Source organism: Bacillus sp. S10(2024) (assembly GCF_050473865.1).
In the GTDB taxonomy this organism is placed as follows: domain Bacteria; phylum Bacillota; class Bacilli; order Bacillales; family Bacillaceae_G; genus Bacillus_A.
On the sequence record NZ_JBFLUR010000002.1, the window covers coordinates 1,901,106 to 2,817,500 of the forward strand.

The window sequence follows — 916,395 nt, forward strand, 5'->3', positions numbered from 1 at the left end:
TACTCATAAGCTGTTTATAATTTTCAATAAGATTATCTCGAACAACAGCTGCTGTTTTCATTTGTGATTCTGCCTTTTTTTGTTGAATAAGCACTTCATGTGTATCCCCTACACCTTTTGTAAGTAAATCGTATACTGCCGTTTGGGCATTATTTTGTGTTTGATTCATTTCTTCCAATAAATTAATAAACTTTTTCCCCTCCACTGGTGTAGAAGAATTTTTCGGTGCTGCCAGCGATTGAATCCCGCTAAATGGCTGCGTATTAACAAGTGGCTGAATTTTCATATTCCCGCTTCCTTTCTGTCTCTTAACCTTTTCCGATTTCTAAATCTTTATCAAGCATTTTTTTATTCGCATTAAGTACACTTGTATTTGCTTCATACATTTTTTGTGCAACCATTACGTTTGTCATTTCGGCTGTCAAATCAATATTGGGATAGCGTACATACCCCTCTGCATTTGCCTGTGGATGCGAAGGATCATAAACAAGGTTCTCATTTGGATCCGTCTCAATAGAAGATATTTTCACCCCTGTATCCGGTTCTTTTTGCAGCATACTTGCAAAACTATTATTTTGTTCTAACACAACACTGCGACGATGATACGGGCCTCCATTAGGTCCATTCGTCGTATTTGCGTTCACGATGTTATCAGAAGTAACTTCCATCCATTTCTTTGCTGCTGTCAATCCAGATCCACTAGCATTAATTGCCTGAAACATGTATTTCCCCTCTTTCTTTAACGTCCTCTAGCTGCTTGATTAATTGCATATTCCGTATTAATCGCATTAATAGATATGCCATATAGCTGATTCGTTTTCACAAGATCAATCATTTCTTTCGTCATATCAACACTATTTCCATCTTCTTTATCAGATAAAGTATTTGTTCTAATTTTTGCATATGTATTCGATTCATTTGCTAGCGGTAAGTGCATTGGATTCGTTTGATACATTTGGCTATTTGTTTGCAAATCTAGTTCATTTTTTTTATACAATTCATTACTACCTGTAAGCTGCTCAGAAAAATCAACTTCTTGCGCTTTAAATCCAGGCGTATTCGCATTTGAAATATTATTTGAAACGGCATTTCGCTTTGTCACTAAATAATTCATATAATGACCCACACTACTAATAAAATCTGGCATACTTCCACCCTCTTCCATCGATTCATTTTTATATTTAGATTTAATATACATCTATTTATTTAAATACCGCTTTATTAAGTATCTTTTAATATTTTATGTCATTTTCACAATATTGTCTTTAAAAAAATAAAAAAAAATAAAAAAAATGAACATTTCTTTCACGCTATATTCTTTTAATACGAATTTTTTTATAAAATTAAGTACCTTTTGAAAGAAAACAAAAGAAAAAGCGATGATCCTTCCGAATACGATCGCTTCTCCTTTATATATGAAAATCTTAATACTTGCCGTAGTATGAATTTGCTTTCATTCTTCCATCGTTTACCAAAATCATTTCTTCCAAAGTACACTGTTTATAGTGAATTTGTTCTGCCGCCTTGGTAATAAGTGGAGTTACTTCATTTGCTACTTGAAGACGCATCGCCTTATCTAATGTAATAAACCATGTATTAAACTCTTTCATTCTCACGTTTAATTCCTCTTCTGACACAATGACTTCATATGTATCGTTAAAAGAACTTACAAATTTATTATATGCTTCACTGTTCATTTTCTAGCGCCCCGCGGTATCCTTCAATTAAATCTTGTAGTACTTGAACAACCGCGTCTGTATTTTTTGCTTCACGTGCTATCTGCATTGTTTGAATTTGCTTACTAATCCAGTCATATAATGAATATAAGTTGTCATATAAATCTTTACTAATGTCCGGATTTAACTGCAACTTTAATTCATCAAAAATACGTTCTAATTTATCTAATACTTCATCTGCTTCTTGAAAATGAAAATCATTTAGTAATCCTTCTGCTTTACGAAACTCAACAATACATCTTTCATAAATAAAGATTGTATTTTTAATTGGATTACTCGTCATAATGTCATTTTGCATATATCTTTGCCACGCTTGCATACTATTAACTCCTTCTATTTCCTTTAATCCTCATTCTTTTGTTTCGTCATTGCTTGGATAGATTTTAATTGATAATTCAGCATAGATAGTTGCTGTTCTAATTTTGAATATTTATCAACAATCGATTCTTGTTTTTGCTTATTTTGTAAATCAATATCTTGAATTTTTCGGTCTAATTTAGTGATTTGCTCATCAAGCACTTTTACATGATCTCCAATTATACCTTGATCACCAAATATTTTGTCGAGCTTAGCTTCCATTTGTTTCCCGATTCCATCTGCTCCAAAGAAAAATTGTTTTGCTGCTTCTGAATCTTCTTTTAAAGCTTGTGTTAATTTTGTCTCATCAACTTTCATCGTACCATCTTTATTCATTTCAATACCAAACGAGAATAAGTACTTTCCATCTTTCGCAAACGTCACCGCGTCATTCATCGCTTGTCGAATCGTTTGCATAATAGTTTGTCCTTGAAGTGAACCTCCTTTTCCACCATACAAATCCATTGTAGAAACAGTTTTATTATAATCTGATACCATTTTTTTTATTATATCTGCAGAGTCTTTTATATTAGAATCTTCCACCGTAAATTTAATAGGCTGATTTAATGGAGTTACTTTTTCTAAATGAATTGTTACACCTGGAAGCTTGTCTACTGTATTAGATTCACTCGTTTCTTCTATACCATTAATAGTATATATCGAATTTTTCGCAGGGTTTATTTCGTTCATTGCCGTCGTACCATCTACTTTTGTTATCAAAAACCCACTGTTTTTCAGAAAATTATTTGCCCCATCTTCTAGTGTAATCGCCCCACTTGTACCTTCTTTTGTTGAAGATACAAAAATTTTATCTCCAAGTGTATAAGCTGATACACCATAACCCCCATTATTTATTTTATTAATCATATCTTTATATGTCATATCAACTGTAAGTTGCATTTCTTTTCCGTTAATTTTAATCGTTTCATCTACGCCAATTTTCGCATTAAGATCAGCAATTGTCCCACTTGCAATTTGATGACGTTCTGCTAATTGTTTTACTTCGATATTAAACGTTCCTGTAATAGCGGATTCGTTTGCTTGGATACTCACATATCCATCTTGTGATAAATTCACATTTTTTTGGTTTCCCTTAAAAGCTGCTAAGTCTTTAAAAGTTTGAACAAATGGTTTAAATTGTGTTTTTAAACTACTATACACATCTCTTTCATCTGCTAATGGTTTTTTTTGGTTATTATAAGGCGTTTTCCTCATTTCTAATGTTTGCAATTCAAGTTGTACTAATTGTGACGTATCAATTAAGTTATCACCTAAATTCCAAATTTGTTGACCTCCACCAATACCTGTAATTGTTCCTGCCATTCTCTCTCACTCCTCATTTTTTACATATAATCTAAAATACTTATTTTACTCATTGTACTTACAGCTTTTAATGTTGCTTCATACGTTGCGTTAATATATGATAAGTCAGAAATAGCGGCTGCTAAGTCAACATCTTCAATTTCTTTTTTATTTTCTTGTAGTGCCATATTTTGTTCATTTAAAATGTCGTTAAATGCATCTAATGTATTCATTGTCGAACCAACTTCTGTCGTACGATTTAACACGTTACCTAAGTTATCTTTATTTTGCTGCATTAATGGTTCTAACGCCTTTTGATCACCACTTAGCATTGCATCTTTCATTTTCACTAACGTTTGAATTGTTGGTGTGAATAAGTCTTTTCCATTTCGAAATACTTTCACCTCGTATCCATCATTCAATGTCCATGTAACATCATTTGCTCCACCTTGGTAAGTACCATCGTCAGCAAATGGCGGCTGCTGTGCACCTTCACCACCAAATATGTAACGGCCTTCTTCTTTTGTGTTTGCTAAATACACAACTTGTTTCAATATTTGATCTACTTCTGCTCCAATTGCTTTCAACTCGTTCGGTCCATTTGTTCCATTTAACGCCTGAACGGTAAGTTCATTTATTCGTGATAAAGATTTATAAACACCTTTTAAAGTACTTTCCGTTTGCGTTAAGACATTTTTAGAGTCTGTTAAATCTTTTTTCATTTGCTCAATGTTTGCTAAAGAATGGTTAATTGCAAATGATTTACTTGCAGCAAGCGGGTCTTCACTCATGTGAATGTTTTTCTTACCAGATGTCACCTGATTACGATGATACACTTGCTGCGTACTTAACCGCATTAATTGGTCCTTTGCCCAGTTCGCATTTTGAAATGTTGCTACTCTCATAAAATCTCCCTTTCTATTTTCTTAAACAAACAGTAACTATTCTATTCGTTTAAGGTATATTACTTCTATTCACCATGATATTTAAATATTCTTCTTTCTTCCTATAAGTCGCCGATACATAGAGCAAAACATGACCGCTACTTGCTTTCTCCTTTTGTTTTAAACTTTGCATGTGGCAGGAAAACACCCTGAGCGCTTCTATGCGCAGTCAGATGCTCTCGTCCACCTAAAAAAAGAAGGTTTTCTGTCAGTTTTTTAACTCATATGTAAGCGATGTTTAATCATGGTGGATAGAGTTTTATCTATCTTATAATTGAAAACAAACTATCAAATACTTCGTTCATCGTGTTAATTGCCTTTGAATTCGCAACGAAATATTTTTGATAAGTCATCAAATTGACCATCTCTTCATCCATATTAACGCCTTCTAAACTTGTTTTTTCTTGCTCAATTCCATTTAATAAATCTTCATGAATCGTTTTATAGTCTCCCGATGCATTCGTATCTGTTGCAACTTGAACAACCATTTTATCTAGCGACTGCTTGTGCGTAAGTCCGTCAGCATACTGCATATCTCCTACTCCTGCAAGTTGATTTGCAGTATCAACAGAAATTTTCATTTTGGAAATATCTTTTTCAAAGTCTGGATTCAAGTGCATATCTTTCGCATTCGTTCCAACAAAGAAATCTTTATTCATTACAGTATTTACTTTGTCTTTTAAAGAACCCATTAGTTTATTTAAGTGATCTTGATATCCTGCGATTGTATTCTTTGCATCAATAGCTGCTTGAATTGTACCACCTTGAAACTGCATTTCTTTTCCGGAAATTAAAACAGATATATTGTTATTCATTGTATTTACTTGCAATGGATTCGTATCTTGTCCACTCACAATTAACATCCCATCAATTCTAACACTCGCGATATTCGGATTAGTAGATTCGTATGACACTTCAACATTCGCATATTGCGACATCTCTGAAATAATTCGGTCTCGTTCATCAAGCAATTGATTTGGGGCATGCTCTCCCGCTTGACCAATTTTTTTATTTGCCTCTGCTAAACTGCTCTGTAATCGATTAAATTCCTTTACATGTTGCAATGCATCTGTTCCTACTTGTGATTCTGCTTGTTCGAAATTTTTGGCAAGACGATTTAGTTGATTGGTAAATTTATTTGTTTCGGCAATTAACGTGTTGTAATAATTAGGTTGATCAGGATTTTTCGCGACTTCTCGAAATCCATTAAAAAAATTATCCATTAAACTTGATAATGAATTTTCATTTGTAGAACCTACCATTGTTTCGACCTGTGATAAAGTTGAATTCATATATGAGTAATAAGATACTTGTGATGATTGTTGATTATATTGCTGTGTCTTCACTTCATCTGTTACACGATCTACACTTACAGTCCTTACACCATAACCAATCCGTTGTTCAGGTGTATAACCTTGACTGCCCCCAATAGCGCTATAATTCACAACTTGTCGAACATAACCTGGTGAATGTATGTTAGAAAGGTTTTGCTTAGTTGTTTGTATTCCTACTTGTGCCGCTAACATTCCCGACAACGAAGTATTATAATCAGTTAATCTCATTTTTTCACTTCTCCCTTATCTACAATAACTCATTCATAAAAATTTGCGAATTTTGATTCTTCTCGATGTTAAATTCGGAAACGGAATCCACAATACCTTCTGTAATTTTTAATAATACGTTTAAGTAATATTGATTTTTTAAAAGCATCGTTTTTATATTCTCTTCTATGAATGCCACTGTTTTTTGTAATTCTTCTATTTTACTAATTTCCTCTTCTGAAAAATAGGAAAATAAAGAACGGACTCTTATTGAGCTTGCGCCTTTTTCTTTACAATAATTCTCTACTGTTTCTTGAAAATAAAGTGATAACTGTTTTGCTTGCTCAATATACTGAAGCTGTTTCACATGTAAGGATTGTACGTTTTCTATTTTTTTCTGCTGTAAGCACTCAAAAATTTGGTCTCCAAGCATACCAATATTTTCATATACATCCTTAATTTTCACAAGCTGTTCATATAAGTTTGTGTACATAGTATCACCTCCTTCTTACAACACTAAATTAACAATTAAACCATGAATTTCTCCAATTTGGTTTAATATTTCTAAATGTCCAGTCTTTGTGTTTACTAAATTCATAATGTCTTCTAAGTCATTTAATTCATTTTCGACCTGTTTTACAACCGTCATTTTTTGCGAATAACCATAACGTGGATGACGTGCTAATACATCTTTATACTGCATTAAATTATCGACATAGAAATTCAAAAATGACTTTACTGTACTTTTATATTCCATAATGTTATCCAACGTTAGTTCCTGTTCAATTTTTTCTTTTATTTCACCAATATTATCGACAAATACCCCCATTTCCTCAAGTAATTTTTCTTTTTTCGGATCAGCATGTAAGTTATTCAGAAAAGAAGGACCGAACTGCCCCTTTGCTTCCTTTTGAATTGGTACAGGAGTTGGCATATGCGATAAAGCCAGATTGTTTGGTACAAAACGTAACATATTTATCACCTATTTAAATTTTTATCATTATTTACATCGTAAAATCTATCTATTCATAATTATACTCTGTTAAACGATAATTTGCAGTTATTTTTTTCGGAAGATATGTTACAATTTACGATGAGGTGGCAGATTTTTATGAATATATTTCTTTGTGGTTCCAATCAATTAACAAATTTAGATCAAGCAGAAATAAAAAACTTCTTATCTGAATATGCTTATAAACATCAGATCTATGTACTATGCTATAAATCTATTGAAAATGAAGTACTTCGATTTTTTGTTGAAAACGAGCGTCTTGCTCCTAATTTATCGCTATACACATTACAACCATTACATTTGTTATCAGATGAATTCCAAGACATTGTGGCGTATTTGAAAGTACAAGGAGCGCGATTTTCTTCTTTTAATCATCCAAGTGAATCAATTTATCGTTCGGAGTATAAGTTTTTCGTAAAGCAAATCATTGAAGAAACAGATTTAGTACTTTGTTTCTATAATGGCGATAAACATACGTCAGTCATTCCAGTGGATGTTGCAAAAGAAGCCGGAACAAATGCTGTTATTTTTGATTTACCCGGTCTCGAAAATGAGCAATCCAGAAAAAATTTCGAACAAAAAATGCGCATGATGTAATTCTAGTGCTCAAAAATGAAATACTGGAGCTAACCATCTTTAACGTTTATAAATTCTTTTTAAATAAACCTTCTATCAGAAGAATTGATAGAAGGTTTTACTAAACACACTCTATTTACCTTTGAATATCAAAAAAGGAGGGTGCACAATAGAAAAGATTGTGCTTATACCATGACTCTACTAGAACAGGACTATACCTATTTTATTACACAATTTAAGCAATATTTCAATATCGATATTTCATTATATAAACAAGATAGGATGAAAAGAAGAATCGATTCTTTCATTTTGCGAAGAGGTCACGAAAACTACTCTCAATTCATTCGTGAACTACAAAGTAATCCCCACCTATTCGCTATGTTTATTGATCATTTAACAATTAACGTTTCTGAATTTTACCGAAATCGTGAAAGATGGGATGCTCTTGCGACAAAAGTATTGCCAAAACTCATTCAGCAAAATAACGGGAAATTAAAAATGTGGAGTGCCGCCTGTGCAGCCGGTGAAGAACCCTATACGTTATCTATTATTCTTTCACAAATTTTATCAAAATATCGCTTTGAAATTCTGGCTACCGATCTCGATCCAAACATTTTAGAAAAAGCAAAATGCGGCACATATTATGATCGTTCTTTAAAAGAAGTATCTAGCGATATAAAACAAGCATACTTTACAAAAAAAGACGAAGTATATCACATTCAACCAGATATTAAACAACCAATTTCATTTAAGCAGCATGACTTATTGTTACAATCATTCGAGACAAATTTCGACTTAATTATTTGCCGGAACGTTATGATTTATTTTACAGAGGAAGCACGCGCACAAATTTATGAGAAATTCAGTCGTTCTTTAAAGAAAGGCGGCGTATTATTTGTTGGTAGTACAGAACAAATTTTAACTCCTGAACGCTATCACTTACAGCGTTTTGATACCTTTTTCTATGAAAAAATATAAAGTGAAACTGCCCACAATTAGCATAAGAAAAACCAATGGAAAAGGTCGCCATTCATGATGAAAGCGACCTTTTCTATTGGTTCCAATTTTACCTCTGTACTACATATATACAAATCACACAAATGAGTAGAAAAAAGATCGCAATCGGCCATTTATGTTCCTTCACTAATTGTTTCATCTGTTGCGATAACTGCGTCATACTCATTTCAGCTAATGCCCGCAACGTACCAACATCACGTTCCTGCGTAACTGCATGTGATACACTATCATTCGAGACTTTTGCCATATAAGTTGTTATCGTTTGAATAACCATCTCTATTTTAGAAAAATCTTGCCCTAGCATATGAGTAAGCGCAACCACATCTAGTAAAGGTATCATCATTTGTTTTCCGTGCTGCAGAAAAGAGACTGGCAGTTCAATAAAATCGTAGGTTCCATCTAATAAAGGAATTTGCCGAACATGTATATTTTTCACAAGCTCCTGCACGTTTTTTAATATTTCTTGATACATTTGCTCATTTTGTCCATTTTTCTCCTCTAATAAGTTTGGGAGTTGCTGCAACAATTGTAAGACTGACTTTAATTCATTTAAAATCGTATGCACGGCAACTTCTCCATCATGAACATTTGATAATATAATTCCAATCTGTTCTCCTTTTGTAACAATATGATGATCAATAGCAAAAGAAATTGCATTTTTTTGTTTTTCTATAGTTATTTCCTTTTTATCGAAATTGGAAGGCTGTTGTAATGGTTCAAGCGTTTTTTTTCCTATTGTAACTCGATTGATTTCCATACACACGCCTCCTTTTTATAGCATTCCAGCTTTTTTTTACATTTCATGAAAACGAACATCAGTAAAAACTAAAAAATCTTACTGATGTTCGTTTCATGTTATGAACCCCACTCTTTATTACCTTTTAATATAAAAAACAATAAAAATCCTCCAGATATAATAGCAAATAAATCCGACGGATGTACTCCATTCGTTGAATTCTTTTCTTCTTTTTTTCCCTCAGCATGTTCTTTCTTTTTCTCGGCTGCTTCTTTATTATGCGCCACTTTTGATTTCTCTTTCGCCTCTACCACTTGATCAAAATTAATATCCTGCGGCTTTTGCTTTGAAGGTTCTGTTATTGTAATAACTGCCTCTCGCGAAAAGGTTTCTTCTTGCGGCTTTTGCTCTTTCGGTTCTTCTTTTTGCGAATCGGTTTCTTCTTGTTTCATAGTTTCTTCTTGTTTCGCAGTTTCTTCTTGTTTCGCAGTTTCTTCTTGTTTCGCAGTTTCTTCTTGTTTCGCAGTTTCTGCTACCGCTGAAACTACATAATTACTTTCTGTTACGCTTTTATTTCCAGCTGCATCAACTAGTTCAATCATAATTTTGTACGTACCAGTCGGTATCGTCTCAGTAAATTCATACTTTCCTATCCAACTGTCTTCTTTTTTCTCATATTGAAGTGGAAAAGTAAAATTAGCATCTTCTCCCTCTATTCGAACTACAGTTTGTTTAACTGAGGATTCCACATCTTTTGCCTTAACACGAATGATCAGCGGTTCACCATTCTTCATTTCAATTGTGCCCTCTGCATGATCCAAAACGATAATGTCCTCCACCTTTGATCCTTCTTTATCAGGCAGAGGTTCTTTATTTTCAATCTGCATAAGATCTATTTTTTGTTCTATAGGTTCACCATCACTACTCATTAGGACATCAAGTTGCCAAGTTCCTTCTAAATCATACGGAGTAACTGTATAATCCGCATCCCACTTTTTCATCTCTGCATCATATGAAAAAGATAACTGTCGTTCTTGTTCGTATTGTTGTTCTGTTTTGGACAACCGAAGCCACCCTAATAATTTTGAGTTACTTAATTCTTTATTTTGATCACTTAATTCTTTCTGATTGATAGTGATATGCACAGTTTGTCCAACAACAACTTTTGTTGGATTTACAGTAACACGTCCTACCTCTGTGTTCACACTATATTCTTCTACTTTTTCATCCTTTTCTTGTTTCGCAGCAGAAGAACTCTCAGTTGTTTCTGCTCTGTTATGCATAGGAAAGAATATAAGTAGCTGTAAAACGATCCAGACGCTGAGAAAACACCTTATATTTTTCATTTCAAACTCCTACATGATGAATTACAGCTCTTTGATTACCTTCACTCCAAAGAAACCGTCCACATTTACAAGTTCTCCGTAAGCTATTAACACATCATTTACATAAATTTGGATTGGCTCCTCAATATTTTCATCTAGTAGCACCGTTTCATTTTCTTGTAGATTTAAAATCTCTTCAATCGTTTTCATCGTATTACCAAATATAAACTTCATATTCACTTCTACATTTTGTAATATATTCGATTCTATATGTGTGTTAGCTTGAACATTTGTATTAGTAGAAACTTCTTGCAGCTGTACAGACTGTACCTTAGGCTCTTCTTTTATTAAAGACACCTCTTCTTGCTTCACTTCGATTACTTCCTCTTCTACTGGCGGAAGTAATCGTTTTACCATTTCCTTTGCTTCAGGTATTGACAAAATTTGATACAATTTCGAATGTACTAAATTGCCAATTTCAAGTTGAAACGTAATTTGGACGATTTCATCCATTTTACTTGCTGTACCCCTATTCTCCATTTCTTCGTGAAGAGTAACAAATTTAACTGTTGGCGGTGAAATATCCATTTTCTCTGTGAACATTTCGGACATCGCTGTCGCTGCATGCCCCATCATTTGGTTCATAATTTCTTTCACACCGCTTAATTCCAATTCAGTTAATTCTTGCTCTGGATCAATTTCACCAGTTCCCATCATCATTAAATCTACCATCGTTAAAGCAACCTCTTTTGAAAATACAAATATATTTTCATGTTGTAATCCTTCAACGAAGTCTACATTTAAAATAACAAACGGAATTGGTACATCTTCATACTGGCGAATATTAATCATTTCCACATTTGGTGTACTAATATTTACAGGTTGATTCAGCAAGGTCGATAAAACAGTAGAAGCTGAACCTATTGATATATTAGCAATTTCCCCAAGCACATCTTTCTCTTCTTGTGTTAATACTTCTGCTGCCGGAGCCTCTTTTTCTTCTTCATTTCCCGATAATTGCATAAGCTTGTCTATCATTTTCTTTGCACTGTCTATTGAGACAATCTGTACAAGCTTCGAATTTACTAAATCATCAATTTTTAAATCAAATGATACTTTGATAATCGCACCGCTATTATTATCATCTATAGAATTCATTTTCTCCATTTCTTCTATAAGTGTAACAAGTTGAATTGTCGGTGGAGACATATCTACAACATCTTGGAAAAATTCGGACATCGAAGTTGCTGCAAACCCCATCATTTGATTCATCGCTTCTTTAACAGCACTTAATTCTAATTCAGACAGTTCTTTTCCATCTTCAACTTCGCCCGTCCCCATCATCATTAAATCAGCAATTGCTAACGCAACATCTTGCTTAATAACAAGTAAATTTTCCATTTCAAGCCCTTTTGTAAAATGGATATTTAATACGACATGCGGAACTTCAACCTCGCTTGTATCATACAAATCTACTACTTCAATGCTTGGAGTCGTAATACTAACTTGGCGATTTAATAACGTCGACAATATTGTAGAAGCTGAGCCAAATGATATGTTTGCAATTTCTCCGAGAATATCACATTCTTGTTGTGTTAATAATTGCGAATTATTTTTCTCGTGTACAAGTGTATCACCGTCTCCTTGTCTATGTTGTTCAGACATTGGTTATCCCCCTTATATCAATCTTTCTCTATATCATCATTTCATTTTTTTATTTCAATATTTTAATGTTTATATAAAAATTAAATACAAAATTATAAAAGAAAACAACTATACTTCATACATTTTAACAGATTTATTATAAAAATAACTATTAATTATCACGTAACATTTTCATTAACGGGAGGGGGCATCATCCCCGCTAATATTTAATCCAATCTATTTGAACTTTATTGTCTATAGTTCACCATCTATATTCTCTACTAATATTACTGTAAAGAACTCTCTGTCCTCTATCTGATAATCTAAAACTCCTCAACCATATATATTGAGGAGTTTGTTCGTGTTATAAACCTTCTGGATTTAAAATGAGGACTACTCGTCCATCACCGAGAATCGTTGCACCAGAAAAATATGTTACACTATCAGCGAAAAAGTCCCCGAGTGATTTTAATACAATTTCCCTTTGACCAATAATCGTATTTACAATTAACCCGTAACTACGATGCGAATTACGAACAATTAAAACTGGCACCATTTGTCCCTCTGTAGCCAATGCATCTTCCAACGTCTTCTCACCGAAAATAACACTTAAATGCTTTACTTCTATAATTTGATTACGATAATTTAAAACATCTTTTTCTTTCAATGTTTGAATATCTTCTTTTCTAATCCGGATTGCTTCAACAATGTTACCAAGTGGTAAAGCATAGCGCGTTTCATTTGTCTGAACAAGCATGGATTGAATAATAGAAAGCGTTAACGGAAGCTCGATGCGAAACTTACTTCCTTTCCCTTCTTCTGATTCAATAATTACATGTCCACCTAAACTATTAATTGTATGTTTCACAACATCTAATCCTACCCCGCGGCCAGATAGATCAGAAATAACTTCTGCTGTACTAAATCCAGGTGCAAGAATAAGTTCATATATTTCACGATCTGTTAACTTATTTGCTTCCGCTTCTGTAATAACACCATTTTGAATCGCTTTTTTCAGTACTCTTCCTTTATTAATACCATTACCATCATCAGTGATTTGAATGACAACATGATTGCCGCTATGAAACGCCTCTAATTTAATTGTGCCTGTTTCGCTTTTCCCGGCATTACGTCTTACATCAACAGTTTCGATGCCATGATCGATTGCATTACGGATGATATGTACAAGCGGATCTCCAATTTCATCAATAACAATTTTATCTACTTCTGTATCTTCCCCCGTAATCTGTAAATCAATTTTCTTCCCAAGCTCTTTTGCAACCATACGTACCATACGTGGAAAACGATTAAAGACTGTTTCAATTGGAACCATTCGCATATTTAATAAAACATTTTGAATATCTTTTGAAATATCCCCTAATCGGTTTAAATGCTCGATTAACTCTTTATTTTGAATCGCTTCCGCTAATTCATCGATTCTTCCTCGTTCAATAACACTTTCTTCGAACATATTCATTAACCGTTCAATTTTTTCAAGTTGTACACGAATTGAACGATTTTCAACCTTCGTACTCTTATTTTTGGCTTGTGGCTTAGAAGGTTCCTTTACTGATACTTGTTGTAAAACTTCCACCTTATGCTCAACTGCTTGATTGTTCTTTATTTTCTTTACTTCTACTTTTTCAACTTCAGATACATGAAGTACAGCTTGCTTAATTTCTTCTTCACTGCAATCTGTTTCTATATGGACATGAAATTCAAAATCAAATGAGTCTGCTTCAATGTCTTCTACCGCTGGAACTGTTTTTGTAACTTCTCCAATGTTATTTAATGCTTCAATACACATGATTGCGCGTACGGCCTTTAGCATTGCCTGTTCCTGAATAGAAATATGTACAACGTAAGGTGCCTCATTATCAAATTGTTGCTCTAGGTCGTTATCCGTTAATTCTGCTGATTGTTCAGCATGAAGCAGTGCTTCTAATTTTTGTTTTGTACTCGTAACATCTATATTCCCCATGCCACCTTGTTGCACATCTGCGACCATTTTCTCTAAATTGTCAATACATTCAAAAATCACATCGATAATATCTGCATTTACAGCGATATTACCATGACGAATTTCATCTAATACATTTTCCATTTTATGTGTTAAATCCGCCATCTCTGTAAATCCCATACTAGCAGACATCCCTTTAAATGTATGCGCAGATCGAAAAATCTCTCCAACAACTTCCGTGTCTCCTGGGCTTTGTTCTAATGTGAGTACATTTTCATTTAATGCTTGCAAATGTTCTTCTGACTCTTCGAAAAAAATACTTAATAAGTCTGTTTGCATATCAATCCCCTACCTGTCCGTCCTGAAAACCTATAATTCAAGTATGTTAATTTGATGTTTCATAAACTAATAGAAAGGATACAAAAAGGAGACACCCTTTTTTATTACATATACAATCCCTTATGTTCTAGTTGGTGCCTCCAGTTATTATTTATGTTAATTTGTTGCTACTTTTGTTAATGCTTCTATTACACGATCTGCTTGGAAAGGTTTTACAATAAAATCTTTTGCTCCATTTTTAATCGCGTCTAACACCATACCTTGCTGTCCCATTGCGGAACAAATGACAACTTTTGCACTCGCATCAATTTTTATAATTTCCTGTAATGCTTCCAATCCATCCATTTCTGGCATTGTAATATCGAGTGTTACAATGTCTGGTTGCAACTCTTTAAACTTTTGAATTGCTTCAATTCCATTTTCAGCTTCGCCAATCACTTCAAAATCCGCGCTGCTTTTTAATAAATTCTTAATCATTGTTCTCATAAACATTGCATCATCTACAACTAAAATCTTATGTGCCATCGTTCTAATTCTCTCCTTCTATGTATAAGAATATCTTAATATTTAACGTTAACATTTTTTATTATACAATAAGATAGCAGTAAAATTTAAATATTTTTTTAAGAATACATGCATTTTTTATTATTTTTTTTTAAAACCGAACAAAAAAATGCAATAAAATTACATTTACTTCCAAATAATTACAAAATATCTTTTTTATATTTTAATAAGATAATTTTCTCAAATTGTCTAAAGAATCATTTCTAATAACTAATTGCAGCTAAACACGATGATAGAATGTCATAGACCGCTTCTAGCAATTGAATCAATTTTTCTAGACGTACAAATACTTATTCTGCCTAACTATATTCCTTTTATCTATTTATCCCAATATAATTATAAATTTGACACATTCTACTTTCGTATTAAGATTAAAATATATGGAGGGGAATTTATATGGAATATAATATCTTAAAAGTGATTGCACTAGCAGAAAAGCTAAAATATGAAATGCGGCACAGCTGGCTTTCTAACGGTCGTCAAGAGAGTGTAGCAGAGCATACATGGCGTATGTCACTCATGGCTATCCTCGTTCATCCTTATTTAGATAAAAAGGTAGACATAGAAAAATTACTTAAAATGGTAATTATCCACGATCTAGTCGAAGCTGAAGCTGGTGATATCCCTGCATTCGATACGATGAATAGTGAAGAATTACGACGAAAAAAACAAGAAAAAGAACTAGAAGCAATCCTAAATATTAAACATACACTCTCAGGCCCGCTTGGGGAAGAATTATATGGACTATGGATGGAGTTTGAAGAAAAAGAAACTTATGAAGCAAAAGTTGCAAATGCTTTAGATAAGCTAGAAGTAAAAATTCAGCACAATGAAGCAGACATCGACACGTGGCTTCCTATTGAACATAAAATGACATTCCAAGTTTCCCAGCATACAGATTTTGATTCCTTCTTATCAAAGTTGCAAAAGATTATTGAAAAAGATGGAGAACAAAAATTAATTGCTGCTGGGATCGATGTTGAGGCTTGTAAGCAGTAACAGTTTATACTTTAAAGATACCACACATATATTTTATAGAAGAAACCGCATGAACATTTTTCATGCGATTTCTTCTATATTACTATTCTCTTCTTTCATTATGGGGTCCCGCCAAATTTTGTACGCTAAGATATTTTCGCGAAATTAAAACCCTGATTTCTCTATACTAGGCAAAAGAATCAGGTTTTCTATATAGCCTTATTGTTTAACAGTTCCACCATCTCCAAATAATGTCATATTAAACTAACGCCCCCGACAGCTTATGCCGTTTTTTTGCAAACCCAATCAATTTTCAAAAGCATTTCCAGAAGAACCATCTAAAGGTTGCGAAGTTCTTTGTCAGAGAGCACATGGGCTTTGTTTGTTTTCATATGACCTTCTGTTTTAAACAGTTAACTAACTCCAAATTTTTTCTATTTGGACGACATGCTCAACACCGTGAAAAAATAAGTTTATTTTCTGTTCCTGAAAGCAGCCTTTGTATATTTTCCATATGCCTGAAAATAACTATAAACGCCATTAGGCACGCAAATATATAAAAATATAAGGTATTCTCAAAAACAGGAATAAATGAAATAGCCGCAACAAGCATTGTAGCACATATTGTACCTAAAGAAACATAACGGGTTAAAGCTACTATTATTACAAAAAAGCCAAGACATAAAAGAGCCATAACCCAGTCAACCATAAACAGCACAGCCACTGCTGTAAGTGCTCCCTTGCCCCCTTTAAACCCAAAATATACCGGCCAGTTATGCCCTATAACCGCTCCTGCACCTGCCGCTAAAAGACTTACGCAATCTTTAGCCTCTCCCGAATAAAAGTAAACACTAAGGAACAATCCTATAAAACAGGAAATTATCCCTTTTAATATATCTCCCGCAAGAACAAACACCGCAGCAGACTTCCCAAGTATCCTCAGAGTATTCGTAAGCCCAGCGTTTTTGCTTCCATGGCTTCTTATGTCCTTGCCGTATATTTTCCCTACAATCACCGCTGTATTCAGGCTGCCTAAAAGGTAGCCCAAAGCTAAGGCCGCAAAAATCTTTAAAATATCAATCATCACTCTTCTCCCTTCAATTTATTCTAATTTTCTTTTATTTCTCTACCAATACAGAGTTTTAGCATTGTCTTCCTCCAGAAAGATTTCCAATGAACTTTTACCTTTTTTATTCATGTTAAAAGGGCATCTACCATATTTATTCTATTGCATTGAACAATATCCTTTTCCACAAAACTGACCTTTAGTTTAAGTACAATTCTTTACAATCTCACTTCTTTATTAACATAAATATCCAATTTATCCCTATGAAGAAAGAACCGAAAACGAACGTTTAAGGAACTTCACTGGATTCTAATAAAACTAACTGAAATACGGTCAAAAATCAGTACCAAAGCTCAGTACTAAAAACAAAGTCCCCTATCAAATGCAAAATATCGTTTATGAAACCTTCTTAACGTACGGTGAAACCAAGTTTTTTTCCTTAAAAATTCCTTAGCGTACGAAATTCTCGTTTTGTTGACGGTACCCTAAAACAAATTGATGAAACAACCCTTTATCCTCTGGAAAAGATAAATGGATTCCTTCTATTTCACTCAAACTTTTCCAACTAATTTCATGAATTAAACCGTCCGGATTACATATTTCTGCTTTTCCGCCAATCACTTCTACTTCATAGTACACAATATGAACGTTATACCCATTGCTGTCACCAATTTTTTCATGTACCTTTTGAATGATTTGTACATCATATCCCGTTTCTTCTTTTACTTCACGAATACAGCACTGTTCAAATGTTTCATTTTCAAATTTCCCACCAGATGGAATAGACCATTTTAATTCCTCTTCTTTTACATCTGGTCGTCCTTGTAGTACCATTAATAAATTTCCATCTTCGTTTTTACATAATGCTGCTGCACCTTGAAAAACCTCCATTATTTCTCCCTCCTCTTAAAACAAAACCATATTCCCTGTTCGTTTTGCATGCTTTTCTGCCTTCCGAACGAGCAAATAAGATATAACTACCAACAAGGCTAACATACTAAATAACAAGCATAAGTTTGGGAATAAATCTATAACACTCTCTCCCTCCATCAATAGCGCGCGAAATATTTGCAGTACATATGTTAATGGAAACAATGCTGCCATTATTTTTCCCCATAAAGGCAACACAACAACAGGAATACGGACACCAGCAAAAAACTGCATTGGTTCTTCTAAAATTGTAAAGAGAATGCTCGCATCCCTTGAAAATAAAAAGATAGTGTTCAATATCCCTCCCCATACAACTGCTGAAATACATAACACAATAAAAGCAAGTGCAATATTTTCAACTGGTGGTACCTTCACATCATCAAGAAATAAGACAATGAGTATAGAGAAAACGGTAAACATCCATACACCTTCTATTAAATTTGCTCCCGCCCGGCAATACATCATCCATACGCGTGATACAGGTGTTAAAAAAATGAGCTCTAGTGTCCCATTTTGACGTTCCCATGACATTTGCCATGCTGATTGAACAAGACTCCAAAAGAAAACATAGCCGATATAACCTGTAATGAGAAAAAAGCTAATTTGCTTTGGATCCATCCATTTTGCCAGTGGACTACTATTTGATGTATCAAATGGTTTCACCGAAAAATAAGCAGTCGCAAATAATAATACAGGCCAAATGAATAAAGAGAAATAGACCATTTTGCTATGAAAATGATTACGATGACTCTTCTTCCACTCTGCAAAAAATATATTCACGCGCTCACCCCATTTGCAATTTGCAAGATTGCATCTTCTAATCTCGCTTTATGTGTTTCTAATTGTAGTATGCTAATTTGATGTTTTGCTAATAACGATAAAACTACCGTAGTCATATCGAAAGATGCTGTGAGTTCATAGCGCAGTCCATCCCCCATATGTTCCTTTACAAACTTTATTTCTCTTTTTCCGAAAGAACGCTCCAATTGTTCCGTTAATTCATTTGATAATACAGAAATCACAATTTCTAAATGATGCTCACGTACGATAGATTGTATAATTTCTTGAGGCGTTCCTTCATAAAGAAGACTTCCTTTTTCAATAATATAAAGACGATCGCAAAGCGCTTCTACTTCTTCAAGATAGTGACTTGTTAATAAGATTCCTTTATTCTGTTCTTTCGCTAATTTATAAACCATTTCTCTTAGTTTTTTCGCTACTGGTGCATCTAATCCTAATGTCGGCTCATCAAGAAATAAATAATCTGGATCATTGATGAGGCCTCTTGCAATTTGTAAGCGCTGTTTCATTCCCTTTGAATAGCGTTCAACAGGTGTATTAGCAACTTCTTCTAGCTCCACTTGCTTCAAAAGAAAATGAATGCGCTCTTCTAATTCTGCTCCTTTTAAGCCATACAGACTTCCAAAATACTGTAAATTTTCTGCCCCTGTTAAGCGCCAATATAGCATACGCTCCCCACCAGCAATCATATTAATTTTTTTCTTCACAAGAATATCCTGCTTTGTACTATCTGTTCCATCAATTTCAATGACACCTGAAGTCGGTTCAAGAAGCGTAGCTAACATTTTAATGGTTGTTGTTTTTCCAGCACCATTCACACCTAACAAACCGACAATTTCTCCTTTCTCAATCGTTAAATCTAACCCGTTCACTGCCTCAATTATTTTTCTTTTTTTGCGAAAAAAACCTATTTTTTCTTTTAATTCATAGCGTTTCACAAGCTGTTTCGCCCGTATCATCCAAATCTCCCCTATGCAAAATATTTTTCAATAACATACTTTTCCATTCGTTTTATGGCCATCACACCAATTACAAAGTAAACAACCCCTAATCCCAATAACCACATAAGATCAGATTGTATAGCAGTTACATTCCCGCCCTCGATCATACATAATCGAAATGCTGATAGGCCATGTGATAATGGCATGAACAAACTTATAGTCTGTAAAAACGCCGGAAGATAGCCTACCGGAAAAAATACTCCGCTAACAAGACTCATAAAAATAAACAACGTGTTTTGCGTTAAATATGTATCTCGAAAATAAAGCATGAAAGCTCCAAGCACCAATGCTTGCGCAAAAATTGAAAAAAAGAAAATAAGTAATAACAGTGATACAGCAGCGATATTCATTTCACGAAATTGCAATCCAAACAACAAACCAAACATAAAAATCGCAATAAATTCAAGTCCAACTCGAAGCATTCCTTGCACAGCTGCTCCTAAAAAATATCCTTGCCGCGATGATGGAGTTAACAACAGTACATCTAGCGTTCCCTCACGTAATTCTGTAATTAACGTTCGACTCACAATCATTAATAAAGAAACGGCAAACGAATAAAAAACAGCACCTAATATAACGTAGGAAAGATAATCATCTGTTTTTCCTAGTTTCATAAAGCTATCATTTAATTTTCCTTGGAACATAAAATGGTATGTTAAATAAGAAAACAACACAATATAAATACCACTTAAAATATGCCCAAGAAAAAATGCCCATGGATATGCTCTCTGCATCGTATAAAAATCACGGCGAAATGTAGCCCAAAACGTTAGCCACACGGTTTTTCCTCCTCTGTTTTATGAAAGGCTGGAAAATCCATAAATTGATCTAAATCCACTCGAATTTGTTCCAACTTTTCACGATTTGTTTGATAAAATACGTAATAGCCTTTTCTTTCTTTTTGTACTAATTCAGTTGCTTCAAGTATTTTTAAATGATTCGAAACAGTTGATTTCGTAAGGTTATACCTCTCTGTTAATTGCTGCGTACAAAACGATTGAAATGATAAATCTCGCAACATTTTTAAACGTGTTTCATCTGATATCGCTTGTAAAATTCGCAATAAATCCTTTGGTACTTCATCTGGATAGGATGAAGCAATTTCGATTTCATAATACACTTTTATATGAGTAGAAATGAAGTTATCCATTAGCAAGTGCGGTGCGATAAAAGTTGATGGATAAAATGTGAGCGCAGATAAATCTTCAAAACGATACTGCCATGTACGTGCCTTAAAAAATGTGATTTGCTTCCCTTCAATTAAAAACCTCGGATGTAACTTCTTAGAAAGCAATAATGGATTTTGTTTTATCATTTCTTTCAAATCATGTACGGATTGCTGGAGCCAAGGTTCAATTCGAAAAAGCTCCCTTGCGAAATAACATTGATGGTATTCGTATAAAAAATTACAAATCATTTCTTTCTCTAAATCTGGAAAAAAACTTTGAAATGCTTTTTCATCTGTAGCTCGTAATCTTTCAATCCCTTCTTCTACATACACTTCAACTGGAAACTCTGAACACCAGTCGATAAATCGAAGCCAATCATCACTTTTCCTATTAATTTCATGCAGTAATTCCTTTTCATTTTCATTCATCATACTCAATAAATTTTCTGCCCACCGTAGTCGCTTCACATGATGTGCTGGATTAGATAAAACGTGCAGACTTAATAACATTTCGCGAAATGGTGAATAAACAACTTTGACATGTCGTTCAAACCAAGATGTAATGTGTACCATATGGTCTCCTTCCTTTGATTCGGTATTTATCGAATCAGTTTTATAATTTTGCAAAATTATTCAGTATATTAGCAGTATAGGAATCAATCGTCAATCGAAAATTGGAAATATTTTTATTTTACAAACAAAAAAAGCAAACCTGTCTAAACAGATTTGCTTTTTCTACATTATTTTTGATCAAATCCCTTTTTAACCAAAAACTCTTTCATATGCAATCGCTTCTCCTGTGACATAAACTTGCTCATTGATCCTGTCCATGTCACATCCTTTTGATTTGTTAATCTTTCCTTATAATATTCATTGGTCGTATGATCATATTCATCTAATAATTCGTTATATTTGTTCTCATCATATGTGTTTTCATGTAGGATAGCTCCCACTGGTAGTCGAGGTTTCACGCCATGCTTTTCATCTGGTACACCAACTGTCATTCCAAAAACTGGGTACACGTTATCTGGCAAATGTAGTAATTCACTTACTTGTTCTGGATTATTACGGATTCCTCCAATGTAACAAATACCATATCCGAGAGATTCCGCTGCAAGCGCTAAATTTTGAGCAAAGAGGGAAACATCTACCGTTGCCACAATGAAATTTTCTGTAGTATGAGATTTAATTTCTGTTCCATGCTTCTCACATGCAACTTCTAACCGCTTTAAATCTGCGCAGCAAACAAAGAATGCTCCGCAATTTTTCACGTGGCGATTTCCAGAAAGCTCTGCTAATTGCTCTTTCAATGCTTCATCTGTTACATATACAACTGAATAGGCTTGCACAAAATGTGATGATGCCGCATGTTGTGCCGCTCCAATCATTCTTTCGATTATATTCTTTGGAATTGGCTCTTTCTTATACTTCCGTACTGATACGTGTTGTTCCATTGTATGTATCATTTCATTCATCATTTCCTACCCCCTATAGTCCGAATACTCAATAATTACCATATTTTTTGTACACAGACAAACGATATGCTTAAAACAAAATGATACATGAAAAAGAACCAATCGCAATTGATTGGTCCTTTCCTAAACATTATGCTGCTTTCAATATCTTTACACCTTTAACAATATTCCAAACGAAATAATAAATTCCTACCACTGCAAAGATTGCATACGTTGCAATAATAGCGATTCCTACCACTGTTGATTCTCCCATACTTAGACCAAACACACCAGAAAGACTAAGACCTCCAAATAGAACTACATATGGAATTACATGTGTCCACAATGCTTTTTTCGCATGGTATTTTACGTCATCCTCTGCTATAAAGTAGACGATAATTGGAAGTAACAATGGTGCAAAGAAAATACTAAAGTAACATAATGCAGATAAAATATGATTGCCTTTCATACGATTCACCTCTAAAGTTTTGTTACTCTCATTATTGCACTTCAAAACTTTAGAAACTATCGCTTTACCTTTCATCTGAATTACACTTTTGTAAGATTTCACATTATATTTGGTTCATAAGCCAATACTTCGTAATTGCTACATACTCTCTAAAATTAGATTGAATGATGATAGGCTTTGGTGTTCTTGCAGACAATCCCTCTAGCTGCAATCCTTGTTTTTCGGCAATTTTTTTCGCGCGGTACATATGAAAATCATTCGTTACAATGATTCCTTTTTTCTTATTTGCTGGAATAAGAAGTTTTGAAAATTTTATGTTCTCATCTGTATTCGAAGAACGATCTTCCATTATAATTCGTTCTTCTTGTATTCCCTGTTCTACCAATCCGCGTTTCATGACCAAAGCTTCGGAAATGTCCTCTCCTTTTCCTTTACCACCAGATACAATAGCAGTTGTTTGTGGATGTGTTATTAAATATTCTGCTGCTTTATCAATACGATATTGCAAAGCATAAGAAGGCTCTGTCCCTTTCACACGAGCACCAAGTACAATCATATAATCTGCATCATTCGGCGTTTCCATGTGACCATGCTTATAAATAACATATTGTAAAATACTCATATAAACTGCTGCAATGATAATGAAAATAAAGCAATACTTTTTGAATCTCTTTCTTTTTAACATTCCTATGAATTCTCCTGTTTCGCCATTTTTTCCATCATAATATTCTTCCAATTACTTGTATAGTTTTATTTTCCAATTCGCAATAATTTATCCTTAAAAGGTAATATTTGTATTAATTCGTATAGAAAAAAAATCCCCTTAACATATTAAGGGGACTTCATCATTATATATGTTTTTCTTCCAACATCCGCATAGAAACTGGATGTGAGAAATGATTCATCATAAATACAGCACACGCTGTTAATAGTTCCGCAACAGGCATTACAAGCCATATTCCATTTACCCCAAATAATTTTGGCATCATCCATAGAAGAGGGATAATAAGTAACAACCCGCGACTTAAAATAATAAAAACAGATTTTTTTGTTTGTCTTACAGATTGAAAATATTCTCCATATACGATGTTATAACCTAAAAATACGTATTGCGTGAAGAATAAACTAATTCCAATTACCGTCATATTTAATAATTCTTCAGATTGAACGTTAAATAAACCGATAAGATTTTTCCCAAAAAACAAACCAATAAGTGTTGCGATAATACCAAGTACAACCGCTGTTTTTACCGCAAGTTGCAGCCCTTGTTTCAATCTTTCCGTTAAGTTTGCACCATAGTGGAAGCTCGCAATAGGTTGCAGTGCTGCCCCAACGCCAAAGAATAAAAGTAACGTCATAGCATGAATACTGTTTACTATAGCATATGATGCAACGCCTTGTTCACCAGCATATTGAATAAAAGTGACATTAAATCCAATCGTTACAATCGCTACTGTAGCCTCTGTCGTGAAACTCGGAAAACCAATAATCATAATTTGCTTTACAGTTCCCCATTCTAAATGGAGTTTCGTCCATTTTAAAATACTGTTTTTTCTAAAGAAATGACTTAGTAGCACAAGAAAACCAATTGCTGCAGATAAAATAGTTGCAGATGCTGATCCTGTTACTCCCCAGCCTAGAATAAAGATAAAAATATAATTAAATACAATGTTTAACAATGCTGTGACAATAAGACCTGCCATGGCTAAATTTGGATTTCCATCATTTCGTATAAATGTACTCATAATATTTTCTAATACATAAATAACTCCAAAGGTGAATAATACATGTAAATAATCTAATGAATACGGTAAAATCACATCATTTGCACCAAACAAGTATGCTATGTCTTCTATTTTCCATAAACAAACAATCATTAACATAGCAACAATCGCAACAGCTACCGTCATAGATTGTGTGAAAATAGAACGCGCTCGCTCTATTTTATTTTCTCCTAAAGCGATAGAATACAATGTAGCTCCGCCCATCCCGATCCATAACGAGATAGAGAAAAAGATAGAAAATGCGGGAACAGCAACGTTTACGCCTGCCAATCCATTCGCTCCCACACCACGGCTCACCATAACTGCATCAATCATAATATTCACCGACATCAGTACCATTCCAAGTACAGCCGGAATCAAATAAGAAATAAATAAACTTTTAACCGGTTTTTCTCTTAAATGCTCAGTTGTTTCCATTACAAAATTCTCCTTTACGACTCTCTGTTCACATTGTAAACCTTCAAGTAACTTTAAGGTCAAGAGAGAAGTAAAAAATATATTTTGTTATGAATGGTGCTTTTATTTTTTTCTCACCACAGGGATTTGAATTTCTGTCACTTGCTCCTCTTGGTTACTCGTTACAGACCAATCAATTAAAGCTAGTTCAATTGCATCACCGCATATTTTATATCCATCCTTCTCAATAGCTAGTAGGAGCCTCTTATAAGTCTTACCAGTTTCTTCGTATGGTCCATGATGATACGCACACGCATACGTCCCTTCTTCAATTACATTAAAAGCAGCAGCTTGAAATGGCATGTAATCAAGGAGAATAAATACACTATTGTATGCTTGAAATTCATGGTGTAACAATGCATCTTTTGCTACGGTAACACCTATATCGCCCGAAAATATGCTTTCTTCCACTTGTTTTATATTTTTTTGAAGTGAATGAATATAATATTCAAACATATCTTCTGTTACATTTGAAGTAATAGGAAGAGCTGTAATTTTCCGCTTTGGTAATTTTGTAAAAAAGACCGTATGACCATCTGTTTGAACAGCTTCTGTCATTAAATGAATTTTATGCTTTATTTTTGCTAACTTATATTCAATTTCCCTTTGCTTTTTCAGTAACATCTCTTCTTGTTTCTCTAATAAATCCAGCGCAAAGGCTGGTGTTCTTTCATCTATATATCGTTTAATTTCTTTTAGTGGTATATTTAACTGACGTAAAAACTTAATCGTATCCAACATTGAAAATTGATCAATTGTATAGTAGCGATAATTTGTTTGTGAATCAACAACTGCTGGATGAAAGATTCCCTTTTCATCATAGTACCGCAATGTCGACTCAGGAATATTATGCATTTTTGCCATTTCTCCAATTGTAAAACGTTGATTTAATAGCATATTTACTACTCCGTTCTTTTTATTTGTCCATTGTTTACTTTATTATACAAGTGTATGAATTATATTATAAATAACTAAATTTCCAACACTGTTTACATACAAATTGAAAAAATGACCTAAAACCCTCTTTCTTTTTAGGTGAGCAAGCGCATAGAAGCGGTCAGGACCCTCTCCTACCGCCTGCAAGGTTTAAAACAAATATAAACAAGATTCTTTCCGTATAGGATGTTGTTTTTATGCAATAAAAATAAGACCTCGGATCAACTCAAGGTCTTAAGTATTTATAAACACTTTCTTCATTATAACTTCTATGTCTAAACAATCCCCAAAATTCTATTTTTTGTACACATTCGCATTTACAATACTTTTGTACTTTCTAATTTTTTGTTTGATTTGCTGATTGTCAAAAAAGTAAATCTCTGTACCTGACCAAATAAAAACCCAGCACACAATGCTTAATATTCCTGCAAGATAAGCATGACTACTTGTAAGATTTAAGTATATTATCCCAACAATAATACCAATCACAAACAAAACAATGGCCTTCTTAACATTTCTACCATATGTATATTCTTCTTCGTTCAAGAGGTTAGAAAAAGAGTTACATGTGGCAGTCTTCAATGACTTTTCGTCAAATTCATTCTGACCTAAAAAAAATATTTTCACTTCTTTTCTTTTGCCACTGTGCAGCTTTGAAAAAAGAAAATCTACAAGGTCAGAACTTAGATGAACATCATCTGAGCTATAATATTTTGAAAACGGAGTATCAGTTTCATCTAAATAAATATTTATACTTAATTCATCTTTCATGTAAACCATCCTTTAACTCCAATGTACGAGTTGAAACTCAACCTTTTATTAATATGGTCAAAAGAGCAAAAATTCTTACGAAAATAGTGATTTACAAAAAAAATCCAAAGTAAAATTGATACATTTAATTAAAAAAACAAATAAAAATAGAAGCGCCTTCCTTTAGACGGAAAGCACTTCTGTTTCTTAATGTGCTGAAATGTCACTAATTCCATGCCCAGTATTCGACTTTACAAGTATTTCATCAAACTTCGCTGCATCTTCTTTCTTACTTGAGAAAATCGTTCCTAGATATGCTGCTAGAAATCCTAGTGGAATAGAAACGATTCCTGGTGTTGTATATGGAAATAATGGATCCCCAACAAAAATTGCTTTTCCAGCCACTGGATCCCATACATTCGGACTCATCGCAACGAGCACAATCGCAGAAGTTAAGCCAACAATCATACCACAAATTGCCCCCGTCGTATTAAAGCGTTTCCAATATATCGTAAATAAAATAACTGGTAAGTTCGCACTTGCCGCAACAGCAAATGCAAGCGATACAAGGAACGCTACATTTAACGTTTGTGCAAATAGCGCTAAAATAATAGAAAACACTGCAACTCCCACTGAAGCGTAGCGCGCCATTTTTACTTGTTCTTTTTCCGTTGCTTTTCCGCGGCGTAATATTTCATTATAGAAATCATGAGCAAACGCCGATGCCGCTGTTAAAACGAGTCCTGCTACTACAGCTAAGATTGTTGCAAATGCTACTGCCGAAACGAAAGCAAATAAAAGATTTCCACCTAACGCTTCTGCTAACATTGGCGCTGCCATATTACCAGCTGCATTCGCTTTCACAATAGCCTCATTCCCAACAAATGCTGCTGCACCAAATCCTAAGAAAATTGTCATAATATAAAAAGCTCCGATTAACCACGTGGCATATACAACAGATTGACGGGCTGTTTTCGCATCACGCACTGTAAAGAAACGAACGAGAATATGTGGCAATCCCGCTGTACCAAGAACAAGCCCTAAATTTAACGAAATTGTATCTAATCCAACTTTATACTTTACACCAGGATTTAAAAATGCTTCTTTCAATGGTGTCGCTGTCTTCATTTGTGCAAACATTTCTGTAATACTAAAGTTAAACTTCGCAAACACAATAACAGAAATAACAAAGGTACCAGCCATTAATAATACTGCTTTAACAATTTGCACCCAGCTCGTTGCTGTCATTCCTCCAAAAATAACATATACAGTCATCAATACCCCAACAATGAGTACAGCCGCCCGGTATTCGATTCCTAATAATAATTTAATAAGGGCTCCGGCTCCAACTAACTGTGCAATCATATAAAAAATTGAAATTGTCATCGTATTAAGCGCTGCTACTCCCCGTACTTTTTTTGCATCAAAACGTGCTGCAATCATATCTGCTAACGTAAACTTCCCAAGGTTTCGAAGCGGCTCTGCAACAAGATACAGTACAACTAAATAGGCAACAAGAAAACCAATGCTATAAAAAAATCCATCGAACCCTGTTAATGCTATTGCTCCGGCAATTCCAAGAAAAGAAGCAGCGGACATGTAATCACCCGCAATTGCCAAACCGTTTTGCCATCCTGTTAGCCCACCGCCTGCTGTATAAAAATCACTTGCATTTTTTGTTTTTTTCGATGCATAGTACGTAATGACAAGCGTTCCAAGAACAATGACTAGAAATAAAGTAAAAGCTGTTGTATTCAATGTTTATCCCCTCTCTTTATCCAAGTTTTCGAGAATTTGATTCGATAACCGATCAAATGATTCTGCTTTTTTACTGTAAATCATGCACAATGCCCACGTCATAACGAACTGAGCAAATGCAAATACCCATGCCCATGTAATATCACCAATTGCTGATGTATTGAGCACTTTTGAATACGATGTGAAAATAGGCAGAGCAATAAAAAAACTGAAAAAGAACATGCTCATCGGTACAATAAATTTTTTCTTTGCTTGTAACAAGTTTTGAAATTCGGTAGACTGTACTACATTTGTATAATTGATTTCACCATTCAATTTACGCGCAGATGTTTCTTGTTTCATTTCATACCTACCCCCTTCTATTCAATCCAATTCGTCAAAAGATTTCTTTTATAACCTGAAACATAATTTTGTAAATATTCTGAAACTTAAGTTTATTGTAGACAATCTATTTTTGTAAGCAAAGATTTTTCGATAGACAAATTCTGTCATTTTTCTCCAAATCCTCATAGACTTTTATTAAAATAAAAAGCAGTGCTTATCGCACCGCTTTTTCACCTTCTAAATTACGAGCTGTTTCACTCGTTTCAACATCTTTTCCTTCTTTAAATGTCTTAAACAAAAAATCGTAAAATAAATTCGATACTCCGAACCAATAATTCTCATTTTTATAATGATGCAGTAAATGCTGCTTCTTTAGCCATCTTCCGTATGGCGTCAATGGACGCATTGGCCGATGAGCAATATAATGTTTCCATTCATATACCAATAGCATAAGAATCATCCCAATTCCAAATGATAATGTTAGCGTGATGTTAGAAGTAATACCATATACAATACATAAATAAATCGTAAATCCAGGCAGGCTATACCAAACTGGTAAAAATAGCAATTTCAAATCATTCGGATATACATGATGATCATAATGAAGACGTTTTAACATTTTTAATAAAAATGGATTCTTTGGCGGTTTTAAATGAAATAAAAAACGATGTGTTACATACTCGTTAATTGTATAAAAGATAATACCTGCAATAATAGCAATAGCTGCAATCCATGTAAACAATTGCATGTTCAAAAATACGATAAAAGCAATTAAAACTCCAATCATAATGACAATATCGTGCTGAAAGAAATACTCTTTTATTACCCGTTTCATCCCCATTCCCCTCTCTCTTTAGAAAGCGGCCGTAACATATTGTTATGGCCGCTTTTTTTATTTCTATTCTATTCCCATTACAAGTTTGCTTGTTCCCCCATTTGGATAGAAAATATTGCTCGAACCGAATATATTCTGTTTTGGAATGATATGTTCCACTGCAAAAACTGTCACTTCTCCTCTTTGTACTTCTCCAATAATCAATCCTAATATTTCATGATTTACAGCAAATGTCGGTTGGTTTGTTTGAAGCAATGGTTCAGCTATTTGAAGAACAGCTTCATATAATGGATTTCTGTCTGTTATTTCTTTACGTATTTTTGCTGCTAATGTTATAATAATTTCCTTTTCATTTACTGTGGTTCGATACATAGAAATCTCCCCTTCAATCTTATATAAACAATTGTAAAGCTTTAAGCGCAAAATGAATAGAAAAAGTAATATTTACATCTCATAAAATAATTATACGTTCATATACTCCAAAATAAATTGTATGGGATTGAAACCTCCATTTTAAATTTGCCATGAAGTTTGCCTATCTCTTCCTATTCTTTATATTCGATATTTGAATGTAAAATTCCTTGTTTTACACTTTGAAATCTGCGATAAAAATATCCATGTCTAAAATATCCTTTTTATCCACAAATATACAAGAAATAAAAACGCTTACTTGACTAAAATCTCCCATTACATATATATTTAAATTATCATTCAGCAGAATATTCGAGAGTATAATAATTTCAATTTTATGAAGTTGTTATTATTTTAGGTAATATTCACTAAATGAGAAAGTAATTATATTTAGGGGGCATTGCAATATGCAAGGTAAAGTAAAATGGTTTAATAGCGAAAAAGGTTTCGGATTTATCGAAGTTGAAGGTGCTGACGATGTATTCGTACACTTCAGTGCAATTCAAGGTGAAGGTTACAAATCTTTAGAAGAAGGTCAAGAAGTTTCTTTCGAGATCGTTGAAGGAAATCGCGGACCTCAAGCTGCTAACGTAGTAAAACTTTAATTTGATACATGACAGGAGGTTATCTACCGATAACCTCCTTTGTTATTCTTCTGCATATTTCTTTTCCGCAGAGTAAAAACTATGTGAAATGAGAAAATAAGGAGGAGAAAACAATGGGTTCACCTATAAATGATTTTGAAGAAGTAAGATTCCGCGTAGAAACTGCGCAAAAGATGGTTGGTTCTGCGACGATTACAATGGACCCTGAATCATTGCAACACGCTACAAATGCCGTTGAATCAGCTCGTCAGCAGCTCGAAACAATGAAAGAAGTATCAACCGATTTAGATGCACCGTTTTTATTGGATCAAGAAGAAAAATTAGAAAAATGCGCGCATCAGTTACAAGAAGCAAAAAATTAAAAAACATCCAGAGAAGCTTCTCTGGGTGTTTTTCTGTGTAAGTCCCTCTCATTTTCTATACACATTCATGGGATAAAAATCTGCACAAGAGATAATTGTTCAAGACAATTGTTTTCCATACTCTTGTAGCTTTTCTCCTATCGTACATTGCCGAATGCAAAAGGAGTGAGCATAATATTTACTATGTTCCTTGCGAAAGTGCTTCTGCAAAAAGCAGTCATCGCAATATGTCTCTAATAATTCGTTTACCTCAGTAATCAGTTGCTTACGATTCACTCCTTCTACACTCCTATTCCGTTATTTCTTTATGACTATCAATGCTCGTTCTTTCCAGTGCTTGCGTTGCTAATTGATGAGCTTCTTTATTTTGTTTTCTAGAAATAGGTTCACATACTAATTTTATTTTCATCTGTTTTGCTTTTTGTTCAATTTGATCTAAGTAATGAATTAAATTATCCTCGTAGCATGGCCATTCACCCGCTAGTTGTTGGAGAACAACTTGAGAATCACCACGAAGTATAACTGATTCATATTTAACCCCTAGCTCTTCCAATATGTTCATTCCGTATAATAACGCTGCATATTCCGCTTCATTATTATCATCAATTCCTTCTATGTACGCATTGCGGCGAATTCGATACAATTTTCCCTGTTTCTTATAATAAACACTTATCCCTGCGCCCGCTTCTTTTGTCTCAATATTATATCCTCCGTCAAAATACAGCGTAAGATCTTGTGGCTCTTCCTCAACTTGTTTACTTAGTTTTTTAACTTCTTTTAATGTCCATTCTACCCCCATTTCATCCTGAAATAACAATTCCTTTGCTCTCCCTGTTTTTTCAAAATCTGCCGCGAACAGTATTACCTCTTCTAATCGAAGGAAATTTGTTTCCAAGCTAGTCTCTAGGCCATGTTTTGTTCGATATAACCAAGTAATTTTATATTTCATTATGCTCCCCCTTCCGTGCACGTTCCTACTAAATATTACGCTCTTATTTTATCCTATTTTGTCTATGCGGACAGTATTCTATTCGAAATTCATTTATCTCTATAAATACAAGTAAAAAAACTTTTTAGGCGGATGAGTGTGTATCTAGCCGTGACTTATCTGTTGCAAAATTAAAATGGATTTATATCCAGCAGCAAGATAACACAAGAAAAATAAATAAGAGTTGCCACATTACAGTGAACAACTCTTTGTTGAATCTTACACGAATTTCTCAAACTGAACTCGTTTGTTAATAAAATACATAATAGGTCCTCCGATTGCCATTACAACAAACTCACCAATCGCACATGTTAACCATGTAAACAAAAATGGTAAATCAAAAGCAAGATGGAGTTCAATTGCAATGATAAACATTGTAAAGGTAAAGACCACTGTATTAAAGATCATACGAGCCCATACCCCTTTTATAAAACGCATCGAAACAATTGTACAAAGCAAGGCGATAATAGATTGCCCTACTCCAAATACAAGATCATATGCGATCATGGGTGAGAAAAAGAGGTTTGCTAAAAATACGCCTAACACAATTCCGTAAATATATTTTTTATTGAACACAATAAGATGATTAAACATTTCTGAAATACGGAATTGAATATTCGTAAAACCAAAAGGTTGAATAAGCATAGTAACAGCAATATATAGTGCCGCTAAAATACCATTACCAACAAGTGTCTTAACTTTCATTATACGATCTCCTTAGTTTTTTTACGTGGGATGGTTACGAACCACGCGAGTATTTTAATAAACAAAATTACATTATAATTATTATTCAAATCCAAGTCAATATAGCAAAATCCTTACTTTGTTACAAAAAGATGGTCATGTGCTGTCCTTTTCTTTTTAGAGGACGTATAATAAAAACATGAAAGATTTAGGAGGTTTGTTCATGGTAGCAACGATTCAAAACGAAAAAATGATTGTGTCGATCTCTGAAAAAGGTGCAGAACTGCAAAGTGTTCGCTTACAAGAAGATCGCACTGAATATATATGGCAAGGAAACGCAAAGCATTGGGGGCGACGTGCTCCTATTTTATTCCCAATCGTCGGAAGATTAGTAGACAATACATATTTAGTTGATAGTAAACCATATTCATTAACACAACATGGCTTTGCCCGTGATTTAACATTTACAATCAAAGAGCAAAGTAAATCAAAAATTACATACGCAGTATCAAGTAATGAAGAAACTTTACAAAACTATCCGTTTGCATTTGAATTGCTTGTTTCTTATGAATTAAATAAAACATCTATATACGTAACATATGAAGTATTCAATCCCAACTCGGAAGAAATGTATTTTTCAATCGGAGGACATCCTGGTTTTAATTGTCCATTATTACCGAATGAATCTTTCACAGACTATTATTTATCTTTCGGTATTCCAGAGCGATTAGAAGCAAGTGTACTAGAAGGACCGTTTCTTTCCAAACAAAAACTCGTAGTAGCAGAAGAAGCAACAGAGCTTCCGCTTACATATGATTTATTTCAAAACGATGCGCTTATATTTGAAAATATGTGCAAAAAGGAAATTACCATCCGTTCTCACAATCATAATAAATTTGTCAAAGTTTCATTTGAAGGATTCCCATTTGTCGGTGTATGGACACCAGGAAACGATGCACCGTTCTTATGTATTGAACCTTGGTATGGCATCGCCGATGAATTAGAACCTGCAAAAGACTTTAAAGAGAAAAAAGGAATTCAAATGTTAAAAGCGAATGAAACATTTACATGTTGCTATAGTATTACAATCGGTTAATTGGAGGGTTTCAGTTTGATTGAAGTGTACATTGATGGTGCATCAAAAGGAAACCCTGGCCCTTCCGGCGCTGGGGTTTTTATTAAAGGGGTTCAGCCGCCTGTACAGCTCGCTGTTCCACTTGGAACTATGAGCAACCACGAAGCAGAGTATCACGCATTACTTACTGCATTAAAATATTGCACCGAACATAATTATAAAATTGTATCATTTCGAACAGATTCACAGCTTGTAGAACGAGCGATTGAAAAACAATATGTAAAAAATCCATTATATGCCCCTCTTTTAAATGAAGCACTAAAAATAATCCAACAATTTGATCTCTTTTTTATAAAGTGGATTCCAAGCAGCCAAAATAAAGCAGCCGATGAATTAGCACGAAAAGCTATACAAAAAAATGAACGGAGGTAGTGTATTGAAAAAAGAGTGGATTGCTCCCCTCGCTTTATTGTTTGTTGCTTTCATTTGGGGAGCTACATTTGTTGTCGTTCAAAATGCCATGTCATTTGTCGGGCCATTTACTTTTAATGGTGTACGTTTTTTATTAGCCGGACTGATTTTATTCATCATTCAGCTCATTTCTATGAAAAAAACACCCATTAAAAACGTAGGCTTTAGTAGTGGTGCTGGTATGATAATAGGATTCTTTTTATTTGTTGGGTATTTACTACAAACGTTTGGTTTATTATATACAACTTCTTCTAAAGCTGGATTTTTAACAGGGCTCAGCATTGTCATGGTACCCATTTTATCGCTTATCTTTTTAAAACAAAAAGTAAATCTATTTATCGTACTCGGCATTACAGCATCTACAATTGGATTATTTTTATTAACATCTGGAGAGGCTTTTCAATTCAATATGGGAGATTTTCTTATATTAGGTTGTGCTGTAGCATTCGCTGCTCACATCCTTGTAAATGGATTCTTTTCAAAAAAGATATCTCCGTTATTATTAAGTACAACACAAATATTAGCGGTTGGACTCTTCTCTTCTATTTGTGCATTTCTGTTTGAAGATTGGGAGAAATTACTTTCGATGTCACTATGGACAAATCGCTCATTTTTATTTGCACTATTGCTAACATCACTATTTGCCACTTCCCTTGCATTTTTCATTCAAACAACAGCACAAAAATATACATCTCCTACCCGGGTTGCAATTATTTTTGCAATGGAACCCGTTTTTGCAGCAATAACAGGTGTTCTTGTTGCAAATGAGCAATTATCGCTATCAGCTATCATTGGGTGTATTTGTATTTTCTTAGGCATGATCTTTGTAGAACTACCAAACAAACAAAAAAAAGAAGCGCGGGTTGCGTGAAGTTATGATTGTAACTTCCGCAAAAAAGCCATCGCGCTTTTTTTATCGGTAATTTCTTCTTCTTTCAATCGTTCTAGCAAAGCGATAAAATAACTACCATCAAACTGTAATTGATGCTTAATGGTCGCTTCAATTGCCGCATTCACAATTCCATCAGATGAACCTGTATAACCTTGCCCAAACATAATAAATCCTTGCGCTTCCTCTGATAATTTAAACCCTTTCGTATGTAAGAATGAAAGATAGTCTTGAACTGTTTGCATCATTTCCCCACCTAAATTCAAAAAGTTTACCTTTCCTATCATACATGTTTTCTGACACAATGAGAATGAATTTTCTTTGACAACTCCTTTAGAACCCTCTTTTTCCTCAAAAAATAAAGTGAAACTTCTTAGTTCCACTTTATTTTCCAGCTATTCTTTACTCAATTACTCGCTGCTCTATATGATATATGTCTTTTTTCAATTTTCTCTTCAATTTCTCTTATATTTTCTTTATCATTCAATAATAATTGTTTATTTTCTATTAATAACTGTTTAAAGGATTTTCTTATTTTTTTTCGCATATCAATCTTCCTCCTTAATTATTACAAGCGAGAGTTTTTCATTCCCGCTCCTCGTTTCTCTTTGAATCTTGGAGCGGGAATGCCCGTTCATACGAAATAAAAGATTTTATTTATATGAAAGATAAATAATTATCTGTATTGTGTAATCATAAAAGATTCATGTGAAATCCATTTGAAATTCAAATGAACACTACGTATATTTTCTCAATAGTTTTGTTTGTATTTCGTTCTACTAATCAAATAAAAACTTCTCAATAGCTTGTTTACTATCTTTCTAAAGAAGCTTCATAATTGTAGAAACCACCTCTTGATAAATCTTTTTAGTTTTTCAACATATAAACTGCTGTGCAGAACAAAGCATAACCTACACCCGTCTCCCTTTGTAAGCCATGCGTGGCCTAACCGCTTCTATGCCAGACTCTCTCGTCCCTCCCTATAAAGAAAGGGATTTATTTGTATTTATATAAATAATAACGCCCAATCAAATTCTTAATTTGATTGGGCGTTAACTATAATATAAGTTCTTTTCAAAAGTCACTTTCTATAACATATTTACAAACATTTCCGGTCTGCCCCAGTTCATTTTCTCACAAACGAAGTGTATTTTTTCCTTATCAATTGTGTGAAACGCTTCTTCTAATCGGCACGAAATTGGCACTTCGCAATGAATTTGTGCAAGTTGGAGTGATATGTGTAAATTGTCTAAGTCACTTTCAATCTTTGTACGCTGTGCTTTTGTTAGTGATGTAATGTTTTCTAAAACACCTGCAACTGTTCCATGCTCTTGGATAAGTTTGTACGCTGTCTTTTCACCAATACCTTTAACACCCGGATAGTTGTCACTTGAATCACCCATAAATGCCTTTGCATGAACAATTTGCCACGGCTCTACACCTTTTTCTTCCAGGATTTTTTCTGGTGTGTAAAATTCATAATTTCCAATCCCTTTTCGAAGAAGCATAACTGTCGTTTTTGTATCAACTAACTGTAGTAAATCTGTATCACCTGTTAAAATGAACACTTCCGCTTCATGTTGATACATTTTTGCTAAAGTTCCTATACAGTCATCAGCTTCATATCCTTTCATACCAATAACCGGAATAGACAAATGTGTAGTCATTTCTTGCACTAGATCAAATTGTGGAATTAATTCTTCTGGCGGTGCTCCGCGATTCGCCTTATAGTTTGAAAATGCTTCTGTTCGAAACGTTGTACTCCCCATATCCCAGCACGTTACAATATGAGTCGGGTCAATTGAACTAGCCGCTGTTAATAAATGCTTCATATAACCATGAATCCCGTTTGTCGGAACGCCATCTTGTCTTTTCATAAATTGTCCGTACACACTTGTTGCATAAAAGGCACGAAATAACAATGCCATACCATCTACTAATAATACTTTTTTCATAATTCCTCTCCTAATGACAAAAATAAAAACCTCACGTCTTAACGCAAGGTTGTATAATCAAATAATGATTGTAATTATTATTATACAATGATTTGCTTTATTTAGCATCCATAAAGATTACTTACAACATTGATGTAATAGTTCCACATACGTATTATTTCCAGTGGAAACCACAACAGCTTTAGCTGTTCCGTTAACGATATGAGTACCTTGATAGCATAAATTTTCAAGACAAAGTGGATTATAATCTTTTACACGCTTTAACGGCATGAATCGTTTTTTTTCAATGTGATAACAGCTTTCATACTTTTCTACAAGCATCTCTTTTCCCGTTAAAGGAGATTCATCAACTAGTACATCTTTTGCGTAAATAATGCGAGCGTCAGCTGGTACTGTTTCACCTGCAGAAAGACAAATCACATCTCCTGGGACCAATTCTTCTATTGGAATATTCATCATTTCAGAACCTTTGTCTATCCCATTCACTTTATCATTTGCTACTCTTAAAACAGTAACTGTTTTTGGTGTTATTGCATTCGTTTGACTCGCCTTCTTTTCGAACAGATTTACTTTTTCCATCAACTTTATCATCATATGAGTCAATATCACTTTTTTATTCACATATCGTTCATTTTTCCCATATTGTACAATACGTCTTTTTGCCTCTTTAACAGAAAGGCCGTTTCTTGTTGTTTTAAAATAAGCATAAACAGATTTTACATCTCGAATCGCAACTTCCATCAGCATTTCATTATTCTTCTGTAAGATCTCCTGTACTTTTATCGTTTTTTTATGAGTTATATTATTTATAATTCCCTCTCGTTTGTTTACATATAACATCGTCCGTCTCCTCCTTCGCACATGCAGGAAGAAACTCATTGTTTCTCAATTTATCTATTTACAGATATAGAGGGAGGAACAAGTCGTTTCCTACCTACATTACACATTCTATTTTCGAAATACCTGGGTAACGGAACCGAGTCCGAAGCTGACATTGCTCCTCACCTCCTCATATGATTATTTTTAGCTATGTATAATTGATACACCCTAATAAAAAAGACCTTTACCCGATAGCGAGTAAAGGTCTGAACATACATAAATAAGCAACGTTTAATACAACTACATATCATGTAGCCTATATTAAAAACAATTGCACCTCTCCCTCGCCGAGCTTTAGCACTGTATAGCATAGGTTCTTAACCAGCTACATTAAAAAAGACCTTAATTCGATCATTCTTGTTGACCCATTGGCGTCTCTCGACATTTTTGGGCAGTAGCATCTCTCTATACAGGAGCCTCACCTAACAGAGACATATTTTATTATATAGAAAATGTTACTCCTATTTAAAATAGATGTCAACACTTTGCATTCAAACTTTTTCTTATTACAACAAGTATTTTCCAGAAAATAATTTAGGACTGGAACACTCTTATTCTAATACGAATTGTTTGAGGTTTTTAATATGTTAAACACCCAGCAATCATAATTCCGATAGAAATTGATAAAAACATAAGGAAAAGTCCGACGGCTTGGTTATCCTCTTCGATGCTTTGATTAATGTTAAAACGCGGTGTGCACAATTCAGCTAAATAAAACACAACGATTTGTGCCAAAACTCCAATCGCTCCCCATAGAGCCATATCCATTAGTGAAACAGAATGAGCGGCAGCCGAATACAAGACGACAGCAAGACCAAGAAGTCTTCCTCCAAGTGAGTAGCTTGCTGCTCGATTCCCTTTAGCCATTAACGAAAATTCCTTCACTTTTGTTGTCACTTCCATAAGAAGCAGGCCAATACATAAAAGACCTAGCGAAACTGCTAAATAAAGTAAAAAGTTCACCATTTATAATCCTCCCTTTTTAATCCCTACAGGTAAATAATATGATTCATTCCCCGTAATTTTTTCACCGGCACGTATACCGATACTACTTGGTTTTCCAGCTATTAAAAACGATCCAAACACATACGACAGCTCCTCGTTCCCTTTTTCAGTCTCAAGAGAAACAACTGGAAGCTTTATATACTTTTGAAATACAGGAAGTTCTTTTTTATACGTTTGATATGAATTTTGAATTACAATATTCGTATTTTTGTCACGAATTGTAACCGTGTCACCTTCTCTACCAAACGAAGGTTTTTGCACAAAAGAGCTTTTCCCTAAAAATAGATCTGGTTCTAAGTATGTAGGAAGCATATATTCCTTAATCCATTGTCGTTCCTCATTTGTATAAAAAGCACCTATCTCAGCTAATCCCCAAATTAAGGATTGAATCGATTTCGGCTGAAGTAGAAAGGATGAGACCGGATTAATAATAAAAAGCTTTCCTTTATGTACAAGTTGCAATAACTCAAGCCCTACAAAATCTCCAGTTTTAGGATCCCGGTCCTTAACTAAATCTTCAATAGGATATGTTTGACGATACAAAACATCAATTGGCACACCGTCTCTATCGACCAAAGCATCTTGAGTAATTCTGAGTTCTGACATTGACATCATTTTGTTTTTCACCTGGCATAGCTGACTCAAATACCTAGTCGTATTCCAATCTTCTATATGTTCATGATGGGCTGTGAAGACAACGTTTGGCATCTCTATTCCTTTAGCAGCTTCCATTACAGCTTTTGTGATACCAGAAGAAAGAAGACGTTCCTGATTCTCGTTTGGGTCATGATAATTTAATTCTTTGCATACTTTTCCATTCATTTGAAAACATTCCACAATAAAAGTTGGGGTATCGCTATTAAACTCAAGCATTTTGATACCACCATCTGTCACGGCAAAATCAAACCGTGAAATAACAGATTCAGGAAACAGAGATTTCATTCTAATAAAAGGTAGACTCGAAGATGGAAAACCAAGTTCAAGAAGCTGTTCATCCGGTAAAGTCCGAAGAAGACTAGCAGTCTTAAAAAATACTTTTCCCATTCGTTCTGTTGCTAATTGCAATTGCCTAATCATTTGTTCTGTTACTTCAAAAACATGAAAAAGGCTATACTCACTCCCATATAAGTTAGACCAAAAGTGAGGGAACCTTGAATAAAATTGACTTCGTTCCTTTATGTAAAACGACATGATTTAACCTCCAGATCCGCCATTTGAACCGCTTCCAATTCCCCCTTTAAAATCAGACGAAGCTTGATAGGACTTAAATTCAGGTGAATTTTTGAAAGTTGATTTATCTTGATAATAGTTACTACTGTAATAATAATGCCCATGATAACTTGAATGCTTATCATCACACCGCCACACCCCAAGTTCATCATCCCAATCCCAATCAGAACAGCTCTTATCACTTGGTTTTGGAGGGAGATCTTTTGTACAACCAGATAAAGTACTGGCCATCAAAGAAGTAAGAACACCTGTTACTAACCATTTCGTTTTTGTCACCTTCCCACACTCCTTTATAGATTATTTTTTTATTATAATAGAATACATGATAAAATAGAAGAAAAAGGAAGGGGGATTACTATTGCGGTTAGAATATCGACTCAATGATGAAGCTAAACAATATCCTGCCTTATGGAACTATGCGGATATTTCTATCACTGAAACCGTCGCAAGGATGACTTGTGAGTATTTCGTTAAAGAAGGGGATACGTATGTCGTAACAGCGACGGCGATGGACTCTGACGGAACAGCAGTATTATATGTCGAAAAAGAAAAGTTCTTCGATGATTCCTCAGAAAAAACATATTCCCATATAGGTTTTGAGATTAGAGAACTACAAGGAATAAATTCAATTTTAATAGAAAGTAAAGATGTATGGAATCATGAAGAGATCTTAACATACCTCCATTCAGATATTTTGTACGTTCAAAAGGACGGACTATTGATGGAATTCACCTTAGACTCTAGGGAGATTGATGAAGATCGAAAGTGCTATATTTATTATGGAGAATTTACTGGCGAATACAGATAACACGAAAAGCGCTATACAACCTTTCTAAACAAAATAAAAACCTTACGTATAAAACGTAAGGTTTCTTATATCCCCACATATGCCGTTCTCTTCTAGATGTCCATAAACCCGCTCTCGCAGGTGGATGTTCTCAAAAATGCTTTCATCTTCCTTCTTAAAAAGATGGCTTGATGGCCACATTTTAATATTAAACTTCCGTATTACTATCATTGGTTTAAGACATACACAAGCTACGTACATTGTAGGCAGTTATTATTAATTATAATTATAAGTATAAATAGAACCCCGCACGTGCCGTCTCTCGTAAATGTCCAAAAACCCGCTACTCGCAGGTGGATGTTCTCACAGTTGCCTTTCATCTTCCTTCTCAAAGAAAGGCATGATGTTGGCATCTAAATATCGAACTTCCGTATTACTATCATCGGTTTTAGACATAAATAAGTTACGCACACCGCAGGATGTTTTATTTATTTGTCGTTATCTTATCACATTGTTCGCAACGTGTAAAATAATTTGTTTTTTTAGTATTTCTTGTTTGTGCTCCTATTGTAATACAATTTTTTTTGACTTGCAATAGGCTACTGTTCTTCTTTTACAATTGTATTTTCAGGATAAGAAATCCAATCACTCCAGCTGCCTACATATAATTTTATATTTGTAAAACCAGCCATTTTTAATGTTAATACATTTGGACATGCCGTTACACCAGATCCGCAATAGACAATCGTTTCTTTCTCTTTATCAAGATGCATAAAACGATCTTCTTGTTCCTTTTGTTTCTTAAAAGCACCAGACTCTGTTACACCATTTTTCCAAAAATAATTTTGCGCAGTTGGAATGTGGCCAGCTGCTTTATCAACTGACTCTTCTAATCCTGCATAACGCTTTGGTTCTCGCGAGTCAATCAGTGTAATATCTGCATGTTTGCTAATTTTAGCTTGCAGCTCTTCCATTGTAACGACAGTATCATGTTGCACTGATGGAACAAAAGTCTTTGGTGCAAAGACTGCTATCTCATTCGTTACTTCAAACTTTTGTTCCTTCCACGCTGGGAAACCGCCATTTAACACATATGCTTTATTATGACCAAGATATGTTAAGAGCCACCATAAACGAGAAGCCATCGCTCCTCCTTGGCTATCATACGCTACAACTGTCGTATGTTCATCAATCCCAGCTTGTGAAAGTTTTTGTGCAAACTCTTCTATACTCGGAAGCGGATGACGTCCTCCATGCTTTGTAACTGGACTAGATAAATCTTTATTTAAATCAAAATAGAGCGCAAACGGAATATGTGCTTCATTATATTGTTCTCTTCCCCATTTGGGATTTGCTAAGTCAAAACGACAATCGATAATTCTAACATGTTCATCTTGTAAATGTTCATGTAACCATTCGACTGTAACAATCATACTTAACGACCTTCTTTCTTCTTTAAACGACCTACGTATTCCATTACCATCTCTTCTGTTACAATTTTACGTTGCTGTGCGATGCCATTTTTTGCAAGTTCATTAATTTGTTTTGTTACCATATTAATTACATCAACAGAGAAAGATTTTCCGTTTGATGCAAGTGATACAGCCGCTTCAATCGCCGCTTCACGCTGTGCATCTAACTGTAGAAATGCTTTCACCACTTCATTTTGTTTACGAGAATGTGCTGTAATTGCTTCATGTACTTCCATGTCCTCTTCCTCCTAATGCAAGTCCATTGTAAGTCGAATCATATCACGACATACAATGCCATTTTCCATAATCTCTTCTTCATAATGCTTTGAAAAGTAATCAAAATCAATAGAAAAGATGCGAAATCCACATTTTTGATACAAAGTAAGCTGTGAAACACTAGAATTGCCTGTGCCAATTTCAAGCGTGTGCATATTTTGTTCTTTTGCAGTTCGAATCGCATGCTGTAACAACTGCTTTCCGTTGCCTTTTCCCTGCTCTTTTTCAGAAATAGCAATATTCATAATTTCCATTGTACTTGGGCGCGTTTCTAACAATACATACACTCCTATCACATCTTCAAGGCGCTTTGCGACATAAATGATGCCCCGATGGAGATACGATTCCAATTGTCGTTCGCTTGGATCAGCGAGTAATAGTAGCTGGAGCGGCGCTTCATTTGGTGAAACAAGTTCAATTACTAATTCTTCCATGAAAATTCTCTCTCCTCTTTGTTCTAAACCATACTTGTCTTCCATAAGTAATACAAAGGAGGTCATCATTATGGACAACAATGAAAAGAAGTGCAATATAATCTCCATTGATGAGAAGAAAAAGAAAAACGGTACGTACTCCTATCCAAAATTAATGATAGAAGGAAAACCATATGAATTCACTTCCTTCGTCTTATGCGGCGAAACGCCAGATGGAAGGCGTCTCGTCCTAACTCATATGGTTTCCTCAGATGAATTTGCCGGATTTGTAAAATCATTAGATACCGTTCTACAAAAACGTATTGAACGTATTTTTTTCTCTTAATACGTATCTTCTAGTTCACCTTCTAGCTTTATTAACTGTTTTCCTAATTCTTCTTTTCGCTGTTCGTATGCAGAAACATCAATTGTTTCCAATAACGCAAATAATAAACTTTCATAGTATTGTGTTATATCTTGCATCATAGCTGTTTTCACAAGTTGCCAATTATGAAGCCATTCTTGTTTATAATGACTAATAAATAAGCGTTGTTCTTCTGTAACGTAATCTGCTACAAACGGTTCTAACGTTTGCTTCATTTCTTCTTGCATTAATGCTTTATCATTTTTCTCAAAGAAATTTTTCTCGCTTTTGAAATGAGCTAACGCTCTTTTAAATTGCATTTCTTCTATATTTGGAAATGGGTTTTCATGAGTAAGAACGCGATAGTCATATGTTACATCTGTCTGAACTACGATTTGTTCATTTCTTGTAACACATTGCTCTCTTACTTCTTCTTGTACATGTCTCATCGTTTCATTTATCCATTTTTCAAGACGCAGTGAAGTTGCACGCATTTCTTGTAATAAGTCATGTTGCACGAAAGCAATTAATTCCATCATACACTCTTGTAATTTATCTTTCACATTCCCTTGCGTTCGTAAAGAAGCCGGATTAATAAATTCTGTAAACACATCATTGTAACGTAAAAATAACCGTTGCTTTACATAATACAGAAGTTCTTTCACTTCATTCTCCAAAGACTTTTCCTCTGTTATAACGCTATGAGAAGAGATTATGTGAAGCAGTTCTTCGCGTTCTGCTTCATATCTTTTTCGTTGTTGTTCTTTCACTTCATTGCCTTGCATTGCGCTTTCGATCATATTTTCAAGGAGCTTATAACCATTTTGAAGTGCGCCGTATAAAGAATGAACCGACACGAGCATTAAATCTCTCATAATAAACGAAGTGAAGGCTTGTTCAAATTGTACAAGGCCAGATTGTTGTAAAATGCCATACGCTTCTTTCGAAATATCTTTTCCTTGTTTTTCTTCTAATGCAAACAAGCTAGATATTGCGAATAAACGTGGATTACGAATTCCATACTGTAATAATTGATCGCTAATATATCCTTTTACTGTTTGTAGCTCCTCTTCGGACTGTGCTAAATCAGCCGCATTAATTAAGAAAAACATTTTATCAAGTGCAAACGTATCTTTCACACGACCAAGTTGAATTAAAAATTCTCGATCTGCTCGTGAAAACACGTGATTATAATATGTTACAAATAAAATTGCATCTGCATTCTTTATATACTGGAATGCTACGTCTGTATGGCGAGCGTTAATAGAATCTGCCCCCGGCGTATCTACAAGTGCAATGCCCTGCCTTGTTAACTCACAATCGAAATAAAGCTCCATATACTCTACAAAACATGATTTTTCTTCGTTAGCTACATAATTAGCAAATTCAGCTAACGTTACATGAGATTGCTCTCCTAATCGATGCTTTACATCATCATATCCACGCTGCACAGCACGTAAAAAACTAAACGTTGTTTTTTGTCTACCACTTGGTGCTGGATATTGCAAGATATCATCAATTTGCTGAAGCGCTTCTTCCAAGGAAGTAATATCACGATAAAATAATTTATAAACAGCCTTTAAATCCTCAAAAAGTGCCTTTTCTGATTTAAACTGTACAATTACCGTGCCATGTGGCAACTCATCTGTTACTGGCAAAATTTGATTAATTGTCGCTGTTGTAGGATTAGGTGATACTGGTAATACCTTTTCTCCTAATAATGCGTTCGCAAAGGAAGATTTCCCAGCACTAAACGCTCCAAATAACGCCACTGTAAACTTTTTCGCTTCCACACGTTTCCTTTTCTCTATAATTTCTTGTTGTACATGTTTAAGAGCTGGAATTTGCTGCAAAACATCTTCTGCATCCTTAACATGTTCTATAATCCGAGCAATGTTAAGCTTTGTTTCCATGTTTGGTTTAGACTCATTGACAGTAAGTTCATCCTCTACTTCAACTTGTGTTTGTAACTGGAATTTTTCGTTTGTTACTTTCTTTGTTTGCTGTAAAGCTTTTTCTATATCTATACTTTGTGGAACAGAAAAACGATTGTGCCATATATCTTGTAAATAGTTTTCATACTGATCATATTCTTGCATGCACTGTAATTTTATTTCCTTCGCCTTTTTTATCGCTTCATATTGCGCTATTTCTTCTTGCATATGTTGACTATCAGCTTGTACTTTGCTGTGCAGGAGCGGCAAACTTTTTTCAAATATATTTTGTGCTTCGCGGCGATAACGCTTCTTCAATTCATTTGCAACATCTTCTGTATAATGAAGCAAATAGTCTCCAGTAAATCCAGCTCCTTGTTTAATAGTCGCTTCCAGTAATGCAGGAGTAAAATCTGCATTTAAGTCATGTATTACGTTTCCAAATTCTTCTGTGAATAGCTCTTTTTTCTTAAAAAAGGAGACAACGTACTCTTTCAAATGAAAGTCAAGTTGCGTCTCTACTGCTTTCTGTAGTGCCTCATAAAACACTTCTAAACGACGCTGCTTTTCTTGCTCTGTTTTTCCTTTTGAAAACAGTAAACCAACTTTAAACTTTGTAAGCTTCGTTTCCAAATATTGATTTGCTAAATCGCGCATCTCAAACGGCATTAAATATGCATTGTCTAAAATATTTTGCAAGCCGTTAAAAAACTGTTCTTTCACTTGTGATACTGTATTTGTAATCTGTTTTTCTTTTTCCTCAAGCTGTTCTAAAATCGCGGTTACATCTTGAAGCGATAACATCGATGCTAACTCTTTTTGAAACGGCTCCAATTGTTTTTCATATTGTGAATGTAAGAATGAAAAATGCTCTTGTAACAAATAAGATACTTCTCTCTCCATTCCTCTTTTCACATATACGTCTTTTTCCTTTATTATCGAAGAAAGACGTTCCTCTAGCTGCCCTAATTCGTTATGTGAATGATTCTGCATACGTAAGGATGTATAAAAGATACCATCAACTTCTATATTCCAATTAAAAAATGATTGCACTACGCTTTTTTGATATACCTCAAAAGGCAGCTCATTTTCTTTATGTTTATCAATTTGATTCACAACAAGATAAACGGTTTTGTTACGCTGTTTTAACTCTTTAACAAACTGTAAATTTACTTCTGATTGCACATGATTATAATCCATCATATAGAAAATTACATCAGCAAGATGCAATGTAGATTCAGTTGCAAGTTGATGGGCATCATCAGTTGAATCAATACCTGGCGTGTCAACAAGAACAACGTCTTCTGGAAGCGGTGCATCAACGCGATGAATATGAATACCAATCACTTCATCACCATTTTTGCAAAGCTCTTTTAATTCTTCTGCTGTATACATACCGTCATACTCGTATTTCTGTCCTGATTTTAAAATAACGACAACGCGATTCTGTCCTTTTTCTATCTTTACAACATTCGCGCTCGTTGGAATCGGACTAGTTGGCAACAATTGATTTTTAAATAAATAGTTCATCATTGTAGATTTTCCAGCGGAGAAATGCCCGCAAAACGCAATCATCAGTTGGTCTTCTTTATACTTTCGTACAACTTCAAGCAACTTTTCGCTCTGTTCAATATCTCCTTTTTTCTGCCATTCTTCATAAAAACAAACGAGTTTTTCTAAACTGTTTGTTTGCATTGTTTTTGTCATCCCCTCGTGCCCCTTTATTCCATGATGTATCCATCTCTTATATTACTAAATTTTCAGCATCTTCACAGTAAAAAAATAAAAAAATCCTTTTCATTCTCCGTGGAAACGAAAAGGATTTCTATGTAGAATAGTTCATTATTTAGTTGCTCCTACTCGATGTAACACATGCTTTGTGACAACTGCATATAAAACAATTGTTCCTCCTAAAAATGCATATACCATATTTATCACACCTTACTTTTTGATAATGATTATCAATTTTAAAGATATTGTATCATTAAAGAGAATGATTATCAATATATATTTAAAAAAGAAAAGCTCCCTTTTAGAGAGCTTTCATACTGCCTGTTTTAAAGGAATTGTAGATTGTTGTGCATTTTTATTATAACTCACAGGTGAATTGTTAACAGTTGAAAATTTTGGAAATATATATCCTTTACAATTCATCCTGTATTATACTGAAAGAAATATCGGTAAGGAGATGAAATATGAACAGCATTTCACAAAATGAAAGAATTCATTCTATTGATATGATACGAGGGATTGCTATTTTGGGTATTTTCCTTGTAAATTGGCCTACGTTAGCTGGAATCGAGTCTCGAGATTTAACGACTGTTTACGAAGGGTTTGATCGTTACATCCGATTATTTTATGATCTATTTGTCCAAACAAAATTTTACACTATCTTTTCTTTTTTATTTGGTCTTGGCTTTTATATTTTTATGAAGCGCGCAGAAGAAAAAACAAATCATCCAAAATTATTATTTATACGAAGACTTCTTATTTTATTTTTATTCGGATTTTTACATTATGTACTACTTTGGGACGGCGACATATTACATAATTACGCAATAAGTGGATTGGTACTGCTATTATTTTATAAAAGACAGCCAAAAACTTTATTAATTTGGTCGCTTGTTTTGTTAAGTATTTGGGAACTTTTTGTGTTGATGTTAAATTTAGTAGCACTAAATATGACACCTGGAGCACTTGACGCTTTATCTGCACCTGTCGTTCCATTGTTAGACTGGAACTTACAAGTTCAAGATCGCTTTACTACTTTTTACTCAGAAGAAATTAGCGGTTCTCTAATCATGCTACCAGAAACAGTTGGTCTCTTTTTACTCGGTCTATACGCCGGAAAGAAAGAAATGTTTCGCCGCGTAAACGAGATTGATACAAAACTTAAGAAATGGCAAATCATTACCTTCCTTGCTACTTTACCAACATGGGGGATTATTATTACCTACTTTACTATGAACGAACTATACGTACCGTTTTCAATGATTTCCTTTATTACACTAAGTGGAAAGACACTATTCATTTTTTATATTTTTACACTTATGCGTCTCTTGCAGCATGCGAAATGGCAAAAGGTATTCCGTCCTTTTCAATATGTTGGCCGCATGGCATTAACGAACTATATCTCGCAAACGATTGTCACGTTATTCGTATTTGGATTACTATTTAAAATGAATATCACGTTCCCACTATGGGGCGGTATACTTTTTTGCATTAGCTTCTATATCATTCAAATCTTTATTAGCCGCTGGTGGCTCTCTCGTTATCAATATGGACCGCTTGAATATATTTGGCGTCTTGGTACATATGGAAAAAGCATGCCACTAAAAAAACAAAGCAGTGTCTCATCTTGAGACACTGCTTTCTCTTATGCTTCAGAAACATTAATTTGTATTGAACTCTGCTCCTCTTTTACTTTCGTTTGCCTTTGCGGAATCATATGAAACACAATATTTAAAAGCACTGCTGATGCACTTCCTAATACAATGCCGTTATCTGTTAAAATACGAACGCTCTCTGGTAGCTGTGAGAATAATGTTGGCACAACAGTTACGCCAAGTCCCATTCCAACTGAACACGCTACAATTAATAAATTTTCCTGCTTCGCAAAATTAACGCTGCTTAACATTTTAATCCCATATGCCATAACCATTCCGAACATAGCGAGCATCGCACCGCCTAGTACTGGCTTTGGAATAATTGTTGTAAGTGCTGCAATCTTCGGAATAAATCCAAGGACAATTAGCATACCACCGCATGTATAGATAACAACGCGATTGCGCACACCAGTTAATTGGACAAGGCCGACATTTTGTGAATATGTCGTATACGGAAAAGCGTTAAAAATACCACCTAACACCATTGCGATTCCTTCTGCGCGGTATCCCTTTGCTAATTCTTTTTCACCAATTTCTTTGTTACAAATATCAGAAAGGGCAAAATATACACCTGTGGCTTCAACAATTCCTACGCAAGCAACGAGAATCATTGTAATGACCGGCGTTACTTCGAATGTCGGTGTACCGAAGTAAAATGGCTGCACACCATGAAACCAATCTGCTTGTGCTACAGCCTGTAAGCTTACTTTTCCCATTAACGCAGCAATTGCTGTGCCAAATAATAATCCTAATAAGATCGAAATAGAACGAATGAAACCGTCAAAAAAACGGTACATGATGATAATAAATAACAATACTCCGAATGATAATGCTAAATTGGATACACTACCGAAGTCTTTACTTCCTACACCGCCAGCCATATCGTTAATCGCGACTGGAACTAATGTAACTCCAATAACTGTTACAACTGAACCTGTAACAACTGGTGGAAACAGTTTGACAAGTTTTCCAAACACACGAGCAAATATCACAACGAAAAGTCCTGCTGCAATAATAGAGCCGTACACTGCAGATACCCCGTACTGCTTTCCAATTGCAATCATTGGTCCAACTGCCGTGAAAGTGCAGCCTAACACAACTGGGAGTCCAATGCCGAAGAAACGATTCGTTAACGCTTGTAAAATCGTCGCAATGCCGCACATTAATAAATCAATTGATACTAAATACGTAAGCTCACGCTGATTTAATCCAAGTCCGCCGCCAACAATAAGCGGAACGATTACTGCCCCGGCATACATCGCCAGCATATGTTGAATACCAAGAGACGCAATTTTAAAAGGATGTTGTTTCATCATTCTACCTCCGCTACTGCGCGCTCCACAAAACGAACTGTTCCGTTATCAAGCGATGCGATTTCCGCAAGCGATTCTACACGAACACCGCTCTCACGCAATTTACTTCCTCCATCTTGAAATGCTTTTTCAATTACAATTCCGATACCTGCTACTGTTGCTCCAGCTTGTTCTACTAAATTCATTAAACCAAGTGCTGCCTGACCATTGGCTAAAAAGTCATCAATAATAAGAACACAATCGTCTTCGTGTATATATTGTTTCGATATAGAGATTTCGTTCGTTTCTTGCTTTGTATAGGAATATACTTTTGCAGTATACATATTATCTTGCAATGTTAACGATTTACGCTTTCTTGCAAAAACAACTGTTACACCAAATTGCAATGCAGCCATCACAGCTGGAGCAATTCCTGAAGACTCAATCGTCACTATTTTTGTAATCTTATCGTCTTTAAAACGCTTTGCAAACTCTTTTCCGATTTCTTGCATAAGCACTGGATCGATTTGATGATTTAAAAATGCATCTACTTTTAACACATCGTCTGATAATACTTTTCCTTCACTCATAATTTTTTCTTGTAATAATTTCATAGTTTGTTCCTCCTCTTATGCAATAAAAAACTCCAAAAGCGGCCTTCACCCAATACAAGTGAGGGACGTGCTTTTGGAGCTTGCAAAAAAAGAATGCAACTATAGCAATATATTCGTCCTCACTCATAGTCGAAGCATTTACGGTACCTCGGTAGAAACTTGCAGGCCATATCCCTGCGATTATATGAGTGTTGCTAACTTATTTATTTTATAGAAGGATTATAACGTACTTTTTTCACTTTGAAAAGTATCCTCTTAAAAAAACACGTACAAAAAATCATTTTCCAACCAATTTCGTTCGACTTTTATAGTCTTTTTCATTCTATAATTATAATCCACAAATTTCAAAATCAATGTCCTTAGTCATATCGCAAATTCAATATGAACTTCACATTTTTTTCACATTTCTTCATTACAAAATCAGTAATAAATCACGATTTATCAACTTTTCATCATGAACATAGTTTTAATTATATCAATGAACATTTTTTGAAAGCAGCGCTAACAATGTAGAAATTATCAGAATTTTTTGTATCATAAAAATGTAAGATTCACTTTCTCAGGGAGGGAGAAATATGGGAGAACGTAAATTACAACAATTGATGAAGAGAAAACAAAAAGAGAGCTCACTCAAAGGTACATTGATTTTTGTTTTTTTCCTCGGCTTCTTTTTAATCTTCACATGGTTTAGTGTATATCAAATTTTTTTAAATCGATTGTAGTGTTACTCAGAAACAAGGGGGATATGCGATATGCACTTGCATAAATACGAAAAAATTTGGCTCATTTTCGGTATCGGTTCATTATTTGTATTTTTAGCTGTAATTGGAGTCAGTGCGTTTTATATGGGAAACCAGCCGCCTAGCTGCTTAACGACAATCGATCCAGAAAAAGTAAATGCGAATGCTCCTTTTGATCATCCTGGTGTAAAGCAAGTCGGTAAAGATCATTATCAAGTAACAATTGTTTCACAAGCCTTTTCCTTTACACCGAATGTCATTAAAGTGCCAAAAGACGCCAAAGTTGACTTTGTTGTCGCAACGAAAGATGTTGTACACGGCTTTGAAATTGCAGGAACAAATGTGAATATGATGATTGAGCCTGGCTATGTAAGCACAGCTTCTCAAGTGTTTCAAAAAGCTGGTGAGTATTTAATTGTGTGTAATGAATATTGCGGAACAGGCCATCATATGATGAGCGCGAAAGTAGAGGTGACTGACAAATGATCGCACTGCAAGATAAAATAAGTAAACGAGATGCAAAATTAGCAATGGCTCATATTCATGTTGCATTTATCGCTCTATTTTTAGGTGGATTATGCGGACTATTACAAGTACTTGTCCGTTCTGGAAAGTTTAATCTTCCAGCTGGAATCGGTTATTATCAAGTGTTAACAACACACGGCGTATTACTAGGACTCGTATTAACAACATTTTTTATTATCGGCTTTTTATTTGCTTGTATGAGCAAAACAACAGGCACTCTTTCAAAAGGAGTGCGCAGGACCGGTTGGATTGGTTTTTGGCTTATGACAATTGGAACCGCCATTACTGCTATTTTCATACTATTAAATAAGGCTACCGTGCTCTATACATTTTATGCTCCGTTAAAGGCTCATCCTGCTTTTTACATCGGTCTTACCCTCGTTATTGTCGGCAGTTGGTTTAGCGGTTTTGCAATGTTTACTCACTATCACACATGGAAAAAACACAATAAAGGAAAAGTTGGTCCCTTACTGAGCTTCATGGCTGTTATTACAATGCTACTTTGGCTCGTTGCAACTCTTGGCGTTGCTGCCACAGCACTCGTACAATTCATTCCTTGGAGCTTAGGCATTGTTGATACAATTGATGTTCTTGTTAGTAGAACATTATTTTGGTACTTCGGCCATCCACTCGTCTATTTTTGGCTTCTTCCTGCTTACATGGCATGGTATGTCATTATCCCAAAAATTATTGGTGGAAAAATCTTTAGTGATTCTCTCGCTCGTTTATCATTTATTTTATTCTTATTATTTTCCGTTCCAGTTGGATTTCATCACCAGTTAACAGAACCTGGAATTGACCCAGGATGGAAATACTTACAAGTTGTTTTAACATTTATGGTTATTATCCCTTCATTAATGACTGCATTCTCTCTATTTGCATCATTTGAACAATATGGACGTTCAAGAGGAGCAACTAGCCTATTCGGCTGGCTTCGTATGCTTCCATGGTCTGACGCTAGATTTTTTGCACCGTTCGTTGGAATGCTTATGTTTATTCCAGCAGGAGCAGGTGGGCTAGTGAATGCAAGTCATCAATTAAACCAGGTGGTTCACAATACAATTTGGATAACAGGACATTTTCATTTAACGTTGGCTACATCTGTCGTACTAACATTCTTCGGTATTGGCTATTGGCTGATTCCCCATTTAACAGGACGTGTTATGACAAAAGAAATGAATCGCCTTGCGATGATTCAAACTTGTGTATGGACACTTGGAATGCTATTTATGTCCGCTGGGATGCACTTTGCTGGATTATTAGGAGCTCCGCGTCGCTCTTCTTTTTCCACATACGGCAATGCACCGCAAGCAGTTGAATGGATACCATATCAAATTGCCCAAGCAGTTGGCGGCACGATTTTATTTGTCGGTATTATTTTAGCTATCATTATTTTCTTAGACCTTGCTTTCTTCGCTCCAAAAGGCCATACTGAATTTCCGGTTGCAGAAGTATCTGATGCATCTGATCAACCACCAATTGTCTTCGAGAATTGGAAACTATGGCTCGGCATTACAGCACTGCTTATTTTATTCGCATACACAATTCCGTTTATAGATATGATTCAAAATGCCCCGCCTGGTTCGAAAGGGTTTAAATTGTGGTAAGTAAAAAGCAGAGGGGTACCCCTCTGCTTCATTTCAAGCGTAACAATTTCATCCATGTACCTGCAGACTTAAATCGAATTCATCTTATGTTAAAAAATTTGCTTCTACCTAGAAAAAATGTACCTGATTATGAATTAACTCCACTACAAATGATAAGTCATTCGTTTTTTTATTTCTCACCAATCATTCACTTCACACATTTAACCTGCAATATCAGCCGAATTGAGAATCCCATTAATATTTCCATCTACAATGATACAATGCCCTAAAAACATATCTCCATCAAAGAAGAACATCTCAAAATCACCTTCCGGATAAACACTTATGCTATCTAGTTTCATTAAATCCATAAACATTTCTTTTGTAATCTCATTGATCTCTTCCTCATCATAATCCTGTAGCCAATCATTTGCTAATTCCACTAGTTCTTCTGAAGCATACATTTTAATTTTCTTGTTCCATTCATCCTGCTCCTTAAAAAGTACATATGCTGTTTCTAGCGCTGACTTCATATTATTCTGGTCTTCATTCCAATCAAAACCCAAATTACACTCTTCACCAACCCAAGAAATTGTCTTTTCAAAAACTTTAACTCTTTTATTTAGTAAAAATCCGCCGAACATCTCATCATTATAGTAAACCGGCTTCATCGAATCTTGTAATATCATCTCCAACTCATCATCTCTATATAATGTTTCTAGAACCTTGACAAGCATCATCGAATTTTCTGCTCTACGCACCTGTAATCTCACAACTGCATTCTCTTTTAAAACTTCTCTTGATTGTTTCAATTCTTCATCATCAACTAACCATTCAAGTCGTAGCCCTTCTTTTATAACAGTTTCATTGTTATATAAATCTTTCCATGCGATCAAATTAATTGACGCAGTCCATAAAATGTCGCTACCTGCTTTTCCCGCACCAATTCCCGATGCCCCTGTGACAGCTGCCACCTCAATAACATTTTCTGTGAATTTTTTCTCAAATCTACTTTTTTCACTGGATTTACTCAATTTATCACACAATCCCTTCATCACACTCAAGCACAAATCGTATTGAAAGTACTTTACGAGTTTTCCTGTTTTACTTTAATTGTACATTTTGAAGCATATTCGATATATGTAAACTGGTTCCCTGTACGTTAAAGGATCCGTTATTTATTTTACTATCTTTTTATTTTTTAACTTGATGAACATGAGGTCGAATAAATCATTCTCAGAAACTCAAAGCAACTACCATTTGTCTCTTGAACAAATGTACCAACCGCTTCAAATCCCGCCTTTTTATATACTTTAATCGCTCTTTCATTAAATGTCGCAACTGATAGCGTTATATATTTAGGTTGATATTTTTTTACGCAAAACTCTAGACCTGCCTTTATAAATGCCAAACCCAAACCCAAGCCCTTTCCAGTCAAGTTTGGTTCCATTCCCAGCCCAATATCCACTGTATGTATATCTATTTTATTAAAACTAAAAAATCCAACTATTTCATTATTCTCACAAACAGTAAATGTGGTTTCTCCACGCTCTTTAGGATCTAAAAACTCAGCCAAATCCTCTTGATCAGCTTCCATATCATAAAAAGAATACTTGCCCCTATAGTGCCAAGTATACGCAATTTCTTCTGCTTGCTCTTGTGTCATCACTTCAAAAATATAATTCACCTCTATACCTCCTTAAGCAACGCACATACAGTAAAATACTAATTCATAAAAAAGAGCCACATATATGTAGCTCCTTTTCCTTTTTATAATTCATAAATCTCTTTATACTTCGCTTCTAAATAATCCGCTAAATAGTTCGCATTCAACCCTTCACCCGTTACATCTTGTAAAATTTCTAAAGGCTTCTTCATCTTTCCATATTGGTGAATGTTTTTAGTTAACCATTCACGAATTGGCGTCACGTTTCCTTCCTCTAGTAATGCATCAAAGTTCGGAATCTCTACTAACATCTTATGTTTAAATTGCGCTGCATACATATAGCCAAGTGCATAAGATGGGAAGTAACCAAATGATCCATCTGACCAATGCACATCTTGCAGTACACCCTGTGCATCCGTTTCTGGACGTATACCTAAATAACTTTCCATTTTATCATTCCATGCTGCTGGTAAGTCTTTCACCTGTAATGTGCCATCAAACAATTCTTTCTCCAATTCATAACGAACCATAACATGAAGGGGATATGTAAGTTCATCTGCCTCAATACGTATAAAGGAAGGCTTTGATTCATTAATCGCATCATAGAATTCATTTACAGATACGTTTTCAAATTGTCCATCACTAAATTGCTTCAATACATCATAATTCTTCTTCCAAAATGATTTATTACGTCCAATAAAGTTTTCAAAGAATAGTGATTGTGATTCGTGAATTCCCATTGATGTACCACTGCAAAGCGGTGTACCTTCTAATTCTTCTGAAATATTTTGTTCATATACAGCATGTCCACATTCATGAATCGTCCCGAAAACTGCCATGCGGAAGTCATTCTCATCATAACGAGTCGTAATGCGAACATCTCCTCTATTTAATGTAATTTCAAAAGGATGTATCGTTTCATCTAGACGACCGGCCTCGAAATTATAATTTAACTGTTTTAGTAACCCTAAAGTGAAATTCTTTTGTTGTTCTTTTGAAAAATATTCAAATAAAGCATTTGTTTTTAATTCTTTATCGGACTTGGAAATTTCTTTTACAAGCGGAACAATACGCTCACGTAGTTGTCCAAATACATGATCTAACACTTCTACCGTAATACCTGGCTCATACATATCTAAAAGCGTATTATATTTATAAGTTTCATAACCCCAATATGTAATAAATTTCTTCTTATATTCAACAATTTTTTCTAAGTATGGTCGAAACATTTCAAAATCAGATTTTTCACGAGCTTCTACCCAAATGCTTTCTGATTTTGCTTGTAATTTGACAAACTCTTCATACTCGGCCTGTGGAATTTTTTTATTCCGATCATACTCTTTACGGCACTCTTCTACAATTTTCTTCGTTGTTTCAGAAATTTTATTATCTGCAATTAGCTGTTCTAATTCTTTTAAATATCTTTCCATCTCATCAGAAGTCGATAATGAAAACACCTCTGATGAAAGCATTCCTATTACTTCCGAACGTTGATCGACACCTTTCTTTGGTGCCCCCGTTCGTAAATCCCAAAATATTAGACTTAATGCTTCCCCATAATTTTCTATCTTTTTCACATATGCTAAAAATTCTTTCTCTACTTCATATGTAGCAATCGTCATACTATAAAAACCTCCTTTTTCTACCTCACCCTTATTTCGACATAAACAAATAAATTCCTTTTCTAATAGAAAAAAAGCTTAGCAACCGCCAAGCTTTTTCTGATTAAAAAGAGAAAGATTTCATTCTATAGTACTGTACCTTCTACTGGAAGCACTTGTTTCACAGCTTTTACTACTTTTTCGTTTTCATCTTCTGATAGGAATAACGAAATATATCCTTCATCTTCACTCGTACGAATTAAACGACCGATTCCTTGACGAAGACGTAAAATCATATACGGTACATCAACATCCCAGAATGGATCATTTACGTGCTTACGCTTCGCTTCAAATACAGGATCATTTGGAGGGAATGGAAGCGACCAAATAATGACATGAGATAAGGATGATCCCGGAATATCTAAACCTTCCCATAAATGAACCGCACAAAGTACAGTCTCTTCTTCATTTTGGAAACGAGAAACAAGCTGACTAATTTCCTGGTCTCCTTCATATAAGAAGGGAACAGACATTTGCTCTTTATTCACATATTCTTTGAATGCCGCAAGCTCTTGCGTTGTACGGAATAATACAAGCGTACGTCCATTTGTTTTTTGAATGTTCTCAAGTGTATACTGACATTTTCGTTCCCATTCATTTTCCTTCGTATATGATGGTAAGTACACTTTCATTTGTTCTTCATAATCAAACGGTGAAGCAACAGAGAATGATAAATAATCTTTTACCCCTAAGCTATTTGCAGTAAAAGCAAATGAATTATTTTCTGATAATGTTGCAGATGAGAAGATGTACGGGATTTTTTTAGAGAATACTTTTTCTTGCAGCACTTCTTCTACAGCACGCGGCATAATTACAAGCGTAAAAGAACCATCGTTTTCTTCTCCCCACGTAATTACATTTTTCTCATGCATAAACAAACGTAATGAATGCTCTAATACATCTAAATGCTCATCAACAATATTTAAATCATATGTGTTTACTGTGTACATTTCACTTTCAAAAACTAGCGCATCGCCGACTTCAGAGATTTTTGCATATAGGCGTTTTGCTTCTTTCGTTACTTTTTCTGTTAATTGAATTTCTAAACGATCAGAACCAGCAATTTCCTTCTTACTTTCTTTAAGCGCCTCAAAAAACTGCTCTGTTTGCCAAATTGTTTCTTCCACTAAATAAGCAAACTCTTCACGAATATCATTTTGCAGTAGTCTTGTTAAAAGTTGTTCCATCATTGCTTGTTTTAAACGATACGTAAGTGCTTTTTGTGCTGCATACTCTACAAGATGACCTTCATCAAAGACAACGCAGCTACTTTCTGGTAACAACGGCATTTGTCCTTCACGTTTACGCGCATCATATGTCCAAATATGGTCCATATAGAAATCTTGCGAACAAATAATTAAATCTGCAGCTTTACGATAATGTTCACGAGATAATGTTTGTCCGCAGCGATGGCGAGACTCACATGTAAAACAATCTTGGAAATAATCCCACGATACTTTAGACCATTCTTCATCATTTAATAACGGAAACTCTTTGCGATCACCGTAATGAGTAAAGTTTTGCATCGTTCCATGATCAAATACGAATTGCGGCAATTCATAATATAAATCTTCAATTACTTCTGGAGCTCGTCCACTCATTACATCTTCAAGTTTACGTAAGCATAGATAATTTTCCATTGATTTAGCTAGACGCACATCAACTGATAGTCCTAATGCTTCTGATAATTTCGCAATGTCGCCTTCTTCTTTTACTAGCTGTTCAATTAATGTTTCGTCTGCACAAGCAATAACAGCTGGCTTTCCTGTATAGCGCGCATAACAAATTGCATACAAAAGGTATACAATCGTTTTTCCTGTTCCAACACCTGCTTCCGCAAACATTACTTGTTTCTCTTGAAATGCTCGTTCTAATTGAAACGCCATAAAAATTTGCTCATCGCGCTCTTCAAATCCCTTTTCTGGTAAAACGTCGTAAAAAACGTCTCCAATCCATTCATTTAACTTGTCGAAAAAATTATCTTGTTTCCCCACTTCAAATGGCAACTTTTGCTTCGTAAACATGCTATTCCTCCAACTACTCAATTTCTATATAAAAAGACAGAGCAACTCCTCATAAAAAGAGCAGTTGCTGTTTTCTTGTTGTTTGCATAACAATTGAGCGAAAAAAGTTTTCCTGAATGCAGGAAAACTTTTCTACTCTATCAATGATTTTAAATATCGCTTATCAATTAAAGTTTCATGTGATAAAGCTGCTAAATACTCTTCACGTGCTCTTGCTAACTCATAATTGGCTACGCCGTGAAGGTTTACTTCTTTTTCTAATTCATCATAAGTTCGATGAATAGCCTTTTGAATAATGGAAAATTGCAAACCATCCATTAGCGCCTCCTCCTTTAGATTATCGCATAATAGCAAGTATATGCGTTCTAAAGAAGTTTTATACTAATCACGCGGCGGGCGTTTACCGAAATACTGATAGTAATCAGTGCGAATAAATCCATTAAATAACTTTCGTTTCTTCGATGCATCTTTGCCATACCATTTCTCAAATTCAGGATGGCTTGTTAATACGTATAAAGACCAAGTATCTAACGGACGGAAGGCCTGTCCCATCTCCGCATACATTTTTTCAACTAGAGGCTTTTCACTTAAACGTTCTCCGTATGGTGGATTCGTCACAACGTAACCATATTCCTCTTTTGTTGTAAAATCTTTTACTTGCATTTGCTTAAATGTAATAAGATCACCAAGTCCTACTTCATCAGCATTATCTTGTGCAACCTGTACCATACGATGATCAATATCTGATCCGATAATTTGAAGCGGTTGATCGTAGTTTGCTAAGTCCTCTACTTCTTCACGAGCGATGCTCCAATTGTCTTCACCAACCCAGCCCCAACCATCAGAAGCAAAGTCACGGTTAAATCCTGGAGCAATATTTTGACCAATTAACGCCGCTTCAAGTGGAATTGTTCCAGAACCGCAAAATGGATCTACAAACGGACGATCTGGTTTCCAGTTTGTGAGCATAATTAACGAAGCTGCTAACGTTTCTTTTAACGGAGCATCCCCTTGTCCAACACGGTATCCACGCTTATGAAGTCCAACACCACTAGCATCAATTGTCAGCGTTGCTACATCTTTCAATAACGCTATTTCAATACGAAATAACGGGCCACTCTCTTCAAACCATGTTGTACGTCTATATGTACTTTTCAATTTTTCCACGACTGCTTTTTTTACGATACTTTGACAGTCTGGTACACTAAACAATGTAGATTTAATCGATTTACCGATAACAGGGAATTCACCGTTTTCAGGAATATAATCCCCCCAATTTAGTGCCTTTGTTTTTTCAAATAATTCATCAAATGTTGTAGCCTTAAATTCACCAACTTTAATTTTCACACGATCCGCTGTGCGGAGCCATAAATTACTACGACAAATAGCTTTTTCGTCCGCTTCAAACGTTACTTTCCCATTATCTACATGGCATTCATAACCAAGATTGCGAACTTCTCTTGCAACAAGCGCTTCAATTCCCATTGCAGCAGTTGCAATTAAAGTAACTTTTCCCATCTTCATTCTCCTCATAATGTATAATCTAACACTAATCAGCAATACATTTTCTCTTGCTGATTAGTTAACTCCATGACATCTTTATTTAATTCACTTTTATTAAGTTTAAAAAACTTTCTTTACCATTTTAACTCACATTCTAAAACTTCATACAAATAAAAAGCCCTCCTCTTACAAAGGAGAGCTGAACAAATTCATGATTGGTTCATAACGTTCTGTAAGCCATGTTCTGTACCTTTGTACTGCAAACGGCCCACGCCTCGTACTCCGGTGGCAATCATCTATCTACAGAGCAATTGCATCTGTCCTTTCCCATCGTTCATTTCCTTAGGAAAAGTTCCCCTACCAATATTTGGGTTTCTCGCTCGTGGGGTTTACCTCGTTCCACTCCCATCATTTCTTCCGGGACTTCGTCACTGTGGCACTTTAAAGGTAGTCAAACCATATCCAGATGGACTTAGGTTTTTTCCCTGCCGTTAATCCAGCTTTACGCCGAATTACCCTAGCTTATGACTTCGCTAGGCACGAACACTACGACCATCTCAGGTCGTGCGAGCATGGACTTTCCTCTACAACTAAGCGTTGCAGCGATTACCCAAACGTTATGACATGAATTAGTATAGTGGAAACATAAATATTTTGCAACGTTTTTTATCTGGAAAATACTACAAACTTATTTATTCTCCTCCATTACTCGTATAGTCTACTTCCAAATACAGCTTTCTCCAAATTCGAAAGACGTTTTAAAATGTCTGTATTCGTATTGTTATATACTGGTTGTGGAGTAGAAATTGGCGATGGTGTTGGTTGTACTTGTACACTCACCACTTTTTGTTTTTGTTCTTCCAATTCTTGTTTTAAACGTGCATTCTGCTGCTTTAATTGCTCAACTTCCTTATGAAATGCCTCATAGTCCTTAATAATTAAGTCTAAAAACTTATCAACTTCTTCTTGTTGATATCCTCGCATTCCCGTTTTAAACTCTTTTTCTAAAATATCTTTTGCTGTTAACTTAATTTTATCAGAAATCATTCATTCCACCTCAAGTCTTTACCAAAACTTTCATTACTTAAATTTTTTCAGAAACAGCCCATTTTGTCAATCATATATCTTTATTCCACTGCTCTTCTTCTATTATATCTTGTAAATCAGAAAAAAGTATGAAATAACATGGATAATTTTGAGTTTCTGCTTTTTTCTTTCCTATTTCCACCATATATTTAGGACTTCCTGGCTTTTCTTCATCATACATAGCAAGTAGGGCATCACTTTTTTCAATAAAAAATTGATTCTTTAAACGAAATTGCTCTGGGCTTTCATATTTTCGCTTTGTTATACTATCTACATGATCCGCTTGCGAAAAAATGAATTCATAATACTCCCTATTGTTTTCTTTCCAATTTTCTTCCTGCTCTAAAAAGGGGGTAAATATAGCTAATTTTAAGTCTGGATATTCCAATTGTAAATCAAATACTACTTCAGCTGTCCATAATTCCACGCCTAATTGACCACTAATCATTACCCATTCTAACCCTTCTTCTAACAAAGAAAGTAAACTTTTGCGCACCGCTTTTTTTATGTACTCTACACCAGGATGTTCATTTGAAAAAAGCCCCAGTTCAAATGGTTTATATCCTGTAACAGCTACAACTTTCAATATAAAACGCCCCTTTTCTTCTCAAAAAAAAGAACTAGCAATTTGCTAGTTCTAGCATAGCACTTACTTTTTAAACATGCCACCTACATTTGGTCCCATAGCTGCTGGTGATACAGCTTGCGGACTCACATTCGGTCCAAATGGCGATACTTGACCGCATGGGGCACATCCGCCAAATCCACCAACTCCAGGGCCGAATCCGCCAACTCCTCCAACTCCAGGGCCAGGTCCGCCAAACCCTCCAACTCCAGGGCCAGGTCCGCCAAATCCACCAACTCCAGGGCCGAATCCGCCAAACCCTCCAACTCCAGGGCCGAATCCGCCAACTCCTCCAACTCCAGGGCCAGGTCCGCCAAACCCTCCAACTCCAGGGCCGAATCCGCCAACTCCTCCAACTACAGTTGGAGGTGCAGGTTGTATAACATTCACGCTAGAGTTTGTTTGTGGGAAATAATGCTGCGCCTGTACTACTTGGTGGTGAACGTGTTTCATGTGCGTTGGATGAATATGAGGTACAACCGTTTTTGAAAATGTGTGTGTTTCACAACATTTTGTCGGATGCACAATTGGAGGTGTTGTTGTAACTGGGCTCAGTCCTCCAAAACAAGGATTACAATGATACATAGTCTTTCTCTCCTCTCACAGTTTGAAATAACCTTACATTTTACAATATGTGAAAAGAGTAAAAGCCGTTTGTTACAAATACCTATTTCTATATTGGAAATTAGTCTATAAAAATTGTTTAAAGTTTGTGAAAATAAAAACAGTCAATGTAATCATGATAAAAAACAAAAGTAAAATAACTTTCTTCACATTCGCCCTCTCCATATACTTTATTTTTAATGCTACTGTCATTGTAAAATGGATAGGAGGTCCGAACAACTATTTTTCATGCCATTTTATATGCAAAATTTGGGTATTCATAAATCTTCATACAAATATTTCAAGACATTCGCCTTTAACCTTTTACACTTATCTTCCTATATAAAAGACTCCAAAAACTCCCCGTAAGAACCCGATTGGTTCAACTAACCTTTCATGGGAAATCCGTCCATGAAAGGAAGTTTCACTTTATAAAAAAGCCCCCTACTTGTTTAACGATACCGGTAATTTGGTTCATTGCATTCATCATTTGACCTGCAGTACCCATCATTTTATTAATATCATAATTTCCGTCAGTTGTTTTAAACTGCGACATAAAACTAGAAAATTGACTTGGCTGTTGTTTTGTGTAGTTTTGTTTATTCATCATTGGATATGGTGTATGTGGATAAAAAGAAGATTGAATAGGTTGTTTCGGTGGATAAAACATGGGTTGATTTATATTGGGTTGATTCATATGCGGAAGTTGAAAAGGCTGAAAATAATTATTGTAATTCATATTGTAAGGCATAAAAGGGTACATATTATAGCGTAAGTATGGGTCTTGTTCATTCTGATATATGTTAGAACGTAAGTATGGGTCTTGCGCATTCTGATACATATTAGAGCGTTGAAACATACATTCTCCCTCCTCTCACGATTTTCTATATAGTTAGAATATGAAAGCAAAAAGAAAATGTGTAATTGTCCTATAAATTGCAAATTTTGATGGAAAATGATTTATCTACTGATGAGGAAATTTCATTATTCAGACACATGCCAGCAGTTATCTTCTACATTCTATTTTCTTTCACTAAAAACTTGAAATAAAGTACACACTGCCAAAAATGGCGAGATAACGTAATACAAGCCTTAATTTTTAAGAAGTTTAAATTTTCGAAAAATAAAAAAGTAAGCGTTTATATGCTACCATTAAATAGAAAAGATTCTTATGGGGAGGAATCAACATGGTGTTAGGGGACTTAAAACAAGAATTTGTTGTAAAAAAGGGGTATGAACCTGAAGATTTAAATGAGTTACTTGATTTCGCAAGACATTATTACCTACAAGGTAAAATTTGTTTATCAGAGTATAGAAGTGTAATACGTGAATTAGAAACAATAGGGGCTACAAAACCAACTTACGAAACAGAAAAAGATATTATAACAGAAGCATAAAAATAAGAGGGGATTTCCCCTCTTATTACTTACATTGTTCTAAAATATTTTGTAATGTATAATGAATTGCTTGATGCGTTTCAAAAAAACGTTTTCCATTCATTTTCCTTGCAAAGCACTGTAAAGAATTATTTTGTAAATTTGTACATACTTGTTCAATTTGCTGTACATGTATGTATTTAGGCTTTGTACGCTGCAACCATTCCAAAGCAAGTTGTTTCCACTCTTCTAAGTTTTGATCCACTACAGATACGAATGGCTTTATATCATGATAAAAGTCGAATTCACATTCTTCACTTTCTCTTTTTTTTATAATTGTTTCATCGTTATACTCAATTAGTTTCTTTGTTGATTCAATCAATGTTATATATTCCACTATTTCCACCTACTTATATACTAACGGCTACGATCTGAAACGTTTGTACCCAGTTACCTTTCTCTTCATGATTCAATAATTTCGTTTCCATATGCTTCATATGCATTTCCATTACCTCTACTTTATTAACGACATATTCTCTTTTATCCTTAAGTGCATGATCAACCTTAAGCGACACGTTCATTTCAAGCAAATCAAGAGTATTTAACATCTGATCCATCTTTTTCATTACATCTTCTTTCTGAACCATTTTCATCTTTAACATGCCTCCCTCTTTGCTTTTTCTTTGTCATGTTAATTCGACAGTTCTATTTTTGCTCCTGCATGCTTGACAAAACTAGTTGTAATTCGGCAAAGAAAGTGATTTTTTGTATGAAGTTTATGAAAGTGGCAACAATACGAAAGGGAGGTGTCGACATTGGCTAAAAACAAAAATGAAAACAAGAAAAAACAACCTCAAAACAAGCAAAACAAACCAGAAACAGGGAATCCAAAATTAGACGGTCCAAATTTCCCTGCGACATAAGATTCAACTAACCTTTCCCATGAAAGGCTAGTTGAACCAATCGGGCTCTTACAGTTGGTTTAACTCCCGCTTTCTACAAAGCGGGTTTTTTTTATTATATCACGAATATGAAATTCTTTATTTTATTAAGACTTTTTACACTCGCTCTTCTATCTCCAGTTAAAAAAGGCTATTTAATGAGGCAAAGAAATGTAATTGCTTCTGTTTTTCTAAAAACCATTCTGTCATTTCAACTTCTTCTTTCGGTTCTTCAAATAAAAACAGCTTTTCTACATCCACTCCTGTCTGAAACCAATCATTTTCTACCTTGCGGTGATGGGAAACAACAGAAAATACCTCCCGAAGCTGCGGTGTATTTTGTTCCTTAGATAAAATAAAATATTGTTCATAATCAAATCTTGAACCCGTGTGAACTGTTTGAGAAGAAAATGTATGAAATAACTCCTTATAAGTTGGATGAAATAACAACCATGCTAATCGTTTTCCTAATTCAATTCTCTTTGTTAACGTTTCAAATTGATGTACAGAAAAACCGTATAATTCCCCAGTTATTGTCGGAAATATTACTGCACTAAAATGAAATAACTCTTGAAATTTGAACATTAATGTTTGAAAAATATGCTTTTGATAAAAAGGATGCTCAATAACAGGTTCTTGAATGACACATTGTTCATTAATAATAAGAGCTGTCATAAGTCGTTCTTCTTTTTTTTGCTGCCAAAAACGAGACCATTCCCCTTCCATAAATACCGAAACGGAAAACATTTGTAATAAATGAAACAATGGCTTTTTCATTCGTTTACTATATTCATACAACAGTAACTGTGGATACGCATCTAAAAAAATAAGCCAATTCGCACGTTCATATGTAAGAAATAATTGTTTCCGCATCTCCTTAGATAAAACTTTCGGATAATATTTTCCTTCTAAATCTGTCATATTCCAACCTGCATTTCGAGACACCATACTAGCTAAAAATGACCAACGAATTTCTTTATTACGCTCGTAATATTCTTTGTAAGCATGCGTACGCGAAATGTTATCAGCATTCGCAAGAATCGTTTGTTGCTGAATACAATTTATAAGCTCTTTTTCTTCATTCGTATATAAATAACTTTTCCTTTTTTTTCTTATTTTTTCATATTCACTTTGTGCAAACACAATGTTCTCACCTCGTATCTATCTAAAAAAATAGCCTATTTTTTATTTTTTTTGATATAATCACCTTTGTAAGTAATTCTATGCAATCTGGAGTGGACAAATTATGACCATTCGTTACCCAAACGGAAGAAAGTATACTCAGACTCAGCCAACTCATAACCTGTCATCTATAAGTAAACATACTTATAGTAACAGAGGGATGTCCCTTGAAGAAGAGCTGAATGAAACAAATCAATACTATTTAACTCACAATATTGCTTGTGTGCATAAAAAGCCGACCCCTCTTCAAATCGTAAAGGTCGATTATCCAAAACGGAGCGCTGCCGTAATTAAAGAAGCGTACTTTAAACAACCTTCTACAACTGATTACAACGGTGTATACAAAGGCATGTACATTGATTTTGAAGCGAAAGAGACGAGAAATAAAACGAGTTTTCCTTTGCAAAACTTCCATCTTCATCAAATCAATCATATGAAGGAAGTATTAGCTCATAGCGGAATTGCATTCGTTATTATTAAATTTACTCTTTACGATGAATTTTATTTATTGGAAGCCAAACATATCATTACGTTTTGGAATCGACAAGAAGATGGCGGACGTAAATCCATTACAAAAGAAGAAATAAAAGAATATGGATACTTATTACAATGCGGTTATCATCCTCGCATTGATTATATTCGCACACTAGACACACTTTATTTTTCGTGATAGAGTCAACAATAAGGCTCATTTTTCGACTTTTTGGGGAGAAAATGAAAGGTAGGAGAAAGTATAATGTCAGAAAATTATCGTTCTCGTGAAGAACGAAAACAAGTTCAAAAACAGAAGCAAGAACAGCCTAAAAAAGAGAAACCAAAGAAAAAAAGTTCTTTTCTACGTAAATTTCTAATCGCTTGCTTATTAATCGGCATTGTGACACTAGTAGCTGGAGTTTCTGCTTTCTTTGTTATGGTAAAAGATGCTCCAAAACTAGATAAAGCAAAACTTGTCAATCCATTATCAACAAAGTTTTATGATAAAGACGGAAAGTTCTTATATGAATACGGCGCTGAGAAGCGAACGAATGTCACATATGATCAAATTCCAAAAGTAGTAGAAAATGCCTTCATAGCTACAGAAGATTCACGCTTTTACGAGCACAATGGGATTGATGTTAAGCGTACGACGAAAGCCATCTTCGAAAACGTAACAGGTGGTTTTGGTTCTCAAGGTGGTAGTACCATTACACAACAGGTTATTAAAAACTATTTCTTAACGATGCAAAAAACAACGAAACGTAAAGTACAAGAATGGTATTTAGCTTACAAACTAGAGCAGCAATATTCAAAACATGAAATTCTAGAAATGTACTTAAACAAAATCAACTTAGGTAACCGCTCATACGGAATTGCAACTGCTGCGCAAAATTATTACGGAAAAGATTTAAAAGATTTAAAATTAAACGAAGCAGCATTGCTTGCAGGATTACCACAAGGTCCTAATAAATATGATCCTACGAAGCCACAAAATGTGAAAGCTGCAACAGAACGACGTGACACGGTATTATATTTAATGAACAGACATGGCTATATTACAAAGCAAGAGATGGACGATGCAAAGAAAATTCCAGTAACAGAAGGTATTAAACCGTCTCAAGAAGCAACGCAAATGCCATATCAAGCATTTTTAGATGCTGCTGTAAAAGAAATCGAAGCAGCAGATAAAGATGTAAACATTGGTTCTGACGGTCTTAATATCTATCTAACATTAGATACAAAAGCTCAAGATTTTGCGGATAAAATGTTGAATACTGAAGAGATCATTAACTATCCTGATGAAAAATTCCAGGGTGCATTCACATTTATGGATACTGAAACAGGCGCAGTCCGTGCACTCGGCAGCGGGCGCGGTGAAAATAAAGCAACATTTAAAGGACATAATATAGCTGTTGATACGACAACGCGCCAAGTTGGTTCAACAATGAAGCCGATTTTTGACTACGGCCCTGCTGTTGAATACAAACAATGGTCTACGTATCACCAAGTTGATGACTCAACATACTATTATGAAACAGACCGAAAACGAGAAGTAAGAAATTTTGACAACGGTCATAAAGGTACAATGTCTATGCGTGAAGCATTAGCGCAATCACGAAACGTTCCAGCTGTAAAAATCGCGAATGAAGTCGGACGAGATAAAGCACAAGCTTTCGCTGAAGGACTTGGTTTTACATTTGGAAAAGATGGTGCTGTAGAATCATCAGCAATCGGTAGTAATGGAGCTTCTCCACTCACAGTTGCAGGAGCATATGCAGCTTACGGAAGTGGCGGTATATATCATAAACCACATTTCGTCACAAAAGTTGTCTATCCAGATGGGAAAGAAGTAAACTTTACTCCAAAAGGAAAACGAGTGATGAAGGATTATACAGCATACATGGTTACTGATATGATGCGTAGTGTTGTAAAATCTAGTACTGGTACTGGTAAAGCGGCAAATATTCCTTCATTAGACGTTGCTGGTAAAACAGGAACAACAAACTATTCTGCAGAGGACCTTAGGAAATACGATTTCCCTGATTCTGCAAGTCCTGATTGTTGGTTTGCAGGTTTTACACCACAATATACGATGGCTGTATGGATAGGGTATGACAAACCAAGTGAAGGCTATATTGACAAAAATACATCACCTATCGCACAGCGCATGTTTAAGGCGATGATGAGTGAATTTGGAAGTGATACATCTCGCTTTGAAATGCCAAGTAGTGTAGAACGCATCGGTGATGAACTGTATGTTAAAGGTGCGAAAAAAGATGATGTTCCAAAAGTCAATGTAGATGCACCAAAATTAAATGCATCTTATGATGCTGCATCGCAATCCATTGCTTTAAGCTGGTCTGCTTCAGACGATTCAGACGTATCTTATTCTGTAAGCTATAAAGGTAGTGACGGATCTAGCGGCAGTCCAAAAATAAGCGGTACAGGCGCAACAATTAGCGGTGTCAAACCTGGTGCTACTTATACTATCTCACTTGTTGCGAAAAAGACTGGTGGTACTAGTGCTCCAGCAACAATAACGTATGTAGTACCTGGCGGTGATGATTCGAAGAAAAAAGCTGAGGATGACGCAGCTAAGAAAAAGGCTGAAGATGACGCTAGGAAAAAAGCCGAAGATGACGCTAAGAAAGCTGAAGATGACGCTAAGAAAAAAGCTGAAGAAGATGCGAAAAAGAAAGCTGAAGAAGATAAACAGAATCAAAATCAAAATAACGGAAATACCACACCGGGCGGAGGAACCACTCCAAATCCTCCGAACCCGAACCCGAACCCGAACCCGAACCCGAATCCACCAGCTACACATTAATAAAAAAGAAGCCATTTTCTCTACCGAGAAGATGGCTTCTTTTGCATAATGAGTACTCTTACATATAATTTCTCCAATTCTTCATATAACTGTGTCAGCTGAATAAAAGAATGATAATGATCTGGCTGATTTATAATAAACAAAAAACGCTCCACAAAGTTAACTGGTTTTTGTTCTAGCCTTTCTATTTGTTCATTCATATTCTGTAAACTGACAACAGGTGTTCCATTCATCCAGTGTAAAATAGATAAAAGATGTCCTGCAAATCGCACCATCGGATCTTTCGCTTCTTTTTTGTTTCGATTTCGAAATAACATAGAAATCTCTTCTTTTTGTTCTTTCCATAAGCCTAATACGGTAGGAATGCTCATTTCTATCTCATTCCATGGCTTATATCCCTGCTCAATATCGTAGAAAAAACACGTCTCTTCTAAAAGCTCTCCAAATGATTTCTCTGCATTGTATGCAATGACAGTCTCATCTTCAAAGAAAGGACCCCGCCGAAAGTCATTCGGTATTTCAAGTACTTGCTTCATCACTTTTCCTTTCCCTTCATACGTTTCTTACCTTCACGGCATAACTCTAATAACTTGCATTCCTCACACTGCGGACGCTGTGCCTTGCAGTGATAGCGACCAAAGAAAATCATGCGGTGATGTGTTACTCCCCACTCTTCTATCGGTACTTTCTTCATTAATGTCTTTTCTACTTCTAATACAGAATCTTTCCATTTACAAAAGGCAAGTCGTTTACTAACACGCTCTACATGCGTATCAACTGCAATAGCTGGAATGCCAAATGCAACAGAAACAACAACGTTTGCTGTTTTTCGTCCTACACCTGGTAGCTTCGTTAATTCATCTCGATCTTGCGGCACCTCTCCATCATATTCATCAATAAGCATACGACATAACTTTTGAATATTTTTCGCCTTATTTCTATACAAACCAATAGAACGAATATCTTGCTGTAATTCTTCTAAAGACACCTTTAAATAATCTTCTGGTTTTTTATATTTCTGAAATAAACCTTTTGTTACTTTATTGACAAGAACATCTGTGCACTGTGCAGATAGCGCAACCGCAATAACAAGTTCAAATGCGTTGTCATGATTCAGTTCACAATGCGCTTCTGGGTACATCTCTCCCATTACATCAAGACAATGTCTAATTTGTGTTTTATTTAGCATTATTTCCTCCTACCATTACTGCTCTAGCCAATTATAAAATGGCACTTTTCCAGTATACTTCGTTTCTTGGCGTGATACGTGCTGATTCCGCTGTTGACTTTCTCTAAATTTCCTGCCTTGATTTTGTGCTTGATCGACCGTTTTAATTCCGTTTTTCTTCCATTCAAACAATATACGATCAATATAACGGAAGTTCAGTTTTCCGCTCATAACGGCTTCACGAAGAGCAGCTTGAATTAGAAGTGGGTCGTGATGATCTTGATCTTGCCACATCGCTAACGTCTCACACTCAAATGGAGATAAAGGTCTACCAAATTCATGTTCAAATACTGTATATAAATTTATTTGTAATTGCTTTTGCTCGCGCTCTTCCTCTTCAATGTTTTCACTCATTAAAAAATGTAATATTTTTTCCCAAAGAGGCTGTAGTGAGTAACTTTCACAAATCATTGCCGCAGGTTTCCGGCCTCCCTCTAACGCTAAAAACCCTTTTTGAATTAACTTCTGAATAATCTCCATACACTTTGTTTGTGTAATCGTCATCCGCTCTGCAATTTCTCCTGGAGTCGGGAAAGAGTTTCCTGATTCTAAAAATGTGTGCACATGCAGCAGTACCATAAACTCAATTTCATTTAAACCGAGTTTTTTGTAATGCATCATTAATAATTTTGGAATCGCAATACTACCTTGTTCAAACCACTCTAACATGATTTTCTTCTTCATACTCAAACACCTCGCTTTCTAGTATAACACACCTTTTCACATTTCTTTTTGGCACAATTCGTCAAAAAAAACCTCCCTTTCATATAGGGAGGTATCATTTGAACCGTCTAATTAAAAACAGTTTGTAGAAGTAAGGATGAAAGAACTGTGCTTAGCCTTTCATTTTATTCTTCATAAATCTATGAATACGTTCTAACGCTTTCTCTAACTGCTCAAGTGAAGTCGCATACGATAAACGAACGTTGTTTGGCGCTCCAAATCCCGTTCCTGGAACAAGGGCAACTTTTTCTTCTTCTAACAATGCTTTTGCCCATTCATCAACCGTTTCATAACCAGCTAATGCGACTGCTTCTTTTACATTTGGGAACAAATAGAACGCTCCTTGCGGTTTAATACAAGAGAACCCAGGAATTTGAATTAACTTATCATATACGATATTTAATCGCTCTTCAAATGCTCTGCGCATGATTTCTACAGGCTGTTGATCTCCAGCATAAGCAGCAATCGTTCCGTATTGCGCAATTGAAGTAGGGTTTGACGTACTGTGACTCGCTAAGTTTGTCATCGCTTTAATGAGCTCTTTATTGCCTGCTGCATAGCCAATACGCCATCCTGTCATCGAATGCGATTTTGATACACCGTTAATAATAAGCGTCTGTTCTTGTAATTCGTGAGAAAGCTCAGCAATTGATGTATACTCTGCATCGCCATAAATTAATTTCTCATAAATTTCATCAGAAACGATTAAAATGTCATGCTCTAAACATACTTGTCCAAGCTGATCAAGCTCTTCTTTACTATAAATCATCCCTGTTGGGTTGCTAGGTGAATTAATAATGACAGCTTTCGTTTTCTCTGTAATGACTTGACGTAATTGCTCTGATGTAATTTTGTAATGATTTTCTTCCAAACCATCTACATATACTGGCTCTCCGCCTGCAAGCTTCACTTGTTCTGGATAGCTTACCCAATACGGCGTTGGAATAATAACTTCATCACCTTCATCAAGTAACACTTGAAATAACGTATATAAAGCGTGTTTTGCACCGTTACAAACAATAATTTGAGATGGTTCATAAGATATGCCTTGGTCACGCTCGAATTTTTTGATAATTTCTTGTTTTAGCGCAGCTAATCCACCAGTTGGTGTATATTTCGTATAACCTTCTAACATTGCTTTATAAGCAGCCTCTATAATATGATCTGGCGTATTAAAGTCAGGCTCTCCTGCTCCTAAGCCAATCACATCATATCCTTCTGCTTTTAACGCTTGTGCCTTTGCTGTAATTTCTAACGTTGTAGATGGTGTTAGAGCAGCTACTCGCTTTGCTAATTTCATCCTGAGTTCCCCCTGCACTTATTTTTCAATACTATATCGTTTCAAAAACTTACCATCTTGAAAGGCAAGATAATAGTAAGTATAACGATTTTCATCATCAATATATGTAACTTCCCATAATGGAACATTGTTTTCAGCGCCTAATTTTGCTTTCACCAATTGTTTTGGCTTTCGTTCTTTCGCAACAATTTGCAATGCTTCTTTTTCAGAGATACCTTCGCTCGCCTTTTGCACTAGAATATCTCCTTTTTTCTCAGGCACCCAAACGATATATTGTTCTCCTTTTTCATTCACACCTTGTACAACTTCATATGGAGTTTGTCCATTATAATAATCGACTTTTGTTACGTTTGTGAGCTTTGCTTTTTCCTTTGCAATCTCAACTGTTTTCGATTCTTTCGGGACTTTTTTCTCCATAGTCGTATTATAAATGTGGCCCCCGTATAAAACAACTGCAACGATTACAATAAAAATTGTTAAGATCCACTTTTTCATTGTATCACTACGTTCTGTAAATCGTAAAAATTGCTGTCTCTTTTTCATTTTCGTCTAATGCTAATCCGAACATCAGATCTTTCTCTTTTAATGTTCGATTTAAACTATCAACAACCTTATATAAATCAGACGAGTACGTCAGACGCGTCGTTGATAATACTTCAATTTTCTTCTCCATGAAAACTCCTCCGTTACACAAAATTTCTAATTATAAAAGAACGCATTGCGGTTACAATAAGGGTACATTCTTTCCAACCCCTGCTTCATCACCCATCTATTATAGCAGGACATGTTCTCCAAAAAAAGGTTTGAAGTCGAAAACCGATGTATTTCTATCTTTAATGTAAGAAAAAATAAAAATTCCTCCTACCCACATGTTACGCCTGAAGCAAGTTTGCTTCAGGCGTAAACTATTATTTCATTTTTTTTATTAAATCATCTAATGGTCCTTCATATAATGGGACGGTTGGAATCGATTGGAGAAATCGTTTTCCATAAAAAGATGCAGTAAGACGACGATCTAGCACAAACACTGTACCTGTATCCGCCGTTGTACGAATAAGGCGTCCGAACCCTTGTTTAAAGCGAAGAATGGCTTGCGGCAGAGCAAGCTGTGTAAATGGATCTTCTCCCTTTTCTTTTAATCGTTCACCTTTCGCTTGCATCATCGGCTGATGCGGTGATGTGAATGGAAGACGCACGATAACAAGACAACTTAATGCTTCTCCTGGTATGTCAATCCCTTCCCAAAAACTGCTCGTCCCTAATAGAATCGCCTTTTCAAACTCTTGAAACTTTCGAATCATTCGGCTCCGACTACGATTATGAACACTTTGTGTTAATAAAAGGAATTCTTCTAACTCATCGTTCTTCTTTAATACCTCATATACTTCTTTTAACATTTCATATGATGTAAATAAAACAAGCATTCGACCATTTGTAGCTTTCGCAATTTTTATAATATGCTTCGAAACCGCTCTGATATACTCTTCTTCACTTACATGTTTAATATGCGGAACATCTGTTGAAATCATTAACTTTACTTTCTCTTCATAATGAAATGGTGATGGGATGGTTACTGTATTTGGTGTAAAATCTTCTAAACCAAGCTCCGCTTCTATATAATCAAACGTATCATTTACCGTTAAAGTCGCTGAGGTAAAAATAACACTTCGTTTACGTGCCAAAAATTGATCAGCAAATAGGTCACTGATATTAACCGGCTGTGCGTATAAAATAGTTGAATGAATTGTTCCTTTCGTTTCAGCTTCCATCCATGTCACATGACTCGTTTCTTCTAAAATAAGCATCCGTAACGATTGGGTCATTTTAGAAAGAAATTCAGTAAGATGCACAAATTCTCCCGTAACCATATGCCGTTCCCATTCACCTTGTTTTTGCAACATTTCACATTGTTTTTCTAATAATGTAAGCACCCGTCCTAACTGGTGGACAAAACGATCCGTTAATTCCACAATACTACGCCAAAGCTTGCCTCTTTCTTTATTTACATCATAACGATAAATAAGCGGTATATTTCCAAGCACGTGTTCCTGCTTTGTTTTTTGAAATATAAAAGTACGCAGCATTTGAAATAATTCATCTGCATCAAATTTTATTTCTTTCAACATATAGCTAATTGTTTGAAACGTAGAACGTACAGCAATTTGTGACTGCTTCATCATATCATACACTTTAGCTAATACATTAGATGTTTCAAGCGTACCAAATCTTGATAATACGAGTTGAAAATACATACAAGAAAACTGCTCTCCTAGCGCTCTACTTGCCGTTTCTTCAAGATGGTGAGCTTCATCAAAGATAATATGTTCACATGAAGCAAGCAATGGTTCTTCACTTACAAAATCCTGAAATAACAAAGTATGATTTGTGACTACAACATCTGCAAATAATGCTTTGTTTTTGGCACGTTGATAAAAGCAGCGGCTAAACCAGGCGCTCTGCATCCGACTCGGACTCTGTGCATCACTGCAAATTCGTTCCCACAATAGCTTCCCGCCAGCAGGAATGTTCAACTCATCTCGATCCCCTGATTCTGTATCAAGGAGCCAGACTAAAATTTTCGCTTTCGTCAATGCATTATCATAATTGTTTTCAATTTCTCCCAATGCATGCTCAAATTTATGTAAACACAAATAATGCTTTCTTCCTTTTAACATTGCTACTTCAAATGGAAACGGAAGTATTGTTTTCAGTAGTGGGATTTCTTTTGCTAAAATTTGTTGCTGCAGCTGCACAGTTTGTGTACTTATAACGACCGGCTGTTCTTTTTCTTTCGCATAAAAAATACTAGGGAGTAAATATGCTAATGTTTTCCCCGTACCTGTTCCCGCTTCAATTAACGAAAAACGGGAATCTCGAAGCGCTTCGTAAACCTCGTTTATCATAATTTTCTGTCCTTCTCTATTTTCAAAAGAAGGCATTATTTCCCCTAAAGACTGCATCGTTTCCGTTAAAAAAGAAGAAAAATCAGTAGGAGAATCCTCTCCAATTTGTAATGTATAATTGCGTTTACTTAAGGCAATATTTCGGTATATATCATATTGCTTCTCATCATCTGTTCCATGCATCATTTTATTTAAAATACATGCAGACATAACATCTCCAATGTTACTTTGAAACATATCACTTAGCTCATATAACGCTTGCAACGTAACGAGTGGCAATCTTTCCATTTTAGAAAGTAATTGCAAAAATATCTCTGCTGTTACCATTGCATCACTGTCAGCACGATGAGGCTGATCATGGTCAAAGCCATATCTTTTAGCTAAATCGCGTAATTTATAACTATCAGCTGTTGGCAATAAAATATGCGCCAGTTCAACTGTATCAATTTTCGAACATGTTACTTCTGAGAATCCAGCTTGCCGTAATTCTTCTTTCAAAAAATTCCAATCGAAATGAACGTTATGCGCAACGAAGTACGCACCTTGTAATAGTTCAATAATCATCGGCGCCACATCTCGGAATAACGGAGCTTGTTTCACAAGTGTTTCATCAATCCCCGTCAATTCTGTAATAAATGGTGGAATGTCCCGTTCAGGGTTTACAAAAGAAGAGAAAATCTCAAGAATTTCCCCATCCTCTACAACAACTGCTGCAATTTGAGTGATTTTATCTTTCCCATCTTTCCAGGCATTCCCTGTCGTTTCTAAATCGACTACGACATAACGCTTACTCATGTATGACACCTCAATTTCTTACCTTTGCGCAACAAAATTTCTATAGTGTTACTATACCACGTTTTCCCTCATCTTAATGGAAAGATACGAAAAATGAAATGATTTTCCTTTCCTATAAGAAAAGCTATCTCTTTTTTCAGAGATAGCTTTTCTTATCCATTATAAAATCGTGCCTGCTTTTTCCGCTCCAAGCATTTCCACAATTTGATTATTATCATCTAAAACAGCAATTTTCGGGATGTGTGTTAGTACCTTTTCTTCTGAAACAAGTCCGTAACAAATAATAATCACTTTATCCCCTGGTTGAACAAGACGAGCAGCTGCTCCATTTAAACAAATGACTCCGGTACCGCGTTCTCCTTTTATAACATATGTTTCTAAACGTGCACCATTATTATTGTTCACAATTTGTACTTTCTCATTTTCGACAATCCCTACTGCATCCATTAAATCTTCATCAATTGTAATGCTTCCTACATAATTTAAGTTTGCTTCTGTTACTGTACCGCGATGTAACTTCGCTCTCATCATTGTGCGAAACATAGTTGCTCCCCCTTATTAAACCGTAAATGTAATATTATCTATTAGTCGTGCATTTTCAAACTTTACAGCAATTGCAATAATGATTTGCCCGCTTATTTGCTCAACCTGTGTTAAGTTTGGATAAGCATATAGATCGGCATAGTCAACAAGACCATTTGTGTTCGTTTCAATATATTCTGTAATATAGTTCGTAATCTTTTCTGGACTACGTTCTCCTTTAATAATTTGCTCTTTTGCCATACATAAACTTTTATATAAATGCGGTGCTTCTTGACGTTCTCGTTCAGATAAATAAACGTTACGAGAACTACGTGCCAATCCGTCTTCTTCCCTTACAATGTCAACTGGTACAATTGTAACAGGAAAATTATAATCACTAACAAACCCATCTATAACTGCTACTTGTTGTGCATCTTTCATCCCAAAATACGCACGATTTGGCATTGTAATATTGAAAAGTTTCATGAGTACCGTTACAACACCTTCAAAATGACCAGGGCGCTGCTTTCCACATAAAACATTCGTGCGCTTTATCACTTCAATATTCGTTGTTCGCTCCGCTGGATACATTTCTTCGACACTTGGGTAAAATAAATAATCTACTTCCACTTCACGTGCTAAGCGCTCATCACGCTCAATATCGCGCGGATAACGCTCTAAATCTTCATTCGGCCCAAATTGCAATGGATTTACAAATATACTTAACATGACAATATCATTTTCTTTTTTCGCTTGTCTCAGTAACGTCAAATGCCCTTCATGCAAATACCCCATCGTTGGAACGAATCCAACCTTTTTTCCACTTGCACGAAGCTCACTTGCGATTTGTTGCATCTCTTGCACGGTTGTAATAATATTCATTACTGTTTTCCTCCGTATAACGCTAAGCATTCTTCTTCTTTCATCGTAAACGAATGTGCTTTCTCTGGAAATTGTTTCTGCTTCACTTCATGAACATATTGTCCAATCCCTCTTACGATTTCTTCTTGCACAGACGTATATTGCTTCACAAATTTTGGAACACGATTAACGCCATACGTAATCAGATCGTGATAAACAAGAACTTGACCATCTGTTTGATTCCCAGCGCCAATACCGATAGTCGGAATCAACGATTGCTTTGTTACAAGTTCCGCTAATTGCATCGGTACACACTCTAATACAAGTGCAATTGCTCCCGCCTCTTCACACTTTTTCGCATCTTCAAGCAATTGTTTTGCACTTTCTGCATCTTTCCCTTGCACTTTGTAGCCACCTAGCACACCGACAGATTGCGGAGTTAATCCAAGATGAGCTACAACTGGAATACCTGCATTCGTAAGGAAACGAATGATTGATACAACTTCATCTGCTCCTTCAACTTTTACAGCATGCGCACCGCTTTCTTGAATAATGCGACGTGCATTATGCATCGTTTCTTGTAGTGAAACGTGATAAGACATAAATGGCATATCCGTTACAACGAATGTATTTTTCGCACCGCGGCGTACTGCTTTTGTATGATGAATCATATCATCGACAGTTACAGGAATTGTTGAATCATAGCCGAGGACAACCATTCCAAGCGAGTCTCCAACTAAAATCATATCAACTTCTGCTTCTTCAGCAAACTTTGCGGATGGATAATCATACGCAGTTACCATCGCAATCGGCTCATTTTGTTCTTTCATTTTCAAAAAATCCGTCACAGTTTTCACGAATTTCTCCTCCTTTATCTGGAGAGAGGAGATGGCCGGATGAAAAAACATATAAAAAACCCTTCTGACCGTAAAAAGGCAGAAGGGTAGTATCATTCGGCAATATTCATCCCTCTGTCCCAGTCCTATTTTGGATCAAGGCAGAACCACATGTTTATTTTGATTTTCTCACATAGCGGTGCAGTTCCAATTGATACTGCCCATATTCGCCCTTATTATAACAAATAGCAAAACATAATTGCTATACTTTTCTAAAAAAGAAAATCATTTTCCATATACAATAGCCCTTCACTTTTTTTAACAATGAAGTGAAAAATAACTGCTAAACGTTTCACTTTACTTCAATATCAGCGGAATGAATATGATGTACAACCCCATCATGATCTTCAAGTATAAGAACACCATCAGCCGTAATTCCCTTTGCAATTCCCGTAATTGTATTTGTCATCATACGCGCTGTAATTTCTTTTCCAATACTCACAGCGTAGCTTTCCCAAAGAAGCTTAATCACTGAAAAACCTCGTTCTAAATACTCTTTATATAGCTTTTCCATCTGCAAAAAGATTTGCTGCATCAGTTCAGCCCGTACGATCGTTTTTCCAGATTCAATTGCTAAAGAAGTAGCTATGTGCTGGATATCTTCAGCAAAATGCTCTTGCTTTTGATTCACATTAATGCCAATTCCAATAATAACAGCATTAATTTTATCAGGATCTGCTTGCATTTCTGTTAAAATGCCAACTACTTTCTTACCATTAATTAAAATATCATTCGGCCATTTAATGCCAACGGAAAGATTTGTGCATTTTTCAATAGCCTGCGCTACGCTCACAGCGGCTAATAATGTTAATTGCGGCGCTTGATGGATCGGAACTGTCGGGCGCAAAATAATGCTCATCCAAATTCCTGTTCCTTTTGGTGAGTACCACTTTCTGCTTAATCGACCACGACCTGCTGTTTGCTCCTCTGCAACAATAACAGTTCCTTCAGCCACTCCTTCATAAGCAAGACGAGCTGCGATTTGCTGTGTAGATGTTACCGACTCTTCAAAGTATACTGTTCGGCCTAGAAACTCTGTTTGTAAACCAAGTTGAATTTCATTTGCCGTTACTTTGTCCGGTTTACTGGCAATCCGATATCCTAAGCGTCTTACAGCTTCTAGCTCATATCCTTCTTCTCTAAGGACCTCCATGTGCTTCCACACAGCTGTTCTTGAGCACCCAAGCTTCTCACTAATCGTTTGACCTGATAGAAATTCACCATTCGCCTCAGAAAAGATTTGCAATAACTGTTTTCTTATAGCAGATTGCATCTATACAGCCACTCCTTTATACACTCTTTCTCATTTTTCAATCGTCCGTATACGACTTCTTCTTCAATTTTTTGCAAAACATTCGCAACCCACGGTCCTGCCTGCTCGTTTGACCATGTTAATAAATCATTGCCACTAACTTGCAACTCTTGACGATTTGAAATTGGTAGATCATCATATAGCTTCTCTACATTCTCAACATTCGAATGTAAATATGTATTCATAATACCTTCATATACACGCTCGGCCATAACCGCAACATCTTTTCCAGCTTTATATAATAAAAGTGCATCCCACTCTTGTTTTTCTCGCGCTTTTACATATAATATAACGGATACAATTTCTTTAATCTTTTTATTTGAGAATTTCCATTGTCGTAAAAAAACAGATGGATGTTCTTCTTTAACACAATATAAAAAGAACGCCCACGCTTCAATATCATTTTTAAAGAAGCTCCAATCATGCTCGGCCGCTTTTGAAATGAAGTCACCGCACATTTGTAAATAAGGTAAATGCTCATATAATTTCGTTTCTACCAATAGCTGAAGCCCTTTTGCACAATGTGTCCCGACAAGTAACTTTTCAAATTCAACTGCAATTCTTTCAATTGCGATATGTTCCAACAAATGTCCATGTTCTATAATGGCTTGTTTTGTTCCTTCTTCTAATGTAAAACCAAGTGTACTAACAAAACGAATGCCGCGCATCATTCGCAGAGCATCCTCTTGAAAGCGGTCAATTGGATTTCCGACAGTTGCGATTTCCTTCTTGGCAATTGCTTCTTGTCCGCCAAATAAATCAACTATTTCTCCCGTTTCTTTCATCGCAATCGCATTCATTGTAAAATCACGGCGCTGCAAATCTTCATCTAATGAACGAACAAATTGCACACTGCTAGGACGCCTGAAATCTTCATAATCGCCTTCTGTTCGAAATGTCGTTACTTCATATGGAATATCTTCTTGTAAAACAATAACCGTCCCGTGTTCAATGCCAACAGGAACGTGACGCGGAAATAGACGCATCACATCATCCGGCAGAGCCGATGTCGCAATATCGATATCACCAATTGATCTACCAATAATATAATCGCGCACACTCCCACCTACAAAATAAGCTTCAAAGCCGTTCTCTGTTAACGTCTTAATAATTGAAGCTGCTCGTTTAAATCGTTGCATGTTTGTCATCCCTTAGTATGTCATAATAAATTGCTTCATATTGTGAAACAATCATTTCTGAGCCAAATTGTTCATACGCCACTTGGATAGAACGCTCGGCCATTTTAGCATGTAATGTATCATCTTGAAGAAGCTGCACTGCTTGCTGCGAGACGCATTCTATATCTCCTACTTCACATATGTATCCCGTTTCTCCATGTTGAATGACTTCGGGAATCCCGCCAGTACGTGTACCAATACAAGGGACACCACACGCCATTGCCTCAAGTAATACGAGTCCAAAGCTTTCTTTTTCAGACAATAGAAGCATGAGATCACTCATCGTCAAAAGCTCTGCTACATTATCTTGTTTTCCTAAAAATAAGACCTGATTCTCAATATCTAAATGCTTTACAAGCTGTACAATCGTACAAAACTCAGGACCATCACCAACGAGTAATAGTTTTGCTTTTACTTGTTTTACAATAAGGGCAAATGATTTCACGATATCCTGAACACGTTTTACTTTACGAAAGTTCGAAATATGAATTAATACTTTTTCGTCTTCTTGTATACCATATTCTTTTCTTAACTGTGACATATCGCGCTGAAAATACACACGCTCATCAATAAAATTATAAACTGTTTGAATTTCTTTTTTTGTTTTTATTAATTCGTACGTTTCTTCAATAAGTGAATGTGATACAGCCGTCACAACATCCGATTGCTCAATTCCAAAACGAATTAAATTATTTAAAGAAGGATCGGACCCGAGTACTGTGATATCTGTTCCGTGCAATGTCGTGACAATTTTAATATTCTCTCCAATCATTTGCTTTGCCAAATATGCACAAACCGCATGTGGAATTGCATAATGTACATGCAATATATCTAACTTTTCTCTCTGCGCTACTTCTGCCATTTTACTTGCTAACGCCAAGTCATACGGAGGGTATTGGAAAACAGAATATTGATTCACTGTTACTTCATGAAAATAAATATTCGGATATACTTTATTTAAACGAAATGGCAATCCTGATGTAATAAAGTGGATTTCATGTCCACGCTCTGCCAACAACTTCCCTAATTCCGTTCCAACCACTCCAGAACCGCCAACAGAAGGATAACATGTAATCCCTATTTTTAATTTCATTTTACTCCCCCTATTAAATCTTGATTTAATAGAATTGGCCTATTGCTCATAAACCCTTCTGCATACATCACGCCAACTTCTTTTCCAAACATTTTTTCCCGCGCTACAACTGTCTCTACATATCCTTCTGTCAATGGAGTCATAACACCGCTTGGTCCTTTAGTAAATTGACTTTCATACGCCTCTAACGCAGCAACCTTATCAGAAATAGAAGAACTAATATCAATACAAAAATCTGGTTTATGAAAACCATTAATCATGTAGAAATAGAGTGATTGTACACGATGCGGTGGAAATTCCGGCATATATTTACGAATCCCCGCTGAGAAAATGGCTTCTTCTACAAGTTTAGCGCAATTCGCATGATCCGGATGACGATCCTCATAAAATGGCACGAATACAAGTTGCGGTTTATATGTACGGATGATTTTCACGATCTCTTGAATATACTCTTCCTTCATATAGAGGCCTCGGTCTGGCATCGCTAGGTTCATACGCTTTTGGACACCAAGTATATCAGCTGCTTTCATTGCTTCCTGTTTTCGCAGCTCTACTGTTCCATTAGAAGAAAGATTCGCCTCTGTTAAATCACAAATCCCTACTTCATATCCTTGTTTTGTATATTTTGAAATCGTGCCTGCCATACCGATTTCAACGTCATCGGCATGGGCACCAAAAGCTAATATATGTAATCCGTTCATGTTATTCCCCTCGTTTTCGTAGCTTTCGATAATCTAAATCACCACGCTCTAATGCATGCATTAAAAGCTCCGCACTTGCCATATTCGTTGCAAGTGGAATGGAATATACATCACATAAACGAAGAAGTGCATTCACATCAGGTTCATGTGGCTGTGATGTCAACGGATCACGGAAGAAGATCACCATATCTAAGTCATTTTTTGCAATCATTGCACCAATTTCCTGATCTCCACCAAGTGGACCAGATTGGTATCTTGTCACAGACATACCTGTCGCCTCCATAATTCGAAGACCTGTCGTTCCTGTTGCAAACAACATATGCCTTTCTAAAATAGGCTGGTATGCGTACGCAAATGAGACCATATCATTTTTCTTTTTATCATGGGCAATTAAGGCAATCTTCATCTTCATTTTTCCCCTTTAGTCAATAATATTTTCTAAACCATATACAAGATGATCTAAGTTCATCACTGTTTCAATAGAAAGTTTTACTCCTGACATAAATGATGCACGGTTAAAAGAATCATGACGAATTGTTAACATTTGTCCATCTCCGCCAAATAGTACTTCTTGATGTGCAATTAATCCTGGTAAACGTACGCTATGAATATGAATACCATCAACATTTGCACCGCGTGCACCTACTAATTGTTCTGTTTCATCTGGATGCCCTTGTTGTTTTGACTCACGATTTTGACGAATTAAATCCACTGTTTTCACAGCTGTACCAGACGGAGCATCTAATTTTTGGTCATGATGTAATTCAATAATCTCAACATCTTGGAAATATTTCGCTGCCATTTGCGAAAACTTCATCATTAAAACAGCTCCAACTGCAAAGTTTGGTGCAATAATTGTACCAACTTGTTTTTCCTTTGCCGTTTCTGTTAATTGTTGTAATTCTTCTTCTGTAAAACCTGTTGTTCCGATAACAGAACGAACTCCTCGTTCTACTGCAAGAGTTACATGTTTTTTTCCGATTTCTGGTGTTGTTAAATCTAGTAAAACATCCGCTTCTACTTCATCTAAACAAGTATGTAAATCTGTATAAATTGGAGCATCTATGTTAGGTAATCCAGCAATGTCAGAAATTTTCTTTCCACCATGTTTATAATCAACAGCAGCAACTAAATTGAAATGCGGTGTTCTTTCCATAAGAAGTACCGCCTCTTGCCCCATGCGTCCTCTCGGCCCTGCAATAATTACTTTAATTTCTTTCATTATTCTGTCTCTCCCTCATCTTTACGTGTCCAGCGATCTTTATCACGCGTATTAAATTTCTCCATAACTATATTATGAGCTGTTTCTAAATCAATGTTTAAGCTATTTGCCATACAGATCATCACAAATAACACATCACCAAGTTCTTCTTCAATTGTACGCTCTTTTTCTGTACTTTTCTTTGGCTTTTCACCATAATAATGATTAATTTCCCTTGCAAGCTCTCCCATCTCTTCTGTCAAACGAGCTAGCATCGCAAGCGGACTAAAGTATCCTTCTTTAAATTGACCAATATATGCATCTACTTCCTTTTGCATATCTTTCATTGTTTTTTGTTCCATGTTATTCACCTCAAATCCTTCCATTATCATGTTAGCCAATTCATAGCGATTTGACAAATGTTATCGCTTATTTATCATGTTTTTGAGGATACCGATTCCCATCTAATCTTGAAGGGACCGTTTCCTCTTTCTCCGTGTGAAGTTTTCTTGCCAATTTTTCTATATATTACGTATACTATCCATAAGGACAAGCTAAGATTATCACTACATACTAGGGGGATTCGCATGAAACTAAATTTAAAAATTCGAAACATTCTTTTCATTCTAGTTGGTTCCGCTATTTTCTCATTTGGCATCGTTAATATTAATATTGAAAACCATCTAGCAGAAGGTGGTTTTACTGGGATTACATTACTACTTTACTTTCTATTTTCACTGGATCCTTCCTATACAAACTTACTTTTAAATATACCAATCTTTTTTATCGGTTGGAAAATGCTTGGTCGTACGACATTTTTTTATACATTAATCGGAACATTTAGCGTTTCATTATTTCTTTGGGTTTTCCAGCGTTATGATGCGTTTAATTTACATTTGAACTTACAAAACGATATGACACTTGCCGCATTGTTTGCTGGTTTATTTATCGGGGTAGGATTAGGGATTATTTTCAAGTATGGCGGCACAACTGGCGGTGTTGATATTATTGCACGATTAGCTCATAAATATATCGGCTGGAGTATGGGAAAAACGATGTTTATGTTTGATGCCGTTGTCATTATCTTATCAATCCTTACATATTTATCATACCGAGAAGGAATGTATACATTAGTTGCTGTCTTTATTGGGGCTAAAGTCATTGATTTTATGCAAGAAGGTGCCTATGCTGCAAAAGGAGCAACAATTATATCTGAGAAAAATGATGAGATTGCCGAAAAAATTTTATCAGATATGGACCGCGGAGCAACTTTCTTAAAAGGAATCGGTACATACACAAAAACGGAACGACACGTTTTATATTGCGTTGTTGCGAAAAATGAAATTGTAAAACTGAAAAGTATCATTACATCTGTTGATCCTCACGCTTTCGTTGCTGTAAGTGATGTGCATGATGTTGTTGGGGAAGGATTTACGCTTGATGAGAACAAAAATCCGTTACATAATTAACTATACAAGTTTTTAAAAAGAATATAAAAAACCTTTCTTTTCAGGGTGGACCAGAGCCTTTGGCCGTGCATAGGAGCGGTCAGGGCCTTTTTTAAGCCACCACTTCAAACGTGTTAGCGTTTAAGTGGTGGCTAAGTTGACCTAAATATGCTCCCTTAATTTCTCTAAATCCTCATGAATTAAATCCAATAAACTGCGATTATAAAAAATGGAAGCGGGATGAAACGTTGGAAAAATGGGATAGGCTTTCTCTGTCCAAGTATAGGTTGTGCTATTAGAATTTGCTAGCTGCCGAACAGGTTGAATAAACAATTGACCGTGCATCTCTGACACCTTTTTGTCTGAACCAACTAAACGTTTAAGGGCAATGTTTCCTAGCGTAACAATAATAGGTGCTTGAATATGTTCAATTTCGTAATCTAAAACGGGAGCGTGAGCAAGTATTTCCTGCTGATTTGGCGTACGGTTGTACTTACGCTTCACAATTTCTCCGTTCCGTTCTCGTTTCTCACCCCATTTATACGGACGACTACGTACTGCACTCGTAATGTATACTTCTTCCCTTGTTACACCAATTCGCTTAAGAAAATCTATAAGCTGTTTACCGGCTCTTCCGCTAAAAGGTATCCCGTTATGAATTTCTGTTTCGCCTGGCGCTTCTCCTACGAGCATCATTTTTGGATTTTGTGGCCCTTGTCCATACACAAAGCCTTCAACAGGATAGGGAGACATTCGCTCTCTCGCTTGCTCTACCAATCCCTCTGGATATTTCATGTTTATCACCTCCTGCATGGTTTATTTTGATTGAAACCCGATTCTTTTAATAATATGAAATGTCTATAAACATGGAACCTACTTCCTAAAACTCGAATTAAACACGCGATATTCTGTCTTTGAAAGTACCATGATAACTACCCGTTTCCTTACATTTCTCCGCTAATTGTTATCTTCCTCCAGCACCGTATTCTCGAATATACTGGAATTCATCTCTTATTAGTACTTTCATACTAACTAACTGGACTTGTTCATATGGTAATTCAATACTATGTTTTATACTAGGTGACGGGACAAAAGAAAAAAGACTATCAAAATCAATAGTCTTTAATCATCGTTACGTTGCATTCCTGTATAAATTAATACAAGACGAAGTAATTCAAATACCGCTACGGCCGCTGCTGCGACGTACGTAAGAGCTGCTGCATTTAATACTTTACGAGCTTGTCCATATTCATCCGTTGATACAATTCCAAGTGTTTCAATTTGCTGCATTGCACGTTTTGATGCATCAAATTCAACTGGCAATGTAATAAGTTGGAATAACACACCTGCTGCCATTAGGATAATCCCTAAGAACAATAAGTTTGCCATATGCGCAAACATACCGATCATAATGAAAACCCATGACATATTTGAACCAAAATTTGCAACAGGAACAAGTGAATGACGGAAACGCATAAAGTTATAATCTTTTGCATCTTGAATCGCATGTCCAACTTCGTGTGCAGCTACCGCTGTCCCTGCTACAGAATGACCATAATAGTTATCTGGTGATAAACGAACTGTTTTCGATCTTGGGTCATAATGGTCAGATAAATGTCCTGGCGTTTCTTCTACCGCTATATTGTACAAACCATTCTCATCTAAAATCTTACGAGCCACTTCTGCTCCTGTCATACCAGAAGTTGAATACACTTGTGAGTATTTACTATATGCGCTGCGTACTCTAGACTGTGCATACATCGGTATGATCATGATGATAGCAAAGTAAATTAAATAGAAACCCATCATGAACCTCCCATAAATTTTTGTTAATAGTAATAACCATTTTATTTTCTTCCCATCATATTGTCAACAAAGAAACCTTACAACATCGTTTCTATTTTTCACTTCGTTTGAAAAACAGACTTATCTATTTTTGGAATGCAACGTACTTTTTTGTTTATCTTTTTCTCCTTTATATTTTCTCCAGCCAACATACGTTAATGTAAAAATAATAATGCCACCAGTTACAGTCATAAACCATATGAGTGAAGAATCTACTTCATCCTTTTTCGCTGTACGAAAAATTTTTTTCAAATCATCTTTTATAATTTTCACTTGTGTTTGTCCGCTCTTATTTTGGATCATCATATAACGAAATTCATCTAAGTACGACAAATGAGAATTCACACGTTGCAACTCTTCTTCAGGCAAATCAATCATTAAACTTGGATAAACAATATCAAATTCATGCAAAAATACGTTTAATGCTTGTTGAAAACGGTCATGTTCTTCCTTTTGCAGTGCATTTTCAATTTTCCCAAATGCACTCATCACATTTTCTTCTCGTTCCATCCAAAGCGGCTGATATTTCGACACTTCTGCATCCAACACAAGACGAAGTGCGATCACATCATCTATTTTTATTTGTTTATTAATCCCTTGACCTTCTAATGATTGAAATGCTTTATCATAAGCAAGAGAAATCACACGAATATGCTCCGGTTCTATTTTCTTTTTTTTCTCAGCATTTAAAAATTGCTGAGAAAAATGCGTTAATAGTTGTGTCGCTTTGTCATATTCTTCTTGTTTTACAAATTGGAGTGAGTCATCTAACAACCCCGTTAACTCATTCCAGGTAGCTGCATATATCCGAATAGGAAACAATATAAACATAAACGCTATAATTCCAGCTAATACTTTTTTCATTCTTGTCCCCCCTATAGCTTCTAGTACAATATATGAACTAGTGGACAAGAATAGACCTTGAACCGCTCCCAATTAAAGTGAACGTTTACTTTTCCGTTGTGGCGTTACGAATTCCTGTATACACTCCTCTCTTTTTCATAAAAAAACGATATAAACTATAACAACAAGCACTCCCAAATAGAATTAGTAATAAAATTATACAGGCTGCATGCATAAAGAATTGTTCTGGCAACATACGAATAATAGGATCAGTCTCTGGGTCAAACAACCAATAATCGTTTTGAAAAAGAAGTTCATGAAAAAATACAAAACTCTTTTCAAAATTGATTGAGATTGGGAGTATGAGTACAATCGGGAAGACAATTGTATGAATCGCTGCATAGAACAAAAACTTTTCCCTTTGTTTTCGTATTAGATAAACTCCCCCAATAAAAGATATACAAATACCTATATACATAGCATATTGAATTGCAACAAGAATATTTTTCACATCAACAAAATGAATTCTTCCCTTCTCAGACATTTCTAAAGTTGGGAAATGTAATGGTTTATTATAAAAAGGAGAAAGGTAACTAATAAGCGCATCATAATTTTGAATAATTGCTTCTTTTGTCATATTTGCCATTTGCGGTATATTTAACATGTCAATCTCTACGTAATAAATCCCTTTCCCATATACAACACACATAACTGCAATTGAGAAAATACTAAAAGCAATACAAAAAGGAACAATACATACTAAGGTCCCATTCCAAATTTTCGAATATATGCTATGTGAATTCATTCCTCTGCCCCATTCCTTATTTATATTTATCCCGCTATTCGTGGACAGTAAGACCCCAAAAATGAAAAATCTAGGTGCGAGATAACTGCCCGTTATAGCCCGATCAGTCGGGCTTTCCATCAGTGGGGGATGAATCCCCTCCCTGATGGAAGTTTCGCCTTATAAAGAAAGCGTTAATCTTTTCTCTCTTAGACAAAAATAGTATGTAGTAGTCAAAACAACGATACTAAGCCAAAATGTAAAATAGCCAATTTGGCGATCATACATATACATAACACTGTATTTCGGCATTTGTCCCCATACATAATCGACAACATCATTATGTAATGTCCAAATAACCGCAATGATAAAATGCCAATATTTCATTCGATAAAATGGTGCGTATAAAAGCCCTTGTACAGCCATTGCCATATGAAAAACAATAAGTATATATCCTTCTATTCCAATATACCCCGTTACAATAAGAGTTAATACATTTACTACAACGGCCCAAATCCCATATTTGACTAATGTGACAACCGCTAACACTTCCATTAAACCCCAATTTTTCTTTTTTATAAACGCAATTAATACAAAAACAAAAAACAAACTTGCTGTTGGACTATCTGGAACAAACGGCCAAAAAATAGCCGGTGTTTCTACCAACTGATTTTTATACCAAATATACCCATAAATTGTTCCTAAAATATTAATAATGAGCAAAAGCCATAGAAAGGAACGTTGTCTTAATAACAAATATATATATACCAAATAGACATACCTCAACTTTCCAAAAATGAACATCTCTATAATCCATGAACCGTAACAAGAATGCATTGTGCTACCATTAACGGGAGAGTAGCCTCGCACTGATAGAGGTTTCACTTTATTATAGCAAATTCCCTGCGTAAAATAGAAAAACTGACTACAAAGTTGTAGTCAGCTCTCATTTATCCCGATTGGGCAAGCTTTCTATCATTAGTGGGATGCCCCCCCACTAATGGAAGTTTCACTTTATTTTTTATTGTATTTCTCAATAAATTCCGATAATTTCTTCATCTCTTCATCCGTTCCTTTAAAAACGCCTTTTGGCATTGCACCTTTTCCCTCTTTTGCAATTTTCGCAATTTCTTCTGGCTTTAACGTCAAGTTTTGCAATGCTGGTGCAGCTGCTCCCCCTTGCAAGTTTTCACCGTGACATGTTAAACATGTATTTTTTTGCATAATTTTATAACCGTCATCATTTTTATCAACTTGTACCGTTTTTACAATTGCACCTTGCTTTTTCGCCGCTGCCCAATCATGCGTGGCAACAGATTCCCATGTTAGAAAAACGATAGATGCCAACGCTAACAGCATAAATCCTGTTGCAACTGGACGTTTAAACGGACCTCGTTCTGGCCCCCGGTCAAGAAATGGAGCAAGTAATAATGCGCCAAATGCGATACCCGGCATAATAAATGCACCAATGACCGTATACGGACCAGATGCATAAGAATACTTAAGCAATTGATACAGAAATAAGAAATACCAGTCTGGAAGTGGTATATATCCTGTATCTGTAGGATCTGCAATTCTTTCTAATGGCGATGGATGCGCCACTGTCAAACAAAGATAGCCAATTAAAAAGACGGCACCAACCATCCACTCTTTTAATAAAAAGTTTGGCCAAAATGCTTCTGTTTTCCCAGGATACTCCGAGTAATCTTTTGGAATATTCGGTTTTCTGACAGCAGGTACCCGCGAATCTCCGACAAACTTCATCCCTTTGCCGCGATGCATAGTCTCCCTCCTTTAATTATATTCTTTAAGTTTAATAATCTTATAGTGGACCAGAAATACCTTGTTTGCGAATCATGATGAAGTGAACTGCCATTAATCCTAGAAGTGCAGCTGGCAAGAAGAATACGTGAATAGCAAAGAAGCGAGTTAATGTTTGGGCACCGACAATTTCGGAGTGGCCGGCAAGCAACGTTTTTACATAGGGTCCAATAAGTGGTGTTTGTTCTGCAATTTGAATCCCTACTTTTGTTGCGAATAATGCCTTCATATCCCATGGTAATAAATATCCTGTAAAACCTAATCCTAACATAACAAAGAAAATAAGAACGCCGACAATCCAGTTTAATTCACGAGGCTTTTTATAAGCACCTTGAAAGAAAACTCGAAGTGTATGTAAAAACATCATCACGATAACGAGACTTGCTCCCCAGTGATGCATACCGCGAACAATTTGTCCATATGCCACTTCATTTTGTAAGTAATAGACAGATTCCCACGCATTTTTAATATCTGGTACATAATACATTGTCAAAAACATTCCTGATAAAATTTGAATAACAGTTATAAAAAATGTAAGACCTCCAAAGCAGTAAACAAAGGCAGAAAAGTGATGCGCTGGGTTTACATGTTCCGGCACTTCATGGTCTGCAATATCGCGCCACAAGGGCGTAATATCAAGCCGTTCATCTACCCAATCATAAATTTTATTTAACATCTACTTTGCCCCCCCTTGTGGCTTCGCTTTACCTAAATAAAGCGTTCCATCTTTCACCTTTGACTCATACACATCAAGCGGCGCAAGCGGCGGTGTTCCCTTTATGTTCTTTCCATCTTTCGTATAACGCCCCCCGTGACACGGGCAATAAAATTGATTTGGATGTGCCTTGTCCGAATTCCAGTTTACTGTACATCCTAAATGCTTACAAATTGGGGAGAATGCCACAATGTCTCCGCTTTCATCTTTGTGTACCCACGCTGACTTTGGTTCTTCTGATTTATACCAACCGTCAACTTGCTTTACCTTAAAATCGAAGCGTTTCGGTTCAGCCGTAATATCTTTCACTTGCGCGACCGCAACCATTTCCCCCCCTGCTTCTTTCCTTAGAACTGGGTCAAGCGCAAAACGCGTCATTGGCATTAAAATCCCCGCTGCCATAAATCCTCCTACACCTGTAAGAGTGTAGTTTAAAAACTGTCTTCTTGACACCCTATGTTCTCTCTCACTCACGAAAATTTCCCCCCTCTATCAGAAATTGTCCCCCGTGAAAAATTGAAATAAAAGATAAAGACTAGGACACTCTCATGATATAATACCCTACTACATCGGTCAATATCATACTAATCTTAATTATCCAAAACTTCTATTAATTATTTATTTTCCCATTTTTCAGTTAATATTTCCATAATATTTTTTATTTGTGCATGAATTATTTCTCTTTTCGCTTGATCACTAAGCTGGTCTAACGGTAGTGCAGGTAAACAAAATAATTGTTCTGGTAACTCATATTCGATTTCTTTCCAAGAAAAATCACTTGTAATTAACGCGATATGCCGTAAACCCTTCGCTTTTAAATAGTTCGTCCAATCGCATAGACGTTGACGTTCACTTACATGTGCACCTTCTACATACGTAAATGATGGTAATAAGAATACTCTACCTTTATACTCCCTTTCTAGCTCTCTAGTTAAAGTAGAAATAAATTCTCCTTCTACAGCAGCTGTCTTCATCCCCTTTTCAAACGAAACTGAAAGAAGTGGTATAATTCCTGTATCAATATATTCTCTTGTTTTTTCATATTGTTCTACATCTGCTACAGCCCATTTCATCCGCAATAGCCCCCTTTCCCTTCACTACTCCTCTAACAATGTGATTCAACTGATTACAAAATAGTTCACTTTATTTCTATTAAACCATACAGATAAAGGTAAAAAAAGAAAAACCACCTTTAAAAGATGGCTTTTCTTTGGAGTAGTCTAAAAATTGTCAAAATTCCCTCTTATAAAGAAATTTATAATCGTTTTAACTCACCTGTTAACTTGCGGAATGCTTCTTCATCTTGAGTATCAAGTGCTTCGTCAATTAATTTTAAAAGTCGTTCTTTCCGAAATGAATATACACTTTCCTCTAAAAATCGCTCTGCCAATAAACGATCTTTTTCATTTACTTCGATATTCTTCGGTAAGTACGGATTCTCTTCTAACACCGCAACATAATTCGCATTTTGAAAAGATGATTTAAAGTTAAGCTGAATATAAATATCTTCATCTCTGTTTAAACGAATATCATGAAAGGATTTTTCCGCGTCAGTCGTCATCACATTTTGTTTATAAAAATGAAACGGTAAATCTTTCACACAATTTGCGGACATCACCAGACCACGTGGACAATATTTCGCATGCTCTACAAAATGCACCTTATCCATTAATTGATCATGACTCATTAAATAATTTAAAATCCAAACACATTCTCGCTGTTTCAGTTGATAATTATTTAAAAACCATTTTACGAAATCTTTCTTTTCGTTCACAGAAACAGGGGTATTCATCGCGCTTAATCCCTCCTCTGCCCTTCTTTTTTCTTTTTTACATTCAAGAAGCAGTAATCAGTTTCCTTCCAACTTAAGAAAAATCTTCTAAATTATATAATAATTCTTCAATATGAGTTTGTGTTGGATCTAGTTGTAGTAAACGTGTAAATACTTCTTTCGCCTCTTTTCGCAACCCTTCTTCTAACAGGAAGTAGCCGTACTCCTCTAAGAAGTCTGGATGATTCTTAAAAGAAGTATATGCGCTTTGGTAATGTTTTAATGCATCTGAATACAATTCTAATTGTTTTTTCGCATAAGCAATATCCCAAACTAATTGCATATCTGTCTCTCCATTATCAATGGCTTTTTCTACAACAGCAATAATTTCTTCATATCTTTCTTCTTCTTTTAAGATGTATGAATACTTTAATGTGGCCCCTAAATGTGAAGGATCAAGCTCTAATGCTTTTTTCAGCGCAGCTTCCGCTTCATTTCTGTTTCCTAGTTTCGCCGCTATATTAGCAAACTCCACATAAAACGGTATCGATAATTCGTCAATTTTTATTCCTTCTTGAAGCGTTTCATAACTTTCTTGAAGCATCCCTTCTTTTTCATAGCATTTTGCCAAATACATATATAAAGATGCATATTCTGGATCTAACTCTTTTAATTCTTCCCACATAGCGATTGCTCTTTGGTACTGTTCTCCTTGATAGAGCGTAAATGCAAATCCAAATAAAGAATGTATATCCTTCTGCTCTTCTAAACCTTCCTCATAATAAGAAATGGCCTCAGCCCATTGTCCAAGTGCACTTAAATTTTCAGCCAAGCGAAGCGCAACAACAACACCGCCCATTACTTTATGCTCTGGAAGTAATGATTCATAATATGGAATTGCTTTACTATCTTCACCTTTACTGCTATATAATTCCCCAAGTCCAAAAGCAACCACTGGTTCATCCGGCATCATTGCTTTCGCTTTTAATAATTTTTGTTCTGCTACTTCGTCAAAACCTTGCATTTGATATAAATCAGATGCAAGTAATAGAGATTGCACATATAATTCATCATTCTCTGGAATATCATGAAGTACTTCAATGGCTTCATCTTCTTTATCTAAATCAATATATAACTCTGCTAAAAATAGTGTGAACTCACTTTCTTCCGGATATAACAAATGTAAATCTTCTGCTATTTCTAACGCTTGATCTACAAATCCTAGCGTATAGTAATAACGAGCAATATCATACTTTTCTTCATCTGTACTTTGTTTTACTTGTTCTGCTAATAGTTGTAATCCTTTCTCCACTTCTCCGTTTTCAATATATGTAACAGCTTGCTCAAACTTTTGCATAACTTGCTCCTTTTTATAAATACTTAGTAAATTTCATAATAAACAACTGCTTCTATGTAATCAACCGTCACGATGAAGAAAAGAACCTTCTCAAAAAGGAAAAGATTCTTTTAGCTTTGCAGCATGTATAACTGTTGAAAGAAGTTTGGATACGACACAGCTACCGCTTCACTATTTTCTATGATAACTTCTCCATCTGCTATACAGGCTGCAATGCCTAACATCATACCAATGCGATGATCTCCATAACTATTTACCATATTTCCATGTAATTGCATTTTACCACGGACAATCATACCATCTTCTGTCGCTTCAATATTTGCTCCTAATTTTTTCAATTCATTCACAACTGTATCAATGCGATTCGTTTCTTTTACTTTTAATTCTTCTGCATCCTTAATTACCGTTATCCCTTCAGCTTGCGTTGCTAACAATGCTATAATTGGAATTTCATCAATGAGTCTTGGGATGAGCGTACCACCAATCTCTATCCCTCTTAGCTGTGAAGTTTCAACTGTAATATCACCACATGGTTCAAACTCTTCATTTCGAATATTATCTATGGATAAATTGGCCCCCATTTGGGATAGTACATCAAGAATCCCAGTTCTTGTTGGATTTAACCCTACATTTTTCAGTACAATTTTACTATTTGATACAATTGCACCTGCCGCTAAGAAAAAGGCAGCAGAAGAGATGTCTCCTGGCACCTCAATATTTACGCTAGAGAGCTTTTGTCCACCTTGTAATGATACATTTAATCCGTCAACAGTAACATCGCAATTAAACGCACGTAGCATACGCTCTGTATGATCACGAGATTGTAATGGTTCTGTCACAGTTGTCACACCTTCCCCTTGCAGTCCTGCAAGGAGAACAGCTGATTTCACCTGCGCACTTGCTACCGGAGAAGAATAATGTATACCTTCTATATTCCCTCCTCTAATCGACAGGGGCGTAAACTGCCCACCTTCTCTCCCATCAATTTTCGCACCCATTTGACGAAGAGGTTCTGTAACACGTTTCATCGGACGTTTTCCAATTGAATCATCTCCAATAACTGTACAATGAAATGGTACATTTGCGAGTATACCAAGCATTAACCGAATTGTCGTTCCTGAATTTCCAACATCTAATACTTCTTTTGGTTCTACTAATCCTTGTAATCCTTTTCCATATACAGTGACATCGGTACCATTTTGTTCAATCGTGATACCTAACTTTTGAAAACAAGCAATTGTACTTAAGCAATCTTCGCCTTGAAGAAAATTTGTAATCTTTGTTACCCCTTCTGCAATCGCCCCAAACATTACAGCACGATGCGAAATGGACTTATCTCCAGGAATAAAAATCGTCCCGTTTAATCCATTTTTAATCTTTGTTAATCGTTTCACCTCTATCACCTCGTTAATATTCAACTATGTATTCTCTCTTTATTCTACTTCTTTCTTTCTTCTTTTCGCAAATAAGATGAAAGAAACGACTCCTAGTCATGGAGCCGTTTCTTTTTTATGAATATGTCTCTTCTTTTCTCACGTTTTTTTCTATGAGTTCAATAAGCACTGCAATAATTTCAGCATTCTCTTCTTTCGTTCCAATCGTAATACGAATACCATTCGGTAAACCAAGCGGGCCACCAGAACGAACGATGTATCCTGTTTGCAATAATCTTTCAAAAACCTCATCACCTGGAAGTCCAAGTTCTAAAAAGATAAAATTCGTCTGTGATGGATAATAAAATACTTGATACTTCTCACAAAAATCATAATATTGCTGCATTCCCTCGTTATTCACTCTCACACACTCTTGTAAAAACGCTTGATCTTCAATAGCAGCTTGCGCAACTACCTGTGCAATCAATGACGTATTAAATGGTAATCTAGCAATTTCTAACGAACGCATTAATTTTTCATTTCCGACTGCATAACCAATGCGAAATGACGCTAATCCGTATGCTTTTGAAAATGTACGCAATACCATAAGGTTTTCATATTTCTCTAGAAATGGTAATGTTTGCGGATAATCTCGCGCTCCAGCATACTCATAGTATGCTTCATCCATAATAACAAGTGTTGTTTTCGGAACTGCCTCTAAGAATGAAAGTAATTGTTTTTCTGCTACATATGTTCCGGTCGGATTATTTGGGTTACAAATCCATACAATTCGTGTATGCTCATCAACTTGTGCAAGCATTGCCTCTAAATCATGTGTACCATCTTTTAAAGGCACTTCACGTATTTCCGCTTTTTCAATTACGGCATGATGACGATATTGTGAAAATGTCGGCTTTGCCATGACAACATTTGTTCCTTCTTGTAAAAGAGCACGGCTAATCATTTGAATTACTTCATCTAAGCCGCTACCAAATAAAATTTGTTCTCCTTTCACATGAAGATGTACTGCTAATTTTTCACGAAGAGCATACGCCCCGCCGTCCGGATAGAGCGCATATCGCCCAGCTAACGACGCCAGCGCTTCATCTACACGTTTTGAACATCCAAATGGATTTTCATTTGACGCTAGTTTCACAATTTTAGATAGTCCATATTGTCTCTTTACTTCTTCAATATTTCTTCCTGGCACATACGCTTTGAGCGACAATAATTGCTCTTTTACTTTCATTCGAATTCCCCCTGTCATTTTTGTAAATCGGTTCTTAGTTGTACCGCTTTCTCCAAATAGACATGTTGAATTTCATGTTGTTGTTTATTTGTCATAACCGTCATCATAACGCGAATACATTTCTCAAGAGCATCTGGTACTTCTATTTCTTTCATGCACATGACCGGTACATATGACCAGCCTTCAATACGTCTTAATGCCTCCGCTGGGAAACATGCATTTAAATCAGCTGTTGTTGAAATGAGTACAGATACAATATCAACAGGAGAAACTCTATTATCGCTTGCCATTTTTTTCACTAAACGCTCTGTTACAGTCAATATTTGTTCTTTTTCATTACAATTGACTGTAGTTGCGCCGCGAATCGCGCGGATCAAATAGACTCCCCCTCTCTTTGAAATGCTTCTAAAGCCGTTCGGACGGTCTCATCTGAAATAGATACGACATCTACTACCCCAATCTCCTGCATAACGACCATACGAATTGTTCCACCGTTCGCTTTTTTATCTTGTTTCATTACGTGAATAAGACGGTTCACATCAAGTGTATTCGGCATACTTGGATAGCCATATGCCGTAAACCAACGTTTGATTTCCTTATATTGAAGGTCTTTTTCATAGATTTGTTCACTTAAAAAAATAGCAAATAACATACCAATTGCAACGCCATCACCATGTGTTATGTTTCCATATCCCATCTCTTTTTCAAGTGCATGCCCAAGTGTATGTCCAAAATTTAAGTGAGCACGAATACCTTTTTCAGTTTCATCCTCTGCAACAATTTGTGCTTTTACTGGAATCGCACGTTGCAGTGTATAAATTAATTTATCATCTCTTAAATCAGTCAACTGTTTCACTTCTTTACGAAGCCAATGATATAATTCTACATCCCCAATAAGTGAATGTTTAATTGCCTCCGCAAAACCGGAGCGCCATTCTTTTTCTGAAAGCGAATTTAAAAACGGAGTATGATAAATTACCGCTTCTGGCTGATGAAATGCGCCAATCATATTTTTCCCAAGCGGATGATTAATTGCCACTTTCCCTCCAACTGCACTGTCATGTGCAAGTAAAGTTGTCGGTATTTGGACAAATCGAATCCCTCTCATAAACGTTGCTGCAACAAATCCTGCTAAATCCCCAATCATTCCGCCGCCAAGCGCTAGAATAAGAGCATGACGATCTAGACCTTTTTCAAGCGCAAACGTTTGAGCAGCATAATAATTTTCAAACGATTTTTCTTTCTCGCCACTTGGGACCACGAACGAAAATACGTCCTTCTTTACCTGCAAAGTATTTATCACTTCGTCTAAATGAAATGATGCTACCGTTTCGTCAGAAATCAGTAAAATATTTGAAACAGCTGGTTTCATATTTTCTATAAGTGTCGATAGTTGTGATAGTACATCATTGCCGACATACACATTGTATTGCTTAGAACTTGTTTGAATCTGTATTGTCTCCATTAAAACTCCCTCGCATATTCGTTATGTTTCTTAATATTTTCACGAATTAAATCGATGCGATCCGTTCCAAATTGTTCAATGACAGCTGCTGCAAGTTCCCAAGCTACAACAGCTTCTGCTACAACACTTGCTGCTGGCACTGCACAGCTATCAGAACGCTCAATACTTGCTTGAAACACTTCTTTCGTATCAATATCTATACTTTGCAGTGGTTTATATAGAGTTGGAATTGGTTTCATAACTCCGCGAACAATAACTGGCATCCCAGTCGTCATGCCACCTTCTAATCCACCCGCGTTATTTGTACGTCTTGTATATCCATTATCCTTGTCCCATAAAATCTCGTCATGAACAAGACTTCCAGGCTTATGAGCCGCTTCAAAGCCAATTCCAATCTCCACACCTTTGAATGCATTAATACTCATGATCGCCGATGCAAGTTTTGCATCCAATTTACGATCGTAATGTACATAACTTCCAACACCAATCGGCATCCCTTCGACAACAACTTCAACGATTCCTCCGATAGAATCTCCGTTTGTTTTCGCATTATCAATTGCCTGCATCATTTTCTTTCCTGATTCTTCATCTAAACAGCGAACAGGAGATGCCTCTGTAATTGTTTGTAGCTCTGCAATAGAGGTATACGATTGCTTTTCTGCTTTTACTCCTCCAATTTCAATAACATGTCCCGCTACTTTTATCCCCAATTCTTCTAAAATACGCTTGGCAACAGCTCCGGCAGCAACACGAACCGTCGTTTCCCTGGCAGAAGAACGCTCTAATACATTTCGCATATCACGATGGCCGTACTTAATTGCTCCGTTTAGATCTGCATGCCCTGGACGAGGTCGTGTAATTTGCCGTTTTACTTCTTTTGATTCTTCATCTGTTAACGGCTCTGCCCCCATAATTTTTGTCCAATGTGTAAAATCACGATTTTCGACAACAAGCGTAATTGGTGCACCTATTGTATATCCATGACGAACGCCGCTTAAAATTTGGACTTGATCTTTTTCAATTTGCATGCGGCGTCCACGACCGTAGCCTTTTTGTCTTCTTTCTAACTCCGTATTAATATTATCTGCTACTAAAGATAAACCTGCTGGAATCCCCTCTAATATTGTCGTTAGTTGCGGTCCATGAGATTCACCAGCTGTTATATATCGCATCGGTTACTCCCCTTTACTCCATTATTTATGTAACACTATATCATAACCTTTATTGTTTCGTAACTATATAAGTACAAATTGAAGACACGACATAAAAACCACTTTCTTTTTAGGTTAGCGAGAGCATCTGACCGTGCATAGAAGCGGTCAGTTCCTTTTTCTTCTGCATAGCAGTGACTTATATATTAAAACATCAAAATAGATTTACATAATTTAAAACAAAAAAGCGCAAGAAGGAATATAACCATCCTTTCTTGCGCTTTTCCATTCTATTCACTATTTTTAAAGCGATTACAAATTATTTTGAAATAATTAGTAAATCCACTCATTCATTGCTCTAGAATACTCAACTAGCTCTTCTTTTTTGAAGAAAATTCCAATTTCACGTTCTGCACTTTCTAGAGAATCTGAACCGTGAATAATATTTTTTCCAACTGTTAGTCCAAAGTCACCGCGAATTGTACCAAGTGCAGCTTCACTTGGTTTTGTTTTTCCCATCATATTACGAGCTGTTTCAACAACGCCTTCACCTTGCCATACCATCGCAAAAACAGGTCCAGATGTAATGAAATCTACTAATTCACCGAAGAATGGTCTTTCTTTATGTTCAGCGTAGTGCTCTCCAGCAATCTCTGGTGTGATTTGCATAAGCTTAGCACCGACTAATTGAAAACCCTTTCTTTCAAATCTAGCAACAATCTCCCCTACGATTGCACGCTGTACACCATCTGGTTTTACCATTAAGAACGTTTTTTCCATAATAAATCTCTCCACTTCTCATTATGTATATAATTGTATATCCCCAAACACATAGTATCACCCTTATCAGAATTGTGCAATAGTTTTGAAATGGAGAGATTATTATTTTCCTCGAAAAACATTTAAAATTTACGCTTTCCAATATACTTTGCAACATTTTGTAACGCCAGTTTGGCCTGTCCGCGAGGCAATGGCTTAATCACATCTAATGCCTTATGTAAATATCTTTCGCTAAATGCAAAAGCGCGATCAATTGCATCACTATTTTTGACTGCTTCAATAATTGCCTTCATTTCATCCGAAGACGTATTTTCATTGACTTGAACAATTCTCTCGCGAAGTGCTGGGTCCTCCATTGCATATAAAACAGGAAGTGTAATATTACCTTGTAATAAATCTCCACCGGCTGGCTTTCCAAGCTTTTCTTCCGTTGACACAAAATCTAAAATATCGTCAATAATTTGATATGACATACCTACAAAGTATCCATACCAAAATAAACGATTTACAGTATCACGACAGGAACCAGATGCAATTGCACCCAATTGACAGCTAGCTGCAATTAACAATGCCGTTTTCCGCTTAATACGACGTAGATACGTTCGTAAATTTTGCCCAAATTCATACTTATCTTTAATTTGCTCAATTTCACCTTTACACACTTCAAGAATTGTATTTGATAATGCTTTATGCACTTCTGGACTTTCTAAATTTGTAATGCATTCTAGGGACTTGGCAAATAAATAGTCACCTGTATACATCGCAATACGGTCACCCCAATTGGCATTTACAGTCGCACTTCCTCTTCTTAAAAGAGCGGCATCAATTACATCATCATGCACAAGAGAAGCCATATGGATAAGCTCTAATGCAACCGCAACATGTTTAATCACATCAAGCTTATAATCCCCAAATTTCCCTGCAAGCAGAACAAAAACAGGTCGGATTCGCTTTCCACCAGCATCAATTAGTTGCAACGCTGCTTCTTCCAGCAATTGTTGCTCAGAAGCAACAACTATTTTTAGTTCTTTCTCAATTTTATCAATATCCGATCGTAAAAAAGAATACATAAGTTGTAACTTCATATCGTTCACCTTAACCTAAAACTTCTTTTCTATTTTATCCCGCTCTAATGAATAACAAGACTCCTACCTTAAAATTATCATAAAATAAAAAAGAAGGTAGGAGATAACTTCTGCGATGTTCCTGATTGCTGAACGCTTTCCATCAAAAAAGAATACATTCCCTCGTTTACTTCGGTTTGTATCCTAAGTGCATTGCTGCTACTCCAAAAGTAAACGGCTTTACTTGTACTTTTTCTAATCCAGCTTCTTCAAACATATGAGCCAATTCTTTCATCCCTGGAAATGTACTTGCAGATTCTTGTAACCAAGAATATTCTTTGTAGCTTTTTGCAAATAACTTTCCAAACAACGGCATGATATATTTAAAATATAACAAGTAACCTTGGCGGATTCCAATCATTGTCGGCTGAGATGTTTCTAAACAAATAACCTTTCCACCAGGTTTTACAACACGTGTCATTTCCTTTAATACCTGCATATAATCTGGTACGTTCCGGAGTCCAAATCCAATTGTGACATAATCAAACGTGTTATCCTCAAATGGCAATTCCATCGCATTACCATGAAGTAATTCTACTTGACTTAATTGTAAAGCAGCCACTTTCTCTTTTCCAACAGAAAGCATATTTTTACTAAAATCTAATCCATATGCCTTCCCCGTTGGACCGACTGCATCAGCAAGCGCAATCGTCCAGTCAGCAGTTCCACAACATACATCAAGCGTTATGCCGCCCGGTTGAACATCCATAATTCGCATTGTTTCTTTGCGCCATGCTTTATGTCTTTGAAAGCTAATAACCGAATTCATTACATCGTATTTATTATATATCTTCTCAAATACGTCATGTACTCTTTCTTCTTTTGATTGTTGCATGCTTTACCCTTCTTCCAACTGTAAATTCAAAATGTTCAAGTGGCTTCTTTCAATGTGGAAAGAAATGTTTCAATCCCTGTGTTATTTTGCATCAAAGTATTGACCTGACTACGCATTTTTCTTATCAATTCGTTATATACGTTTTCTACTTTCATTTCACCATCATAAGATAAAACCTTTTGAAATGCAGCAAATACAGGTGACGATTCTTTCTTCATGTATATTTGATACTCAGTTTGCAAACGATCTATTGCTAACATATTAGTGATTGCAGACTTTACATGCTGCACTTGAAAATGGTCACAAGTTTTCTGTAAAAGGGCCGATTCAATCATCCCTATACTTTTTAACATTTCTTCAATCGTTTCATATGTTTGCTGATATAGCATAATTTTTTGTTCATTGATCTCTTTAATCCCATCTGCTAGGGCACGAATCAATGTAATATCATGATTCATGGAAAGTAAATAATAATATAAACCGCTGTAATAATCACCTGCTAAGACTGTTAATTGGCGCCGCTTATGAAATTCATCGGTCTCTTCTTTATTTGATACTTTCTCATGTGTGTCCAAAGCAATTTGTACCAGCATAATCGTTACTGCGTAATGTTCAATTTGTTCTTTATGTAAGTTTGCACTTTTTAAAATGGAATATAAGAACGCTATTTTTTTTTCATCAACAACTGGTTCTTCAATATATTTTATAAAATAAGGATGGCGTAGTTTCTTATATAGCTGTTCTTTTATATCCGCAAACCCTCCGTAGATTTCACCCACAAAAATCACCCTTGTTTTCTAATTCATAAAACCTATTATAACACATTCATTCATTTTTCTATAAATAAAACTTGACGCAACAAACCAAAGTAAAAAACCGACATTCTCTCAGCTTATCTTAAACATTAAATCGTTATAAAACAACCCTTCCCGTATCCCCTTACCACTTGGATGTACATTAGTAGTTATTCCTGCCTATCTTCTTTTTCTTGAAATGAGACACAATAATAACTAGATAAAGTGAAACTTCTATCAGTAGAGTACTTACTGCCCATGAATAACGAGATAAAAAAAGAAAAGCAGTTTCCTGCTTTCCTACTAATTCGTCTTAATAAAAGATAAAATTTCCGCACGTGCTGCTGCGTCTGCTTCTAACGTACCACGCACTGCAGTTGTTACAGTTTTTGCACCAGGTTTTTTCACACCGCGCATTGTCATACACATATGCTCCGCTTCTACAATAACCATCACACCATGCGGCTCTAATACTTCCATAATAGAATCTGCTACTGTTGATGTAATGCGTTCTTGTAGTTGCGGCCTACGTGCGACTGTATCTACTGTACGTGCCAATTTACTTAGTCCAGTTACTTTTCCACCACGTGGAATATATGCAACATGAGCAACGCCATAAAATGGAACGAGATGATGCTCACACATAGAAAAGAACGGAATGTCCTTTACCAATACAAGTTCTTCATGATCTTCACCAAACACTTTATGTAAATGTTCTTTCGGATCTTCATGCATACCAGAAAATACTTCTGCATACATCTTCGCAACACGTTTTGGTGTATCTAATACGCCCTCACGATTTGGATCATCCCCAATTGCTTCTAAAATAAGGCGTACTGCATGTTCAATTTGCTCTAAGTTTACATTTGCCATCCACTAGCCCTCCCGAATAAAACCTAAAAATACTACGAACACATTCTAGCATATATATGTTTTTAAATGCAAAAAGAAGAGTTTCCAAGTAAGGAAACTCTTCTTCCCCGTAATATGTAAGGATTATTTAACCGCATCTTTTAGCGCTTTACCAGGTTTGAATGCAGGTACTTTGCTTGCCGCGATTTCAATTTCCTCACCAGTTTGTGGGTTACGTCCTTTACGAGCCGCACGCTCACGAACTTCGAAGTTACCGAATCCGATTAGTTGTACTTTATCACCTTGCTTTAAAGCTTCTAAGATGGAATCAAAAACAGCGTCAACTGCTTTTGTTGCGTCCTTTTTAGAAAGGGAACTTGCTTCTGCAACAGCATTGATTAAATCTGTCTTGTTCATGCCATTCACCTCCTCCCAAAGATACGACTGTATAATGATCATAAAATGAGTCTTACCTTCATTTGTAGGCAATTTTTACAAATTCTATACTACAAAGATGTAGATAAATCATTATCTAGGCCTATATTATACGATTCTCCTTTATAATTCAATATTTTTAAAGAAAATGTTGCCACGAAAGTGCAAAAAACTAATGAAGCTTGACAATAGACTATAAAATATTAGATAATGACATTTTATTTTTCTATAAAAAATAAAAAAAGACCCCAAAATAAGGAGTCTTTCGATTATAAAATAATTGCTATTAAGCCACCTGATCCTTCATTTATAATTCGTTCTAACGTTTCTTTTAACTTATAGCGAGCATTTTCTGGCATTAATGATAATTTCGCCTGAATTCCTTCTCGAACGATAGAGCTAAGTGAACGCCCAAAAATATCAGAATTCCAAATAGACAGTGGATCATCTTCAAAATCTTGCATTAAATAGCGAACAAGCTCTTCACTTTGCTTTTCAGTTCCAATAATCGGTTCAAATGTTGATTCCACATCGACTTTAATCATATGAATTGACGGTGCAACAGCTTTCAATTTCACACCAAATCGTGATCCATGTCGAATAATTTCCGGTTCATCTAAGCTCATATCTGCTAGAGCTGGTGCTGCAACACCGTATCCTGTTTGTTTTACCATTTTCAGAGCATCCGCAACTTGATCATATTCGATTTTTGCATGAGCGAAGTCGAGCATTAGTTTTAATAAATGATCTCGGCCACGAATTTCAACACCTACCACTTCTTTTAAAATTTGATCGTATAATTCATCTGGTGCATATAAATCAATCTCTGCAACACCCTGCCCCATATCAATTCCTGCCAAACTTGCACGATCGATAAATTCATATTGACTAAATTGCCATACAACGCGATCAACATCACGAAGACGTTTAATATCTTTCACCGTTTCTTGAACAGCCTCTTGATAACTTTGACGAAGCCAGTGGTTGTCATGTAACACCATTACCCAACTCGGAAGATTTACATTTACCTCAAGAACAGGAAATTCATATAACGCCTCACGTAATACGTTATATACATCGCCTTCTCTTAGCCCTTCTACACTCATTGCCAACACCGGAATATCATATTCCTCTACTAAACTTTGACGAAGTTGCTCTGTATCAGGATGATACGGCTGTACTGTATTAATAATCATAATAAATGGTTTTCCTACTTCTTTTAATTCATTTACAACCCGTCCTTCTGCTTCAATATAATCACGGCGTGGAATTTCTCCAATTGTTCCATCAGTTGTGATGACTACCCCAATTGTAGAATGCTCTTGAATTACTTTGCGTGTTCCAATTTCCGCGGCTTCATGAAATGGGATTGGTTCTTCATACCACGGTGTATTTATCATGCGTGGCCCATTTTCATCTTCATATCCTTTCGCCCCCGGGACAGTATAGCCCACACAATCTACTAAGCGAATATTTACATCAAGCCCTTCATCAACATGGATAGAAACCGCTTGGTTTGGAACAAACTTTGGTTCTGTCGTCATAATCGTACGCCCCGCTGCGCTTTGCGGCAGTTCATCTTGTGCGCGCTGGCGATCTGAATCATTTTCAATGTTTGGAATGACAACTAGCTCCATAAACTTCTTAATAAAAGTAGATTTCCCTGTTCGGACAGCCCCTACAACTCCAAGATAAATATCACCGCCTGTGCGCTCAGCGATATCTTTAAAAATATCAACCTTTTCCAAGTGATTCCCTCCCTCAAAATTTTTGGGAATAAATCATGATTATTCTTGTAGTTTGGACAATACAGCATATGATTTTGTCCCAATTTCATATGACTATTTAAAAAAATCTTTTATTTGCGATGCAAATATTTCAAGAAGTAAAAAACCCTTCTTCTAGAACTTATTCGCTAAAAGAAAGGTTCATGACTTATCACTTAAAAAAAATTGGTTCTTTATCCTTCACTGTATATGGCAAAGAATACGCCGGTACAAACGGGGTATGTTTCACAAGCAACTGACGAATATCGTCTCCTTCTTTTACTTCATCACCATATTTTTGTAACATGTCATATAAATCAATACGATAATCAATATATACTTCACCTTTCTCATCAACAACAAAAGGTAAGTTTTTACCAGAGTAAGGGCTTTCCACTTGAGGAATCTCTTTATAGCCCATTTTATTATAATCAAGCTCATACACACCATCTGTAATTACTTTTTTAAATGGCGGGTATTGATGCTCATCACGATAGATTTGTAGTTTTAACTTTAAATCTTGAACTCGCTCTGCTGTTCGAACATCAATTAATTTCACAGTTGGATTTGTTTCTACATCAACTAATACATATTGATAAATACCGCCGCTTTCAAAAGCATTTCCAGGAGGTTCTTGTATTAGTCTAGGGGTAATCTTTTGAAAGTCAATCGGATATTTTTGATAGATTGGTGTATTCATATCACGTGTTTTAATAGGCAATATATGACCATTCTGTTCTCTATATGTATTAACTGCCGTTTGCACTGTTTGTAGTTGATCTTCATATGGTACGGCGTGCTGTTGTACCTTTTCTTTCGGATATAGGCACCCAGATAGTATACTAGTACAACATAATACAAAAATTAGTAGTTTTTTCTTCATTAGAAATCCGTCCTTTAGTTTCTATTGTTCAATCGGCCCGCTAAATACGACAAGAAAAATAATAAATCCTGATACAACCATACATGCATATGCAAACAAAGCTGTAAACCCTTTTAAAAATGTATTCTTTATTTTATGACGACTTAGCAAAATGAAAACAACAGAAATAAACATGAGAGCCATTGCCCCCAAAGCAAACCACATCTTTATAAGACCAGCAGACATATATCCCCCTCCTGATATATTTTTCTATTATTTTAACAAATTATAACTTTTAAACAAATAAAAATATTTAGTTTATTATGCAATACCACAAAACTTCATCTCAAAATGCTAAGCGGCATTCATTTTTATCTCGCTATTCGCGAGCAGTAATACCCCCACCTCAAAAAGCGCCTCTCCGCCTTGTGCGTGGGCGTCCTGCAATTCTGAGCGAGCCGCTTCCGCTTTTCTTAAGAAGTTAGGCGGGAGATAAACTGTCCGATTCGTGAGGGCTGATAATCAGTGGGGGATGCAGCCCCCACTGATTAAAATTTCACTTTATTGAAACGAATAAAAAACCGAAGCGAACGGGACTTCTTCGCTTCGGTTGACCAAATATTCCCACAAACAGCTCATATTCATTCCTTCATAGTATCGTATGCAATGTATATAACAATGGTTTCTCACACTTTATTTTTTAAACATTTTACTCAATGAACTAAAGTCAGTTGGCATGTTATTATTAATAATCGCATTTATGATTTGGTCTTCTTTTTCTTTTGATACATCTCTTCCCGCCATCGTTGCAACCTGATGAATTAACTGACGTAGCACATTCTCATCGCGTAAATTTGAATTTTGAACCGAAGAGGCTAATTTAAAAATATCTTCTTTATTTACTTTCGATTGTTTTTCAATATTGTTGAATAAATTGTTATCCACCTTATTCACCCTCTCATGTAATCTACACTTCATCGTATGCAGAAAATAAAGATTGGTGAAAAAACCCAAAAGAAAAAGCTGTACAAATGTCTTTTTACATTTGTACAGCTTTTTTTACAGCAAGTCTGGAATCGCTTCTACTTCGTGTTTACGCACACGTCCCATCAACATTCCAACAGCATCTTTTACATTTTTTTCATTAAATAACACATCATATAAAACAGTTGTAATTGGCATTTCTACATCCATCTTCTTAGCCATCTCATATGCTGCTTTCGTTGTCCGCACACCTTCAACAACCATTCCCATATTATCTAATACTTCTTGTAAAGAGCAACCTTTACCAAGCATGTTACCAGCACGCCAATTTCGGCTATGAACGCTCGTACATGTTACAATTAGGTCACCCATACCTGTTAGGCCAGCAAACGTCAATGGGTTCCCACCCATTTTACGTCCTAAGCGAGCAATTTCTGTTAATCCACGCGTCATAAGTGCTGCCTTTGCATTATCTCCTAAGCCAATTCCATCAGTAATCCCCGCCGCAAGGGCAATAATATTTTTTAACGCCCCGCCAAGTTCAACTCCAATAATATCTGGGTTTGTATATACACGGAAATAGCTATTCATAAATAGGTCTTGAACCTCTTCAGCTGCTTCCATACGCTTTGCAGCTGATGTAACTGTTGTAGCTTGACGCAATCCAACTTCTTCGGCATGACTCGGCCCCGATAAGACAACCACATCGCGAATGAGATGCGCTGGAATTTCTTCTTCAATCACTTCCGAAATACGCTTTGAAGTTCCTGGTTCAATCCCTTTACTTGCATGAATCCATGTAATTGGCTGCGAAACCAATTTTTTCATCTGTTGCAATACTTCTCGATATGCCTTTGTAGGTACAACGAGTAGTACTGTATCTACCCCTATTAATGCTTCTTCTAAGGAAGAGTAAGCAACGATACTGGCTGGCAGTGTAATCCCTGGAAGATAACGACTATTCTCATGTTTTTCATTCATTTCATCCATAAGTTCTGCTCGGTTTCCCCAAAGACGTACATCATGACCGTTGTCAGCTAATACCATCGCTAACGCCGTTCCCCAGCTACCTGCTCCTACTACTGTGATTTTTTTCATAAAATCACATCCTCTCCATTAGTCTCGTGCTCTTGCAATAATTTTAATCGGCGTTCCTACGAAACCAAACGCATCGCGCAGACGATTTTTCAAGAAGCGCTCATATGAGAAGTGCAGTAACTCTGTATCGTTTACGAACACAACAAATGTCGGTGGTTTCACCGCTACTTGTGTTGCATAGAAAATTTTCAAACGTTGTCCATTATGCGTTGGTGTTGGATTCATTGCAACAGCATCCATAATCACATCGTTTAATACATTGGTTTGTACACGAATACTATGACTTGCATTTACCTCATTAATAACAGGAAGCAGTGTGTGTGTACGTTTTCTCGTTTTTGCAGATAAGAATACGATTGGCGCGTAATCCAAAAATTGGAAATGAGCACGAATATTCTCTTCGAATTCCTTCATCGTTTTCTCATCTTTCTCAACCGCATCCCATTTATTTACAACAATAATAACAGCACGACCTGAATCATGGGCATATCCAGCAATTTTTTTATCTTGTTCAATGATTCCTTCTTCACCATCTAAAACAACTAAAACAACATCAGAGCGTTCAATTGCTCGAAGTGCACGAAGTACACTATACTTTTCTGTACTTTCATATACTTTTCCTTTTTTGCGCATTCCTGCTGTATCAATGATAACGTAATCTTGTCCATCTTTACTGTACGGCGTATCAACTGCATCACGTGTAGTACCAGCTACATTACTAACGATTACACGTTCTTGACCAAGCAATGCATTTACCATTGATGATTTTCCAACGTTCGGGCGACCAATTAAACAGAATTTAATTGTTTCATCATCGTATGGTTCTTCTTCAATTTGCGGAAAATGTTTTGCTACTTCATCCAATAAGTCTCCTAAACCTAAACCATGTGTTCCAGATATAGGAAACGGTTCTCCAAAGCCTAACGCATAAAAATCGTAAATTTCGCTACGCATCTCTGGATTATCTACTTTATTCACAGCTAATACAACTGGCTTTTTAGAACGATATAAAATCTTTGCAACTTCTTCATCCGCAGCTGTTACACCATCACGACCATTTGTCATAAAAATAATAACATCAGCCTCATCAATCGCAACTTCTGCTTGTTGACGAATTTGTGTCAAGAATGGCTCGTCCCCAATATCAATTCCACCTGTATCAATAATGTTAAACTCATGATTTAACCATTCTCCTGCACTATATATACGATCTCTTGTTACACCAGGGATATCTTCAACAATCGACACTCTTTCTCCAACAATTCTATTGAAAATAGTAGATTTCCCCACATTTGGGCGTCCTACTATTGCCACTACCGGTTTTGGCATATACTTTCATCCTTTCTATTTGCTTCTGTTATTATGTAAAAAACCCTTCTTTGTGCAAGAAGGGATTTGCATTCCAGAATATTTCTCTTCGTATCAAAACATCTCATATTATAACACATTTCAAGAATGTTTCACAATAATATATACATTCTCTTGCAAACGGTGGGCAATTCCATCTAAAATCGCTTCTAAATTGCTAGCAACAAACTCCATTTCTTCTACTGTCTCACACACAAATAACGGCGCCCCGCCAGCGAACTTTTCCGGAATTGTTGTAATAACAGCAAGAATACATTTTTCTAATATCACCCTTTTTCTCCCCTTCCATTCGGGGCCTCAGAAGACATATGAATAGCACTTTCTAGTGTTGGAACATTTCCAATGACCTGAATCGCTTTATTTACATCTTGATCTTGTGGCAAAACAAATATGCCTATTCTCCCATCATTTAAATCACGTTTTGCAAGCGGTACAAGTGCAGGTGTTCCAGAATCTCGATATACACCAAGCGCAACAGATATATCATGCAAAATCGCCTGTCTTTGACCAAGGTTTGCTAATGTTACCCGAGCATCGATAGATTTTGGTTTTAAAATAAATCCCATACCATACTTCATAATTTCTTTTTGCCTTGCTGGTAAACCGATATTCATAATATAAATATTATCAACATAAAGGCCTGCTCCTTCAAAATGCAATGGAGCATGCTCAACCTCAACAAGATCACGTAGCCGTTTACCAGACATCAACTTTTTCGCGAAAAAGAAACCTATGATTCCAGCTAAAATACCGGCATACCACGATTTAAATCCTAAATAAGCAAAAGTAGCTATGAAAGAAGTTAACATCGCTAAATAATTACGGCTCTCAAACACAATTGCAATTCCCTCAATATATGTATTGCCTCTAGGGACAAGTTCATACCCATCTAATTGCTGCAATGTATTACGCTCCATATTCCGTACATCACGGAACTGCGATGCAGCTAATGTCAGAAATGTAATAGCAGAGAAATCCTTTTTCAAAATAGCTGGAATGGCAACCGCCCCAAGAGCAGCCGCAATAATTCCCATTGCAATATGAATAATCTTGCCATGTAAACGAGTTGGATACTGCCTTGTATCCGTTTGAAGCATTAAAATTCGTGTGACAGTTCCAACGGTTACTCCAAGCAACATAGCTGATGTATACGAATTCATAAATTAACCTTGTCCCTCCTTCACTTGCTTTTGCTTAAATTGTTCTGTGTATGTCACTATTTTTCCAATTCCGTATAAAAGACTACAGAACATCGTGGACACAGCAATCATATTAAAAAATTGTAAACTCCCTAATTGATACGGAAAATTGAATGTCTTTAAAATAAAAGCTACAAATAACTCACCTTGCAACGCCCCTACATATAATCCCCATATACGTAATAGACGGTCCCTATGTAATAAAACAGATGTATAAACGAGAATACTACTTAACATCCATGTACGATCTACAACAATCCAAATCGGGTCATAGAGTTCGATTAAAGAAAAACTTGCATATAGCATCGCAATTATAAGTGCGCATAGTATAGTGTAGACCTTTTTCCATACCGAATATGCCGCAATTCCAATAAATGAGATTCCCGCTAATAAAAAAGCATTTACCGATATTGTAATAAAAGCAAATGAAATCACTGTTTGCGAACAAATAATAAATAATAAAATGACCGCACTAATCTTAAATCTAACTGTATCTTTTTTCAAAAAAAACGTCGTAATAACCCAGCCCATCCACGCTAACAAATAAAAGTAACCGCCTTCCAATTGAACACCTCCTATTATTTCCATTATGGGAATTGTTTATGAAAAATAATCATCTTCTATCGCTGCATATTTTAAAAAATAACAGCAACACTTTGTACTAAGGAGGTGGGTACACCATGGGTAAAGATCGTCAAGAAAAAAAATTGAAAGAATCGCGACGCGTAGAATCCGACCGCAGTCAATCATTACAATATCCTGGTGCAACAGGACTCGATACACCGGAGCAAGCACGAAAACAAAATCAACATTAAAACAAAGAAACAGCCAACATATCGTTGGCTGTTTCTTTGTTTATATATTTTTTCAACATATAAATTGCTGTTATGCAGAGCAAAAAGTGACATACACTCGCTTTATCCCGCTATTCGTGGGCAGTAATACTCCCACCTCAAAATTCAGCGAAAGCATTGTCTAGCTCTAGCGGCTAGAATCTCCGGTCGTTCCCCCCCTCGTTCTGAGCGAGCCGCTTCCACTTTTCTGAAAAGGTTAGGTGGGAGATAAACTGCTGGCATGCGCCCGATTGGTGAGGGCTGATAATCAGTGGGGGATGAAGAAAACCCCATTGATTATAGTCTCACTTTATCCCTTTGTTTTAAACCTTGCATGTGGCAGGCTTCTATGCATGGCCAGATGCTCTCGACCGCCTAAAAAGAAGGGGTTTGTGTTCGTTCTTTAACTTATATTCATATATACTCACTGTATAATCCCTTGTTCTGTGGTTTTCTTTATTGCTTCAACCCGATTGGATACATGAAGCTTTGAATAAATGTTAATAATGTGCGTCTTAACTGTCGAAATAGATATGCACAATTGTTCACCAATCTTCTTATTTGATGCCCCAGTCGCTAGAACTTTCAATACCTCTAATTCTCTATTACTTAAAATAATATTTTCTTTATCATACCCCCCTAACTGCAATAACCTGTATAAAAACTCCCTCTCCCCCTCATTTAAATCTTGCAAACGTTCTTCTTTTAATAACATCAATAATACTTGCGTCTGTTTATCTATCCTTCTATAAGGTAATAAAATATAATTTTCATAACTATAATGTATTGCTTCTCTCAATAAATTTAAAAGCTCTCGCTTATATTTTTGCAGATCATTTCCTAAAATAGTCACTTTTAATAATAGTGCTTCTACTAATAAAACCTTCATTTTATATTTCCTTGTAAATTCCGCAATTTCATCAAGTAATTGTAACGATTCTTGTATATGTCCTTTCTGCAATAAAATCTGAGCATATAACAATTTATCTTCAGTTCGTAGTTTCTTTTTTTCTTTTTTTTGTTGATATATGGGGACAAATTGATCTAATTGCTGCACATATTCTTCATCAACATGGATTGCATATTTTAGTAAGGAAGATATAAACAGCTCATTTTGATACGCATCAAATGTTTGTAACTTTCGAATTGTTTCGTTTGCTTGCTGTTTATCACCTTTCAGAAATTGAAGTTCCATTAAATTATATAAATAAGGTTTTTCTAATGCAGCTTCGTCACCTTGTACATGTTGTAATGATTTTTCAGCCTCATCCAATTGTAAACGTTTCAAATAAATACCCGTAATTCCAATATGACAAGTTACTGTGAGAGCTGATAAAAACGGATGTTGTTCAACCACCTGAAAAAGCTGATTATATAACCTCTCACACTCTTTTAAATCTCCTAAATCCTCTTTAATCTGGCATAAAGAACTTAAAATACCCATTTTAACATATGGATTTTTCATTCTCTTCTCAAGTATAGACGCTTTATCAAGCACATATAGTGCATCCTTGATTCGCTCCTGGAACCACAGAAAAAATGATAATTCTACATAAATAATCGCCTTAGTTACATCACTTATATCCATGTCTTCAATTTCACTTATAAACAAAACATCTAATTGTAAATTCTCTTCCTCAATTAAAGCTTTGCAAAATTCGAATACCTTCCAAGGATGATGACCACTTCCCCCTTCGTACACGGTATTTAATATTTCTTTGCACTGCTCAAACTCCATATTACAATAATGGTAAAAAATGAGTTGAAACGCCATCTCTTTATTTTGCACAATACACGGTAACGGAATATGTCGTAAATAAGTCCATCCTTGCGGGTTTTGTCCGTGTATTTCAATTTTTCTCAACGCAGCCTCATAACATTGCATCTCTAACAATTGTTTTATACATTCCTCAAAATCACCGCATCGTTCGTATACTTCTGCAGCTCGTAAACGTAACTTCTTTTGTTTCTCCATTTCTAGCTGCTCAAAAGAATGTTGTAAAAATTGTTGAAAAATAGCGTGATAGCGATATATTCCACGATCTTCATCAAGATTAATTATAAATAAATGTTTTTGAAATAGACGTGTAATGATTTCTTTTGTACCTTGTTTTTCCAATAACTTATTACAAATTTCCTCATTAAAATAACTTAAAATAGATGTTTTTATGAGAAAATCTTTTTCTTCTTCTTCCAGAGCATCTAAAATCTCTTTTGATAAATAGGTAATCATATATTTATTCAGCACTTTCATATGCTGCATACAATCATTGTTATGATAAGATCGTGCAAGTGCAATTAACTGAAGACCACCAATCCAACCTTCTGCCACCATGTTCATATCATGAATTACCTCATATTTTAGATCCATCTTCAATGTATGTTTAATAAACTGAAAACCTTCGTCTGCTGATAACTTTAGTTCTTCTTCTCCAATTTCTAATAATCTTCCTGAAATGAGAAAATCACCTACATAAAATTTAGGTTCTTCTCTCGTTAATAAGACAATGCGAACATTTTCTGAGGAATGCTTAAAAAAATATTCCATTGTCTTATTAACATCAACATCCGTTATATAGTGAAAATCATCAATAATAATCGTAATATCATCTTTTGTACTTAATAGGTTAATCAAAGCTACAATAATACGTTTCATATCATCTTTATGCATAATCATCTGAAATAAAGAAATAATGTCTTCTATTTCTTCAATATATACACGCATACTTTCTAACACATAGTACCAAAAAGAAAATACATTATTATTCTCTTTATCTAGAGTAATCCAGCAAATTACAAATTCTGGGTTTTCTTTGACAAAAGAAGAGCATATAGTCGTTTTTCCGCTACCAGCCGATCCTTTTACAACTACAAGCTTATAATCGTACAATGTTTCTAATTTTTTTAATAATTTTTCTCTACGTACATAATTTTTCCTTGGCGTTGGAGTCATTAATTTTGTAGAAATGATTTGAACTTCTCTCTTCATTTCATCACCTTATTATTTTCTTTATGCATTTTATTTCCATTTTATATGGTTAACATAGCAAATATCAATATCGACCTTCCTGTACTCTTTTTTTACAAATAATTATACTGAGCATAAAGAATAACAAGATAATAAAACTTATATACGTAATTGCGCCTCCATACTGTGCTAGATTATAGCCATTTTCAACACCATCGATAAACGAAAGATATTGTTTTTGCGGTAAGATTCGTACAAACCAATCTACTATCCCATTCTTGTCTTTTAAAACAAAGAAGGCTCCCGATAAAATAGTAGTAAAAACAATAATGGAAGAAGATAACATCATTGTATTATCCGTAGTTTCTATAATCGTACTCATAAATAAAGCAAAAGATGTCGCAATCATAACAAGGATAGCCAATAGATAACTATATTCTAAAAAGCTGAATCCTATATCCACCTGAAACATTACCTTTTCAACTATTAAAATGAGAAAGGTTGGAGCATATACGATAAGAAAGGTAAACAAATACTGCGCAAATAAATAGTTACTAATACGTATAGGAGAAGATACAATACGAGTAAAGGTCCGATTTTCCTTATCTTCTGTAAAAAAACTCATAAACATAATACTCTCTAGTAATACAAACATACATAGATACCCTAAAATATTTGTACCTACCTTTCTAACCTCATTTTGTGGAAACGAACTAATATTTTTTTGTTGAAATACCCTCTCGACTTTTTCCTTGAAATTATGTTCTTTAATTGTCTTTACCTCTATTTGTCCGTTTTCTTTCGGAATAACTGCTGCATCATATTTTTTCATTACAAATTCAGACATACTTGGAATTTGATTCGTATTTTTAATGTTAAATCCCTCTATTTTTATATCACCCTTTCCTTCTTGTGTTACATATGCAATGTTCCCCTTCATTTCAAACTGAGAAGTAAAAAATATAGCAAACGATATAGAAATAAACGCAAGAAGAATCGTTAACAGTATATAATTCTTTTTACTAATAGCTCGCCGGATATTATGACGAAAAACAATTAAAATCTCGTTCATATATAATCCTCCACCTTAAATAGAAATTTACAGCCAACTAACCCAAAACAAGTTAACAAAATTAACACACTGCCCGTTGTAAGGAAAAGGCTAAAATCTTGATCATATATGATCTTCATCACACATTCTACAACCCACTTTACCGGTGAAATATATGATATTGTCCGAACCGTATCTCCTAATCCATCAAGAGAAAAGAAAACCCCTCCTAAAATTGCTAAAGCATTATTTAACAAACTTAATATTTTATTCGTTACTTCCTCACTTTTAAACATACAGCAAAATAATACACCGATAACCGCTGATAAAAAATTAAATAACAACACGATTATAATGACATAAGCAACATTCTTTCCTCCAAACGTTACATGCAAGCCTATATGAGCCACATACATAACAAATAGATAGCAAACAGTTGTAAAAGTAAATGTAGCCAATATTTTCGACAAATACAGATAAGAAACACGAATTGGACTATACATAACTCGTAAATTACTATTTTTTAACCTTTTCTCCATAAAACTATTAGAAGCTGTCATTGATACATTCAAGATGCTATATATTAAAATCGTAACACCGTAATAATCATAGGAAGTAATCCCACTTTCTCCGTAACTCCCATTACTCAAATAACCAAAAGTTAATATAAATAAAATCGGAGAAAGTGTATTTGTTAGTAAAAGTACTGGATTCATAACAATATTAACTACATCGCGTTTATATATCACAAAGAAACCCATCATTTTCACCTTCAATCTCTTAATTTTCTACCTGTTAACTGTAAAAATACTGTTTCTAAACTCGCACTTTCACTCATAATATTTTTCACTTTCATTCCTTCATTTACAAGAAGCGTAATGATTTTATCCAAATTTTCCACACCTTTTAATACGACAACTTCTATTACTCCGTCTTTTACTGTTACTTCTTTCATCCCTTCAATTTTAAAAAAACGCTCTTCTACACCTGTTGTGATATGTTCACATTCTATGAAATAACGGTTTTCATCTGCAATATGCTTCTTAAGTTCTTCTTTCGTTCCCTCGGCAATAATTTCACCATGATCCATAATGATAATTCTCGTCGATATCTCTTCTACTTCTTCCATATAATGCGTTGTATAAATAATCGTAGATCCTTGTTCTCGTAATTGCTGAATCGACTGTAAAATATGATTTCTAGATTGCGGATCAATCCCCACTGTCGGTTCATCCATAATAATAACTTTAGGTTTATGTGCAATCGCACATGCTATATTAAGCCTTCTTTTCATTCCACCTGAAAAAGTTTTTGGTTTTTCATTTTTCTTATCAAGCAGTCCAACAAATTGCAGTGCTTCATCTACAGATTGCTGCAATTCCCGTCCTTTCAAACCGTAAAGAGCAGCAAAAAATGCTACATTTTTTTCCGCTGATACCTCTTCGTAAATTGCTAAATCCTGCGGTACAATACCGAGGTTGCGTTTTACATATCGTGCATGTTTTTTTACATCTTTTCCTTTAAATAAAATGTTTCCCCCGTCGCACTGTAAAATGGTCGACAATATATGAATCATCGTACTTTTCCCCGCACCATTTGGGCCAAGGAAACATAAAATCTCTCCTTCTCTCACTTCAAATGAAATACCATTTAATGCTTTAAAATGTGCGTAACATTTTTCTAATTCTCTTACTTCAATTAAATTTTCCATATCATCCGCTCCTTTCTTCCTCATTGTATAAATTTTATAAACAAAAAAAATCAACCGAATGGTTGATTCATTCGGTTGATTTTCATCTCGCTATTCGTTAGCAGTAAGACCCCGCTGATAGAAATTTCACGTTACAATAACCCCATCAAAAGGTTTCTTAAAATGCATTTCATTTAACGCCTACTATATGTCGTTGTATCAATCCCGCGCTCGTTAAGCCAATGATATGTATCACCTTTAATAACAATTGGTACTTGCCTAAGCTCAGCGATTGTTCGTACTCCAAGCGCCGTCATAATAAACTGTAAATCTGTATGTAGTAATTCAATTTCTTCTATTAATTTCTCGATCCCGTCTTGCATTAATATTCGTAAAAAGTGACCGGCAAATGCAGCCACTGACGCTCCTAATGCTAATGCTTTCGCGACATCAAGTGCTGTTTGAATACCACCTGATGCAATAATAGAGAGAGGGTTTTGTGTAGAGGATACTTCAATTAAAGAGGAAGCAGTCGAAATGCCCCACTCATTGAAATAAGAAAGTGTTCGCTGTCTTCTTTCATTTTCAACCGCCGCAAAGTTTGTACCGCCATATCCACCAATATCTATTATAGAAACCCCAACACTTGCTAAATCCTCCGCCGCCTCTTTACTCATACCGAAACCAACTTCTTTTACTATAACAGGAACAGAAGAATGTTTGACAATTTGTTCAATTCTTTTTAGTGCACCAGTAAAATCTCGATCGCCTTCTGGCATTGTCAATTCTTGAATGACATTCAAATGAATTTGTAGTGCATTTGCTTCAATCATATCAACAGCTCGCTTTGCTTGTTCTACTGTTGCTTCACTGCCTAAGTTTGCAATTACAATTCCATTCGGATTCACTTTTCTCACAATTTTATAAGATGCAGCTTCATTAGCGTCTTTTAACGCCGCCATTTGTGAACCGACAGCCATCGCAAGCTGATACTGCTGTGCAGCTCGGGCTAGTTGTTCATTAATATGTAGTGTGTGCTCTCCGCCACCACCAGTCATCGCATTGATAAAAATCGGCGAACTTAAAGCAAGTTCGCCGATTTCTGTTTGAAATGATATACTTTCATAACTTATATTCGGTAAGCTTTGATGAACAAAAGCAACGTCACTAAAGCCATGCGTATGAGACTGTCCAGTAGAAAGAGCATACTCAATATGTTCTAATTTACGCTTTGCTCTTACCACACACATCCCTCATTATTTCTTTAAATTTTTTAACTTCTCTCCAATAATATCACCTAATTGGAATGTTGCAGACTCAGAAGTTGGTTCATATTTACTATAATCTTCTGTTACATTATTTTCTTCAAGCGCTTCTTTTATACTTAAAGAAATACGTTTTTCTTCTGAATGAACTTCTAATACTTTTACTTGCACACCTTGTCCGATGTTTAATACCTCATTCGGATTTTTCACATGACGGTTTGCGATTTGTGACACGTGAACAAGTCCTTCTACGCCAGGAAAAATCTCAACGAACGCTCCGAAAGTAACAAGACGTTTTACTTTCCCATCTAATAAATCGCCTACTTTTACTTGATTTGAAACATTCGACCATGGACCTGGTTGCACCGCTTTCATAGATAAAGAAATACGCTGCGTATCAGCATCAACAGATAACACTTTTACTTTTACAGTTTGTCCCTCTGTTAATACATCAGATGGTTGTTCTACACGATCATGAGAAATTTGAGAAATATGAACTAAACCATCTACACCGCCAACATTTACAAATGCTCCGAAGTCAGTTAAACGTTGAACCGTTCCCTCTACAACATCACCTGCCTGTAAAGAAGAAACTGCTTCTTTTTTCTTCTTGTCTAACTCTTGCTCTACTACTGCCTTATGAGAAAGAATCACACGATTTTTCTCGCGGTCTAATTCTACAATTTTTACTGCCAATGTTTTTCCTTTATAATCAGTAAAATCTTCTACATAATGCATCTCTACAAGCGAAGCTGGAATAAAGCCACGAACACCAAGGTCAACAACTAGACCTCCGTTAACGATATCTTTAATTGTTACATCAAATACTTCACCTGATGTAAATTGTCCTTGCAATACTTCCCATGCTTTTTCTGCATCTACTGCACGTTTAGACAACACTAAATCATCATCTTCTAATTTAATTACTTTCAATTCAAGAGTTTGTTCTGCTTCTACAACATCGCTTGCTTTTTCAATATGAACATTCGCCAATTCACTAATTGGAATAACACCATCAGTTTTGTACCCAACATTTACAAATACTTGCTTTTCTTCAACTTTAGTTACTGTACCTGTAACAATATCCCCTACCTGTAATGCCTTTGCGTTTACAACTTCTTCATTCATTTTTTCTACCATGGAAATACCTCCCTACTAAAATGGTAAAGCATCTTTATGTATATACGAAATGGAAACAATGGCTTCCATTTGCATGTATGTAAAATATTTAGAAAATACTCTCTTTTACTAACTTCTAACAAATCGATGAATTTGTCAAGGAATTTGTCTCCTTATTACCACACAGAAACAAAAATAAAGGAAGAGGTTTCCCCCTTCCTTTATTTTGCGGACGTTGCCGATACAATATCCATAATCTTTTGAACGACTTCTTCAATTGATAAAGACGTTGTATCTAATTCAATTGCATCCTCAGCTTTCTTTAATGGAGACACTTCACGTTCAGAATCTAATTTATCACGGCGCGCAATTTCTTCTTTTAATTGTTCTAAGTTAGAAGAAAATCCTTTTTGTGTGTTTTCTAAATGTCTTCTTTCAGCTCGCTCTTCAACAGAAGCTAGCATAAAAATTTTCACTTCCGCATTCGGCAATACATGCGTCCCAATATCACGTCCGTCCATTACAACGCCGCCTTTTTCTGCTAAGGCTTGCTGACGACGTACCATTTCTTCACGCACAAGGCGATGTCTCGCCACAATTGATACGCGATTTGTTACTTCTGGTGTGCGAATCACTTCTGATACATCTTCTCCGTTTAAAAAGACAAGCTGTGCATTTTCTGCATGCTGAAATGAGATGTCTATATCCCTAATTATCCCCATTAATTTTGTTTCATTTTCAATATCAATACCTTGCTCTAATGCCGCATATGTTACAGTACGATACATTGCACCCGTATCAATATAAACATAAGACAATTTTTTAGCCACAATTTTAGCAACCGTACTTTTCCCTGCAGCAGCCGGGCCATCAATTGCAATTGAAATTTGTTTCTCCATTGTAACACCCCATTTTTCACTTATAAAAACAGAAGGAAAAGCAGGTATTCCCTGCTTCTCTCATCATTGTTTCATTTTACATTAACAGGAAGTAAAAATCCGATTGGTTCCATTAACGATCAGCTTTTTCCACTAATAACCGTTTCACTTTACCCCGTTTCAAGTCCTCAACTATTGTAGCACACTCTTTCTTAGAAGCAAATGAAAAAACTATTGATTTACTTCTAAAATATTTGTAATAACCCCTTTTGTAACTCCTTCATAATAGACAACTTTCGATACATATTTCGCTATGTTTTCCTCTGTTAAAAGCAATTGGACAATACACAGACAAAAACATTGGCCAATAAGTAACCAAATTAAAATTTTCTCTATTGTTTTCAAAACCTACATCTCCTTTTCCTTATCATTCCGCTCTAACAGACACCTGTTGACAGGCAGTAAGACCTTACAGAGGGAAGTTTCACTTTATTTTCATTGTGATTATTGCTTAGCAGTTTTATACTTTTTCATTGTCGAATCCAGTCAAATCATGTTATGTTCTTAATGTATTTGCATTGATTGGAGAGGGGTAAAGGCATTGAAAAAAATTCTTGTTTTACACACAGGTGGAACAATTGCGATGGAAGAAGATAAAGAAACTGGAGTTGTTCAACCGGGCGCACAAAATCCACTTTTAAAATTCATTCCAAATTTAGAAGAAGATATCGATTTAATTGTTGAAGATGTCTTTCATCTTCCATCTCCTCACATGACACCTAATGAAATGCTGCAATTACAAGTCATGATTGACGAGAAGGTTAAAAACGATAACGTGCAAGGTGTTGTCATTACACACGGAACAGACACACTAGAAGAAACAGCTTATTTTCTTGACTTAACTGTCCAAGCCGATGTTCCAATTGTCGTTACAGGAGCAATGCGCTCAAGTAATGAGTTAGGAGCAGATGGTTTATATAACTTTTTGTCAGCTGTAAAAGTTGCGAGTAGTGAAGAGGCAAAGGGAAAAGGCGTTCTTGTCGTATTAAACGATGAAATTCACTGTGCAACGAATGTGACAAAAACACATACAAGTAACGTAGCAACATTCCAAAGTCCACAATACGGACCAATTGGAATGGTAACAAAGCGTGGTGTTGTCTTCCATCACGCATTAGTGCATCATGAAAAATATGCTGTCACACAAATTACCAAAAATATTGTTATCTTAAAAGCGTATGCTGGTATGGATGAAACATTGTTGGCTGCAATTGAGCAATTGCCAGTTGACGGGATCATTATCGAAGCACTTGGCCAGGGAAACTTACCACCGCATACACTTCCTGCCTTGCAACGTTTGATAGATAAAGATATTCCAGTTGTTCTTGTTTCTCGTTGCTTTAATGGAATTGTCCAAGATGTATATTCGTACGAGGGCGGCGGCAAACAATTAAAAAATATGGGCATTATCTTCACATATGGTTTAAATGCTCAAAAGGCTCGTATTAAGCTACTTGTTGCACTAGAAGTAACAAAAGAACAAGCTGAGATTCAATCTATGTTTAAACATTAAAATTTGATTATAACGAAAAAACACCTCCGTCTAATTCTTAAGCCTACGAATTAGACGGAGGTGTTTTTCATTTATTACCGTTCTTACTAATTTTTCTGTTCTCGATCTGCAATAAGTTTCGCAATGGCATCCCCATGAAATCGACCATTTTCTATAAAAATTTCATTTGCGTTATTACCAGCAGCAATAACACCTGCAATAAAAATCCCTTCCACATTCGTTTCCATCGTTTCTTCGTTATACAATGGTCTTCCTGTTTCAGAGTCAATTTCTACACCCATTTTTGTTAAAAAACTGTGATCTGGATGATAACCTGTCATAGCAAAGACAAAATCATTTAAAACCGTATATTCTTCGATTCCCACTGTATATGTGACTGTATGTTCTGTAATTTCTTTTATATGTGCACTAAATTCCATTTTTATCGTTCCTTGCCGCACTAACGCTTCAAATTCTGGTAAAATCCACGGTTTAATACTTGGAGAGTATACTTGACCACGATATAAAACTGTCACACGTGCTCCGCATTTTACAAGCTCTAACGCCGCGTCTATACTTGAATTCTTTCCCCCTATCACGATAACGTCGCGATTAAAATAAGGATGTCCTTCTTTGAAATAATGCATTACTTTTTTTAACTCTTCTCCAGGAACATTCATGTAATTAGGATTGTCATAATATCCAGTTGCAATAATAACATATTTTGCATTGTACCTCTCTCGCTCGCCGTCACCCTTTAACGTTTGAACAAGGAAAGTATCTTCTTCCTTCCGCACTTCTTCTACTCGTTCAAACGCGTTCACACGTACATGTTTCCGTCTCACTACTTCTCGATAATATGCTAATGCTTGATTCCTAACAGGCTTACGATTTTCTGTAATAAATGCTACTCCACCAATTTCTAGTTTTTCACTAGAGGAAAAAAACGTTTGGTGTGTTGGATAATTATAGATTGCATTTACAATATTCCCTTTTTCAATCACAAGTGGATTAATTCCAACATTTTGCATCGCAATCGCTGCCGCTAATCCACACGGCCCGCCACCGATGATAATTGCTATTTCCTTTTGCATGTAAGGCTCAACTCCTAATTTTCTACTCTCTATTCAAATAAACAATTAAAAACAAGAAAAAACCTACTTTCAACAGTAGGCACCTATCTTCATTGTATTCATTTTTCATATATTTGTCATCTATACGATACGTACATGCGATAGACGTCTGCTAAAAACTGCTTAAAAGGTATACCTTGAATATTTAATACACGTTCCGGGTCAATTTTACGTGTAGGATCAAGTTTTTTATGTGAAACAATGTCTGTCCTTGGATTCAATCCAAAATTATGACACAAATAGGCATGATACCAAGTGAAACGTGTATACGCATCCCAAAAATTTATATTACCACCGTAGCAAAGTTCAACACCAATTGCTGCGCTATTAGCATTGTAACCATATATATCATTATCTATTGGAACGTTGTATCGAACATGATAGGCTACTTCATTGATTGGAATAATCTCAAGTATGGTTTTATCATCAATAAATGTATGAGCTGAAGCTTTTGGTTGCACTTCATTAAAATAATCTCGATTTCCAATCGCATTACTACCTGGATTCCCTGTATCATGACTGACAATAAAGCGAACTTTTGAAAGTGGCAGGCCTGACCTTGAGCTTCCATGTTTAATATAATTTCGCTGTATAGGAAATTTCGCCATTCGCATCATCTCCGCTCTTATAGAATAATCTCCCTAATCTTATATGTATTCAGATGATGTGTCCCTATCGCAAACATTATTATGAAAACAGAAAATCCATCATATTTGAAACAAATACCATAAATAATAGCATACTTACCACTACAGTATAGAAACCATAAAACCAAATTTCATCCTGCTTCGTTTCTAAACCAAAAAAACGATTCACTGTATGTAAGAAGGAAGATCCTTTCACATCCTTCTTACGTAAACTTTCAACTCGCTCCACTACATGTGTTGGCATCATAAAACGTTGTTCTGCAGTCGTTTTCATTAAAATCTCTCCTTTATAATTAGCAAATGCTTCCCATCAATGAATAACGAATAAATTTCTCACTGTGGAACTTTCACTTTATTCCCGTTTTTCTATCTAAGGAGAGTATAGCACGAACGTTCCGGTAGAACAAGCGTTCTTTTTTTTTTACAAGTTCATGTAACTCACAATCAATACAACGATTGCGCATACACCTGCAATGAGTGGACCGATAATAAATATTCCGAATAATAGAGAAGCAAGTGCTTCTCCTAGCAGCTGAAGAGGCGATATTTTTCCTCTAACTTCTTTTCTAAATTCATAATTTGTTGTTCTAATTCAACCACTCGTTTCATTAGATCTACTTGCACTATGCTCCCCCACTTTCCCTTATCACCTTTTCTAAATTGCTTCAACTAACCATCAGTAGAAAAACGAATGCAACTTTCACTTGATCTTGCAATCTAATTACGACAAAAAACCGCAACTTCCTTTGAGGAAATTGCGGTTTTCATAATCAATAATCGGTTTATCCCGCATTAACGGGCAGTAAAACCCCCACCTCAAGATTGAGAGAAAATCGAAGAAGATAGGGGGGATAACTGCCCGTTAAAGCCCGATTGGTTCAACTAACCATCAGTGGGGGATGAAGAAGCCCCCCGCTGATGGAAGTTTCACTTTATACCCAGCCTCTGAAACGACTTGCTTCTGCCATTTTACGAACCCCAACCATATAAGCTGCTAAACGCATATCCACTTTACGAATTTGCGCTGTTTCGTAAATAGAATCAAACGAGCTTACCATTACTTTTTCTAAACGAGCTTCTACTTCTTCTTCTGTCCAGTAGTAACCTTGGTTATTTTGTACCCACTCAAAGTAAGAAACTGTTACACCGCCAGCACTTGCTAATACGTCTGGAACAAGTAAAATGCCACGTTCTGTTAAAATTTTCGTTGCTTCTAACGTTGTAGGACCGTTTGCTGCTTCTACAACAATTTTCGCTTTAATATTTGCTGCATTTTCTTCTGTAATTTGGTTTTCAATAGCAGCTGGAACTAAAATATCACAATCTAGTTCTAATAACTCTTTATTTGAAATTGTATTATTGAACAATTTCGTTACTGTACCGAAGCTATCACGACGATCTAATAAATAATCAATGTCTAGACCGTTTGGATCATGAAGTGCACCGTAAGCATCTGAAATCGCGATTACCTTTGCTCCCGCATCGTGCATAAACTTCGCTAAGAAGCTACCTGCATTTCCGAATCCTTGTACAACAACACGTGCACCTTTAATATCAATATTACGTTTCTTCGCTGCTTCACGAATACAAATTGTTACACCTTTTGCAGTCGCTGTTTCACGTCCATGAGATCCACCTAATACAAGTGGCTTCCCTGTAATAAATCCAGGTGAATTAAATTCGTCAATGCGGCTATATTCATCCATCATCCATGCCATAATTTGTGAATTTGTAAATACATCTGGAGCTGGAATATCTTTTGTTGGCCCTACAATTTGACTAATTGCTCTTACATAGCCACGGCTTAATCTTTCTAACTCACGGAAAGACATTTCACGTGGATCACAAACGATACCACCTTTACCACCACCGTATGGTAGGTCAACAATACCACATTTCAAGCTCATCCAAATTGAAAGTGCTTTCACTTCATTTTCCGTTACATTCGGATGGAATCGAATACCACCCTTTGTCGGACCAACAGCATCATTATGCTGAGCGCGATATCCTGTAAATATTTTAACAGTTCCATCATCCATACGAACTGGAATCTTCACTGTCATCATACGAATCGGTTCTTTAAGTAATTCATATACTTCGTTTGGATAACCCAATTTTTCTAAGGCTTCTTTAATAACAATTTGCGTCGAATTCAACAGTTCAAAATGTTGTTCTCTTTGTTGTGTTTGTGTTTGAGCTCCCTTTTCGGCTACCATAGTAAGTAAACCCCCTGTAATTTCACTTGTTTAGTAAACCTTCATTGCCTAGTATACACTCTTAAAATAGGAATGCAAGAGAAAACGCTAACAAATATATGCAAACGTTTTTTATTTTTGCAAACGTTTTCAATATCATTATAGTATTTATGTTGTTTTTAGAAAAGCGAAATACGTAAAAAGTTAATATTTTTTTATATAATATAATGTTTAAATACTTTATATAAAGAAAACCTCAACTATATCACTTAGCTGAGGTTTTCTTTTGCGATAAAGTATTTGTGGATTTGTTTAATTGCGTCATTCGCCATAAGCTCTTTTCCATATTCCATCATTCGATAAATTGTAATTGTAGAAGAGCTACCAAACTCTGCTAAAATAGCAATCATATCTTCTTTCAATAACGTAGTTGTCTCTTCTTCTAACCATAAATAAAAACGGTCTTGCCAACCATAAAGCTTTCCGCCTGTAACTCCAAGACTATATAAACGCCCAGCTAATGCAATTATATCTTCTAACGAAGTAAATTCGTATAATATATGCTCACTCTCATCAAGAGTAACTTGCATTTCAATAAATTCATCTTGAAATTCTTCTTCCGTATCTAACTCTTGATTTTCTTTTGTAACAATAACAACCATACCTTGTGCCTGTAATGAGAACACTTCCACTGCAATTGGACCATCCGCTTCAAAGCCGAGCTCTTTATTTGCTTCTTGCATCATATCTCGAAATAGTTGTTGTACTTTAGGAGCATTTTTCCATAAATCTTCCTTCGTGAGCCCACGTTCTGACAAATCATCGAACGTTAGAAAGATTTTTATTTTATTATAATTTAAACGTTCCAGCCTCATCCCGTAACCTCCTTACGCAACCGTTGCATCTAATTTTTATTATATGAAACAGAAAATAGATGGTTCTCTTCGAACAACTATTCTGACATTTTTAACCATTCATCCCACTCTTCTGTCGTATCCCCAACAAACAAATTACAAATCTCTTCTTTTTCTTCATTACAAGCAAACCTAAAAGCAAAACCGCTAAGTCCGATAGAAAGATTTTTATATTGCTCATGCAATCTCTTTGCAAGTTGAACACTTCCCATTATATTTTCTTGCATTGTACAAGAAATAAACAGCAATTTAGGATTTACTCGTGTAATTACATCATGAATGCCGGCTTCTTCCATGCCTGTCCCAATATAAATTGTTGGATAACCTTTTCGGCGTAAATATGTTGTAAAAATAAATAATTCGAGAGCTTGTATTTCTCCTGGAACACATATAGAAAGCACCTTCGATGTTCCTGTATTCGCGGGTATACTATAATAAATCGCTCCTATACGTGATTGTAAAAGAGAAATTGCATATTGTTCCTCTGCACTAGTTATTTTTTCATTCAAGCGTTTCTCTCTTAACTTGACCAGTAATTTTATGAACACATCTGTAATCACTTTCTCTATAGAAAAAATGCTAAAAGCTTCGTTCAATAATTCGAGAGCTTGTATTTCATCAAATTTTAACAAAGAATACAAGATATCGTCTACTAAAAGTTCTACTTTATTATATTCTTTTTCTAATAAATTGTGATTTTGTAATTGATTATTTTCTAATAAACTTACTGCTTGTCCAATGGTAAAACCTTGATTCAGTTTATTAATAAGCCATTTAAAAATTTGAACATGTTCTTCCGTATATAAACGATGTCCAGCATCATTACGCTTCGGTGTAATGATTTGATATCGCCTTTCCCAAGCCCGCAATGTTCCTGGATGTATCCCGAGCATATTGGAAATGGCTTTAATATTATATTTACCGGTTGAATTTGGCATATATCTTCCCACCTTAAAAAACAGCGTCAATCTTTTCTTCGTAATGTAATCAAATGCGTTTGTGCAGGAGCTCGAAACCGTAATGGTACAAATGTTGTTCCATAACCATTACTTACAAACAAAGTTGTATGTGGATATTCATAAATGCCACCTTTCAAAAAACTTGTAGCATGAAATAACCGAATTTGTCCACCGTGCGTATGACCACTTAGTATACAGGAAATACGTTCCGTTCCATTTAATTTATATAAAATATCAGGATTGTGGCTCACAAGTATGCGGAAGCCCTTTTCTTCGCAATCTGCTAATGCTAAATCTAATCGATCACGCTTCAAACCCACATCATCAACACCTAGTAACCATATTTTTTCTCCAAGCTCCGATTCAAATAAAGTCCCTGTATTGTCTAAAATTTTCACGCCATTTTGAAGAAGTAACGCGTCTAATTCGTGAAAATCAATTTCATAGTCATTATTACCCCAAACAAAATATACTTGTCCAATTTCATTTAACCGTTTAATATTATCAGCTACACGTGATAAAGGTACTCCTCGTTCCGCTAGATCCCCACCTATAATAACAAGATCTACTTTTCCTTTTACTTTCTTTATTAAAGATTGAGATACCACTCTTCTGTGAATATCTGAAATAAAAAAAATTCGAACTTCTCCAAAACTAATTGGAAAATTCGCAAATGTTATGGTGTGCTCTACCAATGTATCACGTATCGCTTCTCTATACATCATAATAAAACAAACAATTACAATACATATAATGAAACAACCTAACACTACCCATGTCATACTCTTTCCCCATCTTTCTTCTTAACAGAATATAACTACATCAATTTATGAAGAGAGAACAATAACTTTCTGTAAAAATAAGATTGATACGACAGAGCAGTTATCCCCCACCTCTCTTCTTCAAATTCCTCATAATCATGAGCTGGGGGGCTTACTGTCTGCGAATAGCAGGATCAAATTTCCTTTTTACTTGTTCTGTTCTGATTCTGTCTTCTTCGGAATTTTCAACACCTGTCCTGGCTCTAATTCTCCTGCTACTTCATTGTATTTCTTTATAATTGCTATTCCATCTTCGTTCGGAAAATATTTCTTTGCAATCTCTTCCAAAGTTTCTCCTTCTTTTACTGTATGAAACTGAAATGTCTCTGATGAGGATGACTTTGATTCATGATTTGTTTTCTTTTTCGAATTGTAAAAAATAATTTCAAATGCACTATGTTCAGAATCAGCACTTGATTTCCCGTTTTTTTCTGCAATATAACGCTCCGTATACCACAAAATCCCAATCGGAAGAAGGATAAACAATACTGTTAAAATCCGAACAAAAAAATGCTTTATTTTAAATTTTGATTTTTTTTCTTTTTTGTCTTTATGAACTTCACTACGCGGCGGTAAACCTTCTATTTCTGTTTGCGTTGACTCTTCCATATTCTCTTCAAACTCTGTTGTCTGCCTCGTCGTCATCTTGGTCACCACCATCTTTCGTTTGATTTCTTAATTGTAACCCCATTATGAAATCGACTAAAAAATGCGCAAAAATTGTAATTAATAAATTCCCTGTATATTGAAACACATAACCAAATACAATACTAATCAGCAATACAAAACAAAATAAAAACGGCTTAGTAATATAGCGAACATGTAAAACGGCAAATACCACACTCGCAAACATTAAACCAAAATATGTTTGTATCACACCACGAAATAAGAATTCTTCTGCTGTTCCAATTAAAAGAGTAACAGCCAACACTTGAAAAACAGACATACCTTGAAACATACGATCATTGATTCCACCGTCATCAAACCACGATTCGGGAAAAAGATGCATTGCAACATAATCCAACAAAATAATAATACAAGCTACTCCTCCACCTATAAAAAAAACAGATGAAAAATTCCAGGACCACAAATCCCAAAATGTATCCATACTCGGAAAGAATGTATACGCTAATAGTATTCCCACACATATAACAATTGCTTGTGTAATATATAAATTCAGTCGGATTTCTTTTGGGCTTATGTCTTCAATACTTTTCTTACGTATATCCATCATTCCTTCCCTCTAAATCCGAAAAGCAATTGTAACTCTGTTTCCCAATTATAGTCGAAAATAGGTTGTCTCGCTTGCTTTTTTTTATAATCTTCCATATGAATCCCACAATGATTACAGCAATTTTCCGGCTGTATTTCCTTTGCATATCCAAATTGGGAAAGAATTGCTTCTCTTTTACAATCTGTTCGCCATATCCATTCTTTCATCGTTTCTAGTTGGCCATATTTATTATTAAGCCGCGTTCTCACTTCTGTAATCAATTTCTGCTCCGCCTCATCTGACAAGAATTCAGTCATCAATTGTCTTTGTTGTATGATTTTCATTTTTTCGAAATGATATCGAATAAATCTCCAGTATTGTTCATTTAACCCCGCTGCATTATAGCAAATATCTTCTATATCCTCTAAGGATAACGCTTTCGTTTGTGACGTTGTTTCTCGCAATAAAGAAAATAAAAAACGAATTTGTTGTTCATTTGGTAATTCTTCTTCAATAATGGAGAGCGGCAAATCATGATCAAGCGGGCTACATAACAAAATAGCAATGCTCGGTTCTCCATCACGGCCTGCTCGTCCAATTTCTTGTAAATAAGATTCTATATTGATTGGATAATGGAAATGAATAATATATCGTGTATTTTGCTTATTTACTCCCATACCAAATGCACTTGTACAGACAACAATTTGCAGTTGATCGTTCATAAATTGTTGCTGAATTAACATCCGTTCTTCGTGTTCCATTCCCCCGTGATAATATGCAACATCATCAATACCTTGGTCTCTTAAATACGCTGCAAGGCGTTCAGTCCAAGCCCGGCTTGAACAATAAATGACCCCAGGCCCTTGTAAATATTTCACATAAGATAATAATGATTCTTTTTTCTCTTGAATCGTTTCTACAAATTCGATTTTCATAGCGATATTAGGACGATCAATCGAATATAAGTGCTGCTTCACATCTTTCAAATGTAAGCTTTCGATAATATCTTGTAATACTTCTTTCGTAGCTGTCGCTGTTAAAGCTAGAACGGGTGGGTAACCCATTGATGCAATAACTTGATCTAGCTTTTTATAATCTGTTCGAAAATCATATCCCCATTGAGAAATACAATGTGCTTCGTCCACAACAAATAAAGAAATATGAATTTTTCGTAGTTCTTTTAGCAACATATCTGATTGCAACATTTCAGGAGATACAAATACAAATTTATAGGAACGCAACTGCCGCATCGCTTCTTTTTTTTCTATTATTGTCCGAAAGCTATTAAGAGCTATAACTTGATTTTTCACTATATATTTTAATTGTGTAACCTGATCTTCCATTAATGACAATAATGGCGAAACAATCAGTACCGTTCCATCTTGTACAAGACCTGGCAGCTGATAACAAAGCGATTTTCCGCCTCCAGTTGGCAACATCGCTACAACAGAGTCTCCCTTTAATAAATCTGCAACGACTTCCTTTTGCCCAGGGCGAAATGTTCGGTAGCCAAACCACTGATATAAAATATCTTCAAGTCTCATGTAATCCCCCTACTCGCGCTAATACAAGACGAATCTCAAAATAGGAAACATGCTCTCCGGCAGCTTGTTTTAATATTCGCAGCTTCCGTGTTTGTAACTTCTCAATCATGTTCTGTATTTGCTTCATTTTTTCTTTTTCTATAAATTGCTCCACCTGAAATTCTTTCTCACGTAATGCAATTTCTACAATGTGATCTTCAATTGTTGCAACTTTCAATTTCCTTATCCGCGCAATTTCTTCCATATTTCTTCCTTGTTTCCATAATTGATACGTTTTTTGTGTTGATATACTAAATAAATCTGCTTTTTCATTTGGATACGCAATGATTTCTGTTAACAATGGAAACTGTTGCTTATGATTGTGCACTTGTTGAATGATGAAATGAATTGTTCCCCAAAATAAAAAGTATATGCGAAGTGCCTCTTGCTTCATCATATCTCCAAGCTGATTTGTTGTATAACCAATACGTCGGTACCCTGTGAGACGGTACACAAAAATTGTTGCTTCTAAAGAAGTCACATTTTTTAATATTAAACTTATTTCTTTATATAACTGTTTCGCTAAATGTTCTCTTGAAACAGAGGAGCTCATAATAAATCGTTTTACCCATATCGTAATTTCTGTATCTTGTTGAATTGGAGTAAATTTCACATATTGTTGTTGCAAATTTGATACAGTTTGTATAATTAAGGATAATCTTTTCCAAAAACTCTCTCCAAGTTCACCGTATTGCAGGCCATGTAAATGTTTCGGGAAATAGAATGTTTTCTCCCATTCATTTAATTGTTTCTCTCCTACTTCAGATAAAATGTAAGTATTTTCATGTACACATGTAATAAGTTGTGCGTTTAATAATGTTTCAATCTGTTTATCATAATCATGACGTCTTAAAGATTTATATACACCAAATAAAAAAGAAAGATAAAACATATTCCCATCCTGAAATGTTTGTGAAGAACGCTTTCCTTTTAAAAGGTGATAAATGGAAGAAACTGTCCGTTCACCTTTTAATTGCTTTAAACAGTATAGTACAGTATATTGTAGCTGCAATGCCGCTTCCATCCTTTCACTCTACTTCTACTTCCATTGTAACAAAATGCAACTTATTTAGATATTTTAAAAACACCATGAATGACTAAAGAAATTAGTTGACAATTTTAATTGATAAGCATTATCATTATAATTTTGTATTGAAAAGTTATAAAAACCGTTTTACAATAGGATTAGAATTTTTATCAGTGTTTTTTTATACATATTCTCGAGGAGGTAATTCAAAGATGGCAAAATATACAATTGTTGATAAAGATACTTGCATTGCATGTGGAGCTTGCGGAGCTGCTGCACCAGATATTTATGATTACGATGATGAAGGTATTGCATTCGTAACATTAGACGATAACCAAGGTATCGTTGAAATTCCAGACGTATTAATCGATGATATGATGGATGCATTTGAAGGTTGCCCAACAGATTCTATTAAAGTGGCAGACGAAGCATTCGACGGCGACGCATTAAAATTTGAATAGTCTCCAGAAATAACCCTCAAAAAATGAGGGTTATTTTTTTAATTAAAAAATAATTCCCCTTCTAAACAAATGAAAACCTCTCAGCAATCAGACTTTTACAGAATAAAAAGGCATTAGCAGAAAAATATCCACTAATGCCAAATCTTCTATTTATCCCGCTATTCGCGGGCAGTCATACTCCCACCTCAAAATTCGGCGAAAGCATTGTCCAGTTCCAGTGGCTAGAATGTTCGGTGGGAGATAAACTGCTGGCATGCACCCAATTGGTGAGGGCTAATAATCAGTGGGGGATGAAGCCCCCCACACTGATTAAAGTTTCACTTTATGCATTTTCCATTTTTGCAAACACCCATACTTTTAATCTGGAAAATAAAGGAACAAAAACAATTGTTACGATAATTCCTTTAATTAAATTAAAAGGTAAAATTGCCACCACAATCATTTGACGCATTGCACCGCTAGACATAGCAGGTTGACCCAAGAACCAAGTGTATGCTGGTAAAATGATGAAATAATTTAGTACACTCATAATAAGTGTCATACAAATTGCACCTAACATCAATCCAGTTGTTAAGCTTTTAATTGTGCGATGTTTACGGAACAAAATAGATGCTGGAAGAATAAAGAGACATCCAGCGATAAAATTCGCCACTTCCCCTACTGGCACTCCCGTTAAATTTCCATGGATGACATAATAAAGAACGTTTTTAATCGCTTCTACAATTACACCTGAAAGCGGTCCAAAAATAATTGCTACAATTAATGCTGGAACATCACTAAAATCAATTTTCAAAAACGGTGGTAACCCTGGAAATGGAAAATCCAACATCATTAGCAAATACGCAATGCTACTTAGCATCGCAATGCTCATCATTTTCACTACACTTTTCTGTTGTTTCATATTTCTCTCTCCTTTTCCATCGATCATCTCATGGAAAGTGGAAAGGTTCTGCTATGCCCAAATATTCTACCATGAAAAAACCCTTTGCATCTGAAACGCAAAGGGAGAAATTTTAGGCACATCAAATAGACGTTCAAGTACTTATCTTTTTTGAACGTTTGAACCTCCATCTTCTCCCATCCAGACTGTACTGTCGGCTTTGGAATCGCACCAAATCCTGCCTTAACGGCTCGCGGGCTTAGAACAAATACATGTGTTCATCACCGCCGGTCGGGATTTTCACCCTGCCCCGAAGATAGACCGATATTCTATTTTCCTCATCATTATACAACAACTTTAAAACAATGTGAATGAAAATGCTTCTTTTTCATTCACATTGTGCAACACTTTCCGCCTCTAAATAGAACAAAACATGACGACTTGTACTCACTTTCTCATTTTGTTTTCATCCCTGCATGTGACAAAAAAGCTCTGACTATCTCTAATCATATCCAAATCCTCTAGCCTATCTGAAAATACGGGATTTTTTAATTATTATTTATATACTTCTTATTAAACTTTATATAGTCAAATCTTAATAATTGTATGACATTCTAACGACTAGTAAATAATATGACAAAAAAGAACGTTTTTTCGTGTTTGTCCCTTAATGTTGGTAATTCTCTAGCCATTCATATGTGAAAGTGATAATATATGATATTGTTAAGAAAACAGCATTTTCTTACAATGGAGGAAATGTCATGAGTAAAGAAAAAAAACAATCAATTCAAGAAGTTATGAAAAAAAATCTTCGTAAAGAATATTTCTATTTAAAAAAAGAATTACTGTTCTATTGTCCTGTTGACTCAGGAAAATTCTCAAGAGATACATATTATGCTGCCTTTGATAAACACGGAATTAGCATATACCAATATGATAAAAACTCAGACAGTAAACTAAAGCTTTGCGAACGACACCCATGGAAAAGCTGGAAAAAAGTCAAAATCGATCATTATTTAACAAAAAGCCAGTTCGTCTTTCAGGGAGAGCGAAATTGGATCCTTTCTTTGTTTCATCAAGGAAAAAAGGCAGAAAAAATCATTCAAACTAATACATCCTTAGAAATAGAGATTGTTTCTAGACCATTTTTAAAAAAACTGCCAGGTTACCGTTCTAACACAACATTAAATATGTATATTGGAACAATTTGCTACACTGCACTAATTGCGTTTATATTAAAAATTATTGTTCCATTTCCAGTCTTCCAAATCGCCTTGTATTCACTATCCCTCGGCTGTATGTTTCTCGGTCTACTTTGTTTAATTATCGGCCTTATTGAACCTACTATCGTCTTATTTAGAACAGAAGAGAAAACAAGAGCGAAAGTATTTTATTATTATAGCTATTTAGCTATTGCCGGATTTATTTGCCTCTTTATTTTTTGGTAACAAGCGAAAGAGCTAGCCTTCCTAGCTCTTTTTCAATTGATATGTAATTTTTGCGACGGGAAAATATTATCTTTTTGTAAGTGATTTTTCACTTTCAATTCTCCAACAGTTGTGCCAAACTTCTTAGCAATACTCACTAGTGTATCCCCTTTTTGTACAACATATACAGAGGCAGATGCTACCGTATTTTGTTTTTCCCCAAGCATTTGCAACGGATTAACCGCATATGTTTTCGCTATCGTCCAAGACCCTTTATGAATTTCTAAATGTAAGTGCGCACCATTGGATTGTCCTGTATTCCCTACCTGTCCTATTAATTGCCCTTGCAAAATCTCTTCTCCCTCTCTCACAAGTCGTTTATTCATATGTGCATATACAGCTTCATAATCTCTATGTTTAATAAATACAACATGACCATAACTGTCAGAAAAGTAAGATTTCGTTACAACGCCATCTTGCATAGCTACAATTGAAGTGCCTATTGGTGCAGCAATATCAATTCCAAAATGCTTTCCATTTCTCGTTCCAAAGTAATCACTAATACGTCCCTCTACTGGCCACGTCCATTGTTTTTCTTCAGCAGCACCTTCTGCTTGTCCTATAAAAAAAACACAAAAGAAAAACAATATAATCTTTAAAGCTCTCATTGTAAATCCTCCGTTTTCTATAATCAACCACACTTTTTCTATTGTGGTTGATTATAGAAAAAAGTATACAAAAAAAGAAAGAGTCTATTTCTCTTTCTTTTCTACCTCATCTCGAAACACAATCGCACTTCTTTCATATTCTACATCATTTACATGAGAACGAGCATTCACAACTCTCGCAACTGCAAATAAATAATCCGATAATCGATTTACGTATTGTAAAACATGTTCATTTATCTCATCTTGTTTCTTTAAAGAAACGATGCACCGTTCTGCCCTTCTTGTAACAGTACGAGCGACATGAATAATCGCTGCTCCTTCACTACCTCCTGGTAAAACAAAACGTTCCAGCGGTGGTGCTTCTTTTATATATACATCAATTCTTTCCTCTAGAAAGGTGATGATATCCTCCGTTACTTTATACGGAACTTTTTTCTTTACAATCGCTAAATCCCCACCGCAATCAAACAACTCATGTTGAATTTTTTCAAGTTCTTGATAAATGTCTAGAAATAATTCACCTTGCAATCGTGACATTGCATGCCCAATAAACGAATTCACCTCATCAAGTGTTCCGTATGCCTCCACACGCAAATCATCTTTATCTACGCGTCCTCCAATAAGACTTGTTCGGCCTTTATCTCCTGTTTTTGTATAAAGCTTCATACTTTTCCCCCTTCTCTTATGTATTTTTTACTATACAAATATTTCTGTTGCTAACCAAGATGTAGAGAAAATAGACAAGAGATACTTGCCTTGAAAAATTCAATTGGCGTTCATTAAAGAATACAGTCCGCGCTGCTCACGTTTTCACTTTATGAAAAAAGCTTATCAAAAAGATAAGCTTTTCATCATACTTCTGATGGTAAATATACAGAGAATGTTGTACCTTTATCTACTACACTCGACACTGTTATTTTACCCTCATGTCCTCGCACAATATTTTTTGCAATTGCAAGCCCTAAGCCTGTACCACCTGCTTTCCCGCGTGTACGAGCTTTATCTGCTTTATAAAAACGCTCAAATAAGAACGGAATATCCCCTTCTGGAATACCAACTCCAGAATCTGAAACTTCGAATACAATTCCGTTATTTTTTTCATCAATTATAAGCGATACTTTACCGCCAGTATTTGTATGCCTCAACGCATTATCAATTAAATTTGTTAACACTTGTTCCATTCGATCAGGATCAAAAGAATGCTGCATTATGGAAGTTCGAAAATCAACGAGTAATTGTACTTCTTTTTCCTTTGCTATTCCTTGAAACTTCCGTGCAATCTTTTCCACAAATGGAACGACATCTACCTCTGATATATGTAATTCTACATGACCGCTCTCCATTCGAGCTAAATCTAATAACTCATTCACAAGACGCCCTAATCGGACAGATTCATCATAAATGATTTGCACAAATTCATGCACTTCTTCTTTCGTCTGAACAATGTCATCTAAAATTGCTTCGCTATATCCTTGCAGCATAACCATCGGTGTACGTAATTCATGCGAGACATTTGCAATAAAATCTTTTCGCATTTTTTCAAGACGGCGCTCTTCTGTCATATCACGAAGTACCGCAACAGCCCCTCGAATCTTTGTCTGATTGTATAGCGGTGTCATCAATACAACATAATTTCCTTTTTCTAAATTAATTTCCACAACTTGCTCTTGTTCACTTTCTACAACTGAATGGAACAATTCAACAAGCTCAGATGGTAAACTTACACTTACCTCTGTCTCTTTTTCTTCATGCCATACTTGTAAGAAACGCTCTGCTGGCGGATTAATTACAACAACTTCTCCTTCTTGATTTAACGTAATAACACCGTCGGCCATACTGCTTAAAATGCTAGAAAGCTGTTCTTTTTCTTGCTGCAGAGCATTCATATTAAACTTCAATTGTTTCCCCATTTGATTTAAAGCTGTTGCCAATTCACCGATTTCATCTTGCGAAACCATTGGTACCTTCGCATCAAATTTCCCGCGCGCTACTTCAAAAGCTACTTCACGCATTTTACGAAGCGGCGCTGTAATCCGGGTTGATAAGAAAAACGCAAAAAATGTTGTTAAAATAATTGCAATTCCCGCAGATAAAAAGATAAAATCTGTCGATTTCTCTATTCCCTGTTTTGGTACTTGTAACGATTGGTATACAAAAACTGCACCATCTTTTGATGATTTTAGCGGAACACCAACGACCATAATATCATTTTCATGATTCTTCTTGTTTTTTTCATCTGGGACGCTTTTTGTTTTTTGTACCTTTTTACGCTCTGTAAATACAGCTTGCAACTCTTTGTCATGTTTTAAATCATCTAATGTTAATGTTACCAATCCTTGTTGAGTCGGAGAAGCAGATACTTTATCATCCTCTTTAATAATGATAATACGCGAAAGCGGGTCAGCGAATTTATATGCGATATGTTCTATCGTCTTTTCATCCGCCCCCTCTTCTATTAATTCAGAAACGCTCGTTGCAACATTTGTCAACCTCGTTTCTCCCATCGCCACATAATAATTGTCGAAAAACTGAGAAAGTAAAATAGCGACAAATCCCAGTACGAAAGAAACAAGGAGTAAAATGGTCATCCATAACTTCCCAACAACACTTTTCCAAAGCATCAATCGTTCACAACCTCAAACTTGTAACCAACACCCCATACTGTTACAATCATTTTTGCTGCATTTGCTGATTTTTTACTTAATTTCTCACGTAAACGCTTTACGTGCGTATCAACCGTACGTAAATCACCGAAAAATTCATACTGCCATACTTCTTTTAATAATTGTTCACGGTCAAACACTTTATCTGGTGCCTTCGCTAAAAATAGTAATAATTCATATTCTTTTGGTGTTAAATTCACTTCTTCTCCATCCGCTGTAACACGATGTGCATCATTATCAATTGTTAAGTGCGGGAATACAGTAACATCTTTTGTTGTTGTATCTTGCGTAAAGAATGTTGTTGTAACAGAACGACGGAGTACAGCTTTTACACGCAACACCACTTCACGTGGGCTAAACGGCTTTACGATATAATCATCTGTGCCCACTTCAAATCCTTGCACTCGATTTATTTCTTCTCCTTTTGCCGTTAACATAATAATTGGCGTTGCCTTTTTCTCACGAATCCCTTTACAAACTTCAATACCATCTTTTCCAGGCATCATAATGTCTAAAAGAATAAGATCATAATCATTTTGCAATGCTTTTTCTAAAGCCGTTTCTCCATTGTCAGCTTCATCAATGATGTACTGCTCTCTCTCTAAATACATTTTTAACAAACGACGGATACGATCTTCATCATCTACAATTAAAATCTTTAGTTCATTTTCCATGGCTATCCGCTGTACACATATACGTCACAACGGTTCACACCTACCTTTCTTCAATACAGTCAAACTTCCCTTATGAGAATTAGTTAAATTAATAGGACACATGCTAGCCGTAATTTCCTGTTAAAGTGAAATAACTTTTCACAAACAAACCTCGCCACGATTGGAAAGTTCACCTTTGCATTATGTTTCACACAAATAACAAAATATGTTCATATTTTTCCCAAAAATATGTATTTTCTCTGAACTATACAAGTTGTCCTCGACATCATTTTACAAAATCACTCCATACTTTGTCATGTTTTTCTCAAAAAAGAAAAGAAATTAACAAAATTAAAATAGGAAAGTGACAGTCACCTTCCTATTTTATACCGCAATAATGAACTACACAATAAAATTCGTTGCACTCCAATACTTGTTATGCATACGAATGCAAACCTGCAATCACTAAGTTTACTACTACAAAGTTAAACATAATAATTGCAAAGCCTATTACTGCAAGCCACGCTGATTTTTCACCATGCCACCCTTTCGATAAACGTAAATGTAAAAACGCTGCATAAAAGAGCCAAGTAATAAGTGCCCAAACCTCTTTTGGATCCCATCCCCAAAAACGCGTCCATGCAATTTGTGCCCATATCATCGCAAATATTAATGCACCTAATGTAAAGACTGGGAATCCGATTGCGACAGAGCGATATCCAATTTCATCAAGTAATTCACTATCAACTTTCTTTACTGCAGGTTGTATCGCTGCGGCTATTCGTTTTCGTAAAATTAATCTTAGGAGAATATAGAGCCCCGTTCCTACAAATACTGACCAAATCACAGTGTTTAATTTTTTCGCATTGATAATAGCTGGAGTTTCTATTACTGGCTCAGATTTATTAGCTGTAACTAACTTTCCTTCATGAGGTCCGACTAAAGCAGGTAAATTATATACCATTTCTGCTTTCTGCTCATCTTTATTCACCCATTGAAACTTCGCTTCATACTTTGCACTTGAAAAAGCAGTTGTCGCTACTATAAATCCAATTACACAAACAAGCGAAAAAATAACTGCTTCGAGCCAAAATGTTTGCTTGCTTTTTTTTGACTGATCTATATTTTTTAGTAAATATATAACACCAGTAATAAAACTAATCGATAAAATAGCTTGCCCAGCCGCTGCTGTTGTTACATGAATATGAAGCCAGTTACTTTTTAATGATGGAATAAGCGGTGTAATTTCTCTTGGAAACATACTTGCATAGGCTATTAGTAAAATAGCAACTGGAAGTGCAAATAAGCCAAGTATACTTGTCCGATACATAAAATAAATAATAATAAACGCACCGACCATCATCATCCCAAAAAATGTCCCAAACTCAAAAAAATTACTAACCGGTGCATGTCCTGATGCAATCCATCTCGTTATAAAATAAACTGTCTGAGCAGCAAAGCCTAAAATTGTGATGGTGATCCCGATGTTTGCCCACTTTCGTCCTTTTTCTTTAATCGCTCCCCCAAAGAACAGTGTTGCAATTAAATACAATACGAAAGCAGTAAATAAGAAATTACTACTTATTTCGACCATACTCTCTCCCCACCTTAACTAATTTTTTTCTCATTTACTTTATCATTTGGCTGCGGGATATTTGTCCCTTCTAGCACTTTTTCAATCTCTTTTCGTAAACCATACCAATTTTTATTTGTATGACCAGCAATCCACCATTCATTATCAACACGCTGCACCCAAATACGACGATGATTCCAATACATCCCCTGAATGACGCCTACCATAAAAATAAAGCCTCCTAAAGCGATCACCCAAAGTGTTAAATCTTTCCGGACAGTAAGCGCTGTAACGTTGCGCGTTTCGATACCTGCAAAAGACATTTTATATAAGTTGTTTCCTTCAGGCTCTATATTTTGTCGAATGCCAACAAAACTCACTTCTCCATTTGGCGTTTCAGGCGTAAGCATTTTAAAGACAAAAGCAGGGTTGTTAGGAAGCTTCGTTTTTGTATTTGGCTTTCCACTTTCATCAAAGTAAAAGTCAGGAAAATAACTTAACAAATGTAGAGAATACCCATTTCCTAAATCGTATGTTTCTTTTGGATTTGCTAAATCAACTGTAATCGGACCCCATTTTTGACCGCCTTCTTTCTTTTGTAAAAAGAAAGACATTTTACTTAATTCGCCTTCTTTAAAATCGATTTGGTATAAAGCATAGTCATCAAATTTAAGAGGGTCATTTACTCGAATGTTATAGTCTTTCACTTTCTCAAGCTTCGGCTCCTCACCAGCCACATTTTTCCCAACTACTTTATACAAAACAGCATTTGTTTGAAAATTTTTCGCAATCATCTTATTTCCAACTCGATCAATCGCATCATTAAACACTTCATTTTCTTTACTTTTATCATAAACTTCTTTAATAAATTTTTCATTTTTCAAATAATACTTTCCGTCTGTTCCAGGAATTTCTTTCGTTTCACCTTCACGAAGCCAAAGTGATGCATCTACATACATACCTGGGACAAAACGAAGCATTGTTCCAAATAAGAAAATGATAAGACCAATATGATTAACATATGGGCCCCAGCGTGAAAAACGACCTTTTTCTGCTAAAATATTATCCCCTTCCACTTGAATTTTGTATTTTCTCTTTTTCAAGTTCTCTTTCATACATTCAATCTCTTCTTTTGTCGCGAGTGCTGTTCCATATAATCGCTGTCTTTTTAAAAAACTCGGATGTCTTGTTACTCTTTGTTTTTTCAGCGCTTTATATAAAGGAACAACGCGATCTAAACTGCATATAACTAGAGAGATTCCAATAGATGCCACTAAAATCATATACCACCAGGAACTATATAAGTTATTAAACCCTAATTGATAATACAATTTCCCAAGGAAACCATACTGCTGTTCATAATATTCTCCTGGCGTGACAGTTGGTGGAATATACATTTCTTGCGGGAATATCGTTCCAATTCCAGACGCGATAAGTGTAATAACAATAAGCCATATTCCAACTTTTACAGAAGAAAAAAAGCTCCAAATTTTATCTACCACTGTTTTGGTATGCGTAATAGAACGCCGCGCACTTCCTTCATATCGCATATCTAGTAATTTTGCATCCTGCTCATCTTCAAAAGGCTTTCCGCAAGCTTCACAAAAAATTGTACCGATTGGGTTTACGTGACCACAATCACATTTTACCTGTCCCAAATTTTTCACCGCCTTTTTTATTTCTATGTATCTATGTTTTACAGATTAATTAACTAAATACTCAGAAATTTTAAGATAGATACTAAAAATCCTTGTACAGCACCTCCGCTAGAGATGAGTACGAATAGATTTTCCATACTCTTCTCATCTATGGAGTAATTTTCTTTAAGTATTCTTCCATTTGTTCTTTCGATTGTGTACCTGTAATTTTTTCGATAACCTTGCCATCCTTATCAATTAAAAACGTTGTCGGCAGCGGTCCTACACCATATGTATTTAAAATTTCTTGTCCTTTATCAATGGCTACAGGAAATTTCAGTCCGTACCCACTCACAAAATTTTTCACAGCGAGTTCCGTTTCGTCTGCATCTAATGCCAATATTTCAACACCTTTTTCCTTATATTTCGGATACAGTTCATTCATATAGGGCATTTCTTTCTCGCAAGGTTTACACCATGTTCCCCAGAAATTTAAAAATACTCCTTTTCCTTTCAATTCTTTTAACGTAATCTTTTTACCTTCTAAATCCGTAGCAACGAAGTTTGGTGCTTCTTTTCCTACTTGCACTTTCTCTTTGTCAACAAAAAAGTTTTGATATAGCGTAAACCCTAGCGCCCCTCCTAATATGAGCAAAATAATTACACGAAACAATAGTCTATTTTTCTTCACGATGTCTCTCCTTCCTTAACTGAATAAAGAAGTTTAGCACATACTAAACTTTTCTATGTATTCACTTCTATCAGCAAAGATCTCTTTACTGATAGAAGCTCTAATATCCTATACTCCGTACTATCTCGGTTTCGTTGAAGCAAGAGCACGAAGTTGTTTTACTTCATGAGGAGATAGTTCTCTCGCATCCCCTGGGCGTAAATTACCTAACTCTAAGAAGGCATAACGCTCCCGCTTTAATTTCATCACCTTACATCCAACTGCTTCAAACATTCTACGTACTTGGCGATTTCTTCCCTCATGAATCGTCAATTGTACAATTGCAATCTCTTTACGCTTGTCCCAAGAAAGGATTTTCACACGTGCAGGCGCCGTCTTTCCTTCTTCTAGCATAACACCTTTTTCTAACATACGAATTTTTTCACCAGTTAGCGGACCTTTTACTTTTGCAACATATGTTTTTTCAACCTTATACTTTGGATGCATTAAAATGTTCGCAAATTCTCCGTCATTTGTCATTAATATTAAACCAGATGTATCATAGTCTAATCGGCCAATCGGAAACAGACGCTGTGGAATATCCACAAAGAAATCTGTCACCACTTTTCTTCCTTTATCATCTGTTACGCTCGAAATAACACCCGTTGGTTTATATAATAAAAAGTAAGCAGGCGTTTCTTTTTCGAGAGGAATGTTGTTTACTTCAACTTTATCTTGCGCACTCACTTTCGTTCCTAGTTCGGTCACGACTTTTCCGTTAACCTTAACTTTACCTTGTTGAATGAGTTCTTCTGCCTTTCTTCTCGATGCAATTCCTGCTTGCGCTATTACCTTTTGTAGTCGTTCCATTTCGCTTCTTCACCTCAAATTCATCTTACCTTCATTAGAAGGACTTGGCAACTGTCTAGCCTTAATGACAATTACCCTTACTTACCGTAAACACCATCGCCACCTTTATAAGCTAATAAAGGAATAAAATACATTTTTCTTCTTTATTATGATTTACTCCCTTCCATTTGCTTACAACAAATGTTCACGATTTTGTCAAAAACAATCCATAAAAAAGCCACTATTAAGCACATTCTTAATAGTGGCTGTATCCGTATTATAGTCTAATTTGAATTAAAAATGAATCATTATTACTGAAACATAAGTGAAACAAATACAATTGAGCACACAATCCCAATTAAATCAGCAAATAAGCCTACCTTTAAAGCATCGCCCATTTTCCGAATCCCAACCGCTCCAAAATAAACTGTTAAAATATAAAAGGTTGTATCTGTACTTCCTTGCATCGTAGACGCAAGTCTCCCAATAAACGAATCTGGTCCATATGTGGCAATTAAATCCGTTGTAATACTTAGCCCTGCTGATCCAGAAATAGGGCGAATAAGGGCAAGAGGAACAATTTCTGCTGGCACATGGATAGCATCTAACATTGGTTTCATTACGTGTATCATTGCATCTAACGCGCCTGAAGCCCGAAAAATTGAAATAGAAACGAGCATACCGACCATAAATGGTAAAATAGATACAGCAATTTGAATTCCTTCTTTCCCGCCTTCTACAAATGATTCATACGTCGGTACTTTTTTTATCGTCCCATATAATAGAATAAATCCAATCACACATGGAATCACCCATAAAGAAATCGTATTAACGAGACTCATTTTTTCTTCCCCTTTCTACATCTTCTTCGGTAAAAATAACGATCAATCCAAATCGCTCCAATCATAGATAAAACCTGAGCGATAAACGTTACGCCTACAATTTCAGTTGGATTTGCAGAATGATACGTCATCCGAATCGAAATAACAGTAGTGGGAATAAGTGTAATAGCTGATGTATTTAAAGCAAGAAATGTTATCATAGAACGGCTCGCAAAGTCTCTTCCTCCATTTAACTCTTTTAAATGTTCCATTGCTTTAATCCCAAGCGGTGTGGCTGCATTTCCTAATCCAAAAAAGTTTGCCATCATATTAGATAAAATGAAACCCAGTGCTGGATGATTCTTCGGCACCTCTGGAAACAGTTTTTTTACAAGGGGCATAAACAGCGCAACAAGTTTCTTTAGTAGTCCAGCCTCCTCGGCAATCTTCATTAAACCAAGCCAAAAAACAAGAACACTAATCAGTCCGATACAAATAGTTACAGCATTTTTTGAACCTTCGAAAACCGCTTTATTCACTTCGTCCATCGTTCCATTAAACATTGCATATACAATACCAATTAACGCCATCGCAACCCATATAATATTAACCATCTATTTCCACACCTAACATATGAGAAAATACTTCCTGAAAATCTCTCCAAAACAAACCTGTAGTCACAATAAGTTTTCGTTTACTATAAAATAGGTTACGCTCTCCAATTTCTTCTTCACTTAAATAAGCGACGACACGCCCTACTTTCTCTCCATCTATCAGCTTGGCCGTTTTATCAAATTCAATTTTTAATGTAACCTTTTTAGCCTCTTCTTCCGTTAGCGGCACTAATAAATCATTTTTCGTGTATATATGATTTGTATACTTTTTGTCTTGCAGTTCAGATAGGGGACCCTTCGCTACTACTGTAGTTGCTGCATATTGTTTAAACCCCTCATTAAATAAATACATATGATCATCCCAATCACTTGAAGCTTGCAATGTTACAACAATTAAATCTAGTCCATCCTTTGATGCGGTTGTTACAAGTGTTCGCCCTGCCTTTTTCGTAAATCCAGTTTTCCCTCCTGTTGCATACTCGTACATAGAAGTTACAAGCTTATGTTTATTTTTCCATGGATAGTCCCATACTTTAGACTGATACGTTTTCGTTCCAAAAATCTTACGAAATGTCTCATTTTCCATGGCATACCTTGTTAACAGTGCCATATCATATGCTGAAGAAACATGTGTCCCATCTCCGTCTAAACCATGTGGATTAGAAAAATGCGTATCCTTCATTCCAATTTGGGCTGCTTTTTCATTCATTAAATATACGAATCCATCTATACTCCCGCCAACATATTCTGCAATTGCCTGAGCTGCATCATTTCCAGAGCGCAGCATTAAACCATATACTAAATCTTCTAGGGGTACTTTCTGTCCTGGTTTTAAGTAAATAGCTGATCCTTCCACACGAACTGCAGTATTACTAATGGGTACCTTTTCTTTCATTTTCCCTGATTCGACCGCTAAAAGTGCGGTCATAATTTTTGTAATACTTGCGATTTTTTCAGATTCATGCTCTAACTTTCCATATAATACACGCCCCGAATGTTGCTCCATCAACACAGCATTACGTGCACTAACATTATTCATTTGCGCATATGTATCACGTGGCAACATATTTGCACATATTAGAATAAGTGCAATCACGATCCATCTTCTTCGCATATATTCACGTCCTTTTTGGCACTTTTTGTACAAGTGTATGCTTGGACCTTTAAAATATGAATGGAAGTTGATAGGGTGGTAACTGCATAAGAATAAACAGACAATTAAAAAAGACGCATTGTAATGCGTCTAATATGGTATCCACTGTAAATTTTTTGCACTTTCAAATCTTTTCTCTACATCTCCCCAGTTGACAATATTCCACCAATTTTTAATATATTCTTCCTTTCGGTTTTGATACTGTAAATAATAGGCATGCTCCCATACATCCAGTACTAATAGAGGAATTGTATCCCACTGCGTAAACAATTGATGGAGTGTACTCTGTAAAATTTCTAATCGGCCGGAACGAGGTGCCCAAACGAGAATGGACCAGCCTGAACCTTCCACCTTCGCTGCCGCTTCTGTAAAATGTTTTTGAAAACGTAAAAAGCTCCCAAAGTCTTTTTCAATTTGCCTAGATAATTCTCCGTGCGGGCTACCACCACCATCTTTTTTCATATTGTTCCAAAAAATAGTGTGTAAATAATGTCCAGAACCATGGAAAGCAGCTTCTCTCTCCCAATGCTTTATTAAATCAAATTGATTTGTTTTTCTTGCTTCTGCCATCATCTTCTCTGCTTTATTCAATCCTTCTACATAACTACGATGATGCTTATCGTGGTGCAACATCATAATTTCCCGTGAGATATAAGGCTCTAGCGCATTATACGGATATGGAAGCGGTGGCAAGGTATGTCCGCCAATTGGTACAGAAGCTTCTGCATAATTTCTTTCATATAATACATATTGTTCTGAGTCAGACATTAACGCTTCTTGTAAGTAGTGTTGAATATGTTCGACATCATCACTAATTTCATAAACAAATTCTGCATCATAGTCATATTCATTTTCTTTTATCCGATCTAATAGCATTTGAATTTTATATGCAAGCATATGAACATCATACACCTCTGTTGCCCGGCTATCTAATACGTGGAGAACACTTTCGCACCAACTTTCAACTTCATGAAAGTAATCAGTGAACACTTCTTGCTGACTCATATGACACCTCCAACAATATATCCTTTTAAAATGTATTCAAAATTACGGGCGTATATGACGATTCAAAAAGCAAAAGAAGCTAGGAATTCCCTAACTTCTTACAGTAGTTAATATTTTTGTATCATTTTCGTTTGATAGTCGGTCTCATAATATTCTAGCTCTTCACGCAACATTTGAAATTTCCCTTCTAACTCTTTCATCATTTGTTCAATTGAAATAGGAGGTTGCTTTTGAAACGCAATTGAATTCTTTCCTGTATAAGCTGATCGACTATTTTCATACCAATGATCATTTTTAGGTGAAAAAAACTCTGCAATCACTTGATGGTAGATTTTATATAGCGTTCTTTCCGCTGCATTTTTTCGAAACGGCGTATTATTTAGTAATACACAGCAAGCATCTAAGCCTTCTTCACAAAATACAAGCAAGCGCCGAATGGAGGCTAACAATCCAGCAAAATATTGTTCATCGCCTTCTGGTGTTTCTTCTAATAATAAAGGTAATGTATGATAGTTTACATATTTTGTGATCACTTCAACTACTTCTCCCAAAAAAACAGTTGCTTGCTGCGTTTGGTTTTCAACCATTAAATTTGACATGCTAGTTTCTCCTCCCACTATTTGAACTAATTTTGAAAGTTGATTTTTCTGTTATGTATTTATCCCGCTATTCGTAGACAGTAAGACCCCCACTGCTGAAAGGTTCACTTTATTCTGGATCAGTTTCTTTACAACATGTCTTACCACCATTATTGTTTCTTCATCAATATATGCGCAAAAGCCTTTTAACGTATTAATATGTTTTGATTTTCGATTTTTAAAACAGATTTCCTTCAAAAGAAATAAATTCTCTCAAAAAACCTTCAAAATAAAGTGGAATTTCTTAATTTTTGGAAGTTAGAGTCTTACCGAACATGAATAGCGGACAAAACATGCAGTGCCTTTTCTATTCTAGTTTGTATACGAGTCGTGAAATGTAAAAAGTTTGATGATGCGTTTGTGTACATTTTTTATTTATAGCTACTGTCCCCCGTAAACATCATCTGCTCTCTATTGCATCAAATTTAGCAATTTATCAATAGAAAATATTTATAAATATAAAGATTACAACTAAGATTTCAATGAATTTTTCTTTTTATTTTTATTGAAGTTTGTCATAATAAAAATATTGCCTCAGTTTTCTTATACAAGGAGAGTTGTCTTTATGTCGTTTTCATGGAAACGTATATTACAAATTGGAAAATTTATTTTTCCTTTTGTTGTATTAACAATTGTGTTTTTTCAAGCACGAAAAGAATTTTCTGGTATTTCATTTCGAGAAGCAGTTGAAACGATTAAACATATTCCACCAGGCGGGTTTTTCTTAGCTGTTATACTCGGTGCATTTGCTGTTGCTACAATGTTCTTTTATGACTTTTTTATGCTGCGGCATCTGCAAGCAGATATACCAATTAAAAAGATTTTCCGCATTTCTTGGACTGCTAATACATTCAATGGATTTATTGGATTCGGTGGTCTTGTTGGGGCAGGTATACGTACAATGTTATATCGTCCTTATGTACAAGAAAATGGTAAACTTATTCGAAGTATCGCCTGGATGACAACGGCTTTTATTAATGGGCTAGCATTATTATCTTTTCTCGGCCTTATTGGCGTATTAGATACAAGATTTATTTTACATGAAAAACCTTGGCTATGGCCTGTTTTCATCTTTTTTTCTCTTTTTGTTCCATTATACATAGGTATTTCCAAAATAAAAAATCGCAAACAAAGCAAAGAAGAACAACAAGTAGAAAAAAATCCAACTGTCCTCTACTCACTTGTATCATTAGTAGAATGGGTATCAGCAGGCATAGTAATGTATGTCATCTTACTTCTATTCGGAATTGAGATAGATTTCCATAAGGTTCTCGGTGTATATGTTATTGCAGCTTTAGCTGGCGTTGTGAGTCTTGTACCAGGAGGTCTTGGTTCCTTTGATCTTGTGTTCATAACAGGCATTGGACAATACGGCGTAGATACAGGTGTATTACTCCCTGCTATGTTATTATATCGCCTTGTATATTATATTTTACCGTTTGGGCTAGGTTTAATTTTTGCAGCATTTGAAATGACAGGATCTGCTTTAAAGAAAATTGAAGATAAACCGTTCATTGCACCTGCCCTCGAAACAACCGGAGTCATTTGGACACTACAACGCGATTTTCTAGGAAAACTTGGTTCTTGGGCATCTGGAGCATTAACAATTTTTGCAGGACTTATGGTGATTTTTTCTACCATTTTCCCAACAAGTATTGAACGGGCTCATGCACTTCATATTTTAGTTCCTAAACACCTTATACAAATTTCCTTTAGTTTATCGCTAACATTTGGTATTTTACTCGTTATTTTATCACGTGGCATTTATCACGGAACGAAACGTTCCTATTATATGACGTTTGTATCTCTAATCGGTGCCGCGATTTTCAATACACTAAAAGGAATTGATTTGGAAGAAACCTTTATCTTACTTATTGTACTCACTGTACTATATATGATTCGCAAACGATTTGTTCGGGAGCAAATCGCGGTTTCATTCTCAGATGTAGTAAAGGTTTTTCTCTTTTTACTTATCACATTATATCTTTATAAAAAACTTGGGGTACAATTTGCACAAGCCAAAGAAGTATTTAAACCTGATTTTGTTGTTCGTAATATTAAACAAGTACAACGCAGTGCAATTGCAGCAGCTTTTTTTGTACCAAGTTTTCTACTAATTGGTTCTTTGATTGCCAATCGTTACAAAAATAAATTTCCCGGGCAACCAGCCAATATGACACGACTACAGCACTTTTTAGATGAATACGGTGGGAACGTGTTAAGTCACCTTGGTTTTTTAGGAGATAAGCAATTCTTTTTCAGTAGCGACGGAAAAGCAATGATTCAGTTTGCACCTACAGGTAAACGTCTTATTGTTCTCGGTGATCCAATCGGAAATCCTTCTTCTTTTCGTAGCGTTTTAGAAGAATTTCTAACAGAAGCGGATCGTTTCGGCTATATTTGTGTATTTTATCAAATTGAAAGTAAATGGATGAGTTTATATCATGATTTTGGTTATAACTTCTTCAAGCTTGGTGAAGAAGCAGTTGTCGATTTGAATGATTTCACAATTTCAGGAAAAAAACGAGCTGGATTGCGTGCAACTTTCAACCGTTTCGAGCGAGAAGGGTATACTTTTGCGATTCACCAACCACCATTTACAGATGAATTGTATGATGAATTAAAAAACGTATCAGATGCATGGCTTGGGGGGAAAAAAGAAAAAAGCTTCTCTCTTGGTTATTTTGATCGTGATTATATTAATCGTGCGCCCATTGCAACACTTTCTGATGCTGATGGTAAAATCATTGCCTTTACAACATTTATGCCTGTATACCAAGATGGTGAATTATCTGTTGACTTAATGCGTTATTATCCTGATGCATCAGGCGGAATTATGGATGCTATGTTCATTCATTTATTCCAATGGGCAAAAGAAAATGGCTATCACTGCTTTAATATTGGAATGGCTCCGCTTTCTAATGTTGGATTATCGGCACAATCATTTTGGTCAGAGCGTGTTGCAGCAGCCATTTTTAATAACGTTCGTTATACATATAGCTTTAGCGGCCTGCGACATTTCAAAGAAAAATATAAACCAACATGGAGCGGGAAATATTTAGTATTTCGTAAAAATCATTCCTTACCAATTACGATGCTCGCTGTAACAAAATTAATCGGAAAACGAAAAGACAGCTAAAACTTAGCTGTCTTTTCGTTTCTGAACTTGTAATGTAAACTGTTCTTCATATTTCTTTCCATTTATATAAAAAGTCCCCCATATTTTATAAATCCCTTCACTCGGAAACGTAACGCGAAATTGTAATTGTTCCTCATCATTATTTGGAACAGCGTATAGGAAATGCTGTTGTTTTCCATCCACTATACGCAATTCAGCACGTTCTCCTGTATTTGAACGAAACTTAATTTTTTCTCCTTTCCCTACTTGAAATTGAAATGTTAATGTTTCTTCTTCATTCGGATGTAATGTACGAAATAAAAGCGATGTCTTGTATGGACCAATGTTTTTTGTTAATACTGTATCAGCAGCAATTGGAGTTTGTTTTTTTTCTACAACTTTATTTCCTACTACTATATTTTCTTCAGCAAACTGTTTTGTTGTATCTCCTATTTCTTCATATAGGAAAATGGTATATTCCCCTTCTTTTTTAAACTGATATGTAGCTTTGTAAGAACCACTCCCAACAAAAGTTGGTCTCACTTGATACGATTGTGTTAACTGTTTATCCACAATAAACATGCGAATGTGGTCGTTTACACCGCGAATTTCAGTCCCTTTTTTATTTTGCAATTGAAATGTAATATTCGCAATTTCATTTACATCCATATCATGAAGCTTCCACTTCACCTGCTGTATCTGTCCTGTTGTTTCTTCACTATTTTTATATTTTTTCATATAAAAGCCTCCAAAAACAATCAGAAGCAAAGCGATAACTCCTATAATAGCATTTTTCATAAAATCACCTATCTATTTCCAGATAAATCGTTGCACAATTCTGATTTTTTGCGCACAATTAATCTATTCTTCCTGAAGCAGATAATACCTTCTCTCTCTGAATAGAAGTTTTACTATATTTGCAAAAAATATTTAAATACACGTTGAAAAAGCGACTTTCTTTTTAGATAAACAAGAGCATTCAACAATGCATAGAAATGGCCAGTGCTTTCCCTGCTGCATGAAACAATAGAAGAAGCGAATGCAATGAATTATAAAGTGAAACTTCCATCATAGTATTTTGCTCCTCCATTTCCTTTGCTTTCTCCTGAATCTTGAGGTATGTCCAAATAGCAGAATAGATAGAAATACACTATTGTAAACGCTCTACTTCGTGTATACTACAAAGTGAAGTAGTATTAAGTAATACCGATTATTACATAACAAGGAGGATTTTATATGAGCATACACATTGGAGCAAAAGAAGGCGAAATTGCAGAATCTATTTTATTACCCGGAGATCCTTTACGTGCAAAGTATATTGCAGAAAATTTTCTAGAAGATGTAACATGCTATAACAATGTGCGTGGCATGCTAGGATTTACAGGAACATATAAAGGAAAACGTGTCTCTGTTCAAGGTACAGGTATGGGAGTTCCTTCTATTTCTATTTACGTAAACGAGCTAATTCAAAGCTACGGGGTAAAAAATTTAATTCGTGTTGGAACGTGCGGTGCCATTCAAAAAGATGTAAAAGTACGTGATGTTATTATTGCGATGACTGCTTGTACAGACTCTAACCTAAATCGCTTAGTATTCCCTGGATTTGATTTTGCACCTTGTGCAAACTTTGATTTGTTGAAGAAAGCATATGATGCTGGTATAGAAAAAGGGTTACACATCCGCGTTGGTAACGTCCTAACAGCCGATGTATTTTACCGTGAGAGCATGGATATGGTGAAAAAACTTGGAGACTACGGTGTATTGGCTGTTGAAATGGAAACAACTGCATTATATACTTTAGCTGCAAAATACGGTGTAAATGCATTATCTGTCTTAACAGTAAGTGACCATATCTTTACTGGTGAAGAAACAACTGCTGAAGAACGTCAAACAACATTTAACGAAATGATTGAAATTGCATTAGACGCGGCAATCCAAGCATAAATCTAAAAAGAACTTGTCATACGTCTGGCAAGTTCTTTTTTATCCCTCTACTTATATGACTTTTTCCAATAAACTACCACTGCATGCGCCAGATTTTCTCCCCTATTATGTTTATTCGTTTGCTATAATAAAGTGATGATTATGGAATTTACAGCTTATGAGGTGAAAAAGTGAAAAAAAGAAGTATTGTGTTTAAGCTTTTCTTATTAACATCAGCATTATTTACTGTGACATTTTTACTTTTTTTCGTTGGACAATCGCTGTTTTTAGAGAAATTTTATATTAATAAAAAAGTTCATACAGTCCAGACTAATTTCGAAAAATTTGTAAATAAATATGAAAAAAGCAACGGTTCCTTTGAAGAGCTTTCAAAGTTAAAACAAGCGTTCTATGAAAAAACAAACGCTGAACTCGTCCTATTAGATCGTAATGGCATTATTAAAGATGATAAAAATTATCATATTGAAATTGTTGATAAATTCAATAAAACATTTTTCATTCCATTGAATAATACGTTTACAATTTCCGAATATTCTTCGTTTATCAATTTAGGATTAAAAATTTCTGATTCAATCCGTATACAAGGAATCCCTAAAAACGATATGATTATTCCTGTTGCCATTACTACTGCGGATAATAGAACATGGCAAAATGATAATATCATTTCAGATTTAAAGCTATTTGGAATCCAACTTACAGATGTCAAAAAAAATATATATTCAAAAGATTTTAGTAATAATGTAAACACATTTGATGGCACTATAACGAAGTTGCACACTCCATCCACGAACGATATTCGCCTTGCAAATAAGGATACATTAATGCAAGGTATCCAACATTGGGAGCTTTCTGTTGCATTAGGGAAAACAAATACGAATGAAATGACAACATACACATTAGGCGGGGAAAACGATATTAAAAGTCAAATTTTTGTTAAACCCGTTATTTCAAATGGAGAAATAAAAGAATTTGCATTTGCAATGACATCATTGCAGCCCGTTGATGAGGCTATGCTTGTATTGAAAGACTATTATGTATATGCGTTAATTATCGTCTTTATTGTCATTATTTTATTATCGTTTTATTACTCAAAAATCATTGCAAATCCGCTTATTAAAATGAATCGTGTTACAAAAAAAATGGCAAACTTTGATTTCTCTGAAAAACTCCCTATATCAACAGAGGATGAAATAGGAAGTCTATCAAGTAGCATTAACTCTCTTTCTGTAAATTTAAAGGACCGAATTGATAAATTACATGTAGCAAATACAAAGCTACAACAAGATATTGAAAAAGAACGACAACTGGAAAAAACTAGAAAAGAATTTATTTCTGGTGTATCACATGAATTAAAAACGCCATTAAGTGTAATCCGAAGTTTCGCTGAAGGTATTAAAGATGGCGTAAGTAAAGACACTTCGTACTATACTGACGTTATTTTAGAAGAAACTGATAATATGAACCGCCTTATTGTCGAAATGCTAGAACTTGCAAAACTTGAGTCTGGCACATATAAATTAGAATTGGAAAACTTTTCGATAGGAGAATTAATTCAACAAGTATATTCAAAGCTATCATTTAGTATCGAAGAAAAAAATTTACAAGTAGAACTTGCATTTGATTCCACTATTTATGTACAAGCAAATCGAAATCGTATTGAACAAGTTGTCGTCAATTTATTAAGCAATGCGATTCGTTATACACCAGTTGGAGAACAAGTAAAAGTAACTGTCAGTGAGTATGAAGAAACAGTGAAAGTTGAAATTGAAAATAACGGTGCACCGATTCCCGAGGAGAGTTTAGATAAAATATGGGACCGCTTCTATCGAATAGATGCATCACGTAGCCGTCACACAGGCGGAACTGGTCTTGGACTATCCATCGTAAAAAATATCTTAGAATTGCATCATGCTAATTATGGCGTTTATAATAAAGAAAACGGCGTTGTCTTTTACTTTCATTTGCCAAAAGTGGAAGTAATCAAATAATTTGTCCGAATTTCACGAAAAGTTCACATGAAATTCACACGCTTCCTTTACAGTAAGAACTAGTTAATCCTTTCCTTTACACATATAAAAGAGGAGAGTGCGTGAAATGAAACAAGTTGGACAACCAATTCAAAATGAAAAACAATTAGAAAAAATCAAAGATATACTAATACAATCATCAAAACGTGATGCTTTATTATTCGTATTAGCTGTAAATTCAGGATTAAAAGTAAGTGAAATATTACAGTTAAAAGTTGGCGATGTTATCGATGAAAATGAGCATGTTCGTCATTCTATTTTGTTCTATAATGACAAAATGAAGAAGCATAAATGGTTCGCTGTAAATGAAGAATTGCAACATACAATTGAACAATACATGAAAGAACGAAAAGTATGGAAGCGCAATGAACCATTATTAAAATCTCAAAAAGGAACAAAATCTATCACGAGACAACATGCTTGGTACATTTTAAACAAAGCGGCAAAAGAAGTTGGTTTAGAAGGGATTAGCTCGCATACACTTCGCAAAACATGGGGATATTGTGCTTATAAATCTGGCGTAGATATTGCCTTTTTACAACACTTTTTTGATCATAGTACCCCATCCAAAACTTTAAAATACATCGGTATTGCTTAACAATACTTACTGTAAAAATCGTAAAAGAGGATAACTATTTTGAAAATAGTTATCCTCTTTTTATAGCAGTCATTTAAAAACCCTTTTCTTGTTTCTCTCCTCTTCTAGTGATACTCTAATAATAGGGGGGAGAAATATGAACACATTAACAATTGAATTACCTAAGGAAACATTAGAAAAGCTAGATTTATTGCAGCAAGCTTACAAAAAGAAAACAGGTGCTGTCGTTACCGAAAGTACCCTTATTCAATCTCTTATTTCAAGAGAATTTATTCAAGAAGTTACACCATTTGATTTACAGCAATACGTACAACAAAAAGAACAGCAATAGGTTTCTAATGACAGAAAAACTCTCACCTATCTTTAAAGTGAGAGTTTTTCTATCATTTAAAGCAAGTCATCTCAAGTATGCACAGCCAATCACCAATCTTAATTTTTATAAACCTTAAATTTTTTAAGATAAAATCTAGAAAACCATTGACAATGATAATGATAACCATTATCATTTATTAAGAAGCCAACAATTGATGAATCAACCAAACGCTCAGTAACATTGTTACCCCTCTTTTTTCATAAAGAAAAACCCTGTACATTCCCCCTGTTTGTGCAGGGTTTTTCTTTTTGGTTTGCTTATTAATAGATGAAACTCTTTTGTTGATATTTCACTTCATTCAAATAAATTTAGTTGTTCAGGCTTAGGTTCCCCGTACGTAATACCAAGCATATCCATGAGTTGTTTCGCATTATCTGCTGCATCTCCGCCAGAATTATTATTAAATAGAAGGTAAACTTCCTTTGTTTTTATTTTCAATTTTTCTATCCGCTCTACCCATTCTTTTAATTCTTGTTTATTATAGCGATATAAACAGCGAACAGCCCGCCAGTTCTCTCCCTTATCCAGCCACCCGTGTACATTGCGACCGTGAAATCGAACTAAGGTCATTTGTTCATGCGTTGATTCTAATACAATTGGAATAGAACCCATTCCCGCTTGCGGTTCATCACAAATTGTATGAATCCAACCTTCTTGTTTCATAAATTCCAACGTTTGATTATGAAATTGTGGATAAAACCAAGTCTGATTCCGAAACTCTAATGAACATGGGATATCTTTCATTTTTTCTTTCGTATAACGTAATAAATCTACATTTTTCTTTTGACAATCAAACCAAGGCGGATACTGAAATAATACCATTTTTAGCTTATTGGCTTTTTGAAGAGGAGTAATTGACTCTTTAAATGTGTGGAACATATCATCAATATTCGCAAACGGAATTTCTCCTCGCATATGACCTGTCATTCCTTGATAAGCCTTTACAATAAATGAAAAATTTGCTGGTGTTTCTAAAGCCCATTTCTCATAATTTCTTGCAGGCTGTATAGCATAAAAAGAACTATCTACTTCCACAATTGGAAAATACTCGCTATATGTTTGCAGCTTATGCTTCATTTCATATGCATCTTTATATAAAGAATCGTGATCCCCCCATCCTGTTAACCCAATAGAAATCATCCCAACACCATCCCCTATCTACCTTTAAATCTAAAAACATATTATAATATCTTGGGAAAAAATAAAATGAACACGTTGTTTCATCTATGAACAATTCATTATACGTTTACATTCTTTACAAATTCCATTGTATCTTATAACTTCTTATTAAACCTAGGTGATTTTTCTATGCACAGCCAGATACTCTCGTCCCCCCTAAAAGAAAGCGGTTTTCATTCTCGTTTTTTACTTATATATACAAAAAAATGTCCATCTTTACTTTTCTTTACCTTCGCTTAACGTTTATTTAATGCTGATTTTGTATAATTCATTATGAAAGAACTTATACGAAACGAGGGTGAATGCTGATGAAAGTGTTATCATCTGTCCGTTTTTGGATTATTCTCATGTCATGTATAACATTATGTTTTGCACTCTTTTTAATTGGAGAATACAATAAACCAAAAGCAGAATCAAATGACGATACCGTTCCTTATCACATCCTATATATAAACGAAAACCACATACCACTAACGCAATCTAGACAAAAAGAAAAAATTGTTCTAAAAGGAATGGTGATTACTGATGCCACTTCCTATAAACAACTAGAAACAATTGCGAAACAAATCAAAGAAAAATATGCAGATGCAAACCTCGACTCTATTGAACTAACAGTCCATAACAAAAATAATGGCCAATACGATGATCTTGCTTATGAACCAATTGCCAAAGGAAATATTGTCATCTCTTATACAACATTAACTAAAAGCGAGCGCAGTATGCATACAAATATAAATATTCAACTCAACAAGCACTCTTAATCTCGCAGAGTGCTTGTTTTTTTATCTCGCTATTCGTGGGCAGTATTACTCCCACCTCAAAATTCAGTGAAAGCATTCTCCAGCCTTAGCGGCTAGAATGTTCGTTGGGAGATAAGCTGCCGTAAAAGCCCGATTGGTGAGGGTTGGTGGGCGATCCCTCCACTCATTAAAGTTTCACTTTATGTATACGCACATTTTTTATAAATTAGTCAAGTATCCTAGGTCTTGTCCTGTAAAGATGAATATCATATAACGACAAATGATTTAAAGAGAAATAAATTCCATTAAGGAGGAACTATGTATGATGTATCCATATAATTATTCGTATAATTCTCAAAACGCGATGAGAAATTTAAAAAATTTAATTGGCACAAACGTAAGTGTTAATTTAGGAGGTCCAGAAAAAGGAGAGGGCACATTATTAAAAATTCAAAGTGATTTTTGTGTAGTACAAACTAACGATGGTGTTGTTTACTATCCGTTACATCATATTAATGGCTTTGCCGAGCAATATGAAGATGACTCTGAAGAATCAGATGATAATGAACAAAACAATAATCAAAATAACCAAAATGAAGACCCTATCATTGTAAGCGGAACTCGTTTTGGAAGTGTTATTAACCGGCTAAAAGGAGAAACGGTTCAATTGAACCAAGGTCCAAAGAAAATAGAAGGGACTGTTGTTGGCCGTACTAGAGATCATATTCTACTAGAGGTTGATGGTCAGGTTACGTATGTACCAGCGTTCCATGTTCAAAGTATGCGTTGGAACTATAATAACGACAATAATAATGATGACAATAACAATAACAACAACGAGAATAACAACAATGATAATAACAACGATGATAATGAAACACGTAACCAAGATCGTAAGAAAGATGATTGCAAAAGAAAGAAATGTAAACGACGCGAAAGACGTTGTGACTAAAGTAATAACGGTCCCTATACTAACAATTTAAAATACATGTAAATCCCAGGTTATTTTATAACCTGGGATTTACTCTCTAAAAGGATGAAAACCATTCTTTTATTTTATCCATCCAGTTCCCTTTTTGTTCTTTTCGCTTCATTTCTTCTTCAATGGTTTGTAACTGTTTTGTATACTCTGCTTCTGGTATAAGAGATAAATCGAAGTTTTTTTGAATTGGCTTTCCAATCGCTTTATTCATGATATCCCGAAACATCGTCGTCGTTATTTGGCTCCCAGCCGGCACAATATGTTCATTATCTGTTTTATCGTAACCAACCCAAATAGATGCAACTAATTCTGGTGTATAGCCAACAAACCATGAATCTTTTGATCCATTATTTGATTCATCCGCTAATTGTGTTGTGCCTGTTTTCCCAGCAGTCTCTGCATATTTAAGCTTCGCTTTTTTTCCAGTTCCTTTCTCTACAACTCCTTTTAATAAATATGTCATCTTTTGTGCCGTTTTTTCATCTGTAACACGAATTTCTTTTTTATACCATTTCCCTACTGTATTTCCTTCACCATCTTGAATTTCCCGAATCGCATGCGCCTCCATTTGGACACCATCATTTGCAAATGTTGCGTACGCTTGTGCCATAACAAGAGGAGACGTACCTTCACTCATTCCTCCTAATGCTAACGAATACGATTTGTCATTTTCTTGCAGTGGAATACCAAACCGCTCTAAAGACTTCAGCCCTTTTTCTAAACCAATTTGTTCTAATAGCCAAACAGCTGGTACATTATATGAATTAGCCATTGCCTCATACATCGTCACTTTACCATGATATACATTTCCACTATTCCTTGGTTTATATTCATTAATTTCAATCGGTTCATCTTTTAAGACATCATATACCTCATATCCTTGCTCTAATGCCGGTGTATACACTGCTAGCGGTTTTAACGTGGAACCTGGCTGACGCTTTAATTGCACTGCATGATTAAACTGTAAAAATTGATACGGCCCCCTCCCGCCTACAAGTGCTGGAATGCCGCCCGTTTTGGGATTCATAAGCACAACACCTGTTTGCATAATCTGATCAGAGGTACTCTTTGGAAAGTATTGATCATTATTCACAACAGCTTCTGTAGCCTCTTGCATTTTGGGATTTAATTCCGTGTAAATTTGATAACCGCCTGATAAAATTTCATTTTGTGTCAATTTATATTTATTCATTGCCTCTCGAACAATGTAATCAACATATTGAGAGTACTTTCCTTTATAGTTATCTTCAACACCTCTGTGAAGTGAAAGCCCTTCATCTTTTACCTTTTGATATTGCTTCTCTGCTATATAACCTTGTTCCTTCATTAATGAGAGAACAACATTTCTTCTTTCAATCGACTTATTAAAGTCTTTAAAAGGTGAGTACGTAGAAGGTGCTTTAATTAATCCCGCTAAAGTAGCAGCTTCCGGAATCGTCAAGTCCTTTACTTCCTTGTCAAAATACGTTTTTGTCGCCTTTTTAATTCCCCAAGCTCCTTCACCAAAATAAATTTGATTCAAATACATCTCTATAATTTCATCTTTTGTATATGTGCGTTCAATTTTCTTTGCAATAAAATACTCTTTAAATTTTCGTGAAAACGTCCTATCTTGTGTTAAAAATACGTTTTTAGCTAGCTGTTGTGTAATTGTACTTCCTCCAGCAACAACTTCTCCTGCTGTTATATTTTTAACAATCGCATGAAAAATTCCGCTATAATACACACCGCGATGCTCATAAAATTTTTTATCTTCTACTGCGACAACAGCCTCCACCATAACATTTGGAATGTCTTTTCGCTTAATTCCATCCGTTTTTGACGAAGACAACGTTGCTGCTACTTCCTTATTTGCATCATAAATAACTGTTGGCTGAGGCACTGCTTGCTTTAATGCAGAAATATCTTGGATTGTGATCATTATATTTACAAAGATAAACAAGGATAAGAAAACAAAGCCTATCGTTAACAATGCGATTCGTAATTTTTTTCTTTTTTTGAGCCACTCGCGTAGCCTTTGTAAATGAGTGCTGTTCAACTTCATTCATTCACTTCCTCTATCTTACTTTCAAATGTATATTTGTACGTTATACCTTTACAAATTTTCCATGATACCGCTATAATTCGTCAAGTATAAGCTCTCTTTATGAGTCATACTTTTTATAAGAAAAGGACATTCTATAGATGAGAACATTACTAAATTTTCATTAATATTGCTAATTTTTCAATATGTCTAATGTTAAGTTTTTGTAAACTTTTCGATAAAATGTTTTAAAAAACGACAGCTTTTTGATAGAATGAACTAGCCAATATGCTTTACATAACTATTTCTTTGGTGGGGGTAACAATATGGTTTTCAAATCTAAAAAAGATAAATTTTCAGAAATGTTAACGAATATTTCCGAAAATTTAAAAGAAGGCGCTCAATTTTTTGTGGAGTACAAGCTTAAAAACGCAAGTGATTTAAAAGAATTCTCCATGCGCATGAAAGAATATGAGTCAAAGGGCGACACATTTATTCATGAAATTATTATGGAATTAAACAAAGCGTTTATTACTCCAATTGAACGCGAAGACATTTTGCAACTTGCAATGAGTATGGATGATGTATTGGACGGGTTAGACCATAGTGCTGGTCTATTTGAAATGTACTCTATTACAGAAGCTGATGAGTACATGATTAAGTTCGTTGATGCAATTAACCAATGTGCAATTGAAATTGCATCATCTATTGAATTGATGTCTAATAAAAAGCTTCTCGATATTCGTACAAACGCAATAAAGATCAAAGATTACGAATCAAAATGTGATGATATTCGTAGACATGCGATTAAACATCTGTTCTCTCGTGAAAAAGATCCAATTAAGATTATTCAATACAAAGAAATTTACGAAGAACTTGAAGAAGTTGCTGATAGCTGTCAAAGCGTAGCAAATGTTTTAGAAACAATTATTATGAAGAACGCATAAGGAGTTTGATCATGGATACACTCTTGATTTTAACCGTTTTAGTTGTCATTTGTGCTTTAGCTTTCGACTTTATTAACGGGTTCCATGATACAGCAAATGCCATCGCAACAGCTGTTTCAACCAAAGCTCTAAAGCCAAGGCAAGCCATTCTTATGGCATCTATTATGAACTTTTTAGGTGCAATGACATTTACGGGTGTAGCAAAAACTATTACAAAAGATATTGTTGATCCATTTACATTACCAAATGGTAGTGTCGTTATTTTAGCAGCACTGCTTGCTGCTATTGCATGGAATTTAATTACTTGGTATTACGGAATTCCAAGTAGTTCATCTCATGCAATTATCGGCGCTATTGCTGGGGCAGCTATTGCTGCCGCTGGTGTACATTCATTAAATTATAAAGGTTTCATTAAAATCATTGAAGCTTTAATTACTTCACCAATTATTGCTTTCGTCATTGGTTACATTGTGTATAGTATTTTTAAAGTGTTCTTTAAAAACTTTAACCTGACGAAAACAAACAAAAATTTCCGTTTGTTACAAGTAGTAACAGCTGCATTACAAGCTTACACACATGGTACAAACGATGCTCAAAAAGCGATGGGTATTATCACAATGGCACTTATTGCAAATAATTATCACCCTTCAACAGATATTCCTTTTTGGGTCCAACTCGCGTGTGCGACTGCAATGGGTCTTGGTACTTCTATTGGAGGATGGAAAATTATTAAAACTGTCGGTGGACAAATTATGAAAATCCGCCCGGTAAATGGTGTAGCTGCTGACTTATCATCATCACTTGTTATTTTCGGTGCAACTTTCATTCATTTACCAGTAAGTACAACACACGTTATTTCATCTTCTATTTTAGGTGTTGGTGCTTCACATCGCGTAAAAGGTGTAAAATGGGGAACAGCAAAACGCATGTTAATTACATGGGTTATCACACTTCCTATTTCAGCTTCATTAGCTGCTTTATGCTATTACGTATTAAATCTTCTTTTCTAAAAAAAGGTCGTCTTCTACATAGAGAAGACGACCTTTTTGTGAACACACATCATTTTTATTCAAAACGTTGTATAATGAATAATGTATTTGCTGCAAAAGAGGAGATGTTACAGTTGGAATATATTATGCTATTACCTATTGGATTATTAGCAGGTACGATTGGAAGTCTAGTTGGTCTTGGTGGTGGAATCATTATCGTTCCTTTACTGATTGGCTTACACAGCCTTTCCCCACAATTAGCCGTCGGCACTTCAATTGTTACTGTTGTATTTACAGGTTTGGCTTCTACACTTACTTATATGAAGCATAAACGAGTAGATTACAAAAGTGGTCTTATTTTATTTATTGGAAGTGGGCCTGGGGGAATCATCGGATCATGGACAAATAAATTTTTAAATCAAGAATCATTTTCTTTATATTTTGGTGTCTTTCTTATTCTCGTATCGATTTTACTAATGCTACGTGATAAAATGAAACCCATTTCCGTTTCAAGCAGTTCTGTTATTAAACGTTCTTTTACAACTTCAGAAGGAGAAGTCATTACCTATCAGTTTCCACCTTTTCTTGCTATCATTATTTCATTTGGTGTAGGTTTTATTTCTGGCTTATTCGGGATTGGCGGAGGTGCCTTATTAGTTCCAGCAATGATGCTTCTTTTTGCTTTTCCAGCACAAATCGCCGTTGCTACATCCATGTTTATTGTTCTTTTATCCTCAATTGTAAATTCAGCAACTCACATTCACCTTGGTAACGTTAGCTGGCTCTATGCCCTTGTTTTAATTCCCGGTGCATGGATTGGCGGAAAATTGGGAGCTTATATTAATACAAAATTAAGTGGTAATGCCATTATCAATTTATTACGTATTACCTTAATTATTCTCGGCACACGCCTTATTATTAGTTCCATTTTATAACGCATTCTTTTTTAGAATGCGTTTCTTTATATACATGTATAAAAAAACACTCCTAAAATAATACATAAAACTGAACAGATACATAATAAAATAAGGTTAGAAACATGTAAATTCCCCAAAACAATCACTCCTATGTTTGTTGCATCTTCTTTACTTGATCCCGCTCTAACGTACTGTAAGACCCCTACTGAAATAGGTAAAAATGAAACTTCCATAAGAGCTTAATTGGTTCAACTAATGAAAAATTCCTATTTACTTTATCATACCGAAAAAACACAACATATACATTTACAATGCCCTAACAATATAAAAATGAGTGTTACAAATCCAATGTAATTATTACATTATATATACAATCTTATTTTTTTATATTGATAAATATATTCCTTTTAATTTTTCTCCATAAAAGTCGCGGCTATGTAAAGGCCGTGATTCGCTTTCCCCTTTTGTTTTAAATCTTGCATACGATAGGAAAATATCTTGACAGTTTCTATGTGCGGCCTGTTGCTCTCGCTCCCTTAAAAAGAGAGGAGGTTTTATATCGTTTTTTACTTGTAAATATAAAACAATCCAATACATGCTTCTTTCACAAATGAAAAGCAGCATGTATTGGATTGTTAAAATTATAATTAGTGTACAAGTGACCATCCCATAAAATCTTCATGAACTTGTCTTGCCCGTTTATCATTTCGATCATATAATTCTGCATAACTATTAGTTTCTTCATCATAAGCCATCGTATAAATGATTTGTCCATCTATTTCAACTGATAGAACAACTCCGCCCTTCATTTCTTCTACATGTATCACTGCATCAGCTGAAATTCTCACATCAGCCATTTTTTCATCTAACATGGTATGCCCCCTAAAAAATATTCCTTTCTAGTACCGTTCTTACACATACACACTAAACAGTATACTACTGTAATACGGTATCTTACGTCAATATAATTAATGGACTTTATGTAAGTAAATATCTTTTCTACTAAATATAAAACAAGATGTCTATTAGCAGGACCTTTCTCTTTCTCTTTTTGTTTTTATTCCTTGCACATGGAAGAAAAAAGACCTGACCGCTTCTACGTATAACCAGTTACTCTCACCCAGCTTAAAAGAAAAGAGTTTTTATGTCTTTTTTCAAAATAGATTTATATATACAGTCGCCTCTATCTCTTTCAAGTATAGTCTTAAGTAAATAATTCCTCTATAATGAGATTAAATGCAAAATATAAAGAGGTGCTTACAGTGATTTTACATAAAGGAGAAGTATTATTTCGCCAAGGAGAGGAAGGCCCTCTATATTTTATAAAAAGCGGTCTATTAAAAGTCGTTCGTGTCCAAGAAGATGGCACACCTTTTCTATTCAACATTATTGTTCCAGGTGAAACAATTCCTCATCACTCATTAATCTCACCGAAAGAATATCATGGTACTGCAATCGCTTTAATTAAAACAGAAGTAACACCCATTACATGCAACACATGGTATGAACAATTACAAACAACCCCTGAATCTTATGCCAAGATCGCCCTCCAGCTGCAAACAAAATTACGCATGATGCAGCAACGTATCGACCAGCTTACAACCGTCTCACCAAAAGAACGCCTTTATCGTTTACAAGACTGGTTCGCAACCTATTTGGGAGATATCCCTATTTATGAAATTTTAACGCAAACGGAAATTGGGCAATTAATTGGCATTCGCCGTGAAACCGTAAATCGTCTCATTCGTGAACAAACAAAAAACGAGGTGAACTAACACCTCGTTTTCCTAATTACTGTAAGCTTGCTGCTGGTCCGAAAAATTCAAAGTGAATATGCTCTGATGAAACGCCCCATTCTGTCAAAGCTGCATGAATCTGCTTCATAAATGGTACTGGTCCGCAAAAATAGAAATCTGCTTCAGTAGAAGGAATAATAGTTTGTAGCCACGCTAAATCAATAAATCCTTCTTTATCATAATTTTTTATTTTCTTATCTTGCTCAGTCGGTGCAGAGTAACAAGTATATGCTTTTACCTGTTCATGTTCTTTTGCTATATTTGCAATATACTCTTTCATTGCGTGTACATCGCTGTTTAATGCACCGTGAATAAAGTATACATTTCGGTTTGGCGATTGCTGAATTAATGTATTTAACATACTCATCATCGGTGTAATTCCTACACCACCACTAATTAACACAACTGGTAATTGTGAATCCATATTAAGTACAAAATCTCCTGCTGGTGCACTTAATGGTAAAACATCTCCTTCTTTTACATGATCATGTAAATAATTAGATATTACTCCCTCTGATCCCTCCATACCTTTCTCACGTTTTACACTAATACGATAATAATCTTTTCCAGGGGCATCGGATAAACTGTACTGACGGTTATGTGTATAAGTTTCTCCTTCAATGTTTAGCTGTACGCTTACATACTGCCCTGGCATATATGAAGATAGTGATCCTTTATCTTCTGGCTTTAAATAAAAGGATGTAATCACATCACTCTCTTTCTCTTTTTTCACAACGATAAAGTTGCGGAAATCTTTCCAACCACCCGCTTTTGCTGCCGCTTCTTCATACATCTCTGCTTCTATACTAATAAACGCATCAGCAATTACACCATAAGCCTCTCCCCAAGCATCTAATACTTCTTGCGGTGCATGAGCTACCTCTTTAATTGCTTGCAATAAGCATGTTCCAACAATCGGATAGTGTTCAGCTTTAATACCTAAGCTGCGATGCTTGTGCCCTATTTGTTTTACAACTGGAATAATCACTGCTAAATTATCAATATAATTAGCAGCTGCATATACTGCATTTGCTAATGCTTGTTGCTGTCTTCCTTTTTTTTGATTTGTATGGTTAAAAATATTTAATAGTTCAGGATGCTTAGCAAACATAATTTGATAAAAACGTGTTGTAATCTCCACACCTTTTTCTTGTAATAACGGTACAGTTGATTTTACGATTTCAATTGTTTTTGCACTTAACATTCTATTCACTCCTCTATTTCTTTATCTACTTCCATTGTATAGCATACCCAAAATAGAGGTTGTGATTTTAATCACTATAAACATGATGGTTTTGTGAAAAACATCATAAAATAAAACTTTCCCCCGATATCATGACATTTCCAGCGACATGACTCATCTATCTTTTGTTAGATTTCCTGTATATTAAATCCATAATAAAAAGACATACTACGTATGTCTTTTTATGGCGCTTGTAATACCTGTTCAATTACCTTCACATCTTTTCCATTTCCAAACTCTGTATAGCCCCAAATGTTCGTTTCACCTGTATATTTATTTACAATAATATCGAGATCATGATATACACGATGTGCATAAACGATATATTCGATATTCCGAGTAGTTACTCCCTTTTTCAAAACTTCATAACTTCGCTTCACATCTCGTTTTATTTGATTGTTTTTTACTTTCTTCTCAAAGCTTTTTAAAGTATTCTCCTGTTCTTGAAACCATTTCATGAAACGCTCCCAATCTCCATCCGTATACTTTTCTGCTTTTCCGTAATTTAAAAAGTCATTGTAGCTTGCATGTGTGTTACTGATAAATTGTCGTACTTCTTTCGTCTCATCCACACCTTCTACTTTTGGTATCGTTGCTACTCCAACTGGCTTACTTGCATAGTGTATAAAAAATTTGCTTAAGCCGTAACTAGCGATTCCCATAACAAGAAGAATTCCAAGTATACTCCAGATTTTTTTCATACACCCTACCTCTTTTCTTTATATAAATATTACATTTGTTTCTAAAAAGAGTAATATTTGTAATATTCTATAAAAAAATGAGGATTCCTGTATAAATTGTTCTTACCATTTCGACAGTGTTTTTCTACAAATTACGAGTAGGAACTTGATCTTGTAAAACAGGATTTGCTTGATAGGAAGCATATCCAAGAACTGCAAATAATCTAACGCTATTTTAATTTAGACAACAGAAAAACATCCACTGCTGCAATAATTCCCCATAATCCTTTTGTATTTTGTTTCATATTCCTCTCCTTACCGATAATTTTTTTCTTCTTATTATGTCATATTTTTTTAGTTTATTGGAAAACTACCGTTTATTTCCTCCATTTTTAGCCAATACTATCAATGCAAGGAGGTGAAAACGGTGACATTGCAATCTGTTATGATCGGTGCCTTATCTTTTCTAGCTTCTATGTTAATTTTTTATACAGTTGGACATGTATTACTGTTAGATTGGCTACCCGACAATATTTTTATTAGCTCCATTATCCTTTCTGCACTTATTATCGCTTATTTTATTACGCGAAAATCCATGAGTGAGCCTTCAACAAAAACAAAATAAAAGAGTGATGATATCTTATCACTCTTTTTCTCATTTCCTATGAATAACCATTATCTTTCGAATTGCATCTTCTCTCCATATTCTTTCACTATTTCAATAATATTTTGAAAAGCACCAATCTCTTCTTTTTTATAATTCAATACTTTTAGGTTATATTGATCATAATACGCTTCTAACATTTTTAATTGAGATGATGATATACCGCTAACAGGAACAACAAAGCTCACTTCATATTGTTTATATCCTTCTTTCACTAACTCACCTTGTACTTGTTCACTGTTTTCTTTATTGATTATCTTTTGTACTTTCGAAGGAATTTCTAATTGAAAATAATATTTTTTTTCTTTTTCCAGCTTTTTATATAATGCATCTGAAATCGTATAAAATACTGTATAATACACTGTATTTTCCTTTGTTTTAATGTGAAAACGAGTAATTTGTAAATCCTTTTTAGTAATTTTAGTTATAGCTGATTGTTGTTCGGCATCATTTTGTATTAAAGGTGCTGATGGAAATAAAGAAAGCAGTTTTTCTGTGTCCACTTTTGATAGAAGATAAAAATTTTTTGTATCTGTTTCCTTTTGTAACCACCCTGTTCTCGCTTCTGTACGAAGCCAAGCTTTATATTTCTCTTCTTGTCCATTTTTCTTAATTGTAATTACATATTCGGGTTCACCTAATTCACCGATTACGTTTTGTTTCTCTGCTTTACTAATTATATTAGCCGCTATTTTGGCTTCTTCACCCTTCAATGTTGTTTCTGGTTTCCCTGCTAGAGATACAATTACTTGTACACCCTCTTCCATCATACGCCCCGCTTCTTTTGTTATTTTTTCACCTTGTTCTATTTTCTTATCTACTTGATTACATGCCACTAATAAAAAAAGAAAGAACATGAATAACCATTTTTTTCGCATAGCTCTCATCCTCATTCCTCAAAATAAGAAAAACTTATTGTACTCGAAAGAAAACAAAATCAACCTACAAAATTAAATTCGATATAATATACATGAAAAGGAGGTTATAACATGCCGATAAATTTTCATAGTTCAAACAACAAATATACGTATACGAATCGTCAAGCAACGGATTCATGGACACGTATGGTACAAAATATTGTAGATGTCAAAGAAAAAAGAGTGATTGATATTGGATGCGGCGGTGGTATTTATACGAAACAACTCGCTATGATGGGTGCAGCTGAAGTAATTGGTGTTGATTTTTCAAATCAGATGATTCAAGCTGCCAAAGAAAACTGTACTCATATTTCAAATGCTTCCTTTACACAAGGTGACGCTTATAACATTCCTTTCGCAGATGAAACATTTGATATTGTTCTATCACGAGCGGTCATTCATCATCTAGATCATATTCCGAAGTTTCTTCAAGAAGCATATCGTATTTTAAAACGAAACGGTATCCTTATTCTCCAAGACCGGACAATTGAAGACTGCACGATTCCAGGAAGTCCGGAACATATTCGCGGCTATTTCTTTTCTTGCTATCCAAAATTAATTCATATAGAAGCAAAACGAAGACCGGAAACAAATCAAATCCTACATTTGTTACATGATAACGGCTTTCATACAAATCCGACTCAAAATTTTTGGGAAGTTCGTAAAATTCACTCTTCAATTAAAGATTTACTTCAAGACTTATCACCGCGTACAGGCCGCTCTATTCTCCATGAATTATCAGACAATGAGCTTTCTGAGTTATTACAACATATTCACTCTAAGCTTTACGAGAAATCTCCTATTATAGAGCAAGATCGTTGGACAATTTGGACAGCTGAGAAAGAGTAACAAGCCTCACATCACGTGAGGCTTGTTACTCTTTCATAACCTTGTTCGGCAACACTCTTGATATCCACCATTTCTTGCCTGTGCACTGCCACACTTCGAACATACTAAAAATCTGGATTGATTTGCAAACAAACTACCTTTATCAAAAAGTAACACTCCTGCCTGCTTAAGCGAACGAGAATAATATAACCATATAAAACCACAAATTGCAGTAATACACAACAATACACCCATTACAAGCATTTTCGTCACCTCTGCTTCGTTTGTTCTTTCCAGCAAGTGGATAATTACATTATTCTCTATAATAAATAATAAATCCTCCTTTTCTTCATAAAATAAAGTGAAACTTCACTTAGAGCGAAATTAAAGTAAATGTATGAGAAACAAAAATTTTATAATTCTTATAAAAGATTTACGGTTTTTTAATAAAATTAAACGTTGTCCTGCTAATATAATAAAAATACTAATATATGAAAAGGAGTGACAACATGTTTACCTTTCTTACGTATATCCCTTTTCTCATTTCTATAACCCTTTCTTCACTTTTCCCTGCTCCAGAATCCCCTGAAATACCTGTACAAATCATTGGATTAAACGATTTACACGGACAAATCAACTCAACTACACCGCTGCATGGTAAGCCCGCCGGTCGCGCTGACTACATAGCCTCTTATATCAACGCCTATAAACAACAATTTCCACATACCTTGCTTGTCCATACTGGTGATATGATTGGCGGAAGCCCCCCCATTTCGGCTCTCTTTCAAGATGAGCCAACAATAGAATTTTTAAATATGCTACAATTTGACGTTGGAACAATTGGTAATCATGAGTTTGATGAAGGAGTAGAAGAGCTAAAACGACTAATTGATGGTGGCTTTCATCCAAAAACCGGTATGTTTCCAGGTAGTTCTTTCCCTTATGTTTGTGCAAATGTACTAAATGCTAACACAAATAAACCTCTATTCCCACCATATGTAATAAAATGGATTGATGGCATTCCTATTGCTTTTATCGGCGTCGTTACAAAGGAAACACCTTTTCTTACGATGCAAGGTGATATGTCGGCAGTCACTTTTATAGATGAAGCTACTGCTGTTCAAACGTATGTACGAGAATTACAGCAAAAAGGCATCCATGCTATTATCGTTCTTGCTCATCTAGATGGTAAGACAACAGACAGAATTACATACGGGCCACTTGCTGATCTAGCCAGTAAACTTGATGATGATGTAGATATACTATTTGGTGGACATAATCATTCTTATATGAATGGATTTGTCAATGGAAAACTACTTGTTGAAGCGTATTCTTATGGAAAGGCTTTTGCAAATGTGCAGCTCACACTTAATCGCAAAACGAAAGATATTACAAGAAAAACAGCGAAGATTATTCCCACTTATCATGATCAAATACAGCCTAATCTAATCGTTCAAACATGGCTCCAAAGCTATCAAACAAAAGTAGCCCCCTTAACCGAGCAAATACTTGGAAAAAGTATACACGAGGTCACACGAGATCAAAATAAAAACGGAGAAGCAGATCTTGGTGCCCTTATTGCTGTATCTCAGCGTCAAGCTATGCAAACTGACATTGCATTTGTCAATCCCGGCACTATACGCCATAATTTACCGGCCGGTTTCATCACATGGGAAAATACATTTCTCATTCAACCTTTTGAAAATAAACTCATTAAGATGGAGTTAACTGGTAAAGAAATTCAAAGTGTTCTGCACGAACAATGGGATGATGAAGTACGGATGTTACAAGTATCTGGAATTTGTTATACATGGGAAAAAAATGAGGTGAAATCAATCTCACTAGAAAATGGTGAGCCACTCCAAGATGATACAACATACTCTGTCGTAGTAAATTCTTTTCTAGCAAATGGAGGAGATAAGTTTACAATTTTTCAAAAAGGACGAAATCGTGTTGAGGGCCCAACAGATCAAGAAGCATTCGCAAATTTCATTCGTTCTACTCCCTCTTTAGAAAATATTCGAGTGAATCATATTCAAAAAATACAGTGAATACTTACAAAAAAAAGGCTTCTTTACGGCCTTTTTAATTTGTAAGCTGATGACGAAACGCATAAATAACAGCTTGTGTTCGATCACTTACATGTAATTTATTTAAAATATTACTTACATGCGTCTTCACTGTTTTTAAAGCAATAAATAGTTCATCAGCAATTTCCTGATTACTCTTTCCTTGTGCAATTAATAGTAAAATTTCAAACTCTCGCTCTGTTAACTCTTCATGCAGCGGCTGTTCCTTTTTTTGTCGCATACGTGACATCATTTTTCCGGTAACTTTCGGTTCGAGTACTATTTCTCCATCAAATGTCGCCCGAACTGCATCTGCTATATCACTCGCTCTAGACGTTTTTAACAAATAACTAGTTGCACCAGCTTCAATGACCGGATATAACTTTTCATCGTCTAAGAAACTTGTCACAACAACAATTTTTGCTTCCGGCCATTCTTGAATAATTGCTCTCGTTGCCTCAACACCGTCCATTTCATCCATTACAAGATCCATTAAAATAATGTCTGGTTTTAGTAATAGTGCTAATTCCGAACCTTTTCTTCCATTTTCTGCTTCTCCTACAACTTCAATGTCCGGCTGAGTCGATAAATACGCTGATACACCCATACGAACCATTTCATGATCATCAACAAGTAATACTTTAATCATCTTGTTCCTCCCCTCTTTCTAAAAGAATCGGCACTTTCACCTCAATTTGCGTTCCTTTATTTGGAAAGCTTAATACCTTTAAAGTTCCGCCAATTTCATGAACGCGCTCTTGCATAGAGCGAAGACCATATGACCCTGCTTTGTTCACTCCTACTTCAAAGCCTACACCATCATCAATAATTTTTAAAATTGCATATTCATCAATTTGGCGCAACCTCACTTCTGTTTTCTTTGCTTTTGCATGCCGCAATGTATTGGACAGTGCTTCTTGTACAATACGGAATAAGTGGTCTTCTACACCTTTTTTCAATTGAATTGGCTCAATCAACCATTCAATCTTCATATGTTGTTTTCGTGAAAGTTCTGTTAATAATTCTTCAATGCCTTCCGTTAACTTTTTACCTTCTAATTGGACGGGACGTAAATGAAGAAGCAGCGCTCTCATTTCTGATTGAGCATTTACAACCATATTTTCAACAAGTTTTAATTGCTTTTGAGTACCCTCTGGTATATGAGCAGTTTGCTCATTAATTGCTGACATCATCATCGACATCGCAAAGAGCTGTTGACTGACAGAATCATGAAGTTCCCTCGCTAAACGATGCCGTTCCTCTGAAATAGCCTGTTGTCGCATTTCTTCATTCCAATGCGCTCGTTCATTCGTTACTTTTTGAAATAATCCTGCTTGCTCTTCTAAACGTCTAGCAAGCGCAATTACCTTCCGTTCTACTTCATGAAATTCATCTTCTGCTGTAAACGAAGCATCTCTTGGAAAATTCCCTCTTTCTACTTCAAATAGAAAAGTCGTTAACCCTTGAATTCGCTGCTGCATATAATACCCAATCGCATATCCAACAATTCCACCTATGAGAAGACTCGTACAGATAATAAACAAGCTAACAGGAACAGAAGCAATAGATTCTTTCCATAATAAATCATACACATTTTGCTGGCTTTTCCATACATAAACGATAGTACAAATAAGTGCAATACTAATAGAAGATAATATTGAGTAACGGATATACATCCATGAAATGTTCTTCTGTTTTTTCATTATACTTTCCTCACTTCCGTATCGCCTACGATAAGCGAAGAAATAATTTTAATACGGCGAGGAGCTTCTTTATACTGTTCCGTTCTAAACTTCACATTACGATTAAAGCCTGTTTCTTCATGCGATGGAAGCAATATTCTCCCAACAATAACAGAATGATTCAAGGACAATTCAATATCGTATGGAACATACAAACGAATATTACCAATCACACCACGAATGACAATGACAGTTTCGCCTTCTGGAATCATGGCTGTTGTTAAATCAATTTCAATATCTCCGATTCCATATTGAATATTCACATCTTCTAACTCATAAATATGATCCATTATTCGTACGTTACCAACCATAATATTCTTTATATACGGCTCTGTTCGATAGATTGGTTTTTCTTCATTTATATATTCTTTTTCCTTAATTTCAACCTGTACCGCATTTGACTTTTGCTGGCCTTGTATCAGCTGGTAGCCAATGAAAGCTAAACAAGCAAATAAAACAAGCACGAAAGCTGCTGATGAAAATAGGAAAAATAAGAAAACAAGTCCCCCAACAAATAAACACACATTCCCTCTCACATATCGATTCTTTTTTCGATAATGCCTTCCAAACATAATCATAACAAAGGCAAAAATAAGAGCACCAGGCTCAAAATGTCCAAGAATCATATCGAGAAAAAGACCGAATCCAAATATGACGAGGAGCATCCCTAATAATTGTGTTTTCGAAAATTGTTTCTTCATTGCAGCTCCCCCTTCTTTATTATATATACATAGAAGAAAAAGGCATTGTATTCCAACACCTTTTCTTCTATCACTATATCATAAGCTCATTTTATAATATACTACAATTATTTTATTACCTATTTGTCTAAAGATACTTCTTTTTTTCCTTTCATTTCGCGTTCAAGCTTTGCAATTTTCATATCAAATGTGTCACGTTCATAACCTTCATTTATGCGAAGCTCTAAATCACGAATGTGATTTTCAATTTCTTCGAAGCGTAAAAATGGATTATTTTCATCCATCTTATGAAGAGCCGTATTCATACGGCGGTTTGCATGTGCCATATTTTCACGTGCCATTAATTCCATACGTTTTGCATTCATTTCTTTTAATTTATTTTTCATTTCAGATAGACGACGTTCTAGCTCATCTATTTGTTCTACAACCCCTTCATACATTTTTTCTAAGCGAGCAACTTGCCCTTCGTAGTATGCTACTTCTTCTAATGCACGTTCATGTAGTTGCATTTCTCCTGCTTCCCTTGCAATTACAGCTTGTTTGGATCTCTTGTTTACGAAATAACGCGCCCCTTCAAGCTCATGAGCAAAATTAGATTTTAATGTTTTGTGACGCTCAATTAATTTTTCAATTTTTGTTACCTCGCGCTCACTATTACGTAAATATTGATTTAACATCGCAATTGGATTTTTTCTTTCTTTCTCGTCTAATACATTATGAAAATCTGCAAGTACTGCATCTCGTACACGTCCGAATAATGATTGTTTCATTTTTAATCTTCCTCTCTTCTACTCTATTATTTTTTATTTCATATTAGTTATTTTTCATTAATTTGTTCCACTCATCTTCAAAATTGTTATACGGCTCCGAGCTATCTGAAGCAGCATCTACTACATGTTTCTCTTTTTTCCATTCACGGTATCCATAATATAGAACGACTAATGCCACAATACCGATTAATGCTGGGGAATGGGACAGGGCAATTGACAAGCCGATTAAACCGACAATACCCCAAGCTAGTTTTCCAAAAAATGATTGTGCTCGCACAAATGATTTATAGCTCCAATACACAATCCCTGCTCCAATCGCTAATCCTACAATACCAGCAAGACTTCCAAGAGCAATTAAAGCCAAAATACCGGCTGCCATAAACGCTAAAAATTGTTTCATCTTGTGCTTGCCTCCCTTCGTTTTGATACTCTTATCTTACCTATCTTTTCATTTTTCTATAACGAGCTTAAGAACCGTTTTTCTCTCAGACTTAAGTCCTATTTATTATCAGACCTATTTTTAAAGTAAGATGAAATCAGTCGTTATATCTAAACCAAAAGAGGATGCCTACTATAAGACATCCTCTTCTGATTATTATGCTATTTTTTGATATTCCTTTTTCTCAGGCGAAAGACGCGGAAAATTAATGACAATTGAGATAATACCGCAGACAGCAACTAACATTGGATAAAATGAGTATGGTAATAATTCAATTGGTGAAAGTGAAGCAAATCCTGCCGCCGTTAACATTTGTGCACCGTATGGGATTAATCCTTGCACACTACAAGAGAATAAATCTAACAAGCTCGCCGATTTTTTCGGATCAATATTATATTGATCTGCAACATTCTTTGCTAGTGGACCTGTAAAAATAATAGAAATTGTATTATTTGCTGTGCACATATTTGTCATACTTACAAGACCAGCAATTCCGAATTCTGCACCTTTTTTTGAACGAATATTACGTGTTAGCACATTCATTAAATAATGAATGCCGCCGTTATATTGAATAATTCCAACCATTCCACCGATTAAAATCGCTAATAATACCATTTCCATCATACCATTAATTCCTACTGTGACACTTTTAAAGAAACTTGCTAATGTGTAGCTTCCATCTACCATGCCAATAATACCAGCTAACACTGTTCCTCCTGATAATACAACTAGTACGTTACATCCAAGCAGCGCTGTAATTAACACCCCTGCATACGGTAAAATTTTCACCCAATTAAACGCATGTGCTGTCATATTTGTATGAGTGCCTAACGTAAGAACGACTAACAGTACACTCGTAACAATAGCAGCTGGTAATACAATTAAGAAATTTGTTTTAAATTTATCTTTCATTTCCGTTCCTTGTGTACGTACAGCTGCAATTGTCGTATCTGAAATAAAAGATAAATTGTCGCCAAACATTGCACCACCAACAACTGTTGCCATAGCAAGCGCCATAGAAATATCCGTGTGTCCACTAATCCCTACTGCAATTGGCCCTAATGCTGCAATCGTGCCCATTGATGTTCCCATTGCTAATGAAATAAATGCACCAATAATAAACAGTCCAGCAATTAAGAAACCTGGTGGCAAAATAGAAAGAGCTAAGTTTACCGTTGCTTCAACAGCGCCCATACCTTTTGCAGTTTCAGAAAATGCACCTGCTAACACAAAGATCAATACCATAATCATGATATCTGGATTTCCAGCCCCTTTAGCAAAGCGTTCAACCTTTGTAGTAAAGTTTTCTTTCCTGTTCATTACTAATGCAGCCGCAACTGCAATTAAAATAGCAACCAAAATTGGTAATTTATAAAAATCCCCTGTAATTACACCAGAACCAATAAATAATGCTAAAAATATGCCAAGTGGTAATAATGCCAATGCATTTCCTTTTGTTTGTTCCAAAGTTATACCCTCTCCTATTTCTAAACCTATCCTTCACAAGAGCGAAAAAGACCTCTTCTGAAGAGAAGAGGTCTTATATATCATATAAGAAACACTCTTCTCATCTATCAAGCATACCGCTTGCTGGATTTGGCACAGCACTCTATTATGAGTCCGCTGCCGAGGCATCTTAGGGCCAGTCCCTCCGCCTCTCTTGATAAGAAGGTTTCATATTATATTTTTGTGTAAATCAATCTTTTTCTACTTTAATCGTTGCAGGAGAAAATGTCAAATATTATTTCTATCAAAATAGTTGGTATTTTTTTGATATTATAGAAACAGAAAATAAAGTAACAAATATCAGCAACAATCTTTTATTTTTTGAATTTCTGTTTCTAAAATCGAAAACCATAAAAATTCTTTTTCTTCAATTTTTTTCATAATCCACTTTGCTGTATTCCAAGCTAAATTATACTCCTCTTTTGAAATGTCTCCGTCCATATATGCTTTTTCTAACTCATCTTCATCTAATAAATACATTTTCTCATTTGCTAACATGACAACATCTAAATATAAATCATCGAAATAAGGCAGTCCTCTTTCATCCATTTTATACTCTTTTGCAACATCAATATAATATTGAACAAGCTCTTTTTTCTCATTCAGCATCGCTGTAATGGCAAAATTTTTTCCATTTATGAAATATTGGATCCAAGTATAACCATTTTGCGCAATACAAATCTTCCGATTATTATACTGTTTATAACTAGGCTCTCTCACTTGCTTTATAAGTAATATACCTAACATACCGTCCTGTACATCTTTTACCGCATACGTTTTATCAATTAGCCGTTTCCATGATGAGCCATCTCCATATTTACGTTTCATCCTCATTACTCCTTATTCCATATAGAAATTCATTTAAATTTTTTTCATATAAGTCGCTGCTACGTAAAACAAAACATGATCTGCACTTGCATTCTCTCTTTACTTTAATTATTACACGTGGCAGAAACGGACTTGAACGCTCCTTAATTCGTATGTATATAGAAAAAAGACCTTCACGTGCACCGTGAAGGCCCTTCTATCATTTAAGCTACTTGCTTCTCTGAAATCTCTTTCAAATAAGCTTGTCCTTTTTCTGCGTCATACTGTCCTTCCCATTTAGACATAACAACTGCAGCTAATGAGTTACCTACTACGTTTACTGCAGTACGTGCCATATCTAAAATACGGTCAATACCAGCGATAAACGCTAAACCTTCAGATGGAATACCTACTGTATGAAGCGTTGCTAATAATACAACGAATGATACGCCCGGTACACCAGCAATCCCTTTTGAAGTAACCATTAAGACAAGAAGTAATGTAACCTGTTGTGTAATCGATAAATCAATACCATACATTTGCGCTAAGAAAATCGCTGCAATTGCTTGATATAACGTTGAACCATCTAAGTTAAATGAATAACCAGTTGGAATAACGAAAGATGTGATTGCTTTCGGGCATCCGAAACGCTCCATCTTTTCCATAATCTTTGGTAGAACCGTCTCTGAGCTTGCTGTAGAATATGCTAAAATAAGCTCGTCTTTTAAAATCTTAAAGAATTGGAAAATATTAATTCCAAATAACTTTGCCGTAAGACCTAATACAACAACAACAAAGAAAATCATTGATCCATAAACTACAATAACTAATTTACCTAATGGAACTAATGACGCTACACCAAACTTAGAAACCGTTACGCCAATTAACGCAAACACACCAAACGGCGCAAACTTCATTACTTGGTTTGTTACATAAAACATTGCATCGGCCACACCTTGGAAGAAATTCAGAACTGGTCTTCCTCTTTCTCCAATTGCCGCTACCCCTAAACCAAATAATACAGAGAAGAAAATAATTGCAAGCATATCACCTTTTGCTAACGAGTCCATAATATTCGTTGGAACGATATTTACGAACGTATCTGCAAATGAATGACTCTGTACTTGCTCTGTTGTAGCTGTATACTTAGAAATATCTGATTTCTGTAAGTTTGACATATCCACGCCTTTTCCTGGCTGGAATATGTTTGCTACTAATAAACCAACAACAATCGCAATCGTTGTAATAATCTCAAAATAAATAATTGTTTTTCCACCTAAACGTCCAAGCTTTTTCACATCTCCAACGCCGGCAACACCAACAACAATACTTGCTACTACAATTGGTACAACAATCATTTTAATTAAACGAATAAAAATATCACCAATCGGTTGTAGAAACTTTGCAACCTCTGGATTCCCATAAAAGATTGCTCCTACCAAAATACCGAGAGCAAGACCTATTAAAATTTGCCATGCAAGTCCAATTCTTTTCATACTTGCTGCAACCCCCTTCTTAGATGTTTTTCATTTTCATAATTCTATTTTTCTATAAAATATGAAAATAGAAGTATTAAATATTGTTCGACTATTCAATACTTTCTTCCCCTCCTAAAATGATAAGACAAAAATAGAAATCTGACAACTAAATAAGTTTACCAGTATGCAAATATTTTTGTTGACAAGAATAAAATAATGTTAGGAAACCTCACATGAGAACGATTCCTTATTGATTATTTCTTGCAGTGCATCCGTTTACCATGATAAAATAATTCATGTCATAGAAGCGAACAATTAAGAGATAAAATTCTTCTAATTTTCGCCATTTAATAACAATTCCTTAAATGTTTTTTTACATTATCATTACAACAATAGACATTTTTCTATTTTGTATGATTATATAGAACATAGGGAAAGGAGATAGGCAGATGAACAAAAAAATAACAGCGTTTAGTTTATTGACAGCCGGTACTATTCTCGTTTCTCCCGTGCTTTCACCAGTGTATGCGGAGACGAGTCAAGATAAATTATCTAATATTCAATCACAACTAGACGGTAAGCAACAAGAATTACATATGAAAGTAGAAGAAAAACAAAAAATAGAAAAAGAGATTCAAGATTTACAGAAAAAAATCGATGAATTAACTGCTTCTATTAATAAAAATGAGGCAGATTTAAAAGCAACAAAAACGGAAATTGAAAAAACACAAGCAAGTATCACAGAGAAAAAAAAGCATATTGAAGAATTACAAAAGCAAATCAATTCGCGCCAAGAATTAATTAAACAAAGATTACAATCTATGCAAGAAAAACCCCGTACAAATTTAATTACTGAGGTATTAATTAATACGAATAATATCGCAGAACTTTTAGAAAATGTGTATTCTGTTAGTTTAATTTTAAATAGTGATACAGAGATCGTAAAACAACAAACACATGACCAGGATACCGTTAAAAAAGAAAAAGAAGCGGTTGAGAAAAAAGAACAACAACTAAAAGAAGCAGAACAAACGTTACAGAAGCAACAGCAAGAGCTTCAAGCAAATCAACAACAGCAACAAACACTAATTGCTGACTTACATGCAAAAGTTTCAAAAATAGATTCTGAGATGGAAAGCTTAGAAGAATCAAAAGGTATTTTAGAAAATCAGCGGAAAGCTGTCCAAAATGCAATTGAAGAAGAAAAGCGAGCTGAAGACGCTAAAAAAGCAACTGAAGCGAAAAAGGATGAAGGACAACAGCAACAAACTGCTCCTTCATCTCAAACTGCCCCTGCGTCTCAAGGAGAAAGTACTGGCGGTTTCATTAAACCAGCAGCAGGTTCGAAAACTTCAGGATTTGGTGTACGCGACATTGACAATCATAAAGGAATTGATATTGCCGCATCAGGAACAGTACCAATTATAGCTGCTGCTGACGGTGTCGTAATTCGTTCTGATTTATCTTCTAGTTATGGAAATGTTGTGTATTTATCACATCGTATGAACGGAAAAACTTATACAACTGTTTACGCTCATATGAGTAGCCGTTCTGTTTCTGTTGGACAAACAGTGAAACAAGGACAACAACTTGGATTTATGGGTAATACTGGGCAGTCTTATGGACAGCATTTACATTTCGAACTTCATATCGGTGAATGGAATCAAGCAAAATCAAATGCTGTTGACCCATCACCTTATATTGGGCTGTAATGAAAAAAACTTGGCAATTGCCAAGTTTTTTTATTTATGTAAAATAAGCAGACCATTCTATATATACTTCTTATTATTTTTCGATATTGAACACCTTCTAGGCATTACACATACAATAACATAAAAGCTTTTTGAGGAGGTCCACACATGGTTCAAGAATCACAGGCAGTTGCAGTATTACAAGAAGCCAAAGAGACATTTATAGGCCGAATATTTTCATTAGTTGGATCTGGTATCTTTTTTATCGGTTCCTTCATCGCAGCCACTGTAGCTTTTAAAACATATACTCGTCTATTACAAACTTCTACATCATTATAAAGTGAAACTTCCATCAGTGACGCTTTTCTCACTGATGGAAAGCCTACCCAATCGGGCTTTTACAGGCAGTTTTCTTCCCCGTGCTTCCACATCCTTTACTGCCCGTTAATGCGGGATAAAAAACGGAGAATATTCTCCGTTTTTTATTAACTAAAGTACACCAAGAACGTTTAAAAAGACAAGAAGAACCGTAATCGGAATAACGTAACGAAGCAAGAAAAACCATACATTAAATAACATTCTCCCTCTTGTTTCTGTAACTTCTAATTCTTGCATCAACAACTCTTTCTTCATTTTATTTGGTACAAAAAGCGAAATTGCTAACACACCAAGTGGAAGTAGTATGTTGCTCACCATAAAGTCCACGAAATCAAAAAATGTCTTTCCGAATATCTTCACATCACTCATAATTCCAAATGATAATGCTGCCGGAATTCCAACTATGAAAATGAATAATCCAATTAAGAGCGATGCAGATGGACGCCTCTTTTCATCCTCTTTCGTTACAGAAGCAACAACAATTTCCAGCATAGAAATTGCCGAGGTGATTGTTGCAAAGAAAAACAGAATTAAGAATAAAGTAAAGAAAAAATGCCCGAAAGGAATTTCTCCAAATACAGCGGGAAGAACGATAAATAATAATCCAGGTCCTTCTGTCGGACTAACGCCTAACGCAAAAATCGCCGGGAAAATTGCTAGTCCTGCAAGTACAGTAACAAACACTGTTAAACTTGTAATTGACGTTGCTGATTTTGCTAAATGTTCTTCTTTTTTTAAATAAGAGCTATATGTGACCATAACCGAAGCTCCAACCGTAAGTGAAAAGAACGATTGCCCCATCGCATATAAAATTGTTTTCGCTGTTAGCTTTGAAAAATCAGGTTTTAAGAAAAATTCGACACCTTTCCACGCCCCGTCCAACGTAAGAGAACGAACAATAATAGCAAGGAACAGAACAAATAATAGCGGCATCATATATTTACTAGCTTTTTCAATTCCTTTTTCTACACCTTTACTTACGATAAAAATGGTACAAAGCATAAAAATAAATTGTGCTCCAATGGCACTGATTGGATTGGAAATTGTTTCTCCAAACAATTTTGCGTAATCAGCACCATTTCCCCATAATCCACCTGTTACACTATAAAATAAATAAAGTAAAATCCATCCTCCCACAACGCTATAAAATGATAAAACGCTAAAACATGTCACTACTCCCATACGACCAATCCATGGATATAGTTTACTATTTGGCACTAATATTTTATAAGCTGTTACTGCTTCTTTTTGCGTACTGCGACCGATCACAAATTCCGCCACTAAAAGTGGTATACCAATAAATATTGTCATGAATAAAAAGACAATAAAAAAGGCTCCTCCTCCACTATTTCCGGCAACATACGGGAATTTCCAAATCGCCCCAAGTCCTACCGCTGCTCCGGCGGCGGCGAGTACAAAACCAATTTTCGACGTCCATTGCTGTGTTTCTTTCATGTTCACTTCTCCTTATCTGCTTTTTCTTACTTTTGCTAACCATACACTTTCAGTTCATACTCGCCACCTCCTTTAGAAAATAAAAAAGTCCTCTACACGCTATTATGCATGTAGAGGACGATATATTTAATACCGTGGTACCACCTCAATTGGATAAGTTATCCCACTTTTCAGGTACAGGAATACTTCCGATACCTTATCCTTTTAACGGCGGAACCCGGGTTGCCTACTATTCGTTCAACATACCTCTCGCAAGCCCATTCTGTATATTTTATCGTACCGGGCTCACACCTTTTCCCAGCTCTCTGAACGTCTCAAATATACGTACTTTTCTTGCTCATCGATTTCATGTATTGAAGTTAATTGTGATTATAGAGGAGATTATTTCATTTGTAAAGAATAAAGTGAAACTTTAATCAGTGGGGGTTTTCTTCATCCCCACTGATTATTAGTTGAACCAATCGGGCTTTTACGGGCAGTTTATCTCTCACCTAACTTGTTTGCTTTCGCCGAATTTTGAGGTGGGAGTATTACTGCCCGTTAATGCGGGATAAATTGCCGCTGCGCAGAATACAACATGCCCCCCCTACTTGCTTTCTCTTTTTGTTTTAAACCTTGCATGTGGCCAAAAAAAAGCCCTGACCGTTTCTATGCATGGCCAGATGCTCTCGTCCCCCTAAAAAGAAAGAGGGTTTTTATGTCGATCTTTTAATTTGTATTTACCCAAAGAATATAAAAGTGCTTCTCTCTCCTCTATATTGTATACATAAGTAGACTTAAGCACTTCCTGTAATACAACATTTTGTTTCTTCTTATCTAGTTGTAGCTGCTTCACTTTCATACGTACTTCATATAAAAAATCTAGGTATTCCTTATAGCTATCATCATATTTCCCGGCAATTTTATCACGAATTTTTTTCGCAAGTTTTGGGCTTGCCCCTCCAGTAGATACAGCAATGTTCAATTTCCCTCGATGAATAGCTGCTGGAAAATGCACATTACCACTTTCCGGATTTGTAATTACATTTACTAATTGATTTGGCGCTGCATCAGCTGCAACTCTCTCATTTAATAATGGATCGTCCGTTGCCGCAACAACTAAAAAAGCCCCGATAAGATCGCTTGTTTCATATTCTTTTTGAAACCACCGAATTTTTTGTTCTTCTACTAATTGAATTAAACTTATATCCAATTTTCTACTAATGACAATAATATCAGCTTCTTCTTGTAATAAAGGAGCGATCTTAAATGATGCGACTCGTCCACCACCAATGAAAACAACACGTTTATTCTTTATTCGCACCGTTAATGGATACATATACACTCTCCCTTATCATTTCTTTTGTACGTTTAATGAGCATATTTTGAAACACCAGATTTTTACTTAAATAAGGACATAGCACAATATGAGAATGGTTGTATTTCCGAACCGTTTTTTCAATTCTCTTCATTAACAATCCTGTGAATAAAAGATACGGAAAAATAACAATCGGAGCATTTGTTATTTGAACAAGTTCACGCAGCTTCTCTTCAAATTGTGGCTGAGCTGCCGCTAAATAACATACTTCGACCGTTGCTACTTCACCTGCCTCTTCCAACAATAGCGCGATGTCCCTAACATCTCTTAACGTTTCCTCATCACTACTCCCTCTTGCTACAAGTAAAAGAGTAACTCGTTTTCCAATTTCCTTAATTCCGCTTCCATCTAAAACTGCAGTAACAAGTTCACGAGAAACTCCAAATGGATTTCCATATGAAATAGACACATAAGGAAATTGTTTTTGTAACTGTCCTAACACCTCAGGAATATCTTTTTTCACATGAACTGCCGCTAATAAAAAGACAGGAACAATCACAATTTGTGTTGCCCCTTGTTGTACACAAGCTGTAACTCCCTCTGCAATAGAAGGAGATGCTAATTCTAAAAAGCATAATTCCTGAATAGGAACTGGTATACGCTCCATACACGATGTAACAAAAGCAGTCGCTTCTTCACACGCTTCCTGTAAACGACTGCCATGACAAATATAAAGTACTGCTTTCATGTTAAAGCACTCCACTAAGTGGATACGAATGTTCAAGCGTTTGTTCAAACCAATGAATTTTCTCGCGAAAGCGTACAACTTCACCAACTACAATCATACTCGGATTTTGAATTCGCTCCTCTTCCGCTATAGATACGATACTTCCTAATGTGCCTGTAATTGTACGCTGAGATAATGTTGTTCCCCACTCAATCATCGCTACTGGTGTGTCTTTATTTTTTCCATATTTCAAAAGCTGTTCACATATATACGGAAGATTACTTACCCCCATATAAACAGCAAGTGTATCGACGCCCTTCGCTAAGTTTTCCCATTTCACTTCCTCTTTTGCACCTTCTTTACGGTGTCCGGTTACAACTGCAAAACTTGTGCTAGATTCGCGGTGTGTGACAGGAATTCCTGCATAAGCAGCTGCTGCAATCCCTGCTGTAATCCCTGGAATAATCTCAAACGGAACACCATGTTTCACCAATTCCTCTGCTTCTTCGCCGCCTCTTCCAAATACAAATGGATCCCCGCCTTTTAAACGCGTCACAATCTTTCCTTTCTTTGCATACTTCACTAAAAAAGCATGAATCGTTTCTTGCTTCATCGTATGGTAGTTCGGAAGTTTCCCGCAGTAAATTAAATCCGCTTCTGGCTTTGCATAAGAAAGCAATTCTTTATTCACAAGGCGATCATATAAAATGACATCTGCTTGTCGAATACATTTTACGCCTTTCACAGAAATTAACTCTGGATCACCAGGTCCTGCACCAACAATGTACACTTTCCCCATACTTCCCCCTCATTTCTTCTATAATGTAAAACTTCCATCAGCAGAACCTTTTCTATTAATGGAAGTTGACAATTTTTCTTCTTACTTCTCGTTAATGCGGGATAAAACAAAAGCTGCACCTCTTCGAATCTTCTTTTTCTCGTATAAAGAAATTTCTTTCACTTCCGGCAAAGGTAAAAAATATTTTTCAAGTTCCACTTCAACGAGACGGAATGCTTGCTCTTCACTTTGCGCAACAACGACTACAGGGACAACACCATTTGCTAAAACCGCTTCAAAATGATATAAATCCATATTGTTCCCCCTCCTACGATGCAATCACTTCTTCTAAAATCGTATCTAATACTACTTGTAGATTCGTTACTCCAACACGACTAACAAATTCATAAAACGTTTCACTAGGGAACTTATTTTCCTTAAAATATGTTAAAAATGCAGTAAGAACATCGGGCAAGTCTTCACCATCTATTTTTCCCTTTAGCTTTTCATTGTAAGCACCGCCGTGGAGCAGGGTTCCACCTACATAAATTTCAAACGCTTCAACTATCCCCTTTTCTTTCGTTTTCATTTTGACACCTTGCAAGCCGATATCAGCAATTTGTCTTTGGCCGCAAGAGTTTGGACAGCCGACCATATGAATGCGAACAGGTACATCTAATACAAGCTGTGCGTCTAAATAATCTGCAATATTACGTAATCTTTCTTTCGTCTCCACTAACGCTAAATTGCAATACTCAATCCCTGTACAAGAAACTGCATAACCGATAAATGACTTTGGCACTGCAGAAATTGCTTCAAATAATGGTTCTTGCAATAGTTCATCAATATTTTCTTGCAGCACATTCGGAATAATAAAGTTTTGTGAATTACACGTACGAATTTCACCATTCCCATACTGCTTTGCAATTCTAGCAATCTCATACATTTCTTCTGCATGCAGACGACCAACTGGCACATTAAAACCAATATAGTATCGATTATCTTGTTTTTGCTTATGAACACCGTAAAAGTAACCAGCATTCCAACCTTTTAAGGCGCTTTCTCCTCTCTCATATAAAGGTCCAGTATATTGTAATAGCTGCTCTTTAAATTTTTCTGCTCCCCAATCTGCAACAAGAAATTTTAAGCGGGCAAAGTGGCGCTTTTCACGATAACCAAAATCACGGAATATCGTTGCAATCGCAATTGCTACCTCTTTCACTTGCTCCGGTAAAACAAATACATCTAATTCTTCCGCCAAATATGGCCGCGCTGATAAACCGCCTCCTACTTTTACATGAAAACCAATGATTGTCTCTCCGTTAACTTCTTTCGTTGCAGGTGTAAATGCTATGCAGTTGATCTCAGCATTTGCTGAATTGTACACATTTGAACTAATGGACATTTTAAATTTACGAGGCAGATTTGAAAATTCTTCATTGTGTTGAAAATATTCATATACCTCTCGCACAATTTCTTGTGTATCAAACAATTCATTTTCGTCAATTCCAGCGAGTGGATTCCCTGTAATATTACGTGTAATATCACCGCATGCACCAGCTGTCGATAAACCTACTTTTTCTAATCGCTCGAAAATGTCTGGAATTTTCTCAATTTGTAGCCAATGAAACTGAATCGCTTGACGCGTTGTGATATCAAGTACATCACGTCCGTAATCTTCTGCAATAGAAGCAAGAGCCTCCACTTGTTCATTTGTTATAATTCCAGATGGAATATTCACACGCATCATAAAATATCCCGCCTCTTTTGGGCGCTGCAAATATAGTCCTGCCCACTTAAAAGAATCCCACTCCTCTTTCGGAATAGACGCAAATCCACGTTCAGCATAATATGGAATATCTTTAAAAATTTCTAAACCGTCTTTTTCTAATTTCTTTTTCTCTGTTATATTTAATTTTTTATTGTTTGCCCACACTTTTTCATAACTCATCTTGTTCCCTCCCTAGATAAAGTGAAACTTTACTCAGTGGTGGTGCTTCATCCCCCACCTATTTTCTTTAGAAAAGCGGAAGCGCTCGTTCAGAATCGCAGGACACTGGAGTTGGAAAACGATCTTCTATTGATCTTGAGGTGGGGTCTTACTGCCCACGAATGGCGGGATAAAGCTTCGTTTTTGCAAATAAGCAATAATTTGCTGTGCGCACTCTTCAATCGAATAACGATGTGTTTCCACAATAACCTCAGCTTGAATTGGCTCTTCATATGGAGAGTCAATTCCCGTAAACTGCTTAATCTCTCCGCTTCTTGCCTTTTTATACAACCCTTTTGGATCACGCTTTTCACACTCTGCAATCGGACACTTTACAAATACTTCAACAAACTCATCTTGTTCTAATATGTCACGCACTTGCCTGCGATCTTCTCGAAATGGTGAAATAAATGCTGTAAGTACAATGCTTCCATTATCAACAAATAGTTTCGCCACCTCACCGATACGCCGAATATTTTCTGTACGCTCATGCTCGGAAAATCCTAGATCTTTATTTAAACCGTGACGAATATTATCTCCGTCTAATACATAATTACCAGTATTCTTCTCAAATAATTTGCGAGCTACCGCATTGGCTACTGTGGACTTCCCAGAAGCTGATAAACCTGTAAACCATAGAACAAAACTATGATTCTTATTTTGTTTTCGGCGTTCTTCTTTTGAAACAGATGCTGCATGCCAAGTAATATTTGTTCCCATCTATTTTCTCCCCTTACTTTGTCACAACTTCTTTTTGCAACCCACGTATTAAGACTTCTACTACTTCTTTACGACTAAACGTACTTGGTGGTAATTCTCCATTTCGTAAAAGCTCTCTTACCTTTGTGCCTGATAAAATGACATGTGCTTCTTTTCCATGCGGACATGTTTTTGTTGATGCCATTCCCTCACATTTTGCACAATAAAAACTATGTTCAAAAAAGAGGGGCGTAATCCCTAACTCTTCTACTGTAAAATTGTTAAAAATCTCCTGTGCTTCATACGTACCGTAATAATTTCCAACACCCGCGTGGTCACGGCCAACAATAAAATGTGTACATCCAAAGTTTTTCCTGACAAGTGCATGAAAAATCGCTTCACGAGGCCCCGCATATCGCATCGCCGCTGGAAATACCGCTAAGAAGACACGATTTTTTGGATAGTAGTTTTCAAGAAGAACTTCGTAACTTTCCATTCGAACATCAGCTGGAATATCATCTGACTTTGTTTCACCAACGAGCGGATTTAAAAACAAACCGTCAACAATTTCAAGAGCCGCTTTTTGAATGTATTCATGTGCCCGATGAACTGGATTTCTCGTTTGAAAACCGACGATTGTTTTCCAGCCACGCCGCTGAAACTCCGCTCGTGTTTCACTTGGATCTAAATAATAAGCAGCAAATTTTTCTTTTTCAATTCGTTTCACAAGCGTAATTGGTCCTCCTACATACACATTAGGACGATCATATAATTTCTTAACGCCCGGATGTTCGTCTTCTACCGTTTTATAGACAAGAAATGCCTCTTTTTCTTTGTTAGACGTGTACATTTCTTCAACTTGAATCACACCATAAGTCACACTATCTTTTACAAGCCTAACCTCTTCCCCTTCTTGTAATTCTTTCGCTTTTTCTTCTGTTATAGGTAATGTAATTGGAATGCTCCATACCTCTCCATTTGTTAATCTCATTTCCTCGACTACGGATGTATAATCACTTTCCCCTAAAAAACCAGTAAGCGGGCTATATCCACCGATAGCAATAAGCTCTAAATCACTTAATGCCACTCCATCCAGCTCAATTTCCTTTACAATATGTGCTGTTTCATATGTTGTATCAATTCGATTCACTAATGTTTTTCTATCACTCATTCTCTTCTTCTCCTTTTTTATCAGCCTTTATTGATAATGCAGACCACATTCCGTTTTTGTCTTTCCGGCCCACCGTCCATCTCTTAAATCGCTGCCTTCTTGCACCTGCACAGTGCACGTTTCACATCCGATGCTCGGATACCCAATATCATGAAGTGGATTGTATGGCAAATTATACTTGTATACGTAACGCCAAACTTCCTTCCAAGTCCAATGAATAAGCGGACAAATTTTAACAGATTGAAATCGATGATCTTGATTAACGAACTGCGTATTTTTTCTCGTTTCAGACTGCTCTCTTCTCAAACCTGATATCCATGCTTTCCTACCTGTAAGTACTTCTTCTAACGGCTTAATCTTTCTTAATTGACAACAAAGGTTTGGATTATTTTCCCATAATTTATTGCCATGCTCTTTTGCTTGTTCTCCAAGCGTAAGTTCTGGTTGTTTTTCAATAATATTCAACTTAGGATATTGTTCTCGTACTTTTTTGATTAAGTCGTACGTTTCTTGAAAATGAATATTTGTATCTAAAAATACAACATTTGCAGATGGATTTACTTGGTTAATAACATGCAATAAAACCATTCCTTCTATCCCAAAGCTGCATGCATACACAATATCCTTCCTATAATGTTCATAGGCCCAGCGCACCGCTGCTAAAGCACCTTTCGTTTCATCATCCTCCGGAAATGAAACAAAATGATTTTTCCAAGTTTCATACGTTAACATCGTTCTCCCCCTTCATATAATTCATACAAAAAGACGGCTTTAATCTAATAAAAATAGATTAAAGCCGCCTCTAGTTTTTCTAGTCAGCATGCTTATTTCAAACGTACTTTTTCACTTTTTTCAAGTTGAATCACTTTACCATCTTGCACAACAATTGTAATTGAGCCATATTTCATATCAGCAAGCATCGCTTGAATCTTACTTACTACTTCCTCAAATTGTCCGCGCTCCCCCATGAACAGCCCCTCCTTTTTTCATAAAAAAAATCTTTCCCATTTCGAAAAGACTGTTCCGGTAACGTATCTACCTTATCTTCCAAAATGGATTCCATTTTGCTGGAAGTAGCACCTTACTTTTATAAAGTAGGTTGCCGGGCTTCTTTGGGCCAGTTCCCTCCGCCGCTCTTGATAAGAATTTAATTATATTTGCATTTTAACACAATTCTGATTTTTTTCAATCCTAGTTTTCCGATAAATTTTATTTTTTTTTAAAAGAAGGCATTGTTCAACTAACCATCGGTGGGGGATGAAAAAGCCTCCACCGATGGAAGTTTCACTTTATACAAATTCCTTTACACGTATGCGATCATTTCCGATAATATTATCATACGATTCCCTCTCAACAACAACATGAGAGTTTCCGTTTTCCACAAACACAACTGCCGGTCGACGAATGCGATTGTAATTATTTGCCATCGAATAACCATATGCTCCTGTACAAGAGATAGCCAAAAGATCACAAGAAACAACTTTCGGGAGCGCTACATCCCAAATGAGCATATCCCCGCTTTCACAACACTTACCTGCAATGGAAACAACCTCTTCAGCAGATTCATTCGCTCGATTTGCTAGCAATGCTTCATAACGAGCTCCGTAAAGTGCTGGTCGAAGGTTATCTGTCATGCCACCATCAACCGATACATACTTGCGAATGCCTGGAATATCTTTAATCGCACCCACTGTGTACAAAGTTGTTCCTGCATCCCCAACAATACTACGACCTGGCTCTACCCAAATTTCTGGAAGTGGATATCCACACGCTGTAAACTGCTCGCGTACCGCATCTGTTACTGCTTGCACATATTCACCAAGAGCAAGCGGTGTATCTCCTTCCGTATAACGAATTCCAAACCCACCGCCTACATTTAATACAGGAGCTACGTAATCCATTTCTTTTCTCACTAATTCTAAGAATTTGTGAAGCACTTCAATTGCACGAACAAATCCTGCCGTTTCAAAAATTTGCGATCCAATATGAGAGTGAATTCCTAACACATGATAATTCGATTTTTCTAATGCATTTTTCATTGCTTGTAATGCATGCCCTGTTGAAATACCAAAGCCAAACTTAGAATCATCTTGACCTGTTGTAATATATTCATGCGTATGCGCTTCTACTCCCGGAGTCACACGAAGCAGAACACTGGCAACTTTCCCGTATTCTTTCGCTAAATCATGCAATACTTCTAGTTCCAAAAAATTATCTACAACGAAACACCCGATGTTAGCTTCTAATGCCATTCTCATCTCTTCTTCTGTTTTATTGTTGCCATGAAAATGGATACGTTCAGCTGGAAATCCTGCTTGCAGCGCTGTATATAACTCTCCGCTAGACACAACATCAAGTGACATATTTTCTTCCGCAGCTAATCGGCACATTTCCATGCACAAGAACGCTTTGCTTGCATATGCTACTTGGTAAGAGAACCCACACTCTCTAAAAGCACGATGAAATGCACGACATTTCTCACGAATTGTTGCTTCATCATATACATAAAGAGGTGTACCATATGTCGCTGTAAGTTCAGTAGCATCGCATCCCCCAATTTCTAAGTGTCCTTGCTCGTTAATTCGGCTTGTGCCGTGTAAATACATGTGAATTCCTCCCTTTTTCTCAAAAACATCTATATATCCATTTTAATTTTTCGACATATAAGTCGTTGCTATGCAGAATACAACATAAACGCTACTTGCTTCTTCCTTTTGTTTTAAACATCGCATGTGGTAGGAAACGCGGCCAAATGCCCTTGACACCCCCTAAAAAGAAGGGAGGTTTTTTTGTCGTTCTTTTCACATATATATTCCATGCCTTAGTTGTTCATATTATCCCTAATTAGGTAAACAAAAAACGCGCGGAACAATGTTCACACGCGTTTCTTATTGGAAGAATATATGATGAAAAAATAAACTTATTGTTATTTTCTCAAATAAGAAACCGCATCAAACATCTCCAAATAGCTCTCCATAAGCCAAAAACTTATGACAGTACTACATTTATTCAATGCAGTCCCAATATATGAATAAAGTGAGTATTCATATATTTCGGCGGTAATCCCTTTCAGACTATAATCATGAATACCACTTTATTTCCTATAGCTTACTTTTGATTACCGCGGCCTCTACCCTTGAGTGTAGATGAGGTAAGTCTATTTAATTTTCAAGCATCTTTTTATTGCTATTAACAATAGCAAATGACTAATTTATTTGTCAAATACTTTTTTAAATTGGTTTACGACAATTTAATTTTGTAGTATCTGGCATGCGCTTTGCATCTATATTCTTCACAGTCCACTCACCATCATCATTTTCAAACATGATCGTTACTTTTTCAAACGGCGGGAGTTTCTTCCCTCCTACTCCTGGCTCATATTTAATGATTTCAATAGAAGCACGGAACAAATATGTACCACTGTACATTTTTTTCATACTAACGATTTTCGGACATTCATATGGCTTTTGTTTTCCGTAATGCTTTTGAATCGCTTCATTTATTCTCGGAAATAGCACTGAATATAGGGCATCTTCTAATAATAACGGTTCATGTTCAGCCAAAAAAGGAGCTGGATTTCCAAGAAAAATGAAACAACTCAATATAAAACAAAATATTTTCTTCATAGTACTCCTCCACATTTCCAAAGATGACATTATTTTATCCATCTTCCCTTTTTCTACCCAATTATGAGAAAAACATCCACAAATTCATTATGTTTTTATATAATAGTACACATAGTAAAAAACATAGAGATATGTAACCGGTTATATATTATAGAAGCGGTTACTTGTAGGTAGTAGGAGGAGCCCAATATGATGCAACGCTTGTTTCCAAAAATACGATTCGCTCTCATAGCGGTCGTCTTATTATGGATCAAAACATATATTGTATACAAATTAGCTTTTGATATGAAAATCAATAACGCTTTCGAACAAATAATATTGTTCTTTAACCCGTTAGCTTCATTATTATTATTTTTCGGTTTCGCTTTATTTGCAACAAAACATCGAAATCGTATCATTATTAGTATTAGTATGGTGTTATCTTTTATTTTATTTGGCAACGCCATGTTTTATGGATTTTACAATGATTTTGTAACATTCCCGGTATTATTTCAAACAAATAACATGGCTGATTTAGGAACGAGTATAAAAGAACTGTTTACATATAAAACACTCCTTTTATTTGCAGATACTATTGTTTTAGCCATATTATCTCGAAAACTCCCTAGTTTTTGTGACACAACTCCTCTATCGAGAAAAGAAAAACAAACATTTTTCAGCGGTGTAACAGCAGTATTAGCTCTGCAAATGATTATTTCAGTTATTTATAAACCACAACTCTTTTCACATTCATTTGATCGCCAAACAGTTGTGAAAAATCTTGGCTTATATACATATCATATTTATGATATTGCGCTCCAATCGAAATCGTCTGCCCAGCGCGCCTTCGCAAGTGGAGATACATTTTCTGAAATTGATAACTATGTAAAAACAAAAGATAGACAAGCGAATAAAGATTTATTCGGCGTAGCAAAAGGAAAGAATGTTATCTTAATTTCAATGGAATCTACACAAAGTTTTGTCATCAATCAAAAAATAAATGGAAAAGAAATTACACCATTTTTAAATGACTTTATTAAAGAAAGCTATTATTTCAATAACTTTTATCATCAAACCGGACAAGGAAAAACATCAGACGCGGAATTTATTATTGAAAACTCTTTATATCCACTTGATCGCGGCTCTGTTTTCTTTACACATGCTAATAATGAATATACAGCTACACCAGAACAACTCAAAAAACATGGATATTACTCTGCTGTATTTCATTCAAATGATAAAGCTTTTTGGAATCGCGATTTGATGTATCCTGCGCTCGGATATGACCGCTATTTCAATTTACAAGACTATACAAACGCAGAACAAATGTCTGTTGGTTGGGGATTAAAAGATAAAGCTTTTTTCGAACAATCTATCCCAAAGTTAAAATCTTTACCACAGCCGTTCTATACAAAATTTATTACATTAACAAACCATTTTCCATTTTTGCTGCAACCGGAAGATCAACTCATTAATGAATACAATTCAGAAAGCGGCGTTGTAAATCGTTATTTTCCAACTGTACGTTATACAGATGAAGCATTAAAACATTTTGTTGAACAATTAAAAAAAGAAGGATTATACGATAATTCTATTATCATTATTTACGGAGATCATTATGGTATTTCTGAAAATCATAATGCAGCTATGGCCCAATTTTTAGAAAAGGAAACACTTACTCCTTTTGATATGATGCAGCTACAACGAGTACCGCTCATCATTCACATTCCCGGTCAAAAGGGACAAGTCATTTCAAAAGTGTCTGGGCAAATTGATGTGAAGCCAACACTGTTACATTTACTCGGTATAAAAACTAACAATTCTATTGAATTTGGCGCAGATTTATTTGAAACAAATGATGATCCACTTATGGTTATGCGTGATGGAAGCTTCATCACAAATGATTATCTGTATACAAAAAATGTATGCTACAACAAAAAAACTGGTGAACCGACTGATATTTCTATTTGTCAACCGTATATCGAAAAAGCAAAAACAGAGTTGAATTACTCTGATAAACTCATCTACGGTGATTTATTACGATTTGACCCGCATAATCAATATAAAACTGGTACGATGATAACGAAATTCGAATAAGAAAATAACCCTCGACCGATAACGATTCGAGGGTTATTTTCTATATACAATAAATCCAAATACCCCCTTCGTTTTAGGAGGGACAAGAGCATCTAGCCACGTATAGAAAGAGGTGCTAAGTGCAAAATTCAATATGAACGCTACTTGCGTTCATATTGAATTTTGCACCGCAGCTGCTTATATGCCGAAAAAATAATATATACTACGATAGCTTGGAATTAAACAAATAAAAACAAGCTAAAATCTTTCTCAAAATGGAGAATTTTTTCGACGGGCATAGGAAATTTATGTTATGATAAAAAGTATAAACTTTCATAAACTAATCAAGAATCTATAATAGAAAGCAAGGGATCAGATTTTGTACAGAGCAGCCATTCCAAACTTATTTACGCTCGGAAATTTATATAGTGGATTTCTATCAATCGGCTACGCTTCATTAGGATACTACAAATCAGCGGCAATTTTAGTTTTAATCGGAATGATGCTAGACAGCCTTGATGGAAGGATTGCACGCCTACTTCGCGTCGATTCACAGCTTGGAAAAGAGCTTGATTCATTGGCAGACGTCGTTACATTTGGTGCTGCACCCGCTGTATTGATGTATTACACATCCTTCTCTAATTACGGTATTATCGGACTATACATAGCAGGACTTTTCCCTCTATTTGGAGCATACAGATTAGCTCGTTTCAATGTCACACCATCATCAACATCAATGAAATACTTTACTGGTGTACCAATTACAGCTGCAGGTGGCCTCGTTGCCTTCCTTACTTTATTTTCACATACGATTCCAAAAATCGTACTCATTACAGTATTCGTGACATTCGCTTTTCTTATGGTTAGTCGCATTCGTATTCCAAGTATGAAAGATGTACCGATTCCAAAATATAGTATTATCGTGACACTCTTTTTAATTGGAATCATTTATACAATGTATAAAACAAGCTTCGGTAATATTTCAGTGTTTTTATTCATTGCTATTCCTCTTTATATTTTGTATATGCTATCTCAATTTCTTAGACAACGCCCATCACATAAAAACCGAGCAAACAAAGAATAAAAAAGAAACCTTCCTAATCATAAGGAAGGTTTCTTTTTTATTTCGCCACAAGTTCTTTTTGATACACTGGCGTTAACGGTTCACTCCCTTCTAATACTGCTAAAATATTGCGCACTGCCATTTCTGCCATTGCATCACGCGTTTCAATCGTCGCGTTTCCAATATGCGGTGTTAACACAACATTTGTTAATTCTTTTAATCTCTCTGTAATTTTCGGTTCAAACTCAAAAACATCAAGCGCTGCTCCTTCGATTTCCTTTGTTTCTAATGCAATTACAAGCGCTTCTTCGTTCATAATTGGACCACGTGCCGCATTAATAATATAAGCTGTTTTTTTCATTAGTCTAAATTGTTCCTCAGCAATCATGTGATGCAACTTCGGATTATAAGCACAGTTAATAGTAACAAAATCCGCTGTTTGCAATAGTTCTTCCAGCGTTACATATGTTGCTCCTAATTCTTCCTCCGCCCTATATTTACGATTTGGTCCTGTATACACAATGTTCATCCCAAAAGCTTTCGCTCGCTTGGCTACCGCTTTTCCGATTTCTCCAAGCCCAATAATGCCAATCGTTTTACCGTATGCTTCACGCCCTAAGAAAAAGAGCGGTGCCCAGCCATTAAAACCAACTGTACGACATAGTGTATCTCCTTCAGGAATACGGCGCGCCGCTGCTAATAAAATGGCAAACGTTAGCTCTGCTGTTGCCTCTGTAGAAACTTTCGGTGTGTTCGTAACCGCTATATCCTTTTCCACCGCATATTTATAATCAAGATTGTCATATCCAGCTCCGTAGTTTGCAATAATTTTCAAATGCGGTGCTGCATCGATGACTTCTTTCGGCACTTTTGTTGAAAGTAAGCTTAATAATGCATCTTTATCTTTGACACGCGCTACTAGCTCTTCTGTGCTAATCAACTCTTCTTCATCATACATTTCCACTTCATGATCTCGTAGCAACTGTAGTCCGATTTCTGGAATTTGTCCTGCTATTAAAATTTTCGCCATGTTTAAGCATCCTTTCTTTTTCACTTCAAAATATGTTCATTCAATATTATTGTAAAAAAGCCTGTCGAAAAAAGACAAGGAATTTGATTAAACTATCATGATTCTTATCACTCTTTTTTACAAAATCGTGAAAAAGAGGCTGAATCTATTCAGCCCCTCACCACTAAAAGTTTTACTTTATTTATCTTTTCCTTGTGCTAGCTTCACATCAATTGTGCCTTCTGCTACTGTATCACTGATTTGTTCTTGTATAACTGATTGCTCTGATTGATTTTTTTGTTGAGTATTGCTCTGATTTGTTAACTTCCCAGTGTCTTTATATTGTTGTTTCTCCATAAGAAAACCCTCCTTTTTTGTTCAACGTTAGTGTAAACAAAAAAGGAAGTTTCCATTCCGCTATTCGCGGGAAGTAAAGAATAAAGCCTCTTCTGCTGATGGAGGTTTCACTTTATCATAAAACATTCTCTTTTACATATTCGAGCGGTTTCATATTTCGAATTCTTTTTTCAAATGTTGCTATATGTGTCACACCGTGATTACGAAGCGATTCTATATTTTCTTGTACGTAACTACCTAAATCATTCGGAAAATGTGCATCAGACGAAATTGTAATCGGAACACCATGATGTACTAAGCACTGTAAAAACAAAGGGCTTGGGCACATTTCTCTTACAGGATATCGATAATATAATCCAGCATTCACTTCCGTAGCCGTATTCGTTTCAATCAAAGCTTTAGCAATTGTTTCGTAATATGGCAATTGCTCATTTTCATCTATGCGGTAATTAAACACTTTTATATTATCTAAATGTGCAACAATATCAAATAAGCCAGAACGTATTGCTTTTTCTAACGTTTGAAAAAATGTCTGATATAACGTACTTAAATCATGCTGTCTAAAATAATTGTCTGTATCTGGATTATCAAATCCCCATCCATTAATAAAATGAACAGAACCAATGACATAATCCCAATTTCCTAACGTTAATAGTTTCGCTAGTTCCTCTTCTCCGCCAATAAAATAATCTGCTTCTATTCCAAGCCGTAATATCACGCCTCGTTTGCTCCATCTTTCTTTTGCATCTTCAATTGCTTTAGTAAAATTTATAATCGACTCTACTCTCACCTGATCTAGCCATTCTTTTTGCAGATGTCCAAGTTCTGAATCACTAATATCGACATAGCGCTCATAGTACTCCTTAGCCTCGTAGAAACGATATAAGTGGTCAACTATTCCAACTTCCCGTATTCCTTTACGCACAGCTTCCTCCAAATATAAATCAATCCAATCCTGTGAAAATGCGCCTTCCTTTACACGCTTTTGCAAACGTTCCCCTATCTTTAAGATCCATCCCATTGAATGTTTCTCTTCCTCAATCGGTGCAAAATACTCGAGCGCTTCATTTGTACGAGATAACCACCGCATTGAATACGGCCCTTCTTCTAAGTGAAGGTGGTAATCTACTCTCATCTTTCTCCCTCCTATAATGTGTCAATTTCTTTTCGTTCGCCCATTTTCGATAATTGTCCTTGACGTTTATTTAATTCTTCTGCTATCTCTTGTAATGATACATTTTTTTCTACGAGCAACACTAAGCAATGGTACGTAAAATCAACAACTTCTTTTATAAGCTCATCTTTCTCATTATTTTTCGCCGCAATTACGACTTCAGTACATTCTTCTCCTAATTTCTTTAATATTTTGTCTTCTCCTTTTGTAAATAAGTAGTTCGTATACGATTCAGAGATAGGTTTCTCTTTTCGTTGTTGAATTGTTTCGTATAACTGTTGCAACACATCACTCATTTCCTTATCCCCCTATAACACCTTATTATAAAAACATGACTTTTCTCCTGTATGGCAAGCTACACCTACCTGCTGGACAACTACCATAATAGAATCTTGATCGCAATCTAAATATAATGATTTCACATGTTGAACATGTCCTGATGTTTCCCCCTTATTCCACAAGCCTCTTCGTGAACGAGAATAAAACCAAGTTGTTTTTGTGTCTAATGTTTTTTCGTACGCTTCTTCATTCATATAAGCTAGCATCAAAACTTCTTTTGTACCCTCTTCTATCACAACAGCTGGCAATAATCCTTTTGAAAAATTCGGCTTCACAATCTCACCTCAATTTGCGCTTCTTGTAACTTTTGTTTCGTTTCTTGAATGGTTGCCTCGCCGTAATGAAAAATAGAAGCTGCTAACGCCGCGTTTGCTGATGTTTGCTGAAAAACTTCTGCAATATGTTCAATAGATCCACATCCACCCGAAGCAATTACCGGAATACCAACTGCTTTTGAAACTGTTTCTGTTAAAAGTAAATCATAGCCATCTTTTGTCCCATCTGCATCCATGCTTGTTAACAGTAATTCTCCAGCGCCTAGGCGTTCCACGCGTTTTGCCCATTCGACTACATCCATCCCTGTATCAATGCGGCCACCATTTACATACACATTCCATTTGTTTTCTTCGCTTTTCTTAGCATCAATTGCAACAACTATACATTGAGAGCCAAATTGCTCTGCACCTTCTTGTATTAACTCTGGTCTTTGCACTGCAGCTGAATTTAATGAAACTTTATCTGCACCTGCTCGAAGTAATCCATACATATCTTGAACAGAGGTGATTCCCCCTCCAACTGTAAGAGGAATAAATACCTCCGATGCTGTGCGTTCTACAACATCAATCATCGTTTTCCGATCTTCATACGTTGCCGTAATATCTAAAAACACAAGTTCATCCGCACCTGCTTCGTTGTATACAGCGGCAATGGCAACAGGATCCCCAACATCTTGTAATCCTACAAAATTTACTCCTTTTACAACGCGACCATTTTTTACATCTAAACACGGAATAATTCGCTTCGTTAACATGCCCCTGTCACCTGCAATGCTTCTTCTAACCTAACTTTTTTATCATACAATGCTTTCCCTATAATCACGCCATATAAGTCCATATCCTGTAACTTCTCAACATCAGCAAGCGAGCTTACACCACCAGAAGCAACGATTTGAAGTGAAACTTCACTTTGTAATTGTTGTAATTGTTCGAAATTTGGACCTGCAAGTGTTCCGTCCCTAGAAATGTCAGTAAAAATAAGTGTCTGTACACCTACTTCTTCCATTTCTTTTGCTAGTTGTACATATGACATTTCCGACATATCTAGCCATCCTCGCGTTGCTACATATCCATTTTTCGCATCAATTCCAACAATAATTTTGTCTCCATATAAACAAACTGCCTCTTCTAAAAATGTACGATTATACAGTGCTGCCGTTCCAAGAATTATTTTCATCACTCCAACTGATAAAAGTGCTTCAATCGTAGCAATCGAACGAATCCCTCCTCCAACTTGCACTGGAATTCGCACTGCTTTGCAAATATCTTCAATGACAGAAAAATTCTCTGATCGACCAGCAACTGCACCGTCTAAATCGACAAGGTGCAATGCACGTGCACCAAGTTGTTCAAATAACACGGCCTGTGCAACAGGGTTTTCATTCATGACTGTTTCTTGTTGAAATTTCCCTTGATATAAACGAACGCAACGACCATTTTTTAAATCGATTGCCGGAAAGATTTTCATTTTTCTATAACCTCCTTGAAATTCCGCAATATTCGAATTCCTATTTCTCCACTTTTTTCCGGGTGGAACTGAGCTCCAAATACATTTTCTCTTGCAACAAGCCCCGGTACGAAAACTCCGTACTCACTCCCACCCACTACAACTTCAATTGGACATTGTACATAATAAGAATGAACATAATAAACGAAGGAACCCTCTTCTATCTCATTCCATAAAGAATGCTCCGTTTTCTTTTGCAACTGATTCCATCCCATATGCGGAATTTTATGCGCTACATTTAATTTCCTTACTCTCCCTGGAAGTAAACCTAATCCTTTCGTTCTTTCAATCTCTTCACTTTCTTCAAATAAAAGCTGCATGCCTAAACAAATGCCAAGCAACGGTTTTCCTGTATGAGCAACCTTTTGAATAACAGAAATAAGTCCTTTTTCTTCTAAGCAATTCATCGCTCTTGGAAATGCACCAACTCCCGGCAAAATAACACCATCGCTATTTATAATTTTTTCCGTCTCATCTGTTACAACATACGTTGCACCAATATGCTTTAAAGCTTGCTCGACACTTCGAATATTACCCATTCCGTAATCTACAATTGCAATCAAATTACAACAGTCCTTTCGTAGAATTTACCCCAATAATTTTTTCATTTTTCTCGGTAGCCTCACAAAGTGCACGTCCAAATGCTTTAAAGAGCGCTTCAATTTTGTGATGCGTGTTGCTTCCATATAAAACACGTGCATGTAATGTTATATTCGCCGCATGGGCAACTGCACGAAAAAATTCTTCTGCTAGCTCTGTATCAAATTCACCAAGTTTGGGATTTGTAAATTCACCATCAAACACGAGATACGACCTTCCGCTTATATCAACCGTAACAAACCCTAATGCTTCATCCATTGGTACATAAGCTGTACCGTAACGATTAATTCCCGCTTTATCACCAAGTGCTTCTTTCAAACAATTCCCAAGAACAATCCCAACATCTTCTACTGTATGATGAGCATCAATATACACATCACCATCAGCTTCAATTTGCAATCCAAAACGACCATGCTTTGCAAATAAAGTTAGCATATGATCAAAAAAACCAACTCCTGTTTGAATGGAAACTTCTTGATTACCATCTAATTGCAGTGCCACAGAAATTTTTGTTTCCGTTGTACTTCTCATTTGCTTTGCAGTGCGCATCACTTTTCCCCTCCCTTAAAACGAATCTCAATTGCTCTCGCATGAGCTTGTAATCCTTCTTTTTCAGCTAGATTGACAATATGATGTTGTACCTTTCCGAGAGCCTCTTTTGTATAAAATAAAAAGCTCGATTTTTTAATAAAATCATCCACAGATAATGGAGAAAAGAACCTTGCTGTTCCACTCGTTGGTAACACGTGATTCGGACCTGCCATATAATCACCTAATGGCTCAGGCGCATATGGACCTAAAAATATAGATCCTGCATGTTGAATTGATGAAAGAGCTGTCATCGGTTCTTTGATGTGCAGTTCTAAATGTTCTGGAGCTATTTCATTTGAGAGCTGAAACGCTTGTTCTAATGACTCTACAACAAGAATTGCTCCGTTTCTGTTAATGGATTCACGAGCTATTTCGCTTCTTGGAAGATTCATCAATTGTTTTTCTATTTCTCGCTTCACTTCCTGCGCTAATTTCAAACAAGTTGTGATACAAATAGCAGTTGCTCGTCTGTCATGTTCGGCTTGTGATAATAAATCAGCCGCAATATATGCCGCATTTCCCGTTTCATCAGAAATAACAACAATTTCAGATGGACCAGCAATCATATCGATATGCACTGAACCAAATACTTCTCGCTTCGCTAATGCAACATATATATTTCCTGGTCCTACAATCTTATCAACACGCGGAATTGATTCTGTTCCGTATGCTAACGCAGCAATTGCTTGCGCTCCCCCCACTGTATACACTTCATCAACTCCAGCAACTTTTGCTGCAGCTAAAATATGTGGGTCTACTCCTTCACGATTCGGCGGTGTTACCATGACAATTTTATCAACGCCCGCAATTTTTGCTGGCAAAACATTCATGAGAACCGATGATGGATATGCTGCCGTTCCCCCTGGTACATATACACCAACAATTTGCAGTGGCCGAACAAGCTGCCCGCGAATAATCCCCCCTTTTTCTGTATCAATAAAAGCTTGTCTCTTTTGCTTTTCATGATAGGAAATGATATTCTTCTTTGCTTCTTCTAATGCTGCTAAAAATGCTGGTTCAACACTTTGATAAGCTAACACCAGTTCTTCTTCTGAAACTTGAAATTTAGTTAATTCTACTTTGTCAAAAGCCTTCGTATACGAAAATAGAGCTTCATCTTTTTTTTCCCTTACACTTCCAACAATTTTCCTCACATCTTGTTGAATCATCTCTTCTATTGTATTTGCCTGTTCCCTTAACTGCTTCACCTTACATAAAATATCAGAATAATTCTCGGATACAATTTTCATATTTACCATCCTTCATTCCTTTTCTATTAAGGTACTTTCCATTTTATTTATAATACTGAATATTTCGTCTTTTTTCATTTTTAAAGATGCTTTATTTACAATTAAACGTGCTGAAATATCACAAACTTCTTCAAATACGAGCAACCCGTTTTCTTTCAACGTTTGTCCTGTTTCTACAATATCAACGATTGCATCTGCTAATCCTAACAAAGGAGCAATCTCTACAGAGCCTTCTATTTTAATAATCTCTACATCTTCTCCCTTCTTACGAAAATGTGCAGAAGTAATGTTCGGATATTTTGTTGCAATTCTCTTTTTGTTATAACCGTTTGGACGATACGATGAAACAGAAGCAACACAAAATTTACAACGTCCTACTCCTAAATCAATCATTTCATATACATCATTTTCATGTTCAAGCAAGATATCTTTACCCACAACACCCATATCAGCTATACCATGTTCTACATACGTTACAACATCAACTGCTTTTACAAGGATAAATGAAACTTGTGAAGAGTTACTTTGAAATACAAGCTTCCTTCCTTTATCCTTTAGCTCTGAACAATCGATACCGATTCGTTCAAATAACGGAATCACATGTTTTTCCAATCTTCCCTTCGTTAACGCAATTTGAATGTTACGCATGAGGATTCTCCTTTTTTCTTCATGATCCATTTATCTTTCCAAGCATATTCAACTAACGTGTCTCCTGATACATCAATTACAGTTTTCACATCCTGTGTTCTTGCAAATTGAAATGTATCTTGTAAATTTTCTAACATTGAAAGTTCAACTTTTATACCATCTTTTCCAAGTAAAACACGTAATTTCTCTGCTTCGGAAATCATATTTAACGAATAATATATGAGAGCATCTATTTGTTTTTGGTATGAATTTTCTTTCCGTTCTTGTAAGGTACGTACAATTTGATTTACTTGTATGGCTAAGCCTACTGCAGGTAAAGATTCACCAAAATTCCCAATCAATTCATCATATCTTCCGCCGCTAACAACCTCTTCTCCAACATCGCATATATATCCACGAAAGATTACACCGGTATAATAATTCAGATGTTGGATCATCCCAAAATCAATAGATATATATTGACCATAACCAAGGCGGTCAATGTTTTCGTATATATTTTTTATCCTCGCAATTGCTCTTTTCATCTCTTTACTCACAGCAAGTTTTTCAGCTTCTTCAACTACTTCTAACCCTCCAAATAAACGAGGTAATTTTTGTAATAACCGCACAGTTTTATCTTGCATATCCAACTGCTTTTCTTGTAAAAAACGGGACAAGGTCGCAAAATTTTTACTCTCAATATATTCTCGCAATGCATATTCATCTTCTTCTCGTAAAGACAATTTTTTCACAATGGATTTATAGAGTTCCACTTGACCAATTTCAATTTTAAATGATTGAATACCAACTGATTGCAAAGCGGCAATTGCGCTTACAATACACTCAATTTCAGCACGAATATTATCGATACCGATAATCTCAATTCCTGTTTGTGTAATTTCATTATATTTGCCTGTTAAAGATTCATTTGCCCGAAAAACATTTCCACTATATGTTAATTTAAAAGGAACTTCCATTCTTTTTGTTCCGATTACACGTGCCAGCGGAATCGTCATATCAGGTCTCAGAACAAGGATGCGCCCCTCTGAGTCAAAAAACTTATACATCTTCTCCTCGTCAATAGGACGATTTTGAAACGCAAATACATCATAAAATTCAATCATAGGTGTCCGTATTTCTTCGTATCCTCTCTCAATAAATGTACGTCTTAACCTTTGTTCAGCCTCCTCCATTAATGTACATTCTTGAAACAAAAAATCTCTTGTTCCATTTGGATTGGCTCGCTTCCATTTTTTCATCGTCACACCTCTACTTTCTTGACACATATATACAAAAAATCTACAAAGATAACATACTTAACTTGATTCTCTTCCATGTCCCTTATTCATTTCTTGAACTACTCTCACTAACGATTTCATCTTCACCCATACATCCACAACATAGCGTTTAGAAAACGAAAAAAAGAGCTATGTAGATAAAAATACCTACATAGCTCTTTAGAGAATGTAGGTACAACAGGAATAACCCTTGTACCTACACGTTTTTTCACGCTAGGTTCAAGGGTTTACGTATGATGATGTTGTGTGCATAAAATGACTGATTGGAAAGTAAACATTGTCATTACTCCCTTTCTCCTCTTAGTTTGAAGTCAGTATACTACCAATTAAACTGAAAGTAAATAATTTTATTTTAACTTTCAGAAAAATGCGGCATTCATTTTTTATTTCTATCTATTAACGACACATTTTTATCTCATATTCTGTAATCGCATTCTCATATTGAAGTGTAACCCCAATATCATCTAAACCACTTAACAACTTTTCTTTCCACATGCGTTCAATAGAAAAAGACAAGCTGCGCTCAGGAGTTGTTATCGTTTCATTCTCTAAATCTATTTCTATTATCGCTTGCGGTGTTACAGATGCAAGATGCTCACGAGCTTCTTTTGTCATAACAATGGGAAGAATTCCATTTTTCATACAGTTCATATAAAAAATATCTGCAAAACTTCCTGCAATAATAGCCCGAAATCCGTAATCTGCAAGGGCCCACGGTGCATGTTCTCTAGAAGATCCACAACCGAAGTTTTCTCCTGTAATTAGAATTGTAGCGCCTTTTCGCTCAGGAGCATTCAACGGAAACGCATGATTTTCTTGACGATTATCTAAATAACGCCATTCATCAAATAAAAACTCTCCAAATCCTGTTCTTTCAATACGTTTTAAATATTGCTTCGGAATAATTTGATCTGTATCAATATTATCATGCATCAACACTGCAATTGTACCTTTATGAATACGAAATGGCTCCATCGTAGTTCTCCTTTCTCACATCAACAAAATGACCGTAAATTGCAGCCGCAGCGGCCATTGCCGGACTAACGAGATGCGTTCTTGCTCCTTTTCCTTGTCTTCCTTCAAAATTCCGGTTTGAAGTAGAAGCGCAATGCTCACCTTCTGGTACTTGATCTGGATTCATACCAAGACACATCGAACATCCAGGTTCCCTCCATTCAAATCCTGCCTCTTCAAAAATAAGGTGTAATCCTTGTTTCATTGCTTCATCTCTCACTTGTTTTGACCCAGGTACAACAAGAGCCCTTACTCCTTCTTTTACCTTCTTTCCTTTTACAACTGCAGCAGCAATTTCTAAATCAGACAAACGGGAATTTGTGCAAGAACCAATAAACACGTGTTGGATTGGAATATCCGTTACGCATTGACCTGATTGAAGACTCATATATGCATAGGCACGTTTATCATTTTTATCATTTGCTGGTGGAAGTACCTCATCGATGCGAAGCCCCATTCCTGGATTGGTCCCCCACGTTACATACGGCGCCAAATTCGTCACATCAACTGTAATGACTACATCATATATCGCATCTTCATCTGTGTATAATTCACGCCAGTTTTCCACTGCTTGTTCAAACTCTTTTGGTGCATATTGGCGCCCTCTTACATAAGCAAACGTCGTTTCATCTGGAGCAATCATGCCTGCTTTTGCTCCTCCTTCAATCGCCATATTACAAAGTGTCATTCGCTCTTCCATTGTCATTTCTTGTACAGTATCTCCATAGAACTCCATCACATGTCCTGCCCCGACGGAAACACCGTATGTAGCAAGTAAATGTAAAATAATATCTTTTGCATATACGCCCTTTGGCAATGTTCCTTTTAATTCTACTCCCATCGATTTCGCCTTCCGTTGCCATAAAGTTTGGGTCGCTAATACATGTTCAACCTCACTCGTACCAATCCCAAACGCCAGCGCACCAAACGCTCCATGTGTTGCTGTATGACTATCTCCGCACACAATTATTTTTCCAGGTTGTGTTAATCCAAGTTCCGGGCCAATTACATGCACAATTCCTTGCGCCTCGTCTCCTATATCGGCTAAGCGTACATGAAATTGCTCGCAATTATGACGAAGCGTATCCATCTGTTGTTTTGCGATATAATCTGTAACGTTCCATACATCCTTTGTTGGTACATTATGATCCATTGTAGCAAACGTTAAATCTGGCCGCCGTACAGTTCGATTAGCAAGCCGCAAGCCTTCAAAGGCTTGCGGCGATGTTACTTCATGAACGAGATGAAGATCAATATATAATAAATCCAACCCATTCTCATCTGTTGCTACAACATGCCGTTCCCATAGTTTATCGAATAATGTTTTCCCCATTATCGCCATCTCCCTACTAGCGCTTGCTCTTCCATCGCTTGTAATACATACGTTGTAAACGAAGTTGTCGTTTCATTCCCGCCTAAATCCGCTGTACATCTTCCAGCACGAAGAACTGTAGAAATGGCTTCTTCAATTGCTTCTCCTTCTTTTCTTAACCCAAATGATTGCCCAAGCATCATTGCAGTGGAGCGAAGCATAGCGATTGGATTTACTTTATTTTTCCCAGCAATATCTGGCGCTGATCCATGAATTGGCTCATAAAGAGACGGGCCATTCTCCGCATGACTTGCAGACGGTAACATTCCTAATGAACCTGCTAATACAGATGCTTCATCACTTAAAATATCGCCAAATAAATTTTCTGTAACGATCACATCAAATCGTCTTGGATTCCGAATGAGTTCCATTGCGGCGGCATCTACTAATAAATGTTCTAACTCTACCTCAGGATGGCGTGCTGCTACTTCTTCTGTTACTTGTCGCCATAGTTTACTAGATTCTAAAACATTCGCCTTATCAATAGAAGTTACTTTTTTTCGGCGTTTTTTCGCTAATTGAAATGCATAGGAAACAATTCGTTCTATTTCACGTCGATGATAGGTGAGTGTATCCGTTGCGACTTCTTCTGTTCGTTCTTTCGGAAACGAAAAATAGATGCCACCTGTTAATTCACGAACAACAACAAAATCAACTTGCTCAGCTGTTTTTAGCGGTGATAAGTGCGCTGTTGCTTCTTCTACAGAAACCGGGCGAACGTTCGCGAATACACCTAAGCCTTTTCGCAAAGTTAGAAGTCCTTGTTCAGGACGTTCTTTTGCTTGATCCCAATACGGGCCTCCAACTGCGCCTAGTAATACTGCATCACTTGCTAAGCACGCTGTTAATGTGCGGGACGGAAGCGGTTGACCAAATACATCAATTGCTGCTCCTCCAAACAATTCATCTTGTAGATAAAACTGATGACCGTATAACCTTTCTACCATCTCTAATACTTGCTTAGCACTAGCCATTATTTCTGTCCCAACTCCATCACCAGCTAAACAAACAATTCGTTTTTCCATCTTCAAGCACTCCTTTACGATTTTGTAAGTGATCGTAATGCTTTTAATTTCCCAGCTGCATACACGTAAGCACGAGCCGAAGCTTCTAGTACATCTTGAGCTACGCCAAAACCAGAAACTTGATGTCCATCTTCTTTCAATTCAACATGAACATGAGCTAACGCGTCCTGTCCTTGCGTAATCGACTGAATACGATAGTCAGCGAGCTCACATTGTAAATGAAGAATTCTTTGAATTGCATTATAGATGGCTTCAATACTACCAGCTCCAGTCGCAGCATCCTCCAGCTCATTCCCCTCAGTATCTTCTAAGCAGACGGTTGCACTTTGAATGCTGTTTGATACAAAATGAACTTGCAACTGTTTAATATCGTATTGTTGCTTAGCAAATGCAGTTTCCCCTAATACAAGCGCCCTTAAATCTTCTTCTGTAATTTCTTTTTTTCGATCCGCTAACCGTTTAAATGCACGAAATGCTAAATCCCTCTCTTCTTCTGTAAAATCATACCCTAATTCTTTCATCTTCTCTGTAAAAGCATGTCGTCCGGAGTGTTTCCCAAGTACAAATTGATTTCGTTCTTCTCCTACAAGAGAAGGTGAAATAATCTCATAAGTAGATGCTTCTTTTAAAACTCCATCTTGATGAATACCAGATTCATGTGCAAACGCATTGGCCCCAACAATTGCTTTGTTTTTTGGAACAACCATTCCCGTTAATCGACTTACAAGTGTACTCGCCCTTTTAATTTCTTTTAATTGTATGGAAGATGATGCCCCGTAATAATCATTTCGAATATGGAGTGCAACTGCAACTTCTTCGAGAGCAGCATTGCCAGCACGTTCTCCTATGCCATTAATCGTTCCTTCTACTTGAAGTGCACCGCCTTCAATTGCCGCTAATGAGTTAGCTACTGCCATACCAAGATCATCATGGCAATGGCAAGAGAAAATAGCTTTCTCATAAGATAGAACATGTTCTTGCAAATATCGGAAAAGAGAATAATATTCTTCTGGATTTGTATATCCTACTGTATCAGGAATATTAATGACATCCGCCCCGGCGCGAATCGCAACTTCTACAGCTTCCGCTAAAAAAGAAGAGGTTGTTCGCGTTGCATCTTCTGCAGAAAATTGCACCGCTGGAAACAATGATTTCCCAAGTTTTACTGAGTGGTAAATTGTATCTAACACTTCATCTTTTGACATACAGAGCTTATATTTCATATGAATGTCGCTCGTTGCGAGAAATACATGCAACCGGGGAGAGACGCCTCCTTTTAACGCTTCATATGCAGTACGAATATCACTTTCCTTTGCACGAGCCAGACTCATAACAGAAGCATTTTGAATCGTTTCGGCAATACGTTTCACCGACCAAAAATCACCTTCAGAAGCGGACGCAAAGCCCGCCTCCATTACATGAATTCCAAGTCTCTCTAACTGCCGTGCAATTTGTAATTTTTCTTGTTCATTTAAATTTACTCCAGGTGATTGCTCCCCATCACGAAGCGTCGTATCCATGAACAAAATTTGCTTCATTTTACTTAACCTCCATCTTCACTCTCGGCTTCACAAACGGCATCATCTCACGTAACTTACGGCCTACTACTTCAATTTGATGCGCATTCTCCTCTGCATTAATTGCATGGAAGTTTTGTCTTCCTGCTTTATGTTCTTCAATCCATCCTCTCGCAAACGTCCCATCTTGAATATCTTTTAATACTTCTTGCATCGCTTGTTTCGTCTGCTCTGTTACAACGCGCGGCCCCGATACGAAATCCCCCCACTGCGCTGTGTCCGAAACTGAATAGCGCATATTTTCTAATCCGCCTTCATACATAAGATCGACAATAAGCTTCAGCTCATGTAAACACTCAAAATAGGCAAGTTCAGGTTGATAACCAGCTTCTACTAATGTTTCAAAACCTGCCTTCACAAGAGCAGTTGCTCCTCCGCAAAGTACTGCTTGCTCTCCAAATAGATCTGTTTCGGTTTCTTCTTTAAAGGTCGTTTGAAGTACGCCAGCGCGAGTCGCCCCGATTCCATCGGCATACGATAATGCTTTTTCATAAGCTGTTCCTGTTGCATCTTGATAGACCGCAAATAGTGCTGGTACGGCTGCACCTTCTACAAATGTTCGGCGTACAAGATGCCCCGGTCCTTTTGGTGCTACAAGGAATACATCTACATCTTCAGGTGGTGTAATTTGATTAAAATGAACGTTAAACCCATGAGCAAACACAAGTGCATTTCCTTCTTGCAAATTCGGTGCAATTTCTGTTTCATATACTTCCGGCTGTTGTTCATCTGGAAGCAAAACCATTACAACTTCTGCTAGTTTTGTAGCTTCAGTAACCTTATATACAGAGAACCCATCTTCTTTTGCCTTTTCCCAAGACTTTCCTTGCCGAAGACCTACAACAACATCAAAACCGTTATCGCGTAAATTTTGTGCATGAGCATGACCTTGAGATCCATAGCCAACAATTGCTACTTTCTTTCCTTTTAATACATTTACAGTTACATCCTTTTCATAATAAACTTTTGCCATTTTCTTTCTCCTCCTATATTTTAAAAATTAGTTAATTAACATTACTTGTTGTTTATCTTGCTTTTTCATACTTCTTGTAAAAGCTGTTACTCCTGTTCTTGCAATTTCTTTTAAACCGTATGGACGCAACAATTCAATAAGCGCTTCTACTTTTTCTTGCGTTCCTGTTACTTGAACGACGATGGAATCCTTCCCAACATCGATAACAGCAGCGCGAAATGGCTCAATTAAGCTATACAATTCGGGTCTAGAAGCAATTGATGTAGACACTTTAATAAGTGCAAGCTCTCTTGCAAGCATTGCTTCTTCTGTAATATCAGATACTTTTAATACATCAATTTGTTTATGAAGCTGTTTAATAAGCTGTTCGACTTGCTGGACATTTTCAACATGAACAACAAATGTCATTCTTGAAATATGGGATGATTCTGTATGGCCTACTGAAATACTTTCAATATTAAATTGCCTTCTCGCCATCACGCCTGTAATTCGATTTAAAACTCCACTTTGATTTCGAACTGTCGCTGTCACAATCCGTTTCACTATTTCACCCCCTCCATTTGATGAACACCTTTTCCTGGAGCAACCATAGGCATAACTTTTTCAGATTGTAAAACTCGGCAATCAATTAGCACTGGTTCTTGTAAATTTATCGCCTCTTTTAATTGTTCTTTTGCTGTTAACGGCTGTTCAATACGGATCCCTTTTATTCCATAGGCATGAGCTAACATGACGAAGTCTGGTTGACAAGAAATTACCGAATACGAATAACGCTGATTATAAAACTCATCTTGCCATTGCCGTACCATCCCAAGTGCTTCATTGTTTAAAATAAGCACTTTCACAGGGAGGCTATGTTCCTTTAAAACACTTAATTCTTGTAATGTCATTTGAAAGCCGGCATCACCTACAATTGCTACAACGAGTTCATTTGGTTCGGCAATTTGTGCCCCAATCGCAGCTGGCAAACCAAATCCCATTGTTCCAAGCCCTCCTGACGTGATCCACTTATCAGGTTGTTGTAATTTATAATATTGTGCAGCCCACATTTGATGCTGTCCGACATCCGTTGTTATAATTGCATTTCCATTTGTAACTTCATACAGCATTTGGATTGCAGCTTGCGGTTTTAACTTTTGTGAATCGTCTTCATAACAAAACGGATAGCGATTCTTTCTTTTTTGCAGAAGCTGTAGCCATTCTTTATGATTTTGTTTCTCCCCTTTACACGCTAGTAACGCTTCTAAAGCATGCTTAGCACTTGCGACAATTGGAATTTCTGTCACAACGTTCTTTCCAATTTCTGCAGGATCAATATCAATATGCGCTACCGTTGCTTCCTTTGCAAAGTGTGTTAAATTTCCAGTCAGACGATCATCAAAACGGGCCCCTATATTTATTAACAAGTCACATTCATACAACGCCATATTCGCTGCGTATGAACCGTGCATACCACCCATTCCTAAAAATAATGTATCCTCCGCTGGAAATCCTCCAAGACCAAGCAATGTATGAACGACCGGAAGTTGATACATACGAGCAAATGCGGTTAATTCATTTGCCGCTTTGGCATGGAGTACACCTGCACCTGCTAAAATAAGTGGTTTCTTTGCCGTTTCAATTGCTTGTAACAGCTTTGTTATCTGCAATTGATTTGGGTGATAGTTTGGTTGGTATCCAGGTAAATCCATCAAGGCATCACTACATCGCTCTCCCGTTTCTACAACCATATTTTTTGGAAGATCAATGACGACCGGACCCGGTCTACCCGTTGCTGCAATATGAAATGCTTCTTTTATAATTCTTGGTAAATCCGAAACATTTCGCACTTGATAATTATGCTTTGTGACTGGCATCGTAAGTCCGATAACATCCGCTTCTTGAAAGGCGTCACTTCCTATAAGCATTGTTGCAACTTGACCTGTAAATACGACAAGTGGTAAAGAATCCATCATCGCATCCGCTAAGCCAGTAATGACATTTGTCGCTCCCGGTCCGCTTGTAGCAATTACAACACCAGGCTTTCCAGTAATTCTTGCATACCCTTCAGCTGCATGGATCGCCCCTTGCTCATGCCGCGTCAAAATATGAGGAATTTCACAATCGTAAAGCGCATCATATAGTGGTAAAACAGCTCCTCCTGGATAACCAAAAATGACTTCTACCTTTTCCTTTCTGAGCGCATGTAGCAATAGCTGTGCACCAGTTGCCATCTTCTCTTCCGTTTTTGAAGACATCGTTTCTACAAACCTCCTTTATGAAATACCTATATAAATAAAAAAGTCTTTCGCCCACACTTCAGCTATGTGCTGAAGGGACGAAAGACTTCGTGGTACCACCCTTCTTTGCAAGAAAAACTCTTGCCTCAGTGACTCTAATCGAATCAAGCTAATAACGGAGCTACCGTCCAAACCTAGACAAGTGCTTCAGTTTGGCACTCAAGGGCGATGTTCATCAACGTGAACCATCGGTTTCCACCAACCACCGACTCTCTGTGAGGCTTCACAATCAACTACTCCTCCCTCTCAACGCTTTATCCATCCGCGAACGGAAGTTTCACTTTATACTTTCATAACTCCTCCAGTGTTTGCCGAAGTCACAAGCTTTGCATATCGTGCTAAATAACCCGTTTTTACTTTCGGCTCTGGAGAAATAAATTGTTTTTTTCGCTCTTCTAATACATCGTTAGAAATTTCCCAATGAATACTTCCATCTTTTACATTAATAATGATTGAGTCACCATCTCTCACATATGCAATCGGCCCTCCTTCAGCTGCTTCTGGCGATACATGCCCAATTGCAATCCCTCTTGTTGCCCCTGAGAAGCGCCCATCGGTAACTAATGCAACCTTTGTTCCTAGTCCTCTTCCAACGATTGCTGATGTTGGAGCTAACATTTCCGGCATACCAGGTCCTCCTTTTGGACCTTCATGGCGGATGACTACAACATGCCCTTCTTTCACAATACCACTATGAATTGCAGCAACTGCTTCATCATGAGAATCAAAGCAAATTGCTTCCCCAACAAATGAAGTAACCGATTCATTAATCGCTCCAACTTTTAGGACCGAACCATCAGGTGCTAAATTACCAAAGAGAATAGATAGTCCACCTGTTTTACGATAAGGCCGCTCTTTCGGACGAATTACTTTTTCATCTAAAATTTTCCCATCTTCTACTGTTTCATAGATAGTTTTCCCTGAAATTGTAATGCGCTCAGGATGAATTGCCCCTGGAATCTGTGAAAGCTCCTTAATAATAGCTGCCACCCCGCCCGCTTCATGTACATCATGCATAGAATAATGAGATGCTGGGCTAATTTTCGCTAAGTATGGAACACACTTTGCAATATCATTAATACGCTGCAAGTCATAATCAATACCAGCCTCATTCGCTATAGCTAACATATGTAAAACGGTATTTGTCGATCCACCCATCGCCATATCTAATGCAAAGGCATCGTCAATTGCTTCTTTCGTAATAATGTCACGCGGCTTTATATCACGCTTAATTAAATCCATTAAATGAATCGCAGCTTGACGAATTAAGTTATGACGTGCTTCGCTTGTTGCAACGATTGTTCCATTTCCCGGAAGTGCAACGCCGAGCATTTCCATAATGGTATTCATAGAATTGGCTGTAAACATCCCTGAACAAGAACCACACGTTGGACATGCTGATTTTTCCATATCAATCAGCTGCTCTAAACTTAACTTCCCTGATTTATGAGCGCCAACCCCCTCAAATACAGATGCTAAAGAAAGAGGTGTACCATCTTTTGCTTTTCCAGCTTCCATCGGTCCCCCTGAGACAAAAACAGAAGGAACATTCGTCCGAACGGATGCCATTAACATTCCTGGTGTAATTTTGTCACAATTTGGCATAAACATAACTCCGTCAAACCAATGAGCTTGAATAACAGTTTCTGCTGCATCTGCAATGATCTCTCGACTTGGAAGTGAATAGCGCATTCCAATATGTCCCATTGCAATTCCATCATCAACGCCGATTGTATTAAATTCAAAAGGAACACCTCCTGCCGCACGTATGGCAGCTTTCGCTACATCAGCAAGTTCCCTTAAATGAATATGTCCTGGAACAATATCTATATATGAATTACAAATTGCAATAAATGGTTTATGAAAATCTTCTTCTTTAACGCCTGCCGCATGAAGCAAACTTCGATGCGGCGCCCGGTCAATACCTTGTTTAATCATATTGCTTCGCATCGGTTACTCTCCTATCAACTTACTTTATTTTCTTCATAAATTTTTTCACCATCTTCTACTACTAGCTTACGGAATTCTTCCAATAAACGATTTGTATGTGTTCCTGGTTTCCCAGCACCGATTTCTCTTCCGTCAACCTTTGTTACCGCAATAACTTCAGCTGCTGTACCTGTTAAAAATACTTCATCCGCTACATACACATCATGACGAGTAAATAATTCTTCCCTTACTTCATAGCCAAGCTTCTCACCAATTTCCATAATCGCATTCCGCGTAATTCCTTCCAGTGCTCCCGCAGAACTTGGCGGTGTAATTAATTTATTTCCTTTTACAATAAATACATTGTCACCTGAACCTTCTGCAACATACCCTTGCTCATTTAACATCAGCGCTTCCTGTACACCAGCAAGTTTAGCTTCAATTCTAACTAAAATATTATTGAGGTAATTCAATGATTTCACTTGTGGCGTTAATACATCTGGGCGATTCCGCCTTGTTGCAACTGTCACAACCGGGATACCCTTTTCATAATATTCAGCCGGAAACAATGCTAGTTGTTCCGCAATCACAACAACATTTGGCTTTAAACACGAATCAGGATCTAAACCAAGATTTCCAGCCCCGCGTGATACAACTAAACGAATATATCCATTGGATAACTGATTACGTCTTATCGTTTCCACAACAATATTGGTCACTTCTTCCAACGTATATGGAATTTCTAATAAAATGGATTTTGCTGATTCATACAAACGAATGAGGTGCTCTTTTAATCGAAAAACATTCCCACTATATACACGAATGCCTTCAAATACCCCATCACCATATAAATATCCATGATCATAAACAGATACTTTTGCTTCATCTTTTGGAACAAATTCTCCATTTAAGAAAATCCATTGCTCGTTCACTTGAAAGCGCCCCCTATATCCTTGAATTTTTTATTGTTTCCTAGTTTACGCCCCCTTTTCAAATAAATCAAAGAAATTTTTGAAAATTTTAAATTTTTAAAAATAAGAACAACCCATTTTATATTGTTATATCAACATTGTTACCGTTTACAAAATGTCAAAAAATATTTTTCTACATTTTGCAACAAAAAATTTTTCCGTCTAAGAGAAGGATTTATGTCTAAAGATGCGAATGTATTGTATTCAATAAACGGACGTCCTATCTGTTTTTAGGAAAAAGAGGATAAATAAAGCGAGGTGGAAAAATAAAAAATAAAATTTGAGGATAACACTCATATTTTTTCCTCGTTACTCATAATCCTATTTTCAAAAATCATTTTGACAAATTTAAGGGGGCTAAATCATATGGCATGTTTACAAATTAAAGGAACAAGACAAGAAGTAATGGAAATGCTTCAGTTATTTGACTTAATGAATACAAAAGGCCTGTGTAAATTAGAGGATTATGTAGAATTACTCCCATATACAGAGCAAAATAAAACGACACAACATCCGATGTATATTGCTTCTGTTGATGTACAATCAAATGATTATACGATGCAAGATGTACAAAATGATCGTTTTGTATGTGACATGTTAACTGGAGTTTATAACGACTAGTTTACTTCTTCTTCTGCCACATGTGTGAACTCTTCTGCTAATTAGTGAATATTCTTCCGAAAAAGGAACATATTACTAGATGGCAGGAGGTGAATAACATGGCGAAAATTGGAGTAGAAAATACTTTAACAAACGTACAACAAGCTCTGCAGCAAAAAGGACATGACGTAGTCTCATTACAATCGGAAAGTGATGTACAAGGATGTGACTGCTGCGTTATAAGCGGTCAAGATTCTAATGTAGCGGGGATTAGTAATGCTGTGATAAAGGGATCTGTTATTGACGCAAGAGGATTAACAACCGATGAAATTTGTCAACAAGTCGAAAGTAGAATTCAATAAAGTGAAACTTTAATGAATAAGGAATCCTATAGGAAGCTTCACTTTGCGATCCCATCACACTCTCGAAGATGGGGACTTCTTTCGGAAATACATTAAAAGAAGGCTACCATTTATAAAAAAGTAGCCTTCTTTTCTATATTTAACTAACGGGAAAGTAACATATACTGGATGAAAGCCCTACCTCTCTCTCATCATTACGGCTCCAACGACCGCTCCTGATACACTAGTATGTGTATACAGTTTACAAATACAATCTCTCCTATACGTGCTCACTAAAGTTGTTGGCATTATCGCCCGATCTTTAGCAAGTCAGTGATTTATATAAGTAAAGAATAACCAATATATACTAGCTGTAACCGAGACACGAAAATACATCATACCTCTTCCATACAACAATGTCAACATTTTTTCAAAAATAAAAACAGGCCAACAAATGAGCCTGTTTGCTAAAACTGCGCTTTTTCCTTTAGTACGTACACAATGAATCCGCTCACTAACATACATAAACCGACAACAAAATTCTTGATGTTAATCATTTATACCTCTCCCTTGTTCTTTCATAAATCATCATTCTCTATATGTTTTCATTTACCTTATATTCGTATCGTTTTTAAGCACACTTCATCTACTATATCATAATTTCCTTAAAATACAAGTATCCTATTAAGGCTTATTTACCAATCTTTGCACTGCATTAGGCACTGTTTCCAATGCTTTTTCTACAAGGTGTGTACCACTATGTAAGTGCAATACTTGAATCCCTTTTGCCCCAACTACTAAAAATGCAACAGGATTAATGGAAACCCCAGCACCACTTCCACCTCCAAATGGATGTAGGCTCTGTGCCTCTGTTTTTTGTCTATTTACATTAAAATCACTGCCACCTGCGCCAAAACCAAAGGCAACTTTTGAAACGGTTAAAATAATACTGCCATCTGCTGTTGATACTGGCTTTCCGACAATCGTATTAACATCCACCATTTCTTTTAAATTTGTCATTGCTGTTTTCATTAAGTTTTCAATTGGATGTTGCGTCATAGAAACCACCTCTTTTTCCTATCAATTCCTTTTTATCGTTTCCAAAAACGATAAAGACATACCATTTTTTACAACTTAATAATTTTGAAAGTAGATCTTCCTTGTAGAACATTCTTCCCTAAAAGTTACTTGAACTAAAAGCATAGCTTACTATTTGCGAACAATAGGATAAAATGAAACTTTAATCAGCCCTCACCAATCGGGCGCATGCCAGCAGTTTATCTCCCACCGAACATTCTAGCCACTGGAACTGGACAACAAATAAAAGAAATGTGGAAGTGGCTCGCACAGAATGTGAGGGGGATGGAGTTTCTGACGTAGAGGTGCTTTTTACCTCGTACGAAGAAGCGAAGCCACCGAACATTCTAGCCACTGGAACTGGACAATGCTTTCGCCGAACTTTGAGGCGGGAGTATTACCGTCCGCAAATAGCGGGATAAAAAAATAGAAGTAGCTCATACTAGACATGAAGCTCTTTATGAAAGGAGATATCACATTGACTGATAAACATGAAGAACATTATAGAGAAAACGAAGATCATTTCGAAGAAGAATATGCAGCTGAAATTGCACCGAACGGTGTGCCTTACAAAAACAGGGAAGAAGTAACGACAAAAGCCGGAGGAGCAACATCTGGATTTATCGCACTCGCTCTTGCCGTCTTATCTTTATTCACTTTCCCAACGCTCTTTGGACTTCTTGCTGTCCTACTAGGTATCTATGCTTATAACCGCGGAGCTACTGTTACAGGTGGAATTGCTGCAGTCGTTGGCGGCTTAGCAGCAATTGTCGCATTAATATTTCGGGCGGCTCTTATCGGTTTATTCTTTTCTCTTTTTTAAACACGATAAAGTGAAACATTAATCAGCCTTCACCACTCGGGCGCATGTCAGCAGTTTATCTCCCACCGAACACTCTACTAAATTTTAAGGTGGGAGTATTACTGCCCGCAAATAGCGAGATAACGCAAAGCTTCCATCATGTAGCATAATAAAAGATATCTTGCTTCTTGCAAGATATCTTATCCTGTAAATACATCCTCAGATGGATAGCGAATTTTTTGTTTTGCTGGCCGAGCAAGTGAAAATACAAGTGTTAGCGGTCCAATTAATCCGCAAAACATAACAAACATAATCACGCATTTTCCAAAAGCTGATAATTTAGCTGTAATCCCCATTGTTAATCCAACTGTTCCAAATGCTGAAATCGTTTCAAATAAGACTTCCATAAAACTAAAATTTTCAGTAAGCATTAGTATAAATACTGCCACAAAAATTAAAAATTGACTGGCAATTACAATCGCCAATGCTCTCGTCACTGTTGACATTTTTATCGTGCGACGAAATAAAACCAAGTCTTCTCTTTTCTTAAAAAATGAAAGCACAGATGTAATTAAAATAACAAAAGTGGTGAGCTTAATACCGCCTCCAGTCGAAACACTTCCCGCTCCAATAAACATAAGTACCATCGTAAAGAACAGTGTTGACTCTCCCATACTTCCGTAATCAATTGTATTAAATCCAGCTGTACGCGGTGTAATTGCTTGGAAGAACGATGCCCACAACTTCTCACTTAATGATAAAGAACCTAATGTTTTTGCGTTATTATATTCTAATAAAAATATAATAAGCATTGCAGCCACAATTAACACAACCGTACCAATAATCATGATTTTTGAATGCAATACTAGTTTTCGAAAACTGCGGCTATACCATATATCAATGAGCACGGTAAAACCTAAACCACCTGTTACAATTAACGTACAAATACCAATATTTACAATAGGATCGCCAACATATCTCGTTAAATTATCTGGCCATAATGCAAAGCCGGCATTATTATAAGCAGCCACGACATGGAACAAGCTGTAATATAGTCCTTTTCCGAGTCCAAATTCAGGAACAAAGCGAATAGATAAAAATACAACACCCACTAATTCAATACAAATAGAGAAGAAAAATACCCGTTTTACTAATTTTACAAGCCCGCCAATGTTTGTTTGGTTTAACGCTTCTCCAATAAGAAGACGATGGCGCAGCCCTATCTTTTTCCCTAACACCCAAACTATTAAAATAGCTATTGTCATTAAACCTAAACCACCAGTTTGTATTAGAAACATAATGATAACTTGTCCAAATATTGTAAATGTACTATTCACATCCACTACACCTAAGCCAGTTACAGTCGCAGCTGACGTCGCTGTAAAAAAAGCATCTACCCAGCTAATAGACGTTTTTGTTGAAATTGGTAATTTCAACAATATCCCTCCAACGATAATCAAAGCAAAAAAGCCAATTGCTAAAATTTGCGGTGGACTTAATCGTATAAAACGATCGTTTAAGTCTCGTTTTTCTATTATTTTCATAGCACTAACTCCCTTAATCCATCATCCAAAATATGTAACATAGTTGAGCATAATCTTTTTTCATATGAATTTCAACTTTTATTCCCCTATAAAAAATAGAAAATAGAAAATTCCTAATTCCTTCACTCCAAGTTCACATTGAATTCACATCAGTCTTTTATAGTATAACTATCGAAGCTGTTCCTCCCTAATAATGAGACATCCCCAATGTCTCAAACAGCTTTCTGTCCCTAACTTAAAATGACATAAATTGTCCCCCTTCCTAGGCCATCTTGCAATGCAAAGATGGCTTTTTTTATTTCACTACTTTTATTCCCTCCTGATATATAAATCGATTTTAAATTTCAATATATAAGTCGCTGCTATGACAACATAACCTCTACTTTCTTTCTCCTTTTGTTTTAAACCTTGCATGTGGTAGAAAAAGGCCCTGACCGTTTCTATGCACGGCCAGACGCTCTTTTCCTCCCCAACAAGAAAAGAGTTTTTATGTCGATTTTAAAATTTGAATTTATATAGAAAAGAAGAAGTGAATACACTTCACTCCTTCCTTGATTTGCTTCCTTTTTTCGAACGATATTCTTTTCCTTTGTTATCATCACCAGCAATAAACTCTGTACCAAATTCCTGTTGGTATTGACCTGCTTTAGGTGCTCCTTGATTCCCGCTCCCTTTACTACCATTACGATTCGTCATACAGCTTCCTTCCCTTCTTTATCATATATTGTTAGTATGCTTCGTTCCATTCAAAATACACATAAAAAACCTTCGCTTAATCGCGAAGGCTTTAACATAACAAAATGGTTTCCTAATGCAAATACAAAAATTTATTAATATTAAATTAATTTTTGTGATATAGCGATCATAACTGTCATTTCTTCTTCAGATAAAGTAGAAAATCGTTCTTTCAAATACAACTTGTTCTGTTTTTCCATCTCAACTACTAACTCTTTCCCTTTATCAATAATCTCCAAATACACAACGCGGCGATCTGATGTACTACGCGAACGCGTTACGAGTCCTTTTTTTATTAATTTTTCTGCAACAGCCGTAATATGACTATTCGATACATTCAATTCATTCGCAACACGAGAAACCATTTCCTTTTGGTTTCGATTTAAAATACGTAACACGAGAAATTCATTCCACGGAATATAATCCTCAAAAATTTTGTTCATATCATTACGGATTGTACGAAACATAGCAAAAAAATTTGTCGACAAATTCTCGATGAGCAACTCGCGATTGTTAACCATTATATACAGCACCCCTATGTACTTAATATAGTTAAATAAAAATATTATGAACTATATTAACGTACTTTTTTCATTTTGTCATCCATTTTATTTGGAAATTCATGTATCTTTTCTTTCTTGTATGGAAATAGATGATAAAAGTTGCTTTTATCAAATGCTGCACACTTGATCAGCGCGAAAACAGGGTGCCTTTAAGCACCCTGTTTTCATTTTATTCCACATAATGAAACAGTGTACCCTTAATGTAAAGTTTCGACATTGAAGGATGTCCCCACCGATTATAGTTTCACTACCTATACTTCATTTCCCTAAAAAATGTTACAATAAACAAAAAGTTATTTTTTCCCAAAATAAGTGAGGGGGTTTATATGAAGGAACAAGACGAGGCGTTTTCAGATTTAAATATAAAAGAAAAAACACTTATAATTAGTAGTATTTCGCTACTCATTTTTCTCGTATTGGCTTTTATATTTTTTGTTTCTGTTGGTGTATTTCATCTTACTGGGGTCGAATATACATCTCGAACAGCTCTTCTTCTCTTTTTTATATTAAGCCTTGCTTTAGACATATTTAGTAGTTTTGGAATTGGTTTGTGTAAAATATTTTTTAACGCCCCATTAAACCAAATGCCCAAATGGCTCTCATTTCTCCTTCTTGCTATTTTACAAATTTCCTTTGATTGGATTACAATTCATATTACAGATGAATGGATTGATGGGGTTACCATTTCTAATATAGGAGAATTGTTAATTGTCCTAACCTTTTTCACAATTGATAAACTATGGATTACCGATAAGAAAAATAAGTAATATTACAAGCTTTCCGCAAAAAAACTTGATACAATATGAGAAAATATAGAAAGGAGTGTCATATATGACATTACAGCAATGGTTTGAAAAAGGCATGTCCTTTGATACATATGTAAATAATATGACAGTAAACCAATACGAATTACTACACGTTTACAATAACTTCTTAATACCAAATGAACTTCTTCCAATTTTAGAAACACGCCAAAATGACAACTTAAAGGTTATCGTTTTAACCGCAGATTGGTGCGGTGATGCCCTTCTTTGCGTACCGATTATGAAACGCATTTGCGAAGTTGCTGGCATTGAAATGCGCTTACTTATTCGCGATGATCATTTAGAGTTGATGGATCAATATTTAACAAATGGTACAGCACGTGCAATTCCAATTTTTATTTTTATCGATCAAGATGGGAATGAAAAAGCAGTATGGGGACCTCGGGCACCAAAAGTACAAGAGTTGGTTACATCTATGCGTGCAACACTTCCTAATAAGGAAGATCCAGGATTCGAAGAAAAACAGCAAAATATGTATGCAGAATTCCGTAAAACATTAGCTTCTGACACAGCAATTTGGGAACACGTAATGGAACATATAATAGATAGAATAACAAAATAAAAAACTGCCAAATGGCAGTTTTTTCATTATAAAACAAAGAAATAAAACACCGCAGCAAGAATGAAACGGTAATATGCAAATGGTGTTAACTTCACACGAGATAATAATTTTAAGAATGAAACAATTGCTAACATTGCAACGACAAATGCAGTAATAAATCCGCTCGCAAATAATGGAAGATCTGCTACACTTAGTTCACTCCAACTCTTAATTAAATCAAGACCTGTTGCTGCAACCATCATTGGTACAGCAAGAATAAATGTATATTCAGCAGCCGCCGTATGAGATACACGAGCTAATAACCCACCACTAATCGTAGATCCAGAACGTGAAAATCCTGGCCATAGTGCTAAACATTGAAACATTCCAATTGTGAATGCTTGTTTATAGGTAATCTCGTCCAATGTTTTTGCTGTGCTTGGTTTTGAAAACTTCTCAGCAATAATCATTAAAATACCACCAGCAACTAAACTAATAACAACCGGGCCTGTCCCGAATAAAATCTCCTTGATTTTGCTATGAAATAAAAAACCAAGTAAACCAGCTGGAATCATTCCAATAATAATATGTAATAAGTTTAAAGATGGCCCTTGCTTTACTCGTCCAATTCCAACTAATGACCATAATCGTTTCCAAAATACAACAACAACCGCTAAAATGGACCCTAATTGCACAACAACTTCAAATGTTTTTGCCTTATCTCCTTCAAACCCAATTAAATGCCCTGTTAAAATCATATGTCCTGTTGATGATACAGGTAAAAACTCCGTCAATCCTTCAACAGCACCCATGATTAATCCAATTAACCAATCAGCCACACCCGTGCCTCCTTAATACCTTCTAATGCTTTATTCATACTTTATCATAATACCTCATCTTTACAAAACACGCATCGTTTTTTTCAAATTCATTCTAAATACATGGATACGTATTACTTTTCTAAATCCTTATTCAATAGTATGATTAAAGCGGTTTGTTTGTATATTAGAAAGGAGTAAATATGAAAGAATCTTCATCGATTTCACAAAAAATAAAACAATTTGTCTTATTATTTTTTCCTATATTTGTTACACAAATATCATTATTTTCCATGAGCTTTTTCGATACTACGATGTCAGGCCATGCAAGTGCTACGGATTTAGCTGGCGTTGCAATTGGAACAAGTATATGGATTCCTATTAGTACAGGATTAACAGGTATTTTAATGGCAACCACTCCGATTGTTGCTCAGCTTATTGGTTCCAAACAAAAAGAAAAAGTCGCTCATGTCGTGACACAAGCTGTATATTTAGCAATTTTTGTTAGCCTTATCGTTATACTAATTGGTTTTTTTGCAGTTTCACCTATTTTACATGCCATGCATTTAGAACACCAAGTAGCTCAAATTGCTAGTCAATTTTTAAGCATTATCGCATTTGGTATCATTCCACTGTTTGTTTATACAGTTCTCCGCGGTTTTATTGATGCCTTAGGAAAAACACGAACTACAATGATTATTACTTTACTATCTTTACCGATTAATATTGTGTTGAACTATGTACTCATTTTTGGTCATTTCGGTTTCCCTAAACTCGGAGGAGTCGGCGCTGCGATTGCCTCAACAACCACATACTGGTGTATTTTACTAATCACAATTATCATTATTCGTACAAAAGAACCGTTCTTCTCATATGGTATCTTTCGATGTCTATATCATCCCTCTCTATCTAGCTGGAAGGAATTATTAAAACTCGGGATACCTATTGGATTTGCAATCTTTTTTGAAACAAGCATTTTTGCTGCTGTTACGTTATTAATGAGTAATTATAATACAACAACCATCGCTGCTCACCAGTCTGCAATAAACTTCGCGTCTCTTTTATATATGACACCACTCAGCTTATCTATGGCAATGACAATTTCTGTTGGATTCGAAGTCGGTGCATCCAGGTATAAAGATGCTAAGCACTATAGCTTTATAGGGATTGGCTTGGCACTCGCTTTTGCGTTTGTTTATTCGCTCTTACTATTTGTATTTGATGAAAATATTGCTTCTATTTATACAAATGATCCTGTTGTACACGACTTAACGAAACAATTTCTAGTATTTGCGATTTTGTTCCAATTTTCTGATGCAGTTGCTACACCAGTACAAGGGGCACTTCGCGGTTATAAAGATGTAAATGTCGCTCTTATTATGACGCTCATCGCCTATTGGGTCATAGGCCTGCCGCTCGGTTATATCCTTGCAACCTATACACCTTTAGCCGCAAAAGGATATTGGATTGGACTTATTTTAGGACTGGCTTTTGGAGCAATCTTTTTACTTGCTCGTCTTTTGCAAGTACAGAAAAAATATATTGTAGTAAAAAGCCGCTAAATAGCGGCTTTTTTAATATCTGAAAGATACAAAAGGGACAGCCCTCTATTTTTTGTATCCATTTATTTTTTTAATATATCAATTATTATCTATAATATTTAAAAAAAGAATAGGATTCCTTATAAAAGAGAGCTATAATAGATTTTGATATTTCTATAAAGGAGATTAATTGAATATGAGGAAATTTATGATCGCACTACTACTATGCTTTTCTTCTATGCTTCCTATCAAAGCAGTCAACGCAGAGACAAATCAGCCAGATCATTTGATAACTGTCAATGTTGCGACTAATAAGATGGCATATTATGAAAAGGGTAAACTTATTAAAGAGTTTACAGTTGCTACTGGCAAAAGCAGTACAAAAACACCATTAGGAACATACAAGATTGTTAACAAAATTAAGAATCGTCCATATTACAAAAGACACATTCCTGGCGGTGATCCACGTAACCCATTAGGAGATCGTTGGCTCGGTCTTGATATAAATGGAACGAAAGGAACAACATATGCAATCCATGGAACCAATAACGTAAATGCGATTGGAAAATGGACTACACTTGGTTGTATTCGCATGTATAATGAAGATGTGCATTGGTTATTTGATCGCGTTCCTGTCAATACAACTGTAACTATCACAAACAAATAAGCAATAACATATAAAGCAATTACTGTTTCATATGAATATATAGTTACATAATGCTTTTTTTTGAAGAAAAATGTTCTTTTTTAAGAACATTTTTCTTCATTTGTAATCTATATTAAGAACCCGTTATAATGAGATATTTAGATGTGCATTCCCTGTTCCCCCCTTCTCTACAATCTCTTTTCCAATATTTTTGTTTATACTTTTCATTCAAGCCTTACCATACTGAGTGTATATTTCTTCCTTATAGCGCGTAACCTATCCATACAGTGAAAGGAGTTGCAACAATGGACGAAACAGAAGAGCAACAATCTTATCAAGAAGAGTTTGCACCGGAAATTTCACCTAGTTATCGCCAAGATGTACATCCCCCCTCTCATTTTTCGAATATGACGTTTTTAGTAGGGATTGTCGTATTTGCAGCTGTATTATTATTGCTAATTACCTTCGTATATTTTAGATAAAAGACAGGAGGATTAATATGGAGAACAACCGAGCAAGTACAAGCAAACGAGTTGTAAAAACGCAAAAGGGTTACGCTGGAGACTCTTTGGACAAACACCGAGCTATCGAAAATGCAAATCTTGTTTTGGCTAAAAAGGAGATTGGGCAACAAAACGAGAATTTATAAAGCAATATCTCTATAATAAAACCCCTTTCTTTTTTTGGGGGACGAGAGCATCTGGCCGTGCACAGAAGCGGTTAACGTCTTTTCCTGCCATATGCGGATTTAGAACAAAAAAAGAAAGCAAGTAGCGGTCATATTGTATTCTACATAGCAGAAACTGTTATGTAGAATAATTAAAATGGATTTATATAGAAAAACAAAAGAAGTCCCTAATTTAGGGATTTTCTTTTGTTTCATCAATAAACGAAAGAGGCGAAACAAATGGTAGACTATACACACTACATTCAAAAAACGCTCCCCCATTTCCCTATCCATTCCTATCATAAAGATGAAAGCGGTTGGGATAATGTTGCGATTATCGTAAATGATGAATGGTTATTTCGATTTCCTAGAAAAATTGAATATGCGAAAAAAATTCCTCGTGAAAAGCAATTGTACAAAGCATTATTTTCTAAACTGCAAGCAGAACAGATAGAAGTACCGAACTATCAGATTTTATATGAAAACGAAGTGGATTCTATTCCTGTTTGTAGTTACTATAAAATGATTCACGGTGAACCATTCAAATCATCTTACTTACATAATCTCTCAGTCAATGAAAAATCGCATATCACTACACAACTAGCATCATTTCTTGCTGCTTTGCATACAGTCCCTATAACACTTGCAAAAGAATGGGGATTTCAAGTTGAACAAAATGCTAAATATTGGAATTTATTATATGTAAAACTAAAAGATTATCTGTTTACCACATTTACAATAGAAGAAACTAATCGATTGAATACACTGTTTCAAACATTTTTAGAACAACTATATACAATTACTCCCTTACAAACCGTTATACATGCCGACTTAACACATAATCATATTTTATTTCATCCTCATACAAAGAAAATCGCTGGCATCATTGATATAGGAGACGCACAAATTGGCGATCCCGCATTTGATTTTGCTGGATTATACGCTGACTATGGGCATGATTTTACTTTAGAAGTTTACAACAACTATATTTCTTTAACGAAGAGCAAGGATAAAACCTTTTTCGAGCGGATTGTCTCCTTTTATCAATACAGCCCTATACTCCATGATCTCGTATACGGTTTCGAGACAAATAACGAAAAAATAATTGAAAGAAATAAACGACGATTATTACATATTTTAAACAAATAAAAAGGTGCTTCTTTGCACCTTTTTTCCTGCTTATGCTCCTCATCTCACGCTCACCATTAAGAAAGATGATGTACAAACTCCGTGCCAAAACATAGGCACGCTTCAACATCTTCATCTTCGGGCGTTAATTCCACTTTTAACCCTTCGAGTACGACTTTAGCTCCGCATTCTTGTAATTTTTCAATTAGAATGTCAACAGCTGCCCCGTATTTCGGATATGCAGAATCACACGAACCAAACACTGCTGCTATTTTCCCTGTTAAATCCACTTTATCCATTTCATCATAGAAATCTAAGAAATCATCCGGTAAATCGCCGTCTCCCCATGTGTATGCACCTAGTACAATTCCATCATACTCTTCTAGAATAAACGCTTTCGGTGACGACATAATATCGATTACTTCAATTTCTTTTCCTGTCTTACGAATCGCCCTGGCAATATGATCTGCCATCTCCTCTGTATTTCCACTCATACTTGCAAAAATCATTACTAACTTACTCATTAGACTCTCTCCCTTTACTATGTATCTCATTCTCTATATTTTTAGCACTCTTTTACAACTAGTGAACACTTTTGAGAATTATTATCAATTACAACACCACTAGATTAATCGATAATGATTATCAAAGTCAATGACTATTTTTAAAAAATTGATGAAAAGATACAAGCTTGTCCGGAAGACATACATATACTATAAATGAGCATAGTTCTTTCTTAACCCTCTCTAACGGAAAGAAATAGAAGCAACTGCGAATATTGCAGTTGCCTTTTTTTATTTTGGAATATACAGTGAAACTTACACTTATTCTTTCAATAGTTCCATTGCCGTTTGTAAAAATAATTGTGCACCGCGAATTAACGCTGTTTCATCTACATCAAATTTAGGATGATGATGTGGGTAGCATGTTTCTTTCTTTTTATCGCCTGTTCCTAGCTTTATAAAACAGCCTGGAGCCTTTTGTAAATATGCTGAAAAATCCTCTCCGCCCATAGAAGGTGACAGTGAGGTAATACTTTCTTTTCCAAACAATGCAATTGCGCTATTTTCTACTATTTTTGTCACATATGAATCATTTATGACTGGATTATATCCATACCGATACGTATATATGTACGCTGCATCGTGCGCTGCTGTAATTCCTTTTACAATTTGTTCAATAATCCCTTCAGATTCTTGTCTCAATCTGTTCTCAAAGCAACGCACCGTTCCTAAGATCATTGCTGTCTCAGGAATAACATTATCAGCTGTTCCAGCATGAAATTGCGTAACCGAGACCACTCGTTGTTCAAATGCATCAGTCCGCCTTGAAACAAGATGCTGTAAATTTGTAATAATTTGTGCACCGATTACAATGGGATCCACTGTTTGCTTTGGATGAGCAGCATGTCCTCCTTTTCCTTTAATTTCAATGGTAAATACATCAGGTGCTGCCATCATCGCCCCATAAGAAATTCCTATTTGCCCACTATTTATTCCTGACATAACATGTAAACCGATCACATAATCTACACCATCCATAACGCCTGCCTTGACCATCTCTTGTCCTCCACCAGGGTACTGTTCTTCAGCATGTTGAAACAAAAGACGAATTTCTCCTCCCCAGTCATCATCATATTTTGCTAAAGCTTCTGCTACACCTAATAAAATTGCTGTATGTGCATCATGTCCACAAGCATGCATAACTCCTGGTACAGTTGATGCATATGGCTTCATTGTTTGCTCTTGAATTGGAAGTGCATCTATATCTGCGCGGATTGCAATCGTCTTACCCGTACCTTTTCCTTTCCGCTTTGCCATTACACTGCATGCTGTTGGTCTTGTTAGATCAAAATAAGAAAATGAATCCAATGTGTCATATATAAACTGTGATGTATGTTTTTCCTGAAATGACAGTTCAGGGTGCTGATGCAAATAGCGTCGCCACATTCGAATATTATCTTCAGAAAGGTAACATAACCAATCTATGTGAGATGTTTTCATCCACTTCAACTCCCTATTCTATTTTTAACAATCTTATTCCATCATTAGTGACCGTATTCCCTTGTTTAATAAGAGTTTATGTACTATCTTAGTTAGAAGTAGCATATTCTTGTCTCTTTCCTTTGCAAAGGAATTACAATTCTATCTGGAATGTAATATAATTGTTAAGTTAGGGATTTTCTTTTTTAACATTTAGTGCTACTATCAAAAAAGAGCCTTTCCGTCTTATATTTACCTAAAATGTGGAATTTTTGTGTTTTTCAAAGTGATGTAGGATATGATACTTACATACGGATACTATTTCAAAGAGGGGGACAGACATGAAGATATTAAAAGAAATATGGTCTCAACCACTCACGCAATGGATTGCAAAAACTTGTTACTACCTTGCAATTTTACTTGCTTTACTATGGTTGTATGGATTCCAAGATACAAATACAAGTACATTTATTTACAATGAATTTTAGGGTGGGAGCGTTATGAAGTTATTAGAACAGATTGAAAAATGGGCGCTTGAAACGCCTGACCAAACTGCATTCGTTTGGCGAGATGCGAAAATTACGTACAAACAATTAAAAGAAGACTCTGATGCATTAGCACATTGGATTTCTTCTCAATCTGGTGATGACCGTTCACCAATTATCGTATACGGACATATGCAACCAGAAATGATTGTCTGTTTCCTAGGGTGTGTCAAAGCTGGTCATGCGTATATTCCAGTAGACGTCTCAATTCCAGCTGATCGTGTATTGCGCATTGCGGAAAGTTCTGGTGCAAAGCTGCTTTTATCTCCAACTGAGGTTACAGTAGCTGAATTACCAGTTGAGACTATTGATGGAAACAAATTAGAAGATATTCTTCTTACTCATAAAGGAAAGATTCCAAATCCTGACCATGCAGTAAATGACGAAGACAACTTCTACATCATTTACACATCAGGTAGTACGGGAAATCCAAAAGGTGTACAAATTACGTCTAACTGCCTTGTAAGCTTTACAAAATGGATAGTTGAAGACTTCAACTTACAAACAGGACAAGTCTTCTTGAACCAGGCGCCTTTCTCATTTGACTTATCTGTTATGGACATTTATCCATCATTAGTAACCGGTGGTACACTATGGGCAATTGATAAAGATATGATTGCACGTCCAAAAGATTTATTTGTTTCTTTAGAACAATCAGATATACAAGTTTGGACATCTACACCGTCCTTTGCAGAAATGTGTTTAATGGAACCATCTTTCTCAGAAGGTATGCTTCCAAATATGAAAACATTCTTATTCTGCGGTGAAGTATTATCTAATGATGTTTCAAGAAAACTGTTAGAGCGTTTCCCAAAAGCTACGATTATGAATACATATGGCCCAACAGAAGCAACTGTTGCAGTGACTGGTATCCATGTAACAAATGAAGTAGTGGAGAAATATCAATCTCTTCCAGTCGGTTACTGTAAATCAGATTGCCGCATCATCATTATGAAAGAAGATGGTACAATTGCGGCTGACGGTGAAAAGGGTGAAATCATCATTGTTGGTCCAAGTGTAAGTGTTGGATACTTAGGAAGCCCTGAATTAACAGAAAAAGCATTCACTGTTATTGACGGCGAACGCGCTTATAAAACAGGTGACGCTGGCTATTTAGAAAATGGACTTCTTTTCTATAACGGTCGTCTTGATTTCCAAATTAAACTTCACGGTTATCGAATGGAATTAGAAGAAATTGAACACCACCTTCGTTCTTGTTCATATGTGGAAGGAGCTGTTGTACTTCCAATTAAAAAAGGTGAAAAATATGACTACTTATTAGCAGTTGTTGTTCCAGGTGAACATTCTTTTGAAAAAGAATTCAAATTAACATCTGCTATTAAAAAAGAACTCAATGAACGATTACCGAATTACATGATTCCACGAAAATTCATGTATCAATCTTCTATTCCAATGACACCAAATGGAAAAGTAGATCGTAAAAAATTATTGAGTGAGGTTACAGCATGACCCCATATGCATCATTTTATTTTTTCGCTATTGTAGGCATTTTGCTTATTCCTACCATTATTGCTGGGTTAAAAGGGAAAATGCTGCGCAAATATAATGCGGTTGTAACACTTATTATGCTCGCTGTTATCTTTTCAGATAAACCAATACAAGCTGTTGCACTAGCAATATTTGCAATTTGGCAATATGTTTTGATTAAAGGCTACTTAACGTTAAGACAGCGTGATAACAAAACGAGTATTTTTTGCATCGCTGTTATTTTATCGATTTTGCCACTTATCTTAGTGAAAATCGTACCTGCTATTCCAGCTTTAAAATCAATCGTATTTTTTAATGATATACCAGCTATCAAATTAATTGTGTTTCTTGGTATATCCTACGTAACATTTAGAGCTGTACAAATGGTATTTGAAATTCGTGATGGTCTGATTAAAGAAATATCACTATTTAAGTTTTGGGAGTTTCTTTTATTTTTCCCAGCGATTTCAACTGGCCCGATCGATCGTTATCGTCGATTCCAAAAGGATTTAGAGAAACCACCAACAGCAGATGAGTATAAAGCAATGCTTTATACAGGAATCAATCGTATTTTCCAGGGCTTTCTTTACAAATTTATTATTGCGTACTTAATTAAAAACCATATTTGGGATGCAGCAATTTCTAAACAAACTACATTTATTTCATTTATGACTGATATGTACGCTTATAGTTTATATCTATTCTTTGACTTTGCAGGATATAGCGCATTCGTAATCGGTGTAAGTTATATAATGGGTATTAAAATGCCAGAAAACTTTAACAAACCTTTCTTAAGTCGTAATATTAAAGACTTTTGGAACCGTTGGCACATGACATTATCTTTCTGGTTCCGCGACTTTATTTATATGCGCTTTGTCTTTTTTGCAACAAAGAAAAAATTAATTAAAAACCGCTATACAATTTCTTATATCGGTGCATTTTTAAACTTTGGAATTATGGGCATTTGGCATGGACTAACGTGGTATTATATTACATATGGCTTGTATCATGCCATTTTGTTCATTGCGTTTGATATATTTGAACGTAAAAATAAAAAGCATAAGTTTTGGCCAAATAATAAATTTACACATGTCCTTGGAATTATCATTACATTCCATTTCGTTTGTCTCGGTCTTCTACTCTTCTCAGGTAACCTAGGCAGACACTTTTAGTTAAAAACTTCTTAGGAAGTTACACATAATACATTATGGATATAAAGGAGAATAAACAATGGCTGAATTTAAAGATCAAGTATTAGATATTTTAGAGGAAGTATGTGAAAATGACATCGTAAAAGAAAATACAGATGTACAATTATTTGAAGAAGGCATTCTTGATTCTTTCGGTACAGTATCATTATTAGTAGAATTCCAAGAACGTTTAGGCATTGAAGTGTCTATTTCTGATTTTGATCGCGACGAGTGGGCAACACCAAACATGATTATTAAGAAACTGGAAGATATGCGATGAAAAAAACAACGTTTGGCCCGATGCTTCTAGCATTTGCTCTTTTCTGCGTGGTGTTATTTATTCCATCACGCTTCTTTTTACCACTTATCGGGGAGCAAAAGGTCGACGATGCCACAACATCTTTAAAGAAAGAAATGTTTCAAGGCATTGCAATACAACAAAAGATGCTAGAAGATCCAAAATACCTTCCGATGTATGGTTCATCGGAATTTTCCCGCATGGATGTGTACCATCCATCGAACTACTTTAAAGTAAAAAATCAAGAATTCACACCGTTTCTTATCGGTCGTGGTGGAACACAAAGTCTTACTCACGTATTAAGTCTAGCTTCCTCAATGGATCAGTTAGAAAATCGTAAAATTGTCTTTGTCCTTTCACCACAATGGTTTGTAAAAGAAGGTTTAGATGAAGTGCATTTTGCGCCAAACTTTTCGTCTCAACAAGCGTACCATCTCATCTTTAACAATGACTTAAAGCCTGAGATGAAAAAGCAAATTGCTGAGCGATTATTAAGATTTGAGATTGTTCGAAAAGATACACTCTTAAAAACTTCTTTAGAAGGAATTGTATATGACGACACAAAACATAACGTGAAAGCGGCGGCAGCAAAACCATTTGCATACGTATATCGTAATATTTTAGACCGTAAAGACTTAGTTACATCAATATTTGATATTAAACCGCGAAAAACACATTTAGATCCTGAATTAAAATCCCTTGCTTGGGAAGAAATTCGTAAGCGAGCAGAAAAAACTGGTGAATTGGAATCTAAAACGAATCCATTCGGCATTGAAGATCCGTACTATAATAAGGGCATTAAGAAGAAATTAGAACATCTAAAAGGTTATCGAGCGAATGAATCATTCGATGAATCACCAGAGTATGACGATTTCCAATTAGTCTTAGACATTTTAAAACAATCGCATGCAAAACCATTGTTTATTTCTGTTCCTGTTAATGGTCCATGGTACGATTATGCTGGATTCCCAAAAGAACGCCGTGATGTATACTATAAAAAAATTAATGAACAAATTGCTAAAGCTGGATTCCCAGTTGCAGACTTTTCAAGCCACGAATATGATAAGTATTTCTTAAAAGATACGATGCATTTAGGTTGGAAAGGCTGGGTATATGTCGACGAGTCACTTCAACAGTTTTATAAAAGCAACTAAAAAAGAACGCTTGAATTTTTCAAGCGTTCTTTTTTACTTATAGATAGTGCTTTGTAATCTAGTTAATGTTTCCTTTGTCTCTTTAATCACTCGCATGATAATGTGCTCTGCCTCTTCCATTTTTGCTAAGGATGAAGCTTGCCCTGCCCAAAGTGACATGTACTCACGATTATTTTGTTTAACTGCTGCTTGGCGAATTTCTGTTGTTAATACATTTTGAATTGGATATGCAGGAAATTTCTCTTCTTTATTTTTTAATTGTTCGATAAAACTATTTTGAATTCCTCTTGCATATTTACCTGAAAATGCACGTGTCATTGTCGTACTTTGGTCTGTACTCTTTATTATTGCTTCTTTATGCGCCTTATGAGCCGCACTTTCATAACAAGTTAAAAATGCTGTGCCCATTTGTACTCCTTCGGCACCAAGTGCATAAGCTGCCACTACTCCCCGCCCATCCATAATTCCACCTGCCGCAACAATAGGGATTTGCGGAATAGCGTCAACAAGCTGCGGAATCAGTGCAGTTGTTCCAATCATGGAATCTTGTTCTTTTCCAAGAAATGTTCCGCGATGTCCTCCTGCTTCACTTCCTTGTCCTACAATAATATCTACACCTAAATGTGCCAATACTTTCCCTTCGGCCACATTTGTTGCCGTACCAACTATTTTTATCCCATGCCCCTTTAATCTCTCTATTTCTTCCCGTTTTGGTGTATCAAAAGTAAAACTAAAAACAGGCACGTTCTCTTCTATAAGAACTTCCAGCTGTTCTTTATAATTTTCTGGTAACTGCATTGTTTTCTTCACTATTTCTAATTGCAGTTGTTCCCGAATAGGTTGTAATAAATGCTGTGCTTCTTCTACTTCTTTTTCATTCATTTGTATATCATTTGTAATAAACAAGTTCACTGCGAACGGTTTATCTGTTAACTGACGAATTGAACGTACTGCAAGGCGAATTTGTTCAGAACTCATATATCCTGCACCTAACGTCCCTAATCCTCCGCTATTAGACACAGTAGCTACTAACTCTGGTGTTACAACTGTTCCTGCCATCCCGGCTTGAATAATAGGATATGTAATTTGTAGCTTCTCACATACTCGGCTATAAAACATTTATTTCTCCCCTTTCTCTTATACTTTCTTGGCCACCAAAAGCATTTCCTTCTTTCCTCAATTATTGAAGACACATTGCATGAATATAGTGTAAGAAAGGAGGGAATTTGATGCAATATCCAGAACCGTTACAATACGGAGATACCGTTATGATCATCGCTCCAGCAGGTCCCCCATCTATAGACCACATTCTTCAAGCAAAACAAAAGTTCGAAGAGATGGGCTTATTTGTTATCATTGGAAAGAGTGTACAAGAAAAACGAGGATATTTAGCTGGAGATGATACCGTTCGCCTTCATGACTTACACGAGGCCTTTACAAACCCATATGTGAAAGGGATTTTTTGTGCTAGAGGAGGATATGGGACTGGTCGCCTTCTACCTTCTATTAACTATGGACTCATTCGAGATAATCCAAAAATTTTCTGGGGTTATAGTGATATTACAGCTTTACACATCGCTTTTGAGCAATTGGCACAACTCGTTACGTTTCATGGTCCCATGATGGAGGAAGTGGGAAAGGGACTTGATACCCTCTCTTTCTCCTCTTTCAAACAACTTTTTCGTCCATACTCTATTATTCTAGAAGGAGCAGCGTTTCTTCACTCTTTCAATTGTTGCATCACCGCTCCTCTTGTCGGAGGAAACTTAAGCGTAATTACAAGTACTCTCGGTACACCGTACGAAATTGATACAAAAAACAAATTATTATTATTGGAAGACATCGGCGAAGAGCCTTATCGCGTTGATCGCATGTTAAATCAATTGCGCTTAGGAAAGAAATTTGAACAGTGTGCTGGTGTTATCTTTACAAATTGTCATAAGTGTACATCTTCAAAACCAGCTTTATCTATTTCTGAAATTTTATATGATTACATTATCTCTTATAATATTCCCCTTTTGTATAACCTACCAATTGGCCATATACAACCAAATATAGGAATCCCTCTAGGTGTTCCTGCTACAATAAATGGGCAACAAAAAACACTTTCTATCTCTTCTGGTATAAAGTGAAACTTCCATCACCAATCGGGCTTTTACGGGCAATTATCCCCACCTCTTCTTTACTTCTCCTTCAAACCTTGAGGTTGGGGGCTTACTGCCCGTTAATGCGGGATAATGTGAACTTTGCATCAAGAAGAGTTTCTTCATATTCTCTGACTCTTATACTACTTTTATAGGAAAAAGGAGAAGCTTGTCTGCTTCTCCTTTTTCCATTCATTAATTCTTGTTGTTGTTGTTATTGTTGTTCCACATGTTCCAACCAAAACAGCAGTTATTCTTGTTTTTGTTATTGTTGTTATTGTTGTTATTGTTATTGTTGTTATTGTTATTGTTGTTGTTCTTATTATTATTATTGTTATTGTTCCACATGTTCCAACCAAAACAGCAGTTATTCTTGTTGTTATTATTGTTATTATTGTTATTATTATCGTTAGCCATATATCCCCATCCTCTCTTGGTCAAGCTACTAATACTATATGTCCCCTTGAAAGAATGGTAACGGCAATTTATTGATAATAATTAAAAATTCTTCCGGAAGCAATGTCAGCAATTTCTGGAGGTGTAAATGTTTTGTCAAGATCTGTGCCAACATTTAAGACCGCTGTTGCTTCCACATCAATGCTTTCAAATAACTCTTTTCCACGAATCGAAATAACAGGTACATCTTCAGGCAATGCAGCTTGTAAAAATTCAAGCTGCGTAAAGAATGGTAAAATCCATCTTCCTTCCCCCTGAAAATAGCGTAAATGCACTATTCCTTGTGAATCTCCTTCTTTTATATCAACCGTTCCTGCAACATAAACGTGTGTTGTTAATAACGTTTCATAAAATTCTTTTTGTTTTTGTTTATCTTCATCAGCTAATGCTAATAATGTTTCTAATTTTTTTACTGGAATATGTGCCATTCGCCGCCACCCTGCTTTCAAAATTATTGTAATGTAATTATACAAAATATTCTTATTTTTTTCTATAAAATTATTTTTTCACTATAAAGCTAAGTAACTTCTCCTTTCTCAGTCTGCTAACAATAATCATTCTGGCTATAATTGAAACATTCAATAATAGCTTTTTTACATTGTTTTTTGAAAAGTGCATTACAACCGATATGAAACATGTCTTCCCTCAATGAAAATATTTTTTGTTAAGTTTATTCAAAAAACACGTAAAAACATCTTACAATGAGTATAAAAATGTTTTATTATGTATTAAAATACAAAGTTAAGAAAGGGGCACCACAGTGAAAATTTGGTTTTACGAAAAAACAAAAACCACAAATGATTTACTCGGTATTTGGGATAACGTTCCCACTATTCCGCGAATCGGTGAGAAAGTAGAGCTTTTAAAGAAAGTACGTACTGTAACGGACATTAAATATATAAAAAATGGGAATAACTTTCATGTTGAAATTTTTATTTACTAAAGAAAAAAGCTCTCCATACTTTTTAGGAGAGCCTTTCTCTTTCATCTGCTTTTTTTATCACAATTGTATCATTCACTAGTTCCACTTTTACATAATCACTTTCTTCTAAACCTAAGTGATTGACAGCTTCATCAGGTAATTCAACAGCCATGTAGCGCTCGGTGAAAACAACTTGACTATATGCAGCTTGCTCTACAATCAAATCAGCTTGTTTTTCTTCTTGAATGATTCGAAGTAGAGGCAGTCCAACTTCTCTTACAGTACGCCAATTACGACGAATAAAGGGAACAAGCCATAATAAGCTAATAATAATGATAACAAGACCCATCCATAAATTACTCAGTGCTTGTAAATCAGCAATTTTTACTGGTTCTTGTGCACTGCTATCAGTAAATTGAATGATACTAACAACAGTATTGTTTAAGGCGTGAACAATAATATTTGTCCATAGGCTTTTCGTCTTTATATATAAAAGACACATAACAACACCAAATAAAAAGGCACCAACTACATCAACATGCCCAAATCCAAAAATAAGCGAAGAAATGATAATGGCCCGTTTCACACCCCATTTATACGCCATTCGGTTTAAGAAAAAGCCTCTGAAGATCACTTCTTCCATAATTGGAGCAAATATACAAGCTGAGATGACACTTAAAATTTTTGTAAAAGTAGTGCTCATATCAATAACATTTCCATCACTTAATAAATCAACTAAAAAGTCCGGAATCATCTGAGCTAGTATGTAAAATTGAATAAAAGATACACCGAATGAAAAAATCATTCCCATAGCCGTAGCAATTAAAATAAGTCGCCATGGAATTGATGATGGTTTATCAAAAAAACTTGTAAATACTGCGTTATGTTTTTTCATCTTATAAAACAACCAAAGTAATGGAAAAGCAAAGAAAACTAGGGTGTCTGAGACAAATTGGAATACACCATTTTCAGCACCAATTATCTCTAGTGGAAGATATACAATAAACGCACCTAAAATCATCCACCCAAAAAAACTGCGTAGTCGAATCCGTGAAAATGCAAGGTTAATAGAAAACACCTCCAACATGATATATTTATATTATAGTATCAATATGCTGTAATTTCTTCCTTTTTTTATTAAATTAGTCTTGTATCATCCTACAACTCCCAAAATAAATCCCCGCCTAAGCGAGGATTTATTTTTATAACACATCACGTTTTTGAAACAATGCACCCGAAGCAACGAGTAAAACGGCAAAATGAGCTAGCACAAATAATAAAGAAGTTGTAAAGCTAAACTCTGTAAATATTGGTTTGGCCCCTTGACTTAGCAACACATTACTATCATACATATTTAAATTTAAGTGAAACATTACAATATATTTTGCTGTACCTTGAGCAAATTGGAATACTAGCATTTTTAACATTCCCTCTAGGAAGAAGAAAAATAGTGTAATAACTAATGGTAAAACTGATTTTCTAAAAATATTCGCTAGCAAGAATGCAACTGTTGGATAAAAGAATATCGGTAAAATATTATATGCAAAACGTTTTAACAAAATTGTAAAAGTTACCGCTCCAGTGTCCCCGCCAAATACAATGAGACCAATCAGCATTGCTGTAAGTAAAGAAGCAATACATACAAACAATATAGCTAAAAGAATTGTAATATATTTTGAAAATAAGATCGTAACTCGTTTTCTTGGTCGAATCAATAATTGTTTAATTGTCCCTTTTTGAAATTCCTCTGTAATTGTGCGGGATGCTAACGTAACTCCAAAGATTGTTGCAAACGTAACAATCATGCCGATATTTTGCTCTGCAAACATAATGAATCCTTCAATTTTGATTTCAGGTGGAGCCCATTTTTTGATAATAACTGCTGCTGCAATTTCTAATACTGCTAGCACTCCTAATAAAATATACATACTCTTTTTTGCATGCAACTTTAAAAATTCATTTTGAATTAACTTTATCATTATGCTTTCACTCCCCCTGTAACTGCTAAGAATTCATCTTCTAATGATTTATTTTGAACGGTTACACCGTACACAAGAACATCAGCATGCACTAAATTTTTCACAAGTTGCGGAATTTCCTCTTTCATGACAGATACAATAATTTTGTTTTCTTGTATGGTTCCTTTAATCAGTTCATTCGCTTTCTCTACTTGATTCACTTCAATGGCTACCATAATCTTGTCATCACTTTTTACCTGTCCACGTAAACTATACTCTTGCACAAATTGTCCCTTCTTAATAATAACGACACGATCACACATCAGCTCAATTTCACTTAATAAGTGACTTGATACAATGACTGCAATGTTTTCTTCTTTTGCCAAACGCTGTAAGTAATCTCGAATTTCACGAATTCCCGCTGGATCTAAACCATTTGTCGGCTCATCTAAAATTAAAATTTTCGGATTATGCAGTAATGCTTGCGCAATCCCTAAACGTTGTTTCATACCAAGAGAATATGTTTTTACCTTTTTATGAATCGCATGCTCTAGTTCAACAAGCTTTACAATTTCAGCAATTCGTTCTTTACCAATTGGTGTAACAGCCATATTGGCAAAATGCTTTAAATTTTGCATTCCCGTCATATATTCATATAGCTCCGGGTTCTCTACAATCGCTCCAATATACTCTAGCGCTTTTTCACGTTCAGTACGTATACTATGGCCACAAATTGTAATATCACCTTCTGATACTGAAATCAGCCCTGTCATCATCCGAATTGTCGTCGTCTTTCCACTTCCATTTGGCCCAAGAAAGCCGTACACTTCCCCTTCCTGTACTTCAAACGAAAGACCACGAATAATTTCAGCACTGCCTATTTTTTTATGAACATTTTCTAATTTCACTACTACATTTCCCAATGTCTATTCCTCCTTTAAACCTCTAACTTTTTGTCGATGATGTAGGATGCTATGAATATGAAGAGAACGGTTGATAACAAGGTAAAGCATATATACGAAATACTTGCCCCTTCATTCATATAAAATGATGTTTCAAAAAAACCATTTTTATCTATAAATTTAATATTTTTTGTAAAAAATACATATCTATCTACTTTTTCCAAGAGAGTAGTTATAAAAAATTGAATTCCAGCTAGAAGCAAAAAGAAAAATATAAATAATACCTTACTTAATAACGAATTCACATTAAAAAGTTTTATAACTGCAATTATGATATATATAGAAGCTAAACAACTCGTTAAATCTATAATCCATAAAAAGATAGAAAAGAAATGATGAAGCAACCCAAATTTATAAAAGTATTGCATTGCTCGTTGAATCTCTCCATTTGTGTTTTTCCCGTAAATATCTAAAGAAAAGAAATGAACAAATCCTAAACCAATTAAAGACAGTAGAGTAACCATTAGCGAAAAAAACAATAGGTTGGCAAATATATATTTTTTAGCAGGAACTGCTGTATAACGAATCATAGAATTTTTTAACATTCTCCGAAAAGACGAGACTGCTATTAAACCAATTGAAAATACCGTTATACTGAATAGTAAAATAAACAAAATCAATATTACATTTTGTTTCATTGAAGTCATATGCTTAGCAGAACCCATAAAATTAAATAATAGAATAAGTGAAATCGTAATAAATCCTACGTAAATAATCCATATTTTCTTTTTATTACAGTTATATAAATAGTAAAGAAGTTGATTCATTGTCCAAAAACCTCCTTGAACAACTCGTGTATTGCTTTTCCTCTTTGAAAACGAAGATTTTCTACATTTTCATGTAACACAATTTCTCCGTCCTTTAAAAAGATCACTTCATCAAACAAGTTTTCAATTTCGCTAATTAAATGAGTAGAAATTAAAATTGTACAGTCTTCCCGATAAAATTGAAGAATTAACTCTAACACATGCTCCCGTGAGACAAGGTCGATTCCGCCAAGCGGTTCATCTAATACATAAAGTTTTGCATGCCTTGAAAAGGTTAAAATCAGCTGTAGTTTTTCTACCATTCCTTTTGATAAAGCATTAATTTTTTCTTCTAATGGAATTTTCAATTTCGCGATTGTATCCACTGCTTTTTGAATATTAAAATCTTCATAAAAATCGCGATAAAAAAACAAAGCATTCTTTACAGTCATCCACTCTTCAAATATAGGACGGTCAGACATGAATGAGACGATTTTTTTCGTTTCTCGACTTACTTTCTTATCAGCAATGAAAATATCTCCTTGAGACGGATGTTGTAAACCTACAATCATTTTCAGCAGTGTCGTTTTCCCGCTACCATTATCCCCGACAAGACCAATAATTTTCCCTTCTGTTATTGTAATGTTTACATCTCTAATAACAGCTTTTAAATCGTAACGTTTCCATAAGTTTTCTATTTTTACTAATTCTCGCATCTGTTCTCCCCCTTTTTCTCTTCTAATGAAGAATGAAGAATGGACAACATTTCCTCTTCTGAAAACCCTAAGTTGTTCATTCCATTTATAAAGGCATGAAGCAACTCTTTCGCCATATCTTTTCGCAGCTCCATAATTTTCTCTCCTTCAGTTGCTACATATCTTCCCATTCCTCTACGCGTCTCAACGATACCCTCGCGTTCTAACTCTTGAAATGTACGTTGAATTGTATTCGGATTCACTTGTAACTCACTCGCTAATTCACGGACAGAAGGAATTTTACTACCAGGCGCTAAATGACCTGTTACAACTTCCTTTTTTATGTATTCCATCACCTGAATGTAAATTGGGATGTTGGGAGAAAATTCGATTTTCATTTCTTCCTCCTAATGTTTTAGTGTACTAGTCAAATAGTACACTATGATACAAAAAATGTAAATGAGAATTTTGAATATTTTTTTATAATGTTTTTTAATGATAACATCCTCGAATTTCATTGCTCCTCATAAGATATCATCAAGAAAATCAAACGAAATAACCATGTTATGTAAACATATTTCCCATAAAAAAAAGTGCCCTATACATATAGAGCACTCGCCTTATTAAAAGTTAAATACAAAATCATCATCTGATAATTTTTCAACATTTGTCGCTTTCACATAACCGTTCCCTTTTACAGAGAAGAAATCATGATTTTTTGTATCCGTACGTAAACCATTTAATACGATTGGATTAATTTCTTCTTCTTCAAAGTGCGGTTCTAATCCTAGATTCATTAATCCTTTATTCGCATTGTAACGAACGAAACGATTTACCTCTTCTACAAGACCAATCGATGTATAAATTTCATCTGTATACGCTGTTTCAATGTCATACAGTTCTAATAACAGATCCTTCGTTTCTTTTTGTACTTCTTGTTGCTCCTCGGAAGAAAGCTCTGCAAACACTTGCTGCGCTAAAATACCGACGAATACGCCGTGGATGGACTCGTCCCTAATTATTAAATTTATAATTTCTCCACTCGCCGTTAGTTTTCCTTGCCCTGCTAAATACAGAGGATAGAAGAATCCACTATAGAACAAGTAGCTTTCTAAAAACACACTTGCTACCATTGCCATGTATAGCTCTTTTTTCGTTACTTGAGGCTTTAATAAACGACGGTAGTAATTTGTAATGATACTTGATTTTTTCTCAAGTAACGGATGTGTATCTACCCATTCAAAAATCCCATCAATTTCTTCTTCAGTTGCGAGTGTTGTAAAAATATGACTGTAACTTTTCGCATGTACTTCTTCCATAGCTCCCATAAACGCAAGCACACTTTTTGCTTGTAAGTTCTCAAGATGCACAAGAATTAGTGGCATTCCCTCGCCGCCTTGCTTCGTATCTAGAAGTGTTAATCCCCCAAGTACACGTTTATAAGCAATTTGCTCTTCCTTAGATAACTGCACCCACGTATTTTTGTCAGAAGAAACCGCGATCTCCTCTTCTGTCCAAAACTGAGCGATGTTTTGCTTCCAAAACATTAAACTAAAATCGTCTTCTTTCTTGTTCCAGTTTACCGCGCGCATTGAATCGCCCCTTTATTATATTATCGCATCGTTCTAACGTGCGGTAAAACTTCCATTTCAAAATGAAAATCTAACCGCACGTTAGAATGTAAATTTGTTTACTTAGCATGAGCAGGGTTTTTCTAAACCCTGCTCATCCTGTTTTATATAATAACTATCAATTGTATGCTTTTCTGCTAAAAGAACACATTATACTGTGCAGGCTACACACTCTTCCACACTTAATTTACGTGTTCTTGTGTAGTACAAGCTCTTTAACCCTTTTTTATGAGCATAAATATAGTAACGTGCTAATTCACGAGTAGAAATATCACTATTTACATAAAGAATTGTACTGATCCCTTGGTCAACATGCTCTTGAATTTCTGCGATTAAATCAATAAGTTTAAACTGATTCATATCATAAGAAGATTTATAGTACCAGAACGTATCTTTCGATAAATACGGCATTGGATAATATGTTGTTGCATTTGCGTACGTTCTTGATTCAATTTGGCTTACGATTGGCATTACTGATGAAGTAGCATTCTGCACGTAACTGATCGATTGTGTAGGTGCAATTGCTAATCTATATGAATTATATAAGCCATGCTTCTGTACTTGTTCTTTTAAGTTTGTCCAATCTTCTTTTGTTGGAATATGAATCCCTTCAAATAACTGCTGCACTTTCTCAGTTGCCGGGCTATAATCCGTTGTTTCATATTTCTCAAAGTATGTGCCATTTGCATAATCTGACTTTTCAAAGTCTTTAAAGGTTTCACCTTTCTCTTTTGCAATTTCCATACTTTTTTCAATGGAGTAGTAATTTAGCATCATAAAGAATGTACGAGCAAATTCTTTCGCTTCTGCACTTTCATAAGCGATTTTATTTTTCGCTAAATAACCGTGTAGGTTCATTGCTCCAAGACCAACAGAATGAAGCTCCTCATTTGCTTTTTTCACAGTCGGTGCGTTCGGAATAATTGTCATATCAGAAACAGCTGTTAAAGCTTCCATTCCCGCATGAACCGCTTCACGTATTTCTTTATTCTCCATTACGTTTACGATATTTAATGATCCTAAGTTACAGTTAATATCACGGCGGATAATATCATCTGTACCATAATCATTGATTACAGATGTTTCTTGTAACTGGAAGATTTCTGTACAAAGATTCGACATCTTCACAGTTCCAATATCCTTTAACGGATGTTGTTTATTTGCATTTGATTTAAACATTAAGTATGGATAGCCAGACTCAAGCTGAATCATTGCAATTTTAATAAGCATATCACGTGCGCTAATATCCAGCGGTTTCTTTTTGATTTTTGGATTGCTCATCAGTTCGTCATACATTTCATCAATGTCAATATCGTCTAAATGTTTTCCGTACTCTTTATACACTGTATAAGGTGCGAAAACATGGAATGGTTCGTTTTTCTCAGCAAGCTCAAAGAACTTACTTGGAACGATAATTCCGATGGAAAGAGACTGAATACGGCTCTTCTCATCGGCATTTATTTTTTTGGTCAACATGTCTTCATATTTCTATGAAGGTTGGACTATATCATCAACCTGTAACTGGCTGCCTTGCACTTCGACTGGTGCCTATCTCCAGCCTACTCTACTTGCTTACGTCTACTGACGTGCGTTCGATAGTCTCTACACCTTCTTGCTAGATATACACTTCTAACAAGCTTGGCACGGTATTACCTGCTATCCACTTATAATGGACCGTAGGTTCTCTTAGTCAGCTTCTTCGTGAGCTTTTTCTCTACTCCTTATTCAACTGATACCGTTAGCCGCTAATACGACACCCTAATGGCTAGGTTCACAAGGTTTTCTCATACACATTACTGTATAGAGGGACTACCAATTAATCCAAAAACTCAATAATATCCCAATGGAAAATATTTAAATACACAGCTCCGGCACCTTTTCGTTGGCCCAACTGATTCGCATACGAAAACGAATCTTCAAGTAATTTCATAACTGGTACAACACCACTTGCTGCATTCTCGATACCTTTAATTTGTTCACCGCGTGCTCGTAATTTGCTCAAGTTGAGCGCTACGCCGCCGCCGATTTTTGATAACTGCATTGCTGTATTAATATTGAACCCAATCGAGTTTAAGCTGTCGTCCATCTCTAACAAGAAACAAGACACCATTTCTCCTCTTCTGCTTCTTCCTGCATTTAAAAAGGTTGGTGTCGCTGGTTGATAATTTTGTTTGACGATCATACTTGCGAATTGCTTTGCCTTCTGGGCATTTCCTCGTCCTAAGTATAACGATACAATTGCCACACGATCAGGATAACTTTCTAAGTATTGTTTTTGATCATTCGTTTTTAACGCGTAATCTTTATAAAACTTAGATGCTGCCATATAAGATTGAAATTCGAACTTTTCGCCGTACGTGATATCGTATACAGCTTCCACCTCGTCCATCTTATATTCGCTTAACACATCATAGTAGTAATCATGCTCTAACATATACTCGATGCGTTCTGCCACGCTATCAAAAGGAACGGTATTCTCTTTCGCCTCTTCCATAAAGTCTGCTAGTGCCTCTTTATCTTTATGAAGCTGATAGAACCCGTCCTGCATTTGCGTGATCTCATTATTCAATTCAATGTGTCGCAATCTCCAGCACCCTCTCTTTAAAAAATTCTACATCTTTATTTGTTCCAGATAACTCAAATTTTGATACAACCGGCACCTCATATCTCGTTGAAATCTTGTCTGCGCTTGCCCCAAACATATCTCCCCAATTGCGATTTCCGCTTGCAGATACTCCTTTTAAACGTTCATGATTACGTTCTAAAAATTTCAAAACACGTTCCGGCACATTTCCAAAACCTGTTGTATACGTAATAAGGACAAATTCTTCATCTAATACGAGATTTTCATTAATTTGAACGGCCGGCATATTTAATTTGTGGATGAAACGCTTTACGTTTCCTGTCATAGAATCATATGCAACTAACATCTCCGACCCTCCCTTTACATCTTTTCGCGTCATGTTCGTTCTCGATGAATTCTCTATATATTGTATTACTTTTTAAAAAAGGACACAAGATATATGTATAATTTCTTTTTTTTTTAAAATTTATTTTTTCGACAAAATAGACCGATCTTTTTACAATACAAAGAATATGAAACAACATTCTAAAAGACATGTCAATAAAGTGTATTTCAAAAAAGTTGTCAACGGATTTAGCCACATTTCCAAAAAAGTTCATCGTATCAAATTGTCAAAAAAAGAAATATACATGCGAAATCTATTTCTCATTTGTCAAAAAAAAACGAACAGTTTCCCTATTAGAAACTGTTCGAAACCGGTTACACATTTTTTCTATCATTTTATTTGTACGTATACTCCTATTCATGATGTTCTACGCGCACGATATCGCTCAAAAATATATGATAGAAAATTTCATCTTTACATTGCATCGTAAAAACAGGTGACTCTTCATCGAAATACGCAATCGTACCTTTCACTTTTTGAATAGAATTTTGAAGTTTTGCTACTACAAGCACACTTCGTTCTTGTTCATATGCTAGTTTTAATTGTCCTATGATTTCCTTCATTCGCTTTCGCTTCTCCGGAAACATAACCATCCCAACAAATTTTCTTCCCTTCTCATCTTTCCAAAAACAGTCCCAATGCGGAAGTATCCCTTGCTTAAACTCTCCCAAATAAACTCCTCTCCTTTCTTACGAGCGTGGTGTTTCCATATATGTATAAATGATTTTCCCACTGTGCTGTGCGTTACCTCGAAAATGCTTAAAGTCTTCTCGTTCTACTAAAACTTCTCGAAATGTATAAAACACTTCTTTTGTGACAATGTATTCTTGTATTTCTTTATTTTTAAGCTGATCTAAAATCATATTTACTTGTTGTTTATCCATACTAATCACCTCTCTGTCGTATTTTTATTTCACGACTACTTCTATACACTCCTAAAGCAGCAAATCATTTCTTATCATGCTAACTCTTATGATACAATAAAATGGACACTAGGAGGGATACCATGATTCGGAAAGCAAAACAAACAGATGCTCAAGCAATATCTCCTTTATTGTACAACGCACTGCATGAAATTGCTGAAAAATTAACAGGCGGCACAAATGAAACGGAAGTTCTAGAAGGGTTAGAATATTGGTTTACGAAAAAGGAAAACCGACTCAGTTATGAAAATTGTTTCGTTGAAGAACGAGATGGTAAAGCTGTTGGTATTATTGTAGCCTACCACGGAAGTGAAGCAACTCAACTAGATGACCCAATTGTGAAACGGTTACGAGACATTAAACAAGATTCTTCTATTATATTAGAAAAAGAAGCAGAAGAAGATGAATATTATATTGATACTCTATCTGTTTCCTCTACATATGGTGGACAAGGTATCGGTTCAAATTTAATTCTTGCAGCTGAAACATCCGCTCAAGAAGAAGGCCATGAGAAAATCTCATTGCTAGTAAACTTAGAAAACAAATCTGCGTTTTCTCTTTATAAAAAACTTGGCTATACACAAGATAACACACTTATGCTTGTGGGCGAACCATATGCTCATTTAGTTAAACATATATAATACAAAGGCACAATTATTATTTCATAATTGTGCCTTTGTATTATATATGGAGTATGACACCCTTATGTATAAGTTATAAATACATTTCCTTCTAGTACTTCATGAAAAGTATAAATTGTACATCCCCACGGGTTATTCCGCAATAGCAGTGGTCCACGCCATCCCCTCGCACACAACTCTTTCCCAATCATCTTATTAAAATAACTATGCCCAACAAGGGTAACTCGCTGATATACATTTGCATAGCCAACTAATACATCGGCCGCTTGCTTCGCTCTTCTTTGAACTTCTAAATAAGATTCAACATCCCTCGAATAACCAATCATCCAAAATGCTCGACCCAAAAACATCCAGACGTCCGGTTTACACTTTATCCAGTTCGGGACAGGTAAAATAGATGGAACAGCAGCTTCACGAAAAAGGGAATTCTGTATAAACATAACATTACTAGTCAACATCGCTGCTGATTGAACAGCTATTTTTTGATCACTCGATACGATAAATTTAGAGGATTCAACGACTTCCATCGTTTCAATTGGAATTTCCATTTCTCTCATAATATCTTCATGTTCGTATCTTTGCTGCCATTCTTGAAATCCCTGAACTGTAATCGCTTTCTTTTGAACACTAGAGCTTCCATGACGTATGAAAGAAATTTGCATCTTTCTCACTCTCCGTTCAACATTTTTCTATTATAGAAACATTCTTTTATGATTCAGCACTTCCATCCTCATGACTAGAAAAAGAAGAAATGCTATCAGCTCCCTCATAGTATATGTATGTTTCATGTTCACGAATCACTTTCAATTTCGTATATGCAAATAAAAACAACATAATAGCTATAAAGCTTCCTACAATCTCAAATACCATTTTATCGTCTCCGTTTCATAACACCCCTATATTCACCTTACAATAAATGTGAGAATCTTACTATAAATTCATTGTGAAAAATTAGCATTTTTTCAAAAAAAATGTACTGGAAACATTTACAAAAGAGAAAATATCGTTCACAATAAAGAGAAATACAAAAAGAACGAAACTTGTTCTCTTTTTCGTAAAAATGTAACAGGGAGAGTTGCTTATGAAAATTGCAGAAGCTGGGGATGTCATTGAATTTAAAAACGGTTTACAAGGGCGCGTTCAAAAAGTAAATAAAAACTCCGTTATCGTCGATATAACAATTATGGATAACTTTAGAGACCTAGATATGGAACCTCTTACTGTTGTCAACCATAAGAACTATACAGTTATTACACAACATACATAGAATACTAGAAAAGAGAGGGCAAGCCCCCTCTTTTCTTAACGATTATCTACTGTTTCTGGATATAAATCATGATTCATTAAACGATATTCAGCCATTTTTTCATATTTTGTTCCAGGGCGTCCATAGTTACAATATGGATCAATAGAAATACCACCGCGTGGCGTAAATTTGCCCCATACTTCAATGTAGCGTGGATCCATCAATTTAATTAAGTCATTCATAATGACATTCATACAATCTTCATGGAAATCTCCATGGTTGCGGAAACTAAATAAATATAACTTTAAAGATTTACTCTCTACCATTTTTTGTTCTGGAATATAGCTAATATAAATTGTCGCAAAATCTGGTTGTCCTGTTTTTGGACATAAACTTGTAAACTCTGGACAATTAAATTTCACAAAATAATCGCGATTTGGGTGATTATTATCAAACGTCTCTAAAATTTCAGGGCTATATTCAAATAAATATTTTGTATTTTGATTTCCTAGTAATGTTACATCTTTTAAATCTTCATCTTTTCTTCCAGTCATCTTAAAATCTCCCTTCACTTATACACCGCGTTTATTGCCCCACACTAAAGCGTGGAGCTGCGGTAATACTTTCGCATTATTCATTTCCTTACATTGCACTGCTTTATCAATCAGCCACTCATATTTCATAAGAAGACGCTGAATTAATGAAGCGTCATCAGTCGTCTTTATATCATCATTTCCAACTTGCAAGAAAAATGGAACGTGCGGATAACGTTCATGCACCTCTTTTGCATATACAAAATCTTGATCATCAAATACAACCACTTTTAAGCTAAACTCTTTTCCGTCCAACCGCTCAACAATTGAATCTAACATAACAAAATTCGTTGACATCTTTGAACTCGGCGGCTTCGGCGAAATTGTTACCTCATCTATATGAAGCAACCAATCTTGCCATTTACTTCCTTGCGTTTCAATTGCCGTACGAATGCCGTTCTTTTTTAATAAAGAGATCAATTCTCCTAAATGCTTCAGCAATGCAGGATTCCCACCTGAAATCGTTACATGCGAGAAATTTTCACCGCCAATTTGGACAAGTTCAGAAAAAATTTCTTTCGGCGACATTTGACGAATTTGCTCTTTTGCAGAACCGTCCCATGTAAATGCAGAATCACACCATGCACAGCTATAATCACAACCTGCTGTACGAACAAACATTGTTTTTTGTCCAACAACCATTCCCTCTCCTTGAATTGTCGGTCCAAAAATCTCTAAAACAGGAATGTTACTCACCCATCATCCACTCCCGTCTTACTTCTGCATAGCTTGTTGGTGTTTCAAATAAGCGCACAAACTCAACACGCGCCCCTTTATATTCATTTTGTCGATCACCTTTTGTGAGTGCCTCTTCCATCTTCTCAAAAATCCATACAACCATATTTTCAGCAGTTGTATTCATAGCTGGAAGTGTTTCATTTAAGTAACGGTGATCTAAATATATTTCAATTTCATTTTTCCAAATTTCTTTTATATCACCAAAATCAATCGCGATGCCAATTTCATTGACATAACCACTAATTCCAAAAATTACTTTATACGTATGGCCATGAAGGTTTTTACATTTCCCTTCATAACAGTGCAAATGATGTGCAGCATCAAACGTAAATTCTTTACTAACCATAACACGCTTATTATGATACTTCAGTTGCTTACGCTCAATGTCCTGATCTATTTTTTGCAAATTTTCAACAATGCGAAATCCAAAGAAGTCTTGTGTCATTATGCTTTCGCTCCTTCACGTTCTTGTACATATTTATCAAGTCCTGCTTTACGAAGCTGACACGCTGGACACTCACCGCAGCCATCACCAATAATTCCGTTATAGCACGTTAACGTTTTTTCACGGACAAATTCAAATGCTCCCAGTTCGTCTGCTAACTTCCACGTTTCCGCTTTATCAATCCACATAAGTGGTGTATGAATCACGAATGGATAATCCATCGATAAATTTAATGTAACGTTTAACGATTTCACAAACACATCACGGCAATCTGGATAGCCGCTAAAGTCTGTTTCACACACACCTGTTACAATATGGCGTGCCCCTACTTGTTTAGCTAACACACCCGCAAACGATAAAAACAATAAGTTACGTCCATCCACAAATGTCGATGGCAACTCACCATCTTCATGTGTAATTTCCATATCTGTACGCGTTAATGCATTGGGAGCGAGCTGATTTAACAAGCTCATATCAAGTACAGTATGCTTCACACCTAATTCTTTTGCGATTTCCGCCGCACAGTCAATTTCCAGCTTATGACGTTGATTATAATTAAACGTCACTGTTTCTACTTCTTCAAACTGTTCAAGCGCCCAAAATAAACACGTTGTACTATCTTGACCACCACTAAAAACAACAACTGCTTTTTCCTTTTTCATTTCACTCATTCTCCTCTTTTTTCGATTCCAAGAAGAAAGAGCGTTCTTGAACTGTCATACTAAAAAAAACAAAACAATATCAATAAGGACATTGTTCTCTGCTTAGTTTTTTATAGAGGGAGTTCGCGAACCTCTCCCATGCTATGCATGGATTGTCTTCTTTAACTTGCACCTTACATTGTAACATACCGAGTATACGAGTGGAAAACGTCTATTTTTTCTGTTTTTTCTAAAAATAATATTTCATTTTCTTCCATATTAATAGTATGATGATTTTATATACTAAACCTTTTATTTCTCGATACAAGGAGGTTTTAAAGCTGAAGCTTTTTATTATGTACCTCTTCATAAATATATTATTTATTTTAGTTACAATGTTGATTTATCATTTATTTTGGAGCGAAAAAGGAAATCACTCTCCAAAGCTCAATTCGTTTGTATTTATTCTTTCTTGCAGTATTACTACCATTGTCTGTATGTCGTTTTCTGCAAAAGCAGATTACGGTTTTCAATATGATTTCCGACATATCGTGCTCGTTGTCGGTACATTATCCGGAGGACCAGTCGCAGGTGGTGCCATTTTAATTGTTATGAACATTTATCGTTTTTTTATTGGGGGCAACGGATTCATACCTTCTCTTATTGCATCTTTTATTTTGTACACTTTTCTCATTACAACATATAACATGTACATAAAAGGGAAAATCAAAACAAAAATGTATTTAGCTTTTTTCTACAGTCTTATTTACGGCATTGGCTGGATTCCCTATTTTCTATCTATCGTTCCAAACTCGAAGGACTATACCCCTTATCTTGTTACATATGAGTTATGCACAATTGTAGGAACAATTTTAATTTTATACTTAATGGAAGTTTTACAGTCACAAGTCCGCCTTGCAAAAGAACTTGTGAACGCCGAAAAATTTCATCTCATCGGTGAAATGGCTGCTTCTATTTCACATGAAATTCGAAACCCACTTACATCAACAAGAGGATTTCTTCAATTGTTACAATCAAAAAGCTATTCAGAACAAGAAAAACTGTTATATTTAGACATCGCTATGCGCGGTATTGACCAAGCAAATCATGTATTAACAGACTACTTAACATTTGCAAAACCAAGTATTGAAAAAGTACAACTATTACAGTTAGAAGAAGAATTACTTCATGCAATTACGCTCATGACACCATTAGCAAACCTTTCTAACGTTCGTATCCATTATACAAAACAAAGTAAAACATTTTATATAATGGGAGAAAAACAAAAGCTCAATCAATGCCTTTTAAACATTATAAAAAACTGTATTGAAGCAATGCCAAACGGCGGTGACCTTACATTTACTGTAACACCTGCTAACAAACATATCCAATTACATATTCAAGATACCGGAATCGGCATGAGTACCGAACAAGTAAAACGTCTCGGTTCCCCTTTCTACTCTACAAAAGAAAAAGGAACAGGCCTTGGAATGATGGTTGTCTTTAGTATTATAAAAGCAATGAATGGCAAAATTGACATCACTAGTGAGAAAAATATTGGGACAACTTTTCTTCTTATATTTCCCTTAACAAAGAAAACGTGATGCAGGTGCATCACGTTTTCTTTGTTTCATCTACAAGTTCCGCAAAGGTCTTCACTTTCCCATGCGGCTCTTGATGTTCTTTTCGTGCTTTCCATTGCCTCTCTTGCTCTCGTTTTTTATTTCCCATTATTTCAACTCCTTTTCAGATGTCCTTATATATGTTCCAACATATGAAGTAGGAATATACATTTACTAAGCGGTGCAAAAACTACAAAAAATCCATAAGCTAGTAAATCAACTGATGGAAGTTTCACTTTATCCCGCATTAACTGGCAGTATGACCCTCACCAAAATTTAGAGAGCAACAAAGAAGATAGGTGAGGATAACTGCCCGTAAATGCCCGATTGGGCGGGCTTTCCATCAGGACACCACTGATGGAAGTTTCACTTTATCTTTGTAAAATAGAATGCTTTGCTTCTTTTAACTGTGTAAGATGACGCTGTTCATGTAAGTCTAAAAATTGCACCCATTGATATAAATTAAGCTCATCAAATACAGGATGTTTGAGCGATTTTTCGAATAGTTCTTTTTCATTTACAATGCTATGAAGAACATGTAACAGCTTTTCTCTTGAACTTTGCAGCAATTGCATCATTTGTGATTTTTTCATTAATGTTTCTGTTGGTTGCATTTGTTGAGGGGCTTCTCTCTTTCTTGTTCGATCGAGTGTAGCTTGAAGGTCTTTTGGCGGAACAACTTTTCTTTCAGTTTTATGAAGCGCATATACAATAGCAGATGTAACAGATTGTTCAACAAGATGCAGGTGATGTAACACTTGCATAATGCTCCATTTATCACGGCGTGGTTTCATATTAATTTCTGTATCAGTTAACATTTCAATTTCTGATAAAAGTTTCTGTCTCGTAGACGCCATTCCACGTAACAACGTTTCCATATTCATATTTGCATAAGATTGCATCATATTTCTCCCCCCTTATTTGGCTAAAAAGAGGCGCTTCTATTCAAGAAACACCCCTCCGTTTAATTATTCTAAATTTTCTTTTATTATCTCATTTTTCCCAATAATTGTCGATTGAAAATTCATAAAACTAAATGCATATTTTTTACAATTTTGTGTCATCCACTCCATTTAACCAACCATGAATCTCATCGATTACACCTTTCACACACCCATCAGCAAATGGAGATGTTAAATTGGCTGTTTCAACTAATTGTAAGAATGATTTACTACCGCCTTGACGGCAAAGATGAACATAATCTTCCCATGCCTCTTGACGATTCTCTCTAGAGCGTTTCCAAAATTGGAATGCACAAATTTGTGCTAACGTATAGTCAATGTAATAAAATGGTGAGTTATAAATATGTGCTTGACGTTGCCAAAAGCCACCGCGCTCTAAATAATCATTTTCTTCATAATCACGATGTGGTAAGTACTTTCTCTCAATATTACGCCACGCTTCTTTTCGCTCAGTTGGTGATGCTTCTGGATGTTCATATACAAAATGTTGGAATTCATCAACAGATACACCATATGGTAAAAACAGCAATGCCGAACTTAAATGTGAGAAATAATACTTCTCTACATCTTCTTCAAAGAATAATTTCATCCATGGCCATGTAAAAAACTCCATACTCATAGAATGGATTTCACACGCCTCATATGTCGGCCAGTTATACTCTGGAACTTCATAGTGGCGGCTTTCATATACTTGGAAAGCATGTCCTGCTTCATGCGTTAACACATCAATGTCACCAGACGTTCCGTTAAAGTTTGAGAAAATAAACGGTGCTTTATAATTTTCAATATATGTACAATAGCCTCCGCCAGCTTTTCCTTTTTTCGCAACAAGATCTAATAAATTATTTTCTAACATAAAATTAAAAAATGTATTTGTTTCTTCTGACAGTTCTTTATACATCGTTTTGCCATGATTCACAATCCAATCCGCATCACCTTTTGGCACTGCATTACCAGATGGATATTCAAAATTTTCATCATAATAAGCAAGCTTCTCTACTCCAATACGAGCCTGTTGCTTTTGTCTAAGCTCAGTTGCAACAGGAACAATATAATCAAGTACTTGTTTGCGGAAATTCGCAACCATCTCTGCATTGTAGTCTGTACGATACATTCTTGCATATCCAAGCTCAACAAAATTATTAAAACCAAGTTTCTTCGCAATTGTCGTTCTTACTTTAACAAGTTCATCATAAATGCGATCTAACTCTTCTTCATGCTCTGCTAAAAATCCATAATATGCTTCACTTGCGTGTTTACGCATATTACGATCTCTATTCTCCATAAATGGAACAAGTTGTGATAGTGTTCGTTCTTCACCTTCAAATAAAATTTTAGCTGCCGCTAATAACTGTGTGTACCCAGAAGACAACTTGTTTTCTAACTGCAAATCTGCAACTACTTCATCCGAGTATGTTTTCATTTCAGCCTCTGCGAGTGCAAATAACTGTATACCATAATATCCTTCTAATTGTTTTCGAAATGGCGATTGTGTTAATGCCTCGTAATATTTTGTCACATAGCCCTTCACAATTGGTGAATATTCATCAAAGAAATCTTGTTCTTCTTTATAAACTTCATCCGTTGTATCTACGCTATGACGAATATAACATATATTATACATCGTGCTAAAATCATTACGAATTTCATTAATCTGTGCAATTACTTCTATTTGTTCTTCCACTGTTTTAGCACTCTTAAACTGTTGTAAAGTCTCCGCAAATCTGTCTTTCACTTCATCCATATTTGGACGTTTGTATTCATAATTCTCAAATGACATAGAAATAGCCCCTTTCTTTTCTAAAAAACATCCTTTTACTATAATTCCATATATTTCGTAAATCTCCTTTATTCATCAGTAAAATTCACCCTCCTTATTCTTATAGGTACATTTACATCAGTACATACTAAATTCTCCCCTTATTCTCTCTACCTTTTAATGTATAGAAATCTATTTTGTTTTTTCGACACATAGATCGCTGCTATGCAGAATAAAGTGAAGCTTCTATCGGTGGAGGTTTTTATGTTGGTTTTTCAATTTGCATTTATATAGTTACCGCCTGCAGTCGCAGAAATAATAAAAAACTTTGAATACATTGTTCAAAGTTTTTTATTATTTCTCATATTTCCCTATCTTTTTTAACATCATTAAGAGTTGATCCTTTTCATCATTTGATAACATATGAAATGATTCATGTATGACTTTCTCATGGTTTGGAAAGATACTAGAAATTAATTGTATCCCTTGTTCTGTTAAATGAGCATAAATGACACGACGGTCATTATGGCTAGGTTTTCGCTCAACAAGTCCTTTTTTCTCTAATTTATCAACAACATATGTAATACTACCGCTTGCAATTAAAATTCTTTCTCCAATTTGTTGCAATGGTTGAGTTCCCTTATGGTATAACAGTTCTAATACGGCAAACTCGGTTGGGTTTAATCCATTACTTTGAATAGACTTATTGGCAGTATCCATAGCTGAGCGATGCACGCGGGATAAAGCAATAAATACTTTTAATGATTTAGAAACATCTTCCTCTTCATACTGAGATGTCATGACACTCCCCCCCTTTCCTAAACCTCTTTTCAAATAGAGATATTATATCCAATTTAAATATCATCGTCATATTTCAACATATTTCAACAAAAAACTACAAAAAACATTACACATTTCAGAATGTTTTTATATAATAAAAATAAAAACAGAAGGTGAAGCAATTTTGAATGTAAAACTGCGCAACACATATATATATATTTTGCTTGTTATATTTCCAACCCTTTGTATTAGCTCTATCTTGTTTTTGTACGAAAAATATACAATGGAAAAAGAAAATAAACAAGCTGCTCATACAGTCGAATTTTTATATAGAGACTACTTAGATCGTTATCTAGGGGAAGCCACATCTGCATTAGAAATGCTTGCGATGGTTATTAGTGCAAAAGCGCAAAATGATGCTGAAATACAACAAGTTCTCCATAGTACAGATGAAACCGATGAACGATTTGATGGTCTGTATTATGCAAATACAGATTTGAAAGTTACATTATCATCATCGGGATTAGAAAATCCGATCAATATCAATGATCGTTCTTATGCAAAAGAAGTTTTTAAAAATAAACAGACGACGGTTTCATCTGCGGTTACAGATCGTGCTTCTGGCCATAAAGTGATTGTGATTGCCACTCCTGTTTTCAATAAAAACAAAGATATTTCTGGACTGCTATTAGCAAGCCTACGATTTGACTATATTGCAACATCTTTAAATGCAATCAAACCAGAATATCACTTTGAAGTACTGGATAAGTATGGAATTACATTTTTACACGATAATAATCCGAAATTTGCCCCAACACACACACAACGAATGACTATTCCATTGACAAGATTACCGTGGAGCGTTGCTATTTATCCATTACCTATTGAAGAAACCATTTTATATCGTAACGTATTTACGGAAAGTTTAATAACATTATTTCTTATGACTACTTTATTTTTAGTTATAAAATACATTCTTCTAGAAAGACAAACAAAGTTAGAAAGAAAGCAAAATGAATTACAAAAATTAGAATTAGTTGGTTCCTTCGCTGCAAGTACAGCTCACGAGATCCGCAATCCTCTTACAGGTATTAAAGGACTCATTACTCTTTTAAAAGAAACACATTCAAATGAAAAGGACCAATTTTATTTTTCTGTTATTGAGAAGGAAATTGAAAGGATTAATGAGATTGTCGGTGAATTCCTTATTCTCGGGAAGCCAACAGCTATTATTGAAAAAACATACGATTTAAAAGACATTGTAAAAGAAGTTTCGTTAATTATTCAATCCGAGGCAAATTTACATAACGTTGAACTTTTCATACATATGCCTGAACATCCAATTCCGATTCGTTGTTCAAATGATCATATCAAACAGATTATTTTAAATATTACAAAAAATGCTTTTGAAGCAATGTCATTAGGTGATACATTGACGATTACAATTGATGCAAATGAAAATACAGCACAATTACAGATTAAAGACACCGGAAAAGGAATTCCAAAACACATTCAAAAACATATTTTCCATCCGTTTTTCACAAACAAAAATACAGGAACAGGACTAGGCCTTGTCGTATGCAAAAGAATCATTGAAATTTATAATGGTCAAATTACGATTGAAAGCACAGAAAATATAGGAACAACAGTATGCATTATACTCCCGCTTTATTCACAGTAATCATCCCTTTCCCTTATGGGATGATTACTTTATAAATGTTGTCCAAAACGCATTCGATTTCTCATTGTGTGTCATTTTGAAAAGTGATGTTTTTATCATAAAAAACCATTTTGATACCTTCTTCTCTTTATAACGCTGATATTTCACAATAAGCGTGTCCAATTCTTGACTTACTTGAATTGTCTCTAAGCTATTAAATCCACTGGTAAGTCCTAAATGAATCATTTCTTCGCGCTTCACATGAATATCATACAAAAGCTTGTCCATTGTAGATTTTCTTTTTACTACAAACATGCATATCCCCCTCGATATCCTTTCATAATCTGTATTTCATTCTTATTAACAATAAAATTCTCTGTTTCTCTCCTTATTCACTACAAACGTTCAGAAAATTAAACATTTTCTCCCTATAATTTACAAATCTTTATCCTCACCTTGAGAATTATTACAAATTATTCTATCTTTGTAAATACATTCGCAATAATAGACATTTTTTTTGTTTTATTTTAATGAAAACCCCTCTCAAACAGTGAACTCTCGCTTTTCACAATTTTAATTTCGACATTTTGTGCGTTTAAATTCATTCAAAACGTAAACGATAACAGTAAATTATCCTTTATACCGCACCAACAAGCTCAATTAGTTCAACTAATCACCAGGCAATGAAGGCCCACTTAGTATGGATGCTTTATATTGTAAGAAGGGAGAGTTTTACATGCGAAAATATATGATTATCTTTTTCCTTATCGCACTACTGCCAATCGTAACTTTTTCTGTACCAGCATACGCTCACACAAATAAAGTAGCGATTGTCATTGATGACTTCGGAAATAATATGAAAGGAACGGAAAAAATGTTATCACTGCCTATCCCGTTAACTGTTGCAGTTATGCCATTTCTTCCATCTACAAAACAAGATGCGACATCAGCTCATCAAAAAGGGCACGAGGTTATAATTCATATGCCAATGGAACCGGTAAAAGGGAAAAAAGAATGGCTCGGCCCAAAAGCAATTATAACCGATTTAAGTGATGCTGAAATTAGAAGTCGTGTCAAACAAGCGATTGAAGACGTTCCATTCGCAATTGGAATGAACAATCATATGGGTTCAAAAGCAACTGCTGATGAAAGAGTAATGCGCATTATACTTTCAGTTTGTAAAGAGCATGGTCTCTTTTATTTAGATAGTAAAACTAGCCCGCACAGCGTTGTAAAAAAAGTTGGCGAAGAGATTGGCGTTCCTATTGTCGAAAATAAACTATTTTTTGATGATCTATATACTTCAGCTCACGTAACAAAACAAGCAAATATTCTCTTACAAAAAGCAAGAACTGAACCTGTTATGGTAGCGATTGGTCACGTTGGGCCTCCAGGAGAGATTACATCTTCTGTCATTAAATCTTATATACCTAAAATTCAAGAAAAAGCTGATTTCATCTTCTTATCTGACCTTGTATCCCCAGTCCCACCTGTTTCTTCACAAAAATAGAGAGAGGCTTCTGCCTCTCTCTATTTCTAAATACGATCTACATGACTAACGCGAAAACCCTTTCTCTCTAATTTCTCTATTAATACTTCTAACTCTTGTTGATTCAAATCATCTGTTAAATTAACAATAACACGTCTAATATATTGATCACCGTTATCTAACGTAAATAACCCACCGATATTATACATCTTTAACAATCTACCAAGTTCTTTAATGATTCCTTTCGACTCATGTGTCGCTAATGTTATTATATATCCACCTGTATTCATTCCAAATGAATCTTCAATCACATCAAAAATATTAGAATGCGTTAAAATGCCTATAAATTCATGATAATCATTTAATACAGTTAAAAATGGCAATTTCCGAATCGTATAAAAAGCTCTAAAGAAAGAATCACGTTCAAAAATAAAAGCTTGCTCATCTTTCATTAGCTCAGAGACACTTTCTTTCTTTTCTTTTTGCTCCTTACATTTATTCTCTAACACATCTACTTTATAAATAATACCTTTAAATGTCTTACCGTCCTCTGTTAAAACAGGAATCGCTCTATACCCACTACGTTCCATTATCTCTAAAGCTCGCTCTGCCTCTTCATTTTCGAAGCAAGTTACAACTTGTTGCTTCAGAAGAAAATGATATTTAACTCGCAAAATACGTTCCTCCCCACATGACGACATGTAATCTATATATAATAAGGAGAGCCGTATTTTATGAGTAAAACTTTATAAGTAGAACGCTTTCATTTTTTAGCATTACTTCCTTACTAATTTCAATTCTCTTTAGGTACTTCTACCTAAAGAGGACTTTCGATTAAATTACTGTACTTTTCGTTCCTTTAATCATCAACAATTTTACGTGGTAATTCATCAAGTACTCTAATCCCTCTAACCATTTTTTCGTTTCTTCTGGCGTCGTTCCCCAAACAATCAATCCGTAATTGTGAACAAGAACTGCTCCGCCTCCTTTCGTAAAGCAAGGCACACTCTCTTCTAACAAATTCGCAAATTTGCTTTCATCTGCTACGATTGGAATTGTAATACTTGTAATCCCCTCGTTTCCAAAGACACGTTCTACATTTCTCTGTTCAAACGTTACTTCTCCTGACTTTTCATATAACTCCGACATTAAGTGACTATCAACTGTTTGTACTTGTAAAATGCATTCCGCCTGACTTTTTTTATAAATATCTGCGTGCATAAATGACTCAGAAGCCGGTTTCTCATCAATTGCAAATACCGGTTCACATGTACTGTTAACTACAATAAAATCGTCTTCCACAAATAGTCCTTTATCTTTTCCTTCTATATTAACTAAAAACGTAAGCGGATCTTTTGACGTACGCATCGATAAACTAATTTTTGTCCCATAAAACCAGTCACGAAGAGCCAATTCCATCTTAATATCCCGTAATTCCTTCCATTTTTTTAAAAACAATAACACATTGTCACCCCCGTATTGTTATCTTCTATTTCTATGTAAAAGCAATATTTTTTGATAATTCTAAAAATTTAATTGAATTATCACATGAGAAAACCTTTTTGTCAATATGCTTTTGCCATGTTCCCTAAACTTTATCCAAATAAAAGGAGCCCTATTATAGAGCTCTTTTATTCATCAAAATTTGCAGCATAGCATTCTTCTCTTGTTCATTAATAATCCGTAACTTTTGTAATATATATGCATATAAAATTATCCTCTCATGCATTCTTTTCTTCACCTCTGTCCCTTCTTTCCTTTAACCAACTTTTTTTCTATTGGTAAATTATATGAGCAATAAGAGAAAAAGTGTCCTGTTTTGTGAAAATTCAACTTCTAATGAATGTTGTTTTTTTCCATATATATGCCTATACTAAACAATGTAATTTTAAATTAAAGTTGAGGGTTAAGAGATGAACATTATTATTAGTACATTAAACGCAAAGTACATTCATACAAATCTAGCAATTCGTTATATTAAAGCATATGCCCAGCCAGAGTTTGATCTAGAGATGGCTGAATATACAATTAACGATCCTGCCATGAATATTGTTACAGATTTACATAGGCGCAAACCTGATGTAATAGGCTTTAGCTGTTATATTTGGAACATCGAAGAAACAATTGAAGTCATTCAAATGCTAAAAAAAATCAATCCAAATTTGATTATTTTTGTTGGTGGTCCAGAAGTTACATACGATGTGCCACATTGGTTAAAACGTGTTCCTGAAATTGATTTTATTATTGTCGGTGAAGGAGAACTTGCTGTAAAAAATCTTCTATTTGAAATACAAGGCACACAACAATTTGAAAACCTTGACGGTATTGGATTCAGAAAAGATGATGGCACCTATGTAATTAAACCACAACGTGAGAAACTAAATTTAAAAGAATTGCCATCTCCATATCGTTTCCCGGAAGATATTCCACATTTAAGTAAACGCATTACCTATATTGAAACGAGCCGTGGTTGTCCGTTTAGCTGTCAATTTTGTTTATCTTCTATTGAAGTCGGCGTCCGTTACTTCGATCGTGAACGTATTAAAGAAGACATTCGCTATTTAATGCAAAATGGTGCACGTATTATTAAATTTGTCGATCGTACTTTTAATATTAGCCGTAGCTACGCAATGGAAATGTTTCAATTTTTAATTGATGAACACGTAGATGGAACTGTATTTCAATTTGAAATTACAGCCGATATTATGAGGCCTGAGGTCATTGAATTTTTAAATACACATGCTCCTCCAGGTTTGTTCCGCTTTGAGATCGGTGTACAATCTACAAATGATCAAACAAACGACCTTGTAAAACGACGTCAAAACTTCGAAAAATTGACAAGAACAGTTACAATGGTTCGCGATGGTCAGAAAATCGATCAACATTTAGACTTAATTGCCGGACTTCCTGAAGAAGACTATCAATCCTTCCGAAAAACATTTAATGATGTTTTTGCATTAAGACCAGAAGAATTACAACTTGGCTTTTTAAAATTGCTGCGTGGTACAGGGCTTCGACTTCGAGCAAATGATCATCAATATATATACATGGAGAATGCACCATATGAAATGCTTGGAAATAATGTACTATCATTTGATGATATTATTCGAATTAAACAAGTTGAAGATGTATTAGAAAAATATTGGAACGCTCATCGTACGGACAACACTGTGTCATATGTTGTATCCCATGCATTTGATACACCTTTTGACTTCTTTCAAGAATTTGGCTCTTATTGGGATACACAAGGATGGATACGAATTGGACACCAACTAGAAGATTTATTCCAACGCCTGTATCAGTTTTTACAATCGAGAAAAACTGCAAAACTCCATATCATTAAAGGGTTAATGACAATTGATTATTTACAAAATCATAAATATCGCCCACGTAAATCATGGACAACAGAGCAAAGGAAGAAAGAAGAGGTAAATGCCTACTATAAAGGAATTCTAGACCATCCAAACATTCTAGGAGATAAATTTGCTGCTCTTCAATTGACAGAAAAAGACTTGTATAAACACACGATTGTAGAGCATATACCATTTGATTACCACCATTACATGAAGCATGGTGAAATGATTTCAAATCCTTCTTTCCTTGTTGCCTACTATAATCCAAAAACGAAAACATGTGAATTATACGCAGCTAAGGTCAGCGAATTATCAACATTAATATAAGTATAAAAAACGATAAAGTGAAACTTCCATCAGTGGGGGTTTTCTTCATCCCCCACCTATCTTCTTCGCTTTTCTCTGAATCTTGAGGTGGGGGTCTTACTGCCCGTTAATGCGGGATAAACTGGCAGAAAAAATGAGACGTTTATAAAAAACGCCTCATTTTTTCTTTCCTTTTTTCGAGTTGCGATTTGCATATTTTGCAACATTTTCATTTTCGTACTCGACTGCAAATTCCGCATCCGGCAAGCTTTCTTTTGGAGTTTGATTATTCTTTGCAGCTGCGTTACGACTCACCTTTCGTTTTACCATACGAAACACCCCTTGATTCTTTATATAAAATTAATGCTTGTAGTACTAATATGGACATTGAAACTCTCCCCTATAGATGGTAACTGTTAACAAGTCGTGAATACACAATGTGAGGAAATGCTATAAAACAGGAAGGTCTATACACCTTTCCACTTTAATAAACAAGGAGCGATGAATGTGAAAAAAAAGCAACCTATCGACTCTCCGATTCTTGATGAAACCATTCCACATCAAATGAATTTCCCTTCTTTTAAAGGAACTGGCATCACAATGCAACAGCCATTCATTAATGAATATGACGTAATTATTGGCGATAGCCAATATAATTCAGAAAATAGCCCCCTAAATCATTGGAGCGATGATATCGATCCTGCTATTATGGCCGGAGACCAATGGGTACATCCAACGAATGATATCGGTTGGGTTGCTGAAGAAAACCAAGAATTACTATCCAAAAATAACAATGATGCAGAAGATATTTTTATGCATCCACAGTTTGGTATTAATGATTAATGCAGAAAAGCGATTCTATTTTATAAAATAGAATCGCTTTTCTTATCCAATAATAATTCGCTCTTTCGGATATTTATATCGAGGCGGTCTCTCTCTTCCCCCAATCACCAATATGAACGTAAAAATACCAATCCGTCCGATAAACATAAGCACAACTAATACTAACTTTCCAATTGTTGTAAGTTCTGGTGTAATTCCCGTCGATAATCCAGTCGTTCCAAATGCTGAACACACTTCTAAAACAAGGTTCATTAATGGAAATGGTTCCGTTATACTTGAACTACCCGCCACTTAACGTCCTTACGGACTGTTTGAAGTGGGGGATTCCTACGAACACCAAAGTATCCTTTGATTATCTTAGTAGGCTAACCCCGTAGTTCCTACGGTTAGAAGTCTTACGGCTTCGTTTTTAAGGTTTTGTCCTGCGTTAATATCTCTGTCATGATGCGTGCCACAAGAAGGGCAAGCCCATTCACGAAGATTTAGATTCTTAACGTCTTTGTTTTGGTAACCACAACAAGAACAAAGCTGACTGGAAGCGAATGTTTTAGACACAACAATGACTTGTTTGCCGTACCATTTTGCTTTGTATTCGAGCATAGTTCTAAATTGCGACCAAGATACTTCACTTATTGCTTTCGCTAATTTATGATTTTTTAGCATATTTGACACTTGCAAATCTTCAATACCAATGATGTCGTGGTTTTTGACAATTTCGGTAGAGATTTTTTGCAAGTAGTCTGTTCTTGCGTTGGTGATTCGTTCGTGAATACGAGCAACTTTGACACGCTGTTTATTCCAATTTGAAGAGCCTTTTACACGCTTAGAAAGTATCCGCTGTGCATCTGCCAACTTCTTTTCCAATGTACGAAACCATTTAGGATTTCCAAATACTTCACCAGTCGAAAGAATAGCAAAGTCTTTTAATCCAACATCAACACCAACAGACGAACCTGTTTTTTCTAATCGTTGCACTTCTGTTTCAACAAGAATTGAAACAAAGTATTTCCCGCTTGGATTACGTCGAACGGTAGCGTTTAAAATACGCCCTTCTACTTCTCTTGATTTTGCGAAACGAACAAAGCCAAGTTTCGGTAATTTTATTTTATTTCCTGCAATCGCAATATTTCCGTTTGTTTGTTTTGTTGTATAGGATTGGATCTTATTCTTTTTAGACTTAAAGCGAGGTGCATCCGTTTGTTTTTTGAAAAAACGAGTGAACGCATCCGCAAGATTTTTGAGTACGGATTGCAGAGAAATACTGTCTACTTCTTTTAGCCATATGAATTCCTTTTTCAACTGTGTTAATTCTGCTGAACAAGAATGATATGTCAATCCTTTTCCTGTTTCCTTGTATGTGTGATTCCAACGTGCCAAAAAGCGATTGAATACGAAGCGAGAACAGCCAATCGTCTTAGCGATTACAATTTCTTGTTTTTTGTTTGGGTATATACGGAATTTATATGCTTTATTAACAATCATGACTTTCACCTCCTTATGTATATAATTTTAGAGGTGAAGACATAGAAAAACAAACAGTAGTATTACGATTTCCTAACATTCTTTTAGAATTACAAGTAGCACTCAAACAGTCGGACAATCGAGATGGTAAATACCATCCCTTGTCCGAAGGCGATTCATCCCCCACCTACTCATTGGGCTACGCCCTTTACATTCCTTGAGGTGGGAGTATTCTCCCCTATTTTAGATAAATGTCCACTTCACTCCTGGTTTTATAACAAATGGCATGCTTAATAATATAACAGACGCAATCACAGCAATACTATAAAATACAGCGATGAGCTGTACAGGACTTAAACGTTGTAATCATTTTCTAATAGCTTTCATTCCATCACTTCTTTAACTTTTTTTACGGTGAAATACTTTAAAATCCGAACTACTACCAATAATGAGTACATCACATATCATAGCATTTTCCAATATTTCATAACAAGATATAGGCTTTCCTTTCGTTGAAATCGTAGAATCCTTACTGTTTGAATAATAAGCGGTGACTACGCAGACATGGCTCACACATACTTAAGTAAGTAAATGTAGCACCGGCTTAATGTAAAAGCAGTAAGTCCTACTATTCCTCTTTCCCACAAAAAAATCCAGCTAGTTTTCACTAACTGGATTACTTCCCATCTCTCCATATCATTCCCTAGTTTGAACGTTCTTCAAGCCAATTGCCCACTGTCGGATATGTTTGTTTTACCGCTGCTTTGCCATATACAATTGACATATGCCCCGTTGGAATACAGACATACTGCTTATCAACGCTAGAAATATGATCTAACAAAGCTTCCACTTGACATGGAAGTGCAATATGATCGCGTTTCGCAGAAATATTTAATACATTTGCCTTAATATTTTCCAACTTCACCTGTTGGCCGCGAATCACAAGCTCACCTTTCACTAACTTATTTTTTTGATAAAATTCTCGAATCCATTGACGATACGCTTCTCCCGGAAACGGAATCCCGTCTGCAACCCATTTTTGAACTAATCTCCAACTTTCTACAAACTGCTCATTTTCTGAACGATCAAGAAGTGCTACATAAGGACCGACAAAATTTGAAATTGGCTTTAACATTTTATTTCCAAAATCAATCATTTCCGGAGGGATATTTCCAAATGTGTCCACCGCTTTATCTAAGTTAAAATATTTTTCATCTAATAGCGGTCCATATAATCCTGTATCAGAGAAGTCAAATGGGCTCGTCATAAAAATTAAATTACGAATTGGCATATGTGGGTGAAGTGCAGCGTAAATAGAAGTTAATGTTCCGCCCATGCAATAACCAAGCAAAGAAATTTCTTCTGCATTTGCTGTACGCAGTACCTTTTTCACAGCCTTTGCAATGTAATCGAGAATAAAATCATCAAATTTCAAATGACTATCTTCTAAACCAAATGTTCCCCAGTCTAGCATATACACATCAAAACCACGGTCCACTAAATATTCCACTAAGCTATTCCCTGGCGTTAAATCCATAATATAAGGCTTATTAATAAGAGCATAAATTAACAAAATAGGAACAGAATGCGTCTTTTCTTTCTTCGGAATGTAACGATATAACTTCGTCTTATTTTTCGTCCAAATCACTTCTTTCGGCGTTAAGCCTACTTGTGGCTCTGGCTCACGAAGTAACACTTCACTTGCTCTTCTAAAGCGGCGATATGCTTTTCGATATTCCTCTGGATACATCTCTAATTGCTTTTCCCATTCTGCTCTCAATGTTGTCATGTTCACAACTCCTTTATTTTTTATTTCTTTTAGAAAGAAAGAAGTGCATACCTATCATAGACATGCACTTCTTTGTTGTTAGATTACATATATAAACCGCCATTAATATTTAATTGCTGACCTGTAATGTACGCACCATCTCGGCAAAGGTATACAACACCTTTTGCGATCTCATCAGCTTGACCGAAACGTTTCTTTGGAATTTTCGCTACAATTTGCTCACGAACGTTTTCTGGAACTTCCGCTACCATCTCTGTATCAATAAAACCAGGGCAAATCGCATTTACTGTTACATTTGTTCTTGCAAGTTCTAATGCTAATGATTTTGTAAATCCAATCATGCCAGCTTTTGCAGCTGAATAGTTCGTCTGTCCAAATCCACCAGCCTGGCCAATAATAGAAGAGATACTAATAATTCGTCCTTCTTCAGCTTCCGTTATGTATGGAAGTACAGCACTTGTTGTATTAAATACACTGCTTAAGTTCACATCGATAACGCGATCCCAATCTTCACGATTTAACTTTTTAAATGTACGATCTCTCGTAATTCCAGCATTATTAACTAAAATGTCTACTTTCCCAAATTGCTGTACTGTTTCTTCTACAAGACGCTTTGCATCTTCTAACTTAGAAACGTCTGCTTGACAAGCATACACATCATGTCCTTCTTTTGCGAGCTCATTCACAAGGTTCTCCGCAGCATCTTTACTGCTATTGTAGTTAATTACTACCTTTGCACCTTCTGCTGCTAATGCCACTGTAATTGCTTTTCCAATCCCTTTTGCTCCACCCGTTACAATTGCTACTTTTCCATGTAATTGAGCCATTTTTTGCTCCCCCTTTGTTTTAATTTGCGGCTACATGATGGATGGATTTCGCTTAGATGTACACCGCACAATGCATGTATACATTTATAAATAATATATCGTCCTAGAAAGAGATTCTCCCTTCTGCTTTCTGAACGAATATATATTTAACGAAATTATTTTTTTGGGTCTGGTTTTGCTTGTACTGCTGGCACTTGTAATTTTTCTAATATTCCATTCTGTCCTTCTAATAGCTCTAAAATTTTATCTAATTTATTTTCTAACGTCCGAATATCTTGTTTCACCTTTGTTACATCACGTTTTATTGTAGGTGATTGTCCGAGGGATTCTGTATTCTCCTCCAAAAACTCTTCAATATTGTCAACTTTGTTTTCTAAATTAATAACAAGAGAGGCAACTCGTGCAATATCTTCTTGAGTTGGGATATTCACTTTCTCTAAATACCCTTTCGTTGCATCGTTCATCATCTTTTGATAAAACAAGTTCAAATCTAAAACGCTTCCCATCCATGCAGAGTACTCTTCTGTCTTGACTGTTTCACCCAGCGTTTTTCCCCAAAACTTTTCTGTCTGTTCGTAAACTTCCTTCCAAGCTTGTAGTGGATCGAGTTTTTGTTCAATCAATTCTCCTACACTCCTTCATTTTGTTATCAAAATAAATACAAACAATTGAAATAATTCAATCTATTCATTATTTTCTAATATTCTGACTAAAAGTTCAAGGGTGTATTTATTTTTTCTATTTTCAAAAAAGCAATTGACAAAAAATACAGATAAGTGTAAATTGCACATATAAGAAAAAAATTCCAATTAACTGATTCATGAGGTGATGCACAATCATGCTACAAAATGAACCAGAAAAAAAAGAAAGTTTGGAAACGTCCCAAACGAAACAACCAAACTCCATGCCAAAAAACTTCTTAGTACCATTCCTACTTCTCTGTCTTAAAGACTGGAGTCTTCACGGTTACAAACTCATTCAAATGCTAATGGATATTGGCTTTTCTTCTATTGATCAAGGTAATGTATATAGGACTTTGCGAAAGTTAGAAAAAGAAAACCTCATATCTTCCACTTGGGATACAAGTGAAGGAGGTCCAGCAAAACGAATTTATTCTTTAACGGAATATGGAGAGGAATATTTAACTTCATGCGCTACGTCATTTGAACAATACCAAAAGATGCTTCGTACATTTTTTAACCTATACACAAATGCATTCTTTCCATTTTCCACGGTTTCAGTAAAGGATGAAAAGTCTTCATCATCTTCTGGTGATACAGCAGATTAATCTGCGTTCACAATATGTAAAAATTTTATTTGGAGGTCAAGTCATGGAAACGAAACCACACGAACTTGTTGATGCATTCTGGAAAAATTGGTCACACTCTCTTTCCCTTTTCTCATCAGCGGGAAAACAAATGGAACAACTAACATTAGAAACATTGAAACATCAGCAGGAAGCTTTGCATAAATTAACAGAAAGTACAAAAGAAATCGAGAAAGAAATCGAGAAAGAAATCCAGCAATTTTCAGCACAAGCAAACGCACAATATAATGAATATGTAAAACAACTTTCTGGAAATTCCTTCAATGAACAAATGGATGGATGGCAAGAAAAATGGAATGAACTTTCCAATCATATGCAGCAGCTCACTGTGTCTCCAACAAAAACATCTCTATCTTTACTTTCACAAACAAGCGAACAATTCGAAGAAGCAGTGAAACAACTAATTAGCCAACAACAACAACAACGTGAAGAGGTTCAAAAACAAATGGAAAGTTTTTTAGAAGAATTCAAATCCATGCAACTAGACCTCGTAAAAAAGTTCGAGGAGAACTCAAAAAATCTATTTACTTCCATGAAATAAGAAAGATGTGGCAACTGACTGCAAAAAATACTCTTTCCTTTCTTTCTCCCTTTGCATCTGGATGGCTCACATTTTTCAACATGGAAAAGAAGGAGGAAGAAATGAATCCTTTTCGAGAAGCAGAATCTGTTCATGAGCTTTATTATGATGACATTCACATAGGGGATCAAGCTTCTTTAACAAAAACGATTGCAAACGAGGATATTATTACGTTTGCAAAACTTACAGGCGATGTAAATCCAATTCATCTACTTGATTCTTTTGCCAAAACAACGATGTTTAAAGAACGCATTGCTCATGGTATGCTCGTCTCTAGTTTTATTTCAACAATACTTGGTACAAAGCTTCCTGGAAAAAATACCATTTATTTATCACAAAATATCGCATTCCGTGCCCCCGTAAAGATCGGAGACACACTGCGTGTTGTCGCTGAAGTCATTGAAAAACGCGATGATAAAAGAATTATTACATTACAAACAAACATATATAATCAATACAATAAAGTTGTTGTAGAAGGTACAGCAACCGTTATGAAAAAAGAGTAGTGCTGCTACTCTTTTTTCATTTCATCCAAGAACTGTTAGTCTCTCCGATTACTTCCGCGTATGACTACTAATTAAACACATACAATAACATCATCAGCTGTTATAAGCTGAAAATGAAAAAAGGGGTATTATACTATGGCGAAAACAAATAAACTACTTGTTCCTGGTGCTGAACAAGCACTAGAGCAATTTAAGTATGAAATTGCACAAGAATTTGGCGTAAATTTAGGATCTAACACAGCTGCTCGTTCAAATGGATCTGTCGGCGGTGAAGTAACAAAACGTCTTGTTTCCCTTGCACAGCAACAATTACGTGGATAATAAATAAAATAAAAAATGGATTTGAGGCAGATATTCTCTGCCTCTTTACTACATATGAAATATTCACGCGAAAGTCTTTTAACAGGTTGACAGACCTTACTATTACTTATATAATTTACGTAATAGCATATTTCCGAAGGGGAGTAGCGTCAGAGAAAATATTCTCTGAAACAAAGTCGTCATTACGTGGAATCATATTCCTCCGGCTTTGTTGGCATATTTTATTACATATGTCTAGCAAGACCTTTGCCTATTAACGGCAGAGGTCTTTTTTGCATTCATTTCTAAATTCCTCCGCCGTTGATAGAGCTTATTTTGAGGAAAGCTAAACAATGGGGAATTTTCTTCTTTTTGTTTAGCGCTATACAAACGAGAGGAGAATGTAAATGGAACTATCTTTATTAGTGCAGTATGGTTGGGTATTACTTATTTTAGTCGCTTTGGAAGGGATTTTAGCAGCTGATAATGCACTTGTCCTTGCAATTATGGTAAAACACTTACCGGAAGAAAAACGTAAAAAGGCTTTATTCTACGGACTTGCAGGAGCATTTGTATTCCGCTTTGGATCATTGTTTATGATTTCATTTCTTGTCGATGTATGGCAAGTGCAAGCAATCGGTGCCGTTTATTTAATATTTATCGCTGTTAACCATCTTGTAAAAACGTATGTAAAAAAGAATGCAGCTCATCAAAAAACAGAGAAAAAAGAAACAAAGAAAAAACAAGAAAACTTTTGGTGGACTGTATTCAAAGTAGAAGTTGCTGATATTGCGTTTGCTGTTGACTCTATTTTAGCAGCTGTTGCATTAGCAATGACATTACCGAAAACAAACCTTGGTACAATTGGCGAGCTTGACATCGGACAGTTTGCTGTTATTTTCGCAGGCGGTATGATTGGATTAATTATTATGCGCTTTGCCGCATCCGCTTTCGTAAACTTACTGCAACGTAAACCTGGATTGGAAACTGCTGCATTCATGATTGTAGGCTGGGTTGGTGTGAAATTAGCAGTTTATACGTTAGCTCACCCTGCATTAGGCGTTATTCCACATGGATTCCCAGAATCAACTACTTGGAAAATTATATTTTGGGTTGTATTGCTTGCAATTGGTGCAGGTGGTTGGTTCTTATCAAAAGAAACAACTCCAAATGTACAACAAAATTCGAAACAATATAACGAAAAAGCGCTGTAACTTCAGCGCTTTTTCTTTTTTCTTCAAATAGAGGTGGGGTTTCTCAATTATAGAAAATGTATTATATTATACAACATTTTGTTAGCGCTTTCATTAAAAAAGGTGTCCTTTTTGTGAAATATTGAACAAACTTATTGAAAGTGAGCGCAAATACGTGTACTTTAATCATATAAAGAATATTAATAATCGATGTATTGAAGGAGCGTAATGTTTTATGCTAGAACAAGGAGTAGATTACGTTATACAACTTGCAAAGAAAAAGACAAAAATGCTAAATAACAATCCAATGGAATACTTTCTTCGAGCAGCGCTAGCTGGTATCTATATCGGCTTTGTTATTATAGTATGTTTTAAGTTAGGGAATTTTTTTCATGATGCACATTCACCTGCAACATATTTAGCATCTTCTTCATTTTTTGGAGTTGCACTTATTTTAATCATATATGGGGGAGCTGAATTATTTACAGGAAATACAATGTATTTCACCATTTCAACTTTACGAAAAGAAACAACAATTGGTGATACACTTCGCAACTGGGGAGCTTGTTATGTAGGTAACTTAGTAGGGGCAGTATTTTTCGCAGCACTCTTTTATGCAACTGGTATTTTTGAAACGATAAGTCACAATCACTTATTAAATGAAGTTGTCGCAGGAAAAATGGGCGCATCAACCATGCACTTATTTTTCAAAGCTATTTTATGTAACTGGCTCGTTTGTCTTGCCTGTTTCCTTCCTTCTCAAGTAAAAGGAGATACAGCTAAAATACTTGTAATGATGTTTCTTGTATTTGCTTTCTTCTTATCAGGATATGAACACAGCATCGCAAATCTGTCACTATTCTCTATTGCTTTACTTGTTCCACATCCTGATACAATTTCTTTTGCGAATGCAATTCATAACTTAATTCCAGTTACAATCGGTAACATAATTGGTGGATCTGTATTTGTTGGTATGGTGTATCATTATTTGACTAAAACAAAAAGTGAAACAGAATCTGTAAAACCAGAAATCGATTCCGCACAAACTGAAGAAGTTATTCCATTACCAGCACATGTAAAATAAAAAATGCGTCGAAAACAAGCATTCCAGATTGATTGGAATGCTTGTTTTTTTAGTAACTTCCAACACATTTAATAACAATAGACGAAGAAATTTCTCCAGACTCTTTTCCTTTTTGAATCCGATCTAACATATAATGTTGTCCTATCGAATCATTCGTATGCAAATGAATTTCTTCCACATGTAATCGTTCTTGACAAAATGCATCTATGAAATATAACCCATTTCTTTGACGAAATCCCATATTATAATCGATTGATAATGTATATACCTTATTATTTCGAATAAGCTCCAGCGCTTGTTCGACTGTCGTCGCTAATGTAAAGCCACCTGGGCACGGTCTTTGATCATCCATATATACATTCATATTATCCCTCCTCTACATACTGTATGTACATATTGTACCAAGTGCAATAAAAGGTGCAAAGGGAAGTGGTTCTTTATACGTCATCCGTCTAAGCGCAATAAAAATGATAAGAAAACAAAGACCAAATAAGGATGAGAAAAAAAGTGACAACAGTACCGCCTTTGTTCCAACTACAAAACCAAGTAAAGTAAATAATTTCACATCTCCTCCTCCGATTCCTGTTGGATAAATAGTTTGAATGATATATAAGAGCATAAACATAACCAGTGATCCTAATAATCCATCCGACCATAGCAATGGCTGTATAAAATAACGTTCTATTAGAAATAGTCCTGTAAAAAAGCATATAATTTGATTTGGAATTACCATATAAAGAAGATCTGTAATAGAAACAATGAAAAGAAGCGATAACAGCGTCCACGCGATAATCAGCTGCTCATTGAAACCAACAAAAACTGCTGCAAGAAGAAACAATACTCCTGCAATACCTTCAAATACAGGATGAAAATACGAGATTTTTATATTACAGTGCGTGCACCTTCCTTTTTGGATACAAAATGATAAAATGGGGATCAGCTCTTTTAGTTGTAATACATGGGAACAATGAGAACAGTGTGAGCGCGGTTTTATAATGGAATATCCGAGCGGAATTCGATAAGCAACAACGTGATAGAAAGAGCCTAATATCAAACCAGTGAAAAAAGCATATACATATAATAGCATTTTATCCTCCCCTTTCGCGCCTAGTATAACAGGAAAAGATAACATATTGTATTTTCAAAAATGTATCTTTCTCCATAAAAAAAACAGGCCCTTATTAGGCCTGTTTTTCCATTTTATACAACAAAATAAAATGCTTTTAATGGTCCATGTACACCAACGACAAGGTTCATTTCAATGTCAGCAGAGTTACTTGGCCCTGTAATAAAATTAATACAAGAAGCCGGTGCTTCTCCATTTTCTACACGTGTATTCAAATCACGTACCGCTTGTGTAATACGCGGCACGATTGTTTCACGTGGAATAATCGCTACATAAATAGTCGGTAAAAAGTGCAAAGATCGTCCTCTTCCTTTATGACTTTGCACGACAATTGTACCGGATTCCGCTAATGTATAATCACTAAAGGAAATTCCGATATTTGCCTTTTCCGCTAACTTCATGTTTTCTTCTTTCTTTGCTGGATCCCAAGTATTTACTTCTACGTTTTCACTTGGAAGTTCCGCTTCAAATAATTGCTCCAATCCATACTCTTCAAAACGATCATCTTGAGATAGCATAATTGGTCCGCCGCCGTTTTCAGTGACAACTTTCTTAATTGCAGCACTTAATTCAGCTCGATTTGTTTCAATAACAGTTGTATGAATGTTGTTACATTGTTTCTTAAATACTTCTAATAGTTCTTCTGACGAGTAATCATTTAACGTTTCTACATTCACATTATTTTTCCATACTGGACGCTGTACCCCTTCTGTTTTCCGTTCACGTCCAAGCTGTTTTGCGATATTTTCCAAAAATGCATCGCGGTTTTGAATCTTTCCTGCCATTAGTTATTCCCGCCTTTCTTATGCTCTTTATACCAATCACGGAATCTTTCTTTGCTTGGCGCTGGGAATTCACGAATTTCCGTCCAATTTTTAAGCGGTCCCACACCTTTAGAAACCCGGTTTCCGGATGTGAATGGGCTCATTGCAGCTGGCGCCATTTTCGATCCCATTTTGTATAAAGCCGCAGAAGAAGCGCCCATACTAAACATCTTCATCGCAAGTTTTTCTGCAAGCGGTGCACGTCCTTCTTTTTCCACGATTACTTGGCGGTGTTTTAATAACAAGTCATGTAATGGAATTTTTACTGGACAAGCTTCTGTACATGCCCCGCATAAACTAGATGCATATGGAAGTTCTTTATAATCATCGTAGCCACCTAAAAGCGGTGTTAATACCGCACCAATTGGCCCAGGATAAATGGATCCGTAAGAGTGACCACCAACATGACGATAGACCGGACATACATTGATACATGCCGCACAGCGAATGCATTGCAGTACTTCACGGAACTCAGAACCTAAAATTTCAGAACGTCCATTATCTACAACAACTAAATGGAACTCTTCTGGTCCATCAATTTCGTCTTCTTGAATTGGTCCTGCTACAGTTACATAACTTGTTAGTTTTTGACCAACAGCACTACGACAAAGTAAGCCGACAAGAACATCGAGCTCTTCCATCGTTGGAACCATACGCTCCATACCCATTACCGCAATTTGTGTTTTCGGAATAGACATAACAAGATCTGCGTTCCCTTCATTTGTTACTAAACAAAGAGAACCTGTGTTAGCAACTGCAAAATTACATCCTGTCACTCCGATTTCTGCATCCATAAATTTTTCACGAAGAATTTTACGAACAAACTTCGTCATCTCATATGGATCATCGGAGTTTTCATATCCTAATTTTTCTTTAAATACATCACGTATTTGCATTCTATTTTTATGAAGTGCTGGCGCAACAATATGAGATGGCGGATCATTGTCTACCTGCAAAATATACTCCCCTAAGTCACTCTCAACAACTTCACAACCGATTTCTTGAAGGACATGGTTCATACCAATCTCTTCTGTTACCATCGATTTTGATTTGACAATTTTTTTCGCTTGTTTCTTTTCAGCTACTTGTTTAATATATTCAGCCGCCTCTTCCTTCGTTTTCGCAAAGAAAATATGGCCGCCTCGTTTTGATACATTTTCACTCAGTTGCATTAAATAATAATCTAAGTTTTCTAGCGTATGCTGACGAATTTGTTCACCAAGCTCACGCCATTCTTCCCAGTTACCTAGCTCCTCAGCTGCTTCTAAACGTTTTGTGTATAAACGCGTTTGTGCGGATGATACTGCTCCGCGCATAAACGAATCTTGAAGATTTTCACCAACACGATCATTAAATTTTTTATCACTTGTTTTCATAGACATAGCTTACTTCCCCCTTCATCAGCGGCTATTCAATACTTCAGCAATATGCATTACTTTCACATTTTTCCCCAAACGCTCGATACGCCCGCCAATGTTTAACAAACACCCACAGTCCGCTCCAATTAAATAATCAGCACCTGTTTCCATGACACTATCCACTTTTTCATCTACCATCTGTTCAGAAATTGGCGTCATTTTTACTGAGAAAGTTCCTCCAAAACCGCAACAATTTTGTACATTTGGTAGTTCTCTCACCTCTAAGCCCTTCACATTTGATAATAAAATGCCTGGAGCTTCCTTTACTCCTAGTATACGCGTCATATGACAAGATTTATGGACCGTTGCTACGCCATCCAAACGAGCACCAACGTCAGTAACTTTTAACACATCAACAATAAATTGTGTCAGTTCGTATGTTTTTTCAGCCACTTTTTTCGCACGTGGTCCCCATTCTGGATCATCTTTAAATACATGTGGATACTCGTGAAACATTGTCGCACAAGAACCGGAAGGTGTAACGATATACTCAGCATTTTCAAATGTGCTAATCATATGCTTCATTGCTTCTTTTGCCGCTTCTACATGGCCGCTATTATAAGCAGGCTGTCCACAACAAACTTGTGCTTCCGGAAATTCAATTTCACAACCTAATCGCTCTAAAATTTCAACCGTCGCTTTGCCGACATTTGTTTCAAACATATCGACTAAGCATGTAACAAACAATGTAACTTTCATATTATAGTTCCCCCTCATTTCAACTCAGCCAATATTCATATGGTCATCAGATGATTTGTTAAAAAAGAAAGAATTGAGACATCAACTGCTCATATTCATTCTCTCTTTAGAAAACGCTTACTTATACTTTCTCTATTTTATCGAATACAGAAAGTTTTAAAAGCATAAAATTACGAATTTGTTTCGTCATTGCCTGTGACCATACGCTCTACATTCGTTAGGTGATTTTGCATCGCTTGCTGCGCTGCTGCAACATCATTCTTTAACACTGCTTCATAAATTTTCCGATGCTCTTCTAGAAGTCGTTCTGCTGTTGTTTGTTCACCATATAAAATAATTCGTCTTGTTTCACCGATTGTTTCAGCAATCATTTCAGAGACATGGTTCATTAATTCTAACAAAATATTGTTATGTGAAGCTTCTGCAATTGCCATATGGAAATGAAAATCTGCTTTTTCACCAGCTTGTTCATCTCCGACCCCTTTTTGCATCTCATCTAACCAACGCTGCATATTATGTAAGTTTTCTTCTGTACGTTTTAATGCTGCCGCACCAACTGCTCCTACTTCTAGCACTTTTCGCACTTCCAATAAATTCACAATATCTTCTTGTTTCATTAGCAAAGTCGTATTTAATGATGATGTTAAAGAAGAGGCAGAAAAATTCTTCACATATGTACCTTCACCTTGTTTCATCTCAATTAAGCCCATTGCTCGCAATGCGCTTAACGCTTCACGCACAGCAGACCTGCCAACTTGAAACTGCTCTGCCAATTGATGAACAGGAAGAAGTTTGTCACCAGGCTTTAATGTACCATTTTTAATCATTCCTAAAATGGCTTCCGATACTTCTTCGTAAATTTTTTTTGGTTTAATAGATTTGTATTCCAGTTGTATCACCCCAGTATCATCCAAACAACAATGACAACAATTTATCCCGCGCTAACGGGCAGTAAAGCTCTCATCTCAAGATTCTGATTAGTGAAAAAAGATAGGCAAGCGATACCTACTGCAAGTTTCACTTTATACAGAAAATAGCATCCATATCTATTTTAGAACTAAACGCGCAGAAGTACAAACATTTTGTTCATAAAATAGACAAAAATAGTTATTTCTATCTTTTTATTACGAAGAAATATCTGGTAAATAAATCAAAATCGTCGTTCCTTTTCCTTCTTCACTTTCAATTTGCCATGTTCCATCGTGAATGTGCACAATTTGTTTTACAATTGCAAGTCCTAGTCCCGTTCCACCGTTGTGACGACTTCTCGCTTTATCCACTCGATAAAAACGTTCTCCTAACTTGTCGAGATGTTCGGCGCCAATGCCAACCCCAGTATCTTTAATTTGCAATTTACATTGCCCTGGTTGTTGCTCTAATTGAACAAGTATAGTACCATTCTCACCTGTGTACCGAATCGCATTATCTATGATGTTATGAAGCACTTGTTGCATCCTGTCTTCATCAATATTGACAATGACATCTGGATCAAGAGTTGTCTGCAATGTAATTTGCTTTTCTGTCACTTGTAATTCATATGTCTCTAGTACATCTTCAATTAACTGTGCAAATACAATAGGCTGCTTCTTAAGTGGAAAACGTTCTCCTTCAAGTTGCGCTAAATCTAACAAATCATGAACAAGTCGCTGCATACGTCCTGCCTCTTTATGAACAAGCTGAGTAAATTTTAATTGCTGCTCTCCTTTTGCTACACCGTCAATAATTGCCTCGCTATATCCTTTAATATAACTAAGTGGAGTTCGGAGCTCATGTGACACATTTGCTAAAAATTCTTTTCGCTGTACATCCTCTTCTTCTAGTGCCCTTGCCATCTTATTAAATGCTTTACCAAGCCGTCCAATTTCATCTTCTGATGAAATTGTAATTCGCTGTGAAAAATCTCCCTTTGCCATATAATTTGCAACGCGTTCCATTTGTGAAAGGGGCTTTGTAATGGCAATGACAATCTTTCGACCAATCCATACAGTTAACACAATCATGACAAGAGCAAGAGGTGCTAAAATGAGTCCCATTTCATAAATTAAATCTTTAATGCTCTTTAAAGGAATATAAGAATATACAATACCGACCAATTTTTTATTGTCTAATACAGGAATAACGACACCCATAATGTTACGCTTAAAATGTTCTTCGTATCCCATCTTTGTAATCGTCTTTCCTTCTAATAATGATTGCCGATCATCCTCGCTAATAATGGAATTGTAATGAACATCAAAAGGAAGACATGCACTTAAATCGCGCGGATTATTCACAAACAATACATCGGCACTCGCAATTTTATCGAATGATTTTACTCTTTCTTCAAATACATCTACAGGTTCATCTGCTCTATATTGCGCAACAAGACGGTTTCCCTCTGCTTTTAATGTGTCTTCAATATTTTGGACATATAATTTTTCATATGAATACAATGAAACAAAATATAAAAACGAAACTGTAATACAAACCGCACACGCAATGGTCAGCCATAACTTTTGTACCATCGTAAACATCTTACACCTCAAATTTATAGCCTACACCCCAAACCGTTTGAATACAATTCCCACGTTCTCCAAGCTTTAAGCGCATTGTTTTCACATGCGTATCAACTGTTCGAGTGCTACCGGCATAATCATATCCCCAAACTTTTTCAAGCAACTGTTCCCGGCTAAATACTTGGCCGTTATGTTGACAAAGAAAATAAAGTAAATCAAATTCTTTCACAGTTAATGAAATACCTTCCCCATTTATTTCAACGCGGCGACTTTTCTCATTAATAACAACTGGTCCAAACTCTATTTCCTCTTGTTCTTCATATTTCGTATATCTCCTTAATACCGCTTCCATACGTGCAATTAATTCTCCCGGACTAAATGGTTTCACAATATAATCATCTGCTCCTGTACGCAGTCCATTTACGCGATTCCATTCCTCTCCTTTTGCTGTCAAAAAGATAATCGGAATATCAGATGTTTTTCGGATTTCTTTACAAACCGTAATCCCATCCATTTCTGGCATCATGATATCCAAAATAACAAAGTCAAAGTTTTCTATTTCCAGCATGTGCAGCGCCTGTTTTCCGTTTTCAGCTTCTTTCCACTCATAACCAAAGTTGTCCAAATACATACCAACAAGTTGCCTCATATCACTTTCATCATCAACAAGTAATACTTTATACTTACTCATTTCTTCTCCCCTACTCTTTGCGTAAATTGAAATGGCCCTTTACCAACTGAAATCGTCTGCTTTATTTTCATTTCATTTAAATCTAAAACATACACTTCATCGCTATCATAGCTTGCAACATACCCTTCACTACCCATTTTCCAAAATGCAAATGGATTCGAGCCTACTTCAAGGGATCCTACTTCTTTATATGTTTTTCCATCAAATTTTCTCAGCGTATTCGACCCGTGACTAAGTACATAAATAAATTGTTGATCTGTAGACAGATTGATCGGCATAAATGGTGCATGTAACGATTGTAACATTTGCCCATCTTGTACAGAATACTCGAGAACTTTTTCATTTACTTGTTTCCCGTCACCATGCCCACCAATAAATATGTTCTTTCCATCACCGCTAAGAAAAGCACCTGTTGAAGCTGGTGGAATCATAAAAGAATTCACAACCTTCTTTTGTTTCACATTAATACTAGACAATTTCGTATCATAAAAATTAAGAACATATAACATATCATGATGTTGGACCATCGTCAGCGGACCCTTCCCAACCGAAATGCTCTCTGTTTCTTTTCCATTAGTTGTGAACAAACGAATTTTCTGTTGATTTTGATCTGCAACGAACAGCTCTTTTCCATTTTCAGATAATAATATATTGGCTATCCCTTTTCCTGTATTCCATTTTTCAAGCTGCTTTCCATCTTTCAAAGAATATACATATATATACTCAAGCTGTTTTCCATACACAAGTAAGCGATTCTTGTCAGGTAACAACGTTGTTCCCGTAACAGCTTCATTTACATGCCACGTTGTAATTGTTTTTTTCGTATCAGTATCAATAAAACTAATACTTCCTTCTTTTATATTTGTCGTTATAAGAAGCGATTTTTTCGGATCAATAGATTGATACGCTCCTCCCTTGCACCCTGTAAGTAATAGTACGATACAAAGTGAAATAAGCCACCTTTTCAAAAGATTACCTCCATTATGGACAGTTTCGTTATACTTGTAAAATAGCAGATAATTGTGAGGAAAGTGTGAAATTTTTTTCTTACTATTTAATATATAAATATAAATTGAAAAATGAAAATAAAAAACCCCTTTTCTCAAGGGGACGAGAGCAGATCATACTTATCATAGCAGCTCCTTCTTACAATTCCACTCATATATCTGCTGTTTTCATCAATATATCGGCGCTTCAACACATAGAGTGCACTAGAAGGAACTGACAAAATTCCGTTTTCTGGTCAACTCCCTCTCAATATGAAAACGGACGTACCTTTCTCAATTAAAGATACGCCCGTCTTTTTTGTAGTCTACAACATTAAAAATATGTTACTGTATACTAAAAAAGAACGACAAAAAGATTACAATTGTGTTAAAAACAATCCATAATATCCCTCTGTTTTCTCCTATAAACGTTAGTGTTATCCCATTCTCCTCCCTTTAAGGTAGAAAATATACCCAATTATTGCTGTTACTCTTCCTCTATTAAAATATTAACTATCCCTTATGACGTCTAATATTTCGTTATTTTGTTCCCTTTAAGTAGTTAGGATAAAAAAGGAAATCTTGCAACCTATGAATTTTTTTCCAACTTTTTTTCGACAAAATCTGTGCTACGATGATGGTGTCAATCAAACAGGTAGGCAAAAACAAAACTGTTTGATAATAAATCTATACTTACATGGGGGACAATTGTAATGAAAAAACGTGCTTTACTATCTGTAGTAGCAGCAACTGCTCTTACTCTTGGAGTATCAACACATACTGCGAAAGCAGAAACAATGCAACCATCAACACCTAAAGTTCAAAATATTTCGCATTCTCCGTTATTTATGCAATATATGAATCAACAAGACTTTCAATCTTTCTTAACATCTCTTCTTAATTCATATGCAAAATGGAATGCGGGTGCTTTCCAACCAGGCAACTGTGTTATTCCTGGTCAACCAACTTACACAACAATTACAACTCCTTGGGGAAACATTGTAATTACAAACCCAGTTAACAACAATGAAGCAACTAAGCCAGAAGAAAAACCAGTTGATAACAACTCAGCAGCTAAGCCAGAAGAGAAACCTGCTGACAACAATCAAATAACTAAACCAGCTGATAAACCTGTTGATAACAACCAAGCAACTAAGCCAGCTGATAAACCAGCTAACAAACCTGCCGACAACAACCAACCAACTAAGCCAGCTGATAAACCAGCTAATAAACCTGCCGACAACAACCAACCAACGAAACCAGCTGATAAGCCTGCTGAAGAGTCGAAAGGTTCATTAAGCGCATTTGAACAAAAAGTTGTTGACTTAACAAATGCTGAACGTACAAAACAAGGTTTACCAGCATTAAAAGTGGACACTGAGCTAAGTAAAGTAGCACGTATTAAATCAGAAGATATGCAGAAAAATCATTACTTCGATCACACTAGCCCAACATACGGTTCTCCGTTTGATATGATGAAACAGTTTGGTATTTCATATAAATCTGCTGGTGAAAATATTGCACAAGGACAACGCACTCCTGAAGAAGTTGTACAAGCTTGGATGAATAGCGCCGGTCACCGTGCAAATATTTTAAATAGCGGATACACACATATTGGTGTTGGTTACGTAGAAAATGGAAACTACTGGACACAAGAATTTATTTCGAAGTAATAGAAATAGAGCCTTCTAAGAAGGCTCTATTTATTTTGTATTCATACAAGAATGTAAAACACGAGAAAAATCATGAGGAAGAGGTACTTCTGCTTCAATTTGCTGTTTTGTAATTGGGTGTAACATTGTAATATGAGCAGCATGCAATGCTTGACGAGAAAGGAGCCTTGTCTTACCGCCATACAATACATCGCCAATGAGCGGATGACCAAGATAACTCATATGAACGCGTATTTGATGCGTTCTTCCCGTTTCTAATTGAACTTTAACAAGCGTTATGTTACTCTCTTTCAAATATTGTACGACCTCGTAATGTGTTACAGCACGGTCACCTTGGGGAGAGACACGACGTCTTGATGCATGATGACGATCTCGTCCAATTGGAGCATCTATTGTCCCCCGCTTCTTTTGTACTTTCCCTTCAACAAGTGCCATATATGTTCTCTTAATTTTACGCTCTGTTAATAATCGGTCCATAATCACACCGGCTAAAGCGTGCTTTGCAAAAACGACTCCACCTGTTGTGTCCTTATCTAATCGGTGAATGTGACGCACCTTTGTTTCAATTCCTTGCATTTGTAAATGAAAGGCTACATAGTTTGCTAACGTGGCTGTCCCGCCTTTATTGGCAGGATGTGTGTCTACTTGAATGGGTTTATTAACAATTAATACATGATCGTCTTCATATATAACTTCTATATCATAAAACTCCGGTTCTACATCATACTCTTCTTGCACAAACATATGAACTTGCAATTTATCTTCTTTTTGCAGTTGTTCACTCCACCGTTTTCCTTCTCCATTCACAAGAATACTTTTTTCCATACGATATTTGTGTAATAATTTTTTAGGAACTTGCCATTCTTCTTTCAAAATAGAATCTATCGTTCGTCCAGCCCATTCAGCAGGAACCGTAATTTCACACCATTCTCCCATTTTCTTCACTTTCATATCATCACCTTATTTCTATTCATTTTCTTATTGTAACGGAAAATCACTTCTCTTGCATAACGAAAGACAGTTCGCACTTGAACTGTCTCTCATTATCACTTTATGCATGAATCCTTTTCATTTCCTGCAACATTTCTTCCGCTTTTCTTTCATATGATAAATCTTGAAAAAATTCAGCTAACCGCTTGTAATCATTATAAGCATCTAATAATTGGTCTATCGTTTTATGATTATTTTTTTGCAGCGGTGTTTTTAGCTTAACAGGATAACGATATTCCCCCATATCACGAATTTTATAATACTCCTCTTCTACTTGAATCACTTTCACAAGCTCACCTTCTTCTGCATCGAGTGTATATCCATCAAACTCGCGTAGTAATTCATAAATAATATGTGTCTCTTTTGAATAAAAACCTTTTTCTAACCGATAGCCGACAATGCGATACATATGCCCATCATTTTCACCAAACTGTACAGTATCATTCAATTTAAATTTAAAATAACGAAACATTGCCTTTCCCCCACTCTTATATGTAATCTCCTTATCTCATACTATTCGCTAAAAAGGGGGAAAGCTATTCATATAAGTAGCTCTCACCTACTAGATGAGAGCTACTTATTAATGCGTGTTTTTCTGTTTCTTTTTGCTGAACGGAAGCCACCAGTTCCACTCACCAAACATTTTCATTAAACTTGGTACAAGAATTAATCGAATAATAGTTGCATCAAGGAATATGGCTAGCGCAACGCCAAGCCCCATCTGTTTCACTGGCAAAATATCAGTAAAAGCAAATGCACCCGTAACAACAATCATAATTAATGCCGCTGACGTAATAATCCGGCTTGTTGACACTAATCCTTCTAGCGTTGCATAATCGTTATCTCTCGTCTCTCCGTATAATTCATGAATACGTGAAATAAGAAATACTTCATAGTCCATACTTAATCCAAATACTAATCCAAAGATAAAAATCGGCAATACAAATAATACCGAGCTTTGTTCTAATCCAAAATGACCTCCTTCAAAAAGCCAAATGACAATGCCGATGGTAGCACTTAAACTAAGTACATTCATCACAATTGCTTTAATTGGAATCAGGAGCGAACGAAATGCTAATAACAATATTAAAAACGTTGATGCAAAAATAACAGACATCCCCACAACAACTTTATCTTTAATTTCATCTTCTAATTCTTGCTGGAAAGTTGTCATTCCACCTAAATAATAGGTTACCCCTTCTGTTTTATAGTTTTCTTTACAATCTCGGACCCATTGCTTTGCTTTTTCTGTTCTTGGTTTTGTATCTAGAGCAATTCCAATCGTTGTCTTATTCCCTTTCACGTAAGCCTCTAATGCCGGCTCTACTTGTGCACGATTTGGCGATTGCAACATTGCTGTCAGCTGTTCTGCAGACATATTTCCAAGTTGTTCATATAAACTTTTCACTTCATATACATCTTTATCATTCTTTAGTTTCTGCACAACCTTTTGTAGCGTTTGTAAATTCTCTTTTTCTGTTACATTTCCTTTTGTCTCTATGACGAGCGTCACATCTGCATGAGTTTTTACCGTTTTATTAAATGCGTCCTCATAACGTTCAAAAGCAATACGTGCCTCACTTTTCTCAGGCAATGCTTCTACACCAGGAAACTGTAAATCCGCACCTCGAAGCGGCAATAAACAAACGATAATAAATGTAAATACAGTAATGGTCATCACAATTGGATATTTCATTACAAACTGTGCAAATTTACGCCACATCGGTGCTGTGCGCTTAACATTTTGGTTCTTTCCTAATATACGTTTCCCCATTGAAGCTAACAGTGCTGGAAGCATCGTCAGTGAAAATAAAATACTCATGATTACGACAATCATCCCACTAATTGCGACGGCTTGAATATAATCAATTTTGAAAAAGAACAAACCGGACAAACCGACAAATACACATAAACCTGAAAAAATAATGGCGCGTCCCGCCGTTTGATAAGTAACCATAATCGCTTCTTTAACAGAACGATGTGCCAGCTCTTCTCGGAAACGATTCACAAATAAAAGAGCAAAATCAATGGATAAAGCTAGCCCAATCATCGGCGCCACATTCAGCACAAAAATAGAAAGTTCCTTTTGTTCTCCTACAAAATATAAAATTCCCATCGTACTAATGACACTTAGCGCTCCATTTAAAATAGGCAAAATCGATGCAAACAAGCTGCCAAAAGAAAGCAATAACACTAAAAACGCAATCGGCAATCCAATCATTTCTGCTACTTTCAAATCATTTTGTGTTCTCGTATTGATTTCATCATTAATAACCGGATATCCAGTTGGAGATATTTTGACCTCCCCGTTACTTTCTTTTTGAATATCCTTTACAAATGCTAATGTTTTTTCCTTCCGCTCTTTACTTGTTTTCCCGGAAAATAAAATTGAGGCATAGGCAATATCTTCCTTCAGCATTGTTTTATTTCCTATCGGCTCATGAAAAGACTCGTAAGTTTCTTCTCTTTGAATTTTTTTTACGACCTCATCAATTCTCTCGATAAACTGTTGCTGAGATACACCTTTCTCTTTTTGAAAGACCAGTAACAGTGTATCTTGCGACTGTTTAAAATCTTTGTCTAATATCTCTTTTGTCGTTAAATAATCACCTTGTGTTTGAAATCCATCTCCGCCTAATACACCAGGAAGCTTCGGTGCAAATATCCCAAGTAGCGCAGCTAGCAAAATTAATAGCGCAATCGTTGTATATCGAAATCGATATAACAAAGCGCCAATTTTTCCCCACGTATCTACTTTATGTACAGTAGTTTTCACAAAGTCTCACCTACTCCTCTTCTCGTATTCTTTCTCTTAGTGTATCATATTCACTCTCTCACTCATGAAAAAAAGCTATCCTTCTACAAAAAAGGATAGCCTTATATTAACGCTCTTGATTCGTTTGAAACCGCTCTGAAAACAAACGGTGTAAATAAATAGCAATAATAAGTATTACACCGCTCATGCAATAACCTGCTAAAATATCAGTTGGGTAATGCACGGATAAAATGATCCGGCTAAGTCCAATTAAAACGATGAATACAATTGCTAATACTGTCACAAAACATTTTACTGTTACACTTTTTACGTTCACTGCGATGATATAGGCAAGAAATCCATACGTAACAATTGATAACATCGCATGTCCACTTGGAAAGCTATATCCGAGTGCATCTAGCGCCTCGTTAATAGTCGGTCGATCTCTTTTCACAATCGCTTTAATCCCTTTATTAATAAGATGTGTACTAAGAATAGAAAGAGGATATATGATCATTGCTACGTAATAACGTTTCTTCCAAAAAAGAAACAGACTCACTGCTAACCCGATGACAATCCCACTACCAGAACCAAGTTTTGTCACATAACGAAAAAACGTAAGTGATGATTCTGTTTGAAGTCCTGTCACCATTCCTTTCACATACTCATCAATTGTCGTTACTCCGCCAGAATGTACTCTCCACGCAATAATGCTAAATGCACAAAGCAAAAGTACGGTACAAACAATCTCATATATATGTAATTTCTTTTTCAACATTCATTTCTCCTACTATAAAAAAACGCGATTTCCGCTAAGAAATCGCGCTTTTTTATTATTTTTCTTTACCTGTCTTCAATTCTGTCCAGTAACGATCATAATCTTTTAATTTTCCATTTACATCAACAAGCCACTCTGTACGATTTAGCTCTTCTTTTGATAAGAAAATCATATGATTTTCTTGATAATCTTTACTATGAAGAGGACGAGCCTTTTCATTTGGATTACTATATCCAATGGATTCATAGTTTTTCACGCTGACTTTAGGATCCATTATATAGTTAATAAATTTCTCTGCAAGCTCTTTATGTTTTGCACCTTTTGGAATTGCTAATGTATCTGCCCAAATTGTGCCACCTTCTTTTGGAACGACGTATCCAACATCTTTATTCTCTTTTGCAATGAACGCCGCATCTCCGGACCATACTGTACCAATCCATGCTTCTTCAGTAATAAATTGTTGTTTAATATTATCTGTATCAAACGCTAATAAATTTGGTAATAATTTTTGAAGATCTGTAAAAGCTGTTTTTAACTCCGCATCATTTGTTGAGCTATTTGAAAAACCATGTTTCTTAAGCCCCATGCCAAGTACTTCACGAGAATCATTTAATAATGCCACGTGTCCTTTATACTTTTCATTCCATAAATCAGCCCAACTTGTTGGCGCCTCTTTCACATGTTTTTTATTATAAGCAATGCCCGTTACGCCCCATGTATACACTATTGAATACTTATTTTCCGGATCAAACTGCGGTGTTTTAAAGTTTGAAACGAGATTCTCTACATTCGGAATGTTCTTTCTATCTAATGGTTCTAACAAATCCATTTTTGTCATTGTTTTTACCATATAATCAGACGGCTGAACTAAATCATACTTTGCGCCGCCTGCTTGTAATTTCGCAAGCATTTCTTCATTACTTGCATATTTATCATAATTTACTTTCACGTCATATTTCTTTTCAAAGTCTTTAATAACTTGCTCATCAAAGTTATCAGCCCAGCTGTAAATATTTAATTCTTCTTTCTTTTCGCCGCACCCAGCTAACACACCAGCAGCAATTCCGAAAGTAAGTGCAGTACTTGCGACTACTTTCATCCATTTCATTTACATTCCCTCCTAGTTTGAACTTAATCCTTCATCTTTTACTCGGTCATTTATCCCGCTATTCGTGGGCAGTAATACTCCCACTGATTAAAGTTTCACTTTATTACAATGGAAGATGGCCGCCTGAATTTCCCTCTCCATCTGCACCTTTGCTACGGAACATTTCAGAAGCAAGCATTAATCCAACAATTACAACAATTAAAATTGTCGACAATGCGTTAATTTCAGGTGATATACCACGTTTTACCATACTATAAATATACAGTGGCAATGTTGTTGAGCCTGGACCTGACACAAAGAAACTAATTACAAAATCATCAATCGATAACGTGAATGTCAATAATGCCGCTGAAATAATCCCCGGCGCAAGTCCTGGTAGCGTTACATAACGAAACGTTTGCCACGGCGTTGCTCCTAAATCATTTGCTGCTTCTTCTAAATCGCGCCCCATACCCGAAAGTCTTGCTGATAAAACAATAACGACAAATGAAATACTAAATGTAATGTGGGCAATAATAATTGTCATTTGTCCAAGTTCAATCCCAAGTTGACTAAACAAAATTAAAAGCGATAATCCCATTAAAATATCTGGAATGAGAATTGGTAAATACACAAGTCCGTTAATTGCACCTTCAAAACGATATTTATAACGATGTAAAGCAATTGCGATTAACACACCTAACAGTGTAGAGACAATTGTCGTGACAACTGCAATCGTTAAACTGTTTATAAGTGCATCAATTACATCCTGTTTTTGAAATAAATCTGTATACCAATGAAGTGTAAAGCCTTTCCACTCCGCATTAATACGTGAGTCATTAAACGAAAATAGCATAAGTACCATCATTGGTAAATAAAGAAACAATAAAATTAGCCAAGAATAAGTGACTAAAAACTTTTTCATCTTCGTTTATTCCCCTCCGTTTCCATAGTTATATACTTTCGTAGCCCGATAATATAAGTAAATTAACAGAACGGAGAATAACACAACAATCATCGATAACGCTGACCCAAACGGCCAATCACGTGCACCTAAAAACTGATTTTGAATTACATTTCCGATTAATGCAACTTTCGAACCACCCATAACGTCTGATACAACGAACATACCAATAGATGACACAAATACTAAAATCGATCCTGTCGCGATTCCTGACATCGTCATTGGAACTGTTACATGCCAAAATGCTTTGAGCGGTGTTGCTCCTAAATCATATGCCGCTTCTAATTTTCTCTTATCAAATTGTTCAATCGCTGCATATACAGGTAAAATCATAAATGGTAAGAGTGAATATACCATCCCTAGAATAACAGATGGTGTATTGTATAGTAAGTTTAAAGGTTCGCTAATAATACCTAATTTCAGCAACAATGTATTGACAAGCCCTTGTGAACGTAAAATAACAATCCAAGCATACGAACGGACTAAAAAGTTAATCCAGAATGGGATTGTAGCAAGAAGCAGTAAAAGAGAACGCCATTTACGATCAACAATCGTCACCGTATAGGCGAACGGATACCCAATCAATAAACAAAGTACTGTTGTAATAACAGCAATTTTTACTGTTTCCCATAACGTCTCCATATAGAGCGCATCAAATACACGTCTAATATTCTCTAACGTAAAGCTCATCTCAACTGTTCCATACGTCCCGCGCTGTAGGAATGAAAAAGCTAACACAAACAAGAGAGGGACTAAGAAGAAGATTAGTAACCACGCAACTGTCGGTAATGCGAGTAATTTCCCTTTTTTCAATTTAAGGTCACCTCATCCTCTTTTTCCCAGCCTATAGACACATTGTCACCAATGTTCCACTGCATCGCTTCGTCTGCACTTTGATACGCCATAAACAACTCGCCTGTTTTCTCATCGCGAATATAAAGCTTCTCCATATTTCCGACAAATTCAATATCCTCAATATGGCCAAAGTGATAGCCCTCATTAGATGACTCTTCTACAGAACGTATTTTCACATTTTCCGGGCGTACTGCTATGTATGCTTCCCTTGTTTGAACAATATTATTTTCTCCAATAAAGGTCGCAACGAACAACGTTTCTGGTTTATGATAAATTTCTTTTGGCGTGCCGATTTGTTCAATATGACCTTTGTTCATAACCACAATGCGATCACTCATGCTCATCGCTTCTTCTTGATCATGCGTCACATAAATAAACGTAATGCCAAGATTACGCTGTAAGTTTTTCAATTCACGCTGTAAATCTTTTCGAAGTTTAAAATCTAGTGCTCCTAGCGGTTCATCTAATAACAATACACGAGGATTATTCACAATTGCACGTGCAATCGCTACACGTTGCTGTTGCCCACCAGAAAGTTTAGATGGCTTTCGATTACGAAATTCTGTTAACTGTGTTAAACGCATCGCTTCCTCAGCACGTTCTTGTTGCTCTGCTTCAGAAACCTTTTGCATCTTCAATCCAAAACGAATATTCTTCTCAACCGTCATATGTGGGAACAGTGCATAATGCTGAAACACTAAGTTCATATGACGCTTATAAGATGGTAAATCGTTAATCGTTTCATCATCAAGCGAAATGATACCTTTTGTCGGTTTTTCAAAACCAGCAATCATACGAAGTAACGTCGTTTTCCCACAACCACTCGGACCAAGAATCGTTAAAAACTCGCCTTCTTTAATGTCTAAAGAAAGCGGCGGAATAATCACTTGATCCCCAAAATGTTTTTCTACTGCTTCGACTTTAATAATATTTTTCATCTTCTCTTCCTATCTACCTCATATTTTTGATATTCATAAATAACCAAGTATTCTATATACAATAACTTTGTTTCAATTTAAACAAAAATGATGTTTGATCACGCAATTTGAACGTGATCAATGGTGGATGTTCACCACTGATAGAAGCTTCACTTTATGTAATATGTTCAGTGTAATTTTGTACGATGCACACCTTGAATAGAAAAACCCCTTCGTGTTGAAGGGGCTTTTATCATACGGACGCACCAATTGATAAACACCATCATTATTTTAACAATTTTCGGATGAATTTTAAAGCACTTTTTGTAGAAGAATAGCGGATTTTCATATCGAATGCTGTCGATTGAGACAAAATGCTTTTATAATGTGAAAATGTTTGAAAGCTCTGTTCTCCGTGATAACCCCCTAGTCCACTTTGACCAACACCACCAAATGGTAAATACGGTGTTGCTAGATGATATACAACATCATTAATACAACCGCCTCCATAGGAAATGGATTGCGTTACTTGCTTTTGCACATCTCGTACTTCAGAGAAAACATATAATGCGAGCGGTTTCGGATGGCACTGAATTGTCGCTATCACATCTTCTATATTTTCATACTCTAATAATGGTAAAATGGGACCAAAAATCTCATCTTCCATAACAGCATCATTCCATGTCACATCTGTAAGTACTGTAGGTTCAATTACTAGTTTATCTTGATCATATTTCCCGCCGATTACAGCCTGACCATCTCCTAAAAATGAACATAATCTTTCAAAATGCCGCCCGCTCACAATCCGAACATACTTTTCATTTTGCAATGGTTTCTCTCCATATTGCTCGTGCACAGCTTTTCTCATTTCTTCTATAAATTGATCTTTAATAGAAGAGTGAACGTATACATAATCAGGTGCCACGCACGTTTGCCCCGCATTTAAAAATTTCCCCCATACAATTCGCCGCGCTGTAACATCAAGCTTTGCATCTTTATGTACTATGCACGGACTTTTGCCGCCAAGTTCAAGCGTAAGAGGCGTTAATTGTTTTGCAGCTGCCTCCATAACAATCTTTCCAACTCCCACACTACCAGTAAAGAAAATATAATCAAACGGCTCCTTCAGTAAAGCTGTGCTTACCTCAGCGCCGCCTTCTATTACAGCGACAAACTCTGGTGGGAATAACTCCGTTAACATTTTTGCAAGAACGCTAGAAACATTTGGTGTTAACTCTGAAGGTTTTAAGACAACTGTATTTCCAGCCGCAATCGCTCCAACTATCGGAGCAATCGCCAGTTGAAATGGATAATTCCACGGGGCAATTACTAACGTTACGCCATATGGCTCCGGAATAATTTTCCCTTTTGATCCAATATGAGTCATTGCCGTTTTCACACGCTTTGGTTTACTCCATTTAGAAAGATTCTTTATCATAAAAGAAATTTCTTTTAATGTATAGCCTATCTCTGTTGTATACGATTCATGCTCTGATTTATTTAAATCCAGCTTTAGCGCTTCAAAAATTTCAGACTCATAGCGCTGAATACTTTCATATAACGCTCGTAACTGTTTCTTTCTTTCCTCTATACTTCTTGTTTTCCCGCTATAAAAATAAAATCTTTGTCGTTCTACAATAGAAGCAATTGTCATAAAGCTTCCCCCCTTTACTTCATCATATATTATAATACATTTCTTGTTTCTTCTTATTAAAAATGAACTGATATGTAAAAATTTATTATTTATCCCGCTATTCGCGGGCAGTAATACTCCCACCTCAAAATTTGGTGAGAGCTGATTAAAGTTTCACTTTATGTTCCTACAAAAAAAGCTGTTGAAAGAAATCCCCTTCAACAGCTTTTTCATTATTAACGATATAAACGAACTGCCCCTGCAGAATTATCATCTGCTTGTCCAACCACTTCAAATTTCAATCCAAGTTTCGGTAATTTACGTCCTGCATCTGGGATTAAGTCGTTCATATAAGATTTAGAATCATCAAACTTCGTTACACCTGGTAATCCTTTGTAATCAAATGTTCCACGTGATGGAGATACAACTTTCCACGCTGGCGTTTGATTAAAGGAGAACGCAGCATCTGCAATTTGGTATCGTGTACTATTTTTAACAGATGGCTTACCATTTAACGTTCCAACAATTGCCTCTGGATGAGAGTCAACAACCCCTAAGAAACCTTCGCCTGGATGAAGACCAACCCAGTTATCTGTAAAGCTAGAGTCTGCATACCATACAACAAGACCTGTATTGTACTGTACACCGTTGCTATATTTTAACGATTGGTCAGCACCAGCATAATTTCTCCACTCTAAATAGTAGTTATGCTTCTTCTTATAAAAGCCGTCTGCTACAACGAAACCGTTTAATTTAAATTGTGTGTCACCTTCTGCATCATCAGAGAACACAACATTTCCATCGACAGTTAATGTCGCATTATCAAGCGTAAATCCATTTGGTGCCATAGCACCATCTGTAATGTATTCGAATACTAATTTTACTTTTTGGCCTTTAAATTGCCCTAAGTCATATGACTTATCTACCCATTTACCATCTGTTGTGTCCATACCATTTTTCACATTCTTTTCACCAATTCGATCCACTAACGTTTTCTTACCATCTTCTGTCACAGCATGTACTTCAATGAAGTCATAGCCCGTTTCAATTTCATACAATGATTTGTAATCAAACTTTGCATTTGTTGCATTTGTTAAATCAAACACTGGCGTTTCTAATGTCGTATGAAGATCGTCGCCTTTTGTACTATAGTAGTACTTCTTACCAAATCCAGGCTGAATACCTTTTACATCTTTGTCTGGTAAATTAACGCGAATCAGACCAGGACGAGCTGATTTCGTTACACTTTGATCTAAGTATGTCGCAAAACCGATACCGCGATTTAATTTATCATAATCAGCCTCTACAATGTTCGCCCAATTTCCGCCCATGTTCTTTTGAAAGAACTCTTTGTTTTGCGGAGAGAAACTTGGTGGCGTTGTACCTGCAATTTTACCTGCCCAGCTGCCGCTCATAACAGACCAAGAGTTAATTGGCTCACCTGATCCTGAATACTTCGTATCATACTCATCTGGAAGACCTAAATCATGACCAAATTCATGTGCGAATACACCAACTGCTCCGTCCTCTGGCTCAATTGTGTAATCGTATGCTGCCATTTTACCGCCCCAGTTATTCACCTTTGATTCTGTTCCTTCAATTGGATATGGGTTTCCAAGATTCCAGCGATGTGACCAAATTGCGTCGTCACCTAATCTACCGCCTCCTCCATCTTGACCAACTCCAGCGTGAATGACCATTAAGTGATCAATAAGACCATCTGGTTCATTTTTATTTCCGTCTCCATCTATGTCATATTGATCATACTGGTCAAATTCAGATAAATCCGTACCGCTTGCTACAGCTGCATCTAATGACTCTTTTACAAGATCACGAGGTCCTTTTGGCCCTTTATTATCATGACCGCCATCACCAGCATCTGCACCATAATCCGCTGCTTTACCTGGAACTGTTAACCACTTTGTTACTTTTCCATCAACTGTATAACTACCGCCTGATTGCTCTTCATAATATTGTTTAAATGTTGGAATTTTCGAACCATCAAAGAGCGTAAACGGCTCATCACCAAATAACATTTTTTGATAATGTTCTGAAGTAAAATCATTTGAATACATATAACCTGGTACTTGATCAATATTGTTATGCTTAAAGTCAGCATATTCTACTAGCAATACAAGAACTTTATCCTTACGAACATCACCATTATATTGTTTTTGCTTCGCTGAACTAGTTGGTACTTTTCCATTTAATCCACCTTTAACTTGCTCTTGCCCAGCTACTGGGCCACTAGCTGGCTGATCTGCTTTTTCTTTCATATCTGCTTTTGCATCTTTTACTTTTTTCAAAAAGTCAGAAGCCTCTCTTGAGACACTATCTCCTGCCGCTGGTTCTTTCCCAGCATTTTCGCCTTTTTTCTTCTCTACATATTTTTCAACAGCTTTTAATGTGTCTTCTTTCGATGCAGATTCACTAATTACACCGCGCTTCTTGAGCGCCTCTGCTAGACGATCCTCTTGAATTAAATTTTCATCAATTGGGCTTAAAGTTCCTGCATTAGATGGCGTTGCCGCATAAACAGATTGACTGCCAAACCCAAATGTGCAGCTAAGCATAGCTGTCGCTGCAAGCGTAGACAGCACTTTAAAAGGCTTTTTCTTCATCCCTATTCCTCCCCCAAAAAAATACGTTCTAATATTTTGATAATAGAAAAAATTCACTAAATTTACAATATACTGTCTAAATTTGTAATAATTTTGAAAAAATCCTTTGTTTTGGATTTATGCATATTCGGATTTAGTAATGTTTTCAGAAAATATTGATAAAAGTTGATAAAACCATTACAATTTCTGTATGTAATTGCAAGATATTAGTCTTGTTTGATAAATCTTCTAAAAAATATACAAATTTTATAGTATTTTAACGCAATTTTATTTTTCCATATTATAACAGTGTTAATAAATTAGTTTTCTAGCTTTTATAATCGCAATTATTAGGGAGGCGTCATTTGTGCAAACAGATAACAAAGAAGTACTTGATTTAGAATGGATTGATTTATTATTGGAAGCTTTAGATATGGATATGACAAGTGCAGAGGTATCTAACTTTTTGAAACATGGAAATGAACCCTCTCAGAATTAATCGATATTGTTCTTTTTAAAGAAAAATGTGTTATAATAATTTACATCTTAAGTTGAATACATACAGTAAGAAAGGTGCGCTAATATGATTGGAGAACGTATAAAACGACTGCGTCTACAAAGAGGCATCTCCTTAACAGAACTTGCCGAAAAAGCAGGCGTTGCAAAGTCATATATTAGTTCCATTGAACGAAACTTACAAAAAAATCCTTCGATCCAATTTCTCGAAAAGATTTCAAACGTTCTGCGCGTTCCTGTTGATGTACTTCTTCATGATGAACCAACCGAGGAACATACAATGGACTCTGAGTGGATCAAACTTGTTAAAGAGGCCATGCATTCTGGTGTTTCAAAAGAGCAATTTCGTGAATTTTTAGAGTTTAATAAGTGGAAACAACAAAAAAAATGATGCGAGAAGAGTGCTTTCAATGAAGGTACTCTTTTTATTTATATTATAAAAAGATGTTCAGACACAAAAAAAGCTGTTGAAAAGAATCCCTCTTCAACAGCTTTTCCATTATTAACGATATAAACGAACTGCCCCTGCAGAATTATCATCTGCTTGTCCAACTACTTCAAATTTCAATCCAAGCTTCGGTACTTTACGTCCTGCATCTGGGATTAAATTGTTCATATACGTTTTAGAATCATCAAACTTCGTTACACCTGGTAATCCTTTATAATCAAATGTTCCGCGCGCTGGAGAAACAACTTTCCACGCTGGCGTTTGATTAAAGGAGAACGCAGCATCTGCAATTTGATATCGTGTGCTACTTGCAACAGATGGTTTACCATTTAATGTTCCCACAATTGCCTCTGGATGAGAGTCAACAACACCTAAGAAACCTTCACCTGGGTGAACACCAACCCAGTTATCTGTATAGCTAGAGTCTGCATACCATACAACAAGACCAGTATTGTACACTGGACCACGACCATATTGTAATGCTTCATCTGCACCAGCGTAGTTTCTCCACTCTAAATAGTAGTTATTTTTCTTCTTATCAAAACCGTCTGATACAACGAAACCGTTTAATTTTAATTTTGATTCGCCTTCTGCATCATCAGAGAACACAACATTTCCATCGACAGTTAATGCAGCATTATCAAGCGTAAATCCATTTGGTGCTAAACCACCATCTGTAATGTATTCAAATACTAATTTTACTTTTTGACCTTTAAATTGGCTTAAGTCATATGACTTATCTACCCATTTACCATCTGTTGTGTCCATACCATTTTTCACATTCTTTTCACCAATTCGATCCACTAACGTTTTCTTGCCATCTTCTGCCACTGCATGTACTTCAAGGAAGTCATAGCCCGTTTCAATTTCATACAATGATTTGTAATCAAATTTCGCATTTGTTGCTTTTGTTAAATCAAACACTGGCGTTTCTAATGTCGTATGAAGATCATCGCCCTTTGTACTATAGTAATATTTCTTACCAAATGCAGGCTGAATACCTTTTACATCTTTGTCTGGTAAGTTCACACGGATCATACCAGGACGAGCTGATTTCGTTACACTTTGATCTAAGAATGTTGCATAACCAATACCTTTATTTAACTTATCATAATCGACTTCAACAATATTTGCCCAGTTTCCACCCATGTTCTTTTGAAAGAACTCTTTATTTTGCGGTGAGAAACTTGTTGGTGTTGTCCCTGCAATGTTACCAGCCCAGCTGCCGCCACTCATAATAGACCAAGATTGAATTGGCTCACCTGCACCAGAATACTTCGTATCATATTCATCAGGAAGACCTAAATCATGACCAAATTCATGTGCGAATACACCAACTGCTCCGTCTTCTGGCTCAACAGTATAGTCGTATGCAGCCATTTTACCGCCCCAGTTATCCACCTTTGCCTTTGTTCCTTCAATTGGATATACTTTTCCAAGATTCCAGCGATGTGACCAAATTGCGTCATCACCTAATTTACCACCGCCTGCTTCTTGCCCAACTCCAGCATGAAGAATCATTAAATGATCAATAAGACCATCTGGTTCATTTTTATTTCCATCTCCATTTATGTCATATTGATCAAATTGGTCAAATTCAGATAAATCCATACCGCTATCTACAGCTGCTTTTAAAGCATCTTTTACAAGGTCACGTGGTCCTTTTGGCCCTTTATTATCATGACCGCCATCGCCAGCATCTGCACCATAATCTGCTGCTTTACCTGGAACTGTTAACCACTTTGTTACTTTTCCATCAACTGTATAACTGCCACCTGATTGCTCTTCATAATATTGTTTAAATGTTGGGATTTTCGAACCATCAAAGAGTGTAAACTGGTCATCACCAAACAGCATTTTTTGATAATGTTCTTGATTAAAATCGTTTGAATACATATAACCTGGTTCTTGATCGATATTGTTATGTTTAAAATCAGCATATTCAACTAGTAATACAAGTACTTTATCTTTGCGAACATCACCATTATATTGTTTTTGCTTCGCTGAACTAGTTGGCACTTTTCCATTTAGTCCACCTTTAACCGGAGCTTGTCCAGCTGCTGGCCCTCCAGTTGGTTGACCTGCTTTTTCTTTCGCATCTGCTTTTGCATCTTTCACTTTTTTCAAAAAGTCAGAAGCTTCTTGTGTAACACTATCCCCCGCTGCTGGTTCTTTTCCAGCATTTTCGCCTTTTTTCTTCTCTACGTATTTTTCAACAGCTTTTAATGTGTCTTCTTTCGACGCAGATTCACTAATTACACCGCGTTTCTTGAGCGCGTCCGCTAAACGATCCTCTGGAATTAAATGATCGTCAATTGGAGTTAAAGATCCTACATTAGACGGCGTTGCTGCATAAACAGATTGACTGCCAAATCCAAATGTGCAACTAAGCACAGCTGTCGCCGCAAGCGTAGACAGCACTTTAAAAGGCTTTTTCTTCATCCCTATTCCTCCCCAAACCAAAATATGTGATAATATTTTGATAATAAAGAAAATTATATTAATTTGCAATATATTCTCTTAATTTGTAATATTTTTGAAAAATTACGTTTTTTCCAGATGATCTTATATATAAATTTATTGATTTTAGGGGATATCGTTATAACAAGGCGCGTTATTTATGCAAACGGATCAGAAAAAAGTACTTGATTCAGAATGAATTGATTTATAGTAATAAGCTTTAAATATGAATATGAGCAGCGCGGAAGTATCTAACGTTTTGAGACATGGAAATCAATCATCACAGAGCTAACCAACATTGTACTTTCAAAAGAACAATTTCGTGAATTTCTTAGAGTTTAATAAGTGGAAATAACAGCAAAAATAATGCGAGAAGAGTGCTTTCGATGAAAGTGCTTTTTTTGTATTATAAAAAGCGGAGGAATCCCTCCGCTTTCATTATATTGCTTATTTCTCTTCACCATCAGTTTGTGAAGCATTGAAAGTCCATTCTAAATTCAACTTATCGCCTTGGAAGATATTTTGGTCTTTTCCATTATCTTCGAAAACGAATTGTACCCATAGGTAATCCTCTGAACCAGCTTTTAATCCACCTTCTTCAGCCCATTCAGGAGCAAATACATCTTTTGCAACTACATCTGGATCTGCTGTTTGCAGGTCAGCTAATGTTGTTTCATATACTGGTTCGCTTTGCTTATCCCAGTTCCAGATAAACTTCACTTTAATGTGCTTACCGAAATCTTCACCATTATTATCGCCTTTGCTATCAGTTACTGTATATTTAGTAGCTAGCTTTACATCTTTAATTGCTAATGAACCTTTATTTTGTAATAAAAATTCTTTTTTCACGGAATCGCCTGGTTTTAAGTTGTCGATATCAACGATTGTTTTTGGATTAAGTGCAAGATCTAACGTACCCGCTGCAAACGTATTGTTGGATACCTCTTGATCGCTAAAGAATGCAAACGTTCCTCCACCGATTAAAGATAAGCCTAACGCTGCTGATGCTACTCCCATACCTAATTTTTTCTTAAGACCCATTCTAAATTCCCCCAATTTTCTTTTTATTGTTAGCTCTTATGTAGATAAGAGATGTAACTAATAAAATAGTTGCTTTGTTTCAACATAACCGTTGCATGTCTGCCACCCAAATAGCTCTATGTATGTTCTTTACTAAGTCCCTTATATTCATTATAAAGAACATACGGTACGGAAATAAAACCTCAAAAAGTTCTGTATTTTCTGTTTTTTTAACGTTTTAATTTACTTTCCTAGCTTTTTCGTCACTTTCCTTACAATTTCTCTTTTTTTATACATATATAATACGTTCCTTTATTTTCGCTTCATTCGTTTTCCGTATACAAGAAATCCCGCCGCCATCATCATTCCAATTCCGATTAAGATGGAATACATATAATCAGCACCTGTACGCGGTAATAGTTTTATATAATTTGCTGAATCATTTCCATTTGTACTTCCATTAAAATCTTTCGGTTCTCCAATATGACCACCATCTTCTTCAGCATAAAATACAAATTTAACTTGTGCTTCTAATCCTTGATACTCATTTCCTAATTCTTCAGGAAAGCGCACAATATATTGTAACTGTTCACTCTGCTCAGCGGATAATATACGTCCTGTTTGCTTTGTAAAACCACTTAAACTTCCTTTATAAAGAACACGTTCCTGCTTATCCTTTACCTCTAATGTTAATCCATCATATAGCTTTTTAGATCCTTCTGTGAACTCAGCAGACATCGTATATAAAAATCCCGTTGTCCCATCATTATTCACACGAACGCTCCGTTTCGCCCAGTCCCCAGGCTTCATATCCTTCGTTACATCAAGTAGCATCTCTTTTGGTGTAAGACTTAAATCAATCTCCTTACGCTCCTTAGCGAGCACTTTTTCCCTACTTGTTGTAATTCCAATGATGAATGCAACTATACAATATACGACCACGATATACCACAGCTTTTTCCGTTTCATAATCATCCCTCATAAAATATGAAATAGGAAAAGGCAAGGCGACTCGCCTTTTCGATTAAAAACGTTATCTTTGCCTGTATCTTATGATGTATGAATTGTACATTTGAAATTCAGTTTTCATCTTGGAAGATATTTTTACCCTATCTGCATTCTCAGAAAATCTATTTTTTAGCCTTTCCTTATAAGCATGCGTTACTGCTTTGTTCCCGCAGCTGATTCTTCTTTCTTTTCATCAGGCTGTACTGGTGGAGTACCCTGTTGATTTTGTTTCAACTGTTCTTCATTCTTACGATTATCCTGCTTGTTCTCTTCTTGTTTTGGAGGCTGCTCTGTTTGCTGAGAAGAATTTGAAGGTTGTACAGATGATATGATTTGAACACTGTTTGCTTGTTTCTTTTTCTCTTCATTTATTTGTTTTTCTAATGCCCCAATACGTTCATCTACTTTTTGTAAAACTGCTTGTTTCTCAACATCACTGCTAATACTTTGCACTTCATTAAAACCTGTTTGTACATATTTTAATACTTCTTGTGCAGAACTCTCTTTATTTTTCTTTGCATCTTCTACCGCTGTTTTATAATAAGACTCAATTTCCGTAAAGTTAGCTTGTAGTGCTGTAATTTCCGTCTTTATTGCTTCTCGGTGCTGCTTCCATTCAACAAGTTTTCCTTCTAATTCTGCAACAGTTCCATTTCCTGCATAATTGATCGCATTAAAATGATTGAAAATCGCTTCTCTATGTTGCTTTACTTCCCCTGTTAACTTTTCAATTGTTTTTGGAAAAACCATCGCAGTTGATAAGGTTGCCTCTACTTTTTGCTGACTTACATAAGATGCTTCTGTATGTGTCACGACTTGAGATCCCATATAAAAAGCTATAGAACAGACACATGGTAATATAAGAATATTTCTTACTTTCCTTGATGATTTTTTCATATTCACACCTGCCATTAGATGAATTTATATTCCTTATAAAGAATTATAACATTCTTTATAAGGAACAAGACCATCTAATAAAGATAGTCTTGTTCCTTACACTTTACCTTTCTTCACCAGCAGTTTGCTGTGCATTAAACGTCCATTTTAATTGAACTTGATCGCCTTGGAATTCATTTTGGTCCTTGCCATTATCAACAAATTCAAATTTCACAGTGAATTTATCAGAATTCCCTGCAGAAATACCTTTCTCATCCCAAAACCAAGCAATAAGATCATTATCTACAGCTGTAAGCGTGTCTTTCTTTAATTTATCTAACGTTGTTTCTTTCACGATTGTTTCATGTTTATCAATATTTCTCAAGAAAGTAACTTTAATATGTTTACCAAAATCTTCTTTATTATCTACCTTTGTATCTACTACACTATAATCTGTTTGTAGTAATACTTTTTTAATATCTAAAGAACCTTTGTTCTCTAGTTTAAAATCACGTTTAACTGTATCACCAGGTTTAAGATTATCTACATTAACAATTGTCGTTGGATTTGCTACTAAATCAAGCGTACCTGCTGCAAACGTATTATTTGATACTTCTTTGTCACTAAAGTACGCAAATGTTCCTCCGCCAACTAGTGCTGCTCCAAGTACCGCTGACGCTACGCCCATTCCTAACTTCTTTTTTAATGTCATCCCACTTTCCCCCTAAGCTCTACATATATTTGTTAACCTTCAATGATTGAAGAGTATAACCATTTTATCCCGCTATTTGTGGGCAGTAATATGCCCCCTCTCAAGCTTGGGAGAGAATCTAAGAAGCTAGTTGGAAGATAACTGTCCGTAAAATTCCGATTAGACAAGCTTTCCATCAGTGCCCCACTGATAGAAGTTTCACTTTATACAGATTGCCCTGCATCGGAAGACTTGCTTTTCTTTTCAGAATCAATGCTGCGTATTGCTCCAAAAATAGTAACTGCAGAATATCCCAACAATAAAACACCTGGAATAACTAATAACAATGCTGCCCCGGCTTTCGAATTTGCATAACTTAATAAATAACCAACATGCGGTACAGTAATATCTGCATATTTTCCAATTACATTTTCAGAAAGAACCGGATTTAAATCCGGACCATTATTATTGTCACCTTTTGTTTCATAAGCAACTTTTCCATTTATATTTTTCACATCAATAATGCGATGAGTAACAATCTTATTATCTTTCTCTTTAAACGTAATAACATCGCCTTTTTTATATTTTGAACCATCTTTCGTTGGTTCAATTGCAATAACAGATCCTGTTAAAAACGTAGGTTCCATCGATCCTGATAATACCGCCTTGAATTGGTATCCCATTACCGTTGGATCGCCGCCACTCGCCTTTGACGAAATAACAACAAACGCTAACACAACCATAATCGTAAACAAAACAAAAGAAATAATATTACTAATTACCTTCCGTACTAACTTCATCGGTTTCCTTCCTTTCGTTTATTTCGTCTTTATATAAACAAATCGCAAAAAACATTCCCATTCGACGTTCTCTTTAACGAACCTAAACTCATATTATAACGAATATTCAAAAAACACAATAAAAAATAGGCAAAATACATCTGCCTATTTTCATCGCGACAACATCTTCTGTTTTTTACGATTCCAAAGAAATACCAAGGTACTAAAAACAATAAGAATAGCAGCACCGATACCAGCCATTAACTCATACGAAAAAGTAGATTTTGTTATACTATTCTCTCCTGGCTTCTCAAATACAACATTTTCTTTCGAAAGAACATTAATACTTTCTATCGTTTGATCATTTTTCTTAAGATCTACAGTCCCAATCACATCACCGCGGTGAAGACCTGTTTGATATAAACTCGCCTCATCAACATGCTTTTCTTTAAAAACAACTTGTACATTTTTCGCTTCACCTTGTTTTAATACAAGATCACCACTTCGCTCAAGCTCACCATCTACTGACTTATTCAAGTAAAGCATTTGCTTAGTCCAATTGTTTTTATCTACCACTTGTTGTTTTGCAAATTGCGGAAATGCATAATCAGCAAGCTTTCTCATATCTTCATAAATTTCTGGCTTTTGTGAAGCCATTACAACATTTACAATACGATTTCCGTCTTTCTCATTTATTTGTACAAGTGTATTACGTGCTTCATTTGTAAAACCTGTTTTCCCGCCAATACAATTTGGATTTTCAAAATATTGACCTTTATTAAAGATAGAAGCAGTTTGTCTTGATGTTGTAACAGTTGTTCTCTTCGTATTCATTGCCGTCATAATTTCTGGATGCTTCATCGCACCTCTTGTAATCATAGCCATATCATACGCTGTTGTATAATGATTTGGATCATGAAGACCGTTTGGCGTAACAAAATGACTATCCTTTGCACCTAACTGTACTGCCTTCTCATTCATCATCTTCGCAAAATTTTCAGGACTTCCTGCCACATGCTCCGCAATCGCATACGCTACATCATTCGCACTCAGCACCATCAAAATCATAAGTGCCGTATCACGATCTATCGTTTCACCTTGTTGAAATTCAATTTGATAATTACTTTTCTCCTGTTCAAGAGCTTTTTGAGAAAAACTAATTTTCTCTCCAGGCTGCACATTCTCCATCAATAAAATACTCGTTAATACTTTCGTTATACTAGCAGGAAAAGCATGTTGATTCGCATTCTTGTCATACAAAACATCACCTGTTTTCGCATCCACTGACACCGCAAACTGTCCAAATACCTCCGGCGCTGGTGAATTCTCTGCATACAACTTAACAGGCGCAAGCAAAAATAACAAACTTGCAATAACCAAAGCCGAAATCTTCTTACAATTAAACATTCACTTCTCCCTTTTCTTAACTCTATATATATACGTTATTTATTATAAAAATCAAAATAGAATACGACACTACCTTCTATTTACCGTTTTCCAGTATATCATAATTTTACAAAAAAAGACAGAACAACAATACATAAAAAATAGGAGGAATTACTCCTCCTTATCCTCTTTATCCCCCTCATCACTTAAAAGATCCATAAGATTTTTTTTCGCTTCCTCTTCCGTTATCTCATCCGTTACCCCGATAAATGACCAACCCTTTGATTCCATCCATCTTACAAGCTCTTCTCCAAATTCTTCTTGAGATACATCTACATCAAAAACTGCTCCATTAATAGAAAACGTTCTATATCTCGGCACATACATTTTAAAATTCTTTCTTACCATTTACATCCCTTCATTCGTATATTTATTCTTATAAACCTATTAATTATTCCTTTGTATAATATATTAATAAAACGGTAAAAAATGAACTCTTCATATGCCCTAAAAACTACTAAATAAATGGAAAACTTCTTTCTTTTTAATCCGTCTTATCAAACAACTGGAAATCACCAAATATGACTCCTACTAAAACAAGACCTCCACAACAAACACAATCCCTTTTTTAAACATCTTGCTCCCCTATACACCCATATCCAATTTATTTCATCATATCATATTTGCCAGAATATACCTTTCCTGCATTATCATGTAGAATACATATAATGTTATAAAATGAAAAACAACACCCTTTTGGTTATTATTTGAAATTTACAAATAAAAAGTCTTGTAGAATTCACATCATTTCATTTATAATAGAGACCATAAAATAACAAAGATGTTTATCCATCACTATTTATCATGATCCCGTAGCTCAGCAGGGAGAGCGCCACCTTGACAGGGTGGAGGTCGCTGGTTCGAACCCAGTCGGGATCATAAAATACGGTAAAATGGCGTTCTATCAACGGATAGAGCGCTATTTTTATGCGATGATTTAATCGTTGATTTAACCGACAGGGTTTCGGTACACCGCCAAACTGTATGTCGGTATGGAAACCCCCTATTTCGTTACAAAACGGAAAGGGGGTTTTTGTTTGTCTTCTAATCGTTTGAAAGGTAAGCGTCTCAAACAAACACGTGCTACTCGCCGTACCTTAGATGATTTGCACATTCTATTTACAACGTTCACTCACGTAAAAGAAGCCGAAGGACGAGCGCCTGGTACCTTACGTCAGTACCGCGAAAACTTTCATTATTTTATTGAGTATTTAAACGAGAAAGGTATACCGCATGAGTTAGGCGCACTTGATACAGAAATAATCAGAAACTACATCGTTTATATGCGAAATGAAAAGATTAAATTCGAGGGGCATCGTTTTAAAAAAGAGGAACATATGACGGTTGGTCTATCGGAATCTACCGTAAATACTAGACTGAAAACTTTACGAGCATTTAGTCGGTATTTATACGAGGAGCAAATTCTTGACGAAAATCCCTTACTAAAGGTTAAAAATCTTAACGAGCCGTTAGAAGAAATTGAAACGCTATCCTTAGACGAAATCAAACGTCTACTAAGCGCACCTGACAAAAGGAAATTCAGCGATTTTAGAGACTTCGTATTAATGAACATTCTACTAGACGGAATGCTACGGATTAGTGAAGCTTTGACGTTAACTATTAGCGATGTAGATTTTGAGAACAACGTTATACATGTGAGAGGACGGAATGCAAAAAGTAGAAAATATCGGATAGTTCCGATACAAAAACAAACGAGCAAACTTATTTTCGAGTTGGTAACGGAGAACAGAGTCGATTTCGATGATGTCTTAAAAGGAACGAAGAATTCCCTGATAGAATGGCATACGAAGCATAATAAAAGAAACAAATACATAAGCCGGCTCAAATAAGCAGCCGGTTTCTTTTTTATGGACAAACCATACGACGTCACACGTTAAGAGATATGCGGTCTAAATTGACTTTCGGAATTAAAAAACACCTTTAAAACAAAGATACTCTATTTCTGTCAATATAAAAGTCTATACAGATATGGTATAATTTTCATGTTTTATTAAGTATAGAGAGGATGCAGGCGATGGGGAAATTTCAAAGTAATATTCAAACGGCAGGACAAATCGCGACGCAAATGGGTACCGCTGCCAATACGATTCAAAGTGCCACAAGCAGATCCATAACAAAATCATCACGTACAACGTTATCTGTCAACTCCAAAGCGCAAGAAGCGAATCAACAAGCTTTGGAATTAACGAAACAATTTTATAGCGCCTTTCAACAAGCAGTTAGCAACATTCATTCTGTAGCTCAAGATTTTGAGCGTATGGATAACGAACTTCAAAGAATGTTCAAGTGAGATAGCAACCTACATAAACATGGAAAAGTAGGAGTGAAAAAATGAGTCAAGATATTCAAAAACAAATGAAGCAACTGAACGGAAAATTAAGAAGTCTATCTGATGAACAATATCAAAATCAACGCGCGATTCAAAGGCAAGAACAAGCAGAAGCAGATTTTTATCAATGGAAAGGTCAAAGCTATCGCTTGTTTGATCGTTTATTAGAAACTTGGCATAACGATAGAGAACTAGGACAATTTTTTCATAATCTGCGTCAAGATGCAGGACAAATTGAACGAAAACTTACATACGAATTGGAAGACCAAAAAGAAACATTGCTAAAGGAGAAACAAAACTTAAGCAAGCTAGAAAATGACATTCACCATCAGCGCCAAAGATTATCACTGGAGGTGAGGTCATGAGCCTAAACATGTATCTAGGAGAAGTACAAGCTCAGACACAGAGTATGAATGCTTTTTGTACTGCAACTATTCAAGGAATGGAACAAGTCATTAATTCAATTGATGTTTTTGTATTCGATGCTGTTTTGCAAGGGCAAACTTATGACAGTGCAAAAGCCTTCTTTGCACAAACCTTCCGTCCTTTAGCGCAAGGAATCATTTACTTATGCGAAGAATTAATTCACCAAAATAATGCTTTCCCGAGTGATTTCCAATCTCGAGTCGCTACAACGGATGTTATTGAGCAAGAAATAAAGGAACAGATGCTACAAATTGACCGAACAAAAGCAGGTATTGAAGGAATTAGCAATGCCCTTCCAGCTATGCAAGCTATGATGGGTATTTTTGATGCAATGAAACAAAAGTTACAAGAAAAATTGGAACATCTGTATGAATTCAATTATACTTCTAGTAGTAACTATGATACAGCAATTCAACTAGCTACGAGTATTACCCGAGGGCTTGCGGAAGTCCAAAGCGGGAAAGGTTTTAGTCCTGCATCAGGAACATTTAGTACACAAGAACTAAATATGGATTGGGCAGCCCCTATTCAACAAATTATAGCAAAACGTGAAGCAGAACGGTTTGCCAATTTAGATAGCGAAGCTTTAGGTCAATCTGATTTCATGAAGAATGACAAGACTACATTAGATCAATTTAAAGAAGGATGGCAAATCGGTTCTGGACGAGCTATTGGAGACTCAATAGAAGATTTCAAAGCATTGGGAGACAAGGAAACGTGGGAAGATATGGCGTATGCTGCATCGCACCCTTTTTATACCCTTAAAACCATGTACAATGTCCTTTCAGATTCGTATATTAAGAATGTAAAAAATGGTGATTTTGAAGATGCTGTAATATGGTTCAGTTATGGCGCAACACAATTCGCAACAGGTGTACTTTTTGATAAAGGTATTGGTACAATCGCAACAGTTTTAAAAGGAGCCAGATATGCAAGAGTAAAGGACGTCAAAGTACCACGTATACAACAAACTGTTACAAATTGGGTTGATAATTTAAGTATAGGAAATCGATTGGCGTTTGCCGATACTAATGGACTTAACTTAAAATCTTTCGATAATCCTATGTTTAATGAAGCGAAGGATACTTTTTTATTCTTCGATAAATATAAGTCTCATCCAAATTCTATTTTTATGAACAATAAATCTGTCGAACACCTTTTTCATGGAAACTTTAATAGATATAGAGAACCTGGTGGATACCATCATGAAAGTATGATGGGAGGCGGAAAAATAAAACCCGGAACTGAATCAACACCTAATCGTTTTGGTGTATATACTGCTGAAATCGAAGTTAGTGGAGTTCCGAAAAGCTCACCATCTACCTTTTTTCCAAAACATTGGGATAGAACACAAGTACTAGAAGCAATTCACGAGGCTTATAACAATAAAAGACGTATAAATGGTAATTTATATTCAGGTAGAACATCAGCAGGAATGGAAATTAGGTTGGTTCTTATTAATGATAAAATCATAACTGTTTATCCAATGTATTGAAGAATGTGAGGTACCCAAAAATGAAATATAACTATACTATAACAAAAAATGAAGATCTAGATTCTTTAAAAATAGAATTACCAAAAGGACTAGAAATTGTGGCAACATTTTTAGAAAACGATATACAAGGTATTCCAATTAAATGGTGGTTGCAAGAGATTGATGAAGTATTAAATAACTTAAAAGAATATAATGAATTTAAAGGTATATTATGTGCAGTTCAAGTAAAAAAAGATGAGACCCTAATTGTCGATTTATATTCTATCCACGATCCTAATATATGTAAAATAGAAACAATCGAATTAAGAAAATTAATTGAAGTTTGGGGACAAGCACAAAAAGTTTATAAAGATAATAACTAAAAAAATTAGTTTCTATGAAGAAATTCATATTAAGCTACTTCTTTGGTATGGGCTCGGTATTGTACCGAGTTCATGTCTTTTAGTTTAGCTTTAATTCGTTTGTTATTGTATTTATGTATTCGAACGTTTAATTAAACAAGATAAAATAACAACACCTTACTGGAAAATGCTGTGATTGTTTTGAAAAAAGATAACCAAGGAATTTTTATTATTACAGGATATCCAGAAAAGTAGAGAAGAGAATTTGTATGGAAAATAAATACATACCTTATGAAGAATTGGGTAATTTTTTAGCAGGAACATTTCACCAAGATATTGAATCACCTAAGGAAGCTCTTAATGAATTTATAATGGAAGTTACAAAAATCTGTATCGAAAATACTAAAAATCACATACTTTCGTTTTTAAACAGTAATCTAACTGATAGTGAAAAAGAGGAATTTATTAAATATAATGCTTACATTTATTTCCCTGCATTAAACTTAACAGCTATAGAATGGTTACAGCAGACCCTTGAAATACTAAAAGAAGCTATAAGAAGTAAAAAATAAAATTACACTAAACAAATCCGACTCAGCGTGATATAAGTCGGCTTTACTATTACTTCACACTCACATACGCATCACTAGCCGTAATGTAATACGTTACACCTTTCGAATTATGCACGCGGTATTGCGGATACCCGGCTACGCTAACCTTTGCGTCGATAGTAAAGCCGAATCCTGCATCGACAGTACCGGCTACATACGACTTGTCCCACGTAGCTTTCGTATAGAAGTTTAGGTCATTTACTTTGGAAAGGCTAGCGCCAATTTTAACGCTATTTTTCTAGAGAATAGTCTAGGAATTTAGCGGTATATATGCGGAGTAATACAAATACATTCAAAACGTCTTATATATCGTAAAACGTAGAGTATTATCTAGTGATTTAGACCCGAAGTTATTTTTTGATTCGCGCATGTTACTTACGCCTGGCGACGGGAATCTCACCGGACCTCCCCCGCCCATAATAAAAAGCCGGTATTATTTACCGACTTATATATTTTCTTCGTATTCTTTTACCAACTTATAAAATGTTGTCTTCCCTACTTCTGCCTCTTTCATCGCTACTACAGCCGTTATTTCTCCAGCTTTCCATCGCTTATATACTTCGATAAACTTATCTGTAATGATTACTTTCGGTCTACCTAGTTCTTTCCCTTGCTTACGTGCGTTAGCTATACCTTCGGCTTGTCGAGTGCGTATCTTCTTACGTTCTTCTTCAGCTATCCACGACAGTATTTGTAGTACCAGGTCAGCTACGAATGTGCCGACACTATCCTTATACTTTGTCGTATCTAATAACGGCATATCTATTACGATGATATCTGCCTGTATCTCTTGCGTTATCTCATTCCATTCTTTTAATATCGCATCCTTATTACGCCCTAACCTATCAAGTGAATGAACGTATAATACATCACCTTTACGTAACGCACGTTTAAGCGTCTGGTATTCTGGTCGGTCGAAGTCCTTACCGCTTTGCTTATCGATGTATATATCACGCTCGGAAATACCTAACTCCTTTAACGCTTCTAACTGTCTGCCCTCGTTCTGATCCTTAGCGCTTACCCTTACGTATCCAATCTTTCTACTCTCCGCCATTCCCCTTACTCCCTTTCTGTTATGTTTGATTCGATTGTAAAATAACCGTTCGTAAAAGTCGATAAAACAAACGAACGTTCATAAAGTATTTTCTTACATTAAACGAACGTAACTTCACTTAATAATCGACCTGTTATTGATGGTTCGTAAAGGTATACTTTCTCGAACGGTAGTAACGGACGGTAGTAATAAACGGTGAATTGAAAATAGATCGGGTTACGACGCACGGAAACCGTGCGTGGGAGAGATAATCTAAGGGTGAGTTTCAGAGGGTGGACGTGCGTCACGAGCGTGCGGCTGGTAAAGCGGGAAGTATGTAACGTAGTGTATAACGGTGAGAATAGTCGATTTTGTTCAGTTTTGTTAACTATACGAAACGCGTTGCGTATTTGGTACGACGTCGTACCGCTTGTTGACACGTAGCAACGTATATATGTTATGCCGTTGATCTGTCCGAATAAGGTCGTACTATACGACTGGTAATATACACCAGTATTTTGATATAATCGTTATGCAACATAATACTAAAGGACACAAACGGTTTCCCTATTTTAGAGCGCTAACAATAGCGCTCTTTTTTACGTTATACGACTTCATATTTACCGAATATACTCACCTGTCCTTCTCCGATTTATCAGTAAGTTATCTCGTTATTTACGCTTAGGATTGACGCTAGTATTTACGACCTCCTCTTCCGTCCACCTTCTTAGTTAGCGGTAGTCACTATCAAAAACTATGTCGGATTATTTATCGACGAGGTGACGGTATATTCCGTTGTAGTTTTGCGGTGCTAATGCTATAATCGTTAGTAACGAAATAGGAACGTTTTTATTTTAACGTTGATTTATCGCATGATTTAGCGATTGATTTAACGTCATGAGTTACCGTATGGTCCTCCGTAACCTTGACAGGGTGGAGGTCGCTGGTTCGAACCCAGTCGGGATCATATATTTTTATGAGACCGTTTTCTACAAGGGTTTGTAGGTGTTAATGTTTTATACTTTATACACCAAAAATCACCCTAGTATTGCGGTCATTTACTTTTTAGGGTGCAAGTTATTCACGTCTTCTTATGCGGTAAACCAAATTACCGATATAGGGAGGCGCTTTATTTTGTCCAGAGCAGGTAAAAGAGGTAAAGCAAAGTTAGGTCGTACAAATGTTGAATACAGTTTACCTAAAACTCATGTAGAAATGTTATTTTTATGTAAGTAAGGTATTTTACCCTTTTAATCGTGTACTTGCATACTCAAACAAGAAATGCCCCTAGTCGTTTTAAACATATATTCTTCATAACAACATGCATAATAACCTTCTGTTTCTAATTTGACCCAATAAACTTCTTCTATTTCTTGTTCAAACTTATTCAATAATTGTCCTATTATATATTCTTTCAGTGTCAATCCATTTAAATCATACCCGTGTGGTATTGTTCCAAACCAAGACGTTTCACCATCAGAATATTGGCAAACAAGGAAATCCTTCTTCCATTCTTTCATCTGTATGAGTTCTATTGTGTCATTATTAGTAGCATATGTATCCTTTTTTGCAAGTTCATATATATCTTCCTGTTTATTTCCCTATAAGTGAATAAGCTCATAATCATTGCTCACTTGCTGCCCCTCATTAACCCTAGCAAGGTCACTTAAAATTTTATTTATCATTTCCATAGTTAAATTCCCTTAAATTTAAAGACTCCTCAGCTAAACGTTAACATATATTCCTTTGATAATTAGTTAGAATTTCTCAATTGATGCCTTTCCAACACTAAATTATCAGGAACATAAATACATTTATTGTTATAATTAAATGCATAACATGTTATAGGGAGTGGTCAATTTGAAAAAGGCATTGATTGTTGGGGCACTATGTTTATCGTTAGCTTCTTTAACGGCATGTGGGAATACTAGCGAAAAATCACCCACTGAACCAAAGCAAGAAGCGAAAAAAGAAAAGAAAGAAACAAAGGTAACAGTTGATTCTTTTATTACTGAATTTAAAAACGCCGGCTTACAAGCGGAGAATCCTACCGATCTACCTCAAAAAGAATTTGGTAATATGCGTAAAGAAGGTAAACGTTTATTGGTACCATCTCTTGGTGAAGATAACGGCGGAAGACTATTTGAGTTTAGTAAAAAAGAGGACTTAGAAAAGGCTAAACAATATTACGATGAGTTAGGAAAATCCGGTCCAATGCTCTTTTCACATACATACGCAAAAGGTAACTTTTTATTACAAATGAATGGTGAAATGAAGGACGAAGAGTTCGCAAAATATAAGGATGTAATGGACAAGCTAGTGAAATAACGCAAAAAAGAAGCCACCTTCAAAGAAGTACCCCTCCAAATGTTAGACACAGTGTAACATTTGGAGGGGTACTTTTTTTACCGACTATAATTTAAACGTTTTTAATTTCTTCTAAATATAAGCACTGTAAAGCCAATTCTTCCGAAAGTTCCGAACCGCTATGTATCAGACGTTGGAGACGGCCTAAATGTAAACCGTTGTAAAAAGATTAGTCCATTTCTTCCTATTTGATCACTCCTAATATTTTGCTATAAATTTATTTTATCCCTTTTTAAAATGGATATAGTACTCATCGATTCACGGTATCGATAATATTATAGTACCTTGCAAAACATACTAGTTAATGGTATGTTTAGTAATAATTGGATATACATTGAATGGAACTTTCATATTAAAGGTAGTGAGAGATCCTGTAAACATACAATTTTAAAAGGTGTGTTAGAACTAATAGCTTTAGCGATACTACCGAGAGTGATTAATCATTTTATAAAGGAAGGTGGTTTTAATGAACAAAAGTGAATTTCTAAAACAACTTGGCTCTTCCCTGAAGAATATACCAAATTCAGAGAAAAAAGATATTATTTCAGAATATGAAACTCATTTTATCAGTGGTAAACAGGATGGAAAATCTGAAGAAGAAATTTCTAAAGGTCTAGGAAACCCTAAAACGATCGCTAAAGAACTTCATGTTATATATGCTATAAACAACGCTGATAATAAACGAAGCCTCAAAAATATGATAAAAGCAATATTTTCTGTTATGAGCTTAAGTTTTTTGAACTTTATATTTATCATTATCGCTTTCTTCTTGTTACTCTTGTTTTTTCCAATTCTTCTGGCGCTCATAATTGCCACTCCATTACTATTAGTATCACCTATCCTATTAATAGTAGTAGGACTTATTAAAGGATTTCACCAAATCCATTTTTCAGATCTTTATAGTGTATTTGTAGGTTTTCTCATTGGTTTAACAATTGCTGGGATATCTTACTTTGCAATAAAACATTTATACTCACTTTTAGTAAAGTATTTAAAATGGAATTTAGCCATTTTACAAAAGTATTAATTAAGCAAAAAGGAGATGAGATTAAAATGAAAAAATATACTTTATATCTATTCATGTCTCTCACTATTGTATTTATTTCTGCTTGTTCATACGATACATAATCTAATGAAGTAAACGATTCACGTTATGATAAATTAAGCAATGTACAATCTATTAAAGATGTTACTATTAAAATTCCAGAAAATATATTCGACTCTCAAAAAAAGAATGAAAATATTAATGAAGATGAAATGAAACAAAGTATAAAAAATTATTTAGATTATAGTTGGGAGTTAACCGAAAACATCGTTCCACTTTCTTCAACAATTTCTGATGAGAATGTTACTGAATCCGATCGAGAAAAATTACAAAAACTAATGGATTTAGCCAAAAAGAATGATGCGAATTTTCATGATTTTATTAGCAATAATAATATACCTGCTGATTATCAAAAACCTTCAAAGGAAATCTATGAATATATTTCATCATCTACGGCACTTTTATTAGAAATGCAACAGGAAATAGACAAACTCTCGCAAAATGGTAACTTGTTAAAAACAGATTTTTCTTTTACAAAACGTTTTACTACAGTTAATGGTAGAAAACAAAAAGAAATCGAAAAATTTCTGAACGAAAAAAATATTAAAACTACATATTTCAATCAACAATAGTATATTCCCTTCAAAATAGTCACTAAAAAAGGCTACTTTGAAGGGGATTTTTTGTGGAAGGACTATAAAGCGAAACTTTAATCAGTGTTTTTTTCTTATCCCCCACCCCTATCTTCCTTTCCTCCGCCGAATTTTGAGGTGCCCACACAATACCATAATAGAATAAATATAATAATAGTCATTGTTTTATGGAACTAGGGGGTGGCTGTATCGAAGGGATCTAGTACTCGCAAAATATATGCACCATTTCTCAAATCTTTTAACGGAAAAGTTTTCCAATTTTGATATACTATAAAGTGCGAAGGAGGTTAGTTTTGTAACGAAGTCATTATCTATATTAGATTGGAGGAATTAAAACGTATATGGAACAAAAGATACTTGAATTACTTAACGAAATATATCCAATGAATTTTATTAAAGTCGAATCAGTAACAACTGAAATGTATCGTTGTATAGCAGAGCAAGGTAACTTCTTCGCTAGAATAACGAACTATAAAACATACGATGAACAGTTAGAAGAGGTTACATATACAAATTTTTTATATAATGAAGGATTTTGTGTCCCGCTCTGCATATCTTCTTTAAATGGTAAATTAGTAGAAAAGATAACACTTGATAAGGACGTTTTAACTGTTGTATATAGTTCAGCTTCTGGTGTCCACTTACCAAAAAGTCAATGGAACGCCAATGTATTAAAAGAATTAGGTCGGCAAATTGGTAGATTACATCGTTTATCAAGGAAATTTGAAAATATAATGCCTACTAAATATATCAACGATTGGTATGATAATGAGGAATATGATTTTCATAAATATATCCCTAAAGAAGAAAGCACTATTAGAGAAATTGCACATAATGTGTTATCTACAATTAAAAATTTACCAAAATGTCATTCTACATATGGCTTACTACATGGGGATTTATGGTTAGAAAACATTTTAGTAAATAGTGATTCGAAATTAACAATGGTTGATTTTCAAGATTGTGAAAAACATTATTATATATTCGATTTAGCTGTTCCAATATATAGTGCGTTGGAGTATTCGTTTGTAGGGAATGGCAACATAGTTGACTATGGGCGTTCTATTACGAAAGCAATAATTGACGGATATCAAGAGGAAAATGATATATCTCCAGAGATGTTAGGAAAACTTTCTCTATTTATTAAATTAAAGGAAATATTTGAATATAACTTAATGCATATGTACTGGAATAAAGAAAGGCTAACTGAAGAACAAATACGAATAATGAACCACTTTAGAATGAGGATCGAACACAATTACTCTATTCTGAATTTTTAATTAACTATTGCTATTAAACTAAAGCACGTCAATCATATTCAGGGGCCTGATGTAAAACTTCCTATGACACTTGCTATACTTGTGCATTGAACTACCCCCACCTACCGTTGCACTTCTCACACGCAGAAGTGCACCCCAATTGTTAGACACAGTCTAACAATTGGAGGTGCTTTTTATATGCAGAAATTCTCAGAATCAGAAAAATTAGCTGCTGTTCAGCGTTATGTAGATGGAAATGAATCATGCAAGGCAATCGCCAATACAATTGGCATGGATAAAAGTGATTTACTACTTTTGATTAAACGGTATGAATATCATGGAGTACAAGCTTTTATAAAAAGCTATGCAAAGTATTCTGCGCAGTATAAACTAGACGTACTTAATTATATGAGCGAACATAGGACGTCGATCCGAGAAACAACTGCGATTTTCAACCTTTCTACAACGAAGATGATTCGAACTTGGAAAAAACAGTTTGAATCTGGTGGAATCGAGGCCCTAGAACCAAAGGAAAAGGGGCGTCTATCTATGAATAAAGAAACAAATAAACAAACGAAAAAATCATTACCAGCTGAAGGATCTATCGAGGCACTACAAGTCGAATTAGAGCGTTTACGTATGGAGAATGCGTACTTAAAAAAGTTGAATGCCTTAGTTCAAAACAAGGAAAAATCACCAAACAAGACAAAGCACAAGTAGTCTATGAACTAAGGACTGAATTCCCGGTGAAAGCACTCCTACAACTCGCGGATATCCCACGTAGCACGTACTATTACTGGGTGAAAAACGCTGGACAACCGGACCAAGATGTGGAACTGAAAACCTTAATTCAATCGATTTATGATGAGCATGAAGGACGTTATGGATACCGCCGTATTCGAGATGAACTCGGAAATCGTGGCCAACGAGTAAACCATAAAAAAGTGCAACGTATTATGAAGGAATTGGGTTTGAAATGTCTGGTGCGTATGAAGAAATATCGTTCGTACAAAGGTACAGTCGGCAAGATTGCACCAAACATCTTAGATCGAAATTTCAAGGCAGAAAAACCAAATGAAAAATGGGTAACGGATATTACAGAGTTTAAATTATTTGGTGAAAAGCTATATCTATCACCAATTTTAGATTTGTATAATGGTGAAATTATTACGTATACAATCGGTTCACGGCCAACCTATTCACTTGTATCAGAGATGTTAGAGCAATCGTTTGAGCGACTTTCAGAAGATGACGAGCTTCTTATCCATTCAGATCAAGGTTGGCACTATCAAATGAAAAAATATAGATATGCGCTAAAAGAGCGTGGCATTACGCAAAGTATGTCACGTAAAGGCAACTGTTACGACAACGCTGTCATTGAAAATTTCTTTGGTATTATGAAATCTGAATTTCTGTATTTGAAGGAATTTGAAAGTGTAGATCAATTTAAGAAAGAACTAGTGAAATATATAGATTACTACAATCACAAACGAATTAAGGCAAAATTAAAAGGCCTGAGCCCAGTACAATACGAGGGCACTGAAAAACTTGCGTTTTTTATAAATAAATTCATTATAGAGAAAAATAGGGCGCTTCTTGTTCAATTTTGAACAGGAAACGCTCTATTTTTTTGCCTATTTATTACCCTTTTTTATTCAGAAGCTTCAAGATTCTTTTTAGATTGACAGCGAATATCGTCGTTGCTCCCTGAATTCGCATGCCAAATGAACCCGCAGCCGACGCTTGATCGTACCCGTGTTTATTTTTTAACTCACTATTTTTCGCTTCGATTTTATAGCGTTCTCGAGCTAAGCGTTTAAATTCTTCTGTTTCTTGAAAAGCTTGTTGGTCTAAATGTTCCTCTGATTTAATGGCAACAGAATAGGTTTTAGTTTTTGCGCCTTCTTTAACACATCCTTCTCGGAGTGGACAGACCTTACATTTTTCAACGTCAAAAAAATAAACCATTCTTGCACTTGCTCCTGGATGTGAATCTGGTTTTTTACTTTTTCTTTTTGCTAAATGTCCTGCTGGACATACAAATAAACCTGCATCTTTATTAAAGTCAAATCCTTTTCCGTTTGCTCGCCCATTTTGAGTAATCATTGGATTTAACTTAGAAATCAGTTGAATGCTTTGTTCTTTTGTATAAAGTAAATTGCTTTTCCCTGAATAAGCCGTGTCAGCGATGACTGTTTCAACTTCCATTCCTGTTACTTTACTTTTTTCAATCAGTTCTTGTAGATAATGTCCATCTGATTTTTCACCTGTTGTAACGACTGCTGCTGTAATAATACGTTCATCACTAATTGCTAAATGTGTTTTATAACCAAAGAAAGAACTGTCTGCTGTTTTATGTCCTACTCGTGCATCGGTGTCTGTTGAATAATTTAGATGTTCTTGCGTATCTTCTACAGCTTCTTTTAACACGTTCAATTTTTCCTTTACGGCTGGTAGATGAGCGATTTGTGGTTTGTTTTCAATAATGGCAATCAATTTTTCACAGTAAGCTATTTCATCTTTTACTTCGTTAGAAGTATTCTTCTTTGGAAATTTTTCTTTCATGGAGTTATCAAATTGATACACTGCTTTGCGGGTATGTTTTGATTTCTCTTGTAAAAATTCTTTCGGTGATTTTTGATTATAACGTGCTTTGGTATGCGTTGCGTCCACAATGATTGTTTTACTTTTGATAATGTTCTTTTCGAGTGCGATTTCAACTGTTTTTCCAATGAGCATATCTAATAAGTTTACGTCTTGAAGACGAAGTCTGCGGAATTTTGTGAGTGAACTTGAATCAATCACGTCATCTTCTGGCGCCATATCTAAAAAATACTTGAAAGACATGTCATATTTTGAACGTTCGACAAGGTCTACATCAGATACATCAAAAATGGCTTTTAACAATAAGTACTTAAACATTCGAATCGGAGGAATCGCATTTCTTCCATTATCTAAACAATATTTTGTTTTCAATTCCTCTAAAATGAATGAGAAATCCACCAGTTCGTTAATTTGACGAAGCATATTATCTTTTGGCACGACAATATCGTAAATGGCCATGTACGGACTTAAGTTGAGAGTCTCTTGGTTTGAAATCATTGGGAACACCACCTGCATTTAGTCTCTCTATTATAAATTAAAAAGGCGATATATTCGACGATTGCATCGTCGAATATATCGCCAAATGGAACTAGATGGAGTTTTTCAGTGCCCTCGTACAATACCGAGTTCAGACCTTAACCGCCGCATAATCAAATAACCCGTCTAACTTTATGGGGTCACTTCACGCTTGAGGTGGGGGTCTTCTCTCCAGATATGATAAAATCAGGAGTTATTAGTGAATATTCCAAAACAACGCACTTTATATTATATTTCTATTTCAATAAACCCGCTTCCGTTGCTTTAAGGTCAACTTATACCATTCTTAATAAATTCACAACTTTCCTACTACAACTGCCTGTACAACTTTAATTGAATTTTAATAAGATATTCTGAAGGACAAGTCTGGAAGTTCCAGGTCTTCTAGTTACAGATTCTTCATTACGGTTGCAAGCAGAAAGAGTAAAATTATAAAAAACAAAATAAAGTGTAAAGAAGGTGATAAATACGATGATAAATAATGAAGAAACACTTTGTAATAAGTTTGCAAAAATTATAGGCGGTCAATCAGGATTTGCGGGTGGAAAGTGTGTCGCTACAATAGCTCGTGATCAAATAAGCGCAACGATTTTAGGAAAGAGATTTGGGGTGACTTCTTCTTTCTCATTCGAATCAATAGATAATTTAAGTGGCCAAGCTTTATGTTTAGGAAGAGTAGCACTTTTACAAAATGAAGTGGAGCCATTTATCACTGTAATTCTTGCTCAAGGAATAATAGTTTCGTCTATCCACAATGAATGGTTATTCGATAATCCACGCTTAATTTATGTTAATATCGAATCTGTTGAAGAACCATTGACTTTTGCAAGAAAAGTTAGGAAAGCATTAAAAGCTATTTAATCATAATCTTTGTACCAATTAAAGAAACTTCTGTCGACTGCCAACACTAAGCAGTGCTCTCCCCTTTCAGTTTCTAACTAAGGTCTCTACCATTCGAACTGTTCCTCTCACTGTAATATTCCCCTCGAAGAGTCAGTCTTCACGGCATTTCAAAAATATGTACAATTCATTTTTCCTAGACAAGCATACACTCCCTTTCTCCTTACTCTCATACAATGTTAAAAAGAGTAAAATGAGGAGGTGCATAATAATGCCAAAACCAGCCTATGGCTACGTTACACTTGTAGGCAACAATCCTATAGGAGTCAGATCAGGTGAAAACGTAAAATTTAATAGAAACGGTCCATTGAATCATATAGTATTTAACCCTCCTAGTGACACCTTATTCATTCCTAAAGCAGGAGACTATAAAATCGAATTTATATTATTAATAGATGGTCCCGCTTCTACTTCCGTATATGGTTTAATTTTAAATAATTCTCTAGTAGGTGAACAACTTACTAATTACGGTATACAAAGACTAGTGGATGGAGCGAGTCTGATGCTCACAGGACAAGCTATTATCCATATTCCTAAACGTTCCACACTGCAACTTAGAAATATAGGATTAACTACTGATGTGTTACTACCAATTTTAAATGGACAGAAAGTTAATGCTGCGTCATTAACTATCGAGAAGCTTAGCTAGTAAGATGTATTTGTGCAGCAGAACAAACGCTTATAAAAGTGGTCCGTATTAAATATATAAAAGCGACAAAATATCCATTATATGGTAGATTTGCGGCCGATCAGAATCATACAAAACAAAAAGCCTCAATCCTTTTATTTTGAAAGGATTGAGGCTTTATTCAGGCTTCATTTCAAGCTTGATTCTCCTAATTCATATTAAATTTATTCTACTTGACTTGACCTTACCTTTTCTATCCAACTAAGTATAGTCTATCCGGATATAAAGTATTAAAAATCAAGACTATCGCATGCCTGGAAATCCTCCCATACCCATGCCTGAGAATCCTCCCATACCCATGCCTGGGAATCCACCCATACCCATGCCTGGAAATCCTCCCATACCCATGCCTGGAAATCCTCCCATACCCATGCCTGGGAATCCACCCATGCCCATGCCTGGGAATCCACCCATGCCCATGCCTGAAAATCCTCCCTTGCCCATGCCTGGAAATCCTCCCTTGCCCATGCCTGGAAATCCTCCCATACCCATGCCTGGAGATCCTCCCATACCCATGCCTGGAAATCCTCCCATACCCATGCCTGGAAATCCTCCCATACCCATGCCTGGGAATCCACCCATGCCCATGCCTGAAAATCCTCCCTTGCCCATGCCTAGAAAGCCTCCCTTGCCCATCATACCTAGTAAGCCTTTGCCCATGCTTAGTAAACCGCCCATACTCACGCCTGGGAAACCTATAATACGTTCAGAATCAAATAGCATGTTTCACCAACTTTTTATAATTATGTCATAGTCTTTTACATGCTATGTTTTTAAAAAATAAAGGAGCTTATTCTCCTTTTAAATTAGGCAGAATAACTACCATTAATGATAGGTTATGATGATATACTAACCATCCGTGGGGAATAAAGAAAATCCCCACGGATAAAAGCTTCAATTTATTACTTCTTTCGACGGAACAAATCAAGTGTTTTATACCCTTGCGAAAGAATATCAACCATTTGTTGCTGGCGTTTATCTCGTGTTTGTTGTTGCTTTGCTGAAAAGATGTGACGCGCCCAATCTTTTTGATATCCAGGTGTTAAGCTTTGGTAAAACTTCAGTTCGTTTGGATAATCGGCTAATAATGCTTCGACATCTTTCACATTGTTCTCATAATCGGCAACGCATTGGCTGGCAGCTACTGTTTTCTTCGCTTTCTTTTTTTCACGTTTTAAACCGACAACAGTGAAAACGTCATCCATGCTTACCATACGGGCGAACTTAATATCGCTGTTCCCTATATATCCATCTTCTCCACCGTTCATTGCTGGGAACATTTCATCTCTGTGAATATATGTTTCATAACGCTTATTCCCTTTTTTCGGGTATGCGAAAAATATATAGCCTTTTTCAAATAATAGTTGTTCATCGTTAAGGAATTTTTTTGTGTGCATGACCATTTCATCAAGTGTTTCTACAAAAATGAAAATAGCATCATGTTCTTTTGAAAGAGTCGTTTTTTGTTCAGTGAAGACATTGTAGTCACTTGGTTGATTGATTACGGCCATGTTTTTGAATTTCGTTAGTTTTAATTTATCGATAATTGTCATAATAGGCTCCTTCATTTTTAGTTCATTACAATGTCAGTTCCATTTATTTTCTATTCAATCATTGCACTAATTCCAATAAAGTTTACCTTATTCATAGAAAAATGTCTGTAAAAATAGTCGCTTATACTTTCTTAACATAAAAAGGCAGACCAATGCATAGTCTGCCTTTCATCTCTCTTAAAAATGTAGTATTGCTATACTTTTTTCTTTTTGCCTACAAAAGCAGAACATAGAATTAAAATAATTAAAATGCCTAAACAAAGAAATATGCTTGCTCGATTTTGATCGCTGAATGTAAATGCCACGCAGCAAATACTTAATGTAATTGCAGTAAATAAAGTTGCATATGGAAATCCCCATACTTTAAAATGCGGCAATTTTGTATATGTTTTGCGAAGCTTCAGTTGTGCTAAACATATGCTGACCCATACCACTGATACTGTAAATCCTGGGATTGCCATTAAGTATCCAAAAACACGGTCAGGTGAAAAGTATGCGACGAATGTGCCGCCAACAAGAACGATGGAGCTTAAGATAACGCTATATACGGGAACACCGTTCTTCGCAACATATGAAAATTGTTTCGGTGCTTCTCCTTCTGCAGCTAAGGAATGCAACATACGTGTACAGCCGTAAATACCGGAGTTTGCCGCCGACAATACTGCTGTGATTAGGACGAAGTTCATAATATGAGCTGATCCTTTAAACCCAACTGTTGATAACACTTGTACAAACGGACTTGCTTGATTGCCAATTTCATTCCACGGAATTAATCCGCAAATAATAAGGATCGGAAGTGTATAGAATAATACAATTCTCCAAAATACTCCTTTAATCACTTTAGGCAATACTTTCTCTGTATCCTTCATTTCTGTTAAAGTCAATCCGATAAGTTCCGAACCACCGTAAGAAAAAATTACAATTAATAATGCGGAAAATACACCTGACCAGCCGTGAGGGAAGAATCCCTGATGCTGTACGTAGTTTTGCATATAGTGTGTTTCGTTGCTCGGAATCACTCCGAATAAAATAGCTCCGCCTAAAATAAGGAATAGAACAATCATCGTAATTTTAATTCCCGCAAACCAAAATTCAAATTCTCCGTAATGCTTTACATTCATAAAGTTAATAGCCACAATGAAAATTGCACTTATAAAGCTTAAAGACCATAAAGACATAGAAGGAAACCAATATTGCAGAAAGCTTCCTGCAGCGATTACTTCAATGACGCATACAACTAGCAACATGAAGCAGTACATCCATCCAATCACAAACGACACGTTTGATCCAAATGCTTTACGAATAAATCCTTTCATATTCATCCCTGGATAAGCGATGGCCATCTCCGCAAGTGCACTCATTACCACAAGCAGCAATAACCCTGCAAACAGATAAGAAAAAATAACTGCAGGCCCCGCTATCGATACTGTTTCAGAAGTCCCTTTAAATATCCCTGTGCCGATTGCTCCTCCGAGTGCCATCAAACGGACATGCCGCGGCAATAACCTTTTTTGTAATTCCATAACTTTCTCCTCTCATTTCTATATAAAGATTTTTAATTTTACAAAAGATTTTATTGGATCAATTGTAGTTTTCCTTTTTATAAAAAAAATCGTCCCTGTCCTACATGACAGGGACGATTTACACCGCGGTACCACCCTAATTGCAGACTAGGTCTGCCTCTCGATTTTGTTAACGATCTCATATTTGACCGTCTTTCTCTCATAAAGGTCGTCCTTTACTTCGAAAAAGATGCTCCAGGATTGAAATTCACACTTATTTATGTACTGATTCACACCTTCCATCAGCTCTCTGAAACAGGGAAATAAGTATTACTGTATTCCTTTCACTGCATTTCCAATATTATGTTTTTTATATAATAAAAAAGTCCCTACTGATTGTATCAGTAGGGACGAATATATCGCGGTACCACCCTAATTGCAGACCGAGTCTGCCTCTCGATTTTGTTAACGATCTCATATTTGACCGTCTTTCCCTCATAAAGGTCGTCCTTTACTTCGAAAAAGATGCTCCAGGATTGAAATTCACACTTATCTTTGTACTGATTTGCACCTTCCATCAGCTCTCTAAAACAGTGAGATAAGCACTACTTATATTCCCTTCATTGCTCAATTTTATTTTAATTTATATGACGTAGCTACAATCTTTAATAAGTATGTTTTGTATTATAGAGCTTGCATTAATATTCTGTCAATAGTTTTTAAAAATACTTTTTTGAAAAACAATCTATGCTCTCTTTCCTATCGAAAGTTACAGTTATAAACCTTACTGAAGTCAAAAAAGAAAGTCACCTATGTGATTTATCAATGAATCTGGAAAGAAATAATCTCCGACTCATAATAATGCAATGTTTTTATTTTAAATATTCCGAATTAATATTAAAATGAATAAGAAGAGTATATAGAATTATAAATTATACATAACGAGGAAATAGAGATGAAAACACAATTAAAAGCTGATTTAATGCTACTACTGGTTACATTTTTTTGGGGTGCATCCATCTTACTTACAAAGGTTGGACTCACTTACATGGAAGAATATAATTTAATTTCGTTACGTTTTATGATTGCTTTTCTTTTATCAGGCATCGTATTTTACAAACATTTAATCAAAATTGATTTTAAAACTGTAAAATATGCGTTTATATTGGCTTCTATTTTATTTATCGTTTATGTTTGTGCGACTTTTGGTACAAAGTATACAACCGTTTCGAATGCTGGTTTCTTAATGAGCCTCACAGTCATATTTATTCCGATATTATCATCTATATTTTTAAAACAACGGCCTGAAAAAAAGGTTGTATTAGCAATCGTTTTAACGATTGTCGGAATTGGACTATTAACATTAAATAGTAACTTAAAAATCGGTTACGGTGATATATTATGCATATTATGTGCTTTATTTTACGCCGTTCATATCATCGTTACTGGAACCATGACTAAGCATGTGAATTCCATTGCTCTTGGTGTGTTACAACTCGGTTTTGTTGGCCTATTTAGTATCATTTTCTCAATGTTTATGGAAACACCAAAACTTCCTAATAATTTCGAATCATGGTTTTCCATTTTAATATTAAGCATATTTTGTACTGCAATGGCTTTCATTGTCCAAGTCATCGCGCAGCAACATACGACTCCTACACATGCAGGTCTTATTTTTTCATTAGAGCCTGTATTTTCTGCAGGGTTCGCTTTCTTTTTCACAGGTGAAACTCTCACATTGAAAGGTTACTTAGGTGCAACACTCATCTTATTAAGTGTATTAATTGCTGAACTAGACTTTAAGAGTTTTTTTAAACTTAATTATAAGAGGCATATAGAATAGATGTTTCGATGCGGTACATAGAAATAATTCTCCTACCTAGATTCTCTTCGGATAGCACTGATTATGCGAATGAAAAAAAGCGCCCATCTTCGGGCGCTCTTTTCGTTATAAACGGATGGATAACCGATTCCATCATGATTTCTTTTTTCACCATTTTGTCTCTTGATGTTCACAAATCAACACAATAAGATGGTTATCGTGTCATCCTCTTTTTGTTGGATCTATTTTTTGACGTGATTTTCTGCGATACAGGACGGTCCAAATAATTGCAAGTCCAATGAATCCATACGTAACCAAATTAGAAATTGCTAAAAATGTCGATACTGAAAGGTTATAGACAAGTACCACTTTCAGCAACGCTTCGCCTAATAAGACAATCCCCCACCCTGTTGTCATGATTCGTAACACTTTACGAAAGTAAGGGTTGTTCCACTTATCAGCAAAAGACGCCTGTTCTTTTTCTGTCTTCCCGACAGTAAATCGTAAGGCGAAATAATAAATTAGCGGTCTTCGGGTAATAAGAGAGCCAAGGAAAATTAACCCCATAACTCCTGTAACAAAGGATTCCCGAACTAAAATAAGTCTTTCGTCTCCGCCAAGGAGAGCAGCAATAATTGAAAGAATAAATCCAACTAACATAAACACTGCAAATGCATCCCATTTTCTATACTTCAGAAAATAGATTATAGTTTCTACTAAAGGAATCATTGTGGCAATTGTGAGCGCCATGATATTTGACACATGCCCTAGTAACAGCTCGTAAACTAAAATGGGCAATGCCGCATTAATAAGTAAAGAAAGAATAATTCCACGTACAATTTGTTTCCGTTCCATGTTACATCCCCTCCTCTGTATATATCCCATGAAATCCGAATGGAATATGATGAGGAACCTCTGCTCTTCCGATTTCATCCATAGTTTGAGCATCTAAAACCAATAAAAATGAACGTCCTTGAATCCCGCTAAGAACCACTGATAGTAAGACTCCCTCATCCTCTTTAGTGCCGTTAGGCGTAGCCACAAATACCGGTTCACCAGGATAACAATCTTCTTGAGACCAAATCTTACTCTCCCCTGTATGGGTATCAATTTTAATTAATTGATTATCCATATTCTCCGGATGAATAAGACTTGTGCTTACACCATAAGCGTATCGATAATTTTGTCCGTTGTACCCTTGATAGTGAATTGATGGCAGTTCAATACTTTCTGCCGATAAAATCTCTTCCACCGCGATAGAGCAGCCTTCCTCCAAAATATATCGCTTAAATTGAGGATGAGATCCTATTTGGGAACCGCTCGTTAGCTGATCAATGGAAAGATTTGCAACAGCTGAAGCTTCTTTTGAAATACAAGCATCAATAATAACATCCTTACCGTTCTCAAACGCATTGATTACATGAAAACCAAAACCAGCTTGACTTTCCACTATGCGATGTAACTTTCCGTCCGCTTTACTGATAACTAAAAAACGTAAGCCCTGTTCTGGCTTCCAAGTTAAACTGTCTATGAAATTCTTACCCGCCCTCAACAACATAGGCTGGATTATCAAAGGAAATTCCAACAAAATAATATAATGATTTGTAATCGCAAAACTGTGCATATAACCTGGTCGATTCGTTTCAATACTTCCAATTAATCGACGGCGCGCTGATACAGGATCAATGGTGTAAATATGGTAGAAAGTTGTTTTTCCAAATTGAATGGTGAAATTGATGAGTTGACCACTATGAGGATCTAAATGAGGATGAGCTGTAGTCATATGAGCTGGAATATTATCTTGGAATTGATAAACACCTACAGTATTTAAAGTTAGTGGATCAAATTCGACCATCCCAGGCGATTCCGTTAAAGCCAGAAAATGATGGTCCATTTTCATAATATTAACGTTAGTATTATTTTTGCCTCCTGTGGTTCCAGCTGATCCAAAGCCAGCCAATTGTTGCCCGGCTTCCATTACATGATGATAAGCTTCTGTTCTTAGGAAGCGATTTGTATATGACACATTTCCATGCCGAAACGAAAACTTATGAATCATTGCTAATCCATCAAACCAGTGCACTCCCGTAAAATGGGCAGGACCATTTCGAAACAGACTACCAGACAGCCATATAGGAATCTGTCCTTGAATTGGTAAGCTTCCAATTTCTACTTCTTTATTTAAGCTACTTAATCCTTTTTGAAACGTATTCAATTCGCATTCCTCCTTTAAAAGTCACGCCAGTAGAAACGGGGTTCTTACCGCCCACGGATAGTGGGATAAATGTGTTCTACTTTCCCATTAGCCACAACATTACTAAAAAAATATGTTCGCTACTCAATAAAAATCACAAATCTTTCTGCAAAAATTGTATTGATAAATTTCTTTAGTATTATTTTCTAATCATTGCCTTCTATAATATTTCTCCTTTTTATTAGCTTCTATTAATTTACACAACTATTCACTCAAACTATCATAAAATATTACATCTTAAAAATACGATTCTTTCTATTACAAGAGTTGAGAGCTTTGTTACAAAAATAAAAAAGACGGGTATTTTCCCCCGTCCTTTACAAGGCTAATTACTAACGTTTCGGACTTATTATTAATAAGGCAATTCCTATACATAATTTGATTATTGCATCAATCATTCCAAATATCATAAATGATGTTCAATATTTTCTTATATATTTATTACTTCCTTAAAGAGAAAATCACGTAGGTTCAACAACAAAAATAACTACATAAACAATGAATAGCCCCTAAACAAGATAAAAAGTTAGTACGACTTATACTGTAGTCTTTCTTTTTGATACTATCTATTAAAATAGTATCAATCCATTTACAACAAGAATATATAAAATATAGTAAGACATCCCCTTCTACTCTGATATTACCTCTCTCAACGAACTGAATTGACAATCAATTCGAAATTTTATCTTTTTTCCTATTATACTTTGTGATATTGTTGTATAATATTTTTGAAAGCGCTTATTATTTTAGTATACATAATTTAAAACGTTTTTGCTTGAATGTTCATAATTTTCTTTATAATTTTAGGTGGTAATTCCATTTCCATTTTATCCCTAGATAGTAGTTTTATTGTACAAGTTTCACTTGGTAATCATAGTAAATTTCTGGGTGATAAGTAATTGTGAACGTTTTTTTACAAAACAGATAAGTAATAACGTTTTGTATTATGTAAATTATCGTAATAACATAAGAATATAAAATGAATTGCACTCGTTACTGGTTCTAACGAGTAGGAGGTTTTGTCAAATGACGACGAAGAATACAAATACAAACAGTCCTTGGGCTAAGTTCCATGGTCCAAACCTTGGCTATGTCATTGAACAGTACGATCGTTATGTAGCTGGGGAAGGTTCTGTTGATCCAGAGTTAGAAGAGCTTTTCGCAAGTTGGGGTGCTCCTCCTTTTTATACAGATTTTACAGCGGGCACTACTAACGGCTCTCATTTATCTTCTCAAAACAATACAGATATAGAAAAAGTTCTAAAAGCTGCAAAAGTTTTAGAAAATATTCGTTCATACGGTCACCTTTCTGCACATATTAATCCGCTGGAGGAAAAAGTGGATGGGCAGTTTTCTTTAGAGGGACTAGGCGAAAATGATTTGAAAGCGATTTCAGCGAAAATGGTTTGGGCAGATGCACCTGCTGATGTTCAAACAGCGTATGATGCTGTTAATAGATTAAAAGATGTGTATTCAAAATCTTTAGCTTATGAGTTCGCTCATGTTCAAGATAGTGAAGAACGTGCATGGCTGCAACAAATGGTGGAATCCACTTCCTTGTATCATCCACTATCAAACGAGAAACGAATTGCTGTTTTAAAACGATTGACAGCGGTTGAAGGTTTCGAGCAATTTTTGCATAAGACATTCGTTGGTCAAAAGCGCTTTTCTATCGAAGGCGTTGATATGCTAGTTCCTATGCTTGATGAAATGATTTCTGAAGGCGCTAAAAGCGGCGTGAAAGATATTATGATCGGGATGGCTCACCGCGGACGTCTTAGTGTGCTCGCTCATACATTAGAAAAACCATATAGTCACATGTTCACTGAATTTAAACATTCAGCACCGATGCAGGGCACTGATAAGAACAACATCGGTTGGACTGGTGATGTGAAGTATCACTTAGGTAAAGAGCAATTGATTGGATCTGGAGAAGCTCTTACACGAGTTACTTTAGCAAATAACCCAAGTCACCTTGAATTTGTAGATCCAGTTGTAGAAGGATTTGCACGTGCTGCTCAGGAAAATCGCGAACAAGCAGGTTATCCAACGCAAGATGTTTCTAAATCTTTCGCAATTTTAGTACACGGTGATGCTGCGTTCCCTGGTCAAGGTATCGTACCTGAGACACTGAACTTAAGCAGACTGAAAGGTTATCAAACAGGCGGAACGATTCATGTTATTGCGAATAACGCAGTCGGATTTACAACTGATAGTTATGATTCTCGCTCTACAAGATATTCAAGTGACCTTGCGAAAGGCTTTGATATTCCGATTGTACACGTAAATGCCGATGATCCTGAAGCTTGTCTGATTGCAGCTACTCTTGCTTTCCAATACCGTACGCTATTCAAAAAGGATTTCCTAATTGACTTAATTGGATATCGCCGCTATGGTCATAACGAAATGGATGATCCAGCAGTTACACAACCGAAAGTATACAAAAAGGTTAGCAAGCATCCAACTGTAAGAGCTTTATATGCTGAAGAGTTACAGGCAAAAGGCATTCTAAATGCTGAAGAAGTAGAAACAATTACGCAATTTATACAAGAGCATTTGAAAGCTGAATATAACCAAGTTTCTTCAGATAAAAAAGAAGTATCTGCTAACGTTGAAGTTCCAGAAGTAGTTGCAAACGGAATTCCAAAAATGATGACAGGTGTTCCATTAGAAACACTTGAAGAATTAAATACAAGTCTTCTTGAGTGGCCAGAAGGTTTTAACGTATATCCAAAATTAAAGAAAATCCTTGAACGTCGTGGAAGCGCATTTAAAGATGGCGGTAAGCTAGAGTGGGCAAATGCCGAAGCGTTAGCGTTTGCTTCAATTTTACAAGACGGTACGCCAATTCGTCTGACAGGACAGGATTCAGAGCGTGGTACATTCGCACAGCGCCACGTTGTATTACATGATACAGAAACGAACGAAACGTATTCGCCAATGCATCGCTTGCCACAAGCACGCGCTTCTTTCGCAGTTCATAATAGTCCGCTTTCTGAAGCTGCTGTTGTAGGATTTGAGTATGGCTATAACGTATTCTCTCCTGAAACATTGACAATGTGGGAAGCACAATACGGAGACTTCTCGAATACAGCGCAAGCATTGTTTGACCAATTCGTTTCATCAGGAAGAGCAAAATGGGGTCAAAAATCTGGTCTTGTTCTCCTTCTTCCTCACGGTTATGAGGGCCAAGGTCCTGAGCATTCCAGCGCTCGTCCAGAACGTTTCTTACAGCTTGCTGCAGAGAATAACTGGACAGTTGCAAACTTAACAAGTGCAGCGCAATATTTCCATATCCTGCGCCGCCAAGCAGCAAGTCTTGGCACTGATTATGTAAGACCATTAGTAATTATGACGCCAAAGAGCTTGTTACGTCATCCACTTACATCTTCACCTGCTTCTGAGTTAAGTGAAGGCAGCTTCCAAACAGTTGTAGAAGAGCCGAACCTTGGAACAGAAACAAGTAAAGTGAAGCGTCTTGTATTAACTACAGGTAAGATGGCAATCGATTTAGCAGTAGATGTCGAATCGAACAAGAAAGAACATACGCTAGATGAAGTGCATATCGCTCGCGTTGAACAGTTATACCCATTCCCTACTGAGAAAATCCAAGCGATTGCTGAGCGTTTTGAAAACCTGGAAGAAATCGTATGGGTACAGGAAGAACCAAGAAATATGGGCGCATGGCATTATGTTGCACCAATTCTATTCGAACTTGCTTCTGACAAAGTAAAAGCGAACTATATTGGACGTCCCGATCGTTCAAGTCCATCAGGTGGCGATCCTCATGTTCATAGAAAAGAACAAGAATTGATTATTAATAAAACTCTTAATATCAATTTCGAGTTACAACAAGAACAAGAATTTGTTCACAATAAGTAATACTGTTAACTTCCTGTGAATGGGGGTCTCCCCCATTCACGGCTAGAGAAGATTATTTATATAACCATATCAAATCAATTGTTAGGCAAAATAGGGGAGGACATTTAAAATGATCGAAATTAAAGTACCTGAGCTTGCAGAATCTATTACAGAAGGAACTATTTCACAATGGCTTATCAACGTAGGTGACAAAGTTGAGAAAGGCGCAAGCGTTGTTGAGCTTGAAACAGATAAAGTCAATGTAGAAATCATTGCAGAAGATTCAGGTATTGTATCAAAATTACTAGGAGAACCTGGGGATACAGTTGAAATCGGTGACGTTATCGCAGTTTTAGATGCAAATGCAGCGGCAGCAGTAAGTACACCTGCTCCAGCAGAACCAAAACAAGAAGTTACGGAAGCACCAAAAGCTGAGGCTCCAAGTGCAGCGTCAAATCCAGCACCTTTACAAGGTCTTCCAAATACAGATCGTCCAATTGCTTCACCTGCTGCTAGAAAAATGGCACGTGAATTAGGAATCGACTTAAATGACGTACGCAGCACTGATCCACTTGGCCGCGTTAGACCGCATGATGTTCAAGCACATGCTACTGCGCCAAAAGCAGAGCCAAAACAAGAAAAACAAAGTCCAAAACCAGCTGCAAAAACTGAGTTTGAAAAACCAGTTGAGCGCGTAAAAATGTCCCGCCGCCGTCAAACAATTGCAAATCGTCTTGTAGAAGTTCAGCAAACGTCTGCAATGTTAACAACATTTAACGAAGTTGATATGACAGCTATCATGGAATTACGTAAAGAACGTAAAGATGCGTTCGAAAAGAAACATGATGTTCGTCTTGGCTTCATGTCATTCTTCACAAAAGCAGTTGTAGCAGCATTAAAACAATTCCCATTATTAAATGCTGAAATTCAAGGTGATGAGCTTATCATCAAGAAATTCTACGATATCGGAATCGCTGTAGCAGCTCCAGATGGATTAGTTGTTCCTGTTTTACGTGATGCAAACCAAATGAACTTTGCTGAAATCGAAAGCGAAATTCGTAATCTTGGTAAAAAAGCACGTGATAACAAACTTACTTTAAAAGAACTACAAGGTGGTACATTTACAATTACAAATGGTGGCGTGTTCGGCTCTCTTATGTCAACACCAATCCTAAACAGCCCACAAGTTGGTATCCTTGGTATGCATAAAATCCAAGTACGCCCTGTTGCGATTGATGCAGAGCGCATGGAAAACCGTCCAATGATGTACCTTGCTCTATCTTATGACCACCGCATCGTAGATGGAAAAGAGGCTGTTAGCTTCCTTGTTGCAGTTAAAGAAATGCTTGAAGATCCAAAATCATTATTATTAGAAGGTTGATTCTTATATCAATCGAAGAACCCTCTTGCAAATGCAAGAGGGTTTTCTTCATTTCTACTTCCATTACAAAAATAATTGTAGACTGATGCTACGCAATTATCGTAATCTACTAGTTATAAAATAACAATGGACAAGGTGACAAAATGGAATTAGGAAATTTCTTTTTTACAATGCTTATGACAACCTTTATTCAGTTAGCTTCATTAGTAGGATGGATTATTGTAGTTGGATTTCTATTAGGCTATTTAGAAAATCGTTCGCGAACATATTGGACAAGAGCTTTCGGAAGAAATGGCTTCCTCTTAACCTCGTGGATTGGAACACCCATTCACGAATTCGGGCATGCCTTTATGTGCGTCTTATTTGGGCATAAAATCGTGGATATTCAATGGTTTCCAACGAATACAAGTAACGGGTATTTAGGATATGTACAGCACGAATATAATCCGAAAAGTATCTATCAAAAAATAGGTAATTTCTTTATCGGTATTGCTCCTATTTTTTCAGGAATTGCCGCGCTAGTTGGCTTAATATATTGCCTTCTCCCCCACTCATACTCAGTATTTATGAATGGCCTTGAAACAAATATCCAGCCAGGCGGCGCTATGAGTGATATGCTCAAACATACTGTTTTATCTTCTATCCTATTATTAAAAAGCATTTTTACTATTGATAATCTGTTGAATCCTTATTTTTGGCTCTTTCTGATCCTAGCAATTTGTATCTCTACGCATATTGCCTTAAGTAAACCTGACATACAAGGTGCATTAGATGGACTAATCACGATCTTTTTGTTCCTACTTCTCTTCAATGTTATAGGAGGTCTTTTTCATTTTAATAGCCATGCAATTATCGCAAATATAGCAAAGTATAATGCTTACTTACTCGCTTTTTCTAGCATTGCTATTTTATTTTCTTGTATCACGCTTGCCATCAGCTATATTTTTTATCATATAAAACGTAAATACATCTAGAGATTCACACACCTCTCTGCATCTATCTGGATGTACTCTGATTACTTTTTTATTGCCCTAGGATAGCTTTTTTATGAATTGAGCAAACGGTGGCACTCATAAGTATATTTGTCGAAATTAAATTTATACAATAAATATAGTACGTGAAATTTTTATATGTAGAAAAATAAACCCTCTAAATGGGGATTTGTTTTTCTACATATTGATCTTACAGGAAAGGTGATTAAGGGAACTACAATTTTTATATTATCATATAAATAATGGTTATCATGTTGAGAAATAAAAATGTCATGTTGTTGAGAAGAAAATAAGATTTAACCATTTTGTCTTACAAGAATGCCAGTAGTATATTTGCATTACTATTCATTTTCTTCGTATAGAACAAGGCTCTTTTTTACACAAAAAAGCAATCAAGTAAGTATTTTTATACTTTGGCTAATCTTTGCTCAAAATAAACAACAGTAAAGTTAGTTATTGAAATAGTATGAGGATTTTACGAATTTACAAAGTTACAGGTACAATGATTGACATGTTAGCATTCATAGTTAATTTGAATGAAGTTCCCGCCGTAAGTCAATCAAGTTGGCCAGATTCCCTTGTTGAACTATCATGAAGACTTTATATCTTATTCTCTTTATTCATTTTATAGAAATATTTTTCATTGTCTCATGCTCATCAAGTCAAGAATTCATAATTATCCACAACAAAAACTTTGTGCAAATTGCTCAATTTTTATCTTCTTCCGTTCGTTTATTTTTGTTAGGTTGATGACAATACCGCTATATTAAAAAAATTGTACGGTACGCAAAAAGTGTGAATTAAAAATAAAGCCTAACTTAATGTGAGAAAGTAGTTTGTCGTGTCTACTTTTTAGACTAACATTAGCGTTGTTCTACAATCACAGCCTATCGTTGAATAAGTTGCATAAGAATTAAATGGCATTCTAACGTAAGCAATTCATCCTAGTTTTCATACAAATCTATGCTAGATGCTGAATTTTGCACGTAGCTTCACCGTGCAAAAACTTCGGCAAGGTGAGGTCTCTCCCTTACAACGCATAAAGACTAAAGCAACCATAATCTGTATAAACGTCCAAATAGTCCTCAGTGAATGCTATATTGCAAGATTTCACCACATGCTCAATCGCGATTGTAGTTGCATGCCGTTTTGTTACAAAGTCATACAGTCGTACCGCTCCTCTGTCATAAGCAGCTACCAGTCCTTTTTCCGCATGAATCGCACAACTCCTAGTCTCACCTATCTGCCAATCCTCGCATTTCTTCTTAGCCTGCCAATCATATACAAGTAAATCCCAGCACCCGTATTGCTCCTGAGTAAACAAAAGATGATCATCCGGGGAGAAGATTATCCTTGTTGTCATAGCATGGATAGATTTTGGCAATACTACTTCTTGACCAGAGGCAATATCATATACTCTTACTTCCCTACTATTCGTACAATAAGCGAATTTATCTCCGCTATGTGACAGCGCAGCACATAACTGTGTACTGTGTCCTCCATACATCTCGCAATTTACTGCTACCTGGCAGATGATCTTTTCCTTTACAAGATCATACACGATAAGCTTGGAATCATTATACCAAAGCACTCTATCACTCGATAAAGAAAGCGTATTCCCTACCGTCAATTCAGCATGCAGCGGTTCCGAATAAAACTTAAGCTCCCCGCTCTTCACCTCATATCCTCTTATCGAATGACACTCATTCAATACCAATTCACCCGCATGAGGACAATAGTACATATCATATACAATATGATTTTCTCCAAGTTCAAAAATGACTTGTTTCCCTCCGTATTCGTCTATTAAATAAATCTCTTCTCGCTGAAACTGACCAATAACATATCCAACATACGATGAATTAGTTCCAGGTATGGGGACAAAAGGAAGAAATCCTGTATATCCCTTTCCCAAATATAGCTGCAGCACCGGTTCTCCTGCCGATACCTCCAAATTATGATAGATCATGCCTTTCTTCAATCTCTGCCAAATTTCCTTCTCCATCTGCTTGGCTGCCTGCTCAGCATTATCGAACTGCTTCTTCCGAGGTTTTCTGCCCCCAGTCGAAGTGATAAGTATGCTATCATTTCTTTGAATACTCCAAGTTTTCCCACTAGCTCTATCTATCAACATTCTATGCATTCGTTTCACCTCTTCCTAACTGTAGCAAATGACCTCTGAATAAGTCTAATACTCTGCCACTTCTAGGATTTACTACTAATATCTATACTTTTTAAGTGGACAGCTAAGATCCATGGAAAAATATGTTATAATCCACATATGATTGTTCTTTAACTAACAATGCAGTTTAGTTGAATAATACATATTTCATAAAATGGTATTTGAATAGTTTTTCCTATGAGGTAAGAAGTAAATATAACCTAAAGCTAAAGAAGAGTAGTAGAACTTAGTATTCTATTATTTTATCATTGTAACGGCACGCATTTACCAAGATTAAGGAGGTAATACGAATTGATTTTAGAAGAATATAAAAAACAAGCATCAGAACAAGAAGATTGGGCACCAGGATGGGAAGCAATTGATGAAGTTTTTGATAAACTTTATCCGAATCAGAAACCCGCACATTATGGAACTACATTTCATAAACGGGCCTTTTTTGGTGGAGACCAATATTTAGATGGTTACAGTATTTATCAATCCCCAAATGGTTACAAGCATTTACTAACGTATGGAATGACGACGCTTTACACAGATGAAGACGCATTTGGTGGTGAATGGAGCCGCTGGGGTTATGAAATGACTATCAAACTGAAAGAGGATACGAATGAAGATTGTATGTGGGCAATTGATATGCTATCTAATCTTGCTCGCTATACGTGCACACAGAAAAGGTTTTTTGAGCCCATGCAATTTGTGGCAGGGAATGGATCGTCTCTTCATATTGGTGTTGAATCTGCTATTACTGCTTTACTAGTTGTAAGTGATACGGAAGCAGAAGGACTTGACACTGTTCATGGTAGAGTGAACTTCATACAATTGGTCGGAATTACACAACAAGAATTAGAAGTTCTGAAAGAAGACTACACAAAAGCTGAAGTTCTTGTAAAAAATATGAGGAAAGATAATCCTTATTTAATTACCGATATGAAACGAATAAAATCTTATTTATAATCAGAAATAAAGCATCTCTTCTTTCAAGAGATGCTTTATTTTATTCCCCTCTTCTCGCTGCTTGCTGCAACGGATCCCATACACTGTTAAACGGCGGAGAATAACTTAAGTCAACGTCTTCTAAATCATGAATCGTCATTTTATGAAACAACGCCATTGCCAGTACGTCTATTCGTTTATCTACACCCTGCTCGCCGATTACTTGTCCGCCTAACAATTGTTTTGTATCCGGACGATACAATAATTTTACGTGCAGCGGTTTCTTACTTGGATAATATCCCGCTATGTTTGTCGAATCTATTTTTACAATTTCATATGGTACTTGTAATTGTTCTGCTTCTTTTTCATTTAGACCCGTTCGTCCTAATGTGATGTCCATAAATTTCATAACCGCTGTTCCGACAATCCCTTTAAACGCCCTTCGTTTATTCACCATGTTTAGTCCCGCAATTCTTCCTTGTTTGTTTGCCGTTGTTCCAAGCGGAATATGATCATGTTTTTCTTTAATAATATGGTACTGCGTCGCGCAGTCTCCTGCCGCATAAATGTCTTCTATATTTGTTTGCATATATGCATTAACTTGGATCGCACCTTTTGGATTTTTAATGATTTCTGTTCCTTCTAGAAAATCAGTGTTCGGTTTAACTCCAACTGATACGAGAACAAGATCTGTTTCATACATTCCTTTATCTGTTACCACAGACTCAACTTGCTCTTTCCCTTGAAACGATTTCACATTTTCATTTATCAGAATTTCAATGTTATGTTTTGTTGCTTCTTCATGAATATATGCTGCCATATCCTTATCGAAAACAGTACCGACATGATCATTCCGTTCAATCATACGCACTTTTTTTCCAAGTTCAACAAATGTTTCTGCCATTTCTATCCCGATTGCACCGCCGCCAATAATGGTAACATGTTCAACTTTCTTATTATGTAGCGTCTCCATAATGCGCTCCGCATCCGGGATCGTTTTCAATAGATGAACTCCTTGCAAGTCACTACCTTTCCAGTTCGGCATAACTGGACGCACACCCGTTGCAATTAATAAACGATCATATTCATATTCAAATGGTTCTGATGTTTGCGTATGTATGCCATATACTTTTTTACTCGCTGGATCTACACGTGTCACTTCATGATTCACTTTGGCATCAATATGATATTTATTCCGAAACGTATCAACGCTCCTAGCAATTAACTTTTCAGTCGAAGCAATGATTCCGCTAATCGCATAAGGAAGGCCGCACTGTGCATATGAATAGATTTCGCCTTTTTCTAAAGTGATTACATTTGCTTCTTGGTCATTGCGAACAATTTGCATTGCTGCACTCATTCCAGCTGCATCTCCGCCTATAATAACGTATTTCATCGTGTCACTCCTTCTGTCATTATCTATCGTTTACAATTCCCATTTTCTTCAATTATCAGTCATTACGGAACTTTCCACCCCTTTTAATGGTAAATTATACAAACACTCCCCCTCAACCATTCTGCTTGTATCTTCAAAGCCGATGCTTTTATAGAGCTGTTTAGCAACAATATTATTTGGTTCAAAAGATAGAAAAACTTCATTACAATTCGCATCTTTTTTCATCTCTTCGATTACCTGTAATAATGCCGCTTTCCCATACCCTTTTCCTTGATGTTTATGATCTATCATAAGTCTACATATTTCAAAAAAATGATGTTGTTCACAATATCCATACATTGTAAAGCCGACCATTGTTTCATCACTGTATATTGCCTTTGTAATCCAACCTTTTTGAATCTTCGATTGGGCTAATGATAAGGCATTCGAAGCAACAAACTCTTCACAAACGAAATGTTTATCTTCCTTATTTGTCGTTAAAAATATACACTCTATCCAATTCTCATTTGTAATATCCCTTAAATTTATACTCATCTTGCATCCACTCTTTCTTCTTTAATAATGTAAATATCTATATTTCTACAAAAAAAACATTTCTCCTATAAGAGAAATGTTTTTTACACAATAAGACGCCACACAAAAACCTCCACCACCACAATTAACACAGCCCCAAAAATCATCAGCGTCGTCTTCTTCAAGAGCTCATTTTCCCGAAATGGAATGTTACATAAATAAGCACCAAGTGTAATTCGCGATGGACACGCAATTGTCGCGAAAGAAGAACTTGTATTTTGCACCGTTGTCACAAACTGCCACGGAAGTCCTACGTTCTGCGCGGTTTGCATTTGTAGCCTCATAAACATCGCATTTGATCCAGCGTTACTTCCTGTTAAAAAACCGCCTATACTACCGATAAACGGGGCGACGAAAACAAACATCGTTCCAAACATATGACCAGCGGATTCTGCTAATAAAGCGTGCATCCCTGCTGCACTCATTAGTTCTGAAATCGCAATAAACATTGTCGTTGTAATCGCAAAGGGGATCCATTGTTTCACCGTTTGCAGTAATGACTGTTTTATTATAATAGAAGGAATTTGGAAAAAAATAATAGTAAATAAACATGTAACCCCAAGCCAAAATCCTGGCGAATACAGTAACTCAAGTTTGTAAGCGTACGATGATAAATGAATAACAGCATATGATTGTAACGTACTATGAAAGGATGGAATTAAGCGAGAAAGCAAGATGCACACTGTTAAAAATAAATATGGACTAACTATTTTTATAATGGATACCTCTTTCTGCTCAGCAGCTGCTTGCTCCGAATACACTTCCTTTTGCTGTTTTGCCGTCATTTTAATAATGATAAATCCAAACGTTATCGTTACAATTGCACTTAAAATCCCTGCTAATTCAACACTTACATATGTACTAGATAAATAGATAGAAGAAGAAAATAATAGAAAAAATCCTGTTGCTTCTTTCCATTTTTGTCTTACTGCCGCCCAGCCGCCGACTATATACAATGAAAGGATGATAAAATATGCAAAGCTCGGCACACTTAATACTGCTGTACCAGAACCAAGTTGTACTAAAGGCATATGAATTAGCCCTGAACCAATAATCGTTCCGGTCGCCATTGCTCCCCATGAGCTTGCTAATAAACCGATAAACGAAAGCAAAACGGCTTGAAACGGCTTATAACCGAGCGAAAGAAAAATAGGAGCAGCCACCATAAATCCAATTCCAAAACCACTTACCGATTCAATAAGGGGACAAATCCCAAAACACATGAGGAGCATTTGCAGTAAACGGTCATGTGTAACATGTTCCATAAAACGAGCAACTTGATCGATATACCCCATTTTATTCATAAGGTGAAATAAAAAAATACCAAAAAATAATACATATCCAACGATGAAACAAATTAAACCGCCCTTTATTGTGGCATGGGCAATCTCCCCCATTTGCAGGCGAAATAGCGGTGATAGTAAAACAATTCCGCTGCACACGACATAAGAAATTATCGATGCTTTCAGCGATGTTTGCTTGAAGACAAATAAACAAATGAAAATCATCATGATTGGAATAAGAGCCAGTAGTATTGCCATACCATCATCTCGTTTCTTGTAAGGTACAATTAAAAAAACGTTATAAAACCCTCTTCTTTTTAGTTGGTCAAGATAATTCGGCCATACATTACTGCGACCGATATGTTAAAAGATATTATATAACATAAGACAGAATATTCAATTCATTTTTTGTCGTTTTTTTATCAGATTCTTTATCTAGTAAACTATTAAAAACATGTTACACTACAAAAAACACCTTTTTTAGAGGAGTGATAGCAATGAACCAAGAACAATTTTGGCAACTTATTTCAGATATGAATTCAAAAGACGAAACAGTTGAATGGTTAATTGAGCAGTTAGCTGCAAAATCCGCAGATGAAATTGCAGATTTTGAAATGCATTTCCAAACTGCTTTAGGGCAATCCTACACTTCCTCTTTATGGGCAGCTGCTTATATTATTTTAGGTGGATGCTCCGACGATTCATTTGATTACTTTAGAGGTTGGCTCATCGCATGTGGAAAAGAAACATTTGAATCCACTGTGCAAAACCCTGAAAACCTAGCTAGCTTAATTCCTGCTTATTATGAAGAGGAAGATCTCATTCCAGAACTTGAGGAAATGTTAAGTACTGGATTTGAAGCTTTTAGCCTAAAAGAAACAGGAGATACAGAGTGGGATAATAAGATATGGGAGAAATTTTCATCGTTACTTGATGAAAAAGGTTATGAGTCATTTGAACAAGACATAGAATTTGACTGGGAAGAAGATGAAGACAAATTAGCCGAGCGATTCCCAAAATTATGGGAACGTTTTGGTGAAAATCCATTAGGTTAATATATGGAGCTGACTCAAAAGAGATGTAAATTTCGTTTGAGTCAGCTCCTTTTTATATGTCCACTCATATATCGACCGTTTTTTAAAATATATCGGCGCTTCGACACTCTATGTGCACTTTAGGGAGCTTATTCCTTTATTTCACCGCAGCAATCAGCTCGCGAATTTCATCTCGCTTTTCCTTCTCTAACAGTTCAATGATTTTACTTCCAACAACGACTCCGTCGCATACTCGAGTCATTTCCTCTATTTGCTCCGCCTTCGATATACCAAACCCTGCAACAACAGGAAGCTGAACATTCGCTTTTACCTTTTCTAAGTATGTGTGTAATTCTTGCGTGAAATCGCGGCGTACTCCCGTTACGCCCGCTACCGTGACAGCATAAACAAATCCTTGTGATTCACTTGTAATCTTTTGAATTCGTTCTATAGGGCTCGTTACTGTTACGAGCGGAATAAGCGCAATATTTGCATCACATAGCAGTGGTGCAATGATATCTTGTTCTTCATATGGAAGATCTGGCACGATAATCCCATCGACTCCAGCTTCGATGCAGCGCCCTATAAAACGCTCTTTCCCAAATGCTAAAATAGGATTTAAATAGGTCATGAGTACAAATGGAATTTGCACTTCTCTTCTCACTTCCGCAAGTGCTTGGAAAATCCCATCTAACGTCGATCCGTTTTCTAAAGCTCGTTTTCCTGCTCTTTGAATCGTTGGTCCGTCTGCAACTGGATCAGAAAATGGAATACCAATTTCAATAATACTTGCTCCGGCTCCATCTAAAAAACGAATTTGTTCTTGCAAATCACCATCTCCACCCATTACATACGGAATGAACGCCTTTTTTCCATTTTGAAATGCTTCACTTATTCTTTCTACTCCCATCACTTACACCTCTTCCATATAACGTTTTATACTTTCCACATCTTTATCGCCGCGTCCTGATAAACAAATTACAAGCCCTTCATCACTTTTCATAGTAGGTGCTAGTTTCAGTGCATACGCCACAGCATGTGAACTTTCTAATGCTGGGATTATCCCCTCTTTCTTCGTTAACAACTGAAAAGCATGGAGCGCTTCTTCATCTGTTATGGAATGATACGATACACGGCCAATGTCTTTTAATAAGCTATGTTCCGGACCAACCCCCGGGTAATCAAGCCCTGCTGAAATCGAGTGCGCCTCTTGAATTTGTCCGTCTTCATTTTGCAAAATATACATCATCGATCCGTGCAGGACGCCGACGCTTCCTTTCGTTAATGTTGCGGCATGCTTTTCTGTATGGATTCCCTTTCCTGCTGCTTCTACGCCGTAAAGTGCAACTTCTTCATCTTGTACAAATGGATAAAACATTCCCATCGCATTACTGCCGCCGCCAATACAAGCTACAACTGCTTCCGGTAATTTTTCTTCTAGCGCTGCATATTGTTTCTTCGTTTCCTTGCCAATCACACTTTGGAAATCACGTACCATTTGCGGAAACGGATGCGGTCCAAGAACAGATCCCATCACATAGTGCGTATCATGTACATGTGCAACCCAGTAGCGAAGCGCCTCGTTTACTGCATCTTTTAGCGTTCCGCTTCCTGCTGCAACACTTTCCACTTTTGCGCCTAACAGTTCCATTCGAAAGACATTTAATTTTTGACGCTTCACATCCTCTTCTCCCATGAAAATGACGCACTCTAAGCCAAGCAAGGCACATACAGTTGCTGTTGCGACTCCATGCTGCCCAGCCCCGGTTTCTGCTACTACCTTTTTCTTACCCATTCGCACTGCAAGGAGTGCTTGCCCAATTGTGTTGTTAATTTTATGAGCACCTGTATGGTTTAAATCTTCGCGCTTTAAATAAATTTTTGCTCCGCCGCAATACTTCGTTAGATTTTCCGCAAAATAAAGAGGTGTTTGTCTGCCGACATACGTTTGTAAATAATGTTGTAACTGCTTTTGAAATGATTCATCTTGCATTGCTTCTTTATATGCTTCTTCTAATTCTAAAACAGACTGCATTAACGTTTCTGGAACATAACGCCCTCCGTATATACCGTAATGACCTTTTTCATTTGGATAGACATATTGCATAGTTAACACTCCTTCGCTTTTTTTATAAATTGTTTTATTTTCTCAATATCTTTTTTGCCATTTGTTTCTACACCGCTGCTCACATCAACCATATACGGCTGAACCATTTCAATCGCTTCTGTTATATTCTCAAGATTTAATCCGCCGGCTAATATGATTTTTTTTCCAATCGGATTTGACTGCAATAACTCCCATGAAAATGTTTTTCCGTTTCCGCCATGAAATTCTTCTTTCGGACTATCAAATAGTATAAAATCAGTTTCATATTCCTTTGCTCGTTCTATATCTTCACACGAGCTTACACCGACTGCCTTTATAGACGAAATATTCAATCTTCTAATATGATAGTTTTGTTCATCCCCATGCAGTTGTACATGTGTTAAACCACAATGCTTTGCAATATTCTGTATTACTTCAATTGGCTCATTTACGAAAACGCCAACTTTCATTACATTCTCAGGGAGCTCTTCAATGATTTGTTTTGCCCCATCCGGCATAATTTCCCGCTTACTTTTTGCAAATACAAAGCCAATGGCATCTGCCCCGTATTCACAAGCGATTTTTGCCGCTCTTATATCGGTAATCCCGCAAATCTTTACTTTCATTTCGATACCTGCAGCACTTGAAAAAAGTCTCCGACAGACGGTGCAGTCATGAATGCTTCTCCGACAAGAATTCCTTTTGCCCCGGCTTGCTTAGCACAAATCATATCTTCTTTCTTATGAATACCGCTTTCGCTAATCCAAAGGACGTTTTGTTCATTTAACCGTTTCCCAAGCTGTTCCGTTGTTCTTAAATCCACTTCGAATGTTTTCAAGTTTCGATTGTTTACTCCAATGACATCAGGATTTAGCTCTAACGCTATTTCTAGCTCCTCTTCGTTATGAATCTCAACAATCACTTCTAAGCCGATTTCTTTTGCATACGTATATAGCTCAAATAACTGTTCTTTTGTTAATGCAGCAACAATCAGTAAAATGAGATTAGCCCCTGCTTCATACGCTCGGTCAATTTGGATTCGATCAATCATAAAATCTTTACATAAAAGCGGTACATTCACGTGATTTCTTGCCGTTTCTAAATCGTGAAACGAGCCCTTAAAAAATTGACTATCTGTTAAAACAGAAATTGCTCCTGCACCATTTGTTTCATAGAGCTCTGCTTGTTTTGCGATATCAACATGTAAGCTAAGATCCCCTTTAGATGGTGAAGCACGTTTTATTTCTGCAATTATAGTAAATTTCCCTAATGCTTCTACGAGAGAATATGATGTACGGTTTTTCTTTTTAGGGGTATACGTTTCATATAACACTGCTACTTCTTTCTTTTTTTGTTCAATAATTTTCGTTAAAATTGTTTCCATTTAGTTCACCCTCTCTAGCTTTTTGTTACTTTCAACAATTAATAAATTTAATTTCTCCAGCGCCTTTCCTGAATCAATACTACGAGCCGCTAAGCGAATACCATCTTCAATTGTCCTTGCTTTTCCGTTTGCAAAGAGGGCAAGCCCGCTATTTAATAACACTGTATCACGGTATACGCTATCTTCTCCGCGCAGCACATGTAATGTAATACTGGCATTTCCCTTTGCATCTCCGCCTCGAATCGCTTCATTTTTCACACATGAAAATCCATACTCTTCTGGAGAAATACTCATTTCAATAATGTTGTTATCTTTTAAAATTGCTACGTGATTCTCTCCTTGCAAAGATGCTTCATCTAAAAACCCACTGCCATTTACAACAATTGCTCTTTTTCTACCAAGCTTTTGCAAGACTTCTGCCACTGGAAGTAACATCTCCCGTTTGTAAATCCCGACGAACTGTGTTTCTAAATGAATGGGATTGGTAAGCGGTCCGATTAAATTAAAGATTGTTGGAACATTTAATTCTTTTCTTACTTTCATAATGCGGCGCAGTGCTGGATGCATTGCTGGCGCAAACAGAAAGGCAATTCCAACGTTCTCTAGCAAATAATCAATGTGCTTTGGCGAACATGCAATGTTCACACCGAGTTCTTCTAATAAATCCGCACTTCCTGTTTTACTAGAAACGGCACGGTTACCATGTTTCGCAACCTTTACACCTGCACCAGCAAGTACGAAAGCTGATGTTGTACTCACATTAAATGTTTGCGCTCCGTCCCCTCCTGTTCCGCAATTGTCCATCGCATTTGCAATATGATTGGAAAACGGCAATGCTTTTTCATGAAGGGCGCGAACAAGGCCGTATATTTCATCTGCCGTTTCCCCCTTTGCCTTTAACAATGCTAAAAAGGCTGCAATTTCACTTTCTAAAATATTTTCGCTTAATAAGCTAATACCCGCTTCATACATTTCCTGTTCCGTTAAATCTTGTCCTTCTATTAATTTTCGAAGATAGCCATTCATACTCTCTCCCCCTCGTTAATGCGGGATAAAAATGCCTGTATTAATTTATCGCCTTCTTCAGTTGCGATGGATTCTGGATGAAACTGTAATCCGAAAAGCGGATAGTAATGATGACAAATTGCCATGATTTCTCCGTCATCCATCGCTGTCGCTAATACATCAAAGCAACTCGGAAGATTGTGCTGCCTTGCTACGAGTGAATGATAACGCATCGCTGTCAGCGGTTGCTTTACATATGAGAATATTGATGTGCCATTATGTTTTACAAGCGACGTTTTCCCATGTTTGATCTGTTCTGCCCGCACAACTTCTCCGCCAAAAGCAGTAACAATCGCTTGGTGACCTAGACAAATGCCGAGAATCGGAACTGTTTGATAAAAATGCCCAATCACATTCATACAAATCCCTGCATCTTCCGGCCTTCCAGGCCCTGGCGAAAGAATAATTGCTTTTGGCTTCATGTCCGCTAGTTCCTCAATTGTCACTTCATCGTTACGCACGACAACAATCTGCTTTGTGTGATGGCCTAACAATTGATACAAGTTATATGTGAATGAATCATAGTTATCAATTAAGACAATCATTTCATTACCTCCAAGAGAGCTTTTGCTTTATTTAGCGTTTCTTCATATTCAGCCGCTGGACTTGAATCATACACGACACCAGCGCCCGCCTGTACATATGCTTTCTCGTCTTTTACAACCATCGTTCGGATCGCAAGTGCCATATCCATATTGCCTGAAAATGAAATATACCCAACAGCTCCAGCGTACACATTTCGTTTTTCTGTTTCTAATTCGTTTATAATTTCCATTGCTCTAATTTTAGGAGCTCCTGATACAGTGCCTGCTGGTAAGCAATGTGCTAATGCATCAAAACAATCCGTATTTTTTCGCAATGTTCCGGAAACTTCAGATACAATATGCATGACATGCGAATATTTCTCGATTTTCATATATTTATCTAGTTGAACGGAACCAATCTCACTCACACGTCCTATATCATTTCTTCCTAAATCAACAAGCATCATATGCTCCGCTCGTTCCTTCTCGTTTGCAAGCAACTCCTTCGCAATTTGTTCATCCTCTTCTTTTGTGTTTCCACGCAGCCTTGTTCCGGCAATTGGATTTGTCATCACCTTTTCCTCTCGTACAGAAAGTAGGCTTTCTGGTGAAGAACCAAGTACGACGTAATCTTGAAAATCAATATAAAACATATAAGGAGATGGATTCGCTGTGCGAAGACGACGATATAACGCAAATGGATCTCCTGTAAAATCACTTTGCAGACGCTGTGATAACACAACTTGAAAGATATCCCCTGCCCGAATATATTCCTTTGCCTGTTCAACCATTTTGTAAAACCTTTCTTCTGTTACAGAAGATGTAAATGATAAGGAAGCACCTATATCCTTCACCTGTTCCTCTGATTTCCACAGCAATTTTTGTTTATATGTTTGCAGCTGTTCATACACCTCTTCATACGAATCTGTATCGCCGCTGCGATAGACATATACAAATGATAGTTTTTGCCTTACATGATCGTATACAACGAACATGCGGTAAAGTAGCACATGGACTTCTGGAATATTTAAAGGGTCAGCGAGCATCTCTCCAATATCTTCATATTGCCGAATTACATCATACCCAATATAACCAACCGCTCCTCCGCAAAATGGGAACGGACTCTCAATTTCCTCTAATGTCAGAACACTTTCTAGCTCTGTTAATACATTTCCGTTTACCTTTTCCGTCGCACCATTTATCGTAATTTTTACTTCCTTGCCAATACTTTTGATTTCTCCGTAAGGATTACATCCTAAATAGGAATAACGTCCTTTATCTTGATGAAGCTGCGAGCTTTCGAGTAGAAATTTTTTCTCACCTTTTATCCGGCGATATAACGCAATCGGTGTTAAGCTATCGCCTTCTTCTTCCTGAATAACAAGAAAGGTTTTCCCTTGTTGTTTTCCCATCATAAATTGTTCTTTCGTTATCATCACTGTCACCTCTCTATGCAAAATAAAAAAGTCCCCTGCATATGGAAATATGCAGAGGACGATAAATATACCGCGGTACCACCTCTTGTTGGATGCAAAGCATCCCGCTTTTTCAGGTACAATCTTATACCCAATCCTTGTAACGGCGGAACCCGGGTTGCCTACTTACAGTTCAGCATACCTCTCGTAAGCCCATTCCGCATATGGCACCGCACCGGGCTCTCACCTATCCCCGGCTCTCTGGAACGTCTCCAATATACGTACTCTTCTTACTCATCGATTTATCCTATTCATTTTTTTGTATACAAAAAGGGAGTACTCATCCTATAAAAAGGACGGGTACTCCCGTGGTGCCACCTTAATTCGTTACAAAAGTAACGCACTTTTCCGTATCGAAATACAATACGTGTCTCTTGTAACGATGAGATCTTTTCGCCAAAGCCTACTTCTATCGTTTCGGTTTGGAAGCTCCGAAGCCCATTCCATATTACTTTCATACTGATTCGCACCAACCATCAGCTCTCTGACATGTCCATAATATGTACTCTTCTTCATCAACGCTTGCGTTTTTAAATTTGAAATCATTATATGCTTTTCTTTTTTTGGAAGTCAATACTTTTAAAAAAATATTTTTCATGTACAACTTAAATATTATATTGACAAAATAACTCATTTTTATGTAAAAATAATAAATACTCTATAAAAATAGCTATACACCAACAAAAAACTTTATATTAGTAAAATAATATATCTTCTAAATACACTTATATTTCTGAAAATTCATATTTAGAGGATAGATTTTTACACATAATCATGTTAGATTATAATATGTAACTCATCAAAAGATACTACTTAGGAAAGGGGACTAACATGAACACACAGATTTTAATTTCTATTTCGATCTATATGATCGGGATGTTAGTGATTGGCTACATCGCCTACAAACGAACATCAAATTTAACAGACTATATGCTTGGCGGGCGTACATTAGGCCCCGCAGTAACAGCACTTAGTGCAGGCGCTGCTGATATGAGCGGCTGGCTATTAATGGGATTACCCGGTGCGATGTTTGCAACAGGTCTGAGCAGCAGTTGGATTGCGATCGGTTTAACACTCGGCGCTTATGCAAACTGGCTATACGTCGCTCCTCGCTTACGTACCTACTCTGAACTTGCAAACAACTCAATTACAATTCCAGAATTTTTAGAACATCGCTTCCATGATAAATCTCATATGCTACGCCTTGTTTCCGGACTTGTTATTATGATTTTCTTTACATTTTATGTAGCTTCGGGATTAGTTTCAGGTGCTGTTCTATTTCGTAATACATTTGGAATGGACTATCATACAGGACTTTTCATCGTTGCAGCTGTTGTTGTAGCATATACGTTATTTGGTGGTTTCTTAGCTGTAAGTTGGACAGACTTCGTACAAGGAATTATTATGGTCGTTGCACTCGTTTTAGTTCCAGTCGTAACAATTATGCATGTAAATGGTCTTGGATCAGCATTTCATACGATTCAATCTGTCGATCCAACACTATTAAATATTTTTAAAGGTACTTCTGTACTCGGCATTATTTCATTATTTGCCTGGGGTCTTGGGTATGTTGGACAACCTCATATTATCGTACGCTTTATGGCTATTTCATCTGTAAAAGAATTAAAAAGTGCTCGCCGCATCGGAATGAGCTGGATGATTTTCTCTATTGTTGGCGCAATGTTTACTGGACTCATTGGAATTGCTTATTATGCTGACAGAGGTATGAAATTAGCAGATCCAGAAACGATTTTCCTTGAGCTTGGAAACATTCTATTCCATCCGCTCATTACTGGATTTTTATTAGCTGCCATTTTAGCGGCAATTATGAGTACCATTTCTTCTCAGCTTCTTGTTACATCAAGTGCTGTAACAGAAGATTTATACCGAACATTTTTCCGCCGCTCGGCAACGGACCGCGAACTTGTTTTTGTAGGACGTATGGCCGTTCTGGTCATTGCTCTAATATCAAGCGGACTTGCCTTTAAACAAAATGACACAATTCTAGCACTTGTTGGTTACGCTTGGGCAGGTTTCGGTTCTTCATTTGGACCAGTTATTTTATTAAGCTTGTACTGGAAACGAATGACGAAATGGGGCGCTCTTGCTGGGATGATCGCTGGTGCAACAACTGTTATTACGTGGACACAATTTAAGTTTTTAAAAGATATGCTATATGAAATGATTCCTGGTTTTGCTGTGAGTTTACTCGTTATTATTATTGTAAGTCTATTAACAAAACCATCAGAAAAAGTTCAAAAAGAATTTGACGAATTTGAAAAAATAGCTTCTTAATAAAAAACAATCCCTGCTTCTGTACAATAGGAGCGGGGATTGTTTTTTTTATTAATCCATTTTGATTTTTCAACATGCAAATCACTGCTATGCAGAACAAACAGTGACCGCTTCTCTGCATGGCCAGGTGCTCTTGCCCACCTGAAAAGAAAAGGGGTTTTCATGTCATTTTTTCAATTTGTATTTACATATTATTGTACTGAATTTTCTGTAAATTAACAAATTCTTTATATTACCTTAAATTATTTCTAACATTCTTTGTATATAGTATAACTAAGAACATTATTAGAAGGAGGACACCTTATATGCAATCACCATTTCATTCCCAAAAACACCTTATCTCTTCTTCATATGCTGCAATGCAAACTAATCTGCCTCATACTACCATTATTCCTTCTATTGTGCCGGTCATCGGTGTACAACTGCAGAAAGCTAAGTTAAAACTAAAAACTGGGCAACGTGCAGAACTTACTGCTGCTGTCCTTCCTTCACAGGCGAGTAACCAAGATATCATTTGGACGTGCATGAACCCCCATATTATAGAGATTCATACCGAAAAACAGAAAGCAACTGTAATAGGAAAACAAGCCGGACGAGCTACTATTGTTGTCACAACCGCAGAAGGAAAATTCCGCGATCTATGTACTGTCCACGTTCAGCCCTATATCATCAAACCGAAATGAAATGTAACTAGCCACCAGTACTTTACCGGTGGCTAGTTGAGTGCATACTTTAATTGTCCGAAACAACTACGTCTCTTGCGTATATATCATGCCTTCTACCGATTCTTTATACGGGCGCTTTTGTTGCTGTAATAAAAAGATACACACACCACATAATACAAGAATACTTCCGACCACTTGCATAGCATTTAATTTTTCGCCAAGTAAAAAGAAAGCAAGGATCATCGCACCAACAGGCTCACCTAAAATACTCATAGAAATGGTTGTTGCATTTACGTAATTCAATAACCAATTATTAATCATTTGAGATACAGTCGGTACAGTTGCAAGTAAGAAAAATACAGCCCAGTCCCATGATGAATACCCTGTAAATGGAATTTGCAACATCATGTTATATATACTTAAAAATAAAGCTGCAAATGTAAAGACAGTAAAACTATAAATCCAATGCGAGACTTTTTTCACTGTCGTTTGCCCAATAAATAAATATCCAACCACCGCAATTACGCTCAAAAATGATAGTATATCCCCTAAGACCGCTTCTCTGCTCAGTCCTAAATCTCCCCATCCAATACACCCTACACCAACAATGGCAATTCCCATTGTTGCAAGTGAAATGAGTGTTGTTCTTTCTTTAAATAAGAAGAATCCTCCAATGAGGGATACGAGTGGCTGCAATGCTAAAATAATCGTAGAGCTGGCAACTGTTGTAAACTTTAACGATGCAAACCATAGAAGAAAATGCAGTGCTAAAAAGAAACCAGATCCAATTAAAAACCCCCAGTCCTTCTTCTGAATTCTCGTAAATTCCTCTCTTTTCTTCCAAACAATCGGAAACATAATAATCACAATAATCCATAAACGATACATACTTAAAATAGAAGATGGTGCTGTAGACATTTTTACAAAAATAGCCGCAAATGAAATCGTAATAATCGAAATCGCTAGCGGCAGTGCTATTGATTTTTGCTGGTTCATATGCTGTCTCCTTATCTATATAAATCCACTTTGACTTTTCGACATATAAATTGCTGCCATGCAAGCACAAAAGGAGTCTGCTTATTGGCTACTTTTGTGTTCAAACCTTGTACGTGGCAGGAAAAGGACCTGACCGCTACTATATAGTCAATCCCTCTCGATCACTTAAAAAAATGCTTTTCTATCGGTTTTTCATAGAGTGACTGAGTAGTTACGTTTTTTCAATTTGTATTCATATAAGCAAAATTCTCATTTCATTATAGCCGTTTCTTTCAATACTGAATACTAATTTTTTAGATTCTTCGCATTCTTATGCTAAAATAAAGTTGTAGTAACTTTTTACTTAGGGGAGATTACACGATGACACAAACAATAGGCAAAATTGAAGAACTAACATTTTACAGCAAATCATTGCAAGAAGAACTAACGCTTCTCGTTTATTTACCAGCAAATTTCACGCCGCTTCATAAGCACACAATTGTTATTGCACAAGATGGAAGAGATTATTTTCAACTTGGAAAAGCACATCGCGTTATCGAGTCACTTCGCGAAACAGAGGAAATTGATCGCACAATTATTGTTGGGATCCCATATAAAGATGTACATGATCGCAAAGAAAAATATCATCCAAACGGCTCACAAAACGACCTGTACATTCGCTTTTTAGCTCATGAACTCGTTCCATATTTAGATGAGCAATACCCAACATATCAAATGGGAAAAGGACGCGTTTTAATTGGAGATTCTTTAGGCGGTACTGTTTCATTTATGACAGCACTTATGTATCCGCATACATTCGGAAAAGTAATTATGCAGTCGCCATTTGTGAATGAATCTGTACTAGAGCGTGCTAAAGTCTTTACGCAGCCGCACGCGTTAGATTTATATCACATCATCGGTACAGAAGAAACAGCCGTGAAAACGACAGATGGTAATATTTCTGACTTTGTAGCACCAAACCGTGAGTTGCATTCTCTTCTTACTGAAAGAGGATTTACAACTTATTATGAAGAGTTTCATGGCAATCACACATGGAAATATTGGCAAAAAAACTTACCGCATGCATTTTCTCAAATGCTAGCGCTGAAATAATATACAGTTTCATTCAGAATTATCTGATATAATAAAAAAAGAGTTCTTTTTTTCATACAAACATTTTACGTTCAGACAAGGGGAGGAATTTAGAGATGAAACTAGGTATTGTAATTTTTCCATCAAAAATGATTCAAGATAAAGCAAACGGTCTGCGTAAGCGTTATGATCCACATTATGCATTAGTTCCACCACACATTACATTAAAAGCACCTTTCGAAGTAGCTGATGAAAAATTAGAAACGATTGTGCAAGAGCTTCATACAATTGCAAATAAAACAAACACATTTACATTACATGTTGGAAAAGTGAGCTCATTTGCACCTGTAAATAATGTTATTTATTTTAAAGTAGAAAAAACTCCTGAATTAGCATTCCTAAACGAAGAAATGCATAGCGGTATATTCACACAAGATCGCGAATATGCTTTTGTACCGCACCTTACAATTGGACAACACTTATCAGACGCAGAGCATGCAGATGTTTTAGGTCGCTTAAAGATGAAAGATTTCTATTATGAGCAACCAATTGATCGTTTCCATTTACTATATCAACTAGAAAATGGAACATGGTCAGTACACGAAACATTCCATTTAGGAAAGGAGCAACAATAATTTGCAAATTATAGTCGTACAAAATGAAAAACAACTAGAAGATGCCTTTTCTGTTCGTAAACAAGTGTTTGTAGATGAACAAAAGGTTGCAGCCGAAGAAGAATACGACGAACATGATCACGCTGCAAAACATGTTGTATTATACGATCAAAACGTTCCAGTTGGCGCTGGACGCTTTCGCACCGTCGATGGTATTGGGAAAATGGAACGCATTTGTGTCTTATCATCTCACCGCCAAAAAGGCGCTGGCAAGATGATCATGGACGCATTAGAAGTTCTTGCGAAAGAAGAATCTCTTCCAAAGCTGAAACTTCATGCCCAAACACACGCTGAGCCGTTTTATCATAAGCTTGGATACGAAACAACTTCTGATGTATTTATGGAAGCTGATATCCCGCATGTTGTCATGATAAAAAATCTATAAAGTGAAACTAAAGTGGAAGCGCCTTGTTTGGCGCTTCTTTTTATATTTCTACTTCCTTTCGTAACGTACTTTTCTCTTTACTGCTGAATATATGATGGACCCGAAATCAAACTATTCTTGCGATAACAATACTAATTGCCAAGTTTATTTCATAATCATCAAATGGGAACAGAGTTTTGACATAAGGAGGAAACTCCTTTATGACTTCTAATAAGAAACCTGAACTGACAGGACGTATCGTTGTACCAGGTGACATAGAATACCATGCAGAAAATATTTTCAAATTCCCTCAAAGCATTCCACCCGCCAACTAATAAACAATCTTTTCTTTACACAAGCACTCATTTTCTCTCTTTGTTTTAACTCCGCAGCAGGAAAAGAGGCTGCCTGCTTCTACGCACGGCCAGTCCCTCTCTTCCCTCTAAAAAAAGAGAGTTTTAATAGGTTTCTCAATCTGTATTTCTATCCTCCGCATTCAATCACATTACTGACCTACTTTTTTACATTGCCATTTCCCCTATCTTCCGCTAAAGTTATAAGTTGATGCTACTTATTGAAGGTGAAATTATGACTAAGGAAAATTTTTCGCAAAAATCATTAACCCATTCGAATATACCTCGCGCAATTTATCATATTCCGAAAACATCTACGGACTTAATTCATCAAAATGATGCGGATGTTACTTATTTTCGCGCTCTTGAAAAACAAGGAATATATTTAAATGAAAAGCAATTAGAAGCTGTTCGTCAAACTGAAGGGCCCGTTCTTACATTAGCTGGTGCCGGCAGCGGAAAAACATCTGTCTTAACAACACGCGTTGGCTATTTAGTCAATGTAAAAGGTGTTCACCCGCGCAACATATTGCTGCTTACCTTTACACAAAAAGCAGCGGAAGAAATTCGAAGCCGCGTAGCAACATTACCTGGTATGACACCCGCAGCGAGCCGATATCTTGTTGCTGGAACATTCCATTCTGTATTCTTAAAGTTACTTCGCAGCCAAGGATACAACCAACAAATTTTAGCAAATGAAAAACATAAACAAATTATTATAAAGAAAATTTTAAAAGAACTTCGATTAAAAGATGACTATGACGCGGAAAGTATGCTAGCAATGATTTCACTTGAAAAAAATAAATTAAATAGACCGAAAGATGTACAAGCTAAAACACCTGTGGAACGTGAATTTCAAGAAGTGTATCATCGCTATGAAGACGTAAAACAAAGTCATGGCTATTTAGACTTTGATGATATTTTACTTGAAACGTTCTATTTGCTAGAAAATAATGCCGCTTTATTAACGCAGCTGCAAGGTCGCTTTCAATATATTGAAGTGGATGAATTTCAAGATACATCATACGCTCAGTATGAAATTGTAAAATTATTAGCGGCGCCGCAAAACAACTTATTTATCGCAGGGGACGATGATCAAGCGATTTACGGCTGGCGCGGAGCTAGCCATCAAATTATTCTTTCTTTCCCAAAAGAATTTGATGATACAACCATTATTACTTTAAATACAAACTATCGCTCGAACCCATACATCGTTGGCCTTGGTAATGAAGTCATTAAGCTAAATCAAGAACGCTTTAACAAAGAACTGTACTCCGTTCGCGAAGAAGGCATACAGCCGTTTTATTCAAGACCAGCAACAACATTGGATGAAGCGAATCAAATATTGCAACTAATTCAAGATAAAGTGGCGAGTGGCCAGCGACGCTATACAGACTTTTGCTTATTATACCGGACACATTCTGTAAGCCGTTCCTTACTCGATCAGCTTACGATTCATAAAATACCGTTCGTCAAATACGGAGCAAGCCAATCATTTTATGAGCACTCCCTTATTAAACCGGTATTAGATCAACTACGGTTGGCCTTTGAACCATTTCGGTTAGAATCGCTCGCAAGCATTTTGCCAACGATGTATATCGGACGCGATGAATGTATATCATTTATTGAACGAGAACAATGGAAATACGGTGAAGGACGTTTCCCTTCCCTTTTACATTTTCTTTTACTCAATCCGAATTTAAAGTCGTTCCAAGTAAAGAAAATCAATGATCGTATTGATTTTCTGAAATTTATTAAAGAACTGGAACCGAAAAAAGCATTAAAAGAAATTATTAAAGGAAAAGGACAATACTTAGAATATCTGCAAAGCAATGACCGCTCTTCTTTCACAATGCAAAAAGAAATACAAGAGGAAATGCTTGAAGAGCTCATTGAATCCGCAAATCGTTTTTCCGACATTCCAGCTTATTTAGAATTTGTAAACGTAGCAATACAAAATCAAAAAGAAATGGAAGCATTAAAAACAAGAGTCCAGCAAGATGCTGTCTCGCTTATGTCAATTCATAATGCCAAAGGTCTTGAATTTCCATGCGTTTTCTTACTCGGTGCAAGCGATGGAATATTGCCGCATTCCTCATCATTAAAAGATGCAAACGACCGTGTCACTGATACCTCCGAAGCATTAGAAGAAGAAAGACGCTTAGCATACGTAGCAATTACACGAGCAAAAGAAGAATTATACATTTCTTCTCCGCAGTTTTTTAGAGGAAAAAAACTTGATGTTTCGAGATTTTTATTTTTGACGAGAGATGACCTACAAAAAACAAAATAACATATGACGTAAAGATTTCTAAAATAAAACAAAAAATACCCTGTTTTTTCTTACCCAAAGGATAAAACAGGGTATTTTTTGTTCAAAAGCAGACTCATTATTTACATGTTTCATTATTTATTAATACCTATTTTTCTTTCCACCACAGTTACAACCTTTTTTCTTCACATATCCTTGCTGTTCTAGTTGCTGCCCTTGTTGTTGCTCTTCTTGCTGCCCTTGTTGCTGTTGCTGCATTTGATACCAATATTGAAGATTATTATATGGATTTGGTTGCTGATACTTCGCCATGGCAAACATCTCCTCTATTTTTTAACACTCTCTTTACTATATGAACAACCTTTCTGTTTCGTTCCTTCATTTCTCACTCATTCAGCCATCGAATTACAATCGTTTCAATTATCGCTGCAACCCCAGCAACTGCTAATAATAAAATAATGGGCTCTGCTACTTTCGGAATCCATTCATAACATAAAAGTAATAGAGCGCTCACCCATATCCCTGTACACCAATAACAACTTAACAATTCCCCAAAAAATTTACGTAAACCCGCTTCTTTTATTTTCATATACGTTGAAACCGAACCATCCTCTTCTGTAATCTGTATTTCTTCAATAAAAGGCGCACGTATAAAAGATGTAATTTTATCAAAGACCAAAAGGCGTGTTAAACGAAATACTGCACATGAAAAAATAAAAAACATAAGCCAACTCTCAAAAAACAAGTTCCTCATCTCCTTTTCTTTCCAGCTAAATACAGGCTTATCCTTTTAAAAAAACAACTTGAGAGCAGTAACCGATTTACCTCGCATTCAATATTCTATTAGTGTAATCAAAACTTATGATAAGGAGTGAAAAGAATGGGTAACAATGATGATAAAAAGAGTATGCACATCAATTGCGTATGTGATGTTGTAAACTTCATCAATGAATTACAAGATTGCGCAACAAGCACATGCCCGACAGGATGCGATGTTCCATTCCTTGGTGCACATCAAGGCTCTAGACTCGCTAATACACGCCCATTTATCTTATTTACTAGTGAAGGAGATCCATTCAAAGTATTTATTCCTTCCGCTAATACTACAGATTGTACTACGTTGGTCCTTCGCGTAGAAAGTGTAGACGATTGCTGTGCAGTATTACGTGGATTAGAAGTACAAAACGTACCACCTGATCAAAATCCAATTTGTTTCTTCTTAAATAACCCTAATGCTACACTACAAGCAACAAATTCTGTTGTAACTGTTGATCTAAATTGTTTCTGTGCAATTCAATGCTTACGTGATGTACACGTTGCAGGCGTATAATGTGTAAACAAAAAAACTATTGAGGTGGTAGGAATCCTACCACCTTTTCGACATTATAGTCCCGTCATGCGAATCGATACTACCTCTTCTATGCTTAGAGGAAAATTCCCAATATGGCTTGGTATCACCATTTGCAGCACTCCATTTTCATAAGAAGTAATAACCCCTACATAAGAAGCTTTTTCTGTTTTCACAATACATTTTACATTTGGTATATAATGAGGTTGATTTAACAAGAAATAAATTTTTTCCTCGTTATTCATATCTTTAAACGATTTATTCTGCCATGCGCTACTTGAAGATTCTACAAATGATTCCTTATCTTGCTCTAGACTCTCTTCTTCCGTTGGATCTATTTGCACATTATGTTGATCAGCCACATGCATTTCTTCTACACCCCCTTGAGTTTGTTTTCTCTTTTCCATATCTTCTGTTTCACTTTCCTTTACTTCAGCAGTTCGTTCTATTTGTTTCACAATCACACTTTGCTGCATATGGCGCTGGAGTTTATATAAATCTAAATGATGAATATATAATAACGGTTGATTTTCTATTTTCTTTATTTGTTTCCCCACCATCTCCATCCCCCTTTTTACTAAAATATACGTTATTACAGTTATATTCATACAGAACGGAGAAGTTTCGTTAAAAATCACTTCTTTCTCTATGTATATAAGGCATTTTCCCCATTCCCTTAAAACTAGAAGCTGGTCTATAACCATTCTTCACTTCTCTCCATTAAATAAATTTAGAATGTACGAAGCAATAAAACTATGTTTCCTTGTATTATTTTCTATCTGTGTTTTAGCCCTTGCATGTGACAGGGGAAAGATTCCTTTTCTCTATCAAGAAATCTCCCATTTAGAGAGATAACCCAGTACCAATCTCTCTTATAATTCATAAAATGTATGGAATTGACTATTTTATTAAACAAATAAGGAGGATTCAATTTGGGTAATTCGAATAATAACAAATGCATACCGTTTCAATGTGCATTTCCTATACCAGAACCTGGACCGACTGGACCGACTGGGCCGACTGGACCGACTGGACCTGGACCTATTGGGCCGACCGGGCCAACTGGACCGACTGGGCCGACTGGGCCGACTGGACCGACTGGGCCGACTGGACCGACTGGACCGACTGGACCAACTGGACCAACTGGACCGACTGGACCGACTGGACCGACTGGGCCGACTGGGCCAACTGGGCCAACTGGACCGACTGGACCGACTGGACCGACTGGGCCGACTGGACCGACTGGACCAACTGGACCAACTGGGCCAACTGGACCAACTGGACCGACTGGGCCGACTGGACCGACTGGACCAACTGGACCAACTGGGCCAACTGGACCAACTGGGCCGACTGGGCCGACTGGACCGACTGGGCCGACTGGTGAAACTGGGCCAACTGGACCGACTGGGCCAACTGGGCCAACTGGGCCGACTGGGCCAACTGGGCCAACTGGACCGACTGGGCCAACTGGACCGACTGGGCCAACTGGACCGACTGGGCCAACTGGACCGACTGGGCCAACTGGACCGACTGGGCCGACTGGTGAAACTGGGCCAACTGGACCGACTGGGCCAACTGGGCCGACTGGGCCAACTGGGCCGACTGGGCCAACTGGGCCGACTGGGCCAACTGGACCGACTGGGCCAACTGGACCAACTGGACCGACTGGACCGACTGGGCCAACTGGACCGACTGGGCCGACTGGGCCAACTGGGCCGACTGGGCCGACTGGGCCGACTGGGCCGACTGGTGAAACTGGGCCAACTGGACCGACTGGGCCAACTGGACCGACTGGGCCAACTGGGCCAACTGGACCGACTGGGCCAACTGGGCCAACTGGACCGACTGGGCCGACTGGGCCGACTGGACCGACTGGGCCGACTGGGCCGACTGGACCTGCTTCTATCATTCCATTCGCATCAGGTGGTCCCGCTGTGCTGACTACTCTTGCTGGTGGATTGCTAGGTACTGGAAGTCTAATTGGATTTGGATCTTTTGTTCCTGGTGTAGGTATTTTAGGTGCCGATCCAAATACTAGCCTAACTCTACCACTTGTAGGGATAGCCAATGAAGCATTTGTCGTTCCACGTAATGGAACAATCACATCAGTCTATGCACACCTTTCTGCTATAGCAATTGTCAACCTTGGTACTAGTGCAACAGTTCGAGCTCAAGTATATAGAAATACAAACCCTAACGACAACACCTTTGATGCAATCCCTTCTACTCTTGTCACTTTAAATCCAAACATCACAGGACCAATTGGGACTTTCCAAAACCTCTTTAATTCTCTTACTGGATTAACTGCATCTGTAAACGCTGGCGATCGTTTATTAATGGTGTTTACTGTAACTTCAGTCAGTACGTTAGGTCTTGTTACGACTGTGACAGGTTATGCAAGTGCTGGCATTACAATTGACTACTAAAGCTATAACGCCTCAACAACAAAAGCAGGCTGTGGAAAATCCTTCTCCGCAGCCTGCTTTTATTTTTAAACCTTTTCTACCTTTCAATACTAATCATGAGCATTATAATGAGGATGTAACAGGATAAACGCTCATTTCACAATATTAAGGAAGCATGAAATAAATTATATATACACTTTAATTTTCCGACACATAATTCAATGCCATGCAAAAGACAATATGCTTTCTCCCTTTGTTTTAGACCTCCCCTGTAGTTAAATTGTTAACAACCACTGTCTCCACATTGTTTTCCAACAATGTGGAGATAATATGTGAACCAATAAAGCCCGCTCCGCCTGCAACTAAAACTTTCAAATGGTTATCCTCCTTTTAATATTTCATGAATCATCTCTTTTAGTTGTTGAGCCCGTTGGGTAGTTGCATGCTTTTCTTGTACGAGTTCAAATCCATTCTTACTAATTTCTTCTCGTTCTTCGTCATGTGTCAAATAATAATTTGCCTTTTCCATAAAATTATTTTCATCTATTTCAACAAAATGCACCCCTGGCTTTAAACCTAAATCTAAAATCTCATCTGAACTTGGAGCAAGTAATAAAGTGTTACATGCTAATACTTCAAAGTATTTTAAAATTGTATATCCATATATTGAATTGCACGTGAAAAATAATTTCGCTCTATTTATTTCCTTTGCATAACTTTCGCGAACAAATACATTTTGAATTTCTTCATTATCAATATTTCTATAGCCCGGATGTCCATGATATATAAAATTTGCTTCATTTTGATAAGTTTCGAGGATTTTACATCTTAGTGGATAATAATACGGAATGACCGCTCCCATTAATAGCATATCAATATCTTTTTTTTGACCATAGTCCTTAAAGATTTCAGTATTAACATGATGAGGAAACCATTTGATTTTATCAGAAAAATCAGGATAAAACTTATGAAAAGCATCTCTATAACACGTAAATATATTTTCAACGTTTTCATGTTTTATTGCAGCATATGTTTTAGCTGGATTGTGATGTAAATCTTCTATATATATTCCATATGGAATTTTCAAATTACGAAGTCCCGTAATTTTTGGTGCATTCGCCTCTGTGTCAAATAAGTAGATTAATATAAAATCAGGTTTAAAATGAATAGTATTAAGAATATTAGAAATGTCACCATCTTCATTCCAAACAAATAAGTTTGTAATTTTTGAAAGTTCTTCTTGAAGATAAAAAGGTGCCGTATGAATCCACTTACTGTAGTTTCTAATAATTAACAATAGGTTGAACTTTTCCACTCACTCTCTCCACCTTATATCTATTTTTCATGTAGATTGCACTTTCTTCCATTAAAAATTGAGCGTTATACTTCTATTCCCAATGTAGACGATTTGTAATCCAATAAAATACAAGAGGATGCTTTTCTGAAATACTCGTTAGCAATTGTAATGCATTACTTTTTTGATTATTGAACCACATTATTTCAAAGCGCCAATTCACATATTTATATACTCGTATAGTTAACCATTCAGCTAATTGACTTTTATCTAAACCTAGCTCTAATGCATTAACATATAATTCTTCAAGATCTTCAATCGTTCCATAATCACCCTCAGTTGGCATGTTAAAACTTAAACTATTTTTATGGAAACGATACACACCGACATGATCTGCAATAAATCCAATATCACCAATTAACATTAATTTCAAATACAAAAATAGATCTTGGCATTCTGATTTTTCCATAAAGCAGCACATGCGAATAGCGTCTTCTCTTCTAAATACTGATGTTAATGTACTTGTTATATGAGGATAACTACCAGTTTCATAGTTTAAAAAGTAATCACTACCTTTTGTAATCGTAGGTATATCTTGTGTAATTGGTCTGCAGTCTCCTGAATCAACATCAAAAAAATGTAAATTCGCAAAAACAAGTGAGACATTAGGATTTTCTTCAAGCAACGCTACAGCCTTACTAATATAATTATTTTGCGTAAGATAATCATCGTGATTAATACACAATATATATTTACCATCTGCATGTTCATGAAGTAATTTTCGGCCGTTCATCCTCGAACCTAAATTCACTTCATTTCGAATATATCTAACTTTCGGATTCTCGTCATATCGTTTCATCATATCTTGTGTACCATCAATTGAACAATCATCAGCAACAATAATTTCTAAATTGGGATAATCTTGACGTAACACACTATCGACAGTTTCTTTTAAATACTCTTTCATATTGTAAGCTGCAATAATAACATTTACTTTTGGACAAGAATTGGCATAATTTATTACCTTATCTATTTGTTTATTACTATCTAAATTGCTCATAATCACAATCCCTCCCTAAACATTTTTTCTTACTGCCTCCTAATCCTTCTCCCATTCCAATTCAACTAGTTCCGGGATTGTTTTAATTATCATACAAATTTTTTCTACATCTCCAACTTGTAATTCACCGTATAACGGCAACACTAAAACTTTATTTGCTATTTCTTTCGCAATTGGTGTTTTCCCTGAATCATACTGATCTTTATAACAGATAAAATCACTTGTTAATGGCGAAAAATATTTCCTTGTAAATACGTTATACGACATTAAACGTTCATATAATTGATTACGATCTAGTCCATAGATCGCTTCATCAACCTCTATGGAAAAATACGAATAATTATATTGGACATTCTCCATTTCTTCTATAAAACGAATACCTGGAATGCTTTTTAATTGATTACGATACATACTTGTTATTTTTTTTCTTCTATTCATTTCTTCGTTTATATGTCGGAGATTCAAAATACCCATCGCCGCTTGAAATTCGTTCATTTTAGCATTTAAACCGACTAAGCTAACCTCTCCCGAACTTTTATACCCAAAATTTTTATACTGATTTAATGCTTCTGATAATGTTTCATCATGATAAGTAAGTATTCCACCTTCAATAGAATGAAAAACCTTTGTTGCATGCATACTAAACATAGATATATCGCCAAATACGCCAATTCCTTTTCCGTCTACTTTTACACCAAAAGCATGGGCTGCATCATATATAACCTTTAAATTATATTTTTTTGCTATTCTTTCAATTTCATAAACATCGCAAGGAATGCCAAAAACATGTACGGGTATAATTGCCGAAGTATGTTCAGTAATTAACGATTCAATTTTTGAAACATCTAAATTATAATCATGTTTATTTACATCACAAAATACTGGAATTAATCCATTCATGGAAATGGCGTGGGTTGTCGAGGCAAATGTAAAAGGTGTTGTAATCACCTCTCCTGTTAACTGCAAAGATTTAATTGCAACATCGAGCGCCATATGCCCATTTACAAATAGTGTATTCTTTTCAACACCCAAATATTTCCTTACTCCCATTTCGAATTGTTGATGTAGCAGTCCATTGTTTGTTAAATATCGATTTTCCCAAATTTGTTCTATTAAACGAGAAAACTCTTGAAATGGAGGAAGAAAAGGGGAAGTAACATAAATGGGTTTAGAGAACTTTTTAATTTCGATAATACTCAGCCTCCTTTCATAATTTGAACGTTCATTCATAATAGCTCTATGCTACCACTATTATCAATTCTCCCTTCTATACATATGTAATTTCGCTCTAATTCTACTTTAAGTAAAATATTTAGGTTTTCGGAATCATTTCATATACGATCATAAATTACCTTGTAATTATGGCACCCTCTTATCACACAACTACTAGCTCCTAAATACCGTTTTCAAAAAAAGTAATGTTGTTACAATTTATGTGAACTATACATGTTTTGCCACAACAAGGTCATGACTCATATATAGTCACTTACCATATCCCTTAATAAATTATTTTCCCATTTAATTCAAAAAAATTTCTCATAGTGATAATAAACAATTATGACGAAAGCTTTAAAAAATAAAAAAGGAGCTGACTCAAAAGAAATGTAGATATCTTTTGAGTCAGCTCCTTTTTCAGGAAATATTCTGAATTCCCTCTGAACTTATAAATATTTATCTCCCTTTTCTCTAGATTTTATTTTTGTTGCTGGTACGCCAACCGCAAGTGCATAAGAACCGATATCTTTTACAACTGTCGCACCGGCACCAATTACAGTATGCTCGCCTATTGTAATGGAATGAATTACATTTGCTCCTAAAGAAACAACAGAATAATCCCCAATCTTAACGTTCCCTCCCAAAGTAGCACCTGGTGCGATAGTCGCATAATTATCAATTACACAGTCATGATCTATACTAGAATTTGTATTAACAATGCAGTGTGCTCCTATTCGCACGTTACTATTAATTACAGCTCCGCCCGCTACTACCGTTCCTTCACTAATAATTACATCTTCACTAATAATAGCAGATGGATGAATAGCACAAATAAACAGAAACTCTGGAATAATAGCCTTTACTTTCTCCACTATTCCCCTTCTTATCCAATTATCTCCTACAGCTACAATTCCCCCTTGAATATGATCTTTAACAGATAATAGATTGGATTCATCACCTATTACTTCATAACCGTAAACCACTTCATTTTGTGAACGATAGCCATCAACTATTCCATAAATCTCATAATCTCCAGCTCGTCGAATGACATCAATAACAACCTTGGCATGACCTCCTGAGCCAAAAACAACAATTTTTTTCACGTTCTTCACTTCCTCGTATGTCACTAAAGACGATTAACTCATTTCTTATCTGAATTTATATTTATATACAAGAAAATTACTTATAATAATTATTTATGATTTTCGTTTCTTTATTATGAATACTTAACATTGGAAATGAACTGCCCACTATCTTCACATAGATTATGTTTACAGCATATGATAAATCTAACGTACCTCTATTATTCGCTCGAATGCTCTACACTCATATCTACATGTGCTAATACAATCTTTATCAGCACGATAGAGAGGAGAAAAGATAATGGCAAGAGAGATATTAAAAACACTTTCACACAAAAAATCAGAAAAGAAATTATGCCTTTGTATGATTGTAAAAAATGAATCAAAAATTATAGAAAGATGTTTAGATTCCGCGAAATCAATTATTGATTTTGTTTCGATTTGTGATACAGGTTCCACTGATAACACACCTGAAATCATTAAAAATTGGTGCAACGAAAATAATATACTTGGTACTGTGCATCATGAACCTTTTAAAAACTTTGGATATAATCGAACTTTAGCTGTACAGTTAGCCCAAGCAACGTATCCAGAAGCTGATTATTTATTGCTACTTGATGCTGATATGATCTTAGAGGTTCAGTCTGACTTTGATAAGTGTACCTTAAATAAGGATCATTACCTTACTATGCAATATGATAGCAACATTAAATATTGGCTGAGTCGCCTTCTCAAGACATCTTTACCATGGGCATCTGTTGGAGTTACACATGAATATTGGGATATAGACTATTCTAAATTAGGGGCTAATCAAGGGCCTTCCTCTTATACAACCGGAAAGCTCGATAGCTTAATTATCTACGATCAAGCAGACGGCGGCAGTAGAAGTGATAAATTCGAACGGGATAAACGTTTACTTTTAGAAGGGATTAATAATCACACAACACCAATCTATTTAAAAATTAGATACATGTTTTACTTAGCACAAACATTATCTATTCTCAATGAATTAGAGGAAGCTATCATATGGTATAAAAAAAGAGTGGATGCTGGTGGATGGGAAGAAGAAGTATTTTACTCCTTATTCAAAATAGGTCTCTGTTACGAACGCTTAGCTGATCAATGTTCTTTCAAACGCGAACAATTAATCCAAGAATCCATAAAAGAGAATTCAGTTCTTGATCAATCCATAATAACTAACTTCGTTGATCAGGAAGAACAGTTTTTTGCCCTTGCGACTATTTATCTTCAAAATTCTTGGGAATACAGACCTAGCAGGGCTGAGCCTTTATACCACCTTGCAAAACTATATCGATATAAATCTAAAAATAACGTCAGTTTGATGTATGCATTACACGGAAAAGAAATACCTTTTCCGAAAGACGATATTCTATTTGTAGATTATCACGTCTATGATTATCTTTTTGATTATGAAATTTCCATATGCGCTTATTATAATGAAAGTAAACGCAATTTAGGCCGCACTGCTCAGAAATTTCTTGAAGCCAAAATAAAACAATTACCTCCGAATATAGCTTCATATGTAGAACAAAATACAAAGTTTTATGAATAATATATGAAAAATTGAGCGATCAAACACTTCTTAAAATTGAGCGTACATTAGTGCAACATGAATGTTTTTATAAATTCTCCAGCACCCTTATACGGTTCTCCGCTAAATTCATCCCCCCCTTGCTACGCCTACATCAACAGATAAGTCCCCATTTTCAACAAAAAATAGGGACTTATCCATAACAATTTAGCTTGTTATTTCATTAAATGTATTAAGAAACTTAAAAGAGGTGAAAAAATGAATAACCATTTCAATTGCCCTCCGTCATTTCCTGTCGACTTCCCCGCACCGCCTCCCCCAGCATATGGATTTATATTTACTGAAGTAGCACAAACACTTGCTAATGGCACAAATACTATAACTTTCCCTTCAAGCGGTCCACTAAATAACACAGTAAATACAACGAATGGATTATTGATTAACGTACCTGGGGTATATCAAATCGACTATACTGTAACTTTCAATATCCCTTTTTCAGTTATTCCCCCTGACTTAGTCGATTTCACTGGAGTATTAACCTCTACTACCGTTCCTTCTCAAATTCCTGGTTCATTCTCTAGGGTCGCAGACTCAACTGTAGAAGCAATTCCAGGTACTGGAGGCGGTGGATTTACAGGTCGATATGCCGGTATATTAACTGGCTCTGTTCTTTTCAAAGCAACTACTGGTACTATCATTGGCGTTGATGTTATCTGGGACAAACTAGATTTAGATTCTGCACAGGTTCAATTCGCTTCTCTACGAGCGGTACAAGTTGTTTAACTACTTAACTAACTTCTAAATTTCTATTATATGTACTATTCCAAATATAATGGGTTCAGCTATGTCTGTTACAATTCAATATATGATCGGTCTAGGCTTCTTAAGCCTAGATTGCTTCATTAATAGTTTCAAAGGATTTATAGAAAATGTCCTCTCTCCAAGAATTTTCTTATTTAGAGAGACCATTGTCTTATCAACTAATAAAACTGTACATCTTTCATCATGAACCCTAAAACATTATATGAATTAAAAGGAGGAAATATTTATCTATGGCACAAACATGTGATGGAAGCGCATGCTTTATATTCTCTACATTACCCCCAGGAACTGTTGTAACCATTGTAGGTAAATCAGGTCATATGTATGGACCTGCTACTTTTGCATTATTTGACCCACAAGGTTGTGTAGTTACATTACTAGAGGAAGACATGACAACTCCAAGTTCTACTATTATTCTGCAAATCGGCTGTAACGATATTGAAAGTGTCTCGTACAGTCCAGAAATTCCAGGAGGCGGTGGCGATCGGCCAACAGCCTCAACAGTAATTTTTGGAGAACAAGAAGATCGTTTTTAATATAAATTTTCAGTAACAACTGCTCAAGAGATTTTTATGAAGCAAAACTCTAATTGGTGGTGCATGGTGAAATTATTATATATCTCTTCCGGCTACCCAAGAATTTACGAATATTTTGATCAAGGTATAAAAGCTGGGCTAAGTAACAGTGATTATGAATGGCTTCACTTTCATCCATTAGAGAGTATAGAGAAGTTAAAAATGATTGTTACTAATTTTCAGCCCCAACTGGTTTTAACAATATTAGGAGATCACCTCTCCTTATCAGCTATTCAATATTTAAAAGAAAATGATATCAAACTGGCATGCTGGATGACCGAGGATCCTTTTTATATTGATAAAACTATTCAAATGATTCATAGGTTTGATTATATTTTTACCATTGATAATGGTGCTCTCAAGCACTATCAATCTATTCATCCAGATGTCTTCCATTTGCCATTAGGAACAAATGCAACAATCTTTAAGCCCCTTCCTGTTGAAAATATACACAAAAGTGATTTACTTCTTGTAGGATACCCATATCCTACAAGGGTAAATTTTATTCATTTTCTTTTAGAAAATACTAAACATCAAATAACACTCGTCGGAAAAGGTTGGTATAACAGACTACAAAAAAAATGGAGAGACAACCCGAGAGTTATCATTAAAGATACATGGATTGAACCACAAAAGATCTCTTATTATTATAATGGAGCGAAAATTGTATTAAATCCTCATCGAACTCACAATTTTTGGCTTAACCAAAATACGCATGGAGTTATTAGCGAAAGTATAAATAACCGAACATTTGATATTGCATCCTGTGGGGCTTTTCAACTAATAGAAGAAAAGCCCGATCTTCGTTCCTTCTTTACCGAAGAAGAAATGATATCTTATCTAGATTACGAGGATTGCTTACACAAATTAGGTATCTATATGGATGACGAAGAGCAAAGGAAGACCATCGCCCAAAAAGCTCGAAAAATAGTGATAGAGCAACATACATTTGGTCATCGAGTTAAGAACATAATTAAGACTGCTTCAAAAACGGTTTTATAACTTTCCTTCTATATGCATATAGTTATTCAGGCCCATAGCATAACTAATTTATTTAACCTCTAAATCAAAAATCATCGGTTGTATTACCGATGATTTTTCACTTTCTATAAAATAAAAATTCCATCAGTGGGGATTTTCTTCATCACCCACTGATGGTTAGTTAAACCAATCGGACACATGCCCCCACCTATCTTCTTCGCTCTTCTCTGAAGCTTGAGGTGGCGGTCTTACTACCCACGAATAGCGGAATAAAAATCCGGTGGTTGCAAGAAGAAAAGGATATTGTATAACTGTGAAATCAAAATTGAGAGTAAGAGGGGGAATTAACAATTTTATAAAAAGCAAAACTGCCGGTGCTATTTAAGAAATCTGGTAAGATACAAACTAATTGGTTCTCCTTTTTCAAATTTCTCCATCTCAGTTCTTGAAACATATATGCAATCATTTAAAAGATTAAGCTTTTTCAATATTTTTTTATCAATAAGATGAAGCTTACAATTCATTGTAATGGAACATTGTTTATTATATATAAATACCTTATTTTCCGGCAAGCAAGTATTCTGCGATAAAATAGGATAGATCGGCAATCCTTGAGGTATATGATCTAGTAAAGTTGAGTTTATTTTAATAACTTCATAAAAAGAAAATTTGAATTTACGAAAAGCTAAAACATTCATTATCGGTCGTTTTTTATTATTTTCGAGGTAGAAAAATTTATTTTGTTCACTTTGAATAATACGTAAATTTGGAATAATAGTTGGCTTATCAATAGGTGGACCTTCTACGTATCCATATAAAAAAGAATCAGGTATCATAACTATCTTCTTTAAGTTATACTTAAAATACGTAAACATCTCATTTGTAATGAGCCTTCTTTGCTGCTGATCAATCAGAAAAACCTGTGGATTCTCCCCTTTTATCAAAGTCCCATTCGGAATTTTTATAGGTAAATTATTATATAGATTTTGAATAGAGTAAGGTGTTTTGTATGTTATATCAAGCACTATATCGATAGGATGGAATGGCTGAAAAGTGTTTAATTTCTCCCAGAAATCCGCATCTCCATTATACCAATGAACAGGACTTTCATCCCAATATTCCCCATACTTCTCCCGAACTTTCTCTAAAATTGCACGTGTATGCATAACTGAACAGTGATCAACAACGTTAGCTGCTTGATATAGTACATGCTGAGCTCTGCTTACTCTTTCGGAAAGGAGCTTCAATTGGTTGTTTACAAATTTCACTTGTTGCGAAGAATAAATAATATCTATCTTGGCATTTATATTAAAAAAAGATACCATTTCTTCTAACCTCTTCGGAACATAGACGGTGTCGTCTGTTAAATAAGAAATGTACGTTCCTTTTGTTAACGGAATAGCTTTATTGATAAGTACGGCATACCTCGTCTTTTTATAACGTTCCTCGTCCTCTATGAAGCTATTTATATAAGTGATTCTTGGGTCATCTAAATATTGTTTAATAACATTTACTGTTTCTTCATTCGAATGATCATCCATTATAAAAAGTTCCCATTCATCTAAAGTTTGTCTTAACACACTTTCAATCGCTTTCCCCACTAATGCAGGTTTATTATAACTAGTAAGAATAATTGACACTTTTGGATTCAAAAATCATCCCCCCTCTACAGTCAATCGTTTTACTCATAAAGTATTCATGTGTTCACTCAATCAAAAATATTCTTAATTAAATAGAACTGACAGATACTTTATACTGCTTGTCACCTTTTAACTGCCATACTATTTGTTATTTTCTAGTATACTAAATACCTTTATAAATTCCACAGCCTTTCTAATGTTTCAACGTAAGAATAAAACCTTTTCAGCAATAGCTATGTAGAATTTCAAGAAGGCAGAACTAAAAAATAAAGTTTAAGGATGTCTGCTCACCATTTTCAAGTATTGATATAATTTATACAAAGTTAGTATCGAAATAAATTTTCGGAAAATTCTAAATTGAATTCAATTCCTTCATAACTTAATAAAAAATACTAAGTCCTTTCCTACAAATCTAGCTTACAAATGTATAAGTTCACAAAAACAGTGTCAATTCACTAAAAATAACATATAAAGATAATGACTGTTTTATATAATGGAATTGATAAAACATTGGGATATATATAGTTACGGTTTTTTCATCTATGCATTCTATAACGAAAGTAAAGGTACGATAAAGTATTAAGGCACTAATCTAAGCTACTCTCCTTTAAGTGATTTAACCAAGATGTTATTGTTCTATCTTTTACATGTTCAATATCCCTCAGTTAAAACAATTTATGAATAGGTGAATCATATGACCATTCACGGTATAATTACACTCCTCATTATTTTTATTACATTTATAGTTTTAATGTGCGAAAAGTTTCCAGCTGATATCGTTATGTTCAGCGGACTAGTTTCTTTAATGATGTTTGGAGTCCTAGCTCCCTCTGAGGCTTTAGATGGGTTCTCAAATGAAGGAACATTAACAATTGGAGCCTTATTAATTATAGCTTCTGCCGTTAATAAGAACGATTTCATCAAACAAATTCCACGGTTAATAATCGGTCATGAGAGAAGTCATAAAAAAGCAATTCTTAAGTTGATGATACCTGTAGCTAGTCTCTCCGCATTTATTAACAATACACCAATTATAGTAATTCTTACACCAATAATAAAAAATTGGGCGCAAAAAATCGGCCTAGCTCCGTCAAAACTGTTAATTCCCTTAGCATATGCAGCTAGTATGGGGGGGATGTGTACATTGCTCGGCACATCTACAAATATTGTTGTAAACTCCTTACTAAAAAAACAAGGTAATCATGGACTTTCTATGTTCGAATTAGGAATCATCGGCATCCCATGTACTGTAATCGGCATTCTATTTATGGTGTTTATAGGAAGCAAACTCCTTCCTGAATACAAAAAAGGAAGCAAAATAGATGAAGAGAATAAAAATGCATTTTTAGGAGAAGTTCAAGTTGAATCAAGTTGCCCACTTATAGGAAAAACAATTAAGCAAGCGAACTTACGTAACCTTGCAGGCTTATATTTAATTGGAGTTATGAGAGACGAAAACATAATAATCCCAATTTCCGGAGATTATATACTAAATCAAAATGACTGTTTGTTATTTACAGGAGACATTTCTACCATTTCAAACTTGGAAAAAGTTGAGGGTTTTACATTACACCTCAGTTCTAGATTAAGTCTCGAAAACTCCTCCAATAATGACATCACTCTTTCAGAAATAGTAATATCCAAACAATCTTGTTTATCCAATCGAACCGTTAAAGAAATTCAGTTTCGCTCAAAATACAACGCTGTTGTAATTGCTGTTTTTCGGAACGGTAAAAGAATCCTCTCAAAAATAGGGTCTATTCGGTTAAAAACGGGAGATATTTTATATATTTTATCCGAAAACAAATTTTTTATAGAGAATCAATACTCTAATGATTTTTACTTTCTTTCCCACGAAACTGGTTCCCCTAAAAATCCTTCTAGAAATCAAAAGATGACCTCCTTTATTCCTCTTTTTATCTTCCTTCTCATGATATTATGTGCAGGAATAGGGATTCTACCGATTTTAACTGCTTCTTTTTTAAGTGTTATCTTATTATTCATTACAAAGTCCATTTCAGTACAGGAAGCAAGAAAATATGTAGATTTACGCTTACTTATCATGATTGGATCATCTCTTGGAATGGCAAGCGCCTTGGAGAAAACAGGAATCGCAAATTACTTCGCTAACACACTCGTAGGCGAAACCGCAACATTTAGTCCAACAGCATTACTTGCTATCATTTATTTACTCACATGGATTAGTACGGAATTTTTATCAAACACGGCGGCAGCTGCCTTCATTTTCCCTATTGCTTATTCCGTTGCTAAACAACTGTCTTTAAGTCCCGAACCTTTTATTATAGCTATTACAATCGCTGCCTCTGCTAGTTTCGCTACACCTACAGGATATCAAGCAAATTTAATTGTTTATCAAGCAGGTGGCTATAAATTCATAGATTTTCTTAAAATAGGTCTCCCGCTTGGTTTCCTTTTCATGATTATTTCTGTCCTACTCATCCCATACTTTTGGCCGTTTTATATGTAAATAAAACAAACACAAACTAACTTTGTATTGTCAAAAACGTTCTTGATTACTAAATCATTTTTTACTTCATATGAAAGGAGAAATTTTTTTGGAAAAACAAACAAATTTATATTATCATCACTTTTCAATTACAAAAAAGGATCGACAAAATTTGCATAAACATAAAAGCTGCATTGTTTGGTTTACAGGTTTATCAGGATCTGGAAAATCCACAATTGCCAATATCGTTGAAAGTAAGCTGCATCAATTAGGAATTTCCACTTATATTCTTGATGGAGATAATCTCCGAAAAGGATTAAACCAAGATCTTAGTTTTTCAGTAGCAGATCGCAAAGAGAATATCCGCCGCGTAGGTGAGGTATCAAAATTGTTTGTAGACTGTGGCATTATCGTGTTGGCAACATTTATTTCACCGTACCGCAACGATCGTGAAGCGGTTAGAAATAATGTACATCCTGACGAGTTTATTGAAGTTTATATCGACTGCTCTCTAGAAAATTGCGAAAACAGAGATCCAAAAGGCTTATATAAAAAAGCTAGAAGTGGAGAAATTATCGAATTTACCGGAATTTCCTCCCCTTATGAAAAACCACTTAATCCAGAAATTACTCTTGATTCTAATCGTTGTTCAGCTGAAGCATGCGCGATACAAGTCGTAGATTTTCTCAAAAAACATCACTACTTATCAATTTAAGGAGGATTATGATGGACTGTCCAATAGATACAATTTTTCCTCATGGGGGTATACTAATTAACCGTGAATTACAAGGAGCGGAGCGTGAAGAATATTTAAATAAAGTAAACGAACTCCCCTCTTTAACGATCTCTGCTTGGAGTATTTCTGACATTGAACTAATCGCAAACGGCGGCTTTAGTCCGCTCATCGGTTTTATGGATAGAAATGATTATGAAAGCGTCTTAATGACTATGCATTTAAAAAATGGACTGCCATGGACAATTCCTATCACTTTACCTATCACACAAGATGAAGCAAAAGATTTGCGTATTGGAACTGAAGTGATTCTTTACGGAGAAGATCAGATTCCTTATGCATTTATGCAAATAACAGATATGTTTCATTATGATAAACAAAAAGAAGCACAGCTCGTATTTGGTACAACAGAAGTTGCTCATCCAGGTGTAAAAAAATTATATGAACAAGGTGATATATATATAGCTGGACCTATTTCTTTGTTAAATAAACCTTCACACAAAAATTTCCAAGATTTTTATATGGATCCAAAAGAAACAAGAAATATGTTTTATGATTTAGGTTGGAAAACTATCGTTGGGTTTCAAACACGAAATCCTGTGCATCGTGCACATGAATATCTACAAAAAACAGCACTTGAAATCGTTGACGGGTTATTATTGAATCCACTTGTCGGAGAAACAAAAAAAGATGACATCCCTGCAGATATTCGAATGGAGAGCTATAAAGTATTACTGAAGAACTATTATCCAACTAACCGCACCCGCCTCGTTATCTACCCTGCCGCTATGCGTTACGCAGGTCCTCGGGAAGCCGTTATGCATGCGCTTGTAAGAAAAAATTACGGTTGTACACACTTCATTGTTGGCCGCGATCATGCAGGTGTAGGAAATTATTACGGAACGTACGACGCCCAAAGAATCTTTCGTAATTTTGATCTCACTGCAATTGGAATTCAACCACTATTTTTCGAACACAGTTTTTATTGTAAAAAGTGTATGAGCATGGCTTCTGTCAAAACATGCCCACATTCTAATACTGATCGTGTTATTTTAAGTGGTACCCAAGTTAGAGAAATACTTCGTAACGGACAAACTTTGCCGTCTGAGTTTACTCGTCCTGAAGTGGCGGAGGTGCTGATGAAAGGAATGAAGCGAAGCAATGCAAAAGACTGAAGAAACGCCATTAAAAAAAGGCATTAATTTAGTAGGATACGCACGTGCTGAATTTGGACTAGGAGAATCTTGTCGCCTCGCAGCAAAGTCCATCCAAAGTGCCAACATTCCATTTGGTATTATTAATTATTCGCTTCCACATGTAAAATCATTAGATTTCTCTTGGAAACATAAAGAAATAACCGCTCCTACCCACGATGTGAATATTTTTCATATGAATCCAGATATATTTCCAACCGCTCATAAACAGCTTGGGCATCAATTTTTTAATGGTCGCTACAATATTGGTTATTGGCATTGGGAGCTTCCAGAGCTTCCCAGGGAATGGTATACCAGCTTCAAACTTGTCGATGAAGTATGGGTTCCCTCATCTTTTGTACTAGAAGCTGTATCTAAAAAAACAAACCTTCCTGTAATTCGTATCCCGCATTGCATCCAAGTAGAATTCCCTGAAGGTATAAGTCGTGAATACTTTAATTTACCAACAGATCGCTTTTTATTTCTTTCCATGTATGATCCTAGAAGTATACAACAACGCAAAAATCCAGTTGCATCTATTCAAGCATTTCAAAAAGCGTTTTCTAAGGATGATCCTTCCGTTGGGCTTGTTTTAAAAATCAATAATTCAAATAATAATCTTGCAGAAGTGAAACAGATTCAGCATCTAATTCAAGATAATCGTAATATTTATCTTATTAATCAATCATTAACTCGAGGAGAAGTAAATGCCTTAATTCAATCAGTTGACTGTGTTGTCTCTTTACACCGTTCTGAAGGATTTGGACTGGTACTAGCAGAAGCAATGTATTTAGGAAAACCAGTAATTGGTACAAATTGGTCTGGTAATACTGATTTTATGAACGCAGATAATTCTTATCCTGTCAATTATGCCCTCGTCCCAATAAAACGAAATTACGGTCCTTACAAACATTATCAAATATGGGCTAAGCCAGATATTGAGCATGCAGCTTATTTGATGCGCCAACTTATCTCCAATCAAACACAGTGTAATCTTATCGCAAGGAAAGGACAAGAGACCATAATAACCTATTTTTCACCAAATGTGATTGGAAACATGATTGAAAAACGATTGACAGAATTAAGATTTATTTAGGTTCATCACCGTAATATGGGGTTGATTTTTTGAAAGTGAAACATTTTCAATACACGGAACGGAGAGTGGCGACTCCTGCGGGAATAGCGAGGAAAGTGAGACCCCGCAGGCTTGCCGAGGAGGCTCGCTCTCGCCCGCGGAAAGCGTCCACTCGGAGTGGAGTGTACATCTATCTATATGTCACCCCCGTCTTTTGGTGATGAACCTTTATTTAATGTATAAATCATCTATTCATTATTCTAGAGAGACGAAACAATAATTGTAAAATTGTTTCGCCTCTCTATTTTACTGAGTTCTTCCATACTGCCTATCTTATTCATGTAATGATGAAAATAAACGGTGTTTCAGTAGCAGTCAAGGTATATGAAACATATGATTAAAGGAGATAAAGGTTTTGATTATATACAGCATGGGGTGAAAATATGAAACAAGCATTCATTACTGGAATTACAGGCCAGGACGGTTCTTATTTAGCAGAATTATTGTTAAATAAAGGCTATAAAGTTTATGGATTAAAAAGACGAACTGCAACAGAAAACGATGAAAACATTAAACATCTAAAAGACGAGATTGAATTTCTTTCAGGAGATTTACGTGATTTAGCTTCCTTAATTCAAGCTGTTAAAGTTTCCAATCCAGATGAAGTATATAATTTGGCCGCCCAATCTTTTGTCGCAACCTCTTGGCTTCAACCTATTTATACAGGGGAAATAACTGCTCTTGGAGTTACAAATATGCTTGAAGCGATTCGGCTTACCAAACCAGATGCTAAATTTTATCAAGCATCTAGTAGCGAAATGTTCGGAAAGGTAGTGGAAACTCCCCAGAAAGAAACAACTCCATTTTATCCAAGAAGCCCTTATGGAGTGGCTAAAGTATACGGACATTGGATTACTGTGAACTATCGAGAAAGCTATGATAGTTTTGCATGTTCAGGAATTTTATTTAATCATGAATCTCCTCGCCGCGGTTTAGAGTTCGTTACAAGAAAAGTAACAGATGGAGTTGCTAAAATTAAATTGGGACTGCAAGATAAACTCCATTTAGGCAACTTAGATGCGAAGCGGGATTGGGGCTATGCAGGAGATTACGTTAAGGCGATGTGGCTCATGCTTCAACAAGATCATGCAGATGACTATGTTATCGCTACTGGGGAAACTCATACTGTCCAAGAATTAGTTGAGACTGCCTTTAATTACGTCGGATTAAACTGGGAAGATCATGTCATTCAAGATCCAAAATTTATGAGACCCGCTGAAGTAGATCTTCTATTAGGAAATCCAGCAAAGGCGAAAAAAGCATTAGGCTGGAAACCAGAAGTGAATTTTAAAGAACTAATTACAATGATGGTCGATAGCGATTTAGAACGACAACAACAGCAAAGAAAAGGATTATGAGCTTTGATTTTATAACTTTTTTATATTGCCTATCCCTCTTGACTTGTACTTTAACTTTAACTTTATTTTTATGTAGGGAGGACATTTTGATGACAAAATTTTATCCTATCGCTAGTCCTATATTAAATGGAAATGAAAAACAATATGTCATAGACTGCCTCGATTCTAATTGGATATCTTCAAACGGGTCCTATATTCAAAAGTTTGAAGAACAATTTGCACAGTATTGCAGTGTGAAACATGCTATTTCTTGTAGTAACGGAACAACAGCTTTACATCTTGCTCTTTTAGCATATGGCATTAAAGAAGGTGATGAAGTCATTATTCCGACTTTTACATTCGTTGCAACAGCAAATGCAGTTGTCTATTGTGGAGGAACTCCTATATTTATTGATTCTGATTCAACAACATGGAATATTGACCCTGCGAAAATAGAAGAAAAAATCACACCGCATACAAAAGGAATTATTCCTGTTCACATCTATGGTCATCCAGCTGATATGGACCCTATTAAAGAATTGGCAAGAAAATATAATTTATTTGTTATAGAAGATGCTGCTCAGGCTATAGGAGCGCAATACAAAGGAAAAATGACAGGAGCAATTGGTGATTGTGCTACTTTTAGTTTGTTTGGCAATAAAATTATTACAACAGGTGAAGGTGGAATGATTACTACTAATGATGACCACATAGCTGAAAAGATTCGAATTCTAAAGTCACAAGGAATAGACTTAAAACGTAAATATTGGTTTCCAGTTATAGGATATAACTATCGTATGACCAACATTCAGGCAGCAATTGGCTGCGCACAACTCGAGAACATTGACTGGCATATTCAACAACGAATTAGAATCGCCAATCAATATATACAAAATCTAAAAGATGATCAACGTCTCATATTACCTATCGAAAAAGAATGGGCTAAAAATGTATACTGGATGTTCAGCATACTATGTAGAGATTTTACTGAAAACGAACGGAATTTGTTAATGGATCGCTTAAAAGATAAAGGAATCGAAACTAGACCTTTTTTCTATCCTATGCATACATTGCCTCCTTATCAAAATTTACAGGAAACATCAGAATTCCCTATAATAAATCGTATTTCTGCTCAGGGTATTAATGTTCCAAGTTACGGAAACCTGACAAATGATGACATTCGATATATTAGCTTAAAAATAAAAGAAGCATTAAGCGAGGTAAGATTGAAAAAATGATATATGCCCCTCTCTTAAACTTATAATGAGCCTTTGCTTAAAAACAACATATCCCATTAATAGCTATAGAAATACCTCCTTGCTACAGCTATCTTTCATCTAAATACACCACGATGAAAAGAGATGTGAACGATGGACATAGTAAGATTAAGAAATAGAAACAATGATTTCAACAACATACTTAATCAAACGAACAGTAAAAATATTATTGAATTATTGCGACAAATATGGACCCTTAATCATGAAGATTTTGTATGGGAATTATATAGACAAATACTACATCGTGAACCTGACGAAAAAGGTTTCTTTCATTTTTACACTACACTTGCGAAAGGTGTAGCCAAAAAACAAATTTTAGTCGCAATCCTGACAAGCAGAGAGGCGATAGGTTTATACAGTCAAAAAGCCCCTCCCTCTCCTCCTCCTAATGCTTCCAAAACGATAAGTAGCTTCATTCATTCATTCTTCCTATCAAATGCATTACACTTTATCCATGCTTTATACAATGAATTTTTAGCTCGTAATCCAATAAAAACAGAAGTCCAACAGTTATCAGTTTGCTTAAAAACAAAACAATCAAGAATAGAGATAATAAAAAAAATACTAACAACAAATGAATTTCAAAAAGTATTAACCGACGCTAATTCTATCAGTAACTTGCATATAAAAAATAGAAAACAAAATCAAAACAAAAGTATAAAAAACATTGGAATTTTCCTAGGATTGGCTTATCCCGCCAATTTAGACGGAGAAGGAATTGGTCGATTTAGTACAAGATTAGCAGAGGGATTATTTAAGTATGATCCAACCATAAAAATTTATGTTGTAACAAATAAAATAAATCTTAGTAGTCTTCGTAATCTATTTTCACAACTCGTGCTTTTATACCCTGAGCGACTTATCTTTTATGCATCTGACAGTATGGAATTCATTAATACCGAATTGCCAGTAGATGTATGGATTGTGCCATATGTCGGCTTAGAATTAGCTATGTATTTAGATAAACCTATTATTCTTTGTTTACACGACTTAGTTCACTTACACTTTCAAGAATTATATTATCAAGGAAATACGGATGAGTTTTGTTACCGTCTGGATCGTTTTATCCACAGATTAATCGATAAAGCTTCTGTCATCGTATTCTCTTCTAACTTTACAAGAAACCATGAAGGGTTACAATTTTTAAAGCTACCTATCGAAAAAACTCACGTTGTTAGATTGGCACCTCCTGTAGAAGAATACACTGCGTACCATATATACGATGAAAGCTCATTTAGAAATAAATACAAATTATATGGCGATTACATTGTTTATCCATCGGTTATTCGTCCGCATAAAAATCATTCTCTTCTTATTGAGGCATTTATAAAATTCAAGCAATCCCTTGAGAAACCACCTTCTAATTTAAAATTAGTGTTTACAGACCACTACCGTAATAGACCCATTCATCTTCCAGATGTTTATCTGCATTGTACTAATGAACAAATAAAAAACAGTATTGTCTTTCTTAATAGGGTTCCGTCAGACACTATGCCTTCCTTATACGAATATGCTTTAGGGACAATCGTTCCCACACTTTTTGAAGGAAGTTGCCCTTTCCCTATCCTCGAATCACTTATACTTGATACCCCGATTGCTGCTAGCCAAATAGAAGTTACAAGTGAAGTAGTTACAAATATGCCTGCTTTTTTCTCATTTAATCCATACTCAGTTGAAGAAATATCAAAAGCAATATATGAGTTAAGCAAAAACGGAAAACAAATGTTAAACCAGCAAAAATCTGCTATCAGCACTGCTTTAAATCGAAGGTGGGCCGATGTCGCAAAGGAATATTATGACATTATTAATAAAACTATTTGTATATAACCTTTTGTTTTTATATTTGAAATGTATGTAAGGATACTTTACTGAGTCAAATATCCTTACATATCATCCTATGCTGCTTTAAGCTCTCAAATTATATGACATATTCTTATCTTTTTATCCGACATTAGCTTTTTTATAGGTAAACCATTCATATCTTTACCACTCATTATTGTAAACTTTTAGAGTAAATCTCTCACTAACTAAATTTTTACCTTATGGTCTTTTTTATTATAAAAAACACCTCCTTCTGTGTATTAATAATCTAGTCTTTCATCAAATTCCTACACAGAAAGAAGCATATCTATATAAATCCAATTTAATTTTCCAACACATAAATTGCGGCTATAGAAATAAAAGACGGCTGCGCTTACTTTCTCTCTTTGTTTCGTTTTGCATATGGCAAAAAAATGCCCTGACCGCTTCTATGCATGGCCAGATGCTCTCACCCATCGAAAAAGAATGGTTTTATTTCGGTTTTCAACTTGAATTTATATATTTTTATAGCCTATGTTTCCTTTTAAACAAACGCAATTCTTTAATTGAGTTTGTATCTAGGGAAGCAATCTTATTTTCTAATTTTTTTCTAGCATAATCATATAATTGTACATCTACCTCGTTTTTTTCCAGTATCTTATCAATCACTTTCTGCGGAATTTCTTCTTTTAAAGGTCTTTCTGTATTAACATTTAACTTTTTATAATTAATATTCCTCCATCCGAATTCTTTTTTCATAATATACAAAGATTCAGAAAACAATTCAGTAATCCCTACCACAGAAAAATATTTTTCAATATGCTCTTTCGCCATCTGCAAATCAGCAACATCATTACCTGTAATACAGCGAGTTTGCAGATTGACTGTAGAATAGTTAAATTTTGGGTTGCTTACATACTCATCAATCGTCTCTTCAAAAAACAATTCTTTGTACTGGTTTGAATTCTTATGAGCAAAATAAAACCATGAGATTACTTGTTCAACCGGATGTCTCAACATTGTAATATAGGTAAAGGGCCTAGAAAGGTAACGATGAATGCCAAACAAAAAATGGCCACATAAAGTGTCAGCAGTTGTTAATTGCTCTTTATAAGAAAGTACCCCTTGAGGAAGTATTCCCTGTATATTCACATCATAATGTATATTATTTGGATATTGTCTACAAATCAAATCTGTCAATGTAGTTCCCCCAGCTTTAGGGATATGAAGAAATAATAATAAAGGACTTCTTTTCTTGCTAGACTGTCCTTCATTCATCTAAAAGTCATCTCCTTACGCTTAATTTTTTTCAGTATATGCCTCATAACTTTCTATAAGTACTATCTAAAAAGTGAAATTTGTACATTCAAAAAAAAAGCATAATAATGCTGTAGAAGAATATAATAAAACGTCAAGTATAACTATCAAACAAAAAAATCGCACTATGCATTCTAGTAATTAAGCAAATATTGACGGTAATAAAAAACATATAATTAGACAATATGTCTTTTATATTCCTTAGCTTAATTATTATAAATTGCTATATCTTACAAAGATCTTGATAATTCCAGTCACCAGATATTCACAATTACAAATACACTGTACCTATAAATCAAATAATTATTACCTAACTATTAGACTGTATTTATCCCGGTGATCAATAATAACTATATACATTTAAAATAATAATTGTAGTTTACTAATCTTTTATTCCTATTTATTGATAATATAAGACAAGATATCTTTTCTACCTACAAGAAATACGCATTGTAAATTTCTACTAAAAATGAGAACTCTTTCAAAGAATAAAAAATTATTCTTTATATATCACTCAATTTTCAAGCCATAAAGGAGTGACTACGATGAATAATCCTACTTCACCTTCAGATACAATCATTAATATTTTACGAAAAGCAGTTAGATTATCAGAAGAAGCGTTTATTCATGAACTTTTTAGGCAAATTTTATACAGGAAGCCCCAGCATGAGGAGCTAAATTACTATAGAAAAAAACTAACCCACACACAAAGAAGAGAAATCATCAAAGAAATCATGCTAACTAAAGAAGCACTTAATCTATATACACAACACACCCAATCAGAAAAAACAGAGACAACGAAACCAGGGTTAATTTCCGATTTAATTTATAGGTTTTACAATTTGGATGATATGGAATTTACCTATTCACTATACCAACAATTCCTAAATCGATCTCCAGATTTAAAGGAAATTCAAATTCATGTGAATAACTTAGTTTCTGGCGTTCAAAGAAAAAATTTAATGGTAAACTTTCTATTATCTAAAGAATGCCGTCTGCTTTTAGAATCTGATATTGTAACGTCCAACACTTTAATATCCCCAAACACTGAACAACCTTCCCAAGTCCCTTCTGTAAAAATTGGTTTTTTTCTTGGATATTCAGTGAAAGTAGGTAAACATTTTGATGGAGAAGGTATCGGACGATTTATTATCCGATTAACAGAAGGTTTACTTTGTCATGATGAAAATGTAACTATAACTGTTGTAACTACTAAACAAAACTATATAGATATTAACAATGGATTCAAAAAGACCTTTTTATCTTTTCCTAACAGATTATCCATCCAAAAGTTCGAAACTGTAGACTGGGTAAATGAAAATATTGATGTGGATATTTGGATCGTTCCTTATATAGGTATGGATTTGGCGCTAAATTTAAACAAACCCTTTATCGCTTGTTTACACGATTTAGTTTATATGCATTTTAAGGATATATATACAAGGCAGCCAGACTTCTACGATAAATTTACAGATAACGCTAAAAAGGTGGCTAAAAAAGCTAAAAAAGTTGTTTTTAATTCTATCTTTACGAGAAATCATGAAGGATTGAAGTTCTTGAAATTACCTAAGGAAAAAACTCATGTCATTAGATTGGCACCTCCAGTTGAGGAATATGATGTCATAGATTCATATAATGAAGTTTTATTTAGGGATAAATATAATTTATATAACAACTATATTGTTTACCCTTCCGTTATTCGTCTACATAAAAATCATGATCGACTTATTGAAGCCTTTTTGAACTTCCGACAAATCACTGAAAGTTCTTCATCCAACCTTAGTCTAGTTCTGACTGATCACTTTCGCTATGGTCCTAAAGAGAAAGAAATTATAACACTACTTAACAATTCTAATAACGTAAATATACGAGATAGTGTCATTTTTTTAGGCAGGATTGAACCAAATGATATTCCACTTCTATATAAATATGCGATAGGAACCATTGTTCCAACACTTTTTGAAGGGAGTTGTCCTTTTCAGCTATTAGAGTCTTTAATTATGGATACTCCTGTAGCAGTGAGCAGGATTGAAGTTGTTGAAGAGGTTATAACAGATATCGAAAAATTTATAACATTTAACCCCTACTCTACAGATGAAATTATGCTCGCAATTCAGAAACTATGGCGACACGATAACAATTTGCTAGAACAACAAAAAAGTGCAATTCAACACATACTTAAGAGAAATTGGAGCGATATTGCACAAGAATATTATACGCTAATGACCGAATTAATTATCAATTAAAAACCAAAATAAGAAAACCAAAATAGTCACTTTATATTGAAACACGAAAATATTCCTGTGAAGTTAGATTTCCTTTTCAGCAGTAAATTAATTTTTAAACAGAGTAGTCGAAATATAAAAAATATTACGATAAAAACTCCTTTAAGGTGGTGCTTATTTATATGCTTTCCCCAAGAGTGTATTGGTTGTGTACTCATCAAACTTTGAGATACGAAGAAGTTCCATTGTTAATTGAGGCAGGAGCAGAGGTAATCCCATGCTTAGGAGACCCCTTTTGGTTGAAGTATGATAGTAATTATGACAATGAAAGTGACAGATTGTATCCTCATTGGCGAAAATCTTGTACCTTACCTACCAATATCGTTGAAAAAATTAGAAGAATTAACATACTTGAAAAAAAAGGGAAATTAAATCCAGATGAAGCTAAACTTATTAATCAATGGCTCGATATAATATTTATTTCTAACTATCCAGATATTTTAGCAAACATCACAAAATGGTATCAAGGATATATCATATTTAGGGTATTTGGTCACGGTGATTATACTACCTATACAAACGAAATGGCTAGATTAAACATTAATATAGATAAGATAGTAGAAACAGATAAATATGTATGGTGCCCAATACTAAAGAGCTTGGACGTTCCTGAAGATCCTAGAATTACTAAAAATAAGTTTTATCTAAATGCATTTGTTTCCAACAAAAGGTTAGGGTTCAAATGGAAAGGAAGAAACTCTAAAAACTTTATTAGTACTACAATCTCATATTTGGACGGTAATCCAGCAGCTAATAAGATATTCAAAGATTTTAACGAAAAATTTTCAAATATCCCTTTTATTGTATTAGGAAAAAACTCAAAGAATATAGTCAAAGATATTTCGGAGAAAGTAGTTGGACATACAGAAGACAATCTTTTTTATTCAAAGATTGCTGAAAGTAGAATGTTTGTTTACTTTGGTCTCGGTTCTAACTATCATGTGCACTACACTCCTATTGAAGCTTTAAGTATGGGAGTTCCCACAGTATTTTTAGAAAAATCAGGTCTTGCCCAAGAGGCAAGGGACAATGGCATAAGCAATTCCGCCCTTAAAACAATAGGTATGTGTTCTGACACAGAAGAGATGAAAGAATTTGTTCTTAAAACAATGAATAACTTTACCGAATTAGAAAAACTTGCTCATAATCAATCTAATATATTAGGAAATATATTCAAAAGAGAAGCAGCTTTAGTAAGAGCCAAAAACTTCTTAAAAAATATTCAACCATACATTGTAGCTCACAGGAAACAACAGTACAATCATGAAATTTCTTTAAACCTTACTCAGGAGGATTGTTTTCGCGACAACTCCATTCAAACGGACTTACCTATAGCTTTAGGACAGCGAATTATCTTCAGCACAGAAAAAATCAATTCGTTTACAGGAAAATTAGTATACGACCACACAAGACAATTTATAACTCGTAGAGTGGAACAAGGAATCGACTCTCCTGGAATGTTTATTGGGCAATATATTGGAAAAATGCATCCAGGCGAATATCTATTCTCTTTTGAACTGAATTCCTCTACAAATTACAATTCACCTATTGGCACTTTTGCAATAGGAGTATGGAGTCCACAGTTTAATATATTAACTTCACAGGATATTTCTAAAGTAAAGGCCGGAAAAAATTTCATAAACTTAACCTTACAAATCTCCCCAGAAAATGCAGATCTCCTAAAAGAAATACGTTTATTATGGAATGGAACTCATACCTGTGAAATACCGAACCTTATTGTTGAAAAATTAACCTAATTTAACCACAACTTAAAATTTCAGCTTGAATAATTCAAATAAATTCTCTGTAAGAATAAATAACAATATAATAAAAGTTGAATAAAACTAACAATAGAACGAAAACGTTATACATGTACTTTGTTGAATAGACATAGATAAAGTACAACTTCCATCAATGGGGGGATCCCCCATTGATGATTCGTTAAACTAACCGCGAACATGCCAGCAGTTATTCCCATCCTATCTTTTTTCCTTCTTAAGATGGAAGATAATCGCTCAAAAGTATCGGGATAATATGACTATTTTATGGACAAATTATCACCTATTAACTACAAGCAACATATAATTTTATTAAGTTAAATTTTTATATTTTGTAAACTTAAACAGTAAGTACAGGGAATATAAAGCTCAATTTTTCAAAACAACGTTTAATCCTTAAGTATAAAGAACTGCTTTGACAATGAATTAACATAGGAAAAGAAATATGAACAATACAAATTTTTGAAGATGAGTTTTATAAATAGAAAGATATGATTGGAAGTAAGATTATACTATTACAAAGAAACATTCATCTTTTAAGATGAGCGAGTACGAAAAAAATTAAATATGCATAAAAATCCCTACTTACTTTACTTGCTACACCCCATAACATCGAGATTTAATATCACTAGAAAGTTGGGATAATATGAAACTTATTTTACTATCTGGAGGATCAGGAAAACGTTTATGGCCACTATCAAATGACCCTAGATCCAAACAATTTTTAAAAATACTTCGTAACGAGCATGGTGTTCAGGAGTCCATGATTCAAAGAATTGTAGGACAAGTTCAATCTATCGGTTTAACAAAATCTACTTATATCGCGACTTGCAAATCACAAACTGATATTATTCAAAATCAGATTGACAATCAACTTCCTCTTATCGTCGAACCAGATCGACGAGATACCTTCCCCGCTATTGCTCTAGCATCAGTCTATCTCCACTCTGTCCTAAATGTTGATGGTAATGAGACTATTTGTATCATGCCTGTTGATGCGTATGTAGAAAATTCTTTCTTTGAATCCTTACTGAAACTTGAGCAAATTTTGACAGATTCAAACGCATCACTTGCACTTATGGGCGTTCGACCTTCACATCCTTCTGAACAGTATGGTTATATTACGACTACCCCTAGCCATTCTTCATCAGCACAAATACCTCCATATATGAAAGTTAACCAGTTTATTGAAAAACCACTACAAAGCAAGGCAAAAGAACTTATTCAACAAGAAGCTCTTTGGAATTGCGGCGTATTCGCTTTTAAATTAGGGTTTTTAATTCAATACCTAACTTCTATGAAAATACCCGTTCAGTATGAAGAACTTATACAACAATATTCCGTCCTTCCCCAAAGAAGCTTTGACTATGAAGTTGTAGAAAAATGCGATGATATTGTGGTAATACCCTATGAGGGAGCATGGCGTGACTTAGGAACTTGGAATACTCTTACAGAGATTATGGATACACAAATTATCGGAAATGGGATTTTAAGTAAAAATACCCTTAATACTCATATCATCAATGAACTAAATCTTCCTCTTGTTGTTGCAAATATCTGCAATGGCATTATAATAGCAAGTCCTGAAGGTATTTTGATAGCTGATAAACAGGAAAGTGAAAAAATTAAAGAACTTATTAATCACGAGAATTCAAGACCTATGTATGAAGAAAAACGTTGGGGAAATTACCGTGTTTTAGATTACGAGAAACTTAAAGATGGGAATGAAGTTTTAACCAAAAGGCTTAAAATTTTAGCTGGAAAAAATCTCAGTTATCAAATGCATTTTAAGCGCGAAGAAGTTTGGACAATTATTGCAGGAGAAGGCGAACTTATTATAGACGAAAAGTTCAAAATGATAAAACCTGGCGATGTTATTTACATTCCAGCTGGAACAATGCATGGAGCACGTGCTATTACTGACTTAGAATTCATTGAAGTCCAAATGGGAAGTAAGTTAATAGAAGATGATATTTTACGTACTCATATGACATGGGAAGAAATCGAATGCGATTTCAGATAAAGATTCCATACACGCCTATTATTAGGTATATTCCTTATTTACAGTAAAATTAGTAACCCGTCTATAACATTTCACTTACTTTTTTCATTAAATAAAATGAGAATGTACAAAGAAGTGAAAATGTGGATTCTTGTTATAATTTCATTGCCCTTCCAGTAAAATAATTCCCTGCTTTCGGAATTGCTTTTTTAGCAGGTGATGAGCCTATTTCTGAAAGTCAACCAATTCCTTTACCTAGTAATAATCCAAATTCAAACGTATCCATTCCCGTTCTTCTTGATGTGGAAAATAATAATCCTAAGAATGGACTTCGCGTCAAAACATCCGAAATATATCAACTTAATTATACATTAACAATCTCTTTGGATCACCTGCTACGTTAGTTACTGTTTTAGTTAGTGTGAATACTAGCACTATACTTGGGTTTGGAAGCTCATTTGCTGGTGTTAAGTTTCCGGAGCAACAATAACTTTAGCACCTGGAAGTGTTTTAGACTTTGCATTCGTTATGCCTCGTACTGAAACAATCACATCATTATCTAGTTTCTTTAGCGCGACAACAGGATTAGCTTTATTACCGAGTTCTGTAAACGTTCAAATACAAATATATGTTGCACCTGCAAGCAGTAATACTTTCAGTCCAGTCGGAACACCTTTATCACTTCCATCCTGTACTCTACTTTCTATTGGTGATACTTTTGCTAATATTCAAGCTCAATCTATAGCGGCATCTGCACAAGATAAAGTCTTATTAGTTATCTCTACAAATACACAAGGTATTAGTCTTGCAACTTCTATCGCAGGCTTTGCAAGCGCAGGTATAACGATTGACTAACTCTAATATTGATACGATTCTTTATTAAAGAAGAAAATGGTTAGCATTTAGAAACGGAGCAAACTCATCAATTTTAATAAAAAAACGGTAACAGTTCTATCCTCAGAACTGTTACCGTTTTTTATTTATATATGTTCTGTCTTCCGAAAAATCATTTCTATTTTCTTCTTACAGAAAAACATACACCTTATCCTAAAATATGATAGCCAGAATCCACATGAATATTCTCACCAGTCACACCGCTTGCTAGGTCACTGAATAAGAATAACGCTGTGTTTCCTACTTCTTCTTGTGTTACGTTACGACGAAGTGGAGCGCGTTCTTCAATTTGTTTTAAGATGCTGTTGAAGTCGCCAACACCTTTTGCAGATAATGTACGAATTGGCCCTGCTGAAACAGCGTTAACACGAATGTTATGCTTTCCTAAGTCGTTCGCTAAATATTTTACGCTCGCTTCTAACGATGCTTTTGCAACGCCCATTACGTTGTAGTTTGATACAACGCGCTCGCCCCCAAGGTACGTTAATGTAACGATGCTGCCGCCCTCTGTCATTACTTCTTTTGCTGCTCTTGATACAGCTGTTAAAGAGAATGAGCTAATATTTTGCGCTAATAAGAAACCGTTACGAGATGTATCAACGAACTCACCTTTTAAATCATCGCGCTCTGCGAATGCAATACAGTGAGCTAGTCCATGAACAACACCAACCTCTTCCTTAATTGTTTGGAAGCAGCTCGCGATATCTTCATCATTTGTTACATCACATGGTAATATAAGTGATTTTTGTCCCTCTAATGATTCTGCTAAATCACGTACATTCTTTTCTAAGCGTTCACCAGCATATGTGAAAATTAAGTTTGCTCCAGCATTATGTAATGAACGAGCAATGCCCCAAGCGATACTTCTTTGGTTCGCAACACCCATTACAACGATATTTTTTCCTTTTACATTGAGAAGATCCATATATTTATCCTCCTATATTTATACATTATAGTTGTTATTAGAACCTGGTACTATTTTTATATTAACATAAAATACTGTAAAGGCAAACAAAAATCACTAGCTCACCTTCACTAGTGATTCTTTGTTTCGCTAAAAAATCCCTCTAATCCTTCTTCCCAAGTTGGCATTTGCGAAAAACCATTTAATTTTAACATTTTGTTCTGTAAAATTGAATATTTCGGCCTCAATGCTTTTGCCCCAAACTCTTCGGTTGAAATAGGTACGACGTTTACTTTTTTATTTGCATAAGAAAAAATTTGCTTAGCAAATTCATACCAAGAACACGATCCACTATTTGATACATGATATATTCCATATAATGATGTATTCATGATTTTTTTTATCACGTGAACTAAGTCTTTTACATAGGTAGGAGATCCAATTTGATCAGAAACAATAGCTATAAGCTCTTTTTCTTCACTAATCCGTAACATCGTTTTCACAAAGTTATTTCCGTTCTTTCCGTAAAGCCATGACGTACGTATAATAAAGTATTGATCATGAAAACTTTTTACAAATTCCTCTCCTGCATATTTAGAAAGACCGTATACATTTACTGGTTCTGGTATATGCCATTCATGATACCCTTCTATTCTACTGCCGGAAAATACATAATCTGTACTGATATAAATAAACTTTGCCCCTAAACTTTGCGCCATAACCGTGACATTTCTTGTTCCAATTGCGTTTGTTACATAAGCTAAATCTTGTTCCTCTTCTGCCTGATCTACTTTTGTATAAGCAGCACAATGTATAATGATATGAGGCTTTATCGTTTTCATCACATGCTCTACTTGTGACATGTCGGTAATATTTAACGATTTCTTGTCAAATGGATATATTTCATACAACTCCGAGCCAAAATCCTCTACTATTTGTCTCCCTAATTGCCCATTTGCTCCCGTTATCATAATCCGTTCTTTCATCTGCGAGCCCCTTACTTTTCTTTTAACGGTCGCCACCACTGCTCGTTTTGTTCATACCAATGGACTGTTTCTTCTATCCCTTTCTTAAACGTATACGCCGGTTGCCATCCTAATTCTTGTTTTATTTTTTTTGCGTTAATTGCATAGCGGCGGTCGTGCCCTAAGCGATCCTTTACATGAAGAATATCATCTCTTCCTCTTTTTAGTAACGTCATAATCTGCTCTACAACTTCTATATTTGTTTTTTCATTATCTCCGCCAATATTATATACTTCTCCAAATTTCCCTTTATGCAGTACAACATCAATTGCACTACAATGGTCATTCACATGAAGCCAATCTCTAATATTCAATCCATCTCCATATAACGGTAATTTCTTCCCTTCTAGTGCATTTGTAATCATAAGTGGAATTAATTTCTCCGGATATTGATATGGTCCATAGTTATTAGAGCAACGCGTGACGATAATAGGTAATTGATACGTTTTATAGTATGATAAAGCAATCATATCTGCACTCGCCTTACTAGAAGAATATGGACTGCTCGGATCTAACGGTGTTTGTTCTGTAAATTTCCCTACTTCTCCTAATGAACCATATACCTCATCTGTTGAGACTTGCACCATTTTAATATGAGGATATTTTTTGACTAACTCTAATAACGTTACCGTCCCAATTATATTTGTCTCGTAGAAAGGCATAGGATTTTCAATACTGCGATCAACATGAGACTCGGCTGCAAAGTTAACAATAGCATCTACCTTGTATTTCTGAACAACATATTCTAAAAGCTCACGATTTTGAATGATTCCTTTTTGGAAAATATAGCGAGGATTTCGCTCAATAGAACGTAAATTTTCAAGATTACCACTATATGTTAATGCATCATAATTAATAACATGGTAATTATCGTATTGTTTCAATATATAATGAACAAAATTACTACCAATAAATCCAGCTCCGCCTGTTACTAATATATTCATAGACAACTCTCCTATTTAAAAACAACCTTGGCACTCAATAAGCAGTGGTAGTAGTTGATCTTTCTTTGATAAAGTAGGTTCTTTGACCGGCCATGGAATGTTCAAATCTTTATCTTTCCAAAATACACCGCTATCGTGCAGAGCACTATAGTACTCATCAACTTTGTACATAACAACTGTATGCGGAACAAGCGTACAAAATCCATGAGCAAAACCTTTTGGAACGAGCAATTGCCGGCGATTTTCTTCACTTAAAATATAACCTTGCCACCGTTTATAAGTAGGGGATTCTTTACGTAAATCAACAATGACATCATAAATAGCACCTTGTATAACTTGAACTAGTTTCGTTTGCGCTTTCGGTTTCCTTTGAAAATGCAAACCACGAATCGTACCTGCCTTCGCAGAAGAAGAGATATTATCTTGTACAAATGAATAGGTAATACCAATCTTCTCTAGTGTTTCTTTATTGTAACTTTCCATAAAAAAACCTCGGTCGTCTTTAAACAAATGTAGTTCTAACAATTTCACATCATGAAAAGACGTGTCAATTACTTTCATATACTCACCTACTCTCCATTGAACTGTTCTCCAAAGTCTATATTTCTTGCCAACGTATTCGCTCTTTGAAGAGAAGTGTGAGTTCCTGCATCCGTCCACCAGCCGCCTAACGTATTATAAGTAAGAAGTCCCTTTTGTAAATACCAATTGTTCAAATCTGTAACCTCAAGCTCACCTCTTGCTGATGGCTTTAGCTGCTTTACATATGAAAAGGCTTGTGCATCATACATATAAATGCCTGTAACTGCATATGAACTTTTCGGTTCTTTCGGCTTTTCTTCAATTCTAATAATTTTTCCATTTTTAATAGACGGTACGCCAAATCTTGTAGGGTTTTCTACCTCTTTTAGTAATACTTTTGCCCCTTGTTCTTGTTTCATATATTCTTCTACATATGGACGAAGATCGTCTGAAAAAATATTATCTCCAAGTATAACTAGCATTCGATCCATGTCAACGAAATGCTCGCATAATCCTAAAGCCTCTGCAATTCCTCCCGCACGGTCTTGCACGCGATAAGTAAACGATACACCAAATTCATCCCCGCTCCCTAAAAAATCCACAACAGCCCCCATGTGCTCTCTTCCGGTAATCACCATAATATCTGTAATTTCACATTGTTTTAATTTGTATATTGAATGATAAATCATCGGATATCGCCCAACTGGAAGGAGATGTTTATTTGTTACTTTCGTAATCGGATATAGTCTTGATCCCGTTCCTCCCGCTAAAATAACCCCCTTCATCACAATCACTCCCTTATGCTGGAAATGAACTATTCATATAATTACGCAAAAATGTTTTCTGATATTTTCCATATGCCAATGCATCAAAATCATCCCCATTATAATGAAGACACCATGGATGCATTTGGTTAAAAACCCCTACTAAATAACCTGCTTTGCGAAATTCAAATGACTGTGAAATATCATAAAAGTGAAATCCGTCAAATAAATGCTCTAATACATCTCTAAAAATAATACAATCAAACTGTTCTTTCTCATATGGTAAATCCATTGTTTCTATATTACCTTTGATTACATGATCCAATTTTGTTTTTGCGATTTGTGCTGCCTCTTCAAAAGCTTCGATACCAGAAACACGTATCCCCTTGTCTTTTATCGCAGCTCCTAACCCGCCTCGTGAACAACCAATATCAAGAACTTCCTTCCACTCAGCTTTAATATGCTTTAATAAATAAGGATTTGCACCTTCATAATAATTATCATGCTTTTCTCGATATAAAGAGGCGTCTTCTGTTTCCATTCCCTTCCCCTCCTATGCATACGCCGTCATCTATGTTATGCATGTGAAACGATTAAACTATACCCTACTAAATGTGCATCTATTCTACCAATAAGTGCGTTGCAAAAGGAGGCATATTGCTCATACCATCTTCCTAAATCGCCTCCCAATTCTTGAATTTTAATCACTTTTAATTGTTCTTTTTCTAATAAAATCATGATTTCTGCTAAATTATAACTCTGTTCAGCTTCCTCATTCTCCCCTTGAAGTTGAAATCGTTGTTCAATTCGTGTGTAGTAATTCGAATTAGGAAACGCCATAATGAGAACACCATCTCGATGTAATAAACGAGAAACACCTCTTATGACTGCTACCATATGTTCTCGGTACACAGGGCATGAAAGGAGGATAATAGAAAACTTTTCATTTAGAAATTTGCCCTCTAATTCATTAAGTTTCACATGCAATGTCGGTGCTACATATTCAGCAATATTTACAGCTTCTTTTTTCTCTTCAACACCAAAGAAATTTCCATTTCGATAACGCCACTTCATTTCAAGTAATGTTGCACCGCACCCCGCACCAATATGAAGGACATTCATCCCTTCTTTGTAATATATATCCGACAGTTGTAATAAATCGAAACGAATGAATAAATCACTAGATGGGAATCCCCATTTCTGTTGAAATTTTAACGCATTCGCATACAATAAAGCAGAATATTGGGGAATATTTTCTTTCCACGACACACTTCCGTAATGATGAACAAATGTATCACGGCATAAATATAGTCTATAACCCTTTTGGCGCATTCGGAGCGATAAATCATCATCTTCATAATTGCCTGGTGTAAACCGTTCATCTAGTAAACCAATCTCATTTAAAACCACTCTCTTTATAAGCATACAAAAGCCAATTAATTTTATTCTTTCTTCCCATTTCGTTGCATCACTTTGATTATACATAGCAGCAAACTCTTGCATCTCTTCTATCTGTGTATAAGGAACAGGAATTGTACTGTAATAAGAAGCACTGTTCGTTACCGGTCCTACAGCGGCTGTATCAGGCTGTTCATATAAACAAATTAATAAGTTCGTTAACCAGTTTTCTGTTACAACTACATCATTGTTTAATAATAAAATGTTGTCGCCTTTCGCTTTTTCAATTCCTTGATTGCAACCGCGCGGAAATCCAACGTTAGTAGTATTTTTCATAAGCAGTATATCCGGTTGTAATTGTAACCACTCTACAGTTCCATCTGTTGATGCATTATCGATAACAATTAACTCGTAACTTTCTTTTTTTGTATATTTCCTTATACTATCAATACACTGTTTTGTGTAATGGAGTTGGTTATGAGTTAACATAACAATACTTGTTAACATAAAACGCCCCTTCCCCTCGCATGCTATTTATACATCGAACTACCCGAAGTTTACGACGTTCCCTTTCTCCAGTACATTCCATAATGATCAATTTTAATGAGCGGTTCTGTAATCTTTCTCTCCTTTCGAAAATCAGTAACTGCCGCTTCACATGTTGGCAAAGCGTAATCATCAATAATAACGAAGCCACCTTCTGTTACTTTATCGTACAAATTTGTTAACCTATCCATTGTTGATTCATAAAGATTACCCATCTAGCCAAGCAATCGCTAGCTTCTCAATAGGTGCAGCTGGCAACGTATCTTTAAATCATCCCTTCAAAAATTTAACTTGCTCATCAAGCAAATCATATTTCTTAAAATTTTCTCGTACTTGTTCTAACGAAACACGTAAATAATCAAACGTATACAAAGTGTCCTCTGCATCTTGCGGATATTTCTTAACATTGGGCCTTGGTAATCCTTCAAACGAATCCGCTACCCATATTTTTTGGTTCGTTATACCATATGCTTGAAAAAAATCACGCATAAAAATGCATGATTCACCGCGCCATACACCTGTTTCAATAAAATTCTCTTCAATATTTTCTTTAACGACTGTCTCCAGTGCTGATTGTAATTGCTTCATTCGCATGCGACCAACCATACTGTGCGCAATAGCCGGCCAATCTAACCCCTGTAAGCGTGATTCGTAATTCGGTTTAACTTCTTGTATAAGTTTTAAATAGTGAGCTTATATATATTCTTTTACATAATACGGAACTGGAACCGTAACAGATAAATACAATTCATCCTCTTGCCAAATTTCGAATAAAATTGCCTTTTTCAACAGTTCAAGAAACAGCCCTCTCCCTAATTATCTTCCGATTCATGGTAGTAGAGATTCCTTTTTTCCAAACCATGATTCATTAACAATGTATTAATGATTTATTTTGTCTATTTTTGATGTTCCTATAGAGTTCCACTACTTATGAAAGCGGCAGCAATAATACAATTTTTGCAAAAGAAACCCTAAAGAAAATTTATGTTTTTCATTTTTATTTTATGATTATGAATTAACGCATTATCTCTACTCATATATGAATCCCAATATAACAACACCAAATTAAACCGTCCCTCATCTGACATTCGCCTACTTAAATCTAAACAACATATTTGCAAACAACAAAAAATCAGCTAAGATGGTAATAGTGTCTTTTTTAATAACAATGAGTCATAGAAAGGAATACAGTACGGTGAAAGATAAAAATTCTCGATATCAAATAGATTACGTTTTAATACTAATTGTACTTGCAATTGCTACAGTAAGTTGTTTTGCCATCGCAATGGCACAGCCGTCCTTGCCGCCAAAATTACAAAAGGTTAACTTCGTTGCCCAGCAAATTAAATGGTATGTAATTGGTGTGGTAGCAATTGTTGCCGTTATGGTAATCGACTTTGATCGTTATAAACAAATTTGCTGGTATTTATATGGATTCGCAATGGTTCTTCTTCTTGGACTCGAGTTTCATTTTCCAGGCGCAGTAACAATTAAAGGGGCAACCGCTTGGTACTCAATTCCAGGTATCGGTAATTTCCAACCGTCAGAAATCATGAAACTCTTTTTAATTCTTGTCGTTGGTCGTCTTATCGTAGATCATAATGAAAAATATGTAGTTCGCACACCACACGAAGATTTGCTCTTACTTGGAAAAATATTTGCAGCGAGCTTACCACCGCTATTGTTAATTGCAAAAGAACCGGATTTAGGAAATACGATGGTAATTTCAGCGATGCTTGCTGCGATGATTTTAGTATCCGGCGTTCGCTGGCGCTTTATTTTCGGGTTAGCAGGTATTGTCGTTGCAGTTGGTGCGCTCTTTGTATATATTTACTTTGCACACACCGCATTCTTCAAAGCACATATTTTACAAGAATACCAATTAGACCGTTTCTATGGTTGGTTAGCACCTTACGAATACCCAACGCAAGGTTATCAGTTAACCCAAGCTCTTTTAGCGACCGGATCAGGTGAGTTATACGGAAAAGGTTGGAACGGTGGACAAGTATACTTCCCTGAACCTCATACAGATTTTATCTTTACAAATATCGCTGAGAAGTTCGGATTTTTAGGAGGAAGCGTCGTTATTTCACTCTACTTCCTACTGATTTATCGTATGATTCACATTGCGCTAGAAAGTAATGATCCATACGGCAGTTATATATGCGCCGGAACAATCGGGATGTTTACATTCCAAGTATTCCAAAATGTCGGTATGACAATTGGACTACTTCCTATTACCGGTATTACATTACCGCTTTTAAGCTACGGTGGTAGTTCCTTGGTCACCTATATGATTGCGATTGGCTTCATTCTAAATGTACAGTCACGAACGAAGAAATTTATGTTTGATTAAACCATATCCGAGTGGATATGGTTTTTTTCTTACCCTCTTAGCGGTATACTAATCAAAAAAGAGTAGGTGATCTCATATGAAATATGATGTTATTGGCGATATTCACGGCTGTTTAGAGGAATTTACATCATTAACAAAACAGCTTGGCTATACATGGGATAGCGGGTTACCTGTTCATCCGCAAAAACGACAGCTTGCTTTCGTAGGCGATATTACAGATCGTGGTCCTCATTCTCTTCGAATGATTGAAATTGTATGGGAACTTGTCATACATAAAAAAGAAGCATATTATGCCCCGGGGAATCATTGTAATAAATTATATCGTTACTTTCTTGGTCGCAATGTACAAGTAACACACGGCTTAGAAACAACTGTTGCAGAATACGAGGCATTACACACACGCGATCAAAAAATTATCCAGAAAAAGTTTATTGACTTGTACGAACAATCACCGCTCTATCACGTGCTAGATAAGGGAAAACTCGTTGTTTGTCACGCTGGCATTCGCCAAGATTATATCGGAAGAAGCGATAAGAAAGTGCAAACTTTCGTTTTATACGGGGATATTACAGGTGAAAAGCACCCTGACGGTTCTCCTGTCCGCCGTGACTGGGCGAAGCATTATAATGGGGAGGCTTGGATTGTATATGGACATACACCTGTACAAGAACCTCGCTTCGTCAATCATACTGTGAATATCGATACTGGATCTGTATTTGGCGGAAAATTAACCGGGCTTCGTTATCCAGAAATAGAGACTGTTTCAGTTCCTTCTTCGATGCCGTTTGTACCGGAGAAATTTCGCTCTATTGACTAAAAAAAGCTGATGGAATCCTTATTCCATCAGCTTTTTCATATCCTCGGGCAACTCCGCATGAAATGTCAGTTGCTTTTCCAATATGGGATGATAAAATGTTAAACTTGTGCTATGCAGTGCCTGCCTTTTTATTTCATCCGTTTTTCCGCCGTACAAATCGTCACCAAGTAACGCATGACCAAGATGCACCATATGTACTCTAATTTGATGCGTACGCCCTGTTTCTAATTGAAGTGCTACATGCGTTTTATTTTTCCATCTTTTTTGTACATGAAAATGAGTCACAGCTCGCTGCCCATCCCCGCGGACTATGCGCTCAATAATACTATCATCTTTTCGTGCAATCGGAGCATCAATTGTTCCACTATCCTCTGCTATCATTCCATGAACAATTGCTTCGTATGTTCTTTTCACTTGTTTTTGCTGATGTTGTTTCGATAACAAGTGGTGAATAAAACGATTTTTGGCAATTAACATTAAACCGGATGTATCTCGGTCAAGCCTTGTGACGATATGTACTGTACTTGCAAGATTTTGCTGATCATAATAATGCAAAAGAGCATTTGCTACACTCCCGCTCGGATGCTCTCTTGACGGAATTGTTGACATATAAGCCCTTTTATTAATAACAAGGACCGAATCATCTTCATACACAACTGAAAGAGGGATATTCTCACTTAGCATCCCTTCACTTCTTTGCTCAGGTGGGAAACATACTGCTAACTTTTCACCTTCTTGCAAAACATGACGCACATTTACATGATGTTCATTGACTTCAATCACACCGCCATGAAACTTTATATCAGTTAACGCTGCTTTCGAAATACCTTTCGCTTTCAAAAATTCTCGAATAAGCATTCCTTCATCAGCTTTTGTTATACACCACGTTAACATAAACCTTCTCAATTGCATAGCTCTCTTCTAACCCTCTCTAATGGTGTGTTCAAAATGAAAAACCGCCCACGAATAGCGGATTCAACATCTAGACCGCTGCTCCGCAGAAACAAAGGAACCCGCTACTTACTTTCTAACCCTTGCATGTGGAAAAAAAAGGCCCTGACCGCTTCTACGCATGGCCAGACGCTCTCGCCTACTTAAAAAGAAAGAAGGTTTGTGTCGTTTTTTCAATTTATATTGATATAGCAGCGGAAAAACACCCGCCGCTATAAGATTTCCCTTACTGATCCGCGACAAACGAATCGCGCACTCGCTTCCAAAATGGAAATGGGCGAAACCTAACAAATCGAACTCTTTGATCTGCCACTCGGTATTGAATTGATTTAACATCTTGATGCACCATCGCTAAATGATCAATTGTAATTTGCAAGTTCATTCCGGTAACTGGTCTTAACGCACATGTATGATGCTTCGGTAATACGAGCGGAGATCCAACCGTACGGAAAACGCGATTATTAATGGACGCCATTTCCGTAACTTGAATTGCTTCTAAAGACGGGTGAATAATTGCACCGCCTAGCGCTTTATTATACGCAGTACTACCAGAAGGTGTTGAAATACAGAGACCATCGCCGCGGAATGTTTCAAAATATTCACCGCGAATTTCTACATCCATAACAAGTGTTCCTTCACTGCTTTTTACCGTCGCTTCATTTAGCGCTAAATATTGTGATTCTTTATTCCCATTCATATAACGAATAATGACCTCTAATAATGGATATTCAACAACTTGAAAAGGCGTTTTCGCAATCGCAATGACAAGCTTCTCAACTTCTGTCGGTAACCAATCTGCATAAAACCCTAAATGCCCAGTATGCACTCCGACAAATGCTGTTTTGTCTAACCGATTCTGGTAGCGATGAAACGCATGCAGCAGCGTTCCGTCTCCTCCAACAGAAATTACAATATCTGGCTCATTTTCATCCATTGTAAATTCAAAATCACATAAGTACTCCATCATCGTACTCATAAGCGCATTTGATGATTGATCTCCCTTTGACATAATTGCAAATTTCATCGCCCAACACCCTTTAGTTTATTATTCTGTTTCCTTCGATTCTTTTTTGCGTGAAAAAATCTTTTGTGCTTCTTTAATTTCAAGACGAATCGAAGACATCTCTTCGTCTAATAAGTAAGCTGCTTCAGCTGCGCGCTGCAAACGCACTTTAATATCTTCTGGAAAACGTCCACGATATTTATAATTTAAAGAATGCTCGATTGTTGCCCAAAAATTCATTGCTAACGTTCGAATTTGGATTTCAACTAATACTTTTTTCTCTCCACGAATCGTTTGCACTGGGTAACCAATAACAACGTGATAGGAGCGATATCCACTTTCTTTCTTTTGCGTCACGTAATCGCGTTCTTCCACAATTTCAAAATCGTTACGTTTTCGTAAGTACTCTACAACTGGCTTAATATCATCCACAAATTGACACATCATCCGAAGCCCCGCAATGTCTTGCATCTCTTCTTGCAAACGACTAAGCGGAATGTTTCGTTTTTCTGCTTTATCAATAATACTAGCAACAGATTTGACTCTGCCTGTTACAAACTCAATCGGCGAATGTTCGGCAAACATTTCAAACTGAGAACGCATTCCTTTTAATTTTACTTTCAATTCTCCTACAGCTTGATGATAGGGAGCTAAAAATTCTTCCCAATTTCGATCCAATGTAACCACCACCAAAACAAATCAGTTTCTTTTCCCTCACTGAAAGCTTCCCTTTACAGAAACACTCTTTCTACTTCATTTACGAGTTCCTCACCGTAATTTGCATTTCCTTCAATATTTCCAATCAAATACTCTAATTCTTCTTTCATTTGTTCTAACTCAATTTCAACGTCTTGAATACGAACAAACATCTTTTCATCGTTCTTCATTGCATGTTTTAACTCTTCCCAACACGTTTGCGGGATACTTACGTAAATAAAGGATGTTTCATTCTCTAAAATATATAAAAATGATAAATTATCTGAGTCCACAAGCACATGACTACGCGCTTTCAATTCTTCTACACATAACTCTATATTTTCTGCACAAAAAATAAGAGCATTCTCTCTTTTTTCTACGCTCTTAACTTGAATTTTATTTTGCATACTTTAACTCCTCCATATTATACTTCCTGTCATAATCAACACTTTCATTGTAACATAACATACACTGAAACAAATAAAACATTGATTGAAATTTAGGAAAAAGCGATAATGAGTAACGGATATTTCATAAAAGGAGCGTACATATGAAACAAGAAATTGAAATTGAATTTAAAAATATGGTTACAAAAGAGGAATTCCATTCTTTATGTCACACATTTTCCATTACAACATTCGCAAAACAAGTTAATCATTATTTCGAAACACCAGCATTTTCATTAAAAAACGCCGGTGCTGCCCTTCGTATTCGCTATAAAAATAACACATATACGCTAACACTAAAACAGCCAGCAGAGATTGGCTTATTAGAAACACATCAAACGTTAACAGAAGAAGAAGCAAACATAATGATTGAAACAAATACATTAATCGAGGGTGCCGTTTCTAAGCAATTAGAAACCCTCCAAATTCCTGTTTCTTCACTACAGTATATGGGAAGCTTAACAACTGAACGAGCAGAAACAACCTTTGAAGTCGGTACACTCGTATTCGATCATAGTTTTTATTACGAGCATGATGATTATGAAATCGAATATGAAGTAAGCGATGAGCAGGCCGGACAAGCTGCATTTTCTTCTTTCTTAAAGGCGCATAATATTCCTGTCAGACATACAAAAAATAAAGTACAACGCTTTTTTCTTGCCAAAGAGCAAAAAGAGAAATAAACTAGCAAAGGATTGATTAAGAGCTATTTATTTGCCCTTCATAACAATCCGTTGCTACAATAAAGTGAAACTTCCTCTTGTGAGACGTTTTTCCTCACAAGAGGTTAGCTGAACCAATCGGGTTCTTACGGACAGTTTCTCATCTTGAGATACTTAAAATTACTGCCCGTTAGAGCGGGATAAAGTGAAACTTCCTCTTGTGAGACGTTTTTCCTCACAAGAGGTTAGCTGAACCAATCGGGTTCTTACGGGCAGTTTCTCATCTTGAGATACTTAAAATTACTGCCCGTTAGAGCGGGATAAAGTGAAACTTCCTTCAGGGGCGCCTTTTCCACTGAAGGAAAGCTCTCACCAATCGGGTTCTTATGGGCAGTTTTTCATCGTGAGACACTTGAAGATACTGCCCGTTAGAGCGGGGTAAAGTGAAACTTCCTTCAGGGGCGCCTTTTCCACTGAAGGAAAGCTCTCACCAATCAGGCCTTACATTATCTCTTGCCTATTTCTTTGTCTTACTACAAAAATAGCGGGGATAGATATATATTTGATGGAAAAAGGAGTTACAAGGATGAACAAGCAACCAACGACACCATTTGAAGCAATTGGCGGTGAACAAGGCATTGCAAAATTAGTCGACACATTTTATTCCTATGTCAGTAAACACCCTGACTTATCTCCCATCTTCCCAGACGATTTAACAGAAACTGCTAGGAAGCAAAAACAATTTTTAACGCAATATTTAGGAGGACCGAGCCTTTATACAGAAGAACATGGTCACCCAATGCTACGCGCTCGTCATCTGCCATTCGAAATTACACCAAAGCGGGCAAAAGCCTGGCTCTCATGTATGGAGCAAGCGATGGATGATACAGATGTAAATGGACCGATTCGTGATTTTGTATTTGAACGTTTGACATTAACTGCACAGCATATGGTTAATACTCCTGAAACAGGTGAAGCTTAATGGATAAACAGGAAATAAAACGTACTGTGCCAATCTCTCCTTCAAAATGTGAACCTAAGTCTGTAGAAGCATATTTATTTATTGATCCACTCTGTAAAGATTGTTGGGAAATTGAGCCAATCATAATTAAATTATGGCTCGAATATGGAAAATACTTTTCACTCCGTCACATCGTTACTGGTAAAGTAGAAGGGGCTATTTCCCCATCACACAAATGGAATAAACCTGCTAATATTCGATTTGTGTGGGAGAAAACAACAAGTTTACAAGGGTTTTCTTGCGACGGAAAAGTATATACGCACGGCGGCGCATCAACTCCGTATGTCACTTCAATTGCAATTAAAGCGGCAGAATTACAAGGTCGAAAAGCAGGTTCGAAATTTTTACGAAAACTACAAGAGTCTATTTTACTTGAAAATATAGCGAAACCAACTATAGATACGCTGCTCACATGTGCAAAGCAAAGTGGAATTGATGCGAAAGAATTCAAACAAGATTTGAATTCTGTAAGTGCGGCAAAAGCATTTCAATGTGATTTAAAATTCACGAATGAAATGCACATTACAGAAATTCCTTCTCTCGTGTTCTTTCATGCGAATTCAAATGAAGAAGGAATTAAAATTGGCGGTATTTATTGTTACGATGTATATGTACAAGTATTAAAAGAAATTGTAAAAGAAGACATCGAGCCACAGCCACTTCCTTCTCTAGAACTATTACTAGAGCATGTTCAATTTATGTCTACAAAAGAAATTGCTTTTATTTATAATTACTCTGAAAACGAAGCAGAACGAGAAATGAAAAAATTGTTATTGAAGAGAAAAGTAAGCATGATTGATATAAAACGAGAACGATATTGGAAATGGATTACAAAAGAAAACGACCTAGTGTAAACACTAGGTCGTTTTCTTTACGGCTTATAAAAATATTAAAGGGGATGGGAGAAATTTCACGTTCAAACAAAGGGGTATATGTTTGTATGTGAATTCGTTCACGTTTATTATATTACAAGATTCGACGTTAATTGACAACCTTTTTTGTTTAATTTCACATTTCTGTCACATTCTAAACGTTTTCATTTTAGAATACAATATATAAAGAGTCTTTTTAGGAGGGTTTTCATTGAAAAAATCCTATCTTGTATTATTCCTTTGTATTATTTTTTTGTTTTTTTGTTTATACATTCTCTCATTATTACAAGTGTTTCCGCTTATTTTAGCACTTCCCCTTTTATTTGGAGCAATTATATTCGCTGTATCTTATTTCACTAACCAAAAGCGTTTTAAAGGATTTTAAATACAGTGAAACTTCCATCAGTGGGGGTTTTTTTCATCCCCATTGATGAAAAGCCCTCATCAATCGGGCTTTTACAGGGAATTATCCCCCACCTCTATTCTTTAGAAAAGCCGAAGTGGCTCGTCCAGAATGTGAGGGGGATGGAGCTTCTGACGTAGAGGTGTTTTTTACCTCGTACGAAGAAGCGAAGCCACCGAACATTCTAGCCACTGGAACTGGACAACAAAGAAATGTGGAAGTGGCTCGTCCAGAATGTGAGGAGGATGGAGCTTCTGACGTAGAGGTGTTTTTTACCTCGTACGAAGAAGCGAAGCCACCGAACATTCTAGCCACTGGAACTGGACAACAAAGAAATGTGGAAGTGGCTCGTCCAGAATGTGAGGAGGATGGAGCTTCTGACGTAGAGGTGTTTTTTACCTCGTACGAAGAAGCGAAGCCACCGAACATTCTAGCCACTGGAACTGGACAACAAAGAAATGTGGAAGTGGCTCGTCCAGAATGTGAGGAGGATGGAGCTTCTGACGTAGAGGTGTTTTTTACCTCGTACGAAGAAGCGAAGCCACCGAACATTCTAGCCACTGGAACTGGACATCGATTTCCTCTTAATTTTGAAGTGGGGGTCTTACTGCCCACGAATAGCGGAACAAAAAAACGAGAGTCATGCGACTCTCGTTCTCTTTCTACTTCTCTTCAAATAGAAGTGCTTCTAATTCATTTAATTTCTCTTCAAATACTTGCATTGCTTCCTTTACAGGCTCTGATGACGTCATATCAACACCAGCCTTTTTCAATACTTCAATTGGATAATCAGAACTTCCCGCTTGTAAGAACTCATTAATGTAACGTTCTACAGCTGGCTTACCTTCTTCTAAAATTTGTTTTGATAGAGCAGTTGCTGCACTGAAGCCTGTTGCATATTGATATACATAATAATTGTAATAGAAATGTGGAATACGGGACCACTCTAAACCAATTTCTTTATCGATCACTAAGCTATCGCCGAAATACTTTTTGTTTAGATCATAGTAAATGTCCGTTAACATATCTGGCGTTACAGCATGACCTTCTTGCACTTTTTGATGAATAGCGTGTTCAAACTCAGCAAACATTGTTTGGCGGAACACTGTACCACGGAAACCTTCTAAATAATGATTTAATAAGTATAAACGTTTCTTCTTATCATCTGTCGTTTTTAATAAATAATCATTTAATAGCGCCTCATTACATGTAGACGCTACCTCTGCGACGAAAATCGAATAATCACCATACACGTAAGGCTGCGTTTTTCTTGTATAGTAACTATGCACAGAATGACCAAACTCGTGCGCAAGCGTAAATAAATTATTTACATTGTCATGCCAGTTCATTAATACATATGGATTTGTTCCATAAGCACCAGATGAATAAGCACCGCTTCGCTTCCCTTTATTTTCATATACATCTACCCAGCGATTTTCATACGCTTCTTTTAAGATTTCAACATACTCGTCTCCAAGTACATGTAATGATTGTAAAAGGATATCTTGCGCTTCTTTATATGTGACGTTCATTTTCACTTCTGGTACGAGCGGTGTGTATAAGTCATACATGTGCAATTCATCTAATCCGAGTGCTCGTTTTCGAATATCAATGTAACGGTGTAATAAATGTAAGTTTTCATTTACCGTTTCCACAAGCTGATCATATACAGACTCCGGAATATTATTATTGCTTAGTGCCGCTTGGCGAGCGGAATCATATTTACGAATGTTCGCATAAAAATTATTTCGTTTAATTGCACCATTTAATGTGCTCGCAAATGTATTCTTATACTTTCCATACGTTTCATAAACTGCATGGAACGCATCATGACGAACACGAGGATCATCACTTTCTAAAAATTGAATATAACGTCCGTGCGTCACTTCAACCTCTTCCCCATTTTCATCTTGAATCGATGGGAATTTCAAGTCTGCGTTATTTAGAATACCAAATGTATTACTAGATGCACTCATAACCTCAGAAGCTTGCGCTAATAACGCTTCTTCTGCCTCTGATAATACATGAGGACGCTGACGCGTAATTTCTTCTAATGCATGCTCATATACCTTTAGTTCTTTATTCTCTTGTAAAAATGATTGCAACGTTTCTTCTGCAATGGTTAAAATTTCTGGCACAATGTAAGCCATACTACTTGATACTTGTGAATACAAACTTGTCGCACGGTCATTTAATGCTTGATAAGATGAATTTGTTGTATCTTGGTCATAACGCATATGTGCGTATGTATACAGTTTTCCAAGACGCATTGATATTTCATCTTCATATTGCAATGCCTCTAACAATCCTTTTGCTGATTCTCCAAGTTTCCCTTTAAATTCCGTCAGCTTTGGCAATAGTTCTTTCACCGCTTGAAATTCTGCTTCCCACTCTGCATCTGTTTGGAAAATATCTTCTAAGCGCCACGTGTTTTCTACTTCAATTTCATTACGCGCTGGCAAAGCTTTTGCTGTTTTTTGTTCAGTCATTTGTAAACCCTCCTTATTCCTATCTCCTAGTACAATTCGATTCTTCTTATGTAATTCCTTCTGGGTACTTTTCTATTATATCCGTTTTCCCTTCACTCATGTTGTAATTTGATTTCAGCAGCATAAAAGCTTCTGTTAAAAATAAGTGATCAAACTTCTGCACTTCCTCTTCTGTTTTAGGAACAATAAAACAACGTATTTTTCGATATTTGTAAACATCTACTTGCTCAATTTCCCCAATTATACATAAAAATTGCATATATTCTTTCACTGCTTGCTGCCAAAATGTTTGTGGAAAATATGGCAGGAAGCGTCTTCGAATCCCCCGATGCCGTTCAACATACTGAAAAACAGTATGCAATGAAAAATATTCTCCTACTGCAAATTTCCCTAGTAGTTCAATTAAAATATAAGCTTGCCATATGAAAGAATGCGTACGAAATGCCAAAAGCGACGGTAACGGAACACCTATTTCAGGAGGAAAACAAGAAAGGGATATGTGATGCTCATAAAGAAGCTTTAAAAAAGAACGCTCGCCTTGCTTCCATATATGAATGCTATTTGCTCTAAAGCGCTGTTTTTTATTCATCCACTCTTTTTCTAAAGGTTGAATAGAAAGAGGTGATGTTGTAAGAAGAGTTTTAAATGTAGTGATAGGAAGGGGAAAATAAATTGCATGTGAAAAAACAATTGACGAGGAAAAAGGTAAAAGAAGATTACATTTGAAAAAAGCTTTTGCATCGGGGCAAAAATAGATGAGATGTGGATTGGGGTGGTATTGCACACAGCAGGAATGAAAAGAGGAAAGCGACAGCCAATAGGCCCCGTGACGTTTGAGTTGATTCCCTCCTAAAATCCATAATATTTGAATCCCTTCTTTCCAATACCCTTCCGTTCGTTTTAACAACTGTTCTGCTGATAAACTTGCGCATTGATATTCAATTGCAATTTGCCGATTTCCAATTGTTACAAACAAATCAGGCCGCTGCTGAATCGCCGGTAAATAGTGCTCTATGTTTATCGAACAAACTTGCGACTGAAACCATCTGTATAACTGTTCTTTCCCCCGCAAGTGATACGCCGATTCATTTTCATACTCAATTTTACAGCTATGTGATTTCTTATGAGCAAAATGCCACTGTTTTTGTTTTCCTAATTTCAGTTGTACTTCGAAGTCACAAATGGGACAGAAAAAGCACTCGTTCTTCCGTAGCATCATCAGTTGCTTTTCCTTCCATCCATGAAGAAGATGAATTTCTTCTCCATTTTCTCTCTTTGCAACAAACATAAAATCACTCCTTTCTTCCGTATGGACTATTCGACAACGACGGGCGAGTTCCTGCCTAGATCAAGTGAAACTTTCTTTCAGTAGGCGACTTTCCCTACTGAAAGGAAGCTCTCACCAATCGGGCTTTTACAGGCAGTTGTCCATCGTGAATTGCCTACATATACTCCCCTAAAACAAAAAAGACTCATTTCCATGAGCCTTTAAAGTAAAGGAGATAATAAACGATATGTCGATTCCACAATCCGCATCACAAGACGACGGTTATTAAAGCGATCGACATGAATTTCATTCGACGCTTGTAAATCCTCTTCAAAATCAGTCACAAGTTTGCGAATACTGTTTGTATCATATAAAAAAGCATTCACTTCAAAATTCAAATGAAAACTTCTCATATCCATATTTGCTGTTCCAATTGAAGCTAAATCAGAATCAACAATCACAACTTTGCTGTGCAAAAAACCTTTTTCATATTCATATATTTTGACTCCTGCCTCTAATAATTCCGGAAAATAAGAACGAGACGCATAAAATACAGTCCTCTTATCCGGTTTACTCGGCATTAATAAGCGAACATCAATACCTGCTAAAGCCGCTACTTTTAGTGCTGATAAAATATCATCATCTGGAATAAAATATGGCGTTGCAATCCAAATTGATTTTCGTGCCGAGGCAATCATTGCAAAATATAAATGCTTAATCGTTTCCCACTTATTATCAGGTCCGCCTGCAACGAGCTGCACGCCTCCCTGTTCATCCCCTTTTACAACATCCGCCTGTAAATAATCAGGAGTTAATACAGCTTCCCCCGTCATATAAAACCAATCTTGTAAAAAGATAAGTTGTAAACTTCGCACAGCTTCGCCTCGTAAATACAAATGAGTGTCTCGCCAAAAACCAAAGTATTTATTTTCTCCTAAATACTCGTCCCCAATATTTAAACCGCCAACAAACCCTTCATTTCCGTCAACAACAATAATTTTCCGGTGATTTCGATAGTTAATCTTGTCGTTTAAAATCGGAAACCGTACAGGAAAGAATGGGACCATTTCCACACCAGCATTGTTCAATTCCTCAATATATGTGTTTGAAAGTTTAAAACTCCCTACAGCATCATATAAAAACCGAACGGCCACACCCTCTTTTGCTTTTTGAATAAGAATGTCCTTAATTTTTGTGCCAATTTTATCATCACGCACAATATAATATTCCATATGGATATGATGCTTTGCCTTTTTCAACCCATCTAAAATAGCTTGAAAGGTCTCTTTTCCATTTGTTAATACTTTCGTTTCCGTATGAAAGGAAATATTTAATGCCCCTAGACGATCAGCTAACCGAAATAACAATTCTTGATGTCCATGCTTTTTCAATATACGATCTTGATCATACTCATGCCCTTTATACTGTAAAAATGCTTGTTCGTCTAAAAGCGCTTTCTTTTGAAACATTCGTTTCCTACGAAAATTTTGTCCAAACAGAAGATATGCAAAAAAACCAACTACCGGAAAAATGCCAAGTACCATTAACCAAGTTAATGTTTTCGAGGGATGACGATTTTCTAAAAAGATGACAAAGCCAATTAGAAACCCTGATATTGTAAATAAAATACTTAAAATTCCTAAAAACGAAATATCTTTAATGCCAATTACATCTGAATAAAATGTTACATCAATAAATAGACGCAACGAAATAAATACCGTAAATAAACCAATTAAAAAGAACAATAGCTTCAACGTATTTTTCATATCCGCCCCCCTTACTTACAATCACTGCTCGCATATACGCATTTAAAAAGCCGATTTCATTATAAGGAAATCGGCTTACATTCCAGGAGAAAAATGATGACGAATTGTTTCAAGTGCCCTTTCAGCAGCAATTTGCTTCCCATATTCACGAACACGATGAATTGTTAAAGCGGATTCCTCTCCATATTCTAATATCACGCTTAAAATACGGTCAATTTCCTCTTCATCGTGCACTACCTCATCAAACTCGACATATACATAATAGCGGTCTTCAAATGAATATAATTCATCTCTTATCTCTTCAAATATAAGTCGATGACTTAATGAAATAACATGCTCAAAGTCGTCAAATTTAATTAAAAAACCAAATGTACCATCTTCGTTAAAAATTGCTCCTGCTTCTGCCTCTTCTAACTCCTGCTCAAATAACGATTCAATTCGTTCATCTAAAGGAATATCGATAATCTTATCAAGGCCAATTGGCAGCTCTAATTTTTGCCCGTCTTTTGAAAGTTGTGCTTTCGTTACAAGTACCTCAATTCCCTTTTCAAGCGCCTGCACTTGAATCCACAGCGGTCCATCTATAAAAAAGTCATCATGGTCACGTGCTTCATCCATCATTTCCCAAAACAATTGTTCACTTTTATCGCGATTATACCAAATGTCTTCGCGGTTAAATCCGCGGTCTTCTATATCAATGTACGAGATATAAAATTTCATCGTATGATCATTAACTCTTTCAATATCCATAATGCACCTCTCCCTTCCTATTTGGAATGGTTATGAAGGGACTCCCCAATCATATTACAAAAAGTTAGAATCTTGTACTCTCATTTTATGATAAGATGCGCCAGAATGGAAATAAAATCACCTTATTTGCCAAAAAAACAGTCATTTACCTAATTTTCAAGTCAATACAGCAACAAATATAAATTGAAAAACCTAACTAAAACCCACTTTTTTTAGATGAGCGAGAGTAGCTGACCGTGCATAGCAGCGGGCCAGGGCCTTTTTCTGCCACGTGCAAGGGTTAAAATAGAAGAAGAACGCAAGTAGCAGCCTTGTTGTTTCTTCATAGCGGCAACTTCTAACATTGAAAAATGAAAATGGAATCCAATCATCAAGCTCTCTTCTTTCTTCTAAAAAACATAGGACATGCTATAGTTGGAAATGATTGTCCTATATTCTTTTTTCCTGCATATGATGTAAACGAAACAAGCTTACAGTGCATAAACCAAATCCTTCTCTTACATATGACGCGAATGAAAACAAATCCGCTCCTGATAGACGATATTTCTTCCTATTAGGACTGAGTAAATGGAGGCAAATTGAATGGATTTAGACTTTCTCACATCCATCTTTATCATCGTTGGTATCGATGTTGTATTAGGCGGCGATAACGCCATTGTCATTGCACTTGCTAGTCGAAACTTACCAGAAGAAGAACGGAATAAAGCGATTGTTTTAGGAACAGGTTTAGCCATCGTATTACGTATCCTACTCACAATAATGGCCGTTTATTTACTTAATATTCCCTTTTTGCAATTAATAGGCGGCTTTTTACTTACTTTCATTGCAATCAATCTTCTTACTGATAACAACCATAATCTTTCTAGTATTAAGGCAAAGACAACATTATTTCAAGCTGTACGAACAATCGTTTTTGCAGATCTTGTTATGGGGTTTGATAATGTACTAGCAATCGCAGGAGCTTCTCATGGAAATATTACATTAGTTATTATCGGATTACTCATTTCTATTCCTATTATTATTTGGGGAAGTAAACTTATTTTATTATGCATGGAAAGATTTCCTCTTCTCGTTTATATCGGTGCTGCAATCTTAGCTTATACAGCAGGTCGTATGGTAATACATGAAGAAAATCTTAGATCATTTTTCGAGGCAAAACCACTTTTCACAGCAAGCATTCCCTTTCTTTTTATGATTACAGTGCTACTAGTTGGAATGGTTGTAAACCAAGTAAAGCTGCGAAATACTTGAAAGATTCATCATTGATTATGATCAGATTTTTTACTTTCTACTATAAGTACAAATTTAAAAGCGAGCTTTATACTCATTATCGGTCATTTGACGAAATGTACAGTGTCTCCCTCATACAAAACAAAAAGGAACTAATCCCTACATTCTGCTAAAGCAGGAGTAGGAATCAGTTCCTTTTTCATATTATGTTAATTTACAAGGCGCTGCGCTTCTCGCAATTGGAACGTTCTCACTGTTCGTGGTAAGAAACGACGAATTTCGTCTTCGTTATAACCAACTTGCAGGCGTTTTTCATCAATGATAATCGGACGACGAAGAATACCTGGGTAATCACAAATAAGCTTATATAAATCTTGAAGAGGTAAAGATTCTAAATTAATATTTAATTCTTGAAAAACTTTAGAACGAGTTGAAATAATCTCATCTGTTCCGCTTTCTGTCATACGTAAAATCTCTTTAATTTCCTCAATTGATAATGGATCAGAGAAAATATTACGCTCTGTATAAGGAATATGGTTTTCCTCTAACCATAATTTCGCTTTTCTACAAGACGTACAACTTGGAGAACTATATAGTGTTACCATAGATTACTCACTCTCCTTATAAAAGTACAAATTTTATACTATTTCACATTTTTATAATTATATTCAAATAAATTTTGTATTACCTATAATTACTTATCTAAACATAACGAATCTCTCTAAAAAAATAATTATTTTAAATAAGTAACTTCTATAATCATTATACAATAGAACAGAACAGAAATATACAACAATTTTTCTTCATAATATATATAAAAGTTATGCAAAAGATGTGCATTTTGTAAGAAAGATATGTATGCAAAAAAACAAAAGAACATTTGTTCTTATTTCATTTTATCAAACTACTTTCCCGCTGTCTATATAAATTCTGCAAATACAACCTTTTTATCAAACAATTCTTTTTTTTTCGTCTTTTTCAACTTACAATAGAAATATACTTGTGCAAAGGAGGATTACATATGGGAGCTTTTTTTCTTGATTTTGTAATCGTTGCAGCATTAGTCATTGGGATCACCGCAACTATTGGCATTATTACAAATGGGATTGGTGAAAAATTGTTTGGTCGCAAAGACAAAATGAAATTCGTAAATAAATCTGCTGAAGTGCAAGCTGGCTGGAATCAAGTTGGCGGTAAAGGAATTTATAAAAAGCATACGTATTAAAAAAGAAGCAGGATTCGAATCCTGCTTCTTTTTAATTCTTATTATTTCCCTACAGAAGCCCACTTAAAGCTTAGCTCTCCGCCATATTTGTGGATGTAAATATCATTTATTGTTTCACGCTCTAAAAATGCTCTTCCGCGTTGTTGGACAGGCGCAATCGCTGCCTCATCAAATAAGATTTTTTCCGCTTTCAACAGATCATTCCAACGTCCTTTTACATCAGATCCATTTTTCTTAGCTTTTGTAATCAGTTCATCATATTGAGCATTTGAGTAACCCATTTTATTTTGTGCACCGTTTGATACAAATAAATCAAGGAATGTCATTGCATCTGGATAGTCTGGTCCCCAGCCGCTAAATGAAATATCATAATCACCGCTGCTCTCTAATTTTAATACTTGTGCAAAAGGTTGTGTTTTCACATTTAGTTTTAAGCCTGGTAAATTCTTTTCTAATTCACCTTTTAAGAACTCACTAATTTTCTTGTTTAGCTCTGTATCAGAATTTAATAATGTTAATTCAATTGTATCTTTTCCAAGCTCTTTTTTACCAGCTTCCCAATACTTTTTCGCACCTTTCAAATCTACTTTTGCAAGCTTTCCATTTTCTTTACGGAAATCTTTTCCGTCAGCATTCTTAACAAAGTCATCTGGAACTAAGCCACCAGCTGCTTTTGAACCGTTATTCAACAATGTATTAATCATACCGTCGCGCTCAAATCCTAGAGAAATTGCTTTACGAATATTTTTATTTGCTAAAGCAGGATTCTTTTCATTTAAACGTAAGAAGAAGATTGTTGGATCACTTGTCGTTTTAAAACCTTTATCTTTTCTATATTTATCTACAAATTCTGCCGATAAACCAACACGGTCAACTGCTTTTGTTTCATATAAATTTACCGCTGTTCCTGTATCTTTTACGATATTATAGTTGATTTCCTCTAATTTAACTTTTTTATTATCCCAATAAGATGGGTTTTTCTTTAATTGGAAGCTTTGTTCATGTTTCCATTCACTTAACACAAATGGACCATTATATAATGTTGTATTTGCTTCTAATCCATACTTCGGACCTTGTTCTTTCACATATTTTTCATTAAGCGGGAAGAACAGTGGATATACTGTTAAATTCACAAAATACGGAACTGGATTGTCTAATTCTACTTCAAATGTATAATCATCAACTGCTTTGACACCTAATTGGTCTACTGGCAATTGTTTCATATTGATCTTCTCTGCATTCTTCACATCAAACATAATGTAAGCAGATTTTGCAGCTGTATCTGGATTTACTGCTCGTTGCCAAGAATACACAAAATCTTTTGCTGTTACAGGGTCTCCATTTGACCATTTTGCATCTTTACGTAGTTTAAATGTATATTTCTTTCCATCTTCTGATTTTTGATATGACTCAGCTACACCTGAAACCAATTTATCATCTTTACCAAGAGTATATAACCCTTCCATTGCATTGTTCATTACACTTGAAGACGCTGCATCTGTTGTTAACGTTGTATCCATCGTTGGAAGCTCAGATGTTTCAATCAGGTTGATTACCTGCTTTACATTACTTGTGTCCCCTTTTGCTTTCGCCTGCGAATCATCTTTTGAATATCCGCATCCCCCTAGAATCATGCTTACTGTCAATGTTGATGCAAGTAGCACCGGCACCTTTTTCTTCATATATTATACCCTCCTCCAAAATGTTAGACCTTTCATTGAAAATAATAAAAAGTAAATAAGTTCTAACAATTCATATTATACATACAAATTGATTATTTGTATATTTATTTTTCTATTTTATAAAAATTTTCTGTTAACATTTTATTCCTCTTTCTCGTTCCAAAATCAATACTCCTATTGATTTTTCATTATTTTTTAACTTATTTAAATTATCTGAATATAACTGTGAGATTTTTATGATATATATTTTATTCCAAACACTATACTTTCTCTCTTTGTTTTTAAGTATTCTTGTAAAAGCAAAAAACCGAGCACATTTTCCATGTGCTCGATTTCTCTTATTGATAGATTTCTTTAAACTTCTTATACTCAGCTTCTGAGCAAAGAACGAAATGTCCTGGACGAACTTCGCGCATTTGCGGCTCTTCATTACCGTATTGATGCTGAGATGGATCGTACACGATACGTTTACGATTGCGCTCATAATCTGGATCTGGAAGCGGAATTGCTGATAGTAGTGATTTTGTATACGGATGAATTGGATGCTCGTATAATTCTTCACTCGTCGCAAGTTCCACGATTTTCCCGTGATACATAACACCAATGCGGTCACTAATATATTTTACCATCGATAAATCATGGGCAATAAATAAGTATGTTAAACCTTTTTCTTTTTGTAACTTTTTCAATAAGTTAACTACTTGCGCCTGAATTGACACGTCAAGTGCTGAAATCGGCTCATCGGCAATAATAAAGTCCGGCTCTACTGCTAACGCTCTTGCAATTCCAATACGCTGACGTTGTCCACCAGAGAATTCATGCGGGAAACGACTTGCATGCTCACGGTTCAAACCAACCGTCTCAAGCAATTCATACACACGCTTCATACGATCTTCTTTGTTTTTAGCAAGACCGTGAATATCAATTCCTTCTGCAATGATATCGCCAACGCTCATACGCGGATTTAATGACGCGTATGGATCTTGGAAAATCATTTGCATTTTACGGTTAAATTTCTTTAGTTCAGCACGTGATTTTTTACCGTGTACATTTTCCCCGTCAAACAATACTTCGCCTGCCGTTGCGTCATATAAACGAATAATCGTTCTTCCCGTTGTCGATTTACCAGAACCAGACTCTCCTACAAGTCCGAATGTTTCTCCGCGGTAAATATCGAACGTAACATCATCAATCGCTTTTACAACTCCGCCGTTCACGTTAAAATATTGTTTTACATTTTTCACTTCAATTAATTTCTCACGATTATTAGTCATGCTGTTCACCCGCTTTCATTTGTCGAATACGTCTTTGGACAATTTCAGGTGGCTCTACTTTTGGAGCTTCTTCATGAAGCAACCACGTTGCTGCATAATGCGTATCACTTACTTTGAATAATGGTGGTTCCATTTCAAAGTCAATCTTTAACGCCTGTGGATTACGCGCTGCAAATGCATCGCCTTTTGGCGGCTTTAATAAGTCTGGCGGTGTTCCTGGAATTGCATATAACTCTTCTTCCCCACCCTCTAAACTTGGCATAGAAGCTAATAATCCCCAAGTATACGGATGTTTTGGATTATAGAAAATTTCATCAACTGTACCAATCTCTACAACTTTTCCTGCATACATAACAGCCACGCGGTCCGCTACATTCGCAACAACACCTAAATCATGCGTGATAAAAATGATAGAAGCTTCTGTTTTTTGCTGAATGTCTTTCATTAACTCTAAAATTTGTGCTTGAATTGTTACGTCAAGCGCAGTTGTTGGTTCATCGGCAATTAATAATTTCGGATTACAAGCAAGCGCCATAGCAATAACAACACGTTGTCTCATCCCACCTGAAAATTGGTGTGGATATTGTTTAAGACGCGCTTCCGGATTTGGAATCCCTACAAGGTCGATCAACTCTAACGCAACTTTACGAGCATCAACTTTACTCATTCCTTGATGTTTAATAAGACCTTCCATAATTTGATTACCAATTGTCATCGTTGGATTTAGAGATGTCATTGGATCTTGGAAAATCATCGCAATCTCTTTTCCGCGAATTTGTTGCATTTCTTTTTCAGACAACTTCGTTAAATCACGGCCGTCAAAAATAATTTCTCCATTCTTAATGCGTCCTGGCGGCTTTGGAATTAAGTCCATTAGTGCTTTAGATGTAACGGACTTACCAGAACCAGATTCCCCCACAATTGCTAGTGTTTCTCCCTTTTTCAAATCAAAAGTAACTCCACGCACTGCTTGTACTTCACCAGCATGTGTGTCGAACGAAACTTGTAAATCTTTTACTTCTAACAAAGTTTTCATCATTCCCTCTCCTTTCCTTCTTTATTTACGCATTTTTGGATCTAACGCATCACGTAAACCATCTGCTAATAAGTTAAATGCTAAAATTAACAAACTAATTACAGCCGCTGGAATAAACATCATATGTGGATATGTTTGAATTGACTTATACCCATCACTTACTAAAGAACCTAATGACGCTAACGGCGGTTGAATTCCAAGACCAATGAAACTTAAGAAAGCTTCTCCAAATACTGCATGTGGAATTGTAAACATTGTCATAACAATGATAGATCCCATTAAGTTCGGTACTAAATGTCTTACAATTAATTGCGTATTTGTCGCTCCAAGTGTACGTGACGCTAATACGTACTCTTGATTTTTCATTTTCAACACTTGTCCACGCACAATACGCGACATTCCAATCCATCCTGTAAGAGTCATCGCTAATGTAATTGATAAAATACCAGGATCCATTACAATTACCATTAAAATTACGATAATTAAGTACGGAATACCATTTAATACTTCAACAAAACGCTGCATAAAGTTATCAACACGGCCTCCGTAGAATGCGGAGATACCCCCATACGCAACCCCAATCACTAAATCAATTGCTGCTGCTAGTAATGCGATATATAAAGATACTCGTGTCCCTTCCCATGTTCTTGTCCAAATGTCACGCCCAAGATCATCTGTACCAAACCAGAAATAGTCTTTAATATCACGTTTCTCATACTGATCAACACCATATTGGTCTATACCATCAAAAGGCAACCAGTGAATGTGCTCTAAAACCGGTACTTTCGGCGGGATTTTCGCACGGTTTAAATCTTGATCTTTATAAGAATATTTACTCATCATTGGACCAAAAATCGCTAATAGAATAATTAAAGCGAGAATAACAATCCCAAAGACTGCACCTTTATGTTGAAACAAACGTCTTCTTACATCTTCCCAAAACTTTATACTTGGACGAGCAATAACCTCATTATCTGTATTGCTGCGATTTGCTGGTTGAAATAAATCTGGCGATATTTTTTGTAGATCTTTCATTATTTTTTCCCTCCCGCTAAACGAATACGAGGATCAACTACACCGTATAGTACATCGACAATAAAGATAACAAGAATGAAAAGTGCACTATAGAAAATTGTTGTACCCATAATAATTGTATAGTCGTTTAATGGAATAGACTTAACGAACTGTTCCCCTAAACCTGGTACAGCAAATACTTGCTCAACAACAAGTGTTCCTGTCATTAAAGCAGCAACCATCGGACCTAAAATCGTAATGATTGGAATAAGAGCATTTCGCAGTGCATGTTTCACAATAATTACACCTTGACTAAGCCCCTTTGCTTTTGCTGTTAAAATGTATTCTGCTTGCATAACTTCTATTAATTCGGTACGTGCAAAACGAGCTATTGTAGCTACTACAGATACTGCCAATGCAATTGTTGGAAGAATTGTATATTCAAACCCTTTCCAAAACGCTACTGGTAACCAACCTAATTTTACTGCTATATAATATTGTAGTAGTGCCGCAAAAACGAATGCAGGTACAGACATTCCGAGTACCGAAATGAACGTTGCCCCGTAATCAGCCCACGTGTTCGTACGAAGGGCTGCAACAATACCTAGTAATAATCCAATAATAGTTCCTAAAACAATTGCTTGAAAACCTAATTGTGCAGATGGACCAATGCGTCCAATAATCATATCTGTTACTGGACGGTTATCATACTGGAATGATACCCCTAAGTCACCTTTAGCTAAATTTTTCATGTAGTGAACATATTGCACTGGGAGCGGATCGTTTAATCCGTATTTTTCCAAAATGATTTCTTTTTGTGCTGGTGATAATTTCTCCTGATTTTTAAGCGGAGAACCCGGCAACAACTTCATTAAAAAGAATGTTAAAGTTGTGATTAAAAATAATGTAATGACCATGTACGCGAAACGTTGTAGTGTATAACGTCCCATAAATAGCACCTCCCCATTTTTTCAAAAGCAATAAGATAGTTTAAAATATTCTTACTATTATCTTTAAAAATAAGAGCATACGCCCATCATAGGCATATACCCTTGAAAACGATGGAATAAACTGCATTATTACTACCCTTTGTAATAAACCCATTAAAGCAAGTCAGGTCCTCTAATTGCGCATTATGTACCTTCATTTGTAAAAAATTAGAATTAAAAGAATTATCTCCAAGTTTCTACAATTTTCATTATACATATAAAGAGGCAATTGTGAATATAATTTTTTATTTTTTTGTTAAAATTTTTAATTTACAGTGTATTTTGTATATAATTTGTAAAGATAGGACTTAACACTGAAGTTATCTCATTAAAGGAAAATGCGCAATTATATTTTTTTTCTAAAAATTCTTTATAGTATATATTATAACTTTTATAGTATAATAATTCTAGTAATTTTTTTGCGGAGGGGAAGCATTTGAATACATTTTTTTCACGTATTAGTATACTAATAGGAAGTACAATTGCGATTTCTGGCGCATATGCTGTTATATTTTCTAATTCTTTTTTGTTGAATTTTGTCAATATGATGTTTTATATTGCTTTACTCTTCATTATTGTCGGAGGATTTATATTTCTATTTCAACGAGGTTTTTTCAATGTAACAATATATGCTTTCAAAAAATTAGGTCAATCCAATAAAAAAATTGAATCTTTAATTGAGGAAGAAGAACGCGATCCGAAGGAAATATTATATCGAACCTATTCCTTTACATGGACATATCCTATCGTAATTACTGGGATCATTTTAGGAACATTATCAACAATTATTGGTTACACTATTAAATAATTTGCAAACGATTTATTGTATGTTATAATAGTACAAAATTTTATACGTATGCAATGAGAAAGAAGAGTACATATTGAGGCAATTTCAGAGAGCTTGTGGTTGGTGTGAACAAGTAATTGGGCAATATGGAATGGGCTTTTGAGCACCAAACCGAAACGCTTTAGGAGTAGGATTTGGCGTCACATCCAACGTTACAATGGATAAAGAGATTTTGCGTCTGCAAAATAATTAGGGTGGTACCGCGGTCCATTCGTCCCTATTTTTAGGGATGAATGGGCTTTTTTTATTGGAAAAGCGGAAGCGGCTCGTTCAGAATGGGAGGAGGATGGAGCTCCTGACGTAGAGGTGCTTTTTACCTCGCAGGAAGGCGCGAAGCCACCGACCATTCTAGCCGCTGGAGCTAGACATCTCAGAAAAGCGGAGCCGACTGTTTAGGTCTGTTGGCTAAGGTTCTTTCACACAGAAGGTGTTTTTTATCTTCTCGTGTGGAAGGTTCTTAGACATGAGGGCCTAGGAGGTGGAACTGGACATCCCAGAAAAGCAGAAACGGCTCGTTCAAAACCACAAGACGTTAGGATTCTAGACGGAAATACGAAAAACGATAAACAATACACCTTTTCAAGGAGGAAATATTATGTCAGTTATTTTTTCAGGCATTCAGCCAAGCGGAACAATTACACTTGGGAACTATTTAGGAGCAATGAAGCAGTTTACAGAGCTACAAAATGAACACGATTGCTATTTCTGCATCGTAAACCAGCATGCAATTACTGTACCGCAAGACCAAGTACAACTTCGTAAAAACATTCGTAGTCTAGCTGCACTATACATAGCTTGCGGCATCGATCCAGAGAAATCTACATTATTTGTACAATCAGAAGTTCCAGCACACGCTCAGCTTGGATGGATTATGCAGTGCACTGCGTATGTTGGGGAATTAGAGCGTATGACGCAATATAAAGATAAAGCAAAAGGCAGAGAATCTGTTCCAGCTGCTTTATTAACATACCCACCATTAATGGCAGCAGACATTTTACTATATAATACAGAAATTGTTCCAGTTGGAGAGGACCAAAAACAACATATGGAGTTAACGCGCGACTTAGCAGAGCGTTTTAACAAGCGTTATCGCGAAGTGTTTACAATTCCAGAAGTTCGCATTCCAAAAGTAGGCGCACGCGTTATGTCATTAACAGAGCCGACGAAAAAAATGAGTAAATCTGATCCAAATCCGAAATCGATGATTAGTTTACTTGATGATCCAAAAACGATTGAAAAGAAAATTAAAAGTGCTGTAACCGATTCAGACGGCATCGTAAAATTCGATAAAGAAAATAAACCAGGTGTATCAAACTTATTAACAATCTACTCTTCTTTCTCAGGGAAAACAGTAGAAGAATTAGAAGCTGAATACGAAGGTAAAGGATACGGCGACTTTAAAGGCGACTTAGCACAAGTTGTTGTAGAAGCAATCCGTCCAATTCAAGAGAAATATAATGAACTTATTAACTCTCCTGAATTAGACGAAATCCTTGATCAGGGGGCTGAAAAAGCAAACCGTGTCGCAATGAAACAACTTCGTAAAGTCGAAAACGCAATGGGATTAAGCCGAAAGCGAAGATAAGGAAGAAAAGCAGCGGCGGCTCGTTCAGAATCGCAGGGCGTTGGAGCTCCTGACAGAGAGGTGCTTTTTACCTCGACCGAGGGAGCGAAACGACCGGAGATTCTAGCCGCTGGAGCTGGACATCATAGAAAAGCAGAGGCGACTGTTTAGGCCTGCTGGCTAAGGTTCTTTCACACAAGAAGGTGTTTTTTTACCTTCTCGTGTGGAAGGTTCTTAGACATGAGGGCCTAGGAGGCAGAGCTGGACATCCCGAAAGGCAGAGACGACTCACTCACATGCTGAATTTTACCGAAGCGTCTTTATATCGGTTGGAAGCGCCGATATATCTATATCCGCACATAAAAAAGAAATGATCCGAAAAGGCACATACGTGCCTTTTCGGTCATTCCTTTTAATTTACCTTTTGCTCATTTTCCATTTCCCACAACTTTTCAAAGAACGGTTGTCCTCTTACAAGTCGCTCACAGAGCTGTTCGTGTTTGTCTGACCATCCGTGCTTCGCTTCTTCATATAAACGGGTCCATACGTCTTCAAATGGCAGATGTTGCACAGCTGGATATGCTGCTGGGTCCCATTCTGTAAACCAATAGCGAATTTCCGCTGGATTTTTCGTTGTATGTAGTTGATCTAGTGCCATAAAGAGCAGTTGTTTTAATTGTCGTTCTTTCCGCGTTAAGCCATTCATCATATGCGGGGAAGGTGATAAAATATGATGTTCCTTTTGTGATGCTTCCCCTTCAAAATCATATGTTTCTGCTTGTACGTTTTCTACCATTTCATACACCATTTGCTCTTGTCTTGGAATCAACCTACTTTTCCGGATTGGAATGTTGTACCCAATTGTATCAACTGCAATAATTCCTTTTCCATCTGATACAACAAAACAATATTCCTGCTGCAGCCGTTCATGGTTTTTTCGAATATACGCCTTATGATGTACGTCTTCCAATAGTTTTTGCGGAAGTTCTAGCAATTCGTTCTCGATGTAATGATATAATGTGGAATCTACTTTTACTAATGGTACTTGATCTAACAATTCGATCGTATCATCCTTCCGCCATTCATAGAAATGACAGACGTTATACCCGTTTTCTTCACCTTCAAACCAATTTACCCATACATCATGCAGATATAACATTGCTTACCCCTCACTTCACAACTGTTTGTAAATCTCATTATGGTCATCTTTCGTAAAATTTATTCCAAGGGAGGAAATATATTCTTCTTAATTAATTTCTTCACCATCCTCTATCTTTCATGCTTATACAGTGAAATTCCCATCAGTGGAATATTTCCTCCTCCACTGATGGGAATTCGCTTCTCGTCGAATTTTGAGCTAGAGATTTATCCCGCTATTTGCGGGCAGTAATACTCCCACCTCAAAATTCAGCGAAAGCATTGTCCAGCTCTAGCGGCTAGAATCGCCGGTCGTTTCACCCCCTCGGATGAGGCAAAAAAGCGCCTCTCTGCCTTTGGCACGGGCGTCCTGCGATTTTGAACGAGCCGCTTCCGCTTTTCTTAAGGAGTTAGGTGGGAGATAAACTGTCCGTAAAGGCCCAATTGGTGAGGGCTTTTAATCAGTGGGGGATGAAGAAAACCCCCACTGATTAAAGCTTCACTTTATGCGGGTGAAAAAGATAACGCCCCTTCTAAAATAGCTTTCGCATCCATTCCTAATAAAGAAGTTGTGTTCCATTGTTTATGCTCTACACAATCTTTTACAATATGAAATCCCACAGCATATCCAAGCATTTTCGGATAGAATAATCCTCGTCCATTTAGCAATATATCGTGCTCGCGCGTCCCTCGTTGTATCTCCTGCTTATCTTGTATAAACCGGCGCCAAAACATAATTGCTTCTTCTTTTTCGTAATAAGACACCCACGGCGCATAGTAGCTTTCTCCATGCCGTTCATACACCGCATGTTCCGCTAATCCCTCCATCACCATTGTATCCAAAATGGTATATGCTTCTTCTCCCTTCTCACTAGCATGAATCCGACAGATATGATGATACTCATGAGTAAGCAATGCCTTAAGCTCAGCAATCGAACTTTGTGTACTTACAAATAAAAACAAAGCATTTCGCATTGCTAATCCCGCTTTTCCGTTATATTCTCGTTGAACAGTTCGGTTATACGGATCTGATAACAAAATAAATACTGGTATATTAGGACCTTTTAACCATTGCTGCAATTTTTTATATTCTACCGCCAATCGCTCCCATACTCGTTCTTTTTGCAATATGTCTATATCTTCTTCACCACCTACTACTGGGCGAAACATTCCTTTTGATACAAGAAATCGATACAACGCTTCTTTCTGGAGCGGAATATACTTTGTAAACTTCTCACAAATTTTTTCCGGCTCTTGATAATACGTACGCATCCACTCCGCCGTTTGAACCACTCCCATCTCTCCCACTCTCCTTTTGTTCCATACATATGCAACAAAGCGAAAGAAGGCATAAAAAAAATGCAGATTTTCATCTGCACTTTTTTATTATTTATATTCTTTAAATATTAATGCTGCGTTATGACCACCGAAACCTAATGAGTTACTTAATACAGCACGCACTTTTTGTTGTCTCGCTTGATTTGGTACACAATCTAAATCACACTCTGGATCTGGTGTTTCATAGTTAATTGTTGGTGGAACAACGCCATCTGTAATTGTTTTCACAGATATAATCGCTTCTACCGCACCAGCTGCACCTAATAAATGTCCTGTCATTGATTTCGTTGAGCTTACCGCTACTTTATATGCATGCTCACCAAATACTTCTTTAATTGCCATCGTTTCATATTTTTCATTCGCTTCAGTACTTGTACCGTGCGCATTAATGTAATCGATATCTTCTGGCTTTAGACCTGCTTCTTCTAACGCTTGACGCATCGCACGAACGCCACCTTCACCACCAGGAGCCGGAAGCGTAATATGGAATGCATCGCCAGTTGCTCCGTATCCAACGATCTCAGCATAAATATGTGCACCGCGCGCTAACGCATGCTCTAATTCTTCTAATACAAGAATCCCTGCTCCTTCTCCCATTACGAAACCGCTTCGGTTTTTATCGAACGGACGACAAGCAGTTGCTGGATCTTCATTAAATGTTAATGCTTTAGCTGAACAAAATCCAGCAACCGCCATGTTTGCTAACGGTGCTTCTGCTCCGCCTGTAATCATCGCATCTGCATCTCCGCGCTGAATCACTTTAAATGCATCACCAATAGAATGTGCACCTGATGCACAAGCTGTCACTGTACATGTATTAATCCCTTTTGCACCTAATGCAATGGAGACTTGACCTGCAGCCATATCTGGAATCATCATCGGTACGAGAAATGGACTAACGCGGCGTGCGCCTTTTTCCATAAAGATTTTGAACTGCTCTTCGTATGTTTCCATACCACCGATTCCGGATCCAATCCATACACCAATGCGCGGTCCGTTTTCTTCAGTAATTTCTAGCTTTGCATCTTCTACAGCCATTTTTGCTGCCGCTACTGCATATTGTGTAAAGCGGTCCATACGACGCGCTTCTTTTTTATCAATATATTTTTCAACTTCAAAGTCATTAATTTCCGCGGCCACTTTCACCGGAAATTGATCTGCATCTAAGCGGGTAAGACGTCCGATTCCAGATACACCATTTTTAATATTTTCCCAAGCAGTTTCTACATCCGTTCCTACTGGAGTAACTGCTCCTAATCCTGTAATTACAACACGCTTTTTTTCCATACAAAAATACACTCCTTTTCTCTCAGTCCTTATTTACCCCAACGAAGAGCAACTGCTCCCCATGTTAATCCGCCGCCAAAACCAACTAATATGATGAGATCACCATCTTGAATACGTCCATTTTGCAATTCTTCTACCATCGCAATTGGAATTGAAGAAGCTGACGTATTCCCAAACTTGGCAATTGTCGTACTCATTTTTTCTTGTGGTAAATTTAGCCGTTCTCTCGCCGATTCCATAATACGAATATTTGCTTGGTGAGGCACTAAAAAGTCCACATCTTCTTTCGTAAGACCCGCTTTTTCTAAAACGCGAAGACACGAATCACCGAGCTGACGAACAGCAAACTTAAATACTTCTCTGCCATTCATCATAACATATTCATCACGATAAAGGTGTTTACCACCACTTCCATCTGCTCCTAATTCAAATGAAAGAATGCCTTTCCCTTCTGAAACAGCCCCCATAACAACAGCGCCTGCTCCATCTCCAAATAAAACAGCTGTATTTCGATCATTCCAATCTACAATTTTAGATAATTTATCGCTACCAATTACTAATATATTTTTATAAGTTCCAGTTTGAATAAATTGTTGCGCTGTAATCATTCCATACATAAAACCAGCACAAGCTGCACCTAAATCCATCGCTGCTGCATGCTTTGCTCCGATTTCTTCTTGAACTACGCAAGCAACCGCTGGAAACGAACGGTCTGGTGTTACTGTTGCAACTAAAATAAGATCAATTTCTTCTCCGCTAATCCCTGCATTTTCAAGTGCTTTTTTTGCAGCTTCCACAGCCATATGTGAAGTATCTATTGTATCATCAGCAATTCGTCTTTCTTCAATTCCTGTTCTTGTTCGAATCCATTCATCAGATGTATCCATTATTTTCTCTAAGTCGTGGTTTGTGACAATTTTTTCTGGCACATATCTCCCGATCCCTAAAATGCCTACATTCACAATGCAGCCCTCCGATTTATATCAATTATTATGACTTGGTACTAATTTTAAATGATAATGTCTCTTTTGTCTATATATTATTAGTTTGTTATTTTATAGTACATTGCCAGTCTTTCCCGAAAATCACGCAATTCTGGATACAGTTTTAAGTTGGACAACATCCCTTGAATTACCGGAACGCGCGGATGTTCCGTTTTCATTTCTGACTCTAGTACATCTAGCGTAACCATTAATTCCTCGTTTCCTAATTGATCTACTAACGTACGTTTTAACTGAATAATTTCATTTATAAATATTTCTTCCTTATGCCCATTCATTACATTCGCATTACAAAAAAAATGATTAAGTTCTCGTTCTACAATGACTGGTTCGTCTTTTGAAAGTTGCAGCCCTGCTACGATATCATCCATTCTCTTTAAGATAAATTTTGCCGTATACGGTATATCTAAATTTACCATATTAAAGATAATTAACTCTAAATACGCATGTGATATTCCTTCTAATATAATAATTAAATCAACTAGATGAGGGGCAATCTCTTCTCCGTAAATAGGAAGTAAATTGTTTCGATAAAAAGCATGTGATTCTAATTTCATCCTCGTCGTAAATGCTTCTACTTCTTTATTAAAGGGAATTACATTTTCTCTCATACACATAATGATAAATTCTTTTTTTTGCTGTAATTCATAAAACTGACAGCACAATTGCTTTTCAAACTTCTCACGCGGAAGTAATGGTTCTTTTTCAAAATCCATCAGTTTATTCTGAATCTGATCGTAGTAATACTCTAGCGTTGCCAATACTAACTTATCTTTCGATTTAAAATGCAAATAAAAAGCACCTTTCGAAATACCGCAGTCTGTTGCAATCTCTTGAATAGACGTTGCATTCACGCCCTTCATCGCAAATAGTTTAATTGCTGTTTCAATTATTAACCGTTCTTTTTCCTTCATTTTTTTCCTCTCCTAAAAAAACACTCTTATCCGCATTATGACTCATCAGTCAAAAATTGCAAGTAGTTCACAGTATTTTACCTTTTCGTTGACTGTTGACCGGTCAGTCATTTATACTTTGTTTGTTATGACCGATGAGTCAATTTCAATACAAAGGAGCGTAGAAATGAATAAAATTATTAACTTTTCGTTAAACAATAAGTTCGCAGTCTGGCTATTAACGATTATTATAACGATTGCAGGAATCTATTCTGGCCTTCGCATGAAGTTGGAAACAATCCCGGACATCACAACGCCACTTGTGACAGTGACGACTGTGTATCCTGGTGCTACTCCAGCTGAGGTAGCAGAAAAAATTTCAAAACCAATCGAACAACGACTGCAAAATTTAAGTGGAGTAAACGTTGTCAGCTCCTCTTCTTATCAAAATGCGTCTTCTATTCAAGTAGAATATAACTTTGATAAAAATATGGAAAAGGCAGAGACAGAAGTAAAAGAGGCACTCGCTAACTTACCTTTACCGGAAGGCGTAAAAGAGCCAAAGATTTCTCGCCTGAGCATCAATGCTTTTCCTGTTATTTCATTAAGCGTTACAAATAAAAATGAATCTCTTGCACAGCTAACGCAGCGAGTAGAAAAAGATATCGTACCAAGCTTACAAGGTTTAGACGGCGTTGCCGATGTGCAAATTTCCGGTCAACAAGTAGAAGAAGTACAGCTCGTCTTCAACAAAGAGAAAATGAAAGAATTAGGCCTAAGCGATGATACAGTCAAGAACATGATCAAAGGTTCTAACGTTTCGATGCCGCTGGGACTATATACATTTAAAGATAAAGAAAAATCTGTTGTCGTAGATGGCAATATTACAACGTTAAATGCTTTAAAAGAAATGAAGATTCCGCTGATCCCTTCTACAAACCAAGGAAGTTCACATGGACCGGCTCAAGCACAGCAACCTAGTATGAGTCCAGCTGCAGCGGGACAAACACTGGGTATCCCGGCAGTATCATTGCAAGATATTGCTGATATTAAACAAGTCGGAAAAGCAGAATCGATTTCGCGTACAAATGGAAAAGAAGCAATCAGCCTACAAATTGTAAAAGCAGCTGATGCAAATACGGTTGACGTTGTCAATGCTGTAAAAGACAAAGCAAATGATTTTGAAAAGAAATTTGATACCATCGAAATCACTTCAGCATTCGACCAAGGTGAACCAATCGAAAAATCTGTTAGCACAATGTTAAATAAAGCTATTTTCGGTGCTATTTTCGCTGTGATTATCATCATGTTGTTCTTGCGTAACATTCGAACAACACTTATTTCTGTTATTTCAATTCCACTTTCTTTATTAATTGCAATTTTAGTATTAAAAGAAATGGATATTACATTAAATATCATGACGCTTGGAGCAATGACTGTCGCTATTGGCCGCGTTGTCGACGATTCCATCGTTGTTATTGAAAATATTTACCGGCGCATGGCTTTACCAGGTGAAAAATTAAAAGGAAAAGACTTAATTCGTGAGGCAACGAAAGAAATGTTCGTGCCAATTATGTCATCGACAATCGTAACCATCGCTGTCTTTTTACCACTTGGTCTTGTGAAGGGAATGATCGGAGAACTATTCTTACCGTTTGCTTTAACAATTGTTTTCGCCTTATTAGCATCTCTTCTTGTAGCTGTTACAATTGTTCCAATGATGGCACATTCTTTATTCAAAAAGGAAAGTGCGAAAGAAAAACAACATAATCATAAAGAGAAACCAAGTAAACTTGCTAATGGATATAAACACCTTCTAGAATGGGTATTAAACCATAAAATTATTACATCTAGCATTGCGGTTTTATTATTAATCGGAAGCATTGCACTTCTTCCGATTGTAGGTGTAAGTTTCTTACCATCTGAAGAAGAGAAAACAGTAATCACTTCTTACAATCCGGAACCAGGACAAACATTGCAAGATGTCGAAAATATTGCGACAAAAGCAGAAGATTATTTTAAGAAAAATAAAGATGTGAAAACAATTCAATTCTCGCTTGGCGGAGAAAATCCGATGAGCCCAGGTAAGTCGAACCAAGCATTATTCTTTGTTCAATACAAAAATGATACAAAGAACTTTGAGAAGGAAAAAGAAAAAGTTGTAAAAGATCTGCAAAAGATGTCAGACAAAGGAGAATGGAAAAACCAAGACTTCTCATCTGGCGGAGGCAACAATGAAATTAAGTTATACGTATACGGCGATAATTTAGAAGAGATTAAACCCGTTGTAAAAAACGTTCAAAATATCATGAAAAAAGAAAAAACGTTAAAAGATGTCGATTCAAGCCTTTCTAAAACATACGATGAATACACATTAGTGGCAGATCAAGAGAAGTTAAGTAAACTCGGATTAACTGCTGCACAGGTTGGCATGGGACTTTCCGAATCTCACGACCGCCCTATCTTAACAACAGTTAAAAAAGACGGCAAAGAGATGAATGTGTATGTTGAAGTGAACAAGCAAAACTATGAAAATGTCGATGACTTAACAAATCGAAAAATACAAACGCCGCTAGGTACAGAAGTGGCTGTAAAAGACATTATGACGGTAAAAGAAGGAGAAACGTCTAATACCGTAACAAGACGCGATGGCCGCGTATATGCAGCAGTAACCGCAAAACCAACGACAGACGATGTCACAAAAGCTACTCGTAACATTCAAAAAGAAGTAGATAAGCTAGACTTACCATCTGGCATTGATGTGTCAATGGGCGGTGTATCGAAAGACATTCAAGAATCCTTTACACAACTTGGCTTAGCGATGTTAGCTGCCATTGCGATTGTATACTTCGTTCTTGTTGTAACATTCGGCGGAGCACTGGCTCCATTTGCGATTTTATTCTCGCTTCCATTTACGATTATCGGCGGCGTTGTTGCCTTATTAATTTCCGGTGAAACATTAAGCATCTCTTCTATGATTGGCGCCCTTATGTTAATCGGTATCGTTGTTACAAACGCTATCGTATTAATTGACCGCGTTATTCATAAAGAACGTGAAGGTTTCACAACGCGCGAAGCATTATTAGAAGCTGGTGCAACAAGATTACGCCCAATTTTAATGACAGCTATCGCAACGATTGGTGCCTTACTTCCACTTGCATTAGGATTTGAAGGAAGCGGCCTTATCTCAAAAGGTCTTGGCGTCACAGTAATCGGAGGGTTAACAAGCTCTACACTATTAACATTATTAATCGTACCGATTGTGTATGAAGTAGTAAGTAAATTCAAACGAAAAAATAAAGTAGAAGAATAAAGTGAAACTTCCATCAGCGGGGTGTCCTCCCCCGCTGATGGTTAGTTGAATCAATCGGGCTTTTATGGGCAGTTGATCCCCACCTATCTTCTTCGATTCTCTCTGATCTTGAGGCGGGAATCCTACTGCCCGCGAATAGCGGGATAAAAAAATGAGACCTTTCCATCAAAATGGAAAGGTCTCTTTATATGTTGTTCCACAATCGCGACCAATTGTTAAACCATCCAACATTGTTTGCGAGCTACAAAGTAAAGGCTTAGTTTATTCTCTTTTATTTTTACCTAATTTCTCATTACCACGTTTAAAGTTACCCGTCATTTTAGCTAACAATAACTGTACTGCTGTTACATTATCTTCAACCTCTTTGATTCTTGCTATAAGACGCTCTGCCTCTCTATCCTTTACAATTTTAATTTGTTTACCTCCGTAATAGATTATTACCGTTCCTTTTTTCGTTATTTGATAAGCAAAAGGTTCTTTACTTAATCTGTTTTGTTTATCTATTTCGCTCACTGCACCATCTCCCTACTTATTTTAATTCCGAACATTTAATCCCCACAAAAACGGGTGATTGAAAAAATTTTAATTCCCCAAGCTGGTTGGTTAGTTTAAGATTAAGTTAGAGGTTGTTTCATTTAATGAAGAATTAGTATTAGATTTTAAATCTTTGGAGGGGATGCACTTGAAACAAATCATTTACTTACTTAGACATGGAGAAACTGAATTAAATGTAAAAGGCCGATATCAGGGGGAACTCGATTCAACACTAACATCTGATGGCATTGAACAAGTTAAAAAAAATGCAAAATTGCTAAAAGTACTTATAGACACCCCTAGAGAGTGGGAGTTTATTTCCAGTCCATTAGGAAGAGCACAACAAAGTACTGATATAATATGTGAAGTTATAGGTTACGATAAAAGCAAAGTTATAATGGACAATCGATTAAAAGAGGTCTCTGTCGGTAAATGGGCTGGTCTAACCACAAAAGAAATTGAAGAATCTTGGCCAAAACTTATGAAAAATACTAACAATTACAATTGGTATTTTCATTCCCCTAATGGAGAGAGCTATGATTCAGTTGTAAAGAGAGTATCTGAATGGCTGCATTCTATACAGAATAAAGAAAAAGTGATAGTGATGTCACATGGACTCACCGGAAGAATAATAAGAGGTGTATATCAAGGTTTAACAAAAGATAAAGCATTAGTCTTAGAAGTATCTCAGAATACATTTTTTAAACTATCAGATAAGCAAATAGAAAGTTTTTGCTCAGAGTATGATGAATTTTATTAAATAGGAATCCATTTTATGAGTAAAAAAGGTACTTAAATAATAGAAATAGAGAGCGCTAGTTTAAGTAGAAATAATCAAACTTTAAAATAAAGAATATGCATTTAATCAATCTTTATTTTAAAGCGACAATAATCACTATTATGCAGACCACAACATGAACGCTACTTGCTCGCTCCCTTTATTTTTAAACCTCGCACGGGGCAGAAACAAGCCCTGACCGCACCCATGCACGGCCAGGCCCTCTCGCCAACCTAAAAAAGGCGGTTTCAATCCATATTTATTTTACTCTTTTGCATCCGCTTTCCCGAGTTCATACGCTTCGCCCATAACCTTCATTAATAATTCTAATACAGGCTGCGCTTTTGCCATATCCAACGCCACGCCGTGATCATCTAAAATGGCCTTCGCTTCCGGCAAATGTTTCATTGCGATTTGTAAAAACTGCATATTTTTTTCGTTCATTTTCTCTCATCCTTTCCACATCAAAACTCTCTTTTCTAGTTTACCACGTGTTACTCGTCTCGTATAACTCCCTATATTTTTTTATATGAGAAATTTGACGCTGCATCCCCTGTTCTAAAGAAAATTTACTTGGAATAACGATCTTTTCTTCCTCGCCTGTTAAGCACTCTTTCTCCTGTATTTGAAAAACCTCTGTTTTCTGTAATAGTTCTATCCCTTTTTGCCACCGTTTTTCCTCTTCACTGCAAAGAGAATATATTTTCATTTCCATTTTTCTTTGACCAATCGTATATAAATAGTTCGCAACATCTTCCACATATAAAAGATCACATGTACATTCTTCTACCCTAAGAGAAATCGTTTGTTGTTTTAATCGAGCTAAAATGATGTTGTGATATGCCATAAATGTCGGTTGCCACGGTCCATATACTGCTGGAACACGTAGTATGCAGTAATCCGCATCACCTTTTTGTACTTCTCGTTCAATTTTTGAAAAAAGCATACGATTTTCATTGCTACTACAAGCACGACTTACTTCTACAGAAGATGAAATAACGAACCTTATTTCTTTTCGTTTACAAAAACTCTCAAAACGCTTTACATATTGCAATATGCTACGCTCATTTCTAAAATTCTTTTGCTGATTCGGCTCACATAAGCAAAAGTATGCAGCATCAATATTTGTTTTCTCCAAAACTTCCCATCCATCATGATCCCCTAGCGAAAAATACTTAAACAATGCGTTTCGACCAATTAAACATAATTTTTCTTCATTTATCTTGGAAACACTGTTCATATCATCAAAATCAAACGCACACACTTCAATCTCTTCTTCAAGAAACTTCTGCACAAGATGATAACCTATAAATGTTAACGCCCCAACAACAATGACTCGTTTCATTTTCTTTCCCTCCTCTCATAGATAAAAAGCTCCTTATGTATAGGAGCTTTATAAATCTTCATACCACTTAAAAAACTGACATGCATTTTGCGCCATTTTATATTTTACATCTTGTAAATGAAAGGATAATGAAGTCGGACAACTTTCTTGCAAACGCTTCTTTTCATATTCCCGAAGCAACTGTTTTCGTTCCTTTTTTTCTTGAGCAGATACAAAGATTCTTACCGGAATGGAGGATACTAAATACGGAAATGCTTTCTTTTCAATTTTCAGTCGCAATTCCGATTCTGTTGCATCATATGCTTGCATCAATTCACGAATTAACCGCTTATAAAAAAATTTGTGCTCCTTTTCAATTTCAACGTGTGCCGGTAAATGAAGGCACGGATTAAACATAAGAACAGAGCGCACACACTCAGGATACTGCGCCATCATTTGCAGGGCAACAAGTGCCCCCATTCCTTCTGCTACAATATGAATTTTTTCGTTTAAAATCTCCTTTTTCATGACGACATGATACAGCCGCTTCGCTAAACGAACTGCTTGTTCATTCCCCCAATGTCTGCCGTATAAATTAGAAGAAAAAATTGTATAACCCTTCTTTCGCAATTCGTTTAAAAATTGTAACCGCCCGGCATGTTGCAGCCATAAACTTGTACCATTCTCAATGAAGTAATTGTAATCGCCTAATAACAATATCCCAAATCCATTTGGCTTTTCTGGCAAATGAATTACACATGGCTCTTGTTCTAAAAAGAAAAAACGTTCTGTAATACTCATACTTCTCCCGCCTTATATGACAACATCTAATTTACTCTTTTATAATGTATGATACAAAAAGCAATTTGCTTTGCAAAAACGACAAATATTTTTTCTATATTCTTTTTCGAGTTATGATACAATAAAAACAAACTGAACGAATAGAGGTGTAAGAAGATGCGTGTATTTTGGGCCTTTTTCTGGTCGTTCTTGCTTGTGCAAATGATGAGCTACGTAATTAGCGCGATGACGCCAGGCGTTACATACGATTTTGGGCAAGCGTCTATTTTTTCTGTAGTTATTACTGTACTTGTAATCGTACTTGGAGCTTTAATTCCAAACGAACCTGCACAGCAGCATTAATAAAAAAGAGTCCGGATACCCGGACTCTTTTTTTATTGAACTTTGGCAACTATCTCGTTATTTGAAACATCAATCAATACATGACTATGATCTGTAATCGTGCCCGCAATAAGCGCACGCGCTAACTTCGTTTCAATTTGGCGCTGTACGTAGCGTTTTAGAGGACGCGCACCGTACATTGGATCAAATCCAGATTCTACAACAAACTCTTTTGCAACATCGGTAAGTTCCACTGTAATATGGCGGTCTGTTAAACGATTTTGCAACTCTTTCACAATTTTATCAACAATACCTTTTATTTCATTTGTTGTAAGTGGTTTAAAGAGAATAATTTCATCCACACGATTTAAAAACTCTGGGCGAAAGTGACCGCGAAGTTGTCCCATTACAAGATTTCTTGCTTCTTCTTGAATAGAGCCATCTTCTCCTAACCCTTCTAATAAATATTGCGATCCGATATTGGATGTCATAATAATCACTGTATTTTTAAAATCAACTGTACGTCCTTGCGAATCTGTAATACGACCATCATCCAACATTTGCAATAAAATATTAAACACTTCCGGATGTGCTTTTTCAATTTCATCTAATAAAATAACAGAATACGGTTTACGGCGCACAGCTTCTGTTAATTGGCCGCCTTCTTCATATCCGACATACCCAGGAGGCGCTCCGATTAATCGAGATACGGCATGCTTTTCCATGTACTCAGACATATCAATTCGAATGATTTGTTCTTCGCTATCAAATAATGACTGCGCCAATGTTTTCGCAAGTTCCGTTTTCCCAACACCTGTCGGTCCTAAGAAAATGAACGAACCAATCGGACGATTTGGATCTTTAATTCCAGCACGAGCGCGCAGCACTGCATCCCCCACAAGACCAACCGCCTCTTCTTGTCCGATGACACGCCCTGATAATATTTGCTCTAAACGAAGTAACTTCTCACGTTCTCCTTCTACGAGCTTTGCAATCGGAATACCAGTCCAGCGCGATACGATATTTGCAATTTCTTCTTCACTTACTTCTTCACGAAGAAGACGGTTGTCTTGCTGTTTATTCGCACTTGCTTCTTCCGCTTCTTTCAATTCTTTTTCTACAGCTGGAATTTTGCCGTGACGAAGCTCTGCTGCTTTATTTAAATCGTAATTTCCTTCCGCTTCTTCTAGCTCCCTTCGCAAACGCTCTAAGCTTTCGCGTAAATCGCGCACCTTATGAATTTCTTCTTTCTCTTTTTGCCACTGCGCCCGCATTCCACTCGCTTTTTCTTTTAAATCCGACAACTCACGCTGCAATGTTTGCAGGCGCTCCCTACTTGCACGGTCCGTTTCTTTACTGAGCGCAGCCTCTTCAATTTCTAACTGCATAATACGACGCGTGATTTCGTCTAGCTCTGTTGGTAACGAATCAATTTCTGTCCGAATCGTTGCACATGCTTCATCAACTAAATCGATTGCTTTATCTGGTAAGAAACGATCAGAAATATAACGATCCGATAACGTTGCAGCTGCGACAAGAGCACGATCATGAATATTCACACTATGGTAAATTTCAAATCGTTCTTTTAAACCGCGCAAAATAGAAATCGTATCTTCAACTGTCGGCTCTTCAGCTAATACTTGCTGGAAACGACGCTCTAATGCTGGATCTTTCTCAATATATTTGCGATATTCATCAAGCGTTGTCGCCCCGATGCAATGCAGCTCTCCACGCGCTAACATTGGTTTTAACATATTTCCGGCATCCATTGCTCCTTCTGTTTTACCAGCGCCTACAATGGTATGCAGCTCGTCGATAAATAATAAAATCTTTCCTTCACTCTTTTTAATTTCATTTAAGACCGCTTGCAAGCGCTCTTCAAATTCACCGCGGAATTTCGCACCTGCAACAAGCGCGCTCATATCAAGCGCAAAGATCGTTTTATCTTTTAACCCTTCCGGTACATCTTTACGAACAATACGTTGCGCTAATCCCTCAACGATTGCTGTTTTCCCAACACCAGGTTCACCAATTAATACAGGATTATTTTTTGTTTTACGCGACAAAATGCGAATCACACGGCGGATTTCACTATCACGTCCAATGACTGGATCAATTTTCCCTTGTCTTACTTCCGCTACTAAATCACGACCATATTTCTCTAAAGCTTCGTATGTTACTTCTGGATTTTGACTCGTCACTTTTTGATTCCCCCGAACTTCTGTTAATGCTTGCAATAACGCTTCTTTTGTAATACGAAGTGACGCAAATAACTCACGTATATCACTCGTTCTCTTTTCATCACATAATGCAAGAAGAATATGTTCCACTGAAATATAATCATCTTGCAAATGCTTCGCTTCTTCTTCAGCTCTTACAAACAGCCCCTGAAGTGCGCTTGTAATATAAACCTTGCCTACTTCTGCGCCGCCTCCTGTAACCGATGGCTTTCGCTTTAGTAAGCGTTCTGCCGCCTGCACCAACTGATCTATATTTATATTCATCTTTTGAAAAATACGTATTGCTAATCCATCTTGCTGCTGAAGAAGCGCGGCTAAAAGATGTACAATATCAATATCTTGATGATGATGCTTAGTAGCAATTGATTGTGCACCCATAATCGCTTCTTGTGTTTTTGTCGTCATTCGATTTAAGTCCATCGTGCCACAACTCCTTTATAGTTTGACTTTTTTTGACCTTTGATTTGATTATACGACAAATTACCTATTTTATTCAACGATGAGAACTTTATGACGATCTTATTTTTTGTAACTACTCGACCATACATTTCATTCAGGAGTTTGGTAAGGGGGATGATTCCGGTGAAAATACACCCCTTATTATCTATAAAAAGTTATTTTCATTTTTAGCATATAGATGTTTTCAGCCTTTGCGTGTGACAGGAAAAGGCCTTGACCGCTCCTATACATAACCAGTCCCTCCCTGGCCATTTAAAAAAATGCTCTTTTGCCTTTTTTTCATAGAGTGACTGAGTTGTTATCTTTTTTTACTTATTTACCATAAGAAATCCCGCAGCTTATAACTGCGGGATTTCTTATGGTCTTCGTTTATATGTCCATTGTCTATTTTGGTTTGTAACTTCCGGAAATTTATCTCCAGCAGAGAGCTTTACCATTTTTGGATCCTTAACCATACTCCCTGTTTCACCAATTTCAACATAGATACCATCATTGGGTGCTTTTTGACCAGCTCGGAATCGATGACTTTGTCCCATATTCATTCTCCTTCCATTCCATTATTACATCTTTAGTATGTCCCATTTTACAAAACCTTTTCTGTTATGTTTAGGAAACCATGCTCATATAATGAAATTACACATTTTAGCAGGAGATACATCAGTATATGTAGAAACAAAAAAAACTGGCCATAAAGACCAGCATCAAAGGAGAGTCAAACAACTTATACGAGAAGATTACATTCTCATTATAAACATGATACCCCCAGCTTTGTAACCCCTTTCACAAATTGTACAAAAGGAAAGGAACATTATTCGAACTTTCAGAATAAAACTTGACTTTTCTCGATACCAATGACAAATAGTAGACAACGTGATCGTGCAGGAATTAAGATGAATATACACAAAACTTTTTATAAAAGGTGTGAGACGCATGAAAAAACAACATTTAATTGCATTAGATTTAGATGGCACTTTACTTACAGATCAAAAAATAATTTCAGCTCGTACAAAACAAACCATTGCAAAAGCAAAAGAACAAGGCCATATCGTTGTGATCTCAACGGGCCGTCCATTTCGTGCGAGTCATGCATATTATAAAGAACTTGGCTTAAATACACCGATTGTAAATTTCAACGGCGCATACGTTCATCATCCACTTGATACGAACTGGGGAATGCATCACTCTCCACTTGAACTTACTACTGCACAAGAAATCGTTCGTACGTGTATGGAATTTGGAGTGGAAAATATTTACGCAGAAGTAATTGATGATGTATATATGAAACAACTTGATGAAGACAAAAAACATATTTTTGAGTTCGGATCACCCAAAATTTTCACAGGTGATTTACTCAACATTTTACAAGATCATCCAACTTGCTTATTAATTGATGCACATGAGTCAAAATCAAACTTTATTCGTCAACATTTAACAGATATGCATGCAGAAGTAATCGATCACCGTAAATGGGGAGCTCCTTGGCCGATTATTGAAATCGTGAAAAGCGGGTTAAATAAAGCAATTGGCTTACAAAGAATTTCAAATTACTACCATATCCCAAAAGAGCGTATCATCGCGTTTGGTGATGAAGATAACGATTTTGAAATGATTGAATTTGCTGGACACGGAATCGCTATGGGGAATGCCATTCCAGAATTAAAATCATTAGCAAATCACATAACGTTATCAAATGAAGAAGACGGCATTGCTCTTTATTTAGAGGAGGCACTTGGATTGTAAGGTGAAAATTCCCTACTTATAGTATGACGCCAATCGCACATACTATAGAAGACACAGCAAATGTGTCCATGCTTTTCTGCTAAAAGGGGGCATTACGAATGGGTAAAAAGAACAAATCAAAACGTTTCGTGCAACAAGGGACAGATTCTGTTATGAAACACGATGCAAGATTCCCATACCGTGGTACATTAGCTGAAGCAGAAAAAGAACGAAATAACTCTTCTCTCGGAGGGTTCTAATGAGTAACTTACTATTCCAACAAGCACGAGATGCCGTCTCAAAAGCTGTATCTTGTTCCAATGACAGCGAACAGCAAGCACTTGTTAATCAAGCAAAAAATGCATTGTTGTCCGCTTATACGAATTCTTCTACTGCCGAAAAAGTACAATTACGCGAAATGCAAGAAGAGCTTCAAAGCATTTCAACAACTCAGTAACTACGACTAGAGAAACAAATAAAAAGAGGACCAAATACGGTCCTCTTTTTATTAATCTTTACGGAACAATCCAAACACCCCAACCGTTTCGAGAACGTTTGTGAATGCACCTGGATCTACTTTTTTTATAATTCTTTCTAATTCATATAACTCATAACGAGTAATAACAATCATTAACATCTCTTTATTTTCATTCGTAAACGCACCTGTTGCTGGAACTGTGGTAATTCCTCGAACTAATCGTTCATGAATTGCCTTTCGCACCTCAGCTCCATTTTTCGTTACAATTAATGCCGTAATTTTCACATGACGCGTATGTATGGCATCAATAATACGCGAAGATACATATAATGTCACTAACGTATAAAGAGCCTTTTCCCAGCCATATAAATAACCGGCCAGAGTAATAATAATCGCATTAAACAAGAAGAAATATGTTCCGACCGGCTTATCTTTTACTCTAGATAAAATCATCGCAATGATATCTAAACCACCTGTTGAGGCTCCAAACTTTAAAGCAAGCCCTACTCCTACTGCAGAAATTACCCCTCCAAAAATGGCATTTAAAATAATATCATGAGATACCGCTTTTACTGGCACTATCTCTAAAAACAATGTCATAAATGCAACGCTTAAAAAACTAAAGAATGTGAAGGACTTCCCTACTTTTTTCCAAGCTAAAATAACAACCGGAATATTAAACAAGCTAAAAAGAACTCCCGTTGAAATATGTATTGATAGAAAATCTCCCAACACTTGCGAAAGCAATTGCGACAATCCAGCAAAACCGCTTGCGTACACTTTCGCAGGTGTTAAAAACAAGTTCATTCCAATCGCATTTAACAAACCAGCAATGATAACAACGACTAATTTCTTTGTAAGCTCAGCATAGTTCAGTTTTAAGTCCATATCTTCCAGTCCACCTTTATATAAATTCCATCGTATACATTATACATAGTCTTAACGAAAACGGAAATGATAAACGTACAACCGTTTTGAAGGGAGTTGAACCATATGCCTCATACAAGTGACAACGACAAAAAAGCACGTGATAACAACGCAAAGCGCACGCAAAAAAATGAAGAGCAACAAAAAAATATTCAGCAAGGAAAACGCGCTTACTCCAAAAAGACAGATCATCTATAATATGCAACTTTGATCAGTAACCAATTCTTATAAATTAGACCAGAATCCTCTATTTCATATGAACAAACCCTCATCGTACATCGACATTTTGTTGATGTACTTTTTTATTTTTACAAAAGTCATCTCGAGTTCACATCATGTTCACTTCCTTTTTCTACAATAGTAATAACAATTTTCGGATGAGGTGTTTACATGAAACGAAGACAATTATTTATTGCAGCAGCGACGCTCGGTACATTAATGTTAGCTGCCTGCAATCCAAAAGATAGTTCCGATTCCATTGCAACTTCTACTACTAGTACGATAACAAAAGGCGAATTTGATAAGGCGTTAAAAGAACGCTTCGGAAAAGATATGCTCTATGAAATGATGGCACAAGATATTATGACTAAAAAATATAAAGTATCCGATGATGAAGTTGATAAGGAATTTAAAAAAGTGAAAGACCAAGCAGGCGATAATTTTAAAACGTTCCTTGAAAGTAATCGTATGAAAAACGAAGACGATTTAAAAAAGCAAATTCGCTCTAGCTTAGCCATTGATAAGGCAATCAAGCAAACGATAACTGAAAAAGACATAAAGGCTAGATATAAACCAGAAATTAAAGCTAGTCAAATTTTAATAAACGATGAACAAACGGCTAACGATATAAAAAGACAATTAAATGGCGGTGCATCATTTGAAGAATTAGCAAAAAAATATTCAGAAGATACGGTTTCAAAAGATAATGGTGGAGATTTAGGTTACTTCGGACCCGGAAAAATGATACCTGAGTTTGAAGATGCAGCTTATAAATTAAATGTCGGTGAAATAAGTGAACCTGTAAAATCATCAAAAGGCTACCACATTATTAAATTGACAGACAAAAAAGACTTAAAGCCATACGACGAAGTAAAAGATTCTATTCGCAAAACACTTGAAACTGAGCGTATACAAGATAATACGTGGCGCCAAAAAGTATTAATGGACGAATTAAAGAAAGAGAATATTAAAGTTAAAGATGATGACTTAAAAGATACTTTTGCACGTTTAGGGCAATCATAAAAACAGCCGAACAAATTACATTTGTTCGGCTGTTTTTCTATTATTTTTTAAAATATGTCCAACCTTCTTCTTGATAAACCTTTTCTTCTTTCATCAATTTACCAAGAGCACGTTTGAAAGCTGCTTTACTCATCTGAAAACGCTCCCCGATATCTTCTGGGTGGCTCTTATCCCAAAATGGCATTGCACCGCCGCGGCTTTCCATATACTCATAAATAACCGCTGCATCATCTTCCATTCCTTCTTCTTTACGAGGAAGAAGAGAAATGTTAATCGTTCCATCTTCTTTCACATCGATAATACGTCCTGTTACACGTTCTCCAATACGCACTTGCTCTTTACGCTCAGAACAGTGCAAGAATGCACGGAAATGTTCATCCGTTAAAACAAACGACCCTACTTGCAACGAACGATACACACGACCATTTACATTTTTATTACGCATAGACGGCGTCGCCTCTACTACAATTTCTTGCATGTCCGCATCTCTTGCCGGAAGAGCAATTAAACGGCCGCGATTTGTTAATTTTAATGTACAATATAACTCATCGTCCTCTTGCGGCCATACTGGTGTATAAATCGGAAACTCATCAGCTGGAATTAATATATCTTTCGAAACACCGATATCAACAAACACCCCTAAACGAGGCTTCACTTCCACAACTTTTACCCAATTCCAGTTTTCCGTTGTAATAAGCGGTGTTTTCATCGTTGCCGCTAAACGTTCTTGATGATCATGATATAAAAACACATCAATCGTATCGCCTTCTTCAATTTCTCCAGCTACCTCATTTTTATGTAAAAACACTTCATCTTCTTCGTAACCGACCATATATCCAATTTCTGTTTCGCGTAAAACCGTTACTTCTTCAATCGCTCCTGGTTGTAACTTCATATATTTACTTCCCTTCTATATAATTTATCTTATTCTAACGGGTGATATCTTCATTGTTTCCTACTGTAAAAATATCCGCACCGATAACAGCTTTATTTTATTTTTTTATCATTCCAAACAAAGCTTCATTATACACGTTTTTTCCTTTATTTGTCCAACTCGCTAAAATTCTCTATAATAAAGTAAGACTTTAATCATTGAGGCGGTCTTCTTCAATGATTATTAGTCGAACCAACCGGGCCTTTATGGGCTGTTTATCCCACCTATCCTACGAATGCATTTCCCGCTATACTTTAAGTGGGATATTACAGCCCGTTAAGGCGGGGTAGAGGTGGAATTTAATTTGGAGGTGCTTATTATGGCAAAAGATAGTTCTTTTGATATTGTTTCAAAGGTAGAGTTTCCAGAAGTAACAAACGCTATTAACATCGCATTAAAGGAAATTCAAAATCGTTATGACTTTAAAGGAAGCAAAAGTGATATTAAATTAGAAAAAGAGGAAATCCTTTTAACTTCTGACGATGAGTATAAACTTGACCAAGTAAAAGACGTTTTGATTTCAAAATTAATTAAGCGTGAAGTTCCGATTAAAAACTTAGATTACGGAAAAGTCGAAAGCGCTTCTGGCGGTACAGTACGCCAACGTGCAAAATTACAACAAGGCATCGATAAAGAAAATGCTAAAAAAATTAATAACATTATTAAAGAATTAAAATTAAAAGTAAAAACACAAGTACAAGATGATCAAGTTCGTGTAACAGGAAAAAGCCGAGATGACCTACAAGCAGTTATTTCAGCTGTACGCGGAGCTGATTTATCAATTGACGTACAATTTATCAACTACCGATAGTCATACATAAAAAAGAGCTGACCAAAATCCACTTTTTGGTCAGCTCCTTTTATATTTCAATACGATTCCGTTCCTTTTCGTTTCTTTACCAATACAAGAAAGATGATAAATAACACATTCACACCTACTAAAGCGGCAATAAACGACCAGTTCCACCCTGATTTTCCTGCAAGCGCATATATATTTGCAGTTTCTCTTTTCAGCACAATGTAATATTTTCCGTTCTCTTCTCGCACTCTATCATCTTCTAACAATCCGCGCAGCTCATGATTTTTCCCAAATTCATTTGCAGCAAGTTCCACTTTTTTTGTTTCTGTGGTGTTATTAATCGCGATAAATGTTGTTTCATCTTTATATTTGCGCCTTATTATACTCATACCATTTTTATCATATAATAGTTCAAATGTTCCATACCGAAGAGACGGTAATGTTTTGCGCAGTTCTCCTAATTTCCCTATATACTGCAAAAACTTCTCATCTGATTTAAAATCCATTAAACGATGATTATCAGGCGCTTCTCCTCCATCTAATGCAATTTCCGTACCGTAGTATACAAACGGAATGCCGGGTGATGTATATAAATAGGCAAGCGCTAATTTCAAGCGGGCCGGTGGAAAATATTTATTTTCTTTTGCTTTTCTAACAAAACGCTCCGTTTGGCTATTATCCACAAACGTTCCTTCCAAACTAGCGCCGCTACTTTTCGTCACATCATGCAATGACTTTACAGAAACGTTCGGCTTTGCAAACACATCTATCATACGCTGCTGATAAGCTTGACTCAATACTCCTTTTACTCCTTCTATTTGCGTATCCGCTATTACAAAAAAGTTTTGTTTTACACTCTGCATAGATGCACTCACTTCATTCAAAACTGACTGCGGAATATTTTCATTATGTATCAAATGATAACCGTCTATATCCGTCTCCTTAATCCAGTGTTTCGCATATTCAATCGTCCCCGTTTTATCTTCATTATTCACTACAAATTCAAGCATCACTTTCATATCTCGCTCATGTGCTTCTTGGACGAGTTGCTGCATGTCCTTCATCGTACCAAAATGTTCATTCATTTTCGTTATATCAGTTGGCTGATACCCATCATAACTACTACTTGCAGCGGGCGGCGACAGCAATATAGCAGTAAATCCCATTTCTTTTATATAATCCAGTCGTTTTATAATCCCCTGGATATCTCCTCCTTGATATGCTTCTAAATTACCCGTATCAATCCCTTTATCATTTCTAGAATCACCATTATTAAAACGATCAATCATAATAGAATACACAATTTCATCTTCCCACGGCCTCATTTCTTTCGCCGACACATGAATAGGTAATTGAAATACAAACAATAGACATATAAAACATAGAATATATTTCCCTAACTCCCTCTTCACATTGCTTCCCCCAAATTTTCTAATTATAAGAAAAGTATAACAATTTATACTCCTCCCGTATACTAACGCATTTAAATAACATAGAAATACAACATGTTACATTTCCTTACATAACGAATTAAATTTTCAGAAAAACCTGTTGATTTATTTTTATTTATTGAATATGATACTAAATATACTCATTAGATGTTAACTTATATTACATCACAGGAGGGAAAACGATGCATATGGAGGATACAGTATTTCTTTTTTTAGCCACCGTCATGGTGATGATTATGACACCTGGGCTTGCTTTATTTTACGGAGGAATGGTCCGCAGTAAAAATGTACTAAGTACAACGATGCACAGTTATAGTGCCATGGCAATCGTGTCTATTCAATGGATTTTCATCGGTTATTCTTTAGCATTTGGACCTGATTGGAATGGACTTATTGGTAATTTTGATTGGTTTGGTCTACAACATGTTACGTTCACACCAAATGAAGCCTACAGCGCAACAATTCCACACAATTTATTTATGATGTTTCAACTTATGTTTGCAATTTTAACTCCCGCTTTAATTTCCGGCGCATGCGCAGAACGTATGCGATTTTCCGCTTTTCTTATCTTCATCTTACTTTGGACGACACTTGTATATGACCCCGTTGCTCATTGGGTTTGGGGCATTGGTGGATGGCTTCGCGAACTTGGCGCACTCGATTTTGCAGGAGGAAATGTTGTTCATATTACATCAGGCGTGGCTGGTCTCGTATTAGCTATTTTCCTCGGAAAACGAAAAGATGCTCACGACTCTTCGCCGCATCATTTACCATTTACAATTCTAGGAGCGGGGTTATTATGGTTTGGCTGGTTCGGCTTTAACGTCGGTAGCACATTAACATTAAATGATGTTGCCCTCACCGCTTTTATTAATACAAATACTGCTGCAGCTGCTTCCGCGCTCACATGGATGCTGACAGAATGGTTCTTCCAAACAAAACCAACTGTACTAGGCGCCGCTTGCGGAGCTGTTTCTGGTCTCGTCGCGATTACACCATCTTGCGGATTCGTCACACCACCCTCCGCTCTTCTCATCGGCGCAATCGGCGGTGCCCTTTGCTTTTTGGCAGTTTATTTCTTAAAACATAAGCTCGGTTACGACGACGCGCTCGATGCCTTTGGCTGTCACGGTATCGGGGGAACTTGGGGCGGCATTGCAACAGGACTTTTCGCTACAACATCCGTTAACAGCGCAGGCGCAGACGGACTATTTTACGGAAATGCTGCACTTCTTTGGAAACAACTCCTCGCAATTGGAGCGACCTATACATTCACAGCTATAGTGACGTATGTAATCATTAAAGGAATTAGTTTATTTCTCCCCGTTCGTGCACATGAACACGAAGAGACAATGGGACTCGATCTTTCCCTTCACGGTGAAAGGGCATATGAACAAATTAACACTCCATTTATTGGTAACATTTCAGATGGAGATTTAAACCATTCTCATAAATAGCTCGCCTTTAAACAAAATTACAGAAAGAGGATTTCATATTGAAATCCTCTTTCTAAATCCAGATTATCTAAAATAGATTCATAAAACTACTTAATAGGTAAGCTACCTAATTTGATTAAAGGTACGCTCTTTCCCTATATATAGGGCATAACATATAAAAAGAATCCAACTACTATAAAGGAGCTCTATGAATCATTATGATAAATCCGGTTTTTAACACCACAAGACAAGCAGGTGTAGGTGCCGCCGTCACATATGGTGCTGCACAACAGACACTTCATGCAATTCACCAAATGATGGAAACAACTCCTCTTTTTGCACATGTCGTATATCATCATGTTATGCCCCATCATGTTGCATATCATTATGTCATATATCCAACTGATCTCTCAACAATTCCGTTTGGTTCAACATACTATTTCTGAGAAAAGTCTACTACTCCCTTAGAGATAGTACGTTTTTAGGATTCACGTCTTCATATAAAGTGAAACTTCCTTTAGTGGGCGCCTTTTCCACTGAAGGTTAGTTGAACCAATCGGGCTTTTACGGGCCGCCTAATTTCTTTGCTTCCACTAAATTTTGAGACGGAAGTATTACTGCCCGCAAATAGCGGGATAAATTAGGGGGGCAACTATTACACTTGTCCTTATATTATTTTTAATTTGCGGTCTGTGCATCCAATAGGTTCGGAAATCTATTCGTTCTAATCGTGTGTAGAAGGAATAAAGGATATTTCAATCTGTAACGTATCACCTTAACAACAACGGAAGAGGAAAAAAATTTCAAATACCATTATTAGAAACAAGGTCATAGCTTACAGGCTATGACCTTCAGTTTTAGTCCTTAATATTTATATTATACTCCTTAAACCAAACATGAATTTGCCCTAAATGCGCCAACAATTGAGGGCCCGTCATGAGCTGCCCAAACCACGGCGTTTGAAATGCACTACCGCCTGATTCAATTAATCCACGCAATTGGTCGTTATCAAATAATTCATGGAGAATCGACTGTTTATCCGTTAATAGCTCTTGCAGCCATGAAGTGACAACCTTCGTGTAGTATGGATTATGAGTTTTCGGATATGGACTTTTCTTTCTATACAAAACATCATTTGGCAAGACACCTTCTAACGCCTTGCGTAATAGACCTTTTTCGCGGTTTTTATACATTTTCATTTCCCAAGGAATATTCCATGCATATTCGACAAGTCGATGATCTGCAAACGGCACACGCACTTCTAAGCTAGCCCCCATACTCATCCGATCTTTTCGGTCAAGGAGCGTTGTCATAAACCAGACCATATTTAAATAAAATAGTTGTCTTCTTTTTGTATCCAGTATGCTTTCTCCTTCTAACAACGGGGTTTCACGCACCGATTCTTCATAGCGATACTGAACATACTCTTGTAAATTTAGTTTTTTACGCCATTCTTTTTTTAACAATTGTTCACGCGCTTCTGTAGATCGCATCCACGGAAACGCACTAGATTGTAAATCATCCTCACGGTAAAACCATGGATAACCACCAAAAATTTCATCAGCGCATTCACCTGATAGGCTTACGACAAAATCTTGTTTAATTTCTCGGCAAAACCAAAGTAAAGAAGAATCGATATCCGCCATCCCTGGCAAGTCACGAACAATGACAGCTTCCGTTAAATGTTTTGCTAAACTCTCGTTAGAAATTACACAGCGATGATGAATCGTATCAAATGTATTTGTCATTAACGTAATAAACGGAGCATCTGAATTTGGCTGAAATGCATTTGATTTGAAATATTTTTCGTTATCTTCATAATCAATCGAATACGTATGAAGATTCCCTTTCTCTTCTCGCTCATATGCCATCGCCGCAAATGCGGTAATTGCGCTGGAATCGACGCCACCCGATAAAAATGTACAAAGCGGAACATCCGATACTAACTGCCTTGTAATGGCATCTTGCAATAGAAAACGAACGTGTTCTACTGTTTCTTCAAAATTATGTGTGTGCTCTTCGCTCACAACATTCCAATAACGCCAAATTTTTAAGCCATCTTTCGAAAACGTAAGTGCATGACCTGGACGCAGCTCATCAATTCCAGCAAATATACCATGCCCAGGAGTTCGAGACGGACCTAATCCAAATACTTCTGCTAATCCTTCTGTAGTAATCTCCGCCTTCACATGAGGATGAGCTAAAATCGCTTTTAATTCTGAAGCAAACAATAATCGCCCAGCATCATGTTTATAAAATAGCGGCTTGACTCCTAATCGATCACGCGCAATAAAAACTTTGTCTTCCTGTTCATCCCATACAGCAAATGCATAAATACCATTTAAATGCTCTAAGCATTGTTCTTTCCATTCCGCATAAGAAGCCAGCAATACTTCTGTATCAGAATGCCCCTTAAACGTATAACCTCTTTTCAGCAATTCTTTCCGAATATCTTCTGTATTATATAGTTCGCCGTTATAACAAATGGCGTAACGTTCTTCTTTCTTTTCCCGCACCATCGGTTGTCTACCACCTTCAGGGTCGACAACTATTAACCGTTTATGCCCAAAAGCAACATGATTCCGAAGCCAAACGTTCGTGTCATCCGGACCTCTTTTTGCGAGCGTTTCGGCCATCTTCGTTACGGCTTCTTTTTCTTGTAATAACACTTTTGTATAATCAACCCACCCTGTAATGCCACACATTGCAATCACCCTTTCTCATCTCATATCCGCAGTCTGTTTTTATTCTATGCCCAATTTTAATTCTATGTTCCTTTGTTATGAAAACTCCCTCCACTTATCTCCTCAGATCTTGGTATCATCTTTACCAGATGCTTAACACAAGTGGAGTTGACACTGCTGCCTGATGACACAACCCCTCTATCCCATCGACAAACGCCTTTGGAACTGCTTTTTTTAATTATAAATTACCGATTTTTGGATAAACAAAGACTGAACTGTCTATAACAAGAACAGAAACTTCTATTAGAAAAGGAGCGAACACGAATGAAACAACGTAAACATATTTTGTATAGTCAACCGCGTGCCCATACAATTGGAAATGTTGAATATATAAACGAAGAATGGGTATTTTTTGACGAAGAAAGTGATGAAGCTTTTTTACTAGATGATATGATTGAAGATGGATTTGAGATTTTATATAACAACAATTGGTTACCCGCTCGCTTTTATGAACATAATATTTTGAAAGTAGCAAATGAACATCATCCGCTGCAAAATGGTGAAACCATTCGCATTCGAAAAAAACTGCTGACAAGCTATCATGAGTGGATCGAAGAGCTTTCAGATTCATCCTTTTCACTTGTCACGGAAGCTTTGCAATCACTAAGCTACTCTCTATACGATTGCATCTATGCTCACAATTTTTTATCATTCCAGCCAAAAGACCATTCATGCGAAGGCGTTAATATTCTCTTATTTGATAACGAAGAAATGATTTGCGCCCTCCATCACCATTATGTCCGCTATTCTACAAACGATAAGGATCTATTTAAAATCACAAAAGCAGATGGAGATGAATTACACGTTGGAAATTAACAATAAAAGCACGTTAATCTCACTTATAGAGCGAGATAACGTGCTTCTTTTTTAAGCAAATGGTAAAAACCCTAGCGGTAATCGTAAACCAAGATACAATACAACTACAAATGCAATAACAAATTGAGTCCAGAACGCCCCTGTTGCTTTCTGCTTACTCGCTTTCACAAGAACCATTTCCATTGAAGCAATTACCCAGATGCCAACAAGCATTTTAATTCCATATAACATAGGCATCCAGTGAACATTTTTGTAAATTAATAACCCTGATGCAATAATTAAAATGTACAGCAAGCGAACTACCATGTGCATGCCTTTTGCCTGTTTTCCACTCGTATACATCGAATATGCCACAAAAAACAAAATAATCCCAAGAGCCCATGCCGTAATGTGCATATGTACCATATAAATCCCTTCCTCCTCTTTTCCCAAACTTTTTCACTATACATGATACCACGTTCATTTCTTTACAGGAAATATTTCGCTTTTTTTTCGCTTAAATGATATAATATTTAGAGTATTTACAAACTTCTTGTAAAAACAAAAGGGGGAACTAGCATGATTCAAACAAAGGACATTATCGAATTAACAGAAACTTACGGAGCAAATAACTATCATCCACTTCCAATCGTAATTGCAAAAGCTGAAGGTGTTTGGGTAGAAGATCCAGAAGGCAACCGTTATATGGACATGCTCAGTGCATATTCTGCTGTAAACCAAGGTCATCGCCATCCAAAAATTATCCAAGCGCTTATCGACCAAGCTGGGCGTGTAACATTAACATCACGTGCATTCCACAGTGATCAATTAGGCCCTTGGTATGAAAAAGTTGCGAAATTAACTAATAAAGAAATGATTTTACCAATGAATACAGGTGCGGAAGCTGTTGAAACCGCTATCAAAACAGCGAGACGCTGGGCATATGATGTGAAAAAAGTAGAAGATAATAAAGCTGAAATTATTGTCTGTGTAGATAACTTCCATGGCCGTACAATGGGTGCTGTATCCATGTCATCTAATGAGGAATATAAACGCGGATTTGGACCGATGCTTCCAGGTATTGTTGTTATTCCTTACGGCGACATCGATGCATTAAAAGGAGCAATTACACCAAATACAGCTGCATTTATTTTAGAGCCAATCCAAGGTGAAGCAGGTATTAACATTCCACCAGCAGGTTTCTTACAAGAAGCATACAATGTATGTAAAGAAGAAAATGTATTATTTATTGCAGATGAAATCCAAACAGGCTTAGGCCGTACTGGAAAATTATTTGCATGTGATTGGGACAATGTTATTCCTGACATGTACATCCTTGGAAAAGCACTAGGCGGCGGTGTATTCCCAATTTCTTGCGTTGCTGCAAATCGTGACATTTTAGAAGTATTTGAGCCAGGCTCTCACGGTTCTACATTCGGTGGTAATCCACTAGCTTGTGCAGTTTCTCTTGCTTCTCTAGATGTATTATTAGAAGAAAAATTAACAGAACGCTCTTTACAATTAGGAGAAAAATTAGTAAATCAATTACGTGAAATTGACAATCCAATGATTACAGACGTGCGCGGAAGAGGATTATTTATCGGTATCGAATTAAATGAATCTGCACGCCCTTACTGTGAACAATTAAAAGCAGTTGGTTTACTATGTAAAGAAACACATGACAATGTAATCCGCATTGCTCCGCCTCTTGTTATTTCTGAAGAAGATTTACAATGGGCATTCGAAAAAATTAAAGAAGTATTATCTTAATACTAAAGAAGGTTGCCCGTTAAACGGCAACCTTCTTTTTGCTATGCAATGCTCCTAACTATATACAATAGACCAGCCAGAATAGAAAACATGAGTAAAATACTGATAATACACGATATCCACACGTGCTTCCATTTCCACCAACCAACTACATTTCCCTTCCAAAACAAAAACAATGAAAATGGAATGATTAAAAAGAAAGCTGTACCAAGTCCAGGCACATACCCTCTCTTCAAGATTGCCCCGACAAGATGAACAATCCCATTCGTAAAAATCATAGTTTGTGTAAACAACACCATGTATAATGTAAGCTTCTTCAAAAACAAATCGTGTATCATCACTACCCCGCACACAAAAACAGTTAATAGAAGTATTGCTATGAAAAAATGCTTGGATTGCAACATATTCTCTTCCATTTGAACCGGGCGGAAATACTTCATTTCCGGAAAAAAATAATACTCCTCTGCATTGTGCAAAGCAAAAATAATGGGGATAATCCAGAAATAAGGAGAACGCGCCTTTTTATTTGACAGCATTACGAAGCGTTCCAACATCTTCTACAGTGACAATAACCTCATCACCAGCATGTAAAAATCGAGGTGGGTGAAATCCCTTTCCAACTCCGGCCGGTGTCCCAGTTGCAATAATATCTCCTGGTTCTAACGTCATCCCTTTACTTATAATTGAGATAATTTCTTCAATAGAAAATATCATGTTTGCCGTTGAAGAAGATTGACGTACTTCCCCGTTCACTTTCGTTTCAATATGAAGTGCGTTTGGATTTTCAATCATTGATCGATGTACGATTGATGGCCCCATTGGACAAAATGTATCGAAACTTTTTCCAAGGAAAAATTGCTTATGCTTCTTTTGAATATCCCTGGCTGTCACATCATTTATAATCGTATAACCAAACACATACTGAAGGGCTTCTTCTTTTTGAATTTCCTTTCCACGTTTACCGATTACAATTGCAAGCTCTCCTTCATAATCAAGCTCACTTGTCGCATGCGGGTGACTATAAATTTGATCCCCATCGCCAATTACAGTTGTTGGAGCCTTTGTAAAAATAATAATATTTTCTGGAATGGTTCCCTCTTTGTCCATTTCGATTACATGCTCACGATAGTTTTTTCCAACACAAAGAATATTTTTTCTCGGTCTTGGAATAGGAGCCAATAACTTAATTTCCGATAATGAATAGTAAGCATCCTTACCATATTCTTTCGCCCATTCGACAATCTCATTTACTTTTGTAATAAAAGATTCTCCTTGTTCAATACACTCTAACATCGTAATAGGAATCGTCACTTTTTCTCCTTTTTTCCTCTGCGCTTCTCTTACATGCAACACCGTTTGTGATGTTTCTTCTACAACACCAACAAACACTTTTTCATCTGTTTTTGCTGTCACAAACCGCACATTTCCACATCCCATCTTCAAATTCATACTGTAATTGTATTCGTACCTATTAACAAAAATCCTCCTAAAAATATTTTTCATTTACAATATTCTATCTATTACTTGTGCAATCGAAATTTTTTTTTGCCAAAATATGTAGAATTCTTTCTTCTTTTAGCGAATGCGTTTCTTTTTTATGGAAAGTTTGTATAATATGTACTACAGACACATCTAAAATCTATAAGGAGACGGAGCCGATTCTATGTTTGAGCAAGCAATTGAAAAAAAACGCGAAAAAATGAAATACTTGGCCAAACGATACGGAATGACATCTCAAAAAACGGTTAGTTGTAGTCAAGAGCTGGACAGGCTCTTAAATGTTATATTACTCATACAAATAGATGATACGCCAACTCACCATATAGACGTGCACTCTCGCTAAGTGCGCGTCTTTTATTGTAAAAATAATAGACACATATTCGCACAAACGCCCATACAATAATAAAGAAAAACTCTCATCACAGACATTCGAATTAAAAAGGACAAATACAAAAAATTTTCATATAAAGGGTGTTTTCTATGCCTGCAATGGTTGGACACGTTAATATTGTCAACGTTGGATCAAGCGGTGTATTTCACATTGGAGATGTATTTGCCATTCGCCCCATTAGTTATTCCCGTGCATTTGCAGGAGCGGGTTCTTTTAATGTAGGAGAACAGATATCCATATACAATTACGAAAACATAACAAATGTAAATGATAATGATGTAATCGATCAGCCAATCACTGCTACTTATTAAAGGAGGGACATAAAAATTGAAACTATTTGTTCAACAAAGTATTATCATTAACAAAATAAGAATAGAGAATCTTACAACTTCAGCTGTCTTTCAAATTGGAAGTGCAGGAAGTATTAAAACATTGTCAAAGTTCTCTAATACCGGTGGATTTACACAACCAGCCCCGCCGTTAACAGATCCAGGACAAATTATTTCTATTTCCCCTTCTCCTCCTAGTTCTTCTTAATGGATTACTATCATAGACTTATACCAATATACCCTCCAGATTGAAAAGGAGGCTTCTAGCAGTGAGTCAAGATTTATATACTTATTTACAACAATTACAACAAGTAATTCAACAACAACAAGAAAGAATAAATCTTTTAGAAACAAAACTAACGCAGCTAACAGAGGAAATAGCAGAACTAAAACAGCGCCCATCCTCTTCAATTGGAAAAGTCGAATATAAATTTGATCAACTAAAAGTCGAAAATTTAAGTGGTACATTAAATATTGGTTTAAATCCCTTTACGGGCAAAGGCGAAATGATCGAGGACTTTAATGTGGATACTGAAACATTAAAAGTAAACCCTGAAACCCAAGTAAATCCCGATTTTTATCAAGACATCATTCAAGAAATGCACCGCTATCTAGACGAAGAAGCATATAGCAGGATTCTTCATTTTGAGCAAGAAGAACGAACACCGCTTGACGATATGTACCGTCAAATGATGATTGATGATATTAAACAACAAATGGAACATCGTCTCCCTTACTATTTATCTCAGGTACAGCCGCATCCCGAAATTACATCTAATCCGCAGTATATGAAAGATGTCATTATTCAAGCAATGAAACAAGATATCGATAAAGCATTTCGTTCCTTTATTCAGCATATACCACGCAACTTCCGAAAGGAGTAACTGCATATGAATTTCACTGTGATTAATCATGAAATCAAGGTCGGAAACATCAGATCCCTTGGGGTATCTTCGTCTGCTTTATTCTTGATTGGCGATGCAAACCTTATTATTTCATCTTCTATTTTAGATACACCGTTTGAATCAGTTACAGGCGGACCATTTGTACCACTCGTAACCGCTGTACCTACCACTCCTAGGTAAGGAGGGCTCGGTTTGTTTCGACATATTTCTGTTGTTCATCAGCCCACTGTCATCACGCTAGGACTCGGTTCCGTTTTTCAAATTGGTGATACGAACCATATGGAATTAAAATACAGATCCATTATCGTTCAACGCGAAATTCCTTACTTTTTTTCTCAAGAAGGAAACTTTGAAGCATATAATATATTTGTCGACGACGAAATCACAATTCCAACTCGCATAAACGAAGTAAACATGACTGTCGTGAATCAAAATCCCTTTATCGAGGTAGATTGCATTACGATTCAAAGTATGCTAAGTGCGTCTTGTCTTCACATTGGATCTATTGATTACGTATTTGCAAACTCACGTATTTTACAAATTCGCCAATTTGTTACAAAAGAACCTTTTCGCCAATAACGCATATAGTACCATAAAAGGATATTGAAGTAGGTGAAAATATGCCGTCTCTTGTCGGAAACTTAGTCGTTCAAAATAGTAACGGTTCTTTTAATTTAGGGGACTTCTATAATGTATCTCCGAAAGAAAATACGAAAGCTTATAACGGATCTGGTTCATCAAATGTTGCATTTGTTCTGAATACATTTAACGGTGTAAGTGGTACAAATACATTTGATTCTGATGTAGCTGATCAAGATCAAATCGGAACAGTATAGCGCGGAGGGAATAAAAAAACGGAGGGAATCCCTCCGTTTTCTCATTTTTCATCAATCTACTTGTAATACGTGATTGCCATCAAAGAAATATAAATATGTTCCTTTTACGGATTGATGTAAACTTTTTTCTAGCGCTTTCCGATAAAGGGCTAGCTGTATTTTGTACCGTTCTTCTAATATCGGTCTCGCTTGTTCAAACCCACCTGGGAATCGTCCTTCAATTGTATCTGTTTTAAAATCAATTAAAACGATGCCATCCTCTTCTTCAATCATACAATCAATAACCCCTTGAACAAGAATAGATTCGTCTTGTTCAGCTGTCCAATCTTGATATGCTTCTTTTGCTGATAACATCATCGTAAACGGTACTTCTCGCTCTACATGTTTGGCAGCTAACAGTCGTTTTCCGAGTGCTGTTTCAAAAAATACAACGATTTTTTCTGGTGCTATTTCTTCTGCTTGTTCAAATGTTAACAGCTCTTTATTTACCATTTCCGCAATTTGTTCTTGAATTACTTCAATTGTTATTGCTTTCGCTAAGTTTACATGCTGCATAACTGTATGAACAGCCGTCCCGCGTTCTGCATACGTAAGTCCTTTTTTCTCCATAAATCGCGGACGTGTTTCAATTGGTGCACGAACTCGTTTGATAAACGCTGTATCACTACCTTCTTGCGCTTGGTAGTTTCGTTTAATTTCCGTAACAGATTGTTTGGCACGGTGCGTTGCCGCATCTTCGAATCCATACTGCCATGTTAACCTTTTATACACTTCATCTTTTTGTTCACTGCAGAGAGAAACTGACTTTTGCTCCCTGAGCGCTTCTAATAACTCTTGCTTTTCTTCTTTCATTGGCTCTGGTGCCTGCAACTCTGCCACGTCAACCGCTTCTACTTTCCAGTTTGCATCATAGTCATATATGTCAGCCGGAATATTTCCTTGTCCCATCTCAAAAAGCATGTCACTATCTTTATGTCTGCATAATGATGGCACAATCCAATCTAAATAACAAGTTGCCCCGGCACGTACATAATCTGGCAATAACCATGAGGTATGCTCGCGGGCATCTAGCCATTTCTGGATTTCTTTTTCTTTATCTTTTACAGTTCCAATTAAAATGAGCTTTTCTTTCGCACGTGTTAAAGCAACATATAAGACGCGCATTTCTTCCGCAATTAGCTCCATTTTCATTTTACGCTTAATTGCAAGCTGTGATAATGTCGTATATTTAATGCGCTTTTTCGGATCAATAAACTGCGAACCAAATCCAAAATCTTTATGCAATAAGAAACGTTTCATTAGATCTTGTGTGTTAAAACGTCTGCCAAGCCCTGCGACAAACACAACCGGAAACTCTAGTCCCTTACTTTTATGAATGGTCATAATACGTACAACATCTTCTTGTTCGCCAAGCGCACGAGCTGTTCCCATATCATCACCGCGTTCTAATATCCGCTCAATAAAACGCAAGAAGCGGAATAAACCACGAAATGAAGTCGCTTCATATTGACGGGCGCGATCATATAAGACGCGAAGGTTTGCCTGGCGCTGCTTACCAGCAGGAAGACCACCCACAAAGTCATAATAACCCGTTTCACGATACACTTTCCAAATTAAATCAGATAGCGACTGCTGACGCGCAAATTCACGCCACTCTTGTAAATGCTCGAAAAACCATGATAGTTTCTCATGCAATTCTTTCTCTTCCTGAAGCGGTGCACCTTGCAAGAAAGAGCGTAGCACTTCATAAAAGGAGCCCTTTTTTCCGTGAGCACGCAGTATCGCAAGCTCTTCGTCTGTTAATCCAACAATTGGTGAACGAAGCACAGCTGCTAACGGAATATCTTGTGCTGGATTATCAATAACGCGAAATAGGTTCATCATTACATTCACTTCTGTCGCTTCAAAATAACCAGTCGCAAGCTCTGCATAAACAGGAATACCTTGTTGCTTTAACTCCTCCATAATTTGCGGCGCCCATGGCATAGAGCGCAATAAAATAACAAAATCACGATACGTAACGGGACGCATACCGTTTGTTTTTCGGTCATATACTTCATAACCAGAATCGACCATTGCTTTTATTCTTTGCGCGATGAGGCGTGCTTCTAATTGCGCCTTTTCTAATTCCACGCCTTCCTCCTCATCTACTGTCGCGTCATCAGATTGATGGATAAATAACAATTCTGCTGATGAATCTGTCCCTTCTGGATAACTCGCTCCAAGCTTCAACTCAGCGTCTTCATCATAATCAATTTCTCCGACAGCTTCGCCCATAATTTGTTTAAAAATAAAGTTTGTCCCTGCTAGTACTTCATGACGACTACGGAAGTTTTTCGCCAAATCAATTTTCATGCCGCCATCGATACCTTCAGATGTAAAACGTTTATATTTCCCTAAAAATAGTCCCGGCTCTGCTAACCGGAAGCGATATATGCTTTGTTTCACATCACCGACCATAAATAAATTGCCGTTTTGCTCCGAATCTTTTGTGACAAGCTTAATAATCGATTCTTGTACAAAGTTCGTGTCTTGATATTCATCAACAAGCACTTCTGTAAACTTTTGACGATATTGCCACGCAACAGGTGACGGATGCAGTTCTCCCTCATCCGTATGCTCGCTTAAAATTTGTAAGCAAAAATGCTCTAAATCTGTAAAATCAACCATTCCTTTATCACGCTTTATCGCTTGGAACTGTTCTGTAAATACTTTTACAAGATCAACAAGCTTTTGCAATACTGGGTGCATATCTTGAAAATCGCGTAAAAAACTTTCTGGGCTGCGGCTAAATAATTCTTCATGCAGTTTCTTTACTTCATCTTTCGCTTTATTCCGCAGACCATCAACTTGCTTCACAATCTCTTCATTATATTCACTCTTTTTAATACGCTTTAACGTTTGCCAAGAAGCAGTTTGCATTACTTCATATGTGCTTGTCCAAGATTGACCGGCTGCTTCGGACAAGTTTTGTATTAACAAAAGATCCGCCTGCAGCGTTTCAACACGCGGTGCTGGTCCATCTGGTAACATCGCAAGTTCGATTGCTTTTTCGACATATTGTTTTGCCGTTTGCAATTGCACCTTTACATCCTCTAATAAATACGAAGCATACAGTAAACCTTCAATTGTTTTTCCTTCTACGTCATATGCTTCAACTAATTTATCAAGCCAACCGTTTGGATCTGGATGCGCTCTTGATTCAGTATGGAGCGCCAAAATCATCCGCTGCAGATCATCATCAGTGCGGTCGCTCGTATAACGATCGACAAGTTCAAAAAACAATTCATTATTTTCCATGCCATACTCTGCTTCTAATATGTCATCCAGCACTTCTTCTTTTAACAATTCATTCTCCGTCTCATTCGCAATGCGAAAACGCGGATCCACATCGAGCATATAATAATACGTTCGAATCACTTGTAAACAGAAAGAATGGATTGTCGAAATCGATGCTCGGTTCAGAAGACTAAGTTGCTTTCGAATGTGCGGCGAAGCTGGATCATCGATTAATACTTTTTCTAACGCGGACCCAATTCGATTTTTCATCTCTTGCGCCGCTGCATTTGTAAATGTCACAACAAGCAAGCGATCGACATCAACTGGATTGTCCTCTCGAATCATTTTACGAATAATACGTTCAACAAGTACCGCTGTTTTCCCCGACCCAGCCGCAGCTGCAACTAAAATATCACGGCTATCGGTGGCGATTGCTTTCCACTGATCATCGGTCCACTGACTTCCTTCTGGTTTCGCTGGCCAAGTTTGTATCGTCATGACTGGGTCCCCTCTCTCATTTTCTCTAACGCTTCACTATCTTTCATATCTTGCAGTGCCCTGTATTTGTTATCTTCTAACGACTCATCAAATTGACAAACAGAACGGAAATTACAAAACGTACATGCTGTTTTGTTGCCCATTTTATACGGGGCAATATCGATGACACCTTCTGTTATATCTGTGCCAATGTTTTCAAATGTACGATGTACGTATTCCCGCAATACATGAAACTCTTGCTCACTCGCAATATCAGAACGCGCACTAAAGCTGCCATCTTTTTTTAGACCCGCTGAAATAATATTCGAGCTTCCTGTCGTTAACTTGTTATCCATTAAGCGAACGACATCAGCATCTCCAAGAACAAGTCCTTTCATTTTAAATTTCTTTAAAATTTCTTGTTCAATTTCAGCCTCTGATACGTCACCCTTCATTTCAACAATTGGATTATGAATATGGAAGTAAAGTACTCCAGCGGGACTTATATTTCCGCCGCGCTCCATCCATTTGCTTGCGTTTGTTGTGACGACATCTAAATACGTCAACATCTGCAGTGCTAAACCGTAATATACTTCCGTTAAATCTAATTTTTTCGCGCTCGATTTATAATCGATAATACGTAAAAACGTGCCCGTTTCATCTTCCGCTTTATCAACGCGGTCAATTCGTCCAACCACTTCCATTTCCACACCATTTGGTAATTCAAATTTCATAGCTGGCAATGAGTTTGTTCCGCCCATACCAAATCCGACTTCTAAATCAACAGGCACAAATCCGCTCGACTTTGCATGCTCTCTTAACACAAGGGAAGTACGGAAAATAATTTGCTGCAATTTATGTTTTAAATAATGATGCCTGTTGGAACTTAATAAAATTTGGCGCTGCAAAAGCGGTGCTAACTCTTCAATCACAGTAACTGAAAGATATTCACACTCTTTTATTGTTAAATCTGCCCAAGTACGCTTTTCTTTCAATAATTTATCAGCAATTTTTTTCAAAGCGGCATGGAACAGTTCCCCAATATCTGGTGCATCTAATTTAAAAACATCACGTTCTTTTAAAGATAAGCCATGCTGCGCAAAATGGGCATACGCACAGCGATTAAAGAGCTCCATACGCGATACGCTGCCTTTAATTTTGTCGCCGTATAACTCCTCGCTTACAGCAGGGCTTAACTTCTGCGCCCGGTTTCGGTAAAACAAACTGGATAACACACGAATGCTCTTCTGCTTCCACTCCGGCGTTGTAACATAAAAATTGTATACATCCCACCAAAAAGAAAGATTCCCCTCAAAACCGTATCGTTTCCAGTTTTGTAGTTGCTGCGTTAAATACGAAAGTGTCACTTCTGGCGTTGCCACATATGAAATTTGCTCACTATGAGACAAATCATTTACATCATTCGTTAAAAAGATTTCGGCAGCAGACGGAAAGATTCTTTTCACTTTCTTTATAAAGCTAGATGCTAATAGCGTCTTTCCCTCCTCATCTGCAAGTGGACAAGAAATATATAATTTCTCCGCTGCCCTCGTCACCGCTTGATAAATGACAAATTGTTCATCGAGTAATTTTTGCCGCGCTGTTGGTGCCAGTTCGATCCCTGCTGAAACAAGCACTTCTCGTTCTTCGTCAGATAATACACCATCATCTGATGGTGCCGCTGGAATAATCCCTTCATTTGCTCCAATTACAAATGCCGCTCGAATATCCGAAAGACGCGAACGGTCAATATTTGCAATTAACACTTGATCTAAAGACGGCGGAATATTCGCGAACTGGAGTGACTCGAGTCCCGTTGTCATCACATTTACAAACATAGATAGAGACATTTTCTCTTCTCCAAGCATTTCAACGCACGTATCTAGTAGCGTGATGACTTGTTCCCATACTTGACCATGATCATTTGCGAATAAGAAATTCCCTTCTTCTTCCGCTTGCAGGCGTAAGTCTTCTAATTTTTTCGGAACGTCTAGCTCTTCTAAAAATAAGTAAACTGCTTCACACATACTCATTGTCGTCCCTGTTCGTTTTAATCGCTTTTGCAAACGAATAATCGGTGTGCGAACAATCTCACGAAGACGATTAATCTTTTCTTCCATTTCTCGTTCGCTATCTGTTTGACCGCCATGTATACCATCTAATGAACGATAGCGACGATATGTCCACGGCTCTTCCGAAGTCCATCGTTTCCCTTGCACGCCATACGCTAAACAATAATTTTCAAATTCGTCCATTTCATCACGTATTCTCGCTTTATTTCCATCTAATGGGTACAACAGTTCGGTTTTTATGCAACGAAATACCGCGTCATAACGCCAATTTCCACTAATGACTTCCAACGCAGAGCGAATAAACTCAATTAATGGATGATGAAGCATAGGGCGTTTTTCATCAATAAAGAACGGGATATTATAATCAACAAATAATGTCTTCATCATATCGTAATAGCTTCCACCATTACGAAGAAGCACCGCGATATCACGGTAACGATACCCTTCTTCCGCTACTAATCTGCGAATTTCACGCGCAACGCCTTCCACTTCTGCCCGTAAATTAGCCGCTGCATATAGTGTAATGTGCGATTCACCTTGAAACTCTGCATATGGAAGAGTTTCATAATGCGCCTCTAAATGCGCAAGTGCCGGTGACATAAAACGAGGTTGTTCTCGCATGACAATCGTATTTTCAATAACAATTCTCTCTTCACTTGCTACCTGTTTGACTTTTTCATACGTGATCAGCGTTTGATAAAATAAATCCAGTTCGCTCACCGGCTGTGATAACGTCTGTTCATCAATCGTGAGTGTAATAGTCATTTTTGCTCCGCATCGTAATAGTTGCCTTACAATCTCTAACTCTTGCGGTGAAAATGTATGAAATCCATCAATATAAATCATGCTACCCTTCACATACTCTGAATAGGGAAGCTTTTCAAATAAAAGCTTCATATAATCTTCAGAATCCAAGTATTTTCCAATTAACGCTCGTTCAAAATCATCATATAGAAGCTGCAAATCATACATTTTGTTTGCTAACAGTTTCTGTTCATTTCCATTGCTATGAGCCTCTAATTCCTGCCACATCGCATACACATTTGACGGCGTTAAATTGTGTCGTTTAAATTCCGTAATCATACTGCCTAGTTGTTCAAAAAATCCATTTTGCTCTGCTGCTTTCTGAAAAACATATAATTCTTCTTTACGTGCCTCGACAATTTTACGAAGCAACATATGCACACCAGATTCATCAATATGAAGGCGGCTTGCTCCGCCTACTTCTTGAAGCACCTTCCACGCTAACCGCGAAAAACTAAACACTTGTGCACGAATAGAGCCGCTTACATCTCCATTAATTAATGCTTGCTGCGTTTGGAATGTCATTTGCTCTGGCACAAGATATAAAATCGTTTCACCTTTTGGACGATGTTGCAGCTCTTGCTGTACTTCTCGCAAACACATCGTACTTTTTCCACTTCCAGCTCGTCCTATTATAAATCGAAGTGACATGTAAACCCGCCTTTCTATAAGTGAATTTCGATCAATCAAGATCTATCCCGCTATTTGCAGGCAGTAAGACCCCCACCTCAAGATTGAGAAAGAATCGAAGAAGATAGGTGGGGGATAACTGCCCGTAAAAGCCCTATTGGTGAGGGCTGATAATCAGAGGGGGATGAAGAAAATCCCCTCTGATTAATGTTTCACTTTATCCGAAAAAGAAGGTAATTCGAAATTTCGAATTACCCTTTAGAGAAATTTGTTTGTACTTCATTGATTGGCCAATAGCGTAAATCAACTTTTCCAACAACTTGTTCTATTTTTACAAATCCAAAGTGCCGACTATCCCAACTGCCTAAACGATTATCTCCAATTACAAAGATAAATCCTTGCGGAACAACCTTTTCGTCTGTTAACTCTTGTAGGGTAAAGTCTCCTGTTAACTGTCTACCATGAATTTGCTTTTTGTATGCATCTAAATACGGCTCTTCAATAAATTGTCCGTTAATATATAGTTTATCATGTTTGTATACAATTTTGTCGCCCGGAAGTCCGATAATTCGTTTCACATAATCTTCTTGTTTATTTGCATGAAAAACAACAACATCAAAGCGGCTCAATTCACCAAACTGATAACCTACTTTATTCACGATTAACATGTTACCATCTTGGAGCGTAGGCATCATCGATTTCCCTTCGACAACATACGTTGCAAAGAAAAAAGTGCGGAAAAATACAGCTAATAAAACACCAATTAAAATGACTCTCATCCACTCTATGCTTTCCTTTTTCCACTTTCGCTTCATCATGCCACATCCCTTTCTCTTTTCTATAACAGGGGTGCGCTCACTTACGAAGTTTAGTCTCTGCTCAGTTCAAGCTTTACTTCAATTTTCTTTCCAACGTACCATAAAACAAAAACGATCCCTAATACGATAATTGTTTTTACCGGCTTATGCATAAAAGACGCAAGATCATGGCCAACGTAACTTAACACGAAAATCATCACAAGCTTACCGAGTGAAAGTGCTAAAATAAACTGCCTCTTACTAATACGCGACAAACCGGCTACTACATTGATAAGAGCTGACGGTGTAAATGGAAAACAAAACAAAAGGAATATGGGTGCAAATCCTTTTCGCTCAATCCATGTCATCGCACTGCGAACTCGTGGATGTCTATTTACAAAAGAAAAAAAGCGACTTCTTCCAAAACGACGAATGATAAAAAATACAAGCATTGCTCCTATACATGAACCAAGCCATGAATAGAAAAAGCCAAGCCATAAACCAAAGGCAACTGCATTTGCCATCACAAATAAAAAGAGAGGCAAAGCTGGAATAAACGCTTCAATCATCGGAAGTCCAATGCCAATTAACGGACCAAATGCTTGATAGTTCTTTAACAAATGTTCCATATTTTCTATTGTGAAAAATTCTTTAATTGTTTGAAAATCCATTCTACTATGTACCCCTTTACCTTGCTCTAATGACGTAGATCTTACCCGTTCTATAAGAACCCGATTTTTGCAACTCTATGAGAAGAACCTTTCCTAACTAAAGTTTTAGTTTACCTTTTCTTGTTATTACTTTACCACTATTGAACAATAAGGGGAAATGATCTATCTGACAAATAAATATATATTTATTTTCCATATTTCCTAGAAAAAATCCTTTTTCAAATAAAAAAAAGGATGGCATTGGCCATCCTTTTTTACTATGATCTATAAGATTATAGTTTTACAACGTTTTTAGCTTGAGGTCCACGGTTACCTTCTTCTACTTCAAAGCTAACTTTTTCGCCTTCTTCTAAAGATTTGAAACCTTCAGTTGTAATAGCAGAGAAATGTACGAATACATCGTTTTCGCCTGGAACTTCGATGAAACCGAAACCTTTTTCATTGTTAAACCATTTTACTTGACCTGTTTTCATAATAACTTCCTCCTGAACAATAAACATATTTTTAGTTTTCACAGCATAAAAAAAGAATCCACACATTATCAAATGCGAAACAGAACACATACATAATTTTTCTCGCTAGTTTCACGGCACTTGATAACATATGGATTGCTTAATTTAAGAGTATTCAACTATACATTAACTATACCATATTGAAAAAAGAATGTACAACATAATTTATGAAAAGAAAAAAACCGACACCTATTAAGCATCGATTCTTTTCTTTTGGGAACTTATATAATGAAAAAAGAGTTCAAATACGTTTACTTGTTTACGAACGAAAGAATAATTATTTTTTCGTATAACGAATGTACGATGCATCATTGTAAATCCACTGATTCCTACCTACATTGAACCAGTTCCCTGATTGCCCCCACACTTTGTACACTTCTCCCTTTTGCACTTTACGAACAATACTATTACTCGTTGACGGACCAGAACGTAAATTCACATTATTTCTATTAATATATATCGTTAATTGTTCCTTATTAGATCGCTGCACTTTTGCCCCGCTTGAAATAGCATTTCCATTATATGCTTTTAGCACATCTGCACGAAATTGCGCTTCCGATACGCCGTGGCTAGCTAAGTAAGCTAATGGATCTTCGTGATCAGTACCACCAAACTTATATGTAACGTCTTTATGAGTCCATAACCCTTTCGATGGATGAATATTGCGTTTACGTAAAATCTCCGCTAGCAGTTTGACATAACGTTCATATGAGCGTTTAAACTTTACTGGATTTTTTGTCTCACTTAATTCAACTTGAACAAATCTCTCATTCGCAGTTGGACCTGCCCCCCACGCACGATATTTTGTACTCGCAGTCTGAATAGTCTCATCCCAATCAACAACATAATGAACAAAAGCGTTTGACCATGTACGAGACTGGAAACGTTGAATATTAATTGCCGGTACCTCAGGAGTAGCAGTTGAATGCGCTATAACCCCTTCGTACATGCCTATACCATTACGATATGATTCTTTAGGTAAATCTGGAATAATAAGTGTACTATCAGCAAACGTACTATTAACCGAAGTTAATAACGTGATAGATGCTACAGTTACAGAGAATAATAGCTTAATAGTTTTCATTTTTCATCACCCTCAAAAACCTTATTTGATTTATGTAGAAAAAGCAACTGAAAGGTCCCAGTCAAACTTTATTGGGAAAAATAAAAAGATAGCAAAAAAGTGCACCATATGGTAATAGATAAGTTTTGAGAACTCACCTATATAAATACAAATTAAAAACAACATAAAAACTCTCTTCTTTTTTTAATAGATGAGAGCATCTGGATATGTATAAAATTTCTTTCTGCATGAAGGTTTGACACAAAAGGGGGATACGAGAACAAACCTAAAAATACTTTCTATATATTTACATTATCTCACATAATTACTATTTAAAACAGATAAAATATTCTATCAATAATGAAAAGCTGTCTTTTTTAGATGAACGAGAGCATCTGGCTATGCATAGCAGCGACTTATTTTTAAAATACTACATGGATAAATTACGCTTCCTATATTTGAATAAGAAGAAGGATATGTCCTTCTTCTTATTCCATGTTATCAATCTTCTTTTTTAAGAAGATACATTTTTTCATATGCTGGTGTTAACTCTAAAACCTCATTTTGATTCACTAGTAAAAATTTTGTCGCTACCTGTTTTCTTTTTCTATCCTCAAATTCGGCCCGAAGCTGTGCAGTTCGGTTTCTCTGATTTTCAAAACTGTTTTTAGATACTTCTAGCTTAATTGTTTGACCGTTTATGAATTCAATGAAAGTATTTCCATGCGGAAGCTTTGTCACACTTTCAATATGAAAATGCGATAACCAAGCACATTCTTTGCGAGAATAAGAAAATGTGGGGAAAAAATAAATAGAATCTGTAGGACTGATTGCAATCGGTGCTTTATGTGTAAAACCTGTATATTTTTTTGTACCATCTTTTCGTCCGCCAAAGCTAGCTCCATATTCACTACAGCTTTGTTCTATAATCTCAAGTGGTTTTTGGTACACAAAAAACTCATCGTGTTCCTCAATCACACGTGTTACAATCCGTTTATCGTTTAAAACAACTGGAAGTAATGCGATTGTTTTTGAATTCACAGTGTACTGAGGCGCATATCTTTCGACTTTAACACTCATCAATTCCCTCTCCTTTGTCATTTTTGGATAATTTTATGCAATTATCTACATGGATAATTGTACCATTTCGCGCGGAAAATAATTGTTATTTTCAATTTTTTTACAATTTCTTAGTAATAAATTAAAATTCCCTACTATACTTCTGTATAAATAACAGAATTAAACTGCAGACTCCTCCTATAAAAAATAAAATTATGTTATAGATAATTTCATATTTTTCATTTTGAAATATTTGTAATAAAAAAAAGAGCCAGCTCAAAAGCTGACTCTCTCTTTTCTCATCGCGTAAACTGCTCTACCTCTGTTGATCCTTTCAGTGCTGTTGTCGACGAAGTTCCACCAGTAATGACTTGTGCTACTTCATCAAAATACCCTGTACCAACTTCCCGTTGATGACGTGTCGCTGAGTAACCGTACTGTTCTGCTGCAAATTCCGCTTGCTGCAATTCTGAATACGCAGCCATACCACGTTCTTTATAACCGCGCGCCAGCTCAAACATGCCATAATTTAAAGCATGGAAGCCAGCAAGCGTTACGAATTGGAATTTATAGCCGTAAGATGCAATTTCTTTTTGGAAATTTGCAATGGTTTTATCGTCTAATTTTTTCTTCCAGTTAAAGGACGGTGAACAGTTGTAAGCTAATAGTTTTCCAGGGAATTTTTCATGAATTGCTTCTGCAAAGCGTTTTGCATCTTCTAAATTCGGCTCCGATGTTTCGCACCATACAAGGTCGGCATACGGTGCATATGCTAAGCCGCGTGCAATCGCTTGATCCAGTCCAGCCTTCGTTTGGAAGAAGCCTTCTGGTGTTCTTTCTCCTGTAATAAATGGTTGATCAACAGGATCGATATCACTTGTAATTAAATCAGCTGCGTCAGCATCTGTTCTGGCAATAATGAGCGTAGGTACTCCCATTACATCTGCTGCAAGACGCGCCGATATTAAATTACGCACTGCCGTTTGTGTTGGCAATAATACCTTTCCGCCTAAATGACCGCATTTCTTTTCAGAAGAAAGTTGATCTTCAAAATGAACGCCAGACGCTCCTGCCTCGATCATTCCTTTCATTAGTTCAAATACATTTAGCTGTCCACCAAATCCTGCCTCTGCATCGGCAACAATTGGCACGAAGTAATCAATATCACCGCTCCCTTCCATATGCTGAATTTGATCAGCACGCTGGAGCGTTTGATTAATACGTTTTACAACTGCCGGCACACTGTTTGCCGGATACAAACTTTGGTCCGGATACATGTGACCTGATAAATTTGCATCTGCCGCTACTTGCCAACCGCTTAAATAAATTGCCTTTAATCCCGCCTTTACTTGCTGCATTGCTTGATTCCCAGTTAATGCCCCTAACGCATGAATGTAATCTTCGCTATGAAGAGAATTCCAAAGCTTTTCTGCACCGCGGTGTGCTAACGTATATTCAATATCAAGCGATCCGCGAAGACGAATGACATCCTCTGCAGAATATGGACGTGTAACTCCTTTCCATCGTTTATCAAGTTCCCAGTTCTCTTGTAATTGTTGTACTCTTTCATTTCCCATTTCTTCCATCCCCTTTTCCTTTATAAAATCTCATAACCCGGTAACGTTAAAAATGATACAAATTCATCATTTCGAACAAGATTCGTAAATAGTTTCGTAGCTTCGACAAATCGTTCTTTTTCAAAACGATTACTACCAATCTCTTTCTCTATTTTTGCTAATTCTTCTGCTTTAAACTGTTCTACTAATGCAAACGTAATCTTTCGTCCATCCTCGAGCTTCCCTTCCTTGTGACGAATCCATTGCCATACTTGTGCACGTGAAATTTCTGCGGTAGCCGCATCTTCCATTAAATTATAAATAGGCGCTGCTCCTTTGCCGCTTAACCACGATGCAATATATTGAATACCAACGCTAATATTTGTACGCAGTCCGGTTTCTGTAATCGTTCCTACTGGAACTTCTAATAAACTTTGTTCTGTTATTCGAATTTCTTCCCGTTTTCGATAGATTTGATTTGGCGTTGTCATGATGCGATCAAATACTTCCAGCGCTACAGGGACAAGTCCCGGGTGGGCAACCCAAGTCCCATCATGTCCCTCACAAGCCTCACGCTCTTTGTCAGCGCGCACTTTCTCAAATGCTACTTCATTTGCTTCCGGGTCGTTCTTAATTGGAATTTGTGCTGCCATCCCTCCAATTGCTGGTGCATTACGGCGATGGCACGTTTGAATGACGCGTAAACAATACGCGCGCATAAATGGCACACTCATTGTCACTTGTGCCCGGTCCGGAAGTAAAAACTGGTCATGATTACGAAACGTTTTTAAGAAACTAAAAATATAATCCCAGCGTCCGCAGTTTAACCCCGCTGAATGATCACGAAGCTCATATAAAATTTCATCCATCTCAAATGAAGCATGAATCGTTTCGAGCAGTGCTGTTGCTTTAATTGTCCCATGAGGAATGCCAATGTATTTTTGTGCAAATACAAACACATCATTCCATAGTCTTGCTTCTAAGTAACTTTCCATTTTCGGTAAGTAAAAGTATGGAGCACTCCCTTTTTTCATTAACGCCTTTGCATTATGAAAAAAGAACAATCCAAAATCTAATAAACTACCTGATACTTCTTCACCATCTACTAACATATGCTTTTCTTGTAAATGCCACCCACGAGGCCGCACCATTAATACAGCTGTTTGTTCATTGAGACGATATTCTTTACCATTTTCATTTGTATATGAAATGGTTCTCTTAACTGCATCTCGTAAATTTATTTGTCCTTCCATTGCATTTTGCCATGTTGGTGCATTTGAATCTTCAAAGTCCGCCATAAAGACACGCGCTCCTGAATTGAGAGCATTAATAACCATCTTACGATCAACCGGTCCAGTAATTTCTACGCGCCGATCTTGTAAATCATTCGGAAGCGGTGCAATCGTCCAATCATCCACCCGAACATTTGCAGTCTCCTTTAAAAAGTGTAACAACTCCCCTGCATCAATTCTCTTTTGCTTTTCTACTCGTTTCTGTAGTAATTCCTTACGGCGTCCGTTAAAATTCTCATGCAACTCTTTAATAAATGTGAGTGCTTCTGGTGTCAAAATCTCCAAATACGCCGGTAATACTTCTCCAACGAGTGTAACCCGCGAAGTTTGCGTCGACATATTAGCCTCTCCTTTTTACAAACTGTTTTATAACAGTTTTGATTTTTATGTTTATATTATATAACATAAAAATCAAAAGGGAAGTATTTTTTAGAATTTTTTAACAATATCGCAAAATTGGTTTATATGTACTTTTTACATTCCTTGTAAAGGATATACTGCAAAGCCCTTTATAGTAACTCCGTAATGATGTGAAAATTTTGCACATGACAACTAAGTCGTAGTTCTATCTTCGTGAAGAAACACTTTACATATCAGCGTGACAATGGTTATCTCATTGTAAATTTATGTTAAAATATATAAATTGCAAGAATTTTTACTAAAGCTAATGGATCAGGGATTGATTAAGTTATTCAGCAATGGAAAAAAGGGAGAGAAAGCAATGTTACAATCATTGATTTTTGATATGGATGGAACTCTATTTCAAACAGAAAAAATTCTAGAATTATCACTTGATAATACTTTTAACCATTTACGGTCACTAAATTTATGGGATACAGTAACACCTATTGATCAATACCGTGAAATTATGGGTGTACCTTTACCAAAAGTTTGGGAAGCTTTGTTACCTAATCATACCAATGAAGTAAGAGAACAAACGGATGCTTATTTTCTGGAAAAATTAGTTGAAAACATAAAAAGCGGGAAAGGTGCTTTATATCCTAACGTAAAGGAAGTTTTCAATTATTTAAAAGAAAATAATTGTTCCATTTACATAGCGAGCAATGGTTTAACGGAATATTTACAAGCAATTGTGAGGTATTATCATTTGGATAGTTGGGTTACTGAAACATTTAGTATTCAACAAATACAAACACTTGATAAAGGAGATTTAGTTAAAACAATTATAAATAAATATGATATAAAAAAAGCAGCGGTAGTTGGAGACCGTTTATCTGATATAAATGCAGCTAAAGATAATGGTTTAATTGCAATTGGATGTAATTTTGATTTTGCACAAGAAGAGGAACTTGCTCAGGCTGATTTCGTAATAAATGACTTAATGGAGTTACAAACAATATTGCCTAAAATGAAAATGGTTTACTAAACTTGCTGGTGCTTTAATTAAATAAGCGAAGTAATAAATCAACGCTCAGAATGATAGATTTCTGAGCGTTGGTTTATTATTAGGTATACGATTTCTCCCACATGAACGGAACTACTTCATATACAATCCTATACCTTTTTACTAATTATGTTTTCCGTTTCCTTTTTCTTCATGCTTTGAAGAATTTCCATGCTTATTTTCTTTTCGTTGCTCTTTTTCATACCCTTGCTGTTCTTTTTTTTGGTCATGATATTCTTTTTTTTGTTCTTTTCTTTGCTCTTGTTCCTCTTTTTTCTGTTCGTGACATTCTTTTTTCTGTTCTTTATCGTTGTTTTCTTCTCTGTGGCCGTTATTTCTTTCCTGCGATGGCGGCTGTACATGAGCTGGTTGTTGTTCTTTCTCTTCTTTCTCCTCTTTCTGCTCAGTTCTTTCATGCTGCACAGAAGAAGAGGAATTCGATTGCGAATCTGAATGAGGCGCTGAATCCGGCTGCGAATCTACTTTAGGAGGTTGTTCCTCTTGTACTTGCGGCGGTTCAGGAGAAACTGATGACTTCTTCTCATTTTTCTGTTTCAAATAAATCCCTGTGCTAACTCCTGCTTTTTGAGCATTCTCCCTCATTTGCATAGTACTTTCCTGATATACGACTGTAACATGTTTTGCGTCATACTCGCTTTTTAACTCTTGAATAGTCTTTTGCAGTTCTGGTTCTAACGATTTTTCTTTTACAGCAGATGTTAGCATAACTTGCTTGTCACTCGTTAAGTATCCATCCTCTTTGCTTTGTTTTACAATTATACGCACTACGTCTTGCAAAGGCTCATTTTTCCACCGTTTTATTTCTTTTAAAATACGCTTACCATCCTCATTGCAAGCTCGTAATTCTGTAACATGAAGATCCTTTGTTACACTCGCCTCTAGGCTCGGGTTAATATCGATAGAAACATAGGCAAGCGCTTTTTTTTCCGGCTGATTGAATAAAAACAAAAAGACACATAGAAAACAAGTAAAAATTAACGAGGCCGGTTTTAATATAGAAGGAACTGAAAAAGACATCTGTCTATTTTCTTGTTCTTGAAATTCGATTTCCTGTCCGATCACATAAGCGTTCAACTTTTTCTTACAATTAATAAATTCTCCGTCCGGTGTCAACACAACTATGCTGCGTTTTTTTATATCCATCACAATCCCTTTATTCATTCCCCTGCCCACCTCTTATATATTCTTGAATGTATACGTAGTTGTTTACAAAAATAATGCACATTGCAATGATATATTTCCTATGCCGCTCCAGCGTTTTACGGCTTGTTCTAACATGCGGTTCAATTTGCTTGAGAGGTAACTTTTTCTTTCGGAACAGTTCTTCTATCATTTTCTCTTCTTTTATAATAATCTTTGCAATTTCTAATAAATGCTCCCGCGTATCACGATGCTTCGGAGACTCTTTAGCAAGCTCAGCAAATGATATTTTAAATTCAGATAGCACGCTTTGAAAATGAAGAATTTCTTCCTTCCGGTTGCTGCTTTCCATCTCTTTCATATATTCCGTAAGGGCCGCTTGCATTTCCAGTGTTTCCTCTTGCTGGTCTTCTTTTAAAAAGACGAGGTTATGCCTAGACTCCTTACGTATGTAGTCAATTACATCTCTTTTTATAAGAAGTTCAGCAAACGAAAGAAAAGATTTCCCTTTTTTATATGAATATTGTTCAATGGCTTGATGAAATGCAAACAGTCCAATGCTATATTCATCGTCCTGCTCCGTAATATAACGACGACAGACAGCCGAAATCGATTTTCGAATAAAAGGCCGATACTGAGCGATAAAATCTTCCTTATCCTCTTCATTTTTTTGTATGTTAAATACTACGTCTTCTATTGTCGATTTTTTTACGATTTTCATCAATAAACTTAACACAGGTAGTCCCTCTCCTCCCCTCTGCTAAAAATAGTAAAACGGTCACTAAAGAAGTGACCATTTCACTACATTTCCATACTTTTCTTAGTGCTTTTCTTCATGTTTCTCTCTATGTTTTTCTTCACGCTTTTCCTCATGCTTTACTTGACCGACTTTTTTACCGTTCTCTTGATGGTTTTCCTTTTGTTCGGATTTCTCATGATTCTCATGAGAATTAGCATCTTTATGTACTGGTTGCGCTGGCTTTGCCGGTTGGGCTGGTTGTGCCGGCTCTGCTGGTTGCGCTGGCTCTGCTGGTTGTGCTGGTTGCGCCGGCTCTGCTGGTTGCGCCGGTTGCTCTAGTTGTTCGGACTGCTCTACTTGTGATGGTTGTACGATTTTATTTGTGTCTTCCATTTTTCCAGAAGTTTCTTCTATATTTTGATCTGCTGGCTTGTTTTCCTTTGCAACAACATGCTCTTTCTTTTCTTGTACTTTTTCTATTTTAACAGCAATTCTTGCAAAACTCTTCTCTATATTTTTGGAAATTGCAGCTTTCGCCTTCGGATTTTTCACTTTATCAAGCGCTTTTGCTAATGCTTCGATATTGTGTCCAATATGTACTTTTACTTTTTCCGCTTCTGTTTTTTCTTTGTTAGCTTGCTTTTTAGTTTCTTCTTTTTTTGCGTCAGCGGGCTTTTCTACCTCTGTTTTTGTTTCATCAGCTGGCTTTTCTGTTTCTTCTTTCTTTACCTCAGCAGGCTTTTCTACCTCTGTTTTCGTTCCATCAGCTGGCTTTTCTGTTTTCGTTTCTCCTGAAAGCTCATCCGCTTTTTCTAAGTTTTCAGCTGCTTTTTCTAATGTATCTTGTGTGAAATCATCTTTCCCCTTTTTCATTAACACATCCGCTTCAGCAATGCGTTCTGCCGCTTGTTCAGATAGTAGCTTTGCCTTGTCTAAATCATTGTTCGCAAGCGCCATTTTAATATCTTCCACCATCGTTTTTACGAAGTAAAAGAAATCCCCTTGCACTAAAGTCGGCTTTTCTGTCTCTGTTGTTTTTGCTGCATCTGTGTTGCTGCTAGCATACGCCGCCGTTCCCATTAAAAATGGACTACATGCCATCATCGTTATCATCGTTCCTTTTAATAATATCTTCTTCATCTTATTTTCCTCCATTTGCTTTCTTTGCTATACATATTCGGAGGAAAAGTAAGATTTAAGGGGGTTAGAAAAAAATTTTTTTCATAAAAAATAAAAAGCTGGCTTTTCGTCACCTTTTTCAAGTAAGCATGAAAATTACAATTTTTTCCCGAGATTGAACCACTTAATTATTTTCATAAACAATCTTTTTTTCAAAATAAGCGGCATACACTAAAGATAAAAAAGAGGTGAAGAATATGCCTGCAATTGTAGACAGCATTGTCATTTCAAGATGTAATGGGGCTGTAAATTTGGGAGACAAATACAATGTAAATCCTCAATTCCGTAATAAAGAATATCATGGTTCTGGATCATCAAATGCAGCAAAAACACTGAAAGTCTTTAACGGAGTTAGTACCTCTAATGTATTTGATAATGACCAAACTGATCAGGATATAAAATTCACATTGTAATATACGAAATAAAGACCCTTTTTTAGGGAGGAGACCAGAGTATCTGGTTACGCATAGAAACGGTCAGACATGCAAGTTCTAAATTCAAGTCATATTGTATTCTCTATAGTAGATATGTCAAAAAATTAAAATAAATATATAAAAAGAACAAGTAACTTCCTAGTCTTTATACTAGAAAATTACTTGTTCTTTTCCATTCGTATCCTTTATACACAATTACTTTTCTTAATGACTATTTCTTCTTATATTCTTCAAACGTGAGAATTCTTTCAAAAATTGGCGGATGTGTATACATGAATAATTTCACTAGAGCCGGCGGATTCACTTGACTTAAACTCGTCTTTGATAAATATTGAAATGTTTTAACTCCCGACTGATTATCCTTCGTCATATCTAATGCGTATTGATCAGCCGCTCTTTCTTCAATGCGAGATACGTAATTTGTGGCAGGACTTACGGCAAAGGAAAGCACCGAAGATACAAGGAAAAATAACGGTAAAACTGAGAAACTAGCTATTTTAGAAATATGCAGTGTATCTCCCCACTTACGAATACAAGTTTGAATAATACGACTAATGAGGTACATGCCAACGAAAGTTAAAATGATATAACTCCCGACGCCCCAATAGATATGCTTCATCACGTAATGACCCATTTCATGCGCCATAATAAATAATATCTCTTTATCTTTTAACTGCTCAAGCGTCGTATTCCATAAAACGATGCGAGAATTTGAGCCAATCCCCGTTACGTATGCATTTAACGCATTTGTTTTCTTTGACATATCCACTTCATACACATGCTCTGTTGGAATATGAGCTTTATCCGCTAATGTTAAAATCTTTTTCTCAAGCTCTTTATTATGCAGTGTCGAAAAATCATTATAGAGCGGATCAATAACTACTGGTTGAATGAATGTTAAAAAGATCGTAAATGGAACGGAAAGCGCCCATCCATACAACCACCAGCGTTTCGGATATTTTTTAATGAGCCATAACAGCACAGTCACAATCAGAAACATAAGCATAAAATTGATCCAAAAGTCAAGTATATGTTCCCTTATCCAATTTGCTGTTGATTGTGTAGAAATACCGTAATCAACAGATACTTGATGACCAATCCATTGCAGCGGCAATGCGAGCACCGTTGTCACAAGCGATAAATAAAACAAATAAATCGCAATTTGTAGTACCGGAGATTTCGTTGTATCTTTCGCCCATTTTTCAAACCGCTTTGATATACCGAAAATGAGAACAAATAATAAAACAATCCATTGCAGCGGCGTTGCTAAAAAAAACAATAAGTTCTTTACCCGCGAGTAATCTTGACTAAGTGTCAACTCTCTTGCATTCATAAATGTTGCTGGATCTGCACTCGTTCCTTTATACGCTTCCGGTATAATCTCATGATTCCATCCAAATAAGTACCAATATATAAATAATGCAAATAGAGCGTACAAAAAAAGTGTCCAACTCATCACTTTTCGCATGATTTCTCCTCCTCATCGCTGCCTGTCTATTAATATTGTAGTTCGTTCCTCGAAAAATAGAACAAGCTAATACATGAAATGTCATGTAATATTCACTCATCCTTTCTTATTTTTCAGATTTTTCTTATAAAATAAAAATTGGGAGGGGTTGGAATGAAGAAATTGTACATTACTTTTACGTTAGGACTTATTGTTGTAACCTTGATTGGAATTTTTTATTTTACCGGGTACCGAAAAGCAGCAGCGGAAATACCAAAGGGGATTGTTATGGAAGATGTAAACGGAACATCTGTATCATTTGATCAATTACCGAAAAAATTAAAATTAGTAGAATTTATGTATACAAAATGTCCGGATATTTGCCCGGTTACAACATACAAAATGAAACATTTACGAGATGAACTTGTGAAACAAAAAGTATTCGGTACAAAAATCGAATTTATTACAATTACGATTGATCCGAAATATGATACGAAAGAAATTCTAGAACATTACTCCAAAACGTTTGATATGAAGGAAACAACAGGTTGGCATCTGCTGCGCGGCGATGAAGAAGAAACGAAACAACTAGCCGAATCTTTTAACTTCCGCTACCGCGATCCTGGAAGCGGTCTTTACATTCATACTTCTAACTCTTACTTACTAGATGAAAATAATCGTTTAATTGAAGTATTCGGTATGGGAGAGCGCGGGTTTGATAGTAAAGAAGTGTTAGAGAAAATTAAGAAAGCGATGTAAAACCCCTTTCTTTTAGAGGCGTGAGAGTATCTGGCCATGCATGGAAGCGGTCAGTACATTTTCCTGCCACTCGCAAGGTTTAAAGACAAGTTCAGGTCATGTTTTATTCTGCATAGCAGGGACTTTTATGTAAGAAATGAATTATATTCATTTAAATAATACGATATCAGCGATTTTTTGAATATATCGGCGTTTCGACAGAGGACAAAGATCCTTCAACCATGTTCGACATGCTTATATAATAAAAGACTGCGCCTAAAGGCTCAGTCTCTTTTTACTTTATTGTTTCTTCTGTACAGGCAGCCAAATCTCCAGTTGTACAAGATCGTGTTTATCAGCATGAGAGCGCTCATCGTATAATTCAAACTCAACAACACCAGAGTGCTCATAGCCAGAATGCGGGAACCATTCTGTGAAGATTGCATTCCACGTTTGCTGAATCGATGCAACCATTTCTTCCTCAGGAACTTTCGGCGTTGTAAATACAGCATATGTTGCTTCAGGGAATGTACGGCAGGTCAGTTCACTTGATACACCATCAAAGCTTGTTGCTTCCATCCCAATAATATACGTAATCTCGCCTGTCTCTAAATTAAAATCTGTACACATCCCTAACTCCACGAGCTCATTCGTATGCTTACGGTTCGGAATGTTTTCTGACAAATTATTTTGCAAATAATTTTGCCACATCGCTGGAATATCTGTTAGATTTTTTCCGTCTTTACCCGTTGTCTTCATTTCATACCCGATCACTTGAAAAGCTGGCTTTGTTTCTATACGAAATTCCATTTTGATTCCCCCTAAATACGGATTAAATTTGCGCTGCATCACATTCACCTTGGAATATAGCGGTGTTCGAATCTCTTGCTTTCGATATTGACTCGGCGTCATATGAAACAGCTTTTTAAAGGCACGTGTGAACGTTTCATGAGATTGAAAGCCGTGCTCTAGTGCAATATCTAGAATTTTTCCCTCTGTGTGAGAAAGCTGATAAGCTGCCCGGGCAAGCCTTCTCTTTCGCACATACTCCATCACAGAGTCTCCTACGAGTGCTTGAAAAACGCGGTGGAAATGATACTCAGAAAATCCTGCAATACGCGCAAGACTCGCTAACGTTTGTTTTTCCATCACATCTTCTTCAATAGAATCAATTACTTTTTGAATTTGCATTTCATAACATCCCATCTCTGTTCACCTGCCTTATATGTATAATAATAAAAGGAACCCACGTTCCCTTCTTGATGTTTTTTGCTTTTTTATGAAATATTGTAACTTTTCTCTCAACAATAGTAACCGTATTCTTCTATTCCTTGTTCTTATACAAGAACGTAATGGGAGAATTCATGTCCGCACTCTTTTTATGTTGTATAGCATTAACGAATCTATTTTTGATTTTCGGATTTAAATTATTTCACGCTACTACTTCACGTAGTTAGAAAAAGTGTTAGAAGATAATAGAAGTAGAGCGTTGTATATGAATGCTCTACTTCATACTCCACATTTTCAAAAAAAGCTGCCTCATCAGCAGCTTTCTCCCTATCTAGTTATATTTTCTCTAATTCACTACCAAGAAACTTCGCAATTTCTAACATGCCGTACTTCCCAACAACTGCTTCAGCATCAGCATTGTAGTTTGTATTTGTATTAATATCGTAAGTGAAAATTTCACCATCTGCATTTCGAATGAACTCAATGCCAGCGATCGCGATATCATTTGCAGCCAAAACAGCCTCATATTTTTGAATGATTGGGTCGTTAAAGCCTTCAATAATTTGAAACTTCGGTTTTTCCGGCGCTTTCTCTCCAACCGGGCAGAACAGATCGCCAATTTGACAAGCATCAGCTGGGCATAATTCAAAGCCTTTTGATGTATCAACTTGAACTGCATATACAAATTTCCCGCCTACAAACTCACAACGTGTAATGTAAGGCTCAGGAGATTGAATATATTCTTGAATTAAAGTAATACCATCTACCGGCTCTTCAAATGCTGCACTTTCTACGTAATCTTTTAGCGAAGTAACAGATTGAAACAGCTGTACGCCTAGTCCTTTTCCAGCACGGTTATGCTTCGTAATGAATGGGCGTCCTTCAAATTGCGCTGCCGCTTCGATAATATGTTCTTTACCAACAGCAGCAATCGTCTTCGGTGTTTGGATTCCTTGTGCATGGAGCGCCATATACTGTGCAACTTTGCTTACTTCCATCTGAAGTGCTCTGCTTCCGTTGAACACTTTTCGATTATGCATCTCTAACCAAGCAAGGACAGCACCTGTAAACTCTGGGGCAAAACGGTGATTTCTCGTATGAGAAGAAGCGCTCATCCGATTATAAAATACGCCGCTCGGCGGAACAGACGAAAGATCAACATTCCCTTTGTCTAAATGCCATTCTTCATAAGGAAGACCGAGTTCTTCCAATCGTTTCGTTAGATGTCTTGTCCATTCTGTGTTTTCATGAATAATGTGAATTTTCTTCAAGGGAATACCTTCTTTCTAAAATGTAATTATATTCATTATACTCTTTTTACTAATCTGTAAAATACTAATTTTACGATAACTTAAAAAAACGAAAGACGACACGAAGCGCCTTTCGTTTTCTAACTAAATAACAAAGTCCTCTGGTATAAACACCTTCACTTCTTTCAAATGTGCATATACAACTTCCCCTGTTCGAATCTTAAGCTGTTCAAATTGTTCTTTACTCACTTCAGCTTCTAAATATTCATCTACTCCATCACGTTTTAATTCAATATATACAACAGGGCCAACAGCATGTGTGTAGATCACTTTCGCTGGGATGGCATCGACGCTTTGCTTTGTTCGCGTAATAGATAAATGATGTGGCCGCACATATGCCACGGCGTCAGAATCGGAAATATGCACATGTTCCGGTGCTTCTAATTCGATAGAACCTAAATTCAATTTTCCTTTCCGAACGCGACCATGAAATAAATTTACATTTCCTAAAAAATCATATACAAATGGGCTAGCTGGGTGATCGTACACTTCTTCTGGTGTCCCCATTTGTTCAATGCGTCCTTCGTTCATGACAACGATTCGATCCGCGACATCCAATGCTTCTTCTTGATCGTGCGTTACAAACACACTTGTAATTTGAAATTCGTCGTGCAATTTCCGTAGCCATCTTCGCAGTTCTTTACGCACCTTTGCATCTAATGCACCAAACGGTTCATCAAGCAGCAAAATTTTCGGTTCAACTGCTAAAGCCCTCGCTAACGCAATCCGTTGTCTTTGTCCTCCAGATAACTGCGCGGGATAGCGGGTCGCAAAGCCATCCATCTTCACAAGTCTTAATAACTCAAGCACCTTTTCTTCTATTTCTGCTGCGGACGGTCTTAGTTTCTTTTTGCGCACTTTTAATCCAAACGCTACATTTTCAAATACATTCATATGTTTAAACAGGGCATAATGCTGAAACACAAAACCAACTTGCCGATTTTTCACATGAATATCCGTTAAATCTTCTCCGTCGAATAAGATCGCACCTTGATCCGCTTGTTCTAACCCCGCAATAATTCGTAATAACGTCGTTTTCCCAGAACCAGATGGACCTAACAGCGCAACGAGTTCCCCTTTCGGAATTTCTAGATTAATTTGCTGCAGAGCTTGAAACGTACCGTATTGTTTCCATACATTCTGAATGTGAATACTCATCCTATTGCCTCCCTTTCCATTCAATCCAGTTCTTTATAATTAACGTAACGACCGCCAGCAATGACATTAATGAGGCAACCGCAAATGCAGCAGAAAATTGATATTCGTTATATAAAATTTCAATATGAAGCGGCATTGTATTCGTAACGCCTCGCACATGTCCTGATACAACAGAAACTGCTCCAAACTCTCCAATTGCACGGGCATTACATAAAATCATGCCATAAAGTAACCCCCATTTTATATTCGGCAGCGTAACACGAAAGAACATCTTCCAGCCGCTTGCTCCTAGTGATAAAGCCGCTTCTTCTTCACTCGTTCCTTGCGCCTCCATAACAGGAATCAATTCACGTGCGACAAAAGGGAATGTGACAAACACAGTAGCAATTACAATACCGGGCATAGAAAAAATAAGCTGCACGCCATGCTCTATGAGCCACGCTCCTAGTCCACCGCGCGGCGTAAATAGTAGTACAAAAACTAACCCGGCAATAACCGGCGAAACAGCAAAAGGCAGTTCAATAAGTGATAATAGAAACTGTTTCCCTCGAAAGCGAAATTTTGTAATGAGCCACGCTGCGGCCACGCCAAATATCGTATTTAGCGGAACAACGATAAGGGCCACAATAATTGTGAGATGAATCGCAGAAAGTGCCTCACTATCTGTAATAGCGGTAATGTACACATCGATTCCACGCTCAAATGCTTTCATAAAAATTGTCACTAACGGCAACAAAAGAAATATAGATAAAAAGATTAGAGTAATCGCAATGAAAATGATACGAATCACTTTCGATTCTGTTGTGACTACAAGCGTCTGCACTGTTTTTTGCTTAATCGGTTTCGCGAAAGACGGTTCCATCCTTTTCTCCCCTTTCTATTCATTTTGCAATCCACGTTTTTGACTCCAGCTCTGAATGAGATTAATCGTAAACAGGAAGAAAAGAGAGACAACCAGCATGACCGCTGCCACAGCTGTCGCACCTGCATAATCGTATTGCTCAAGTTTCGTCATAATCATCAGCGGCGCAATTTCTGTTTTAAGGGGCATATTTCCAGCAATAAAGATAACAGATCCGTATTCCCCGAGTGCCCTTGAAAAAGCTAATGAAAATCCCGCTAATAAAGCCGGCAAAATTTCCGGAAACACAACCTTCCAAAATACTTGTAAACGTGAAGCCCCTAAACTAGCCGCTGCTTCTTCTACTTCCTTCTCCATATTTTGCAGGACAGGCTGCACCATACGTACAACGAAGGGCAATCCGATAAAAGTTAAAGCAACGATAATTCCAAGTGGTGTAAAAGCTATCTTTATATGAAACACATCGAAAATTTTTCCAATCCAGCCGTTTTGCGAATACAAAGTTGTAAGCGTAATACCCGCAACCGCGGTTGGCAACGCAAAAGGTAAATCAATTAACCCATCAAGCAGCCGCTTTCCTGGGAACGAGTAACGAACAAGTACCCAGGAGATTAATAGACCAAAACAAACATTTACAAGTGCCGCTGCGAGTGAAGTTGTAAAACTAACTTGATAAGCATGCAAAACCCTTTCACTTGTGATCACTTGAAAGAATTTGCTCCATCCTAACTGGGAAGTTTGGATAAACACGATAGATAATGGGATTAAGACAAATAAACTTACATATAACATCGTAAATCCAAGGGAAATTCCAAACCCAGGTAAAATTCGCTTCCTATTATTTTTCCTCACATTCTTTCACCTCATTGCCTCAGCTACTTCTATTATTTTTGATAGATTTTATCAAAGACACCACCATCACTAAAATGCGTCTCTTGCGCTTTTTTCCACCCTCCAAACACTTCATCAACTGTAAACAATTGTACTTTTGGGAACTGCGATGCATATTTTTCAGCTACCTTTTGATCGCGAGGACGATAAAAGTTTTTCGCCGCAATCTCCTGCCCTTTCTCTGTATATAAATACTCAAGATATGCCTCAGCTACTTTACGCGTTCCCTTTTTATCGACAACTTTATCCACGACAGCTACTGGCGGTTCAGCAAGAATACTAATAGATGGTGTCACAATTTCAAACTTGTCTTTCCCTAGTTCCTTTTGTGATAGTAATGCCTCATTTTCCCAGGCAATAAGAATATCCCCAATCCCTTTTTCTACAAACGTAGTCGTTGCCCCGCGTGCTCCAGAGTCCAGCACTTCTACATTTTTATATAGCTGACTTACAAATTCTTTTGCCTTTTCTTCACTATTATTATTTTTTTTCAAAGCGTATCCCCATGCCCCTAAATAGTTCCAGCGAGCTCCTCCCGATGTTTTCGGATTTGGAGTAATAACGGAGACCCCTTTCTTCGTTAAATCATCCCAGTCTTTAATCCTTTTCGGATTCCCTTTTCTCACAAGAAATACGATTGTCGATGTGTAAGGAGTCGAGTTGTTAGACAAACGTTTCTGCCAATCTTCGGGTAACAACTTTTTCTTACTAATCGCATCAATGTCATATGCTAATGCAAGCGTCACAACATCCGCTTCTAAGCCATCAATAACCGAGCGCGCCTGACTTCCCGATCCTCCGTGAGATTGCTTCACAGTAACGGTTTGACCGCTTTTCTCTTTCCAATATGCAGCGAAGTCCTTGTTGAAATCTTGATACAATTCCCGGGTCGGGTCGTATGATACATTTAAAAGTTCAATAGTCTTTCCTGATTCCGACTTACTAGTAGATGTCGCCGATGTGCACCCTGAAAACAGAAGCACCGTGGACAGCAGTACCCCTGCTCTAATTGATGTTTTCCCCCACAACTTCATTTATACCCCTCCTCGTTTTATCAATAGAAAAAGGCACACAAACGTTTCACATAGTGAATGTTGTGCGCCTTCAGTTTCTCTGATTAGCTTTTATTATTTCATTTTTCAATTTTTTCTTTATTTTAAATACATAATTCCGATATGTCAACTATGAAATCAGGTAATATTTAGACGAAAAGTAAAACGAACCAATTGAGGGCATACCAATAACTACTGTGCCCCCATTAGTTGAAAGGATTGTTCCCACTCTGTTCGTAAAATCCCCATTTTAATTGCATCAAAATATTTACCATCTACCATTCTTGCTTGTCTTATTCTTGCTTCTTCTTTCATCCCTAATCTTTCTGCAACTTTCATCATTCTTACATTTCCTGACCAAGTTGACATCCCTAATCGATGCAATTCAGTAGATTTGAATAGGAAATCAATCCAAAGTTTATAAGCCTCCGTACCGTATCCACCATTCCAGTAATTTTTATCATAAATAACGATACCCGTTTCTAACCAATTCGTATTTTTATCTACCCAATAAGCACCTACTGTGCCAATTAATGTATCTCCAACAATGATAACTAGTGTACTAGGCACATTAGGAATAATTTGCGAGTCTTTCTCCCAACTTTTTAGAAATTCTTCTTTTGTTAATTTAGGTTCAGTTATATACGGACCATTCCATTTCTTTGCTTCTTGTTCCTTCTCTTCATATTTCCAATAGTATAATTCATCAAGCTCTCGATGAGTTGCTTCCTTCAATACAATTTTTTGTCCAGTAATTTTAATCATATTAAATAACTTTCCTCCTAAGCATCTATCTCATTCATATATTAATTTTATCATAAAATTCAAAACCTCTTCGTTAACTATATAAATAACTTCTTAGCTAAGAAGTTTGTACAGTGTTTCATTTGATTAAGGACACTTTGCAACAAAACCTTACTCTTGATACAATTAATGTAAAAATTGAATTATATGATTGGAGAGATCAATCATTAAAAAATTTATAGTAGCTTTTCTCTATTCTTTAACTACCTTGATTATTTCGGAGAATCTGTTAGGACTGATTATGTCTCCAGAGAATTTAGATTGGCAGAATATTTTTGAGTTTACCATGGCAATAATAATTTTTGGAGCACCCATGGTATTAGTAGGGTGTATAATTGGCGAATTATTATACAGATACTACATAGTTCCTAAATCATTACCTTTCAAACTAGCTTTAGTTATCTATGCTCTATTAGGTAGTATCGTAATGTTATTCATTATTATTGTTCTTGGTGGAAATATCCAAAATATTACCGATTTATTTAATTTACAATTAATAGGATTTCCAGCTATTTGTTCTATCGTTTTTTTTATAAAACGAAATACATACAAGTAAAAAACGTCGTAAAAACGACGTTTTTTTATCAAAGAGGAGTCAGAAAAATTACAGATGCAATTACCGCAGCTTTGAAACAAAGTTATGATTTTTTAAAAAAAGATGCGATGTTTTGAATAAAGTCACGACGTTTTAAAAAATGTTACAATGTTCTCAACCTTATTTAGCTTCTGTTTTAGAGGCTCTGTATTTAAACTAAAGAGGCAGTTTAATGAAAGATGATATAGTGAATCTGATTATACTAAGGGGAGAATTGCTTTGCGTGGAAAATGTATTACATTTTATGAGTTCGGTAGTCCCAAAAATGTGTTAAAAGTTGAAGATAAAAGTATAGAACTGCCCAAAAACAATGAAGTTTTAGTTCGAATGTTAGCAAGACCTATAAATCCATCTGACTTAATTCCAATAAGAGGAGCATACGCACATAGAATTTCTTTACCCAATATACCTGGTTATGAAGGAGTTGGCATTGTAGAAGATGTAGGTTCTTTCGTTTCCAAAGAACTCATTGGCAAACGTGTTTTACCTTTACGCGGGGAAGGTACTTGGCAAGAGTTTGTTAAGACATCAGCAGACTTTGCGATTCCTATACCTAATTCAATTCATGATTTTACAGCATCACAAATGTATATCAATCCAGTTACAGCATGGGTGACTTGTACGGAAATTCTAAAATTAAAACCTAATGATGTTTTATTGGTTAATGCTTGTGGTTCTTCTATTGGGCATCTTTTTGCTCAATTATCGCAGATTTTAGGTTTTCGATTAATTGCAGTTACAAGAAATAATAAACATACAGAAGAGTTGCTTCATCTTGGAGCTTCTTATGTAATAGATACTTCTACTGTTTCACTGTATGAATCAGTGATGGAATTAACAAATGGAATGGGTGCAGATGCTGCTATTGATTCCATTGGAGGATCAGATGGAAACGAATTGGCTTTTTGTTTACAACCTAATGGTAATTTTTTAACGATAGGTCTTCTATCAGGGATACAAGTAAATTGGAAAGATATCGTAAATAAAGCAAGAGTAAATGCTAATATGTTTCATTTACGAAATTGGAATAAAAATGTCTCAGTAGATAAATGGCAAGAAACTTTTCATCACTTGATCCGTTTAATAGATGATAAAAAATTACGTTTCATGACGGTAGATTCCAAGTATGACTTGATAGATGTAATAAAAGCTATTGATGTAGTCGAATCTGTTAAGAAAACGAAAGGGAAAGTATTTTTAACAAGCTATTAAATAAATTCTTTTTTGCTATTATTAAACAAGGATTTCTAACTACTTGTTTTATCGTTTTTTTATAAAAAGAAATCCATACAAATAATAAACAGCAGCTTCAATAAAACAAGCTGCTGTTTGATTCCACTTATACTTGCATCGCTTTCTCTTTTAACGCTCTTCTTAAAATCTTTCCTGTCGTATTTTTCGGCAGTTCTTCTAAGAAATCAATGCTGCTTGGTATTTTATATTTCGCCAGGTGAAGTGCGCAATACGCCATTAGTTCTTCCACTGTTACATTTGTCGTTTTCGGTACGACGTATGCTTTCACCGCTTCGCCTAAATTTTCATCTGGAACTCCGATTACAACTACTTCCGCGATCGCTTCGTGCATATATAACACTTCTTCTACTTCGCGCGGATAGACGTTATAACCGCCCACAAGAACGATATCTTTTTTCCGGTCTACAATATAAAAATAACCTTCTTCATCCATTTTTGCTAAGTCGCCTGTGTACAGCCAGCCATCTCGAAGGACTGCGGCTGTGTCTTCTGGTGCCTTGTAATAGCCTTTCATTACATTTGGACCACGAACGATTAATTCTCCTACTTCTCCAACTTGTACTTCATCGCCCATCTCATCGACAACTTTGTTTTCCACATTCAAAATGTTTGTTCCAATCGATCCTGGTTTACGCGGACGATCAAGCGGATTAAAACAAGTAACAGGTGATGCCTCTGATAAGCCATAACCTTCTGAAACGATAACGTTAAATCGCTTTTCAAAGTTTTTAAGAAGCGCAACAGGCATAGACGCACCGCCAGAAATACAAAAACGAAGTGTATGAACATCCTCTGGACTAGCATCTTCATGTAAATATAAATAATTGTACATCGTTGGTACGCCGGCAAATATTGTAGCTTCGTATGTACGGCAAATGCGGAATACTTCTTTTGGGCTAAACTTCGGTAACATTAAAATCGTAGCGCCGTTTACAATTGGTGCATTAACAGAAACTGTTAAACAAAATACATGGAACATTGGTAGCGCCGCAACGACACGGTCATGCTCTGAGTATTGTAAATACGAAGCTACATCGCTCGCATTACTATATAAATTTTTGTGCGTTAACATTGCCCCTTTTGGCTTTCCAGTTGTTCCTGACGTGTATAAAATAACAGCAACGTCTTCTTCTTGTATATCTGGACCTTGGAAAGTGATGTCTCCGCTCGCTACTAAATTCGTAAACGTTTTCATTTTTTCTGTTTCTTCATAAGCTGAATCTGCTGAAGTTTCACAAATGATGATATTTTCGATAGAAGGAAGTCTAGTTGTAAGTGATTGCATAACTGGTAGAAGGATGTCTAGTGTGATGATTGCTTTAACGTCTCCATTTTGTAAAATGTAATATAGTTCATCTGGTGTATAGATCGGATTGACTGGGATAACCGTTGCCCCGGCACGCATCGCTCCGTATAAACCGATCAAAAAGTGCGGCGAATTCCCTACAATTAGTGCGACATTGTCCCCTTTTCCAATGCCCATTTTTGCTAAACTACTAGAAAACTTTATGACCATTCCGTTAAATTGGTCATAAGATACCGACTGATCCTGAAAAATATAAGCCGGCTTGTCCCCTTTCTTTTTCACCGTTTCGGCTAATCTGTGAACGAGATTCACAATACCCCCACCTTTTATAAAATTTAAAAAATTCTAAATACATTATATTAAAAGAAAATTATTGGCGCAAGTTACATTTTATAAAACATATATAAAAAAACAACCACACGTAAGATATGGTTGTTTTTTATACAGTTAAAAGAATAAAGATAAGAAATCTTCTTTTGTTATATTACCAAAATAACGTGGCACTTCGACATCAGCTAGCGCCACCGCAAATGCTTCCTTATCAAACACCTTACCACTTAAGCGTTCCTCAATTTCACGTACATCGAGAGCGCCGAAAAAGTCCCCGTAAATCTTACATTCTGAGACTACGCCTTTTTGTACTTCTAACCGAACATCTACTTGTCCAACTGGGAAACGATGTGTATGCTGTAAGTTAAATTTTGGAGATTTTCCGTAGTTCCACTCCCAATTCCGATAACGTTCTTCTGAGATTTTATGGATTTCTTTCCAATCTTCTTCTGTTAATTCGTATGTTGGAATTTCACTTTCTCCTTCAAAAATATTTTCTAAAAGAATCTGTTTAAATTCTTCAATTGTAACTTTTTCATTCAAAAATTCCGCAATATTTGCAACGCGGCTGCGAATTGATTTAATTCCTTTTGATTGAATTTTATCCAGTTTTACATTTAACGCCGACACAACATGGTCGATTTCAGAATCAAATAATAACGTACCGTGGCTAAACATACGTCCTTTTGTCGCAAACTGAGCGTTACCAGAAATTTTTCGTCCTTCCGCTAAAATATCATTGCGGCCGCTTAGTTCGGCGTTAATTCCCAATTTCCCAAGGGCTACTGTCACCGGCTCTGTAAACTTCTTAAAGTTATGAAAACTATCTCCGTCATCTTTCGTAATAAAGCTAAAGTTTAAGTTTCCTAAATCATGATACACAGCGCCGCCGCCAGAAAGACGTCTTACAACATGGATTCCCTTTTCACGTACGTAATCAGCATTAATTTCTTCCACTGTGTTTTGATTCTTCCCGATAATGATAGATGGCTCATTCATGTAAAACAATAAATACGTTTCATTAATATCTAAATTTTTTACACAATATTCTTCAATTGCTAAATTAATTGTTGGATCTGTAATTCCTTTATTATCGATAAATAACATGGTTTCACCTCAAGATTCCCAAACGTAACCGCTATGTGCGAGTACGATGCGGCCGTTAAAAATTTGTCTTGCCTCCGTTACTAAATCGGATAACTCTCCTGCATGCGGCAAATGAGTTAAAAGTAGTTCTCCTACATTTGCCTGTTTTGCAATTTCGCCTGCTTCTGTACTATTCATATGACCAGCTTTTGATCCATCTTGATGTGCATACATATTACATTCACAAATAAATACATCTGCATTTTGTGCAAATGAAACAAACTTTGGCATGTAACTAGAATCTGCTGTATATACAATCGTTTTCCCACCTGCTGTAATACGCATTGCAAAACATATAGCAGGATGCACTGTTTGTAAGAAGGAAATAGAGAATGGGCCAATTTGTAATGTGTCTGCTGGATTGTAAGGAACCCCTTTTGTATACGGTATATGTGTTAACGATGCAAAACCTTTTTCGTCAAAGGTATGTCCATAAATCGGCAGTTCTGGTAATACACCATTTGTCATGCTTGTAATTAAACGTGCATATTGAAGTACCCCAATATCAGCAACATGATCGTGATGATAATGGGACAATAAAACAGCATCTATGTCAGAAGGCTTTATGTATTTTTGTAACTGTGCTAGTACACCGCTACCACAGTCAACAAGTAAACGAAATCCATCGTGTTCAAATAAATATCCAGACGTTGCTTCTCCCGCCTCCGGAAAACCACCCCAAAAGCCGACAACCGTCATTTTCATATGTGTTCATCCTTTCTGTTTCATTTTCTCTCTTACATTCTTAACTATAATGGATTTTCTACACATTTTCATTATTTTGAAATTTGTTATAAAACAGTTGTTGACTTTAATCATTTGTACTAATACAATGTTAGTAAGAAATGGAAATGGAGGGATTTACATGATAGATCAACCGATGGAGTTTTTTAGAAATTTACCGGCAAAAACTTGTTCCAATTGCGGGAGAGAGATTGATGAGCAGCACGAAGCGTATCACAATAAATGCGAAGATTGTACACACGAAGAATAATAGATTGTAAACATAGAAAAACCTAGCAGATATCATCTACTAGGCTAGCATCATTGTACTTTTTACCGTCGAACCTTTCACTAAGAGCTCTAGTTCAAACTCGTACACTTCTTTATTTCGATAATTTTTCGTATGAATTTTATCCATCATCAGTTCCACAACTTTATGCGCCATGTCATCAATTGGCTGATCAATTGTTGTAATACCTGAGTCTGTAATTTGTGATAAGAACTGATTATTAAAACCAACTACAGCTAAATCATCTGGAATGCTCCAGCCCTTTTTGCTTGCTTCTGCGATGATTCCTGCTGCCACTTCATCTCCCCCTGCCAAAATAGCGGTAGGATTTTTTTTGTCTTGCAAAAACTCATAAAATATATTTTTCCCATCCTCAATAGAGTAAGCGCTTTCAACAAAGTCAATTGACTCCACTTGTTTACTTGCTTCTGTTACAGCACGCAAAAAGCCCATTTTTCTCTGCTGGTTGATTACCTTTGTCTCTCTGCCACGGCAAAAGATAAGATGGCGATATCCTTGATCTAATACATGCTTCGCTGCTATGTATGCTCCTTGTGCATGATCGAAGTTTACAGTTGGGATGTTTGCTTCTTCAATATATTCATTGCATAAAACAATCGGCCCATGCTGTAAATAAGGCTCAACATCCTCCCAAGCATTTTCAAGTGAACATAAAATAATCCCATCTACTTGTTTCGTAGATAACAGCTGCAAATACTCCATCTCTTTCTCTGGTAAATATCTTGTTTGACAAATAATCAGTTTATATTTATGATCTGAAGCTACAATTTCAATCGCCTCAATAAATTTACTGAAAAAAGGATTTGTCACACGCGGCACCAACACTGCGATTGTTTCCGTCTTTTGCTTACGTAGTCTCCTCGCCGCAGAATTCGGAACAAATCCAAGATGTTTCATCGCTAATTGTACTCTCTTTTTCTTTTCGTCCGATACATACGGATGGTTATTAATCACCCGAGAAACCGTTGTTCTTGATAACCCCGCTAATTTCGCTACGTCCTCGATCGTCGACACGAAATTCTCCCCCTTTAATGAAAACGTTTTCTTAATTAGAATTATATAGTATATAATTGGAAATCGCAACACACCTTAACAAGAAAATACTATATCGATATTGTAAACATTAAAAACGCAGACAGTATACCTATACATACAAGTTAAAAACCCCTTTCTTTTTAAAGGAGGGACGAGAGCACCTGGCCACATATAGAAACGTCAGGACCTGTTCCTGCCACATGCAAAGGAGACTGCGAGTATAACTCATTTTTCCTTCTGTATAGCAGCAACTTACATGTTGAAAAATGAAAATAGATTTCCATGGTTACAACTCATTAATATACAAAAGAGCCATCCTTTCTTATGCTCTTACAGAAAGACTGAAAAAACCTCTATAAACAAGTTCTTCTGCACCGCCCTGTATAAGGTAAGCTACAACAGTTAATAAAATATATGGATAAACTCTAAAATTAGAGATATATTGTGTAAATTCTACTTGGATGTTAAACACAAGGGAGTAAATATAGATCGTTGCAAAATGAATAACCATACCAATCGCTATACCGTTAAATATATTTGAAGTAAAAAAGCGACCATCTACTAACCTTACATAAAAATCACAGTTCTGTAAGGTTTCATGAAAAAAGAAAGAAGAAACAATCGTATTTGCTAAAAATTTCTGGAGGTTAAAAAACATTTGAAAGGTAAGATTGTTCTGAAATTATAGTAGTAAAAAAATAGTGGGGAAGAAAATCCCCACTAATGAAAGTTTTACTTTATGTCGTTCACCCTTGAAGCAAATTGTAGATATCTTCTTTCACAGGAATAGAAGATATTGCTCCTTTTCCAGTCGTAGTAAGGGCACCGCTAGCATTCGCAAATGATAATATCTCCTGCCAATGCATATGAAGCACCTCTTCTACATTTTGTTGCCCTACGTTTTTCTCTAACAATTTATACAAGAAACCGCCAATAAATGCGTCTCCTGCACCTGTTGTATCCTGCACTACAACATGATATCCATTTGATTGATACTGTTTATCCTTCATATATAATTCCGCACCATGCGCTCCTTTTGTATAAACCACAACTTTTACATCACCTACAAACAAAGACTCAATCGCCTCTTTGGGATCAGAAATGCCCGTAATGAACGCCAGCTCTTCATCTGAAATTTTCACGATATGTGCATGCGGAATAAATTCCAAAATCGTTTTTCTACAATCTTCAGCATGTTTCCAAAGCGGTAGACGTACGTTAGGGTCGAAGCTGATAATTCCTCCATTTTCTTTCACAGAGCGGATCGCCTTCACATGCGCATATTTCATCGGACTTTCTACTAAATCGACGGAACAAAAATGAAGAATGTCCCCTTTCTCAAACCATCTTTCCTCTATTTCATTTTCATGAAACAACAAATCCGCAGAAGGATTGCGATAAAAGGAAAAATCACGTTCTCCATCTTCGCGTAATGAGACGAAAGCTAGGCCTGTATTTGCTTCGTTCGTTCTTGTAACCTTGTCTGTATTTACGCCCACTTCCCGTAATTGTTCTAAAAGAAAATCACCAAATGCATCGGTACCTAACTTTGTAAGCATATGTGATTTTCCCCCGTACTTTGCAACTGCGGCTGCTACATTCGCAGGCGCACCTCCAGGAACTCGTTGAAATTCTACTACATCTTTTAACGCTTTTCCTTTTTGAATAGGAATGAAATCAATTAAAACTTCCCCGATTGCATATAAGTTCTTCATATATTCCACCTCTTCTTATTCATAATCCCATTTGGTTGCTTGTACTAATACATTTCCTTCTTCCGCAAAAAAATTAATTTCTTTGCTGTCGGTTCTTGGGAAAATACGACTAGTAAATACCTGTTCTCCATTATTATGTATTTATATACTTTGAAAATCAAAAGTATTTATATTTTCATACGACGAAAATCCAATCTTACATTTTCGTAAGGTTAATGTAATAATAAGGAATTGTTCCTAATATATGTTTTTCTGTAAAATAATAGATATAGAGAACATTCACATTACTATTTTGGGGGAATAATCGTGAAAAAGGGCATCATCGTACTAGTAATCTTATACATCGTCCTAACTGTACAAACTATTACTTCGCTTTTTGGAAAGGAACATTATAACGACGCTGTAAACAAGCTCAAAGAAACAAAAGAAGTAACCTCTTTTCAAACAGCGAAAGATGGTGTGATTTTATTAAAGGGAAACATTAAGGCTGAACAGCCAGTTACAGATGAAACAAAAGTAAATAAAGAATTTGCATTACTCGAAAAAAAGTCATATAGAAGAAAAAAAGCAAGTTGGAAAACTACAGATACAGAAAAACACATTCCTGCGCACCTTTCTGTAAACGGTGAGTCACTACCTACTCTAAACGAAAAAGAAGTTCGATTAGGAGTTGAGCCGATTCCACTTTCTTCAAAAGACATTACGACAACTGAGGATTACACATTAAAAAAAGACGATACGCAATTAACGATACGTAGTAAAGGCTATCGCTATCACGGGATTGAAAATAACACGGAGGCTCTCATTTTTGGAGTTAAAAAAGGAAACACACTTGAAGGATTTAGTAGTTCTGAAATTATAGTAGGAAAAACGAAAGAAGAAATTACAAAAAACATGAAAATGAAAACACTCACCGAAAAATATGCACCATTTGCTTGGCTCATTTTCACACTGATCTTCGTTGCTTACGGCATACATCGTTTTCGTAAAAAGAAAAATTAGATTCCTTGCACATAAATACATTGTAAGGATAAACAAAACTTTTCTTTCACTTATCAAAAATAAAAAGGCTAGCACTTTGCTAGCTTTTTTTATGTAAATACGAAGCAACCTTCCTGAAAAGGTTGCTTCGTATTCTTTAATAGAGTTCATTTATCTTATTCATCATGAAACATTATCTCTAGAAATTTCTATTTTCTTGTACTGAGCATGTTTTACCACTTGGCGAGCTTATATATTTTGAAGGTTGTCATTTTTTAACATTCACGAAACATCTACAATAAATTACATTCATTAAAACGCATACAACATATCCAGTTAATTTTAAGAATGGGTTATCGTGATAGGAAACTGAACATAATCCCCCAACATTTACTTTGTTCATCTTTTCTATCTAAAAACCTCCTAAATGCTATAAAAGTTATCTGTCATTTTTTTATCAACAAAATCTCAATATCAAAAACCTTTAGAGTCACAAAAAACTTTCAAACATGTAACTAAGTGAATTGAATATCACTACTTCAAACACAAAAGTTTGAAAGATACAATCAAGTTGTAAGAAAATTCCCGAAAATAACAGGAGGTCTGTAACATGAGTAAACTAAAAAAATTTGTAGGAATTGCATTCGCAAGTGCTATCGGATTAAGTACCATTTCCATCCCTCACGCTAGTGCGGAAGAAAAATCTATCACTAACTACGATCAAGAAAAAATTGCCTCTAATAAGACGTTTCATTTATCTATGGAAAACCAGCAGAATACTAGTTTAAAACTTGCTGCCAGCGCTAATTTAAATGTTAACGTTGATGTACTAGGTATCGCTGATAGAATTAGAGATGCTGTCAATGCTAATGCTAACCGTTCCGGATTTGTCAAAAATGTAATGGAATCAACTTTTTACTCAGCAGGTCAAAGATATAATGTAATGGTTTTTAATTTAAATCAAGGATATACAGAACAATTTAGAGGTGTTAAATTTTATGGTTCAACAAATTATAATGGAACGATTTACGGCATATGGGTGTTTGAAGACGGAGAATTCACTAATGAAGGCGATGGCGGATGGATTAACTGGGCCTTTAAAGGTTGGTTTGATCGCAATGATAAGCATGTAAAATTTTATCGTCCATAATATACGCCCATTCCCCTTAGGAATAAACTAAGGGGATTTTTTATAAGCATTATCTATGCCAAAAGTACGTTATATCAACAAATAAAAAGACCTGATAGAACAGGTCATGAAAGGGGTGTTTGATATGACTTCCTTCCATTAAAATTCACTTTATGACCAATTTTTATTTATCAAATATTTTCTAAATATTAGAAAATATTATTTTTATTTATCTATTATGAAAAAAACTAGTCATAACTATAAATAGAAATCAACAAAATTATAAGTCTTGTATGATTATTCATTCTCAAAAAAAAATGAATAATCCTGTCGAAGGATATGAATTTACATAACCTCTCTGTCAAATATAGACTGTGATTGTAAGAAATAGTTAAATTTTCACAAAATCATTTTAAGGAGGATTTTAAAATGAAAAGAATGAAGAAACTTGCAGGTTTTGCTCTAGCCGGAGTTATTGGACTAGGTGGATTAGGAACTTTCTCTCCAACTACCGCAGATGCAGCTGATAATTCTTATAAGGATATGAAATGGGCTTGGCCAACAACTGATACAAAAATCACAGATCCTTTTGGAAAAACTGGAGGCCGTTGGCACAAAGGAATTGATATTGGTGTAAAAAAGAAAGAAGTTTATGCTAGTGGCAATGCTAAAGTAGCATATACAGGCACGTATTCAGATGGAATAGTGGCTATGGCTCTTGAGCATACAGACACAGATCCTAAAACAAAAAAGAAATTAATTACTCGTTATCTTCATTTACAAGAGAATAGTTTTGCATATAAAAAGGGAGATACAGTAAAAAAAGGTGCAAAAATTGCTATCTCAGGAAATACAGGAAAAAATGTAGGCTATCACTTACACTTTGATGTAAATGCCCAAGGAGATACAACACCTGGTGATAAAGATACAATCGATCCAATGTTATTCTATCCAAATGTCAAAACTAGTTTAACATCAAAAATAGCAAACTTAGATTCTATTAAATTGGATCACAGTAACTGTTATCATAATTTGTATGACGACAAAGAGCATTTCTTTGATCAATTACTTATTGATTTTGTAGGTCAAAATCAATATAAAGAATGGTTTAATTCCAAAGAAGAATCAGAGCGTACAATGACAAATTTCAAGAAAAATTTTGGTCTGTCTGATAAGAAAGTAAAAGAAATTTTAGGTGAATAATCGCAAGTAAAAAACCCTAAAGGCTTGTGGCCTTTAGGGTTCTTCAATTATTCTGCATCCGAAAATTTCCCGTATTGACGCTTATGCATCCAAGTTAATGTACCAATTGTTCCAAGTGATAACAGAACAATGAAGATCATTAAAATGCCTGCATTTTGCCACATAAAGCTAAAGTCTCCGCTTGAAACAACTGCTTTAAATCCTGATACAGAATATGTCATTGGGAACCATGCGTTAAAGATTTGCAGCGGTTTCGGAATTAACTCAAGTGGGAATGTACCCGCACTTGTTGTTAATTGTAAAATCAATGTCAAGATCGCCACAAAACGTCCTGCATCGCCGAAAGTCGTTACTAAAAATTGTACTAACGCAATAAACGATAAGCTTGTAATAATACTAAACAATATGAAGTACGGAACACTTTGTACTTCAACACCTAACCAAAGCAGTAACACTGCGTCTGCCACAAGTGCTTGAATCACACCAACTGCAAGTAGCACACCAAACTTACTAATAAACCAGCTAAATCCTGATTTCGGTATACCAACTGTTTCGCGTAACGGGAACACGATAGATAATAACAGTGCCCCAACGAATAAACCAAGAGATAAGAAGTACGGTGTAAAGCCTGTTCCGTAATTTGGAACTTCCGCCATTTTCTCAGTTTTCACTTTCACTGGACTTGCGAACATGTCATATTTGTTCTCGTCACCTTTTGTTTCGCTTGTTTTCTCAGCACCTTCGCCAAGTTTTGTTGCTAGTTCTTTTGAGCCGTCATTTGCTTTGCCAAGGCCTTCTGTTACTTTGCCAGAACCGTCTTGTAAACGAACTAAACCACTTTGGAAATCTCCTTTTGGATCTACGAATTGGCCTAGGCCTCCTGTGATTTGCTGTGAACCATTCAATAACTTGCCTAAATTCGTTTGTAATTCTCCTTGTGGATCTATGAATTGACCTAGACCGCCTGTGATTTGTTGTGAGCCAGCATATAAAGCATTTACTCCACTTGCTAATGGACCCGCACTATCTGCTAAGGTATTTAAACCGCCTGTGATCTGTCCTGACCCATTTGCCAGTTTAATTAAGCCCGTTTGGAATTCCCCTTTTGAATCTACTAGCTGGCCTAGTCCTCCTGTCACTTGCCCTGAGCCAGTTGCCAATTTATTTAGACCTGCTATTGATTTCTCCGACAGCTGATTGATTCCTTTATTTAAATCACCTGAACCACTTGCAAGTTTTGTTGCTCCGGCTTCAATTTTTTGAGCACCTTTTTCTCCAGCCAAGCCTTGTACGCCTTGCGCAACCCCTGCTGTACCTTTAGAAACTTGTTCACTACCGGCCTTTATTGCTTGAACAGCGGGCTCTAATTGTTTTCTATACTCTTCTGGTAAATTTTCAATTTGTTTATTTAAATCCGCTAATCTTTTTGAAACTTGTTGAGCTCCTTCTGCTGTTTGTTGCGCAACACCACTTAGTGTATCTGCTTGTTTCTTCCATTCAGATACCCCTTGTGAAAGTTCAGAAGCTCCTGTGCTTACCTCTTTGGCACCTTTTTGAGCTGCTTTTAGTCCAGATTGATAGTCACCTTGCGGATTAGTATACTGCTCTAATCCACCTGTAATTCGTTGCGAACCGCCTAATAACTGACCTAAATTTGATTGCAATTTCCCTTCAGGATTAATTAGTTCATTTAGGCCACCTGTAATTTGTTGTGAACCACCTAATAACTGATTCACTCCACCTGGCATGCCGCTTACTTTACTATTTAACTCATTTAAGCCATTTGTAATTTGACTAGAGCCAGTTGCTAATTGACCCAATCCATTTTGGAATTTCCCTTTTGAATCTACTAACTGACCTAATCCTCCTGTCAATTGACCTGAGCCATCTGCTAACTTATTCAATCCATCATTTGCTTTCCCAGATAATTCACCTAAACCATTTGTGATTTGCTGTGAGCCATCTTTTAACTTCCCTGTTCCATCACGAAGCTGACCAGCTCCATCACTCGCATCAGCAAAGCCCTTAGAAACATCTTTCAATGAATCAAACATTGTCTCAGCATATGTTTTCGTTACTGTAGCTGATACTTCGCTTTTAATTTTTTCAATGGCTGATCCACCGATTTGGGAGGATAAGAAGTTTAAGCTTTCATTTGGAATGTATTCTAGGTTTGATTTTTTAGGGTTTGCATCGAGCAGTGTTGTTGTATTTTTCGAGAAGTCATTTGGGATGCGGACCATCATGTAGTATTTACGATCGTCCATTCCTTTTTTAGCTGTTTTCTCGCTGACAAACTCCCATTTAAAGCCTTTTTTTTCTTTCAACTTATCGACAAGTTCTTTACCGGCTTCAATCGGTTTCCCATTGTACACTGCACCTTCATCAAGGTTTACAACTGCAACTGGTAAATCATCTAATTGCTTATATGGATCCCAAAATGCACCTAAGAACATACCAGCGTACAATACAGGAATAAATAAGACTGCAATAATAGGAATTAAGATTTTTTTGCTTTTGATAATCGTAGCAAACTCTTCTCCAAGCAGTTTCAATCCTCGCATTGTTTACTCCCCCTTTTTTAATTATTGACCGTTTTGTTCATTCAGTCAGTTTTTGTAAAAAAAAGAAGAAAATAACGACCAATTCATCCTCTCGTATGTTCTGCTATCTTCTTACAATTCCCCCTCTGCAAAATTATGACTGAATCATTCACTTGGTCATATTTTATAATAATAAGAGGATTATCTCATTTTGACAATCCCTTTAATAAATATAATTCAAAAAGTTCAGCAATATGCTCTTTTTCTAACGGTTCATGATGTTTTTCCCAATCAAAAATGAGAGATATATACAAACGAACCATGATAAATGCTGTAATTTCTGGATCACATTTCATAATTTCACCTTTTGCAATTGCAGCTTCAAGATGCGATTTAATAAATGTAATAATTGCAGAATCCAATTGTTGCATAACATCTTGCACTTCTTTTGTTCCCATATCTCGCTCTTCTTGAATGAGCTTAATCATAAGTTGATGGTCTTTTCGGAATTCTAAAATACTGTATAATGCACAATGTACGTTTTCGAAAAATGACATAGTTGGGTCGATTGTTGTTTCTGCGGCTTGTTTCATTTCTGTAATTAAATTCGAGATAATTTCACCAAACAACTCTTCCTTATTTTTAAAAAACGTATAAATTGTCCCTTTTCCGACATTGGCTAACTTTGCAACTTGATCCATCGTTGTTGCTTTATAACCAAATGTAGAAAAAGATTTTGTTGCTGCTTCAATAATTGCCCGCTTTCGATCAATTGCCACGTTTTCACCTCCAAAATTGACCGTTTGAACACAATGGTCATGTAGTACGTTTACGATGTTACCATAACTTCCCAATGTTTTCAAGGTTTATTTTTTTGTCCCGCATTAACGGGCAGTAAGCCCCCCACCTCAAGATTCAGAGAAAAGCGAAGAAGATAGGTGGAGGATAACTGCCCGTAAAAGCCCGATTGGTTCAACTAACCATCAGTGTTGGATGAAGAAAACCCCCACTGATGGAAGTTTCACTTTATTATATTGTAACAAAAAGTGACAATGTAGGAAAAAACAAGCGAAATTATACATGGAAATATTGAAATTACTATCCCCTTCTATATAATAATTATTATAACATTGCATTTAGAAAGGAAGAAAAAATGAAAAAACTCATCTCAACACTATCTATAGCTGGAGTTACTTTAACTATTCTAGGAGCATTCCCACAAAATAGCTATGCTCATATTGACCAAATTGATTTATCTGAGAATGATCCCATTGCTGAAAAATGGTCTGCAGAGGCTCCGTATCATTCTGATAAAAGTACACATTTATGGATTGCAAAACAAGCGATTGAAATTATGAAAACAGAATCTAATATGGAAACAAATAAACAGGCTGTAGACTTCTTAAATTTCCCGCAATATAAAGATTTATTTTCAAAAGGATTATATGATGCAGATTATAATTCTGAATTTAATGATGGCGGGTTAGGAATCGGTGGAGTTTTCAAAGGAGGATGGAAGTCTCACTTTTATGATCCTGATACTCAGAAAAATTATAGAGGAGAAACAGATCCAACAGCTCTTACACAAGGAAAGAAATACTTTTATGAATCTGGAGAGCATTTTCGAAATAAAGACTATGAAAAAGCTTTCTATTATTTAGGAGTAGCCACGCACTACCTTACAGATGCTACACAACCTATGCATGCAGCAAATTTTACCGCAATTGATACAAGGGCTATCAAATATCATAGTGCCTTTGAAAATTATGTGACAACCATTCAAAATCAATTTGCAGTCAATACTGGCGGGAATTATAACAATTCTTTCACTAAACCTGAAGAATGGATTGATTATGTAGCAAAGGTAGCTAAACCTGAAATCCAGAATATCACTAATGATAATACATTGAAGTATTACAATAGTGGTAAAGAACAATTGTGGCAAGAGATGGTTATCCCTGCTGTGCAGCGAAGCTTAACAGCAGCCCAGCGCAATACAGCAGGTTTCTTAAATCTTTGGTTTAAAACTTTTGCTAAAAATGAGCAGGCTCCAAGTATAGAGAAGGCATTAATCTATGATGCAGAAGGAAATGTCGTAGAAGCAGGGAAAAACTATTATATCGTACCAAGTGAATCTCCTTATCAAGGTTTAACATTTAAATGGTATGCAGGAACTCGTTACGATTATGTGCTACTTGCAAATGGAAATAATAATACACAATCTGGTACACCTATGGAGTTTGAATTTTACAAAGAAAATGACGCAAAATTGCACCACGGTGAGAGCGTATATCTTCACATGAAGAACTCGAATTATAATGAATATCAATATTTAAATTGGTCTAAGTATTCTAGTTGGGTTCATCTTGCTCAAAAATCTGATAGTTTAGCTGATTTTAAAATTCAAATTAATCCGAATAACCCTACGGAATATAATATTTTTACAGATGGTTATCCATTAAATTATGAAAATATTAATGCAGAGAAAAGTTGGATCGTACTAGGTAAAAAAACGGAAAAACCTAGTTCATGGAAGTTTGTACCTGTTAGATAAGGACTCTGCTACTAACAAACTTTCATACTATGAAAAAGAGAAGGTGGTTGCCTTCTCTTTTTTACTGTGGTCTATTAGTAATTAGCATAAATGTTATAGCAGATACATTTTATTCTTGCACTTAAAACAAATTGTGTACAGCGATTAACAGCAATATACACCCACTTAATGCGGTACTAAATCGTCCTATTGTCCACGATCCAATTCTATGGAAGATAATATAACGAGAGAGGAATGTACAGCTCTTTACGTAAATGGATTTTGAACTCAGAAATTTTATCCTTAAACAATCTAACAAGGAAAACTACAGTTTTAAGGTTTCAGAACGACCTTTATACAATTATCCTCACGATTATTAAAAATTTGATAACCATAACTTGCTTCTTCAAGGGGCATTTTATGTGTAATGATCTCTGTTGGATCGAACTCATTTTTTGTTATTTTTTCAAATAGTTCAGGCATCAAATGAATCACTGGTGCTTGTCCCATTTTAAGGTTGATATTTCTAGTCCAAAACGCTCCTAATGGAAATGCATTATAGTTACCACCATAAACACCTGTGATTTGAACAGTTCCATATTTTCGGACAGCTTTTGTAGAGATTTGAATAGGACCGAGAGTTCCCCCTTGTAATTTTAATTTTTGCTCAAGATACTCCAAAGGTGATTTTTTTCCATCCATACCTACACAATCGATGACTACATCCGCGCCACCATGTGTAATCTCCTTTAAATGCTCTCCCATATCGGGGTATTTTGTAAACTCAAATACCTCAACATTGTTAATCTTTTTTGCATAGTTGATCCGATAATCTAAGTAATCAACCGCAATTACACGTTTTGCACCTTTCATCCACGCAAATTTTTGCGTCATCAATCCAACAGGTCCACAACCAAGCACAATAACAGTATCACCTGATTTTACACCTGCATTTATTACACTCCAATAAGCTGTCGGTAAAACATCAGATAGAAAAAGTAGTGACTCATCTTCAAGTTCGCATGACTCCGGTATAACAAAGGGAGTAAAGTTACCAAAAGGAACTTTTAAATATTCAGCTTGACCACCTGGATAGTTACCGAATTTCTCTGTATAACCAAAGTATCCACCAGAATCATAATGAGGATTTGAGTTGTCACATTGACTCTCCATTTCATGTTGGCAATAAAAACAATGGCCGCAAGCAACATTAAAGGGAATGATAACACGATCCCCCTTTTTTACTTTAGTAACATCAGGGCCTACTTCTTCAACAATTCCCATTGGTTCATGACCAATAATGTATCCTGGACGTAAAGGCATATTCCCTTGATATAGATGTAAATCTGATCCGCAAATAGCAGTTGAAGTAATCTTTACAAGAATATCATCTTTTTTTTCTATTCGCGCATCATCGACTTGTTTAACCTGTACAACTTTAGGTCCTTGATAGGTTACAGCTTTCATTATTACATCCCACCTTTTTAAGATTTTCTCACAGCATCCTTTATATTTATCTTGTTGTACTGCTACACTTATTTTTTAAATTATTCAAGAGAAATAAAAAGAGGAGTAGAAGGAATACCTCCTCTTCTTACGTTTTCTACTCATATTTTGAAGAAAAAGATTAATATTTATGCACCATTTAGCAAGATTAACTTACCATAAAAAGGAATATTTATTTTTCCATGATTCGTAGCATATTAAAAACGTAGGAGGTGATACATATGGCAAACAAGAATAGCGAAAGTCGTAATGAATTATTGGTTCGAGGTGCTGAACAAGCTCTTGATCAAATGAAGTATGAGATTGCACAAGAGTTTGGTGTACAACTTGGTGCAGATACAACAGCTCGTGCAAACGGTTCTGTTGGTGGTGAAATCACAAAACGTTTAGTCGCATTAGCTGAACAACAACTTAGCAGTAGAGTTACTCGCTAATTCCCCCACTAAAAATAAACATTGATGTTAACTATTGGATGGATAGCAGGTTACAGCAGTTAACATATATATCCTTGGTCTATGATGAGTTTATAAAATAAACACTCATAATGAATGCATTTGTACTTAAAGGTTATTGATCGTCTCAAATCATAATCTTTGCGTATTTTATTTGTAAAATTCCTTCTTTAATAACAAATATATTTTATGGGGAAGTGTTTCCCATGAACAATAAAAAATTCTTTGTCAGAACAAACATACTTAAAAATTTATTTTCAATATTAAAACGTATACTTATTATGATATTTTCGAAAGGAAGGCTTCTTAAAATGGGTGTATTAAGTGGAAATCCTCAAAACGAGCCGTTACATTACGGAGAAGTATTTGATATTTGGAGCTACCTTCTTGCAGCACAAGGTGCATTGGCTGGGCATCAAGTATTTATGAATCATACGGGTGATGAAGATTTAAAGAAGTTTTTAGAAAACTTAGTTGAGAATGATATAAATTCTGAAATAGAAGAGCTAAAAGCTCTTTTAAAAACAAACGGAGTAGCTTTACCACCAGCACCTCCAGAAAGACCTGTTGCCTCTATTGAAGACATTCCTCCTGGTGCACGTATTAACGATGCTGAAATTGCAGCAACTGTTTCTGCAGGGTTGGCTGCAGGACTAGTGACTTGCAGCCAAGTGATGGGAAAATGTCTTCGAGAAGATATAGGAATGCTTTTTGGACAGTTTCACATGAAAAAGGCACAAGCTGGGGCTACTTTATTACGTTTAAGTAAGAAGAAAGGGTGGGTAGTTCCTCCGCCATTACATGTTAAAAATTCTGAACAAGCTTAAAAATAAAACTAAAAAAGTGGCACAGTCCACTTTTTTTAGTTTTATTTATCGGTTATATCTTTTAAGGATGGTCTACATACTCATCTGAAATTTCCATGACATACGTTAGTGTTAGTCGTTTTTCGCGAGTCATTATTTTCATGTATATATGAAAGAATATTTCTGTTATATCAATAAGAAGAGATACCCAAAACACAGACGCTCTAATACCACGAGTTATGTCTATATCAGCAAGAAGATTTATTAAATGTATTTTCCGTAGTCGGGAATAGCTACCTTATCAAAATTTCTTGCAAGATTTCGCAAACCAACTGTAAGTTCTTCTCCAAACATAGGTAAACCATGTCCTGTTACTACACCTTTAGGATTTAATTTCTCAAGCATTCTTACTGACTCCCATGCTCTTTGCCAATCAGTAGTAAAATATCTTGGTGGTCCATTCATTTCTTTTTGTTGAATTAGTACCTTATATAATGAATCTTGTTTTACCGTAACAAAAGCATCTCCAGCGATTAAGAAATGGTCTTTACTCCGAAACAGAGAAATATGTCCTGGAGTATGCCCTGGAGTATGTATCCACTGCCATTCAGGCATATTAGGAATACTACCATCTGAAGGTAACTCCTGTACATAATCCCCTAAATTAATTCCTTCATTTGGAAACCAAGGAGAGATTTTTGCTACCAATCCCCCCTCAACAGATCCATCTGGGTCTGGGTAGTCTTGTTCACCATTTAAATAAGGTATCTCGAGCTTATGTGCATAAACTGGAATATCCCATCTCTTAACTAATTCAATTACAGAACCCACATGGTCAAAATGCCCATGTGTCAATATGATTGCTTTTGGCTTATTGTGCTTTCCAAACTTTTCGTCTGTAAATTTTAAAATAAGATCTTCTGATTTTGGCATTCCCGAATCAATTAGTACCCATTCATTTGGATTTGTAGAACTTCTAATAAAACATACATTTACAATTTGTACACATAAACAATAGACATCAGATACTACTTCAATACTATCCCCACTGTTAAGAGAAGTTAATGGTAAAATTGTTTTACCCCAATTATTTTCCAAGTCATGATTCAAGTTGTTATCCATAAGAGCAAACTCCTTTTACATTTTGCTTCTTATTATGTAGAGTTACAGAAAAAATATTACCTCCTAGAACTAACCGTATAAAAAAATTGTGCGTTTAGACATCATTCAACTAAATCTCGATACGTTAGAGTATTCTTTTTTATACTGAAAATTGTTGTAGACTTAACTATCCATTGCAATCAAAAACAGCTCGTGGCTGGTTTTGATTGCGTGTATTTTCATACTTCTTGATTATTTTATAAAAAGTATTTCTCTTCTGTTCTAGCAGCTCCATAAAGTGAAAGTTTATCTCTCACCTAACTTCTTCAGGAAAGCGGAAGCGGTTCTTTTCTTCACAATGGTATTCGGTTTGAGGGGTTTGTAAAGAGATTTGACCAGTAATTAAGAAAAAGAAATAGAAGCATATAAAAATTCAATGGCATAAAAAATATGGTTTCGGTGCAAGACCGAAACCATATTTTAAGTTCTAAAGTCGTTTATTAAACTGGTCATTTCATAGGGATACAGTGGATTTTCCACTTAACAAACCATACAATCCCACTGAGCGCAGTTTTTCTTATTACGAAGCCTTCTTCAAATCAATTTGCGCAAGCACTGGATCATGGTCACTCATGCGGCCATTTTCGTCCATAATATTCGAGTTTAAATGAACTGGATCAACAATTGTGTGCGGTGCGATGTTATTCGTTACGAAAATATGATCTAATGCTTGTGCATTTCCATCATGAATATATGTGTATCGATTTTCTTGTGGAACTGTTTCAAGCATTTCTTTCATAATGTCGCCTTTTAATGCTTGCATTGGTTTTGAGAATTCAAAGTCGTTCATGTCGCCAAGGGCAACAACTGGTGCGTTTGCATGTCGTCCTTGAATACCTTTTACGAAACCATTTACTTCCTCAGCAAGCTGCACACGTTTTGCTTCACTTTTTAATACAAGCGGCTGGATTTTTCCAAATGGCGATGCATCTCCTAATTTAGAGTTTAAATGGTTAGCAATCACAACGATATTTTGCCCTTGGAACGTAAACTCAGCAGCTAACGGTTTACGCGTGTCATCAAATAATGTATTGTTTTCTCCAATTCGCACAACGTTTTTCTCAAGTAAAACTGGTTTTTGCGCTAATTTCACGCGAGATGGATTATAGAAGAAACCAACGCGAATATTCGCTCCTGGTGCACCGCCATCTTTATTATTTTCCGGTGCAATTTCTACATACTCATACTTTGGTCCGCGAATTTCTTGAATTGCATCAATTAAACGCTGTGCACTAAGTTTCGCGTCTGTTGTACCATCATTAACTGTTCCATTGTTATCTTGCATTTCTTGAACACCAATAATATCTGGCATTTTTAAATTGTATTTAATAGCGTAAGCAAGACGTCTTACTTTCTCATCGGACGTTTCTTTTTTATTTGCTGAGAAGTTCTCAATGTTATATGTTGCAACTGTTAGTTTATCAAGGCGCGGTTGAATGTTTGCACCAAGTTGTTTAAATCCACCATCTTGCAGTGTTGGAAGCTCTCCAATTGGTGAAATGCGGTAGTTTCCATAATCATAACCAACTGTACCGGTTACATCTCCAAGAAGTTGATCCCCTGCTTTTGCGACATAATTACGCGCTACTTTAATAGAAAGGCGCTCTGGATTTGCATTGTCAGCTTTCAGCAATGGTGTTCCGAATTTTGTCGTTACTTTTTGGCTGCCATTTGCAGTTGTTACATATAAGTTCCCATTCTTTTGCGGTCCAACGACTTTTGGCTGCGGAACTGTTACAAGCATACCCTCTAAACTTTCATAAAAGTCAATCGCGTCTTCTGCTGGATCGAAAATGCCAAATCCATCATTATCAATAGTTGCATCTGGTATTTTTACACCGTTTTCTCCCAATACAACTGCTTTAGGTAATGATTGATTACTCTCTTTTACGATAACACTCTTTGCTTTAATTTCTGTAATTGATAAGTCTGTATCAAAACGGTCTGCGTATCCTGCTCCGATAAATTCCTCTACTTGTCCGTCAACAGAAACGGAGTCGCCGACTTTCACGCCGCTGTCTTTTTTATAAACATAAATTCCTTCTGATGTAGCTGGATCTTCATCAGACTGCGGATCTTGCATATAAAATCCAGATTTATCTACTTGTGTCACAATACCAGTAACAGCTTTCACGTCTTTCCCCTTGTAAGGAGAAATATGAGATTTCCCTTGAATATCGTGAATACGAATTGGTTCATTTTTCATCATTGTAAACGAGAATGTCGTAATAGCGGAATTTTCCAATCCCTCTTTCACGGCAATCGCTTTAATCACACTATTTTCATTCAGTATAATTTGTTCATTATAACGAATACTTTGAGTCGTTGGATTTGATCCGTCTAACGTGTAATAGATCGTAGCACCTTCTGTTTTAGTAGATAATGTTACCGCTGTCCCTTTTTCTACTTCGCCACCATTCGGACTAGCAATGACATCGCTTACTTTTTGCGCTTCTTTATCTTGAAACACATAATTTGTAACAGACTTTAACCCTGGGCTGCTAAAATAACTATCTAACGTACCTGTTAGACGCACTTTTTTCCCCATATTTTCTGGATGATCTTTTACATTTACTGCTTTGCGAACTTCACCTATTGGAAGCTGTACAGGCATAATTTTATCAGCGTTCACTTCATCTGGAGAAGCGGCAATTGCAACGTTTGTATCTCCAAATTTTGTTGGGTCTTTCGTATATTTACCTGCATTTTGTGTATATCCAACAATATAACCCTCTACAACTGCTGGTTTCTTACCTTGCTGCTGAAACAACTGAATTGCTTCATCAACAGTTAACACCTGTTCTTGTTCAGCCTTCACTACAACATCCGATACTAGTACAGCGAATACAAGTGAAAAAAAGATAATTGCTAGCTTTTTCAAAGAAAATCCTCCCCCTAATTTTTTTCCTATTGCCTAGCATGTCTATCATAGCAGAGTTCTTTATAAAGAACATTATATTTATATAAATTTACAAAAAATTTAATTTCCTACACGTTGCGCATTTTGTAAGGTCTTTATATTTTATTAAAATATCGATATAAAAAGGCTGAACAGAAAAGAACACCTACGTGCCTTTTCGGTCAGCCTCTCTCTTATTACGCCATTAATTCTTTTTGATTCGTTTGTTCTAAATAAGACAATACGTACTTTACAGCTGCTTCACCTTGATCAATACAATCTGGTAATCCAGCGCCGGCATAAGAGCTTCCTGCTAAGTATATGCCAGGTAATTCATCGTTCATGAACTGTTTTAACGTTTTCATGCGCTCTTTATGACCAACTGTATATTGCGGCATCGCTTCTTTCCAGCGACTAACAACTGTAAATTCCGGTTCAGCTGATATATCCATTGTCTTTTGAAGATCTTCTAACACAACGCGAATCATGTCTTCATCTGTTTGTTCCACGATTGCTTCATCACCGGGACGCCCCACATAACAGCGCAGGAGTACTTTTCCTTCTGGCGTTGTATGCGGCCACTTTTTATGTGTCCACGTACATGCTGTAATCGTAAAATCACTATTACGCGACACAACAAATCCCGTTCCTTCAATGTCACGCTGAATCGCTTCTTTTGGGAATGCTAATGCGACATTTGCCACTGATGTAGATGGAATGCTACGGAAGAAATGGAACTGTTTATATTGAGAGAACATCGATGGCAGCCATTTATGAGACGCGGCCATTACAATTGCATCTGCTTCTACTTCTTTTCCATTGCTAAGCGTAATGATATAGCGTTCATCGACCTTTGTAATCTTTTCAACACGCGTTCCTTTCATCACTGTTCCATCTTCTAGTCGTTCTTCGATCCTATCAACAATCGATTGTAAACCCGTTTTTAACGTTAAGAAAATTCCTTTTGTTTTTGCCTTTGCATCCTTTGGCTGTTTTGGCGCTAATGTCCGCATCCCAAGCGAAATACTGCGATACTTTTGTTCGACTTGATAGAACTGCGGGAACGTAGCCATTAAACTCATTTGATCAATATCACCCGCATAAATACCCGATAGCAATGGCTCAATTAAATTTTCAACCACTTCATTTCCTAAGCGGCGTCGAAAAAATTGACCGAGCGATTGATCTGATACCGGTTTCGAACGAGGCAGCACAAAATCAAATCCTGCACGGATCTTTCCGATTGGAGAAAACAAACCGGAAAATACAAATGGTGTAATTTGTGTTGGAATTCCCATCATTGAACCGCTTGGGATGCTGTGCAAATGATTATTCACAAGTACAAACGATTTCCCTGTCGCATTGTTAACAAGTTGATCACCAAGTTGTAATTCACGTGCTAACCTTGCCGCACTTTCTTTTCGTTCGAGGAATGAATCCGGGCCACGTTCAATTGTAAATCCATCTTTTCTAACAGTTTTAATTTTTCCTCCAAGCCTTCCTGATGCTTCAATAAGCATCGTATCAATCGACAAATTTTGTTCCCGAATTTCTTTTTGCAAGTAATATGCTGTTGTTAAGCCGGAAATCCCGCCGCCTATAATAACTACCTTCTTTTTCACGACTGCTTCCTTCTCTCTATCTTTATGAAACTGCACTCCACTTTTTCATGACAACATCTGCTAAACAAGAAATAAATGGAGCCTTTGCATTTGGCATTTCTGGACGATAATAGTTTGCCTCTATTTCTTCTGTGACAATTTTGCATTCAATGTCATTGTCATATAATACTTCTAAATGATCAGCAACAAAGCCAACCGGTGCATATACAAAGGATGTATATCCATATTTTTCATGCAATTCACGTGTTAAATCTTGTACATCTGGCCCAATCCATGGATCTGGTGTATTTCCAGCACTTTGCCAGCCTACTGCATAGTTTTCCACCCCAACTCCGCGGGCAATATAATCAGCTGTTTCACTTAATTGCTCTGGATACGGATCGCCCATTGCGATGATTTTCTCTGGTAAACTATGTGCAGATACGATAAGTACCGCTTTTTCACGCTCTTCAGCTGTCATCGTTTCATATATTGATTTCACTTCGTTCACCCAATAATCAATAAACTTCGGTTCTTTATACCAGCTGTCAATACCATGAATTTGTAAGCCACCAATTTTCTCTGCTTCTTCTTGTGCTCGTCCGATATAAGACTTCACGCTGAAAGTAGAGTAATGCGGTGCAAGAACGATTGCAATTGCATCTTCAATTCCATCTTCATGCATCTTCTTTACCGCATCTTCAATAAATGGCTCAATATGTTTTAAGCCGAGATACATTTTAAACTCTACGTCATCTTGCATTTCATTTAAATGCGTTTCTAATTTTGTTGCTTGTTCCAATGTAATTTTCGCAAGAGGGGAGATTCCACCAATTGCACGGTAACGTTCTGTTAAGTCTTCTAACATTTCCGCACTTGGCTTTCGTCCATGGCGAATATGTGTATAATAGCTTTCAATATCTTCTTCTTTATACGGCGTTCCATATGCCATCACAAGTAAACCGATTTTCTTTTTCATGCGGTCCCCTCCTTTACTTCGCCAATTGTTCTCTTGAATAGTCGTGTATGAATGCAGTCATTTGTTTTAACGTTTCTGGATTCACCTCTGGGAACACGCCATGTCCTAAGTTAAATACGTAACCTGGTTGTTTCATCCCTTGATCTAAAATCGCTTTTACATGCGTTTCGATTACATCCCACGGTGCAAGTAAAATAGACGGGTCTAAGTTTCCTTGGACAGCCTTTTGAATGCCGCGTGCACGTGCCTCTTCAATCGGCAAACGCCAATCTAAACCGACAACATCAAGCGGCAAATCATGCCATTCATTTGCTAAATGACTCGCTCCAACGCCATGCATAATCATCGGTACATTCATCGGACGAAGCTCTGTGAAAATACGCTCCATTGCTGGTTTAATAAATAAACGGTAATCTGCCACGCTTACTGTACCAACCCAAGAATCGAAAATTTGAATTGCTTTTGCGCCAGCATTAATTTGCGCTTTTAAATACGTAATAGTCATATCTGCAAGTTTATCCATTAGCGCAAACCATGCTTTTGGTTCCGCATACATAAATGCTTTCGTTTTATGATAATTACGCGATGGACCGCCTTCAATCATATAGCTCGCTAACGTAAACGGCGCTCCTGCAAATCCGATTAACGGAACATCAAGCATTTCCGTTGTTAATAAGCGAATCGTATCAAGTACATATGGAACGTCTTCTTCTGGGTGAATTTCCCCTAATTTTTCGACATCTTGCAACGAACGAATCGGATTATCAATTACAGGACCGATTCCAGATTTAATCTCTACATCTACACCAATCGCTGGAAGCGGTGACATAATATCTTTATATAAAATAGCAGCATCCACATTATATTGATCAACAGGCAGCTTCGTTACATAAGCACAAAGTTCTGGCTGATGTGTAATTTCAAACAAAGAATACTTCTCTTTAATCTTTCTGTATTCTGGTTGGGAACGACCTGCTTGGCGCATATACCATGCTGGTACATAATCTGTGCGTTCTCCTCTACATGCTTGTAAAAATGTTTCATTGATTTGTCGTACCAAATCCTTGTCCCCCTTTTTCTAATACAGCTTACGAATCCTATCCTTTTATTCCGTATGAACGGGCAATAAAATCCTCACCGTAAAAATGGGATAACTGCCCGTAAAAGCCCGATTGGTGAAAGCTTCCAGCAGTAAGAATTCCCCTACTGCCCGAGGTTACACTTTATCTTTTTTTACTATACAATTAGTAAAAACAAAATGTACATCATTATGTTCGATGTTCATGAAATTGACACAAACTTATGGTAATACTCTGCTTTTTTTGGAACATTCTCATTATAGCACAAGCTGAAATTACGGTTTAACCTGTTTTGTTTTTTCTCCTTCTCGATTTGTTTGCGGGTTAAACGGTACAACGTAAAAACGCGGCGCTTTAAAAACATTCATAAACTTTACTTCATACTCTCCTTTTCCAGTCACTGTATCGACGCAGGTTGCTTTCCCTTTGTCTATTTTATAAATTCGATATTGCACTCTCTTATCGGGAAGTTGATTCCATGTTAATTTTGTTGTAAACAAACCAAGCGGAGTAAAGGTTAACTTCGCTTCTAAGCCATCCACTTTACTTAAACGGATCGGCTCTCCAATGGTTTCAACGCCGCGCGGCTGCGCGAATGTATGATTCGCTTTCACATGTGCTTTTGCTAAAATGGTTTTAAATAATTTTGTTGGATAAGAACTGCTTCCACGCACATAATGTTTGTCATCCGTGTGGTCGTAACCCATCCAAACTGCTCCGACGATATTCGGTGTGTACCCAACAAACCAAATATCTCTTGCCCCGTCTTCTTGATTTGGCAGCGACGTCGTTCCTGTTTTCCCGGCAAGCGCACCTTTATATACACCCTCTTGCGCCGTTCCTTCTTTGACAACACCTTCAAGCATTCTTGTCATATACCAAGCGGTTTGCTTCGAAAACACTTTAATTTCTTTACTGGCCGCTTGTCCAATTACTTCTCCGTGCCGATTTAGCACTTTCTCAATTACATGCGGTTCAATGATTTTTCCATCCGCTACAAACGCACGATACATTTTCACAAGTTCGAACGGCGAAACTCCTTCTTGTAAACCGCCAAGTGCCGTACTAAGACCATGTTCAGGAATGTGAATATTTCCTTTTTCTAAATATTGCTTCCCTTCTTCTATCCCAATTTCATGCAGCAGGGATACAGCTGGAACATTAGCCGATTGTAACAGGGCGTCATACATTGTTACTTCTTTCGTATATTGATCATTGTAATTGCGCGGTTCATACCCATCAAACGAACCTCGTTCATTTGTTAATAAAGAATAAGGTGTATATTTTTTCGTTTCAAGTGCTGGTGCATACACAAGAAGCGGCTTTAATACAGAGCCCGGCTGCCGCTTAGCGTAAACTCGATTTAATCCACGCGCAATATAATGTCTTCCTCCAACTGCTGCTCTTATTCCGCCCGTTTTACTATCCATGAAAAGAACGGCACCTTGCATATTGTCGTCTTGCATCGGAAAATTACGGACATTTTGCAGTTGTTCATACGCTGTCTTTTGCATCTTATCATCCATCGCCACAACAAACGTATATCCGCCGCGCAGCACTTCTTGGTGGGATAATCCATACGTACGCGCCGCCTCATCAATTACCATATCGATATACGGCATATAAGCAAGCTCCTGTTCATTTTGATTCATATAAAGAGCAATTGTTTTTCCTTGATAGCCCACCGTCTCTTCTGCCGATAAATATCCTTGCTTATGCATTAACGATAAAATTAAATCGCGGCGCTCCTTACTTTTTTCAGGATGCAAAAATGGTGAGTAGTTGCTTGGCGCTTTCGGAAGAGCTGCCAACATCGCCCCTTCCTCAGGCGTTAACTGCCGCACTGCTTTATTAAAATAAAATTTCGCAGCTGCTTGAATGCCATAGGCTCCGTGTCCAAAATAAATATGATTTAAATACATTTCCAAAAGCTGCTGCTTCGCATACTTCTGTTCCAAGTGAAACGAAATCGCAACTTCCTTCATTTTACGAAACAACGTTTTTTCATTCGATAAAAAGACATTTTTCACAAGCTGTTGTGTAATTGTACTCCCGCCTTCTACTTTCTCTCCAGCAAGAGCATCTTTATAAAGCGCTCTTGCAATAGAAGGAAAATCAATACCATGATGTTCATAAAAGCGTGAATCTTCAACAGCTAAAAAAGCTTGTTGTACATATGAAGGAATATCTTCAATATGTACCAATTCCCGGTTTTCCAAATAAAGCTTTGTAATTTCTTTACCGCGCTGATCCACAATTTTTGATGAAGAATGGAATACAAGTCTCTTTTCATCCATCATATAACTGCCAGTAAATACAATTAATTTATAGAAAACAATCGCAAAGATAAAAATGGAAACAAAGCTAATGAGTACCCTCTTTGCATTCTTCATACCTCATCCTTCCTTCCAAATGATGGTACGTTTATTATTTGAAAAAACATATCCTTTATGTATAAACTTCGAATTTCTTCACAACTCTTGCTATAATGAAGAAAAGCGGAAGCGGCTCATTCAGAACAGAAGGGCGTTGGAGCTCCTGACATAGAGGCGCTTTTTGCCTCGGCGGAAGGCGCGAAACGACCGACTGTTCAGGCCCAGTGGTTAAGGTTCTTTCACACAGAAGGCGCTCTTTACCTTCTTGTGAGAAAGGTTCTTAGACACGAGGACCTAGGAGGCGGAGTTGGATCATGAAGAAAACAAAGGGGGCTAAAACGATGAAAGCAATAATTTCGTACGAAACTTCTTTAGAAGGGTCTAATTACGTCGGAAAAAGCGAAGAAAAAACAATATATTACAAAGAAAATGTAACAGAAGAAACCGGAGAACATCTATATGAAGTACTAGATGCTGTTGGAGAGATGACAGGAAACGACGGCTTCGTTGTATGCAATAATATCGCTGTTACAGAAGAAGGACGTCCTATCTTTGAACATCGTTTCCAAAATCGTGCTGGTTTAATAGAAAAAGAACCAGGCTTCCGTGCCATTCGTGTACTGCGCCCATTAACAGACGATACATACATCATTATGACAGTGTGGGAAAATGAAGAATCATTCCAAGCATGGCAACAATCACAGTCATTTGGAAGAGCACATCAAAAACGCCCTGCCCAGCCTAGCGGCGAACCACAAAAGAGTATATTTGCAAGACCTTCTTTTGTGACGACTTTTACAGTAGGAGAATAGTAGTAACGTTTGTTTGGTTTGATTTTCAAATACTAAATATAGCTTTTGAAAATCACCTCGAGAGATATTGTTATCTTAAGAGGTGATTTTTTTCTAAAAGAAAAAGAGTAAATTCTATAGAAAAGATAATCGAGACGCAGACATTGCCACTCGTATAAACTGTGGTTAAACATTCAAGATGTTTCATCTATTTTGAAAATCAACGAGATTGAAATGATTTACTTCATTTAGATTTCATTTTTTTCAATCCATATTTTTGCTAATTTACAGACACCTTCCTTAATTTCATGTTCACTTAAATTCCCCAAACCTAATTGGATATGCGGGTATTCAGGTGCGTTTTTAATAAAATATTGAGAGCATGGATAAACAATAATTCCATTGTTAGACGCTTTATTTATCAAATCTTTCTCACTCATTTGAGTTTTGACTTCAATAACTACATAAATACCAGAGGAATCGCCTTTGATTTCTATATAGTTATCAAAATGATTCTTTATTTCTTCGCACAATACCTTCATTTTACGTTTATAAAGAGATTTCATTTTCCTCAGATGTGCATACCAATATCCCTCTGAAATAAAATGAGCCAGTGTTCTTTGATGAAAAGAAGAAGCTGTTTGTTCTAGTAAAGACGAAATTTTCTCATACCTAGGAAGTAATCGTTTCGGTAAGACCATGTAACTTACACGGATTGAAGGTAATAATGCCTTAGAAAATGTACCTACATACACAACCCTGTCATTGGAATCTAGACTCTGTAAGGAAGGAACAGGGTGATGAATGTAGCGAAATTCACTATCATAATCATCTTCAATAATATATCCCTCAACCTGCTCAGCCCATTGAATGAGTTTTAACCTTTCATTAACAGGCATCGTATACCCAAATGGAAAATGATGTGTTGGTGTAACATATATCAATTTTGCGTCTGCTTTACAAAGTTGATCAACATCCACCCCATTTTCAGAAACAGATATAGGGTCAATTGAGAATGATTGTAAGGAAAAAATTTCTCTTGCCCCATTGTAACCAGGATCTTCTACAGCTATCTGATGAAACTCCTCTTTTAAAAGAAGAGTCAAAATCAATAACAAGTGCTGTGTACTGCTGCCAATCAATATTTGTTCACTAGAAGCGTTAACGCCTCTCGACTGAAACAAGTAATCTGCTATAGCCATTCTTAACGATATATCCCCTTGTTTGTCCCCATAAGAATACATAATAGGGTCCATTAAGACTTTATTCGTTAAGTTCCGCCACTTTGCGATAGGAAAGTTCTCCTTATCAACCGTCCCAATTTTAAAATCAATCGTTGCACTTACAACTTTTTGTCGCTGTTTATGCGTTACTGTAGTAGGCTCATATGTAAATAATTGTTCATACATATTTACCTCTACAAAATAGCCCTTCTTACTTTCACTTCGTATATAACCTTCTGCTAGAAGTTGCTCATAAGCCACTTGCGTTGTATTTCTACTTACATTCAAAAGCATTGCTAATTGTCTAATAGAAGGTAGTTTCATATGCTGCGTAATCTTCCCTGTTAATATCTGTGTCCTTATATAAACATAAACTTGTTGATACATTGGAACATTACTACTCCGATTTATGTTAAAAACGAGTTCTTTCACTTCATACACCTCAACTGTCATTTGAAATTATTGTAAACTGTACCTTTTATAAATGACAACGAAAATTCATATTAAGTATACGGATTTATACGTACTTATTTAACAGGAGTGATGCTACATTGATTAAAATTATGTACTTATTTTGTTTAATTGTTTGGGGACTTAATTTTATTGCAGTTAAAATTCAAGGTACACCAGTTAGTTTAGAACTATCATTATTATACCGTTTAGCTTTAACAGCAATTTTATTTCTAGTTCTCATATGCTTTATGAAACCTAATGGAAAACCTAATAAAAAAGATATTCCATTCATCGTTTTATTTGGCGTCTGTAATTTTGCTTTGAGTTATCTATGTCTCTATCATGCTACTATCATGTGTTCTGCCGCTATCGTAACTCTAATCTTTTCCTTAAAAGTTATTTTAACTCCAATAGCACTCCGAATATTTCTTAAAGAAAAACTACATCCAAGAGTTTTTCTTGGAGGAATTTTTGGTATCTTAGGTGTTTGTATTCTTATATATCCAACATTAAGTGTCTTTAAAGGAATATCTACTATGAAAGGAATTTTGATAGCTCTCTTAGGTACAATTCTGACCGCAGTAGGAGACGCTTGTTCTGCTAGAAATGCTAGTAAGAAAATAGACCCACTTTATGCAAATGCTATTGGTTTTGCTATAGGTAGTTTGTTAATTGGTTCAATTGTATATACGCAAGGACAAACAATTATTTTCCCTACAACCGTTACATACTTATCAGCCCTAATTTATTTAATTTTTATTGCTTCTTTTTTGGCTTGGTTATTTTATTTAAAACTTGTAGAAAAAATAGGAGGAACAAAGAGTGGTTACATGGTCGCCTTATTCCCTGCAATTGGTGGGATAGCATCAGTGATAATTGGAGAAACAGATTTATCAATGTATTTGGTTTTTGGATGTTTATCTTCTTGTATTGGAGCTTTAATAGCCCTAGGTTTTAGAGTTAATTTTAAAAAATCTACCTCCTATTCAAGTGTTAAAGTTAAGAAATAAAAATATTTTATTAACTGGGGTATTCAAGGGCCTTTAGGGATTATCATACAAAGTTCGGATTTTTTTGCAAATAATGGTCCGTGACAATCAAATTATTCCCCAAAATAACTGCTTAAAAAATGAAGAAAAGCTGTATTCGATAAACCAGCATGTCATATAAAATATAACAACATGTTATGTTAATGAAACAGAGTATAATAGACATATCAATTCTCGTATGTACAATAAGGAGGATATATTTAAATGTGGAGAAGAAGTTTGTGAGGAATGAAAGCAAGCCATCTCAAAATTAGAAAGACTTAAATAACCTATAGTAATGAGGATTACATGAATGAAAAGTTCCTTCAAATTTCTGAAGGAACTTTTCACTTTTTCAACAATAGACATATCAACTTAAACATACCCAAATTCGATTAGCATGACAATTTCATATCCTTTTAGCCCTTAAACTGATCTAAGTAATATTATTTATAAAATACATATTTATTATTCAATGAATAATATCCCTAAAAAATACCATTCTTAATAAACTTCTAAAAAAACCTTTATTTTATGTAGATTTCCACTTCTTTCTCATGCAATTTTGCATAGTAAAATATAGGAAAACGGTATGTGAAATATTATTTCATTATATTGAAATTATTTTCCGTCAACTGAATTTTTACAACCCATTATAATAATTCTATTTTTCAGAGAAATATAAAACTAAAGTGATTATATTTTATAAAAATAGGATTTTAGTAATATAGTTATTTTTATAACAAATAATACTTATATATAAATTATGTATTTCACTGAACAAAATTTTATGATTTACGTAGCAAAAATAGCGTGCTTTAATGTGTGTATAAGATTCTTACCTTCCATGAGAAACAAGAGAATATAAAAGGTTCATCATTAATATGTAGTTGATTACATCCTGTAGATGGAATAATAATCTATCATCTATACGTAGTCTAAAAAATTTAAAGCTCAAAAGAGTTTATTTCCAAAACTACCTTCTTATCAATTCGCCAACTACATTTATACTTGATAAACCAAATAGAAACATAGTTTCACTTCTTTTGCGCTTATCGTTTGGTAAATAGATCTTACAGCAATATGTACATTTTATCATTTAAAATCAAAACAGAAGAGGTGTGCAAGATGAAAATACAGAAAATTACAAAAATTATTTCAGCAGCATTTGTATTAAGTACAGCTTTATTTGTAGCACCAGGATTTTCTTCAGCAGATACGGCTACGAATGTAGGAAATCTTCCAGTTGTAATCAGTTCTCAAGAAGGACAAGCACCTATGTCAGCAGAGCAAGTTGCTCAAAATGGTACGCAACTTCCTTACATTCCTACAGGCCCTTATGAAGAATTCCCTAGTCAATGGCATGTTTCTACAGATCAAGGAGCTCTAATTGATTATGTATATGTAGATGTTATTGCTAAGCAAAATGGAGCAAGAGTTTATGGAATTAAGGGTAATGTTAATGATAAATATAAGGTTGTAAAAGCTGATGGTACTTGGCTTAAAGACGGAGAAGAATATGAAAAAACAGGTAACAAAGGGGAAGTATTATATTCACTAGCAATCCCTAAAACTGATCCAATTTTAGAAGATACTAAATTGAAAAAAGAATTAAATTGGAAATTAATTGATTCAAATATAGTAGATAAAAATTCAGGTTACCATTGGAGCAAAGCGGTTACAAGCGGAATATCTCATAATGTAACTGTAGGATTATCCTATACAATCGGAATGGAAGTAGGGCTTGAAGGGATTGCAACAGTAAATCAATCATTAACTGCAAGTTTCGGTTATGGTGTCACATTAAATTCAGAAGAAACAGTAACAAAAACATTTGATTTTAATCCAAAGCCTGATTACGCATATGATCAATACAGAACTGCATTATATCAACAGGTAGCAACATATTCAGTTGTTCCAGGGGAAAAATTACAAAAGTGGATGTCTGAACAAAATAGTGTTTGGGATAATATTTTTGGTCAACTTGGTGGTCAATTTGGTCAGAAATTTACAAGTCCGACAGAATATAAAGTGAAAAATTCAGTTGATTATCCGGTAGATGTTTTAGTTGCACTTACTTCTAAATAATGAGAAAGCTAGCATTTTGCTAGCTTTTTTTACTTCTAACACTAGATTACATGGAAAGTGTATCTAGTCTATTATCTTCTTTGACATAATCTCCCTACACAATCAAGCAAAAATTTTCAAGCCCCCATTGCACCAAAATATTTTTCTCAACCCATAAAAAATAAACATCCCCTTCTCTTCTGCTAGAATAAAAGATGTTAACCTATACAGCTTAGAAACTCCTAATTGTTACTTTTTATTTTGAAGAAAAAAGGAGGAGATATCTATGAAGTCACCCGAAAATGTAATTTTAGTTCATGAGATTTCCAAGCTAAAAACAAAAGATGAACTTTGGAATCCATATTCTTGGTATCAGCATATGAGAGAGAATCACCCTGTCTATTATGATGCAGATCAAGGTGTATGGAATGTATTTATGTATGATGATGTGAACCGGGTTTTATCTGACTATCGTTTATTTTCTAGTAGAAGAGATCGTCAACAGTTTTCATTTCCACAGCAAGAAACACGAATGAATTTAAATTCTTCTGATCCTCCTGAGCACCGCAATGTTCGTTCTATCGTTTCAAAAGCATTTACACCGCGCAGTTTAACTGAGTGGAAACCACATATACAAGCACTCGCAAATGAAATGATTGAAAAGCTAAGAAATCGTGATGAAATTGATATTGTAGAAGACTTAGCAGCCCCATTCCCGGTCACTGTCATTTCTAATTTATTAGGTGTCAAGGCAACAGATTTAAAAAAGGTAAAACGATGGTCCGATATTTTATTCATGCCATATAGCCGAGAGAAATTTGCTGATTTAGATCAACAAAAAGCAATCGCGATGAAAGAATTTAAATCGTATCTTCTTCCCGTTGTTCAAGAAAAACGGTGCCACTTGGCAGACGACATTCTTTCAGACTTAATAAGAGCTGAATATGAAGGTGAGAGATTGACAGATGAAGAGATTGTTGCCTTCTCACTCGGCTTACTGGCAGCTGGTAATGAAACAACTACAAATTTAATCATCAATAGTTTTTATTGTTTCTTAGTTGATAAACCAGGAGCGTATAAAGAATTACGTGAGAATCCAGATTATATTCCGCAAGCAGTTGAAGAGGTGTTACGTTATCGTTTTCCAGTCACATTGGCACGTACAATAACAGAGGATACGAATATATTTGGACCAAACATGAAAAAGGGACAAATGATTGTTACGTGGGTAAGTGCCGCAAACTTAGATGAGAAACAGTTCCCTAATGCTAGCTGTTTTGACATACATCGGCCAGGTAACGAAAAACATATGACATTCGGAAAAGGACCGCACTTTTGCTTAGGTGCGCCTCTCGCACGCTTAGAAGCTACAATCGCTCTAACTACATTTATTCAACAACATAAAGAAATCAAACTTTCACCATCTTTTCAGCTAGAGAACTGCCTACTAGAGAATGAACAAACTCTGAAACATTTGCCGATTCTTTTAAAGTGAAGGTACTTTAGTAAAAAAAATGGATTTATATACTAAGCACTTGAGATCTATTTCTCAAGTGCTTATTCCTATTATTACATTCTTCCATAGCCAGCAATATGTTTACTCCAATAAGAATCAGCTAAACTAGCTTCACTCACTCCTTTTGAGCTGCTCGAGTTATAGAATTTATTATTTCCAATGTACATACCTACATGTGTGATATAAGTACCTGAATTGTAAGTACCCTTGAAAAACACTAAATCACCTGGTTGAAGATTACTTTTACTTATACGCTTAGTAGCATCATATTGCTGCTGGGCAGTACGCGGTAATTTAATTCCTTGTGTACCGTAACCCCATTGCATTAATCCTGAACAATCAAATCCAGTTTTTGGGCTATTCCCACCATAGTGATATGGTGTTCCTTGATATTTCTTCATTTCCGCATAAACCTTTTGAAATTGAGAAGCAGTTATGGACTGAATTTCAAAGGATTTAATATTCATAGCTTCAAAATTCGTTTGCATTGCTACATCTTCATTTACAGGAGTATTATTCGTTTCTTCTGCAAAAGCAAAACTGCTACCAGCTCCAATCACCATCCCAAATGCTAAAGTTCCTGCTATTAATTTTTTCATAATATCCCCCTAATTCCATTAAATATTTTACAAATAAGTTAATTTCGACCGTTTTTTTACAAAACCCTTTGAATAGATTAGGAGAAAATATCGAGTTATGTTGAGAAAATTTTTTAGCTTACTGCAAGCAGGGAGTGATTGTAAGGTGTTGTTTATTTAGAAAGAATAACATGGGCTATTAAAAAATAGATTAGATTCTACAGAAATAGAAAAATACGGTTCGTAGTTAATAAAAAAATGAGCGCACGTCACTAGCATGTTGCTCTCTTTTTTATTCTATGAAAATAAAAAGCCTACTTTAATCCACCCTTTTAACACCTAAAACTCTCGCATAAATTACTCATTGTGAAAAAAGGAGATCTCCATACCGATTAATAGTTAGATAATTTACAAAAATTTGAATCAACAAAAAATAATATATGCAATTTTACATAAATACATACACGAGAATGAAGTTGTTTGTATACTACCTAGTAAGATGCATCTTTATTACATGGAATATTAAAAGGAGAAATAGAATGAAGAAAACAGTCGTTACAATACTAGCAACTGGCATGGTTTTAGGTGCTCCATTTTCAAATGCCTTTGCAGAAGAACAAGTATCGCAGCAAGAAGCTTTGGATAAAATGGAAGTCGTTCAAAAAACGTGGAATGATGAACAAGGAAATCCATCCTTCCTTTCAGGGGAATTATCTGATAAAAAAGTGGAGTCAGAAAAAGCTGTAAAAGCATTCCTTGAAGAAAATAAAGAGTTATTTAAAATCAACCCACAAACTGACTTAACACTGAAAGAAGTAAAGTCAGATGATTTAGGTATGAAACATTATGTATACATTCAATCTATTAATAACGTACCAGTTGATGGTGCAAAATTCATTGTTCATACAAATCGTGATGGAAAAGTAACAACAGTCAACGGAGACGTACATCCAGCTGCGGCAGAGCAATTAAAAGAAAAGACAAAGGCAAAGATTTCAAAAGAAACAGCCCTTTCAAATGCATGGAAACATATTAATCTAGCAAAAAATGATACATTCGTAGAAACAACTGGAACTCCATTAGAACAAGTGAAAGAAAACGCAAAATCTACAAATGAAAACGCAGATTTAGTTGTTTATGAAAAAGACGGGACTTATTACTTAACTTATAAAGTACAATTACAATTCATTAAACCTTATGGCGCAAACTGGCAAATCTATGTAAATGCAGAAGATGGAACAGTTGTAGGTTCATATAATGCAGTTACAGATGCAGATACTCCACAAAAAGGCTATGGAAACGGAGTACTAGGGGATCGAAAAAACCTGAATACAACTTACAGCAGCCAATATGGACAATATTATTTAAAAGACACAACAAAGCCAATGAATGGTGGCGTCATTGAAACATTTACAGTAAATCACAGTACTGCAGAAAATCCAAAGAATTACAATCTATTCGATAAAGATAATGCTTGGGTAGATAAGGACCAAGCTCCTGCGGTTGATGCCCATGTTTATGCTGGAAAAGTATATGATTATTACAAAAATGTTCATAATCGCAACAGTTTTGATGGAAACGGGAAAACGATTCGTTCTGCAGTCCATTATGGAAACAACTATAATAATGCGTTTTGGAATGGCCAACAAATGATTTATGGAGATGGTGATGGTGTTGAATTCGCGCCACTATCAGGTTCGCTTGATGTCGTTGCACATGAACTAACACATGCTGTGACTGAAAAATCAGCTGATCTTGAATACATCAATCAATCCGGGGCACTAAATGAATCGTTTTCTGATGTATTCGGATATTTCGTTGATCCAACTAACTGGGATTTAGGAGAAGCTGTATATACTCCAGGAGTTAAAGGAGATGCTCTTCGCAGCTTATCAAACCCTGAAAAGTATGATCAACCTGCTCATATGAGAGACTATCAATATTTACCAGAAACAGAAGAAGGCGATAATGGCGGCGTACATACTAATAGCGGTATTCCAAATAAAGCTGCCTACTTAACAATTAATGCTATCGGTAAAGAAAAAGCAGAAAAAATCTACTACCGTGCCTTAACAACATATCTCACACCGACAAGTGATTTCAGTAAAGCACGTGCTGCTTTATTGCAATCTGCAGCTGATTACTACGGCGTTAATAGCGCTACATATAAAGCTGTGCAAAAAGCTTGGGATGACGTAGGCGTAAAATAATAGTTTCATTGCTATAAAAATAGAAAAGGATACACTTGCTAGGAGTATTGGGCTAGGGTGTCCTTTTTTTGCTATCATGAAAGAGAATTCGTGTATCCTTAGGACCCTCTCACCCTTTCCGCACACTTTATCTAATAAATAAGAAATAGGGATACATATGAATATGAAAACAAACGAAACGCGAACGAAGAAAAAATAGTAAGATATACAGCTCGCTATACTTTTAATATCGCTATTCTTTATATACCAATAGAAAAACGGTTTAGAGATTGATAGTACTGAAAACTTCGGTCTTACATTAGCTGTCATCATTTTCGTTTTTAGTTTTTTTCCTGAAAAAATAAAAGAGGGTAAATAATGTAATAAGCACTTGAGATCTATTTCTCAAGTGCTTATTGCTGCAAATATAAATTCAAAAATTGTATATCTTTTCTACAGAAAGGAAAGTTACATATACATTGGAAATCGTTTTATTTTACCAATAATGAATATGTCCCTTTTGCATCTTCCTTATCAAAAAACGCAACTATGTAATACTTCCCAGGTTTCGCTTCAAATTTCCCTTTTATATTATTTCCATCCGCTCGGCCCGTGATGACAGGATTTCCTAGATCTGATTCATGATACACATCCCAGTTTATCCCAATTTTTTGTTCGTCCATAAAAGAAATATCTACTTCTTTTGGAGATGTGACATTGAATGTGTACATATACGCCATATTAGGTCGATCCATAGTTCCTTTTGAAAGCTTATTAAAACTAAGTATCTTTGCCTCTTGATAGTTATGACCTGCTGGCTCATCTTTTTTTACGGTAACCGTTGTTTGTCCTCGGCCCGCTTTTCCTTTATTATCTTTCACTGTTAACTTTGCAGTATATGTTCCCTCTTTCCCATATACATGAGTAGGATTTGCTTCTGTACTTGTTGTACCATCTCCAAAATCCCAGAGATAAGAAACAATTTTTCCACCTGTACTTTCTGTACCATCGCTATGAAACTCAACTTTTTCATTTACTATTTCATTGTATGGTCCATTCATGTTTACTTTAATCGCCTGTTGTTCTTCTTCTCCCGTTGCAACACCATGGAATACAACATCGTATTCAAATTGATTGTTCGCATTCACACGATAATTGACAAAATATGCTGTAACTGTTTTGTAGCCGCTCCACTCTTTTTGCGCTAATTTTTCTAAAGATTGATTGATTTGCTTACTCATCGCTTTCCAATCCCCAGATTCTCCTTTTGTTACGCCGCCCGTATATGTTCCTTCTAATGTAAACGTGTCAAAGAATTGAGACTTATGCTTTGTAATCGTTGCGTCTTTTACCTTTGCTACACCTGTAATGTCTTTCTTTACATCCGCTAGTGGCTTTGGTGCATGTTCAGCTAAATAATCATCTGATACTTGCGGGGTATTATATGTACCCTGATTATCAATTAACTGCTTCATATAGTCTTGGTATCCTTTATTTAAATTTGGATCCTTACTTAAAGCTTCACGATATGCATCATAACCATTCACATCATTTGCGCGAATGAAATCTTGAATCTTATCGAACGTTTCAAATTGATGAGTATATAAATAAGACTGCAGTGCAAAAGAATAATTATAAAAGTCCCATTTATCCGGTCCGTCTCCATATTTCGAAAATAATGTTCGTTCTGCTGTATAACGCTGTGCAGGATCAGATGATAATCCGCTAATTATACTTTTGCGCGGAACAACATTATTCGTACGAGTAGAGCCCGCAAAAAACTCTGCATTTCCTTCTTCAAACCAAGTCAAACGTTCATTTCGATACATTTCTCCTTGTCCCCATGATCCTGGAACTTCGTATCTTCCCTGTAAATAGTGTGTAAATTCATGACGGAACAATTCTTCCAAACTATAACGACTTTGCTCTGGTGTACGCTCATATGTAAAGAACGTTCCGATTCCTTCAATATAAATTCCGCCATTATTCGTGTCATATCCATATAGTTGGCTATTTTTTTTATATTCATCTGGATTATTATAAATGACGATTGTCAGTACATCATCAGCTTTCCCTGCTTCTAACGCTCCATCTTTTCCAATTACACGATGATATTGCGCCTTTACTTCTTTAGCAGCCCAATATAATCTCTTAACCTTTTCTTCTGTTACTTTATCTCCTGTTTTAAATACAATAGCACCGTCATCGAATGTATACGTTTTTGGTAAGTATTGCTGCCTTCCTTCTTCACGTATTTTCTTTAAATCTACTGTATTTCCGTAATAATCTTTTCCACCATAGTTTGTTGAAATTTGCTCTGCCGCAGTAAAATAAGCTTCACTTAAACGAGGGTACATGTTCATTGCTTGTGTAAGTACTTCTAAAGGCTTATTTGGATTACTATGGAAATTTCCTAAACGACCAGTATAATAAACACCATTATTAATTAACCAGCTATTCTCTTTTTTCCCATCATTCAGAAGAGCCATTCGACTAAATTCATTTATGAAACTATCAATTTTCCCATACCATATTGTCTCATCCGCTTTTTTACGTGTCTCAAACAAGTAAGATTGTATATCATCATCAATTCCTTGCATAATCTCATACACGGCATCCCCTTTCTTCTTGTCACCTACATATGTAGAAAGGTTATCGTTATATTGCTTTAATATATTTGCCGCATACTGAACGGTTTCAGCATCACAAGAAGCGTTTCTAATTATTTTACCGTATGCAGATACCACTGCATCCTGTTTATCTGTACCAAGTTTAAAATTCGGATTTTTTGCAATTGCTTTTAATGCCGGTAAACATTTATCATGGAAGCTTCGCTCATTTAAATAGCTTACCTCTTTATTATTAAAGCCTACATAAGATACGGAACGTAATATTTCAGCAAACGTCTCAATCCCTTTTGTATCATCTTTTGTAAATGTGCTTCCACGACGACCTAATTCATCAATAATAAGCTGTATTCGCTCTTTATTTTGATAAAACGCTTTTGTTTCTTGATTAAATTGATCTAAATCTGTAATTTGGTTCCAACTAATGTTTGCCAATGTATCGATGAATTCGTCATTACCCATTCTATTTAGCTCTGCTAAAGAATAATTTTGCTGAGACTGTTTTGCCGCTGCTTGTCTCACTACCGGAGCTGGACGTTGTGAAAAATTGTTCACTTTTAAACGTTCTTCATAAGACAATGTTTCGTCTGCTTTTGTAGAATGGGCAAGTTCATCTTTTGAAGTTCCGATCCCAGTTGGTTTCACTTGTAACACATTGTAAGGTGTTTTTTCTTCCGCTGCTACTTGTGTTTGAATACTTCCAAATGACAAGGCCACTGTACTAATACCGAGCATCATTTGGGTAAATTTTGATTTCTTGTTCATCACATTTCCTCCGTTTCTATAATCCATCCAACAGAATAGCACGTTATTCCCATAAAACAATTTAATATGCAATATTGCATATTAAATTGTTTTATATTTGTGAACAAATCATAAAAACTCAATGACATCAACATTTTCTAGCTATAGTCATACATATATTTATTCTTTAAAACTGCTGTCACGATAAGTTTTTGTAGTTCTTAACGTACAAAACTACAAAAGTGATGTTGTGCTCCATGTCCACCAACTTAAGAAACCTTAAACATTATTCTTTCTAAACAGCTAGATTAAATAGAGTTTACAGTTTCCTATATTTATTTAAGATTCTTTTATAAAACTTATTTTTCCATTTGACAATCTAGTGATTTATGGAAATACTTTTGCATTGTTCTATTATTTACTAGCAGTCTTGTACGTATTGTGCTCTGTAAAATTATTTCATTTTAATGTGAAAAAATAAGGGGAATAATACAGTTTGTAAGTACTATTTCCCTTTAAAGTTGTTTAATATGGCCGTATATCTTCTACTTCCCTTCTATATAAACCTACTTAAAACTTCTCCAGGTAACCCCTCAATTTCACAAATCTTCTCTGATGTAAATCCTTGCTTTATTAAAATTTTTCTAGAAGGAATATTTTGTGGATCGATAATTGCCTTTAATATGTTCAAATTTGTTTGCTTCGCTAATTCAATTAATTGCTTGGCAATTACACCACCATAACCTTTCCCCCAATATTTTGGCAATATCATATAGCCAATTTCAGCTTCTTCCATGTTATGTTCATTTAATGTTACATGCCCAAGCCCAATAAATTCACCGGTCTCACGATTGTAAACTTTATATGAGCCATATACCTCATACTTTTCATTTCGCTCTAATAACTTTTGATAGTTTACTTGCGCCTCTTCTAACGGAATTGCTCGTTCCGTAATTTTTGCCATCACTTGTTCATTCGATACTAGTTGGAAGTAATCGTTAAAGTCTGTTGCTTTAAACTTTTTAAAGATTAGTTGATGCATTTTTTCTTCCTCCTTCATTTATAAAGGTTATTATTATTTCACAATGGTCCCTATAACTTAATTTACCGTTGTAAGAAGAAGTCCTGTTTCAACTTTCTTATAACTTTTTTGAGGAGTTAAATACTACATTCTATTATGAGAATTGCTCTTTAATAAAGAGAAGAAATACATTTTTTCATGAATGCAGAAATTGAGTTAGATATATAATGAGCCACTCCCATTTTCTCGTTTTCCGTAACTTGATGATGTTGTTGCTATACCTTATAACACTTAATCTTTAGATATTTCATAGTCATATACAACACAACATAAGATGGTGAAAATTATCAAACCAATATATTGAACTATAAGAGGAACGTTTATTAACATCGTTGTTAATACGTTTGTAAACATCCCAAGAATGAGTAATCCACTTTGAATTCCCATAACCAATGCAGATAACCAGTGTTTCTCCTTTATACAATAAAAAATAAACCCTAACCCAAAAAGCATTACGATTATTCTTACTGGGTACCTCAAAATTACAGAGAATACATTATCCATAAAATCAAAATTCAACATAGTTATCATCTAGTTTTCTTTTGATTATTTTTCTTACCGTAGTCTTTATATGCTTTTCTATACCCATTGTGTACACCTCTTTCAAAAATAATGGCGCCTTCAACTAACGCAGTCTACCCTAAAACTTTAACTCCAGACTTCCTAGCAACTTTTTCTTTATTATAAAAACGCTTTGCAACTAATCATGGACAGGAGTAATAAAATAAAAAAACGGAATGCACAAAGACCCCTCTTACACAATAAGCATAGATCCATTACACATTCTGTTACTATAAATCTACTATTCTGCAAACGTACCCCAACCGTCTACATAGCCGCCTAATCCTTTACTTACTTCATTTAAGTCTTTTTGAATTCCTACCATATCTTCATAATTTAACAACATTTTTTTCGAACAAATGTATGTCCATTCTTCAAATTCTTCTTCATATTGTAATTCATAATTTAATCCTAGTTTTGTTATTTCTGAAAGTATTTTTTCTCCACAATCTTGATTAGGAACTGCAATGAAAAAATCCACTATATGTGGCTGACTAAAATTAATTCCTTTTTTATATAACATTTTTAATACTTGTCCATCTTCATCTTTGGGAAATTTCATTTTATTCCTTCCTCATATATTATTAAAATGCTTATCTACTTGAATATCGAAAAAAGAAGCTGACAAAAGTTTATTTTGTCAGCTCCTTTTCGTGTACTTGGCGCGTCAAAGCGTCAATATATCAAAGCTCTCGCTTATACCAACTTTGCATCTTCTCCGCGTCTTCCATCCGCACATGTTCTAGTTCATGACCAGCCGAGGCATTATGGAAGTTATATGTACAAAGTCCGTCTTTTTTCTGGAAGTATGATTGGCTTTTCTTTAAAGATTGAATGTGTCTTCTTTTCACAAAAACAGTATATTTGGCGATTCCGCGGTATGACATTGTCAGTTGATCGTCATCAATACGATATCCGCCTGCTTTGTACTGCGCATAGCCAAGCCAGATGGATACTAAGAAAAGTGGTAATAATAACGCAAGTAGAAAGTGTTTGTGAAAATAAATACTCGAACCAATAATTGGTACTGCTACAATACAAGCGAACACAAAATTATCTAACATGTGACGTCTCATTGCCGTTTTCGGTAATTGTGTCATCTCACTGTTTATCTCATATGGCAATTGTAAGTATTGTAGCATCTCTAGCACTTTTTTCTTTTTCATAAGCGGATGGAGCGTTACGTCTGTTTGTCCTTCTTCAAATTTTTGAATGGCTTCTACATGAACAGAGCAATATCCAAAAGGTTTACGAAGGATCCCTTCTTTCATTTTAATCCCGTGAATACGGTGCGTTTTTAATACAAGCTCTTTTCTTTCTAGCAAACCTTGTGAAATGCGAATTTCATCTCCTTTTCGTGAAATGGTAAAATTCGCATGCTGCAACGCATATTGAATCGTTGAAACGACCCACGATAATAGAAGTAAAGCAACGAGCATATATACCCAGCCAGCTATATCACTTTCAAATACATACGTTTCCACATAATTCTCAACCTTCTTCACGATGTTATTCGGCAAAATATCCCGAAGTTTATCTGCTAAAATGAAAAGGATTGAAAATAAAATACCAAATTTCCCGGACGTAATACTTGCTAGCAGAATTTCCTTCCACGTTAATGTATATGCGACCGTGTTATGTTCTTTCTTTTCAATCGCAGGACCCTCTAATTCAGGCGCATCCTTCACATCGCTATTTTCATTTAACATGGCAATTAAACTTGCGGCTTCTTCTTGGGTAATCCCTACTAACTGTACTTCCGCTTTGTCAGCTCCGCCAGCTGTTTCAATCTTTAACTTTGTGAGACCTAATATTTGATATAAAATATTGGAGCTCGTATTAATGGTTTGTACACGATCTTTATTTAAATAGCTTTCTTTTTTTGTAAACACTCCTTGTTTAATATGTAAAATATTGTTCTCAACCCAATATGTTTTGTAATACCAAGAAACGGCAGTAGAAATAACTGCTAAAGTAAAAAATCCAATCGGAATTACATACCAAAACGGAAACTTACCCTTAGCACTAATTAAAAATACCGCAATAGGTGCAAGGTCTCTCAATTTAATTTCAAACAAAATCGTAATTGGATGCTGCCGCTTATACATCCTCATCACTCACCTTTGCCAGTTCTGCAATTTGGCGTTTTAACCTCTCAGCTTCACGCATCGTCAATCCTGGAAGAGTATGCGCTGTTGCGGCTGTTGAGATTTTCAACTCAGCTAAATCAAACTTGCGCATAATAGGCCCTTGTTCAATTGTAATATGCTGAATACGAATCATCGGTACAAGTACTCTTTCTACAGTAAACATTCCTTTTTGAATTTCCATTTCCTCTTCGTTTAACTCATAGCTATAATAGCGCTGACGTAAACTTGGAAATACAAGATAACCGAGCGGTGCATACGCAAGAAGCCCGATTACAAGTGCACCAAATATCCAGCCTGTCCAATCAAATTTCATCATAAATATACAATAAGCAATTGTAATTATAAGACCGATTCCAGATGTAATAAGCGAGCTAATTTGCCATACTCTTACCATCTTTGGGTTAATTTCATTTTCTAACGGTTGCATTCTTTCACCTCTAACTTCATAATCTAGTGCAGATTTTTCTGTGACTCTATAATCATATTAAAAACACAATTGGAAAACAAGCCATGTAAAGGTAATGTTTTCCTTTTATCCAGCTACAAGTTTAAAAAATCGATATAAAAACCCTCTTTCTTTTTAGATGGGCAAGAGCATCTGGCCACGCATAGAAGCAGCTTAGATGGCGAAAAGTTAAAATGAATTTATACAGTCATAAAAAGAAAACTATTGTTCTCTATTTCTATCATATTTTTGTAGGATTTTCCCTCTTTTTGTCGAATTTGTTTGATATAGGGAGGGGCACAGTATGTTTATCAAAGATTTTTTTATTAACCTATTTATTTTTGCTTTTCTAGTTAGTTCAACTATATTCATCCAAGTGTTTGTAATGAAATCCAGTCAGTTCATCGAAAAATTATATGGGGCATTTATTGCTATTATTTTGATGGCCTTCTCTTTTCAATACATGGGGTTTTATTATGACCTTCGGGCTGTTCCTCTCATTTTGTCATTTGTTTACTTTGGTCGTACTGCCGGTTGGATTACGGTACTTAGTATTTTTATCATGCGTGTTATGTATATGGATGGATATTGTGGGCCATATCTCGTCGCCTTATTAGGGATAGGTATTATATTTACTATTTTTAAATCATATTTCGAAAACTTACACCCTTTTAAAGCTAGCTTTCTTTATCTAATTTGTTATATAGCTATGATTCGATTGGTAGGCGAATTCTTCATTCCAGCTGTAATATCTAACATTGTTTACATGCAAAGTTTATTATTTATGAGTTTAGGCCTTTTAAGCGGACTTTTTCTGATGGAAGCTTATCAAAAATTATATTCCTTAACACAAAAGTTATTTAAAATGAATCAAAAATTAGAAAGATCCAAGCAAGAGCTGAAAGACACTGTTCATGAACTACAAGGAGGAATTTTTAAATTTATTAAAGTAGATACGCACTTTATACATACGATGTGTGATGGACAATTTTATTATCAAAATGGATTTCATTCTGAACAAGTGGTAGGAAAAAGTTTACGTACGATAGATCCTTCTATTATCCCTCCCCATCTCGTTCCTCACTTACTAAAGTATTATGTACAAGCATGGGAAGGGAATGAAGTTACATTTGAAATTCCCTGGCCAGATAATAAAACCATTGCTCTAATCGCACTTCGGCCAATTAAGCAAAACGGAAAAGTAATTGAAGTTGTTGGTTCTGCAATTGATATTACAGAGAGAAAAAAAGTGGAAGATGAATTAAAAACGACTAAAGAATTGCTGGAGTCATTTGTAGATAACAATATAGATGCGATTGTTATCACGGATCGAGAAGGGCATATTTTACAAGCGAATAAAGCTTATGAAACGATATTTGGTTGGTCCATACAAGAAGCGATCGGTAAAAAACTTCCTTGTGTTCCCGATTTCTTAATGGATGAATCGATAAAAATTGTTCGAAATATCCTGTCTGGAAAATCTGCAATTACTCGATTAGAGACCATTAGACAACGAAAAAATGGGGATTTAATTGATGTAAGTATGACAATTTCACCCATTCTAGATGTAAGAGGAAACATAATGGCTCTCGCTGCGATCTGTAGGGACATTTCCGAAAGAAAACAAGCAGAAAAAGAACGACAGCAACTATATCAACAATTGCAAGAAAGTGAATTGAAATATCGTGCACTATTTGAACAGGCAGCGGATGCGGTATACGTAGTAGAATTGGATAAAAATCGAACTCCTACTCAATTGATTGAAGTAAACACTATTGGATGTGACAGGTTTAATTTAAGTAGAGATGAGATTCTTAGTATGCCATTTTTTGATCTTACTTCTAAGGACTCTCCCCTTATAAAAAGATTAATAGAAAAAATTAAAAAAGGGGAAAATTCTTTTACTTTACATGATGAGTATGTTTTCCCTACAGGAAAGAGCATAACGACAGAGATTAGTATTCATGTATTCAAGTTGAATGGAAAAGAAGTTTTCTTAAGTATTTCTCGAGATATTACCGAACGAATCAAGACGGAAGAATTATTAAGAAAATCCGAAAAACTTGCTGTTGTAGGTCAACTATCTACAGCAATCGCTCATGAAATTAAAAATCCTTTAACTGCAATGAAAGGATTTATGCAATTATTAAAAACGGTGGAAAATGAAAGTAATCATCACTATATAAATATCGTATCATCAGAAATTGATCGAATTGAAAGCATTACAAATGAATTTATGGCAATCGCCAAACCTCAGGCAGTGAAAATTCAGCCTAATGATATAAGTATGTTAATGAATCAAGTTGTCATGCTGCTAGAACCCCAAGCACTCATGAATAATATACAAATGAAGACAGAAGTTATGTCTACTATTCCAATGATACATTGTGAAGGGAATCAATTAAAACAAGTATTCATTAATATTTTGAAAAATGCCATTGAATCGATGCCAACGGGAGGCGAAATTGTCATTCAAATTGATGGAGCTGATCATGATCAAATCAATATTCGATTTATCGATCAAGGATGTGGAATCCCGCAAGAACGTATACCATACCTTGGCGAACCTTTTTATAGCATTAAAGAAGAAGGAATTGGCTTAGGATTAATGATTTGTTACAAAATTATTGAAATGCACCAAGGAAAGATATGGATTGAAAGTGAAGTGAATAAAGGAACAACGATTGATGTTACTCTGCCTGTTTGTAAATGATAAAACAACGGATACAACATTAACTTAGTTTGATGTGTTAAAACATGAAGCAAATAAAAAAGAATGCTACATTAGTATTCTTTTTTATTTAGTCTCTATTTCAAATTCACATTATAGCTTTTTTCTTGAAGGGACATTATATACTTTGCATAATATCTCAAATTATTATCATTAAAGTGCTCATAATAGGTATACAACAATTTGCAACACCAATCTAAGTCGATTATATCACCCATTTCTTTTATTTCATTACGTAGCAAATCCAATTTCCCTTGAATCGAATCCATTAACACCTTTCCTTTCAAAACACAATTGAATTACATTCCTATTTTAAACTAACCTGACTTTGTTTGTTTAATAAAAACCCTAAATCCCTTCTAACTACCTAGAATAAATTATTTTAGTTCATCTTTTTTATAAGTTATCAAACTTTATTTAAAATCTATATTATAGCGGACATCCTTTATAATTTTGAAATTAAATAGTATAAATATTTCAAAAATGTATTGATTACACATTCCATATATTGTATTTTAAAAGTAACCTTACTTTTAAAAACAAGCAAAGGAGGCTTACTCATGCCAATTCTTCAAACAAAAAACGGTGAATTTCATTACGAATCTTTTGGACAAGGAGAACCACTCCTTTTTTTACATGGAAGTGGAGCATCTTGGAAAATGTGGAAACCACAAATTGAATCATTTTCTAAAGAATATCAAATGATTCTTCTCGATTATCGTGGACATGGAGAATCGATAAAAACCTTCCCAGGTAATGTATATGATTACGACTTAATCGTATTTGATATTATTTCATTTTTAGATACACTAGGCCTCACATCTCTTCATGTAATCGGTGTTTCACAGGGAGCAGTTCTTGCGACATTAATAGCCATTCATCATCCCTCCTATGTAAAAAAATTGATCATTTCTAATAGCTATAGTGAATTTCCAACTAAAACTTCTAAATGGGTGCTTCAACTTTCCAATTTCATTTTTAGTTTGTTACCATATTCAACGATTATTGATTTAATGATGAAAGTATACAAACATGAACCCTACACGCAACAAATACTACGCGATTCATTTTCTATTGATAAAAAAATGTTATTAATGATGAAAAGAGCAAAATTTCCTGTTCATACTTCTCTATTACATCTCGTTCAATCCCCTACTTTAATTCTATCTGGAGCAGGAAAAGTTGTAACAGGTGTTGATGAAGGAAAAGCCGCAAAAACCATTCATAAGTATATCCAAAATAGCACACTTGCTTTATTCCAAGATGCATTCGATCCACTCAACGTCATGAAAAAAGATATCTTCAATGAAATGGTCCTTGATTTCCTTAGAGACGCTTCTCTACATGAGTATGACGAGGTTTCTTATGCATAACAGATTCTATCTAACCAATAAATCCCATTAAAATTTGTGAAGTAATTGTCTACATATGCATCGTTAAGTATATTAGGTGAAACAGCTGCATCCGAAAGAATCAGAACATAGTCAAAAAAGTCTCGGTTTGGTCACCGAGACTTTTTTCATGTCCTTCCATATGTTATCGAGGGTTTAAGGGATAAAGCATCGAATCTTTTTTATAATTTTTGAAAGCTATATAACTATCTTTAAAACGATTCGACTTTATTTCAACTATATATTAACAAGAATATTCATAAACATAGCATATTTGTAAGAACTTCGTATCACATCATACCTTCCCGCTGCAATAATCGTAGCCGATAGCAATTCATCGTCACTTCACCTAGCCGCTGCAGAAGTTGATAGTTTGCATACGCTCCCACTGGTGCACCGATGACAGGTACGAGCTGTAGCATTTTGGCTAGGTCAATATAGTCGCGGTATTCTTGTTGGAATTTCTCCCAGTCGATATGATTTTCTTTATTTGTATCCCACGTCTCAATGGCTTTCCATATTTCTTTCCGGTGATTATCACTTGAGAACGCAAGCTGAAATACGTGAAGGATAAATAACCGCTCTTCTTGTTTACTCGTATCATAGCCGTACAATGTTGCCGCATCAAATAAAAATTTAATTTTAATGCTGAGCAGCAACGGGAAATCAGCAAGCCCGAGTAAGAAGCCTCCTGCTCCTGTCCCGGCTCCTTCTGCGGCTGCAACCTTTTTATACTCATCGATCTTCTTTAATACTTCTTCATCTTTTCTTTGCAGTGACCAATCGGTTTCTTTCAGCCTCGGTTTGATGAAATTCGAACCAATACTAATGCCTTGCACCAACGTTTTAATTGTTTCTGTAAGTATCTTTTGCACTTTTTCTGGAATAAGCTGCTGCATTTTCGTTTGAACTGTTTTAGAGAAACGTGTCATTGCAGAAGAATTTTTAATCATTTTTCTTTTCCACTGCTGTAATTCTAAGATGACCTTTTGTTCATATTCAGTCATTCTTTTCTCCCTTTCCCTATATACGGTCTAATTTTTTTAAACGCTTCGCCCCGTATTGATAGACAAACAAGGCACTAAATAACATATTCATAAGAAAAACAAGTCCCGTCATCATAATATCTTTCGTTGCAAACGCAAAGAGTACAGCGAAAATGACACCGCCTACGCACAGCAACGTACATAATAACGTCAGAAAATCCTTCATTTTCACTTCTTCTGAAATCGGATATAACTCGAGCCATAATTTCAAACGATGATGCTTCCATAAACTTAACAGCTGATAACCGATTAAATATAAAAATACGACACCGACAAGAAGGCGGACATAGAGAAACGGCGCAAAGTATAAAATCAAACCGCCAATTGCCAGTAAGCGGACATACAATCCAAAATAATTTCCTGAGCGTAAAAACGTGCGCAAGAATAAGAATAAGTAGGTTCTTTTATCTGATACAAATTGAAGAATAAAATCAAGCCATTTGCGACGAGCTACCCGTTCTTTTAATGCCGGTACATCAACAAACATATTGGCAATGCGGTATAGCAGCATCATTTTCTTGCCTTCTTCAGCAATTAAATATTCCCAGTTTAGCGGTTTTCCTTTTACTTTCTGCTGCAAAAACACAAGATAAATGGCCATTGCAAAGACGATCGCTCCTATATACAAAGCAGCAGCGCGTTCGACAAGGAAATACACAAAGAAAAAGTTCAGTACAAAACGGATAAGCCAGTCAGTGGGATGAATGCGGTCATCCGTCATATAAGACTTCTCCCACGTTACAAATAAATTCCATCCTTTACTTAGCACAATCGCAAGTACAATAATTATGTATGTTTGTCCTGATTGTTTCATCTGCTGGAAATAGAGCGGAGCAAGCGCCGCACTTACCATCGCCACAATATACAGTTGGATGATAAACGTAAATTGAAATGCTTTTACGAAATATGCTTTTAATTTTTCTTCTACTGGAAGTAAATATACAAGATCCGCTTCTTTTAATAACGTTTGAATCGATCCTGCGGTTAATACAAGTCCGAGCAGCACCGCCATCACAACTGCCGCCGGAAATGCAGGTGTTAATGTTTGCAGCCATTGCTGATAATAATACGCACCAGCACCGATGATAAACACAAAAATAAATTTCAAATGATCATTAAATACATATTTACTGTATGTACGCGTTTCCTTTAAAAAATAACGAAATCTTTCTTTCCATAGCCCTTTACTATTCATCTGCATCTTCTTCCTTCGTTAGTGCAATGTAAATATCATCAAGCGTTGCCCCTGGCATATGAAACTCGCTTTGCAGCTGCTTGAGAGTGCCCTGTGCCCGGATTTCACCTTGATGCAAAATAATAAAGGAATCACAATAACGCTCTGCTGTTGCTAAAATATGCGTACTCATTAAAATGCCTGCACCGCTTTTTTTCATTTGATCCATCATTTGTAGCAATGATTGAATCGCTAACGGATCTAGTCCAACAAATGGTTCATCCACAATATATAAAGGTGGCTCAACTAAGAACGCACTCATAATCATTACTTTTTGTTTCATCCCTTTTGAAAAATGAGACGGAAACCACTTCAAACGATTTTTCATGCGAAATTCTTTTAACAGCTTGTCTACGCGCTTATCATATTCTTTCTCGTCAATGCCATACGCCATTGCCGTTAATTTTAAATGTTCTTCTAACGTTAGCTCTTCATAGAGCACAGGTGTTTCTGGAATAAATGAGAAACTAGAGCGGTATGCTGTCATATCGTCTTTCAATGTCTTACCGTTAATCGTAATATGACCTTGCTTCGGCTCCATTAGTCCGATAATATGTTTGATTGTTGTACTTTTTCCTGCACCGTTTAAACCGATTAAACCGACAAGCTCTCCTTTCTTAACAGAGAATGAAATATTTTGTAATACAGGCCGCTTCGTATATCCGCCTGTGACATTTTCCACGCGTAATAATTGTTCCATATGACACCACTTTCTTCATTTATGTATATGTAATCATCTTACCAAAAAAATAAAGTTCCTACATAGTACAGATCTACGATAAAAAGAAAAAATTTCCTCTGCATATCTTTTAGAAAAGGGGACATGATAATTAGTGAGGAAGGAACACATTGAAAAAGCAACCATAAACGTGATGAACACAGCCTAGCGAAATCATCATGAAATGGGGTGTCTATAATGGACAAAGGTAATTTACACGGAGTCATATAAGTTGTTTCATTTTAGAAACGGGGTGTCTCGAGGAGAGTAGATACTGTTTTATAAAATAAACAATTCATTTCCGAAGGATTGCAACATCATTTCATTATAAATGGGGTGTCAACGGCAGAATATATGTCGAGTTACCGCGCATTTCCTAAATAAATGAGGTGTCTCCTAAAGGTAGATTAAACGAAAACGCTTTTTCAAACCTTCTTCAGAAGGCAGGAAGCTTACCCGCTTCCTGCTTTTCGTGTTTTTTCTCTTATGTAATTATGTTAAAATACGGCTAAGACAACTGAAAGGATGAGGAATATGAATCATACAGCAGATAATTGCATTTTTTGTAAAATTATTGAGGGACAAATTCCTTGCGCAAAAGTATATGAAGATGAACATGTACTCGCTTTTCTTGATATTAGCCAAGTTACAAAAGGGCATACACTCGTAATTCCAAAAATACATAAACAAGACGTATTCGCATTAACACCAGAAATTGCTGCACACATTTTCTCTGTCGTTCCCAAAATTTCGAATGCGATTAAAGCTGAATATAATCCAGTTGGTTTTAACTTATTAAATAATAACGGCGAAAAAGCAGGACAAACTGTCTTTCACTTCCATCTTCATTTAATCCCACGCTACGATGAAAAAGACGGTTTCGGTGCTGTATGGAAATCTCACCAAAGTGATTACACAATGGAAGAGTTACAAAATATTGCAAACACAATTGCAACTAGTGTAAAGTAACCCTTTTATCAGAACTATTGTAGTATGTACAATAAGATTGTACATGCCATACACACCCCACCAATGAACGCAAATCTAACAAATTGCTGCTTTACTAAAAGGATTGGCGGGTACGATCTTTTCTGTTTTAAAATAAAAAATAATTGCATTGCTCGTACAAGAAAGAAAAGACTGACAATAAAACAAACGTTTGTAATCAATTTCACTTTTCTCCCCCCTTGTCTTATGCATATGCACAGTTTTACACATCATGAGTATAACAATACTGTGAAACTTCTATCTGTGATTTTGAGTTTCACAAATTAAGGAGGCCCTTTTCATGTCAAAATCTAAATCCTTTCTAACTGGCGTTATTTGCGGCGGAGCTGTTGCTGGACTTGCTGTACTCTTTTCCACTCCTTCATCTGGAAAAGATATGCGAGGTAAGTTAAAAGAAAAAGGAAATGATATAAAGAAAACATTGGCTGATATTACAGCTGATACAAAATTATTAAAACGACAAATTGTTGAAACAGCTTCTGAAGGAAAAGAAGTCATTCAAGAATTAAAAGATGATATGCACGAAACATTCTCAACATGGAGACAAGATATTTCGCAAAATAAGCGCCATATTGAACTAGAAATTGAAAACATTCAAAAATCAATTGAAAAGTTACAACAAGCGGTTCCTGATAAAGCGTAATTTTTCGTATATAACAAATCGTTTTGATTCTTACCGTCTCTTATACGGCACATGACATACATGTGTCGTATTTTTTATACAATGATCCTCCTCTCCTCTCTACGTCCAAATTAGAATAAAATTCCGTCAATCTTTGTCTCATCCGACAAGGAAAAGCTTTTATAACTACTCGAATTTTGTATAGTTTTGTCATTTTAACGAAAAATTTTCACAATTCTAACAAAAACACTTTATTAATTTTTATTTTACTGGCATAATAGATAGTAATGAATAAGAATTGTATAAAGTAGGTGAATCGATGAAAAACAGTGAAAAAAGTTATTCGATAAAAGAAGCAATGATTTTCAGCCAACGCATGGCTCAATTATCAAAAGCATTATGGAAATGCGTAGAAAAAGATTGGCAACAGTGGATTAAACCATACGATTTAAATATTAATGAACATCATATTTTATGGATTGCGTACCACTTAAAAGGGGCTTCTATTTCAGAAATTGCAAAGTTCGGTGTCATGCACGTATCCACGGCTTTTAACTTCTCTAAAAAACTAGAAGAACGCGGTCTACTTATATTTTCAAAGAAAGAAGATGACAAACGAAACACGTATATTGAAATTACCGAAAAGGGCGAAGAATTGCTGTTGCAATTAATGGAGGAATATGACCCGGAAAGTAATTCTGTCTTTAACGGTGCATTAGCTCTTCGCAATTTCTACGGTAAGTTCCCAGAAAACATCGAATTAATTGCCATTTTACGTAATGTTTATGGGCAAGACTTTATCGACATTTTCGAGAAATCACTGGATAATATCGAGGAGAGTTTTATAGAGCACGATGAAAAGCTTGTTAAAAAATGCTAATTTATTATCTTTTCGCTATCATACGTAAAAATTCTTGCATCAACGGTTGAAACAACCCTTGACGTTCGAGCGCTTCTGCCGCCTCTTTTCCTTCGAGGCTCTGCGGAAGCGCTCTTTCAAATTTATGTAACAGCTCATCAAATAAAAGCAAACCTTCTTGCTTTTCCATTATGTATTGCTCATTCATTTGTTCACAAAGAACTAATAAACGTTCTACGTCACGTTTCATCACTTTCTTCTTTATGATTAAAGAATAAAATGGACACTTTTCTTCATCTATCATATTAAAAAGAAGCGATACATAATATTCTGCTTGTTCTAAGCGTTTCACAACGTCCATTTTCTTCCCTCTCTTTCTAATCCAAGTCCTCTATTTCAGAATTTTATAACACGAACAAATTATCGTATGATACAATAGGGTTATATGTATTTTCGCCAAAGGAGGACTCTCCTCATGACAATTATATTTATTGCTTTTGCACTTATCGTTCTAACTTACACAAACCTTATGACACACACACTGTGTCAACAAAAACAAATATCTGATCGACGTCAAACGAGTGTCTTTCGGTTCATTAACGTATGTATTACCATTCTATTAATTTCTAGTTATATAGAAATTATATTTCATGCAAAGTGAGGAAGGAAACCCCTTCCTCACTTTTTTTCCTCTATAAACAAATTATACCTACTATTACTAATAAAATAAACAACACAAGCCACAAAATTAATTGTTGATTCATTATAATTTCAACCTCCTCATTTCTCTATGTATGCGTGTAAGCCCAGAATGGTGACATGACTGAATCTGACAATCCTCACCAGCAAATGGGTAATTTTTCTTTATCAATAGGAAAACAGAGCAAAATATGTTATATTAATTTTTGTACATATTGCTTATACTATAAAGTGAAACTTCCATTAGTAGGGGCTTACTGCCCGTTCATACGGGATTTAAAAATACATAATAGTAGGAGTGTTTATTTCATGAAGAAAGCAATGCTTGCCCTAGCTGTAACAAGTGTATTCACATTATCAGCATGTGGCACTTCTGACAAAGTTGTAACATCAAAAGCTGGGGACGTAACAAAAGATGAGTTCTACAATGCAATGAAACAACAAGGCGGTAAAAACGTCTTACGTAACCTAGTAATGCAAAAAGTATTTATTAAAAACTACCCTGTAAAAGATGATGCCGTTAATAAACGATTTGACGAATACAAAAAGCAAGCCGGCGATCAATTTGCTACTTACTTAAAACAAAGTGGTATGACTGAAAAAGACGTTAAAGAACTTGTTCGCGGTGAGCTTGCAATGAAAGAAGCTGTGTCAAAAAGCATCACAGATAAAGAAATAAAAGACAATTACAAACCTGAAGTTAAAGCAAGCCACATTCTTGTAAAAGATGAAGAAACTGCGAAAAAAGTAAAAGCTGAACTAGCACAAGGCAAATCTTTTGAAGACTTAGCAAAACAATACTCTCAAGATCCAGGTTCAAAAGATAAAGGCGGCGACTTAGGATACTTCAAACCAGGTAGCATGGTAAAAGAATTTGAAGATGCTGCATATAAATTGAAAAAAGACGAAATCAGTGATCCTGTAAAAACACAATACGGTTACCACATCATTAAAGTAACTGATATTAAAGAATTAACACCATTCGATAAAGCAAAAGATAGCATTAAAAATGATCTTGTTGATAAGAAAATGCAAGATGCTCAATTTATGAACGATCTTGTTACAAAAGAAATGAAAAAAGCTGATGTGAAAATCGAAGATAAAGACTTAAAAGATGTTTTCGAAACTCCAAAAGCAGACAAAGAAGCGAAGAAATAATGGAAAGCCCGGCAATTGCCGGGCTTTTTTGTTTTAGGATAGAATATAAAGCTAACAGGCATTCATCTGCAAAAAACAGCGTAAGTTTTATATTGCTTTAACCCTCTTAAATGAGGTAAAATTTGTAAAACAACGTTTGTTAGGAGGTCAGCAGAGTGTCAAATAAAACAAAGAGTTCTATTGACTATCCTATGGTAAAAATTCCAGGGGGCAAAGTAGAATTAAGAGACGACAGAATAAAAAGCAAATGGAAAGCTGACATAAAACCGTTTCTTCTTGCTCAGTATCCTGTAACTATAGGTCTATACTGTGCACCTCATTCTTTTAATGGAGATCTAAAACCAGTTGTAAATATTTCTTGGCACGATACAATTTCCTTTTGTAACCTCCTTTCACAAAAGGCTGGACTGAAAGAGTGCTATTCTATAAGTAATGATGGTGAAAACATTATTTGTGATTGGGAAGCGGACGGCTACCGGCTTCCTACAGAAGCAGAGTGGCAATATGCATGTAAAGCAGGGACTACTGGTTATAGATATGGAGAGCTTGATCAAATTTCCTGGTATGATGAAAATTCAGGAGGCAGGGTCCATGAAGTAGGAAAAAAGGAACCAAATGCATGGGGCCTGTATGATATGTTAGGGAATGTTTGGGAATGGTGCTGGGATTTATATGATGAACAAGTATACGGCTCCTATCGCATTTTCCGAGGTGGCAGCTGGGCTGAAGAGGCCAGAGGTTGCGGTGCTTCGTGTCGTCGTCGTAGCCATCCAACTTTTCGCATAGATGACCTTGGATTTCGTCTTGCCCGGTCTTTATAATTCTACAAATATGCTAATTTCCGAGCTTTTCTAGCTCAGTTAAGGTTCAATAATACTGATTATATGAACGGAAAGTTTCTTCAGTTCTTCTGAAGAAACTTTCGTGTATAGAAAACTCATCGCGCAATCGTTCAAGCACCGTATACTCACGTTCAAGTTTTGCTTTAGAATAGGGAATTTTGATATAAACCGTACGATGATCCATTAGCTTAATTTTATATACCGCCGAACGAAAAGACACTGCGGAACATCCTCAATTTCCAATACATTCAAATTAAATCTTTCAATTACTTGTTGTAACTTACCCATTCATTTGAAAACTGCATATATCACTTTTCCCTCTTACAAATCTGTAAGCCTTTTGTCACCTATATGAATAGTGCTAACTATATGACAGTACTATAATTACAACTATAAAGCAGTTATTTATAAAAAAACGCCTACACATGGAGGTTGAATATGAAAAAATATACTTTAGCTTCACTACCATTTATTTTAGGAATTGGATGTATCGTTGGTTTTAATACTGCCGGATCTACAGTCGCTCCGGATGGTAAACTTGTAGAACCATTTTATTTACTACCAATGGGTTATTCGTTAATTGCTATCGGTATCGTTAGTCTTTCTGTAAGTAAAATGAAGCGAGTTAAGAGATAGACTAAAAAAAGAGCTTTCGGCAAGCTCTTTTTAGTTTATTGAACGTTTGTAATGATATATTTTCCTTCTTCATTCTTATCGATTTCCCCTGCAAAAGTTAAATCGATATGAACCTCATTCATTTTCCACGCTTTTTGATCTGTATCATATAATGCTGTAATTTGAACATTTGAGAGTTGATCTTTTTCAGGAGAATACTTGCCAGCTGAAAGGTGGTATTTTGCTACCCCTTCCATTTTTAAAATAGGGTAGCCTTTCTCATTTGATACAATCTTTACTACTTCTTTATTTAAATATGATTTTACAAGGGTTCCTTTCCAAGGCTCAAAGAGTGTATGACGAGCTGCTGAAGCAAAAGATTCTGCTTGTTTATTTTTATACTTTTCAGTTATTGTAGTGAAGGGTTCAATACTTTGTTTTATGCTCGCATCCCCATATTCTTTCAAAAACGTATGAAAAAATTGATTAACTTTGTCTTCATCCACTTTAAACATATACTTTTCTACCGTCCATAGAGAAGTTTTTGGTTTATCATTAATTTTAGAAATTCCATCTTTCACCCAAGGAAAATTTGCTTTTAATTGTATTTCTTTTTCATCTTTCTCATTAATTGGACCAAATTTTTTTGATTCCTCATCACCAACTTTAATACCTGTAGGTTTTCCTTTAAACATAATTTCTGAACCTATAAATTCTTTCGATAAGTCTAACTCGTTTCCTTTCAAATTAAGTGACACATCTTTTACTGGATCGTCTCCTCCTACATGTATAGTTGTTTTATCTGTTACAGTCGTCCATTTATATTTCTTTACTCCTATTAGCTCGTAATTCCCAGGTAAAAAGGCTTTATCAAAAACAGAAGGTTTAATTTTCTCTCCATTCAAAGATAAAGAAACATCTTTATCTATATTTTTTAAATTAATTTTCACTTTTGCTGGTCTAACAACATAATTATCAAAAAATAACCAACTTTTTCCCTCTTTTACTATTGTATATGGTAATACGCCTTTAGTTCGTACCTCTAATGCTTGAGGAGCTACATTAGTCTTTTCTATATCCATAGCATCTACCATTATTGGATACATTTGCTTATACTTACTTGATTCTTTTAAAAATGATTTTACGCCATCTTTGGCAAATGGAGAAGATTGTGCATCCTTCGGTAAAATTGATAAGAAAACATCAACATCTTGTTTTTCAAAAGCTTGTTGTACCTTTTCTCGAACATCATCTTTAGAATGCCGGAGTAATAGTCCAGTTATAATGAATCCTATAATACAAAGTAAAACAATACCTGTTGCCAATACACCTTTTCTACTTTTTAAATAAGAAACTTCCACGACCCCTGTCCCCTTTCCTAATTTTTACAAATATATTATAAGGTAGTTTAGAAGTTTTAAAAAGTATTAAAAATTAAATTTTCAGATAAAATAACTTTTTATAGTTAATAAGGTTATTAAACTACAAAATGATGGTTGTTCGTATGTATCAGTACTCCATAAATTTCCTATACACATGCATAACTTGAACCGTTTCAAACCCTAACAATCGATACAGATTCTCCGCCTTACTATTCCCTTCTATATAACAAAGTTGAACGGAAGTAGCCCCTTTACTTAATGCTTTATTTATCCCAAATTGCGTAATTTTTTTACCATATCCCTTCCCTTGATATGCCGGTGAAACCATAATATGATCTAAATATCCATCTTGGGCGGTAACAGCTCCTACAAGTTGTTCATTATGTAACGTTACATATATCGGCTTATTCGATAACGCCTTTTTGTCTTGTTCACTTAGCGGGATTACATAAGGCCTAAAATCATTTTTCACAGCTATGTCGTAAAAACATTCTGCCCTGCACTCGGCATATTGTTTGTAAAATTTATCTTCATACGGAATGAATTCGATATCTACATCTGGTTGAACTCCGCCCGTATAACACATACTTGGTGATCCAAACCATTTTTTATACCCTAATCTTTCGTAAAAAGAAGCTGGATTTTCTATATCTACTCTTACTTCTGTAACGAAAACACTCGGATTTTCGCTTTCTACAATCTTATAAATTTCTTGATGAAGTAACGTACCGATTCCTTTTCTTCTTTCTCTTGGATTTACATAAACTTGGACATCCCACTCTCTTTTCTCTTCATTTCTTATAATCACAAAAGCGAAGCCCTTTACTCCTAATTCATCCCACACTAAAAAGTGTTTCGTTTCCTTAAAAATATTCATCATGTTATCCAAATCAGCATCTATTACTTCCAGACTACTTATTTTTATAAGCTGCTCTAAATCTTCAAACTGACATTCCCTTATCATATGAAATTCTCCTCAAATTGAAATTTTGTCTTATTCCCTAACATGAAAATATTCTCTAAAATACGTTAAATTCCTACAAAGGGCACGAAGTTCGATAGTTTTAATAACGGTTACTTAAAATCTGTTAGGATTTTAGGTGGGGATCGTTCAATTCAAAGCGATAGTAAACTATAGCATAAAGTGCACTTCCCAACATACACATTTACCCATTAAAATGGAACAATATACTAAAAAAGGTGGCGCATGGAAAAATTTTTTTCTATAATGAAACGTAGAGATAATAGAGGATAACGAATCATTCTATTATCCATATTAAGTGTTTGACATGGAACAAATAGGGGGAAATGAAATGTCGAAAAAGTTAATTTCTTTATTTTCTGTCGTGATGGTTGCAGCTTTTATGATAACTGGCTGCGGTCAAAGTGATAAGGCAAATAAAGAACAAAAAGAAAGTAAGACAGAAAAAACAGATACAACAAAAGAAAAAAAATCAGAAAATACGAAAGCTAGTTCAAATGATTACTCAAAACTTATCTCTTATATGGAGAAAGAAACACAAGGTAAAACAAAAGTTCTTTATGAAAACAAAGAATCGCAAGTACATAAATTGCAAGATGTTTCAGTATCGCTTGATAACTATACATTAGTTGAATTGAATGATTTTCATACCGATTTTGACATTCCTTTTAATAGGCAGACAAATGGCGGAGTTATTCTTGCACACTATACCGTAAAGAATAGTTCAAATAAAGATGCTTATTATATGCCAACTTTAAACATAACATTTACAGGCGCTAAAAAGGATTACAGTAATTATAAAGATTTAATTCCAAAAGAAGAACAATTATCTGAAAAATTGTCTCCAAAGAATAATTATTTAGTAGAAGCAGGAAAAAGCGTTTCTGGTTATGTTGCTTATCCATTCAGTAAAGATGATTTAGCAAAAATTTTGGAGCTATCAACGGTATCAGCAATGGTTCCTGAAGCGCAAGCTAATAAAGGAAAATTTGATGCTCCAATCGGAAGTCCGGGGAAATTTGCGTTAAGTTTAAATAAGCAAGGTTCTGAAAAGGTTTCAGCAGATAAAACTTTTTATAAAGATAAAACAACTGTTGATAACATGGGCGAGAAGAAAATGCTAAAAGAGCAATCAAACATTAATAAAAGTGAACAACTAGGTGATACAAATGTTACGCTAGATGGATACCAATTCACTAAATTCACGCCAAATTCCGTTGAAGCTCCTCGATTTGAAAACTTTAAAAATGGCATTGTTTTATTGACAGTTCAATTTAAACTTGATCACAAAGGATCTGAAGATATCGGGTTATCTTCATTAAATTCTACACTAAGAGTGAATGATGGCGCACAGTATACGCTCAGCCAAAGTATGTTGCTGAATTACAAGCATAATGATTTGATCAAAGCCGGAACAGCTGGCGAGTTATTACAAGTTTACATCTTAGATCAGGAGCAGTATGAAAAGATTTGGAAAGACAAAAACTTTGAAATCGAAATAGGACCTATGAGAAATAAAGAAGTAAAAGACATTTCAAAAGGGCACAAAGTGAAATTCACATTACCGAAATAAGACAGTAAGAAAAGCCTGGATGAGGTTGTTTCCTCACCCAGGCTTTTGAATTTTTTATTCCGCATTAAGGCATAAGCATCATTAGCATAGTTAGCTAGAAAAACTATTTGAAAACAAAGTTTCGTGCGTTTTCTCCACTACATCGCTATTTCTAAAATAACTTTTGCCCCGCCTAGCTTTTCTGAATGACTTAAGTAAATATTTCCACCATGCTGCTTTGCAAAGTTTTTGGCAATATATAGTCCGATTCCATGATGATGTTTTGAGTTTCTACTTTTATCTCCTCGATAAAACTGCTCTGTCGCTGCATTCATTTCTTCTTTTGTAAATCCTCTTCCTGAGTCCTCGATAATGAACCGGACCTTACTATTACTAGTTTCAACTGAAAACATCAAGTCACCATTTACTGGAGAATATTCAATTGCATTCATCATTACATTCATAATCGCTCTTTTCAAAGCAGCCTCATCACCATGAATACATTTCGGTATGTCCTTAACCTCTTTAATGAGATTTAACTGTTTATCCAAAGCACAAATTTCATTTTCTTCCATTCACACCTAACAACCCACAGATTGAATGTTTCGGTACAGAAAGTGAAATATCTTGTACTACCCTTTGTTTTTGAAATACTTTACAAAGATTCTTTGTTTCTAAAATCAGTTCACTCATTCTAAACTTCCCCCTTGCATTTGGTGAGTCTAGAATAAATGACAATTATAAGGATTCTATAAGGAAAATGAAAAAACATAGCTATCGATAGCTATGTCCAAAAGTGTTCCTAAAGCATTCTCCTGACGGTACCCCATGTAGTGTAGAAAATAAGAATCAAAATATATTTTTTGAGACTTATTTAAAAATATTAGGAGAACTTGTTTACTCAATAAAAAAGAATTTAAACAATTTGTGTACACAAAAGCTTACTGAAAATTTTAAATTATGCTATGTTTTTATTAATAAAACATAGGGAGGTAAACACCATCAAAGGAAAGAGTATTCATTTTAGAATTAATGAAACAATTTTAGAAAACTTTGAAGACGCATTAGTATATGAAGGAATAAACAAAACAGAATTTCTAACTCATGCTATTCAAAATTTTTGTGCAAAGGTGGAAACACAAAAAATGGATGATGTTAAGCGTCAATATGGAGCTAGTACTCATTTGCAAGTACGAATGGATACACATGTTTTGTACGAAGAAAAACGTGTTAATTTAGATGAGTGGGTTATCAAGCTATTAAATTTAACACATGATGAAAAGATTCTTGATATTGGATGCGCGACAGGTGCATTCCTTTCCCTATTACAAACAATGGGTCATAAAGGACATCTTACTGGACTTGATCAGTCATCTAATATGATTGAAGAAGCAAATAAACTATCTCAACAAAAGAATCTAAATATTGAGTGGATAATTGGAGATGCAAGAAAGCTTCCGTTTTCAAGTAATTCGTATGATTGGTTAGTCGCAAGACATATGCTATATCATGTTCCAAATCCTCAAAGTACAATTGAAGGTTTTAAAAGAGTAATTAAGCCAAATGGAGGACTACTTACTACTACAAATTCACGTGAAACATTACCGAAAATTAGAGAACTTTGTAATAACATGCTAATTGAATTTGGTTTTCCTGAAAGAGTTTCACCAGTCGCACCATTTTGCATAGAAAATGCAAAAGAAATTTTAAGTTCAACGTTTAATAAAGTGGAAGAAAAAATTATCTCTAATTCATTAATTTTTGAAAAACCTGAACCAATCGTGAATTATATTATCAGCATGTTTCCATCTTTAAACGTACCTCACGATACAGACCTATACACTGATATGATAAATTGGTTGAAATTTGAAGCTGAGAATATATTAGCACGTAATGGTAGAGTATGGCGTGATCCGAAAGATGTAGGATTTTATATATGTAAAAAGTAGGAGGAGAATAAAATGTTATTAAAAGAAGAAATCAAAGTAGTAGTTGGTGCTGGAGTATTTAACAATAATCCAGGATGGATACAAACGCAAGAAGAAGAACTTAACTTATTAAATGAGTCCCAATGGGAAATTAGATTTGATAATAACTCAATTTCAGCTATATTAGCAGAGCATGTTTGGGAACATCTTACGTACGAAGAAGGTATAGAAGCAGCTAAGATTTGTTATAAATTTTTAAAACCATCAGGTCATATTCGTTGTGGCGTCCCTGATGCATTTTTCCCAGATGAAACCTACCAAAATATAGTTAAAGTAGGCGGACCTGGACCTAAAGACCATCCAGCTGCAAGCCATAAAATAGTTCATAATTATAAAACATTAACTAAAATGTTTGAAACTGCTGGATTTGAAGTAGTTTTACTTGAATACTGTGATGAAAATGGGCAATTTTATTACAAGGAATGGGATGCGAACGATGGTGTTATTTTCCGTTCAAAAAGGTATGATTCTAGAAATCAAGGAGATAAACTTGGTTTTCCATCGCTAATTGTTGATGCGATTAAACGGTAAGTAATTCAAATAACGTAAGCATTAGTTCTATAAGTTCATATAGTCGCAAATGTAAGTTTTAATTATTATGGTAAAGATTCCTCGGTAGGACGCACATTCTAACGTTTTTATACGCTGAGAGATTCTCAAAACTCCATGACACGAGTTGAATTAAGAATTTGATTTAAAGATGTGCTTTGAGACACCCCCCTTAACGAAAATTTTACCTTTTTACAGTTATTTATGAGAATTCGGCCTACTTTTTGTGTGATTTGTTCCAATTGACTTCCTTACTCCAAAATATGGTCCAATTGCAAGACAAAAAAGTCCTGCATCAATACAGGACTTTTGATCAATCTTTTTTATAAACGGTGCTACTTTATTATACATTTACAGCTAACGAGCCCATGACTTTTTATATGCAATATTACAAATAATCCGGGAACACTTTACAGCCCTTTTCTTGCTCCATATCATGTCCAAAGAAAAGAATCGGATTTTCTTTCCTAACAACATCTTTTAAACGTTTTATTGAAGATAAAGCTAAATCCGGATCAAATCCAGCAAACGGTACCTCATCTTCAAAGTTTTCTTTCGTATATGATGCATCAATAGTTAGTAACACTGGACCTGATTTTTCCGTCTCAATTAATAATGACTGATGCCCTGGCGAATGTCCCGGTGTATATATTAATTGAACACCTGGCACTACTTCATAATCGCCTTCAATGATTTTATAGTTTAAATTCGGCAATATACATTCTTTCAAATATTCCTCTCTGTGGAGTGCTGCCTCATATTCAGCACGCTGTACAATAATTGGTGTATTTGTAAAAACGCCATTTCCTCCTGCATGATCAAAATGCAAGTGAGAACTAATGATATAAAGAAGATCTTCTGGCTCATATCCAGCACGCTTTAAAATATTTACGATCCTATCGTTCTCATTCATTTTAGGTAAAATTTGTCCTTCAACAAATGTACCTCTAAAAAGATTCTCATTATTAAGCGCACTTTCTGGCATGCCTGTATCTACTAAAATAGGTCCCTCTTCTGTCTCCAAAAGATAACACCAAACAGGTAAGTTTAATAGTTTACCCGGTGTAAGTGTACTATTAACTGAAGAATGATCCAACATACAACGACCTGCTGGGATGAAATAAAGCTTCTTTACTGTCATTATGTATCCACCTTTACAAATAATTTAGGATAAGACAATACAATATTTCGCTTATTTGAAATAAACTCCTTCTTACCTTTCATTATTTCAACTATTATTTTTTCAATTGTTCAAAAATTATCATTACAAATTCAGTCCGCCTTTAGGCATAGGATAAAAGTGTCACTTTTCCGTAGAAAAGTAAAACAAGTGTAAATTTATTTAGAATCAAATAACCTACTTATTTAAAGGAAAAGGATTTGTCATCTACCTTATTTAATGGTTTATCATTACTGTCCTTCTATTAAGGGCCACCTTACATGACCCTCAACTTAAGAAATTTTAATACCCTCAAATACAAAAAACGCTATTCTTTTTGTAGAAATATACAGAAAGGATGGTGTTTTTACCTCATAGGAAGAAGCGAAGCCACCGAACATTCTAGCCACTGGAACTAGACAACAAAGAAATGTGGAAGTGGCTCGTCCAGAATGTGAGGGGGATGGAGCTTCTGACGTAGAGGTGTTTTTTACCTCGTAGGAAGAAGCGAAGCCACCGAACATTCTAGCCACTGGAACTAGACAATGCATTCGCCAAATTTTAAGATGGGAGTATTACTGCCCGCGAATAGCGGAATTAAATCCATAGAAAAGAGACTGTCGCAAGTCTTTCACTACAGTCTCTCTTTCAATTAGTTATTATATAATTTTATTTCTGAAGCGGAAGCAAATCCACCGTATCCTGATACGACTTCAAGCTTTACATACTGAGCATCAGTTTTACTGAAACTTGCATTCTTTGTAAGGTTATTATTTGCCCAAGTACCAGTAGCAACCTTTGTAAAGTTAACTCCATCCATACTTGTGTATATATTATAACTCGTTATGTTGCCATTATAACCACCATCTTGTCTTGGAACATAAATTAATTGTGATATGCTAGTAACTTCATTGAGCTTTATCGTAATGTATGGAACTTTATCACTTCCATTCCATAACGTATGCCACATTGTTGCCCCGTTTCCGTCAACTGCATTTTTAGCAGCATTACCACCTGAATCTTGCTGACTTGAGAAACCTACAACTGATAAATTTGTGTGCGGTATTAATCCTACTACAGGAGTATCAGTAAATTTCAAGTTAACAGCACTACTTGCTGGCGTTGTTCCAACAGCAAACTTTCGAACTGTTAACGTAACATTTCCTGTTAAATCCGGTAAGTTAGGAGAAGCTGGATTATATTTTGTCCAATTTGAACCTTGATCTATACTGAACTCCATCGTACCGTCTATACCAAAGACTAAGTTTTCATCATCATTTGAAGAAACATTTAATTTAGCAGCTTGTCCAATTGGAATTAATAAAGGCTCCGTTGTTCCAATCACTCTTGTTAAAATACCATTCGTTGAATTGATTGCTGCTATTTCTTCATTACTAAGAAGCATATCATCACTTGTAGCGGCTTTATAAGTTTTTCCCCCATCAACACTGTATTCGGTATCAGTTTTAATTCCCATTAATTTCCCTGCATTTACTCCATCAAAACTAAAAGTAGCAAGGCATAATCCCATACTTGGCATTTTGGATGTTATGTTATTAGCTACTTGTTTTTCATTTATATTCGTTATTGCGGAAAATGCATTTGATATATCTAAAACATATTGCTGCAGCTTAGCTCTATCACTTGTATTCAGAACATGACTTCGAATTTGAGTAAGAAGATCCATCATCGGTCTTGGCTCATTTGCGAAAGCGGAAATGATACCACTGTTTAATTCTTGCCACTCACCATCTGTTACATTTGGATTTTGTAACATAAGAGACACGTAATCTTTCCATACTAAAACATTAATTGGTAAAATATTGGTAGCTGTTTTATAAATTGCAATTTTCTTATCTGTTGAAGTCATCGCCTTAGCTAACCAGCGTAATCGCTCTGATTGATCTAATTTTGATTGATTTAATTCAGCATCTTCAAATAATAATATATATGGTACTTGATTTTTCAAACTATCATCTGACCAAGGAATAACAGTTCCACCATGATGCTCCGACGCACCCCATCCAAATATATCATTTCCTAACTTCCAAGAAGATGGTTTGTCATTCCAGATAAGCGCACAATGACCAGGCTGCCCAACAGGCATAGCTGCCACACCAAAGGCTTGGCTTACTTGTACACCAAACTTTGAAATACCGCCACATACCGCACCATCTCTGTAAATGGAGGAAAGGTTCCAACCTAAACCATAAAATTTATCATTTCCAGCTTGAACGCTAACCCCATCTTTGTTATATGTTACATACTTAATCAAATATGCACTTGTTCCTATCTTATCTTGGCTTTTAAGTTCTGGATGTTCCGTATTAATCATATTTCTTGCCCAAGTTAAATCTTCTTCCGGTGACCAAGTATTCACTACTAATCTTAAATGCCAAACATCATATGTTCTAAAGACAGGAAGTAACTCATTATTTTGATCTGCTGATTTATAATATTGGTACCTCGTTAATGGATTAATAGGTTGATTGTTTGTCCAATATTTGATTGGTTCAGCATGAGCTAACGATGTAGCTATCGCTAATTTTAAATACAATCCTTCATGAGAATCTGCATCTGTATTCCAGATTGTATTCCATATTTCAAGTGCATTGACTGGATTTTTTCCAGTTGGACTGCCACCTTCAAGATAAGTATTCATTACATCTGTATTTTTCATAGCCCAGCTAAGAAAGTTCTGATGAGCAGAATCTTTTTTAGCAAATGCATCCATTGCTGCTGCACCTGATTGTGATATAAATTGCCACTGCGCCAAAGCCGCTGCAAATACTGGATCTGTAAGCTTATTTTGTAAATTCGCTTCAGTAAGTTCTCCAACCTTTTCATTTAAATATGTTGTAAGATAACTCAAATGATCTTCAAAATTTCCACTTGTAATTGCCTGATCTGTCTTTTGTTTCAATGTTTCTTGCGTCAACGACACCGTTTCGGCTGAAACTTTCGTATAAGGAATTGTAACAAAGCTCCCTGAAATAAGTGACATAGTTAATACTAAAGGTAAAGTTCTTTTCAAAATAAGTCCCCCTATTTTTTTGTTTTCGTAAAACTATATTTATTAATATGAATATAACAAACTATAATGTATATTTATAGGCTTTTTTAACTCTTTAAACTAAATTTCATTTCATACTACATTTTTGTTCCTTGAAATCTATTTCAAAACATAAAAATATCGTAACAAGACATTAAGCCTAATAGTCTTAATGTCTCGTTACGATTTCAACATTGGTAATAGCCAGAATGTATTCGTCTAAGCTACTCTCCCAGCCATTTACCAATCTATTTCCCAAACCTTTTTCGATATCCACATTTTCTGCATAGTTCTTCTACTGCTTCTCTTCGTGAAAATCCGTCTACTAGATTTGTCGCTCGTTCCCCTTCGATAATCTCTGAAAACGAATCATTGTTAATATTCCCTAGATTAATAATACCCTCACCGTCTAAACAACAAGGAATCACCGTCCCGTTTGCTAAAATACCTGCTTGATTGCGAAGGCCATAACAGAAGCCCTTTCCATCGTCTTCTTCTTCATGAAGTGCAGGCCACTGAAACTCGTAATCTTGGTTAATATAAATGCGTTCCGCAATTTTCACGCCGCTTCCCGGTGTGATCTTCTCTTCAATTTTGTATGGTAAATCGAATTCTTTCTCAATGATTTCCAGCAACTCTCTGTTTCGCTTTATTTCGAGATTCGTCTTATTGTCTTGCGTTAAGTTCCATAGTCTGAGTGAAACAATCAAATCTGATTGACTCGTTGCTTCTTTAATGAAAGAAAGTATACTTCGTACATATCCTTCCTTATCTGTAGAACCTTCATGGCCATCAAAGCTATGAAGTGAAAAATTCATCTGTCTGAGCGCAGGTTTATTTAATAATTTGTCTCTCTTTTTATTAATTAGCGTTCCATTCGTTGTAATGTTCACTTTAAATCCTTTTTCATGACTGATATCTAATAATTGACCTATTTTAGGGTGAAGCAGCGGCTCACCTTTTACATGTAAATAAATATAGTCTGTGTGAGGCTTAATTTGATCTAATCGCTTTGTAAAATCCTCCACAGAAAGAAATTGCTTCTGCCGTTCTGTTGGTGGACAAAAGCTGCATGCGAGGTTACATACACTCGTAATCTCTAAATAAAACTTCTTAAACTTTTTCAATCTCAATTCCTCACTTCTTTGACTACTTAGAACAGTGCTAACTATTGTTCCTTCACTATTACAGCATAATTTTTCATAAATGGGAACATGCTTATTTGAGGAAACTGTTGTTACTATTTTTCATACTCTTGATTTAAGTCAATGCCACATCATATCCTCCTCGTTAAAATATAACTAAAACGATGTAACATAGGAGGTTCGTTTATGACCGTTTCAGTAGAAGAACAATCAAATCAGCGAAAAGTTGCTCTGACTGCTGGCATATCCCTTATCATCATGGCACTTGTTGCGTTTTTTTCCTCTGGATTCGCCCATGCAAGCCTCGTTGTAACAGGGGACGCTAGTGCCACCTATCACAATATCATGGCGGCACCTCTCCTTTTCAAGGCGGAAATCTTTGGCTGGTTCATCATCCTAATCACTGATATTGTGGTGGCCTGGGCTTTCTATATTTTCCTAAAGCCCATTCATAAAAACCTTTCATTGCTTGGGGCATGGCTCCGTCTTATCTATGCGACGATATTAGGAGTTGCCATACTCAATTTGCTATTTGTACTGCTTCTCACGAAAAATACAACTTATCTATCATTCTTTAAAATTGATCAACTTCAGGCACATATCATGCTATTTTTAGAAGCATTTCAATCGATTTGGTCGATTGGTTTAATCATTTTTGGTGGACACCTCATAATTGTCGGCTACTTAACGTTCAAGTCAGCCAGCATCCCAAAAGTCATTAGCATCTTATTACTACTTGCTGCAATCGGCTATATTGTCATTCACTTATGTAACACGTTTTCTCCGGAATATGACAAAGTTATTTCCATACTTCAAATTGTATTTAGCATCCCAATGATTGCTGGAGAACTTGGCTTTGGTGTATGGCTCTTGCTGAGAGGCGGAAAAACCTCACAAAATAAATGACAACTTCCTAACAATTTCCCTTATAGATTCGCTTCTTAATTCGACTTAATGACTCTGGGGTAATCCCAAGATAACTCGCCAACTGATGTTGAGGGACACGGTCGACTAAATGAGGTCGTTTCCGTAATAGTGACTTGTAGCGCTCTTCGGGTGTAGAGGCAATAAATGAAGCTAATTCATCTTGCATATCACCTAGTTTTTCCTCAATCATCTTGCGGGTCATTGTTTCCAATTGTGTATATTTGTTATACATGTCCTTTTCGGCATCAAGATCACCAACGACCAATATACAGTCTTCTATACAAGCCAAAGAATACGACGATGACTTATCTTGTTTATGATGATTAAAATTCGCAATCGCTTGTTCTTCTGTGTAAAAATTAGATGTGACTTCTTTCCCCATCTCATCTATAGAATACTGCCGGACGCAGCCCTGCAATACAAAGTAACATTTCGTAGGAACATCTCCTTGTCTAAGGAGCATTGTTCCTTTTTTATATTCTTCAATCAGTATCTCTTTAACAATTTCCTGTTGCTCCGCTTCATTAAACGTTGTAAATTTACTCAAATACTTCAATAATATATTTTCCATATGACTTTCCTTTCAATGCTTGATTGAATTGAAAAACTCCAGTTTCATGTTCATCGCCTTTTTTACATTCATTTCGTGATAAAATCTTAATGTCCTCGTATCTAGTATAGTTTTTATTTCATATTCATTAATGATTTTTTGAAAGCGTATTAATTTCCACATAAAAGTAAGTTACAATAGAACAAAAAAGAAATATATAGTTATGAATTTGAAAAGCTATAGGGGTATAAGAAAATGAAAAATAAACTTCAAGAACTTAATAAACCAAAAAAGCCGTTATTCGTCACTGTGTATGACCAGTTGTATAAATTAATCATGGATGGAACCTTTCCACCAGACAGTAAGCTTCCAACAGAACCAGAATTAGCCAAAGTATTCGGTGTAAGCAGAATGACATTACGGCATGCTTTAGCACTGTTACAGGAAGATGGATTGGTGAAAAATATCCATGGAAGAGGAAATTTCATTACAAAATTTCACCTTAACGAAAGTATGGATGGCTTGGAGAAGTTAGGGAATCCCTTATATAAATGCTATACCGAAAAAATAGACGATATCGAACTGATTTTCCGAATTGATCTAGTCACGGACTATGCCAAGCAAGTATTAAACCAAGAAATGACTGCAGTCGTTGCATTGGAACGCTGGTATAAAAGTAACGATAAAATCGTAGCTTTTGCTTTTACAATGATGCCAATCGAAGCTGTTTCGAAGTTAAATCTTGACTTACAAAACGAAAAACAAGTATTGGAAATGTTGGAGGAGAAAGTATATGAACTCGCTAATTCCTCTACCATAGAAATTAAACGTTCTCATTCCGTCAATACACCGTCGTCATTGAAATATCAACTTTTCCACGGAGAAGAATGTGATTTGATTTTAGAAAGCGTCTATATTAGCGATAAATATCCTGTTGTTTATAATAAATATTATATACCAATCGAATTTAGTCAGATTAAGATTAAAACATCGAAGTAATGGGATGAAGTTCTTAAAAACCCCTTTTGAAAAAATAATTCAAAAGGGGTTCTCTCATTAGATTACAATTCACTCCTCAAACCTCGGCTGTGCAAACTGCATTCTACACATGGACCAATGAAACGTTGTGTTTTGAATTTCATCAAACATATCCCATAAGTTATTTACGAAACGCAGTTCAACATTACGTGTAAACAATTCTTGAAATAAGTCAACTACTTCCCATTTGGCAATTGGAATTTGCGCTGTTTCACTTACATAATAACCAGCATTCTCATCTTGCAGTGTGAACTCTTTTGTATCAAATTCATACAAGTATAATTTCGTATGTTTCATCGTTTCATACCATTTGTTTTCAATAACGACGACATGCGCACTTGATTTTGATGATAGATACGTTTGCTTGTCGCTTTTAGATGTATTTGGACCAATGTGATAACAAACACGTGGACAATTTCTAGGTGTCAAAAAATTTGGTAAACATCGCTCCTCTATTGCCCATACAAGCCCTTTCGATGGATCTATATCCGTTCGAGTCGGGATTCGGGGATGAAACACTTGAATATCACTCTCTTCACTTACATGAAATATCCGCACACGTTTCCCTCCTTCTCATGCATGGCCCCTTATTTTCTTAATTTAAATACGATGAAATCCGCACAGTGTAGATCCTCTTCAAATTGCGGATACTTTTTCAGCATTTCTTCAGAGGGCATCGGTTCGATAACATCTACTAAAGTAAACCCTACTTGGTGAATCGCTTTAAAATAGCTCGTCAATGTGCGATGATAAAATACAACTTTTTCATCGGAATGTATCGGAAACCTTTGATCATATACCCCTTCATAGAAATAACGCTGAACCTTCCAATATTGTTGATCGACTTGTTCACGCCCTATCCATCCACTATTTGGCGTGACAAAACAAGGATGAAGAATAGAGAAAATAAAGGTACCATCTTTCTTTAAGAGCCTGTACATCTCGCTTAATGCTGCCTCATAATTCTCTAAATCTTGAATGACCATATTCGAAACGATTAAATCGTACTGTGCATCTGTTAGAAAATCGAGTTTCTCACAATTTCCTTGTTTATATTCAATTGCTTCATCGCTTTTCGTTCTTTGTTTCGCAATTTCAATCATCTTTTCCGCATAATCAACCGCAGTCACAGTAGCCCCTTGCTTGGCAAGGATTCTACTTAAATAACCTTCTCCACATCCAGCATCTAAAAGCTTTTTTCCCTTAACATCTTCTATTAACGAAAAAATTGCAGGATTTAACAATACCTCTCTATGAATACCACCATGTTCATCATAGCCTGCTGTAAAATAGTCAGCATGTTTGTTCCAACGCTTAATTGCTTCATCAGTCGTCATTGTTCTTCTCATCGTACGCCCTCTTTTCTATATTGGTCGTAACGTTACGTTTCTTGTGCACACTCTTATTTTTTCATTTTTAAGAAAAAAAATATAGACTTATAATTCAGTTTTTTATATCATGTAGGTAGTGTCATGTCTTTTTTAATATGAAAGCAAGCCAGATATCCTGAATTGGATGTCTGGCTTTTTTAATGCCTAAATAAACCTTACCTATTTAGAGTATTAGTGGCCCATCAAGCTAATATTTTGAGGTATCCCCAAAATAAAAATTTTATCTTTCCACAGTTGTCTATGAGAATTTAGCTCATTTTTCAGTTATCAAACCTTACAAAATCGTAATTTGTATGTAAGGTTTTTAAATAGTTGATTTTTAATTTTTATATAATAATATAAACATAAGTAATGATGTTCAATTCTTGGATTTTTAGGAGGTTAAACAACATGAAACAAACGAACATAAATGTAAAATTATCTCTTATTCAATTATTCCTTTTAATACTAAACTTATTTATATTTTCCTCAAGGATGCGATCTTTACCTTGGTTTGTTGAAGATAGTTTCGGCTTATTTGGAATTTTTATTACTGCTCCTTTATTATTAATTATTGGTACAATTATGATATATCTTGGTAAAAGACAAAACTATTGTATAGAAAGAACGAGACAAGCCATTCCTTTTATTGCAGCAATTTTTTCATTTTTTATTGCCATAATACAATTCACTGATTTAGTAAATATAGTAGCCCTTGTATTTACTTCTGTAATGGTTCTGATAACACTCATATTTTCTTTACAAGATTTTTCCAAACCAAAAAGAAATTACATATAAAAGGCTATTATACATCGTTATCAAGCGAAAGTAATTTTGTATCTATATAACGGAAAAACGCTATTCTTTCTGTAGAATCATAAGAAAGGTTAGCGTTTTTGTATGTCTATTTCTGGATCTGATGAATTTCAACTATTCATTTTACCCTACAAGCGATGTATTTCATACGAAATACATCGCTCTTTTTGTAACAAAACAGACAAATTCCGACAGAAAGATGTATTGTGAGCAATGAAAAGGTATGGTATCCTTTTCATTGTTAAGATATATACAAGTTTTTAGACAAGTATACAATATCGTATATCACAAAGAGTTATTTTGCATAATCATGAAAGCGGAATCAAAATGTAAGATGTTTTTCGTTATTCATACCCATGCTTTCCTGTAAGCATCATAAGAAGCATGATATCTTTTTCACTCTTTAGATGTATACAAGCTATACGATAGTGTAAAGTGTTATCACGCATGATTATGAAAGCGGAATCAGCATACTTTCAGTCATTCGTGCAACCGCTTCCTTTTAAACATTATAAAAAGGAACACAAAAATGGGTACAACTGTGCACAAGGAAATCCCACCTATGAAGCAAATGGCCTAGAAATTATTGAAGCCATCCGATTAATTGATAATTTGACAATCATGATTTAGGAAGATCATTCCTAGATCACAAAAGGAGAGGAATATCGCTATGTCTACAATAAATGCAGATGTAAGCATGAAAAAAACTCAGGAATATAGTGCTAAGAAAGCAGTACCTTTTACCTTACTGTTATTTCTATTATGTTTAGTAATTGACAATTCGTTTAAAATTATTTCTGTTGATATGGCAAAGGATTTTAACATTTCAGCGACAACAGTTAGCTGGCAAGCAACATTAGCTGGTCTTGTGATTGGAATTGGAGCAGTCGTTTACGCTGCTTTAGCGGATTCTATTAGTTTTAGAAAACTTTTTACTGTTGGGATTATTTTAATCTGCGTCGGTTCTGTCATGGGATATATTTTTCAACATTCGTTTTTACTAGTTGTTATTTCACGAATTATTCAAACTGCCGGTTTAGCATCAGCTGAAACGTTATATGTAATATTTGTCACAAAGCATTTACCTGCAGATGAACAAAAGAAATTTTTAGGATTAAGTACAAGTAGTTTTGCTCTTTCACAGCTTATCGGTGCATTAACTGGGGGTTATGTTTCAACATATTTCCATTGGACAACTCTATTTTTAATTTCTTTAGTAACGCTTTTAACTCTTCCTTTCATTTTAAAATATCTTCCTAAGGAAGAAGCGCAAAACAGTCATGTAGATGTATTAGGATTATTCCTAGTTGGAGCCATTTCAGCGTCCCTACTACTATACATTACAGATTTCAATTGGATGTACCTGATCTTGTTTATTGTTGCAATTGCCCTGTTCCTTACTTATATTAGTAAGAACTCAAAAGCTTTTATCGGAATTTCATTCTTCCAAAATAAGCAGTTTATCTCATTACTTGGCGTTGCATTTATCATTTACTCTGTACAGCTAGCATATATTTTCCTATTTCCATTCTTGCTTGAAAAGATTTACGGTTTGCAGCTAGATACGATTTCACTATTATTAATTCCAGGCTATATCGCAGCGACTATCGTCGGAGCTCTTTCTGGAAAAGTTGCAAAGGTTATGGGAAGTAAACAATGTATTACAATCGCTATGTGCAGCATTATGATCAGCTTACTATTAGGCGGATTCTTTATCAAAACTTCTGTTGTTGTATTCGTAATATCTATGATTCTATTCTCTAGTTCATTTGCATTCATGTATGCACCATTACTTGAGTCTTGCATTTGTACAATCGACAAAGAAAAAACAGGAACAGCAATCGGATTTTATAACTTAACACTTAACGTTGCAATGTCAATCGGAATTGCCTACACAGCAGCAATGATGGACAATTCCGCAATGAAAAAGAGTTTCCTAGGAATGGTAAATACTGCGGATACTTCCATGTTTAGTAACATCCTATTCATTCTCGTACTAATTGCCCTTTTCAGCTTATCTTTGTACTGGGTATTAGTAGGTCGAAAAACGACAAAATAGATTTATATAAACTTAAAGATAGAACCCTAAGCCTAAGAGCTTAGGGTTCTTTTTTATGACTGTTTTATAATATATCTATTTGATTTTATGGTGGAATTTCAAATGATTATAATCAATAAGTACGTTATAATTATAGCAATATTACAAATATTAGAGAGGGATTTAAATGCAAGCAAATTTAGAAATGATTAAGTAAAATCTAAATACTAGCGATAAGGTTCTAGCACATATACGATGTTCTTTGGAAGTATTTATATATAGACAAACGATACGATCAGGTATTCTCGCAGTAACCAAAAGCAAACTTATTTTTTGTGCAGATTCAGTTGCAGGAAATGAATGAACTGCGACTTACGAGTATAAAGATATAGATGAGATTACACTAAAGAAAGGGATCATGAGCGAATATATTGCAATCAAGCATAAACACGATGTAGTAAAGTTTAAACAATTAATGAGTGTTAACGTAGAAGATTTTATCGTTATAATTAGGTCGAAAATAGGAAAATAACATTAACTAAGACCTCTTATTTGAGGTTTTTTATAACTTATCAAAATCAGAACCACCGCCACTATAAAATATAATATAGTAGTAATTGCAAAAGTATGTAGTTTATCTCCAATTTGGATTGCCATAAAATAATTAAAAAATTGATGAATCATCATTGTTATAACTAGATTATGATTCAAGTTATAAAATATCGTCATAATTATAGATACAGAAACAATAGAAATTAAAAAACAAATAATATATTGAACCAATTGTATTCCTGTATATCCTGAAGATATAAACCATAGCGGCGTATGCCAAAATCCCCACACCACGCCAACTATAATTGCTGATTTTAGTGGAGTGAATTTTTTTTGCAATTCATTTAATACATACCCTCTCCAGCCTAGTTCTTCTCCTAATGGTCCCCGAATTAAATGATTACCAAATGTCACTAGTAGTGTACTCCAAGAAGTAGCTAATTGAGCTTTTATTGGGATGTTCTGGTCAATACTTGTAAAGAAAAGACTTCCTAGAAAAATAGAAAATTGAATTAGAATAATCCATAATACCGTTGAAATTTTTATTTTTTCCCTGAATTGGCTTTTTATATATTCCCTTAGATCACCTTTTGGATTAATTTTACGAAACATAACTATAAAAACAAATGTAGAAGTCCACGCTGATAAAATTATTAATATGTTAGTTAGCATTTGAGCCTTTAAAACGTTCATTACTATCGCAATTAGTAGAAGAAAACAATAAAATATTACATATGTCCAAATCATATATTCCCTTAATACTCTTTTCATTAGATATCCTCCTATAAATTTATTAGAAAGCCGATGAAACAATGTTTACACTTTGCTCCAGCGGCTTAAAATATATACTATGGTGTAACCCCCAGGTCAATGCACCTATTCGACATATTTTATTTTTCTTTAACTGGACAATATCTTTCGTTTTGCTTCCCCCCTGCATCCTATATCGTATATATCAGCTTTCCTATTATCCTTCAAAACAACTACCTTATCACCATATGCCCCTAACATATGCAAAATCTCCGCTTTACTCTTTCTTTCAAAATCCCTCGTCCACTTAAACATCTTCAAATACATGTTGAAACTTGGCTTATAGTTTGCTTTTTCAAGTCCGAGTAATTGTAAAATGAATCTCTTCGTTATTCTATATCTCCTCTTCGAAAGCGATACATCTAAAAAAATGATGATGTCTGCATGTTGAAAACCTTGAGATACCCATGTATGATGAGCACCTTCAACAATCCACACATCAGAACTGACAATATCATTCAGCTGCCCATCTCTTTCTTCAGGCGTATTCCTTACATCCCCTTTTTCAGACCTTTTCCAAACGACATTGTCGAGTTCATAATATGGAATGTTTAACTGTGAAGATAACATTTTTGCTAAAGTTGTTTTCCCGCTCCCGACAGAACCTATGATATGAATTTTATTAGGAAGTTTATAATTCAATACGACCACCGTCCTATTCCCTATCTACATCTTCTTCCCCATTCTCCAGCAGCGCTGATTGTAAGAATTTCGCTCTTCTCTCAATCTTTCAAGTCCTTGTTTTTCATAAAATTTGATTGCTCGCAAATTAGACTGTGCAACGCGAAGATGATATTCAAATATATTACGTTTTTTAAACTGCTCCTCAGCATATTGAAAAATTTCGTTACTATATCCCTTCCCTCGCCCCTCGGGAATTACATATACAAAACTTACATATCCAATCTCTCGTCCTTCATACTGATCATACCGAAGCACTAATTCTCCAACTGCCTGTTGATCACGTTCCAAGAGAACAAACCCTTCTGGAAAATTCAATTGCTTTTGCTTTGCATACCCTATATATTCACTCTCATGAAATTCAAGTTCTTCATCTGTATCTGTGAAAAATCTAATGATTGTCTGTTTATCTTTTTCGACATCGACATGACGAAATGTAAGCATTGGCATCATTTCCTTTCCTCTCATACTTAAGTTAATCTTACAATATCTTTCATTTCGGTAAAAAGAGCCAAAACTTTAGGATACAGATAAGAAATGCTTATGAATCTAGCCTATTGTTTTCAAATATCGCTTTCAAATTTCTTTCATTTAGTCCATTTTGCACTTGTTTATAGATTAGATTAGGAGTTTTATTTTCGTTTCACTTTAATATCTATTCTATCCCCTGAAAAAAAAAAAAAAAACGACCCACGCTTTTGGATCGTTAAAGTCTATTTCTTTTTCAGATGTTGTTTTAATTCATCTATGACTTTTTGTAAAAAGGGTACCGACGTCAAAACGCGGATATCGTATAATTTCCGCGTTTTGTCGGCAGGACCCATATAGAAGATAATGATAGGGACTTAATTTGTTCTCTTTTGCGGTCTCAACCACATTATATATGATGGCACTTCCTCTAGCACCTCTCGATGTATTTGAGAACATCCAATTTTTTCTCCCGATCACAAGAACATTCACTTCTGTTTTTATCGATTTCTAAACGACCTTCTAATAAAAAAGCTTCAACAGGGTAGAAATATGATTCCTCCAAAAAAACTAGCGACTATAAATCACTAGTTCAGATTGTCTTGAAGTTATTTTTCTTTCTTCTTTTTAAACGCCAAAACATAAAATAATGTTGGGATTAATAAAATTCCCAATAACTGTCCCGTTCCATAAGGGCCGCGCTCAATATTTCCTCCCGCTAGGTCCTTAATAGATGATATTGTAAACAAAATTGCTACAACTAATGCCCATTTACGTTGAATTAATTTATTATTCATTTTTCTTCACTTGCTTTCATAAAATATTTTTTCATACAATACCCATTATGGTAGTAATACCTATATTAATTAGGGTTTATTTCGCATGCAAATTTTTAAATTATCTACACCGATTCCCTATAAAAAGGAACCCCCAAGTATATTGTATTTCAATCCAATTACTATTTTACCATATTTAACTATATAATTGTTAAGAAAGATGAATTAGATCTGTATTTGGGGTACCGTCCCATGGCTATCAAGCTAAGAAAAAATTAATACCCCTAAAACAAAAAAATGCCATTCTTTCGAAAGAATGGCGTTTTTTCAGTAGATATCCCCCTAAATTTCGACATAAATGGTAATGCAAAATGGTTATTCCCCATATTCTCCCATACTCTTATAGTAATCAATCTTTTCTTCAATTTTCACCAGATTGTAGAATAAATATGTTAAAATTATAAGATAATTCTAACTTTTTAACTTACTATGGTGCAAAATGTGCAAGTTAAATTAAGATAAGGTGGTTTTATAGTGAATAAAAAATAATATATTACTTTATTGGTTACTTTGTACTTTTTCCATATATATTTTTGATAAGTTCTTTTCTTTGGAGATATTTTATAAAAAATACTCAACTATGGATCGTTACAACAGATTGCTTATCAATATTAGGAATCTATTACATAATAGTCAGTTTAATTTTTATAATATATATAAAACCATTTAAAAAGATAAATTAAGTTTTTATTGTCCCCTTGTTTTTAGTATGTTCAACTTGACAATATGCCATTACATAGAGAAAAACCTCTTTAATTAATGGCTATTCCAAATCTTATAGCAGCACTAGTTTACATCGTTATTGTGAGGTTAACATAATGTAATATTGAAGGGAGGAATACTAGATATGAAATATAAAAGACCTTTGGTTTTTATGTTATCGTTATATGTTGTTCTTATATATTTTGACTATGTTAATTACAATCAATTTAAATGGATTGAAAATATTATTCAAACATTGTTTATAGTAATATGTTTTGAGATTGGTATGTGGTCTGCTAAAAAAAATAACTAGTTCTCCCTTCAAGAGGTTCTAGTTGACGTAAAATTTGTTAGAGGAAGTCAATGTATTTATTAGTATTAGGAATCAATGATAGTATATATTCAAATTACGGATTATTGAAATAAAGGAGAATATCATTATGACAAACGTACAAAAAAATATATATAAGATATCTTCAATAATATTTATAGTTATGATTTTATTGGGAAGCATTGATGTATTATTTGGTTTATTTTTAAATAATGGCATCAAATTAAATTCTACTTTAATCACCATAACAGGTATAGCTATGTATCTATTAACAAAAAAGAAATTAGATCTTAAATAAAAACAATACCTTTTTTAAAGAGTGTTGTTTTTTATTTAATTTGTATGTTTTACCAAAATTTCCTTATTATTCATTTCCTATAAAGCTGTTCAAATTAAATTATGTATATTTTATTCATATTCGGTTAACATAACGCATCATTATAAGCAGTAATCAAATCTCAAGAATCTATTCATACCAAGAGTTTGCCAGCTTTCTGTTTCCTCCGCTGTATGCAGGATTTCATACATCCTCGTCACAACAGCATTTGACAGTTTAAACTGTTCTTGTATCCTGCATATCCTTAGCGTATAAAATCCGCGTTTTGCCGTCAGTACCCCACATTGCCTTCAAGCTAAGCTTTTAAAGTACCCCCTAAATGGAAATTTTGTGTTTTTTATAGCACCGAAGTTCATTTTTATCATTTTGGGGAAGAATGTGTTTCTTAACTTGATAACGATGCGTCAGTACCCCTAAAACAACGTGCTGGTCTCGTGCCATTACCAATTCTTCCTGTACTAAAGTCAATTCTTCCATCACTGTATCATGAGTCTCACTTAGTTAGACAATCATGATTTAGGAAGATTATTTCCCGAATCATGGGGCTTTTTTTAAGTGTCCATGATTCGGGGTACAGTTTACCTTTTATTTCATTGCCTCATGAACCTTTAACTGCTTTCCCTTTATTGTTGTGTTTTTCATTACTTTTAAAACAAGTGGTCCTTTTCCGTTTAATATATCAACATAAGAAACATTATCCTGTATCGTAATAATCCCTATATCATCCGCTGTAACACCTGGAATTTTGGCAATTGTACCAACAAAATCCACTACTCGGATTTTCTTTTTCTTCCCACCATTAAAGTAAAGTTTCATGATTCCCTTATTTAGACTAGCACTTTTATCTTTTTTAATAATTGGCTTAGCATTTATTTTTTCTTCAAATGCCGCCTTTCTTTTTGTAACTTCTTCTTTTAAAGGTGCATCTATTTTTACGATTTCAAAACCGATATACGCTTCGATTTCTGTTAGAAATCTTTCTTCATACGGGGTTACAAATGTAATTGCTTTTCCGCTCTTACCAGCACGTCCCGTTCTTCCTGTACGGTGTACATAACTTTCTTTTTCTAATGGAATATCGTAGTTGATGACGTGGGTAATATTTTCAATATCAATTCCTCGTGCTGCTACATCTGTCGCTACTAAATAGCGGAATTTCCCTTTTTTAAAGTCATTCATTACAGCAAACCGATCCTCTTGTACCATACCACCATGAATTTTATCACAAGGATAGCCAGAACGTTTTAGCTGTCTAAATACATCATCTACATTTTCTTGCGTACGGCAGAAAATAATGCAACTATCTGGATTTTCAATAGTTGTTATATCTTTCAGAAGAGAGAACTTCTCTTCTTCCCTCACTTCTAAAAGACTATGTTCAATTTTATCTGTCGTAATACCAGATGCTTGAATCTCGATGTTGATTGGTGATTCCATATATGTACGAGACAAATTTTCAACATCTGCTGGTAATGTCGCAGAAAATAGCATCGTCATTCGATTCGTAGGTAGTTCGTCAATAATCGCTTCTACTTGATCAATAAAGCCCATATTTAGCATTTCATCTGCCTCATCAATCACCAAATACTTCAAACACTCTAACGAAAAAGTCCCTTTTTCAATATGATCTAATACACGTCCGGGAGTGCCGACAACAATATGTGTCTTTTGTTTTAGTTCTAATTTTTGACGTGCAAATGGAGATTTTCCGTAAACCGCAGTTGCTTTAATACGCTTAAATCTTCCTATATTCGTAATATCTTCTTTTACCTGCGCAGCAAGTTCCCTTGTTGGTGTAAGGATTAACGCCTGCGGCTTATTTTCTCCCCACTCAACCATTTCACAAAGCGGAATCCCAAAAGAAGCTGTCTTACCGCTTCCTGTTTGTGATTTTACAACAAGATCTTTCTTTTCTAATGCAATCGGGATGACTTTCTCTTGCACTTCTGTTGGCTTTTCATATTGTAAGCTAGCAAGTGCTCTTACAATTTCTTTACTCAATGCGTAATCGTTAAAACTTTTTGGACTCATGTACTAACCTCATTTTGTTATAGATTCTTGTATGTATTTTTCACCATTGTATGAATACCATATGCATCATTCCTGCTAAACCTGTTTTCAAGTCTTCAGAAAATGCATCAATGTAGAGTATTAATAAGTATACGTCATTTCCAACACATATGCCTACAAAATCCAACACATCTTTTTCAAACAAAATTATCTCTCACTAGGAACACATTCCATATATTTTTCGTTATTTTTTCCGCTATTCTGTAATTCATTATGCTTGTCCTCTTGAAAATCAAATGTAAATCCAATATTCTAATACTATTAACTCTCTACTAAAGGTTGTGTTTAACATACGTATTAATAAGTTCATTAGTGAATCTGGAAAAGCATCTAGACGCGGTGCAGATAAATTAGTCACTGAAGGAAAAGTCACGATAAATGGAAAGGTTGCGAAAATAGGCAGCCAAGTCGAGCCCGGGGATGATGTTCGTGTAAACGGTAACCAAATACGAATGGCAAGTAATTATGTTTATATTGCCTTAAATAAACCCGTTGGCATTACGAGTACAACAGAAAAAAATGTTAAGGGTAATATTGTTGATTTAGTCAATCACCCATTAAGAATTTTTAATATTGGGCGACTAGATAAAGATTCAGATGGCTTAATACTCCTTACGAACGATGGAGATATAGTCAATGAAATTTTACGTGCTGAAAATAAGCATGAGAAAGAATACATTGTTACAGTAGACAAGCCGATTACTCCTGAATTTTTAAAACGAATGGCTGAAGGTGTAAAAATTTTAGGTACGAAAACGCTGCCTTGTAAGATGGAACAACTTTCCAAATATGTTTTTCAAATCACTTTAACACAAGGACTAAATCGTCAAATTCGTCGCATGTGTGAAGCGCTTGGATACGATGTTTATAGACTACAGCGAACTCGAATTATGAATATTCATTTGGGTAATCTACCCGTTGGACAATGGAGAGACTTATCTAAAAAAGAGCGCAATCGATTATTCCAAGACTTGAACTACGAGCCAAAAGAATGGTAAAAAAGATGGACCAAAACAGTAAGAAACTGTTTTGGTCCATCTTTTTTTACTGTACACGTTTTGCATGGCACTCGTTTTCCTATCTATTTTCCAAATCCCTTGCGATATCCGCATTTTCTACATAGTTCCTCTACTGCGACTCTTCGTGAAAATTCATCTTATAAATAAACGGTCGAACGCACACATAGATAAAAGCATGATATAAGATTAACGGGTTCATCCACTTAAGGAATGATCTCCAATTTTTCACCGTGATTCCAGCTATAACAACAAGGGTTGTAAAATAAATGAAACTAAGTAAAAGTCCGTTTGAAAATTCCGCCAATCTATTAATCATTTCCATCACCAAAAATGTCACACCCTTCCATGCATAAAGTACTATCATATTATGCTCAAAAAGGACAAGCTGTTTGTACACGTGTGCTTTGCAAAAAAATATCATACGTAATTCATGTATATATCGATTTCGGCACCATTTTACCAATAAAAAACCCGAATTGTGTACTTTTTCAATGTCCACAATTCGGGTTTCAGTTCAAAAAACGTGTATATGTATCCCGCTATTTGCGGGCAGTAAGACCTCAAACTAGTGGAAGTTTCACCTTATCAATCTAAACCTTTATAAATGAGTTAAGATCACTTAAATGTGTCTCAATAACTTTTTGTTCATACCTCTTCTATTTCTGTTAAATGGTATATACAAGAGTAGACATGCTATAAACGCAGCAATTTCTAATGAAATAATATAGTATGGATAAGGACCTAACATATCAAGTAATGAAGCCGTTTCTGGCTTATGCGCTAAAAACATATAATTCCCGCCAGTTTTATAGTTTACGAATAAAATAATTGGTAGCACTGCATTTAAAAACAGCATCGTACGTTTAATCGATTGAAAAGTTGGTCTATATCCTTCCACCCATGTCATAAAGAGCGGTGACAACACGAGTAATGCATGTGCGATGAAATATTCTATGAAGCGAAAATGCGGAAATGCATACTGTAAATTTGGAGTTAAAAGGGATTGCGATGCCCCAAGAATTCCTGTAAAAAAGACAATCTCATATAGCCTATAACTTTTCGTTATAATCATAATGGATGCCAAAAATAAGCTAATCGTACATAACTCAAATGGCAATGATGTACTGAGTCGAAAAATCCCCGCCTTCACTTGCCATACGTCCAATCCAATTTCACTTCCTATAAACAAAAAAGCAATTGTGTATCGAACCATCATATTCCATTGCTCTTGGCGAAGTAAATCCTGATATTGATATAGAAAATAAATCCCTAAACCAATAAGAAGAAGTACAATAACGTGTTGTTTCGAGTATGGGACAAACGGTTCTAATGGAGCTGCTCGAAAATATGCTTCCATGCTCCCACCTCCTTTCTACAATATTATGGTAAAAAAGGAAGGGCTCGTCAACTTATTTACTTTCTGCAAAAGCTCAAATTTACTTTTTTTATGGCTATACTAACTTTAAAATATTATGATTATGCTTTGAAATTTAATAGACATTACTCTACGTTACTTTAATATTTTAATTTTTTCTGAATGCCTCCAAAACTCGAATAATAACTCCCTCCCTATTTCAAATGTCTTTAGAACTTAATGAATGAGACGAATAAAATTTCGCCTTTGATGGTAATAAATTAAGCACACATAAGACAATAATAATTAATAACATGAAAAATGCACCTGCAATAACTACTACTTGAATAGAAATGAACTTTGTAGCAACTCCGAAAACAATGGTTGTAACAATCGTAAGGATTGCTATGAGTAATTGATACATACTCCCAATCCTCCCCATCATATCTACTGGTACATTGTTTTGATAAAAAGTATAAAATCCTGTATTGGCAAAAGCCATCGCAAAAGAAAGAATGAAGAAACCAATTGCTGCTATTAAAAAATAATTTGAAAAAACATAAACCATATAACCAATTGAAATGCACAACGACCCTATACTAATTAAAACAGACGTTGCTAATTTTTTGTGAAAATGGTGTTTACTATCGCTCCAGCAATACTTACTAGAAATCCATATTGACTATCTGATAACAAAAGAATTTCTTTAGAAAAAGACAGTTCAAGCGAATCCATTGCTGCGGCGAATACCATCATTCCTTCTGAAGTGGATTACGTTTACTTATATAAAAAGAGACGAAACCTTCAAACAGACTCCGTCCTTTTAACGTACACTGAATTACAACAATTACTAATGGCTGCATAATATTTAGTCATACAAGTATATTAAAGTTTTTGCACCAGAACTGCTGTAATCATAATCAAAACAATCGCTCCTAATCCAATTAACGTGATTCGCTTTAAGATTTCATTTTCTTCTGATTTAATTTCACATAGGTTTGCTGCTAACATAACCCTTGAAGGACATGCCATTGTTGAATGTGATGAGCTTACGTTTTGAATATTTGCGATTAACTCTTTCGACAATCCCACTTGATGAGCCGTTTGCACCTGTAAATTTATAAACATGGCATTTGATCCTGTATTACTTCCTGTAAGAAATCCACCAATCCCTCCTATAAAAGGAGAAATAAAAATAAAACTAGTTCCAAAAAGTACCCCTGCTGCTGTAGCTATTGTATCTGTCATACCAGCTACGCTCATCACTTCAGATATAGCAACAAATGCGGTTGTAGAAATTGTAAATGGGATCCATTGTTTTATAGTAGATTTTAATGATTCCCATATTATTTCCTTTTTTATTTTAAAAATATAAATTGTGAACAAACATGTGATGCATAACCAAAAACCAGGTGAATATAGTAATGCCATAGAAAAAGAAAGTGCTGGTAAATGAATAACAAAATGAGTATTTAAAAATTCCTTTAATGGTGAGATCAGGCGAGATAAAAAAATAAATATAGTTAAGATTAAGTATGGGCTCATAATTTTAATAATCCCCATTTCTGTATTTTCATAAGTCGAAGATGTTTGCGAAGTTGTAATATTAGATTTCATTTTTTTCGATGCGGATATCTTAATGAATAGTAGACCTAAACCAGTTGTCACCAAGGAACTAAGAACTCCTGCTAATTCTACACTTATCCAAATGTTAAAAATTAACATAGATATTGAAAAGAGTGAAGAAAATAATAATAATTCCTTCCATTTTTTCTTTATAGCATCCCATCCATTTATTAAGAAAACTGCTGTAAATAAAAAGTAAATAAACACAGGAATACTGATAATAGCACTTCCTGTTCCTAATTTTTGAAGAGAAACCCCTCCAATCTCAGCACCGATAACTGTACCAGTTGCTAAAGCTCCCCAAGGAACAGCAAGTAAACTTATGAGTCCAATTAATGCAGCTTTTAATCTACTAAATCCCAAAGCAATCAAAATTGGAGCCGTAACCATAAAAGCAATTCCAAATCCACTCGTTGATTCTAACAATGGAGATAAACCTATGACCAAGATAATAACTTGCATGACAGAATCGTTAGTGGTTTTTGAAATAAAAGAGGCAATTGCATCAATCCCCCCAACATTATTCATCAAATGAAAAAGAAGAATGCCAAAAAAAAGAACATAAGCTGCAATGAAGGATATTAATGCTCCTTTTAAAGAAGATTGCATAATATCATGCATATTCACTTGATAGCTATTTACAGTTAAAGTAATGATTAAAGTAACAATATAAGAAAATACACTTGTTCGCAAGGATGTTTGTTTGAAAACAAATAATAATAAAAAGATGCACAGTATTGGTACTAATGCTAATAAAAGTGTCATCTTTTGCTCCCCCCCTCTTTTTATTAAAAATACGTTTACACCTCGGAAGGTGTAAACGTTATAACTTTTATAAAATGTCGCTATACAACGAACGTAATGTAGCTTGCGCACTAGCAATTAAAGAAAATAGTATTCTATCAGGAGGTGTAGAGATGTAATTTAATCCGTGTGGTGTGGCATATTTAGATAGCCATTTTACTGAATCCCATGATCCAGCAATCTCGCCCCCTAATCCCATTATATACTCTCGATTATTGTATTTTTTTAAGAGTTTTGTTCGTCTTAATGCTTGAATAATTACTTTACCAACAACTTGTTCATTTAAAACTTGAAATGGATTAGACGGAATTACATTTAATTTTACATACTCAGGTATCATGGACATAGCAGAATCGGATCGATTCATATTTAAGCAAGCTGCTGTAAAATCATTTCCACCAAACAGTACTCCGTTTACTTGAATATCATCTTCAATATTTAAAATATCTTCTATTGCATGGAAAGAAGCGGATGTTTCAATCATTACAGATATCCCACGCGTTATATTTCTTGCATCATGCTTTCGCACATATTTCTTAAATGTCTTTAAAAATAATTCTACTTCTTGCGGAAATGTTACCATTGACAATAAAACTTGTAACTGAATTGGTATTCCGTGACTCTCTGCTTTCTTCGCTGCTTTGATAACACCTTCACACCATGCTTCGCATATATCTTCTCGTTGAACTGTAACTCTTATCCCCCTACATCCATGATACGTTTCAGATTCATTTGCAAGTAACGCAACACGTTGTTTTACTCTGTTTATATCTAATTTATACTTTATAGCAAAATCTTCTACCTGAAATCCCTTAGGAAATATCATGTTATACGGCATACATAATAACCTAACAACAGCTAAGTTACCTGTTCCTACTTTAAAGACGTCATAAATCATATCTGCAAATCTTTCTATGTAGTATTTTTTATAATCTAAATACTTATCATCTAAAACCTCTTTTCCTAAAAACATAAGCCGTAATAAATCTATATCATCTTGTTTATTCCACATTCTCTCGTCTCGCAATAACCCTAGTCCATATTTATTTGCATCATCAACTAATTCAACTTCTCCATCTTGAATTGAAATATGGCTACTAAACAGTTTAGTAAGGACCATCGCTTTAGAAGTATGGGCAGTTGAATAGACCTTAAGATCAGATATTTCTCGAGCAGCTTTGATTAATTTTTGAAATCCATGAAATTCAGGAGATTGGATATTACGCACCAATTCTTCTTTATATTGCTTATAAGAATTTGTATGAATAATATTCTCTTTTGTATGTAACGGTCCATATGTTTCAAACGACTCTAAATATATTTCCGAAAGATATAGGTACACTTTTGAAATATCAGATAATTCCACAGGTAACTTCCCTTTAAATATCAATCCTTTATTTGAACTAAGAGAGACATTGTCTGACTCTTGAAGTATCCCTTTTTCAAATACAACAAATCTAGATGGTTGTTCGACTATAATTTGGCTGTCATCATTACATATATATACTAATTCAAGGCTGTCATCAGCAATTTGATAATCACACTCTACTCCTACTAGTGTTGGAATCCCTTCACAACTAGCCTGAACAGGACAAAAAGTAGTACGTCCTTGTTGATTAGTAAAAAAACCTTTAGATGATGTTAAAATATGGAAGTCTTCAAGATTACCATTAGGACAAGAGTAGATTAAATCAATTGTAGTATTTCTTTGCTTTGCCTCTTTTAACAAATATTCTCCTAATTTCCGATCCAAAACCAATTGTCCTGTAACATCTCCTGGTAAAATACTACTCCCTGTTCCAATCAAATTTTTTTCATCTATATCACAAAAATTTGATGATAATATCTCAATTAATTGCTCCTCTGTAATATCAAACAGAAAATCCCTAGGAGACACAATGCCTTTTGAAATATTAGAGAGTATATCTAACATCTCATTTGATTTAGATAATTTAAGCATTGGCGTTCTCCTCTCGAACTTCCGTTTTATAAACAGGTGTTCCATACATAGGGTTTTTAGTCATTTCTCGAAATTTTGAAATAATTACTTTTGTAATCCTCCCTATTTCTCCACTAGCAATTAAAATATTATTAATGCGAGTAACCCCAACGATTTCAGCATGTGTTCCCGTTAAGAAAATTTCTTTTGCATTTATTAATTCATGTGGTGTAATATTTCTTTCTTCAATCTCTAAGCCCATTTCTTTTGCAATACTCATAACCACTTGACGTGTGATACCTTTTAAAATTCCATTAGAAGAGCATGGTGTTATCAACTTTTTATTACTAACCATAAAAATATTACAAATAGTGGATTCTGAAATAAAGCCTTGTGGGTCTAATAAGATAGCATCATCTGCATTGTATTCATTTGCTTCCATTCGTGCCATAATACTGTTCAAATAATTTAAGGATTTAATTTCGTGAGATGTCCCTTCCACAGAATCTCTTCGAGTTGACACAATTACTAGAGATAATCCTTTTTCTTTAACAGAGGTTCCATGAACATTTGGTAAATCTTCTGTAATGATAATAACATTTGGTTGTATACATGTTCTTGGGTCCGGTCCCATTGCACCAACGCCCCTAGTTATAACCAATCTAATATAGGCATTATGCAAGTTATTTTGACGTAATGTTTCTAAAATGAAATATTTTATCTGTTCAGAAGAATATGGAATATTAATACGAAGACTTCTTGCAGATTGTTCTAATCGCTCTAAATGTTCACTTAGTTGAAAGACATGACCAGAATAACAACGTAATCCTTCATAAATCCCATCACCATATAATAATCCATGGTCGTATACACTAATTTTTGCGTTTTCTTTTTTTACAAATTCACCATTCATAAAAATCATGGAACTCATTCCTATCACCCCTGCGCTCTGTTATTTACATAAGGTGTTATATCTTAGTTGTAAAACCCCTAAAAATCCACTATAATGGATTTGTTTTCATGATAAGAATATATCAGGAAAATGTCAAGAAATAATTCACTATAGTAAACACGAAATAGGAGGGATGTCATGGAATTTGGAAGAAATGTAAAAAAAGAAAGAAAGAAGAAAAACCTTACTTTGGACGATTTAGCAAAAAAATCTAATGTAAGTAAATCTATGCTTTCTATGATTGAGCGAAGCGAAAAAACACCGACTATTCAGGTGGCATCTCAAATAGCAGAAGGTCTAGAGCTCACTATCTCAAAATTATTAGGAGAACAAACAAAAAAGGAGATCCTTGTTATTCGCTCTGACCAGAGACTTATCTATAAGGAAGAAAAATCTGGATTTGAGAGACATCTTTTATCTCCATCCTTTCCCACCAAAGGGTTAGAATTTATTTTAAATGTGTTACCCCCATTACAAGAAACTGGTATTTTCTCCCCTCATAAGCAAGGAGTGGAAGAATATATTTATATAGCAAAAGGAAAATTAAAAGTTGAACTAGGTAATACTCCCGAAATTTACAACTTAGAGGAAGGGGACTCTATTTATTTCGAAGCAGATATAAAACACAGATTTATTAATGTTCTAAATGAGGAGTGTCATTATTATTTAATTATTAATTCCTATCCAGCTAATACTTTTATTTAATAGATGCTGTGATATATACATTAAATTAATTGAAAATCCTAGAACAAACGTAACAAGTGATGAACAAAAATATATATTTGCTTTTTATCCTAAATTTGAGGAAGAATGTGAATGTGGTGATAGGGGTCCCCATACATGCCCATCAACTTAAGAATTTTATAACACCCAAAAACAAAAAAATTGTACATTTTCACATGAAGATGTACAATTTTTTTTGTTTTGGAGGTATTTGTATTTCTTAACTTGATAGCGATGGGTCTGTACTCCAAATAAGGCTTGTTATTGTCTCGTATGACTTATCTCAAAAGTCCTATCGTTGTTAAATAACTCATTTTTAACATTGTAAGTAGCTTAGCGTTGTAAATCCGCATTTTCGAGACTGGACCCCATGTTCTAACGAAAAATTGATAAGAACTACATATACATCTTTGGCTAGAACACATACTATCTAAATGAATAAATTAATAGAAAGGAGGGAATACCATGGCTTGCATAAATAAAAACTGTTTTGATATCTGTATAGAAACAATTTTAAACCCTAATGGCGGGGCTGAAATCGTTGTAAAGTGTAATGATGAATGTTCCTCTAGTTTTAATGTAATACCTTTTATTGCGTGTTTTAACACGAATTTAAATGATGATTTCAGTTTTTCTACTAATCTATTTAGTCTCACAAAAAGATAAATAAATCCATTAATCCCCATATACGATTAAAATGGTTATTATGCCGTTCCTCTATTATTTTTGATTCATATTCTATCAATGAACGCTAAATAAAAGGAGGGAAATTTATGGCATGTACTACGAATGATGTTTGTTTTAATGTCTGTCTTGTAATTACAATTACCCCCGGAGGTGGAACAGCATCAGTTATAAATTGTGGTGAAGCCTGTGGGACAAGCCCAACAATTGTAGTTAATCCTAATGGATCAGTTGTTATTACACTACCATTATTGGCATGTTTCTCAATTACATTAAACGATGATTTAAGTGTTTCATCTTCATTAACAAGCCTTTCATTTGTAACTTATTAAAATAAATAAGATATTTATTTTAATTTGTTAACTGTAAAAAGACACTCAATATGAGTGTCTTTTTAACATCCAAATATCACAAAAAAGACAACTTAGCTGAATGATCTGTCTTTTCTTGTTTCATCCATTTTTCAACAATTTATTGGTTTCAAAAACTTAAATACTAATAGAGGTACCGCCAGCATTTCGGAAAAAAACCATGCTAAGAGCATGCAAGATTTTATACAGTTTTTCGGCTAATCCAGTAACAAACGGGAACCCTGAAACCCACACCAGGATAGGAATGTATAAAAAATGAATAGGATCATAAAAAAAAGAAAGGCGGATTCTTTATGAGAGTGAGGATTCCACCTTTTCCTTACTATTGATAATATTACGTTATGTTAACCTAATATGTATAGGATATACATATCAATTCTCATATATAATTTAAGATAAACAATGAAATAAGGAGCATATAATCAAATGCGCAGAAGAAGATCGTATGGAAGAACAAATAAGAAAGAAATTAGCTATGAAAAATTTCGTTGTATTCATTCCGAACAGGAACTACCAATGAGCTATGGAAGTGATGCTCCTATTTATTATTACAATGTTCCTAAAATGGAAAGACCAAAACGCTTTGAGATAAATTCTGATATCTGCATTATGGATGAAGAATATTACTTTGTTCGAGGTTGTATAGAAATTCCGATTATAGATAGTAACGAAATATTTATTTGGAATATATGGGTATCTTTAAGCGAAGAAAACTTCAACAAAACAATGGAATTATGGAAAGTGAAAGAAAGAGAAACAGAAGAACCTTACTTCGGATGGCTTTCTACATCAATCCCTGGTTATCCCGATACATTAAATTTGAAAACACATGTCCATACAAGATCCATTGGTATGAGCCCCTTTATCGAATTGGAACCGACTGATCATCCTTTAGCAGTTGAACAGAGAGAAGGAATTACTCTACAGAGAGTTGCAGAAATTAAAGAAATTGTTACCCGATATAATCAAGAAGAAGATTCTGAGTAAAACATATTATAGCTTTCGAGAACGAGAATTATGTGACATAAGGACCCTTCAGATCTTAAACTGGAGGGCTTTTAATAGTATCCTAAATACATTGAATCCCGATAATGTTACGTTATGTTAACCTCCATGAATATCCTATTCATCCAAATTTGCACAAAATTGTCTTTGCTGATGGTACAATTAGGATAACGGAGGAATATTATGAGATATCCTAATAATCTTTATGTAATACTGTTTCTTATAATTGGCACTGCAATATTCGTAATTATAAAAGCTAATTCACCAAAAATTAAGGCTAAAAATCTATCATTCATAATGGTCAGCTTAGGGATGAATCTACTCACAATTCCATTCGCACTTTTTATAGGTGCAATGACAACAGACTCTCCAGATAGTACTGAACTTGATTTTTGGGGAGTAATTCTCTTTATTCAGGGAATACCGCTCCTCATACTACTTCTAGCTTTGGTATTGTGGTTAATCCGCAAGGGCAAAGAAAAAATCAATACATAGAATTTTAAAACGACTTCCGCTAACGAACATTATGTAAATGAGCTGTCCATATGGGCAGCTTATTGTATTATTTTGCTAATGTAGCGGTACCCCATGCCCATCTAATCGTATTGTTTCCATAATAATTCGCCCCTATTTAATTTCAGTCAATATTTTATACTAATTTAAAGTTTTATAAACAAATTCTATTTCAGATTCACATGAAAACAATCCGAACTAGCATTCAACCTGTCATTCTCATCAAAAAAAGCTGTTTTTACTTAAAAAGTTATATAATAAAAAAACCGTAGAAATTGATAAGACCTACGGTTTTTTCATAATTCTCCCTTTTATTAAGCGTAAATCACATAAATTTAGGAGTTATAGTTCCATAAATTCATCAATTTCAGCTTTACGCTTTAAAAATATTTCCATATCTTTTTTCTCTCTTTCTATTAAACCCAAAACATGTGTATCTTCTAAGGCTAATTCTTTATAGCCCCATATATAATCTATTGTTGTCTCTTTTATGTGCCTATGGTCTGCAAAATACCATTCTAAAGGCTGTAAAGGATCTGATACTGTAAATAATTCCGCTGGATACCATGATGGCATATTCGCATTTTCTCCTAAAAGTTGATAATCTAATTCTCCATTTGATAAACTTATACCGTAAACCACATATTCTTTTCTTATTTCTAGATTTAAAATCATGTCACGTGTATAACCTTGCTTTAATAATTTATCTGAAAATTGATTACATGTGTTATTTATACATATTACCTTCATTTTTTATCCCCTTACTTCTTTTTTAATTTTTAAATTTAAAATCATCAACTTCTCCTGTTTTTGTGTTTTTAAGATAGTGTATTTCTACTCTATTCCCATTTTGAGTCATTTTAACCCAGCCTTCTTCATGAGGTCAACGAGGATCTGTAATTACAAGTTTTGGAATCGGCATTCTTTGAGGAGCAGACTTGAATTCTTTCATTGCTAGTTGTTCCTCTAAAAAGTTGGCAGTTGTTCGGCCTGTAGAACCTCTCCCTAATACTTTTACTTCATATTTTGTAGTTTTTGCTGCCTTCTCCAGGTTTTTCGCTTTCTTCTCGGGGTCCCGCCACATAACCATCAAGCTAATATTTTGAAAAAACTCCTATAACGAAAAATTTACGTTTTCACAATTATTTATGGGAGTTCAGCTCATTTTTTTCGTTTTGTGGAACAATTAATTTCTTAAGTTGATGGGCATTGATGCTACCCCTTATTAGACATTTCTATGAGTTTTAATCAGATTTTTTTATAAAAAAGTTTGAACCAAATCGAAAGAAAATCAGGATAGCTGCCCGGTAACCCTTCGATCTTTTTTATAAGGGAAACAGGAGAAAAGCGAGGAATGGAATAGGATAATCCATTCCTCTGAGTAAATGATTTTGGACTAATTTTTTCTATATGAACAATATGTGAAAGCGCTCACAAAAATATTATATTATGTTAGAATAATAAGGAAATAAATCCAGAAATGTTAGAGGAGGAAGGCAAAATGAAGTTACATAGTATCAAAAAAGCATGTGTAGCAGCAGCCGTTACTACCTTAATAGTTGGAGGATTCGCCCTTCCTGCAAGTGCTTGCACATCGGTTTTTGCAGGAAAAAAAGCAACCGCAGATGATTCGGTCATGATTGCACGAAATGAGGATGTATCTAGTGCATGGTCGAAACATGTCAAGGTATTCCCTCGTAAAACACATAAATCAGGGGAAAAACTAAAATTTGAAACTGGACTAACAGTAGATCAACCCAAGGTATCCTATAAATATATTGCAATACCAGACTGGGATCCTTCAAAAGGGCCTTTTGAAGAAGCAGGGATAAATGAATACGGAGTAGCTATTTCTGCTACAAATAGTGCTTATGCAAATAAAAAAGCAGAAGCATCTGATCCATTTGTGAAAAAAGGTGTTAGCGAATCAGTTATTCCAACCTTAATTTTACCACGTGTTAAAACAGCCCGTGAAGGTGCTGAATTACTAGGACAGTACATTGAAAAGTATGGTTCTGCTGAAGCAAATGGTGTTGCGATTGCAGATAAGAATGAAATTTGGTACTTTGAGGTTGGAACAGGACATCAATGGGTAGCAGAAAGAGTACCTGATAACGCTTATTTAATTGTTGCGAATGGATTAAGAATCGATAATGTGAATCTTTCCGATACGAAAAACTTCATGGGCTCTAAAACATTAATTTCTCATGCAGTTGAAAAAGGCTTAATACCAAACGATAACAAAGATAATAATCAAAAATTTGATTTCGCTGGAACTTATGGTGATGTTGGTCAAAAATACAATACACGTAGAGAATGGTGGGGACAAAAGACATTTACTCCATCTATAAACCAAGATGCTGAATTAACACGTTATCCATTATTTATGATTCCGGATCAGAAAATTACGCCAAAACAAGTGATGAAATTCTTGGGCTCTCACTATGAAGGTACTCCATATGACCCTTCTACAAGTACAGGTAAAGATGAGCGTGCTGTTGGTGTAGATCGTACAGTTGAATCCCATGTTATTCAACTAAGATCTAATATGCCTGCTGATATTGCCAATGTTATGTGGCTTAGCCTAGCAAGCCCGAAATATAGTGTTTATTTACCATTCTATCAAGGAACATACGACACACCAACTGCTTTTAAACTTGGTAATGACAAATATGATGATCAATCAGCTTACTGGGCTTTCCGTGCACCAGCTGCTTTAGCTGCAACAAACCCAGACACACTTGGAGTAGGATTGAAAAACTATTGGGGTAAATACGAGGATCAGTTATTTGCAAAACAAAGTTCGGTTGAAAAAAAGGCTACTGAACTTTATAAGGAAGACAAACAAAAAGCAATTAAGTATTTAAATAAATATAGTAATGACACGGCTACAGATGCATTTACAAAAGCAAAGCAATTAAGAAATGAATTAATTACGGATATTGCAAAAAAATCAAAAGATGTCTTCAACCCGGATCTATAAGAAATGAAGAAAATTTTGGGGCAGTCTCACAGCTTTTAAGCTGCGGGGCTGCCCCCTTTTTACGACACTTTCCCCAAAAGTATAAATTGATTCTTTAAAGGATATATTGAGCATTTCATATATGTTTCCATCATGGAATTTACAATATAAATATCCTTTCTTCTTGAGTTACCTCATAAAATTCATAGAAAAGAGGCCTTCCTATCGTGCCATCCCATATAATATACATCAATAGCTAAACCCGCTGGACCCACATACCGTATGATGGAAAAATTTCTTCCAACTTCGCAAACGTTTCATCGCACCATATTTTGGAGTTGAAATCACCAATAATGATACGCTGATTTCCATCGTCAAGGGTTTGCGTCCACATCCCATAGTCTGGGAAAATAGCTTTAATTGTGTGATATACATCTTCTGTCCATCCAATCGAATTGAAGTCTCCTACAAAAATACGATACAGTTCCTGAGCATTTATGAACCATTTGAGCGGTTTATCTCCATTTAAAGCATTTAAATCTACTTTTCCAATTCCATCAAGCCATCCCCCTGTTTCACCATCTGCATATTGCCACAAATCGCATGCATATTTAGGTTTTCTTCCTCCGTATCGTGGAATCCATAAGAAATCAGCTTGTACATTTTGCAACCCATAAGATCCATACATATGATGCGATACATATAAACCAACTTTCCAACCAGCATTCTGGCAAGTCGTAATAAATGCTTGTGTTGCTTCTGCTAGATTCGTAGCTCCGCAGCTTGCTAGCGTGTCATCTTCCACATCTAACACAAGAAACTTTGCATTTGGATTGACACGTACTAGAAAATCTTCGGCCTCTACAATGGCATCTGCTATGCTTACATAACAGCCGTAAGCATAAGCGGCATGAGGAATTCCATATGCTTCTAAATTTTGAACATGTTCATTGTACAGTGGATCTACCTTCCTTGAGCCATATTGAACACGGCAAATTGCTAGATTCAGTTGCGGCGTCGCTACATCCCAATCGATATTATCATTGTATTTTGATAGATCTACGATATGTTTTGACATGATTCAATGTCCCCCTTTCTCGTTTTCGTAATATAAATAATCGTTCTACTAGTATATTTGGCAATGAATTTCTTAAAATAATTCAAATGTGAGGGACTTATAAACAGTATGCGCTGAACAATATATGTATAAAAAACGTATATAATTAAAGGAGGGTGATTTAATGAAAGTGATTACTCATTTATTACTACTATTTAGTCTAGTGATAACCGTAGTAGCTTGTAAAAATGAAAATCTTTCAAATTCCATATTATCTGTTGGAAAACCTACAGAAAACAATGATATACATTTTACAAACACAGATGAGAATAAAAAGATTCGTATCATTAATGAGATTTTTAACAACAAGAAATGGGATGTTAATAAGGAATTTGATGTGAGAGGAAAAATACCAGATTTAGTTCTCGAAATTAACAATCCTAACAAAGGATTACCTTCATTAAGCGTTATGATATTTTTTAATGAAAATGGAGCCGATGTTATAAATTTTAAAGCTGAATATACAGTTCTAAATAATGTAGAAGCTAAAAAAGTTAGAGAAGCAGCCGGAATATAAAAATTAATCATAAAAAAACCACACTGTTTCTACACATGTAGAAACAGTGTGGTTTTCACTTTATGCTAACGCAGATGCCTGATCTTGTTGATCAACTGGTACAACTGCATCTGTTAATGCTGCGTCTAATTCAGCTGTATATTTCAGCTTCTCTTCTCCACTCCAGTTTAAAGCTTCTGCCATGTAGTTGATAACAGCATCTTTCCATTGATATACCCAGTGGATGTTGAAGAATACTGCTCCCATACGGCGTACGAAGAAATCAACCGGCTTTGTTGCCATTTCAAACTCCATCGCGTATACGAGTGGAAGAAGTACGTCAAGCGGCATGTTATGGCGCTCTGCATCTCCTTTATATTCTTTCGCTAATTCGAAGAGTACGTCAACGTTTGAACCGTAGAATTTTGCGAATTGCTCTGCTTGTTCTACTGTTAAACCGTATTTTTTTCCTTCTTCTGCTTTTTTCGCGATAAATGCTGGGAAGTTTTTCGAACCACCAACATGACCGCCAGAGATTGGCATATGTTTCGTTGCACTTGCTGGGTATGAGCCTTGCCCTTCTTTTTGCATGAGCGATGTGACGTAGTCTAAGACCATCTCTGCCATTTTGCGATATCCTGTTAATTTTCCGCCGGCAATTGTGATTAAGCCAGATTCAGAAGTCCAAATTTCATCTTTACGAGAAATTTCAGATGCGCTCTTTCCTTCTTCATAAATTAATGGACGAACGCCAGCCCAGCTTGATTCAATATCCTTCTCTGTAATCTTTACAGTCGGGAACATGTAGTTAATCGCGTTAATAATGTATGTGCGATCTTCTGTTGTCATTTTTGGTACTGCTGCATCTTTATCATAGAATGTATCTGTTGTACCTACGTATGTTTTACCTCCGCGCGGAATCGCAAATACCATGCGTCCGTCTGGCGTATCAAAGTAAATTGCTTGCCCTAACGGGAAACGTTTTTGATCGATAACAAGGTGCACACCTTTTGATAACTGCAGGACTTTCCCTTTTTTCGAGTTATCTTTTTCACGAAGTGTATCTACCCAAGGACCTGATGCATTGACGATCTTTTTACCATACACTTCATATACGTTTCCGTCTAATAAGTCGACTACACGTACGCCGCATACTTTTCCATCTTTATATAAGAAATCGTCTACTTTCGCATAGTTGACTGCTTTTGCACCATGTTTGATTGCTTCTTTCATAACTTCGATTGTTAAACGCGCATCATCTGTACGATATTCTACGTAGTAACCGCCACCTTTTAATCCTTCTTGTTTCACAAGCGGTTCTCTCTTCATCGTTTCTTCGCGGCTAAACATTTTTCTACGCTCACTTTTCTTAACGCCTGCTAAAAAGTCGTATACACGAAGACCGATTGATGTACTAAACGCACCGAACGTACCGCCTGTATGGAACGGCAGCAGCATCCACTCCGGTGTTGTTACGTGCGGACCGTTTTCATATACAATGGCACGCTCCTTCCCAACTTCAGCTACCATCTTCACTTCAAACTGTTTTAAATAACGTAAACCGCCGTGAACAAGCTTTGTAGAACGACTTGATGTACCCGCTGCGAAGTCTTGCATTTCAAACACAACCGTTGATAGTCCGCGTTTTGCTCCATCTAGTGCAATACCAGCTCCTGTGATTCCTCCGCCGATGACAATTACATCTACTTCTTGTTTATTTACTTCATTTAAAACATTTTGACGTTGTTTACTTGAAAATTTCATGGTAATTCCTCCCTTTTATTACGAAAAAAAGAGACCACGAACATCACCATAGAATTGCTTCTATAGCGTGCCCTGGTCTCTCCAAATCTCCTACCGAATTATTAACTTATCATCATTATAACACTGTTTATGATTATTTAAAAGCCTTTGTTGCTTCAATTGCCTTTTTCCAGCCAGCATATAGCTCTTCACTTGTACCCGCTTCCATTGCTGGTGCAAAGCTCTTATCCATATTCCACTGCGCTGCGATTTCTTCTTGATCTTTCCAATAACCAACCGCAAGACCAGCTAAATATGCTGCTCCTAAAGCTGTTGTTTCGTTCACTTCTGGACGCTCTACTGGCACGCCTAAAATGTCGCCTTGGAACTGCATTAAGAAGTTATTTTTCACTGCGCCGCCATCTACGCGTAATGTTTTTAACTCAATGCCAGAATCTGCTTCCATTGCACATAATACATCTTTTGTTTGATATGCTAACGATTCAAGCGTTGCACGGACAAAATGCTCTTTCGTCGTACCGCGCGTTAACCCGAATACCGCACCGCGTACTTCACTATCCCAGTACGGAGTTCCAAGTCCAACAAATGCCGGTACAACATATACGCCGTCAGTTGACTCAACGCGCGCTGCATACGCTTCACTATCACTTGCATCTTGGAACATACGCAGTCCATCACGCAGCCACTGAATTGCAGATCCTGCTACGAAAATACTACCTTCTAATGCGTATTCTACTTTTCCATTTAAACCCCATGCGATTGTTGTTAATAGACCATGCTCAGATGCTACTGCTTTTTCACCTGTGTTCATTAACATAAAGCAGCCTGTTCCGTATGTATTTTTCGCCATACCTTCACCGAAGCAAGCTTGGCCGAATAATGCTGCTTGTTGGTCACCTGCAACCCCTGCAATCGGTATATTTTGACCGAAGAAATGATAATCAACTGTATGACCATATACTTCAGAAGACGGACGCACTTCTGGAAGCATGCTTGCTGGTACTGTTAACATATCAAGAAGTTCTTCGTCCCATTTTAACTCATGAATGTTATACATTAATGTACGAGATGCATTCGAATAATCTGTTACGTGAACGTTGCCGCCAGATAATTTCCATACAAGCCACGTATCAATTGTTCCAAATAATAACTCGCCGCGCTCTGCTTTCTCTCTTGCACCTTCTACGTTATCTAAAATCCATTTTACTTTCGTTCCAGAGAAGTATGCGTCAATTAAAAGACCTGTTTTTTCGCGAACCATATCGCCATAGCCTTTTCCTTTTAACTCGTCACAAATTTCCGCTGTTTGACGAGATTGCCATACAATTGCATTGTATACAGGTTTGCCTGTTTCTTTTTCCCATACAACTGTTGTTTCACGTTGGTTTGTAATCCCGATACTCGCGATTTGCTCCGGTTTTACCTCTGCTTCACTTAAACAAGTTGCAATAACTGCTAAAATAGATCCCCAAATTTCTTGTGGGTTATGCTCAACCCAACCTGGCTTTGGAAAATGCTGTGTAAATTCTTTTTGCGCAACATGTACAATTTTACCTTCTTTATTAAAAAGAATCGCACGTGAACTTGTTGTTCCTTGGTCTAATGAAAGAATAAATTTTTCCATGTTTATTTCCCCCTTATGCTACTTTTCTACTATTTGTATTTTTCCCGCTCTGTTTGCTTGTCATATAAGAGATTGCTAGAACAATCACTGTTGCAATAGATACATAGATAAGTGCTGAATTTTGCTTTCCTTCAAATACAACTTGATGGAATAATCCCGCTAATGATCCACCTAAAATCGGTCCTACTACTGGAATCCATGCATATTTCCAGTTCGATCCGCCTTTTCCTGGAATCGGAAGAAGGAAGTGTGCAATACGAGGTCCTAAGTCACGTGCTGGATTGATTGCGTAACCAGTTGTCCCTCCTAATGATAAACCAATACTTACAATTAAGAAACCTACAATGAACGGATTTAAACCGTCTGCAAACTTATTTGCTCCAATTGCTAAAATACCAAATACTAGAATAAAAGTCCCAATCATTTCACTTAAAAGGTTTGCAAATGTGTTTGGAATTGCTGGTCCTGTTGCAAATACGCCTAATTTTGTTCCTGCATCTTCTGTTTCTTTCCAATGTGGTAAGTAATGTAAGTATACAATACATGCCCCAATCATTGCCCCAATCATTTGTGCTGCAATATACATAGGTACATCGCTCCAAGGAAATGCTCCTTTAAACGCAAGTCCAATTGTTACTGCTGGATTCAAATGCGCTCCGCTAATCGACCCAACTGCATAAGCAGCTACAGAAACCGCTAAGCCCCATCCCATTGTAATAACGATCCATCCTGAATTTTGTGCAAATGATTTCTTCAAACTAACACCAGCACAAACGCCGCCGCCAAGAATGATTAGTAATGCTGTCCCTATTAATTCCCCTAAAAATGGTGACATATAACCCCTCCATAATCAAATTAAAGCGCTTTCAGTGAAAGAGAAGAATTGAATTTTCAAAAGAAAAAATCCACAAATACACGTTTCTATAAAATTATAGAAACAATGAAATGTGGATCTCTTCTTTTCTCCGTCACGTTTATTAACTTGTCTATAATGTTAAACTCATTTGAAAGCGGTGTCAATTAATTTTTTCATATTTTTGTCACTTTTTATGAAAATGTTTCCACAACTCTTTCTTCGACGTTGTAATCGCTGTCGCACCAGCTCCTAGAGCCCTTTCCACATCATCCACACTGCGAATAAATCCGCCTGCTAAAATAGGTAATCCCGTCCGCTCTTTCACTTCCGCAATTACGTCCACTAAAGCCCCTGGCAGCACTTCAATATAATCTGGCTTTGTCTTTTCTAAAAGAGCACAACTCTTTTCCATTGCACTTGAATCAATCAAGAAAACGCGTTGAATCGCAACGACACCTTTTTGCTTCGCTTTCATAATCACACTAGACCTCGTAGATAACACCCCGTACGGGCGAAACTCTTGACATATATATTCCGTTGCATACGCATCACTTTGCAAGCCGTGAATTAAATCCACATGTAAAAAGATTTTTTTACAATACTGCTTTGCAAGAGTAATGACACTTTTTAACTGAGCAACATGAATATCAAGAATAACGATATATTCATAGGAACTATGCAATAGCTTCTCTAAATCTTTAATTTGCCGAACCGCTGGTAATATTTTCTGTTCATGAAATTCCATTCGAAAGTCCCCTTTTTTGTATCTTCCTATTTCTTATAGTACACAAATTAAGGAAAAAGAAAAGATGGGACCTTTTCTTTTTAGCTGTGCTCGCTGGTTTTAGCGTCGAATACCTCCGAAGAATCTTTATATCATGTCTGCTGATATCGGCAAACACAAAAAAACGGGACTGATCGTCAGTCCCGTACATTGATTTACATATTAGCGCCTTGCGTTGAAACTTGCCACTCTACGCCGAATTTGTCTTTGACTTGGCCGTATGATGGACTCCAGAACGTTTCTTGAAGCGGCATTATAACTTGGCCACCATCTTGTAATTTTTCAAACACTTCTTGTGATTTTTCTGCATTTTGTATGTGAATAGCGATAGTCACTTGCGATCCAGTTTGCTCCGGCTGACCTGGGAATGTGTCAGAGATCATCAAATCCGTATTGCCAATTTTTAAATGCGCATGTAACACACGGTCTTTCGCCTCAGCAGGAACTGGGAATTCTGAATTTTCAGGCATATCTCCAAACGTTTGAAGGCTTACAACTTTTGCATCCAATGCATGTTCATAAAACTTAACAGCCTCTTGTCCATTACCATTTGTCACCAAATAGGGGTTAATACCTAAAATCATCACAAGCACCTCTTTCTAAAATGTTTAACATATGTAACCGCATAACAGAACATACGTTTCTGTTATTTTATCATATATTACATGTTTGTGGAACCATTTTACTTCGTTTATACAATGAAAAAAATCGACATCTTTTTATGTAACTCAGCTCGAATTTCGTGCTAAGCACATTCCCAGTCATCTTCCTTCATTCGTTCATTTTATAAGATGCTACCTAATGCTCAACACCAATCATACCTGCAATTGTATTTTTTCCGTGTCCATAATAATTACTATCACAGAATGATTTCAAAATCTTAAAACCCACTCTTTCCAGAGGTCAACAATACAGTTAAGTTTATTTCTCTTAGTGTATAAAATCAGTGATTGACAATAAGACCCTAACTATGATAAAAATATTAATCTGTTGATTAGCGTAAGGAAGTTAAAGTTTTTCTTCCGGAAAATGTATGAGAATATAATTTCTACGTTTTGTCCACATAACCCCATCTACCAAATACATACATGAAATCTGCTAGATTCATAGTTAAGAAGATAGAGAAATTCATACCATCAATTGTAAACAGCTTATAGAAGAAAAGAGGCTTATCCATCTATGATTCGTTACAACAATCAAGAAAGTTTAAAACAAATATTTACGTTAAAGGGAACGATTATAAAAGAAATCTTTAAACAAGTCATTCTTTATACATGTGTTTCCATTTGTATTGTTCTTATTAACTATTACTTTGGAATACATATAAATTCGACCCCGTGGGTTATTGTAGGGGGAGCTTTAGGCTTATTATTAGTATTTCGAACAAATACTGCATACGATCGATATTGGGAAGGCAGAAAATTATTTGGAGGAATCGGTAATTCAACCAGAAATTTATCAGTAAGCTTTTTATGTTACTGGGATTCTAAAGGAAATACTATGGATAAAGAGAAATTAAAATTTCTACATTTATTAATTGCTTTTCCAAAACTAGCTAAACAACATTTAAGAAACGAAAAAGAGCTATCTGAGGTAAAAGATTTATTAGAACTATGTTCGGATAAAGAAAAAGAAATGTTAGTGAAATCTAACTATTTACCCCTCACCATTATTTTTATGTTGAAAACCGTGATAACAAAGGGATTGAAATCTGGACAACTTCCTCCAAATACTTTAATGAATATGGAAGATGAATTAGATAATCTATTAAATTCTATAGGCGGCTGTGATCGCATTAAAGCAACCCCTATTCCCTTTGCATATTTTGCACATATTAAAAGTTTACTTATCATTTTTTGCGGGACTTTATCAATTGGGCTTGTCGATAGTATGGGATGGTTTACGATTATGGCAACTATGTTTATTAGTTTTGCATTTTTAGGAATTGAAGCAATAGGAGTTGAAATTGAAGATCCATTTGGTCAAGATTTCAATGATCTTCCATTAGAAGAAATTTGTATGGGAATAGAAAAACACTTACTAAACTTGTATTCCCAAAGTGAATTACTGGAATTACCAATTCCAAATCACAATACAAAAGCTATATAATTTTTAAATTATTACATATAATCAATCCTAATTTTACAAAAGAAGAATCTATCCTAGGTTCTTCTTTTTATTTTGTTTATAAAGGTGCACCTTTTGGAACGAGATGAATCATAAAGTATGTGTTACTAAATTACTGTAAAAGATATTTTGCTAGGCAGTTAATTCATAACGAAAAACTAAGTATAGATAATCCCGATTCATCTTTTCTATAAACGTTGGATCTTTGATTTAAACCAACGTGTAACCTTGATGTAATGGTATTTCACAGTCCTATATAAGATTTCCCACTAAAATAGCTCACCAGTCATTACAGTCATAAACTCCTTAAAAAATTGTTTGTAATTCATGTGTATTGCAATCCTATGTTTTGGACGATTACCGAATGTTTCGGGTTCAAAGGTGGATCTAAAATCTCCTACGCTTTGTCCTCGTAAAGTCTCAAGTATACTAACCATCACAGACGATTGATAGTACGTAAAAATATCATCGCGGTTAAGCGCAATCAAAGTCAGCACATCATGAACTGGGCTACCTTGTATTCCAGGAACTTTTTTTTGATAAAATTGATAATAGTAATAGTCTAAAAGTGGCTTTAAAAACTTAGTTTTTCCTTTAGAGTGAATATAATTGACCATTTCTGGTGTTACGATAGCTGTTTGTGTAACATTCAAGGGATAAATTGATAGATTTTTTGCGTATCTCATTACAATATTAGCTGCTTTAGGATCACCATAAAAATTAGCTTCTGCAATTGGAGTAACATTTCCTGGATATAGAAAAGCTCCTCCCATAATATAATAAGAATGGACATTTTTCATCACATCTCCATAAAGGAGAAATAAGCTTGCAAGAGACGTTAACCTTCCCGTATTCACGATAATCAGTTCATTTTTGTATTGTTCAATAAGTTTAAGAACTTCAAAGAAATTCTCAAACATTTTAAGTTCTAGTCCTGGGTGAATGGGCCCTATCCCAAACTTGCCGTGAACTTCTGGATAAAAAGTTTCAACCTCTGCAGCCATGGAATGTTCAGCCCCACCAAAAACTTTTATATTTTCTTTCCCTACACTTTTAAGTAAAAAACGAACATTTCTAATCACTTCTGTTTTAGGTACATTCCCATAATCCGCAACAATTCCTATCACATCAATTTTATCTGTTAAATGTGCATATATAAGAGCTATCGTATCATCAATTCCAAAATCACCAAAAAACAATACTTTTTTTCCCATACAGTATGTCTCCTTAGCTTTAGTATTGGCTTGTTAAAATAAATATAAATAGGGATGATTATAAGATAAGATTGCTCCTATACCTTTCGTAGCCATGTGGACAAATGAATTCATTTCGTTAACATACACTTTCGAGAAAAGAGAACAATTTCCTTTTGTATTCATAAGTTAAAAAAAGACGTATTCCATAAACAGGATACGCCTTCTTTATTTCATTGTTTATATAACATAAACAATTCCTTATTATTAATTAAATTTAGAAAGAGCAAATTTAGCTGTAAAATTCATTTTCTTCATAAATGAAGAATTCACTCCTGCTTGAAATTGTACAGAAATATTACCGTCTTTTTGTGATTTAAATATGCGTCCATAAGGTGAATTAGCATTGTATGTACCAATTACTTGATTGTCTGCATCAAAGACTGTATAAGAAATTGGGAATCCTGAATTCGTTACAAAAACTGTAAGTTCTTCTCCTTTTTTAAGATTAAAAGATTCTTTTTGAGACACTTCATATGAACTCAAAGAATAATACTTAGTAACCTCTTGAATTTCTAAATCCATAGTTGCTGCACTAGCCTTTGGTACTTCTAATCCTGGTAAATTCATGCCCGAAAGTACTGCAATTCCTAATGTTCCTGCTAAAATGGCTTTTTTCATAATTCTAACTCCTCCTCTAATATTCTTTCATAAAAAGGTTTCAACAAGTAAATTTAAAATTCACCCGTTGAAACTATTATAGTTACAACGAGAATGATTATCAATATAAAATAGTATGCAATTTTGCATATATGGGAAAGTTTACTTATTTGTATAGCAAAATCACTTGTTTGAAAAAAATAAAACGATACAAAACCCACGGAGAACAATCCGTGGGTTTTGTTTAAAGGAGCTTGGGGGGAGACTCAACTTGAGCAACCTTATTTTTCTAACACACCTGAGCAATTTGTTTTTCACTTAATAAAATGCTTGTACCAAATGTACTTGGGATCTCATAAGTTGCTTAAAATTCAAAAATAATTGAATATCAAATTCGACATTTTTGTTGTATTTAAAAAATAAAATATGCAGTTTAGAGGGTGTTTTGCATATATATTAGCGATAAACTTATCTTACTTTCAATATCTTTCAAAGCACTTTCAAATCTATTACAAAAAACATTCGTAAATGTTACAAAAGTCTTTCATGGACTTTAAAAGAGTTTAACTAATATGTCTATTTTTTTGTGATTAAACCGATGAATTACAAGCACTTACCCCACCTATAGTAAGTGCCGCTAGTAAACCTTGAAATGCAAATTACTCTCCTCCAACCCTTTTTCTATTTATTATAACAACAGTTAATATTGAGTTATATTTCTACTTTTTACCTTTCATATAATTGACAAATTCCATAATTTTTTCTTTCTTAGTAATAACCAGCCGTTCGGTTAGATTGCGCTCAATCTAACCTCTTCCTTCTTGAAATATGGCAGCCTGTAGCTTACACATGAAAGTGTTCTAAAGGATGAAATGCCTGAAATATAAATAGAATGAAAAGGAGATGAGTATATGAAACTAAATCACTTGAATTTATGCGTGAATGACTTATCGGAAGCAAGAAACTTTTTTGAAACATTTTTTGATTTTCAATTTTTAGAAGCGAAAGGAAAAGCTCTTGTAGTGCTGAGGGATAATGATGGATTTATTCTTGTATTAAGCGATCCAAAAGCGTTTAAAGATGGAAAAGATGCGACATATCCAGAAGCTTTTCATATTGGTTTCTTAGTAGAAGAGCCAAGTGAAGTTGATCAAGTATATAACCGCTTAATAGATGGAGGGATTGAAATAGATAAAGAGCCTTATAAGATGAGAGGGAATAGTTATGGCTTCTACTTTACAATGTTTAATGGATTGATGATTGAGGTTTCTTGTCTTGACTATAAAGATGGGAAAAGAATCTCAAGACTTAATAACACAAAATAACTTATAAACCATCACAATAGAAAAAGGATGGTAACCAATCGGCTACACATCCTCTTTCATAGTTATTAAAGTAAAACAGAATCCTTATCACTTTCTTGATTACGTCGCTCGCGTTCTTCTGCAAGACGTTTCATATAGACTTCGCCTTCTTTTTCAATAAACTCATTATCCATTTCTTGCTCTTTTTTAGACGTGTATAAGACCATATAACCGCTCACAACAATTCCAATAATAATAAGATAAACCCACCACGGTAAAGTTTGCATTCGAGTTCCTTCCTTTCATCAGACAAGCTTTGTTAGTTTCACTGTATGAAAGAAAGAGAGATTTTATGACTACTATATTTTTTCTATCAGCGAAGTCTTACTGCTCATTAAGGCGGGATAAAACTAGTTGTAAGTACGAAAACAAAAGAAATAAGAGTAGTTAAAATACCTACTCTTATTCCTAAGTTGCACGTAAATTACTGTAAACGAATATACTAAAGTTTACTTTCTGAAAAGAGCTTCACCTTAGCGATGAATCCAAACTGCTCCTGCAGTCTTATCATCAGCTTGACCTACTACTTCAAACTTCAATCCAAGCTTTGGAACTTTTCGTCCTGCATCTGGAATTAACGTGTTCATGTATGCTTTAGAGTCATCAAATTTCGCCACACCTGGTAATCCTTTATAATCAAATACTCCGCGTGATGGTGAATTTACTTTCCACGCTGGTGTTTGATCAAATGAGAACGCAGCATCTGCAATTTGATAACGCGTGCTACTTTTTACAGACGGTTGACCATTTAATGTTCCTACAATCGCTTCTGGATGAGAATCTACTACTCCAAGGAATCCTTCGCCTGGATGTACGCCAACCCAGTTATCTGTAAAGCTTTGGTCTGCATACCATACAACAAGTCCTGTATTGTAAACTGGACCGCGTCCATATTGCAGTGCTTCGTCAGAACCAGAATAGTTTCTCCACTCTAAATAGTAGTTATTTTTCTTATATTCAATTCCATTAGAAACAGTAAAGCCTTTTAAAGTAAAGCTTGGTTGCCCTTCTGCATCATCAGATAGCACAACTTTACCATCTACTGTTAAAGCCGCATTATCAAGCGCAAATCCTCTGTAAGATACCGCAATATCTGTTAAATAGTCGAATTGTAGTTTTACTTTCTTACCTTTGAATTGACTTAAATCATAAGATTTATCAATCCACTTATCATTTGTTGTATCGACACCATTCTTGATATCTTTGTCACCCATTCTATCAAGCTTTGTTTTCGTTCCATCTTCTGCAATCGCATATACATCAACGAAATCATACTTTGCTTCTAATTCATAGAATGCTTTGTAATCAAATTTTGCAGTCGTTGCATTTGTTAAATCAAATAACGGCGTTTCTAATGTTGTGTGGATGTCATTTCCTTTTGTACTATAGTAAAACTTCTGTCCAAAACCAGGTTCAATGTTTTTCACTTCTTTATCAGGTAAATTTACACGAACAATTCCTGGACGTTTTGATTTCGTAACACTTTGATCTAAATACGTCGCAGCGCCGACACCACGAAGTTTATCGTAGTCTACTTCAACAATATTTGCCCAGTTACCCTTCATATTTTTTTGGAAGAACTCTTTATTTTGCGGAGAGAAACTTGTCGGTTCTGTTCCAGCAACTCTTCCAGCCCAGCTTCCGCCGCTCATAATAGACCAAGCTTCAATTGGCTCACCTTGTCCTGAATACTTTGTATCGTACTCATCTGGTAAACCTAAATCATGACCGAATTCATGAGCAAATACACCAACTGCACCGTCTTCAGGTTCGATTGTGTAATCGTATGCAGCCATCTTTCCATCCCATCTTTGTACAGATGATTTCGTGCCATCAATTGCATAAGGTTTTGCACCAAGTTTTGAACGGTGAGACCAAATTGCATTATCTTTCAACTTTCCACCGCCAGCTTCTTGACCAACACCAGCGTGAACAACCATTAAATGATCAATAATTCCATCTGGCTCATTTTTATTGCCGTCATTGTTGTAATCGTATTGATCAAATTGATCATAATCAGCTAAATTAATTCCTTTTTCCACTGCTGCTTTTAATGCATCTTTTACTAAATCACGTGGTCCTAGAGGTCCTTTATTATCATGACCGCTACCAGCATCAGCGCCGTAATCAGCTGCTTTACCTGGAACAGTCAACCATTCTGTTACAGTTCCATCAACCGTATAGCTGCCGCCTGATTGCTCTTCATAATATTGCTTAAATGTTTTAATGTTCGTGCCATTGAATAATGTAAACGGCTCATCACCAAATAACATATTTTGATAATGATCACGATTAAAATCATTTGAATACATATATCCTTGCTCTTGATCGATATTGTTATGTTTAAAATCACTATATTCTACAAGAAGCACAAGAACTTTATCTTTGCGCACAGAACCGTTATAAGGTGCTTGCTTTGCTGAAGAAGTTGGCACTTTCCCATTTAGCTTTCCAGAATTTAATCCAGGTACTTGTCCATTTCCTACACCATTCTCTTTTTGATTCTGCTGCTCTTTCTCTTTCATCTTTTCATCTTTTACTTTTTTCATAAAGTCAGTAGCTTCTTGCGTAAGGCTGTCTTCTGGCGTTGTTTCCTTTCCAGGATTTTCGCCTTTCTTCTTCTCTATATATTTCTCTACAGCCTTTGCCGTTTCTGCTTGTGATGCAGAAGGATCAATAACCCCACGCTCCTTCAACGCATTTGCCAAGCGATCCTCCGGTATTAAATGCTCATCTATGAAACTAGATGACGCTGATGGTGATTCTGCATAAGCAGCATGACCACCGAAAGCAAACATAGAACTTAGCATAGCCCCAGTTGCCAACACTGAAAAAGTTTTTAATTTTCTGTTCTTTTTCAACGTAGTCCCTCCCCTATTATGTATAAGTTATCGACTCTTCCCTTTTTGTCGATATTTATATATTATTATCGATTGGTGTAATTTTCAATATTTTTGTAATATATCGAAAATTGATTGCGATTTATTTTACTACAATAATTTTTTCTAGAGTAGAATCTTCTTAGTTACGCTGATGCTCCCACCAATATATTAGCGCTTCAGCACAATTCAAAGTCCTTTCGGCAATATCCAACAAAGGAATCGTTCATCCACTAGTACTAAATTATATCGAAAAATAAAAAAAGCCGACCAAAAAGTTCACTTTTTGGTCGGCCCTCTCTTTTAATTATGAAACGTCGGTTTATAAAACGAACGATTATCAAGCGCAAAGACACGCTCAGTATATTCACCTGGTTTTGTGCGACTTAGTGCACGGTCCATCATGTTCATCTTCGCATCTAAGTTATCGATGTAATGCAGAATTTCAGCTTCTCTTACAAGCGGCGGCTTCGGACTTCCCCACTCTGCTTTGCCGTGATGTGATAAGACGATGTGCTGAAGAATTAATATTTCTTCTGCTTCAATTTGCAGTTCGTCTGCTGCTTTTCCAATTTCGTTTACCATGATAGAAATGTGACCTAGTAAGTTTCCTTCTAACGTGTATGTTGTGGAAATTGGACCTGATAATTCAATGACTTTACCGAGGTCGTGTAAAATCACGCCTGCATACAATAAGTCTTTATCAAGAGACGGATATAGCGCTGCAATTGCTTTCGCTAAGTCAAGCATCGATACAACGTGATATGCCAGCCCTGAGACAAACTCATGGTGATTTTTCGTTGCGGCTGGGTAATCTAAAAATTCCCCTTGATACTTATTCAACAAGTGTCTTGTGAGACGTTGAATATTTGGGTTACGCATTTCAAATATGTATTGTGTAATTTTCTCAACCATATCTTCTTTTTTTAGTGGTGCTTTTTCCACAAAATCAGAGATATCGTTTACTTCACCTGGATTTGCTACGCGAATTTGCTTGACGCGAAGTTGAATACGACCTTTATAGTTTTGAATATCTCCTGCTACTTTCACAATTGTTTCTGCTACATATTGCTGCTCTACTTCAGGTGATACATCCCATAACTTCGCTTCAATATCTCCGCTTTGGTCTTGCAAAATGACTGTTAAGAATGGTTTCCCGTTACTCGCGATTCCTTTCGTTGCCGATTTTATCATTAAAAATAAATCGACTTGCTCACCAACTTCATACTGTGCAATTTTCTTTTTCATATATCTTCCTCCACCGTCATCGATATAGTTAGTATAGCATATTATCGTACTTTTCCCTTACTACGTTAATCGTTGAATTTCATCTTCTGCAAAGAAAGATAAAAGATGCTTGTGACAAGTAAAGAAAATCACTTGGCGTTCTTTTGCTAATTCCTTCATAAGATGCACGGTTCTCTCCGTTCGCAGCACGTCAAAATGTACGAAACTATCATCAATAATAAACGGATACTGCCCTTCAAAAGTATGTGCGAGCGCAAACCGCAATGATAAATAGAGCTGTTCCGCTGTCGCTTGGCTTAATTCATGACTATAAAAACGCAGTCCATCTTTTCGTTCTACAATAAACGGTTCTTCTGCATCTGGTGAAAAGACTTTCACATAATTTCCGCCTGTTAAATATACAAAATACGCTTCTGCTTTTTGCAAAATACGCGGCAGCTGCACTTCATGATAATACTTCTTTGTTTTGCTTAATACTGCCTTTGCCGCCGCATATGCGGCCCACTTTTTCACCTGTTCACGCACTTGTGATTTTTTCAGTTCCCACTCATGAAGGACATCACCATACGTCCGGCCTTCTTCTAACTGCGCGATATCGTGGCGCAGAGCGGCAAGTGTATGCGTCAGTTCTTTTTCCTCGCGCATCAGCCCGTCTATTTTTCCCTGCTCTTTTTGCCGCTCCTCTTCATATCCTTCTAGACGATACCCACTCTCTAGCGCTGATGTCATTAGTCGCCCTTCCAATACGTCCATTTGCGGAATTAACCGATTAAGCTGTTGCTGTTTCTCTTCAATTTGCTCCGCTTGCTTTGCCGCCGTTAAAAAGGCCTCTTCATCAGTTGCCGCAGCAATGTCCCAAAGCTGCTGACGCTCTTCTAATAGATGAAGAATCTGCTGCTGCGCTGACGTATACTCTTCTTCCCATGCCATAGTCTTTTCTACCAGCTGCTTTTTCTGCAATTGCTTTTCCTTTTCTTTCTGCACATCTTTACTTAAACCATACAAAAATAACGACGGTGTATCGACACTTCTTTCTGTAACAACCGTTAGCTTCATTAGTTTATGTTCAAATTGAGAAATCATGTCTCCCTGTATTTCTTTTCTCTCTTGCAGCTTTGCTAACTCGCGGTACAATTGCTGCATCTTTTCAATCCGTTCAAACGCCGGCAATATGTGAGCGTGCGTAAAATGATTTGGCAATGCATACGTCTCTTTATACAATTTTACCTGTTCGTTCACGCCAAACAAATCACGTTCCCACTCGTCATATTCAGAAAGAACACGTTCATACCCGCGCTCAATTTGCTTCAACTTAAATTCCTCACGCTCTAATAACTTCCGCACTTCAGCATCTTTCTCAAGACGATACTGAAGTTCAAGCGCTTCATTTCCTTCCTGTTCACCTGACCCTTTCATATACATCACATAAAAAACAACAAGGCCAATTAACAAAAAGACCCCTGCAAACAACAACTTACGATTATCCATAAGAACACCAGCAAATAGCAGCAAAACGTCCATAGTGAATAAAATCAGCGCCGTTTTATTCATCTGCGGTGCAGTTTGATTTCGCTTCTGACGAGACGCGGCACTTTGCACTTTTGGCAAATATGTCTCCCGCTCCCGGTCTGGCAATGTTTGCGACTGCAGCTTTTTCACCGCTTCCTCTTGTTCCTCTAACTGCTCCTGCACTGTTTTAAACCGTGCATCTAACTGCCCTTTACGCTTTTCTAACTCTTTTGCTTGCTGCGCCATTTGCGTAATCGTTTCCTTCATCGCTAAGCTCACATTGAAAGAAAGAACGTCCTCACGCGCAAATGCCGATCCGATTTGCTGCTGCAAATCTTGTATTTCTTCTTCGATATGTAAAATGCGCCCCGTCAAATCCCGCACTTCTTGCAATGCTGCTTCATAAGACATATGCTGCAGACGAAGCTCTTCTACGTACATATCTTGTTGAAGCAATTCTTCATTTACTTGCAATGCTTCTATTTCAGACTGTGCACCAGCTAATTTCTTTTTCAGTCCCTCTTCTTGGAGCTGAAGCGGTTCAAGCCGTACTTTTATCCCTTCATAACGCTGCAAACCATCAACTGGAAACGTATGCTCTGCATGTTGTTCTAAAAAACGTTCACACGTACGCTTTTCTAAAAAGAGCGGCTGCAACGCTTCTAGCACTTCATAATCTTGCTTTCGTTTCCCCGCTTCTTGCTGCTCGGTGCGAATAATAGAAAGGCGCTCTTCCATACTCTTTTTCTTACCGACAAGCTCTTCATACGCGGCAATTTTCCCTTGCCAATCTGCGAGCTGATCTTGCAGTTTTTTCAAATCCTGCAGCGCCACATTAATTTCCGGCTTGCGGCCATTTGGCTTAAAGCGCTGCTCCATTTCTTTCTCCAGCATTTTTTCTAGGCGCAATAACCCATCGCTGCCAACTGCACTCGCTGAAAATAAATAGTTGCCAATATCTCCCGCGCCGATATGGTGAATATTTTGCAAACCATGCATGTCAAAAGAAAACACCGAATCAAACAACTGCTCATTCATTCCGTTTAGTAGCTGCTTTAAAACTTCCTCACCGCCTGTTTTTCCATCCGCAAAATACACCGTCACTTCCCCGGTCGCCGTTTTCGGAAGACGTTCAATTTTTATTCGTCCGTACTCTTCGGTGTAAATCGTGATTGCACCGCCGTATTTCCCGCCTTCCTTCGGCTCATAACGACGCTGCCCTCTTGTTGGAAAACCAAATAAAATGCTCTTCATAAACGAACGAATCGTCGATTTCCCCGCCTCGTTTTCTCCGTACAATACGGTAAGCATAGAAAGGTTCAGCTGGGCATTTTCTAATTTTCCATATCCGTAAATATGAAGATTCTCAACTCTCATCCCTTACTCCTTTCTTGCTCTAGTAATTGCTCTAAAATAATATTCTCGGCGCCCTTTTGAATCTCTTTCTTTTCTTCCTCAGAAAATGAATGAAGTACCTTCCTCGCAACAGGTGAAGTCCAAATTGTCCGTAGCACCTCATCCATACTCGAGAACGATTCAAGCTCCTGCAGCACATTCCCGATAAAATGGTTCTCGTTCTTCAACTTCTCAATTTCCGCAAACGAAATCGTTTCATTTTTCCATTTCACAACATGTACAAAATTACCGCGCTCCTCACCAGATGAGACAATATGAAGAATTTCTTCTACACGCTTCTCATCACGCAAATAAGCAGCGAGCGGACCTTGTCCTGTAAACGTCATCGTCACAAGCAAACCTTCCTCTTCTCTTCGCACACCGTTCATACTCTCCGTACAGACGCTAATAAGAGCATCGACCGTTTCTAACTCATCAATCGGAATCAAAACCTCATCCCAAATCACATCATTCGTACTAAAAAATGTTAGTTTTGTCCCTTGCGAAGACAAAGAAACAACATACGCACCTTTCTCTCCCGTTTCCTTTCGGTGCCGCCCTTGAATATTGCCAGGATATACAATGCATGGTTCTTCTGCTAACACTTCACGTTTATGTATGTGACCAAGCGCCCAGTAATCAAATCCTTTCTCCTTCAACTCACGAATTTGAAACGGTGCATACCGATTATGCTCCGCATCTCCTTCCACACTTCCATGCAGCATACCGATATGAAACGGTGCTCCTGTCATCTTTTTATATTGCTCTGTCATATTATCCGTCACAGCTTGTTGCTGATAACTAAATCCATAAATAGAGGCGAGCAGCTCCCCGTTTTTATAAAATGATTTTTCTTCTATATAAGGCTCTGTAAAAATATGTACATTACTCGGAAACTCAATTGCCGTCCAGCTTCCGCCTAAATGATCATGATTGCCGTGAATCACATATACCCGAATATCATACTGCGCCAAACGCTTCATTTGCTCACGAACAAACACCTGCGCCCGTAAACTTCTCGTCTCTGCATCATACAAATCACCCGCCAGCAAAACAAAATCAACTTGCTCTTGAATCGCTTTATCCACAATGCGTAGAAACGAACGAAACGTACTTTCCTTCATTCTTTCCCATATAAAGATAGGCACATTCAGTTCCATCCCTTTAAACGGACTATCCAAATGCAAATCTGCCGCATGAATAAACTTTACTTTTTTCACAACGTAACGTCCTTTCTCCGTCATACTTTGCTCAATCAAACCCATACTGGCTTTGCTATCTCCCCCATATCTTTCTCGTTTCCCTTTGCATCTTGAAACGGAGGACTTACTGCCTAAATGTATTTTGATTTTTCAATATCTAAGTTACTGCTATGCAGAAAAAAAGAGCCTAGTCGCTTTCTCTCTTTGTTTTAACTTCGCATGTGACCAAAAAAAGGCCCTGACCGCTTCTATGCCTCTCGCCCACCTAAACAGAATGATTTTTGTTGTTTTTTCACTCATTCACAGTCCACTAGTAGGTAAAGTTTCACTTTATTTTAACATTTTTTTTCGAATTGGGGATGCGGCTAGACGCCCTCGTCCTTATTAAAACAACAAAAATAAGCCAGATGTAAAAAAAACATCCAGCTTATCTTTATTTACGTTGTCCTGCTTATACTTTAGTCTTTTTTTTCTTTTACGTTTGCTTCCACACCTTGTGTTTCCAACTTATTTAGTAATTCATGATATTTTTGCATTTCTTGCTCACTATCATCCCAGTTTTCTCCGTAAATATGATTAATTTTCCCCCCTTCTATTTCTAATATAAAGGTGCTATCATCACTTTTCACCGATAAATATGTATTTGTTCCTTCTTCATAAATTCTAGCAGGCTGTGAATTCTTTAATTTCTCTACACTTGGTTGCCCAGCCTTTTCCATGACAATTGGTACATACTGATCGGATACATTTGTACGAAGCAAATTCTCGTTAAAGTCACTTATTTTAAATAATTGGAATGTGTGTACAGCCATAGTCACATGGAAGTTCTTCGGTAGTCCTTTTTTAAGTATGTTATCTGCAGACTCAGTAATAACCTTCTTCTCTTCTTGTCTTATATTTGGCATCGAATTTTCATTTGATTTATGATAAACGTTATATAATTTTCCAGCACGATAAACGAGAGTAATAGACAACGTAATGACTATATAGATTTGCCATTTTTTATACCACGGAGATTCAGCTTTTGAATCCGATTGAATTTTTTTATGTTCTTTCGGTGATAACTGTGGTTGTGCAACTGCATCTACTTCTTCCGTCAGCTGTTTCTCAAACACAGCTTCAGTGCTCAAAAAACTTGCTAATTGTGGTTCAATTTCTTCTGGTGATAATTTCGTTGTTGAAACTACCGCAGGTTCTTGCTCGTTTAAACGATCCAGTTTAAGCGCCTCTTCTAAATACTTACTTGCATTATTCTTATCGTTAAATCCATAAAAATAAACATGACTTAAACAAAAGTATCCGGAAGAGTCTTTTGGGTCTTCCTTTATAAGCATTTCCGCTTCTTTCCTTGCCTGATCAGCATCGCCAACCTTCAGTAAATCTCGAATTCTTCTAAAATTATCTTCCATCATCTGGTCTATCCCTACCCTTACGTTCTACTTTGTTCTCTATCAAAAGAGATTACCTTTGCGATTTAATTATTATTCAACTTTCATAATTCCACATTTATCTAATTATGCAAAAATATTATAACAAATAAAACTTTTTTTGATTTGTCATATCTCGTCGAATAAAGAAAAAATGCTTTTCTGCCTTTTTTTCATAGTATGATTGAGGAATTACATAGTAATCTATATATAGTTCTTGAAAGATTTATCCCCCTATTACACTCCTAATCTCCCTCTGCTTTACATTTTTTGAATATCCCATTATAGCTTTTCTATTCTATTTTTTAGATACTTCCCCCTACTGTAATGATATAGTAAAATATAGAAAAATATAGAAAAAAAGAAAGGTGATCGGCATGGCAACGATTGGAATTGACTTGGGAACAACAAATAGTTTGGTAGCTTATTGGACAGATGATGGTGCAATCCTTATCCCTAATGTACTTAACGAATATCTTACGCCATCGGTCGTCAGCGTTGAAGAAAACGGTGAGATTTTAGTCGGACGTATTGCAAAAGAACGGCTGATTACCCATCCGCATTTTACAGTATCAACGTTTAAACGATTTATGGGAACAGAGAAAAAATATGAATTAGGTGTGTATACTTTTTCTTCTGAAGAACTTTCATCTTTTGTCATTAAGTCTTTAAAACAAGATGCAGAAGCATATTTAAATGAACCGGTTACCGGTGCTGTAATTAGCGTACCTGCTTATTTCAATGATGCTCAGCGCAAAGCCACGAAACGTGCTGCGGAAATTGCCGGATTAAAAGTTGAACGACTCATTAGCGAACCAACAGCTGCTGCGATCGCTTACGGACTATGCCAGGAGGCAACAGAAACAAAATTCCTTGTATTTGATTTAGGTGGTGGTACATTCGATGTTTCCATTTTGGAATTATTTGAAGGAGTAATGGATGTTAAATCCATCGCCGGCGATAATTACCTTGGAGGCGAAGACTTCACAAAAAGCTTAATGTCCTATTTCTTAGAGTCACACCAACTTGACTTTAATTCACTTGATTCGAAAACTCGATCGTTAATTTATACGCAAGCAGAACGATGTAAGCTCACACTATGTGATGAACATAGCGCAAGTATGAGAGTTACGATTCATAATGAGACATATGAAACTCATATTAACAGAAATGAATTTGAAAAAATAGTAACCCCGCTTCTTTTACGGCTTCGCTATCCTATTGAACGGGCACTTCGTGATGCGTCGTTAAATCCCAATGATTTAGATGCTGTAATTCTAATTGGCGGAGCGACAAGAATGCCGCTTATCAAATCCGTCATTGCTAAAATTTTTGGACGTATGCCTTATGCAAATATTAATCCTGATGAAACAGTTGCTTTAGGTGCTGCGATTCAAGTTGCTTTAAAAGAACGAAACAAAGCGCTAGAAGAAGTTATCTTAACGGACGTTTGTCCATATACGTTAGGAACTAGTGTTGTTCAAGAGTTAGGAAATGGACGAATAGAATCGGGATACTTCTTCCCGATTATTGAACGAAATACACCGATTCCAGTAAGCCGAGTGGAACGACTTTATACGATCAATGATAGACAACAATCCATACTTGTCGATGTTTATCAGGGAGAAAACCGCTTAGTTAAGAATAACTTAAAACTTGGCGAACTCAAAATTAAAGTCCCTCCTGCTCCTGCCGGACAAGAGGCAATTGACATTCGTTATACATATGACATTAACGGTATTCTCGAAGTCGAGGTAATAAGTACAACAACTGGAGAGAAAAAACGAGCAATTATCCAACAAAATGCCGGAAATCTTACAGAAAAAGAAATTGAAGCTAGACTACTAGAATTGAAAGAAATTAAAATTCATCCCCGCGACCGAACTGAAAATCGCTTGTTGCTCGCAAAAGGCGAACGCCTCTATGAAGAGTTACTCGGTGACGAACGTAAGAAAGTTTCCATCTTGTTACAGCAATTCGAAACTGTGCTCACTTCACAAAATGATAAAAAAATTAAGGAGGCTGCTATTGCATTGAAAGAGCATTTAGAAAGTATAGAAAGGTGGATTACTCATTAATGAGCATTTGGAAAACATTAGAGATTGAACCTACTGGCGATGTTGCAGCTATCAAAAAAGCTTACGCAAAACTTCTAAAAGTCCACCATCCAGAAGATGACCCAGAAGGATATCAGCGGCTAAGAGAAGCGTTTGATAAGGCAATAAAAGACGCAAAACAAATGCAGGCAGAATCTCTCATTCAATCAGAAGAAACAGATAAAAACGAAGAAGATCCATACGTCAATCACGTATTCCCTACTTGGATTGACAATAACTCTGAACTTGCTTCCACTCTCGTTTCAGAGCATCCTGTTCACGCATTTATGGAAAAAGTCGAGACACTGTATGACGATTTTTTTGCACGAATAGAACTAAAAAATTGGGAAGATTTATTAAGTTCCGATGTAATATGGAATGTAGAATATGCCGAAGTGATTCGAGATAGATTAATAGATTTTTTAGAATATCATTACCATTTCTCTAGTTCGATTTGGGAACTTATCGACAAAGTTTTTCGCTTTAGTGAACAAACAGAGGAATTACAGTTTGAATATGGTGAAGAAACAGTACAATTTTTACTAGAAAGAATTAGCGGCGCAGGAGAAATGCGTTACGATATTTTCAAGAAAAGTGACGATTTATATTTTGAAGCATATTTATACTTACGTGAAAAAGCCCAGCATGCACTTATGAACAATAACTTAGAAGCAGCAAAGAGTTCGTTGGATTCTGCATACGATCTTTATCAAGAAGACCCTGAACTTTTACGCATGCGAGGTGTTTATTATTTACGTATAGAAAATAAAGAGCGTGCGCTACAATCCTTTAACGACTTACTTTCTATTGATCCAGATAATCCGGATGGTTTACTGTACCGCGCTGAAATTTATTATAGCCGCGGCCAAATTACCAATGCTATCAAGGACTGTGAGCATCTACTTTCGGTTCAGCCGGAGCATATGGACGCACAGTTCTTATTAGTGAAATATTCGTTCGAATCAGGTGATATAGAAACTGTAGCCGCTAGGGCGCTGGATGTAATAAATCGTTATCCGGAACGCTTAGAATTTCGTTCATACAGCGTTCAAGTTCACACTGAAATTCCAGAGAAGAGACAGAAACAAGAAATAAATATGAAGTTTATTATTCACTATGCGCTATACTTATTATTTATATTTATTAGCCGCACCTGGGTTTATTTTGTCTTTATGATTCTTATTGTCTTAACCCCATTGCCATCTAAATATGCATTACTTCTCCTACTCCCTCTTATTTGGGAAGCATGGAAATTCATAAGGCTTAAAACATTGGCATAAGGAGGAGACAGAATGCCTATTTTATATAAAAGAAAACAAGAGAAACAGCTCGAACTATATTTCCGCTGTTTGTCTTCCGTTTGTTTGGAGTGTGTTTATCTTACAAACTACTTTACCCAATATGAATTCACCCTTATCAGAGACCGCCTTATTGGGAAACGTTTTTTGAAGAACGTGTTATGGACATGGAAGATTGAAAATTCGACGGAGTTAAAAGAGAAAATCATTTGGTTTTTAGAAGAAGGAACACGGCAGGAGTTTAATCGTATGCGCCTTCAATTGACTCCCCTTTCCGAGACAGCGCGAAAGCAATTATCGAAAGACCATCTTGACTATGAAAAACTTTATATTGCTAATTACGGATTACATATTTTGACGGATTCCGGAATTGCAGCGTTTGATTATGCATGGTGCATTTGTTTATGTCGGATCGGTAGAAGACTCGGTTATTTATCAAAACAAGAAGCAAAGAACTTTATGATACAGGCTGCACGACTTTCACAACATTCTTATTCAGATTGGCACGAGTATTTTAACGCCTTTCGTATCGGCAGCCACTTTAACGCAAATGATATAGAATTCAGGAATAAAGATAAGTATAGTATTAATTCCGTATTGCGCTTGTTTAATTATAAAAAAACTCTATTGAGTGTTGTTCCATGGGAAAATAATCTACTTAAAGATTTGAGTTAAATCATATTCTATTTCTTGAATAAGAAAAGAGGAACTAATTGTTTGATTGAAAAATTAGTTCCTTTTTTGTGAATAATTCCAACATGATAGACGGATAAATTCATAAACTAAAGGAAAACTCAATTAGTGAAATCTTGCAAAAAAAACTTCCACTAATGGAAGTTTCACTTTTGCATTTATATAACTTCTAACTATTCTTCTGTGATTTTCTTACCTCTTTTTTCAACCTAATAAACGTCACGATTAATATGGCACCCACAGCTGTAAATAGAATACCAGGTATTAATAACCATAAATTCCCTTTACTCCACCAAATTAAATCTATTCCTAAAATTAAACATATGATCCCTATTAGCATCTAGTCTTATTACCCCTTTTTCATGAAAATTTTTCCCTGTTTGTAAAGGCATCCCTTTAAAATTATACCTTTTTACGTCCAAACTGTTAAACATAAATTTAACGTAGCTACTCAGTTACCATAAACATAGCTTAAACAAAGGTGCCCGAAAACGTCTTCTGGATCTTCCTTTTTTCTTAAAAATCAAAATAGATACAAAAGCTATCTTAATCCTTACAAATAATGTCACATATTTCTTTTGCATAATTGCCCATTTTATGACACAATAGTTATAACATTCTGATTATTTTTTGGAGGGAATTTTCATGGGCGTATACACACTAACAGTTTTCGAAAAAGACGGTTCCAAAGTACTAGACGAATCATTTGAGGCTGTGACAGAAGCAGAAGCAAAATCAAAGGGCGAAACCCTTTTACGAGAAAAACAATTGTATGAGCACACGCACCGCTGCACATCTTCAAGCGGAAAGCTTGTCTTATTCCAGCGCTAAAAAAAGAAGCGTCACAGCGCTTCTTTTTCACACTATATCTTCTTCACACCACAGAAACACAACTTCTACAATTCGATTCCCAAATCGAACGCGCTTATTCCACATACCTGTTTGAATAAGGCGCTTTAACTCATCCTTCATTTTATCCGTCCACAGCTGAATGCTCTCTTTTGGATTGTACGGATAAATACTTGGAAACTCTTCATGCAAGAGACGCAAGCTTTCCGCATCTAGATGAAAATGAAAAAAATAGTTCGCAGTCAGAGAAGGCTCCTGCAATTGTAAAAATTGGTGGTCAATTTGCTTCTTATTACGATAAAACGTAAAAATATTGACCTTTCCACTCGTAATCTGATCAATTTGAATTTCGTGTTTTTCAATAATCACGCTGTTCAGTCCACCTCAATATATACTACTTCTAGTATATATGTCTTTAACAAAGAAGTTAACCACTTTCCTATGGAAATTCATCATTTCACAAAAAATACAATCAGAATTACTCTAAACAAGAAAGGAAGCGATCATATGCATTTCGGTAGCAAAGGTTGGTACGTACACGAGTTAAAAAAATTAGGTATCCGTACTTATGAAGGTAAAAAACTAGAGTCATATCGTACGCATATTTTAGCTAGTTTGCTTGAAAAGGCGAAGAGACAGTCGGCTTAATGTTGAGAAGCTCCTTCTTATACGGGAGGAGCTTTTTACTATCAAGAAAAGAGGAGAAGAATGAATCTAAAATTAGTTGAGATAACAGAAGAAAACTTTTGGGATATTATTAGTTTGAAATCGGATAAAGACCAAGAAGAACGTATTCAAATATTCGAAAGATGGGTCGGTTCTAACGCCTTTTTCTTTTACTGATGTAGCTTAATAACTTATCCATGCATAATAAATAAGGGATGATACATATTATGCTTTTTGTGCCGAGTCCAATGCTTTTTTTAATTCGTCTGGTTTTTGAGTGCCGATTACTACTGTGTTATATTTCAACTTTAACTCTATACCTTTCTTTCCATTCATGTTATAGGCTTTCTCACCCTTAAGATTAAAACGAATTCCCCATCCTCCAAATCGTTTTAATGGACTGTAAGTAATGCTTTCATAGTGACGTATATCTTTGAAAAGGTACTCCTTATATCGAAAATGAAAAGGAAAAAAACGAACATAAAGACCTTTTTCACGAACCTCAATGATCAGCTTCAATACTCCAAGCATTAATACAGGAAAGGCAATCCCAAAAAACAACCACAAAACAATTAATACACCATTGGGAGCTGGTTTATCTCCAAACGGGGTATCAAGGATAATTTGTTGAATAAATCCATACCACATCAGTGTGGCGATCCCCAATATGAGTATCCATACCCAAATTTGTTGTGGTCGCTGAACCTCACGAAAAATAACGTGTTCTTGTTGTTTCATTAATGATTGTCACCTCCTAAATGGCTTATTTATTTGATTTAATTTCAAGAACAAGGAAGGCTGTTTAACGAATATACATTCTTGTATATATTATACATAATATATACAGAAATTTTAAAATGCATCAAATATTTATATACTAGCTTCTTATTAGTTTAGTCTATTTAAATCTTTTGATCAAAACACGCTCTTAATATTTTTAATTAACTCATTCTTTTATAAAAAAGTTTGATCATTTTCTACCTATGATCTTCAACAATCGCTCCCTTTACTTGAATAAGAACTAAATTTACAAGTCATTTTTTTCAATTAAGATTTGATTGTGAATATGGTGTTTCATATGCTCAAAATAATCTTGTATAAGCCACTGTAGTGTCTTATGTTGATTATTTCCTATGTCACAAAGGCTGGATAGCTTTTCTTCAGGAATATTCTTAACAAGATTAACAATTTGCTTATTTAATATCTGAAAAAGGTTTACTATTTCATCAAGTGGTCTATCTTGATAATTCTGAACCATTACCCATCGGTCTTGATTATAAGATTGAATAACATACACTGGTTCTTCATATTGAATTTTTATAAACCTTTCAATATTATTTATCGCAGAGTCACATAGATGTCCTAAAATCTCTTTTTTAGACCATTTATTTGGAAATGGTCTATTATAAACTTCTTTTTCAGACATAGCGTTGTACTCTTCTGGCAATCTTTTTATCCAATAATTAATTCCCTCAACTACCTTTTGCATATTTTTACTCCCCTTAAATTTCTTTATAAAACCAATATTCGGTTATCATTCTTAAAATCCCTTTATTAAACAATCCTCCCTGTTCAAAAAGCTTATTCACCAATCTGGCCCGATTGGTGAGGGCTGACCATCGGTGGGGGATAAAGCCCCCCCACCGATGAAAGTTTCACTTTATTTCTCGCTTAACTTGTTTTGAAGTAGGAACTTATGATTGTTGCTGCCTCAACGCTTCAATCCGTTTGCGAATGACTTGAATTCCAAAAATATATAATCTGCTCTTGAAAAATAAGATATAGATCATAATCAGTTTGTTCTTTTCTTGAAAGTAGTCCTAATATTGCTTTCCAATTGTGAATTATTTGTTTCAAAACTACTATATCCATTGTCCAAATTTTAACAAACCAATATGATAAACATATGCCTTTTTAGTCACATGTGTTTTGGATAGTAATAAAAAAAGAAAATATGATGAATTTGCTACACGTCATTATCAACAACAATGAGTGATATATCGAGGGTAGTTCATTTTATTTATCCTTGTCATATTTCAAGCTACCGCAGGAATTTTAGTTGTATACACAGATTTAAATCTAATAATGACAAGATTATATTTACTGTTTATTTCCTGTTTGTTGCACAGTGGTAATTAACCATGTTAAGTACAAGAAGGAAAAGAGAAGAAAGAAATAGAGATAAATAAGGAGGCCAAGCAGAATGTTTTTAGCTCTGCGTGAATTAAAGCAATCAAAATTAAAATATGGATTGATTGGACTTATGATGATTTTATTATCATTTTTAGTCCTTGTGATTTCTGGATTAGCAAATGGTTTAGCGCATAATACTGTCTCTTCCATTCAAAATATGGATGCCAAAAAGTTTGTGTTAGCAAATGATGCGGAAAATTCATTGCTCCGCTCACAAATTAAGAAAGAAGATGTGGATGATGTAGTAAAGCAAGTGGGGGCAAAAGATGCTGTACCATTCCATGTGAAAATTTCTACATATGAAAAGAAGGATAGTTCAAAAAAGGTTGATATTGCAATATTTGCAAGTGAACGCGAAACATTTTTGGAACCAAAGATTGTGAAAGGGCATGCATTAGGTACAGCACAAAACGAAATGATTGCTGACGAATCGATTAAAGAAAAAGGTATAGATATTGGAGATGTGATTATCGATCCAGTTTCTAAAAAAGAATTTAAAATTACTGGCTTTACAAAAGATCAAAAGTTCAGTCACACACCTGTTGTTTATGTGAATCAAGATGTATGGGGAGAAATTGCACAGTCGATCCAAAAGGATTACAACGCAATTGCCATTCGGACTGATCAGGAAGTAAAAAATGCACATGTAATAGAGAAAAACGAAGTTCTTCAAAATATCCCAGGCCATAAAGGGCAACAAAACTCATTAACAATGATTATTGCATTCTTACTCGTAATTGCAACGCTCTTAATCGGTGTATTCTTCTATGTGATTACATTACAAAAAACACAGCAATTAGGTGTACTAAAAGCTATTGGAACGAAAAATTCGTATTTAGCGAATATGTTAGTTGTACAAGTATTATTCTTGTCTGTTGGCGCGATGACAATAAGCATTGTACTTATAGAAATTTTGCAAAGAATTTTGCCCCAAAGTATGCCGTTCTTATTGACAACAACAACGATTGGCCAATATGCAGGAATCTTTATTGTAATTAGTATACTAGGATCACTGATTTCCTTATATCAAGTATTAAAAGTAGATGCACTAGAGGCAATTGGAGGCGGCATGTAATGACATCGCTATTGAAACTAGATAGAGTTAGTAAAGTATACGGCGAAGGAAATACAGAGGTAACAGCCCTTCATCCAACTTCACTTGATGTGAAAGCTGGAGAATTCATCGGTATTGTGGGTCCTTCTGGTTCAGGAAAAAGTACATTATTATCGATTGCTGGAGCATTATTATCACCATCAAAAGGTAATATTTACATTGGTGAGCAAAATATTACCCATTTATCAGAAAAAGAAATGACAGATATTCGGTTAAGAAAGATCGGGTTCATTTTTCAATTCGCTAATCTTGTTCCCTATTTAAATGTAAAAGAACAATTACTATACATCTCCAAATTAAGGAAAGAAGACCGACAAGAATCTGAAACACGTGCGAATCACTTGCTAACAGTATTTGGACTATCTCAAAGAAAAAATCACTATCCACATCAGTTATCTGGTGGAGAAAGACAAAGAGTTGCGATTGCTCGTGCTTTTATGAATAATCCAGATTTAATATTAGCAGATGAACCAACCGCAAGCCTTGATTCAAAACGTGGACGAGAAGTTGTCGAAATGATGAAACGAGAAGTAAAAGAAAGTCAAAAAGCTGCGATTATGATTACGCATGACGAGAAAATTCTTGATGTATGTGATCGGATATTAACACTTAGAGACGGAAATTTAGTATAAAAAGTATGTGGAACCGCACAGGAGAAATTCCTGTGCGGTTTTTGTGAATTATTATCTGTTTAGATAAAGTGAAACTTTAATCAGTGGGGGTTTTCTTCCTCCCCACTGATTATCAACCCTCACCTATCGGGCGCATGCCTCCCACCTCACTTTGCTTCCTTTTCTTTGCGGACCTTTTCAACGTCTTCAAGCGTTACACCTTGGTACTGCGCTAGGGCGTTAACAAGCTCTAGTAAATCAGCTAGTTCTTCTACTTTATGTTCTAGAGTTTCTGCTTCTACATACTCTGATAATTCTTCTTGTATTTTTTTACATATTTCTTCTATGTATTCTTTTTCATCTAAAGTTCTTGTTGTGCATGTCTTTCCTGTTTTTTCAATAATTTCTGGGATACGATCGCGTACTAATTTGTTGTAGATTGGCATCGTAAGCCCTCCAATATTTTGAATTTTCTTCTATTATAGCACGCACAAAAATCCACACTTTCGATAAACAAGACAAGCTTTCCTTTTCATACTCAAGCATATACTGTAAAAAATTCAAAAGGAGAAGATTCATCATGTATTACGGAACAAAAGGCTGGTACGTGTATGAGTTAAAGAAGCTTGGAATTAATTATTATGAGGGGCGAAAATTGGAGAGTTACCGAGCGCATGTGCTTAGGAATTTATTATTAGCAATGCAGCAGGAGCAGGACGAGAAAAAAGACTAATGTCAGCTCCTTTTCGTGCATTTAGAATGTTGAACATTATCGAATCGGCGATATCGTTCTCATTATATTCTGCTGTCAGGATAATGAAGAAGGCAATAATAAATATGGTTCACCCCCTAAAACAAGCTATTAATCTTTTACATTAAGTAGCTAAATAGTCCATGAAGATTTTCTTCATGGACTATTTAATTAATCTATTCGTCTACTCTCATATTCAAAAATTGCACAAGTTGATCATTTAAATAACTTGTACTATACGAAAAATCATTTTGATACCACTCAATAATGATGCCAATAATCGCATTTGCTTAGTAGGAACAATAGAGTGAATGATTTATCCCTTCTTGAAGAAAAGCCTCTTTATCTTGAAGTAACAAACGTTTTATTTCCTCGAACAATAAATAATCATAGAGGCATACACATCTATTGCTTTGATTTTGAATGATTTCTCCTTCACATAATTCCAAAACACCCTAAAAAAGGAATACGTAGGAATTGAAACAAATAAAAGCACTTTTATAAAAACGAGCAAGTCTCTCTCCTCCAATCCTTCCAAACACTTTATTACTATTTTAACAGTTTACCTTTTATAAAAAACTATCACCTTATTTCTCGCTATTCATAATCCTAAGAACGAAAAAAAATGTGAGAATACATGTTTTTTGAAGCATGACCCTGACCGCTTCTATGCTTGGTCAGATGCGCTCGCTCCCTCTAAAATGAAAGAGTTTCTTAATTTATATATACCCTATGGAAGCAAGCCTTAATGTATTTTTATATTATTATGATTTTAAATAATCGTAAAAGCCTAATAAAAATCCGTCTATACTGGCATAAATTAAATTCATATGATATATAACAAACAATATTTAATTTTTAAAAGGAGGCAGTTCATTGTCTTTAGAAAAATTTGTCGATGCTTTACCCATTCCTCCTGTCTTAAAACCAGAAAGTAGCTATGATGGAATCCCATTTTATGAGGTAACGATGAAGCAAGTCAAACAACAATTACATCGTGATTTGTCGCCAACTACCGTCTGGGGGTACAACGGTATGTACCCGGGTCCTACATTCGAAGTAGAAAGAAATCACCCTATTTTTGTAAAATGGAAAAACAAATTGCCCTTTGAACACCTGCTGCCCGTTGACACAACGGTTCATGGTGCGGAAGCATCCGTACCTTCTGTTCGGACGGTTGTCCATTTACATGGCGGCCGGGTTCGTCCGGAAAGTGACGGATATCCTGATGCATGGTTCACAAGAGATTTTAAAAATGTTGGGCCAAAATTCGTGACTGATGTCTACTATTATCCAAACTGTCAACGCAATGCAACACTTTGGTATCATGATCACGCCCTTGGCATCACTCGTTTGAACGTTTATGCAGGTCTTGCGGGATTTTATCTTCTCAGAGATGAAGAAGAGAAACAATTGAATCTTCCGAGTGGAAAATATGAAATTCCTCTGGTTATCCAGGATCGTTCGTTCTATGCCAATGGTGAACTATTCTATCCATCCCAACCAGGAAATATGGCACCACCAGCACCACAGCCACCTCCACCAATCAATCCTACGTTACCAAATCCGTCAGTCGTCCCTGAATTTTTCGGTAACACAATTTTAGTAAACGGAAAAGTATGGCCTTATCTTGAGGTTGAACCGCGGAAATACCGGTTCCGCATCCTAAACGGCTCCAATTCTCGTTTTTATCGTATACAGCTGAGCTCTGGGCAAAATTTTGTCCAAATCGGCACAGATGGAGGCCTTTTGGAAAAACCAGTCAAAGAATCCGAAATCATCCTTGCCCCTGCAGAGCGTGCCGATGTCATTATCGATTTTTCAAACCATAATGGTCAGAGTATTATTTTAACAAATGACGCACCAACACCATTCCCTGACGGCGATAGTCCTTCTGAAGATTTGAGACAGATTATGCAATTTCGCGTGAAACAAACATGCGGCAAACCTGACAAAAGCAAAATTCCAGAAAAGTTGAGTTGCTTGGAACACCTGAATCCGCAGGATGCTGTAACTACACGAAAAAACACTTTACTTGAAGCTACTGATAAATTTGGACGCCCTATGCCATTATTAAACAACATGGAGTGGAGTGAACCCATTACAGAAACCCCGTATAATGGAACGATAGAGATTTGGGAGCTGTACAATACGACACCAGACACTCACCCGATTCACTTGCACCTTGTCAATTTTCAAATTTTGAATCGCGCTGTATTTACTGGCGATCCAAATGGTTCTAATCTTAAAGTTGGACCGCCCATACCACCCGATCCAAACGAAAGAGGATGGAAAGATACGGTTCGTGCTAATCCCGGGGAAGTGACCCGAATTATTGCACGTTTTGGTCCATTTACAGGAACCTATCCGTGGCACTGTCATATTCTTGAACATGAAGATTACGATATGATGAGACCATACGAAGTGTTAGCTAATCCTAATTTTAATCCTTGTGAACGTGATCCAGAACAATGTAGCGATAACGCCTTCTCTCAATGTTTTGACTGCTATAAACAACGTAAACATAAATGCAGTAAACAACGCCGATACGATGATGATTAATATTCAAATTTAGTTATATTTTTTTAGCAACATTATAAAAAGAGAAGAGAAATAACTATTCCTTCATTTCTCTTCTCCTTAATAACCTTAAAATTAAGGGAAACCTATATCCCTTTCTTTGTCGAAGTATGAATTTGTAGTACTATAGTGGTGGATTTTCCACACCTAAATGAATCCAATCTTCTTTTGGTGGACCATAAACTCCAAATGGCTTTATTCCCGCTTGACGCATAAGAACGGTAACTTGTCCACGATGATGAACAATGTGCTTAATTAACCCCATTAGGATTGAAGCATTTGATTCCTGTCTTCCAAATGCTGCTTGTATTTGTTTTAGGGATTCATCTGTCCATTGTTCTTCAATAACTTTTGCTACATCGAGACTTATCTTTTTAAAGGTTTCAGCAATTTCCTTCGCTGAGGTTGGTACACTTTCTGCATTTTCTACTCCCTCTATATTCAACCCAAAATGAGCTAAATACTCTGGAATATTTGTTGTAAAATGCCACGCAATCCTCCCCAAAGTACGACCTTCTGGATAAACTTGTTGTTGTAATGATTCATCTGTTGAACCATCCAAAACTTTTTGAGTTAGTAACGCTTCTCTATTCCATTCATTAATAAAGTCTGAAATTGTTACATACATAAATAATTCCTCCACAATCAAATTTTTTCTCGAAATATAGTACAAAACATTCGTTTCTATATCTCAATTTCCCTTCTTGAGTTAGCACTACTAATCATTAGACTTGCTTTTTTATGTAGTAATTTATCCCTATACTCACCTTTGCAATCGGTAGGAACGTATGTTCTTATCCTTATAATATCAGGAATTCAGGAAAACTTCAAATAGACGGCAATCGTTTTTAATACTAATGAAAAAAAACAAAAAAACCATTCATAATAAAATGGTTTTGAACATTGTTACTTGTTTCCTCATCATGACAATCAGCTTTTCCTGTACACATACTTTTTATATTGGAGCTTGTTCAAAAAACACATTTTTTGAACAAGCTCTTTCTAATTAAGCAAACACTCTCTTCATCTCTTTCGCAATTTCATTCATTAAATCTTCCGCCTGCGGATATAGACCAATTTTGTCCATAAACGCATGATCTGTGCCGTTATACTGAATCAGCTTCGTAGGAACGCCGCTGCGTGCAAGTTTTGCCGCGTAAGCTTCGCACTCGACTTTTAAATAATCAAATTCGGCAGTTGCAATTAATGTTGGCGGCATGCTGCCTAACTGATCTGACAGCAATGGAGAAACGTGAGAATCAGTAATTTCCGCTTTACTTTGCAAATAAAGCTGGAAAAATAACTCACCGCTTTCAGCCAACCCTTTAATCATTGGAATGATGAGCTCAGAATAGTTACGAATCTCATATTGGTCGAGGCTCCAGTTGAAATCCTCAGTTTGAACGCCTGCCATATTCACTGTTGGATAAATAAGCGCTTGGAACTTAATTATGTCCGTTCCCTTTTCAATATCCATGAGCGTGCACACCGTAGCTAAATTCCCACCCGCACTGTCTCCAGATACAGCAATTTGCTGTGGGTTCACACGAATTTCTTCAGCGTGCTCATACACCCATGCTACAGACTCGAAACAATCTGTTAGTCCTGCTGGATATGCATGTTCAGGCGCTAAACGATAATCAACAGAAATGACAACGGCGCCTGCTTTTTCTGCCAATGATTTACACGGATTTTCTACAACATCAACACTGCCACCTATGAAACCTCCGCCGTGAAAGAAGACAACCGCAGGCAAAATCCCTTCGTTAGCAGGCGTATAAATTCGCAATGGAATTGGTCCATTTGTGCCATCAATTGTTTTATAAGTAGTTTCAACTTTACTTTTCGTAACGTTGTCATTGTTCCAGCCCATCATAGCCCGTATTCCTGTAACAAAACCGAGAGTATCTGAAGGATCAAATGACTGGTTTTCCGTCACAGCCATTTTTTCGGCCGCTTGTAAAGTCACTTGGAGAACACGAGGATCTAATTCGCCGATTGCCTCAGAATCAGGAATTGGTTTCGCAATAAAATCGAAGCCTCTTTTTTTAACAGTTGGCATTTCCTCGCTCAATTTCGAAACTAGATTAACGTAAGAAGTTGTATTACTCATCATTACCGTCTCCTTTTTGATAGTTTTAATTATGAACAGAAAACCAATTCACCGTTTAACGATTCATTTGCTCATGGTTTAATAACTCAATCATTTCACTTAACATTTCCTCTGTAAAAGCGCCTGCGCTAAAGTTCACCAATGCACGTAATGGCATGTAGTTCAGCATGGCATCCATCAATTCGGAGGTATCGCTATCCCCTTCAGTCATGCTAGCAAGCGGACTACCTTCTAATGCCTTTACCATAAGCTCTTTTGCAATTGGTGCTAAAATTTGGTCCGCAAACAAGTCTCCAAGTAATGTATTACGGTGTACTGGTTTGCAAATTACAACCGTTGATTGAACATAAATGCTATCATTCAAGACAATCTCTCTGGAAGACTTTCCTACTAAAATTTCAAACTCACCTGTTTCAACATGCCAATCCTTCAATTCAGCATTATAATAAGCAAATGATCTTTTAGCTAACGTAAAAGTAACCGTTTTTTCTTCTCCCGGCTGTAATTCCACTTTTTCAAAGCCTTTTAGCTCTTTCTCAGGACGGATCATACTGCTTTCCACATCTTTTATATAAAGCTGAACAATTTCTTTACCTGCAGAATTGCCAGTATTTTTTACGTTTACACTGACAGAAACAGTATCCGTATCTTTTATTTCTTTCTTATTAATTGAAAGATTACTATACTCAAAGTTTGTATAGCTTAACCCAAAACCAAATGGGAACAATGGCTCAATATTTTTCTTATCGTAATAACGGTATCCGACGAACACACCTTCTTTGTATTCCACTTTGTCACCTTCACCAGGGAAGTTTAAGTAAGAAGGATTATCGCTTAGAACTTTTGGGAAAGTTTCCGCCAATTTTCCGCTTGGATTCACATCACCAAATAATAAATCAGCAATTGCTCCGCCTAGTGCTTGTCCACCTAAATAGCCTTCAAGCACTCCTTTTACTTTACCTATCCATGGCATTTCAATTGGAGCACCATTACTTAAAACTACGACAATATTACTTTGAACTTCTGCAACTGCTTCAATTAATTGCACGTGATTTTCTGGCATCTGTAAATGCTTCCGGTCATATCCTTCTGATTCATAACGATCTGGAAGTCCAACGAAGAGAACCGCTGTATCTGCTCCAGCCGCTACTTCTTTTGCTTCACGAATCATATTTTCATCTAAAGCATCGCTGGCAAGATTATAGCCCTGAGCAAATAATACATTCGTATTTTCACCTGATACAGTTTCGATTTCTTCGAGAATGCTTTCAAGTTTTGTTGGATTAATATGAGAGCTTCCGCCGCCTTGATAGCGAGATGTCTTTGCGAACTCCCCAATAACAGCTACCGTTCCTGCTTTTTTCAATGGAAGAATGTGATCTTCATTTTTTAACAAAACCATGCTTTCGCGTGCGACTTCTCTTGCAAGCTGATGATGCGCCTCCTTACTATACACAGCGTTTTCTCGATGATTGTCAGCGGCTTTAAAAATAATGTTAAGAAGACGCTCTACTGATTGATCAAGCTTTTCTACAGATAGCTGTCCACAATTAACTGCATCAACAATCTTCTTCTCACCAATCCCAAAGCTCGAAGGCATTTCTAGTTCTAAACCGTTCTCTAAACTTGCAACGCGCTCATTTACTGCACCCCAATCAGAAACGACAAAACCTTCAAAGCCCCATTCATCCTTTAAAATATCATTTAACAAATAGTTATTTTCCGAAGCATATTCACCATTCACCTTGTTGTAAGCACTCATTACTGTCCATGGCTGTGCTTCCTTAACAGCCTCCTCAAAACTAGCAAGATAGATTTCACGCAATGCTCTCTCATCAACAATTGCATTCGTCGACATTCTGCGATGTTCTTGATTATTAGCCGCGAAATGTTTTAATGATGTTCCAACTCCTTGACTTTGTACGCCATTAATATGATTTGCAGCCATTTGAGAGGATAAATAAGGGTCCTCTGAAAAATATTCAAAGTTTCTTCCGCACAGCGGCGAACGCTTAATATTCGCACCAGGTCCAAGGAGAACACCGACATTTTCAGCCTGACATTCCTCACCTAATGCAACTCCTACTTGTTTTATTAATTCTTTATTCCACGTACTCGCTAATCCCACTGCTGATGGGAAACAAGTAGCTGGGACACTATTATAAATCCCTAAGTGATCTGCTCCCTCTGCCTGTTTTCTAAGTCCATGCGGTCCATCAGTTACCATAATTGAAGGAATTCCCAATCGCTCAATCCCTTTTGTATTCCAAAAGTCTAATCCAGAACATAGACTTGCCTTTTCTTCTAGTGTCATTTGTGAAATAATTTGCTTAACATCTCTTTTCATGATAATCCTCCTAGTCAAAAGATTACTCAGTAAGCGCTTTCTTGAATCTATTATAGTTTTTATTTTTTTGATATTATGGTATTTATTTTAGAATAATTGTAAAAATTTTAGCTGATGTTATATAAATCCCTGCTATACAGAACAAAAAATGATTTACACTCGCTTCCTCTCTTTGTTTTAAAGTCTTGCCTGTGGTAGGAAAGGGCCTTGACCACTTCTATGCACGGCACTCTAAAAAGAAAGGAGGTTTTATGTCTATATATATTGGCTGAATTGTTAAAAATGGAGGTTAAAATAATGAATTTCTCCAAACAAGAGGATTTATATTATATTTGTAAGCTGGTCTTTAACATGCATAAAATACCTATCTTTTTTACTGATAACAAGGGAGCTTTAGTATTTGAACTCTCCCGCAATTTTCAGCATAACCCCTTGTATTCTTCAAAAGAGGAGATATTTCGGCAACTATTTAGAGAGGAAAATTTCTATCGTTTTCCAGTACTGAGGGAAACCTCCTGCCTTGAAAACTTTTTCTCAATTAACCTGCGTTCAAATGACCAACTTAGCGGGAACATCATTGTCGGTCCTGTCCTTTATTCGAGGCTATCAGAAGTATCAATTAAAGGAATCATTAATGATCTTCATCTCAAAATAAACAAGGATGAAATGGTTCGATATTATCATTCTCTCCCTGTTTTAAGCAATTTGAATTTTTTAAATGTGAGCATGGTCCTTTATTACATGCTGTATCAACAAAAATTAGACATGGTTGATATCCTGCAAAAGAATATGCTGTTAGAAAAGGAAAAATTCGAAGTGGAACAGCCAGATATATGTATATCGGAACGCCGTCAAAATTTAATGACTCATATCGATCCACTGGCTGAGAAGAAAATCTTTGCGTGTGTTAAAGAAGGGAAAAAGGATGATTTAATTCAAAACCTAAGGGGATTACTTGAATCAGAGAATCTGGGGGTGTTATCGAAAACGAGTCACCTGCGAAGCCAAAAAAATTCCGCCATCGCAGCCATCACGCTTGCGACTAGAGCTGCCGTAGATGGTGGACTATTCCCTGAAATCGCATATACCCTTAGTGACTTACTCATCCAAAACCTTGAAGAAATAAAAGAAAGTAAGGCAATTATTCCATTTTTGGAGAATGCTTTACTTGAGTTCTCGGAACGAGTAAAAAATGGGAAGATACACAAGTATTCAAAACCAATAAACGCATGCCAAAATTATATATTCACTCATCTCTACGAAGATATTACACTTTCTCATTTAGCAAAAATAGCTGCACTAAATCCTAGTTATCTATCTGTTCTTTTCAAAAAAGAGGTAGGGGTTTCACCAAGCGAATATATCCAACGCGCCAAGATAGATGAGGCAAAAGTCTTAATAACCTATACAACACATTCTTTGTCAGATATTTCCACATTATTAAACTTTCATGACCAAAGTCATTTTACGAAAGTCTTTAAAAAATACACTGGTGTTTCACCGAAACAATTTAAAAATGGGTGTGTTACATAGTTTAAAAAGGTTTATCATACTTGCAATAACAGTCTTCCCTCGTTCAACCAACAGATTCATTTATAGAAACATAAAAGACAACACCTTAAAGTCAGTTTCTTTTTATATTATTTCGTTACTTTAAGTTATCTACATGTGTACGTGTGAAATCAAATTGTTCGAAAGGAGAGAGAAAACAATGAAACTCAGTAAATTACAAAAAGGAGATCTAATCGGGATTTATTCTCCTTCATCACCCGCAACTTATACAGCACCGAAAAGATTTGAACGGGCAAAAAAATTCCTAGAGAACAAAGGTTTTAGAATAATAGAAGGAAATTTAACTAAAAGACATGATAACTACCGGTCTGGAAGCATTAAAGAGAGGGCAGAAGAACTCAATGAATTAATACGAAACCCTAACATCAAATGTATCATGTCAACCATTGGTGGGATGAAGTCTAATTCAATATTGCCTTATATTGATTATGAAGCTTTTATAAAAAGCCCGAAAATCATGATAGGTTATTCTGATGTTACTGCAATATTACTTGGGATATACGCCAAAACTGGAATCCATACATTTTATGGACCTGCATTAATCCCCTCATTTGGTGAATTTGAACCATTTGTTCACTTTACATACGAATATTTTAGTGACATGTTAGAGGAGAAACAAACATTACCATATGAGATTAAAAAGCCGCCGTATTGGACGGATGAGTTTATCAATTGGGAAGAAAAAACGAAGGAAAAACAACGTATAAAAAATGAGTGGATCTGTGTAAATGCTGGAAAAGCAACAGGAAGATTAATTGGAGGAAATTTAGACACTTTAACTGGCATTTGGGGTAGCGACTATATGCCAGAAATAAAAGAAGGAGATATTCTTTTTATCGAAGACACATCAAAAGATGCTGCTACTATTGAAAGAAGTTTTTCGTTATTAAAACTTAATGGAGTATTTAATAAAATTTCTGGTTTAATCCTTGGGAAACATGAGCAATTTCATGATAATGGTACAAGTAAAAAACCATATGAGATTCTATTAGAGGTTTTAGATGGCATTAACATACCCTTTATTGCAGATTTTGATTGTTGCCACACTCACCCGATGTTAACCGTTCCAATTGGTATGAAAATAGAGATGGATGCAACAAATAAAACAATAATGATCCTTGAAGAGTGGATACACGAAGTCTATTACATACAAAAGGCTAATGAAGCTAAACGTGGATGAATCGGGCTTTTTCATAATAAATTTCATATTCTATTATTTCAGGTATACATAATCAATAAAAAAGAAACAATCCCCTTTGTTATAAGTGATTGTTTCTTTTTTATTAGTACTCAAATGGCAAGATAGACATTAAATCTACTTCTTCTGTTTCTTCTTTAGGATTCATTGCGACTTCGCTACCTTCAAAAGACATACTCGTTAGCATTGTGAATGCTACTAAACTTCCCATAAAAAGTTTTTGCATATGTTCTCTCCCCCCCACAGGTTCTCTATTAATATAGCATGAAGAAATATTTGGATAAAATGCAATATTGCATATGTTTTTTATATTTTCAGATAAAGGCAATTGTGTTACAATAAGTTCTCCATCAAACCGTTTTAGTGGTTAGTCATCATTAACCTCTAAGAAAAAAAGCCCATTTTTTAATGGGCTTTTTTTCTTAAATTAAAATATTATTTTAATGTCTTTTTCACAAACAAAATGAAAAGCAACAGACTAATAAACCCAGATACAGCACAAACAGTAAATAACATTTGATATCCCATGAATTGTGAAACAAATCCTAGAAGAATAGATCCTACACCAATCCCTAAATCAAAAGCAGTAAAGAATGTAGCGTTCGCTACTCCTCTTTTCTCTGGTGCAGCTAATCGTATCGTTGCTACTTGCAGCGCAGGTTGTGCCGATCCAAATCCAATTCCGTATAAAATAGCAGTAATAACTAGTCCTACAATCCCTTTTGTCATTGCTAGGACGAATAGTGCAATTATCATTATAATAAGCGCAGGAACAATAATAATCCCTTCTCCACGCTTATCGGATATTTTCCCAGCAATCGGTCTAATTACTATAAGTGTGACAGCATAAATTAAGAAAAAAGTACCAGCATTAGCTTGAATTTGTGCTGCAAACAGTGGTAAAAATGTTGTAATGCCGCCAAAAGTAAGAGATAAGAAAAATGTAACAATAGCGATTGGTAAAACGGTTTTTTCAAAAAATGATATAGGTTGTTTTGATGTACTTTGAACTGCTGGTATTTTTGTACCAAGCGCAAGTATGAATGCAATAACTGCTAACGCTGTGCATAGAAGGAATAGATAATGAAATGAAAATGATTTTGCGACCCAAAGACCTAATATTGGTCCTAAAGCCATGCCCAAAGTCATTGCAAGTCCATACCATCCCATTCCTTCTCCGCGACGAGATGGTGGAATCACATCCGTCACAGCCGTTCCAATTGAAGTTGTAGCAATCGCCCAGCCGATTCCATGGAGAATACGTAATACCACTAAACATATAACTCCTGTTACCCAATCATAAAAATACATTGTAATTGCAAAAAATAGTAGTCCGCTTATTATAAATACGCGTCTGCCATATTGATCCATTAATCCTCCAACAATCGGACGTAAAATGACTGCCGATATGGTAAACACTCCAATAATAAAGCCAACTTGAGATTCACTTCCCCCTAATTGTTTAATAAACATCGGTAGTGTTGGCATGAGTAAATAAAAACCACTAAATAATAATAATGCTGTAATTGTCAGCATGATATAGTTCTTTGTCCATAATCGTTCCATTATAATGTAATCCTGCTTTCTATCGTTTATGTTCTTACCACCCAAAAGTAGAATAAAAAAGCAGTACCACCGCTATATAAGTGTTGGTACTGCCATATTGAGTGACAAGTGTTTTGTTAATTAGAACGTACTTGCTACTTTAACAGCCTTTTCAAGCCCTGCAGCAATGATTTCTTCTGCCTGATCAGGGAATTGGTTGTGACCTTCAATCACGATTTTCTCCATATCTTTTACACCGAAGAAGCTCATCATGCTTGCTACATATTTAACAGCCATTTCCATTTCAGCTTTTGGCCCTGTAGAATATACACCGCCACTTGCGTTTAATAATGCAATTTTCTTATCTTCAATCAGACCTACTGGACCTTCTGGCGTATATTTAAACGTTTTGCCTGCACGGTTTAAGTAATCAATATATGTGTGTAGCACAGCTGGTATTGTTAAATTCCATAACGGGAAACCAAATACAACTTTATCAGCCTCAAGGAATTGATCTAAGTATTTATCAGCAACAGCTACTGCTTTTGCTTCCTTTTCTGTTAACTCAAGTCCTCTACTCGCCTTAAATGTGCCGTTAATCATATCTACTCCTACATACGGCAATTCTTCATTATATAAATTAAGCTCTACCACTGTATCATTTGGGTGGGATTCTTTATAGCTCGCTAAAAAAGCCTCATATAATCTCACACTCACCGCCTGATCTGCTGGACGATTGTTTGCTTTTACAAATAAAACTGTTGTCATTCTCTTTTCCTCCTGTTACTCATTCTTACGTTGTTCTATATTTACTAACTAAAAAGGATATCCCATTGTAATGGTTATTATTTATTTTAGCTCGATGATAATGAACACATTGACTTTACAATATCTTTTTAAAACTATAATCCATTTCTCCACCTAGTGCTTCAGGTGTATCACCAGTTTCCCTAAAGTCATGTGTATGAATTTCTTCAAACGAACCAAAGTTTACTTGCTTATAAAATTCATAACAAGGGAACCCATCATGTGCACCTTGAATATCGACAGTACCATCTTTTTTGACATGTACAGTTAACAGATAGTCAACAGGTGGTGCATATACATTTAATGGGTTGCTAGCACTTGCACTCATTTGAAACTTGACGTCATCAGAACTCCATACAATATCAGTGCACAAAATACCTTCTGTACTAGCTTTTCCTGTTCTTTTATGAACGGAACCATCTGAAGTTGTGACTCTTTCTGTTGTTATGCCCGTATTGGCATACGTGAAAATTTCTTTTTTGTAAAAATCTACAACTACTTCTTGTTCAATTCTGGAACGCATAGCATTTACAGCATAAGGTGTAAATTCGCGTGAGTCACCTTCGAATTGGATTACGTTTCCTGTTTGAATATCCTTCTTAGGTTCAGTCCAAGACATTGGAATAAATACACTTGCTCTAATTTTCACGATATTAGTCATGAGACACACCTCTTTAATTCTAATTTTATTTTGGGTAATTCATAACATTGAATCACCCAGCAAAACAGGTCGCCATTTCTTTCACATAATCAATTGCTATTCCTTTAGTTTAAATAGCTATACTCTTCTGATCCATATTTATATCGTCGTTTTAAAGCTGTATTCCATTTCCCCAGCTAGCGCTGCTGGAGTGTCACCAGTTTTTCTGAAATCATGTGTATATATGAATTCGAATGGACCAAAATTTGTTTGTTTATAAAATTCATAGCAAGGGAACCCATCATGAGAACCTTCAATATGCATAGTACCACTCTTGTTAACACGTATAGTTAATAAATAGTCAGCCGCAGGTGCTGCTGCATTTAAAGGATTGCTGGCACTTGCACTCATTTCAAAAGAAACTTCATCATCGCCCCACACAACATTCGTACATACAATGTTTTCTGTAGTTGTTTTTCCTTTTTTATGCTCAATAGAACCATCTGGATTTGTAATTTTCACAGTTACGATACAAGCATTTACATGTGAGAAAATTTCTTTTTTATAAAAATCAATAATCACTTCTTGCTCTAATCTTGATCGCATTGTGTTTACAGCGTATGGTGTAAATTCACGTGCATCACCAGTATATTCGAATATCCTTCCTGTTACAGGATCTTTAATAGGTTCCAACCAAGCATACGGTGCAAATACACTCCCTCTAATTTTCACGATATTAGCCATGAGAGACCTCCATAATTTATTTCGGTGAATCCTATTTCTTTCATAACCAAAACATAGTCAACTTGATTGACCACATCGCATATAGTACAATGAAATTAAAATAAAGTCAACTTAATTGACTTTATTTTAGGAGGGCTTATAGATGAATCATCAAGAAATTAGTGAATTGGATCTTACATCACTTTTGTCATTATCCTTTAGTACATTGATTGATGAACTAAATAACAGAATGAATGAATTAGGGTTTGGAGATATTAGACCTGCACATGGTTTTATGTTTAAACGTATCATCCCTAATGGAGCGACAGGTATAGAACTAGCTGAATACTTAGGAATTACAAAGCAAGCCGTGAGTAAAATGGTCGATCATCTTGAAAAAAGTGGTTATGTAATGCGCCAAACTCATCCCACTGATAAGAGAGGAAAAATAATTGTTTTAACCGAACGAGGTTGGTTAGCAGTAAAAGCAAAAGATAAGATACTAGCTAAGATTGAGGGGCGCTGGATTGAAAAGATAGGTGCTGAACGAATGCAAATGCTCAAAGAAGATTTAACAACATTAGTTTATGAAGCAAATGAAGGTAAATTATCATCGAGCGTAAAACCTGTTTGGTAAATATACATAAAGGGGATAACTAAAAAACAGATTCGCTTGAAGTAAGTTCAAAAGCATTCATAGGAATAACCGTAACATATGGTCTATTCCAGCCTTTTTATTTCAAAAAAAGATTCGTATTCTATTATCCCAAGCATCTATATTACAAAAAAATGAATGAAAAAAGAAACAATCGCTAACAAAAGTGATTGTTTCTTTTTTCATTCATACTCAAATGGCAAAATGGACATTACATCCACTTCTTCCATTTCTTCTTTCGGATTCATTATACCTTCGCTAGGTTCAAAAGACATACTCGTTAACATTCCGAAGTAGTACAATATAATAAATCACAGATTGAACATGAACTCGAGTGGATTATGTCCCTCATGGAAAAAATATAAAATAAGCTGCTTTCTTACAAAAATACTTAATTGATAGAATGTAGTATCACCCAAAATAGCAGAAATGGTATAATTACCCATACACATTCATTAACAATTTAATAGACTGAGAATATAAAGTAGTATAGTACCTCAAAAAATTAAATAAACGAATTAGGAGTGTTATATCATGTCATTTGGAATTGATGTGAGTCACCATGAGGGAAATATTAATTGGAATCAAGTAATGAATGATCCGAATCAAGTAAACTTTATGATTGCAAAAGTAACAGAAGGTTCTGAGCAAGGTACCAATTTTGTTGATCCAACCTTTCAATACAATATCAACGGTGCAAACAGTGTTGGCATCCTGACAGGGGCTTACCACTTCTTTCGAGCAATCTCTGTGAATGATGCAAGACAAGAGGCTGCTTTCTTCATTAAAAATTTACAGAGCGTCACATTAACTGCACCTGTATTTGTCGATGTAGAAGTCAATGATGCAAATTTAGATCCGGACACATTAACAGATGCTGTGAATGCATTTTTAACAGAATTAAAAAATGCGGGGTATACACATACCGGCGTTTATAGCAATCTATATTTCTTCCAAAATAGTCTAAACGTTTCACGCTTGCAAGATACTTTATTGTGGGTTGCACGTTATAATCCAAGAGGTGCAGGAATGGAATGTGATATTTGGCAATATACAGATACTGGAAGTGTACAAGGTATTAATAGCAATGTCGATTGCAATATATCCTATGTAAATTTGGATAACGGGAATAATAACAACAATGGACCTAATAGCTCCTATATAGGAATTGCTACAATCGCAGGTGATAATGTGAATTTACGAGATCAACCTTCTATGAGCGGCGATGTCATCGGAACATTACATCGCAATGAATCCTATAAAGTATATTACGAACAAAATGGATGGTTAAACTTAGGCGGAAATGAATTTATTTTTTATGATCCTAGTTATATTTGTTACTGCAACTATATCGGAATCGCTACAATTACAGGCGATAATGTAAATCTACGGGATCAACCTTCTATGAGTGGCAATGTGATTCGAACATTACATCATGACGAAGCTTACAAAGTATATTACGAACAAAATGGATGGCTAAACTTAGGCGGAAACCAATTCATTTACTATGACGCTAGTTATATTGATTATCAATTACTTTCTTCATGTTCCGATTGTTAAAAAGCGGACAAACTCTACGCAGTATAGGAGTAGGCGCACTGGCATAAATTTTGTAGACTAAGTAAACAAAAAAAAGAAAAGCTGAGTTCCTCTAAACTAAGAGAAATCAGCTTTTCTTTTTTTCTAAGCTACTCATGCATTCTTATACAAGTATTTTCAATTAAAGCTCCTTTATTTGCTTTGTAAGTTCGTTAAATCTTTTATCAAGTTCCATGTATGCTTCATCTTTAGGAGTTAAAAAGCTGAGTTTTCCTAAAACTTCTTGTCTTTCTGTTTCAAGCTTTAAACGTATTTCAGTGAGATTATCTCTTTTTTGAGATGGTTCTTTCAATTGCTTTTGTATGCTATTGTTTGAAAACACTAATTTACTGTTAGTCGTTTTTTCAATAAAATACCGATCATGCGAAACAATAAGCAATGTGCCATTATATTGTGCTAATGTAGTTTCAAGCTGTTCGCGGGAAGGTAAGTCAAGATGATTGGTCGGTTCATCTAAAATTAATACATCTTTTTCATCTAAAATATACTTCATGAGCTTACACTTTACACGCTCACCCATACTCATGTGCTGAATTGGCTCTTTCCATTGTGAAGATGTAAATCCTAAATGCTTCATTAAATTTTGGACTTTTCCTCTTTCTTCAAAAGTCTCTTTATAAAATAATTGTTCTGGTGTTTTTTCAAGTGGTAAATCAAATACTTCTTGTGTTAAATAACCAATGTTTGCAGATGGTGAAATCCATACTTCTCCTTGTGCTGTTTCATGTCCCATAATCATCTTCAATAATGTTGTTTTCCCGCAACCATTAGGACCAACTATTGCAATTTTCTCACCATGTTGAATTGTAAAATTAACTTTCTCAAATAATGTTCGTCCCTCAAAACATTTTTTCAATTGTTTCACTTCTAAAAAACGCTTTCCTACCTTTTTATTTGCTTGAATGGAAAACTCTACAGTTGGGTCTGGCTTAACACGCTCTATTTTCGTTTTTTCAAGCTCTTTTTCCAGACGTTTTTGTTTTGACTTCACCTGTGCATCCGTTCGTTTTGCCTTAACACGGTAGTATTCTTTAAATCCCTCTTTTTTTGTTGACTGTGCATGTGCTTTTTGCGACCATGATGTTAATTCTTTTATTTGCGATTCTATACGTTCAATGTTTTTTTGTTGCTTATCATATTCGCGCTGCTGCGTAAGCCTTTTTTGTTCTCGAAATTTCATATAACTCGTGTAATTCCCTTTATGCTCAATTAACTTTCTATCTTCTATCGACCAAATTTTCGTTGCAACAGCATCTAAGAAATACCGATCATGTGATACAACGATGATAGTTCCACTATAGCTTTTTATCTGTTCGATCAGAAATTCTGTACTATTTTCATCTAAATGATTTGTCGGTTCATCTAACATGAGAAGGGTTGGATTTTGCGCAAATCCTTCCGCAAGTCGAAGTTTCAGTTTTTCGCCACCGCTTAACGTTTGAAAATCGTTTGTTGGCACACCCCATTTTGCAAGAAGTTCCGCTTCTACTGTTGTTACTTCCTTAGATATAAATGTCTCTTTTTCTTGTTCAACATATGCCATCGTTACGTTCGTCTGTTGCCATTCCAATTGCCCTTTTGTTGGTTCTATTTTTCCATTTATCAACTGTAGAACAGTTGATTTTCCAGCACCGTTTCTCCCTATAACCCCGATAATATCTCCTTGTTTCACGGTAACATTCATTTGTTCTAATAAGGTATGTTCCATTATTTCCACATAAACATCTTTTAGTTTTAAAAGTTCCTTCATACTATCCATCCCTTTCTATAAAAGGAGAACAAAAAAATCCTCCCAATGATATTTGGCAGGATTAGTCGTTATATTATTTATACCCAAATAAGCTATTGTATGAAATAGCAATACGTTCTTATGGAAATGGGCAGACTAATCCTATTTTTTATAAATTGAAATATCAAATTTCAACATGTAAAAATAAGATTAGTTAATCATCGTCCACCCATCATCCTTTCCGTCGTTAATATCCATATTGTACCATGATAATACTGTATTCGTAAACGAGATGGTTTGACTCAGCGACAATCACTCTTTCATTTTTCTAATGCTTGCTGTTGGCTCATTTTACTCGTTAAATGAATATAATTATTTATGACAATGCACCTTCATCTTCAAAATGTTTATAAAATGTTGTTCGATGCACCCCTTTTGCACGCAAAGCATCAGCATGGGATATATACTCTATATTCCACAATAGCTGAAATGAGAAGTTGCAAACCACTTGCTCTATGTAGTTAATCCCCATAAGAACAATCACGAATTTCTCCTAATCGATTAAAAAATACAGCTCGAGCAAGGGCATGTTTTGCTTCTCCTTTATTTAAACTAACATGTACACGTCTTCTGAGTTCAGGACTCTGCAGCCATTCTAACGTATATAAAGTTCTTTCAATGCTTCCTATTTCACGTAAAGCTACAGATAAGCTGTTTTGCCGTAGATACGCCGCAAGTTTTTTTAGAATAAAAAACGCTGTTGCCGTACCATTGCGAATAGAACTGATCAATCGCAATAAATCATCCCAGTTTTCTTTTATTTTCATCACATGAATTGTCCTACCAATCATAAATACAAGCTGTGGCTGTTTTGCGGGCTTATCAAAAGTATAAATTTTATTTTTACTAAACGTTTTAATTCTAGGTGCAAATCGAAATCCTAACATGTGATTAACAAGTAATCTTGAAATAACAGTTTTAGTAGAGGGTTCCTTTCTTATTTGACCTTGACGATGTAAAGATATTGTTGTTATGGTTAAATTTGAAATTATAATAGGTAGATTAAAAGGAGTTTTGGTGATGAAAAGGTTAAAGTGGGGAAAAGTAACCATACTATGCGCTATTATTTTGGGTATATGTTGGTTCTTTTTTCATGAGAGCCTAGAGAAGGAAGATACCAATGTTGTAAAAGCAAAGGAAAAAATGATAACAGATGGTTCCCCTCTACAAGTAGCAGAATTACCAAAGACAGGGCTATCTGAAAAGGTAATTCCACAAAAGTATATACCAGTAGTAGAAGCAAAAGCAGCGATGATTATTGATGCAAGTGATGGAGAAGTTATTTATAAAAACAATGAGACTGAAACCTTTGCTCCGGCAAGTATGTCGAAAATGATGACAGCATATCTTCTTTTAGAAAATATACATACAGGAAAAGTCCATTGGGAAGATTCGGTGCAAATAAGTGCAAAATCAGTACAAACAGAAGGTTCTAGAATTCCAGTGCAAATGAATGATACATTAACGGTGAAAGACTTATTCCACGCTTTAATGATTCAATCTGCTAATAATTCGGCAGTTGCTTTGGCTGAACATGTAGCAAAGACGGAGCAAAATTTCATTCAACTTATGAATCAAAAGGCGAAGGAATTAGAACTCTCAGATAAAACCAAGTTCGCAAATGCTTCTGGTTTGCAAGAGTCCGATGGAAGTGAAACAAAGATGCCAGCAGCTGACGTAGCAAAATTGGCATACCATCTTATTAAAGATTACCCAGAAATATTAGAAGTAACACATTTACCTCAGAGTCAATTAGCATTTAAAAATACAGTTGTTACAAGTACAAATGAAATGTTGAATGCAGCGAATAAAGAGCTTTATATAGAAGGAATAGACGGACTGAAAACTGGCTTTACTGATAGTGCTGGATATTGTTTTACAGGGACTGCGAAACAAGGAGATAAACGACTTATCACGGTTGTTATGGGAACGACAAGTCAAACGAAACGTTTTACAGAAACTAATAAACTAATGTCTTATGGATTCCAGATTGTTAAGTAGGGAAAGAAATAATTATAGAGGAAAACAGCTTATTTGAAACCAAAGGGAGTGAAAATAAGCTGTTTTTATTTTTGTCTATACTATACTTATTGTAGATTTGTAAAAAAGTTTGATTATTTTGAAACCCTTGTTATACTAAAGCACCCGTTAGTTGAACAAAGAACAATGTGACGTAAAGCATAAATTTCCCTTTTGGAAAGTTTATGTTTTATTTTATTTAAGGAAATTTTGATGTAGATGATCTCATATTAAAAACAAGCGGAGGCTTATTAGGCTATAGCGCTTATAAAATTTATAACAACATATTGAAAACAAGGAACCAAAAATTAAATCATAGCAAATGAAGTTTACATAAACATCAAGTAACCCCAAAATATACAATAAAGATTGATTTTAGAGTTAGGGTACCGCTCCATCGCTATTAAGTTAAAAAACACATTCTTCTCCAAAACGAAAAAAATGAACTAAATTCCTATGGATAACTATGAAAGAATAAAACTTTCGTTTTTGGGATACTTCAAAACCTTAGGTTGATAGGCATGTAAAGTGACCCCAATTAGAAAAATCCTCCTTTGTGTTAGAAGCTTTTTCGCCCTTAAGGAAGTGGCAGCTACTACCTTGTTCTGATGCGAAATGAAATACAAAAAAAGACCGCCAATTTCATCATAACACTTCTAACAATACGATTTTTTTCTAAAAATTAAATAGAAAACATCAAATATTCTGTTTTTTATTTCTAAAAATTCATAATATTTACAAAACTTAAAAATCAATATACATTTTAGTTGTACCAAAAAAATCCAAGCAAAGAGGAGATGGTTGTATGTTCAAGAAGTTAGTAGTAGGAGCATTAGCAGCTGGTTTTGCAATAACTGGAGGATTGGGAACAGTATCAGCAAGTACAGAAAAAGATTATACGATTAAATCGTTCGACTACGTAACTGTAGATGAAAAGAATGTGGACACCCTGACTAAAGTGAATAACCTATCTAACAAAGACATAAAAGTAACCATAGTTTTACCTAAACAGAATGACAAGGGAGATTGGTTAGCATATGGTTTTACGAGCAAAGAAGCTTTGGATGCTTTTATTGAAAAAGATAAGCACAGCTTTAAAAATACAACACAACCTCAACATGAAAATGTAATCAAGCCTCTAGGAAGCGGTCCTGGAAGTACCGATTTCTATGAGCATGCAAATAAAGGCGGACAGTATATTTATTGGAGCAGTGGATTTACAAACTTATCTTCTAGCTGGAATGACAGAATTTCCTCCTTAAGTACAGCGTCACCTTCTGCAAGCTACGCAACAACGCTGTGGGAACATACTTCATCTCAGGGATATGGCCAAGGAGTCATGTTTAGACATTATGAGTGGTATGGTAAAACTGCTAATATGGATGCGTTTTGGAATGATAGAGCTTCAGCAATTCAAATCACGACGAATCCATGATAAGTAACGAGAGATTTCAGTTGTTCATGTAAATAAGTTTCAAAATCACTATTCTCTCATCGATTTAGAAAAAATGGGAGAATAGTAATTTTTTTGTGTACAGAAACAACTTTATGATTCGTAAACATAACAACCTACTTATAAAACGAAAACCTGTATCAATGATTACTCAGTAATCCCACGATACAGGTTTCTTTTATTATATACTCAACAACTACTTCTATTAACTTCGTAAAAATCCACCTTCTGAGTTCATCACTTGACCCGTGATCCACTTCGCATCATCACTAGCGAGAAAAGCCACGAGGCGCGCTGCATCTTCCGGCGTGCCAATGCGTCCCATTAAAAATTTAGGCAACAGATGCTTTCTAATTTCATCCGTCATCCACGTTGAATCTGTTGGTCCTGGGTTTACCGCGTTAACTGTAATTCCTAAATGAGCAACTTCTGCTGATAACGACTTCGTAAAAGCGGCAATCGCTCCTTTCGTTGCAGCATAGGCTAATTCCCCAATCATTGGTCCTAGTTCTTGTCCAGATGTCATATTAATAATTCTTCCACCATCTAAATCCGCTTGCTCAAAGCGACGAGCGAATTCCACACAAAGAAGAAAAGTTGCTCTCATATTAACAGCATAATGATTATCAAGTATATGAGCATCCAACTTTGCATATCCATCTTCCGTTGAATATGCTGCGTTATTCACTAAAATCAAAAGAGGACCAAACTGCTTTGAAACAGTATCCATGATTGTAAAGGCAGCATTTGCATCTGACAAGTCCATTTCTAAACTGTCACAGCGAACTCCTAATTCCAAAATCTCTTTTTGAAATGTCTCTGGCCAACTAGCCTCAGACTGCCAATGCGTAAAGAAAATATCAATACCTTGAAAAGCTAATTCGCGGCATATAGCAGCCCCAATCCCTCTTGGACTACTTACTCCTGTTATAAGCGCAACTTTATTTTGTACATGCGTCATTTCATATTCCCCCTATTAAATAGGGACACGATGATATGTATAAGTAGAGATGTATAATTCTCATCACAAATAAAAGCCGATACACACAGGTATCCGCCTAGTAAATGGAATGATCACTCCACACCATATGCGTCCCTTGTATGATTATCTTCAATAAATAGACAGACTCCACCCTTTATATGTATAGGAAAAGCACGCTATTCATTTTATTTTCTAATCATTACAAGATTCGCCACATGTAGAATCTCAATTCCCCTTTCATTACATCTCTACCATTATTATACTTTTCTTACTAGTGATAATCAATATATTCATTTATTAATTTATTACTAGTTATAATCAAAATCCTTCCAGATTTGCAACTTCATCATATAAATCTCTTCTCAGCCCTGTTCAATCTATCCCACCAAGCATCCCCTATATTGTTATAAATTGAAATCTCCAAGCAAAATGAACTACGAACAACCCAAGAAACCTTGTTCAAATCAAAATTTCTGGGGTTGCTTTGCATCTTGATTTACTTTTTTACAAAAAACGTCCTTCTATATTCAAGTGCCTATCCTCATACTTAAAACATTCTTTAATCTAAATCAAAAATCCGATTTTTTATAGAATCGATTTCATGTGCAGTCAACATGTGAGAAATATAAATAACCGGTGCCCTTGTATCCGATAAATGACAGTTACTAATAATAAAATCATATTTCATATCATAATTTGGTATCCTATCTATATTTACATTTTCCCCCAAACTTTGTTTTAACTTTCTATAAATAAGATTTTTTTCAACGGTTGTCCCAGAGAATATAAATACAATGTTTATTTCATTACAGATTGAATTAAGAATGGCAGTTGCATGAGAGGCGATATATTTGATTTCATCTTTTGTATATTGTTTATCGTTGTATGTGTCATTCCACTTGGAAATGCAAGATACATTTTCCTTATAATTTCGCATTAGAATACTGTCTGAAGAATGGATTGGATCAAAAATATGACTAATTGAGAAATTAAGTTCATTTGAAATACACACCTTATAAAAATACGGAATGACTTCTGCTTTTAATTTTTCCTTCTGTTCACTCGGTAATGGATTGTGTGTTAAAAGGGTATCAATGAGATTCATGAATTTTTTATAAACCTCCTGATGACATTCACTCAAATATGTAAGTACTACCTCACCCTGTGAGCTTGTATTTATTAATCCAAAAAATAAAAATAACTGCAGTGCATCTCTTTCATATTTTGGAAATTCAATATTGTAACAATTCTCAATTTCTGTAATAATTTCATTAAGACAATTTGCCTGCTTACGGCTGTATAAAGGCTTGATTTTTATTTCTTTCGTTACGCAATGTTTATTAAAAAATCGATTTATAAAAACAAAAACAATACTGCGTAATAATAAAATATCCGCAGGAACTTCGTTACGATAGAGAATCGCTAAAACTTTTTTTCTTAATTCCATGGGTATGGAAGGTTGATCTGAAAATTGTTGGATAAAGTAAAAGAAAGCAATATAGTAATATCTTATATTGATTTCATCTCCTTCTAGTTGAAGATCCCTGAATTTAATAGTTAACCCACTTTTATTTAAAATTTTATTATAATCTTTTAAATGAGTTCTCAAAGTTAACTTATTCATATATAAAATTTGAGACCATTTTTCTAATGTGTAATACTTATTATGAAATATGTCTAACATCACTCTATAAAGTACACTTTCTGTCAAATACGAATTAACCACTGATAATACAGACTCTTCCATCGGTCTAATTAAAATGTATCCTCTCGTTTTCACACTAATAATTTTCCACTTCTCGGGCAATTGCTTTTTTAATTGCGAAATATCATTCCTAATTGTTCGCGTTGAACACTGTAGTTGATCCGCAATCTTTTGAGACGATACAAATTTTTGCTCATTATTTAAAGCCTCTAATATAAAAATTTGTCTTTTTATTGCTTTATCTTCTATTAAACTATAAATAAAACTACGCATGAATATATTACCTTTCTTTAAAACCACACATTATTTTTATTTATTGTTAATTAATGTTAGGTATTAGAATTTTTTATCAACTATTGATAATTTTACTATAACAGTAGAATGATCTCTAATCTAGTTTTCGTTTCTCACTATCTCTATTTATTTCTTTTGTATACTTGTGCTCTATAAATACTTTGTTCACAAAAACAATAATAAAAACGCTCTTTTTTTTCAGTTATTAAAGGAAAAAATACTAATTTTAAACATTTTATGAAGTGATATTCTTATATTACAAAAGTTACTTGACCAACTTTTGTATTCGTAATCTTATAACTTTGTGTAATTGTTTGATTAGAAAACCGTTACCTAATCAAACAACATAAAAAGCCATATTACTCTATTAAGAGTATTGTGGCTTTTTATGTTGGAGCTATATTATAGCACCACATTCATAACAAAAAACGCGATCAATTCCTAAATGATTATTAGAAATTGATCGCGTTTTTTTAAATAAATAGATTGATAAATTAACTTCACTTCGTGTTTCCAAACTTTTCAATGGTGTGTGTATCCATATTTTTATGAACAGTACTTACATTTCCTTTCAACTTAAACGTACAAACACAGAAATATATAATTGAAAGAATAGATATACATACCCATAAATTATATACATAAGAAGTTTCCCATACACCTATAAGGGAAAGTAGAGCAGGACAAGTTAGTGTAACCCATGACTGTACAAAAGCTATTTTACCAATATAATGATTGATGTTCTTTTTCTGTGCATTAGCACTAAAAAATAAGAACCATAGAAATGCCCACATGAACCAAGTTAACGCATTAACGATATCATGAAAATGTATAATCGCTACAATCATGTAGAATAGTGCAATAATTGCTACCCAAAGAGAAAACCAGCCTAATCCATCACCCTTCAATCCTGCAATGAAAGTAACTCCCACATATAAATAAGTTAAACCAAATAAAAAAGTAGCTGCATATAAATAAACTGTCCAATTACTTTGATCAGATACTACAATTAAATAGAAAGGAATAATAATTTGCAGTACACCTACAAATATATTAAAAACACCTGCACTCTTTTCGTCCGCTTTTCCTAACATCACAAGGCTATTTAAAAAGAGCGCTGCACCAGAAATCAATAATCCAACATTACCCATATATATTCTTGTGAAAAACAAAACTGTTTTTCACAACGATACCTCCTCACATCATACATTCATTTTTTCATAGTTTTAACAACAAAGAGCAATTCCTCTTCTTCAATAACATGTGACAGAGGAACTGCTTATATTTAGAAAAATTTACAACAGACCATATATTTGAAATTAAGCGTTTCCAAAAAAGGCATGCATTAAGTTATGAAAACGATATCAATATAGTAACAGCATTCAATACAAAAGTAAATAATATAAAAAATGGTATATAGGTCATGAAATATCTTTAGTTAAACGATCGATATATTCCTTTGAATGAGGCCGGTTAGGTTATGTTCAATAGTTACATCACTCCACAAACCGCCCATACTCCTTCAAAAACCGTAACTTCACCACCCCAACCGGTCCGTTCCGATGCTTCGCTACATGAATTTCAGTTACATCTTTATTCTCTGTTTCCTGCTCATAATAATCGTCTCGGTATATGAGCATAATCACATCGGCATCTTGTTCAATCTGTCCTGTCTCTCTTAAGTCAGACAAAAGCGGACGCTTATCTTGACGCGACTCAACCGCACGGGATAGCTGCGACAATGCTACGACGCACACATTCAAATCGCGAGCTAGCAATTTCAGTTTGCGAGAGATTTCGCTCATTTCTTGAAACCTATTTCCTCTATATTTCGAATCGCCTGTAATAAGCTGTAAGTAATCAATGATGACGAGCAGCTTTTTATTTGGATGCTTACGTTTTAGCTTGCGAACCTGCACCCAAATTTCTTGCGTTGTCACACCTGCTTTATCATAGATTTCTAGCGGTAAATCACCAATCTCCGCAAAGACCTGACTTGTTTTCTCCCAGTCCTCGATTGTGAAACGATGCTTCGGATTTTTCAGCCTTTTTCCCGATACCATACCTGCGCAAGAAACCATCCGTTTTAGCAATTGTTTGTCGCTCATCTCTAATGAAAACAACCCAACTGCCGCACCTGATTTGGCGGCATGAAATGCAATATTTAAAGCAAACGCCGTTTTTCCCATCGAAGGCCGCGCCCCTATTACAACAAATTCACCATCTTGCAAGCCGCATGTCATCTTGTTTAAAGCAGAAAAGCCGGTCTCAATACCGGTCATCTCTTCTACGTCCTGGTGAAGCTCTTCATACAAGCCGACTAACGCATCCTTTAAGTCAAAGTCTAACATACACTCTTCCTCTTCTAGTTCACAAAGAGCCGTAATCGTCTCGCCAATAATTTTCTCATCCTTCTCCGCCAGAAGCCGTTCACACATACTGTGTCCCATCATTCCTGCACGGCGCATTTTCCACGCACCTCGAACAAGCCCCTCGTAATAGGAAAAATTAGTCGTCGTCGGTACACTCTCGATGATGTTGACAAAGTACTCAATCCCACCAATTTGCGTCAGAAAAGAAGAATCCATTTTCGAAACAAGTGTAACGAGATCAAGCGGCTGCCCGTCTTTCTCTACTTCCCGTATTAGCTTAAATATCGCTTGATGCAATGCAGTAGAAAAATGGTGTTCCGTCAACCTGCACTCTTTAATGAGCTCCCCATCAAGGAGGAGTGATCCTATTACCGTCTGTTCCGCTTCGACGTTTTGAATACTCACGGACGCCACCCCTTTTCCGCTAAGAACTTCTGCAGCTCTTCTTCAGACGGTACATTTTTCTCCCACTCCTCGCATTCCTCCAGAAACTGTTCAGTCTCCTGAACAATAGACGACTCCTTCTTCCGAAACTTCACCGCCGCCTCCTCTACTTCGCTTACCTTCTTATATCCCTTTCCGTGCCAATCTCGCAAAATCCCCTTCACATACGCAAGTGTCCGCTTATTATTTTCATGAGCAATTTGAAGTGCTTTTAAGACGAGTTCCTCTGACAAATCATCCATCCACGCAGTTAGTTCCTCTGCCGTATACGGTGACAAACTGCCAAAGTTTTGTTCATAAAACGTAAATACGTTACCACCCGAATCTATTTTTTCATCTTCTTCACAGCTTTCAGGCTCTTCTTGAGGCACTTGGGCAGGCATACCGAAATGTTCTACCAACAGCGGAATGTTCATCTCTTCCTCCAAACATTTTTGCAGAAACAGCTGAACAAATTGTTTACTTTTCACAGTCTTTAACTCACGAAGGACACATTTCTCAACGTTCGGATTTGTAATCGGATTATAACGAAGCCAATTTATGATATATAACTCCTTCGTTTTCGCATCATATAAAATCTTTCCATATTCGATAAACCGCTGCAGCAATTTATCAACAGTCTCCCTGTTGTAGCCCGTTTCCATCTCCGCCAAACGCTTCGGCAACGGATAAATACCGCACTGCGTCGTTTTCGAACATGTTAATAAATATATGTAAAAATAGCGCTCCTCCGGCGTTAAGTCGAGCACAAAATCATCTTGCCAAAAGTTCACCTGTACATTCCGATATACCGCCATATGTATTCCTCCCGTTTTTAAAATGCTGTTCCTTACTATATATAAGGAGGAAAGCGGAAATTTGGTAATTTAATTTTTATTTTTTTGAAATTCTTGTAGTAGTAGTTCTTTTGTTTTGTTTTTTAAAATTCTTGTAGTAGTAGTTCTTTTACTTTTGTTTATTTAATGATTTATTACTTGTAAGGGGCTTGGTAGGGGTTTGTAAGGGGATGTTAAGAGGGGTTTAATCCATGAAAATAGAAAAATCAATATGCTTGTGACATTCCTTTTCATGCTTCCCTCTGAACCTTGAGGTAGTATTACTGCCCGCGAATAGCGGGATAACATTGATATAGCAACTGGTTTAAAAGTCAAAATAGGTATGGTCGTAAAAAGTAGAATAAATGATTAAGAAATGATTCCAATGGCTAGGTATTTTAAAATTTATTAAATTTATAGATATCGAGGATACTAATAAATAGAATCTTAACGATGTTTATCTTAAAGAACAAATAATTAAGTTATCCATCTACTCTATATATTTTCGTAAGGCTAACTCATTTTTAACTATTAGCTGTTTATTTCCAATTGACGTCATAAATCCTAGGTCTTCAAATTTACTAAATTTACGACTAATTGTTTCCCTTGTCACCCCTATATAGTTTGCTATTTCTTCTCGTGTCAATGGTAAATTTATAAGTATTCCTTTATCAGTATCTTCACCGTATTTTTCGCAAAATTCTAGAATTATATAAGCAATCCTAACTTCTGGATTATTTGTTGCAAGATTGTTAGCTAAATTTTCTGTATGCGCTAAACGTTTTGTAACGGTTTTTAGCAACTTTAATGCAATATCTGGATTTCGCTCCATTATACGATCCATATTATCTTTCGTTAACATACAAATTTTTGTATCTTCCATAGCATACGCACTAAAATTACTCTTCTCATCGCAATTAAATATGTTTAATTCACCAAAGCATTCACCACTCGTTAAAATATGCAAGATTTGCTCCTTCCCTTGAATGGTTAATTTCGATAACTTTACTTGCCCCTTATTAATAATAAATAATGTATCTAATTTCTCTCCTTCATGAATTAATGGTTCTCCCTTTTTAAATTGTTTATGTTTTGACAATGCAGCTATTTTAAAAATTTCTTCATCAGATAAAGATTTAAAAATAAGAACTTTTCTTGGACAAGGCTCCGCTGCATTTTTATGATAACAATTTTCTTTCATATTACCTCACCTAACCTTACATATAGTATATAAAATGAAATTTTAATCAGTGTCTTTTCATTATTAGCCCTCACCAATCAGGCTTTTACGGGCATTAATACGTGATAAAGTATCCTTCCTAAATTATTATATCTTTTCCTAGGAGCCACACTAGTGACTCAAATCACATCAAAAAATTCTTTTCATAGTAAAAAAGTAACGAGAAATTATATAATCTTCTCGTTACTTTTTCTTTTGCTATTCCTCTACTGGTGCAAAGTGTTCAGTATCTTCTCCACATACTGGACACACCCAATCTTCGGGTAAATCTTCAAAACTTGTTCCTGGTTCTATATCTTCATCTGGATCTCCAACTTCTGGATCGTAGATGTAGCCGCATGGTAAACAAATATATTTTTTCATTATAATGTCCTCTTTCTATTATTAGATTAAGATTTTAGTTTCTCTTTTACCTTGCTCATTATTTCACTTATATTCGTATTTTTCATATCAATCTCTTCTAATGATACTTGCTTTTCAATAGCAGACTTGTAAGGGATGGATGCCGCAACTCCTTCTAATGAGATGACACCTACTATTTTATTATCCTTGATAAATAACCTTGTATACTTCTCTTTATCATCTTCTTCAACGATAGTTGTATCACATTGTTTTTCATCAACCAACCCAATTGAGAATAAAGATACATCGAATGCATGAAAGATAGTAGTTGGAATTGCTTCCTTATAAATTGCGGGATTAGAAACCATATTACTTCCTGCAATCTTCCCTTGATCCATTGCTCTTCCCCATAGTCCGCCAATTTCACCGTTTACTTCTGCTACATCCCCAGCAGCATATACAGATTCTACATTCGTTTCCATCTTCTCATTGACAACAATACCTCTATTTACATGAATAGGAGTATTGTTTACTAAAGAAATGTTAGGAGTGACCCCAATTGAATAAACAACACTATCACAATCTATTCGTTGTTCACCATTCACTTTCATTCCAGTTACTACTTCTTCTCCAAGAATAGAATCAATAGTCGTATTTACATATACTTTTACTCCGGCACTTTCAATTTTTTGTTTTAATAAAAGAGAAACTTTTTCATCTAATTGTCTTCCCATTAGTGCAGGAGCAACTTCTACAATGGATACTTGTTTACCAGCTTTCATCATAGACCAAGCTGTTTCTAATCCTTGTACACCTCCACCAATGTTTACAACATGCTTTTTATCTTCTAAACATGCTTTAAATTTATCCGCTTCCTGCATGTCTCTAATCGTAAAGACATTTTTTTTATTTATGCCATCTATTGGTAGCCTTCTATTATTTGCACCCGTACAAATTAATAGTTTGTAATAAGAAACTTTCTCATTATTTGATGTAACAATATATTGCTGCTCTGTATCAATTTTTACTACCTTTGTATTTGTGAAAACCGATATATTATTATTTTGGTACCATTTTTCTTTTTTGATTAAAACTTTTTCGCTGTGTAAATCTGAATATAGCTCTTTTGATAATTTAATTCTGTTATAGGGTAAAGATGATTCTTCACCAAAAATGAATATATTTGAATCCTTGTCATGATCTCTAATTGTCTTTGCAGCATTTACAGCGGCTACTCCACTTCCGATAATTACAAAATTCTTTTCCATATTTTCACCTACGTTTTTCTATTAAATAGAGCTTAGTAATAAATCTGTAACAAATGTTGTTGCATGTTTAATTTGTTGTGTTTTTTCTTCATTCTTTGGAGAGAATCTGATACGAATAGGAAATTCAACATGAGTCATACCTGTAGACTTAATAACATTTGATGTACTTTGTACATTCATGTTTGTTTCATTTAGGTAATCTTGTACGACCTCAATTGCTTCACCACTCCAGCCGTATGATCCGAATGCAGCTGCGATTTTCCCTTCTAAGTTCATTCCCTTCATTTCTATTAAAATTTCTTCTAAGTTTCCAATCATATCTGCGTATTTAGTTGAAGATCCGATGAAGACTGCATCTGCGTCTTGAATACTTTCTAGAATTTCAGCTTTATCCGATTTATCAGCATTAAATACTGTTACTTTAATATTATCTGCCTCGAATGTTTCTTTAATGATACTCGCGATTTTTTTCGTGTTATTTTTAATGGTTGTATATACAATGGTTACTTTTTTCCCTTGTGTTGTATCTTTACTCATTTCTCCATATAAATCGATATATTTTTGGACATCCTGTCGTAAAATGTACCCATGAGACGGAGCGATCATTTGAACATCTAAGTCTTTCAATGCTTCCATTAACGTTCTGACATATCTTCTATGCGGGTGAATAATCGCATTATAGTAGCCTATGAAATCTTCCGTAATATCTTCATTCGCTTCATCGTTAAAGAATTCATAATTCGCTACATGTGTACTGAAAATATCACATGGGAATAAAATTCTATCCTCTATGCAATATGTGATCATCGTTTCTTCTGTATGAAGATATGGAGTTTCTTTAAATTTCAACGTTTTCCCACCAATATCTAATGTGTCACCATCTTTTACAACTAAAAAGTTTCTATGATGCAATTTATACATTTCCTGTAACTCAGGTACTGCAATTTCTGTACATACAATTGTAGCGTTTGTAGCTCTTGATGCTAATGCTGCCAATCCACCTGAATGATCAGGTTCTGTATGGTTTACTACGATATATTGAATTTCTTGTGGATCAATTAATTCACTTAAATATTCTACAAATTCTCTTCCAAATTCTATGTCAACTGTATCAATCACTGTTGGTTTTTCAGTTTTTAGAAGATACGAATTATAAGTTGTCCCTTTTCCTAAGATTAAACGATGAAATGGAACTTCCCTATCATCAATTTTCCCTACCCAATATATATCTTCAGTTAGCTTAATTTCTCTATTCATGTTTTTTAATTCCTCCTAATTGTTATCTCTTAACAACAACTGTATTATAAAAATTTTCCTAAGATAAAAAGAGGACTTGAATCACATTTTGTAAAAACAAATAAAAAAATACTTTAGTAAATGAAAATTTTTCTTTACTCAAGTATTTTTTATGACATGTTTATTTTGTAGCTACAAGAACGAAAGCTGGCCCATTCGGTAAATATGCCTCTTTTTTAAAATTACCGAAAGTTTCTACAGTACGAAAACCACATTCTTTTAACATAGGCAGTAGTTGTTTTTTCGTAATAGGATATAATGGAATACTATTTGATAGTTCTTTACCATCCACATTCAATGTTGCAGTAAATAATACTTTTTCTCCTTCTAGCGTATAATTACGCTTAAACGAGAAATGTTTCTTCTCCAGTACCGGAAATTGGAAATTATTTTCAGCTAATACTTTTTCATAATTTACAATTTGAATCATTAGTTTTCCGTTTGCTTTTAATTTTTCATAAGAGCCACAGATAAAATTAAAGATTTCTTTCGAATTATCCAAATGAACAAGTGTATTTCCAATACAATAAATACCATCAAATACTCCAGGCACATTTTCAATTTGTTGCATTCCAAATGTATTTACACTAAATATCCCTTCGTAAACTGCAGCTTTCTCCCGAATTTTTGCAGCCATCGTCCTCTCTGGTTCCATCGCAGTAACAGCAAACCCCTTTTCAACTAGCGCTTGGGCTACATTACCTGTTCCTGCGCCCACATCCAGTATAGAGCTTCCTTTTTGTAAATAAGAGACTATAAAATTTATTTGTTTCTCATTTACAGGAAAAATTTCATCATAATATGGCGTTAACATTTGATAGAAAGTCATTATTTATACAGTCCTTTCAGGATTTAGTATTCAAATCATAATCAATTACTACCCGCAAATAGCAGGATCATATATATGAAATGTAAACAAACTATTTGAGTCAGTTTCCTTATCAAGATATTACTAAACACTCACAAACTTACTGTAATAATTATTACAGTAATGCTCTGGCTAACAATACTACTGAAACAAAAAAGTAAATAGAATTGATACTCTCTAAAATACCCACTTGTAGAATCGAAATATTTCTACCATAAAGTAATATAGATCGTATCAAACTTGGTATAAAGGCAATGGTAAACCACGGTGATACAATGAAAGTCGCAATTACAAGTAAAGAATGATACCCCCATGAAACTAAGCGATACGTTGGATTCTTTTTCTCACGAATCATTGTCTTCACATAAAACGTACTTCCCATAAAATATAAAAATGATATAGTTGCAACAACCCATATCTTTTCATCAACTGTTTTCATTGTGAAATAATAACTAATGATTCCCCCTATACAAAACAAAATAATCGCACACATGTCATTTAGTAAAGCTCGTTCGTTTTTTTGGCGAGAAAAGTAAATATTTACAAAAAAACATGGGAGCATAATAATGGAAAAGAACACAATACGCCATTCATATATAAGAGCAATGATCGCACACACACAAGCCACACTAAAATAAAGAAAGAAAGAATGTAAATAATACTTCTTTCGCGGTTGTTTTACGTACATTAATAAAGGATACGTAGCTAAGTACACAAACAACCATGCCAAAAAGAGCGGTATGTGATACCATGTCCCTTTACCAATTAAAACACCCAATACAAATGGAATAAGCAGCATTCCCCATGCCCCATGCTGCTTTGGAATAATTAACTTCATTCTTCCAACACCCTTACCCAAAGTTTTTTATCAACAATGTCATATACCGATACCTACAAAAGAATTCATGCCATTAACCCTATAAAATTTTGTAAAAGTGATATTTCCAATAGTTTTTTAACATACTTTGCTACTGAATGAACCAAAGAACTTGAGAACAATATTTATATAGATTGAACTACCCCCTCCTAACTTTTTTACTTTCTCTTCATTTTGAGGCGGGGGTATTACTAGGAGTAAGCTTTTTATTAAGGATAAACTATATTGAGGAAGGATACTGTGAGTGAAATCACTGCATTATGATTTTATATCTTTTATTTTATAAAGTGACACTTTTATCAGTGAATTTTTTTCTTCCCCCACCTCGCTTCTTTGCCTTCACCGAAGTTTGAGGTGGGAATATTACTGCCTGAGAATAGTTGGATAAGTTTATTAAACTCTAAAGCTATATCCTCAAAAAATACTTGTAACTACCGTATATATTAATTTTATATTAGTTTTTTTGATGTCCTTGCGAAAAAACACTATATGAAGTATCATTTTATCAAAACTAACACTATATATAGATAAGGGGTGGATGGAATGAATCCATCAAGTAGAATAACAAAACAGTCATGGGATAATTTATGGACAACATTTAACACGATTGTACAGGATAACGATCAAGACTTAATGCAAGAAAATGCAAATGTTGATGGCCGATCTCCAATGGGAATGATGGGAACATTTGCATCTGAGAGCGCAAAATATTATGCGGTAGAACATTTACTTTCTGAACAGGTAAAAAAAGCAATTGATCAAAATATTTTATATCCACACGATTTAGATTTTTACGCAACAGGTACAACAACGTGCTCACAAATTCCACTAGCACAAATACTGGAAAAAGGATTTCATACAGGTCATGGACATATGCGACAGCCACAAGATATTAAAAGTGCGTTGGCTCTTTCTTCTATTATTTTTCAGGCAAATCAAAATATGCAGCACGGTGGGCAATCATTTGCAATGTTTGATATAGATTTAGCACCTTATGTGAAAAAAACGTATGAAAGAAATAAAAAACGTTTGGCGACATATCCATTAACAGCAAAACAGGTAGAAGAATTTGCATGGAAAGAAACAGAAAATGATACGTATCAGGCGTGTGAAGCTTTTATCCATAATTCAAATAGCATGCATAGCCGCGGTGGTGGACAAGTACCATTTATTTCGATTAACTACGGAACGGATACATCAAAAGAAGGAAGATTGCTAATTAGACAATTATTGCGAGCGACTCAAGCTGGATTAGGAAAAGGAGAAACACCAATCTTTCCAATTCAAATCTTTAAATTAAAAAAAGGTGTCAATTTTGAAGAAAATGATCCAAATTATGATTTGTTTGAATTAGCATTAGAAACGACAGCCAAACGATTGTTCCCTAATTTTTCATTTTTAGATGCACCATTTAATGCGATGCATTATGATGGTCGCCCTGAAAGTGAAGTGTGCTATATGGGCTGTCGTACCCGTGTTATGGCGAATATTCATGGAGAAGAAACAGCCATTGGAAGAGGGAATTTATCATTTACATCTATTAACTTAGTAAAACTAGCATTAATAAGCGACTCAAAAGAAGTATTTTTTGAATCATTGAATCATTATGTAGATCTCGGCATTCTCCAGCTATTAGAACGATTTGCTTACCAATCTACAAAAAAGGCAAGGGATTTTCACTTTTTATATTCTCAAGGAGTATGGCGCGGCGGTGAAAAACTTCAACCAGAAGATTCTGTTGTTGAAATTTTGAAACAAGGTACGTTAAGTATTGGTTTTATCGGACTTGCTGAATGCTTAGTTGCTTTAACCGGAAAACATCATGGAGAAAATCAAAATTCGTGGAATCTTGGGAATGAAATTGTTGCCTTTATGAGAAGCAAGATGGATCAAGCAACGGAAGAATATCAGTTGAATTTTTCATTAGTCGCAACCCCTGCAGAAGGATTATCAGGAAAGTTTATAAAAAAAGATCGAGCTGAATTTGGAACAATTAGTGGTGTAACAAATCATAACTATTACACAAATTCATTCCACATCCCGGTTTATTATCCTATTCTAGCGCTTGATAAAGTTCGTTTAGAAGGACCGTTTCATGCGCTTTGTAACGGCGGTCATATTACATATATCGAATTGGACGGAGCAGCTGTTCATAATCAAAAAGCATTAAAGCAAATTGTACAGGCAATGGCGCAATATGGAGTTGGATACGGCTCGATTAATCACCCGGTAGATCGCTGTAAATGCTGTGGCTATAATGGAGTGATTGCGAATGAATGCCCAAGCTGCGGGAATGAAGATGAACATCATATTGAAAGAATCCGCCGTATTACCGGATACCTAGTCGGTGACATGTCGAAATGGAATAGTGCGAAACGTAGCGAAGAAACAGATCGAGTGAAACATAAATGAGAGTAATGAATTATTTATAAAAAAACAGTGATGAACTTAACACATTACAAGTGATGTATATCACCACGTGGGTTCAAAATTATTGATATTCTTAATCCAGATACTAAAGTTAAACTTTATGGAGGCATTCATATGGAACATACATTTACTGAGACTTCTGTTATTGGTGAGATCGTTACAAAATTCCCAAAGGCTAGTGATCTTTTTAAATTATATAGAATCGATTTTTGTTGTGGTGGTAATAGACCACTTATTGATGCTATTAACGAAAGAAATTTATCAGCAGAAGAGGTTTTAACAAAGTTAAATACTCTTTATTATGAAACAAAACTATTAAACGAATCTGAAATTGATTGGAAAACAGCTGCTTATAGCGAATTGATTGACTATGTTGTGAATAAGCATCATCGCTATTTAAATGAAGAGTTACCACTATTAAGTCCGTACGTAACAAAAGTGTTACGCGTTCACGGAGCAGGGCAACCTCATTTAGCTCAAATTCACAAGTTATTTCATGAATTAAAAACTGAATTAGAGCAACACTTAATTAAAGAAGAAACAGAAGATTTCCCATTAATTTTAGCATTTGAGCAAAATCCAAGCGATGAAAATTACACAAAATTACGCAAAGTAGTAGATGAATTAGAAAACGAGCATAACCACGCTGGCAATATTATTAAAGAACTTCGTGAGATTACGAATGACTTTACTCCTCCAGCAGGTGCTTGTGGTACTTATCGTCTTGTCTATCAACGACTTGAAGCCCTTGAAGCTGATTTATTCCAGCATATTCATTTAGAAAATAATATTCTATTTCCACGTGCAATTGCACAAGCTTAAATAACAAAAAAGATGAACCCTTAACTTGGTAGTTGTAGGGGATAACTTAAAAGAGGGCTGTCCCCTCTTTTTTAGTTCCCTTCGTAAAAAAATAAACAACTTTTTATTTAAGTAACTGCTTATTAAACAAGCAAGGCCCTATTGGCCCTGCTTGTTATTTGACTATTACTTTTCCATCCATTCCTTTTTGGAAATGGTACCGACATATCAGTTCATATGTACCGGGATCTTGAGGTTTCACGGTAATGGTTCTTTCTTTTCCCGGCTGGACTTCGGCGTCAATTCTGAGCTTTTCCACTGTGAAGGTGTGCTCTTTCTTACCTTGGTTTTTCAATATCAACGTTGTCGTTCTTCCAATCGGAATAGTGATGACATTCGGATTAAAGTAATCATCGTTCAACTCGACCTCAATCACTTTCACTGACTCAATAGGCTGTGTTACCACCCCGGATTCGGCAAATACACTGAGTGAGCCCGGAGTTGTCACACCCACAATCATCGCAAGCAAAACGACCAATCCAGTTAACCACTTTTTCACAGACATTCGCAATCCTTCCTTTCTTAAGTAGTTACCATTGTTTTCCAAATCATAAAATAGTATCACTATAAATAGGGCTCCAACATGCTTCAAATAGTAGCTCTTTTATCTGAAGCAGTGACAAAGCAAAAAAATCGACTCTAATAACGATCTTCTAGAATCCATTCTTCTTCAATTAACCTGCACCATTAGTTTAAGTGCAATACTTCATATTCAAACAAAATATTATCATCATCTTCCACAACCTGGCCCTTTAGTAGAGTAACTTTATTGCTACTCAACAGTTCCTTAACCCGCCTTTCAGTTCAGATCTTCTTTTTACTTTTCACTATAAAAAACACCCCTTTAGATAAACAGATCCAAAGGGGTGTTTTTTATAAACATCGCGTCTTTTTTATACGTTTTGTTTCTGTTTTCGTAATGCTTTTGGAATGTATACACAGAAAGGTTCACTTTCCATGTAATCTCCAGTCATGGCAAAAGCCCTGGAACGAGATCCTCCGCAAACATATCGGAACTCACAAATCCCACACTTTCCTTTATACTTGTCTGGATTACGCAAGTCTTGGAAGATGGGAGAGTTTCGATAAATATCAGCTAGTGGTGTTGTTCGAACATTCCCAGCTTTGATAGGTAATAACCCACTTGGATACACATCTCCAATATGAGAGATAAACACAAAGCCGTTTCCATCATTTACCCCTTTTGGAGCACGTCCAAGTCCATCAATCTGCCCCGTCATTCCATTCATCAATACATCCTGATATTGAATAGCCTGATCTATTGTTTTATTTTCTCGCATTTTTTGTTGAATAACAACACGTCTATAGTGCTGAGCAGCCGTTGTTTTAATATCAAAAGAAACCTTTTTACTTAATTGATATAGCCACCGGAATACTCTTTCATGCCCAGCTGGTGAAATCATATCTGTTTCCTTACCGCGCCCCGTTGGAACTAAGAAAAATACACTCCAAAGTACACACTCTAATTCCTCTACTAATTTTGCCATCTCTTCAAGTACATTCACATTATAATTAGAAATAACAGTATTAATTTGAATAGGAATTTCCAATTCATGCAAATAACGAATCGCATTCATTGTTAATTCAAATGACCCCTCTGTCCCCCTAAAATGATCATGTATTTCAGCTGTTGGCCCATCTAGACTAAATGCCCATCTAGCAAGCCCTACTTCTTTTGCTTTTTGAATTGTTTCTTTCGTAACGTTTGGAGTAGCACTTGGTGTCATAGATACTCGAACACCTTTTTTTATCGCATAATCCGCAATATCATATACATCCGGACGCATTAATGGATCACCGCCGGTAAAAACAAGCATCGGATTATCCATTTCATATATATCATCAATTAGTTTTTTACCTTCTTCAAATGTTAGTTCAAGAGGATGACGATGATACTGAGCTTCCGCACGACAATGAAGACATTTTAATTGGCATGCTCTTGTTAACTCCCATATCACAATAAATGGATTTTTGTTAAAATCACGATTAATCAAAATTAAACCCTCCTATCGATTTACCCCGCTATTTGCGGGCAGTAATACTCCCGCCTCAAAATTCAACAAAAACAAAGTCTAGCTCTAGCGGCTAGAATCTCCGGTCGTTTTGCCCCCACTGATTAAAGTTTCACTTTATATCCTCATTGTAAAGTTATATAAGAACTCATGTTGTGAGATATATCACGCATGAAATTGTCATTATGAAATGAAACTTGAATCAGTCCTTACAATCGAGCTTTTACGTGTGATTTTCCTCACTTCTTATTCATTCTCTCTATGTTACATTGTTTTTGAGAATTAATATCACTTATTCCCGAGGTGAGAGTAATGACCAAGATGATTGATTTTAGTCAAACCGTTTGCGATTTGGCTAACAAATCCCCTGAAATCATCCCTATCTTAAAAGAGCTAGGCTTTGAAGATATAACGAAACCTGGCATGCTGCACACAGTCGGCCGAGTGATGACTATTCCAAATGGCTGCCGGATGAAGGGAATTTCTTTCGATATCGTTAAAAAAACTTTTGAAAACAATGGATTTAACATTAAAGAATAGAGGAGAATCCTTATGAGCGAAATAATTAACAATCGTGAACAAGAAAGTATAAATCAATTTGAAAGACAAGCTATCTTAAAGGAAATTATTAAAAATCTTCATAATGGAAAAAGCGTGGAAGAAGTGAAGGCCCAATTTGAAGAAGCAGTTGGGAATATTACCGTCGCGGAAATTTCAAAACTTGAACAGGCACTCATGGAAGAAGAAGGAATTCCAGTGGAAGAGGTACAACGTTTATGCTCGGTGCATACAGCTATTTTTAAGGGTTCCATTGAAGAAATCCATCGATCTGAGAAACCCGAAGATCAAGCTGGGCATCCAGTTCATACATTTAAGCTTGAAAACAAAAAAATTGATAAGCTTGTTAACTTCAAACTTCAACTTCACTACGAACGTTTCGAGAAAGAAGATAGTGAAGAAAACATTTATAAACTAATCGAAGATTTAAATCTGTTGCTGGATGTGGATAAACACTATAGCCGTAAAGAAAATCTGCTTTTCCCCTATTTAGAAACATACGGAATTTACGGTCCGACACAAGTAATGTGGGGAATCGATGATGTCATTCGTAACGCCATTAAAGATGTGAAACAAGCATTAACAAACTATAACGGAGATAAAAAGACAGTCTTAGACGGTGTTTACTTTGTCATCCGTGAGGTAACTGAAATGATTTTTAAAGAGGAAAATATTTTGTTTCCAATGGCTCTTCAAACTCTTACGGAAGATGAATGGATTAAAATCGCTCATGAAAGTGATGAAATTGGCTATTGCTTAACAGGTCCTGCGAGTGTATGGAAACCTGAAAGAAAAGCAGTGCAAGAACAAGCTATGTCTGAAGGATTCATTCGTTTAGAAACAGGTATACTATCTTTAAAACAACTAGATATGATGTTGAACCACTTGCCTGTGGATATTACGTACATTGATCAAGATGATGTTGTACGCTACTTCTCTCATGGAAAAGAGCGAATCTTTGCTCGCACAAAAGCGATAATCGGTAGAACAGTTCAAAACTGCCATCCTCCAAAAAGCGTTCATGTCGTTGAAAAGCTCTTGGAAGACTTTAAATCCGGAAATAAAGATTGTGAAGATTTCTGGATTAAGTTCAAAGATAAATATGTATACATTCGATATTTCGCTATACGGAGTGAAGATGGAGAATATATGGGTACCCTTGAATTCACACAAAATATCACTCCAATTCAAGAAATCCAAGGAGAAAAACGCATTCTCTCATAAAGTGAAACTTTAATCAGCCCCCACCTAACGTCTTTGCTTTCGCTAAATGTTGAGGTGGGGGTTTACTTGATTTAGAAGCCTCATCGACTTAGAACTTCCTATTTTTGGTTAGGCACTAACCGCTTCTACGCATAATCAAACCCTCTCGCCCCAAAGTTTTAATTTATCTTTATATTCTAAGCGCTAAAAGTTGCATTACCTCTTAATATAGTCATAGAATTATAATTAATTTGTAGTCAAAAGCACGTAACAAGTGGGTAAAATGAATTACTATGAAGAATAAAGTAAAAGCTAAAAAAATTAGAAACGGAAAATGGAGAGATGAATTAAATGTTCAAGATCATCAAACATTTAAAACCATTTGTTGCTTCCATCATTGCAGTTGTATGTTTGTTAACTGTGCAAGCAGTATGTGACCTATCACTGCCAGACTACATGTCTAACATTGTCAATGTAGGGATTCAACAAAAAGGTGTCGAAAACGCAGTACCTGAAGTTATTCGTAAAAGTGAGATGGATAAACTTACGCTCTTTATGAATGACAAAGAAAAGAAAGCAGTAACTGACAATTATGTACTGCTAGATAAGAACAATCTTTCTCAAAGTGAACTAAAAAATGATTTGAAAGATTATCCAAAGCTTGATAAAGAACCACTTTATAAGCTACATACAACGGATAAACATACACTCAGTGAACTAAACGATATCTTTGGGAAACCGATGTTAATTACACAAGGAATTGAAAAAGGCGGCACTGACAGTAAAACAGAAATGAAGCTTCCGCCAAATACAGATCCTTTCACAATCATTGCGAAACTGCCTCAAGATCAAATTGATGCGATGAAAGAAAAGGCAGACAAAAAGTTTAAAGACATGCCAGGCAGCATGGTAACACAAGCCGCTGTTTCATTCATTGAAAATGAATATAAAACAATTGGTATCGATACAGATAAACTTCAATCCAATTATATTCTTACTTCTGGCGGGAAAATGCTCCTTTTATCATTAGTGAGTATGGCAGCGACCGTTATCGTAAGTTTACTAGCGGCAAAAGTGGCTGCAGGACTCGGCAGAGATCTGCGAAAGAAAGTATTCCGGAAAGTTACAAGCTTCTCGAATGCGGAGTTTGATAAGTTTTCCACTGCCTCTTTAATCACAAGAAGCACAAATGATATTCAGCAAGTGCAAACACTGATGGTGATGATGCTTCGAATCGTATTCTATGCACCGATTTTGGGCATAGGCGGCATTATTAAGGTACTTACTACAGACCTTTCCATGGGATGGATTATTGCCGTTGCGGTAGTCGCAATTTTAAGCTTAGTTATTGGTTTATTTAGCGTTGCCATTCCTAGGTTTAAAATGATCCAAAAGTTAGTTGATAAAATTAACTTAATCACGCGTGAATCGTTAACAGGTATGCTTGTTATTCGTGCGTTTAATAATCAAAAACACGAAGAAAAGAAATTTGAAAAAGGCAATCAAGATTTAACAAAAACAAATTTATTTGTAAGCCGTTTAATGTCATTTATGATGCCGATGATGATGTTTATCATGAATGCCGTTACTGTACTTATTATTTGGGTTGGAGCACACCAAGTGGATATGGGACATATGCAAGTTGGTGATATGATGGCATTTATGCAATATACAATGCAAATCATCATGGCCTTCTTAATGATCTCTTTTGTATCGATTATGGTTCCACGTGCTTCTGTATCCGCACAACGTATCGCAGAAGTTTTAGATACTGACCTTTCCATTCATGATGCAGCGGAGCCAAAAACATTTGCTTCAGACAAGAAAGGTTACGTTGAATTTAAAAATGTTAGTTTTAGATACCCAGGTGCAGAAGAAGATGTACTTTCCAATATCACCTTTACTGCAAAACCTGGTGAAACGACAGCTTTCATTGGAAGTACAGGTAGTGGTAAATCCACACTAATCAACTTAATTCCGCGCTTTTATGATGTCACAGGCGGTCAAATCTTAATAGATGGCACTGATATTAGAGAAGTATCTCAGAAGGAATTAAGAGAAAAAATCGGTTATGTACCGCAAAAAGGAGTTCTATTCTCCGGTACGATTGAAAGTAACTTGAAATACGGTAAAAAAGAAGCAAGTGAAGATGAATTAGTAAAAGCGTCAGAAATTGCGCAAGCGATGGAGTTTATTAACGCAAAACCTGAAAGCTTCCGTACAGAAATATCACAAGGTGGTACGAACGTTTCTGGTGGTCAAAAACAAAGACTTTCGATTGCCCGTGCTCTTACGAAGAAATCGGAAATCTTCATATTTGATGATAGCTTCTCAGCTCTTGACTTTAAAACAGACGCGCTACTACGCAGAGCTTTAAATAATGAGCTTGCCGGAAGTACTCTTTTACTTGTTGCGCAAAGAATCAGTACGATTATGAATGCAGATAAGATCATTGTGCTGGATGAAGGAACAATCGTCGGAACTGGTACTCATGAAGAGCTTATGGAGAACTGTGAAGTTTATAAGCAAATTGCTTTATCACAACTTTCAAGAGAGGAGTTGTCATCATGAGCGATAAAAAAATAGAAAATAACAGACAAGGTGGTTCTGGCGGCGGTGGTCATATGGGCGGCGGCATGCAAAAGATTGAGAAAGCAAAAAATTTCAAAGGAACGATGAATAAGCTCCTTCAATACTTGAAGCCATATAAATTATCAATCTTAATCGTTATCCTTTTCGCAATCGGTAGTGCAGCCTTTACAATCGTCGGTCCAAAAATTTTAGGGCATGCCACAACAAAACTTTTCGAAGGACTCGTAAGCAAAGTAACAGGAGCACCAGGTGCTGCAATTGACTTTACCTATATTGGAAACATTGTCATCTTACTTCTTGGATTATATATACTGAGCGCTGCGTTTGGCATTATCCAAGGCTATATCATTTCTGGAGTAGCCCAAAAGGTATCTTATAACTTCAGAAAAGAAATCGATGAAAAAATTAACCGGATGCCGCTAAAATACTTTGATAAAACAACACACGGAGAAGTATTATCGAGAGTTACAAATGACGTAGATACAGTGAGCCAAACGTTGAATCAAAGTATGTCGCAAATCATCACATCGGTAATTACAATCATCGGTGTATTTATTATGATGCTATCAATTAGCTGGCAAATGACATTAGTCGCGCTCTTAATATTGCCAGTATCCATGATACTTATCATGGCAGTCGTAAAACGATCACAAAAATACTTCAAATCCCAACAAGAATATTTAGGACACGTAAACGGGCAAGTTGAAGAAATTTATAGTGGTCACAATATCGTTAAAGCCTTTAACAAAGAAGAAGAAGAAGTGAAAAAATTCGAAGAGGTAAACGACATCCTTTACCACTCCGCATGGAAATCGCAATTTTTATCGGGAATGATGATGCCGATTATGATGTTTATCGGGAATATCGGTTACGTTGCTGTATCAATTTTAGGCGGATGGCTTGCAGCAAAGAGAACGATCGCAGTTGGAGATATTTTAGCCTTTGTACAATATGTGAGAAACTTTACACAGCCAATCGCTCAAGTAGCGCAAATCGCGAACGTACTTCAATCAACAGCTGCAGCTGCAGAAAGAGTCTTCGAATTTTTAGAAGAAGAGGAAGAAGTACCAGAATCAGAAAATCCTGTGAAGCTAGAAAAAGTAAACGGAGAAGTGAGCTTCAAAGATGTTGAGTTTGGTTACAATCCAGATAAAACGATCATCAACAACTTCTCAGCAGATATCAAACCTGGCCAAAAAGTTGCAATTGTCGGCCCAACTGGAGCTGGTAAAACAACAATCGTAAAACTATTAATGCGTTTCTACGACGTAAACAGTGGTGCCATTTGCATAGACGGTCACGACATAAAAGACTTTACGCGAGAAGACCTGCGCAACATGTTCGGTATGGTACTCCAAGACACATGGCTATTTAACGGATCTATCATGGAAAACATCCGTTACGGCCGCTTAGACGCAACCGACGAAGAAGTCATCGAAGCAGCAAAAGCCGCACACGTGCACAGCTTCGTCAAAACACTACCAAATAGATACAACATGGAACTAAATGAAGAAGCAAGCAACGTATCCCAAGGACAAAAGCAATTACTCACAATTGCCCGCGCCCTTCTAGCGGATCCGAAAATATTAATACTCGACGAAGCAACAAGCTCCATCGACACGCGTACAGAAGTACTCATTCAAAAAGCGATGGAAAACCTCATGGAAGGCCGAACAAGCTTCATTATCGCTCACAGATTATCAACAATCCGTGATGCCGATTTAATCCTTGTGATGAAAGATGGGGATATTGTAGAACAAGGTAATCATGAAGAGTTATTGAAGGCTGATGGGTTTTATGCTTCGCTTTATAATAGTCAGTTTGAAGGTGCGGATGCTTCTTAAGATTGATGGGACACTCCTCTTTTTTAGAGGAGTGTTTTTATTTAATAATGAAGAACGAACATTTGGGCATTATAGAGGATATATTTTGAAGAACTTGCTGTGAACTACTCGCCACTTAAATTCTAACAAATTTTGAAGTGGAAGCTTCTCAGTTCCATGACGAAAGCAACCTTTCGTCTCCCTGAGCGTTACTTCGGGTTATTCCACCCCTAGATGTCCAACGCTTGGACGTTCTTTTTTACGGTTGATATTTTACGCAGGAACCGAATGGCTTGGTTTTCGCACTCTGTTTTCTTCCTGCAACCTTATATATTAAGTTATCAAAGAACTTCATATGTCTAGTTTATCAAAACTTTTGGGCTACCGCCCTTCACTCGCTTGAGGAAGAAGAATTCTTTCGGATAATTTCGTTAAATAAAATAAAACCTCCACCCTTAACAGATGGAGATCGCTAGTTTAACATCATTCCAAATCAAAGTTACATAAAACCTCATCAATTTGGTTAACTATGCCTTTTGCTTATTTTCAAAACATGTAAATATGTATCTAATATGACCATGTAAACACTCAGCCACAAATATATGCTTTTACAACAAGACTGAGAACTCTATGTTTATTTATTTATTTCTATTTTCTCTACTGCCATTGCTGGAATACTAATGTCGCCACCCATTGTAGATTTATAAGTAAGTATACCTGCAGATTTCCCGCTCACAGTAACATTATCATTTTCTAATACTCTTGAATCTATAATATTACTTTTATAAGCAACATATAATACTGTCTTATAATTATCATCAACCGCTATTCTTAATTGTGTTTCTCCCTTACCTTCCATTACCTGGAGTACTTTTCCAGTAAACTTAGCTTTCTTCCCTTTAAACTCATCTGGTGTTCTAGCTAATTGATCATAAGTGATCCCCGTATCATACCCAATTCTTTCTTCTTCTTCTTTTGCTGCTTTTTCTGCCGCTGCTTTCTCTGCTGCTGCCTTATCTGCTGCTGCTTTCTCTGCCGCTGCTTTTTCTGCCGCCGCTTTTTCTGCTGCTGCTTTCTCTGCTGCTGCTTTCTCTGCTGCCGCCTTTTCCTCTGCTGTTAATTCTTTTTTCTGTGTAACTGAAGCTGATTTGCTTGATGAATTTTTTTCTTCATGACTAGAAGTCGCTCCAAGTAAAACAAACAATACTATTAAACCTATTCCAAAATACTTTAGTACACTTTTTCTATTTCGTTTTTCTGTATCTCCCCATCTAACTACTAATTGTGGTTTGATCATACCTACAACTAATGCTACCAAACATACTAGAAATAATAATAAAAATAAATTACTCAAATTAATTAGTCCTCCTATATTAAATCGAATTAAAAATTTATTATATACAAATATTATATTCTCACGATTTAATATTTTTTTCAATATTAAATTCCCTTATTAATTTGTCAGATTTCACATTTTCGCTCAAAACAAAAAAATCAACCAACAACCCGAAGCACAAATAATAAGCATATTCCAATAAAATACCCTCTAGAATTCATACAAAGCCCACCTACCACTACTGATCAAAAACTTCAATCGTCGAAACAAAAATGCAGAACTCAAACAATTTATAATACGTAAACAAATTATGAAAAATCTAAAAGGCATGGACTTGTTACGATACCAAGCTCATGCCCAAATTTTATAAAGCGACTTTATTTTGACGTTCCTGTTTTGCCACAAACTAAACGACGAAGCAACAAGCTTCATCATCACCCGCAGATTATCAACAATCCGTGATGCCGATTTAATCCTTGTGATGAAAGATGGGGATATTGTAGAACAAGGTAATCATGAAGAGTTATTGAAGGCTGATGGGTTTTATGTTTCGCTTTATAATAGTCAGTTTGAGAGTGCGGATGCTTCTTAAACAAAATAGAAGAAGCTTTACACTTTTAATGAATCGTTAAAAAACAAGAGGCCACCAAAAAGCGAAAATTTTTGGCGGCCTCTTTTGCATAAATCAGTTACTTTTTGAAATTCCCTCTTAATATTCTCTTTCTAGATAACCGTTTTCTCTTCCAGAACTGTATCTCTATTCGCTAAATTCAAGTAGAAATGCGTTATTGTTATCATGTAATATGGATAGATCCAAAGATACCCAATAGTAAGTGTAAAATACCCCAAAATAAGCCATCCAATAAAACTTAACCCTAGTATGAATAAATCTAATTTATGTCCTTTCATCATTTGTTGACTCTTTTTAAGCGCTTCACTTGCTGTATATTCTGGATGATCTAACATGATATAGTAAGCCATAGAATAAGAGAAACATTTTATAATACCTGGAATAATCAACAATAAACTCCATAAAAATACGTATACACTCATTAACAAACCTAACTTTATAGATTTAAATACATTATTTTTACGAAATCCCTCGAATAAATCATCAATTGTAGTAGATTCTTTTTTCGCCAAACGCAATGTAACATTATAATATCCATAAGCCATAATGCCTTGTACACCTATTAAAACAATACCTATAATTACGAAAGTAAGTACATAAGAAATAGCACCTGCTGCATTTAACGTCTCGTCTCCTGCAGTCGAAGCACTAGCATTCATGATTTCACTAAATAAGATGCACAGAAAAAAAAGGGGAAATCCGATAATAATCGTGCCAATAGTAGAAATAATATAATACAGAAACGAAGCCCCTGCCCCTAATCCCCATCTACCTTTTAGTGAAGATAAGGCTGCTTTTTTAAAATCACTGATCAATTTAATCCCATCTTTCCTTTTATTTGTTGTCACTTAAATGAATAATAATTTTACATAGAGAATAATGGCATCTTTTAACAACATGTATTTATTTTTGCTTTGTAAAACGGTATGTTTGGAAAGTATCACCATCAAATAGTTGCATTTTACTATCTGTAAAATTTTGGACTTTATATGATACAGCACTTCTTTGTGGTATAAAAGATTCTCCGTCTTGATACGCTTTCTTTATAATTAACTTGAATTCACTCTTATCTTTATCATAAGACCATGTTCCTGTTAAATAATTCCTTTTACTAGGATACTCGTCTTTTGAGTATACCTCAAACGTTTTATCGTCTTTAAGAATATAGGTAGGTATGAATTTACCGTCTTTCTCAAAACCCCAAGAACCTACAAACTCTTTACCAGTTTTTGTTGTGTTTTTCTCAACGGAATTTGCATCTATACCTGCTTTCTTATCTAACTCGTTTAAATCGTTTTCTGTTATCGAACTACCCCTCTTTGAATCTTCTTGCTTTTTAAATAAGGTTGTTTTATTTGCCTCTTTAGCTACATTGTCCCACAACTCTTTTGCTTTCTTTAGTTCTTCTTCGGATTCTTTTACCGTTGCTAGGTGAGACTCTGACGTTTTATCTTCATCAGCATTTGCTTTCTTACTTAACTCAAATGACTTCTTGAAATGACTTGTTGACTCGACTATGAGTTTTTGAATGTCTTTAAACTCATTTGGTGGATTTATCTCTGCTAACTCATCAGTCAACCGAATTAAGCCATCTAACCGTTCTTCTAGTTTATTATTATCTTTTTCAGTTTTCTCTAGTAACTTATTGTATTCTGTATACCCACCATCAAAAGCTAGAATGAGGAAGCTTAATTTCCCTGCATAGTCATCTTTAGATAATTGTTTAGTAGTGGTCGTCTGTTCTTCTATCTTATCTCTTTTAACAGTTGATACTTTATCTACCCCACCGCACCCCGCTAAAAGCATGATAGGGATTACGACTGCTAGTGATTTATTTACTTTCATGCTTCTAATACCCCTTACTGTACTCTTATTGCTTTACATATCTAGTTGTAGTTTTTGCTTTTTCATTGTATAGTTGCAAATTCTTTGTATCGTAGTTTTGTACTTTATACTCTACATCTTTCTGAATAACTTCTGCTTCTGTACCATTTGCAATTTGTTTTGAGATATGAAGTTTTAATGTCATGCTAGACTTATCATATTCCCATATACCTTCTGCATAGTTTGTTTTGTTTGGGTAATCTCCTGCGGTATAAAGTTCAAACCCCTTAGGACTCCCGCCTTTTAAAATAAATAAAGGATTAAATTTACCGTCACGTATGATACCCCAGTTTGCAATTATCTCAGTACCATCTACAATGTTTCTTTTAACATTCTCATACTCTATTCCAGAACTTGTAGTTGAATCTTTAAGTTCTTTCGACTCTAACCCTCCACCTTTAGACTTTGTTATTTCATTTTTCATATCTTTGTAGACTGCAATCCAGTATACATCACCTTCGCGTAAAAGAGTTTCAGCCTGTTCAACAATCTCTTTGTCTGTTCTCTTATCATTTGAGTTTGACTTATCTCTTGTATAGCCGTCTTTTAGTACAGATAATGATTTCTTATACTTTACAATTGCCTTTTCAATATCTTTTTGAGAGTTTATATATTTATTAGGTGGATCAATTGCTTCAAACTTAGCAATTACCTTGTTTACACTATCTATACTAGATAAAATGTCTTCCTTAGTTGCACTACCTTTAAGAGAATTATCTAGTCTAGTAGTTAATGTTTTAAATTCCGAATCGAATTCATTACCTAAGTCTATTAAATATTGTGGATAATCTTCTGCTAAGACTCTTACTTTCTTAACATCAGACTCTGCCTTTACCTTAGAAATCTTTGACTCTTCTGTTTTTACTTCCTTAGAAGATTTTTCTGTGGTTGCACAACCACCTAATAACAACATAACTGGTACTGCGATACCTACTAGTTTCTTTGCTTTCATAAACATATACCCCTTTATATGATTTATTTATGTTTTACCGCTGTTATCACTGTACCTTTATCATCTACGATTTTAAATGAGTTACCAGTGAATGACTTAACTGTATATGGTACTAGACCTCTCATCTCGTTTTTACTGTATGTCTTACCGTCTTTTACAAACTCTGTTGGGTATAACTTCAGTTTCTTCTCGTCTGCATTGTAGTACCACTCACCGGTCATATGGTTGTCTTCATATGCCTTACCTTTACCTGTATCATCAAATCCAGTGAATGTATGATCTTCTCTAAATTCTAATGATTTGTGGAATACAGTTCCATCATAACGCCCCCAAGAACCATACCACTCACTACCCTCTTCTGAAATTGTAATTTCACTTCCGTTATCTGCTTTCGTGTCTGACTTTGTAGTTGGACTGTCAAACTTTACTCCTGTTTTGTCGCTTATGGAGTTTGCTTTATCTATATTTGCTTCTTGAAGTGGCTTATACCCCTCCACCATATAATCGTTACCTTCTTTAATCTTTTGCATTAAATCTTTTGCCGTTTCTTTATCAGTAGACCCACCTTTTACAATCTTAGCCTGTTTTGCGTATGCTTCTGAATAACAATCTACCCCTTTTAAGATTGTCTTATGAGCGTCTGCATACTCTTTAGGCGGTTCAATTTGATGGAACTTCTTGATTATCTTTTGTAAGTTTTCCTCTTCCTTTAAAATTTCTTTTGTTAACGTCTTCTCATCTTTGTTCTTATCCATTGCCATTTCTGTTATTGTAGCAATTTTACCCATTAACTCAGATGATAAACCAGTCATACGTGTTGGGTATAATTCTTTTGATAACTTCTCTTTCGTTTCTTGTTTTGCTTCTACTTTATCTTTTGGCTTGTCTGCTGATGAATTTGTTCCGCAACCCCCTAATACCATTAACGGAATTGCAAAACATAGTAACTTATTTGCTTTCATGGATATACCTACCTTTTTTGTTTTTATTCCCCATCCTTATGTATCGTATCATTCACTTATTTCGTAGTCAAAAAAATCTTCTATACTTGTAAAGTTGAGCATAAGGCAAGATTATTTCTTGTCTCGTCTGAAAAAAGCAACTTGCCGGAAGAAAGAGAAATTCTATGAAACAATGAAGTTTGAATAGTATGTATCCAAAATTAGATTCCGCTTTCATAAAAAAATAGTTAACCAGTATAGAATCCATACTTGTTAACTATTCATAATATCAGGCAGCATCACTTATGATTATCCATTGTATTTTATGGTTTAAAAATAAGAATTCAACCCGCTATAAGCCTTAATTCAAACTAGACTCAAACCAACTTAAAACAAAAAACAATAAGTAACCAGTATAAATAGTGGTTATCATTACCACATTCACTATGTTTACAAATGTCTCTGTCCATTACATTTCATTAACCATACAATTTTTCTAACTCTACTAGGCTCTTTTTGTGGTTTGATAAACCAACTGTAAAACTGTTCGGTTTCATTTCGAGTACCCCTTTGTCCTCTATTAACTTTATAGTGACATTGGATTTAATCATACCTCTCTTTACACTTACTTTCTCTACTTTATCTAATTCTAAATAAACAATATTCTCAGTAGGATCACCAGTTGCAGGGCTTAACTCTATTAGTATGATTCTCTTACTTGTGAACCCTACAAGATAATGTTTATTTAAAGCAAGTGCACCTAAGCCAAAAGCTAAATATTGAGAATGAGATGCCATTTTCATAACATAGAAGTAATGAACATAAGTCTCACCTTCTACCATTAGTTTATCGAATAATTTGTCTGCATTTGTGTTCGTTAACATCTTTTATTCCCCTTTGTTTTAGACTGAAATGATGGTTATTTTACCCTTAAACGTTTAAAACAACCAGAATTAAGTACTATAGTTACCATATATTCCACAAATTCACATGTCAATTTAAATAAAAAAGCACCTGCTCGTCTATGGTAGATGAGCAAGTACTTTAAGTTTATTGTAAATACAACCATTTTATAGTGACTAGCAACCTATAATAATACAACTGTCATGAGTTGTTACTTTCAAATCCCACCCGTTTTCTGTTCAGTTTACAAATATAGACTAATTTGTAATACTTCGCTATTATAAAACGATGGTTAATATATGTAAAAACATTAACTTGAATCATATTTTTGAAGGGTGGTATTGTAATTTGAAACGCACTGTAGAATTTATAATCGGCTTAATCGGAGGAATCTTAGGACTCTTACTTTCAAGAACTAAAGTCCATATTACATAAATAAAGGGGATACAGACGAAATGAGCGGTATAGGGAACTTAATTGAAAATCATGTTGAGACTTTGTTTCTTATCTTTGTAAGTATAATTGTACTGATATTTCAAAGTATTGTCTTTGTAAGAATAGTAAGAGACTGGTTTAAAAATAAAGATATAGAGAAGTTAAAACAAGATAAACAGTATATTAAGAAGTTAACTATAGTATACATAGGAATTATGGTAATAGGTGCTATAACAAACTTACCTTTATTCGGATTTATATTGTTAGGTTTTATGTCTAACACTATTATATTAACGTCTTTAAAGATAGAATTGTCTAATACAAAGTCAAATCAGTTGAAGACTGTAAAGAACTCAAATTTCATGTTATGGTTTGTAATAAACGCTATGCACTTAGTATTATTCTTTATTGAGGAAATAAAACTTATTAAAAGTATTTAGGGGATAGATTTATGGATAACGATATGACTTCTTATGCTTCACTGATGAACTATATAATAATTGCATTACAACTAGCTATTTTTCTAATGGTGGTTCTTTACTTTATTAAGAAAGACTTATTAATAGCTATAATTAAGAAGATGATAAAGAAAGACATTAAGATAGAGGATATAGGTCTTTTAAATTTAGTAAGATACTTATTATTTAAAGGTATTGTTATTCAAGTAACAGTTACATTGATTTTAAGCTTTATGTACGGATTATCCCAAGTAACACCTGTGTATGTAAGCTTTGTAACAAACATTGTTCTTTTAATATTTTTCTCATTTGAATTAAACTATAAAATGGATAAGAATACTTTTAATAAAACAAAAAGAAATGTATTCTTAATACTGTCATTCATTGTCACAGTGGGGTACTTTTCAGTAGTTTTAGACTTCTTTAGTCAACTATATTGACAAACCTATAAAAATATACACTAGTTAAGTAGTATATTTTTATATCATATGGGGCTGACAATTATTTACGTTTACGAAGCATCATCAGAACACTCAAAAAACAAGAAAATCCCGTGTTTCACACAATGCAAACTTTATTAGAGACGGGAAATATAGAACGATTTTCAACGAAATAAATGAGGTTTCGCTCCGATGCGAAACCTCTCTTTATCTTGGGTTTTTATATGGTAGCTGAGTAGTTACGAATAATTTTTATTCTGGTAAATGAATGTTGATAAAAATGCCAGTATTGTTTAACTGACTGGAAACAGTATTAAGAAATTCCACCCCATTTTTTGAAATTCCATGTTGAAAATGTATATCAATTATTTTTTTCTCAAAATTGTCTCCATAATCTTTAACATATTGTTTATCTTCAAGATACACTAAATAATTGTTTATTTTTTCCTGCAGTACATCTAGATGCATATCTTCATATTCCCAGTCTAGATAATCTATTATCATCAACCTTAAATGTTTATTCTCTACTCCAATCGCATCTATTTGTTCTAAATCTGTAACTGCCATCTTTTCTTTTCTCCTATCCTATATGTTTATTACAGTAATCTACAATATATCATATATACATTTACCTTCATTGCTAAATCTAGCATACTCATGTTTTTGTATCAGCTTTGTTGCAATATCCCTAACTTCTTTATATTTTTCTGCTTTTATTAATAGTAACATATTAACCAGCTCCAACCGCTGTAACAGCTGCATCCAATGGAATAGCAATTGGTGATGCTGTCCCAACAGTTATTCCTTCTAACAATATGGTTCCAATATTAGATCCTGTTACAAGAGCATAATCACCTAAAATTCCTACAATAGATCCAACTCCTGATACAACATCCCCCACAAGATTTCCAGCTTGAAAGGTTAGCTTGCTTTCTAATTCATCACTTCCAGTTAGTTACTGGTGATACGGTTAGAAATAAAATTACAAAACGCTCAGCTTATGAAGTAAAGTATAGATACGCTGACTGAATTTATGTTGAAGGTGTTGAAAATTGGTTATATTTTGATGAGTCATACGTAAGTTGGCTTAGATAATGAAGAAAGCCGACTTCATTTATTTTAAGTTCTTTTCAGTAGTTTCGAACTATAACCATTAAAATTTCTAAAGCAACTCAATCCCCACTTGTTCTAAAAACTTAACTTTTAATCTTTCAGCATCGTTAACACTAATTATCATATCATTTCCAATCTTCTTGATGTTTGTAACATCCTTAAAATCGCCAGAAAATACTATAAAATCATTCCTAGACTACATGTTTGTCTATAAACATCCATAGTTAAAACTAACTTGAAAATTTTATTATCCTTATAAGAATAAATTAATTCCCCTGCTGCTAAATCATCTGCTATACTAACTGGTTCACTCAAAAAAAGTTCCAATAGTTCATATTCATCATATTTAATAAACATTCTAACTCACTTCCTTAAGAACTCGACTCTTTCACGACTATTCTTCTTGTAAATATTTTTTCACGATAAATTCAACTTTTTCTCTCGTGGTTAAATATTCAAAGGAAAAACATCTGAAACTTTTTATTTGGTTTTTCAGATTGTAAAAAAGAAGAAACATTATATATTTCATCAATTAGTTGCGGGTTTTTCTTAAACTGCAGCATATCATTACTAAACTGCAAGGTAACATCATAAGCCGCACAATCACTGTCTTCCACATGGGAACAAGATATCTCTTTGAATGCTAAATGTTCATTTTCAACACCATTGGTTTTCCCAGCCAATTGGTTTCTAATGAGATACGTCCAGTACTCTTCAGACTTGTTTTTCATAACTAATAAAAGTTGTTCTTTTGTGGTAATATTTTGAATGTCTTCCAAATAAAAGTAAGTAAGACGACTTTTATTATCTAATATTTCAATTCCAGTGATTAGTTTGTTGTTCTTTTGAACGACTTGTATGAGTGCAAATAAACGATCTAGTTCGTTTGTTTCAAATTGGCTAAAATCCAGTTTTGGAATTGTTTTTAATGTTAAAAACAACTCGGATGTTGGCTTTTCATCAACTGAACTTCTTTCATCAATTCTATACTGCAGCACATTTTCACCTTGAGCAGGCTCATACCCTAGTTTTTCAATTTGTCCTAAAAGCGGTTTAAATGATTTATATGCTTCGTAAGTATGTAATCCATCTTGGTATTCGTCACCAAGAATTGATGAATAAAATAACCCATCTACTTCCACACGGAATTGAATGTTTTTGTTATCTTTTACTTGAACAGTATGCCAAGTATGACCCATATTCCCTTCATGAATAGCACCTCGGCTTGATACAATTACATCTATTCCATATTTATTTTTTATGTAAGTTTCTATTTTATCGTTACCTTGACTTTTATATAAAAAATAGATAAAGCCGCCTATACTCCCAATGAATAGAATAATAAACAAGGTGACGATGGAAATGACAATCCCTATTTTTTTCATAATCTCCCTCCCCAATGATTATACTATTATCTCGGGTGGGATTTTCAATATATTTGTTGCTCCATTAGTAGAAATCTTAAGAATAGAGCCTATTTTTAGAAGTTGATTACACAATATGTGCTGAGGGAATAACAAAGGCTTCCGTTTGGACTTCCGTCCACTCCCTCCCATCCAAATTTTATTAATTATATATGGGATGTGGATTTAACTGTTTACCAAAAAGATAAGCCAAAATATCTTAATAAAGAAGGAATTTCAGCTTTTCTTATTGCACAAACGGGTAAGTAATAACAATCGAAGGGATATATGTTAATATTTGTTTGAAGATTATTTAAATTTAAGGAGATTTAACTATGGAAATGATAAATAAAATTTTAAGTGATTTTGCTAAGGCTAATGCAGATCAGTATGTGAGTAATTATTATAGTCTTATTCTTTTATCGGAAAATAAACAGGAAGATATATATGAACTTTCAAAAAAGGCTACATACGCTACTAGTCATGACACAATAGAACTCATACAGTTGAAAGAATGGAAAAAAGATTTCCTTATTTGCCAATATCCTACTGGTGAAGCATCTTGGTTTGGAAGAATACCACATGGATATGATTTAAATGGATTGACATCAAAAGAATATATGATAGAACAGTTACTGAATGAGTTTGGACAAGAAGTAGAAGAAGTGTATTGGGTTAAATTAGATCCAGGAGGTTATTATGCATGTTGTTATGAAGAATATATATTTAAAACGAATAAGGGGATTTATTTTTTTAGTATGCAAGTACATGATTAAAAAGATAAAATACTTGGCATCCGTAAAGAAACAATCTATTTTTATCAATATTTTTTCAAAACGGATTCGTTTTATATACCGTAGAATAAGAATTTGTGTGCTGTTTTTAATCGAACTTTATTCCAAATGAATAGTTTCACGATTCTTACTGTAATTTCTTGAATAGGCCCCGTCCACTCCATATTCAATTCTTGTATACTAATAGATAATAAAAAAGAAAGCCCACAATAAAATTAGCCTTCAAAGTGGATTTTCCTTTTTATATTTAAGACTAAAAACTATTTTCTAATTAAACGAGCCTACACTCTCTATTCAATAAGACTTCATTTTCGAACTGTAATTCATTTAATTTTTAAATCTATTTTTTGAGTATCTAAAGATAATATTCTTTTGAGTTGGACTTTTTTTAGTATTCCTTAATATTTGTTCACTTCACTTTAAAATTATGAACAGTAAATAGGAATTAATTCTCGTTTGAAACCCTCGTACATTTCAAAGACAATTTCCATAATTTCTTTTAGTTCATCATAACTATGAAAGAATATTGTAGGTACTTTTTCTATATCGTTTGATAATAATCTTAAAAACATATCCCACAAGTCTCGAGCTCTTACTTCTTCCTTATTTATCGCAGTCCAAATCAATTCAACAATTCTATATTTTAATAAAATATTAAACTCAAGGGTATATACACCCTTCTTTTTTACTTCTTCAAAAGAAAAGTACTATTTACTTATCCATTGCAAGAACACGTGTTGTATCTAAAGTAAACAATCTACGTTTCTATGATGAACATTCTTAGCATGATAAAGATGTGGCTGCACTGTGAATGCAAGGTTAGGATTCATAATTGATGCAAAAGTATATGTGAACGGATCAGAGCAACAGCGTTGAAAATAAGCAATTGAAGAACTAGGAATTACTGATGTTTCACAAATTTTACTTTTTAATAACGAAGAGAAAATAAAAACGAGTAGAATCCTTCTTGTTAGTCAAATACATCCCTCATTTCCTAATAATATCAATATGCATAATATACAGACAGGACTGAATACAATATCAACATTACGAAATGAAGCAAAAATCCTACCTCATGAAGAAGGAACGATCCTTTTTCACACCTCCAGAAAAAAAGTCATCCTTTCTGTGTATTTTAAAAAAAGAATAACGTTTTTTACACTTGAGGATAGTCATATTTCTTAAGTTGACGGTACTCCATATAGAAGAAACAAAAAAACACGCGGTGTAGGTGCACCACGTGTTTTCAGTTAATTCGGAAGCTCCTGATTCCCGTTTACAATATCCTTTGGCTTTACCTTCAAAAATGCCTTGTGTAAAATGTTGTTTTGAACGCGATAAGCTGGTGCATTGACGCCGCCATAAATCGTGCTAATGCCTTCAACCGCTGCACCTGTTGTGATGGTATTGCCAGTGATGTTTGCTTGTTGGCCCTGGAACGGTTTGTCTTTATTCCAATAGTCTCCCACTTTGATAACCGCTTTGTTCATCCCTGGCCGTAAGCCAGAGATAATCGTGTTATTGACAACATTGATTTGTTTCCCCATTGGGATATTGAGTACAGTTGTATCACCATTGATATCAAATCGAGAGTTTTGAATCGTAACATTTGCGTCTTTGCTTCCGACGTTAAATGTCCCTTTTTCTGCCTTAAATGTACAATTTTGAAAGGTGTAAGTGCCGTTATAGTCGACATGTGTACCGCCAGTCGCAGTTGGACTGGATTCAAACATGCAATTGTTATAGGTCCCTGGTACGAATGAAGTACCAGGGTGATTGAGCACTTTCAAGTTGTCAAAAGTACTTCCGTCTGGTGCTTGGCCGCCCACTCTTCCTCCGTTTATGGTTACATTACTTACATGAACAGGGTTGACCCACACATTTAAATCCATATTGTTTAATGTAAGGTTTTTCGCTTCGATTCCAAACGGGACACGACTTGAAAGACTTAACGCCGTTTTATCAAATGTCATGCCTTCTATCACCGCGCGAGGTCCTGTGATGTTCATCAGTCCATCCTTTATGCTGTTTCCTTTAAACGTGATATCGTGATAAGCGTAAATACTACTGGCATCAAATGTATTATTCTTGATATATGTATTTGTGAATGGTTCGGAAACAGCTAAACCGATTTTCCCTCTTGATCCAAAGTGATTCCCTTCAACAACCCCATCATGTCCATCATATAAAATGACATCGTATTTGTTATTGTTGTAGAATTTGTTGTTTTTGATGAAGATGTTTTTGTTCATCATCCCGTTTTCACCGTATCCGCCCTCTACGTCAATGCCAGATTCAGGCGCAACACCTTTAATATCATGGAAGACACTGTCTGTGATGGTTACATGGTCCGCGCCTCCCACTGTGATACCTTGACGCCGATTAAAGGAAAAGTCAGAATGTTTTACGGTCACATTCGTTGCTAATGCCTTGCTCCAAAACTCCCCGTATACACCGCTCGTATTTGCTTTTTTAAACACCGCTTTAAAGGACGCTGCAGATTTTGGAATTTGAACCACTTCTTTTTTAGTATTGACACTGTAGCTAGATAAGAAGGAACCATCTGCTCGATAAAAATAGACATCATAGAGATACGGCAAATTTTTTGCATTTGGCATTTCAAAATAAGGTTCTGTTTTGAGGATGTCCTTTGTGAATGGGATCGGTGCTTTCAATCTAATTTTTGTGGGATCTGCCACTTTGTTTCCATTTGTATCAAGAGAACCCGATTCAAAATGCTCTGGATAGATGTCTTGCAATAATGTTCCTTTCCCACCAATACCCGCACCATCACCTGTGAAGTTTGTTGCTTTAACGCCGTCAATTGTCAAGTTTTTGGCCCCATATACAGAAATGCCGATTCCATTTTCATGCGTACCAGGAAAACTCGGTCCTTGTTTTTTCGAATAGTCATGCGTATCTTTATCACCTTTGTATGTCCCGCCTTTTAATGTGACGTTGTCGGCACCGTACCCAACACATACAGTTGAATATACTTCCCTTGCGTTTGTTTCTTTCTGAATCACAGCATTTTCATCTAACCAGAATGTGATATTCGGAACCATATTGATACACGCGGAAGGGTCATTCCACAAAGCAGGATTTTCTTTTTTTACCATGTACGTTCCTGCTGGAACCTTGAATGTTTTGATGGCATTTGCTTTTGCGAATTGGAGTGCATCGTTCATTCCTTTTGTTGATTCAATCGGATGCGTGCCATCGTTTGAAATATGCCATTTTTCTTGCTCTTTTTTGTTTAACTCATAGAAAGTACCATCTTTTTCTACCGTTTTGAGGGCAGCTTGTTCACCTGCCGCCGCCTTTACTTGCACAGTCCCATTTTTCAACCTGCTTCCGTTGATCGAAGTTTGAAACAGTCCCTCTTTATTTGCTGTAACGTCTGCAGAAACTTGTTTTCCATCTACATCTGTCACTTCAATGTGAACAGGCGTATTTGCTTCTGCCGTGCCTTCTACTCCGTAAGAAGATTGATTGTTGTAAATCATACGTTGTAAATTCCCGAGTGCTACGTTTGTTTTTTTTGTTTCTTTTGTTTCTTTTGTTTCTTTTGTTTCTTTTGTTTCTTTTGTTTCTTCTGTTTGCTTTGCCGCTATTTGGGTAACAGGATTACTTGTGAATACCCCATTTGTTTGCACGAAACGGTTTCCCTCTGCACCGTCCCATTTTTCATATTTATTTGCGACATGTACCGTGGCAATCGGAATCGGTTTCATGGTATTCCCAGTTTCTGTGTGCAAACTATTTTGAAGCAATAACAATAGAGCTGTCATCACCATTATCGATACTTCACCTCTTTCTATATAACCATTTCAACTCAATCGTTTTAAGATTGTTTGTTGGGATCTGATTTCTCCCTTTCTTTTAACTTTTTCTCTATATTGTAAACGATTGTAATCATACATAGAATTATAAGCGTTACGATTCCAATTGTTGTATAAGAACTTCTCCATAACAAGCTAACGACGCTTCCGATTACAATCATAAAATAGCCGCTTCTTTTCAAAACATTGATTCCACACGACATCTACCGTTTGCGACCAGTCACACCGCTTCCCTTTTGCTTGATGAAGAAAAGAAGTTATCGTTTATTTACATTATTCTCATTACCAAATATAAAGAATCAGGAAAGGCGAGAGTTTCACCGTTTTTATTTTATTCACGAAAAAACATGATACCATTAAGAAAAACAATTTGGCAAGGGGGAACAACATGAAACACGTAATCAAATCGAAAAAGCAAAGAAACCATATGATTATTCCTTTGCTTGGTACCTATTGGTTTGTTGCACAAAACCAACATCTTTAGCAAGATATCGTAAGGTATTTGGGGATAAAAAACTTTGAATTTCTTGAGCGAATAGCTGCAATTCATCGGATCCAGAAATAGACATACAAAAACGCCATTCTTTCCTATGATTCATGAGAAAGAATAACGTTTTTTCATTTTAGGGGTGTTTACTCTTCTTAAGTTGATGGATATATGTTGGTACCCCTAAAGTCCCTAGTTCCACAAATAGAGTTAAAACATTAAAATTTGTTATGAAGGCGGTAATACCATAAATCACCATAATAGATAATGTTCCTGATGCGGGACTGAAACCTTTCCCACCTTGAACTTCTGCAAGACCTTGCGCAATACTCGTAGCTAGTTGGAGTGCTGTATCATAATTACTACTAGAAGTAGAATTGAATGCACGTAGATGTTCTAGCTTTTCTTGCAACTTTCGTTTCATAAAATCAAAAATACCCATCATAGCTTGCATGCCGGGCAGGGGATTACTAATTCCTTCACCTGTTTTTACTATTCAGTATGGACCAAGAAGGGTGTGTTTTAGACATGCGGGAAAAACTAAGTCAACTTGTATAGTAAAGATAGTAGAGTTCCTTTTTTATTTAGTTTAAACAATTCTGTTTCTAAAGATAAAAATACTAAGACTGTTTATTTTGCTGTAAAAATGCTTCTAAAATTCTCTTAACTGGTAGACTGGCGTTTTTCAGTAAATTCTCTGCTTTATTTATTACTTGCTTGTTGGAAGCAAGTATTTTTTTATATTCTTCATTGTTAAAAGAACGCAAAGAATCTATTACATATTCAGCTACTTCATCATTCTCATTGAGTAAATCTAGTAATAAATTGAATCCATTCATTCCAGTATCTTCATCTATGCAATATACTAATCTAATTTTATACTTATCATCTCTGTCTTTTAGACCTTGAACCAATTGTTCCCAATCAATGTCAGTAAATTCACTTATCAACTCTTGTACATACATAAATTCATCATCATAAAAGTAGTTATCTGAGCTATTTTCAGATAATACTGCATCTACTTTTTTATACATTAATGTTCCTCCTCTATTCGGTAAATCCACCTGGTAATAGCGCATTAATTTGATCTGTTGGATATCCACTAACCACATTGTTACCTATTTTGATTACATCAATTTCTACGCCGTCAATAATTCCCCTATGAAAAGTTGCTCCATCTCTTCCTCTAATACCTATCGGGGAAGAATTACAGATATCAGTTATACTATCTAACATCTTTGGATCACTCCAACCATTTGGAAATATTGTACTATTTTTTATCTTAGCCAATTTTCCATCAGGGAATTGATTCGTATATTTGATATCTTTCGTACCATTAAGATACTCATTCAAAGAAAATGTAATTTAGCTATTAGTCTTTCGTTCTTTTCTATATTTTTTCACGAAAAATCCAACGTATAGTAATTCCCACGCTAAATGCCATGAGAAGTAAACAGCCAAAATATTTTAATCCCATATATCCTCTCTCTTCTAAAAATAAGAATACACAGGCTTTATACTTCGTCAGAAAACCGCTTATGTTCTTTAAAAAAGTTAGCTGCGACACAACAAGTGATTCCAACAATAAGAACAATAATTGATAACGTTTTATTTGTATGTTCAATCGGTATAATATCTGTAATCACATTCAGCATGACAAGGCCCCAAACGAATAAAATCATTCCAGAAGCAAATAATGTTTTTCTTATTAGCGAACAATTATTCATAACTTTACCATTTTTACCATATATATCAATTTTATCACAAAAACAAACGATAGAATTCTTTTAATTGTCTTTCATAACGGGATGCACATGCCCATCATGATAAAGCTTTTTAATTACATAACTACACTACGTAAAAAAGCCGTTCTCCTATAAACTATGGTGTGAAGTAGCGACAAAAGATAGATTCACGGTAAGTATTATACTTGGAAAAAATCTTTTGTTTTAAACTTAAAGAGCCATAAGTAATACTTATCCAATATTATAATTAATCAATACTCCACTTATTGTATTTGGTGTTATAAAATGAAAGAGGATTTAGAAATTCCGAAAAATTATTTGGTTATAGAAGAAAAACAATACAAATTCAATTGATAATGGGAGTGGACTTTATGATTCTTGGTTTACATCACGCTCAGATAACTATTCCAAAAGGTGCTGAACTAGCGGGAAAAAATTTTTATTGCGAAATTCTCGGTCTACCTGAGAAAGAAAAGCCCGAATCACTACAGGGGCGTGGAGGATTTTGGCTACAAGTCGGAGATAGAGATGTACATATAGGTACAGAAGATGGTTTTGACCGATTAAAAACAAAAGCCCATCTAGCTTATCAAGTAGAGGATATATCATACTGGAGAAATGTGTTAGAACAAAATAACATTCAGATAATTGAAGGAGTACCTATACCTGGTTTTGAACGTTTTGAGTTTAGAGACCCATTCGGAAACAGAGTGGAAATGATTCAAGAAATTTAGTTACTCCATTAACTAAATTCGGTATTTAAATGAAGAGAAAAAGAGCTTAGGGAAACTTCTAAGCTCTTTTTCTGTGATGTATGCTGCGAATTCATTTGATATTTAATTGTGCTTTACGGTAACTCTTCATATGAAGAATGTAATTTGTAGCACTTTCTTCTAATCTTTCATCTGTCAAATGGTTTTCCGTACCATATTTCATACAGTGTAGAGAAATGAAGCTTGATAAGGTTTTAGTAACTCGCTTAAAGTATACTGGATATAGTATGCTTTAGTTCAATAAGATATTTGTTGTCTATGTGTTAAAATGTTAAAAATGCTTACCAACTTCCAAAAGAATAAGGATCGCAAAATTGCAATATTAACCTTATTTTTAGATATTGCTAAATTTTTTCTGATGATTTCTCGCCCGCACCTATCTAATCGTCAACTTCGAGTAAGAGGCTCATGATAATCGTTTATAAAGTCATGCACCAGCATAACGGATCACTTCCACCACAATGAGGACAACAACCTCCTGTATAAGTAATTCTAATTTGATCTGAATGAAGTACATAATAATCAGTAATTGGTTCGATGCCAGGGATCTCTATCCCACCTGGAATCGTTGGCAATATAACCTCCCGCACTGTCATGTCCGACCACTTACCATTCCAGGAACAAATACTACACTTTAATATCTCTTCCGAAAAGTTCGGAGCATTTTGGATGACAATAATACATTCTCTACTATAGGTATTACAATTAGGACAATCGTGTACTTTCACGAATCTCCACCTCTCATCAAATTTAAAACTTTTCACATACCTTACTTTTTATTATTCTTTTTTACAGTCAATTAGTCCTTTTCGGGGGATAGGCAAAAACACCCTATGACGGTAAAGAAGTATATCTTGTTGACTTTGAATCAAACGACAATGTAACAGTAGGTGGATTTCTTGTTTATGTAGATATAGATGCTAAATTAAAGACTTATTAATTTCCAAATTCGGATTTTACATCAACTAGCCCCTCTTGCGGGGCTAGTTTTTTTGTTTTGGTCTTGCCTTTAAGGGGGGGCACCAGTGCTGTACCACCACCGGATACAAGAACAGTCTCCATTTTTGCGTTAAAAGCGTCTTTACTCAATCTAACACCCTTTTCCATTTTATGTATTTCCTCTCAATAATCCTTTGAACTGTTCCCCTTTTCCCTCTTCGATTTAGTTAATGAAGATAGAACCCCTTGTTCGTATTTCTCATAACACCCTAACAATTTCTGAGTCAAGCTTAACTTAGGAACAACAAAGTAAACAGTTAAGCTTGAAATGATGCTTATAATAACTCCAACTAGAACATCTGCTGGATAGTGGACACCGACCCAAATACGAGAAATACCAACAAGGGAAGCTAGTATACCCCATAAAAACCACCAACCTTTTCTGAATAACCAAAAGGATACACAAAATGAGAAGAACAATATTGTATGATCGCTTGGAAAAGAATTATCAACTATTTTTTCAATTAATTTATTAACATTTGTCAACTCAGCAAATGGTTGATTATTCGAATGAAATTTGCCTGCTATCTTTCCGATAATTTCAGCAAATACAAAAGTAATGGTTGCACAAACAATCATTATTCTATTCTGTTTATTTCGAGTAAACCAAATTAACACAACACTTAAAGCCAAGAAAAACACCATATACTCGGCAATGAAAACCATAGCAGGATTTAAGTATGGATATTGTTTCCCTAGGTCATTAATCATTCTAAATAAATTAATATTTTCTTCTAAAAAATTCATTTCACACCATCCTCCTTTACCTCTAATTCTTATATCTTAAAGTCTCTCAGTAATGCTCTTCTGTTAATTTAATATGGCGAATTGTTTATAAATCTTACGAAATTTTTGTTGGACTCGGATCAAAACCTCCCTCTCATTTGATGCCTATATTATAGAGAAACCAGAAAAATAAATTTCATGACAAAAATTGGTTCTGGTGCAAATACTTCAAAATACCTGAAATTAATCTCCTAAACTTGGACATACTGATACTAGTACCCTAAAAGAGGACGTGATCACAGTGGACAAAAAACCAGCCTATCCTATGGCCATTGCTGAGTTAAAGAAAGAGAAAAAGATGCCTGTAGGCATCCAAATAAGACAGATAAACTATCTAAATAACATTGTAGAACACGATCATCATTTTATTAAGAAACGTGTTCGTTCGATGTTGGGATTCAAATCATTTAAAACAGCAATCTCTATATTGAGTGGTGTTGAAGCTATGCATATGATGAAAAAAGACAACTTCACCGGCAGGCGAAGTCTGTACAAAACGAGGTAAAGTTCATACATAAGTTGTTTGGAATTACATCATAACTTGTAATTAAACAGACTGTGTAGGCTCTATGTCTCTATTAAATGATTTTTGCACCAGAACCCTTCTTTTTGCTAATGGAATATTTGCTTTGGTTCATTTAGATTGGTTTTTCGTTCCTTACTTTGTAAATGGTTGTTTATATGCTATGAGTTATGAAAAGACAAAAGATCTTAAAGTGCCTATGATAGCTCATATCCTATATAACTTGTTTGTCTTTGTTGTTACTAGTATTTACTAGAGTAGCATAGCGATATGCTACTCTATTGTAGATTTGAAGTAAATTGTGGGCTATGCTTAATAATTAAAACAGAATTCAATATAGTTTTATTAGTCAATTGGAATCGTTAAATAATTGATAATATAAAAAAGGGAAATCGCATAGAGCTATGCGATTTCCCTTTTTGTATTTGTAAACTAATGTTTTTTGCGGCACCAATTGCACCGGATGGTTCTACTCTAACAACAAAAATGTTTTTTTGTGGAGAATTGTCTCTGCTAATGCAGGGATTCTCTCTCAATTTTGAGGTGTAAACTTTACTGCCCGTCAATACGGAATAAGATATTACTTTACCCCTAAACGCAGCTACACTGGTCTTCTTGACTACTCCAATTTCTTTTCCTTTTCTTTTTTTTCAATTTCAGATACTGATTTTTCAGGTTTTTTTATTAGTTTTCCAAGTTCTCCAGAACGATCAAATTGATCTTCGAAATTTTCTGTAGTACTAATACGAGCTACAAAATCTAATTGTTGATCATTATTTATATACCCTTTTAGTCTAGGAATTCCCATAGGACTAATTTCGTGTTCTGTAAATGTAATAGATTTTACATCATTGACATTATAACGAATATATTTTTCAACTCTCGCCCCTTGTGCTTTCCAAAACTTTTCCTCTTTTTCTTTTTGTTTTAAGTATTCCATTGTAAAATACCCTCCTGCTATGAGCACCACAGCAGATACAATTAATATCGCTACTTTTTTCATTGAAACTCCTTTTACCTTACAAGCTAATTAATCGTTTTTTTATGTAGTGTAGAAAATAAGAGCAGTCTTCTCGACTACTCTTGTTTCTTTTCTTTTTCTATTTCAGATACAGATTTTTCGGGTTTTTTTGTATATTTATCATATAATTCTCCAGAAGATGAAAAATCATCTTCAAAATCTTTCGTAGTACTAATACTAGCTATAAACCATAATTCTTGATTTCCATTTATATATCCACTCACAGAAGGAACCCCCATTGGATTTACATCACGTTTTGTAAACGTAATGGATTTCACGTCTTTGACATTATAGTGAATATACTTTTCTATTCGCCCTTCTTGTGCTTTCCAAAATTGCTCTTCTTTTTCTTTATGTTTTAAGTATTCCATCGTAATATATCCCCCTGCTATAATGAAAATAATGGATAAAATGACAACTATTTTCTTGTTCATCAGAAATCCCCTTATATTTAATTCTAGTTAAAATGTACCATGAAATGAGTTGAAACATATGAGTGAATTTCAAAAGAATACCATTGCGACAGATGAAGATTATTTTAAACTTTCAAGTACTGTTTATAATAACAAAGTTTTACATAAGGGCGGAAAAATAAAAGGTCTTGATGATAAGGTATGGAGAGTCGTAGAATCTGTAGATGCAAGTTGTAAAAAAGCGGAAAACGGATTACAAGCCATTGCTGTTGTACCAGAAAAAGAATATAAAGAACAAGAACAGAAAGAAGAGAGCAAAAGGGAATACAAAACTATTATCTTTGCATTTCGCGGAACAGAATTTGGCAAGGGTGATGGTGATATTGAAACAGATGTTAATCAAATCACGTTTGGAGTACGCAAAAACGTTAAATTTAATATTGCAAAACAGGAAGTTGAGAGTAACATTCCTACATCATTTGATAGTTCTTTAGAGTTTGTTGATATGGTTAATGAAAAATATCATCCAACTTATGTTCACGCTACAGGGCATAGTAAGGGTGCTGCAGAAGCTCACTATGTGGCAGCAGAGCGAAATTTTTATGCAACTACATATGCTGCACCTAATATATATCGATTGTTAAGTCCAAAAGCGAAAAAACGTGTAGATTCTGGAGAAATAGATAATAAAATTGTTGATTATACACACATAAAAGATGCAGTGAAGTAAATTCTAAATATCTGTTCGAAAGAATAGTTTTCTTATAGATTTATTTTATTAAAGACTAGTTTTTATAAAAAGTATAAAAAGCAGGCTCTTCATAATGTTGAGTCTGCTTTTTTACATATGTAAAAAAAGAAAGACACATCTAAGATGTCTTTCTCCGACTTAATAACCATTTTACTTTTAATGTGGACTCCGATCCAAAATAAATTACATTTATTTATTTTATTAGTTGAGAAATAAAATGTTATTTTTCTTTTTTTACAGCTGTTGGATTTATGGTGCTATAAAATTAATTACTTTGATTTTGTCCTTTATTCAGGCTCCGTATGTGCGGAGCCTATTTTTTTGAATAAATGTCATTTTTAGAATTCTTATAGGGGTTCGACAACGTTTCCTTCTTTTTGAAGCCACTTACAAAACTAAAACAAGAAACTACAAATATAAATTTAATAATTTATCTATGGATAAATTATTAGTCTCACTTAAATCAATAAAATATTGAAGTTGCCACATCTGACTCTTCCTAGCTTGAGTATTAACAGGATTATCCCAAATAGGATAAATTCTCATAGCCATCTTTCCTTTTTGACTCGGAGTTTTCAATATTCTTTCTTTTAGAAGAATCTCTTTTGGGAAAATAAATTGTCCTAGTTTATTATCATCAATACAGGTGATAACTAATAAGTCAGGAGAAGAGTCATAAGAGAAGGCTTGATTTTGCATGTTTTCATTTTTCTCCCAAAAAGAAACAAATTGTCCAATTTTATTAGGAGTAATTTTTGATACCCTAAAACGTATGGTTTTGTTATTTAACTGGAATATTCCTCCTGCATATTCTAAATTTTGTTTTTCTTCTTTTAGATTAGTGATTATTAAGTTATTAGGTTTGTAAACTATATTATCTAAATTTTTGATTGTATTATTAAAATTGTTCATGTGAATTTCCCCTCTATTCATATCTTAGTTTATCACGAACGTTCGTTCTTATATATCATATAGAATACAATCTTTACAGACAACCAACTTTTTAACGTACAATTTTCTTTTTAGGATCGTTTCGGTTCTTTAGGAGTAGAAACCATTGACTTAATTATTATGAAAAGAATCATAACTTAATAGTATTGAATCCCTCCTTATTCAACTAACGGAGCATTTAACAAAAGATTACTGAGCTACATAGACGGCTCTTTTTTTATTGTGGAAATAATAATGTAAAGCTTATAATTTAAGGTTGAAATTTATGGCGGATTTGAAAATGATTGAGGAGGAATAATACCAATTTCGTTAAGGTGAGCAAAAGAGGAATTTATAACTTTAATGTTGCAATATATCGGTGATCCTGAGCCTGAATTAAGTGATGGCAATGTTTTTGAAGATGAACCTTATGTTAAATAGGGGTTCATCCCCATGCCCATCAACTTAAGAATTTTATAACACCCCAAAACAAAAAGAATGAACTAAATTCCCATACATACCCATGAGAAGAAAAAATTTTCGCTATGGGGGCACTTCAAAATGTTAACTTGATAGCCCTATAGCCGTATTCCTACTAAAGATAAGATTAGAAAGGCATGAGGTTGATTGCATTGAAAACATTTATTATTAGCTATTTAACCTGTTTAATGTTTTTCTCAGCTTTTATCAATATTTCAGGCTATATACAAGAACCTAATGCTACAGAGGCATGGGGTCCTATATGGTTAGCAATTATTATGATTATAATATATGGAAGTGTTCCTGCTCTTATGGGTTGTTTATTAGGAGAGTTTTTTATAGAAAAATAAAAAGAAGTTATGAATTAATAGTTGGAATCCCCTTATTTCTATTGGTATGAGTTTTCTATTACTGTTTAATCCATATAAGAAGCTCTAGAGGATATATTATACGTACGCGTTTTATCCAACCCGAAAACTAATTACTTCGAACAATACGGAAAGATACCCACTTCACCTCATTTGAAAAATTTATATCCATTAGACTCTATGGTGTTTTTTCGCTATAGTATCTTAACTTGATAAACATGTATGGTGACCCCTATATTATAATTATAACCGATGTCTAAAAAGGAGTGTCTCTAATATGTACAAACTCAAAACAATAGAAACCAACAATAGTGTAATTGAGTTTATTGAAAGTGTTGAAAGTCCAAAAAAACGAGAAAATGCCTATCAATTATTAGATATATTTACTGAAACAACAGGATACACAGCAAAGATGTGGGGACCGAGCATTATCGGATTTGGTACATACCACTATAACTATGAATCTGGCCATGAAGGAGATGCCCCATTAGTAAGCTTTTCCCCTAGAAAAGCCAAAATTAGTTTATATTTTGCAGCTGGTGATCCTAAGCGAGAAGAACTATTGGAAAACTTCGGAAAATACAAATCTGGAAAATCATGTGTATACATTAATAAAGTTGCAGACATTGATATTGATGTTCTAAAAGCGCTAATCGAACAATCTGTCAGTTTTTTAGAAGAGACGTATCCAAGTCATTAATGAAACCTATTTAATATAGAGGGGATGGAGAAATACGTTGGAAATAGAGAAAATAAAGAATATCCTAAGAAAAAAAGCAACTATATTTCAAACAGGTGGAAAAAAGCCCGATTTATCTATAAATGAAAGTTGGATTGGAAAGATCCCCTATTCATTACCAAATGAAACTTACCCAATCGACCGTTATACAGACAAAATGTTTGCAGTCATGATGCTTAATTTAACTCAACTCCCTTTTGTTCCAGAAATATTAAAAGATATAAAAGTCATAGCGGTATTTCTTTCTCCAAACTTTGATAAGGATTTATCCAACTTATCAGGAAATTTTTGTATTAGAGAATATGATTCTTTAGAGGCATTAGCACCGAATGACATGTCACTTACGTTTCAAAATCTAAAGGCTTTCCCTTTAATACCAACATTAGTAACTGATGAGTTTCCTCTATGGGATACAGATGATTTTCCTCACACAATTCAAGATAAAATTTTAAAACTTGAAGACACGACGGGAATAGAATACTACGATGACATTTTTGAAGAAAATCGTTACATACATAAACTAGGCGGTTATGCTAGCTTTGCGCAATCAGGTATCCAATGGCCTCCCGATTATGAATTCGTTTTTCAAATAACAGAAGATCCAAAAGCACATTTTGGAATTATTGATGGCGGTGGAATTTACTTTGCCAAAAATGTAAAAACAAATGATTGGATCGCACATTGTGATTTCTTGTAGGAGCAAATATAGCGGACTCATTTACTATTGAGATGATGCCATATATGGTGCTGACTGCTATTTGTTCCATTACCTTTTTTACGAGCAGAACTACATATGAACGAAAATGATAAATTTGTTACACAAGGAAGAGGTTATATGAAAAGAATGAAAAATGTAATGTTGTTAGTAGTATGTTTCTTATTTTTGAGTGGTTGTAATTATAAAAATGAAGATCAGGTAAAAAAATATATAAAGAAAAAACATGGCATCGATGTTGTTGTAACACATTGGGGCGCTATACATGAAGGGAATATGGGACATACATATCATACCGTTCAAGAAAAAAACAACAAAAATATGCAATTTCGAGTAGAGGTAAATGGATTCTTCCATTCAACAATACAAGGTGATGAATACCAATACGGAAAAAATACATATGAGGAATATAAGAAATTCAAACCAATTTTAAAAGAAATGAACAAGTTAGGATACGAGGAATTTGAAAAAGAAAATGTTCTTCAGTATATAGTTGATTACAGGGAAGAAAAACCAACTGATGAGTTATTATTAACTTTAAAAATGAGTAACAAGATGGATTATAGTCAATTTGAATCAGCAGAATTAGATCGTTTATATGCTCTATTTCAACTCATTCAAAAGAGTAATAAAAAGATAACAGAACTTGCAATTAAGGATCACAATGGTGAATCTATAGGTCTCCCTTTCAATAATGTGCAAAAAGGGATAACGAAAGAAGAACTGCTACTAACAATGAAAAACACTTTAGACGGTTATTGGACATATTTAATTCAAACCCAAACAAAAGTAGTAGACAGATTAAAAGAAGTACAAAACGATCGCTTTGTATTTAAAGGTATTACTTGTTCACATCCGAAAAATGGGGAATGCCCTGGGTATGAAGTGGATTTAGTTATTAATAGTACGGAATTTAAAAACGATCCTCCTTTAATCGAGGATCTAACAAAGGTGACCACTATCCTTAAAGAGGAACTACATAATAAAGAATTTACCATATGTTTAACAAACAAGAATGAAACAAGATATAAAGCCTGGTTATCATCAGAAGAAATCAAAAAAAGTAATAACATCGAAGAACTTATAAAAGAACGGTATCCCGAGGAATAAATCATTTGTATAAAGAGTGTAAGAGCATGTTTCAAAATATGCTCTTTCTTTTTATGCGCATATTTTTTAGTTCTTCAAATGTTGTCATTATCCGATAATAAGGGACACATGTTAGTTACTGGATATTCTCCACTAACATGTCGCAAAAAACATACACTAAGAAATTGCTTGGAAGTGGGAAAATGATTTTTTAACCGTTAAGAATTTTTTTTGCGAAAAACAAAGGTTCATGATGATTTTCATCTCATATTTTCCCTAGTATTCTATAAAAAAACCGCCTAAATAAAGTCTTAATTACGTTTTTCATTAAAATCATTTTTTTCTCAGTATATATTTCCTACGATTTGTTAGTGTTCTCCGTTACCATCTAGTTAAAATTCCATCGCTCTCCCAAATCAAAAATAAGATGAACTTCTATACAAAACTTTTTCGATTAGGGTTTTAAAGAGCCTCAAAATCCCAACTTGATGGGCATGTGATACTGCCCCTTGTATTTGCTAACAACATGCTAAAGACAATATTAGTAAGTTCATCCCGACCATTGTAGCTTAAAAACCTTTCAAAATTCTTTCATAAACGCCACAAATCCCTTACATATAAATATAAGGAATTATATTATTTAATTACAGATAATAGAATTCAGATTCCTAAGGTGTGTCTCTGGCTAGATTTAGTTAACTTAAATAGTTATTTGATAGTGGAACGTTATGCATATGCTTTATTGAAGTATCTTCGTTTTCTGAAAAGCAAATATGTGGATTAATGAGGGATTAAAAGCAATACAAGAAAAAGCTAGAAAACAAACTATAGAATCTGTGACATGGGCTGTTACATGTATTAAAGATAACGGAGGAGTAAACTGTAAAATCACTGCTCAAAAGTTAGCGAAAGTAACTAATTTAAGCAATCTTGTTCGGTTATTAAAATCAACGTAATTTATTATTTACTAAAAAAAATATTGTAGAAACTTTTTTAAATGATACTCGTCCAAACCATATCTGCTCTATTTCATATAATGATTCTAGTTAGATAATACTAACTAATAATTTAAAACCAATTTGGAGGGATATTGGAATGGATGATTTTAAAAAAATGATTTCTTCAACACTTGATGGAAAACAAAATAGCGAAATGTTCGATCTATTACTTTCAAATATTTTAAATAGAAATGGTATAACAGATTCATCTCTAAAAAAATTACCCGTAGAGAAAAAAGAACAAATTAAAAAAATCTTTTCTGAATTACAAAATCAAATTAATAATATTTTAGACTAAAAGGAGAGAGTTTATGACTGGAGTTTGGTATCCAAACCAAGATAAAAAGTGGAACGCACTAGATTCTTCAAAGCATCACCCATCATTCTACGATCCAACAATTTCAGAAGAAGCTAAGCAAAAAAATAAAATTTATCAATTATCCGAAGAATATATAGCGATTGTTGATTCCGCTGATGTTCAAGTTACTACAACAGATACAAAAGTGGCACTATCAATTCAAGCTTCATTACAAGCAGCAATTGTTGCTATTTTAAGCGTATCTATCGCAGATAGCGAAAAAGCTGATAAAATTGCACAAGAGCTTTTCCAAAAATCAGCTATTTCACAAGTTAATAAACAACGTACTATTATTAGAAATTCTAGAAATGTTTCAGTAACTACTACAGATACTGATATAGCAGTAAATGTCCAAATCCTTCTTCAAATTTTACTAGCTTTATTAGTTAAATTAAACGTTTTATAAAGATACTTTAACTTTCCTAGCAAGGTTGTAAATAAAACAATTCCCCATCCCTCCCTCCTATTGGGATTTTTGACTCGAAGCTTCGTTAGACTAACTAAACCTTTGTAAACACATCACATACAAAGAAAGATTTTTCTATTTATTTAGAGCAGATATATAGGAATTTATAACAGTATCCTTACTAAACTAAATGGATATAGTTTAATAAGGGTACTGTTTAATTCAAATTTAAATAAATGCCTACTTAGGGGGAAAGTAGGCATTTTAAATTTCAATTATTATAGATAGAATTATTCGCTTTCTTTGTAAAACAAACACATCTTTAAATTGCTTGTAGTGATGATATCCATATGTCTTTCTAAATGAATGAATGAGTACCAATCCGTTCTAATCCATCCGTTAAATTCCTTGAAACTGACTTAATAGTCATCCAATTTCTTTTTGTTATGGTTGTTTTTAACCTAGGTAAGAATATAAACATTTTAGAATTGCATAAAAAAGATGGTGTCCAGCCATCTTTTTTTTGTATACGTTAGAAAAGAAATATAAAAGAATCCTGCTTTGTGTAGGATTCCTTTACTTTACCTTCAACATGACTTGTAATACTGTGTAAGTCAATTTCCGTGTGGAACATCCTCTTTTAGAACACCTAGACTGTGTTCCCTACAATTAATAAAGAGCAAATTACAGAATTAGCCGAAATGTTTTTCGTTCATCATACCTCAATATGCAATATTGCATATTAAAGTGTATTGTTAAAAATGGAAGAGTTTACTATAATAGGTATATACATACAAAGCACTTCTTAATACCAACAAAAAAGGAGGAAATAACATGTCAATCGCAATGGCAATCTTAAAATTTTTAGGCGGAATCATTCCATTCGTACAAGAACTTTTAAAATCATTTATGTAAGTTCATTATTCAGCAATTATTTTTAAAACATTATCATACAAGTGATCTGTATAGCAAAGATAAATTGTTGTACAGATCATTTGTGTGAGCAAAGTCCCTTATAAAGGGACTTTTTTTATGCTTCTACATACTTTGACTGTTGATAGGTCCAGTTATGTTAATCATTCAATACAACTGAAATCTTAAATTAAAAGATAGCAGTAGATTGATAGAATTATACCCTCTTCATGTAAAGAACATACTACAAGCAACCCCATCAAGTTCTATCATTTAATCGAACCATTTGTCTCCATCCGTAATCCATTTACTGTTATGTAAATCAAAGCATGGATCATAATCATGAAAGCTAAAGTAGGCAGGCATTTTAACGCTTGGACCACCAGCTTTATTCCAACACGTCGCAAACCATTCCACAATGGCTTCTGTTTCAATTTTAGATAATTCCCCATCATCTTGATCATAAAACTCCCAAAATTCATCTGATTTGTCATCAGGGAATTTGTAATATTCTACATCATCTATCAAATCGTGACTACCTGAAAAAATGCTGCTATCACTCCCTTCATAAAAGACCTCACTTGCTCCTCCATCCATGGAAAACATGACAATGGACATTCCAAACCCTTGAACAAAAGCAGTAAAGTCTAATAAATCTATCCCCTCATAATAATTAAATTGAATGGTCTCTTTTATATTTCGAATCAGATCATCGGAATGTTCTTCAAGACCCTTTTTTAAAGAACTTGTGTAATTTTCTATTGTAAACAAACGATCCACTCCATATCCTAATTGAATTTTCAATATATTTTTTATCTAGTAATACCAAAATTGAGTATTGAAAATAGACACGATCTCATCAAACATACTCAGCAACAATCCCAAGTGTATAACACATCTGAAAAGTCTAACCGAGCTAAGTCATCTTTACTAATAAAAAAGTTTGCAACACCTGAATCTCCCCACATAATTCCTAAATCATCATCTGTATCAATCTGTAAAAGCAGCGTATCGTATTTGGTACCCTCTTCTCGTGGGTCATACTGTGTAAAGAACGGATACCCGCCAATTCTATGTCCGATATGATCCATATGATCAATGTATAAGTCCCATAACTCAATCGTTTGATCACCGTCTTGTACCGCTTTTTCTCCCTCAAACCCCACAAGAAACTCGCTGCCGAATCGGTAATCACTAGTTGTAACTGGCTGTAATCCTTCTTCAAATACAAGTTTCGCTTCCAAAGGAGAAATGAACTCCTCATCGTGCTCCCCAATATCATAATTAAACTCAGTAACCAATTTGCTCTTGTCTTTTATAACATCTTGACGATATATGACGCTAAACCCTTCTTGTGACGTAGGATTATCAAAATCCGCCCCAACTAAATCATCTGTAGTATCTACAAAGAATTGCAAGATGCCCTTTGTCGGCATGTTATCAATATGCGGCACATCTTCAAAATTGATTTGTGCCAGCAAACGCAATGTCTTTCCTTGTTCGTTTTTAGGGAGTTCCTCACCGATTAGCAAATAAGGGTATCCACCAATTTTACTCTCCCATAACTCTGTAGTCCCTACTTTACCTGTCATTTTTAGTGTTGGCTTTAATGATTTTAAAATATCTTCTTTGTAGTTTTCTAATTGCTTTGGAATATATAACTCTATATCTTTCATTTAAAGTCCCCCTTTTTATTTAAATGTTAACATAATAAAACACCATATACATATATTTCCTAAGTGATAGTTACATGTCTAGTATTGCTTGCACTTACAAACGGTTCAAGGGGTTACTTAACACTACATACATAAAAGTTTAAAAAACATACGTCTGAGAAATTGGAGTCTGAAAGATGGAATTAGTACAGCAAGTTATAGCAGACTATGGTTACCTCGCTATTTTTTTAATGCTTGTTTTTGGAATTATCGGATTACCAATTCCTGATGAAGTCATGATGACAGTCGTAGGTTACTTTACGAATATTCATGTCTTGAATTATGAGCTTGCCATTTTAGTCAGTTTTGCAGGAGCGCTGTCGGGTATGCTAATCAGTTACATGATCGGCAAAAAGGCAGGGCGTCCTTTTATTGAGAAATATGGAAAATGGATCGGTCTGAAGGAAAAGAGAATAAGAAAAGTTGAAAAATGGATGGAGAAATATGGACCCTACTCTCTTATTTTTGGATATTTCATTCCAGGCTTCAGACATATAACCTGTTACCTTTCGGGAATTAGCAAAATGAGTTTGAAAACTTATATGTTGTCCGCTGCTATCGGCGCATTTCTATGGTGTTTCACGTTTATTACGATCGGCAAAGGTATAGGAATTATTCATGAATAAGAAGGTGTTTCTTAACTTGATACCGATGGTGCGGTACTCCTATATGTAATTAGAACATATTTTTCTACACAAAAAAGAGTGCAAAAATTGCACTCTTTTTACTCATTTTCATTAGAAATCGAAGTTATCAGGATCTGGACCAACGCGGTGATTTTCGTTTAATGCATCGATTTTTTCCATATCTTCTTTTGTTAATTCAAAATTAAATACATCAGCATTTGCAATAATACGGTGTTCTTTCGTTGATTTTGGAATTGTTATAACTCCATTTTGTAAATCCCAACGTAAAATAGTTTGCGCTGTTGTTTTACCATATTTATCAGCAATTTCTTGTAATGTTTCGTTCTCTAATAATTGCCCTTGCATAAGCGGTGACCATGCTTCCATTTGAATACCTTGTTCTTTACAGAAAGCTTGTAGTTCTTTTTGTGTTAAACGCGGGTGATATTCCACTTGGTTGATCATCGGCTTAATCTCTGCATCTTTCATTACATCTTGCAAGTGATGGATTTGAAAATTACTTACGCCAATTGCACGTACGCGATCTTCTTTGTAAAGTGTTTCTAACGCTCTCCACGTATCTTTATATTTTCCTTCTACAGGCCAGTGAACAAGGTATAAATCTAAATAATCTAACTCTAATTTTTTTAAGCTCTCTTCATATGCAGCGATTGTTGTTTCATATCCTTGATCTGCGTTCCACACTTTTGAAGTGATAAATAAATCTTCTCTCGAAATCCCAGCTTCTTTTATACCTGCACGGATGCCTTCCCCCACTGCTTTTTCATTTCCATAAATTGCAGCTGTATCAATACTACGGTATCCTTCTTTAATCGCTACCTTTACAGCCTCTACAAGTTCTGGTCCATCTTCTACTTTAAATACGCCTAAACCGAACCAAGGCATTTCTACACCATTATGCAATACTGTTTTACTTTGTAAATTTTTCATTATACTTTTCTCTCCTTTATTTAACTTGATCTCTTTTTTCTAACTTCATACTCCAAGCTGTTAAAATAACAGCGCCGCCTACCATAATACCGCCTACCCAAGCTGTATGAATTAACCCTAACGAGTTCGTTACAATACCACCTAAATAAGCCCCAAGAGCAATTCCTGCGTTAAACGCTGCAATATTAATTGCTGAAGCAACATCGACAGCGCTCGGTACAAATCGTTCAGCCAATATAACGACATACACTTGTAACCCCGGAACATTCATAAATGCGAATAGCCCCATGAGAATAATCGTAATAAGCCCTGCTACTTGAAATGGTGCTGTAAATGTCAGTGCGAATAAGACAATTGCTTGAATGAAAAACATATAAAATAATGCACGAATTGGATTATGATTTGATAGCTTCCCACCAACCATATTTCCAATCGCAATTGCAATTCCATACACTAACAAAATGATCGTAACGGTACTTGCTTTAAACCCTGTTACCTCTTGTAATAACGGAGATAAATACGTAAATGTTACGAATGTCCCCCCATATCCTAATGCAGTAATGATGAAAACAAGTAATAGTCTTCCATTCGTGATAAGTTTAAATTGATCACAAAATGATACAGACGTTCCTTTTTTTAAATCAGAAGGAATTAGCATACTGTTTGCGATTAAGGCAACGATTCCAATTACCACAATCGCCATAAACGATGCTCTCCAGCCGAATTGTTGACCAATAAATGTTCCAATTGGCACTCCTGTAATTGTCGCAACAGTTAAACCAGTAAACATAAACGCAATTGCGCTAGCACGTTTATTCTCTGGTACAAGTGCAGCTGCAATTGTGGATCCTATCGACATAAAAACGCCATGTGCAAAAGCAGATACAACCCTCGCAATAAGTAATACAGTAAAACTTGTTGCGACCGACGCAATTCCATTACCGACAATAAAAACAAACATAATCCACATTAATAATGTCTTTCGCGACATACTAGCTGTTAACGACGTTAAAACAGGCGCTCCAAAAGCTACCCCTAACGCATATAACGAAACGGTTAAACCAGCTGTTGTAACAGAAACATGTAAATCTTCCGAAATAGATGGTAATAAACCGACACTAATAAATTCAGTTGTACCAATTCCGAACGCACTAATTGCTAATGCTAATAACGCAAACACACTTCTTCTATTTGTTTGAACACCTGAAGAAGATACTGTATATGAATTCAATTGAACTCCTCCTTAATACAAGTAATCCAATCATAATAGTATGATAAAAAGGCCCTTTTATCTTCTGCAAAAATATATTTATTGCTTATAAATGCTATTATGAATGATTTCATCTCTTTTATGAAGAACGCACTTTTAAGTAATATAGGTACCAAAAAGTAACATAGTAACCTTTTGGTACCGTACTACTCATTTACCTCTTACGTATGTTATTATGAAACATATTCAACGCAATAAAAAGTACGTACTTTAAAGTGCTATAGGTACTTAAAAGTAACCTTTAAGTTACGTAGCTTATTTAGAATTCATCAAAGGAGATTTTCATATGAAGAAATACAATATTCCTGTGGAGGCAACTTTAGAGGTTATCGGTGGAAAATGGAAAGTCGTGATCCTTTGTCATTTAAAGAAAGGCACAAAGAGAACGAGCGAGCTAAAACGTTTAATGCCTGGTATTACACAAAAAATGTTAACACAACAATTACGTGAACTAGAAGCAGACAGTGTCATCCAAAGAAAAGTATATAACCAAGTACCACCAAAAGTAGAATATTCTTTAACGGATTACGGTTCGTCTTTAGATTCCATACTAGATTCTCTTTGTACTTGGGGAGAGTGTCATCTTGAGAAGAATGGGAATACGGATATGCTTATTACGGTAGATGAAGAGTAGAAATTGGTGAATGAACGCTTCGTTATACAACTCCATAGACCGTACAAACTTTTTATGTTGTAATTCATACTTACTATCCGGTTGGAATGTTTTAGGCTTTTGTGTTAGTATGATTAACTCGTTTAAGGCTTTCTCATACTCTTCTCTTACTGTAAATAAAGAACTATCTTGTTCCACAGGTTTCTCTAACTTCTTTAAACCTTCATAGAAGCTGTTTGAAAAAGCCTGCATCTGTTCCTCATAAGATACTGATTCTGTTTCAGCTACTTCAATCTTGTCTTCTTTCTTTGACTCTTCGTTTGAGCAACCTCCTGCTATTAATATAACAGGAAGTGCCAAACAGATTAAACTACGTTTCATAGGTGAAAATCCTCTCTGATGTGCTAATAGTTTTAGTTTATAGCTTAAAACTTACTTTATTTCTTTCATCTTTTTATCTGCTTCAAACATTTTGTTAGACGCATTGGTAAGCGTTTCCCCACCTTTATGAATTAAATCTTCACTTTTCAAGGCTAAACCGGAGTCTATCATTAGTACCCCTTGAGCCGTTTCAGACATAGCTCCTTTCATCAAGATATGAACTTCTTTATACTTTTCACCAGGGTCTAAAGCGATTACCTTATCAGTTATAGCTGTAAAGACCTCTGACTCTTTGTGGTACTCTCCACTTTTCTCTGCTACCGGTTTATCGTTAGCTAGGATTTGGTGTAACTTATTTATCTGACTTGTGTACTCACCCATTAAAGAGTTTAGTTTTACCTTGTACTCCTTTTCTGCTTTAACATTTGCAGGGTCTTTAGCCTTCTCATCTGTTTCTGACTTTCGTGCTTCTTCATTTTTCTTTTCGTACTTCTTATCAATCTTTTCGTCTGCTGCTTTAAGTTCAGCAGTCACATCCTCGTCTATCTTTTCTTGCAAACACCCTGTTCCGATTACTGATACTAACATAATTGGTAGTGCTAAACTTACTAGTTTCTTTGCTTTCATGATTGAATACCCCTTTAATATTTATTAGCATACATAATATATGTATTACTTACGTCTCATTACACTGAACCCAGTACCTTTAGGTTCTTTCATACTTAACTTGTCAGCTTCAAAATACGTAACTGTATAGTCTACTGACATAACACTTGAAGTAGTATCTAGTTTCTTACCGTCTTTTACAAACTCTTTAGCCGTAAGATTTACTTGTTTTGTATCTGCTTTATATGACCACGTTCCTAACATGTGATTCTCGTCATAAGAAGTCTTACCTGAATCATCATATGCAATGTATGTTCCATCTTCCTTAAAGTCTATACCCTTGCGGAATTCAGAACCTTGATACGTACCCCATTCTCCTACTAAGTCCTTACCGTCTTTTAATGATTTTACATAGTCGGTAGGCTCTACGGGTACGGATTCTATTGCATCTAGTTGTGCCTTCTTGATTGGTTTAAATCCTTCTTGTAATAAGTCGTTACCTTTTAATACTAACTCTTTCGAATCTTCTGACGCTTTTTTTGTGAGAGAACCGGTCTTTTCAAGTTTAACTATGTTTGCAAAGGCTTTACTGTAACAGTCTACTGCTTTTAAAATAGTCTTATGAGCGTCTTCTAAATCTTTAGGCGGCTCAATTCTATCAAACTTAGCTATTGTTTCTTGAATCTCTTTTTCTTTCTCTATCATTTCTTTGTTTAACTCTTTGATGTCATTCGTCTTATCCTTAGTCTTACCGGCTATTTGAGTTATCTCACCAATCTTTGTCTCTAATTGGTCCTCTAAGAATGAAATCTCTTTTATGTACTCCTTTTTCTCTAGTTTCTTCTTAGGCTCTGCCTTTTCTTTCGTTTCTACCTTTTCTTTCGATTGTACCTTTGTGTCTTCCTTCTTATCTAATGTTACTACTGCACAACCTCCTAACATCATGACTGGAAGTGCTACTGCTAGTAATTTACGTTTCATTTAGATATCCCTTCATCTTTTAACTTTTCTGTTAGTTCATTTATCTTACTTATTGCTTCTACCAGTAAGTCACTCGCTTCTCCTGTTTCTGTTATACCTCTACTTATCTTACTAGTGTCATTTTGGTTTACACCATCAATTCTGCCAAAACATTCACACCGGATTTCATTACAAATGAAGTTAAAATATAGATTGCTTTCGCTTCATCTATGTATTTTTCTAACTTATGTAATAAATTGCTCGTAATAAGCTGAACATTAGTCATCATTTACCTCGACTAAGAAAATTCGTTCTTGGAAACCACCACGTTTTTCTGCTTTTTGCTTGCGCACTTTCTCGATATCTTCAAGTGTCACACCTTCATACTTTGCTAGTGCATTTACAAGTTCCAGTAAATCAGCTAATTCTTCTACTTTATGTTCTGGAGTTTCTGCTTCTCTATATTCAGCTAGTTCTTCCTGTGTTTTTTTGCATACTTCTTCTATGTATTCTTGTTCATTTAGGATTCTTGTTGTTAGTGTTTTTCCGTTATTTTTGATGATTTTTGGTATGCAATCTCGTACTATTTTGTTGTAGGTTGGCATTGTAATTCCTCCAATGTTTTTGTTTTAATTCTATTATTATATCACACAAAAATTTCCTTTTCTCTGAAAGTGAGCATGTGGTAGGTTCAGAAAAATATACATTCTTCTTAGGTAAAGCAAGCTTTGCTTTTCATGCTCAAGTATGTAATGTTAGAATTTTAAAAGGAGAAGATTTATATGTGTTACGGATTAACAGGATGGTATGTGTATAAGTTAAAAACCTTCACCATTTGGTAATTTATTGGATTTCCCTCCAAAAATAAAATAGCCTCAACTCCTTAGAAAGAGTTGAGGTTTCAACTTAATAAGAATATATAACCGAAATCCTATTCAATACATATCTGGATAACAAAGGAGACTTTTTTATAATAGTATACTTCGCTACCTTATCCTCTTCTAACCTTAGCAATTTATTAAATATGCGTTCTTAATAATTCGCCTATCGCCTTAGCAATTACATCTGACATTACTGGCGGTACAGCGTTCCCAACTTGCACATATTGTGCAGTTCTAGGACCTTCAAACTTAAAATTATCTGGGAATCCTTGAATACGCGCTGCTTCTCTTACAGTAATAGATCGACACTGTCCAATATCCGGATGAATATTATAATGCCCATCCTTAGCAATGTGAGCAACAACAGTGTGAGGAACTTTGTTATCAAAATGCACTTTAAATCTATCTAGGAAGGAATCCTTATTCTTATGTGTTTGTAATTCTTCAGGTAAATCAGAGTATTTAAGCTGCTCACCCATTATGGCTTTTTGAATTGCGATTCGATATATTTCTCTATCCCTAGGATTTATAGCTCTTGCTTTATGATTTATAATACCTAAACTATCTCTTCTCAAGTAACGCTGATACGCTGATAAATTTAAGTTACTGAATTGCTCATAAGTAATTAACTTCCCATCGCACCCTTCATTGGGCTGCAATCTAGGTAGATCAGCTATGACATTACTGGTACACCCTTCTTCTCCCCAAATAAACTTAAATTTAGAGAAATCTGGATAAGGTAAATTTAGAGAGCTTTTATAACCAAATAAGAGAACTCTTTTTCTACTTTGATGGACACCATAATTAGCAAAATCAATTACATTCTCACGGTCAATTTCAGATTTCCCTGATAGAATAGTATAACCAATCCTAGCAAATTCTTCTTTTATTGCCTCAAAAACCTTACCTTTTTTCGCATTTAAGATTCCTGGAACATTTTCAAATACAAAAGCCGTAGGCTGGAACTCCTTAACAATGTTCAAATAATAGTAAAATAAATAATTACGAAAGTCTTTTTCAGCACTATCCTTCATTCTGCTTCTTCCAACAAGTGAATAAGCCTGGCAAGGTGGCCCTCCTATAATTAAGTCTACCTTGTTCACATTATTATATATCATACTATCTTGAATAAGTTTAATCACTTCTCTTGAGGACGTTGCTTCGCTATCATTCTGGGGATTCCCAAATTTTTTATTTAAAATTTCATATCTAATTTTTTCACGAAGCTCAGGATATTTTTTATAAACAATTTCTCTATTATCTTCAATTGATCCATAATTTTCTGAGCGAAGAAGAAATTCATTGTAAAGAGCTGTATCATTCTTCTCTTTCAAAAAATGATAAAAACTTCTCGTTTTCAATGTTTCACAAGCCCATTTATCTTTTTCAACTTGAGCTATAATTTTATATCCCTCTCGATGAAAGCCTTCACTCAATCCTCCTGCTCCTGAAAATAAATCAATCACTATCATTATTTAATCTCTCCTGCCATATATAGAAACTTTCTCAAAATATCCTTTTGATCTTAACTCACTAAACAATATGTTTATCTTCCCTACACTTTCATCTTCAATTAAGTTCCCTATTTCAATATTATTTATAATTCCATTATAAGAGAGATTAGAAGATGAAACAAAAGCTTTCTTACTATCTACTGCAATAACTTTGGCATGTAAAGACGAAAAATCATCATTCTTCTTGTAACAGTATACCTTTATTTTCGATTCATGTTTTAGCAAGTTATTTTTAATAAAATTTACAGTCTTAATATTATTATCAATGTAAAAATTAACCTCAATGCCTAAATTACTTTTTGCAACTAGAACCTCTATAATCTCACTAAAAAAATCAGATACAGCATATCCAGTTAAAAGTATATTATCTTCTGCTTCGTTAAGAATCTGTCTTATAACACTTATTGTTTTTCTAAAATTCGTATTTATTTCAGTCGGTAAAGTAGCGACGAATTCAACATGACCTGTTTTCTCTTTTTCATCATGAGAAAGTTTACTTAGGAGCAACATTGCTCCTATCTCAGAATCACTCAAATTTGGAAATATCCTTCTCATTTTATTTTTCATTGAAAATAAGCGTCTATCTTGTTGATTTATTATCTTTGTAAATTCATCAATTTCTATGTTTGATAAATGTTTAAATTCATCTTTTATTTCTTCATTCAAAATTAAAATTCTGGATAAATTTACATTATTCACTTGTTAAACTAACTCCTCGACTTTAAAGAATGGTTTTATCTCACTGTCCATTACCCTAACTACTAGTGATCGATCAAGCAACCGGTTTCCAGTCTCACAAGAAGTTTCTGCAAGCATAGTACAAGCATGGCAAGCAGCCCCATTTAATTGACTTTCCTCATTTGGTTCTTGTGTTGCACAGTCAGGATCCCCTGAACAAAAGATTGCCTCTTCTAAAGCAGAAACAATTATTTTTCTTAGTTTAGGAATATTCCCCATTTCTACAAGACCACCCAATGAACCTTCCTGATCTGTACTCCCTGTATAAATTAGAATTCCAGCCATTTCATTGCCACAGTAGATACGCTCTTTAATCGCTGTTGATGAGTAGCCAGACTCATGCGACAGCTGTTTCATAAGCAAATGAGAGAATGTATGCAACATTACATATACAGCATTCCGATTATTTTGGTTACTCCAGCCTTTATTCTCAACCCATTCACGGTATAAAGATTGATAATCTAAAGAGCGTTTTCTGACTATACTATTCTCCTTTAGCCATTGGTTAATAATCTCTTGATTAAATTCAATAAAAATACCTTCCCCATATACCTCGACAGCTGGAAGCCAATTTGTCTTAGTATCCCCACCTAACCATACAATATTAGGTAGTTCTCTTACCTCTGGTTCAGGACTTTCATTTCTCATAAAACCTAGCAAGACTAAAATCTCTTTTAAGCGATGTACTTTAACAATTTTTGAAAAATACTGCTTTAAGTCTGTAGGCACTTCTTCCTCTTCCGCTTCAAAATCACCTTTTCTAGTATATTCAGTAAAATTTGTTAATGATTCATATTCAATTTCCTTAATCTGCTCATATTTATTAATGTCCTGCTTGTCTCTATCCCTATACTTATACCATTTTTCAACAAAATCATCTAAACTAAGGAATAAGGGAGAATCTTCTAAGTTACGATTATAAAATTTAACCAACCCCTCATGTCCCCAATCCTCATCATATTCTCGAATACGTTGTTCATAAGAATAAAAAAACTGGGCTAGTTCTTCGTCCTTATCTGGCATGGATATAGCACTTCTTAAGGCTGGAAAGTATACATTTGAAGCTCCTCGTTGTAGAGGAATAATTCCCATAACACCACAATTTTTTCTTTCATTAAGGCGATGTGGATGATTACCTGTACATTTTAATTCTTCAAATACCTTTTCTGACATTGCCCCTTTCATTGACTGCCATGGGGCACCACACTCACATTTTACTCCCATCGAATCTAGACTTGACGAATTCCCTGAACTTGTCATATACAATTTCCCATTGCATATCACTGGTTTCTTACCATGCGCCCACCATCTCCAAGGAAAGTCATCTAAATGATTGTTACTACATGAAACAACAAATCTGGATGGATACGCTTTATATCTACAATCCGGACACGTAGGTCCTTTCTTTAGATATTCTGACATGATAAAATTTTCTCGAATATCAAATAATCTACGGCACTTATTATTGCTGCAAACATGGTAGTTAGGAAACGGAATAGAGGGAAGATCAAACTTCCCTTTATCTGATATTTTTTTAAAATAATCTTTTCTTAAAAATTCTGCTAGCCTTTTATCATAAATAATATCAGTAGCATTTGACCAGTAATTTATATCAAGAACCATAATAGAATCATTAACTGAATCCATTATAGCCCCGGGGCCATAGGTGGTAACTAGTTGACCTGGTCTCACTTCTCCAACTTCATTTTTCATTATTTTTCCCACCCTTCATAGATATAAAGCTTAGACGTTCCTTCTATCTGTCTCATTGAATCTACAGTTGGTTTCTCATGTGCTTCTCCTTTTGCCTTCTCTCCAAAACGTCTCAGAATCCGTTTGTTGGTCTTCGTTCTAGCTTTCTTACTATCAGCGTAGAAATAATATTCAAGAATTTTTTCTATTGAAGCTATATTAATCCATTTATCTAGAAATTCATCTAACTCTTTTATAGTTTTTGCTGTATTTTTAGATTCAACGATTGATACACGTTCTCTGATTATTTCCTTTAAGGAGTGTAAATTCACATTCTTTATATTTATAGCATCTTGATTCTTAGCTAAAATAGGGTCAGTCAATCTTAATATAGCAACCGCTATAGCATGTAAAGCTCTATCTCTAGCTCGAGAAGCAAACGGGGTTGCTGTTGTCCCCTCTACGTAATGATACAATCTACTATGATAACCCTTAAAGTTTTGATAATGTGACAAATCCCTAGGACGATATGGGTTATAAACAGTTACAACAAGACCTGGTTTGCTTCTCCCTACACGACTAGAAGCTTGAATATATTCTGCTGTCTGTTTAGGTTGGCCCGTAACAACCATTAATCCTAATCGATCAACATCCATCCCAACTGATATCATATTTGTTGCTAAAGCTACATCCAACTCGTTATTATTAATTTTTTTTTCCAACAATTCTAATACTTTAGGGATTTTACTTGAAGGAATGCGTGATGTAAGCTCTTCCTTACGATTAATGTATCTCCTCTTAGAATAACCATATTTCTTTTGTAGAGTCTGTATTCTTTTGTCAACGTCATCTTCTAATAGACGCACTGCTCCACCCAACTCCCTAATACTATTAAAATATCCTATTAGGGTTCTATAGGGATCTATATACTCTTTAAGTTCTGGATCCTCAGAAAGAGTTTCGGTTGTCTGTAATAAAGAAGCATAAACTCGTAGCAATACCGTTTTCATAGAACTTCCTGTGACACAAACTCCAGCATAAAGGCGAAATGGCACTTCTTCAACATCCTCTTCCCTGCTAAAAAAAGAGTTTTCTACCTCAAGCCCCGGTGGAGGGAACTGCTCAAAAGTCACTCTTCCAAAAACCCTTTTTATCTGTTCCCCTGCATTTTTTATAGTAGCTGTTGCAGCTACATATTTAGGCTTTATAACTTTGCCATTTATCGTACATGAACACAATTCCTCTATTGCCGTTTCATAGCTCCCGTATATCGTTCCCAAAGGACCTGTAATTAAGTGTAGCTCGTCTTGAATAATTAGCTCTGGTGGGTAAAAAGGTTTTACACTAGATACATTTGCCTTAGGATTTCTATGAAATGCCGCATGCCCTTCTCCTTCAGCAATATAACCACACTTCTCACACAAACGATCTACCTTACCGAATACAGTAGCTGTTTTTTCATCCCAAGGTAATCTTGCAAATTTATCTACAGTACCAATTATAATACTAGGTGCTCTACGATATATTTCTTCATCAATAAGGTATACCGGTACATGTCTTTTAGAAAAGAAGCATAAATTATTTGTACAATATATTTCTAGCCCCTGTTTAACTGTAGTTGTTTCATTATTAGGTAAAAATTTATATTCTAAGTTTTTCTCCCCACAACAAGGACATTCAAGAACTTGTTTCTTTAATTTTTCATATTCGTATTTCACCTTATTAGTAGAAATGTAATCCCTTTCACTTAAATCTTTAAATTCATTTGCTGTTACTTGTCCCCCAACCCAAAAACCTACGGAGAACTCAGATTTACCAAGTTTTTTGTCACTGTTCTTCCCTCGAATATATTCACAGGCACAAATCACTCGCATTAATCGATCTCTTTGTTGAGTTGTTAATAATCTTAATGTATATCTCAAAAGTATTGTAACTCCACCGTCTTTGTTGTAGGCTGTACAATTTGAGATTGTCATTCTTCGATAGCCCAGTAAAAATGCTGCAATTCCTAAGTACGCTTCTGTTTTCCCTCCACCAGTCGGAAACCATAATAGGTCCACAATCTTTCTTTCATCTGACTCTGGATGAGTTAATCCTTTTATATTTATTAAAATAAAGGCTAACTGAAATGGTCTCCAATCAAAACTTTCTTTGTTCAACTCATCTTCCAGTGTTGTTTCATTACGATTCTTAGCATATTTTTTCATACAAATTTGTGTGTGCATCACTTGATTCATAAACTTAAAAGCTTCGAAAACTGTAGAGTCTGTCCTAATAAGTTCAATTCCAGTTCTCATTCTGGATAATGCATCACGACATTTTTCTATACTTTGTTGAGCAGATATCTTATCAGCTACAGCCTCCACTGGTAGCCCATCAATCCAAAATTCATAACGATTTGCCAAATTGTCTAATTTTGCAGCTACATTTTCCTTTCTTGTTTCCTCAGAAAACTGCTTTATAGATAAATACCCCTTTGGCACTATTCCATATTCATTATCTTCCGGGAGTTCAGTGCTCATACTAGCAACTTCATGGGTAGGAATAAAATTAGTTTTTAACACTTTAGCGTATTCAGAATTATCATTCTCCCAATTCACAGCACAACCAAACCCTCTAGCAAAAATAGGTTTATTTCTATAAAGAAATTCATCAAAATTCGTATTATCTTTCCGTGCTTCATTTTCACAAAGAAAAATCCCTTTTTTATCACCATTACTTAGTTCGAGTTCTACTTGAAACAACGCATTATTACTATTTTTATCTATATTGCGATTACTTAAAAAAACTGATATCAATAAATTATCAGTATCCTTAATAAAATGCTTTTTAATAAATAAATGTACATTAGATTTTTCAAGAACCTCAATTGGAGACTCAATAACGTTGATATCTATTCTCTTTTTAAATGTAATGGTTTCCCTTATCCAAATTGGTACATCTTTTTCTTTTTTCTCGTCAAATTTTTTAGATTTAGAGTATTTCCCCCATCTACCTTTAATAACTATATCGTTAACATTATTCTTAACGTAGAATTTAATCCCCATGGAATTTTGCTGTTTAAATACCTTAGAGTTATTTCGTACAATCGCATCATCATCTGTCCCCCGATCTTCCTCTTCTGTATCTTGATATGTTGCATGGTCGGCTTCAAAACTAGCTTGTTGTTCATCTAATTCTTCTTCTATTGGTTTCTCAGACTCAAGTGGATATAGTACACCTGTAATATAGGCTTGAGATGGTGGTTCAGTAATTATATCTTGCTCGTCATGCTCCGGACCAACTAAATCCCTTTTTAAATCTTTAAGCATTATACTGCGTATTAATTTATACTTCTCCCTAGACAATGTTTCCAACTCCTTTTTAATCCCTATCAATATGGTAAAAGTGGCCTATTTCAGTTGGTTTCACTTTATAATTTTCAGTAGAAATAGCCTGTATTTTCTTAACCTTAACGGCTTCACGTAACATTTCAGCATTTAAATTATATTTCTCTAATACCTTTAATTCCTCATCTTCAAATTTCCTGTTTGCATAATAAATAATTTTATTAAGAATCCGTGCTGCCTTTCTCTTTTCAACCCTTATTCTTGTCATCGCATCGAAGTAAACATTGGGGTTTTCAATAAAATCCCGAATATTAAGAACTTCCCCTAATATCTCGATATCCTTTTTATCGCGTGGGCCATAACTATATCCACTTCTCCAATTAGCTAAAATACCACGCGTTTTCTTATCCCATCCAGCCCTTTGCATGCGATGAAATAGCTCTTCATTTGTAAGCTTATACGATATAAATTTATCTTCATATATGTCTCTCCATCTTTCAATTAAAGAAAAATTCTTAACAATTTCATCTTCGCCTTCAATTGAATTTATAAACAACTTATAGATATCTTGTCTAGCATCATTTTCTATAAATAAAATCTCATCACCTATTTTAAGTTCTTCTAGGGACTTTTTACCTAGTTTTCTATTCTTTCGATCAATATAATTAACTTTACTTTTCAATCTCATAAATAAACATCCATTATTATCAAAAGTCACCAGTTTAGCAGATGCTACTTTTTCACCATTATACTCTCTTTGAGTTCTCAAATAAGGAACGTTAACCTTATCCGTTTGAGCAATAATATCCTCCATCAATATACCTTCATCCAAATATATTAAATCAGAAATTGAAACCAAGCGATTTAATATATATTGATATAATGTATTTCTTGAATTATAGTATCGTCCATTATCCTCTGAGTTATCTATCAATGTCATCTTTTCTAGCTTTTTTTTAATTTCATTAATTTCTAAATTATAAAGTAACATATAAAATTTCTTAGATGTTGCCTGTGTCATAACTCTTAAATCTTGTAAATTCATTGCAGAGAACATAATTAAAGTATGGTCATATATTTTCGTTCTATTTTTCAGCACTTGCTTTTTGTTATAAAAATTTATTCCTAACCCTTCAAGTTCATCAATATTGACCCTTAAAGTAAGCGCTAACTTTTCTTTCAAAGCAATACTGCAAACTTTGTTAGAGGAAACTATAGCAACACTTCTATTCTTATCAACCTCCCTAATTATAGTATCTTTTAGCTCTTCAAATTTAGGACAATATGTATCAAGTTCATACTTGTAAAATATATCCTCAATAAGTTTAATAATTGCTTCAAAATCATCATCTTCATATCGATTATCACTTTCTTTAAGTTCCTTAATCAAGCTATTAATTGAATCAAATTGAAGTTGATACGAAGATATTTCATCAAATTTAGTACCTTCTATCGGCATCCTAATTATGTTATATAGAAGGTTTGATAAAATATTCAAATCGTATGAGTCAAATCGTTTTCTTTTTAAACTAAGTAGTAATTGAAACGCTTTTTCTAACTGTATCTCAAACTTTGCCCGTATATATTTAACCTCCAATCCTGTAATATTCGTAGTAAGTAATAATTTTTTTAAACTTATTACTTGATTGCCCAACTTGAAATGATCTTCTTCCTTACGATTTAATAGAGTCTTACCATCTATGATTAGATTTTTGGGATTACTTCGTTGAGCATATAGTATTCTGTCATCTAAAGGATTATCAAAAAACATTAAAGTTCCTTGTGAAGGGGCAGCGAAAGTTTTACTCGTAAAAGAACCATCAATAAAACAATAGTCATACTTAATATCCTTATTTTTTAGGATACCTATATTTTCCGTAACTAAGAATACAGGACTTTGAACATTATCTTTTCGACCAATATTATTTCTTTCACCTCTCGAAATAGCTTGAAAACTATGGTAACCTGTTGAAATAGGTAATAAATAATGAAGAGGTACCGATTCTGGGATATCTGAATTAAAATATCTATTCAGTATATGCCTCCAGTATATGCGTGAAAAATAGGGATCATCGATGTTACAAAATATCCCTTTACTATTAAAATAACGATACTGCTCGTTACAAATATTAAACCAGCTATTAACATAGACCATAGTTCGTGTTAATATTTCTAAAGAATGTTTTTTATCGGCTATTAATAAAATAGTAGTCCTCTTGGTCGGGACAGATGAAAACTTATAGTTCTGTATTTCATTACGTAGAACTGCCGATATTACCAGAGGTAGAAACATCTTTTTATTTGGATAACAAATTAAGAAATTTTCCTTTGTATAAATGCAATCTATGATACCCCGAATTAAAAATTCATCTAATTCTCCTAACTCTATGGTTTCATCATTATAAGTTATTAGGTCCAATTTATTACTGTTGATTACTCCCATTTAGCACCATCCTTTCACACCACAAATAATTATATTATTTAAATATATAATTAATAAGAATTTTATCGAATCATGCCACTAATTGTAATTTAAAATTTTTGAATTAAATAATAAAAATAATCTTACAAATTATACTTAATCTCCTTAATAAACATTTTACAATATTACGAATTATTTTCCACCCTTATAGTTAGAATTTTCCCAATGGTTCCACTTTCCTTACTACACGCCAAATTGTAGTAATAGAAATGATAACTTAAATATGTACATTAATGCGGTTCTTACGAGTATTTGGGGAGTTGTTCTACTCGTAACTACACTGATATAATTAAAGAAAAGGAGTTGATTCACCTGAATAAAATTCCTTGGTCACCGCTAGACTCTTTTCTGAAAATTGTAGACGTCTATCAAGAAAAAGATTATTTACGTCTCACTATACATAGTTTGCATAGCTCAAACTCTTGTCCAAAATGCCACCATACGTCTTCTCATCGTCGTAGTAGATATACTCGCCTTGTACAAGACCTCCCCCTCATGGATCAGCCTGTAAAACTATTATTAATTTCAAATAAATGGTTCTGTGATTCTATCAACTGCTCCGTCAAGGTATTTTCAGAACGTTACAAGTGGTTAGCTCCAAATGGTCGATGCACACTTAGAGCTGAAGAAGTATTACGTAAAATTACCTTTTCTACAAGCTGCTTAGCTGGTGAAAAGGTAGCCCAGGCGATGCATTTACCAGTTAGTCATGATATATTACTTACGATTATTTATAAGACAACTATAGATATAGAAGTATCTCCCTTTTGTAGGGATTGATGATTTTGCTTTTAAAAAGAGAAATAATTCCGGGACTCTTATTGTCAATCAAGAGACAAAAAAGCCTGTCGCAATCTTAGAAGGTCGTTCAAAAGAAGTTGTGATAGGTGATAGGGTGGCTTCAAGAACATCCTAGTATCCAAATCGTAAGTCGTGATGGCTCTGCTTCCTATGCTTCTGCCATCTCGTCTGCTCTTCCGCATGCCAAACAAGTTGCCGATCGGTGGCATATTTTAAAGGGTTTATTTGATGTGTTAAAAGACTCGATATATTAATATATTCCATCATCTTGGAAAAATGCGGAACACATCAAGTCTGATAAAATAACTCCGATCGTGCGAAAAACAGACTCCAAACGAGAATTGCATCAAGAAAAAGTGTGGCTATGTATTCAACAAGTTCAAGAGTTGGTGAAACAAGGAAAGGGAATTACCTGGATAGCACCGCATATGAACATCAGCCGCGCCACAGTCTATAGCGATTTACATCGAAAACATAAGCCTGATTGTCAGCGTTCATCTATTCTATATCCGTTTCTTTCCTAATATACAGAACTGGGTTAAAGAAGAGAAAACAGTCGATCAAATGGAAAAATCACTACAATTACTAGGATATAACGGTTCGCGATCTACCTTAAATGCTTTTGTTGCCCAGATACGCAAAGAGTTCAAAGTGAATAAAGTTACAACTACAGTATCTAGGTCACACATTCTAAAATGTACGTGGAATGAATCTAACGCTAAAAAGCTAGAAGAAAACGTATCACAAGTATTTTTGGAAGAATTCCCTGATTTACGACCATTACATTTAATGGTCCAAGATTTTTCAGCTATTATTCGAGAGAAAAAGGCATCTTCACACTTAATAGATTGGCTAAAAACGTATAAAGACATATCATTTTCAGCCATGTAGAAATTCACAAAGTATGTGGAAAAAGATATAAAAGCCATTTCTGAAGCATGTACACATCCATTCAGTAATGGTGTCACCGAAGGACATGTTAATCGTCTCAAAACAATCAAGCGAATGATGTATGGTCGTGCAAGTAGTAAGTTACTAGCTCTGAGAGTATTGTCATCTACCTAGCATAAAATGTTTTTCTGAAAAAACATTCTCCTATTCCAATTCCCCGGTATGCATATAATCACCAAAAGTGCGTAAGAACCTACAAAATTTACATAAAAAAATAGAAAGCACCCTATATACCATCGATATAACAACCTTTACGCTCAATATTCCTGAAACGTAAAATATATGTTTCTTATCTTGACAGTGTGGAGGTCTCTGGTTAGATCACAATTGGGATCATAATGAAACCCATCGACATTCAAGGATGGGTTCTTATGTATAGCATTAACTCAATGAAACGAGACTTGTGGTCAAAAACAGGGCAGGAAAATCTATATTCCCTATTATTTATAGAAATAAAACCGCCCTTGCAGACGGTTTTACTTTACGCTTATACGTTTACTTTCTCTAACTCCATTTCCATGTCATTTAATACGTTTTCTTTCAAATAAAGAAACCCTGCTTGCTCTCCTTTTGTCATACCACGAAAATCATGTATTCCATCTAGCAATAACCAACCCGCATCACCTATGATATTCTGGTATCGCTTCCGTTCTATCTCGTTAGGTATCTTCATGAGCATTTCCTCGGTACTAGCGATTGAGAATCTACGCTTTACCCCATCGATAAAATATACCGAAATGTAATCAACCGCTTTATTAATTTCAAAATAATATATATTATGACCATGCTTCACTTCTGCAATATGCCGTATTAACTTCTTTCCTTCTGATACAGATACTTTACACTTCGCCAACTGCTTCATGTTCTTCTCTCCTTTACTGTAATTTATCCTTCCATTACGTGTAAAATTTTAGCACTTCAAAGTTAACGAAATGTAAATATAGTATAAATTTCCCATTAACAATGATTAAATCTACTTTTTATATATCAGCAAGCTGAAAATAAACGAAATTACTCCTTCTAAAAGAACGAACGTTCCAATATATAGGAGTGATTACTTTGTATGACTATTCTCTATTACCAAACCGTTACATCTTATGCGTGGATCTTCGAAGTTTTTACGCTAGTGTGTCCTGAGTCAAAATGGGACTCGATCCAATGCGTACGAAACTAGCTGTTGTTGGCGATGTGAATAGACGAGGTCCGATTGTGTTAGCTGCGACTCCACCCTTAAAGGACTTAGGAATTAAAAAGATGAGATCGGCTGTACGAAATCCCGCGACGACCAGACATACTTATTGTCAATCCAATCATGGAAACATATATAGGCCACGAAAAGTTATTTTTTTCTTTACGAGCTTTCTTGTCTATGATAATATTCGGTGTATGGAAATTCTATATACATAGAATAATTTACCTTCCGTATAGAAAAGAGGATTGATTATGCCTTTTTCATATGATAAATTATGGAAACTAACTGCTAATATGGGAATGAAAAAAACTACATTACGTGATGTATGTGGTATAACGTCAGCATCTTTATCTAGATTAAGTAAAAATGAAAATGTCAGAATGGAAGTGCTCGATCGAATTTGTAATTGTTTAGAATGTAACATTGAAGATATTATTGAGCATGTTCCAGAGAGGAAAAAAATGAAAAACCATAACAATCTTAAATTCATCGATTTATTTGCCGGTATCGGTGGTTTTAGAACTGCAGGTGAAGAAAACGGCATGGAATGTGTTTTCTCATCAGAAATCGATAAATTTGCCTGTGAGGTATATAAGAATAACTTTGGTGAAATGCCTCAAGGGGATATAACAAAAATAGATGCAAAAGATATTCCAAATTTCGATGTTCTTTTTGCAGGTTTTCCTTGCCAACCATTTAGCTATGCGGGTCAATTACAAGGATTTGAAGATGAAATACGAGGTACTCTCTTCTTCGACATTGTGAGAATTTTAAAAGAGAAAAAACCTCAAATGTTCTTACTAGAAAACGTTAAAGGATTAAAATCTCATGAAAAAGGAAAAACGCTAGAAACAATATTAGAACGTCTTGATCAATTAGGTTATCATGTGCATTGGACCATTCTAAATAGCTTACATTTCGGAGTTCCACAATCAAGAGAAAGATGGTATTGTGTAGGATTCAAAAAAGATATAGCATTTGAGTTCCCTAAACCTACGAATAAAAATGTTACCCTTAGGGATATAATTGATTGGAATGAAAACAATAATTCTTTACTCAAATTAAGTGAATTTGAAATGAGTCGAATCAACCATCACTTTAATTCTTGTCCTATAGATTCACCTAATCAAATAAGAGTCGAACACGATAACTCTAAATACGATCCCGACACCAAAAAAGGTAAATATGGGATATTCTCTTATTTAAAGCCTGATAAAACATTACGTTTTCATGTGGGTGATTTTGCTAAAACTCAAATACAAGAAGCATATTACTGCAACTTAGATAGCTTTACTCCATCAATCATTGCGGCAAGGGCTCCAAAATTATGGGATTTAGGACGGCATTTATCAGATAGAGAATGTGCTCGACTACAAGGGTTCCCGGAAGATTTTAAATTAGCTAACTCATCAGTTCAAGCCAAGAAACAACTAGGCAATTCTGTTACGGTTCCAGTAATCTCAAAAATAATTAAAAATATGCTGCATGCTTATAAATCCGATGCACCTTCTGTTAAACAATTAGAGTTAATTGAGATCAACTGAAAAGATGTGTCCTGAAATTAGGACACATCTTTTGTTAACCTCATCAGTTTAATCTATTAAATGTAAAGTATTCTTTACATGAGCTACAAAAATTGCATTTCGTTCCTTAATAGGTTTGGAAAAGTCCACTGAAAAAGCAAATAAATTCGTTTCTTTAAAGCTATCTACATTTATTCGTACAGGTTGAAGAGAACCATAATAAGGATATACTAATCCTCCATAACTAGATTTCAATGTGTAACAGTAGAAAAGCAATTGATATAAATCTGACAATTCACCAATTTTATTGTACTTAGAAATATCTTTATTTTTTGCATCCAGTACTGCAAATGCTGAATTATTGTCATTGTGGTAGTCAATCATAATATCTGGTGAATAAGATTTAATATATTCATCTAATCCTACTTTAAATTTCCCCATTGGTTTGGCTTGATCCCACTTTATAACATTTAACTTAAGATGATTTAAAAGAACTTTTCTTACATACTTCTCAAACAAATTATTTGAGTTGACTAGATAAGAAGAACTTGTGACTTGATTACTTTTCAAATTGATTTTCAAGTCTTTTAAAATCTTCTTTGCCAATCCTAATACAATTGGATACTTTTCATTTTCAAAGTAAATTTTAGATTCTTTTTCCATTAGCAAAATTGAGAGAGCGGTTAAATCAACGTTTATCTCATCGAAGTAAGAGTTCACTAATGCATGTAATTTAATATATTTTTCTTTTTTACCTAAAATTCTAACTTTATCCAAAGCTAATTTAATGATTTTATTGTATGAAGTATCTAAAGTATGAACTTCATATTCAATAGGTATTTTATCTTGAAGCAAGTTCATTGGAGAGATTTTATCTACTAAAATCTTACCACGAATTTGATTTGTTTCTTCTCTTACTTTTATAAAATCTCCTTCCACACCAATCTTGACGAGATTAAATGCTTCTTGTAAAAAAAGATCTATTAAATTTTCTTGGATTCCGTAACTTTCATTTTCTCCTAGTAAACTACTGATTTTATCATTTAATAAACCTTCATTATACAATTGCATTTCTAAATAGTGATTAGAGGAAAGTTTATTTATACGCGGTTGAATGTTAATTACTAAATCTTTAATACGAATGCTGCCTATGGTATAACTATCAAAAATTATGGTCTCGCCTTGTAATGACATAGGCAAATCATTATTCTCATTTAGAAGTTGTTTAAACTCATCAATGTAGTTTTTATTCAAAGTATAAGAAGAATTCTCATAGATATTGATAACGTTCATATCAGCTCAAATATTCCTTTATAGCTTGTACAAAGTCTGTACCATTTGGTTGATTGTACAGTTTCTCTCCAATTACACTCACTACCAAATCAGCGCTTCCATTACAATAATCTTCAATTAAAGGTACTACCACAAAATTGAATAGATGTTCAAAATCTTCTACTGGCCATACATATTTATCAGTTTCTGTTGAGTAAACATAATCTTTTAAGAAAATAGCATGTCCTATAACCATTTCTTTATTACTTAAAACAGAGAATAAATTTTGATTAATTTTTGATAGTAAATCAGCTATAGAAAAATCATTTCCTTCAACTTTCGCCTTGTCAATAAGAATACCAACATCCGGTTTACAATATATTTGATAGAACCGTCGTTTAATAGCGTAATCTATACGACCGACAGTTCTATCCGTTGTATTCATCGTCCCTATTATTTTGAGATTATCAGGTAAATAATAATCCTTCTCTTCCCCATTAAAGGATAATTTCAATGTTTCTCCTCGATCTAGTAACTGAATCATCTCTCCAAATACCTGACTCACGTTAGCTCGGTTAATCTCTTCAATTATTAATATATACTGTTTCTCGCAATTTGCATCTGAAACGGCTTCTTCTATGAACAGAATCAAATCACCTTTTTTATCTCTCAATGTTCCGTTTTCCAAAATTTTTCCACCTATAAAATCTTGGTAAGAATATTGAGGATGGAATTGAATTCGTTTTACGACATCAAATCGTTCTGATAATCCCTTAGCTAAGAATGATTTAGATGTTCCAGGTGGACCCATAAAAATTGCTTGTCTAGACTTATCAATTAATTTTTTGTGAAAATCAACACTTAAGGTTGTTTGACCTTGTGTCGAGAAACTTCCTCCCACAAACTGAATTAAGGAATTTTGAGTTACTGGTACCTCATTATCTTCAGTTTCAAATCTTTCAATCCAGTCTGGATTCTTCTCATGATTACCAATAAGATTTCTAATAAAATGTGAATCAACCCTATTTTCAGTATATTCAATCATCACTCTATTACTTGTAGAAAAAATAAATGTTTTCTCATCTTCAGTAATATTGAAGTAACTATTAAAATTAGCAATTACATTAGACAGTGGAACTTCATATGTAAACTCATTAAACCTTACACACCAAATACTTAGAGCATCCAACGGCACTTTTCCTTCTATATTTCTAAAAAATTCCAAGTAATTATGTTTTAACTTTATTAAATTAGGATTGTCAGGATCATTTGTGACAATAGCCTTCCATTGACGTCCTCCACCTGCAACGTTATTAATTAGTCTTTGTGTAGACCACATTTGAAGTGCTTCTGTAGGATTTTTCCCCCAACCTTCCATGGCCAAAGGATTAATAAAATTAAACTTTTCTTTTAAATAATCATCAGAAATAAATAAATAAGCCAACTGTCGTGTTGCTTCTAATAATTTCTTTTTTGTAGATTCCGAGGACAACTCAAGGTAATCATGTTGAGACAACCCTGCATGTTTTAAAATCAATAAAGTAAACAATTCATTATCATATTTTAAATTTGTGTTCGAAAGAATACCATAGCTATCAGTGATTGTAGTTTCGCTCAAGTAATACTTTTTCATCAATACAGCTCCTAACGTATACTTTTTTAAAATCCTTTAAAATGTATATAGTTTAACATCTACGTCTAGTATACTATTTTATTTACTTACCACCAACAAATCTACAATACCCTAGCATTCCACTTCACCAAACAACGCATTCATACTCTCTAATAATTCCGTTGTATCCTACCAATAACGAAAATTACTCGTACTCGTATAAATTCTTATATAAGAGGCATCTGGATTTTTAGCCCGTATACTTATTTCCATTCCTTTATCTTCAAATTTTGTGAGTAACGCGATTCTTTTATAAGATTCAAGTGAATCCACTTCTATGTCGAATAGCAAATTTATCTACCCTCACTATTTTAAAAGGATTAAAACGATTTAACTTACTATGTAACCTATTAAACAAAAAAATGATAGAATTTCAAAGTTATAGTCCATTGTTTTACGCAGCGTCCTTGTCATTATGTCTTGTCAGAAAATTCATCTAATTCCATTTCTAATTGTTGAATTTTATAGCACAACTATTTTATCGTTATGTTTATTTATTAAAAAGTAACACAATAAACACAAAAAATAGCTCCAGTGTAATACCGAAACCATCTTTTAACCCCATAAAATTACAGATATAATATCCACTTATAATGTACAATTCAAGAATATTCCTAGTTACATAGATAAACTAATTTTTTAATCTATATCATACTTTCTATATTTGATGTCCATTAAACTAAAATCATGTGCAGATCTATTATCAAAAACTTCAAATTCAAGAATCTGGATAATAATTGTCTCTCCCCATTCATCCTTTGGAATTATTTTATGATCTTTTAAATACTTGATTCCTGAAGCGATTCCCAAATACTCATCAACTTTTACTTTGCCCAGAAATGTTGTAAAGTAGTTCCTGAAAATTAAATCCTCCGATATATAAAAACTTTTCACCTTAAAACCATTCTTTGCTAATTCTTGAGGGTATGCATCGTTCATTAAAACCCTACTTAACGGGTCAATGATAATAATCCAATTGTTAGCATATCCTACTCCAAGACTATTTCCCATTGAAACAGATGAGATATCTTCAAAACATACATCAGTTTGTCCTAACTCAAACACATCTGGAATCACATTTCCAATCTCTTTTTCATCTGCATAAACAGCCATTACACTAATATTCCAGGACATTTTCCACCTCTAAATTCATCTGATTTTTTTGTTCATCTTAACTTTCTTATGATCCTACAGAAAGAATAGCACATTTTCCATTTTACGGGATATTCTGTTTCGATAACAATGTGGCAATACCACAATAAGAAGTTTTGAATTCCAGTTACTCCCCCATTAAATGATTGAATATTTACATTTAAATAATCAACTATTTATGTTTTAATATTCTATGTACATAAAAGGGATAATTGGAAAATTTTATTTAGTATGTTTTAAGAAAGGGGAATGTTTTTTATATGGAAACTCCAGAAAATCAATTTAAACGTGCACTTAATCCTTGGTTCTCCATTTGGACAAAACCACGTGATACAATGAAAGAAATTTTTATATCCAAACCTAAGAATGTGTTTTTACTCATTTTATTAGGCTCATTCGTACAGGTTTTAGATCGAGCGTCTTCTAAAAATATGGCGGATTCAATAAGTAGTCCATTTCCACTAATCCCAATAGTTATATTCAGCACCTTCATTGGTGCCTTAATTTATTATTTTTTGGTACCGGCGTTATTTAATTGGGTAGCAAAAAAACTTGGTGGACAAGGTACCTTTGAAAAAACACGTTACGCTACTGCCTATTCTTATATTCCTTTCGTTTATTCTCTTATATTCGTTTGGGTGCCTTCATTATTCTTGTTTGGGATAGAAAACTTTACAAGTGAGACACCAAAAATGGATAGTAGCACAACTTTAGCGATTTTGTTCCTTATTTTTACCATAATTGATATCGTTATTGGAATTTGGACAATCATTATTTCCTTAAAATGTTTAGGAGAAGCACACCAATTTTCAGCATGGAAAGCATTATTAACAACAATAGTGTCCTTTATAATTATCGTTCTTCCATTGGTAATAATAATACTACTTATACCAGTGGTTAGAACCCTTTAATAATTTATTTTCTTCTTATAGACTTTCCTACTTCAATTTCAGGCAAGTTTATCCCGCTATTCGTGGGCGTGATTGCTAAACAATGAGCAGACGCTATATTACTTGTCTGTTCTATAAATGATTGCATGTAAATAATTAAGAAACCCAGCTCATCTTCTCATGTGAAGGTAGCTGGGTTTTTAAAGTTGGATATGCAAAATAACACTTAAAAATAGAGATATAAAAGAATCATCGAGGCCACTGAAAAATTCCCATTTTTCATCTCATAAAACACATGTAAAACAAGAAAGGCAACTTTTCTTTCAAAATTGAACGGAAAGTCGCCTTTCTTTCTATATTTTTGTTCCTTTTTTCTTTTAATAGGGGCATAATTCGTTTTAAGTTAACAGCAAATATAGTCATTGCTCATCGTTACTAGACTAATAAGTTGAATCTATCACAGCCGGAATAACACATTCCTTAATCAACTCCCACCTATCCCGAGGATTAAACATAAATTCAGATGCAATTGCCACAACGAGGTCTTTTTCTGGAACACAACAAATAACATTCCCACCATCACCTCGTGCTAAGTATGTAAAAATCCCATCCTCTTCGTGCACCCACCATAAATAACCGTAGTTATTTAGATTTATCGTTGTTGATTCATCAATCCACGTCTTAGAAACAATCTGATTGTTATTCCACATACCACGCTTCACATATAGAAGACCAAAGCGTGCCATATCACGAGGTGTTAGTGTAAGTCCCCATCCTCCAGTAGAGTTACCGTTTGGATCTTTCACCCACCCTTTCACATTTTTCCCGAATAAGTCTTCAAAACCAAATGATTTCATTTCGTAATCCGGGATTTCTTTCATGCCGATGGGTTTGAATAAGCGTTCGTTAGCAAACTCACGAGCACTTTTTCCTGTACTACGAGTGATGATAGCTGAAAGTAGATGTGCTCCTGCGGTGGAATATTTAAAAGTGCCAAGTTTTCCTTGTTTTCCTAACATATCAAGGGTATATGTTACCCAGTCTGATTGCTGACACAGTTTGTCTAATGGTTCATGCCAGTCTTCAAATGAGTATGGTGCTGTCATGGTAAGAAGATGGCGTATTGTGATTTCCTGCTTTTCAGCAGTATCGGAAACATATTCGGGGAAGAAATCTAGCACCTTCTGATCTACATGTTTAATATATCCTACATCTATGGCAATCCCAATGAGGGCAGAAATGATACTTTTCGTTACAGATGCCACATGATACATATCATCCGGGCCGTAACCATTGTAATATCTTTCATATGCAATATTTCCTTTTCTCACAACAACGATGCCATTTATATTGTGGTAATCGGATTTTATCGTAGATTCAAGCGCTGAAAGTTTTTCAAGGTCCATTCCCAAGGTTGCCGGGTCTGGAGTTGGCCAGTCATTTCTTTTCATGATAAATGCCTCCTTTTGAAAGTAGTAAATCTTGCTGTTATTTTTTCTTTACTGGAAAATACACCTCTGTCACAATATCTTCTGGAACGGTGATTTGATTGGGGTCAGTTATGTATACTTCATATGGTGAGTTGATTAATTCATATCCTTCTTTTTCAGTCCATTCCATTAAATTAGCGTATACCGATGTTAATCCTGGATAAGCCCCCTTTAAAACAGACTTTGCACAAAGACTTCCGGGCAAGTCTCTCGTTCCTTTTACAGTCTCTTCTATTGAAATAGCAAACTCCGTATCATTACCGGCGGGGTTGTATTCAGAGCTGTGATAAATCGTCATTGGCTTACCAAGCAAAGTGAGTTTTTCCGTAGCAATCTTTTCATATAGCCTACTAAAATATTTTCCGTACCCTGCAGCATAATCATCGCTACTCATCATCTGACGTATTGAGAGGATATTCATTGGCTTTGTTTCCACAAGTTTTACTTCTATATCGTCAAGGTATGACATAATTGGTATACCGTTCTCTAAATTAAGAATGTCATTGCTCATTTGATTTAAGGTATATTCAATAGCGTTTAGCTTTTCCTGTATGTCCTTTCTTTTACGATTAAGAGCAGAAAACAGTTTCTCTTCTGACTGATCCTCTTCCAACTCCAAAATGGCTTTAATTTCTTCTAGAGAAAAATGATAAGATTTCAAACGGTTGATAAGAAGCATCGTTTTTAATTGCCTAATGGAATAATATCTATAACCATTTTCAGGATTAATCTCATCTGGATGAATTAATCCAATTTCATCATAATACCGAAGCGTTTTTGTTGATACTTCGCATATCTTTGAAAATTCCCCAATTGATAGCAAGAGGCCACCTCCATTTTTCATATTTTTATATGGAACTTTGTTCTATTCTTTTATACAGCTTACCGTAAGGGGAAAGTCAATCACAATAATCCTCCCAACTAAAATAAAAAAACACTCACGAGAGTGCTTTTTACTAACATCTTATATTTACACGGTTGCTTTAGCTTTTCTTTGATTGACCTGCGTGCTACGGCTATAAAATTGCTGTTCGTAACAACCCACGTTTGATTTGCTTTATAGAATTCTTTTGCACCAACAATTTCTTGAACAGAACTAATTCCTACATTCTTCTTATAACGCTTTGCTTGCACAATAATCTTTTTGTTATTTTTTCGTAAAATTAAATCCGCTCCAAAGTCGCCAGATGCCTTCGTAACTTGTGTTTGATAACCAAGTTCTCGAAATAAAATACCTAAGTATTCTTCAAATTGATGACCATTCATTTTATCAATATCATAGATTTTTGATTGCTTGCGTTCTTTTCGCTTCTTAACATTCACATAAATATATAACAATATAATAGCTGCTGATATCATTACGATTGGTATCCAAAACTCACGTTTCCATAGTATTGCGACAACTGTCATAACTAGTAAAGAATCTAATATGGAATCATCTTGCTTTCGTTTTGCCATCTTCTCACCTCCGCTCTTTTACTAAAATAACTAAGTTTAATAGGCTATGTAAAATATAATTCCTAAAATAACTAGGACAATACCCCCTTTAATTATTGGTCTAATACTATCTGGTATATAAGTACTTGCAACAAATATAATACCCAGTAGTACCCATGCATACCAAAGCATTTCCTTTAGTGATTGCGGTTGTTCTACATTGAAATTCATTGCTTTTTCCTTTCTATATAAAATCCTTATATTTATATAATACATTATTTCGAACTAAAGAAGCACTCTCATAATTATTCATAATCCCATTAAACCTCCTTAGTTCCCAACTCAGCCGGACTAAGAAGGTTTAATGGGAGATAATCATTTATTATTGTGATAATCCCTATTTCTTTTAATGCTCTTTTTATGAAATATAATTTAGGAATTTCACTATAAGCAACGAATAGGCTATCTTAGTGTCAATTATTTGATACAACTCATAGCCTTTTCACATCAATTTCATTAAAAGAAACCCTTTAAATCCTATTCTTATTTTTCACCTGGATTGTGGAAGGGAAAAATGTTATGTAATTCAAGTAATGCTCGTCCTGTACGCTCTACTTTGAACGTCCCTTCATTATAAGATTCTTTGTATTCTTCTAACCTCCACCGTGGTAGACCCTCTCCTTCGTTAGGTAAATCGTAATCTCCACCGCATGGATCAGATAGACTATAAAGAACTCCATTAATAGCCGATCTAGCAATCCAATAAGCAAATATTCCTATTTGTTCATGTGAAATCCCCGCGTTTATCATTTCACTTACAATCATATCTGTTGGATTAGAATTCTTTTGATTATTGGCACGTTCAATAGAATGTTGAACCCATCTCTCATTGTCATATAAATACATATCTAGAGCTGCTTGCAATGGCCTTAAAAAGCGAAAAGCAGCAAGGACCGCTTCTTTCCCTTTCACCTCATCTTCAGCCCATTGTTCAGGAAACTGTACACCAAATTCTTTTAATATTTTAGTTATATTTTCTTTCGTAGGCTTCTTTTTAAAGTCCTCTAGAATAGGTATTAAATCTTTTTTCATATACTCCATATTCTTTCTCCCTCCCCCTATATATTCTATATCGAATTAACATAATTTTAATTAAAATTTAGAAAATATTGTTTTCCTTTTCATGTTTTAGAAACTCGCAATATCCAGATTCCCCCATACAATAAGATTATTTTCACTATTTGCGCATTTCTTTTCATTTCTTGAACAATATAGAAAAGAGGTATAAACAGGGAGAGAAAATCCATGTCCAATCAATTAGTAAATTTACGAATTGATTTTGCGTTTAAACAGTTATTTGGCACAAGTGGTAGTGAAGATATTTTAATCGCGTTTTTAAACGCCATGCTAGCAAACTCTTTAGAAGCTTCTATTTTATCACTTCAATTAGAAGATCCCCATTTGCATCGTGAATACGAGGATGATAAGTTATCAATTCTAGATGTATCTGCTACATTAGATACAGGGATAAAAATTAATGTAGAGATACAGCTGAATAATACCCATGACATGATTAAACGTAGTCTATATTACTGGGGAAAACTGTACACTTCACAATTACAAAAAGGTATGCCTTATAGTTCGCTTCATCGAACCATTACAATCAACTTGGTCAACTTTGTACTGTTCCAAGAATATGAAGATTTTCACACAACAGGGAAATTGTTGAATATACAAAGACAGAAATTATTTAGTGCGGATATAGAAATTCATGTTGTAGAAATCCCGAAATTGATGCAACAATGGCGGGAGGAAAAAATCAATCCGTGGAAAGATTCTTTTGTTCGCTGGCTGTTACTATTACCAGCGAATGAAGATGAACACTTAACACAAACATTGGAGGATATTGCTATGAACCAAGATCCTATTTTACAAAAAGCAATGGATAAGTGGGAACGTATGAGTCAAGATTCTTCTTTCCGCAAAGAGTATGAAGCAAGAGAAAAAGCCTTAATGGATGAGGCTGCTAAGTTTGCCCATGCACGTAATAAAGGAAGAGAAGAAGGAATACAACAAGGAAAGATCCAAATGATTCGAGGAATGCATGAAATTGGAGTTTCACTGGAAATGATTGCGAAAGCAAGTAAATTGAGTGTCAAAGACATAGAACGTATTTTGGAACAAAAATGAGTGAGTAGTAAAAAAGAGGCTTCCCTATGCTTGGGAGCCTCTCTTTCTTCGAATCTGCACAATCCTACTAACCGGCACACTCGCATCATGCATAACTGTCAATGATTTAGCAAAACGCTGTAAGTACTTTGAATCATGACTTTTCGGTGATACGATAATCATTTTATGTTCAAGTTCTTCTTCAAATAAGGTAAATACCTTTTCCTTACGATTATCATCTAACGCACTATCTTATTCGTCGAGAATTATATAGCCAGGCGACGCTTCGATTGTTTGGAGTAATGCTAGCGAAAATAATAAGGAAGATAGTGATTCTTCTCCTCCGGATACACCACTGCCAACCTTTCCACCCAAGGATAGCCTCACCTAACTAAGCTTTCACACGAAATAATCCCGCCGGACTCACTCTATCTGGAACTTGCTCCGTAATTGCCTCTCCAATTATCAAACTAGCTGTCGCAGCTGGGGACGGGGCGTTGCAAATATGCATGGAGTTAATGCCTGGGATGATGCAGAAATCATCGACCATGTTTCCGTTAGAGAGAATGGCTTGCGCTCTTACCCCCGCATGAGTTGGGACGATGTCTTTTTCTGTTAGTTCTGGGATTAGGCGCTGTAAACTTTTGAGAAATGATTGTTTGCTGAATGAGCGGATCATTTCTTTCATACCTTCTTTCATGTTTGGCATGGCCATTTTCCAGAAGCCGGTGTAGGTCATTGTTTCCATGAAGTCTTTTAGGTTAAAGTCTTTTTTTGTGTAGCCTTCTCGCTTGAAGCTTAGGACAGCGTTGGGTCCTGCGTGTACGTCTCCGTTTATCATTCTTGTAAAATGCACACCTAAGAACGGAAAGTCGGGATTAGGTACTGGGTAGATTAAGTGTTTCACGAGATGGCGTCGTTCTGGGATGAGTTCATAATATTCGCCGCGGAACGGGACGATTTTCATATCTGTTAATATTCCTGCTTTTTTGGCGATTCGATCGCTGTGTAGGCCAGCGCAGTTAATGAGAAATTTCGTTACGAATACGCCTTGGTTTGTTTCGATTGTGACGACGTCTTTTTTTTCAAAGATTTGTTCTGCTTTTGTGCCTAGGTGCACTTCTCCGCCGTTTTTTTCAATGAAGCGGGCAAAGGCATGGCTGACTCCTTTGTAATCGGCAATGCCGCAAGACGGAACGCGAATTGCACCTAATCCTTTAACATGCGGCTCGATTTCGGCCAATTCTTCTGAACTAATTTTTGCAATGTCTAAGCCGTTTTGCAGGCCTCTTTCATAGAGATTTTGCAGAAGCGGAATCTCTTCTTTTTCTGTCGCGACAATGACCTTTCCGCACATGTCATAAGCAATTCCGTTTTCTTTACAGAACTGAACCATTGCGGCATTTCCTTCTTTTGCAAATTTTGCTTTGAAGCTGCCTGGTTTATAGTAAATACCGGAATGGATGACACCGCTATTATGTCCCGTTTGGTGATGGGCCAGTTCGTTTTCTTTTTCAATGATTGCGATTTTGGCATGAGGGAATTTTTTCGTTAAGGCCATCCCTGTTGAAAGCCCGACAATTCCCCCGCCGATAATAATAAAATCGTACATGTTGTTTCCCCTCCTAAAAAATATCTATGTATATCATGAAAGGCAGGTCTTGTTTCAAGACCCGCCGCACTGATTATGATTTGGAAAAGCAGCCGCGTTGGCGCATTAGCTCTCGATATAAATCTTTATTTTTCTCAAAAGGAGCCCGCCCGTGCATCCAAAATAGATTATTTAATAGAACTAAATCACCGACTGGTAATTTTAGTGCATGCGTTGCTGGAGAGTTTTCAACAGAGTGTGATAGATCTTTCAAATAGTTTGCTTGTTCAATATTATCAGGGTAAGCAAATTGATCGATAAAGCAAATACACGGTGCATTATTCACATCAAAAAACGTTTCACGGTGTACGATTTCTTGTGCATTTTTACTTGGTGGTGCTTTGTATGTGATTTTGAAAGATGCTAGTGAATGATTTCGGAACTTATCAAGTTCTTCCCAGTCATCTAAATGAAGTAAACGGGATTCGCCGCCTACTGCATTCTGTTCTTCGATCTTCATCATAAGCAGCCAATCTGTCGGTTCGTCAACAAATGTTCCGTCTGTATGAAGTGTGAATAAGCGATATGCTTGGCGCAAATAAGAGTCACTGCTGTCTGTATCTTTCACGTTAAATCTAGCATAATACGTCCCTGTCATCGCATCAAAGTTAGGCGTACCAATTAAATGCGTTAATGCCGTCGCAAATTTCACATAGTCTTCTGCCGCTGTTGTTTCACCTTGTACACCAATTGTAAATCCGCCCGTTTCGCGGTCATGAATAATCCCGCGCACATTTTCCATAAAAGATGCTCCAAAAGTCTTTTTCATTTGATCAGCAAGATTAAAGCGAGAATAAGGAATATATTGCAATGATTGCTCAGAATATTCTTTTGCCTCTTCGAAAAATTGACCAAGTAATTGTTGATTTAACGCAATATGATACAAACGTTTATGTTCTGGATGAGGCATAATTTCATACCCCTCATATTTCTTCGCAAATTTCATTTTCATTTCTTGTTTCGTAATCATCTACATCTTCCTCCTTAGTTTAGGTAAGGTGAAACTTCCCTTTTAGGAGTGTCTTTCTCCTAAAAGGGTTAGTTGAACCAATCGGGCTTTTACTGGCAGTTGTCCCAACTTCTTCTTTGCTTCTCCCTGAATCTTTAGGTGGGGATCTTAAATAGCGGGATAAACTAAAAAGCCAGTCATACGCATCCACAATGTATCCATTGTCGAAACGTACAACTGGCTTCAAATTACGAGTGTTCTTTAATCTCTTAAAGTACAATAATATTAGACAGTTTTTTTATTCAACTATATGCAAAATAGAAAGCGAAGATCGGGTGTAGAGAAGGATTATTTCTCATATGGATCTTATCACTTTATAAGTAAATATTAATTCTAAATTTTCTGAATGTCAATACGTTTCATTATTTATTTTCCTTATTTTTATTGCGACTACATGCTTTCCACATAATAGACATTTGTAATAATGATATTTTTATTACTTATGTAGGATAGCTTTCGAATATCTGAAGAAAGTGTCACAAAGTATAGCACCCCATTCGTTATATAGAATGAGAGGAGGGATTACATGAAAGTTACAAACAAGGATTATGAAAAGATGGAAGAGCTATACGAGTTGTATGAACAAAAAATTTATTATGTAGCCTATTCTATCTTAAATAATATTCAGCAGGCTGAAGATACAGTTCAAGAGACGTTTATTACTCTTTATCAGAATCTAGAAAAGCTCCACAGCTTGAACACGCAAGAGCTTAAACGCTACATTTTGAGAATTGCGAAAAACAAAGCGATTGATAACTACCGGAAAAATAAACGACAGGAAATGTTCTTAGAAGAATATCAAAGAGAATCGTCAGAAGTAGCAGATGAAAATATTGAAGAGTGGGAACAGCGTTTCATGTCTGAGGCACAAATTGATACATTGCTAGAAGCGTTAAATGAGTCTAACAGACAGGTTTTTAAGTACAAAGTCTTCTATAACTTAACTTATCAGGAAATTTCAAATCTAATGGGGATAACTGAGGTCAATGTCCGCAAGCAATTTGAACGCGCTCGAAAACGAGTACAAAATATGATAGGAGGTATACAAAATGACGAATTCCAAGAACTCCAAAGAAATGTATGACTTTGCTGAAAAGATTGCTTTAGACGATTTTGATAACCTAGATGAACAACATCAATTTTCAGATACTTACACGCACAAAAAGAAATTGTTTATGGAGGAAATTAAGATGAAAAGTGTGCAACCACAGGCCAAGCGTAAAAGGAATCGTATTTTAATCGCTGCTGCCTGCTTATTGATCGGCATGCCGACAACCGTTTTTGGCGCAGTAAAAATCCATGATATGATTGTCAAAAAACAAAATTATGAAGTAAAGGTTTCAGTAACAAATAAAGCCTCAAAAAAGAGTGAAAGTTGGTATAAGTTGAAAGTCGGCAAATTACCAGAAAATATGGAAGCAGACAAGCACGATGCTATGAAATATTCATTTAAAGATAACTACGCAAAGGGTGGGTTTTCATTCAGTCTTTGCAGATTAGGAAAAAATTCAGATTTTCAAACGCTGTACGCAAACAACTACGAAGAAAAAGAGATAAATGGTAGAAAAGCAGTGATTGTCAATAAAGACACTGGAAACAAACATTTAATGTTTAACAGACAGGTCTTTCTTCTTTTTGAGGAGGAGGGGATTATGTTAGATAGTTATATTGGAGCCGATGTAAGTGAAGAACAAATGATGGATGTCTTAGCGAACATTTCACTTGAGCCCACATCAAAGGAACAGGCATCATTTATATCAGATTATGATAAAGATCGTGTTAGCAAAGCGAAAGAACCAACAAAACCTAACGTTATTCCTTTGAAAAAAGACAGCAAACAACTATTTAGCGTAGGTCAAATGGTTCCAGTAACCATACATAACATCACAGGTAACAGCACAGATGACAGCAAACTTGAATATGTTATAGAAAAAGTTGAAGTCTTTGATTCAATCAAAGATTTTAAACAAGAGAACTTTTATGAATTTGTACTAGAAGTTCTAAGCAATAATAAGGCTTTAGATCAGACGAAAAAATTGATACCGTACAGACGGGATGTATATAAAATTGGAGATGGTAAAGATTCAATTGACAAATTAGTAGAGTCGAAATTAGTTACTCCTAAATTTGTCTACCTGACAACAACAGTGAAAAATATTAGTAAACAGGCGACACAAGAAATCTATATGCATCCATCCATACAAGTGCTTAAACCTGAAAATAATGCATGGAACTATGCTAAAGAAGATGGAATTGACGAAAAAAGTATTATGACGAGCGAAGTTGGTTATCTAGAACCTCACGGAGACGGAAAAAGCTTTTACAATATTGGCAGTATCCCACCAGGACAAACGATGAAGGTTAACTTAGGTTATTTTGTAGATGAGGATAAACTAAATTCAATCTTCCTTGATGCTTTCCATTACAGTGGGTTTAGCGGCACTGAAAATATGAATGCGGAAGATCGTTGGTGGATTGATATTCGTCAATAGTAAAAACGATAGGAACAAATGATTAGTTGAACCAATCGGGCTTTTACGAGCAGTTGTCCCCACCTTCATCTTTGCTTTTCTCTAAATCTTGAGATGGAGGTTCTACTGCCCGCGAATAGCGAGATAAACTAAAAAGCCAGTTATACACATCCACAATGTTTCCATTGTCGAAACGTGCAACTGGCTTCAAATTACGAGTGTTCTTTAATCTCTTAAAGTACAATCATATTAGACAGTTTTTTTATTCAAATATGTGCAAATCAGAAAGTGAAGATCAGATGTAGAGAAGGCTTATTACTCGTAGAAATGAAATAACCATCTATTTGTCATGCTGATAGATGGTTACTAAATATGCTTAAAAAGTGAATTTTTCTTTCATTCTAAGATTCATCTCCGATCAATTTTAAAAATCTATGGTTCCATATATTTTCATAAAAATCAATCGTCTCTTTTGCAGACATAAATGGATTATTCAAAGTAGAGGTTGCTTTCTGTACCATGAAGTTTTCGTATCCCAACCCATGAGCAAATTTAATTGTAGCATCCATACAGTATTCTGTTTGGGCACCACAAAATTCAATACGCTGTACAGTTAATTGGTCTAAAAGATTTTTTAAGTTCGTTTTGTAAAAAGAATTTGCATGTATTTTCCTTACAAAAAAATCTTGCTCTTGAACATCTAGATTGGCATGAATAGCCCATGGTTCTTCCTCAGGTACTAAGTCTTCATCACAATGTTGAACAAAAATGATTGGTTTATGTAACTTTCTATATAAAGCAATTCTATTATTTACTTTAGTAAGTAACTTTTGCAAATCAAATAAATGATCTCCACTGTAACATACGCCATTTTGTAAATCGATAACGATTAAAACATCTGCACAAGTCTCCATTATTTTTACCTCTTTCATTTTGCAATATGTTAATAATTCTATCATTTGAGGATGTATTATACACTCTTATTTTGTAATAAATTACAAAATAAGACAAAAACAAAAAATTACATTCAGTATACTAAACAACATAAAAAGATGATATGAATACCTAATTTCATATCATCTTTTTAAATAACTATTTTATTTGTTAAAGGACTTTATTATTTGTACACAGATTTATTTCTCTTAATTTTATTACGACTACACGCTTTACACATTTTACATAATTTCGTAGTTTGTACACATTTCCCTTTTTCCTCTACACGCTTTTCTTCACTTGATTTTGACATGTTTCTGCCCCCTTATTTTATGAAAATAAAAGAGCCAGTTATATTCCGCCTAGCAAATAAGCTGGAATACAACTGGCTCTCGTTTACGAACGCTCTTCTGAAATCGAAGTGCAATAAACTCGACAGTTTCATATATTTAAAGACTATTTTAACGGAGCTATTTCCTCATACTCCTCCGGCGGTTTTTCGCCGTTTACATAACTTGTATATTGGCGGTACAAATCTTTTAAAGCGCTAATAATCGCATTTTGCGCTTTCCCTTGATAATGATAGGATATTTCTTCGATGATGTCATCAATACCATCTTGTAAACTATATCCTCTTAAAATTTGCGAGATAAAGTCCCGCCCGTGTCCTGTCGCAAGGGTACATGACGATTCGATAATTACATGATATTTGTGATCTGCCTCTATTGTAATTGTTAGTGTTTCATAGACACTGCGCACAGCCATCCCTTTCGGAAGTCTCGCGTGTCCTGCCATGAAAAAAGTTCCTTTACGCATGTTCATCCCCCATTATTATGTTGTCATCATACTTGATCTACATATACTGTCTTGATTCTTGTATAAAATTCTGCAGCTGCTTTTCCTTGTTCGCGCGGTCCAGCACTGGAATGTTTCATTCCGCCAAATGGAACTTGCGGTTCTGCTCCTGCTGTTTCTGAGTTTACGTGAACCATTCCGACTTCCATATCATCGATAAATTGCTGGGCAAGGCTTAAGTTATTTGTACAGATCGATGCGCTTAGCCCATATTCTGTATCGTTCGCTAGGTGAATCGCTTCCTTATAATTGTTCACTTTAAATAAACAAATAACAGGACCGAAAATTTCTTCTTTCGCAATGCGTGCATCGTGAGATACATCTTCAAAAATAGTCGGTAGCACATAACATCCTTGTTGTAACTCATCTTCTGTTGGTACGTTACCCCCACAAAGCAGTGAAGCCTCTTTCTTACCTGCTTCAATCATTGATAAAACAGATTGCTGCTGGTTCTCAGATGCACATGGGCCCATAAATGTATCTTGTTCTAACGGATTACCAACTGTAAGAGATTCTGTACGCTGCACAAGTTGATTGCGAAATTCCTCATAGATTTCCGCTTCCACGATAATTCTACTTGTCGCGGTACATTTTTGTCCTGTTGACATAAATGCACCTTTGATCGCAATCTCTACTGCCTTATGAATATCAGCATCGTTTAAGATAACGAGTGGATTTTTCCCGCCCATTTCTAATTGCACTTTTTTTCCACTTATAATAGCCGTTTGCTGAATGGTTTTTCCGACACTATTCGAACCAGTAAAGGATATTGCTTTTATATCCGGGTTTTCTGTTAATTCTGTTCCGACTACGGAACCTTTTCCAAAGACACAGTTGATAACGCCAGCAGGAATCCCCGCCTCGTGAAAAGCATTTACGAGGTGGTATACAGATTTCGGTGTAATTTCAGCTGGTTTTATGACAACGGTATTTCCGTAAATGAGTGCCGGCGCCATTTTCCATACTGGAATGGCAATTGGGAAATTCCACGGCGTAATCAATCCTACTGGCCCAACCGCTACCCGCTTACTGTAGAGCATCGTTTTCGGATTGGCCGAGGGGATGATTTCTCCCATCGGCTGATTTGCTTCTCCTGCATAGTATTCGAGAATGCTAATTGCTCGCTTCGTTTCTCCGATTCCTTCAGCGAGTGTTTTTCCTTCTTCACTCGTCAAATCCTGACCGATTTCCGTCACTCGTTCTTTTAAAATTGCCGCTGCTTTCCATAAATAACTTGCCCGCTCTTGAAACGATAACCTTTGCCAATTGTGAAATGCTTCTTTCGCAGAGGCAATGGCTGATTGTGTATCTTCTGCTGAGCTTAATGGAAATTCTCCTAACACTTCTCCATTATGCGGATTATAGTTTTTTGAATATTGCTGAGTAGAGGGCTCTTTCCATTGCCCATTTATATAATTGAAAAACTTCATTCCCCTACCTCCAACTGGAATTTTATTTAGATACCCTAGCAATTGCCACTTCAAGAATAGCGAGTCCTTCTTCAAGCTGTTCATCTGTAATCACAAGCGGCGGTAAGAAACGAAGTACACTGCTGTAAATGCCTGCACTTATTGTAATTAAACCTTTATTGTGTGTTTCCTGCATAATTGCTTTCACTTCTTCTGTTGCCGGCTCTTTCGTATTTCGATCTTTGACAAGTTCCATAGCCGTCATCGCTCCAAGACCTCTCACATCGCCAATCAATTCGTATTTATCCTTCCAGCTATTAAACACTTCCATCATACGATCGCCGATTACACGGGCACGTTTCACTAAGTTTTCTTCTTCAATAACATCTAGAACAGCTAGAGCTGCCGCGCAAGCAACCGGGCTCCCTGAAAACGTGCCGCCAAGTTGTCCTGGGCCAGGCGCATCCATAAGTTCCGCTTTTCCTGTCACTGCGCTAAGCGGCATACCGGCAGCAATTGATTTTGAAAATGTCATTAAATCAGGAGCTACCCCAAAATGATCCATTGCGAACAAGTTTCCTGTACGCGCAAAGCCCGTTTGAATTTCATCTGCAATCATGACAATGCCATATTTATCACAAAGATCTCTTACTCCTTGTATAAACGCAGCACTTGGGACAATAAATCCACCTTCCCCTTGAAGCGGTTCCAAAATAATCGCCGCAATATTATCACTTGCCACTTCTTCTAACATAAAGCGCTCGAAGTACGCTAAAATTTGCTCATCCACTTCCTCTGTCGTCATTCCGTCTTCCGCGCGGTAATAATACGGATAAGGTAGCTTGTATACATCTGGCGCAAACGGACCAAATCCATGTTTATATGGTTTTACTTTACTTGTAAGAGACATTGTCATCAGTGTGCGTCCGTGATAAGCACGTTCAAACGAAACGATGGCGCTGCGCCCCGTAGCTTTTCGCGCGATTTTCACCGCATTTTCAACCGCTTCTGCTCCGCTATTGGCAAACATCGTTTTTTTCTTAAAATCGCCTGGCGTTAATTCATTCAATCTTTCAGCTAACGCAACGTAACTTTCATACGGCGCTACATGAAAACAAGTATGGATGGAAGATTCCACTTGCTCTTGAATCGCCTTTACTACCTTCGGATGACAATGCCCGACATTTTGCATCCCAATCCCGCCTGCAAAATCGATTAATTCATTACCATCTATATCCGTAATCATGGCTCCTTTTGCCGATTGAACATATAAATTTGTAATATTATACGGACCTGCAGGCACCGCATTTTTTCTTCTCTCGTGTAAAATTGCAGATTTTGTAGTTACAATATTGTCTTTTAACATTCGAACATACCCCTTTTTTATTTTTGATTTAATCCTTCTCTAAACCAATCTCCGAACCTTTTAAAATTGGAAATCCTGCCTCCTTGATGGCTACTGGTCTTTTTCTAACTCTTAGAAAATAGGATACGATTACCACAGCAGCAGCTAAAATCGTCAAATAAAATTGCATGCGCATATCCGCGATAAAGGCTTGCGAAACGAATATCGTAACAATCATGAGAAGTGTTGCGTATGTGAGGTAAGGGAATAACCACATTTTCACTTTTAATTTCTCTAAATTTTCTCTTTCCGCTTCTCTTCTTAAACGAATATGAGATACCGCAACAAACATATACATCAGCATCGTAACGCCGCCGGAACTGTTTGCTAGAAAGGCAAATAGTTTATCAGGAGATATAACCTTCAGCATCGCGCAAATGAATGCAAATATGACACTTGCCACGATTGCCCAAATCGGTGCACCCCTGCTGTTTAACTTTGAAAACATAAGAGGTGCATCTCCCTTTTTCGAAAGCGAAAATAACATGCGAGAACTTGTGTACAATCCTGAATTTAAAACCGACAGCAACGACAGGAACACAACACCGTTCATAATTTCTGCAGCAGCAGGAACTCCCGCCATCCGGAATAAACTTGCATAAGGAAGCTTCAATAATTCCGCATTATTCCACGGCATAAAAATAACCAAAATTGTTACAGAGCCTACAAAGAACAACATAAGGCGCCAAACAACACTATTAATAGCTTTAATGACATTCTTCTCTGGATTTTCAGATTCTCCCGCCGCAATAGCCGCTACTTCACTCCCTGATAAAGAAAAAGAAATAAATACAACACTCAGCAATACAGGAACAATCCCTTTCGGAAAAAAGCCACCGTTTTCAGCGATTGTCGAAAAGCTAGGCCTGTCCACGCCAGGGACAAGTCCAAAAATCATCGCAATTCCTAACCCTAAAAAGATAAGAATCGCCGCAACTTTAATAAACGCTAACCAATACTCAAACTCTCCGTACAGCTTTACAGAATAAATATTCGTAATCGTCATCAAAATAATCATGAAAAGACTAGCGATCCACGCTGGTATAGAAGGGAACCAATTATTGACCATCGCCCCTAACAATACCGCTTCAATTGCGATAATAATGACCCAGTTAAACCAATATAACCAACCGATTGTATACCCCGCCCACGGCCCAATCGCCTTATGAGCATACGTTGCAAACGAACCGCTATCTGGATTAACCGCAGCCATCTCCCCTAACATCCGCATCACAAGTACAACCATTAAAGCCCCGATAATATAGGACAAAATCGCTGCTGGTCCCGTTGATTGAATAATCGTTCCGCTCCCTACAAATAATCCAGCTCCGATAACCCCGCCAATTGAAATCATTGTTATATGCCTGGTTTTCAAGTCTTTTTGCAATTCATTTTTTTCTTTAGCCAAAAAGATCACCAACCTATACGTATTGATAACGCTTTCCAAAAACCCCATTTATAGAAAAATAAAAAGAGCCAGAAAAACAATGTAAAGAATTACACTGAATTTTACTGTCTCTATCCCGATGGCTCGTCTTCCTGCTAAGGAAGTTCAAGTGGAAAGAAGCCAATTATTCACTATAAAATTTAACAGAGCAATATTCGGGCTTGCAGGGAGGCTAATCACTGTCATCCGATAATAAACTAATAATAATACAAATAGACTGAATATTCAACATTTATTTTAAATTCAGTTAAATTAGCATAAACCGCCTTGTTTGAATATATTATCGTACAATCATAAAGGTGGGATAATATGGAGCGAGAACAGTATCGTCAAACGGATGAAAAAGACTTGCCACTTGTAGAACCGAAGGCGTATGAAAATGTAAAGCAAATTGTGATTGTCGGTATTCCAACTTTCATTGGATTATCAATTTATGGCATAGTAGTGACTCTTTTACGATGAAAACCACCAATACGGTTTAGGTAGGGGCTTACTGCCCCAAAATAGCGGGATTAACTATGGAATGATATACGACCGAGAGTTTGCTTAAACAAGAATGGGCAAAAATATAAGCAAAAAAAGTCCCATTTCATATAGTTGTAATATGTTTCATAAGAAAGGAGTTTGATTCTTCTTGTCATACAACAATCAAAAACACTTCGTCCCTTGCGCATTTCCTATTCCTATTGCAGAAGCTCCTAGGTCGGAAAATACCTGATTTCAAAATCTCCTTACTAAACTGTTACATTGTACAGTGCGATGTAGATTAAGCCGATGAACCTTCTCATACTATAAGACGATGTCGGCGCTTCGACACGAAATAAAGATCTTCCAACAGATCCTGACACAAAAAAAGAGGCTATCTATAAAAGATAGTCTCCTTCTAATGCTGCCGACTACTATTTTCTCGGACCATACGCAGCAGTTGGTTTAACAGGCTTAGAATCCGTCGCTTCCCATATAGGAGCAGTTAATGTTGGATATCTTAAAGCTTCTACTTTTTTTCGTGTTTCCTGTGATGCTTTCAGTCCCCATTGATCAAAGAATGGAAGTACGTTTTGTTTCGCTACTTTCGATGTATTGTAAATAAATGCTTGTATTTTATCTTCATCCGTTTCTGGCAGTTTATCTTTTGGTAACTCTCGATATAACTTGTGAAGGTTCGGATAAAAATCATCCCCATATGCTAAATGAAGTTGCCAAAGCATAACAAGTTTCACAAACAAGTCATCAATATTTTTGTACTCTTTATCCGCCTGTTTTAAGTATTGAAAGGCTCTATCGTAATCCCCTTCTTTTTCTAAACGCGTTGGTTGATTCGGGAATAATTGTTTTTGCGCGGCTAAAGAATATATATTAACAGTGACCTCAGTCATTCCTCTAAGATCATTCCATTTCCAGGGATATTGTTGTCTTGTGTGTCCTGCTTCATGCAGTTGTCCCCATCCAAATTCATTTACATTTAAAGCACTTTCGATTGCATTACCAGCAGTAGTAAATATCATTCCATCCAAACTTGCATACATGCCCCAATCTGATTTATTAGGGTTTTCAGTAAAAGCCCAAAGGCGGCGAGTTGGACGATGTAACGGATTAGAACTTGTTTCAGATAGCCCCGATATTTTATCTTGCGCTAGAATCATTTCATCATATCTTTTTAATAGAGGTACAGGATCTTGATCCACAATATATTTCTTGGCACTATCACGACTAACAGTAAGTACTGCTTTCTTTGCCTTTAATTGAACAGCATGCGCATCAGGATACTTATCCATCATCGCAATCCAGTCTGCTTTCGTATGCTTCCCTAATTCAAAGAACGGAACAGGGCTCCCGCCTTGTGTTACTTTCACCTTAACAGTTCCTTTCCCTTCACAGTTATCAAATCCTAATAAACCACCATTTGGAGAAGAGATGGTGTTAGAACCAGGAGAAAGACGAAATGTTTTTCCGCCTTCTTTATCATATTCATTTGTCCCAATCGTTGCTCCAAGCTTGTCTAATCCTGATAGTCCCGATACTTCAATTGTGACTTGTTCATTCGATTTTACATAGATTCCTGTTGGCACATAGTTTCGTTGCTGACTTCTTCTTTCTCTTTCTGCTTCCCCCATATAATGTCCCGTACTTGGAAGTTCAAACGTCTTCGCTTCATATTGCGCCTGAGTTTGCGTAGTTTCAGCATGAATGTTCAAACTATTTACAGTCATAGATGTAAATAATGTCGTTGTCATAACAGCAGATGCCATAAATACTTTCATTGGTTTTTGTAACCCACGATTCTTTCTTCTACTCATATAAATCAGTCCTTTCATTTCAATCCATTTTGATGGTCATACAAACCACCAATTGCGCCCTTATATCGCTTCATAAAATTAATACAATATAAATTCCTATTAGCTTCTAAAATTTAATTATTCCTATCCGTAAAAGTTATGCCGAGAGAGCATCTGGTATCGCATCCTGCCACAGAAGGAGAAAGCGGGGCATGTCATGTTGTATTCTACATAGTAGGTATGCCAAAATCCCAAATGGATATATATGATTGCCATTTCTATTAAAACATCTATGTATTTTGAGTGTAAACATCTAATCTAGCATAGCGATACTAAGCTAAACACAGTTTATACATGATTAAATCTGAAAAGCCGGGGGTAAAAGTATTTCAATATAGTTTTTATCAAATAAACTTTATTAAAATACTTTCGAATGATCAATTTAAAAATGTTTGTAAAATAATGAAGTAATAGTATGTAAAATATGATTCACTATACAAATATGCAAAATTACATATTTGTATAGTGAATCATAAACACAGGGGATTTATCATACGCTGGGCATCATTATTATTTTTTCACAAGAAAATTATCTGATGGATGAACTTTGTCTAACTATGGAACACTATATACACCACATAAAAAAGGAGCTGATTCCTTCTTGTATACATACATCTTATACGATGCAAAAGATTCGTTTGGCATCAACAAATCGTATCACATTAAATGCGAGGTTCCACCCCACCGATTTAGAGCGATTATGATGGAATTTCGACGTAATCAAGAAAGAGGAGAAAACATGGGGGAATTTGTCAACTTCATGGAACGAGAATTTGGTGAAGACTTCGAACTGTTTGAGTATGACGACATTGTGCAGTACGATGCCGATCAAGAGAATAGCACGATATTGGCGAATTTGGAGGGCACTGAAAAACTTGCGTTTTTTATAAATAAATTCATTATAGAGAAAAATAGGGCGCTTCTTGTTCAATTTTGAACAGGAAACGCTCTATTTTTTTGCCTATTTATTACCCTTTTTTATTCAGAAGCTTCAAGATTCTTTTTAGATTGACAGCGAATATCGTCGTTGCTCCCTGAATTCGCATGCCAAATGAACCCGCAGCCGACGCTTGATCGTACCCGTGTTTATTTTTTAACTCACTATTTTTCGCTTCGATTTTATAGCGTTCTCGAGCTAAGCGTTTAAATTCTTCTGTTTCTTGAAAAGCTTGTTGGTCTAAATGTTCCTCTGATTTAATGGCAACAGAATAGGTTTTAGTTTTTGCGCCTTCTTTAACACATCCTTCTCGGAGTGGACAGACCTTACATTTTTCAACGTCAAAAAAATAAACCATTCTTGCACTTGCTCCTGGATGTGAATCTGGTTTTTTACTTTTTCTTTTTGCTAAATGTCCTGCTGGACATACAAATAAACCTGCATCTTTATTAAAGTCAAATCCTTTTCCGTTTGCTCGCCCATTTTGAGTAATCATTGGATTTAACTTAGAAATCAGTTGAATGCTTTGTTCTTTTGTATAAAGTAAATTGCTTTTCCCTGAATAAGCCGTGTCAGCGATGACTGTTTCAACTTCCATTCCTGTTACTTTACTTTTTTCAATCAGTTCTTGTAGATAATGTCCATCTGATTTTTCACCTGTTGTAACGACTGCTGCTGTAATAATACGTTCATCACTAATTGCTAAATGTGTTTTATAACCAAAGAAAGAACTGTCTGCTGTTTTATGTCCTACTCGTGCATCGGTGTCTGTTGAATAATTTAGATGTTCTTGCGTATCTTCTACAGCTTCTTTTAACACGTTCAATTTTTCCTTTACGGCTGGTAGATGAGCGATTTGTGGTTTGTTTTCAATAATGGCAATCAATTTTTCACAGTAAGCTATTTCATCTTTTACTTCGTTAGAAGTATTCTTCTTTGGAAATTTTTCTTTCATGGAGTTATCAAATTGATACACTGCTTTGCGGGTATGTTTTGATTTCTCTTGTAAAAATTCTTTCGGTGATTTTTGATTATAACGTGCTTTGGTATGCGTTGCGTCCACAATGATTGTTTTACTTTTGATAATGTTCTTTTCGAGTGCGATTTCAACTGTTTTTCCAATGAGCATATCTAATAAGTTTACGTCTTGAAGACGAAGTCTGCGGAATTTTGTGAGTGAACTTGAATCAATCACGTCATCTTCTGGCGCCATATCTAAAAAATACTTGAAAGACATGTCATATTTTGAACGTTCGACAAGGTCTACATCAGATACATCAAAAATGGCTTTTAACAATAAGTACTTAAACATTCGAATCGGAGGAATCGCATTTCTTCCATTATCTAAACAATATTTTGTTTTCAATTCCTCTAAAATGAATGAGAAATCCACCAGTTCGTTAATTTGACGAAGCATATTATCTTTTGGCACGACAATATCGTAAATGGCCATGTACGGACTTAAGTTGAGAGTCTCTTGGTTTGAAATCATTGGGAACACCACCTGCATTTAGTCTCTCTATTATAAATTAAAAAGGCGATATATTCGACGATTGCATCGTCGAATATATCGCCAAATGGAACTAGATGGAGTTTTTCAGTGCCCTCGCGAATTTGCTGGATCAAGCTGATGAACATGTTTAAAAGGAAAAACTCCAACTTTCTTCTAGCAAGTTGAAGTTTTATGTATTCAGCTATTCTCATGTTAATACAAATATCATAAGTAGATACTTCCAACAGCCTATTATTTTTCTGTCTTTTATTTAGCTAAATAGGATTATCCAAAAATTCACTATAATACTTATCAATTAATGCTTTATAATTTTCATCATTTGGTACTTCACCTAAGTATTTATTTTTCCAAATAATCATTTGATCACTAAAACTATATTCTGTATCGAACCAATTTGTATAATCGTAATGCATCTTAAATTTCCCACTACTCTCAAGAGACATTGTAAAGGAGTACCAAAGTTCTTGCTGATTATATTTAAAAACATTTCTTAGTTCCTTACTCAATTTATATAAAAAATCTTCCTTTCTTTCAAATTCTTCTTCATCTATTTCATATTTAAAAGGAACTTCTAAGCTATATTTATACTGCTGTTCGCTCCTGGGTGTGTTATAGAAAGAGTAAGTTCCTCCCCCAGTTTCTGATATTTGAGCATAAAAATAAAATTTCTCCCACTCTTCTGGAATCATTTCGTTAACTGTTTCGGCTATCTCTCTATATAACCTATCCATTTCTTTTTCCATACTCAATTCAATCAACTCCCTAGTTTATACTTTCTTCTCTTTTCAGCGGTTTATTCTAATTTTAATCTAGATATTACTACTGTAGATAACTAGTAGAAGTAATATAATCAAAATCCTTAGAAGAATTAACTAGATTTGAGTACTCGAAATTATAAATTAAAATAATAGCATTATATGATTTTTTTAAGTTAACATATTCTCTAATTTTAGGTAGTATAATTTCATCATATGAACACCCCTCTAGCAAAACAGAGATATTATCACTCTCTTCTTCTAATACTTCTTTTTCAATAAAATCTTCATCTATTTCATTCCTATCAATATTGAAATCCACAAAAAATTTAGAAGGAATAGACTCTCCATCTTCATCGTATGTTAAATCGACGTATTTCTCTAACTGGTTTTGTGTTTTAATATTGCCTAACCATATTGAAACCATTCCTTGCTTTTCCATAAATGACACACTCCTACTGTAATCTTAGTCCTTCTGAAAATGATGGGATACCGCCCTCTGATCTAGTTATAGTCCATTTGATATATCAATAATGCATTATGTACTTTTAGAATCTACAAATTTAACATCAAATATTGCCTTTCTTAAATCTTTCATTTTTTAAATTTGAGTTGCAATTCATTACTAGAAAAAGAGCCACGTTATAGTGAACGTATAACATCTTTATTCATTCCATTCCTCGTATACAACTGATCCCATATAAATTAAATTTCCACTTTTGAATTTAGTTTCATCTATCTCTTCATCGTACTCAAAATCATACAATCTGATAGCAGAATTATAGCTTTCTAGTAATTCCACTCCGTAGTGTTCAACAAATTGTGGTAAAATGTCCGCTTCGTAAGAGGAACCTCTTAAAAGCAAGGCCAAAGATGTAGTGGAGTCCCCTATAAAGGTACTTTCTAATAAATCTTGATTATACTCAATAAAATCAAGATGAAAGTCTCTCATGAACTGAGATGGAATTCCATCTCCAACTTTATCAAACTTTATTTCAACATATTCTTTTAAATTTTGTTTCGTTTTAAAATTTCCTATCCATAAAGACATTACATCTGGGTTTTCCATAATGACTCCCCTCTATACAAATTATAGTAACATCCACTTTTCCCCCATAATTTTAAAATAGGGCTCAGGATACTAAAATGCCATTTATGTAGCCCTCTCGGATAATAGATTCTACTTTTAAAATTTAAATAAAAAAACTTTGAAAAGCTTGGAGCTAATCAAAGTTTTGAAGATACTGTTCATTACTTATTGATAATTTTCAATAGCTGAGATAAGAGAACCTGTTCCTTCTTCGGCATAACGGATGAAGTCCAAGCATTTTTCACTCCAACCACCGATTAAATTTGTTTTCTCTCCTACGAATTGTTGATTACCGTAACTATTTAAATTGAAAGAGTGAACCCAAACATCAGGATTGATTTCACGGCGATATGTTTCAAGAAGAATTTGTGAAGAATTGTCTCCATACCTATCTCCGTACACTTGCTCATCAGAGAAGACAAGGATGCGGTCAACTTTGATTTTGTTATCTAATAAATATTGGATAGAAAGATATAAGTTTGTTCCATATCCGTGTTCATTAACTTCTGATAAAAATGTGTTCATGTTCTCTAAAATGCCAGAGCGAGTAGAAACATTTATCACTTTGAAATCAGTTGCGAATACAGATGTAATCGAATTATCACAGAAGGAGTGTGCCATTGCCATCATAAGTGTAGCAATATCTGCACATTTAACAGTCCCATCTTTCGAAACAGGATAACATGTCATAGAGCCTGAGATATCTGCTGTCATAAATGTTTTACCTGATAGTCTTGGCATGTTTGTAACAGATGCTTCAATTGCGTCATTCAATACATCTAATAATTTGCTTCCTGCTTGTGGTAATTTTTCCTGCACGACGCGATAGGCTGAGAAAAAGCGAAATGGTAATTGTTTTGATTTTTTTACTCTCTCAGGATCGCGAAGAATGTTATACACTGTATCAACATTTTCTGCACCTGAATTTACGATATTGCGAAGATTACGAAGTAAGGCCATATAACCGACTTTACCGCTATCGATTAATTCTTCCCATACTTCTTTTTTGTTTCCTTTTTGAGAAAGTTCTGTTTCCCATGTATATGGTACTTGTAGTGTATTTTCTAATAAACGTTTATAAAGTGTATAACGTTCTGTTCCTTCTTTTGCAGATGGACTGACTAAACGGAATACATCTTTCAATGTAACATCTTTTCCTGTCCGATTGTATTTTGCTAATTGATATTCATCAAATGCAGCAAAAGCATCTGCGAGCCCTTTTTTCAAAGAGTTTGGAATTGGATGTTTCCGACCATATACACCTAATTGATATGCCATCATTTCTGTTACATCATCAGGTCGCTGTGCAATGCGAGAAATCGTTTGACGAGCATATTTACGACCTTCAGGGTGATTTGCGAGTTCCACTGCTAATACATGTGTAACAGAACGCATGTAGAACACTTCACGTGCATACACTGCTAAACTTGCAACAAATTGAGGGTCTCTGTCCATGACTTGTTTTGCAGTAGTAACTAATTCTTCGCTGTTGTCACCATAAAATTTTGGCTCATTAAAGAAAGATGTTAATACCATCGTAACTAATTTATCTTTATCATACATTTTATAAGCGTTTCCGCCCTCTTTTGTATATGTTTGACGGCTTCCTTGAGAAGAATGATTAAACTTTGACATTATGATCTACCCCCAGAGATTTTTTGACACTACTGGTTGAAATACAAATAAAAAAGGCAACGTATATACGTTGCTCTTTTCACTCATTCCTAACACTTTAGACCTATCAGAAACAGGAACAGACAATTTATTCAGAGAAACGGGAATCGAGTCCCGCAAACCCAGCTCCTATATGACGCTTAGTGTTATGAATCAAAGAAAAGTACTAAATTGTTGCGGAACTTACCGCATCTATAGCGTTTCATATTAGCAAGCGAAGTATAATCTATCTACACCGCTCCTGTTATATGTAATGCTTAAAGATTTGGGAGATAAGCGAAAAGGCTCATTACGTTGCTCTACCACTGAGCTACCTCCCAAAATCGAGAGGATGGGATTCGAACCCATGACACACGGCTTACAAGACGAAGAAATCCTTCTCTACACTGCCCAAATCTATAAAGTATGAATTATAGATTCGAAGAAAAGGGAGATAGGCGGAAAGACTCAATACGTTGCTCTACCAAACTGAGCTACTCCCCTATGTTTATAAAACAACAGGGAAGGCAAGGATTTGAACCTGCGACCTACCGCTTAACAGGCGAAGAAATTCTTTCCTACACTGCCCTTTTCTTTTTGTTACTTATTGATTTCATTATACTCATTAACCAAAACTTTGGCAATTATTAGCACTTATGAAAAAAATATCTTTTTTGTCTATTAATCTTAAAGCTTCTGTATTTCCCAATTTAACTAAATTAGTTTGTATGAAAATACTGCGTTAGACTAACTAGCAGTTTTCAAATAGCTAATCTTAAGAGTTTTTAATAATGCCACTTACTCCTTCGAAAATAACATCTCTTAATACTTCGTTATAACTTGTATATTCTCTATCAGACTTGATCTTATCGAAAACTTGTTTTATAACACCGTCAACCATAATTGTCAAACCCTCTATATCCTCTGGACTTCCCTCTTTCTTAAAAGTTTCATTTAAAATAACTAATTTCTCTTCTTTTGACATGCTTTTATTCTCCTTTAAAGTTTTCAATTTATATAGAAAAGCGTCTTTCTTTATTAGATTTTAAAACCATATTTACTTTTCTATCTTTGAAAGTTCCCCTCTTCTTGCTTCATGAGTAGCTAAATCTGCGTATCTTGTTGTAATAGGTAACCGACTATTTTTTTCTACAAAATACAAAACAACATGGGTAGCAGTATCTAAATCAATCCAATTCCCACAAGAAACAAAAATTGGTTTTACATTTTCTCTAGTTCTTAGTGTTCTTCCATAAACTTCTTCATTTACAACGATCTCAGTATACGAGCCTACTTCGTTTTCAGGCTCGATAAAATCAACATTATTTATTTTTAAATACGTTTTGGCTACTCCAATCGTTGGCTTGTTTAAATAGAAAGACGCATGCGTTGCGATCCCCATATGACGATTATGTAAATAACCATTTCCATCAAACATATATAAGTCTGGAAAACTTTTTAATTTTTTAACTGTATCAAGCACTAATGGTAATTCCCTAAATGCTAGATAACCAGAAATATAAGGAAACTCGATTTTATCTATATGATGAATTTCTTCTATAATTTCCTTTGTAAGATAATCGAACACAACAATGCAGCATACTCCATAGTCAATTCCCTCATTAGACCAATAAGCAATATCTATTCCTGCTACTAATTTTATCTCTTCTATTTTAAATGTATTTTTTAAAGAAATGTTATTTGATAATTGTTTTTGCAGCTTCTCTAACTCATTGATATCGTGTTTGTCCATAATTTTTCACCCGAATTTTCACATAGTCCAAATCTCATTTAGTTAGCTTTTTTTCTTCAACAATTTAGCCTTTTTCATCTCAAATCCTATACTGTATTTCTATTTTTGAAAAGCCGCTTCTCCAAACTATCCAGCATATGGATTATAATCAATTTCTACTTTTCTTAGACCTTCCAATACTTTTTTTATTCTATTAGATAAATCCGCGATTTCCTCTTTAGTTAACTCCTCTTCCGCATCTAACGGGTTAAACATACTTAAACACCTTGTTATCCTTTCAACAGTACCAACGAAAACTTTTTCATGAGTAATTAAAATCTCTCCTATCGCACGATTGGTATCGATATCAGATGGTGCCACTTGTCTTTCGACACTGAAAATAGCGTACCATCTCTTCCCTTGACGTTTGAGAATCAGTTGCTTGACTATTCCTTCGAGTGGTCTATGAAGTAGGATCTCTATTTCTCCCAATTTTTTATTGTATAACTTATAGTTATCAGAAAAAGACATCGCATAACGATGCTTTCCGTTTGGTTTGAATCCAAATTGTGGAAACGTCATACTATTGTAGTCTTTATACTTTTTCTGTTTTGGATACTTTGCATCTTTCCGAAAGAAATGATCAAACGCTTTTTTTAGACGTACAAACACTTCTTGCAAAGGCTGAGAAGGCATTTCTTTTAGAAAAGGATACGTCTTCTTGTCTAATGTAAGTTGTCTTTGCATATCATAACGATTGTAATTTTCTTTGTTTTGCTTATATTTCCGTTCTTTGTCTAGCAAGGCAGAATTATAGGTTTGACGACAATATTGTAACCAACGGCCTAACACTTCTTTTTGTGTTTCTGTTGGAAAGATTTCATATTTTTGATTCAACAACATTGTCATCCCCTCCCATTCGTTTTGCCCTTGTGTTTCGATGTATTGTTTTAGCATTTCTAATGGTGCACCGCCCACAGCCAGCAAACGATAACTTTAAGATCCAAATCATTCTTTACATACATTCTATCTGATTCGAGGAAATTCCTTTTTCAATCCTTTGGCTTACGCCAACCAAAATTCAGCCCCTCCCTACTCATTGGGCTTCACCCTTCTCATTCCTTGAGGAAGGGGAATTCTTTTGGAAATATGTTAAAGTAGAAATCCTTGTATCAATAAGGGTTACTATATGAATGTTATTACTAGTTATCTCGATTGAAATTTGGTAGTTTTCTGTATTTCTTTTATAACGGGTTCTGTGTAGCAATGGAACCAAATCATGCAATAAGCATTAGCGGACATTATTCACGTACATAAAAAAGGAAGACCTTTCGAATTTGGAAAGTCTTCCTTTTTTATGTACGTTGAGATTATTTATAGATGTCACCGCGTAGTTTATTTTAAATAAAATCCAAAAGGTTCCAAGCCTTAATTGATATAGATTCATGTAGTCCTTCATACTTAACTTTTGAATATATTGGAATTCACAGCAACAAACTCTATCACTTTAAACTGACCGGTTGTTGCTGTGTAACACAATGAATCATACCACCATTTTTATACAGCTCCCTTACATCAATTCCAATCACCTTACGGTCAGGATATAGTTTTTGGATTCTATCGTTTGCTATTTTATCATTAGGATCATTATAATTCGGAACTAATACAACTGTATTCCCAATGTAAAAATTTATATATGAACCTTTGTATCCCAAATCTTTTCCATTATCTAAAATTACATTGTTTTTACTAATTGGTAAATACACATACTGATAAGGCTTGCCAAAGGCATTTTTAGCATTCATTAATGTTTTAATATCTTTATTTGAAACACCCCATTCCTCTAAATCATCTTCTTTCATTGTAATAATTGTAGACTGATCATAAAATTTAGCAAAACCATCAATATGGAAATCCGTAATATCCAAACCTGAGACACCATCTAGCCAAATAAAATTAGTAGCACCAAGATATTCTTCTATATACTCCTCTATTTCTGCTTCTGATAACTTAGGATTCCTGTTTTTGTTAACGACAGCACTACGTGTGGATAAAAATGTACCATTACCATCTAGTTCAAAGGCTCCACCTTCAAGTACTACATTAGTTAGATTAATTCTTTCCATACCTAATTGCTTACTAAGACTGCTTGGAATTAATGCATCCTTTTTATACGGGGTTTTCTTGCCCCATCCATTAAATCCCCAGTTCATGATTTTAATATTCTTATCCTTGTCATATACAAAAATCGGTGCAGAATCTCTTGCCCATACATCATTAGTAGGAATGATATAAAAGTAAATTTTCTCCATATTTATACCCTTCTCATACAGAAGATTAGAAATATAATTCTTTTCGTATTCATTATATGCGATAATATGAACATTTTCTCCTTCGCTTAAAGCACTTGTCATCTCTATCCAAATTGATTCAACCTCTTCTTTATAACCTTTACCATATGTCAAGTTATGAGGCCATTGCAACCATGTACCTTCATGTTTGCCTCTTTCGTCAGGCATTGAGTATTTGCCTACACTTTGTTCTTTTATACTTTGGCTTTCATCAGCTTTACTTTGAATACATCCTGTTAAGATTCCAGCTACTAATACAGCCCCTGAGCACAGTATAATCATCTTATTCATTTCATAATCTCCTTATTATGTTTTGATTACTTTCTCTTGGAAGTAGAATAAGCTTTGACATAGTGTCAAGGTCAAGCAATTATTGTTTTTCTTTTTTGATGACAGGAAAACAGATTTGTGTCACATACTCCTCCACAGAGCAGTCACATTCTGGACCTTTCAAATAAGTTTCATAAGACGGACCATCTAAGCAATAACCGTTGCATTCTGCCCATTCTTCAAGCGCCATATGTGCATATCCAATATAATCATAACTTCCGATATGCAATGTAGTGGCAATAAACTTTTGAGAGAGCTTTTTTATTTGCCATTCTCTTGATATATCTCTTTCATTCCCAGGAATAATCGGAATCATTAATTCAATATCGCTATGGTCAGGGCTAAACTCTTCATCAAAAAAAATGACAGAGGGTACACCACGTAACTGAATGTTACTTTTTTCCGCCTTATCGTATAAGGAATCAATGCACTTGTCTACATCAGCAATATTAATCTGCAATCTTTGACTTACGACACTTACCTCTTTTCTCATTCCGAGCAATATATCATATGCTCTTCTTTCTCCTTGAATCAAATCCACCTTTTTTTCAATCATCTCTTGCATTTCTGTAATGATCCGTCTATATCGATTGATTTCCTTTGATAATTCATTTATTTTCAAATGTATGAATCTGATAAACAATTTTCTATCTGATGTCTGAAGGATGGTTTTAATCTCCGGCAAAGAAAAGTTGTATTCTCTCAGCTTTTTGATTAGTAATGCCATTTCTAATTGACTATTCTCATAATATCTGTATCCGTTCGTTGCATCTATATATACTGGCTTCAAGAGTCCTTCTTTGTCATAGTGTCGTAACATACGAGCACTCATTTTGCATAGCTGAGAAAATCTGCTAATCGTGTACATATTTCTCTCCTTACTTAGAATGATAAAATTTTCCAAGCAAATGACCAGGTAGTAGGGGTCCCCTACATCTTCGCAATTTTACCTTTAGAGACATACCGCTTCTTCAAAGCCATTAAAATATCTTCTTTTTCCCACATATCCATCACATTATGATTCCCCTGGTCCGCATTGCTTTATACAAAGGTACCTTTCTTTGTCACTCAACCAATCTTTTAATCACACTTTATTATAAAAATTGAACGGAGGTTTTTTGAAAGAAGAATTCGTTTCGATCAATCTTCTTTCAAAAAAAGAAAGCTAGTAGAATCAATATAGCTTTCTTTTTCCTTAACGTACAGGTAATCGGCTGAAATGTGCCTAAATTGTATCTAAGCGTACAATTTTTTACTTTTGGTGACGTGACCCCATACCCATCAACTTAAGAATTTTATAACACTCCAAACAAAAAATGTACATTTTCTCCTGGAGATGTCAATTTTTTTCGTTTTTCTACTTATATTATCCAAAATAAAATATGTATATTGTTTTATAAAAAATAATTATTTACGACGCCTTTTCTTTGCTTTTTTACGCTGATTTGTATGACTATATTTTTTTATATGAGTACTTCGGTTCTTTTTATAATTAGGTAACTTAAATATAAAAATAGTAATTGCACAAAAAATGAAAGATATAAGGGTTGCAATCATCCAAAGATTAATATCATAGTCATATAGCTTACTAAAATACTTTTTGTTACGAGGAATATGGCTTACATTACTGTCAATTGCTTCGAGAGTGCAAGGAATAACCCAAAAGGAACCAATTAACATAACAATTGTTCCAAAAATGAAACTGAGTATATGTTTTATCAAGTTCTATTCTCCTTTAATTATGTTTATTGTATACATTCATACTATATTTATCGTTTAAAACTTATAGTCAGAGTGATTTCTATATACTGTACAGCACGTTAGGTACTTATACCGTTTCTTTAATCGCAAAACATAACTGAAAACATTTCTTTATATTTCCAATTATATCATTCACCAAAGATAGTTGTCAGTGTAAGGTTTTCCTTTGCTTTTTGGCTAGAGTGCTGGCTCGTCGTGTGGGGGCGAAACCCCACGTATTACGTATCAATTTTTGAGTAAGAACTATGTTGAGACGAATGATCTAGGCGGTTCGGCTCGTATACTTGCTTGTCCAAGTCAAGAACCATTGTTTTGCTTTTAGCACTATATAGAGGTACAGCCGCATGCCCATCAACTTAAGAATGGAAACAAAATGTACTTTCATTTTGTGGGGGTAAAGCATTCCTAAAATATAAGCATACTTTTAATCATACGCATACCAAATAAACCCTAACGGGTTTCATTTTTTAAATTATGAAGCTTTCTTTTGTTTTCTCAATCCATTATATTCATAGACAACACCCAAAATATCAAAGACTGTTTTCTTCTCATATCGATGAGGTTTCCGCCCATTCTTCTGGAGCAAGTGGAACAGACGGATTAAAATCTTTGTTATCTCTTGGGTGTTTTGTTGTATGGCTTGATACAAAATCGATAAATGATCTTGAATCATTCCAATTGCTTTATATTCACTTAATTCTTGTTTATTCTTTTGTAAAATTAATTGGCGCATCTTAAACATAGTAGAAGAACATAAAAAAATGGCAATGAGTTTTCCATAAACATGGCATTCTAATCGCTCTTGTTTAATATTTTGCCAATGATGAATTTGAAATAGGGATTTTCATGTTTTAAATACAATCTCTATTTGCCAACGGAGAGAGTAAAAATCATGGATTTGTTTCATCGGAATAATCTCCCAAGGTGTATTGGTAACATATAGGTTCATGCCAGATAATCGTTTGCTTTTTTTCGAATACGTAATACCCTTTTTACTTTCCGTATACATCTGTTTTTTCATACGCTCGCGAAGTTGTTTTTCTGTTAATCGATACATAATCACCCGCGTGAATAGTTTTTTACCCTTTCCGATATAAGCTTCTTTTATTTCATAGGACTGTCCTGGTTTTAAAGTATCCATAATGTGCTCTAAATCAGCTTTGATGTACTGAGATTGTTTTTTATTGTCCCATTTCGAAAGTATTCAGGAAATTCATTTTTGACATATACCCTATTGTTTAATTTGAGCCGCGATATATAATACACGCCACGTTGATCCATTTGATCTAAATCATCCAGTGAATAATAGCCTAAATCCCGAATACATAGGTCACCAGGGCGTAATGTTGATAAACACTGTGTTCCAAAGGTTTTATCATTATTTTTTCCTGGTTCCACTTGGAAATTTAAAAACTGACCACTATGTAAATCATATTCTAACTGAATTTTTATACCCGCTGTTTGAGCACAACCACCTGATCCAGGATACACACTAGCTAAATGCTTTGGTACCTGAAAAATTGTTGCATCTAAAATACGAATTCGTTGAAAATAGGCGATTGAAGAACTAGGAATCACTGATGTTTCACAAATTTTACTTTTTAATAACGAAGAGAAAATATGTTTTAAAAAGCAAACAGCTTTTTTATTGAAACGCTTATTGAGTCCTTCTGGACTCATAAGTGTTCCTGTAACAGCATGAAGTTGACTACATAGGCGCACTAAAGAATCACTCGCTACTCGTTGACTAATCCAAACACAGATAGTAGCTAAATCATGCCCTGAAAACTTACGTTTTCGTTGTACAAAACCTAGTTCTCTAGCAAGATTTTCTAAAAATGAAGGAGTAAGATATTCATGTAATTCTTCAGCAAATAGTTGTAATTCATCAGATACAGAAATAGACATACAAAAACGCCATCCTTTCCTATGATTCTACAGAAAGAATAGCGTATTTTTTCATTTTAGGGGGTATTTTGTTTTGTTAGCTTGATAGCAATGGGGTCCCGCCCCACATCCATCAACTTAAGGATTTGGACTATTCTTGAAGTTAAAAGCACGTTACCATTCTCTTATATTAATGAGAAAGGGTGACGTGCTTTTTATGAATATGCATCAAAAACAAGAGTTGTCTTTATTTGCCGAAGAGTTATATCGATATATGTCTCCCGCTACACTTAATCAATTAGCTATAGAAGCAGGCGGCATGAAACGAAAACGTAAATGCCACGGGCATCATTTTTTATCTTTGTGTGTATGGTTAAATCAACAGGTCGCTACTACCTCTCTTACTCAACTTTGTAGTCAATTAGAAACTTCAACAGGAGTTTTATTAAGTCCGGAGGGACTTAATCGGCGATTTAATTCGGCTTCTGTAGCCTTCTTTCGAACTGTATTTACTACACTTCTACAAGCTAAAATTGGAGGGTTATCTAAGATTTCTCATTCTCTTTCTGCTTACTTTGAGCGCATTCGTATCCTTGATTCTACAACTTTTCAAGTTCCAGATCGATTCGCATCTACTTATCCTGGTGCCGGAGGATGTAGCCATAAAGCTGGTGTGAAAATTCAACTAGAGTATGACTTGTTGAGTGGAGAATTTTCTGATGTGAAAATTGAACCTGGAAAACGGAGTGATCAGTCGTATGGTGCGACTCGCACAGGCATGATACAAAAGAATGAACTATATATTCGTGACCTAGGATATTTTCGTTTACAAGACTTTAAGTCTATCCAAGATAAGCAAGGATATTATTTATCACGATTTAAATTACCAACTAGTATAAATCGTTTGTCTTCTAATTGTTTCCCAATCGGTCCGTCATGGTTTAGGCCCATTGTTTCAATGACTTGAAGTGGCATACCAGTTTCATTTGTGAAGCTAACATGCAAGTTAATACCAGAATGTTCACCGTAGTAAACTGCCCATGATAAACGATTTTTTCCAACTGTGATCGTTGTTGAATCAATGTTTGGAATGTGATATTCATTGTTCATGAGAGATGCCTCTTTTCGTAAATGTTTGTGTCGTAACTCACATTTTACAAGAAGCATCTCTCTTTTTGTCTATAATTTTATTGGAATAAATTAGATAATCAACACGCATGATAATAAGCCTTTTTCGATTCACTAATAAATCCAACTTTTTTAAAATATTTGAATTTTTTATATCATCATAGTATTATGAAATAGAAAATAAAAGGTAATAAATTACAAACAAAGAAATCATTGTAAAATTCATCTATTCTTGCTTTATTTATTGTGGCATTTTCTTTAGCAATGCCAACAAAAGCACAAGAGAATCTATTAGATGAGAGAATCTATTAGATGAGAAACTATATCAAAGTCTAATTGAAGAAGGTTCTTATTCTCCTAAAATTACATATGAGATGGCCAATAAGTTTCATATATCTTCAATGGCGAGGAAAAGAAATATTACTGAGAGAATAGTAACCTTTCTATAAATGGTATTTAAGATTATATGAGAGGAGGTGACAAAAGATGAAAATGGAAATCATTAATGAAGCAAACACAGTTGTTGAAGTTGAAAATAACATGCAACAGTACCCATTTGAAGTTTAGTATTCCACAAAGGATGATCATATGAGAGGAGGTGACAAAAGATGAAAATGGAAATCATTAATGAAGCAAACACAGTTGTTGAAGTTGAAAATAACATGCAACAGTACCCATTTGAAGTTTAATATTGCACAAAGGATGATCATATGAGAGGAGGTGACAAAGGATGAAAATGGAAATCATTAATGAAGCAAACACAGTTGTTGAAGTTGAAAATAACATGCAACAGTACCCATTTGAAGTTTAATATTGCACAAAGGATGATCATATGAGAGGAGGTGACAAAGGATGAAAATGGAAATCATTAATGAAGCAAACACAGTTGTTGAAGTTGAAAATAACATGCAACAGTACCCATTTGAAGTTTAATATTGCACAAAGGATGATCATATGAGAGGAGGTGACAAAGGATGAAAATGGAAATCATTAATGAAGCAAACACAGTTGTTGAAGTTGAAAATAACATGCAACAGTACCCATTTGAAGTTTAGTATTGTGCAAAGCTACATAATCTAGGTAAAAGTAAAGAGGTTACTCCATAGGAATTGAATATTAAGCTGTTTCTATATTGATTGCATAAGCACAAGATGTATATTTTCTGAAGATTTATTTAAGGAAGGACTTCTGTGCTTATGTATCCTTCTTTGCAGGAGTTTTAAATGTACCTTAATTAACAATAAATAATTCGAGAAAGAAGTTACATATTGCAAGATTCATGTGTTACATATTTAAGAGTTTATCCAATATTCCGTCTTTTCCATGTGAGTGACTTATAAATCGATAAAGATAAACCATAAAGTAAAGGTATTTATCAGATAGTTCTCTGTATACTGTATTTTCTATTTTTCTGTTTAAAAATTAATTTTTAAGAAGGAGGAGGCTAATTTACTTTAAATTGGCTATGTATAATGATGAATTATAATTTAAATGACATACCGGTAATTAACAAAACATACAATGAAACGCCAAAAGGAAATGGGCAAGTTATTTCTACTGTTGATGGAGAAATAAAGATTTTGCAATGTTCACACGAAGTTTTAGAAAAAGTTCTATCTTTAGTAAATGGGACTCGAACATTTGAAAAAATAGAGAATGAATTAGAAGAATTATATCCTTTAGATGAGATAAGAAATTTTTTATCCGCTTTGGTAAATGAGAGAATTATTTATCCAACTCCGGAAAGTAATGAGACTTTAGAGGGTGCCACTGTTTGTATTATCGGAAAAGGGCGACTAGCATCTGCGATGAATAAAGCAATAGAGTCAAGTTATCATAAAGAGTTTAAAACGATAGCGTTCACTATAGATGAGTTTTTGTTAGAGCAGTCTATGATTGATTTTGATGTTGCCGTGTTTGCACCAGATCAATGTACTTATGAAGATATACTGTGTTTGAATAAAAAAATGCTTTCTAAAAACAAACCATTTATACAGTGTTACTTTGATGGTCGTGAACTAGGACTCGGTCCATTTTTTATTCCAGGTAAAACCGCATGCTTAGAATGCCAAACCATGTATCATATTAAAAATATTAACAATAAAATTTTTAATGGACAATTGATAGATACAGAAGATATCAAATCGCTATATTTTTCACATGAATTCCCTTATGCCTATAAAGATTCACAATTATTATATGTCGCTGATTTAATATGTCAGGACATAATTAGTTATTTACAAAAAGGGAATATGGAATTTGCAGATGTTAGAAAGTGTTACAAAGCAAATTCGCTTACATTTGATAATAGCTATACCTATTATCCGACAACAGAATGTAAGTGCTGTCGTGCTATGAATAATTCTTATACGAAGTGGAGAGAGGGTCTTCTCCCTATTTTCAAAGATACAAAAGCTTCTTTAGAAAGAGAAATTTGTTATACTACTGGTGGATTGCGTTCTAAAACTGAAGAAGAAACAAAGCAGTTGATTGATGAGACGCTTGAACGAATCGGATTAAAAATTGATGTAAAGCGTGCTGTAAACAATCCTTTTAATCGTGTAGTACCTTGCTATAATGCTATATTAGATACTTCCCATAGTAATAAAACACCTTATTTCTTCCGAAAAACTAAAGCGTGGGGTAAAGGTCTAACTGAAATGCAGTCATACTTCTCTGCATCTTTTGAGATGTTTGAGCATATTGGACGTCAATATGTTGGTGATGTACCCATTGTAGAAGCATCTTATAAAGATGTCGCGCAAAACGCAATAGAAATGAATACAATTGCCGAATCAATACAAAATAAAAATACAAGTTATGATAAATTTAATCCTGATACAGCAATTGACTGGGTTTGGGCGAAATCATTAGTGAAGGATGATTACAAACTTGTACCAGCTTTAATGGTGTTTATGGATGATGTAAATACAAAAGGTCGTTTCTATGGAGGATCCTCTACTGGACTCGCTTCTGCAACTACTATTGAGGATGCCATTCTTCATGCACTGCTTGAAATTATTGAGCATGATGCTTGGATGGTTGGACAAGCCAATCAACATGTTCTGCCTCGTTTAGACTATATGACTTCAACAAACAAAGTATTGAAAGAGCGTATAGACATGGTGAAGGATATGGGGTATGAAGTAATAACTAGAGATTACACAAACGATTTAGAAATTCCTGTATTCAGAACTTGGATTGTTAATCCAAACAATGATACGCATTTTGCTTTCAGTGGTTTTGGTGCTTCAATTTCACCTGAAATCGCATTGGAACGTTCCGTTACTGAAGCCATGCAAAGCGATGCACTGGTTGATCCCAATAACCCATTGAATAATAGCATTTCTGGAGCTAAGTTGTTATCAAGAGTCAATTCTATATATTCTCTCCCATATTTATATAAAAAAGACATTGCGGGAAAAGCACCAAGTATTTCAATGCTAGATAAACCTAGCCTAAAAATAAAAAGTGTTAACCAAGCGATTCAACATATCATTAAACAATTGAAGAAAAAAATACCTGGTTGTGATGTTTTATATGTCGATTTGACAAAGGATTTTATTAATATACCTACTGTTAGAGTTATTGTCACTGGTGATATACAAAGGCTTAACCATCCTCTTATTTCAGTAAGCCCAAGAACACTTAACTTTGGTATCAATATGGGGTATTCTAATACACCAGCAACATATAGAGAATTATATCTTGGAGACTATCCGCATTAAAGAGGTAATCAACATGTCTACAAATCATATAAAAATGAAAAAAAATCATATTCGTTTACGCCTTATTTCTGAAGGTATTCAAAATATATTATTTTATATGCTTTTCCCTTTCATGACTTTATATTTAACAAAAGCATGGGATGCGGGTATTGTTTCTATTGCTTTAGTAACTATTGCAGTTTTAGGAATGTTTTCTGGCATTTGGGGAGGAATTCTTGCTGATAGGTTTGGTAGGAAACCTGTAATAATACTAACAAGCATAGGATTTCTAATTGCTACTACATTATTTATTATTGGAAGATTAGTATTAAGTAATGTAACAATTTATATGAGTTTCGCTTTAATGAGCCTTACATATGCCGCATATTTACCAGTAGGGAAATCCTATATTTCAGATTGGCTTGATGAAAAAGAACAGAAAAAAACGTATATATTATCCTATCAAATATTTAGTGCTTCAGTAACAATCGGGCCACTTATAGGTAGTTTTATATTTGATTCTATGCCGATATGGTTTGTTTGGATATCTTTAATTTCGGCTCTGTTGCTTCTTTTTATTTCTTTATGGGGAACCCCGGAATTTAGAGATAATAGAAACTTGACTATAGAAAAAAAATCTAATAAAAGTAGTTTCCTATCCACTTTAGCTCTTATAGGAAAGGATAGGCGACTATTCATTTTTGTACTAGCCAGTATCTTTGCAGCTCAGGCTTTCATGCAATTGGAAATATTGCTTCCTTCCAAAGTAATTGAGGACTTAACTCAAGGAGTATCCATATTCGGTATTTCAATAAATGCTTCTCAATACTACGCATCTTTATTAATGACAAATGGTATTGTAGTAATCGTCTTTGGGAGTATCGTAGGAAGGCTTTTATCTAGATATAGTACAAGGTTTAGCTTTGTAGGATCGAGTTTATTGTATGCTCTCTCTATGATTATCTTTGCATTTTCGCAAAGTTACATCACTTTTTTTATAGGAATAATAGTGTTTACAGTAGCTGAGCTACTTGTTGTGAGTACACAGGATGCATATATTGCGGGAATCGCTACTGCTAATCAAAAAGCGCAATATTTTGCTGCAGCCAATATGCGATATTCCATTAGTAAAATCTTTGCACCTCAGCTATTAGTACTTGTATCATTTGTAAGCTATGAGGGCGCCTTTCTAATCGCAGCTTTTTCTGCAGTATTAAGTGCATTTTTCTTTTTCTTACTCTTTCAAAATACTAAATTACAAAACATACATTGAACATACAGTGTTAGAAGAAAGATAGGGATTAACAGTAAGCCGCCAATCAAATAATGTGTCTAAACAGACTGCACCTCCTAGTACTATACATGTATGAATGTATAGTACTAGGAGGTGCTTTTTTGGTACTATGTCAATGTATAAAATATACGTTAACTTTTGCTACAAATTAAAAAAGTTAACATTCAACTTAACATAACACTTATACGGAGAACCAAGAAAAACCAAAAAGCTCCTATTCGGCCAACAGAAGATGGTAAAAAGCACAAGTTACCTATTTATTTGTTTTAGATGTCATTTTATATTGACATCTTTTTTTATGAATCGTTATTTTTCAGGTGTTCCCTTTTGGGTACACTCTATACCTCTTAAACCATTGTTATTATTCACTTTTTATAAATTTCCTATCTCACTCTATATATAAAGGCTAAAAGGTCCGCACCAACATTTCACAGATTTTGTACGCTAAGGATATAAACTTTAATATGACAAGGTTTTTTTACATCATAATCAATGAATTAAGGACGAGCCCTTGTTGGAACAGGCATTGTAAAAAAACGATCGTTTCTGTTACATCGTCTAAAAATCCTTAGTGTACACCAAAATCAATTTTTTCGTGTCGAAATTTGCTTAGCGTACGAAATACGCGTTTTGTTGGTTGGACCCATCGCTATCAAGCTAAAAAAACAAAATACCCCCTAAAATGAAAATTTTCTTTCTCTATAGTTAGTTACTTTGAGAAGTCAGCACATTTTTCTTTAGTGTATGTGTCTAATAAGTCATTATTGGATTTAATTATATTTTTTAATTTACTTATATACATTCTATCTTCCTCACTTTCTACTTCATCCACTTACACCTGCTGCGCTATCTTTCATCTTATAATGCTCACAATGATTGTATTGAGTTGTTTCATACCATTTTTTAAAGTTGGTTTCTTCAGTGATGGTACAAACACGATGGATACTGATATCGTGTGTCAAAAAAGACAACAAAAAACCGAAATGACACTAATTTATCAAATCGGTTTTTATTCTATCTACATGAATGAATTTCTATCAGCCTCTTTTAATTTACTAAGAATTTCATTAGCAACGCCCTCGAATCTTTTAGGATCGTCAGAAATAATTTCATTAAGTAAATTGATTACTGTTAATTTTATATCACTATTCATTCCTACAAGAATTTTAGCATACTCACTTCTATATAAATCATTATTTAAAATTCTTATGTTTAGTAGCATTGCCCACTCTTTTGCACTCTCAACCATTTTTGGTAAAGCTTTAGGCATCTCTGTTAGATATTTTTCCATTTCAAAACTTTCAATAAAATGAACTAGACCAAACATAACTTCTTCCTCTTGTGTTTCATCCTCAAATACTATACACAACTCTTTAATAAGCTTCTCATCATCACAATCTGCTAAGCTTTCTAATGCATCGTCAAACTCTTCACATTCTGACTGATTTTTCAAAAATCTACAATTATATAATCTCTTGATTTCAAATCTACTATCCATATAAACTTCCCCTTTTAAAAAATTAACAAAATCAGATATTATTGAAAAACATAAGACACATGAAATGACAAACTATAATGTTCTACGAAATCAATAGCTTTCATTTTAAATTCAATCGAAAAGATCTTCTTTTCCCCCAAAAAATCCCCTCCACAATCAACAGTACAGTAACTTTCTTTCAGCTGTCTACTACAGGGGAATACCACAATACAAAAATCATCTTTTTAAAACTGCCTAACTTTTTTAATGTTCTTTACAAAGGATATATTTCACAAAGTTATTAAGTATCTTTATTCATTTGTTATCAAAGATTTTCTATTCAGTGTCTTCTAATATTCTATCATCTAATTCTTCTCTCGCTCTCTCTATTTCTCTACACGTTTCAATTAAATTGCTCAACAGTTCAAGAGAGATCTGCCTATCTTCTTCCTCAAGAATTCTTACTTCTGCACCCAATGCGTTCAATTTAACAACAATATTTTTAAGTTTAATCAATTCTTCTTTATCATAATAACTAAACTTTAAAACTGGAGTTTCATCTTCTATATTTCTTTTTAACTCACTAATTGGTTTATAACTAAATTTTCTTAAAAAAGTAATATACTTAACAATATTCTTATCTGGTCTAACTATTAAGGACATACAATGCACCTTAAAACCCCCCTAAAAAAATAAAACATCTAGTATCAGCTCTCCTGATAAACTATTTCCCCGTGCATCCATACAAATTATTAAACGTAGCATGGAAAGTTCCTAGAAATACTAAATGTTACACCGAATAATTTATTCGCTGAGGAATTTAAAGTTCGTTATCAAACAGGAAACGAACTTATAACATTTATTAAAAAAAAGGAAAGGGTTATTTACCCTTCAACCACTTATCTCTAAACAATTCTTTATCTTCAAGTAAGTTGTTCCCAGCTAGTTCATAACACACTAACCAAAAATCTTTTTGCCACTTTGTACAATCTTCCTCGTAATCCATAAGTCTCTGAATCATACAATATGAATCAGAAGGTTCAATTTGAATCAGATTATCTTTAAAAAATAAAGCTATAAGACCATGTTCGATAGATAGCAAGCAACCTTCATCATGAAATGAAATTGCAAAGTAAGCATAGTTGTCCTTCGTATAGTTAGGTAAAATCTCAAATGTAGGAATCCCTAAATAAGGATGAATTTCTTCCATACTATTAAAAGTAATAGGACTAAAGGAATCGTCATTTTTATTATATATCTCGTAACTCATGAAACCTTTCAATTGCAATTCAAATAGAACCTTTAGTATATTTTCATAAACAATATCAAAGTGTTCTTTTACATAACATAGCGTATTATAAGCTTCTTTTGTTAAAGGTTGATTACTTTCTAAATACCCACCTAACTCAATTTTGTTTTGTCCAAAAAACGAAACAGAACAATTTACGTTTATAGATCCATCCCAACAATCATATTTTTCAGAGAAGCAAAAATCATCCACTTTACCTACCATCATTCACACCTACCTAGTTAAATTTTGTTCTTCATAATTAATGCCCTAGGGCGTAGTATAAATACTAAATCCGGATGGTACAACGGTGCAACTTTTTTAGAAACGGTTAATCTTTCTTATAAGCGATTAAACTTTATTTCAAATCCCCATCAACTTCATCCGTCAAATTTTCCTTTTCCTCCTTTGTTTTTGGCCATAAAAAATGCTCATTCCTCCCCATTATTCAAGTTGGAATAAACCTTATAAATGTATTAAGCGGGCTTGTCAATTACCTTTAAAAACGTCTCTTAAATTTTTGCTCAATTTATACCTTCTTTTTCTGTTAATTCCTATTAACAAATTCCCTATTCAAACTGCAACATCCTGGTAACCTACTTCAGTTACTATTTCATTTAATAAACGCAGCCCTATTCCATTAATTCTTCCAATCCTTTAGGGTTCATCGGTTTAAGGAAATTTAAATCAACAACAATAGCATGATTGACGCAAACAGGACAAACTCCATTCATTAGCTCAGTTTCATAACCCATCCGAAAATGATATGATTACAGTGGCAATAGCATTAATTATTACCTAATTATTGAAATACAAAATGAGAAAATGACAACACGGAGGGGAAGTTATGGGCTTTTTTAGTAGATTTTTCAAAAAAGTAGAACAAGCAAACAATAGAGAGGTAACCCTCAATGAACTAAGTGAAGAATTATATGTTGAATCTCCAATAGAAGAAGCAAATAGCTTTTGGGTATCAATGGCACAAAATTTAATTGTCAATACTGTAAAAGCCGCTGACAATAATGTGGAACGCGCTTTTATTTTGGTTAATTTTAAAAAAGGAGAAGCTTCTTTTGATATTTTTTATCAAATTAACGGGCAATTGTATTTTTGGAATCAGCTAGAAGATCAGATGATTAAAAATAGAATTAAGGATGAGTTGTTACCACAAGCTTCAGAAGTTTCAGATGCAGTAAACCTGCAATTTCATGAAGCGGACCATCCTACAATCTCGTTTGCTGAACTGCAATTTGAATGGGAAACAAAGGCCTGGTTTTCACACATCATTTGGGAAGACGACCCTGCCTCACAATTACCAAAAGATCAAATATTAACTGAATGGTTCAACCTAATTAAAAAGGAAACTCAGAATAAACCACTTGATAGTGATACAAAATTTTCTTGGTATCCATCAAACCCGTAAAGTTGATGAGCATGGGTGTTACCTAAACAAAATATACAATATAAGTTGATTTTGGAATTATTTTTTGTCTACGTTTCAGATAAAATTAAACAAAAACCTTGTATAAAGGTGGAGAACAGATGAACATTCCTAAACAATTCATTAAACCCTTTCCTGCATATGAAGAAGTGTTTTATGATCATTTGGAGCAGCATAAAAAACACTTTTTACCCATTTGCTCTATAAACTTACAATGCATTGAACCAGAATGGGATCAATGGTTACATATTGTGTCAGCAAAGGAAATTCACGAGGGTTGTGTTGGCGATTTTACCCAACCATTTCACACGAATTATACGAAAGAAGATACGTTAGGCTTTGATGTGATTGACGGAAAGTATAAATTTGAAGCAGATTGGAATTACTTTGAAATTGAACAAAGCCCTTCCGACATTGTAGAGAAAGCCTATGTGCGTAATGAAAAAGATTATCAAATCCGTAAAGAATTTTTTCAACGTAATCAGAAAATTTATCCTTATTCTAGCTTTAGAAAAGAATTTACATCCGTAGAAGCATTAGAACAAAAGTTTATCGAAAAGCAAACAAATGGCTGGGGATTAAATTATCCCGAGGTGAATGGAATTCTGGATGATATACGTTTTATGACAGAAGAAGGGCAAGAACTATTGGAAGATTGCGTTAGCGAAGACGAAATTTTTGACTATACCAATCTACTGTATGTGCCAAAAGATGAAGATGGCCATTCATTTACATATGTTGGATTTGTTACAGGGTATTATTTTCAAGCTTATGGTGCGAATCGTATATACCTATTTTTCAATAAAGAATTAAGAAAAGCAGTAATTTGTTTTGAGTATACATAAGGTACAAGAAGCAGTAGAGACAGGAAAGAGCTGTCGGCAAACATTTGAGTGAAAAAGGAAATCATTTCGATTTCCTTTTTTGTATTCTATTCATACATTAGAAGATCATTGATAAATGTTTATCTATAAATACTTAATTTCTTTAACTAGTCATGAGCGTGGGTGAATTACTCAACAGTTCAAAAGAGATCTGTCTATCTTCTTCCTCATCATTCAAGTTGGAATAAACCTTGTAAATTTATTAAGCGTGTCTGTCAGTTACCTTTAAAAACATCTCTTAGGTTCTTGCTCAATCTATATAGTATACCTTCTTTTTCTTCAGATTTATATTTGAAAAGAAGCCCTAGGCTATATGTATATTAACCACCATTGTTCATAATTCATTAGTCTTTCTCTGTTAATTCTTATTAGCAAATTCCATATTTAAATCGCAACATCTTGATAGCCTACTTCAGTTACTTTTTCATTTAATAGACGAAGCCCTAGTCCATTTTCAGTGTCCCATGTACAATCAAAGGTTATCCCAATATCTCGATCTTGATGAATATCTCCATATGGAACAACAATTCCAACTAAAGTTATCTTCTCAAGTAATTGATTAGTTGTTTCGATTTGTGGATAATTTTCATTAACTTCAATATCATATCCTAGTTCTTGACGCTCTTGTTTATAATAGTCTAATATTGCTTGTAAAAAACCTTGCTGTAATTGTTCCCAATTTCGCACTAATGAGTTATAAGCAACATATTGTTCTTCATCAAACTTACCGTCTTCTTCACCTTTAACCATCAATGCTATTTCAGCTTCTTTTCCATAAAATTCAATGGTAGTGTACTTAACCCATACATAATCATATTTAAGCTCCCCAAAAACCACATCATTTATTATCATTTTCAAATTCTCCTTTTTATTAGAAAATCCCTCACTAACAAATACAGACTTGCAACTACTCAGCCATACATTTTATTTAGAGGTTTGGTAAAGAGTATAGTTCCAGCGAAAATACGCTTACCTATCTGCCATGAAGATAAAAATGGAAAACCTTATTAAACTACTTCTTTCTCTTGTACTACCGATAACTCATAAGCTGCTTTATGTTTCATCATTCCATAAACGATGTTTACAAGCCTTCTCATAACAACTCTTTTAAAAAGTGCATAATATCATCTTTTTTTAGCGAAGTATTACTATCCTCTAAATAATTAATGAACTCTTTAGCTACTACCTTATTTATTAATTTTATCTCATAAAAACCATCTAAAAACTGTTGTAATATGCTTCCGTCTACATTTTCAATTGGTGCAGGCAAATATTCTTCATTATCAAACTGATAAGCTCTCCAAGTAGTAAAAGATATTGCATCTACAATACAACCCCACACTAATTCTTTTAATGGATTACTTTCATCTTGCATTTGCATAAATAAACCTGTAAATTCCGTCCCATCGTCTAAAAGGTAGTAGATTTCATCTCCTAAATATCGCTTATTTTCTAACCACTCCCAACAAGTTTTCATAGCGTTATTTATATCTTTGTATGCTGAAGAAGAAGTTAACAAATTAACAACTGTTCCACTTAACCCTAACAAAAATGCAACTTGTCTATCTGACCCTAAATTTTCAAATGTATCTAACATAATATCCCTCATTTACTCAACTAATTTTCTATTTCTTAAAATAAAACTTTCCTTTCCAGAAACCCTAATACCTTCTTTGACATCAGTTGTAACTTTAATTGTAAAATTAGGATATTTTTTACTTAGATTTATAAATACCCCAAATTCTTTCTTTGGATTAGTCATACCTTGCGTACATATCGAGCATTCAACTCTTGGATTTGACTGATGTATTACAAGAGTTCCTTCCACCTCATTTGGATTAACTCCTAATTTTTTGATTGGCATATCAAATTCATTAATAACTCCTTCTTCAGCGTGCTTCAGAAATTATATATGTCGTGGATTAGTTCCATCATACGGCGCTCTTATTTCTCTATTAGGCATTATATTATCTAGATCAAGCAATCCAGCTTCTCTACGAACTTTTATTGAACTCCCTTAAAAAATCTTCCCTTCTAGTCCTGATATTTCCGTTTTTCTAACAGCTATAGTATGAGCCTCAGGTACATTTAATTTTTAACGTAAAACATCTAATTCTGCCTTTCCAACTTCTATTTTACTTAAATCTTTACCCGTACCCTATGTTGTAATCTTAAAATAAAAAGCACTTGTTGCTGAACTGCACCCCAATTGTTAGACACCGTCTAACAATTGGAGGTGCAGTTTTTTTATGAAGAAATACTCTTTAGAAACCAAGTTATCGGCTGTTACTGCTTATCTTAATGGCGTAGAATCCTTTAAGGATATAGCTCAAAAGCATTGTGTAGATATGAATATGTTAAAAAAATGGGTAGCTAAGTTTAAAAGGCATGGATTGGCAGGTCTTCAAAAGACATATACAAATTACTCTGTTGAGTTTAAAATGGACGTACTTAAATTTATAAACGCGATGGGAGCGTCCATCGCAGAAGCTACCGCAGTATTTAATATTCCTACTTCTAGCACTGTATGGAAGTGGAAACATTTATTTGAGACACAAGGGATTGACGCTCTTCAACCAAAGGAGAAGGGGCGCCCACTTATGAAAAAGAAGCCAGAGAACAACCAACAAGTAGAAGGATCGAAAGAAGCATTAAAAGTTGAAATTGAGAGATTACGTATGGAGAATGCGTATTTAAAAAAGTTACATGCCTTAATTCAAGAAAAGGAAAAATCACAGAACAAGACAAAGCGCAAATAATTTATGAGTTGAGGCACGAATTTAAAATCATTGACTTAGTAAAAGTCGCTGATATTCCGCGCAGTACCTATTATTACTGGGTGAAACGAATGGATTGCTCAGATAAATATTACGAAGTGAAAGAAATAATCCAACAGATTTTCCATAAGCACCAAGGTCGATATGGCTATCAGCGTATTACATGGACATTACGCAATCAAGGTATCATATTAAATCATAAAACAGTTCGTCGCTTAATGAACGAAATGAATTTAAAATCTCTTGTCCGTATGAAGAAGTATCGCTCATATCGTGGGAAAGTTGGCAACATCGCACCAAACATTCTAAAACGTGATTTTGGAGCAACGAAACCAAATGAGAAGTGGGTTACAGATGTGACAGAATTCCACATACATGGTGAGAAGTTGTATTTATCTCCGATACTTGATTTATATAATGGTGAGATTATTGCGTATAACGTAGAGAAATGCCCTGTTTACCCATTAGTCTCAAAAATGTTAGATAAGGCTTTTCAACAATTAAAAGATGGTGAATTTCCTATCCTCCACTCGGATCAGGGATGGCACTATCAAATGAAGGAATACCAACATGTATTAAAAGAAAAAGGAATTACACAAAGTATGTCTCGTAAAGGGAATTGTTTAGATAACGCAGTCATCGAAAATTTCTTTGGCTTATTAAAGTCTGAATTACTCTACTTACAAGAGTTCGAAAGTATGGAACACTTTCAATTAGAATTAGAAAAATATATTTACTACTATAATCATGATCGAATCAAAACAAAACTAAAAAGAATGAGCCCTGTACAATACAGAACGCATTCCTCATTAGCTGCTTAAAATATGTGTCTAACTTTTTGGGTTCACTTCACAATCAAGTGCTTTAAGTTCATCTATTTTTAAGTAGCATTAAGTTTGTAAGTTTTGTGGTAATAGTATGACACCTTTTGTATGTCATGAAAACTACTACGTTAAAACTAACGAGTTTGTACGAGCTCATTAGTTTAATATACAGTCCATGTGTTTATATTCATCGCCAATAAAATGTCATCTCGCCTAAGCTCGTACTGCTTTTTCTATACTAGAATTGCACATAGTGGCCCCTGATGGTACAACCATCAGGAGTCATTATTTTCAAACTCCTCATTGTTTTTCTGTATCATTCAAAAATCTTTTTGGAGTTCCTTTAGCTAGTTTTAATCATGTGATTTGTCTAGATAGATGTATTAGTGAAGCATACCCATAAATTCATCGAAGGTATCTGCAACATGATAACTTACTGGTTCAAGTTCAGCAGAATTCTCATGATCCCACACACAAACTTTAGGGTTATTTCTTGATTCTCTAAAATCTAAACATAAAAAATCACCGGCAAATAATACAGCAATTGGTAATAAAGCTACTCCCAGTAAATCTCCATCATCCGTAAGTCTCTCATCTAGCTGAGTCCATGTTACATCAATATCAAACATACCTATTTCAATATTTTCTGGGGCTTCAAGAATACATAAAAACCTAATAACTGCATAGCTATGGTTATTACACACAAAAGATCTCTTTTCTGGGGAACCACCATTATTAACTTTTATGAAATTCTTATAATCTATCGGTAGTTGAACTCTCCAAAATTCTTCTTTCCTTAATATTAAACTATCAGATGGTAACGGATAAATTATAGATTCTTTTTTTATTTCCATTAAAAACACTCCTTTTTTTTATCATCTTGGCGCATGTGACCACATTCCTTTAGTCCTTCCACCATTATGAACAGTAATACCATGGATTCCATAAGGAACTAGTTTCATTTTCCATGGTACTTCAGTATGATGCCACGTATAAGAACCATTTTCCACCATAGCCCTTATATCTTCTGGAAGCCTGTTGTTCAACCAGTCAAATTGCTCCACATCTCTTTTTAACCATAAATCTTTTGGAAGTTCATCTTTATGCACTACTAGACCAAGTCCTTCAAAATCAGCAAATCCATAGCGCATACCTTCTACTTTTTTCACTTCAACTTTCGGGATAAGACCTAGTTCTTCAGCTCGTTGTTTTATCATTTTTCTTTTATTACTTGTTAATTTGTTTCCACCTTTAATATTATTGGCCCAAGACCAGTTTTTAATATCTATTACCTCAATATAATGTCGAGCATAATCATCTAATACATCATCAAAATTCTTAGTTCCGTTAATAAAATCATCTATATTATTTAAATTAACTTCACTTACTGTCTTACTTCTATTACCCGTACCCTTAGTTTCACCCTTAGAAACAGAAAATAACTCTCCAAGTGTTTTTCTTTCCTCCACACTCCCAACGCCAGTTGCCGAAGGTTCAGGGGATAAATCCCGGATCTCAATATTTTTAATCTTCTCCACGACATGCTTCATACTATCCGGCAACTTATTCAAGAATGACATTTCGGAAAGCGTTCATCATAAAAAAATTTCCTCTAATGGTATTTCCAATCATACTTGTTTGTCTGCATAATTCTTTTATAGCTTAAAATGTTTTTCTCTGTTCAATGTTATCTAGACGCTTCCCTCTAAACACCTAGATAACACAAAAAAGGACATATCCCTTTCGGAATTGTCCCTTTCACCTTGAGAATATTCCCCTCAAAATCTAGAAAAATAAACTATTGTTTTTGATTTAAAATATAATCAATTCTTGATTTATCACTAGCACTAGTCTTAATAAAATTAAATGATTTCTGTTTTAAATTATCCTGATATATATTAAAATCTTTTTTTAATTCTTCTAATTCATTGTTTTCTATTTTTGAAATAGCCTCTCCAGCATGAGACAATTTTTCATATAAAAAATCTGGAAGTTGTTTTCTTTTTATTCCTTCTAAAGCAAGATTAACAAGATACGAATACTTTATAAAATCATTAGTATTAATATTTTGCCATTCTTCCTCAATGATTTTCCCACTGGCTTGAGTAACAGTTAAACCATCTTCATCTACATATTCATCCAAGTCTAATTGAACTGCTTCAATTATATATTCATAATTTATTGAGTTGCTCATTTATATCCAATCTCCCTTTTTATTATTTTAACGTGTTATTGGTAATAACATTCACCTTAATATTGGGGAATTTTTCCCTAAATTCAAATATTAAATTAGTACAACTTTGACAGCAATCTAGTTCAGAGAATAAATTTATTTCCCCTTTTATATTGGGGTCTTTTATTTTAGAAGCGATATCTTCTAAAATTTTAGCTTCTGTGTCATTATACCTTGGGTGTACATCATCCACATAATTCGTTAGAACTCTATCCTTTTCTGACGGAGTAATTGAAAAATCATCTGCATAACCCAATGAATCGCTAGAATGTATTTGACTATGTGCTTTAAAATCTTTTTTTATTCCTGAAATTTTTCCAAATAAATACCTTTATTTCTAAATAGCTCTAGTCTCTTATCATAAATTCGACAATATCCATTCTGTTTTCTTTGATAACCTTCACCAAAATAACGTGTCGTTTCACAATGACTCATTTTCCTCCGCACATCTATTGGTATAACGACCACATTTTCTAGTTTCGTTGGTATATCATACGCTACATCACAGCTCACAAATTCTACTCGGCTTGCCCGCTTCCCTATCATCTCTATTATTTCTCTGAAATGTGAGTAATGCTCTGGCCTTGTCTCAATCCTTAGGGTATGTAAGTGACTGTAATGACCCAGTAAAGTGAGACAAGGATAAAGCACCCCCACTGTCATATGTAAATGTAAACGACAAATTGGAGGTGTTTTTTCTATGGGGAAAAAGAAAAATTATTATCCAGAATCTGTGAAGAGACATGTGATTGAATTGAAGTTGGAGGGAAAGTTAACCAATCGTGAAATTATGGAGAAGTTTGGTATTCGTGATGTGTCGCAGATCAAAAGATGGATGAAATGGTTTCGAAATGGGGAAGAACATCGATTCGCACAACCAATTGGCAAACAGTATAGTTATGGGAAAGGCCCTGCAGATTTAACGGAAGTGGAAGAGTTAAAACAAACAAATGCTTATCTTGAGATGAAAGTAGAAATATTAAAAAAGTATCAGGAAATCGAAAGGAGATGGTCCCAGAATTCATCATTACACTCGTAGAGGAAATGAAAAATTGTTATCCCATCGGTCTTATTTGTGAATGCATGGGTATCTCTCGTGCTACCTATTATCACTGGAGGGGAAAGTCATGGAGCTTGTCTCCTCTAGAAAAACAAATTAAAAGGCTTTGTACAACCTACAAATTTCGAATTGGGCATCGCACTGTCACTGGGTTATTACGAACAAAAGTAGCAATACACGTGAATCGAAAGACTGTACAAAGAACTATGCAAAAACATAGCCTTCAGTGCAGAGTAAAACCAAAACGAAAAGTAAAGATTTTAGGAGAAAGTCAGAAAATGGTACCCAATCGTTTAGAACAAAATTTTCAAGCAGACCGACCAAATCAGAAGTGGGTAACAGATATTACGTATTTACCTTTTGGGGAGTCTATGATGTATTTATCGACGATTATGGACTTGTATAGTAACGAAATCATCGCTTATCGGGGGAAGGAGAGTCAAGATGTATCCCTTGTGCTAGAGACTTTACAAGCTGCTTGCGAGAATCGAAAAGTAAAAGGTGTCACACTTCACAGTGATCAAGGATCCGTCTATACTTCCTATGCCTTTCAGAATTTAGCCGAAGAAAAAGGCATTATCACAAGCATGTCCCGGAAAGGAAACCGCTTCGATAATACCGTCATAGAATCCTTCCACTCCACCATAAAGTCGGAAGAATTCTATACCCCAAAAAGGGTACGCCTTACAAATTCTATTGTACTAGAAAAAGTAAATGATTTCATGCATTATTATAATTACATACGACCGTTTAAAAAATTAAACTACTTGTCCCCGGTTGAGTATAGGGAACAGGTAGCATAGGTGTTTTATTCCTGTCTCACATTAGTGGTCCAGTTCAAATTGACAATCAAGTGCTTTAAGTTCATATGTTTTTAAGTAGCATAAATTTGTAAGTTTTGTAGTAACAGTATGACACCTTTTGTACATCATGACAAATACTATGTTAAAACTTACGAGTTTGTACGAGTTTGTTAGTTTAATATACACTCCATGTGTTTATATTTATCGCCCCGTAAAATGTCATCTCGCCTAAGCTCGTACTTTGTTTTCTATTCTATCATTGCACACAGTACTCCATGACGGTACAACCATCATGAGTCCTTACTTTTTTAAAGCCTGTTTTTTTGAGTTCACTTGTCTTATATGCGTTCATATTTTTAATTTTTGTACTACAAACTTTTTTGCTCTTGTACATAGCTATAAATCTAGTATCATAGGTTGTAATATTTTAAAAATCATTATAAGCAAACTAATTTGTTTACTTTTATAAACTATAATTTAAACATGAGTATTACTTAGAGCAAAAAAGCTTTAAAGTTATTCATAAATATTAGTTATTTAAAAATCCATGTTTTTCAAATGCTCTTATTAAAAAATATAACTCTGCATGTCTCAAATGTTTTGGATTATCCTTTTTGGGCGGCACCCACTCTACTTCTCTTAACCACTTTTCCGCAGCTCTCTAGTTTCTTTATGTGACTCTTTGGTAATAGTTGAATTTACACCAAAATAAGTCTTATTGCCTACAGTAATACTTGCAACTGTATCACCTGAATCTATTGAGTATGGCTTTAATCCTACCTTCTCTCTAAATCTTTTTACTCCCTCACATCCTGCAATAGAACTTTATCTAAAGACATAAAAAATCCCCTCCATAATAAACAGTACAGTAACCTTCTTTCAGCTGTCTACTATAAGGGGAAATACCCGAATACAGAAATCATCTTCTTGATGTTGCATAATTTTTTTCAAGATGACCTCTACAAAGGATACATATTATTCTTTATTTAAACTTTTTTATGAAGACCACCAAACGAAAGCCGGTAGGAATCTGTGTCTATTATCTTGACGTATTATCATAATTATCAGCATTAGGATCATAGTCCAATATTACGTTATTAAGTTTATGATTGACATTATTTATTCTGGTCAACAGATCCTCAACCTCTTCTGATAACAATTCATTCTCTAATCCATTCCTATCAATGCTTCCTAGTTCTTTTTTTATGATATCAACCACACCCACAAAAACTTTTGGATGTGTCACTACTATCTCTCCAATGGCTAAGTGAACTAATAAATTTTCTGTTTCACCCTCATTGCAGACGGTTTCGAACTCATAAAATGTTCTTGCAGTAGCATATTTATATCCTCTATTTTCATTTAACATATTATCATACATTTCTTTAACAGCCTCAATTAATTCATTATACTCCCAATCTTCCATTTATATTCCTCCTATAGACTATGGTTTTAATCTGTTTCCGTTATTATGGATAACCTCTAGTTCTATATTTTTATATTTTTTAGCAAATTCTGCTATTACCCTACTACAACTATCGCAAGTATCTAGTTCTGTAAATAACTTTATTTTACCTTTTGCCTCAGTATTATTTCCAAGTCTGTTAGCTATATCATTTAGAATTTTATACTCAGTATCAGAATCTCTTGGGTACTCAATTCCATTCTTATCTGCTGCTTTTGAAGCTTTAAAAGTTGGGTTATTAGGCTTTAATGAAATATCCGCTATCCTTTCCTCTAACGTACCATTTAGTTCATTTATGCTACTTTGAGCAAAAAACTCTGATTTATCAATACCTTTAACATCTACTTCTGCTAAAGCAAAGTTCCCAGACTTTTTATATCCACTAGTTAATTTCCCCCTTAGCTCTTTCACTCTATCAATTATATGAGCTTCAGTTGCTGTATCAATTTCCCTTGTAGGATAAACTTTACCCGTACCCTTAACAGTACCACCCTCTTCCAACTTCGAAATCCGACTCTGAATAGCCTCTTTCCTATTTTCAAAAGTCGCTTTCACTGAACCTCTCAAGTCCGTTCCACGAAGAACTGTGTTGGCCCCACCGGCATCATCAGCAGCCGCGAAAGCGTGTGCTAAGGAATTATCTAGAGATTTACCAAATAATGTATTTTCCACCGCGTTAATTCCACTTGCTATACCATTTATCAGCTTGATCCATTTTAAAAGCATCGAAACATTACGGCCAGGGTGGCACAATCAAATGAAGCAATACCAAAATGTATTGAAAGAAAAAGGAATTACACAAAGTATGTCTCTTAAGGGGAATTGTTTAGATAACACAGTCATCGAAAATTGCTTTGAATTATTAAATTCTGCATTACTCTACTTACAAGAGTTCGAAAGTATGGAACACCTTACATTAGAATTAGAAAAATATATTCACTACTACAATCATGACCGAATTAAAACAAAATTAAAAGGAATGAGCTCTGTACAATACAGAACGCATTCCTCATTAGCTGCTTAAAATATGTGTCTAATTTTTTGGGTTCACTTCACAACCAAGTGCTTTAAGTTCATATTTTTTATGTAGCATAAATTTTAAAATTCTATTGTAACAGTACGAAGCCTTATATATATCGTAATAACTACTAGGTTAAAATTGACAAGTTTGTAGGGGTTCTTAGTTTAATATACAATCCAAGTGTTTATATTCATCGCCATGTAAAATGTCATCTTACCTAAGCTAGTACTTCTTTTTCTATTCTATCATTGCACATTGTACCCTATGATGGTCCAACCATCATGAAGTACGTACTTTCTAACAGCCTATTATTTTCCTGTACACTTCATAATACGTTTTAAATTAATTACAGCAATACTTTGTCACTCCTGTATACAAATGCTGTAACCTTTATAAGTTACTAAATAATATCCATATCCTATTCTACAAATGGATGCTAAAACTTTCATGAGTTATTAATTCAATTTAAATATATCTATTACTATAAATTTTTTAAAATTTATTATTTTTCACTTCCTCAAACCACTCATCAGCCGTTTTTATATCATCATTTGTGTATACTAAATCATACTTGTATTCAACTTTGAAGCTTCCACTCTGATAAATACTTAATACTATAAACCCTCTTTAGGTAGACTTTCTCCCCATCCTCCAACGCATCATTCCACCTTATGAGACTCTAAATACTTATTGTTGATCAAATAAAAGAAACTGCTAGATAGTACACCTTCTTCCCTTTAAGTATCAACATATACTTTATCGGCTCTATCCTCCACAGATTCCATACATATGGATATCATATCTGCTTGCAATTCACTAAATCTATCTTCAAATTCCTTTTACGCAGCTAAACCTTTAACTTTTTAAAAATTTAAGATACTTAGTATTCTTCGGATTCCCAAAACATCTACCTTCTGATTTTTTATTGGCAATGCTAAAAAATTCTTTTGCGCTTTCTAAATCCCCTAATTCAAAAGCAACTTTTCCTGCAATAAATTCCTTATCACCGGAATCTATACGTGCAAATCCAGTTAAAAATATTTTATCTGCCCACTCCTTTGCTTTTTTTAAATCATTTACCATAAAACAAGTGGAGATAATATCCTTAACTAAATGGTAACTCTCTTCACAATAAATACCTTTAGGATTAGGTATTATATCCCATGCCTCTTCTAATAACACAATAGAATCATTATAGTTACCATTATTAAATTGTTCATTGCTTTTTTCCAAAAGAGTTTCGAATTCTTCTTTTATAGGTGATTGTAAAATAGCCATATTTATCCTCCTCAAATTATATCCTTAATCAATTCAAAATACTTATCATCCTCATTAAAAAAGAGTTTATAGCCTTCTAAAATGTAAGCTCTTAACAGATACTCCTTAGCTCTATCAAGCTCCCCACACTCGAATAAACCCTCTCCAAGTCTCAGTAAAATAAATGGATTTGAAATACCCTCCGGACAGTTTAATGCATTATAAAAATTGCTTTTTGCTTTCTCATACTCACCATTTAAAAAATAAGTATCTCCTAATGCTGTATAAATCCATGTACTTGTTTCCCAATTGTTCTTCGGTAACGGAACCAAATCCAGAGCAGCTATATAGCTCTCTATTGCTTTATCACCTTTTCCTTTTTCAACAAAAGCATTTCCCTCGTTACATAATTTTACAATTCGGTCATACACTTGATCATTGAGTTCCAATATAAATTCCTCCTAATTATCTGGTGGTAAATATGTCTCTCCTAAACCAGCACCTTCAGAACGGTTTTTACTATAGTGTTCCAAATAATAATTATCTGGATCAAGCATCCAATCTCTTACTTCTTTAGACTTTGGTCCATACTTCTTCCGTCCAACTTCATTCCACCAAGTAACTGCATCTGTTTTATGTGCCATATCTGCTTCACTTAACGGACGCCACTTATTGTTACCGTCTAAAAATTCAGTTTTACCACGTACTGTTCGTATTTTTGGTGGATCTTCATTTTTCATTCTCTCTATTACTGCTCTACCAGTTCTGGAGTCTTTGCTAGGTGTACTACCCATATATCCCAAACGTCTAGTGCTGCCACTTGGTTCAGGTAAACCCACTTCTCTTATAGAAATATCCACCGCGTTCATAAAGTTTTATTACTGGCTCAAATAAATCTTTGTTTTCAATAGCGATTTGATTCCCCTAATCTATAAGTGCATTTAGTTCAAGGAAACTTGTAACTAGTTCCTTTCGATAACTATTCTTCATTTCATTAACTAATTCAATTTCTTCTATATTTGCTTGCGATGATGTGATTGAATTAGAAATACTTATAAAGGGGTAAACACATTTACCTGGATATGTTCGGAAAAATATCGCAGTTCTTCTTAAATATTCTTTGCACAATTGAAAGAACCCCCGATAATCCTGATGATTTTGAAAATTAATTATGGTAAATAGTAAAGGATAGCCTGCAATGTCTTTTGGTCTTACCCCTGTCAAGTAGACACAATTAAAAAGGCTAAGCTGCCATCTGGCATCGATATTCAATCGGTGCTAGGTGGTTTAATTTTTTCTGGAATCGCTGATAGTTATAGAAATAGAGATAATTCTCAATTAGTTCATGTAATTCGATATCTGTTTCAAAGACGTTTAGATAAACACATTCGCTTTTAAAGTGTGAAAAAAACGACTCAACACATGCATTATCATGACAATTTCCTTTACGTGAATGGCTGCCATGCATTCCAAGATGGGCTAATTCTTTGATGTATTCATGCGATGTATATTGGTATCCTTGATCAGAATGCAAGATACATCCGTACACATTTCTTTTTTCTTTTAAAAGTGCAATCGTATCCAATACAAGCTGTACGTCATTTCTTTTCGATAGTTTCCATGCCACGATTTCGTTATTATATAAATCTTGTATTACTGATAAATAAAGGAATCCATCTGGTGCCGGAATGTAGGTTATATCTGTGACGAATGCTTCGTTTAAAACACGATTTTGAAACTGGCGATCAAGTAAGTTCTCGAAAATCCGCGATGGTTTTCCCATATGTGATCGACGCTTTTTACGGATAATAGCTTGAATTTGTAGTTCACACATCAAACGATAAACTTTTTTATGATTGACTAAGAAGCCTCGCTCTTTCAACATTTCTTTGATACGAGGATAGCCATACATTTTGTATTTTAAATGAATATCTACTATTAATTCTTTGAGTGCTTTATCATCTTGATCTTTCGTTTCCATATAATCTTGACGATTTAACCATTTATAATAACCAGATCGATGTACTTTCGCAATATACGTTAACCAAGTAATTGGATAGTTTGGAGCCAGTGTAGCAATAATTTCATAACGATCTGTATAGGATGGAAGTTCTCCTCTCACAGATTTGGATACTGCTTTTTTAAATATTCTACCTGCGCTTTATAGTAATCTCGTTCTTCCTCTACACTTTTAAAATGAATTTTCTTACCCTTCAATGGATTAGCTTTACCTTTCCCACCACGACCATCTCTTCCATTACTTGAAGAATTGACTGTCCCATTCTCTTTGTATCATTTCACCCAATTCTCTACCTGAGTTTTACTTTTTAAACCATACTGTGAAGCAATCTTTAAATAACCTCCTTCACCATCTAAATAACTCTGAACTACTTGTAATTTTAACTCATTAGAATAAACATTGTTTTTTCTAGACATAAAAAATCCCCCTATAAGTAATAGTGTATCATCTACAATTTTTCTTGTAGCCTTTTTACACTGTCTACTTATAGGGGATAATACCATTTTCCAAAGCTGGCTATCCTTTTACTTAATTCATATAAGTTTCTCATTAAACTGCGTATGCTTCTTTTTTGGAACTTACACAGTTAAATTTACATTCTCATTGAATACACCTTACAATTTTTACCTTATTTTTGCGTTTTTCATGCTATGCTATCCAAAACCACTTGTACACGCTGTGCTAACTTTTCTATCTCATCATCAGATAGCTGTTCACCTTGAATACTGTCTAATGTAAACCTCTTCAATTCGTTTATAAAACTCATGTCTTTTATTTGCAGCATCAAATTATATCGCAATACATTTTCAGCTAAGGTTGTATACACTATAATTTTTTCACTTGCTGTATTTTTACAGTCACGCTCAAAACGCTTGAATACTTTAGCAATTACCTCATTTTGATCTGTATCCTTAGAGTTGATTTCATCAAAAAATCTATTAACTTCTTCTGTTAATTCCTCATAGTACCAACATACCCTCGGATAATAGTCTGACAGCTTTGCTTCTAATTGTTTAAGTACCTGCTCCTTACGCAAGAGGAAATCATTGTATTGTTCTTGGGTAAGTTTATGCTCCTGTTCTATTAACATAAAGTCTATATTTGATATCGTTTCAATCATATAATTTTTGAATGTATTAGAAATTTTAGAATGCGAAACTAGAATTTCTGCAAATATTACACTGATAATCAATTTATCTGTCTCGCTTTTTTTCATTAACATATCATACTCATTAAATGTTCGTACAACTGCCTCCTTTCTGCTCATTTTTTCATCTTCTATATATTCATTATACGTCTCATATATATATTCTGAATACTCGTTACAGCTATACGTCATTTATAAAACCTCCGCATTTTATTATTTTGAATTTTTAAGTGGAATAGATGCATCACCATTATGAAGTACTTCAACTTTAATATTAGGATGGTCTTCTTGAAATTGTTGAATGATTTTATTACAACTACTACCACATGTATCCTTTTCGGTAAACAATCTGATAGTTCCTGTCACATCTTTATTACCACCTAATCTATTTGCTACGTCATTTAGTATTTTATACTCTGTATCTGCATCTCTAAGGTAAATATTCCCTGCATTATCAGCTGCCTCAGTTGCCTTGTATATCGGATTCTCGGGTTTGAATGAAAACTCCCCTGTTCCTGGAATTCCTTTTGCTGAGTCATGAATGCCACTATGTGCATAGAAATCTATCTTATCAACACCTTTAACATTTACTTCTGCATATGCAAAATTACCACTTTCTTTATATCTATTAGATAATCCTCCTCTTGCTTCAGCTACCTTATCAATAATATGTTTATCAGCTTCTGGATCAATCAATTTGGTAGGGAATCTACCTCCACTATTACCCGTACCCTTAGTTTCACCCTTAACAACAGAAAATAACTCTCCAAGCGTTTTTCTTTCCACGACATTCTTCATACTGTTCGGCAATAGGTGTTATCTAAAATAAAAGAGACTACCTTTAAGTAATCTCTTGGTCTACAATCATTTATTCTTTCTATTTATTCAATCGGTCCCATAAACTGAGTAATTAAATAAATATGCTCAATCAATTTAACTTTTTGTAGATTCTCTACTTTTTCTTCCCCCCCTAATCCAAGAAGAGGAACATAGCCAAAACACTCATTATAAGCCGGTATTCCGTAATTCTGGATAGCTACTGAATAAGGACTCCATTCCATATCTTCTTCTAAATATTCTTCTTCCTCAAGAAACCTTAAAAACAGATCAAATTTAGAAGCAATGACTTTTGATTTCCCTTTACGATAATTTAATTGAATAATATATGATTTATCACCATATTTCTCAAGCAAAAGGATATCCCCCATACTTGTTGTAAATAATGGTATTGTATTTTGATTTCTAATATATGTTTCTTTTACAATTTCAAAATAATCTTCAGGATTAATTAACCTAAGAAATCCATTCAAGGTCGTTCCGAATCCATACTCTTTCCAAATATCAGTTAATGATTCAGGAAGTGTATTAGAATATTTTTCAATTATATTTTCAGGAACTTTTTGTTCCAGTTTAAATTCATTCATTATTTTTAAGTTATGCAAAAAAATTCCTCCTTTAATGTGTTAACTTGACATTCAAATAAGTATTTTTCAATTGTTCCTCATTCATACTCGAAGATATTTTTTGAATTTGTTCGTCTAGAGCATCTATTCGATACCTCCATTGAGAACCTAGCGAGGAGTTAATTCTAATATCCCCCAGCAACTTGATCTGGATTATGTAAGGCCGCTTGAGTTTTCATCCATTCATTCGCTTGCATCTTTGCTTCTTTAAGTGTTAATCCTTGTTCAAATAGCTCATCAATTTTATCTCTTAATGCTCTTTCTCTTGCTGCCTGTTGGTATGCATTTCCTTCTATCGCTCTACCTTCTTCAATAAATCTCTTTCTATTTTGTTGGTATTCATATATAGTTAATTCGTTCATACCCTTTTCTTGGTCTTTTAACTGTCTTGTAAACTCCTCTAAATCAAATTTAATTTTATAATTAAATTTCACTTCAATTTCATCAATTCGCGGAACGTTATCTAGTTTCTTTACTTCACCCGTACCCTATGTTGTAATCTTAAACTCTCACAATAAAAAAACAAACCTTATTAAACTACTTCTTTCTCTTGTACTATCGGTAATTCATAAGCTGTTTTATGCTTCATCATGCCATATATAATGTTCACAAGTCTTCTCATAATACACACAAGTGCTTGTCCTTTTGTTTTTCCTTCTTTAAGTTTCTTTTGATAATAAGCATGAAACACTGGATTCCGTGGCATCTTACTTCCTTTTGCTACTTGCACTTGCTGTACTGCTAAATTATAAAATAGAGCGTGTAGCGCCCTGTTTCCTTGTTTGCTTTTATGTGTCTTACCTTTTCCACCAGAACCAAAGTAAACAGGCGCAATCCCCGCAAATCTTGCTAATTTATTGGCATTTAGAAATCGTCTTATATCTCCTATCTCAGCTATTAATGCTGATGCCGTCACAAGTTCTATTCCCGGCATCGTCTCTAATTGATAATCTAGTAGATTTACTAACCGTTTTAATTCTCTTTCGATGTATTTCATTTCCTTCTTTTTAAACTCAATATCCCGTACAATACTTCTTACTAAAAAGTCTCGTGTTTCTTGATACTCTTTCATTGTTTGTCCATCTTCTTTTACAAGTTTTAATATGTCGCTTGCTTTCTTTACTGAACATGTATTGTTGCTAACATCTAATAAAAAAGCTGTTAATTGCTTTATATTAACACCCTCTAAACAAGACGGTGACGGATATTGCTGCCAAAACGCTAATGCTGTTTTTCCATCTACCTCTGAGAAAAACTTTTTATAACTTGGATAATGGTGGTTTAATTGAATATGTAGTTGATTTTTCAAAGCAGCTTGTGCTTTTACCAATGTATTTCTTCTTGAAACCAGTTGTTGTATCGACCAAAATAAATCGTTTGGCTTTGCATCTGGTAGTTGCTCAAATTTGTTTACCAATATGCGTGCCACACATTCCGCATCCCAACTATCATTTTTTTGTATCATCACTTGGCTTTTTCGTTCTAAAAATGATAAAGCTGGATTTACTTCTTTTACTACTCGTTCATGGTCTACTAAATATTTCGCTAATGCTCTTCCGTAACCATCAACATCTTCTAAACCAAATACAACTGATAAACCATCACTCACATATGTCTCTACTTCTAATAAAAACTTCGAAAATGCAGATGGTTTATTATCAAATTGTATTTCTCCTAATTTTTCTTGCCAACAATTAATCATAACAGCCGTATGATGCTCCTTATGTAAATCTACTCCTACATACAAATAGTTCTGTCTATTATGCATAACTCATCCCTCTATTCAATGATTTAGTCATATATAAAAATGTCGGCAACCTTAGTTCGAGCGTTCATCTTCCGAAGCGCATAGGTACGCAAACCTATCCATTTTTCATAATTTCATAAGTACATATAGTAAAATGATCGATTTTTTTAAGTACGACTGTTATATAATTGCTGAATGTTTACCGTTTGTTTGTATTTGCCCGTATGTATATACCCCTCGATAAAAACTCTCTCGGTCTAACATGCGTTTCACTTGTACTTTCTTAAATTGTTTTTCTTTCTCTGTACGATAACCTTCCCTATTCAGTCGTTCTGCCAATTGAGTCAGCTACCAATATTTAAAAAAGTGTCTTAATTCAAATAGTCTACGCACAACCACTGCTTTCTCCGTATCTACTTCTAACACTTTTTGTCCTTTCTTTACTCTATAACCAAACATCACACCGCCATCTGCATATCCACCTTGTTCCGCTTTCTTCTTTCTGCCTCGACTTAGCTTTAATGCAATCTCGAGACGTTGATATTGGTCTAGTAGTTCTAACATGCCATTTACTAAAAAGTCATTTGGGTCATGTGCATATATACTGTAATTCGGTTGTTCAATTGCTTTCACATCAACCGCATGTTTCTTTAGCTCTCGTTGTATTAACACTTTTGCCATATCAGAGCGCCATAACCGAGATGTATTGAGTACAATCACGTGCTTCACTTGTTGATATGCCGTATCTGACAATAGTTCTTGTAAGCCTTCACGTTCAACTGTTAATCCATTTTCATCAACAGTTGCGCCACTTAGTCCTCTATCTTCATATACATGAAGCAATTGTAAGTTGTTTTCCATACAGTAACGTTCAATTTCTTCTACTTGATACGCTAAGCTGTATCCGTCACGTACTTGTCCTTCTGTTGAAACACGTACATAACCAACTACTTTCTCTTCCATATTGAGTCCTCTCCCGTTACAGCAATTACAATCCCTGTAACGTTTACCCGTTTTTTGCGGATAACTTGTGTGTAACTTGCATCCGTTAAAACGTACTTTACGATGACTTCAAAAAATAACACAACCCTTTATTTTTTCTTCTACTATCGTCATACCCTGTACACAGCCATTACAATCTATAAAAATTTAACACTTAGCGCACTTATAAAATTATAATGTATCTACTCATTTCTATCCTAAAACGCAAAAAAGCACTTGTTGCCTTTATTTGACAATCAAGTGCTTTAAGTTCATATGTTTTTAAGTAGCATTAAATTTGTAAGTTTTGTAGTAACAGTATGACACCTTTTGTATGTCATGACAACTACTACGTTAAAACTTACGAGTTTGTACGAGTTCGTTAGTTTTATGTCCATTCCATGTCTTTATATTCGTCGCACAGTAAAATGTCATCTCGCCTAAGCTCGTACTTCATTTTCTATTCTATCATTGCACACAGTACTCCATGATGGTACAACCATCATGAAGTATGTACTTTTTAACAGCCTATTCTTTTTCTTTCCACTTCAAAAAGTAAATTCTTTTCACCTGAATATATTTAACTTTAGCAACAAGAGGTTTGTCATTTTTATGTGTAAATATAAAACGAGTAATAAGCTTATAAATAAATGTAGCCCATCTCGTGTTATCCAACCATAAAACTGTTATCAATGAAAAAACTCGAAATACTAATGCCCAATCAAGATAACATTTTTAGTTACTATGATTCAAAAGCTGTTTTTTCTGGAAACACCCCTCCCTCTCTTATTAAACACACTGCCAATCTTTGCGCAGCTCTGTCAAAATAAAATTTAGATGGAATATTTTGATCTGGTATAGCTTCTAACTCCGAAACCTTCCTAGTCAATTTATTCAACTCAATTTTTCCCATACTATTTTCATTAGGTCCAAATCTATAAACCACAGTTTCATTATCTTCATATTCTTTTAGTAATAAAACGTATGAAGCCAACTTTACTCCTCCTCTGGTGGATACCATGGACGTCCAGATTCTACTGTTTTATCATGCGCCGTCCTATAATCCGTTTTAAATATTCCTTCAAATTTTGATTCAAAGAGCTCATGATTCAATAAATCAATATCATTCTTATTGTAGGTACCTTTTTGAAGCCTATCCCACGCTTGTGCAATTTCATAATCTGGATCAAAGCGTCCCACTCCATGTTCTTTAGTGTGCTCTTTGATAAATAAATGATCTTTGATTCTTTGTACCCTTTGTTCAGTTATTCCTGTATTTTTAGCAATAGACTGAACATCAGTTTTAGATTTTCTAAAAGATTCATACATTTCATCTGCTTGATCAAGTTGTTTTAGATATTCATCGATTGAAAGTTCCCTGCCACCAGTTTGAACATTACCCGTACCCTTAGTTTCACCCTTAGAAACAGAAAATAACTCTCCAAGTGTTTTTCTTTCCTCTACACTCCCAACGCCAGCTGCCGCAGTTTCACGGGATAAATTCGGGATCTCCATATTTTTAATCTTCTCCAAGGCATTCTTCATATCCGGCGACTTATTCGTTAATGCTGCTACTTCTTCCGACTTACCAACTATTTTACCACTTTTCCCTGCTGCTCGAAGGACATTTTCACCCTCTGCAATTTTTCCGGCTGTAGCTGATCCTTTCACTGCGGCGCTTACTTCACCAACGCCGAAAAGACAACTGAAAAAATCAAATACCGCGCCACCAAAAGCATAAGGATCGGTCGCGGCTTTTTCTACATAATCTTTCACTGCGTTGTACATTTCTTTTTCGTCTTTTCTATAGGTTCTAGCGAGGTTATCCAGCACGGGAATCTTGTCCGTTCGTTCGGGATTATTTAAAAATTTACTAAGATGAGGAGCCTGAGTTGTGATATAGCCTACAATCCCATATTCGGCCAGTTTCTTCGTACCTTCCCAAGTTGCATCGAGATCGTCCAGCTTCCATTGTGCTGTTTCTACGCCACGTATCGAGTTAATACCCAACTCCAAAAGCTCTGCACCTAGGTAAACTAGCTTTATTACACCTATCGCAGCCCCACTAATAGCGGAACCTGCCCTGCCTATAAAACCTTCTAACACCACGGCTTCATCAGAAAGTCTTTTCAGGGCAGGATAGTTCGTGCCTAACATCCCTAACCATCTTGTTCCTTTTTCTAATCCACCCCATTTCTTACCGATACTAGCAGAAACGTCTTGAAGCCACGCCTCCGCTGGATGATGGCTCGCCCATTCCTCTCGCTTTTTCTTCATTTCTCTTTCAGCTTCAAGTTTCGCTTCTTTTTCCGCCTTCGTGATGTTTGTATCCATTTCATGAATTATTTTTGCCAACGCATCTTGCGCAAAGAAAGCTTGAAGTCGCGGATCAGTATAAGATAAACTGCCCATTTCCCTTGCCACTTGAACTTGGTTGTTTAGTTTATCAAGAATTATTTCCGCACTGCTTTCTGCCTTTTTGCTTTCAAATTGCTGTACTTTTTGAATCGTATCCTCTAGTTCTTTGCTGGCGGTAGTCAGTTTTTCATCAAACTGGTTATTCGGCATACTTAGTGAAACCAAATCGTTCACGCTGTTGTAAATAGTAGAGATGCGACTATCCATTTCGTGTTTCTTGGGTTGGAGATTGGAAAGTTTATTTTGCGCTTGAAGCAATGCATCTTCCAGAATAACCGCATTCTCATCAGTTTCTCCCGTTGTTGACTGAAAATCCTGTAAAGTTGTCACCATTTCCGCAATAAGATGTATATTAGTATCTTTCAACCCAATCACAACTGCATTTTGGTTATTATTGATGTCGTTGACAATCGCGTTTCCTGTTTCACCCTGCATGGCATCGGCCTGAATAATCCCATTCAATGCGTTTTTGGCTTGTTCAAGTTGCTCATTGTTTTTACTGGTATCTTTTTGGAGTCTTTCCAGTACTTCCTTGAATTCCTTTAAATCTACTTGAAAGCCCATTTAATCCGCCTCTCTTTCTGGGGCACGGCAACATCGCCCTAAATCCACTATTGAACCTCTTAATGTACACATATATAGTAATCTATATCTTCTTTTTATATGTTTATTAGACATATCACTCTTTAAACGAAACAATCCCCTAAAGAATCCATCTTATAGTGGGTTCTTTTTTCATGCGAAAAAACCAGCGAATTCTTAACTATTTCATCAATACTTTTAAAAATATATATCTCACATAGTTCTGATAAAACAATGGTTGGCTCTAAATGACACGTATCTCGATTGATCTCCGGGTAGTTTCTTCAACTGTTTCTAAGAAAAAACATGATTGAAAATATCCGTCCAAAATGAAATAAGAAAAAGACCACAAATTTCTGAATAGATTCCAAATCAAATGAAAAAAAAGAACCCTTATCATCAGGATTCTGCAACAGGAAACAACAAATATAGAATCAAGATAAAGAGAATTAGTATATTGTATATATGTATAAGGTAATTTTAAGGTAATGGTAAGAATTGGTCAATTTTTGGGATTATACGGAATAATTTCTATTCGTTGGATGAATTAACACCAAAAATCATTAAAAAAGGAACAGCAATCTAGTGCTTTACATTCGTTTGTTTTATCAGTCTATATTTCCCTATGCCGATAAGTTCCAATCCATGTGTATTATTGATTAATAGTTACACTTAAATCGCAATATCCTGGTAACCCACTTCAGTTACTATCTCATTTAACATACGAATTCCTAGCCCATTCTCTGTATCCCATGTACAATTAAGTGTAAATCTAATGTCTCTAATCCCCATAAGGAACAACAATCCCGTCTAAATCTCTCATTTCCACTAATTGATCCATTGTTTCAATTAGTGGATAATTTTCATTTACTTCATTTCTTCTAGTGTATAATTTACAGCGAGTGCTGCTTGTCGATAGTTATCTGCGAGTTCCATTGTTTTTCCTAATATGTCCTTACTACTTTTGTAGTAGACGATCAAGCTGATGAACATGTCTAACAGTAAAAAACTCCAACTTTTTTACCAAGTTGGAGTTTTTTACTACTAGATATTCTCTATGATTTAAAATATTTTTTATAGTCTTCCTCATACTTAAATTCAACTGGTCCAACATCCATACGGAACCGTCCATCTTCATACAACAACGGCGAAGCTTCCGAATGATCTCTAGAGTAACTTTCTACATGAGAAATTTTCATTTCGGATGAATTTGTAAAATCAATATGCGCAATGCATACCCAATAAGCATGATCGTTTCTTTCTAGCAAAGGTGCTGTTACGACATTTCCCATATGATTATCTACAACTGCTTTTGCTTTCATAGAATAGAAACTACCTACACCATTGCTAACGGCACTGTACGCAGCAAATAAAATATACTTTACAGCTTCTGGGCGATAGATACGAATGGTTTCTTTCCCTGGTTCTTGTGAATCTCCATCAAGTTCAATATAGGGCGACACCTTAGAAGAACCTAAATTTCTATAATATATCTTTCCTACTTCACCACTTTTCGTTACATAGTAACAATATAAGTCCAGGTCATTATTTGATTTCCATTCAAGGGTAGCTGTAACCATCTTAGATTTTTGTATATTTACAGATTGTTTCTTCTTTAGTTCAATCTTGGTGATAGGAACCTGAACCGGTTTTGTTTTTTGTTCTACCGGCTTAGGTATTACTTTTTGCTCTGCGGCAGGGCCCTCCGCAACCTCTATCCCGAAGTTTTCACACAACGCAGCTAATCCTCCAAAGTAACCCGCTCCAACCGGATTAAACTTCCACTCTCCTGCATGTCGATACAGATCTCCCATAATAACGGCACTTTCATTTGTAAAAGAATATGTAATAGGGAAATTCATAATTTCTGCTCTTGTTTGTTCATTTATTATTTTCATTTGAATATGAGTCACATCTTGAAAAAATTGCTTCTTTTTCTCAGCATTATGAAGCGTAATGGAAAACACAATTTTTTGGACTTCCTTGGATATACGCGTGAGATCAACGAAAAATTCCTGTTTATTACCACTTGAAATGTTTTGATTCAATTTAACTGATTGACAACTAGAATAAGGTTGCCCGTAGAATACGAAATCTTCTTCTTTTGTAATTTTCCCATCAACACCTACTAGAAAAGCCGATGCGTCTACTTCCATATTCAGCGGTGCATTCCAGTTCAATCCTACACATAAACTACTTATCCCAGGGTGAGTTTTTGTAATATCTATTTTCTGTCCTTTTACTAAAGTATGTACCATCTTAATCCGCCCCTCTTACAAATTTCGTATTTTCTATATAATTTAATTATACATTTTTCTATTCTCATATAAATGTAAACCTCATATTATTATTTCGGCGATTCGATACAGTATAAAGACCCCCAGGCAAACTTCAGCACATAAAAAGAGGCTGTTCATAGAAAACGAATTCTATGAACAACCTCTTTATTCCGCAAAAGCTTCTGAATGGGGCTATGTTTTCCATTTCAAACACTGGTTATAGTTCAATCCTCGTCCCCACTCCGTTTTTAACAGCTTTCTCATAAAAGTATTTCGCCACGACAATATCCACAACAGCGAGTCCGACAGATTTAAAGACGGTAATTTCTTGATCGCTTTCCCTACCTGTCTTTTCTCCGCTTATGATTTGTCCAAGCTCTGCGTGAAGATCGCTTTCTTTGAAAACTCCTTCTTGCATTGGAACCTGCAGGTCACCGGTTTCTTCTAGTGCTGCTTCTTTTGATTCCACTACGACTTTGTCAGCTGATGAGATGACGTGAGTCGGAAGTTCTTGCATCGCTGGTCTGAATGAGCCGACAGCATTTACGTGAGCACCAGGTTTTAATGCGCCTGAAAAAACGGGTGTTAACGAGTTCGTTGTTGTGACGACAATATCGGCTTCGCGCACTGCTTCATTTGCATCTGTATATACGTGAACAGGTTTATTAAAATTCTCCTTCATATACTCAGCAAACTCGGCAGCTTTTTGCTCTGTTCGGTTATAAAGCATAATCTTTTCAATATCCCGCACAGTAAGCATAGCCTCAGCAAGCCCTTTCGCTTGTTCTCCTGTACCGATGATGCATAAGTTTTTCGCATTTTGACGAGCTAAGTATTTCGTTGCAACGCCTGATAAGACACCTGTTCGAACCATCGTTAAATACGATCCTTCTAGAAGGGCGAGCGGTTCTCCTGTTTGAAAATCAGAGAGCATCACAACCCCGTTAATTGTTTTCTTTCCGATTTTCGTATTATTCGGTGCTACCGTTACTACCTTTAATCCAAGTGCTCCAAGTTCTTCCGCTACTGAAGGCATCATTAATGCCGTATTTTGCGAATTCGCAAATGGCAACGAGTAGCGAATCGGAGTGATTGTTCTTTCTGATGAAAACTCTTGCAGGGCAATCGCCGCATATTCCATTACTTCATTCATATCTACTAAACTTCTTTGTTCAGCTGCATTTATGACCAACATGTTATCTCGTCCTTTCCTATAAAGAAGAGTTGTTCCCTAGCCAGAAAACAACTCTTCTCCAAACATTAAGCTAATAAAAAACCTTGTTTTAACGGATCTCTTGGGTCCACTAAAAATTGATGAAATCCTGTAATAAACGCCTGACCAGTTACTTTTGGGATAACCGCGTCATATTCAGCTACTTTTGTTAATGATAATATTTCTCCGCCAAATTGTCCGTCAGTAATGCACTCATGGACGAAACTTCCGCCTTCTTGTAACACTCCATTTTCAAAGAGAGTTGCGAGTCTAGCTGAAGTACCCGTACCACAAGGAGAACGGTCTACTTGCCCATCAGCAAAAATGGTCACATTTCGCAGCGTCGCATCTTTTCCGTTTGGTTCATCGGAAAAGATTACGCCATATATACCTTTTAAACCTTCTTCGAGTGGATGTTTGACTTCCATCTGACTCTCAATGTAATGTTTAATCTTTCCGCCCCACGTTTGAATCGCAGGTAAATCTTTAAAGTTCACTTTTAAACCAAGTTCTTTACTGTCGATAACAGCATAGAAAGCTCCTCCAAAAGCGATGTCTACTTGAAATTCATAGCCATCAATTTTTACAGGAATATCTTTCTTGTAAACAAATGAAGGAACATTTTCAAATGACACAGATTCCACTTGGTTCCCATTGTATTTTGCATACGCAATCACTTCTCCTGCAGGGCTATCAATAATAAATCTTTGTTCTTCACCTGTCACTTCGAACATGCCCGTTTCAATTCCTATCGTAACTACCGCAACAATTCCATGACCGCACATTGTGCTCCAGCCTTCATTATGCATAAATAATACGCCAAAATCAGCATGCGGACTTGCCGGCGGTGTAATGATACAACCATACATACCGTGATGTCCTCTCGGTTCATACATGAGAACTTCGCGAAGATGATCCAAGTGCTCCATACAATAAGCTCTTCTTTCTAATTGCGTTTCTCCTTTGATTGGAGGTACTCCGCCTGTAATAATACGAAGCGGTTCTCCCGCTACATGTGCGTCAATTGTTGTATATGTTTTACTAATCTTCATTTCTTGTCCCTCCGTTATTTGTATTCTCTTTACTTTTTATTAGCAAATACCGTGCCAACTCATAAAACGCACAATACAATTCATATTCAGTTAATTTTTTTTTACACTTTTTCAAAAAAGTGTATTCTTTTAACGACAAATTTGTTTACCATTGTCTACTTTCTTTTACACAAAGCGATAAAAGAGGTAATAGAAATGAAATCATACCCTGCTTTCTTCTGTAGAAGAGGTTATTTCAATTGTAAATACGAATGGTGAAATGCTGTATTGAAATGAAGCAGCAGAAAAAATGTATAACATAAAGAAAGTCTAGAGAAAACACGCATTCCACAAACCCTTCAGAAACAAAAGAATTGCTGCTAAAAAACTAGGAATGTCACGGGTGAATTTGTATAAGAAGATGAAAAAGTTGTAGATTTAAAATAAAGTTTGAGTAAAAACGTTTAAGGGGCAATAAAAAAACAGTAGTGATTTTATGCACTACTGTTTTTTTGCAAGTAAACTACTTGCATTCTTTTCTATATAATCTAATAGAATAAATAGCTCCAACAAAGAACACAAAGGCTTCAAATAATATAAAGAATTGACGGAAATACATGTCTTTACCAACTAAAGAAATAAATATGGCATTCATTAGAATTTGAGTAGAAAACATACAAGAAGTAATTTTAAGATAAATAGCATTTGTTCTTTCATCTGGTTTACCAATTTTTTTATAGATAATAAAAAGTACAATTGCTGAACCCAACATCAAAAGGCATGTAAAACCTACAACGATATTGAAATTATCTGTGCTTTCTGACATCCATTTGTTTAATAAATCAATCATTATTATCTTCCTTTCCTACATAAGAGAATATTTCGTTTATATCAACCTCAAAATAATTTGCTATTCGATATGCTAACACCAGTGAAGGAGAATAATTATTCTTTTCCATAACAAATATCGTTTGCTTAGAAACTCCAACAGCATCAGCTAAATCTTTTTGTGACATTCTTCTTAATACTCTATGTTCATACACTTTATTCACTATGGAATCTCCAAAGTTTTCCTTCATAGTCAACACCTTCCTTTCTTAACCCCTATATTAAACCTATTTTATAAAAAAGTAAAGTTTAATTATACAAAAGATATATTTTTTTATATAAAATACAAGTATATTGAGTAGTTTTGATAAAATGAAAATAAGTCCATTTTGAAAAAGGTCTAATCAAAACACAATTATAATTCTTTAATTGAAAAGATAACGCATCGCAATTTTATTCAAACATCATGCCTTTATTTTCAATCCATAAAAGTATGAGATTGTATTGAGTAGCGAAGAATATAAATAGAAACTTTAAATTTATATATGTAATATTACATATAAAATGTATAGTTTACTTTGTTATAATGGCAAAAGCGATGCTACTCCATACATAGCATCGCTTCCACCTAGAATTTCATTATAAAAAAGCGAGGAATATTTATTATTCTTCGCTTTTTTGTTTGTTGCATATCGTTTTATGATAAAGGTACTAATTCATAGCCAGATTGATATGGCGGCGCAGAACTTCCCCATAGTTTATCTTGATTTGAAAATGGTTGCTCTGAAGTCTCTAGCTCGAAATATGTTGTAACTCCATACTCAGAATTTTGTGGATCTGCACTGTACCAATCACAAGGTCTTCCCATTTTATCTCTCAGATAATCCGTTTTACCTGTTATTAAATTGATTTCCTTTGCATTTTGTTCCCAAACTGTTAACGTGCTTTTGGATTGGTCGCTAAAATATATCCAGCCGCGATTCCCTGCATTGACATATTTTTTAATTCCTCCTGCCTCAGCATTTGGCCCTCCAATCCACATTGACATGGTAACTGGCGTATTATGTCTTAAATATCCATCACTTTCTACCCCATCTGGAGTTTCAAAATTGATAGGCGTACCATAGTACTCATTACCTTTTGTATCTTTATGAATCTCAGCAGTACCATAATAAGACTTATCTTTATACTGAATTACATAATGCCAACCCGCAAACTTCTCATAAGTTACTCCAAGTTTTTTCTGACCTACACCAGCATAAGCTGCATGCCGAGGCTTACCATCCCAAATTTTACGTACCATTATATAATCTTTAGATGTCTTGACTGGATCTCCATAAATATCAAGTATACGACCGTCCTCATCTGCATAAGCAGAATTTGTAGGAAAAACAGTGACGATTAAACTAAATAGTAATAATAAGAACGTAAGTATAGGTAGTTTTCTTTTAACGAACATTTCTTAATTCCTCCTTATTTTCAAAAATGATTTGCTGCTTTCCTGCATAATCTTAGCATTAAGTTTTAAAGATGTAGATAGAATTAGCGACATATGTAAAATTACATATTTATATACTTACAAAAGTGGTATTCTATCCAAAAATAACGAAGGCCCCCTCACTAAGATCAAGGAAGCCTTCGCTCATTTCAAAAACACTTTAACATTTCAAGGTTAATCGTTTGCTCAGCTTAGCTAGCAAAACAAAAACAATCTATAAAAATAGATTCATTATACGATTTATTGCGCTAAAATCGCACCGTAATGTCCATCAACCGTAAGAGTAACAGTTCCGTTCTGGACTGTGTACGTTTTACCAGTTAGTTTATCTGTTACAACACTGCCATTTTGCATGCTGAGCTGCCATACAGGAACGGTTACGCTATGACCGACAGAATCATTGTTAAGTACAACTGCGATTCTGTTTGTTGTGTCAAAACGGCCATAGGAGTAGATTTTATTTGTGTCATCTGTTTGCAGCGTCATGAACGATCCTGTTCTTAATGCCGGGTATTGGTTACGAATGCCGATGAGTTTTTGTGTTAAAGCTACAGCACGATTAGAAGTAGTCCCTTGTGACCAGTCAAATGTACGGCGGTTGTCAGGATCAGCGCCTCCCATCATGCCATATTCATCTCCGTAATAGATTGTTGGCGTACCAACATAAGTCATTTGGAAAATAAGTGCTAAATATGTCTTCCAAATATCACCGCCAGCACGTTCCCCAAAGCGTGAAATATCGTGATTTGATAAATGGTTGCTCATCGCTTGCTGCACGTTTGTTGGATAATTCGCACGTGTCCCTCGTAACCAGCTGTCAAACCCGGAAGTAGATACGGAAGCTGCATTGCTATTGTAATCTTTTCCTGTGATCCACTGAGAAACTGGTTGTGTAAATCCGTCAAAGTTTGTGGTACTATCCCATTGGTTCCCTTGACCTGTCCAAGAATTTGCATTTCCCCAGTATTCGCCAAATATTGCTGCATTCTCATTTACAGACTTCACAGCACTTCGGAATTCAGACCAAATTTGGTGATTCACCAAACTACTACCATTTCCTCCACCAGCATCTGCACCGCCGGCATCTGTATATTGAGGTGCATCTAATCGCCAACCATCAATGTTATATGGGGCTTTTAAATATGTTTTTGCTACGGAATCACTATTGTTATAGATTTCATTTCTTACCGGTGAACCACTCGCTCCATAATCTAGCTTAGGCAAACTGTTGAATCCTAAAAAGCTAGCATATGTATTCGGCCAAGACTGGAATGTATAATAATTAGACCATTGGCTGGATTGAGACTCAAAGGCTCCTAAAGAAGAAGATTGATTGTACTTATCAAACCACGGGTGAGTATCCCCGGTATGGTTAAATACACCATCTAATACTAAATATCCTTTTTCCCCGTTTGCTGTGCTATGAATATTAGATGATAGCGTTTGCAAAGTTCCGTTTGTCCCAAAGGCAGGATCCACAGTCCTATAATCCTGTGTATCATACTTATGGTTAGACGGAGATTTAAAAATCGGATTTAAGTAAATGATGTTTGCTCCTAGTGTTTGTTTAATATAACCGAGCTTCTGATTGACTCCCGCCAAATCACCGCCGAAGAACACAAGGTTGTTCGTATGACCAGGATCAGCATAGACACTGCTCCCCCAAGCTTTTTTCTCAGTTGATGCGCCGTCATACTTGTATGCATTCGTTTGCACATCATTCGAGGAATCACCGTTATAAAAGCGGTCAGGAAAAATCTGATACATCACACCATTTTTCATCCAATCTGGCGTTTTAAAATTCGGGATAATATAAAAATCCCCTGATGATGGTTCAGATGTAGAAGGACCGTTTGCATTATACCAAACAGAAGTAGACCCATCAGTAATTTGGAAACGATAATATTTTCGCGAAGAACTAGCCGGGATTGTTCCTTGCCAATAATCAAACGTTCCCGTAGAATCGCCGGAAATCCAAGACATCGGAATGACACGGAACGATCCATCAGCAGTATCATAGTACTTTATATTGACACCAGTAGTATCCCCCTTAAACGTCCGGAATTTTAGCGTCACACTTTGAGCAGATGTCGGCTCTGGTGCGCTATCATAAACAGGACCTTGGTCGTGAAATAAACCATTCCACTCTACATTATTGTCGTTAGTGGCAGCATAGGATGATGATGAATCCGGTGTGTACAGCAAGGATGTTCCTAATACAAGCGTCGATAATGCAAGCGTTTGCATAATTGAGCGTGATTTTCTATCTTTCTTTACTTTTCTCATCACAAACCTCCTAGAAATGTAAGTGCTTTCATTTTTTATTATATAAGTAATCTAGTAAAAGTAAATGAATTTTAAAAAATATTATTATCATACAAAAAGAGCCAACCTCCACCAAAGATCAGCTCTTTTCTCTATTCCTTATTCTTCTACTAACTGTGATTGTACATACGCATAAATAAGTGCCTCCGTATGCGCAATTGATGTCTCGTGTGTACGCTCATAAGCGTGAGACGCATCAATACCAGGACCAATAAGTCCATGCTTCACATCTGCTCCGGCGCGGATTGCGGCAGATGCGTCAGATCCATAGAATGGATAGATGTCTACTTTATATTCAATATTGTTTGCTTTCGCAAGTTCTACTAAATGTTTGCGCATTGCATAGTGGTATGGACCGCTCGAGTCTTTCGCACAGATTGATACTGTGTATTCATCTGATGCTTGACCATCGCCAAGCGCTCCCATATCAACTGCCAAGTATTCTACTGTTTCTTCTGGAATATTGGAGTTACCGCCATAACCGATTTCTTCATTATTAGAGATTAAGAAATGCGTTGTGTATGGTAGTTTCACATTTTCATCTTGTAATCTTTTAATCAATTGCAGTAAGATCGCTACGCTTGCTTTGTCATCTAAATGACGAGATTTGATGTAACCGCTGTCTGTCATTTGCACGCGCGGATCAAATGATACGAAATCCCCTACTTCGATGCCAAGTTCACGTACTTCTTCTGGTGAAGATACTCGCTCGTCGATACGAACTTCCATGTTTTGTTCGTCACGTTTTGCTTCTCCAGCATTTTTGTATACGTGTACGGACGTTTGATGGATTAAAATTGTACCAGTATACGTTTTACCGCACGCTGTTTCGATTTCGCAATATTCTCCTTCAACCGCATTCCAGCGAAATCCGCCAATCATGGATAATCGCAGACGCCCGTCCGCTTTAATTTCTTTTACCATTGCGCCTAATGTATCAACGTGAGCAGTAAGGAGACGTTGTTTCGTATCGTCTTCTCCTTTTACTGTTATAATAAGGCCGCCTTTATTGTTACGCTTCGTTTCTACATTCCACTCTTTTACATAGTTCTCAATAAAACGAATAATTGTGTTCGTATTTCCAGATGGACTTGGAATTGAAACGAGTTGTTTAATAAGTTCCATTGTGTCTTTAACGTTATGTACCATATGTTTTTCCCCTCTCTTTTATCTTTCCAATTTTCAGTATAATAGAAATAAAATGAAACTTCCATTGTAGACTTGAAACAAGGTTCGATCATTCCTGTGATCTTTATTTCATTAAAGCACCCTTTAGTTGAACAAGAAAATATCCTCATAATCTCGTTATGATTTAGTTGTCATAATAATTGAACGTGGATAGAATCCCAATTTCTTATAAAACGATACAGCTTCATTCCCGTACACTACTGTTAATTCAATTTCATATATTTGTTTTTCTTTAAACCATTCCATTGCACTATTCATTAATTTCAAGCCCAATCCGTTTCTTCGATATTTTTCATCAACAAATAGAACCTCAATCTTCCCGCTTACTTTTTTACTATATGCTATACAAAATCCTAATATATTGTCTGTTTCTGACTCAATCAATAATTCAATCCTGTACTCTCCATACTTTGAATTTTTTTTATATTCTTCAATACGTTCCTCAAATGTAATTCTTGGATAATCACCAGAAAAAAATTTCGATTTACTGTTATGGTATTCATGCAATTTATCTAATGAGTTTCTTATTATCTCTATTTCACTGAGAGTTATCTGTTTATTAATAATTCCCATACTTCAACCTCTCCAATAATATATATTTATTTAAGAGCTCCATCTATCTTCTTCAGATTCCACACAATCTTGAGGTTAGGATCTTACCGCCCACGAATAGCGAGTAAAAGGCACCGCATGTATTGCGATGCCCTTTACTCTTCATTCACTTCTATTAAATACACACCTTTTTCAAATCCGCCGCGCTCCGCTTCTTTCTCTTTACGAATACGCTCAACATCTTCTAACGTTACCCCTTCTGCTTGCGCCAATGCTTTAATCACTTCCAATGCATCAGCTAAAGAATCTAATGCATGCTCACGTTCTTGCATAGATGCAAACTCACGCATTTCTTCAATGCCGACTTTCGATAATTCTTCTATGTATTCTTGTTTACTTAATTTTTTTGACGTATATGTTTTACCAGACATTAAAATCATTTCTGGTACACGGTCGCGGACGACTTTATTATAAACTGACATGAGGACACCTCCGTTTTCTTCTATTGTAAATATAAATTTTTTAAGCGGGCAAGAGCAGCTGACCATACATAGCAGTGACTTATATGTTGAAAAATAAACTAGATTTATATACTTAATAACACCCTAACTCTGCAGAATATAAAAACCAATGTTTTTTTACACAAGCTGACGACATATAAATGCTAGATGACATGTGACGTATTTCTGGAAATTGATAATTTTCATACTCTTTCTCTGGCACACCGTAAAAAGCGCGGAGGTGATCTGGTACAACGCCATCATATCGATCTTCCATTCTCTCAATCTCACTTTGCATAGCTGCCTTTGGGTTTCCAGATAGAAACATCGCAGTTCGAATTGCTGCGGTTGGTGTACGGTGTAACAGCACATATATGAGTAGCCATACCCCCATAATACTCATAATTATTCTTTTTTGTTTACGACTCATCCATATCTCCTTCTATGATTCAAGAAAAAAGTGCTAACACCATTATACAAAAAATGTGTTAACACTTTCTATTTTTGTAAAACTTTTATTCTCCTTTAAACACCGGCGGACGCTTCTCTAAAAACGCAGTAATTCCTTCCCTGTGGTCCGCTGTTCTTCTCATTGCATATTGACCGCGTTTTTCAAGCTGCAGCGCTTGCTCTAACGAAGAACGATTTAATTCAGCCAAAATTTGCTTCGTTTGAATCATAGCTGCAATTGGTTTTTGCAGCCATTCACTAATTTTCTGTTTCACTGCATCTTGGAAGTTCTCACCGATTACTTCATCAATCATGCCAATTTCAAGCGCTTCGGTTGCTGGTAATTTCTTTCCTTCCCAAATAATTTCTTTTGCCATATGCTCTCCAAGGCGCTTTTGTAAGAAGAAATGTCCGCCGCCATCTGGAATTAAAGCGATTCCAATAAAATTCATCGCAATAATAGATGAAATATCAGCCATTACGTAATCAGCTGTTAAAGCAATGCTAAGTCCAAGCCCTGCCGTTGGACCATGAATCGCACTAATCACAAGCTTTGGCATTGTATACAGCGTTACAATAATTTCTGAAATAGTATTCATAATGCCTTCAAACGCACTTTCATCTCCGCTTGCTAACATCGATTTAATATCGCCGCCCGCCGAAAAACCACGGCCGTTTCCACATAGTACAACGACATGAACAGAACTTTCAGCTACTTCTTTTAACTTTTGTAATAATTCTTTTAACGTTTGCTCATCTAATGCATTTAATACTTCTGGACGATTTAACATAATCGTCGCAACTCGTCCTTCATATTGTAAAACTACTGATTCCGCCTTGCTAGAAACTGTCATAAACTCTCTCTCCTTCTATAATCTGTTATCCTTATATAATTATAGAAAGGGCTTTCAAAAACCTTCTTTTTTCTTAATTTTCTGTCGAATTTACACTAAATTATTTTACATTTATTTACCATATCAATAAAATAGTGTATTGTGAAAAAGCAACATTCATTTCTTCGATTATGAAAGGGGACAAAATGGGTACGAAATTGATACAAAAGAAACAGAATTTCACGTATTTCTTTCTATTATTCATCGCACTGCAACCCGTCTTAGATTTGTTAACGTCATTGTCAATTCAAATGCTACATATGGATGCAACGTTAAGTATTGTTGTACGTTTTAGCGTGATGCTTCTTGCGATGATCTATCTATTTATTTATCAGAAAAATAAAAAGCCTCTCGCATATATTTGCCTACTAGGCGTTACCATGACAGCTGGACTTCTTAATAATCTCGTTGTAAAACATCCAATTTCACTTGGAGAAGAAGTTAAATTTATGGCCAAATGTATGTATCCAATCGTTATGTTGTTTGGATATATTCTTGTATTTAAAACTTTGCAGAACAAGCAAAATTCGTACGATACATTATTACGGTATTTCTTATATGCAAGTTTATTCATGAGTATTGTCATGGTCATTTCCATCGCAACTGGCACAGACTATCAAAGTTATACAATTGAGAAAATCGGCTCGAAAGGATGGTTTTATGCCGCAAACGAAATCGGTGCCATTTTAGCCATTACATTCCCTGTTGTTGTCCTATATTCGATTCATAAGACAACTTCTTTTACGCAATCATACTACTGGATTCCGACAATGCTAGCACTATATTCCAGTATTATGATAGGAACAAAGGTTGCATACATATCTAGTATTTTGACATTAGGAGTGGCACTATTCTTTTCGTTTATCGAATATATGATGAAGCGAAGCCGTCCGCAGCTTATTAATACAATGCTCGCCTTGATTGTATTAGGAGGCATCATAATTGTAACGCCGTTTACCCCCATCGCCAAAAACATGGGAATTCATTTACAAATATACAATAAACAGCATACAAATGAACAAGAACAACAGCCTAATAAACAAGAACAACAACCTAATAAACAAGAACAGCAGCCTAATAAACAAGAAGAAAGAGCTTTAACAACTGGAGAAGTAAACAGTTTAATTTATAGTGATCGTGACAAATATCTAATCATGCACCAAAAGTACTTTCAAGAAGCACCACTATCACAAAAATTGTTAGGCATGGGATATGCCGGAAACTATGAAAAAACACCAAAAGTGATAGAAAGGGACTTCCATGATCTATTCTTCTGGTTCGGAATCATTGGATTCATCATGTACCTACTACCACTTGTTTACTTCGGCATCAGGCTTACGTTTCGCATTCTCACAAACTTCAAATCTATTTTAACCATAAAATATATGTTGCTTGGCACGGCAATCGTACTTGCAATTGGCATCGCATTTACAGCTGGACATGTATTTACCGCACCGGCTGTCAGCATTTTCTTTGTTGCCTTGCTCGCTTATCTGATTGTGGACTTACAAGCAGAGTGATATAATGAACCATCACATTATTAATTACAATTACGGAGGACCTATGCTAACTTTTGAAGAAAAATTAACGATTATTGAATCATTTCCTGAGCTAGAAAGAAAAAATGTCTCTCTAGGACGCATTAATTTTCATTATGAAGAAAGCCGTCTAGACAAAAAGAATGTTGTATACCATTTACACCCGAATGGAAATGGGTTTGTCTATGCCGGGCATCTAAAAGGCTACAAAACGAACGATAAAGGAATGGTGAACATCCGCGATTTTTCAGCGGAAGAACTTCGCTCCTTACTTGAAAAATCAATGGCTGTCCTTTCACAAGAACCAGTAGAAGAAGTTGTAATTGCGGAGAACTTTCAAGAAGAAGAGTGGATAAATGAGGACAAACATATCTTAACTCTTATTAAAGAAGATGAAGATATGTGGAACGTTTATGCTGGGATACAGTTAGATGGTACATTTAACTCTTACAAAGAAGCAGCACAATACCTTGATGAAGAAGGATTCACACGTAAATAAGAAAGACGGGTCTGCACTATATCGGCGACTCACAAGTAGAAGGAGGTGACCAAAATCACCTCCTTCTTTTTCTTTTATCCTAACAGTGCAAGGAGCTCACTCAGTTCCTCCTCAGTCAAATCACGCCACTGCCCTGTTTCTATTCCATCTATTGTTATGTTCATAATCCGAATGCGCTCTAACCTCGTAACGGTATAACCAAATGCGCGGCACATCCGGCGAATTTGCCGATTCATCCCTTGCGTCAAAATAATTCGGAATACAAGGTCGCTGATCCGGTATATATCACATGGATTCGTTTTTCCATCGCGGATCGTTACACCTCCGGCCATTCCTTTTAAGAACGCATCGTCAAATGGCTTGTCCACTGTGACAATGTATTCTTTCTCATGACCATGTTCGGAGCGCATCATTTTATTTACGATATCACCGTCATTTGTCATTAAAATTAATCCTTGTGATGCTTTATCTAAGCGGCCAATTGGAAAAATGCGTTCCGGATAATTCACAAAATCAATAATATTCCCTTCAATATGCTTCGCCGCTGTACAAGTAATCCCTATCGGTTTATTTAATGCAATATAAATGGGATGTTTCTTCCTAGGAATCGGCTTCCCATCAACAAGTACAATGTCATCAGGCTCTACTTCTTGTCCAGGTTCACAAATTTCGCCATTCACAGTAATTCGCTTTTCGGCAATGAGACGATTCGTTTCTCTTCTTGAATAATAACCTGTTTCACTAACGAATTTATTAATTCTCATATGAAGTCCTTTCTCAGTTGAATTCACTTTTCCTATTCTATCATGAATGGATCTTATAATTCGGATTCAAAATATAAAATGATAATCCACATTGAACTTAACGAGCGAAATTGCGAATAAATTTAAGCATTAGCTACTGACTTCCGCATACGAAAATCAATACTAAAAAACTCCGAGTAGCCCTGTAACTGACAATCAGCTATATTACTTTGGCCTTGAAACATACATGTTTGAATTCATCAAGCTAACAACTCTAAATATCCTAATACCTTTTCATTATTTTTCCTGCAGCACCCAATAATAAAACCAAAAAGCAAACCAAAAGAACCAAAAGAGAGGAAGTATATTGAGCCATCTGACTACCTTATATTGACCTCTTTGATAAAATATTCTTGCCAGTATTGCTGTTACTAAAAATGTTAAGACAAAACAAGGATAGGAATAGAAAATGCACTGCCTGAAAATATCATTTTCTGAGCCTGGTGCATCAAAAATCATCCCCGTCAAAATACCTGGAATGAACCCAAATATAGCTAACAAGACATAAAGTAGCTGCATAGCATTCATTCTATCTTTCACCTTTTTCTCCATCATCCTACTTCCTCTTCTTGCATATCACATCAATATTCAACAGACATCTTAATCAGATTTCCTGTTTTATCAATCGACACATACACATTGATAAAAAATATATTGAAAAATAAAAATATTGAATTTCCAATTATTATAACAAAATTATAAAAAAAACACAGCTACAAAACTGCAGCTGTGCTCCTACGCTACCCTAAGATTTCTTCGCTTCCTTCAAAGATTCACGGAGTATAAATTTCTGTAGTTTCCCGCTCGCATTACGCGGCAGTTCTTTCGCAAATTCGTAACGACGAGGACGTTTATAATCAGCTAATTCATCACTTTCCTTACAGTAACGTTCTAATTCTTCTTCTGTTAATGACTCATCTTTCTTCACAACTACCGCGACGACGCGCTCGCCCCATAGTTCATCTGGTTCTCCAAGTACAGCCACATCTAAAACACCATTATGGCTATGCAAGAAGTCTTCAATTTCGCGCGGATAAACGTTCACACCCCCGCTAATGACCATATCGTCAACACGATCTGCCACGTATAAATAACCATCTTTATCAAAATAGCCAAGATCACCGGAATGATACCAACCTTTATACATTACTTTTTTGGTTGCTTCTTCGCGGTTATAGTATCCAGCCATCATACTTGTCCCGCGTATAATGATTTCTCCAACTTCGTAAGGCGCAAGTACATCGTCTGGTTCTGATGGTTCATCTTCATTTGATTTCACGATGCGCACTTCATGACTAAAGCAAGGCGTCCCTGCTGATCCTGCTTTTGTAATTTGATCTTCTTCTACAAGAAACGCTACAACAGGTCCAAACTCTGTCATCCCGTAAATTTGCACAAGATCGATATACAGACGTTCTTTACATTCTTTCACAAGCGCCGGCGCCATTGCCGCTCCACCGTAAACTCCTATCTTCATTGAGGTTAAATCATATTTTGATAAATCTTCTTGCAGTAGCATGTTCCACATTGTCGGTGCTGCGAAGAACGTTGTAATTTTCTCTTCTTGAATTGTGTCTAGCACTGTTTTCGTATCAAAATGATGCAAAATCACATTTTTCCCGCCAACTTGAATTCGTGGCAAAATACCGGCGTTCAATTCGCCGCAATGATATAGCGGAGCAACAACTAATCCAACGCTATTACGTGTATATTTTATATAATATGTACAAATCATACTATGTTCAGCCATGTCCCGGTGGCGGTGCAGCACGCCTTTTGGATTCCCAGTCGTACCGCTCGTATAAAGCATCGAGCAATAATCCATTTCATCCACTTCAATACTTGTCGGTTCTGCCTTTGCTTCATTTACTTTTTCATGATAAGAAGCGGCATAGGACGGCGTGTCCTCTTCAATGTACCAAAATGAAGTATGCGGAAAGTCACGTTCAATTAACGCAATTGTTGATTCAACTTCTTTTTCAAACACAACAACTTTAGAGGAAGCATCTTGCAGTATGTAGGAAACTTCTTTCGCTTTTAAACGGAAATTGATCGGGTTAAAGATTGCGCCAATCTTCGCACAAGCGAGGTAAACTGTTACAAATTCATGTGAATTATATAAGTAAACAGAAACGCGGTCTCCTTTTCGTACGCCTTCTGCAAGAAGTGCGTTTGCCGTTTTATTTACTTCCATATCCCACTGTTTATATGTAAAGCGAATGTTTTTTGCAGGTTCTACTAACGCTTCTTTCTGTGGATATTTTTGCACAGCTAAATCAAAAATTCTGCCAACAGTCATGTACATACCGCATGTTCCCCCTTTTAATTTTCATAATTTTATGAATTCGTTCACAAATAGACATTTCCTGCTCATTTTTACTTCCTTTTTCTGATCATTCTCGACAACCTTTTACAAAAAAAAGAAACCGCCAAACTGGCGGTTTCTTATCCGAATAACTCTTGTAAAATTTTAAGTTTATCTTCTGTATACTTTATATAGCCATCATTATATGACTTTGGATCTTTCGGGTTCGCAAAGTGCGTAATCGCACCCGTCTTTGGATGAACAAATTTACTTGATGCACCGCAGCCAAGACCGATAATAGACTGCACTTCTTCCATAATGACGATATTATAAATACTTTCTTGGCTTGGGATTGCATAGCCAACGTTCTCTAAGTTACCTAAAATATTCTTTTGACGATATAAATAATATGGTACGTAATGATGCTCTTTCGTCCACTCTTCTGCTTCGTGCATCATCGCGGTAATCTCTTCGCGGCCTGCCACTTTATATTTACGCTTATTTTGCGTCATTTCAGAAGCACGCTTAAAGGATAATGTATGCACCGTTAACGATTCTGGCATAAGCTTTTCTGTTTCTTCTAGCGTATGTTTAAAGATATCTAATCCTTCACCTGGAAGACCGATAATTAAGTCCATATTAATATTGTTCATACCCATTTCGCGAGCAAGATGATACTTTTCAATCGTTTCTTCTACTGTATGATGACGTCCAATTGCTTTTAATGTTTCTTGATGGTACGACTGCGGATTAATACTAATGCGGTCAATATTCCATTTGTTTAACACATCTAGCTTCTCTGGTGTAATTGTATCTGGACGCCCTGCTTCTACCGTTACTTCACGAACTTGCTTTACATCTGGAAACGACTCATACATTTCTTCATACAGCATGTCCATTTCTTCAGCTGTAATACTTGTCGGCGTACCGCCACCGTAGTAAATCGTCGTTACTTTCACGCCTTTTTCTTTTAAAAACTTACCAATTTCACGAACTTCATAATGCAAACCACCTAAGAATGAATCAACAGATCCTTGACGTCCATTAATCGCATAAGCTGGGAATGTACAATATGCACATTTCGTTGGGCAGAACGGAATCCCAATATAAATACTTACTTCTTCTTTTAAACGATATAAATCTGGCACAACAGATAATTGACAATCGACAATGCGTTGCATCAGCTCAATTTTTTCCTCATGAATTAAATAGCTCTCACGCAGTTCATGATGTGCTGCTTCTTTTGACATACCACTTTGCAGCATTTTATGAAGAAGCTTCGTTGGACGCACACCTGTTAAAATTCCCCACTTTTGCTCCACGCCTGTTAACTGCTGAAGAACAGATAAATATACATAAGAAACAACATGTTTTACTTGCTTCATACGTTCCTTTTCTTCCGTAAAGGACGATAAATCTTTAGAAAACGTCTCTTCATACACATTTCCAGTCAGGGTTTCTGTTAAACGAGCAGAAGCCGTCACATTTCCTTCTATGTTTATATCAACAATGATATTTGCATCTTCTTGTTCAAATGCTACTGTACTTTCTTCAAAAAATAAGCCGCTAATATTTTGCAGCGGACGTAAAAAACGATCATCTTGTAACGTTTTAATTGAAATTAACAACAATCATCACCTTTTCTATTTTCAAACTTCCTTTAGTTTACTTGAAGGGTGATAGGAGGTCAACAAGGAACTCCTGGGATGGGAAAACCCCTCTTTTTTTTAAATAAGCGAGAAGATTTAGGCGGTCAGGGCCTTTTTCTGCCATGTGCGGCGCTATAAAACAAAAGGGCAAAACGAGTGCATATCTCTTTTTGTTTACATAACAGTAAATTATACATTCTTCTCGAATCCATTTATGTCAAACGGTCTTTATCTTTCTATCAATCGCTGATATATCACAAAGAAATCTCAGGCACCCGCCTGAGATTTCCGATTACCATCTCTTCATTTGGAGATGATTGTTTAAAAATTTAATTGGAAACTGTTTTCGAAAATGTTCTTTGATCATATATTGTACGCCGTTTTCATCATTGGAGCGTGTTATCCAATCGGCAGCTTTTTTCAATTCAGTTGGGGCATTGCCCATGGCTACTCCTAATCCAACGCTTTCAATAACATCTAAATCTTCGAAGCTATCTCCAATCGCTACCATTTCTTTTAACTCAATACCGAGATGCTCACCTAATAATTGTAGTCCGCGTAATTTTGATACATGAGGCGGTACGATTTCAATTTGTGTTTTCCCGCACTCAATACACTGCACATTTTCAAATGATTTTTGTAAAGTCGTAAGCGCACGTTGCTTTTCACTTTGATTTGCAAATGTCACATCAATTTTCGGGGCAGCTACTGGCTGATCACGCAGTGCATCGCCAAGCGAATCTACAAATTGGACCGGATAAAAGAGTGGATCCGAAGTGGACAAAACTGTTCGGGCAATTAAATTTGGCGTATGCTGATGGCGATTGCCAATGGAAAACTTTTCGTGAGAAATACGAACGTTACATTCAAAATGTTCGAGTACCTGCACAATATTAAATGTTGTTTCTTCTGATAATCGTTTTTGGATTAACGGTTTATCTAATGAAGATGAAATAAATGCTCCGCCATGCGTCACCAATAAGGAATTCAATTTTAATGATTTCGCTACTTTGTGAGCAGATTGAAAGTTTCGGTTCGTAAAGAACGTAACGTATACACCTTTTCTCTTTACAAACTCAATCGCTTCACGTGTCCCTTTTTGTAACTTTCCATTTGAAAGTAGTAATGTCCCATCTATATTAAGAGCTAGCAAACGATAAATCATGATGCAGTACCCCCTTTTCTTAGCTGCACTGTTCTATCATTAATTTATGAAACAACAATGTTAATTAGAACGAATTGGCATTTGTGCAATGAATTTGCTTTAATAAGATACAAAGCTACGAAAGGAGTTTTCTAAATGAAATGGCCACTTTCTTTGTATGAAGGTGATACACTAGACGTTGCGAAGCGATTACTTGGACATAAACTCGTTCATGTCGTAGATGGAGTAAAACGAAGCGGAATCATTGTCGAAGTAGAAGCATATAAAGGACCTGATGATAAAGCGGCACATAGCTATGGCGGCCGCCGCACAGAACGAACAGAAATTATGTACGAATCTCCCGGCCATGCTTACGTATATCTTATTTATGGTATGTACCATTGTTTTAATGTCATTACAGCACCAGCAGGAACCCCGCAAGGTGTGTTAATTCGGGCTTTAGAGCCAGTAGACGGCATTGAAGAGATGAAACAAGCAAGATACGGAAAAACAGCAATTACAAAATCACAGTTCAAAAACTTAACAAATGGACCTGGAAAGCTCTGCAAAGCAATGGGAATTACATTAGAGCAAAAAGGGCTTCTCCTTACGAGTGATGAACTATATATGGAACAGGTTTCTCCAGAACATCATCTTTCTCATACATATAACATTACCGCAGGCCCGCGCATTAATATTGATTACGCTGAAGAGGCGGTGCACTATCCATGGCGCTTTTACTTTCAAGGGCATCCGTTTGTTTCTAAATAAAGTAAAAAGGTGTTTTCAAAACATGAAAACACCTTTCTTTTTATCACTTCGCATATCTCATATGCTTCTTTTGTTCACGAATATCTAATTCAGGAAGGTGTTCATGAACAAGAATGATGACTTCCTCAATTAACGATTCTAATTCCTCTTATTTAAATATTTCGTCCAAAACAATGGATTACATCACCCTTTTGTAAAAATAAAAAAACACTTCCTCGCTAACGAGAAAGTGTCTCTTCCTTATGATTACATATGTTCGTTATATAAGTCTTCAAGCGGCTTCATCGTAATTTTGTTTACATCGCCGATTAAAACATTTAAACGTTGCTCTGCTTGCATTAAGTTTGTAATTTTTGCGTTTTGTTGTACCATTGCTACAACTTCTTGCGCTTTTTGGTTATCTTCTTCTGTTAATTGCTCGCCTTGCATCATTTTTTGTTGAAGCTCCATTTGCATCATACGGAAACGATCAAATAGTTGCTTCGCATCTGCATCTGCTTGTACTTCTGCATAGCTCACTTTTAATAATTGAAAATCAGGATGTTCTGCAATTGCTTTTTGTAATTCATACGCCACATCATGCATGTTTTTTGCCATTATATATATCCTCCTTGCAATGCGATACATTATCACATTGTTTATATGTTTTCGTTCCTTACATACTCTTCCTACGATATCAGACTATGTATCATATGTGAAGTAAATTCACCTTATGACATAACAATTAATAATAAGCCTTGCAGAGCTCCAATTACACCACCAAGTAATGCACCTAAATACGTAATCATTTTCAATTCACTTTTTGTAATAGATAAAACCAGTTCTTCTATACGCTCAATTGGAAATGATTCTACTTCTTGCTGGACAATATCAGCTAAATGCAAGCGCTGCATAATATCCCCGATATGATTCGTCGCCCACTGCAGTCCATTGCGCACAACACTTGGAATCACATTATTTCTTACATTATCACGAATCGGAGCACATACATCGCGAACAGATTGATTGAATATAGTACTTACCGTTTGTTCTACTTTCACAAAAGACAGAATGCCTTTTAGGACAGCTTCTTTTGAAATGAATGCTTCTACTTCACTCACTTCACGCTGTTTCAGCTTTTCCCACTCTTTTCTCATCACATCAGACAGCAATTGTTTCGTTCCCTCTTGCTGCAAAAACTTAATCACTTCTGGCTGCAACTTGTCGACTAAACTTACATTCCCTAAAAACATGCCCACTAAATTTAATAATGTACCACGCGATGCAAAAAAGTCATCAATCATTTTAGAGAGACGCTGTTTCCCTTCTGCACTTTCAAAGAAATCCATAGCTTTTCGGATAATAAAAGCAGCTGCATCTGGCATTTTCTCGTCAATCTTTTCATGAATAGACAGCGGCAGAGCTTGTTCCCATGTATAAGCACGATAGGTTTCAAATAATGAATCTACTTTATGTATTATGATACCTTCAATTTGCTTTGTAACTCGTTCTTCCATATGAATCATATCCAGTTGCTCTAACACTTCATGCAATGTTTGCTCATTCATTAGAACTTTGTCCACTGCTGTTTGAGCCCAACCGATAAGCTCTTGATGAAACAACTCATTTGTTAACTTCTTCTCAATTCCTTCTGGTGTTAATAAATGATCAACAACCATCTTCCCTAATTGTACAGCTAACTCATCCCGGCGCTTCGGAATTAATCCAGGCGTAAAGGGTACCCGAAACTTCCCAATATATTTTGGATGATGCGGTCGAAATAACATTTTAATGGCAAGATGATTTGTATATCCGCCAATAACCGCACCTATTCCTGACGTTGTTAGCAGATTTAGCCACATATTCACAATATATCAACCTTCCGTTTCTTATATATAAATCCATTTTCATTTTTTAACATATAAATCGCCACTTACTTTCTCCCTTTGTTTTCATTCTTGCATGTAGCAAAAAATCCAACCTAAAAAGAAATGGGTTTTTAATCGATTTATACACATACCCTCCATTATAACTGCTATACAATGCGCCAGTAAACGAGATACTAGTCAATTCATTAAAAATAGTACTCATAGTTGGTATAAGACACATTTCTGTGAATATTACTCAAGTAGATACATGTTTAGTTCCCTATAAAAGGAGGTTGTCTTATGGTTCTCGGACTATTAACATCACGTTTCCATCATGAGCGAGAATACTACACAGAAATTGCAAAACGCTCATGCTTCCATCACATTACCGTTGCCCAGTTTACTCCCTTTAGCATCAATCCCCAAACAGAGCTTGTGAACGGACTTGTTTTTGATGCCAATCAGCAAGATTGGGTAGAAAAGCAATTCTCCATTCCATCTCACATCTATAATCGATGCACATACAAAACTGAAAAAAATATGAAGAAGGCGCTCCCAATTATCAAATGGTTGCAAAGCCGCCCGCAATCCGTATTTTTAAACGCTGAACTTCCAAATGAAGCCGATATGTATGAAACTCTTGCCACAAATAAAAAGCTAGCACCATATGTTCCAGTAATCAAACATGCAAATGAAAAGACAACTCTGCAATTATTACAGACAAAAAAAGATGTGATTTTAAAGCCCTGTCATCCATTTTCAAAACAAAGCATTCATCACATTTCTTATCAAAACCGAATGTTTCATGTTACTACATTAGAACAAAATCAATGTTTGACAAAAACATTCCAAACAAAAGAACCATTTTTATCTTGGTTACAATCGGCGCTGCAAACATCTGAGTATAACGTACAATCTATGGTGCGAACATCCCCTGTGCATATTCGTTCTTTTTTACAAAAAAACAAAAACGGTATATGGGAAGAACAAGCAAGGCTAATCCAAATAGACGACACACCTTATTCTTTCTTATTTCCTCTTACACAGCAAATACGTTGTATTCCGTTTACAAAGTGGCAACATCAGCTATCTAAGATTGACTTTACACTGCTGCAGGATAGTTTACACAACATTACGAAAGAAGTCCCTCAAACTTTAGAAAATGCCTTTTCTCACTTATTTGAATTAGAACTTTCGATTGTAATGGACAATAACGGTGCCGTTTGGCTCTATCATATCAATTCCAACCCTAGTTACTCCGCCTTTACCAAACAAAATGTTGATTTAACTGAAAAAATATGTACCGCACCGCTTCATTATTACCGTCATCTAAATCAGAACAAAAACAGTAAACAGGAAATGTAAATACACGAAAAACCCGTCTCAACTTTTTGCTGAGACGGGTTTTTATATGAGCTGTACAGTGACTTCGGTTTGCCTTTCACAAACCGGGCAATATAACAGATGAAGGCAATATTGCTGTGAGTCATGTGCAGATAGTCCATCAACTTTCTCTAGCAGTTCTTGATCCTGATATGCACTATATGGTCCTAGATAATCGACTGTTTTCCCGCAATCTTGCAGCTGGCTCGTACAATTAGGACAAGTATATTCTTTATGTTCTAATGCATTACAAAGCGGACATATCGCCATTTTGATTCCTCCAAAAAAGGGACGGTATTCCCGTCCCCTATAACCATTTTCATTTATTTTTGGAAACCACCTAAATGTTGCTCTGCATAAGATACAAGACGTTTTGTAATTTCACCGCCAACAGATCCGTTTGCGCGTGATGTTGCATCTGGGCCAAGTTGTACGCCGAACTCAGTTGCGATTTCATACTTCATTTGATCTAAAGCGCTTTGTGCACCAGGAACTGCAAGACTATTGTTTCTAGCCATGTTATATCACCTCCTTGTATTGGTGTATTCATAGTATGTAAAAGCACATTTTTTCTATGCAAATAGAACATGTGTAATTTTTGGCATTTGTTTAAATTTACAAATTTTACAAAATAATATCTCGCATATCTTTCTACGTATCATCCATACTATGAGTACAATCACTCCACACGATGGATTAGTGCCAAACGGGGCAATTCTGGTTCAACTCCAGCTAATCCAACCAAAACTCACACTAAGGAGGATATATACTATGACAAACCGTAATTCCAACCAATTAGTAGTACCTGGTGCAGAGAGTGCTTTAGACCAAATGAAATACGAGATTGCAACTGAATTTGGAGTAACATTAGGTGCAGATACAACAGCTCGTGCTAATGGTTCAGTAGGTGGAGAAATTACAAAGCGTTTAGTAGCAATGGCTGAACAAAGCCTTGGCGGGTTTCACAAATAAATATATATGGCAAAAAGGTCTCAAGCATCGCTTGAGACCTTTCTATATTACTGCAGCATTTGTAAAAACTTCTTCGTACGTTCTTCTTTCGGATGTACCAAAACTTCTTCCGGTGTACCTTGTTCCACAATGACACCGCCATCCATAAAAATAACACGGTTCGCAATTTGATGTGCAAAGCGCATCTCATGCGTAACAATGACCATTGTCATACCTTCCTGTGCAAGTTCTCGCATTACTTTTAGCACTTCTTGCACAAGTTCAGGGTCAAGTGCTGATGTCGGTTCATCAAACAAAATGACTTGCGGCTCCATCGCTAGCGCACGCGCAATCCCTACCCGCTGCTGCTGTCCACCTGAAAGCTGAAATGGATATAAATCCATCTTATCACCGAGTCCTACTTTTCTCAGAAAGTACTCCGCTTTTTCTTTTGCTTTCTCTTTTGATACGTTCTTCACTGTGACAAGGCCTTCCATTACATTTTCACGCGCTGTAAAATGCGGGAATAAATTATGATGTTGAAACACCATACCTGTTTGCGTGCGCAACTGTACAATATCACGCTTCGTCACTTTTTTCGAAAAATCGAGTGTTTCCTTACCGATACGAATGACACCACTATTCGGTTTTTCTAGTACGTTTAGACAACGAAGCAATGTTGTCTTCCCCGAACCAGAAGGCCCTATAATAACAACAACTTCACCTTTATCTACTTCCATATCAATTTGCTTCAAAACGGTGTTATCACCGAAACTTTTTTGTAAATGTTGAATTGAAATCATAAAAACAAAAACTCCTTTTAACAAGGATTATTTTAAAACATAACGCTCCGCTCGTTTTTCAAGCATTTGCTGTACAATCGATAGTAAGAAACAAATGACCCAGTAAATCAGTCCTGCTTCTGTATAAACGATTAAAAATTCATAGTTTGTCGCTGCAATTTCCTGCGCTTTCCGAAACATTTCCGTTACTAGAATTAACGACGCCAGCGATGTGTCTTTAATCAAACTAATAAATGTATTGGATAGAGGCGGAATCGAAACGCGCGTTGCCTGTGGCAGAATAACGCGGCGCAGCGCTTGCGGGTACGACATACCAACTGTATACGCCGCCTCCCATTGCCCTTTCGGAATTGATAAAATCGAAGCGCGAATAATTTCTGAAGCGTACGCTCCGACATTTAACGAAAATCCAATGATTGCTGCTGGAAAGGAATTAATTGTAATCCCTATTGTCGGCAGTCCATAAAAAATAATAAATAACTGAACAAGAAGCGGTGTCCCGCGAATAATAGATACATAGATGCGTGCAATCCACTCTAGCACACGATTTCCCGAAATGCGGCATAGCGCTGTTACCGTTGCTAACGCTAAACCAATTATAAATGTAATCAATGTGAGCGGTATCGTATTGAAAAGAGCACCCTTCAGCATAGGCATGAAGGATGCTTTTGTTATATCAATCCAAACAGATAATCGATCTAAATCCAATATAGCATTACTTAGATACATCTTCACCAAACCATTTCTTCGATATTTTTTCGTATGTGCCGTCTTTTTTCATATCATCTAATGCTTTGTTTACTTCAGCAACCAATTTGTCGCTGCCTTTACGGAACATTAAACCACTTTTTGATGCTTCTTTTTCTGTATCAACAATTTTTACTTTTGCATCTGGTTTTGTTTTTAAATAATTCAACACAGATAAACGATCATTAATTGTGAAATCAACGCGTCCAGAGTTTAATAATTCAACCGCTTGGTTAAATCCTTCTACCCCAACGATTTCTGCACCGTTTTTCTTCGCGATGTCGCTGAAGTTACTTGTTAAAGACTGTGCTGCTTTTAAACCTTTCACATCTGTGAATTTTGCTGGTTTATCTTTATCTTTTGGAATCACAAGTACTGCTGAAGATGATACGTATGGATTAGAAAAATCATATTTCTTTTGGCGATCTTCACGAATTCCGACTTCGTTCGCAATCATATCAACACGCTTTGCATCAAGTCCAGCAAATAAGCTGTCCCATTGTGTTTCTTTAAATACTGCTTTCACCCCAAGACGTTTTGCTACTTCTTCTGCAATTTCAACATCAAATCCAGTTAACTTTCCATTTCCATCATGGAATGTGAACGGCGGGTATGTACCTTCTGTTCCAACAACAAGCTCTCCGTTCTTCTTAATTTGCTCAAGCGCATCTTTGCTAGTGCTTGGCGCTGTATTATCTTTTGCTTGTTTTCCGCAACCTGCTACAACTCCTACAACTAATAGTGCAAGTACGAAAAATGAAAGTAATTTTTTCATGATAGTAATCCTCCAAGTATTCTGATAGGAATTTAAGAATAACATTAACGTATTCTATTCAATCTTGCAACATTTTTCAATCAAAATGTTCTCACTTAGTGTATCCTTTTCAATTAAAATCAATCATGTGAACATCGAAGCACAAAAAAAGAACTTGCCACTTTGGCAAGTTCTTCAAGAATCTAACACACAATATCCAATCATTCCGCATAATAACAAAAAAAACGCAATGTTAAAGGTAACTGATAATTCCTCCATTTATATTCCCCCTTTCGTTCAACGTACCATATAGACAAAGGGGAAATACGTCCTACTTGTAAACATTACTTTAAAAGTATCTGAACATTCCGTGAACATTACGCACTTTGACTATTTGCCATTTGCGTATTATACATTTCATAGTAGCGTCCTTGCTTTTCCATCAACTCTTCATGCGAACCTTTTTCAAGAATCGTTCCACGATCTAGTACGATAATTTGGTCAGCACTTTTTATCGTTGATAAACGGTGGGCAATAATAAATGTCGTTCGCCCTTTTTTCAAGACTTCGAGCGCCTGTTGAATTACTGCCTCTGTTTCCGTATCGATGCTAGATGTTGCTTCATCTAAAATTAAAATGGATGGATCAAAGGCAAGTGCCCGAGCGAAAGAAATAAGCTGCCTTTCACCTGTTGAAAGCGTACTTCCTTTTTCCGTTATTTCCTCCTCAATGTTACCCGCAAAACGTTCTGCTCCAACGTCACGCAGCGCTTTCACAATCGTTTCTTTCGAAATACGTTCTTGCTCTAAACTTACATTAGAAGCAACTGTTCCTGTAAATAGAAATGGATCTTGCAGAACAATTCCCATATGTTCGCGAAGCGCTTGTTTTGGAATGTCTTTTATATCGTATCCATCAATTTTGATGCTGCCTTTTTGAAATTCATAAAACTGAAAGAGTATATTCATAATCGAGCTTTTTCCTGATCCAGTATGGCCGACTAACGCAATTGTTTCCCCTTTCTTCGCATCAAAGGAAATATTCTGCAGCACTTCATCTTTCCCGTTATAAGAAAACGAAACATTATCAAAACGAACATTTCCTTGCATTTGCGGAATGTGCTCTTCCTGCACTGCTTCTCCCTTTTCATCTAACAATTCAAACACACGCTCAGCAGCAACGCGCGCTTGCTCTAAGTTCGCTAACTGATTCACCATATTTGTAATTGGTGAGAATAATCGCGTTAAATAATCAACGAACGCGTATAACACACCTAACGAAATCACTCCTGCTGCACTTAATGATGCGCCGCCAAAGTACCAAATCACACCAGTAAATGCAATGTTGCGGAGTACGCCAACTAAGTTATGAGACGTTGCTGCATTTAAACTTAAAATTTTATTTTGGTACATATAATACTCTTCGTTTAATTGTTCAAACTCTTGCTTTGTCGCACGTTCTTGACGAAACGCTTGAATGATCGGCATCCCTTGAATGGATTCATTCACTTTTCCATTAATGTCCGACAAGCGTGAGCGCATTTTATGATTGTATACAGATGCATATTTTCGATAAAAAATTGCCCACACACATAAAATCGGAATTAAGATTAAACACATAAGCGCAAGCTTTGCATCCAATAAGAACAAGGCAACAAAAATACCAATAATATAAATAAAGCTAGAAAAGAATGTCGATAATACCGTTACATATAGCTCGCGAATCGCCTCCGTATCATTCGTCACACGAGAAACAATTTTCCCGGCGGGCAAATGATCAAAGTAGCGAATCGGTAATGTTTGAATGTGAGAAAACACGTCTTCTCGCATAATTTGAATAATTTTATTCGCTGCTTTTTGTAAATAAAATTGTTTTCCATATGCAAAGAGGGATACAACAAGTAAAAGAGCTAAATATCCACCTCCGAGTAACAATAATCGTTTTATTTCTGGTTGATAAAACGAGAAAACTTCCTTCCCTGTAAGCTTAGTTCCTTTATATACTTGCGCCGCTTTCCCTTGTTGAATCGTCACCATGTCTCCTTTTACAGAGCGCGTTCCTTCAAGTGAAAATTTATTCGGAATAAAATAATAGTCGCGGCCAATTTGAACAATGCGCACTTCTTTCCCTTTCTGCTCACCTGCTTCAAACCGATCACTTCGCTTATACCAAGTGTTGTGATAAAAAACAGCATCATCTCCTTCTACTGTTTCATACCAAGGCCTTTCAATGCCAACAATATGTTCATCAATCATCGTTTTCGCCACAAACGGCCCAGCTAATTCCGCAATAACGAAAATAAATAACATCGCTAAAGCAATGCCAATCGTTGCTTTTACTTTCATCGCATATTGAAATAATCGTTTTCCAACACTCATATTTTCACCTCGCCTTCTACGATTTCCCCTTGTTGTCTTTCAAACTGTTCTGTATACCAACCGCCCTTTTGAATCAGCATATTATGCGTTCCTTCTTCAACAATTTTCCCATTATCCATCACGAGAATCCAATCCGCATGCTGCGTTGCGGATAAACGATGCGTTGTAATAATCGTCGTTTTTCCGCTTCGTTCTTTCCTAATATTTTCAATAATTGCGGCTTCCGTTCTTGCATCAACTGCTGATAACGAATCGTCTAAAATTAAAATTTCTGGATTTTGAATGACTGCACGTGCAATGGAAATACGCTGTTTTTGCCCGCCAGATAGCGATACACCTTTTTCTCCAACAAGCGTTTCAAGTCCATCTGGCAAAAATTCCAAGTCTTTCGTAAAAGCAGCAATTTCAATGGCCTTTTGCAGCTCCTCTTCACTTGCTTCTTCGTTCCCAAATAAAATATTTTCCCGCGCTGTTTTGGAAAATAGAATGTGTTCTTGCGGAACATATCCAACCCAGCTTAATACTTGATCGATATGAATATTTTGCATCGGTATACCTGACACTGCAATTTCCCCTGTCCCAAGTGGATACTGACGCAGAAGCTGCCGAACAAGCGTTGTTTTTCCGCTTCCTGTTCTTCCAACAATCCCAAGCGTTTCTCCTCTGCTAAGCGAAAACGAAACGTTTTTTAAATTGAACGTAGAAGATGTCGGGTAAGAAAAAGATACATCTTCAAAATCAATACAGTCTGGCTGATGTACACGTACAGGTTTCTTTACGTTTTGTACATCTTGCTTATATGCTAACGTTTCATTTACACGATCAAGCGATGCATTCCCGCGCTGCATGACATTAATCAGCTCCCCAATCGCAAACATCGGCCAAATCATCATGCCAAGGTACACATTAAACGATACAAGTTCCCCAAGCGTTACCTCATTTTGAAATACTAAAAACGCCCCGTACACAAGGCCGATTAAATAACTCATCCCCACAAGCATTTTCACTGTCGGTTGAAAAAGCGAATCAATTTTTGCGACCTTCATATTCTTTTCATACACATCTGTCGCTAACGTATTGAAGCGCTTCTCATCTTCTCTTTCCTGTACATAAGCACGAATCACACGTACACCGGCAATTGACTCCAGCACTTTATCATTCATATCGCCAAATGTATCTTGAGCAACTGTAAAGCGATCATGTAGCTTCTTTCCATAAGTACTCACTGCATACGCCATAATCGGCAACGGTAATAGTGCTGCAAGTGTTAACTTCCAACTAATTGAAATGCCCATCATCAGCACAATTGTCAGCATATATAAACTCGAATCAACGAGTGTTAAAATACCAAATCCAGCTGTCATGGCAATTGCTTTTAAATCATTCGTTGCCCTCGCCATTAAATCACCTGTACGGTTTTTCTGATAGAAAGTTGGCGTCATCTTCAGCAAATGTCCCATAAATTTCGTACGCATCGTTTTTTCAAGCACAAATGCACCGCCAAATAACTGATATTGCCACACATAAGAAAGTACATAACCTGCAGCTGCTGCCATGAGCAACATCCCTACATACTCCATAATTCCCGCGTTTGTTAAATCCCCAGCTTTTATATCATCAATTGCTAATCCAATTAATTTTGGCGGGATCACCTCAATGACATTGACAAAAAGTAAACAAACAATCGCAATGCTATACCTTTTCCAATGCATTTTAAAAAACCATGTTAATTTTTGTAATACAGAAAACAATATAACCTCTCCCTTCTCGTTGTTGTATAAACATAGACTCGTTATCCGCTATCTAGCGTCTCCGTTTTTACCATACGCACCTCATACTTTTCCATCGTCATTCCTACCTTCCTAAAATTACTTATTGAAACTATACAAATGTATAGGAACAATCTAAAAAAAGAGACAAAAAAAGGCATACCGTCGCTTTGACGATATGCGAAAAACGCATAAAAGCGTACGTTACGGCACACGCAACGTACGCTTTCTTTTCAGGCTAACAAGAAGCGTTATTTGTCCGTAGAGGTTGCGTGATGATATTTATTGTGTAAAACATGTAAGCCAGTCATATATACGATTACAATCATCACGCGCACCTCCTTCTTCTTTTATTTTCCATTTTTAATTTTATAACTTTAAAGACTTTTCTGTCAATTGTTTTTTTATTTTAGGCTTTGTTAAATAAAAATGTAATTATGACCCATAAGCATAGGGACGGGGGGTTAGCCACCTTAACATAATACGGGTGGGATAAATACTTTGTTGATATGATAACTATTGACAATGGTTTTCCTCGTAAACCCAATCCATCAGCATATCTTCATTTACACACAAAACACAGAATCGATTTCGTTATTTGGGATAGAGAATTAGATTTATTACTCGCAAAAGAATTGGGAATTTTAACGTGCATTTTTCAAAGTCAAAGTGATTTAGCTGATTATCATTTACAGGACTACTCATAATTTTTTAATACTGATATTTCGTTAGCAAAACGAGTGGTCGATTAGTAACAAATACAGGAAAAGGACCAAATCTTGGTCTTTTCCCTGTATTTGTTACTATCAACATAATTCTTTAATATAGCCTTATTTTACAACAAAGAAAGCGAGTGCAAAAACCGTGCCAAAAATAGATTCACAAACATTTCATTTGAAATTTTTTTTCAAACCCCCTACAATCACCATATACTCACTCTTACAAGTCACTAATTTTTAGGAGGACTTACTATGCAAACTAGCAAGACGTATAAGTTTTATATAAACGGAGAATGGAAAGAAAGCTCGTCAGGGCAAACAATCGATATTTCATCTCCATATCTTCATGAAGTAATCGGACAAGTACAAGCCATTACTCGCACAGAGGTAGATGAAGCGATTCAATTGGCGAAAGAAGCGCAAAAAGACTGGGCCGAAGCATCTCTTCAAGATCGTGCACAGTACTTATATAAATGGGCTGATGAGCTCGTGAATATGCAAGATGAAATTGCTGACATCATCATGAAAGAAGTCGGCAAAGGGTATAAAGATGCCCAAAAAGAAGTTGTTCGTACAGCTGATTTCATTCGTTACACAGTAGATGAGGCTATGCATATGCATGGTGAAAGTATGATGGGCGATAGCTTCCCTGGTGGCGCTAAATCTAAACTTGCGATTATTCAGCGCGCTCCACTTGGCATCGTTCTTGCAATCTCACCATTTAACTACCCTGTCAACTTAGCAGCTGCTAAGCTTGCACCGGCTCTTATTACAGGAAACGCTGTTATCTTTAAGCCAGCTACACAAGGTGCAATTAGCGGTATTAAAATGATTGAAGCCTTGCATAAAGCAGGCCTTCCAAAAGGACTTGTTAACGTAGTAACAGGCCGCGGTTCTGTCATTGGTGATTATTTAGTAGAGCATTCTGGCATCGATATGGTATCGTTCACAGGTGGTACACATACAGGTACACATTTAGCGAAAAAAGCAGCTATGATTCCACTTGTCCTTGAACTTGGCGGAAAAGACCCTGGTATTGTACGCGAAGACGCAGACCTACAAGAAGCTGCCAAACATATCATTAGTGGGGCATTCTCTTACTCTGGCCAACGATGCACAGCGATTAAACGCGTCCTTGTACATGAACATGTAGCAGATGAACTCGTTCGCTTATTACAAGAAGAAATTACAAAGCTATCTGTTGGTTCTCCGGAACAAGACAGCACGATCGTCCCACTAATCGATGACAAATCTGCGGATTTCGTTCAAAGCTTAGTAGACGATGCAATTCAAAAAGGTGCAACTGTTATCATCGGCAACAAACGTGAGCGTAACTTAATCTACCCAACACTTCTTGATCACGTCACAGAAGATATGAAAGTCGCTTGGGAAGAGCCATTTGGTCCGATTCTCCCAGTCATTCGCGTTACTTCTGACGAACAAGCAATTGAAATTGCCAACAAGTCTGATTTTGGTTTACAAGCAAGTGTATTTACAAAAGATATTAACAAAGCATTTCACATTGCAAACAAAATCGAAGCAGGCTCTGTGCAAATTAACGGCCGCACGGAACGCGGCCCAGATCACTTCCCATTCATCGGTGTAAAAGGTTCTGGTATGGGCGCACAAGGTATTCGTAGAAGCCTTGAATCGATGACGCGCGAGAAAGTAACAGTATTGAATTTGATGTAACGACATCAAAAACCTCTTTTTAGATGGGCGTGAACCCCTGTCAGGGCCTTTTTCTGCCACGGGCGAGGTTTAAAACAAAAAGATATTCGTTTGACTTATAGGTTGAAAAATCAAAAGAAATTTACTTATAAAGGGAAGTAGGAAATAGTTTCTACTTCCCTTTATATTTTTTTAAAAATAGTTAACGGAACTATATTTCCCCCGCACACACTCTCTATCACTTTCATATATATATATTAACTTCTGATAGAGAGGAGGCGGTCTTATGGCAATCACATTAAATGGCTTAAGAGAAGGCGACAAAATCCGTGTGTTTTCAGCAGGTCGTGAAATCGACGGTGAAGGTGTTTTCCTTCGCATAGACAACAACAACTTCTTAATTTGGGTTGATAATCATGCAAATATCAATATTACAAGCTTAAATACAATTAGTATTCGTAAAGTTTCCTAATTACCTATAAAATTGTTTTATTCTTTCATAAAAGACACTGAGTCTATATCAAAAGGAGTTAGAGAAATCCTTTTTGAATAGGCTCTTTTTATTATACATTTTACACTGTTTATATAACTGATAACTCTGTTAAGGTTAACGGAAGTAAACAATATTCGTAAGAAAATACATTATGGAATTTAATGTAACTCTATAAAAATAGTTGCTAGTACTGCATTATCCTCGCACACATTCTCTACCTTTTTCATATATATATATTAACTTCTGATAGAGAGGAGGCGGTCTTATTGGCAATCACATTAAATGGTTTAGTAGAAGGCGACAAAATTCGCGTATTTTCAGCAGGTCGTGAAATTGACGGCAGAGGTGTTTTCATCCGCATAGAGAACAATAACTTCTTAGTTTGGGTTGATAGTCACGCAAATATCAACGTTACAAGCTTAGATACAATTAGCATTCGCAAAGTTTCCTAATAATTTCTAAAGTGTTTAACCCTCTCACAGTAAAACACTGGGTCTATATCAAAAGGAGTTAGAGAAATCCTTTTTGAATAGACTCTTTTTTTATAATACGTTTTACACTGTTTATATGACTAATGGTTAAGTCATAATCTACGTTAATCCAATATAACCATTCATTTGTACACTCAATAAAGATGCCTTCTATACTTGTTTCTCCTTCAAATACTTCTATCTTATCTCCTAACGAAAAATGAGAAGGCAATGCACCCTTTTCTGCTTTTTTACTTATATTCCGTTGTATGTTATAAAGTAACTTCATGCATTGTTCTAAAGAAGCTGCGAGCTCTTCATTTTGTTTTTTCAACTCCTCTATTGGATCCGGTTTTTCACGCGTATCCATTCCCTTTCCGCATATAAAGCAGTTTCTCTTAAACCAGCTCTCCATCCGATTATCCCTCTCAAATAAAGTGCTCTTCATAATAAAAGATGCACTTTCGCCTCTTTTTATATACATATTATATGATACAAATCCGAAAGTTGTTTCATTATTTCAAACATACTCTATTCTCATAATCATCCGATTATATCGATTTGCATTGACGAATAAAAATCCATTTGTTACCCTTGGTTATGTTAACTTTATATATAAATCCTCATTCGTATCTCGGTGAGGTAGAGGTTGCAATTATTAATAGTATGATTTGGGAGATGTGTGGCATCGCTGAACAAATCAAAAAGGAATAATTGCCGAAGCAAGAAGTGTCCACAATGCTTTTTTGCTGGGTCTGCATTGAATAAGTGCAGGACTGTCACAAGCTGTTTGCTTGTGGAGAGCTATCGAGAGATATGTCCGTGGGTTTCTTAATAAGATTGAGAAGCGCGTGAACATATACGCGCTTTTTTGTTTTGTTTGGAACTTCAAACACATACATATCTCCTCGCTTGACTTGGTTATACTAATTTTGGAGGTAATTTCTATGCAACAAAAAAAATGGGGCTTTTGGGTACTCACTGCATTTGTAGTTGGAAATATGGTCGGAGCTGGTATTTTCATGGTTCCGAGTACATTAGCACAAACAGCTAGCCCTCTTGGTGTTACTTTAGCTTGGTTAACAACAGGGTTTGGCGTGTTAATGCTAGCACTTGTTTTCGGTAATTTAGCAATTCGTCGTCCTGATTTAACAACAGGGCCGCAAAGTCATGCTTATGCACTGTTTTCTAAACAAAAAACGAAGAAAATGGCAGGTTTTAGCATCGTATGGGGCTACTGGGTTGCAAACTGGGCAAGTAACGTAGCTATCATTACATCATTTGCTGGTTATTTATCACTCTTTTTCCCAATTATGAAAGATACACGTGTATTATTTTCAGTCGGAACGTTCGACATTGCAGTCGGAAAACTAATTACGTTCTCTATTTGTACCCTGTTACTATGGGGAACACACATGATTTTAACGAACGGTATAAGCGGTGCAGGGAAACTAAACTTCCTAGCAACAACAACGAAAGTAACAGGATTCCTGCTTTTCATCGTTGTTACTTTATTCGCCTTCCAAGCATCTAAACTTGGACAATGGTATACACCGATTATTGATAAAGAAGGCATTTCACACGGACTATTATCACAAGTAAACTTAGCTGCCTTAACAACACTTTGGGCCTTTATCGGCATCGAGTCAGCTGTCTTATTATCAAACCGTGCTGTTTCACCAAAAACAGTAAAACACGCAACTGTTGCTGGTTTATTGTTAACTGTTGGAATTTACTTAGGAATTACAATCTTAACAATGGGCGTTCTTCATATCGATAAGCTTCAAGCATCTGAACGACCATTAGCAGATGCCTTATCTGCAGCAATGGGACATGGCGGCGGAAAATTAATGGCGCTGCTTGCACTTACTTCTTTATTTGGTTCTATTCTTGGCTGGGTTTTATTAAGCTCAGAAGTACCGTATCAAGCAGCAAAAGAAGGGTTCTTCCCCTCTTTCTTTGCAAAAACAAATAAAAAAGGAAGTCCGATTCATTCGCTTCGTATAACAAATATTATGTCGCAAGTGTTCCTATTCTCAACACTATCCGGGACAATTGCCGAGGCGTATACATTTGTGATTACCGTTTCAACACTAGCCTACTTAATTCCATATCTCGTTTCACCAATCTTCCAGCTGAAACTCGTGATGACAGGTGAAACATACGAAAATCAAAAAGGTTCTCGTATCATCGATGGAATCATTGCGGCGATTGCACTCATTTATGCACTATGGGTTATTAAAACTGGATCTTCTGATACGAAAACATTCCTGCTTGGTATTGGATTATTTGTCGTCGGATTTGCATTCTATCCATTAATGAAACGCGATGAGAAGAAAGCGAAACAAAACGAGCAAGTTGCCTAAAAGGTAGCTTGCTTTTTTTATTTACGTAAAACTTATTGTAGGCGAAAGGATCTGGCCATGTGTGGTAGCGGTCAGGGGCCTTTTTGCCACGCGCGGTGTGAAAATACGGGATTTCAAAGTGCAGGTCATTTTTTGTTTCAAATAGAACTATATTCTGCATTAACAGGTGTAGTACGAGGAGCACTCTTAAGTTTATAATGAAGGAAGGAGGTGATTTCATTGACAATCGAAACACTTTGGACAAGCCGCTTCCAGAAACATCTGCAAAAAATTGTGATGTACTTTGCCCGCATTGCAAGCGGACTTATCTATAGCTCACTACTAGTTCTTTGTGTGGGCAGCTATTATTATGCAAAATTTCTTCGTTCCTTTCCATCTGAGTCTGTTGCCTTAACCATTGTGACGATTTTACTTACGGTGATACTCACTCGCTGCCCCATTCGAACATTTTTACAAAAGCCGGATATGCTATATCTATTGCCGATAGAAGAAAAACTAACTTATTACTTTAAGCGTTCTCTTTTATATAGTTATCTCATTCAACTCTTTCCCTTATTATGTGCGGTACTCATCATTACACCGCTTGCCGGACAATCATTACATACAACACCTGCTTTTTTAGGCGGAGCTTTTATCATCCTTGCTTTCATAAAGTGGTGGAACATGTACATACATTGGACATATCTAAATACAGAAATTGCTTCATACTGGTTGCTTATTCGGATATTCTGCAATGCAGCCATTACATATACAATGTTTCAATTCACTTCCATTATGATTGTGGGAAGTATACTCCTTGTCATAGCGCTCTTATTTTTATATACGATGAACAAACAAAAGCGGCACATCCATTGGGAATATTTCATAGAGAAAGAAGAAAAAATGGACATGCGCTTTTATCAATTTGTTCATTTCTTTACAGATGTACCGCAAATCAAACAGCAAGTCAAACAAAGAAAATGGCTCACCACTTGGATGGAACGGATCCTATATAAAAAACGATCTCCTTTTTTATATTTATATAGTTTATCCTTTGTACGTACTAATGATTACTTCGGTATGTATATACGATTAACTTTAGTAGGAGGATTTATTTCTTACTACATTCCTAGCTTGATCGGAAAAGGAATCACCGCGTTATGTTTCCTATACATATCATTTTTACAACTCCGCGCCCTTTGGAATTATTTTTCGGGAAATAGTATTGTAGCATTGTATCCAGTTTCAGTTACGGAGCGAAAACGGGTTTTTATGACGTTTATATATTTAGTGACTTTTATACAATTTGTCTTCTTTTTTGGGGTTATTTTACTGAAATAGAAAGAATCCATTTTGGTTAAAATGGATTCTTTCTATTGATCCTATTCAATAACTTGATGATTTTTCGCTTTCCTATAGAAATAGATTGCTAAAAACACACCTATGACAACACAGACAATAATAGTTGCTGTAATATACCGCGGGTCTTTATTTATTTCACTTGGAATAATTCGCTCTGCGATTGGACCAATACATAGTGTAAATACTGCAAAAATTGTGATCCAAGATTTTGTATACAGTGCAAAAAGAACAAAAAGTAGCATACATACGGCAGCAATTATATAGTTTTGTGCCCTCGTTGCCACAAAATAATTCGCATCCATTTTTCCATCCATCCAAAAATAGAATACTAACCAGCCACCAATAGTAATACAATTAGCTAGTAACATTAGAAATAGCGACTTTTTTGTAGATGGATATACTTTAGGAATACCTTTCAATAAAGTAATTGCGAATACAGCAAGGGTTAAAAATAACGGTAATGATCCAAATAACAATATATTTTGTGAAATTTTAAATTGTCCCTTAATGGCTGGAGGAAAGGCCATATAAGCGATAATAACCAAAATCGCTGCTGGAATGAGTTTCATTAATCCTTCTTTATCTACAGGCAATTCTTTCCCGATATTCTTCATGTGCTGCTTACGACTTTCCCCAATAATATGATCTACACTCTGCCCTCTTTTTTCAGCTTCTGTTAAGTGAATTTCTAATTCGTCGACAATTTCATTGATATCCTCATCTTTCTTGCCCCGCTGCAATAAATACATTCTCAGTTCAATTAAGAACTGTTCCGACTTCGTAGATAACATGTTATTGTCCCCCTTTATTTATCCCGCTATTTGCGGGCAGTAAGACTCCCACCTCAAGACTGAAAGAGAAGCGAAGAAGATAGGTGGGAGATAAATGTCCATAAAAGCCCGATTGGTTCAACTAACCATCGGTGGGGGATGCCCCCCAGCGATGGAAGTTTCACTTTATCACGTTTTCAACAGATAATTTTAAATCGTTCCACCGCTCTTTAAAACTATCCAATTCCTTCTCCCCTAATTCTGTTAAAAGATAGTACTTTCGTTTTGGGCCAGCAGTTGACTCCCTTAACACACTTGTTAGCAAACCTTCTTTCTGCATACGTAACAATAAAGGATAAATAGTTCCTTCACTAAAGGAATGGAACCCATAGCTATGTAATTTCTCTGTTAATTCATAACCGTATATTTCTCCTTCTTGAATAATGGCTAGAATACAGCCTTCCAAAATGCCCTTTAGCATTTGCGTTGAATCAGCCATTGTCTCTCTCCTTTTTGTACATATTCCTTAATACCTTGTAATACAAGGTAAATAATTAAACTAATAACTTGCAATGCAAGTGTTACAACCATAAAATACCATAAATTAACTTGTAATGCAAGATATACCTCAATTAAAAAGGAGCTGAAATCAGCTCCTTTTTAATATGATCCGACTATCTTCATGTCGAATCACCGATAAAATTAGTTTTGAGTAAATTCGATAGTTGGAAGTAAGGAATAAACATTCGTATCATACGCAACATTATTTTGATACATATAATTTCGAAGAACGCCTTCTTCTTGAAAGCCTAACTTTGTTAATAACACATTAGATGCTTTATTCTCTGTAAAAACAACTGCTCCAATCCGCGTTAAATGTAGCTCATGAAATCCATATGTTGTAACCTTTTTAACAGCTTCAGTGGCATACCCATTTCCCCAGTATTCAGGTAAAAATGCATAAGCGATTTCAGCTCTCTTATGTTCGGTAGACCAGTCATGAAATCCAATCGTTCCAATCATTCCTTCTATCCCTTTTCTTTCAATTCCCCATTTTATCCCGCGTTTTTCTTTGTAGTTATTTGAAAAATTCTTAATGATATGTTTCACCTGTTCTAAATCTGTTAGTGGATTTTGTCCGTAGTAACGTAATACATCTTCATTTGAAAAGCAATTCAATATCCCTTGTGCATCATCTTCTATTATTTCTCTTAAGATTAGTCTTTCTGTTTCTAAAACAGGAAACATTCTCCCACTCCCTTTGTTTTAAACCTCGCACGTGGTAGAAAAAGGCCCTGACCGCTTCCATGCACGGCCAGACGCTCTTATTCTCCCTAAATTTTATATCGTTTTTTATCCATTACACCTCCCCATCAAAATCGTATTATAGTAATTCCCATCCGATAAAACTTTGTCATTTTTCAATATCCCTTCCACTTCAAAACCATATCTTTCATAAAGACTTTTCGCTTTCTCATTCGTTTCAAGAACATTCAAAGTGATTTTCTTAATGTCATGGGAGTCTGCCCAAGTAATGGATTCTTCTAAGAAGTTCTTTCCAATACCGTATCCCCAATATTCCTGTAATACGCACACGCCAAATTCTACTTTATGGGATGTTCTTTTCAAGTTGTTCCCTTCACACCTTGAAAAACCTACAATTCTTCCACTTACTTCAGCTACTAAAAATAGATTACTAACACTGTCTGTATCTTCTTTAATGATCCTTTTAAAACCCGCTTCGTCTATGTACGCTTCGCCTTTCTCTCTATCTAAGTTTTCTGTTTCACCATCTATTTGTAATCGCACTTCAGACAAATTTTTTGCGTCTTCTTCCACTGCAGACCTAATCATATAATTTGTATTACGACTATAAAATTCTTTTGGACTAATTTTCATTACAATTACCTCCTATTCTTTAAGAAAGCTACTTGTCCTCAAAACAAGCAGCCTTCACATTACCCTATCTTCTCTACTTTATCCCTTTGAAGGTGATACATATCTACCGCTTTCTTAAATAAAAGAATACTACTTATTCCGATGAAGCAGTATAAAATACTCATTCCCCAAGAAGCAATAACAGAACCAATCATAATGCCGAGCGTTCCAACCATCTTTGCGATTTGAAAGACCATGCTGGTAATGGCCATATAAGAACTTCTCGCATCGTCCCTTGCCATATCTGCCCGAATCGATTGGCTTACTGGCACATACATCATTTCTCCAATTGTTTGGAACAAACCTGCCAGTAATAAAATCCATAGACTGTTACTAGCTCCAAATATCGTAAACCCAATTGTATAGATAAATAAACCTGCATACAGTACTTTCCGGTCATCAAAATGATTCATGATTTTCACCATAAGTGCTGAAAATAACACAACTAATACGGTATTTTCAGTGGATATCCAGCTGAGCATCCGAATCCCTGTTAAATCAAAATTATTTCCGTTCCAGAATGAAAATGTTATCGTTTCAAATTCCTTTTGCAGACGAACGCCGATGTAATTATTAATTTGAAATTCTAATGATAATGCACATATACTTCCTAAGCACAATATGATAAACGCCTTATCTTTCATGACAACTCGGTAATTGTTTACCATATCTGTTAATACGTTTTGCTTTTCTACTTTCTTTTGAACGACATATACTTCTTCCATATAAACTGTAATTAAATACAGCGTTAATAAGGCAATGCCTGTCAGCAATATAAATAATTGAAAACGATAGTGTTCAAAGAGAAGTCCTCCGAAAATCGCACCGATCGCAATCGATAAATTGATTGCCCAGTAATTAATGCTGTACATCATTTTTCGATTTTCCGGTGTACTTACATCAATTAACATTGCTTCTGTTGCTGGATTCATCAAGCCAGAACCGATGCTATTGATTAGTAAAAATACAAATGTAAGCCAAGGTGAATCTATATAATCTGAGTTCGCGACTCCCATACATGCAATAGAGATTACTTGAATTACCTGTCCAATAATCATAACTTTTTTCCGTCCTAATGTATCGGCAATATAGCCGCCATATAAACCGACAATGAGTGACGCAATTACATTCAATAACAATAGGAACCCTGCTAGTGCTGCTCCTAATTTTATGGCGAAGTAAATCGCCATAAATGGAAAAATCATCGTTCCTACTGTCCGAGTTAAAAAGGATGTAATAATTCTAATTTTAATGTTGCGATGCATTGACCAAAATCCCATCTGTTTCCCCCTCCTTCTTGTTTCTTCATTTTACTTTGAAAAAGAGGAAGAAAAAGGTTAAAATATTCAGAAGAGTTTCCCCTTTTAGAAAAAGGAGCTGTATAACATGAAAATTATGGACCACTATATTCGGCTAAGACTTTCCTTTCCAACTAAACAACACATTCAAAATAGTCTCCAAGAACTGGCCGCTATTTTATTTTGCAGTACAAAAAATGTGAAGATTTTACTGAAGAAAATGAGTGAAGAAAAACTAATTGACTGGATACCAGGGAGAGGTCGCGGGAATAAAACGGAAATTTACTTTCTGCAAACGTTCGGAGAAGCGATTTTACCGCATGTTGAAGAGCTTTTAAAAAATGAGAAATTAAAAGAGGTATTTTTATTATTGAAAGAACCGCTTCCTTTCTTACTCCGTGAAAAAATAGAAGAACGATTAAATACTTATTTTGGATATAAAACTTCAGGCGATCTGTATGATGTGCTCAAAATTCCATATAACCGAAAATTACTCCCCATTGATCCGGCTTTTGCTGCTGTCACAACAGAAAGTCACTTGATTAGCCAAGTCGTTGATACATTAGTGAGATATAACGAGAAAGCTGACGAAATCGAGCCGCATTTGGCACATACTTGGGAAGTAAGCGATGATCAACTTACGTGGACATTCTACTTACGTAAAGGTGTTCGCTTTCATCACGGAACAACATTATCAGGAAAAGATGTGATCTTCTCCTTCGAAAGATTGCAGACCGTTCACTCTCCTTTTGACTGGTTAACAGAGGGAATTGCGAAAATAGAAAACCCATCTCCTCTGCAAGTTATCTTTCATTTACGAAAACCAAATCGCTTTTTTCTACATTACGTAAGCTCTGTGCAACTGTCCATTTTACCGCACGATGTAACGATTCAAACTCATCAATATAGCGGCACAGGCCCATTTAAAATAAAAAGCTTTACGGAAGATAATGTTATTTTAGAAGCATTTCCAGATTATTTTAAAGAGCGGGCACTTCTTGATCAGATTGAATTTTGGTTCGTTCCAGAGCAGTCAAAAATACAAACAAATTACGAATTACCAAATATGGGGTGTAACGAAGAAAAGGAAGTAGAAACAGAAGAAATCGGCTGTATATACGCAGCATTTAACTTTCAAAAACATGGCCCGCAGCATGATATCTTTTTCCGAAAAGCATGGGCAGAAATAATGGATCCCCTATCGTTAATTCAAGACCTTGGTGATAATCGTACCATGCCGGCTTATAGCTTCTTTCCCGATAAAAGCCGCACAATGCATAAAGAAACATCTTTATCGAAAGCGAAAGAATACCTGCAACAAAGTACGTATAACGGAGAGACGATACACATCTATTTCTTTGCGTTTAAAGGGAGCGAGCGCGATGCAATCTGGTTACAAAAACGATGTGAACCACTCGGTATACATCTACAGCTTCATCCTTTTCTAGTCACTGATTACTTTAACGAAGAGATTGCTAAGCAAGCCGATATCATTTTAACTGGAGAGGTACTCGACGCTAATCTTGAAATGGCTTTTGTACATATCTTTAAAAATAAAAGCTGCTTCGTTCATCGCTTCAGGCATCCGCATTATCATGAGCAAATCGAGGGCATGCTTGACCGTTTTATAGCAGAGCCAAGTAAAGAAAAACGATATGACTTCATATCTACAATCGAAAAACTTCTTAGCGACCAGTACCTTCTTGTCTTTTACTACCATGTCTTAAAAAGAAGAAGTTTCCCGTCTGCCTTGCAAAATGTAACCATCGACTCTTTCGGATGGACAGACTTTGCAAAACTGTGGATTCGTCCGCATATATAATTGGCGGAGCTAAACAGCTCCGCCATCTTTTTCACCCTACAAAGGTAACACAGTAGAATACTTAATCTCCCGCAGCGCCAAACTCGTTTGAATTCTCGTAATGCCGAGCATATTTAGTTTACGAATAAAACGTTCCAGTTCATTTCGATCGCGGTGCACTACTTTTAAAATATAATCATACTCCCCCGTTAAACAATGACATTCCAATACTTCTGGCATTTCGCGCATCGCCTTTTCCAACACTTCAAGCTTCTCCGCTTGATGAATATTTGTGCTGACAAAAATAAAGCATAGTAAGTCAAAGCCAAGTTTCTCTTGATTTAAAATGGCTACTTGCCGATTAATAAATCCTTCATTTTCTAACCGTTTCACCCGTGCATGTGTAGCTGGCGGCGAAAGATTAACGCGGCGTGCAACCTCCGCGTTACTTAGCTGCCCTTCTTGTTGCAACACATTTAAAATTTGGACATCTAAATGATCTAACTGTTCCATTTCCAATCTCCCTTTTCATCACAAAAGATTATTCACGAAAACACATGACAATCACGCGTAAAATGAATAAAATTCTGTAAAACAAATTAATCACTTTATATTATTTCGAATTTTACTAATTATACAAAATAATATATATGACAAACAAGAAAAATGCTACAATTTACATAGTTTAAAGTATATGTATTACACCACCGTGCACAGTGGCTTTTTTTATCCCACATTAATGGGCAATGCGCAAACCCAACTTTCTTGTAAAAGGAGCTAACTCGTATTATGCCTTATGTTATTTTATTACTCATCACAAGCCTATTGTGGGGCGGGAATTTTGTCGTGGGAAAATCTCTTGTCGGGCACGCTTCGCCGATGACACTTACGACTCTTCGCTGGGGTATTGCCGTCATTTGTCTTTTCCCAGTTGTTTGGCTGAAGGAAAAGAAACTATTCCCGCCGAAAGAGGCTATTCTCCCTTTATTTCTAATGGGGGTTACTGGCGTTGTTTTCTTTAACATTTTTCAATTTTGGGCGTTAGAGCATACATCCGCTACAAATGTTGGACTTATTTCTACGTTAAATACGATTTCTATCGCTGCTTGTTCGGCACTATTTTTAAAGGAAAAAATGAATATATGGCAAATCACATCGATGATTATTTCCTTTTTTGGCGTTACGCTCGTTCTTTCAAAAGGTAAAATAGATGCACTGTTTTCCTTACATTTTAATATCGGTGATTGGTGGATGATGGCAGCCGTATGCGTATGGGGCATCTATTCCGTTTGCAGTAGATGGGCAACAAAAAAGACGACACCAATGATGTCTACTTTATATTCTGGTATCTTTGGTCTCATCATACTGATCCCTTTTAATATCTCTGATTTCACAATTTCAAATGTAAACGCTTCGTTCTTAGGATCTATTCTATACACAGGTGTAATCTCAACTGTGTTATGTATGGTTTTCTGGAATATCGGCGTCCAAAAATTAGGGGCAACTACAGCTGGTATCTTCTTGAATTTCAATCCGATTTTCACTGCTATTTTAGCGTTTCTCTTATTAGGAGAACAAATGACGTGGATGCAAATCGTCGGAAGTGTGATTGTAATTAGTGGTTGTTACTTATTTTCGCATTTTAAATCCGCTGCAACTCCTAAACAACAATATACAAAGCATCTTGCAAAGAATCATGAAATCGCAGGGTGAAAAGCATCCAGATTTGTATTTCTGACTAATGGTTCATCCCAAAAATAGAAGCATTCTTTTTGGGATGAACTCTCAAAAAATTTGTACAAACAATTACTTTTATAAAATCATTACTAAATAACCACATTTTGAGACCCCTTATTTAAAACTCACCTTATATTTACTTCAAAAATATACAGGACATACCTATTAGGTATTATAATTTTCCAAAAAATAAATAAGTTATCACATATAAAATCGTCCGTGCTTTTTATCTCTTCCACACTATGACTATTTTCACTTCAGTACACATACATATCAATAAAATACGTCTTATCAAAACATTCACACACACGGACGTAAATGAGGAGGGTTTATGGAACAACCTAAGCGGATTCGTTTGCTCGATGTATTACGTGGATTTGCCATTATTGGCACACTTGGAACGAATATTTGGCTGTTTGCCAATCCAGGGGATTTTCTTTCCTTTATGTCAGCTAGGGGACGAGTTGGCAGTTTGGAGACGTTTTTTGCCGCCTTACAAGCCGTGTTTATTAATGGAAAGTTGCTCGGACTACTAACCATTATGTTCGGTATGGGGCTAGAACTCAAATACCGAAAAGCACAGCGAGACGGATTACCTTGGCTACCATTTTATATTTGGACAATGACTCTTCTATTTTTAGACGGATTACTGCATTATCTTTTTGTGTTTGAATATGACATTTTAATGAGCTATGCATTCACTGGCATCATCGTCGCTTTTATCATTCGCTGCCGAGACAGTGTGATGAACCGCTGGATGAAAGTCTCTGCCTATATTCATGTAATTGGGATAGTCATTGTTTCTCTTCTTTCGATTGCTCTCCTCCATGATGAAAATTTGGTTACCGAGATAGCTAAAGGATTTCGTGAAGTGAAAGATATCTACACAGAAGGAAGCTACCAGGAACAAATCGCTTACCGTTTACATAACTTTGCCACTTTGCGCACAGAAGCCATTTTCATCCTGTTTATGAACATTACACTCTATATTGGGGGCATTCGTCTTTTCCGTAGCGGTGCCATGTCACCAAACGAAGAAGGCAGACGCATCCGAAAGAAGCTGTTAAAATGGGGGCTCGGGCTCGGTTTGCCGTTAAACACGCTACTCCTTGTGCCAGGTGAATTATTCAATTTACCTGTTCGCTACTTGTTCGCTCCAATACTATCACTTGGCTATATCGGCTTGCTTGGTTGGCTACTTGAAAAAGGCTGGTGGAAATGGCTGCTTGCTCGTTTTGAAACAATCGGAAAAGCGGCACTCAGCTGCTACGTGTTTCAAAACATCTTAGCCTCACTTTTATTTTATAGTTGGGGATTGAACCTTGCTCCTGTTCATAGTGTGTACGCCATTTTAACAGCTTGGATCGGTATCAGCATCGCAATGATGATTATCGCTCATTGGTTCATAAAAACAATAGGCACAGGTCCACTCGAATGGTTATGGCGTAAGCTTTCATATATGCCGTTCAAGCAGAGAATGTAAGGAATAAGATAAACAATTAGAAATTGTCCCCCGCAACGCAAATACAGGGGACTTTTTACTGCTCTCACACAAAATACTTCTTTAACAAAGGCGGCGTAATAATCGTCGTCAAAATAACAACGATGACAATCGATGTAAAACTTTCTTTCGCCAATAAATTAGCAGTCAATCCGTTTGAAGCAATAATGAGTGCTACTTCTCCTCTTGATACCATTCCTGCTCCAATGCTAATGGAGGAACGCAAATCAAATCCTGTTAACCGAGCACCAAGTCCTGAGCCGATTAATTTTGTGAAGATAGCAATAACAGTCATAATGACAATAAACCATATTTGGTTCCCTAATCCGTGAAACGTAATTTCCATCCCAATACTTACGAAAAAGATTGGAACAAAAATGGCATAGGCAATCGGTTCAACTTTATGTTCTACTTCATGCTTATATGTAGTTTGCGAAATCGCAATTCCGGCAGCAAATGCTCCGATAATCCCGGCAATCCCCATCATTTCACTGTAATAAGCAAAGGAAAAACAAATAATGAGCGCCGCGCTAATTAATGATTCTGAAACACGAAGCGGCGATAACACCTTCATAATAAACGGAACACCTTTCCAGCTAATAAGAAAGATCGTGACAAAAAATATGACTTTCTTCGCAATAACGATCGTTATATTCACATCTTGTGTGCCAAGAAAACTCATTACAAACGCTAGTAAGATGACAACGATTACGTCATCAAATACAGCTGCTCCTAAAATCGTTGTGCTTTCCCTCGTATTCATTTTTCCAAGATCTCGTAATGTTTGCACGGAAATACTAACAGACGTAGCGCAAAGAAGTAGCCCTAAAAAAATGGCATGCGCCTGCACCATCCCAAATAAAAGACCTCCAATATATCCGCCAACAAACGGGAAGATAATCCCCCCTATTGCTACAGCAAAGGATGATGTAAGATTACGGTTTAATTCCTCTAAATCTGTTTCAAGTCCAGCCATAAACATAAGAAGCAATACCCCAATTTCACTTAATTCATCAATCAGCTCAGAGCTATTGATAATGCCAAGCATCGCCGGGCCAATCACAATACCGATAATTAACTTTCCTAATACAGATGGTTGTCCGATCCGTACGCTAATATCACCGGCCAGTTTCGTACAAAGCAAAATGACGACAAGTTCAAAATAAAATAACATAATATCTTCTCCTAGGTAAACATGCATGCGTTTTTTACCGTAGTGTTCGCTTAATTGTGTCGTTTTATTTGTTACAATTTTTATTGACAAAATATTCTGAATTATGATAAATTCACAAGTGAAATTACATATTTATTCCAAAAGCGCAACTGCACCACCCTCCATTGTATGTATATACTATACAATCTCAACTCTCTATTTCGTTTTTTCAGGTGCTACGAAACCTCGCAGTTGTATTGATCCCGTTTTAGTGGGAGTAAGACCAACATTTTACAGAGAGGAGATTTGAATTTGAAAACACTTTTACGAAAGAAACCCCTTACGACCGAAGCACCACGTCAACTCAACCGAACATTAAGCGCCCTTGATTTAACTTTTTTAGGCATCGGAGCTGTAATAGGGACAGGCATTTTCGTTTTAACCGGTATTGTTGCGGCAAAGCACGCTGGTCCTGCAATTATGCTATCATTTCTCATTGCCGCCTTTACTTGTGCATGCGTTGCTTTTTGCTACGCTGAGTTTTCCTCTTCTATTCCGATTTCGGGAAGCGTTTATACATATGCTTATATGACAGTTGGAGAAATTGTTGCTTTTATCGTCGGCTGGTGTTTAATGCTTGAATATTTACTCGCGGTTGCTGCGGTTGCCGTTGGTTGGTCTGGTTATTTACAATCACTACTACTTGGATTTGGAATCAAACTCCCAGCCATCATCGCCTCTGCCCCTGGTATAGGAAAAGGAGGCTTCATTGATTTACCAGCTGTCCTCATTATCCTTTTTATTACATTGCTCTTAAGTAGAGGCATTCGCGAAAGCGCTCGCATAAATAATATTATGGTACTCATTAAATTAGCCGTCATTATTGCCTTTATCGTTGCCGGCGCAAAATATGTAAAACCAGAAAACTGGACACCGTTTCTACCATTTGGTTACGACGGCATTATTGCCGGAGCTGCAACTGTATTCTTTGCTTTTTTAGGCTTTGATGCGATTGCAACTGCTGCCGAAGAAACAAAGAAACCGCAGCGCGACTTGCCAATTGGAATTATCGGTTCTCTTCTGATTTGTACTGTATTGTACATCACTGTCTCCTTTGTACTAACAGGGATGGTTCCTTACACAAAATTAGACGTATCAGATCCAGTTGCTTATGCACTAAGGTTTGTTGGTGAAGATACAATTGCTAGTTTCCTAGCTGTAGGAGCAATGACAGGGATGACAACTGTTATTCTTGTCGTTATGTATGGACAAGTCCGCGTCTCCTATGCGATGAGCCGCGATGGATTACTGCCAAAAGCATTATCTCGCATCAATCAAAAGTTCAAAATACCTTTAGTAAACACATGGATTATGGGGATTGGCGCTGCGGCGCTTGCTGGTTTATTAGATTTACACATACTTGCAAACCTTGTAAGTATCGGTACATTAACAGCATTCACGTTCGTTTGCTTTGCCGTACTCATCCTACGAAAAACACACCCAGACTTACCGCGAGCATTCCGCGTTCCATTTGTCCCTATTTTACCAATCATTGCAATTTGCTGTTGTCTATACTTGATGTTCAACCTTTCAAAAGAAACATGGATTGGCTTTGGAATATGGCTAACAATCGGTTTATGTGTATACTTTTTCTACTCAAAACGAAACAGTCATTTAATCACTTCCAAGCCAAACGATGAAAAAAAAGAAGCGTAAAAAAGCAAGCCCGCTATCCTTAGCGAGCTTGCTTTTTTTATCACTTCTGTTCTTTCTTCTTTTTCCAAGATTCCATACTATCAAAGAAAAAGTTAATAAATAATGCTCCTAGTCCCCCTAATACAAAGGTTATTAAAAAAAGCATCCACAGGCTTTTATCTCCCAAAAATTTATATCCGACTAGGAGCACGATACCAACCCATACATACTCAAGAATTTGTTTTATCTTTCGGTTTGACACATTATCCGCTCCTTCTAAACAATCTCTATTCTATTGTAACATATATTCTACTTCCTCAAGTCCCGAATGACCCTTACGCAAAAGAGACTTGTCCATGACAAGCCTCTTCCCCGCCCTATTTGTTTATACTATTCTCAACAAGCCTAGCGGCAGCCTCTAATGTGCGCTCTATACTATCTGCACGTTGGTCCGTCATATTTTGATCACGTACAGTTGCTTCGGCTACTTGTATTTTTTGCTCTAATGCTTTCACTGGTTCATGCTTGTATTGCCCTACCTCTGTTCCTACTTGTATCTTTGTTAAGAAGTCTTTTGCCTCATTAATCGTTACTTGAAGCTTTTCTTTCGCCGTTTGTGGCTTTTCTTCTGCTACTTTAGAATGTAAAAAGGTTTGATATGCCGTTTGTAACGATTGATACATTGTAACGATTTCTTCTTTTGTGACCATCATTTTTTCAAACGTTTCTTTTCCACCGTTATATGCATTTTGTAATGCAGCAAACGCTTTTTGTGAATATTGACCGGGTTTCTCTCCAAATTGGTAAGTACCTGCCAATGTTTCTTTCACCTTATTCATTTCTTCATATAAGTTATGAATCTCTTCTATTTTTATCCGGTTATTAAACTCATTATAAGCCGCTTTCACTTCAGAAGGCGTTAATGCCTTACTATATAGTCTTGCAAGTGCAACTTTCCCATTTAACGGAACATTACCATTACCAGCGTTTGTTGGATCTGCTCCAATTGCAAACGGTACATTTGGATGATACACTTTCCCCGTTACTCGCTGACTATTTACTTTTTTTCCATCTACATATACTGCAAGTTCACTTCCATTATATGTTCCTGTTAGATGGTATGTTTTATTAGCTTCTAGCTGTACACCAATATGTTTATAACTGCCGCCAATATGTGCCCATAATTCTACATAACCAGAACCTGTTGACTCAAATCCAATTCCACCGCTTTCGGTATTTTCCATAATTGCTTGATTGCGAATTTGATTCATAGAAAAAGCTGCTTCCAGTGTAAAGGAATCCTTTACCTTTGCTTTTTGCTCATTTGAAAATGGAATATATCCATATGTATTATCCTGTCCACTTAATTTCATTACATGTTTCTTTAAAGGTTCCTCATACTCAATTGCTACATTTCCTTTTACACTTCCATTTGCACCAAACGATGAATAATCTTTAAAAGTACCATCTAAAAAGTTCACATCGAATACATCTGCTTTCGGTACTTTCGCATTCGGATCAATTACTTCTGTATTCGTTTCAAATTCTGCGCGCAAAGGAGCACCACTTTCATTTCCAAATGAATCTAATGCTGTTACTTCTATGTTATATTCCGTATTAATATCTAGCCCATCTAATGTAAATGTCAGCTCTTTAGGTACCGGATCCCGGTAGAACTCGGAGAAGGCTAAAAGCTGTTTTTTCACCTTTCCTGTTGCTTTCTCTTTTGCTTGCAGACGGTATGAATGAACGAGTAAATTATCTACAGCTTGCGGAAATGTCGCTGTCACAGATGTCTCTGTTATATTGGAAAGTTTCAGCTTTACATCTTGTAAAAATGTCGGCTTTTCCTTATCACGATCTTCTGTATACTTGAAAGATTCTTTCTTTGCTGGAAGATCAACTACCCACGGCTCACCTGTCCAAGAGTTATTATGAAAATCACGGCGATGAATCGTCACTTTTTGATCATCTACTTCTACCAATAAGCCTTGGCTTAATGTGTCAGCTCCCGGCGGCATATTTCCCTGTACTTTTCCCTTTTCTATTTCCATATAACTAACTGATGATGTCCCAACAGACGTAAAGTCTTTTTGGTGAATTGATCTTGGATCATCAAGTGGATAATGAGAATGACCAGAAAATGTTACAGCTTGTGGATATTCTTTTAAGACTTCATTAATCTTAGCACTATCATTTGTCCCCCATTCATGACTCCCGTACACTGTTCCTTTAATTTGCTGATGTAAAAAGACAAAGATTGGCTTACTTGGATCAGCTTGCTTCGCTTTTACTAATTCCTGTTTCAACCAATTAATTTGTGTATCTGAATAATATCCATGTGTCACTCCGTTTTCCGGACTCATTACAAGAAAATGATAGCCTTTTACAACTTTGTGATAATAGATAGATTCCATTCCTGTTTTTTTAAGAAAACGTTTCTGTGCATCATGCGCAATTAATCCATTCCAATAATCATGGTTACCTAAAGCATACATAGCAGTTGCATTTTGGTTTCCATATTGCTTATAAGTTTGGAAGAAACGATCATATTGCTGTGTTGAACCACTGTCTGTAAAATCACCAACAACTACAAAGGCATCTTGTCTTGGAGCTACTGCATTCAATTGCTGCAGCGCTCTTTGAAAACGAAACGTATCATCCGTTCCACTATTTTTAATGTGCACATCACTTAACACCGGAAAAACAAGCTTCTTTTCTGATGATTCTTTCTCTGTTTTTTCTTCTCTTGTTTCCGCGAAGCTAATCCAAGAAAAAGATGTAAATACTAAAAAGAAAACTGCTAAAAAACCAATAAGACCCTTCACTTTACACAACGTCCTTTTGATCACAAAAATCCTCCTCGTATATATTGTAAAATACAAGAATATTTTAGCGAAACGTTATTAAAGCAGTATAAATCAAAGGTAAAAAATATTAAAAGTTTGTAAAAAAAAGTAAAAAACCGCCTTATCTCGGTGGTTTTTTACTTTTTTTCTTAATAAGCTTGTACATCACAAAACCAATTAAAAAAACAGCGATAATCCCTGCTATCGGCAGCATATATTGCTCAATTATCGCACCGGCCTTATGCCAATGCGGACCAAGTTTCATCCCAACATAAACATACAGCGCTGTTAATGGGAACATCGCAACAAATGTATAGATGATAAACTGCCAAATATTCATTTTCGCCATACCGCACGGAATTGAAATCAGTGTCCGTACACCTGGAACAAATCGCCCTGTAAATGCTACTACCGGACCATACTTTGTAAAAAATTGATCTGCTTTTTGAATTTGTTCTTCTTTTATAAAGAAATACTTTCCATACTTCATTAATAGAGGACGACCTCCATAATATCCTAAAGCATACAACGTTAACGGTCCTGTCGTTCCTCCAATTGTTCCTGCCAAAACAGCAATCCAAAAATTCATATCACCTTCATATACCCAATAACCAACAAGCGGTAAGACAACTTCGGCTGGAACAAATTCAAACGTTAAGGCTAACATAACACCAAAATAAGAGAATTGTTTTAAGTAATGAATAAAATCTAAAATCAGTTGCTCCATCTATCTTTCTCCTATTCTATTAATCCATATTTATCCTGTAAATGAACAGGTGCCATCTTCACAATTCGCTGCAAAACAAATAGAATTATCGCCACATCATCTAGCACACCAAAAAACAATAAAAAATCTGGAATGATGTCAAACGGAAACATGACATATCCACATAAGAATAAGATAGAAAGCATTTTCTTCTTCAATTCAACATCCTTTGATATAAAAAATTCACCTAAAAACGGAATGAATTTACGTACTTGAAAAATGAGACGTACTCTTTTCCACAACTTTCTCATATTCCTTCTCCTCTCTCGATCTCTTATTCCAGCATACAAAAAGGACCTTTACCGAAATGGTAAAGGTCCTAAAAAGACAATAAGGGGCCCTTACCATGATTGGTAAAGGTCTCACTAACAACAAGATTGTTGCCAACAAAGCCGAGGGTTTCTCCCTGTAATGACGACTTTGCTGCTAGAGCTACTCCCCTTTATATACATGTTTGATACCGCTATGGTAAAAGATTTCATCTGAAAAGTCAATGATTTTTATCATGTATTAGGACTAGCATATAAAAATATGATACATTCATTTTCATATAAACTGCACTCGTTTTCTTTTTTTGTTTTAAGCAGAAAAAGCATTTTACCGCTTCTATACATAGCCAGTTACTCTCCCTAAAAAGGTTTACAATTTGGAATCTCAATTCCTGAAGACTGCGCCAGTTTTAATAAATAATAGCACTCTTCCCTTGCCATATGATCTGGCATTCTCCCCGAAAGCATGCTTAGCATTTGTCCTGATAACTCTAACTCTTCTAGTTCATGAAGAAAATGCGAAAATAAAGTAATTTCCAGCGAAACATCTTTTGTGAACTTCTTTAAAGCAGAGAAAGATACTAATTCTGTCCGTAAATAACCAGCCATTTCAACAGCTTTTAAATACAGTTGTTCAAAATGCTTTTCATATTCTTCACTTTTTTCTTTTAAACGTTTTTCAACCGAATCTAGTCCGACAGACATAGCTTCTGCATGACCGGCTGCATCTATTAGCCAAAGAAGATGATGGTGCAATTCGTGAAAAAGAGGAGGTGTTTTTCCTTCCGTCAAATACTTCAATATTGTTATGTATTCTTCGACTTCATTAACCATGTGATTAAGAAATGTCGGTGTTAAATGAATAGAAATTTTCCCTTCTAATTGTTTACGTAAAATGTGCAATTTAAACTTTCTTATTTCATTTGCCGCTTCATTTGCCGCTTTTGCAAGTGCAATTAAGTCAGTAGTTCCAATTTTCTTTTTCAATTCATCAAATTTTTGTATAAAATACATTGCTCGCTCGATTTCTTCTTTTTCTTTAGGGGCTAAAGCATCCGTTATAAAATGAGCATGATCTTCCAAAATCCTTAACCAAAACCGATGCTCGAATAATGCATTTTCTTCATAAGCTCGATCCATCATATTCTCCTCCTCGCAATAACTAGCTTATTTTCACATACCTTTTGCGTATGATATTGACTCTTCACTCTCATATTGTGATTGCAATTGGATCATATATCGGTCAGGATCATATACAGATATCACTTTTTTCTTCTCTATATAATCTTCTATTTCTGTGTACATCACTTGATAGTAAGCTAACTTTTTCAGTAACTTCTCCGCCTCATTGGATTGTATATTCACTTCGATTTTCGGAAGAAATTGTTCACATTGCGTAACTTCTTTTTCTTTATTTAAAATACAACAAATCCGCATTTCCCCTACATCATACCACACCCCAGGTACATCTAATTGCGGCCTTTCTATGCTTGGCCGAAAACCTAATATACCTTCATAAAAGTATAATGTTTTCTTCAAATCTCTAACCTCTAACACAACAGAATGTGCCATCTTATCCTCCTTTTCCACTTATTAGTTTTTGTATATGAGTCATAAACGATAATTATGTTTGAATACAATACATAATAGCGATGTTTTCCAAAGGAGGTGTATAGGTTGAATAAATCTGTAAGGTCATACACACCGTATCACAGTCCTCAAGACCCTTGTCCACCAATCGGAAAGAAATATTATTTTACTCCCCCGCATTTATTTATGGGATTTCAGCCAGCAAACTTACCACAATTTTCTCCGAGTGAAGCACTAAAGAAAGGGACTTTGTGGCCTGCTTTATATGATTATTATGAAAATCCTTATAAAAAAGGACGGTGAGACCATCGTGGCGCAACCACTTCCCGATGAATTTTATAAATGGATGGAAGAAATGCAAGAACTCGATTTTGTACTCGTAGAACTCACCCTCTATTTAGATACCCATCCTGATGATGTTACATCCATTAAACAATTTAATGATTTTTCCTATAAGCGTAGACTATTAAAACAGCAAATCGAAGAAAAATACGGACCGCTTCAACAGTTCGGAAATAGTTATTCAAAAGCTCCTTGGGAATGGAATAAAGGGCCTTGGCCTTGGCAATTGTAAAGGTGGGGAAAATATGTGGATCTATGAAAAGAAATTACAATATCCTGTAAAGGTAAGTACTTGTAATCCAACACTTGCAAAATATTTAATTGAACAATACGGCGGTGCTGACGGCGAATTAGCCGCTGCGCTGCGCTACTTAAATCAGCGCTACACCATTCCTGACAAAGTGATCGGTTTATTAACAGACATCGGAACGGAAGAGTTTGCACACCTTGAGATGATTGCGACAATGGTATATAAATTAACAAAAGACGCCACACCTGACCAAATGATAGCGGCTGGTCTTGATGCTCACTACGCTGATCACGATAGCGCCATTTTCTATCACAATGCTGCAGGCGTTCCTTTTACAGCAACTTACATACAAGCAAAAGGAGACCCAATTGCAGATTTATATGAAGACATCGCCGCAGAAGAAAAAGCGAGAGCCACATATCAATGGCTCATTAATATGTCTGATGATCCCGATTTAAACGATGGATTACGTTTTCTTCGAGAACGCGAAATTGTTCACTCCCAGCGCTTTCGAGAAGCAGTTGAAATATTAAAAGAAGAACGAGATCGGCAAATATATTTTTAAAATATATGAAAAAACGAAGTGACCTCAATTGTGAGGTCACTTCGTTTTTTATAAACCCTCTTTTGCTGTTTTAATACATTTCATTAAAATGGTAGTGCCTGTGATATTCATTACAATACTTGTTCCAAGTGAAACTGCCCATAATACACTTGGTGCTGATAGTGTTAATGATAACATTAAGAAAACCATACCTACCGAAACAAAAGTAAATCCTAAAAACTTATTATTCAATTTAAACACCTCTCTTTTATAGTTTAACAGTATTTACCTTATCACGATATGAAATTATTTATCAGTATAATAACCGAATATCCTCTGATAACTCATTCACGAAAATTAGAAGAACTTCCACATTTTTGGCCTTCACTCTTTCTTTTCCATCCGTTTCTACAATCCCCTTTCTTAGAATGATTATTCAACTTAGTAAATCAATTAGTAATTTTTTAAAAATTAACTGTTGCTTTCTAGTCGTCAGACCTTTAAAATAAAAACATCAATTCGACAAATTATTTGAATTTTCGACAAAAATAATCTAGGAGGATTTTTATAGAATGCGTACAACCTTAAAACCATCCCAAGTTCTCTCAATTAGCTTATTGCTATTTGCGATTTTCTTTGGTGCTGGTAATATGATTTTCCCGCCCCTACTTGGTCTTTCATCTGGAGAGCATATGTGGGTGTCTATCGCAGGATTTGTAATTACAGATGTCGGTTTATCATTGTTAGCAATTGTTGCAGTTGCATTAGCAGGTGGCAACTTCAAAACACTTGCAAGCCGTGTTCATCCAAAATTCGCAGCAATTTTAGCCATCATTATTTACCTTTCCATTGGACCGCTTTTCGTTATTCCGCGTACAGGATCTGTTTCATACGAAATCGGAATCGTACCGCTTTTCCAAGATCACTGGTATTCTATGTTGCTCTTTACAGGAATTTTCTTTACGATTACCTACTTTCTATCGTTAAACCCTTCCAAATTAGTGGATCACATCGGAAAAATTTTAACACCTATCTTACTTGTTATTATTGCCGTAATGGCAACAAAAGCGATTCTTTCCCCAACAAGTTCGTTCGCTACTCCTGTTGGTGACTACAAAGACATTCCATTTTTCAAAGGGTTTTTAGAAGGATTTTTAACATTAGATGCAATTGGAGCACTTGTATTATCTAACATCGTTGTGAATGCGATTCGTCAAAATGGAGTAACGGATAAAAAAACAATTACGAAATATACAATTATGTGTGGAAGCATTGCGGCGTTATTTTTAACAATCATTTATTTCGCATTAGGCTATATCGGTGCATCAAATGGACACCTTGGACAATTTGAAAACGGCGGCCAGCTATTAGCAACGGTTATGTACAATTTATTTGGGACAAGCGGTAACATCTTATTAAGTCTAGCCATTATTTTCGCTTGCTTAACGACAGCAATTGGCGTTGTGAGTGCATTTGCAAACTACTTTTCGAACGTACTAACAAATGTATCATACAAAAAACTTGTATTGTGGGTTTGTATTTTTAGCTTTGTTGTTTCTAACTTAGGATTAAGCTTATTAATTAAACTGACATTACCAGTATTAATCATCCTTTATCCAATTACAATTATCTTAATTTTCGTATCGTTTATTGATAAATATACGAAAAGAAAACCAAGTGTATATGTCGGTGCAATGATTGCGGCCTTTATTATAAGCTGTATTCATGCACTTGATAACATCAGCATGATGCCATCTGCCATTTCATCTCTTGCAAGTGCAATTCCATTTTACAGCTTAGGAGTTGGCTGGATTGTTCCAGCAATTATCGGCGGTATTGTCGGTTACTTCATTCCGCAAACACAAACAGAAGGTGAAGTTTCTGCAAAGTGAAAAGACTAGGAATTCATGGCTATTGAAAAAAGGGGAGCGTTTTGCGCTCCCCTTTTTCTCTGTTTTTATATCTTTATATGTTCTATTTACGCCTTCTAGGAAAAGGCATGAAGCATATAATTAACTCTGCAAATAAGAATTGTTATCGCAAACATTTTCATACTTTAAATTAATAAAGTTTCCATTTGAAAGTAGTGGATAATATATTTTTACTGAATTAGCAAAATATATTACATTTTGAACAATATGGAGCTGAGTTTCCCCTTCTAATTTTCTTATTGCATTTTGAACAAAAAACATATTCTTCTTCTTCTGCTTGGCGTTCTATTATGCTTAAAGCATACACTCTTAAACTAACCATAACACCTACTAAAATGGCACTCAAGAATACTAACATCTTATCCCCAACCATTATAAAAAATGAAATTTATGGTAATTAATTCTTTTTTTATTTTAACCACGTATACGATTGAATTCAAATTCAAGAAAACTTTCTAGTATATTCTCCCCCCCCCCTCTATTACCATGTTATTAGAAAAAGCACTTATTAGCGGTTGTTACCAAAAAGAGGGAGATCTTTGAAATGCTACGAAAAACAAAACATGCTATACACTCGCTCTACCTTTGTTTTAAAACATCGCACGTGGCAGAAATAGGCCCTGACCGCTTCTACGCATGGCCAGTCCCTCACGCCCAACTAAAAAAGGGTTTTAAGTTCTTACATCGTATGCTTAAATACAAACAACTCTTCCTTCGCTTGTGTTATAGATTGTGTCGTTTCTATCTCTTCCTGCTCTGATCTCTCCCCTAACCTTGCTTTCTCCACCGCATCCTGGATACATTTCACAATCATATTCCCTGAAAAAATTGTTAATCCAAAAAAGGTAATCGGTACAAGCGGAATCCATGGATGCACTGATAAAGAACGAAAGTATACCCCAATTAATCCTGACCATTCATGAGTAAAAGAATCGATCTCTTTCCCAAAAAACTCTACCGTTCCCCCAAAGAATAAACCTAATAAACCGAGATGCAATAAAATAATAAGCGTCTGGACAAACTGCTGCATAAATACAATGACGAAGGTTGGGTACAAATGCGGAAACACATGTTTTATAAGAAGATGTCGTTTACTTCCTCCTAAAATTTTAGCAGCATCAATAAATTCTTCTGTTAATACCTTACGAATTTCATTGGCAACGTACAAAGAAAGGGTCGGAACTGCGAGCGCCGTTAATAAAATAACTTCAAACGAAGCTCGTTCAAAAAAAGTTGACGTTTCTTCGCCGTTCCCAAATATAATCGCATGTCGTAATGAAAAAGCTGCAATCATAACCATTGGAATAATTGTAAAACTATCAAAAAAAGCTTCTAATTTTGTAAACCCTCTCTTTACGTACATACCGAGTAAAACACCGAAACAAATTCCAAATACAATACGTAACAATGCGATGAGTATGGAAATTCCAATTGTCCATTTCGCTCCTTCAATTACTAAGTTTAATAAATCAAATCCCTTTTGATCTGTTCCAAGTAAAAACTGAAGCGAAGGTGGAAATGGAGGTACTTGTAGTATTCCATCCCCATTATACTGAATGGACACCCTCCGAATATGTCCATCGTTAAAAATTGTATTTCCAATGCTTAACAAAAGAATGATAGTAATGAATGCACTACTAATCCAAAAGCGCTTATCACGTTTCAACTGTTTCCACATTTTATAACCTCTCTTTCATCGCATTTGGAACGAAATAATGAAACAGCTTAAAAATAATAAAAATAGGTATATAAAGCAGCAGCAAACTAACTGTAAAAAGAGGAATACCTGTTGCGAAATGCTCCTCGGCAGCTACTCTTACAAATACAAACATGCCATATGTATTAAACATCCATTCAATAATGTACAAATTAGATAACATAAACCAAATGTTCGTTTTTGTAAAAAAAAGCGTACTTAATAGCACATTACGTAAAACATGGTGATTTAAAATATAAAGTTTATCCAGCCCCTTTGCCTTTGCAAATAGAACATAATCTTTTTCAAGTTCTGTTTCAAAACGCAATAATACTAGTTTCACAAACATAATCGTTGTCGGTACACTTAAACAAATAATTGGTAATCCTCGAACGGATTGCTCCCCTACTCCTGAAATACTTACAGCTAAAATACCTGTCTGTTTAAAAATCCAAATGACGAAAAGCTGCGAACCAATAATAAGAAGAATATCTGGAATGGATTCAAGAAAAAGTAAAAATGATTTAATTTTCTTCTGAACTCTATCATTACTCCGTAAAACGATATAGACAATTAAAAAGGCAATCAAAAGTGAAATAAAAAAAGCTGCTAAAAAAATAATCATCGTTTCTTTATAGTGGATAAATAGTTGTGGAAATAGTTGTTTTGGTGTTGGTCTTGTACTATTACTAACTGGCATATACGTCATCGATGATAGATGTAGTAGACTATTGCATACCATCTTAATCGTTTCTACATATTTATAAAGGTCTAACTTTAACCCCTGAAACAAACCTGGTAACGCTCCTACACAAATAATTCCAACGATTGATAAGAAAAGTTGCACAATGACTTCCGAACTATGTATAAATACCCTCTTTGCCATATTTGCCTAACCCCCGATTCTTTTTATTCCATTTTACAAATTATTTTTCAATTACATATATTTTCTGTTAATTAACCTTATTTCGTTTCTCTATGTGGAACTCTCCATCAAAATTTCATTTTTCAACATATACGTCACTGCTATAAAAAGACAACATGCCCCCTCGAAAGAGAGAGAAACTGACCACCACTACCACACATGGCCAGTACCTCCCGCCAACCTAAAAAGAGGGTTTTAAAGATTTTAAGTCCTCACATCGTATGCTTAAATACAAACAACTCTTCCTTCACTTCTGTTATAGACTGTGTCGATTCTACCTCTTCCTGCCCCGCTCTCTTCCTTGACCTTGTTTTCTCCACCGCATCCTGAATACATTTCACAATCATATTCCCTGAAAAAATTGTTAATCCAAAACAAGTAATCGGTACAAGCGGAATCCATGGGTGCACTGATAAAGAACGGAAGTATACTCCAATTAATCCTGACCATTCATGAGTAAAAGAATCGACCTCTCCCCCAAAAAAGAGTACCGTTCCCCCAAAGAATAAACCTAATAAACCGAGGTGCAATAAAATAATAAGCGTTTGGACAAACTGCTGCATAAATACAATGACAAAGGTTGAGTACAAATGCGGAAACACATGTTTTATAAGAAGATGCCATTTACTTCCTCCTAAAATTTTTGCAGCATCTATAAATTCTTCTGTTAATACTTTACGAATTTCGTTGGCAGCGTACAAAGAAAGGGTCGGAACTGCGAGCGCCGTTAATAAAATAACTTCAAACGAAGCTCGTTCAAAAAAAGTTGACGTTGCTTCGCCGTTCCCAAATGTAATTGCATGTCGTAATAAAAAAGCTGCAATCATAACCATCGGAATAATTGTAAAGCTATCAAAAAAAGCCTCTAGTTTTGTAAACCCTCTCTTTACGTACATACCGAGTAAAACACCGAAGCAAACTCCAAATATAATGCGTAATAATGCGATGAGTATGGAAATTCCAATTGTCCATTTTGCTCCTTCAATTACTAAGTTCAGTAAATCAAATCCCGTTCTATCTGTTCCAAGTAAAAACTGAAACGAAGGTGAAAATGGAGGTACTTCTGGTATTCCATCTTTATTAAACTGAATGGATACCTTCCGAATATGTCCATCGTTAAAAATTGTATTTCCAACACTCAACAAAAGAAATATAGTAATGAATCCACTACTAATCCAAAAGCGCTTATCACGTTTCAAATGTTGCCACATCCTAACCCCTCTCTTTCATTGCATTTGGAACGAAATAATGAAACAGCTTAAAAATAATAAAAACAGGTACATACAGCAGCAGCAAACTAACTGTAAACAGCGGAATACCTGTCACAAAATCCCTTTCAGCTGCTACTCTTACAAATACAAACATGCCGTATGTATTAAACAACCATTCAATAATATACAAATTGGATAGCATAAACCAAATGTTTGTTTTCGCAAAAAAGAGCGTACTTAATAATACATTACGTAAAACGTGATGATTTAAAATATAAAGCTTGTCCAGCCCCTTTGCCTTTGCGAATAGGACATAATCTTTTTCAAGCTCGGTTTCAAAACGCAATAATACTAGTTTTATAAACATAATCGTTGTCGGTACACTTAAACAAATAATGGGTAATCCTCGAACGGATTGCTCTCCTATCCCGGCAATACTTACAGTTAAAATACCTGTTTGTTTAAAAATCCAAATGACGAAAAGCTGCGAACCAATAATAAGAAGAATATCTGGAATAGATTCGAGAAAAAGTAAAAATGATTTAATTTTCTTTTGAACATTAGCGTTACTCCGTAAAACGATATACACAATGAAAAAAGCAATCAAAAGTGAAATAAAAAAGGCTACTAAAAAAATAACCATTGTCTCTTTATAGTGGATAAATAGTTGTGGAAATAGCGGCTTGGGGATGGGACGTTCGCTATTACTAATTGGTATATACGTCATCGATGATAAATGCAACAAATTATTGCATACCATCTTAATCGTTTCTACATATTTATGAAAATCTATTTTTAAACCTTGAAACAAACCAGGTAATGCTCCTACACAAATAATTCCGACAATCGATAAGAAAAGTTGCACAATGACTTCTGAACTATGTATAAACACCCTCTTCGCCATATTCTCCTGACTCCAATCCTTTTTATCCCATTTTATAAAATATTTTCTAAATTGTATATATTTTCTGTTAATTTTCATTCATTTTCCAACATACATGTCGTTGCTATGAAAATACACCGCCCTCTATTTTAACATTGCCTGTAACAGAAAAGGTCCTGACCACTCCTTGTGTATTGCCAGCTTCTTCAGGCCATTTCAAACAATGTTTTTCTGTCGGTTTTTCATAGAGTGACTGAGTAGTTATAAGGTTTTTTATAAATCTAATATATAATGAACTTGCAATATTACAAAAATGTAATATTATTGTAAGATAAAACGATTTGTCAGACTCCCCTGCCACATTATACTGAGATTACAGAGACAAAAACGAGACGAAAAGGTGAAAATAGAATGAAAAAGAAAACGAAATTATTAATTGTCGGTTTAGCAACAATCGGAATTGGTGCTGGTTCTTACTTTGCGTTAGCTGGCGGATCTACACCGGCTATGGCATACAGCGGTTATAAAGTAACAGAAAAAAAGATTGAAAATGCACAAAAATTTGGCGGTGAAGTTATTCCAAACGGTATCGAAACAATTGCATTTGATCCAACGAAAGGTAACTATGAGCTTGCCGTTAAAAAAGGCGATCAAGTAAAAAAAGGACAGTTGCTTTTTAAATATAGCAACTCATCTATTAAACTAGAAAAAAGTGAAGCAGAAATGCAAAAGAAATTAGCCGAGAAAGAAGTTTCACTCCTTCAGAAACAACTGGACGCAGCAAAACAAAGACTACAAACAGCAAAACAATCTGGTGCTGCAGGTGACATGTTAAAAGCTGCTGAACAAGAAGTGCAAGCACAAGAAGCACAGCTTGAAACGAAAAAGTTTGAAGTCGAAAAAGCGAAGCAAATGATACAAAACAATCAAGAAAAAGAAAATGCACTATCAGTAACAAGTCCTGTAGATGGCACAATCGAAGACATTAGCAAAGGTGCAGAAGAAAAAGCAACTATGAATGGTATGACAATTCGCACTGCTGGGCCATTAAAAGTAAAAGGGCAGTTATCTGAATATGAACTCTCTCAAATGAAAGTTGGCCAAGAGGTTTCTGTTACATCTAAAACAGTACCAGGAAAAACATGGACAGGAAAAGTAACAGAAATTGGAACAACACCAGTAAAAAATATGGATGAAAACAAAACCGTTTCTAACTATCCTTTCGTTATTACATTAGATAATAATGATGACCTACAACCAGGATTCCATGTTTATGTAACAGCAAAATCTGGTGAAGCAAACGGTATCGTTGTTCCAAAAAGCAGTATCGTGAAAAAAGGTGATAAAAACGTCGTATTCGTTGTAAAAGATGGAAAAGCAAAAGAACAAGCCATTACCATTGAATTTGAAACAGATAGCGAAGCAAAAATTTCCGGATTAAAAACAGGTCAGCAAGTAATCTCAAAACCAGAAAAAGATTTACAAGATGGTATGGAGGTTAACATGAAATGATTGAACTAAAAGGCATCACGAAGTCTTTTCAAAACGGAGAAGAAGTTGTTCAAGTGCTACATGGCATTGATATAACACTAAACCAAGGTGAATTTACTTCCATTATGGGACCATCTGGTTCCGGGAAATCAACATTAATGAATATCATCGGTTGCTTAGACAGACCGACAGCGGGCACATACATGTTAGCCGGACAAAATATTTCAAACATGTCCGAAACAGAACTGGCGCACATTCGCAATAAAGAAATTGGATTTGTATTCCAAAACTTTATGCTGCTCCCTCGTCTCAATGCAATGCAAAATGTCGAACTACCACTAATCTATGCTGGTGTAGATAAAAAAGAGCGACGCGAGCGTGCACTAGCAGCATTAGCAAAAGTAGGGCTAGCCGACCGTGCAACTCACTTGCCGAATGAATTGTCAGGTGGACAAAAACAACGTGTCGCTGTCGCTCGTGCGATTGTGAATAATCCAAAATTCATTTTAGCCGATGAACCGACTGGTGCACTTGATACGAAAACGAGTACACAAATTATGGATCTCTTTTACGAATTAAATAAACAAGGCTCTACCATTATTATGATTACCCATGATCGAGAAATTGGGGAAGCGGCAGCACGCCAAATTGTAATTCGTGACGGAAAGATCGTCCAAGATTGGAGAGGTTGAGTTTGAACTTAAATGAAAATATACGTATGGCCCTTTCCTCCATCTTCGCTCATAAAATGCGTTCCATTTTAACAATGCTTGGAATTATTATTGGGGTTAGCGCGATTATTACCATTATCTCTATCGGTGATGGAACAAATGCTAAATTCCGTGAACAAATCGGGAAAGAAAAGAAAGATCAGTTTCAAGTAAACTATAGAACAGATGATTTTTCAGATATGGACGGGAAAATTTCTTCAAGTATGTATGACGATATCTCAAAAATTCCTGGTGTTCAAGATGTTTATCCCGATGTTAGAAGCAAAGCGAAAGTATATGCGGGAAAAAAAGATTTAGATATTGATGTAATTGGCGCTAAAGGAGATTACTTTGATGATGCCTCTAAATTTCAACTTGAACACGGCCGATTTTTAACAGCTGCCGATCTAGATAAACCAGAACATACAATTGTATTAAATAAAGATGCATTCGATAAATTGTTCTCTTCATGGGAGCCCAACTTATATGTAGATATGAAAGGTACACCTTACAAAGTAGTCGGTGTATATTCCATCAAAGCAATGATGGGTGGTGCGGACTTTAAAGAAGGTATTATCTCCGCAGAAAACTGGCCTGTTTTATTCGGCAAAAATAATTATGATAGTATCACAGTAAAAATTGCTCCTGGTCAAGATAAACAAGCTGCACAAGATGCAGTTGTAAAATTATTAAATGATGCTAAAAAACCAGAGCACATAGGGAAATTCAAAGTACAAAATCTACAAGACGACTTAAAAGAAATTGATAAGTTCACGGGTATCTTAAAAAGTGTATTCGGTGGTATTGCAGCTATTTCACTATTAGTTGGTGGTATCGGTGTTATGAACATCATGCTTGTATCTGTCACAGAGCGTACACGTGAAATCGGAGTCCGTAAAGCACTCGGTGCAACGCGCGGAAAAGTATTAACACAATTTCTTATTGAATCCTGTATCTTAACAGCATTAGGCGGCTTGATCGGATTTGTACTCGGTATCTTCTTTGCCTGGATTGTATCCATATTTGCAGCATGGCCGCTCGTTGTCTCAGTAAAATTAGGCTTAATCTCGGTCGGACTATCCATGTTAATCGGTATTCTATTCGGCTTACTTCCAGCCAACAAAGCTGCGAAGCTAGATCCAATTGAGTGCTTACGATATGAATAAAATAAAGTGAAACTTTAATCAGTGGGGCTTTTACGGGCAGTAATACTCCCACTAATAACAGGATAAACAAGGTTGCCGCAGGTAACCTTGTTGTTTTGTTATATAACTTAGAGTAACTCTCGCCCGCCTAAAAACAAAAGCGCTTTCAATTTGTGTGTATATATTATCGTCAATCTATTGCACTACATTACTGTCGAAATAGAGAGAAAATTTTTAAAATGTAAATAACTTGTAATATTCTTTTTTACAACAAAGAATTATAATTAATTGATGCGAGGACTGAATTACCTCCGATTATTGATAAAGGAGTTTATAGAATGGATCAAAAAACGGATTTACATAAAAAAAGCTATAAGAAACTAAAAATTGCAGGGCTCATTATTGTCTTGCTTTTAATTGGTGCTGGAAGTTACACATGGTTTTTAGTAAATAAAGCTTCTTCCGCTGTTCAAGATGCCTCTCAAAATTTAGAGCGTGGTGAAAAGTCTGAATTACGCGAACAAGCGGTTAAACCCGTTTCCAATAACGTATCTGTGTTAATTATGGGAATTGATGAAAATCAAGGGCGTGAAAAAGAGTATTCTGGTGCATTTCATCCAGATGCCCTGTTACTTGCAACGTTTAATAAAGATAGTAAAACAGTAAAACTAGTAAGTATTCCACGTGATACATATACATACGTTCCAGTAGAGAAGAAAAAGGATAAAATTACAAACTCATATTCACTCGGCGTTGCAAAAAACGGAAAAGACAGTGGACCTCAATCTACGATTGAAACGGTAGAAAAACTATTCAACGTTCCGGTCGATTATTTTGTAAGGTTTAATTTTAAATCTTTCATAAAAGTTGTCAACGATTTAGATGGAATTGACTTAGATGTGCCTGTTACATTTACAGAACAAGATAGTAACGATACAGCTGGTGCGATCCATCTTGAAAAAGGGTTCCAACATCTAAATGGAGAACAGGCCCTTGCGCTAGCAAGAACGCGTAAAATTGATAGCGATGCCATGCGCGGTCAACGTCAACAGCTTGTCATTGAAGCGATTGTTAAAAAACTAGCAAGCGCTGGATCCATCACAAAAGTAGGAAAAATTATTGATGATATTAATGGAGAATTTAAAACAAACTTCTCATTTGACGATATGTTATCATTCTACAAATATGGTATCAATGCTTCAATCGGAAAACTTCAACTAGCTGGAGAAGATTGCTATATGGCGGAGGATAAAGTTTGTAAACCCACCCCTGCTCCAAAACATATATATTACTACATGCCTGATCAAAAAAATATCGCAGACATCTCAAAGCAGCTCCGCGAACACCTTGGTCTTCCTGCCAATACAAACAATGTAACGCAAGATAAAAATACAGATAATAAACAAGACCAAGAACATAAACAACCAACTGCGCAAAAGAATACAGCGACTAGTGAAACAAATGACAATTAATATAAACATACAAAAAACCGCTGAACAATCAGCGGTTTTTTGTATACCTCTATCCACTTTAAATAAACAAATTCACATTTCCTTCAGAGGCATCCGCTAAATACGCAGCAACTCCGGCAAATTCGACATTCCCCATAATTTCTTCTTCTTTTAGTCCTAATAAGTCCACTGTCATTTGGCACGCGACAATTTTTACACCTTGTTCTTTCGCCATATCAATTAAATCTGGCAGTGGCATTGCATTATGTTTTTTCATGACATGCTTAATCATTTTCGGTCCCATACCTGCAAAATTCATTTTCGATAACCCCATCTTATCTGCACCGCAGGGCATCATCTTTCCGAACATTTTCTCTAAAAATGGCTTCTTTGTTTTTACATGTTCATCTTTTCGAAGCGCATTCAATCCCCAAAATGTATGAAAAATCGTTACTTCTTGATCGTACGCTGCTGCACCATTTGCAATAATATACGCTGCCATCGCTTTATCATAATCTCCACTAAATAACACAATTGTTGTTCTTTTCTGTTGTTCCATGCGGCCTCCTCCTACTTCTGGAAATTTCTACATAAAGATGCTATGTGTCCACCAATATATCGGCGATTTGACACGAAATAAAGTGAGACTTCCATCAGTGACGCCTTTTTCACTGATGGTTAGTTGAACCAATCGGGCTTTTACTGTCCGCTAATGTGAGATAAAGATTCCTCGACGATTCTCGATACACATCACTACAAATACCCGTATAGGTAATTTCAAAATCCGTACAAAGTCCTTTCACAACTGAAAGGACTTTGTATCTTTTGTTCATCTATTTAACAGTTACTCTATTTTCCCCTCCCAAGCTAACATACCGCCGTTCATATTGATCACTTGGAAACCATAGCTTTCTAAAAATTGAGCTGCTCGGGAGCTTCTCCCGCCAGAAAGACATACAATTACGTATTCTTTCTGTTTATCTAACTCATGCATACGGAATTCTAATAACCCAAGTGGGATATGAAGTGCTTCTGGAATTTTCCCTTCCGCAACCTCTTCTACCTCACGTACGTCAATAATGTTTACAACTTCATGATTCATTAATTTACGTTCTAATTCTTTCGCAGTCATTTCTTTCATTCTCCTACCTCCTCCTTAACTCCAAGCGTTCATACCACCTGAAACATTTACAATATGTTTAAATCCCATTTTCTTCAAGATTTTTGCTGCTTGTTTACTTCTCATTCCACTCTGACAAATGACAATTACTTCTTTATTTTTATCTAAGCTATTTGCTTGTTGTATGAGTTCATTTAATGGCATATTTCGAAAACCTGGAATATGGTTTCCTCTAAATTCACCTCGTGTACGAACATCAATCAATTGCTTATTCTTTTTCTTCATTTCATCTTTTAGTTCTTTCCCACTTATATTTTTCACTCCCTTAACAGGTAACAAACGAGAAATAATAAACAAGGAAATCAATACAATCAAAACGCCGTTCAACACTACATTCATATTATCCCCTCCTTGTTCTCACCCTTTTTGAATCCAAAACTTCAAAACTCCATCTTCTTCAACATGTTGTAACACTTCATGTCCACCTTTTTCTGACCATGCTGGAATATCTTTAATCGCACCTTTATCTGTTACATGCACTTCTAGCACTTCTCCAGTTTGCAAAGCATCCATCGTTTTTTTTATTCTGACGATTGGCACCGGGCATGCTAATCCTTTTACATCTAATAATTGTTTGATATCCATTTTATATACCTCCAGTAGTATGTTTCATAATTTTATTCATGTATGAATAGTATCCCCCTATACATATACCTGTACGGGTATAATAAAATCGTTTTTAAAATCTGCCAAAAAAATTGACAGATTATCTGCTTTTAACTAGTAATTGTACAGCCTCTTTAATAACATCTTCATTAGATGTATCGCCTTTTTCAAATTGCTCGCGAAGGCATTTTTCTAAATTTGTTCCGACAATTAATCCAATCGTACGATCCATTGCAGAGCGTGATGCCGTCAGTTGTGTAATGACTTCTTTACAATCTTTTCCCTCTTCCATCATGCGAAGGACACCGCGAATTTGTCCTTCAATTCGCTTCAAACGATTTTTCATATCTTGACCGTATTCCAATGGAGCACCTCCATACTTTCACTTGTTCTCTGTTAAAGATTATACCCTATTAGGTATGTTGTAAACACTTTTTTAGAATCAAGTCCTGTCAACATTGACAGGACTTGATTCCTATTCATGTGCAACGTGGTTTGGTAGAGCTGTCCCATACAGCTTAAAACCACCATCAACATTCTTTACTTTATACCCATTTTCCATTAAAATACGCGCCGCTACATATCCTCTCATGCCTAGTTGACACGTAATATAAATTTCTTGATCGGTTGGAATTTCATGCAAACGATCACGCAATTCATCTAATGGAATATTTACAGATCCTTTAATAATGCCTTGCTTTAATTCGTTCGGCTCACGAACATCAATTAAATATCCACCTTTTTCCATGATGTCATCAATTTCATGCCATTGCACGATATCAACAAGTCCTTCAATAATATTGCTTGCTGCATACCCCACCATATTTACAGGATCTTTAGCAGAAGAATACGGCGGAGCGTATGACAATTCTAAATCAGGTAAATCCATTACCTTCAATTTTCCTTTCATTGCGGTTGCAATGACATCGATTCGTTTGTCTACACCACCCCGGCCTACAGCTTGCGCTCCGTAAATTTCTCCCGTTTCTTTATTAAAGATGAGCTTTAATAAAACTGGATACGCATTTGGATAATAGCCAGCATGAGAATTCGCTTGTACGTGAACTACCTCATAAGGCAAATCTAAACGTTGTAATACTTTTTCATTCACCCCTGTTGAAGCTACTGTTAATTCAAACACTTTTGCAATGGATGTCCCCATCGTTCCTTTATATATAGAATCTGCATGGCCATGAATAATATCTGCTAATAGACGACCTTGACGATTTGCCGGCGATGCAAGTGGAATCATTGTTTCTGTTTCCGTAACAAAATCTTTTACTTCAATCGCATCTCCAATCGCATAAATAGATGGATCAGAAGTTTGCAGCGTTTCATTTACTTTAATCGTATTTCGAACTCCTAGTTCCAATCCTGCCTCTTTTGCCAAGCTACTTTCCGGCTCTACACCGATAGAAAGAATGATCATATCTGTATGAATTTTTGTACCGCTTTTCAGACGAATAACCGTGCCGGCTTCTTCAAAAGCTTCTACCCCATCTTCTAAAATGAGCTGAACGCCATGTTTTGTCATATGCTCATGTACGTATGCAGCCATTTCATAATCAATCGGCGGCATGACTTGATTGTTCATTTCCACAAGTGTTACATCAAGGCCTCTTTCTCTCAAATTTTCCGCCATTTCAACACCGATAAAGCCTCCACCAATTACAGTCGCACGGTGCGGCTTATTTTCATCAATATACCCTTTTATACGATCTGTATCCGGTACATTTCGTAATGTAAATAACGCTTTCGCCGCTTCAATTCCTGGAATTGGTGGAACTATCGGCTTAGAACCTGGTGAAAGAATTAAAACATCATAAGATTCTTCGTACGTTTCATTGGTAACTACATTTTTCACCACGATTGTTTTCTCTTCTTTATTAATTTTGATTACTTCACTTAAAATACGAATATCTAAGTTAAAGCGTTTGGACATTTTCTCTACTGTTTGCACTAACAACTTTTGTCTTTCTTGAATCACTCCGCCAATATAATATGGCAGTCCGCAGTTTGCAAATGAAATATACTCTCCGCGCTCAAACATAATAATCTCATCCTCTTCACTTAAACGACGCAGACGTGCTGCAACTGATGCTCCACCAGCAACTCCGCCAACTACAACAATTTTTCTACTCATTCTTTTCCTCCTTACTTATACCCGTATAGGTATATAATAAGCATAAAAAAACAATAGCGCAACATTTTAAACTTACTATCTCTCTTTGTTCACAAAATCGAAACAACTAAATAATCTTAATTTTTGTAACATTCTGTTCACATCCCGTTCATATTCTTATTTTAAAATCTTCTTGAAAATAAAAAGAGGAGGTTATATATGTGATCCATAAACTTGCTCGCTTCATCAGTAGTCCGAAGGGTGCCAAAATCGTGTTAATCGCTTGGATTCTTGCTATTGGCGTTTTAAGTTTTCTTGCACCAGGAGCCAAAAAGTACGTAACAAGCAGTGGTGAAGGAAGCATTCATGAAGATACGCCGTCTGCTGTAGCGCAAAAGATAGTAGACGAACAATTTCCATCCAAAGATGGCGCAGTCGCCCTCCTTGTTTTTCATGGAAAAAGCGCAATCACTGAGGCCGAGCGTGCAAAAATCTCAGAAATTAGCAAATGGCTTTCCTCAGATGATAAGCCCAAAAATGTCGCAAGTGCCTTACCATTTCATAAGCTTCCAAAAGCCACACAAGATAAAATGTTCTCCAAAGATAACACAACCATTCTTTTAAATGTTGCCCTGACAAAAGGTTTAGAATCAGATCAAATTTATGAGACATTGGATCAAATTCGAAACCATGTAAAACAAATGGATATCGGTGACTTAAAGCTTGAGATTACAGGTCCAGCTGGAATTGCAGCAGATACGATTACGCTGTTCAAAAATGCTGACTTCGTATTAATGTTTGCGACAATCGGATTAATTCTCATTATATTAATCATTATTTATCGCTCTCCTTTGCTTGCTATCATTCCCTTACTCATTGCCGGTATCGTATATGAAGTAGTCGATCGCATTTTAGGATTGGCAGGTCAAAACGGATGGTTCGTTGTTGAAAAACAAGCTCTTTCCATTATGATGATTCTGCTTTTTGCTGTTTTGACGGATTATTGTTTATTCATCTTAGCTCGCTATAAAGAAGAGTTAAAAAAGACGAGTTCGAAGTACGATGCGATGCAAGCTGCATTAACGCAAGTCATGGAACCGATTCTCTTCAGCGGCGGAACAGTGCTGGTCGCGATGCTTACATTGTTCTTTGCTGTTTTTAATGCATATCATAACTTTGCCCCAGTATTTTCAGTTGCTATGGTGTTCATTCTGCTTGGAGGCATCACACTTATTCCCGCCTTATTTGCCCTCATAGGCCGAAAAGCATTTTGGCCTTTCATTCCAAAAGTAGCCGAAAAAGAAGAAAAGCTGGGCGGCTTCTGGACAAATGTAGGCACTTTTGTAAAGAAAAAGCCTTCCATTACAGCAAGTATACTGTTAATCATGCTCATTCTTGCTTCGTTGAACGTTGGATCTATGAAATATTCATTTAATTTAATGAAATCATTTCCGAATGATATTTCATCGCGGCAAGGTTTTGAAATTTTAGAGAAAAACTTTCCACCAGGACAATTAGCACCTGTGACTGTCATTTTAAAATCAGACAAAGAAATTGTACTGGATCAAGCCTTTCTTGATAAATTAGCTTCATTATCAAGCGAAATGAAAAAACTAGATGGGGTAAACACCGTCACACCAGAAATCACTTCCGCATTCGCGGCACCCAATGCGAACTCGCCAAAAAATTTCTTATCGGAAGAAAAACATGCCATCAAACTGCAATTGACTTTACAAGACAACCCTTACGACCAAGCAGCTTTAAATACAATCAGTCTACTACGAGAAAACAGTAACAGTTTGTTAACGCAGAGCGGCTTTGATTCCCAGCAATATTCCTTGCATTATAGCGGGCAAACACCGCAGCAATTAGATGTGCAATCTTTAAACGAAAAAGATACGATTGTGACGTTCTCGCTCATTTCCCTTTTTATTCTCATTATGCTCGCATACCAATCACGATCTATCATTATCGCGTTCACAATGATGATAACCATGTTACTTTCGTATTCAGCAACGCTAGGACTAGGTTGGATGATCTTTCATTATATTTTAGGCTACGACTCAATTAGCTATCGTCTACCTGTCTACACCTTTGTATTTCTCATTGCATTAGGGGTCGACTACAATATTATGCTCGTATCCCGAATCAAAGAAGAGGCACAAAAATATGAATGGAAAGAAGCTGTAGCACGCGGAGTTGCTTTAACAGGAGGCGTCATTTCATCAGCTGGTATTATACTCGCAGCTACATTCGGCGTACTCATTACCCAACCACTTCAAGAGCTCTTTCTGTTCGGTTTGACAATGACAATGGGAATTTTAATTGATACGTTTCTTGTTCGTGGTATGCTGCTCCCTTCAATTTTGATTTTTTTCAAACCAAGCCGTTCGAAACAGATTTCTTCACTTCCAACAGATTTAAAATAATTGTTCAAAACGAAAAGTGTGCGACCTGGCACACCTTTCATTTTCATAAAGTCGATACTGCCCGAAATAGAAATGTAAACGGAAGTAGATTAGGTCTTTCGATTATAAAAAAATTATTGATCTTCATGGCGGAGCAATCACAGTAGATAGTGAACTTGGAAAAGAAACGACATTTTCTATTTACCTTCCGTAAACAAGAAGTGGCAAAATAACCTGCACAATATACAGAAATCAAAAAGAAGATAATCCTCTATATAATAGAGAGTTATCTTCTTTTTCTCTTTTAATGGCCTTTTTCAATGCCCTGGCAAGTGGCGAAAAAAATCCCTGAGCTTCTATATAAGTCCATGTTAATTTTCCAACAGATAAGTCATTGCTATGAAGCGTAAACAGTGATGTGCTACTTGTTTGCTCGCTTTATTTTAACATTGCTTGTGGCAAAAAAAGGCCCTGACCGCTCCAAGGACGGCCAGATGCTCTTTTCCACCAAAAAGAAAGAAGCTTTTTAAGCCGTTTTTTCATTTTTATGGTTCATCACCGTAACATGCGGTTGATTTTTCTAAAAGGAATCACGGAACGGAGAGTGGCGACTCCTGCGGGAATAGCAAGGAAAGTGAGACCCCGCAGGCTTGCCGAGGAGGCTCGCTCTCGCCCGCGGAAGGCGTCCACTCGGAGTGAAGTTTACATCTTATATGTTTCCCATCGGCTTTTGGTGACGAACTATTTTTATTTACCTATAAACTGCAGACTCGTCTTTTGTAACTTTCTGTTCATATTCCGTTCATATTTCTTCTTTATGATAAGAGCATAGAACGAAACAAGGAGGAACGAACCCAATGTTTTTAGCACTTAAAGAATTAAAACAATCGAAATTACGTTACGGATTAATCGGTACAATCATGATGTTATTATCATTTCTTGTACTTATCATATCAGGTCTAGCAAATGGTTTATCTCATGATAATGCCTCTTCTATTATTGAAATGAAAGCAAATAAATTTATCCTATCAGATGATGCGGATGGTAAATTGTTACGCTCGCAAATTAAGAAAGAAGATGTCGATAAAGTATTGGCACAAGTTGATGCAAAAGATGCAGTTCCAATGCATATTAAAGTATCAACATTCGAAAAAGAAGGAACTTCAAATAAAGTTGATGTTGCTATTTTCTCAAGCAAACAAGATTCATTCATCGCTCCAAAAGTAATTGAAGGAAAAAATGGTACACTAGCAGACAATGAAGTTGTCGCTGATGAATCAATTAAAGAAAAAGGAATCAAACTTGGGGATCAACTAGTAGATCCTATTTCTAAAAAAACTTTCAAAGTTGTCGGATTCTCGCAAAATCAAATGTTTAGTCATTCACCTGTTGTTCACATGAATGAAAATGTATGGGACGCTATCGCACTGCCAAATCAAAAAGATTACAGTGTAATCGCTCTAAATACTGATAAAAAAATCGATAATGCAAAAGTTGTTGATAAAAAAGAAGTACTACAAAGTATTCCAGGTTATAAAGAAGAACAAGGAACATTAACAATGATTATCACGTTCTTACTTGTCATTTCAGCATTGTTAATTGGTGTATTCTTCTATGTCATTACATTACAAAAAACACATCAATTAGGTGTATTAAAAGCAATCGGAACGAAAAACTCATATTTAGCAAATACGTTAGTTGTACAATCTATCGTCTTAACTGGCGTTGCTCTTATCATCGGCATTGGCTTAATCTTTGCGGTAGAAGCTATTTTACCAGCGAGTATGCCGTTCTTATTAACAACAACAACAATCTTGCAATATACAGGTGCCTTTATTGTAATTAGTATACTGGGTACATTAATTTCTCTATATCAAGTATTAAAAGTAGATGCATTAGAAGCAATCGGAGGTGGCATGTAATGGTAACGGAAGTAAAATGGGATAACCCAACGTCATTATTAAAGCTTGATCAAGTAAGCAAAACATACGGCCAAGGTGAAACAGAAGTAACTGCCCTGCATCCAATTACGTTAGATGTAAAAGAAGGCGAGTTTATCGGTATTGTTGGTCCGTCTGGTTCAGGGAAAAGTACATTACTTTCCATTGCGGGTGCACTGCTCTCTCCTTCAAAAGGAAACATTTATGTTTCAGGTCAAAATATAACAAGCTTATCAGAAAAAGAAATGACCGATATTCGCTTACGAAAAATCGGATTTATATTCCAATTTGCAAACCTCGTACCTTTCTTAACGGTGAAAGAACAACTTCTGTATATCGCTAAGTTAAAAGGAGAAGATAAAAAAGAAGCAAGTAAGCTTGCGGAACAATTACTGAAAACATTTGGATTAGGACATCGTATGAATCATCATCCAAATCAACTTTCAGGCGGTGAAAAACAACGTGTAGCTATCGCTCGTGCGTTTATGAATGATCCAGATTTAATTTTAGCGGACGAACCTACTGCTAGTCTTGATTCAAAACGTGCAAGAGAAGTCGTTGAATTAATGAAGCAAGAAGTGAAGAAAAATAAAAAAGCAGCAATTATGATTACACACGATGAAAAAATGCTTGATGTATGCGATCGAATTTTAACACTTCGCGATGGAAAATTATTACGAGAAAACGAAGTGTAAATCACAATAAATATAAAAGCTTTCTTATCCCTATTTCCATAGGGAATAAGAAAGTTTTTTCTTTATTCACAAGTACCTCTTCATTTTTTGTTTACAACATAATACAATTTAAATATAATAATTACGCCAATTTTATATGTAATATTGCGTTCATATTCTATTCATAATTCTCATGTAACATGATTGATATAAGGAACATGACAGTTAGAAAGGAATGATGAACGTGTTAGCATCTGCTATTGCATGTATTACAGCTGCACTCATTTTTTATACAATTGGCGTATGGAGTGAAAAATTCCAAAAGACATTAAAACCTTGGCATGTCATCATTTTTTGGCTTGGCCTCGTATGTGATACGCTCGGAACGACATTAATGGAAAAAATGGCAGACGCAGGTTCCCTATTCAGTTTCCATGGAATCACAGGCTTAGCAGCCATTTTACTAATGTTATTCCATGCTGTTTGGGCAACAATTGTGTTAAGCAAAAAAGATACAAAAATGATGACAACATTCCACAAGCTAAGTATTATCGTCTGGTTCATTTGGCTAATCCCATATATTTCTGGCCTTATATACGGAATGACAAACCACTAATAATCGCAGTCTACTATCCAAAAATAAACATTGCTAATGCTACCTAGGAGGTATATGATGAAAAAGTTATATAATGCAGCATTCACTTATTTAATTATCGGTCTATTATCAGGCGTATTCGCGAGAGAATATTCAAAAGCGCAAGGAATTCAAGGTACTACATCGCTATACAAGTTGCACACACATGTGCTAGTTCTTGGATTTATATTCTTCTTGCTTGCCTTTGCTCTATCAAAATCATTTGCATTCCATGAGGCAAAAAGTTTTAACATGTGGTTCATCGTCTATAATGTAGGATTAGTTTTAACAATTGGTTCAATGGCGACCCGCGGACTTCTTCAACTCAATGGAGCTGATTTTAAAGGATTAAGTCACATTGCCGGAACGTCTCATACAATCATGGGTGCCGCTCTCGTTTGGTTTATGATTCTATTAAAAAAATCGTTCAAAGGATAAAAGGAGGTCAAACATGAGCTTAGCTGTTTTATCAAGTATTATTGCTCTTTGTATGGCTGTTGGAATGATGTTTCTTCGCTTAAAATCAGCAAAGAAACCTGTAACACTGAAAAAAATTATACTCCCGCCATTTTTTATGAGTACGGGCGCATGCATGTACTTCTTACCAGAATTTCGCTTAACATCAACTGAAATTCTAGAAGCAGTTATTGTTGGTTTATTTTTCTCTATTTTTCTTATTAAAACATCAAAATTTGAAATACGCGGAAAAGACATCTATTTAATACCTTCTAAAGCATTTATCTTTATTTTAGTCGGTTTACTCGTTGTCCGCCTCGGTATGAAAGAATATTTAAGTCAATCAATTGATTTAGGACAATTAAGTGGTATGTTCTTCTTACTTGCTTTTGCAATGATCGTCTCTTGGAGAATTGGCATGTACCGTTCGTTTATAAGATTACAAAAAGAAATGAATTTTGCAACTAAGAGTGTTTAATCCTATTAAAAAGTCTGATATTTTTTATCGGGCTTTTTTTATATCTCTCCACTCCATCTTAAAAATTAGAAGTCTGTTTTTCTTCCACTACATCATAATCTACTTTCTGCACTTTTGAAGCACTTGATTTTTCAAATGCATTTTGCAATCCTACTAACATCAAATTAGCCGCAACGACTGTCAAAGAGAAAAAGACAATTGGAACGAGAGCAATCCAAGGATGAATGGAAAGCATATGAAACTTATCCCCAATTAACCCAGACCATTCAAATGATAACGTCTGCGGAGGTTCTTTTGCAGGACTGTGGTCAATAACTGTTCCACCAAAGAACATCTTCAATACTCCTAAATGCGCCAAAACGAGAAGGACTTTATTGAATTGCTGCACTAATAAGATGACTAACGTAGCACGAAGCTGCGGGAATATATGTTTACGTAAAATGTGAAACTTTGATCCGCCTAATACAGCGGCAGCTTCCACAAACTCTGTTGTGAATAGTTTTTTCACTTCATTCGCTACATAAAAAGACGTTGTAGGAAGCGCAAGAATAGTAAGAATAAACATTTCAAAAAGAGCACGTTGATAAAAAGGCTGCTGAAATCCATCTATCGGCATCGACATCACATTTACTAATAAGAAGTACGCAATAATCGTCAGCGGCATAATCGTAAAACTATCAAAAAACGATTCAATCTTACTGCTCCAGCTTTTTAGAAACGTACCAATTCCGACGCCAAACACAATTGCAAATCCGACCTGCAACATGGCAATACAAGCCGATAAACCAATGGTGAACTTTGCACCTTGTATAATGACATGGAGTAAATCATACCCATGCATATCAGTACCTAGTAAAAACTGAGTAGATGGGGGAAATGGCGGCGCTCCAATCAAGTTCCCGTTCTCATAAAGAGCTGTCACTTGCCTAATTTGACCATCATTGAAGATTGTATTCGCAATACTAGCAAGTACAAGTATGACTAAAAACAAGAAACTAAACAGAAACTGCTTTTCCCGTACAAGATGTTTGATCACCTACACTTCCTCCCCTCTCATAACAGCAGGTATAAATAGATCATACGCTTTGTAAATAATGAAAAACGGAATGTATAACAATAAAAGCGTCACAACAAACACTTCTGGAAACGGATATTTCAAAACAAAATACACAATGCCAGGAACATTAAACAAATATTCAACCATCAACAAATTGGAAAACATAAACCATACAATCATCTTGGAATAATGAAACATCGTAAACAACACATTGCGGAGCACATGATGACGAAATATGTGATAGAAATTTAAGCCTTTTGCACGAGCATAAGCAATATAATCTTTTTGCAACTCTGCTTCTACTTGCAGCAAGAAAATACGAGTTAACATAATCGTAGGGGGAATACTCAAACAAACAACAGGCATCAAAATGGACTTCTCCTGCCATGTCGTGGCAATATTAAACACCATAATATTCGTTTTTTGAAATAACCAAAGTACCAAAATTTGAAAACACATAATGATAAACAAATCAGGTACTGATTCTAATATAACCAACACAAACTTCATTCTCTTCAATTTCTCATAGAAAAAACGAATAATCAGATAGGTAAAACAAAAAGCACATACAATCGAAATGAAAAGTGACAGCATAAATAACCACAAAGACTGCCAATAAAACTCAAAAACTTGCGGAAATATCGGCCGTAAACTTTTCCCATATGTCAAATGAGAAAAATCTAATAGCTTTTTACATAAGCCCCCAAGAGCTTTGAAATAATTACTTATATCAATTTCCATTCCTTTAAACAAACTTGGTAGTGAACTTAAACAAAGAATACCTGCGACAGCTAGAATGAGTTGTGTGATTGCTGTGGTTACTTTTTGAATTGTGATTGTTTTCATAACGCCCTTCCCTTCCATTTTTCTTTTTCTCTTTCTATCACTCCTAAAATACGAAATATTCAATTATTTATAATTATAATTCCCCTTTGTTACTTAATAAGCTTTTCAATATAGTATTACTTATACGAAGATACTCATTAGCTAATGAAGGATCACTTTTTTCATAATAAGAAGCAATCTTCTCTGCATATTCTGAAGCCGTTTTTAATCGACTACGCTTCCTCATAACGGGTACACCACACTTAATTAAATAGTCAATTAAAGACTCTTCTTCTCCTAATGCCTGTAGATACAGTACATTTAACCACACATATTCAGGACTTTCTTTGTTTTCAAAAATATAAAGTTCTTCTTTTAACATTTCAACTACTTTTTCAAACTCTTTCATTTCCACAAGAATTTGTGCAATATTTCCTAATGTTAAGTAATAGCCCTCTGTATATTTTTGTTTTAACTGCAATGATTTATAATAATAATCCAATGCTTTTTCTTTCTTCTTCTGAGAATAATACAAAAAGCCTAGATTATGCAAAGTCCTTGCGGTTTCTGACACATCTTGTATCAATTCAGCATCGTCTAGCATCTCAAATAAGATTGCTTCAGCTGCCATATATTCACCTGTTCTAGAAAGATGAATTGCAATAATCGTTTTAACATGAAATGTACGATAAATATTACTCGCTTCTTGAAATACTTTTAAAGCTTTATATCCGAAATGAATAGCTAAAGCAGAATGATTCAACCTACTATGCACTAACGCTTTATAATAATAATATTCTTTTATTTTATCGCCATAAATTTCAACCGATTCACTAATACCATTTAATACTTTTAATGAGGTCGTAAACTCCTTCCTTTTAAAATAATATATAGCATATAAAAAATCTGATAAATACCTTTCATATTGGGAAAATTTCCTTTTATACTTGTTAATGCTTTCAAGCCTTTTTTCAACCTCACCCAATTGATCTAAAAACAAATAGTATCGTAATTCACATAATTCATATAAAAAAATATACTTTGTGCAACTTATATACTCTTTGTGACTGTTCAAAAAGTTGTATAAAGAGTTTGCCTTTCCTTTGTTTAACCGTTCTATCGCATCATAAAAACCATCTATTTTCTTTTGAAAATCTTGAATCTTTTTCTCTTCCTCTTCAATGGATATTCCTAATCGCTCACATAATAATTTTAAAGTATCTAGATTTGCTTCTTTTGAGTTATTCTCTATTTTGCTTAAATGTGTAACTGAACATATTCCCTTGCACAATTGTTCTTGTGTTTTACTCTGTTTTTTTCGGTGGTAATAAATAATTTTCCCAATACCCATGCGCCTCTTCCCTTTCCAATATTTCCTATGTAAAATTTTATCAAATTTTTACTGAATATTAAATAAAATATAAGATTTCACAAAAAAGGAAGGTACCACTAATTGTACCTTCTCTTCTTTTTCATTAATTGATAGTGTGGCTTTATCCACATTCTTCTACTATCTATAAAACTGTTATGCTTAATTATAAAGCCTTTAAGAATTATATAGTTCCATAACTTTCTCCACTACAAGCTCAGCAGTATTCTCTTCTGGAGGCATCCATAAATTTGTAACTGGTCCATACACTACCGGATTGAGTTCTACTTCATATCCTCCATATGCATATTCTTCTTTTGTAGGTAAATAACCAACATAACCGTTCGTATAACCGCCAAAAAAGGCAAGTTCGTTATTCAATTTTTCTTTAATCTCTAGAGCTGTTTCTGAAAATGGCTCCATTGGTATTCCAGAAAATGAACCTTCATTAATTTGAAGTAACTGAATTTCTAAGTCAATTGTTAGCCGTCTTATATTTCGTTTATATTTATCTAACATGATCGTAAGCCATTGGTCAGTATTTACACCCCAATGTTTTTCAGCCAATTGTGCCATCTGCTTTATTCCATCAAGTTCAGGAATATCTTTTAATTTCATTGGTAATGTGCTTGAAATAGTTTTCAACTTTGAAATTGAATTGTACGTAATTGTTGGCAACATCGTTAAGACATTTCCACTTACTACGTAAGCCATTTGTTGTAATGCTTCCATTGAACCACGATATTTTGCATTCACATTTCCCGCGGCCCCTTGAACAATTGCTACAGGACAGTTAAGTGTTCTTTCAAGGATCTCCCTTGTCAAACCTGGGTAATCGGCTGATAATTTATCACTATCTCCCTTTAAAACATTTGGATGAGCCGTGCAAAATACAATGATTCCAGTTAAATCCTTTGTTTGATCGTTTCTAATTGCTAGAACACCGATCCGTTTATCCACAACTCCATTTACATCAGCACCCATTTTTGCTTTGCCATCAGGTGTTTTCTCTCTTCGATTTATCCCTATTTCCCCTAATGTTACGTTCCACCCAACTTCAGATGCTTGCATATTGTCATTTGCGATAACCGCGGCTCTTACTACATTAGTGATGAGAGTTGTTTTATAAGACATTATTAACTCATCATCGCCAACTGTTTCGGGGCCAGAATGCGTATGAGTATACACAACCATTATGTTTTCTAATGGAATATTCAACTCATTTGCGATTTGTTCCCGAATTGTTACTGTATCTTCAATTAGCATCCCGATGTTATCAATACTTATAAATACAGTATTTGTTTGATGGCTTTCAAACACATATGCTGTTGCATAAATGTGTTCATCAATATTACGAATTCCTGTTTCTCTATGGTATCCGATGAAGTCGATACCTAGAGGAGGCGTAATATCTATCTTATATATTCCTACTTTACTCATTTGAATCTCTCCAGTTATTTATGTAATTGGTTATTTCGTTCAATTAAACTGCCCTGAATTTGCTTCTGCTTCTTGAAGTTGTTTGTATTGAATCAAATGTTCATTACCTTTTCAATTTTACTATAATATTCTTCTTTAGAAATATTATAGACCCAACTGTTCACTACCTTATCTCCTAATTGCCTTAAGGTGATATCATGATTGAAATTATAATTAAATCCATATTTAATTACAGAAATGATATGAAAGTAATTGATTATAAAAAGCAGTCGACTACCGGCTGCTTTTTATGTAAAATTTATTTTTATCATACGATCACATAGAGGACACAAAAATATTATATTCTGATACGTGTAACGGAAGGAAGCAATGATAACTTAGAGACCATTTTACCTAAGGAGTGATTATAATGGCGCGTGTTTTATTTATAAATGGGGGATCTGAAGGACATATCAATCCAACAATCGGAGTTGTACAAGAGCTTATTTCACGCGGGGAGGAAGTAGTGTACTTCACAATAGAAGCTTTTCGAGAACGTATTGAAAAGACGGGAGCTACTGTACGAACATTTGACGATCAAAAATTTTTAAAAGCATTTATCTCAGGCGGAAGAGATTATTTATCTGAAAGAATTAACGGTCTTTTACATACGGCGGATATTGTGATACCTAGCGTTCTTGAACAGATTCAGGGAGAACATTTTGATTACATCATTCACGATTCTATGTTTGGTTGTGGGCATTTACTTTCCCAAATTCTAAAGCTCCCTGCAATTAATTCGTGTACATCTTTTGCTCATACTGAACTATCATTTGAAAGAACGTTAGAACATCTTTCACAAAAAATCCCAATAGAAATTGCGAAAAGGATACATAGTGAATTTCAAAACCTGACAACAAAAATTAAAGAGAAATATGGTGTTGAAATCAGTTCTCCTTATGAAGTTTTCTGTAACCCTGCACCACTTACAATCGTTTATACAACTAAGGAGTTTCAACCTTCTGGAGAAACATTTGACCAAACATACAAATTTGTAGGTCCATCCCTTTCTTCACGATTAACGCAAGAAAACTTCGACCTTACTACAATCAAGGAAAAAAGCCCAATTTACATTTCACTTGGTACTGTCTTTAACCAAGCAATTGATTTTTATAAGCTTTGTTTTAAGGCATTTGAGAACACTGATCATACCGTTGTCATGTCGATTGGACAAAAAGTTCAAATATCTAATTTAGGAGATATTCCAAAAAACTTTATTGTTAAAAATTATGTTCCACAAACCGAAGTGTTAAAATACGCTACATTATTTATCACGCACGGTGGAATGAACAGTACCCATGAAGGTCTCTATTACGGTGTTCCGCTAATTGTAATCCCACAAAGTGCGGATCAACCTATTGTTGCTGGGCGCGTTGCCAATATCGGAGCAGGTATCAATTTAAGTATGAACAGTCTAACAGCTGACCAGCTCCGTGAAACTGCGAACCAAGTATTACACAATCCTTCTTTCCTAAAAGAAGTTGGCAACATTAGCGAATCCTTTCAAAAATCAGGCGGATATCGCCAGGCTGTTGATGAGATTTTCGAATTTAAGAGGAAATATGATATGTAAATGCTTTTCTTATACACTGCCAATGAAAAAAGCCGCTGATTCCAGCGGCCCTCACACATACTTCCGATGCACCATCTTCCCATCATAAGAAAACACAACATTCTTATTCTCCACAATCGACTCCATATGCACCGTTCTTCCCCATAATTGATAAATGTACGGCAACACTTTCTCTAAATATTTCAAATCGAGCTCAATTCCTTCATAACAATGCTTAATATACAATTCGCCGTTCTTTAAATGGTCTCCATCTTCAACAACTAAATATGGAAATCCACCATTTGTTCTCATATTCACGAGCTGATCGCGAACATTTTCCCATTCTTTATCGATGACTTTATAATCTTTTCCTTGGCGCTGGAATAAGTACATATCTTCGCGCATGACAAGTTCTTTGTTTAAGTAATTTCTAAGGAATGATACGTCCCATTCAATTTCGCGCACTTCAAAGATTTTTTCTCTTCCTGAGTTTGGTTTTACGCCTTGGCGTACCATTTCTTCTGTCGGGTTGTTGTAGCGTTCTTCGATGTCTTCGAAAACTTTAATACCTAGGTAATACGGATTAATGCTTGTTTTTGATGGCTGCACAACTCCTGCATTTAATTTTGCGAATTCGATTGCTTCGTCTGAGCTTAAGTCCATTTCGCGGAGGATGCGTTGATGCCAATACGAAGCCCAGCCTTCGTTCATGATTTTCGTTTCAAGCTGCGGCCAGAAGTACAGCATTTCCTCACGCATCATCGTTAAAATATCGCGCTGCCATTCTTCTAGTTCGCGGCTGTATTGTTCAATAAAGAGAAGTAAGTCTTTTTCTGGTTGCGGTGGAATTTTTCTTTTCTTCCGTGCATTAGGCAATTCGCGTTTCTTATTTCGATTTTCTAAGTTCCATAAATCATCGTATGGCGTAGGTGTCTTTTTTATCGTTTCTTCCTCGTCTTGATCATCTGCACTCCACGACAGCTTTGGTCTCATAAGTGAAGGGTCAATATGCTCTTGAATAGCCAACACTGCATCTAAAAACGTTTCGACTTCTGCTTTTCCGTATTTATGCTCATAATTTTTCACTCTCTCTGCCGTTGCCGACATACTTTCGACCATATCTCGTTTTGTGTTAGAGAATCGAATATTATTTTTAAAGAAGTCACAATGCGCTAATACGTGAGCGACAATCAGTTTATTTTGAATGAGTGAGTTTGTATCTAATAAAAAGGCATAGCACGGATTCGAGTTAATAACGAGCTCGTATATTTTACTCAGCCCTAAATCATAGTGAAGTTTCATCTTATAAAATTGTTTTCCAAAACTCCAATGCGAAAAACGCGTTGGCATCCCGTACGCACCGAATGTATAAATAATGTCTGCTGGACAAATTTCATAACGCATCGGATAAAAATCTAATCCAAACCCTGTGGCGATTTCTGTAATTTCCGCAATTGCATATTGCAACACTTTATCCTCACTGCTTCTCATCTCTTTTCCCTCCTTACACATTCCCTTATGAAAGTGTATGAATAGAAACAAGCTTTCATGAGGATAAAAGAAACTCTCTCCTATCTTTTAGATGCGATTCGTCTAAAAAACATGTAAAATTTGCTTTAGGAAAATCGTCATTACAAAGGGGACAATACTATGAAAACAATCATGAAAGTTATGACAATACAAGCATGGGAGAACGCAAAGGAAAAAGGAGTAATTGTCGAACCTTCTTTACACGAAGAAGGCTTCATTCACTGTTCATTCCTTAGCCAATCATTACAGGTTGCTCATAAACATTTCGCATCAGAACCTTCTCTTGTATTGTTAGCAATTGATGCCGAGCGTGTACAAGCAGAAATTAAATACGAATTAGCTGCAAACGGTGAACAATATCCGCACATTTACGGTGTCATTCATACAATTGCCGTTACAAACATCTATCCATTACATCAACATGAAGATGGTACGTTCACTCTTCCCGCAGAACTCGCATAACAAAAAAAAGGATGCTCATGCATCCTTCTTTGTTATTCTGCTATTCGTAGGCAGTAAAATTTACTTAACACTAATTAAGGGGAAAAACTTATATGATAGATAATCAATTCCATATTGAGGTGGCTTTATATGCCTAAAATGGACAATGTACTAGCAATTCTATGGATGCTTAGCTCAGGTGAAAAAATTACTGCAAAACAAATTTCAGAAAAGTTAGAGATGAATATCAGGACTGTATATCGTTATATTGATACACTTTCGACAAGTGGTGTACCTATAATTGCAGACACAGGACATAACGGCGGATATACTTTATTGAATAATTTTATTGAAGCTCCTCTTTTTTTTGATTCTGAGGAGCAAACATCACTATTTCACGCTGCTGTTTTTGCAGAAGAGGCCGGGTATTATGGAGGAGAAGCACTAAATAGGGCTATTTCAAAGCTAGGCAAATATTCAAACGAAGAGCAGGAAACAAAGATAAACCAACATGTAACCAGTCTTGAAGTAATAAGCCGAATAAATTCCCTCTCGATGGAACCTTTCTTGAAGGAGCTGGAGCAGGCCGTGGCTGACGGATACTCTGTAAAAATTCAATACCATAAAAGTGGAGAAGAGCAATCAAAGTATAGATTGGTTGATCCATACAGAATTATTTATTGGAATAATAAGTGGTATATGATTGGATTTTGTCATCTTAGAAACGATATCCGCAGTTTTAGAGTAGAGAGAATTGAAAATCTAATGCTAACTGGAAATAAGTTTAACCGGCCAGAAAATTTTTCAGCACGTGACCTTTTCTTGAAAAACCTCCTTCCTACTATGGAAGATAAGAAAAGGATTATTTCTTTAGTTATTAGTGGAAATAACAGTACGCTAAATGATGTTTGCCAACATTGGTTTTTGGGAAATTATTTACATGAACGAACTTCAAATCAAGCTGTATTCCTGCTTGAAAAAGATATACTACATACATACGTACCTTATTTACTTTTACCGTACGGTAAATCCATTCAAATTATTGAGCCAGTAAGTCTTAAGAAAAGACTTATTGAAATTCTGTCGGAATTAATACAATTTCATCAAGTATGATAACTTCCCTGACGTTAGCTGTCAGGGAAGTTATTTTATAATAGGCGATATCAATTGTAATTGGAGTGTGATTGGATGCAAACAAAACAAGCTTATCTTTATGTATTTCATACAATGTCAGACTGGGAATATGGATATTTAATTGCTGAACTAAACTCAGGAAGATATTTCAAAAAAGATTTAGCACCTTTAAAAGTAGTTACAGTAGGAATTACTAAAGAAATGATTACTACAATGGGAGGACTGAATATAAAACCAGACATTTCCCTTGATGAATGTACACTTGAGAGTAAAGATCTTATCGTTTTACCCGGAGGGAATACTTGGGGAGAAGATATTCATCAACCTATCTTGAAAAAAATTGGCGAAGCTTTAAAACTTGGCACTATTGTTGCTGCAATTTGTGGTGCAACTGAGGGACTGGCGAATATCGGATACCTAGACTCTAGAAAGCATACAAGCAATAACTTAGAGTATATTAAAATGGTCTGTCCTAATTATAAAGGAGAAAAATTTTATGAGATGGGACCTGCAGTATCTGATGAGAATTTGGTTACTGCATCAGGAATAGCTCCTTTGGAATTTGCGACGGAAGTACTGAAAATCTTAGATGTATTTGCACCAGATACATTGCATTCATGGTATAACCTACATAAGACTCATAAACCTAAATACTTCTTCCAGTTAATGAATTCAATAACTAGATGAGCCTTAATAGCATTTTCTTTTGATAATAATGATAGACCTTTCTTTAAGAATCAGACGTTACTGTGAAATAGCACCGTTAGAAAATAATCCGTCTTTTTTATAAAAACTAAATCTATCCCCAAATAAATTCCACGCATTTTGAACAATCTTTGTTCAAAATGCGTGGTTTTCTTCTATTAATCAAACTTTATTTCAAACCAACGCCCAATTGGGCAGGCTTTCCATCAATGAAGGATGAAGCCCCCCCACTGATGGGAATTTCACTTTATCCCTCAACAATCTCTAACTTCTCTATAATCGGCGTGCGCTCTTTCCCTTCTGGTACTTTATCAAAATAGCCAACATGTAAAATGCCAACAACTCGCTGTCCTTTCGTTAAACCGATTGCTTTCATAAACTCAGGATTGTAAATCAGTCCGCCTGTTTTCCAAACAGTTCCTAATCGATGTTCCCAAGCTAGCAGCTGGAAGTTTTGTATAAATGCACATACAGCAGCATAGTCTTCATCACGCTGTACTTGACGCGGGTCTTCATCCATATAAACAACAATTTGAGCTGGTGTATTCATAAACCGTTCTGTTAACATGTTTCTGCGCTTTTCTCTTTCCTCTGCTGAAAACGAGCTTAAAACAGCGTCCACTAATGTTTTTCTGCCGTTACCTATAAATAATTTACATTGCCACGGCTCGCGGTGTTTATGATTTGGTGCCCACGTTGCATCATTTAATAGTTCAATTAGTAATTCTTTTTCTACTGCTTGATTTGTAAATGTACGAATAGATCTTCTTTCTTTCACAACAGTTGCGATGGAAGTATAAGTTGTCATCTTTTCTCTCCTTCATTATTTTCTATCTATATGTATATGTTCCTTAGTTGATAAAGATTATCAATTTCAATTATAAGTCAGTTTCATTATATAAATCAATATTTAATACCCAAAAACTCTTTTCTTTTTATGAACATGTATAGAAAGAATTGGGGTATCACCTTATCGCCATCAACTTAGGAAAAATTCAATACCCCAAAACGAGAATTTCACGTGTTTTTAATTTAAAAATGTTAATGATTTGGTTTTAGAAGAACAGATTTTTCTAAGTAATAAAAAATACTGGATTATGAGATTGAGGGAATAAAAAGAGCTTCTTGTATTATTAATGAGGATTTAGTTGATAGCTATTATACGTCTAAGATTTTGAATGTACCTAAAGCAAAAAAAGCACTCTAAGTACATCCCATTAGATATGGAGCAATTACAGTCAGGTGAAACATATGAACTTCCTGAGGTTTATATCGGAATGTATCAGAAGCTTCCTGTAAGAATAATTTTGTATCATGAAACATAGACAAAAGAATCTGGGATGGAAGGACTTAAAGACTTATTAGTCTAAATCTAAACTTCTTTAGTTATATCATACTTTAACAGTTGTCGTTGGTCATAAAACTTCTCATAAATAATACCCATTAAATAGAAATATAATAGACCAAAACAAATGTGAATGAGTGTAAATTTAGCTCCAAATGAAGCAAATTCATACACCATAACCGGTAATTTTGCAGTTGTCCAAACTCCTAGAAAAAATACAATGTAGCGTATGCTCGCTCCTTTTTTTAATAAAAGTGCCGCGATTGGAAAAGCAACATAGAGAGGACCAGCTGCAATTCCTCCTAGTAATAGGGAGAACAAGATGCCATAGATGCCAGATTTTTCTCCCATATATTTAATTAATGTTTCTTTCTTCACCCACTGGTCAAGTAACCCTACGAATATTAAGACAGGAGGAAGTAAAAACAGCATATCTAAAATACTTTTTCCTGTTAATTGAAATGCGTTCCAGCCGAGCGATCGGTTTATAAAAATCAATATAATGAGTCCCAATAGTAAAATGAAAAAGAAACGATATCTTTTTAATTCATTCATACCATCACCACCCAAATAATATACGAGAATATGAGAGACATTAACAGTGCAGATGCATTACGAGAATAAGCAAAACTTCGCCCAAATATCTTTTGTTCCATCGGTAAAGTTGTGATTCCTACTGACATTAATGTAGACATTAATACCGCAACTTGAGGGAGACCCGCACCATTTTGGACTAATGTATTTCCTAGAGGAAACACAATAAAGCTTGGAATGAGTGCAACGGAGCCAATTATTGCTGAATAAACAATACCGATGAATCTAGATTTTTCCCCAATGATGGAAGAAATGAAAGAAGGCGTTAATATAGATAGTGATAGTCCCACGAAAAGCATAATTGATAGCATAGAAGGTATAAGATTACGAAACATTTTCCATGACTTTAATAGAGCATCTTTTGTTTTATTTCTATCCTTTACAAAAGAAATACTGATAAGAATAATAGCTATAGTGTAAAGGATCGTACCATTAATCATGGTCATACCCCCTTCCATTTTTTGTATTTATTTAAGAAAAATGATAAATTCTTAATTTTTTCTTCAATATCTATTTGAAAATCTTCTAATGTTCTTTTTCCAACTGTAGTAATTTTGTACATTTTTATCGGCTTATCTTGATCAGATGTATCCAAATAAGACTCAACAGCACCTTCTTTCTCTAATTTTTTTAGTGTGCGATAGATGATGGCACTATCAATTGGATTAATGGGAAGCTCTTCTTCACATTTCTGCAGAAGTTTCCCTCCATAGCTATCTCCCTCTGTTAAAAACAGCAAAAGAAATGCACCTGTATGTCTCCCTGTATGTTTCATAAAATATCTAACCTCCTGAATTAAATGTAAAAAATATTTTTTTGTCATCATAACATTAAAATTATCACTGTTAATAACAGTATACTGTCATTAACAGTTATATGTTACTGACAGTATAAAGGTAATATAATGTCCTGTCAATTTTAAAAAGAAACAGAAATGAATGCGATGTCATCTATAGATGGTGTCGAGGTGAAAAATTTCAAGAAAAACAAGAATAATTTAAAAGTGAAGTAGTTGAAAAATTGACATAAAGAAACCTATTTTGATCAAACTTTATTCCAAAGCTGCATCAATATAAACCGGATTCCCATAGACAGAGAAAATTTTCGTTTTGGAGATGCTTCAAAATCTTAGCTTGATGGGCAGATTAGATCTTTTTCCTAACGCAACAAAAAAATCGCCTTACTTTATGTAAGACGATTTTCATGGTCTCGGAAAACGTATGATAAACGTTGTTCCTTTATCTTGTTCACTCGTTACTGCAATCGTTCCATCGTGCAGTTTCACGAGTTCCTTTACAATCGATAATCCTAATCCAAATTCACCATAGCTATTCGTTCTAGAAGCATCTGCTTTATAAAAACGCGACCATATGGCAGCGACTTCTTCTTGTTTCATTCCTATGCCCGTATCTGCAATTTCAATCATTATTGTTTGTCCTTCTTCTTTTCCTCGTAATAAAATCGTTCCGTTCTCTGTAAATTGCAGACTATTTTTTGTGATATTTAGTAAAACTTGCAGCAATCGGTCATAGTCAGCGTAAACAAATAAATGAGCCGGGACAGCGATTTCAATTTTATTTCCTTTTTCTTCTGCTTGCAGTTCTAATTGTTCACTAACGACTTCAAATATTTCCTTTACGTCAATTTCTTCTTTTTGAAGTGTTACTTCATTTGAAAGAATGTTTTCATAGTCCAACGTTTCCTTAACGAGACGAATCAATCGCTTCGTTTCTTGTTCCATCATTTCATAACAGCGCTGCTTTTTCTCCTCTGGAATGAAGTCATTCTTCATCCCTTCTACCAAACCATTTATTGTCGTAAGCGGTGTTTTTAATTCATGGGAAACATCTGCAATAAATTGACGTTTTCGCTTTTCTAAACGCTCAATTTCTGTCTGTGCTTTATGAAGCTGCTGCGCCATATTGTTAAAATCGTTTCCAAGCAAACCAATTTCATCATATTGTCCAATAGGAATATGTACATCATACTGACCTTTTGCGATCATTTCAGTTGCCCTGCGAAGACGCTGCACCCGTTTGACTAAAGAGCGTGAGAAAAAAATACTAACCACAAGTACAATTAGGAATGTAACGCCTGCCGCAATAAACAAATAACGATTTAATTCCGTAATGATTTCAAGTGTGTTGCGGATGGGAGCTGTTAACATCACACCGCCTTGCAGTTCACCATTTCTCATATATGGAAGCGCAACAATGGATACAGGTTGTTCAAATCTATTTACATCTCGTTTTATTTTCAATGTTTCACCATGTTGAATTTTCTTCCATTCTTTCTCGCTTAACAATGAATTTTTCTTTACATGAACTGGTGATTGCGTAATTTCTCCCTTTTCATTAAAGATGAAAAACTTCGTGTCACGTGCACGTAATAGACTAGAGAAATGTTTTAGTTTCACAACATGAACATCCATTTCCTTTTTCTCAAGCTCATCAATAATTTTTGTCCCATAAGAAGTAAGCTCTTCTACTTTTGTTTCATAAGCAAGATTTTCAGCTAAGCTTAAAAACATCACACTTAATAAAATAAAGGCAACAAGAAAAACAAAAATGTAACTAAACAACAGCTGATAAAAATATTTAATCCTTTTCACAGCCAGTTACCGCTTCATCAAATTTATAACCAACGCCCCACACAGTTTGAATCCATATATGCGAGTCAGTCCTAATTTTTTTACGGAGCCGCTTAATATGTACATCCACCGTTCGTTCATCTCCGTAAAATTGATAGCCCCAAATGCGTTCTAAAAGCTGCTCTCTTCGAAATACTTGGCGTGGGTGCTTCGTAAAAAAGACGAGTAATTCAAATTCTTTTGGCGTTAAATTATTCACTTTCTCACCATCTAAAAATACTTCTCTCGTTTCTTCATTAATATGAAAATGATTCGTTTCACTTTTTACCTGTTTTTTTGTTAGACGACGGACAACTGCCTTCATCCTTGCGATTAATGTAAGCGGACTAAACGGCTTCGTAACATAGTCATCTGCCCCAATTTCTAATCCTAGCACTTGATCTGCTTCACTATCTTTTGCGGTTAACATAATGATAGGAACGTCACTGCTTTCTCTTATTTTTTGACATAGCTTTATACCGTCCATCCCTGGAATCATCCAATCTATAATAAGCAAATCCCATTCTTTCTTTTGAAACAATGCATACGCTTCTAAACCGTCTGCGACAAATGTTGCTTGAAAGTTTTCTTTCATAAAAAACATTTCAAGCATGGAACACACACTCTCATTATCCTCTACAATTAATACATGCATCGCAGCATCTTCTCCATTCCTCGAAATCTTTTTCTTCATTTTAAAACTCTTATCATATAGAAACAACTCTCTACTTCTCTTTATATATAAACCCATTTTAATTTTTCAACATATTAGTCGCTGCCCTGCCGAATAAAACATGACCGCTAATGCTCTCGTACTCCCTAGATAGAAAGGATTTTTGACTTCGCTTTTTCAATTTGTACCTATTTAAAACATAATTTGTTCATAGTTTCGTCATACTTTTTGGATAAGCTATAACAAAATACATATAGGAGTGATCAAACATGAAGAAAAAGCTAGTAACAGGAATGTTAGCGGTATCATTATTATGCGGAGCAACATCGCTAACTGCATACGCTTCTACAAATAACTCACAAGCAGAAACAAAGCACCATAAATTCATTTCTGAAGAACAATACAAATCATTAACCGAAAAAGGATATCAAAAGCGTGAAATTCGGAAAGCAGCGCGCATTGCTAAGTTAAGCGGAAAAGATATTAACACTGTATTAGACTACTATAAGCAAAACCAGAATTGGAAAGAGACTGCTAAGCACTTTGGCGTTGATAAGAAGAAACTGCATAAACATCATATGAGTAAAGAGGCAAAAGCAAAGTTGTTTCAAAAAGTAGCAGACATGCAAAAATCAACGCCAGATCAAGTGAAACAAACGATGCGTGACTATGAAGTATCTTTGTTCCAACTTGTAGCGCTCAACATGATTTCACAAAAGAGTAACACACCTTTAAATGACGTTTTAAAAATGAAGAAAGACGGTATGAATGTAAAACAAATTGCTGAAAAATTAAATGTGAAAAAAGAGGATATACAGGCAGAAATGAAGAAGTTAAAAACAGAATTAAAAATGAAAAAAGCAAGATAAGGAAGGAGTGTGCATTCACTCCTTCTTTTTTACTTCTAAAATTAGGCTGCGCTTAATATATGTTTATATACCTGTCCATTTTCGGAGGAAACTAAAGGAGGAATCCCAATGAAAAAGCCGCTTTTATTATGTTGTATAACGGGAATTCTTGCATTTACAATGATCGGCTGTAACAATGCTGAACAAAAACAACCAGTAAAAGAAACGAGCTCATCACATCAACATCATACAGAAGAGCAAAGAGATATTGCCGAAACAACAAAAGGAATCGACACACTTCCTTCTTTCTTATCGGAACAAGATGCACAAATTAAAAAGATTTACGCTGTGGCAGGACAACATGCCGAATTACTTCAATGGATTCCATGCTACTGTGGATGCGGTGAGAGCGTAGGACATAAAAGCAATAAAAACTGTTTCATTCGTGAAATCAAAAAAGATGGCCAAGTTGTTTGGGATTCTCATGCAACAACTTGTGTAAATTGCCTTGAAATCGCATTAGAATCGGCAAGGTTACAAGAAAAAGGAAAATCACCACTTGAAATTCGAAAATACATTGATAATAAATATAAAGAAGGCTATGCAAAACCGACGCCTACTCCGATGCCAAAAAGCTAATTTTTTCATGATGTATTAACATATTCCCCATTTCAGAGAAATAAAAACGAGGGATTATCTCCCTCGTTTTCTTGTGACAAGTCCTCGCTCTGTTAACAAATTCTTTCAAGTGTATTTCTTTTTTTCTGTCACACACTATATATAACTCCTCATTAAAGGAGGCACACAATGCACACATACACCGACTACGATAAAGCTCTTTATTACACATATTGTTGCAATTGGGAGAAGCTGCTTGTACTTATGGTACAAACAGAAGATCAGTTGTTTTCAAAGCGAATTGAACACTTCCTACACTCGTATCAATACAGTAACGATTTATCAGAAATTGACAAACAACTTCAACTGTTGTTTCAATATATCGATCATGCTACGCAGAAAACATATGCAGAGCAAGTCTATATGTAACAAACCAAGTTCCTACTACGATAAGACGCTATCCCGATGCACCGGGGTAGCGTTTTAGTATATTTTTCCAACCGACTGTTCATAATACATATTATGAATATAAAGCAAACGGACGTGATGATGTGAAAAAACACATTTACTTACTTTTACTTATCGCCCTATTGATCAGCGGTTGTCAAAAATCACCAAAAGAAACAACTCCGAAGTTTCAAGGGACAAAAAACGAAAAAGGATTACTGAACGTACTCCTGATTGGCAGCGACTCACGCGGAGAAACGCAAGCTAGGGCTGATACAATTATGATCGCACAATATAATAAACAAGAAAAAACAGTCAAACTTGCTTCTATTATGCGCGATAGCTACGTAGAAATTCCTACATACGATAAAAAGTATAATAAAATTAATGCCGCCTACTATTATGGCGGTCCTGAATTATTACGGAAAACGCTCCAACATAACTTTGGAATCGATGTATCTCATTACGTGACAGTTGATTTTGCTGCATTTGAAAAAATTGTAGATACTATTGCACCAGAAGGAATTACTGTAAATGTAACGCAGACAATTATCGATGATATGGGATTACATGTACAACCTGGCTCGCAGCAATTACACGGAAAAGAATTATTAAAATATGCACGCTTCCGTCATGATGCTGAAAGCGACTTTGGACGTGTAGGGCGCCAGCAAGAAGTACTGCAAGCTCTGCAAAAAGCCTTTACCGAAAAGGTGCAATCCGTAGACGGGGTCTTCCAATTACCTATGATTGTTTATGACCTTCTCCCTTATATTCAAACCAGCATGGATACGCAAACGTTATTCTCACTCGGCAGTAACGTTCTCGCTCACCCTATTGAAAAAGTGGAAACGATGCGAATTCCAGTCGCAAATGGATACGAACCGAAAACGTATAAACATGCCGGAGCAGTATTAGAACTTCATTCGCAAAAAAATAAAGAAGCAATTCAAGACTTTTTTATACATTCTACGAAAGCTGTGAATCAGTAACATTCCCTGAAAAACAAGGTGTATTTCACCTTGTTTTTTTATTTCCGAGTTTTCAGCGCAAAAAACTTTTATTATATCGAATGTTTTGCTTTCTTTTCCCCTCCTCCTCGTACTATAATTTTGTATGTAACTATTATAAGAGAGGTATAAAAAATGGACCGTGAAAAAAAACAAGAAGCTCTGCTATTTACCGCTTGGGGAACTTCATTTGTTGCTACACTCGGAAGCTTATATTTTTCCGAAATTATGAAATTTGAACCGTGTACATTATGTTGGTACCAACGTATTTTTATGTATCCATTTGTGTTACTACTTGGAATTGCCGTGGCGCGTAAAGATTACCGCATTGCCACATATTCTTTGCCAATCGCAAGCATCGGCGCTTGTATATCGCTATACCATTATGCCATTCAAAAGGTTCCTGCTTTTTCAGAAGCTGGTGCAGTATGCGGACGAATTCCATGCACAGGACAGTACATTAACTGGTTCGGCTTCGTCACAATCCCATTTTTAGCACTAATTGCTTTTATCATCATTTCAATTTGTAGTTTTCTTTTATTAAAAACAAATAAGGAGATGAAGTAATGAAGAAAATGTTTCTTTTTGGCGGTATTGTCATCGCTTTATTAATCGCTATTTTTGCTGTATCAAACATGGAGAAAAAAGAAGAAACCACGACCACAACAGATTACTATACAAATAAAATCTCTTTAGATGATCTTCGAAAAAATATCCAAGAAAAGAAAGAGCAAACGATATACTTCTACCAAACAAGCTGTCCACACTGCCACAAAGTATCACCGGTTATCGTGCCAATGGCAAAAGATATGAACATTGATATGAAAGTTATCGACTTAGAAAATGAACCAAATGCTGTGTGGGATGAATTTAAAATTACAGGCACACCAGCTATCGTTCACTTTAAAGAAGGTAAAGAAGTAAGCCGTATTGAAGGAGAACAGCCGAAAGACAACTTTAAAAAGTGGTTTACAGAAAATAAAAAGTAACAAGAAAAGGAAGCTTCCTGTATACATGAAGTGTGCCTAAAAATCTCACACTACTTGTATAAGGAGGGGGATTCTATGCCAGAAGTACGATGCTCTGTCTCTAACTGCTCATTTTGGGGACAAGGTAACTTTTGTCAAGCAACTGCCATCTTCGTACAACCTGACTCTCAAGAGTCTACACACTCAGAAGACGAGTCATATACAGATACAATTTTATCCGGACAAACGATAGAAAGTTCGGCAATAACAAGCGTAGAAACATGTTGCCATACATTTCAACCGAAATACTAAACCGCTGCCCATCTCGCACCGCATGAGATGGGCTTTCTTTTTGTACGCTCCCTTACTTCCAAGCATCATGCATCATTGCAATATATACAATAAGAATAAATGCCGATCCGCCTACTGTAATCCAGCGATATATACTATCTTCACATTCCCTAGCTTCAACAAATGCCCATACGAATCCTACTAATAACAACAAGTCTACATACGGAATGTACATCGAAAAGATGAATGAAATATACAAGTATATAACAAATAAGCACAATGTAATTAAAAAGATTTTAAATGCAAATTTACTATCTTCCTTTTCCACCCTATACTCCCCCTCGCCTTACAACATTCTATTCAAAGAGGGATTCAAGTGCGATATAAAGTGAAACTTCCATCAGTGACACTTTTCTCACTTATGGTTAACCAATCGGGCATTTATTGCCCACGAATAGCGACATGAAAAAGGATACCATGCTCAAACGGTACCCTTTACTTCACCTCATATTTACGTTTATATATGTTACTTAGTACAGAGTAAGGAACTTGCTCATACTTTACCGTCGGTTCTTTTTTATTCATAATATACAAATTATTTCCTATATAATAAAGTCCGTTCTTTCCTTGCGAATACACAGGATATACTTCATTCGGTAATACGGTTTGAATTTCTGTAAATTGACCGTTCGGTTCTTGCCAATATATTTTCGTTTGATCGATCGTTGTAATCTTCCCGATTTGGTCTTCCTCTAACACACGTCCATTCCAGCTGACAATCCGGTATCCAAATTGATGTGCCGCATATTCAGGAGACGTATGAAAATGAGTAATAATTACCTTCGTTTGTAATGGAATTCGATCATACAACCATTGAATATCTCGATCATACATACGAATACATCCGTTCGACTCACGTCTACCAATCGACCATTCACGATTTGTCCCATGAATGGCATATTCATTTTTATTTAAACCCATCCACCTAGTACCGAGTGGATTATTCGGTGCACCACCCGGGATTTTTTTTCGATGATATTCTTTGTTTTTATATTTATTAATAATGCAAAACGTTCCTTCTGGTGTAGGTGTAATTTTCTTGCCAGTTGTAATCGGAAAAGTTCGCACATAGTTTCCATTTTCAAAAAAAGATAATTGATTTGTTGCTAAATTTATAAGCAATAAATGATCTGCCTTCTCAGCAAAAATGATTGGTACACATAAAAAAAAGAATAGAAATACTAATGCAAGTGAACATGCTTTTTTCATCAATGTCACCTCCACATTCCCCTCAAAATCTCACCATTAATATACTATGGTTCATTTAGTTTTTACTATAAATCCAATTCTTATGAATGAGAGCTGACTTTAAAAGTCAGCTCTCAAAAATATCGGCGATTCGGCACCTTTCATCACGATAACAATACTACCTAACCATTAACAATTACCCCTCCGTTAACGTGAAGGATTTGTCCCGAAACATAAGTAGAATCATTTGAAGCTAAATAGACATATGCCGGTGCTAATTCATACGGTTGTCCCGGCCGCTTCATCGGGACATTGCTGCCAAATTCAGATACTTTTTTCTCATTGAAACTTGACGGGATAAGCGGTGTCCAAATTGGACCTGGGGCAACGCCGTTAACTCGAATGCCTTTTGGAACTAAAGATTTTGCTAATGAACGTGTAAAAGAAACAATCGCTCCTTTTGTTGCTGAATAATCAATGAGCTGCTCATTTCCTTCATACGCCGTAATGGAAGCGGTGTTCACAATGACATCACCTTGCTTTAAATGAGCAAGTGCCACTTTTGTTATATAAAAATACGAGAAGATATTAATTCGAAACGTCTTTTCCAGCTGTTCTGATGTAATAAACTCTAAACCTTGCTGCGGATATTGCTGCGCAGCATTATTCACAACAATATTTAAACCTCCCAATTGCGCTTCTGCCTCTGTTACAACTTGCTGGCAATGCTGCTCATTACTAATATCTCCCGGAAATAAAAAACACTTCACACCTTGCGATTCGACCCAACGCTTCGTTTCCTCTGCATCTTCATGCTCATCTAAATACGCAATCGCTATATTGGCACCCTCTTTTGCAAAAGCAATCGCTACCGCTCTCCCAATTCCGCTGTCTCCTCCCGTAATCAGTGCGCATTTTCCTTGGAGTTTCCCGCTTCCTATATACTTCTCATCTATACATTTTGGGCGTGGATTCATGATTTTCTCAATTCCTGGCTGTTTCTCTTGATGTTGCGGGGGCAGTGTTTTCTTCGGTTGTTCTTGTTGTGTCATACTTTAAAACCTCCTTATCATATGTCTTTCTTATCATGCGCGAAACAAAAAAATATACTTAATCCTTTCAAAAAACGAAATATATACATAGAAAACGCATTTAACATTCGAAATTCCGCCATAAAAAACCGAAAAAATGAATTTCTTTCGATAAATCTCTTGCCAAAAAACAAAATAACGAATATTATATATAACTGTTGTGACAATTATTCGTAAAAAGAAAGGATGTTTTTATGTTTAACCTTTCAAAACATCAAACTTCTATTAAAACTGAAATTACAGCTGGTATTATTACCTTCTTAACAATGGCATATATTATTGTCGTAAACCCAGTCATCCTTGGTGATGCAGGTGTTCCATTTGAACAAGCATTTACAGCGACAATCATCGCTGCTGTTATCGGAACATTATGTATGGCATTCTTTGCAAATTTACCAATTGCAATCGCACCAGGTATGGGATTAAATGCTTACTTTGCTTACTCAGTTGTAAAAACTCATGAAGGCATGACATTTGCAATTGCTTTCTCTGCTGTATTTGTAGCAGGTATGATTTTAATTTTGCTATCATTAACTTCTTTCCGTACAAAATTAATGGAAGCTATTCCTGAAAACTTAAAACATGCCATTACAGCTGGTATCGGTTTATTTATCGCATTTATCGGCTTGCGCCTAACAGGCATCGTGACGAAACATCCTTCAAATTTAGTTGGACTTGGAGATCTTCACTCTCCGTCTGTTTTACTTGCATTAGCTGGACTTGCGATTACGTTAGTACTTATGTCTTTAAACGTAAACGGTGCATTATTTATCGGTATGTTATTAACAGGAATTATCGCTTACTTTACTGGACAATTAACGTTTTCAAACGGAGTTACCTCTCTGCCTGGTTTACCAGAAGGCGTAATTGTTTCCAATCCAATTACAGCAGTATCTGATGTCATTCACTACGGATTATACGGCGTTGTTTTCTCGCTCTTCCTTGTAACATTATTCGATACAACAGGTACACTTCTTGGAGTTGCACAGCAAGGCGGCCTTATGAAAGATGGAAAACTTCCAAATTCCGGACGCGCTCTTCTTTCAGATTCTATTTCTGCGACAATTGGTTCCATGTTTGGTACAACACCAACAACTGCTTATATTGAATCTTCTGCTGGTGTTGCGGCTGGTGGTCGTACAGGTTTAACAACATTAACTGTTGCCATATTATTTGCAGTAACTGCATTCTTCGGACCACTTGTTGGTGCAGTATCTGGCGTTTCCGCTATTACAGCTCCGTCATTAATTATTGTTGGTAGTTTAATGATGGGCGCAGTTCGTCATATTGATTGGGATGCATTTGATGAAGCTTTCCCTGCATTTTTAGTGATTTTAAGCATGCCGCTTACATCAAGCATTGCAACAGGTATTGCACTTGGCTTCATTTCATACCCGTTGATGAAAATAGCAAAAGGACAATTCCGTGCGGTTCATCCGCTTATATACGTATTTGGTATTTTATTTGCTTATCAGTTAGTATTTATACCGCATTAAAAAAAGGTGACTCATTATTTTGAGTCACCTTTTTACTTACTAAGGAATCGCACCAAATCTCCATGCATTTTCTTAGCATCCTTATATCCTTGATCATACAAGCGCTGTAATTTTTCCGGATTCTTCTCCATACGATCGACTTGTAATTGTTCTGTCGGTCGAATCACAAATATATTTCCAGCTGTTTCTTCGTTTTCAATATGATGAAGGGTCTCATTATAAACTTCGTAACGAGTTAACATTGCGTCTACTAATTTAGGATATTTTTTATATGCTTTCCCTGCAATCCATCCAAATTTTGATTTCTTCTTTGCGTACCCTTTATTCCTCGTCAAAATAACAACTGATTTTCTGTAACCATCTTCCTGCGCTTTTCGAACAGGAATCGGATCTGAGATGCCACCATCCAATAATTTTTTCCCATCAAATTCTACGACAGGCGCAACAAAAGGCAATGAACTTGATGCCTGTAATACCGTTAATGCTTCTTCCTGTGAACGGCCTTTTTCAAAATAAACAGGTTGTCCCGTTTCACAATCCGTTGTTCCGACAAGAAATTGCTGCTCCGTATTAAAATACGTTTCAAAATCAAATGGTACATGTTGCATCGGAATTTCACGAAAAATAAAATCCATATCAAAGAGCTGACGCTTTTTCCAAAAGTTTTTATACGATAAATATCTTGGATGTGTCACATATTCAATGTTTACTGTTTTATTTCTCTCTTTTTGTCTTGAAAGATATGACGCTGCATTACACGCACCTGCTGATACACCAATTACATATGGAAAGTGTAAATCATTCTCCATAAAATACTCTAATACACCAGCTGTATATACGCCGCGCATACCGCCGCCTTCTAATACTAAACCCGTATTTTCAAGCATGGCTCTCTCTCCTCATTCTATATATACTTTGTAATGATTCACGTTGTTAACTATCTCTTTCTATTATATATAAAACTGTTGAGAAACCCTATTCAGACGACCTAGCTGAAAGAAAATATTTCTATGCTGGCAATGTGGTAATATATCTAATTAACTTTTTTAAAGTTCTTAGATATAAAATATAAAATCAAATTAATTGAAACTAAAATTACATCTATACAAATTACCGCCACATCATTTTTTAGTAAAGAATTCGTCACAACCAATATCAATAGGCTAAGTCCTGCGATTAACGATACATTATTTTTTATCATTGTGAACATAAAAAGCACCTTCTCCCTTAACCACATTATACCATTTTAGTAAGAGGAAATTCCTCTTACTAACGAAAGCTTTCTGTTATTTCCGCTTCGTTCCTAAATGCATCGTTACATCCGCTATGAATTGTTGAATAACCACCAACTCTTCTTTTGTATATTTGTCCAAAAGTGATAACCACGCTTCTTCAGCTTGATTATGTAACGTTTCATGAGCATGATATATTTCTCTTCCTTTGTCTGTTAAACGAAAAAATATTTCTTTTTGGTTATTCAACATTTTCATCTTTTCAACAAAGTTCTTATTAAATAATTTTGTACAAATTTTAGAAATGGCTCCTTTTGTCATTCCCATACTTTCAGTAATTGTTGTTACATTCATCAAACCTTGTTGCCCTATACAGGCAATCACATGTAATTCCGATAATGAGATATCACTTATCTCAATTTCATTTAAAAACTGTTCATATCCTTCTTTCATGTACTCTTCTTTCTTATGAATAAGTGCTTGCATATCGACTAATATTTGTTTTTGCTCAGCTGTGCGGTTCAATTTTTCCCCTCCAAACACATTTAGGTTTCCTTAGAAACAATTATACCTTATAGCGTTCTATATTAAAATTATAATTCACACTATCTATTTACAAAAAAGAAAATCATGTTAAAATTATATTTAGTTTCCAAGGAAACTAAATGGGAGGCGTATTTATGAAAACTACAACAAACCGAACACCTATTTTTTATGTCATTTGTATTAGTGCTTTATTAGGCTCTCTAGCACAAAATATGTATAGCCCCATCTTGCCAATTATTCAAGAGTCATTTCACACATCATTATACTTAGTCAATCTTACTGTTTCAGTTTTTACTTTTGTACTTGCGATTATGCAAATTGTATATGGGCCCCTTATTGATACAAAAGGAAGAAAATACATTCTTATCCCAGGTCTATTGATGGGTTTCATCGGCTCGATAGGTTGTGTATTTTCACCAAATATTTATGTATTTCTTGTCTTTAGAGCTATTCAAGCTTTTGGAACAGCAGCTATCCCCGTTGTTTCAGCTACGATAATTGGTGATTTATATGAAGGAAATGAGCGCGGCAAAGCAATGAGTATGTACCAAACACTTTTAGCACTTGCACCTGCTATCGGTCCTTTAATGGGAGGTTATTTAGGGAATCGAAATGGACACGTTTCTATCTTTCTCTTTTTAGCGGCAATTAGTATTATTTTATTCCTTATAAACATGATATTACTTCCCGAAACAAAACCAGCTTCTTCCAAACAACAAGCAACGAAACACTATTTTCGCGTTTTACAAAATAAGATTGGTTTTACCATTGTCATAATTGGTTTTATGCAATTTTATCTTTATTTTTGCTTCCTTGTCTTTTTACCATCCATGTTAAAAACTTTATTTCATCTTCATCCGGATACAATTGGACTCATCTTTGTTCCCATGTCATTATGTATGATGTTAGGTAGTTATTGTTATAAAATGTTGCAAAAGAAAATCCAGACAAAACATGCTTTACTCTTTACAAGTTTCTTTCATATTGCATGTATCTTATTATTTTCTATCACCTATAACATAAATATCCCTATCCTTATCATCGTTACTTCTTTATACGGATTCAGCATGGGATTATCAATGCCAACACATACAACTTTATTAACAGCAGAATTTGTGGACGAACGTGCAACTGCTATTGGCATATATAACTTTATTCGCTACTTCGGAATGGGAGTAGGTCCGCTCCTTGGTAGTTTTCTATTATTTGATCAAAATTACTTTTGGATTTTCTTTTCAGGATCCGTAGTTTTTCTATTGTTTCTCTTATACGCAATGAAGAATTTCATTCATTTTCACACAAGAAAAGAAGAAATCTAGAATTTAGTAGATATGAAAAAGAATCTCTAAAAAACTGCTTTTAGAGATTCTCTTCCCTATCCTCTTTGATCCGCCACAATATGAATATCAATGTTCTTCGTCTGTCTCATAATTTCATTTACAATGGAACCTTTTCGAATTTCTTCCCATCTTGTTCTTGCCGATTGTCCAAGCAAAATTTGTGTGACTTGTCGGTCTTTTGCCACCTTAATAATGACATCTGCTGGTTTATTGCCTAGTGCTTCTTCTAATAAGAAAGTTGCATCAAATTGATTCGTTAATGTTTGCCATTCTTCAATAACCTGTTTCTTTCCTTCGGACATAGATGCAATATTTTCTCTTTCTACATTTAGTACATATAATTCTGCGTTTAAACGGTTTGCCATGCGCCACCCCCGGCGAATGAGCTTTTCTGCCGTAGAACTGTACTGTACGCAAACTAGAATTTTTTCCTTCACTCCAATTGGTTCCTCAGTAAATTGACTAATTTTCTCGTCCATATCATCCGCAACTTCTCGAAGTGATAATTCACGGAGCGCTCCTAAATTATTTAGCGTGAAAAAATGATTTAAGCTCCGCTGAATTTTTTCTTCTTTATATATCTTTCCGTCCATCAATCGTTTTCGAAGTACTTCTGGCGTTACATCTACAAGTTGAATTTCATTTGCCTTTTGTAAAATGAAATCAGGAACGCGCTCTCTTACTTTGACCCCTGTAATTTGCTCAACGATATCGTGAACACTTTCCAAATGCTGAATATTAAATGCAGACAGAACATCAATGCCTGCATCCAATAATTCTTCGACATCTTGATAACGTTTTTTATGTTTCGAACTAGGGATATTCGTGTGAGCTAACTCATCTACAATTACAACTTGCGGTGCCCGTTTTATAATTGCTTCGACATTCAGTTCTGGAAACACTTTCCCTTTGTAATGAATCTCTTTTAACGGAACAGCTTCTAACTCAGCAATCGCCTCTTCTGTTTCCTTTCGGCCGTGTGTTTCAATAAGACCAATTACAACATCAATGCCCTCTTTTCGCATCTCTCTTGCATCAAAAAGCATTTTATAACTTTTTCCGACTCCAGGAGCTGCCCCGACATAAAGCTTTAATTTCCCCCGATTTTGTTGACGAATATATTCTAAATATTCTTCTGGCGTTCGCCTTTGAAACGTTGGCTTATAGTCATCTGCATACATCAAAATGCACCCTTTCTAGCCAAACAATACTACCTCAATCTAAGCGATTGAGGTAGTATTGTTATGATTTCATCATTTTTTGTAATTCTACATTTAACTTCAACACGTTGACGCGATCTTCACCGAACAATCCAAGTGCTTGCCCTTCTGTTTGTGATTCAATCAGTTTATTAATTTTTTCTTTCGGAATATTCGTTATTTTAGAGATGCGATCTACTTGTACATAAGCCGCTTGTGGACTAATGTCTGGGTCTAACCCTGAACCTGAATTCGTTACTAAATCCATCGGAACTTCTGTAACAGGAACTGCCACATTTTCCTTCTTCCAATTTTCTACACTCTCTTCTACACGTTTTACTAAGTCTCGATTAGACGGTGCATAGTTATTAGAGCCAGATGCTTCTGCTTTATATTCTATACTAGAGACACGTCCATGGAAATAACGTGGATCTGTAAAATTTTGACCAATTAATTTCGAACCAATAACTTCATTTTTGTCGTTATAGATAAGACTTCCATCTGCATTATCTTTCATAAACGCTTGTGCAACTCCTGTAACTAGCAGTGGATAGATGAGCCCGCATATAACAAGAAATGTAAAGGTTATACGAATGACAGGTGAAAGTATCTTTTGTTTTTCAAACATTTTCATTTCCCCTTTTCTTTAAATGAACAATCCTACAATCAAGTCAATCAGCTTAATACCAACGAACGGAACAATGACTCCACCAAGTCCATAGATGAATAAGTTACGTCCTAACAATGCATTAGAACTCATCGGTTTATAAGCAATCCCTCTCATCGCTAGCGGAATAAGCATCGGGATAATAATTGCGTTAAAGATAAGCGCTGATAGTATCGCTGACAACGGTGAATGCAATCCCATAATATTCAGAGCTTCCATTTGTGGAATTGCCAATGTAAACATCGCTGGGATAATCGCAAAGTATTTCGCAATATCATTAGCGATACTAAATGTTGTTAGCGCACCGCGTGTCATTAATAGCTGCTTACCAATCCCTACAACCTCAATGATTTTCGTTGGGTTTGAATCTAAGTCGATCATATTTGCGGCTTCTTTCGCTGCTGCTGTACCACTATTCATCGCTAGACCAACATCGGCCTGAGCTAAAGCCGGCGCATCATTTGTACCATCACCTGTCATCGCAACAAGCTTTCCTTTGTCTTGCTCTGCCTTAATTACCGCAATTTTATCTTCTGGTTTACATTCTGCCACAAATTCATCCACACCAGCTTCTTTCGCAATCGTTGCAGCAGTAAGCGGGTTATCACCTGTACACATTACTGTTTTAATCCCCATTTGCCGAAGCTGTTCAAATCGTTCACGCATACCCGGTTTTACAGTATCTTTTAAATAGATTAATCCGTAAATACGATCATTTGCTGCAACTGCAAGCGGTGTACCGCCTTCTTTCGCAATTAAATCTGCTTTTTGATTTAAATCTTTCGGAATTGTACCGCCTTGCGATTTTACCCATTCAATAACAGCGCCAACCGCACCTTTTCGTACTTTTATACCATCTGTTAAGTCAACACCGCTCATACGTGTCTCAGCTTTAAATGGAACAAACTCACCTTGCTCAGCAAGTGTACCGTTATAAGAGAATGCTTTTGATTGTACATATTCAATAACTGAACGTCCTTCTGGCGTCTCATCTAACACAGAGCTAAGCGCTGCCCATTTTGCCACTTGTTCAATTGTTTCATTTCCTACTGGTAAAAGCGTATGTGCCATACGATTACCGAATGTAATTGTACCTGTTTTATCTAAAATAATTGTGTTAATATCACCAGCTGCTTCTACTGCTTTACCACTCATTGCTAACACGTTAAACTTCGTTACACGGTCCATACCAGCAATCCCAATTGCCGATAACAAACCACCAATTGTTGTTGGAATTAAACAAACAAGAAGCGCAACGAGTATAGCTGTATCAATTTGAAAACCGAGATAATTCGTAAAGATTGGTAATGTCACAACAACAATTAAGAAAATAAGTGTTAAACTCATTAAGACCGTATTAAGCGCAATTTCATTTGGTGTTTTTTGACGAGATGCCCCTTCTACTAAAGAAATCATTTTGTCTAAGAAAGATTCACCAGGATTACTTGTAATTCGAATTGTAATTTCATCACTTACCACCATTGTACCGCCTGTAACGGAGCAAAAATCACCGCCAGCTTCTTTCATAACTGGTGCGGATTCCCCTGTAATTGCTGATTCATCAACAGATGCTAAACCGCGAATGACCTCTCCGTCACTAGGAATCATTTCACCTTGTTTTACAAGAACAACATCGCCCTTTTTCAGTTCAGTTGCTGAAACTCTAGCAACACTTCCATTCTCTTTTATTACATTTGCGAATACATCTTTTTTCGATTGCTTTAAAGAATCAGCTTGCGCTTTCCCGCGCCCTTCTGCCAATGCTTCTGCAAAATTAGCAAACAAAACGGTGAACAAGAGAATAAGAGAAACCGTTATATTGAACCACCCTGGGATACTACTAGATCCATTAGGTAAAAATGATAAAATTAATGTTAGAAAAAATCCAATTTCCACCACGAACATAATCGGATTTTTTACCATCACTCGTGGATTCAATTTCGCAAAAGCTTCTTTTATCGCATTTGTAATAATGTCACGATCCATCGTTTTTGCTTGTCTTACTTCATTTTCGACTTCCGTTTTTGGTGATACAATCGATTGATTCGGTTGTTTATCTTTTACCACTACAGGTTTCATCATGTACCCTCCATTACTTCAATGTAAGAAATTCTGCAATTGGTCCTAACACTAACATCGGGAAGAATGTTAACGCCCCAACAATTACAATTGTTCCAATGAAAATGCCTCCAAATAAACCATTATCTGTTCGGAATGTTCCAATTGTTTCTGGTACTACTGTTTTCTCTTTTAATGAAGCCGCTACAGCAAGCATTGTAATTAAGCTAAAGTAACGCCCTAAGAACATCACGATACCAGTTGTAATATTCCAAAACGCTGTATTGTCTCCTAAACCTTCAAAACCGGAACCGTTATTCGCTGCCGAAGAAGTATATTCATATACAACTTGTGTCAAACCGTGAAAACCGGAGTTTGAAATAGCATCTGTTCCGAGATGAGTGGAAAGAGCCAATGCTGAAAACCCTAAAATCAGTAAAGGATGAAATAGTATTGTTACCGCAATTAATTTCATTTCCTTTCCTTCAATCTTCTTCCCTAAAAATTCTGGTGTACGTCCCACCATTAATCCCGATATAAAGACCGCGATGATTGCGTACATAATAATATTGATAAATCCTGCACCAACCCCGCCGTATACTGTATTTAACATCATATTTACAAGTGGTACGAGCCCTCCAATTGGTGTCAACGTATCATGCATTGTATCAACAGCACCTGTTTCCGCTGCCGTTGTTACTGTTGCGTATAGTGAAGAAAATACGGTTCCAAAACGAACTTCTTTTCCTTCTACGCTGCCTTGAGTATGTTGCATTCCCATTTCATTTAACGCTGGGTTTCCATGTAACTCTGACGTTACAATTGTTGTAAATCCCATTAAAAATACAATGAATAAAGAAACGAAAAGAACGCGTCCTTGTTTTTTATTCCCGACCATTCTTCCGTATGTGAATGGCAAGGCTGTTGGTAACAGCATCATAAGCATCATTTGTAAAATGTTACTGATTTGACTTGGGTTTTCAAATGGATGCGTTGAGTTTGCCCCGAAAAATCCTCCGCCGTTGTTACCTAATTCCTTAATCGAAACGAAAGAAGCAACTGGACCACGTAATATACTTTGTTTCACGCCTTCAATTGTATGAGCTGTAACTGCACCTTCTAACGTTTGCGGTACACCAAGCGCAACAAAGATCAATGCTGCTATAAATGCAATTGGAAGAAAAACTCTCGTTAAAGCACGTGTAAAATCTACGAAGAAATTTCCAAGTTCTTTCCCAGCTAAACCTCTTATAAAAGCCATTACAATCGCTAATGTTGTTGCTGGTGCTGTAAACATTAAAAACGTAATTCCGATTAATTGTGATAAGTACGAAACACCATTCTCACCGCTGTAATGCTGTAAATTTGTATCTGCCATAAAACTAATCGCTGTATTAAAAGCTAGTGTAGGCTCCATTCCCTCAACATGAGCTGGATTTAATGGCAATACCGATTGCAGGCGAAGTATAAAATAGACAACAACAATCATAAATCCGTTGAGCGCAACTAATGATAATGCATATTGTTTCCAACTCTGGTTATAAGGTTTGATACCCGAAATTTTAAAAATAATATTTTCAAAGGGACCGAACACTTTATCCAATTTGCTATTCCCTTGAAACGCCTTCTCTAAATAAATTCCGGTTGGCTTTGCAACAAGAACAAATAATAACATTGTGACCAAAACGGCAATCCAAATCATAATAAACCTTTCCCCCTAATTAAAACTTTTCTGGATTTAATAGCGCATAAACTAAGTACACAGTAAGTAAGCCAACAATAATGGATACTGCAATACTCATTGTTTCTTCCCTTCTTTCACAACGTTATCCGACCATCTTGCAAGACCGACCATTGATCCAACTAACACAATTAAAATTCCGATCATAGCGATATCTAACATTCTTCATCCCTCACTAAATGTAAAATTTTACCATTTAAATCATAAAAAAAGAACACTGAGGATCTACTCAGTGTTCGAAAATGAACAACACAAAAGTAAACCTCCTCTCCAAACGCTTACGAGGTTAGCTGTCGGATTCGGGCCTAAAGAGTAGCCCTACTTTCATCATGAAAGATTCACCCCAAGTGACAATGCACAAAATTGGTTCCCCCGCTCCATTTCTGGACTCAGCGATATCAGGTTGTTTTTTGGAAATTTTATGAACAATTTATGAATGTAAATATACTCCTCTACATTTCACTTGTAAAGAGGGAAAATAACGAAAATATAAAAATATAAGACCTTTTAAACGCTTACATTAAGGGCATATACATCTTTATCATCTATTTTCTTTTATTTTCTTCCCTTTTCATTATGTATACGTTCCTTTGCAAATGAAAAAGAAGATCGTCTCTACAACATAATCTGCTTTTCTCTCTTTGTTTTATGACAAAAAAGCCCCTGACCTATGCACGGCCAGGGACTCTTTCTAAAAAGAATGAAGTTTTTTCAACATACAAGTCTCTGCCACGCTGAATACAATAGGATCCGCTACTTTGCTTTCTCCCTCTGTTTTACACCTCGCTCGTGGCACAAAAAGGCCCACCCTAAAAAGAAAGGCGCTTTTAACTAACCTTCTAATTCATCTAAATCATAAAAAAGACCGTAAGTTACGACCTCGAATACATACTTGCACCAATTCTGCATGTTGCTTCTCATATTCGATAATGTCTTGTTCTAAATATAGACAGATATCTTCTGGCGGAAGAGTCACATGTGGTTTCGGAAAGAATGGATCAAGTTCTGCTAATTCATATACTCGTTCTAACGAAAGTGCCCACCGTTTTGCTAAATCACGGCAAAGTAATACTTTCATCGCTTCTTTCATATCCGATTCCTCCGCCCCTACTCTAAAGTCAAAAACGAAATATTATCACAAGTTGTAAACACCACTAATTGGATTCCAAGCGTTTCATAGAGGTGCTTTGGATATTGTTTATTTCGCGTGACAACTGTAATAGGCGCCGTAAAAGAAGAGCGAATACGTTCGGCGAAAAAGCTAATTGTGGATAATTCATCTCCTAGCAAAATTGCTTTTTTAACTCCTTTGCATATTTTCACAATCATGCTCGGATTATCCGGACAGCAATATGTTTGCTGAAACCCACATGCTTTCACTTCACTTGTTACATATTCACTCGCTGTAAAAATGACCATTTCACTTTGAAAAGGCACTAAATCTTTCAAACTCTTTACTTTGGCAGCTTCTCCTACACAAATAAGCGTGTACTCTTTTTCTTCATCCATGCACTGCATCCTCCTTCACATAAAAGAATTTTTAAATATAAATCAAAATTCTCTCATGTTAGTCGGACCGATGAATTGATGTATTCACTTGCACCATCCTCTCTCAACACGCTTACGGAGTTAGCTGTCGGATTTGGGCTTTGAGAGTAGCCCTACCTTCAAAAAGGATTCACCCCAAGTGACAATGCACAAAATTGGTTCCTCCGCTCCAAATTTTGGATTCAGCGATCAAAAAAATAGATTCTGGCTGATATACTACTCCTAAATTTGGAAAAAGTAAACATAAAAAAAGCCAATTTTTTTAACTGGCTTTTTTTAAAATACATATTTATACACGTACATTTCTACGTCCATACGCAAAATGATTCGTTGGTCCATGACCGCTGCCAATGTTCAGCTCATCTTCAATTGCTATACTAATAAAGCTCTTTGCTTCACGAACTGCGGCAGCAATTTCATAACCTTTCGCTAGTCCTGCTGTTACAGCTGCGGCAAATGTACAACCACTTCCATGTGTTTGAATAGACGCAATCCGTTTACTTCTATACTCCATAAACACATTTCCATCAAACAATAAGTCAATTACTTCATTCCCTTGATACGCTGCATGTCCACCTTTCATCACAACAAACTTCGCCCCTAAACCATGCAGTATTTTCGCAGCTTCTTTACTGTCTTCAATTGTATGAATCTGCATTCCTGTTAATACTTCTGCTTCAGGAACATTTGGTGTAATTACCGTCGCAAGCGGCAGCAAATGTTCTATTAATGCCAAAACGGCTTCTTGTTGTAATAACGATGCACCGCCTTTGGCAATCATAACAGGATCTAGCACAATATTATTCCATGAAAATGATTTAATGTTTTCGGCTACGACTCTAATAATTTCACTACTAAATAACATTCCAAGTTTTACTGCATCTGGCGTTAAATCAACACCGATAGAATGTAACTGCTTTTCAATTCCTTCTACAGGAACTGGATACACCCCTTGTACACCAAGCGTATTTTGAGCCGTAATCGCTGTAATGGCTGTCATTCCGTACACATCTAGCTCTTGAAATGTTTTTAAATCTGCTTGAATTCCCGCACCGCCGCCGCTATCAGAGCCAGCAATCGTTAATGCTTTATTCACTTTCATTTCCCTCACCCTTTTTAACCAAAGTAACGATGATAAATCGTTTTTGCTTCCGCTATATCCTTTGTCCCATGCACAAGCACACGGCCGTCTTGAAATGCTACTAACCGTTTATTCTCAACAGAAAACGATAATAAATACGGATTCACTGTTAAATCCGTTACCCGATTTTGTAGCAAATTTTTATACATAGACAAATGAAGCTGCTCTTTATGCGGCGGACGAATTTGTACTGTATTTCTGCCGCATAAAACAGCTGCCCTGGAAGTATTCTCCTTACTTAAATACGGATAAATAGCTTCCTCCCCGCATGATAGGCAGTGCTCGTTTCGCAATTTTTGTACGTTCATGCATGAATATTCATTTTTCCATACATCAAATGACACAAGCCCATTACGTAGTGCCTCATAATCTTCTACTAAAATCTTTAATGCTTCCGTAACTTGATGTGATACAACAATGGATACAGCAGGCGAAATAATTCCTGCTGTATCACATGTCGCTCCGCCAAGGGGAATCGATCGCAATAAACAAGATAGGCACGGCGTCTTTCCTGGTAAAATTGTATAAGAAAGACCGTAACTACCAACACAAGCTCCGTAAATCCACGGAATTGAATACTTTTGCGATACATCATTTACAATAAAACGCGTCTCAAAGTTATCTGTTGCATCGATGATGAGATCTACACCTGTGACAAGTTCTTCTAGTTCTTCTGCTGTTACATCTTGCACATAAGTTTCTACAACTACATCACTATTAATGGCTTGTAAACGCCGCCTAGCTGCCACTGCTTTTGGTAAATGATTTTCTACATCAGCCTCACAATATAACTGTTGGCGCTGCAGATTACTCCAGTCAATGTAATCACGGTCAACAATCGTTACTTTGCCAATTCCAGCGCGAACAAGCATCTCTGCATTTGCACTACCAAGCGCTCCTGCACCAATTATAAGTACATGTTTTTCTCTTATTTTGTTCTGTCCTTCTTCCCCAATTGGAGAGAACAACATTTGACGGGAATATCGGCTATTCAAGAACGCTCATTCCTTCTAACGGGCTGCTTGCAGTCGCACAACGCTTACGTGCAATACGTCCTGCTTCAAAACCTAATCTTCCTGCCTGAATACTAAGTTTCATTGCTTCTGCCATTTTCACAGGATCTTTTGCCCCGGAAACAGCTGTATTTAATAACACTCCTTCTGCACCTAATTCCAGCGCAAACGCTGCGTCAGCTGGACTACCAATGCCCGCATCAACAATAACGGGAACAGTCGCTTGCTCTATAATAAAGCTTAAATGTAATGGGTTTACAATCCCAAGACCAGAGCCAATTGGCGATGCACCAGGCATGATCGCATGGACGCCTAACTCTTGTAATTTACGTGCTAATACAACATCATCAGACGTATACGGCAAAACGATAAACCCTTCTTTTAATAACATTTCTGACGCTTTTAACGTTTCAACTGGGTCTGGTAATAACGTTTTATCATCACCAATTACTTCTACTTTAATCATGTCGCATAAGCCCGATGCTTTTGCTAGCTTTGCAATACGCACTGCCTCTTCTGCTGTTTTTGCCCCTGCTGTATTGGGAAGAAGGGTATACTTTGTTACATCAATTTTTTCTAGTAAATTTGGCTGCTCTGCATCAAAAATATCCATCCGACGCACTGCAAACGTTAAAATTTCTGCTTCTGATACTTCAATCGCTTTCTTTTGCACATCAAAATCCGAAAACTTCCCTGTTCCTAATAACAATCTAGACTGGAAAGTAAATGGTCCAATTTTCAACATAATCAACCGCCTCCTACGAATGTGACAATTTCAATTTGATCACCCTCAAAAACAGATGTATCTTGATGATTCTCTTTTTGCAAAATATCTTGATTGCGTTCTACTACAACAATTTTCGTCTCTAGTCCTAAATGAATAAGTAAGTCCGCTACCGTCTTAATCTCACCTGGCACGTCAACTTGTCTACCGTTAATTTTTAAGTTCAAGCTTTCATCTCCTTACAAAATATATAACAAACATAAAACTCGTTCTTTTTAAAGTGGGCGAGAGGAACTGGCCATACATAGAAGCAGTCATGGCTTTTTTCTGCCACGTCCGTTAATAAAACAAAAAGAGAAAACAAGTGTAGGTCTTATTTTACCTAGATTGTGAAAGCAGCGAATCTAGTAAACCATTACTTTGCTTTCCTTCTATTAGATCTGCCATATACTGTCCTGATACTGGACTTAATAAGATTCCATTTCGATAGTGACCTGTACAAGCATATAAACCAGTAATTTCTTCATGCTTACCGATATACGGCATACTATGATTCGATTGCGGACGTAATCCTGCCCATGCCCCTTCCCATTCTGCTTCCTTTAGCGCCGGAAGGATACTATATGCACGTTCTAATATAGAAGTAATGCTTTCAGGACGCACCGCCTTGTTATATGTATGAGGCTTCATTGTTGCCCCAATGACATAACGCCCACCGCGCTTCGGTGCGATATAAAATCGCTCTTGAAAAATAGGTGCTTGTAATAACGGCTTACGACTGCGCACTGCAACGACTTCACCTTTAACAGGATATGTGCCCCATTCATGGTGAAAATATTTTAATAGTTTTGTACTCCACGAACCTCCAGCAATTACTACGTTTTCACATAAAATCGCTCCTTCTGTTGTCAGTAATCCTGTTACGCGATTATCGTTCATTTGAATATCAAACACTTCAGTTTCTTCATATATATCGGCTCCAGATAATGCAGCAGAATGAGCGAATGCTTTCGTCAGCTCTGGGGCAATCACATGACCATCTTTTGGGTGATAGACTGCTCCAATAATAGAAGTAGATAAATAGGGCTCTTTTCCCCGCAATTCTTCTCCTGAGATAAAATAGGACTCTTCTCCTGTTTGCTGCTGCCATTTCATAATATGAAGAAGCCGGACACTCTCTTCTTCATTTTGAGCAATACGGTAAATCCCTTTTTCTTCATATCCGATATCAATTCCGGTTTTATCACGTAATAGACTTGCAAGTTTAGGAAACATCGCGCGACTTTTCCTACCTAATTCAAACAGCGGATCGTATTCATCCCATTCCGCCTGTACACCTAATAATCCGGCGGCTGCTTTAGAGGCTTCAGAAGCAATCTTTTGTTTTTCAATGATGGCAACTTTATAACCTCTTTCAGCAAGAAAATGTGCAACCGAACTTCCGATTACACCGCCGCCAACGATGGCAACATCATATATTATTCTCATGAGTTCTCGCCCACTTTCGTATCGTTTCCTTATATAACTTTGCCTGCTCATTCGGTTTTACGGCACTTAAAATTCCAGACATTATTGCAATACCAGCAGCCCCGGTGCCGAGCGCTTCTGCTGTATTATGAGGAGTAATCCCTCCAATAGCGGTAATTGGGATTGTTAAACGTTCTGCTATTTCGGTAATCCCTTCTAACCCTCTTGGCGGCACTCCCTTTTTAGAGTTTGTTTGAAACAAATGCCCATACAGAAGGGAATCTGCACCATTTTTAAAAGCCGATACAGCTTCTTCAAATGAATGAACGGAGTAACCAACATGCAAATAAGAAAATTTTTCTTTAACAGATTTTACATCCACGCTGCTATACCCAAGTTGTACACGTCTAATATTTAATAAAATTGCAATATCAATCCGATCATTGATGACAAGTTTAGAAGAAGGAAATCCTTTATATAAGAGCTTCTCCACACCTTCATATAACTCTTTCGTACTTTTCTCTCGCTCACGAATGTGCAAATAATCTATTTCACTTTCAATATCAATTGCTATATGCCCTAACTCTTCAAATGACATACGACCATTTGATATAACGTGAAGCTCAGCTTTCATATCTATTCGCCTACTTTAAAATGTTTTCAAACAACTCGTTTGCTGGAACAATTTCTTTTGCCATTCCTTTTTCTTTTAACCACTTGTTTTGTTTTTCCCAAGAACTTGCTGTATCTGATAAAAATGGTTCATCTTTCGTTTCCATTTTATCTAATAAAATTTTCATACTCTCTTTTTCAACTTCTGGAACCAATGGGAAATTCTCTTTTTCTTGGTGATTTAATAAAATGTTTAATGCTTCATCTGGATTTTTCTTCATAAATTCATAACCTTTTTTCGCCCCGCGTAAAAAGGCTTGTAATGTTTCTTTATCCTGTTTCAATGTTTTATCGCCTGTTACAAATACCAGTTCATGATAGTTCGGTACACCGTAATCCGCTGGGTTAAAATATGCTGGCTCGTAACCTTTATGACGCATGACTGGAACTTCATGGTTAATATATGCCCCTGTAACAGCATCTACTTTTTTCGTAGTAAGAGCCGGTACTAAATCAAAACCAACATCAACTACTTTTACGTTGTTTGGATTTCCCCCGTCTTCTTTAATCATCGTTTTTAAATATTCTTCACTTAACGGTGTCCCTGAATATCCAACTGTTTTTCCTTCCAAATCTTTAGGAGAAGAAATGCCTGCTGATTTTAGCGATACAACATGGTTTAAAGGGGAACGAACAACTGCACCGATAGATTTCACTGGAATGTGTTCATTCGCTCTCGCAATCACAACGTCAGGCTGATAATACAATCCAACAGTTACTTTTCCTGCTGCTGCTAACGTTAATGGATCAGTTGGATTAGAAGGAAATTTAATATTTACCTTCACACCTTCTTCTTTAAAATAACCTTTTTCCATTGCTGCATAAATAAAGCTATGCACTGCATTTGGATACCAATCGAGCATGACAGTGACTTCTTTTTCGCCTTTTTTCTTTTCTGATGCCGAATTGCTAGAACACCCAACAATCATCGCGATTAACAATGTAAATACAAAGATGCGCTTTACTAATTTCATGAATGCTTCCTCCAACTAATACATTTTCTCTCAAATATCGAAACGAGTAATACAAAGAAAATAGCGAGCAATGACAATAAAACAATTGGTGCAAACACACCCGCACCATCCATTTGTGTCATCATTCGTTTACTAAAATAGCCTAGTCCTGCTTGTGCTCCAAGCCACTCTCCAATCGCTGCCCCAATCACGCTAAACGGCACAGCCACCTTTAAAGCTGAGAAAAAATAGGGAAGTGCAGACGGTAATTTCAATTTGAAGAAAACATCTTTTTTTGTTGCACCATATGTAATTAAAAGCTCTTCCCACTCCTTTTTCGTACTACAAAGGCCATCATACGTATTTACTGTAATGGGAAAGAATGTAATCAGTACTGTGACAACAACCTTACTCCAAATCGAATAGCCAAACCATAAAACAAATAATGGTGCTAAAGCTGTAATGGGAATCGTCTGTGAAGCAACTAATAGCGGATAAAATGCCTTCTCAGCAAATGTACTCATACTCATCAACATTGCTAACCCAACACCTAATACGATAGAAATAACAATGCCGATCACTGTAACAGAGAGCGTTGCTGGTAAATGCACCGTAAGCAATATATTCCGCAAATCCCATATTTTTTGAACAATGGCACTTGGAGACGGTAAAATGTACATTTCATCAAGAATCCGTGCTCCTACTTCCCAGCCAATCAGCAAAATAGTCGTTACAATAATGGCCGGAACATAATCTACAATTCGCTTCATACAAGCACCTGTCTTTGCAATATGCCAATGAGTTCATCTTTTAATGCCAGCATTTCTGGGTGATGCAAATCTTTTCGAGACCGTTCTTGCCCAAGTGGCACAGTCCGCTCAGTTAATAATGTAATGGGCTGCTCTGTTACGATAAAAATACGGTTAGAAAGATACAGCGCTTCATCAACATCATGCGTAATAAACAAAATTGTTTTTTGCCAATATTCCCACTGTTCAAACAACCATTCTTGCAAAGATGCCTTCGTTAATGCATCAAGTGCACTAAACGGTTCATCTAATAGTAAGAGGTCACCGCCCGTTAACAACGTCCGAATAAACGATACGCGTTGCCGCATTCCGCCTGATAAATCTTTTGGCTGTTTCTTTTCATACCCTTGCAGTCCAAATTGCTCCAGCAGCTCTTGTGCTTTCATGTGTGCTTCTTTTTTCTTCATGCCTTGACATTCAAGTGGCAAAGCTGCATTTTCAATAATGGTTCGCCACGGGAGTAACATATCTTTTTGCGGCATATAGCCAACAGGAGTTGTTCCCATTACATCAATCGTGCCAGCATTCGCTTTCTCAAGTCCCGTAATAAGCCGAAACAATGTACTTTTCCCGCAGCCACTCGGCCCGATAATGCTAATAAATTCTCCTTCTTGTACTACAGCATTAAGGCTCTTGATAATCGGTTTCTCATCATAATGAAAAGAAACGTTATGAAATTGTAGTATGTTTTTGTTCCTCAAAACCCCACATCTCCTTACGATATGCCATATCCCAAAATAAGTATTCAAAACGGCTGGAATATAAGAAAATTTCTTCTAAACGATTTAATTCTTCTTCTGTTTTCCCAATTGCAATTTCATTACATAAATCAATTAACCATATACAAAGATTCCCATATTCTTCTGAGCTGTATCCTTGAATCCACTCACCAAAAAATTCATGATCACGCGCGGATGGAATAGCATTTAAGCGCTTCCCAATCTCCCAATAACTCCACATACATGGAAGCAATGCTACAATTAACTCAGCAAGTGTACCGTTTTGTGAAACTGACATCATATAGTTTGTATATGCTAGATTCATAGCAGACGGCTTTGCTAATTCCATTTCTTCAACAGAAATTCCTAAACGCTTTGCGTATTGTTTATGAATCATCATTTCTCCATTTAAAATCCCATCGATTTGTTCAGCAAACTTCGCCATTACTTTTGGATTTGTTGCTTTTACAACACCAATTGCATATAACTTTGCGTAATCTAACAAATACAAATAATCTTGAACAATATAATATTGAAATCTATCTTTCTCTAACGTTCCATCTCCCATCCCTGTTACAAATGGATGATTATGACTCTTCTCCCAAACAGGTTGCACCTTTTCAAATAATCTTTCACAAAATGTCATCTCCGCTTCCCCTTCCTGTATATATGTTTCCAAATAAAAAACCACTTCTATATAAGAAGTGGCCACAGCAAACAAAAGAAAAACTCATTTGTTGTTTCCACTTCCCTACGCTAGCATCACCTAGATCAGGTCATAAGGGTTAAGGATTTTACCTCTCTCAGCTTTTAAGCACCCCTAGTGGTGTTCTATAAAATTTTCAATAAAAAATCCCCGTTTCTATGCATAAAGAAACGGGGACGTTATTTATATCGTCCAAATTGCTTCCCTACGCTAGCATCATCTAGATCAGGTTCAAGGGTCAAAGACTATAGGTCTTACTCTCAGCTAGCAAAACTAGCTCCCCTAGCAGTATATTCATTTAACATAGTCAGTATACCATCACCCTATCTCATCGGCAACTCTTTTCATTTCTCCTTCTACCTATCTGTAAGTTCAGAAAAAAACGAATTCCTTTTCGCTATTTCCATAATAGCTATAAATCTGCTATCCTTTTATTATATATCCATTTTCACTTTTCGACATTTAAGTCGCTGCTATACAAAATACATCATAACCACTACTTGTTTTCTCCTTTTGTTTTAAGCCTTGCATGTGGTAGAAAAAGTCCTTGATCATTTCTATGTGCAGCCAAATTCTCCACTCTAAAAAAAAAGAGTTTTTAACTTACACATAGAGAAAAAGCTTTCGTTTGTTTTTAATCTATAAATATGTTTCAAACTTAATATCCACATATTATAATTTAAATTATAACAATGCATTACTTAAGGAGGTCAATGAATATATGAATTTAAAAGTCGCAGCACTAACAGCAACTACTGTAGCAGTTGCCTCTATGCTCCCCTCTATGGCAGACTCTAATGTACATACTGTAGAAGCAGAGCAAACTGCAAAAGCAAAAATTGGTTATGTTAAAACGGAAACGTTACAAATGTACAATAGCCCGAATGGAACAGACCCTGTTATTGACAATATTACACGTAACACTCCCGTTACTATTTTAGAAACAACAAATGAATGGTACAAAGTTCACATTCACAATAAAACTGGTTATGTCAAAAAAGACGCCATTTCTTTAACAAAGCCACAAAATGGTGAGAATCAATATATCGTAAATGCAGATGCATTAAACGTTCGCTCTGAACCAAACACACAATCTGAAATTATTACTGTATTACCAAGTGGGAAATTTGTTACTGTTCAAGAAGAACAAGAGGGATGGTATAAAGTTGTACATAATGGAACAAGCGGCTATGTAAAGAAAGAATTTTTATCTAACGCCGATCAGCCATTAGTAAAGGGAATTACTGTACAAGGCGGAAGTTCTTATTACGTTGCCACTCCAACATTAAAAGTACGTAGCGGAGCAGGAACAAATGCAGCCATTATCGGTTCTTTACCAAATGGAACACAAGTACAAGTCGTTGAAAGTGTGGGAACATGGTATAAAATTCGCTACGGATCAGGATATGGCTATGTTGCACAGCATTATGTAGTACAAGGACAAAAACAACAGCAGCAACCAAAACAGCAAGCTACCCCATCTATTCCAGCTGCATTTAAATATCCTGCCCAAGGGAAAATCAGCTCAGAATTTGATGTACGCTGGGGAAAAATGCACTACGGCGTAGATATTGCAGCAACAGGAAATGTTCCAATCCAAGCTGCCGCATCTGGGACTGTTGTAAAATCATATTATTCTACAAGCTATGGAAACGTTGTATTTGTTGCCCATCGTATAAACGGGAATTTATACACAACTATATATGCTCACATGAAAAGTCGTGCTGTCAAAGCAGGAGATACAGTGACAACAGGTCAATTGCTCGGTTATATGGGAAATACAGGACATTCATATGGACAACACTTGCATTTTGAATTACATAACGGGGAATGGAATTTCGAAAAAACAAATGCTGTAAATCCACTTCCTTTCTTAGTTAGGTAACGCATAATGACACGTAATATTCCATTACTTATTGAGTATTTAGCGTTTTTCGGTTTAATTTGTTGCTTATTAATTTACAACACAAACACTGTATCTTTAAGCATTATTATTACATTTGTTACTTGTGAAGTGCTTATGGAAATATTCAAAATTCGACTGAAGCGACATATTTCGCACATATATACTACCCTATTTATTATAAGTTCTTTAATAACAAACATAATTTTTAATGGCTTGCATATTTCTGCAATGTTTCCAGTATTTTTTGTGGCTATTCTTCTTATCGTATCTCAATATATATACGTCCCAGAACATCGTAAACAACAACAGCAGGAAAAAGCATGGAAAGTTTGAAAATAGTGCGACGATTCTTTCATACGAGTCTAACAAAATCTTTTCTAGACTCGTATGAAAGAATGAATCATTTTTTCGGCATTAAAGATAATAGAAATAGCCAATTTCTTTTGTACAGCATGATTTCTCTTACAATTATTTCTCTTTGCCTTTACTATTAAAAAAGGATTCCACATCATGTGGAATCCTTTTTTACGTTATATATAAACTACTTTTAATTTTTCAACATATAAGTGGCTGCAATACAGAATAAAACATGACTACTTCTATGTATGACCAGATGCTCTCGTCCTCTCTTAAAAAGAAAGGGATGTTTATGTCGGTTTTTCAATTTGCATTTACATAAATTAAAAGTCTGCTATAAAACTACTTGTCTATTTTATCCCGCATTAACAGACAGTAAAAAACCGATTCGTTCAACTAACCATCAATGGAGGATGAAGCCCCCCACTGATAGAAATTTCACTTTATCCGCATGCATATTGCTCATAAATAAAACTTAAATTATATTTATGTTCTAAATTCATACGTTGTTCATCACTGCACCAATAAAATAAAATATCATGTATTGATGCATAACGCTTATTCTTTAAAAATTGCTTAATAAAGGAAGGAAAACAATTTGGTAATTGTATAAATATATAATTGCGTAGTAATTCCTCTTTATAACCGATTCCTTTGCATATATACAGAAGTTCTTCACAATAATACATTTGCTGTGGAACTTGAATCATTTCAAAAAATGGAATGTATGATAATAATTTCCCTATAAAGTTCTCATATTTTGTTATAAACTCAAATGACATATGTTCCATCATCTCTTTTATAACAAACAAATAATCATCAATATGAGTTGTTTTTAACGGATTCAGACGATCAGATATTTGTGCAATCACTGCACGCTGACATGCTATAACAGCACGGCTTGGTTCATAATATGTTAAGAAATCTGTACATTTTCTATATTTTCTTAATAAATCTTGCGTGTATACATCACAAATATATGTATTACAATATTTTGCCAACTCCATTAAATTTTCATCTAACTGCTCTTTTGATAATCCCTTTGCTTGTTTACAAAGAAACAGAAACATAAACTCCATCATTTCTTTATGAGACAAAAGTGGCTTATACTTTTCAATACACTCCACATTAAACTTAATTCTTTCCCAAATAAACTCATCATTACTCTCTAATTCCGTAACCTTTTGTTTTATAATTAAATAATTCCAAGCGACTACTTGTGTAAATACATCCCATGATTCATACTCTAACGATGTTTGTACGAATTCCTCTAATCCCTCAGCAACCATAAAAGCATAAGCTTGTTGATACCATCCTACTTCTTGACATAAACGAATAATTCGAACCAAAGTTGGCATTTCATCTTTATGAAACTTCGGCAGATCATGTAATTTTTTCATTCCATATAAAATAAAAGGAATTAAATTTTCTTTTTTATAAAATTCTTTTTCTTTCCAAGCCAGAATAGTTCGTTCTTTTCCTTCTCCCTTTGGATACTTTGGTATAAGCAAAGAAAATAAATCCGCAAAATTTTCCGGCTCTGCATACGCATCCGTAACCAAGTTCCAATTAGGTCCAGGTCGCATAATCGTCATATAATTCCCCCCCCATTTTCTATATGTATGATAAAATATTTGAATGCTATTAAACTGATTATTAATATATTCAAAAAAACATATAATACTTATATTTATTAGTATATCATGATTTTCATATGTTAATAGTTGTTAATAAAAATTTCAAAAGTAATTCACATAAAATATAAATTTAATCTGCGGGAGATCCCCCCACAGATTATGAATTAAACTAATGGAGCGTATGTTGACAGCTTATCCTTCACTACATCTTTGCTTTCAGATGAAGCATTCCTGCCCTTAGCAAACAGAATAAAAGTATCCCTTCCCTTTAGTCTGTATGCTCTGATATTTCACTTAAGGCAACGCCTGCCTGATCATCTGCATATTTAGTTGTTGCTAAATCACCAAGTGATAGCATTCCAACAAATTGCCCATGTTCAACTACTGGCAATCTTCTTATTTGGTAACGTGCCATTAATTCTGTTGCTTTTTCAATAGCGTCATCAGGGGACACGGAAATAATTTGTGTTGTCATAATATTTGTGATTTGATTGGAACCTGGATGTTTTTCTGCAATTCCCCGCACAACCAAATCACGGTCTGTGACAAGACCAATAACCTGATTATTCTCTACAACAGGAATCATTCCTATATCTTCTTCTTTCATTTTCACCGCTGCTTCATAAACGTTATCTAGTGGCGTACATTGTACAATATTCGTGCTCATCAATTCTCGAACAGTTGTCATAAATATATTACCCTCCTTTACACACTTTAGCATTTCCAACCCCCTTCATTTCGATTCGCCAGTTTCTTAAAAGATAAATGAGATACCATCTCTCATTTATAATTACGCTTTATCAAATGTAGAGAGCGATCTAACCTAAAATCCCAATTAGATGTTTAAGTGGTGGGTAGTTGACCTACTTGCCATAAAATGCAAAATAAATTGGATATTGACTACTACAATGACCAATTCTAAAAACATTAGAATTGTGGGGGGAAAGTATAAACTTTATCGTTCTTCATAAAGAAAACGACTCGTTAAGATACAGAGTATAAGTAGGACGGGGTTAGTAAAAGAAATACTTTATACCGTAAAATATTTATGCAACATTCCGCTGTACAAACTTAAAAGTGAATTAATATAGTTCCATTTTGAGTATAACTAAAATAATCCATTAGTTAAAATATAATGCACTATATTCTTTCCTAATTACACAAAATCATACAAAATCCTTCATTATTTATAATAAAAAATAAAATATTTTATAATATGGTAAAAATATACTTATTGTTATAATAACGTGAAACGACCATCAGTAGGGTTTCTTTATTCGCTCTTCTCATTCTTACTGCCCAAAAGTAGTCGAATAAACATATGTATAAGGAGATCATTAATCAAAGAAGTAATTATATTTGTTATAACAAATATAATATATGGAAGGTATAATTTATAATATTATTTTTCTTTAAATAAAAAGAGTCAGCACCATGCTGACTCTTTTTATAATGACCCGTACGGGATTCGAACCCGTGTTACCGCCGTGAAAGGGCGGTGTCTTAACCACTTGACCAACGGGCCATGGCTCCGCAGGTAGGACTCGAACCTACGACCGATCGGTTAACAGCCGATAGCTCTACCACTGAGCTACTGCGGAATATGGTGGGCCTAAATGGACTCGAACCATCGACCTCACGCTTATCAGGCGTGCGCTCTAACCAGCTGAGCTATAGGCCCATATTTCTTACAGGGGCAGTAGGAATCGAACCCACACCGGAGGTTTTGGAGACCTCTGTTCTACCTTTAAACTATGCCCCTAAGTGGTGCCGGCTAGAGGACTTGAACCCCCAACCTACTGATTACAAGTCAGTTGCTCTACCAATTGAGCTAAGCCGGCTAGTTTACAAAAAAAAAAAAATGATGGCTCGGGACGGAATCGAACCGCCGACACGAGGATTTTCAGTCCTCTGCTCTACCGACTGAGCTACCGAGCCTTTATGTAAATGGCGGTCCCGACCGGGGTCGAACCGGCGATCTCCTGCGTGACAGGCAGGCATGTTAACCACTACACCACGGGACCATTGGTTGCGGGGACAGGATTTGAACCTGCGACCTTCGGGTTATGAGCCCGACGAGCTACCAGACTGCTCCACCCCGCGATGATATAATATTCTTTTAAATAAAAAATGGAGGAGGTAGAGGGATTCGAACCCCCGCGCGACTCTCGCCGCCTGTCGGTTTTCAAGACCGATCCCTTCAGCCGAACTTGGGTATACCTCCATATATATAAAGCTTTAATGGTGGAGCCTAGCGGGATCGAACCGCTGACCTCCTGCGTGCAAGGCAGGCGCTCTCCCAGCTGAGCTAAGGCCCCATTGTTTTAAAACTATCGGGAAGACAGGATTTGAACCTGCGACCCCCTGGTCCCAAACCAGGTGCTCTACCAAGCTGAGCCACTTCCCGTTAATAAAGCGCGCCCGAGAGGACTCGAACCCCTAACCTTTTGATCCGTAGTCAAACGCTCTATCCAATTGAGCTACGGGCGCATATGGTGCCGAGGGCGGGGGTCGAACCCGCACGGTGGTCACCCACCGCAGGATTTTAAGTCCTGTGCGTCTGCCTGTTCCGCCACCCCGGCGTCATATTGAAAATTGGAGCGGAAGACGGGATTCGAACCCGCGACCCCAACCTTGGCAAGGTTGTATTCTACCACTGAACTACTTCCGCAAAACATATATGACTTATTGCTTATTTAATTGAAAGTGCGGGTGAAGGGAGTCGAACCCCCACGCCAAAGGCGCCAGATCCTAAGTCTGGTGCGTCTGCCAATTCCGCCACACCCGCATATTACATTTTAAAAATGGTGAGCCATGAAGGACTCGAACCTTCGACCCTCTGATTAAAAGTCAGATGCTCTACCAACTGAGCTAATGGCTCTTACTTAAATGGCTGGGCTAGCTGGATTCGAACCAGCGCATGACGGAGTCAAAGTCCGTTGCCTTACCGCTTGGCTATAGCCCATCAAATGGTGGAGGGGGGCAGATTCGAACTGCCGAACCCGAAGGAGCGGATTTACAGTCCGCCGCGTTTAGCCACTTCGCTACCCCTCCGACATGAAAACTTATATGGTGGAGGATGACGGGATCGAACCGCCGACCCCCTGCTTGTAAGGCAGGTGCTCTCCCAGCTGAGCTAATCCTCCATTTGCCTGGCAACGTCCTACTCTCACAGGGGCAAAGCCCCAACTACCATCGGCGCTAGAGAGCTTAACTTCCGTGTTCGGTATGGGAACGGGTGTGACCTCTCTGCCATCATTACCAGACTATATTCATTTGAGACAATCATTATTATACTTGATTGAGTTAAAAAGTCAATAAGTTTTTTTATGTTCTCTCAAAACTAGATAACACTTGCTTCATATTATATGGTTAAGTCCTCGATCTATTAGTATTCGTCAGCTCCACGTGTCACCACGCTTCCACCTCGAACCTATCAACCTGATCATCTTTCAGGGATCTTACTAGCTTAACGCTATGGGAAATCTCATCTTGAGGGGGGCTTCATGCTTAGATGCTTTCAGCACTTATCCCTTCCGCACATAGCTACCCAGCTATGCCCTTGGCAGAACAACTGGTACACCAGCGGTGCGTCCATCCCGGTCCTCTCGTACTAAGGACAGCTCCTCTCAAATTTCCTACGCCCACGACGGATAGGGACCGAACTGTCTCACGACGTTCTGAACCCAGCTCGCGTACCGCTTTAATGGGCGAACAGCCCAACCCTTGGGACCGACTACAGCCCCAGGATGCGATGAGCCGACATCGAGGTGCCAAACCTCCCCGTCGATGTGGACTCTTGGGGGAGATAAGCCTGTTATCCCCGGGGTAGCTTTTATCCGTTGAGCGATGGCCCTTCCATGCGGAACCACCGGATCACTAAGCCCGACTTTCGTCCCTGCTCGACTTGTAGGTCTCGCAGTCAAGCTCCCTTATGCCTTTGCACTCTACGAATGATTTCCAACCATTCTGAGGGAACCTTTGGGCGCCTCCGTTACTTTTTAGGAGGCGACCGCCCCAGTCAAACTGCCCACCTGACACTGTCTCCCGGGTCGATAAGACCCGTAGGTTAGAATTTCAATACAGCCAGGGCGGTATCCCACCAGCGCCTCCACCGAAGCTAGCGCTCCGGCTTCAAAGGCTCCCGCCTATCCTGTACAAGCTGTACCAAAATTCAATATCAGGCTACAGTAAAGCTCCACGGGGTCTTTCCGTCCTGTCGCGGGTAACCTGCATCTTCACAGGTACTATAATTTCACCGAGTCTCTGGTTGAGACAGTGCCCAAATCGTTACACCTTTCGTGCGGGTCGGAACTTACCCGACAAGGAATTTCGCTACCTTAGGACCGTTATAGTTACGGCCGCCGTTTACTGGGGCTTCAGTTCAGAGCTTCGCTTGCGCTAACCCCTCTCCTTAACCTTCCAGCACCGGGCAGGTGTCAGCCCCTATACTTCGCCTTACGGCTTCGCAGAGACCTGTGTTTTTGCTAAACAGTCGCTTGGGCCTATTCACTGCGGCTTTCCGTTAAGAAAGCACCCCTTCTCCCGAAGTTACGGGGTCATTTTGCCGAGTTCCTTAACCAGAGTTCTCTCGCACACCTTAGGATTCTCTCCTCGCCTACCTGTGTCGGTTTGCGGTACAGGCACCTTTTATCTCGCTAGAAGCTTTTCTTGGCAGCGGGGAATCAAAGACTTCGCTCCATAAGGAGCTTCCCCATCACAGCTCAGCCTTCGCGGTAAGCGGATTTGCCTACTTACCAGCCTAACTGCTTGGACGTGCTCA

General features: G+C 35.7%; 886 protein-coding genes, 20 tRNA genes, 2 rRNA genes, 3 other RNA genes, 41 pseudogenes, 13 riboswitches and 7 other annotated features (2 of these 972 running past the window's edge). Of the genes and pseudogenes, 297 read left to right on the top strand and 655 right to left on the bottom strand.

Translation table 11 applies throughout. The features are described from left to right. The 10 genes from fliE to AB1280_RS09770 form a co-directional block, all read right to left on the bottom strand. Positions 1–286, bottom strand: the 5' portion of a protein-coding gene (gene fliE, locus AB1280_RS09725) for a flagellar hook-basal body complex protein FliE (RefSeq protein WP_272189314.1). Its footprint begins 11 nt before the window's first position; 286 of the gene's 297 nt are visible here — the first part of the coding sequence; it begins with the start codon at positions 284–286; the stop codon falls past the left edge of the window. A gap of 22 nt (positions 287–308) precedes the next feature. After that, the gene (gene flgC / locus AB1280_RS09730) at positions 309–722 is read right to left on the bottom strand and encodes a flagellar basal body rod protein FlgC (protein WP_429755710.1); all 414 of its coding nucleotides are present in this window, start codon (positions 720–722) and stop codon (positions 309–311) included. Positions 723–739: 17 nt separating this feature from the next. After that, entirely contained in the window at positions 740–1,147 is a 408-nt protein-coding gene (gene flgB, locus AB1280_RS09735; protein ID WP_272189312.1) for a flagellar basal body rod protein FlgB, read from the bottom strand. A gap of 277 nt (positions 1,148–1,424) precedes the next feature. Continuing rightward, the gene (locus tag AB1280_RS09740; RefSeq protein ID WP_272189311.1) at positions 1,425–1,697 is read right to left on the bottom strand and encodes a flagellar biosynthesis protein FlgG; all 273 of its coding nucleotides are present in this window, start codon (positions 1,695–1,697) and stop codon (positions 1,425–1,427) included. Next, entirely contained in the window at positions 1,687–2,055 is a 369-nt protein-coding gene (fliS, locus tag AB1280_RS09745; protein ID WP_272189310.1) for a flagellar export chaperone FliS, read from the bottom strand. The genes AB1280_RS09740 and fliS overlap by 11 nt, the downstream gene beginning before the upstream one ends. Positions 2,056–2,078: 23 nt before the next feature. Continuing rightward, positions 2,079–3,416, bottom strand: a complete 1,338-nt coding sequence (locus tag AB1280_RS09750) for a flagellar hook-associated protein 2 (RefSeq protein ID WP_272189309.1) — start codon at positions 3,414–3,416, stop codon at positions 2,079–2,081. A 20-nt stretch (positions 3,417–3,436) separates the two neighbouring features. Beyond that, positions 3,437–4,300, bottom strand: coding sequence for a flagellar hook-associated protein 3 (locus AB1280_RS09755; protein WP_272189308.1), 864 nt, complete (start codon positions 4,298–4,300; stop codon positions 3,437–3,439). 302 nt (positions 4,301–4,602) lie between these two features. Next, on the bottom strand, positions 4,603–5,901 hold the full coding sequence (gene flgK / locus AB1280_RS09760) for a flagellar hook-associated protein FlgK (protein ID WP_429755711.1): 1,299 nt from the start codon (positions 5,899–5,901) through the stop codon (positions 4,603–4,605). Between the two features lie 19 nt (positions 5,902–5,920). Next, positions 5,921–6,373 carry a flagellar export chaperone FlgN gene (flgN, locus tag AB1280_RS09765; RefSeq protein WP_272189306.1) on the bottom strand — a complete coding sequence of 151 codons (453 nt, stop codon included), beginning with the start codon at positions 6,371–6,373 and terminating at the stop codon, positions 5,921–5,923. Positions 6,374–6,388: 15 nt separating this feature from the next. Continuing rightward, positions 6,389–6,853 (bottom strand): YaaR family protein, encoded by a 465-nt coding sequence (locus AB1280_RS09770; protein WP_429755712.1) that lies wholly within the window; start codon positions 6,851–6,853, stop codon positions 6,389–6,391. 138 nt (positions 6,854–6,991) lie between these two features. On the opposite strand from AB1280_RS09770, the gene AB1280_RS09775 reads away from it, so the two are divergent. Together AB1280_RS09775 and AB1280_RS09780 are read left to right on the top strand one after the other, a co-directional pair. Beyond that, the gene (locus AB1280_RS09775) at positions 6,992–7,489 is read left to right on the top strand and encodes a flagellar motor switch protein FliG (protein ID WP_429755713.1); all 498 of its coding nucleotides are present in this window, start codon (positions 6,992–6,994) and stop codon (positions 7,487–7,489) included. A 171-nt stretch (positions 7,490–7,660) separates the two neighbouring features. Continuing rightward, positions 7,661–8,446, top strand: coding sequence for a CheR family methyltransferase (locus AB1280_RS09780; RefSeq protein ID WP_429757323.1), 786 nt, complete (start codon positions 7,661–7,663; stop codon positions 8,444–8,446). 88 nt (positions 8,447–8,534) lie between these two features. Here AB1280_RS09780 and AB1280_RS09785 read toward each other — a convergent pair whose 3' ends face one another. The 5 genes from AB1280_RS09785 to AB1280_RS09805 form a co-directional block, all read right to left on the bottom strand. Next, positions 8,535–9,242 carry a hypothetical protein gene (locus AB1280_RS09785; RefSeq protein WP_429755714.1) on the bottom strand — a complete coding sequence of 236 codons (708 nt, stop codon included), beginning with the start codon at positions 9,240–9,242 and terminating at the stop codon, positions 8,535–8,537. Positions 9,243–9,340: 98 nt separating this feature from the next. Beyond that, entirely contained in the window at positions 9,341–10,567 is a 1,227-nt protein-coding gene (locus AB1280_RS09790) for a hypothetical protein (protein WP_429755715.1), read from the bottom strand. 21 nt (positions 10,568–10,588) lie between these two features. Next, positions 10,589–12,211: a flagellar motor switch protein gene (locus AB1280_RS09795; RefSeq protein ID WP_429755716.1), complete on the bottom strand. Its 1,623-nt coding sequence runs from the start codon at positions 12,209–12,211 to the stop codon at positions 10,589–10,591. Between the two features lie 343 nt (positions 12,212–12,554). Further along, positions 12,555–14,489: a chemotaxis protein CheW gene (locus AB1280_RS09800; protein ID WP_429755717.1), complete on the bottom strand. Its 1,935-nt coding sequence runs from the start codon at positions 14,487–14,489 to the stop codon at positions 12,555–12,557. 156 nt (positions 14,490–14,645) lie between these two features. Beyond that, the gene (locus AB1280_RS09805) at positions 14,646–15,014 is read right to left on the bottom strand and encodes a response regulator (protein WP_272189299.1); all 369 of its coding nucleotides are present in this window, start codon (positions 15,012–15,014) and stop codon (positions 14,646–14,648) included. A 435-nt stretch (positions 15,015–15,449) separates the two neighbouring features. On the opposite strand from AB1280_RS09805, the gene AB1280_RS09810 reads away from it, so the two are divergent. Next, entirely contained in the window at positions 15,450–16,052 is a 603-nt protein-coding gene (locus tag AB1280_RS09810; protein ID WP_272189298.1) for an HD domain-containing protein, read from the top strand. A 430-nt stretch (positions 16,053–16,482) separates the two neighbouring features. On the opposite strand, the gene plsY is transcribed toward AB1280_RS09810, so the two are convergent. The 16 genes from plsY to AB1280_RS09890 form a co-directional block, all read right to left on the bottom strand. Beyond that, on the bottom strand, positions 16,483–17,115 hold the full coding sequence (gene plsY, locus AB1280_RS09815; RefSeq protein ID WP_429755718.1) for a glycerol-3-phosphate 1-O-acyltransferase PlsY: 633 nt from the start codon (positions 17,113–17,115) through the stop codon (positions 16,483–16,485). Positions 17,116–17,547: 432 nt separating this feature from the next. Beyond that, a complete protein-coding gene (locus tag AB1280_RS09820) occupies positions 17,548–17,988 on the bottom strand; it encodes an NUDIX hydrolase (protein ID WP_429755719.1) in 441 nt (146 codons plus the stop codon). Between the two features lie 15 nt (positions 17,989–18,003). Further along, positions 18,004–18,807, bottom strand: coding sequence for an ABC transporter permease (locus tag AB1280_RS09825; protein WP_429755720.1), 804 nt, complete (start codon positions 18,805–18,807; stop codon positions 18,004–18,006). Next, positions 18,804–19,787, bottom strand: a complete 984-nt coding sequence (locus AB1280_RS09830; protein WP_429755721.1) for an ABC transporter ATP-binding protein — start codon at positions 19,785–19,787, stop codon at positions 18,804–18,806. Before AB1280_RS09830 ends, AB1280_RS09825 begins: the two co-directional genes overlap by 4 nt. An 11-nt stretch (positions 19,788–19,798) precedes the next feature. After that, positions 19,799–20,608, bottom strand: coding sequence for an ABC transporter permease (locus AB1280_RS09835; RefSeq protein WP_272189293.1), 810 nt, complete (start codon positions 20,606–20,608; stop codon positions 19,799–19,801). Then, entirely contained in the window at positions 20,599–21,570 is a 972-nt protein-coding gene (locus AB1280_RS09840; protein ID WP_429755722.1) for a metalloregulator ArsR/SmtB family transcription factor, read from the bottom strand. The genes AB1280_RS09835 and AB1280_RS09840 overlap by 10 nt, the downstream gene beginning before the upstream one ends. Before the next feature lie 167 nt (positions 21,571–21,737). Further along, on the bottom strand, positions 21,738–22,472 hold the full coding sequence (nfsA, locus tag AB1280_RS09845; protein ID WP_429757324.1) for an oxygen-insensitive NADPH nitroreductase: 735 nt from the start codon (positions 22,470–22,472) through the stop codon (positions 21,738–21,740). A 130-nt stretch (positions 22,473–22,602) separates the two neighbouring features. Beyond that, a complete protein-coding gene (locus AB1280_RS09850) occupies positions 22,603–22,920 on the bottom strand; it encodes a DUF4870 domain-containing protein (protein WP_272189290.1) in 318 nt (105 codons plus the stop codon). Between the two features lie 103 nt (positions 22,921–23,023). After that, positions 23,024–23,605, bottom strand: coding sequence for a YdcF family protein (locus tag AB1280_RS09855; RefSeq protein WP_429755723.1), 582 nt, complete (start codon positions 23,603–23,605; stop codon positions 23,024–23,026). Positions 23,606–23,768: 163 nt separating this feature from the next. Then, complete coding sequence (locus tag AB1280_RS09860) at positions 23,769–25,121, bottom strand: MATE family efflux transporter (RefSeq protein WP_429755724.1); 1,353 nt, start codon at positions 25,119–25,121, stop codon at positions 23,769–23,771. 102 nt (positions 25,122–25,223) lie between these two features. Continuing rightward, positions 25,224–26,057, bottom strand: coding sequence for a MerR family transcriptional regulator (locus AB1280_RS09865; RefSeq protein WP_429755725.1), 834 nt, complete (start codon positions 26,055–26,057; stop codon positions 25,224–25,226). 333 nt (positions 26,058–26,390) lie between these two features. Then, positions 26,391–26,867 carry a hypothetical protein gene (locus AB1280_RS09870; protein WP_429755726.1) on the bottom strand — a complete coding sequence of 159 codons (477 nt, stop codon included), beginning with the start codon at positions 26,865–26,867 and terminating at the stop codon, positions 26,391–26,393. Positions 26,868–27,053: 186 nt separating this feature from the next. Further along, positions 27,054–28,604, bottom strand: a complete 1,551-nt coding sequence (locus tag AB1280_RS09875) for a solute symporter family protein (protein ID WP_429755727.1) — start codon at positions 28,602–28,604, stop codon at positions 27,054–27,056. A 3-nt stretch (positions 28,605–28,607) separates the two neighbouring features. Further along, a complete protein-coding gene (locus tag AB1280_RS09880) occupies positions 28,608–28,946 on the bottom strand; it encodes a DUF485 domain-containing protein (protein WP_272189284.1) in 339 nt (112 codons plus the stop codon). A gap of 196 nt (positions 28,947–29,142) precedes the next feature. Further along, positions 29,143–29,763 (bottom strand): sterol desaturase family protein, encoded by a 621-nt coding sequence (locus tag AB1280_RS09885; RefSeq protein ID WP_272189283.1) that lies wholly within the window; start codon positions 29,761–29,763, stop codon positions 29,143–29,145. Positions 29,764–29,826: 63 nt separating this feature from the next. After that, entirely contained in the window at positions 29,827–30,135 is a 309-nt protein-coding gene (locus AB1280_RS09890; protein ID WP_429755728.1) for a cytoplasmic protein, read from the bottom strand. A gap of 446 nt (positions 30,136–30,581) precedes the next feature. Between AB1280_RS09890 and cspD the strand changes: the two genes are divergently transcribed. Together cspD and AB1280_RS09900 are read left to right on the top strand one after the other, a co-directional pair. Further along, complete coding sequence (cspD, locus tag AB1280_RS09895) at positions 30,582–30,779, top strand: cold-shock protein CspD (RefSeq protein WP_429755729.1); 198 nt, start codon at positions 30,582–30,584, stop codon at positions 30,777–30,779. 113 nt (positions 30,780–30,892) lie between these two features. Beyond that, complete coding sequence (locus tag AB1280_RS09900; RefSeq protein ID WP_272189280.1) at positions 30,893–31,141, top strand: DUF2564 family protein; 249 nt, start codon at positions 30,893–30,895, stop codon at positions 31,139–31,141. Between the two features lie 99 nt (positions 31,142–31,240). Here AB1280_RS09900 and AB1280_RS09905 read toward each other — a convergent pair whose 3' ends face one another. From AB1280_RS09905 to AB1280_RS09915, 3 genes are all read right to left on the bottom strand, one after another. Then, entirely contained in the window at positions 31,241–31,417 is a 177-nt protein-coding gene (locus AB1280_RS09905) for a zinc-finger domain-containing protein (RefSeq protein WP_272189279.1), read from the bottom strand. Between the two features lie 13 nt (positions 31,418–31,430). Beyond that, the gene (locus AB1280_RS09910) at positions 31,431–32,090 is read right to left on the bottom strand and encodes a ribonuclease H family protein (protein ID WP_272189278.1); all 660 of its coding nucleotides are present in this window, start codon (positions 32,088–32,090) and stop codon (positions 31,431–31,433) included. A 258-nt stretch (positions 32,091–32,348) separates the two neighbouring features. Then, the gene (locus tag AB1280_RS09915) at positions 32,349–32,834 is read right to left on the bottom strand and encodes a QueT transporter family protein (protein ID WP_272189276.1); all 486 of its coding nucleotides are present in this window, start codon (positions 32,832–32,834) and stop codon (positions 32,349–32,351) included. Positions 32,835–32,840: 6 nt separating this feature from the next. Then, a riboswitch (PreQ1 riboswitch) is annotated at positions 32,841–32,885 on the bottom strand. Between the two features lie 151 nt (positions 32,886–33,036). On the opposite strand from AB1280_RS09915, the gene AB1280_RS09920 reads away from it, so the two are divergent. Genes AB1280_RS09920 through AB1280_RS09930 form a run of 3 tightly spaced genes read left to right on the top strand, consistent with a single transcriptional unit; the run spans position 33,037 to position 35,230 of the window. After that, positions 33,037–33,909 carry an aldose 1-epimerase family protein gene (locus AB1280_RS09920; RefSeq protein WP_429755730.1) on the top strand — a complete coding sequence of 291 codons (873 nt, stop codon included), beginning with the start codon at positions 33,037–33,039 and terminating at the stop codon, positions 33,907–33,909. 15 nt (positions 33,910–33,924) lie between these two features. Continuing rightward, positions 33,925–34,320 carry a reverse transcriptase-like protein gene (locus AB1280_RS09925; RefSeq protein ID WP_272189274.1) on the top strand — a complete coding sequence of 132 codons (396 nt, stop codon included), beginning with the start codon at positions 33,925–33,927 and terminating at the stop codon, positions 34,318–34,320. A gap of 4 nt (positions 34,321–34,324) precedes the next feature. Next, positions 34,325–35,230 carry a DMT family transporter gene (locus tag AB1280_RS09930; RefSeq protein ID WP_429755731.1) on the top strand — a complete coding sequence of 302 codons (906 nt, stop codon included), beginning with the start codon at positions 34,325–34,327 and terminating at the stop codon, positions 35,228–35,230. Positions 35,231–35,232: 2 nt separating this feature from the next. On the opposite strand, the gene AB1280_RS09935 is transcribed toward AB1280_RS09930, so the two are convergent. The 7 genes from AB1280_RS09935 to AB1280_RS09965 all read right to left on the bottom strand — a co-directional run bounded on the left by AB1280_RS09935 (position 35,233) and on the right by AB1280_RS09965 (position 40,593). Next, positions 35,233–35,493, bottom strand: a complete 261-nt coding sequence (locus tag AB1280_RS09935; protein WP_272189272.1) for a DUF6123 family protein — start codon at positions 35,491–35,493, stop codon at positions 35,233–35,235. Between the two features lie 161 nt (positions 35,494–35,654). After that, a complete protein-coding gene (locus AB1280_RS09940) occupies positions 35,655–35,795 on the bottom strand; it encodes an FbpB family small basic protein (RefSeq protein WP_098915212.1) in 141 nt (46 codons plus the stop codon). Positions 35,796–36,336: 541 nt separating this feature from the next. Further along, a complete protein-coding gene (locus AB1280_RS09945; RefSeq protein ID WP_272189270.1) occupies positions 36,337–37,203 on the bottom strand; it encodes a 5'-3' exonuclease in 867 nt (288 codons plus the stop codon). A gap of 117 nt (positions 37,204–37,320) precedes the next feature. After that, on the bottom strand, positions 37,321–38,043 hold the full coding sequence (locus tag AB1280_RS09950) for a cation-transporting P-type ATPase (RefSeq protein ID WP_272189268.1): 723 nt from the start codon (positions 38,041–38,043) through the stop codon (positions 37,321–37,323). A gap of 310 nt (positions 38,044–38,353) precedes the next feature. Continuing rightward, positions 38,354–38,519: riboswitch (M-box (ykoK) riboswitch) on the bottom strand. Positions 38,520–38,661: 142 nt separating this feature from the next. Next, entirely contained in the window at positions 38,662–39,048 is a 387-nt protein-coding gene (locus tag AB1280_RS09955) for a DUF350 domain-containing protein (protein WP_429755732.1), read from the bottom strand. After that, a complete protein-coding gene (locus AB1280_RS09960) occupies positions 39,049–40,278 on the bottom strand; it encodes a glutathionylspermidine synthase family protein (protein WP_429755733.1) in 1,230 nt (409 codons plus the stop codon). It lies immediately after the preceding gene. Between the two features lie 3 nt (positions 40,279–40,281). Then, positions 40,282–40,593 carry a hypothetical protein gene (locus AB1280_RS09965; RefSeq protein WP_272189263.1) on the bottom strand — a complete coding sequence of 104 codons (312 nt, stop codon included), beginning with the start codon at positions 40,591–40,593 and terminating at the stop codon, positions 40,282–40,284. Positions 40,594–40,675: 82 nt separating this feature from the next. Between AB1280_RS09965 and AB1280_RS09970 the strand changes: the two genes are divergently transcribed. Continuing rightward, positions 40,676–41,125 carry a hypothetical protein gene (locus AB1280_RS09970; RefSeq protein WP_272189262.1) on the top strand — a complete coding sequence of 150 codons (450 nt, stop codon included), beginning with the start codon at positions 40,676–40,678 and terminating at the stop codon, positions 41,123–41,125. A gap of 66 nt (positions 41,126–41,191) precedes the next feature. On the opposite strand, the gene ssrS (AB1280_RS09975) is transcribed toward AB1280_RS09970, so the two are convergent. From ssrS (AB1280_RS09975) to AB1280_RS09995, 5 genes are all read right to left on the bottom strand, one after another. Continuing rightward, a non-coding RNA gene (gene ssrS, locus AB1280_RS09975) (6S RNA) lies at positions 41,192–41,376 on the bottom strand. Positions 41,377–41,403: 27 nt separating this feature from the next. Then, positions 41,404–41,588, bottom strand: a non-coding RNA gene (gene ssrS, locus AB1280_RS09980) — 6S RNA. A 115-nt stretch (positions 41,589–41,703) separates the two neighbouring features. After that, the gene (locus tag AB1280_RS09985; RefSeq protein WP_429755734.1) at positions 41,704–42,537 is read right to left on the bottom strand and encodes a sulfurtransferase; all 834 of its coding nucleotides are present in this window, start codon (positions 42,535–42,537) and stop codon (positions 41,704–41,706) included. Between the two features lie 2 nt (positions 42,538–42,539). Continuing rightward, positions 42,540–42,812 (bottom strand): YpbS family protein, encoded by a 273-nt coding sequence (locus tag AB1280_RS09990; RefSeq protein WP_272189259.1) that lies wholly within the window; start codon positions 42,810–42,812, stop codon positions 42,540–42,542. A 12-nt stretch (positions 42,813–42,824) separates the two neighbouring features. Then, complete coding sequence (locus AB1280_RS09995; protein WP_429755735.1) at positions 42,825–43,286, bottom strand: GNAT family N-acetyltransferase; 462 nt, start codon at positions 43,284–43,286, stop codon at positions 42,825–42,827. Between the two features lie 70 nt (positions 43,287–43,356). Here AB1280_RS09995 and AB1280_RS10000 point away from each other — a divergent pair, with 70 nt between their 5' ends. Beyond that, a complete protein-coding gene (locus tag AB1280_RS10000; RefSeq protein ID WP_272189257.1) occupies positions 43,357–43,611 on the top strand; it encodes a DUF3931 domain-containing protein in 255 nt (84 codons plus the stop codon). On the opposite strand, the gene AB1280_RS10005 is transcribed toward AB1280_RS10000, so the two are convergent. After that, positions 43,608–47,270, bottom strand: a complete 3,663-nt coding sequence (locus AB1280_RS10005) for a dynamin family protein (protein ID WP_429755736.1) — start codon at positions 47,268–47,270, stop codon at positions 43,608–43,610. The two genes, AB1280_RS10000 and AB1280_RS10005, sit on opposite strands and share 4 nt — an antisense overlap. A 488-nt stretch (positions 47,271–47,758) precedes the next feature. Between AB1280_RS10005 and AB1280_RS10010 the strand changes: the two genes are divergently transcribed. Beyond that, on the top strand, positions 47,759–48,925 hold the full coding sequence (locus AB1280_RS10010; RefSeq protein WP_429755737.1) for a DUF418 domain-containing protein: 1,167 nt from the start codon (positions 47,759–47,761) through the stop codon (positions 48,923–48,925). Between the two features lie 14 nt (positions 48,926–48,939). Here the strand turns inward: AB1280_RS10010 and pbuX are convergent, their stop codons facing one another. Both pbuX and AB1280_RS10020 read right to left on the bottom strand, forming a co-directional pair. After that, a complete protein-coding gene (gene pbuX / locus AB1280_RS10015; RefSeq protein ID WP_429755738.1) occupies positions 48,940–50,262 on the bottom strand; it encodes a xanthine permease PbuX in 1,323 nt (440 codons plus the stop codon). Beyond that, a complete protein-coding gene (locus AB1280_RS10020; protein ID WP_429755739.1) occupies positions 50,262–50,855 on the bottom strand; it encodes a xanthine phosphoribosyltransferase in 594 nt (197 codons plus the stop codon). Before AB1280_RS10020 ends, pbuX begins: the two co-directional genes overlap by 1 nt. 106 nt (positions 50,856–50,961) lie before the next feature. Continuing rightward, a riboswitch (purine riboswitch) is annotated at positions 50,962–51,063 on the bottom strand. A gap of 367 nt (positions 51,064–51,430) precedes the next feature. Here AB1280_RS10020 and AB1280_RS10025 point away from each other — a divergent pair. From AB1280_RS10025 to AB1280_RS10035, 3 genes are read left to right on the top strand one after another with little or no spacing between them, the layout of a single operon-like run. Continuing rightward, complete coding sequence (locus AB1280_RS10025) at positions 51,431–51,577, top strand: cytochrome c oxidase subunit 2A (protein ID WP_272189250.1); 147 nt, start codon at positions 51,431–51,433, stop codon at positions 51,575–51,577. A 30-nt stretch (positions 51,578–51,607) separates the two neighbouring features. Then, a complete protein-coding gene (locus tag AB1280_RS10030; RefSeq protein WP_429755740.1) occupies positions 51,608–52,081 on the top strand; it encodes a cytochrome c oxidase subunit II in 474 nt (157 codons plus the stop codon). Next, positions 52,078–53,727: a b(o/a)3-type cytochrome-c oxidase subunit 1 gene (locus AB1280_RS10035; RefSeq protein WP_429755741.1), complete on the top strand. Its 1,650-nt coding sequence runs from the start codon at positions 52,078–52,080 to the stop codon at positions 53,725–53,727. The genes AB1280_RS10030 and AB1280_RS10035 overlap by 4 nt, the downstream gene beginning before the upstream one ends. Positions 53,728–53,927: 200 nt before the next feature. On the opposite strand, the gene AB1280_RS10040 is transcribed toward AB1280_RS10035, so the two are convergent. The 11 genes from AB1280_RS10040 to AB1280_RS10090 all read right to left on the bottom strand — a co-directional run bounded on the left by AB1280_RS10040 (position 53,928) and on the right by AB1280_RS10090 (position 63,733). Next, positions 53,928–54,761 (bottom strand): DUF2262 domain-containing protein, encoded by an 834-nt coding sequence (locus AB1280_RS10040; protein WP_429755742.1) that lies wholly within the window; start codon positions 54,759–54,761, stop codon positions 53,928–53,930. 146 nt (positions 54,762–54,907) lie between these two features. Next, positions 54,908–55,393 (bottom strand): GNAT family N-acetyltransferase, encoded by a 486-nt coding sequence (locus tag AB1280_RS10045; RefSeq protein ID WP_429755743.1) that lies wholly within the window; start codon positions 55,391–55,393, stop codon positions 54,908–54,910. A gap of 83 nt (positions 55,394–55,476) precedes the next feature. Then, positions 55,477–56,994: a carboxypeptidase M32 gene (locus AB1280_RS10050; RefSeq protein WP_429755744.1), complete on the bottom strand. Its 1,518-nt coding sequence runs from the start codon at positions 56,992–56,994 to the stop codon at positions 55,477–55,479. A 125-nt stretch (positions 56,995–57,119) separates the two neighbouring features. Beyond that, positions 57,120–59,057 (bottom strand): ATP-dependent DNA helicase, encoded by a 1,938-nt coding sequence (locus AB1280_RS10055; RefSeq protein ID WP_272189241.1) that lies wholly within the window; start codon positions 59,055–59,057, stop codon positions 57,120–57,122. Between the two features lie 132 nt (positions 59,058–59,189). After that, complete coding sequence (locus AB1280_RS10060) at positions 59,190–59,375, bottom strand: DUF3921 family protein (RefSeq protein ID WP_272189240.1); 186 nt, start codon at positions 59,373–59,375, stop codon at positions 59,190–59,192. A gap of 63 nt (positions 59,376–59,438) precedes the next feature. After that, positions 59,439–60,575, bottom strand: a complete 1,137-nt coding sequence (locus AB1280_RS10065) for a THUMP domain-containing class I SAM-dependent RNA methyltransferase (protein ID WP_429755745.1) — start codon at positions 60,573–60,575, stop codon at positions 59,439–59,441. A gap of 213 nt (positions 60,576–60,788) precedes the next feature. Continuing rightward, positions 60,789–61,178: RNase P RNA component class B (gene rnpB, locus AB1280_RS10070), an RNA gene on the bottom strand. Positions 61,179–61,265: 87 nt separating this feature from the next. Next, the gene (gene gpsB, locus AB1280_RS10075) at positions 61,266–61,607 is read right to left on the bottom strand and encodes a cell division regulator GpsB (RefSeq protein WP_272189237.1); all 342 of its coding nucleotides are present in this window, start codon (positions 61,605–61,607) and stop codon (positions 61,266–61,268) included. A 70-nt stretch (positions 61,608–61,677) separates the two neighbouring features. Further along, positions 61,678–62,232, bottom strand: coding sequence for a DUF1273 domain-containing protein (locus AB1280_RS10080; RefSeq protein ID WP_429755746.1), 555 nt, complete (start codon positions 62,230–62,232; stop codon positions 61,678–61,680). Positions 62,233–62,295: 63 nt separating this feature from the next. After that, positions 62,296–62,856 (bottom strand): CotD family spore coat protein, encoded by a 561-nt coding sequence (locus AB1280_RS10085; RefSeq protein ID WP_429755747.1) that lies wholly within the window; start codon positions 62,854–62,856, stop codon positions 62,296–62,298. Positions 62,857–63,298: 442 nt separating this feature from the next. After that, a complete protein-coding gene (locus AB1280_RS10090; protein ID WP_272189234.1) occupies positions 63,299–63,733 on the bottom strand; it encodes a YppG family protein in 435 nt (144 codons plus the stop codon). 328 nt (positions 63,734–64,061) lie between these two features. Here AB1280_RS10090 and AB1280_RS10095 point away from each other — a divergent pair, with 328 nt between their 5' ends. Next, positions 64,062–64,271: a YppF family protein gene (locus AB1280_RS10095; RefSeq protein ID WP_098915248.1), complete on the top strand. Its 210-nt coding sequence runs from the start codon at positions 64,062–64,064 to the stop codon at positions 64,269–64,271. 25 nt (positions 64,272–64,296) lie between these two features. Here the strand turns inward: AB1280_RS10095 and AB1280_RS10100 are convergent, their stop codons facing one another. The 3 genes from AB1280_RS10100 to AB1280_RS10110 all read right to left on the bottom strand — a co-directional run bounded on the left by AB1280_RS10100 (position 64,297) and on the right by AB1280_RS10110 (position 66,334). Beyond that, positions 64,297–64,647, bottom strand: coding sequence for a YppE family protein (locus AB1280_RS10100; RefSeq protein WP_429755748.1), 351 nt, complete (start codon positions 64,645–64,647; stop codon positions 64,297–64,299). Between the two features lie 13 nt (positions 64,648–64,660). Then, positions 64,661–64,903 (bottom strand): hypothetical protein, encoded by a 243-nt coding sequence (locus AB1280_RS10105; RefSeq protein WP_272189478.1) that lies wholly within the window; start codon positions 64,901–64,903, stop codon positions 64,661–64,663. 429 nt (positions 64,904–65,332) lie between these two features. Continuing rightward, positions 65,333–66,334: a DUF2515 domain-containing protein gene (locus tag AB1280_RS10110; protein ID WP_429755749.1), complete on the bottom strand. Its 1,002-nt coding sequence runs from the start codon at positions 66,332–66,334 to the stop codon at positions 65,333–65,335. A 103-nt stretch (positions 66,335–66,437) separates the two neighbouring features. Between AB1280_RS10110 and recU the strand changes: the two genes are divergently transcribed. Both recU and AB1280_RS10120 read left to right on the top strand, forming a co-directional pair. After that, positions 66,438–67,043: a Holliday junction resolvase RecU gene (gene recU, locus AB1280_RS10115; protein ID WP_272189480.1), complete on the top strand. Its 606-nt coding sequence runs from the start codon at positions 66,438–66,440 to the stop codon at positions 67,041–67,043. Between the two features lie 66 nt (positions 67,044–67,109). Continuing rightward, on the top strand, positions 67,110–69,677 hold the full coding sequence (locus AB1280_RS10120) for a PBP1A family penicillin-binding protein (protein WP_429755750.1): 2,568 nt from the start codon (positions 67,110–67,112) through the stop codon (positions 69,675–69,677). A 20-nt stretch (positions 69,678–69,697) separates the two neighbouring features. On the opposite strand, the gene AB1280_RS10125 is transcribed toward AB1280_RS10120, so the two are convergent. From AB1280_RS10125 to AB1280_RS10205, 17 genes are all read right to left on the bottom strand, one after another. Continuing rightward, a complete protein-coding gene (locus tag AB1280_RS10125; RefSeq protein WP_429757325.1) occupies positions 69,698–70,213 on the bottom strand; it encodes a YpoC family protein in 516 nt (171 codons plus the stop codon). Continuing rightward, complete coding sequence (gene nth, locus AB1280_RS10130) at positions 70,213–70,866, bottom strand: endonuclease III (protein WP_429755751.1); 654 nt, start codon at positions 70,864–70,866, stop codon at positions 70,213–70,215. The genes AB1280_RS10125 and nth overlap by 1 nt, the downstream gene beginning before the upstream one ends. Positions 70,867–70,881: 15 nt before the next feature. After that, entirely contained in the window at positions 70,882–71,589 is a 708-nt protein-coding gene (gene dnaD, locus AB1280_RS10135; protein ID WP_429755752.1) for a DNA replication protein DnaD, read from the bottom strand. Positions 71,590–71,740: 151 nt separating this feature from the next. Beyond that, positions 71,741–72,928: a pyridoxal phosphate-dependent aminotransferase gene (locus tag AB1280_RS10140; RefSeq protein WP_272189487.1), complete on the bottom strand. Its 1,188-nt coding sequence runs from the start codon at positions 72,926–72,928 to the stop codon at positions 71,741–71,743. 18 nt (positions 72,929–72,946) lie between these two features. After that, positions 72,947–73,423 (bottom strand): DUF5590 domain-containing protein, encoded by a 477-nt coding sequence (locus tag AB1280_RS10145; RefSeq protein ID WP_272189727.1) that lies wholly within the window; start codon positions 73,421–73,423, stop codon positions 72,947–72,949. Positions 73,424–73,430: 7 nt separating this feature from the next. Then, complete coding sequence (locus AB1280_RS10150; protein ID WP_081904925.1) at positions 73,431–73,601, bottom strand: YpmA family protein; 171 nt, start codon at positions 73,599–73,601, stop codon at positions 73,431–73,433. A 235-nt stretch (positions 73,602–73,836) separates the two neighbouring features. Next, positions 73,837–76,626, bottom strand: a complete 2,790-nt coding sequence (dinG, locus tag AB1280_RS10155; protein WP_429755753.1) for an ATP-dependent DNA helicase DinG — start codon at positions 76,624–76,626, stop codon at positions 73,837–73,839. 159 nt (positions 76,627–76,785) lie between these two features. Continuing rightward, positions 76,786–77,169, bottom strand: coding sequence for an aspartate 1-decarboxylase (gene panD / locus AB1280_RS10160; RefSeq protein ID WP_020059575.1), 384 nt, complete (start codon positions 77,167–77,169; stop codon positions 76,786–76,788). A gap of 15 nt (positions 77,170–77,184) precedes the next feature. After that, on the bottom strand, positions 77,185–78,030 hold the full coding sequence (gene panC, locus AB1280_RS10165; protein ID WP_272189490.1) for a pantoate--beta-alanine ligase: 846 nt from the start codon (positions 78,028–78,030) through the stop codon (positions 77,185–77,187). After that, positions 78,030–78,866, bottom strand: coding sequence for a 3-methyl-2-oxobutanoate hydroxymethyltransferase (panB, locus tag AB1280_RS10170; RefSeq protein ID WP_429755754.1), 837 nt, complete (start codon positions 78,864–78,866; stop codon positions 78,030–78,032). The genes panC and panB overlap by 1 nt, the downstream gene beginning before the upstream one ends. 331 nt (positions 78,867–79,197) lie before the next feature. Further along, positions 79,198–80,178, bottom strand: coding sequence for a biotin--[acetyl-CoA-carboxylase] ligase (locus AB1280_RS10175; RefSeq protein WP_429755755.1), 981 nt, complete (start codon positions 80,176–80,178; stop codon positions 79,198–79,200). Beyond that, positions 80,163–81,356 (bottom strand): CCA tRNA nucleotidyltransferase, encoded by a 1,194-nt coding sequence (locus AB1280_RS10180; protein ID WP_429755756.1) that lies wholly within the window; start codon positions 81,354–81,356, stop codon positions 80,163–80,165. The genes AB1280_RS10175 and AB1280_RS10180 overlap by 16 nt, the downstream gene beginning before the upstream one ends. After that, complete coding sequence (bshA, locus tag AB1280_RS10185) at positions 81,343–82,488, bottom strand: N-acetyl-alpha-D-glucosaminyl L-malate synthase BshA (RefSeq protein ID WP_272189495.1); 1,146 nt, start codon at positions 82,486–82,488, stop codon at positions 81,343–81,345. Before bshA ends, AB1280_RS10180 begins: the two co-directional genes overlap by 14 nt. Next, complete coding sequence (bshB1, locus tag AB1280_RS10190) at positions 82,485–83,189, bottom strand: bacillithiol biosynthesis deacetylase BshB1 (RefSeq protein ID WP_272189496.1); 705 nt, start codon at positions 83,187–83,189, stop codon at positions 82,485–82,487. The genes bshA and bshB1 overlap by 4 nt, the downstream gene beginning before the upstream one ends. 1 nt (position 83,190) lies before the next feature. Further along, positions 83,191–83,595: a methylglyoxal synthase gene (mgsA, locus tag AB1280_RS10195; protein WP_429755757.1), complete on the bottom strand. Its 405-nt coding sequence runs from the start codon at positions 83,593–83,595 to the stop codon at positions 83,191–83,193. 15 nt (positions 83,596–83,610) lie between these two features. Further along, complete coding sequence (gene dapB, locus AB1280_RS10200; RefSeq protein WP_429755758.1) at positions 83,611–84,411, bottom strand: 4-hydroxy-tetrahydrodipicolinate reductase; 801 nt, start codon at positions 84,409–84,411, stop codon at positions 83,611–83,613. Further along, the gene (locus tag AB1280_RS10205; RefSeq protein ID WP_020059584.1) at positions 84,411–84,752 is read right to left on the bottom strand and encodes a nucleotide pyrophosphohydrolase; all 342 of its coding nucleotides are present in this window, start codon (positions 84,750–84,752) and stop codon (positions 84,411–84,413) included. The genes dapB and AB1280_RS10205 overlap by 1 nt, the downstream gene beginning before the upstream one ends. Positions 84,753–84,977: 225 nt before the next feature. Between AB1280_RS10205 and AB1280_RS10210 the strand changes: the two genes are divergently transcribed. Continuing rightward, entirely contained in the window at positions 84,978–85,859 is an 882-nt protein-coding gene (locus AB1280_RS10210) for a YitT family protein (protein ID WP_429755759.1), read from the top strand. Positions 85,860–86,000: 141 nt separating this feature from the next. Here AB1280_RS10210 and AB1280_RS10215 read toward each other — a convergent pair whose 3' ends face one another. From AB1280_RS10215 to AB1280_RS10365, 31 genes are all read right to left on the bottom strand, one after another. Further along, on the bottom strand, positions 86,001–86,642 hold the full coding sequence (locus AB1280_RS10215; protein ID WP_429755760.1) for a uracil-DNA glycosylase: 642 nt from the start codon (positions 86,640–86,642) through the stop codon (positions 86,001–86,003). A 318-nt stretch (positions 86,643–86,960) separates the two neighbouring features. Then, positions 86,961–87,644, bottom strand: a complete 684-nt coding sequence (locus AB1280_RS10220; protein ID WP_272189502.1) for a zinc metallopeptidase — start codon at positions 87,642–87,644, stop codon at positions 86,961–86,963. A 120-nt stretch (positions 87,645–87,764) separates the two neighbouring features. Beyond that, positions 87,765–88,547 carry a sporulation protein YpjB gene (ypjB, locus tag AB1280_RS10225; protein ID WP_429755761.1) on the bottom strand — a complete coding sequence of 261 codons (783 nt, stop codon included), beginning with the start codon at positions 88,545–88,547 and terminating at the stop codon, positions 87,765–87,767. A gap of 85 nt (positions 88,548–88,632) precedes the next feature. Further along, the gene (locus AB1280_RS10230) at positions 88,633–89,331 is read right to left on the bottom strand and encodes a TIGR01906 family membrane protein (protein WP_272189504.1); all 699 of its coding nucleotides are present in this window, start codon (positions 89,329–89,331) and stop codon (positions 88,633–88,635) included. Positions 89,332–89,490: 159 nt separating this feature from the next. Further along, positions 89,491–90,081, bottom strand: coding sequence for a DUF1405 domain-containing protein (locus tag AB1280_RS10235; RefSeq protein ID WP_272189505.1), 591 nt, complete (start codon positions 90,079–90,081; stop codon positions 89,491–89,493). Between the two features lie 243 nt (positions 90,082–90,324). Continuing rightward, a complete protein-coding gene (locus AB1280_RS10240) occupies positions 90,325–91,092 on the bottom strand; it encodes a menaquinol-cytochrome c reductase cytochrome b/c subunit (RefSeq protein WP_272189507.1) in 768 nt (255 codons plus the stop codon). A gap of 40 nt (positions 91,093–91,132) precedes the next feature. Beyond that, the gene (qcrB, locus tag AB1280_RS10245) at positions 91,133–91,807 is read right to left on the bottom strand and encodes a menaquinol-cytochrome c reductase cytochrome b subunit (RefSeq protein WP_272189508.1); all 675 of its coding nucleotides are present in this window, start codon (positions 91,805–91,807) and stop codon (positions 91,133–91,135) included. Continuing rightward, complete coding sequence (qcrA, locus tag AB1280_RS10250; RefSeq protein WP_272189509.1) at positions 91,808–92,320, bottom strand: menaquinol-cytochrome c reductase iron-sulfur subunit; 513 nt, start codon at positions 92,318–92,320, stop codon at positions 91,808–91,810. It abuts the gene before it with no gap. 140 nt (positions 92,321–92,460) lie between these two features. Further along, on the bottom strand, positions 92,461–92,919 hold the full coding sequence (locus tag AB1280_RS10255) for a YpiF family protein (protein WP_272189510.1): 459 nt from the start codon (positions 92,917–92,919) through the stop codon (positions 92,461–92,463). 182 nt (positions 92,920–93,101) lie between these two features. Further along, positions 93,102–93,638 (bottom strand): ReoY family proteolytic degradation factor, encoded by a 537-nt coding sequence (locus AB1280_RS10260; protein ID WP_429755762.1) that lies wholly within the window; start codon positions 93,636–93,638, stop codon positions 93,102–93,104. A gap of 73 nt (positions 93,639–93,711) precedes the next feature. Continuing rightward, positions 93,712–94,974, bottom strand: coding sequence for a tetratricopeptide repeat protein (locus tag AB1280_RS10265; RefSeq protein WP_272189512.1), 1,263 nt, complete (start codon positions 94,972–94,974; stop codon positions 93,712–93,714). Positions 94,975–95,084: 110 nt separating this feature from the next. Further along, positions 95,085–96,374, bottom strand: a complete 1,290-nt coding sequence (aroA, locus tag AB1280_RS10270) for a 3-phosphoshikimate 1-carboxyvinyltransferase (RefSeq protein WP_429757326.1) — start codon at positions 96,372–96,374, stop codon at positions 95,085–95,087. Between the two features lie 109 nt (positions 96,375–96,483). Beyond that, the gene (hisC, locus tag AB1280_RS10275; RefSeq protein ID WP_429755763.1) at positions 96,484–97,596 is read right to left on the bottom strand and encodes a histidinol-phosphate transaminase; all 1,113 of its coding nucleotides are present in this window, start codon (positions 97,594–97,596) and stop codon (positions 96,484–96,486) included. 14 nt (positions 97,597–97,610) lie between these two features. After that, the gene (gene aroH / locus AB1280_RS10280) at positions 97,611–97,973 is read right to left on the bottom strand and encodes a chorismate mutase (RefSeq protein WP_272189514.1); all 363 of its coding nucleotides are present in this window, start codon (positions 97,971–97,973) and stop codon (positions 97,611–97,613) included. Further along, a complete protein-coding gene (gene aroB / locus AB1280_RS10285; RefSeq protein ID WP_429755764.1) occupies positions 97,970–99,061 on the bottom strand; it encodes a 3-dehydroquinate synthase in 1,092 nt (363 codons plus the stop codon). Before aroB ends, aroH begins: the two co-directional genes overlap by 4 nt. Then, a complete protein-coding gene (gene aroC / locus AB1280_RS10290; protein WP_272189517.1) occupies positions 99,061–100,233 on the bottom strand; it encodes a chorismate synthase in 1,173 nt (390 codons plus the stop codon). The genes aroB and aroC overlap by 1 nt, the downstream gene beginning before the upstream one ends. A gap of 312 nt (positions 100,234–100,545) precedes the next feature. Then, a complete protein-coding gene (gene ndk, locus AB1280_RS10295) occupies positions 100,546–100,992 on the bottom strand; it encodes a nucleoside-diphosphate kinase (protein WP_272189518.1) in 447 nt (148 codons plus the stop codon). Positions 100,993–101,114: 122 nt separating this feature from the next. Next, the gene (gene hepT / locus AB1280_RS10300; protein WP_272189520.1) at positions 101,115–102,077 is read right to left on the bottom strand and encodes a heptaprenyl diphosphate synthase component II; all 963 of its coding nucleotides are present in this window, start codon (positions 102,075–102,077) and stop codon (positions 101,115–101,117) included. Positions 102,078–102,243: 166 nt separating this feature from the next. Beyond that, a complete protein-coding gene (locus AB1280_RS10305) occupies positions 102,244–102,951 on the bottom strand; it encodes a demethylmenaquinone methyltransferase (protein ID WP_272189522.1) in 708 nt (235 codons plus the stop codon). Between the two features lie 35 nt (positions 102,952–102,986). Next, positions 102,987–103,730 (bottom strand): heptaprenyl diphosphate synthase component 1, encoded by a 744-nt coding sequence (locus tag AB1280_RS10310; RefSeq protein ID WP_429755765.1) that lies wholly within the window; start codon positions 103,728–103,730, stop codon positions 102,987–102,989. Positions 103,731–104,048: 318 nt separating this feature from the next. Next, positions 104,049–104,618 (bottom strand): GTP cyclohydrolase I FolE, encoded by a 570-nt coding sequence (gene folE, locus AB1280_RS10315; RefSeq protein WP_429755766.1) that lies wholly within the window; start codon positions 104,616–104,618, stop codon positions 104,049–104,051. Positions 104,619–104,741: 123 nt separating this feature from the next. Next, positions 104,742–105,014 carry an HU family DNA-binding protein gene (locus AB1280_RS10320; RefSeq protein ID WP_001043860.1) on the bottom strand — a complete coding sequence of 91 codons (273 nt, stop codon included), beginning with the start codon at positions 105,012–105,014 and terminating at the stop codon, positions 104,742–104,744. A gap of 287 nt (positions 105,015–105,301) precedes the next feature. Then, entirely contained in the window at positions 105,302–106,780 is a 1,479-nt protein-coding gene (spoIVA, locus tag AB1280_RS10325; RefSeq protein WP_272189526.1) for a stage IV sporulation protein A, read from the bottom strand. A gap of 190 nt (positions 106,781–106,970) precedes the next feature. Beyond that, complete coding sequence (locus AB1280_RS10330) at positions 106,971–107,681, bottom strand: hypothetical protein (protein ID WP_272189527.1); 711 nt, start codon at positions 107,679–107,681, stop codon at positions 106,971–106,973. A 21-nt stretch (positions 107,682–107,702) separates the two neighbouring features. Next, positions 107,703–107,906 (bottom strand): DUF2768 domain-containing protein, encoded by a 204-nt coding sequence (locus tag AB1280_RS10335; RefSeq protein WP_272189528.1) that lies wholly within the window; start codon positions 107,904–107,906, stop codon positions 107,703–107,705. A gap of 447 nt (positions 107,907–108,353) precedes the next feature. Beyond that, on the bottom strand, positions 108,354–108,605 hold the full coding sequence (locus AB1280_RS10340) for a stage VI sporulation protein F (RefSeq protein ID WP_272189729.1): 252 nt from the start codon (positions 108,603–108,605) through the stop codon (positions 108,354–108,356). A 114-nt stretch (positions 108,606–108,719) separates the two neighbouring features. Then, positions 108,720–109,742: an NAD(P)H-dependent glycerol-3-phosphate dehydrogenase gene (locus AB1280_RS10345; protein ID WP_272189529.1), complete on the bottom strand. Its 1,023-nt coding sequence runs from the start codon at positions 109,740–109,742 to the stop codon at positions 108,720–108,722. Between the two features lie 18 nt (positions 109,743–109,760). Continuing rightward, positions 109,761–111,071 carry a ribosome biogenesis GTPase Der gene (der, locus tag AB1280_RS10350; RefSeq protein WP_272189530.1) on the bottom strand — a complete coding sequence of 437 codons (1,311 nt, stop codon included), beginning with the start codon at positions 111,069–111,071 and terminating at the stop codon, positions 109,761–109,763. A 120-nt stretch (positions 111,072–111,191) separates the two neighbouring features. Further along, entirely contained in the window at positions 111,192–111,380 is a 189-nt protein-coding gene (locus AB1280_RS10355) for a capping complex subunit for YIEGIA (RefSeq protein WP_242217284.1), read from the bottom strand. Further along, positions 111,377–112,270, bottom strand: a complete 894-nt coding sequence (locus AB1280_RS10360) for a YIEGIA family protein (protein ID WP_272189532.1) — start codon at positions 112,268–112,270, stop codon at positions 111,377–111,379. The genes AB1280_RS10355 and AB1280_RS10360 overlap by 4 nt, the downstream gene beginning before the upstream one ends. A gap of 3 nt (positions 112,271–112,273) precedes the next feature. Continuing rightward, positions 112,274–112,873 (bottom strand): YphA family membrane protein, encoded by a 600-nt coding sequence (locus AB1280_RS10365; RefSeq protein WP_272189533.1) that lies wholly within the window; start codon positions 112,871–112,873, stop codon positions 112,274–112,276. 116 nt (positions 112,874–112,989) lie between these two features. On the opposite strand from AB1280_RS10365, the gene AB1280_RS10370 reads away from it, so the two are divergent. Continuing rightward, the gene (locus tag AB1280_RS10370) at positions 112,990–113,124 is read left to right on the top strand and encodes a YpzI family protein (RefSeq protein WP_272189534.1); all 135 of its coding nucleotides are present in this window, start codon (positions 112,990–112,992) and stop codon (positions 113,122–113,124) included. 442 nt (positions 113,125–113,566) lie between these two features. On the opposite strand, the gene AB1280_RS10375 is transcribed toward AB1280_RS10370, so the two are convergent. The 8 genes from AB1280_RS10375 to AB1280_RS10410 form a co-directional block, all read right to left on the bottom strand. Further along, on the bottom strand, positions 113,567–116,131 hold the full coding sequence (locus AB1280_RS10375; protein WP_429755767.1) for a LuxR C-terminal-related transcriptional regulator: 2,565 nt from the start codon (positions 116,129–116,131) through the stop codon (positions 113,567–113,569). A 64-nt stretch (positions 116,132–116,195) separates the two neighbouring features. Continuing rightward, the gene (locus AB1280_RS10380) at positions 116,196–117,182 is read right to left on the bottom strand and encodes an ABC transporter permease (protein ID WP_429755768.1); all 987 of its coding nucleotides are present in this window, start codon (positions 117,180–117,182) and stop codon (positions 116,196–116,198) included. Then, a complete protein-coding gene (locus tag AB1280_RS10385; protein ID WP_429757327.1) occupies positions 117,179–117,925 on the bottom strand; it encodes an ABC transporter permease in 747 nt (248 codons plus the stop codon). Before AB1280_RS10385 ends, AB1280_RS10380 begins: the two co-directional genes overlap by 4 nt. 8 nt (positions 117,926–117,933) lie before the next feature. Further along, a complete protein-coding gene (locus tag AB1280_RS10390; protein ID WP_429755769.1) occupies positions 117,934–118,872 on the bottom strand; it encodes an ABC transporter ATP-binding protein in 939 nt (312 codons plus the stop codon). Between the two features lie 173 nt (positions 118,873–119,045). Continuing rightward, positions 119,046–120,095, bottom strand: coding sequence for a type 2 isopentenyl-diphosphate Delta-isomerase (fni, locus tag AB1280_RS10395; protein ID WP_429755770.1), 1,050 nt, complete (start codon positions 120,093–120,095; stop codon positions 119,046–119,048). Between the two features lie 12 nt (positions 120,096–120,107). After that, positions 120,108–121,256 (bottom strand): 30S ribosomal protein S1, encoded by a 1,149-nt coding sequence (gene rpsA, locus AB1280_RS10400; RefSeq protein ID WP_272189539.1) that lies wholly within the window; start codon positions 121,254–121,256, stop codon positions 120,108–120,110. 200 nt (positions 121,257–121,456) lie between these two features. Then, positions 121,457–122,134, bottom strand: coding sequence for a (d)CMP kinase (gene cmk / locus AB1280_RS10405; RefSeq protein WP_272189540.1), 678 nt, complete (start codon positions 122,132–122,134; stop codon positions 121,457–121,459). Positions 122,135–122,344: 210 nt separating this feature from the next. Beyond that, on the bottom strand, positions 122,345–122,518 hold the full coding sequence (locus AB1280_RS10410) for a DUF5359 family protein (RefSeq protein ID WP_272189542.1): 174 nt from the start codon (positions 122,516–122,518) through the stop codon (positions 122,345–122,347). Positions 122,519–122,714: 196 nt separating this feature from the next. On the opposite strand from AB1280_RS10410, the gene AB1280_RS10415 reads away from it, so the two are divergent. Further along, on the top strand, positions 122,715–123,686 hold the full coding sequence (locus tag AB1280_RS10415; protein WP_272189543.1) for an asparaginase: 972 nt from the start codon (positions 122,715–122,717) through the stop codon (positions 123,684–123,686). An 86-nt stretch (positions 123,687–123,772) separates the two neighbouring features. On the opposite strand, the gene AB1280_RS10420 is transcribed toward AB1280_RS10415, so the two are convergent. The 11 genes from AB1280_RS10420 to AB1280_RS10470 all read right to left on the bottom strand — a co-directional run bounded on the left by AB1280_RS10420 (position 123,773) and on the right by AB1280_RS10470 (position 134,142). Continuing rightward, positions 123,773–124,759, bottom strand: coding sequence for a YpdA family putative bacillithiol disulfide reductase (locus AB1280_RS10420; protein WP_272189544.1), 987 nt, complete (start codon positions 124,757–124,759; stop codon positions 123,773–123,775). Positions 124,760–124,875: 116 nt separating this feature from the next. Then, on the bottom strand, positions 124,876–125,406 hold the full coding sequence (locus AB1280_RS10425; protein WP_272189545.1) for a peptidoglycan recognition protein family protein: 531 nt from the start codon (positions 125,404–125,406) through the stop codon (positions 124,876–124,878). Positions 125,407–125,485: 79 nt separating this feature from the next. Next, positions 125,486–125,719 carry a DUF3961 domain-containing protein gene (locus AB1280_RS10430; RefSeq protein ID WP_272189546.1) on the bottom strand — a complete coding sequence of 78 codons (234 nt, stop codon included), beginning with the start codon at positions 125,717–125,719 and terminating at the stop codon, positions 125,486–125,488. Positions 125,720–126,377: 658 nt separating this feature from the next. Beyond that, the gene (gene gudB / locus AB1280_RS10435; RefSeq protein WP_272189549.1) at positions 126,378–127,661 is read right to left on the bottom strand and encodes an NAD-specific glutamate dehydrogenase; all 1,284 of its coding nucleotides are present in this window, start codon (positions 127,659–127,661) and stop codon (positions 126,378–126,380) included. A 248-nt stretch (positions 127,662–127,909) separates the two neighbouring features. Next, the gene (locus AB1280_RS10440) at positions 127,910–128,515 is read right to left on the bottom strand and encodes a genetic competence negative regulator (protein ID WP_272189550.1); all 606 of its coding nucleotides are present in this window, start codon (positions 128,513–128,515) and stop codon (positions 127,910–127,912) included. Positions 128,516–128,592: 77 nt separating this feature from the next. Continuing rightward, complete coding sequence (locus AB1280_RS10445) at positions 128,593–129,492, bottom strand: MerR family transcriptional regulator (RefSeq protein WP_429755771.1); 900 nt, start codon at positions 129,490–129,492, stop codon at positions 128,593–128,595. Positions 129,493–129,518: 26 nt separating this feature from the next. Then, complete coding sequence (locus tag AB1280_RS10450; protein ID WP_429755772.1) at positions 129,519–130,295, bottom strand: metallophosphoesterase; 777 nt, start codon at positions 130,293–130,295, stop codon at positions 129,519–129,521. Between the two features lie 186 nt (positions 130,296–130,481). Beyond that, positions 130,482–130,979 carry a LysM peptidoglycan-binding domain-containing protein gene (locus AB1280_RS10455; protein ID WP_429755773.1) on the bottom strand — a complete coding sequence of 166 codons (498 nt, stop codon included), beginning with the start codon at positions 130,977–130,979 and terminating at the stop codon, positions 130,482–130,484. Continuing rightward, positions 130,951–131,565 carry a CPBP family intramembrane glutamic endopeptidase gene (locus AB1280_RS10460; RefSeq protein WP_429755774.1) on the bottom strand — a complete coding sequence of 205 codons (615 nt, stop codon included), beginning with the start codon at positions 131,563–131,565 and terminating at the stop codon, positions 130,951–130,953. The genes AB1280_RS10455 and AB1280_RS10460 overlap by 29 nt, the downstream gene beginning before the upstream one ends. Continuing rightward, positions 131,565–133,091, bottom strand: a complete 1,527-nt coding sequence (locus AB1280_RS10465) for a RecQ family ATP-dependent DNA helicase (protein ID WP_429755775.1) — start codon at positions 133,089–133,091, stop codon at positions 131,565–131,567. Before AB1280_RS10465 ends, AB1280_RS10460 begins: the two co-directional genes overlap by 1 nt. Beyond that, on the bottom strand, positions 133,081–134,142 hold the full coding sequence (locus tag AB1280_RS10470) for a helix-turn-helix domain-containing protein (protein ID WP_429757328.1): 1,062 nt from the start codon (positions 134,140–134,142) through the stop codon (positions 133,081–133,083). Before AB1280_RS10470 ends, AB1280_RS10465 begins: the two co-directional genes overlap by 11 nt. 227 nt (positions 134,143–134,369) lie before the next feature. Between AB1280_RS10470 and AB1280_RS10475 the strand changes: the two genes are divergently transcribed. After that, positions 134,370–134,618: a ferredoxin gene (locus AB1280_RS10475; RefSeq protein WP_017152544.1), complete on the top strand. Its 249-nt coding sequence runs from the start codon at positions 134,370–134,372 to the stop codon at positions 134,616–134,618. 322 nt (positions 134,619–134,940) lie between these two features. Here the strand turns inward: AB1280_RS10475 and AB1280_RS10480 are convergent, their stop codons facing one another. Beyond that, entirely contained in the window at positions 134,941–135,519 is a 579-nt protein-coding gene (locus tag AB1280_RS10480) for an ECF transporter S component (protein WP_272189559.1), read from the bottom strand. Between the two features lie 164 nt (positions 135,520–135,683). Beyond that, a riboswitch (FMN riboswitch) is annotated at positions 135,684–135,820 on the bottom strand. A 439-nt stretch (positions 135,821–136,259) separates the two neighbouring features. Between AB1280_RS10480 and AB1280_RS10485 the strand changes: the two genes are divergently transcribed. Then, a complete protein-coding gene (locus AB1280_RS10485) occupies positions 136,260–136,946 on the top strand; it encodes a hypothetical protein (RefSeq protein ID WP_272189560.1) in 687 nt (228 codons plus the stop codon). A gap of 32 nt (positions 136,947–136,978) precedes the next feature. Here the strand turns inward: AB1280_RS10485 and AB1280_RS10490 are convergent, their stop codons facing one another. The 13 genes from AB1280_RS10490 to AB1280_RS10550 form a co-directional block, all read right to left on the bottom strand. After that, entirely contained in the window at positions 136,979–137,593 is a 615-nt protein-coding gene (locus AB1280_RS10490; protein WP_429755776.1) for a peptidoglycan DD-metalloendopeptidase family protein, read from the bottom strand. An 84-nt stretch (positions 137,594–137,677) separates the two neighbouring features. Beyond that, a complete protein-coding gene (locus AB1280_RS10495) occupies positions 137,678–138,259 on the bottom strand; it encodes a cob(I)yrinic acid a,c-diamide adenosyltransferase (protein WP_429755777.1) in 582 nt (193 codons plus the stop codon). A gap of 185 nt (positions 138,260–138,444) precedes the next feature. Next, complete coding sequence (locus AB1280_RS10500) at positions 138,445–140,181, bottom strand: ATP-binding protein (protein WP_429757329.1); 1,737 nt, start codon at positions 140,179–140,181, stop codon at positions 138,445–138,447. A 32-nt stretch (positions 140,182–140,213) separates the two neighbouring features. Then, positions 140,214–140,930 carry a DNA-binding response regulator ResD gene (gene resD, locus AB1280_RS10505; RefSeq protein ID WP_272189565.1) on the bottom strand — a complete coding sequence of 239 codons (717 nt, stop codon included), beginning with the start codon at positions 140,928–140,930 and terminating at the stop codon, positions 140,214–140,216. 415 nt (positions 140,931–141,345) lie between these two features. Further along, positions 141,346–142,503, bottom strand: coding sequence for a c-type cytochrome biogenesis protein CcsB (ccsB, locus tag AB1280_RS10510; RefSeq protein WP_429755778.1), 1,158 nt, complete (start codon positions 142,501–142,503; stop codon positions 141,346–141,348). Between the two features lie 14 nt (positions 142,504–142,517). Continuing rightward, complete coding sequence (gene resB, locus AB1280_RS10515) at positions 142,518–144,140, bottom strand: cytochrome c biogenesis protein ResB (RefSeq protein WP_429755779.1); 1,623 nt, start codon at positions 144,138–144,140, stop codon at positions 142,518–142,520. 148 nt (positions 144,141–144,288) lie between these two features. Beyond that, positions 144,289–144,810, bottom strand: coding sequence for a thiol-disulfide oxidoreductase ResA (resA, locus tag AB1280_RS10520; protein WP_272189570.1), 522 nt, complete (start codon positions 144,808–144,810; stop codon positions 144,289–144,291). Positions 144,811–144,930: 120 nt separating this feature from the next. Further along, positions 144,931–145,659 carry a 23S rRNA pseudouridine(2605) synthase RluB gene (gene rluB, locus AB1280_RS10525; protein WP_272189571.1) on the bottom strand — a complete coding sequence of 243 codons (729 nt, stop codon included), beginning with the start codon at positions 145,657–145,659 and terminating at the stop codon, positions 144,931–144,933. Positions 145,660–145,949: 290 nt separating this feature from the next. Continuing rightward, positions 145,950–146,480 carry a spore maturation protein SpmB gene (spmB, locus tag AB1280_RS10530; RefSeq protein ID WP_098915351.1) on the bottom strand — a complete coding sequence of 177 codons (531 nt, stop codon included), beginning with the start codon at positions 146,478–146,480 and terminating at the stop codon, positions 145,950–145,952. Beyond that, positions 146,477–147,073, bottom strand: a complete 597-nt coding sequence (locus AB1280_RS10535; protein ID WP_272189572.1) for a nucleoside recognition domain-containing protein — start codon at positions 147,071–147,073, stop codon at positions 146,477–146,479. Before AB1280_RS10535 ends, spmB begins: the two co-directional genes overlap by 4 nt. Then, a complete protein-coding gene (locus AB1280_RS10540; protein ID WP_429755780.1) occupies positions 147,066–148,187 on the bottom strand; it encodes a D-alanyl-D-alanine carboxypeptidase family protein in 1,122 nt (373 codons plus the stop codon). The genes AB1280_RS10535 and AB1280_RS10540 overlap by 8 nt, the downstream gene beginning before the upstream one ends. Before the next feature lie 129 nt (positions 148,188–148,316). Further along, complete coding sequence (locus AB1280_RS10545; RefSeq protein ID WP_272189574.1) at positions 148,317–149,231, bottom strand: superoxide dismutase; 915 nt, start codon at positions 149,229–149,231, stop codon at positions 148,317–148,319. Positions 149,232–149,338: 107 nt separating this feature from the next. Further along, entirely contained in the window at positions 149,339–149,830 is a 492-nt protein-coding gene (locus AB1280_RS10550; protein WP_429755781.1) for a DUF3907 family protein, read from the bottom strand. Positions 149,831–150,434: 604 nt separating this feature from the next. Here AB1280_RS10550 and mprF point away from each other — a divergent pair. After that, positions 150,435–153,008 (top strand): bifunctional lysylphosphatidylglycerol flippase/synthetase MprF, encoded by a 2,574-nt coding sequence (gene mprF / locus AB1280_RS10555; protein WP_429755782.1) that lies wholly within the window; start codon positions 150,435–150,437, stop codon positions 153,006–153,008. Positions 153,009–153,011: 3 nt separating this feature from the next. Here the strand turns inward: mprF and AB1280_RS10560 are convergent, their stop codons facing one another. After that, positions 153,012–153,785, bottom strand: a complete 774-nt coding sequence (locus AB1280_RS10560; RefSeq protein WP_429755783.1) for a hypothetical protein — start codon at positions 153,783–153,785, stop codon at positions 153,012–153,014. Positions 153,786–154,223: 438 nt separating this feature from the next. Here AB1280_RS10560 and deoD point away from each other — a divergent pair, with 438 nt between their 5' ends. The 4 genes from deoD to AB1280_RS10580 all read left to right on the top strand — a co-directional run bounded on the left by deoD (position 154,224) and on the right by AB1280_RS10580 (position 157,887). Beyond that, a complete protein-coding gene (deoD, locus tag AB1280_RS10565) occupies positions 154,224–154,931 on the top strand; it encodes a purine-nucleoside phosphorylase (RefSeq protein ID WP_429755784.1) in 708 nt (235 codons plus the stop codon). A 170-nt stretch (positions 154,932–155,101) separates the two neighbouring features. After that, a complete protein-coding gene (locus tag AB1280_RS10570) occupies positions 155,102–156,919 on the top strand; it encodes a HAMP domain-containing sensor histidine kinase (protein ID WP_272189580.1) in 1,818 nt (605 codons plus the stop codon). Positions 156,920–157,025: 106 nt separating this feature from the next. Beyond that, a complete protein-coding gene (locus tag AB1280_RS10575) occupies positions 157,026–157,556 on the top strand; it encodes a tyrosine-type recombinase/integrase (RefSeq protein ID WP_090915491.1) in 531 nt (176 codons plus the stop codon). A 136-nt stretch (positions 157,557–157,692) separates the two neighbouring features. Further along, positions 157,693–157,887: a DUF3924 family protein gene (locus tag AB1280_RS10580; RefSeq protein WP_429755785.1), complete on the top strand. Its 195-nt coding sequence runs from the start codon at positions 157,693–157,695 to the stop codon at positions 157,885–157,887. Between the two features lie 336 nt (positions 157,888–158,223). On the opposite strand, the gene AB1280_RS10585 is transcribed toward AB1280_RS10580, so the two are convergent. After that, positions 158,224–159,069, bottom strand: a complete 846-nt coding sequence (locus AB1280_RS10585; RefSeq protein ID WP_429755786.1) for a DUF72 domain-containing protein — start codon at positions 159,067–159,069, stop codon at positions 158,224–158,226. Positions 159,070–159,416: 347 nt separating this feature from the next. On the opposite strand from AB1280_RS10585, the gene AB1280_RS10590 reads away from it, so the two are divergent. Further along, positions 159,417–159,869 (top strand): hypothetical protein, encoded by a 453-nt coding sequence (locus AB1280_RS10590; RefSeq protein ID WP_429755787.1) that lies wholly within the window; start codon positions 159,417–159,419, stop codon positions 159,867–159,869. A 301-nt stretch (positions 159,870–160,170) separates the two neighbouring features. Continuing rightward, the gene (locus AB1280_RS10595; RefSeq protein ID WP_429755788.1) at positions 160,171–160,800 is read left to right on the top strand and encodes a hypothetical protein; all 630 of its coding nucleotides are present in this window, start codon (positions 160,171–160,173) and stop codon (positions 160,798–160,800) included. Between the two features lie 76 nt (positions 160,801–160,876). Here AB1280_RS10595 and AB1280_RS10600 read toward each other — a convergent pair whose 3' ends face one another. Beyond that, positions 160,877–162,874, bottom strand: a complete 1,998-nt coding sequence (locus tag AB1280_RS10600; RefSeq protein WP_429755789.1) for a transglycosylase domain-containing protein — start codon at positions 162,872–162,874, stop codon at positions 160,877–160,879. Between the two features lie 305 nt (positions 162,875–163,179). Here AB1280_RS10600 and AB1280_RS10605 point away from each other — a divergent pair, with 305 nt between their 5' ends. The 3 genes from AB1280_RS10605 to AB1280_RS10615 all read left to right on the top strand — a co-directional run bounded on the left by AB1280_RS10605 (position 163,180) and on the right by AB1280_RS10615 (position 165,724). After that, positions 163,180–163,800 carry a DUF47 domain-containing protein gene (locus AB1280_RS10605; RefSeq protein ID WP_272189587.1) on the top strand — a complete coding sequence of 207 codons (621 nt, stop codon included), beginning with the start codon at positions 163,180–163,182 and terminating at the stop codon, positions 163,798–163,800. 11 nt (positions 163,801–163,811) lie between these two features. After that, positions 163,812–164,810: an inorganic phosphate transporter gene (locus AB1280_RS10610; RefSeq protein WP_272189588.1), complete on the top strand. Its 999-nt coding sequence runs from the start codon at positions 163,812–163,814 to the stop codon at positions 164,808–164,810. 113 nt (positions 164,811–164,923) lie between these two features. Beyond that, a complete protein-coding gene (locus AB1280_RS10615; RefSeq protein WP_272189733.1) occupies positions 164,924–165,724 on the top strand; it encodes a sulfite exporter TauE/SafE family protein in 801 nt (266 codons plus the stop codon). 629 nt (positions 165,725–166,353) lie between these two features. Here AB1280_RS10615 and AB1280_RS10620 read toward each other — a convergent pair. Beyond that, on the bottom strand, positions 166,354–166,578 hold the full coding sequence (locus AB1280_RS10620; RefSeq protein ID WP_272189589.1) for a hypothetical protein: 225 nt from the start codon (positions 166,576–166,578) through the stop codon (positions 166,354–166,356). 390 nt (positions 166,579–166,968) lie between these two features. On the opposite strand from AB1280_RS10620, the gene AB1280_RS10625 reads away from it, so the two are divergent. Continuing rightward, complete coding sequence (locus tag AB1280_RS10625; protein ID WP_272189590.1) at positions 166,969–167,481, top strand: Crp/Fnr family transcriptional regulator; 513 nt, start codon at positions 166,969–166,971, stop codon at positions 167,479–167,481. A gap of 16 nt (positions 167,482–167,497) precedes the next feature. Here AB1280_RS10625 and hmpA read toward each other — a convergent pair whose 3' ends face one another. Both hmpA and AB1280_RS10635 read right to left on the bottom strand, forming a co-directional pair. Continuing rightward, positions 167,498–168,706 (bottom strand): NO-inducible flavohemoprotein, encoded by a 1,209-nt coding sequence (gene hmpA, locus AB1280_RS10630; protein ID WP_429755790.1) that lies wholly within the window; start codon positions 168,704–168,706, stop codon positions 167,498–167,500. A 221-nt stretch (positions 168,707–168,927) separates the two neighbouring features. Further along, complete coding sequence (locus tag AB1280_RS10635; RefSeq protein ID WP_429755791.1) at positions 168,928–169,446, bottom strand: hypothetical protein; 519 nt, start codon at positions 169,444–169,446, stop codon at positions 168,928–168,930. A gap of 406 nt (positions 169,447–169,852) precedes the next feature. Here AB1280_RS10635 and AB1280_RS10640 point away from each other — a divergent pair, with 406 nt between their 5' ends. Next, positions 169,853–170,050: a hypothetical protein gene (locus AB1280_RS10640; protein ID WP_020060182.1), complete on the top strand. Its 198-nt coding sequence runs from the start codon at positions 169,853–169,855 to the stop codon at positions 170,048–170,050. A 50-nt stretch (positions 170,051–170,100) separates the two neighbouring features. Here the strand turns inward: AB1280_RS10640 and AB1280_RS10645 are convergent, their stop codons facing one another. Continuing rightward, positions 170,101–170,967, bottom strand: a complete 867-nt coding sequence (locus AB1280_RS10645) for a hypothetical protein (protein WP_429755792.1) — start codon at positions 170,965–170,967, stop codon at positions 170,101–170,103. 111 nt (positions 170,968–171,078) lie between these two features. Here AB1280_RS10645 and AB1280_RS10650 point away from each other — a divergent pair, with 111 nt between their 5' ends. Then, positions 171,079–171,855 carry a class I SAM-dependent methyltransferase gene (locus AB1280_RS10650; protein WP_429755793.1) on the top strand — a complete coding sequence of 259 codons (777 nt, stop codon included), beginning with the start codon at positions 171,079–171,081 and terminating at the stop codon, positions 171,853–171,855. 33 nt (positions 171,856–171,888) lie between these two features. Here the strand turns inward: AB1280_RS10650 and AB1280_RS10655 are convergent, their stop codons facing one another. Then, positions 171,889–172,098: a hypothetical protein gene (locus AB1280_RS10655; RefSeq protein ID WP_081625617.1), complete on the bottom strand. Its 210-nt coding sequence runs from the start codon at positions 172,096–172,098 to the stop codon at positions 171,889–171,891. Positions 172,099–172,343: 245 nt separating this feature from the next. On the opposite strand from AB1280_RS10655, the gene AB1280_RS10660 reads away from it, so the two are divergent. After that, positions 172,344–173,885, top strand: a complete 1,542-nt coding sequence (locus AB1280_RS10660) for a bifunctional metallophosphatase/5'-nucleotidase (RefSeq protein WP_272189597.1) — start codon at positions 172,344–172,346, stop codon at positions 173,883–173,885. 34 nt (positions 173,886–173,919) lie between these two features. Here the strand turns inward: AB1280_RS10660 and AB1280_RS10665 are convergent, their stop codons facing one another. The 8 genes from AB1280_RS10665 to gltP all read right to left on the bottom strand — a co-directional run bounded on the left by AB1280_RS10665 (position 173,920) and on the right by gltP (position 181,364). Next, a complete protein-coding gene (locus tag AB1280_RS10665) occupies positions 173,920–174,552 on the bottom strand; it encodes a response regulator (RefSeq protein WP_272189599.1) in 633 nt (210 codons plus the stop codon). Then, positions 174,545–175,606 carry a sensor histidine kinase gene (locus AB1280_RS10670; RefSeq protein WP_272189602.1) on the bottom strand — a complete coding sequence of 354 codons (1,062 nt, stop codon included), beginning with the start codon at positions 175,604–175,606 and terminating at the stop codon, positions 174,545–174,547. The genes AB1280_RS10665 and AB1280_RS10670 overlap by 8 nt, the downstream gene beginning before the upstream one ends. Next, positions 175,606–176,346, bottom strand: a complete 741-nt coding sequence (gene liaF / locus AB1280_RS10675) for a cell wall-active antibiotics response protein LiaF (protein ID WP_272189604.1) — start codon at positions 176,344–176,346, stop codon at positions 175,606–175,608. Before liaF ends, AB1280_RS10670 begins: the two co-directional genes overlap by 1 nt. Positions 176,347–176,465: 119 nt before the next feature. Then, positions 176,466–177,116, bottom strand: a complete 651-nt coding sequence (locus AB1280_RS10680; RefSeq protein ID WP_429755794.1) for a PspA/IM30 family protein — start codon at positions 177,114–177,116, stop codon at positions 176,466–176,468. A 43-nt stretch (positions 177,117–177,159) separates the two neighbouring features. Beyond that, the gene (locus tag AB1280_RS10685) at positions 177,160–177,516 is read right to left on the bottom strand and encodes a flagellar basal body rod protein (RefSeq protein ID WP_272189608.1); all 357 of its coding nucleotides are present in this window, start codon (positions 177,514–177,516) and stop codon (positions 177,160–177,162) included. A 195-nt stretch (positions 177,517–177,711) separates the two neighbouring features. Next, positions 177,712–179,022 carry a Na+/H+ antiporter NhaC family protein gene (locus AB1280_RS10690; RefSeq protein WP_272189610.1) on the bottom strand — a complete coding sequence of 437 codons (1,311 nt, stop codon included), beginning with the start codon at positions 179,020–179,022 and terminating at the stop codon, positions 177,712–177,714. A 97-nt stretch (positions 179,023–179,119) separates the two neighbouring features. Next, a riboswitch (SAM riboswitch) is annotated at positions 179,120–179,225 on the bottom strand. Positions 179,226–179,361: 136 nt separating this feature from the next. Then, positions 179,362–179,889, bottom strand: a complete 528-nt coding sequence (locus tag AB1280_RS10695; protein ID WP_429755795.1) for a DUF402 domain-containing protein — start codon at positions 179,887–179,889, stop codon at positions 179,362–179,364. A gap of 203 nt (positions 179,890–180,092) precedes the next feature. Beyond that, positions 180,093–181,364 (bottom strand): glutamate/aspartate:proton symporter GltP, encoded by a 1,272-nt coding sequence (gltP, locus tag AB1280_RS10700; RefSeq protein ID WP_272189612.1) that lies wholly within the window; start codon positions 181,362–181,364, stop codon positions 180,093–180,095. A gap of 431 nt (positions 181,365–181,795) precedes the next feature. Here gltP and AB1280_RS10705 point away from each other — a divergent pair, with 431 nt between their 5' ends. Then, positions 181,796–183,058 (top strand): murein hydrolase activator EnvC family protein, encoded by a 1,263-nt coding sequence (locus AB1280_RS10705; RefSeq protein ID WP_272189615.1) that lies wholly within the window; start codon positions 181,796–181,798, stop codon positions 183,056–183,058. Positions 183,059–183,205: 147 nt separating this feature from the next. After that, a complete protein-coding gene (locus AB1280_RS10710) occupies positions 183,206–183,376 on the top strand; it encodes a hypothetical protein (RefSeq protein ID WP_272189617.1) in 171 nt (56 codons plus the stop codon). Between the two features lie 150 nt (positions 183,377–183,526). On the opposite strand, the gene AB1280_RS10715 is transcribed toward AB1280_RS10710, so the two are convergent. From AB1280_RS10715 to AB1280_RS10770, 12 genes are all read right to left on the bottom strand, one after another. Next, a complete protein-coding gene (locus AB1280_RS10715; protein ID WP_429755796.1) occupies positions 183,527–184,870 on the bottom strand; it encodes a sodium-dependent transporter in 1,344 nt (447 codons plus the stop codon). A 110-nt stretch (positions 184,871–184,980) separates the two neighbouring features. Then, positions 184,981–185,220, bottom strand: a binding site (T-box leader). A 326-nt stretch (positions 185,221–185,546) separates the two neighbouring features. Next, a complete protein-coding gene (locus AB1280_RS10720) occupies positions 185,547–186,188 on the bottom strand; it encodes an NAD(P)-binding protein (protein ID WP_429755797.1) in 642 nt (213 codons plus the stop codon). Then, complete coding sequence (locus AB1280_RS10725) at positions 186,157–186,915, bottom strand: sirohydrochlorin chelatase (RefSeq protein ID WP_429755798.1); 759 nt, start codon at positions 186,913–186,915, stop codon at positions 186,157–186,159. Before AB1280_RS10725 ends, AB1280_RS10720 begins: the two co-directional genes overlap by 32 nt. A 1-nt stretch (position 186,916) precedes the next feature. Beyond that, positions 186,917–187,693, bottom strand: a complete 777-nt coding sequence (gene cobA, locus AB1280_RS10730; protein ID WP_429755799.1) for a uroporphyrinogen-III C-methyltransferase — start codon at positions 187,691–187,693, stop codon at positions 186,917–186,919. 81 nt (positions 187,694–187,774) lie between these two features. Further along, positions 187,775–187,987, bottom strand: a complete 213-nt coding sequence (locus tag AB1280_RS10735; RefSeq protein ID WP_429755800.1) for a DUF3906 family protein — start codon at positions 187,985–187,987, stop codon at positions 187,775–187,777. A gap of 13 nt (positions 187,988–188,000) precedes the next feature. Beyond that, positions 188,001–189,623, bottom strand: a complete 1,623-nt coding sequence (locus tag AB1280_RS10740; RefSeq protein ID WP_429755801.1) for a nitrite/sulfite reductase — start codon at positions 189,621–189,623, stop codon at positions 188,001–188,003. A gap of 126 nt (positions 189,624–189,749) precedes the next feature. Continuing rightward, a complete protein-coding gene (cysC, locus tag AB1280_RS10745) occupies positions 189,750–190,382 on the bottom strand; it encodes an adenylyl-sulfate kinase (protein WP_429755802.1) in 633 nt (210 codons plus the stop codon). 13 nt (positions 190,383–190,395) lie between these two features. Beyond that, on the bottom strand, positions 190,396–191,532 hold the full coding sequence (gene sat / locus AB1280_RS10750) for a sulfate adenylyltransferase (protein ID WP_429755803.1): 1,137 nt from the start codon (positions 191,530–191,532) through the stop codon (positions 190,396–190,398). A gap of 27 nt (positions 191,533–191,559) precedes the next feature. Continuing rightward, positions 191,560–192,264 (bottom strand): phosphoadenylyl-sulfate reductase, encoded by a 705-nt coding sequence (locus tag AB1280_RS10755; protein WP_429755804.1) that lies wholly within the window; start codon positions 192,262–192,264, stop codon positions 191,560–191,562. A gap of 92 nt (positions 192,265–192,356) precedes the next feature. Next, positions 192,357–192,500 carry a YezD family protein gene (locus AB1280_RS10760; protein ID WP_429755805.1) on the bottom strand — a complete coding sequence of 48 codons (144 nt, stop codon included), beginning with the start codon at positions 192,498–192,500 and terminating at the stop codon, positions 192,357–192,359. A gap of 69 nt (positions 192,501–192,569) precedes the next feature. Further along, a riboswitch (SAM riboswitch) is annotated at positions 192,570–192,678 on the bottom strand. A 143-nt stretch (positions 192,679–192,821) separates the two neighbouring features. Next, positions 192,822–194,138 (bottom strand): diaminopimelate decarboxylase, encoded by a 1,317-nt coding sequence (lysA, locus tag AB1280_RS10765; RefSeq protein WP_429755806.1) that lies wholly within the window; start codon positions 194,136–194,138, stop codon positions 192,822–192,824. Positions 194,139–194,490: 352 nt separating this feature from the next. Continuing rightward, positions 194,491–194,673, bottom strand: a riboswitch (Lysine riboswitch). 89 nt (positions 194,674–194,762) lie between these two features. Further along, the gene (locus AB1280_RS10770) at positions 194,763–195,158 is read right to left on the bottom strand and encodes a DUF3888 domain-containing protein (RefSeq protein WP_429755807.1); all 396 of its coding nucleotides are present in this window, start codon (positions 195,156–195,158) and stop codon (positions 194,763–194,765) included. A gap of 189 nt (positions 195,159–195,347) precedes the next feature. Between AB1280_RS10770 and AB1280_RS10775 the strand changes: the two genes are divergently transcribed. Both AB1280_RS10775 and pssA read left to right on the top strand, forming a co-directional pair. Beyond that, the gene (locus AB1280_RS10775) at positions 195,348–197,234 is read left to right on the top strand and encodes an LTA synthase family protein (RefSeq protein WP_429755808.1); all 1,887 of its coding nucleotides are present in this window, start codon (positions 195,348–195,350) and stop codon (positions 197,232–197,234) included. Positions 197,235–197,592: 358 nt separating this feature from the next. After that, on the top strand, positions 197,593–198,297 hold the full coding sequence (gene pssA / locus AB1280_RS10780; RefSeq protein ID WP_272189633.1) for a CDP-diacylglycerol--serine O-phosphatidyltransferase: 705 nt from the start codon (positions 197,593–197,595) through the stop codon (positions 198,295–198,297). A 37-nt stretch (positions 198,298–198,334) separates the two neighbouring features. On the opposite strand, the gene AB1280_RS10785 is transcribed toward pssA, so the two are convergent. The 21 genes from AB1280_RS10785 to ilvE (AB1280_RS10885) all read right to left on the bottom strand — a co-directional run bounded on the left by AB1280_RS10785 (position 198,335) and on the right by ilvE (AB1280_RS10885) (position 218,404). Continuing rightward, entirely contained in the window at positions 198,335–199,306 is a 972-nt protein-coding gene (locus AB1280_RS10785) for an NAD(P)-dependent oxidoreductase (protein WP_429755809.1), read from the bottom strand. A gap of 177 nt (positions 199,307–199,483) precedes the next feature. Further along, positions 199,484–199,642 carry a DUF4025 domain-containing protein gene (locus tag AB1280_RS10790; protein WP_429755810.1) on the bottom strand — a complete coding sequence of 53 codons (159 nt, stop codon included), beginning with the start codon at positions 199,640–199,642 and terminating at the stop codon, positions 199,484–199,486. Between the two features lie 115 nt (positions 199,643–199,757). Then, on the bottom strand, positions 199,758–200,777 hold the full coding sequence (locus AB1280_RS10795; RefSeq protein WP_429755811.1) for a histidinol phosphate phosphatase domain-containing protein: 1,020 nt from the start codon (positions 200,775–200,777) through the stop codon (positions 199,758–199,760). Positions 200,778–200,788: 11 nt separating this feature from the next. Further along, positions 200,789–201,112: a phosphoribosyl-ATP diphosphatase gene (gene hisE, locus AB1280_RS10800; RefSeq protein ID WP_272189637.1), complete on the bottom strand. Its 324-nt coding sequence runs from the start codon at positions 201,110–201,112 to the stop codon at positions 200,789–200,791. Between the two features lie 12 nt (positions 201,113–201,124). Further along, on the bottom strand, positions 201,125–201,430 hold the full coding sequence (gene hisI, locus AB1280_RS10805) for a phosphoribosyl-AMP cyclohydrolase (protein ID WP_272189638.1): 306 nt from the start codon (positions 201,428–201,430) through the stop codon (positions 201,125–201,127). Beyond that, positions 201,427–202,185: an imidazole glycerol phosphate synthase subunit HisF gene (gene hisF, locus AB1280_RS10810; RefSeq protein ID WP_272189640.1), complete on the bottom strand. Its 759-nt coding sequence runs from the start codon at positions 202,183–202,185 to the stop codon at positions 201,427–201,429. Before hisF ends, hisI begins: the two co-directional genes overlap by 4 nt. Beyond that, positions 202,179–202,898, bottom strand: a complete 720-nt coding sequence (gene hisA / locus AB1280_RS10815) for a 1-(5-phosphoribosyl)-5-[(5-phosphoribosylamino)methylideneamino]imidazole-4-carboxamide isomerase (protein ID WP_272189641.1) — start codon at positions 202,896–202,898, stop codon at positions 202,179–202,181. The genes hisF and hisA overlap by 7 nt, the downstream gene beginning before the upstream one ends. Next, positions 202,895–203,500 carry an imidazole glycerol phosphate synthase subunit HisH gene (hisH, locus tag AB1280_RS10820; RefSeq protein ID WP_272189642.1) on the bottom strand — a complete coding sequence of 202 codons (606 nt, stop codon included), beginning with the start codon at positions 203,498–203,500 and terminating at the stop codon, positions 202,895–202,897. Before hisH ends, hisA begins: the two co-directional genes overlap by 4 nt. Position 203,501: 1 nt before the next feature. After that, positions 203,502–204,086 carry an imidazoleglycerol-phosphate dehydratase HisB gene (gene hisB, locus AB1280_RS10825; protein ID WP_272189643.1) on the bottom strand — a complete coding sequence of 195 codons (585 nt, stop codon included), beginning with the start codon at positions 204,084–204,086 and terminating at the stop codon, positions 203,502–203,504. Beyond that, positions 204,086–205,378, bottom strand: coding sequence for a histidinol dehydrogenase (gene hisD, locus AB1280_RS10830; RefSeq protein ID WP_429755812.1), 1,293 nt, complete (start codon positions 205,376–205,378; stop codon positions 204,086–204,088). Before hisD ends, hisB begins: the two co-directional genes overlap by 1 nt. A 12-nt stretch (positions 205,379–205,390) precedes the next feature. Then, positions 205,391–206,026, bottom strand: coding sequence for an ATP phosphoribosyltransferase (gene hisG, locus AB1280_RS10835; protein WP_272189645.1), 636 nt, complete (start codon positions 206,024–206,026; stop codon positions 205,391–205,393). Then, the gene (gene hisZ, locus AB1280_RS10840) at positions 206,002–207,264 is read right to left on the bottom strand and encodes an ATP phosphoribosyltransferase regulatory subunit (RefSeq protein WP_429755813.1); all 1,263 of its coding nucleotides are present in this window, start codon (positions 207,262–207,264) and stop codon (positions 206,002–206,004) included. The genes hisG and hisZ overlap by 25 nt, the downstream gene beginning before the upstream one ends. 435 nt (positions 207,265–207,699) lie before the next feature. Continuing rightward, positions 207,700–208,278: a 3-isopropylmalate dehydratase small subunit gene (leuD, locus tag AB1280_RS10845; RefSeq protein ID WP_429755814.1), complete on the bottom strand. Its 579-nt coding sequence runs from the start codon at positions 208,276–208,278 to the stop codon at positions 207,700–207,702. Beyond that, positions 208,256–209,650, bottom strand: coding sequence for a 3-isopropylmalate dehydratase large subunit (leuC, locus tag AB1280_RS10850; protein ID WP_429755815.1), 1,395 nt, complete (start codon positions 209,648–209,650; stop codon positions 208,256–208,258). The genes leuD and leuC overlap by 23 nt, the downstream gene beginning before the upstream one ends. Then, a complete protein-coding gene (leuB, locus tag AB1280_RS10855) occupies positions 209,650–210,714 on the bottom strand; it encodes a 3-isopropylmalate dehydrogenase (protein WP_429755816.1) in 1,065 nt (354 codons plus the stop codon). The genes leuC and leuB overlap by 1 nt, the downstream gene beginning before the upstream one ends. A 14-nt stretch (positions 210,715–210,728) precedes the next feature. Further along, positions 210,729–212,252 carry a 2-isopropylmalate synthase gene (locus tag AB1280_RS10860; protein WP_429755817.1) on the bottom strand — a complete coding sequence of 508 codons (1,524 nt, stop codon included), beginning with the start codon at positions 212,250–212,252 and terminating at the stop codon, positions 210,729–210,731. 1 nt (position 212,253) lies between these two features. Next, positions 212,254–213,264 carry a ketol-acid reductoisomerase gene (gene ilvC, locus AB1280_RS10865; RefSeq protein WP_272189652.1) on the bottom strand — a complete coding sequence of 337 codons (1,011 nt, stop codon included), beginning with the start codon at positions 213,262–213,264 and terminating at the stop codon, positions 212,254–212,256. A 27-nt stretch (positions 213,265–213,291) separates the two neighbouring features. After that, a complete protein-coding gene (ilvN, locus tag AB1280_RS10870; RefSeq protein ID WP_272189653.1) occupies positions 213,292–213,807 on the bottom strand; it encodes an acetolactate synthase small subunit in 516 nt (171 codons plus the stop codon). Continuing rightward, a complete protein-coding gene (gene ilvB, locus AB1280_RS10875) occupies positions 213,807–215,501 on the bottom strand; it encodes an acetolactate synthase large subunit (RefSeq protein ID WP_272189654.1) in 1,695 nt (564 codons plus the stop codon). The genes ilvN and ilvB overlap by 1 nt, the downstream gene beginning before the upstream one ends. Before the next feature lie 73 nt (positions 215,502–215,574). Continuing rightward, positions 215,575–215,802 (bottom strand) — a binding site (T-box leader). A gap of 23 nt (positions 215,803–215,825) precedes the next feature. Beyond that, positions 215,826–217,493: a dihydroxy-acid dehydratase gene (ilvD, locus tag AB1280_RS10880; protein ID WP_429755818.1), complete on the bottom strand. Its 1,668-nt coding sequence runs from the start codon at positions 217,491–217,493 to the stop codon at positions 215,826–215,828. A 14-nt stretch (positions 217,494–217,507) separates the two neighbouring features. Continuing rightward, on the bottom strand, positions 217,508–218,404 hold the full coding sequence (gene ilvE / locus AB1280_RS10885; RefSeq protein ID WP_272189656.1) for a branched-chain-amino-acid transaminase: 897 nt from the start codon (positions 218,402–218,404) through the stop codon (positions 217,508–217,510). A 405-nt stretch (positions 218,405–218,809) separates the two neighbouring features. Between ilvE (AB1280_RS10885) and AB1280_RS10890 the strand changes: the two genes are divergently transcribed. Then, positions 218,810–219,064 carry a DUF3911 family protein gene (locus AB1280_RS10890; protein WP_272189657.1) on the top strand — a complete coding sequence of 85 codons (255 nt, stop codon included), beginning with the start codon at positions 218,810–218,812 and terminating at the stop codon, positions 219,062–219,064. A gap of 98 nt (positions 219,065–219,162) precedes the next feature. Next, the gene (locus AB1280_RS10895) at positions 219,163–219,405 is read left to right on the top strand and encodes a YkuS family protein (RefSeq protein WP_139207656.1); all 243 of its coding nucleotides are present in this window, start codon (positions 219,163–219,165) and stop codon (positions 219,403–219,405) included. A gap of 446 nt (positions 219,406–219,851) precedes the next feature. Here AB1280_RS10895 and AB1280_RS10900 read toward each other — a convergent pair whose 3' ends face one another. Together AB1280_RS10900 and ytfJ are read right to left on the bottom strand one after the other, a co-directional pair. Then, entirely contained in the window at positions 219,852–219,941 is a 90-nt protein-coding gene (locus tag AB1280_RS10900) for a phosphoribosyl-ATP pyrophosphatase (RefSeq protein WP_272189658.1), read from the bottom strand. Between the two features lie 127 nt (positions 219,942–220,068). Then, on the bottom strand, positions 220,069–220,443 hold the full coding sequence (gene ytfJ, locus AB1280_RS10905) for a GerW family sporulation protein (protein ID WP_272189659.1): 375 nt from the start codon (positions 220,441–220,443) through the stop codon (positions 220,069–220,071). A gap of 478 nt (positions 220,444–220,921) precedes the next feature. On the opposite strand from ytfJ, the gene AB1280_RS10910 reads away from it, so the two are divergent. After that, a complete protein-coding gene (locus AB1280_RS10910; protein ID WP_272189660.1) occupies positions 220,922–221,284 on the top strand; it encodes an imidazole glycerol phosphate synthase in 363 nt (120 codons plus the stop codon). A 179-nt stretch (positions 221,285–221,463) separates the two neighbouring features. On the opposite strand, the gene AB1280_RS10915 is transcribed toward AB1280_RS10910, so the two are convergent. The 3 genes from AB1280_RS10915 to AB1280_RS10925 all read right to left on the bottom strand — a co-directional run bounded on the left by AB1280_RS10915 (position 221,464) and on the right by AB1280_RS10925 (position 224,063). Continuing rightward, a complete protein-coding gene (locus tag AB1280_RS10915) occupies positions 221,464–222,807 on the bottom strand; it encodes a TrkH family potassium uptake protein (RefSeq protein WP_272189661.1) in 1,344 nt (447 codons plus the stop codon). Positions 222,808–223,347: 540 nt separating this feature from the next. Beyond that, positions 223,348–223,503, bottom strand: coding sequence for an imidazoleglycerol-phosphate dehydratase (locus AB1280_RS10920; protein ID WP_242217100.1), 156 nt, complete (start codon positions 223,501–223,503; stop codon positions 223,348–223,350). A gap of 140 nt (positions 223,504–223,643) precedes the next feature. Further along, positions 223,644–224,063: a MarR family winged helix-turn-helix transcriptional regulator gene (locus tag AB1280_RS10925; protein WP_272189662.1), complete on the bottom strand. Its 420-nt coding sequence runs from the start codon at positions 224,061–224,063 to the stop codon at positions 223,644–223,646. 368 nt (positions 224,064–224,431) lie between these two features. Here AB1280_RS10925 and AB1280_RS10930 point away from each other — a divergent pair, with 368 nt between their 5' ends. Beyond that, positions 224,432–224,872 carry a regulatory YrvL family protein gene (locus AB1280_RS10930; protein WP_429755819.1) on the top strand — a complete coding sequence of 147 codons (441 nt, stop codon included), beginning with the start codon at positions 224,432–224,434 and terminating at the stop codon, positions 224,870–224,872. Between the two features lie 64 nt (positions 224,873–224,936). Next, positions 224,937–225,491: a thioredoxin family protein gene (locus tag AB1280_RS10935; RefSeq protein WP_272189664.1), complete on the top strand. Its 555-nt coding sequence runs from the start codon at positions 224,937–224,939 to the stop codon at positions 225,489–225,491. Positions 225,492–225,517: 26 nt separating this feature from the next. Here the strand turns inward: AB1280_RS10935 and bacA are convergent, their stop codons facing one another. Further along, a complete protein-coding gene (gene bacA / locus AB1280_RS10940; RefSeq protein WP_272189666.1) occupies positions 225,518–226,309 on the bottom strand; it encodes an undecaprenyl-diphosphate phosphatase in 792 nt (263 codons plus the stop codon). 182 nt (positions 226,310–226,491) lie between these two features. Between bacA and AB1280_RS10945 the strand changes: the two genes are divergently transcribed. The 5 genes from AB1280_RS10945 (at position 226,492) to AB1280_RS10965 (ending at position 230,291) form a co-directional block, all read left to right on the top strand. Then, positions 226,492–227,850 carry an MATE family efflux transporter gene (locus tag AB1280_RS10945; RefSeq protein WP_429755820.1) on the top strand — a complete coding sequence of 453 codons (1,359 nt, stop codon included), beginning with the start codon at positions 226,492–226,494 and terminating at the stop codon, positions 227,848–227,850. 175 nt (positions 227,851–228,025) lie between these two features. Continuing rightward, positions 228,026–228,496, top strand: coding sequence for a L,D-transpeptidase (locus AB1280_RS10950; protein ID WP_272189670.1), 471 nt, complete (start codon positions 228,026–228,028; stop codon positions 228,494–228,496). Positions 228,497–228,780: 284 nt separating this feature from the next. Beyond that, entirely contained in the window at positions 228,781–228,957 is a 177-nt protein-coding gene (locus tag AB1280_RS10955) for a 2-isopropylmalate synthase (RefSeq protein ID WP_335522162.1), read from the top strand. Between the two features lie 17 nt (positions 228,958–228,974). After that, a complete protein-coding gene (locus tag AB1280_RS10960) occupies positions 228,975–229,124 on the top strand; it encodes a hypothetical protein (protein WP_429755821.1) in 150 nt (49 codons plus the stop codon). Between the two features lie 258 nt (positions 229,125–229,382). Next, positions 229,383–230,291 (top strand): phosphotransferase family protein, encoded by a 909-nt coding sequence (locus AB1280_RS10965; RefSeq protein ID WP_429755822.1) that lies wholly within the window; start codon positions 229,383–229,385, stop codon positions 230,289–230,291. Between the two features lie 56 nt (positions 230,292–230,347). On the opposite strand, the gene AB1280_RS10970 is transcribed toward AB1280_RS10965, so the two are convergent. Further along, positions 230,348–230,794 (bottom strand): flavodoxin, encoded by a 447-nt coding sequence (locus AB1280_RS10970; RefSeq protein ID WP_429755823.1) that lies wholly within the window; start codon positions 230,792–230,794, stop codon positions 230,348–230,350. Positions 230,795–231,094: 300 nt separating this feature from the next. Continuing rightward, a complete protein-coding gene (locus AB1280_RS10975) occupies positions 231,095–232,273 on the bottom strand; it encodes a M20 metallopeptidase family protein (protein WP_429755824.1) in 1,179 nt (392 codons plus the stop codon). Positions 232,274–232,593: 320 nt separating this feature from the next. Between AB1280_RS10975 and AB1280_RS10980 the strand changes: the two genes are divergently transcribed. The 5 genes from AB1280_RS10980 to dltD are packed head-to-tail and all read left to right on the top strand — an operon-like array spanning position 232,594 to position 236,927. Beyond that, positions 232,594–232,740 carry a teichoic acid D-Ala incorporation-associated protein DltX gene (locus AB1280_RS10980; RefSeq protein WP_035435359.1) on the top strand — a complete coding sequence of 49 codons (147 nt, stop codon included), beginning with the start codon at positions 232,594–232,596 and terminating at the stop codon, positions 232,738–232,740. Positions 232,741–232,752: 12 nt separating this feature from the next. Beyond that, positions 232,753–234,267, top strand: a complete 1,515-nt coding sequence (gene dltA, locus AB1280_RS10985; protein ID WP_429755825.1) for a D-alanine--poly(phosphoribitol) ligase subunit DltA — start codon at positions 232,753–232,755, stop codon at positions 234,265–234,267. Further along, entirely contained in the window at positions 234,264–235,457 is a 1,194-nt protein-coding gene (gene dltB, locus AB1280_RS10990; protein ID WP_429755826.1) for a D-alanyl-lipoteichoic acid biosynthesis protein DltB, read from the top strand. The genes dltA and dltB overlap by 4 nt, the downstream gene beginning before the upstream one ends. A 58-nt stretch (positions 235,458–235,515) precedes the next feature. Beyond that, on the top strand, positions 235,516–235,755 hold the full coding sequence (gene dltC / locus AB1280_RS10995) for a D-alanine--poly(phosphoribitol) ligase subunit DltC (RefSeq protein ID WP_020061867.1): 240 nt from the start codon (positions 235,516–235,518) through the stop codon (positions 235,753–235,755). Further along, a complete protein-coding gene (gene dltD / locus AB1280_RS11000; RefSeq protein WP_272189682.1) occupies positions 235,752–236,927 on the top strand; it encodes a D-alanyl-lipoteichoic acid biosynthesis protein DltD in 1,176 nt (391 codons plus the stop codon). Before dltC ends, dltD begins: the two co-directional genes overlap by 4 nt. Before the next feature lie 33 nt (positions 236,928–236,960). Here dltD and AB1280_RS11005 read toward each other — a convergent pair whose 3' ends face one another. Beyond that, positions 236,961–238,046: an NAD(P)H-dependent flavin oxidoreductase gene (locus tag AB1280_RS11005; protein ID WP_429755827.1), complete on the bottom strand. Its 1,086-nt coding sequence runs from the start codon at positions 238,044–238,046 to the stop codon at positions 236,961–236,963. Between the two features lie 110 nt (positions 238,047–238,156). Between AB1280_RS11005 and AB1280_RS11010 the strand changes: the two genes are divergently transcribed. Then, positions 238,157–239,059 carry a S66 peptidase family protein gene (locus tag AB1280_RS11010; RefSeq protein ID WP_272189684.1) on the top strand — a complete coding sequence of 301 codons (903 nt, stop codon included), beginning with the start codon at positions 238,157–238,159 and terminating at the stop codon, positions 239,057–239,059. A gap of 161 nt (positions 239,060–239,220) precedes the next feature. Here AB1280_RS11010 and AB1280_RS11015 read toward each other — a convergent pair whose 3' ends face one another. Both AB1280_RS11015 and AB1280_RS11020 read right to left on the bottom strand, forming a co-directional pair. Continuing rightward, on the bottom strand, positions 239,221–239,430 hold the full coding sequence (locus AB1280_RS11015; RefSeq protein ID WP_429755828.1) for a hypothetical protein: 210 nt from the start codon (positions 239,428–239,430) through the stop codon (positions 239,221–239,223). A 126-nt stretch (positions 239,431–239,556) separates the two neighbouring features. Continuing rightward, positions 239,557–239,955 (bottom strand): SseB family protein, encoded by a 399-nt coding sequence (locus AB1280_RS11020; RefSeq protein WP_272189686.1) that lies wholly within the window; start codon positions 239,953–239,955, stop codon positions 239,557–239,559. A 332-nt stretch (positions 239,956–240,287) separates the two neighbouring features. Here AB1280_RS11020 and AB1280_RS11025 point away from each other — a divergent pair, with 332 nt between their 5' ends. Then, entirely contained in the window at positions 240,288–240,470 is a 183-nt protein-coding gene (locus AB1280_RS11025) for a DUF3913 family protein (protein ID WP_272189687.1), read from the top strand. 22 nt (positions 240,471–240,492) lie between these two features. Here the strand turns inward: AB1280_RS11025 and AB1280_RS11030 are convergent, their stop codons facing one another. The 12 genes and pseudogenes from AB1280_RS11030 to AB1280_RS11085 all read right to left on the bottom strand — a co-directional run bounded on the left by AB1280_RS11030 (position 240,493) and on the right by AB1280_RS11085 (position 250,294). Continuing rightward, complete coding sequence (locus AB1280_RS11030) at positions 240,493–241,518, bottom strand: type II CAAX endopeptidase family protein (protein ID WP_272189735.1); 1,026 nt, start codon at positions 241,516–241,518, stop codon at positions 240,493–240,495. Between the two features lie 133 nt (positions 241,519–241,651). Next, positions 241,652–242,428 carry an ABC transporter permease gene (locus tag AB1280_RS11035; protein WP_272189690.1) on the bottom strand — a complete coding sequence of 259 codons (777 nt, stop codon included), beginning with the start codon at positions 242,426–242,428 and terminating at the stop codon, positions 241,652–241,654. After that, complete coding sequence (locus AB1280_RS11040) at positions 242,428–243,330, bottom strand: ABC transporter ATP-binding protein (RefSeq protein WP_272189691.1); 903 nt, start codon at positions 243,328–243,330, stop codon at positions 242,428–242,430. The genes AB1280_RS11035 and AB1280_RS11040 overlap by 1 nt, the downstream gene beginning before the upstream one ends. A gap of 14 nt (positions 243,331–243,344) precedes the next feature. Continuing rightward, positions 243,345–244,136 (bottom strand): ABC transporter permease, encoded by a 792-nt coding sequence (locus AB1280_RS11045; RefSeq protein ID WP_272189692.1) that lies wholly within the window; start codon positions 244,134–244,136, stop codon positions 243,345–243,347. Then, complete coding sequence (locus AB1280_RS11050; RefSeq protein ID WP_272189693.1) at positions 244,133–244,831, bottom strand: ABC transporter ATP-binding protein; 699 nt, start codon at positions 244,829–244,831, stop codon at positions 244,133–244,135. Before AB1280_RS11050 ends, AB1280_RS11045 begins: the two co-directional genes overlap by 4 nt. Further along, positions 244,819–245,208 carry a GntR family transcriptional regulator gene (locus tag AB1280_RS11055; RefSeq protein WP_272189696.1) on the bottom strand — a complete coding sequence of 130 codons (390 nt, stop codon included), beginning with the start codon at positions 245,206–245,208 and terminating at the stop codon, positions 244,819–244,821. Before AB1280_RS11055 ends, AB1280_RS11050 begins: the two co-directional genes overlap by 13 nt. Before the next feature lie 225 nt (positions 245,209–245,433). Continuing rightward, positions 245,434–246,402 carry a class 1b ribonucleoside-diphosphate reductase subunit beta gene (gene nrdF, locus AB1280_RS11060; RefSeq protein WP_429755829.1) on the bottom strand — a complete coding sequence of 323 codons (969 nt, stop codon included), beginning with the start codon at positions 246,400–246,402 and terminating at the stop codon, positions 245,434–245,436. Between the two features lie 189 nt (positions 246,403–246,591). After that, positions 246,592–247,911 (bottom strand): annotated as a pseudogene (locus tag AB1280_RS11065) (ribonucleoside-diphosphate reductase subunit alpha); the annotation flags it as partial. Positions 247,912–248,260: 349 nt separating this feature from the next. Beyond that, positions 248,261–249,025: pseudogene (locus AB1280_RS11070) on the bottom strand (ribonucleotide reductase N-terminal alpha domain-containing protein); the annotation flags it as partial. Then, positions 249,012–249,371 carry a class Ib ribonucleoside-diphosphate reductase assembly flavoprotein NrdI gene (nrdI, locus tag AB1280_RS11075; protein ID WP_272189700.1) on the bottom strand — a complete coding sequence of 120 codons (360 nt, stop codon included), beginning with the start codon at positions 249,369–249,371 and terminating at the stop codon, positions 249,012–249,014. The gene nrdI and the pseudogene AB1280_RS11070, both read right to left, overlap by 14 nt. A gap of 392 nt (positions 249,372–249,763) precedes the next feature. Then, complete coding sequence (locus AB1280_RS11080) at positions 249,764–250,081, bottom strand: hypothetical protein (protein ID WP_429755830.1); 318 nt, start codon at positions 250,079–250,081, stop codon at positions 249,764–249,766. Positions 250,082–250,099: 18 nt separating this feature from the next. Continuing rightward, positions 250,100–250,294 (bottom strand): abortive phage infection protein, encoded by a 195-nt coding sequence (locus AB1280_RS11085; RefSeq protein ID WP_272189702.1) that lies wholly within the window; start codon positions 250,292–250,294, stop codon positions 250,100–250,102. A gap of 122 nt (positions 250,295–250,416) precedes the next feature. Between AB1280_RS11085 and AB1280_RS11090 the strand changes: the two genes are divergently transcribed. Beyond that, complete coding sequence (locus tag AB1280_RS11090) at positions 250,417–250,974, top strand: GNAT family N-acetyltransferase (protein WP_272189703.1); 558 nt, start codon at positions 250,417–250,419, stop codon at positions 250,972–250,974. 62 nt (positions 250,975–251,036) lie between these two features. Here the strand turns inward: AB1280_RS11090 and AB1280_RS11095 are convergent, their stop codons facing one another. Together AB1280_RS11095 and AB1280_RS11100 are read right to left on the bottom strand one after the other, a co-directional pair. Continuing rightward, positions 251,037–251,636 (bottom strand): histidine phosphatase family protein, encoded by a 600-nt coding sequence (locus AB1280_RS11095; RefSeq protein WP_429755831.1) that lies wholly within the window; start codon positions 251,634–251,636, stop codon positions 251,037–251,039. Between the two features lie 46 nt (positions 251,637–251,682). Then, positions 251,683–251,844, bottom strand: coding sequence for a hypothetical protein (locus tag AB1280_RS11100; RefSeq protein WP_272189705.1), 162 nt, complete (start codon positions 251,842–251,844; stop codon positions 251,683–251,685). A gap of 211 nt (positions 251,845–252,055) precedes the next feature. On the opposite strand from AB1280_RS11100, the gene AB1280_RS11105 reads away from it, so the two are divergent. Then, complete coding sequence (locus AB1280_RS11105; RefSeq protein ID WP_272189706.1) at positions 252,056–252,241, top strand: YkvS family protein; 186 nt, start codon at positions 252,056–252,058, stop codon at positions 252,239–252,241. Between the two features lie 35 nt (positions 252,242–252,276). Here the strand turns inward: AB1280_RS11105 and queF are convergent, their stop codons facing one another. Genes queF through queC form a run of 4 tightly spaced genes read right to left on the bottom strand, consistent with a single transcriptional unit; the run spans position 252,277 to position 254,658 of the window. Further along, complete coding sequence (gene queF, locus AB1280_RS11110) at positions 252,277–252,774, bottom strand: preQ(1) synthase (RefSeq protein WP_035435424.1); 498 nt, start codon at positions 252,772–252,774, stop codon at positions 252,277–252,279. Positions 252,775–252,792: 18 nt separating this feature from the next. Further along, on the bottom strand, positions 252,793–253,509 hold the full coding sequence (gene queE, locus AB1280_RS11115) for a 7-carboxy-7-deazaguanine synthase QueE (RefSeq protein ID WP_272189708.1): 717 nt from the start codon (positions 253,507–253,509) through the stop codon (positions 252,793–252,795). Then, the gene (queD, locus tag AB1280_RS11120) at positions 253,502–253,996 is read right to left on the bottom strand and encodes a 6-carboxytetrahydropterin synthase QueD (protein WP_272189711.1); all 495 of its coding nucleotides are present in this window, start codon (positions 253,994–253,996) and stop codon (positions 253,502–253,504) included. The genes queE and queD overlap by 8 nt, the downstream gene beginning before the upstream one ends. After that, complete coding sequence (gene queC, locus AB1280_RS11125) at positions 253,996–254,658, bottom strand: 7-cyano-7-deazaguanine synthase QueC (RefSeq protein ID WP_272189712.1); 663 nt, start codon at positions 254,656–254,658, stop codon at positions 253,996–253,998. The genes queD and queC overlap by 1 nt, the downstream gene beginning before the upstream one ends. Positions 254,659–254,754: 96 nt before the next feature. Continuing rightward, positions 254,755–254,798: riboswitch (PreQ1 riboswitch) on the bottom strand. 234 nt (positions 254,799–255,032) lie between these two features. Here queC and AB1280_RS11130 point away from each other — a divergent pair. Further along, complete coding sequence (locus tag AB1280_RS11130; protein ID WP_272189713.1) at positions 255,033–256,241, top strand: ATP-binding protein; 1,209 nt, start codon at positions 255,033–255,035, stop codon at positions 256,239–256,241. 10 nt (positions 256,242–256,251) lie between these two features. Here AB1280_RS11130 and AB1280_RS11135 read toward each other — a convergent pair whose 3' ends face one another. The 4 genes from AB1280_RS11135 to AB1280_RS11150 all read right to left on the bottom strand — a co-directional run bounded on the left by AB1280_RS11135 (position 256,252) and on the right by AB1280_RS11150 (position 259,781). Next, positions 256,252–256,368 (bottom strand): DUF6254 family protein, encoded by a 117-nt coding sequence (locus AB1280_RS11135; protein ID WP_272189714.1) that lies wholly within the window; start codon positions 256,366–256,368, stop codon positions 256,252–256,254. A 262-nt stretch (positions 256,369–256,630) separates the two neighbouring features. Continuing rightward, a complete protein-coding gene (locus AB1280_RS11140; protein ID WP_272189715.1) occupies positions 256,631–257,164 on the bottom strand; it encodes a DinB family protein in 534 nt (177 codons plus the stop codon). Positions 257,165–257,306: 142 nt separating this feature from the next. Further along, positions 257,307–259,001 (bottom strand): M3 family oligoendopeptidase, encoded by a 1,695-nt coding sequence (locus AB1280_RS11145; RefSeq protein ID WP_272189717.1) that lies wholly within the window; start codon positions 258,999–259,001, stop codon positions 257,307–257,309. A 333-nt stretch (positions 259,002–259,334) separates the two neighbouring features. After that, the gene (locus AB1280_RS11150) at positions 259,335–259,781 is read right to left on the bottom strand and encodes a MarR family winged helix-turn-helix transcriptional regulator (RefSeq protein ID WP_272189718.1); all 447 of its coding nucleotides are present in this window, start codon (positions 259,779–259,781) and stop codon (positions 259,335–259,337) included. A 163-nt stretch (positions 259,782–259,944) separates the two neighbouring features. Between AB1280_RS11150 and AB1280_RS11155 the strand changes: the two genes are divergently transcribed. Continuing rightward, the gene (locus AB1280_RS11155; RefSeq protein ID WP_272189719.1) at positions 259,945–261,441 is read left to right on the top strand and encodes an ATP-binding protein; all 1,497 of its coding nucleotides are present in this window, start codon (positions 259,945–259,947) and stop codon (positions 261,439–261,441) included. Positions 261,442–261,465: 24 nt separating this feature from the next. Here AB1280_RS11155 and AB1280_RS11160 read toward each other — a convergent pair whose 3' ends face one another. After that, on the bottom strand, positions 261,466–261,735 hold the full coding sequence (locus tag AB1280_RS11160) for an aspartyl-phosphate phosphatase Spo0E family protein (RefSeq protein ID WP_272189720.1): 270 nt from the start codon (positions 261,733–261,735) through the stop codon (positions 261,466–261,468). Between the two features lie 421 nt (positions 261,736–262,156). On the opposite strand from AB1280_RS11160, the gene AB1280_RS11165 reads away from it, so the two are divergent. After that, positions 262,157–262,930 carry a divergent polysaccharide deacetylase family protein gene (locus tag AB1280_RS11165; RefSeq protein WP_272189721.1) on the top strand — a complete coding sequence of 258 codons (774 nt, stop codon included), beginning with the start codon at positions 262,157–262,159 and terminating at the stop codon, positions 262,928–262,930. A 26-nt stretch (positions 262,931–262,956) separates the two neighbouring features. Here AB1280_RS11165 and cbpA read toward each other — a convergent pair whose 3' ends face one another. Together cbpA and AB1280_RS11175 are read right to left on the bottom strand one after the other, a co-directional pair. Continuing rightward, positions 262,957–263,583, bottom strand: a complete 627-nt coding sequence (gene cbpA, locus AB1280_RS11170) for a cyclic di-AMP binding protein CbpA (protein ID WP_272189722.1) — start codon at positions 263,581–263,583, stop codon at positions 262,957–262,959. Positions 263,584–263,743: 160 nt separating this feature from the next. Beyond that, positions 263,744–264,373: a class II aldolase/adducin family protein gene (locus AB1280_RS11175; protein ID WP_272189723.1), complete on the bottom strand. Its 630-nt coding sequence runs from the start codon at positions 264,371–264,373 to the stop codon at positions 263,744–263,746. Positions 264,374–264,822: 449 nt separating this feature from the next. Between AB1280_RS11175 and AB1280_RS11180 the strand changes: the two genes are divergently transcribed. Next, complete coding sequence (locus AB1280_RS11180) at positions 264,823–266,589, top strand: B12-binding domain-containing radical SAM protein (RefSeq protein WP_272189724.1); 1,767 nt, start codon at positions 264,823–264,825, stop codon at positions 266,587–266,589. A 156-nt stretch (positions 266,590–266,745) separates the two neighbouring features. Here AB1280_RS11180 and AB1280_RS11185 read toward each other — a convergent pair whose 3' ends face one another. Next, positions 266,746–266,898 carry a hypothetical protein gene (locus tag AB1280_RS11185; protein ID WP_035435455.1) on the bottom strand — a complete coding sequence of 51 codons (153 nt, stop codon included), beginning with the start codon at positions 266,896–266,898 and terminating at the stop codon, positions 266,746–266,748. Between the two features lie 177 nt (positions 266,899–267,075). Here AB1280_RS11185 and AB1280_RS11190 point away from each other — a divergent pair, with 177 nt between their 5' ends. Further along, positions 267,076–267,411 carry a DUF3905 domain-containing protein gene (locus AB1280_RS11190; RefSeq protein WP_272189725.1) on the top strand — a complete coding sequence of 112 codons (336 nt, stop codon included), beginning with the start codon at positions 267,076–267,078 and terminating at the stop codon, positions 267,409–267,411. 42 nt (positions 267,412–267,453) lie between these two features. Here AB1280_RS11190 and AB1280_RS11195 read toward each other — a convergent pair. From AB1280_RS11195 to phaR, 5 genes and pseudogenes are all read right to left on the bottom strand, one after another. After that, positions 267,454–267,687, bottom strand: a pseudogene (locus AB1280_RS11195) (potassium transporter TrkG); the annotation flags it as partial. An 81-nt stretch (positions 267,688–267,768) separates the two neighbouring features. Continuing rightward, the gene (gene tnpB, locus AB1280_RS11200; RefSeq protein ID WP_429755832.1) at positions 267,769–268,893 is read right to left on the bottom strand and encodes an IS200/IS605 family element RNA-guided endonuclease TnpB; all 1,125 of its coding nucleotides are present in this window, start codon (positions 268,891–268,893) and stop codon (positions 267,769–267,771) included. Positions 268,894–269,575: 682 nt separating this feature from the next. Then, positions 269,576–270,661 carry a class III poly(R)-hydroxyalkanoic acid synthase subunit PhaC gene (gene phaC, locus AB1280_RS11205; protein WP_429755833.1) on the bottom strand — a complete coding sequence of 362 codons (1,086 nt, stop codon included), beginning with the start codon at positions 270,659–270,661 and terminating at the stop codon, positions 269,576–269,578. Positions 270,662–270,744: 83 nt separating this feature from the next. Next, positions 270,745–271,488, bottom strand: a complete 744-nt coding sequence (gene phbB / locus AB1280_RS11210; RefSeq protein ID WP_272187456.1) for an acetoacetyl-CoA reductase — start codon at positions 271,486–271,488, stop codon at positions 270,745–270,747. A gap of 155 nt (positions 271,489–271,643) precedes the next feature. Then, positions 271,644–272,111 (bottom strand): polyhydroxyalkanoic acid synthase subunit PhaR, encoded by a 468-nt coding sequence (phaR, locus tag AB1280_RS11215; protein ID WP_429755834.1) that lies wholly within the window; start codon positions 272,109–272,111, stop codon positions 271,644–271,646. Between the two features lie 215 nt (positions 272,112–272,326). On the opposite strand from phaR, the gene phaQ reads away from it, so the two are divergent. The 6 genes from phaQ to AB1280_RS11245 all read left to right on the top strand — a co-directional run bounded on the left by phaQ (position 272,327) and on the right by AB1280_RS11245 (position 276,478). Beyond that, positions 272,327–272,776, top strand: a complete 450-nt coding sequence (gene phaQ, locus AB1280_RS11220) for a poly-beta-hydroxybutyrate-responsive repressor (RefSeq protein WP_272187454.1) — start codon at positions 272,327–272,329, stop codon at positions 272,774–272,776. A gap of 43 nt (positions 272,777–272,819) precedes the next feature. Further along, on the top strand, positions 272,820–273,356 hold the full coding sequence (gene phaP / locus AB1280_RS11225; protein WP_429755835.1) for a polyhydroxyalkanoic acid inclusion protein PhaP: 537 nt from the start codon (positions 272,820–272,822) through the stop codon (positions 273,354–273,356). Positions 273,357–273,457: 101 nt separating this feature from the next. Continuing rightward, positions 273,458–273,901: a MaoC family dehydratase gene (locus tag AB1280_RS11230; RefSeq protein ID WP_272187481.1), complete on the top strand. Its 444-nt coding sequence runs from the start codon at positions 273,458–273,460 to the stop codon at positions 273,899–273,901. A gap of 135 nt (positions 273,902–274,036) precedes the next feature. After that, positions 274,037–274,222, top strand: a complete 186-nt coding sequence (locus AB1280_RS11235) for an alpha/beta-type small acid-soluble spore protein (protein WP_090915256.1) — start codon at positions 274,037–274,039, stop codon at positions 274,220–274,222. Between the two features lie 386 nt (positions 274,223–274,608). Further along, a complete protein-coding gene (locus tag AB1280_RS11240; protein WP_429755836.1) occupies positions 274,609–275,415 on the top strand; it encodes a TerC family protein in 807 nt (268 codons plus the stop codon). A 214-nt stretch (positions 275,416–275,629) separates the two neighbouring features. Beyond that, a complete protein-coding gene (locus AB1280_RS11245; RefSeq protein ID WP_272187451.1) occupies positions 275,630–276,478 on the top strand; it encodes a formate/nitrite transporter family protein in 849 nt (282 codons plus the stop codon). A gap of 49 nt (positions 276,479–276,527) precedes the next feature. Here AB1280_RS11245 and AB1280_RS11250 read toward each other — a convergent pair whose 3' ends face one another. The 9 genes from AB1280_RS11250 to AB1280_RS11290 all read right to left on the bottom strand — a co-directional run bounded on the left by AB1280_RS11250 (position 276,528) and on the right by AB1280_RS11290 (position 284,699). Beyond that, positions 276,528–276,842, bottom strand: a complete 315-nt coding sequence (locus AB1280_RS11250) for a cyclic-phosphate processing receiver domain-containing protein (protein ID WP_272187449.1) — start codon at positions 276,840–276,842, stop codon at positions 276,528–276,530. A 12-nt stretch (positions 276,843–276,854) separates the two neighbouring features. Beyond that, entirely contained in the window at positions 276,855–277,565 is a 711-nt protein-coding gene (locus tag AB1280_RS11255; RefSeq protein ID WP_429755837.1) for a prepilin peptidase, read from the bottom strand. Between the two features lie 113 nt (positions 277,566–277,678). Then, positions 277,679–278,389 carry a LutC/YkgG family protein gene (locus AB1280_RS11260; RefSeq protein ID WP_429755838.1) on the bottom strand — a complete coding sequence of 237 codons (711 nt, stop codon included), beginning with the start codon at positions 278,387–278,389 and terminating at the stop codon, positions 277,679–277,681. Continuing rightward, on the bottom strand, positions 278,389–279,810 hold the full coding sequence (locus tag AB1280_RS11265; protein WP_429755839.1) for a LutB/LldF family L-lactate oxidation iron-sulfur protein: 1,422 nt from the start codon (positions 279,808–279,810) through the stop codon (positions 278,389–278,391). The genes AB1280_RS11260 and AB1280_RS11265 overlap by 1 nt, the downstream gene beginning before the upstream one ends. 18 nt (positions 279,811–279,828) lie before the next feature. Next, complete coding sequence (locus tag AB1280_RS11270) at positions 279,829–280,545, bottom strand: (Fe-S)-binding protein (RefSeq protein WP_272187444.1); 717 nt, start codon at positions 280,543–280,545, stop codon at positions 279,829–279,831. Positions 280,546–280,715: 170 nt separating this feature from the next. Beyond that, positions 280,716–281,405, bottom strand: coding sequence for a FadR/GntR family transcriptional regulator (locus AB1280_RS11275; RefSeq protein WP_272187480.1), 690 nt, complete (start codon positions 281,403–281,405; stop codon positions 280,716–280,718). 264 nt (positions 281,406–281,669) lie between these two features. Beyond that, positions 281,670–283,058 carry a sensor histidine kinase gene (locus tag AB1280_RS11280; RefSeq protein ID WP_272187442.1) on the bottom strand — a complete coding sequence of 463 codons (1,389 nt, stop codon included), beginning with the start codon at positions 283,056–283,058 and terminating at the stop codon, positions 281,670–281,672. A gap of 1 nt (position 283,059) precedes the next feature. Further along, complete coding sequence (locus AB1280_RS11285) at positions 283,060–283,731, bottom strand: response regulator transcription factor (RefSeq protein WP_272187441.1); 672 nt, start codon at positions 283,729–283,731, stop codon at positions 283,060–283,062. Then, complete coding sequence (locus AB1280_RS11290; protein ID WP_429755840.1) at positions 283,728–284,699, bottom strand: YncE family protein; 972 nt, start codon at positions 284,697–284,699, stop codon at positions 283,728–283,730. The genes AB1280_RS11285 and AB1280_RS11290 overlap by 4 nt, the downstream gene beginning before the upstream one ends. A 731-nt stretch (positions 284,700–285,430) precedes the next feature. Between AB1280_RS11290 and AB1280_RS11295 the strand changes: the two genes are divergently transcribed. Beyond that, a complete protein-coding gene (locus AB1280_RS11295) occupies positions 285,431–286,390 on the top strand; it encodes a CAP domain-containing protein (protein WP_429755841.1) in 960 nt (319 codons plus the stop codon). Between the two features lie 30 nt (positions 286,391–286,420). On the opposite strand, the gene AB1280_RS11300 is transcribed toward AB1280_RS11295, so the two are convergent. The 10 genes from AB1280_RS11300 to AB1280_RS11345 all read right to left on the bottom strand — a co-directional run bounded on the left by AB1280_RS11300 (position 286,421) and on the right by AB1280_RS11345 (position 298,990). Continuing rightward, positions 286,421–287,341, bottom strand: a complete 921-nt coding sequence (locus tag AB1280_RS11300) for an RluA family pseudouridine synthase (protein ID WP_429755842.1) — start codon at positions 287,339–287,341, stop codon at positions 286,421–286,423. 100 nt (positions 287,342–287,441) lie between these two features. Then, positions 287,442–287,852, bottom strand: a complete 411-nt coding sequence (locus AB1280_RS11305; RefSeq protein WP_272187435.1) for a histidinol dehydrogenase — start codon at positions 287,850–287,852, stop codon at positions 287,442–287,444. A 108-nt stretch (positions 287,853–287,960) separates the two neighbouring features. Continuing rightward, positions 287,961–290,156, bottom strand: a complete 2,196-nt coding sequence (locus tag AB1280_RS11310; RefSeq protein ID WP_429755843.1) for an MMPL family transporter — start codon at positions 290,154–290,156, stop codon at positions 287,961–287,963. Between the two features lie 106 nt (positions 290,157–290,262). Continuing rightward, entirely contained in the window at positions 290,263–290,910 is a 648-nt protein-coding gene (locus AB1280_RS11315; protein ID WP_429755844.1) for a phosphatase PAP2 family protein, read from the bottom strand. 58 nt (positions 290,911–290,968) lie between these two features. Next, positions 290,969–292,021, bottom strand: a complete 1,053-nt coding sequence (locus tag AB1280_RS11320) for a polyamine ABC transporter substrate-binding protein (protein WP_429755845.1) — start codon at positions 292,019–292,021, stop codon at positions 290,969–290,971. Between the two features lie 103 nt (positions 292,022–292,124). Continuing rightward, positions 292,125–292,925, bottom strand: a complete 801-nt coding sequence (locus AB1280_RS11325; protein WP_272187432.1) for an ABC transporter permease — start codon at positions 292,923–292,925, stop codon at positions 292,125–292,127. A gap of 6 nt (positions 292,926–292,931) precedes the next feature. Next, positions 292,932–293,777, bottom strand: coding sequence for an ABC transporter permease (locus AB1280_RS11330; protein WP_272187431.1), 846 nt, complete (start codon positions 293,775–293,777; stop codon positions 292,932–292,934). Then, complete coding sequence (locus AB1280_RS11335; RefSeq protein WP_429755846.1) at positions 293,774–294,757, bottom strand: ABC transporter ATP-binding protein; 984 nt, start codon at positions 294,755–294,757, stop codon at positions 293,774–293,776. Before AB1280_RS11335 ends, AB1280_RS11330 begins: the two co-directional genes overlap by 4 nt. A 265-nt stretch (positions 294,758–295,022) precedes the next feature. After that, positions 295,023–296,390 carry an aldehyde dehydrogenase gene (locus tag AB1280_RS11340; RefSeq protein WP_429755847.1) on the bottom strand — a complete coding sequence of 456 codons (1,368 nt, stop codon included), beginning with the start codon at positions 296,388–296,390 and terminating at the stop codon, positions 295,023–295,025. Between the two features lie 215 nt (positions 296,391–296,605). Continuing rightward, the gene (locus AB1280_RS11345; protein ID WP_429755848.1) at positions 296,606–298,990 is read right to left on the bottom strand and encodes an immune inhibitor A domain-containing protein; all 2,385 of its coding nucleotides are present in this window, start codon (positions 298,988–298,990) and stop codon (positions 296,606–296,608) included. 346 nt (positions 298,991–299,336) lie between these two features. On the opposite strand from AB1280_RS11345, the gene sinI reads away from it, so the two are divergent. Together sinI and AB1280_RS11355 are read left to right on the top strand one after the other, a co-directional pair. Further along, positions 299,337–299,468, top strand: a complete 132-nt coding sequence (sinI, locus tag AB1280_RS11350) for a DNA-binding anti-repressor SinI (protein WP_272187426.1) — start codon at positions 299,337–299,339, stop codon at positions 299,466–299,468. Positions 299,469–299,552: 84 nt separating this feature from the next. Further along, positions 299,553–299,876, top strand: coding sequence for a helix-turn-helix domain-containing protein (locus tag AB1280_RS11355; protein ID WP_429755849.1), 324 nt, complete (start codon positions 299,553–299,555; stop codon positions 299,874–299,876). Positions 299,877–299,987: 111 nt separating this feature from the next. Here AB1280_RS11355 and AB1280_RS11360 read toward each other — a convergent pair whose 3' ends face one another. The 8 genes from AB1280_RS11360 to AB1280_RS11395 form a co-directional block, all read right to left on the bottom strand. Beyond that, the gene (locus AB1280_RS11360; protein WP_429755850.1) at positions 299,988–302,375 is read right to left on the bottom strand and encodes an immune inhibitor A domain-containing protein; all 2,388 of its coding nucleotides are present in this window, start codon (positions 302,373–302,375) and stop codon (positions 299,988–299,990) included. 465 nt (positions 302,376–302,840) lie between these two features. Further along, positions 302,841–303,434 (bottom strand): biofilm matrix protein CalY, encoded by a 594-nt coding sequence (calY, locus tag AB1280_RS11365; protein WP_429755851.1) that lies wholly within the window; start codon positions 303,432–303,434, stop codon positions 302,841–302,843. A gap of 291 nt (positions 303,435–303,725) precedes the next feature. After that, positions 303,726–304,382, bottom strand: a complete 657-nt coding sequence (locus tag AB1280_RS11370) for an LPXTG cell wall anchor domain-containing protein (protein WP_429755852.1) — start codon at positions 304,380–304,382, stop codon at positions 303,726–303,728. 192 nt (positions 304,383–304,574) lie between these two features. Then, positions 304,575–305,234, bottom strand: coding sequence for a DUF4047 domain-containing protein (locus tag AB1280_RS11375; RefSeq protein ID WP_429755853.1), 660 nt, complete (start codon positions 305,232–305,234; stop codon positions 304,575–304,577). 187 nt (positions 305,235–305,421) lie between these two features. Further along, complete coding sequence (locus AB1280_RS11380) at positions 305,422–306,009, bottom strand: TasA family protein (protein WP_429755854.1); 588 nt, start codon at positions 306,007–306,009, stop codon at positions 305,422–305,424. Between the two features lie 203 nt (positions 306,010–306,212). Then, positions 306,213–306,788: a signal peptidase I SipW gene (gene sipW, locus AB1280_RS11385; protein WP_429755855.1), complete on the bottom strand. Its 576-nt coding sequence runs from the start codon at positions 306,786–306,788 to the stop codon at positions 306,213–306,215. A 150-nt stretch (positions 306,789–306,938) separates the two neighbouring features. Then, positions 306,939–308,174, bottom strand: coding sequence for a D-alanyl-D-alanine carboxypeptidase family protein (locus AB1280_RS11390; RefSeq protein WP_429755856.1), 1,236 nt, complete (start codon positions 308,172–308,174; stop codon positions 306,939–306,941). 150 nt (positions 308,175–308,324) lie between these two features. Further along, positions 308,325–308,561, bottom strand: a complete 237-nt coding sequence (locus AB1280_RS11395; protein ID WP_272187418.1) for a hypothetical protein — start codon at positions 308,559–308,561, stop codon at positions 308,325–308,327. A gap of 458 nt (positions 308,562–309,019) precedes the next feature. On the opposite strand from AB1280_RS11395, the gene AB1280_RS11400 reads away from it, so the two are divergent. The 6 genes from AB1280_RS11400 to AB1280_RS11425 all read left to right on the top strand — a co-directional run bounded on the left by AB1280_RS11400 (position 309,020) and on the right by AB1280_RS11425 (position 312,846). Next, positions 309,020–309,092, top strand: a tRNA-Val gene (locus AB1280_RS11400). A gap of 158 nt (positions 309,093–309,250) precedes the next feature. Continuing rightward, positions 309,251–310,063, top strand: a complete 813-nt coding sequence (locus AB1280_RS11405) for a tyrosine-type recombinase/integrase (RefSeq protein ID WP_429755857.1) — start codon at positions 309,251–309,253, stop codon at positions 310,061–310,063. Between the two features lie 185 nt (positions 310,064–310,248). Beyond that, entirely contained in the window at positions 310,249–310,524 is a 276-nt protein-coding gene (locus tag AB1280_RS11410) for a TIGR04197 family type VII secretion effector (RefSeq protein WP_429755858.1), read from the top strand. 41 nt (positions 310,525–310,565) lie between these two features. Then, entirely contained in the window at positions 310,566–310,928 is a 363-nt protein-coding gene (locus AB1280_RS11415; protein WP_429755859.1) for a DUF3958 family protein, read from the top strand. Then, positions 310,925–312,484, top strand: coding sequence for an EndoU domain-containing protein (locus AB1280_RS11420; protein ID WP_429755860.1), 1,560 nt, complete (start codon positions 310,925–310,927; stop codon positions 312,482–312,484). Before AB1280_RS11415 ends, AB1280_RS11420 begins: the two co-directional genes overlap by 4 nt. A gap of 20 nt (positions 312,485–312,504) precedes the next feature. Continuing rightward, a complete protein-coding gene (locus AB1280_RS11425) occupies positions 312,505–312,846 on the top strand; it encodes a hypothetical protein (RefSeq protein WP_429755861.1) in 342 nt (113 codons plus the stop codon). A gap of 29 nt (positions 312,847–312,875) precedes the next feature. On the opposite strand, the gene AB1280_RS11430 is transcribed toward AB1280_RS11425, so the two are convergent. After that, on the bottom strand, positions 312,876–312,965 hold the full coding sequence (locus tag AB1280_RS11430; RefSeq protein WP_429757330.1) for an IS3 family transposase: 90 nt from the start codon (positions 312,963–312,965) through the stop codon (positions 312,876–312,878). 129 nt (positions 312,966–313,094) lie between these two features. Between AB1280_RS11430 and AB1280_RS11435 the strand changes: the two genes are divergently transcribed. Continuing rightward, positions 313,095–313,397, top strand: a complete 303-nt coding sequence (locus AB1280_RS11435; protein WP_429755862.1) for a contact-dependent growth inhibition system immunity protein — start codon at positions 313,095–313,097, stop codon at positions 313,395–313,397. 49 nt (positions 313,398–313,446) lie between these two features. Here AB1280_RS11435 and AB1280_RS11440 read toward each other — a convergent pair. The 3 genes and pseudogenes from AB1280_RS11440 to AB1280_RS11450 form a co-directional block, all read right to left on the bottom strand. Then, positions 313,447–313,647, bottom strand: a pseudogene (locus tag AB1280_RS11440) (N-acetylmuramoyl-L-alanine amidase); the annotation flags it as partial. Between the two features lie 234 nt (positions 313,648–313,881). Further along, positions 313,882–314,490, bottom strand: a complete 609-nt coding sequence (locus AB1280_RS11445) for a recombinase family protein (protein ID WP_429755863.1) — start codon at positions 314,488–314,490, stop codon at positions 313,882–313,884. Between the two features lie 1,229 nt (positions 314,491–315,719). Then, positions 315,720–316,052, bottom strand: a complete 333-nt coding sequence (locus tag AB1280_RS11450; protein ID WP_429757331.1) for a hypothetical protein — start codon at positions 316,050–316,052, stop codon at positions 315,720–315,722. Between the two features lie 292 nt (positions 316,053–316,344). Between AB1280_RS11450 and AB1280_RS11455 the strand changes: the two genes are divergently transcribed. The 5 genes and pseudogenes from AB1280_RS11455 to AB1280_RS11475 all read left to right on the top strand — a co-directional run bounded on the left by AB1280_RS11455 (position 316,345) and on the right by AB1280_RS11475 (position 321,403). After that, the gene (locus tag AB1280_RS11455) at positions 316,345–316,797 is read left to right on the top strand and encodes a stress protein (protein ID WP_429757332.1); all 453 of its coding nucleotides are present in this window, start codon (positions 316,345–316,347) and stop codon (positions 316,795–316,797) included. Between the two features lie 505 nt (positions 316,798–317,302). Further along, the gene (locus AB1280_RS11460) at positions 317,303–317,863 is read left to right on the top strand and encodes an HAAS signaling domain-containing protein (protein WP_429755864.1); all 561 of its coding nucleotides are present in this window, start codon (positions 317,303–317,305) and stop codon (positions 317,861–317,863) included. A gap of 26 nt (positions 317,864–317,889) precedes the next feature. Continuing rightward, a pseudogene (locus AB1280_RS11465) lies at positions 317,890–318,513 on the top strand (NDxxF motif lipoprotein). A 362-nt stretch (positions 318,514–318,875) separates the two neighbouring features. Next, the gene (locus AB1280_RS11470) at positions 318,876–319,814 is read left to right on the top strand and encodes a phosphotransferase enzyme family protein (RefSeq protein WP_429755865.1); all 939 of its coding nucleotides are present in this window, start codon (positions 318,876–318,878) and stop codon (positions 319,812–319,814) included. A 177-nt stretch (positions 319,815–319,991) separates the two neighbouring features. Continuing rightward, positions 319,992–321,403, top strand: a protein-coding gene (locus tag AB1280_RS11475; protein ID WP_429755866.1) for an IS3 family transposase whose coding sequence is annotated in 2 segments (ribosomal slippage) — positions 319,992–320,463 and positions 320,463–321,403 — 1,413 coding nt in all. Because the reading frame shifts where the segments join, the coding sequence is not laid out codon by codon here. Between the two features lie 31 nt (positions 321,404–321,434). Here the strand turns inward: AB1280_RS11475 and AB1280_RS11480 are convergent. Further along, on the bottom strand, positions 321,435–322,895 hold the full coding sequence (locus AB1280_RS11480) for an IS1182 family transposase (RefSeq protein ID WP_429755867.1): 1,461 nt from the start codon (positions 322,893–322,895) through the stop codon (positions 321,435–321,437). Positions 322,896–323,405: 510 nt separating this feature from the next. On the opposite strand from AB1280_RS11480, the gene AB1280_RS11485 reads away from it, so the two are divergent. Both AB1280_RS11485 and AB1280_RS11490 read left to right on the top strand, forming a co-directional pair. After that, positions 323,406–323,795: a DUF1259 domain-containing protein gene (locus AB1280_RS11485; RefSeq protein WP_429755868.1), complete on the top strand. Its 390-nt coding sequence runs from the start codon at positions 323,406–323,408 to the stop codon at positions 323,793–323,795. 250 nt (positions 323,796–324,045) lie between these two features. Next, entirely contained in the window at positions 324,046–324,483 is a 438-nt protein-coding gene (locus tag AB1280_RS11490; protein ID WP_272187401.1) for a BclA C-terminal domain-containing protein, read from the top strand. Positions 324,484–324,765: 282 nt separating this feature from the next. Here the strand turns inward: AB1280_RS11490 and AB1280_RS11495 are convergent, their stop codons facing one another. The 3 genes from AB1280_RS11495 to AB1280_RS11505 form a co-directional block, all read right to left on the bottom strand. Further along, positions 324,766–325,245: a hypothetical protein gene (locus tag AB1280_RS11495; protein ID WP_429755869.1), complete on the bottom strand. Its 480-nt coding sequence runs from the start codon at positions 325,243–325,245 to the stop codon at positions 324,766–324,768. A 179-nt stretch (positions 325,246–325,424) separates the two neighbouring features. Continuing rightward, the gene (locus AB1280_RS11500) at positions 325,425–326,075 is read right to left on the bottom strand and encodes a YdeI/OmpD-associated family protein (RefSeq protein WP_429755870.1); all 651 of its coding nucleotides are present in this window, start codon (positions 326,073–326,075) and stop codon (positions 325,425–325,427) included. 194 nt (positions 326,076–326,269) lie between these two features. Then, a complete protein-coding gene (locus AB1280_RS11505; RefSeq protein WP_429755871.1) occupies positions 326,270–327,598 on the bottom strand; it encodes an amino acid permease in 1,329 nt (442 codons plus the stop codon). Positions 327,599–327,704: 106 nt separating this feature from the next. Continuing rightward, positions 327,705–327,934: a binding site (T-box leader), on the bottom strand. Positions 327,935–327,980: 46 nt separating this feature from the next. Continuing rightward, positions 327,981–328,210, bottom strand: a binding site (T-box leader). A gap of 322 nt (positions 328,211–328,532) precedes the next feature. Between AB1280_RS11505 and AB1280_RS11510 the strand changes: the two genes are divergently transcribed. Then, entirely contained in the window at positions 328,533–329,420 is an 888-nt protein-coding gene (locus tag AB1280_RS11510; protein WP_429755872.1) for a DMT family transporter, read from the top strand. Positions 329,421–329,621: 201 nt separating this feature from the next. Here AB1280_RS11510 and AB1280_RS11515 read toward each other — a convergent pair whose 3' ends face one another. Together AB1280_RS11515 and AB1280_RS11520 are read right to left on the bottom strand one after the other, a co-directional pair. Then, positions 329,622–330,254 (bottom strand): VC0807 family protein, encoded by a 633-nt coding sequence (locus tag AB1280_RS11515; RefSeq protein WP_272187397.1) that lies wholly within the window; start codon positions 330,252–330,254, stop codon positions 329,622–329,624. A 1-nt stretch (position 330,255) separates the two neighbouring features. Then, a complete protein-coding gene (locus AB1280_RS11520; RefSeq protein WP_429755873.1) occupies positions 330,256–331,614 on the bottom strand; it encodes a carotenoid oxygenase family protein in 1,359 nt (452 codons plus the stop codon). A gap of 1,065 nt (positions 331,615–332,679) precedes the next feature. Here AB1280_RS11520 and AB1280_RS11525 point away from each other — a divergent pair. The 3 genes from AB1280_RS11525 to AB1280_RS11535 all read left to right on the top strand — a co-directional run bounded on the left by AB1280_RS11525 (position 332,680) and on the right by AB1280_RS11535 (position 337,869). Beyond that, positions 332,680–335,535 (top strand): 2-oxoglutarate dehydrogenase E1 component, encoded by a 2,856-nt coding sequence (locus AB1280_RS11525; protein ID WP_429755874.1) that lies wholly within the window; start codon positions 332,680–332,682, stop codon positions 335,533–335,535. Between the two features lie 109 nt (positions 335,536–335,644). Next, the gene (odhB, locus tag AB1280_RS11530) at positions 335,645–336,895 is read left to right on the top strand and encodes a 2-oxoglutarate dehydrogenase complex dihydrolipoyllysine-residue succinyltransferase (RefSeq protein ID WP_272187394.1); all 1,251 of its coding nucleotides are present in this window, start codon (positions 335,645–335,647) and stop codon (positions 336,893–336,895) included. A gap of 143 nt (positions 336,896–337,038) precedes the next feature. Further along, entirely contained in the window at positions 337,039–337,869 is an 831-nt protein-coding gene (locus AB1280_RS11535; protein ID WP_272187393.1) for a hypothetical protein, read from the top strand. Between the two features lie 1,048 nt (positions 337,870–338,917). On the opposite strand, the gene AB1280_RS11540 is transcribed toward AB1280_RS11535, so the two are convergent. After that, a complete protein-coding gene (locus tag AB1280_RS11540) occupies positions 338,918–340,030 on the bottom strand; it encodes a WD40 repeat domain-containing protein (protein WP_429755875.1) in 1,113 nt (370 codons plus the stop codon). Positions 340,031–340,360: 330 nt separating this feature from the next. Here AB1280_RS11540 and AB1280_RS11545 point away from each other — a divergent pair, with 330 nt between their 5' ends. Next, positions 340,361–341,020 (top strand): suppressor of fused domain protein, encoded by a 660-nt coding sequence (locus AB1280_RS11545; RefSeq protein ID WP_429755876.1) that lies wholly within the window; start codon positions 340,361–340,363, stop codon positions 341,018–341,020. 40 nt (positions 341,021–341,060) lie between these two features. Here AB1280_RS11545 and AB1280_RS11550 read toward each other — a convergent pair whose 3' ends face one another. The 3 genes from AB1280_RS11550 to AB1280_RS11560 form a co-directional block, all read right to left on the bottom strand. Beyond that, entirely contained in the window at positions 341,061–342,395 is a 1,335-nt protein-coding gene (locus AB1280_RS11550; protein ID WP_429755877.1) for a CoA-disulfide reductase, read from the bottom strand. 48 nt (positions 342,396–342,443) lie between these two features. Next, positions 342,444–342,929 carry a GNAT family N-acetyltransferase gene (locus AB1280_RS11555; RefSeq protein ID WP_429755878.1) on the bottom strand — a complete coding sequence of 162 codons (486 nt, stop codon included), beginning with the start codon at positions 342,927–342,929 and terminating at the stop codon, positions 342,444–342,446. An 83-nt stretch (positions 342,930–343,012) separates the two neighbouring features. After that, the gene (locus AB1280_RS11560) at positions 343,013–344,509 is read right to left on the bottom strand and encodes an L-lactate permease (protein ID WP_429755879.1); all 1,497 of its coding nucleotides are present in this window, start codon (positions 344,507–344,509) and stop codon (positions 343,013–343,015) included. Positions 344,510–344,748: 239 nt separating this feature from the next. Between AB1280_RS11560 and AB1280_RS11565 the strand changes: the two genes are divergently transcribed. After that, positions 344,749–345,306, top strand: coding sequence for a DUF4240 domain-containing protein (locus AB1280_RS11565; protein WP_429755880.1), 558 nt, complete (start codon positions 344,749–344,751; stop codon positions 345,304–345,306). Between the two features lie 136 nt (positions 345,307–345,442). Here AB1280_RS11565 and trpA read toward each other — a convergent pair whose 3' ends face one another. Genes trpA through trpE form a run of 7 tightly spaced genes read right to left on the bottom strand, consistent with a single transcriptional unit; the run spans position 345,443 to position 351,780 of the window. Further along, complete coding sequence (gene trpA, locus AB1280_RS11570) at positions 345,443–346,195, bottom strand: tryptophan synthase subunit alpha (RefSeq protein WP_429755881.1); 753 nt, start codon at positions 346,193–346,195, stop codon at positions 345,443–345,445. Between the two features lie 3 nt (positions 346,196–346,198). Continuing rightward, positions 346,199–347,392 (bottom strand): tryptophan synthase subunit beta, encoded by a 1,194-nt coding sequence (gene trpB, locus AB1280_RS11575; protein ID WP_429755882.1) that lies wholly within the window; start codon positions 347,390–347,392, stop codon positions 346,199–346,201. A gap of 2 nt (positions 347,393–347,394) precedes the next feature. Continuing rightward, complete coding sequence (locus AB1280_RS11580; RefSeq protein ID WP_429755883.1) at positions 347,395–347,997, bottom strand: phosphoribosylanthranilate isomerase; 603 nt, start codon at positions 347,995–347,997, stop codon at positions 347,395–347,397. Beyond that, positions 347,994–348,755 (bottom strand): indole-3-glycerol phosphate synthase TrpC, encoded by a 762-nt coding sequence (gene trpC, locus AB1280_RS11585; protein ID WP_429755884.1) that lies wholly within the window; start codon positions 348,753–348,755, stop codon positions 347,994–347,996. The genes AB1280_RS11580 and trpC overlap by 4 nt, the downstream gene beginning before the upstream one ends. Further along, the gene (gene trpD / locus AB1280_RS11590; RefSeq protein WP_272187381.1) at positions 348,756–349,781 is read right to left on the bottom strand and encodes an anthranilate phosphoribosyltransferase; all 1,026 of its coding nucleotides are present in this window, start codon (positions 349,779–349,781) and stop codon (positions 348,756–348,758) included. Then, positions 349,778–350,365 (bottom strand): anthranilate synthase component II, encoded by a 588-nt coding sequence (locus AB1280_RS11595; protein ID WP_429755885.1) that lies wholly within the window; start codon positions 350,363–350,365, stop codon positions 349,778–349,780. Before AB1280_RS11595 ends, trpD begins: the two co-directional genes overlap by 4 nt. Further along, entirely contained in the window at positions 350,362–351,780 is a 1,419-nt protein-coding gene (gene trpE, locus AB1280_RS11600; protein ID WP_272187379.1) for an anthranilate synthase component I, read from the bottom strand. Before trpE ends, AB1280_RS11595 begins: the two co-directional genes overlap by 4 nt. A gap of 51 nt (positions 351,781–351,831) precedes the next feature. After that, positions 351,832–352,066 (bottom strand) — a binding site (T-box leader). A 42-nt stretch (positions 352,067–352,108) separates the two neighbouring features. Beyond that, positions 352,109–352,347: a binding site (T-box leader), on the bottom strand. 303 nt (positions 352,348–352,650) lie between these two features. Here trpE and putP point away from each other — a divergent pair. Further along, on the top strand, positions 352,651–354,114 hold the full coding sequence (putP, locus tag AB1280_RS11605; protein WP_272187378.1) for a sodium/proline symporter PutP: 1,464 nt from the start codon (positions 352,651–352,653) through the stop codon (positions 354,112–354,114). 305 nt (positions 354,115–354,419) lie between these two features. After that, a complete protein-coding gene (locus AB1280_RS11610) occupies positions 354,420–354,797 on the top strand; it encodes an Ig-like domain-containing protein (RefSeq protein ID WP_272187377.1) in 378 nt (125 codons plus the stop codon). A gap of 66 nt (positions 354,798–354,863) precedes the next feature. On the opposite strand, the gene AB1280_RS11615 is transcribed toward AB1280_RS11610, so the two are convergent. Beyond that, positions 354,864–355,775 (bottom strand): DMT family transporter, encoded by a 912-nt coding sequence (locus AB1280_RS11615; RefSeq protein WP_429755886.1) that lies wholly within the window; start codon positions 355,773–355,775, stop codon positions 354,864–354,866. Positions 355,776–356,135: 360 nt separating this feature from the next. Between AB1280_RS11615 and AB1280_RS11620 the strand changes: the two genes are divergently transcribed. The 4 genes from AB1280_RS11620 (at position 356,136) to AB1280_RS11635 (ending at position 360,530) form a co-directional block, all read left to right on the top strand. After that, positions 356,136–356,867: an alpha/beta hydrolase gene (locus AB1280_RS11620; RefSeq protein WP_272187375.1), complete on the top strand. Its 732-nt coding sequence runs from the start codon at positions 356,136–356,138 to the stop codon at positions 356,865–356,867. Positions 356,868–356,962: 95 nt separating this feature from the next. Beyond that, a complete protein-coding gene (locus AB1280_RS11625; protein ID WP_272187374.1) occupies positions 356,963–357,481 on the top strand; it encodes a YjcG family protein in 519 nt (172 codons plus the stop codon). Between the two features lies 1 nt (position 357,482). Further along, positions 357,483–357,905 (top strand): GNAT family N-acetyltransferase, encoded by a 423-nt coding sequence (locus AB1280_RS11630; protein ID WP_272187372.1) that lies wholly within the window; start codon positions 357,483–357,485, stop codon positions 357,903–357,905. A 567-nt stretch (positions 357,906–358,472) separates the two neighbouring features. Beyond that, complete coding sequence (locus AB1280_RS11635; protein ID WP_272187371.1) at positions 358,473–360,530, top strand: ATP-dependent helicase; 2,058 nt, start codon at positions 358,473–358,475, stop codon at positions 360,528–360,530. 120 nt (positions 360,531–360,650) lie between these two features. Here the strand turns inward: AB1280_RS11635 and AB1280_RS11640 are convergent, their stop codons facing one another. Beyond that, on the bottom strand, positions 360,651–360,830 hold the full coding sequence (locus tag AB1280_RS11640) for a cytochrome C oxidase subunit III (RefSeq protein ID WP_429755887.1): 180 nt from the start codon (positions 360,828–360,830) through the stop codon (positions 360,651–360,653). A 64-nt stretch (positions 360,831–360,894) separates the two neighbouring features. Next, positions 360,895–361,254: a DUF1360 domain-containing protein gene (locus AB1280_RS11645; protein ID WP_272187369.1), complete on the bottom strand. Its 360-nt coding sequence runs from the start codon at positions 361,252–361,254 to the stop codon at positions 360,895–360,897. Between the two features lie 135 nt (positions 361,255–361,389). Between AB1280_RS11645 and AB1280_RS11650 the strand changes: the two genes are divergently transcribed. After that, complete coding sequence (locus AB1280_RS11650; RefSeq protein ID WP_272187368.1) at positions 361,390–361,839, top strand: CotY/CotZ family spore coat protein; 450 nt, start codon at positions 361,390–361,392, stop codon at positions 361,837–361,839. Positions 361,840–361,892: 53 nt separating this feature from the next. Here the strand turns inward: AB1280_RS11650 and AB1280_RS11655 are convergent, their stop codons facing one another. Together AB1280_RS11655 and AB1280_RS11660 are read right to left on the bottom strand one after the other, a co-directional pair. After that, positions 361,893–362,417, bottom strand: a complete 525-nt coding sequence (locus AB1280_RS11655) for a CotO family spore coat protein (RefSeq protein ID WP_429755888.1) — start codon at positions 362,415–362,417, stop codon at positions 361,893–361,895. Between the two features lie 407 nt (positions 362,418–362,824). Then, a complete protein-coding gene (locus AB1280_RS11660; RefSeq protein WP_429755889.1) occupies positions 362,825–363,766 on the bottom strand; it encodes a hypothetical protein in 942 nt (313 codons plus the stop codon). A 25-nt stretch (positions 363,767–363,791) separates the two neighbouring features. Here AB1280_RS11660 and AB1280_RS11665 point away from each other — a divergent pair, with 25 nt between their 5' ends. Next, positions 363,792–364,283: an exosporium glycoprotein BclB-related protein gene (locus tag AB1280_RS11665; protein WP_429755890.1), complete on the top strand. Its 492-nt coding sequence runs from the start codon at positions 363,792–363,794 to the stop codon at positions 364,281–364,283. Positions 364,284–364,520: 237 nt separating this feature from the next. Here AB1280_RS11665 and AB1280_RS11670 read toward each other — a convergent pair whose 3' ends face one another. The 5 genes from AB1280_RS11670 to AB1280_RS11690 form a co-directional block, all read right to left on the bottom strand. After that, positions 364,521–364,637 carry an NAD-dependent epimerase/dehydratase family protein gene (locus tag AB1280_RS11670; RefSeq protein WP_429755891.1) on the bottom strand — a complete coding sequence of 39 codons (117 nt, stop codon included), beginning with the start codon at positions 364,635–364,637 and terminating at the stop codon, positions 364,521–364,523. A gap of 4 nt (positions 364,638–364,641) precedes the next feature. Next, the gene (locus tag AB1280_RS11675) at positions 364,642–365,577 is read right to left on the bottom strand and encodes a glycosyltransferase family protein (protein ID WP_429755892.1); all 936 of its coding nucleotides are present in this window, start codon (positions 365,575–365,577) and stop codon (positions 364,642–364,644) included. Positions 365,578–365,650: 73 nt separating this feature from the next. Further along, complete coding sequence (locus AB1280_RS11680; protein WP_429755893.1) at positions 365,651–366,616, bottom strand: glycosyltransferase family 2 protein; 966 nt, start codon at positions 366,614–366,616, stop codon at positions 365,651–365,653. Positions 366,617–366,655: 39 nt separating this feature from the next. Further along, the gene (locus AB1280_RS11685; RefSeq protein WP_429755894.1) at positions 366,656–367,846 is read right to left on the bottom strand and encodes a DegT/DnrJ/EryC1/StrS family aminotransferase; all 1,191 of its coding nucleotides are present in this window, start codon (positions 367,844–367,846) and stop codon (positions 366,656–366,658) included. A gap of 431 nt (positions 367,847–368,277) precedes the next feature. After that, a complete protein-coding gene (locus tag AB1280_RS11690) occupies positions 368,278–368,934 on the bottom strand; it encodes an acetyltransferase (RefSeq protein WP_272187359.1) in 657 nt (218 codons plus the stop codon). Positions 368,935–369,214: 280 nt separating this feature from the next. On the opposite strand from AB1280_RS11690, the gene AB1280_RS11695 reads away from it, so the two are divergent. The 4 genes from AB1280_RS11695 (at position 369,215) to AB1280_RS11710 (ending at position 372,864) form a co-directional block, all read left to right on the top strand. Continuing rightward, positions 369,215–370,486 (top strand): glycosyltransferase, encoded by a 1,272-nt coding sequence (locus tag AB1280_RS11695; protein WP_429755895.1) that lies wholly within the window; start codon positions 369,215–369,217, stop codon positions 370,484–370,486. Between the two features lie 414 nt (positions 370,487–370,900). Continuing rightward, positions 370,901–371,248, top strand: coding sequence for a hypothetical protein (locus tag AB1280_RS11700; RefSeq protein ID WP_429755896.1), 348 nt, complete (start codon positions 370,901–370,903; stop codon positions 371,246–371,248). Between the two features lie 269 nt (positions 371,249–371,517). After that, entirely contained in the window at positions 371,518–371,823 is a 306-nt protein-coding gene (locus AB1280_RS11705) for a CGEA protein (RefSeq protein WP_429755897.1), read from the top strand. A gap of 66 nt (positions 371,824–371,889) precedes the next feature. Beyond that, complete coding sequence (locus AB1280_RS11710; RefSeq protein WP_429755898.1) at positions 371,890–372,864, top strand: CgeB family protein; 975 nt, start codon at positions 371,890–371,892, stop codon at positions 372,862–372,864. Between the two features lie 356 nt (positions 372,865–373,220). On the opposite strand, the gene AB1280_RS11715 is transcribed toward AB1280_RS11710, so the two are convergent. Beyond that, positions 373,221–374,495 (bottom strand): glycosyltransferase family 2 protein, encoded by a 1,275-nt coding sequence (locus tag AB1280_RS11715; RefSeq protein ID WP_272187356.1) that lies wholly within the window; start codon positions 374,493–374,495, stop codon positions 373,221–373,223. Between the two features lie 682 nt (positions 374,496–375,177). On the opposite strand from AB1280_RS11715, the gene AB1280_RS11720 reads away from it, so the two are divergent. From AB1280_RS11720 to AB1280_RS11750, 7 genes are all read left to right on the top strand, one after another. Further along, positions 375,178–376,971, top strand: coding sequence for an SLC13 family permease (locus AB1280_RS11720; RefSeq protein WP_429755899.1), 1,794 nt, complete (start codon positions 375,178–375,180; stop codon positions 376,969–376,971). Positions 376,972–377,059: 88 nt separating this feature from the next. Next, positions 377,060–377,665 (top strand): adenylyl-sulfate kinase, encoded by a 606-nt coding sequence (cysC, locus tag AB1280_RS11725; RefSeq protein ID WP_231559751.1) that lies wholly within the window; start codon positions 377,060–377,062, stop codon positions 377,663–377,665. A gap of 11 nt (positions 377,666–377,676) precedes the next feature. Beyond that, on the top strand, positions 377,677–378,858 hold the full coding sequence (gene sat / locus AB1280_RS11730; RefSeq protein ID WP_429755900.1) for a sulfate adenylyltransferase: 1,182 nt from the start codon (positions 377,677–377,679) through the stop codon (positions 378,856–378,858). Next, positions 378,845–379,972, top strand: a complete 1,128-nt coding sequence (locus AB1280_RS11735; RefSeq protein WP_429755901.1) for a glycosyltransferase family 4 protein — start codon at positions 378,845–378,847, stop codon at positions 379,970–379,972. The genes sat (AB1280_RS11730) and AB1280_RS11735 overlap by 14 nt, the downstream gene beginning before the upstream one ends. Before the next feature lie 422 nt (positions 379,973–380,394). After that, positions 380,395–381,369: a GDP-mannose 4,6-dehydratase gene (gene gmd, locus AB1280_RS11740; RefSeq protein WP_272187352.1), complete on the top strand. Its 975-nt coding sequence runs from the start codon at positions 380,395–380,397 to the stop codon at positions 381,367–381,369. An 89-nt stretch (positions 381,370–381,458) separates the two neighbouring features. Further along, complete coding sequence (locus tag AB1280_RS11745) at positions 381,459–382,586, top strand: DegT/DnrJ/EryC1/StrS family aminotransferase (RefSeq protein WP_429755902.1); 1,128 nt, start codon at positions 381,459–381,461, stop codon at positions 382,584–382,586. Between the two features lie 132 nt (positions 382,587–382,718). Next, positions 382,719–384,452, top strand: coding sequence for a DUF4214 domain-containing protein (locus AB1280_RS11750; RefSeq protein ID WP_429755903.1), 1,734 nt, complete (start codon positions 382,719–382,721; stop codon positions 384,450–384,452). A 498-nt stretch (positions 384,453–384,950) separates the two neighbouring features. Here the strand turns inward: AB1280_RS11750 and AB1280_RS11755 are convergent, their stop codons facing one another. Then, positions 384,951–385,703 (bottom strand): sulfotransferase family 2 domain-containing protein, encoded by a 753-nt coding sequence (locus AB1280_RS11755; protein ID WP_035437161.1) that lies wholly within the window; start codon positions 385,701–385,703, stop codon positions 384,951–384,953. A 584-nt stretch (positions 385,704–386,287) separates the two neighbouring features. On the opposite strand from AB1280_RS11755, the gene AB1280_RS11760 reads away from it, so the two are divergent. The 4 genes from AB1280_RS11760 to AB1280_RS11775 all read left to right on the top strand — a co-directional run bounded on the left by AB1280_RS11760 (position 386,288) and on the right by AB1280_RS11775 (position 392,662). Then, positions 386,288–387,988 carry a DUF4214 domain-containing protein gene (locus tag AB1280_RS11760; RefSeq protein ID WP_429755904.1) on the top strand — a complete coding sequence of 567 codons (1,701 nt, stop codon included), beginning with the start codon at positions 386,288–386,290 and terminating at the stop codon, positions 387,986–387,988. Between the two features lie 278 nt (positions 387,989–388,266). Next, complete coding sequence (locus AB1280_RS11765; RefSeq protein WP_272187348.1) at positions 388,267–389,784, top strand: hypothetical protein; 1,518 nt, start codon at positions 388,267–388,269, stop codon at positions 389,782–389,784. Between the two features lie 667 nt (positions 389,785–390,451). Beyond that, complete coding sequence (locus AB1280_RS11770; protein ID WP_429755905.1) at positions 390,452–391,828, top strand: sugar phosphate nucleotidyltransferase; 1,377 nt, start codon at positions 390,452–390,454, stop codon at positions 391,826–391,828. 465 nt (positions 391,829–392,293) lie between these two features. Next, the gene (locus AB1280_RS11775; protein WP_429757333.1) at positions 392,294–392,662 is read left to right on the top strand and encodes an exosporium glycoprotein BclB-related protein; all 369 of its coding nucleotides are present in this window, start codon (positions 392,294–392,296) and stop codon (positions 392,660–392,662) included. A 187-nt stretch (positions 392,663–392,849) separates the two neighbouring features. Here the strand turns inward: AB1280_RS11775 and fabI are convergent, their stop codons facing one another. The 8 genes and pseudogenes from fabI to AB1280_RS11815 all read right to left on the bottom strand — a co-directional run bounded on the left by fabI (position 392,850) and on the right by AB1280_RS11815 (position 399,608). Then, positions 392,850–393,626 carry an enoyl-ACP reductase FabI gene (gene fabI / locus AB1280_RS11780; RefSeq protein WP_035437171.1) on the bottom strand — a complete coding sequence of 259 codons (777 nt, stop codon included), beginning with the start codon at positions 393,624–393,626 and terminating at the stop codon, positions 392,850–392,852. A gap of 110 nt (positions 393,627–393,736) precedes the next feature. Then, a complete protein-coding gene (gene rfbD, locus AB1280_RS11785; protein ID WP_272187345.1) occupies positions 393,737–394,591 on the bottom strand; it encodes a dTDP-4-dehydrorhamnose reductase in 855 nt (284 codons plus the stop codon). An 11-nt stretch (positions 394,592–394,602) separates the two neighbouring features. Continuing rightward, on the bottom strand, positions 394,603–395,574 hold the full coding sequence (gene rfbB, locus AB1280_RS11790; protein WP_035437175.1) for a dTDP-glucose 4,6-dehydratase: 972 nt from the start codon (positions 395,572–395,574) through the stop codon (positions 394,603–394,605). A gap of 15 nt (positions 395,575–395,589) precedes the next feature. Next, positions 395,590–396,135 carry a dTDP-4-dehydrorhamnose 3,5-epimerase gene (gene rfbC, locus AB1280_RS11795; RefSeq protein WP_035437178.1) on the bottom strand — a complete coding sequence of 182 codons (546 nt, stop codon included), beginning with the start codon at positions 396,133–396,135 and terminating at the stop codon, positions 395,590–395,592. 8 nt (positions 396,136–396,143) lie between these two features. Then, complete coding sequence (locus AB1280_RS11800) at positions 396,144–396,881, bottom strand: sugar phosphate nucleotidyltransferase (RefSeq protein ID WP_429755906.1); 738 nt, start codon at positions 396,879–396,881, stop codon at positions 396,144–396,146. Positions 396,882–396,894: 13 nt separating this feature from the next. Further along, positions 396,895–397,401 carry a glycosyltransferase gene (locus tag AB1280_RS11805; RefSeq protein ID WP_429755907.1) on the bottom strand — a complete coding sequence of 169 codons (507 nt, stop codon included), beginning with the start codon at positions 397,399–397,401 and terminating at the stop codon, positions 396,895–396,897. A gap of 272 nt (positions 397,402–397,673) precedes the next feature. Continuing rightward, positions 397,674–398,765 (bottom strand): annotated as a pseudogene (locus tag AB1280_RS11810) (glycosyltransferase); the annotation flags it as partial. A 50-nt stretch (positions 398,766–398,815) separates the two neighbouring features. After that, a pseudogene (locus tag AB1280_RS11815) lies at positions 398,816–399,608 on the bottom strand (TylF/MycF family methyltransferase). Positions 399,609–399,999: 391 nt separating this feature from the next. Between AB1280_RS11815 and AB1280_RS11820 the strand changes: the two are divergent. Together AB1280_RS11820 and prpE are read left to right on the top strand one after the other, a co-directional pair. Continuing rightward, positions 400,000–401,160 (top strand): FtsW/RodA/SpoVE family cell cycle protein, encoded by a 1,161-nt coding sequence (locus tag AB1280_RS11820; RefSeq protein WP_272187475.1) that lies wholly within the window; start codon positions 400,000–400,002, stop codon positions 401,158–401,160. 76 nt (positions 401,161–401,236) lie between these two features. After that, positions 401,237–401,977: a bis(5'-nucleosyl)-tetraphosphatase PrpE gene (gene prpE, locus AB1280_RS11825; RefSeq protein ID WP_272187341.1), complete on the top strand. Its 741-nt coding sequence runs from the start codon at positions 401,237–401,239 to the stop codon at positions 401,975–401,977. Positions 401,978–401,995: 18 nt separating this feature from the next. Here the strand turns inward: prpE and AB1280_RS11830 are convergent, their stop codons facing one another. The 4 genes from AB1280_RS11830 to AB1280_RS11845 form a co-directional block, all read right to left on the bottom strand. Continuing rightward, entirely contained in the window at positions 401,996–402,883 is an 888-nt protein-coding gene (locus tag AB1280_RS11830) for an RluA family pseudouridine synthase (RefSeq protein ID WP_429755908.1), read from the bottom strand. A 271-nt stretch (positions 402,884–403,154) separates the two neighbouring features. Continuing rightward, positions 403,155–403,952, bottom strand: coding sequence for an NAD kinase (locus AB1280_RS11835; protein WP_272187339.1), 798 nt, complete (start codon positions 403,950–403,952; stop codon positions 403,155–403,157). A 21-nt stretch (positions 403,953–403,973) separates the two neighbouring features. Then, on the bottom strand, positions 403,974–404,609 hold the full coding sequence (locus tag AB1280_RS11840; RefSeq protein WP_272187338.1) for a GTP pyrophosphokinase: 636 nt from the start codon (positions 404,607–404,609) through the stop codon (positions 403,974–403,976). A gap of 53 nt (positions 404,610–404,662) precedes the next feature. Then, positions 404,663–405,034, bottom strand: a complete 372-nt coding sequence (locus AB1280_RS11845; RefSeq protein WP_272187337.1) for a hypothetical protein — start codon at positions 405,032–405,034, stop codon at positions 404,663–404,665. Positions 405,035–405,177: 143 nt separating this feature from the next. On the opposite strand from AB1280_RS11845, the gene AB1280_RS11850 reads away from it, so the two are divergent. From AB1280_RS11850 to AB1280_RS11865, 4 genes are all read left to right on the top strand, one after another. Then, positions 405,178–405,756 carry a CYTH domain-containing protein gene (locus AB1280_RS11850; protein ID WP_429755909.1) on the top strand — a complete coding sequence of 193 codons (579 nt, stop codon included), beginning with the start codon at positions 405,178–405,180 and terminating at the stop codon, positions 405,754–405,756. Between the two features lie 565 nt (positions 405,757–406,321). Then, on the top strand, positions 406,322–406,717 hold the full coding sequence (locus tag AB1280_RS11855) for a globin (protein WP_272187335.1): 396 nt from the start codon (positions 406,322–406,324) through the stop codon (positions 406,715–406,717). Next, positions 406,717–407,610: a ClpXP adapter SpxH family protein gene (locus tag AB1280_RS11860; RefSeq protein WP_272187334.1), complete on the top strand. Its 894-nt coding sequence runs from the start codon at positions 406,717–406,719 to the stop codon at positions 407,608–407,610. The genes AB1280_RS11855 and AB1280_RS11860 overlap by 1 nt, the downstream gene beginning before the upstream one ends. Positions 407,611–407,839: 229 nt before the next feature. Beyond that, positions 407,840–408,013 (top strand): hypothetical protein, encoded by a 174-nt coding sequence (locus AB1280_RS11865; RefSeq protein ID WP_429755910.1) that lies wholly within the window; start codon positions 407,840–407,842, stop codon positions 408,011–408,013. A 680-nt stretch (positions 408,014–408,693) separates the two neighbouring features. On the opposite strand, the gene pepF is transcribed toward AB1280_RS11865, so the two are convergent. The 4 genes from pepF to mecA form a co-directional block, all read right to left on the bottom strand. Beyond that, a complete protein-coding gene (gene pepF / locus AB1280_RS11870) occupies positions 408,694–410,520 on the bottom strand; it encodes an oligoendopeptidase F (protein WP_429755911.1) in 1,827 nt (608 codons plus the stop codon). Positions 410,521–410,566: 46 nt separating this feature from the next. Further along, positions 410,567–411,808, bottom strand: a complete 1,242-nt coding sequence (locus AB1280_RS11875; RefSeq protein WP_429755912.1) for a competence protein CoiA — start codon at positions 411,806–411,808, stop codon at positions 410,567–410,569. Positions 411,809–412,008: 200 nt separating this feature from the next. After that, a complete protein-coding gene (cls, locus tag AB1280_RS11880; RefSeq protein WP_429755913.1) occupies positions 412,009–413,553 on the bottom strand; it encodes a cardiolipin synthase in 1,545 nt (514 codons plus the stop codon). Positions 413,554–413,628: 75 nt separating this feature from the next. Beyond that, on the bottom strand, positions 413,629–414,303 hold the full coding sequence (gene mecA, locus AB1280_RS11885) for an adaptor protein MecA (RefSeq protein WP_429755914.1): 675 nt from the start codon (positions 414,301–414,303) through the stop codon (positions 413,629–413,631). Positions 414,304–414,885: 582 nt separating this feature from the next. On the opposite strand from mecA, the gene AB1280_RS11890 reads away from it, so the two are divergent. After that, on the top strand, positions 414,886–415,554 hold the full coding sequence (locus AB1280_RS11890) for a TerC family protein (protein ID WP_429755915.1): 669 nt from the start codon (positions 414,886–414,888) through the stop codon (positions 415,552–415,554). A 188-nt stretch (positions 415,555–415,742) separates the two neighbouring features. Here the strand turns inward: AB1280_RS11890 and spx are convergent, their stop codons facing one another. After that, on the bottom strand, positions 415,743–416,138 hold the full coding sequence (spx, locus tag AB1280_RS11895) for a transcriptional regulator Spx (RefSeq protein WP_429755916.1): 396 nt from the start codon (positions 416,136–416,138) through the stop codon (positions 415,743–415,745). A gap of 416 nt (positions 416,139–416,554) precedes the next feature. Here spx and AB1280_RS11900 point away from each other — a divergent pair, with 416 nt between their 5' ends. Next, positions 416,555–416,758 (top strand): hypothetical protein, encoded by a 204-nt coding sequence (locus tag AB1280_RS11900; protein WP_272187326.1) that lies wholly within the window; start codon positions 416,555–416,557, stop codon positions 416,756–416,758. 41 nt (positions 416,759–416,799) lie between these two features. On the opposite strand, the gene AB1280_RS11905 is transcribed toward AB1280_RS11900, so the two are convergent. The 5 genes from AB1280_RS11905 to opp3b form a co-directional block, all read right to left on the bottom strand. Beyond that, positions 416,800–418,440 carry a peptide ABC transporter substrate-binding protein gene (locus AB1280_RS11905; protein WP_429755917.1) on the bottom strand — a complete coding sequence of 547 codons (1,641 nt, stop codon included), beginning with the start codon at positions 418,438–418,440 and terminating at the stop codon, positions 416,800–416,802. A gap of 338 nt (positions 418,441–418,778) precedes the next feature. After that, positions 418,779–419,714 carry an ABC transporter ATP-binding protein gene (locus AB1280_RS11910; RefSeq protein WP_429755918.1) on the bottom strand — a complete coding sequence of 312 codons (936 nt, stop codon included), beginning with the start codon at positions 419,712–419,714 and terminating at the stop codon, positions 418,779–418,781. Next, positions 419,707–420,750 carry an ABC transporter ATP-binding protein gene (locus AB1280_RS11915; RefSeq protein WP_429755919.1) on the bottom strand — a complete coding sequence of 348 codons (1,044 nt, stop codon included), beginning with the start codon at positions 420,748–420,750 and terminating at the stop codon, positions 419,707–419,709. Before AB1280_RS11915 ends, AB1280_RS11910 begins: the two co-directional genes overlap by 8 nt. 21 nt (positions 420,751–420,771) lie before the next feature. Next, positions 420,772–421,788 carry an oligopeptide ABC transporter permease gene (gene opp3C, locus AB1280_RS11920; RefSeq protein WP_272187474.1) on the bottom strand — a complete coding sequence of 339 codons (1,017 nt, stop codon included), beginning with the start codon at positions 421,786–421,788 and terminating at the stop codon, positions 420,772–420,774. Then, a complete protein-coding gene (opp3b, locus tag AB1280_RS11925) occupies positions 421,785–422,714 on the bottom strand; it encodes an oligopeptide ABC transporter permease (RefSeq protein ID WP_272187322.1) in 930 nt (309 codons plus the stop codon). The genes opp3C and opp3b overlap by 4 nt, the downstream gene beginning before the upstream one ends. A 475-nt stretch (positions 422,715–423,189) precedes the next feature. Between opp3b and AB1280_RS11930 the strand changes: the two genes are divergently transcribed. Continuing rightward, positions 423,190–423,561, top strand: a complete 372-nt coding sequence (locus AB1280_RS11930) for a DUF3899 domain-containing protein (protein WP_429755920.1) — start codon at positions 423,190–423,192, stop codon at positions 423,559–423,561. A gap of 44 nt (positions 423,562–423,605) precedes the next feature. Then, positions 423,606–423,822: a binding site (T-box leader), on the top strand. Positions 423,823–424,195: 373 nt separating this feature from the next. Further along, the gene (trpS, locus tag AB1280_RS11935) at positions 424,196–425,185 is read left to right on the top strand and encodes a tryptophan--tRNA ligase (protein WP_429755921.1); all 990 of its coding nucleotides are present in this window, start codon (positions 424,196–424,198) and stop codon (positions 425,183–425,185) included. 391 nt (positions 425,186–425,576) lie between these two features. On the opposite strand, the gene AB1280_RS11940 is transcribed toward trpS, so the two are convergent. The 5 genes from AB1280_RS11940 to AB1280_RS11960 all read right to left on the bottom strand — a co-directional run bounded on the left by AB1280_RS11940 (position 425,577) and on the right by AB1280_RS11960 (position 430,841). Beyond that, positions 425,577–426,323 (bottom strand): YjbA family protein, encoded by a 747-nt coding sequence (locus AB1280_RS11940; protein ID WP_272187320.1) that lies wholly within the window; start codon positions 426,321–426,323, stop codon positions 425,577–425,579. A 482-nt stretch (positions 426,324–426,805) separates the two neighbouring features. After that, positions 426,806–427,600 carry a DUF2268 domain-containing protein gene (locus AB1280_RS11945; RefSeq protein WP_429755922.1) on the bottom strand — a complete coding sequence of 265 codons (795 nt, stop codon included), beginning with the start codon at positions 427,598–427,600 and terminating at the stop codon, positions 426,806–426,808. A gap of 87 nt (positions 427,601–427,687) precedes the next feature. Further along, positions 427,688–428,926: a beta-ketoacyl-ACP synthase II gene (gene fabF / locus AB1280_RS11950; RefSeq protein WP_272187317.1), complete on the bottom strand. Its 1,239-nt coding sequence runs from the start codon at positions 428,924–428,926 to the stop codon at positions 427,688–427,690. A gap of 29 nt (positions 428,927–428,955) precedes the next feature. Continuing rightward, on the bottom strand, positions 428,956–429,888 hold the full coding sequence (gene fabH, locus AB1280_RS11955; RefSeq protein ID WP_272187316.1) for a beta-ketoacyl-ACP synthase III: 933 nt from the start codon (positions 429,886–429,888) through the stop codon (positions 428,956–428,958). 80 nt (positions 429,889–429,968) lie between these two features. After that, positions 429,969–430,841: a TetR/AcrR family transcriptional regulator gene (locus tag AB1280_RS11960; RefSeq protein ID WP_429755923.1), complete on the bottom strand. Its 873-nt coding sequence runs from the start codon at positions 430,839–430,841 to the stop codon at positions 429,969–429,971. Between the two features lie 166 nt (positions 430,842–431,007). On the opposite strand from AB1280_RS11960, the gene AB1280_RS11965 reads away from it, so the two are divergent. After that, a complete protein-coding gene (locus AB1280_RS11965; RefSeq protein ID WP_429755924.1) occupies positions 431,008–434,133 on the top strand; it encodes an efflux RND transporter permease subunit in 3,126 nt (1,041 codons plus the stop codon). Between the two features lie 261 nt (positions 434,134–434,394). Here the strand turns inward: AB1280_RS11965 and AB1280_RS11970 are convergent, their stop codons facing one another. Then, positions 434,395–434,646, bottom strand: a complete 252-nt coding sequence (locus AB1280_RS11970) for a hypothetical protein (protein WP_429755925.1) — start codon at positions 434,644–434,646, stop codon at positions 434,395–434,397. 163 nt (positions 434,647–434,809) lie between these two features. On the opposite strand from AB1280_RS11970, the gene AB1280_RS11975 reads away from it, so the two are divergent. Next, positions 434,810–435,427 carry a histidine phosphatase family protein gene (locus tag AB1280_RS11975; protein ID WP_429755926.1) on the top strand — a complete coding sequence of 206 codons (618 nt, stop codon included), beginning with the start codon at positions 434,810–434,812 and terminating at the stop codon, positions 435,425–435,427. A 282-nt stretch (positions 435,428–435,709) separates the two neighbouring features. Here AB1280_RS11975 and AB1280_RS11980 read toward each other — a convergent pair whose 3' ends face one another. The 3 genes from AB1280_RS11980 to AB1280_RS11990 are packed head-to-tail and all read right to left on the bottom strand — an operon-like array spanning position 435,710 to position 437,570. Next, positions 435,710–435,889 carry a ComZ family protein gene (locus tag AB1280_RS11980; RefSeq protein WP_020059831.1) on the bottom strand — a complete coding sequence of 60 codons (180 nt, stop codon included), beginning with the start codon at positions 435,887–435,889 and terminating at the stop codon, positions 435,710–435,712. Between the two features lie 40 nt (positions 435,890–435,929). Further along, complete coding sequence (locus AB1280_RS11985) at positions 435,930–436,790, bottom strand: NAD-dependent epimerase/dehydratase family protein (protein ID WP_429755927.1); 861 nt, start codon at positions 436,788–436,790, stop codon at positions 435,930–435,932. A 48-nt stretch (positions 436,791–436,838) separates the two neighbouring features. Then, positions 436,839–437,570, bottom strand: a complete 732-nt coding sequence (locus AB1280_RS11990) for an alpha/beta hydrolase (RefSeq protein WP_429755928.1) — start codon at positions 437,568–437,570, stop codon at positions 436,839–436,841. A gap of 156 nt (positions 437,571–437,726) precedes the next feature. Here AB1280_RS11990 and AB1280_RS11995 point away from each other — a divergent pair, with 156 nt between their 5' ends. Beyond that, positions 437,727–437,912, top strand: a complete 186-nt coding sequence (locus tag AB1280_RS11995; protein ID WP_272187311.1) for a YjzD family protein — start codon at positions 437,727–437,729, stop codon at positions 437,910–437,912. Between the two features lie 32 nt (positions 437,913–437,944). On the opposite strand, the gene clpB is transcribed toward AB1280_RS11995, so the two are convergent. Together clpB and AB1280_RS12005 are read right to left on the bottom strand one after the other, a co-directional pair. Then, positions 437,945–440,551: an ATP-dependent chaperone ClpB gene (clpB, locus tag AB1280_RS12000; protein ID WP_429755929.1), complete on the bottom strand. Its 2,607-nt coding sequence runs from the start codon at positions 440,549–440,551 to the stop codon at positions 437,945–437,947. A 395-nt stretch (positions 440,552–440,946) separates the two neighbouring features. Further along, positions 440,947–441,126 carry a YjzC family protein gene (locus tag AB1280_RS12005; protein ID WP_020059836.1) on the bottom strand — a complete coding sequence of 60 codons (180 nt, stop codon included), beginning with the start codon at positions 441,124–441,126 and terminating at the stop codon, positions 440,947–440,949. Between the two features lie 394 nt (positions 441,127–441,520). Here AB1280_RS12005 and AB1280_RS12010 point away from each other — a divergent pair, with 394 nt between their 5' ends. The 3 genes from AB1280_RS12010 to AB1280_RS12020 all read left to right on the top strand — a co-directional run bounded on the left by AB1280_RS12010 (position 441,521) and on the right by AB1280_RS12020 (position 442,766). Further along, entirely contained in the window at positions 441,521–442,330 is an 810-nt protein-coding gene (locus tag AB1280_RS12010; protein ID WP_272187309.1) for a Cof-type HAD-IIB family hydrolase, read from the top strand. A 98-nt stretch (positions 442,331–442,428) separates the two neighbouring features. Continuing rightward, positions 442,429–442,569 (top strand): competence protein, encoded by a 141-nt coding sequence (locus AB1280_RS12015; RefSeq protein ID WP_272187308.1) that lies wholly within the window; start codon positions 442,429–442,431, stop codon positions 442,567–442,569. After that, complete coding sequence (locus AB1280_RS12020; protein ID WP_429755930.1) at positions 442,569–442,766, top strand: DUF3813 domain-containing protein; 198 nt, start codon at positions 442,569–442,571, stop codon at positions 442,764–442,766. The genes AB1280_RS12015 and AB1280_RS12020 overlap by 1 nt, the downstream gene beginning before the upstream one ends. A gap of 51 nt (positions 442,767–442,817) precedes the next feature. Here AB1280_RS12020 and AB1280_RS12025 read toward each other — a convergent pair whose 3' ends face one another. Then, on the bottom strand, positions 442,818–443,675 hold the full coding sequence (locus AB1280_RS12025; protein WP_429755931.1) for a YitT family protein: 858 nt from the start codon (positions 443,673–443,675) through the stop codon (positions 442,818–442,820). Between the two features lie 105 nt (positions 443,676–443,780). On the opposite strand from AB1280_RS12025, the gene AB1280_RS12030 reads away from it, so the two are divergent. Both AB1280_RS12030 and prsA (AB1280_RS12035) read left to right on the top strand, forming a co-directional pair. Further along, entirely contained in the window at positions 443,781–443,912 is a 132-nt protein-coding gene (locus tag AB1280_RS12030) for a DUF3941 domain-containing protein (protein WP_090915794.1), read from the top strand. 192 nt (positions 443,913–444,104) lie between these two features. Next, complete coding sequence (gene prsA / locus AB1280_RS12035; RefSeq protein ID WP_429755932.1) at positions 444,105–444,956, top strand: peptidylprolyl isomerase PrsA; 852 nt, start codon at positions 444,105–444,107, stop codon at positions 444,954–444,956. A 40-nt stretch (positions 444,957–444,996) separates the two neighbouring features. Here prsA (AB1280_RS12035) and AB1280_RS12040 read toward each other — a convergent pair whose 3' ends face one another. Continuing rightward, positions 444,997–445,851, bottom strand: coding sequence for a CvfB family protein (locus tag AB1280_RS12040; protein WP_272187304.1), 855 nt, complete (start codon positions 445,849–445,851; stop codon positions 444,997–444,999). A gap of 358 nt (positions 445,852–446,209) precedes the next feature. Here AB1280_RS12040 and AB1280_RS12045 point away from each other — a divergent pair, with 358 nt between their 5' ends. Beyond that, the gene (locus tag AB1280_RS12045; RefSeq protein ID WP_272187303.1) at positions 446,210–446,701 is read left to right on the top strand and encodes a YajQ family cyclic di-GMP-binding protein; all 492 of its coding nucleotides are present in this window, start codon (positions 446,210–446,212) and stop codon (positions 446,699–446,701) included. 56 nt (positions 446,702–446,757) lie between these two features. Here the strand turns inward: AB1280_RS12045 and AB1280_RS12050 are convergent, their stop codons facing one another. Then, the gene (locus AB1280_RS12050; RefSeq protein ID WP_429755933.1) at positions 446,758–448,101 is read right to left on the bottom strand and encodes an alpha-amylase family glycosyl hydrolase; all 1,344 of its coding nucleotides are present in this window, start codon (positions 448,099–448,101) and stop codon (positions 446,758–446,760) included. A gap of 221 nt (positions 448,102–448,322) precedes the next feature. Here AB1280_RS12050 and AB1280_RS12055 point away from each other — a divergent pair, with 221 nt between their 5' ends. Both AB1280_RS12055 and AB1280_RS12060 read left to right on the top strand, forming a co-directional pair. Next, the gene (locus AB1280_RS12055) at positions 448,323–449,597 is read left to right on the top strand and encodes an ammonium transporter (protein ID WP_429755934.1); all 1,275 of its coding nucleotides are present in this window, start codon (positions 448,323–448,325) and stop codon (positions 449,595–449,597) included. Positions 449,598–449,794: 197 nt separating this feature from the next. Continuing rightward, positions 449,795–450,022, top strand: coding sequence for a hypothetical protein (locus AB1280_RS12060; protein WP_429755935.1), 228 nt, complete (start codon positions 449,795–449,797; stop codon positions 450,020–450,022). 411 nt (positions 450,023–450,433) lie between these two features. Here the strand turns inward: AB1280_RS12060 and asnB are convergent, their stop codons facing one another. Next, positions 450,434–452,281: an asparagine synthase (glutamine-hydrolyzing) gene (gene asnB, locus AB1280_RS12065; protein WP_429757334.1), complete on the bottom strand. Its 1,848-nt coding sequence runs from the start codon at positions 452,279–452,281 to the stop codon at positions 450,434–450,436. A gap of 303 nt (positions 452,282–452,584) precedes the next feature. Here asnB and AB1280_RS12070 point away from each other — a divergent pair, with 303 nt between their 5' ends. After that, positions 452,585–453,136, top strand: coding sequence for a DUF2777 domain-containing protein (locus AB1280_RS12070; RefSeq protein WP_272187243.1), 552 nt, complete (start codon positions 452,585–452,587; stop codon positions 453,134–453,136). 51 nt (positions 453,137–453,187) lie between these two features. On the opposite strand, the gene AB1280_RS12075 is transcribed toward AB1280_RS12070, so the two are convergent. Next, positions 453,188–453,541 carry a YisL family protein gene (locus tag AB1280_RS12075; protein WP_429755936.1) on the bottom strand — a complete coding sequence of 118 codons (354 nt, stop codon included), beginning with the start codon at positions 453,539–453,541 and terminating at the stop codon, positions 453,188–453,190. A gap of 153 nt (positions 453,542–453,694) precedes the next feature. Here AB1280_RS12075 and AB1280_RS12080 point away from each other — a divergent pair, with 153 nt between their 5' ends. Next, on the top strand, positions 453,695–454,885 hold the full coding sequence (locus AB1280_RS12080) for an ornithine--oxo-acid transaminase (protein WP_272187241.1): 1,191 nt from the start codon (positions 453,695–453,697) through the stop codon (positions 454,883–454,885). A gap of 41 nt (positions 454,886–454,926) precedes the next feature. Here the strand turns inward: AB1280_RS12080 and AB1280_RS12085 are convergent, their stop codons facing one another. Next, positions 454,927–455,421, bottom strand: a complete 495-nt coding sequence (locus AB1280_RS12085; RefSeq protein WP_429755937.1) for an HXXEE domain-containing protein — start codon at positions 455,419–455,421, stop codon at positions 454,927–454,929. Further along, positions 455,408–456,322, bottom strand: a complete 915-nt coding sequence (locus tag AB1280_RS12090; RefSeq protein WP_272187466.1) for a fumarylacetoacetate hydrolase family protein — start codon at positions 456,320–456,322, stop codon at positions 455,408–455,410. The genes AB1280_RS12085 and AB1280_RS12090 overlap by 14 nt, the downstream gene beginning before the upstream one ends. Positions 456,323–456,548: 226 nt before the next feature. Between AB1280_RS12090 and AB1280_RS12095 the strand changes: the two genes are divergently transcribed. From AB1280_RS12095 to AB1280_RS12125, 7 genes are all read left to right on the top strand, one after another. Beyond that, complete coding sequence (locus tag AB1280_RS12095) at positions 456,549–456,728, top strand: aspartyl-phosphate phosphatase Spo0E family protein (protein WP_272187239.1); 180 nt, start codon at positions 456,549–456,551, stop codon at positions 456,726–456,728. 137 nt (positions 456,729–456,865) lie between these two features. Continuing rightward, entirely contained in the window at positions 456,866–457,087 is a 222-nt protein-coding gene (locus AB1280_RS12100; protein WP_272187238.1) for a spore germination protein, read from the top strand. 16 nt (positions 457,088–457,103) lie between these two features. Continuing rightward, positions 457,104–457,313 carry a spore germination protein GerPB gene (locus AB1280_RS12105; RefSeq protein ID WP_272187237.1) on the top strand — a complete coding sequence of 70 codons (210 nt, stop codon included), beginning with the start codon at positions 457,104–457,106 and terminating at the stop codon, positions 457,311–457,313. 61 nt (positions 457,314–457,374) lie between these two features. Further along, a complete protein-coding gene (gene gerPC / locus AB1280_RS12110) occupies positions 457,375–457,989 on the top strand; it encodes a spore germination protein GerPC (protein ID WP_272187236.1) in 615 nt (204 codons plus the stop codon). A gap of 6 nt (positions 457,990–457,995) precedes the next feature. Continuing rightward, positions 457,996–458,190: a spore gernimation protein GerPD gene (locus AB1280_RS12115; RefSeq protein WP_429755938.1), complete on the top strand. Its 195-nt coding sequence runs from the start codon at positions 457,996–457,998 to the stop codon at positions 458,188–458,190. A gap of 12 nt (positions 458,191–458,202) precedes the next feature. After that, positions 458,203–458,589 (top strand): spore germination protein GerPE, encoded by a 387-nt coding sequence (locus AB1280_RS12120; RefSeq protein ID WP_429755939.1) that lies wholly within the window; start codon positions 458,203–458,205, stop codon positions 458,587–458,589. 41 nt (positions 458,590–458,630) lie between these two features. Next, positions 458,631–458,846 carry a spore germination protein gene (locus tag AB1280_RS12125; protein ID WP_272187232.1) on the top strand — a complete coding sequence of 72 codons (216 nt, stop codon included), beginning with the start codon at positions 458,631–458,633 and terminating at the stop codon, positions 458,844–458,846. A 51-nt stretch (positions 458,847–458,897) separates the two neighbouring features. Here the strand turns inward: AB1280_RS12125 and addA are convergent, their stop codons facing one another. From addA to aceB, 9 genes and pseudogenes are all read right to left on the bottom strand, one after another. Further along, positions 458,898–462,623 (bottom strand): helicase-exonuclease AddAB subunit AddA, encoded by a 3,726-nt coding sequence (addA, locus tag AB1280_RS12130; RefSeq protein WP_429755940.1) that lies wholly within the window; start codon positions 462,621–462,623, stop codon positions 458,898–458,900. Next, positions 462,620–466,129 carry a helicase-exonuclease AddAB subunit AddB gene (gene addB, locus AB1280_RS12135; RefSeq protein ID WP_429755941.1) on the bottom strand — a complete coding sequence of 1,170 codons (3,510 nt, stop codon included), beginning with the start codon at positions 466,127–466,129 and terminating at the stop codon, positions 462,620–462,622. The genes addA and addB overlap by 4 nt, the downstream gene beginning before the upstream one ends. Positions 466,130–466,359: 230 nt before the next feature. Next, positions 466,360–466,923: a signal peptidase I gene (gene lepB / locus AB1280_RS12140; RefSeq protein ID WP_429755942.1), complete on the bottom strand. Its 564-nt coding sequence runs from the start codon at positions 466,921–466,923 to the stop codon at positions 466,360–466,362. 53 nt (positions 466,924–466,976) lie between these two features. Beyond that, the gene (locus AB1280_RS12145; RefSeq protein WP_272187228.1) at positions 466,977–467,576 is read right to left on the bottom strand and encodes a TVP38/TMEM64 family protein; all 600 of its coding nucleotides are present in this window, start codon (positions 467,574–467,576) and stop codon (positions 466,977–466,979) included. A 272-nt stretch (positions 467,577–467,848) separates the two neighbouring features. Continuing rightward, entirely contained in the window at positions 467,849–468,049 is a 201-nt protein-coding gene (locus AB1280_RS12150) for a cold-shock protein (RefSeq protein WP_035437341.1), read from the bottom strand. 328 nt (positions 468,050–468,377) lie between these two features. Beyond that, positions 468,378–469,172, bottom strand: a pseudogene (locus tag AB1280_RS12155) (N-acetylmuramoyl-L-alanine amidase); the annotation flags it as partial. A gap of 480 nt (positions 469,173–469,652) precedes the next feature. Next, positions 469,653–470,231: a competence protein ComK gene (locus AB1280_RS12160; RefSeq protein ID WP_429755943.1), complete on the bottom strand. Its 579-nt coding sequence runs from the start codon at positions 470,229–470,231 to the stop codon at positions 469,653–469,655. A gap of 278 nt (positions 470,232–470,509) precedes the next feature. Beyond that, positions 470,510–471,787, bottom strand: coding sequence for an isocitrate lyase (gene aceA / locus AB1280_RS12165; protein WP_429755944.1), 1,278 nt, complete (start codon positions 471,785–471,787; stop codon positions 470,510–470,512). A gap of 20 nt (positions 471,788–471,807) precedes the next feature. Next, on the bottom strand, positions 471,808–473,397 hold the full coding sequence (gene aceB / locus AB1280_RS12170; RefSeq protein WP_429755945.1) for a malate synthase A: 1,590 nt from the start codon (positions 473,395–473,397) through the stop codon (positions 471,808–471,810). A 382-nt stretch (positions 473,398–473,779) separates the two neighbouring features. Between aceB and AB1280_RS12175 the strand changes: the two genes are divergently transcribed. Beyond that, positions 473,780–474,445: an HAD family hydrolase gene (locus AB1280_RS12175; protein ID WP_429755946.1), complete on the top strand. Its 666-nt coding sequence runs from the start codon at positions 473,780–473,782 to the stop codon at positions 474,443–474,445. A 141-nt stretch (positions 474,446–474,586) separates the two neighbouring features. Here the strand turns inward: AB1280_RS12175 and AB1280_RS12180 are convergent, their stop codons facing one another. The 3 genes from AB1280_RS12180 to AB1280_RS12190 all read right to left on the bottom strand — a co-directional run bounded on the left by AB1280_RS12180 (position 474,587) and on the right by AB1280_RS12190 (position 477,503). Next, complete coding sequence (locus tag AB1280_RS12180) at positions 474,587–475,645, bottom strand: anti-sigma-I factor RsgI family protein (protein WP_429755947.1); 1,059 nt, start codon at positions 475,643–475,645, stop codon at positions 474,587–474,589. Beyond that, positions 475,638–476,360: an RNA polymerase sigma factor SigI gene (gene sigI, locus AB1280_RS12185; protein WP_272187175.1), complete on the bottom strand. Its 723-nt coding sequence runs from the start codon at positions 476,358–476,360 to the stop codon at positions 475,638–475,640. The genes AB1280_RS12180 and sigI overlap by 8 nt, the downstream gene beginning before the upstream one ends. An 84-nt stretch (positions 476,361–476,444) precedes the next feature. Next, positions 476,445–477,503: a DUF5667 domain-containing protein gene (locus tag AB1280_RS12190; RefSeq protein WP_429755948.1), complete on the bottom strand. Its 1,059-nt coding sequence runs from the start codon at positions 477,501–477,503 to the stop codon at positions 476,445–476,447. A 236-nt stretch (positions 477,504–477,739) separates the two neighbouring features. Here AB1280_RS12190 and AB1280_RS12195 point away from each other — a divergent pair, with 236 nt between their 5' ends. Continuing rightward, positions 477,740–477,955: a spore germination protein gene (locus AB1280_RS12195; protein WP_429755949.1), complete on the top strand. Its 216-nt coding sequence runs from the start codon at positions 477,740–477,742 to the stop codon at positions 477,953–477,955. A 232-nt stretch (positions 477,956–478,187) separates the two neighbouring features. On the opposite strand, the gene AB1280_RS12200 is transcribed toward AB1280_RS12195, so the two are convergent. Next, positions 478,188–479,444, bottom strand: coding sequence for a M48 family metallopeptidase (locus AB1280_RS12200; RefSeq protein ID WP_429755950.1), 1,257 nt, complete (start codon positions 479,442–479,444; stop codon positions 478,188–478,190). 153 nt (positions 479,445–479,597) lie between these two features. Here AB1280_RS12200 and AB1280_RS12205 point away from each other — a divergent pair, with 153 nt between their 5' ends. Beyond that, on the top strand, positions 479,598–480,182 hold the full coding sequence (locus tag AB1280_RS12205) for an SCO family protein (protein ID WP_429755951.1): 585 nt from the start codon (positions 479,598–479,600) through the stop codon (positions 480,180–480,182). A 279-nt stretch (positions 480,183–480,461) separates the two neighbouring features. Here AB1280_RS12205 and AB1280_RS12210 read toward each other — a convergent pair whose 3' ends face one another. The 7 genes from AB1280_RS12210 to AB1280_RS12240 form a co-directional block, all read right to left on the bottom strand. Further along, positions 480,462–481,367: an AraC family transcriptional regulator gene (locus AB1280_RS12210; RefSeq protein WP_429755952.1), complete on the bottom strand. Its 906-nt coding sequence runs from the start codon at positions 481,365–481,367 to the stop codon at positions 480,462–480,464. A 359-nt stretch (positions 481,368–481,726) separates the two neighbouring features. Further along, positions 481,727–482,662, bottom strand: coding sequence for an ATP-grasp domain-containing protein (locus AB1280_RS12215; RefSeq protein ID WP_429755953.1), 936 nt, complete (start codon positions 482,660–482,662; stop codon positions 481,727–481,729). 123 nt (positions 482,663–482,785) lie between these two features. Beyond that, complete coding sequence (locus AB1280_RS12220; protein WP_429755954.1) at positions 482,786–483,859, bottom strand: sulfate/molybdate ABC transporter ATP-binding protein; 1,074 nt, start codon at positions 483,857–483,859, stop codon at positions 482,786–482,788. A 1-nt stretch (position 483,860) separates the two neighbouring features. Further along, positions 483,861–484,721 carry a sulfate ABC transporter permease subunit CysW gene (cysW, locus tag AB1280_RS12225; protein ID WP_429755955.1) on the bottom strand — a complete coding sequence of 287 codons (861 nt, stop codon included), beginning with the start codon at positions 484,719–484,721 and terminating at the stop codon, positions 483,861–483,863. Between the two features lie 15 nt (positions 484,722–484,736). Next, positions 484,737–485,573: a sulfate ABC transporter permease subunit CysT gene (gene cysT, locus AB1280_RS12230; RefSeq protein WP_429755956.1), complete on the bottom strand. Its 837-nt coding sequence runs from the start codon at positions 485,571–485,573 to the stop codon at positions 484,737–484,739. 32 nt (positions 485,574–485,605) lie between these two features. Continuing rightward, on the bottom strand, positions 485,606–486,646 hold the full coding sequence (locus AB1280_RS12235; RefSeq protein ID WP_429755957.1) for a sulfate ABC transporter substrate-binding protein: 1,041 nt from the start codon (positions 486,644–486,646) through the stop codon (positions 485,606–485,608). A gap of 210 nt (positions 486,647–486,856) precedes the next feature. Further along, complete coding sequence (locus AB1280_RS12240) at positions 486,857–487,429, bottom strand: GNAT family N-acetyltransferase (protein WP_429755958.1); 573 nt, start codon at positions 487,427–487,429, stop codon at positions 486,857–486,859. A 280-nt stretch (positions 487,430–487,709) separates the two neighbouring features. On the opposite strand from AB1280_RS12240, the gene AB1280_RS12245 reads away from it, so the two are divergent. Together AB1280_RS12245 and AB1280_RS12250 are read left to right on the top strand one after the other, a co-directional pair. Then, positions 487,710–488,024 (top strand): hypothetical protein, encoded by a 315-nt coding sequence (locus AB1280_RS12245; protein ID WP_429755959.1) that lies wholly within the window; start codon positions 487,710–487,712, stop codon positions 488,022–488,024. A 258-nt stretch (positions 488,025–488,282) separates the two neighbouring features. Next, positions 488,283–489,275: a zinc-dependent alcohol dehydrogenase family protein gene (locus AB1280_RS12250; protein WP_429755960.1), complete on the top strand. Its 993-nt coding sequence runs from the start codon at positions 488,283–488,285 to the stop codon at positions 489,273–489,275. 127 nt (positions 489,276–489,402) lie between these two features. Here the strand turns inward: AB1280_RS12250 and AB1280_RS12255 are convergent, their stop codons facing one another. From AB1280_RS12255 to AB1280_RS12265, 3 genes are all read right to left on the bottom strand, one after another. After that, positions 489,403–490,935, bottom strand: a complete 1,533-nt coding sequence (locus AB1280_RS12255) for a fatty acid--CoA ligase family protein (protein ID WP_429755961.1) — start codon at positions 490,933–490,935, stop codon at positions 489,403–489,405. Between the two features lie 135 nt (positions 490,936–491,070). Then, positions 491,071–492,060, bottom strand: a complete 990-nt coding sequence (locus AB1280_RS12260) for a lipoate--protein ligase (protein WP_429755962.1) — start codon at positions 492,058–492,060, stop codon at positions 491,071–491,073. 9 nt (positions 492,061–492,069) lie between these two features. Then, on the bottom strand, positions 492,070–492,804 hold the full coding sequence (locus tag AB1280_RS12265; protein WP_272187159.1) for an MBL fold metallo-hydrolase: 735 nt from the start codon (positions 492,802–492,804) through the stop codon (positions 492,070–492,072). Positions 492,805–492,964: 160 nt separating this feature from the next. On the opposite strand from AB1280_RS12265, the gene yhfH reads away from it, so the two are divergent. Further along, entirely contained in the window at positions 492,965–493,093 is a 129-nt protein-coding gene (yhfH, locus tag AB1280_RS12270; RefSeq protein ID WP_020059885.1) for a protein YhfH, read from the top strand. Between the two features lie 39 nt (positions 493,094–493,132). Here yhfH and AB1280_RS12275 read toward each other — a convergent pair whose 3' ends face one another. The 3 genes and pseudogenes from AB1280_RS12275 to AB1280_RS12285 all read right to left on the bottom strand — a co-directional run. Beyond that, positions 493,133–494,146 carry a LacI family DNA-binding transcriptional regulator gene (locus AB1280_RS12275; RefSeq protein WP_272187158.1) on the bottom strand — a complete coding sequence of 338 codons (1,014 nt, stop codon included), beginning with the start codon at positions 494,144–494,146 and terminating at the stop codon, positions 493,133–493,135. A gap of 767 nt (positions 494,147–494,913) precedes the next feature. After that, on the bottom strand, positions 494,914–495,882 hold the full coding sequence (locus AB1280_RS12280) for a carbohydrate kinase family protein (RefSeq protein ID WP_429755963.1): 969 nt from the start codon (positions 495,880–495,882) through the stop codon (positions 494,914–494,916). Between the two features lie 15 nt (positions 495,883–495,897). Beyond that, positions 495,898–496,017: pseudogene (locus AB1280_RS12285) on the bottom strand (GH32 C-terminal domain-containing protein); the annotation flags it as partial. Between the two features lie 171 nt (positions 496,018–496,188). On the opposite strand from AB1280_RS12285, the gene AB1280_RS12290 reads away from it, so the two are divergent. The 3 genes from AB1280_RS12290 (at position 496,189) to AB1280_RS12300 (ending at position 499,195) form a co-directional block, all read left to right on the top strand. Further along, the gene (locus AB1280_RS12290; protein ID WP_429755964.1) at positions 496,189–496,884 is read left to right on the top strand and encodes a hypothetical protein; all 696 of its coding nucleotides are present in this window, start codon (positions 496,189–496,191) and stop codon (positions 496,882–496,884) included. 589 nt (positions 496,885–497,473) lie between these two features. Beyond that, positions 497,474–498,013, top strand: a complete 540-nt coding sequence (locus AB1280_RS12295; RefSeq protein ID WP_272187156.1) for a hypothetical protein — start codon at positions 497,474–497,476, stop codon at positions 498,011–498,013. A gap of 408 nt (positions 498,014–498,421) precedes the next feature. After that, positions 498,422–499,195 (top strand): M23 family metallopeptidase, encoded by a 774-nt coding sequence (locus AB1280_RS12300; RefSeq protein ID WP_429755965.1) that lies wholly within the window; start codon positions 498,422–498,424, stop codon positions 499,193–499,195. A gap of 47 nt (positions 499,196–499,242) precedes the next feature. On the opposite strand, the gene AB1280_RS12305 is transcribed toward AB1280_RS12300, so the two are convergent. Both AB1280_RS12305 and AB1280_RS12310 read right to left on the bottom strand, forming a co-directional pair. Continuing rightward, positions 499,243–501,759 (bottom strand): YhgE/Pip family protein, encoded by a 2,517-nt coding sequence (locus AB1280_RS12305; protein WP_429755966.1) that lies wholly within the window; start codon positions 501,757–501,759, stop codon positions 499,243–499,245. 185 nt (positions 501,760–501,944) lie between these two features. Beyond that, the gene (locus tag AB1280_RS12310; RefSeq protein ID WP_429755967.1) at positions 501,945–502,517 is read right to left on the bottom strand and encodes a TetR/AcrR family transcriptional regulator; all 573 of its coding nucleotides are present in this window, start codon (positions 502,515–502,517) and stop codon (positions 501,945–501,947) included. Positions 502,518–502,891: 374 nt separating this feature from the next. On the opposite strand from AB1280_RS12310, the gene AB1280_RS12315 reads away from it, so the two are divergent. Continuing rightward, positions 502,892–504,292, top strand: a complete 1,401-nt coding sequence (locus AB1280_RS12315) for a zinc dependent phospholipase C family protein (protein ID WP_429755968.1) — start codon at positions 502,892–502,894, stop codon at positions 504,290–504,292. A 312-nt stretch (positions 504,293–504,604) separates the two neighbouring features. On the opposite strand, the gene AB1280_RS12320 is transcribed toward AB1280_RS12315, so the two are convergent. Beyond that, a complete protein-coding gene (locus AB1280_RS12320) occupies positions 504,605–505,738 on the bottom strand; it encodes a zinc-dependent alcohol dehydrogenase (RefSeq protein WP_429755969.1) in 1,134 nt (377 codons plus the stop codon). Positions 505,739–505,998: 260 nt separating this feature from the next. Here AB1280_RS12320 and AB1280_RS12325 point away from each other — a divergent pair, with 260 nt between their 5' ends. Then, positions 505,999–506,211 carry a small, acid-soluble spore protein, alpha/beta type gene (locus tag AB1280_RS12325; RefSeq protein ID WP_429755970.1) on the top strand — a complete coding sequence of 71 codons (213 nt, stop codon included), beginning with the start codon at positions 505,999–506,001 and terminating at the stop codon, positions 506,209–506,211. A gap of 329 nt (positions 506,212–506,540) precedes the next feature. After that, positions 506,541–507,056, top strand: a complete 516-nt coding sequence (locus AB1280_RS12330) for a DUF3231 family protein (protein WP_429755971.1) — start codon at positions 506,541–506,543, stop codon at positions 507,054–507,056. 243 nt (positions 507,057–507,299) lie between these two features. Here the strand turns inward: AB1280_RS12330 and AB1280_RS12335 are convergent, their stop codons facing one another. From AB1280_RS12335 to AB1280_RS12360, 6 genes and pseudogenes are all read right to left on the bottom strand, one after another. Continuing rightward, positions 507,300–508,157, bottom strand: coding sequence for an MBL fold metallo-hydrolase (locus tag AB1280_RS12335; protein ID WP_429755972.1), 858 nt, complete (start codon positions 508,155–508,157; stop codon positions 507,300–507,302). A 559-nt stretch (positions 508,158–508,716) separates the two neighbouring features. Beyond that, positions 508,717–510,984 (bottom strand): annotated as a pseudogene (locus AB1280_RS12340) (DUF6359 domain-containing protein); the annotation flags it as partial. 308 nt (positions 510,985–511,292) lie between these two features. After that, positions 511,293–512,717: a protoporphyrinogen oxidase gene (hemY, locus tag AB1280_RS12345; protein ID WP_429755973.1), complete on the bottom strand. Its 1,425-nt coding sequence runs from the start codon at positions 512,715–512,717 to the stop codon at positions 511,293–511,295. A 22-nt stretch (positions 512,718–512,739) separates the two neighbouring features. After that, a complete protein-coding gene (gene hemH / locus AB1280_RS12350) occupies positions 512,740–513,675 on the bottom strand; it encodes a ferrochelatase (RefSeq protein ID WP_272187149.1) in 936 nt (311 codons plus the stop codon). A gap of 13 nt (positions 513,676–513,688) precedes the next feature. Continuing rightward, a complete protein-coding gene (gene hemE / locus AB1280_RS12355; protein WP_272187148.1) occupies positions 513,689–514,735 on the bottom strand; it encodes a uroporphyrinogen decarboxylase in 1,047 nt (348 codons plus the stop codon). 294 nt (positions 514,736–515,029) lie between these two features. Then, entirely contained in the window at positions 515,030–517,147 is a 2,118-nt protein-coding gene (locus AB1280_RS12360; RefSeq protein ID WP_429755974.1) for a transglycosylase domain-containing protein, read from the bottom strand. Positions 517,148–517,470: 323 nt separating this feature from the next. Between AB1280_RS12360 and AB1280_RS12365 the strand changes: the two genes are divergently transcribed. Beyond that, positions 517,471–517,941 (top strand): antibiotic biosynthesis monooxygenase family protein, encoded by a 471-nt coding sequence (locus AB1280_RS12365; protein ID WP_429755975.1) that lies wholly within the window; start codon positions 517,471–517,473, stop codon positions 517,939–517,941. Positions 517,942–518,168: 227 nt separating this feature from the next. Here the strand turns inward: AB1280_RS12365 and AB1280_RS12370 are convergent, their stop codons facing one another. Then, on the bottom strand, positions 518,169–519,575 hold the full coding sequence (locus AB1280_RS12370; RefSeq protein WP_429755976.1) for a PLP-dependent aminotransferase family protein: 1,407 nt from the start codon (positions 519,573–519,575) through the stop codon (positions 518,169–518,171). A 131-nt stretch (positions 519,576–519,706) separates the two neighbouring features. Between AB1280_RS12370 and AB1280_RS12375 the strand changes: the two genes are divergently transcribed. The 3 genes from AB1280_RS12375 (at position 519,707) to AB1280_RS12385 (ending at position 524,186) form a co-directional block, all read left to right on the top strand. After that, a complete protein-coding gene (locus AB1280_RS12375; RefSeq protein ID WP_429757335.1) occupies positions 519,707–520,606 on the top strand; it encodes a DMT family transporter in 900 nt (299 codons plus the stop codon). Positions 520,607–521,758: 1,152 nt separating this feature from the next. Next, positions 521,759–522,712: a hypothetical protein gene (locus AB1280_RS12380; RefSeq protein ID WP_429757336.1), complete on the top strand. Its 954-nt coding sequence runs from the start codon at positions 521,759–521,761 to the stop codon at positions 522,710–522,712. Positions 522,713–522,977: 265 nt separating this feature from the next. Then, on the top strand, positions 522,978–524,186 hold the full coding sequence (locus tag AB1280_RS12385; protein ID WP_429755977.1) for a cytochrome P450: 1,209 nt from the start codon (positions 522,978–522,980) through the stop codon (positions 524,184–524,186). Positions 524,187–524,260: 74 nt separating this feature from the next. On the opposite strand, the gene AB1280_RS12390 is transcribed toward AB1280_RS12385, so the two are convergent. Next, positions 524,261–524,806 (bottom strand): C40 family peptidase, encoded by a 546-nt coding sequence (locus AB1280_RS12390; RefSeq protein WP_429755978.1) that lies wholly within the window; start codon positions 524,804–524,806, stop codon positions 524,261–524,263. A gap of 518 nt (positions 524,807–525,324) precedes the next feature. Between AB1280_RS12390 and AB1280_RS12395 the strand changes: the two genes are divergently transcribed. Then, on the top strand, positions 525,325–526,995 hold the full coding sequence (locus AB1280_RS12395; protein ID WP_429755979.1) for a M4 family metallopeptidase: 1,671 nt from the start codon (positions 525,325–525,327) through the stop codon (positions 526,993–526,995). Between the two features lie 470 nt (positions 526,996–527,465). Here the strand turns inward: AB1280_RS12395 and colA are convergent, their stop codons facing one another. The 5 genes from colA to AB1280_RS12420 form a co-directional block, all read right to left on the bottom strand. Beyond that, positions 527,466–530,366 carry a collagenase ColA gene (gene colA / locus AB1280_RS12400; protein ID WP_429755980.1) on the bottom strand — a complete coding sequence of 967 codons (2,901 nt, stop codon included), beginning with the start codon at positions 530,364–530,366 and terminating at the stop codon, positions 527,466–527,468. A gap of 535 nt (positions 530,367–530,901) precedes the next feature. After that, complete coding sequence (locus AB1280_RS12405) at positions 530,902–531,387, bottom strand: GNAT family N-acetyltransferase (RefSeq protein WP_429755981.1); 486 nt, start codon at positions 531,385–531,387, stop codon at positions 530,902–530,904. Between the two features lie 841 nt (positions 531,388–532,228). Then, positions 532,229–532,549: a ribonuclease E inhibitor RraB gene (locus tag AB1280_RS12410; RefSeq protein WP_429755982.1), complete on the bottom strand. Its 321-nt coding sequence runs from the start codon at positions 532,547–532,549 to the stop codon at positions 532,229–532,231. 121 nt (positions 532,550–532,670) lie between these two features. Beyond that, a complete protein-coding gene (locus AB1280_RS12415; protein ID WP_429755983.1) occupies positions 532,671–534,095 on the bottom strand; it encodes a PH domain-containing protein in 1,425 nt (474 codons plus the stop codon). Next, positions 534,088–534,564 (bottom strand): PH domain-containing protein, encoded by a 477-nt coding sequence (locus AB1280_RS12420; RefSeq protein ID WP_429755984.1) that lies wholly within the window; start codon positions 534,562–534,564, stop codon positions 534,088–534,090. The genes AB1280_RS12415 and AB1280_RS12420 overlap by 8 nt, the downstream gene beginning before the upstream one ends. A 322-nt stretch (positions 534,565–534,886) precedes the next feature. Here AB1280_RS12420 and AB1280_RS12425 point away from each other — a divergent pair, with 322 nt between their 5' ends. Both AB1280_RS12425 and AB1280_RS12430 read left to right on the top strand, forming a co-directional pair. Beyond that, a complete protein-coding gene (locus AB1280_RS12425) occupies positions 534,887–537,295 on the top strand; it encodes a PAS domain S-box protein (protein WP_429755985.1) in 2,409 nt (802 codons plus the stop codon). A gap of 578 nt (positions 537,296–537,873) precedes the next feature. Continuing rightward, positions 537,874–538,686 (top strand): alpha/beta fold hydrolase, encoded by an 813-nt coding sequence (locus tag AB1280_RS12430; protein WP_429755986.1) that lies wholly within the window; start codon positions 537,874–537,876, stop codon positions 538,684–538,686. Positions 538,687–538,994: 308 nt separating this feature from the next. Here the strand turns inward: AB1280_RS12430 and AB1280_RS12435 are convergent, their stop codons facing one another. The 3 genes from AB1280_RS12435 to AB1280_RS12445 are packed head-to-tail and all read right to left on the bottom strand — an operon-like array spanning position 538,995 to position 541,684. Next, a complete protein-coding gene (locus AB1280_RS12435; RefSeq protein WP_429755987.1) occupies positions 538,995–539,711 on the bottom strand; it encodes an EcsC family protein in 717 nt (238 codons plus the stop codon). Positions 539,712–539,727: 16 nt separating this feature from the next. Then, positions 539,728–540,945, bottom strand: a complete 1,218-nt coding sequence (locus tag AB1280_RS12440) for an ABC transporter permease (protein WP_429755988.1) — start codon at positions 540,943–540,945, stop codon at positions 539,728–539,730. After that, complete coding sequence (locus tag AB1280_RS12445) at positions 540,938–541,684, bottom strand: ABC transporter ATP-binding protein (RefSeq protein ID WP_429755989.1); 747 nt, start codon at positions 541,682–541,684, stop codon at positions 540,938–540,940. Before AB1280_RS12445 ends, AB1280_RS12440 begins: the two co-directional genes overlap by 8 nt. 552 nt (positions 541,685–542,236) lie before the next feature. Here AB1280_RS12445 and AB1280_RS12450 point away from each other — a divergent pair. Next, on the top strand, positions 542,237–542,671 hold the full coding sequence (locus AB1280_RS12450; protein ID WP_429755990.1) for an HIT family protein: 435 nt from the start codon (positions 542,237–542,239) through the stop codon (positions 542,669–542,671). 14 nt (positions 542,672–542,685) lie between these two features. On the opposite strand, the gene AB1280_RS12455 is transcribed toward AB1280_RS12450, so the two are convergent. Then, positions 542,686–542,877, bottom strand: a complete 192-nt coding sequence (locus AB1280_RS12455; RefSeq protein ID WP_429755991.1) for a hypothetical protein — start codon at positions 542,875–542,877, stop codon at positions 542,686–542,688. A gap of 113 nt (positions 542,878–542,990) precedes the next feature. Here AB1280_RS12455 and AB1280_RS12460 point away from each other — a divergent pair, with 113 nt between their 5' ends. Together AB1280_RS12460 and AB1280_RS12465 are read left to right on the top strand one after the other, a co-directional pair. Then, positions 542,991–543,353, top strand: coding sequence for a YtxH domain-containing protein (locus AB1280_RS12460; protein WP_272187118.1), 363 nt, complete (start codon positions 542,991–542,993; stop codon positions 543,351–543,353). A gap of 298 nt (positions 543,354–543,651) precedes the next feature. Continuing rightward, positions 543,652–544,212 (top strand): HTH-type transcriptional regulator Hpr, encoded by a 561-nt coding sequence (locus AB1280_RS12465; protein ID WP_272187117.1) that lies wholly within the window; start codon positions 543,652–543,654, stop codon positions 544,210–544,212. A 4-nt stretch (positions 544,213–544,216) separates the two neighbouring features. Here AB1280_RS12465 and AB1280_RS12470 read toward each other — a convergent pair whose 3' ends face one another. Beyond that, positions 544,217–544,552: a DUF1878 family protein gene (locus AB1280_RS12470; protein ID WP_272187116.1), complete on the bottom strand. Its 336-nt coding sequence runs from the start codon at positions 544,550–544,552 to the stop codon at positions 544,217–544,219. A 114-nt stretch (positions 544,553–544,666) separates the two neighbouring features. On the opposite strand from AB1280_RS12470, the gene AB1280_RS12475 reads away from it, so the two are divergent. Further along, a complete protein-coding gene (locus tag AB1280_RS12475) occupies positions 544,667–544,852 on the top strand; it encodes a hypothetical protein (protein WP_272187115.1) in 186 nt (61 codons plus the stop codon). A 31-nt stretch (positions 544,853–544,883) separates the two neighbouring features. Here AB1280_RS12475 and AB1280_RS12480 read toward each other — a convergent pair. Then, positions 544,884–544,955, bottom strand: a pseudogene (locus tag AB1280_RS12480) (YjcZ family sporulation protein); the annotation flags it as partial. Positions 544,956–545,199: 244 nt separating this feature from the next. On the opposite strand from AB1280_RS12480, the gene prsA (AB1280_RS12485) reads away from it, so the two are divergent. After that, positions 545,200–546,048, top strand: coding sequence for a peptidylprolyl isomerase PrsA (prsA, locus tag AB1280_RS12485; protein WP_272187114.1), 849 nt, complete (start codon positions 545,200–545,202; stop codon positions 546,046–546,048). 191 nt (positions 546,049–546,239) lie between these two features. Further along, entirely contained in the window at positions 546,240–546,869 is a 630-nt protein-coding gene (locus AB1280_RS12490; protein ID WP_272187461.1) for a formylglycine-generating enzyme family protein, read from the top strand. Between the two features lie 100 nt (positions 546,870–546,969). On the opposite strand, the pseudogene AB1280_RS12495 reads toward AB1280_RS12490, so the two are convergent. Further along, positions 546,970–547,178 (bottom strand): annotated as a pseudogene (locus AB1280_RS12495) (aminoglycoside phosphotransferase family protein); the annotation flags it as partial. Between the two features lie 150 nt (positions 547,179–547,328). Here AB1280_RS12495 and AB1280_RS12500 point away from each other — a divergent pair. Then, a complete protein-coding gene (locus tag AB1280_RS12500; RefSeq protein ID WP_429755992.1) occupies positions 547,329–547,526 on the top strand; it encodes a DUF3955 domain-containing protein in 198 nt (65 codons plus the stop codon). A 35-nt stretch (positions 547,527–547,561) separates the two neighbouring features. Here AB1280_RS12500 and AB1280_RS12505 read toward each other — a convergent pair whose 3' ends face one another. Together AB1280_RS12505 and AB1280_RS12510 are read right to left on the bottom strand one after the other, a co-directional pair. Further along, the gene (locus AB1280_RS12505) at positions 547,562–548,866 is read right to left on the bottom strand and encodes a TcaA 3rd/4th domain-containing protein (RefSeq protein WP_429755993.1); all 1,305 of its coding nucleotides are present in this window, start codon (positions 548,864–548,866) and stop codon (positions 547,562–547,564) included. 148 nt (positions 548,867–549,014) lie between these two features. Continuing rightward, entirely contained in the window at positions 549,015–549,851 is an 837-nt protein-coding gene (locus AB1280_RS12510; protein ID WP_429755994.1) for a GNAT family N-acetyltransferase, read from the bottom strand. A gap of 349 nt (positions 549,852–550,200) precedes the next feature. On the opposite strand from AB1280_RS12510, the gene AB1280_RS12515 reads away from it, so the two are divergent. Further along, entirely contained in the window at positions 550,201–551,442 is a 1,242-nt protein-coding gene (locus AB1280_RS12515; RefSeq protein WP_429755995.1) for a DUF5068 domain-containing protein, read from the top strand. Positions 551,443–551,579: 137 nt separating this feature from the next. Here AB1280_RS12515 and AB1280_RS12520 read toward each other — a convergent pair. Together AB1280_RS12520 and AB1280_RS12525 are read right to left on the bottom strand one after the other, a co-directional pair. Then, a pseudogene (locus AB1280_RS12520) lies at positions 551,580–551,996 on the bottom strand (ATP-binding protein); the annotation flags it as partial. Continuing rightward, positions 551,983–552,114 carry a hypothetical protein gene (locus tag AB1280_RS12525; RefSeq protein ID WP_429755996.1) on the bottom strand — a complete coding sequence of 44 codons (132 nt, stop codon included), beginning with the start codon at positions 552,112–552,114 and terminating at the stop codon, positions 551,983–551,985. The gene AB1280_RS12525 and the pseudogene AB1280_RS12520, both read right to left, overlap by 14 nt. Positions 552,115–552,386: 272 nt before the next feature. Between AB1280_RS12525 and AB1280_RS12530 the strand changes: the two genes are divergently transcribed. Beyond that, on the top strand, positions 552,387–553,370 hold the full coding sequence (locus AB1280_RS12530) for a class I SAM-dependent methyltransferase (protein WP_272187108.1): 984 nt from the start codon (positions 552,387–552,389) through the stop codon (positions 553,368–553,370). Between the two features lie 12 nt (positions 553,371–553,382). Further along, complete coding sequence (locus AB1280_RS12535) at positions 553,383–553,940, top strand: class I SAM-dependent methyltransferase (protein WP_429755997.1); 558 nt, start codon at positions 553,383–553,385, stop codon at positions 553,938–553,940. Between the two features lie 406 nt (positions 553,941–554,346). Here AB1280_RS12535 and aiiA read toward each other — a convergent pair whose 3' ends face one another. The 3 genes from aiiA to AB1280_RS12550 all read right to left on the bottom strand — a co-directional run bounded on the left by aiiA (position 554,347) and on the right by AB1280_RS12550 (position 559,296). Continuing rightward, positions 554,347–555,099, bottom strand: coding sequence for a quorum-quenching N-acyl homoserine lactonase AiiA (aiiA, locus tag AB1280_RS12540; protein WP_272187106.1), 753 nt, complete (start codon positions 555,097–555,099; stop codon positions 554,347–554,349). Between the two features lie 670 nt (positions 555,100–555,769). Beyond that, positions 555,770–558,121 (bottom strand): discoidin domain-containing protein, encoded by a 2,352-nt coding sequence (locus AB1280_RS12545; RefSeq protein ID WP_429757337.1) that lies wholly within the window; start codon positions 558,119–558,121, stop codon positions 555,770–555,772. Between the two features lie 296 nt (positions 558,122–558,417). Further along, complete coding sequence (locus tag AB1280_RS12550) at positions 558,418–559,296, bottom strand: radical SAM/SPASM domain-containing protein (RefSeq protein WP_272187104.1); 879 nt, start codon at positions 559,294–559,296, stop codon at positions 558,418–558,420. Positions 559,297–559,500: 204 nt separating this feature from the next. Here AB1280_RS12550 and AB1280_RS12555 point away from each other — a divergent pair, with 204 nt between their 5' ends. Continuing rightward, positions 559,501–560,220, top strand: coding sequence for a DUF4386 domain-containing protein (locus AB1280_RS12555; protein ID WP_429755998.1), 720 nt, complete (start codon positions 559,501–559,503; stop codon positions 560,218–560,220). Positions 560,221–560,227: 7 nt separating this feature from the next. Here AB1280_RS12555 and AB1280_RS12560 read toward each other — a convergent pair whose 3' ends face one another. Then, the gene (locus AB1280_RS12560) at positions 560,228–560,812 is read right to left on the bottom strand and encodes a Crp/Fnr family transcriptional regulator (RefSeq protein WP_272187102.1); all 585 of its coding nucleotides are present in this window, start codon (positions 560,810–560,812) and stop codon (positions 560,228–560,230) included. A gap of 234 nt (positions 560,813–561,046) precedes the next feature. On the opposite strand from AB1280_RS12560, the gene AB1280_RS12565 reads away from it, so the two are divergent. Next, positions 561,047–561,790, top strand: a complete 744-nt coding sequence (locus tag AB1280_RS12565; RefSeq protein ID WP_429755999.1) for a GntR family transcriptional regulator — start codon at positions 561,047–561,049, stop codon at positions 561,788–561,790. Between the two features lie 69 nt (positions 561,791–561,859). Here the strand turns inward: AB1280_RS12565 and AB1280_RS12570 are convergent, their stop codons facing one another. Continuing rightward, positions 561,860–562,387: a DUF6886 family protein gene (locus AB1280_RS12570; RefSeq protein WP_429756000.1), complete on the bottom strand. Its 528-nt coding sequence runs from the start codon at positions 562,385–562,387 to the stop codon at positions 561,860–561,862. A 29-nt stretch (positions 562,388–562,416) separates the two neighbouring features. Then, a complete protein-coding gene (locus AB1280_RS12575; protein WP_429756001.1) occupies positions 562,417–563,178 on the bottom strand; it encodes a class I SAM-dependent methyltransferase in 762 nt (253 codons plus the stop codon). A gap of 432 nt (positions 563,179–563,610) precedes the next feature. On the opposite strand from AB1280_RS12575, the gene AB1280_RS12580 reads away from it, so the two are divergent. The 4 genes and pseudogenes from AB1280_RS12580 to AB1280_RS12595 all read left to right on the top strand — a co-directional run. After that, positions 563,611–563,997 (top strand): hypothetical protein, encoded by a 387-nt coding sequence (locus tag AB1280_RS12580; protein ID WP_429756002.1) that lies wholly within the window; start codon positions 563,611–563,613, stop codon positions 563,995–563,997. Positions 563,998–564,462: 465 nt separating this feature from the next. Further along, entirely contained in the window at positions 564,463–564,645 is a 183-nt protein-coding gene (locus tag AB1280_RS12585; protein ID WP_429756003.1) for a hypothetical protein, read from the top strand. A 40-nt stretch (positions 564,646–564,685) separates the two neighbouring features. After that, a complete protein-coding gene (locus AB1280_RS12590; RefSeq protein ID WP_272187097.1) occupies positions 564,686–566,074 on the top strand; it encodes an MFS transporter in 1,389 nt (462 codons plus the stop codon). Between the two features lie 361 nt (positions 566,075–566,435). Beyond that, positions 566,436–566,585 (top strand): annotated as a pseudogene (locus AB1280_RS12595) (hypothetical protein); the annotation flags it as partial. A gap of 2 nt (positions 566,586–566,587) precedes the next feature. Here the strand turns inward: AB1280_RS12595 and AB1280_RS12600 are convergent. From AB1280_RS12600 to AB1280_RS12620, 5 genes and pseudogenes are all read right to left on the bottom strand, one after another. After that, positions 566,588–567,376, bottom strand: a complete 789-nt coding sequence (locus tag AB1280_RS12600; RefSeq protein ID WP_429756004.1) for a CPBP family intramembrane glutamic endopeptidase — start codon at positions 567,374–567,376, stop codon at positions 566,588–566,590. A 129-nt stretch (positions 567,377–567,505) separates the two neighbouring features. Then, positions 567,506–568,066 carry a shikimate kinase gene (locus AB1280_RS12605; protein WP_429756005.1) on the bottom strand — a complete coding sequence of 187 codons (561 nt, stop codon included), beginning with the start codon at positions 568,064–568,066 and terminating at the stop codon, positions 567,506–567,508. Between the two features lie 15 nt (positions 568,067–568,081). After that, a complete protein-coding gene (locus tag AB1280_RS12610) occupies positions 568,082–568,549 on the bottom strand; it encodes a GNAT family N-acetyltransferase (RefSeq protein WP_429756006.1) in 468 nt (155 codons plus the stop codon). Between the two features lie 369 nt (positions 568,550–568,918). Next, a pseudogene (locus AB1280_RS12615) lies at positions 568,919–569,096 on the bottom strand (IS66 family transposase); the annotation flags it as partial. Positions 569,097–569,172: 76 nt separating this feature from the next. Beyond that, the gene (locus AB1280_RS12620) at positions 569,173–569,361 is read right to left on the bottom strand and encodes a hypothetical protein (protein WP_272187091.1); all 189 of its coding nucleotides are present in this window, start codon (positions 569,359–569,361) and stop codon (positions 569,173–569,175) included. 1,181 nt (positions 569,362–570,542) lie between these two features. Between AB1280_RS12620 and AB1280_RS12625 the strand changes: the two genes are divergently transcribed. Continuing rightward, complete coding sequence (locus tag AB1280_RS12625; protein WP_429756007.1) at positions 570,543–570,731, top strand: hypothetical protein; 189 nt, start codon at positions 570,543–570,545, stop codon at positions 570,729–570,731. 624 nt (positions 570,732–571,355) lie between these two features. Here the strand turns inward: AB1280_RS12625 and AB1280_RS12630 are convergent. Continuing rightward, positions 571,356–572,801, bottom strand: coding sequence for a DEAD/DEAH box helicase (locus AB1280_RS12630; RefSeq protein ID WP_272187086.1), 1,446 nt, complete (start codon positions 572,799–572,801; stop codon positions 571,356–571,358). A gap of 320 nt (positions 572,802–573,121) precedes the next feature. On the opposite strand from AB1280_RS12630, the gene rluF reads away from it, so the two are divergent. Next, complete coding sequence (rluF, locus tag AB1280_RS12635) at positions 573,122–573,838, top strand: 23S rRNA pseudouridine(2604) synthase RluF (protein WP_272187085.1); 717 nt, start codon at positions 573,122–573,124, stop codon at positions 573,836–573,838. An 83-nt stretch (positions 573,839–573,921) separates the two neighbouring features. Here the strand turns inward: rluF and AB1280_RS12640 are convergent. The 6 genes and pseudogenes from AB1280_RS12640 to ilvE (AB1280_RS12665) all read right to left on the bottom strand — a co-directional run. Beyond that, positions 573,922–573,996: pseudogene (locus tag AB1280_RS12640) on the bottom strand (SPASM domain-containing protein); the annotation flags it as partial. Between the two features lie 482 nt (positions 573,997–574,478). Then, positions 574,479–575,216, bottom strand: coding sequence for a TIGR02206 family membrane protein (locus AB1280_RS12645; RefSeq protein WP_429756008.1), 738 nt, complete (start codon positions 575,214–575,216; stop codon positions 574,479–574,481). Between the two features lie 217 nt (positions 575,217–575,433). Beyond that, positions 575,434–575,975 (bottom strand): annotated as a pseudogene (locus AB1280_RS12650) (MFS transporter); the annotation flags it as partial. Positions 575,976–576,098: 123 nt separating this feature from the next. Next, positions 576,099–577,604, bottom strand: coding sequence for an L-lactate permease (locus AB1280_RS12655; protein WP_429756009.1), 1,506 nt, complete (start codon positions 577,602–577,604; stop codon positions 576,099–576,101). 67 nt (positions 577,605–577,671) lie between these two features. After that, on the bottom strand, positions 577,672–579,603 hold the full coding sequence (locus AB1280_RS12660; protein WP_429756010.1) for a putative PEP-binding protein: 1,932 nt from the start codon (positions 579,601–579,603) through the stop codon (positions 577,672–577,674). Next, entirely contained in the window at positions 579,596–580,513 is a 918-nt protein-coding gene (ilvE, locus tag AB1280_RS12665; RefSeq protein ID WP_429756011.1) for a branched-chain-amino-acid transaminase, read from the bottom strand. Before ilvE (AB1280_RS12665) ends, AB1280_RS12660 begins: the two co-directional genes overlap by 8 nt. A gap of 159 nt (positions 580,514–580,672) precedes the next feature. Here ilvE (AB1280_RS12665) and AB1280_RS12670 point away from each other — a divergent pair, with 159 nt between their 5' ends. From AB1280_RS12670 to AB1280_RS12685, 4 genes are all read left to right on the top strand, one after another. Then, positions 580,673–581,239, top strand: a complete 567-nt coding sequence (locus AB1280_RS12670) for a helix-turn-helix domain-containing protein (RefSeq protein ID WP_429756012.1) — start codon at positions 580,673–580,675, stop codon at positions 581,237–581,239. Positions 581,240–582,030: 791 nt separating this feature from the next. Then, a complete protein-coding gene (locus tag AB1280_RS12675) occupies positions 582,031–582,273 on the top strand; it encodes a hypothetical protein (RefSeq protein WP_429756013.1) in 243 nt (80 codons plus the stop codon). A gap of 465 nt (positions 582,274–582,738) precedes the next feature. After that, positions 582,739–583,299, top strand: coding sequence for a DUF2199 domain-containing protein (locus tag AB1280_RS12680; protein WP_429756014.1), 561 nt, complete (start codon positions 582,739–582,741; stop codon positions 583,297–583,299). A gap of 201 nt (positions 583,300–583,500) precedes the next feature. After that, the gene (locus AB1280_RS12685) at positions 583,501–583,812 is read left to right on the top strand and encodes a hypothetical protein (RefSeq protein ID WP_429756015.1); all 312 of its coding nucleotides are present in this window, start codon (positions 583,501–583,503) and stop codon (positions 583,810–583,812) included. Positions 583,813–584,172: 360 nt separating this feature from the next. Here AB1280_RS12685 and AB1280_RS12690 read toward each other — a convergent pair whose 3' ends face one another. Both AB1280_RS12690 and AB1280_RS12695 read right to left on the bottom strand, forming a co-directional pair. Next, positions 584,173–584,580 (bottom strand): hypothetical protein, encoded by a 408-nt coding sequence (locus AB1280_RS12690; protein ID WP_429756016.1) that lies wholly within the window; start codon positions 584,578–584,580, stop codon positions 584,173–584,175. Between the two features lie 133 nt (positions 584,581–584,713). Then, entirely contained in the window at positions 584,714–584,914 is a 201-nt protein-coding gene (locus AB1280_RS12695) for a hypothetical protein (RefSeq protein WP_429756017.1), read from the bottom strand. A gap of 417 nt (positions 584,915–585,331) precedes the next feature. Here AB1280_RS12695 and AB1280_RS12700 point away from each other — a divergent pair, with 417 nt between their 5' ends. Further along, a complete protein-coding gene (locus AB1280_RS12700) occupies positions 585,332–586,813 on the top strand; it encodes a C69 family dipeptidase (RefSeq protein WP_429756018.1) in 1,482 nt (493 codons plus the stop codon). A 235-nt stretch (positions 586,814–587,048) separates the two neighbouring features. Here the strand turns inward: AB1280_RS12700 and AB1280_RS12705 are convergent, their stop codons facing one another. Then, on the bottom strand, positions 587,049–587,870 hold the full coding sequence (locus AB1280_RS12705) for a GH25 family lysozyme (RefSeq protein WP_429756019.1): 822 nt from the start codon (positions 587,868–587,870) through the stop codon (positions 587,049–587,051). 163 nt (positions 587,871–588,033) lie between these two features. Between AB1280_RS12705 and AB1280_RS12710 the strand changes: the two genes are divergently transcribed. Continuing rightward, on the top strand, positions 588,034–588,426 hold the full coding sequence (locus tag AB1280_RS12710; RefSeq protein WP_429756020.1) for a hypothetical protein: 393 nt from the start codon (positions 588,034–588,036) through the stop codon (positions 588,424–588,426). 60 nt (positions 588,427–588,486) lie between these two features. Here AB1280_RS12710 and AB1280_RS12715 read toward each other — a convergent pair whose 3' ends face one another. The 5 genes from AB1280_RS12715 to AB1280_RS12735 form a co-directional block, all read right to left on the bottom strand. After that, on the bottom strand, positions 588,487–590,169 hold the full coding sequence (locus AB1280_RS12715) for a glycerol-3-phosphate dehydrogenase/oxidase (protein ID WP_429756021.1): 1,683 nt from the start codon (positions 590,167–590,169) through the stop codon (positions 588,487–588,489). 133 nt (positions 590,170–590,302) lie between these two features. Next, on the bottom strand, positions 590,303–591,793 hold the full coding sequence (glpK, locus tag AB1280_RS12720) for a glycerol kinase GlpK (protein ID WP_429756022.1): 1,491 nt from the start codon (positions 591,791–591,793) through the stop codon (positions 590,303–590,305). Positions 591,794–591,806: 13 nt separating this feature from the next. Next, positions 591,807–592,628, bottom strand: coding sequence for an MIP/aquaporin family protein (locus AB1280_RS12725; protein WP_272187077.1), 822 nt, complete (start codon positions 592,626–592,628; stop codon positions 591,807–591,809). Positions 592,629–592,833: 205 nt separating this feature from the next. Continuing rightward, positions 592,834–593,394: a glycerol-3-phosphate responsive antiterminator gene (locus AB1280_RS12730; protein WP_272187076.1), complete on the bottom strand. Its 561-nt coding sequence runs from the start codon at positions 593,392–593,394 to the stop codon at positions 592,834–592,836. A 194-nt stretch (positions 593,395–593,588) separates the two neighbouring features. Beyond that, positions 593,589–594,017: a VOC family protein gene (locus AB1280_RS12735; RefSeq protein WP_429756023.1), complete on the bottom strand. Its 429-nt coding sequence runs from the start codon at positions 594,015–594,017 to the stop codon at positions 593,589–593,591. Positions 594,018–594,612: 595 nt separating this feature from the next. Here AB1280_RS12735 and AB1280_RS12740 point away from each other — a divergent pair. After that, a complete protein-coding gene (locus tag AB1280_RS12740; protein ID WP_429756024.1) occupies positions 594,613–595,542 on the top strand; it encodes a bestrophin family protein in 930 nt (309 codons plus the stop codon). A 287-nt stretch (positions 595,543–595,829) separates the two neighbouring features. Here the strand turns inward: AB1280_RS12740 and AB1280_RS12745 are convergent, their stop codons facing one another. Further along, positions 595,830–596,774, bottom strand: coding sequence for a nucleoside hydrolase (locus AB1280_RS12745; protein ID WP_429756025.1), 945 nt, complete (start codon positions 596,772–596,774; stop codon positions 595,830–595,832). A gap of 246 nt (positions 596,775–597,020) precedes the next feature. Next, positions 597,021–597,434 (bottom strand): hypothetical protein, encoded by a 414-nt coding sequence (locus tag AB1280_RS12750; RefSeq protein WP_429756026.1) that lies wholly within the window; start codon positions 597,432–597,434, stop codon positions 597,021–597,023. An 890-nt stretch (positions 597,435–598,324) separates the two neighbouring features. On the opposite strand from AB1280_RS12750, the gene AB1280_RS12755 reads away from it, so the two are divergent. After that, positions 598,325–598,738, top strand: coding sequence for a VOC family protein (locus AB1280_RS12755; protein WP_429756027.1), 414 nt, complete (start codon positions 598,325–598,327; stop codon positions 598,736–598,738). A gap of 65 nt (positions 598,739–598,803) precedes the next feature. Here AB1280_RS12755 and AB1280_RS12760 read toward each other — a convergent pair whose 3' ends face one another. The 6 genes from AB1280_RS12760 to AB1280_RS12785 form a co-directional block, all read right to left on the bottom strand. Then, the gene (locus AB1280_RS12760; RefSeq protein WP_306200328.1) at positions 598,804–599,004 is read right to left on the bottom strand and encodes a sporulation YhaL family protein; all 201 of its coding nucleotides are present in this window, start codon (positions 599,002–599,004) and stop codon (positions 598,804–598,806) included. 246 nt (positions 599,005–599,250) lie between these two features. Continuing rightward, positions 599,251–601,638, bottom strand: coding sequence for an immune inhibitor A domain-containing protein (locus tag AB1280_RS12765; protein ID WP_429756028.1), 2,388 nt, complete (start codon positions 601,636–601,638; stop codon positions 599,251–599,253). A 321-nt stretch (positions 601,639–601,959) separates the two neighbouring features. Next, positions 601,960–602,904, bottom strand: a complete 945-nt coding sequence (yhaM, locus tag AB1280_RS12770) for a 3'-5' exoribonuclease YhaM (protein ID WP_272187067.1) — start codon at positions 602,902–602,904, stop codon at positions 601,960–601,962. A 60-nt stretch (positions 602,905–602,964) separates the two neighbouring features. After that, positions 602,965–605,790, bottom strand: coding sequence for an AAA family ATPase (locus AB1280_RS12775; RefSeq protein ID WP_429756029.1), 2,826 nt, complete (start codon positions 605,788–605,790; stop codon positions 602,965–602,967). Next, the gene (locus AB1280_RS12780; protein WP_429757338.1) at positions 605,787–607,028 is read right to left on the bottom strand and encodes a metallophosphoesterase family protein; all 1,242 of its coding nucleotides are present in this window, start codon (positions 607,026–607,028) and stop codon (positions 605,787–605,789) included. Before AB1280_RS12780 ends, AB1280_RS12775 begins: the two co-directional genes overlap by 4 nt. A 440-nt stretch (positions 607,029–607,468) precedes the next feature. Then, positions 607,469–608,422, bottom strand: coding sequence for a tetratricopeptide repeat protein (locus AB1280_RS12785; protein ID WP_429756030.1), 954 nt, complete (start codon positions 608,420–608,422; stop codon positions 607,469–607,471). A 392-nt stretch (positions 608,423–608,814) separates the two neighbouring features. On the opposite strand from AB1280_RS12785, the gene AB1280_RS12790 reads away from it, so the two are divergent. The 4 genes from AB1280_RS12790 to AB1280_RS12805 all read left to right on the top strand — a co-directional run bounded on the left by AB1280_RS12790 (position 608,815) and on the right by AB1280_RS12805 (position 613,355). Continuing rightward, the gene (locus AB1280_RS12790; protein WP_429756031.1) at positions 608,815–610,515 is read left to right on the top strand and encodes a molecular chaperone HscC; all 1,701 of its coding nucleotides are present in this window, start codon (positions 608,815–608,817) and stop codon (positions 610,513–610,515) included. Further along, entirely contained in the window at positions 610,515–611,813 is a 1,299-nt protein-coding gene (locus AB1280_RS12795) for a tetratricopeptide repeat protein (protein WP_429756032.1), read from the top strand. Before AB1280_RS12790 ends, AB1280_RS12795 begins: the two co-directional genes overlap by 1 nt. A 12-nt stretch (positions 611,814–611,825) precedes the next feature. Further along, entirely contained in the window at positions 611,826–612,506 is a 681-nt protein-coding gene (locus tag AB1280_RS12800; RefSeq protein ID WP_429756033.1) for a DUF1266 domain-containing protein, read from the top strand. A gap of 663 nt (positions 612,507–613,169) precedes the next feature. Further along, positions 613,170–613,355, top strand: coding sequence for a YhzD family protein (locus AB1280_RS12805; RefSeq protein WP_429756034.1), 186 nt, complete (start codon positions 613,170–613,172; stop codon positions 613,353–613,355). A gap of 27 nt (positions 613,356–613,382) precedes the next feature. Here the strand turns inward: AB1280_RS12805 and AB1280_RS12810 are convergent, their stop codons facing one another. Beyond that, on the bottom strand, positions 613,383–613,742 hold the full coding sequence (locus AB1280_RS12810; RefSeq protein ID WP_272187059.1) for a hypothetical protein: 360 nt from the start codon (positions 613,740–613,742) through the stop codon (positions 613,383–613,385). Positions 613,743–613,880: 138 nt separating this feature from the next. Between AB1280_RS12810 and AB1280_RS12815 the strand changes: the two genes are divergently transcribed. Together AB1280_RS12815 and AB1280_RS12820 are read left to right on the top strand one after the other, a co-directional pair. Next, on the top strand, positions 613,881–614,021 hold the full coding sequence (locus tag AB1280_RS12815) for a YflJ family protein (protein WP_251226897.1): 141 nt from the start codon (positions 613,881–613,883) through the stop codon (positions 614,019–614,021). Positions 614,022–614,081: 60 nt separating this feature from the next. Then, the gene (locus AB1280_RS12820; RefSeq protein ID WP_429756035.1) at positions 614,082–614,216 is read left to right on the top strand and encodes a hypothetical protein; all 135 of its coding nucleotides are present in this window, start codon (positions 614,082–614,084) and stop codon (positions 614,214–614,216) included. Between the two features lie 48 nt (positions 614,217–614,264). On the opposite strand, the gene AB1280_RS12825 is transcribed toward AB1280_RS12820, so the two are convergent. Together AB1280_RS12825 and AB1280_RS12830 are read right to left on the bottom strand one after the other, a co-directional pair. Then, positions 614,265–614,777, bottom strand: coding sequence for a DUF6141 family protein (locus tag AB1280_RS12825; RefSeq protein ID WP_429756036.1), 513 nt, complete (start codon positions 614,775–614,777; stop codon positions 614,265–614,267). Between the two features lie 289 nt (positions 614,778–615,066). Next, entirely contained in the window at positions 615,067–615,528 is a 462-nt protein-coding gene (locus AB1280_RS12830) for a DinB family protein (protein WP_429756037.1), read from the bottom strand. A 714-nt stretch (positions 615,529–616,242) separates the two neighbouring features. On the opposite strand from AB1280_RS12830, the gene AB1280_RS12835 reads away from it, so the two are divergent. Together AB1280_RS12835 and AB1280_RS12840 are read left to right on the top strand one after the other, a co-directional pair. Then, positions 616,243–617,307, top strand: a complete 1,065-nt coding sequence (locus tag AB1280_RS12835) for an ABC transporter permease (protein ID WP_429756038.1) — start codon at positions 616,243–616,245, stop codon at positions 617,305–617,307. Then, complete coding sequence (locus AB1280_RS12840) at positions 617,307–617,978, top strand: ABC transporter ATP-binding protein (protein WP_429756039.1); 672 nt, start codon at positions 617,307–617,309, stop codon at positions 617,976–617,978. The genes AB1280_RS12835 and AB1280_RS12840 overlap by 1 nt, the downstream gene beginning before the upstream one ends. Positions 617,979–618,124: 146 nt before the next feature. Here the strand turns inward: AB1280_RS12840 and AB1280_RS12845 are convergent, their stop codons facing one another. Continuing rightward, positions 618,125–618,403, bottom strand: a complete 279-nt coding sequence (locus AB1280_RS12845; RefSeq protein WP_429756040.1) for a nucleoside triphosphate pyrophosphohydrolase — start codon at positions 618,401–618,403, stop codon at positions 618,125–618,127. 134 nt (positions 618,404–618,537) lie between these two features. Here AB1280_RS12845 and AB1280_RS12850 point away from each other — a divergent pair, with 134 nt between their 5' ends. Then, positions 618,538–618,690 carry a YflJ family protein gene (locus tag AB1280_RS12850; protein ID WP_429756041.1) on the top strand — a complete coding sequence of 51 codons (153 nt, stop codon included), beginning with the start codon at positions 618,538–618,540 and terminating at the stop codon, positions 618,688–618,690. A gap of 894 nt (positions 618,691–619,584) precedes the next feature. Next, a complete protein-coding gene (locus AB1280_RS12855; protein WP_429756042.1) occupies positions 619,585–621,270 on the top strand; it encodes a multicopper oxidase family protein in 1,686 nt (561 codons plus the stop codon). A gap of 142 nt (positions 621,271–621,412) precedes the next feature. Here the strand turns inward: AB1280_RS12855 and AB1280_RS12860 are convergent, their stop codons facing one another. From AB1280_RS12860 to AB1280_RS12870, 3 genes are all read right to left on the bottom strand, one after another. Beyond that, on the bottom strand, positions 621,413–621,916 hold the full coding sequence (locus tag AB1280_RS12860; RefSeq protein ID WP_429756043.1) for a DinB family protein: 504 nt from the start codon (positions 621,914–621,916) through the stop codon (positions 621,413–621,415). Positions 621,917–622,294: 378 nt separating this feature from the next. Beyond that, positions 622,295–623,401, bottom strand: a complete 1,107-nt coding sequence (locus AB1280_RS12865; protein WP_429756044.1) for an alpha/beta hydrolase — start codon at positions 623,399–623,401, stop codon at positions 622,295–622,297. Between the two features lie 55 nt (positions 623,402–623,456). After that, positions 623,457–625,748, bottom strand: coding sequence for a glycoside hydrolase family 3 C-terminal domain-containing protein (locus tag AB1280_RS12870; protein ID WP_429756045.1), 2,292 nt, complete (start codon positions 625,746–625,748; stop codon positions 623,457–623,459). Positions 625,749–626,045: 297 nt separating this feature from the next. Here AB1280_RS12870 and AB1280_RS12875 point away from each other — a divergent pair, with 297 nt between their 5' ends. Together AB1280_RS12875 and AB1280_RS12880 are read left to right on the top strand one after the other, a co-directional pair. Then, a complete protein-coding gene (locus tag AB1280_RS12875; RefSeq protein ID WP_429756046.1) occupies positions 626,046–627,281 on the top strand; it encodes a helix-turn-helix domain-containing protein in 1,236 nt (411 codons plus the stop codon). 178 nt (positions 627,282–627,459) lie between these two features. After that, positions 627,460–628,500 carry a S66 family peptidase gene (locus tag AB1280_RS12880; protein ID WP_429756047.1) on the top strand — a complete coding sequence of 347 codons (1,041 nt, stop codon included), beginning with the start codon at positions 627,460–627,462 and terminating at the stop codon, positions 628,498–628,500. Positions 628,501–628,603: 103 nt separating this feature from the next. Here AB1280_RS12880 and AB1280_RS12885 read toward each other — a convergent pair whose 3' ends face one another. The 5 genes from AB1280_RS12885 to AB1280_RS12905 all read right to left on the bottom strand — a co-directional run bounded on the left by AB1280_RS12885 (position 628,604) and on the right by AB1280_RS12905 (position 632,254). Beyond that, positions 628,604–628,744, bottom strand: coding sequence for a hypothetical protein (locus AB1280_RS12885; RefSeq protein WP_272187042.1), 141 nt, complete (start codon positions 628,742–628,744; stop codon positions 628,604–628,606). A gap of 209 nt (positions 628,745–628,953) precedes the next feature. Further along, entirely contained in the window at positions 628,954–630,084 is a 1,131-nt protein-coding gene (locus AB1280_RS12890; RefSeq protein ID WP_429756048.1) for an MFS transporter, read from the bottom strand. A 120-nt stretch (positions 630,085–630,204) separates the two neighbouring features. Beyond that, a complete protein-coding gene (locus AB1280_RS12895; protein WP_429756049.1) occupies positions 630,205–630,831 on the bottom strand; it encodes an FMN-dependent NADH-azoreductase in 627 nt (208 codons plus the stop codon). Positions 630,832–630,946: 115 nt separating this feature from the next. After that, positions 630,947–631,531 carry a DUF3238 domain-containing protein gene (locus AB1280_RS12900; protein ID WP_429756050.1) on the bottom strand — a complete coding sequence of 195 codons (585 nt, stop codon included), beginning with the start codon at positions 631,529–631,531 and terminating at the stop codon, positions 630,947–630,949. 138 nt (positions 631,532–631,669) lie between these two features. After that, positions 631,670–632,254, bottom strand: coding sequence for a DUF3238 domain-containing protein (locus tag AB1280_RS12905; RefSeq protein ID WP_429756051.1), 585 nt, complete (start codon positions 632,252–632,254; stop codon positions 631,670–631,672). Between the two features lie 142 nt (positions 632,255–632,396). On the opposite strand from AB1280_RS12905, the gene AB1280_RS12910 reads away from it, so the two are divergent. Together AB1280_RS12910 and AB1280_RS12915 are read left to right on the top strand one after the other, a co-directional pair. Continuing rightward, entirely contained in the window at positions 632,397–632,870 is a 474-nt protein-coding gene (locus AB1280_RS12910) for a MarR family winged helix-turn-helix transcriptional regulator (protein ID WP_429756052.1), read from the top strand. A gap of 552 nt (positions 632,871–633,422) precedes the next feature. After that, positions 633,423–634,448: a GH25 family lysozyme gene (locus AB1280_RS12915; protein WP_429756053.1), complete on the top strand. Its 1,026-nt coding sequence runs from the start codon at positions 633,423–633,425 to the stop codon at positions 634,446–634,448. Positions 634,449–634,608: 160 nt separating this feature from the next. Here the strand turns inward: AB1280_RS12915 and abc-f are convergent, their stop codons facing one another. The 3 genes and pseudogenes from abc-f to AB1280_RS12930 form a co-directional block, all read right to left on the bottom strand. After that, positions 634,609–636,237: a ribosomal protection-like ABC-F family protein gene (gene abc-f / locus AB1280_RS12920; protein ID WP_429756054.1), complete on the bottom strand. Its 1,629-nt coding sequence runs from the start codon at positions 636,235–636,237 to the stop codon at positions 634,609–634,611. A gap of 355 nt (positions 636,238–636,592) precedes the next feature. Continuing rightward, positions 636,593–636,760 carry a hypothetical protein gene (locus AB1280_RS12925; RefSeq protein ID WP_429756055.1) on the bottom strand — a complete coding sequence of 56 codons (168 nt, stop codon included), beginning with the start codon at positions 636,758–636,760 and terminating at the stop codon, positions 636,593–636,595. Beyond that, a pseudogene (locus tag AB1280_RS12930) lies at positions 636,741–637,328 on the bottom strand (Tn3 family transposase); the annotation flags it as partial. The pseudogene AB1280_RS12930 and the gene AB1280_RS12925, both read right to left, overlap by 20 nt. Between AB1280_RS12930 and AB1280_RS12935 the strand changes: the two are divergent. Together AB1280_RS12935 and AB1280_RS12940 are read left to right on the top strand one after the other, a co-directional pair. Beyond that, positions 637,297–638,277, top strand: coding sequence for a D-alanyl-D-alanine carboxypeptidase family protein (locus tag AB1280_RS12935; RefSeq protein WP_429756056.1), 981 nt, complete (start codon positions 637,297–637,299; stop codon positions 638,275–638,277). The pseudogene AB1280_RS12930 and the gene AB1280_RS12935 overlap by 32 nt on opposite strands. Positions 638,278–639,100: 823 nt before the next feature. Continuing rightward, positions 639,101–639,730 (top strand): hypothetical protein, encoded by a 630-nt coding sequence (locus AB1280_RS12940; RefSeq protein WP_272187032.1) that lies wholly within the window; start codon positions 639,101–639,103, stop codon positions 639,728–639,730. 223 nt (positions 639,731–639,953) lie between these two features. On the opposite strand, the gene AB1280_RS12945 is transcribed toward AB1280_RS12940, so the two are convergent. From AB1280_RS12945 to AB1280_RS12995, 11 genes are all read right to left on the bottom strand, one after another. After that, entirely contained in the window at positions 639,954–640,709 is a 756-nt protein-coding gene (locus tag AB1280_RS12945; RefSeq protein WP_272187031.1) for an SDR family oxidoreductase, read from the bottom strand. A gap of 580 nt (positions 640,710–641,289) precedes the next feature. Continuing rightward, complete coding sequence (locus AB1280_RS12950; RefSeq protein WP_429756057.1) at positions 641,290–642,708, bottom strand: helix-turn-helix domain-containing protein; 1,419 nt, start codon at positions 642,706–642,708, stop codon at positions 641,290–641,292. A gap of 521 nt (positions 642,709–643,229) precedes the next feature. After that, positions 643,230–643,880 carry an AmiS/UreI family transporter gene (locus AB1280_RS12955; protein ID WP_429756058.1) on the bottom strand — a complete coding sequence of 217 codons (651 nt, stop codon included), beginning with the start codon at positions 643,878–643,880 and terminating at the stop codon, positions 643,230–643,232. Between the two features lie 345 nt (positions 643,881–644,225). Next, positions 644,226–645,506 carry a replicative DNA helicase gene (dnaB, locus tag AB1280_RS12960; RefSeq protein WP_429756059.1) on the bottom strand — a complete coding sequence of 427 codons (1,281 nt, stop codon included), beginning with the start codon at positions 645,504–645,506 and terminating at the stop codon, positions 644,226–644,228. Next, the gene (locus AB1280_RS12965; protein ID WP_429756060.1) at positions 645,503–646,342 is read right to left on the bottom strand and encodes a DnaD domain-containing protein; all 840 of its coding nucleotides are present in this window, start codon (positions 646,340–646,342) and stop codon (positions 645,503–645,505) included. Before AB1280_RS12965 ends, dnaB begins: the two co-directional genes overlap by 4 nt. 508 nt (positions 646,343–646,850) lie before the next feature. Then, on the bottom strand, positions 646,851–647,561 hold the full coding sequence (locus AB1280_RS12970; RefSeq protein ID WP_429756061.1) for a Crp/Fnr family transcriptional regulator: 711 nt from the start codon (positions 647,559–647,561) through the stop codon (positions 646,851–646,853). 237 nt (positions 647,562–647,798) lie between these two features. After that, on the bottom strand, positions 647,799–647,963 hold the full coding sequence (rd, locus tag AB1280_RS12975; protein ID WP_242220177.1) for a rubredoxin: 165 nt from the start codon (positions 647,961–647,963) through the stop codon (positions 647,799–647,801). 26 nt (positions 647,964–647,989) lie between these two features. Then, positions 647,990–649,210 carry an NAD(P)/FAD-dependent oxidoreductase gene (locus AB1280_RS12980; protein ID WP_429756062.1) on the bottom strand — a complete coding sequence of 407 codons (1,221 nt, stop codon included), beginning with the start codon at positions 649,208–649,210 and terminating at the stop codon, positions 647,990–647,992. A 21-nt stretch (positions 649,211–649,231) separates the two neighbouring features. Further along, positions 649,232–650,467 carry an FprA family A-type flavoprotein gene (locus tag AB1280_RS12985; protein WP_429756063.1) on the bottom strand — a complete coding sequence of 412 codons (1,236 nt, stop codon included), beginning with the start codon at positions 650,465–650,467 and terminating at the stop codon, positions 649,232–649,234. A gap of 160 nt (positions 650,468–650,627) precedes the next feature. Then, positions 650,628–651,335 (bottom strand): class I SAM-dependent methyltransferase, encoded by a 708-nt coding sequence (locus AB1280_RS12990; protein ID WP_429756064.1) that lies wholly within the window; start codon positions 651,333–651,335, stop codon positions 650,628–650,630. Positions 651,336–651,489: 154 nt separating this feature from the next. Further along, positions 651,490–652,212, bottom strand: a complete 723-nt coding sequence (locus AB1280_RS12995; RefSeq protein WP_429756065.1) for a YwiC-like family protein — start codon at positions 652,210–652,212, stop codon at positions 651,490–651,492. A 582-nt stretch (positions 652,213–652,794) separates the two neighbouring features. Here AB1280_RS12995 and AB1280_RS13000 point away from each other — a divergent pair. Together AB1280_RS13000 and ric are read left to right on the top strand one after the other, a co-directional pair. Beyond that, positions 652,795–654,663, top strand: coding sequence for an anaerobic ribonucleoside triphosphate reductase (locus AB1280_RS13000; protein ID WP_272187022.1), 1,869 nt, complete (start codon positions 652,795–652,797; stop codon positions 654,661–654,663). A 132-nt stretch (positions 654,664–654,795) separates the two neighbouring features. Next, positions 654,796–655,503, top strand: coding sequence for an iron-sulfur cluster repair di-iron protein (ric, locus tag AB1280_RS13005; protein WP_272187021.1), 708 nt, complete (start codon positions 654,796–654,798; stop codon positions 655,501–655,503). 154 nt (positions 655,504–655,657) lie between these two features. Here the strand turns inward: ric and AB1280_RS13010 are convergent, their stop codons facing one another. Together AB1280_RS13010 and AB1280_RS13015 are read right to left on the bottom strand one after the other, a co-directional pair. Beyond that, positions 655,658–656,047 carry a cupredoxin domain-containing protein gene (locus tag AB1280_RS13010; protein ID WP_272187020.1) on the bottom strand — a complete coding sequence of 130 codons (390 nt, stop codon included), beginning with the start codon at positions 656,045–656,047 and terminating at the stop codon, positions 655,658–655,660. A 388-nt stretch (positions 656,048–656,435) separates the two neighbouring features. Next, complete coding sequence (locus AB1280_RS13015; protein WP_429756066.1) at positions 656,436–657,557, bottom strand: TIGR04053 family radical SAM/SPASM domain-containing protein; 1,122 nt, start codon at positions 657,555–657,557, stop codon at positions 656,436–656,438. Positions 657,558–657,887: 330 nt separating this feature from the next. On the opposite strand from AB1280_RS13015, the gene AB1280_RS13020 reads away from it, so the two are divergent. From AB1280_RS13020 to AB1280_RS13035, 4 genes are all read left to right on the top strand, one after another. Then, entirely contained in the window at positions 657,888–658,115 is a 228-nt protein-coding gene (locus tag AB1280_RS13020; RefSeq protein ID WP_429756067.1) for a DUF1858 domain-containing protein, read from the top strand. Between the two features lie 12 nt (positions 658,116–658,127). Then, positions 658,128–659,357, top strand: a complete 1,230-nt coding sequence (locus AB1280_RS13025; RefSeq protein WP_429756068.1) for a DUF438 domain-containing protein — start codon at positions 658,128–658,130, stop codon at positions 659,355–659,357. A gap of 330 nt (positions 659,358–659,687) precedes the next feature. Further along, positions 659,688–661,907, top strand: coding sequence for an ABC transporter ATP-binding protein (locus AB1280_RS13030; protein ID WP_429756069.1), 2,220 nt, complete (start codon positions 659,688–659,690; stop codon positions 661,905–661,907). After that, positions 661,904–663,772, top strand: a complete 1,869-nt coding sequence (locus AB1280_RS13035; RefSeq protein ID WP_429756070.1) for an ABC transporter ATP-binding protein — start codon at positions 661,904–661,906, stop codon at positions 663,770–663,772. The genes AB1280_RS13030 and AB1280_RS13035 overlap by 4 nt, the downstream gene beginning before the upstream one ends. A 613-nt stretch (positions 663,773–664,385) precedes the next feature. Here the strand turns inward: AB1280_RS13035 and AB1280_RS13040 are convergent. Then, positions 664,386–665,105: a hypothetical protein gene (locus AB1280_RS13040; protein ID WP_429757339.1), complete on the bottom strand. Its 720-nt coding sequence runs from the start codon at positions 665,103–665,105 to the stop codon at positions 664,386–664,388. 388 nt (positions 665,106–665,493) lie between these two features. Here AB1280_RS13040 and AB1280_RS13045 point away from each other — a divergent pair. Then, positions 665,494–665,679, top strand: a pseudogene (locus tag AB1280_RS13045) (ABC transporter ATP-binding protein); the annotation flags it as partial. Between the two features lie 131 nt (positions 665,680–665,810). On the opposite strand, the gene AB1280_RS13050 reads toward AB1280_RS13045, so the two are convergent. The 5 genes from AB1280_RS13050 to AB1280_RS13070 form a co-directional block, all read right to left on the bottom strand. After that, the gene (locus AB1280_RS13050; RefSeq protein ID WP_429756071.1) at positions 665,811–666,533 is read right to left on the bottom strand and encodes a DUF975 family protein; all 723 of its coding nucleotides are present in this window, start codon (positions 666,531–666,533) and stop codon (positions 665,811–665,813) included. 88 nt (positions 666,534–666,621) lie between these two features. Next, positions 666,622–667,563 (bottom strand): DUF3994 domain-containing protein, encoded by a 942-nt coding sequence (locus AB1280_RS13055; RefSeq protein WP_429756072.1) that lies wholly within the window; start codon positions 667,561–667,563, stop codon positions 666,622–666,624. A gap of 25 nt (positions 667,564–667,588) precedes the next feature. Further along, positions 667,589–668,554 (bottom strand): DUF7018 domain-containing (lipo)protein, encoded by a 966-nt coding sequence (locus AB1280_RS13060; protein WP_429756073.1) that lies wholly within the window; start codon positions 668,552–668,554, stop codon positions 667,589–667,591. Between the two features lie 23 nt (positions 668,555–668,577). Continuing rightward, positions 668,578–669,516: a DUF7018 domain-containing (lipo)protein gene (locus AB1280_RS13065; RefSeq protein WP_429756074.1), complete on the bottom strand. Its 939-nt coding sequence runs from the start codon at positions 669,514–669,516 to the stop codon at positions 668,578–668,580. 458 nt (positions 669,517–669,974) lie between these two features. Beyond that, positions 669,975–670,379 (bottom strand): PH domain-containing protein, encoded by a 405-nt coding sequence (locus AB1280_RS13070; protein WP_429756075.1) that lies wholly within the window; start codon positions 670,377–670,379, stop codon positions 669,975–669,977. A gap of 474 nt (positions 670,380–670,853) precedes the next feature. Between AB1280_RS13070 and AB1280_RS13075 the strand changes: the two genes are divergently transcribed. Together AB1280_RS13075 and AB1280_RS13080 are read left to right on the top strand one after the other, a co-directional pair. Beyond that, the gene (locus tag AB1280_RS13075; RefSeq protein WP_429756076.1) at positions 670,854–671,273 is read left to right on the top strand and encodes a hypothetical protein; all 420 of its coding nucleotides are present in this window, start codon (positions 670,854–670,856) and stop codon (positions 671,271–671,273) included. Between the two features lie 11 nt (positions 671,274–671,284). Beyond that, positions 671,285–671,731, top strand: a complete 447-nt coding sequence (locus AB1280_RS13080; RefSeq protein WP_429756077.1) for a hypothetical protein — start codon at positions 671,285–671,287, stop codon at positions 671,729–671,731. Between the two features lie 252 nt (positions 671,732–671,983). Here AB1280_RS13080 and AB1280_RS13085 read toward each other — a convergent pair whose 3' ends face one another. From AB1280_RS13085 to AB1280_RS13100, 4 genes and pseudogenes are all read right to left on the bottom strand, one after another. After that, positions 671,984–672,298: a DUF6572 domain-containing protein gene (locus AB1280_RS13085; RefSeq protein ID WP_429756078.1), complete on the bottom strand. Its 315-nt coding sequence runs from the start codon at positions 672,296–672,298 to the stop codon at positions 671,984–671,986. Positions 672,299–672,461: 163 nt separating this feature from the next. Next, positions 672,462–672,632 carry a hypothetical protein gene (locus tag AB1280_RS13090; protein WP_429756079.1) on the bottom strand — a complete coding sequence of 57 codons (171 nt, stop codon included), beginning with the start codon at positions 672,630–672,632 and terminating at the stop codon, positions 672,462–672,464. Positions 672,633–672,893: 261 nt separating this feature from the next. Next, positions 672,894–673,201: pseudogene (locus AB1280_RS13095) on the bottom strand (hypothetical protein). A gap of 98 nt (positions 673,202–673,299) precedes the next feature. Further along, on the bottom strand, positions 673,300–674,229 hold the full coding sequence (locus tag AB1280_RS13100; protein WP_429756080.1) for a hypothetical protein: 930 nt from the start codon (positions 674,227–674,229) through the stop codon (positions 673,300–673,302). A gap of 353 nt (positions 674,230–674,582) precedes the next feature. On the opposite strand from AB1280_RS13100, the gene AB1280_RS13105 reads away from it, so the two are divergent. Beyond that, on the top strand, positions 674,583–675,023 hold the full coding sequence (locus AB1280_RS13105; RefSeq protein ID WP_429756081.1) for a hypothetical protein: 441 nt from the start codon (positions 674,583–674,585) through the stop codon (positions 675,021–675,023). A gap of 443 nt (positions 675,024–675,466) precedes the next feature. Here the strand turns inward: AB1280_RS13105 and AB1280_RS13110 are convergent. After that, a pseudogene (locus AB1280_RS13110) lies at positions 675,467–675,748 on the bottom strand (hypothetical protein); the annotation flags it as partial. Here AB1280_RS13110 and AB1280_RS13115 point away from each other — a divergent pair. Beyond that, positions 675,736–675,914 (top strand): annotated as a pseudogene (locus tag AB1280_RS13115) (N-acetylmuramoyl-L-alanine amidase); the annotation flags it as partial. The pseudogenes AB1280_RS13110 and AB1280_RS13115 sit on opposite strands and share 13 nt — an antisense overlap. Before the next feature lie 377 nt (positions 675,915–676,291). Here the strand turns inward: AB1280_RS13115 and AB1280_RS13120 are convergent. The 6 genes and pseudogenes from AB1280_RS13120 to AB1280_RS13145 form a co-directional block, all read right to left on the bottom strand. Further along, entirely contained in the window at positions 676,292–678,838 is a 2,547-nt protein-coding gene (locus AB1280_RS13120) for a right-handed parallel beta-helix repeat-containing protein (RefSeq protein WP_429756082.1), read from the bottom strand. 47 nt (positions 678,839–678,885) lie between these two features. Then, positions 678,886–679,044, bottom strand: coding sequence for a hypothetical protein (locus tag AB1280_RS13125; protein ID WP_429756083.1), 159 nt, complete (start codon positions 679,042–679,044; stop codon positions 678,886–678,888). A 588-nt stretch (positions 679,045–679,632) separates the two neighbouring features. Further along, a pseudogene (locus tag AB1280_RS13130) lies at positions 679,633–679,851 on the bottom strand (hypothetical protein); the annotation flags it as partial. A gap of 139 nt (positions 679,852–679,990) precedes the next feature. After that, complete coding sequence (locus AB1280_RS13135; protein WP_272191754.1) at positions 679,991–680,404, bottom strand: hypothetical protein; 414 nt, start codon at positions 680,402–680,404, stop codon at positions 679,991–679,993. Positions 680,405–680,417: 13 nt separating this feature from the next. Continuing rightward, positions 680,418–680,723 (bottom strand): EndoU domain-containing protein, encoded by a 306-nt coding sequence (locus AB1280_RS13140; protein WP_429756084.1) that lies wholly within the window; start codon positions 680,721–680,723, stop codon positions 680,418–680,420. Between the two features lie 161 nt (positions 680,724–680,884). Next, positions 680,885–681,097, bottom strand: a complete 213-nt coding sequence (locus tag AB1280_RS13145; protein ID WP_429756085.1) for a hypothetical protein — start codon at positions 681,095–681,097, stop codon at positions 680,885–680,887. 389 nt (positions 681,098–681,486) lie between these two features. Here AB1280_RS13145 and AB1280_RS13150 point away from each other — a divergent pair, with 389 nt between their 5' ends. Then, the gene (locus AB1280_RS13150) at positions 681,487–681,849 is read left to right on the top strand and encodes a VOC family protein (protein WP_429756086.1); all 363 of its coding nucleotides are present in this window, start codon (positions 681,487–681,489) and stop codon (positions 681,847–681,849) included. A 458-nt stretch (positions 681,850–682,307) separates the two neighbouring features. On the opposite strand, the gene AB1280_RS13155 is transcribed toward AB1280_RS13150, so the two are convergent. The 3 genes from AB1280_RS13155 to AB1280_RS13165 all read right to left on the bottom strand — a co-directional run bounded on the left by AB1280_RS13155 (position 682,308) and on the right by AB1280_RS13165 (position 683,634). Continuing rightward, the gene (locus AB1280_RS13155) at positions 682,308–682,484 is read right to left on the bottom strand and encodes a hypothetical protein (protein WP_429756087.1); all 177 of its coding nucleotides are present in this window, start codon (positions 682,482–682,484) and stop codon (positions 682,308–682,310) included. Positions 682,485–682,824: 340 nt separating this feature from the next. Continuing rightward, positions 682,825–682,995: a hypothetical protein gene (locus AB1280_RS13160; protein WP_429756088.1), complete on the bottom strand. Its 171-nt coding sequence runs from the start codon at positions 682,993–682,995 to the stop codon at positions 682,825–682,827. A 15-nt stretch (positions 682,996–683,010) separates the two neighbouring features. Beyond that, positions 683,011–683,634: an undecaprenyl-diphosphatase gene (locus AB1280_RS13165; RefSeq protein WP_429756089.1), complete on the bottom strand. Its 624-nt coding sequence runs from the start codon at positions 683,632–683,634 to the stop codon at positions 683,011–683,013. Positions 683,635–683,896: 262 nt separating this feature from the next. Here AB1280_RS13165 and AB1280_RS13170 point away from each other — a divergent pair. Continuing rightward, a pseudogene (locus AB1280_RS13170) lies at positions 683,897–684,213 on the top strand (DDE-type integrase/transposase/recombinase); the annotation flags it as partial. A gap of 68 nt (positions 684,214–684,281) precedes the next feature. After that, positions 684,282–684,452: pseudogene (locus AB1280_RS13175) on the top strand (CPBP family glutamic-type intramembrane protease); the annotation flags it as partial. Between the two features lie 363 nt (positions 684,453–684,815). Here the strand turns inward: AB1280_RS13175 and AB1280_RS13180 are convergent. Both AB1280_RS13180 and AB1280_RS13185 read right to left on the bottom strand, forming a co-directional pair. Continuing rightward, complete coding sequence (locus AB1280_RS13180; protein ID WP_429756090.1) at positions 684,816–685,199, bottom strand: DUF1433 domain-containing protein; 384 nt, start codon at positions 685,197–685,199, stop codon at positions 684,816–684,818. A 74-nt stretch (positions 685,200–685,273) separates the two neighbouring features. Next, positions 685,274–685,651 carry a DUF1433 domain-containing protein gene (locus AB1280_RS13185; protein WP_429756091.1) on the bottom strand — a complete coding sequence of 126 codons (378 nt, stop codon included), beginning with the start codon at positions 685,649–685,651 and terminating at the stop codon, positions 685,274–685,276. A gap of 58 nt (positions 685,652–685,709) precedes the next feature. Between AB1280_RS13185 and AB1280_RS13190 the strand changes: the two are divergent. Beyond that, positions 685,710–686,354, top strand: a pseudogene (locus tag AB1280_RS13190) (hypothetical protein); the annotation flags it as partial. A 435-nt stretch (positions 686,355–686,789) separates the two neighbouring features. On the opposite strand, the gene AB1280_RS13195 reads toward AB1280_RS13190, so the two are convergent. After that, on the bottom strand, positions 686,790–687,293 hold the full coding sequence (locus tag AB1280_RS13195) for a MepB family protein (protein ID WP_429756092.1): 504 nt from the start codon (positions 687,291–687,293) through the stop codon (positions 686,790–686,792). A 650-nt stretch (positions 687,294–687,943) separates the two neighbouring features. Here AB1280_RS13195 and AB1280_RS13200 point away from each other — a divergent pair. From AB1280_RS13200 to AB1280_RS13230, 7 genes are all read left to right on the top strand, one after another. Next, positions 687,944–688,141: a hypothetical protein gene (locus AB1280_RS13200; RefSeq protein WP_429756093.1), complete on the top strand. Its 198-nt coding sequence runs from the start codon at positions 687,944–687,946 to the stop codon at positions 688,139–688,141. 295 nt (positions 688,142–688,436) lie between these two features. Then, entirely contained in the window at positions 688,437–688,859 is a 423-nt protein-coding gene (locus AB1280_RS13205) for a DUF1801 domain-containing protein (protein ID WP_429756094.1), read from the top strand. A 37-nt stretch (positions 688,860–688,896) separates the two neighbouring features. Continuing rightward, on the top strand, positions 688,897–689,595 hold the full coding sequence (locus AB1280_RS13210; protein WP_429756095.1) for a DUF1963 domain-containing protein: 699 nt from the start codon (positions 688,897–688,899) through the stop codon (positions 689,593–689,595). A gap of 138 nt (positions 689,596–689,733) precedes the next feature. Then, on the top strand, positions 689,734–690,723 hold the full coding sequence (locus AB1280_RS13215) for a hypothetical protein (protein WP_429756096.1): 990 nt from the start codon (positions 689,734–689,736) through the stop codon (positions 690,721–690,723). Between the two features lie 752 nt (positions 690,724–691,475). After that, positions 691,476–691,658 (top strand): hypothetical protein, encoded by a 183-nt coding sequence (locus AB1280_RS13220; RefSeq protein ID WP_429756097.1) that lies wholly within the window; start codon positions 691,476–691,478, stop codon positions 691,656–691,658. A gap of 139 nt (positions 691,659–691,797) precedes the next feature. Beyond that, positions 691,798–691,998 carry a spore coat protein gene (locus AB1280_RS13225; RefSeq protein ID WP_429756098.1) on the top strand — a complete coding sequence of 67 codons (201 nt, stop codon included), beginning with the start codon at positions 691,798–691,800 and terminating at the stop codon, positions 691,996–691,998. 13 nt (positions 691,999–692,011) lie between these two features. After that, the gene (locus AB1280_RS13230) at positions 692,012–692,464 is read left to right on the top strand and encodes a spore coat protein (protein WP_429756099.1); all 453 of its coding nucleotides are present in this window, start codon (positions 692,012–692,014) and stop codon (positions 692,462–692,464) included. Positions 692,465–692,764: 300 nt separating this feature from the next. On the opposite strand, the pseudogene AB1280_RS13235 reads toward AB1280_RS13230, so the two are convergent. The 3 genes and pseudogenes from AB1280_RS13235 to AB1280_RS13245 form a co-directional block, all read right to left on the bottom strand. Beyond that, positions 692,765–692,858 (bottom strand): annotated as a pseudogene (locus tag AB1280_RS13235) (site-specific integrase); the annotation flags it as partial. 791 nt (positions 692,859–693,649) lie between these two features. Further along, entirely contained in the window at positions 693,650–694,147 is a 498-nt protein-coding gene (locus AB1280_RS13240) for a hypothetical protein (RefSeq protein WP_429756100.1), read from the bottom strand. 98 nt (positions 694,148–694,245) lie between these two features. Beyond that, positions 694,246–695,052, bottom strand: coding sequence for a YwqG family protein (locus AB1280_RS13245; protein ID WP_429756101.1), 807 nt, complete (start codon positions 695,050–695,052; stop codon positions 694,246–694,248). 176 nt (positions 695,053–695,228) lie between these two features. Here AB1280_RS13245 and AB1280_RS13250 point away from each other — a divergent pair, with 176 nt between their 5' ends. Then, positions 695,229–695,717, top strand: coding sequence for a DedA family protein (locus AB1280_RS13250; protein WP_429756102.1), 489 nt, complete (start codon positions 695,229–695,231; stop codon positions 695,715–695,717). Between the two features lie 111 nt (positions 695,718–695,828). On the opposite strand, the gene AB1280_RS13255 is transcribed toward AB1280_RS13250, so the two are convergent. Together AB1280_RS13255 and AB1280_RS13260 are read right to left on the bottom strand one after the other, a co-directional pair. Further along, entirely contained in the window at positions 695,829–696,668 is an 840-nt protein-coding gene (locus AB1280_RS13255) for an aldo/keto reductase (RefSeq protein ID WP_429756103.1), read from the bottom strand. 16 nt (positions 696,669–696,684) lie between these two features. After that, complete coding sequence (locus tag AB1280_RS13260; RefSeq protein ID WP_429756104.1) at positions 696,685–697,899, bottom strand: MFS transporter; 1,215 nt, start codon at positions 697,897–697,899, stop codon at positions 696,685–696,687. 325 nt (positions 697,900–698,224) lie between these two features. Between AB1280_RS13260 and AB1280_RS13265 the strand changes: the two genes are divergently transcribed. Then, a complete protein-coding gene (locus AB1280_RS13265; protein ID WP_429756105.1) occupies positions 698,225–698,572 on the top strand; it encodes a winged helix-turn-helix transcriptional regulator in 348 nt (115 codons plus the stop codon). A gap of 411 nt (positions 698,573–698,983) precedes the next feature. Here the strand turns inward: AB1280_RS13265 and AB1280_RS13270 are convergent, their stop codons facing one another. From AB1280_RS13270 to drmE, 9 genes are all read right to left on the bottom strand, one after another. Beyond that, a complete protein-coding gene (locus tag AB1280_RS13270) occupies positions 698,984–699,559 on the bottom strand; it encodes a hypothetical protein (RefSeq protein ID WP_429756106.1) in 576 nt (191 codons plus the stop codon). A 45-nt stretch (positions 699,560–699,604) separates the two neighbouring features. After that, positions 699,605–700,519: a DUF3994 domain-containing protein gene (locus tag AB1280_RS13275; RefSeq protein ID WP_429756107.1), complete on the bottom strand. Its 915-nt coding sequence runs from the start codon at positions 700,517–700,519 to the stop codon at positions 699,605–699,607. 127 nt (positions 700,520–700,646) lie between these two features. Continuing rightward, entirely contained in the window at positions 700,647–700,784 is a 138-nt protein-coding gene (locus AB1280_RS13280; RefSeq protein ID WP_429756108.1) for a hypothetical protein, read from the bottom strand. Further along, the gene (locus tag AB1280_RS13285) at positions 700,777–701,103 is read right to left on the bottom strand and encodes a nucleoside triphosphate pyrophosphohydrolase (RefSeq protein ID WP_429756109.1); all 327 of its coding nucleotides are present in this window, start codon (positions 701,101–701,103) and stop codon (positions 700,777–700,779) included. The genes AB1280_RS13280 and AB1280_RS13285 overlap by 8 nt, the downstream gene beginning before the upstream one ends. A gap of 413 nt (positions 701,104–701,516) precedes the next feature. After that, entirely contained in the window at positions 701,517–702,851 is a 1,335-nt protein-coding gene (locus tag AB1280_RS13290) for a DNA cytosine methyltransferase (protein WP_429756110.1), read from the bottom strand. Positions 702,852–702,854: 3 nt separating this feature from the next. Then, positions 702,855–703,592: a phospholipase D-like domain-containing protein gene (locus AB1280_RS13295; protein ID WP_429756111.1), complete on the bottom strand. Its 738-nt coding sequence runs from the start codon at positions 703,590–703,592 to the stop codon at positions 702,855–702,857. 3 nt (positions 703,593–703,595) lie between these two features. Continuing rightward, positions 703,596–705,344 carry a DrmB family protein gene (gene drmB / locus AB1280_RS13300; protein WP_429756112.1) on the bottom strand — a complete coding sequence of 583 codons (1,749 nt, stop codon included), beginning with the start codon at positions 705,342–705,344 and terminating at the stop codon, positions 703,596–703,598. After that, the gene (drmA, locus tag AB1280_RS13305; RefSeq protein WP_429756113.1) at positions 705,344–708,670 is read right to left on the bottom strand and encodes a DISARM system helicase DrmA; all 3,327 of its coding nucleotides are present in this window, start codon (positions 708,668–708,670) and stop codon (positions 705,344–705,346) included. Before drmA ends, drmB begins: the two co-directional genes overlap by 1 nt. Positions 708,671–708,686: 16 nt before the next feature. After that, complete coding sequence (gene drmE / locus AB1280_RS13310; protein WP_429756114.1) at positions 708,687–711,095, bottom strand: DISARM system-associated protein DrmE; 2,409 nt, start codon at positions 711,093–711,095, stop codon at positions 708,687–708,689. Positions 711,096–711,437: 342 nt separating this feature from the next. On the opposite strand from drmE, the gene AB1280_RS13315 reads away from it, so the two are divergent. From AB1280_RS13315 to AB1280_RS13335, 5 genes and pseudogenes are all read left to right on the top strand, one after another. Next, a complete protein-coding gene (locus AB1280_RS13315) occupies positions 711,438–711,914 on the top strand; it encodes a transposase family protein (RefSeq protein WP_429756115.1) in 477 nt (158 codons plus the stop codon). 107 nt (positions 711,915–712,021) lie between these two features. Next, entirely contained in the window at positions 712,022–712,189 is a 168-nt protein-coding gene (locus AB1280_RS13320; protein WP_429756116.1) for a transposase, read from the top strand. 60 nt (positions 712,190–712,249) lie between these two features. Beyond that, on the top strand, positions 712,250–712,459 hold the full coding sequence (locus AB1280_RS13325) for a helix-turn-helix domain-containing protein (protein ID WP_429756117.1): 210 nt from the start codon (positions 712,250–712,252) through the stop codon (positions 712,457–712,459). A gap of 40 nt (positions 712,460–712,499) precedes the next feature. After that, the gene (locus AB1280_RS13330; protein WP_429756118.1) at positions 712,500–712,826 is read left to right on the top strand and encodes a hypothetical protein; all 327 of its coding nucleotides are present in this window, start codon (positions 712,500–712,502) and stop codon (positions 712,824–712,826) included. Positions 712,827–712,838: 12 nt separating this feature from the next. Beyond that, a pseudogene (locus tag AB1280_RS13335) lies at positions 712,839–713,000 on the top strand (transposase); the annotation flags it as partial. A 373-nt stretch (positions 713,001–713,373) separates the two neighbouring features. Here the strand turns inward: AB1280_RS13335 and AB1280_RS13340 are convergent. Further along, positions 713,374–713,748, bottom strand: a complete 375-nt coding sequence (locus AB1280_RS13340; RefSeq protein ID WP_429756119.1) for a hypothetical protein — start codon at positions 713,746–713,748, stop codon at positions 713,374–713,376. Between the two features lie 197 nt (positions 713,749–713,945). On the opposite strand from AB1280_RS13340, the pseudogene AB1280_RS13345 reads away from it, so the two are divergent. Next, positions 713,946–714,213: pseudogene (locus AB1280_RS13345) on the top strand (hypothetical protein); the annotation flags it as partial. Between the two features lie 116 nt (positions 714,214–714,329). Beyond that, on the top strand, positions 714,330–715,622 hold the full coding sequence (gene dcm, locus AB1280_RS13350) for a DNA (cytosine-5-)-methyltransferase (protein ID WP_429756120.1): 1,293 nt from the start codon (positions 714,330–714,332) through the stop codon (positions 715,620–715,622). A 48-nt stretch (positions 715,623–715,670) separates the two neighbouring features. Here dcm and AB1280_RS13355 read toward each other — a convergent pair whose 3' ends face one another. The 3 genes from AB1280_RS13355 to AB1280_RS13365 all read right to left on the bottom strand — a co-directional run bounded on the left by AB1280_RS13355 (position 715,671) and on the right by AB1280_RS13365 (position 719,679). Beyond that, positions 715,671–716,894, bottom strand: coding sequence for a 5-methylcytosine restriction system specificity protein McrC (locus tag AB1280_RS13355; RefSeq protein ID WP_429756121.1), 1,224 nt, complete (start codon positions 716,892–716,894; stop codon positions 715,671–715,673). Between the two features lies 1 nt (position 716,895). After that, entirely contained in the window at positions 716,896–718,506 is a 1,611-nt protein-coding gene (locus AB1280_RS13360) for an McrB family protein (protein WP_429756122.1), read from the bottom strand. 678 nt (positions 718,507–719,184) lie between these two features. Continuing rightward, the gene (locus tag AB1280_RS13365; RefSeq protein WP_429756123.1) at positions 719,185–719,679 is read right to left on the bottom strand and encodes a hypothetical protein; all 495 of its coding nucleotides are present in this window, start codon (positions 719,677–719,679) and stop codon (positions 719,185–719,187) included. A gap of 278 nt (positions 719,680–719,957) precedes the next feature. Here AB1280_RS13365 and AB1280_RS13370 point away from each other — a divergent pair, with 278 nt between their 5' ends. Continuing rightward, a complete protein-coding gene (locus tag AB1280_RS13370; protein ID WP_429756124.1) occupies positions 719,958–720,608 on the top strand; it encodes a Yip1 family protein in 651 nt (216 codons plus the stop codon). A gap of 419 nt (positions 720,609–721,027) precedes the next feature. Here AB1280_RS13370 and AB1280_RS13375 read toward each other — a convergent pair whose 3' ends face one another. The 4 genes from AB1280_RS13375 to AB1280_RS13390 all read right to left on the bottom strand — a co-directional run bounded on the left by AB1280_RS13375 (position 721,028) and on the right by AB1280_RS13390 (position 724,615). Then, entirely contained in the window at positions 721,028–722,038 is a 1,011-nt protein-coding gene (locus tag AB1280_RS13375) for a serine hydrolase domain-containing protein (RefSeq protein WP_429756125.1), read from the bottom strand. A gap of 37 nt (positions 722,039–722,075) precedes the next feature. Further along, entirely contained in the window at positions 722,076–722,900 is an 825-nt protein-coding gene (locus tag AB1280_RS13380) for a MerR family transcriptional regulator (RefSeq protein WP_429756126.1), read from the bottom strand. Positions 722,901–722,998: 98 nt separating this feature from the next. Next, on the bottom strand, positions 722,999–723,535 hold the full coding sequence (locus AB1280_RS13385) for a restriction endonuclease (RefSeq protein ID WP_429756127.1): 537 nt from the start codon (positions 723,533–723,535) through the stop codon (positions 722,999–723,001). A gap of 522 nt (positions 723,536–724,057) precedes the next feature. Then, positions 724,058–724,615 carry a hypothetical protein gene (locus AB1280_RS13390; protein ID WP_429756128.1) on the bottom strand — a complete coding sequence of 186 codons (558 nt, stop codon included), beginning with the start codon at positions 724,613–724,615 and terminating at the stop codon, positions 724,058–724,060. A gap of 204 nt (positions 724,616–724,819) precedes the next feature. Here AB1280_RS13390 and AB1280_RS13395 point away from each other — a divergent pair, with 204 nt between their 5' ends. Further along, entirely contained in the window at positions 724,820–725,704 is an 885-nt protein-coding gene (locus tag AB1280_RS13395; protein ID WP_429756129.1) for an Rpn family recombination-promoting nuclease/putative transposase, read from the top strand. A 24-nt stretch (positions 725,705–725,728) separates the two neighbouring features. On the opposite strand, the pseudogene AB1280_RS13400 reads toward AB1280_RS13395, so the two are convergent. The 3 genes and pseudogenes from AB1280_RS13400 to glaH all read right to left on the bottom strand — a co-directional run. Continuing rightward, positions 725,729–726,055, bottom strand: a pseudogene (locus AB1280_RS13400) (ABC transporter ATP-binding protein); the annotation flags it as partial. Between the two features lie 19 nt (positions 726,056–726,074). Beyond that, positions 726,075–727,295 (bottom strand): L-2-hydroxyglutarate oxidase, encoded by a 1,221-nt coding sequence (lhgO, locus tag AB1280_RS13405; protein WP_429756130.1) that lies wholly within the window; start codon positions 727,293–727,295, stop codon positions 726,075–726,077. 73 nt (positions 727,296–727,368) lie between these two features. After that, entirely contained in the window at positions 727,369–728,304 is a 936-nt protein-coding gene (gene glaH / locus AB1280_RS13410; RefSeq protein ID WP_429756131.1) for a glutarate dioxygenase GlaH, read from the bottom strand. Between the two features lie 565 nt (positions 728,305–728,869). Between glaH and AB1280_RS13415 the strand changes: the two genes are divergently transcribed. Then, a complete protein-coding gene (locus AB1280_RS13415) occupies positions 728,870–729,427 on the top strand; it encodes an RNA polymerase sigma factor (protein WP_429756132.1) in 558 nt (185 codons plus the stop codon). Continuing rightward, on the top strand, positions 729,393–730,835 hold the full coding sequence (locus AB1280_RS13420; RefSeq protein ID WP_429756133.1) for a DUF4367 domain-containing protein: 1,443 nt from the start codon (positions 729,393–729,395) through the stop codon (positions 730,833–730,835). The genes AB1280_RS13415 and AB1280_RS13420 overlap by 35 nt, the downstream gene beginning before the upstream one ends. Positions 730,836–731,215: 380 nt before the next feature. On the opposite strand, the gene AB1280_RS13425 is transcribed toward AB1280_RS13420, so the two are convergent. The 6 genes from AB1280_RS13425 to AB1280_RS13450 form a co-directional block, all read right to left on the bottom strand. Continuing rightward, positions 731,216–731,728 carry a cysteine hydrolase family protein gene (locus tag AB1280_RS13425; protein WP_429756134.1) on the bottom strand — a complete coding sequence of 171 codons (513 nt, stop codon included), beginning with the start codon at positions 731,726–731,728 and terminating at the stop codon, positions 731,216–731,218. Positions 731,729–731,931: 203 nt separating this feature from the next. Beyond that, complete coding sequence (locus AB1280_RS13430; RefSeq protein ID WP_429756135.1) at positions 731,932–732,060, bottom strand: hypothetical protein; 129 nt, start codon at positions 732,058–732,060, stop codon at positions 731,932–731,934. 143 nt (positions 732,061–732,203) lie between these two features. Continuing rightward, positions 732,204–732,563: a DUF3870 domain-containing protein gene (locus AB1280_RS13435; protein ID WP_429756136.1), complete on the bottom strand. Its 360-nt coding sequence runs from the start codon at positions 732,561–732,563 to the stop codon at positions 732,204–732,206. Positions 732,564–732,589: 26 nt separating this feature from the next. Next, complete coding sequence (locus AB1280_RS13440) at positions 732,590–734,032, bottom strand: aldehyde dehydrogenase family protein (protein ID WP_429756137.1); 1,443 nt, start codon at positions 734,030–734,032, stop codon at positions 732,590–732,592. 22 nt (positions 734,033–734,054) lie between these two features. Beyond that, a complete protein-coding gene (gabT, locus tag AB1280_RS13445) occupies positions 734,055–735,377 on the bottom strand; it encodes a 4-aminobutyrate--2-oxoglutarate transaminase (RefSeq protein ID WP_429756138.1) in 1,323 nt (440 codons plus the stop codon). 28 nt (positions 735,378–735,405) lie between these two features. Continuing rightward, positions 735,406–736,872, bottom strand: coding sequence for an amino acid permease (locus AB1280_RS13450; RefSeq protein WP_429756139.1), 1,467 nt, complete (start codon positions 736,870–736,872; stop codon positions 735,406–735,408). A 300-nt stretch (positions 736,873–737,172) separates the two neighbouring features. Here AB1280_RS13450 and AB1280_RS13455 point away from each other — a divergent pair, with 300 nt between their 5' ends. After that, positions 737,173–737,325, top strand: coding sequence for a hypothetical protein (locus AB1280_RS13455; protein ID WP_272191051.1), 153 nt, complete (start codon positions 737,173–737,175; stop codon positions 737,323–737,325). A 437-nt stretch (positions 737,326–737,762) separates the two neighbouring features. On the opposite strand, the gene AB1280_RS13460 is transcribed toward AB1280_RS13455, so the two are convergent. Next, on the bottom strand, positions 737,763–739,160 hold the full coding sequence (locus tag AB1280_RS13460; protein WP_429756140.1) for a M60 family metallopeptidase: 1,398 nt from the start codon (positions 739,158–739,160) through the stop codon (positions 737,763–737,765). A gap of 640 nt (positions 739,161–739,800) precedes the next feature. On the opposite strand from AB1280_RS13460, the gene AB1280_RS13465 reads away from it, so the two are divergent. Next, entirely contained in the window at positions 739,801–740,136 is a 336-nt protein-coding gene (locus AB1280_RS13465) for a hypothetical protein (protein ID WP_429756141.1), read from the top strand. 31 nt (positions 740,137–740,167) lie between these two features. Here the strand turns inward: AB1280_RS13465 and AB1280_RS13470 are convergent, their stop codons facing one another. From AB1280_RS13470 to AB1280_RS13530, 13 genes and pseudogenes are all read right to left on the bottom strand, one after another. Further along, on the bottom strand, positions 740,168–741,628 hold the full coding sequence (locus AB1280_RS13470) for an IS1182 family transposase (RefSeq protein ID WP_429755867.1): 1,461 nt from the start codon (positions 741,626–741,628) through the stop codon (positions 740,168–740,170). A gap of 275 nt (positions 741,629–741,903) precedes the next feature. Beyond that, positions 741,904–742,392, bottom strand: coding sequence for an antitoxin YezG family protein (locus AB1280_RS13475; RefSeq protein ID WP_429757340.1), 489 nt, complete (start codon positions 742,390–742,392; stop codon positions 741,904–741,906). Between the two features lie 76 nt (positions 742,393–742,468). Continuing rightward, a complete protein-coding gene (locus AB1280_RS13480; protein WP_429756142.1) occupies positions 742,469–742,846 on the bottom strand; it encodes an immunity 22 family protein in 378 nt (125 codons plus the stop codon). Between the two features lie 222 nt (positions 742,847–743,068). Then, positions 743,069–743,473 carry an immunity 22 family protein gene (locus AB1280_RS13485; RefSeq protein WP_429756143.1) on the bottom strand — a complete coding sequence of 135 codons (405 nt, stop codon included), beginning with the start codon at positions 743,471–743,473 and terminating at the stop codon, positions 743,069–743,071. 186 nt (positions 743,474–743,659) lie between these two features. Next, positions 743,660–745,129: a TROVE domain-containing protein gene (locus AB1280_RS13490; RefSeq protein ID WP_429756144.1), complete on the bottom strand. Its 1,470-nt coding sequence runs from the start codon at positions 745,127–745,129 to the stop codon at positions 743,660–743,662. 793 nt (positions 745,130–745,922) lie between these two features. Next, on the bottom strand, positions 745,923–746,132 hold the full coding sequence (locus AB1280_RS13495) for a hypothetical protein (RefSeq protein WP_429756145.1): 210 nt from the start codon (positions 746,130–746,132) through the stop codon (positions 745,923–745,925). A gap of 72 nt (positions 746,133–746,204) precedes the next feature. Next, positions 746,205–746,900 (bottom strand): endonuclease V, encoded by a 696-nt coding sequence (locus AB1280_RS13500; protein WP_429756146.1) that lies wholly within the window; start codon positions 746,898–746,900, stop codon positions 746,205–746,207. 126 nt (positions 746,901–747,026) lie between these two features. Then, positions 747,027–747,233: pseudogene (locus tag AB1280_RS13505) on the bottom strand (Imm3 family immunity protein); the annotation flags it as partial. Between the two features lie 426 nt (positions 747,234–747,659). Further along, a pseudogene (locus tag AB1280_RS13510) lies at positions 747,660–747,836 on the bottom strand (helix-turn-helix domain-containing protein); the annotation flags it as partial. Positions 747,837–748,381: 545 nt separating this feature from the next. Further along, entirely contained in the window at positions 748,382–749,398 is a 1,017-nt protein-coding gene (locus AB1280_RS13515; protein ID WP_429754504.1) for an agmatine deiminase family protein, read from the bottom strand. Between the two features lie 202 nt (positions 749,399–749,600). Next, positions 749,601–750,428, bottom strand: a complete 828-nt coding sequence (locus AB1280_RS13520) for a MerR family transcriptional regulator (protein ID WP_429754497.1) — start codon at positions 750,426–750,428, stop codon at positions 749,601–749,603. Between the two features lie 539 nt (positions 750,429–750,967). Beyond that, a complete protein-coding gene (locus AB1280_RS13525; protein ID WP_429754498.1) occupies positions 750,968–751,282 on the bottom strand; it encodes a hypothetical protein in 315 nt (104 codons plus the stop codon). A gap of 511 nt (positions 751,283–751,793) precedes the next feature. Next, a pseudogene (locus AB1280_RS13530) lies at positions 751,794–753,229 on the bottom strand (IS4 family transposase). A gap of 196 nt (positions 753,230–753,425) precedes the next feature. On the opposite strand from AB1280_RS13530, the pseudogene AB1280_RS13535 reads away from it, so the two are divergent. After that, positions 753,426–754,160 (top strand): annotated as a pseudogene (locus AB1280_RS13535) (IS4 family transposase); the annotation flags it as partial. Here AB1280_RS13535 and AB1280_RS13540 read toward each other — a convergent pair. After that, complete coding sequence (locus tag AB1280_RS13540; RefSeq protein WP_429754499.1) at positions 754,073–754,318, bottom strand: hypothetical protein; 246 nt, start codon at positions 754,316–754,318, stop codon at positions 754,073–754,075. The pseudogene AB1280_RS13535 and the gene AB1280_RS13540 overlap by 88 nt on opposite strands. Positions 754,319–755,808: 1,490 nt before the next feature. Between AB1280_RS13540 and AB1280_RS13545 the strand changes: the two genes are divergently transcribed. Both AB1280_RS13545 and AB1280_RS13550 read left to right on the top strand, forming a co-directional pair. Further along, a complete protein-coding gene (locus tag AB1280_RS13545) occupies positions 755,809–758,064 on the top strand; it encodes a YcaO-like family protein (protein WP_429754500.1) in 2,256 nt (751 codons plus the stop codon). 13 nt (positions 758,065–758,077) lie between these two features. Further along, positions 758,078–759,316 carry an MFS transporter gene (locus AB1280_RS13550; protein WP_429756147.1) on the top strand — a complete coding sequence of 413 codons (1,239 nt, stop codon included), beginning with the start codon at positions 758,078–758,080 and terminating at the stop codon, positions 759,314–759,316. 1,039 nt (positions 759,317–760,355) lie between these two features. Here the strand turns inward: AB1280_RS13550 and AB1280_RS13555 are convergent. The 3 genes from AB1280_RS13555 to AB1280_RS13565 form a co-directional block, all read right to left on the bottom strand. Next, positions 760,356–760,835 carry an Imm30 family immunity protein gene (locus AB1280_RS13555; protein ID WP_272190369.1) on the bottom strand — a complete coding sequence of 160 codons (480 nt, stop codon included), beginning with the start codon at positions 760,833–760,835 and terminating at the stop codon, positions 760,356–760,358. A gap of 315 nt (positions 760,836–761,150) precedes the next feature. Continuing rightward, on the bottom strand, positions 761,151–761,477 hold the full coding sequence (locus AB1280_RS13560) for a hypothetical protein (RefSeq protein ID WP_429756148.1): 327 nt from the start codon (positions 761,475–761,477) through the stop codon (positions 761,151–761,153). A 217-nt stretch (positions 761,478–761,694) separates the two neighbouring features. Beyond that, positions 761,695–762,330 (bottom strand): hypothetical protein, encoded by a 636-nt coding sequence (locus AB1280_RS13565; RefSeq protein WP_429756149.1) that lies wholly within the window; start codon positions 762,328–762,330, stop codon positions 761,695–761,697. A 619-nt stretch (positions 762,331–762,949) separates the two neighbouring features. Here AB1280_RS13565 and AB1280_RS13570 point away from each other — a divergent pair. Together AB1280_RS13570 and AB1280_RS13575 are read left to right on the top strand one after the other, a co-directional pair. After that, entirely contained in the window at positions 762,950–763,525 is a 576-nt protein-coding gene (locus AB1280_RS13570) for a hypothetical protein (protein WP_429756150.1), read from the top strand. A 119-nt stretch (positions 763,526–763,644) separates the two neighbouring features. Then, a complete protein-coding gene (locus AB1280_RS13575; RefSeq protein ID WP_429756151.1) occupies positions 763,645–764,388 on the top strand; it encodes a siderophore biosynthesis protein in 744 nt (247 codons plus the stop codon). A gap of 423 nt (positions 764,389–764,811) precedes the next feature. On the opposite strand, the gene AB1280_RS13580 is transcribed toward AB1280_RS13575, so the two are convergent. The 3 genes from AB1280_RS13580 to AB1280_RS13590 all read right to left on the bottom strand — a co-directional run bounded on the left by AB1280_RS13580 (position 764,812) and on the right by AB1280_RS13590 (position 766,291). After that, positions 764,812–765,279: a DUF2004 domain-containing protein gene (locus AB1280_RS13580; protein ID WP_429756152.1), complete on the bottom strand. Its 468-nt coding sequence runs from the start codon at positions 765,277–765,279 to the stop codon at positions 764,812–764,814. A gap of 241 nt (positions 765,280–765,520) precedes the next feature. Beyond that, positions 765,521–766,036 (bottom strand): Imm6 family immunity protein, encoded by a 516-nt coding sequence (locus tag AB1280_RS13585; RefSeq protein ID WP_429756153.1) that lies wholly within the window; start codon positions 766,034–766,036, stop codon positions 765,521–765,523. Beyond that, positions 766,037–766,291 carry a hypothetical protein gene (locus AB1280_RS13590; protein ID WP_429756154.1) on the bottom strand — a complete coding sequence of 85 codons (255 nt, stop codon included), beginning with the start codon at positions 766,289–766,291 and terminating at the stop codon, positions 766,037–766,039. It abuts the gene before it with no gap. A gap of 385 nt (positions 766,292–766,676) precedes the next feature. Between AB1280_RS13590 and AB1280_RS13595 the strand changes: the two genes are divergently transcribed. Further along, a protein-coding gene (locus AB1280_RS13595) for an IS3 family transposase (RefSeq protein ID WP_429756155.1) occupies positions 766,677–768,025 on the top strand; the annotation gives its coding sequence in 2 pieces (ribosomal slippage) (positions 766,677–767,133 and positions 767,133–768,025; 1,350 coding nt in all). A 386-nt stretch (positions 768,026–768,411) separates the two neighbouring features. Here AB1280_RS13595 and AB1280_RS13600 read toward each other — a convergent pair. From AB1280_RS13600 to AB1280_RS13615, 4 genes are all read right to left on the bottom strand, one after another. Next, positions 768,412–768,882, bottom strand: a complete 471-nt coding sequence (locus AB1280_RS13600) for an SMI1/KNR4 family protein (protein ID WP_429756156.1) — start codon at positions 768,880–768,882, stop codon at positions 768,412–768,414. 21 nt (positions 768,883–768,903) lie between these two features. Then, positions 768,904–769,599, bottom strand: a complete 696-nt coding sequence (locus AB1280_RS13605) for an HNH endonuclease (RefSeq protein ID WP_429756157.1) — start codon at positions 769,597–769,599, stop codon at positions 768,904–768,906. A 227-nt stretch (positions 769,600–769,826) separates the two neighbouring features. After that, positions 769,827–770,222 (bottom strand): hypothetical protein, encoded by a 396-nt coding sequence (locus AB1280_RS13610; protein WP_429756158.1) that lies wholly within the window; start codon positions 770,220–770,222, stop codon positions 769,827–769,829. 22 nt (positions 770,223–770,244) lie between these two features. Further along, positions 770,245–770,574 (bottom strand): deaminase domain-containing protein, encoded by a 330-nt coding sequence (locus AB1280_RS13615; RefSeq protein ID WP_429757341.1) that lies wholly within the window; start codon positions 770,572–770,574, stop codon positions 770,245–770,247. Between the two features lie 387 nt (positions 770,575–770,961). Between AB1280_RS13615 and AB1280_RS13620 the strand changes: the two genes are divergently transcribed. Beyond that, a protein-coding gene (locus AB1280_RS13620; RefSeq protein WP_429756159.1) for an IS3 family transposase occupies positions 770,962–772,124 on the top strand; the annotation gives its coding sequence in 2 pieces (ribosomal slippage) (positions 770,962–771,244 and positions 771,244–772,124; 1,164 coding nt in all). Between the two features lie 1,039 nt (positions 772,125–773,163). On the opposite strand, the gene AB1280_RS13625 is transcribed toward AB1280_RS13620, so the two are convergent. Beyond that, positions 773,164–773,550: an Imm3 family immunity protein gene (locus AB1280_RS13625; protein ID WP_098521315.1), complete on the bottom strand. Its 387-nt coding sequence runs from the start codon at positions 773,548–773,550 to the stop codon at positions 773,164–773,166. Positions 773,551–773,568: 18 nt separating this feature from the next. Further along, a complete protein-coding gene (locus AB1280_RS13630; protein ID WP_429756160.1) occupies positions 773,569–774,261 on the bottom strand; it encodes a deaminase domain-containing protein in 693 nt (230 codons plus the stop codon). Positions 774,262–774,331: 70 nt separating this feature from the next. On the opposite strand from AB1280_RS13630, the pseudogene AB1280_RS13635 reads away from it, so the two are divergent. Continuing rightward, positions 774,332–774,613 (top strand): annotated as a pseudogene (locus AB1280_RS13635) (transposase); the annotation flags it as partial. A 489-nt stretch (positions 774,614–775,102) separates the two neighbouring features. On the opposite strand, the pseudogene AB1280_RS13640 reads toward AB1280_RS13635, so the two are convergent. From AB1280_RS13640 to AB1280_RS13725, 18 genes and pseudogenes are all read right to left on the bottom strand, one after another. After that, positions 775,103–775,410, bottom strand: a pseudogene (locus AB1280_RS13640) (hypothetical protein). A gap of 55 nt (positions 775,411–775,465) precedes the next feature. After that, the gene (locus AB1280_RS13645; RefSeq protein WP_429756161.1) at positions 775,466–775,888 is read right to left on the bottom strand and encodes a hypothetical protein; all 423 of its coding nucleotides are present in this window, start codon (positions 775,886–775,888) and stop codon (positions 775,466–775,468) included. A gap of 11 nt (positions 775,889–775,899) precedes the next feature. Next, positions 775,900–776,316 carry a tetratricopeptide repeat protein gene (locus AB1280_RS13650; protein ID WP_429756162.1) on the bottom strand — a complete coding sequence of 139 codons (417 nt, stop codon included), beginning with the start codon at positions 776,314–776,316 and terminating at the stop codon, positions 775,900–775,902. Between the two features lie 12 nt (positions 776,317–776,328). Next, entirely contained in the window at positions 776,329–776,607 is a 279-nt protein-coding gene (locus AB1280_RS13655; protein WP_429756163.1) for a GH-E family nuclease, read from the bottom strand. A gap of 503 nt (positions 776,608–777,110) precedes the next feature. Continuing rightward, positions 777,111–777,989, bottom strand: coding sequence for an IS3 family transposase (locus AB1280_RS13660; RefSeq protein WP_429756164.1), 879 nt, complete (start codon positions 777,987–777,989; stop codon positions 777,111–777,113). A 170-nt stretch (positions 777,990–778,159) separates the two neighbouring features. After that, on the bottom strand, positions 778,160–778,303 hold the full coding sequence (locus AB1280_RS13665; protein ID WP_429756165.1) for a transposase: 144 nt from the start codon (positions 778,301–778,303) through the stop codon (positions 778,160–778,162). Between the two features lie 227 nt (positions 778,304–778,530). Then, positions 778,531–779,226: an Imm3 family immunity protein gene (locus AB1280_RS13670; RefSeq protein WP_429756166.1), complete on the bottom strand. Its 696-nt coding sequence runs from the start codon at positions 779,224–779,226 to the stop codon at positions 778,531–778,533. A 21-nt stretch (positions 779,227–779,247) separates the two neighbouring features. Then, on the bottom strand, positions 779,248–779,820 hold the full coding sequence (locus tag AB1280_RS13675; protein ID WP_429756167.1) for a deaminase domain-containing protein: 573 nt from the start codon (positions 779,818–779,820) through the stop codon (positions 779,248–779,250). Between the two features lie 95 nt (positions 779,821–779,915). Further along, positions 779,916–780,458 (bottom strand): T6SS immunity protein Tdi1 domain-containing protein, encoded by a 543-nt coding sequence (locus AB1280_RS13680; protein ID WP_429757342.1) that lies wholly within the window; start codon positions 780,456–780,458, stop codon positions 779,916–779,918. A 31-nt stretch (positions 780,459–780,489) separates the two neighbouring features. Beyond that, positions 780,490–780,859, bottom strand: a pseudogene (locus AB1280_RS13685) (polymorphic toxin type 15 domain-containing protein). Between the two features lie 170 nt (positions 780,860–781,029). Next, the gene (locus tag AB1280_RS13690; protein ID WP_429756168.1) at positions 781,030–782,265 is read right to left on the bottom strand and encodes an IS110 family transposase; all 1,236 of its coding nucleotides are present in this window, start codon (positions 782,263–782,265) and stop codon (positions 781,030–781,032) included. Positions 782,266–782,424: 159 nt separating this feature from the next. Beyond that, positions 782,425–783,207: pseudogene (locus AB1280_RS13695) on the bottom strand (recombinase family protein). A gap of 760 nt (positions 783,208–783,967) precedes the next feature. Further along, positions 783,968–784,219: a hypothetical protein gene (locus AB1280_RS13700; RefSeq protein ID WP_046959813.1), complete on the bottom strand. Its 252-nt coding sequence runs from the start codon at positions 784,217–784,219 to the stop codon at positions 783,968–783,970. A 2-nt stretch (positions 784,220–784,221) separates the two neighbouring features. Further along, positions 784,222–786,207, bottom strand: a complete 1,986-nt coding sequence (locus AB1280_RS13705; RefSeq protein WP_429756169.1) for a T7SS effector LXG polymorphic toxin — start codon at positions 786,205–786,207, stop codon at positions 784,222–784,224. A 690-nt stretch (positions 786,208–786,897) separates the two neighbouring features. Then, positions 786,898–787,099: pseudogene (locus AB1280_RS13710) on the bottom strand (DUF6985 domain-containing protein); the annotation flags it as partial. A gap of 181 nt (positions 787,100–787,280) precedes the next feature. Continuing rightward, entirely contained in the window at positions 787,281–788,483 is a 1,203-nt protein-coding gene (locus tag AB1280_RS13715; protein WP_429756170.1) for a TerD family protein, read from the bottom strand. A 238-nt stretch (positions 788,484–788,721) separates the two neighbouring features. Further along, positions 788,722–789,699 (bottom strand): ornithine cyclodeaminase family protein, encoded by a 978-nt coding sequence (locus AB1280_RS13720; protein ID WP_429756171.1) that lies wholly within the window; start codon positions 789,697–789,699, stop codon positions 788,722–788,724. Between the two features lie 65 nt (positions 789,700–789,764). Then, the gene (locus AB1280_RS13725; protein WP_429756172.1) at positions 789,765–790,769 is read right to left on the bottom strand and encodes a proline racemase family protein; all 1,005 of its coding nucleotides are present in this window, start codon (positions 790,767–790,769) and stop codon (positions 789,765–789,767) included. Between the two features lie 300 nt (positions 790,770–791,069). On the opposite strand from AB1280_RS13725, the pseudogene AB1280_RS13730 reads away from it, so the two are divergent. Then, positions 791,070–791,184: pseudogene (locus tag AB1280_RS13730) on the top strand (helix-turn-helix domain-containing protein); the annotation flags it as partial. Positions 791,185–791,271: 87 nt separating this feature from the next. Here the strand turns inward: AB1280_RS13730 and AB1280_RS13735 are convergent. From AB1280_RS13735 to AB1280_RS13775, 9 genes are all read right to left on the bottom strand, one after another. Further along, on the bottom strand, positions 791,272–791,598 hold the full coding sequence (locus AB1280_RS13735; protein ID WP_429756173.1) for a 6-aminohexanoate hydrolase: 327 nt from the start codon (positions 791,596–791,598) through the stop codon (positions 791,272–791,274). Continuing rightward, entirely contained in the window at positions 791,591–791,827 is a 237-nt protein-coding gene (locus AB1280_RS13740; protein WP_429756174.1) for a helix-turn-helix transcriptional regulator, read from the bottom strand. The genes AB1280_RS13735 and AB1280_RS13740 overlap by 8 nt, the downstream gene beginning before the upstream one ends. A gap of 446 nt (positions 791,828–792,273) precedes the next feature. Then, a complete protein-coding gene (locus AB1280_RS13745; protein WP_429756175.1) occupies positions 792,274–793,035 on the bottom strand; it encodes a hypothetical protein in 762 nt (253 codons plus the stop codon). Positions 793,036–793,314: 279 nt separating this feature from the next. After that, a complete protein-coding gene (locus AB1280_RS13750) occupies positions 793,315–795,360 on the bottom strand; it encodes a glycoside hydrolase family 13 protein (protein WP_429756176.1) in 2,046 nt (681 codons plus the stop codon). A gap of 138 nt (positions 795,361–795,498) precedes the next feature. Further along, complete coding sequence (locus tag AB1280_RS13755; protein WP_272190328.1) at positions 795,499–796,548, bottom strand: M42 family metallopeptidase; 1,050 nt, start codon at positions 796,546–796,548, stop codon at positions 795,499–795,501. A 156-nt stretch (positions 796,549–796,704) separates the two neighbouring features. Continuing rightward, complete coding sequence (locus AB1280_RS13760; protein WP_429756177.1) at positions 796,705–797,160, bottom strand: GNAT family N-acetyltransferase; 456 nt, start codon at positions 797,158–797,160, stop codon at positions 796,705–796,707. Between the two features lie 134 nt (positions 797,161–797,294). Continuing rightward, complete coding sequence (locus AB1280_RS13765; RefSeq protein WP_272190326.1) at positions 797,295–797,621, bottom strand: nucleoside triphosphate pyrophosphohydrolase; 327 nt, start codon at positions 797,619–797,621, stop codon at positions 797,295–797,297. A 112-nt stretch (positions 797,622–797,733) separates the two neighbouring features. After that, on the bottom strand, positions 797,734–798,069 hold the full coding sequence (locus AB1280_RS13770) for a hypothetical protein (RefSeq protein ID WP_272190325.1): 336 nt from the start codon (positions 798,067–798,069) through the stop codon (positions 797,734–797,736). A gap of 85 nt (positions 798,070–798,154) precedes the next feature. Then, positions 798,155–798,943, bottom strand: coding sequence for an enoyl-CoA hydratase (locus AB1280_RS13775; protein WP_272190324.1), 789 nt, complete (start codon positions 798,941–798,943; stop codon positions 798,155–798,157). 185 nt (positions 798,944–799,128) lie between these two features. Between AB1280_RS13775 and AB1280_RS13780 the strand changes: the two genes are divergently transcribed. Next, complete coding sequence (locus tag AB1280_RS13780; protein ID WP_429756178.1) at positions 799,129–800,502, top strand: O-antigen ligase family protein; 1,374 nt, start codon at positions 799,129–799,131, stop codon at positions 800,500–800,502. Between the two features lie 43 nt (positions 800,503–800,545). Beyond that, the gene (locus AB1280_RS13785) at positions 800,546–801,019 is read left to right on the top strand and encodes a hypothetical protein (RefSeq protein ID WP_272190390.1); all 474 of its coding nucleotides are present in this window, start codon (positions 800,546–800,548) and stop codon (positions 801,017–801,019) included. Positions 801,020–801,093: 74 nt separating this feature from the next. Here AB1280_RS13785 and AB1280_RS13790 read toward each other — a convergent pair whose 3' ends face one another. From AB1280_RS13790 to AB1280_RS13810, 5 genes are all read right to left on the bottom strand, one after another. Continuing rightward, on the bottom strand, positions 801,094–801,783 hold the full coding sequence (locus AB1280_RS13790) for a pseudouridine synthase (protein ID WP_429756179.1): 690 nt from the start codon (positions 801,781–801,783) through the stop codon (positions 801,094–801,096). Positions 801,784–802,059: 276 nt separating this feature from the next. Next, on the bottom strand, positions 802,060–802,377 hold the full coding sequence (locus AB1280_RS13795; protein ID WP_429756180.1) for a hypothetical protein: 318 nt from the start codon (positions 802,375–802,377) through the stop codon (positions 802,060–802,062). Positions 802,378–802,567: 190 nt separating this feature from the next. Next, positions 802,568–804,127, bottom strand: a complete 1,560-nt coding sequence (locus AB1280_RS13800) for a fatty acid--CoA ligase (RefSeq protein ID WP_429756181.1) — start codon at positions 804,125–804,127, stop codon at positions 802,568–802,570. Between the two features lie 140 nt (positions 804,128–804,267). Then, the gene (locus AB1280_RS13805; protein ID WP_429756182.1) at positions 804,268–805,758 is read right to left on the bottom strand and encodes a coproporphyrinogen III oxidase; all 1,491 of its coding nucleotides are present in this window, start codon (positions 805,756–805,758) and stop codon (positions 804,268–804,270) included. Between the two features lie 310 nt (positions 805,759–806,068). Then, on the bottom strand, positions 806,069–806,941 hold the full coding sequence (locus AB1280_RS13810) for a Cof-type HAD-IIB family hydrolase (RefSeq protein ID WP_272190317.1): 873 nt from the start codon (positions 806,939–806,941) through the stop codon (positions 806,069–806,071). Between the two features lie 135 nt (positions 806,942–807,076). On the opposite strand from AB1280_RS13810, the gene AB1280_RS13815 reads away from it, so the two are divergent. Then, positions 807,077–807,691 carry a DNA-3-methyladenine glycosylase gene (locus tag AB1280_RS13815; protein ID WP_272190316.1) on the top strand — a complete coding sequence of 205 codons (615 nt, stop codon included), beginning with the start codon at positions 807,077–807,079 and terminating at the stop codon, positions 807,689–807,691. 246 nt (positions 807,692–807,937) lie between these two features. Here AB1280_RS13815 and AB1280_RS13820 read toward each other — a convergent pair whose 3' ends face one another. Then, positions 807,938–808,288, bottom strand: coding sequence for a YlbF family regulator (locus AB1280_RS13820; protein ID WP_272190315.1), 351 nt, complete (start codon positions 808,286–808,288; stop codon positions 807,938–807,940). A 113-nt stretch (positions 808,289–808,401) separates the two neighbouring features. Next, positions 808,402–809,532 (bottom strand): DUF445 domain-containing protein, encoded by a 1,131-nt coding sequence (locus AB1280_RS13825; RefSeq protein ID WP_429757343.1) that lies wholly within the window; start codon positions 809,530–809,532, stop codon positions 808,402–808,404. Positions 809,533–809,838: 306 nt separating this feature from the next. Between AB1280_RS13825 and AB1280_RS13830 the strand changes: the two genes are divergently transcribed. After that, positions 809,839–810,903 (top strand): YheC/YheD family protein, encoded by a 1,065-nt coding sequence (locus AB1280_RS13830; protein ID WP_429756183.1) that lies wholly within the window; start codon positions 809,839–809,841, stop codon positions 810,901–810,903. Between the two features lie 42 nt (positions 810,904–810,945). Here AB1280_RS13830 and AB1280_RS13835 read toward each other — a convergent pair whose 3' ends face one another. Together AB1280_RS13835 and AB1280_RS13840 are read right to left on the bottom strand one after the other, a co-directional pair. Beyond that, entirely contained in the window at positions 810,946–811,191 is a 246-nt protein-coding gene (locus tag AB1280_RS13835; RefSeq protein ID WP_272190313.1) for a hypothetical protein, read from the bottom strand. Positions 811,192–811,244: 53 nt separating this feature from the next. Further along, positions 811,245–811,439: an alpha/beta-type small acid-soluble spore protein gene (locus AB1280_RS13840; protein ID WP_020061041.1), complete on the bottom strand. Its 195-nt coding sequence runs from the start codon at positions 811,437–811,439 to the stop codon at positions 811,245–811,247. Between the two features lie 253 nt (positions 811,440–811,692). Between AB1280_RS13840 and AB1280_RS13845 the strand changes: the two genes are divergently transcribed. Beyond that, on the top strand, positions 811,693–811,893 hold the full coding sequence (locus AB1280_RS13845) for an alpha/beta-type small acid-soluble spore protein (RefSeq protein WP_020061040.1): 201 nt from the start codon (positions 811,693–811,695) through the stop codon (positions 811,891–811,893). A gap of 47 nt (positions 811,894–811,940) precedes the next feature. Here AB1280_RS13845 and AB1280_RS13850 read toward each other — a convergent pair whose 3' ends face one another. From AB1280_RS13850 to AB1280_RS13870, 5 genes are all read right to left on the bottom strand, one after another. Continuing rightward, positions 811,941–812,675 carry an amino acid ABC transporter ATP-binding protein gene (locus AB1280_RS13850; RefSeq protein ID WP_429756184.1) on the bottom strand — a complete coding sequence of 245 codons (735 nt, stop codon included), beginning with the start codon at positions 812,673–812,675 and terminating at the stop codon, positions 811,941–811,943. A 27-nt stretch (positions 812,676–812,702) separates the two neighbouring features. Then, positions 812,703–813,404, bottom strand: a complete 702-nt coding sequence (locus tag AB1280_RS13855) for an amino acid ABC transporter permease (RefSeq protein ID WP_429757344.1) — start codon at positions 813,402–813,404, stop codon at positions 812,703–812,705. Continuing rightward, complete coding sequence (locus tag AB1280_RS13860; RefSeq protein ID WP_429756185.1) at positions 813,391–814,197, bottom strand: amino acid ABC transporter substrate-binding protein; 807 nt, start codon at positions 814,195–814,197, stop codon at positions 813,391–813,393. The genes AB1280_RS13855 and AB1280_RS13860 overlap by 14 nt, the downstream gene beginning before the upstream one ends. Before the next feature lie 356 nt (positions 814,198–814,553). Continuing rightward, positions 814,554–816,554, bottom strand: coding sequence for an ABC transporter ATP-binding protein (locus AB1280_RS13865; RefSeq protein ID WP_429756186.1), 2,001 nt, complete (start codon positions 816,552–816,554; stop codon positions 814,554–814,556). Further along, entirely contained in the window at positions 816,551–818,305 is a 1,755-nt protein-coding gene (locus AB1280_RS13870) for an ABC transporter ATP-binding protein (RefSeq protein WP_429756187.1), read from the bottom strand. Before AB1280_RS13870 ends, AB1280_RS13865 begins: the two co-directional genes overlap by 4 nt. Before the next feature lie 440 nt (positions 818,306–818,745). On the opposite strand from AB1280_RS13870, the pseudogene AB1280_RS13875 reads away from it, so the two are divergent. From AB1280_RS13875 to AB1280_RS13890, 4 genes and pseudogenes are all read left to right on the top strand, one after another. Next, positions 818,746–819,030 (top strand): annotated as a pseudogene (locus AB1280_RS13875) (HAD family hydrolase); the annotation flags it as partial. Between the two features lie 264 nt (positions 819,031–819,294). After that, a complete protein-coding gene (locus tag AB1280_RS13880) occupies positions 819,295–820,734 on the top strand; it encodes an NADP-dependent glyceraldehyde-3-phosphate dehydrogenase (RefSeq protein ID WP_272190306.1) in 1,440 nt (479 codons plus the stop codon). 265 nt (positions 820,735–820,999) lie between these two features. Further along, positions 821,000–821,185 carry a hypothetical protein gene (locus tag AB1280_RS13885; protein ID WP_272190305.1) on the top strand — a complete coding sequence of 62 codons (186 nt, stop codon included), beginning with the start codon at positions 821,000–821,002 and terminating at the stop codon, positions 821,183–821,185. Positions 821,186–821,472: 287 nt separating this feature from the next. Next, the gene (locus tag AB1280_RS13890; protein WP_429757404.1) at positions 821,473–821,658 is read left to right on the top strand and encodes a hypothetical protein; all 186 of its coding nucleotides are present in this window, start codon (positions 821,473–821,475) and stop codon (positions 821,656–821,658) included. A 58-nt stretch (positions 821,659–821,716) separates the two neighbouring features. Here the strand turns inward: AB1280_RS13890 and AB1280_RS13895 are convergent, their stop codons facing one another. Continuing rightward, complete coding sequence (locus AB1280_RS13895; RefSeq protein ID WP_272190303.1) at positions 821,717–822,091, bottom strand: hypothetical protein; 375 nt, start codon at positions 822,089–822,091, stop codon at positions 821,717–821,719. Between the two features lie 220 nt (positions 822,092–822,311). Beyond that, a riboswitch (Lysine riboswitch) is annotated at positions 822,312–822,491 on the top strand. Positions 822,492–822,623: 132 nt separating this feature from the next. Between AB1280_RS13895 and AB1280_RS13900 the strand changes: the two genes are divergently transcribed. Together AB1280_RS13900 and AB1280_RS13905 are read left to right on the top strand one after the other, a co-directional pair. Then, positions 822,624–824,042, top strand: a complete 1,419-nt coding sequence (locus tag AB1280_RS13900) for an amino acid permease (protein WP_429756188.1) — start codon at positions 822,624–822,626, stop codon at positions 824,040–824,042. A gap of 210 nt (positions 824,043–824,252) precedes the next feature. After that, positions 824,253–825,362 carry an ABC transporter permease gene (locus tag AB1280_RS13905; RefSeq protein WP_429756189.1) on the top strand — a complete coding sequence of 370 codons (1,110 nt, stop codon included), beginning with the start codon at positions 824,253–824,255 and terminating at the stop codon, positions 825,360–825,362. A 41-nt stretch (positions 825,363–825,403) separates the two neighbouring features. On the opposite strand, the gene AB1280_RS13910 is transcribed toward AB1280_RS13905, so the two are convergent. The 5 genes from AB1280_RS13910 to AB1280_RS13930 form a co-directional block, all read right to left on the bottom strand. Next, on the bottom strand, positions 825,404–826,174 hold the full coding sequence (locus AB1280_RS13910) for an NADH dehydrogenase subunit (protein ID WP_429756190.1): 771 nt from the start codon (positions 826,172–826,174) through the stop codon (positions 825,404–825,406). A 160-nt stretch (positions 826,175–826,334) separates the two neighbouring features. Then, positions 826,335–826,652 (bottom strand): PadR family transcriptional regulator, encoded by a 318-nt coding sequence (locus tag AB1280_RS13915; RefSeq protein ID WP_272190299.1) that lies wholly within the window; start codon positions 826,650–826,652, stop codon positions 826,335–826,337. Positions 826,653–826,855: 203 nt separating this feature from the next. Further along, entirely contained in the window at positions 826,856–827,401 is a 546-nt protein-coding gene (locus AB1280_RS13920; RefSeq protein WP_429756191.1) for a GNAT family N-acetyltransferase, read from the bottom strand. Positions 827,402–827,506: 105 nt separating this feature from the next. Continuing rightward, complete coding sequence (locus AB1280_RS13925; protein ID WP_429756192.1) at positions 827,507–828,052, bottom strand: N-acetyltransferase family protein; 546 nt, start codon at positions 828,050–828,052, stop codon at positions 827,507–827,509. Positions 828,053–828,111: 59 nt separating this feature from the next. Then, entirely contained in the window at positions 828,112–829,371 is a 1,260-nt protein-coding gene (locus AB1280_RS13930) for an MDR family MFS transporter (RefSeq protein WP_272190294.1), read from the bottom strand. 106 nt (positions 829,372–829,477) lie between these two features. Here AB1280_RS13930 and AB1280_RS13935 point away from each other — a divergent pair, with 106 nt between their 5' ends. Further along, a complete protein-coding gene (locus AB1280_RS13935; protein WP_429756193.1) occupies positions 829,478–831,211 on the top strand; it encodes an ABC transporter substrate-binding protein in 1,734 nt (577 codons plus the stop codon). A 36-nt stretch (positions 831,212–831,247) separates the two neighbouring features. On the opposite strand, the gene AB1280_RS13940 is transcribed toward AB1280_RS13935, so the two are convergent. Beyond that, positions 831,248–831,703 carry an Lrp/AsnC family transcriptional regulator gene (locus AB1280_RS13940; RefSeq protein ID WP_272190292.1) on the bottom strand — a complete coding sequence of 152 codons (456 nt, stop codon included), beginning with the start codon at positions 831,701–831,703 and terminating at the stop codon, positions 831,248–831,250. Positions 831,704–831,979: 276 nt separating this feature from the next. Between AB1280_RS13940 and AB1280_RS13945 the strand changes: the two genes are divergently transcribed. Then, entirely contained in the window at positions 831,980–832,903 is a 924-nt protein-coding gene (locus AB1280_RS13945; protein WP_272190291.1) for a DMT family transporter, read from the top strand. A gap of 355 nt (positions 832,904–833,258) precedes the next feature. Then, positions 833,259–834,410, top strand: a complete 1,152-nt coding sequence (locus AB1280_RS13950) for a DUF418 domain-containing protein (RefSeq protein WP_429756194.1) — start codon at positions 833,259–833,261, stop codon at positions 834,408–834,410. A gap of 64 nt (positions 834,411–834,474) precedes the next feature. Here AB1280_RS13950 and AB1280_RS13955 read toward each other — a convergent pair whose 3' ends face one another. Beyond that, entirely contained in the window at positions 834,475–835,629 is a 1,155-nt protein-coding gene (locus tag AB1280_RS13955) for a cation:proton antiporter (RefSeq protein WP_429756195.1), read from the bottom strand. 264 nt (positions 835,630–835,893) lie between these two features. On the opposite strand from AB1280_RS13955, the gene AB1280_RS13960 reads away from it, so the two are divergent. After that, positions 835,894–837,297, top strand: coding sequence for an amino acid permease (locus AB1280_RS13960; protein ID WP_429756196.1), 1,404 nt, complete (start codon positions 835,894–835,896; stop codon positions 837,295–837,297). A gap of 40 nt (positions 837,298–837,337) precedes the next feature. On the opposite strand, the gene AB1280_RS13965 is transcribed toward AB1280_RS13960, so the two are convergent. From AB1280_RS13965 to AB1280_RS13990, 6 genes are all read right to left on the bottom strand, one after another. After that, entirely contained in the window at positions 837,338–837,538 is a 201-nt protein-coding gene (locus AB1280_RS13965) for a hypothetical protein (protein WP_020061018.1), read from the bottom strand. A 115-nt stretch (positions 837,539–837,653) separates the two neighbouring features. Next, a complete protein-coding gene (locus AB1280_RS13970; RefSeq protein ID WP_429757345.1) occupies positions 837,654–840,125 on the bottom strand; it encodes a LamG-like jellyroll fold domain-containing protein in 2,472 nt (823 codons plus the stop codon). A gap of 121 nt (positions 840,126–840,246) precedes the next feature. Next, positions 840,247–840,852 (bottom strand): DedA family protein, encoded by a 606-nt coding sequence (locus tag AB1280_RS13975; protein WP_429756197.1) that lies wholly within the window; start codon positions 840,850–840,852, stop codon positions 840,247–840,249. Between the two features lie 11 nt (positions 840,853–840,863). Continuing rightward, positions 840,864–841,142 (bottom strand): YkvA family protein, encoded by a 279-nt coding sequence (locus tag AB1280_RS13980; protein ID WP_429756198.1) that lies wholly within the window; start codon positions 841,140–841,142, stop codon positions 840,864–840,866. Between the two features lie 378 nt (positions 841,143–841,520). Further along, positions 841,521–842,300, bottom strand: coding sequence for a DUF2935 domain-containing protein (locus tag AB1280_RS13985; protein WP_429756199.1), 780 nt, complete (start codon positions 842,298–842,300; stop codon positions 841,521–841,523). A gap of 33 nt (positions 842,301–842,333) precedes the next feature. Beyond that, complete coding sequence (locus AB1280_RS13990; protein ID WP_429756200.1) at positions 842,334–842,732, bottom strand: lactoylglutathione lyase; 399 nt, start codon at positions 842,730–842,732, stop codon at positions 842,334–842,336. A gap of 105 nt (positions 842,733–842,837) precedes the next feature. On the opposite strand from AB1280_RS13990, the gene AB1280_RS13995 reads away from it, so the two are divergent. Genes AB1280_RS13995 through cotJC form a run of 3 tightly spaced genes read left to right on the top strand, consistent with a single transcriptional unit; the run spans position 842,838 to position 843,907 of the window. Beyond that, positions 842,838–843,053, top strand: a complete 216-nt coding sequence (locus AB1280_RS13995; protein ID WP_020061012.1) for a spore coat associated protein CotJA — start codon at positions 842,838–842,840, stop codon at positions 843,051–843,053. 7 nt (positions 843,054–843,060) lie between these two features. Next, entirely contained in the window at positions 843,061–843,324 is a 264-nt protein-coding gene (locus AB1280_RS14000; RefSeq protein WP_272190387.1) for a spore coat protein CotJB, read from the top strand. Between the two features lie 13 nt (positions 843,325–843,337). Further along, positions 843,338–843,907 carry a spore coat protein CotJC gene (cotJC, locus tag AB1280_RS14005; protein WP_251229912.1) on the top strand — a complete coding sequence of 190 codons (570 nt, stop codon included), beginning with the start codon at positions 843,338–843,340 and terminating at the stop codon, positions 843,905–843,907. A 48-nt stretch (positions 843,908–843,955) separates the two neighbouring features. On the opposite strand, the gene AB1280_RS14010 is transcribed toward cotJC, so the two are convergent. Next, positions 843,956–844,138 (bottom strand): hypothetical protein, encoded by a 183-nt coding sequence (locus AB1280_RS14010; RefSeq protein ID WP_429756201.1) that lies wholly within the window; start codon positions 844,136–844,138, stop codon positions 843,956–843,958. 320 nt (positions 844,139–844,458) lie between these two features. Here AB1280_RS14010 and brnQ2 point away from each other — a divergent pair, with 320 nt between their 5' ends. Continuing rightward, a complete protein-coding gene (gene brnQ2 / locus AB1280_RS14015) occupies positions 844,459–845,778 on the top strand; it encodes a branched-chain amino acid transport system II carrier protein BrnQ2 (RefSeq protein WP_429756202.1) in 1,320 nt (439 codons plus the stop codon). Positions 845,779–845,995: 217 nt separating this feature from the next. Here brnQ2 and AB1280_RS14020 read toward each other — a convergent pair whose 3' ends face one another. The 5 genes from AB1280_RS14020 to AB1280_RS14040 form a co-directional block, all read right to left on the bottom strand. Beyond that, positions 845,996–846,175 (bottom strand): hypothetical protein, encoded by a 180-nt coding sequence (locus AB1280_RS14020; protein ID WP_429756203.1) that lies wholly within the window; start codon positions 846,173–846,175, stop codon positions 845,996–845,998. A gap of 321 nt (positions 846,176–846,496) precedes the next feature. Beyond that, positions 846,497–847,495 carry an ABC transporter permease gene (locus tag AB1280_RS14025; RefSeq protein ID WP_429756204.1) on the bottom strand — a complete coding sequence of 333 codons (999 nt, stop codon included), beginning with the start codon at positions 847,493–847,495 and terminating at the stop codon, positions 846,497–846,499. 1 nt (position 847,496) lies between these two features. Continuing rightward, positions 847,497–848,399 (bottom strand): ABC transporter permease subunit, encoded by a 903-nt coding sequence (locus AB1280_RS14030; RefSeq protein WP_429756205.1) that lies wholly within the window; start codon positions 848,397–848,399, stop codon positions 847,497–847,499. 251 nt (positions 848,400–848,650) lie between these two features. After that, positions 848,651–849,649 carry an ABC transporter permease gene (locus AB1280_RS14035; RefSeq protein ID WP_429756206.1) on the bottom strand — a complete coding sequence of 333 codons (999 nt, stop codon included), beginning with the start codon at positions 849,647–849,649 and terminating at the stop codon, positions 848,651–848,653. Between the two features lies 1 nt (position 849,650). After that, the gene (locus tag AB1280_RS14040) at positions 849,651–850,553 is read right to left on the bottom strand and encodes an ABC transporter permease subunit (RefSeq protein ID WP_272190276.1); all 903 of its coding nucleotides are present in this window, start codon (positions 850,551–850,553) and stop codon (positions 849,651–849,653) included. A gap of 390 nt (positions 850,554–850,943) precedes the next feature. Between AB1280_RS14040 and AB1280_RS14045 the strand changes: the two genes are divergently transcribed. The 4 genes from AB1280_RS14045 to AB1280_RS14060 all read left to right on the top strand — a co-directional run bounded on the left by AB1280_RS14045 (position 850,944) and on the right by AB1280_RS14060 (position 855,350). Next, entirely contained in the window at positions 850,944–852,044 is a 1,101-nt protein-coding gene (locus AB1280_RS14045) for an efflux RND transporter periplasmic adaptor subunit (protein ID WP_429756207.1), read from the top strand. Next, the gene (locus tag AB1280_RS14050; RefSeq protein ID WP_429756208.1) at positions 852,041–852,715 is read left to right on the top strand and encodes an ABC transporter ATP-binding protein; all 675 of its coding nucleotides are present in this window, start codon (positions 852,041–852,043) and stop codon (positions 852,713–852,715) included. The genes AB1280_RS14045 and AB1280_RS14050 overlap by 4 nt, the downstream gene beginning before the upstream one ends. A gap of 2 nt (positions 852,716–852,717) precedes the next feature. Next, positions 852,718–853,899 carry an ABC transporter permease gene (locus tag AB1280_RS14055; protein ID WP_429756209.1) on the top strand — a complete coding sequence of 394 codons (1,182 nt, stop codon included), beginning with the start codon at positions 852,718–852,720 and terminating at the stop codon, positions 853,897–853,899. A 317-nt stretch (positions 853,900–854,216) separates the two neighbouring features. Continuing rightward, the gene (locus AB1280_RS14060) at positions 854,217–855,350 is read left to right on the top strand and encodes an LCP family protein (protein WP_429756210.1); all 1,134 of its coding nucleotides are present in this window, start codon (positions 854,217–854,219) and stop codon (positions 855,348–855,350) included. Positions 855,351–855,408: 58 nt separating this feature from the next. On the opposite strand, the gene AB1280_RS14065 is transcribed toward AB1280_RS14060, so the two are convergent. The 6 genes from AB1280_RS14065 to cdr form a co-directional block, all read right to left on the bottom strand. After that, positions 855,409–855,888, bottom strand: a complete 480-nt coding sequence (locus AB1280_RS14065; protein WP_429756211.1) for a DsrE/DsrF/DrsH-like family protein — start codon at positions 855,886–855,888, stop codon at positions 855,409–855,411. A 285-nt stretch (positions 855,889–856,173) separates the two neighbouring features. Then, on the bottom strand, positions 856,174–856,470 hold the full coding sequence (locus AB1280_RS14070) for a rhodanese-like domain-containing protein (protein WP_429756212.1): 297 nt from the start codon (positions 856,468–856,470) through the stop codon (positions 856,174–856,176). 15 nt (positions 856,471–856,485) lie between these two features. Then, positions 856,486–856,848 (bottom strand): rhodanese-like domain-containing protein, encoded by a 363-nt coding sequence (locus AB1280_RS14075; RefSeq protein WP_429756213.1) that lies wholly within the window; start codon positions 856,846–856,848, stop codon positions 856,486–856,488. An 18-nt stretch (positions 856,849–856,866) separates the two neighbouring features. After that, complete coding sequence (locus AB1280_RS14080; protein ID WP_272190267.1) at positions 856,867–857,094, bottom strand: sulfurtransferase TusA family protein; 228 nt, start codon at positions 857,092–857,094, stop codon at positions 856,867–856,869. A gap of 121 nt (positions 857,095–857,215) precedes the next feature. Continuing rightward, positions 857,216–857,479 (bottom strand): metal-sensitive transcriptional regulator, encoded by a 264-nt coding sequence (locus tag AB1280_RS14085; RefSeq protein ID WP_035432943.1) that lies wholly within the window; start codon positions 857,477–857,479, stop codon positions 857,216–857,218. A gap of 111 nt (positions 857,480–857,590) precedes the next feature. Next, positions 857,591–859,258: a CoA-disulfide reductase gene (cdr, locus tag AB1280_RS14090; protein WP_429756214.1), complete on the bottom strand. Its 1,668-nt coding sequence runs from the start codon at positions 859,256–859,258 to the stop codon at positions 857,591–857,593. A 200-nt stretch (positions 859,259–859,458) separates the two neighbouring features. Here cdr and AB1280_RS14095 point away from each other — a divergent pair, with 200 nt between their 5' ends. The 6 genes from AB1280_RS14095 to AB1280_RS14120 all read left to right on the top strand — a co-directional run bounded on the left by AB1280_RS14095 (position 859,459) and on the right by AB1280_RS14120 (position 865,827). Further along, a complete protein-coding gene (locus AB1280_RS14095) occupies positions 859,459–861,666 on the top strand; it encodes an MMPL family transporter (protein WP_429756215.1) in 2,208 nt (735 codons plus the stop codon). A gap of 836 nt (positions 861,667–862,502) precedes the next feature. Further along, a complete protein-coding gene (locus AB1280_RS14100; protein ID WP_272190264.1) occupies positions 862,503–863,567 on the top strand; it encodes an ABC transporter permease in 1,065 nt (354 codons plus the stop codon). Next, positions 863,567–864,280, top strand: a complete 714-nt coding sequence (locus AB1280_RS14105) for an ABC transporter ATP-binding protein (RefSeq protein ID WP_272190263.1) — start codon at positions 863,567–863,569, stop codon at positions 864,278–864,280. Before AB1280_RS14100 ends, AB1280_RS14105 begins: the two co-directional genes overlap by 1 nt. Positions 864,281–864,503: 223 nt before the next feature. Next, positions 864,504–864,875: an HsmA family protein gene (locus tag AB1280_RS14110; protein ID WP_429756216.1), complete on the top strand. Its 372-nt coding sequence runs from the start codon at positions 864,504–864,506 to the stop codon at positions 864,873–864,875. Positions 864,876–864,932: 57 nt separating this feature from the next. Next, the gene (locus AB1280_RS14115; RefSeq protein ID WP_272190261.1) at positions 864,933–865,331 is read left to right on the top strand and encodes a DUF2871 domain-containing protein; all 399 of its coding nucleotides are present in this window, start codon (positions 864,933–864,935) and stop codon (positions 865,329–865,331) included. Between the two features lie 13 nt (positions 865,332–865,344). Continuing rightward, on the top strand, positions 865,345–865,827 hold the full coding sequence (locus tag AB1280_RS14120) for a CcdC family protein (protein ID WP_272190260.1): 483 nt from the start codon (positions 865,345–865,347) through the stop codon (positions 865,825–865,827). A 58-nt stretch (positions 865,828–865,885) separates the two neighbouring features. Here AB1280_RS14120 and AB1280_RS14125 read toward each other — a convergent pair whose 3' ends face one another. The 4 genes from AB1280_RS14125 to AB1280_RS14140 all read right to left on the bottom strand — a co-directional run bounded on the left by AB1280_RS14125 (position 865,886) and on the right by AB1280_RS14140 (position 870,518). Beyond that, positions 865,886–866,863, bottom strand: a complete 978-nt coding sequence (locus tag AB1280_RS14125) for an ABC transporter permease (RefSeq protein ID WP_429756217.1) — start codon at positions 866,861–866,863, stop codon at positions 865,886–865,888. Beyond that, complete coding sequence (locus AB1280_RS14130; RefSeq protein ID WP_429756218.1) at positions 866,864–867,730, bottom strand: ABC transporter permease subunit; 867 nt, start codon at positions 867,728–867,730, stop codon at positions 866,864–866,866. Between the two features lie 73 nt (positions 867,731–867,803). After that, the gene (locus AB1280_RS14135; RefSeq protein ID WP_429756219.1) at positions 867,804–869,060 is read right to left on the bottom strand and encodes a tetratricopeptide repeat protein; all 1,257 of its coding nucleotides are present in this window, start codon (positions 869,058–869,060) and stop codon (positions 867,804–867,806) included. Positions 869,061–869,255: 195 nt separating this feature from the next. Further along, positions 869,256–870,518 (bottom strand): neutral/alkaline non-lysosomal ceramidase N-terminal domain-containing protein, encoded by a 1,263-nt coding sequence (locus AB1280_RS14140; protein WP_429756220.1) that lies wholly within the window; start codon positions 870,516–870,518, stop codon positions 869,256–869,258. A 409-nt stretch (positions 870,519–870,927) separates the two neighbouring features. Here AB1280_RS14140 and AB1280_RS14145 point away from each other — a divergent pair, with 409 nt between their 5' ends. Further along, the gene (locus AB1280_RS14145) at positions 870,928–872,130 is read left to right on the top strand and encodes a macrolide family glycosyltransferase (protein ID WP_429756221.1); all 1,203 of its coding nucleotides are present in this window, start codon (positions 870,928–870,930) and stop codon (positions 872,128–872,130) included. A 51-nt stretch (positions 872,131–872,181) separates the two neighbouring features. Here AB1280_RS14145 and AB1280_RS14150 read toward each other — a convergent pair whose 3' ends face one another. After that, positions 872,182–873,600, bottom strand: coding sequence for a SpoVR family protein (locus tag AB1280_RS14150; protein ID WP_429756222.1), 1,419 nt, complete (start codon positions 873,598–873,600; stop codon positions 872,182–872,184). 159 nt (positions 873,601–873,759) lie between these two features. Here AB1280_RS14150 and AB1280_RS14155 point away from each other — a divergent pair, with 159 nt between their 5' ends. The 3 genes from AB1280_RS14155 (at position 873,760) to AB1280_RS14165 (ending at position 875,901) form a co-directional block, all read left to right on the top strand. Beyond that, the gene (locus AB1280_RS14155; RefSeq protein ID WP_429756223.1) at positions 873,760–874,101 is read left to right on the top strand and encodes a DUF952 domain-containing protein; all 342 of its coding nucleotides are present in this window, start codon (positions 873,760–873,762) and stop codon (positions 874,099–874,101) included. Between the two features lie 129 nt (positions 874,102–874,230). Next, on the top strand, positions 874,231–875,193 hold the full coding sequence (locus tag AB1280_RS14160) for a helix-turn-helix transcriptional regulator (protein WP_429756224.1): 963 nt from the start codon (positions 874,231–874,233) through the stop codon (positions 875,191–875,193). 75 nt (positions 875,194–875,268) lie between these two features. Then, complete coding sequence (locus AB1280_RS14165; protein WP_429756225.1) at positions 875,269–875,901, top strand: type 1 glutamine amidotransferase family protein; 633 nt, start codon at positions 875,269–875,271, stop codon at positions 875,899–875,901. A 265-nt stretch (positions 875,902–876,166) separates the two neighbouring features. On the opposite strand, the gene AB1280_RS14170 is transcribed toward AB1280_RS14165, so the two are convergent. From AB1280_RS14170 to AB1280_RS14195, 6 genes are all read right to left on the bottom strand, one after another. Beyond that, positions 876,167–876,727 (bottom strand): nitroreductase family protein, encoded by a 561-nt coding sequence (locus tag AB1280_RS14170; RefSeq protein WP_429756226.1) that lies wholly within the window; start codon positions 876,725–876,727, stop codon positions 876,167–876,169. Positions 876,728–877,291: 564 nt separating this feature from the next. Next, a complete protein-coding gene (locus AB1280_RS14175; RefSeq protein ID WP_429756227.1) occupies positions 877,292–877,819 on the bottom strand; it encodes a permease in 528 nt (175 codons plus the stop codon). After that, positions 877,816–878,298 carry a hypothetical protein gene (locus tag AB1280_RS14180; protein WP_429756228.1) on the bottom strand — a complete coding sequence of 161 codons (483 nt, stop codon included), beginning with the start codon at positions 878,296–878,298 and terminating at the stop codon, positions 877,816–877,818. The genes AB1280_RS14175 and AB1280_RS14180 overlap by 4 nt, the downstream gene beginning before the upstream one ends. Before the next feature lie 2 nt (positions 878,299–878,300). After that, positions 878,301–878,633, bottom strand: coding sequence for a PadR family transcriptional regulator (locus AB1280_RS14185; protein ID WP_429756229.1), 333 nt, complete (start codon positions 878,631–878,633; stop codon positions 878,301–878,303). Between the two features lie 426 nt (positions 878,634–879,059). Next, the gene (locus AB1280_RS14190; protein ID WP_429756230.1) at positions 879,060–880,469 is read right to left on the bottom strand and encodes a sensor histidine kinase; all 1,410 of its coding nucleotides are present in this window, start codon (positions 880,467–880,469) and stop codon (positions 879,060–879,062) included. Beyond that, positions 880,456–881,142, bottom strand: coding sequence for a winged helix-turn-helix domain-containing protein (locus AB1280_RS14195; protein ID WP_429757346.1), 687 nt, complete (start codon positions 881,140–881,142; stop codon positions 880,456–880,458). Before AB1280_RS14195 ends, AB1280_RS14190 begins: the two co-directional genes overlap by 14 nt. 287 nt (positions 881,143–881,429) lie before the next feature. On the opposite strand from AB1280_RS14195, the gene AB1280_RS14200 reads away from it, so the two are divergent. The 7 genes from AB1280_RS14200 to AB1280_RS14230 all read left to right on the top strand — a co-directional run bounded on the left by AB1280_RS14200 (position 881,430) and on the right by AB1280_RS14230 (position 885,363). Next, on the top strand, positions 881,430–882,029 hold the full coding sequence (locus AB1280_RS14200; RefSeq protein WP_429756231.1) for a hypothetical protein: 600 nt from the start codon (positions 881,430–881,432) through the stop codon (positions 882,027–882,029). Positions 882,030–882,137: 108 nt separating this feature from the next. Further along, entirely contained in the window at positions 882,138–882,647 is a 510-nt protein-coding gene (locus tag AB1280_RS14205) for a PCYCGC motif-containing (lipo)protein (protein ID WP_429756232.1), read from the top strand. A 168-nt stretch (positions 882,648–882,815) separates the two neighbouring features. Beyond that, the gene (locus AB1280_RS14210) at positions 882,816–883,055 is read left to right on the top strand and encodes a YhdB family protein (protein WP_272191467.1); all 240 of its coding nucleotides are present in this window, start codon (positions 882,816–882,818) and stop codon (positions 883,053–883,055) included. 122 nt (positions 883,056–883,177) lie between these two features. Then, positions 883,178–884,065 (top strand): LCP family protein, encoded by an 888-nt coding sequence (locus AB1280_RS14215; RefSeq protein WP_429756233.1) that lies wholly within the window; start codon positions 883,178–883,180, stop codon positions 884,063–884,065. A 153-nt stretch (positions 884,066–884,218) separates the two neighbouring features. Continuing rightward, positions 884,219–884,650: a disulfide oxidoreductase gene (locus tag AB1280_RS14220; RefSeq protein ID WP_272191465.1), complete on the top strand. Its 432-nt coding sequence runs from the start codon at positions 884,219–884,221 to the stop codon at positions 884,648–884,650. Further along, positions 884,650–885,072, top strand: a complete 423-nt coding sequence (locus AB1280_RS14225; protein WP_272191464.1) for a thioredoxin family protein — start codon at positions 884,650–884,652, stop codon at positions 885,070–885,072. The genes AB1280_RS14220 and AB1280_RS14225 overlap by 1 nt, the downstream gene beginning before the upstream one ends. 75 nt (positions 885,073–885,147) lie before the next feature. After that, positions 885,148–885,363 carry a DUF1540 domain-containing protein gene (locus AB1280_RS14230; protein ID WP_272191463.1) on the top strand — a complete coding sequence of 72 codons (216 nt, stop codon included), beginning with the start codon at positions 885,148–885,150 and terminating at the stop codon, positions 885,361–885,363. Positions 885,364–885,415: 52 nt separating this feature from the next. Here AB1280_RS14230 and AB1280_RS14235 read toward each other — a convergent pair whose 3' ends face one another. The 3 genes from AB1280_RS14235 to AB1280_RS14245 form a co-directional block, all read right to left on the bottom strand. Next, the gene (locus tag AB1280_RS14235; protein WP_429756234.1) at positions 885,416–885,670 is read right to left on the bottom strand and encodes a hypothetical protein; all 255 of its coding nucleotides are present in this window, start codon (positions 885,668–885,670) and stop codon (positions 885,416–885,418) included. Positions 885,671–885,837: 167 nt separating this feature from the next. Next, the gene (locus AB1280_RS14240; protein WP_429756235.1) at positions 885,838–886,611 is read right to left on the bottom strand and encodes a L,D-transpeptidase; all 774 of its coding nucleotides are present in this window, start codon (positions 886,609–886,611) and stop codon (positions 885,838–885,840) included. A 161-nt stretch (positions 886,612–886,772) separates the two neighbouring features. Next, on the bottom strand, positions 886,773–887,642 hold the full coding sequence (locus AB1280_RS14245) for an SDR family oxidoreductase (protein ID WP_272191460.1): 870 nt from the start codon (positions 887,640–887,642) through the stop codon (positions 886,773–886,775). A gap of 233 nt (positions 887,643–887,875) precedes the next feature. Between AB1280_RS14245 and AB1280_RS14250 the strand changes: the two genes are divergently transcribed. Further along, positions 887,876–889,177, top strand: a complete 1,302-nt coding sequence (locus AB1280_RS14250) for an NCS2 family permease (protein ID WP_429756236.1) — start codon at positions 887,876–887,878, stop codon at positions 889,175–889,177. Between the two features lie 32 nt (positions 889,178–889,209). Here the strand turns inward: AB1280_RS14250 and AB1280_RS14255 are convergent, their stop codons facing one another. Together AB1280_RS14255 and AB1280_RS14260 are read right to left on the bottom strand one after the other, a co-directional pair. After that, on the bottom strand, positions 889,210–890,064 hold the full coding sequence (locus AB1280_RS14255; RefSeq protein ID WP_272191458.1) for a patatin-like phospholipase family protein: 855 nt from the start codon (positions 890,062–890,064) through the stop codon (positions 889,210–889,212). Between the two features lie 399 nt (positions 890,065–890,463). Then, the gene (locus AB1280_RS14260; protein ID WP_429757347.1) at positions 890,464–890,895 is read right to left on the bottom strand and encodes a MarR family transcriptional regulator; all 432 of its coding nucleotides are present in this window, start codon (positions 890,893–890,895) and stop codon (positions 890,464–890,466) included. Between the two features lie 194 nt (positions 890,896–891,089). Here AB1280_RS14260 and AB1280_RS14265 point away from each other — a divergent pair, with 194 nt between their 5' ends. Further along, complete coding sequence (locus AB1280_RS14265; protein WP_429756237.1) at positions 891,090–892,274, top strand: MFS transporter; 1,185 nt, start codon at positions 891,090–891,092, stop codon at positions 892,272–892,274. Between the two features lie 56 nt (positions 892,275–892,330). Here AB1280_RS14265 and kdpDN read toward each other — a convergent pair whose 3' ends face one another. From kdpDN to tenA, 18 genes are all read right to left on the bottom strand, one after another. Continuing rightward, positions 892,331–893,476 carry a KdpD-like non-kinase potassium sensor gene (gene kdpDN / locus AB1280_RS14270; RefSeq protein ID WP_429756238.1) on the bottom strand — a complete coding sequence of 382 codons (1,146 nt, stop codon included), beginning with the start codon at positions 893,474–893,476 and terminating at the stop codon, positions 892,331–892,333. A gap of 61 nt (positions 893,477–893,537) precedes the next feature. Next, a complete protein-coding gene (gene kdpC / locus AB1280_RS14275) occupies positions 893,538–894,122 on the bottom strand; it encodes a K(+)-transporting ATPase subunit C (protein WP_429756239.1) in 585 nt (194 codons plus the stop codon). Between the two features lie 18 nt (positions 894,123–894,140). Beyond that, positions 894,141–896,240 carry a potassium-transporting ATPase subunit KdpB gene (kdpB, locus tag AB1280_RS14280; protein WP_429756240.1) on the bottom strand — a complete coding sequence of 700 codons (2,100 nt, stop codon included), beginning with the start codon at positions 896,238–896,240 and terminating at the stop codon, positions 894,141–894,143. A 13-nt stretch (positions 896,241–896,253) separates the two neighbouring features. Continuing rightward, entirely contained in the window at positions 896,254–897,921 is a 1,668-nt protein-coding gene (gene kdpA, locus AB1280_RS14285) for a potassium-transporting ATPase subunit KdpA (RefSeq protein ID WP_429756241.1), read from the bottom strand. A 19-nt stretch (positions 897,922–897,940) separates the two neighbouring features. Beyond that, positions 897,941–898,021, bottom strand: coding sequence for a K(+)-transporting ATPase subunit F (gene kdpF, locus AB1280_RS14290; RefSeq protein WP_020062503.1), 81 nt, complete (start codon positions 898,019–898,021; stop codon positions 897,941–897,943). Then, entirely contained in the window at positions 898,018–898,122 is a 105-nt protein-coding gene (locus tag AB1280_RS14295) for a hypothetical protein (protein ID WP_272191452.1), read from the bottom strand. The genes kdpF and AB1280_RS14295 overlap by 4 nt, the downstream gene beginning before the upstream one ends. 99 nt (positions 898,123–898,221) lie before the next feature. Continuing rightward, positions 898,222–898,365, bottom strand: a riboswitch (cyclic di-AMP (ydaO/yuaA leader). Positions 898,366–898,813: 448 nt separating this feature from the next. Continuing rightward, positions 898,814–899,038 (bottom strand): hypothetical protein, encoded by a 225-nt coding sequence (locus AB1280_RS14300; RefSeq protein WP_429757348.1) that lies wholly within the window; start codon positions 899,036–899,038, stop codon positions 898,814–898,816. A 29-nt stretch (positions 899,039–899,067) separates the two neighbouring features. Beyond that, positions 899,068–899,469 carry a hypothetical protein gene (locus AB1280_RS14305; RefSeq protein ID WP_429756242.1) on the bottom strand — a complete coding sequence of 134 codons (402 nt, stop codon included), beginning with the start codon at positions 899,467–899,469 and terminating at the stop codon, positions 899,068–899,070. A 93-nt stretch (positions 899,470–899,562) separates the two neighbouring features. Then, a riboswitch (cyclic di-AMP (ydaO/yuaA leader) is annotated at positions 899,563–899,706 on the bottom strand. A gap of 91 nt (positions 899,707–899,797) precedes the next feature. Further along, positions 899,798–900,610: a bifunctional hydroxymethylpyrimidine kinase/phosphomethylpyrimidine kinase gene (gene thiD, locus AB1280_RS14310; protein ID WP_272191450.1), complete on the bottom strand. Its 813-nt coding sequence runs from the start codon at positions 900,608–900,610 to the stop codon at positions 899,798–899,800. Between the two features lie 14 nt (positions 900,611–900,624). Then, positions 900,625–901,644 carry a thiazole biosynthesis adenylyltransferase ThiF gene (locus AB1280_RS14315; protein WP_429756243.1) on the bottom strand — a complete coding sequence of 340 codons (1,020 nt, stop codon included), beginning with the start codon at positions 901,642–901,644 and terminating at the stop codon, positions 900,625–900,627. After that, a complete protein-coding gene (locus AB1280_RS14320; protein ID WP_272191448.1) occupies positions 901,637–902,407 on the bottom strand; it encodes a thiazole synthase in 771 nt (256 codons plus the stop codon). The genes AB1280_RS14315 and AB1280_RS14320 overlap by 8 nt, the downstream gene beginning before the upstream one ends. A gap of 2 nt (positions 902,408–902,409) precedes the next feature. Beyond that, positions 902,410–902,613: a sulfur carrier protein ThiS gene (gene thiS, locus AB1280_RS14325; protein ID WP_272191446.1), complete on the bottom strand. Its 204-nt coding sequence runs from the start codon at positions 902,611–902,613 to the stop codon at positions 902,410–902,412. A gap of 151 nt (positions 902,614–902,764) precedes the next feature. Then, entirely contained in the window at positions 902,765–903,874 is a 1,110-nt protein-coding gene (gene thiO, locus AB1280_RS14330) for a glycine oxidase ThiO (protein WP_272191445.1), read from the bottom strand. After that, positions 903,858–904,487, bottom strand: coding sequence for a thiazole tautomerase TenI (gene tenI, locus AB1280_RS14335; RefSeq protein ID WP_429756244.1), 630 nt, complete (start codon positions 904,485–904,487; stop codon positions 903,858–903,860). Before tenI ends, thiO begins: the two co-directional genes overlap by 17 nt. Positions 904,488–904,497: 10 nt before the next feature. Beyond that, positions 904,498–905,499, bottom strand: coding sequence for an ABC transporter substrate-binding protein (locus AB1280_RS14340; protein ID WP_429756245.1), 1,002 nt, complete (start codon positions 905,497–905,499; stop codon positions 904,498–904,500). Continuing rightward, a complete protein-coding gene (locus AB1280_RS14345; protein WP_272191442.1) occupies positions 905,496–906,248 on the bottom strand; it encodes an ABC transporter permease in 753 nt (250 codons plus the stop codon). The genes AB1280_RS14340 and AB1280_RS14345 overlap by 4 nt, the downstream gene beginning before the upstream one ends. Beyond that, positions 906,245–906,988 carry an ABC transporter ATP-binding protein gene (locus AB1280_RS14350; protein ID WP_429756246.1) on the bottom strand — a complete coding sequence of 248 codons (744 nt, stop codon included), beginning with the start codon at positions 906,986–906,988 and terminating at the stop codon, positions 906,245–906,247. The genes AB1280_RS14345 and AB1280_RS14350 overlap by 4 nt, the downstream gene beginning before the upstream one ends. Further along, complete coding sequence (tenA, locus tag AB1280_RS14355) at positions 906,957–907,652, bottom strand: thiaminase II (RefSeq protein ID WP_272191440.1); 696 nt, start codon at positions 907,650–907,652, stop codon at positions 906,957–906,959. The genes AB1280_RS14350 and tenA overlap by 32 nt, the downstream gene beginning before the upstream one ends. 85 nt (positions 907,653–907,737) lie before the next feature. After that, positions 907,738–907,838, bottom strand: a riboswitch (TPP riboswitch). Positions 907,839–907,897: 59 nt separating this feature from the next. Next, positions 907,898–908,006: riboswitch (TPP riboswitch) on the bottom strand. 427 nt (positions 908,007–908,433) lie between these two features. Between tenA and AB1280_RS14360 the strand changes: the two genes are divergently transcribed. Beyond that, a complete protein-coding gene (locus AB1280_RS14360) occupies positions 908,434–909,597 on the top strand; it encodes an SH3 domain-containing protein (protein ID WP_272191439.1) in 1,164 nt (387 codons plus the stop codon). Positions 909,598–909,603: 6 nt separating this feature from the next. Continuing rightward, on the top strand, positions 909,604–909,951 hold the full coding sequence (locus AB1280_RS14365) for a hypothetical protein (RefSeq protein WP_272191438.1): 348 nt from the start codon (positions 909,604–909,606) through the stop codon (positions 909,949–909,951). Between the two features lie 467 nt (positions 909,952–910,418). Here the strand turns inward: AB1280_RS14365 and AB1280_RS14370 are convergent, their stop codons facing one another. The 23 genes from AB1280_RS14370 to AB1280_RS14480 form a co-directional block, all read right to left on the bottom strand. Further along, positions 910,419–911,570: a DUF3965 domain-containing protein gene (locus AB1280_RS14370; protein ID WP_272191437.1), complete on the bottom strand. Its 1,152-nt coding sequence runs from the start codon at positions 911,568–911,570 to the stop codon at positions 910,419–910,421. Between the two features lie 310 nt (positions 911,571–911,880). Then, positions 911,881–912,300: a CBS domain-containing protein gene (locus AB1280_RS14375; RefSeq protein WP_272191436.1), complete on the bottom strand. Its 420-nt coding sequence runs from the start codon at positions 912,298–912,300 to the stop codon at positions 911,881–911,883. A 765-nt stretch (positions 912,301–913,065) separates the two neighbouring features. Then, positions 913,066–913,137 (bottom strand) — tRNA-Glu (locus AB1280_RS14380). A 1-nt stretch (position 913,138) separates the two neighbouring features. After that, positions 913,139–913,213 (bottom strand) — tRNA-Asn (locus AB1280_RS14385). 3 nt (positions 913,214–913,216) lie between these two features. Continuing rightward, a tRNA-Ile gene (locus AB1280_RS14390) sits at positions 913,217–913,293 on the bottom strand. Between the two features lie 10 nt (positions 913,294–913,303). Then, positions 913,304–913,374, bottom strand: a tRNA-Trp gene (locus tag AB1280_RS14395). Between the two features lie 3 nt (positions 913,375–913,377). Then, positions 913,378–913,453, bottom strand: a tRNA-Thr gene (locus AB1280_RS14400). 24 nt (positions 913,454–913,477) lie between these two features. Continuing rightward, a tRNA-Phe gene (locus tag AB1280_RS14405) sits at positions 913,478–913,550 on the bottom strand. A gap of 10 nt (positions 913,551–913,560) precedes the next feature. Continuing rightward, positions 913,561–913,636, bottom strand: a tRNA-Asp gene (locus AB1280_RS14410). A 2-nt stretch (positions 913,637–913,638) separates the two neighbouring features. Further along, positions 913,639–913,715: transfer RNA gene (locus AB1280_RS14415), tRNA-Met, on the bottom strand. 28 nt (positions 913,716–913,743) lie between these two features. Beyond that, positions 913,744–913,836, bottom strand: a tRNA-Ser gene (locus AB1280_RS14420). Positions 913,837–913,854: 18 nt separating this feature from the next. Continuing rightward, positions 913,855–913,930: transfer RNA gene (locus AB1280_RS14425), tRNA-Ala, on the bottom strand. A 15-nt stretch (positions 913,931–913,945) separates the two neighbouring features. Continuing rightward, positions 913,946–914,019 (bottom strand) — tRNA-Pro (locus tag AB1280_RS14430). Between the two features lie 9 nt (positions 914,020–914,028). After that, positions 914,029–914,102: transfer RNA gene (locus AB1280_RS14435), tRNA-Arg, on the bottom strand. 3 nt (positions 914,103–914,105) lie between these two features. Further along, positions 914,106–914,194: transfer RNA gene (locus AB1280_RS14440), tRNA-Leu, on the bottom strand. 14 nt (positions 914,195–914,208) lie between these two features. Then, positions 914,209–914,283 (bottom strand) — tRNA-Gly (locus AB1280_RS14445). Positions 914,284–914,319: 36 nt separating this feature from the next. Next, positions 914,320–914,400 (bottom strand) — tRNA-Leu (locus AB1280_RS14450). Between the two features lie 17 nt (positions 914,401–914,417). Continuing rightward, a tRNA-Lys gene (locus AB1280_RS14455) sits at positions 914,418–914,493 on the bottom strand. 9 nt (positions 914,494–914,502) lie between these two features. Further along, positions 914,503–914,577: transfer RNA gene (locus tag AB1280_RS14460), tRNA-Gln, on the bottom strand. A gap of 5 nt (positions 914,578–914,582) precedes the next feature. Beyond that, positions 914,583–914,666: transfer RNA gene (locus AB1280_RS14465), tRNA-Tyr, on the bottom strand. 16 nt (positions 914,667–914,682) lie between these two features. Beyond that, positions 914,683–914,758, bottom strand: a tRNA-Val gene (locus AB1280_RS14470). 4 nt (positions 914,759–914,762) lie between these two features. Continuing rightward, a 5S ribosomal RNA gene (gene rrf / locus AB1280_RS14475) occupies positions 914,763–914,878 on the bottom strand. Positions 914,879–914,980: 102 nt separating this feature from the next. Next, positions 914,981–916,395, bottom strand: a 23S ribosomal RNA gene (locus AB1280_RS14480) (it continues 1,508 nt past the right edge of the window).

Coding starts and splice junctions, on each gene's coding strand:
- leuC (WP_429755815.1), bottom strand. CDS start 209,650: ATGGGGAAAACATTATTCGATAAACTATGGGAACGGCATGTTGTAGCA.
- AB1280_RS12985 (WP_429756063.1), bottom strand. CDS start 650,467: ATGAATAGAGAAATTAAGCTAACTGAAGATATATATTGGGTAGGGAAA.
- AB1280_RS09750 (WP_272189309.1), bottom strand. CDS start 3,416: ATGGCAGGAACAATTACAGGTATTGGTGGAGGTCAACAAATTTGGAAT.
- yhaM (WP_272187067.1), bottom strand. CDS start 602,904: ATGAAAAAGAAAATTGCACAGTATGAAGTTGGTGAGCAAGTCGATTTA.
- AB1280_RS13075 (WP_429756076.1), top strand. CDS start 670,854: ATGAGCGGTATAGGGAACTTAATTGAAAATCATGTTGAGACTTTGTTT.
- AB1280_RS12145 (WP_272187228.1), bottom strand. CDS start 467,576: ATGGATTTTCAAACAATTAAAGAATTTTTCACAATAGAAAATATGGAA.
- AB1280_RS14045 (WP_429756207.1), top strand. CDS start 850,944: ATGAAAAAGAAAACGAAATTATTAATTGTCGGTTTAGCAACAATCGGA.
- AB1280_RS12360 (WP_429755974.1), bottom strand. CDS start 517,147: ATGAAGAATGCAAAGAGGGTACTCATTAGCTTTGTTTCCATTTTTATC.
- AB1280_RS10480 (WP_272189559.1), bottom strand. CDS start 135,519: ATGAAACAACAGAAAAGTGTAGTGAAAATGATGAGCATTGCGATGCTA.
- AB1280_RS14175 (WP_429756227.1), bottom strand. CDS start 877,819: ATGAATGAATTAAAAAGATATCGTTTCTTTTTCATTTTACTATTGGGA.
- AB1280_RS10375 (WP_429755767.1), bottom strand. CDS start 116,131: ATGAAGAGAGAAGTTCAAATCATTTCTACAAAATTAATGACTCCAACG.
- AB1280_RS11745 (WP_429755902.1), top strand. CDS start 381,459: ATGACAAAATTTTATCCTATCGCTAGTCCTATATTAAATGGAAATGAA.
- dcm (WP_429756120.1), top strand. CDS start 714,330: ATGCCTTTTTCATATGATAAATTATGGAAACTAACTGCTAATATGGGA.
- lepB (WP_429755942.1), bottom strand. CDS start 466,923: ATGAAGCGAAAGTGGAAAAAGGAAAGCATAGAGTGGATGAGAGTCATT.
- AB1280_RS13245 (WP_429756101.1), bottom strand. CDS start 695,052: ATGAAAGATATAGAGTTATATATTCCAAAGCAATTAGAAAACTACAAA.
- AB1280_RS12750 (WP_429756026.1), bottom strand. CDS start 597,434: ATGAAAAAAGCCATTTTAGCAGGAACATTAGGAATTGCAGTACTTTCG.
- hisA (WP_272189641.1), bottom strand. CDS start 202,898: ATGAAAATCTTTCCGGCAATCGATTTAAAAAATGGTCGTTGCGTTCGT.
- AB1280_RS12775 (WP_429756029.1), bottom strand. CDS start 605,790: ATGAGAGTTGAGAATCTTCATATTTACGGATATGGAAAATTAGAAAAT.
- AB1280_RS09900 (WP_272189280.1), top strand. CDS start 30,893: ATGGGTTCACCTATAAATGATTTTGAAGAAGTAAGATTCCGCGTAGAA.
- AB1280_RS13425 (WP_429756134.1), bottom strand. CDS start 731,728: ATGGAGACTTGTGCAGATGTTTTAATCGTTATCGATTTACAAAATGGC.
- prsA (WP_272187114.1), top strand. CDS start 545,200: ATGAAGAAAGCAATGCTTGCCCTAGCTGTAACAAGTGTATTCACATTA.
- rfbD (WP_272187345.1), bottom strand. CDS start 394,591: ATGAAAGAACGGATTATGATAACGGGAGCAAATGGGCAATTAGGGAGA.
- AB1280_RS13690 (WP_429756168.1), bottom strand. CDS start 782,265: ATGCATAATAGACAGAACTATTTGTATGTAGGAGTAGATTTACATAAG.
- AB1280_RS14245 (WP_272191460.1), bottom strand. CDS start 887,642: ATGACACAACAAGAACAACCGAAGAAAACACTGCCCCCGCAACATCAA.
- AB1280_RS11975 (WP_429755926.1), top strand. CDS start 434,810: ATGCACTTGAAACAAATCATTTACTTACTTAGACATGGAGAAACTGAA.
- AB1280_RS09860 (WP_429755724.1), bottom strand. CDS start 25,121: ATGGAAACAACTGAGCATTTAAGAGAAAAACCGGTTAAAAGTTTATTT.
- AB1280_RS13800 (WP_429756181.1), bottom strand. CDS start 804,127: ATGTACATGACTGTTGGCAGAATTTTTGATTTAGCTGTGCAAAAATAT.
- AB1280_RS10095 (WP_098915248.1), top strand. CDS start 64,062: ATGGTGTTAGGGGACTTAAAACAAGAATTTGTTGTAAAAAAGGGGTAT.
- AB1280_RS10960 (WP_429755821.1), top strand. CDS start 228,975: ATGGAGAACAACCGAGCAAGTACAAGCAAACGAGTTGTAAAAACGCAA.
- AB1280_RS13945 (WP_272190291.1), top strand. CDS start 831,980: ATGCCTTATGTTATTTTATTACTCATCACAAGCCTATTGTGGGGCGGG.
- AB1280_RS12905 (WP_429756051.1), bottom strand. CDS start 632,254: ATGGCTAATATCGTGAAAATTAGAGGGAGTGTATTTGCACCGTATGCT.
- AB1280_RS10035 (WP_429755741.1), top strand. CDS start 52,078: ATGATCGCACTGCAAGATAAAATAAGTAAACGAGATGCAAAATTAGCA.
- rfbB (WP_035437175.1), bottom strand. CDS start 395,574: ATGAATATATTAGTAACAGGCGGAGCTGGATTTATTGGTAGTAATTTT.
- AB1280_RS11915 (WP_429755919.1), bottom strand. CDS start 420,750: ATGAAAACTTTGTTAGAAGTAAAAGATTTACAAGTTTCGTTCGACACA.
- AB1280_RS11580 (WP_429755883.1), bottom strand. CDS start 347,997: ATGAAAGTAAAGATTTGCGGGATTACCGATATAAGAGCGGCAAAAATC.
- brnQ2 (WP_429756202.1), top strand. CDS start 844,459: ATGCGTACAACCTTAAAACCATCCCAAGTTCTCTCAATTAGCTTATTG.
- flgB (WP_272189312.1), bottom strand. CDS start 1,147: ATGCCAGATTTTATTAGTAGTGTGGGTCATTATATGAATTATTTAGTG.
- colA (WP_429755980.1), bottom strand. CDS start 530,366: ATGAACAAGAAATCAAAATTTACCCAAATGATGCTCGGTATTAGTACA.
- AB1280_RS13540 (WP_429754499.1), bottom strand. CDS start 754,318: ATGAACAATGAATATCACATTCCAAACATTGATTCAACAACGATCACA.
- asnB (WP_429757334.1), bottom strand. CDS start 452,281: ATGTGTGGCATTACAGGGTGGGTTGATTATACAAAAGTGTTATTACAA.
- fabF (WP_272187317.1), bottom strand. CDS start 428,926: ATGGAAAAAAAGCGTGTTGTAATTACAGGATTAGGAGCAGTTACTCCA.
- AB1280_RS11005 (WP_429755827.1), bottom strand. CDS start 238,046: ATGTTTTATAGCCGAGTATGTGAGAAGCTACAAATTACATATCCTATT.
- AB1280_RS10795 (WP_429755811.1), bottom strand. CDS start 200,777: ATGAGAGTAGATTACCACCTTCACTTAGAAGAAGGGCCGTATTCAATG.
- AB1280_RS12755 (WP_429756027.1), top strand. CDS start 598,325: ATGAAACTAAATCACTTGAATTTATGCGTGAATGACTTATCGGAAGCA.
- AB1280_RS10890 (WP_272189657.1), top strand. CDS start 218,810: ATGGCATGTTTACAAATTAAAGGAACAAGACAAGAAGTAATGGAAATG.
- ilvD (WP_429755818.1), bottom strand. CDS start 217,493: ATGCGAAGCAATATGATTAAACAAGGTATTGACCGGGCGCCGCATCGA.
- AB1280_RS14140 (WP_429756220.1), bottom strand. CDS start 870,518: ATGAGTAAAGTAGGAATATATAAGATAGATATTACGCCTCCTCTAGGT.
- AB1280_RS11370 (WP_429755852.1), bottom strand. CDS start 304,382: ATGAAACGGAAAAAGCTGTGGTATATCGTGGTCGTATATTGTATAGTT.
- AB1280_RS13035 (WP_429756070.1), top strand. CDS start 661,904: ATGAGCGATAAAAAAATAGAAAATAACAGACAAGGTGGTTCTGGCGGC.
- AB1280_RS13155 (WP_429756087.1), bottom strand. CDS start 682,484: ATGACAGTGCGGGAGGTTATATTGCCAACGATTCCAGGTGGGATAGAG.
- AB1280_RS10060 (WP_272189240.1), bottom strand. CDS start 59,375: ATGGATGGTTTGCAATTTTCCATTATTCAAAAGGCTATTCATCGAACT.
- AB1280_RS12995 (WP_429756065.1), bottom strand. CDS start 652,212: ATGAAGTTAATTATTCCAAAGCAGCATGGGGCATGGGGAATGCTGCTT.
- AB1280_RS11940 (WP_272187320.1), bottom strand. CDS start 426,323: ATGTTATATCTGCATGATGTATGGGTAAATTGGTTTGAAGGTGAAGAA.
- AB1280_RS13460 (WP_429756140.1), bottom strand. CDS start 739,160: ATGAGTAGAAGAAAGAATCGTGGGTTACAAAAACCAATGAAAGTATTT.
- AB1280_RS12015 (WP_272187308.1), top strand. CDS start 442,429: ATGGGTAAAAAGAACAAATCAAAACGTTTCGTGCAACAAGGGACAGAT.
- AB1280_RS13025 (WP_429756068.1), top strand. CDS start 658,128: ATGAGCGAAATAATTAACAATCGTGAACAAGAAAGTATAAATCAATTT.
- AB1280_RS12850 (WP_429756041.1), top strand. CDS start 618,538: ATGTATTACGGAACAAAAGGCTGGTACGTGTATGAGTTAAAGAAGCTT.
- AB1280_RS12150 (WP_035437341.1), bottom strand. CDS start 468,049: ATGAAAACAGGTCAAGTAAAATGGTTTAACAATGAAAAAGGTTTCGGT.
- AB1280_RS11735 (WP_429755901.1), top strand. CDS start 378,845: ATGCAAAAGACTGAAGAAACGCCATTAAAAAAAGGCATTAATTTAGTA.
- AB1280_RS09820 (WP_429755719.1), bottom strand. CDS start 17,988: ATGGAGGTTTTTCAAGGTGCAGCAGCATTATGTAAAAACGAAGATGGA.
- AB1280_RS09915 (WP_272189276.1), bottom strand. CDS start 32,834: ATGAAAGTTAAGACACTTGTTGGTAATGGTATTTTAGCGGCACTATAT.
- AB1280_RS13105 (WP_429756081.1), top strand. CDS start 674,583: ATGGAAATGATAAATAAAATTTTAAGTGATTTTGCTAAGGCTAATGCA.
- AB1280_RS11270 (WP_272187444.1), bottom strand. CDS start 280,545: ATGAAAGTTACATTGTTTGTTACATGCTTAGTCGATATGTTTGAAACA.
- AB1280_RS10645 (WP_429755792.1), bottom strand. CDS start 170,967: ATGCGAAAAAAATGGTTATTCATGTTCTTTCTTTTTTTATTAGTGGCA.
- AB1280_RS10360 (WP_272189532.1), bottom strand. CDS start 112,270: ATGAATTCGTATACATCAGCTATGTTGCTTGGAGTAACCGTTGGAACT.
- AB1280_RS10705 (WP_272189615.1), top strand. CDS start 181,796: ATGAACAAAAAAATAACAGCGTTTAGTTTATTGACAGCCGGTACTATT.
- mecA (WP_429755914.1), bottom strand. CDS start 414,303: ATGGATATTGAAAGAGTTAATGATCATACGATGAAATTTTATATCTCG.
- AB1280_RS13515 (WP_429754504.1), bottom strand. CDS start 749,398: ATGCCTGACGAAAGAGGCAAACATGAAGGTACATGGTTGCAATGGCCT.
- AB1280_RS12090 (WP_272187466.1), bottom strand. CDS start 456,322: ATGGGATGTGGAAATGTGCGGTTTGTGACAGCAAAAACAGATGAAAAA.
- cdr (WP_429756214.1), bottom strand. CDS start 859,258: ATGAGTAGAAAAATTGTTGTAGTTGGCGGAGTTGCTGGTGGAGCATCA.
- AB1280_RS10770 (WP_429755807.1), bottom strand. CDS start 195,158: ATGAAGAAAATATTTTGTTTTATATTGAGTTGTTTCATTTTTCTTGGA.
- dltB (WP_429755826.1), top strand. CDS start 234,264: ATGACCCCATATGCATCATTTTATTTTTTCGCTATTGTAGGCATTTTG.
- AB1280_RS13830 (WP_429756183.1), top strand. CDS start 809,839: ATGGTTCTCGGACTATTAACATCACGTTTCCATCATGAGCGAGAATAC.
- AB1280_RS11850 (WP_429755909.1), top strand. CDS start 405,178: ATGAAACAAGAAATTGAAATTGAATTTAAAAATATGGTTACAAAAGAG.
- AB1280_RS12710 (WP_429756020.1), top strand. CDS start 588,034: ATGAAAGTGATTACTCATTTATTACTACTATTTAGTCTAGTGATAACC.
- hepT (WP_272189520.1), bottom strand. CDS start 102,077: ATGAAGTTACAACTTATGTATTCTTTTTTACGATCGGATATTGATAAA.
- AB1280_RS13655 (WP_429756163.1), bottom strand. CDS start 776,607: ATGAAAAATGAAGATCCACCAAAAATACGAACAGTACGTGGTAAAACT.
- AB1280_RS12515 (WP_429755995.1), top strand. CDS start 550,201: ATGTCGAAAAAGTTAATTTCTTTATTTTCTGTCGTGATGGTTGCAGCT.
- queD (WP_272189711.1), bottom strand. CDS start 253,996: ATGACACAAGACTTCTTTGGATTTCGCATTGTTGAAAATTTGCAAAAA.
- AB1280_RS11650 (WP_272187368.1), top strand. CDS start 361,390: ATGGGTAACAATGATGATAAAAAGAGTATGCACATCAATTGCGTATGT.
- sat (WP_429755803.1), bottom strand. CDS start 191,532: ATGAGTGATAGAAAAACATTAGTGAATCGAATTGATACAACATATGAA.
- AB1280_RS11490 (WP_272187401.1), top strand. CDS start 324,046: ATGCCAAAACCAGCCTATGGCTACGTTACACTTGTAGGCAACAATCCT.
- AB1280_RS10925 (WP_272189662.1), bottom strand. CDS start 224,063: ATGGTTAACAATCGCGAGTTGCTCATCGAGAATTTGTCGACAAATTTT.
- AB1280_RS12070 (WP_272187243.1), top strand. CDS start 452,585: ATGAAACAACGTAAACATATTTTGTATAGTCAACCGCGTGCCCATACA.
- AB1280_RS12840 (WP_429756039.1), top strand. CDS start 617,307: ATGACATCGCTATTGAAACTAGATAGAGTTAGTAAAGTATACGGCGAA.
- AB1280_RS09990 (WP_272189259.1), bottom strand. CDS start 42,812: ATGGAAGTACATGAAGCAATTACAGCACATTCTCGTAAACAAAATGAA.
- AB1280_RS09880 (WP_272189284.1), bottom strand. CDS start 28,946: ATGAAACAAGAAACATCTGCGCGTAAATTGAATGGTGAAATCAATTAT.
- AB1280_RS11265 (WP_429755839.1), bottom strand. CDS start 279,810: ATGTCTATGAAAACAAGTGATAAAAAATTTAATGATCGTGTTGGTGAA.
- rluB (WP_272189571.1), bottom strand. CDS start 145,659: ATGGAACGACTACAAAAGGTAATAGCGCAAGCAGGAATTGCATCGAGA.
- AB1280_RS11085 (WP_272189702.1), bottom strand. CDS start 250,294: ATGGATAAACAACAAGTAAATATGATTTTAGATCAGCTTAAAAATAAA.
- AB1280_RS14340 (WP_429756245.1), bottom strand. CDS start 905,499: ATGAAATTAGTAAAGCGCATCTTTGTATTTACATTGTTAATCGCGATG.
- mgsA (WP_429755757.1), bottom strand. CDS start 83,595: ATGAAGATTGCCTTAATTGCCCATGATAAAAAGAAAAATGATATGGTC.
- AB1280_RS12620 (WP_272187091.1), bottom strand. CDS start 569,361: ATGAATAATAAATTAATTCAACGTAAATGGGCATTAGTTGTAGCAATT.
- AB1280_RS10950 (WP_272189670.1), top strand. CDS start 228,026: ATGAGGAAATTTATGATCGCACTACTACTATGCTTTTCTTCTATGCTT.
- AB1280_RS11320 (WP_429755845.1), bottom strand. CDS start 292,021: ATGAAATGGATGAAAGTAGTCGCAAGTACTGCACTTACTTTCGGAATT.
- AB1280_RS10230 (WP_272189504.1), bottom strand. CDS start 89,331: ATGAATTCACATAGCATATATTCGAAAATTTGGAATGGGACCTTAGTA.
- qcrB (WP_272189508.1), bottom strand. CDS start 91,807: ATGTTAAATAAAATTTATGATTGGGTAGATGAACGGCTTGATATTACG.
- AB1280_RS11380 (WP_429755854.1), bottom strand. CDS start 306,009: ATGACATTAAAAAAGAAGTTAGGAATGGGCGTAGCGTCAGCGGTACTT.
- AB1280_RS13860 (WP_429756185.1), bottom strand. CDS start 814,197: ATGAAAAAATTACTTTCATTTTTCGTACTTGCACTATTAGTTGTAGGA.
- AB1280_RS11425 (WP_429755861.1), top strand. CDS start 312,505: ATGAAATATAACTATACTATAACAAAAAATGAAGATCTAGATTCTTTA.
- AB1280_RS13080 (WP_429756077.1), top strand. CDS start 671,285: ATGGATAACGATATGACTTCTTATGCTTCACTGATGAACTATATAATA.
- AB1280_RS11470 (WP_429755865.1), top strand. CDS start 318,876: ATGGAACAAAAGATACTTGAATTACTTAACGAAATATATCCAATGAAT.
- AB1280_RS13480 (WP_429756142.1), bottom strand. CDS start 742,846: ATGGAAAAGCAAGGAATGGTTTCAATATGGTTAGGCAATATTAAAACA.
- AB1280_RS13845 (WP_020061040.1), top strand. CDS start 811,693: ATGACAAACCGTAATTCCAACCAATTAGTAGTACCTGGTGCAGAGAGT.
- AB1280_RS14025 (WP_429756204.1), bottom strand. CDS start 847,495: ATGTGGAAACAGTTGAAACGTGATAAGCGCTTTTGGATTAGTAGTGCA.
- AB1280_RS09805 (WP_272189299.1), bottom strand. CDS start 15,014: ATGGCACATAAGATTTTAGTTGTAGATGATGCAATGTTTATGAGAACA.
- ilvB (WP_272189654.1), bottom strand. CDS start 215,501: ATGTCTTCAAAAACGGAAGAGAAGATGGCAACTGGTGCACAGCTATTG.
- sat (WP_429755900.1), top strand. CDS start 377,677: ATGGACTGTCCAATAGATACAATTTTTCCTCATGGGGGTATACTAATT.
- AB1280_RS11595 (WP_429755885.1), bottom strand. CDS start 350,365: ATGATTGTCTTAATTGATAACTATGATTCATTCACATATAACTTGTAT.
- AB1280_RS12295 (WP_272187156.1), top strand. CDS start 497,474: ATGAGTAAACTAAAAAAATTTGTAGGAATTGCATTCGCAAGTGCTATC.
- AB1280_RS10255 (WP_272189510.1), bottom strand. CDS start 92,919: ATGAAATGGGCTGTAGCAGATGTAGAACAATATGAAAAAACAAGAGAA.
- AB1280_RS11945 (WP_429755922.1), bottom strand. CDS start 427,600: ATGGGAGTGGTTCAAACGGCGGAGTGGATGCGTACGTATTATCAAGAG.
- gpsB (WP_272189237.1), bottom strand. CDS start 61,607: ATGATTTCTGATAAAATTAAGTTAACAGCAAAAGATATTTTAGAAAAA.
- AB1280_RS11180 (WP_272189724.1), top strand. CDS start 264,823: ATGAACATTATTATTAGTACATTAAACGCAAAGTACATTCATACAAAT.
- AB1280_RS13550 (WP_429756147.1), top strand. CDS start 758,078: ATGTCTACAAATCATATAAAAATGAAAAAAAATCATATTCGTTTACGC.
- AB1280_RS13120 (WP_429756082.1), bottom strand. CDS start 678,838: ATGGTGATGACAGCTCTATTGTTATTGCTTCAAAATAGTTTGCACACA.
- AB1280_RS13980 (WP_429756198.1), bottom strand. CDS start 841,142: ATGAGAAAGTTGTGGAAAAGAGTACGTCTCATTTTTCAAGTACGTAAA.
- rpsA (WP_272189539.1), bottom strand. CDS start 121,256: ATGGTAGAAAAAATGAATGAAGAAGTTGTAAACGCAAAGGCATTACAG.
- AB1280_RS11500 (WP_429755870.1), bottom strand. CDS start 326,075: ATGACAATTATCGATAAATTAAAACTAACGAAATTCAAAAACATGGCC.
- AB1280_RS13990 (WP_429756200.1), bottom strand. CDS start 842,732: ATGGCACATTCTGTTGTGTTAGAGGTTAGAGATTTGAAGAAAACATTA.
- AB1280_RS10785 (WP_429755809.1), bottom strand. CDS start 199,306: ATGGCGAAAATTTTAATAGCAGGACAAATTCCAGAAATCGGACTACAG.
- AB1280_RS10180 (WP_429755756.1), bottom strand. CDS start 81,356: ATGCAACGATTTAAACGAGCAGCTTCAATTATTAAGACGTTAACAGAG.
- AB1280_RS10600 (WP_429755789.1), bottom strand. CDS start 162,874: ATGAAGTTGAACAGCACTCATTTACAAAGGCTACGCGAGTGGCTCAAA.
- AB1280_RS11260 (WP_429755838.1), bottom strand. CDS start 278,389: ATGGCAGGAAAGATTCAAAACCGCGATGCATTTTTGGAAAATATCGCA.
- AB1280_RS11620 (WP_272187375.1), top strand. CDS start 356,136: ATGACACAAACAATAGGCAAAATTGAAGAACTAACATTTTACAGCAAA.
- AB1280_RS11390 (WP_429755856.1), bottom strand. CDS start 308,174: ATGTTTAATTGTAAGAAGATTTCGGCTTTGGTTATTGCAAGTTTGTTA.
- AB1280_RS12845 (WP_429756040.1), bottom strand. CDS start 618,403: ATGCCAATCTACAACAAATTAGTACGCGATCGTATCCCAGAAATTATT.
- ccsB (WP_429755778.1), bottom strand. CDS start 142,503: ATGGTCGAAATAAGTAGTAATTTCTTATTTACTGCTTTCGTATTGTAT.
- AB1280_RS12490 (WP_272187461.1), top strand. CDS start 546,240: ATGGTAAAAATTCCAGGGGGCAAAGTAGAATTAAGAGACGACAGAATA.
- AB1280_RS10205 (WP_020059584.1), bottom strand. CDS start 84,752: ATGGAACAAAAAACAATGAAAGATATGCAAAAGGAAGTAGATGCATAT.
- AB1280_RS13085 (WP_429756078.1), bottom strand. CDS start 672,298: ATGGCAGTTACAGATTTAGAACAAATAGATGCGATTGGAGTAGAGAAT.
- AB1280_RS12800 (WP_429756033.1), top strand. CDS start 611,826: ATGCCTATTTTATATAAAAGAAAACAAGAGAAACAGCTCGAACTATAT.
- AB1280_RS14205 (WP_429756232.1), top strand. CDS start 882,138: ATGAAAAAGCCGCTTTTATTATGTTGTATAACGGGAATTCTTGCATTT.
- AB1280_RS09775 (WP_429755713.1), top strand. CDS start 6,992: ATGAATATATTTCTTTGTGGTTCCAATCAATTAACAAATTTAGATCAA.
- dinG (WP_429755753.1), bottom strand. CDS start 76,626: ATGAGTAAGCGTTATGTCGTAGTCGATTTAGAAACGACAGGGAATGCC.
- AB1280_RS10010 (WP_429755737.1), top strand. CDS start 47,759: ATGAACAGCATTTCACAAAATGAAAGAATTCATTCTATTGATATGATA.
- AB1280_RS13885 (WP_272190305.1), top strand. CDS start 821,000: ATGGCAATCACATTAAATGGCTTAAGAGAAGGCGACAAAATCCGTGTG.
- AB1280_RS13625 (WP_098521315.1), bottom strand. CDS start 773,550: ATGGAAGATTGGGAGTATAATGAATTAATTGAGGCTGTTAAAGAAATG.
- AB1280_RS10980 (WP_035435359.1), top strand. CDS start 232,594: ATGAAGATATTAAAAGAAATATGGTCTCAACCACTCACGCAATGGATT.
- AB1280_RS12300 (WP_429755965.1), top strand. CDS start 498,422: ATGAAAAGAATGAAGAAACTTGCAGGTTTTGCTCTAGCCGGAGTTATT.
- AB1280_RS10455 (WP_429755773.1), bottom strand. CDS start 130,979: ATGACGACGAGGCAGACAACAGAGTTTGAAGAGAATATGGAAGAGTCA.
- AB1280_RS10670 (WP_272189602.1), bottom strand. CDS start 175,606: ATGAAAAAACAGAAGAACATTTCATGGATGTATATCCGTTACTCAATA.
- hisG (WP_272189645.1), bottom strand. CDS start 206,026: ATGCGTAACATTCAAATTGCGTTAACGAAGGGAAGATTGGAAAAACAT.
- AB1280_RS11160 (WP_272189720.1), bottom strand. CDS start 261,735: ATGTTTGTAGTAAAAAGAAAATCTACAATGGACAAGCTTTTGTATGAT.
- AB1280_RS12395 (WP_429755979.1), top strand. CDS start 525,325: ATGAAGAAAACAGTCGTTACAATACTAGCAACTGGCATGGTTTTAGGT.
- AB1280_RS13385 (WP_429756127.1), bottom strand. CDS start 723,535: ATGGCAAAACGAAAGCAAGATGATTCCATATTAGATTCTTTACTAGTT.
- AB1280_RS14200 (WP_429756231.1), top strand. CDS start 881,430: ATGAAGAAAAAGCTAGTAACAGGAATGTTAGCGGTATCATTATTATGC.
- cysW (WP_429755955.1), bottom strand. CDS start 484,721: ATGGAACCGTCTTTCGCGAAACCGATTAAGCAAAAAACAGTGCAGACG.
- clpB (WP_429755929.1), bottom strand. CDS start 440,551: ATGGACTTAAATCGAATGACGACAAAAACACAAGAAGCGATTATGGGT.
- AB1280_RS11960 (WP_429755923.1), bottom strand. CDS start 430,841: ATGAAGGAAAAAGAACGGTTAATAATTGAAACAGCAATTAAACTATTT.
- AB1280_RS11760 (WP_429755904.1), top strand. CDS start 386,288: ATGAATAATCCTACTTCACCTTCAGATACAATCATTAATATTTTACGA.
- AB1280_RS09910 (WP_272189278.1), bottom strand. CDS start 32,090: ATGAAATATAAAATTACTTGGTTATATCGAACAAAACATGGCCTAGAG.
- AB1280_RS14375 (WP_272191436.1), bottom strand. CDS start 912,300: ATGACAACTGTTCGAGAATTGATGAGCACGAATATTGTACAATGTACG.
- AB1280_RS10550 (WP_429755781.1), bottom strand. CDS start 149,830: ATGTCAAATTTAATGGTTGAAAACCAAACGCAGCAAGCAACTGTTTTT.
- AB1280_RS10685 (WP_272189608.1), bottom strand. CDS start 177,516: ATGAAACAATTTTTAGCGTTTATGGCAGCCGGTATTTTGGCTTTAATT.
- AB1280_RS09830 (WP_429755721.1), bottom strand. CDS start 19,787: ATGATACGGGCGAAACAGCTTGTGAAACGCTATGAATTAAAAGAAAAA.
- AB1280_RS13790 (WP_429756179.1), bottom strand. CDS start 801,783: ATGAGAATTAATAAATTCGTTAGTGAAACAGGTTATTATTCAAGAAGA.
- rd (WP_242220177.1), bottom strand. CDS start 647,963: ATGAAAAAATATATTTGTTTACCATGCGGCTACATCTACGATCCAGAA.
- AB1280_RS14155 (WP_429756223.1), top strand. CDS start 873,760: ATGAAAACAATCATGAAAGTTATGACAATACAAGCATGGGAGAACGCA.
- AB1280_RS12745 (WP_429756025.1), bottom strand. CDS start 596,774: ATGGGAAAAAAAGTATTGTTTTTTGGTGATTTTGGAATTGATGATACG.
- AB1280_RS13795 (WP_429756180.1), bottom strand. CDS start 802,377: ATGATGGAGAAAAAGGTGAAAGATAGAATGAATGCTATGCAGCTACTT.
- AB1280_RS12740 (WP_429756024.1), top strand. CDS start 594,613: ATGATTCGTTACAACAATCAAGAAAGTTTAAAACAAATATTTACGTTA.
- glaH (WP_429756131.1), bottom strand. CDS start 728,304: ATGATTACGAAACAAGAAATGAAAATGAAATTTGCGAAGAAATATGAG.
- AB1280_RS10465 (WP_429755775.1), bottom strand. CDS start 133,091: ATGAGACTTGAAGATATTTTATATCAGTGGTTTGGCTACCGAACATTT.
- AB1280_RS12715 (WP_429756021.1), bottom strand. CDS start 590,169: ATGAAATTTTCAAGTAAACAACGTCAAAATGTTTTAAATGAAGTAAAT.
- thiD (WP_272191450.1), bottom strand. CDS start 900,610: ATGAAAGTGAATAAAGCATTAACGATTGCTGGCTCTGATAGCGGCGGC.
- AB1280_RS12385 (WP_429755977.1), top strand. CDS start 522,978: ATGAAGTCACCCGAAAATGTAATTTTAGTTCATGAGATTTCCAAGCTA.
- AB1280_RS09770 (WP_429755712.1), bottom strand. CDS start 6,853: ATGTTACGTTTTGTACCAAACAATCTGGCTTTATCGCATATGCCAACT.
- AB1280_RS10920 (WP_242217100.1), bottom strand. CDS start 223,503: ATGACGAATCGTAATGGTAGTAAAGGGAGCGGGAATCAAGGAGCACCT.
- phaP (WP_429755835.1), top strand. CDS start 272,820: ATGGAAACGAAACCACACGAACTTGTTGATGCATTCTGGAAAAATTGG.
- AB1280_RS12235 (WP_429755957.1), bottom strand. CDS start 486,646: ATGAAGTTGTGGGGGAAAACATCAATTAGAGCAGGGGTACTGCTGTCC.
- AB1280_RS11340 (WP_429755847.1), bottom strand. CDS start 296,390: ATGACAATTGCTTCTATTGTAGAACGACAAAGATTTTATTTTTATAGC.
- AB1280_RS13280 (WP_429756108.1), bottom strand. CDS start 700,784: ATGACTAATGTTCAGCTTATTACGAGCAATTTATTACATAAGTTAGAA.
- AB1280_RS10420 (WP_272189544.1), bottom strand. CDS start 124,759: ATGCAAAAGGAAATAGCAATTATCATCGGTGGCGGGCCGTGTGGATTA.
- aceB (WP_429755945.1), bottom strand. CDS start 473,397: ATGTCGACGCAAACTTCGCGGGTTACACTCGTTGGAGAAGTATTACCG.
- aroC (WP_272189517.1), bottom strand. CDS start 100,233: ATGCGATATATAACAGCTGGTGAATCTCATGGACCGCAACTAACGACA.
- AB1280_RS13590 (WP_429756154.1), bottom strand. CDS start 766,291: ATGCCAATCAAAAAATTAGGAGTTAATCCAAATGAGGTGGAAGGAACT.
- AB1280_RS13910 (WP_429756190.1), bottom strand. CDS start 826,174: ATGTTATCTACGAAGTCGGAACAGTTCTTAATTGAACTGAGAATGTAT.
- AB1280_RS10955 (WP_335522162.1), top strand. CDS start 228,781: ATGGACGAAACAGAAGAGCAACAATCTTATCAAGAAGAGTTTGCACCG.
- AB1280_RS13230 (WP_429756099.1), top strand. CDS start 692,012: ATGACTGGAGTTTGGTATCCAAACCAAGATAAAAAGTGGAACGCACTA.
- AB1280_RS11965 (WP_429755924.1), top strand. CDS start 431,008: ATGAATAAAATTATTAACTTTTCGTTAAACAATAAGTTCGCAGTCTGG.
- AB1280_RS11505 (WP_429755871.1), bottom strand. CDS start 327,598: ATGGAATTACAAAAAAGGTTATTGCCGCGGCATGTCCGTTTGATGGCA.
- bshB1 (WP_272189496.1), bottom strand. CDS start 83,189: ATGAACGGATTACATATATTAGCTTTTGGTGCCCATGCCGATGACGTT.
- AB1280_RS13220 (WP_429756097.1), top strand. CDS start 691,476: ATGTGGATTAATGAGGGATTAAAAGCAATACAAGAAAAAGCTAGAAAA.
- AB1280_RS10040 (WP_429755742.1), bottom strand. CDS start 54,761: ATGAAGGGATTGTGTGATAAATTGAGTAAATCCAGTGAAAAAAGTAGA.
- aroB (WP_429755764.1), bottom strand. CDS start 99,061: ATGGAGACAATACAGATTCAAACAAGTTCTAAGCAATACAATGTGTAT.
- AB1280_RS13495 (WP_429756145.1), bottom strand. CDS start 746,132: ATGTCAAAAGAAGAGAAATTAGTTATTTTAAATGAAACTTTTAAGAAA.
- dltD (WP_272189682.1), top strand. CDS start 235,752: ATGAAAAAAACAACGTTTGGCCCGATGCTTCTAGCATTTGCTCTTTTC.
- AB1280_RS11835 (WP_272187339.1), bottom strand. CDS start 403,952: ATGAAATTTGCAATTATGTCAAAGGGAGATCAATCATCAAATGCGCTT.
- AB1280_RS12205 (WP_429755951.1), top strand. CDS start 479,598: ATGAAGAAATTGTACATTACTTTTACGTTAGGACTTATTGTTGTAACC.
- AB1280_RS12675 (WP_429756013.1), top strand. CDS start 582,031: ATGGCATGTACTACGAATGATGTTTGTTTTAATGTCTGTCTTGTAATT.
- ypjB (WP_429755761.1), bottom strand. CDS start 88,547: ATGAAAAAAGTATTAGCTGGAATTATAGCGTTTATGTTTATATTGTTT.
- AB1280_RS10475 (WP_017152544.1), top strand. CDS start 134,370: ATGGCAAAATATACAATTGTTGATAAAGATACTTGCATTGCATGTGGA.
- AB1280_RS14305 (WP_429756242.1), bottom strand. CDS start 899,469: ATGGATGAAGAAAAAGAGTACACGCTTATTTGTGTAGGAGAAGCTGCC.
- AB1280_RS11495 (WP_429755869.1), bottom strand. CDS start 325,245: ATGCTATTTGATTCTGAACGTATTATAGGTTTCCCAGGCGTGAGTATG.
- AB1280_RS09960 (WP_429755733.1), bottom strand. CDS start 40,278: ATGTCGTTTTACATAAAGGAACGAAGTCAATTTTATTCAAGGTTCCCT.
- AB1280_RS13275 (WP_429756107.1), bottom strand. CDS start 700,519: ATGAAACGTAAATTACTAGCAGTAGCACTTCCAGTCATGATGTTAGGA.
- AB1280_RS09795 (WP_429755716.1), bottom strand. CDS start 12,211: ATGTCTGAACAACATAGACAAGGAGACGGTGATACACTTGTACACGAG.
- AB1280_RS12045 (WP_272187303.1), top strand. CDS start 446,210: ATGGCAAAAGATAGTTCTTTTGATATTGTTTCAAAGGTAGAGTTTCCA.
- AB1280_RS10085 (WP_429755747.1), bottom strand. CDS start 62,856: ATGTATCATTGTAATCCTTGTTTTGGAGGACTGAGCCCAGTTACAACA.
- AB1280_RS14360 (WP_272191439.1), top strand. CDS start 908,434: ATGAATTTAAAAGTCGCAGCACTAACAGCAACTACTGTAGCAGTTGCC.
- AB1280_RS13915 (WP_272190299.1), bottom strand. CDS start 826,652: ATGGCTGATTCAACGCAAATGCTAAAGGGCATTTTGGAAGGCTGTATT.
- AB1280_RS10500 (WP_429757329.1), bottom strand. CDS start 140,181: ATGACCATTTTACTCCTTGTTTCTTTCGTACTGGGATTTGTCGCTATT.
- AB1280_RS13205 (WP_429756094.1), top strand. CDS start 688,437: ATGTACAAACTCAAAACAATAGAAACCAACAATAGTGTAATTGAGTTT.
- AB1280_RS14300 (WP_429757348.1), bottom strand. CDS start 899,038: ATGAAAGTATTACTTTGCCGTGATTTAGCAAAACGGTGGGCACTTTCG.
- AB1280_RS09955 (WP_429755732.1), bottom strand. CDS start 39,048: ATGGTGAACTTTTTACTTTATTTAGCAGTTTCGCTAGGTCTTTTATGT.
- AB1280_RS12545 (WP_429757337.1), bottom strand. CDS start 558,121: ATGTCACTTATTTCAGGGAGCTTTGTTACAATTCCTTATACGAAAGTT.
- AB1280_RS13070 (WP_429756075.1), bottom strand. CDS start 670,379: ATGTTAACGAACACAAATGCAGACAAATTATTCGATAAACTAATGGTA.
- AB1280_RS09890 (WP_429755728.1), bottom strand. CDS start 30,135: ATGTATCGAACCACAGTAAATGAAAAGGAAATTATTATAACATTAGCA.
- AB1280_RS11360 (WP_429755850.1), bottom strand. CDS start 302,375: ATGAAGAAAAAGCCTTTTAAAGTGCTGTCTACGCTTGCGGCGACAGCT.
- AB1280_RS10240 (WP_272189507.1), bottom strand. CDS start 91,092: ATGCATCGCGGCAAAGGGATGAAGTTTGTCGGAGATTCGCGGGTACCT.
- cobA (WP_429755799.1), bottom strand. CDS start 187,693: ATGGGGAAAGTGTACATTGTTGGTGCAGGACCTGGTGATCCAGAGTTA.
- AB1280_RS12080 (WP_272187241.1), top strand. CDS start 453,695: ATGATTCAAACAAAGGACATTATCGAATTAACAGAAACTTACGGAGCA.
- queC (WP_272189712.1), bottom strand. CDS start 254,658: ATGAAAAAGGAAAAAGCAGTTGTTGTTTTTAGTGGTGGTCAAGATAGT.
- hemH (WP_272187149.1), bottom strand. CDS start 513,675: ATGAAAAAGAAAATCGGTTTACTTGTGATGGCATATGGAACGCCGTAT.
- AB1280_RS12660 (WP_429756010.1), bottom strand. CDS start 579,603: ATGCTTAAATTATCTAAATCAAATGAGATGTTAGATATACTCTCTAAT.
- AB1280_RS12200 (WP_429755950.1), bottom strand. CDS start 479,444: ATGCGAAAAGTGATGAGTTGGACACTTTTTTTGTACGCTCTATTTGCA.
- AB1280_RS10900 (WP_272189658.1), bottom strand. CDS start 219,941: ATGATTAACATCAAGAATTTTGTTGTCGGTTTATGTATGTTAGTGAGC.
- AB1280_RS10665 (WP_272189599.1), bottom strand. CDS start 174,552: ATGATTAAAGTATTACTTGTTGATGATCATGAAATGGTTCGTATGGGT.
- phbB (WP_272187456.1), bottom strand. CDS start 271,488: ATGGCTCAATTACATGGAAAAGTAGCAATTGTAACGGGTGGAGCAAAA.
- AB1280_RS13135 (WP_272191754.1), bottom strand. CDS start 680,404: ATGTATAAAAAAGTAGATGCAGTATTATCTGAAAATAGCTCAGATAAC.
- AB1280_RS10735 (WP_429755800.1), bottom strand. CDS start 187,987: ATGGATTTATATCATTTTGAAGCGGTTTTAGCAAATGGTGTTGTCCCT.
- AB1280_RS09950 (WP_272189268.1), bottom strand. CDS start 38,043: ATGTTATATGTAAACAAACGAGAGGGAATTATAAATAATATAACTCAT.
- AB1280_RS10930 (WP_429755819.1), top strand. CDS start 224,432: ATGAAGGAACAAGACGAGGCGTTTTCAGATTTAAATATAAAAGAAAAA.
- AB1280_RS12835 (WP_429756038.1), top strand. CDS start 616,243: ATGTTTTTAGCTCTGCGTGAATTAAAGCAATCAAAATTAAAATATGGA.
- AB1280_RS10025 (WP_272189250.1), top strand. CDS start 51,431: ATGGGAGAACGTAAATTACAACAATTGATGAAGAGAAAACAAAAAGAG.
- AB1280_RS10220 (WP_272189502.1), bottom strand. CDS start 87,644: ATGGGTTTCTATTTAATTTACTTTGCTATCATCATGATCATACCGATG.
- AB1280_RS10660 (WP_272189597.1), top strand. CDS start 172,344: ATGTTTACCTTTCTTACGTATATCCCTTTTCTCATTTCTATAACCCTT.
- AB1280_RS12680 (WP_429756014.1), top strand. CDS start 582,739: ATGCGCAGAAGAAGATCGTATGGAAGAACAAATAAGAAAGAAATTAGC.
- AB1280_RS13215 (WP_429756096.1), top strand. CDS start 689,734: ATGAAAAGAATGAAAAATGTAATGTTGTTAGTAGTATGTTTCTTATTT.
- AB1280_RS10490 (WP_429755776.1), bottom strand. CDS start 137,593: ATGAGAGCTTTAAAGATTATATTGTTTTTCTTTTGTGTTTTTTTTATA.
- AB1280_RS14295 (WP_272191452.1), bottom strand. CDS start 898,122: ATGTTAGATATCGCTATGATCGGAATTTTAATTGTGTTAGTTGGATCA.
- AB1280_RS10610 (WP_272189588.1), top strand. CDS start 163,812: ATGGATACACTCTTGATTTTAACCGTTTTAGTTGTCATTTGTGCTTTA.
- AB1280_RS11165 (WP_272189721.1), top strand. CDS start 262,157: ATGCGAAAATATATGATTATCTTTTTCCTTATCGCACTACTGCCAATC.
- nth (WP_429755751.1), bottom strand. CDS start 70,866: ATGCTAAATAAAACACAAATTAGACATTGTCTTGATGTAATGGGAGAG.
- AB1280_RS13265 (WP_429756105.1), top strand. CDS start 698,225: ATGAAGAAATACAATATTCCTGTGGAGGCAACTTTAGAGGTTATCGGT.
- AB1280_RS11280 (WP_272187442.1), bottom strand. CDS start 283,058: ATGTTTACGATGGTACAAAAGTTATGGCTGACCATTGCGTGTGCGGTT.
- AB1280_RS10175 (WP_429755755.1), bottom strand. CDS start 80,178: ATGCAATCTGCTATAAGAAAACAGTTATTGCAAATCTTTTCTGAGGCG.
- AB1280_RS13925 (WP_429756192.1), bottom strand. CDS start 828,052: ATGAAAATTAGTCCAAAAGAATTTTATAGTCGTAATACAAATTATATG.
- AB1280_RS11900 (WP_272187326.1), top strand. CDS start 416,555: ATGGGAGCTTTTTTTCTTGATTTTGTAATCGTTGCAGCATTAGTCATT.
- AB1280_RS11185 (WP_035435455.1), bottom strand. CDS start 266,898: ATGGTAAAACGAAAGGTGAGTCGTAACGCAGCTGCAAAGAATAATCAA.
- AB1280_RS11685 (WP_429755894.1), bottom strand. CDS start 367,846: ATGAATGAACGTTCAAATTATGAAAGGAGGCTGAGTATTATCGAAATT.
- AB1280_RS14225 (WP_272191464.1), top strand. CDS start 884,650: ATGAAGAAAATGTTTCTTTTTGGCGGTATTGTCATCGCTTTATTAATC.
- AB1280_RS10335 (WP_272189528.1), bottom strand. CDS start 107,906: ATGTCTGCTGGTCTTATAAAGATGTGGTTTGCTTTGGGGGCAATGGCT.
- AB1280_RS10915 (WP_272189661.1), bottom strand. CDS start 222,807: ATGAAAATAATAGAAAAACGAGACTTAAACGATCGTTTTATACGATTA.
- dltC (WP_020061867.1), top strand. CDS start 235,516: ATGGCTGAATTTAAAGATCAAGTATTAGATATTTTAGAGGAAGTATGT.
- AB1280_RS13420 (WP_429756133.1), top strand. CDS start 729,393: ATGACGAATTCCAAGAACTCCAAAGAAATGTATGACTTTGCTGAAAAG.
- AB1280_RS10975 (WP_429755824.1), bottom strand. CDS start 232,273: ATGAAAACATCTCACATAGATTGGTTATGTTACCTTTCTGAAGATAAT.
- AB1280_RS10725 (WP_429755798.1), bottom strand. CDS start 186,915: ATGAAAGCAGTACTTTATATTTGTCATGGCAGTCGTTTACAGGAAGCG.
- AB1280_RS10460 (WP_429755774.1), bottom strand. CDS start 131,565: ATGGATATACGTAAGAAAAGTATTGAAGACATAAGCCCAAAAGAAATC.
- ilvE (WP_429756011.1), bottom strand. CDS start 580,513: ATGAGTTCCATGATTTTTATGAATGGTGAATTTGTAAAAAAAGAAAAC.
- AB1280_RS09800 (WP_429755717.1), bottom strand. CDS start 14,489: ATGCAAACAGACTTATTAAGTATTTTTTTCGAAGAGTCAGAAGAACAT.
- trpD (WP_272187381.1), bottom strand. CDS start 349,781: ATGAATGGCTATCTTCGAAAATTAATAGAAGGACAAGATTTAACGGAA.
- AB1280_RS11335 (WP_429755846.1), bottom strand. CDS start 294,757: ATGAAAAATATTATTAAAGTCGAAGCAGTAGAAAAACATTTTGGGGAT.
- AB1280_RS10430 (WP_272189546.1), bottom strand. CDS start 125,719: ATGAAAACGACTGCAGAACAACGTTTTATGATGCCAACACATGTAGTG.
- AB1280_RS14165 (WP_429756225.1), top strand. CDS start 875,269: ATGCAAACAAAACAAGCTTATCTTTATGTATTTCATACAATGTCAGAC.
- AB1280_RS13955 (WP_429756195.1), bottom strand. CDS start 835,629: ATGCATGTTTACCTAGGAGAAGATATTATGTTATTTTATTTTGAACTT.
- addA (WP_429755940.1), bottom strand. CDS start 462,623: ATGACGATACAAACTTGGCCAGCGAAACCAGAAGGAAGTCAGTGGACC.
- AB1280_RS13975 (WP_429756197.1), bottom strand. CDS start 840,852: ATGGAGCAACTGATTTTAGATTTTATTCATTACTTAAAACAATTCTCT.
- AB1280_RS11510 (WP_429755872.1), top strand. CDS start 328,533: ATGAAAACACAATTAAAAGCTGATTTAATGCTACTACTGGTTACATTT.
- aiiA (WP_272187106.1), bottom strand. CDS start 555,099: ATGACAGTAAAGAAGCTTTATTTCATCCCAGCAGGTCGTTGTATGTTG.
- AB1280_RS13840 (WP_020061041.1), bottom strand. CDS start 811,439: ATGGCTAGAAACAATAGTCTTGCAGTTCCTGGTGCACAAAGCGCTTTA.
- AB1280_RS11905 (WP_429755917.1), bottom strand. CDS start 418,440: ATGAAGAAAAAGGTGCCGGTGCTACTTGCATCAACATTGACAGTAAGC.
- AB1280_RS11395 (WP_272187418.1), bottom strand. CDS start 308,561: ATGGTAAGAAAGAATTTTAAAATGTATGTGCCGAGATATAGAACGTTT.
- AB1280_RS13250 (WP_429756102.1), top strand. CDS start 695,229: ATGGAATTAGTACAGCAAGTTATAGCAGACTATGGTTACCTCGCTATT.
- gltP (WP_272189612.1), bottom strand. CDS start 181,364: ATGAAAAGAATTGGACTTGCATGGCAAATTTTAATAGGTCTTGCTCTC.
- AB1280_RS11035 (WP_272189690.1), bottom strand. CDS start 242,428: ATGATAAAGTTAATTCAAAATGAATTTTTAAAGTTGCATGCAAAAAAG.
- AB1280_RS11720 (WP_429755899.1), top strand. CDS start 375,178: ATGACCATTCACGGTATAATTACACTCCTCATTATTTTTATTACATTT.
- AB1280_RS12830 (WP_429756037.1), bottom strand. CDS start 615,528: ATGCAAAAGGTAGTTGAGGGAATTAATTATTGGATAAAAAGATTGCCA.
- AB1280_RS11130 (WP_272189713.1), top strand. CDS start 255,033: ATGTTGATTTATCATTTATTTTGGAGCGAAAAAGGAAATCACTCTCCA.
- trpE (WP_272187379.1), bottom strand. CDS start 351,780: ATGATAACGAAAGAACAATTTATGATGGGAAAACAACAAGGGAAAACC.
- AB1280_RS09740 (WP_272189311.1), bottom strand. CDS start 1,697: ATGAACAGTGAAGCATATAATAAATTTGTAAGTTCTTTTAACGATACA.
- AB1280_RS10020 (WP_429755739.1), bottom strand. CDS start 50,855: ATGAAATTATTACAAGAAAAAATTATGAGTGAAGGAAAAGTATTATCA.
- AB1280_RS13030 (WP_429756069.1), top strand. CDS start 659,688: ATGTTCAAGATCATCAAACATTTAAAACCATTTGTTGCTTCCATCATT.
- trpB (WP_429755882.1), bottom strand. CDS start 347,392: ATGCAATATGTCTATCCAAATGAAAAAGGTCATTACGGTATATACGGA.
- plsY (WP_429755718.1), bottom strand. CDS start 17,115: ATGATTGATATTTTAAAGATTTTTGCGGCCTTAGCTTTGGGCTACCTT.
- AB1280_RS11555 (WP_429755878.1), bottom strand. CDS start 342,929: ATGAGTATAAATTTAAGGGATATTACAAATGAGAATTGGATAGAGTGT.
- AB1280_RS12805 (WP_429756034.1), top strand. CDS start 613,170: ATGGGCGTATACACACTAACAGTTTTCGAAAAAGACGGTTCCAAAGTA.
- AB1280_RS14145 (WP_429756221.1), top strand. CDS start 870,928: ATGGCGCGTGTTTTATTTATAAATGGGGGATCTGAAGGACATATCAAT.
- AB1280_RS11565 (WP_429755880.1), top strand. CDS start 344,749: ATGAACCAAGAACAATTTTGGCAACTTATTTCAGATATGAATTCAAAA.
- AB1280_RS13375 (WP_429756125.1), bottom strand. CDS start 722,038: ATGAAAAGAAATGACTGGCCAACTCCAGACCCGGCAACCTTGGGAATG.
- AB1280_RS12880 (WP_429756047.1), top strand. CDS start 627,460: ATGAAACTCAGTAAATTACAAAAAGGAGATCTAATCGGGATTTATTCT.
- AB1280_RS13835 (WP_272190313.1), bottom strand. CDS start 811,191: ATGGCGATATGTCCGCTTTGTAATGCATTAGAACATAAAGAATATACT.
- AB1280_RS09995 (WP_429755735.1), bottom strand. CDS start 43,286: ATGGAAGAATTAGTAATTGAACTTGTTTCACCAAATGAAGCGCCGCTC.
- AB1280_RS13670 (WP_429756166.1), bottom strand. CDS start 779,226: ATGACGTATAGCTGTAACGAGTATTCAGAATATATATATGAGACGTAT.
- AB1280_RS12705 (WP_429756019.1), bottom strand. CDS start 587,870: ATGTCAAAACATATCGTAGATCTATCAAAATACAATGATAATATCGAT.
- cotJC (WP_251229912.1), top strand. CDS start 843,338: ATGTGGATCTATGAAAAGAAATTACAATATCCTGTAAAGGTAAGTACT.
- AB1280_RS12625 (WP_429756007.1), top strand. CDS start 570,543: ATGACAAACGTACAAAAAAATATATATAAGATATCTTCAATAATATTT.
- AB1280_RS10105 (WP_272189478.1), bottom strand. CDS start 64,903: ATGAAAATGGTTCAGAAAGAAGATGTAATGAAAAAGATGGATCAGATG.
- AB1280_RS13810 (WP_272190317.1), bottom strand. CDS start 806,941: ATGATTTATCGTTTGCTAGCTCTTAATATAGATGGGACATTACTACTT.
- AB1280_RS12790 (WP_429756031.1), top strand. CDS start 608,815: ATGGCAACGATTGGAATTGACTTGGGAACAACAAATAGTTTGGTAGCT.
- AB1280_RS11660 (WP_429755889.1), bottom strand. CDS start 363,766: ATGATAGAAGCAGGTCCAGTCGGCCCAGTCGGCCCAGTCGGTCCAGTC.
- AB1280_RS14230 (WP_272191463.1), top strand. CDS start 885,148: ATGCCAGAAGTACGATGCTCTGTCTCTAACTGCTCATTTTGGGGACAA.
- AB1280_RS13100 (WP_429756080.1), bottom strand. CDS start 674,229: ATGAAAAAAATAGGGATTGTCATTTCCATCGTCACCTTGTTTATTATT.
- AB1280_RS11100 (WP_272189705.1), bottom strand. CDS start 251,844: ATGGTATTTGAGATTGTAGGAAGCTTTATAGCTATTATGTTGTTTTTA.
- AB1280_RS11515 (WP_272187397.1), bottom strand. CDS start 330,254: ATGGAACGGAAACAAATTGTACGTGGAATTATTCTTTCTTTACTTATT.
- AB1280_RS10380 (WP_429755768.1), bottom strand. CDS start 117,182: ATGAACGAGATTTTAATTGTTTTTCGTCATAATATCCGGCGAGCTATT.
- AB1280_RS10755 (WP_429755804.1), bottom strand. CDS start 192,264: ATGTTAACGTATGAAACTTGGAAAAATCATTTTGTTTCATTTCCGGAG.
- AB1280_RS13930 (WP_272190294.1), bottom strand. CDS start 829,371: ATGGGATTTTGGTCAATGCATCGCAACATTAAAATTAGAATTATTACA.
- AB1280_RS11145 (WP_272189717.1), bottom strand. CDS start 259,001: ATGTCATTTGAGAATTATGAATACAAACGTCCAAATATGGATGAAGTG.
- AB1280_RS12440 (WP_429755988.1), bottom strand. CDS start 540,945: ATGAATAGTAAAGGGCTATGGAAAGAAAGATTTCGTTATTTTTTAAAG.
- AB1280_RS11550 (WP_429755877.1), bottom strand. CDS start 342,395: ATGAAATACGTTATTATAGGCGGAGATGCAGCTGGAATGAGTGCAGCA.
- AB1280_RS10145 (WP_272189727.1), bottom strand. CDS start 73,423: ATGAAAAAGTGGATCTTAACAATTTTTATTGTAATCGTTGCAGTTGTT.
- AB1280_RS11860 (WP_272187334.1), top strand. CDS start 406,717: ATGGATAAACAGGAAATAAAACGTACTGTGCCAATCTCTCCTTCAAAA.
- AB1280_RS12220 (WP_429755954.1), bottom strand. CDS start 483,859: ATGAGTATTCACATTCAGAATGTATGGAAACAATACGGTACGTTTCAA.
- AB1280_RS13900 (WP_429756188.1), top strand. CDS start 822,624: ATGCAACAAAAAAAATGGGGCTTTTGGGTACTCACTGCATTTGTAGTT.
- lysA (WP_429755806.1), bottom strand. CDS start 194,138: ATGTATTTACACGGCACAAGCCGAATTAACGAGCAAGGACACTTAGAA.
- AB1280_RS12915 (WP_429756053.1), top strand. CDS start 633,423: ATGTCATTTGGAATTGATGTGAGTCACCATGAGGGAAATATTAATTGG.
- kdpDN (WP_429756238.1), bottom strand. CDS start 893,476: ATGTATGCAGATGACTATAAGCCAACGTTTCAAAGGCGAACGCCAGAA.
- AB1280_RS12075 (WP_429755936.1), bottom strand. CDS start 453,541: ATGGTACATATGCACATTACGGCATGGGCTCTTGGGATTATTTTGTTT.
- AB1280_RS12175 (WP_429755946.1), top strand. CDS start 473,780: ATGTTACAATCATTGATTTTTGATATGGATGGAACTCTATTTCAAACA.
- AB1280_RS14050 (WP_429756208.1), top strand. CDS start 852,041: ATGATTGAACTAAAAGGCATCACGAAGTCTTTTCAAAACGGAGAAGAA.
- AB1280_RS13750 (WP_429756176.1), bottom strand. CDS start 795,360: ATGAGAAAAGTAAAGAAAGATAGAAAATCACGCTCAATTATGCAAACG.
- AB1280_RS12655 (WP_429756009.1), bottom strand. CDS start 577,604: ATGACACTTTTATTAGCATTAGTACCAATACTGTGCATCTTTTTATTA.
- AB1280_RS13560 (WP_429756148.1), bottom strand. CDS start 761,477: ATGTCCTTAATAGTTAGACCAGATAAGAATATTGTTAAGTATATTACT.
- AB1280_RS10715 (WP_429755796.1), bottom strand. CDS start 184,870: ATGAAAGAAACACAGCAATGGACGTCGAAAATTGGTTTTGTACTCGCC.
- AB1280_RS12025 (WP_429755931.1), bottom strand. CDS start 443,675: ATGGACTTAAAACTGAACTATGCTGAGCTTACAAAGAAATTAGTCGTT.
- AB1280_RS09785 (WP_429755714.1), bottom strand. CDS start 9,242: ATGGAAATCAATCGAGTTACAATAGGAAAAAAAACGCTTGAACCATTA.
- AB1280_RS11805 (WP_429755907.1), bottom strand. CDS start 397,401: ATGGAAACAGAAGACGCCTCTTTATATCGAGAAAAGCATGATAATTAT.
- AB1280_RS12865 (WP_429756044.1), bottom strand. CDS start 623,401: ATGAGTAATACAACTTCTTACGTTAATCTAGTTTCGAAATTGAGCGAG.
- AB1280_RS11020 (WP_272189686.1), bottom strand. CDS start 239,955: ATGGCACATATTCCAGTAAAAAAATTAGAAACATTATTAGCATTAGCT.
- AB1280_RS14345 (WP_272191442.1), bottom strand. CDS start 906,248: ATGAAGCGAATTGTAGATTATGTTCCGGCCATTATTGTAACGACTATT.
- AB1280_RS12760 (WP_306200328.1), bottom strand. CDS start 599,004: ATGCAAACTTTACCGTGGTGGGTTTATCTTATTATTATTGGAATTGTT.
- AB1280_RS14070 (WP_429756212.1), bottom strand. CDS start 856,470: ATGAAAGAAATGACTGCGAAAGAATTAGAACGTAAATTAATGAATCAT.
- AB1280_RS14365 (WP_272191438.1), top strand. CDS start 909,604: ATGACACGTAATATTCCATTACTTATTGAGTATTTAGCGTTTTTCGGT.
- AB1280_RS12115 (WP_429755938.1), top strand. CDS start 457,996: ATGAATTTCACTGTGATTAATCATGAAATCAAGGTCGGAAACATCAGA.
- AB1280_RS12530 (WP_272187108.1), top strand. CDS start 552,387: ATGTTTTTATTAATAAAACATAGGGAGGTAAACACCATCAAAGGAAAG.
- glpK (WP_429756022.1), bottom strand. CDS start 591,793: ATGGAAAAATTTATTCTTTCATTAGACCAAGGAACAACAAGTTCACGT.
- AB1280_RS11285 (WP_272187441.1), bottom strand. CDS start 283,731: ATGAGTAAGTATAAAGTATTACTTGTTGATGATGAAAGTGATATGAGG.
- AB1280_RS13180 (WP_429756090.1), bottom strand. CDS start 685,199: ATGAAAAAAGTAGCGATATTAATTGTATCTGCTGTGGTGCTCATAGCA.
- AB1280_RS12940 (WP_272187032.1), top strand. CDS start 639,101: ATGTTCAAGAAGTTAGTAGTAGGAGCATTAGCAGCTGGTTTTGCAATA.
- AB1280_RS12435 (WP_429755987.1), bottom strand. CDS start 539,711: ATGACTGAATATGAACAAAAGGTCATCTTAGAATTACAGCAGTGGAAA.
- yhfH (WP_020059885.1), top strand. CDS start 492,965: ATGATAGATCAACCGATGGAGTTTTTTAGAAATTTACCGGCAAAAACT.
- AB1280_RS09780 (WP_429757323.1), top strand. CDS start 7,661: ATGACTCTACTAGAACAGGACTATACCTATTTTATTACACAATTTAAG.
- AB1280_RS13745 (WP_429756175.1), bottom strand. CDS start 793,035: ATGTTCGTTAAAAGAAAACTACCTATACTTACGTTCTTATTATTACTA.
- AB1280_RS11640 (WP_429755887.1), bottom strand. CDS start 360,830: ATGTTTGCCATGGCGAAGTATCAGCAACCAAATCCATATAATAATCTT.
- AB1280_RS10605 (WP_272189587.1), top strand. CDS start 163,180: ATGGTTTTCAAATCTAAAAAAGATAAATTTTCAGAAATGTTAACGAAT.
- leuD (WP_429755814.1), bottom strand. CDS start 208,278: ATGGAGCCATTTCGTATTCATAAAGGTACAATTGCAGTGTTGATGCAT.
- AB1280_RS12885 (WP_272187042.1), bottom strand. CDS start 628,744: ATGCAAAAACTTTTTATGGGAAGTTTAGTAGCATTCACAATGCTAACG.
- trpA (WP_429755881.1), bottom strand. CDS start 346,195: ATGGGAGTAGAAAGAATAAGTGAAGCATTTCAAAATGGAAAAAAGGCG.
- AB1280_RS13060 (WP_429756073.1), bottom strand. CDS start 668,554: ATGAAAGCAAAGAAACTAGTAGGTATCGCAGTACCAGTTATGTTGTTA.
- rfbC (WP_035437178.1), bottom strand. CDS start 396,135: ATGAAAGTAATTGACACGTCTTTTCATGATGTGAAATTGTTAGAACTA.
- abc-f (WP_429756054.1), bottom strand. CDS start 636,237: ATGAAGGAACTTTTAAAACTAAAAGATGTTTATGTGGAAATAATGGAA.
- AB1280_RS12590 (WP_272187097.1), top strand. CDS start 564,686: ATGTCTACAATAAATGCAGATGTAAGCATGAAAAAAACTCAGGAATAT.
- hisB (WP_272189643.1), bottom strand. CDS start 204,086: ATGCGCACTGCAAAGCAAATGAGAAGTACAACGGAAACAAAAATTTCT.
- AB1280_RS10650 (WP_429755793.1), top strand. CDS start 171,079: ATGCCGATAAATTTTCATAGTTCAAACAACAAATATACGTATACGAAT.
- AB1280_RS10590 (WP_429755787.1), top strand. CDS start 159,417: ATGAAAGTGTTATCATCTGTCCGTTTTTGGATTATTCTCATGTCATGT.
- AB1280_RS13715 (WP_429756170.1), bottom strand. CDS start 788,483: ATGGTACATACTTTAGTAAAAGGACAGAAAATAGATATTACAAAAACT.
- AB1280_RS12500 (WP_429755992.1), top strand. CDS start 547,329: ATGAAAAAATATACTTTAGCTTCACTACCATTTATTTTAGGAATTGGA.
- AB1280_RS10210 (WP_429755759.1), top strand. CDS start 84,978: ATGAAACTAAATTTAAAAATTCGAAACATTCTTTTCATTCTAGTTGGT.
- dnaD (WP_429755752.1), bottom strand. CDS start 71,589: ATGAAGAAGAAAATCATGTTAGAGTGGTTTGAACAAGGTAGTATTGCG.
- AB1280_RS13775 (WP_272190324.1), bottom strand. CDS start 798,943: ATGACAGTTTCTAGCAAGGCGGAATCAGTAGTTTTACAATATGAAGGA.
- AB1280_RS11525 (WP_429755874.1), top strand. CDS start 332,680: ATGACGACGAAGAATACAAATACAAACAGTCCTTGGGCTAAGTTCCAT.
- AB1280_RS14120 (WP_272190260.1), top strand. CDS start 865,345: ATGAGCTTAGCTGTTTTATCAAGTATTATTGCTCTTTGTATGGCTGTT.
- AB1280_RS12555 (WP_429755998.1), top strand. CDS start 559,501: ATGACCGTTTCAGTAGAAGAACAATCAAATCAGCGAAAAGTTGCTCTG.
- AB1280_RS10620 (WP_272189589.1), bottom strand. CDS start 166,578: ATGTTAGATGAAAAAATGGCTGATGTGAGAATTTCAGCTGATGCAGTG.
- AB1280_RS12950 (WP_429756057.1), bottom strand. CDS start 642,708: ATGCGTAGTTTTATTTATAGTTTAATAGAAGATAAAGCAATAAAAAGA.
- AB1280_RS11845 (WP_272187337.1), bottom strand. CDS start 405,034: ATGCAAAATAAAATTCAAGTTAAGAGCGTAGAAAAAAGAGAGAATGCT.
- AB1280_RS12890 (WP_429756048.1), bottom strand. CDS start 630,084: ATGGAACGATTATGGACAAAGAACTATATCATGCTGACAATTACAGCA.
- AB1280_RS12820 (WP_429756035.1), top strand. CDS start 614,082: ATGAATCTAAAATTAGTTGAGATAACAGAAGAAAACTTTTGGGATATT.
- AB1280_RS09920 (WP_429755730.1), top strand. CDS start 33,037: ATGGTAGCAACGATTCAAAACGAAAAAATGATTGTGTCGATCTCTGAA.
- AB1280_RS13785 (WP_272190390.1), top strand. CDS start 800,546: ATGCTAACTTTTGAAGAAAAATTAACGATTATTGAATCATTTCCTGAG.
- AB1280_RS11540 (WP_429755875.1), bottom strand. CDS start 340,030: ATGCATAGAATGTTGATAGATAGAGCTAGTGGGAAAACTTGGAGTATT.
- AB1280_RS11985 (WP_429755927.1), bottom strand. CDS start 436,790: ATGAAACGAGTCATTGTTGTTGGGGCGTTAACATTTATAGGTTATCAT.
- AB1280_RS14180 (WP_429756228.1), bottom strand. CDS start 878,298: ATGATTAATGGTACGATCCTTTACACTATAGCTATTATTCTTATCAGT.
- AB1280_RS12020 (WP_429755930.1), top strand. CDS start 442,569: ATGAGTAACTTACTATTCCAACAAGCACGAGATGCCGTCTCAAAAGCT.
- AB1280_RS12420 (WP_429755984.1), bottom strand. CDS start 534,564: ATGCAACCGTTAGAAAATGAAATTAACCCAAAGATGGTAAGAGTATGG.
- AB1280_RS11535 (WP_272187393.1), top strand. CDS start 337,039: ATGGAATTAGGAAATTTCTTTTTTACAATGCTTATGACAACCTTTATT.
- flgN (WP_272189306.1), bottom strand. CDS start 6,373: ATGTACACAAACTTATATGAACAGCTTGTGAAAATTAAGGATGTATAT.
- AB1280_RS11485 (WP_429755868.1), top strand. CDS start 323,406: ATGATAAATAATGAAGAAACACTTTGTAATAAGTTTGCAAAAATTATA.
- AB1280_RS12735 (WP_429756023.1), bottom strand. CDS start 594,017: ATGATTTTAGGTATTAACCCCTATTTGGTGACAAATGGTAATGGACAA.
- AB1280_RS11695 (WP_429755895.1), top strand. CDS start 369,215: ATGGCAAGAGAGATATTAAAAACACTTTCACACAAAAAATCAGAAAAG.
- AB1280_RS12970 (WP_429756061.1), bottom strand. CDS start 647,561: ATGAAAGAAAATTGTTATCATAAAAATGCAGCGGAGCCTTGTCCAAGA.
- AB1280_RS14260 (WP_429757347.1), bottom strand. CDS start 890,895: ATGCAAGCACTTATTCATAAGAAAGAAGAGTACATGAAAGAAGGATAT.
- AB1280_RS12695 (WP_429756017.1), bottom strand. CDS start 584,914: ATGTGGCGGGACCCCGAGAAGAAAGCGAAAAACCTGGAGAAGGCAGCA.
- AB1280_RS12445 (WP_429755989.1), bottom strand. CDS start 541,684: ATGGAACAATTATTACGCGTGGAAAATGTCACAGGCGGATATACGAAG.
- AB1280_RS10495 (WP_429755777.1), bottom strand. CDS start 138,259: ATGAAGCTTTATACAAAAACAGGAGATAAAGGCCGAACAAGTCTTATT.
- AB1280_RS12895 (WP_429756049.1), bottom strand. CDS start 630,831: ATGACAACAGTTTTATTTGTAAAAGCAAACAATCGTCCAGCAGATCAG.
- AB1280_RS09945 (WP_272189270.1), bottom strand. CDS start 37,203: ATGAAAAAAGTATTATTAGTAGATGGTATGGCATTGTTATTTCGTGCC.
- calY (WP_429755851.1), bottom strand. CDS start 303,434: ATGGGTCTTAAGAAAAAATTAGGTATGGGAGTAGCATCAGCAGCGTTA.
- AB1280_RS12725 (WP_272187077.1), bottom strand. CDS start 592,628: ATGTCACCATTTTTAGGGGAATTAATAGGGACAGCATTACTAATCATT.
- AB1280_RS11610 (WP_272187377.1), top strand. CDS start 354,420: ATGCAATCACCATTTCATTCCCAAAAACACCTTATCTCTTCTTCATAT.
- AB1280_RS13520 (WP_429754497.1), bottom strand. CDS start 750,428: ATGTACACGATTAGCAGATTTTCTCAGCTATGCAAAATGAGTGCTCGT.
- AB1280_RS12575 (WP_429756001.1), bottom strand. CDS start 563,178: ATGAGAAGAACAATGACGACTGATGAAGCAATTAAGCGTTGGAACAAA.
- kdpC (WP_429756239.1), bottom strand. CDS start 894,122: ATGTTTGAAAAACAAAAGATACTTTCACCTGTCATTCGTATAACCTTT.
- AB1280_RS11615 (WP_429755886.1), bottom strand. CDS start 355,775: ATGAACCAGCAAAAATCAATAGCACTGCCGCTAGCGATTTCGATTATT.
- hisD (WP_429755812.1), bottom strand. CDS start 205,378: ATGAAAATTGTATCCGAGAATTATTCTGATATTTTATGTAAGGTGAAG.
- AB1280_RS12955 (WP_429756058.1), bottom strand. CDS start 643,880: ATGGGTAATGTTGGATTATTGATTTCTGGTGCAGCGCTCTTTTTAAAT.
- AB1280_RS12870 (WP_429756045.1), bottom strand. CDS start 625,748: ATGAAAAGAGATGTTAAGCAAATTATTTCACAAATGACACTAGAAGAA.
- AB1280_RS11980 (WP_020059831.1), bottom strand. CDS start 435,889: ATGAACGAAAAAAATATGCAGTTTTTACAAATCGCAATGAAACATTTG.
- AB1280_RS11095 (WP_429755831.1), bottom strand. CDS start 251,636: ATGCAAATTTCTTTCATACGTCATGGAAGCTCTAGTGTTCAAAAGAAA.
- AB1280_RS13160 (WP_429756088.1), bottom strand. CDS start 682,995: ATGGAAAAGGGTGTTAGATTGAGTAAAGACGCTTTTAACGCAAAAATG.
- AB1280_RS14035 (WP_429756206.1), bottom strand. CDS start 849,649: ATGTGGCAACATTTGAAACGTGATAAGCGCTTTTGGATTAGTAGTGGA.
- AB1280_RS11990 (WP_429755928.1), bottom strand. CDS start 437,570: ATGAGTATTACAGAACGTTTTTTCTTTTTAGAACAAGAGCCATGTGTA.
- AB1280_RS13285 (WP_429756109.1), bottom strand. CDS start 701,103: ATGCCAACCTACAACAAAATAGTACGAGATTGCATACCAAAAATCATC.
- AB1280_RS10970 (WP_429755823.1), bottom strand. CDS start 230,794: ATGAGTAAGTTAGTAATGATTTTTGCAAGTATGAGTGGAAATACAGAG.
- AB1280_RS13450 (WP_429756139.1), bottom strand. CDS start 736,872: ATGGGGTTTTTGGAAAGCGTTATCAATACGTATAGGTTGGTGATCTTT.
- flgK (WP_429755711.1), bottom strand. CDS start 5,901: ATGAGATTAACTGATTATAATACTTCGTTGTCGGGAATGTTAGCGGCA.
- hisC (WP_429755763.1), bottom strand. CDS start 97,596: ATGAAAGTAAAAGAGCAATTATTGTCGCTCAAAGCGTATGTGCCAGGA.
- spx (WP_429755916.1), bottom strand. CDS start 416,138: ATGGTAACACTATATAGTTCTCCAAGTTGTACGTCTTGTAGAAAAGCG.
- phaC (WP_429755833.1), bottom strand. CDS start 270,661: ATGACAACATTGAGAGCAGAATGGGAAAAGCAATTAGAGATGTATCCA.
- AB1280_RS10425 (WP_272189545.1), bottom strand. CDS start 125,406: ATGGCGAAATTTCCTATACAGCGAAATTATATTAAACATGGAAGCTCA.
- cspD (WP_429755729.1), top strand. CDS start 30,582: ATGCAAGGTAAAGTAAAATGGTTTAATAGCGAAAAAGGTTTCGGATTT.
- AB1280_RS13680 (WP_429757342.1), bottom strand. CDS start 780,458: ATGAATGAATTTAAACTGGAACAAAAAGTTCCTGAAAATATAATTGAA.
- AB1280_RS11255 (WP_429755837.1), bottom strand. CDS start 277,565: ATGCTATTATATGTATATGCTTTTTTCACTGGTTTGATATTAGGCTCT.
- AB1280_RS10065 (WP_429755745.1), bottom strand. CDS start 60,575: ATGGGAAAAGTTACTTTAATTGCAACTGCTGCAATGGGAATTGAAGCG.
- nrdF (WP_429755829.1), bottom strand. CDS start 246,402: ATGCGCGCGGTAAACTGGAACAAGAAAGAAGACGATTTTAGTTTAATG.
- AB1280_RS11235 (WP_090915256.1), top strand. CDS start 274,037: ATGGCGAAAACAAATAAACTACTTGTTCCTGGTGCTGAACAAGCACTA.
- AB1280_RS12825 (WP_429756036.1), bottom strand. CDS start 614,777: ATGAAACAACAAGAACACGTTATTTTTCGTGAGGTTCAGCGACCACAA.
- AB1280_RS10305 (WP_272189522.1), bottom strand. CDS start 102,951: ATGCAACAATCAAAAGAAGAAAGAGTACATGACGTATTTGAGAAGATA.
- AB1280_RS13435 (WP_429756136.1), bottom strand. CDS start 732,563: ATGCGTAAAGGAACTTTTTTCATGGCAGGACACGCGAGACTTCCGAAA.
- pbuX (WP_429755738.1), bottom strand. CDS start 50,262: ATGAAACAACATCCTTTTAAAATTGCGTCTCTTGGTATTCAACATATG.
- AB1280_RS09885 (WP_272189283.1), bottom strand. CDS start 29,763: ATGAAACGGGTAATAAAAGAGTATTTCTTTCAGCACGATATTGTCATT.
- AB1280_RS10895 (WP_139207656.1), top strand. CDS start 219,163: ATGGCGAAAATTGGAGTAGAAAATACTTTAACAAACGTACAACAAGCT.
- AB1280_RS13580 (WP_429756152.1), bottom strand. CDS start 765,279: ATGATAATAAATGATGTGGTTTTTGGGGAGCTTAAATATGATTATGTA.
- nrdI (WP_272189700.1), bottom strand. CDS start 249,371: ATGTTAGTTGCATATGATTCTATGACAGGAAACGTAAAGCGTTTCATC.
- AB1280_RS13370 (WP_429756124.1), top strand. CDS start 719,958: ATGGAAACTCCAGAAAATCAATTTAAACGTGCACTTAATCCTTGGTTC.
- AB1280_RS14075 (WP_429756213.1), bottom strand. CDS start 856,848: ATGAATGTAGTGTTGAACGGCGTTTTGATTGTATTGATTTCCTTGTTT.
- AB1280_RS12415 (WP_429755983.1), bottom strand. CDS start 534,095: ATGTATAAGCGGCAGCATCCAATTACGATTTTGTTTGAAATTAAATTG.
- AB1280_RS11800 (WP_429755906.1), bottom strand. CDS start 396,881: ATGAAGGGGGTTATTTTAGCGGGAGGAACGGGATCAAGACTATATCCG.
- AB1280_RS10030 (WP_429755740.1), top strand. CDS start 51,608: ATGCACTTGCATAAATACGAAAAAATTTGGCTCATTTTCGGTATCGGT.
- AB1280_RS12430 (WP_429755986.1), top strand. CDS start 537,874: ATGCCAATTCTTCAAACAAAAAACGGTGAATTTCATTACGAATCTTTT.
- AB1280_RS12580 (WP_429756002.1), top strand. CDS start 563,611: ATGAAACAAACGAACATAAATGTAAAATTATCTCTTATTCAATTATTC.
- nfsA (WP_429757324.1), bottom strand. CDS start 22,472: ATGAATGAAATGATACATACAATGGAACAACACGTATCAGTACGGAAG.
- queF (WP_035435424.1), bottom strand. CDS start 252,774: ATGACTGGAAGAAAAGATGAAGATTTAAAAGATGTAACATTACTAGGA.
- AB1280_RS11355 (WP_429755849.1), top strand. CDS start 299,553: ATGATTGGAGAACGTATAAAACGACTGCGTCTACAAAGAGGCATCTCC.
- hisZ (WP_429755813.1), bottom strand. CDS start 207,264: ATGAAAAAATGGAAGCGAGCCAATCCAAATGGAACAAGAGATTTTTTG.
- AB1280_RS13555 (WP_272190369.1), bottom strand. CDS start 760,835: ATGGATAGTAGATTTGAAATCAAGAGATTATATAATTGTAGATTTTTG.
- deoD (WP_429755784.1), top strand. CDS start 154,224: ATGAGCATACACATTGGAGCAAAAGAAGGCGAAATTGCAGAATCTATT.
- odhB (WP_272187394.1), top strand. CDS start 335,645: ATGATCGAAATTAAAGTACCTGAGCTTGCAGAATCTATTACAGAAGGA.
- AB1280_RS13895 (WP_272190303.1), bottom strand. CDS start 822,091: ATGGAGAGCTGGTTTAAGAGAAACTGCTTTATATGCGGAAAGGGAATG.
- AB1280_RS10120 (WP_429755750.1), top strand. CDS start 67,110: ATGTCAGAAAATTATCGTTCTCGTGAAGAACGAAAACAAGTTCAAAAA.
- AB1280_RS14105 (WP_272190263.1), top strand. CDS start 863,567: ATGGTAACGGAAGTAAAATGGGATAACCCAACGTCATTATTAAAGCTT.
- AB1280_RS13185 (WP_429756091.1), bottom strand. CDS start 685,651: ATGAACAAGAAAATAGTTGTCATTTTATCCATTATTTTCATTATAGCA.
- AB1280_RS09790 (WP_429755715.1), bottom strand. CDS start 10,567: ATGAAAAATATAAGGTGTTTTCTCAGCGTCTGGATCGTTTTACAGCTA.
- AB1280_RS11345 (WP_429755848.1), bottom strand. CDS start 298,990: ATGAAGAAAAAGCCTTTTAAAGTGCTGTCTACGCTTGCAGCGACAGCT.
- AB1280_RS11655 (WP_429755888.1), bottom strand. CDS start 362,417: ATGGTGGGGAAACAAATAAAGAAAATAGAAAATCAACCGTTATTATAT.
- AB1280_RS14135 (WP_429756219.1), bottom strand. CDS start 869,060: ATGGGTATTGGGAAAATTATTTATTACCACCGAAAAAAACAGAGTAAA.
- ndk (WP_272189518.1), bottom strand. CDS start 100,992: ATGGAAAAAACGTTCTTAATGGTAAAACCAGATGGTGTACAGCGTGCA.
- AB1280_RS13430 (WP_429756135.1), bottom strand. CDS start 732,060: ATGTCAAAATCAAGTGAAGAAAAGCGTGTAGAGGAAAAAGGGAAATGT.
- AB1280_RS10790 (WP_429755810.1), bottom strand. CDS start 199,642: ATGGAGAAACAACAATATAAAGACACTGGGAAGTTAACAAATCAGAGC.
- AB1280_RS12260 (WP_429755962.1), bottom strand. CDS start 492,060: ATGTTATTTATCGATAATAAAGGAATTACAGATCCAACAATTAATTTA.
- AB1280_RS14265 (WP_429756237.1), top strand. CDS start 891,090: ATGAAAACTACAACAAACCGAACACCTATTTTTTATGTCATTTGTATT.
- AB1280_RS11295 (WP_429755841.1), top strand. CDS start 285,431: ATGAAAAAACGTGCTTTACTATCTGTAGTAGCAGCAACTGCTCTTACT.
- AB1280_RS11010 (WP_272189684.1), top strand. CDS start 238,157: ATGCAATATCCAGAACCGTTACAATACGGAGATACCGTTATGATCATC.
- AB1280_RS11240 (WP_429755836.1), top strand. CDS start 274,609: ATGGAACTATCTTTATTAGTGCAGTATGGTTGGGTATTACTTATTTTA.
- AB1280_RS12700 (WP_429756018.1), top strand. CDS start 585,332: ATGAAGTTACATAGTATCAAAAAAGCATGTGTAGCAGCAGCCGTTACT.
- AB1280_RS12320 (WP_429755969.1), bottom strand. CDS start 505,738: ATGAAAGCTGTAACCTATCAAGGACCTAAAGTTGTACAGGTTAAACAA.
- AB1280_RS10090 (WP_272189234.1), bottom strand. CDS start 63,733: ATGTTTCAACGCTCTAATATGTATCAGAATGCGCAAGACCCATACTTA.
- AB1280_RS13705 (WP_429756169.1), bottom strand. CDS start 786,207: ATGGGCTTTCAAGTAGATTTAAAGGAATTCAAGGAAGTACTGGAAAGA.
- AB1280_RS13735 (WP_429756173.1), bottom strand. CDS start 791,598: ATGATTGATTTATTAAACAAATGGATGTCAGAAAGCACAGATAATTTC.
- cmk (WP_272189540.1), bottom strand. CDS start 122,134: ATGGAGAAACAAATTTCAATTGCAATTGATGGCCCGGCTGCTGCAGGG.
- AB1280_RS14020 (WP_429756203.1), bottom strand. CDS start 846,175: ATGTTAGTATTCTTGAGTGCCATTTTAGTAGGTGTTATGGTTAGTTTA.
- AB1280_RS13065 (WP_429756074.1), bottom strand. CDS start 669,516: ATGAAAGCAAATAAGTTACTATGTTTTGCAATTCCGTTAATGGTATTA.
- AB1280_RS14240 (WP_429756235.1), bottom strand. CDS start 886,611: ATGAAAAAAGCATGTTCACTTGCATTAGTATTTCTATTCTTTTTTTTA.
- spmB (WP_098915351.1), bottom strand. CDS start 146,480: ATGAGTCTCGTTAATACGATTTCTTTATGGGTGATTCCATGTGTGATT.
- hisF (WP_272189640.1), bottom strand. CDS start 202,185: ATGTTAACGAAGCGAATTATTCCGTGTTTAGATGTAAAAAATGGTCGC.
- AB1280_RS10585 (WP_429755786.1), bottom strand. CDS start 159,069: ATGATTTCTATTGGGTTAACAGGATGGGGGGATCACGATTCTTTATAT.
- AB1280_RS10910 (WP_272189660.1), top strand. CDS start 220,922: ATGAAAGGAGATATCACATTGACTGATAAACATGAAGAACATTATAGA.
- AB1280_RS10125 (WP_429757325.1), bottom strand. CDS start 70,213: ATGAAGCAAGTACTTGAAATACCGAATGACTTTCGGCGGGGTCCTTTC.
- AB1280_RS12280 (WP_429755963.1), bottom strand. CDS start 495,882: ATGAAGAACTTATATGCAATCGGGGAAGTTTTAATTGATTTCATTCCT.
- opp3b (WP_272187322.1), bottom strand. CDS start 422,714: ATGGGACGTTATACACTACAACGTTTCGCGTACATGGTCATTACATTA.
- AB1280_RS13765 (WP_272190326.1), bottom strand. CDS start 797,621: ATGTCAGTTTATAATAAAGTCGTCCGCGACCGTGTACCAGAAATGATT.
- AB1280_RS12040 (WP_272187304.1), bottom strand. CDS start 445,851: ATGAAGTTACAACCAGGAGCGATTGAAGAAGTAACGGTTTTACGCGAA.
- AB1280_RS14160 (WP_429756224.1), top strand. CDS start 874,231: ATGCCTAAAATGGACAATGTACTAGCAATTCTATGGATGCTTAGCTCA.
- AB1280_RS10695 (WP_429755795.1), bottom strand. CDS start 179,889: ATGAAACGTAAATATGGAGATGGCTCATCATGGAAACGGCTAATTGAT.
- AB1280_RS10055 (WP_272189241.1), bottom strand. CDS start 59,057: ATGTTTACGAAGCAAAAGTTGCCATTTGAAGTGGGGAAACAAGATAAT.
- AB1280_RS10140 (WP_272189487.1), bottom strand. CDS start 72,928: ATGAAATTAGCAAAGCGAGTAGCTGCTCTAACACCATCTACAACGTTA.
- ric (WP_272187021.1), top strand. CDS start 654,796: ATGGAACATACATTTACTGAGACTTCTGTTATTGGTGAGATCGTTACA.
- AB1280_RS13145 (WP_429756085.1), bottom strand. CDS start 681,097: ATGAATAATTGTTCGCTAATAAGAAAAACATTATTTGCTTCTGGAATG.
- AB1280_RS13645 (WP_429756161.1), bottom strand. CDS start 775,888: ATGGCTATTTTACAATCACCTATAAAAGAAGAATTCGAAACTCTTTTG.
- AB1280_RS11150 (WP_272189718.1), bottom strand. CDS start 259,781: ATGACATCTCAGTATGAAGAGGAAGATGTTTCTAAATCATTAAAAGTA.
- putP (WP_272187378.1), top strand. CDS start 352,651: ATGAACACACAGATTTTAATTTCTATTTCGATCTATATGATCGGGATG.
- thiO (WP_272191445.1), bottom strand. CDS start 903,874: ATGAGAATAATATATGATGTTGCCATCGTTGGCGGCGGTGTAATCGGA.
- AB1280_RS13755 (WP_272190328.1), bottom strand. CDS start 796,548: ATGGTACATAACGTTAAAGACACAATGGAACTTATTAAACAACTCGTT.
- AB1280_RS12470 (WP_272187116.1), bottom strand. CDS start 544,552: ATGGACGTTGTGAAACGCTTAGAACAAGCAGAATATTATGTATCGCTT.
- AB1280_RS14115 (WP_272190261.1), top strand. CDS start 864,933: ATGAAAAAGTTATATAATGCAGCATTCACTTATTTAATTATCGGTCTA.
- fliS (WP_272189310.1), bottom strand. CDS start 2,055: ATGCAAGCGTGGCAAAGATATATGCAAAATGACATTATGACGAGTAAT.
- AB1280_RS12990 (WP_429756064.1), bottom strand. CDS start 651,335: ATGACTTTCTATCAAATGTTAACGCCATATTATGATGAAATTTTTCCT.
- tnpB (WP_429755832.1), bottom strand. CDS start 268,893: ATGATTGTTAATAAAGCATATAAATTCCGTATATACCCAAACAAAAAA.
- AB1280_RS11705 (WP_429755897.1), top strand. CDS start 371,518: ATGGCACAAACATGTGATGGAAGCGCATGCTTTATATTCTCTACATTA.
- AB1280_RS09870 (WP_429755726.1), bottom strand. CDS start 26,867: ATGAAAGATGAATTAAGTATAAATATTTATTTAGATGAAACTGATACT.
- AB1280_RS12795 (WP_429756032.1), top strand. CDS start 610,515: ATGAGCATTTGGAAAACATTAGAGATTGAACCTACTGGCGATGTTGCA.
- AB1280_RS10260 (WP_429755762.1), bottom strand. CDS start 93,638: ATGAATACCCCTGTTTCTGTGAACGAAAAGAAAGATTTCGTAAAATGG.
- AB1280_RS12610 (WP_429756006.1), bottom strand. CDS start 568,549: ATGATGCCAATGCTTACATTTCGTCATGTCGATGTCGAAAAAGATAAA.
- AB1280_RS12585 (WP_429756003.1), top strand. CDS start 564,463: ATGATTATGAAAGCGGAATCAGCATACTTTCAGTCATTCGTGCAACCG.
- mprF (WP_429755782.1), top strand. CDS start 150,435: ATGTCGTTTTCATGGAAACGTATATTACAAATTGGAAAATTTATTTTT.
- AB1280_RS13415 (WP_429756132.1), top strand. CDS start 728,870: ATGAAAGTTACAAACAAGGATTATGAAAAGATGGAAGAGCTATACGAG.
- gudB (WP_272189549.1), bottom strand. CDS start 127,661: ATGGTAGCCGAAAAGGGAGCTCAAACACAAACACAACAAAGAGAACAA.
- AB1280_RS10440 (WP_272189550.1), bottom strand. CDS start 128,515: ATGAGGCTGGAACGTTTAAATTATAATAAAATAAAAATCTTTCTAACG.
- hmpA (WP_429755790.1), bottom strand. CDS start 168,706: ATGTTAAGTGCAAAAACAATTGAAATCGTAAAATCAACTGTACCGTTA.
- AB1280_RS09810 (WP_272189298.1), top strand. CDS start 15,450: ATGGAATATAATATCTTAAAAGTGATTGCACTAGCAGAAAAGCTAAAA.
- panC (WP_272189490.1), bottom strand. CDS start 78,030: ATGAATATTATTACAACCGTGCAAGAGATGCAACAAATCGCAAGTGAG.
- AB1280_RS13470 (WP_429755867.1), bottom strand. CDS start 741,628: ATGATTTCAAACCAAGAGACTCTCAACTTAAGTCCGTACATGGCCATT.
- AB1280_RS14170 (WP_429756226.1), bottom strand. CDS start 876,727: ATGACAACTTATACTTCCATCGCAACTGTTGTGAAAGAAAGAAGATCT.
- AB1280_RS10580 (WP_429755785.1), top strand. CDS start 157,693: ATGAACACATTAACAATTGAATTACCTAAGGAAACATTAGAAAAGCTA.
- AB1280_RS14370 (WP_272191437.1), bottom strand. CDS start 911,570: ATGACGATTATGCGACCTGGACCTAATTGGAACTTGGTTACGGATGCG.
- AB1280_RS10635 (WP_429755791.1), bottom strand. CDS start 169,446: ATGAAAAAAATCTGGAGTATACTTGGAATTCTTCTTGTTATGGGAATC.
- AB1280_RS09940 (WP_098915212.1), bottom strand. CDS start 35,795: ATGCGAAAAAAAATAAGAAAATCCTTTAAACAGTTATTAATAGAAAAT.
- AB1280_RS11090 (WP_272189703.1), top strand. CDS start 250,417: ATGATTCGGAAAGCAAAACAAACAGATGCTCAAGCAATATCTCCTTTA.
- AB1280_RS12475 (WP_272187115.1), top strand. CDS start 544,667: ATGACAATTATATTTATTGCTTTTGCACTTATCGTTCTAACTTACACA.
- AB1280_RS14130 (WP_429756218.1), bottom strand. CDS start 867,730: ATGAAAACAATCACAATTCAAAAAGTAACCACAGCAATCACACAACTC.
- AB1280_RS11105 (WP_272189706.1), top strand. CDS start 252,056: ATGAAAATTGCAGAAGCTGGGGATGTCATTGAATTTAAAAACGGTTTA.
- AB1280_RS13940 (WP_272190292.1), bottom strand. CDS start 831,703: ATGGAACAGTTAGATCATTTAGATGTCCAAATTTTAAATGTGTTGCAA.
- AB1280_RS10005 (WP_429755736.1), bottom strand. CDS start 47,270: ATGACAAAAACAATGCAAACAAACAGTTTAGAAAAACTCGTTTGTTTT.
- AB1280_RS14220 (WP_272191465.1), top strand. CDS start 884,219: ATGGACCGTGAAAAAAAACAAGAAGCTCTGCTATTTACCGCTTGGGGA.
- cls (WP_429755913.1), bottom strand. CDS start 413,553: ATGAAAAATACGTTGAAGCTATTGTTCTTTTTAATTGGTTTATTTACG.
- AB1280_RS12690 (WP_429756016.1), bottom strand. CDS start 584,580: ATGAAGGTAATATGTATAAATAACACATGTAATCAATTTTCAGATAAA.
- AB1280_RS12965 (WP_429756060.1), bottom strand. CDS start 646,342: ATGGCGGTATATCGGAATGTACAGGTGAACTTTTGGCAAGATGATTTT.
- AB1280_RS14250 (WP_429756236.1), top strand. CDS start 887,876: ATGTTTAACCTTTCAAAACATCAAACTTCTATTAAAACTGAAATTACA.
- AB1280_RS14040 (WP_272190276.1), bottom strand. CDS start 850,553: ATGGCGAAGAGGGTGTTTATACATAGTTCAGAAGTCATTGTGCAACTT.
- AB1280_RS11460 (WP_429755864.1), top strand. CDS start 317,303: ATGAACAAAAGTGAATTTCTAAAACAACTTGGCTCTTCCCTGAAGAAT.
- AB1280_RS11480 (WP_429755867.1), bottom strand. CDS start 322,895: ATGATTTCAAACCAAGAGACTCTCAACTTAAGTCCGTACATGGCCATT.
- AB1280_RS12055 (WP_429755934.1), top strand. CDS start 448,323: ATGCATATGGAGGATACAGTATTTCTTTTTTTAGCCACCGTCATGGTG.
- AB1280_RS11750 (WP_429755903.1), top strand. CDS start 382,719: ATGGACATAGTAAGATTAAGAAATAGAAACAATGATTTCAACAACATA.
- AB1280_RS13570 (WP_429756150.1), top strand. CDS start 762,950: ATGGGCTTTTTTAGTAGATTTTTCAAAAAAGTAGAACAAGCAAACAAT.
- AB1280_RS10000 (WP_272189257.1), top strand. CDS start 43,357: ATGGACAACAATGAAAAGAAGTGCAATATAATCTCCATTGATGAGAAG.
- AB1280_RS13985 (WP_429756199.1), bottom strand. CDS start 842,300: ATGGATCGAGCTTATGAAGAAAATGCATTATTCGAGCATCGGTTTTGG.
- AB1280_RS12325 (WP_429755970.1), top strand. CDS start 505,999: ATGGCAAACAAGAATAGCGAAAGTCGTAATGAATTATTGGTTCGAGGT.
- AB1280_RS11415 (WP_429755859.1), top strand. CDS start 310,566: ATGAGTCAAGATATTCAAAAACAAATGAAGCAACTGAACGGAAAATTA.
- AB1280_RS12240 (WP_429755958.1), bottom strand. CDS start 487,429: ATGATTAAAATTACTGGACAAAAAATTGTATTGAAGGAAGCAACTCAT.
- AB1280_RS13000 (WP_272187022.1), top strand. CDS start 652,795: ATGAATCCATCAAGTAGAATAACAAAACAGTCATGGGATAATTTATGG.
- AB1280_RS12510 (WP_429755994.1), bottom strand. CDS start 549,851: ATGATAAGGGAATGTCAGTTTGAAGATTTAGAGCAGCTTATAAAAATA.
- AB1280_RS11245 (WP_272187451.1), top strand. CDS start 275,630: ATGCTAGAACAAGGAGTAGATTACGTTATACAACTTGCAAAGAAAAAG.
- drmB (WP_429756112.1), bottom strand. CDS start 705,344: ATGAAAAATGAAGTTGGAGAAGTGAGACCAGGTCAACTAGTTACCACC.
- AB1280_RS13720 (WP_429756171.1), bottom strand. CDS start 789,699: ATGTTGGTCATAAATGCAGCTGAACAAAGAAGTTTAGTAGATATGAAT.
- AB1280_RS12730 (WP_272187076.1), bottom strand. CDS start 593,394: ATGGAATTTCATGAACAGAAAATATTACCAGCGGTTCGGCAAATTAAA.
- pepF (WP_429755911.1), bottom strand. CDS start 410,520: ATGACTGAACAAAAAACAGCAAAAGCTTTGCCAGCGCGTAATGAAATT.
- AB1280_RS12160 (WP_429755943.1), bottom strand. CDS start 470,231: ATGAGTGTTAAAGTCGAAAGATATGCGCCTCAGTACACTGTGAATTCA.
- AB1280_RS10760 (WP_429755805.1), bottom strand. CDS start 192,500: ATGGGGGAGCGCGGACAATTTGAGGAAGTAGTAAGTAAGATTCAAGCG.
- gmd (WP_272187352.1), top strand. CDS start 380,395: ATGAAACAAGCATTCATTACTGGAATTACAGGCCAGGACGGTTCTTAT.
- folE (WP_429755766.1), bottom strand. CDS start 104,618: ATGGCAAATGTAAACTTAGAGCAAATTGAACATGCAGTACGCCTTATT.
- AB1280_RS10680 (WP_429755794.1), bottom strand. CDS start 177,116: ATGAAACAATCATTATTCGGACGTGTACGAGATGCAGTACTTGCAGAT.
- AB1280_RS12565 (WP_429755999.1), top strand. CDS start 561,047: ATGAAAAATAAACTTCAAGAACTTAATAAACCAAAAAAGCCGTTATTC.
- AB1280_RS13865 (WP_429756186.1), bottom strand. CDS start 816,554: ATGAGTGTTGGAAAACGATTATTTCAATATGCGATGAAAGTAAAAGCA.
- AB1280_RS12245 (WP_429755959.1), top strand. CDS start 487,710: ATGTCTCCAGAGAATTTAGATTGGCAGAATATTTTTGAGTTTACCATG.
- AB1280_RS13825 (WP_429757343.1), bottom strand. CDS start 809,532: ATGTGGCTAAATCTGCTAACAACGTCAGGAATAGGTGCGGTTATTGGC.
- AB1280_RS13770 (WP_272190325.1), bottom strand. CDS start 798,069: ATGAGTCGTAAACAAAAAAGAATAATTATGAGTATTATGGGGGTATGG.
- AB1280_RS13225 (WP_429756098.1), top strand. CDS start 691,798: ATGGATGATTTTAAAAAAATGATTTCTTCAACACTTGATGGAAAACAA.
- AB1280_RS12005 (WP_020059836.1), bottom strand. CDS start 441,126: ATGGGACAAAGTCATCGATTCCGAGCTGGTCAAAAAGCACCCAATGAT.
- AB1280_RS10595 (WP_429755788.1), top strand. CDS start 160,171: ATGATGTATCCATATAATTATTCGTATAATTCTCAAAACGCGATGAGA.
- AB1280_RS11045 (WP_272189692.1), bottom strand. CDS start 244,136: ATGAATCAACTTCTTTACTATTTATATAACTGTAATAAAAAGAAAATA.
- AB1280_RS12910 (WP_429756052.1), top strand. CDS start 632,397: ATGAATCATCAAGAAATTAGTGAATTGGATCTTACATCACTTTTGTCA.
- AB1280_RS11635 (WP_272187371.1), top strand. CDS start 358,473: ATGACTAAGGAAAATTTTTCGCAAAAATCATTAACCCATTCGAATATA.
- AB1280_RS13490 (WP_429756144.1), bottom strand. CDS start 745,129: ATGTCAAAGTTTAATCATTCTTCTCAAGGAAGCCGTCAAACATATACA.
- AB1280_RS10150 (WP_081904925.1), bottom strand. CDS start 73,601: ATGGAGAAGAAAATTGAAGTATTATCAACGACGCGTCTGACGTACTCG.
- resD (WP_272189565.1), bottom strand. CDS start 140,930: ATGGAAAATGAACTAAAGATTTTAATTGTAGATGATGAAGATCGTATC.
- prpE (WP_272187341.1), top strand. CDS start 401,237: ATGAAATATGATGTTATTGGCGATATTCACGGCTGTTTAGAGGAATTT.
- AB1280_RS10575 (WP_090915491.1), top strand. CDS start 157,026: ATGAAACAAGTTGGACAACCAATTCAAAATGAAAAACAATTAGAAAAA.
- AB1280_RS13855 (WP_429757344.1), bottom strand. CDS start 813,404: ATGTATCTAAGTAATGCTATATTGGATTTAGATCGATTATCTGTTTGG.
- AB1280_RS12410 (WP_429755982.1), bottom strand. CDS start 532,549: ATGAAATTTCCCAAAGATGAAGATGGACAAGTATTAAAAATGTTATAT.
- AB1280_RS10385 (WP_429757327.1), bottom strand. CDS start 117,925: ATGATGGGTTTCTTTGTGATATATAAACGCGATGTAGTTAATATTGTT.
- AB1280_RS12560 (WP_272187102.1), bottom strand. CDS start 560,812: ATGGAAAATATATTATTGAAGTATTTGAGTAAATTTACAACGTTTAAT.
- trpS (WP_429755921.1), top strand. CDS start 424,196: ATGTCAGTTATTTTTTCAGGCATTCAGCCAAGCGGAACAATTACACTT.
- cysC (WP_429755802.1), bottom strand. CDS start 190,382: ATGGGAACAAATATTACTTGGCATGCAGCATCTGTTTCAAAAGAAGAA.
- hisE (WP_272189637.1), bottom strand. CDS start 201,112: ATGAGTGATGTGTTGCAACAGTTATACGAAACAATTCAACAACGAAAA.
- AB1280_RS12685 (WP_429756015.1), top strand. CDS start 583,501: ATGAGATATCCTAATAATCTTTATGTAATACTGTTTCTTATAATTGGC.
- AB1280_RS14080 (WP_272190267.1), bottom strand. CDS start 857,094: ATGGATATCAAACAATTATTAGATGTAAAAGGATTAGCATGCCCGGTG.
- AB1280_RS10265 (WP_272189512.1), bottom strand. CDS start 94,974: ATGCAAAAGTTTGAGCAAGCTGTTACATATATTGAAAACGGAGAAGTG.
- AB1280_RS10320 (WP_001043860.1), bottom strand. CDS start 105,014: ATGAACAAGACAGATTTAATCAATGCTGTTGCAGAAGCAAGTTCCCTT.
- trpC (WP_429755884.1), bottom strand. CDS start 348,755: ATGGAAACAATTTTAACGAAAATTATTGAACAAAAAAAGAAAGAAGTA.
- AB1280_RS11890 (WP_429755915.1), top strand. CDS start 414,886: ATGGATTTAGACTTTCTCACATCCATCTTTATCATCGTTGGTATCGAT.
- AB1280_RS13950 (WP_429756194.1), top strand. CDS start 833,259: ATGGAACAACCTAAGCGGATTCGTTTGCTCGATGTATTACGTGGATTT.
- AB1280_RS13270 (WP_429756106.1), bottom strand. CDS start 699,559: ATGAAAGCAAAGAAACTAGTAAGTTTAGCACTACCAATTATGTTAGTA.
- AB1280_RS14030 (WP_429756205.1), bottom strand. CDS start 848,399: ATGGCAAAGAGGGTATTTATACATAGTTCGGAAGTCATTGTGCAACTT.
- AB1280_RS13125 (WP_429756083.1), bottom strand. CDS start 679,044: ATGATTGTAATCGGAAGCGTCGTTAGCTTGTTATGGAGAAGTTCTTAT.
- ytfJ (WP_272189659.1), bottom strand. CDS start 220,443: ATGACGCAACATCCAATTGAAAACTTAATGAAAACAGCAATGACAAAT.
- AB1280_RS09985 (WP_429755734.1), bottom strand. CDS start 42,537: ATGATTGTTACAGTCGAATGGTTACATGAACATTTACAAGATGAACAT.
- AB1280_RS12265 (WP_272187159.1), bottom strand. CDS start 492,804: ATGAAAATGACGGTTGTCGGCTTTTGGGGTGGTTTTCCGGAGGCGGGA.
- AB1280_RS10535 (WP_272189572.1), bottom strand. CDS start 147,073: ATGGTTAATATTATATGGGTTGCGATGGCGTTAATTGGTATTGTATAT.
- AB1280_RS12210 (WP_429755952.1), bottom strand. CDS start 481,367: ATGGGATGTTATGAAATGCAAATTCAAAAAGTAATTGATTCTATTGAA.
- liaF (WP_272189604.1), bottom strand. CDS start 176,346: ATGAAGAAACAATTTTCGAAAACACAATTATTAGGGATGCTCCTCGTC.
- AB1280_RS12935 (WP_429756056.1), top strand. CDS start 637,297: ATGAAAAGGTTAAAGTGGGGAAAAGTAACCATACTATGCGCTATTATT.
- AB1280_RS13600 (WP_429756156.1), bottom strand. CDS start 768,882: ATGGAAATAAAAAAAGAATCTATAATTTATCCGTTACCATCTGATAGT.
- AB1280_RS11755 (WP_035437161.1), bottom strand. CDS start 385,703: ATGAATGAAGGACAGTCTAGCAAGAAAAGAAGTCCTTTATTATTATTT.
- drmE (WP_429756114.1), bottom strand. CDS start 711,095: ATGGGAGTAATCAACAGTAATAAATTGGACCTAATAACTTATAATGAT.
- AB1280_RS11300 (WP_429755842.1), bottom strand. CDS start 287,341: ATGAAAGTGAAGAAAATGGGAGAATGGTGTGAAATTACGGTTCCTGCT.
- bshA (WP_272189495.1), bottom strand. CDS start 82,488: ATGAAATTAAAAATAGGGATTACATGTTATCCTTCTGTTGGCGGTTCT.
- AB1280_RS13935 (WP_429756193.1), top strand. CDS start 829,478: ATGAAAATTATGGACCACTATATTCGGCTAAGACTTTCCTTTCCAACT.
- AB1280_RS12945 (WP_272187031.1), bottom strand. CDS start 640,709: ATGACGCATGTACAAAATAAAGTTGCGCTTATAACAGGAGTAAGTAGT.
- AB1280_RS10935 (WP_272189664.1), top strand. CDS start 224,937: ATGACATTACAGCAATGGTTTGAAAAAGGCATGTCCTTTGATACATAT.
- AB1280_RS13355 (WP_429756121.1), bottom strand. CDS start 716,894: ATGAACGTTATCAATATCTATGAGAATTCTTCTTATACTTTGAATAAA.
- AB1280_RS12980 (WP_429756062.1), bottom strand. CDS start 649,210: ATGGAAAAGAATTTTGTAATTATCGGAAGTGGAGTAGCCGCTGTAAAT.
- AB1280_RS12010 (WP_272187309.1), top strand. CDS start 441,521: ATGAAAAAACAACATTTAATTGCATTAGATTTAGATGGCACTTTACTT.
- AB1280_RS13575 (WP_429756151.1), top strand. CDS start 763,645: ATGAACATTCCTAAACAATTCATTAAACCCTTTCCTGCATATGAAGAA.
- AB1280_RS12195 (WP_429755949.1), top strand. CDS start 477,740: ATGCCTGCAATTGTAGACAGCATTGTCATTTCAAGATGTAATGGGGCT.
- AB1280_RS13360 (WP_429756122.1), bottom strand. CDS start 718,506: ATGAAAAAGTATTACTTGAGCGAAACTACAATCACTGATAGCTATGGT.
- AB1280_RS11050 (WP_272189693.1), bottom strand. CDS start 244,831: ATGCGAGAATTAGTAAAAATAGAAAACTTATGGAAACGTTACGATTTA.
- AB1280_RS10390 (WP_429755769.1), bottom strand. CDS start 118,872: ATGGAAAATTTAATTGAAGTAAGAGAATTAGAAAAATGTTACGCACAT.
- AB1280_RS12305 (WP_429755966.1), bottom strand. CDS start 501,759: ATGCGAGGATTGAAACTGCTTGGAGAAGAGTTTGCTACGATTATCAAA.
- AB1280_RS11420 (WP_429755860.1), top strand. CDS start 310,925: ATGAGCCTAAACATGTATCTAGGAGAAGTACAAGCTCAGACACAGAGT.
- dapB (WP_429755758.1), bottom strand. CDS start 84,411: ATGAAAGAAATTAAAGTAATTATTGCAGGGCCGAGAGGACGCATGGGG.
- AB1280_RS13545 (WP_429754500.1), top strand. CDS start 755,809: ATGATGAATTATAATTTAAATGACATACCGGTAATTAACAAAACATAC.
- AB1280_RS11680 (WP_429755893.1), bottom strand. CDS start 366,616: ATGAGCAATTTAGATAGTAATAAACAAATAGATAAGGTAATAAATTAT.
- prsA (WP_429755932.1), top strand. CDS start 444,105: ATGAAACGAAGACAATTATTTATTGCAGCAGCGACGCTCGGTACATTA.
- AB1280_RS10710 (WP_272189617.1), top strand. CDS start 183,206: ATGGTTCAAGAATCACAGGCAGTTGCAGTATTACAAGAAGCCAAAGAG.
- AB1280_RS10545 (WP_272189574.1), bottom strand. CDS start 149,231: ATGAGTCAGCAAGAAGTGTTCACTGATTACTTTCATGAAGTTGAAAGT.
- AB1280_RS11445 (WP_429755863.1), bottom strand. CDS start 314,490: ATGGCGGAGAGTAGAAAGATTGGATACGTAAGGGTAAGCGCTAAGGAT.
- AB1280_RS11325 (WP_272187432.1), bottom strand. CDS start 292,925: ATGAAAAAGTTTTTAGTCACTTATTCTTGGCTAATTTTATTGTTTCTT.
- AB1280_RS11435 (WP_429755862.1), top strand. CDS start 313,095: ATGGAAAATAAATACATACCTTATGAAGAATTGGGTAATTTTTTAGCA.
- AB1280_RS13725 (WP_429756172.1), bottom strand. CDS start 790,769: ATGAAGATTAGTAAAACATATACAACAATTGACGCACATGTAGCGGGA.
- kdpF (WP_020062503.1), bottom strand. CDS start 898,021: ATGAGTATTGCAGTATCCATTATTGTTGGCTTACTTACTGTGTACTTA.
- AB1280_RS12600 (WP_429756004.1), bottom strand. CDS start 567,376: ATGAAAAGAGTATTAAGGGAATATATGATTTGGACATATGTAATATTT.
- AB1280_RS13565 (WP_429756149.1), bottom strand. CDS start 762,330: ATGATGGTAGGTAAAGTGGATGATTTTTGCTTCTCTGAAAAATATGAT.
- AB1280_RS12125 (WP_272187232.1), top strand. CDS start 458,631: ATGCCGTCTCTTGTCGGAAACTTAGTCGTTCAAAATAGTAACGGTTCT.
- AB1280_RS10345 (WP_272189529.1), bottom strand. CDS start 109,742: ATGAAAAAAATCACAGTAGTAGGAGCAGGTAGCTGGGGAACGGCGTTA.
- AB1280_RS11625 (WP_272187374.1), top strand. CDS start 356,963: ATGAAACTAGGTATTGTAATTTTTCCATCAAAAATGATTCAAGATAAA.
- AB1280_RS13850 (WP_429756184.1), bottom strand. CDS start 812,675: ATGATTTCAATTCAACATTTACAAAAAAGTTTCGGTGATAACACCGTT.
- AB1280_RS09850 (WP_272189290.1), bottom strand. CDS start 22,920: ATGAAAGGCAATCATATTTTATCTGCATTATGTTACTTTAGTATTTTC.
- AB1280_RS12330 (WP_429755971.1), top strand. CDS start 506,541: ATGGGTGTATTAAGTGGAAATCCTCAAAACGAGCCGTTACATTACGGA.
- AB1280_RS14150 (WP_429756222.1), bottom strand. CDS start 873,600: ATGAGAAGCAGTGAGGATAAAGTGTTGCAATATGCAATTGCGGAAATT.
- AB1280_RS13290 (WP_429756110.1), bottom strand. CDS start 702,851: ATGATAGTGATTGATTTATTTTCAGGAGCAGGAGGATTGAGTGAAGGC.
- flgC (WP_429755710.1), bottom strand. CDS start 722: ATGTTTCAGGCAATTAATGCTAGTGGATCTGGATTGACAGCAGCAAAG.
- AB1280_RS13740 (WP_429756174.1), bottom strand. CDS start 791,827: ATGAAGGAAAACTTTGGAGATTCCATAGTGAATAAAGTGTATGAACAT.
- AB1280_RS12180 (WP_429755947.1), bottom strand. CDS start 475,645: ATGAATAAAGGGATTGTGATGGATATAAAAAAACGCAGCATAGTTGTG.
- AB1280_RS13665 (WP_429756165.1), bottom strand. CDS start 778,303: ATGTCTAGAAAAAACAATGTTTATTCTAATGAGTTAAAATTACAAGTA.
- AB1280_RS14060 (WP_429756210.1), top strand. CDS start 854,217: ATGGATCAAAAAACGGATTTACATAAAAAAAGCTATAAGAAACTAAAA.
- AB1280_RS13330 (WP_429756118.1), top strand. CDS start 712,500: ATGGAAAAATCACTACAATTACTAGGATATAACGGTTCGCGATCTACC.
- AB1280_RS13395 (WP_429756129.1), top strand. CDS start 724,820: ATGTCCAATCAATTAGTAAATTTACGAATTGATTTTGCGTTTAAACAG.
- tenI (WP_429756244.1), bottom strand. CDS start 904,487: ATGAAAGCTGAGCTTCACGTTATATCAAATGGTCGTATGTCATTTGAA.
- AB1280_RS09935 (WP_272189272.1), bottom strand. CDS start 35,493: ATGCAAACAGTTCAAGACTATCTTTCATTCTTACATACGAAAGGGTTT.
- AB1280_RS11910 (WP_429755918.1), bottom strand. CDS start 419,714: ATGACTAATAATCGTGAGAAATTAATTGAAGTGAAAAATGTAAAACAA.
- dltA (WP_429755825.1), top strand. CDS start 232,753: ATGAAGTTATTAGAACAGATTGAAAAATGGGCGCTTGAAACGCCTGAC.
- AB1280_RS09755 (WP_272189308.1), bottom strand. CDS start 4,300: ATGAGAGTAGCAACATTTCAAAATGCGAACTGGGCAAAGGACCAATTA.
- AB1280_RS13195 (WP_429756092.1), bottom strand. CDS start 687,293: ATGAACAATTTTAATAATACAATCAAAAATTTAGATAATATAGTTTAC.
- AB1280_RS13455 (WP_272191051.1), top strand. CDS start 737,173: ATGGAGCGAGAACAGTATCGTCAAACGGATGAAAAAGACTTGCCACTT.
- recU (WP_272189480.1), top strand. CDS start 66,438: ATGACCATTCGTTACCCAAACGGAAGAAAGTATACTCAGACTCAGCCA.
- AB1280_RS12425 (WP_429755985.1), top strand. CDS start 534,887: ATGTTTATCAAAGATTTTTTTATTAACCTATTTATTTTTGCTTTTCTA.
- AB1280_RS12860 (WP_429756043.1), bottom strand. CDS start 621,916: ATGTATGTAACAATTTCAGACTTTATTAATGAATGGAATAGAGAAGCG.
- AB1280_RS10560 (WP_429755783.1), bottom strand. CDS start 153,785: ATGAAAAATGCTATTATAGGAGTTATCGCTTTGCTTCTGATTGTTTTT.
- AB1280_RS14195 (WP_429757346.1), bottom strand. CDS start 881,142: ATGCATGTATTAATTGTAGAGGATAATGAGAGTGTGTGTTCCATGCTT.
- phaQ (WP_272187454.1), top strand. CDS start 272,327: ATGCTACAAAATGAACCAGAAAAAAAAGAAAGTTTGGAAACGTCCCAA.
- AB1280_RS12315 (WP_429755968.1), top strand. CDS start 502,892: ATGAAAAAACTCATCTCAACACTATCTATAGCTGGAGTTACTTTAACT.
- AB1280_RS13760 (WP_429756177.1), bottom strand. CDS start 797,160: ATGGGAATTATTAATAAACAGATAACTCTCAGTGAAATAGAGATAATA.
- aceA (WP_429755944.1), bottom strand. CDS start 471,787: ATGGGAAATGAAAGAGTACAACAATTACAAGAGAACTGGGAACTTGAT.
- AB1280_RS11055 (WP_272189696.1), bottom strand. CDS start 245,208: ATGAAAATCGAATTTTCTCCCAACATCCCAATTTACATTCAGGTGATG.
- AB1280_RS14185 (WP_429756229.1), bottom strand. CDS start 878,633: ATGAAACATACAGGGAGACATACAGGTGCATTTCTTTTGCTGTTTTTA.
- AB1280_RS12405 (WP_429755981.1), bottom strand. CDS start 531,387: ATGCATCAACTAATCTTTAAAAAGTTTAAAGCAACAGACTTTAACGAT.
- tenA (WP_272191440.1), bottom strand. CDS start 907,652: ATGACATTTTGTGAAAGATTATTTGAAAAGGTGCAACCTGTTTGGGAG.
- AB1280_RS13820 (WP_272190315.1), bottom strand. CDS start 808,288: ATGGCAAAAAACATGCATGATGTGGCGTATGAATTACAAAAAGCAATT.
- AB1280_RS12450 (WP_429755990.1), top strand. CDS start 542,237: ATGAATCATACAGCAGATAATTGCATTTTTTGTAAAATTATTGAGGGA.
- AB1280_RS10445 (WP_429755771.1), bottom strand. CDS start 129,492: ATGCCAAATTCAACCGGTAAATATAATATTAAAGCCATTTCCAATATG.
- AB1280_RS10775 (WP_429755808.1), top strand. CDS start 195,348: ATGATGCAACGCTTGTTTCCAAAAATACGATTCGCTCTCATAGCGGTC.
- AB1280_RS12100 (WP_272187238.1), top strand. CDS start 456,866: ATGCCTGCAATGGTTGGACACGTTAATATTGTCAACGTTGGATCAAGC.
- AB1280_RS12085 (WP_429755937.1), bottom strand. CDS start 455,421: ATGCTGTCAAATAAAAAGGCGCGTTCTCCTTATTTCTGGATTATCCCC.
- AB1280_RS13055 (WP_429756072.1), bottom strand. CDS start 667,563: ATGAAAGTAAATAAATCACTAGCAGTCGTAATCCCTATCATGCTTTTA.
- AB1280_RS09865 (WP_429755725.1), bottom strand. CDS start 26,057: ATGCTATTAAATCAACGTTTTACAATTGGAGAAATGGCAAAAATGCAT.
- AB1280_RS11135 (WP_272189714.1), bottom strand. CDS start 256,368: ATGGGAAATAAAAAACGAGAGCAAGAGAGGCAATGGAAAGCACGAAAA.
- AB1280_RS13815 (WP_272190316.1), top strand. CDS start 807,077: ATGAAATGGCCACTTTCTTTGTATGAAGGTGATACACTAGACGTTGCG.
- der (WP_272189530.1), bottom strand. CDS start 111,071: ATGCCAAAACCGGTAGTGGCAATAGTAGGACGCCCAAATGTGGGGAAA.
- AB1280_RS14065 (WP_429756211.1), bottom strand. CDS start 855,888: ATGGAACAACAGAAAAGAACAACAATTGTGTTATTTAGTGGAGATTAT.
- addB (WP_429755941.1), bottom strand. CDS start 466,129: ATGTCACTTCGATTTATAATAGGACGAGCTGGAAGTGGAAAAAGTACG.
- AB1280_RS10050 (WP_429755744.1), bottom strand. CDS start 56,994: ATGACGATTGCTACATATGAAGTAGAGAAAGAATTTTTAGCATATGTG.
- AB1280_RS12645 (WP_429756008.1), bottom strand. CDS start 575,216: ATGGAAGCATATTTTCGAGCAGCTCCATTAGAACCGTTTGTCCCATAC.
- AB1280_RS10860 (WP_429755817.1), bottom strand. CDS start 212,252: ATGAAGCAAATTTTGTTCATGGATACGACGCTTCGTGATGGGGAGCAA.
- AB1280_RS10330 (WP_272189527.1), bottom strand. CDS start 107,681: ATGAAGAAAAAACTACTAATTTTTGTATTATGTTGTACTAGTATACTA.
- AB1280_RS11560 (WP_429755879.1), bottom strand. CDS start 344,509: ATGGCAATACTACTGGCTCTTATTCCAATCATGATGATTTTCATTTGT.
- AB1280_RS13880 (WP_272190306.1), top strand. CDS start 819,295: ATGCAAACTAGCAAGACGTATAAGTTTTATATAAACGGAGAATGGAAA.
- AB1280_RS12365 (WP_429755975.1), top strand. CDS start 517,471: ATGAAAGCAATAATTTCGTACGAAACTTCTTTAGAAGGGTCTAATTAC.
- fabI (WP_035437171.1), bottom strand. CDS start 393,626: ATGGATCTTCTCAATGTAAAAGGAAAAAATATCGTTGTAATGGGTGTT.
- lhgO (WP_429756130.1), bottom strand. CDS start 727,295: ATGTACGATTTTATTATTATCGGCGGGGGAATTGTCGGGCTTTCAACA.
- AB1280_RS09855 (WP_429755723.1), bottom strand. CDS start 23,605: ATGTTAAAAAGAAAGAGATTCAAAAAGTATTGCTTTATTTTCATTATC.
- AB1280_RS13255 (WP_429756103.1), bottom strand. CDS start 696,668: ATGAAAAATTTACAAAGTAAAACAGTATTGCATAATGGTGTAGAAATG.
- AB1280_RS12630 (WP_272187086.1), bottom strand. CDS start 572,801: ATGAGTCCAAAAAGTTTTAACGATTACGCATTGAGTAAAGAAATTGTA.
- AB1280_RS12190 (WP_429755948.1), bottom strand. CDS start 477,503: ATGAAGAAGATATTATTAAAAGGAACGATGATAACGATGATGGCATGT.
- leuB (WP_429755816.1), bottom strand. CDS start 210,714: ATGGAAAAACGAATTGTTTGTTTAGCTGGTGATGGAGTTGGGACAGAA.
- AB1280_RS13440 (WP_429756137.1), bottom strand. CDS start 734,032: ATGAAGTTTTTCAATTATATAAATGGGCAATGGAAAGAGCCCTCTACT.
- AB1280_RS13165 (WP_429756089.1), bottom strand. CDS start 683,634: ATGAATTTTTTAGAAGAAAATATTAATTTATTTAGAATGATTAATGAC.
- AB1280_RS13500 (WP_429756146.1), bottom strand. CDS start 746,900: ATGGACAAACACGATATCAATGAGTTAGAGAAGCTGCAAAAACAATTA.
- AB1280_RS13020 (WP_429756067.1), top strand. CDS start 657,888: ATGACCAAGATGATTGATTTTAGTCAAACCGTTTGCGATTTGGCTAAC.
- AB1280_RS12335 (WP_429755972.1), bottom strand. CDS start 508,157: ATGGATAACAACTTGAATCATGACTTGGAAAATAATTGGGGTAAAACA.
- AB1280_RS11230 (WP_272187481.1), top strand. CDS start 273,458: ATGAATCCTTTTCGAGAAGCAGAATCTGTTCATGAGCTTTATTATGAT.
- AB1280_RS13585 (WP_429756153.1), bottom strand. CDS start 766,036: ATGAGGGATATTATGTTAGATACATTTGAAAATTTAGGGTCAGATAGA.
- AB1280_RS13150 (WP_429756086.1), top strand. CDS start 681,487: ATGATTCTTGGTTTACATCACGCTCAGATAACTATTCCAAAAGGTGCT.
- AB1280_RS10720 (WP_429755797.1), bottom strand. CDS start 186,188: ATGTATCCATTAACGGTGCGAATAAAGAATAAACGTGTTGTTTTCATT.
- AB1280_RS11770 (WP_429755905.1), top strand. CDS start 390,452: ATGAAACTTATTTTACTATCTGGAGGATCAGGAAAACGTTTATGGCCA.
- AB1280_RS12900 (WP_429756050.1), bottom strand. CDS start 631,531: ATGACTAATATCGTGAAAATTAGAGCAAGTGTATTTATTCCAATGTCT.
- AB1280_RS10450 (WP_429755772.1), bottom strand. CDS start 130,295: ATGACATGGGTAGTGTTAGGTTGTTTCATTATATGTATTGTAATTGTT.
- AB1280_RS11305 (WP_272187435.1), bottom strand. CDS start 287,852: ATGTTTCGTTATTTTAAATTTAAATTGAATGATACTGTACAGTTTGGT.
- AB1280_RS12460 (WP_272187118.1), top strand. CDS start 542,991: ATGTCAAAATCTAAATCCTTTCTAACTGGCGTTATTTGCGGCGGAGCT.
- AB1280_RS12030 (WP_090915794.1), top strand. CDS start 443,781: ATGCCTCATACAAGTGACAACGACAAAAAAGCACGTGATAACAACGCA.
- AB1280_RS12785 (WP_429756030.1), bottom strand. CDS start 608,422: ATGATGGAAGATAATTTTAGAAGAATTCGAGATTTACTGAAGGTTGGC.
- AB1280_RS12525 (WP_429755996.1), bottom strand. CDS start 552,114: ATGAGTGAACTGATTTTAGAAACAAAGAATCTTTGTAAAGTATTTCAA.
- AB1280_RS11875 (WP_429755912.1), bottom strand. CDS start 411,808: ATGTTTGTTGCAAAGAGAGAAAATGGAGAAGAAATTCATCTTCTTCAT.
- AB1280_RS13390 (WP_429756128.1), bottom strand. CDS start 724,615: ATGGAGTATATGAAAAAAGATTTAATACCTATTCTAGAGGACTTTAAA.
- AB1280_RS12390 (WP_429755978.1), bottom strand. CDS start 524,806: ATGAAAAAATTAATAGCAGGAACTTTAGCATTTGGGATGGTGATTGGA.
- AB1280_RS12375 (WP_429757335.1), top strand. CDS start 519,707: ATGTACTTATTTTGTTTAATTGTTTGGGGACTTAATTTTATTGCAGTT.
- AB1280_RS10655 (WP_081625617.1), bottom strand. CDS start 172,098: ATGCTTGTAATGGGTGTATTGTTGTGTATTACTGCAATTTGTGGTTTT.
- AB1280_RS13365 (WP_429756123.1), bottom strand. CDS start 719,679: ATGTCCTGGAATATTAGTGTAATGGCTGTTTATGCAGATGAAAAAGAG.
- AB1280_RS12060 (WP_429755935.1), top strand. CDS start 449,795: ATGATAAATCCGGTTTTTAACACCACAAGACAAGCAGGTGTAGGTGCC.
- AB1280_RS10485 (WP_272189560.1), top strand. CDS start 136,260: ATGAGTAAAGAAAAAAAACAATCAATTCAAGAAGTTATGAAAAAAAAT.
- AB1280_RS10945 (WP_429755820.1), top strand. CDS start 226,492: ATGAAAGAATCTTCATCGATTTCACAAAAAATAAAACAATTTGTCTTA.
- AB1280_RS13340 (WP_429756119.1), bottom strand. CDS start 713,748: ATGAAGCAGTTGGCGAAGTGTAAAGTATCTGTATCAGAAGGAAAGAAG.
- AB1280_RS12815 (WP_251226897.1), top strand. CDS start 613,881: ATGCATTTCGGTAGCAAAGGTTGGTACGTACACGAGTTAAAAAAATTA.
- AB1280_RS10965 (WP_429755822.1), top strand. CDS start 229,383: ATGGTAGACTATACACACTACATTCAAAAAACGCTCCCCCATTTCCCT.
- AB1280_RS14210 (WP_272191467.1), top strand. CDS start 882,816: ATGCACACATACACCGACTACGATAAAGCTCTTTATTACACATATTGT.
- AB1280_RS12670 (WP_429756012.1), top strand. CDS start 580,673: ATGGAATTTGGAAGAAATGTAAAAAAAGAAAGAAAGAAGAAAAACCTT.
- ilvC (WP_272189652.1), bottom strand. CDS start 213,264: ATGGCAAAAGTTTATTATGAAAAGGATGTAACTGTAAATGTATTAAAA.
- AB1280_RS09840 (WP_429755722.1), bottom strand. CDS start 21,570: ATGGTACACATTACATCTTGGTTTGAACGACATGTCAAAGTTGTTTAT.
- AB1280_RS11995 (WP_272187311.1), top strand. CDS start 437,727: ATGCGTGTATTTTGGGCCTTTTTCTGGTCGTTCTTGCTTGTGCAAATG.
- kdpA (WP_429756241.1), bottom strand. CDS start 897,921: ATGATTTGGATTGCCGTTTTGGTCACAATGTTATTATTTGTTCTTGTT.
- gabT (WP_429756138.1), bottom strand. CDS start 735,377: ATGTTAAAAGACAATATTGTAACTACAAAATCTGCAATTTTACACGAG.
- kdpB (WP_429756240.1), bottom strand. CDS start 896,240: ATGAAACCTGTAGTGGTAAAAGATAAACAACCGAATCAATCGATTGTA.
- AB1280_RS10740 (WP_429755801.1), bottom strand. CDS start 189,623: ATGAGTTATGAAAAAGTGTGGGCAAACAATAAAAAATTAAATATAACA.
- AB1280_RS12875 (WP_429756046.1), top strand. CDS start 626,046: ATGAATTTCTCCAAACAAGAGGATTTATATTATATTTGTAAGCTGGTC.
- AB1280_RS14255 (WP_272191458.1), bottom strand. CDS start 890,064: ATGCTTGAAAATACGGGTTTAGTATTAGAAGGCGGCGGTATGCGCGGC.
- AB1280_RS11855 (WP_272187335.1), top strand. CDS start 406,322: ATGAACAAGCAACCAACGACACCATTTGAAGCAATTGGCGGTGAACAA.
- AB1280_RS12535 (WP_429755997.1), top strand. CDS start 553,383: ATGTTATTAAAAGAAGAAATCAAAGTAGTAGTTGGTGCTGGAGTATTT.
- AB1280_RS13010 (WP_272187020.1), bottom strand. CDS start 656,047: ATGTCTGTGAAAAAGTGGTTAACTGGATTGGTCGTTTTGCTTGCGATG.
- AB1280_RS14320 (WP_272191448.1), bottom strand. CDS start 902,407: ATGTTGAAAATTGGACCATTTACTTTCCAGTCTAGATTGTTATTAGGA.
- AB1280_RS10370 (WP_272189534.1), top strand. CDS start 112,990: ATGGGTAAAGATCGTCAAGAAAAAAAATTGAAAGAATCGCGACGCGTA.
- panD (WP_020059575.1), bottom strand. CDS start 77,169: ATGTTTCGCACAATGATGAGAGCGAAGTTACATCGCGGTACAGTAACA.
- AB1280_RS13485 (WP_429756143.1), bottom strand. CDS start 743,473: ATGGAAAACCCAGATGTAATGTCTTTATGGATAGGAAATTTTAAAACG.
- AB1280_RS13475 (WP_429757340.1), bottom strand. CDS start 742,392: ATGGAAAAAGAAATGGATAGGTTATATAGAGAGATAGCCGAAACAGTT.
- AB1280_RS11250 (WP_272187449.1), bottom strand. CDS start 276,842: ATGAATGTATATATGGATGATCAAAGACCGTGCCCAGGTGGCTTTACA.
- AB1280_RS10540 (WP_429755780.1), bottom strand. CDS start 148,187: ATGCGAAGAAGATGGATCGTGATTGCACTTATTCTAATATGTGCAAAT.
- AB1280_RS11140 (WP_272189715.1), bottom strand. CDS start 257,164: ATGATGCAATCTTATGCAAATATGAATATGGAAACGTTGTTACGTGGA.
- AB1280_RS12095 (WP_272187239.1), top strand. CDS start 456,549: ATGTTTGAGCAAGCAATTGAAAAAAAACGCGAAAAAATGAAATACTTG.
- AB1280_RS11410 (WP_429755858.1), top strand. CDS start 310,249: ATGGGGAAATTTCAAAGTAATATTCAAACGGCAGGACAAATCGCGACG.
- AB1280_RS12465 (WP_272187117.1), top strand. CDS start 543,652: ATGAAAAACAGTGAAAAAAGTTATTCGATAAAAGAAGCAATGATTTTC.
- AB1280_RS13780 (WP_429756178.1), top strand. CDS start 799,129: ATGGGTACGAAATTGATACAAAAGAAACAGAATTTCACGTATTTCTTT.
- sipW (WP_429755855.1), bottom strand. CDS start 306,788: ATGAAGTTAGTACGGAAGGTAATTAGTAATATTATTTCTTTTGTTTTG.
- AB1280_RS13610 (WP_429756158.1), bottom strand. CDS start 770,222: ATGAGCAACTCAATAAATTATGAATATATAATTGAAGCAGTTCAATTA.
- AB1280_RS13920 (WP_429756191.1), bottom strand. CDS start 827,401: ATGTTTCCTGTTTTAGAAACAGAAAGACTAATCTTAAGAGAAATAATA.
- AB1280_RS14100 (WP_272190264.1), top strand. CDS start 862,503: ATGTTTTTAGCACTTAAAGAATTAAAACAATCGAAATTACGTTACGGA.